The organism is Halorarum sp. SLYT50 (genome assembly GCF_059821265.1).
The window spans coordinates 774,576-1,659,316 of record NZ_CM187555.1 but is presented as its reverse complement, the minus strand read 5'-3'; the positions used below and the strand labels follow the sequence as shown (position 1 = coordinate 1,659,316).

The following is an 884,741-nucleotide window of genomic DNA, read 5'->3' as shown; positions in this document are numbered from 1 at the left end:
CGGATGGACTCGTCGGCGTCCTCGGCGGTGTACTCCGTCTCGGGGAACGAGGGTTCCTCGTCGGTGAGCGGGTAGTCGTTCTCCACCCAGTAGTCGCGTCCGCCGTCCATCAGGCGCACGTCGTCGTGCCCGTAGTACTTGTACTGCCAGTAGGTGTACGCCGCGAACCAGTTGGAGGAGTCGCCGTACAGCACGACCGTCGAGTCGTCGCCGACGCCGTGCGAGGAGTTGAGTTCCTCGAAGTCTCCCTTCGTGAGCAGGTCGCGCCGGGTCTGGTCCTGCAGTTGGGTCTCCCAGTTGAACCCGACGGCGCCGGGGGCGTGGCCCTCGTCGTACGCCTCGGTGTCGACGTCCACCTCGACGAGTCGGTACTCGGGGTCGTCCGACTGGAACTCGTCCAGGTGGTCCTCCACCCAGTCCGCCGTCACGAGCACGTCCTTCGCGTAGTCTGACATTGCGGCGGGACGTTCGGTCCCCGACAGCATAATACCCGTACCCCCGGCAGGACCGGCCATTCGTCCGGAGTAGCGGAGGTTATTGCCGGACGTACCCGTGAGAAAAACTCGCACGTCTCGTCGGACCGACACGGGAGTCTCCGGCGGGGCAACGGCTCCGTTCTCCCGGCAACCGGTGCCGGTTTCCCGGACGGTCGGGGAACCTCACCGCGGCGGCGGGACTTTTGCGCTTCCCCCCGGAACGGGGGGTATGGACGTGTTCGTCCCCGCGGACTGGGTGGAGGAGCGACTCGGCGACGTTCGACTCGTGGACGTGCGCGACGAGTGGGAGTTCGACGGCATCGGTCACCTGCCCGGCGCGGTGAACGTGCCGTTCGAGTCGTTCCGGAGCGCCGACGGCGACGAGGGGATGCTCCCGGGGGAGGCGGCGTGGGCGGACCTGCTCTCCGCGGCCGGTGTCGCTCCCGAGGACGAACTCGTCGCCTACGACGACACCCACGGCGTGTTCGCCGCGCGGTTCCTCGTCACGGCGGAACTGTACGGCCACGACCCCGCGCGTCTCCACCTGCTCGACGGCGACTACAGCGCGTGGAGCCGCGAGCGGGAGGTGTCACGGGAGAACCCGGCCCCCGACCCGGCCGAGTACGAGGTTCGCGAGCCGACCCGCTCCCCGCTCGTCGGCTTCGACGAGGTGGCGGACGCCCTCGACGCGGCGGCCGCGGGCGACGACGTGGTCGTCGTCGACACGCGCGACCCCGAGGAGTACGCGGCGGGCCACCTGCCCGGTGCGGTCCAACTCGACTGGCTGGAACTCGTGGACGCCGACTCGCGCGGGCTCAAACCCCGCGAGGACCTCGAGTCGATACTGGCCGAGCGGGGTATCACGCCCGACGAGCGGGTCGTGCTGTACTGCAACACCGCCCGGCGCATCAGCCACACGTACCTCGCCTTGCGCCACCTCGGCTACGAGGACCTCGCGTTCTACGAGGGGAGCCTGACCGAGTGGCGCGACCGCGACGGAGACCTGGAGACGGTGGACGCGTAGCGCCCCGAGGCGCGTGCCGGCCGTCGGCCGTCGGATCGCTCGACCTCACTCCTCCGGAAGCCGGGTCTGCTCGCTCACCGGTCCACGCGAGAGCAGGTTCACCACCTCGGCGAGCAGGGCCACGACGAGCGGTCCGACGACGAACCCGATGGCGCCGAGCGTGAGCACCCCCCCGACGAAGCCGACGAAGTACACCGCGACGGGGAGGTCGGTCGTCTCGCCCGCGAGTCGGGGACGGATGACGGCGTCGGGGGCGAACCCGACGAGGAGCAGTCCGAGCGCGAGCACGAGGACCGCCCGGACCGCGTTTCCGAGCACGAGGTCGTACCCCGCGAGTCCCACGACGACGACGCTCGGACCGAGTACCGGGATGAACTGCAGGACGCCCGAGACCACCGCGAGCGCGAACGGCGAGCGGTAGCCGAGCGCCCAGAACAGCAGGAGCGCGACGACGAACGTCCCCGCGGCGGTGGCCGCCTGCAGCACGTAGATGGCCCGGAGCGTGTTCGCCGTCCGGCGGTGGAGCGCGAACAGGACGTCGTGGTACTCGCCGGGCGAGAGCCGCAACAGCGCGGTCCGGGGGGCGTGCGGCTGGTACATCATCGCGTAGACGAGCAGCACGAACAACAGCGCCTTCAGCGCGAGCACGGGGGCCGCCGTCGCCACCGCGACCGCGACCGCCTGGAGGACGTTTATCGCGGCCGTGAACAGCGGCTCCGTCTCGACGACGTACGTGAACCCCGCGAGTTCGACGGGGATGCGTTCGGGGAGCGCCATCAGGAACGCGAGGAACGGGTCGATTCGCTGGTACAGCAGGTACGCGAGCGGCGCGACGAGCGCGAGCGTGGCGAGGAGCGCCGCCGCCGTGACGCCCGCGGCGGTGACCCGGCGGGAGTGGCCCCGCTCGCGCACCCGCTGGCGGAGCGGGTAGAGCACGTACCCGACCGTCACCGCGAACGCCACCGTCGAGAGCACGTCAGCGAGCACGAACGCCGTGAGCGCCAGCATGGCCGCCAGCAATCCGGCGAGCGCGGCCCGGCGGCTCGGATGCACACCCGCCCTCGCGGTCCGGCGGGGCAAAACCGTTACCCCGGGACCTCGCCCGCGTGTCGAGCGGTCGGGGGGCAGACGGGACCGCGGGGCCTAAATACCACAGCGTGGAACAACCCAGTAATGGACCGACGGAGCTTCCTGACGACGGCGGGCGCGAGCGGTCTCGCGCTGTTCGCCGGCTGTCAGGCCGAGCAAGTGGAGACGGAGACGCCGACCGACTCCGGCGGGGGTGGCGCCGCGGACACGACCGGGGCGACCGAGACGACGGAACCCGAGTCGACCGGAACGACCGCCGGGACGACGGAGAGCGCCGCGGACGCCCTCGTCGTGGCGACGTACCCGCCGTTCGTCGACGCGCCGAGCACGAGCCCCGGGGCGTGGCTGAAGCGGCGGTTCGAGGAGGAGACGGACGCGACGCTGGAGTTCGAGACGCCAGAGAACGAACTCAACTACTACCTCGAGCGGGCCATCCAGGGGGCCGAGTTCGAGGCGGACGTGTACGTCGGACTGGACACGAGCATGCTCATCCGGATGGACGAGAAACAGGGGAGCGGGCAGTTCACCGACCCGCTGTTCGCGGAGGCCGGCGACCTCGAAGGCGGTGACCGCGTGAGGGACGGACTCCGGTTCGACCCGCAGGGACGGGCGGTCCCGTTCGACACTGGGTACATCAGTCTCGTCTGGAACGCGACGATGGACGACGGGTCGTTCGTCGCGCCCGAGACGTTCGACGGCCTGCTCGACCCGGCGTACGAGGGCGACCTCGTCGCGCAGAACCCCACCTCCAGTTCGACGGGCGAGGCGTTCATGCTCCACACGGTCAAGCAGTACGGCGCCGACGGCTACCTCGACTACTGGGCCGACCTGCGCGACAACGGCGTCTCGGTCCTCGGCAACTGGGAGGACTCGTACGCCGCCTACCAGAACGGCGAGGCTCCGATGGTCGTCTCGTACTCCACCGACCAGGTGTACGCCCACCGCGCCGACCAGGACCTCCAGAAACACCAGATACGCTTCCTGAACGACCAGGGGTACGCGAACCCCGAGGGGATGGCGCGCTTCCGCGAGGCGAACGCGCCCGACCTCGCCCGCCGGTTCATGGAGTTCATGCTCCGTCCCGAAATCCAAGCGGGCATCGCCCAGCGGAACGTCGCGTTCCCGGCCATCCAGGACGCGCCGCTCCCCGACGAGTACGCCGAGTACGCGAAAGAGCCGCCCGAACCGGTCACCTTCACCTACGAGGAACTGAAAGGCAACGTCGGGACATGGACCGACCAGTGGGCGAGGCGGTTCGCCAGCGGGTGAGACGGACAGGGGGGAGCAGTCTCACCGAACGGGTCGTGCTCCCCGCGCTGGCGCTCGCGACCGCGCTCCTGCTCGGGGCGCTGTTCTACTACCCCGTAGCGACGGTGTTCGTCGACGCCGTCGTCGTCGACGGCGAACTCACGACCGGCCCGCTCGCGGCCGTGCTCGGCGACCGGTTCTACCTGGTCGACGTGTTCGGCTTCACGGCGTACCAGGCGGCGCTCTCGACGGTCGCGAGCGTCGCGCTCGGTCTCCCGGGCGCGTGGGTGCTCGCGCGCTTCGAGTTCCCCGGCCGGCGCGCGCTCCGCTCGGTCACCATCCTCCCGTTCGTCCTCCCCTCCGTCATGGTCGCGGTGGGCTTCTACGCGATGTTCGGCGCGGACGGGACGCTCAACGCCCTGCTCTCGGCGCTGGGGCTGCCGGAACTCGACCTGCTCCCGTCGCTTGGGGCGATTGTCGTCGCGCACGCGTTCTACAACGCCCCGCTGGTGACCCGCGTGACGACCGCCGCGTGGGAGAACGTGGACGCGAGCGCCGTCGAGACGGCCCGCTCGCTCGGCGCGGACCCGCGACGGGCGTTCCGCGACGTGGTCGCCCCGCAGTTGCTCCCCGCCGTCGCGATGGGCGCGACGCTGACGTTCGTGTTCACGTTCGCCTCCTTCCCCATCGTGCTCGCGCTCGGGGGGGCGCGGTTCGCCACCGTCGAGGTGTTCGTCTACTCGGCCGTCCGCCAACTGGAGTACGACACCGCGGCGGCGCTGGCCGTCGTCGAGTCGGGCGTCTCGCTCACGCTCACGGCGCTGTACCTCCGCTACGAGCGCGCCGGGTCCCGGAGTCGCCGGGACGCTCGACCACCCGCGCGCGAACCGCTGGTCCCCCCGTCGTGGACGGCCGGACGCGTCGCCTCGCGGCTGGCCGTCGCCGGCTATGCCGCCGTCGTCGCAGTCGTCGTCCTCGGGCCGCTCGCAAGCATGGTGTACGGGAGCCTCACCGTCGACGGGCGCGTCTCGCTCGACGCGTACCGCTTCCTGTTGCGCCGCCAGACCGCGGGCGCGTCGTTCCAGGTGAAGCCGCTGCCCGCCATCCTGAACTCGCTCCTGTTCGGCGTCGGGACGCTTTTCGTCGCGCTCCCGACGGGCGTGGCGATGGGCGTGCTCACGACCAGACGGTTCCGCGGGCGGTGGGCGGTCGACGCGCTGTCGATGGCTCCGCTCGCCGTGTCCGGCATCGTGGTCGGTCTCGGCCTCCTGCGGGGGTTGGTGTTCGGCGTGACCGCGTTCGGCTACCGCTTCACCGTCGTGGGTCCCGTCGCCATCGTCGCCGCCCACGCGGTGGGGGCGTACCCGTTCGTCGTCCGGACCGTCGCCCCGCCGCTGGAGGGACTCGACCGCTCGCTCGTCGAGTCGGCGCGCGCGCTCGGGGCGTCGCGGGTCCGCGCGCTGCTGGATGTCGAACTCCCGCTGGTCTGGCCGGGCGTCGTCGCCGGCGCGGCGTTCGCGTTCGCCATCTCCGTCGGCGAGTTCGACGCGACGGTCATCCTCGCCGAGGGCGGCGGGAGCTACACGATGCCGGTCGCCGTCGAGCGGTTCATCGGCCGCCGCCTCGGCGCGGCCACCGCGATGGGGACGGTGTTGCTCGCGGTGACGACCGTCTCGTTCCTCGTCATCGAACGGGTCGGCGGCGAGGGGGGTGGGCTCGGTGGCTGAGGTGCGCCTCGACGGCCTCCGGAAGGCGTACGGCGAGACGACGGCCCTCGAAGACGTGGACGTGCGCGTCGGCGACGGCGAGTTCTTCACGCTCGTCGGCCCCTCGGGCTGTGGCAAGACCACCACGCTCCGGTGTATCGCGGGGTTCGAGGAGCCGACGGCGGGGACGGTCGAGATCGGCGGCGAGTCGATGGCCGGCGTTCCACCCGAAGCGCGGGGCGTCGGCGTCGTGTTCCAGAACTACGCGCTGTTCCCCCACATGACCGTCGCGGAGAACGTCGCGTACGGGCTCAAGTTCGCCTCGCCGCCGGGCGGCGTCGGCCGCGGGGAGCGCGTGGCCGACCTGCTCGAACTGGTCGACCTCGCGGGGTTCGAGGAGCGCGACCCCGACACGCTCTCGGGCGGCCAGCGCCAGCGGGTCGCGCTCGCCCGGGCGCTCGCCCCCGGCCCCCGCCTGCTCCTCCTGGACGAACCGATGTCGGCGCTCGACGCCCGCCTCCGGGAGCGACTGCGCGTTCAGGTCCGGGAGATACAGCGGGAACTCGACATCACGATGGTGTACGTCACCCACGACCAGGAGGAGGCGCTCGCGGTGTCCGACCGGGTGGCGGTGCTGAACGCCGGGCGCGTCGAACAGGTCGGCGCGCCCCGGGACGTGTACGGCGCACCGGCGACCCGGTTCGTCGCGGAGTTCCTCGGCGACAACAACGTCCTCGCCGGCGAGGTACGCGAGGCGGACGCCGAGGGTTGTACGCTCGACGTGAACGGCCGCCCGCTCCGCGTCCCGCCGTGCGACGCGACCCCGGGCGGGCGGGTGACCGTCTGCGTGCGGCCCGAGCGACTCCGGGTCGACCCCGAGACGGCCGCGAACCGACTCGCCGTCGACGTCGAGAGCGCGGAGTTCCTCGGCGACACGACCCGTCTCCACTGCGACTGGCAGGGGACGCCCGTGACGGTCCAGTCGGACCGCGACCACACCGGGACGATTACGGTCGGGTTCGACCCCGCGGACGCGCACGTGGTCGGCCGGTGACGGGACGAGAGGTGACACCGAGGACCGAGTTCGCCGGGCGGTGCGATGGCTCGCGCGACGACGGCTCGGGTCGCCGCCCGTTCGGGACACACCGGCGTGACGAGAGCGCCGACGGGCGGAACGCGCCGGGACACCGGTCGCCGCCTCCACCCGGCGAGAGACACCCGTCGACGGAACCCCGGTCCCCGCCGCGAGGGCCTACTGACCGGCCCACGTCACCGCGTCGGCGACGGTGGGTCGTCGTTCGATTTCGATGCCCGGAAACGCCGTCACGCCCGCCTCGACGTCGGCGTCGGGGGTGACGACCGCGAGCCGTTCGACGCCCATCTCCCGCGCCAGTTGCGCGAACCCACGGAGCGGAACCGGCCGGTCCGCGCGCCCCCCCGCCCGGTGGACCGCGACGCACCCCGTCACGTCCTCGCGCGAGACGAGACGCTCGCGGACCCGTCGGGCCCTCGTCGGGTCCTCCTCCGTCCCCCACTCGGAAACCAGCACGTTCCCCTCGACCTGCGTGCGCCGCTCCCCAATCATGTCCGGGACGACCGCGGCCAGCCACAAGAGCGTTCGTCTCCGAGTATCGGAAACGAGAACGGGCGACGACCCGGATCGAGCACGGCCGGAACGGGCTTGCCTCTCCCTGCCGCACCGGTTTGTCGTCCCGGGCCGAACGGTCGGCGAGAGATGCCCACCGGACCGACCGAGGACGACGACGGCCGACCAGTCTCCGTCTGGACAGCCACGAGCGGCACGACCGACTACCCCCCGCTCGCGGAGAGCGACCGCGTCGACGTGGCGGTGGTCGGGGGTGGCATCGCCGGTCTGACCGCGGCCGCGGAACTGGTCGCGGCCGACCGCTCGGTCGCACTCGTGGAGCGCGACCGGGTGGCCGCCGGCGCGACGGGCGACACGACCGCGAAGGTCACCTCACAGCACGGACTCGTCTACCGCCGCCTCCTCGACGGGGCGGGCGAGCGAATCGCCCGCGCGTACGCCGAGGCGAACGAGGCGGCCATCGACCACGTCGAGGGGACCGTCGCGGACCTCGGCGTCGACTGCGGGTTCCGCAGACTCCCCGCGTACGCGTACACGACCGACGCGGACGAACGACGGAAGTACCGGCGGGAGGCGGAGGCCGCGAGCGAGGTCGGCCTGCCGGCGACGGCCGTCGACTCGGTCCCCCTCCCCGACGACGCCGTCGCCGGCGTCCGGTTCGACGACCAGGCGGAGTTCCACCCGCGGGCGTACCTCCTCGCGCTCGCGGAGTCGGTGGTCGCCGACGGCGGCCGAATCTACGAGGAGACGCGCGCGCGAGAGGTGGACGACGGGAGGAACGGTCCCTGCCGCGTCCGGACCGACCGGGGGGCGCTCGCGGCCGACGCCGTCGTCGTCGCGACGCACTTTCCGCTTGTCGACCCCGCGTTCTACTTCGCGCGGCTGTACCCGAAGAAGTCGTACGTCGTCGCCGTCGACGCCGCCGACCCGCCCGACGACGGCGTCTTCTACCGCGCGGAAGAGCCGTACTTCTCGGTCCGCACGTGCGAGACGGACGAACACGGGACGCTGACGCTGGTCGGCGGACAGAACCACAAGACCGGCCAGGGCGGCAGCACGGCGGCGCGGTTCCGACGGCTCGAACGCGAGGCGCGCGCGCGGTTCGACGCGAACGCCGTCCCCTATCGCTGGTCGACGCAGGACTTCGTCTCGGTCGACCGCCGGCCGTACGTCGGCCGACTCGAACGCCGCGAGGACGTGTACGTCGCCACCGGCTTCGGCGGGTGGGGGATGACCAACGGCGTCGCCGCGGGACGGCTGCTCGCGGACCTCGTCCGCGGCCGGCGAAACGAGTGGGCGCGCGCGTTCGACCCGGCCCGCGTCGCGGACGCCGACGGGGTGACGTCGTTCCTCTCGGAGAACGCGAACGTGGGTCGTCGGTTCGTCGAGGACTGGGCGCGAGCGACGCTCTCGCCCGTTGACGCGCGGGACGTCCGGTCGCTCGCGCCCGGCGAGGGGACGGTGGTCCGCGACGGGACCGACGCGCTCGCCGTCTCGCGCGGCCGGGACGGGGCGTTCCGGACCGTCTCGGCGGTCTGTCCGCACCTCGGTTGCGTGGTCTCGTGGAACGACGGCGAGGAGACGTGGGACTGCCCGTGTCACGGCTCCCGGTTCGAGGCGGACGGGCGCGTCGTCGACGGACCGGCGGTCGACGACCTCTCGACTCGGAACCTGGACGTGGGCGACTAGGTCGTCGGACGGGTCGCCCGAGTCAGGGCGCGACGCCGACGGTCAACAGCGTCCCCAGCCGCCGGTAGCGCTCGACCATCGCCTCGCGCGTCTCCCAGTTCTCCGTCGGGAACTCGTCGGCCGGCGGAACCTCCGTCTCGCGGTCCGGAACGTTGTCCTGTTCGGCGACGTGGAGGCCGGCGTCGCGGAACGCCGCGCGGTACTCGGCGGCGTCCCAGCGGGTCATCTCCACCGAGATGTGCGCCTGCCAGTCGTGGCTGTGGACGTTCTCCTCGTAGTAGTTGACCGCACAGTAGAACGTCCCGCCCGGCCGCAGGACGCGCGCGACCTCCCGGAGCGTCTCGGCGGGGTCCGCGCTGTAGTAGAACGCCTCCATCGAGAACGCGTGGTCGAGCGAGTCGTCCGCGAACGGGAGGTGGCCGAAGTCGCCGACGAGGAACCCCACATCGGCGTCCGGGTCCGCCTCGACGGTGTAGTCGCGGGCGTTGCCCGCCATCTCCGGCGAGGCGTCGAGACCGTACCCCCGGCCGATGCCCGCCGTCTCCGCGAGCGCGCGGAGGGCGTAGCCGCTCCCCGTCCCGAGGTCGAGCACCGCGTCGCCCGCCTCGACGGGCATCCGTGCGAGCACGTGCTTCGCCGTGTGCCAGTGGCGCTCCTCCATCCCCCTGTCGCGGCCGTCGGCCGCCCACGCGTCGAACTCGTCGCGGACGCTCATACCGCCGGGTCCGCGTCCGCGGACGTAAGCGCCGCGGTCCGCGCGGCCGGTCGGCGTCGCGAGCGACCGGACGGTGTCCGACCGGCGAGCGTCCACGAGAACCGGTGGGAGCCGTCGAAAACGACCGGAGATGGGGGAGAATCGACGGGGGGATTTACGTCCGTCCGCGTGGACCGACAGACGAAGATGGACGTACGGGACGCCGTCGAGTCGGACGCCGAGGCGCTCGCCGCCATCGCCGACTCGCCCACGGACGCGATGCGCGGGGTCATTCACGACCGGACGGTCCGGGTGGCGGTGGCGGAGGACGCCGCCACCGACCCGAACGAGGACAGCCAGTCCGACCCGGCGGACCTGCTCGGGTTCGTCAGCTTCGACGCGCGCGAGGGGACCGTCCACGTCACCCAGTTCGGCGGCACGTCCGAGGCGTGCGAACTGCTGCTCGCGGAACCGCTCCGGTTCGCCGCCCGCGAGGACATGCCCGTCGAACTGCTCGTCGTCGAGGGCGAGGACGGGATGCGCGCCGCCGCCGAGGCGGCGGGGTTCGAGCGGGTCGGCGAGGGTCCGACCTTCGAGGGGAAACGGACCGACCGCTACCGGGTCGAGGAGCCGTAACCCGGTCCGCGCCCGCGAGCGACCCCGGGTGGGCGACGGCGCACACCGTCCGAGGAGTGATACGCGTCGCCTCCGACCGTGGAGCGTGAACCTCGCTATCGTCGCCGACTCGCACGTCCCGGACAGGGCGAGCGAGTTCCCGGAGGAGTTCCGAGAACGGATGCGCGCCGCCGACCACACGGTCCACGCCGGAGACTTCGAGGACCGCGAGACGCTCGACGCGACGCGCGACCTCGCGACGGACCTGACGGCCGTCCGCGGAAACGTCGACCCGGACGGTCTCGGCCTCCCGTCGGCCGCCGCCGTCGAGGCGAAGGGCGTGACGGTCGTCGTCACGCACGGCGCGGTGAACCCCGCGAACCGGGACCCCGCGGTCTCGGCCGACCCCGAGTCGTGGCACGAGGGGGACGGGGTCGTCCGCGACGGCGAGGACTGGCGCGACGCCGTCGCGACGACCGCCCGAGTCGTCGCCGCCGAGGGCGTGACCGACGCGCTCGACCGTGCGAGTACGCCCGGACCGGTCGAACTCGACGCGGGGACGGCCGCCGAGGTGGCCGACGCCGCCGACGCGGCGCCCGACCCCGCGGGGACCGTCGTCGGCGTCGGCGGCCACAGTCACCGCGTCGTCGACGACACATACGGCGGCGTCCGCCTCCTGAATCCCGGCACCGTCACCGGCGCCGACCCCGGTCCCCGGACGACGATGCTGACGCTCGACGCCGCGGACGGCGAGGTGGACGCGACGCTGCACGAGCGAGACGACTAAGCGACGTTGCGGTACCGGGTGAGGAGGCAGCCCGCGGCGTCAGTAGAACTGTCGTTCCGCCTCCTCGGTCTCCTCCTCGCGTCGCGTCTCATCCGCCCCTCTCCGCCGCCCGCGGAGGTACCGCAACCCGAGCGGGACGACCTTGTTCTTCACGTCGAGTCCGAACGAGACGACACCGTACGCCCAGAAGAAGAACAGTAGCGTCATGCCGCCGACGTAGAGCCAGCCGAGTTCCGTGACCATGGTCTGTGTTCCTCGAACCTCGAAGCTCCCGTCAGTCGTCCGACCCCGCCTCGGCGCTCGTCTGTCCCGACCCGGACGGGGGGCTCTCAACGACCCCGTGACAGATGGCGTCGCCGCTCTGGTCGAACAGGTGGACCCGCCGCCTGTCGAGCACGACCGGGAGTCGCTGGTCGGAGTCGAGTTCCATCTCCGGGTCGACGCTCAACAGCAACTGGTTGCCGCCGGCGCTCGGGTCGTCGAGGTCGACCGTCGAGGAGTCCCCGAGCGAGAGGTAGACGAATATCTCGTCGCCCATCGGTTCGAGCACGTCGACGACCCCCTCTATCTCTGCGGTCGGGTGGGCGAGCGACCCCGCCTGTTCGGCGAGGTAGATGTCCTCCGGCCGGACCCCGAGCGTCCCGCTCGTTCCCGAACTGACGCCGACCACCGCGGGGTCGAACTCCACCGAGAAGTGGTTCGACTCGAACCCCTCCGCCGTCGTCTGTCCGCCGACGAGGTTCATCGACGGCGAGCCGATGAACCCGGCGACGAACTCGTTGGCGGGTTGGTTGTAACAGACGAGCGGGGGGGCGACCTGCTGGAGTTCGCCCCCGTTGATGACCGCGATGCGCGTCGACATCGTCATCGCCTCCTCCTGGTCGTGGGTGACGTAGACGATGGTCGTCTCCAGTTCGTCGTGGAGCCGCTGGAGTTCGGTGCGCATGTGGACCCGAAGCTTGGCGTCGAGGTTGGCGAGCGGTTCGTCCATCAGGAACACTTCCGGCTCCCGGACGATTGCGCGACCGATGCCCACGCGCTGCTGTTGTCCGCCCGAGAGTTCGTTCGGCATCCGGTCGAGCATCCCCTCCAGTTGGAGGATTTCGGCCGCTCGCTGGACGCGGTTCTCGACCTCCTCGTCCGGATAGTTTCGGAGCCTGAGCCCGAAGCTGATGTTCTTCCGGACGTTCATGTGCGGGAACAGCGCGATGTTCTGGAACACCATCGAGATGTCCCGGTCTTTCGGCGGCAGCGTCGTCACGTCGCGGCCACCGATGTGAATCGTTCCCTCGGTCGGGGTCGTCAGGCCGGCGATCATCTCCATCGTCGTCGACTTCCCGCACCCCGAGGGACCGACGAGCGTGAGGAACTCGCCGTCCTCGACCTCGATGTTCATGTCGTTGACCGCGACGACGTCCTCGTAGCGTTTCGTGACTCCGTCGAGTTGTACGTTTGCCATTTGAGTGTCTCCAGTGTGGTGGTGTCTCCGTAGTTACTGCTTGAGCGCCCCTTGCGTGAGGCCGCTCACGATCTGTTCTTGCGCGACGATGACGAGAATCGCGACCGGGAGCACCCCGACGATGCTCGCGGCCGCCATCAGGTTGTACGCCGACGTGTACTGGGTCTGGTAGCCCAGCAGCCCCCAGACGATTGGCGCCCAGTTCTGCACCTCACCGTTCGTCATCAGGTACGAGAAGAAGAACTCGTTGTAGACGTTGATGAACGTGAGCACGCCCGCGGTGGCGACGCCCGGCGCGGACAGCGGGACGATGACGCGGAACAGCGCCCCCAGTCTGGTGGTCCCCTCGATGCGGGCGGCGTCCTCCAGCCCCTTGGGAATCTGGCCGTAGAAGGTCGTGAGGATGAAGATGGACAGCGGGAGGAACAGCGCGCCCGTCGGCAGCATGATGGCGAACGGCGTGTTGAAGAGGGACGGGGTGGAGACCCCGAACAGTTCGAGGTTGCCCGTGAACATGTTGAACAACGGGAGCAGGAACCCGACCGGCGGGAAGTACGAGATGGCGAGCACGAGCAGCATGAGCGCGCCCTTGCCTGCGAACTCGAGGCGGCCGAAGACGTAGCCCGCGAGGCTCGCCAGCACCAGCACCACCACCGTCGTCGACAGGGCGATGACGATGCTGTTGAGCACGTATAGGTGGAACGGGAGCCGCTGGAACACCTCAACGAACACCCCCGGGTTGAACCCGTTCGGCAACAGTCCGATGTCCACGAGCGCGCGTTCGGGCGTGAGCGCCAGCACGAGCAGCCAGTAGAAGGGAAACAGCGTCGTGAACAGGAAGAAGATGGTCACGACGTAGAACAGCGCCCGGTAGGTCCGGTCGGGGTCGCGGATCGAGCGCTGTACCCAGCGGGTGAACGGACCGTCGCGGCTCTCGTCCCCGTCGTCGCGCTCGTCTCGGGCGACGGTTTCGGTTTCGGCCGCCATCTCAGATCACCTCCTGGCCGCGCCGGCGCGACTGGACGATGTACGCGGTGACGAGGATGCCGATGATGGCGGCGGTCACGAACGCCAGCGCCGCGGCCGTCCCGTACCGGCGGTAGCTGAACGTCGTGACGACCAGACACGAGAGGGACGGGACGGTCGTACAGCCGGTCATCGCGACGATGAGCCCGTATATCTTCGCCGCGCCGAGCACCCGGAAGAGGATGGCGATGGCGACGGCGGGCAACACGAGCGGGAGAGTTATCTGGCGGAACTGCTGCCACCGGGTCGCGCCGGCGACCTTTCCCACGTCGTAGAGGTCCCGGTCGATGCTCTGGAGGCCGGCGAGGATGAGCAGCGCCATGAACGCCGTCGTCTTCCAGACGTCGGCGAGGATGACGAGCCAGATGGCCTCCGCGCCGTTCTCGAGGGGCGTCCCCGAGAAGCCGAACATCTGGACGATGCCGACCCCGAAGCCGATTCCGGGCTGGAAGATGAGGTAGAAGATGATGCCCTGAATGACGAGCGGGACGGCCCACGGGAGGATGATGGCCACCCGGACCCACCGCCGCCCCCGGAAGTCCTGGTCCAGGACGAGCGCCTGTCCGAACCCGATCACCGACTCGATGCTCACGCTCACGAGCGTGAACACCGCCGTCACGACGAGCGCGCTCTGGAACGGCGTGCTCAGGTCGAGGAACGGCGACGGCAACGCGACCGTGTCGAGTTGCCCCGTCAGGAGCGCGACGTAGTTGTCGAGACCGACGAACCGGCCGAACTGCTCGGAGCCGGTGATGGCGTCGGCGTGGAGCGAAATGTCGAACGTGCTCACGAGCGGGAAGAACGCGATGACCGCGAGCAGGAGGAACGTCGGCGTGAGCAGGAGGTAGGCGTACTGCGCGTCGTCCAACCGCTCCATCCACTCCAGAAAGCTGCTCACCGGGCCGAACCTCGACCCGTACCGCTGTTCGCCCTCGTGCTGCTCTTCGGCTGTCATTGGTTGAACTCCTCGATTTCCGTGATCTCCGCCTGTAGCGTCGACGCCGCCTGCGCGGGGGAGATGCCCCCGCCGAACGCGTTGTTGATGGTCTGAGCGATCTTCGTCGACTGCTGCGGCCAGACGACGGTGACCGGCCGCGGAATCGTGTTCTCGCCCGCGATTCGGATCTGCTCGACGAAGTTACCGACGACGGGTACCTGCCGGGCCTGCTCCGAGTTCAGGACCGACGGCTGCGGCGGGATGATGCCGATGAGTTCGAACTCCGCGAGCGCGAACTCCGGCGTCGCGATGGCCTCCAGCACCTGCACCGCCTCGTCGATGAGTTCGCTGTTGGGATTGATGGTGTTGTGCCACCCCCCGAGCGCGGTCATCGTCCCGCCGATGCCCTCGTACTCCGACTCCTCTTCGGTCACCGCGTACGGCAGCGGCATCACCCCGAGGCGGTCGCCGAGCGCGTCGTCCGCCCCGTTGATGGGGATGGCGTACGACCAGTTGCGGAGCGCCACCGCGTTCTCGTTCGTGAACGGAGCCATCGACGACCCTTCGATCCACGAGAGCACCGCCCGCGGGGAGATGGGACCGGCGTACCCCTCGAGCGCGCCGGCGGCGTCCGGTCCCTCGATGAACGTCCGGACCATCCGAATCGCGTCGACGACGGGTTGACTGTCGATGGTGACCGGCCGGTCGCCGATGGGGCCGAACAGCGTGTCGAACCCGCCGAAGTACGCCCCACCCCACGAGCTCATGAACTCGTTGAAGTCACAGCACGAGAGCCCCTCGTACGCGCTCGCCTGGAACGTGTAGCCGTAGTCGATGTCGTCGTTCGCGTCGAGGACGTCCCGGACGACCTGCGCGAACTGCTCCCAGGTGATGGCCTCGCTCGCCCAGTTCTCGCCCTCGGGGTCGTAGTCGGCCGCCTCGACCAGGTCTCGCCGGTACAGCATCATCGCGAGGTCGATGAAGTTGGGGACCCCGTACAGGTCGCCCGTGTCGGGGTCCGAGATGGTCTGGACGCTCGAGGCGAAGTAGTCGTTCTGGACGCGTTCGACGAACTCGTCGGGGAACTGGTCGCTCTCGGAGAGGTTGAGGACCTGGTCGCGCGCGATGAACGGAATCGCCCACCCGCTGTCCATCTGGATGATGTCGGGCTTCTCGAGCCCGGCGTCCAGCCACCGCTGGAGCTGTTGTTGTTTCTGGCTCGAGTCGGACGGTCCCGGGAGAATCTCGATGCTGATGTCGCGCGAGAGCCCGGCGCTGTACAGCGCCTCCTGTATCTGGTCGCTGTTGTCGGCCTCGTTGGGCCCGGCGTACCACTGGACCGTGTTCGGCTCCGACGCCCGACCGAGCGCCGCACACCCGGCCAGGCTGCCGGTCACCCCCGTGGCGCCGACCGCTTTGAGCACGTCACGTCTAGGAATGTACCGACGAGAGAAACCTTCCGTCGGGGGTTCCACGTCTGTCGTTCCCGTATTCACCATAATCGATTATTATACACATTGCTTATACCTACCGAAGGAGTGACCAAAAGATAACTACGACGGCGACATCGGGACACTCCGTGGGCTACGGTGCGCCGTAAATCGGAGACGATGGGCGAACCGTCCCCGCTGGCGGACCCACTCCGCCTCACCCCGGTTTTTCGCCCCGACTACTCCGCGACCGACCGCGGCTCCGAATCCTGACGGACCGTCGTCCTCTCTCCGGTTTCGAGGTTCACGACCGTCGTCTGTCCGCCGTAGCCGTGCGTCTGGTCGTGTCCCCGGACGACCACCTCGGTGACCCCGTCCGGGACGCTGACCGTCGCCGAGCGTGTGAACTCCCGAGTCCCGTGGGCGTGGAGGAGGTCACGCCGTCCGAGCCGTTCGCCGCCTCTCGTCTCCACCTGCCACCAGTTCGCGTAGCCGTCCTCGCCGTCGTCGTCGTGATAGAGGGTCACCTCGAACCGACACTCGCCGTCGGCGCAGTCGACGGCGACGGCGGTGACGGTGGCCCCCCGGAGGTCGAGCGCCGCACTCGTCGCCGTCCCGGCCGTCCGCGTCGTGTCGACGGTTCCCGGCTCGGACCCGGCCGTCGTGCCGTTCGGCTCCGTCGTCTCCGCTCTCCCGCCTCCGGTGTCGTTCGCCGACCCGGTCGGGACCGACTCCGTCGAGACAGCCGGCGGCCGAGACGAGCGCCGCTCCGGCGGCGAGCAGCCTGCGACGCGTCGGTGACGAGGACACACCGACGGTACGCGTTCGAGCCGGAAGTAGCTCCCAGTAGGGGTCGGTGCGGCGGGACTCAGACGAACTTCCTGACCGTCATGTCGAGCGTATCCAGGTCCAGAATCGGCGCGTACCCCGCGTCCGGGTCGATGTTGACGGACTCCTGGAACGCGGTCTGCTCCTGCCAGCAGCCGGAGTTCACGGCCAGAACGTTGTGGTACTTCCCCCAGCCGAGTTTGTGGACGTGGCCGGTGTGGAACACGTCGGGCACCTCGTCCATCACGAGGTAGTCCGTCTCCTCGGGCGCGAGGCGGGTCCGGCCGCCGAACTGCGGGGCGACGTGGCGCTTCTTCAACAGCTGGTACATCGCCCTGTGCGGCTCGTCGTAGCTGGCCTTCTCGGCCGGGAGTTCCGCGATGACCTCGTCCAGCGACACGCCGTGGTACATCAGTATCTTCACCCCTTCGACGGTGACCAGCGCGGGGTTGCCGACGATTTTCGGGTCGTGTGCGGACATGATGTCGCGGAGCTCCTCGTCGAACCCCGGTTGCGGCTCCGCCAGCCTGACCGCGTCGTGGTTGCCCGGAATCATGAGAATCTCCATGTCGCCGGGCACCCGCTTCAGGTGCTCGGAGAACGCCTCGTACTGCTCGTAGATGTCGACGATGTCGAGTTCCTCGTCCTGGTTCGGGTAGACGCCGACGCCCTCGACCATGTCCCCCGCGATGAGCAGGTACTCGACGTGCTCCGCCTCCTCGGTGTGGAGCCAGCGGGCGAACCGCTCCCACGCGTCGGCCATGAACTCCTGCGAGCCGACGTGAACGTCGGAGACGAGCGCCGCCTGGACGTGCCGGTCGGCCGTGTTCGGACGGTACGTCCGGGGGACGTCCGGGAAGTGAATCGCGTCGACGAACAGGACGCCCGCGTCGTCGGCGAGCGTCCCCGAGACGGCGATGCACTCGTCCAGCAGGAGTTCGTCCACCAGGTCGGCGATGTCGCGGTCCTTCATCACGAGACACGGGAAGGTCCCGGTCGCGTCCTCCAGTTCGACGAGCCAGTGGCCGGAGGCGGTCGACCTGATGTCGTTCACCAGCCCGACGAGTTCGGCCTCGCTCCCGCCGGTCATCTCCTGTATCGCCGTCGCGGGCCGGTGGTTGACCCGCCCGCGCAACTGGCCGGCGAGCCTGTCGTACCGGTCGCGGAACACCCGCACGAACTCGTCGTACTCGCCGGTGCCGGTCGACTGCCCGGTCACGTCGCGGGCGACGGTCGGCTCCGGCGGCGACCTACTCCCGACTCGTGACCCCTCCGTTTCGACTGGAGCCGACCCGGTCGAATCGGTAGACAGCGACGTATCCGCTCCAGTCGAAACGAAGGGGTCGTCGGCCGCATCGGCCGCGTCGGCGGCGGACGTCGGTTCGGCGGCGGCCGACGACGGAGTCGACCGGGGAGACGCGGCTCCCGTCGTCGGTCCGTCCTCGGACGCGGAATCGTCGGAGGCGGCGGACGAGGCGGCGGTGGGCGCGGGTTCGGCGGTCGCGGCGGCGCCGTCGGTCTGTGGGTCGGCCGTCGCCGCGTCGTCGGTCACGGCGTCGTCAGGGGTCCCGTCGGGGTCGGGAACCGGCTTCTCGCGCAGGGCGGCTCGGACGTGGTCGGTAGTGACGACGAGCGTGTCGTCGGGGACGGCCTCCAGCGTCGCCTCGAGCGCGAGCGCCGGCGTCTCCGCCTCGGCGATGAGGGTGACGGCCTCCCGTTCGGCGTTGTAACCGCGGCCCGCGAGCGCCTGCACGACCCGGGAGGGCGTCTCCAGTGGCACGCCACGAGCGTCGGCGTGACGCGACTAAAGGCTAGCGGAGCCGAGAGACCCGGCCAGCCCGTGCGGCGTCCGACCGACGAGGGCGTCGAAGGGAGGTCGACGGCCGAACCCGACGCGGTGAGAGGCGACGAGGCGGCCCCGCGAGCAGAAGGTTCAACACCGCCGGCGGGAAACGACGCCCCAATGAGCGACGACCGCCGGCCGCCCGACGGCGACCCGCTGACGCGGTTCCTCCGGGCGGACTCCGGGCCGCTGCTGTTCATCCGGGAACTGCTCTCCTCCGCGTTGGCCGTCGTCCTCGTCGGTCTGCTCCTGTTCGCCGTCTCCGGCGTCTGGCCGCCGATGGTGGCCGTCGAGTCCGGGAGCATGCAGCCCCACATGCAGAAGGGCGACCTGGTCTTCATCACCGAGCCGACCCGGTTCTCCCCCGACTACTCCTACCAGGGGACCGGCGTCGTCACGTACGAGATCGCGTCGGAACGGGGGTACACCACGTTCGGCGCACCCGGGTCGGTGGTGGTGTACAAGCCACCGGGGGAGGGCGGTCCGCCCATCATCCACCGGGCACGGTTTCACGTCGAAGAGGGCGAGAACTGGTACGACCGGGCCGACCCCGCGTACCTGAACGGGGACTCCTGTGAGGAGGTCCCGTACTGTCCCGCCCCGCACGCCGGGTTCATCACGAAGGGCGACTGGAACGGACAGTACGACCAGGTGAACGGTATCGCACCGCCGGTCAGGACCGAGTGGGTGCAGGGCATCGCCCGCGTTCGGGTGCCGTACCTCGGCTACATCCGACTCGTGTTCTCGGGCGCGGCGGCGGTCGTCCCGACCCCTCTGGTTCCGGTGGAACCCGTCGACGCGACGGACGGCCCGGCCGGGAGCGCCGAGCGGAGTGCACCCGCGAACGCCTCCGCGTCCCACCCCTCGCTCGCCTCCGCACCGCCGGTTTCGACTGCGGGGTGAGGGCGGAAACCCGCCAGCGGAGGGCACTTCTCCGGCGGGAGTAGCGGGGTGCAGCGAAGTTCGGACTGGTCCGAACGACCCGACCGATGCGAACGACGGGCGAACCGGCGGTCTCGGGCCGTGTACGGGCGCCGGACGAACAGTCGGCAGGCAGACGAAGAACGGGTCGAACCGGATTCAGTTGTCGAACCGGGCCTGCACGAACGGCTGGACGTCCTCGATGTCGCCGAGGCGCGAGTCCGACAGCAGGACCGACTCGGTCTCCTCGATGGGGACCGAGAGGCTGATCTCCTTCGTCCGGCCGTAGCGACCCTTGGAGACGACGACGGCGTTGACGATACCGAGCATGTCGAGTTCGGAGATGAGGTCCGTCACCCGCCGCTGGGTGAGCACGTCCGCGTCGATCTCCTCGCAGAGGCGCTTGTAGATGTTGAACACCTCGCCGGTGTTGACGTTGTGGACGCCGTTCTTCTCGAGGAGGATGATGGAGAAGAGGACGATCTTGCTCTGGGTGGGGAGCGTGCGGACCACCTCGACGACGCGGTCGAGTTCGATCTTGTCCTGCGCCTGTCGGACGTGCACCTCCTCCACGAGGTCGGCCTGGCTCCGTTCGGCGAGTTCGCCGGCCGTCCGCAGCAGGTCGAGCGCCCGCCGGGCGTCGCCGTGTTCCTGCGCGGCGAACGCGGCACACAGCGGGATGACGTCCTCGGTGAGCGCGTCGTCCTTGAACGCGATCTCCGAGCGGTGCTGGAGGATGTCCCGTAACTGGTTGGCGTCGTACGGCGGGAAGACTATCTCCTCCTCGCCGAGGCTCGACTTCACCCGCGGGTCAAGGAAGTCGGTGAACTTCAGGTCGTTCGAGATGCCCATGATGGAGATGCGGGAGTTGTCCAGCTCAGAGTTCATCCGCGAGAGGTTGTACAGGGTGTCGTCGCCGCTCTTCTCGACGAGTTTGTCGATCTCGTCGAGCATGATGACGACGACGCGCTCGTGGTAGTCGACGGCGTCGAAGAACGTGGAGTAGACGCGGTCGGTCGGCCACCCCGTCATCGGAACCTCCTCCATCGTCTCCTGGTCCCGCTCCAGTTCCGCGACGCGGTCGTCGAGCGTTTCGACCGACTCGAACTCCGTCCCGGCCAGCGCGTCCGACCGGTCGGTCGCGCGCGACCGGAGGTCGCGCAGGTCGTCGAGACGGTCCGCGATGAGGCGCTGGTTCTTCTCGATGAACTTGTTCGCCAACTGCGCGAGCACGCGGTACTGCGTGTCGGTCACCTCGCAGTTGATGTACTCCACCTCGCAGGGAACGTCGTACTTCTGTGAGGTCGATTCGAGTTCCTGCGAGACGAACTTGGCCGAGGCGGTCTTTCCGGTTCCGGTCTTCCCGTAGATGAGGATGTTCGACGGCGTCTCCCCCCGGAGCGCGGAGACGAGGATGGTCGCCATCTTGTTTATCTGGTCGTTCCGGTGGGGGAGTTCGTGCGGCGTGTACGACGGCCGCAACACCTCCTTGTTCTCGAATATCGGCTCTCCCGAGAGCAGGTCGTCGAACAGGCCGGTGCCGGTGCTGTCGTCGTCGGCTAGCACCTCGTCCACGTCGAGGTCGACCTCGGTCTCCGTTCGCGTGCGCGAGCCGAAATCGAGCGTCCTCCCCGACGTCGAGTGCGCGTCCCTCGAGGGACTGCCCGGCGTTCCCCCGCGGTCCGTCCCGTCCGACTCCTGCCGGTCGTCGGACTCGGTCCCGTCGGTATCGGACTCCCTTCCACCGTTGGCGCTCCCGCCAGTCGTATCGTCCCGTGTCATCTGTCTTCGATCCCCTCCGTTTCGACTGGAACCACCCGGCCGTGGCCACATTTCCGCCGCGTGCGCACCAGAACAGCCGGTTTCGCGCCGACTCCCACCCCGGGCGCGTCCAGTTGATGCAGGCGAAACAGATGAACAGGTCAACCAAAAGCCTTGCTCTTCGATTGTGACCCGAGTATCGTTAGATAAACGATATATTAACGGTCGAAAATCCACGGGAGCGCCGGCGTAACCGGTCGTTGCGCGGTCAATATCGAGTCGTGGCGGCCCGTCGAGCGGGGAAGAGGAGTTCCCCTCTCGAGCGCTCGGTGGTCGAACTGACTCGGTCCGGACCCCCAGGGACCCGGACCGACGACTCGACGGGCCCCGGACGATGTCCGCCCACGGGTCGACCCCCCCACCCCTTCGTTTCGGCTGGAACGCTCGAACGGACGGGGGTGGGGAGGGGGCGTCTAGACGCCGCTATGTTTATCATATGGGAGCACAAACAATACCCGAACGACTAGCTAATTGGCTTTATTTTGGGCAGTAGTTGTCGGGAAGGAGAACGGCTGCCGCTGCCGACCGGGAGGGACCGCGTGGTCTCCACCCGAAACGAAGGGGTGGGGGTGGGGGGCGGTCACCCGTCGAATCGGGGACGCCTCGACGAGTCGGCCCGAGAGTCCGCAGTCACCACTCCGGGTTCGGACTCGTCCCCCGGACGCGTGAAGAGGGGACGACGCCGCCCGCTCGGCTTCAGTGACGCTCTCCGGGACCGGATTCGGCGGCGTCCACTCCGGAAACGGCCGGACGGCCGTGTCTGACGTAGTGCTTAAGTGGGACGACTGGTTTGGTGGGATAACGCCCTCCCGGCGGGGAGGGGGGAGATGGAGGACAGGATGGGTCTGCTTACGAATCTCAGAGACAGCATCGCGCGAGTGACGGAGGGGCTCTTCTCGGAGTCCGAACCAAAACGCATCGGTATCTACGGACCGCCGAACGCGGGCAAGACGACGCTCGCGAACCGCATCGCCCGCGACTGGACGGGCGACGCGGTCGGCCCGGAGAGTCACATTCCACACGAGACGCGCCGCGCACGGCGGAAGGAGAACGTCACCATCGAGCGGAACGGCAAGACGGTGACCATCGACATCGTGGACACCCCCGGCGTGACCACGAAGGTCGACTACAAGGAGTTCCTCGACCACGACATGGAGAAGAACGACGCCGTCAAGCGGTCGCGCGAGGCGACCGAGGGCGTCGCGGAGGCCATGCACTGGCTCCGGGAGGACGTCGAGGGAGTCATCTACGTGCTCGACAGCACGACCGACCCGTTCACGCAGGTGAACACGATGCTCATCGGCATCATCGAGAGCCAGGACCTGCCGGTGCTCATCTTCGCCAACAAGACCGACCTCGACGAGTCGGACGTGAAGCGCATCTCCGACGCGTTCCCCCAACACGAGACGGTCCCGCTGTCGGCACTGGAAGGGAACAACATGGAGGAAGTGTACGAGAAAATCGCGGAGTACTTCGGATAATGCCTGAAGCGACCGCTCCCGAGGACGACGACGGGGTTCGCATCGACCTGATAAGCGGCGCCCGGATGGACGGGCTGGCCTCGATGGAGAAGATTCGGCTCATCCTCGACTCCGTACGCGACGGCGACATCGTCGTGTTGGAGGAGGGACTCACTCCCGAGGAGGAGTCGAAGCTCATCGAGGTGACGATGACCGAGATAAGCCCGGACGACTTCACCGGCATCGAGATCGAGACGTACCCGAGAGCCGAGGCCAAGAGCGGCGGGTTCCTCGGCCGCCTCATGGGCAACGAGGAGACGAAGAAGCTCACCGTCATCGGGCCGGCGAACCAGATTCAGACGCTCCACAAGGACGAGAACCTCATCACCGCGCTCGTCTCCCGGAAGTAATCGACGATGCCCCACGAGTGTACCAACTGCGGGCGGACGTTCGCCGACGGGTCGAAGGAGATGCTGTCTGGCTGCCCGGACTGCGGCGGGAACAAGTTCCAGTTCCGGCCCGCCGGACGGGCCGACCGATCGGAGGCGCCTGACGACGACTCAGCCGACGCCACCGCAGGCTCCGGGCGCGAGACGGCCGACCCGGACGCCCCACCCGCCGAGACACCCGACCCGACCGACGCCGCGCCCGTGGACGCCACTCCGACGGAGTCCCCGTCGGCGGATTCGGACCCCGGAGACCGGGAGTCTCCGGACGCCACAGCGACCGACTCCCCCGCCGAGGAGGTGGCGACCCCCGGCCGGACAGACTCGGCCCCGCCGGACTCCGACCCGTCGGACCCCGACGCCGCTTCCACGTCGCCCGAGTCGGCCCCGGTGACCGCTCCCGACTCGGACTCCGAGGCCGCGGACGCGGCCGACGCCGCCGCGCCCGCCGAGGACAGCGCGCAGGCCAGCGCCCGTTCGGACGTCGTCTCGCCGGACGAACTCCCGGACGCGGCGGAGTCACCGACGGCCGACCCCGCCGCGGAGGACCCGGACATCGAGACGCTCCGCGAGGAACTCAACGACCAGTTCGAGTCCATCCGCATCCTCAACCCCGGCCAGTACGAACTCAACCTCATGGAACTGTACGACCGGGAGGAGTACATCATCTCGCTCCGCGAGGACGGCCGGTACGTCATCGAGATGCCGGAAGGCTGGGGCGCGCGCGACGACGAGTAGACGCCGACGCCTCCCGGTTTCCCCCGCGTCTCCGCCGTTCGCCCGGCTCTCCCTCCTCTCTGCACGCTCGAGCGTCTCCCTTCTCTCCGATTCGCGGCGCGAACGCATCGCCTACTACCTCGCTCGGCTCCTCCCCGGAGTTCGCTACTCTCCGCCGGTCGCGGTCGAATCCTGGCCGTCGGTAGACCTGTCCGTACTACCCGTCAAACTAGCTATGTTAATCTCGTCGCGCGACGTCTGGTAGTGCGTCACTATGACTTCGCCGAGAGACGAATCCGAACGTATCGCCGCGGAAGCAGCCGAGGAGCCGAGTGAGCAGGAGCGGTCGACGCTCGCCACGGTCCGGCTCGGGCTGTTCTACCTCGCGCTCCTGCTGGCGGGCGCCATGACGGTGCTGTTCCTCCCGGACCTGCTCCTGTTGCTCGGGCTGGGCTGGACCGCCGGGGCGGCCGCCGAACTCGGCATCCACCGGCTGCACGTGATGGCCATCGCCGCTACCGTCGCCGTGTTCCTCCTCGGCCTGTTCGCGCAGGCGTACAGGCCCGCCCGGCGCGTCGCGTCGATGTGGGGCGCGTTCGTCGTCATCCTCGTCGTCAGCGCCGGCACGCTCGCGTACGGGGTCGGTCGACCCGAGGAGGTCCTCCCGTTCCTCGCGCTCACGGGTATCGCGCTCGTCGCCCACCCGGCGGGTCGGAACCTCCTCCGACGCGGCGACTCGTTCAGTCCGGCGCTGCTGGCGCTGGTCGCCGTCGCCGCCGTCCCGCTGCTCGCGTTCGCCGCGAACCAGTACGCCCTCTCGTCGAACTTCGCCGACGCGCACGCCCAGCAGGGTCACTACGTGATGATGGCGGGGCTCGCGGTCGCTCCCATCGCGTACGGGGCAGTCGCGGCCCTCGGGGTCACCGGGTGGCGTCTCGCCTCGTGGCTGGCCGCCCTCCCGATGGCGTACTACGGTCTCATGTCCGCCTCGTTCCTCGGGCAGTCGGGGTCGACCGGGACGATGTGGGGCGCCGCGGCCGTCCTCTGGGCCGTCGTGTTCGTCGCCGTCGCGGAGTACTCGCGCGCCTCGACGTCTTCGACGTTCCGACGCCAGGTTGCACGCCCGAGTTGAGCCGAGGCGACCGGCCGCCGGTCCCGGTTCCGGGAGCGATACATCCTTGCCGCGCCCGGTCGTGATTCGCACAGATGCTGTCCCCGCTTCGCGAGCGCGTTCGCGACGCGCTACTGGCGTTCCCCGCGGCCCTCGCCGCCCTCGGACTACTCGACCGGAAGAAGGGGGAGGAGGCGTTCGACCTCGCCATCCCGGTGATGGTGACCGGGGGGATGCGGACGCTGCTCCGCGTGGCCGACTTCCTCATGGTCGGCATCTACGCCGGCGGAGCGGCCATCGCCGCCCTGGAGTTCGGCTTCCAGTACTACTTCATCCTGTTCGGCCTCGCGCTCGCGCTCACCTCCGGAACCATCAGCGTCGTCTCCCGGCTGAAGGGCGCCGGCGAGGACCGCGAGGCCGACTTCGCCATCAAGCAGTCGCTGTGGCTCGCGCTCCTGATTTCGCTCCCTGCCACGCTGTTCGCGTACTACTTCGCCGAGGAACTCGTCGCCGTCCTCACCAACGACGCGCGGACGGTGGCGCTCGGCGGCGCGTACCTCCGTATCGTCATGTACTCGGCCGCGTTCCGCTTCTGGTCGATGATCGCCGCCCGGGCGCTCGCGGGGAGCGGTGACACCCGGACGCCGATGTACGTCCGCCTGCTCACCCTCCCGACGAACGTCGCTCTCAACGGCCTGCTGATATTCGGGTTCGGCCCGTTCCCCGAACTCGGGGTCCGGGGGGCCGCGTGGGGAACGACGGCCGCGAACGCGCTCGCCGCGGTCATCTTCGGCTGGGCGCTCGTCTCCGGGCGCTACTCCGTCCGGCTTCCGCTCGGGGGGAAGCAGTGGGACACCGGCCTCGCGCGCGAACTCGTCCGGGTGAGCCTGCCGCTCGCGGGCACGCGCCTCTCGCGGACGTTCGGCCGGTTCCCGTTCCTGTTCCTGCTCGGGGTGCTCGGGACGAACGCCGTCGCGTCGTACGCGATCGGCCGCCGGGTGATGCTGCTCGCGCTGATGCCGGCGTGGGGGTACTCCACGGCGGCGTCGACGCTCGTCGGTCAGTCCGTCGGCGGGGGTGACGACGCGGAGGCGGACGAGTACGGCTGGCAGACGCTCAGGCTCGCACTCGTCACGCAGTTGCTCATCGGGGGGCGCTCTTCGTCGCCGCCCGCCCGGTCGCCGCGGCGTTCAACCCCGGGGACCTGGACCTCACCGTGACGTTCGTCCGCGTGTTCGGTCTCGGCGTCGCGGGCTTCTCCGTCTCCCGGACGATGCGCGGCGCGCTCCGGGGCGCGGGCGACACCCGCTGGCCGCTGTACGGCGGCCTCCTCGGGACGTACGTCGTCCGGCTCCCGATCGCGGTGCTCGCGCTCCCCGCCGGCTACGCGGTCACCGTCTTCGCCGGACCGCTCGGATCGGCGCTCAGACTGACTCCCGTCACGTTCGGCCTCCCGGGGATGGGGTTCGGCCTGCTCGCCGTGTTCGCCGCCATCCTCGCGGACATGTACGTCCGCGGCGCGGTGAACCTCGTCCGCTACTGGAGCGACGACTGGAAAGCCATCGCCGCGGAATCGGGCGTGGGAACGGCCGCGGACTGAGCTCTCGCGGGCGATTCCACTCGAAACGGTCCCCTTCGACGCGGCGCTCGCGCCCCCGCGGGCGTCGTGTCCGTTCGGAACGCGCCTCGTCCTCTCTTCTCGGTCGCCGACCCCGACCCGGCGACGCCGACCGGATAGTGAAGTCTTTAAGCCGCACGCCGCGCGACGTCCGGGCATGAGTCAGGCGACGAAGGTCGTTCTCGGCGTGGTCGGTGGGTCGGCGTTCCTCGCGGTCGCCATCCTACTCGTGATGGCGTTCGCGTGAGCGACGGTGAGCGAGGTGAGTGATGTTCGAGCGACGTGACCTCCCGGACGACCTCGCGGCGGTCAGAGCGGCGTACGCACCCGACTGTACCGTCGTGACGGCCGAACGCGACTTCGAGACGCTGCCGCCCGAGGCCGCAGAGGACCTCGGGTTGCTCGCGGAGTCGCTGGACCCGGCGGCGCATCCGAGCGACTGGCTTCCCGACGACGCGCCCGCACCCCTCCGGCGGTACGCGAGCGGCGACTTCACCGTCGGGATGCCGGGCGACGGCACGGTGGTCTGGACCCGACAGACGGTGCCGCCGACGATCGTCGCGAAGAAGCGCGTCGAGGGGACGCCCGAACCGTTCCGCTCGTTCCTGTTCGCGGAGGCGTTCGTCGAGTTGTCGCTGGACGTCCCCGAGCAGTTCCTCCCCTTCTTCGGCGAACGGTACCGCGCGCTCGACGCGGCGGTGCCGCTCGGTCCCGGCGAGGTGTACCAGGTCGCGGCCGCGCTGTACGACGCGTGGGTCGGTCTCCAGTCGCGCGAGGCGTTCGAGAGTTGGGCGGACGACCACCCCACGATGTACGACGCGTGGCGCGAGGCGGGCGAGCGAATCGAGGGTCGCCTCGACGGGCTGTCGGGCGAAGTCGCACGCGGCGAGACGTCGTTTCCCGCCGCCACCGAGTACGCCTGTGCGGCGGTGAAACACGGCCTGGACCTCCCGGCGCCGTTCGCGGCACTCGACACGGCGGCGTACCGCGACCACGGGGCCGACTACGCGGTCCAGTGGGCGGAGACGACGTTCGAGAAACTCGCGGAGTAGGCGTGCGACGAGGGGTCCCCCGGCCGTCGCCGGGTCAGCCGCCCAATCCGCCGAGGTCGACGCTCGCGTCGCCGTCGGCGTCGAGGTCGATAACCACGTCGAACAGGCCCCGGAACCGGTCGAGCGTCTCCTCGTCGTGGACCTCCTTCGAGAGGTGGAACAACCCGACGGCGTCGTGGTCGCCGAGCAGGTCGAGCAGGCCGATCGTCGCGTCGTACACCCGGTCGACGTCGGCGTAGTACGCCATCTCGGTCAGCGAGTCGACGCTGAGGCGGCGCTTCCCCTCGGTACTCGACAGGAACCGCTCGACCTCCGCGACGATGCCGTCCAGGTCGTCCGGCGAGGAGACGTAGTGGAGGTGGTCCGAGGAGCGTCGCGAGTAGCCCCGGTCGACCGAGAGGGCGTCCAGAATCTCGGCGCGCGACTCGTCGACGTCGTAGTGCTCCAGTTTCTGCTCGACCTCGCGCGCGGTCGTTCGGGTCGAGATGACGAGAAAGCGGTCCGTGTCGGTCTTCAGGAACTCCGTGTCGATGCGGTCCGTCTCGCCGATGCTCGGGTGGAGAAGCAACACGCCCGTCCCGCCCGGAATCGTGGTCTCGACGCCGCCCGTGGCGAGAGTGTAATCCATGTCCGAGGCTCCGCCCGCGCGGACTTAATTCTGCGGGCGCGACGCGACGGCGACGAGCCGTCGGACGGAATCGGAGCCGCTCTGAACGAACCCGAACGCCGACCGACGAAGGGCCGCGAGTGAGTCGAGACTCGGCCGGTCGGGGACGGGTGACCGCTCGGGGTCAGAACACCGAGTCGGCGGTGGCGGCCCCGATGACCGAGAAGACGGCCCCCACGCTCATCGCCTTCAGAGTGATGTACACCTGCAGCATCAGCGAGACGGGCGGGTCGACGTGGTTCGGGATGAGCGTCGCGGGCGCGTCGAACGAGAGCGCGAGGATGAGCACCGAGAGGTACGAGACGGCGATGAGCGAGACGAACCGGAGCGGCACGCCGCCGACCTCCGCCTCGCGGTCCGGGTCGCGGTCGTCGTCGGCCTTGTACAGCGCGCCGTACCCGACCGCGAGCACGATGACGACCGTCGTGACCGCCTGGTACCACGCCATCCCGGCGGCGAGCGCCCACACCTCGTCGGTGACGACGAACGGTCCCGCGAGGAGGAACCCGCCGACGATCTGCTGGGCGGTGTCCGCGAGCGCGAACCGGCGGCTCCGTCCGACCATACTCCCCAACCGCCCCCCGGTGTGAAAAGCGTCTCGTGGTACCTCTCATCGGTCCGATGGGTTCCTCCCACGAACCGCCGGCCGCCGGCGGCAAACCTCGGGTCGGTGGATAGGATTAAACGGAGACCCCTGTAACGGGGCGGCATGTACACTGACGAGACGCGCGTGCGGCTGGGAGGGGGCGAGTAGGATGCGGGTCGTCGCGAAGTTCGGCGGGACGTCGCTCGGCAGCGGTGACCGAATCGACCGGGCGGCCGACTCCATCGCGCGGGCCGTCGAGGAGGGTCACGAGATCGCCGTCGTCGCCTCCGCCATGGGGTCGACCACGGACGACCTCATCGACGAGATCAACTTCGAGGTCGAGGAGGCCGACCGGGCCGAAATCGTCTCGATGGGCGAGCGGACCTCGGTCCGGATGCTGAAGGCCGCGCTCTCCGCGCGCGGCGTGAACGCCGTGTTCCTCGAACCCGGCTCCGACGACTGGCCCGTCGTCACGAACGAACTCGGCGAACTCGACGCGCCGGAGACGCGCGAGCGCGCCGCCGCCCTCGCCGCGAACCTCGGCGGCGTCGTCCCGATAGTCACGGGCTTCCTCGCGGAGACGGTCGACGGGACGGTGACCACGCTCGGCCGCGGCGGGTCGGACACGACCGCCGTCATGCTGGGGAAGTTCATGGACGCCGACGAGGTCGTCATCGTCACCGACGTCGAGGGGGTCATGACCGGCGACCCGCACGTCGTCGAGGGGGCGCGCAACGTCGCGCGCATCACCGTCGACGAACTACGGAACCTCTCATTCCGCGGCGCGGAGGTCATCGCTCCCTCGGCGCTCAGCTACAAGGACGAGGACCTCGACGTGCGCGTCGTCCACTACCAGCACGGCGACCTGCTCGCGGGCGGCACCATGATAGAGGGGAGCTTCGAGAACCTCATCGACATGCGCGAGGCGCCGCTGGCGTGTATCACCGTCGCCGGCCGCGCCATCCGCAACCGACCCGGCATCCTCGCTGACCTCTCGGCGGCGCTCCGCGGCGCGGACGTGAACATCGACGCCGTCGCCTCCGGGATGGACTCCGTCACGTTCTACGTCGACGCGACCGAGGCCACCCGCGCCGAGACGGCACTCCACGACGAGGTGGTGGGCGACGAGTCGCTGTCGTCCGTCTCCGTCGAGGACGACTTCGCCGTCATCCGCGTCATGGGCGGGGAACTCCCGAACCGGCCGGGAGTCATCTCCGACATCGTCAACCCGCTCGCGGAGGCGGGCATCAACCTCCACGACATCATCACCTCCGCCACCTCCGTCGCCCTGTTCGTCGGGTGGGACGACCGCGAGCAGGTGCTGGAGATAGTCCAGGACGAGTTCTGACGGTCTGCCGTCTCGCCGTTCCGAAACTCGGTTCGAAGTCCCGACACGGTCCCGGTCGTTCGGAGGTCACCGAGCCCGCACTCTAGCGTCCACCCGCCCCCGCTCGTTCGCTCGCGTCCCCCACCTCCCGCCACTGCCACTCGCGCCCTACCGTCCCTCGTACAGTCGGTCCCCGAGTTTCGCTGGGAGTCCGGCGTCGTCGATCTCGGCCGCGACGGCGTCCACGTCGTACGCGACGCGCCGCAGGTCAACCGCTAGGTCGTCGTCACCGACGTCGAGGACGGCGTACGCCGCCCGGGGGTCGCCGTCGCGCGGTTGGCCGACGCTCCCCGGGTTCACGACCACCCCTTCGTCGTACGCCGCGCTCCCCTGGACGTGCGTGTGCCCGAGCACCAGCGCCTCCACCCTCGCCGGGTCGGTCGCCTCGGCGTCGAACCCCGCGGCCGTCTCCAGTAGCTCGGGACCGAAGTCCTCGGGGTACGTGTACTGGTCCGGGTCCGCCGGGTGGCCGTGGGCGACCGCGACTCGTCCGTCCGCCACTCGGCGTCGGTCCGGGAGGGCGGCGAGCCACTCGAGCGCGTCGTCGTCCAGGTGCTCGCGGGCGTACTCGACGCCGGCGCGGGCCATCGAGTTGAACCGGAACGCGGACCCGCTCGCCACCGCGCGGTCGTGGTTGCCCATCACGGTCGGAATCCCCCGGTCGCGTACCGCCGCGACACACTCGGCCGGCCACGGGTTGTACCCCACCACGTCGCCGGCGCAGACGAGTCCGTCCACGTCGGGCATGTCCTCGAACACCGCGTCGAGCGCCACGCGGTTTCCGTGTATATCGGAGATGACACCGAGTCGCATGCGCGACGCTACGGTGGCCCGCCACGTAGGAGTGTGCCCGTCGGCTCCTCTCGACCTCTCGGTTCGGAGACGATTCGTCGAACCTCGGGTCCGCGCTCCGACCTCGGAGCGCGACTGCACCCGCCGACGCGAGCTCCGACATCGCGCGCTACTCGGGTCTCGAATCGCTCCACCCGACCGGAGTAGACGCGTGACGCTATCTGTATGCTCTGACGAACCTTAATCGTAATTAGTGATGAACTATGGGCGAGCGTTACGACACGGTCGTCATCGGTGGGGGCCAGGCCGGCCTGGCGACCGGATACTACCTGCGCGAACTGGGCCGGGACTTCCTCGTCCTCGACACCGGTGAACGGATCGGTGACGCCTGCGGAACCGCTGGGATTCGCTCCGTCTGTTCACGGAGGCTCGCTACAACGGGCTCCCGGGGATGCCCTTCCCCGCCCCACCCCGCGCGTTCCTCCCCAAGGACGAAGTCGCCGATTATCTCGAGAGGTACGCATCACGCTTCGACCTGCCGGTCGAACTCGGCGTCCGGGTCGACGGGTTCGAGCGACACGGAGAGGGTTTCCTCGTGACCGCAGGGGACCGCCGACTCGAGGCGGACAACGTCGTCGTGGCCATGTCCAGCTACCAGATCCCGTGGACGCCACCGTTCGCCGACGAACTCGACCCCGACATCGTCCAACTCCACTCGAAAGAGTACCGGAACTCCGAGCAACTCCGAGAGGGCGACGTCCTCGTCGTGGGTGCGGGGAACTCGGGAGCCGAGATAAGCGTCGACGTCGCCGACCGGCACTCGACGTGGCTGTCGGGACGGGATGTCGGGACCGTCCCGTACCGTCCCGACTCGTGGTTCGGCCGTCACGTCGGGGAACCGTTCGTGATGCGCGTGCTCTTCCATCGGGTGTTCACCGTCGGTAACCCCCTCGGCCGGCGGCCTCGACCGAAGATTCTCTCCCAGACCGGACCCGTGGTCCGGGTGGGACCGCAGGAACTGGCCGCGGCCGGCATCGAGCGGGTTCCCCGGACGGTCGGCGTCGAGGAGGGCCGACACGTGGTCGGCGACGACCGCGTGCTCGACGTCGAGAACGTCATCTGGTGTACGGGGTATCGCCCCGACTTCTCGTGGGTTCGGTTCCCGGTGTTCGACGGCGAGGCTGCCCCGAAGGAGCCCGTCCACGAACGTGGTGTCGTCCCCGACGAGCCGGGGTTGTACTTCGTGGGCCTGTTCTTCCTCTACGGGCTGACGTCCTTCCTGCTCGCCGGTGTCGGGAGAGACGCGGGACACGTCGTGAAGCACATCGCGTCCCGGCCGAGGGGAGAGCGGTCAGTCCGCACATCAGGACCGACCGCCACCCGTCGGTGGTCACTCCGAGAACGCTCGCTGGGGCGTTGGTCCGGGTATCGATAGAACTTTCGACGACTACGGCGCGCGTGTTCGGCGAACACGGCGACCCCTCGTCCTCGACGGAGGGGTTCGGGGGGCGGCCCCCAGTTCGTCGGCGCGCGGTCCGAGAGGCCGCGCCGCCGTCCCTCCGAGGCGTCGTTCGTTCTCCCCGGTCGCTCACTCGGCTTCCCTATTCGTGGGCGGCTCGGCCCGGAGACCTCGCCGCCGTTCCTCCGAGGCCTCGTTCGCTCTCCCCGGGCGCTCACTCGGCTTCGCCCGCCCGGTGTTCGGAGATTATCTCGTCGACCATCGCGGCGGTCTGCTGGCGCTCGCGGTCCGCGGCGCGCTCCTCCCAGCCGGCGACGAGCGCCTCCACGTCGCTCTCACGGGCGACCGCCAGTTCGTCCACCTCCTGCATCTGAACGTCCTCCGCCGGGCCGACCGGGATTCCGTGTTCGAACAGGACCGCGTCGGCCGCGTCCGACAGGCCGCCCGAGCGGAGCACCGCCCGCGGCTCCGTCTCGGCCAGCCGTTCTGCGGTCGCCCGCCCCGCGCCCGACGCGTCGCGGAGGTACACCACGTCGCCCGCGGCCAGCCCGTACTGCTCGTCGGCACGCTCGACGGCCCGCGTCGTGAACTGCTCGACCACCTTCACGGGCACCAGGTCGCGCCCCTCGGCCACGTCCGCGAAGTCGTCGTGGTCGAGCTTCCACAGCGTCTTCAACCGCTCCAGCTTCGACTCGAGTGCCTCGACCCGCTCGTCCGCCTCCTCGCGCTCGCGCTCCAGCCGGTCGACCTTCCGGCGCAGGCGGGTCACCTCCCGGTCGCGGCGCGCCTCGCGCCGTTCCTCCCGGCGTGCGTCGGAGAGTTCCTCCTCCAGTTCCTCGACCCGGTCGTCGCGGGCCTCGAGGTCCGACTTCAGGTCGTCGGCGTGGTCCTGCAGGCGTTCGACGCGCGACTCCAGTTCGCGGACCCGCTTCTCCTCCTCGCTGAGTTCGCGCGGCTCGTGTCCCCCCGACTCCTCCTCGTCGTCCTCCTCGTCGTCCAGTTCCCGGAGAACCGCCTCGACCGACTCCTCGTCGGCGACGACGCGGGCGACGACTTCGTCGCGCTCGATTCCCGCCGGCACCTTCCGCGTGATGCGGTCGAACTGGTCCTCGTGGGCGTCGTACGCGTACAGCGCCGCCGCGAGCGCGTCCCGTTCGTGGTCGTTCTCGTAGCGGACGTCCTCGGTCCGCTGGAGTTTGTGGTCCACCGGGAGGTCGACGTCCGGCGCCCAGCCGGCGGCGTCGAACGAGCGGCGGAACTTCTCGACCGTCTCGGGCATCGGGTTGACGTCCGCGGCGACGACGACGGGGCGGCCGCGCTCGACGAGCCACTCGATGACCTCGGCGGTGTCCGCCGTCCGCGTCGAGAGCACGTCCAGCGGGTTGCCGTCCAGGTCGAGCACCGCCACGGCGGTGGTCGTCCCGGGGTCGATGCCGACGATGACGTGGTCGCGCCGCTTCACCAGCGGTTCGAACTCGATGCCGTCGCGCCGTTCCCGCTCGATTTCCACGCGCGTGTCGCCCGACCGGTTCCGCGAGACGGGGATGTCGCTCGGCCGCGCCTCGACGGTGAAGACGGCGTTCGAGAAGCCGCCGTACTTCTCGGTCGCGTCGCGCTCGTACTCGAGGTTCGCCTCCTTCAGCGCCGACTCCACCTCGCGGGTGCGTCGCTTCACGTTGCCGTGGATGCGGCGGGTGTAGCGGTCCTGGCTCCACCCGCCCTTCCCGGTCGACCGGCCGCGGGAGACCTTGACGGTCGTGGTGTTCGTGAAGGCGGACACCTCGTAGCCGACGTTCGCGGCCGCGAGACGGGCGGCGGCCTCGGCCTCCTTCATCGGGTCCTTCCCGTACGGGACGCCGTGGCGCGAGGCGACCCGCGAGAGCGGTTCGGGCCGCTCCGCGCCGGTCACCTGTACGAGTCGCGTCCCGACCGGGAGCGACCGGAGGAACCGGACGAGTGCGTCCTTGTCCTCCGCGAGTTCGTACATGTTGTCCGTCGCCACCAGCGCCGGCTCTTCGGACTCGATGAGCCGACGGAGCTTCCGGTGGCTCACCACGTCGCGTTCGATGGACTCGCCGTCGAACTTGACGAGGGCGTAGGAGGGGGCGTCGCCCCGGATGTCACCGCTCTGGATGTCGACCCCGTACACGAGGGAGTCGAGCACGCTCGTCCGGGCGTTCACGCAGCCGTGTTAGGGGTTGGTAAGTAAAAAGGCCGCGCCGCCGTCGACCCGCTCCTCGCGGTCGGTTCCCGCTGGGCCTCCTCGCGTTCCGGCTCGCGCCCGCCTCACTCCGCGTCGGTCTCGGGAAACGGAACCTCGATTTCGTCGCCGTCGTCGGGCGCGAACACCTCGCCGTCGAACGCCTCCCGCGCTTCGGACTCCAGCAGACCGGCCCGGGCGGCGTACCGCGACGAGATGTGCGTGAGCGCAAGCCGCTTCGCACCCGCTCGGCGGGCGACGTCGCCCGCCTCGGACGCCGTCGAGTGGGCGGTCTGGCGCGCGCGGTCGCGGGCCTCGTCCGCGAACGTCGCGTCGTGGACCAGCAGGTCCGCGCTCTCGGCCGCCTCGACGACGGTGTCGACCGGCCGGGTGTCGCCGGTGTAGACGAACGTGCGGCCGGGGCGAGGGGGTCCGACCACCCGCTCGGGAGTGACGACCGTGCCGTCGTCGAGTTCCACCCGCTCGCCCGCGTGCAGCCGACCGTACAGCGGACCGGGCGGGATGCCGAGGTCCTCCTCGGCCTTCTCGCGGTCGAACCGGCCCTTCCGGTCGTCCTCGACGAGTGCGTACCCGACAGAGGTGGTCCGGTGGTCCGTCTCGAACGCCCGTACCTCGTACTCCTCGCGTTCGAGCGCCACGCTCCCCGGGGACACCTCGTCGATGCGGACCGGGAACGTCGGGTCGTGGCCGACGGCGTGGACGAGTTCGCGGACGTGTCGGCGCGACCCGGGCGGGCCGTGAATCGCCAGCGCCGACTCGCGGTCGTTGAAGTCGAGGCTCTGCACCAGCCCCGGCAGGCCGAGCACGTGGTCGCCGTGCAGGTGCGTGAGAAAGACGTGAGAGAGACCGAACCCCGTGCCGAACCGCATCATCTGCCGCTGGGTGCCCTCGCCGCAGTCGAACAGCAACTCGTCGCCCTCCCGGTTGACGTGGATCGCGCTGGGGGCGCGCTCGACCGTCGGTACCGCCCCGCTCGTCCCGAGGAACGTCACCCGTAGCGTCATGGCCGTGGCTCCGACAGCCTGCGGTGAAACGCTGTCGAAGCGCGGTCGGGTGCTGGCCGCGGGGTGCGGGCTACGCGGGGGCGTCGGTCGGCGTCGTGGTCGCGTTCGCCGCGGTCCCGCCGTCCGCGCCGCTACTCCCACCGCCGGAGTCGTCCGCGTCGTCGGCGCCATCGCCGTCGGCCGCGCCGCTCGCTCCCGCCGACCCGCCGACGGCGACGCTCCCGCCGCCGCTCGCGCCCCCGGAGAACGGGCCGGAACTGTGACGCGCGAAACTCGACCCGACGTACTCGCGGTCGTGGAACAGGAGGAGCGTGTAGTCGTCGTCGGGGAACGTGAGGTTCGCGACGAACCGCGCCTCCGTCCGTCCCTCCGAACAGGCGGTCGCGTTCTCGTCTCCGCCCTCGGTCCGCATCCGGAGGGCGTACGTGCCGGGTGCGATACCGTCGAGGCGTCCCGACAGCGTCGCCCCGGGTTCGGCGACGGTGAGATTCTGTCGGAGCGTGAGGTCGGTGCCGGAGCCGTTGGGCGCGGCTATCGTCTCGTCGGGCGGGGCGTCGGGGTCGCGCGCGGCGGGGTCGACGCAGTCGACGCCCACCGTCTCGAACGAGGCGAGACGGGCCTCGTCCACTGGCTGGCTGGCGAACGGGTCGTCGAGCGAGAGGGTCGCGGCGACGCCGACGCCGCCGAGGGCGGTACCGACGACGAACGCGAGGAGGGCGGCCGCGAGGGTCGGTCTGGAGACCATGCGCCAGCGATTCCGCGCGCGGTGTAAGAACTTTCTCCTCGACGCGAACGGCTACCTTCATACCCGTCGGTCCGCTACCCCCGGCCGATGGACGGCCCGCTCTGGACCGAGACGCACGCCCCGACGCTCGCGGACGTCCCGCAGGCGGAGGTGCGCGACCGCCTGGCGCGCGCCGTCGACGAGCCGATGAACCTCGTCGTGCAGGGGCCGCCGGGCGTCGGCAAGACCGCCGCGGTCCGGGCGCTCGCCCGCGAGGCGCACGCGGACCCCGACAACGACCTCGTCGAGATAAACGTCGCCGACTTCTTCGACCGGACGAAGAAGGAGATACGCACCGACCCCCGCTTCGAGCCGTTCCTCGAGGGGCGGAGCCGGATGGCGAAGCGCGACATGATAAACCACGTGCTCAAGGAGTCGGCCGCCAACGCGCCGATGTCCGGGGAGTACCGGACGCTCCTGCTCGACAACGCGGAGGCCATCCGCGAGGACTTCCAGCAGGCGCTCCGGCGCGTTATGGAGCGGCACCACCGCACGACGCAGTTCGTGATTACGACCCGCCAGCCCTCGAAGCTCATCCCCCCCATCCGCTCGCGGTGTTTCCCGGTGCCGGTGCGCGCGCCGACGACCGACGAGACCATGGGCGTCCTCCGGGACGTCTGCGAGGCCGAGGCGGTCGAGTACGACGACGACGGCCTGGAGTACGTCGCCAGCGCGGCCGCGGGGGACCTCCGCCGGGCGGTGCTGTCCGCACAGACGACCGCGGTCGAGCACGGCGAACTCACGATGCAGGGCGCCTACGAGACGCTCAACCACGTCGGCAGGGACGAACAGGTGTTGGAGGCGCTGACGGCCGCCCGGGCGGGCGAACTCGCCGACGCCCGGGGCGCCGTCGACGACCTGCTCCACGAGGAGGGGTTCGACGGCGGCGACCTGCTGCGCGAACTGCTCCGCGTCGCCCGCTCGAAGTCCGACGCGGACGCCGCGTCGGTCGCCCGCCTCCACGCGCTCGCGGGCGAGGCCGACCTCGACCTCTCGCGGGGGACCGACGACCGCCTCCACCTCACGCACCTGCTCGCCGCGTGGGGGGCGGGCCGGCGGACGTTCGAGACGCCCGTCCGCGGCGTGGGCGCGTGACGGTGCCGGTATTCCCGTCGCGCCTCGCGCCCGGCACGCGCCGGTTCGCGCTCCCGCTCCTCCTCGTCGCGGTGCCGGCCTTGTTCCTCTTCCCACCGCTCGGCGTCCTGCTCGCACTCCTCGCGGGGTTCGTCGTCTGGTTCTTCCGCGACCCCGACCGGACGCCCGCCGGGGAGGGTGTCGTCTCGCCGGCCGACGGCCGCGTCTCCGTGCTCCGCGAGGAGGGCGACCGGGTTCGCGTCGGCGTGTTCATGAGCCCGTTCGACGTGCACGTGAACCGCGCGCCCGTCGCCGGGCGGGTGACCCGCCTCGACCACCGCGGCGCGGCACACCGTCCGGCGTTCGCCAAGGACTCCGACCGGAACGAGCGGGTCGAGTTCGGGCTCGCGACTCCTGACGGCGCCGAGGTCGGGGGCGCACTCGTCGCCGGCTGGTTCGCACGCCGCATCACCCCCTACGTTTCGACTGGAGACGCGGTCGAGCGCGGCGACCGCGTCGGGCACATCGCGTTCGGCTCTCGCGCCGACGTGGTCCTCCCCGAGTCGTACGACGCGAGCGACGTGCGCGTGGCGAAGGGCGAGACGGTCAGGGCCGGACGGTCGGTACTCGCGCGGCGGGACTGACCGCTCGGCGCGTCCTGCTCACGGGAGAACCGGTCCGCCGGTCGCCACTCAACCCCGTTCGAGCACGTGCACGTGCCGGACGAGCGAGCGGTGGACGCGCCGCTCGAACAGGTCGGTGACGCGCCACCCCGCCCGGAGCGCCGCCTCGCGCCACGAGCGGTCGGCCACGAGCACGCCACGGGGGGCGACGCGCGCGGCCTCCGAGAGCGCGCCGGCGACGAGGTCCGTCAGGTCGTGGCGCGCGATTTTCGACTGGCGGCCGTACGGCGCGTCGAACACGACGCCGTCGACGGCGTCGTCGCGGAGGGGGAGCGCCGTGGCGTCGCCGCGCACCACCTCGCGGTCGGCGTCGGGAACGTAGTGCGCGAGGTTCTCGCGCGCCCCGCGGACCATCTTCGCCTGCGCGTCGACGCCGACGACGGCGCTCCCGACGAGGCCGGCCTCGACGAGCACCCCGCCCGTGCCGCACATCGGGTCGAGCACGCGGCGACCCGGTCCCGCGCCGGCGACGTTGGCGTACGCCCGGGCGTCCATCGGGGCCATGCTCCCCGGCTGGAAGAAGGGGCGGTCGGTGGGCTTTCGCGTCCCGAAGTCGCGGACGGACTCGGCGACGACCCAGCCGACGAGGCAGGTGTCGCCCGCGAACAGCACCCGGAGGACGTGGTCGGGGTCGTCCAGGTCGACGGCGAAGCCGCGGTCGACCAGCGCGTCGCCGCACGCCCGTTCGGCCTCGCGCGTGCTGACGGCGGCGGAGTCGCGGACCACCCGCGCGCGAACGGCGACGCTCCCGCCGCGGACGCCCGCGAGGTCGGACGCGGCGACGACGGCGCGCGCGCTCCGCGGGTCCGCGTCCGTCCGTCCGAGGAGGTCGACGACCGAGCGGGTGTACGCCAGTCGGCGCGCGGCGCCCCGGTCGACCGCGTTCGCGACGGCCAGCCCCGGAGCGACGACGTCGACGCCGACGGCCGCGCTCTCGGCCTCGCGGGCCGCGAAGTCGTCCTCCTCGCCGGCGAGTTCCAGCCCGTACACGTGCGCCGCTGAGTCGCCGGTCGCCATGAACCCCCCGACTCCGCCGAACGCTCGTCGGTCGCGGTGCGCCGCTCCCGGCACGGACCCGCTCCGTACCTCTCCCGTCCTCCTCCACTCACGTGCCTCGTCGCGCCCCGCCCGCGCGACCGACCAGAGCGGACACGCGAACCGTCGCCGCCCGGCGGTACTACTTTAAACCTTAAATACGACGTTTAAGTCGATACATGGTGGATCCGAAGGAGACGATAAACATCGAGAACGTCGTCGCGTCCACTGGCATCGGGCAGGAGCTCGACCTCCAGACCGTCGCCATGGACCTCGAAGGGGCGGACTACGACCCCGAGCAGTTCCCCGGGCTCGTCTACCGCACGCAGAACCCGAAGAGCGCAGCGCTCATCTTCCGGTCGGGCAAAATCGTCTGCACGGGAGCGAAGTCGACCGACGACGTTCACGAGGCGCTCCACATCGTCTTCGACAAACTCCGCGACCTCCAGATTCCCATCGAGGACACGCCCGACATAACCGTCCAGAACATCGTCACCTCGGCGGACCTGGGGAAGTCGCTGAACCTCAACGCCATCGCCATCGGGCTCGGGTTGGAGAACATCGAGTACGAACCCGAGCAGTTCCCGGGACTGGTGTACCGACTCGACGAACCGGACGTGGTCGCGCTCCTGTTCGGCTCCGGGAAGCTCGTCATCACCGGCGGGAAGGAACCCGCGGACGCCGAGGCGGCCGTCGAGGTCATCACCGACCGCCTCTCGGACCTCGGTCTGCTCGGGTAGCGCATGCTCCCGCTGCAGGTCACGCCCGTGCAGGTGGTGGGTGGGTTCCTGCTGCTCGTCGTCCTCTCGACGTTCGTCGCCAACACCGCCGCGTACTTCGTGCTCGGCGACGCCGCGGAACTCCGCCGCGCGGTCGGGCCCGGGCTGGCGATGGCGACGGCGATGCTCACGCTCGTCGTCCTCCCGCCGTACGCGGTCATCCTGCTCGCGCTGGTCGTCGACTTCGTCGCCGTCACGCTGTCGTACGGCCTGTCGCCGCGCGGGGCCGCGACGGTGACCGCCGTCCACTACGCGCTGACGCTCGTGCTCGCCCTGTTCGTGAACTACACGCTCGCCCTCTACCAGACGGCGCCCGGATGAGATGACCCCGCGCGCCGCCCTCCGCTCGCTCGTCTGGAACGCCGACGAGCGCCGCCCGCCGGCTCACGTCAGGCTGGTTCTCGCCACCGTCGTCCTGTTCGTCCTGTCGTTCGCCGTGAGCGTGGCCGTCACCGCGGTTCGCGGCCCGAGTCCGCGGACCGGTCCGATCGGCGCGCTCGCGACGGGCGCCGCGGTGACCGCCGGCGTCCTGGTCGCCGCCCGATACGTCGACAGGCGGCGGCTCTCCGACCTCGGCCTCCGGGTCGAACACGGCTGGCTCGCGGACCTCCTCGCCGGACTGGCGCTCGGGCTGGCGCTCCAGACGCTCGTGGCCGTCGTCGGCTTCCTCGCGGGCTGGTTCCGACTCGTCGGCGTCGCCGTCGGCTCGCCGGCGGCGTTCGCGGGCCTGCTCGTCGTCTATCTCGCGGTCGGCGTCTACGAGGAACTGCTCGTGCGGGGTTACCTCCTCACGAACGTCGCGGAGGCGCTCGGCGGCTACCTGAGCGACCGGGGGGCGGTCGCGGGGGCGCTACTGGTCAGCGCGGGCGTCTTCGGCGTCGCCCACTGGGCGAACCCCGCCGCCTCGCTCGTCTCCACGCTCGGCGTCGCGCTCGCGGGGGTGTTCCTCGGACTCGGGTACGTTCTCACCGGTCGGCTCGCGCTCCCAGTCGGCGTCCACGTCACCTGGAACCTCGCGCAGGGGATGGTGTACGGCCTGCCGGTGAGCGGGACGACCGCCGGGGCGCGCCTGCTCGACTTGGACCCCGTCGGACCGCCCGTCGTCACCGGCGGGTCGTTCGGGCCGGAGGCGGGCCTGCTCGGCATCGCCGCACTCGCGCTGGGGACGGCGGCGACGGTGGCGTGGGCGCGCTGGACCGGCGGCGGCGGCGTCGACGGGCGCGTGGTCTCGCCGGACCTCCGCTGGCGCGAACGCGGAGAGGAACCCGAGGAGGCTACTCCACCAGCCGCTCGATTTCGGTGACGAGCACGTCGCTCGCGCCCGCCGCCTTGAGGTCGGTGATGACCTCGAACACCCGCCGCTCGTCCACCACGGCGTGGACCGCGACGTGCTCCCCGTTCTGGCTCGGGTCGCTGGAGTCGGCCACGTCCATCACCGTCGGCCCGCCCATGCCGGGGATGACGTCCTTCACCTCGTCCAGCCTCTCGCGCGGCGCGTTCATCATGAGGTAGCGCTTCCCCTCGGCGGCGACGACGGACTCGAACGCGGTGGCGACCTGCGTCACCTTCGCGTCCGTCGCCGTGTCCGGGCGCGCGAACAGGCGGACGGAGGAGGCGAGCACCTCGTCAACGACGGCGAGGCGGTTCACCTGGAGCGTCGTCCCGGTGGACGTGATGTCGACGATGGCGTCGGCCATGTCGACGTGGGGGGTGAGCTCCGTCGCGCCCGTCACCTCGACCACTTCGGCGTCGATGCCCGCGTCGTCGAGGTACTCGCGGGTGACGCGGGGGAACTCCGTGGCGACCGTCCGCCCGGCCACGTCGCCGGGTTCGGTGATGTCGCCGCCCTCGGGGGCGGCGAGCACGAGTCGACACCGGCCGAACTCCAGGTCGAGGAGGTCCACCAGGTCGTGGCCCGACTCGCGGGCCTGGTCGAGGCCTGTCACGCCGGCGTCGGCCGCGCCGTCGGCGACGTACTCCGGGATATCGGCCGCGCGAGCGAACAGCACCGACACGTCCGGGTCGACCGTGTCCGCGTACAGCTGGCGGTCGGCCGTCTCCTCGACGTGCAGCCCCGCCCGCTCGAGGAGGTCCATCGTCGGCTCGTGCAAACGCCCCTTGTTGGGCACGGCGATGCGCATGTCCGGGGCGACGGCGCGGGCGCACAACGCTCTTTCGGGAACCGAGGTCGCGCCCGTCGCCGCTCCGGTCGACGGATTGAGTACGGGGCCGGCCGACGGTGGCGGCATGAGTACCCTCGCGCTCACCGACGGATTCGTGCTGACGCCCGGGTTCGCGGTCGAGGAGGCGGACGTGCTCGTCGACTCGGACAGCGGCGACGTCGTGAAGGTGGGTCCGGACCTCGCTTCCGACGCGGACGACACGCTCGACGCGGCCGACGGACTGGTGATTCCGGGACTGGTCAACGCCCACTGTCACGCCGCCATGACGCTCCTGCGCGGCTACGCCGACGACAAGCCGCTCGACGCGTGGCTCCGCGAGGACGTGTGGCCCGTCGAGGGCGCGCTCCGCGGGTCGGACGTGCGTGCCGGGACCGAACTCGGTCTCGTGGAGATGATTCGCTCCGGCGTCACCGCCGTCGGCGACATGTACTTCCACGTGGGCGAGGTGGCGGCGGCGGTCGACCGCGCCGGCATCCGCGCCCGCGTCGGACACGGCGTCGTGAGCGTCGGCAAGGACGAGGAGGGGGCGCAGGGCGACCTCGACGAGTCGTTCGCGGTGGCCCGACAGTTCGACGGGGCCGCCGACGGGCGCGTCCGCACGGCGGTGATGCCCCACTCGCTCACCACCGTCGACGAGGACCTCCTCCGGCAGGCCGCAGACCGCTCCCGCGAGGCCGACGTCCCGCTCCACTTCCACCTCAACGAGACCCGCCAGGAGGTCGACCCGGTCCTCGAGGAACGCGGGGAGCGCCCGAGCGCGTACGCCGACGACTGCGGCCTCCTCCGGGGCGACACGTGGGTCGCACACGGCGTCCACGCGGACGAGTCGGAGATAGCCCTGCTCGCCGAACGAGGGGTGAGCGTGGTCCACTGCCCGGCGTCGAACATGAAGCTCGCGTCCGGGATGGCGCCCGTCCAGGCGATGCTCGACGCGGGGGTGAACGTCGCGCTCGGGACGGACGGCGCGGCGTCGAACAACGACCTCGACCTGTTCGACGAGATGCGCGACGCCGCGATGCTGGGCAAACTCGCGGCCGACGACGCCAGCGCCGTGCCCGCCGAATCGGTCCTCCGGATGGCGACGGAGAACGGGGCGCGCGCGCTCGGGTTCGACTCCGGACGGGTCGAGGCGGGCGCGAACGCCGACCTCGCGGTGGTGGACCTCGCGGCGCCGCACCTGACGCCGCACCACGACCTGGTGTCGCACCTCGTGTACGCCGCCCGCGGGAGCGACGTGCGCCACACGGTCTGTGACGGGCGCGTCGTGATGCGCGACCGGGACGTGCTCGGGTTCGACGAGGGTGAGGTCCGCGAGCGAGCCGAGGAGGCGGCCGCCGCGGCCGTCGACCGCGCCCGGGAGTAGCGCCTTCCGCCGCGCGACGCCTCGCGAATCCGCCCGGGGGTGTGCGTCCTCGCGGGCGGGCGACGCGCTCCTTCGGCGGGGTTAAGGCGGGCACCGCCGAACCGCGAGCCATGAGCGAGAGCGAGCCGTACCCGCCTGTCACGGACCACCTCGACGACCCCGAGTCGGCCGCGGCCGAGGGTCGCCGGAAGATGGAGTGGGCGCTCCAGCACATGCCCATCCTGTCGCGCCTCCGCGAGGAGTTCCGCGAGTCGAAACCGTTCGAGGGGCAGGTCGTCGGCATGGCGATGCACGTCGAGGCGAAGACGGCGAACCTGGTCGAACTGCTCGCGCTCGGGGGGCGGAGGTCGCCATCACCGGCTGTAACCCGCTGTCGACGCACGACGACGTGAGCGCCGCCCTCGACGCCAACGACGACGTGACCTCCTACGCGGTCCGGGGCGTCGACGACGACGACTACTACGCCGCCATCGAGGCGGTCATCGCCCACGACCCCACGGTGACCGTCGACGACGGGATGGACATGGTCGCGGCCATCCACGAGGAGCACCCGGACCTCATCGACTCCATCGTCGGCGGCTGTGAGGAGACGACGACGGGCGTCCACCGCCTTCGAGCGATGGACGCCGACGGCGCGCTGAACTACCCCGTGTTCGCGGTGAACGACACGCCGATGAAGCGGCTGTTCGACAACGTCCACGGGACGGGCGAGGCCAGCCTCGCCACCATCGCCATGACGACGAACCTCTCGTTCGCCGGCAAGGACGTCGTCGTCGCGGGCTACGGCTACTGCGGGAAGGGGGTCGCGAAGAAGGCGGCGGGCCAGAACGCGAACGTCGTCGTCTGCGAGGTGGACTCCCGGAAGGCGCTCGAAGCCCACATGGAGGGGTACGACGTGATGCCGATGGCCGAGGCGGCCGAGATGGGCGACGTGTTCGTCACGACCACCGGCAACCGCGACGTCGTCACCGAGGAGCACTTCGAGCGGATGAACGACGGCGTCCTCCTCGCGAACGCCGGCCACTTCGACGTGGAGATAAACCTGGAGCAACTCGACGACATGGCGGTCGACCGCTACGAGGCGCGCGACGGCGTCGAGGCCTACGAGATGGCGGACGGTCGCCGGCTGAACGTGCTCGCGGAGGGTCGCCTCGTCAACCTCGCCGCACCCATCGCCCTCGGGCATCCGGTCGAGGTGATGGACCAGAGCTTCGGCGTCCAGGCGGTCTGCGTCCGCGAACTCGTCGAGAACGGCGAGGAGTACGACGCGGGCGTCCACGACGTGCCGGACGAGTTGGACAGGGAGGTGGCCGAGATAAAACTCGCCGCCGAGGACGTCGGCTTCGACGAGTTGTCGGACGAGCAGCGCGAGTACATGGGGTCGTGGCAGCACGGGACCTGAGCCCCCCGAGCCGAGCGCCTGCGGCGGCCGCGCTACCGTGCCGCTCGCCTGACCGACTAGCGGACCGACGGCCGACGAGTCCACGGCGGGGTCACAGCGCGATACGCGCCACCGTCGAGTACGCCGGACCGTCGTCCGTGAGCGTGCTCTCGGTGAGCCGTACCTCCTCCACTCGAAACCGCCCGACCGTCGGGTCCGTCTCCGCGATGACCGACTGGACCCGCTCTTTCCCGCGCGCGTCGTCCATCCTGGCGAGCGTGACGTGGGGGTGAACTCGTGGTCCTCGGCGTCGAACCCGAGCGCCGTGGTCTCGCGTTCGACGGCGTCGTGGAGCGCGGTCAACTCCTCGCTCCCGTCGCGCACGCCGACCCAGACGACGCTGATGTACTCCGGCGAGGGAAACGCGCCGACCCCGCCGAGTTCGGCGTCGAACGGGGCGACGTCGGCGTCGTCGACGGCGGTTTCGAGGGCGGCGACCACTCCTTCGACGTCCGCCTCGGGCGTGTCACCGAGGAACTTCAGCGTGCAGTGCGCTTGCTCCGGGTCCGTGAACCGGAGGCTCTCGACGCCCCGGAGCGTGTCTTGGACGTCCGCGAACGCCGGTGCGAGGGCGTCCGGCAGGTCGACGGAGACGAACAGGCGCGGCATACCCTCACGTGGGGCCGAGCGGTGAAAAGTCGGACGCGCAAGCCTTACCCGCGCGCTCGGCCAATCGGGCGGTAATGAGCGACGAGGACCCGGAAGACGGACGACGGCACGCGTTCTCCGCCGGACAGGGGCTCGACGAGGAGTACGAGGAGTTCACCCTCGACCCCGAGGAACTGAACGCGGACCCCTCGCAGGTGGACCCCGTGGACACGCGCGTCGTCACGGACCTCCTCGACGAGCGGAACATCGCCAAGGACCAGGTCGACGTCGAGAGCCTCGTCGACGTGGGGCTGTCGTACATGGGCATCAACCGCTTCGAGGCGGCGACCGAGACGTTCCAGCGAGCCGCGCAGTTCGCCGAGGAAGACTCCCTGGAGGCACAGGAGGCCTGGGTGAACAAGGGCGCGGCCCACGCGCAACTGGAGGAGTGGGACGAGGCCATCGGCGCGTACCGCGAGGCGCTCCGCATCGACGACGACTCCGAACACGCCGCGAGCGCCGAGACGAACCTGGCGTACGCGCTCCACGAGTCGGGCCAGACCGAACAGGCGCTCGAACACGCCGAGCGCGCGGTCGAAATCGACCCCCGCTTCCCGCAGGCGTGGTACAACCGCGGGTTCTTCCTGGCCGAGCGTGGCCTCCTCGAAGAGGCCGTCAACGCGTTCGACAACGCCGTCCGCCTCGGCATGCGCACCTCGGAGGTGCTGGAGGAGAAGGCGCGCGCGCTCGACGAACTCGGCGAGGACGAACGCGCCGAGGAGGTCGCCGAACGGGCGGAGGAACTCCGCCAGCAGGCCGAAGAGGAACTCGTGGAGGAGTACGGCGAGCGGTGATGCTTCTCACGGAGCGCGACACGCCCGAGGGAACGCTCGTGTCCGTCTGCGACGCGGACGTGCTCGGCGAGACGTTCGAGCGCGGGGAGGTCAGGCTGGAGGTCACCGAGGAGTTCTACGGCGGCGACGACGCCGAACCGGCCGACGAGGAGGCCGTCGTCGCCAGCCTCCGCGAGGCGACCACCGCGAACCTCGTCGGCGAGGAGTGCGTCGGCGTCGCCGTCGACGCCGGCATCATCGACGCGGACCGCGTGCTCGACGTGGGCGGGACGGTCCACGCGCAGCTGCTCTGGTTGTAGTCGTAGCGTCCCGGGCAGGGGTCACAGGACGCTCAACAGCAGCGAGAGGGTCCAGAACACGACTCCCACCAGTATCGACGCCAGTAGGACGAGCGCCATCCACGCCCGGCCGGTAGTGGGGAGCGAGGGGGTGCGCGTGGGGAAGTACGGGGAGAGCGGGTCGTTCCGCTCCGGTTCGCGGTCCGCCATGTTCGACGGTTCGGCCGACCACGTAATCAGTCTTGTCGACGCGTCACGCGTCGGTCGCCGCGTGTTCCGTTCGGGCCGGCACACCCGTTTTGTCCGCGTTCGGAGACGGTAGCGCGTGGTCGACACCCGCCTGCTGGTTCGGATCGACGCCCTCCTCGGACTACTCGCGCTCGCACTCCTCCTCGCTGCGTTCTACCTGGTCGCCGGGATTCCCGTCGTCGGCGCCGTCGCACTCCCCGTCGTCGTGCTCGGTCGCTACGCGCTGCTGTCGTACGTCGGGGGGTTCCTCGTCGGCGTGCGCGACACGGGAGTGGACGGTCCGGAGTAGCGGGCGCACCGGCCGCCGGTCGGTGTTGTTGAAGTCGGGTCGGTGGACGAACCCGTCGGGGCGGCCGACGCGCGAAACCGTCGACGGTTACGTCGTCCGCGGAACCGAAGGGATGTTACCCTTCCATCCCTTCGTTCTCCACAATGGGAACCTCAGAGCAGGAACCGTACCCGCTCGACGTCGAGGCCGTCCGCGAGGACTTCCCTATCCTCGATCGGAAGGTCGGCGGCGACGTCACCACGCCCGGCGAGAGCGAGGGCGACACGAAGCCGCTCGTCTACCTCGACAACGCGGCCACCAGCCAGACCCCGAGACGGGTGGTCGAGGCCATCACGGACTACTACTACTCGTACAACTCGAACGTCCACCGAGGTATCCACCAACTGAGCCAGGAGGCCAGCGTCGCCTACGAGAACGCCCACGACCGCGTGGCGGAGTTCGTCGGCGCGGCCGGCCGCGAGGAAGTCGTCTTCACGAAGAACACGACGGAGGCCGAGAACCTCGTGGCGTACGCGTGGGGGCTGAACGAACTCGGACCGGGCGACAACGTCGTCATGACCGAGATGGAGCACCACGCCTCGCTCGTGACGTGGCAGCAGACGTGCAAGAAGACCGGCGCGGAGGCGCGCTACGTCCGGGTGGACGACGACGGTCGCCTCGACATGGACCACGCGCGCGAGTTGATAGACGACGACACGGAGATGGTGAGCGCGGTCCACGTCTCGAACACGCTCGGGACCGTGAACCCGGTCGCCGACCTCGTCGACCTCGCGCACGACCACGGCGCGTACGCCTTCATCGACGGTGCGCAGTCGGTGCCGCACATGCCCGTCGACGTGGGCGAGATGGACGCCGACTTCTTCGCGTTCTCGGGCCACAAGATGTGCGGCCCGACCGGTATCGGCGTGCTGTACGGGAAGGAGGCGATTCTCGAGGAGATGGAGCCGTACCTCTACGGCGGCGACATGATTCGGAAGGTCACCTACGAGGACGCCCAGTGGGAGGACCTGCCGTGGAAGTTCGAGGCCGGCACGCCCGTCATCGCGCAGGGCGTCGGCCTCCACGCGGCCATCGACTACCTCGAGGCCGTCGGCATGGAGAACGTCCACGCCCACGAGTCGCTGCTCGCGGAGTACGCGTACGACCGGTTGACCGAGTTCGACGACGTGGACGTGTACGGCCCGTCGGGCGACGAGCGGGCCGGCCTCGTGGCGTTCAACCTCGACGACGTCCACGCGCACGACCTCTCCAGCATCCTCAACGACCGCGGCGTCGCCGTCCGGGCGGGCGACCACTGCACCCAGCCGCTCCACGACACGCTCGGCGTCGCCGCCTCCGCCCGCGCGAGCTTCTACCTCTACAACACGCGCGAGGAGATCGACGAACTCGTCGACGCGGTCGACGACGCCCGCCAGCTGTTCGCCTGAGCTTTTCTCGTCGGTTCTCCTCGGGAGTGCGCCTCCGGCGCGCTCCCTGCGGCGACCGCTCCTCGAAAAAGTCAGACGAGAAGAGTCGCTCGCTCGGGCCGACGACCGAACGGAGCGAGCGAAGCGAGCCGAGTGAGAGGGGAGCGCTCTCGAGCCACATTCTGCCGAGCGGGCGGCTCTGCCGCCCGCGCAGCGCAGACGGTGGGGCGGAACGCTTTTCGGGCGGACTCGCCTAGCTTCGCCCGATATGGGAATCGGCGGCGGCTCCGACATGTACCGACAGCAGATACTGGACCACTACAAGAACCCGCGCAACTACGGCGAGATGGACGACCCCACGTTCTCGCACACGGGGGAGAACCCCTCCTGCGGGGACACTCTCCAGGTCGACGTCCGCCTCGCGGACGACGGCGAGACCATCGAGTCGGTGGCGTTCTCGGGCGACGGCTGCGCCATCTCGCAGGCGTCGGCGTCGATGCTCTCCGAGCGCATGCCGGGGATGACGCTCGGCGAACTGGAGGCGATGGACACCGACGACGTGGTCGAGATGCTCGGCGTCGACATCTCGCCGATGCGCATCAAGTGCGCGGTGCTCGCCCGGCAGGTCGCACAGGACGGCGCGAAACTCCACGAGGGCGACATCGAGGACCTCGACGTGACGCGAACCGAGGACGACGAGTAGCGAGCTCCGCTCGCGCTCGCACGCTCGCCGCCACCCGCCTTCCGTTCTCCCTTTTTCTTCGTGCCGTGACGCCTGGGGCGGCCACCTACCCGACGAACTCCTCGACCGCCGGGGGGAGACGCCGTCGGACCAGCGCGTACGCCGCGCCGAGGACGACGCAGGCGACGCACACCGTTCGGACGACGCCGCCGAACAGGAACACCCCGGGGAGCGCGCCGACGGCGGTGACGAGGAGGTCCTCGGGCGCGCCGTCGTACCGGATCAGGTAGCGCGGCCGCCACCACCGACCGCGCAGGTGGTCGTACACCGCCTCGTCGGACGTGCGCTCCCACGGCCGTATCTCGTCGCCCGCCCCGAGCACGTCGCTCGCCGCGTGGACGGCGAACGCGAGCGTGGCCGTCGCCGCGGCGGCGGTCGCGGGCCCCGGGACGACCGCCGCCGCGGCGACGGACGGGAGCGCGAGCGCCCACCCGAGCACCGGGAAGTGGAGCGTCCGGCGGTGTCTCCCGACGAACAGGTCGACGTCGGGTACCACACCGCCGACCGCCCCGCCGAGCGCCGCCGGGACGGCCAGCGCCGGCGCGAACGCGAGGAACGGAAGCGCGAGGCAGACGCCGACGACGACGTGGGTGAACACCATCACGACGCGTGACCTCCGGTGCCCGGACGGGACGCCGCGCGTCCGCTCGTCCGTCTCATCTCGCCGACCTCATCTGTCCGTCCGTTCGCCCGCACGGGCTTGAATGGCTCGCCATTCACCGTGCGGCGCTCGGGGCTCGTCGTGTCCACCCTGCCGTGCGGCGACGTGACGCCGACGCTCGCGGTCGGTGGGGGCCGCGACCGGTGCGACCGGCGTGTGAGCCCGGAGCGACGAAAACGAAAACGAGAGCGCTCGACTTACTCCGGCTTCAGGCCGCCGTCCTGTACGCGCATGACCGCCTCGCCGTCCGCGAGGTTCGGGGCGTCGACCAGCCGGACGATGCGCTTGTCGCCCTTCGACTTCCGGAGGTAGATACGGAACGTCGACTTGTGCCCGAGGATGTTCCCGCCGATGGGCTGGGTCGGGTCGCCGAAGTACGAGTCGGGGTTGGAGGCCACCTGGTTCGTCACCAGCACCGCGACGTTGTGGAGGCTGCCGACCTTGTCGATGTCGTGGAGGTGCTTGTTGAGTTTCTGCTGTCGCTCGGCGAGTTCGCCGCGGCCGACGTACTCCGCGCGGAAGTGCGCGGTCAGCGAGTCGACGCACAGCAGGCGGATGGGGAACTCGCTCTCGGCGTGTTCGCCGACGAGGTCGTTCGCCTTCTCCGCGAGCAGCATCTGGTGGTTGGCGTTGAACGCCTTCGCCACGTGGATGTGGTCGAGGAAGTCCTCGATGAGGCGGGTCATCGCCTCCTCGTCGCCCGGTCCGCCCTCGACTTCCAGTTCGCGCCGCTCGAACTCGGTCTCGAGCAACTCGTCGTCCAGTCCCCGAACCATGTCGTCGATGCGCTCCGGGCGGAACGTGTCCTCGGAGTCGATGAAGATACAGCCGCCCTCCAGCCCGCCGTGCTCTCGGGAGAGTTGGACGTTGACCGCCATCTGGTGGGTCACCTGCGACTTGCCCGAGCCGAACTCGCCGTACACCTCGGTGATGGACTGGGTCTCCAGCCCGCCGCCGAGCAGGTCGTCGACCTCGTCTATCTGCCACGAGAGCTTGCCGATCTGCTGGCGGCGCTCGAGCACGGTCGCGCCCGTCTCGAACCCGCCCACGTCGGCCGCGTCGCGCGCCGCGTTGATGATGTCCGCCGCCGTCGAGTCGCCGATGTCGGCCGTGTTGCCCATGTCGCCCGGGCTGGCCACCGCGATGGCCTGATAGCTGTCGAATCCCGCCTCGACCAGTTTGTCCGCCGTCGCGGGCCCCACGCCCGGGAGGCTTTCGAGGTCGTCGTCTGGCATCGTACCTCTGGCTTGTGCTCCTCCGCACATAAACCCTCGTTAACACCACAGTGGAAGTGTAATCGCGGTGCGGGAACGAGATGGTTTCGGGTCGGTTCCGAGGGTTCAAACGATATGGGCCGAAAGAATCGACGAGCGCGACCGGCTCACGGTCGGTGCTACGGTTCGCCCGTCGGTCGGCACGTCACCCCCACGGGTGCCCGCCGCGCGCGTCGGGCCACAGGGGGTACCAGTACTCCTTCTCGGGTTCGACGTCGAGTTCGCCGTCGAGCACCGACTCCAGTTTGAACTCCAGTTTCTGGTCGTGTTCGCCGTCGTCGGGTGCGAACGGGTAGTACGCCCCCCGTCGGAACGAGTACACCCAGTAGGCGCGCTCGCCCGTCGCCCCGACCCCCCCGCCGCTGCGCTCGCGGCTCCCACCGGTCGCCGCTCGCGTCTCCGAGGCGGTCGTTCCGCTCCCGCCTCGCTCCCGCTCGAACCCGAAGACGGCCGCGAGCAGGCGCGAGCCGTACCCCCGTTCGACGAACTCGTCGGCGGCGAAGTGAACGGACGTGACGAGGTCCTCCGGGTCGTCGTCGGAGAGCACGACCCAGTGGTAGCCGTGGTCGTCTGCGTACCGTCGGAAGTCGGTGCCCGTCTCCTCGGCGCCGGCGTCGAGGATGGCCTCGACGGCGTCGACGGTGTCGGCGAAGTCGGTCGAGTCGACCGAGGAGAAACAGAGGGCGGCCTCTCCCACCGAGCGGAAGCCGAGGTCGGCCTCCATCGTGACGTACGCGGTGCTCATCCCGAAGAGGTCCTCGGGGTCCGCCTCGCGGGCGGCGTCGGTCTCGGCGTGGATGCCCAGTACCGCCTTCACGGAGTCCAAGATGCCCATACCGCCGCTTGGCGCTCGGGCGTATAGTTCCCGGCGGTCGCGCGCGGTCCGACCTCCGTCCCGGTGGAGGCGGACCCCTTCGGTTCCGGTGGAACGCGCCCCGAACGCGTCGCGGTCCTCCGACGCGCGGACACGAACAAAGCCTTTACCGCGCGGACCGCGTAGCGGGAGCAAATGGTACTCGACGACCTCGGGAGTTCCCTGCGGGGGACGATGGACAAACTCCGCGGGAAGTCCCGGCTCTCCGAGGACGACGTCGCGGAGGTGGTCCGGGAGATACAGCGCTCGCTGCTCTCGGCCGACGTGGACGTCTCGCTCGTGATGGGGCTGTCGGACAGCATCGAGACCCGGGCGCTCGAGGAGGACCCGCCGGGCGGGACGACCGCCCGCGACCACGTCCTGAAGATAGTCTACGAGGAGATGGTGGACCTCATCGGCGAGTCCACCGAGATTCCCCTACAGGAGCAGACCATCCTCCTCGCCGGCCTGCAGGGGTCGGGCAAGACCACGAGCGCCGCGAAGATGGCGTGGTGGTTCTCGAAGAAGGGGCTGCGCCCCGCGGTCATCCAGACCGACACGTTCCGGCCGGGCGCGTACGACCAGGCCAAGCAGATGTGCGAGCGCGCGGAGGTAGAGTTCTACGGCGACCCCGACGCCGACGACCCGGTCGAGATCGCCCGCGACGGCCTCGAAGCCACCTCGGACGCGGAGGTTCACATCGTCGACACGGCGGGCCGGCACGCGCTCGAGGACGACCTCATCGCCGAGATCGAGGAGATCGACGGCGTCGTCGACCCGGACCGCTCGCTGCTCGTGCTCGACGCCGCCATCGGCCAGGGGGCGAAGGACCAGGCGCGGCAGTTCGAGGAGTCCATCGGCATCGACGGCGTGATGATTACCAAACTCGACGGGACCGCGAAGGGCGGCGGGGCGCTGACGGCCGTCAACGAGACGGACTCGTCCATCGCCTTCCTGGGGACGGGCGAGACGGTCCAGGACATCGAGCGGTTCGAGCCCAACGGGTTCATCTCTCGACTGCTGGGGATGGGGGACCTCAAGCAACTGTCCGAACGGGTCGAGCGCGCGATGGAGGAGACCGGCGAGGAGGACGACTGGGACCCCGAGGAGATGATGGAGGGGGAGTTCACCCTCAAGGACATGCGCAACCAGATGCGCGCGATGGACCGCATGGGGCCGCTCGACCAGGTGCTCGACATGATTCCCGGGCTCGGCGGCGGGCTGATGGACCAGCTCCCCGACGACGCGATGGACGTGACGCAAGACCGGATGCGCCAGTTCGAGGTGCTGATGGACTCGATGACCGAGGCGGAACTCGAACGCCCGCGCGTCATCGGCGCGGAGCGGAAGGAACGCATCTGCCGCGGGGCGGGGGTCGACCCCGAGCGACTGGAGGAACTGCTCGAACAGCACGGGATGATGAAGCGGACGCTCGAGCAGTTCTCCGGCATGGGCGAGGGCGACATGCAGCGGATGATGAAGAAGCTCCAGCAGCAGGGCGGTGGCGGCGGCGGCATGGGCGGGATGGGTCCGTTCGGCGACTGACGGCGGCGACGAGTCGGGGTCGAGCGTAGCGACACATCGACGGCCCGGACACCGCTGGCTACCGCCAACAACTGTAATACGTGGGGTGTGCGAATCGGTGACGGACATGTCGATTCTGCACACCGAATCGGTGGACCGGCTCCTCTCACTGACTACTCCGGAGGGGGACGCCGTCCTCGAAGCGATGGAGCGACGCGCCGAACGCGAGGGGTTCCCGACGGTCGGTCCGGAGGTCGGTTCGACCCTCCGGCTCTTCGCCCGCCTCGCGAACGCGACGTCGGTCTTCGAGTTCGGCTCGGGGTTCGGGTACTCGGCGTACTGGGTCGCCCCCGCCGTCGGGAGCGACGGGACCGTCGTCCTCACCGAGGTGGACGAGGACGAACTCGAACAGGCGCGGGCGTACTTCGAGCGCGGAGGGTACGACGACCGGGCCGTGTTCGAACACGGCGACGCGCTCGACGTGGTCGAGCGGTACGACGGGCCGTTCGACCTCGTCCTCCTCGACCACGAGAACGACCGGTACGTCGAGGCCTTCGACGCCGTCCGCGACAAGGTCCCACGGGGCGGTCTCGTCGTCTCCGACAACGTCCTCAGCACGACCGGGATGACTCCCGCCGACCTGGAGCGAGCGTTGGGCGAGGACGTTCCCGCCGAAGCCGGGTCGTCGCTCGAGGGGGTCACCGCGTACTACGAGCACCTCCGCGCCGCCTCCGACTTCGAGACGACCGTCCTCCCCGTCGGAGAGGGGGTGTTCGCTGCGGTTCGGGTCGGGAAGCGCTGAACGGAGACAGTCCGTCGACCGACGGAGAAAGCGGGCCGCCGCCGCCACTCCGCTAGGCGTTCGACGACTCGCCGACGCGCCGGCGGTCGCGTCACGTTCGCTCGTTCTCCGGCTCGCGTGCGCGTCGAACCGGCGACCGGGCGGGCCGTTCGAACTCGCCGTCCTCCGCCGGATGGACAAGGATTTATGTCGTGGCGGCCAACCCGTCCGATACCATGACCAAGAAGTCGAAGGCGAAGAAGAAGCGCCTCGCCAAACTCGAGCGGCAGAACAGCCGCGTCCCGGCGTGGGTGATGATGAAGACCGACATGGAAGTCACGCGCAACCCCAAGCGACGCCACTGGCGGCGCAGCGACACGGACGAGTAAATGAGCGCCAACGACTTCGAGGAGCGGGTGGTCACAATCCCCCTCCGCGACGCCAAGCAGGCCCCGACCCAGGAGCGCGGCGACCGGGCGATGATGCTCATCCGACGCCACCTCGCCAAGCACTTCTCGGTCTCCGAGGACGAGGTGCGCCTCGACCCGGCGGTCAACGAGACCGTCTGGGCCCGCGGCCGGCAGAACCCGCCGAGCAAGGTCCGCCTCCGCGCGGCGCGCTTCGACGAGGACGGCGAGGTCGTCGTCGAGGCCGAACCCGCGTAAGCGGCCACGCGTGCTCCGCGCTTCCTTCACCGGCTCGTCGTACGTCGGCGTCTACGCGCACGTCTCCGGCGACTGTCTGCTCGTCCGCCCGGACGCCGACGCGGACCTCGTCGCGTCGTTCGCCGAGGAGTTCGACCTGGAGCCGACGTCGACGACCGTCGGCGGCTCCGGGACGGTCGGGGCGCTGACGGCCGGCAACGAGAACGGCACGCTCGTCTCCCGGCAGGCGACCGACCGCGAGGTCGGCGCGATAGCGGAGGCGACGAACGACCCCGTCGAGCGCCTGCCCGGTCGGCTGAACGCCGCCGGGAACGTCGTGCTCGCGAACGACTACGGCGCGTACGTCCACCCGGAGATGACCGACGAGGCCGTCGCCGTGGTCGAGGAGACGCTCGACGTGCCCGTCGAACGCGGCTCGCTCGCCGACGTGAACACCGTCGGCACGGCCGCGGTGGCGAACAACACGGGCGTGCTCTGTCACCCGCAGTCGCGCGAACCGGAACTGGAGGCGCTCGAGGAGCACCTCGACGTGTACGCCGACCTCGGAACCGTGAACTACGGCGCGCCGCTCGTCGGCTCCGGCCTGCTCGCGAACGACGACGGTTACGTCGTCGGCGAGGACACCACCGGTCCCGAGATCGGCCGTATCGAGGACACGCTCGGCTTCGTCGAGTGAGGCGGAGCGCCCCTCCTTCGCGCGTCGACGGATAGCCGAGTCGGAAGGTACTTCCGGCTCCCGGGCCGACTTCGGCCACATGAGCCAGTTTACCGTGAGCGGTGAGTTCCAGACCCGCGACGGGTACCGGGAGTTCTCCCGCGTCGTGGAGGCACCGAACGAGAACGTCGCCCGCGAGCACGCCCTCTCCCGCTTCGGGGCGGAGCACGGCCTGAAGCGCACGCAGATTCGCCTCAACGAGGTGACCGCCGAATGAGCCTCGGTGGCGGCGGCGGCGGCCCGGGCCAACAGCAGCTCCAGCAGCTCTCGCAGGAACTGCAGGCCATCGACGCGGAGATCGAGGAGATAGACGGCGACATCGACGACGTCCAGCAGGAGCAGCGCGCCATCGACGAGGCCATCGACGCGCTCGACACGCTCGACACCGGTTCGACGGTGCAGGTTCCGCTCGGCGGCGGCGCGTACGTCCGCGCCGAGGTGCAGGACATCGACGAGGTGGTCGTCTCGCTCGGCGGCGGCTACGCGGCCGAGCAGTCCGAGGACGACGCCGTCGACGTGCTCGAACGCAAGCGCGACGCGCTCGACGACCGCATCGAGGACCTGCGCTCGGAGAAGTCGGAGCTGGAGGACGAGAGCGACGAGATCGAACAGCAGGCCCAGCAGATGCAACAACAGATGCAGCAACAGCAGATGCAGCAGATGCAGCAGATGGCCGACGAGGGCGACGAGGACGAGTAACGCGATGTTCGACGGCCTGAAGGACAAGCTCTCCTCGTTCCGCAAGGACGCCGCGGAGGAGGTCGAGGAGAAAGCCGAGCAGGCGGAGGCCGACGCCGAGGGGAGCGACGCGGCCGCCGACGCCGCCACCGCTTCCGACGCCGCCGAGACGGAGCGCCCCGACCCGGACGCGGACGACGGGACGCGGACCGGACCGTCCGACGCCGGGACGGAAGCGGCGGAGACCGAACCCGCCGTCGGCGCCGTCACGGACGACGAGACCGGTGACGCGACTGCGGACTCCGGCGAACCCGAGCCGGAGGAGTCCGAGTCGGCGGCCAGCCGGTTCCAGCGGGCGAAGGCGTTCGCCACGGGGAAGATAATCATCGAGGAGGAGGACCTCGAGGACCCCCTGTGGAACCTGGAGATGGCGCTGCTCGAGTCGGACGTGGAGTTGAGCGTCGCCGAGGAGATGCTCTCGACCATCCGCGAGAAGATGCTCGGCGAGGCGCGCGCGCAGGTCCAGACGACCGAGGGGCTCGTGACCGAGGCGCTCCACGACGCACTGCTCGACGTCATCAGCGTCGGCCAGTTCGACTTCGAGGAGCGGCTGGCGAGCGCCGACAAGCCCGTCACGGTCGTGTTCACGGGCGTCAACGGCGTCGGGAAGACGACGACCATCGCCAAGTTCACCCGCTGGCTCGACGAGCGGGGTTACTCGTCGGTGATGGCGAACGGCGATACCTACCGGGCGGGCGCGAACGAACAGATCCGCGAGCACGCCGACCGCCTCGGCGAGGAGCTCATCTCCCACGAGCAGGGCGGCGACCCCGCCGCGGTGCTGTACGACGCCGTGGAGTACGCGAAGGCGCACGACGTGGACGTGGTGCTCGGCGACACCGCGGGTCGCCTCCACACCAGCAACGACCTGATGGCCCAGTTGGAGAAGATAGATCGCGTCGTCGACCCCGACTTCACCGTCTTCGTCGACGAGGCGGTGGCCGGGCAGGACGCCGTCCAGCGGGCGACCAAGTTCGACGAGGCGGCCGCCATCGACGGCGTCGTGCTGACGAAGGCCGACGCCGACTCCTCGGGCGGGGCGGCCATCTCCATCGCGTACGTCACGGGCAAGCCGGTGCTGTTCCTCGGGACCGGACAGGGGTACGACGACCTGACGCGGTTCGACCCCGAGGCGCTCGTGGACGAACTGCTCGAAGAGGAGTAGCGGAGCCAGCGGGACCCGGGCGTCGTCGTCGCGGGGCTCTCTCACCCGTTCCAGTTTCACCCCGCTTCCGTCCCCTTTATCGCGGTCGGTTTCCCAGACTCACGCATGCCGGGCAACCCGAAGGGCGACCGCCGGGAGCGCGAACTCGTCAACAGGCTCGACGACGCCGGCTTCGCGGTGATGCGCGCGCCCGCCAGCGGGTCGTCGACCGACCGCGAACTCCCGGACGTGCTCGCGGGCGACGGCACCGTCTTCTACGCCGTCGAGGCGAAGTCCTCGTCGGGCAAGCCCATCTACCTCAGCGGCGAGGAGGTGGAGGCGCTGATATACTTCGCGCGCAACTTCGGCGCGAGCCCCAAGGTCGGCGTGCGGTTCGACCGGGAGGACTGGTACTTCTTCCACCCGGACGAACTCCACGTGACCGACGGGGGGAACTACCGCGTGAAGAAGGAGTTCGCGCTCGCGGCCGGGGAGACCATCGACGACCTCACGGCCGCGAGCGCGGACGCGACGAGCGACCGCTCGGTCGCGGAGGTGCTCAACGCCGTCGAACAGGGCGTCCTCTCGGCCGACGAGGCCGCGGAGATGCTGTAGTTGTCTCCACCGCGCTCGCGACCGGCCTCGCTCGACCCCGGGCCAGGCTCGTCCGTCCGAGCGACCACGCGTCCGATGCCAACGGGGAGCAGCCCGGCCGCCGTCGTACGGGCTCCGGGTGGGTGCATGTCGCCGGCAGTGCTCCGTCTCGGTCCGTAGCGTCGGCTCGCCCGCCTCAGAGGTCGAAGACGAAGACGCCCCCTCGCCCGTCGTTCGCGCCCGGCGCACCGACCGCGACGCGGTCACCGTCGAACGCGACCGCGTTGCCGAACCCGATGGACGGCTGGGGGCTGGGCGGGAAGAGCGTCGTCCGGCGCGTCCACGCGCCGTCGCGGTTCTCGTAGACGTGTACCGTTCGCGCGGTCGCTCCCTCCACCTCCACCTCCTGACCCCGAGTGAGGAGCCTGTCACCCGCGAGCGCGAGCGGCGCCCCCTGGGAGTCGAGGGTCCCCGTCCGTTCCCACCCGGCCTCCGACCGCTCGAAGACGTGTACGACCTCGGCACCCGTGGTGACGATGCGGTCACCATCGACGTCGACGTGCCCGCCGATCCCACACGCGGCCGGGTCGTCCGGCCCGAGCACCGTCTCCAGCGCCCACTCCCCGTCGTCTGCTGACCGGCCGTAGACGTACACGGCGCCACACCGTCTCGCGTCGGTCTCGCGTCTCGGCGCTCCCACGACCGCGGTGTCGCCGGAAATCGCACCGGAGACGCCGAACGACTCCGGCGACCCCCCGATGGAGACCGCGGTCGTCCGTTCCCAGGCGGTGCCGGTCTTCTCGAAGAAGCGGGCCGTCCCGCCGTCGCCGAAGTTCGACCGGGGGTCGTCGACGTTCTCGTCCGGCGGAAACTCGACCGTCTCCGCCGTCGTCGCGAGGACTGTCAACCCGTCGACGTCGATTGCACCCCCTATCCGATCGCCGACTCCGAACCGGCTACTGCGGGGGGGGAGGTCGAACGCCTCTCGCTGTATCCACGCTCCCCTGTCTGCCCTCCGCTCGAGGACGTAGACGGCCCGTACGTCTCTGCTCGAAGCCACGGCGACATCGCCATCGACCGCCAGTTGCTGACCGAAGCGCCACGGGATGAGGCCCGGACTCGGCGGCCCGAGGAGTTTCTGCGACTGCGTCCACGTCCCGTCGGCCCGGTCGAAGACGTACACGGTTCCGATATCCATCTCTACGGTATCCTCGCCCGGGGCGCCGACGAGTAGCGTCGACCCGTCGAGCGTGACCGCCCCGCCCCAGTCGACCGGACTGTTGACGTCGGTCATCTCCCCGCCGGCCAACTCGGTCATCCCCGGCGTCGTCGCCCCGACGGGGAACGGGAGCGGCACGGAGAGGCCGTACGTACCCGGAGAGAGGCTGAACCTGTCGCTCTCGGAGAATCGCCACGTGCGCGAGTCGAGAAGGGTCTGTTGCTGCCCGAACGAGAACGCACCACCCGGAAGCGTGTGGACGGCGAGCGAGAGCGTACACTCCGAGCGAACGCGAACCCGTGTCGAGACGGCGCCGTCCTCTATCCGCATCGACTCGGCGGTGGCGCGCCTGCGCAGGTCGGTATCGAGCGAGTTGAGCCACGTGTCCCGCTCGAGGACGTCGTTCCCGTCGGTGTGGAGGTACTGGACGAGGCGGTTCTGCCGGCCGTAGTAGTCGGCCGGGCCGGTGCCGAGGGACTCTATCGGCCCGCCGAAGACGAGGTCGACCTGGTAGTACGGTCCTCCGTCGGCCCGGGCAGACCCGGTTGTCACGCCGAGTCCGAACAGCCCCACCGCGGCCGCACCGGTCTTGAGCGTGGTCCGTCGTGTAACCCGAGTGGTCTGTCCCATCGTCTACCACTCTATACACGGTTCGATAAATGGAGCTGACCACTTTAGTCGAGTCACTGTTCCACATCTCAGGAGATAGCTGCAGGTTCGCTGTCGTTTGTTCACCGGGTAGCTCTGTACGTGCCGTGACTTGGAGTACACAGGATTCTATCTGCCTGGCAGGTGTACGTCTCACCGTGAACCCTCCGTACCGAATCGTCGCCAGTCTGGCTGTCGGTCTGCTCGCGTTCGTCGCCGTGACCGTCGTGGTGACGACTGGCTTCGAACCGTGGCTCGCGTTCTCGCTGTTCGTCGGTCTCCCGGTGGGAGCATCCGCCGGGGTCACGGCGCTGTTCGCCGCGTACACTGGACTCCGGTATCGCGACCAGGCGGCGACCGGAGTGGTCCCGCGGTCCACCCGCCGTCTGCTTCGGGCGGCCGCCGCCGCAGTCGCGGGGTTCGTCGCCGCCACGGCGCTCGGCGTCGCGTCGTTCGTCCTCGCTGACTGGAGTCTCTCCGTCGGCGTTCTCGTCGCGGGAGTCCCGCTGACGGTGCTGGTCGCCGCGCTGGTCGGCTACGTCACGGCCGCCGAGGACGGCGACGACGAGCCTCGTTCCTCGTCCGGGTGAGTCCGGCCGTCGGACCGCTGGGCGTAACCACCGCTCTCGGGTCGGAAAACGGGGGAACGGTCCCGGCCGCTTCAGGGCGCTTCAGATACCGACCACCGGGAACGGCGGGGCCTCGTCCGCGGGCAGGCGTCGGAGCCGGGAGGCGGGGAACCCGTACCGGCGTTCGCCGGACACGTCGAGGCGGCCGTCGACGGGCCGGCGGCCGGCCACGTACACCGCCTCGACGACCGGTTCGTGCCCGCCGCAGCTCCCGTTCGACTCGAACTCGCTGATGAGCCGCCCGCTCTCGGTCGCGCGCTCGTCCGCCCGTTCGTCGGTGACGCGCGTGACGAGGAGTAGCTTTCCGGTCTCGCGGTCGCGGACGAACTCCCCCCTGAGGGGGCGGTGGGTCGGACAGAGGTGGCTCCCGTCGCTCCCGACGGGGACGAACACGCGAGCGCCGCAGACCGCGCAGGCGCCGCGGCGTTTGCCCGGGGGGGGGACGAGCCCCTCGTTCACCTCGATAGCGACCCGGCGGAGGTGCTTGCAGCGCGCACCCCGGACCACGCGGTCCGGACAGGTACACGAACGCGCGTCGAGGTCCACGACGTAGGTGCTGTGCTCGGTGTCGACCAGGTACGTGTCGTCGCGCAGCGCCCGGACGGTCATCGGCTCGCGGCGGGCCCGACCGGCGCGGCCGGTCAGTCCGTCGTCGGGCAGACTCCTACGGGCTGCGGACGCGGGTGTGTGTACTGAGTGCGTCATCCCGTATTCACCGAATTCTACGGGCTGGAGCTACCTAAACCCTCGTTTCGGGTGGAACCGAGAGACCGAACGGAGCGAACCGACGGGGCCGGTCGTTCGACGAGTCGGCGTAGCGGGTCGATGCAACTCCGTCGCTGCAGGCGGTGTGGCGGGGCGTGGCGCTTCGAAGCCCTTTTGCCACGGCCCGGAAAAGCCGTCGGCATGGATATCGACGCGGAGATGCGCCGGAAGATACTCGTCTCCGTCGGTGCGGTCGTCGTGTACATCGCCCTCCTCGTCGGGGTCGGAATGGCTTACACCACCGACCACAACCTCACGCTCCCGGGCGCGTACTACGTCGTCGGTATCGTCGCGCTGTTCGTCGTCATGATGGGCGTCGCGGGGCTGTTTCTCGACCGGCAGTGACCCGGCCCGGTCGGCCCGGTCGGTCGTCCCCGACCGGTCGTCGGCTCACGCGTCGGCGCGTTCGTCGTCCGACCGCTCGCGCCAGTCCGTGACCGCCTCCGCCTCCGAGACCCGCCGCGCGTAGTACGCCAGCGGGTGCGGGGCGACCCCCCGGTGGTTGTCCTCGTTGTCACACAGGCCGTAGGCGCCGAGCGTCTCGCACGACGGCGTCGGGTACTGCGCTCCCGTCTCGTCGCGGAGGTAGGCGAAGCGAGCCGCCGTCTCGTCCGGCGAGACGCCGCCCCGGGTCAGAGTCACGGCCTCGTCGACGCTGAGGTCCAACTCCGCGAGGAACGACAGCAGCGCGAACTCCGCGGTCGCGTCGAGTTCCTCGCCGGCCCGCACACGCTCCAGCAGACGGGCGAGACACGGGGGGAAGTGCTCCGGGGCGACGACGCCGACGTCGACGGCGGTGGTTCGGTCGGCCAGTAGGTCCCGCAGGTCGGCGATTTCGGCGTCCAGTTCGTCGGCGATGTCGTCGCTCACCCCCTCGAACGGGAGGCCCTCGGCGACCCGTTCGCGGACGGCCTCGCGGAGCAGTCGGTACAGTTCCTCCCGCTCGACCCGGACTTCGCCGTCGAACAGTTCGCGGTTGACCAGCCGCCAGTCGTCCCCCCAGTCGGCGTCCGCGTACCGGAGGTACGCCCCGACGCCGAGTCGGAACCAGCGCGGGCGGGGAGCGCCGCGCGGCGGGTCCTCCGGCCGCGTCTGGTCCGCGAGACCGAACTCCCGGAGGAACGTGTCGAGGTCCGCCGCGTCCGCCCGCCGGCGGCCGTCGCGTCGCTCGCGTTCCGCGTCGTCGGCGAACCGGGTGTGGGCGGTGCGCGCCTCCGCGCCGGCGTACTTCTCGACGGCCGCGGGCGAGTCGAGCAGCGAGACGAGGATGCGCGCGATGGGGTACGAGAGCAGTTCCTGCCGGGCGCTCCACTCGTCCGGCGTCTCCGACGCCGTGGTCCCCTCGACGAGCGCGCGCTCGACCCGCTCGCGTCCCCGCGCGACCGCCGGGTCGCCCGCCGCGACGAGGTCCGCGAGGTCGACGCCCGCCTCGCGGACCGCCTCGCGCGCACTCGAGAGGAACGGGTACCGGGCGGACAGCGGGTCCATGCTGGCTCTTCCTGTGGCAGCGGCCGGGTTAAGCGCGACGGTCCGATTTCGGCCGCGGACCGTCGGAGATAAGACGCGGTGCTTCCTCACCCGACACAGCAGTGCCCCGGTTCGCGTACCCCTGCCCCGGCTGTCGCACGACCAGCAGCCTGCACGACGCCGACTGCGACTTCGAGGGCACGGAGTGGACCGACGTCGAGAAGGCGTACACCGACCTCCTCGCGGTGCTCACGCGCGACGTCGTCACCGAGGAGGCGCTCCGGCACGCGGTCCACGGCGAGTGGTCCGGACTCCACCGCGCCGCGCTCTCGCTGCTCACGCGCGAGGGCCGCGTCCGCGAGACGGACGCGGGGCTGGAACTCCTGACGGCGGAGGCGTACCGCGAGGCGGTGTCGGAGCCGACCCGCGAGCCGATGCGGACCCTCTACCGCGAGGGGTCGTACCCCGGCTGTCACGACAACGCCGTGTTCGCCGTGGTCGCGTGGTACGAGATGGTCGGGCTGTCGTGGGAGGAGACGCGCGAGCACACCGTCGAGTGGCTCCGCGAGTCGGGGTCGTGGGACCGGGGCGGCTTCGAGGAGGCCAGCCCGGAGGCGCTCGTCGACAGCAAGCGTCACGTGTACGAGGCGGGCTACGGCTGGAAGGAGAAGGCGCAGGCGGCGAAGCGCGTCATCGACCGCCACCGCGGCGGGAGTTAAGTCGGCGGGCGCCCTCTCGCGTCCGTGTCGTCCCCTCGCTCCGCGACGGCCGCCGACGCCGCGCTCCCGCCCGACGGCTCCGGGTCGCGCCGCGCCGTCGCGGTGGTCATCGGCGTCGTCTTCCTCGACCTGCTCGGGTTCGGCGTCGTCATCCCCGTCCTCCCGTTCTACGTCCGCTCGTTCGGGGTCAGCGACGTGTACATCGGCCTGCTGGCGGCGTCGTACTCGCTCGCGCAGTTCCTCGCCGCGCCGACGCTCGGGAGGCTCTCGGACCGCCGCGGCCGCCGCCCCGTCATCACGCTCTCCGTGACCGCCGCGGCCGTCGCGTGGACCGTCTTCGGGCTGGCCGCCGAAGTCGAGTCCGTCGCCGGAACGGGGGCCGCGCTGGCGACGCTGTTCGCCTCCCGGACGCTCGCGGGCGCCGCCGGCGGGAACATCGCGGCCGCGCAGGCGTACATCGCGGACGTGACCCCGGTCGAGCGACGCGCGGGCGCGCTCGGGCTGGTCGGCGCCTCCTCTCGCTCGGGTTCGTCTTCGGACCGGCGCTCGGCGGCCTCGCCGCCAGCGACGCCGTCGTCGCGGCCGCCCGGGACGTCTTCCCCTCGTTCGTCCCGGCGACGCGCTTCTCGCTCCCCAGCTTCCTCGCGGCGGGGCTGTCGCTGCTGGCGGCCGTCGCCGCTGTGCTCGTGTTGCGGGAGCCGGACCGCACGCGGCCCGCCGGCGGGCGGGTGTCGCTGGTCGACCAGTTCCGCACCGCGCTCGCGGACGTGGACCTCAGACCGCTCGTCGCCGCGTTCTTCCTCGTGTCGTTCGCGTTCGCCGGCGTGCAGGTCATGTTCATCCCGTTCGCCGCCGACTACTACGGCTACGACGAGACGGGCGCGGCGCTCTTCCTGACGTACATCGGCGTCCTGGGGACGGTGAATCAGGGGGTCCTCGTGGGCTGGCTGGAGCGGCGCGTGGGCGCCGTCAGGCTGGCGTTCGTGGGCGGCGTCTCGCTCGCCTCTCGCTCGCGCTCCTCCCGTTCTCGCCCGACGTCGGCGGACTCCTCCCTCCGCTCGGCGGACCGGGGTGGCTAACGGGCGCGCTCGCGGTCCTGTTGTTCGACGGGGCGTTGCTGTCGTTCGGCAACGGCGCGCTCACCGTCTCGCTGTCGACGCTCGTCTCGACGCGCGCGAGTGCGGCGACGCAGGGGGCCGCCTTCGGCGTCACCCAGGGGGCGGGCAGCCTCGGACGGACGGTCGGCCCGCCGCTGGCGGGGGTCGCGTACGTCCTCGCGTACTGGTCGCCGTTCGTCGCCGGCGCGGTCGTCCTGCTCCCGGTGCTCGCCGGCCTGTACGCGGCGCGCGACGAGGCGGGGGACGCGGGCGGTGCCCGTCCGCCCTCCTCAGCGGAGTGAGGCGAGTGCCGCCGCCGCCTCGTCGGGGCCGGCGACGTGGACGGCTCGCCAGCCGCGTTCGCGCGCGCCCGCCACGTCCGCCTCGCGGCCGTCGCCGACCATGACGCGCTCGTCCGCCGGGAGCAGTTCCTCCGCCCGTTCGAACGCGGCCGGGTCGGGCTTGTGCGCGCCCGCGTCGTAGCTCACCGCCACCGCGTCGAAGTACTCGGCCAGTCCGACGCGCTCCAGTTTCTCCCGCTGGTGGGCGCCGACGCCGTTCGTGAGCACGCCCAGCGCGTACCGGTCGTCGGCCGCCAGCCGGTCGAGTTCGGCGCGGAGCGCGTCGGACGTCGCCGCGGCCGCACACTCAGCCTCCCGGAGCGCCGCGGCGAACGCGTCCGGATCGGCGTCCGTGTCCGAGAGCGCGGCCGCGGCCGCTCGCCGGTAGGGGTCGTCGGCGAACGCCTCGAACCCGCGGAAGAACTCGTCGTCGTAGGCGTCGAGTACCGCCGTCGACGGGTCGACATCGACCGCGGCACAGGCGCGTTCCAGGAGCGCGCCGTAGTCGTCGACCGCGAGCAGCGTCCCGTCGAGGTCGAGCCAGACGGCGGCGTCGGTGTCGGCCATGCACGCCCGGCGAGCGCGGGACGCAAAAGCGTGCCGTCGGTGCGTGAGTCGTCCGTCCGCCGTGCCTCAGTCGCTCTGGATGCGCGGCGCGAGCATGTACGTGACGTGACCCAGCCCCTCGCCGAACTCGTAGTGGAGTTTGACGGGGAACTCCTCGCCGAGTTCGACCCGCACCTCCGCGTCGCTCGGGATGGCCTTGTTCATGTCCTTGAGGTAGTCGAGCGAGAACAGCGAGTCGGCCGGGCCGGCCTGCAGGTCGATGAGGTCGTCCCGCTCCAGTTTCAGGTCGACGTCGTCGGTGTCTCCCTCCGCCTCGATGAAGAACGCCTCCTCGCTCTCGTCGACGCGCAGGCGGATGTGGTCGCTCACCATGTCGGCCGCCTTGATGCCGCGGCCGATCTGTTCGCCCTCCAGGACGATTTCGGCGGGGAGGTCGAGGTCCGGGATGTCCGGCTCCTCGCGGATGGAGTCGGGGTCGATGAGCGCGAGCGTGTAGCTCAGCCCGTCTATCTGGATGTGGAGCTTCCGGGTCTCCTCGTCGAGTTCGAGGTGGACCAGGTCGCCGGAGTTCGCCATGCCGGCGATGTCCTCCAGTCGGTTGAGGTTGACGCCGATGACCCCCCCGTCGGCCTCGTACGACTCGAACGCCGCCGCCTCCAGCGTGAGGTCGACCATCCCGACGTTCGCCGGGTCGACCGCCCGGATGGCGAACTCGTCCTCCTCCAGCCGTATCTTGCACTCGTCGACCAGCACGCTCACCGAGTCGAGCGCGTCCCGGAGGGTCGACGCGCTCACGATGGCCTTGAACATATGTGGGGCGCTACGGCTGACCCGGTAAAAGACCCGCGGTTCGACGCGCCCGTTGACACGGCCCACGCCCGTTTTTTCCCGCTTTCGGCGGTCCCCGACCGCCGTCTCGGCGGCCGGTCAGTCGAGGACGAACCGTTCCGTCCCGCCGTCGTCGCGGACGGTCACCTCGGGGAGTTCGCGGAGCCACGCCCTGACCGTCGCGCCGCGCCGCCGCGCGCTCGACTCGCTCAGCCCGGCGACCGCGGCGACGAGGTCCGTCACGCCGTCGGCGGTCAGGTCCTCGCGGTGCATCCGGTCGAGACACCGGCGGACGACCGCCGCGCCGCGGACGCCGTCGTGGAGGCGTTCGGCGCGGGCGTCCGACCCCGGGTCGGCGGCCAGCAGCGCCGCGCCCTCGTCGGTCAGCCCGTACCGGAGGGTCCCGTCGGGTCCCGGCTCCTTGCGCGCCAGGCCGAGCACGACGCCGGCGTTCGCGTTGATGCGGGCGTGCCGGTCCGACAGTTCCTCGCTGCGCTCCGCCGACACCCACTCCCGGACGGCGCCCGCCGTCCCGGACGTGTGCCGCATCGCCGCGAGGGAGGCGACGACCGTCCCGAGGTCGCTCGCGAGCGGAACGTCGCCCGTGTCGACCCCGTCGTCGTCGCCGACGCGGTCCCAGAAGCGCCGAATCGGTTCGTAGTCGTCCCCGTCGCGACGATAGCCGACGGCCGACTCGACCGTCGTCGCCGCGAACGTCTCGCCGTCGACCAGCCTGACGGGGAGCCCCTCGGCGGCCGCCCGGGCGGGCGCCGTGAACGAGGAGGTGGTGACGATCGTGCCGACGTGGTAGCCGCTCGCCGCGAGCGCGCCGCCGAGGCGGTGGACGCGGTCGGTGCCGACGGTGTTGTCCGGCGCGTACCGCTTCACCTGCACGCCGATGTCGGCGGCCAGCCACTCGGTGACGAGTCGGCCGTCGATGTCCACCCCGTCGTCGGGGCCGGGCGGCGCGACCGACAGCTCCGTCGCCGGCAGTGTCTCGCGGAGCACGACCTCGCACACCCGCTCGAACTCGCGGGGGTCGAGCGAGCACGCGCGGTCGAGTGCGTCCGCCCGCGCCGCCTCGAGGTCCATACGGCCCCACGGTCCCGGGGGCTGTTCAACGTTCGTGCTCGGTCGCTGCCGACGGCGCGAACGAACGGGATAAACGGTTCGAGACGCTATCCCCGCCAACTGACCCATGGCGCGCAAGGACGACTACTACAACAGGGCCAAACAGCAGGGCTACCGCGCCCGCTCGGCCTACAAGCTGAAACAGCTAGACGCGGAGGCCGACCTGTTCTCGCAGGGCGACACCGTCGTCGACCTTGGAGCGGCCCCCGGCGGGTGGCTCCAGGTCGCCGCGGAGGCGGTGGGCGCCTCGGGGCGCGTCGTCGGCGTCGACCTCCAGCGCATCGACGAACTCGAGGACCACCAGGTGTCGACGGTGCGCGGCGACATGACCGACGAGCGGACGCGCGCTCGCCTCCGCGACGAACTCGGGGCCGACGAGGGGGACCGCCCCGCGGACGTCGTCGTCTCGGACATGGCCCCGAACATGACCGGCGAGTACTCGCTGGACCACGCGCGCTCCGTCCACCTCGCGCGGCAGGCGTTCGACACCGCGCTCGACCTGCTGACGCCGGGCGGCGACTTCGTCGTCAAGGTGTTCGACGGGCCGGACCTCGAGGGGTTCCGCGGGGAGGTCGAGGCGGAGTTCCAGTACGTCCGCGCGTACACGCCGGACGCCAGCCGGAAGCAGTCGTCCGAGCGCTACCTCATCGCCAAGGGCCGGACCGACGCCCCCGTCGTCGAGGGCGACACGCTGACCGTCGAGGTGACCGGCACCGGGAGCGAGGGCGACGGGATAGCGAAGGTCGAGGGGTTCACGCTGTTCGTCCCCGGCGCGGAGGCGGGCGAGACGGTCGAGGCGCGCGTGACCGACGTGAAGCCCCGGTTCGCGTTCGCCGAGCGGGTCGACTGAGGCGCCCTCCGGTCCGCTCAGTTCCCGACGCCGACCGCTCCCGACTCGTCGTTCCGGCGCGCGAGTCCGACGGCGGCGTAGACGAGCGGCGTGTCGACCAGCGCGATGAGCAGTTTCAGGACGTACTGGCCGACGACGAGCGAGACCACCACGCTCGTCGGGAGCGCGGCGCCGACGCCGAGGAGGCTCGGCGCGACGACGAACGCGACGAGCGTGAACACGACGGTGTCGATGAGTTGACTGCTCGCCGTCGACCCGACGTTTCGCAGCCACAGCGACGCCCCGTCCGTCGCCTCGCGGATGCGGTGGAAGACGACCACGTCCCAGTTCTGGCTGATGACGTACGCGCACAGCGACCCCAACACGACGTTGCCCGAGAGGCCGAGCACCGTCGCGAACGCGTCGGGGTCGACCGACCCCCGCGCGGCGGGGAGCCAGATGGTCGCGAACACGAGCGCGAGCAGGACGAAGTTCATCCCGAACGCGACGTTGACGACCTGCTGGGCGTAGCGCTTACCGTACAGTTCCGAGAGGCAGTCGGACGCGAAGAACGTCACCGCGTACGCCAGCGTCCCGCCGGGGGCGGTGACGGCCCCCAGTACCGGAAGGCTGACCGCGAGCAGTTTCGCGGAGATGACCTGTGCCGTGACGAGCGCCGCGACGAACAACGCGGTGAACGCGACGGCCGCCAGCGGGACCCCCAGTCGGCGCGGTTCGACCGCGCCGCTCATTCCTCGTCTCCCGTCCCGCCCGTCGGCTCGTCCAGCCGGCCGTGCCGGGCGTCTATCTCGTCGAGCAGGTCCAGCGTCTTCCGTACCGACGCGCGGATGGCGTCGCTCCGGTTCACGAACTTCCCGTCGTCGCCGACGTGTTCGTCGAGGTCCGCCAGCAGCTCGGCGGGAATCTCGACGCTTATCTTGGGCATACTCGTAGATTCCTCAGGGAATATTTGAACCTTGTCGAACGCGTCGCCGCCGACGCTCCGCGTCGGCGTCGAAGTCGCCCCGCTCACGAGGACGAGGGAGGGTCGGCGGGCCGGGTCCGCTCCGGTTACGGCAGGCCGACCGTCAGGGTGTGTTCGCCGGGGCCGAACGTCTCGGTCGTCGAGTCGAGTAGCACCTGCTGGTCGGCCGTCTCGACGCTGAACTCCCCGCCGGGGAGCGAGTGGACCGCGAGCGACAGGGTGAGTTCACAGCCGTCCGCGACGGTGAACGTCGTCGCCGCCTCGTTCTCGTCGGTCCGGGTGATGTGGCCGTAGTCGGCCAGGCAGTTCCGGACGTCGGCGCTCGCCCACGCCGACCCGCGGTCGGTGATGCCCTCCTCGGTGTTGCCCCACGCGAACCGGAGCAGGCGGTCCTGTTCGGCGTACAGGCCGTCCTCGCCGAGTTCCTCGATGGGGTCGCCCTCGACGAAGTCGACCTGGTAGCTCGTCGTCTCGCCGTCACCGTTCCCGCCGCCGCCCGAGAGGAGTTCCTCGGTGACGGCGCTCCACGGGACGGTTCCCATCTCGGCGATGTTCGCGGGGTCGAGCGCGTCCGCGTCGAGGACGCCGACGGGCGAGAGGAACGGCCACTCCTCGACGCCGAGGAATCCGGCCAGTCCTTCGGCGTCGTCCGGGGGGCGGCCGGGACCGGTGAACGAGTCCTCCCAGTCGGGCACCGGTTCGGGGTCGCCGACGAGGACGCGCACGACCATCCCGAATATCTCGTGGGGCGGGCAGGTCGCGTCGTACAGCCCCGGTTCGGTGAACTCGTACAGCCAGAAGCCGTTGGCGCTGAGAATGGGCGAGGAGACGGGCGGCACGCCGTCCGGGACGCGCTGTTGCCGGCCGAACCCGGGGTGGTACATCGTCACGGCGTGGTCGGGCGTCACGAGGTTGAAGCGGACGACGTCGCCCGGTTGGACGTGTAAGCCGACGGGGTCGAAGTAGAAGTACGGCGGGCGCATCTCGCCCTCGCCGGGGAAGCTGATGAGGCAGTCCACCTCGTGGTCGGGCTGGAGGTCCGCGGGCAACTCCTCGTCGCCGTTCGGCGAACTGTAGCCGTAGTACGGGTCGATGACCTGCGGGTGGCTCGGGGTGTGGTCCGCCGTCGGACCGGGAGCGGCCGCGACGGTGTCGTCCGCGGCCGCGGTGCCGCTCGCGAGCGAGGCGGCAGCGCCGACGCCGAGCGCCTTCAGCATCGAGCGTCGGCCGACGCTGAGACGTTTCACCGCCTCGACGAGGTCGTCTTCGGTGAACTCTCGGTCGTCGTTCGTGTCTGATCGGTGGGGTGGCATGGGGGGTCCTGACTCGAAGTACACCGCGCGGCGCGATGGGGACCGCCCGCAGCGGGTGTCACTCCACGTGAGATTTTGCCACACCATCTCTTAAACGTATGTCGTATCTTACACTCTCGGCCGAGTTCAACCAACTGACCGACACGAGCAGCCCGACACGAGCGGACGTTCGTCGTCTGGCCCCGCCTCACTCCCGGGCGAGGTCGACCGTCGGCTCCACGAGATTACGGCGGCCGCCGAGGGTGACGACGAACAGGAGACCCAGTCCGACGCCGTAGGCCGCCATCAGCGGGACGGTCACGAGGAACATCGTGATGACGTCCGCCGGGGTGAACAGCGCCGCGAACAGCATGATGCCGATGGTGGCCTCACGCCAGCGGCTCCGCATCGCCCGGTAGGAGACGCCGACGCTGTTGAGCAGCACCATCAGGACGGGGATGTCCGCGAGGATGCCGATGCCGACGGTGGTGAAGAAGACGAGCCAGAAGAAGTCGCTGATGCGGTAGCTGATGACCATCCCCGCCCGGAGCGCGTCGCCGACGAGCCACGAGATGACCGCCGGGGCGACGTAGTACGCCCCGACCGCCAGTCCGCCGAACAGGCCGACGGCGAGCGCCGCGAGCCACCCGAAGATGACGCCCCGCCGGCCGCGGACGAAGCCCCGTTCGCGGAGCGCGGGCCACGCGTAGAACGCCGCCACGGGCAGGGTGGCGACGGCGGCCAGAAGCGTCGATATCTTCACCTCGAAGATGAGCGCCTCGACCGGGTGGAGCACGATGACCGCGAAGTTCTCCGCCTCCGGTCCGACCACCTCCTGCGGGAGCCGGCTGACGAAGCTCTCGCGCACGACGCCGATGCCGCCGAGGTACAGCGCGGCGAACACCGAGACGAGGACGATGCCGAACACGGCGACGAGCACGAACGCCCGCGAGCGGAGTGCGTCGAGGATGAACGCGAGGTCGTTGTAGTAGCCGCCGATGTCGTCCTCGTCGGCGTCGCCGTCGGTCAGCCCCTCCAGGAACGTCCCGGTCGCGCGGGAGGTCCGGTCGCCGATGTCGTCGGCGGCGCCCGGCACCGACTCGGCCGCGCCGCCGGAGTCGGCGTCCGCCTCCGCCGCCCGCTGTGCGTCCGCGTCGTCGTACCGGTCGAGCACGGCCCGCGCCTTCGCGGAGTCGCCCGCGCTCGCGGCGCGGTCGGCGAGGAAGCTCGCCCGCCGCTCGGAGATGCCGGCGAACACGGCGTCGGGGGCGCGGCGCACCTCGTCGGCCGTCAGCGCTTCGACGTCGACCGCCTCGGGGTCGCTCCCGGCCGCGTAGGCGATGTACAGCGCGAGCGCGCACCCGAGCAGCGCCGCCAGGAGCAGTCCGGCGGCCGCGAACAGCGCGAGCGCGGCCGTCCCCGAGGCGGGGAGTCCGGCGGTCAACGCGGCGGCGTCGGTGCCGAAGTCGGCGAGCACCCGGTCGGCGAGCGCCGGCCGCTCGAGGAGCACGTAGCCGGCGGCGAACACCAGTACGGCGACGCCGAGCAGTCCGTTCCACACCGAGCCGAGGCGGCCGCGCCAGTCGACGTAGCCCGCGCCCCGGCGGACCGTCGCGACGAACCCCGTGTCGCCGGCGAGCAGGTCCTTCGGCGGCCCCTCCGGGCCGGACGCGTCCGCGGTCGCCTCGTCGTAGCGGTCGAGGATGAGTTGTGCCCGTTCGGCGTCGCCGTGCCGGCGGGCGCGGTCGGCCTCCCGCACGGCCTCGTGCTCGGGCATCCCGGCGAAGACGCCCGCGGGGAGCCAGCGGAGTTCCGTCGGCGTGAGTTCGCTGAGGTCGCCCGCCGCGGGGTCTCTCGCGGCGCGGACGCACGCCACCACGTAGTAGCCCAGCGCGGTCGCTCCCGCCGCGACGCCGGTTCCGAGGCTCGCGAGCAGGACCGCGGTTCCCCTGTCGGCCAGCCCGAGGTACGTCTCGACGTTCCGCATCGACCCCGCCTCCACGAACGGGACGTACGGCAACACCTCGTAGTTGACCCACGCCCACACGCCGGTCGTCAGGGTGAGGTACGCGAGCGCGGCGCCGAGGAACGCGACCCCGAGGAAGGCGGGCCAGCGCTCGCGGAACCGGCGGGACCAGTCCACCCGACGGTGCCCCCGCTTCACCATCGCCACCATCCCGTCTTCCTCGTCGAGCGACACGGCCGCCGGCCCGGTCTCTGGGTCGCTCGCCGCCTCCCGCTCGGTCGCCTGCTCGCCCTGCGGGGTCTCGTCCCAGCGGTCGAGGATGGCCCGCGCCTTCGCCCTGTCGCCGTCGTCGATGGCGGCCTGTGCGGCCGCGAGCGCCTCCGGTTCGCTCAACTCGGCGAACGCCTCCGACGGCGCGGCCCGCACGCCGGCCGCGTCAAGCCGCGACAGGTCGATGGCGGTCGGGTCGCCGAGGTCACCCGGCGACCCGAGGGCGGCGGCGTCGGCGTCCAGTTCGGCGTAGACGTAGTACGCGAGCGCCACGAGCGCCGCGAGCACCCCCACGGCGGCGGCGACGGCGTACACCGTCGTCGTCGCCAGCGGAAGCATCCGGTAGCTCGTCAGCCCTCCGACGAGTCCGTTGACGGCGCCCGGCCCCCCGCGGGTGTAGAACAGGTACACGACGGCCCCGGCCGCGAGCGCGAGCGCCGCGACGGCGTTCCAGTGACGCCGGAACGTCGCGGCCACGTCGATGCGCTCGCTCCCCCGTCGGGCCGTGACGACGACCTTCGCGAGGTAGAGCGACGCGCCGTACAGGACCAACAGCGGCACCGCCCACATGATCTGGGTGAACGGGTCCGGCGGCGAGAAGAACGCGCCGAAGACGAAGATGAGCACGACCGCGTGGCGCCACTTCTCGCGGAACGTCTCGTAGCGGACGATTTCCGCGTACGACAGCGCGGTGATGGCGAGCGGCATCTGGGCGGCGAAGCCGAACGAGAACGTCAGGAGGAGGATGAACTGCGCCCACTTCACGATGGAGTAGTTCGGCTGGATGCCCGCCGAGAGCGCGTTGTTCGCGAGGAACGCGAACATGAACGGGAAGAAGACGAGGTAGCCGTACGCGACGCCGACCGCGAACAGGCCGGCGGCGAGGAGGGCGACGAGCGCGAGTTTCCAGCGCGCGACCGGCGACTGCGGCCACGCGTCGCGTTCGCGAAGCGCGTCCCGCGAGAAGTAGACGAACAGGGGGAGCGCGACGATGATGCCCACGGCGAGCCCGATTTTCGCCTGCAGGAGCACCACGTCGAACGGGGTCTGGACGATGATGTTCACCTGCTCGGCGGTCACCGAGTTCAGCCGCGCCTTCGTCACCGACTTGAGGAAGTCCCAGACGTACAGCCGGAGGGCGTAGAACGTCCCGAGGAACCCGACGAGGAACAGGATGAACACCTTCTGGAGGTCCTTCTGGGCGGCCCGCAGCATCGCGCCGGCGGTCTCGCGGCCCTCCGCCAGCGTCTGCTGCGTGTCCTCATCGAGCGCGCTCGACATGTCTCTCTACTCGGCAGGGAGCCGCCTCGCAGTTATCAACCTTTTCACCCACGGTCGTCGACCGCTCGCGGGCTCATCGGAAAAGGCCTATAACGACCGGGAGGTGTAGGACGGGTAGATGAGCGACGACTCGGACCCGCCCGAGGAGCCGACGCCCAGCGACGGCACCGACGGGGCCGAGGGGACCGAGTCGGCCGGGGACGAGGCGGAGGCCGACGCGCCGTCGACCGACCCGAACGGGACCCCCGAGAGCGACCCGCCCGGAGAGGGGCGGACGCCGCCGACGAGCGGCGGACGCCGGCGAGGAGCGGACCGACCCCGACGCGGGAACCGAGCGGGACGAGACGCCAGACGCGACGGAGACGTCTCCGGACCCGCCCGAGGAGAGTGACTCCGACGCGACGGAGGACGAGGACGGCGACCGGACGCCGTCGAGCGTCGACCGACGGAGCCCGTACGCGAGCGAGACGCCCGACGGCGAGACGGGGGCGGACGACGGCGACGGACTCGACGGCCGCGAGGAGACGTCCTCCATCCCCGACCCGACCGCCGCGGAGGGGTCGGCGTCGACCGACCCCTCCGACCCGACCGACACCGCCGACGACCGGACGGCCACGGGCGACGGCGGCATCGAAGAGACGGCGATGACCGCCGCGGAGAAGGGGATGAGCACGGTCAACGAGGGGTTCGACGCCATCGGCGGCGACGGGCCGGACTCCGACCAGGAGATGCCGCTGACCGAACACATCGAGGAGATGATGCGCCGGCTGAGCGTCGTGTTCGCGGTCGGCGCGGTCGTCTCGCTGGCCGTGCTGTTCGTCGGGTCCGTGTCGCCGTCGGTGCCGAGCGCCGCGGAGATAATCCGGTTCTTCTGGGACGCCCACGTCGACTTCCAGCAGTACAAACCCCACGTGTACGGCCCGCTGGAGTTCGTCCTCACGAAACTGAAGGTCGCGGGGCTGGCGGGTCTGCTCGTCGGCCTCCCGGTGTTCGTCTACGAGTCGTACCTGTTCATGCGCCCGGGGCTGTACCCCAACGAGCGCCGGTACTACCTCGCCGCCATCCCGACGAGTTTCATCCTCGGGGTCGTCGGGGCCGCGTTCGCGCACGTCGCCGTCCTGCCGTTCGTCTTCGACTACTTCATCGGCTACACCAAGGACACGGCGATGCTCGCGTTCGGACTGAGCGACACGTTCAACCTCATCCTGCTCATGATGGGTTACTTCGCCATCGTGTTCCAGATACCGCTGTTCATGCAACTCGCCATCATGATGAACGTCGTCTCCCGGCGGTGGATGGAGGAGCGGCGGCTGCTGTTCTGGGGGGCGTTCCTCGGGCTGGCGTTCACGTTCATCGCCGCCGACCCGACGGGGTTCGCGTCCATCATCGTCGCGGCCACGATGATAGTCCTGTTCGAGGCGACGCTCGCGCTGTTGCGCTGGACCGGAAACTGAGGAGCGCCGACCGGGGACTGTCGGGTCGAGAGTCGGACCGTCGGTTCGGCTAGAGTTCGTCGGAGTGCGAGTCGGTGAGTCAGCCGTTGGACGGGTACTCCCGCGAGAGCACGTCCTCGGCGTCCGCCGTCCCGGCCGCGTCGGTCGGCGCGTCGCCGTCAGCGCCCGCGGACCCGTCGGCCTCCTCGGCGGGCGAGACGCTCCCGGTCCGGTAGCCCGACAGGTCGAGCGTGACGTGGTCGAACCCCAGGTCGGTCAGGTGGTCGCGCGCGGCCGCGGCGAAGTCGGGATTCAGCGCCGCCTCGAGTTCGTCCGCGCCCACCTCGATGCGCGCGAGGCCGTCGTGGTCGCGCACGCGGAACTGCGAGAACCCCCACGTCCGGAGGAGGCGCTCGGCCTTCTCGATGCGCGTCAGCCGCTCCTCGGTGACCTCTAGCCCGGTCGGGATGCGCGAGGAGAGACACGCCATCGAGGGCTTGTCCGCCACGTCCAGCCCGTAGTCGGCGGCGATTTCGCGCACCTCCGCCTTCGTGATGCCCGCGTCGAGTAGCGGCGAGTAGACGTTCAACTCCTCGACGGCCTGCAGGCCCGGTCGGTGCCCCTCGCCGGGGTCGGAGGCGTTCGTCCCGTCACAGACCGTCGAGATACCGCGTTCCCTGGCGGCGTCGTACATCCGGGAGAGCCGCATCGTCCGGCAGTGGTAACACCGGTCGTCGTCGTTCGCCACGAAGTCGGGGTCGTCGAGTTCCGAGAACGTGACGAGTTCGTGCCGGATGCCGATGTCGGCTGCGACCCGCTCGGCGTCGTCGAGTTCCTCCGCGGGGAGCGTCTCGCTTCGGGCCGTGCAGGCCACCGCGTCGTCGCCCAGCGCGTCGTGCGCGAGCGCCGCGACGACGCTCGAGTCCACGCCCCCGGAGAACGCGACGAGGACGCCGTCGCGCTCGGCCAGCGACTCGCGCGCGGCCGCCGCCTTCGCTGCTACGTCTTCGTCCATACGCCTGCCTCGTCGCGCCGGTGCAAAAGCCCCGCGCTCGGGGAACCGACGCGGCGTGTCGACGCTTTCGCCGTCGAGGCCCTGTCTGGCCCTCGACACGCCCGGCCGGCGGGCCGTCACTCCCCCACGTCGTAGCGGAGTTCGACGACGCCGCTCGCGTGGGGAGTGGTGTCGAGCAGGCTCAGGTCGTGCGTCTCGTCCTCGTCGCCGAACAACGGGATTCCGCTCCCGAGCAGGACGGGCACGAGGCTGAGTCGGAGTTCGTCCACTTCGCCCGCGCGCAGGAACGACTGCGCGACCCGCGCGCCGCCGACGAGCCAGACGTGGTCGTACTCGGCTCTGAGTCGTCCGGCGAGGCTCGCCACGTCGTCGTCGACCAGTTCCACCGCCTCCGTTGCGAGCGGCAGGTCCCGTCCGGTGAGGACGTACGTCGGTCTCCGCTCGTACGGCCACTCGCCGAACCCGAGCACCTGCTCGTACGTCGTCGACCCCATCACGAGGCAGTCGACGCCGGCGAAGAACTCCTCGTAGCTCCCCGCTGTCGCGCCGTCGTCGGTCTCCGCCTGGTACTCGTCGAGCCACGCCACGCCCCCGTCTGCCGCGGCGACGAACCCGTCGACGCTCGACGCGACGTACAGGGTGATTCGTCCAGCGCTCATCACCGGAGTAGTCGCTCCGTACGGGCTTAGCTGAGCCGTCCCCCGGCTCCGGACGCGGGCAGTCTCGCCGCCTCTCTCACCTCGGTGCTCTCACCGTTCGCCACCGACCGACAGCACCGGGTCCCCGGTGTGCGGTGCGGGAACGTTTTTTGCTCCGGCGGCGAACGCGGTGGTGAATGGAGTTCACGTCGGTTCCGGGCGTCGGCGAGAAGACGGCCGCCGCGCTCGCCGACCTCGACGGGGCGGAGGCGGCGCTCCGCCGGGGGGACGTGGCGACGCTCGCGCGGGCGGAGGGGCTCTCGGAGGGGCGAGCGGCCGCCATCGCCCGCGGCGCCATCCGCCGGCGGCACGACGACCCCGGGGGCTGGGCGGCCACCGACCGGGCGCGCGAACTGTACGCGGACGCGCTCGGCCTCCTCCAGACGCGCACCGTCACCGACTACGCGGCGAAACGGCTGGAGACGCTGTACCCGAGTCGGACCGCCTCGCGCGTCGAGGAGGTGCGCGAGTGGGCCGCCGAGGCGGCGGAGCGCGACCCGGACGAGGCGACGCTGGCGGCGCTCGACGGCGTCGAACCGCTCGCCGAACCGCGCGGCCTCCGGGTGCGCGAGCGGGCGGTCGCCACCGCCGACGCCGAGCGGTACGCCGAGGCGGAGGCGGCGTTCCCCGAACTCTCGGTCGAAGTCGTCGAGGACCGCCGCGGGCTGGCGGAACTCGCGCGGTCGTACTCGACGGTCGTCGCCCTCGACGAGGAGTTCGCCGGCATCGACGTGGAGGGGGACGTTCGGGTGCTCCCCGACGCCGAGGACCACCCCGCGGAGGTGGTCCCCGAGCGCCTGCTCTCCTTCTTCGCGGCGAACCGCGAGCGCCTGCACGCGGCAGCGGACGTCCACGAGGCGGCCGGGATGGAGTCCGTCTGCGACCTCGACGCACTGCGCGACGCGCTCTCGCGGGTCGACGACGACGGGACCGTGTCTGGCGACGACGAACTCGACCGGCTGACGGCCGCGGTCGACGACCTGGACGCCGCGGCGGCGACCGCCGAGTCGGTCGCGAACGACCGCCTGCGCGACGCCATCGCGGAGCGGGACGTGACCATCGAGGGGCGCGACTTCCTCTCGCTGGTCGAACAGGGCGCCCGGGTCGACTCGTTGCTCTCGCGGGAACTCGCCGACGAGTACGACGAGGCGATTCGGGAGGCCCGCGCGCACATGGCCGACGCGCTCGCGCTCTCCGAGAACGAGGCGGAGTTCACCGAGCGAGCCTTCGCGGGCGACCCCTCGTTCCCGGTCGAGCGGAACGACGAACCCGTCTCGCGGCTCCGAACCGAACTCAAGGCCGGCCGCGACCGCCGCGCGGCGACGCTCAAGTCGGACCTCGCGTCGGACCTGGGGGCGCTCCACGAGGACGTCCACGAACTGGTCCGCGACGCGCTCGAACTCGACGTGGAACTGGCGGTCGCGCGGTTCGCCCGCGACTTCGACTGCACGATGCCGGCGTTCGTCGACGACGCGGACGCCGCCGAGACGGGGTTCGCCGTCGAGGGGGGACGCTCGCCGCTGCTCGACGTGGCGTTCGCCGACGTCGACCCGGTCGACTACGAGGTGACGGGCGTGACGCTCCTCTCGGGGGTCAACTCCGGCGGGAAGACGTCGACGCTCGACCTCGTGGCGCTCGTCGTCACGCTCGCGCACATGGGGCTGCCCGTCCCGGCCGAGTCGCTCCGCCTGCGGCGCTTCTCGGAACTCCACTACTACGCCAAGTCGCAGGGGACGCTCGACGCCGGCGCGTTCGAGTCGACGCTGCGCGACTTCGGCGAGTTGGTGGACGGCGCGGCCGGCCGACTGGTACTCGTGGACGAACTGGAGTCGATAACCGAACCCGGCGCGTCGGCGAAGATAATCGCGGGGATACTGGAGGCGCTTGACGCGCAGGGGGCGACGGCGGTGTTCGTCTCGCACCTCGCCCGGCAGATACGCGAGGCGGCGTCGTTCGACGCGGCCGTCGACGGCATCGAGGCGGTCGGACTCGAGGACGGCGAACTGGTGGTGAACCGCTCGCCGCGGAAGGGGCACCTCGCGCGCTCGACGCCCGAACTCATCGTGGAGAAACTGGCACGCGAGGCGGGCGACGACGCGGCACCGAACGCCGCCGCCGGGAGCGGTGGGGGGGACGCCGGCTTCTACGAGGGGTTGCTGGAGAAGTTCTGAGCGACTGGCCCACATCGACCCGGTCCGCGCGACCGGTCCGAAACTGAAACTGGACCGGGAGCGAACCCGGAGAACGGGCCGGATACCGACCACTTTCAGTTCCGCTCCGGCTCCGGGGAACCGTTAAGTGTGCGCACGCGACACCTCTCACGTACGATGCCCGGTGACGAGGACGGAATGTTGTCGTGGGACGAGTCGGTCTTCCGCGACGAGCACGTCTTCGAGATCGACTACGTCCCCGAGACGTTCCGTCACCGCGAGACGCAACTGGAGTCGCTGAAGTACGCGCTCCGTCCCGCGGTCCGCGGCTCGCGGCCGCTCAACACGGTCGTCAGGGGACCCCCCGGAACCGGGAAGACCACGGCGGTCCAGAAGCTGTTCTCGGAACTCCGGACGCAGACGGACGTGCGGACGGTCCGCGTCAACTGCCAGGTGGACTCGACGCGCTACGCCGTCTTCTCGCGCATCTTCGAGGGACTGTTCGACTACGAACCCCCGTCGTCGGGCATCTCGTTCAAGAAACTGTTCGGCCAGATCGCCGACCGCCTCGTCGAGGCCGACGACGTGCTCGTGGTCGCGCTGGACGACGTCAACTACCTGTTCTACGAGAACGAGGCGTCGGACACGCTCTACTCGCTGCTGCGCGCTCACGAGGCCCACTCGGGCGCGAAGATCGGCGTCATCTGCGTCTCCTCGGACCTGTCGCTCGACGTGATCGACGGCCTCGACTCGCGCGTCCAGTCGGTGTTCCGCCCCGAGGAGGTGTACTTCCCGGTGTACGACGTCGACGAGATAGTCGACATCCTCCGCGAACGGGCGAAACGCGGCTTCCACGACGGCGTGCTCGGCGACGCCGAACTCGACCGGGTTGCGGAACTCACCGCGGAGTCGGGCGACCTCCGGGTCGGCATCGACCTGCTCCGGCGCGCGGGGCTCAACGCCGAGATGCGCGCCTCCCGGACCGTCTCGCTGGAGGACGTCGAGTCGGCGTACGACAAGTCGAAGTACGTCCACCTCTCGCGGAGCCTCCGCGGCCTCTCCGACTCCGAGCGGGCGCTCGTGGGGGTCATCGCCGACAACGACGGCGAGCAGGCCGGCGCGGTGTACGAAGCGTTCCACGACCGGACCGGCCTCGGCTACACGCGCTACTCGGAGATCATCAACAAACTCGACCAACTCGGCATCATCGAGACGGAGTACGCCGAGGTGGACGGGCGGGGGCGCTCGCGGTCGCTCACGCTGGCGTACGACCCCGACGCGGTGCTCGACCGGTTGGAGTGACGCGAGGAACCCGAGTAGCCGCCGACTGAAATCGTCCTTCGCCGCGGAACTGCCGGGGCCGTCCGTCCGCTCACCCGACGTATCCGTCGAGTACGCGTTTGGCCGCGTCGCCGAGTCGGTGGAGGTCCTCCCGCGCCGCGTCGAACTTCGGCTCCCAGTCGGCGGGTCCGAGGTAGTCGCTCACGACGAGCGCCGCCGCCGCCTCCACCCCGCGGCGGGCGGCGACGGCGAACACCGCGGACGCCTCCATCTCGACGGTGAGTACGCCCTCGTCGGCGTACCGCTCGACTTCACGCGCCGTCTCCCGGTAGACCGCGTCGATGGTCCACGTCGGCCCGACGTGGATCGGATCGTCCTCGTCCGGGAGAAGCCGTCGCGTCGCGGCGAGGAGCGACCCGTCCGGCCGTGCGTACCGCGCCGGTTCGACGTAGTGGTGTGAGGTGCCCTCGTCACGGAGCGCACGGTCGGGGATGACGAACTCGCCCATCCGGACGCCGTCGTCGAGGCAGCCCGCGAACCCGACCGAGAGGAACGTCCCGACGCCCGCCGCGATCAGGTCGTCCATCACCATCGCCGTCACCGGCGCCCCGATGCCGAAGTTCCCGTGGGCGCCGACCCGTCCGTCGGTGTCGTCGAATCGGTAGAGGTCGCCGTAGTAACCGTCGACCGCCTCCCCGGAGTGCGCGTCGGTGAGGTACGACATCAGGTCGCGGCTGTAACAGAGGACGACCGCCTCCGGTGCGTCCGCGGTCTCCACCCCCCCGTACTCTGCACTCTTCTCGGGCGTCACGAGCGCCTCCCACTCGTGTTTCCCCGGCGCGTTCGGGAATGGCATCGGCCGGTGGTTACCCGCCGTGCCGGCCAAAGCGTTTCGTTCCCGTGTGATTCGACACCACGGGGTCGTACGAGGCGACACGGGAGTCAGTCGCGGTCGACCGAAGCCACGTCCGCCCCGTAGCCGTGCCCGGCGACGAGCGTGAGGACGTTCCCGCACACCAGCGCCGCGACCAGCGGCAGGTCGGCGACGGCGACCGGTCCCGAGAACAGCAGCGCGAGGTGTGCCGGCGCCATCGCGACGGCGAGCCAGAACGCGAGTGCCCGAACCAGCCGCGCGGGCGTGTGGACGAGCGTTCCCAGCGACGGGGCGGAGAAGTAGGGCGTGAGGGTGCGTTCGGTGCGCCCGCGGCCGACTTCGGTGTTTGCGGAGGACATCGGACGCTCCCGCCGAGGACGGCCGGGATCATTAGTACGGGCCCGATACGCGGCGATCCGGCCGCGATAGCCGCCAACTACCCCGTCGGCCGGCGGGGCGCGTTCGAACCGGTGACACACATCCGAAAGACGTAATCGGCGCACGCGGAATCTCCGAGTATGGGCGCCTACGAGCGGATCACCCGGAACGCCTCCGAGGTGGTCACCGAGGAGGAGGTACGCGCGCTGGCCGAACACCCCGAGGGCAAGCGAGTGTACGTCGGGTACGAGCCGTCGGGCGTCCTCCACATCGGGCATATGCTGACGGCGAACAAGCTGATCGACCTCCAGGAAGTGGGGTTCGAGGTGGTCGTCCTGCTCGCGGACGTCCACGCCTACCTCAACGACAAGGGGACGTTCGCGGAGATCCGCGAGACGGCCGAGCGGATGAAACGGCAGTTCGTCGCGTACGGCCTCTCGGAGGCGGACACCGAGTTCGTCCTCGGCTCGGAGTTCCAACTCGACGAGCCGTACGTGCTCGACCTGCACGAACTCGAACTGTCGACCACGCTCAACCGCGCCCGGCGGGCGATGGCGGAGATACAGGGCGGCGACACCGCGAAGGTGAGTCACGTCGTCTACCCGCTGATGCAGGCGCTCGACATCGTCTACCTCGACCTCGACCTGGCGGTCGGCGGGATGGACCAGCGGAAGGTCCACATGCTCCACCGCGAGGTCGTCCCCGGCATCGACGACGGCGAGTCCGACCACGAGTACGACGCCCGGCCGTGTCTCCACACGCCCATCATCGCCGACCTCACGACCGGGGTCGGGAAGATGTCGTCCTCCTCGGGCGTCGCGCTCTCGATGGAGGACTCGACGGCCGACATCGAAGAGAAGGTGAACGCGGCGTACTGTCCGCCGACGCGCGACCCCGACCCCGACGGGGAGGGCAACGAGCGGGAGAACCCCGTGCTCGAGATCTTCCAGCACCACGTGTTCCCCCGGTTCGAGACGGTCGTCGTCGAGCGTCCCGAGCAGTACGGCGGCGACCTGGAGTACGACGACTACGAGGCCTTGGCGGCCGACCTGGAGTCGGGCGACCTCCACCCGGCGGACGCGAAGGGGGCGCTCGCGGACTACCTCGACCGACTCATCGCGCCCGGCCGCGCGGTGCTAGAGGCGGCCGAGTAGCCCGTTCCGACCGCTCGCGACACGCTTTTCCGTCGGTACGCGCGTCGGTTCAGGCGAAGCCGAACTGCCGCATCAGGTTCGTCGCCAGCCCCTTCACGACCAGCAGGAGACCGACGAGCACGAGCGCCATTCCGACCGCGACGACCGGCGCGGTGTAGGCGACGAGCCCCAGTCCCACGAGCAGGACGAGGACGCCCCCGACGCCGGCGGCTCCGAGTTTGTCGAGCACGTCTCGGCCGTCCCGCCGACGGGTGAAAACGGCCACGGTCCCGCGGCGCGGCGGGCGCTCGCCGCGGAATTTAACTCGTCCGCGTCGAATCCCCGGGTATGAGCGAGAACGACTCAGCGGTCGAGGCGGACCTCCGGATGCCCGAGGAGGACGAGTTGTTCGCGGAGGTGACGGAGATGCTCGGCGCGAACCGCGTGCAGGTCAGGTGCGTGGACGGCACCGAGCGGACGGCCCGCATCCCCGGTCGGATGCAGAAACGGGTCTGGATACGTGAGGGCGACGTGGTGCTCGTCGAACCGTGGGACTGGCAGGACGAGAAGGCGGACGTGACGTGGCGGTACGAGGCCGCCGAGGCCGACAGGCTCCGAGACGGCGGCTACCTCAGGTGACGCCGACGACGCGGACTCCGCGGGGGCGGGCGGCGTGTGGCAGCCTTTTCACCGCCGCCCCCGTAGGGGAGAGCGAATGACAGAGGAGTTCGGGTTCGTCGACCAGGAGGAGGCCGACGCGCCCGGCGACGAGTGGGAGGAACTGGACGTCTCGGACGACGAGTCCGACCGCATCGCCCGGCGGCAGGACGAGGCGTTCAACGAGTTCCGCAAGCGCATCAAGAACACCGAGCAGTTCAAAGTCGAGGCGGCGGTGTTCGACGACGCGACGCTCGCTGCCCTCTACAAACTGGTGCAGGACGGCCACATCGCCGCGTTCGGCGGGCCCATCTCCACCGGGAAGGAGGCGAACGTCTACGAGGCGCTCGCGCCCGAGGAGCGCGAGATCGCGGTGAAGGTGTACCGCATCAACACCTCGAACTTCCGGCAGATGCGCGACTACCTCGAGGGCGACCCCCGGTTCGAGGGCATCGGCAGCGACAAGAAGGAGGTGGTGCTCGCGTGGGTCCGCAAGGAGTTCGCCACCCTCCGGCGCGCGAAGCGGGCGGGCGTGCGCGTCCCCGAACCCATCGCCGTCCAGCGGAACGTCCTCGTGATGGACCTCGTCGGACACGCCGACGACCGGGCGCGCCGCCTCGCGGAGGTGACCGTCGAGAACCCCGAGACAGCGTACGACGTGGTCAGCGAGTACATGCGCCGGCTCTACTCGGCCGGGCTGATTCACGGCGACCTCTCGGAGTACAACCTCATCATCCACGAGGGGGAACTGTTCGTCATCGACCTCGGACAGGCGGTCACCGTCCACCACCCGAACGCCGGGGAGTTCCTCGACCGGGACTGCCGGAACGTCGCCTCCTTCTTCTCCCGGCAGGGGATGGACGTGACCGCCGACCAACTCCGCGAGTACGTCACACAGCCGGAGCCGGAGCCGTCGGCGGACTTGGAGGAGTAGGCGGCGCGTACGCGGCCTGCGGGTCGTCACCGACCGAGTCGCCGACACCTCCAAATCCCTCGACGCCCGTGTCACCCCCGTGACCGACGACCCCTCTACCCCCGCCTCCGACGGCGACGGACCGCCGGACGCGCCGACCGCTGACGACTTCGACCCGGCGGCGGCGTTCTCGCTCCTCGGCGACGGGACGCGCCTGCGCATCCTCCGGGAACTGTGGGCGGCCCAGCGCGACGCACCGGACGAGGGCGTCTCGTTCGAGACGCTCCGCGAACGGGCCGGCGTCGACGACTCCGGGCGCTTCAACTACCACCTCCGGAAGCTGACCGACCGGTTCGTCGAACGGCGCGACGACGGCTACCGGCTCCGGTACGCCGGCATCCGCGTCGTCGGTGCACTCCTGGAGGGGACGTACGCGCCGGGCGCGGACGTCGACGTGCCCGCGGGCGGCGACTGCTCCGACTGCGGGAGCGCGCTCCGACTGCGATACGTCGACGAGCGCGTCCGGGTGGAGTGCCCCGACTGCGAGAGGGTCTCCTCGGAGTTCGGCTGTCCGCCCGGTCTGCTCGCCGGGCGTCCGGCGGACGACCTCCCGGCTATCGTCGACACGCACCTCCGTACCCTCCTGTCGCGTGCTCGGCGGGGCATCTGTCCCACCTGTTCGGGCCCGGTGACGACGTGCGTCGGGCCGACGCCCGACAGCGTCCGGACCGCGTGGGACGCCGACGACACGGACGGGCCGACCCCGCCCGTGACGATGGTGTGCGAGCGCTGCGGAGAACTCGTCGGGACCGGCCTCCCGTCGCTGCTCGCCGACCGGCCGACGACGGTCGCGTTCCTCCACGACCACGGCGTCGACCCGGAAACGACCGTCCTCTGGGCGCTCCTCGACGACCTCTCGGCCGAGAGCGACGTCGACTCCGAGGAGCCGTACCGCGCGACGGCGACGCTCTACGCCGGCGACGACGCGCTCACCGTCACCGTCGACGCGAGCGGTTCGCCCGTCTCCGCCGACGTGTCGAGCGAGGTGAGCATCGACGGCTCGTAGCACCGACCGAACGCGCCTCTTCGCTCTCCGCGCGACAGAACCGGTCGGTCACGGGTACCGCTCGGGACCGTCGTCGGACCGGGGGTGCGACGAACGTGCGCGTTTCCGCCCCGCGCCGTCTCGCTCGGAGTCCAGCGGACGGTCCCCGACGCGCTCCTCGGGCGGGTCGTCGCCACCCCCGTGCCGGACTCGGTCGCCGTGGCACCCGTCGGCTCCCGGCTCCGGCCGAGGCGACGACGCTCCGGGAGGCGCGTCTACCGCGCGACCAGGAGGACGCCGAGCATCGTCAGCCCGATGCCGACGGCCTTGGTGGCCGACAGTGACTCGCCGAGGAACGCGACGCTCAACGCGGAGCTGAACACGAGGAACGACCCGTACACCGGGGTGACGACGCTGACCGGACCCGACGAGAGCGCCCGGTAGTACGCGAGGATGCCCACGGAGAGCGCGACGCCCGCGCCGAGGACGTACACCGCGTGGTCGCCGGTGAGGTACCGGACGACGTCGTCACCTCTGGCGAGCGTGACGCCCAGCGCGGCCGCGGCGAGCATGGTGTTCGCGCCGAGCGCGACGACGTTGCTCGGCATCCCGTCGGTCGCGAGACTGGCGAGCGGGGTGAAGACGGAGTAGCCCACGAGCGCGACGAGCGCCCAGCCGATGTAGTTCACGCCCGGCCGTTAGAACGTCGGCGTCAGGGACGTTCCGGTAGCGGCGAACGGTCGGTCCGAGGTCCACTTCGACCCGCGTGTACCGACTCCGGGCCGACGAGCGCGAACGGCCGCGTGCTGGACTGTGACGGGGTAGCAGTCCCGAGGGAACGCTTAAAAGTATCCGGCGGGAATCGGGTAGTAGCCATGCAACACGTGAAGGTTCCGCAGGACCGCATCGGTGCGCTCATCGGGGAGGGGGGTGAGACGATGCGCGAGATCGAGGAGCGCGCCGACGTGCGCCTCGACATCGACTCGGAGTCAGGGTCGGTCGCCATCGACGCCGTGGGCGACCCCGTGACGGGGATGGTCGCGCCGGACATCGTCCGGGCCATCGGTCGCGGGTTCACGCCCGAGTCCGCGCTGTCGCTGCTCGAACACGACCTCCGCCGGTTCGACCTCATCGACCTGGCGAGCGAGACGCGCAACAAGAACGACCTCCAGCGGCAGAAGGGCCGACTCATCGGCGAGAACGGCCGGACGCGCGAACTCATGGAGGAACTCACGGGTGCGGAAGTCGTCATCAAGGGGTCGACGCTCGGCATCATCGGGCAGTCCGACGAGGTGGACGCCGTCCGCCGCGCCGCCGGGATGATACTCGACGGCGCGCCCCACGGGGCCGTCTACAGCTTCCTCGAACGCAAACACAACGAACTCCACGGCTCGCCCGACCTCGCTCCGCCGAGCGCCGACGAGACGCGGTAATCCGGGCACTCGCGGACGATTACTCGCCCCACCGCCGATTCCACCGACTCCGTCGGCGACGGGTGCACCCGGTCGTACGTGACCGACTGCCGAGCCGTCGCGTTTCGACGGTCCCGACTCGAGTTACCCGAACCCCTCGCCGTCGATGTGGCTGTCCGGGACGCCGACGGCCCGCGCCGTCTCGGTGATGCCGTTCACCATGGCGGTCACGCCGCAGGCGTACACCTCCAGGTTCGCCGGGTCGATGCTGTCGTCGACGTCGTACGCGGGGTCCGTCCGGCGGTACTGCGCGAACTCGCCCAGGTCGTCGTCGTTCACGGTCTCCGGGTCGAGGTACTCGACGAACGTGCGCTGGACGTACTCCGTCTCCCCCTCCCAGTCCGTGAGCAACCGCTCGCGCGACAGGGTGGGGACGAAGTGGAAGTTGTCCCGTTCGGCGGCGAGCGACCGGAAGCGGTCGCGGTACGCCAGGTCGTCGCGCCACGCGGCGCCGAGGAACAGCCAGTAGTCGCGCTCGGTCCCCCCGTAGCTGTCGCGGCCCTCCTCGAAGGCGTACTCCAGCATGCTCCGTAGGGGGGCGACGCCGGTGCCGGTGGCGAGCATCGCCACGTCGCGCTCGGACGGTTCGTTCGAGACGAACTCGCCGTTCGGGCCGCGGACGGTCACCTCGTCGCCGACTTCGAGCAGTCGGAACAGGTCGCTCGTGAGTTTCCCGCCCGGGACGCGCCGGATGCACAGTTCCACCTCGTCGTCGTTCGGCGAACTCGCGATGGAGTACGGCCGCGGCGTCCCGAGGAACCGGACCGTGGCGTACTGCCCCGGGACGAACGAGAAGTCGCCCCCCACGTCGAGGCGGACGCGCACCAGCGAGGGGAACGCCCGGTCGTGCCGGTCGGCGAGCGTCGAGAGCGTCGCCGCCCGCTCGCCGTCCGTCCCGTCGAGCAGGCCGCGCACGCCCTCCCAGTCCACCTCCGCGTTCCCGTCCGCGTCCCGGTCGACGAGGTCGGTCCGGTCGGCGCTCGCGAGGAGCGTCGCGGCCCGTTCCGCCACCTCCTCGATGCGGTTGTGGTCGACCGCTTCCACCGCCGTTACCTCGGCCGTGTCGGTGACGAGCGAGAGCGACTCGGCTGTCTCGTGAGCGGAGTTGTGGTCGCGAACCGGCATCGTCGGCTGTCGCCTCGGACGACGGAGGGGTCAGCTTTCTGGCCCGGTCTTCAGCCCGGGAAGACTCCTCTCACCCCCGTCTCGCCTCCCTGACGGCTGCCGGAATTCGTATAAAAACCTGCCGTGTTATCCGTTGGCAAGACCACGGAACCCGATGCCTGCGGCGTCGTCCCGAATCACGAACGACACTTTTTATAGAACCGAGAACAATCACCGGCCGTCATGTCTCAGCGCCAGCGGATGGGCAACCAGCCCATGATCGTACTCTCGGAGGAGAGCCAGCGTACGTCCGGCAAGGACGCACAGTCGATGAACATCACGGCCGGGAAGGCCGTCGCCGAGTCCGTCCGGACCACACTCGGACCGAAAGGGATGGACAAGATGCTCGTCGACTCCTCGGGCGGGGTCGTCGTCACGAACGACGGCGTCACCATCCTGAAGGAGATGGACATCGACCACCCGGCGGCGAACATGATCGTCGAGGTGTCCGAGACCCAGGAGGACGAGGTCGGCGACGGCACCACGACGGCCGTCGTCATCGCGGGCGAACTCCTCGACCAGGCCGAGGAGCTTCTCGACTCGGACGTCCACGCGACGACCATCGCGCAGGGGTACCGACAGGCCGCCGAGAAGGCCAAGGAGACCCTCGAGGACAAGGCCATCGACGTCTCGGCGGACGACCGCGAGACGCTCGAGAAGATCGCCTCCACCGCGATGACGGGCAAGGGCGCCGAGTCCGCCCGCGACACGCTCGCGGAACTCGTCGTCGACGCCGTGCTCGCCGTGCGCGACGACGACGGCGCCATCGACACCGACAACGTCTCCGTCGAGACGGTCGTCGGCGGCTCCATCGGTAACTCGGAGCTCATCGAGGGCGTCATCGTCGACAAGGAACGCGTCAACGAGAACATGCCGTACATGGTCGAGGACGCCAACGTGGCGCTGTACGACGGCGCCCTCGAGGTGAAGGAGACCGAGATCGACGCCGAGGTCAACGTCACCGACCCCGACCAGCTCCAGCAGTTCCTCGACCAGGAGGAGAAGCAGCTCCAGCAGATGGTCGACCAGCTGAAGGACGTCGGCGCGGACGCCGTGTTCGTGGGTGACGGCATCGACGACATGGCCCAGCACTACCTCGCACAGGAGGGCATCCTGGCGGTCCGTCGCACGAAGGACTCCGACCTGAAGCGGCTCGCCCGCTCGACGGGCGCCCGCGTCGTCGCCAGCCTCGACGACATCACCGAGGAGGACCTCGGCTTCGCCGGCTCCGTCGGCCAGAAGGACATCGGCGGCGACGAGCGCATCTTCGTCGAGGACGTCGAGGACGCCAAGTCCGTCACGCTCGTGCTCCGCGGCGGCACCGAGCACGTCGTCGACGAGGTCGAGCGCGCGGTCGAGGACTCGCTCGGCGTCGTCCGCACGACGCTCAACGACGGCCAGGTGCTGCCGGGCGGCGGCGCCCCCGAGGCGGAACTCGCGCTCGAACTGCGCGACTTCGCCGACTCCGTCGGCGGCCGCGAGCAGCTCGCGGTCGAGGCGTTCGCGGACGCGCTGGAGATCATCCCGCGCACGCTCGCGGAGAACGCCGGGCTCGACCCCATCGACTCGCTCGTCGACCTGCGCTCGAAGCACGACGGCGGCGACTTCGGCGCCGGCCTCGACGCCTACACGGGCGACATCATCGACATGGACAACGAGGGCGTCGTCGAACCCCTCCGCGTCAAGACGCAGGCCATCGAGAGCGCGACGGAAGCGGCCGTCATGATTCTCCGTATCGACGACGTCATCGCGGCCGGCGACCTCAAGGGCGGCGGCTCCGACGACGGCGGCGACGACGAGATGCCGCCGGGCGGCGGCGGCATGGGCGGCGGCATGGGCGGCATGGGCGGCATGGGCGGCGCGATGTGAAGTCGGTCACGACGAACTAGCCCCACCCCACACCCGACCGTCGCACAGCCCTCGAACGCTCGACTCCACACGTTCCCGTTCTTTCGATGTCCGATACGACCCCCGAGCGACGGCACCGGCGTCTCCACGCCCGTCCCGGCGCGACGCGTCGCGCCTACCCGACCCGCGGTCCGGAACCGTCGGCGCTTTCCCGTCCCGCGACGACCGGGTAGTATGACCGAGTTCTCGACCGCGTTCGACCGGACGGACGCGGACGCCGTCGCCGCCGACCACGCCGCCGCGCTCGACTCGCTGGCGGCCGACCTCGACGGCGGGACGGCGACCGACGACGGGTCGTGGCGACCGTTCGTCGAGGGACCGCTCGTCCGACCCCGAGACCCGGGGTACGACGACGCGCGGACGGTGTGGAACGGGACGGTCGACCGCCACCCGGCGGCGGTCGCGTACGCGGGCGACGCCGCCGACGTAGCCCGGACTCTGGCGACCGCCCGCGAGACGGGGCTAGGGGTGGCGCTCCGCTCGGGCGGCCACTCGGTCGCCGGCACCTCGGTCTGCGACGGGGGGTTGGTCCTCGACTGCTCGCGGATGGACCGGGTCGCCGTCGACCCCGACTCCCGAACCGCGGTCGTCGGCCCGGGCGCGACGTGGGGTGACCTCGACGCCGCGGCGTGGGCGTTCGGCCTCGCGACGCCGGGCGGCGTCGACTCCGACACGGGCGTGACCGGCCTGACGCTCGGCGGCGGGACGGGCTACCTGACGCGGGGGTACGGGCTCGCGTGCGACCGCCTCCGCCGGGTCGACCTCGTGACCGCCGCGGGCGAGCGGGCGACGGCGAGCGCCGACGAGAACCCGGACCTGTTCCGCGCGCTCCGCGGCGGTGGCGGTAACTTCGGCGCGGTCGTCGAACTCGAATTCGACCTCGTGTCGCTCCCCGGTCCGGTGGCGATGTGCGACGTCTGGTACCCGTTCGAGGCGGCCGCCCGCGTCCTGCGAGCGTACCGCGCGCTCACCGCCGAGGCGGACCGGGCGACGAACGTCTCGCCGTACGTCGCGCGCGTCCCCGACGACCCGGGCTTCCCCGACGACGCGGCCGGCGATCTCGCGGTCTGCGTCCTCGGGGCGCACGCGGGCGACGCCGACCGCGGCCGGGCGGAACTCCGGCCGTACCGCGAATTCGGCTCGGCCGACCCACTGTTCGAGTACGCCGCCACGGTGCCGTACCCCGACCTCCAGTCGTACCTCGCGGACGAGGCGGGGGTGGGCGAACGCCACTACTGGAAGTCCATCGCGGTGGACGACCTCACGGACGACCTCGTGAGCCTCGTCGTCGACCGGTCACGGGCGCTCCCCGGCGACCGCTCGACCGTCGTGGTCTGGCCGCTCGGCGGCGCCGTCGCCGACCTCGCGCCCGACGAGACGGCGTTCCCGCGCCGGGACGCGGGCTACGTCCTCAACTTCGAGGCGGCGTGGAGCGACCCGGCGGCCGACGAGGAGCACGTGGGGTGGGCGCGCGCGAGCGTCCGGGAGGTCCGCGAACGGGGCGGTGACGGCGTCCTCCCCAACTTCCCCGGGAGTGGCACGGACGCCGACGCCGCGCGGGCGCTGTACCGGGAGAACTACGGCTGGCTCCGGGACGTGAAGACGGCGTGGGACCCCGAGAACGTGTTCGGGCCGAGCGGGCGCATCGACCCCCGATAGTGCGCGCGGCGGACGCCTCGGTGACGGCGACTCGATGCACCCGGGCGGCGCGTGGCACCTCGGTGCGTCCCCCGCCCGCTTCCCGTCGCTCACCGCTTGGGGTACGCTTTTGAGCGGGGATTGGTAACGGCCGGCATGGACGAGCGCCACCGCGACCGCCAACGCCGCCTGTTCGAGACGCTCCCGGACGAGGTCGACACCGTCCTCGTCGCGCCGAGCGAGACGCTGTCGTACCTCTCCGGGCTGTCGATGCACAAGAGCGAGCGACCGGCCCTGCTCGTGCTATCGCGGACGGCCGGCCCGGCGGCGGTGCTCCCGGAACTGGAGACGAGCAGCGCGCGCGACACCCTCCCCGACGCCGACTTCTACGTCTACGGCGACGCGACCGACCCGGTCGCGGCCGCCGCTGACGCGTTCTCGGACCTGCAGGCCGACCGGACGCTCCCGGCACCGCTCGGCCTCGAGTTCCGGTCGACGCGCCTGCTCGAGTACGAACTCCTCTCGGACGCCTACCCGCCCTCCGACCTCTACGACGTCGAGGACGAGGTGGCGGCGCTCCGGGCGGTGAAAGACGACGCCGAGGTGGAGACGATGCGCGAGGCGGCGCGCATCACGGACGACCTGCTCGCGGCGGCGTTCGACGCGGTCGAACCGGGGACGACCGAACTGGACGTGTTGCGCGACCTGAAGAAGCGCACGCTCGACAGCGACGCCGACGGGTTCGGCGTCGGCATCGCCACGGTCGGCGAGCGGACCGCGCTCCCGCACACCACGACCGGCGACACGGCGGTCGAGGACGGCGACCTCCTGATGGTGGACTACGGGGTCGTCCTCGACGGCTACTACTCGGACATCACACGGACCGTCGCCGTCGGCGACCCCGGCGAGGAACTCCGCGAGGTGTACGACGTGGTGCAGGAGGCCGCCCGCGTCGCCCGCGAGACGGTCGAACCCGGCGTCGAGTTACAGGAGGCGGACCGCGCCGCCCGCGGGGTCATCGAAGACGCGGGCTACGGCGACTACTTCCCCCACCGGGTCGGCCACGGGTTGGGACTGGAGGGGCACGAACCGCCCTACCTCGTCGAGGGGAACGAGGCCACCTTCGAGGCCGGCAACGTCGTCACCATCGAACCGGGCGTCTACGTCGACGGCCTCGGCGGCGTGCGCGTCGAGGACGACGTGCTCGTGACGGCGGACGGCCACGAGTCGCTGACCCGGAGTCCGCGCGACCTCCAGATACTGTAACCGAGGCGTCGCTCTTCGTCGCCGCCCGCGGGTCACCCCCACGTTCCGACGACGCGGCCGTCGCGGACGACGACCGCGGGGTCGGCGGTCGCACGCACGTCCGCGAGCGGGTCGCCCGCCCAGCCGACGAGGTCCGCGGGCGTCCCCTCGGCAACCCGGCCGAGGTCCGGCCGGCCGAGTTCGGCCGTCGCCGTCTCCGTCGCGGCGGTCAGGGCCGTCTCGGGGTCGCGCCGGCGTCGACCATCGCCGCGAGTTCGCGGTGGAGGCTCGGGTGCGGCGTGCCGGGCGACCCGGCGTCGCTCCCCGCGAGCAGCCTGACGTCCCGGTCGAGTGCGCCCGCGAACACCTCCCGGTGCCGCTCGACGACGCCGCGGGCGTTCTCGCGGGCGTACGCCGGCGCGTCGCCGGTCGCTATCTCGTCGTAGACGAACAGCGTCGGGTCGTAGGCGACGTCCGCCTCGGCCATCCGGTCGAGCGCCGCGTCCGACGCGAGGTTCCCGTGCTCGACGGTGGCCACGCCGGCGTCGACGGCGTTGGCGACGCCCTCGCGGCCGACGGCGTGGGCGGCGACCGGCAGGTCGAACCGCGCCGCCTCCTCGACGACCGCCGTCAACTCCTCGCGCGAGAGTTCGGCCGCGCCCGGCGTCTCGCCGACGGCCTGCCCGTAGACGCCGCCGGTCGCGCTCACCTTGATGCAGTCCGCGCCCGCGGCGCGTAGCTCCCTGACGGCCGCGCGACAGGCGTCCGGCCCGTCGCTCTCGATGCCCCAGAACGGGTCGTGCCCGCCGGAGATGATTATCGTCCGCCCGCTGGCGAACACGCGCGGGCCGGGGAGGCGGCCGTCGCGGACGCCCCGCGCCACCGTCACCGCGACGTCGTCGACGCTCCCCACGTCCCGGACCGTCGTGACGCCGCCCCGGAGCGTCCGCCGGGCGTTCTCGGCGGCGCGGACGACCAGGTCGGCCGTCGACTCGGCGCGGAGCGTCGCCACCGGGTCGCGGCTCCCGTCCCAGACGAGGTGGACGTGCACGTCCACGAGTCCCGGCGTGACCAGGTCGACCTCGTGCACCGGGCCGTCCCCGGGCCGCTCCGCGCTCACGGCCGCGACGCTCCCGTCGCGGACGCCGACCCAGCGGTCCGGTCGGCGGCCGCGCTCGGCGTCCCAGACGTCGCCGCGAACGAGGGCGTCGAACGCGTCGGTCACGAGTCCGCCCGCAACACGCCGGCGGGGGTGGTCGTCAGTCGCTCCGCGCCGTCGTCGGTGACGAGGAGCGTGTCCGAGTGGCGCAGCGCCGCCCCGTGCTCCTCGAAGTACAGCCCCGGTTCGACGCTGATGACCATCCCCGGCTCCAGTTCGCCCGGCTCGCGGGCGTTGAGCGCCGGTCCCTCGTGGATGGTGACGCCCTCGCCGTGGCCCGTCCGGTGGACGAGTCGGTCGCCGTACCCCGACTCCCGGAGACGGCCGGCGGTCCACTCGTCGATGGCGGCGGTGGACTCGCCCGGTCCCACCCGGTCGATGGTCTCCTCGCGGACCGAGACGAGCGTCTCCATCGCCTCGGCCACCGCGTCGGGCGCGTCGCCCGCGAGGACGGTCCGCTCCTCCTCGCAGACGTACCCCTGTATCGAGGGGAGCGCGATGCCGACGACCGCGTCGCCGTCCGCTATCTCCCGCGCCGACGAGACGCTGTGCGACTCCAGCGCGTGCGCGCCCGTCAGCGCGCTGGCGAAGCCGTACTGCCCGAGTTCGTTCGCGGTGCCGATGTCGTACTCGGGGTGTTCCTCGAGGTACGTCCGGTAGAACGCGTCCTGTACGGCGTTCGCGACTTCGAGTTCCGGCACGCCGACCGCGACGGCGTCGACCAGCGCCTCCACGCCCGCGCCCGCCAGGTCGCCCGCGCGGCGCATCATCGCCACCTCCCAGTCGGTCTTTCGCGCGCGCAGGTCCAGGAGCGTCCCCGTCGCGTCCGCGAACTCCGCGTCGAGGTGGGCGGCGACGCCCTCGACCCAGTCCGGGCGGGCCTCACCGCGGTCGTAGCCCCACGACGCCGCGCCCAGGTCGCCGAGCGCGTCGGCGGCGACGGCGAGCGGGTCGTCCTCGTCCTCGTAGGCGACGACGCGGTCGGTCCACGCGGTCCGGGCCGCCTTCCGGCGCTCGATGGTCGGCGTGACGAGCACGCTCGCGTCGGCGGTGACGGCGGCGACCACCGGCCGGGAGTACATCCCCGCGTACGCCCCCGAGAGGTAGTAGCTGTTCGGCGCGGCGAACGCGCACAGGCCGTCGAACGCGGTCCCGCCGAGCGTCGCGCGCACGCGTTTGAACCGGTCGGGGTCGACGAACCGGTCGGCGGGGTCGGGGATCAGCTCACGCATCGACGATCAGCGACTCCACGTCGCGCGGGTAGTACGTCAGCGTCTCCGTCCCGTCCCCGGTCACGAGCACGGTGTCGGAGTGGCGGAATCCGCCCACCCCGTCGACGTAGAACCCCGGTTCGACCGTGTACAGTTCCCCCTCGCGTATCTCGCCGTCGTAGTCCACGTCGAGGAACGGCCGCTCGTGGCCCTCCATGCCGATGTTGTGCCCGACGTGGTGCTGGGTGTGGTCCGCGACGCCCTGTTCCTCGAAGTAGTCGCGCACCTCCTCCTCGACGTGACCGTACTCGACGCCGGGCGCGATGGCGTCGACGGCGAGTTCCTGCGCCTCCCGCATCACGGCGAAGTAGTCGCGCTGGTCGGCGCTCGCCTCGCCGACGAACAGCGTCCGCTCCAGTTCCGTCGTGTAGCCGCCGACGGCCGGCTTGACGATGGTGACGACGTTGTCGCCGTACTCGATGGGGGTCGTCTGGTCGACGCTGTGGGGGCGAGCGGTCACCTCGCCGGCCGTGAACTTGCACGCCATCGGCGCGGCCCAGTCCATCATCTCGTAGCGGTCGCCGAGCGTGTCGAGCATCGTCTTCGTCCCCTCGGCTTGCACCTCGGCGCTGACGACGACCGGCCGCCGACCGACCTCGATCTTCTCCTGGAGGATGCGGTGGCCGAGGTTCGCCCAGACGCTCGCCTCGCGGATGCGCGTCACCTCCTCGTCGCTCTTCACCTCGCGCATGTCGGTGACGTAGTCCTCGACGCCCACCTCGGCGTCGATCACCGCCGAGAGCGCCGGCCCGGTGTACCCGTTGCGGGCCGGACTGCCGTCGCTGTCTGTCGCGAGCCGACCGTCGGCGACGCCGAGCGACTCGCACGCCTCCGCGACCCGTTCCATCGGCCTCCCCTGCGGGTAGTCGAAGTAGACCCGCACCGCGTCGTGGAGGAACTCCTCGCGTTCGGCGTGTTCGGCCTCCAGACGCGGGACGACCGCCTCGCTCCCGTCGCGCGAGACGACGAGCGCGGTGGGGCGCTCGGTGGGGAGGTGGTACATCCCGCTGACGTAGTGGATGTTCAACGCGCCGAACAGGACGACGCCGTCGTAGCCGTCGGCCTCGGCGGCGTCCAACAGGCGCTCGCGTCGTCGCTCGTGTTCGGCGACCGGTGTGTCGAACCCTCGCATACTGGCACGCTCGCCCTCCGTCTATTGAACCTGTGGGTAGAGGTGATACTATACTTAAACGAACGGACGGGTCGGGTCGATACAGTGATAACTCGAATTCGCGTTTCAGCCCGAATGAAGCCCGGTGACGACCGAATACCAGCGATTCATGCGACGAGTCCCGGACAGTCATATTCCGGAGAGCGGAACCTTTTAAATAACGATGCCGCCTGTTCGACCGTGATATGAGGGACGATAGCATGCTTCGCCGCGAGTACCTCAAGCGCGCCGGGGCGTTCGGCGCCGCGGCCTCGGCCGCGACCGCCGGCTGTCTCGGCGGCGGCGGCGGGAGTGGGAAACCCAGCACGCTCCGACTCGGCACCTGGGGCGGGACGTGGCAGGACCTGATGATTCAGGCGGTCGTCGAGCCGTACAAGGAGGAGACGGACATCTCCATGGAGTACGTCCTCGGCGACAACACCGAGCGGCTGAACAAGATCATCGCACAGAAGGGCGACCCGCCGGTGGACGTCTCCCAGCAGGACGGTTCCGGGCTGGTCCGCGGGTCGAACGCCGACCTCTGGCTGGAACTCGACGGGGACGTCGTCCCCACCTACCCCGACATCCCGGACAACTTCAAGGGCGACGACTGGGTGATGCAGATATTCGCCGCCAGCGCGCTCCTGTACAACCCGAACGTCTTCGACTCCGCCCCCACCTCCTGGAAGGAACCGTACCTCAACACCGAGTACAAGGGGAAGGTCGGCCTCTTCACGGAGGACCCGACCCACGACGTCCTCGCGTTCTCGCTGGCGCAGACCGGCGGTGAGTCGTTCAAGGACGTCGAGCAGGCGTTCTCGCTGTACGAGGAGATCGTGAAGACGATGGACCCGCAGTACATCACCTCCAGCGAGGAGTACGGGAAGCTGTTCGCACAAGAGGAGATCGTCCTCGGGCGGTACTGGTCGGCGCGCGCGGCCCAGTGGGAGAGCGAGGGGAAGCCCGTCACGAGCGTCATCCCGGAGGCGGGCGCGATGACCACGAACTTCGGGAACGCCATCCCGAAGAACATCCCGGAGAACCGCGTCGAGTGGGCGGGCAAGCTCATCGACTACACGCTCCGGAACCAGGCGGCGAAGGTCATCGCCGAGAACATGTACTACACCAACCCCAACCCGAGCGCCGAGTACCCGTCGGCGGTGGCGGACAAACTGGTCCAGCCGGAGGACCTGGAGAACCTGAACGTCCCCGACTTCGAGTGGATCGCCGAGAACCGCGCGAGTTGGCGCGAACGGGCCAACGAGATAATCAACAAGCACGGATGAGCGGGAGCGACACGGTCGTCCGCCTCTCCGGGGTGACGAAGCGGTTCCGCGACGTGACCGCGGTGAGCGACGTCGACCTCGACGTGCGGGACGGCGAACTGCTCACGCTGCTCGGCCCGTCGGGCTGCGGGAAGACGACGACGCTCCGGATGATCGCCGGCTTCGAGACGCCCTCGGAGGGAGTCGTCGAAATCGGCGGCCAGACGGTGACGGACACCCCGCCGTACAACCGCGACACGGGGATGGTGTTCCAGCAGTACGCGCTGTTCCCGCACATGACCGTGGCGGACAACGTCGCGTTCGGGCTGGAGATGCAGAACCGCCCCTCCGACGAGGTCGACCGGCGGGTCCGCGAGGGACTCGAACTCGTCCGGCTGGGCGGACTCGGCGACCGGTACCCGAAGGAGTTGTCGGGCGGCCAGCAACAGCGGGTCGCGCTCGCGCGTGCGCTGGTCATCGAGCCGTCCGTCCTCCTGCTCGACGAGCCGCTGTCGAACCTCGACAAGAAGCTCCGCGAGGAGATGCGGTTCGAGATACTCAGGCTCCACCGCGAACTCGACGTGTCGATGGTGTACGTCACCCACAACCAGGAGGAGGCGCTGACCATGTCCGACCGGATGGCGGTGATGAACGACGGCGTCGTCCACCAGGTCGGTCCCCCCGAGCAGGTGTACCAGTCGCCCGACGACGAGTTCGTCGCCGACTTCATCGGGAACGCGAACCTCCTCGCCGGGACCGTCGAGGCCGTCACCGGCGACGGCTACACGGTGGCGCTGGAGACGGGTGACAGGGCCGAACTCACCCGGACGGCGGCCGGCGAGGCCGACCTGACCGAGGGGACGCCGGTGACGCTCCTGTTCCGCCCCGAGCGGTTCTCGCTCCACCGGGACGGCGAGGCGACGGCCGGGGAGAACGTGCTCCACGGCGAAGTCGAGGAGGCCACGTTCCTCGGGTCGCGCATGGAGTACTTCGTCGACGTGGGTGACCAGCAGGTCCACGTCGAACAGCAGTACCTCCGCGACAGCACCCGGTTCTCGCCGGGCGAGTCCGTCTCGCTCGCGTTCGACCGGGGGTCGCCGTTCGCCATCCCGGGGAGCAGCGCATGAGCGGCGACACCGGGTCGGGGAGCGGCCTGCTGTCCGGGTCGTGGGACTGGCGGCTCCCGGTCGTCCACGAGCGCCTGCTCGGGTTCATCCAGCGTCACAAGGACGAGTCGTACGCGGGGTACATCCTCGCCGGACCGTACCTCGGGTACATGCTGCTGCTGTTCTTCCTCCCCATCGCGTACATGTTCCTCGTCAGCTTCTACACCAACGTCCCCACGGGGACCATGGAGTCGACGCTGACGGTGGCGAACTACGTGAAGTTCTTCACCTCGTCGCTGTACATGCGCGCGCTCTACGTCACCGTCGAGATAAGCGTCGTCTCGACGCTGTTCACCGTCCTCGTGAGCTACCCCATCGCGTACTTCATCGTCTTCTCGACGTGGCGCTACTCGCAGGTGCTCATCCTGCTCGTCATCGCGCCGATGCTCGTCGGGAACGTCGTGCGCGCGTTCGGCTGGTTCGCGCTGATGGGGTCGAGCGGCGTCATCAACCAGGCGCTCGGCGTGTTCGGCTTCCAGTACACGCTGTTGAACACGAAAGCCGGCCTCGTCGTGGCCATCTCGTCGGTGCTCATGCCGTTCGCGGTGCTCATCCTGATGAGCGTCCTCTACACGCTCGACCGCGAACTCATCGAGGCGTCGTACAACCTCGGGGCGAACCAGTTGCAGACGTTCCTCTACGTGACGTTCCCCCTCTCGCTCCCGGGGGTGGTGGGCGCGACGCTCATCGCGTTCGTGCTCACGATGGGGACGTTCGCGACGGCGGTGTTCATCGGCATGCCGCAGGTGCCGATGATCGCGCCGTTCATCTACGACGCCGCGACGGGCGACCTCAACTGGCCGCTCGCGTCCGCGATGTCGTTCGTCCTGCTGGCGGTGTCGCTCGCGCTCGTGTACGTATACACGCTCGTCACCGACGTCCAGGTCGGCGGGGGTGAGACGGCGTGAGCGCGCGCGACGGCTCCCGCCCCGACGGCTCCCTCGACGGCTCCGACGACCGCCGTCCGGAGACCGACGGCGGCGTCGCGGACCTCGGCCGCTCGCGGTCGTTCCGCGGCGCCGGTGCGCTCGGCCGGTTCGACCTCTCGAAGTCGCTCGGCGGCGTGACGCTCGCCGGCGCGCTGAACGCGGTGTTGCTCGCCGTGGTGTTCTTCTACCTGCTGTTGCCCGTCATCTTCGCGGTGCTCATCAGCTTCAACCCCTCCGACCTGTACGCGTTCCCGCCCGACGGCATCACGCTCGACTGGTACGCGCAGGTGTTCTCGCGGAGCACCTGGGTCTCCTCGTTCGTCGTGAGCTTCCAGTACTCCATCCTGGCGACGCTCATCGGCATCGTGCTCAGCACGGCCGCCGCGTTCGCCATCGGCCGGTTCGACTTCCGCTTCCGGAACGTGTTGGACGCGGCGACGTTCCTCCCGCTGATGATTCCGCAGATAATCCTCGGACTCGCGCTGTTGCTCGTGCTCCAGCACTTCGGGCTGGTCGGCAACCTCGTCGGCCTCTCCATCGCGCTCGCGGTGTACACCACGCCGTACGCGACCCGGAGCATCCTCGCGGCGATGTCGAACTACGACCGCAGCATCGAGGAGGCGGCGATGAACCTCGGCGCGGACGAGATACAGACGTTCCTGCGCGTGACGTTCCCGACGCTGCTGCCGGGACTGCTCACGGCGGCCATCTTCTCGTTCGTCGTCAGCTACTCCAACCTCCAGATCGCCGTGTTCCTGCAGGGACCGGGGATGACGCCAATCCCGGTGCGCATCTTCGCACAGATGCAGTTCGGCGCGAGTCCGGTCATCGCGGCCGTCTCGACCATCAACATCGTCATCGTCCTGCTCGCCATCGTCGTCGTCGAACGGCTGTTCGGCGCGGCGGAGGCGCTGGGCTACGCCTCGTAGCGGCGCGGCGGGGCGCTCCCGGTCGAACACCACCGGCCCGTTCCGGTTCCGGGCCACGCTGTCGCGGACGGAACACCTACCCTCCTCCGCGCGAGTGGCCACGTATGGACGTCCTCATCACCGGCGCGCACGGCGTCGTCGGCACCGCCATCACCGACCACCTCGCGGGCGACGACGGCGACTACGAGTTCACACTGCTCGACGTCGACCCGCCCGAGGGCGACGCGCCCGGTGAGTCGGTCGTCGCGGACGTGCGCGACTACGACGACATCCGCCCGCACTTCGACGGGCAGGACGCCGTCGTCCACCTGGCGCTGGTGCCGGGGACCGGCGGGGCGGGGTCGCGCGAACTCGCCTGGTCGGAGCCGCTGGCGGAGAACCTCGAGGGCATCAACAACGTGTACGAGGCGGCCGTCGACGCCGGTCTCGACAGCGTCGTCTTCGCCTCCTCGAACCACGCGGTCGGCATGGTCGAGGTGCGCAACGCGCCGGACGTCTACCACGACAACGGGGTCTTCGCGGACCACACCGAACCCCACCGCCCCGACTCGCGCTACGGGCTCACCAAGTCGTACGGCGAGGACCTCGGCCGACTCGCCGCGGAGGCGCACGGCGTGCGCTTCTACGGCCTGCGCATCGGCGCGGTCCGGGAACCCGAGTACGACCACCCGTACGGCGACGCGGAACGCGGCGTCGACGACGGGGAGTGGGAGCGCGGGAGCGACGAGTACGAGGAGCAGGTCGCCCGCATGAAGGGACTCTGGCAGTCGCGCCGCGACCTGGCCCACCTCGTCGACCGCTGTCTCCGGGACGACTCGGTGGAGTGGGACCACTTCTACGGCGTCAGCGCCAACGACCGCCGGTGGCTCGACGACGCCGAACACGCCCGCGAGACCGTCGGCTACGACCCGCAGGACGACGGCGAGGAGCGGGACGCGCCGCCGGAGTGAACGTCGGGGACCGCAGAGGGCAGAAGAGCCGGGTCGGCCGAGCAGCCGAGTGAGGGCCGCCCGCTCACTCCGCTTCCGTCTCCAGGTCGAGGCGGCCGTGAATCGGCCCCTCGTGGTCGGAGAGGTGGCCGGGCGTCCGGTCGTTGGCGACCGCGAGCACCTCGGTCACGACGCTGCTGGCTATCTGGTACGGCGTGTCGCCGCCCAAATCGAGGCCGATGGGGGTGTACACCCGGTCGAGGTCGGCCTCGTCGAACGTCACGCCCTCCTCGGCGAACGCCTCGCGCATCTCGACGAACCGCTCGCGCGGCCCCATCACGCCGACGTACTCGACGGGCGTCTCCAGCAGTTCCGCGAGCGCGAGACGGTCGTCCACGAAGTTGTGGGTCATCACGACCACGTACGTCTCCTCGTCGAAGTCGACCACGCCGCGGAGGTCACGCGGCGAGGCCGAGTGGACCGCGTCGGCGCGCGCGAACCGGCCGTCCTCGGCCTGCGCGCCCCGGAACGAGACGACGGTGACGCGGAAGTCGACGAGTTTCGCGAGTTCGACCACCGGCGCGACGTCGTGACCCGAGCCGAGTACCACGAGGTCCGGCGGCGGTCGCACGCCGTCGACGAACACCTCGGCTTCGTCGTCGTCGGTCCGGACGGCGAGCGTGTCGCTCTCGCCGGCGGCGACGAGTCGGTCGGCCCGGTCCGATAGCTCCGCGGTCAGCCACGCCGGCAGGTCGGCGTCGGCCGCGAACCCGTCCTCGGGGTCGTAGTACGCCCGCGTGCCGACGGGGAGGTCTCCACCGACGACGGTGACGACGCCGACGGCGTCGCCCCGTTCGCGGGCGTCGAGCGCCGGCCGGTACGACGCGCCGAGCGGTTCGAGCAGCACCGTGATGACGCCGTTGCAGCCGACGCCCATCCCCCACTCGTCGCCGTCGCCGGTGAGGTCCCACGTCTCGACGCGCGGACCGCCCTCGGCCAGCACGTCCGCCGCGAGCGCGCGGACCTCGTCCTCGAGGCAGCCGGCGGTGATGCTCCCCGCCCCGCCGCCCGTCGGGTGGACGAGCATCTTGGCTCCGGGGCGCCGGTAGGCGCTCCCCTCCACGTCGACGACGGTGGCGAGGACCGCCTCGTCACCCTCGTCGAGGACGCTACGCATCCGGTCGAACACGTCCGTCTCCGGGACGCTCCAGTCGTTCGTCGTCATGGGTCTGGGTGTCTCCTCGGAGGTGGGTACTCGCCGCTCACGGTTCACCCCGTCGCCGCGGGTCGTACTCGTAGCCGACGCGCCCGCCGCCGTCGCGGAGGCGGAGCTGTCGGGCTACCTCGCGGAGGTCGTCGGGGCCGGTGAACGCGAACAGGCCGTCGAGGAACGGGAGCGCGGCCGCCATCCCCCGCGCGGTGGGTTCGTACGCCGCCGCGCCCGCGAGCGGGTTGAGCCAGAGGACGCTCGCCGCCCGGCGCGAGAGCCACGACGCCGCGTCCGCGAGGCGGTCCGGGTCGCCCGTCTCCAGCCCGTCGCTGACGACGAACACGACCGTCCGCCGGTCGACGGCCTCTGGGGCGCGTTCGCGCACCTCGGCGAGCGAGTCGCCGATGCGCGTCCCACCGCCCCACTCGGTCTCGGCCCGTTCGAGCGCCGCGACGGCCGCGGCCGCCGTCGGTTCGTCGAACGCCGCCGACACCTCGCGGAGCGCCTCGTCGAAGAAGAACACCCGCGCGTCGCGCCACTCCGTCCGCGCGAGTCGGAGCGTCCGGAGGAGGAACGACCGGTCGACGGTGTCGAGCACCGACCGGCTCACGTCCGCGAGTACGAGCGCGCGCACCGCGCTCCGTGCGCGTCCCCGCCGGGGCACCGACGGCACCGTCCCGCCCGTCCCGACGCTCTCGCGGAGCGCCCGTCGCACGTCGGGTCGCTCCTCGCCGCTCGCCCGCCACCGCCGCCCGCGCAGGGCGGCGAGCGCGTCGGTGAGGTCCGCGAACGCCCCGGTCAGGTCGTCGTCCGAGACGACCGGCGTCGACACCGGGGTCGGACTCCCCTCCCGGCCGTACAGAGGGGCGCTGTGTTCGCCGTCCTCGCCGGCGTCAACGTCCGACTGGCCGACGACGGCGCCGAGCGCCTCCGCGCTCCACCCGTCGTCGTCGGGGTCGTCGCCGTCGCGGTCCTCTCTCTCGGCGGCGTTCGACTCGTCGTCCGCCGCCTCGCCGAGTGGCGCCAGCGCGCCCTCCGGGTCGTCGTCCGTCCGCGGGGCCGGTCCCTCGGCGTCGAGTCCGGCGGTGAGCCGCCGCCAGAACTCCGGGAACTGCCGGTCGAACGTCGCCACGTCGTCGGCGTCCGACACCAGCGAGGCGCGCAGCGCCGCCCGCGCGCCCGCCCGGTCGTCGAACCCGACTTCGACGAGCGCCCGCGCGGCCGTCGTCGCGGCGTTCGCCGGTACCGCCACGCCCGCGCGGCGGAGCGCCCGGGCGAACCGGACGAGTTCGTCGCGGACGTGGTCGCGGGCGGCGACGAAGTCGGGGGCCTCGGGCGGGTCGGGGTGGCTCACGCCTCGGCCTCCGCTCTGGCCTCCTCGGCGGCCTCGACGAGCGACGCGAGCAGGTCGTCGTCCACCCGCTCGATGTCCTCGACCTCCTTGAGCAGGCAGCCGAGCGTCTCGCGCACCTCGGCGGCCGACAGCGAGTCGCCGTCGCCGTCGCGCCGGAGTTCGGCGACGGCGCGCGCCCAGTCGATGGTCTCGGCCGCGCCCGGCGGCTTCCGGAGCGGTTCCTCGCGGAGGCGCGCGGCCATCCCGCACAGTTCCGCGGCGACCGCCCCGTCGAGTTCGGGCACCCGCCGCGAGAGGATGGCTCGCTCCTTCTCGACCGACGGCGGCGCGACGTGGAGGTAGAGGCACCGCCGCTTGAGCGCGTCGCTCAGCCCCCGCGTCCGGTTGGACGTGATTATCACCGCAGGCGGCGTCTCCGCGCGTATCGTCCCGAGTTCGGGGACGCTCACCTGGAAGTCGCTCAGCACCTCCAGCAGCAGCGCCTCGAACTCCTCGTCCGCGCGGTCTATCTCGTCGATGAGCAGGACGCGCGGTCCCTCGCCCCGGAGCGCTCGGAGGAGCGGCCGCTCCAGCAGGTACGGCTCCGAGAACACGTTCTCATCCGCGCCCGACTGCACCGCGAGGAGCTGTTTCGTGTAGTTCCACTCGTAGAGGGCGCTCTCGGCGGTCAGCCCCTCGTAACACTGGAGGCGAACCAACTCGGCGTCGAACCCGCCGGCGAGCACCTTCGCCAACTCCGTCTTGCCCGCACCGGGTTCCCCCTCGACGAGCAGCGGTTTGCCCAGCCTGAGCGCCAGGAACACCGTCGTCACCAGGCCGTCGTCCGCGACGTACGCCTGCTCGTCGAACGCCGTCCGCAGGTCGTCCTCGGTGGCGTCGGCGAACGCCGGGGGGCCGTCGCTCACGCTGCCGCCCCCGAGGCGCCGGTCGGTCCGCGGCCTCGTCGTCTTCTGAGCGGTACGCGCTCGACGCCCCTCCCGCACGGCGGCGGTCGGGCGGAGGGTTCGCGGGGGCCGAAGGGTCCGCGGCGGCGTCCCGGACGGACGGACCGGACGCGGGACCCGAAGAGTGAGCGGGGCGAGACCACGTCAGTCGGCCGCCTGCGGCGCGCCGGCGTCCGTCCGCTCCATCGCGTCCCGGAGCGCCCGCTCGGTGTGCACCTCCAGCAGGCGCTCGCGGAACTCCGCGGACGCCTGCAGGTCCGACATCATCATCGCCGTGTCGAGCCCCTCCGTCGCGCGCCCGGCCGCCGCCTCGATGGCGCCGTCGTCGAGCGACTCGCCGGCCAGCGCGTCCTCGACGGGTTCGAGCCGAACCCCGTGGTCCATCGCGCCGTTCGCGCCGACGCGGGCGGACCCGACCGCCCCGTCGTCGACGTCGAGCAGGACCGCGACGCCGACGAGCGCGTAGCCGGACGACGGACTCGGCTTCTTCGAGTACGCGCCGACCGCGTCGCCGGCCGACGGTACCTCGACGGCCGTCAACAGTTCGTCCGGGGCGCGGTCGGTCATGTACATCCCGAGGTAGAACTCCTCGGCTGGAACCCGCCGCTCCCCGTCGGGGCCTTCGAGGACGACTGTGGCGTCGGACGCGAGCGCCGCGCCCGGCAGGTCCGACGCCGGGTCGGCGTGCGCGAGGTTGCCCCCGAGCGTCCCGCGGTTGCGCACCTGCGTGTCGCCCACCTCCTCGACGGCGGCGGTGAGCGCCGGCGCGTGCTCGTGGGCCGCCTCGGCGTTCAGGAAGTCGCTGTAGCGCGTCATCGCGCCGATAGCGAGCGAGTCACCGTCGACGCGCACGCCGTGGAGGGCGTCGATGTCGCCCACGTCGATGAGTACGTCCGGGCTGGACAGCCCGCTCTTCATCGCCGGGAGCAGGCTGTGCCCGCCCGCGAGCAGTTCCGTCTCCTCGTCGGCGTGCTCTTCGAGCAGTTCGACGGCCTCGCTCACGTCGTCCGCCTCGTAGTAGTCGAACTCGTCCGGGAACATCACTCCTCACCTCCGCTGTCCGCACCGCCGTCCGCGGTCGCGTTGTCCTGTACCGCGCGCCACACCCGCTCCTGGGTCATCGGCATCTCCACGCCCTCGACGCCGAACGGGTCGAGCGCGTCAGCCACCGCGTTGACGACCGCCTGCGGCGCGGCGATGGTGCCGGCCTCGCCGACGCCCTTCACGCCCAGCGGGTTGTGCGGGCTGGGCGTCACGGTGGAGTCCGTCTCCATCTCGGGGACGTGCTCGGCCTTGGGGACCGCGTAGTCCTGCATCGACCCGGTGACGAGCGTCCCGTTCTCGTCGTACTCGGCACCCTCGTACAGCGCCTGGCCGACGCCCTGCGCGACGCCGCCGTGAATCTGCCCCTCGACGATCTTGGGGTTTATCTGGTTGCCCACGTCGTCGACGGCGACGTACCGCTCGACCTCGATTTCGCCGCTCTCGGGGTCCACCTCGACCACGGCGGCGTGCGTGCCGAACGGGAACACGAAGTTGTCCGGGTCGTAGAACGACGTCGCCTCCAGGCCCGGTTCCTCGCCGTCCGGCATGTCGTGTGCGAGGTACGCCTGCTCGGCCACCGACTCGATGCGCATCGAGCGGTCGGGCGCGCCCGCCACCTGGAACTTGCCGTTCGAGAACTCCACGTCGTCCGGGTCGGCCTCGAACTGGTGGGCGGCGATGCGCTTCGCCTTCTCGACCACCTTCTGCGCGCTCTTGACGAGCGAACTCCCGCCGACCGCCGCCGACCGGGAGCCGTACGTCCCCATGCCGTGGGGAATCTCGTCCGTGTCGCCCTCGACGACGTCGACGTCGTCGTAGTCGACGCCGAGTTCGTTCGCGACGATCTGCGCGTACGTGGTCGCGTGACCCTGTCCGTGTCCCGAGGTGCCGCAGAAGGCGGTCACCGTCCCGGAGGGGTGGAAGCGCACCAGACTCGACTCCCACAGCCCGGCCTGCGCGCCGAGTTGCCCGGCGAGTTCCGAGGGGGCCAGCCCGCACGCCTCGATGTACGACGAGAAGCCGACGCCGAGGTAGCGCCCCTCGTCGCGCGCCGCCGCCTGCCGCTCGCGGAACTCGTCGTAGTCGAGCATGTCGAGCGCCCTGTCGAGCGGTTTCTCGTAGTCGCCGCTGTCGTAGACGACGGCGACCTGCGTCTCGTACGGGAACGCGTCGTCGGGCACGAAGTTCCGTCGGCGGAACTCGGCGGGGTCCATCCCCACCTCCTTCGCGCCGAGGTGGACGAGTCGCTCGACGACGAACGACGCCTCCGGGCGCCCCGCCCCGCGGTAGGCGTCGACCGGCGGGACGTTCGTGTACGCCCCGGTGACGTGGCCGTAGATGGCGGGGATGTCGTACTGCCCCGACAGGAGCGTCCCGTAGAGGTACGTCGGCACCGCCGGCGCGAACGTCGAGAGGTACGCGCCGAGGTTCGCCCGCGTGTCCACGCGGAGGCCGACGATGGTGCCATCCTCGTCCATCGCGAGTTCGGCGTCGGTCGAGTGGCCGCGCCCCTGCGCGTCGGTGAGGTACGTCTCCGACCGGGTCGCCGTCCACTTGACCGGGCGTTCGAGGTGTTTGGCGCACCACGCGACGAGCGCCTCGTCGGCGTAGTGGTGTATCTTGCTCCCGAACCCGCCGCCGACCTCCGGCGCCTTGATGCGGAGTTTGTGCTCCGGGTGGTCGATGACCCCCGACATCAGCAGGCGGTGGAGGTGGGGGTTCTGGGAGGTCATGAACACGTCGAGTTCGTCGGTGCCGGGGTTGTAGTCGGCCACCGCCGCCCGCGGCTCCATCGCGTTCGGGATGAGCAACTGGTTCTCCAGTTCGATGCTCACCGTGTGGGCCGCCCCGTCGAACGCCTCGTCCGTCTTCGACTCGTCGCCGATCTCCCAGTCGAACGCGACGTTGTCGTCCGCCTCCGAGTGGAGTTGCGGGGCGTCACCCGAGAGCGCCTCGTCGGGGTCGGTCACCGCGTCCAGCCGGTCGTACTCCACCTCGACCTCGCCGGCGGCGTCGTGCGCGAGGTAGCGCTCCTCCGCCACGACGACGGCGACGGCGTCGCCCTGGTACCGCACCCGGCCGTCGGCGAGGATGGAGTGGTCCACGTTGTTGAGGCTCGGCAGGAGCCAGCCGACGGGGACGAGGTACGGCAGGTCGCCCGGCGTGTCCTCGCGCGCCAGGTCGTCGTGGGTGTAGACGCCGACGACGCCCTCCATCTCCTCGGCGGCGCTCGTGTCCACGTCCTCGATTTTCGCGTGGCCGTACTGGCTCCGCACGACGGCCATGTGGACCGCGTTCGGGAGCTGGATGTCGTCGGTGTACTCCGCGTTCCCCGTGATCAGGGCGGGGTCCTCGCGCCGCTCGATGGCGGAGCCGAGGATGTCCGCCGCGCTGACGTCGTCGGGGTCGACAGAGTCGATGCTCACTCCGCGTCACCTCCCTCCGGTTCGCCCCCGTCGGCGACGGCGCCCGACCCCATCGACTCGGCGGCGTTCTCCACCGCGTTGACGATGTTCTGATAGCCCGTACACCGGCAGAGGTTCCCCTCCAGTCCCTCGCGTATCTCCTCGCGCGTCGGGTCGGGGTTCTCCTCCAGCAGGTCCACCGCGGTCAGCATCATCCCGGGCGTACAGTAGCCGCACTGGAGCCCGTGCTCCTCCTGGAACCCCGTCTGTATCGGGTGGAACTCGCCGTCGTCCGCGAGTCCTTCGACCGTCTCGACGTCGCTCCCGTCCGCCTGCACCGCGAGCGCCGTACAGGACTTGACGGCGTCGCCGTCGATGCGGACGGTGCAGGCGCCGCAGGTGCTGCTCTCGCAGCCGACGTTCGTCCCCGTGTAGCCCAACTCGTCGCGCAGCGCGTGGACGAGCAGGGTCCGGGCGTCGACCGTGAGGTCGTGGTCCGTCCCGTTCACCGTCAGCGTGATGTCGTGTTCCGTCATTGTGAATCGTTCCCGCTGGACCGCCCGAGCACCCGGTCGACGAGGCTCGCGTCCCCGGCGTCGTCGCTCTCCGGGACGTCCTCCATGGTTCGCTCGCGGAGTTCGTCCTGCACCGACGAGAAGAACCGCTTCACCAGCCGGTTCGCCACCGGGTTGACCACCCGCTGGCCCATGCCCGCGACCCGACCGAACACGTCAGCCTCCGTCTCCCAGTCGACGGCGACGCCGTCGTCGCTCTCGGACAGCGTCATCCCGGACGACATCTCGAAGGAACTGTCGCCGGAACTCCCCTCGCCCGACGCGCGCATCCGCGGGCGCTCGCGCTCGTCTATCGTCACCACCGTCTCGAACGTCGGGTTCACCGGGCCGACGCTCACCTGGACGAGCGCGGCGTACGTCTCGCCCTCCCGGAACGCCCGCTCGGCGATGACCTCCGGGTCGCCGGTGGGTTCGGCGTCCTGCGCGGCCGCTCGCTCTTCGAGGGTGTCGAAGTCGACGTCCTCGTCGTCGACGTGGAGGAGGAACTCACACCCCGGTAGCGCCTCGGCGATCAACACCGGGTCCGAGAGCGCGAGCCACACTTCGTCTACGGTCGCGTCCTCGAGTTCGAACGTCCCGTTGAATTGCATGGGTGGGGTCTCACCTCGTACTGGCTCGTGTCACCAGTGGCCACGCTAACCTCTCGCTATGTAAGGAAAAACCTTTGCAAAGCTCCGGGTTCGGCCGCGACGCGCCCGCCCGGCGGGACGGTCGTCCAGTCCGGCGAGCACGCCGCGCGGACCGGATGAGCGACGGCCCAGCGCCGACCGACGACGACTGGTACCGGTACCGGCGGAGACGACCGAGGTGACGGGGACAAGAGGTATGTCCGTGCTGGGGGCAGTGAGAGGTATGGCTCCGAGCGACGCCGTCCCCCGGTCGGTCGCGGTCGACCGCCTGCTCGCGCGGCGCGACGACGCGTGGGACGGGACGACCGAGCGGGTGGCACTCGACGCGATTGCGGGGCGAACCGTCGCGACCCCGGTCACCGCCCCGGCCGACGTCCCCGCGCGCGACTTCGCCACCATGGACGGGTTCGCGTTCGCCGCGGCCGACGGCTACCCGCTCGCCGTGACCGGGAGCGTCGGACCCGAGGACGACCCGCCGACCCTCGGCGAGGGGGAGGCGGTCGAGATCGCCACGGGCGCGCCGCTCCCCGACCGCGCGGACGCCGTGTTGCCCCGCGAGGACGCGACCGTCGACGACGGTTCGCTCTCCGGCCCGGCGCTCGACCCGGGGGCGAACCGCTACCCCGCGGGCGCGACCGCCGCGGCGGGCGAACGGCTGTTCGACGCCGGCGACGGACTGGCCCCCCGCCACGCCGCCTTGCTCCGGGACGTCGGCGTCGACTCGGTGACGGTCCGCTCCCGCCTCTCGGTCGGGGTGCTGGCGACCGGGACGGAGATTCACGAGGGACGACAGCCGGACCGCGACTCGGAGATGCTGGCGAACCTCGTCCGCGAGTGGGGTCACCGGCCGACGCTGGTGGGGACGGTGCCCGACGACGAGACGGCGGTCCGGGAGGCCGTCGAACGGGCGGTCGCGGCCCACGACGTCGTCCTCACCTCCGGCGGGACGAGCGTCGGCCGCGGCGACCACGTCGGGAGCCTCCTCGCCGCACGCGACCCGCTGTTCACCGGGGTGGCGCTCCGACCCGGCCGTCCGGTGACGGCCGCGACGGTCGACGGCACGCTCGTCTGCGGACTCCCGGGGAAGCCGGTCGCGGCACACGCCGCGGCGACGCTCGTCCTCCGGCCGCTGTTCACCGGCGAGCGCCCGCTGCCGACGGTGACGGCCGACTCGGCCTCCCGCGTGGACCTCCCGGACGAGGACGTCGAGTACGCTGTTCCGGTCGCGCTCGGGGACGGCCGCGCCGTCCCCCTGGGCCACGAGGACTCGCCGGTCCCGCTGTACGGCACTCGATTCGCTCCCGGTCGCGTGGCGTCGAGCACGCGCGTCGCGCTCGCGGACGGCGTCGTCCTCACCGACCGGCCGCTCGTTCCCGGCGAGGACGTCGCCGTCGTCCCGTTCGAGGTGGTGGAGTGAGCGACGCGTCGCTCCCCCGCCTCCCGCGCGAACGGGTCGCGGCGGCGCTCGCGGACCGCGACCCGGACGCGCCCGACCCCACCGTCGTCGGCGTCGTCCTCGCGGCCGGAACGAGTTCGCGGTTCGGCGACGCCAACAAACTCCTCGCGCGCCTCGACGGGGACGGCGACCCGCTGGTCCGCCGGGCGGCGCGGACGCTCCTCGACGCGGACCTCGCCTCGGTCGTCGCCGTCGTCGGCTACGAGGGCGACGCGGTCCGGACCGCGCTCGACGGACTCGACCTCTCGGTCGTGGAGAACCCCGACTACGGGGAGGGCATCGCCTCGTCCGTCAGGCGAGGGGTCGCGGCGGCCGAGGCCCGCGGTGCGGACGCGGCGGTGTTCCTGCCCGGCGACATGCCGTTCGTCTCGTCCGACACCGTGCGCCTCCTCGTCGACGCGTACCGGGCGGGACTGGGCGACGCGTTCGCCGCGAGCGTGGACGGGCGGCGCGGCAACCCCGTGCTGTTCGGGTCGACCCGCTTCGCGGACCTTCGGTCGGTCGAGGGGGACGTCGGCGGACGGCCGGTCCTGTTGGAGAGCGACGACGGTTCGCTCGTGGAGACGGACGACCCGGGCGTCGCCGCGGACGTCGACACCGTCGACGAGTTGCGGGAGTACGAGCAGTAGCGCGGAAACGCGCGTTTTTCGAGCCGTTCAGCCGTCGTGAGGGGGTCGAACGAGGAGCGCAGAGACGCGGGTCTCGTTCCCGTCAACCGCTCGTCCGTGTGACGGCGGGGGCGGTCGGGTCGTCGCTCGTCTCGTTGCCGTCCGACTCGTCTCCGCCCGGGAGGTCGACGGTGAGGGTGACGACGTCGCTGGTCTCGATGGAGAGGCACGTCCCGCCCTCGTAGGTCAGGTTCCCGCTCAGTTCGTACGTGCCCGACTCCGTGATGGTCGTGCACTCGTTGACCTGGGTCGGTGCCGCGCTGGCGGTCCCCACCGGCATCAGACTCACGCCGGCAGCGACCGCCGAGACGACGAGTACGACGGTCGCTGCGACCGCGAGGACGCGTCGGAGACGCGAGGGCGTGTTTGGTATTACCATGCCCCACTGACGAATCACCGTCTGATGAACGAGAGAGACTGTTCTCTGATCCAACAGGTATCAGGGGGAGCACGATACCGGGTTTCGACCCGATTAATTCGGTGTCCTCGTCCGGATTCCGAGGTGGCTCCCGTGCGGCTGTCCTCCTACACCGAGAGAACTGGCTGGCTGGCGTACAGCAGGACGTACTCCGCGGCCTTCTCCAGCACCTCGGCGGGTTCGCCGGTCAGCGGTTCGCGCGGGATGACGAGGAAGTCCGCGTCGATGGCCTCGGCGGTGTCGAGGATGACCGACCCGGGGTGGCGCGACTTCCGCTGGGTGGAGAAGCCGTAGGCGATGGAGGTGGCGACGTCGACGCCCTCGTCCTCGCCGGTCTCGCGGACGGTGTCGGTGAACGCCTCGGTGTCGTTCGCGACCTCGGCCTCGTCGACCGCGTCCGTCTCGATGGCCCGGACTATCTCCTCGCCGAGCACGTACACCGCGTGGACTTCGGCGCCGTAGCGGTCGGCGATGGCGACCGCGTACTCGACGGCCTCGAGCGACTCGTCGCTCCCGTCGACGGGGACCAGTACGCGTCCGACCTCGAGAGTCATGGCGGGGACTGGGACGGAGTGGGTGAAAGGTGTTCCCCTCGCGCCGCCGCCGGTGGGCCGCGGGCGGGGTCGAACGCAGGGAGTTTTAAGCCCCGACCGACGGAACTCGCGAACGTGTTCGACACCATCGTCATCGCCACTGACGGCTCCGAGAGCGTCGGGCGGGCGGTGGACGTGGCGCTCGACCTCGCGGAGAAGTTCGACGCCGCGGTCCACGCGCTGTACGTCGTCGACGCGGGCGAGGTGGGCTCCTCGCCCGAGGCGGTCCGGACGGACATGCGCAACGCGCTCCAGGAGCGCGGGGGCGAGGCCATCGTCGGCGTCCAGAAGCGGGCCGACCGCGACGTGACCGCCGTCGTCCGGGAGGGCCGGCCGGCCAACGAGATAGCCGACTACGCCCGCGAGATAGACGCGGACATGGTCGCGACCGGCACCCGCGGGCGCCACGGTGAGAACCGGTTCCTCATCGGGAGCGTCGCCGAGCGGGTCGTCCGCGTCTGCCCGGTCCCGGTGCTCACGGTCCGGCAGCTGGAGGGTCAAGCCGCCGACTGAGCGCGTTCGCGGACCGGTCGCCCGGCGAGTGCGGTGAGCGCGTCGAGCGCGGCAGCCGCGAGCCAGTCCGACGCGAACACCGGAGTTTTCACCCGCGACCGCCTGCGGGCGGTATGGACGACGCACTCATCGACACGGACGCCCTCTCGCTGGAGCGCAGGTCGAAGCTCCCGGGGAAGGGGTTCTTCTACCCGGACTCGCTCGACGAGGACCGCGCCGAGGCGCGTGCGATGGAGGCGATGGAGGGGGCCGACGCCGTCGTCGTCACCGACTCGGACGCCGACGGACTGGGCTGCGTCGCGCTCGTCCGCGAGGCGTACGGCGCCGCGCTCGACGCCGACCCGTTCCTCGACCGACTGGAGCGGGAACTCGCCGCCGACGAGGTGACGGACCCCGAAGAGGCGACGGGGGGCGACGACGGAACCGGCGCGCTCGCGGCCGACGCGGGGGTGGGCGTCGACGCCGAGGACGCCGAGGACGCCGGAGACGCCGAAGACGACGAGGACCGCCCGGAGTCGCCGGTCGCGCTCCTCCCCTCGGGGCCGCACTCGTTCGAGGAGGACCTGGGCTACGTCGCGGAGTACCTCGACCCGGGGACGGACGTGTTCGTCTGCGACATCTGTCCGGACGAGTTCGCCACCGTCGAGACGGACCTGCGGACGGTCGTCGACCGCGCGGGCGTCGTCCGGTGGTTCGACCACCACCAGTGGACCGACGACCTCGCGGCGGCCGTCCGGGACGCCGGGGTGGACCTCGTGGTCGGCGAGAGCGACGAGGAGTGCTCGACGGACGTGACGCTCCGCTCGCTCGACTACGACTTCCCGGCGCGGTTCTCCGAGCTCGCGGCGGTCACGCGCGACCACGACCTCTGGCTGAACGAGGACGAGCGGAGCGACGACCTGGCCGACTACGCCTACTGGACGGACGCCGAGGAGTACGCCGCCGTCGTCGGCGCGCACGGGGCGGACCTCCCGCCGGCCGCCGAACGGTTCGTGGCGGAGCGCCGCGTCGAGAAGGAGCGGCTCATCGAGAAGGCCGTCGAGCGCGCGGAGGAACACGAGGTCGGCGCCTGGTCGGTCGGCGTCACGTACGGCAAGTGCTCGCAGAACGAAGTGGCGGACCAGCTCAGGGAGCGGGGGATGGACGCCGCGGTGGTCGTCAAGCCCGCCGGGAGCGCCTCCATCCGCGGCTCCGACTCGTTCGAGCGGTGTCACGAGGTCGCCCGACAGGTGAACGGCGGCGGCCACCCGAAGGCGGCCGGCTGCCTCCCGGACGTGTACGACGACATGCTCGACTACGCCCACCACTGGACCACGGAGGGGCGAACGACGAAACGCGTCATCCTCGCCGCGTTCGAGCGGGTCGCGGAGACCGCGGCGGAAGCCGAGACCGAGTCGACCGACGGAGACGCGACGGACGGGGAGTAGCCGACGCGCGAGACCGGATACGAGAGACCAGACACTTCACGCCTCGACGTGTAGGACGCGAAGATGAGTATTCCAGTCGACACCGAGTTCGACCGCTCGCGCCTCGCGTGGTGGCTCGTGGTGGTCGCGCTCGGGGCGCTCGTCGCGTACGTCCTCTACTCGTTCGTCGGGGTGTTCCTGCTCGGCCTGTTCGTCTACTACGCGACCAGACCCATCTACCGGCGCATCGCCACCCGGTCGAGTTCCCCGACGCTGACCGCCGCGGGAGCGCTGCTCGCCATCGCGTTACCCGTGCTCGTGTTGATGGCGTACACCGTCGTCGTCGGCGTCGGACAGTTGCGCGGCCTGCTCAGCGCGAGCCCGGCGTACCTCGAACTGTTACAGCCCTACCTCGGCGAGACGCTGCTCGCGGGCGACCTGAGCGAGTCGCTCGCGTCGCTCCCGGACCGACTCGGCGAGGTGTCGGCGGGGTCCGTCAGCGCGGTGCTCGGCGTCGCCGCCGGCTACGTGAGTGCAATCGCCGCCGGCCTCATCTACCTGTTCGTCGTCCTCGCGCTGGCGTTCTTCCTCCTCCGGGACGACCAGCGGGCCGCCGCCTGGTACCGCTCGCTCGTCGGCGAGGACTCCACGGCGTACGCGTTCGCCACCGCCGTCGACCGCGACCTCCAGACGCTCTACTTCGGCAACATCCTCACCGCGTTCGCCATCGCCATCGTCGCCGCGCTCACGTACAACGCCATCGACCTGGTCGCTCCGGCGGGCATCGCGTTCCCGGCGGCGACCCTGCTCGGACTGTTGACTGGCGTCGGTAGTCTCATTCCCGTGGTCGGCATCAAACTCGTGTACGTCCCCATCGCGCTCTACCTCGCGGTGCAGGCGGTGCTGGCCGACCCGGCGCTGCTCTGGTTCCCCGTCGTCTTCGTGCTCGTCGCGTTCGTCGTCGTCGACACCGTCCCCGAACTCGTCCTCCGGCCGTACATCTCCGGGCGGGGGCTCCACGTCGGGATGGTCATGTTCGCGTACATCCTCGGGCCCGTGCTGTTCGGGTGGTACGGGCTGTTCCTCGCGCCGCTCATCCTGGTGCTGGTGGTGCAGGCGGCCCGCCTCGTCCTCCCGGACCTCGTCGCGGGCGGGGAGGTGTCGCCGGAGACGCGCGACGTCGCGGGCCTCCCGCCCGACGAGACGCCCGGCGCGCCCCCGACGACCGACGCCGGCGAGCGAGCGACCCCGCCGGAGGACCGACCCGCTTGCCGCGCGGAGACCGGTGAGGGACCGGAGCGCGGAGCGGACTCGGACTCGGATTCGGCGGCCGGAGCGGGGACGGGAACGGAGTCCGGAGACCGCCCGGCCGGGGGAACGGGAACCGAATCGGCGTCCGGACCCGACGAGCGCTGAGCCGCGTCGGCGGTCGACGCCGCACTCGACCCGCGGAACGAGACAGGCGGTCGCTCCGGTCGCGTTCCCGTTTCCCCCCTACTCCTCCGCCGTCGGCGAGTCGGTCCGGTCGCGCGTTCCCATGAGCCACTTGTGCGAGTAGTCCAGCCCGCACGAGCAGTGGGCGTACGCGTGCATCACGTCGCCCTCCTCGTAGAGGCCGCCGACCTCCTCGTTCTGCGCCTCGGCGAACGCGAAGACGAACTCCACGTCGTGGTCCTCGTCCGGCTTCTCGGCGGCGTCGGGACACTCGCCGCCGCCGAGGTCCGGGTGGACGACCCCCTCGCTGTCCATCGCCTGCCGCGCGAACGCCATCGGGTCGACCCCGGTGCCGGAGGCGAACGCCTGTCGCCCCTCGTCGCCGGAGACGACGAGCACGACGCCGTTCTCGACGCTCTCTCCCATATTCGCGATTTTCCCCTGCGAGTCGAGGAACTCGTGGGTGAGGAAGATGGCCACGTCGTCGAGTCGCTCGCCGGCGAGGAACTCGTCGAGTTTGCTCATACCGGTGCTGGCGCGCGGAGCGGTAAAAGGCCTACTCGTTGGACCTACCGTGTTCGTCGGGCCCGTGGCGTGAGACGCCGATCCTAGTTATATCCGAGCCGGTGACATAGTCCCGGCCGGACACACGATGGCTTCGATACTCATCGCCTACGGAACCGGCGAGGGACAGACGGCCAAGGTGGCCGCGCACATCGACTCGGTCCTCTCGGACGGCGGGTTCGACGTGACGACGAAGCACGTCTCGGACGTCCCCGACGACGCCGTCGACGGGTTCGACGGAGTGTTGGTCGGCGCTTCCGTCAACAACCGAACCCACCAGCCGGAGGTCGTCGCGTTCGTCGAACGGCACGCCGAGACGCTGGCCGCGCGGCCGTCCGGGTTCTTCCAACTGTCGCTGGCGTCGGCCGTCCCGCTCGACTGGGTGCGCGAGGGGGCGCGGGAGTTCGTCGACCGACTGGAGGAGGCGACCGGCTGGCACCCCGACCGCGTCGGCCTGTTCGCGGGCGCGCTGAAGTACACGCAGTACGCCCGTGGGGAGCGGTGGCTGTTCAAACTGGCCGCGCTGGTGCTGCGGCTCGGAACCGACACGTCGCGCGACTACGAGTACACGGACTGGGCGGCGGTCGAACGGTTCGCCGCGGAGTTCGGGGAACTCGTCGAACGGGACCGGTCCGTCGTGGAGAGCGATACCGGCGGCACCGGTCTGGCCCGGCGTGCGCTCCGCGCGGCCGCCGTCGTGGCTCTGGGAGTCGCTCTCGCCGGCGCGGGGTACCGAGTGGTCAAGTCGAGGGGCGGGACCGCGGTCCGCGAGCGGTGACTCCCGCCGACCGAGGAGACCGGTCCTCGCCGACGGTCGTCCGGTCGTGACGTCGAATCGCTGAGGGGGGTGCCGTCGCGGTCGCGCTACTCGTCGGACAGCGAGTCGGCGATGTCCCGCAGACTCCGATTCGGTCGTCTCGACACCTCGTAGACGGCGCGCTCGCCCGGGACGCGGAGCCCGTAGATGTGGCCCGGGTCGACCGCGTCGAGGTCCACCGCGTCGTCGGGTCCCCTGTCGTGCTCGCGGCACCACTCCACGAGGCGGTTCTCCCCCTCGCCCGTGTCCGACTCCCGCATCAGCCGGCGGTTGTCGTACGCGCCGCGGACGAGGAGACCGGAGGCGTCGCCGACGACGCGGGCGTAGTGACTGGTACCGTCGAGGACGAGGCGAATCTCGTCGCCGTCCGCGACGCCCGCGTCAGTGGGCAGCCGGAGACAGGGGAGGCGCGTCCCGCCCGACCGGGCGAGGTGCGCGCGGTAGGTGGTGACGCCGTCGGCGTCGCTGGCGACTCTGTCGGGCATCGGGAGGGAAGCGGGGTTACTCCTCGTCGTCCTCGTCGTCCTCGTCCCCGCCCTCGTCGGCGTCGAGGGCGTCAGCGAGGCTGCCGTCGACGACGCGGGCGTTGATCTGGACCGTCTCGTCGCTGACCTCGCGGCCGCGGACGGTGACGCGCTTGCGCTCGCCGTCGCGCGACGGCGTGTAGCCGACGCCGCCGTCGAGCAGCAGTTCCTTCAGGCTCGTGCCGGGGACGTTCTCGCGCATCGGGCGGCCGGCCGTGTCGGACCCGCCCGTGAGTTCGAGCGTCAGTCCGTCCGCGCCGATGGCGGCGCCGTCGACCTCGTCGCCGATCTCGCGCCCGAGGAACCGGTTCGCGTCCTGTCCGTCCACGTCGAACTGCCGGGTGTCGCCGGTCTCGTCCCCGACGACGACCATGAATTCTGCCATTACGGGGACGGACTCGGTCGCGGAAGAAAAGGCCGTCGAAACCGCCGCTCCGTCGCTCCGCTCGGCGCTTCTGGTTCGTGGGCGGGGAGGGGCCGGGGGACGACGTCCCTACGCGGGCGCGACCGCCACGACCGCTCCCGCGCTCGCTGCGGGCGGGTTGCGGTAGTTCCCGACACCGACCGTCTCGTTTCCGGTGACGGCGACCCACCCCGGCCCGTCGCCGCGGAGGACCGCCCGCGTCGACTGCCGGAACTGGTTTCCCGTCCACCCGCCGGCGAACCACCAGTTCTCGCCCCCGTACGTCACCAGCACGTCCGTCGTCGCGTTCGCGGGGGCGTCGTACGAGAGGAACATCCGCGAGCCGAACTGCCGGCAGGTCGCACCGGGGGCCTCCAACTCGTCACAGTCGACGGTCGTCGCGTTCAGCCGCGGCGAGAGGACCGGTTCGGAGCCGACCGGGTCCCGGGTGTCCACGGGGTCGGGGCTCGACCACTCGACCGACACGAGGTAGTAGTCGAGCGTCGGCACCGGCGTCCGCGTCGGCGTCGCCCCCGGCGTCGGCGTCCCCTCGCCGGGGCCGAGCGGTCGCGGCGGCGGCCGCGAGTAGTACGTCGGTTCGAGTTCGTCGAACTGCACCGCGAGCATCGGCCCGTACGTGGTGTTCTCGACGTCGAACTCCCAGTCGGGTGGCGCGTCGGTCACCGCCGGCGACCCCCGCACGAGCGCGTCGCCCGCGGGGCTGGTGCCGTTCTCGACCGGGAGCGGGAGGTAGAGCGTGACGTTCGTGAGCGTCGCGTTCGGCTGGACGTACGCCCGGTACTCGTAGGTGTGCGTGTACGACTCTGGCTGCGGCTGGACGAACTGGTAGACCGCGAAGCCGACGGCGCCGGCGGCGACGAGCAGAACGACCACGAGCGCGATAGCGAGGAGACGGAGGGCCCGATTCATCGGCGGGAGGTGGACGTCGGCCGACAAAAGCCTGCCCTGTCCGGTGCACGGTGACACGGCGAAGCCGACTCCCGGGAAGGGGACGCGTGTCAGAGACGCACACGCTCGGGCTGGTAGGGTTCGGTCGCATCAACCGCGCGCCGTACGAGTACGTCGAGAACGCGCCGGGGTTCGAGGGGGCGTACGTCTACGTCCGGACGCCGACCGAAGACCTGCCGGCCGACCGACAGACGAGCGACTCGTCGGTCCTCGCGGACCGCCCGGTCGACCTGACGGTCGAGGGGGCGACCCCCGCGGCGGTCGAGGAACTCGGCGAGGCGGTGCTAGCGCCCAACGACCTGCTCCTGCTCTCGGGGTCCGCGCTGGTCGACGCCGGGGTGGGAGCGCGACTGACGGCGGCGGAGGAGAACGGGACGCGGGTGTACCTCCCGCACGCGCCCTGCTCGGCATCGACGGTCTGTACGACGCCCGGGAGGAACTCGACGCCGTCACCATCGACGCGACGAAGGCGCCCGGCCACCTCGACTGGAGCCTCGCCGAGGACCTCTCGCCGGACCAGGCGGACGGGCCGACCGTCCTGTACGAGGGACCGACCCGGGGACTCTGCCGGCTGTTCCCCGGAACTTCGACTCCCACGCCGCCGTGGCGATGGCGTCGCTCGGTCTCGACGACACCCGGTCGACGCTCGTCGCCGACCCGGACGCCCCGGGCGCGACGCACGTCGTCTCGGCGTCGGGAGAGGGGTTCGACCTCGAAATTACCCGCGAGAGCGCCATCGAGGGCGTCACCGGCGGCTACACGCTGGTCTCCATCTTGGGGTCGTCCGGCACGTCCTCGACACCGGGAGCGGCGTCCGGTTCGTCTGAGAGCGGTCTCGACCGGTCGAACGGCCGGCCTCCTTCCGCTCTCGCTCCTACGCGAGTCGGACGGGGTCGTCGCTGCGGCGGACCGACACGCGCACCTCGTCGCCGACCGCGAACGTGGGGTCGCCCGCCTCCGGCCGGGTCACGAGTTTCGTGCCCCAGTCCGACCCGCGGGACGCGAACAGCGACAGGCCCGTTATCGACTCGCCGTTCGCCAGCACCGCCACGTCGGCCCACGTCACGTCCCGGCCGTCGGCCGCGCCGACCCGCCCGCCGAGGAGTCGAACCGGCTCGGATCGCCCTCCCCCGTCCCGCTCGGGCGGACCGAACGTCCCGCCGGTCCCGTAGTGCGCGAGGCCGCCGTCGAGCGGAACGCCGCCGGTCGACGCCAGTGCGGCGTACCCGTCGCCCGGGTGGCGCGGCGCGTCGAGCAGGGCGTAGCTGTCGCCCGTCTCCACGACCGTCCCCCTCCCGTCCCAGTCGAGTGCCCGGACCGGAACGTCCACGGCGAGGGGGAGCGACCCCGACGCGCGGTACGGGTTCCGGTCGGGCTGACGGAACTCCACGTGGACGTGGTCGTCGACCCACGCGCCGAAGAAGCCCGACCGGACCGTCTCGCCCAACGGGTCGCCGACCGCGACCCGGTCGCCCGGCGAGACGGTCGGGTCGACGTGGAGTATCCGGGCGATGCACTCGCCCGTATCGAGCAGGACGAGGTGGTCGTGGTCGACGGCGTACGGTCGGTCGGGACACCGCACCGTCCGCGTGTCGAGCACCTCGCCGGCGACGGGCGAGATGCCGACGTGCGTGTTCGGCTCGGGGTAGAGGTCGACCGCGTGCCCGTGGTCGTGGGCGGGGTACGGGGAGTTGTACAGCGAGAAGCGGGGGAACGCGGAGAGCGCCTCGGCCGAGAGGACGACCGGCGCGGGGTCGTCCACGCTCTCGTCGACCGCCGGCCCGGAGCGGGCCGCTCGCTCGTCCATGCCCCCCGTGGGCGACGGAAGCGCTTAGGCCCCGCGACTCGGACCCCCGGCCGTGATTCGGGTGTATCGTGGCCGCCGCGGCGACCGCGACGCCGACCGGGCGGCCACGGCCGCGATGCTCGCCGAGACGGCCGACACGGACGTTCCCGCCCTCCGCGTGTGGGCACCCGGCCGCCAACTCGCGTTCGGTCGGCGCGACGTCCGCGAGCCGGGGTACGAGCGGGCGGCGCGGGCGGCCCGCGAGCGCGGATTCCCGCCGGTCGAGCGCTCCGTCGGGGGGCGCGCCGTCGCGTACGGGGACACGACGCTCGCGTTCGCGCACGCCGTCCCGCTGGCGGACGCGCGCAGGGGACTCGACGAGCGGTACGACGCCGCCGTCGGGACGCTCGTCGACGCGCTCTCGGGCCTCGGCGCGCGCGTGGAGCGGGGAGAACCGCCCGACTCGTACTGTCCGGGTGCCCACTCGGTCCGCGCCGTCGACGGGGGGAAGGTGGCGGGCGTCGCCCAGCGGGTCCGGCAGGGGGCCGCGCTCGTCGCCGGGTGCGTCACCGTCGCCGAGCGGGCGGCGCTCAGGGGAGTGCTCGTCCCGGTGTACGACGCGCTCGGCGTTCCGCTCGACCCGGAGTCCGTCGACTCGGTCGCGGCGGCCGGCGGCCCGACGGACCCCGACGCGGTCCGCGGCGCGCTCGAACGCGGGTTCGTCGCGGGACGCGACACGACGCGACTGGGCGTGGACGACGTCCGGACGGAGGACGTCGACCAGCGACGTGCGTGAGAGCGCCGAGCAGTCGCGTGTGAGAACGCGACACTTACGACCCGCCGTGCCGACCCTCGAGTGACACCGATGCTCTTTCAGAACGCCACGCTCGCGGACGGCCGGGTCCGGGACGTCCGTGTCGACGGGGAGGAGATAGCGGCCGTCGACGCGGCGCTCGACCCGACGGACGACGAGCGCGTGATAGACGCCGACGAGTCTCACCTCCTGCCGGGAGCCGTCGACGTGCACGTCCACTTCCGGGAACCCGGCGACTCCCACAAGGAGGACTGGACCACCGGGTCGCGCTCGGCCGCCGCCGGCGGCGTGACCACCGTCGTCGACCAGCCCAACACCAGTCCGCCGACCACGACCGGCGCGGCGTTCGACGAGAAGGCGGCGCTCGCGACCGACTCGCTCGTCGACTACGGCATCAACGGCGGCGTCACCGCCGACTGGGACCCCGACTCGCTGTTCGATCGGCCGCTGTTCGCACTCGGGGAGGTGTTCCTCGCGGACTCGACGGGGAATATGGGCATCGAGGCGGACCTGTTCGCCGACGCGGCGGCACGGGCGGGCGAGGAGGGCGTCACCGTCACCGTCCACGCGGAGGACGCGAGCCTGTTCGAGGAATCGGCGCGCGACCGGGACGACACCGACGCGTGGAGCGCTTACCGGGCGCCCGAGGCGGAGGAGGCGGCGGTGGAGCGCGCGGTCGGCGTGGGGAGCGACTCGGCGGCCGAGATTCACGTCGCGCACACCTCGACGCCCGAGGGAGTCGACGCGGCCGTCGCGGGCGGCGCGACCTGCGAGGTGACGCCGCACCACCTGTTCCTCTCGCGCGCGGACCTCGACGAACTGGGGACGTTCGGGCGGATGAACCCGCCGCTGCGCGACGAGGCGCGCAGGGAGGCGCTGTTCGAACGGGTGCGCGACGGGACCGTCGACGTGGTCGCCACCGACCACGCGCCCCACACCCGCGCGGAGAAGGACGCCGACGTCTGGAGCGCGCCGTCGGGCGTCCCCGGCGTGGAGACGATGCTCCCGCTCCTGTTGAACGAGGTGCGCGAGGGTCGACTCGAACTCGACCGGGTGCGCGACCTCACCGCCGCGACGCCCGCGGACGTGTTCGACCTCCCGCGCAAGGGGCGCGTCGAACCGGGCCGAGACGCCGACCTCGTGCTGGTGGACCTCGACGACGCGCGCCCGATTCGGGGAGACGACCTCCACTCGAAGTGCGGGTGGACGCCGTTCGAGGGGCGCGACGGCGTGTTCCCGTCGCTGACGCTGGTGCGCGGCGACGTCGTCTACGACGCCCGCGACGGCGACGAGACGTTCGGCGACCCGGTCGGGCGCAACGTGCGGGACCGCTCGTAGCCGGGACGACGGGTTTTCACGGCCGCGGTCCGACGGCACACGCATGGCCGGCAGTCACCCGCTCGCGGGCGTCGAGGAGTTCTGGGAGGACGTGATGAGCGACATGGAGGCGACGGCCGCGGAGTACCGCGACGCCGGCTGGGAGGTGCTGGAACTCCACCCCGGCGACGTGACCGCGCTCCCGACGGCGTCCGCCGACGCCGCGACCGACCGACTCGGACTCGACGTGCTCCTCCCGGGCGACGAGTTCGAGCGACTGGAGGGCCTCGTGGCGGGCGAGACGTTCGACGAGTACGACGCCTACCGCGCCGAGGAGGGGGGCGTGGTGTTCCTCGTCGTCGCGATGAAGGCGGAGGCCGCCGGGACGGCCGTGGTCTTCCCGCTGTACTACGCGCGCTCGGAGGCGGAGACGATGCTCCGAGAGGTCGCGGAGCGCGGTGAGATGCGGACGTACTTCCGGCCGCTGGACGGCTCCAGCAGGGTGGTGTTCACCCAGCGGGACCCGGCGAACCTCCTGCCCGCGGGGTTCGACTCCGAGGTGTAGCGAGCGCGGGGTCGGCCGTGACGCCCGCCCGCCGTCTCCGTTACGCGCCCGTTGTGTCGACGACGACCCGACCGACGTACTCCGAGCCGTCACGCAGGAGGTCGACGCCGTCCTGAATCCCGGTCAGTGTCACCTCGTGGGTGAGCGTCGGCGACACGTCCACCGTGCCGCGTGCGAGCAGGGTCAACACCTCCTCGAGTTCCGACCGGCGGTGGTCGCCGGAGACGCGAAGTTGTCCCTCGCGCACGTCGCCGAAGCCGACGCTGATGTCCTCGGTCTGGATACCGACGCTGACGACGGTACCGGACTCGTAGCCGTTCTCGCCGCCGACCGCCTCGACGGCCTGCTCCATCGCCGCGGGCGACCCGGAACACTCGATAGTGGCGTCGGCGCCCCACCCGTCGGTCGCCGCCCGGACCTCCGCCAGTACGTCGTCTCGCTCGGGGTTGAGCGTCAGGTCAGCGCCGTACTCCACGGCGGCGTCGAGTTGCGCGTCCTGCAGGTCGACCGCGACGACCCGCCCCGCCCCGAGAACGTCGGCCCAGAGGACGGCGTGGAGTCCCACCCCGCCCGCGCCGAAGACGACGACCGAGTCGCCGGGCGTCACGTCCGCGCGCTCGACCGCGTGGTAGCCCGTCGCCACCGCGCACCCGGCTATCGACCCCTCGGCGAAGGAGACGCCGTCCGGGAGGGGCATCACCGCACGCTCGGGCACCGCGATGTACTCCGCGAAGGTGCCGTCCACGTGGTGCCCGATGGAGGTGCGGTTTCGACAGCGGTTGTCGTTGCCCCGCGAGCAGGGTCGGCAGGTCCCGCACGACTCGACGTAGTGGATGGCCACGCGGTCGCCCGCCGTCACCGACTCGACCCCGTCGCCGACGGCGCTGACGACGCCCGCGCCCTCGTGACCGAGCGCGATGGGGGCCGCCTCGGGGCTGGTCTTGCCGTCGAGGTAGTTCACGTCGCTCCCGCAGATGCTCGCGGCGCGGAGGTCCACCAGCACCTCGCCGCTCCCCGCCTCGGGTCGGTCGACGTCCTCGACGCGCAGGTCGTCTTCGCCGTGGTAGCGTGCGGCTCTCATGCGGCGGAGGTCGTCCAGCGGTCAGTTAGTTACTCCGGTCGTCCGGTGCGCCACCCCGGTTCGACGCTCGCTCACTCGAACCGCACATCGTCGAGCGTCGTCGTCTCGCCGAACAGCCACGCGGTGTGTTCGACGGCGTACTCACGGTGGTCGTCCTCGATGTAGCCGAGGGCGTCCTCGACGACGACGGGCCGGTAGTCGCGGAGACCCGCCGAGCCTGCGGTGTGGAGGACGCAGACGTTCGCGAGCGTGCCGCAGACGAGCAGGTCGTCGACAGCGTGGGTGTCGAGCCACCCCTCCAGGTTCGTCCGGTAGAAGGCGTCGTAGGTGTGCTTCTCCACGACGTGTGCGGCGTCCTCGGTCGGGAGGTCATCGACGAGTTCGGCCTCCCACGAGCCCTCGACGACGTGCTCGCCCCAGCGCTCGAACTCGTCGTAGTAGTGGGCGTCGTCGAACTGCTCGGGCGGGTGGACGTCGCGCGTGTAGACGACGGGCGCGCCGGCGTCGTGCGCGCGGTCGACGAGTTCGGCGACCGGGTCGATGGCGGCCTCGCTGGCCGGCGCGTGGAGGCTCCCGTCGGGGTGACAGAAGCCGTTCTGCATGTCGACGACCAGGACGGCGGTCCGGGCTGGGTCGAAGGGGTCGAGTGCGGACGGTTCCGAGGTGTCGGACATGCCCCGGGGTACGTCGTCCACCCCCGTAAATCGTCCATTCCGCGCACACACGCTCGCGGAGCGGTCGGACAAGGTACTTACCCCCCCGGTTCTATTCGCGGATATGCGACGCTCGGCCCCAGCCGGTCAGGCGCGGCGCGCGTTCTCGCTCGCGGTCGTCGCGGTGCTGGTTCTCTCGGCGGTGGCACCCGCGGCGGTCGCAGCGTCACCCACCCCCGCCGCACCCACCGACGCGGCGTCGGTGGGCAGTGCGGCTCAGGAGGACTCGCCCGACGACCCCGAATCCGACATCATCGGCTGGGAAGACGGCTACTGGTACAACGAGAGCATCGACGTCGACCAGTCGGACGGGCTCTCGGACGAGGAACTCGACCGGTACGTCGCGCGGGCGATGGCGCGCGTCGAGTACGTCCGCCAGGAGGAGTTCGAGACGCGCGTCCCCGTTGAGGTCATCTCCCGCGAGGAGTACCGCGACCGGGCGTCCGGCGGGTCGTCGAACCAGACGGAGTTCAACCGCTGGAACGACCAGGTCTGGGAGGCGCTGTTCATCGTCGGCGAGTCCACCGGGTCCGCGTCGGCCATCGGACAGACGACCGGGTCGTCGGTCGCGGGCTTCTACTCCCCCACCGACGACGAGATAAAGGTCATCACGCCAAACCCGGACACGCCCACCATCAACAACGCGACGTTGGTCCACGAACTGGTCCACGCGCTCCAGGACCAGCAGTACGACCTGACGAACGCGAGCTACCGCGGACAGACACAGGACGGTGACCTCGCCATCGACGGCGTAGTCGAGGGCGAGGCGAACTACATCGAGGCGCGCTACTCGCAGAACTGCGGCGAGCAGTGGTCGTGCGTCAGCCCGCCCCCGTCCGACGGCGGCGGCGGCAGCAGCGACCTGAACCTGGGCATCTACCTCACCATCTTCAACCCCTACTCCGACGGCCCGGTGTACGTCAGCGACATCGTCGACGAGGAGGGCTGGGACGGCTTCGAGGAGCGGTTCGAGGACCCGCCGGCGTCCACCGAGCAGGTCATCCACCGGACCGACGAGGACCCGGTCCCCATCGCGTACAACGACACCGCGACGAACGGCTGGGAGACGTTCCCGACTCAGGGGGTGAACGGCTCCGACACGGTGGGCGAGGCGTCCATCTACTCGATGTTCTGGTACCAGGCCCGGGAGTACAGCGCGGACACGATTGACCCGCAGGGCCTGTTCGAGACCACCTCCCGGTACGACGTCTACAACTACGACGCCGCGCCCTCGAACGGATGGGCGAACGACCGCCTCTTCCCGTACCGCAACGCCGAGGGCGACGACACCGCGTACGGGTACGTCTGGGTGACCGAGTGGGACACCGAGGAGGACGCGACCGAGTTCCACGACGCGTACCTCCGGATGCTGGAGGCGCACGAGGTGGAACGGACCGAGGAGGGGTACTACGAGGTGTCGAGCGGTCCGTTCGCGGACGCGTTCCTCGTCGAGCGTAACGGGACGCGCGTCACTATCGTCAACGGGCCGAACGTGACGGGCGTCGAGGACATCCGCCCGGGTCTCTCCCCGTCGATGGAGACGGCGACGGCGACCGAGACGGCCGAACCGGAGCCGACCACGGACGAACCCACTGACGGGTCCGACGAGACGACGGCCGCGAGTACGACGACCGCCGAACCCGAGGCGACGGCCACCGACACGACGACCGAGACGACCGGTGCCGGCTTCGGCTTCGCCGTCGCCGTCGTCGCCGTCGCGCTCGCGGGACTACTCGCCCGCTTCCGCTGAGAGACCCGCGACACCTGCGTGTACGGACGCGGGGACCCGTCGACGCCGACAACGCTTTTCCTGCCGCCCCCGACTGGCGGACCGTGCGATACGCGAGCGTCGCGGCCGCGCTCATGCTCGTGTTCGCGGGCTGTGCCGCGCCGGCGGAGTACCCCGCCCTCCGGGACGGCTGGCAGTGGCCCGAGGACCCGCCGACCGACCGCCTCGGCTACGAGGACGGCGTCTGGTGGAACGAGAGCGTCGCGGTCAACCAGTCGGACGGGCTGAACGCGAGCGAGCGGCGCGCCTTCGTCGCCCGGTCGATGGCGCGGGTGGAGCGGCTCCGAGGCCTGGAGTTCCGGACGCGCGTTCCGGTCGAGGTCATCTCCCGCGACGAGTACCGCGAGCGGGCCGTGTTCGGCGGCAGCGCCCGTCCGGCGGCGTACCACGCGTGGCACAACCAGGTGTGGGAGGCGGCGCTCCTCGTCGGCGAGGACACCAACGTCAGCGACTCGTTCGGCGCGCTGTACGGCGGGTCGGTGCTCGGGTACTACACGCCGTCCGACGACCGGATCGTCGTCGTCTCGGACGCGCCCCAGCCGTCGCTCGACCGCACGACGCTGTCGCACGAACTCGTCCACGCGCTCCAGGACCAGCACTTCGGGTTCGTCGGCGCGGGCTCGCGCGACGCCGGGCTGGCGCACAACGGGCTGACCGAGGGCGACGCTCGCTACGTGGAGACGCTGTACGAGGAGGCGTGCAGCGCGAACTGGTCGTGCGTCGCCCGGCCCGGACGGGCGAGCCTCGGCGGCGGAGGCGGGGGCGGTGGGGGCGGTCCCATCAACCAGGGACTGTTCGCGTACATCTACCAGCCGTACGCCGACGGCCCCGGGTTCGTCCACCACCTCCGCCAGCAGGGCGGGTGGGCGGCGGTGAACGACGCCTACGCGACCCGGCCGGCGAGCACGGAGCAGACCATCCACCCGGAGCGCTACCCCGAGGAGGAACCCGCGGAGGTGGCGGTCCCGGACCGCTCGGAGGCGGACTGGTCGCGGTTCGACGACCTGCCCCGGACGACGGAACGGCTGGGCGAGACGGGGCTGTACGCGATGTTCTGGTACCGGTCGACCATCGACCGGTCCAGCCTCCGCCAGGGCGACATCCCGTACTCGCCGTACAACTACTCCCACCCGCTCTCGGACGGGTGGGCGGGCGACCGACTCGTCCCCTACCACCGGGGGAGCGGTGCGGACGCCGCGTACGGCTACGTGTGGGCGTTCCGCTTCGACACCCCCGGCGACGCGGCCGAGTTCGCCGAGGCGTACCGGTCGACGCTCCGGGACGCGTTCGGCGCCGAGCGGGTGCGCGAGGGCGTCTTCCGGGTGTCGGACGGCCCGTTCGCCGACGCGTTCCGCGTCGAGCGCCGTGGACGGCGGGTCGTCGTCACGAACGCGCCGACCGTCTCTCGGCTCGACGCCGTTCACGCGCCGGAGTCGGGGGACGGCTGACGGGCGGGGTTCGGGGTGCGGCCGACACGCTCGGCTCGCCCGATTCCCGACTCGACGCGACGACCGACTGACCGGCGGGTTTACCGGCCGGCGCGCCGACGCGCCGGCATGGACGAACGCGTACGGGAGCACGCGGCGGTGCTCGTGGACTGGAGCGCCCGCGTCGAGGCGGGCGACCACGTGGTGATGGACGTGGCGGAGGACGCACACGATTTGGGCGTCGCCGTCGCCGAACTGCTGGGCGACCGCGGCGCGACGCTCCTCACGACCTACGGGAGCGACGAGGTGACCCGAGCGTACCTCCAGGGCGGCGACGGCGAGTTCGAGGCGAGCGACCCGGAGCTCGCGCTGTTCGAGGCGGCGGACGTCTACCTCCGACTCGGCGGCGGGCGCAACGCGGCCGCGACGGCCGACGTGCCCGACGAGCGGCGTCGAGCGTACCGGCAGGCGAGCAAGCGCGCGCGGGAGGCGCGGATGGCCACCGACTGGGTGAGCACGGTCCACCCGACCCGCGCGCTCGCCCAGCAGGCTGGGATGGCCTACGAGGAGTACCAGACGTTCGTCTACGACGCCGTCCTCCGCGACTGGGAGTCGCTGGCCGAGGAGATGGCGCGGCTGAAGGACGTTCTCGACGAGGGAAGCGAGGTCCGCATCGAGAAAGACGATACCGACCTCGCGATGTCCATCGAGGACCGCACGGCGGTCAACTCGGCGGCGTCGGTGGCGTACGACTCGCACAACCTGCCGTCCGGCGAGGTGTTCACCGCGCCGTACGCGACGGAGGGCGAGGTGTCCTTCGACGTGCCGATGACCATCGACGCACAGCACGTGCGGAACGTTCGACTGACGTTCGAGGACGGCGAGGTGGTGGACTTCGCCGCCGAACAGGGCGAGGACGCCATCGCGTCGGTGCTCGACACGGACGAGGGGGCGCGGCGACTGGGCGAACTCGGCGTCGGGATGAACCGCGGCATCGACCGGTTCACCGACTCCATCCTCTTCGACGAGAAGATGGGCGAGACGGTCCACCTCGCGCTCGGCCGCGCGTACGACGCGTGCCTGCCCGAGGGGGAGGCGGGCAACGACTCGGCGGTCCACGTCGACATGATAACCGACGTGAGCGAGGACTCGCGGCTGCTGGTCGACGGCGAGGTAATCCAGCGAAACGGCACTTTCCGCTGGGAAGACGGCTTCTCGGAGGCGTAGCGCGGTAGACGTGAGCGCGCGGAACGGTGACGTCGTTCGGCGACGTACCTCCCAAGGGAGGAATCATGGAGACGGTCACCTCGGCCGACGGGACGCCTATCGCGTACGAACGGACGGGAGGCGGGCCGCCGCTCGTACTCGTCCACGGGACGACCGCCGACCACACGCGGTGGGAGCCGGTTCGGCCCGCCCTGGCGGAGCAGTTCACGGTGTACGCGGTGGACCGCCGCGGCCGCGGCGAGAGCGGGGACGCCACCGAGTACGCCCTGGAACGGGAGTTCGAGGACGTGGCCGCGGTCGTGGACTCCGTCGACGAACCGGTCGTCCTGCTCGGCCACTCCTACGGCGCGCTCTGTTCGCTGGAGGCGGCCCTGCGGACCGACAACCTGCGCGCGCTCGTCCTGTACGAACCGCCGATTCCGGTCGCGGACCACGACTTCTACTCGACGGACGTGCTCGCAGAGATGGAAGCCCTGCTGGAGGAGAGAGACGACGAGGGGGCGCTCGTCCTGTTCTTCCGCGAGGTGGTCGGGTCCTCGCCGGCGGAACTCGACGCGCTCCGCGTGGCGCCGAACTGGTCGGCCCGCGTCGCCGCGGTCCACACGGTGCTCCGCGAAGAGCGTGCGCCCGTCGAGTACGAGTTCGACCCCGCGCGGTTCGCGGGGCTGACCACGCCGACCCTGCTGCTGGCGGGGAGCGAGAGCGCGGCGTTCCTCGGGGACGCGACCGACGCACTCGCCGACGCGCTCCCGAACAGCCGAGTCGTCGTCTTCGAGGGGCACGGTCACGCCGCGATGAACACCGCGCCGGAGCGCTTCGTCGAGGCGGTGCTCGCGTTCGTCCGCGAAGCGGCCTGACGACGGCCCCGCGCCGACCGCCCGAACCGCAACGGCTACGGGTCGCGTCGCCGACCCGCGGGTATGAGCATGCAACTCGGCGTGGTCGGTCTCGGCCGGATGGGCCGAATCGTGGTCGACCGGGTGCTGGACGCGGGCCACGACGTGGTGGCGTTCGACCTCGACGCGGAGGCGACGGCCGCGGCCGCGGCGGCCGGGGCGACGGCCGCCGACTCCGTCGCGGACCTGTGCGACCGCCTCGACGGCGCCGGAGGCGCGGACGGCGTCGACGGCGACGGGAAGCGCGTCTGGCTGATGGTGCCCGCGGGCGAGGCGGTGGACGCGACGCTGGCGGACCTCGAACCGCACCTGTCGGCCGAGGACGTGGTGGTCGACGGCGGCAACTCCCACTTCTCCGAGTCCGTCCGGCGGGCGGAGTCGTGCCCGGCGGCGTACCTCGACTGTGGCACCTCCGGCGGGCCCGCGGGCGCGGACCTCGGCTTCTCGTTGATGGTCGGCGGGCCCGCGTGGGCGTACGAGGCGATGGCGCCCGTGTTCGACGCGGTGGCGACCGGGCCGGACGGCCACGACCGGATGGGCCCCGCCGGGTCGGGCCACTACGTGAAGATGGTCCACAACGGCGTGGAGTACGCGCTGATGCAGGCATACGGAGAGGGGTTCGAACTCCTCCACCGCGGGCGGTACGACCTGGACCTGGAGGCGGTGGCGCGGACGTGGAACAACGGGGCAGTCGTCCGGTCGTGGCTGCTGGAACTGTGCGAGGAGGCGTTCCGCGAGGAGGGGACCGACCTCGGCGACGTGGCCGACCGAATCGAGGGCGGGTCGACGGGGACGTGGACGGTCCAGGAGGCGCTCGAGCAGGAGGTGCCCGTCCCCCTGGTGTACCAGGCGCTCGCCGAGCGGTTCGGCTCGCGCGGGGACCGCTTCTCCCGGCGGCTGGCGAACCGGCTCCGCTACGGGTTCGGCCGGCACGAGGTGCAACGGGAGTAGTCCGGCGGACCGACGACGGAATCGAGGCGCCCGCGTCGCCCGAATCCAGTGCCGTCGCTGGACAATCACAACCCTTGTTACCCCCCACTTCGTAGCCGGGTCCATGGTAGACCCCGTGGCACTCGCGTTCGGCGCGGGTCTCGTGTTGGCCTTCGCCGTCCTGCACTTCGCCCGCGGTACCGGCTGGGAGCCGACCGCGGACATCTCGGCGGAAGTGCTGGAGCGGCGCGCCTCCACGGTGCCGGAGACGGACTTCCCGGAGCCCGGCAACCGCGCCATCGGCGGCGGCGCGGCGGCCGGCGCCGTCCCGAGCGGCGAGGAGGGCGAACTCGAGGAGAGCGGCGAGGGCGGCGAGGCGTCACAGAGCCCCGCGGACATCCCCGAGGACGAGGTCGAGTACTTCGACGTCGAGTTCGTGAAGGAGGGCGAGACCATCGAACTCGCGAACAACGAGACCGTCCTCGAACAGGGCGAAGAGCACGGCTGGGACCTCCCGTACGCCTGTCGGCAGGGCCAGTGCGTCTCCTGTAGCGCGCAGATCACCTCGGGCGGCAACTCCGAGGACTACGTCGTTCACGACAACCAGCAGATGCTCGACGAGACCGAACTCGGCGAGGGGTACACGCTCACCTGCGTCGCGTACCCCCGCGCCGACTTCACCATCGAGACGGGCGAAGCGCCGTAACGGTCCGCTCTTTCTCCGCCTCTCCCGTCCGTCGTCGACCGTCACCGGCCGAGATTTCCACCGGGAGTCACCCGTTCCGCGGTGTACGCGAACGGTATCCCATCGTACAACCAGCAGAAGCCACGAATTAATACTAAAACTATAAATCAGTCTGTCTGATACTATCTCCCGGAGAGACGGGGGCACCGGACGGGAGTCGGGGAGGAAGTCCCGGTCGAACGGCGGCCGTCTGCGCGACACAGGGGGAGGGAAACCACAGATGAGAGAGGACGGTACCACGGAGACGGAGTCGAGTCGGGCGGAGAACGAAGCGGCCCCCGCGCACGCTGTCGGCGAGAGAGGCGGGGAACGGCGGTGACGGACGACCTGCCGCGCACCGGTCGCCGGAGCGTGCTCCGACTGCTGGGGACCGGAGCGACGGCCGGACTGGTGTCGGGGGTCGCCTCCGGCGCCGACTCGACCGCGGACCCCGAGCCGTCGTCCCCGACCGCCCTCACGGTCGACGCTCGGGCGTACGACGGTGTCGCCACCTACTCGTTCACCGTCTCCGAGGCAGTTCGCGCTCGGAACGGCGACGACGGCGCGGACGGACGGACGGCGTCGGGGCGCGTGTACGGGTGGAGGGACGAGTACGAGTTCGACGGGACGGTCACGTCGTTCACCCTCGACGGGCCGGCCGACGTCTCCGTGAACGGCCGGCGGGTCGACCCGGACGCACTCGGTAACTCGGGGAGCAGCGACGGCGGCGACACCGGTGGTTCGGGCGACGTGAGCGTCTTCGAGGCGGTGGCGACGGGCGGCAGCGACGACTCGCTGGTCGAACTCCCGGAGGTCCAGCGGGCGATCGGCTGGTGGGAGACCGGCGGCGAGGTCCCCGACACGGGCGGGGAGACGCTCTCGATTCAACGGATACAACGGCTGATCGACTTCTGGTCGACCGGCACCCGGGTCGGCGGCGACGACGGCCCGCCCGCACTCCGGAAACTGGGTCAGACGACGCTCTCCGGGCGGTCGAGCGGCGCGGGGTACGCCGAGGCGCAACTCCGGGCCGACGGGCGGTACGCGGTCGTCGGAACGAAGTTCGGGGCGCACGGGAGCTACCTCGTCGACCTCTCCGACCCGGCGGACCCCCGGGAGGTCCACTACGACCCCGGAACGACCGGCGTTCCGAACCCCGACGTCAAGTTCGACCACCGCGACGGTCTCTACTACCGGACGGTTCAGGGGCCGGGGGGGTTCGACGTCGTCGACTACGGCTACGCGACCGGGAGCCCCGCGAACCCGGTCGTGACCGGAGTCGGAGGGGGGTCGACGCACAACCTCTGGGCGCACCCGGAGGTCCCGGTGCTGTACACAGTCAACTACGACGACGACCCCTCGACCGACGGGTTCGACGTCTGGGACGTGAGCGACCCGACCGCGCCGCGACAACTCCGGACCGTCGGTCCGAGCGGCGCCTGTCACGACGTGACGGTCGACACGCGACGCGCCCTCCTGCACGTCTGCTACCAGGCCAACGAGTTCGAGGGATACGTCGTCTTCGACGCCAGCGACCCGCGCAGGCCGACCGAACTCGGTCGGTTCGACTACGACCGCCACGGCGGGTACTCGGCCGTCGGGGAGGAGGGGTTCGACGCGGCTCACCACGCCGAGGCGGACCCACGGCGCGACCTGGTCGTCCTCGGCGACGAGCGCTCGTACGGCATCCCCGGCGGCAAGCACGTGTTCGACATCGGGTGGGGGGACGGCTCGCCGTCGGACCCGACCCCCGTCGGGTTCGTCGTCTCGCCGAACGCACGGCGGATGAGCGGCGCGACCGAACGGTGGGACTGGACCGGCCACCACTTCGACTTCGTCCCCCGCGGCGACCGGACGCTCCTCGTCAGCGGCGACTGGCACGAGGGGGCCGTCCTCTACGACGTCACCGACCCGACCGCCCCGAAGGCGCTCGACCGGTACGCGACCGACGACCGGGCCGACGAGGTGACGGCGAACCCCACGCTCGCGCAGTACGGGGAGCCGCCCTGGTGCTGGAACGCCGAGTACGACCCCGAACGGAACCTCGCCGTCGCGGGCGACCAGTTCACGGGGCTGTACACCTTCCGCGTGTAACGCTCCCGTCTCGTTCGGGCCGGTCGTCCCGCGAGAGGACGCGGACGTGTGGCCCACCCAGACCGCCGATTCCGACGCGTTCAAATCCCCCGCGGTGAACCGCTACTAGAACCCGACCGTGTCGACCGACCCCCCCGCCGGCGGGTCGCTCACCGAGGGCGACCTGGCGAGACCGATGTTCGCGCTCGCGTGGCCCATCGTCGCCACGCAACTGCTCCAGGTCGCGTACAACCTCACCGACACGCTCTGGCTGGGGCGGTACTCCACCGCGGCGGTGGCCGCCATCAGTCTCGCGTTCCCGCTCATCTTCCTGTTCATCTCCATCGGCGGCGGGTTCAACGTCGCCGGGTCCACCCTCGTCGCGCAGTACATCGGCGCCGACAGCGAGCGGAACGCCGGCACCGTCGCGGGCCAGACGCTGACGTTCATCACCGCCATCGCGGTGACCGTCGGCGTCCTCGGGTTCGCGCTCACGGACCTCCTGCTCGGTCTCCTGCCGGCGGGAGCGGCGACCGCCGGTCAGGTGGTCCCGCTGGCGGGCGACTACATGCGGGTGTTCTTCGCGGGCCTCCCGTTCCTGTTCGGCTTCTTCGTCTTCTCCTCGCTGATGCGGGGGTACGGCAACACCCGCGCGCCGATGCTCGTGATGGCGCTGTCGGTGGGCGTGAACGTCGTGCTCGACCCGCTGCTCATCTTCGGGTTCGAGGCGAACCCGCTGTTCGGACTGCTCGGCATGCGGGGCCTTGAGTCCGGACTGCTCGCGGCGACGGGGTTCGCCGGCGCGGGCGTGGCCGGCGCCGCGATCGCCACCGTCTCCTCCCGGGCGCTCGCGACGGCCGTGGGACTGTACATCATCCTCGGTACCTCGGCGGGTCCGCGCGTCCGTCTGCCGGACTTTCGTCCCCGGTTGGAGTACATCCGGAAGATCGTCCGCGTCGGCGTCCCGTCGGCCGCCGAGCAGTCGGCGTCCGCGCTCGGACTCATCACGCTCACCGCGATGGTGGTGACGTTCAGGCCCGAGGTGGTCGCGGCGTACGGACTGGGGAACCGGCTCACGTCGCTCGTGTTCCTGCCGGCGCTGGGACTGGGTCGGGCGACGAACACGATGGTCGGGCAGAACCTCGGCGCCGAGAAGCCCGAGCGGGCGGAGCGAGCGGTGTGGCTCGCCGCGAAGGTGGCGTCGGGCGTGATGCTGGTCGTCGCCGTCGTGGCGGCCCTGTTCGCGGACACCATCGTGGGCGTGTTCATCGCGACGGGCACCGACGCGGGCGCGGAGACCATCCGCCTCGGCGCGGAGTACATCCGGGTCCGGGCCGTCGAGTTCGGCTTCATCGGCGTCCTGCAGGTGGTGCTCGGGGCGTACCGGGGCGCGGGCAACACCACGACGGCGCTCGCGTTCTCGCTGGTCGCGCTGTGGGTCGGACGGGTTCCCATCGTCTACCTCCTCGCCATCGCGCAGGGCTTCGGGCCGTTCGGCATCTGGGTCGGGATGGCCGTCGGGCAGATACTCGGGGCCGTCGGCGCGGCGCTGTGGTTCACCCGGGGGACGTGGAAGCGGACCGTCATCGACGACGACCCGGACGTGGAGGACCTGCCGGGCGTCGAGAGCGGGTCCGACGAGTGAACGCGACGCGAGCGCGGCCGGTCGACCGTCGCGTTCCGAAGGCTTAACCCCGGAGGTGTGATACCTGTCTGTGAGGGCGGCTAGTTCAGCGGACAGAACGCTTGGTTCCGGACCAAGAGGTCGGGGGTTCAAATCCCTCGCCGCTCGCTCCCGTCGGTGTCTTCTCGTCACAGTCCAGTTGTAACTGGTGTTAGAACTTTCCCCATCTGATGTGTAAACAAACATGATTCGTCTACGACAAGCATCGACAACGCAACCAAATTCGTCGTAGGACCTGTGTACTCGGGAAACAGTACGTTCCATTTATACGAACTTCCCGAGTCATATCGATGGAATGACATCAGACTCACGTTCACTCGGCCGCCGCGTCCTCGCGGTCGCGGTGACGGCCCTCCTGGTCGCCTCGGCGGCGGCCGCGGGCGTCGGCCTGACGGCAGTCGGCGTGGCGAGCGCGGAACCGACGGGTATCGACGAGTGTACGACCATCACCGAGTCGGGCGAATACGAACTCACCGAGAACATCTCGGAAGACTCCACCTACGCCGACAGCGACAATCCCACCTGCCTCTCGGTACAGGCGAGCGACGTGACCGTCGACGGGAACGGGTACGCGGTCGTGCGGACGAACTACGTCCCGCAGGACGCGAACCCCTCGTCGTGGTCGGCGGCGATGACCCGGTAAGCAACGTCACGATTCGGGACGTGACCGTCGAGACGAACGGGACGGGCGACACGCTGAGAGATGCCGTCGCGTACCGGAACGTCTCGAACGGGTCGTTCACCGACGTCCTGTTCAGTGGGGCTGGCATCCCCGGACTCGACGTCGTCGGCGATAACAACACCGTTCGGGACGTCACCGACGACGACGAGTACGAAGAACCCGGCCCGCCGTACGAACCCGAGACTGGCCTCACGGTCGACATCGTAGGCGACCGGAACCGATTCGTGAACGTCACGACGGGCGGTGCGGAAGGTGGCGGCACGAAGGGGTTCGAGGTCGACGGCGACGGGAACGTCCTCCGAGACGTCGCCGCCCCCTCCGGCGTCACCATCACGGGTCGAGACAACGTCCTCGCGAACAGCACCGCCGAAGGAGCGTACGGCGGCACGCCGGTGACGCTCACCGACGCGCAGGGGACCCTCGTCCTGAACAACACGGTTACGGAAAGTCTGGCCTCGGACTCGCTGGTTCTCGACAACAGTAGTTCCAACGAGATTCGCGGCAACACGCTCACCAAAGGACTCTGGCTCGACTCCAGTGACGACAACAGTGTCGCCGATAACACGGGAGCAATCTACCTGACGGAGAGCGACAACAACACGGTCTACAGCAACAGGCTGACTGGAATCGACCTTAGCAACGCCACGTCGAATCTGGTGTACGACAACCGCATCAACGAGAGCGAACCGGTCCTCGACGCCGCGCCGAACGGGTCGAACACGTGGAACGTCACGCCGACGTCAGGTGAGAACGTGGTCGGTGGTGACACCGTCGCGGGCAACTACTACGTGAACCCCGAGGGGACGGGCTTCAGCCAGACGTGCGAGGACGCCGACTCGGACGGGCTGTGCGACTCGACGAACGAACTCGCCGAGAACAACACGGACTACCACCCGCTGACGGACCCCGTCAACGACACCGACACTCCGGACGGTGGTGACGACGGAGACGACGGTGACGACGGCGACGACGGCGGTGACGGTGACGACTCGGACGACAACGAGTCCGAGACGAACGCGACGACCTACCAGGTGGACTTCGTGGCGGGCGAGCCAATCGAGAACCTCTCGGCCGACCGCCTGTACGCACAGGAGGACCGCCTGTTCCAGTTCGCGTTCGGGACCGAGAGCGCGGGCATCTCCGAGCGCGGCTCCGCGTGGGCGACCGAGTCGCTCCGGGGCTGCGTCGAGTACGAACGCATCGCGAGCCACGACGACGGCGACACCGCTCACATCCACTTCACGGTCGCGGAGGACTGCGAGAACGTGACGCTCTCGCTCGCGGTGTACTCGATGCCCGGCGAGACGTTCAGCACGGAGACGGTCGACCAGCAGGAACTGCTGAACGCGACGACCGAGACGTTCGGTCCCGGAGAGCACACCATCGCGGCCGACCTTCCCGCCGAGAGCGAGACCGACTCCGACGACTGACTGGGAGACGACGCGAGAGAACGGCGAGACTCGCTCCACGCCCGAATCGGCTCTCGACGCTACTCCTCTCTTTCCGCGCTCGCCTCCACCGGGTCGGCGAGCACCGCCGTCATCTCCAGTTCGAACGACTCGGCGTCGCTCGTCTCGAACCCCATCTTCTTGTACAGCGTCACGGCCGGACGGTTCCACCGCTCGACGGTGAGCCACACCTCCTCTACGCCCGTCGCCGCGCCGTGACCCAGCAGCGCCTCCATGAGGCGCGTGCCGATGCCGGCCGACTGGTAGCGCTGGAGGACGAAGATGGCGAGTTCGAACGACCCGTTCTCGCGGACCAGCATCGCGTGGCCGGCGGCGTCGTCCCCGTCCCACGCGACGACGTTCCGGCAGTCGCCGCCGAGGATGCTGTCGAGCCACGACCGCACGGCCGACTCCCCGGTGGGGGGGATGCCCTGCGCGCGGTCGGCCGGGTCGAACGCCGCGTACATCTCCACGAGCGCCTCGAACTCGCCCTCGTCGCCGGCGTACGGCCGTATCTCTATCTCGCGCCCCTCGCCGTCGGTGAACGCGACCGGTGGCTCCGGGAACGGTCCGGTCGGTTCGTCGGGATAGACGCGCCCGCTCATCTGACGAGCGTCACCGATACGGGGGAGTTCAGCAGGACGAACTCGGCGATCTGGCCGAGCGTGATCTTCCCCATCGGACTCGTCTGCCCCCCGCCGAGTGCGATGCGGTCGAACCCCTCCGACTCGGCGATGGCGACCAGCCGACTCCCGGCGTCTCCCTCGACGCGGCGGACGTCCGCCGCGTCGAGGTCCGCCTCCGAGAGCACCCGCTGGACGCGCGCTTCGATGTCGTCGTACGTCCGGTCGGTACTCGGGTTGTCGACCACCGCGACCGAGAGGTCGTCGCCGGCGACCCGCGCGCGTTCGACCGTCGTTTCCAGCGCGGTGAACGAGTCGTCGCTCCCCCGATTCCCAGCAACACCTTCATGCGCGGCCTGTCGGAAGCGCCGGGGGAAAAGCGTGCCGGGGCCGGTCGACCGCCGACGCGTGTCAGACGCGCGGGAACGGGTTTTTGGGGACCGGCCGGATACGAATCACCATGGTAGACGACGCCGGGCAGGAGCACGAGGAGGGGCGGACCCCGGAGACCACCCCCGACGCCGAGGCGTCCGACGGGGTCGGCGACGACCCGACCGCCGCGGACGGCGCGTCACCTGGCGACGGCGACGCCACCGACGACGACGCTGGCGCCCAGGGACGAGAGGACGCGAACGAGTCGGTCCCCGGACCGGACGTCGGCGCCGACGTACCGCAGGACGTGCGCAAGTACGACCGGTTCCAGAAGATGGAGCGCGCGGAGTACGACCGCGTCAACGAGTTCCTCCGCGACCGGACGTACGTGACCGCCCGCGAGTGGGCCATCGCGCGCCTCTGTGCGGACTTCCGGACCGAGACGGGCGTCGAGATGACGAAGATCGGCGAGAACCTCCCCCGACTCGTCCCGTTCATGACCGACACGTACACCCCGCAGGCGGTGAACCAGGCGCGCGCCTCCTTCGAGGAGAAGGTCCGCAAGGCCGGTGCGACGTTCCTCTACGGGGCGATGTGCGGCTTCTTCACCGCAGAGGACCTCGACGACATGATGTACGAGGTGACGGAGGTGGCGAAGTTCCTCCTGGAGGTGGAGGGCGTCGACCTCGCAGTCGAAGACGAACTCGCGGCCGAGGACCGCATCTCCAGCGTCATGCGCGACGTGCGCGAGGCGAGCGCGGAGGTCCGCGGCGAGGAGGTCAAGTGCCCCGAGTGCGGGCACGTCCACGAGCCGTGACCGGATAACCGCTCTCGCCCGCTCGCCCGCAGACGGCCGAACGTGCGGGTTTGCGCGCCACTTTTCCCTCCGGCCGCTGAGCGACGAACCATGGACACGGCCCCCGAGTTCGACGTCGTCCCCGCCGAGGCCATCCGCGACGGGAGCGCGACGGACGCGTACTTCCTGCGGACCGAGGAGACGCTGCGCCACGCCGACCGAGACCCGACCGTCGTCGCCGAGGTGACCGCCGACCAGTTCCCCAGCGGCGAGTTCGAACTGCTGGCGGGCGTGAAGGACGCCGCGGCGCTCCTCGCGGGTCTCGACTCGGACGTGCGCGTGGACGCGCTCCCGGAGGGGACGCTGTTCGACGGCGGGCCGGTGATGCGCGTCGAGGGTCCGTACCTGTCGTTCGCGCGGTTCGAGACGTCGCTGCTCGGCTTCCTCTCGCACGCCTCGGGGATGGCGACCGCCGCGCTGGAGTGTCGCCGCGCCGCGCCCGGTTCGACGCTCCTCTCGTTCGGCGCGCGCCACGTCCACCCGAGCGTCGCGGCGACCGTCGAGCGGAGCGCGCTCCTCGCGGGGTTCGACGGCTTCTCGCACGTCGCCGCCGGCGAGGTGCTCGGCCGGGAGGCGTCGGGGACGATGCCGCACGCGCTGCTCATCTGCTTCGGCCGCGGCGAGCAGGAGGCGGCGTGGCGCGCCTTCGACGAGGCGGTCCCCGAGGACACGCCGCGCATCGCGCTGTGTGACACCTACTCCGACGAGAAGGACGAGGTGGTCCGGGCCGTCGAGACGCTCGGCGACCGCCTCGCGGGCGTCAGGCTCGACACCACCTCCTCGCGGCGGGGCGACTTCCGCCACCTCGTCCGCGAGGTCCGGTGGGAACTCGACGCACGCGGCTTCGACGGGGTGGACGTGTTCCTGTCTGGGGGACTGGGTCCCGCGGAACTCCGCCACCTCCGCGACGTGGCCGACGGGTTCGGCGTCGGCGGTTACGTCTCGAACGCCGACCCAGTTGACTTCGCGCTCGACATCGTGGAGGTGGAGGGGGAGCCGTGCGCGAAGCGGGGGAAACTCTCGGGCGCGAAGGAGGTGTACCGGACGGCCGACGGCGGCCACCACGTCGGCCTACGCGGGCGGGACGGCCCGGCCGACGCCGAGGCGTTGCTCGCCCCGTTGGTCCGCGACGGCGACGTCGTCCGGGGGTTCTCGGTCGACGACGCCGCCGAGCGAGCGCTCGCGGACGCCGAGCGAACGGGGTTCGCCGCGGAGTGAGCGGGAGAGGTGGAACAGGTAGACGGGAGGCGACTCGTCGCGCTACCCGCGTGCCAGCAGGTACCCGAGCACGACGATGAGGAACACCTGCACGGGTTTGTCGACGACGGCGATGTCCATGTCCGGCATCCCTTGGAGGTACCAGATGACGATTTGTCCGGTAGTGAACGGGATTCCGAGTAGGTAGAGGAGGTTCCGGTAGACGTTCAGGAAGAGGCCGACGACGGCGGCGAGAAATACGACTCCCGCGAACAGGAACGGGAGAAACTCCTGGCTCAAGTAGAGGTAGACGTGGATGACGCCGGTGACCGTAGCGAGTACGGCGGTAAGCCAGTGGACGCCGGTCATCGCCTCGCTCCGGTACCCGAACTCCTGCGGGCCGAACAACCGCCTGCGCCAGGTTTCTGTCATGATGCTGGACCGTTTCCCAGCACGTCTACATAGTAAGTCAGGTGTTTCAGTCCTCATAGGGAACGATTTCGTTAGAAGAGTTTATGGCGACACCGGTCATTCGCGTGTCACATGGTGCGACGACGGGCGCTGATGAGACGCGCCGGAGTAGCGTCCGCGGTCGGAATCGGTGCACTAGCGGGGTGTCCCAGCAACCCCGACCCGCCGGAGGAGGGCCCCTACGTGCCGACCGAACCGAACTACCAGGGCTGGTTCGAGGGCGTCGCCAACTACCGGGGAACGGTCGACCGACGCGGGGAGGAGGAGGTGACCGTGCAGGTCGGCGTCAGCGCCGAAAACGGGAACGGCTACTACTACTTCGGGCCGGCGGCGGTCGCAGTCTCGCCGGCGACGCGCGTCGTCTGGGAGTGGACCGGGATGGGGGGTACCCACAACGTCGTCTCCACCAGCGGGGCGTTCACGAGCGGGAGCCTCGTCTCCCAGGAGGGGTACACGTTCGCGCACGCGTTCGAGAACCCCGGCGTCTACCGGTACTACTGCAGCCCGCACCAGATGCTCGGGATGAAGGGAGCCGTCTTCGTCTCGCTCGGTCAGCGCGGCGACGCGTGAGTCGACCGCGGCGGAGACCGCCGACTACCGCTCGACCTGTTCGACGCTGCCGCCGTCGGCGCGCTCGCGGAACACCTGCCCGTCGATGAGCGTGACCATGGTGTCCTCCTCCTGCCAGACGGTCGGGGAGAGCTTCGCCTTGCGGCAGACGCGCGAGAGGAACTGCTGTTTGCTCCAGCTGTTCTCGACCGGAATCGTCGGGTAGAGCCAGCCGTGCTTGCCCCCGTTGTCGATGGCGACCCCGTGGCGACCGAGTTCCAGGTCGGCGACGGGGTCCGCGGTGAGCGTCACGCCCGACACCACGCAGACGGAGACCTGGATGGAGTCGAGTTCCTTGCGCTCCACCTCCGAGCCGCCCGAGTCGGCCGAGGCGGCCTTGATGGCGGCGTCCACGATGGCGTGGCCGAGCTGGTCGCTCCCGCGATACGACCCGGCGCAGCCGCGCATCCGCCCCCGCCCGCGCGTCGACTGGAGCCGGACGAACGCGCCAGTCCGCGCGTAGAAGGCGTCGCGCATGCTACCCGGCTGTTCCCGTTGCCCGTGGAGAACGAACGATTCGACGGATTCCCGAGCGAGTTCGACCGCGCGAGCCCCATCCTCGTACGTCAGTCGCACGGTCTGCGCCTCGGACATACACCCGTACAAACGGGTGATGGAACTTGAAGCCTTCCCTCCGTGGGAGCGGCTGTGACGGACGGAATCTCCCTCGAACCGGCTTGGCGACGGGGCGAACTGCTTAACCGACCGACCGGCGTAGCGGGTGACGGCAGAGGGAGCCCGACCCCCGTGCTCCCGACGGCGGCGCCCGCCGCCTCGACGGGGCATGAGGAAAGTCCCCCCACCGAACCGGACAGGCGACCGGACGCAAGTCCGGGGTCGGAGACGGCCGGCTCTGGAACAGAAACGAGACCCCCCGACGCGACCGATGAGGTGCGCGAACCGACCCGCGAGGGGAGGGAGTTGACCCACCGAGGGACGACCGTCGGGAACGGATGGAACGGCGAATCCTCGCCGGTGCAAGTCCGTGTCAGGGCGCGTCCACCGTGGACGCGTCCGATGGTAGTCCGGGGACGGCACGGACGCTCAGCCGAATGTCGGGACGAACTGAAGGGGGCTTACTCCCCTCAGCCGCTTCAACTCACAGCCGCGGCCACCCTCGTCGCGGGTGGACGGCACCCGCTCGCGTTGATATACTATTGTTATCGATACTGATTTTCTGGGCCGCAGGGTTTTCATACGGGTTCCCGTCGGTCGAGGTGAATGACGCGTTCCCGGGTGTTATCGCTCGCGCTGGCCCTCCTCCTCGTGACCGCCGGATGTACCGCTTCGCGTGCGCCGGCCGAACTGGGAACCGCGACCGCGACCGACCCGTCGGGGCCGGGGACCGACTCCCCGACGCCGCAGGTCCCCGTCGAAGAGCGGCCGAGTCCGTGGGGCGAGCGGACGCTGACGGTGGGCGTCGAGACGCCCGGGACGGAGCGGAACGTGACTCCCTTCGTCCGCGAGGCGGCGGCGTTCTGGTCGGGGAACGCGAAGCCGTACGTCGGCTACGCCGCCGACCTCCGCGTCGACCCGAACGCCACCGACCCCGACGTGGTCGTCCGGTTCGTCGGCTCGATCGACTCGTGTGCCGGCGCCGAACACCCGGTCGGCTGTGCACCCATCGTGAAGAGCGAGATTCAACGACCGGCGGTCGTGGACGTCCGAACGGAACTGGACGCGAACTCGACGGTTCGCGTGCTGAAACACGAGTTCGGGCACGTGCTCGGTCTCGACCACGGCGACGCTCCGGTCGACGTGATGCGGCCCCAGATGACCGTCGTGACGACGCCGCGGACCGACGCGACCGACCGGACGTTCCCGTGGGCCAACCGCACGCTCACCGTCTACGTCGACGCGTCCGCAGCGGAGGATTCCGACGAGGTGAACGAACAGGTCGACCGCGCGCTCCGGTACGTGGAAGCGTCGCCGGAACTCCCCTCGGCGACGTTCCGCCGGGTCGACTCCGCAGCCGACGCCGACGTCGTCGTCCGCGTCCCCGACGCCGACGAGGACGCCTGTTCGTGTTTCCGCCTCCGTGGTCCCGACCCGGACCGCGACGGGACACCCGAGGAGTACCGTCGGCTCGACATCACCTTACAGGGCGTGCCGACGGAGGCGGTGGCGTGGCACGTGGGCGACTGGCTCTCGTACGCGCTCGGCTCCGAGAACCGCGCCGACCGTCCCGCCGCGTTCCGCCAGAACACCCCCGACGCCCGTCGCGACGACAGTTGGGGACGGTAAAAAATCACTCTATCGGGGACTTCTAGTTTCCATCGATAGTGGAAATTCAAACTGCCGACTCTCCCGTCGTGGTCCACACCGAGCCGTGAGCGCCTCTCGACCCGTCGGACGCCGGTCGTGCGACCGTCCGACACGGAGCCGGCGGACTGAAAAGCGTGGAGTGCGAAAGCGTGACGTGGACAGCCGAGAACTGATGGCGGCGCTCGAACGCGAGTTCGGCGGCGGCGAGACCGCCCGCCGGGTCATCGCCCGACAGGCGAGGGACCTCGCCGACTCCGGGAAGGTCGAGGCCGACCGCGGACACGAACTCACCGTCGAGGACGTCATCGAGAACATGGCCGACGCGCCCGACGAGTACGACCCCATCGAGCGGTGGAACTGGTGGCTCGGTTCGCTCGAGACCGCCTACGGCGGCTACGACCGATTCACCATCCGGTTCGTCGACGACGGGCCGGACGTGAACGCGTAACCGGGCGTCGGTCCGTCCCCGCCGGCACCCCTCCGCCGTGAACGACCCTCTCGGACGCGCCCGTGAGAACGTTTTTGGAGCGACGCCGCCCCCAATCAGTATGAGTCCCGGTGGCGTGGAAGCGGTGCCCGACTGTACAGACCTCTACTACGTCGACGTCGGCATGTACGACACCCCCAGCTACGGGTCCGTCTACGTCGTCGACGCCGACCGCCCCGCGGTCGTCGACACCGGTCTCGGCACCAACCGCGAGTACCTCTTCGACGCGCTCGACGAACTGGGGGTGACGCCCGCGTACGTCCTCCCGACGCACGTCCACCTCGACCACGCGGGCGGGGCGGGCTTCCTCGCGGAGCGGTACCCCGACGCGACGGTGCTCACCCACGAAGTCGGCGTCCCCCACCTCGTCGACCCGACGCGACTCGTCGCCGGCACGAAGAGCGCGGTCGGCGACCAGTGGCGGTACTACGTCGACCCGAAACCGGTCCCCGAGGACCGAATCGACGGCCTCGTCGACGGCGACACGGTCGACCTGGGCGACCGCGAACTCGACGTCCACCACGCGCCCGGCCACGCTCCCCACCAGGTGGTGTTCCACGACCGGGGCGACGACGTCGTGTTCACCGCCGACGCTGCGGGCATCTACGTGCCGCGGTACGACGAGATTCACCCGACGTCGCCGCCCGCCCGCTTCGACCTCCACGACTCTCACGACGACGTCGACACCATCCGCGAACTCGACCCCCGCGTGCTCTGTTTCGGACACTTCGGTCCCCGCGCGTTCGACGACGAACTCCTGGCGGGGTACAAGCGGACGCTCGTGGAGTGGGTGGAGGCGGTGAAACGGCGGCGCGCGGACCTCGGCGACGACGAGGCGGTCGTCGAACACTTCGCGGCCCACGCGCCCGAGCGACTCGTCGACGTCTGGGGCGAGGAGAAAACCCGCGCCGAACAGCGGCTGAACGCCCGCGGGGTACTCACCTACCTCGACTACCTCGACAGCCTCGACGAACGCGAGGAGTGAGAGAACGGCGGGAGTCGCGCGAGTGGTCTACGGCCGCCGTCGGGTCGGTAAACGCCGAACAACGTGCGATTAGTAGTGGGCGCTTTTGTATCCAGCCCGCCACCGGTCGGTATGGACTGGCGGGACGCCGAACGCGAGTACGACCCGGAGGTCACGCGCGAGTCGCTCGCCGCGACGTTCGACGCGGCCGCCCGGCGCCACGCCGACCGCGTCGCCCAGCGATACAAGGGCGGCGTGTCCGACCGCTCGCTCGTCGCCGGGGGCGTACTGGACGCCGCGCCCGCCGGCGAGTACGCCGACGTAACCTACCGCGAGATGCGCGGCGTCGTCCGCGCCCTCTCGGCCGGCCTGCGCGACCTGGGCGTGCGCCCGGGCGACCGCGTGGGCGTCTTCGCGCACACCCGCATGGAGTGGGCGCACGCCGACTTCGCCGTCCTCGGCGCGGGCGCGGTCACCACCACCGTCTACACCTCCTCCTCGGAGCGGCAGGTCCGTCACCTGCTCGGCGACCCCGGCGCGACCGGCGTCGTCGTCGAGAACCGCGAACTCCTCGACCGGGTGTTCGCCGTCGAGGACGACCTGGACCTCGAGTTCGTCGTCCTCGTCGACGGCGACACCCACGAACGCGACGACGTGTACACCCTCGCGGAACTCCACGACGTCGGGGTCGCGACCGACCCGGGCGACGACTGGGTGGTCGAACGGGACCGCGACGACCTCGCGAGCCTCATCTACACCTCCGGGACGACCGGGACGCCGAAGGGCGCCGAGTTGACCCACGGAAACTTCCTCGCGAACGTCGACCAGTGTCTCAGACGGTTCGGCGCCCGTCCGGACAAGGCCGCCGCGGGCGTGCCGGTCATCGACGAGACGACGACCACGCTGTCGTTCCTCCCGCTCGCGCACGTGTTCGAGCGGCTGGCCGGCCACTTCATGATGTTCTCGGTCGGCGCGAGCGTCGCGTACGTGGAGTCACCCGACACGCTCCGGGAAGACTTCGGTCTCGTCCGGCCGACCACGGCGACGAGCGTCCCACGGGTGTACGAGAAACTGTACGACGCCATCCGCGAGCGCGCGAGCGGGTCACCCGTCACCGAGCGGGTGTTCCGCTGGGCGACCGCCGTCGGTCGCGAGTACCACCGGGCGGACGACCCCGGCCCGGCGCTCCGCGCGCGCTACGCGCTCGCGGACCGCCTCGTCTTCTCGTCGGTGAAGGAGGCGCTCGGGGGCAACGTCGACTTCTTCATCTCCGGCGGCGGGTCGCTCTCGGCGGACCTCTGTGAACTGTACCACGGGATGGGGCTCCCCATCCTGGAGGGGTACGGACTCACCGAGACGGCTCCGGTCGTCTCGGCCAACCCGCCCGAGGAGCCGAAGGTGGGTACCATCGGCCCGCCGGTCGTCGACGCGGACGTGAAACTCGACCCGACCGTGGCGGGCGACGCGCCCGACGCCGCCGGAGAGGTGGGCGAACTGCTCGTGAAGGGACCGAACGTCTTCCGCGGCTATCGGAACCTCCCGGCGGAGACGGCGGCCGCGTTCGACGAGGACGGCTGGTTCCGCACCGGCGACGTGGTGGAACTCCGCCCGGACGGCTACATCGCGTTCCGCGAGCGGGCGAAACAGCTGCTGAAACTCTCGACCGGCAAGTACGTCCCGCCGGGGGCCATCGAGGACCGGTTCTCCGCCTCCGAGTACGTCGAACAGGCGATGGTGGTGGGCGACGCCCGCAAGTTCGTGAGCGCGCTTATCGTCCCGAAGTTCCCCGCGCTGGAGGCGTGGGCCGACCGAGAGGGGTACGACCTCCCCTCCGACCGGCGCGCCGTCTGTCGCGACGAACGGGTCAGGGAACTCGTCGGCGCGGAGATAGACCGCGTGAACGCCGAGTTCGAACCCCACGAACGGATCAAGCAGTTCCGTATCGTCCCGGAGGAGTTCACCGAGGAGAACGACCTGCTGACACCGACGATGAAAAAGAAACGACGAAATATCCTGGAACGGTACGCCGACGAGGTGGAACTGCTCTACGAGACGTGAGGTATTCGCACACCACGCCGCAGTAGCCGGACTTTTACCGGTCCCGGTCGCAGAGGCCGACATGGAGGTCCCCGATGGCAGCAGGCGCGGGTGAACTCATCGCGCTGGTGGCCGCTATCATCGGCGTCGGCGTGACGGCGCAGGTGCTCTCGGACCGGTTCCAGGTCCCGAGTATCATCTTCCTCATCACCGCCGGCATCCTGCTCGGTCCCGAAGTGCTGGGCGTCATCTCCGCCGAGGCGTTCGGCGAGACCGGGCTGTCGGCTATCGTGGGCCTCTCGGTCGCCATCATCGTCTTCGAGGGCGCGTTCCACCTCAGAATCGACAAACTCCGGGAGGCGCCCGCGGAGACGCTCAAACTCGTCACCGTCGGCGCGGTCATCGCGCTCTTTGCCACGACGGCCGTCGTCCACTACGCGATCGGCGTCGACTGGTTCGTCGCCGCGCTCATCGGCGCGCTCCTCGTCGCCACCGGCCCGACAGTCATCGCGCCCATCCTCGAAGTCGTCCCCGCCCGCGACCGGGTGGAGGCCGCACTCGAGACCGAGGGCATCGTCAACGACGTGACGGCGGCGATCCTGGCGGTCGCCATCTTCGAGGCCATCGTCACCGAGACGCGCGAACCCGGCGCCCTGCTCACTCTGTTCGTCGAGCGACTCGGCACCGGCGTCCTCGTGGGTATCGTCGTCGCCGCGGTCGTGTTCTACGCGCTCCGGTACGTCGACCTCTCGCCGGGCAACGCCCCGCAGAACGCTCGACTGCTCGTCCTCGCGGGCGCGCTCGTCTCGTACGGCGGCGCGGAACTGGTCATCCGCGAGGCGGGAATCGCCGCCTGCGCGACCGCCGGCATCCTGCTCGGCAACGTCGACGTTCCCTACGAGGAGGACATCACCGACTTCAAGGGCGACGTGACGCTGCTCGTGCTCTCGTTCGTGTTCATCGCGCTCGCGGCCCTCCTCCGGTTCGAGGACCTCATCGCGCTCGGAATCGGCGGCCTCGTCGTCGTCGTCGCCGTCACGCTGGTCATCCGGCCGGCGCTGGTGTTGGTCTCGACGGTCGGCGACCGGTTCACCAGGAGCGAGAAACTGTTCATGTCGTTCGTCGGCCCGCGCGGGATTATTCCCGCGTCCGTCGCCACGCTGTTCGCGGTCGAACTCACGAACGCGGGGATGCCCGGAGCGGCCGACGCGCTCGTCGGCACGGTCTTTCTGGTCATCCTGGCGACGGTCGTGTTCGAAGGGGGGTTCGCCCGCCGCATCGCGGAAGCACTCGACGTCATCCCAATGCGTGTACTCATCATCGGAGGCGGCAAGGTGGGCCGAACGCTCGCTGCGCGCCTCGAAGACCGCGGAGAGAACGTCGTCATCATCGAGAACGACGAAGCACAGATCCAGACCGCCCGCAACGCGGGGTACACGGTCCACATCGGCGACGGAACCGACGTGGACGAACTGCGCGCCGCGGGCGGGGAGAAGGCGAAGACGGTCGTCGCCGCCACCGGCGACGACGACGCCAACCTCCTCATCGCGCAGTTGGCCGACTCCGCGTTCGACCCCGACACCATCCTCGCGCGGGTGAACAACCCCAACAACGTCGACGCGTTCGAGGAACTCGGCGTGACCACGGTGTCGTCGGTGTTCGCCATCGCCCAGTCGCTCGACAACTACATCGAGCGGCCGGCGCTCGCCAACTGGATGGGCCAAATCGGCCGCACCGGCGACGTCCAGGAGGTGGAGATAACGTCCGAGGAGATGGCCGGCGTCACCGTCCGCGACATCGGCCCGGAACTCCCCGGCGGGAGCCTCATCGCGCTCGTCGCCCGAAACGGCGACGTGAACGTTCCGGACGCCGACTTCACGCTCCAGGTCGGCGACCGGGTCACGATCATCGGCCACCGCGAGGACGTGCGCGAGGCGATGGGGCAGTTCCACCCCGACGACCGCGCCTGACCGCCCGCTCCGGCGCACGGTCGCCGCGCCGCTCGCTTCGAACCTCTCGGCTCAGTCGTCCCGACCCCGTCGGCGGAGGAGTTCGCCCGCGCCGACCAGTCCGGCCAGCGCGGCGCCGCCACCGAACCCCGGGCCGGTCGTGGTCGTCGACTCGGCGCCGTCACCGCTCGTCCCGTCGGTCTCGTCCGCCTGCGCGGTGTCGACGGAGATGTCCGATGCGCCCACCTGGTCGAGCGTCAACTGAACCTGGTCACCGCACGACTGCTGGTCCGTGGCCACGAACAGGTTGCCGTACTCGATAGCGTCGTCGTCGACCGGCGCGAACACGAGCGCGTCGGCCTGCGGGTGGTCCTCGGTCACCCGGTCGATGACTGTCACGTCGTACGCCACGATTGCGTCGTCGCTCTCGACGAACGGACAGCTACTCACGTCCCGGGTCGAGGCGTCCTGGTTCACGCCCGCGACGTGTACGAACATCCCGACGTAGTCGTCGTTCCCCAGTCTCGGCGCGTCCGACGGGACGGCCACCTCGGTCGTCACCGGGCTCTCCTGGGCGTCGGCGACGCCGGCCGCTCCGACGCCGAGCGCGCCCGTCCCGGCGCCCGCCGCGGCTCGGAGGAATCCGCGTCGGCCGACGCCGTCGCTACTCTCGTTAGAGGTGTTCCCACTCACGGGGCACGATTGTCCCCGCGGACTGTTATGTGGCGTGGCCGACCGGACGTGGACCGCCGTCCCGGCGCGCTGGGCCCCGGTCACCGGCCGCGGGGGCGGCGCGACCGACGGAGGCAAACGCGCGCGGCGAGTACGGTCGGCCGACATGGACATCGAGTTCCTCGGCGGCGCGCGCGAGGTGGGGCGCTCCGCGCTGCTCGTCGACGGGTCGCTCCTCCTCGACTTCGGCACGCTGACGGGGAATCCGCCTCGGTACCCCGTCAGGACGCCCGACCCCGACGCCGTCGTCGTCTCGCACGGCCACCTCGACCACGTCGGGAACGTGCCGGCGCTGTTGAAGGGCGACCGCCGCCCGTCCGTTCACTGGACGCCCCCGACCGCCGAGTTGGCGCGGGTGCTGGCGCGGGACACGTTGAAGCTCCGCGGCGGCAGCTACGACTGCCCGTTCGCCGAACCGCACGTCCAGCGACTCGGCGAGGTGAGCGAGCGCCACGGCTACGGTGAACCGTTCGAGGCGGCCGGCTACGAGGTGACGCTCTACGACGCGGGCCACATCCCCGGCTCCGCGCACGTCCTCGTCGACGACGGCGAGACGCGACTGCTGTACACCGCCGACTTCCACACCGACGCGCAACGGCTCGTCCCGGCCAGCACCGCCCGTCCCGACGCCGACGTGGTGGTCTGCGAGAGCACCTACTCGGACGTGACCCACGAGGACCGCGCGGCCGTCGAGGAGCGGTTCGTCGAGGCGGTCCGCCGCACCGTCTGGGAGGGGGGGACGGTGGTCGTCCCCGCGTTCGCCATCGGCCGCACGCAGGAGGTGCTGCAGGTGCTCGCGGCCCACGACGTGGACTGCTACGTGGACGGGATGGGACAGGAGGTGACGCGCATCGCCCGCGGTCACCCCGGGTTCGTGCGCGACCCGGACGCGCTGGCGCGCGCGGCGGGCAGCGCCCGGTTCGTCGACGGCCGCGACGGCCAGCGGGAGCGCATCGCCGCGGGCAACGAGGTCGTCGTCACCACCTCGGGGATGCTCTCGGGCGGACCGGCGATGACGTACCTGCCCGCCGTCCGGCGGAACCCGACGAACCTCGTCGCGCTCACGGGGTACCAGGTGGAGGGGACGCCCGGCCGCGAACTGCTGGAGCACGGCCGGTGTGAGCTGAACGGGGGCGTGGTTCCGGTCGCCGCCCGCGTCGAGTTGTTCGACTTCTCGGCGCACGCCGACCGGGACGGCCTCCGCTCGCTGCTCGCCGCCTACCCCGACGCGACGGTGCTCGTGAACCACGGCGACCGGTGCGAGGCGTTCGCGGCCGACCTCCGCGCGGACGGCTACGACGCCGGCGCGCCCGAACGCGGGGAGACGGTGACCGTGTGAGCGCGTCCGACTCTCCCGACTCCTCCGGTCATGCCGACTCTCCGGACTCCGGGGGAGTCCCGCCCGACCCGGAAGCGGTGCTCGCGCGCCGCGAGCGCGCGGCGTCGGCACGCGGGCCGGCGGCGGCGGCGGTCGGCGCGCGGCCGCGCTCGCGTTCGGCGCCGTGCTCGGGGTCGGAGTCGTGGCCGGTCCGGTCACCCCCGCAGCGCTGGTGCCGACGCTGTGGCTCTCCGCCGGCGGGGCGCTCGCGGGCGCGTTCGGCTACGAGGCGCTGGTCGGCCGGGTCGCGAGCCCCCCGCGGACGTTCCGCCGGGTCGCGGCCGGCCTGCTCGCCTGTTCGCTCCTCCCGGCGCTCGCGTTCCTCGCGGTTCGCCCCGACCCGTCGGGGCCGGCGCTCGTCGTGTTGTGCCTGGACGCCGTCGCCGTCGTCGGCTGCGCGCTCGCCCGCTCGCGGCTCGCGTGGGGACCGTCGTCGAGCGCCGAACCCCGACTCCGTCCCGACGACAGCGATTAGTGAGTACGCCGGCAACGAGACACGTGACCACTTCTCCGACGCGTCGAGACCTGCTCGCGACCCTCGGTGCCGCTGGCGCGGCCTGCCTCGCGGGCTGTTCCGACGGGGCGGCTCCCGCTCCGCGGACCAGCGACGACCCGACCGACGCGGAACCGACCGCCTCGGGTACGAGTGCGACCGCGACCGACGACTCCGGCGGCCTGCCGTCCGGCGTCACGGCCGAACCGTACGCGGAGGGGTTCGCCTCCCCCGTCGGCGTGGAGTTCCCGGCGGGCGCCGACGGACGGGGGTACGTCGTCGACCAGCGCGGCCGGATGAGCGCCGTCCGTGGAGGGGACACGGCGGCGTTCCTCGACGTGCGCGACCGGATGGTGGAACTGGGGGACGGCTACAGCGAGATGGGACTGCTCGGCGCGGCGTTCCACCCCGACTTCCCCGACGACGGGCGGGTGTTCGTCCGCTACAGCGCCCCCCGACGCGAGGGTACCCCGTCGGGGTACAACCACACGTTCGTGCTCTCGGAGTTCGCGGCGACGGTCGACGCCGCGGACCCCGACAGCGAGCGGGTGCTCCTCGAGGTTCCGCAACCGCAGGCGAACCACAACGCGGGGTCGGTCGGATTCGGCCCCGACGGTCTGCTGTACGTGGGCGTCGGCGACGGCGGCGCGGCGAACGACCAGGGGGCGGGCCACGTCGACGACTGGTACGAGGCGGTAGACGGGGGGAACGGGCAGGACGTCACGCAGAATCTCTTGGGGAGCATCCTCCGCATCGACCCCGACGGCGAGACGGACGGCAAGCCGTACGGTATCCCCGAGGACAACCCGCTCGTGGGGAGCGAGGGGCTGGACGAGCAGTACGCGTGGGGGCTCCGGAACCCGTGGCGGTTCAGTTTCGACCGCGAGACGGGCGCGTTCTACGTCGCCGACGTCGGGCAGAACCGATACGAGGAGGTGAACCGGGTCGAGGCGGGCGGCAACTACGGCTGGAACGTCTACGAGGGCACCTCCCCGTTCATGGCCGACGACGCGCCGACCGTCACCCCCGACGGAGAGCGGCTCCTCCCGCCCGTCGTCGAGTACCCCCACGCCGGCGAGAACCGGGACGTGACGGGCGTCTCCGTCATCGGCGGGTACGTCTACCGCGGGTCGGCGCTCTCGGGACTGGAGGGGCGGTACGTCTTCGCGGACTGGCAGGCGGACGGACGGCTGTTCGTCGCCGACCCGCAGGAGCGACCCGGCTGGCCGGTCGCGGCGGTCGACTTCGGCGACACCACCGGCGTGCTCTCGTTCGGGGAGGACCCCGAGGGGGAGCTGTACGTCTGTTCGGCCGGCGGGGACGGCGGCGTGGTCCGCCGGCTCACGGGGACCCAGTAGCCGGGCGACCGGCGGCGCACGGTCGTCGCCTCGCCGCCGCGTCGTCGCTGGGGCGGGTGGCGGCGCGGGTCGCCGTCCGGCTCACTCGTCCGCGTCGGCCGGCGTGGCGCTCTCGCCGCCGCCGGCCTCGAAGTCGTACGCGACCCCGGTGAGTTCCTCCGAGACCGCCCAGAGCCGTTCGGCGTCGCGTTCGTCGTACGACGCGGGGCTCGACCGCTGGACCGTCGGCGCGCCGCGCATGTCGAACGGGCCGCCCGGGCCGACGTACTCGCCGCCGTCGAGCGTCGGGTCGGTCGCGGCGTACAGCATCGGGAGCACGCCCCGTCGGGCCGACTGGGCGAACAGGGCGTTCAGTGCGTCCATGACGAGCGCTTTCGCTCGCGACCCCTCCTGTTCGGGGCCGCGCCGCTGGAGGTTCGTCGCCGCCCACCCCGGGTGACAGACGACGCTCGTCACGTCGTCGACGCCGGCGCGTCGGAGGCGGCGGTGGAGTTCGTAGCCGAACAGCACGTTCGCCAGTTTGCTCTGCGCGTAGGCCGCCCACTCGTCGTACGCGCGTTCGCTCTGGAGGTCCGAGAAGTCCACCTCCCCCCGCTCGTGCAGACCGCTCGACTGCGTGACGACGCGCGTCTCTCCCGGCGTGTCGACGAGTCGGTCGAGCAGCAGGCCGGTCAGCGCGAAGTGACCGAGGTGGTTGACGCCGAACTGCGTCTCGAAGCCGTCCGCCGTCTCCGACCGGGGAACCGCCATCACGCCGGCGTTGTTACAGAGCACGTGCAGGTCTCCCCCGACCGTGGCGGCGAACCGGCGGACGGACGCGAGGTCCGCCAGGTCGAGTTCGCGCACGTCCAGGTCGCCGGTCACGCCCTCGCGCTCCACGTCGTCTCGAGCGCGCTCACCTCGCTCGACGCTCCGGCAGGCCATCACCACGCGCGCGCCGACCCGCGCGAACGCTCTGGCGGCCTCGAGACCGAGGCCGCTGTTCGCGCCGGTCACCACCACCGTCTCCCCGTCCATCGCGGGCAGGTCGTCCCGCGTCCACCGACCGCGTGTACTCATCGGACCCGGTAGGGGACTCGCGGACAAAAACGCCCGCGGCGGCGTCACAGCCACCCCTCGCGGCTGAAGTACGCGACCAGCACGGCCGCGATACCGGCCATACCGAGCATGACGGCGGGGTACGCGTACGGCCAGCCGAGTTCGGGCATCGTCTCGAAGTTCATCCCGAACACGCCCGCGACGAACGTGAGCGGGAGCACCACCGTGGCGACGACGGTCAGCCGGCGCATCACCTCGTTGGTCGACTGCGAGAGCGCGTTCAGGTAGATGTCGCGCGCGCCGGCCGTCAGGTCGCGGTACGTCTCGGTGAGTTCGACCACCTGCACGAGGTGGTCGTACACGTCGCGGTAGTACTTCTCCGTCGCCTCGGCGACGTACTCGGCGTCCCCGCGGTAGAGCGCGTTCACCGCGTCCCGGGTGGGCCAGACGACCCGCCGAATCGACAGCAGGTCCCGGCGGAGGTCGTTTATCCGGCCGAGCGTCTCCGGGTCGGGCGCGTCCACGACGAGGTTCTCGACCGCCTCGATGTCGTCCTCCACCTCGTCGAGCAGCGAGAAGTAGCCGTCCACGACGCGGTCGAGCACGAGGTAGCCGACGAAGTCGGGACCGCGCGTCAGCGCGCGCCGCTCCGCGCCCGCGACGCGCCCCCAGACGGCGTCGACGGCGCTCACCTCGTCGGTGGTGAGCGTCACGAGCCACTCGTCGCCGACGAACACGCCGACTGGCTGGGTGCGTATCTCCTCGAGGAACGACGTCTCGCCCACCCGGAAGCGCGCCGCCTTCGCGAGCACGAACGTGTACTCGTCGAACGGTTCGGTCTTCGGCCGCACGTCGCTACACACGTCTTCGACGTGGAGCGGGTGGATGCCGAACCGCTCGGCGGTCCGGTCGAGTTCCGCGCGGTCGCCCGACGCCCACACCCACGTCGTCCCCGGCGCCCGGATGGCCGCCTCGGGGTCGTCGAACGCGTCCGCGCCGTCGGGCGTGTACGACAGCGAACGGGTCACGCGCCGGCCCCCCGTCCGTACGTCACCGCCACGAGCGTCACGCCGACCATCAGTCCCGCGAGACTCGCCTCCCGGCCGGGGTACGGCGCGACGACTCCGGCGACGTAGCCGGCCGTCGACAGCAGGACGAGCGCCGTCCCCGCGAGGAACGTCCGGTTCATACTCGTCGCGTCTCGCGGCGGGGGCCTAAGCCTTACACCCACCCGTCCGCTTCGTCGCGGCGCTCCCGGACTCGCGGGACCGCGCGCCCTCCCGGTTCTCGCTGTGGGTCGCGCACCGGCCGCGCCGCTGGGGAACGGAAGCGACGGTACGACCGGCGAGCGGTCGAGTCGCCCCCGACGAGAACGGACGCGGAGCCGGCGGCGTTCGGAGGTGTCAGTCGCTGACGACGACCTCGACGGGTTCGTCGTCCGCGGCGTCCGGGTCGGTCGCGCTCGCCTTCGACTTCGCGGACCGCTCCTGGTAGATGAGTACGCCCGCGACGAGGAGGACCGCCCACGCACGCCAGTTCGCCAGGTTCAGCGTGTAGCCGATGCCGAACGGTTTCTCGACGAGCATCTCCTCGTCGGGCTTCCAGTACGCCGACAGCATCCGCCCGACCGTGGGCGGGTCGAAGTTGTACGGGATACCGAACAGCTCCCCGGTCTGCGGTTTGTCGTCCATACGAGAGGTAACGCCGGCGTGGGATAAATCGTTTTGGCCCGCCGTGCGCGCCGGAGTCGCGCCGGGCGGACCGGCGCTCGTACGCGACGTGGCGACGCTACCGGTACCGACCGCGCCCCTCGACGGCCCGCAGGCGGTCGAGCACGCGCTCCGCGCCCGCCTCGCGGTAGCCCGCCTCGGCGGCCGTGACCAGCGGCTCCGGGTCGCTCGCCGTCCCCGCCACCGCCTGCTCGAACACGTGGAGGTCCATCGCGTAGTCCTCGACGTGGTCGGTGGCGTAGCCGAGGCCGAAGTCGATGAGGAACAGGCGGTCGCCGTCCGCGCCGTCGGCGACCCGGACGTTCCGCGTCGTCGGGTCGCCGTGGACCAGTCCGGCGTCGTGCAGGCGCGCGAGGTGGCGACCGACGACGCGGGCGCGTTCGGGCGAGAGCGCCGCCGCCAGGTCGCGGTCCCCCACGTACTGGAGCGTGAGCGTCGCCTCCCGCACGTCCACGTCGCGTACGAGCGGCGTCGGCACGCCGGCCCGGCGCGCGTCCGCCAGTAGCCGCGCCTCGCCGACCGTCCGCTCGCGCCGGAGCGTCGCGTCCAGTTCGGGGTGGCGGTACTCCTTCGGGAGCCGTCGCTTCACGACGGCGTCGCCGCCGACTTCGACGGTGGCCTCGGCCCCGCGCAGGGTCGACTCCGCGGGCGGTCGGCTCACCGACGCTCCGTCCCCCCGCCACGTCACGGGCACCTGGTCGGGCCGGAAGTCCGGGTCGACCGCCGAGTCGGGGACGGCGACGGTGTCGTCGGCGGCCGCCATCCGCGCGCCGAGCACCGCTATCATCCCCGCGTTGTCGCGGAGGAACCGGCCCTCGGGCGCGTAGAAGTCGGCGCCGCGCGCCTCGCACATGCCCGAGAGCATCGCCTGGAGCCGCCGATTCTGTCCGACACCGCCGCCGAGGATGAGTTCGTCCGACCCGGTGAGCGACAGCGCCCGCTCGGACACCTCCGTCAGCATGGCGAACACGTGCTCCTGCAGCGAGAAGCAGACGTCCTCGACGGGGACGCCGTCGTCGTACGCGTCCTTCGCGGCGCTCATGATGCCCGAGAACGAGAAGTCCATCCCCTTGACGACGTACGGCAGGTCGACGTACTCGCCCCCGTTCGCGTACTCCTCGACCTTCGGCCCCCCGGGGTGGCTCCAGCCGACGTGCCGGGTGAACTTGTCGATGGCGTTGCCGACGCCGGTGTCCATCGTCTCGCCGAGCACGCGGTAGCGGCCGTCGTGGTAGCCGAGCAGGTGCGCGTTCGCGCCGGAGGCGTTGAGACAGACCGGCGCGTCGAACCCGGAGCGGTGCCGGCCGATTTCGAGGTGCGCGACCATGTGGTTCACGCCGACGAGCGGCACGTCCAGCGTCGACGCGAGCGCTCGCGCGGCCGTCCCGACGATGCGGAGACAGGGGCCGAGCCCCGGGCCGCGCGAGAAGGCGACGGCGTCTATCGGGTCGGAGCCGTACGTCTCGCGGGCGCAGTTCAGGGTCGTGCGAACGACGCGCGGCACCGCGTCGCCCATGTGCTCGGCGGCCTCGCGCGGGTGGATGCCGCCGCTCTCGGGTTCGTACGCGTCGGACTCGATGGAGACGGAGTCGGTCTCGGCGTCGTAGACGGCGGCGCTCGCGCACCACGCCGTCCCTTCGATGCCGAGGACGCGCATCCGGCCGGGTTACGCTTCCTCGGCTTCCGCGTCCTCGTCGGCGCCGATGGCGTTCCGGTCGAGCATGTACGCCTGCTCCACGTCGTTCGCGTACTCGCTGTTCTCGTACACCTTCGCGTAGCCGATGGTCTTTCGCATCCCGAACTTCGTGTCGAGTTCGTGGACGACCACCTCGCCCGCCGCCTTGTCGAGTTTCGCCGCGAGCGAGTCGCGGACCTGCAGACGGGCGGGCGTCGCGTCCTCGTGGACGATCTCGAAGCGAACGTCGGTCCGGTGGAGCATGGGGTTCTCCTCCTCGGAGATGATTTCGATGTCCATGGGTCAGTTGCCGGAGAATCCGGCCAGTACGGGGAAAAGGATTTGGATTCGAGCCGGGATTTCGACGGACCGACCGCCCCGCGCGCCCGCTCGCCTGCCCAGGTTCCCCCGTCGGGCGGATCGTCCGCCGCGTCCTCGACGGGGCGCGTAGCCGGGCAGGGGGTCCGGGAGCGCGCAGCCGACGCCGCAGAACGGACACACCGTCTCGCGAGGGGTGACCCCCGTGAACTCGCCGTCGTTCGTGCCGTCGTCGCTCATGCGGACGGGATGGACGCGGACTCCACAAGCGTGCGTCCCGGTACCGGGTCGCGAAACGGCTTTGTTGCCGGCGGGTGAGACGCCGCCGATGCCCTCCGCACGCGACCGGGTCGTCGTCCTCGGAGCCGCCGCGTCCGCCGCGCTGCTCGCGCTCCCGGCGTACCCGGGGCTCTCGCCAGTGGGCGCGCGGACGCTCGCAGTCGCGTGGTTCGTCGCCGTCCTCTGGGTGACGGGGGCGGCGCGCTCCCGGTCGCGGCGCTGCTCGTCCCGCCGCTCGTCGTCGCCGCCGGCGCGGCCGACGCCGAGGCGGCGCTCGCCGGCTTCGCCGACCCCGTCGTCTTCCTCATGCTCTCGGGGTTCGTCCTCGCGGCGGCGCTCGAGCGCCACGGGGTCGACCGCCGGGTCGCGTACCGCGTCCTCCTCGCGACGGGGTCCTCGCCGCGCCGGCTCGTCCTCGGGGTGATGGTCGCCGCCGCGGGGCTGTCGATGCTCGTGTCGAACACGGCGACGGCGGCGATGCTCGCGCCCGTCGCGCTCGGTCTCGCCCGCGAGGCGGCCCCCGGCGACCGCAACCTCCGCACGGGGCTGCTGCTCGCCGTGGCGTACGGCGCGAGCGTCGGCGGCATCGGCACGCTCGTCGGGACGCCGCCGAACGCCATCGTCGCCGCCCAGCTGTCGGCGACGCTCGGCTACCGCATCTCGTTCGCCGCGTGGCTCGCCGTCGGCCTGCCGGTCGTCGCCGTCGCGCTCCCCGTGGCGTGGCTCCTGCTCGTCCGAGTGTACCCGCCGGCCGGCGCCGACGTGTCGGCGGCCCGCGAGCGCGCCCGGACGGCGCTCCGCGAGGCCGGGTCGCTCGACCCCGCCGGTCGGCGGACGGTGGCCGTCTTCGCCGCCACCGTCGCGCTGTGGGTGCTCGGCGGGCTGGGGTTCGCGTTCCGGAGCGTCCTGCCCGCCGGCGTCCACGCGGCGCTGTTCGGGACGGGGGGTACGACGGGACTCCTGAACTACGTCGTCGTCGGGCTGTTCGCGGTGGCGGCGCTCGTGGTCTCGAACTGCGTCGACGCGGACGCCGCGCTCGACGTCGACTGGGGGACGCTCGTCCTGTTCGGCGGCGGCATCTCGCTGGCCGAGGCGCTCGCGCGCGCCGGCGTGGTCGAGTGGGTCGCCGGGCTGACCGTCGCCGCGTTCGGGGCGGTGCCGCTGGTCGCGCTCCTGGGCGGGGTCGTCCTGGTCGCGGTCCTGCTGTCGGAACTCGCGTCGAACACGGCGACAGCGGCCGTGTTGACGCCGTTCCTCGTCGGCGTCGGCCCGGCGTACGCGGGCGCGTTCGGCGGCGACGCGACGGCGGCGGCCGTGACGCTCGCGCTCGCGGGCGGGCTCGCGTCGAGTTTCGGGTTCGCGCTCCCGGTCGCGACGCCACCCAACGCCATCGTGTTCGGGACCGACGCGGTCTCTCGCCGGGAGATGCTGCGTGCGGGCGTCAGGCTCGACCTCCTCCTGGGTGCGCTGCTCGTGGGTCTGGTGCTCGTCCTCTCCAGAACCGTCTGGCCCGCCGCGTTGCCGTGACTCGGCGGCGCTCGTCGGGGGACCGGAACCGCGCGCCCGGCCGCTCTTCGTCGCTTCTCCCCTCACTCCAGCCGCGCCAGCGCGGCGTCGCTGTCCCCGTCCATCCGCCCGAGGAGGGCGCGCGCCTCCGCCTTCGATTCGGGCGTCACCGCGACCAGCACCATCCCCTCGCCGGGCTGACCGTAGACGACGCTCGCGCCCTCCGGGGCGGCGACGATTGCCGGAACGGTCGCGAGGTCCTCCTCGCCGGTGACGTGGACGACGGTCGACCGGCCGGCGCCGAGCGCCTCCCGGAGCGCGTCAAGTAGCGCGTTCGACAGCGTCGCGGGCTCGTTCTCCACCTCGATGCGGGGGTCGTCGTCGTCGAGTACCGCCGCCACCTCGGCGCTCACGGCCTCCCGCTCGGTCCTCCCGTCGACGACGGCCACGTCCGGGTCGCGTCCGGCGACGCGGAGGTGGTAGGTGACCACGTCGCCGACGGCGACCACCGGGTCGCCCGCGTCCGCCAGCAGTCGCTCCGCGTCGGTGTAGACGGGCCCGAGCGGGTCTTTGAACGCCGAACGGAGGTCCTCCGGAAGGCGGAGCATCGCTCCGGGTTCAGCGGACCTTCAGCGCGTAGCTGCCGGCCTTGGTGACGTTCATCTCGGGAGCGATCTCGGACTGTTCGGGGTGGGAGATGATGACGTAGCCGGCCCAGTCCTCCGTCAGCGAGGAGGAACCGCAGTTCTCGCACGTCTGGGCGTTCGGGTCGTTCACGAAGTGACACTCGCGGCAGGCGAGCCGGTCCTCCGCCATTCAGTTCCCCTCCGCGGTCGCCTCGTCGCGCTTGGCCGCCTCGTCTTCGAGCCAGCCGTGCTTGCCGAGTCCGGGCTGTTTGGCCGTGAGTCCGATCTTCGAGTCGCGGGGGTTCCGCTCGTCGATGCTCTTCGTGACGATGCGCACGCGGACCGCGTCCTCGACGCCGAGCGTCTGGTTCGACTCCGTCGAGGCCAACTGCTGGTTCTCGCCGTCGTACGCCAGATACTCGTCGGATATCTGCGAGACGTGCAGCAGGCCGTCCACCGGCCCGATGCCGACGAACGCGCCGAACTCGACCACCTCGACGACGTTCCCGTCGACGACCTCCTGCATATCGGGGTCGAACGTGATGGCGTCGAACTCCGCCTCGTAGTAGACGCCCGGCCTGCTCGGGAGCACCGCTCCCTCCCCGATGTCGTGTACCTCGCTGACGCTCACGATACTGCCGACGTCCTCGTCCATCCGTCCTTCCAGCTTGTCCTGTAGGAGTTTGCGAACCCGGTCGGTGGTGACATCCGCCAGGTGTTCCGGCGGCACCTCGACCGTGTCCTTGAGTCGTACCCGTTTGTACATATGCTATGGTTCTGTTACCGCCAGTGTGTTCTCGCCCCTTAAACAGATTACGCGAACGTCGCGCTCGCGCAGTCGCCGTTTGAGGGGACCGTCGTTCGTGACGACGTAGGTGTCGGCCGCACCCGCCTCGCCGTCGTCGCTCCCGCCCGTCGCGAGTTCGACCACGGCGTCGTCGGCGTACGACGCCGTCGTCTCCACGACGCGGCACCGCTCCGCCAGGTCGCGACCGACCGCGGCGGCGGTGCCCTCCGCGCCGTTCGACTCGCTTAGCTTCTCCAGTTCGTCGACGACGGCCGCCGGCGTCACCAACTCCGCGTCGGCGACCAGCCGGTCGAGCTCCTCGAACACGCGCACGCCGCACTCGACCGGCATCATGAGCGCGTTCGTGTCGAGGACGACCGTCGCCACGGCGTCAGTCCGCCAGGGTGCCGACGCCGATGAGCCGCCAGCGCGCGCCCATCCGCCGGTTGATGGCGATCTTCGCGCCGTCCTCGGCGCAGACGGGCCGCTTCAGCGACACCTCGCACTCGCCCTCGCGCGCGCTCGTCACCGCGCCGACGGTGGTGGCCGTCCCCACGGTGAGCATCAGCGGTTCGCCCGTGGATATCTCGTCCACCTCGCCCTCGCCGACGACCCGGTCGAGCAGTTCGACGCTCATCTCGAACCCCTCGCGCGTCGGCGGGAGCGTCCCGGGTTCGCCCGCGACCTGCCCGGCGAGCGCGTCCCCCTTCGTCAGGCTCGGGTCGAGTCCCGTCCCGACGCCGAGGAGACCGCCGGGGGTGACCGTCTCGACCGGGTTGCCGCCGGCCTGGAGCGAGCGGACGTTCGTCTCGATGGAGCGGTACTCGGACTGGCCCCCCTCCTCGACCTCGCGGCCGGGGCGGAGTTCCAGGTCGTCGTCGTTCTCGAGCGTCCCCTGTGCGAGCGACCCGCCGAGCACGCCGCCCAGCAGGTCGTCGGCGGTCGTCCCGGGACGGTTGATGTCGAACGAGCGCGCGACCAGCATCCGCGACGGGAGCGTCTCGTCGCGGTCGGGGGTGGGTATCTCCTCTTCGAGCGCCCCGATGAGGAGGTCCATGTTTATCTCCTGCTGGGCGCTGAGCGGAACGATAGGGGCGTCCTCGGCGACCGTCCCCTCGACGAACTCGCGTATCTGCTGGTAGTTCTCGCGAGCGCGGTCGGCGTCGACCAGGTCGATCTTGTTCTGGGCGACGACGATGTTGTCGATGCCGATGATGTCGAGCGCCATCAGGTGCTCTTCGGTCTGCGCCTGCGGCACGTCCTCGGTCGCGGACACGACGAGCACCGCGCCGTCCATGATGGCCGCCCCGGACAGCATCGTCGCCATCAGCGTCTCGTGGCCCGGCGCGTCGACGAACGAGACCGTCCGCAGCACCTCGGTCTCGACGTCGTGGTCCGGGCACGTCTCCTCGACGGTGTAACACTCGGGCTCGTCGCACTCGGGACACCTGCGCAGGGTCGCGTCCGCGTACCCCAGTCTGATGGAGATGCCGCGGCGCATCTCCTCGCTGTGCTGGTCGGTCCACGACCCCGAGAGCGCCTGGACGAGCGTGGTCTTCCCGTGGTCCACGTGGCCGACGAGTCCGATGTTCACCTCCGGTTGTGTTTTCTCCGTCACCATTGACCTCCTGAAGGGATAATCTCGTACGGAAGTCGCCCCGAGCGAGTGATAAAGGTGCTGTTCTCGCGATTTGCGCCCCTCGTCGGGGTTCGCTCGGCATCGGCGCTCTCGTGCGCGGAAACGGGCGTCGACGCGTCGTTCGCGCTCCCGCGTTCTCGTCGCGGCTTCGGACCGGGACAGTCTCCGGTCCCCCCGGTTCGCGCCGAAACCCGCGAACGGACGGGCTTATACGCCGTCGCCGTCAACGACGGACGACACGAGTACCTCGCCATGCTCTTCGAGAACCTCCCCACGACGCCCCGCAGCGAGGAACTCCTCGACAAGGCGTTCTCCCGCGCCGCCCGCGCCGGCCGCGCCAAACAGGGCCTCGAGGCCCAGGAGTCGATGCTGCGTACCGCCGCGAACATCCTGTCGGACAACCTCGAGAACGTCAGCACGGAGTGGCCCGACTTCGAGTACGAGGTCGACCCGTTCTACTACGAACTCGCCGACGCAATCGTGGACGTCGACGAGTTGCGACAGGCGCTCTCGAAGGTGAACTGGGCGTCCCGGCAGATAGCCGACCTGCGCTCGGAGTACGCGAGCAAGATACGCCGCGCGGACGTCGAGACGGCGAGAAAACACCGCAAGCAGGCGTTCGCCCGGATGGCCGACATCATGGACCAGGTCGAGGACGACCTCCTGACGGTCGGCGAGGCGCGCGACGCGCTGAGAGGGTTGCCCGACGTCCGACCGGACGAACCGGCCATCGTCGTCGCGGGCTACCCCAACGTCGGGAAGTCGTCGTTCGTGAACCGGGTCACCCGCGCGCGCAACGACATCGCCTCCTACCCGTTCACGACGAAGGCAGTCGGAATCGGTCACTTCGAGCGCGACCGAATCAGGTACCAGATAATCGACACGCCGGGGCTGCTCGACCGGCCCGCCGAGGAGCGCAACGACATCGAGCGGCAGGCGGTCTCGGCGCTCACGCACCTCGCGGACGCCGTCGTCTTCGTCGTGGACGCGTCGGGCGACTGCGGCTACCCGCTGTCGGCGCAGTTGGCGCTCCGGGACGCGGTGACCGAGCAGTTCGACGCGCCCGTCCTCACGGTGTGTAACAAGAGCGACCGCTCGCGCGACGTGGACGCGGACGCGTACATGAGCGTCACGGAAGACGAGAACGTCGACGGGGTGCTCGACCTGGCCGTGGAGGCGGTCGGGTTCGAACCCGACCTCCCGACGCGCGGCGAGGGAGCGACCCGGTAGGCCGATTCTCGGCCTCTCGGACCGACCCTTACTCTTACTCCAGTTCGTACGTCACGCTGACCGACGCGGTGACCGTCACCGGGCCGGGTTCGAACGTCGTCCCGCCGGCGGAGTCGGCCGTCTCGCGGGCGGCGTACGGGATGCCTCCGCCGTCGGAGCCGACGTCGACCGAGACGACTTCGCCGGCCGTCCGGTCGACCGCGCCGGCGGCCGCGTCGGCGTCGGCTCTCGCGTCGGCCATCGCGGCGGCGACGGCCTCCGCGCGGAGGTCCGCGCGCCGTTCGTCGCTCAGCCCGAAGCGGACGCCGTCGACCCGGTTCGCCCCGTTGTCGACCGCGAGGTCGACCGCCTCGCCGGCCCGGTCGACGGGGGCCGCTATCTCGAACGTCTGGACGGCGCGGTAGCCGACGAGTTCGCGCGTCTCCCCGCTGTGGTCGTACTCGGGCGAGAGGTAGTAGCCGGTCGTCTCGGCGGTCAGGCCGGCGTCCTCGAACGCGGTCCGGAGCGTCTCGGAGTCCGACGCGACCGCGTCGCGGGCCGCCGCGGCCGTGTCGGCGCTCGCCTCGACGGCGACGCTCACGTGAGCCACGTCGGGGTCGGCGCTCGCCTCGCCGGTCCCGCCGGCGGTGACGGTGTCTCTGGTGGCGTCGTCCGCCGAGACGACGCTCGCTTCGTCGCTCGGTGTCGTCGTGGTCGCCGCCCCGGCGCACCCCGCGAGGAGCACGGTCAGGGCCGCGAGGAGAGCGTACTTCGAGTTCACACACGATATACGCCGGCTGACAGCTTGAACCTGCGCTAGACACAAAGAACGGTTTGACGTATCGACGGCGAGCGGTCGGACCCGCCGAACCGTGCTCACTCCGTCCGGACCGCAGAGACGGGAGTTCAGTCGCTCCCCGGCGTCGGGGTGGGGACGGGCGTCTCCTCGGTCCCGTTCGTGCTCCCGCTTCCTCCACTCCCGGGGTCCCCCGGGTCCGTCTGGCCGGTCGTCTCGGCCGTCTCCATCGGCACGTACCGGACGGAGATGTCCACCTGCGCCGAGGGGCCGAGTCCCAGCAGCGCGGTGCGGTCGCCCGAGAGGCGTCTGGCCAACTCTTCGGCTATCGCCTTGGGGTTCTCCCCGAGCTGGTGGCCGACGGTGACCGTCGCGGCGGTCGGCTGGCGGATCGGATACCCCCCGTACGTCACCTCCACACTGAGTACCCTCTCGTTCGTGCCGACGAGTTCCCTCGCCTCGTTCTGGACGGACGTCTCGAACTGCGCGCTCTCGTAGGAGGCGACGGTGACCGCCGCGAGCACCGACGTGGCGAGGAGGATGACGACGGTGAGCACCGCGGCGCGCTTGACGGTCCGCGCGCGTGCGTCGCTGAACTGGAACAGCCTGTCCGGTCGGTACCCCCGGTACCACAGCACGACGATGGCGGCGAGGTTGATCGACAGGAAGTTGACGACGACCAGCATCGCCGACCCGCTGACGGCCATCGGCTCGCCCCACGCGAGGCCGATGCCGATGACGGCGATGGGCGGGACGAGCGCCGCGGCGATCATGACGCCGACGAGCGCGGCCGACACCCCCGACGAGAGCGACAGCGCGCCCGCGATGCCGGCCCCGATGGCGATGGGCAACGAGAGCACGTCCGGCGCCAGTCGTTCGCGGACCTCGCCGAGGGCGAACACCTCCTCGGCGGTGAACGGGACGGCGTGCGTGAACCGGACCGCGGCGGCGAACACGGCCGCGCTGGCGACCGCGAGCACGAGACCGATCGCCTGGAGGCGCACGCCGCGTCTGAACATCTCGCTGTTGTTGACGACGGTGCCGACGCTCGTCGCCATCGCCGGGCCGACGAGCGGCGCGATGACCATCGACCCGACGACGACGGCGGGCGAGTCGAGTAACAGGCCGGCGGTCGCGACGACGGAACTGATGGCCGTCATGACGAGGAACGGCATCCAGTCGGGCGCCATCGACCTGGCGTCGGCGATGATCTCCTCGCGGGCGATGCGGTTGTCGCTCTCGCCCGCCTCCTCGTACTGCTCCTCCAGCCGCTCGAACCGGTTCGAGATGACCGTCTCGGCGTTGAGCACGACCGTGTACGCGTCCCGTTCCAGCCCCGCCTCCCGCAGTTTCTCGAGCACCGGTTCCACCGCCCCGACCGGGAGGGGGAACGAGACGACGGCGGTGTAGTCGCGGCCGCTCGTCTCGTCGGAGAGCACGTACTCGATGCCCTCGTCGTCGAGCACGGACAGCACCGTCTGTCGTTTCCCCGCCGGGACCATCACCTGAACGAGTCGCACGCCGGTACGCTCTCTCCCGCCCGCCAAAACGTTCCCGCTCTCGGACTCGTCCCCGTCGGCGGCGCGTGTCCCCGAACGGACGCTACTCGACGGCCGCCCGGACCGCGAGCGTCGGCGGAACGGTCGCCATCGGGTCGGGCCTGTGGCTCCACTGTTCCCGGTACGCGTCGGGGTCGTCGACGCCGGGTTCACGCGGCCACTCGACGCCGAACCCGGCGTCCACGAGCGCACCGTGCACCTCGCCGACGGTGTGGCGATACACGGTCATCTCCGGGTCGGTGTCGCCGACGGACGTGCGCTCGGGCGTCGCGTCGAAGTAGCGCCGCTCGAACTCGTACGTCTCGGGGTCGAACCCTCTCGAACGGGGTGCGGTATTCCGAAGAGAAACGCCCCGCACGGACGGAGGACTCGCGCCGCCTCCGTGAAACACGCCTCGAGGGTGTCGCCCATCTGGAACGCCCACGACGAGAACGCGGGTCGACCCGGGCCGGTCGTCGCTCCACCTCACCGGTCCCGGAGTCGTCGGAGGACCGGTATCTCGTCGAACCGCTCTCCGTCGAGCGCGCCCCAGTCGATACCGGGAGGCTTGGCGGTCGACGCGGGCCGAATCGACCGCTCCGGCGTGTGTATCGCGTCCATCGGGACGTCGTGGGCCGCCGTCGCAACCGGGTCGTCGACGACCTGCCGCTCGTGGACCGTCGTCGCGGTCACCGTCTCGTCGTCGACCAGTCCGAACTCCCGGAGGACGCCGAACTCCAGGTCGCTGTACCCCTCGCCCTTTCCGACCCGTTCGCCGCGTTCGGTCACTGCGACGCTCCCCGAGACGACGAGGTCGACCGGTTCCATCCCCTCGGGGCCGACCTGCACGCCCGCGTCCGCCGCTCCGCCGACGGTCGTCGCGCCGTCGACGTCGTCCACCTCGTCGGGGTCGAGTCTGAGGAAGCAGTCCGCCTCGCGCAACCGCGGAACGGCCACGTAGAGCGTCTTCCCGGCGCGGAGCGCCGCCCGTCTGACGGGGAGTTGCGGGGCGTCTGGGTTCGACTTGAGCACGTCCGCGTCCCGCCACTCCTCGCTCGCGGCGAGTCGGTCGGCCGCCGCGTCCGCGCCGGCGAAGTTGGGGATTCGACCGTGTGGCGGGTACGGGAACCGAGCCTCATCGCTCGCCTCCAGGTCGTCCCAGACCCGTTCCCGGAGCGACTGTTTCTCCATGCTCGCCCGTTCGTCTCGGGAGCACAAAGACGCCCCGCGTCGCTGCGCCGCGCCTCCGACCGGAACGGCCGAAACAGTCGGGACTGTTCCGTCGGGCGATTGCAACCGGGACAACCGTCACAACGGCCCGCCCGGCTTATGGTTATCTACAGACGAGGTGGTTTCGAATGCAATCCGATTCCCTCCACCGGGCACGGGGAAGCGACGGGCTCCTGTCGGACGACGTCTCGAACCGGGAACTCGACGACGACACCGCGTTCGCGCTCCTGAGGAGCGTGCGGCGTCGGGCGGCGATCCGTCACCTCGCGTCGGCGTCGGGGTCGGTTCGGTTCTCCGACCTCGCCGACGCGGTGGCGGCGCGCGAGGCGGACGGCGGACTCCTGGCCGACGCGGAGCGGGCCGCCGCCCGTCGTCGAGTCGCCGTCTCGCTCCAGCAGGTCCACCTCCCGAAACTCGCCGACGCCGGGGTCGTCACGTACGACAGACGGGCGAACACCGTCGCCGCGACTCGGAGGCTCGACGCGCTCAGAGCGCGGCTCGCCCGCTCGACGGCGGCGGACGACTCGGGCGACACTCGCGCCTCGCGCGGCCTCCTCGCGTCCGCGTCGGTCGCGTTCGCCGCGGCGACGGTCACGACGCTCCTGCTCGCGGACGGCGTCGTCGCGGCGTTGGCGGCGTCCACGCCAGCGCTCGTCGCCGGGGCCGTCGTCGCGTTCGTGGTCTTCGGTGCGCTCTCCGCGGCGAGCGTCGGGCGTTCGTCCGCCGACTGACGGTTCCGTCGTCCGCCTCTCGCTCCAGTGCGGTGTGTTCGTCGGTCCACCCGGGTCGGAACGCTCCCGACTGCGTCGGTGCGGGCCGCTTATCCGCCTCCGCGACCCACCGCGGGGTATGACCTTCGAGGGGCGACCGGACCGGGACGCGGAAGTCGTCCTGCTCGGCCGGTCGAACGTGGGGAAGTCCACGCTGATGCGGGAACTCACCGGCCACGACTTCACGACCGGGAAGAAGCCGGGCGTGACGCGCCAGCCGAACCACTTCGACTGGGCGAGCGAGGACTTCGTGTTCACGGACCTCCCCGGATTCGGCTTCATGAGCGGCGTCGACGAGGAGCGACGCGAGGCCATCAAGACCGACGTGGTGCGCTACGTGGAGGCGAACGCGCCGCACATCCTCGCCGGCGTGCTCGTCGTCGACGGCAAGAGCGTCGTCGACATCATCGACCGACACGAGGCGAACGGGGAGATTCCCCACGACGTGGAACTGTTCTCGTTCCTGCAGGACGTCGACGTGGCGCCCGTCGTCGCGGTGAACAAGATGGACAAGGTCGACGACCGCGACGAGCGGTTGGACGCGCTGTGCGACCGCCTCGGTCTCTACCCGCCGTGGCAGCAGTGGAGCGACACCGTCGCCCCCATCTCGGCCAAGCGGGAGAGCGTCGAACCGCTGCTGGAGGCGCTCCGGAGCCACTTCCGGGCGGCCAAGCGGGACGACCTCCTGCAGTTCGTCGTCTGAGGCGTCGTCCGCGCCGCCGCCTCGACGCTGGCGGTCGCCTACCCCGCCCGGGTCGGCCCCCCTTCGAGAGCGTCACGTAGAAGTCCCGTGGCGGCTTACTACTCCCCATGACTGACTGGCGCGCGGTCGGCTGGGGCTTCCTCACGTTCCTCGTCGTCGCGCTGTTCGGCACTGCCATCCCGGTCGTCGGCCAACTCGGCGCGGGCGTCCTCGGCGGCCTCGTGGCGGGTTACCTCGCCGGCGGCGGTCTCGTCAACGGCGCGGTCCACGGCGCCATCGCGGGGTCGCTGACGGGCGTCGCCTACACGCTCGTGTTCGCGCTGTTCGGCGGCCTGCTCGGCCTCGCCGGCGGCCCGCTGGGCGGCCTGCTCGGGGGGCTGGGGGTGCTCGTGCTCGGGCTGTTCGTCACGGTACTGTTCGCCATCGACTCCGCCATCGCGGGCGCAATCGGCGCGGCCGTGTCGAACCGTCCGGCGGCGAACCGCGGCGTGTCGACCCGGTGAACGACACCCGCGGCCTCGGCGCGAGCAGGCGGGAAGCGACGACCCGCCCCGAGACGTCCCGGCTCTCCCCTACCGGTCGAGGTACTCCCCCTGCACGGCGACCACCTCGGCCGAGTCGGCGCAGGCGGCGTACCGTTCGAGCGGTTCGGCGTTGAGTTCGAGGAACGTCTCCCCCCACGTGAACTTCGCCAGCAGGCGCTCCGCGTGGTCTCGTTCTCCGAAGACGCACAGCGCCGCCGCGAGCGCCTCGACCGTGGTGAGACGCATCGGACGGCCGAAGTTCACGGGGTTCGCCGCGACGAGGTACGGGAGCGCGCGGTGGTCGCCCGGCAGCGAGAAGCGCGCCTCGCCCGCCGACTCCCACGAGCAGTCGAGCGCCACCAGCGCGTCGGCGTCGGCGTCCGCCGGCGAGAGCGCCCGCTCGGCGTGCGGGTTGAGCACGACGCCGTACGGCGTCGCGCGGTCCGAGCGGTGCAACTCCGCGAGGTCGAACCGCGCGAGCTTTCGCGCCGTGCACTTCGCCGGGTCGTCGTCCCCCTCGTACCGGACGTGGACGTCCACGGACGCTCTCGGCGGCGCGTCCGAATAAGCGGCCCGGACGCGGGGTCCCACCGGCGCTCGGTCCGTCGGCGACCCCCGGAGTCTACTCCTTCTCGCCCGCGCCGACGGCGCTCTCGCCCACTTTCTCGCTCCCCTCGATGACCTCTCGCCCGCCCATGTACGGCTGGAGCGCCTCCGGCACCTCGACGGTTCCCTCCTCCGTCTGGTAGTACTCCATGATGGCGACGACGATACGCGGCACCGCCACCCCCGACCCGTTGAGCGTGTGGAGGTACTCGGCCGACTCGTGGCGCTCCGGCCGGTAGCGCAGGCCCGCGCGGCGCGCCTGGAACTCCTCGAAGTTCGACACCGACGACACCTCCAGCCAGCGGCCGCCCTCCTCCGGGCCGTCCGGCATGTCGTCCGCCGGCGCCCACACCTCGATGTCGTACTTCTTCGCCTGCGTGAACCCCAGATCGCCCGTGCACATCTCGAGGATACGGTACGGAAGCTCCAGCCGTCGGAGCACCTCCTCGGCGTCGTCCAGCAACTCGTCGAAGCGCTCGTAGCTGTTCTCCGGTCGCACGAAGTTGACCATCTCCACCTTGTTGAACTGGTGGACGCGGACGATGCCCCGCGTCTCGGTGCCGTGTTCGCCCGCCTCCCGCCGGAAGTTCGGCGAGTACGCCTGGTGCTTGAGGGGGAGGTCGTCGTCGAGCAGTATCTCGTCGCGGTACATGTTCGTCACCGGCACCTCCGCAGTCGGGAGCAGCCAGAGGTCGTCGTCGTCGTACGGCGCGTCGTTCTCGCCGCCGACGCGGTAGGCGTCCTCCACGAACTTGGGGAACTGTCCCGTCCCCTCCATCGACGTCGACTTCACGGGCAGCGGCGGGAACACGTCGACGTACCCCTGCTCGCGGTGGACGTCGAGGAAGAACTGTACCAGCGCGTGTTCCAGCATCGCCCCCTCGCCCTTCGCGAAGTAGAACCCCCCGCCCGACACCTTCGCGCCCCGCTCGAAGTCCAAGATGTCCAGATCCTCGCCCAGGTCGTAGTGGGGGACCACCTCGTCGGGCAACTCGCGCAGGTCGTCGAACCCCTCGCGCCGTCGCTCGACGTTCTCGTCCTCGTCGTCGCCGACGGGGACGTCCTCGTGGGGTATCTGGGGGAGCCGCAGCATCGCCTCGTGGAGTTCGTCCTCCAGTTCCTCGGCGCGCTCCTCCACCTCCTCCAGTTCCCGCTTCAGTTCCTGCGACTGGTCGATGGCCGCCTGCGCCTCCTCCTCCTCCCCCGCCTGCTTCAACTCGCCGATGCGCGACGACACCTCGTTGCGCTCGTGGCGGAGGTTGTCGCCGCGTCCCTTCAGGTCGCGCCACTCGGCGTCCATCTCGACGACCCGGTCGAGGTCCACGTCGGCGATGCCCTTGTTCTCCATCGCCTCGCGCACCGTCTCGGGTTCTTCCCTGAGTAGCTGCCGCGAAATCATTTGGCGAGGCTTCCGGGGGACGCTCCAAAACCGTGTCGGGTCAGTACGACCGTGTCGCACGGTCGGCTAGACCGACAACCGACCCCGGACCCGCCCGCGCTCACCCGAGCAGGAACCGCCCGACCCACAGAACCGCCATCCCGACGCCGATGGTCGCGAGCATGTTCCCCGTCCGCCAGGCGACGGCGACCGCCAGCCCACCGGCCAACACCCGGAGGTCGACCACCGCGGAGAGGAGCGACCCTTCGAGGACGAACAGTTCGGGGAGGACGAGCGCGGCGAGCACCGCGGGCGGGACGAACGCGAGCGCCCGTTCGACCCCCGGCGGGAACTCGTCCATCCACGCGTGAAGCTGGATGAACGAGAGCCGGAGGCCGAACGTCCCGAGGCCGAGGACGGCGACGAGCAGCCAGACGAGGTCCGACGCGGGACTCGTCGCCGTCACGGCGACTCCCCCCGGCGCTCCCGATGCTCGAGTACGACGCCCGCGGCGACGCCACACGCCGCCGCGACGACGACGCCGACGTTCAGCGGGTGGCCGGTCGCGGGGACGGCGACGGCGCCCGCGGCGAGGGCGGCGCCCGTCGTCTGCCGGCCCTTCAGCATGCGGACGAGGAGCGCGATGAACGCGAGAGGAACGACGAACCCGAGTTCCCAGCCGGCGGGCACGCTCGCGCCGAAGACGGCACCGACGACCAGCGCGCCCTGAGAGGTGAGCCACAGCGGGACCGCGGTTCCCAGGTAGTCCCCCCGACGGCGAGCCGTCGGGTTCGCCTCGACCTGCTCGACGGACAGCGCGTACGTCGGGGTCCACAGGACGTACGCGAGGAGCCGCTTCCACCGCGTGCCGACACGCTCGAAGTACGGCGCGACGGAGAGGCTGAGCATCGAGAACCGGGCGCCGACGCCGAGCGAGGCGGCGACGAGAACGACCGTCGGCGCCCCCTCCTCGAGGAGTTGGAACGCCGTCAGCATCACCGTCGGCGAGTAGACGGCGACGGTCTGGAGGTGCGACAGCCCGACGGTCGTCGCGGCGACGCCCGTCACGAGACCCACTGTCGCGGCCGGCGGGAGCAGGGGGGACACCGCTCTCGCACCCGCGCGGAAGTCAGTCCGGAACGACACGACCACCGGCCTCCGCCATACGACCCCCTCGAACTGAAGGGATACCGATGTGTTCCTCGGCTAGTCCTCGACGGCCCGGAGGGTCTCCGTCGAGGACGGTCGGGGGACTACCGGCTGAACTCGATGGCGGCGCCCTGTCCGAACCCGACGCACAGCGTCGCCAGCCCGCGCTCCGCGTCGCGCTTCAGCATCTCGTGAATCAGCGTCACCGGGAGGCGCGCGCCCGACGCGCCCAGCGGGTGACCGAGCGCGATGGCCCCGCCGTTGACGTTGTACCGCTCCTCGTCGACGCCGAGTTCCCGGCGGGCGTACACGCACTGGGAGGCGAACGCCTCGTTGAGTTCCACCAGGTCGTAGTCGTCGATGGAGCGGCCGTTGCGCTCCAGCAGTCCCCGCGTCGCCGGCACCGGGCCGATGCCCATCACCGTCGGGTCGACGCCCGCCACGTTGTTCGTCCCCACTTCCGCCAGCACGTCCAGCCCGTGTTCGTCCGCGAACTCCCGAGAGCAGACGAGCGTCACCGCCGCGCCGTCGGATATCTGCGAGGAGTTGCCAGCCGTGACACTCCCGTCGCCGGTGAACGCCGGCGGGAGACCGGCGAGCGTCTCCACGTCCGTGTCCGGGCGGATACCCTCGTCCTCGGTGACGAGTCCGTCCGCGACGGCCTCGCCGTCTTCGCGTTGCGTCTCCGACGCAACGCCCGTCTCGACGGGGACGATCTCGTCGTCGAACCGGCCCGACTCGGTCGCCTCGGCCGCGCGGTGGTGGCTGCGGACGGCGTACTCGTCCTGCGCCTCGCGGCTCACGCCGTACTCGTCGGCCACCTTCTCGGCGGTCATCCCCATCTGCAACTGGAAGACGTTGTACTTCTCGCCCAGTTCGGGGTGGAGGTGCTCGTACGACTCGGTGTTCATCGGCACGCGGCTCATGCTCTCGACCCCGCCCGCGACGATGCAGTCGCGGTTGCCGGCGGCGACGGCGTCGGACGCCGAGATGATGGCCTGCATCGAGGAGGCGCACCAGCGGTTGATGGTCGTCGCGGGCGTCTCCTCACCGAGTTCCGAGAGGAGCGCGATGACGCGGGCGACGTTGTTGTCCTGTTCGCCCCGCTGCTGGGCGACCCCCCACATGAGGTCGTCCACGTCGGCCGGGTCGAGGCCGTGTTCCGAGAGGACGTGGTCGATGAGCGTCACCGAGAGGTCCTCGCTCCGCGTGTCGGCGAAGACGCCGTCGTTCTTCCCGAACGGCGTGCGGTACGCGGCCGCGATGACGGGTGTTGCCATGGGGTCTCTAGAGGCGTCACGGTGATAAATCCGCGAGAACGCCGCCTCGGTTCCCTGCCGTTCCGCCGGCCCCTCGGTCGCTTCCCGGTCCGGTTGTCGCGACGCCGTCCGCGAGCGACCGACAAGACACTTACGCGCCGGCGTCGCACGGTCGGGCGTGTCACGGTCCCGCCCGCGCGCTCTCGTCCGATTCGCCGCGGTCCGGGGCGCGCTCTCCGACCCGGCGCGGGCCGTCCCGGCGCTCGCGCTCCTCGCGCTCCTCGCGCGTCTCTGGGCACTGGGCGCGCGGTCGATGCACTTCGACGAGGCGCGCGTGGGCTACTGGACGCTCCGGTACCTCGAGACGGGCTACTACGCCTACCGCCCGATCGTCCACGGCCCCTTCCTCGAGCTCGCTACCGCGCCCGTGCTCGACGCGCTCGGACCCACCGACTTCGCCGTCCGCCTCCTCCCGGCGGTCCTCGGCGCGTGTCTCCCGCTGACGGCGCTCGCGTTCCGCGGCGCGCTCGACGACGCCGAGGCGGTCGCGCTCGCCGGCTTCCTCGCCGCGAACCCGCTGCTGCTCTACTTCTCGCGGTTCTTCCGCGCCGACGTCCCGCTCGCCGCGTTCGCGTTCGGCGCGGTGGCGCTCGGCTACCGGGCGCTCCGGACGGGCCGCCGCCGGCACGTCCTCGCGGCGGGCGTCCTCTTCGGTCTCGCGCTGGCGACGAAGGAGAACGCCCTCGTCTACCTCGCCTGCGTCGCCGGCGCGGCGGGCGTCGCGTTCGCGGTCCCGCGGTTCCAGAGGTACGCCGACGGCCGACGGGCCGCCGGTCGCTCCACGGCCGTCCGCGTCCGCCCGCTCCTCCCGCCGTCGTCCCGGCGCTCGTCCTCGCGGTCGCCGTCGCGTGGCTCTTCTACGTCCCGCGCGGGTACTCGCCCGGTCTCGACGACGCGACGACCCGCCCGCTCGCCGCGCTCGCGGCGGGCACCGTCGGCGCGGCGGAGACGTTCGCGGGCGGCATCTGGGCGGGCGGGCACGACCACCCGTACCTCCCGTTCCTCGCGCACCTCCTCGGCGTGGTCGCCGTCGGCGCGCCGGCGCTGTACGCCTGCGCGCTCGGCGGTGCGGGGGTCGAACTCCGCCGTCTCGTCGCCCCCGTTTCCCCCGACGAGTCACCGGCTCGGCCACTCGTGCTCGCGGCGTTCGCGTGGGGGGTCGCCTCGCTGGTGGGCTACCCGCTCGCGGCCGACATCAAGGCGCCGTGGCTCGCCGTCCACGCCGTCGTCCCGCTCGCGGTGCCCGCCGCCGTCGGTGCGGTCGCGGTCGCTCGGCGGGTCCGCGGGTGGTGGACCGCGAGCGCCGGGCCGGCTGGGCGAGCGCCGTCGAGCGGCCGGCTCCAGGCGGTGGCAGTCGGGCTGGTGGTCCTGCTCGTCGTCGCCCAGACCGGGTTCGTCGTGGTCACCACCTCGTACACCTCGCCCGTCCCGCGTCCGAACTTCCTCGCGCAGGGCGCACAGCCGGGCGACGACCTGACCCCGCTGGCGGCCGACATCGCGGCCTCGCGCGGCGCGGGCGGCGTGCTCTACTACGGCGAGCGGTTCGCGCTCCCGAACGAGTCGGTCGCCGACCGCCCTCCCCGGGTGAACCCGCCGTGGCTCGGCGTGTGGCTCCGCCGCCTCCCGCTCCCGTGGTACGTCGATCGCGCGGGCGTCCGCCACCGACAGGCGTCGACGCTCGCGGCGCTCACGGCCGACCCGCCGCCGATCGTCGTCGCGGCGCCCGCCGAGGCGGGCGAACTCGCGCCCGAACTCCCGGAGTACGAGCGCCGGGAGTACGACCTCCTCCTGTTCGGCGGGACGGTCGTCGCGTTCACGGACCCGGCGCGGACGGCGGGGACGGCCCGCCCGGTGGCGACGGATTCGGCCGGAACGCTCGGGGGGAGCCGCCGGTCGACGCCGCACGGCGCGGGTCCAGGGCGACGCGCTTAACCCCCTGGATGGGGAATCCTCCGGGGATGAGTGACCCGGCAGTGGACGTGGTCGAACTCCTCGTCACCGCCCACCGGTACACCGAGGACCGCGACCTCGACGCCGACGACCTGCCGCCCCGCTACCGCCGCGTCTTCTGGAGCGAGTCGCCCGAGGACGACGCCGACCCGGGGGGAATCGAACGCCCGCTCCGCGTGACCGAGTCGAACGCCTCGACGGCCACGGGCGTCGAGCGTCCCTGGGAGGCCGTCTCCGACCTGCTGTTCACGCAGCGCGACGACTTCTCGGGCGAACTCTCGCTCACCCAGCCCGACATGGCGGTCGACTGGCTGGTCGAGCGAATCGACGACGACGACGTCCGGGCGAACCCCACGCTCGCGAAGGTGGCCGCGGAGGCGGACGTCGCGTTCGACGTGACTCACGAGGAGGCGCGCGCGGAGAACCGCCCGATTCGGGCCGACCGCGTCTGGATAGACGCCCTGTTGAACGAGTACTTCGACGAGGAGGAGGACGCCGAGATGCTCGACCTCGTCACCGTCCGCGCGCCCGAGGAGATCGAGATGACGCTGGAGGACCTGGTGCTCACGACAGACCAGGAGGGTGAGATTCGCAAGCTGATGAAGGCCATCGAGCACCGCGAGTACCTCGCCACCATCGGCCTCCGCGAGATAGGGAAACTGCTGTTCGTCGGTCCGCCGGGGACGGGTAAGACCACGGCGGCGCGGGCGCTGGCGCACGAACTCGGCCTGCCGTTCGTCGAGGTGAAGCTGTCGATGGTGACGAGCCAGTACCTCGGCGAGACCGCCAAGAACGTCGAGAAGACGTTCGAGGTGGCCAAACGGCTCGCGCCCTGCATCCTGTTCATCGACGAGTTCGACTCCGTAGCCAAGACCCGGCGATCGGACGAACACGCCGCGCTCAAGCGCGCGGTCAACACCCTGCTCAAGAGCATCGACGACATCTCGCTGGTCCGCGACGAGGTGCTGCTCATCTCCGCGACCAACCACCCCGACCAACTCGACGCGGCCGCGTGGCGCCGCTTCGACGAGATCGTCAACTTCCCCAAGCCGGACCTGCAGATGCGCGCGGACATCCTCCGCGTCATCACCCGCCGGATGGACATCGCGGAGTTCGACCCCGAGTCGGTCGCCGACCGGACCGAGGGACTGACCGGGTCGGACCTCAGGCTCGTCCTCCGGGAGGCGGTGCTGGAGGCGCTCACCGAGGAGCGGATGTCCATCACGCAGGCGGACATCATGGACGCCGTCGACGACTTCGAGGAGCGGGACAACCTCAAGAACATGGACATGATAGAGGGCGAAGGCGCCCAGATCGCGGGCGACGGCGGCGGGCACGACCACTCGCACGACCACGACGACTGACCCCCACTGCCCGTGCGTCGCGCCCGCCGCCCGTCGAGTCGGACTCGCTCGACGCCGCGACTCTCCCTCGACCGACTCGACGGGCGGCAGGCGAACGCCGGCAACGCGTTCATACGTCTCCTGTCCGACTGTCCTACTCTGCAGCGGTAGACGACGATGAACGAGAACGCAGACAGGGCTACCAAGCGCGGGCTGCTCCGGCGCATCGGCGCGGCGACGGCACTCGGGCTGGCCGGGTGCGGAACGCCCACGGACCCGGCCAACCCGACGACCGAGCGGACCCGAACGTGGACGACAGCGCGCCCGACCACGGCGACCACCGCGACCTCGTCGCCGACGGAGCAGACGGCAACCGAGGAGTCGACACCCACCGAGGAGTCGACACCCACCGTCACCGAGCGCACGGCCACCGCCACGGAATCCACGGCTACCGGGGGGTCGACGACCGCCGCCACGGGGACGAGTGGCAACGCGTCCGACGCGAACGCGCGCCTCGTGAGTCCGGTCGCTCGCGCGTCGCGTCGGGACTGACGGACTGACCGACCGACACCGCTTACTCCCCCGCCGCCGTCGCCGGTACCGAATGCGCGTCACCCTGCTCGGAACCGGGGACACCACGGGTACGCCGACGGTCGGCTGCGACTGCGCCACCTGCCGCGAGGCGCGCGAACGCGGCGTCGAGCGCTCGCGCTTCTCCGTCCACGTCGAGAACGAGCGGACGGGCGAGTGTCTCCTGATAGACTGCTCGCCCGACTTCCGCCAGCAGTTCCTCGACCACGACGTTCCGCTCCCGGACGCCGCGCTCGTCACGCACATCCACTTCGACCACCTCGACGGACTGGGCAACGCCTACCGCCTCTTCGACGACCTCCCGGTGTACGCCGCCGACGAGACGGACCCGGCGACCGGCGAGAGCGTCGCCGACCACGTCCGCTCGAAGTACGACTACCTCGACCGGGTGACCGTCCGCGACGCGACGCCGTTCGAACCGGTGCGCGTCTGCGGACTCGACGTCACGCTCGTTCCGGTGGACCACCCGCCGCTGGCCTGTTACGGGCTGGTCGTCTCGGACCCCGAGACGGGCGCGAAGCTCTCGGTGTCGGGCGACACCACCTACGACGTCCCCGCCGACTCCCGGGCGGCGCTCGACGACCCGGACCTCCTGCTCGCGGACGCCATCGTCCCGGCCTCCCTCTGTGAACACCACCCGGCGGGCGGGAGCCACCACGCCCCCGACGGCACGCCGCGGACCTTCGGGACGAAACACATGACCCGCGAGGGGGCGCTCGCGCTCGCGGACGACCTGCACGCGGCCCGGACGCGACTCGTCCACGTCGCCCACTTCTACCCGCCCGACGAGGCGTTCGCGGAGCCGCTGGCCGTCGACGGCGAGACGTACGACCTCTGAACTGTCAGGGGACTGTCGTACAACGGAGGTATGCCCGTCGCTCCCCTACCGGTGTCCAATCGATGACCCTGCTCCGCGGCGCCGCCGCCCTCGCGGCGGTGCTCGTCCTCCTCTCGACGCTCGCCCCGTTGGGTGCGGTGGGGACCGCCGGTGCGGTGCCCGACGCGCGCATCACCGTCACCGACGCCGCCGTCTCCCCGGCGACGCCGACGGCCGGCGCGCCCGTCACCGTCTCGGCGACGGTCAGGCTCTCGGCCGGCAGCCCCTCCGCGGCGGACCTCGTCCGCGTCGAACTCAGGGACGAGTCGGGCGACGTCGTCGCCGCGGCCGACGGGCTGGGGTCGCTCTCGCCCGGCGAGACGCTGACCGTCCCCGTCACCGCGACGTTCGCCGACCCCGGGGAGCGCTCGCTCTCGGTCGTCGCCGTCGCCGAGGACGCCGACGACGAGACGGTGACCGCGCGCCGCCCGCTGACGCTCGTCGTCGAGGCGGGCGCGCCGCAGGTCGAGTTCGAGGCGGAGTCGCCCGTCGCCGGCGCGCCCGCGCCGCTCCGCGTGACCGTCTCGAACCCCACGACGGTCGCGCTCCGCGACGTGACCGTGACCGCCGCCGCACCCGCCGACGGGCCGCGAACCCGCCGGACGGTCGCCAGCATCGCCGCCGGCGGGGCGGCGACGCTCAACCTCTCCGTGACGCCCGCCTCGGCGGGTGAGCGGGAGTTCGCGGTCCGGGTCGCGTACACCACCGCGGCCGGCACGCGCGCCGAGACGCGACTCGCCCGAACGGTCGAGGTGGACCCGCTGACCGCCGACGTGGGCGTGCGGGCCTCGCCGGTCCGCGAGTCCGAGGGCGAGTCGGTACCGAGCGGACTCGCGGGCATCCTCGGCGGGAGCGGCGCGCTCCAGCCCGGGTCCGGCGGCGGAGACGGGGGGGACGGCGGAAGCGCGGCCCCCACGCTGGTCGAGGTGACGGTGACGAACTTCGGCAACGCGCCGCTTGAAGACGTGGTACTCGCCCCGCGAGCCGAGAACGGGAGCGACCTCCCCGGCGCGGGCCGGTACGCCGTCGCCGACTCGCTCGCGCCCGGTGCGTCAGCGAGCGCGCGGGTGGACCTCTCTCGCGTCGACGCCGCCGGTCCGGTCGCGTTCGTCGCCGCGTACGACCTGGCGGGCGAGGCGCGCGAGACGCGCACCGTCTACGACTTCCGGCCGCCCCGCGGCGCGGTCGAACTCACCGACGTGAACGTCTCGGTCGGCCCGGACGGCCGCGTCGACCTCCGGGGGAACCTCGGCAACGTCGGCGAGGGCGAGGCGACCGGCGCGGTGGTCTCGGTGGTTCCGAGCGACGGCGTCGACCCGGCGTACCCGCACCGGAGCTACTTCGTCGGGAGCGTCGCGGGCAGCGAGTTCGCCCCGTTCCGCCTCGCGGCGAGCGTCGACGCCGCGAACGCGACGGCCGTCACGGTCGAGGTGGCGTACACCGCCGGGACCGACCGGGTGACCGAGCGGGTGGAGGTGCCGCTCCCGGCCGACGAGGCGACCGGCGGCCGCTCGAGCGGCCTCGGCGCTCTCGGCGGCCTGCTCGGCGTCGCCGTCGTCGTCGGCGTGAGTCTCCCGGTCGCGGCCGTGCTGCTCGCGCGCCGGTACCGCCGATGAGCGGCGGACCGGGGGCGGCCGACGACGCCCGCGGACGGGTCACGGACGAAGCGGACCCGGGTTCCGACGACGCGCCCATCCGGCTGGACGGCGTGACGAAACGGTACGAGGGCGGCGGCGGCACGGTCACCGCGCTCGCGGACGTGGACTTCGCCGTCGAACCGGGGGAGGTGGTCGCCGTCGTCGGTCCCTCCGGGTCGGGCAAGAGCACGATGCTCAACCTGCTCGGCCTGCTCGACGGACCGACCGAGGGGCGGGTGCTCCTGCGCGGACGCCCCACGACCGGCCTCTCACAGCGCGCGCTGACCGACGTGCGCCGCGAGACCGTCGGCTTCGTCTTCCAGGACTTCCACCTGCTCCCGACGCTCACCGCCGTCGAGAATGTCGCGCTCCCGACGACGTTCCTCCGGGGGGACGCGACGCCGCGCGCGAGGGAGTTGCTGGAGCGGGTGGGACTCGGCGACCGACTCGAACACCCGCCGGGCGAACTCTCGGGCGGGCAGAAACAGCGGGTCGCCATCGCCCGCTCGCTCGTGAACGCTCCGGACGTGGTGCTCGCGGACGAACCGACCGGCAACCTCGACCGGGACACCGCGCGGGACGTGCTGGGTGAGTTCCGTCGGGTCGCCGACGACGGCGTCGGCGTCGTCGCCGTCACCCACGACGACCTGGTGACCGAGTACGCCGACCGGACGGTCGAACTCGTCGACGGAGTGGTGCGGCGTGACTGACCGGCCGGGAGGCGGCGGCGACGGCGGTACCCACCGAGCGCCGACACGGACCGGAGCCGCCGCCGACAGCCGCCTCCGGACGCTCCGCGCGGTGCTCACCAGCCCGGCCCGGGGGTTCCCGGCGGTCCGCCTCGCGATTCGGAACCTCTCGCGCCAGCGCCTCCGGGCGGCGCTCGCGGCGCTCGGCATCGTCATCGGCGTGTTCGCCGTCGTCTCGCTCGGCATGCTCGGCACCGCGCTCCAGGTCGCCGCCACCGAGGAACTCGGCGGACTGGGCAACCAGGTCGTCGTGAGCCCCGACGGGGAGTCCGGCGTGGAGTCGCTGAACGACCGCGACCTCACCGCCATCCGGCGCGCCGCGAGCGGCCGCGGGACGGTCGTCCCGCTGAAGGCGACGGGGGCGACGGCCGCGAACGGCGACCGCCGGACCGTCGCGCAGGTGTACGGCACCACCGACCCGCGGGCGTTGCTCGGCGACGGGGCGGCCGCGGCCCCCGAGTTCCTCCGCGGGGGCGCGGTCGTCGGCGCGAACGTGGCGGAGGACCTCGGACTGAACGTGGGGAGCACGGTCACGGTGGAGTCGAACGACTACCGGGTGGTCGCCGTCTTCCCCGAGACGACGGCCATCTCGCCGGTCCAGCCCGACTCCGCCGTCATCATCCCGCCGGGCGAGTTCGCCACCCAGGGCTACTCGCAGGTGGTGGTGCGCGCCGACTCCGCCGCGGACGCCGACGCGATAGTCGAGGGGATACGCGAGCGGCTGAACGCCCGCGAGTCGCGGGTCTCGGTGTTCTCGCTGTCGAGCGTGCTCGACCGCATCGCGGAGTTCTTCGCGCTGCTCAACGGGTTCCTGCTCGCGGTGGCCGGCGTCTCGCTCGTCGTCGCCGGCGTGAGCATCTTCAACGTGATGCTGATGACCGTCTCGGAGCGGCGGGGCGAAATCGGGGTCCTCCGGGCGGTCGGCATCCACCGCGGCGAGGTGCTCCGGACGCTGCTCGTCGAGGCGGCCCTGCTCGGGGTCGCGGGCGGGGCGCTCGGCGCGGTGCTCGGGGCGGTCGGCGTGTTCCTCGTCGCGCTGAACACCGAACTCCCGGTGTCTGCCGTGCTGGTCCCGGCGAACGCGCTCGTCCTCGCCGGCGCGTTCGGGTTCGGCGTCCTCGTCGCGCTCGTCGGCGGGCTCTACCCCGCGTACCGGGCGGCGACCGACCCGCCGGTCGAGGCGCTGCGGAGCTGAACCGGCGGCCACCGCTCGCGGCGCGTCACTCCCGACGACGGCGGCGCCGCAGAGCGAGCGCACCCACCGCGAGGAGCGCGAGCGCACCCACCGCCGCGAGCGGACCGAGACCGGCGCGCCGACCGCGGCACCGGAGTCCGCGGTGTCGGCGGGCACCTGCGTCGCCGTGACGGGCGTCCGCTCGGCCGTCGGCGTGGCGTTCGACCCGGCGGTCGTTCCGGTCCCGTTCTCGCTCGCGTTCCACGCCGACTCGGCCGACCGAATCGCCTCGTCGCACGCCTCCCACGTCTCGGTCGACGGCGGCGAGGCGTTCGTCAGGTCGTACGCGCCCTCCCCGCCGATGTCGCGCATCGTCGGCCCGCGCGACCCGCCGAGGTCCTCGTAGGCGTCCGAGTCGAAGCCCGCGGCGGGAATCCGCTCGGCGTCGTAGACGAGCCACGGGGCGTACACCTCCCAGACGACGGTCCCGCGCGGGGTGACCTCCAGCACCCGGTTGTTGACCGAGTCGGTGACGAGCGTGTGACCGTTCCGGAGGCGGTCGGCGTCGCGCGGCCAGTCGAGCGTCTCGCTCGACCCCACTTGCCACGTCCGGGTCCACTCGCCCTCCGCCTCCCGGGCGTACTCGACGATGCGGTCGTTCTCGGAGTCCGCCACGAGCACCGTCGGCGTCCCGTTCTCGCCGCGGAGGAAGTCGGGGTTGTGCTGCTTCTTCAGCACGTCGTACTCGCCGTCCGACCCCAACTGCATCTCGATGTCGCCCGTCGTGCGGTTCACCAGAATCACCTGGTCGAAGTTCCGGGGCGAGAGCAGGAACGAGTCGCCGACCCGGTCCACGTCGTTGAGGTGGGTCCAGTCCTCGGTGTAGTTGCCCCCGACCGACGGCTCGTAGTGGGGGGCGAACCGCCACTCCCACTCGATTTCGTCGTCCACCCGGTCGTAGACGACGACCCGGTCGCCGTTCGTCCCGTTGTCCGGGTCGCCGTTGCGCATGTTCGCGACGGCGACGTGCGTGCGGTTCAGCGGGTCGGCGTCGTGCGTGTCCACGAACGGGAGGTGTTCGGTCCACACCCGCTCGCCGGTGGTCGTGTTCAGTTCGTAGAGGACGGTCGACCCCGGCCGCGTCGCGGTGACGAACAGGTTCCCGTTGCCCAGCGGGTCGACGTCGTACGACCAGACGACGCCGTTCTCCCGGCCGCTCTCTTTCACCCAGAGTATCTCGCCGCGCGGCCCGAACGCGACGAGTTTCGCCGGCTCCTTCCCGCCGTCGCCGCTCATCCGGGCACCCTGCACGCTCACCACGGTGACGCCGCCGGCCGGAGCCGACACGACGCCGGCACAGACCGGCGTGTCGTTCGCCTGCCCGGCGCCGCTCGATGGGTTCGAGGAACCCGATGCGGGCGATGCGGCGGCGCTCGCTCCGGCGGCGTGGGACGCGGCGCCCGGAGTCGCGACGCCGCCCGCGCCGGCGAGGACCAGTGCCGCCGCGAGCGCGGCGGCGACGAGGGGTCGCATACCTCCCGTGCCGCCGCGCCCGGGTAAGTACCTTCTTCTCTGCGCTCGACCGCTGGCGGTACCCTCGACGCGACTTCGGGGCGGGTCGACCGCGGGTCAGCGGGTCAGCCGAACCGGTCGAGTCCGCTCTGTCGGCGGGCGGTCCCGGTGGGCGAGCGGACCCACGGCGTCCGCGCGTCCCGGAGCGCGGCGGCGTCGACGGTGGGCGGGTCGGCGGCCTCGTGGCCGGGACAGCCTGACCCGCACGCGCTCGACGGGTCGACCACGCGGCCGAAGTACTCACACCGCGGCAGCCCGTCCCCGGTGGCCGTACAGCGAGCACAACCCGGGAACCCGTGCGTTCGCCACCCCTTCCCGTACGCCCGCTCGGCGATACGGCGGCGGGTTCTGGCCTTCGCGTCGGCCGAGACGAACGCCACGTCCGTCCGGAGGGGGCGCTCGTCGAGTATCTCGACGCCCGGCCCGCCCGACGGGAGCGGCGTCGCCTCGCGGGCCACCGTCCGCTCGCCCGTCTCGGGGTCGAACCGCCAGACGCCCACCGACGCGGGGATGCGGTTCAGGTGCGCGCCGGTGACGTGGCTCGCCGTCGCCAGCACGACCTCGTCGAACAGGCCCAGCGCGTCGTCGAGCCGCAACTGGCGTTCTAGATCTCCGGGTCGGCCGAGGTCCGGCTTGTTCTCGACGCCGACGAGCCGTCCGACCCAGCCGTCGGGGTAGCGGGTCGTCTGCCGGACGTACTCGCGGCCGCCGCGGCGCTCGCGCTCGAAGAAGCCGCACGCCACCGCCGCGTCGACTGCCTCGCGCGCCCGCTCGGGGTGGCAGTCGAACGCGTCGCGCCAGTAGCGCGCCTCGCCGACGCCGACGGCCGACTCGACGGCGGAGGCCGGAATCGTCCGCTCCGTGATGCGCGCCCGTTCGTCGAACGCGGGACCCGGGACGACGCCGACCACGTCCATCACCCGGCTCCCGGGCGAGACGACGGCGGCGCCGAGCTGGCGCGCGAGCACCCAGTCGGTGGCGCGCTCCAGGTGCGCGCACAGCGCCAGCTCGAACCCGTACTCCATACCGGCGGTCGGTCGCCGACGGACAAAAGCGCACGGCCGCTCTCGCCGCCCGGAGTTATCGGGGTTGATACACGGGACGACGGCGTTATCTCGGTCGCCCCGGCACCACCCACCGTGCAACGACGACGATTCCTCGCCGGCGCCGCGGCCGCCGGCGCCGCGGGACTCGCGGGCTGTGGGACGGCTTCCGGGTCGCCGCGCCCGCCGCGACTCCCGGAGGACCGACTCGCCGACGGCGGCTGGGAGCGGACGCGCGCGGACAGCCAAGAACTGTTCTCGAAGACCGTCGCGGGCGTCGAAGCGTCGGCGACGGCGGTCACGCGCGTGTACGGCGACGCCGCGCTCCGCGCGGCGGTCAGCGAGCGGACGCTCGGGGCGCTCGACGCGCCGCTCGCCACCTTCTTCGCCAGCCGCGTCTCGTTCCGGCCGAACGTCGCCGACGTGCCCGTCGAGTCGGCGCGGCGGGAACTCGCGACGCGCGCGGCGACGGCGGCGCGCGGGCAGTTCGAGACGCAACTCCGGAACGCGGGTCTCGAAGGCGTGACCGCCGCAGACGGCGGGACGGTGGCCGTCGCCACCGGCGAGGAGGCGGACCGGACCGACTACGAGGCCGTCTTCGCGTTCGACGACATCTCGTTCCCCGTCAGGAACCGCGCCCTCACGGTCGAGGGTGGCGAGGTGGCCGTCGAGGGACTCCTCGCCACCTGGGTCCACGACGGCGGCCTGTTCGTCGCCGGCGGCGCGTACCCCGCGGAGAACTTCGCGCGGACGGTCCAGCGCGACCTCTCGGACTCCATCTCGGTGACGGTCGACGTCGACCTGCGACTGACCCCGGAGCAGTACGCGACCGAACTCGACGCGCTCGTCACGCACGTCGAGTGAGGCACGTCGCCTCGTCGCGAGGCGAGACTCGCGCTCACGGCGGCCGCCGCCGGAGGCGCAACTGGTTTGTTACATGACCCCGACGCGGCGGGTGTGCGAACAACTGACGCGTTCGTCGGGCTTCGGTGCGTGGACTGCGACGCTCTCCACGACCCGGAGACGACGACTCACACCTGTCCGGACTGCGGCGGCATCCTCGACCCCGAGTACGACCTCGACCGCGTGTCGCTCTCGCGCGCGGACCTCGAATCGCGCCGGTTCGACTCGCTGTGGCGCTACGAGGAACTGCTCCCGTTCCCGCGCGAGGCGGCGGTCTCGCTCGACGAGGGGGCGACGCCGCTCGTCGAGTGTCCGGCGCTCGCCGAGCGGATGGGCGTCGGGGCGGTGTACCTGAAAGACGAGGGCCGCAACCCCACGGGGACGTTCAAGGACCGCGGCCAGACGGGCGCGCTGACGGCCGCCGTCGAGCACGGCGCCTCCGAAATCGCGCTCAACAGCGCCGGCAACGCGGGGCAGGCGGCCGCCGCCTACGCCGCCCGCGCCGGCCTCGACGCGCACGTCTTCCTCCCGAACCGCTCGGGGTTCACCCAGAAGGCGATGACCGAGGTACACGGCGGCGACCTCCACATCGCCGAGGGGGAGATAACCGACGCCGGCGCGCAGTACGCGGACGCCATCGCCGACCACGACGAGTGGTACTCCACGAAGACGTTCGTCACCCCGTACCGCCACGACGTGAAGAAGACGATGGCGTACGAGGTGCTCGAGCAACTCGACTGGGAGGTCCCCGACGCCGTGGTGTACCCGACCGGCGGCGGCGTCGGCCTCGTCGGGATGCACAAGGCCGGCAAGGAGTTCCGCGAGTTGGGCTTCACCGACGGCCTGATGGGGATGTACGCCGCGCAGGCAGAGGGTTGTGCGCCGGTCGTCCGCGCGTGGGAAGAGGGGAGCGAGGTCCACGAGGCGTGGGCCGACATCACGACCGTCTGTAACGGTATCGCGGTCCCCGACCCCGGCGCGTCGCCACTCATTCTCGACGCCATCGAGGAGAGCGGCGGCGGCGCCGTCGCCACGAGCGACGAGGCCATCCTCGACGCCGCAATCGAGACGGCGCAGGTCGAGGGGCTGGAGGTCGGCGCGACCTGCGCCGCGGCGGTCTCCGGCGCGTTCGAACTGGCCGAGGCGGGCGAGTTCGGCCCCGACGACACGGTGATTCTGCTCAACACCGGCGCGGGCAACAAGGACGTCGACACGCTCCGCGCGCACCTCGGCGAGCGGGAGTACGAGGCCGAACGGGCGTAACCGGGCACGGGGCCGCCTCCCGTTCCGGCGGCTCTCTCGTTCGTCTGCGGTAGAGAGCGGCGAGCCGGCCGCCGATGTTCCACAAATACGGAAAGATATATTAACCACTATCTGGGATAATATTGCAGATTATTGTATGAGTGGGAACTGGGGCACGGACGAACGCACGGCGAGTCGACATGGTTGACGCCGAGGAGTTCCAGCGGGTGGAATCGGGGACGCCCGGACTGGACGAGGTGCTCCACGGGGGGTTCATCTCGGGACAGACGGCCATCATCAACGGCGGACCGGGGACGGGAAAGACCATCCTCGCGCTCCAGTTCCTCTCGGCGGCCGAGGGGGAGGCGCTGTACGTCGGGTTCGAGGAGCGCGAGGAGGAACTCAGACGGAACGCGACGAGCCTCGGCATCGACCTGTCGAGCGTGTCGATACTCGACCTCAGCGCGGAGGGGGACCGCTTCTTCGAGGGGGAGGCGTACAGCGTCCTCCCGCACGAGGAAATCGAGGGGAACGACGTCCTCGAACGCATCGCAGACGCCATCGACGACCACGACCCGGACCGACTCGCCGTCGACCCGCTGACCCAACTCCGGTCGCTGCTCCCGGACGACTACCAGTTCCGGCGCAACATCTCGTCGCTCATCAACGAACTGAAGGAGCGCGACATCACCGCCGTCTGCACCACCCAGTACTTCGACGAACCGGTCGAGGCCGACCTCCAGTTCCTCGGGAACACGACCATCGACCTCCAGCGGACGACCCGGCACCGGTCGCTCGAGGTGACGAAGTTCCGGGGGTCGTCGTCGGCGACCGGCCAGCACACCCTCCGCATCGAGGGCGGGTCCGGCGCGCGGGTGTACCCGAAACTCGTTCCCGGCGACCACTACCGGGAACTGACCCGCGAGCAACTCCCGTCCGACGTGGAGGGCCTCGACGAACTGCTCCACGGGGGTATCGAACAGGGGTCGGTGACGCTGCTCACGGGTCCCTCCGGCGTGGGTAAGACGACGATCGGAACGCTGTTCCTCGCCGCCTCGGCCAAACGAGGCGAGCGAGCGCTCGCGCTCCTGTTCGAGGAACTCCGCCCCGACTACTGCCACCGTTCCTCGCAACTGGACATCGAGGTGGAACGCCTCGTGGAGGAGGGGGACCTCGAGATAACCGAAATCGAGTCCATCACCCAGAGCACCGACGAGTTCGCACACCACGTCAGGGAGGCCGTCGAGAAGCGCGACGTGAAGACGGTGCTGATAGACGGCATCGCGGGCTACCGCCTCGGCCTGCGCGGCGACGACTCACAGCGGGAGCTGACGAGGGAACTCCACGCCCTCTGCCGGTACCTGAAGCGGATGGGCGTCACGGTCGTCCTCACCGAGGGGATGAAGGACCTCAGGGGGGAGTTCGTCGCGACCAACGAGGACACCAGCTACCTCGCGGACAACATCGTCTTCCTCCAGTACGACGAGAGCGACGGGGACATCGAGAAGGTCATCGGCGTCCTGAAGAAGCGGTTCGGGGAGTTCGACCACTCGGTCCGCGAACTCAGCATCGGGAGCGAGGGAATCAGCCTCGGCGACCGCGTGACCGGCTACCAGGGGTTGTTCGCCGGGGCAGCGACCCTCCCCGAGGACGATATCTAACTCACACATGGACGCCACCACCGGATGACCGCGCGTGTCGAGGCGGGGACGACCCGCGTCGCGCTCGGCTTCAGCCGACGCCGTGACTGGGACTTGGTGTCCGACCTGCTCGACGGGTGCGACACCGTCGAACTGGTCGAATCCGTCCCGGAGGGGACCGACCTCTGCGTCGTCGACGAGGAGGCGTTCGCCCGGGTCGACGACGCGCTCGGTCGGTGGAAACGACGCGAGCGCCCGGTGTACGCGCCGGTCCTTCTCCTCACGACCGGCGACGAGGCGGAGGCGTGGGAGCGGTACACCGACGACGTCGGCGAACGGTTCGACGCCATCCACGCCATCCCGGCCCCCGGACAGGCGCTCCGCGCGCGCGCCCGCTCGCTCCTGGAGACGCGTGAGTACTCCCAGACCGCGCACGAGCGACGCGAACAACTCGAACTGTACGAGCGGGCCATGGACGGCGCCATGGTCGGCATCACCATCGCCGACGCCTCGGAGCCCGACCTCCCGCTGACGTACGCCAACGACGGGTTCTGTTCCATCACCGGCTACCGTCGGGAGGAGGTGCTCGGGCGGAACTGCCGGTTCCTCCAGGGGGAAGAGACCGACCCCGAAGCGGTCGAGCACGTCCGGGAGGCCATCGAGGCCGAGGAGGCCGTCTCGCTCGACATCAGGAACTACCGAAAGTCGGGCGAACTGTTCTGGAACAGCCTCGACGTCGCGCCCATCAGGGCCGAAGACGGCGAGGTGACTCACTTCCTCGGCGTCCAGCGGGACGTCACGGAGCGCCGCGAGGACCGCGCCAGACTGTCCGTGTTCGACCGGGTCCTCCGGCACAACATCCGGAACAAACTCAACGTCGTCCTCGGGCACGCCGACTGGATCGAGGCGAACACCGACACCTCCCGATGCGAGGAGACGGCGTCGAGAGCCCGCAGAATCGCGGACGCGGCTACCGGACTGCTCGAGCTCAGCGAGGCCGCTCGACGGTTCGGTCGCAGCACCGAGTCGTCGGCGGGGAGCGGACTCGACGTTGACCTCGCCGAGGTGCTCGCGGAGGTGAGCGCCGAGTTGACAGAGAAGTACGCTGGGGTGGACATCGACGTCGAGGTCCCCCCGGAGACGAGAGCGCGGGGGCCGCCGACGCTCCGCCTCTGCGTCGAGCAACTGGTTCGGCACGCCGTCGAGCGGAGCGACCGGGCGGAACTCAGCGTCTCCGTCTCCGTCGTCGAGTCGCGACCGTCCGAGCACGTGGAACTGCGCGTCAGCGACGACGGGGAGCGAATCTCGCAGGTCCAGCGCGACGTGCTTGAGTACGGGCTGGAGCGGCCGGTGGAACACGCCGACGGACTCCGGCTCTGGCTGGTGCAGTGGGCGGTGGTGCGGAGCGGCGGCCAGTTGCGCATCGAGGACAACGAGTCGGGCGGGTCGACGGTGGTCGCCGTGTTCCCGCGGTCGGAGTCGGCGTGACGCACCCGGAACGGCGGCCGCGGCTGACGCTCGGACGCGAGTGGAGTGGACGGCTCGGGTGAACGTCCCTCGTCACACGGGGCTCGGTGGGGGTAACCCTCGTCACGGCCGTCCGACGGGCGGTTCGGCTCCGGACGGTTTCACTCGTCCGGTTCGGCGTCGTCCCACCCGGCGAGCGCGCGGTGGGCCGCGGCGGCCGCACGCACCGCCCCGGCGTCAAGCGGACCGTCCTCCGTGACGACGGTCACCGCCTCCTCGGGACTCCGGTCGAACAGGGGGGCGAACGTCCCCACGCCCTCCGGCGCCTCGAACGCGGCCGACTCGGGGTGGAACACCGCCTCCCCGCGTATCTTGTCCCGCGCGGTCACCGCGTACAGCGGGACGCTCTCGTGGGCGGCCGCGAGCGCCAGCCCGCGCGTGCCGACCTTGTTCGCGACCGACCCGTCCGGGAGCACCGCGTCCGCCCCGACTAGCGCCGCGTCCACCTCCCGTTCGGCGAGCGCCGCGGCCACCGCGGAGTCCGGGAGCAGCGTCACTGCTCGCCCCGTCTCCGCGAGGTCGGCGGCCACCTCTCGACCCTCGCCGCCCGGGTCGGACGCGGCGACGAGTACCGGCCCCTCGTGTCCGCCGAGCGCCGTCGCGACCGTCCCCGACCGCGACAGCGTGAGCACCGTCCCGTCGAGCAGGGCGGCCGCCGCCGCCGCGGCCCGGTCGTCGGCGTCGACCGCCGCCGTCACCGCGTCGACGGCCCGGTCGCGAACCGCCGCCGGCGTCCGGTCGGCCTCGCTCATCACGCGGTTCACCCGGGTCGCCAGTGCGGCCATACCGGGCCGAGTGTCCCGGAGTGCCCGAGCGGTCTCGGCCACCTCCTCCCACGAGCCCGCGGTCGCGGCGGCGTCGCGCAACACCTCCAGCGCGCGCACCGAGACGTACGTCGAGCCGTGGGTCCGGTCCCCGTGGACCGACTCGACCGTCGGCGCGACGGCGCGGTACGCCGCCCAGAGCTTCGGCACCGTCTCCCGCTCGCGCATCGCGGTCGCCTGCGCCCACTCGTGGGCCGCCAGTTCCTCGTTGCGGCGCACCTCGCGCGTGGCGGCGTCGAACAGGAACGGGTGGACGACGAACCCGCCCTCGTCCTCGACGGTCACCGGGTCGCCGGCGCGGACGAGCGTCAGCGCCTCGCGTTCGATTCCGACCTCCTCGCGGACCTCGCGGTAGGCGTCTTCGAGCGCGTCCGCGGGGTCGCCCTCGACGTACCCCGAGACGCCGCCCCAGCGGTTCGAGAACGTCCCGACCGCGTCGCTCCGCCGGACGAGGAGGAGGTCGCCCCGGTTGCGGAGGAAGGCGGTGACGACGTGGTCCATGCCGACGGCTCGGGCGCGCCGGACTCGAACGTTGCGGCGGTCCGGTGACGGAGCGACGGCGGGTGACCGCGGACGGCGACGCCCGCCGCGCCGCGGCGACGGGGCACCGGCGACGTGTACCACCACCGGCGGTCTTTTGCCGGCTCCTCCCGCACGCCTCGGTATGGAACTGTTCGCCGTCCCCGACGTGCCGGAGGTGCGGGAGGGGGACGACCTCGCGGCACTCGTGAGCGACCGGGTCGACCTCCGCGCGGACGACGTGGTCTGCGTCGCCTCCACCGTCGTCTCGAAGGCGGAGGGACGGACGTTCGACCTGACGGACTTCCCCGCCGGGCCGCGCGCCCGCGAGATAGCCGCCCGCCTCGAAGACCTCTCGGGGGAGGAGAAGGACCCCCGGTTCGCGCAGGCGGTCCTGGAGGAGTCGACCGACCTCCTGATGGATGCGCCGTTCCTCCTCACGGAGACGCGGTTCGGCCACGTCGGGGTCAACGCCGGCATCGACCGCTCGAACGTGCCCGGCGGCGACCTGCTGCTCCTGCCCGAACGGCCGTCGGAGTCGGCGGCGGGCATCCGCGAGGGCCTCGCGGCCGACCGGGTCGTGGTGACCGACACCTGCGGGCGGCCGTTCCGACACGGCCAGCGGGGCGTCGCCATCGGCTGGGCCGGGATGTCCGCCTCGCGCGACTGGCGCGGGGAGACCGATCGCGACGGGCGCGAACTCGGCGTCACCGTCGAGAACGTTGTGGACGAACTCGCGGCGGCCGCGAACCTCCTCGCCGGCGAGGGCGCGGGCGGCACGCCGGTCGTCGTCGTCCGCGACTTCGAGTGGGGCGACCACGGCGGCAGCGACAACCTCTTCCGCGAGGTGGAGAGCGACTTCGTCAGACACGCCCTCCGGGAGTGGTCGTTCGATGGCTGACGGCGGGGCCAGACTGGGCATCGAACTCGCGCCCGAACTCCCGGTCGAGCGCCTCGTCGACCTGGGGACGACCGCCGAGGACGCGGGCTACGACACGGTGTTCGTCGCGCACCACTACAACAACCGCGACGCGTTCGCCGCCCTCGCGCGTCTCGCGGCCGAGACCGAGCGGGTTCGCCTCGGTCCCGGCGTCGCCAACCCGCTGGAGACGCACCCGGTCACGCTCGCCTCGCGGGTGGCGACGCTCGACGAGGCGTCCGACGGCCGCGCCGTGTTCGGCATCGGGCCGGGAGACCCCTCCACGCTCCGGAACCTCGGTCTCGCGGACGGGCGCGGACTTCGCCCGGTGCTGGAGGCGTTCACCGCGGCGCGGCGGCTCTGGGCCGGCGAGCGGGTCGGCGGCGGCGACACGTTCGACGCCGCGGACGCCGCTCTCAACTACGACCCGCCGCAGGGGGGCGCGCTCCCCGTGTACGTCGGCGGCGAGGGGCCGCACATGTGCCGGATGGCGGCCAAGCGCGCCGACGGCCTGCTGTTCAACGGCGCGCACCCGGACGACCTGGCGTGGGCGCGCGACCGGGTGGACGAGGGCCTCGCGGAGCGCTCCGCCGACGGAGACGGCGACGGCGGCGAGGCGTTCGACCTCGCGGCGTACGCGTCGGTGAGCGTCGCGGCCGACGGCGAGGCGGCCCGCGAGGCGGCGCGCCCGCCCGTAGCGTTCGTCGCGGCCGGGGCCGCCCCGCCGGTGCTGGACCGCCACGGCGTCGACTCCGGGCGGGCCGAACGCATCGGGGACGCCATCGCCGCGGGAGAGTTCTCCGAGGCGTTCGAGGCGGTGACGCCCGCGATGGTCGACGCGTTCTCCGTCGCCGGCACGCCAGAGACCGTCGGCGAGCGGATGGCCGCGCTGCTGGAGCACGCGGACTCGCTGGTCGTCGGGTCGCCGCTCGGACCGGACCCCGAAGAGGCGATTCGGCTGGCGGCGGACGCCGCGCCGTGAGCGGGTAGTGGCTCCACCCCCGGTGGGACTTCGTCCTCTCCGCGTCCGGGTCGAGTCGACGCGCCCTAGCGCCGCGGCGGCGCGTCGCGCGGTCCCCGTCCCGGCGTCGGAGTGACGACGCCCACCTCGCGCCCGAGCGCTCCGAGCGCGAGGTAGCCGAACACGCCGACCGAGACCGCGACGAGCGCGGCCCCCATCAGGAACCCGACGAACGCGAGCGGGTCGCGCAGCGCCACCTCGGTGACGAAGATGACCGTCAACTCGACGATGCTGCCGAACAGTTGGACGAGGAAGTCGATGACCGTGACCATATCCGGGTTCGGGCCGGCGAGAACTTGAGCGTTGGTGGTCGTCCGGGCGCCGGTGTGACCGACCCGTCTCCGCCTCGCGCCGGAGTTATGTCCCCCGCGAACCTCGGGTCGTCCGTGCCACCCGACCGCTCGCTCGACGAGTTTCTCGTCGGGTCGAGTACGCCCGACGACCCGGACGACGAGACGGACGCGAGCGACGGAGCGACAGTCGACGACGCGAGTGCGGACGGCGCTGACGCGGGAGAGGCGCGCCCCGGAGACCCGGACGCTGGCGACGGGCACGACGGAGTCGTCGCGGCGGAACCGACGCACGCCTGGTCGCCCGACGGCGCGGCCTGCGCGGCCTGCGGCGAGACGGCGACCACGCGCTGGCGGCAGGACGGCGCGTACGTCTGTCCAGACTGCAAGGAGTGGTGAGCGCGGTCGTCGCTCCACGTAGCTGTACGCCCGCGGAGCCGGCTCCCAGCGATGACCGGGACGAGGCGGTGTCCCGCCTGCGGCGTGCGACCGAGATAGGGACGAACGACGGGTTCCGCCTCTCGCTCGCGACAAACGAACCCCCGCCGAGACTACTCGGGGGACCCGGTGCGACGGCGACGGTCACCCCGACCACGTCCGTCTGCCCCGAGCGTGGACTCGTCCGCCTCTCCGTCGAGCGGTGACGGAGCACAGTGCGCGGTCGGCGCACCGCCGAGACGCCTCCGAGACGACGCGACGAACCGCTGTCCGACGGCGTATCCGCGGGCCACGTTCGTCCGACTCGCCACCGGGCCGCCTCTACAGCCGCGTGTTGCCGCGTTCGAACCCCTGCGCGAGCGTCGCCTCCGACACGCTGAGCACCGTCGGGCGGCCGTGCGGGCAGGCGTACGGCCGCTCGCACTGTCCCAGCCGTCCGAGCAGGCGTTCGGCGTCCGCGTCCGACAGCGCGTCGCCCGCCTTCAGCGACGGGTGGCACGCCAGGTCCGCGAGCAGGTCGCCGCGGGGGTCGACGTCGCCGCGCGCGAGCGCCGCGGCCGTCTCCCGGAGCGCGTCGGGGTCCGCGACGCGTCCCAGCGGCGCGGGCACCGCGGTCACGCGGTAGGTGGTGCCGCCGAACGGCTCGACGCCGAACCCGAGTGCGTCGAGCGCGTCGGCGTGTTCCTCGACGGCCGCGGCGGTGCCGGGGTCGAGCGAGACGGTCTCGGCGGGGTCGAGCGTCGCCGAGGGGACGCCCTCCCCGTCGAGCGTGGCCCGCAGGCGCTCGTAGTTCACCCGCTCGTGAGCGGCGTGCTGGTCGACGACGAGCAGGTCGTCGCCCGCCTCACACAGCAGGTACAGCCCGCGGAACTGGCCGACGACCGAGACGTCCGCGAACGCGGAGCCGTCCCCCTCGACCGGCGCGAGCGACGAGTCGAGGTCCATCGCCACCTCGCCGCTCCGCCGCAGGTCCGCGGTCGTGAGCGCGTCGGCGACGCCGGTTTCGAGCGCGTCGGCCACCGCGTCGCCGCCGCGGAGTGCGACGCGCGTCTTCGCCGGGTGGACGTTGGCGTCGACGGTCTCGGGCGGGAGCGAGAGACGGACCACCGCGACCGGCTCCCGGCCGGCCGGGAGCAGGGTCCCGTACCCCTGCGAGACGGCCCGCCGGAGCGCCTCGTTGTCGACCGGCCGGCCGTTGACGGCGACCCGGACGTGCTCGCGCGTCGCGCGCGTCACCGACGGGTAGACGAGCGTCCCCTCGGCGCGCACCTCGTGCGTCCGCCCGCCGACGTCGACGTCCGCGCGGTGGTCGAACGCGGTCGAGCGGGACGCCGTCTCGTGGTCGTAGACCGCGAGCAGCGCGTCGGTCGTCCCCGTGCCGGGCGTCGAGAACGTCTCGCGGCCGTCGTGCGAGAGCGCGACGGCCACCCGGGGCCGCGCGAGCGCGTACTCCGCGAGCAGGTCGGAGATTCGGCCGAACTCCCGCGCGGGCGACGCCAGCGACTCCTTCCGCGCGGGCCGGTCGGCGAACAGGTCCGTCACCTCGACGGTCGTCCCCCGGGCGCGGCCGGCGTCGGTCACGCGTTTCTCCCCGCCCGCGACCCGGACGCGGGTGCCCGTCTCCGCTCCGGCGTTCGTCGTGAGGTCGAGCGTCGCCGCCTCCGCGACGCTGGCGAGCGCCTCCCCGCGGAACCCGAGCGTCTCCCCCGCCCGCAGGTCGTCCGCGTCGCGTATCTTGCTCGTCGTGTGCGGTTCGACTGCGAGCGCGGCGTCCTCCCGCGGCATGCCCCGACCGTCGTCCGCGACTCGAATCCGCTCGGTGCCGTCGCCGTCCACCGCGACGGTGACTCGCTCTGCACCCGCGTCGAGCGCGTTCTCGACCAGTTCGGCGACGACGCGCGCGGGGCGAGTGACGACTTCCCCGGCGGCGATGCGTTCGACGGTGGCGCGGTCGAGTTCGCGGACCGCGGGCGCGTCCGGCCGGTGTTCGCTCACCGCTTCCCCTCCCGTTCCTCGCTCGCGCTCTCGCGCCCCTCACGCTCGCCCGCCAGTCGACGCTGGAGGTCGTGCAGCCGGTTCAGTGCCTCCATCGGCGTCGTCTCCGCCACCTCGACGGCGCGGAGCGCGCCGAGTACTTCCGTTTCCGCATCCGACGCCGCTCCCCGCTGGGGGTCGGCCGCACCCTCCGTGCTCCGCGCCCCGTTCCGTCCGACGCCGGCGAGGTCGTCGAGCGTCCGCTGGTCGGGGTCGGCGGCGGGAGCGTCGCCGGTCGCGTCCCCGCCGCCGTCGCCGTCGCTCGCGACGAGTTCTCGTGCACGGGCCACGACCCGGTCGGGGACGCCCGCCAGTTCCGCCACCTCGACGCCGTACGACGAGGAGGCGGCCCCGGGTTTCACGCGGTGGAGGAACGTCACCTCGCCGTCCTCGCGGGTCGCCGCGAAGTGGAGGTTCCGGACGCGCTCGTACTCCCCGGCGAGGCCCGTCAGGTCGTGGTAGTGGGTGGCGAACAGGGTGGTCGCGCCCACCTCGTCGTGGACGAACTCGACGGCGGCGCGCGCGATGGCCCGACCGTCCGTCGTCGCCGTTCCCCGCCCGACTTCGTCGAGGAGGACCAGCGAGTCGGGCGTCGCGTCGTGGAGGATGTCGGTGAGTTCGCTCATCTCGCGCATGAACGTGGACTGCCCGCCCGCGATGTCGTCGCTCGCGCCGACGCGGGTGAACACCCGGTCGCAGACCGGCAGGCGCGCGGACCCGGCGGGGACGAAGCCCCCCGCCTGCGCGAGCACGACGTGGAGCGCGACCTGCCGCATGTACGTCGACTTCCCGCTCATGTTCGGGCCGGTGAGGAGCGCGACGCTCCCCCGCGGGAGGTCGGCGTCGTTCGGGACGAACTCCGACTCGGTCCGCTCGACGACCGGGTGACGGCCCCCCTCGACGTGGACGCCGTCCGCGCCCATCTCCGGACGGACGTAGTTCCGCTCGACGGCGACGGCGGCGAGCGCCGCCAGCGCGTCGAGGCGGGCGAGCGCGTCCGCGAGGTCCTGCACCCGCTCGCTCTCGGCCGCGACGTCCGCGCGCACCTCCGCGAACACCTCGTACTCCAGCGCGTCCGCCCGCTCCTCCGCGCCGAGAATCTCGTCCTCGCGGCGTTTCAACTCCGGTGTGTAGAACCGCTCGGAGTTCTTCAGCGTCTGTCGCCGCGTGTAGTCGTCGGGCACCTTGTCGACCTGCCCGTTCGTCACCTCGATGTAGTAGCCGTGGACCTGGTTGTACCCCACGTCGAGGGTGTCGATGCCCGTCCGCTCGCGCTCCTCCGCTTCGAGGTCCGCCACCCACTCGCGCCCCTCGCGGGCGGTCGAGCGCAGGTCGTCCAACTCCTCGTGGTAGCCCGGACGCACGACGCCGCCCTCGGTTATCTCCTGCGGCGGGTCCGGTGCGACCGCCCCGTCGAGGTGCTCGCGCAGGTCGGTCAGCGGGTCGAGGGCCTCCCTGAGTCCGGCGAGCGCGTCCACCCCGTCGAGCGCCTCGCGGACGTCGGGGACGACCGCGAGCGTGTCGTGGAGCGAGCGGAGGTCCCGCGCGTTCGCCCGTTCGCGCGAAACGCGCCCCACCAGCCGTTCGAGGTCGTAGGCGGCCGCGAGGTGCTCGCGCACGGCCTCGCGGACGAGCGAGCGCTCCGCGAACGCCGCGACCGCGTCGTGGCGCGCCTCGATTCGCTCCTCGTTCACGAGCGGCCGACGGAGCCACGAGCGCAGGCGGCGGCGGCCGAGCGCGCAGCGCGTCTCGTCCACCGTCTCGAACAGGGTCGCGCTCCCCGCCCGGTTCTCGAACAGGTCCAGCCCCCGGAGGGCGGTGGCGTCGAGGCGGAGCGAGCGCCGCGGGTCGTACCGGCGGACGCGCGTCACGTAGTCGAGTGGACCGTCGTCGCCCTGCGTGTACTCGGCGTAGCCGAGCAGCGCGCCCGCGGCGGCCACTGCGGCGGGCGAGAACCGGTCCGGCGACGCGTACGCCGCCAGCCGCTCGCGGGCCGCGTCGGGCGCGAACGCGTCGGGGTCGTGGTCGGTCGTCATACACGGCGCGTCGAGTGCGACGCCCGGCCCCCTGAGCAGTTCGGCCGGCGCGACCCGGTCGAGTTCCTCGCGTACGTCGCGCTCGCTCCCGGCGGTGACGGCGCACTCGCCGGTGGAGACGTCGACGTGCGCCAGCCCGAACGCGGGGTCGTCCACGTCGGCGGTCCCATCGCCGGTGGCGTTCGCGTCGCGGCCTCCGTCGCGCTCGCTCCCGCCCTCGTCGCTCGCACCGGGGGTGCGGGCGACGGACGCGACGTACGTGTTCGACCCGGCCGCGAGCAGTTCCTCCTCGACGACGGTGCCGGGCGTGAGTATCTGGGTGACCGCGCGGTCGACGAGGCCGGACGCCTCCTCGGCGTCCTCCACCTGGTCCGCGACGGCGACCCGGAAGCCGGTGTCGAGCAGACGGTCGAGGTACTTCGGCGCGTTGTCGACAGGGACGCCGCAGGCGGTGTACGTCCCCGTCGAGTCCTCGCGCTCGATGCGGGTGAGTTCACAGACGCGCGCCACCTCGTCAGCCGCCTCGCAGAACGCCTTGTAGAAGTCGCCAACGCGAAACAGGAGCACGCAGTCGTCGTACTCCGCGGCCAGGTCGACGTACTGGGCCAGCATCGGCGTCAGCTCCTCCCGGCGGTCGAGCATCTTCGCCGGCGCTCCCGTGACCATACCGCGAGTCGGGCGGGCGACGGGCGAAAGGGTTTCGGGCCGCGGCGAGCGGTCCTCGGTCGTGCGTCGACGTGACGGAGCCGAAGACGCCGTCGGACCCGCGTGCGCCGGTCGGACGGTCGTGTAGCGGCCTCGCGGGTTCACTGCCGGCGCGCGGAGAGCGCTCGCGGACTCCCTTGGCCGGTCCGACGCGCGGTGAGGAAAGCCACACCCGGGAACGACCGCCTCGCCGTACTCGCGCCGCGTGCACCCGGCGACGGGACCCGCTGGACCTCCGCCGGGGTGCTCCTCTGCGGCGAGCGGTCGCCCGCAGTCGGGGCGGTGGCGGGCGACGAACTCGTCTCCTTCTGTGTGGGGTGGAGACCGGTCGGCACGACTGACCGGGTGGTTCGCGTCGACGCGTCCTCACTCGTCGGCGACCGCCTCCCCGAGTTCGGGGTCGAACAGGTCCTCGACGCGACAGTCGAAGTGGGCGGCCAGTTTGAACGCCAGTTCGAGCGACGGATCGTACCGCTCGCGTTCGATGGCGTTGATGGTCTGACGGCTCACGTCCACGGCGGCCGCGAGGTCGGCCTGGCTCATGCCGGCGGTCTCGCGGCGCTCTCGAACCCCGTTGTTCATCGACGCGAGCGGACGTACGCGTACGCGAGCGCGAACACGACGAACAGGCCGACGTAGCCGTACAGCGCGCCGTGGACCTCCGGCGGAACGGTGTACGAGGTCAGCTGCGGGAGGAGTCGCGCGGTCGACGCGCCGAGGACCAGCACCACGGCCATCGCGTTCAGCGTGAGCAGACTCGCCCGCGCTTCGATTGCGGCGTCCCGCTCGTCGAAGAGGCTGACTGGCGTGCCGAACAGCACCGCCAGGAAACCGACGATACCGAGCCAGTACGCCGCTTCGCCGAGCAACGGGTAGCCGGAGATTCTGAGGACGACGCCGCCGGCGACGGAGCCGAACAGGAGCCCGCGGTACCGGCGGCGCGTCGTGAGTCGATCCGTCGCGTGGGTTGCCGATGTCATGGGTCGTGAGTCGGAGGTGTGTGCCGGGTGGCCGTCAGCAGGATGTAAAGCACGGTTTCCGGAAAGCACGCTTTACAGTAAAGTCTACTTTCCACATCTACTTGGCTCTATCGCCGTCCGAGGGGGACGGTGAACGGCGCCGGCACGGGGGCCAGGGCGCTCGATTTCGTCGCGGTGTGCGGCGTGCACGCAGGCGGCAGAGTTAGGTCCGTCCGTCCCGATACAGGGTTTGTGAACGACACCCAAAGACCAGCCGTGCGGGTGTACTTTTCCTCAAACCAATGAGCGACGTTGAACCCGACCTCGACGGCCGGGCGGCGCTCCCGGTGGGCGAAGCCGCCGACTTGGTCGACAGAGTGACGACGAACATCCAGCGGGTCATCGTCGGCAACGAGGCCGCCGTGGAGCACCTGATGGTGACGCTGCTCGCGCGCGGACACCTCCTCCTGGAGGACGTGCCCGGCGTGGGCAAGACGATGCTCGCCCGGTCGCTCGCCCGGTCGGTGGACTGCGAGTTCAAGCGCGTCCAGTTCACGCCCGACCTCCTCCCGTCGGACGTGACCGGAGTGAACGTGTTCAACCAGAAGACGCAGGAGTTCGACTTCCGGCCCGGGCCGGTGTTCGCCAACATCGTCCTCGGCGACGAGATCAACCGCGCCCCGCCGAAGACGCAGTCCGCGCTGCTGGAAGCGATGGAGGAACAGCAGGTGACCGTCGACGGCGTGACGCGCGAGTTGCCGGACCCGTTCACGGTCGTCGCGACCCAGAACGACGTCGAACCCGGGCGGACGTACGAACTCCCGCTGGCCGAGATCGACCGCTTCATGAAGAAGCTCAGGCTGGGCTACCCGGAGTCGGCCGACGAGTCCGCGCTGCTCGCGCGGACGGCCGGCGAACACCCCATCCGCTCGCTCGAACCGGTGGCGACGACCGAGGGGCTGCGGCGCGCCCGCGCCACGGTCGGCGACGTGGAGGTCAGCGAACCGGTCCGCGAGTACGTCACGGCGCTGGCGAACTACACCCGCGAGAACGCCCAACTCGGCGTCAGTCCCCGCGGCAGCATCGCCCTCGTCCGGGCCTCGCAGGCCCGCGCGGTCGTCGACGACCGCGACTACGTCGTCCCCGACGACGTCCAGACCGAGGTCGTCCCGGTGTTCGCCCACCGCATCCGCCCGCGGACGGGCAGCGAGAGCGGAGTCGACGTGGTGGAGGGAGCGCTCGACGCCGTCCCGGTGGAGTGACTCCCCCGTGCGTCTCACCAGACGCGGGAAGGCGATGGTGGGCGTCGTGGTTCTCGCGGTGCTGTCCGCGGCGCTGTTCGGCCCGCGCGCGCTCAACGCGGTGGTCATCCCCGGCGGCGTCGCACTCGCGGCGGCGTACCTCCAGTTGCGGTGGACGGACCCGCCGCGCGTCGCCCGCGACACGCCGCCCGACGACCACGCCGGCCGGACCCACGCCGTCCGGCTGTTCTTCGGCGACCGGGACGGGCCGCGCCCGGACGAGGAACACGGGCTCTCGCGCCCGTTCGCCGGCGTGGTCCGCGAGCGGGTCGGCGACGGGCTCTCGGCCGACGGGACGACGGTCGAGACGGTGGTCGGCGTCGACCCGGTCGAGTACGAGGTGACGTACGAGACGCGCGGCCAGCGGGTCCTCGGTCCGGCGTCGGTCACGGCCCGCGACGTGCTCGGCGTCGCGGAGACCGAACTCTCGACGACGGGCACCGACCCGGTGCTCGTCTACCCGACCGTCCACGCCATCGCGGGGTGGGCGCGCCGCGACCTCCGCGCGCTCCACGAGATCGGCGTCCACAGCGAGCGCCGCGAGTTCGACCGCCTCCGCGAGTACGACCACGGCGACTCGCTGCGCGACATCCACTGGAAGTCGACCGCGAAGCGCGACGACCTCATCGTGAAGGAGTTCGCCGCCGAGGCCGAGGCGGAAGCCGTCTCGCTCGCCGCCGGCGCGGCGGCCACGGCGGACGCGGCCGACGGGATGGCCGAGGCGACGGCGAGTCTCGTGCTCGCGCTCGTCGAGGACGGCGTCCCGGTCGACGTCCACCTCCCGGACGGCACGCTCAGGGTCAGCGCCGAGCGGGGGAGCCAGGTTCGCCTGCTCGAACGGCTCGCGGTCGCCGGTCCCGGCCGCCTCCCGGCCGACGACACCGACATCGCCGTCTACGGCGAGACGGGGAGCGTCCGCGTCACGGTCGGTGAGAGCGAGACGGCGTTCGCGGACCTCGTCGCCCCGCGGCCGGCGGCGTACGACGCCTCGCGGTCCGACGCGGCCCGCCGCGAGACTCTCGAGACGGACGCCGACGCGGAGGAGGTGGCGGCGTGAGCGGCGCCCGCGGCGGGGGCGTCCGCTCGCCGTCGGGAGCGGCGTCCCGCGAGCGAAAGCGCGGACTCGGACTCCGACGGGTCGCGTCGCCGTCGGTCCTGCCGGTACTCGGCGTCGTCCTCGTCATGGGGTCGTTCGTCTCGGTGTTCTACCACATCACGGACGTGGTCGGCGGCACGGGCCTGCTCGTGCTCGAACTGGCCCTGACGGTGCTGCTCGCGACGTGGCTCGGGCGCGTCGTCGGCGAGCGCACCGCGGTCCTGCTCTCGGCGGTCGGGTTCACGCTCGCGATGCTGGGGTACGTCCTCTCGGTCCCGCAGAGCGCGCGCGCGCTGTTCACCCTCCCGCGCGTCGTCGCGGACGTGCTCGCACTGTTCACGGGACTCCCCGCGCTCCGCCTGCTGAACGTCGGCGCGTGGGCGCTGTTTCTCGCGCCGGTGCCGACGTTCCTCGCGTGGTACCTCACGGTCCGCCGGCGGTACGTGTGGGCGGCCGTCGTGGCCGGAGGGACCACCGGGTTCTTCGTCCTCACGAGCGACGCCGGGCCGGGCGTGACGCTCGCGGCCGCCGTCGGCGTCACCGTCGCCGTCGGGTTCGCGAGCCTCGACGCGGGCGGCATCCGTAGCCTCTCGGCGCAGTGGGACACGCTCGCGGTCATCCTCGCGGTCATGGTCGTGCTCACCTCCGTCGTCACCGTCGTCCCGGGGAGCGCGGCGAGTCCGGCGCTGCCCGGCGCGCCGACGCCCACGGTCGAGTCGAGCCTCGTGACGAACAGCGACCGGGTCGGCATCCTGGGGAGCATCGCGCTCTCGCCCGAGGTGCGCTTCACCGTGACCGCGTCCGAGTCGAACTACTGGCGCGTGGGGTCGTACGACCGGTACACCGGCGGCGGGTGGACCCGGAGCGGCCAGTCCTCGCCGTACGAGGGCCAACTGGCGGCCCCGCCGGGCGAGACGAGCCGGCTCCGCCAGCGCGTGACGGCCAGGTCTGACCTCGACGCGCTGCCGGCGGCGTGGAAGCCGGTCGAGATACGCGGCAGGCCCGCCGAAACCGCGCAGGTCACCAACAACGACGGGCTGAAGCCCGGTACGACGCTCATCGAGAACGACAGCTACGTCGTCGTCAGCGAGGTGCCCCAGTACACGGAGGAGGAACTCCAGCGCGCCGGGACCGACTACCCCGACGCCGTCGCCGCCCGCTACACCCAGCTTCCGGGGAGCACGCCCGACCGCGTCGAGAACCGGACGGACGAGGTCATCGACGAGGCGGGCGTGAACAACCCGTACGACGCCGCGGTGGCCATCGAACGGTACCTCGAGTCGAGCAAGTCCTACTCGCTCGACGTCGCCCAGCCGAGCGGCAACGTCGCCGACCGGTTCCTGTTCGAGATGGAGTCGGGCTACTGTGTCTACTACGCGACGGCGATGACCGTGATGCTGCGCACGCAGGGCATCCCGGCGCGGTTCGTCACCGGTTACACGCCGGGCCAGCGCGTGGCGGAGGACGAGTGGGTCGTCCGCGGACTCGACTCGCACGCCTGGGTGGAGGTGTACTTCCCGGACGTCGGCTGGGTCCGGTTCGACCCGACGCCCGGCGGCGAGCGGCGCAGCGCCGAACAGTCCACGCTCGACGAGGCTCGCGCCGCCGGGACCGAGAACGTCGACACCGGCGACTCCGAGAATCAGACCTACTCCACGGCCACGGCCACCAGCACCGCCGGGAACGAGACGTTCGGGAACGTGACCGGTGCCGGCGCAACGCCTATCGGACCCCGCAGCGGGCCGCCGGGGTCGATGCCCACGGCCGGCGGGGGGAACCTGACGGGGTCGTTCACCGTGCCCGAGGACGTCGCGGGCGGTGCCGGCGGCGCGGGCGGCGAGGACGAGGGGTGGACCCCCGGTCGCGACGACGCGGTGCTCGGCGCGGCGGTGCTGCTGGGCGTCGTGGCCGGAGCCAGGCGGTTCGGACTCACCGCGCGGGCGTACCGCGCCCTCTGGCTCGTCCACCAGTCCCGGCAGGACCCCCGGACCGACGCCGAACGCGCCTTCCGGCGACTGGAGTACCTCGCGGGGGTCGTCGCCCGGCCGCGCCGGCCGGGCGAGACGCCGCGCCAGTACCTCGACGCGCTCGCGACGAGTCGGTTCGGCGAGCGAGCGCGCGCCGTCGGCCGGGCGTACGAACGCGCCCACTACGGCCGCGGCGTGAGCGAGGCCGACGCCCGCGACGCGGTCGAAGCCACGGACGCGCTGGTGTGGCACCACGCGCCCGTCCTCCGCAGGGTCGGCCGGCGGCTCTCGTGAGTGGTCGGTCGGCGGCGCCCACGAAAGTCGCGGACCGCGTGTGCGGCCGGTCGAGTGACCTCCGCGCTCCCGCGGTAAGCCGAGTCAAATCCCCCGACTGCGGCCGGACGGCGGCGGTCGTTCGAACACCCGACACTGTTTAATATGGCGGTCCTGTAGGTCATACCGGAAATGTCCGAGGTATGCTCGACGTGCGGATTGCCTGAGGAACTCTGCGTCTGCGAGGACGTCGCCAAGGAGTCCCAGGAGATCAACATCCGCATCGACGAGCGCAGGTACGGCAAGGAGGTAACGATCATCGAGGGGTTCGACCCCAAGGACGTGGACATGAGTTCGCTCTCGTCCGACCTGAAGTCGAAGTTCGCCTGCGGCGGTACCGTCGAGGAGGACTCCATCGAACTTCAGGGCAACCACACCGGTCGCGTCGAGGAGTTCCTCCGCGACAAGGGCTTCAACGTCGCGTGACCCGTACCTGACACCCGTCGTCAGAGCCGACGCGTTCAGTTCTCCGTTCTTCCGCCGCTCCGAGTCCTACCAGTCGTACCGTCGCTCGTGTCCGTCGTCGTCGGCTCAGAACGGGGGCTGCGGTCCCTCGTCGGCGGTGCCGTCGCCCCCGTCCGCGGAGGTCAGGTCGCCCTCCCAGGCGGTCAGGCCGCCCGCCATGCTCTCGATTGTCGCGCCGGCCGTTCCCTCGTACGAGCCGATGAGTCGGGCGGCTTGGACGCTCGCCTTCCCGTGCGGGCAGACCGTGACGATACGCTCCGCGTCCGCGAACCGCTCCACGGTCGCCGGGAGTCGGTCGAACGGGACGTTCTCCGACCCGGGGATGTGTTCGCGCGCGAACGCGCCCTCGTCGCGGATGTCGACCACGCGCACGCTCCCGTCGCTCGCGCCGCCTAGGAGGTCCTCGACCGCCGCTGGCGATATCTCGCCGTCCATACCGCCTGAACCCGGTCCTCGGGGAAAAACGCGTCGGGGCGTCCCGACGGCCGGACGCGCCCCGTCGGCTCAGAGGTGCCCCGTCTCGCGCGCCCACAGCAGCGGCGTCACCGCCCACCCGACGGTTCGACGTTCGAGCGCGTCGCGTACCGCCGCCTCGACCGGCACGCGGTGGACCGTCAGTTCTTCCCCGTCGTCGGGGTTCGGGTCGCCGGCCGACAGGTCGCTCGCGTAGACGACGTGGCGGGTGTAGCGGTCCCACCCCGACGGGTGGTACGACCCCAAGTGTTCGACCGTTCCCGCCCGGTAGCCCGTCTCCTCGCGGAGTTCGCGGGTCGCCGCCGCCGTCGCCTCCTCCCCGGACTCGATTTCGCCGGCCGGACACGCGCGGAACCGGCGCCGGAACCGGGGCCGGTACTGCTCGACGAGGACGAGTTCGTCGGCGCTCGGGTCGTGTGCGACGACCGCCACCGCGTCGCTCGGTTCGACCCAGTAGTACCGCGCGACCCGGCCGCCCGGCCGTTCGACCGCGTCGTACCCCGCGGTGAACCACGGCGTCTCGTACTCCGTCGCCACGTCCTCGACCGACCACTCCGGCGGTCCTCCGCCGGTACCGTCCCACGACCCGGTCACAGCAGCCCCTCCTCGCGCGCCAGCAGGACGCCCTCGACGGTGGCGTCGTTCGTCGGTTCCGCGCGCGCGACCCGGACCGCCTCGTCGACGGGTACCGCCCGCGGGGTGAGGAACTCGTTGTCGTCCAGCGACCGCTCGACCGGGGTGAGGTCCTCCGCGAACACGAACGCGCGGCGGTGCCGGAGCAGTCCGGTCGAACACCAGAGCGTCTGGAGCAGGGACGTACTCCTGGCGTCGAACCCCGTCTCCTCCCGGAGTTCGCGCGCGGCGGCCCCGGTGAACGACTCGCCCGCCTCCACGACGCCCGCCGGGAGTTCCATCTGCGTCTGGCGGACCGTCGGGCGGTACTGCTCGACGAACAGGAGACTGTCGTCCGTCCGGGCGACGAGGACGACGGCGGTAGCAAGTTCGGCCCAGTAGTAGCGCTTCGTCCCGCCGTCGGGCTGTTCGACCAGGTCGTACCCCGCGGTCACCCACCCCGTCTCGTACTCGACGTCGCGCTCCAGAACGGGCCACGCCGGGTCGCCCGGCCAGTCGTGCCGTCTGCCGTCGTCGAACGCCGGCGCGTCGTCGGTCCACCCGGCGTCGGCCGCGTCGGGACCGCCGCCCGCGTCGCCTCGCTTCTCGCTTCCGTCCCCATCGTCGCGTCCGCCGCCGTCGGTCTCGGCTCGCTCGGTCATGGTTGAACGACCGAGACGCGGTAGCGCGTCCCGTTGTAGTTGACGAACACGGCGTCCTCTGTCGTCGCGTTCGCGGGCGCGAACTCGCGGAGCGACCGGTACTCGTCGAACGGCGAGTTGGCGAACGCCTCCTTCAGTCCGTACGGTCCCCGCTGGTACGGCTCGGACCGGCTGTCGGGCGATTCGAGCGCGCCGACCAGGTACGGGTAGCGCCGCTCGGGGTAGTCGGAGACGTTCACCGCCGGGCCGGCCGACCCGCTCGCCGTCGCGGTCAGGTAGTACGGGTCGCCCGACCCGAGGTACGACGGGAGCGCTCCGAGCGCGAGCAGGAGGACGAGGACGGCGGCGACAGACAGCACGAACAGCCGCGTGACGCGTCGCATGCGCGCGGTAGGGGCGTCCGGCGCAAACCCGTTACGACTCGTCGGTCTCGCCGGCGCTCACGACCCGTCGGACCGCTCGGGTTCTCCCGACTCCCCAGGTTCCGCGAACGCCTCCGACTCGTCGGAGCGGAGGTGCTCGCGGTACACCGCGCCGAACGCGCGCCGGCGGAGCGTCGCGAGCGCGGCCCGGCGCTCCTCGTGGTACGTCGCCGCCACGACCCGGCCGTCCTCGCCGGCGAACGGGACCGGGTGCCAGACGACGCGCTCGACGTCGTCGCTGCCGGCGACGTCCGCCTCGTAGTCGGGGTGGTCGGCCAGCCAGTCGTCGAACTCCTCGCGCGTCCCGACGTGGACGCGCAACAGCGAGGCGAACAGCGCGTCCCGGACCGTCTCGACCACGTCGCTCGTCACCCGGTCGCGGTACTCCGCACGGTCGAACGACATCGCTCGTGCGGCCTCGCGAGTCGTCACCTGCGCCGCCGGACCGAGTTCCTCGTACGCCTCGCGCGCCGCCGCGGTCGTCTCGGGGGCCAGCGTCCCCTCGGTGTCCATACCTGCCGTGGGGCGCTCCAGGCCAAGAATCGTTCCCTTTCCGCGCTCGCCGCCGCTCCGCGGCCCGCTCACTCCTCGTCGTCTCGTCTTCGTCCGTCGGCTCCGTCGGCTCCGTCGGCTCGGCGGTCTCGCCGTCGTCGCCGCCCGCCTCGGCGTCCTCGTCTAGCCCGTACATCTCCCGGGTCATGTCCTCGGCCTCCCGGAGCACCGACTCGACCGCCTCGTCGGCGACGCCCTGCGCCGCCCCCTCGAACCCGCCGGTCCCGCCCGCCGCGGCGGGACCGGGACCGGCGGTCGCCGCGCCGTCCCGGCCGTGGTCGTGCTCGTGGGCGGTGTCCTCGAACACCTCGTCGTACTCTGTCTCGTCCACGTGCTCCGTCACCCGGTCGGCGAGGGCCGCCGGCCGCTCGTCGCCCCACCCCGGCGCGTGCTCGTCGAGCCACGCCTCGTGGTCGTCCTCGCGCAGCATCGCGGTGAACGCCAGGTGGTTCGCCAGGTGCTCGCCGTCGCGCTGGGGCACCTCACACACCGGACAGGCGTATCCCATACCCGGCCCGTCGGGTCGCGGGCGGGAGAAGCTGACGCCTCGCGTCGCTCCTCGCTCTCGTTCCGCCTGCCCGCCCGCCCCCCGTCACCGGGCCGCGTCGGCCGTCTCGCCGCGGAGCCACTCCGTCGCGTCGAGCACCATCACGAACGCCGCCTCGCCGTCGGCGTAGTACCGCGGGACGCGCCGGGCCGGCTCGAACCCCTCGTCGGCGTACAGCGCCTGCGCCCGGTGGTTCGACTCGCGGACCTCGAGTTTCACCACGCTCGTGCCCGCGTCCGAGAGGGTGTACAGCGCGCGCCGGAGGAGCGTCCGGCCCAGCCCCCGGCTCTGCGCACCGGGCCGGACGGCGATGTCCTTGACGTGGCCGATGTCGCGGCCGTGGTTGGGAGTGAGGTCGCCGACGACGTAGCCGAGCACGTCGCCCGCGGCGACACCGTCCGCGCCCGACGCGGGTTCGGTCCCCGCCCCGTCGGCGACGAGGAACCCCGGCGCGTCGAGCAGACGCTCGAACGCCGCGAACGGCCACGGTTGGGCGAACACCGCCTTCTCGATGCGGAAGACGCCGAGCAGGTCCGCCCGCTCGGCGGGGCGGACGGTGACGCCCGTGGGAGGTCTGTCGGGGCCGCTCTCCGCGGTCTCCGCGGGGTCGCCGTCCCCCTGAGCCGTGGGAGCTGTCACAGGTCGTCTATGGAAGACCACGACATAAGCACAGCGGCCCCTCGAACGGCCGTCACTCGGAAAAAGAACGGAGTCGGTACCGACCGGAGTCGGGCGCCGGGAGCGCTCGGCTCAGTCGTCCGCGGGGGTCGCACCGCTCGACCCGGACTCGTGCTTGCTCTTCGTCCACGAGAGTTTGCCGCCGGCCGCGAGGATGTCGCGCTCGCGCTCGGAGGCGTCGAGGTGCGCCGTCGCCTCCCAGTCGTCGTTCACGCGGACGGTGAACTCCTCCTTGCCCGAGCGGACGCCCTCGCCGACGTCGTCGACGATCTCGACGTCGTCGCCCTGCTCGATCTTCCCGTACGTCTCCTCGTCGATGGTGAGCGGGACGAGCCCGAAGTTGAACAGGTTCGCCTTGTGGATGCGCGCGAAGCTCTGAGCGAGTACGCCCTCCACGCCGAGGAACATCGGGCACAGGGCCGCGTGCTCTCTCGAACTCCCCTGTCCGTAGTTCTCGCCGGCGACGAGGAACCCGCCGTCGGCGTCGAGCGCTCGCTGGGCGAACGAGTCGTCGACCCGCGAGAGGGTGAACTGCGAGAGCTTCTCGATGTTCGAGCGGAACTTGAGGATGTCCGCCGTCGCGGGGATGATGTGGTCGGTCGTGATGTTGTCGTCCATCTTCAGGAGCGCCTCGCCCTCGATGTTGGACGAGAGTTCGTCCTTCAGGGGGACGTCGCCGATGTTCGGCCCCTTCACGAGCGAGTCGTCGACCGCCTCGTCGGGCGCGATGATGTCGGGGTCGTCCTTCCCCATCCCCTCGCTGTAGGAGTCGCTCATCTCGAACCCGGGGTCCTCCAGGTCGCCGAGTTCCTCCGCCAGGTCGCGGGGGTCGACCAGTTCGCCCTTGATGGCGGCGGCGGCGGCGACCTCCGGCGAGCAGAGGTACACCGAGTCGTCCTCGATGCCCGAGCGCCCCTCGAAGTTGCGGTTGAACGTCCGCACGGAGACGGAGTCGGAGGCGGGGACGTGGCCGATACCGATACACGCCCCGCAGGTCGCCTCCGAGAAGTTGACGCCCGCCGCCATCAGCTCGGCCGTCCAGCCCTCGCGCGAGAGCATCTCGGAGGCCTGCTTCGAGCCGGGGGCGACGATCATCTCGGTCTTCTTGTCGGTCTCGCGGCCCTGCAGCATCTTCGCGGCCGGGAGGATGTCCTCGTACGCGCCGTTGGTGCACGAGCCGACGATGACCTGGTCGACGTCCGTGCCGGCCACCTCGCTGACCGGGACGACGTTGTCGGGCATCGACGGCGCCGCGACGAGCGGCTCTATCTCCGAGAGGTCGAGTTCGATTGTGTCGGCGTACTCGGCGTCGTCGTCCGCCTGGACGTCGACGTACTCGTCGCCGCGACCGATGAGGTCGAGCCACTCCTGCGTCTTCTCGTCGGTCGGGAAGATGGAGGAGGTGGCGCCCAGTTCCGTCCCCATGTTGGTGATAGTGGTCCGCTCGGGGACGGAGAGCGTCTCGACGCCCGGCCCGGTGTACTCGAGCACCTTGCCGACGCCGCCCTTGACCGTCAGTTCGCGGAGCATCTCGAGGATGACGTCCTTGGCGGTCGCCCACTCGGGGAGTTCGCCCGTGAGGTGGACGTTGACGACCTCGGGCATCTCGACGTAGTACGCGCCGCCGCCCATCGCCACCGCGATGTCGAGTCCGCCCGCGCCGATGGCGAGTTCGCCGAGTCCGCCGGGCGTGGGCGTGTGAGAGTCGGAGCCGAGGAGGGTCTTGCCGGGCGCGGCGAAGTTCTCCTTGTGGACCTGGTGGCAGATGCCGTTGCCGGGCCGGGAGAAGTACGCGCCGTAGGTGCCGGCGGCCGAGCGGAGGAAGCGGTGGTCGTCGGTGTTCTTGAAGTCGAACTGGTAGGTCTGGTGGTCGCAGTACTGCGCGGCGAGTTCGGTCTGGACCTCGTCCATCTCCAGCGCCTCGAACTGGAGCCAGACCATCGTCCCCGTCGTGTCCTGCGTGAGGACCTGGTCGATCTCGATACCGATCTCCTCGCCGGGCGTCAACTCGCCCTCGACGAGGTGGTCATCGAGGATCTTCTCGGTAATCGTCTGTCCCATATCAGCGGGGAATCCGCCCCGCTCGGATATAAATCCGGCGAGTTCCCCACTGGACGTTCGTGAGGGACGCACCCCCGTACGGCGATTTTTTCTGGAGGTCCCACCATCACGACCGGTGAGGACGCGGCCGCTCCCGCGCCGGACCGGCGGACTTTTCGCGGTCGCCCCGGCACGGCCGGTATGTTCGAATCGGGCGCGTACGTCGCCGACCACGTCGGGCCGCTCTCCGCCGACCAGGTCCAGCCGAACGGCGTCGACCTCACCGTCGCTGCGGCGTTCGAACAGACCGCCCCCGGTCGGGTGTCGACCGACGGCAAGCGGGTGGGCGAGCGGACGGAACTCTCCACGGAGGACGGCTACTACCGCCTCGACCCGGGCGGGTACGTCGTCCGCTACGGCGAGCGCCTGCGGGTGCCCGACGACCACGTCGGGTTCGTCTATCCCCGTTCGACGCTACTCCGCAACTCCTGTATGCTCAACACGGCCGTGTGGGACGCGGGCTACGAGGGGCGCGGCGAGGGACTGTTGCAGGTGCACCACCCGGTCGAACTCGAACCCGGCGCGCGGGTCGCGCAGTTCGTCCTCGCGCGCGCGGACCACGAGGGCCGCTACGAGGGGAGCTACCAGGGCGAGCGGCTCTGAGTGCGGCCGGATTACGACGTAACGCTACCCGTCTGACGAAAGATTGTTATCCGATGGTTCACTAGTCGACAGTCGACCCGGAAAAATCTGGGAGAGACGGATGCCCGACACCAAACCGGACCTCTACACGCGCGCGTTCCGTGAGACGGCGAACCCCGCCATCATCGCGGACACGGACTTCGTCATCACGGACGTGAACGACGCGCTCACCGCGATGATGGGGTACGAGCGCGAGGAGTTGGTGGGGTCGACGCCGCTGCCGTTCTTCAACGACGAGGAGGTCTACCAGGACGTCGTCACCGCGCTCTCGAAGGAGGAGCCGTGGGTCGGCGACTTCGAGGCGACCACGGAGGACGGGCGGCTCGTCTACGGCCGCGGGTCCGTCACGCCGCTCGTCGTCGACGGGGTGTGCGAGGGGTACGTCGCCGTGTTCACCGACATGACCCGCCGCCGGCGGTACGAGGAGTCGCTTCGCATCCTCAACCGGGTGCTCAGGCACAACCTGCGCAACGACGCGAACGTCGCGCTCGGCCACCTCGAACAGGCCGTCGAGCGCGTCGACGACCCGGACCTGAGCGCCTCGCTCGAGACCGCTACCGGGCGGGTCGAGGACATGCTCGACCACGCGCGGACAACCCGTCGCTTCAGCGACGTGCTCACCGGGAACGGCGGCGACTCGCTGGGCCCGGTCGACCTCGGGACCGCGGTCGACGAGGCGCTCGTGGACGCCTCGATAGACCAGCAGGGGGCCGAGGTGGTCGTCTCGTTCCCCGACGACGCCGCCCCGCTCGAGGTGCTCGCCGACGGAATACTCGCCCCGGCGCTCCGCGCGGTCATCGAGAACGCCGTCGAGCACAACGACAAACCGACCCCCCGCGTCGAAATCAGCGTGGCTGAACACGACGACGGCATCACCCTCTCAATCGCGGACAACGGTCCCGGCATCGACCCCGACCGGCGCGACCGGGTGCTCGGCCGCGAGGAGCGCACCCAGGTCGACCACGGCGAGGGGCTCAGTCTCTTCTTCGTCGACCAGTTGATGGAGATGTACGGGGGGCACGTCTCGGTCCGCGCGAACGACCCGGGGGGGACCGTGTTCGACCTCCGCTTCCGCCGGCCGGACGCCCGGGACGACGCCGAGCCGATGGGGGACGACGACGCGGCGCCGGCCGACGGGGGCACCCAGCAACCGGACGCAGTGCCGAACGGCGGCGGTCCGACGCCCGACCAGGCGGCGTTGACCGACTCGTCCGGCGCGGACGCCGGCTCGGCCGAGCCGCCGGACGAGATGCGCGCGAACGCGCTGGCCGCGGACGCGCTCGGCCGGTCGGTCACGCCCGCCCGCCTCCTCGGCGAGGCGGACGGGTTCCCGCGGCTCATCGACGCGCTCGGGCCCGACGACCGGCCGAACCACGTCCTCCTGCTCCGCCGAGACGACCCGCTCCGGCGGGAGGAGGCCGTCGACGTACCGTTCCGGGGCGACGGCGCGGCGGTCCTGACGGACGACGCCGTCCGCGTCGTCATCGGCGGCGGGGCCGGCGGGACGTGGACGCTCCCGTACGCCGACCTCACCGCCGTCGGCCGACAGGGGAACGCGGTGGTGTTCGACACGACCGGCGGCCGGTTCCGTCTCCACCTCTCGGACGCCGAGGAGGAGGCGTTCGTCGCCGCGGCCGTGGCGTTCCTCGAACGCGAGATTCTCCACTGACGCGACCGGTTCCGGACGCGGGACGGAGAACACGGGCTGGGAGGGATTCGAACCACGGTCGTTCCGCTCGCGTCGCTCGCTCGACTCCCCGCTTTCGCATCCCCCGTCCGGTTCGCTCGCCGTCTCGCGGTCGCTCGACGGTTCGCTGCACGGGCTGGGAGGGATTCGAACCCCCGACCGTCCGGTTAAAAGCCGGACGCTCTGCCTAACTGAGCTACCAGCCCTCACCCCGTTTTCCCGTCCGGCCCGCATAAGCGTTTACGAAGCCGGCGCGGCCGCCACGCGAACGCTTACGCTCCCGGCGCGACAGGCGACCGTATGCCGGAGACCCCCGACATCCGCGCGTTCACAGAGCGACTCTGCCGCTTCGAGACGACCGGCGGCGACGAGGCCGACGCCGCGGCGTGGGTCCGCGACCGCCTCGACGCACTCGGGTTCGAGACGTACGAGTGGGAGGCGGACCCCGAGACGCTCGCGGCGCACCCCTCGTTCCCGGACGACCCCGCGGACATCGACGCCGCCGGGCGGCCGAGCGTCGCGGGCGCGCTGTCGTTCGGCGACCCGGACGCCGGTCCGACGCTCGTGTTGAACGGCCACCTCGACGTGGTGCCGGCCGACGCCGACCTCTGGGACGGCGACCCGTTCGACCCCGCGTGGTCGGACGACGGCGGGGCGCTCACCGCCCGCGGCGCGGCGGACATGAAGGCCGGCCTCGCCGCCTGCGTCTTCGCCGCACTCGACCTCAGCGAGTCGGAGCCGTCGGAGCCGTCGGCCCCCTCGGACGCGTCGCTCGACGGCCGGGTCGTCGTGGAGGCCGTCGCGGGCGAGGAGGAGGGGGGCATCGGCGCCGCGGCGGCGGCGCTGGCGAACCCGTACCCGTTCGAGCGCGACGCGGCGCTCGTCGCCGAACCGACCGAGTTGACGGCCGTCACGACCACCGAGGGGACGGTGATGAAGCGGCTCCGCCTCCACGGCCGGAGCGCGCACGCCGCCACGCGCTGGCGCGGCGAGGACGTCCTCCCGCGGTTCGAGCGGGTCCGCGCCGCGTTTCAGGAACTGGAGACCGAGCGGTGCGAGCGCGTCACCCACCCCCTCTACGAGGAGTACCCGGTGGCGTGGCCCATCGTCTGCGGCCGGGTCGAGGCCGGGTCGTGGTCCTCGACGGTGCCCGGGACGCTCACCGCCGAGTGGCGACTCGGCGTCGCTCCCGGGGAGTCCGTCGACGAGGTGGAAGCGGAGTTCGAGGAACGGCTGGCGGAGGTGGTCGCCGAGGACGAGTGGCTCTCGGAGCACCCGCCGGGGTTCGAGCGGTTCTCCGTCCAGTTCGAACCGGCCGAAATCGACCCGGCGGAACCGGTCGTCCGCGCGCTCCGTACCGCGATGGCCGACGAGGGCGTCTCGGACACCGCTCCGCGCGGGGCGACGTACGGCGCGGACTCCCGACACTACGTCGCCGCCGGCATCCCGACGGTGGTGTTCGGTCCGGGCACCGTCGAGGAGGCGCACTTCCCGAACGAGACGGTTCGGTGGGCGGAGGTGGAGCGCGCGCGTGCGGTCGTCTCGACCGCCGCCCGTCGGTTCCTCGCGGGCGACTACCCCGACCGGGGGTCCCGGGGATCGTAGGCGTCGAGCGCGTCGGCCACCACCGCTCCCGGGTCCCGGTTCTCCATCGAGGCGCGGACGTGGAGCCGCCGGTACGCCTCGGACGGGATGGTGAGTTCGACCCGGCCGGGTTCCACGCCGTGGTCGCGGAGGACGGCCTCCGGGTCGCGTCCGTCGTTGATGGCCGAGGCCATCGTCTGGACCTCCCTGACCGTGAGGTCGGCGTCGACGGCGGCCCACGCGAGCGTGAAACGGGCCTCGCCGTCGACGCGCGCGATGTGTTTCGCCGCCGTCGGCGCGATGGCGCCGCGAGCGACGTACCGGCGGATGGACTGGGGCAGGTCGTGGACGCGCGCCCACTTGCGCACGAACGAGACGGAGACGCCGTCGCCGGCGCGTTCGACGGCCGCCTTGTACGACCCGGTGCCGCGGACGAGCGCCGCGCAGGCGGCCGCGCCCCGCAACATCACCACGTTGTCCGCGTCGGTCCCCGGTTCCGCCGCGAACCGGGCGACCGTCTCTGCGGCGGCCTCGACGCTGTCCGGGTCGGTCGGGTCGAACCCGACCGCTTCGTTCGCCCGGTCGCCCGTCACCGACGGGTCGCCGCGGACCACCGGTGCTCCGACCTCGGCCTCGCGGTCCGCGCGACGCTCGTCGCTCATTGAGCACGGTTGGGGTGGCCGACGCAAAAGGCTCTCGGGCCAGGCCGGTCCTGCCGCACGACTCCCTCGGGTAGCCCGCAGCCGTGAACAGCGGCGAGTAGCGCCGAAACGACGCGGCTAACACCCGGCGGGCCGCAGGTCCGTGCGATGCTCCGGTACGTCACGACGAACGAGGGGAAACTCCGGGAGGCGCGCGAGTACCTCGGGGACGCGACGGTCGAGGGGTTCGAGTTCGACTACGCGGAGATACAGGCAGACGACCTCGGCCCCATCGCGGCCTACGGAGCGCGGGAGGCGTACCGCCGCGTCGACGGACCGGTCGTCGTCGACGACGCCGGCCTGTTCGTCGAGGGGTTCGACGGGTTCCCGGGGCCGTACTCGGCGTACGTCGAGGAGACGCTCGGCGTCGACGCCGTCCACCGACTCGCCGACCGCGAACTCGGCGGCGAGCGGCGCGCCGCCTTCCGGTGCGTCCTCGCGTACTGCGACGGCGAGGGGTTCGACGCCACGCCGGACCCCGTCGACAGGGACGACCGGGTGGCCGCCGCCGCGACGGGGGCGGAGCGCGACGACCAGGAGGAGCGGGCGCTCCCGGTGAAACTGTTCACCGGCGCCGTCCGCGGACGAATCGTCGCACCGAGGGGCGACGGCGGGTTCGGCTACGACCCCATCTTCGAACACGCCGGCGAGACGCTCGCGGAGATGAGCGCCGAGGAGAAGAACGCCGTCTCGCACCGCGGGCGGGCGCTCGGCAAGTTCGCCGAGTGGTACGCCCAGCGGCGGTAGCTCCCGCTCGGTCGTCCCCGGACGCCAACGGGACCTGCGACGCGAACCTTCTTCACCGAACCCGAACCAGCCGTCCCGTGACCTGACGGTCGCTCCCGGTCGGCCGAGGCGGACGTGCGGCGACCCGCCGGGAGCGTCGCTCCGCCGCCCGTTCGCTCTCACTCGCGCGGGTCCCGGTCGGGACCCGGGTACTCCCCGCCGACGACCTCCGGGTAGAGGCTCTCCGGGTCGAACAGCGCCGCGAACGCCGCGGGTTCCCGGACGCTCACCGGGAAGCGCTCGCTCAACCCGACGCCCGCACTCGGCCCGGTGAGTCGCTCGTCGAACGAGAGGACGTGCATCGCGCCGCCGCGGTACGCGGAGGCGAGCGCCGGCTGGTCGCCCCCGGGGTGCGCGACCGGGTCGCGCCACGCCTCGACTCGCTCGCGCCAGTCGCTCGCCAGTCGGTCGGCGGCGAGCGTCCCGACGACGGACGCCGCGTCGTCCAGCAGCGGGTCGCTCGCGACGAGCGTCGTCCACGAGTGCTCGCGCAGTCGGTCGAGCGCCTCGCGCGCGTCGCCGCCACAGAGCAGGTCGGCCGCCAGCACGTCCGCGTCGGCGACCACGCGCGCCGGCGACGGCTCCGGCCGGCCGGCGTCGGTGGGTGTGTCACTCATCCCGCTCGTCCCGTCGCTCCGTCAGCGTCTCCCGTACGTCCGACTCCTCGACGGCGTAACGCCGCGCGCGCTCGAACAGGTCCGTCCACGTCTCCATACCCGTCCCTGGACCGCGAGCGGCAAGAGTCACCCGAGTCGCCCGGGTCTCCGCTCCGCGTCACCCGAGTCGTCGGAGCGCCGCGTCGGCGGCGACGCCGAGCAGGAACGCCGCGCCGACGTTCCACACCGCGCCGACGACGCCGACGCCGACCACGAGCGGGAGGTGGTCGGCGTCCAGTCCCCGCCGGCCGAGGTGCGCCGCGACGACGAGCAACAGCACGCCCAGGACGGCGGTCGGGAAGGCGGCGACGACGCCCGCGAACGGAACCGCGAGCAGGTAGAGCGCGCCGAGCACGACGTTCGCGCCGCCGGTGCGCGCGCCGAACGCGTGCTTCCCGGCGAGTCCGCCGCTGCCGTGACACATCGGGAGACCGCCGAGCGGTACCGAAGCCAGACACATCCCGCCCATGCTGGCCGAGAGACGGTCCGGCGGGACGTCCGCGTCGAACAGGTCGGCACACAGCAGACTCGTCGCCACCGCGGCGTTCCCGACGGTCATCGCCAACTGCCCGGCCGCGCCGCCGAGCGCCGCGGCGTCGAACGTCGGTGCCCCCGTCGGGAACACACCGACCGCCGGGAGCGCGGGCGCCGGAACGCCCGTCTCGGCGAGCGTCATCGCGAATCCGACGCCGAGGACGGCGAGCGGCGCTCCTCGGCGCACCCCGAGCGCACTCGCCGTCGCGACGAGTCCGGCGGCCCCGAGTGCGAGCGCGGGGTCGCCGAGTCCGAGTTCGAGTCCCGTCCGCGCGAGCAGGAGCGCGACGGCCACCTGCACGCCGCGAATCACCGGGTCTCCGACGACCGAGCGCAACCGCGCGAGCGCGCCAGCGACCCCCGCGAGCAGGAGGACGGCACCGCCGACCAGTCCCGCCGCGAGGTACTCGCCGTAGCCGAGCGTCCCCGCGATGGCCAGTCCCGCGAGCGCCTTCATCGGTTCGACCGAGAGGGGGAGGCCGTAGGCGACGCCCCACACCACCTGGAACACGCCGAAGAACAGCAGCGCGTGCGGGAGCGAGACGGGCGTGAGGGCGGTCAGCGCAACCAGAATCGGTACCACCGTGATGGAGTCGCCGACCGCACCGGTCACCTCTCCGAGGGTGACCGCGACGCCGCGTTTCCCCGCCGCCTCGCTCGTGAGTGCCACGTCTTCGGACACGCGCCCGACTGGCATGATACTTGGCAGAAATCGAATACGACAGCGCGCGTCGGTCGGCGAAACCGGACTCGATTACGCCCCGTCGAGCGGGGAGAGGCGCTCCTCGGGAACCGAGACCCGCACGCGGTCGCCCTCCGCGGGCGGGTCGTCGGCGAACGCGGTGAGGTCGCCGCCTCCGTCGAGGCGGACGACGACCCGGAACGCGGCGTCCTCGCGGACGACGCGGGTCACCTCGCCCCCGAGCGAGCCGCTCCCGTCGAACCGGACGTGTTCGGGTCGGACGGCCACCCGGCCGTCGCCACCGTTCACCGCCGCGGCCGGGAGCACGTTCGCCCCGACGAATCGGGCGACGAACGCCGTCCCCGGCCGGTCGAACACGGCGTCCGGGGTGCCGCCCTGGACGACGGTCCCGTCGTCCATCACTGCGACCCGGTCGCCGAGCGCGCGCGCCGTCGCCCGGTCGTGGGTGACGTAGACGGCGGTGCGGTCCGCGAGCACGTCGGCCAGGTCGTCGCGGAGTTCCTGCCGCGTCGGCGCGTCGAGCGCCGAGAGCGGTTCGTCCAGCAGGAGCACGTCGGGTTCCACCGCGAGCGCGCGCGAGAGCGCGACCCGCTGTTTCTCCCCGCCCGAGAGGGTCTCTGGAGTCCGCGACGCCAGGTCGGCGACGCCGAGGGCGTCGAGCAACTCCGCCGCGTCGCGGGTGTCGTCGTGGTACGGCGCGCCGAACCGGACGTTCTCCGCGACGGTCATGTGCGGGAACAGCGCGTACTCCTGGAAGACGAAGCCGAACCCGCGCGCCTCCGGCGGGTCGTCGGTGACGTCCGTCCCGCCGACGCGGAGGTGTCCCTCGTGCCGGTGGAACCCGCCGAGACACTCGAGCAGGAGCGTCTTCCCGCTCCCGCTCGGGCCGAGGACCACGAGGGTCTCGCCGTCCGGGACCGCGAGCGCGGCGCTCACGTCGAACGGGTCGGCGCCCGGCGCGGTGAACGTCGTCTCCACGTCGAACTCCACGTCCGGCATCACAGCACCCCCGCGAACTCGTCGTCGTACGCCAGCCACCGGACGAGCAGGAACACCAGGGCGCTCATCGCCAGCAGGATGGCGCTCACGGCGCCGCTCTCCGCCAGCCCGCGGCTGGTGTACGTGTTGAAGATGAACACCGGCGCGTGCTGGGCGACCACCTCGCCGGCGCCGGGGAAGGTGAAACTCACCGTGTACGCCACGACGGCGACGGCGCCGAACTCGGAGACGCCCCGCGCCCACGCCAGCACGCCGCCCGTGAGTACTCCTCTGCCGGCCAGCGGGAGGCTCACGCGCCGGAACGTCTCGAACGGCGGCGCGCCCTGCGAGCGGGCGGCGCGCGTCAGCGAGTCGTCGACCGACTCGAACGCCTCGCGGACGGAGTTGACCGCGAACGGCGCGCTGACGAACGTGAGCGCGAGCACCATCCCCGTCAGACTCGCCAGCACCGAGAGGCCGGGGAACACCCCCCGGTCGCCGAATCCGAACAGGACGAGGATGCCGGCGACGGAGTGCGGGACGACGAGCGGGAGGTCGACGAGGCTCTCGACGACCGACTGTCCCGCGAACCCCTCCGCGAGCAGGTACGCCAGCGGGATGCCGAACGCCAGCGAGACGAGCGCTGCCAGCAGTGGCCCGTAGACGGTGAGCAGCAGCATCCGGTGGACGTCGGACGCCAGCGCTACCTCGACGACGAGACTCGGCTGCTGGCGCGCGGCGAACAGCAGCAGCGGGAGACCGAGCGCGAGCAGGAGCACGGAGCCGAGCGCGGCCGCTGCGACGCTGAACAGTTCGCCCGTACCGCGCCAGCCCAGCAGTGCGGCGCTGACGAGCGCGAACGGGACGTACCACGTCGGCGCGCCGAGCGCGTACGCCGTCGCGAACGCGACTAGCTGGACGGTCACCGCCGCCAGCGCGACGCTCCCCCGTCCGAGTGCACTCCGTGTCATTGAGGTGACCTGGGCACTCGACCGTCTATAGTTCGAGCGGACCCAGCGTCTCCTGTACGGTCGCCCCCTCCAGCACGCCGTCGGGGACGGCGTCCTCGGCGCTCGCGGGGACCACCATCGGCGAGACGGCGCTGAATCCGAGTTCGGTCATCGTGTCCGCGCCGTCGCCCTGCGTGACGTACTCCACCCACCGCGCGCCGGCGTCGGGGTTCTCGGCCACCGACGGCACCGTGATGCCGTACGCGATGGGGGCACCCGTGTAGGTGTTCCCGCCGGCCTCCACCTCGGCTTTCGCGTAGTGGTTCGCGTACTCCTGGGTCGCCTCCGAGAGGTTGACGTGCGGCTGGAGCGGCAGCGTGTTGAGGCTCTCGTGGGTCGCGCCCGCGGACTGGTACTCCCAGGCGTAGTCGAGCGCCCCCGACTCGAGCTGGCCGATGAGGTCCGTCTCGGTCCCCGCGGTGACCTGCGCGTTCTCCTGGAGGGCCTGCGCCGTCGACTCGTCGTACAGCGTCTCCCCCTGGAACTCGACGGCCCCGAGTTGCATCGCCATCACCGACCGGTAGCCGTTGGGGTCGACCGCCGGGTCCGAGTGGGCCACGTTCACGTCGTCGCGCGACATCACCTCCCACCAGGTGTCCTCGGCGAACTCGTCGGCGCCCGTCGACTCGTCGGTGTAGCCGATGGCCATCGCGTTCGTCACGAAGATGCCGTACCAGTCGGCGTACTCGCCCATCATCATGTCGCGGATGAGCCGGAAGTCCGAGACGCCGAGCACGTCGGCCGACCGGCCCTGCTGGGTGATCTTCTGGGTCGAGCCGACCGACCCCTTCGCCTCCCGGTTCACCTGCACGCCGACCTCCTCCTCGAACGCCGTCTCGATCCGACTGAACGGCGGCGCGAGGCTCCCGGCGTGGAAGATGGTCATCGACCCCGACATCGACCCGCCCGAGTCGGTCGTCTCCTCGCTCGCGTCCGTCGTCTCGTCGCCCGCGGCCGTCTCCTCGGCAGTCGTTCCCTCGTCCGCCCCGGCCGTCGTCGTGTCGCCGCCGGTGGCCGAAGTGGACGTCCCCCCAGCCCCGCCGCCACCGCCGCCCGAACACCCGGCGAGTCCGAGCGCCGCCGCGGCGCTCCCGACGGTTGCGAGGTACGCCCGCCGCCCGACCGCCCGCCCGTCGTCCGACCGTTGTTTCGACATAGATACATCGGTATCGCGGGAGGCACATAACCGTTTTGACCCCGGCCGTCGCAGTCCGACCATGACCGACGGTCGGGGAGCCGGGGGGGACGACCGGGTCGGGGAGGGGGCGGCCGCCGCGTTCGACGCCAGCCTCCGGGCCGACGACGTGACGTTCGACGGCCGGGACGCGGCGCTGTTGCGCGCCGTCGCGGACGCCGGGTCGGTGAGCGGCGCGGCGCGCGACCTGGGGCGCTCGCGGGCGCGGGCGCTCTCGCGGCTGGAGACGCTCGAGGGCGCGTTCGGCGACCTGGTCGAGCGACACCGCGGCGGGGCCGACGGGGGCGGGAGCAGGCTCACCCCCGCCGCGCGCGACCTGCTCGCGCGGTTCGACCGCCTCCGGGCCGCGCTGGCGGGGACAGCCGGGGCGGCCGAGTCGGTGTTCGCCGGCGAACTCACCGAGCGCGACGGGGAACTGGGGGTCGTGGCGACGGCTGCCGGGTCCGTCCGGGCGCTCGTCGTCGGCGACCTGTCGGCCGGCGACGCCGCCGAGGTGAGCGTCCGCGCGGACGCCGTCACCCTCCACGCGCCGGACGAGACGCCGCCGCCCGACGCGACGAGCGCGCGCAACCGCTTCGCGGGGCGCGTCCGCTCGCTCCAGCGCGGGACGGCGGTCGTCGAGGTGGACCTCGACGTGGACGCCGACGCGACGCTCGCGGCGCTCGTGACCACCGACAGCGCCGACCGCCTCTCGCTCGAACCGGGCGCGCCGGTCGTCGCCTCGTTCAAGGCGACGGCGACGCGCGCCAACGCGCGGGAGTGACGAAGACGACGCCCGGAGCGACGCCGAACGTCGCCACCGGTCGTCGGTGTGTCAAGCCGAAGACCGCAGTACGCCGCGCGTCCGACGAGGGTCGTGCGTCTGACGACGTTTTATGTGCTTGTCCCCGAAGACTCCGGTAGGGCGCGCCACCGAGGCCGCGCGGGTCTCCCGCCATCGGCCTCCCGTCCTCCCGCGCGCCCGGCACACCCACCCTCTCGGTTCTCACCGCTCCGTCCCCCCGGAACGGACGGACAGGGGCGCTCCGCCCCGTCATTCCCCAACTCCCCCCGTGGACCGACCCGACGCGCCGCGTCGGCCCGTCCCGCCAGCGCGGCGGTTACTGTTGCTCGCCCAGAAGCGCCCCGTGGACGTCGTCCATCCGCGCCGTCTCGACGATGAGCGCCAGCCGGTCGCTCGGCTCGACCACGGTTCCCGGCATCGGGATGACCAGCGCCTCGCGGTCCCGGCCGTGGGCGTACACCCGCGCGCCGTCGACCGAGAGGTCGTGGACCGACTTCCCGACGACCGGTGCGTCCTCCGGCACGGTGAGCGCGACGAGCTGGAGCCGTTCGGTCAGGTCGCCGATGGCGTTGAAGTTCCCGCCGAGCAGCGCCGTCTTCGCTCCGACGGCACCCAGCCGTTCGGGGTAGATGACCTCGTCGACGGCGCGCTCGTACTCGTCGTACACCTCCTCGCGGAAGTCCTCGGAGATGCGCATCACCGTCCGACAGCCGTGTTCCTTCGCGGCCATACAGATCTCGAAGTTGACACGCGGGTCGCCCGTCAGTCCGCCGACCGCGTCGGCCCGGTCGACCCCGGCCTCGGTCAGCACGCTCGCACTGGCGCCGTCACCCTGCACCACGTCGAACTCCCGGCTCCGGGCGCGCTCGACCTTCTCGGGGAGGTTGTCCACCACCACCACCTCGTGGCCCTCTTCGACCAGTACCCGGGCGGTTCGCGACCCGACTCGCCCGAATCCGACGATGATGACACGCATACCCGTGGTATGCCATGGCTTGACAAAAAGGTGCACCCTATCGGCGGGGACGACCGGGCGCCGGCGGTGGGTATCCGCGCGAGGTTTATCGGTTCCGGCGGCGTACTCGGGGGCGATGATGGCGACGACGCACGCGTTCGCCGGCCTGCTGGTGGGGCTGGCGGCGCTCGCGGCCGTTCCGGAAGCCGGGCCGGTCGTGCTCCTCGCGGGCGGACTCGGGGGAGCGTTCCCCGACGTCGACCTGGCGTGGGCGCACCGGAAGACGCTCCACTTTCCCGTGCTCTACACCGCGCTCGCCGCCGGAGCGGCCGCGCTGGCGTGGGCGGTCCCGACGGCGGTGACCGTCGCGGCGGCGACGTTCCTCGCGGCCGCGGCGCTCCACGCCGCCTCGGACGTGCTCGGCGGGGGACTCGAACTCCGGCCGTGGGAGGCGACGTCCGACCGGGCCGTGTACGACCACCTCCGGGGGCGCTGGCACGCGCCGCGGCGGTGGGTCCGGTACGACGGCGCCCCCGAGGACTTCCTGCTCGGCCTCGCGCTCGCGCTCCCGGCGTTCGCCGCGCTCGACGGGCCCGCACGGTGGGCGGTCGCGGGGCTGGTCGTCGTCTCGGGTGCGTACACGGCCGGCCGCAAGACGCTCGTCTCGGGCGGCGAGCGACTCGTCGGCCGGCTCCCGCCGCGCGTCCTCCGGTTCGTTCCCGAGGCGTTCCTCCGGGACCTCCGGTAGACGGAGCGTTTTCCCCCGGCGTCCCCTCCGGACCGCATGGAGAAGGTGAGCCTCGACGCGGCGTTCGACTCCTTCGAGGAGACCTGGTCGCCGCGACTCGCGGCGGAACTCAACGGCCAGGCCGTGAAACTCGCGAAACTCGACGGCGCGTTCGTCTGGCACGCCCACCCGGACGCCGACGAACTGTTCTGGGTCGTCGAGGGCGGCCCGCTCGACCTGGAGTTCCGCGACGCGCCGACCGAGACGCTCCACCCCGGCGAGTTGCTCGTCGTGCCGGCGGGCGTGGACCACCGACCGGTGGCCCGCGAGCCCGCGAAGGTCGCCCTGTTCGAACCGGCGGGAACGACGAACACCGGCGACACGGGGGGCGAGCGGACCCGCGACGTGACCGACCTGTAGCGACGGACCGCACGCCGGCAGTACCGGCTTCCACGCGGACCCGGTGACACCGATGTCTCCTGTCCGGCTAAGTGGCTGGCACTCGTCTCTACGGGCATGAGTGACGAAATCCCGGTCACCGCCGACCGACCGGACAGCGCCTTTCACGTCACCGGCACGGACCACATCACGCTCATCGGGAGCAACGAGGAGGAGACCGTCGCGTTCTACCGCGACGTGCTGGGGATGCCGCTCGTACTCCGCCAGCCGAACCTCGACGCGCCGGACGTGACCCACCTGTTCTTCGACACGGGCGACGGCCGCATCATCACGTTCTTCGTCGAGGACGACCGCGCGTCGAATCAGGGACCCCAGCGGGTCGGTGTCGGCGGGGTCCACCACCTCGCGTTCAGTATCGAGGCCGAGCGACTGGACGAGGTCAAGGACGGACTGGAGTCGCACGGCTACGGCTACAGCGAGTTCGACCGCGGCGCGTTCCACTCGCTGTACACCCGCGACCACAACGGTCTCACCATCGAACTCGTCGTCGACAAGTACGACATCCCCGACGACCGCCGCGGCGAAGTGCTCGCACTCGCGCAGGCGAAGCGCGTCGAAGCCGGCGCGGAGTACGTCGACGACCCGCACATGCAGGCGGCACTCGAGGAACTGGGCCTCCCGTCCGAGCGGGCGACGGTCCCGGACGCCGCCACCGGTTCCGGCGTCGAGGACGAGGACTGAGCGACCGACCCGACCCACCCGGCCTCGTCGGGCGACCGCCGGGCGCTCACTCGTCCGGGTTCGTCCGCGCCTCGGCCGAGAGCCGGTGGGCGTGGGTCCCCTCGAGTTCGCAGATGCGGGCCGCGAGCGGCGCGATTCCGGCCGCACCCTCGCGGGTGAGCTGCTGGTGGGTCAGCGTCCTGAGGTACGTCCCGACCCAGATTCCGCCGCTGTACCGGCTGACCCGGTGCGTGGGGAGCGAGTGGTTCGTCCCGACGGCCTTGTCGCCGAACACGACCGGCGAGTGCTCGCCGAGGAACAGCGACCCGTAGTTCCGGAGGCCCTCCATCGCGGCTCGCGGCTCCGCGGTCAGCACCTGGACGTGTTCCATGGCGTACTCGTTCGCCAGGTCGACCGCGGCGTCGACGTCCGGAACGAGCGCGATTTCGCCGTTCGACGCCCACGACTCCCGGGCGACGTCCTCGGTGTCGATGCGGTCGAACTGGGCGTCGAGTTCTTCCCGGGCCGCCTCCGCGACGGCGCGGTCGGTCGCGACGAGCACCGGTCGCGACATGGGGTCGTGTTCCGCCTGCGCCGCGAGGTCGACCGCGATCAACTCGGGGTCGGCCGTTTCGTCCGCTATCACCAGCACCTCGGTCGGGCCGGCGAGGAAGTCGATGCCGACGTGGCCGAACACCTGCCGCTTGGCCTCGACGGTGAAGACGTTCCCCGGTCCGGTCACCTTGTCGACGCCCGGGAGGCTCTCGGTCCCGTACGCCATCGCGGCGATGGCCTGCGCGCCGCCGACGCAGTACACCTCGTCCGCGCCCGCCCGGTCCATCGCGTACAACTGTGCCGGCTGGACCCCCCCGTCCGACTGCGGCGGGGCGCAGGCGACGATTCGCTCGACGCCGGCGACGGTCGCCGGGACGATGGACATCGCCGGCGCGGCCACGAGCGGGTGCCGCCCTCCGGGCACGTACGTGCCGGCCGTCTCGACCGGCAGGACGCGCTGTCCGAGCGAGACGCCGTCGGCGAACTCCCGTTCGAACCCCTCGACGCGGTCGAGTTGTTCCTCGTGGAACGCCCGGACGTTCTCGACGACCGCGTCGATCGCCTCGCGGTCGTCCGGGGTCAACGCCTCGCGCGCGGCCCGGATCTCCTCGTCGTCGACGCGGACGTCCTCCCGCGTCACCCCGTCGAACTTCTCGGTCAGGCGCGAGAGCGCCTCGTCGCCGTTCGTCCTGACGTCGTCGACGATGTCTCGCACGGACTCCGTTACCTCCCGGTCGATCTCGAGGCTCGTGTCCGCCGCCTCCTTCAGGTACTCCGCGTCTCCCATACCGTCCGACTCTCGGCCGACCGCTAAACACTCCCGGTGGGGAGGAGTGGGGGACTGACTCGCCCACGCGTCTTCGGTAGTCGTCGGAAGTCGGAGCGGCCACGACGGTTCGCGTCCGAGGGGGGCACGCGGTTCGCGTTGCCGACCGTTCCACCGTTCCGACCCCGTCACCGACGGGTCATTCGGTCGAGTCGACCGGTGTGTGTGATGTTCTCTCTCGAGGCGGTCGAAACGGCTCCAGAGACGCTTGTAAATCGTCTAACGGTCTCTCCAACGGTCGTAAAACGTCCCGTCTCGTCGATTCGCTCCGATTTTGCGGACAAATTCGGCCGAACGCCGGTTAACGAATTGCACCTTATACGGTGGGGGGGGTCGTAGGGGTGACTGGAGCCAGTCACGATGTCCACCTCCGAATCCACCCTCCCGACCCGGCTCGCGTCGTCCACGAGCGAGACCATCCCCGCCATCCAGCACGCCGTCGGCGGCCTTGCCTCCGGCCTCGTCGCCTCCGTGCGCGCCGTCGCGTTCTGGGTGGCCGCCCTCCTCCCGCTGAGCTACCTCCCGCTGCTGGCGACGGGTTTCGTCGGGGAGCACGTCCTCGCCTTCGTCGGGCTCATCGCGGTGAACGCGCTCGGGATCGCGCTCGGGAGCGGCCACCGCACGGACTGACGGCTCTCGCTGGCTTCAGACACCACGGCCCACTCGGGTTCACACCAGTCCCCGCCCGGATCCGGGCTCCACGCTCCGCCGCCGCTCGGTTCGTTTCTCCGTCCCCGCTGACGCCCGCCGAGCGACGCCTCCGCGCGTCCGTACACGGCCGCCCCGACTGCACGCCACCGTCTCTCGGTTCAGAGTCGCTCCCATCGGACGGAGTCGCTGGTGCCGGACGGGAAGCGGTCCCTCGGTCGTCGGTCACCTCGACGCCCTCTGCGCCGTGGAGCGGCGGCTCTCCGCCGGTCACGTCACTCTGTCCGGTCGTCCTCGCGGGCCCTGGGTCGTCTACGGCGGAGCGGTTTCATCACGCTGTAGGGGAAGTCGACCAACTGGTTGAACCCCCCGACAGTCGTGAACGTCAAGACGGGGCGTTTCATCTCCGCAATGAGTTCGTGGACGACGACCGACCGGTCCTCCTCCCCTTCCTCGACCACGAGCGAGAGGCGGTGCATCGAGTACACCCCGACCAGGATAGCGAACACGAAGGCGAAATCTATTCCCTGCAGACTGATGGCGTTCAGGCTCACCAGTCCCTCCGGCCCCTCCCAGTTGACGGCGAACGATAACCGATAGTCGGTGAGTCCGCTCGCGACGCTTCCGCCGACGATCGGGGCGACGGCGGCGGCGAGCGACCCGACGAGACTCCGCGCGGCCAGGTAGGACGTTGCCCGTCCCCGGGGGGCGAGTTTACGGCCGATGTTCGCCGCCGCCAGCCCGACTCCGGACATCGCGATCCCCAGGAGGACGTGAATCACCACCAGCAACGGGAGTGTCAGCCGGTGTCGTTCGGGCACCGCAGTCAGCAGCCAGAGCCCGATAGCGACCAGTTTGAGCGGTCCGCTCACGCCCAGGACGGCTTTGTTGCTGAACCGGTCGGAGAGCGCGCCCCACACCTGCGAGAACGACGCGTTCGAGAGCTGACTCAGGACGGTCAGCGCGACGACGTAAGCCATTCCGTACTCCAGCTGCTGGAGCAGGTAGACGGTGAAGAACGGCCCCGCCAGTGCCATCGCGAACTCCCACGGGGCTGTGAACAGGATGAGGCGACGAAAGTTCCGGTCGCAGAACGGCGGTGCGAACAGCGACCGGAAGCGCGTGGGTTCGGCGGGCGGTAGCGGGGGGTCGGGAGTGTGGAAGACGAAGTACAGCGAGGTGACTCCGACGGCGAACCCGAACAGGAACAGCATCGAGTACCCCCGAAGCTCCCCCGTCGGGAACGAGTCGGTCCAGTAGGCGATGAACCCGGCGGCACCCAGGCTCACCGGAACCGACAGCAGGGAGTTCTGTTTCTGTCTCTTCGAGAAGAACGCGCCCATGCGGTCCTGCGGGACCAGGTCCCGGAGCAGCGACTCCCAGGCGCTGCCGCCGGTCGCAGCGAATGCCTCCCGGAGGAACGTCACCCCGAGCAGGAGTCCGAGTCCTAGCGCCGTTGCGTCGCCGGCGAACGCGAACGGGAGGAGCGCCAGCACGAACACGCTCGCGCGAACGCCGGCGAACGCTGCGAGCGCGACCTGTCTGCGCTCGCGGTACCGCTCGACGACGTACGTGGCGGGAATCTTCGTGAGCTGTGCGAGCGAGGGGAGCGACGCGAGGAGGCCGACGGCGAACAGCGACGCGCCGAACGAGAGCGCGACTTTGGTGAGGAAGACACCTCCCACGAGCGTAGCCATCACGTGGGCGGTGAGGCCGAACCCGGTCACGTTCCGGAGTCCGCGTCGAGTGTCGTCGTCGGACAGCACGAAGGATTCGCTCACACCCCAGTCGCTCGGCGGTGGTCGACGTAAACATATCCGCTCCCGTCCGGGTACTCGACCACGGGGCGACTGGTGGGCGTCGATACGTATACTCGCGCCGCGCGTTCGTGTGAGCACCCTTCGACACCCGCCGGTCAGTAGATATCTGTACGTACATATACTATAGTCGAGAATTTCGGGGGCTTATCAGTGTGAAGTGGCCTCCTTCTGGAATAACATGGACCAACGCGCGCGCGAAGCTTCTCGAACACCAACTACTCCCACTGTCGAATCGACGCGAACGAGTGGGAGAACGTCTACGTGGTGGGCGACGTCCACGGCTGTCGGGCCGAACTGGAGACGTTGCTCGGGAAACCCGACTCGGCGCCGGAGGAACTGGTCGCGTTCGTCGGCGACCTGGTCCGCAAGGGACCGGACAGTCGGGGAGTCGTCCGACTCGTCCGCGGGATGGACAACGCGGTGAGTGTCGAGGGGAACAACGAGCCGAAACTGTTCAGTGGCGACGCGTCGCTCCCGGGCCTCGACGACGCCGACAGGGAGTACCTCGACTCACTCCCCACTCTGATAACGTGGGAGGGACACGCCGTCGTCTACGGCGGGGTAGACCCGAGCACGCTGTTCGTCGAACACGACGCGAGGAGTTGCGCAACATGCGCAACCCGACAGCCGACGGCGACTACGACCGGCCGTTCTGGTGGGAGCGCTACGAGGGACCTCCCCGGGTGTTCTTCGGGCACACGCTGCTCGACCGACCAGTCGTCCGGCCCTGGGCGATGGGACTCGACACCAGTGTGCTCCGTTCCGGGGGCGAACCGTTCGACCCGGCGCGTAACAGTCATGGCGACCGAGCGGCGAAGTATTGGTATGAGATTACATGGCAAGGTCGCCGAACTGACCGCCGCGGGCGAGCACGTCGCGGTGGTGACGGTCGTCGACGTGGAGGGGAGTGCGCCCCGGGGTCCGGGAGCGGAGATGCTGGTCCGTGCGACCGGTGAGACGGTCGGGACCATCGGGGGCGGAACGGTCGAGGCCCTGTCGCGCGAGGCGGCCGTCGAGGCCATCGAGCGGCGAGAGCCGACGAGGAAAGTGTGGGAACTGGAGCGCGGGGGGAACACGGGGATGGTGTGCGGCGGCGAGATGACCGTCTTCATCAACGTCGTCCCGGGCGTTCACCGGCTCATCATCGCGGGCGGCGGTCACATCGCCCTGCCCCTCTCGCGCCTGGCGCGCACGATGGGGTACGAGGTCTGCGTCGTCGACGACCGCGAGGAGTACGCGACCGCCGACCGGTTCCCCGAGGCGGAGCGGTACCAGGGGGCGTACGACGAGGGTATCGCGGAGTTCGGCGTGAGCGACAACACGGCGGTCGCGGTGGCGAGCAGGAGCGGGACGACGGACCGGGTCGCCGCGGGCGAAGCGCTCTCACGCGACGCGTTCTACGTGGCGGTCGTCGCCTCGGAGACGAAGGCCGACCACGTCCGGGAAGGACTGCGGGACGACGGACTCGACGAGGACATCGTCGCTCGACTCCGCTCGCCCGCCGGTCTCGACCTCGGCGGCGGGGACCCGGCGGACGTCGCCCTCTCCGTGCTCGGCGAACTGAACCGCGTCCGCCACGGCCTCCCGCCCGGTCGGGTCGTCGCCGACCCCGACGCCTCCGGGGCCCCGGACGCCTCGGAAGACGGGACGGACGACCCGGTGCAGACGACGCAGCCGGAGGGCTGACGGAGTCGCGTCGGGACGACGGCCGGACCGAGAGACGCCGCGACGGCGGCGGCTTGACTCGCTCGGATGCGGCGTGCGCCGCCGAAAAACGCCCCGTCGGCCGCGCGTCCGTCGGTCACCCCGCGTTCAGGAGCGCTCGCTTGACGAGGTTCTGCGTCAGCGTGAGTTTGAACGCGTTGTCGGAGAACGGCGCCGCGTTGGGCAGCGCCGCCTCTCCGGCCGCCTGCGCGGACTGTTCGGTGACCGAGGCTCCCCGTATCGACCGTTCGGCCGCCTCCAGGCGTTTCGGCGTCGGAGCGACGCCGTTCGCGACGAGGCGGAGGTCTGAGACGGCCCCGCCGGAGCGCCGGACGGCGGCCGCGATGTTGACGATGGGGAAGTCCCACGCCTGCCGGTCCCGGACCTTCTCGAAGTAGAAGTCCGCCCCCGCCCAGTCGGCCGGGACGAGTATCTCCTTGAGCACCTCGTTGTGCGAGAGGTCGTTCATCACCGTGATGTTCTCCTCGGGTCCGACGAAGAACTCCGATATCGGCTCCCTGCGCTCGCCACGCGGTCCCTGCACCACCACCTCGGCGTCGAGTGCCATCAGCGCCACCGCCCCGTCGGAGGGGTGGGCGGTGATACACCGCGAGTAGTCCGTCACCGCGTGGTCGCGGTTCTTCCCGGTCATCGCGTAGCAGGTGTTCCCACCCGCGCGGTAGCAGTCGAACCCGCCCCGGTAGTACCAGCACCTGGAGTCCTGGGAGATGTTCCCCCCGATAGTCCCCTGGTTGCGTATCTGTGGGGTCGCGACCTGACTCAGCGCCTCGGCGAGCACTCCGAACTCCGAGGTGACCGCGTCGTGGTCGGCGACGGCGTTGACCGTCTCCAGAGCGCCGATTCGGAGCCCCCCGCCGGACCGTTCGGAGACGCCGTGGAGTTCGTCGACGGGTTTCAGGTCAACGACCACCTCGGGCGCTCGCATCCGGTTCTTCAGCCACTCCATCTCGTCGGTGTTGCCGGCGATGATCGTCGCGTTCTCTCCGTGTTCCTGAAGCACGCGGACCGCGTGTTCGACGCTGGTGGCGTCGATGTGCTCCAGGGGTTGAATCATGTCTTGTTGCATATCTCACACCTCCGCGTCGCCGTTCCGTATCCGCGCCATGACGTCCGCGGGGCGAATGGGGGGCGTCCGGAACGTGGTCCCGAGCGCGTCTCGAACGGCGCTCGTGACCGCGGACGCCCCGGCCCCGTAGGGCGGTTCGCCGACGCCCTTCACGCCGTAGGCGCCGGTCGGGTCGGGTTCGTTGACCGCGCCGACCCTGAGGTCGTCAGGGCTCTCGTAGATGGTCGGCGGCTTGTTCTGGTACCAGTCGGTATTGAGCGGAATCCCGGTGTCCATGTCGTGGCTGTAGTGCTCGCTCAGCGCGTATCCCACGCCCTGAATGATGCCGCCCTCGACCTGCGCGGTCAGGCTCGCCGGGTGAAGCACTCGCCCGCAGTCGGCGATGCCGACCAGTTCCTCCACGTTGACGTTCCCCGTCTCGGTGTCGACGCTCACGAGCGCCATCGAGGAGCAGAACGACCGGACCTGCCCGGGCGCCATGTCGGGCGTGCTGTGCCCGAGGACGACCAGCCCGTCGCCGGCGATCCGCTCGGCGTTCCACAGCGTCATCGGGTTGTAGCTGTCCTGGTTCGGTATCTCCTCAGCGGTGTACTTCCCGCCGGCGTCGGTGGCGAGCTGCGCCGCCTCCGCGAGCGAGAGCGACTGGGAATCGTCGCTCGTGTGCGTGACCGCGCCGCCCGCGACCTCGAACTCATCGGGACTCCCGCCGAACTCCTCGGCGGCGAGTTCCTGCAGGTAGGTGATGGCGTTCTCGGCGGCGACGTTCTCGGCCAGCGAGGTCGTGTACGTGGTGTTCGACCCGTACTGGCCCTGGGTGAACGCGCCCTCGGTACTGTCCCCGAACATGGGTCTGACCTGGTCCCAGGGGACGTCGAGGGTCTCGGCCACGACGCGCGGACTCGCGTGCGTCGAGTAGGTGCCGAGGTTACCCACCCCTGTCCGGACCTCCACGACTCCGTCGGTCCGGATGCGAATGAGTCCGTCGAGGCCGACGTAGCCGGAGGAGTGGTCGCCGAACCCGATGCCGACGCCGTACACCTTCGACCCCTCGGTCGAGCCGCTCATCTCCCGTTTCGACTCGTACCCGAACTCCTCGGCGGCCTGCTGGTACGTCTCCGCGACGAAGGCGCTCGTCATCGGCGTCTTGTCCGCGCCGACGACGCCCGGGTCGTCGGCGTCCGGCGCGTTCCGAACCCTGAGGTCCAGGCGGTCGACCCCGAGTTCGTCCGCCAACTGGTCGAGGATGGGGGAGAACGCCATCGCGATCTGGTTCTCGCCGGGACCCCGCATCGGCCACCGCTTGGGCGTGTTCGTGAGCACCTGAATCCCGCGGACACGCATCGTCTCCGGCTGTAACTGGGCCGAGACCGCGTCGAACCCCGCGCCGAGCCCGTTCAGGCCGCCCGTCGAGTAGGCACCGCCGTCCCCGATGGCCTGGACGTCCAGCGCCGTGATCCGGCCGTCGTCCGAGGCTCCGACCCTGAACCGGTACAGGTGGCTCGACCGACCGTTGCCCCAGTGGAACTCCTCCTTCCGACTGCCCCGGAGTTTGACGGGGCGGTTGACCGCTCTCGAGAGCAGCGCCGGCACCGCCATCGCGGGGTAGCTCGCCCCCTTGGAGCCGAACCCGCCGCCGCAGTAGTTGGAGATGAACGTCAACTGTTGCGGGTTGATACCGAGTCCGCCCGCGAGGCCGAAGTGGGTCACGCCGATGCTCTGGCTGGAGCCCCAGACGGTGACCTCGCCGTTCGCCTTCCAGTGGGCGACGGTCGACCGCGGCTCCATGGGGTTCGTGGCGATGGGGTGCGCCTGAACGGTCTCCTCGACCACCGCGTCCGCCCGGTCGAGACCCCGCTCGACGTCGCCCCAGGACCACTTGATGTTCCAGTCGCCCGGGTTCGACGGGAAGTCGGAGCCGAAGTCCGCGTCCGCCCACTTGATCTCGTCGATGACGGTCGAGTCGCCCTCCTGACCGATGGTGTTGCCCTCCAGTGCCGCGTTCGGTCCGCCGGGCTTCAGCGACTCCCGTGGGTCGATGACGTGGTCGAGGATCTCGTACTCGACCTCGATGGCCTCCACCGCGGTCGCGGCGGTGTACTCGTCGACGGCGGCGACGGCCGCCACCGGGTAGCCGAACACCCGCGGCTCGTTCGTGAGCGGCGGTTCACCCGGGGCGGCCCCACCCTCGGAGGTGCCGAGCGACCCGACGTTGTCCTCGTACGTGACCACGGCCTCGACGCCCGACATCCGCTCGGCCGGACTCGTGTCGATGTTCGTCACCCGGGCGTGGGCGTACGGCGACTTGACCGTCTTCGCGTGCAACAGCCGGTCCGGGAGGACGTCGTCCGCGTACTTGGCGGTGCCCCGAACTTTGGCCTGCGCGTCGGTCGGAGTGAAGTTTCGCCCGACGTATCTGAAGTGGTTTGACATCGTGAATCACATCCGTTGTGCTGCGTCGAGCACGCTGTCGATCTCGTTCTCGTAGTTCCCGCACCGGCAGAGGTTCCCCGCGAGCGCGTCTTTGACGTCCTCGCGCGCCGGATTGGGGTTCTCGTCGAGGAGCGCCTTCCCCGACAGGATCATGCCGGGCGTACAGAAGGCGCACTGTCCACCCAGGTTGTCCACGAACGCCTGTTGAATCGGGTGGAGCCGTCCGTTCTGCTCGAGTCCCTCGACGGTCTCGACACTCTTCCCGACGGCGTCGCGGGTGAAGTACGTGCAGCCGTACACCGGGTCACCGTCGACGAGGACGGTGCAGGCCCCACACATCGCTCGGTCGCAGCCGAACTTCCCGCCCGTGAGGCCGAGTCTGTACCGGAGCGTCTCCAGCAGTCGCTCCTGGTCCTCGACCTGGACGAACCTGTTGCGACCGTTCACGTCGAGTCTGAGCTGGTTCGAGAAGCGGTCTCGCAGGTCCGGTCGGGCCTCGGCCGTCTGCGCGCTGGCCCGCCGTACGTTGTTGAACAGGTAAGCGTTCGCGGCGACGATGCTCCCGCCGATCGTCCCCTTGATGACGTCTCGCCGGGAGACGTCGTCGAGGAGGTCCTCCTCGTTCCCGTCCGGGGGTCTATCATCATCGTTCATGTTTGTGTGTGTTACTCATTGCCACGACCATATAATCCTTCGCCTCGCTCAACTGGCGAAAACGCGGAGTTCAGTCGCGTGAGAGGTCGGTACACGGACAGGGCACGAAGCGGAGAGCGGTCCCCACAGATTCCGACGCCGGCGGAGGGGGAATAACTGGCGCCACGAGCTCCTGCCGCGAGTCTCCCACGACCGTCGGGGGTGGCGACCCGCGAGAACCCGACCCGTCCAACGGCACCGGGGTGAATCCCGACGAAACTGCCGTATTCGGGCTTAAAACGGCCGTTCACCTAAACACTTAATAGATATCGTGCGGTTAGTTAGCATATGCCATTTGGAATCGACATCTTCCGGTTCGAGTCCCGGTTCGGCCAGGAGGTTGTCGTCGGGTTGTCCTGGGACATCCTGCTGGTGTTCGCGTTCGTGGCGTCACTGGTGTTTCTGGTGCACTTCGTGGTGCGGGAGCTCCTGAACCCGACGGGCCACACGGTCGCACCGGGCGAGCAACCACCCGAGGAGGTCGAGGAGAGCCTGCGGACGCAGGGCGTCGAGGAGGTGGAGCGGTTCACGGTCACGCAGCGCGCCTCCCACTGGATCATGGCGATCTCGATATTCGCCCTGATGCTGTCGGGGTTCGTCATCATGAACACCGACGTCACCGTGCGGGCACTCCCCGGCCTCTCGTGGCTCGCCGTCCACGAAGTCGCCGCCGTCGTCCTCATCGGGTACGTGTTCTTCCACCTCGGTCACGTCGCGTACAAGGGGACGTGGGGCGCGATGTGGTTCGGCGCGCGCGACGCCAGAGACCAGTGGACGCGGCTCAAGAACTTCGCCGGCCTGACCGACGACTACCCGCGTCAGTTCAAGTATCCCGGTGCGCAGAAACTCCTCCACTGGGCGGTGACGGGCGCGACGCTCGGTATCGTCCTCACCGGCGTGGTGTTGCTCCGGCGCGTGAACTTCGGGCCCCTCTGGGACGCGACCCGCGAGTTCTCGCTCCTCGGCGTCCGGTTCGGTCTCGGGACGACCGACCAGCTCGGCCTCGTCGCGTGGAGCTTCGTGCTCCACGACTTCTTCGCGGTGGCGCTCGTCGCGCTGGTGATGGGACACGTCTACTTCGCGGTCCGACCGCAGGAGTGGAGCGTCACGAAGAGCATGATCACCGGTACCGTCTCCGTCGAGGGTTACGCAAAGAAGTACTCCCCAGAGAGCTGGTCGGTCCGGGGTGACTCGGTCACCGACGGCGGTCGGGAACGGTCGGAAGGAGAAGACGACTAGAGGACAGCACAGCCACCCGACTCACCCGACCTCGTACGAATGACATGAGCGCCACCGTCACCGCCGAGTACTTCACCGACCCGTTCTCGCACCGCTGCTGGGCCGCCGAACCGACCGTCCGTCGACTCGCGTACGAGTACGAGGCGGTCCGGTGGGTCCCCCGAATGACCCTGCTGTTCCCGGACCGCGACGCGGTCCCCGCGGGCGTCGCCGGCGAGGGGTCCGGGGCCGAGTCGACGAATTCGACCGGCGCGCCGATGATGGGCGCGACGGCGTCCAGCGACGACCCGCCGCCCGGCGAGGACGCCCACCCGTCCGCGGGACTGAACGAGCGGGTACGCATCGTCTGCGAGGCACACGAGATGCCGGTCGTCCAGAACCCGTGGCCCGAGGGGGGACCGCCCGCCTCGCGCGTCGCCTGCGAAGCCGTCGCGGCCGTCCGCGAGCGGTCGCTCGATGCGGCCAGAACGCTCCTCCGACGGATTCGACTGCGGACGTTCGTCGCGGGCGACCCCCCGACCGGCGTCGACGACCTCCTGGCGCTCTCGGCGGACGTCGCGGCGGTCGACGCCGCGGCGCTCGACCGCGACCTGACCGACGGCACCGCTCGCGAGGCGTTGGCAGCCGACCTCGAGCGGGCGTCCGAGACCGCACGACTCGGCGGTTCGGTCGACACGCGCGGGGAGATACGGACGTTCCCGCTCGGGCCGCGAGTCCGCGATATCGGAGTCGGAGACGGCGCGGCGGACCGGTCGAGCGACGTGCCCGGGGACGAGGAGACGGACGGCGACGGCACGGGAGCGCCGCGTGCGACGCTCGTGGCGCCACCGACCGTCCGATTCTCGTCGGACGACGCCACGGTCATCGCGTCGCCGTCGGCCGGCTACCAGGACTGGAAGGACGCGGTGAACCGACTCGACGAGGACATCAGGAACACGGCCGCGACCCACGCGCCGCTCGGAACCAAGGAGTTCGTCGGTCGGGGACTCCCGGACGAGGTCGCGGAGCGGTTCACCGACGCTGACCACGGTGCTCGGGTCGAACGCTACCTGGCTCGGACGGGACCGGCGGTGCTCCGCGAGGTCGCGTTCGGCGTCGACGCGACCGAGATGACGACACGGATGACGCTCCACGACCTGGCCGGGGACGGCGTCGTGGGACGCGAGACGACGAACGGCATCGACGTGTGGCGCCTCGCGGACGACGACTGACCGACCGGCCGCCGCTCCCCACACGTATTTGTACCAACGTTTCTCACTATCTACCATGATATACGTTCACGAACTGCAGGGAGCGGTCGAGCGGCTGGAGGAGGCGTACGAGTTCATGATCTCGTACGCGGGACAGGGAATCGGTCGGCAGGAACAGACCGAGGGAGACGCGGAGGAGATCCGTTCGTACCTCCTCCAACTGAAGGAGGCGTTCGCCGACGGCGTCGAGGCGGCCGCTCGGATTCCCGAGGAGCACGAGCTCAGCGGCCGGTCCCACTACGAGACCTTCGTCGACCGGCTCCGAACGGAGGTCGACCGGGCGGTCGTCGTCCTGGATCTGCTCGCGGCCCAGGAGCGGATCACCTCCGCACAGATAGACGACGTCAACGGGATGGCGGTGTTCCAGTCGGTCGTGATGAAGTTCTTCTTCGTCGACGACCTGACGGAGCACCTGGGCTATGAGTCGTGACGGGGACGGGTCGCAGCCGCGTCTCTGTGGCGTCGTCGTCGCGGCCGGCACGTCGACGCGCATGGGCGGGTTCCCGAAACCGCTGCTGCACGCGAACGGGGACCGGTTCGTCGAGCGCGTCCTGCGGACCCTCGCGGACGGCGGCGTGACGGACCGGGTCGTCGTCCTGGGGCACGAACACGAGACCGTCCGCGAGCGCGCCGCCCTCGACGGGACGCGGGTGACGGTCAACGACGCCTACCGGGAGGGGATGCTCTCATCGGTCCGGGCGGGGGTCGAGGCGACGCCCGACGACGCCGACGGCTTGCTGCTCTGGCCCGTCGACCACCCGTTCGTCCCGCCGGCCGTCCTCGACGCACTCCGGGAGGCGTCGGAGTCGCGCGCGGACGTCGTCCAGCCGACGACCGACGGCGAGCGCGGCCACCCGGTGGTGTTCGCCGCCTCGACGTTCGACCGCCTCCTGTCGGCGCCCGACGACGAGGGCGCCCGCGCGGTCGTCTACGCGGAGGAGACGACGGTGCGCGAGGTCCCCGTCGACGACCCGCGGATACTCGTCGACGTCGACACGCCCGAGGAGTACTGGCGGGCGGTCAAGCGGTACGGGTAACGCGACGATGGCCGACTACTTCGCGACGGCCCTGGCGGCCGGACTCGCCGTCGCCCTCGTGAACGCGTACTTCGTCTGGCGCGAGCGCGGGTCGCGGCTCCGGTCGCTCCGGACGTTCGTCGGCTGGCTGCTCGCGTTCGTCGCCGCCGGCGTCGCCGCTCCCCGCATCGCCGCCTGGCTCCTGATACACGTGTTCTGACCACCCGGCGCGACGACGCTCCCGTTCGCGCCGGTACGCTTATGCTCCGGGTGTGACGATTGTCAACGTGAGGCATGGCAACTCAAGCAACCGACACCGTTGGCGGTACGCGAGTCCGCCGAGTGAGCGGCGACGTCGTCGGCGGAGCGCTCCTCACGCTTCTGGGGCTGGTCCACCTGTTCGGACTCCAGTTGGGGGGAGCGCTCGGCTTCCTCCTGCTGCTCGTCGTCTGGCCGCTCGTCGGCGGTTTCGTCGCCGCGCGCGTCGAACGGCTCCGCTCGTCCGGCCGCGACTGGCGGACCACCAGCGCGGTGAGCGGGACGCTCGGTGCGGTGGTCACGACGGCCGTCGTCTTCCTGGCGGGGGTCACGGGCGTCTGGTCGGCGTTCGTGACGGCCGCGTTCGCGACGACGTTCTGGCCGGTCGTGTTCACCGTCCTCGTCCTCCTCACCATCTCGTGGACGGTGTTCGCGTACGCGGGCGGCTTCGTCGAGAGCCGGGTCGCGGCGGCGACTGCCGGGTGACGCCGCGGACGTCACTCCTCCCGTCGCGACCCGCCGGCGGCGAGCGCTCGCTCGACGCCCTCCGTAGTCGGCAGCAAGAGCGACGTCGTCGGTCCCTCGCGCTCGACGAGGAGGGCGTCCTCCGCGACGTCCGGCGGCGGCGGGTCGCGGAACTCGACGGTGAACGCCTCGGCCGGTTCGAGTACCACCCCGTCGACCGCCCGTTCGAGCGGTCGGAGCAACTCCTCGAACGGGAGTTCGTACCGGTCCTCGGTCGCGTTGTAGTGCGACTCGACCCGCGGTGGGAGCGGGCCGTCCCGGTACCGGAAGACGAAGGTGCCGTGGACCGAGAACACGCGGAGGGGCGGGCTCATTCCTCGCTCGTCTCGCGGCTCGGTCCCGTGTTCGCGTCGCCCCCGTCGACCGACTCCGTCGCCCGCTCGGTTTCCCCGCCCGCGTCCCTCCCCGCCGCCGTGCCGTCCGGGACGTCCGCGGGCAGTCGCCAGAAGGATTCGGAGGCGAACTCCCGTTCGGTCACCGTCCCTCCTTCGGCCAGTTCGCCAGCCCGTCTCGCGACGGCGTCGTACGTCCCGCGGGCGACCACCGCGAGTTCGGTCGTCGACACCCACCCTTCCGGCGAGAACTCCTCGATGACCCTCCGCACGGTCGGCGGCTCCGCCCGCGGGGTCCGGTCGGTCGCCGCGAGCACGGCCTCCCGGTACGTCTCGAACCGCCGTCGGCCGGAGAGTCCTCGCGTCCCGCCGTCGCCGCGGACGAGGAGCGTCGGGAGTTCACACCGGTCCCCGACCGGGGTCACGCCCTCGCCGTCGAGTGCCGCCGCCGCCCCGCGGTGACGCTCGAGCGCCCGGAGGGTCCGCTCGTCGTCGAGCGTTCCCATCACTGCCTCGGTCTCGACGCCGGAGGTCGCCGCGACTACCGAACGCAGCCGGTTACGGTCGCCGACGTTCGTCCGTCCGATGTACGTCGCCTCGCGGAGCGCCCGCAGCAGTCGAACGACGCCCGCCCCGTCTCCTCGCTCGGCCGCCGCGAGTGCGAGGCAGGCGCCCGTCGACGAGGTGGGGGGGTCGGAGAACCAGAGGTACTCGTCGATTGGCATCCCCGACCGCTCGCTGAGTCGGGCGCAGGCGGCCGCCATCCCCCGCTTCCCTCCCTCGAGCTCCGGGCCGTCGTACTCCTCCCACGACGGCACCAGCACGACCGGGCGAACGCGCCACGGAACGTCCGGGAACGCCAGATTCAGCCGGCGAAACGTCGGCTGTGCCGCCCAGCCGTGCGGGTTGATCGGGTCGTCGTACAGTTCGATAGCCGGGTCCATGCGAACAGTTAGCGTTCGACGCCTGCGGTGATAAAACGGGGTTCCGGCCGGGTCGAGGTCGAGAGGAGGAGTTTAATACAATAATAGATTATGTAAGTACATGACGAATCGGGTCGCGGTGGCCGCCATCACCGCCGCGGTAGCGGTCCTCCTCGTCGTCGGGTCCGCGGTCGTCGCCCCCATCGCGGTAGACCTGACCGGCGGAGAGGTCGTCGCGACGCACGCGACGATGCACTTCGACCGTGTCGGTCGGCCGACGGTCGTGGGAGAGGTTCACAACGGGCGCAACACGCCGGTGAGCGGGGTTTCGGTCGTGGTCACGTTCGTCGACGCCGACGGCGACGCCGTCGGGTCGGTGACCGACACGGTTCTGGGTGCGCCCGTTCCGCCGGGCGGGACCGCTCCGTTCGTCATCCGAGCGGCGGACCTCGGCGAGAAACCCGCGGACTTCGAGGTGTCGCTCCGCTCGGACGGTTCGGCCGCGGACGCCGCGGACTCCTTGGTCGTCACCGACTCGCGCGTCTCCGACGAGTCGCAAGACCAGCTCGTCGTCGTCGGCGCGGTCGAGAACCGGGGAGAGCGTCCCTCGAACGTCGGCGTCGTCGCCACTTTCTACGACGAGGACGGCTCGGTCATCGGCGCCCGGGCGGTCCGCACCTCCCCGGGGTCGCTCGCGGCGGGCGAACGCGGTGCCTTCCGTATCCGGTTTCGCACGCTCGGCGACGTCCCGAGTCGCGCCAGGGAGTTCGCCAGTTACGGCGTTCGAGCGTACGAGGTGAACCGGACCGACGGCGGGTGACCGCGGGTCGTTCGAGCGACGGTCAGCCGACCGACCGTCGCTCGAACGACGCCCCGGCGGGGACGACTCCCTCCTCGACGATTCGCCGACTGTCGGGGACCGTCCCGCCCGGCGGCATCGACCCCTCGGCGGGACCGCCCGGTTCTCCGACGACGAGTCGTCCCACGCGGCCGTGGTTGAGGTGCGTGGCGCAGTAGTAGTCGTACGTCCCCGGGACGGTGAGCCTGACCGCGAACGACTGCCCCGGTCCCATCGCGGGGCTACGCCAGGGCTCCGCCTCCCGGGGAATCCGAAGCTCCGTCCCGTTGTCGGGGTGGAACGCTCGCGACGAGTGCGGCCCGCTCGTCACGCGGAAGACGACGGTGGTCCCGGGGTCGAGGAACAGACCGACCGGACTGAGGCGTGCCGCACCGGTGATACCGCTCAGAGAGACTCGCCGTCGAGAGTCCGTGACCCGGGTCGCGACACCTCCCTCGCTTCCGTTCGGGTCGGCGCCCGCAGCGTCGTCGCTGGGGAGGTCTCCGCTCTGCGAGGACTCGTGGTCGGGCGCGTCGCACCCGGTCAGTCCGACGACCCCGGCAACCGCGAGGTGGCCGGCGTACCCCAGGACCGAGCGACGCCGGACCGTGGTCGTGCCGGGAGCCCCCCGCAACTCCTCCCCGTCGGTCCGCCCGAACCCACGTCCGCTCGGGTGGCCACGGACTCCCGTCACAGCCGGACCCTCCTCCGTCGGCGAATCGTGTGGTCTCCAGCGGCGCATCGTCCCGACCGAGACGGTCACCCCTCTCCCGTGAACTCGAAGTAAGATATCGAGCCCCGGTCGACGACCTCCTCGGCCGGCGGGACTCTGCCGTACGGCGTCCGGGTACCCGCCGCCGGCCCTCCCGGTTCCCCCACGACGATTCGGGCGACCATGCCGTGGTTGTAGTGAATCCCGCAGTAGTAGTCGTACGTCCCCTCGACCCCGAACGTGTGCTCGAACGTACTGTACGAGACGGGCCCGCTGTACCACGACTCGGCGTCGGACGGAATCCGTCGTTCCGTGTCGTTGTCGGAGTGGAACGCGGCGGTCGAGTGCTGGCCGCTCTCGGCCCGCCACGTCACCGTCTCGCCCGGTTCGACGAACAGACCGACCGGACTGAAGTAGATGAGGCCGGCAGCGTTGTTGCCGCTCATCGTGACCGTCCGGGCCGGTAGCTCGGTCTCCGTCGTCTCCGCCGCCGTCGCCCGCGGGGAGTCCCCGCTCAGTTCCTCGGCCGCGTTACACCCCGCGAACGTCCCGACTCCGACGACGGCGGCGCTCCCGGCAGCCCTGAGGAACTCGCGACGCTCGGGCATGTGATACTGTTTGACACGGTAGCGTATAACTCCTGCCGCGTTCGCGCTTCCGACCCGGCGCGCGCCCCTCTGGTGGGTTCCGACTCCGCGTTCTTCGGTGTCTATCGCCGTGGCGTTCGCGTCGTTCGGCACCGACGGCGTGGGACGCTCACGGAGCGTATCGGCGAGGCGGAACCGAGTGCGGAGGACTACAGGAGGAACGAGGAGAGCCTAGGCCGGGATTTTAGCCGAATGGTTAAATCCTGTAACGAACCATTCCAAACCGTATGACGAAGCGCGAACGAATCCGCGTTTTGAAAGAGCGCATTCGAGCCGGCGGCGGGGCCAACTTCTACGACGATGAGCGATATGCGGGCGACACGATCAGCGACGACGACGCTGGAACGCTGCTCACTGTCTCCGATCAGTTCGACCTCCACGACTACAGCGACAATCGGCACGAGAAACTCCTCAGGCACCTCGTCCGCGTGGCCGAGAAGGTCGGCGGCCTGACTGACGCACTCGAGGAACGCGAGGCTGCCGAGGAACTCGTCCGCTGGGTCAACCGGGAGTACGATAACCCCCGAACGAAGTGCGATTACCGGCTGGCGATCCGCGCCATGGGCAAGCACGCACTCCGCCGTGGAACGAAGGGCGATCCGCCGGAATCCATCGACTGGATGTCCGCGAATACGCCGCGCAACTACAATCCGAAGCCGTCGCGTGCCGACATGCTCGACTGGGAGGATGACGTCCTCCCGCTCATCAACGACGGGACAAACCCGGCCCGCAACAAGGCACTGTTCGCCGTCCAGTTCGAGGGTGGGTTCCGCCCGCACTGCGAACTCTACGAGATGAAGGTCGGCGATGTGAAGGACACCAGCTACGGTGTCGAAATCGAGGTCGACGGGAAGACCGGCCAGCGCTCGGTGACGATGATTCTCGCGCTGCCGTACCTGAACCGCTGGCTCGGTGACCATCATCCGTGCCCGGGCAACGACGATGCCTACCTCTGGGTGAAGTCGAACGGCGAACGGATGAGCTACACGACCTTCCAACGCTACTTCAAGCGAGCCGCCGACCGCATCGACCTCGAGAAGCCCGTCACGCCGAAGAACTTCCGGAAGTCGAACGCGACGTGGCTCGCCAAACTCGGCAAGAACGAGTCGTTCATCGAGGACCGACAGGGACGCCAGCGCGGAAGCGATGCCATCTCCCACTACGTCGCGATGTACGGGGAGGATCGCGCTCGCGAGTACGCGTCGATGCACGGGCAGGACGTCGAAACTGAAGATCCGGAGGACTACACGCCGATTACCTGCCCCCGGTGCCGTCGACAGACGCCACGCGACAAGGACGTCTGTATGTGGTGCAATCAAGCGCTCGACCACGACACTTTCGAGGACCTCGAAGAGACGAAGACGACGGTCAGAGACATGGCACTCCAGCTGTTCCAGGAGGACGGCGAATTCGTCGAGGACGTCGTCACACGAAAGGCCGTCACCCAGATGATGCTGAACGACGACGACTTCTTCGAGGAGGCGCTTGACGTCGCTGAGGGTCTCGACATCGACCTGCCGACCGCCGTCGAGTAATCGACTCACGGCTTCCCCCTCCGTTCCACGACTGCATCGAGTTCGTCGTGTAACTCGTCCAGTTCGTTATCTGGGGTGTATCGATCTAAGAGCGCCCACGCGCAAGCGCGAGCGAAGGGATCGTCACTGCCTCTGACGACGGCGAGTACTTGCTTGCGGTTCTCCTTGACGTACTTCTCGGGGTCAATGTCGTTGTCGAACATCGGGTGAAAGTAGGGGTCTGGGTTGCTTTCCGTGAAGACCCGTGGTGAGCCATGGCCTGTATCGACGGGACTGCAGAGCGTCAGTGAGCTATTCCGATTAGCGATAGCACCCTGATCGCGTAGCTGTCGGTCAAACACATCTAAGCAAACTCCCGCCGATTGCATTGCGCAGCTCGTCCGTGCTTGTTCAAGCGTCATCTGGTCATAGCTCGGATTCCGTGGATGGTTAGCGAGCGATTCGGGCCTTAGTCGGGGGTTCGACAGTGTTAGCCCCCGTTTTCGCTTATAAACCTTCGTACACCACCCGGTCGGTTGACTGGGTGCCAGTTTACCTCCACGACCGCCTCCGATCCCTCCGACGTGGTAGACGTCGAGGATGGCGAGGCAGTGGTCGCACTGTACGACGTGAGTGACGAGGGTACCTGACGCTTTACGGGCAGCATCATTCCTGCACCTCCAGTTTGTACAAGAAGTCGTCACTGAAAATCTTCTCTTCGCCTCTGAGCCGGCCTTATCGGAGGGCAACACACCGCGATTTCTGATGCTCGACAGATATATGGTGCAAGCTTTTTTTGGAAGTGACTATGCGACTGGAGGCGACCGCCAAGCCAGACGAGTACAAGGTCTGGATGACTGACGACGAACTCGAGGAGTTGCGTCGTTCGACGATGAATCCACGCGATGATCTCGTCATCCAGCTCGGTGGCTACGTCGGCCTCCGCGCGTTCGAGATTCCACAGATTCACCCGGAGCACGTCAAGCGAACAGCCGACGGTGATCACTACCGCCTCCGCGTTCCAGAAGGGAAGGACACGACCGGGAGTGGCGGAAAGCCTCGCGACGCCTACCTCCCACCAGACGTCGAGAGCGATATCCATCGCTACCAGACCCACGAGGATATCGCACCCTCCGACCCGCTCGTGGACCTCACAGAGCGCGGCGTCAGAGACGTCGTCAAGCGGACTGCCGAACGTGCCGCTGACGAAACCGGCGACGACGATTTCCGCTACGTGAGTTCCCACGATCTTCGCCGGCGGTTCGCCCAGCGGCTTCTCGTCGACCGCCAGATGAATCCCCGTGTCGTGATGGCCGTCGGCGGCTGGGACTCCTTCCAAGCGATCGAACCGTATCTGAACGCGCCGACGCCCGACGTCGTCAACGAAGCCTTCGAAGAGGCAGGGCTCGTATGAACAGCGTCAAGATACGAAGGAGCGACTCCCCATGACGGCTGACGATGACGAGACACTACGCTTCCTCTGCATGGGGGACAATCACGGCGACGTAACCTCCTTGGAATGGGTCGTAGATGGCACGGATGGCGAGGAATTCGACTTCGTCATTCACGTCGGCGATATCACAAACGCGTGGTTCGACGGCGTCGACGAAGGTCGTGAGCAGCTCGAGGCGATCACGCCGCAGTTCGAGGCCCTCAGCGAGCGCGGAGAACTCCTCCTGGGGGAACCGTGATGGGGCAATCGGCCCGGAACGGCCGTTCCAAGACTACGACCTGCCAGGGACGTTCATCCCCGAAGACGACGCAATCACCGTCGCTGGAGAAACGTTCACCCAGGATCTCGAGCTCGTCGAAGACGACACGATCCTCGTCACCCACTACTGGTATCCCGAGCTACTGGACCACTTCGCGGGGAAAGCGTACTTCTCGGGCCATATACACACGGGCCGATACAAGAACAAGGCACTCAACACGGCGTTTCTCTACCGAACGGCAGACCATGGTGCTGATGCGCTTCTCGGCGCGTACTTCGTTGTCGAGATCACACCCGACGGAGCGTGGCAGATTGACTTCCGAAACATCGGGAAGGTCCGGAAAGGGATCTGCCCCAAGCATCAGGCACTGGGCGTGCAGTTCGTCCCCGACTACTGGCGGAAGGACTGCCAGTTCTGCTACGACGAGGACGAGTTCTACAGTGAGGTCGCCCGCTCTGCACTCTACGGATTGGGGACGGTACTAGAAGAAGTCGATGTTGAGGAAGTTGTCGAGTTTGCAGCGTCGTCGTACGGGGAGACGCCGCCGTCGTTCGAATCGAACCTGCGAGAATTTCTGGAAAAGCGGTTAGCGGACAAGCAATCTGACGCGGGACGAGGCGGCTGAGGGTATGCGCTGCTAATAGGGATTAGCGAAAACCCACATACTTTCAGATATAACCGAGTACAGAATTTTAGGGTAGACGTGCGAGATTCAGAGGTTGTATCGGTCACCGCGGGTGATCTGACTCCCAGTTAGGATGAGTTAGACCGTGCGGGATGGCGACGTTCGCAAGACCGGCCGTTCTCAGTACCCGGGGGCGACGCCAAGCTCGACTACGACTGCTGTGGGAGTCCGTCCGCCGATCTTGTGTAGCTCGGACGAGGCTGCTGCTGCCGCGCCCTCGACGTCAGGTGGTCGACGACGTACTCCGCATCCCTGCCGACGCCGGTGAACAGCCCCGACGTCATCGCGTACTGGAAGAACAGGCCGACGAAGTACAGTCCCGGCTCGTTCGGGACGACACCGCGCGCGTGGACGGGCTCCTTAAGCTGTTCCTTCCCGTCGAAGATCGGGAGGGCTATCCACGAAAAGTCAGGGCGGAAGCCAGTGCACCAGATGACGTTCTCGACGTCGAGGACGTCGTCGTCCCCGACGACGGGGCGACCGTCGCGGACGCCGGTCGTGCGAGGCACCCGCTTGACGCCAGCCGCGACCAGGTCACTCGGCTTCGTTCGGACCAGCGGACCGCCTTGTGAGAGCACCTTCGGGCGGATACGACGTCCGATCGGCGTCCCCGTCGTGAATATCCGGTGGAAGAGCACGCGCATCACGAATGGGCCCCCGAGGTGACGACCGACCCACGAGTCGATGTGGAACGGCACATGGCCGACGTCCCGACCCGACAGCCATGTGTTGTGCTCAGAGGCGACGTCGAGGGCAATCTCGGCACCGGAGTTGCCCGCTCCGACGACGAGCACCTCCCCGTCCTGAAGCTGATTGGGGTTGCGGTAGTCGCTCGTGTGCAGTTGGACGACATCGTCGGAGAGCTCAGACGCGAAATCCGGGACCTTCGGGACCTGGTAGCTCGCCATCGCCACGACGACGTTGGCCGCCTCGAACCGCCGGTCGCCGGCGCTCACGAGGAAGCCATCCCCGCTCCGTTCCAGCCCGTCCACGCGGACGCCGAGTTCGACAGGCAGGTCGAACCGCTGGGCGTAGGTCTCCAGATAGTCGGCCACCTCGTCCTTCGTGGGGAAGGCGTACGGTGAGCCCGAAAAGTCCATCCTCGGCAGGCTCGAGTAGCGGGCGGGCGTGAACACCCGGAGGGAGTCCCAGCGGGCCCGCCATGCGTCGCCAACGCGGTCGCCCGCGTCGAGGATGACGAAGTCCTGGTCGTGCTGCTGCAGGTAGTACCCGGTCGCCAGTCCGGCCTGGCCGCCGCCGATGACGACGGTGTCGTGTCGTTCGATCATGTGTTCGTTCCTCGGCAAGCGTACGCGCCGGAGGGATGTGATGATGCCGCGTGCAGGATTTCACGCCCTGAAATCTCGGGAAGGCCGGGTACCTGCTACGTCAGAAGCTCCCGGCTGACCGGTTTGCCAGTCCGATGGCGGCGGTCGTCGCCAGGGGCGTTACGAAGGCGCGCGGGATTCAAAGGCGGCGGGGTCTACCGGGGTCGCCTCCGCGCGAACCTGCTCGAAGACCGAGGTGGCCCACTCGCGGGCTTCCGGGGCGTCGGTGTCGATGACCGCCACGAGCGCCCCGGTCTCGGGGTCGTGGCAGCAGATGCCGGCCCGGTCGTCCACGATGCCGAGGCCGCAGCGGTCGCCGTCTGGGAGGTGGTCGTGGACGAGGACGGTCGCGTTCTCGCAGACGGTGACCTCCATGATCCGATCCGGGTTCCAGGCGAACATCCCCTTCAGGGCGTCGGGCGTGAATACGTACTCGAACGTCATTCCCTCGAGGACCGCGCCGCAGGCTGTCTCGAGGTTACTCGACTTGTAGACGATGTTGTCGAACCCGCGCAACGACGAGGTCGACGTGATGAGCTGGCCGAGACGCTCGACGGGCTCGTAGGGATACCCTGGCCCGGGATAAGAGACCACCGCATCGGCGAAGAGGTCGACGGAGAAACCCGGCATCTCGACCGGCAGCCACTGCCAGACATCTCGGAGCTTCTCCTCGACCTCCATTGCGTCCCGGAGAGCCAGGAACCGGTCGGCGACGTACTCGCCGAGGGGGGTCAACCCGTACGTGGGGCCGTCCCTGACGAGCCACCGACGCTCTTCGAAGTCGGCGAGCACCCGTCCGACGGTCGGCGAGGAGGCGCCGGTGGCCTCACACAGCTCTTGACGGTTGGTCGGTCCGTCGCCCAACGTCTCGAGGACGCCGACGCGGTGGGCCGACGTGGCTAGGAACTGGATGTTGTCGATTCCCGCAGTCATATGCGATGTAGGGGGGCGAGGAGCTTAGCGTTTCTACCGTGGGGATGGCGACTCTACGTTCGAGGGCCTAGGAGGATCGAGGGCGTGTCCTCCGCCTGCTTCCCAGCCCGCCCCGACGGTGGCGACGCACCTCCGTCTCGGTGCTAATGTGGCAGTCACCACTTGATGCAATTGCGCTCTATATTCAACAACCCCTTTCTACCAGACGAGATGTGGGTCGAATCTATGAATTCTTGTACTAGCCCCTCTGACTGCGGCGACGCAGGTAAAATCTGATTACGAATAGACGTCGTCGAACTCGCGTTCGCGCGCATCAGCTCCTTTACGCCATGCTCGAGGATGTCCCGCCCCATCGTAGTCGACCGGTAGGTCGGCCATTTGGGATGCCTCAGTTGGAGGAATTCTCGCTCCTCGACGTAGTCGTTCTGTCGTTTCGTGACACGTTCCACACGTACGGCGTGCCCGGCGGCCACAAGACGGGAGGGGGCGAGCAGGCCGGGGAGGGTATCAATCAAGCTGTGGGAGGTCGCCGCGTTGTTCTCGTCGTGCGAGATCCCGGACGAACAACCGGAGCTGATGGACGAGATCATCGCGGTCGTCATATGAATAGACGCGCGCGTCCCACCGGTCCTGGACGGCAGCGATCATCGCACTCCGGACACCGGACTCGTGGATGAACAGGACTCGTTCTTGATGCGCGTTCGTCGGCGTTCGCTCATCGCGTTCCCGAAAGATCGCCTCAAGCACGGAGCCGGTCTCGATGCCGACACCGAGATTATCACCGATCCGTGGGACGATGTAGATGACAGCATTGCTCGCGAGCGCGAATTCGATGCTCTGTGTTGCCGCGTCCATCTCCTCAAGCGGGATGTCGATATCGATGGCCAGAAACGCGTTGACGCCCGGCTCAGTCCGGAGTCGATCACGGGCGTAGAGCAGCAGATCGAGCACCGCTTCCTGCTGGTCGAGATCCACGTCCGACCCGACAAGCGCACCGAAATCTACCGTCTCGGGGATTGAGCTCAGAGCCTCGCGGTTGTCGTTCTCTACCGCGTCCAGCAGTGCATCGACGTCGAACGTCTTGTATGGGCCCATCAGATAGACGAGAAAGCGTGAGTGGGCGAGCTCGCCGAGTTCGCCGACTAGCCGGTCGCGCATTACACCAGCATCCGTGCCCATATAAATAAGCTGCTTTTCTGTGGGTGCTGAGTCAGCAAGCACTTATGGGTCTGCTTACGCAACTAGTGCACATGGTCGAATCCGAGCGTTCGTCTCCCGATGCGGACGATTTGGCAGGGCTCCTACCGGAGCACAGCCTCCTCTCTCTCGAAGAGTATCTCGACATGCAGCGAGCGATCGGGAACGAAACCCGCTTTCGGATTCTCCATTTCCTGACCGAAAAGGGGGCCCACAGTGCGAAAGAGCTCGAACAGGGACTCGATCTCCCGTCGAACACGCTCCACTACCATCTCGACGCACTCATCGATGTTGGGCTCGTCGAGAATCGAAAACGGAAGCAGCCCGACACCGAAGGCCTCTATTCGTACTATCGGGCCACCTCGCTCGGGGAAGGGATTCTCGAACACGGCGTCCGCGAACTGATGCGCGAGGAGTGGGACCTCCTCGACGCGTATAGCGACTAGCAGGAGCGTGTGTTTCCGTCCTGGAAGGCGCTCACTCGGAAGCTTCTCGTGGTATCATCACACGCCAGCTTTCCAGTGGTGTTTGTTGAGATGCTTACGAGGTGGCGTGACCGAAGCAACGATGGTGAGGGCGAATCGGCTATCGGCGTTCGGGTGGCATTTTAGGTATCGGTAGTGAATATCGAGGTATGACCGCGTCAGACTCGTCGAATGGGGCGGAGTCCTCTAACGATGATTCGACGGACACTCATTCGATTGATTTTTCGTCGTATAATCTTCCAACAGACCTCACCGCCTTTCAGGTCCACCTCCTCTGGTTAATCTACCGGCTTGGGCCAGCAGAGGGAGTGGATCTCCAAGACGCACTCGAGGACCTCTACCCAGAAGAGATCAATCACGGGCGACTGTATCCGAGTCTCGATCGAATGGTTGACTCAGGGTTGGTCAACAAGCAGACGAAGGAAAGTGACAAACGGCGGAAGGAGTACACGCTCACGGGACGGGGCGAATGGGTCGCCGAGGAGTATCGCGATTTTATTGATGAAATGGTTGGACCGGACGGAAGCTAAGGAGAATAGGATCAGATGAATTGCTGTGTATTATTTGTGGATTGGCTCGGGGATTCCGATGGAAGTGAACCGGACGTCGACGGCGCCACAGGCCGCGCAGCTGTCGACGAACGCACACACCTGTAGCGAGGTCTCTAACTCTCGGAGACTGCCACACACCGAGCACTCATAGTCAGTGAGATAGCGAACCGACACCCGATCCCGTTCTCCCTGTGGGTGGGGCGTTACTGTCGACGATGTCGGCTGATCGTGTGCTGTCGGCGTGCTATCCTGGGACGCATTCTGCTGGTCGAGTGGGCTGTTCCACGCGCCGTCGGGGAGACTATCGTAGAGTCCGCCCGGGTCGCTGTCGGCGACGTCAATGGGGATACTGTCTGCTGGTCGTGTGGAGGTATCTGATTCCTGCCGCGTTGGTGAACTGGGTTCATCGACACCAGCAGAGTGGTCAGTCGGCGGGAAGGCTGTCGTCGATGCGCTGATCGCGACGGACTCCGTGCTGTCGTGGAGTTCGCCATCGATTGCGGCGGCGAGTTCAGCGAGCGGATTAGCGATCTGTGGCTCGGCGTGGTTCTCTACACCCGTCTCAAATAACCAGTCGCGAAAGGCAGCTGCTGTCTCAACGTCGATCGTAAACGATGGGGCTGGTGACATCTGTAACTCGCTCCGTCCCACTTGGGGACGACAAACCAGTGCTCGCTCTATCTCAACGGATGAGCGGTAGTAGCGAGGGTATCATAGAACTCTTGCCATGGTTGCTATTTTTTCACAGGAGAGGCGTGAATTGGCCGATATGTAGAGTGTGCGTAGTTACCGGAGAGAGGTGAATAACTCCCGATTCTTGAGAGTGAGTGCGGATCACTGGTCACCACTAGACGCTGTGATGGTGTGCCCACGGCTGAGGGCCGGCGACCTCCCTATTCGGCCACCGGGTACTCCACCAGCCGAGCCAGGTTCTCCAGAGACATGCCCCAACCCGTTGCAGCATCCTCCTCGGGGATGGGTTTGGGGATGCCCTCTTGCCGCACAGTCACCTCAGTCCCACCCTCGACCTCCGCAAGGGTGATGGTCACGGTCATCTCGCCCTGCATCTCAGGTGCATCAGTCTCGAACTTGTCTGACTGGACGATGCGCTCGTTGGGCACCAGCTCCACGTACTCACCACCGAAGCTGTGCTCATCACTCTTGTCCAGCGAGGTGAAGGTCCCGCGATACGTTCCGCCGACCTCTCCGTCGGCGTGATCGTACTTGGCGGTGTAGCCCGCCGGCGGCGAGAATTTCGCCAAGGCGTCGGCATCTAGGAACGCAGAGTAAATGCGCTCGGCGGGCGCCTTGATAATGCGGCTTACTTCGATGCTTCCCGTCTCCATTTCGGTAGGGTGGTCGCTCATGACTGATCGTCTCCTTCAACTTCCTGCGCGATGGCATCCAGCGTATCTTCCCAGAAGATCCGGTACTGGACGATCCAGGAGAAGGCATCGGACAGGGGTTTTCCCTGGAGTGCGCACCGGCGTACCCGGCCTTCGTGAGTCTGCTGGAGTAACCCGGCGTCCTCCAGCACACTCAGATGTTGACTGATCGCCGACAGGCTGACGTCGTGGGGCTCAGCCAGTTCGCTCACGCTCTTTTCCCCTTCGGCGAGCTGCTCGATGATCGAGCGCCTGATGGGGTGAGAGAGTGCAGCAAAGACCGAATCCAGGTCGACGTCAGGATGCTTAAGCATCTTCTAAACTATTGCGCCCGAGATGCTTAAGCATTTGCTTAAATGAGAATGCAGGCCAAGACCCTGCCCTCAACCGACGCTCACGCATCTCGTGTGGTCCGGACTTGACGAATCCTCCTGTTGAACTACCTCTGCGAAGACAGACTTCTCCGTCCATCTCTACGGTGAACATTTCCCGTCTGGACCAAGCACGACCATACTGTCGACTCCATAGGATATCTGCCATTAGTTGCACGGACAGTACCTATCGTTTCACTACCTCGCAAAAAGGGATCTGCGGACTATTCGAGGACATCCTTAGTGGGGGTAGCGAGGTTGTGGCTGCCGACGCCTCTGGCGTCGGGAGCGGAGGGTGGGGAGGTGGGGCGTCCGCTGGGCGGCGGTCACAAGAAAAAACGGGAGAGTGCTCCGCTTAGTGCAGGGTATCCGGCTTCTGATCGAGGATGACACCCGGGTCGGTGGTTCCGTGTCGGGCTTCGTAGGCGTCGACGAGCTCGCAGTTGTACCGACTGATCCGGCTTGTCGACGTCGGCATGACCGCGCTGGTCGCCTCGACGACCTGCCCCTGGGTGAGATGCTTCTGGGGCGTCAACCGATCCGCGCCGTAGAGCGCCGCCGCCGCGATGGTGAGCCGCGACGTCCCCGGCCCGACCGGGACTTGATCACCGAGGTGCATGAGGTGTTGCGCCAGCCGCCACGTCCGTACAGCTGCACTCCCTGGGAGTGCATCGTCGTCGAGCGCGTCCACGATCGTCATCACGGCGTTCGGCCGAGTGACGGGGACAGTGTCGATCCCGAGTTCACACCGGATCTTCCGCGCCGCAGCGCACACCCGCTCGTGAGGCGCCTTCGTGTAGGTTGCCACGTCGACGTCGACTTCGTCACGATCAACCCTCGATTCGCGTGTTGCGATGAGTACGGCACCGCCCGCGAGTGCCTCCCAGGCCATCCGCCCGCCGGCCAATCTCGCCTCCGAGGCGCGTCGCAGGTACTGCGCTGCCGTCTTGACGACGTGATCCGGCAGGGCCAGATTGCCGCCGATCATTTCGACATCCCGCAGCCCTTCGTTGAGCCGTTTCGTCCGCTTTCGATCGTCTCCGAACTGGTATCGCTTGTGCCACTTCCGAAGGCGCTGGAACTTCTTCCACTGCTCGTTGCTGAGCGGATTCCCGTGTCCGTCAGTACTCTTCGTGATCTTCGTGTGCAGCCCCTTGTCTGTCCGGAGCGGATCCACCGTCTCGATGCTCTGCGACGCGTTTCCGACCAGGCCCAGATCGGCCAGCGTCGGGCTCCGGTCAACCCACTCGGACGCGACGACCAGCCCGCAGTCGGCACAGAACGACTCCTCGTCTTTGGTCACCACTTGGCCGTCACACTCCGGACACGCTGACCGACTCGTAGGTTCCCGCTCGATCGTGATCTCGCGACCGCACTGCTCGGTGGTTGTTGTCTGTTCCTCCGAAACCGTCTTTTCGCTTGCGTTGGTACTCGACATTGGGTTCTTCACCGAACCTGAAGGCGCTCACGCGCCCGACACCGCGATGCTGCTACATCGCGGTTTTCCGACGACTACGACCGACAGACTCGTCTGCGCGCTCTCGCTCGCGCCTTCGCGAGCGCCCTGTGGGCGCGAGCGAGAGCGCGCCCGAGTGAGGCACATCATCCAGCACCGCGCGTCGACCCGCCCGGAGCGAGCGGCCAGCTTTAAGCCGTTTCTCGTGTCCGGCCCGGACTGCGGGTTCGTGTCCAGGGCGACGGTCGTGAGCACGGCGAGCCGCGGTGTGACTCGCCGCGCGGAGCGGCCCAAAGCGCTGGAACGCGAAAGCCTGCGAGGGGTGCAACCGAAAACGCGCTTAATACTGGCGTCGAGACCAGATGCATTTTAGCCCGGAACGGCGAGCTTGCTCGGCGCAGCCCGGAATGGTCGGTCGCGAGCGACGCGGAGGGCGGCAGCGGCGAGCGGGGCGTGCCGTTAAGAAACACCGCTCAACCGGTCAGGTCGCTCGGCGAACAACCCGCCAGCCTGGCGGACTCAGAAAGGGCGAGGCCGTCTCGGTCGTCCTCCGACCCGGCGGTTACCGGAGAGCGGCTTTCTCATCAGCGAAGCCGACTGTGACGAGGTAGTCAAGGAACTCGTCGAACTGGTCGACATCGCTGGGCCTGTCGGTCGCGAGGTGCCGCGTCCACTCGATGGCCCACTGGAACACCGGATTAGTGCCGAACTTGGCGTGGATATACCACCAGCGAGCCGCTTCCAGGACGACAAGTGGATTCGTCGGCGGCTGCTCCGTCGCGAGCGCCTGCGTAATCGACCGGATTTCCTTGGGGACATCTTCTGGTTCGACCCTGGTTGATTGGCTGTTCGCTACGTCGACTGGAATTGCATCGATCGAGACGTCGTTCGAATGCTGTTGTTGGCTCACGGAAATCACCATCCCGGAGGGCCTGATCTAGCACGCCCTCGTCCTCTCCGGAGGGCGCGAAAAACAGCACGCTGCGTCACGCAGGCGGGATGTGAACCGCCTCGGGGTCGAGCCCCGAGGCTTCCCGTGGGTTAATCGGACACTCCCACGACACCATCGGCAAGGTGGCCTGTAGCGGTGTCGTGGGTCACGGTCGGGGCGTCCACGGCCCCCGATGCCTGCCGTCGCACCGTCCGAACAACGGGAAGGCTGTTGAGAGCAGGCACATTCCAATCGAGTTTCGTGATCCCTTTCACGGCGATGTTGACGCTTGCACCTCGGTCGCTGTGGTCTTGGTGGGAACACGACCGGCACGTGAACCGCTTCTTGTTGCGATTCGCTCGCTCTGTGTGTCCACACATCGGACATCGCTGGCTCGTGTACTCGGGGTTAATCCACGCAGTCGGGATGCCCTCGAACGATGCCTTGTACGACGTGTAGTATTGGAGGGCGCGGAACGGGAGGTGGTGCAAGCGTCGGTTCATCCGCGTACCGTAGTCGATACTGTCGCGCATCTCTTTGAGGTCTTCAAAGACGATACACGGCTTCTCGAACTGACGGCTCCACTCCACGATGTGCCGAGACACCTTGTGGAGTCTGTCGCGGACAAACCGTTCCTCATGTCCCTCCAGCGTGTGGTGAATACTGTCTTTCCCCGCGTTCTGAACGCGCTTCCGCATCGTGAAGTAGCGGTGACGCTCAAACTTGATTTCGGGGAAGTCGATAACCAACGTATCTTCGACACCGTTCTCGGAGAGCGCGGTGAAAGCCACGTTGTCCTCGTTCACGTCCACGCCAACAATCGTCCGTGAGTCCTGCTTGTCTCGAACGGTCTGCTCGGTGTTAGTGACGTTGACGTGCAACTCGGCGTTGTCGTTGTGGAATAGGGCTTCTGCCGTCACAATTTTCCACTGGTCGCTTTCGAGTGCGATCGTGAGAATATCGAGGTGAGCATCACTCCCTTCGAGGACGCCGGTAACGTGCTTGTACGGTTTCGCGCTGATTCGGAACGCAACTTCGCCGTCGTCGGTGAGCGACAGGTTGTACCCCCCCTCGTAGTTCGCACGAAGCGGGTATGCACTATCCTTGGTGTGACTGGGTTGGCCGAAGTCGTCGTACTCGTAGTAGTTCTCCATCGCGCCGAGGGCTTTGGCGACGACACGCTGCGTCGTGTTCTTCACGAGGGTGGCGTCGTCGGCCACACGGTCGGGAATGGTGGCACAGTCCACACCGTCTTTGGCGAGACGGATGGTTTCGTTGTACACCGAGCGCGATTCGAGACAAGCATCACGGAGCAGGCTCTCGTTGTCACTCCGAATGTCGAGTTGGAAATCCAACGTCTTGACGAGAGCCTGTTCGTCGGTCATCTTCTACGCGAATTCTGATGTGTCGTCCTCGTCCATAAGCTCATGCCACGGAGGGTGAAAGTAAAGACTCGTGTCGGCTTCACCCTCGGGGTCCAGCCCCGAGGCACTCGCCTTGCTCATCTGTAGACGCTCCGATCACCGGAAATCTCCTCAAGATTGTTCCGATGTCGGTGTGAGAAGTAGCACTCATAGCAGCAGTACCCACAGACTGCTCCCGTGTCGTACTCGGCAACGTATGGGCCACGATCAGTCGTCCACACGTTGGGCGCGGCATTCGGTACACGCCGCGCTCTCGATATCACTTGGCGTGGGCCCGGAATAGGTGAGTTCGGTCTCGTCCGCCTGGGGTGTCGAATCGGGCCAGATGCCCTGGTCCTGCCAGAATTTTTTGAGCCGGCTGAGGCTATGCCGGACCGTCTTTCGAACGGTGACGTGGTCGGCGTCGCGACCGCTGTCATCCCAGCCGTCAGCCGTCCAGAACTCGCCGAACTGCGCGCCACGATGAAGTCCATTCCAGTCGACCCCCACGATATCGGCCAGCGGATCGTTTGTGAGCGTCGGTCGGGTCAGCTGTCGGATGGCCTCGAGTTGTTTGGGTGGGCTTCCGCCGAGGACGTGAAGGACATCTATCTGGAGTTCTATCACACGCATCTTCCGAGACTGGAGCGTGCCGACGTCGTCATATACAATCTGGAACGGGACCTTTTTTCGCTACTTGGATACGGTGTGGATGCAGTAGCCGATATCCAGCTGGTTGATGGACGAGAGACAGACGGCTCTGACGAGACGATCGATAAACTGTACTGGCACACACAGAATAACGTGGTATAGCATCTATACCTCTCTCGGAGCAATAGATGAGCATCAATGAGTCGGAAAAATACACCCTTGCGAGCTTCCAACTCCCCGCCAACTATTGGGGTTATCGAAGCCGTTGCTGAACATGAAGGCGTTGATACAACCGAACTGCCGCCACTCAGTACGGTTATCGACCCAGATGCTCTTGATAGCTTGTTTGCGTACTCAACCGACGAATTTCCACATCCGAAAGGACGGGTTGTGTTTCAGTACTGTGGGTACACTATTGCCGTACACTCCGGCGGCCAGATTGTCGTCGAGGCGTAAGGTGAGAAGCGACAGCACGACAGCTCAACCCAAAGGATAGATTCGGCAGGTATCCGTGTCGCTGCTCATGCGCGCCGGGTTTCACTACATCTCTGGTGGGGTGTCTATTCCATATAACACCGCAAGGTAATCAAACGTTAGATCTCACGCGGGAGTGGACCTTAGCTACCGATAAAGGTCATCTAAGCCGATTGAGTGTCGATAGTCGGCGGAAATCGTACTAATACTCAGCAGTGAGACCAGGTCGTCTAAAATCATAAGGCTAGGTAAGCGAACGTTCAAGGAGCTGCATCGTCATTGTTAGAAGGCAGGCCTCATGACGGTACCGCTCACCTCATCCGATCAGGCGGCGACATGGCTGCACCCCGACCAGGTTGAGGCGTTGCGCACCGCATGTTACAATGATCGCTTCCAATCAACACACTGGCAGCGCAACGAGGCAATAGTCGCGGTCTTGTACGATACCGGTCTCAGAGTCGGCGAACTCGTCCAGCTCGACGTCGACCACGTCGAACTGGAAACCGGAGCGATACAGGTCCCCGCCGCGGAATCGCCCGAAACACAGACGCCACCCTCACCCTCTTCGGTGCCGCTCAAACTTGACCCGGAACACACACTCGGGACGAGGCGACTCCTTACCTCTTACCTCCATCACCGCGAGGACAACAGCGCAGTCCTGTTTCCATCTCGGAATGGTGGTCGGCTGACGCCCAAGGCGATCCGAGATCTGGTTGCTAAAACGGTGGAATGTGCCGAGATACACCCGTACACACCAACTGGCCGGGGAGACTCAGCCGATATTTCCCCACAAACGCTCCGTCACAGCACTGCCTGGCGACTCCTTACGGTCGAGAATCGGTCGCTCTCCGCTGTCCGTGACCGATTGCGTCATACCGCTCTCTCGACCACCAGAAGCCTCTATGCTACCTTCACGGGCGACGACGACCGCCACACCGAGATCCGTTCACCCTCCCAAACGTCTCATGAGATACTACCGGAAACAGAAATTCGGGGGGCGATGCTGGACGCCGTTCCCGATCTCCTGTTTGTGTTCGACACGGATGGGCAGATTCTCTGGTGGAACACTCAAGCGCCAGATATCACCGGGTACGGAGCAGCCGAGATCGCTGAGATGCACCCGCTGGATTTCGTCGCGCCAGCGGACAGAGAGCGGATCGCAAAGGCGATTGGTCGGGTAACTAACCACGAGACGATCGAACTCGAAGAAACCCACCTCGTCACGAAAGACGACGACTATCTCCCCTACGAGTTCACTGGAGCACCGCTCACTGACGACGAAGGAACCGTCTGGGGCGTCGCAAGCGTAGGACGCGACATTTCGGCCCGCAAACGATTCGAACGCATCTCAGACGGATTTTACACACTAGACACCGACTGGCGGTTCACTTATCTCAACTCCCATGCCGAAGAATTGGTTGGTAGATCCGAAGAAGCGTTGCTCGGAACCGTCTTCTGGGAGGCGTTCCCCGTCGCAACCGAGCTACAAATCTATGAAAAGTTCCACACGGCGATGAAGACACAAGAGTCGGTCTCCTTCGAGCAGTACTATCCATCAGCTGACACCTGGATTGAGATCCGTGCGTACCCCTCGAAAACAGGCCTCTCGGTCTATCTCCGGAATATCACTACCCGGAAAGAGCGCGAACGAGAACTCGAACAGTATCGAACGCTCACGGAGGCAGCGAACGACGTCATCGTCACGATCGACGACGAGAGCAGTATCCAGACGGTGAATCCTGCTGTCACGGACGTCTTCGGATACGGGCCCGACGAGCTGATCGGGGAATCAATCACGACGCTCATGTCCGATAATCTCGCGGCTCAGCACGGAACTGCGCTACAGCGGTACCTCGAGACCGGGGAGCAAACCATCAACTGGTCGAACGTCGAAGTTTCGGGGCTTCGTGCGGACGGGTCGGAGGTTCCGCTTTCAATCTCGTTTAGCGAAGCCGAATACAACGACCAGCGGTTTTTCACCGGCGTCATTCGCGACATCACCGAGCGCAGAGAGCGCGAACAAGCACTCGCCTATCGGAAAGCGCTGCTTGAGGCCCAGCTGGAAACGACGGTTGATGGGCTGTTAGTCGTCGATTCCGAGCGGAACGTTCTCTACCACAACGAGCGCTTTCTGGAGCTCTGGGACATCCCCGAAACGGTCGCCACCAGTCGATCGGATGACACCCTCCTCAAGTGTATCCATGACACCCTCGCTAATCCGGACGAGTTCCGAACGAAAGTCGAGTATCTGTACGATCATTCCCACGAGGAGAGCCGGGACACCATCGAACTGGCTGATGGCCGATGGTTCGACCGGTACTCCGCACCAGTCGACTACGACGGGATCCACTACGGCCGGTTGTGGGTGTTCCGGGATATCACTGATCGATTGGAACGCGAACAGGAACTCGAGCAGCAACGAACCGCGTTGGCACAACTGGACCAGTTCAACACGCTCGTTCACGATCTTGTCCACGCAGTGGTTGAGGAATCGACGCACACTGAAATCGAGCAAACTGTCTGCGAGCAGCTGGCTGCCTCAGACTTCTACCAAGCAGCTTGGATCGGAGGACAGACGGGGAGGGCTGCTGAAATCACACCCCGAGTCGAGGTCGGTATCGATCCCGACGCCGTGTCTAACAAGACTACAGTGACCGAGGTGGATTCGGCACGGGGGATTGCAAATCGAGCAGTCGAAAACCAAGAGGTTTGTGTTAGGCAAACTCGAAGCGAGCCAGTCGGAACCGCATGTGCCGGACAGCGTGAAGCCATCGACACCAAATCCGTACTGGCCGTTCCGATCAAATACAAGGATGCGTTGTACGGTGTTCTCGTGGTATACGCCACCGACTCGACGGCATTCGACGAGCGTCAGCAGGCTAGCTTCGCTGATCTCGGCGAGACAATCGGCTTCGCGATTGCAGCGGCCGAGCGAAAAGACGCACTCGTTGCCGAGAATGCCCTTGAGCTCACACTCTCAATTCGGGACCCAGATCAGTTCTTCATCCAGGCCGCCACGCGATTCGACGCGATCGTATCGCTAGAAGGCATCACCGGTCGAACCGATGATTCGTATCTCGAATATTTCACCGTGACCGGCGCTTCACCGGGAGCGATTCGTGATCTTGCGGATCAAAGTGGGATGCTCGATCACGTCCGCGTAGTGAGCAGTCACGAAACTGAGTGTCTCTGCGAAGTAGGTGTGGCGGACTCGTCGATTACCACAATTGTCGCTGAATACGGCGGGATGGTCACCGCCATGACTGCCGAAGGCGAGTCCGGGACGGTTCGTATCGACCTCCCACGGACAGCTGACGTGAGCCGTGTAATCGACGCCCTAGAGGCGACTGTGACCAATGTCGAACTACAGGCCAAAGAGACGGTCGACCGGCCGCTGCATCCCCAACGTCGGTTCCAGGCAGCCGTCACTGACCGTCTGACGGATAAACAGCGTGACGCACTCGAGGCCGCCTACCTTGCCGGATTCTTCGAGCAACCACGCGACAGCACCGGCGAAGACATCGCCGAATCCATAGGAATTTCCCCATCCACGTTTTATCAGCACCTCCGAGTTGGTCTGCGAAAGCTGGTCGGCCCCATTGCCGATCCATCGACAGCGTATGACTGACCGGGGCATACCGAATTTAAGTGGCGTAATCTATACTGACGACGAGTGAGAGTACTTGCTCATGTGAAAACAAGAGTCCATCCACATCCATGGTCTGATCGCGGTGACACGCGAGCATCTCGCCGACCAGTGAGAGATAGAGATACCGGCAGAGGCGTTCGACGCGCACGACGACTATGGAGTCTGACCCACGGCGATAGCCGAACGGAAAGACGCACATCCGAAGGCTGTTAATCACCTATTGAACGGATTACTGGTACGATCTGACGCTCACGACGCTGATAATCGCTGAATTCACAGACCTACGTCATCCAGTACATCAACAGGGCGCGGTCATTACGTGGAAACTCACAACGTGATCGCATAGCGATTCCAGCGTTGAGATATCCACGGCCATAATCAATTACTCCTCGATGACCTCTCTTTGCGGCTTGGACGTCCGAGAGATCGTTTCCTGATGAGGATTAACCATCGCTAGTGAAGAATTGGCCGCATGTTGGCTAATCGTTGACAGTATTATGTAGGGCTACGGAAACCCCCGATAACGAGGCAGTCGATGGTGGTTTCGAGTGATTCGCCAGCGAGGTTCAATGATCGAATAAGGCCGAAGGTGTGAGCGGCCTGTTCCAAGCCCTGCTTGGATATGCCGCGAAACTTCTGCAGCCACGGTGTGACGAGCGAAAACAGACACTCGGTCTGGTTGATGTGGACGCCTTCTGCGGACACATATCGCTCCTTGTGAACGACCGTTCGGTGATCGAACTCCATCTCTCGAGACGCTTGCAGGCCGTCAGTCCAGACCTCTCCTAACTCCGTAGAGAGGTCTGCAGCCTCCAGGATTACGGGTTCAAGATCCCCGCTGTAATCGATTCCCGGGTGGTCGCGAATTACGCGCAGCGAGTCACGGCACGCCGCGACGAGCGTCAGCTGGTCGCCGTGGCGTCCCCGCCATCGCGACCGCCCTGATCCGGACGATCCGCCGCGACGACGGCTCTCTCGCGACGGATCTTGGCCTTTGTACCCCGAACAGACAGCACCGCACTCGTCGACCTGTGTCGGTCCGTCGATTGTCTACTCGAGAAGCTCCCAAACGACCGGGAAACTGCGATGGATCGCGGCTTCCACCTCACGAATCGCGTAGTAGACCGTCCTGTACGCCCGGCCGAGCAGCGGCGCGATCTGATTGATGTTAAGCAACGTATCTGCGTACAGCGTGAACGCGAGAAGCACCTCACCTGCGGCGAGGTGCTTCTCGTGAAATGGTGTTACGTAGGTGTACACCGGTTTAAAATTGCAGTCACGACACCAGACGCGGTCAAGGTCAGACCACGTTCTGGACAGCGTTGTGCCTGCAGCGTGGACAGGACGTGTACTCCCAGAAATCCTTGAGTCGTCGCTCGATGCACGCATCGAGCGGCTCGGTGTCGATCTCGACGACGCCCAGCTCGATCAGCTCTCGAAACATCCCGCCGAACGCCGGCTGAGCAGAAGACATACCGCTAGATTATCGCCGACTCAGTGTAACTACACGGACTTCCCGCAGCTTTGCATAAGAGCGAGAGTGACCTGGCAGCCTCGACTGTGCCGAACTCCTCCATCACTTCCGAGGCTTTCAGGAGATTGGGGTTCACGGAGGCCCGGCATACTTGTACTGACGGAGAGTATCGGCTGCTATGGCGGGCGATGAGGAGCCGGTACAGCAGTGTACGGTAGCTGAACCAGTAGATCTCCGCACTGCACTGAACACGGCCGCGATTGAACATCTCGGCGTCGACGACCACCGAACGATCGTAATCTATCAACAGACGATTCTCATGGTTATCGTCACAGAGGGGGAAGCGACCGCAGCACAGGCGTTCGACGTCGAACTCTGGAAGGAATCCCCGAACCACCCCGACCGAGATCCAGAAGAGCTACTTACCGAATTTATCGACGAACTGGTGGCGACTACGGACACGGTTCGTCGGTAATCGCGAGACGATGACGGTCAGGGTTGTCCATAGATCGGACTCTGGTGAGTCACGATTCTCCGTTCGAGTAATACCACGTCCAAAACCAGCTTGGCGTGGTTGACCGGATGTCAGCGATAATCGCTTCCCACGGGTGCTCTCCCCAAAACGCTCGCGTGTAGGTGTTCGGTACGTTCACAGCGTCGCTCACGAGCAGCAGCGACCCAAAGAGGTCGTATTCGGGGAGAAAAGCGATGCTCCCCCATCGATATCGTGGTCGAATGCGACCGAGGACTCGCCATGGCAGCGCCGCTTGGAGGGCCGACAGCTCGGTGTCGGTGATACCGACCTCACGAACGGTATCAGCCGTGATGCCTCCTTGGCGCGTCCCATGTGCAAGGACACCTTCGAGGAGGGCTGTCGTCCGCTGCCGGAGCGCACTGTGTTCCATCGCCTCGTCGTCTTGTTCCTGGGCGAGATGTGTTAGCGCGTGAATCGACGCCGCCTTCTCGAACCCCTCTTGCAGATACGGATGGCGCCAGGTCGGGGAGTCGAAGCGATGCTGGTAGGCGTGACACAGCTCCGAGGCGAGCACCGCGGACGCCCGCGCCACGGGAAGACGGCCGCCACTGATCCCGATGTGACCCGTGTGAGCGGCATACCGGCCTCCAATCCAGAAGAACGTCAGCGACTCAGGGGGGTCGTTGGCGAGCAGCGTAAGTCGCTCTCGTCTCGATAGGTCATACACGAGGTGGTCACGCCAGTGATCTCGGTACGACATTGAATCCACGTCGAAGAGGTCGTCGTAGAAGTCGACGAGGGCTAAAAAGCAAGTCTGAATATCGGCCTCGGTGGCGAGGGGGCTGTCGTCGTGGGAGAGCCGCTCTGACAGAGGCGGTTGCTCTGGAAATCGACGCCGGTACTCCTCAATTGCATCGGCGCAGGTTGATCGGAGTCGAGAGAGAAATTTCGCCTTGTCCATCTTAGTTCGATGAATATGTTCTGTGATCAAACCGCACTAGACGGTAGTAAGGCGTATGCACTGAGTCGTTGTCCACGAACTAATCTCTACTAGGATCATGCTCGTCTAAGTAAGACAAGCAATACGATATAGTCGGGTCGGTGTGAAGGGCACCAATGGTTTGTTCAATAGGCGTATAGACTTCAGCTATGCCTGAAATTCCTGAGGAAGAACAGTGTATCGCGATAACACAATCCGGAAGTCGCTGTAGTCGAATAGCAAAGGGGGACCGCTTCTGTTTCCAGCATGACGATCGAATGAGATAATTGACGGAGCCGATTCGAGTTCAGACGGACTTCTAGTTATTGTCTCGGAACACCTCTCTACTGCGCCAGAGCAGCTATCCGGAGTCCAGCGAGATGTTGCCCAGAACGTCAACGATATTGTCGCACACGCTGGCGGTGTCGGGCAGGCGCTAAGATCTCTGGAGTTCACAGATGCAATCAACGGATTTCGGTCGACCGTGACAACTACTGGACCCTCAGCTGGCACAGGCGCTTTAGTTGGCGGCGCCGTGGGCTCACCATTCGGACCAATTGGGATTGCGGTTGGAGCGACAGTAGGAAGCTGGTACGGTGTATACCACAGTACGAAAGATGGTCGAGCGATAGCCGCTACGGTTGTTGAAGATGAAGATATCCCAGAAGATGCGACGATCAATTCATCTGAACACCCAGCGATCGTAGATTTGGCACCGGTTCAGCTCGCGATGAAAAGCGCACTCGAAACAGAAGGAGGTCAACCTGAGTGGCTCCGCAGCACCCTCACTCGAGAACGAGACATGGGGGCCGTTTCAGATGCACTTGAGGAACTGGAAGCCTACGACTCCACCGAGGAAGGTCATAGTTACTTCATCGAACATGAGGAGCACGGAGTGATCTTACAGGTTGTCTTCGGTAAACCACTAGATGCTGAATGAGCCCGAAATAATCGTCCCAATGGGTACTTTGATTCCATCTTACATGGCCAAACCCCTCAGTTCACCACCTCCGAATAGAGTTGGGCTGACCAAGGGTACCGCGTTAGTTGATGTGGTTCTATCTCTGATGCACGGCTGAGTCCTGCGAGGGAAGTGTTTTACTGCTGCGCTCACAATGTACACACATGAGTTCCGACTCCGAGAAAAAGCGCGTCCAGTTCCGAGCGCCGCGAGGGTTGGTCGATCGGGCCGATACCCTCGCAGCAGTGTTCGAGACGGACCGGACGGATATTCTCATCTCTGCTCTCCAAGAGTACCTCCGAGACGCGGCGCACTCCGACGAGATGAAGCAGGAGATTGCGGAGGCCTACTACGACGACGACATCACCTTTGAGGAGCTGAAAGCCCTTGTCGGCCACGAGGAGGCAGCGAACTTCCGGCTCCTGAAACAACAGCTGAGCGAGGCGTTCGTCGACGACGTGGCGGAGGAGCTGGCCGACGGCTAAATGGTACGCATCGTCGCCGATACGTCCGCCCTCGTCAGTTTAGGGACCGTCGCAGATTCCATGCCGAACCCACTCGACCTGCTGCTTGATGCGCACGACGTCATCCTCCCCGAGCAGGTCGTCGACGAACTCACCGAGACGGCTTCCTATGACGATGCCTCGGGTCAGGCGGCACAAGCCGTCCTCGATCGACAGGTCATGTTCGAGGTTCGCAGCGTTGAGCTCGATGAGACGTTTCCACTCGATGACGGCGAGAACGCGGCAGTCACACTGGCCAATGACGTCGATGCCGTCCAACTGCTCTGTGACGAGTTCAACCGACTCGCGATGGTGCATGCGTCACTAGCGGATACACGCCTTGTGACGACGCCGATCGTCCTTACAGCGCTCGTCCGAAACGACGTACTCTCCCCAGAGGCTGCCGAGGGGTTTCTTGACGAGATGAGCGACGCCCGTAGCTGGTCAGCGAATACCTACGTCGCACGGGCGAGGTCCACACTGCAACAGCAACGACAAGACGAGTGAGACGACCTGTACCTGCACGTCTTGGATAGACACCAATGGGATTCTACTCTACATTCACGCCGAGCATTCGCTTCGTCCGTCCCCAGAGCGACGAGCCCTCCGACTGGGTGCCGTCGTCAACTGAACGGGAATCAGCAGTTTCGGGTGTCGACACCTCCTGATCAGTTCGAGTGGCCTGTGCCGCTTCCATCTCTTCGAGTTCTGCTTCGAGTACATCGATACGCTTGGTCTTGGTTTCCAGGGTCGCTTCGAGTGTGTCGACGCGTTCTCGCAACAGCTGATTCTTCTCGATGAGATACGCTCGACTCCGCTCTGGGTCGTCGCTGGCGGCGACTCGGCCGGTGGTCGTGTCCGTCGGCTCGGACGTCTCTTGAGACTGCGGCTCGTAGAACTCTGAGGTAGTCTGGAGTGCACGCTTGATCGTCTTCTCACCGTACGTCGACCCATCGGCGTAGTGCACCTCGTCCCATTTTTCGCGCATCAATCCGGACTGCTGGAACAGCTGATCCATCCGCGACCGGTCCCCACCAGTCCAGAACGCCAGCAGACAGCACAGGGCCATATCGGCCTCTGAATGGCTGTCATAGCCGGACGTCCTACCGTTCCAGAGCCGGTCGAACTTTGAGCCGTTCGACGCGGTCCGTGCTTTCCGCAGGAGTTCCTCGTCGTCAAGATCGACATCGACTGTCGGTTCAGACGCATCCTCGGCCACAGGACCGCGACGATCTGTCTCGGACGTCGTGTCTGGCTCGGGGTCCTGGATGTACTCGCGGTGAATCGCCTCGAGGGCATCCTGTCGACGCGCGATGCGTCCAGGAGTGACCTCGACGTGGTCGCCGGTGACGGTGAAAAACCGGGCCGTGTCGTACAGCTCGACGCTCCCCCGTCGATTCCGACCATCAGGGAGATCACCGGTGATGAGCACATGATAGCCGGTTCCGGACGGCGAAATCTCCGTGTAGGAGTCAAGCCGTTCGATGATATCCCGTGCAGTGTCGTCGACGTCGCCGGACTCTGGGTCGCGGCAGTCGTCGAGGTCGACGCCGACGATTGGGTCGTCGTCAGTAAAGACGAATCCGATACCGTCGGCATTCCCAGCTGCGGCGTCGTCGCGTGCTGCCTCGAGGGCTGTCCACGTGTCCGGGTCGGTCGCCGATGCGAACGATCCTCTCTCGGGCGTCACTGGGACCTTCGTCTGTTTACTATCCCGCTCTTCGGCCCGCCAGCACACCCACTGGTCGCGCTCCCGGAGTGCTGCTGGAATCGCATCGAAGTTCATCGAGCACTCGGTGGTCATCCGTCCCACCCCTGCCAGCGGTCCGCAGTCGGCGTTCCCAAAACCATATATCTATTATGATATGATGGGCAATACCCCGGTCGCTGCAGCCAGCCCCTATGTCCCCCTGTCTTTCGAGACCTCAGTTCAGTCTTTACTGGTTGGTTGTGACGAGGCGTCTGGTTGGACAGGCACGCCGTACCGCGGTTCTGTATGGACACCCATCGTTGGTCGAATGCGCTGGTTGGACACTCTGGTTGGACACTGGCGGGAAAGCAAGCATTCGTGGCCCGAACGGGGCACGAATCCGAGGTTGGACATGCTCGCTTCTGCTGCCCGTCGGCACTGGAAACTCGGGGGTTGAACTGTATCATGAATCTGGTTGGTTGTCTGAGTCGAGGAGCATCTTGCTGTCTGGCGTCAGGGTGATTCCCGTGTAGAATTGGACTCGGTCCCCATCCTGGCGCGCCCGTTCGGTCTCGAAGTCGACGACCTTCCCCAGCTTCCGGGTGAACCACCCTTTGTCAGTCGTCCCATCGAGGTCATGCTGGGCGAGCCAGTGAGAGTACGACTCAAAGAGACGGTCTTCCGAGACCATCGCGTCCGGGGCTTCGCGAACGTACATGGCAGCAAACGCTTCGACGGCATTGCTATGCGCGTCGAGGTCCACCGACGGATCGGCAGCCACCGGGGGAGGTGTTTCAGCACCGAGACGACCGTTGCCCGCAGCCGAGTCCACAACTGGGGCATCTCCACCTGTCTCGGAGGCTGGCCAGAGTGATCCATCATCGAGGCAGTCCGACAGGGCATATGTACGACCGCTCTGGTAGACCACCGGTTGTCCGTCTGCAGGGACAACTACGACGATGAAGGCGTCCCGGGCCACCGTTCCGTCCGGCAATTCGTCATCGGGGATGAATGGACGCTTCACCGGGATCCACGCATCCTGGAACTCCGCTTTCGAGTCGTAGTAGTGGGTTTCACCTGGCTCGTACACTGTATACTTCCCAGTCTCTCGGTCGTAGCTGTACGTCGCCGGGAGGGCGTCTTTGGAGAGCTGGCTGTCTGCCGGGATCCGAGCGAACTCCGTCTCACCGTCCGAGAGGACGTACTCGTCATCATCGTGCATCCAGACCGTCCGGTTCGAGTCCCCTTCCCGTGGCCGAACAGCCGTTACGCCTCCACGGGTCGTCGCGCCACCACCGAACGTCAGGCGCTCATCGCAGGTGTAGAATCGCTCGGTACCGTCGGCCATCTCTCGGATGGGTGGCAAACAGATGTTCTCGACCCGCGCCGCCGTCTGGCCTGTCGTATCTCCTGGCCGGACGGCGAAGATCGGCGTTCGACCTGCCTCGCGAGCCCGGGCGAGGTTCCGGAGAACCTTCACGGGCCGGTCGGGAGTCGTCGTCTCGGCTTCGATGGTGAATGTGGTCTCGAACGCGGGATGAGTCGCCTTCGCGTCCGGCTGTTCACTCCCATCCTGCTCAAGGATGCTGACGCTGAACCCGCGTTCGGTGAGGGCACGTTCGGTGTCGGTGAGTAAGGCGTCGTGTTCCGCCCCACCAGCTGCCCGGACAGTCCCCGTCTCGGGCCGGATTGCATCCTCGCCGTCCTCGGACAGCCGCGCCACTACAGTGTCGGCCTCCACGTCCAGGTCGACCTCGATCAACCGGGAGGTGTCACGGACGTCTAGCAGGTCGACGGGGTCGACCTCGATGTCGAGATGGGCCTCGTCGTCACGATCGAGACGCTGCAGTAGCTCGTCGTCGACGACGGTGGTTTCCACCCAGCCGTTCTCCTCGCGGACGCTCTCCCGGAGCTGTACTGCACGGATCGCTTCCGCCATCGTCTCGGCCAGCACCTTCTCCGGGTTAGCGGCGTCGTTCGAGTCGCTATAGAGGAGGTTCTGTAGAATCTCTGCATCGGTCAAGGGGTCAGTCCCGTACCGAGCGAGACTCTGCCCGATAATGTCGTCGACGGCATCGGCCGATCGGAGCGGTGGATAGGGTGGGAACGAACGAATCAGGACGGGATCGGAGTATTGGCCTCCGCCCAGTGGGAGCTTCGTCCAGGCCTGGTACTGATCAGTCGAGATGAGGTCCTCGACCGTATAGCCCTGAAACCGTTTCATCAGAAGCCGCGCGTCGTCGACGTCGTTCACTGAGAAGGAGAGGAGCGTGTCGCAGTTGTTCTGCATCGACTTGAGGGTGTCTTCGTCGAACTGCGACGGGTACTGGGACGCCAGAGTGACCGAGAGGCGCATCGACCGGGCACGGGCGAGCATCGATTCGATGTCGAGGTTCTCACTCGCGATGTCGTCGAACTCATCACAGAGGACGAAGTACGGGTCCGGCTCGGAATCCTGTCCATAGGATCGGTGCTGGATGGCGCTCCAGAGGTTCCGCATCACGCCGAGCGTGACCATCTTCTTGATGTCCGTATTCTCGACGGGCGTGGAGACGATGACAATCCGGTCGTTGGCGACGATGTCGCGGAAGTCGATCGTGCTCTCGCGATGGGCGATGATTCGCCGAATGACTGCGTTCTCGACCCACGACTTGATGCGCTTCAGAAGCGGACGGACTGTCTCGTCGTCCATCTGGGCGATTTCGAGACAGAACTCACGCACGTAGGGGTCGTCGACGTCGAGAGCGAACTCTTCGCGGCGCTCAGCGTTCAACAGAGTGAAGTACATGTCGATCACCGAGAACGGCCTCTCGGACTGCATCATGGCGCGCGCCATCGACTCGGTGATCGACTCCATGTTCACCCCCCAGTACTCGTCCGTGTCGAAGATCGCTTTCAGGTTCTCGATGCGGTTCTCGATCTCGTTCTCACGCTCTGTCGTGGTATCGCAGTCGGGGAGTTCGAGGAAGTTGAGTCCGACCGTGCGGTCATGTTCGACCGATCCGGGTTCGATCCAGACGACGTCGTCGAGACGGTGCTCGGGGAGCATCCGGAGGAGTTCACGGGAGTCACGGGCCTTCGGGTCGACGTAGACGAATCCGTAGCCAGCGTACGCCCACTGGACCATCATGTTGAGCAACGCAGTGGTCTTGCCGTACCCAGTGGTGCCCGTGATCCAGAGGTGGCGGAAGAGCGATTCGAAGCGGAGGGGAGCCTCGCGGAACCCGCGGTGTGCGTCCTCGTCATAGCCGATCCAGAGGGGAGCCTGAGCGGTCTCGGCACCTGCCTCGAACATGTCCCGAACGTAGGAGCCAGCGACGACGCCCTCAGTCGCTGTGTCGGTGATGGTGGGTTTCCCACCGACGGAGGCCGTATCGGTGACTGAGACATCGTACGACTCTCCCAATCGTGAGTGGAGAGATGCATCTGGACCGGAGATCGAATCCGCTTCCATGGATTCGAGTTCGGAGATCGCGGCCTCGCCGTCCGCCCGAGCTGCGTCTGCTGGTTCTGTCTCCGGTTCGGTGGATTCGTCATTTCCGAAGAGCCGTTCAAACACCATCATCGCCTCCCCGCCCGATCTCATCCGCACCGGAGTTTCCACTGGCCACGTACTGCTCGAACTCGTGATTGTCACCCGATTCCCGTTTGGAACCATGGTCGTCAGCCCACGACTGGTCGTCAGGCTGAACACCTCCTGAAGCGGACATCCGTGCTGAGAATGCGGGAACATCAGCGGGGACGCCGACCCCAGCGGCTGTCTGTGACCAGTCCACAGTCGGGTTCTCCACAGCCTCGTTGGGAAGATGGACGAGTCCAGCGAGCTCGCGTAATGTGAGGACGTTCATCCGCCCCCACAGCGCACGTTTGAACCAGCTGTTGGGAGTGAGTGCGCGCATCGCGGTGGTCTCGAGGACGGCCGGGAGATGAGATGCAGATGCGTATCGAGGGATGAACCCCTGGTTGGTGTGCTCGTGATCAAGTGCGGTGACCGCGTCGGCAACGCGGCTGAGTCGGTGCTCGGCTGTCGAAGCGTTCGGTGCAATGGTTACGACACGGATCGTCGTCGCGAACGCCGGGCGACCCAGTTGAGCCACGATATCGTCGGCGGCCTGAGTGTCGCGTTTCGACTGGAACACCTGGGGGTGTAGATACCCTTCGACGGTACCCTGCCGACGGGCTTCTGCGATGTGAGTAACGTCGCCGCCTCCGACCCGACCGAGCAGCCCTCGCCGTGTCCACGTCCGGGTAACTGGCATAAACACGGTCTGAAGGACGGTCGTCTCGTCGTCACCGCCGATGAGGCGGGAGAGGATCGTTCGGTAGGGGTCGTCATCGAGTGGCGGACGAGAGTCGAGGTGTTTGACTGGATACGTTGCGTCCTGTCGGAGTTCGAGGTGGCAGCCAGCGACGGACTGCTCCGGGGAGATGTCCGGGAACCCGGTGCCGGTGACTTGCTGGGTGTCACTGTTGGGGTAGTGTGCGTTGACGAGGGCAATCGCGTCCTGCAGATCGGGTGCCCGAAGATAGAACTGGAGCTTCCCATCGGTGAACCAGATTTCAGCCGCGTAGACCGGTGCGTCCCCTCGATGGAGCGACCCGGCGGGCGCGGTATGGAAGCCACGGAGGAATCGCGGCCCTGCTGCAATGCCGTCGGTCTCGGGATAGGGTCGAATACGGATCAGAGACTCATTGTCGGTCGCCTCGTGGACCCGTTCGATGAGGTCTGGTGTGAGATCGGTGCTAGTCGGCGTTGCCGTCGTAGTTGTCGGGAACATTGTCGGAAAGGTCGTACGTGGTTGGCGTGCTAGTCTCGGCGACGGTCATCGGTGAGAACGGTGAGCATCCACTCGGGGAGGACGTTGAGGACGGCATCGCGTGCCTGGGAGTGGTATGGAAGCCGCAACCCCACGAACGCGAGCGCGACGCCAGCAGGAATCGCAGCGAGAATTCCTCTCGTGGTCGGAGCGACGATGCTGGGGAACGGGATGCCAGCGACGATGGTTAACAGACCGGGCAATAGTCCAACTCGACCAGTAATCATCCACCATCCGCGAGCGGGTCGCCAGATGCCGATAGCGAGATCGTGGCGAATCGCGAGGTCGACATACCAAGCGACACCAGCAGCGCCGATCAACCAGACAACTGCCGTGAATAGCTGCGCAAGCGGTGTTGCTGGAAGCAGGCCTGTCGAAAGGGATAGAAGGCCGAGTGCACCGATGCCTGCAGTTACACCCACGAGAAGGAAAACTACCCACGGACGGTGTTCACGGGAGCAGTACCCGCGCGGATCGTATCGGATGCGCTCGACCGCATGGGTGGTATACCCGACACCGACGAGGCCACCGACAATCCACGGGTAGGAAACAAGTGTGGAAGAGACTTCACTGGCAGTCGTGACGACTGCGCGAGCCCAAGCCCAGCCGGTAGCTACGGTATCGCTGAGAGCTCCGACGACGCCGGTTACGGAGGCGACGAGTGCAAGAAGTACGACTAGTCCGACGAGACATCCGGCCATACGACGGGCGAAGAGCGACGTCGCAGTCGGATCCGACAGCCAGTACGCAACATAATCACGCCAAGTAGGCGGATGGTCACGCTCACGAACTCGCTTGGCGCAGACGTCGGCCTTCCACGCGTCAGTCGGTCGATTCGCACACGAGTGACACAGAAGAACCCGATTTTCGATATTGTATACGTTGTCGACGATATCTCGAATGACGAACGGCTCACCATCTTCTAAATCGCCACCTACGGGGTGATGCACTGTTTCCTGACAGGCCTCGCAAGTGGCGCTTTCCCGCCCGAGTACCTCGTCCATCACTGCTGGAAGATCATATTCCAGTGTCAGAGGCGTGCGGACATTCGCCGTCCGCCGCGTTTCCCTGATGGGTGTGTACTCGTCGGGGTCCATGTGAGGACATGTCGTGCGAACTGTATTGGTTCTCATGCCGCGACGGTCACCGTCGGGAACCGTATCGAAGAGCGCGAACCCGCTCATTGCGCCGAACCTCCATGTTGGTCACTAGACGTATCGTCCGCTTCGATGATTGCCTCCTCTTCGGGAAGTGCGGTGACACGAAGTGGGTAGGTCCCGCCCTCGTCGATGTCCAGGAGGGCAGTGCTGAACCCAAGACCTTCCTTGCCGACAACAGCGTCACGGACGAACGTGGCCTGTGCGTCGGTCAGACCAAGCGCGTCGGCGTGTTCGGGAGTGAGATTCCCCTGGCGGTGGAGGAGCTTGATCGATGACTGGTTGATGAACGTCTCGGCTCCGTCGGTATCGTAGAAATCGGTGAGTTCCTGGGTGACGAAATGCAGCGACAGGTTGAGGTGGCGAGAATGGCGGGTCGTCCGTTTGAGCCACTCGACGCTCCCCGGTGACTCGACGAGGTAGTGGGCCTCGTCAATGGCGATGATCGTGTTGCCTGATTCGGCCTTGAGGCGCTCGTAGACGGCGTCGTACATCGGTTGCATCACGAGTCCCGCGAGTGCTTCGTCGGAGCCACCGCCGAACTGCTTCAAGTCGAGATAGATGACGCGGCTACCCGTGAGGTCGACCTCGGTCTGTCCATTCAGAAACGCGAACTGACCGCCGGACGTGAACGGCTCCAAGTTCAGGCGGAGATCCTCGGCGTGGCTCTGCCACTTGTCGAGTTCGCCGTCTGAGTAATCGTCGCCGTTGAGGACCTCGGTCGGGTCGGAAGCGACGTCACCGAGGACAGCCCGCACGTCTCCCACCTCGGGACTCTCGTGATGGTGGGTCGTCGGGTCGGCCGTGATACCGTTCTGGGCGTACGCTTCCCGAATACACCGCTCAAGAACCTGCCGTCGGTCGCCGAGTGGAGCACCGACGTACCCGAAGAACGATTCGAAGAAGGCCATTACGGCGCTAATGCGCTCGATGAACGGACTGACGTTTTCCTGTTCGAGGAGGTAGTCCGGTGTCGGCCGGATCTCGAGTGGGTTGACTGTCCGGGTGCCGCCGATGACGTAGTGCTCAGCGTCGAGACCAGCTGCCAGACTCGCAAACCCACCGACCGGGTCGATCATGACGATGTCTGTGTCGCGGTCCTTCGCTACGCGGCGAAGTAGGAGTCGTTTGGTGTCGTACGACTTCCCCGAACCGATCTCACCGGCGACCAGCACGTTATACCCGTTCTCACGGCAGAACCGATCGAGATACACGGGGGCGTCGGTCGTTGCGTGATAGCCGTAGAGGACGCCGCTCTCTTCGATCGTAGTGCTCGCAGCGAATGGGAACAACGCACCGGCGGCTTGCCCGAGCATGGGCGTCGTCTGTCCGAGGTCGTCCTTCGCGACCGGGCTTCCCGTCACCAGCGAATCGCCCTGTCGATACGCTGCGGACTTCGTCGTCAATCGCTGACGCTGCAGTTCACCACGAATACTGGAAACCGTGGTCTCGACCTGTTCTTTCGAGTCACCGCGGATGGTCAGATAGACACCGACATCGAGGATACGCTGGGCGTTCTCCTGCAGCTGTGTGTACACTGCTTCGTGGTCTCGGATACGGCGCTCCGTCACTGTCGCCTTTGCTGAGCCGCGATCCTGCGCCTCGATGTGGTCCACTTTGAGTGACTTGATTGCGCTCTCGAACCGCAGGAGCGACGTGCGAGGATCCTCTGGATCGGCGTAGATTGTCACATCGACGTCCGCGCTGGGATGGGTGCAGATACGGTCAAGCAACCCTGGCGACGCAGTCTCCGGGAATCCCGTCACGAACAGAATCTTGACCCACCGCTCACCCGTTCGTGCCGTGTCGGTCTCCAGACGGATACCGGAGGGTGCGACTCGTGTCGCGTGCATCCTTTCCCGGTGGGGGTGAGTCCCACCGTCAGTAGGTACGTCTTCAGTCCCGTCGTCTGCTGTCGTTTCGGTACTGACTCCCGGAATGAGTGCACCTAGTTGAGAGAACACGCTCATAGCCGGCCACCATCCGTTGTAGTGAAACCCTTGGTGTCGTTCGATGAATGCGATTCTTTGGTATCCTTTTCGCTCATGATGACGGGCGTCGTGCGAAGGTGAGGACCGTCGTCAGGGTACTCGGTCCGGCTGCCGGACCAGTATTCCTCGACGAGCGTGGCGAGGTCTGCCGCAGTAACAGGATGGGCGGAGACACCTTCGACACTCGTCAATTGCTCTGTGAGGTGGGTGCGCCGGTCACGAAGGATCGTACGTTGTCGCTCCTCGATCGCTTCGCGACGCTCGTCTCGCAGCAACACATCGGCGACCACTGAACCAAGGTACCTCCCGATGAGCGGGAGACTCTGCAGGCGGCTAACCCACGCATTGTCCTCGAGGCTGACCTCCTGAATTCCGACCGGGACGATGGCGTGGTACTGGCGGACGCTCGTTCCGCGTTCGTGGAACTCCTGCGGTCGACGCCGTCGGTACACTTCGACGATTTCGGAGAGTGCTGGCGTCGACTTGACGTCAGGGTCGGTCCGGCGATCGTCGTACGTAGCGGTCATCCGAGCTGGGTCGACGCGCCGCGCCGACGAGTGTATCTGCACCGAATAGTCGAGTGCATTCAAGACGGCGCCAAGTCCTCGGGCCGCTCTGTTCCATTGAGCTTGGTCAGCGAGCGCAAGGTTTGCTGGATCGATGCGGACGGCACCGACGAGGGTTTCGTCCTGACGACGAATCGCATCGGCTTCTGTTTCGACCGCGCGGACGTGGGTCAGCTCCCGTGCATCCGGTGGCGTCTCGGTACTTGTCTCAGCGGTTGTGTTGGTGAATGTCATAGTGTTCTCTCGTCGATGGTGGGCGACGAACGCGGTGATGAGGCCGACTGGAGTTCGGTGGTCGGGACAAACGTGCACATACGCCCCAGCGAGACCGAGAACGGCGAGCGCGAGCGCGACGCCAACGAAGAACCGGCCGGTCACGATGACGACGATTTCGAGTGTGACCATCGCGACGATGAGCGCTGGCACGAGAAACAGGAGGTCGGCATTCGACACCTCAGTGAATGCGAGGAATCCTGAGTCAGAGCCAACGTCATCGAGAATCCGGCGTTCTGGACCGTCGCCTCCTGGACCAAGGTCCCTCATTGCGACCCTCCTTCACCGCGAGCGTCGAATACCGAGTCACGACTGATCTGCGTCTCCTCGGCCGCACTAACACCCCAGTCCTCGCCGGCAACTGGTTTCGTATCGTACAAGATTCCATCTTCGCCCCGGTGGAGGACACCTGGATGGTCACCGTCTGAGTCGTAGGCAGCGGCAAACCGGTCGTGCTCCCGAACGATTAGCTGTCGAGTCTGCCCCTTAGATTCGATTGGCTGGAACTCACCATCAGAGACGTATCCGGGTTGGTATCGTTGTCCGTCCGAGAGGTCTCCCTCTCCGTCGACTACAACTAAGTCGAATCCCTCGATGGCATCGGCACTTACGTCAGTTTTAGCACTGGAGGTGCTGCCAGTCGTAGTACCACCAGAGCTTGGGCGACCGCCGGTTGGCGTTCCTACGGAAGCGAGACCACCGCCACTGCTACTAGACGTCCCGGGACCGAGCGCGCCGGCAGCGTTGGTACCACTCTCGGCTCCGACTGCGGCACCGCTTCCATCTCCGTTACGACTGGACGTCCCCCGATCAAACAGATCGCTTGGAATACCACTGCTTGCGGCCGAACTGGCGGCTGAACTCGCGCCGCCGACGTTCGGCATCGACGCTTTGCCAGCAAGCGTCTTTGCACCGGATTTCGCTCGTGAATACATGGCGACACCACCGATGCCGGCCATGATGCCACCGGTCGTCCTGGCCGCTCGTGATCCCAAGAGCATCCAGAGGGTCGCAACCAGCGCCGCGAGCTGAGTCACGAAGGTGACGACGGCAAACGCGATCGTACCGGCGACCGTGCTGAAGCCAGCAACTCCGACCGCACTTTCGACGAAGCCCATCGTCCCGGTCGCGATGTACGCCCCCGCACCGAGGACGAGTGCCGCCGGGAGTGGGAAAAACGCCGCGCGGATGAAGATACCCCATCCCTTCTGACCGAAGTGTCCGATCGTCTGCATCACGCCGCCGGTGTCGAACAGCATGAGCGCCGAGAACACCGGGAGGAAGACCATGAACGTGAGACAGAGGAAATACGCGAGAAGGGTCGAAATGAGGAGGATAGTCACGATCGCCGCCGTCGCAACCCAGAGCAACCCTGCGAGCAGCCCCGTCCCGAGGAGGGTCCCGATGCCGGACTGGGGACCCATCACGAGCTGATCTCCACGTGGCGCGACGGCGAGGATCAGCCCGTTCGCGAGGTGGAGGATAAACGCCCCGACCCACCACGAACCGAGAGTAAGGAAGAGATTTCGGACGAGATTCTGTTCGATTAGAAAGCCCTGTGTGGCGAACGTTGCCTCCGGCCGAAACCGACTCGCGAGTGCAACGCCGGCACCGACGATCCACACGAGGAACCCGAGCGGCAGGCCGACCGACGTCCAGCCGTTGTACGCGCCGGCCAGTGGCTGGTTCGTCGGAGGCCTGAAGACTACGATCTCGCTGCCGCGCATCGGCACTGGTCGGCGGAGGATCAGTTCGACCGTGCTACGGGCGAGTTTCTGCGTTGCATCGAGCGCGCCACCGAGGATGCTTCGCTTGGTGTTCTCGATGACGTTGCAGATCGCACCTCGAATTGGCCCTTTGCCGGCACAGGGAGCGTACGAAGTCGCATTCTGGGACGCGTTCGCCGAACGATTGACTCCCGGGATGGGATGGTTCGAAGGCGTTGTTGTCGCACTCCCATTCGAAGACGTCGACGTCGTTGTGTTGGTCGGAGGATCGCCAGGAGTCGTTCCAGGATCGGCAGCGAACACAGGCGCTACGAACCCGGTCAGGAGAAGCGTGATGGCGAGAACCACAGCAATACGGCTGCTGACTTGGGGATGAGATGCGGCGCCGATATCGGTCGTGGAAAGCATGAGAATGAACGGTGGCGTTGGTGTCTGCCGTGCCTCTGTGGAACCAGTTCGGAACGTCTCCCAGTGTCAGAACCACGGCGTCAGTTGGGCACACTGTGCGGCGTTGAAGCCAGCAGCGCCGGCGGCCTGTTCGCCGAGAACGATGATGAGGCCGAAGATAGGCCCGGAAACCATCGCCATAGTACCGGTGCGCCGATGCTCACTGGACCGTTCCGGGTTGCGGGACATCCCAGCACGGGCATGCTTGAATCCGCCGTAGAGCAGGCCACCGAGGAACAGGACTCCGGCCCCGGTTTGCGCCGCCCACTCGAACAGGGCGATTGCAGGCGTTCCACACAGACCGCCGCTACTTGACTGGGCAGCTGCGAGCCCGGTCATCGCAGCGAGGGTCAAGAGAGCAGTCACAGCTGGCGTCAAGACTCGAACGCTCCCAGCGAGGTTGTGTTCGATGTGGTCCCGAACACGAGTTGCCCAGGCAGACGTCTCCGAGTCGTCGTCAATGCTGGATCTCATGGCTTGACTACGAATCGTAGTACGAATCATAGCGACTTATATTCTTGGTATCGTTGAATAGAGTTTACTACGATTCGCACACCAGGACGACCCACTAATCGTCGCAAAGTATGTACAATGATATGGGAAGCGCCTCCAGATAAGGGAAAATGGAACTAACAACCCTCGATGAAGCGATCCTGGACGAACTCAACGAGGGTGCCCGAACGCAAGGGTTTCTCGTCGACGCGACGGGGGAACCGCGATACAAGGTACACGAGCGACTGAAGCTGCTGGTTGCTGCAGGGCACATCGAAAATATCCACGAGAACACGGCACTCTACGAACTGCGAACCGATCCGCGGAGCGATGGTGAGAGCTGATACTGTGACAGCGCAAGTTGAACAGTCAAATCCACGGGCTCGAGTCAATGGACCCCGACGATTATGCGGGTGAGAACGCTACTGTGAAGCATGAATGACTGGGTGACGGAGGGAATCGAGGATCCCATTGAAGAACGTCAGCGAATGCGTGAGCTGCTCTCCCAGGAGACTCGGCATCTAATTCTGCAGCTAATCCTCGGCCATCCGGCTCACCTCATGTCGGAAGCCGAGTTTGAGTATATGATTCCAAAGAACAAGGCTGCCATCCTCGACCACCTCGAGACGCTACAAGCGGCAGGGATTCTCGAAGTCTATGTGCATGAACCGAACGCGTCGACCCGAGATCTCCCATCGAAGTTCTGGGGACCGACCGAGCGCGGGGTCGAAATTCTCTACGAGCACAAATTCCTACGCGGCGTTCCGGTTGCGCGTGCTATCTACGAGAAGACGCGGAAGTCAGAGCGTGTGTTGCGTCACGAAAATGCACCACGACCAGCGCTTCCCGTCGCAGTCATCGAAGCCCTTGATTTCGACGAACCGGAAATAGACGCACCTGACGCGCGAAAATAGAGTTTGAGTCTGCGAATCCGGTGTGAGTGCCTCTGAACTGTGAGTTCTCGCACACCAGACGGTAGCTCTTAGCTACCATGGTCGGTCTTAGCGACCGGTCAATCTTTCCCGGAGATTGAGTCGACATCGTGTATTGAATTACGCTATCTATCGGCTATCTCGTAGCTACGCCCCTTTCGGAGCTTTCATAGCTAACACTCTTATCGTTGGAATCCCTATCCTCTTCTCAAGGATGTCGATCGATAGGGAGACGTTCGAGAACGCGAGTGAGGACGAGCTTGAGGGGCTCTCCGTCCCGGACCAAGTACTCGGGTTCTTGGCTGCAAACGACAATCGGGCGTTCAAGGCTCGTGAAATTGCCTCGCAGATCGGGCTCGACGAAGGAGCGGTCAGCACAGCTCTCTCTCGGTTGAAGGACCGCGAACTCGTCGAACACAAGGCAACGTACTGGGCGGTTACCGACGATGAGGACCGTCTTGACGGGTATAGTGGCTACGAACGAGCAACGGCGCTGTTCAACGAGCAGCTGGGTGAAGAGGACAAGGAGGCCTGGCGTGCGCACTCGCCGGACGAACGACATCCGAGTCTCGAGGACGAATCGTGACGGACGAGGACAGTACTCCAATCTACGAACCTGGCGACATCGTGTATGGTGACGACCCGTTCAAGGGGGAGGAAGAAGCGCGCCCGTGGCTCATTATCTCGAACCACGATACCCGACCGTTCCACGGCGAGCAATACATCGCACTCACGTTGACGACGAAATCCTGGTTAGACGGACTCATCGAGATTGCTGCAGAGGACTGGGTGCGTGGTGGAACGCCAGAGGAGAGCCGGATCGTCCCGTGGGGGGTCCAGTCGCTCGAAAGCGAGGATATCGATTTCTGGCAAGGCCGCATCGCTCACAGTTTACTTGAGGCTAGCATCGAAGCTCTGATTGACGAACTCTCGTAGCAGCTCATCGGAACAATCGGCATCGGCGCGCCAGTGGACTGAATATTGGGAGTAGCGTCCCGGTCGGAAGGTGTTCTCACGATCCAACTTAACCAACAGATTCGTATGAAACTCGCAATTGTTGGTTGATTCTTCGCGAACCACATTACTGAGTTCAGCTGGGGAAGGTGCAGAGATATGCAGCGAAGTCTGCTACTTATAGAGGTTGGCAGAGCATCTCACAGTATTGTACGAGTCCTCTCCATTCATTGGCAGATACAGCGGATGTATCTTGCCCGTCGTTTCTATCAACTGATGAGGATTTCGACTGAGTTCACTAGGTATATACTGCTTGGAAGACTTCTTTCGGGTATGAGCCTCGAAGAGACGGTTGATTACCTCGCCGAGGAACTCGATCTCGAGCGAAGTGACCACGTCCGAGAGGTCGGTCGGTCAGTCGCGGAGCTCCGCGACTAAATAAAACAGCTTTCGGCTTTGTTGAAATCCTTAGTAGAGGATCGGTTTCAGAGGCTCTGCTGAGTACACAGCGCGAGTCGGTCACGGTATTGAGCAGCCACGTGGAGGTGTGCCAGACACTCAAGCGACCGTCAGCAGGAGGAGCCAATACCCGGCGAGTCATACGCGCTACGCGCGTTCGGTACCATAACGGCGCGGCTTTTATTTAATTCCACTTGCCCGTTAGAACGGTGTGTTCGCTCCATCGCGCAGCATCGCTTGCCGGTTGAGTGTTCGTGATTTCTCCGAGCTCTCCGGCCGCAGTCCTGCGGTTAACGAGAATTACGGATTGAGGACTACGATTGAATCCGTTGAACCGTCGTTCCAAGCAGGGCTGAACGACAGTCAAATTTCTTTGTCCCTTCCTGTCGATACTGATATATGGGCAACGCACTGGCTCTTGTCGCGGTGGGTCTACTCGCGGCTCTGTTCTTTGGCGTTCTCCCAGTTGTACTGACTCTTGTCGTCTCTCAACTTCTCGAAATACTGGATCCTACTGTCCTTGTCGGGTTGTCCGCAGTCGGAGTAACAGTGCTCTATGCCGCTCTTGTCTGGTTCCGGCGTTCCTTCTGGGTGGCAGTAGTAGACATAGGAGCGTTGTGTCTGGTTACTGTTGGGTGGGGTGTCTCTAAGTTTGCAACCGCAATTCGAAGACTCGGAACTATCATCTCATTTATGGGATGGGTGAAGGCGGTCTTGGGACTGTATCCGGGAAAGGACTTCATCAAAAACCGACGAGAAGACGTTGTTCAACGGGGAATCAAGTATCACGAGCGCGGTGACGTTGAAATCAAGGACTCTCCCGAAGCCCTCGCTCGGGACACGCGGCAGGCATACGATGACGCCGGGCGTCGGCTTTCGAACGGGGAGGCAGTTCTCGGACTCACGCTTGCAGGTGTAACGCTCCTTCCATCTAATTCACCCATAGTTCCATACTCAGAACTACTCAGTTCGCCAGCGGTTGGTGCGAGCCTATCGGTGACCCTCGTACTAGTAGTTACCCTCCGCCTTTCGGCCTTGGACATGGTATTAGTTCGTGACCCCGCGGACTCGGGAGAACTCGCTCGATTGGCGGTTTACCGGGATTGGAACAGAACCATGTCAAGCGGTGCTGAGGTTGTCAAGACGCTTTTGATGTTTCGAGTCATGCGAAGCATCAACGACTCGGCCTACGACTTCTATCTTGACTGGGTATTTGAAAAAGACATTAACGGAGAGGGTGCAGGAACGATTGAACTTCTACTCGAACTGAGAAGGCCGATGTTCGCTTTCCACATCGCCGAACGCGAGGGAATCTTACCGTCTGAAGCGAGCCTTGAACTCTACGGGTGGGACGTATTCTCGCAATTCAGTTTTGGCCCCGGAGAAGACCACTCGCCATCGGATGAAACCCCAACTTCTCGATTTGACGCCGTGTTGCTTCCATTCCTTCGCCTCAAATACGAAATCAGGGATATGGTTCGAATTGTTAGAGCCTACCAGTTTGCTGAGAAAGAGGAAATGACTCCCGAAGAAGCAAGCAGAGAACTCTACGATGAGAACGTGATACCCGAACCAACTGACAGATATGAGGGCGAACAGGAGTCTGACGATTAGAGATGACACTCCTTGATCTCAAACAAGAACTAAGCGGGTTGAGGGAGGTTGACTGATACAATGGGGAAACTCGAAAATTCAGTGAGATGGATATGGAGCAATCGAGTATCCTTGGCCGCCTACTCTCTTGTTGTAAGCGGCATCATCTGGGCAATTACTGAGTATGCAGGATGGGTAAACCTTGTTTCAATCAACCCACCATACCAAGCAAATAGTTTTGCTCAAATCGCTGGTGCTGTAGGTTCAATCGTTCTTAGTTTCGCATTGGTGCTTCTCTACGCCCAGCAGACAGAAATTCAAGAGAACCAAGAGCGACTGATGGAGCAGGAGTTCAAGCCGTATCTTACTGGTGAAATCACCTCCTTGAATGTCGTTTCTGCTCAATTTGCAATTCGAAATAGTGGGAACGCAACTGCATACCATGTCGAAGCAGAATGGACTGTTGCAGGAGAAACACGGTCTTGGGAAATTCCCAGTCTACCTCCCGGAGAGGAATACGGTTTCCCAGTAGTTGTTGATGGTGACAACTGGCTACTGAATACTGATGAAATCCACGACTATCTTGATGAAAATGATTCTTCAACCGAGATAGAGTACGATATTTGGTGCTATGATAGGTTTGACGAGAGGATTCATTTTGACGGGAGCGTGGATTTCGGAGTTCTCTCGGAACGGTCTGAAGCCAATGAAATCTGGGATGAAGAACCGCTAGAGGAACTAAGCAACGAAGTCAAGAAAATCCGAAAAGATTTCAAGAAACTCACCAGATACGAAAGAAATCGTGATAGGGCGGCGAATTGGAAGCACCGAACTGAGCAGACCAAAATTCTGTATGAACTAATCCAAGAACACGATGAGATTGACAAATCCCAACTAAATAGTCTATCTGGAATCAGTGAAGGGAATGTTGAATATCGGCTCAAAGCCCTGAGAGACATTGGCGCGATTAAATATGATGAGGACAGAGGTGTAGCAAGTCAGCCTCCGTCTGCTGGACAGAACCGAACTCTCGATGAATTTGTTCGCTAAACGGCGATGTGCTGTCTGTAATAGCGGAAGTACGCAGTACGACATTGTACATCTCAGTTGGAATGAACCCGGTCGATTAAGACTCTGTGAGGACTGTTTGGATGACTTGATGAACGCCGATGCTACCTGTGTACACTGTGGGTCGTATGCGCAGTACGGGACGTGGACGACAAAACGGTGGGACAAATATGGCAGTGTCAATGCTCAAGACATACAGAGAGTTCCCAAGTACCGGCTACTATGCAAACTACACTTTCAGGAATTGCTCAACAAGGTAGAGTCGAGAGCGAGGCAGGCTCGGTTAACTGACTTTGAGTAGGCGTTAAGTGATGTTCTCGTACTTGATGAACAACCGCTCCTCGGTCATCTCGCTGTCGAGCACATCGACACAGTTGCGCAACCACTCGATGAGGCCGCGCAGGTCGTCGTCCAGTCCATCCTCGTGTTCGGTGGCCCGTTCCAACTCATCGGCGAGTCGCCGGCCCTCGTTCTCTATTGCCTCGGTGACGTACCCGCGCCGAAACGCGTGCCGACCGACCGAGCCGGGGCACTTGCTCGACGTGTTGTAGGACGTTGCCTCGCACTCATCGAGGTCGCGGTCCATCGGGCACTCTCCGGTGTAGTGGCAGGGCCGAGTCACGGTGTAGATGTGCCGCTGGATGGTCGAAGGCTCGCATCGTTTCCCTCGCGTGGATATGAGTAGGAGCGCCGAGGCCGAAAACGGGGGTAACCCGGTGACACTGAACAGCATCTCCTACGGTCAGACCCCTGCAGCTGCCGTCTATAGGAGGGCAACGACGGACACGCCTGATAATTCGGAGGGCATCCCTTAGTTATTTCCGTGACAGGACGGGAACATTCGTGCTGAACTCACGCTCTATATGCAGCACGTGATCCCTGTCATCCGATGAGGGTTTCAACAAAGCACAGATCTCTGAAATACCGGCTGACGAGTCCTGACTCCCTGCTTTGTTGGCTTCGCCTGACTGAGGACGACGAACAGGAAACCGTAGTGCTGTCGCTCACAAAAGGAGGCGAACAGGCCGGAGAGCAGCCGCCTACTCCGGCGGTGGGCCGTCTTGGAACGCTGCTAGTGACACGGCCCGTGTCGTGGTTGGAGTGTCGCCAGGCCTAGTGGGCTCTTCTAGTGGTGCCTCGACGGCTTCGATCGCGAACGACCACGTATTGGAGCCCCATACGGCACTATTAGCGATCTCCTCCGCGCCCAGGTCGACTACACCACTCGTCGGAGCGTCTTCAGCGTGGAACACGTCCGCGCCGTGTGCTCCTTCGCCCTCGTGGCAGCTGACGAGGTCGTCATCGAGGAGCCGAGAGAGGGTCTTGGCGACGTGCCGCTTCGACACGTCCGTCGCCTCCGCGAGCTCTCGGGCAGTAGCAGACTGTCGCGACCGGAGGGCTTCTATGATGACCTGCTGCACGTCGGTCGCAACCCACTCGACGCCAGGCACTCGGCAGTCCGCGAACCCAGCCGGCACGGCACTGGTGTGGACGAAGACGGTGGCTGTATTGTCGGGGTCGTCGGCGTCTCGTGCGTATCGACCAGCGGATTGTGCGACGTGATTCTCGCGAACGGAAGCGAGAATCTCGCTGGCCGTGTCGGCATCGGGACCGACGAAGCCACGTCCATGTGCGCGTTGCTGTTCCCCATCTGCTGACTCCACGGTTTCTGGCTCGGCGTGGAGGTCGCACTCGGCGAGGAGGTTCAACACGTAGTCGTCGCCCGGGTCGATCGATCCGTGGACGAGTCCCACGTCGCGATCGCCGAACTCGTCGCGGGATCGCTCCTCGCCGAAGTGCATCGTTTCGGGGTCGTCGACACCGACCTCTCGCATCAGCTGTTCGACCTCGTGCTCGACGCTCGCGGCAGTGATGCAGGTGTCGAACGCGTCGCCGAAGTGGTGATCGAGGTGATCCAAGAGCACTCGCGTCGCATCGGGGTTGAAGTACTCACCACTAGCGAGCGGCCGGACGGCGGCGCCAACTTGGACGACCTTGAGGCCGCGCTCGTATCGCCGCCAGAGTCGGCGCTCGTCGACGTCGAGGACGCGATCGGGGACGATGTCCGTAGTGGTGTTGCGTTGCCACAGCGGGACGCTGGGATGGGCGTCGAGACCGACCACGCACCGCGCCGTCGAGAGGTCAGGAACGTTCCGAACGGTACGTACGCGGTTGTTGTCGTCGACGACGACGGAGACCCACGTCCGCGACCAGCCGTCGTCGTCGCGAGCGTTAGCATCGAGTCGGGGCGGGTCGTGAGTGACGGTACCCACGCTACGCCCGTTCTCGTCGAAGCCCTGCGCCAACGCGGACCAGATAGCATCGGTCAACGCGGGTGCGAGCGTGTGGGCGTCGGGATGTTCGAGATACCACTCCCGGTCCGGTTCGTAGTTGAACACGGCCGCCGTCGCGTTCGCTTCTCGAAGGACGTCACCGTGGACGCCCTGTCCGTACGCAGTCCGCGCTAATTGGACGAACGACTCCCATGTGGTCACCGGCGCGCCCGCCGCTTCGAGGAACGCCGTAACGGCGCGCTGAATGCGGTCGTTTGTGAGGTGGTCGCCGTCGACGGCGAAATCCGGCCGCTCGTCGAAGATGACGTTACACGACTGGGTGAGCCCGGGCACGTACGCGAACTGGTGCGTCGCGTGGATCACGTCGACGGCAGGATCTCCCTCCTCCGTTCGTGGGAGTCCGTCCCACTGGCCGATTGCGGGGCACGGGTCGTCTCCACGAGAGCACGGTAGTTCGATGTCTTGGTCGTTGTGTTCGGCGAGATACGCGTGGGCGGTCGAGAACGGGACACCACGACCGTCACAGACAGCGTCGAACCACTGGGAGGCGGGCGTCCGATTCATCGTGATCTCGACGGTCTCGTCCTTCTCGTCCTCCTCCGACGGATCGTGGATGCCGTGGGCCACGGGGCACGCTTCCTTTCGTCCCCGAAGGACTGCGTGCGTCACACCGCTGGCTTCTCGACTGTGTTCGATGGCAGCATCGCGAGCGTCTCGGGTCGGGCTGAAGTGGACGACCGGCTGTTCGCCGGTACAGTCCGCATGGTGAAGCCAGGGCTCGGTCGCGACGGTGTAGCTCTTACCGAGTCCCGTCGGGGCGTCGATGACGACCTCCTCCTGATGCCGAATAGCGTCAAGTAGACGATTCCAGAGACGCTCGCGCGCCTCGTCGGTCGACGGCCACTCGATATCTTGAGCCGCCGCAGCACGCTGCCGCTCGTCGTCATCGAGGGCGTCCAGCTTCGCGAGTGGGAGCGCGCTCACTGGGTCGGCACCGTCGGGTTCGTACTTCGGAATGTGGGCACCGCGATCGCGGAGTGCGTCGACGGCGGCCCAGAAGTCCTCGTCGCTCGGATACTCGGTTTCCGAGGAGATGATCCTCTCCTCGAGGGCGACGACCTGGAGCGCATCGAGGCCGTGCATCCCCTTGCGGTAGACCCAACCACGGTCAACCTGCGCAAGGCGAGTACCGCTCTTCGACTGCGCCCAACTCGGATCGAGATCGAGGCTCCCGTCGCTCCGTTCGTGGGTGACGGTCGACCGGAGCTGGATGTCGGCCGGTCCGGTGTGCTGGATGGCGTCGAACACGTCCTGGATCTCGGACGTGGTCTCGATGTCGGCGAGTTCGGCCTTCGACAGGTCGGGCGTGCGGTCGAGTTCGTCCGGCCGATCACCGGGAGCGGTGGCACGTGCCGCGTCGAGGGCACCTGGATGGGTGGCGACGATGTCGTCGACGATGCCCTGGATGTCTCTCGTGGACGTCTCGGTACCGGGGATGTGGTCACCAGTGACCGTGGTGTACCGATGACCGGGATACATCTCGAGTTCGGCATCCGGCCATTCCGGGGACGAGAGGTCGATCGTGAGCGTCGTCACGCCCTCCGGGAGACGGAAGCCACCGAGTGCGTGCGCGCCTGTCCCCGACGGAGACCACTCGCAGAATGTCCCGGCCAGCTGCTCCAGGAGATTGACAGCGCCCGGGGCGATGTCGCCGGTTTCTGGGTCGCGAATGTCGTCGAAGTCGAGGAGGCCAACGTGCGGTTCCCTGGGCACGTCTTCCTCGGGATCCACCCAGGCGTACTTCTCGTCGTCGTCCCAGTCGTCACGGTCGGGACCGGTGAGGTAGTACGCGAATCCGAGGTCGTCGTCGTGGTCGACCCAGTTGCTGGCAGTCTCAAAATCGAACCAAGCGTTGGGGTCCTTCGCGCCGACGAACGCGTAGCCGACGGCTTGATCCGAGTACCCCCAGCTGGGGTTCCGGGGCACCTTTCGGTCGTCGCTGTACTGCCAGAGCAACCAGCGGGCGCCATGTTCGGCGAGATCGGTGGGGAAGGTGTTGGGCTCGACGCCGTGGAGGTCGACCGCCGCATCGTCTTGCCGGCCGTTAGTGGCTAGGTCTGCGTACGTTGCTCCCTCTGCTTGAGGTGTCGAAGACGCCGCAAACGAAGGGTTCTCAGCGGTTTCCGTCTCGTCGGAGTTCGAGTCTCCGGTGTCCACGCCCAGTCGCTTGACGTGGTGGTCACAGAGCGAACCAGCGCCGACGGTGGTCGTGGCTTCCTGCTCGCACGACGGCATCGAGCACTGCTGGTCCGCGGGGACGGTGCGCCTCACGCGAGCACCCCCAAATCGACGGTATGGCCACTGTGGGCCTTTTTATACGCAGGATTTAACCAAAGTACAGTAAGCCTAGGCCGGGATTTGAACCCGGGCTCTCGTCCTTACCAAGGACGCGCTTTACCGCTAAGCTACCCAGGCGCGTACCACTGCTTTGCCCGATTTGTCTTTAGGCGTTTCGATTTCGACAGTCCGTGCCAGACCGAGGCACGCGACGTCACTCGCTCCCCCACCGAGTCGACTCACGAGTCGGCCGACGAGGCGACGCGGTCCTCCGCCAGCGCGGCGACGCGCTCGCCGGCCGACTCGGGGAGCGCGCTCACGGGCGGCATCGGCTCGTCGCCGTCGCGCGCGAGGTTCGCGGCGTACGTGAGCAGTTCCGCGGGCGCGAGCGCGCCGACGGCCGCCGTCCCGGTGACGACGGCCAACTCGAACACGTCGGCCTCGAGGTTCCGGTCGAGTTCGCCCGCCGCCCCGTCGGCGGCGTCGCGCCGGAGCGTCTGGTCGCGCCCGAACGCGCGGACCGTGTCGACGGCCTTCTCGGCCGCGCCGGTCCGCGCGAGCAGGTAGAAGCCGCGCGAGACGAACACGTCCGCCGCGAGCACGTCGAGGTCGGCGTCGATGTCGCCGACCGCGTCCAGGTCCACCGCGGCCCACGGCTCCTCGTGCGCCAGCCGGCGGGTGAGCCGGAGCCCCTCGTAGATGAGCTGGACGCCGGCGGCGTGTTCGCGGACGCCGTCGACGCCCCCGTCCGGGTCGAGCGCCCTGGCGCTCACGAGCGTCAACACCCCGGGCGTCATCTCGGCGTCGGCGAGTCGGCCGGTCAGCGTCTCGTGGAGGGGGACCGGCTCGATGTCGGCCAGCGCCTCGCCGGCCGCCTCGCGGACCCGCACGGCGTCGTCCATCGGTTTTCCCTTGCGCCGGCACGGGCAAAGGCCTTTGGAAACGGCCCGCAATCCCGGCGCATGATACGCTCGGCGACCGTCGCCGACGGCGCGGTCCGCGCCGTCACCATCGACCGGCCCGCGGTCCGGAACGCCCTCCGCCCGGCCGACCTCGACGCGCTGGAGGCCGCCGTGGTCGAGGCGACCGAACCGGTCGTCCTCCTCCGGGGTGCCGGCTCCGCCTTCTGTGCCGGCGCGGACCTCGACGTGGTCGCCGCCCTGACGGACCCGGCGGCGTTCGCCGCGCACGGCCAGCGCGTCGCGTCCGCCATCGAAGGGGCGTCGTCCGTCGTCGTCGCCGGCGTCGACGGCGCGGCCCGCGGCGGGGGTGTCGAACTCGCGTTGGCGTGTGACGTGCGCGTCGCTACCCCCGAGGCCACGTTCGCCGAGACGGGCGTCCGCCTGGGGCTGTTCGGTGCGTGGGGCGGGACGGTCCGCCTCCGCCGGGTGATGCGCGAGGGAGACGCGCTCGACTTCGCGCTCTCGGGACGCGCGCTCGACGCGGAGGCGGCTCTGCGGACGGGGCTGGTCTCCCGCGTCGTCCCGGACACCGCCACCGTCGCGGCGGAGTTCGCGGAGGGTGCGCCCGAGGCGCTGAAGACGCTGAAAGAGCGGCTGCGCGACGACGCTCCCCGCGACGAGCGCGAGCGGGCCGAACGCGAGGCGTTCGCCGCGCTCCACGACGCCCGGTTCGGCGCGTCCGACGGGCAGCGCTGACGTGACCGGAAACGTTGAACTACTCGGTCACATACTGGAGGGCATGACCGGTCCCCACGACCACGGTACTCCCGTCACGCGGCGGCGCGTCCTCGCCGGTGCGGCGACGGCGGCGCTCGTCTCGACCGCCGGCTGTCTCGGATTCCTCGGCGGCGGCGGTGGTCCCGAGGCGTCGAACCTCCCGGACAGCGGCGACCAGTCGCTCCTCGAAGACGTGCAGTCGTTCCCCTCCGAGGGGACCGAACACGTCGCCTCGGGGACGAACGTCGACTACGCGCGACTGCCCCCGCTGTCGGGACCGCACTACTCGAGCCCGCTCGAGGTCGGCTTCTACGACCAGCCCCGGCCGCTCGGCAACGTCGTCCACTCGCTCGAACACGGCGCGGTCGTCGTCTACTACCGTCCCGACGCGCTCACCGAGGAGGCGCGCGCGAGCCTCCAGAAGTGGGTCAGGAACCGCACCGACCCGTGGGGGAGCGTCATCGTCGTCCCCTACCCGTACGAGAACCCCCAGTCGCCGTACGCGCTCACCGCCTGGCGGCACATCCTGCGGCTCCAGGAGTACGACGTCGAGGTGATGCGGGCGTTCTGTGCGGAGTACCTCGGCCGCGGTCCCGAGAACCCGGTCCGGTAGTGCGGTCGCCGTCGTGGCGGAGTCAGACGAGAGTCGACGCGTGAGCGCTCGCCCCCCCCAGGAGGTAGAGCGGGACCGCAGCTACGACGACCCCGACCGCCGCTATCGTCAGCAGAATCGGGACGACGACGAACAGCGCGCCACCGAGCGCGGTCAGGGGAGCGCTCACCGCGAGTAACCCGAACAGAACCACGGCGAGACCCGAGAGGAGACGCGTTCCGACCGCGTCGCCGCGGGCGTCGGTCCGTCCGACGGCGGTCACGACCGGCAGTGCGGCGACACCGAGCGACAGCGTCGCGTGGAGCACGTCCGCGTCGAGCGACGCGCCGCTCGCCACTGCGACCACCGCGGCGGCGACGCCGCCGCCGACCAGTCGGCCGACGGAGAGCCGCGTTCTGACCCCTGGACCCGTCACAGCGGTCCCGAGCGCGGCCAGCACCCCACCGGCGACGCCGCCGACGAGGAGGTTCCCGGTCAGCGCCGGGAGGGCGTCGCCCTCGAGCAAGAGAGTCGCGGCGAACAGGGCTGCCCCGCAGACGGTGACGGCCGCGCCGAGTCGCGTGGGGTTCCGCTCGGTGGACGGGTCGACGGTCCGCCGAACCAGCGCCAGACCGCCGACGAGCACCCCGCCAGGCAGGAGGACGAACAACAGGAGGTTCCGGGCGACGACGCCCGCGAGCGCGTCGAGCACCGCCGCCGACCCGAGTAGACCCGGTACCGGCGCTCCGGCCGGCGCGAAGACGACGAACGGGCCGTCGCGCGCGTCGGGGAGTCCCGTCGCGGTCAGCCGCCGGCCGTCCACCGCGCCGAAACCGTGCGCGACGGTCGTTCCCGGCGGACCGACGACGGTCAGTTCGTCCGCGCCGAGACCCCAGTAGACGTACGCCCCGGGGTCGTCGCGGAAGTAGGTGAGCAGGCTCGTGCCGGCGGGGCCGTCGCGGACGACGCCGAGCGTCCGGTAGCGGACCACGAACGCCCCGTCGACGACGCGCGCGGAGCGGAGTTCGTGGTCGATACCGGCACCGTAGCGGACGCCGAAACTGTCGCCGGCGACGGCGCGAGCGAGCGACGCGTTCCCGGCGAGCGAGTCAAGGACGGACCCGTTCGTCGGGACGACGCGGGCGGTCCACGTCGCCGAGCCGTTCCGGTGGACGCGGACGGTCGCCTCGCTGCGCCGGACGTCGGTGTCGAGTCCGTGGCTCGCGGCCGCGCGGACGAACCCCTCGTCGCAGGGGGGGCAGGCCGAGACGGGCGCGGGACTCGCGGCCGCCGGGACGGCCGCGGTGACGACGAGGAGGAGCGCCAGCGCGGCGAGCGCGACTGGGAGGGAGGGGCGGTCGGAACGGGACACGGCGGACGGTTCCGTGCGGCCGGTAAATGCTTTCTCACGCGTCCGGCGCGAGTGGCGGGGGACCGCGAGCGGGACGCGACGCGGATTCGAACGGACTCGAACGGGTTCGGGTCGACGAGCAGGTTCCGACTCGGGTGGGCTACAGCGACAGTTCGGGCGGCGCCGGCGGCATGGAGCGCTTGTGTTTCGAGGACTCGTACAGCTCCTCGACGCGCGCGATCTGGTCCTCGGTCACGTCGACGTACCGGACGGTGGCGGCCGTCGAGAGCGGCCCGTCGACGTGGAGCGCGAGCACCGCGTCGAGCGTGTCGTAGTCCATGCCCAGTTCATCCTCGTCGGTCTGTCCGGTCCACATCTCCGCCGAGGGGGTCTTCATCACCAGGTCGTGGGGGACGCCGGCGTACTGTGCGAGCTGGCGGACCTGCTGTTTGTAGAGGTTCCCGATGGGGAGGCAGTCGACCGCCCCGTCGCCGTACTTCGTGAAGTACCCGGTCGCCGACTCGCTCCGGTTGCCCGTCCCGAGCACCAGTTTCGACTCCGCGTTCGCGAGGAAGTAGTTGAGTACGGCGCGGACCCGAACGCGGACGTTGCTCTCGGCCATGTGCTCGTCCGTGGCCGACGGGAGCGCGTCGTAGAACGCCTCCGCGATGGGCTCGATTTCGACCACGTCGTACTCGATGCCGAGGTCCTCCGCGACGCGTTCGGCGTCGCTCATGTTCTCGTCCGTGCTGACCTCGCCCGGCATCACGAGGCCGTGGACCGCGTCGGCCCCGAGCGCGTCGACCGCGAGGTACGCGACCGTCGTGGAGTCGATGCCGCCGGAGAGGCCGAGCACCGCGCCCGACATCCCGGCGGTCTCCACCTGCGATTCGACGAAGTCGGTGACGTGGTCGTACGTCGCCTCCAGTTCCGCGTCGGACAGCCGGAGGTCGAGCGGCGTCTCCTCGCTCAGGAGGACTGATTCGCTCATCGAACGCTCGTTCGGCGTCGACGGACTAATAGCCACCCTCCGTTCGGGCGTCGGTGACCGCTCGTCCAGTTCCCTCCCCGGCGCGAGGGACCGATTAGTTGAAGTGTCGCGGTGGGGAACGAGTGGGTGCAGAGAGCGCCGTCGGTCCACGCAGCGAGGCGACGTGGGTCTCGGCGCGACCGAAGGGAGCGCCGTTGGTCCAGTGGTAGGACATTAGCTTCCCAAGCTAATAGCCCGGGTTCAATTCCCGGACGGCGCATCGAACGCTCTCGCGTCCGTTCACGGGTTTCTTCTACCCGGAACGCACGAGCGTAGTCCGCGACGAGGTTCTCTAGAAGACGCTCCGATGGGTCCGACCGGAGACGGCTCAGTTCGTCGGGAGCCCGAACGACTCCACCACCCGCACTGGCCGACAGAAGAACGGCCGAAACTGGAGATTACGAGTGGACGTTCTCGTGGCACTCCCCGTGGATGTGTCCGACGCGCTCCTCGGCGGGCGTGCCGTCGGTCTTCTCGTCCGCGGTGTGCAGTCCGCCGCAGTTGTCGTTGCTCGTGTCGTGGTCCGCCGCGGCTACGCCCGCACCGGCACCGGCCACGAGAGCCAGTACGAGTACGAGCCCAACCACGAGTCGTGAGATTCGCATGGTACACTGTCGGCGACTCTCAGTGGGAGAAAAGTCCTTCTGGTATGGGAGCCGAACGAACCGGATAGACGCGAGATAATTCGCCGTCTCGGACGTGACCAACGGCTGGACTCTTCGGCCGACTACCAGCTTCACCCCGTCTCGATTCGAGTTCGTCGCCGGCGGCGGGTTTGAGTACCGGAGGGGGGCCGTTCCGGACTACTCCACCTCCAACTCCGCGCCGCAGTCCGGACAGACCAGCCCCGGCCCCTCCTCCCCAATCCGCATGTCGCCGCGGCCGCAGTCGGGACACTCGACGTCCGCGTCCAGCACAGGAATCCGAGCGATGCGCACGTCCTCGCTGTCGCGGGGGGCGCCGAGCGCGAACGCGACCACCTCGTCGTCCGAGTCGTTCTTCCCTGACTGGAACTCGCCGGGCGCGAACCGAACCGCCTCGCCCGCCTCGACGGTCACCTCCCCCTCGCGCGTCTCGAACGTCGCCGTCCCCTCGACGACGAGGAACACCTCCTCCTGGTCCGGGTGGGCGTGGAGCGACCCGCTGAACCGCTCGCCGGGTGCGAGGACGTAGTGGTTGATTGCCACGCTCGACGCGTCCAGTGGCTCGGTCAGCGCGCGGCGGACGCCGCCGCCGTCGGCGGCGGTCGGTTCCGCCTCGGCTATCGAGACGTGCTCCATGGCCGCGGGTTCTCGTGCCGGGGGCAAATCGGTTCGCTCCGCGCGACGCGGTTCGGCTGTGGGAGGCGGCGCCGACCGAAACGCAGAGGGTGTCGCCTCGCCTCCTCCGGGTCGTGGACACCGTGTTTCACGTCTCCACGACAGAGCAGTTCTCGTACGTCGACGCGAAGGTGCGGAATCTCCGGGAGGACGACGCCGTTTCGGTCGACCGCATCGTCGTCGTCGTCGACAGCGGCGCGGTCGTCGACGCCGCGGCGGGCGGGATGCGCGCGAAGGCGACGGCCGTCCTCGACGCGGGCGCGGCGCTCCGCGTCTGTTCGAACGCGCTCCGCGGGGCCGACGCGACGGTCGAGGAGTTACCCGCTGGCGCCGAGGCGGCCTCCTCGGGCGTCGGCGAACTCACGCGCCTCCAGGACGTGGGGTACGCGTACATCCGCCCGTAGCCCGGACCGTACCGCCCGTTTTTATAGGGTCCCGGTCACCCTCTCGTGGTATGGTTCCGCTGCAGTTGGGAGTCGCGTTCCGCCTGGCCCTCCTCGTCGTGCCGTTCGTGGTCGTGTTCGGCGTCGCACGGCTCGCGTTCCCGCGGCTGTTCGAGCGGCTGGCGGAGGCGGGCAACTGGTCCGCCAACGGCGAGTCGGTCCTGCTCGCGTTCGCCAACGGCACGGCGGCGACCCTCGGCGTACTCGTCGGCATCGAACTCGCCGGGTTCCTCGAACTCGTCTCGCTCGTCCTCGTGCTCGGTGGCGTCGTCACCGGCGTCGCGGTGGAGCGCCGCCGTCGGCCGCGCGCGCCCGCACAGACCGAACTGCTGACGGTGGTGGCGGCGCTGCTCGCCATCGGCGTCGCCGCGCTCGGCGGGTCGAGCGGGCTCGTCCGCGCGACGGCCCTGTTCCTCGCGGCGCGTTCGTGGCGTCGCGCGCGCGGCGGTCGTCTCGGTTCTCTCGCGCGGTCCCACCGCGATGCACGGCAACTGACGCCCGCCGTGCGCGCGACGGTCACCTCGCCTCTCTCGCCCGCGCTTACTCCGGGTCGCGCCCGCCGTCACCGTCGCCGCCGAGCCACTCGGTCGGGTCACGGTCGATGTACGCTCGGAGCCGGGCGGTCGCGTCGGCGTCGTACCGGAGGACGCGCCGCCACCACGGCCCCCGTCCCGAGTCGTTCGAGAGGTCGGTCACGAGGTGGTTCGCGTCCGCGCCGGCCGCCGGCGTCGACAGCGGGACCGCGCGGTCGAACAGCCGCGACGCGTCGGTACCGCGCACGAGGACCGCCGCGTCGAACGTCTCCCGACGGAGGTGAGCGTTCGAGGCGAACCGCTCCCGGTCGGTCGTCGACAGGTCGCGGTACGCCTCGCCCGTCGTCGCCTCTCTCACCTCGAACGCGCCGACGACGAACGCGCCCCACTCGGGCGGGAGCCAGTCCGCGGCGCTCCCGTCGCCCGTCTCACCGCTCTCTCCCCTCTCCTCGCGGTGGACGGTCAGCGTCGCGTAGAAGAACAGGAAGTCGCCGGGTTCGAGCCGCGAGAGGGGACCGGCCTTCACGCCGTGCGGGTCGCCGTAGGTGTACCGCTCGCCGCCGTGAACGCCGACGAACTCCGGGTCGCGGTGGACCGGCGAGTCGCGCGCGTCGGCCGGAACGTACTCCGCGAGGCCGAGGTCCGCGTACGTCGGTACCGGTTCGGCGGTCGGCTTCCGTTCGGGGATGGGGACGTAGACGAACGAGCCGTCCCCGTACACCGGTCCGCGGCGTCCGGGGAGGTTGGTGTTGGCGGCGACGTTGATGGCGACGGCTCGGGGCACGTCCGTCCGTGGGACCGCACCGGCAAAAACGGTGCATCCCCGGGACGCTCGGTCGCTTCGCTCCCTCGCGTCTCGCTGTCGTTATCGACGGCCCGGCCCGAGGGCCGTGCCACGCCGTCTCGCTCCCTCCAGTCGCTTGACCGCACCCCCACTTCTCTGCGGCGCGCCCCGGAGAGCGCGCCGCACGGCCTCCGAGACGCTCGGTCGCTTCGCTCCCTCGCGTCTCGCTAGTCGTCCGCCTCGGGCGCGTCCGGCGGCGAGAGGTGGCGTTCGAACTCGTCGAGCACCTCGATGTCGTCCGGGACGGGCGTGTCGAGTTTCCGCTCCTCGGCCCGGTTGGTCAGACGGTCCTCGATGGGGTCGGCCTCCTCCTCCCAGCCGGGTTTCACCTTCACGCTCTTGGCGGGCGCGCCGACGGCGATGTGGTGGTCGGGCACGTCGCCCTGCACGACGCTCTTCGCGCCGACGACGCTGTTCTTCCCGATGCGCATGCCCGCCCGCACCATCACGTCATAGGTGAGGCGCGCGTCGTCGTCGATGACGGTGTGGTAGTTCTCCACCGCCGTCTGGTCGACGATGTCGTGGTCGTGGCTGAACACGTGCACCGAGTCGGAGATGGACACCCGGTCGCCGACGGTCAGCTTTCCCCGGTCGTCGAGGTGGACGTCGTCGTGGACGACGACGTTGTCGCCCAGTTCGATGTTGTGCCCGTAGGTGAACGTGATGCCCTTGAACAGCCGGAGGTCCTCGCCGGCCTCCGCGAACAGGTGGCGCGCGAGCATCCGCCGGAAGCGGAGCGCGAACGCGATGTTGTCGGCCATCGGCGTCGCGTCGAACTGCCGCCAGAGCCACTGGAGGTGCTTCGAGCGGGTGAACCTCTCCTCGTCCTTCTCGGCGTAGTACTCCGACTCCAGCGTCGCGTTGCACGGGTCGTACCCCTGGAGGCGGACCCGTTCCGCGGGCGTCACGTCGCCGCCGGCATGCCACCGCTCGTACGCGTCACGGTCCCCGAAGAGGTCGATCAGCGTGTCGCGGACCACGTCGCAGGTGTCCTCCGCGCCCGAGAGGCGTTCGTCTACCCGTTCGATGAAGGCCGTGAGTCCCTCCTCGGCGTCCTCCGGGAGCGAGACGTGACGCTTGGTCATGTCCTCGGCTTGACTCGGGGCGGACAAAGGGATTCGGATGTGCGCAGTCTGCGAGAACCCGACTGTCTTGCCGAAGCGACAGCGGTTAGGACCCCGACTCCGACTGCTCACCCATGCCCGACGCGCCCGACTCCGACGCCGGCCCGGACGCGGCGACCGCGCCCGAACGAGCCGACGACCCCGACGCGGTTCGGGAGCGGACGCCCGCGTGGACCCGCGAGCAGGCGGGCCGACTCGCCCGCGTCGACGACGCCGTGACGCCCGTCATCTACCCGCCGGTCGACCCGATTAGCGACGAGGTGTACCTCTGGGACACGTGGCTGTTGCGCGAACGGGACGGTTCGCTCGCGGACGTGGGCGGCTACCGCGTCGCCTTCGCGCTCACGGCTCCCCGCGACCTCCTCCCCGGCAAGCGTCACGACGTGGCCACCGTCCGGTGTTTCTACTCCGCAGACGGCGAGCGCTGGGCGTCGGCCGGTCCCGTCTTCGAGGGGAGCGAACCGCTCGGCTCTCGGCAGTGGGCCGGTTGTGCGCTGTGGGACCCCGACGGTCCCGGCCCGTCCGACCTCTACTGCTACTACACCGCCGCCGGCGCGCGGGGGGAGGCCGACCTGAGCTACACCCAGCACGTCGCGCTCGCGACCGGCGGGACGCTCGCGGTGGGCGGCGACGACCTGACGGTCGAGGGGACGTTCACCCACGAGTCGCTCCTGCGACCCGACGGCGTCCGCTACGAGACGGAGGAGCAGTCGCGCGGCATGATGTACACCTTCCGCGACCCGTGGTTCTTCGAGGACCCGGCGACCGGCGGGACGCACCTGCTGTTCGAGGCGAACGCCCCCGTCCCCGAGGGGAGCGACGCCTGCGACGGCGACCCGGTCCCACAGGAGTTCAACGGCGCCGTCGGCGTCGCCCATTCGCCGACGGGCGACCCGACCGAGTGGACCCTCCGTGACCCCCTGCTCCACTCGACGTGCGTCAATCAGGAACTCGAACGCCCCCACGTCGTCGTCCGCGACGGCCGCTACTACCTGTTCGTCTCCAGCCACGAACACACGTTCGCGCCCGGAATCGACGGGTTCGACGCCCTGTACGGCTTCGTCGCCGACTCGCTGCGCGGGGCGTACCGCCCGCTCAACGACACGGGCCTCGTGCTCACGAACCCGACGAACGCGCCGTTCCAGGCGTACTCGTGGCTCGCGTTCCCCCACGCCGAAGAGCTACTGGTCACCGCCTTCTTCAACTACTACGACTTGGAGGGACGGACGCTCGACCAGGTGGCCGACCTCCCGCCGGACGAACAGTTCCGTCGCTTCGGCGGCACGCTCGCGCCGACGGTCCGCGTCTCGCTGGAGGGCGACCGTAGTCGCGTCCTCGGCAAACTCGCGCACGGTCACATCCCGCGCCCGGACGAGGCGCTCCCCGACCTCCCGACGCGGGAGGTGCGACGCGACCCGTCCGGCGAGTACGGCGACTCTCGCTGAGCGGCCGACCCGCCCGATTCCGCTCCCGCCTACCGTCCGGTCGACGTCGGCCACGTCCCGGTCGTCGGCCACGCCTCCACGTCGACGTCGGCGCGCCCGCCCTCGGCGAACGCGGAGACGCGGTCCGCGTCCGGCCGCGTCGGGTAGACGCGGGTCGTGAGACACCGCCGCTCCTCCGCGAACAGTTCGAGCGTCGACCCGTCGAGGAACGCCCGGAGCGACAGGCCACCGCCCTCCTCGGCGTCCGAGCCCGCCACGTCCCCGACCGGCATCCGCCGCTCCGTCCGGTCGACGCGTTCGTCGCCGCCGCTCGCGCGCCGGTCGACCGTCACCGTCTCGCCGTCGTAGCGGACGACGGTCCGCTCGCTCGCGGCGGGACTCTCGAACACCGAGAGACCGACGGCGTCGGCGTCGCCGAGGCGGAGGGTGCAGTCGAGTTCGAGCGCGCTCCCGCGCACGTCGAGGGGCCGGCGCTCGTCGTCCAGGTGGACGCGCTCGGCGAGCGAGCGCTCGCCGCGCAGGGTCGCGAGTTCCGTCGCGGGGCGCTGTCGGAGTTCGCCGTCCTCGGTGTCGAGTACCCGCGGGAGCGACATGGTCCCCGACCAGCCGGCGTCCCACTGGGCCGACTCGTCGCGCGTCTCGGGGAGCCACCCCCACGTCACGTACCGGTCGCCCTCCTCGTCCCGCAGGGACTGCGGGGCGTAGAAGTCGCCGTGGTCGAGCAGTCCCGACTCGCGCACGTCGAAGGAGGGCTCACCCCCCGGACCGTGGTCGCTCCCCTCCTCCGCGCCGGTTCCCAGGTCGGCCTCGCCGAGGTAGTACGCCACCCGGTCGTCGTCGGAGACGTGCAGCAGGCGGGCGTCGTCGAACGTCAGGAGTTCGGGACACTCCCAGACGGGGGCGCCGCGCGGTCCCTCGCCGGCGTGGAGGACGCCGACGTACTCCCACTCCGTCAGGTCGTCGCCGCGGTACAGCAGGGCCGCACCGCCGCCCCCGTCGACGCCGGAGCCGATGACGTGGTACCAGACGCCGTCCTCGCGCCAGACGCAGTGGTCGCGGAACTCGGCGGCCCAGTCGACCGTCTCGTACACCTCCAGTCCCGCGGGCGGGGACTCGATGACCGGGTTCTCGGGGTGTTTCTCCCACCGCCGCAGACCGGGGCCGTCCGCCGTCGCCAGACAGGGAAGCTGGTCCCGGTTCCGGCCCCCCGTGTACAGCAGGGTCGGCGTGCCGTCCGTATCGACGACGGTACACCCGGACCAGCAGCCGTCCCGGTCTGGGCCGTCCGGGTCAGGCGCGAGCGCGACCGGTTCGTCCGCCCAGTGCACCAGGTCGTCGCTCACGGCGTGCCCCCAGTGGATGGCGTCGTGGAACGGCCCGGCGGGGTTGTACTGGTAGAAGACGTGGTACCGCCCCTCGTACTTCACCAGCCCGTTCGGGTCGTTCAGCCAGTTCGCCGGCGGCGACAGGTGGTACGCCGGCCGGTGGTGGTCGCCCGCGAGGCGGTCGCGGAGCGCGGTGAATCCCTCGCCCGTCGTCGGTCGGCCCGTGAACGCGGGGAGCGCGTTCCGCCCGAGCGTCGCCAGCGCGTTGCGGACCAGTCGCTCGCGGGCCGCCGCGTGGTCGTCGTCGCCGCCGAATCGGAGGGGGCCACCGAGTCCGAACACGCCGCCCGCGCCGACGCGCCACTCCACGACGGCCTTCTCGCGGTACGCGTCGTCCTCCCCGTGGGTCGCGCAGGCGAGCACGTCCCCCCGGGCGGGGAGGGGACCGTCGTACCGCGCGAACGCCGCCTCGACCCCGGGACCGACCAGCGCGAAGCGAGGCGGCGACCCGGTCCCGCCGAACTCTTCGAACTCCTCGAATCCCTCGAACAGCGGGTGCTCGCGGTGGAGTGCCCGCACGTGGTAGCCCGCCTCGGCACCCGGGTGAATCACCCCGGCGGCGTCCGGCGCGACGGGGTCGATACCGAGCGGTGCGACCGCGGAGAGCGCCCGCGCGCTCACCACCAACCCCCCGCCCCCGCGGAGGTACTCGCGTACCGGCGGCCCGGCGGCGCCGACGTCCACGCCGCACGCGTCGAGCGGGTCTGTCCGGTGCCACCACAGCACGTCGAAGTCGTCGAGGCCGGCGTCCCCGGCCGCGACCGCCGACAGCGACACCGTGTCGACCGCCTCCGCGACCCGTTCCGCGACGGCGGCCGCCGTCCCTCGCTCGACGCTCCGCCCGTCGGCCGCGAGCATCCCTACCCGTACCGGAGCCGTCTCCATACCACGACGATTCACTCGCCGGCGAAAAAGCGTTCCCGTCGCGGTCGGTCTCGGGAGCGGCCGGCCGACGCCCGCACGGGGCGACCGCCCCGCCCGTCGACCGCGTCGGATAAGTGCGACCGGTCCGAAGGCCGGCACATGCAGTACCGCGAACTCGGAGACTCCGGCGTCGAGGTGAGCGAGGTCGCCTTCGGCGCGTGGGTCGTCGGCACCGACTGGTGGGGCGACCGGAGCGACGCGGAGGCCGTCGAGATGGTCCAGTACGCGCTCGACCGGGGCATCACGTTCTTCGACACGGGCGACGTGTACGGCCACGGCCGCTCGGAGGAACTCGTCGGCGAGGCGCTCTCCGAACACCGCGACGAGGTCACCGTCGCCACGAAGGTGGGCTACGACTTCTACAACAACCCGCAGGCGGGCCACGGCGAACTCCCGAAGGACCTCTCGCCCGACTACCTCCGCGAGGCCGTCGAACGGAGCCTCGACCGGTTGGACATGGAGTACGTCGACGTGCTGTACCTCCACAACGCCGACGTCGACGAGGTGACCGACGAGGTGCTCGAGACGCTGTACGAGATGCGCGAGGACGGCCTGTACGACGCGCTCGGCTGGGCGCTCGGCCCCTCCATCGGTTGGCTCGCGGAGGGGGACCGCGCGGTCGAACTCGACTTCGACGCCGTCCAGACCGTGTTCAACCTGTTCGAGCAGACCCCCGGCCGACACTTCATCGACACCGTCCGCGAGGAGGGGTCCGACACCAGCCTCGTCGCCCGCGTCCCCCACTCGTCCGGACTGCTGAACGAGCAGGTGACGCCCGACACGGAACTCGGGACGGGCGACCACCGCGCGCACCGACCGGACGCGTGGTTCGAGACGGGGTGGGAGAAACTCGACGCCGTCAGGTTCCTCGAACGCCGTGGGGAGCACGACTCCTCTGGCTCCCGGACGCGGCCCGGGAACGACGGGGAGCGCACGATGGGCCAGGCCACCATCCAGTGGCTCCTCAGTCACGACGAGGTGGCGTCGGTCACCCCGACGTTCCGCTCGCGCGACGACATCGACGAGTGGGCCGCCGCGCCCGACACCCCCCGGCTGAGCGACGAGGAGGTCGCCCGCGTCGAGGCGTTGTACGCCCGAAACTTCGGCGTCGACCGGGACGACGGGATGGACCCGGAGAACTTCCGCACCTCCGTCGACGGCGACGACCTGCGCGAGGCGGGCGTCCTGCCGACCGAGGAACCGGCCGACTGAGGCGGGGGCACCGACACACCGATGCGCCGACTCACCCGGGCGCTGCTCGCGGCGACGCTTCTCGTCCACGCGGTACTCGCGGCCGCCGTCTACCGGGACGCCCGCGGCCGCGACGCGTCCGGTCCGGTCTGGGCCGCCGCGACGCTGGCGAGCGGACTGGTCGGTCTCGCGGAGTACGTGCGACGGCGCTGACGGGACCGGTCCGTTCTCGCGCCCGACGACCCCCCTGTTTCGACTAGAAACCGACCGACCGAGCGGCGACAGGCTCCCGACGGTTCACGTTCGCTCCGCGTGCTCGTCGCCCGTGTGTACCTCGAACTGCGCCCCGCCGCTCTGACTCTCGACGACCGCCACCGTCCAGCCGTGCGCCTCCGCGATGTCGCGGACGATGGCCAGACCGAACCCCGTCCCGTCCGACGCGGTGGTGTACCCGCGGTCGAACACGCGGTCACGGTCGTCGGCGGGGACGCCCGGGCCGTCGTCCGCGACGTAGAACCCGTCGCCGTCGGAGAGGCGTCCGATTTCGACCCCCACGTGGTCGCCGGCGTGGTCGACGGCGTTCCGGAAGAGGTTCTCCAGCAGTTCGCGGAGCCGCGACTCGTCGGCGTCGACCGAGCCGAGGTCGTCGCCGACCGTCAGGTCGCCGTCGCTGGCGTCGACGACGTCCCACGCGTCGCGAGCGAGCGGCGCGAGCGACACCGGTTCGGTCTCCCCGACCGAGCGGCCGTGGCGGGCGAGTGCGAGCAGGTCGTCGATGAGCGCCTCCATGCGGTCGTGCGCCTCCATCACGTGTTCGAGGTGCGGGCTGTCCGCCCCGTTCTCTCCCTCGCTCATCGCGAGTTCCAGCCGTCCCTCCGCGACGTTGAGCGGGTTCCGCAGGTCGTGACTCACGACCGACGCGAACTCCTCGAGCCGCTCGTTCTGCCGGGCGAGTTCCGACTCGCGCGCCCGTAGTAGCTCCTCCTTCTCCGCCCGGTCGAGCGCCGCCTTCACGTTGTCCGCGAACGCGCGAGCCAGTCTGGTGTCCGCCTCGCTGAACGCGTTCGGTTCCGTCGCCCCGGCGAGGAACACGCCGTGGTTCCCGAGCGGGAGTATCATCTCGCTCCGTATCGGCGCCTCCGACTCCGACGCCAGCCCCGCGTCGCGCACCTCGTCGTACACCTCGCCCTCGTCGGTGCAGAACACCCGCCAGCCGGCGCTGCCGGGATCGAGGTCCGGCATCTCGCCGAACGTGTCGCGCGCTTCCGCGGTGACGCTCACGGGCACGAGCCGGTCGCCGTCGGACGAGAGGAGGTACACCGCGTTCGTCCGCAGTCCGAGCACCTCGTGGGCCGTGTCCGTCGTCGCCGCGGCCACCGACGCGGTGTCGGTCGTCATCAACTCGCGCGTCGCCTCGTGGAGTCTGTCGAGGCGGCGCTCCCGCTCCAGCCGGTCGAGCGCGCTCGCGGCGTTGTCCGCGAGCAGCTCGAGGAGTCCGACCGCCTCGTCGTCGAGTTCGCGCCCCCCGTCGCCCCCGGCGATGAGCACGCCGTACCCCGCTATGGGCACGATGACTCCCGTCCAGAGGTCGTCGTCGCTCCCCACCCGGTCTTCGCCGTCGACGCGGAAGGTCCTGCGGTTCTCGTACACGCGGTACACGAGCCCGCCTGGGGCGTACGCCGGGGGCCCCTCGAAGCGGTCGTGCACGGCCGTGGTCGTCGCCTTCGGGACGAGTCCCGCGTCCTCCTCGTTGAGGTAGATGCCGACCAGCGGGAGGCCGAGAACGTCTTCGGCCGTGTCGACCGCGACCCGGCACAGTTCCTCGCGCGTCGACGCGCGCATCAACTGCCGTGTCGTCGCGTACAGCGACCGGAGTCGGCCGGCATCCGTCCCAGCGGCGTTGCCGGTGTCCATCGGTCTGGCTTACGAACGCGTACTGATAAATGTCGCCACTCGCCACTCAGGTGTGATATCTCGTAGCTAACAACGAGGTACGCAAACCGGCCCGAACCGGTGTTATCTTCGCCGCCGGTTCACGCCAGAAACACGTGGCGCGGCCGGTCGGCGAGGACGTCGCGTCCCCACGACACGGTGTCGCGAAAGGCGTCCGAACGGAAGAACCCCATGGCGTCCTCGCGCGACGCCCACTGGCTCGCGATGAACATGTCGTTCTCGTCCTCCCGGTTCACCATCAGGTCGGTCTCGTGGTGGCCGTCCGTGTCGGCGAGCACCTCGCCGACGGTGTCGAACTTCTCGACGAACTCCGCGCGGTGGTCGGGCTTGACGGTGTAGAACATCCCCATCGTTCCGAACCCGGACTCCTCGCCGGCGCGCGCGACGATGCCGGGGAGTTCCGAGAGGAAGCCGGCGGCCGTCTCGGCGGCGCTCGCCGTCTCCCAGATGCTCACGACCGCGGCGCGGTCGGCGTGGGTTCCCTCGTAGACGGCGGTCTTGACGTGCGTCCCGTAGTGGTCGAAGTTCTCGCGGAGCCCCTCGACCTCCTCGAACAACTGTGCCGGGTCGCTCTCCGAGTACAGCACCGTCGCGTACACGTCCTCGCCGTGCGGCTTCCCGGCGTAGATGTCGAGGTCGGTCAGTTCCTCCCTGATTCGCTCCTCGTCGGTCGCGTCGCCCTCGCCGTCGGCGTCCGCGTGGTCGCCCTCGGCGTGAGCGTCCGGTTCGCCGTGCGGGTGGTCGCCCTCGCCGCCGTGCCCCTGCCCGTGCGGGTGGTCGCCGCGCGGCGGGGAGGCGTGCGGCGATGCGTCCCGGCTCCGGTCCCCGTGTGCGCTCGTCGGCACCGGGTCGCCGTCGAGGTACGCCGCGAGGTCCGAGGGGGGGAAGCGTCGGCCGACGTAGAACTGTCCGAACTCGCCGTACTTCGCGGTGGCCTCGTCGAAGCGCATCTCGTAGACGATGTCCTTGATGTCCGTCGGGTCGGCGCCGAACAGGGTGACGCCCCACTCGTGGTCGTCGAACCCGACGGAGGAGGCGATGACCTGTGTGATGCGGCCGGCGTACTCCCGGCCGACGTCGCCGTGGCCGGCCATCAGGTCCGCGCGCTCCTCGAAGCTCAGGTCGTACCAGTTGTGCGTCTCGCCGCGGCGCTTGCTCATCGGGTAGAACGCGACGTACTCGTCGTCGGGCACGTCGGGCTCGAGTTTCCCCTCGATGTAGCGGCGGAGCCCCTCGTCGACGTCGTCCTCGTTCCCCGCGAAGTAGTCGTCCGAGACGTACCCGGACACCTCGGTCACGGAGACGTAGGAGGTGGGCTGGTCCGTGAACGCCGCGAACGCCGTCGACTCGAACCGACGCTCGGCCGCCGAGAGCGCGTCGAGCGTCGGCCGGAAGTGGAGCACGAGGAGGTCGGCCTTGTGACCCAGCACCGAGAACACGGCCGAGGCACCCTCGTCGGCGTCGGCCACGCGTTCGTGGCGGTCGAGGTAGGCCGTTCCCTCCTCGAGGGCCTGCTCGCGGGTGCGCTCGGGCGCGTCGCGCCACGCGTCCCAGTCGACCGTCCGGAAGTCGTGGAGGACGTACCAGCCCTCGTCCGTCTCGGGTGCGTCCGGCATGCCCGCAGGTTGGAGCGCGGGGCGTATGCCTGTTTTCCTTCGCCTCTGTGACCCCCTAGTTCTCCTCGATGGCGTCGATGACGACCGCCGCCACCACCGCGAGGCGCGGGTCGATATCGCCCGATACGTCGACGCTGTAGCGGTCGCGCAGCGAGAACGCGCCCGAGATGCTGCCCACCTCGCTCCCGTCTCGCCCCTCGACGGTGTACGCGAACGGGAGCAGCGTCGTCACCCGGCGCCGGAGGAACGCGTTCAGCCAGCTATCCTCCTTGACCGTCGCCACTACCCCACCGTCGGGACCGAGCAACTGGTACTCGTGTCTCAGGAACGACGTGACGCTCCGCTCGACGGAGCCGACTCGCTCGCCGGTCCGCGTGTCCTCGATGTCGTACGCGGCGGCGGTGTCGAGCACCGAGTCCGCCCGCACCCGGAACCGCTCCTCTCCGGAGTCGGGGTCGGTGAAGCGGAAGTCCTCCTTCAACCGGAACTTCTGTTGGGCCGATTCGAGGATGGGGTCGTCGCCCTCGTAGACGACGTACTTATTCCCGATGGACACCCGCTGTCTGACCTCGTAGTGTGACCCCTCGAACATGGCGGGTGTGTCGCCGCCGGCGGCATGAACCTTCCGCGCCGCCGGGCGGCCACGGGGCCACGGCGCGTCGCCCCCAGCAGCCGTCCCCGACTGCGGGCTCCGAGCGTCGGACCCGAACCCCTTTGTCCACGCGCGGACTCCGGTGATGTGATGAACACGCTCCTGTGGGTCCTCGCGGGCGTGCTCCTGTACTCGGTCGTCGCCATGGGGTTGCAGGCGCGCGGCTACCTCCCCAGCGCCGTCCGGGTCCAGGGCCCGCTCACGACGATTCACACGACCTACGGGCGGAAGCTCCTCGACCGACTCTCCCGCCCGAAGCGGTTCTGGCGCGCGTGGAGCAACGTCGGCGTCGGGGTCGCGCTCGTCGTCATGTTCGGGATGTTCTTCTTCCTCGTGCAGGCGGCCATCTCCACGCTCCGGAGTCCCGTGGTCACGCAGGCGAACGAGCCGTCGAACTTCCTCATCGTCCCGGGCGTCAACGACTTCCTCCCGCTCGCCGTCGCGCCCGAGATCGTGTTCGGACTGCTCGTCGCGCTCGTCGTCCACGAGGGCGGCCACGGTCTGCTCTGTCGGGTCGAGGACATCGACATCGACTCGCTCGGTCTCGTCCTGTTCGCGCTGATTCCCGTCGGGGCGTTCGTGGAACCCGACGAGGAGAGCCAGCGGCGCGCCGACCGCGGGGCGCGTTCGCGGATGTTCGCCGCGGGCGTCACCAACAACTTCGTCGTCACGGCCGTCGCGTTCGCGCTGCTGTTCGGTCCGGTCGTCGGCGCCATCACTCCCGCCGCGGGCGTCGCGGTCGGCGGTGTCTATCAGGGGACGCCCGCCGACGAGGCCGGCATCGCGGGCGGCGACCGGGTCACGGCCGTCGGCGGGACGCCGGTGGCGAACGAGTCGGCCCTGAACGCGGTGCTGGCGAACACGAGCGACCCGGTCGTCGATGTGGAGGTGAACGGCGAGGAGACGGTCACCGTCGAGCGCTACGTCGTCGCGGCCGGGAGCGTCCCGGGGAACCCCGCGAACCTCACGGTCGACCCCGACGACGACCCCATCCGCATCCGGTCGGTGAACGGCACCGAGGTCCGGACGATGAGCGCGTTCCGCGAGGCGGCCCGCGAGCACGAGTTCGCCCGGCTGGACACGAGCGCCGGCGTCCGGACGCTCCCGCTCGGCGCGTACGCCACCGTCCAGTCGGACGGCGCGTTCGCGGCCGCCACCGACGGCGCGCTGGCGAACCGGTCGGTCGTCGTCACCCGAATCGCGGGCGAGCGCGTCCTCGACTTCACCGACCTCGGCCGGGTCATCGACGCGCACGCGCCGAACGACACCGTGACCGTCCGCGCGTACGTCGACGGCGAGTTCCGGGAGTACGAGGTGACGCTCGGTCCCAACGAGGCGACCGCCGACCCCGACGACGCGCTGCTGGGCGTACTCGGCGCGCAGGGCGTCTCCGGGCTGGTCGTCGACGACTTCGGCGTCCGCTCGTACCCCGCGAGCGCGTACCTCGCGCTCCTCGGGGGCGAAGGCGGCTCCCCGCCGGGCAACTTCGGCGGCGTCGCCGGGTCGTTCCTCGGACTGGCGTACGTCGCGCTGGTGTTACCGCTCGCGGGCACCATCGGGTTCCTCCCGTACAACTTCGCGGGCTTCTACGGCGAGTTCACCAACTTCTACGACGTGACCGGCCCGCTCGGCGCCCTCGGGGAGACGCCGGTGTTCCTCGCGGCGAACGTCCTGTTCTGGACCGCCTGGATAAACGTCCAGCTCGGCATCTTCAACTGCATCCCCGGCTACCCGCTCGACGGCGGGCGCATCCTCCGGATGGTCGCCGAGGGCGTGGTCTCGCGGCTCCCCGTCTCCGACCGACACAGCCTCGTCCGGACCATCACCGTCTCCGTCGGGCTGACGATGCTCGGTGCGCTGCTCGTCATCATGTTCGGGCCGCAGTTGCTCGCGGGCTGAGCCGGCCTCCGGCCGCGCACCGCCGTCCGTCCGGGCGCTCGTTCTCCCGGCCTCAGTTCGAGCCGCCGTCGGCGACCGCTTCCGCTCCCTCCTCGTCGACCGCGCCCTCCGCCGTCTCGGACGCGTCGCCGCGGTTCATCCGGGCGTGGAACGCCTCCGGCATGTCGGGGATGCGCTCGAACTCCCCGAAGTCGCGCTCGTGGTGGCGGATGACCTGCTCCGCGATCCAGGCCGAGTAGTCGTCGTCGAACCGCCACTCCTCGTCCGGCGCGTCCACGGCGAAGCGCTCGTCCGTGGCGAACGCGACGTACACGTGGTAGAATCCCAGGATGACGTCGGCGAACTCGCGGGCCTTCCCGCCCGTCTCGACGCGCTTCTCTGTGAGGTGCTCGCGCCCCGCGTCGGTGAGTTCGAAGTACTTCCGGTCGGGTTCGTCCGCCCGTTCGACGCGCTCGGCCCACCCTTCGTCCTCGAACTTGTAGAGGATGGGGTACACCGACCCGTACGACGGTTCCCAGTGGCCTCCGCTGATCTCAGTTATCTCCTTGAGTATCTCGTACCCGTACCTCGGCTTCTCCTCGAGGAGTTCGAGGACGAGATACGAGATGAGACCGCGCGGTGGGCCGCTCTTCCGCATTACTCCTCGTATTCGGAGTTCGCGGCCTAAGGGTTTCGGTATCACCGACCTGACTGACCGGCCGGTCAGCCCTCGGTCTCGGAGACCGCCTGCTCCTCGATCAACTCCGTCGACTGCTCCTGTTGGGCGGTCGTGAACGGCGTGATGGCGGCGGTTCGCCGGGCGACGATCGAGAGCCGGAGGATGAACGCGAAGACGAGCGCGAGCGGCGCCGAGGCGACCACGATGGCGACGGGAATCAGAACCGAGAGGGCGACCCCGGACAGGGGGAACTCGATGTTCCCCGCGAAGAACAACAGCATCGTTATCGACGTGAGCTCGGCCGGCACCCCGGCGTACAGGAGCGTCCGGGACAGGTACGAAAGCTCGTCCTGCAGGTACAGCGTCTTGAAGTACTGCCGGGCGACGTCGATCTGCTGGATTCGGACGACGAGGTCGTCGAACACGTCGTCCAGTTCGGCCGGGAAGTCGCCCTCGTGGGCCGTCTGGATGCTCCGTATCCGGTATATCTCCTCGGAGTAGTTCGTCCGAAGCGTGACCGAGAGCGCCTCGAAGATACCGACGTCCGACCGTCGGAGCACGTGGTCGGTGTGTCTGAGGTTCCGCCCGAGGTCGTCGAGCAGGGTGGATATCTCCTCTTCGACCTCCTCGTCGGTGATCTCGTCGGCGTGGCTCTGGGCCGACTCGATCGCCCCCTGTGCGGTTTCGAGGAGCAGTTGGAGGAAGTCCGACGGCGTGACCGGGGCGACTTCGCGGGTCAACGCCTCCTCGACCGCCTCCCGGTACTCGTTGACCCCCTCGATCTCCTCGCGCAGGCCCCCGGGCGTGTTCATGTGTCTGGAGACGACGAGTTGGTTTATCGAGATGACGATGGTGATGAGGGTGAGGTTGCCGCCGATGAGGCCGCCGAAGACGTAGAACATCGGCTGGAGGTCGCCGCTCCCGACGCCGAGCAGCAGGTCGACGGTCAGGAAGAACGCGAGGAAGGCGACGAGCAGACAGCCGGCGACGAGGACGCGGTCCTCCAGGAGGAAGAACCACTCCCGCGGGCGACGCAGTACCTCGCCGACTCCCTCGCTGAGTTTCGGCGCCGTGTAGACGTCTCCCTCCTCGTCGGCTTCGCGCTCCGTGGCGGCCTCCCGCTCCTCGTCCGACTCCGCCCCCGCCGTCGGCTGCCGCTTCTGGATGGACTCGCCCATCACTCCGAGCCACTGGGCTGTCGCTCATGAACGTTCGGCCTGCCACTCCCGCGTCGACGGGCGGTCTCGGGGGGTCGCTGGCCGCCCTCACCCGTCCCGTCGCAGGCGGGCCACGACGAACTCCCGCTCCAGTTCCCCGAGGAACTCGCCGAGTCGCGGTCCCTGCGTCTCGTCGAAGAACAGGCGGTAGCCCGCGGTGAACAGGTCCGCTACCTCCACCCCGTGCCGGCGGGCGGTCTCGTATATCTCCCCCTGTATCGCCTCGCCGTCGTGCCCCTCGGCGACGAACGCCGCGAGGTCGTCGAGCGCGTCACGGACGGCCGGGTCGAACTCGTGGGTCGGGAGATCGGTCTGGAGGCGGTAGTTGTACTCGTTGTCGAACCGCTGGGCCCAGCGGCGGGCGCGTTCGACGCGTTCGAGCGCGTCCTCGATGGCCCACTCGGGGGTGTCCTCGTCGAAGTGGCCCTCGTCCATCGCCATCTTGACGCGGAACTCGCGGTCGTCGACCATCCCGAGCACCGCGGCGAACGTGTACGGGAGACGCACCCGGTCCGCGCGCACGTCCTCGACGACGAACGGGTACGCCCGCTCGGCCAGCGACGCGATGGTCTCGTCGTCCTCCTCGCCGAAGTACACCCGCTCGAAGCGGTCGAACTCGTTCACCAACTGGTCCACCCGCTCGGTGTCGAAGTCCTTCGCCTTCTTCGGGTTCCGGGCGAAGAAGTAACGCAGCACCTCCGGCTCGATCAGGTCGAGGACGCCCTTCACGGTCACGACGTTCCCCTCCGACGACGAGAGCGCCTCCCCGTTCAGCGTGAACCACTCGTACACCATCGGCACCGGCGGGTCGATACCGAGGACGCTGCGCGCGATGTCCTCGCCGCTCGGCCACGACCCCTCGGCGTGGTCCTTCCCGAACGGCTCGAAGTCGACGCCGAGCGCCTGCCACTGGGCGGGCCACTCGAAGCGCCACGGGAGCTTCCCGTCCCGGAACGTCGCGGTGCCCTCGTGCCCGCAGCCCTCGATGTGCCGGCCGCCGGCCTCGATGCCCGAACAGCGGTACTCGACGGTCCGCTCGTCGAGGTTCACCGCGGTGATGTCCTGCGTCAGGACGCCGCACTGCGCGCACTGGGCCATGAACGGGACGTAGTCCTCGTCCACCTTGTCCTGGTACTTCGAGAGGACCTCGCGCGCCCGGTCGGCGTTCCGCAGGACGTGTTCGACCACGTCGTCGAACGTCCCGTCGGCGTACAGGTCCGTGTTCGACAGCATCTCGACGGGAACCCCGACCATCTCCGCCGACTCCCGGAGCAGGGCGGCGAAGTGGTGGCCGTACGAGGGGTGACTGTCTCCGAAGGGGTCCGGGACGTCCGTGTACGGCTTTCCGAGGTTCTCGCCGAGCGCGCTCGCGTCCACGTCGTTCAGTCCGACGACGTTCCAGTCGGCGTCGGCGAGCGTCCGTGGGAGCCGCCGGAGCGCGTCCTTGTCGTCGCTCGTGAACACCTGCCGGACGGCGTGGCCTCGCTCGCGGAGCACCTCCGCGACGAAGTAGCCCCGGAGTATCTCGTTGAAGTTCCCGATGTGGGGGATGCCCGAGGGGGAGACGCCGCCCTTGACGACGATGGGGTCGTCGGGGTCGCGCGCCTCTATCTCGTCGGCCACCTCGTCCGCCCAGAAGGCGCGGTACTCGGTTCCGTCGTCCTCCCCGTCCTCGCCGCGCCCGACCGCGTGCGGGTCCGTGTGCCCGTCGTCGGCTCCGTCCGTGCCGCCGGTGTCGTCCGCGCTCATCGCTGTGCCCAGTAGGACGGTCGCTCGCCCGCCTCGGGGACGATGTCGGTCCCGGTGTGCTCTCCCCGGAGCACCGCGCTCTCGACCGAGGCGGGGTCGTTCCCGTCGAGGACGACGGCGCGCATCCCGGCGCGCTCGATGAGTTTGGCCGCGAGGATGTCGACGGGCGCCGACGCGCCCGCGTCCCGGCTCATGGGCACGATGACCTCGACGAGTTCCGTCGGCGTCAACTCCTCGAACTGGACGGCGTCGTCCACCTCGTTCGGGTCCGCGTCGTAGATGCCGTTCGCGCCGGTGGCGTACACGAGCAGGTCGGCGTCGATGTACTCCGCGAGCGCCGCGGCGACGGCGTCCGTCGTCTGGCCGGGCATCACCCCGCCCATCACGGAGATGTCGCCCCGGCGGATGGCGTCGCCGGCCTCGTCGTAGTCGCGCGCCGGTGTCGGGTCCACCCCGCTACCGAGCGCCGCGACGAGCAGTCGGGCGTTGATGCGCGTCACGTCGATACCGATCTGGTCGAGTTGGACCTCGTTCGCGCCCAGGTCGCGGGCCGCGCCGATGTACTCGCGCGCGACGCCGCCGCCGCCGACGACGAGGCCGAGCGAGCACCCCTCGTCAGCCAACCGTTCGACGGCGGCGGCGTAGCCCGCCACCCGCTCCGGTTCGAGGTCGGGGGCCAGCACGCTCCCGCCGAGCGAAAGGACGACTCTCATTACACCGGCGTTGCTCCGATTCGCTCTTAAGGCTCCCGAACCCCGCCGGCCGTCTCTCTTTCGTTCTCGGAGAGGAAACCACGCAGTAACCGGCCGTAATACCGCTCTACGAAGATGAACTGTCGTGGTCGTTTATGTGTTCCTGACTGGGTGTGAACGTCATGACACGACCGAGACGGCTGACACGGCGAGGTGTGCTCCGAGCCGGGGCGGTCGCCGCGGGAGTCCTCGGTCTCGGCGCTCCTCGACGGGCCGCGGCGCAGTCGGACGACCGTTGTTACTACCAGGTGGACTTCGTCGCGGGCGACCCCATCGAGACGCTCGGTGCGACCCCGGACGCCTTCTACGGCCGCCAGAACCGCCTCGTCCAGTACGTTCACGGCGACGGCGGGGTGGTCGTCGAACGGGACACGTGGCTCAACTCGCTCGACCCCGAGATACACGCGTGCGTTACCGCCGCTCCGATTCGCGTCGTCGACGGTACCGCGACCGTCGAGTTCACGGTCGCAGAGGGCTGTGAGCGCACTTTCTCGCTCGTAGCGTACCCGCTCGACGGTGGGGAGTTCTCGTTCGACGCCGAGCAGGACCTCCTCGACGCGGCGACGGGGACGTTCGGACCGGGCACCCACGAACTCACGGTGTCGCTCCCCTGTGACGGCTCGGAGTCGCTGACCGGAATCGGGGAGCCGACGACCATCACCGAACCGGGGGTGTACGTTCTGGTCGACGACATCGAAGTCACCGACGGGGGTCCGGGTATCCGAATCGGGAACGAGGCGGTCGGCTACCCCGACGGCGTGACGCTGGTCGGTAACGGACACGCGGTCCGCGGACCGGGGGTCGACACCGAGACGTGGTCGGGGCCGACCGGCGTCCTGATGGGCGAGTACTTGTCCGGCGGTCCGGCCGACGTCACGGTACGGGACCTGACGGTCACGGACTTCGGGACGGGCGTCTCCGTCGGCGAAGCGCGGAACTGTCTGTTCAGGGGAGTGACCGTCGAGAACAACGCGACGGGCGTCGAGTGCCTCTCGGCCGGCCCCCTCACCTTCGAGGGGAACCGCTTCCGGAACAACGACTACCGGACGAGCGACGGCGAGCGGGTGTACGGCTGGGGAGCGTTCTTCGCCACCGAGGGGAGCGGAGCGAATCGGTTCGAGTCCAACCGGTTCGTCGACAACCGCGGTGGGTTCTCGTTCTTCGACAACAGCGGGGGGAACACTTTCGTCCGGAACTACTTGGCTGCCTCCGACGTCTCCGTGAGCGAGTACTCGGGGAACAACCAGTTCGTGTACAACGTCTTCGAGTCGAGCGGCATCACTGTCGGGCCGACCACTGGGGGGAACGCCATCGTCGGAAGCAGGATGCGAGGAGCGGGCATCACCATCTACGGCGGGAAACTGGTCGGCGACCCGGGCGGCGACGGGAATCTGGTGGTTACCACCACCGTCGAGGGGAACGACGGCGACGGAGTACGCCTTATCGGGGCGGACGGCAACGAACTCCGAGGGAACACCGTGCGGGACAACGCCGGCGACGGCATCTCACTCGCAGACTCCGACGACAACCTCGTCGAGGACAACACTATCTGCGGAAACGCCGGCGCGGCGCTCGCCATCGACGACGAGTCCACCGACAACGTCGTCCGGAACAACACTACCGACTGTTGAGCGTTCCCGGCGGCCGAAGGCATATGCCCGTCCGCCTCCCTCCCTCGACCATGCAGGTGCTCAGCGTCGTCGGGCCGGGGTCCGACGCCCTACTCGACTCGGTCGCGGTGCGCCTCGACGGCCGCGTCGCGACCGTCCGGCGAGACGAGTCCGCCGGCGGATCCGCCTCCGAGGGGCCGGCCGACGCGACGGTCGCGCTCTCCCCGGACGGGGGCTGGAGTGCGAGCGGGACCGACGACTCCTTCGGCGCGCTCCTCGACCGACTCGCGCCGGAGTACGACTACGCGCTCGTCGCCGGGTTCTCCCGCCTCCGGGTACCGACCGTCGTGGTCGGCGACCGCGAGGTGGCCGGCGACGTGCTCGACCGGGTGACGGGCGCGGACGAACTCGACCCGGACGCGCTCGCGACCCGAGTCGACGACACCGAACCGTACGTGACGCTCGAGGCGTTGATTCGGCAGACGAAAGCGTCTGCCGAGGCCGACCGCGCGGGCGCCATCGCGACGTTCACCGGCCGGGTCCGCGCGCGGGACGGGCCGGACGACGACCGCACGACCCACCTCGCGTTCGAGAAGTACGAGGGCGTCGCCGAAGACCGGATGACGCGTATCGAGCGCGAACTCGCGGAGCGCGACGGCGTCTTCGACGTGCGGATGGCCCACCGCGTCGGCGTCATCCCCGAGGGGGAGGACATCGTCTTCGTCGTCGTGCTCGCCGGCCACCGCCGGGAGGCGTTCCGGACCGTCGAGGACGGTATCGACCGGCTCAAGGACGAAGTTCCCATCTTCAAGAAGGAGACCACGACCGCGGAGGAGTTCTGGGTCCACGAGCGCGCGTGAGCGACAGCGCCGTCACGAGGAGCGGTAGAATCAGGCAACAATAGCCGGATAACCCCGCGTCCGTCCTCCGTCTGACGAGCGTCGTTCACAGCCGAAGTAAGCATCCTACTGATTCTATAAAACGTCTAAACGCCTCTCGAACCGTTCTGAAAGGTCCAGTTTTCGCCAATTCACGGCCGTGACGGCGTGAAGGGGTCCGAATTACCCCCAACGGACTCTCCTTTATATGTCCCCGTAGCGGCTTGGTGGAATCGAGGTGACATAGATGAGCGCAACTGCGAACCCCTCCACCGACGCCACCGACGCCGATAGCCAGTCAGAGTCCAAGGAAGAGCGCCTCAAGGGCTACCTGCTCGACCGCGCCCGCGACGGCGAACTCTACTTCAAGAGCAAGTTCATCGCGGACGAGGTCGGCCTCTCCCCCAAGGAAATCGGCGCGCTGATGGTGAAACTCCGCGACTCGGCCACCGAACTCTCCATCGAGAAGTGGTCGTACACGAGTGCGACCACGTGGCGTATCGAACCCGCTTCCACCGCCTGAGACGGCGCGAGCGCTCGGGTCCCCGCGGTCACCGGCCCCGCACCGTTCCCCGCCCTCCCATTTCCCGTTTTCGGCAGCGTTCGTCCGGTAGCGCCCCGCTCGTGGCCGCCGGGTTCCCTCCCGGGAACGACGGCCCCCGATAAGGACTTATGACGTCGCCGCTCTAACACGGGGCGATGAGCGACGCGGACTCCCGCGACGTCCCCCGTCCCCCCGAACTCGACGCGGTCTTTCACCTCTCGGACGTCCGGACCGACGGCGAGCGGGTCCTCTACTACGGCGTGAGCGAACTGCGCGAGCGCGACCTGCTCAAACGCGTCTGGCCGGCGTTTCGCGAGCGCGGGTACGAGGTGCAGGCGGCCCGCACCGACAGCGGCCTCGACGTCATCGTCGCCCGACCGTACTCGAACGGCGTCGACGGCGTCCCGTGGCTCAACCTCCTCCTGTTCACGGCCACCGTCGTCTCGACTCTGCTCGTCGGCGCGTTCGCGTGGTACTACATCCCGTTCTCAGCCATCGAGCGGAACCCGCTCGTCGTCCTGCGGGCGTGGCCGTTCACGGCCGCCGTCCTCGGGGTGTTGATGACGCACGAACTCGGCCACTACGTGCTGGGGCGGTACCACGACGTGGACGTGTCGCTGCCGTACGTCATCCCGTTCTTCATCCCGTTCGGGACGATGGGCGCGGTCATCCGGATGCGCGGCCAGATGCCTGACCGGAAGGCGCTGTTCGACATCGGGGTCGCCGGCCCCCTCGCCGGACTCGCGGCCACGGTGGTCGTCACCGTCGTCGGTCTCTCGCTCGGTCCGATGACGGTCCCTCCGGACGTGCTCTCGGCCGGCGGGCAGGTCATCGTCTTCAACAACCCGCCCCTACTCGACATCATCGCGGCCGCCATCGGCCAGCAGACGGGGTACGCCGACCCGACGAAGACGGCCCACCCGGTCATCATGGGCGCGTGGGTCGGGATGTTCTTCACCGTCCTGAACCTCCTGCCGGTCGGCCAACTCGACGGCGGCCACATCGTCCGCGCGATGGTGGGGGAACGACAGGAGACCGTCGCCGCACTCGTGCCCGTCGCGCTGTTCGGTCTCGCCGCGTACCTCCACTACGTGGAGGGGTTCGGGCTGAACGAGTCGGTCGGGCTCTGGGCGTTCTGGGGCGTGTTCTCCGCGTTCATCGCGTACCGCGGTCCAGCCCACCCCATCGACGACTCCCGGCTGGGACCGAAACGGATGGCAGTGGGCGTCCTCACGTTCGCGCTGGGGCTGCTGTGTTTCATGCTCGTACCCATCCAGGTGATGACCGTCTGAGTGGTCCGAGGGACCGTCGCTCGCGGTCCCGTCGAGCGTGACGCCCTCGCCGGTCGTCGTCCGTCGCGCTCAGTGGCCGTACCCCCGGTCGGGGAGCGGGTCGCCGTCGAGCGTGACGCCCTCGTCGGTCGCGGTCCCGACCCGCGTGAGCGGCGTCGGGGACGCCTCGCGCGCGGCGTCGAGGTCGACCTCCGGGAGCGTGAACACGAGTTCGAAGTCCTCGCCGACGAACAGCGCGCGCTCGCGCACCTCCTCGTCGTCCTCGCTCACCTCGCGCACCGCGGGGTCGACCGGAACGGCCGCCTCGCGCACCGCGAACCCGCAGTCGCTCGCCTCCGAGAGCTGGTGGAGCGAGCGGGAGAGGCCGTCGCTCGAGTCCATCATCGCCGTCGCGTACGGGCGGAGCGCGACCCCGGCGGCGACGCGCGGGGTGAACCGGAACAGCTCGTTCCCCCGCTCGGCGTCGCCGCGCTCGAAGAACCGGAGGGCGGCCGCGCTCCGTCCGAGCGTCCCGGTCACACAGACGGCCTCGCCCGGCGACGCGCCCGACCGGGGGACCGGGTCGGTCGTCGCACCCAGCGCGGTCGTGGCGACGGTGAACTCCGCGTGGCTGTCGAGGTCACCGCCCACGTACTCGCCGCCGACGCCGGCGCAGACCTCGCGGGCGCCCCGGACGAACGCCCGGAGGTCGTCGGCGGCGAACGACGGGGCGGCGTAGACGGCGACCGCCGCCTCCGCCTCGGCCCCCATGGCCGCCACGTCCGACAGCGAGGCGCCGACGGCCCGCCACCCCGCCGTGTAGCGCGTGACGCCGTCGGGGAAGTCCGTCGTCTCGTGGAGCATGTCCGTCGTGAGCACGTGGTCGCCCACGACGGCGCAGTCGTCACCAGCCGCCGGCAGGTCGGCCGCCAGCGCCGCGAGCGCCTCGCGTTCGTTCATCGGGCCGGGTTCTCCCGCGACCCCCGAAACCGTTTCCCTCTTCGCGTCCCGCTCGGCGGGCCATCCGGCCGTTTCGACGGGTTGATACGCCGCCCGGGCGTCGCCCGCCCATGGACCAGGACCAACTGCGCGCCACGCTCGTCGGCTTCCTCGGCGCGTTCGCGGTCTTCGCGGTCATGCTCTACTTCGTCGGCGTCGACGACCTCCTCGCGGAACTCGCTCGCGCCGACCCCGCGATGGTCGCGCTCGTGGTGGGCGCGACGCTCGCCTGGCTGGCGGCGTGGGCGTTCGCCCTCTACACGGTCCTCGACGTACTCGGCGCGGACCTCTCGCTCGGCAAGTCGTTTCTGGTGTTCAACGGCGCGATGTTCTCGAACAACGTCACGCCGTTCGGACAGGCGGGCGGCGAACCGGTCACGGCGCTGCTCATCTCGAAGGTGGCAGACACCGAGTACGAGCGCGGTCTCGCGGCCATCGCGAGCGTGGACACGCTCAACTTCGTCCCCTCGGTCACGCTCGCGCTCATCGGGGCGGCGTACTTCGCTACCGAGACGACGTTCGGCCGACAGCTCCGGGTCGCCACCGGCGTCCTCGTCGTCCTCGCCGTCCTCGTCCCCGGCGCGGTGTTCCTCGGTTGGCGGAACCGCTACGAACTGGAGGCCCGTGTGGTCTCGGCGCTGACGCCGTTTCTCCGGTGGGTGACGAAGGTCGTCCCCGGCGTCTCGCCCCCCTCTGAGACCGCCATCGAGTCGCGCATCGGCCACTTCTTCGGGGCCATCGAACGGGTCGCCACCGACCGGCGCGGCATCGCACTCTCGCTGTCGGCCTCGACGCTGGGGTGGGTGTGTCAGATGGTGGGGCTGTATATCGCGTTTCTCGCCATCGGCGCGCAGGTGCCGTTCTCGACGATGCTGTTCGTCGTGCCGATGGGCGCCATCGCGGGCGTCACGCCGCTCCCGGGCGGCGCGGGCGGCATCGAACTGGTGCTGGTGACCGTCCTCTCGGCGCTCCCGACGGTCGCAATCGGGTCCGGGACGGCGCTCGCGGCGGTCGTCATCTACCGGGGGGCGGTGTACTGGGTCCCCGTGGTCATCGGCGGGACGGTCCTCAGCCTCGCCGGCGTCGACAGCTTCGGGTGACCGGGCGCGGATACCCCGGACCGGCGGCGTCGACGGGCGCGGACCCGCCGTCGGCCCGTCACGACCGCGATACGACGGCTTTAAACGGAACGACGCAGAATCCGCCCGTATGGTTACCCTCTACGACGTCCCGGCGGACGACCTCATTCGGGAGGTCGCTGCCCGGCTCGAGGACCGAATCGACGAACCCGACTGGGTGGAGTTCACCAAGGCCGGCTCCGACCGCGAACTCCCGCCCCAGCAGGACGACTTCTGGTACGTCCGGACGGCGTCGCTGCTCCGGAAGGTCGCCGACAAGGGCCCCATCGGCGTCGAGCGGCTCGCGACCGAGTACGGCGGCGCCAAGCGCGGCTCGACCCGCTACCGGGTCTCGCCCCCCGAGCACGTCGCCGGGTCGCGCAAGCTCATCCGCGTCGCGCTCCAGCAGCTCGAAGACGAGGGGTTCGTCGAGACGGCGAAGGGCGAGGGTCGCCGCGTGACCGCCGAGGGGCGCGCGTTCCTCGACGACGTCGCCGGCGAGGTGCTCGCGGACCTCGACCGTCCCGACCTGGAACGCTACGCGTAACGCCGCCGTTCGACGGTTCTCGTGGCTCTCCGTCCGACGAGCGCTCGCTCCGTCCGGTCGCCGCGCGACCGGAGAGCGAGTCGCTGTCGGACGGTTTATGGCTTCTCGAATCCGGATATCGGGTATGGCTCTCGTAGCTGTGGTCCGTCTCCCGGCCGAGGAGTTCGCCCTCACGGAGACGCTGAACGTGCTCCCGGGCGCGGAGTTCGAGTGCGAACGGGTCGTCGAGACGGGTAACGGGGTCGTGATGCCGCTCCTGTGGACGCGGGGCGCCGACCGGGACCGACTCGAAACGGCGTTCGACGACGACCCGACGGTCGACAACTGGGAACTGTTCGTCGACCTGGGCGACGAGTGGCTCTACCAGATGGACTGGGTCGACATGGTGGAGATGCTGTTCTACATGCTCACCAACACCGGAGCGACCGTGATGGAGATGCACGGCGTGAGCGACGAGTGGATGCTCCGCATCCTCTTCCCGTCGGACGACGACTTCGACGACACCCGCGCGTTCTGCGACACCCACGACCTCACGTTCGAGGTGGTCTCGACGCGCGAGATGGAGGGGGAGCCGTCCGGCCGGTTCGGCCTGACCGCCGAGCAGATACGCGCCCTCCGGGCGGCGTGTACGGCCGGCTACTTCGAGATTCCCCGCCGCGCCACGCTCGAGGAGGTCGCGGACGACCTGGACATCTCTCACCAGGCGCTCTCCGAGCGTCTCCGTCGCGGCCACAACGCGCTCATCCAGGACACCGTCCTCATCGGTCCCCTCCCGGAGGAGTGACTCGCCGAGCGGGAGAGCGTCGGAGACACGAGGGTACGCGGACACCGGATACGGGGTGGTCGTACGGCCGCGCACGACCGGTACGGCGGGCGCTTCGCAGGTCCTCGGTCGCTACGGTGGAAACCCGAACCGGGCGGCGCGACGACGCTCGGTCACCCGCAACCGTTTTGCCGTCCGCACGGTAACCGCTACGTGACATGAGTGAGAACCCCGACGACGAACGACTGGAGGAACTCCGCCAGCAGAAGATGGAGGAGCTACAAGAGCAGGCAGAGGGTGGGGCCGACGAGGAGGCGCAGCAGGCCGCACAGGAGCGCGCCGAACAGCAGCAGGACGCGCTCCTCAAGCAGTACCTCACCGACGGCGCGCGCCAGCGGCTCAACGCCGTCGAGATGAGCAAGCCCGACTTCGCACAGCAGGTGAAACAGCAGGTGACGGCGCTCGCCCAGAGCGGCCGCATCAACGACCGGATCGACGAGGAGCAGATGAAGTCGCTCCTCAAGGAACTCCAGCCGGAGAAGAAGAGTTTCGACATCCGTCGCCGCTGAATGGACCTGTCGCTCCTGTACAGCGGCGGCAAGGACTCCTCGCTCGCGGCGCTCGTCCTCGACCGGTTCTACGACGTGAGACTCGTCACCGCGCACTTCGGCGTCACCGACGACTGGGAGCACGCCGCCCGCGCCGCCGACGCGCTGGGGTTCTCGTTCGAGACGTGCGAACTCGACCGGACCGTGGCCGAGACGGCCGTCGACGCCATGCGCGCCGACGGCTACCCGCGTAACGGCATCCAGCACGTCCACGAGCACGCGCTCGAATCCGTCGCGGGGACGGACGTCGACGCGGTGGCGGACGGAACGCGCCGCGACGACCGCGTCCCCACCGTCTCGCGGGCGTTCGCCCAGTCGCTGGAGGACCGCCACGGCGTCGACTACCTCTCGCCGCTCGCGGGGTTCGGCCGGTCGGCCGTCGACCGCCTCGTCGCGGAGACGCTCGACGTGGAGTCGGGGCCGAGCGAGCAGGTTCCCAAGGCAGACTACGAGGGTGAACTCCGCGAACTCGTCCGCGAGGAGTACGGCTCGGCGGCGGTCGAGGAGGTGTTCCCGGCGCACGAACAGACGTACGTCCGCGGGACGCGCGAGTAACGCGGCGAACCGCACCGTTTTCACCCCACCCGGCGAGCGACGGGTATGACCGTCCCGCTCTCGCCGGCTCTCCTCGTCGCCCTCGCCGCCGCGGTGCTGTGGGGCGTCTACCTCTTCGCGCTGAAGCGCTACTTCGCGGGCGTCCCGGCGACGACGCTCACGGTGCTCGTCAACGGCTGCGCGCTGGCGTGGTACGCGCCGGTCGCCGCGACCCGTGTCTCGCCCGCCGACCTCCCTACTCCCTCGGCGCTCGGCGCCGGGGGCGTGCTCGCGCTCGCCGGCTGCGTCCTGGGCGTCGGCGTCGGCTACGTGCTGTTCATCGAGGCGCTCGCGCTCGGCGAGGTGTCGTACGTCACGCCCATCAACAAGGTCGCGCCCCTGTTCGTGCTCCCCCTCGAACTGGCGTTGCTGGACGCGGTGGTCCCGCCGCTGGCCGTCGCGGGCGTGTTGGTGGTCACGCTCGGGGTGTACGCCGCCAACTACCGGGGCGGCGACCCGATGGAACCGCTCCGTCGGGCGGCGACGGCACGACCGGCGCAACTCGCACTACTGTCCGCGGTCGCGTACGCCGTCGGCGACGTGTCGAAGCGCGCCGCGCTCGACCGGGTCGGACTCCCTCCGGAGGCGCTCGTCCCCGTCGTCCTCGGGGGCGTCGTCCTCCTGCTGCTCCCGAGCGCCGTCCGGTCGTGGCCGGCCGAGCGGCCCGCGTTCGGAACGTTCGTCGCCGCCGGCCTCCTCGTCGCGGCCGCCGAACACCTCACGTCGCTCGCGTTCGACGGCCTCTCTGCGAGCATCGCCTCGCCCGTGGTGAACACGCAGGCCGTCGTCGCGGTGTTGCTCGGCGGCGTCGTGCTCGGGGAGGAGCGACTCCGCGCCCGCCTCGTCGCCGCCGCGTTCGCGGTGTGCGGCGTGGGACTGCTCGCCGCGTAGCCGGGAACGGGCGGCGTGCGACCGTCCGCCGGGGAACCACGAGATTAAACCGCCCGCCACGACAACGCCGACGCATGCCCACCTACGAGCGCCTGAAGGGGTTCCGGGACTTCTACCCCCCCGAGATGGCGGCCCGCCGGGAGGTCATCGACACCGTCGAGGACGTCGCCCGGCGCTACGGCTTCCGCGAGATAGAGACCCCGCGGCTGGAGCGGGCGGAGATGTGGACCGACAAGAGCGGCGACGACATCGTCGACGAACTGTACGCGTTCGAGGACCACGGCGGCCGGCACGTCACGCTCGCGCCGGAACTCACGCCGACCGTCGCGCGGATGTACGCCGCGAAGGGGCAGGAGCTGTCGAAGCCGGTCAAGTGGGTCTCCACCAGACCGTTCTGGCGGTACGAGGCGGTCCAGCAGGGCCGCTTCCGCGAGTTCTACCAGACGAACGTCGACATCTTCGGTTCCAGCGACCCGACGGCCGACGCCGAGATACTCGCGACGGCCGCCGACGCGCTCACCGAACTCGGACTGACGGGCGAGGAGTTCGAGTTCCGCGTCTCGCACCGCGACATCCTCGGGAGCCTCCTCCGCTCGTTCGAGGCGGACGTGGACGTGCCGGCCGCCATCCGGGCGGTCGACAAGGCCGAGAAGATGGACGAGAACGAGTACCTCGACCTGCTCGCGGACGCCGGTCTCGGCTACGAGGAGGCGCGCGAGTTCGACGACCTGCTCGGCGTGCGCGACCCGGCGAACCTCGACGACCTCACCGACTTCGCCGGGAGCGACGACCTGGACGCCGCCGTCGAGAACCTCCGGGCGGTGCTGGCGGCCGCCGACGACTTCGGCGTCGGCGACTACTGCGACCTCTCGCTGCGGACCGCGCGAGGGCTCGACTACTACACCGGCACCGTGTTCGAGTGCTTCGACGCCACGGGAGAGGTGTCCCGCTCGGTGTTCGGCGGCGGGCGCTACGACGACCTCATCGAGACGTTCGGCGGCCAGCCGACCCCCGCCGTCGGGGTCGCGCCGGGGTACGCCCCGCTCACGCTGTTGCTCGAACGCGCGGACGTCCTGCCCGAGGCGGCGGTGACGACCGACTACTACGTCCTGCAGGTGGGCGACACGCGCGATGTGGCCGCCCGCGTCGCTCGCGACCTGCGCCGGCGCGGGCACGCCGTCGAGACGGACGTCTCCGACCGGAGCTTCGGCGCGCAGATGGGATACGCGGACTCCATCAACGCCGAGACGGTCGTCATCGTCGGCGAACAGGACCTCGCTGACGGCAACGTGACGCTCAAGGAGATGTCGTCGGGCGACCAGACGACCGCCCCCGTCGACGCGTTCCCCGGCGAGCACGACCGCCCGACGTACGACGACTTCGTCTGACCCGTGGTCGACCGTACGTACCCGCCGGCGCTCTCGGCGGGGGACACCGTCGCAGTCGTCGCCCCCTCGCACGCGCCGCCGGAAGGGGCCGTCGAGCGGGGGGTCGAGCGCCTCGACTCGTTCGGACTGGACGCCCGCGTCTACGACACCGCCCGGCGTGACACCGCGTGGCTCCGCGACCACCCCGACGAGCGCGCCGCCGACGTCCACCGCGCGTTCGAGGACGACGAGGTGGACGGCGTGATGGCGGCGATGGGCGGCAACCTGGGTCTCCAACTGGTCGACGCACTCGACCCCGCGGTGGTCCGCGCGAACCCCAAGCGGTTCTACGGGTCGAGCGACAACACCCACCTCCACCAGTTCCTCAACGCGGCCGGTCTCGTCTCGTTCTACGGCGGACAGCTGTTCCCGGACCTGGTCGCCGACCCCGAGATGCACCCGTACACACGCGAGTACGTCTCGAGAGCGTTCGGGGCGACGCCGTTCGACGAGGTGGCGGCCGCCGAGGAGTGGACCGACGAGTACTACGACCTCGAGTCGGACGAGCCCCGGACGTGGTTCGACTCGGACGGCTGGACGTGGCACGCCCCCGCCTCGGCCCGGGGGCCGGTCGTCGGCGGCTGTCTCTCGATGCTTCAGACGCAGTTGATGCTCGGCGAGCCGTCGTACTTCCCCGACGTGGTCGAACCGGGGAGCGTGCTCGCGGTGGAGACGTCGGGCGAGACGCCCGAGTCCGCGGTGCTCGAACGGTTCCTCGTCGCGCTCGGCGAGCGGGGGGTGCTCGACCGGGTCGAGGCGCTCCTCGTCGGCCGGCCCGAGACGCCGGGGACGGTGCTGACCGTGGGCGTCCGGGAGCGGTACCGCCGCGAGCAGCGCGAGACGGTCGCCGAGACGGTCGACGAGTACGCCGACGTGCCGGTGGTGTTCGACCTCGACTTCGGCCACGCGGCGCCCGTCCTCCCGCTCCCACTCGGCGCGCCCGTCGAACTCGACGCCGACGCGCGGGCCGTCCGGTTCCCCGACCCCGCGGAGGTGTGAGCCGGTGCGTGCGTTCCGCATCGCGTACGACGGCCGGTCGTTCCGCGGCTTCCAGCGTCAGCCGGACGTGTCGACGGTCGAGGACGCGGTGTTCGACGCGCTCCGGGCGCTCGGCGTGTTCGGAGGCGGGGAGGAGAAACCGGAGGGGTACGCCGCCGCCGGCCGGACCGACGCCGGCGTCTCGGCGGTCGCCCAGACCGTCGCGTTCGAGGCGCCCGACTGGCTCACGCCCGCGGCGCTCGGGTCCGAACTCCCCGCGTCGGTCCGTCCGTGGGCGAGCGCTCCCGCACCCGACGGGTTCCACGCCACCCACGACGCGACCCGGCGGACGTACCGGTACCACCTCCACGTTCCCGAGTCGGGTTCGCCGGCGTCGGCGTCGCCCGCGTCGAAGTCCGCGCCGTCGGACGGCGCGGACGCCGCGCTCTCGCGGGCGCGGCAGGCGGCCGCGGCGCTGTCGGGCGAACACGACTTCCACAACCTCACGCCCGACGGGACGGGCACCGTCCGGACCCTCGACTGCTCGGTCGACCGCGACGGCGCGTTCCTCGTCGTCCGCGCCGCCGCGGACGGGTTCCCCCGGGAGTTCGTCCGCCGACTCGCCACCGTCGTCCGCGGCGTCGCCACCGGCGCGGCGGGCCTCGACCGGGTCGAGCGGGTCCTCTCGGACGAGCGCCTGAGCGGCCCCGCGGGCGTCGCGGCCGCCCCCCCGACGCCGCTCGTGCTCGCGGACGTGACGTACCCGGACCTCGCGTTCGAGACGGACCCCGACGCCGCGTCGAGCGCGCGGGCCGTGTTCGAGCGGACGCGCCGCGACGGCCTCGTCCGGACCCGGACCGCGACCGACGTACTGAACGCTCTATAGCCCCCGCTCCCCCTCGGACCGGTTCGGACGCCTCATCGCGAGGCTTTCCCCGCCCGGGTCGAGTCGCCCCCACATGTCCTACGAGGCGGTGGTGTTCGACGTCGACGGCGTGTTGACGCACCCGACCCCCATCGAGACGAGGCGGGCGGCCATCGCGGCGGCGTTCCGCTGGTTCGACGCGCACCCGAGACGGAGGGGGTCGACAGCGTCGTCCACGGGAGCGTCGGCCGCGTTCGGGCGGTGTGCGAGCGATACGACGTCGACCCCGACGCGTTCTGGGCGAAGCACGAGGCGTACGCCGCGGCGACCCAGCGGACCGCGATGCTCGCCGGTCGCAAGCCCCTCTACGCGGACGTCCGGTCGACGCTCGACGGGTACGCCCGCTGTGAACCGGACCCGACTTACCTCGACCGCGCGCTCGACGCGTTCGGCACGCGCGACGCGCTGTTCGTCGGCGACGGCAACGCCGCCGTCGTCGCGGCCGACCGCGCGGGCGTCGACTCCGCGTTCGTCCGCCGCCCGCACCGGGTGGGGTACGAACTCGCGGCGGACCCGACGTACGAACTCGACTCGCTCCGCGACGTCGCCGCCGTCGCCGGGACGGGTTCGAACGCCGACCCGCCGGAACCCAACCGCGTCGCGTGAGCGCGGACGGGCGGCGTCACTCCCACTCGGCGGGCCACAGTCCCGCGGCTCGCATCCCCGTCTCGTACTCCTCCTCCCGGAACGCCTCTTCCAACTCGTACGCGTCGAGCGTGGGCGCTTCGGTCGCCTCGTCGGCCAGTTCCCGGAGCAGGAGCGCCGCGAGGATGCCGTGTTCCCTCACGTTCCGGTCGTCGACCTTGTCTCGCGTGTCGGCCTGCGTGTGTCCCCAGCCGCGGCCCCGCTCGCCGCTGTCAGAGTGCAACTGGACCGCCGGCACGCCGGCGCGCACGAACGGCCACTGGTCCGAGAACGGGTGGGGTTCCTCGCGCACCTCCACCGGCTGGTTCGCGGCCGCGCACACCCGGCGCGTCACGTCTTCCATCGCCTCGGAGGTGTGCGTCATCGCCACCAGGTCGCGGAACCGGCCGGCGCCGTCGAGGTTGAGTACCGCCTTCAGGTCGTGCGTCTCGGTCGTCGCGGCGAGGTGCTCCGCGCCCACGAGCCCCGTCTCCTCGCAGCCGACCGCGGCGAACCGGACGCCCGTGTCGAGGTCGGCCTCCGAGACGATTCGCGCGGCCGTCACCAGCGCCGCGACGCCGCAGCCGTTGTCGAGCGCGCCCTCGGCGACGTCGTGGGCGTCGTAGTGCGCGACCGCGAGCACGTCCTCCTCGCTCTGAGGTCCCGTCCGGGCGAGGACGTTCTGGCTCTCGCCGGGGACCGTCTCGGCCTCCACGCCGAGTTCCACCTCGCGCTCGCCGGCGTACTCGGTCAGCCACGCGCCCGTCTCCTTGCTCACGCCCACCGCGGGGATGACCGCCTCACTGTCGAACGTGAGCGACCCCGTAGGCGGTAGTTGGCCGGGGACGTGGTTGACGAACACGAACCCGACCGCGCCCGCCTCCGCGGCGTAGCCGAACTTCTCCATCCGGTGGACGAACCGGCTCCCCTTCGGCGTCGTGGTGCTCGCGACGGCCACCTTCCCCTCCACGTCGGCCGCGTCTATCTCGTCGGGCGTCCCGTAGCCCACGTCCACGAGTTCGCCGCGCACCTCGCCGGCCGGGCAGTACGGGAGCGCGATGGCGTCGAACGCGCGCGACTCCTCCCCGACCTCCCCGACCAGTTCGAGCCGGGTCGACCCGCGTCGCCACTCGTTCGTCTCGAACGGCTGCTCGCGCACGTCGGTCAGACCGGCGTCCTCGAACGCCTCCGCGACGAGCGCCGCGGCGCGCTCCTCGCCGGGGCTCGCGCCCATCCGGCTCCCGATGGCGGTCAGGTCGGTCAGGAACTCCCAGGGGCGGTCGTCGACCCACGTCCGGCCGACGGCGTCGGCGATGTCGTCCATGGTGGGCAGTCCCCCAGCGACGCCAAAAGTCCGGGGGTGACGGCCACGCCGGCCGGCGGAGCAGTTACCTCCGCTGCCGCCGACGGACGAACCGTGTCCCGCTTCGCACGCCCTCTCCCGGTCGCTCTCCTCGCCGCGGCGGCGACCGCCGCCGGCTTCGCCGCGGCCCGCCTCGGTACCGGGTCGCCCCTCCCCGCCGGACTCCTGTGGTCGGCGCGTTCGTCCCGGCGGCTCACGCCGCCCGAACCGTCGCGGTCACGGGGGTCCGCGACGACCCCGTCCGCTGGCTCGCGCCCGCCGCCGGACCGCCGCTCGGTCTCGTCGCGTGGGCTGTATACGCGCTCACGCGCGCCGGCGGTCAGTCGGACTCGCCGACGTGGCTCCTCGCCGTCGCGTACGCGCTCGGCGCGCTGACGCTGACGGCCGGCGGCGCGGCGGTCGGCGCGCTGGTGCGCCGACGCCGGTCGGGGCCGATGCGGATCGACTCCTGAGGATGTGGACGTCGGCTCCCGGCGTCGTGGTCGACGCCGGGAGCCGAGTCGTCGAGCGTCAGTTCGAGGGCGTCGTCGATGGTCACCACGAGTTCGAGTCGGATGCGGGTCCCCGCTCGCGACGGTCGCGTCGGGTCGATGGTCGGCGTGAGTCCCCCGGCCGAACGCCTCGCACGGGCCGATAACCGGCGTCGAGTCGCAGAAAAACGAGAGCAGTGAGAGCGGTGACGTCCGAGGTCGGAGCGAGGCCTACGCCGTCGCTTCGACCGACCGCTCGGAGAGCAGGTCGAGGAACGCGCCCGCGAACGCCGGGAGGTCGTCCGGGACGCGCGAACTCACGAGGTTGTCGTCGACGACCACCTCCTCGTCGTGGTACGTCGCGCCGGCGTTCTCCACGTCGACCTCCAGCGACATGTACCCGGTCACGTCGCGGCCCTCCAGGACGTCGGCGCTGATGAGCAACTGCACGCCGTGACAGACCGACGCGATAGGCGTGCCCGCCTCGTCGAACGCCGCGATGAGGTCGGCGCTCTCCGGGGCCGACAGCCGCATCGACTCCGGGGCGCGCCCGCCCGGAATCACGAGGAAGTCGTACTCGTCGGCGCTCGCGTCGGCGACGCGCAGGTCGGCCTCGAACTCCTGCCCGTGTTTGCTCTCGAACGACTCGCCCTCGGGCGTCGCCACGTCGACGTCGTACTCCGCCTCCTGCAGGCGGTAGTACGGGTAGGTGAACTCCGCGTCCTCGAACCCGTCGCCGGTGATGATGAGTCCGCTCATGGCGTGTCGACGGTGGGTGGTTAGACGGTTAAGCCGCCGCCCGGCACCTGCAACTCGTCTACGCGGCGGGCGGTTACGTGCCAGCGCCGACGGACACGCTCGCGTCGTCCCCCGGTTCGGTCGTCGCGGTCCACTCCGTAGCGTCGGGTCGAGCGGTGCGCCCGCGGGGCCCGACCTCGCGGTCGGGCCGTACCCGGAGCGTACCGTGCCGTCGCCCGGAATCGCCGCGCTCGCGGCGGTTCTGCCACGCCGGGAGCGCAGCCAGTATGCCGCCACTGTCACCGGTGTACGGTCCGATTTCGCCGTCCGGCCTGCCGGTAGGGTCGCTCATTTCCTTCAGCAACGTGTGGTTTCCGTCCGGGGCCTAGGAAGTATTTATATCGTAACAAAATCTCGGCGCGTCGAGCGGACGGCACGATGGACTGGTCTCGTCGCGTGGCGCGACATCTCGGCGCGAACGTCCGAGTCCACTGCGCGTTCCTCGCGTCGGTGCTCGGCTTCGGGGTCCTCCTCGCCTTCCTCCCGCCGACCGTCGTGCGGGTCGGACTCGGGGTGGGAGTGGTCGGACTCCTGTACTGCGCGGTAATCACCGCCCCCGAACGCGACGACGGGGGGCGACCGGGACCGCTCTCGCGGGTCCCGGACTGGTGTCTGTTCCTCGTCCCCGCGGGCGCACTCGTCGGGGGTCACTTCTACGCGAACGGGACGACGGTCCTGCGCGCCGTGTTGCTCGGGGCGCTCCTCGTGGTGTTCTTCTACGTCTGGTTCGTGCTCCCGGCGGCCTGGTACCACAAGGTGCGCTGCGACGGTCGAAGCGGGGACCGCGACCCGCCCGGGTCGAGTCTGACGGTGCTCGTCCCGGCGTACGACGAGGAGGCGTGCATCGGGCGGTGCCTCGACTCGCTCACCGGGGCGCGGTACCCCGGGCGGAAGGAGATACTCGTCGTGGACGACGGGAGCACGGACGGGACGTACGCGGAAGCGCTCGCGCACGCCACCGACGAGGTGACGGTGCTCAGGAAGCCGAACGGCGGCAAACACGCCGCGCTCAACTACGGGCTCCAGTGGGCGACGGGCGACGCTATCGTCACCGTCGACGCCGACTCCGTGGTGGCGGAGGACGCCCTCGTGCGCGCCGTCGCCGACCTGGAGGCGGACGAGTCGGTCGGGGCGGTCGGGGGGACGGTCAAACTCCACTACACGGACTCGCTCGTCGAGAAACTGCAGGCGCTCGAGTACGCCATCGGCATCAACACGTACCGCCGCGCGTTCGCGACGCTGGGCAGCGTGAACGTCGTGCCGGGCTGTCTCGGCTGTTTCCGACGGAGCGCACTCGAGGCGGTCGGCGGCTACGACGGCGACACGCTCACCGAGGACTTCGACGTCACGGTCAAACTCCTCAGGGCCGGCTGGCAGGTCCGCGCGATCGAGGCGGTGACGTACACCGAGGCGCCGCGGACGTGGGGGGACCTCTACAGACAGCGCATCCGGTGGAGTCGCGGGAGTCTCGAAACCCTGTACAAGCACGCCGCGGCGCTCCGAAGCGGGAAACGCGACGGGTTCTCGGGCGTCGTGTTCCCGTACCAGGTCGTCTCGTTTCTCGCCCTCCCGTTCGTGACCGTCGCCGTCGTCGGAGCCATCGGCGCGGAACTGCTCCGGGGCAACGTCGCCTACGTCGCGGCGATGGTGGCGCTGTTCACGCTCGTCCAGTCGCTGGTCACCCTCTTCGCGCTCGTCGTCGAGGAGGGCGACCCGCGACTCATCCTCTACGCGCCGGTGGCGATTATCGCGTACAACTACCTCCTCAGCGGCATCGTGCTCAAGTCGCTCCTCGATGCGGTTCGGCGGACCGAGCGGCGCTGGAACCGCGTCTCGCGGCGGCCGTCGGAGCCGGCGGGAGAGGCGGACGACACGTCCGCGGCGTATCGCTCACCGACCGTCGAGGGGGAGGTGACCAGTGACTGACGCTCGCCGGCGGACGTTCCTCGCGGCGCTCGGGTCGACCGTGGGCGGGACGCTCCTCGTACGGTCGGGAGTCCGTCGGGCCGAATCGCTCCGCCGCGAAGCCACGGGGAAGCGGGCGGCGACACCCGAGCGGTCGTCGGTGGACCCGGCCTCGCTCCGGCTGTCGAACTCCGGCCGGCAGGTCGTTCGCGGGAGCGGGACGCGTCGCCCGGGACTCGGGACGCCCGACGGCTGGCGGGTCCTCGCGGGCGACCTCTCGGCCGACGCCGGGGACGGGACGGCGGACGGCGAGTCGATACGCCTCACGCCGGCCCCGACCGGTCGCATCGAACACGTCTTCGAGACCCCGTTCGACTTCGCGCGGTTCGACCTCTCGTTCCGGGCGCGGTTCCCCGCGGGACCGGCGAGCCCGCTCCGAGTGCGACTGCTCGCGCCGGACGAGCGGAACCAGTTCGTGAGCTATCGCCACCCCCGCAACCCGCTCCCGGACACCCCGCTCACGGTGGGGGTGGGACCGACGAGCGAACTCGGCTCGCCGAATCCGGCGGACGTGAGACGGCTGCGCGTCGAAGTCGTCTCGGGCGATCGACCCGTCGTTCTCGGCCGGTTCGAGACTCGGCCCAAGGCGACGACCGGGCGGGTGATGCTCGTCTTCGACGACAACCGTGCGAGCGTCGCCACCGCCTACGAGGAGTTGCGCCGTCGCGGGTTCGCGGCGGCGACCGCGGTGATTCCGGACCTGGTCGGCGTCGGCGGTCACCTGACCGGTGACCAACTCGACGCGTACCACGACGACGGGTGGGACCTCATCGCGCACCCGCAGTTGGACCGTCCCCTCCCGGCCCCCTCCCGGCGTACCCCCGGGAGCGACAGCGGGCGGCGGTCGTCGAGACGAAACGGTGGCTGGTCGAACGGGGGTACACAGCGGGCGCGGACCACTTCGTCGCACCGTTCGGCCGGGTCGCCCCCGAGACGCTCGACATCGTCTCGGAGTACCACTACACCAACTACCTGACCAGCGACGGGCTGAACGGCACCCCGCCCGCCGACCCGCTGGCCATCGAACGGGTGTCGGTCGACGACCCCGTCCACGCGACCGAGCAGATACGACGGGCCGCGCGGCTCAAGATGCTCGTCGTGGTGTCGGCCCACACCGTCGGGAACCGGACCGACGACCACGTCTCCCGTCGGGGATTCGTCGACGTGCTCGACTGTATCGAGGAGAGCGACGTCGAGGTTACCACCCCGACCGCGCACTGGGAGACCGTCCGGGACGGCGTCTGAGTCGCCGAAACCCGTCGCCCCCGTCGAGTCACCGACGGGCGGTCCGGCCTCCCCGACCGTCCACGGCGGCCGACGTGCGCGGTTTCGTATCGCGAATACGAGTTTATCGCGAGCCGGTTCGCTCTCCTCACGGGGCCCTCCCGGAGAGGGATGCTCGGCCCCGGAGCGCTGCCGGCCGAAGAGGACGGCCCGGTCGGGTGTCCCGGTTTGGCAAGACTTACCAGCGCGCACGGGAACGCACGGTCATGAGTTCGGTTCCCGAGCGGTCGGAGATAGACGTGGCGTACAAGTGGAGCGTCGACTCCATCTACGCGGACGACGACGAGTGGGAGGCGGCGTTCGCGGACGCGCGGGGTCGCCTCGACGAGATTCGCGCCTACGAGGGCCGGACGACCGAGAGCGCGGCGACCCTCCGCGAACTGATGGAGACGTACGAGTCGGTCGCCCGCGAGGTGGCGCAGGTGGTCCAGTACGCGAACCTCCGGTCGAGCGAGGACACCCGCGACCAGGAGTACCAGGCGATGGCGTCGAAGGCGGAGTCGCTGGGGTCGGAGGCGTCGAGCGCGTCCAGTTTCATCGAGCCGGAACTCCAGGAACTGGAGTGGGCCGACGTGGAGGCGTTCGTCGACGAGGAACCCGCGCTCGCGGAGTACGAGCAGTACTTCGACGACGTGTTGCGGATGAAGCCCCACACGCGCTCGGCGGAAGTGGAGCAACTGCTCGCCGACCTCGGCGAGGTGACGAACGCGGCGAGCGAGGCGTACTCGATGCTGGCGAACGCCGACCTGACGTTCCCCACGGTCGAGGGGCCGGACGGCGAGGACGTCGAGATATCGCAGGGCAACTTCACGACGCTGCTCCAGAAGCCCGACCGCGCGTTCCGTCAGCGGGTCCACGAGGAGTTCTACGAGGAGTGGGCCGACGTGCGCAACACCGTCGGGACGACGCTGTCGAAGTCGGTGAAGAAGGACGTGAAGATGGCCGAGGCACGCGACTACGACACCGCCCGCGAGGCGGCGCTCGACGGACCGAACGTCCCCGTCGAGGTGTACGACAACCTGGTGAACACCGTACGAGACAACCTCGACTCCCTCCAGCGGCACGCGGACCTGAAGCGGCGGGCGCTCGGCGTCGAAGACCTGGAGATGTGGGACCTCTACATGTCGCTCACGGGTGACGAGGGCCCCGAGGTGAGCTACGACGAGGCGAAGGAGTACGTCGTCGAGGCCGTCGCGCCGCTGGGCGAGGCGTACCAGGAGCGGATGGCCGAGGGGCTCGAGTCTCGCTGGGTCGACGTGTACGAGAACCGGGGGAAGCGCGCTGGCGCGTACTCCGCGGGGACGTACGACACCCAGCCGTTCATCATGATGAACTACCAGGACGACGTCGCCTCGGTGTACACGCTGGCGCACGAACTCGGCCACTCGATGCACTCGGAACTGGCCAAGCACGAACAGCCGTGGCAGGACGCCGACTACGAGATATTCGTCGCGGAGGTGGCCTCGACGGTCAACGAGACGCTGCTCACGAACTACCTGCTGGAGAACGCCGAGAGCGACGAACTCCGCGCGCACGCGCTCGACCAGTACCTCGAACGCTTCCGCTCGACGCTGTTCCGACAGACGATGTTCGCGGCGTTCGAACAGGAGATACACGAGACGGCGGAGGCCGACGAACCGCTGACGCCGGACGCGTTCGACGAGATGTACGGGTCGCTGAAGGCGGAGTTCTACGCGAACGCGTCTGTCGACGACCACATCCGTCGCGAGTGGATGCGCATCCCGCACTTCTACTACAACTACTACGTCTACCAGTACTCGACGGGCATCTCCGCGGCGGCGGCCGTCGTCGACCGCATCGAGACGGAGGGCGAGTCCGCGGCGGCCGACTACCGCGACGCCCTGAAGGCGGGCGGCAGCGAGTATCCGATGGACGTGCTCGCCGTCGCCGGCATCGACATGACCGCCGCCGCCCCCATCGAGTCGGCCATCGACACCTACGACCAGTACCTCGGCCGCGCCGAGGACCTGCTCGGCCTCTGAGCGCGAACCGATTATCGTCGGCGGTGGGCCGTTGCGAGCGGCGACGCGGTCGTACACAAAAACTCCCCGGCACCCAAAGCCACATTAACGGCCACCACCAAACACGGCCGAGAAATGTCTCGGAGTCCGTCCCTTCCCGACCGGCCCCGTCTCGAACTCGACCCGGACATGAGCGACGGGGAGCGGTTGGAGGCCCTTCGCCAGCACTTCGAGCGCATCGTTCAGGTCAACGACGAACTGAACGAGCGACTCGCCGACGCCGAGGGCCGTCAGGAGGAACTCAGCGAGGAGGTCAACGAACTGAAGCGCCGCAACGAGGCGTTGAAGACCTCCTCGCTGTACGTCGCCACCGTCGAGGAACTCACCGACGACGGAGCCATCATCAAACAGCACGGCAACAACCAGGAGGTGTTGACCGACGTCTCCTCGCGGCTGGAGGACGAACTCGAGGCGGGTGACCGCGTCGCCATCAACGACTCGTTCAGCGTCCAGACGGTGCTCGACCAGGAGACCGACGCGCGCGCACAGGCGATGGAGGTCGACGCCTCCCCCGAGGTGTCGTACGCCGACATCGGCGGCATCGACGAGCAGGTGCGCGAGGTGCGCGAGACCGTCGAGGACCCGTTGCTCAACGCCGAGCAGTTCGACGCGGTCGGCGTCGAACCGCCGAGCGGGGTGTTGCTCCACGGGCCGCCGGGGACGGGCAAGACGATGCTGGCGAAGGCGGTCGCAAACGAGACGGACGCGACGTTCATCAAGATGGCCGGCTCCGAACTCGTCCGGAAGTTCATCGGCGAGGGGGCACGGCTCGTCCGCGACCTGTTCGAACTCGCGGCCGAGCGGGAACCGGCGGTCATCTTCATCGACGAGATCGACGCCGTCGCCTCGAAGCGGACCGACTCGAAGACGTCCGGGGACGCGGAGGTCCAGCGGACGATGATGCAGTTGCTCTCGGAGATGGACGGGTTCGACGAGCGCGGCGAGATCCGCATCATCGCCGCCACCAACCGCTTCGACATGCTCGACGAGGCCATCCTCCGACCCGGTCGGTTCGACCGCCTCATCGAGGTGCCCACCCCCGCGGTCGAGGGACGCGAGCGCATCCTCGAGATCCACACGCGCGACATGAACGTCGCGGACGACGTCGACTTCGCAACCCTCGCGCTCGACCTCGACGACTACTCCGGCGCGGACATCGCCGCGCTCGCGACGGAGGCGGGGATGTTCGCCATCCGCGAGGACCGCACCGAGGTCCGGATGACCGACTTCGAGGCCGCCCGCGAGAAGGTCGAGTCCGACGGCGAGGGGAGCATCACCACCGAAGGGTTCGGCGCGTACCGCTACTGAGCCGGGTCGGCGTCCGGACGCTCCGTCCGTTCGACGCTCTCGGCCTCCCTGTCTCGACTCCCCGCTGTCCGCCCGGGTTCGCGACCGCCGCTTCGACATCCACTTGACCCCCGATGGTCCACGCTCTGTATGGACATCACCGTCGTCGCCGGCACCGGTCACGGCCGGACGGCGATTTCCGCGTACGACGCGGCACTGGCGGACGCGAACCTCCACGCGTACAACCTCGTGACGGTGTCGTCGGTCGTGCCCGCGGACGCGACGGTCCGGGTCACCGAGTCGGCACCCTCCCTCGGTCCGGCGGGTAACCGACTGACGGTCGTGCAGGCGCGCGCGGCCGCGACGCCCGGCGACGCCCACGAGACGGACCGAGTCGTCGCCGGACTCGGGTGGGCGACCGGGCCGGGACCGGGACTGTTCTACGAGGCCGACGGGACCGACCCGGACGCGGTCCGTCGGACCGTCGGGGAAGGACTGGCCGACGGGCGGGCGCTGCGCGACTGGACGTTCACCGACGAGGAGACGCTGGTCGCGAGCGCCGAGACGGACACCGGGGCGTACACGGCGGCGGTCGTGCTGGCGGCGTACGGGGAGAGCGAACCGGTCGCGTAGCACTGGCGACGATTTTATACCGGGGTGCCCCCTACCTCGGCTCATCCTGATGAACGGAAACACCCCATACGCAGGCGCGCCCGGCGTCGTCGAGGCCGGCCAGCCGGAGAAAGTCGAACTCTCGACCGACCAGAAGGACGCCCTCCGGCGGGCGGTCGCGGGCATCGTCTCGCGTACGGAGTCGTACCTGCCCGACAGCTACGCCGTCGGGTCGGAGCTCTCGTACGGCGCGAACGGGCCGCAGGCGACCGTCGCGGTCCGTCCGCCGGTCGGACACGCCGTCAGCGCGGGGTTCGAACCGGACCTCGACGACCTCGAGTCCGGTCTCGACGAGACGGACCGGAACGAGGTGGCACAGGGGCTCGCCGCCAGCGCGGCCGCGCAGGTGATGAACGCCGTCGGCGGCGAGTTCGAGCCGACGGCGCGGTAGCCGGTCCGTCGCTCACTCCTCGCTCTTCTCGACCGGCGTCCGGTAGAACAGCCCGTAGCTCACCACCAGCGCGGAGGCGAGCCCGCCGACGGCGACGGCCCGCGTCGTCATCGTGGACGAGAGCCCCGCCACGCCGACCGCCGCTGCCAGCGGCAACGGGACCAGTACGAGCAGGAGGTCCTACCTCGACGGGACCGACGAACCGGCCGACAGGTCACGGTCGGGCACAGGTGGTCCGAGACGACGCCCCGCGCCACCTTGGTTACGCGCTCGCTTCGACGGGATAGGCGGGCCTTTCGCGTCCGGGTCGGCTCACGAGTCGGGTCCGCCCGGTCCCGCGCGTCCGAACCGGGACTCGGGCCAGCGTTCGCGCGCAATCGGGGCGCGGTAGAACAGCCCGTAGCCGCACACCAGCGCCGACAACGTTCCCCCGGCGACCACGCCCGTCGTGGTCGACGCGGCGAGGAGCCACGCCCCGCCGATACCGAGTACGAGACACGCGGGAACCAGCGCGAGCAGCAGGTCGTACGTCGATACCGCGAAACCGCTCTCGGTCGATGGGGTACCGTAGCTCACGAGCGTTCACCTCCGGCCGACGGTACGGACCGACTCCACTTTAGAATTTCGCCGCTCACCGTCTCAAGAGGGTCGAGAGGGTCTCTATAACGCTACGAAGCTCTGAGGGACGTTCAGAACGACCCCGCTACTTCCCCCAGAACGGCTCCCGTTTGCGCCGCTTGTCGAGGTAGGCGTTGAGCGCCTCTAACTCGTCGGCTCGAATCTCCGAGGAGAGCTCCTGTTCGAGTATCTTCGCGTGCTTCTCGGGCAGGTCGATCCAGAGTTCGTCCCCCTCCTCGATCTGCCGGCCGACCGTCGGGCCGTCGATGGCGACCGACACCCGCTCGCCCGCCCGCGCCTCGTCGACGTCCTCGCCCTGGTTCTGGATGCCCGAGAGCCCCCCGACGCGGACCGGCTCGTCGCCCTCGAACTTCGCGACGTTCCGGTTGTTCTGGAGCGTCCCCGAGACGACCTCGACGCCGACGACCGCGGGGTCGTTCTGTCTGAAGGTGTGGTCCTGCAGGATGCGGAACCGGGCCGGCCGGTGGATGTTGTCGAGCACCGTCTCCTGTTGGGCGCGCTGAAGTTCGTCGACGTACTCCTCGTACTCCTCGACGAGTTGGTAGATGACGTCGTCCTCGAACAGTCGCACGTCGCTCCGCTCCAGGTCCTCCTCGGCGGCCGGGAGCACGTCGACGTTGAACCCGAGGACGACCCGGTGGGTCTCCTCGTTGGCCGTCTCTGCCACGGTCACGTCGCGCGGGGCGACGTCGCCCACCTCGGCGCGCAGGATGGGAACCTCGGCCTCCTCCAGGGCGTTCGCGACGGCTTCGAGGCTGCCGAGCGTGTCCGCCTTCACCACGACGCCGTCCTCGGCCGTCTGGACCTCGATGCGCGCGAGTTCCTGTCGCACCTCCTCGACGACGCTCGCCTCGTCGTCGCCGCGGACGACGCGGACGGGCGCGCCCGCCATCGCCCCGTCGAGGTCCGGCGCGGCGATCTTTACCCCGGCGGCCGCCGACACCGACTCCACCTTCTCGAACCGCTTCTCGGTGCGCATCTCGGCGTTCGGCCGGGGCTGGAGGAGCGCGCGCACCTCGGTCACGATGGGGTCGTCCTGTCCGCCGACGACGATGGTGTCGCCCGTCCGGACGGTGCCGTCGTACAGCACCACGTCGAGCGTCGACCCGAAGCCGCGCTCCTCTTTCACCTCGAGGACGGTCCCCTTGCCCGGGCCGGCGGTGTCCACCTCCATCTCGGCTTTCATGTAGCGCTGGGAGAGTCCCATGAGGACCGCGAGCAGGTCGGACACGCCCTCGCCCGTCATCGCCGAGAGCGGGACGACGCCCACGTTCTTCTGGAAGTCCTGGACGCGCCAGTAGAAGTCCGCGGAGAAGCCCGCGTCCGAGAGGTTGCCGATGAGTTCGTAGAGGTGCTCGTCGAGCATCGAGCGCGCGCGGTCCGACTGTGCATCGTACGTCTGCTGGATGGGGGCGTCCTCCTGTGGGTTCCACCCAGGCGTGGTGTCCACCTTGTTCGCGGCGACGACGAACGGCGTGCCCGTCCGGCGGAGGATGTCGATGGCCTCCTCGGTCTGGGGCTGGAACCCGTCGTTCACGTCGACGACGAGCACCGCGATGTCCGCGAGCGCGCCGCCGCGCGAGCGGAGCGTCGTGAACGAGTGGTGACCGGGCGTGTCGATGAACAGCAGGCCCGGGAGGTCGAAGTCGGTCGGGTCGACGAGCGCGCCCGAAATCTGGGAGATGGTGTCGAGCGGCACCGCCGTCGCGCCGATGTGCTGGGTGATGGCGCCGGCCTCGCCCTGCTGGACCGTCGAACCGCGTATCCTGTCGAGAAGCGTCGTCTTCCCGTGGTCGACGTGACCCAGCACGGCCACGATTGGCGTGCGGAGCGACCCGGCGTCGGCCATCGACTCTCCGTCGGCGTCGGTGTTGGTGTCTGCCATGGCGAGTGTCCCCCGGAAGAAGGTCCTTGTGACTCGTAGGTTCCGCCGCGGAAGTAAGCGCTTCGACTCGTCGCCCGGTCGTGTCAGCCGTCAGTCCCTCCGGATTCGACGGGGAGTGACGCGAACGGACCTTCCGGCCGTGTCGGGTTTTCGGTCCGCCCCTCGTCTGACGGTGGCGTGGCGTTTATCAGGGTCGACGGAGTGAGACGAACTATGGCAGACATCCTCGCCGAGAACCTCTCGGGGAAGGCCGTCATGGGCTCCGACGGGACCGAACTCGGCATGCTGTACAACATCTCGATGGACATCAAGACGGGGGCGCTCAGCGACCTGTTGGTCACGCCGAACGACAACATCCCGGCGGGTCGCGTCCCGTTCGAGTACGACGAGAACGGACGCATCCTCGTGCCCGTCGACCACGTGCAGGCAGTGAAAGACTACATCGTGGTCCGAACCTCGTAGGCGAACCGTATGCAGATCCTCGACTCTTCGGCGTTCATCCACGAGTACCACACCGACGAGCCGACGGCGTCGATTCCGCTGGTCCAGGAGGAACTGGAGGGGGAGCACGCCTACCGCTTCGACGCGATGGAGGGGGCCGGCATGCGCATCCACGTCCCGGACGGCGAGACGGTCGAGCGGGTCCGGCGCGCCGCGGGCGACACCGGCGACGCCGGGACGCTCTCGGAGACGGACGCGCGGCTCATCGCGGCGGCGTTCGAACTCGACGCGACGCTGGTGACCGACGACTACGCGATGCAGAACGTCGCGGACAAACTCGGCGTCACGGTCACCGTCATCGCGCGCGACGGTATCGACGAGCGGCGCGACTGGACGTTCCAGTGTGCCGGCTGCGGCCGCGAGTTCGACGAGGACCGCGACCGCTGCCCGGTCTGCGGGAGCGACCTCAGTCGGAAGAACCCCGCGTAGTCCCGCGTCGCGGGTCCGCCGGTTCGACGGAGTCCGCGCGTTCCGCGCGCCTCGCCGGTTCCGCCGATTCGCCCCGCGTCGTCGGCTCACCGCCGCTCAGAACAGACCGACCTCGTTCGCGTACTGCAGGCCGTACAGCGTGCCGTTGTACAGGCCGTGCGCGAGCGCCGGCACGACGAGCGTGGCGTGCCGTTCGTAGAGGTAGCCCAGGACGACGCCGAGTAGCAGCGCGATGAGGACGTACGCCGACCGCTCGACGACCGTCCCCGTCCCGGCGACGAAGTGGATGGACCCGAACAGCGCCGACGCGATGCCGATGGCCGCCGGGGCGTCGAGCGCCCGCCGGAGTTCGCCCTGCACGACCCCGCGGAACACCAGTTCCTCCCCCGGGCCGACGACGAGAATCGAGACGACGACCATGTAGAGGAAGTACCGCGGCGCACCCTCGCCCGGGGCGAGCGCACGGTTCTCGGCGACTTCGACGCCGACGGCCGCGAGTGCGAACAGCAGCGCGTACTGCCCGACGAGGAGGACGACCGCCCCGACCGCTCCCCACCCGACGTCGCTCGCCGAGGGGACGCGTGCCCGGAGCACGTCTCGGTCGCCCGCGTACGTCACGAAGAGGAGCGCCGCGACCCCGAACCCGACGAACTGGCCGACCGTCCGGACGGTGTACAGTTCTGGTTCCGCGGTGAGTCCGAGCGCCCGTCCGAGGTCGTCGAACGCCGAGACGAACACGGCCGCCGACACGTACGCCGCCGCGACGACGAACAGCGCCTGCGCGAGGCGGACCCCGACCTGGCGGGGCCGAACGTCCACGTTCCAGCTGGCGGACTGGTCGGACATCGGTCACTCGACGTCCAGCCGGCGCTTCTCGCGGACCGCGTCGGCCTCGTCGAACTCGCCGCCGCCCAGCAGGCCGCGCGCCGCCTTCTTCCCCCACTCCACCGCGGGCTGGGTGAACGTCGACACGTCCGCGAGTTCGCCGTACAGTACGCAGGCGGCCTCCATCGCGTACAGGAGTTCGCCCAGGCCGCGCTCGTCGACCCGGTCGATCTCCAGCCGGACGTTCTCCCGACCGGCGGCCGCGAGGCTGGCCTCCGTCGCGCGGAACTCGGCGTCGAGCAGGTCGCCCAGCGAGGAGCCGCCGAGGTACGACAGCCCCTCCAGGTCCGTCTCGGGGATGAGTTCGTCCGGCCCCGCCGTCGGGCGGACGAGCGTGACCAGTTTGTCCGCGGGCCCCGCCCGGTACAACTGGAGCTGCGAGTGTTGGTCCGTCGCACCGAGCGCTCGCGCCGGGGTCTGCCCCCGGCCGTCCTTCCCGAGCGACTCGGCCCAGAGCTGTGCGAACCACTCGGCGAACCGCTCGAGCGACTCGGCGTACGGCATCACGGCGTTGACCGCCGCGCCCCGCTCCGCGAGCGCGTACGCCGTCGCGCCGTACGCGTACGCCGGCGACTCGTACAGCGACCCCGAGAGCTTCTCGGCCTCCGTCGCCCCGCCCGCCAGCAGCGCGTCGACGTCGTGGCCGGCGACGGCCGCCGCGAACAGGCCCACCGTCGAGAGCGCGCAGAAGCGGCCGGGCACGCCGTCCGGCACGTCGAGTGCGGGCAGGTCGTGCCGCTCGGCCATCGCGCGGAGGTTCCCCTCCGCGCCCGTCGTGACGACGGTCCGGTCGGTCCAGTCGACGCCCGCGGCGTCCATCGCCTCGCGGACGACGAGGAAGTTCGCCAGCGTCTCCGCGGTGGTGCCGGAGCGCGACACCACGTTCACCACCGTCTCCGAGAGGTCGAGACGGTCGAGCAGCGCCGACACCCACGCCGGGTCGACGTTGTCGAGGTAGTACGCGTCGACGGGAGAGTCGAGCGCGTCGGTGACCGTCGCGGCGCCGAGCGCGCTTCCACCGATACCGACGGTCAACACCGCCTCGGGGTCGAACTCCTCGGCGGCTCGGCGGATCGGGTCGGGGTCGCACGTCTCCGGGAGGTTCAACGCGGCGTAGCCGTGTTCGGCGTCGCGCCTGCCGCGGGCGATGCGCTCGTGGGCGTCCGCTACCCGGTCGTCCACCTCGTCGAGGGCCGCGCGGTCCAGCCCCAGCGTCCCGTCCAGCGCGTTCCCGATGTCGGCTCGCATACCCGGAGTGGGGAGGTGGAGCCCGAAAACCGTTGCCGTCGGCTCTGGGACGTTCGCGGCGGCCGTCGCTGCGGTCCGCCGCCGCCGCGACACGCGAGGTTTACCCCACTCCGTCCCGTACGGTGGGCGATGACGGAACGGTCGGATACGGCCGGGTCGCGGGCGTCCGGAGAGGCGTCCGAACCGGTCGACGGGGGCGGTCACGGGACGGCGTACCGCGGCGTCTTCGGCGCGTTCCCGTACGCCCTCCGGGCCAGCGAGTCGCGCCTGTTCAAGTCGTACGTGCTCCTCGGTGGGGCCGCCGCGGCCGGACTCTCGCTCCTGTTCCTGCTCGCGTTGGTCCAGCTCATCGGCGCGACGGCCGGCGCGCGGTTCTCCATCGTCCGGGCGTTCTTCGTCCTCGTCGGACTCGGAGCCGTCGCGCCGGTGGTGGCGCCGGTGCTGTTCGTCGCGCGGGCGCGCCGACGGGGCGCTCGCACCCACCCGGCGTACGACCCCGCACTCGCGGCTGCCGGCTACGTCTTCCTCCTCAGTCTCTACCTCGGAACCGTCGCGGCGATGCCCGAGACGTTCGTCCTCGACGGCGAGACGGTGTCGCGCCCGCCGCCCGCCGGCGCGTTCGCGCCGCTCGTGGCGTCGCTCTACGCGCTCCCGTCCACGGCGGGCCTCGTCGTCCGGCGCTCGCGGCGGTTCTCGTCCTCGTCGTCCACCGCGTGTTCCGGTAGCGGCTCCGACACGCTGATGTCGGTCACGCGGTATCGCCGTCTCGTGTCCTCAGAGACAACCGAGCTCCTTCGGTCGATTCGTCGGTGGCTACTGGTCGTCGTCTCCTGCTCGGGGTCGGTGTGCTAACTCTGGCTCACACTGGCTGGCTACTGACTGCGGCCCGTGTCCTGTACTGGCAGAGTCTCGTGTTCGGCGCCGTGGGTGTACTCGGCGGCGTCGCCGCGGGGGTTGCCGGGGTGACCGTACTCCGTAGCTACTCCTCCTCTGCCCTCGGTGGGCAGTCTGTCGAGTAGTGTCGGACGGTCGCTCGACCGCCGACCGTGGTCCGCCGTCGGTACGGACGCGCTCTCCGTCGAACGGGACCTCCTGCTCCTCTCGGTTGTCTCCGACGTGCCTGGCTCGCGACGATTCGATACAGCGAACCCCGGTTCATCGAACCGAGTGCTCTCTCACCGGTCACGCGCTCGGTTCCGTCGAAACGCGGCCGGTTCGGTCCGACGGGAGCCGCTCCGGCGACCGTCCGGACGCGAAACCCCGAAATGGCCGCGACGCGTACCCGCTCTCGATGACAGACGACGAACTCGACATGGACGCGCTCGAATCCGCGCTGGAGGGCGCGTCCCTCGACGTGGCGGGCGAGAGCGAGCGGAAGGAGGGGACGTTCCTCGTGACCCACGCGGACGAGGGGTCGGCCGTGGTGCGGGACGTCGACTCCGGACAGGTCCACACGCTCTCGACGAACCCGGGCGTCGAGGAGGGGGACGTGGTCGACGGCGCCGTCGCGCCCGACCCGCCGATGAACGTCTCCTGGCAGCTCGTCGACATCGGGGAGCGCCGGACGATTCCGGTCGAGCGCAGTCGGGAGTCGCCCACGCGGCAGTCGCTCGACGTCGCCGCCGACCGGCCGACGGGCGAACTCGCCCGGCGTGAACGCGCCGGCGAGGGAGAGATTCACGTCATCTCCGTCCCCGAGGACGAGACGGAACAGGCCGTCGAGGACGTGCTCTCGGACGAGGTGACCGTCGCGCGGGCGGCCCGACTCGGCGTCGCCCGCGTCGAGGTGCGCTCGTCGCCGGGCGTCGTCGTCGTCCGGTACATGCCCTGAACGAGGCGGATTCCGACGGGTCGGGTGGGCCGAGGTCCATCGACTGACGGGAGTGGGGTGCGGGCGGGTAAACTGCGTGCCGCGATAGGAACTTCGACACCGACCGACACCGAACGCTCTGAGCAGGCATTGAGAGGGCCGGTCGAGGCTCGGCTACGCGGACAGGAGCCACTGCTACTCGGTAGGTCGGTACCCGGGTCCGGCCGCTGTCTCACGGCCGCTCGACGCCGGTGAACTCGAACCGTGCGCCGCCGGTCGACCCGTCGACGAGGGCGACGTCCCAGCCGTGAGCGCCGGCGATGTCCCCGACGATGGTGAGACCGAACCCGGTCCCAGAGGGGGTGGACGTGTACCCGGCATCGAAAACGCGCGACCGCTCCTCCGCGGGGATGCCGGGGCCGGTGTCCTCCACGTAGAAACCCGAGGGGAGCGGTCCGACGCGGACGGTCACGTCCGTGCCGCCGTGCTCGACGGCGTTCCGGAAGAGGTTCTCCAGCAGTCGCGCGAGGCGGTCGGGGTCTGCCAGGAAGCGCTCCGACTCGTCGAGCACCTCCGTCTCGAGCGTCGCCTCCTCGGTCGGAACGTGCCCCCACGCCTCGCGGGTCGCGAACTCGAGGTCGACCGGCTGTCGATCCTCGATACGCTCTCCCTGCCGCGCCAGCGTCAGGATGTCGTCGATGAGCCGATCCATCCGGTCGAGGGCGTCCGCGACGTTCTCGAGAGTGTCCCGGCCGTCCGGATCGGTCGTCTCCCGCCACAGCTCCAGCGACCCGACCGCGACGGAGAGCGGGTTCCGGAGGTCGTGGGCCAGCATGCTAGCGAACTCGTCGAGCCGTTCGTTCTTCGCCCGGAGCTGGTCCCGCTGGCGTTCGAGTTCGCGCTCGTCGCGACGGTGGACGAGCGCGTGGTAGATAGACCGGACCAGCAGGTCGTCGGTGAGCTGGTCCTTCACCAGGTACTCGTCGGCCCCCTCGTGGAACGCCTCCATTCCCATCTCCCGGTCGCGCACGCCGGTGAGGACGATGACGGGAACCGTGTCGTCGACTCGGCGGAACGCCCTGAGCGTCTCCAGCCGTTCGCTGTCGGGGAGATTCAGGTCCAAGAGGACGACGTCGACGTCGTCCTCGTCGAGGTGGTCCACCCCCGACGAGAGCCGCGACTCGTGGAACAGCCTCATCGAGGTAGCACCATCACCCCAGCCCGGGTCGTCCTCCCCCCCTCCTTGCGCCCGCCCGAACGTCCGCTCGATGAGTTCCGTCGCCTCCCGCAGGAGTTCCTCGATGTACCGAACGTCGCCGGGGTTGTCCTCGATCAGGAGTACGCTGAGTGTGTCGTCTGGCATGGGAGTGGGTCGGTTACTCGCCCGGTTCGGGCGGTGGGGGACGTCGGACGATCGTGAACCAGAACTCCTCGAACGACCGGACGACGTCGAGGAACTGGTCGGGGTCGACCGGCTTGACGACGTACGCGTTCGTGTAGTTCTCGTAGCTCTGCACGACGTCCGATTCCACCGACGAACTCGTCAGGACGACCACCGGGGTGCGTTTCAGGTCCGGGTCCGACTTGACCTCCTTGAGCACGTCGATACCGTCGACCTTCGGCAGGTTGAGGTCCAGGAGGACGATGTCCACAGGCGGGGCGGACTCGTGGTCGCCCCGCCTGTAGAGGAAGTCGAGCGCCTCGGTGCCGGTGGTGGCGACGTGCAACTCGTTGGTGACGCGGAGGTCCTTGAACGCCTCCTGGGTGAGTCGGACGTCGCCGGGGTTGTCCTCGACCAGCAGGACGTGGATCGGCTCGCCGTCCCGTGGGTGCTTCATCCGGACCTCCCCGCCGACTCAGCGGTCGGGAGCGTGAAGTAGAACGTCGTTCCCTCGCCCGGTTCGGAGTCGACCCATATCTCCCCGCCGTGGCGGTCGACGATCCGTTCACACAGCGCCAGTCCGATTCCCGTTCCCGGGTACTCCTCGCGGGTGTGGAGCCGCTTGAACACCTCGAATATCCGGTCGGCGTAGTCGGGGTCGATCCCGATTCCGTTGTCCGCGACCCGGAACAGCCACTCGTCGCCCTGTCGGGTGGCGTCGACTTCGATGCGCGGCGGGTCGTCGCCGCGATACTTGATCGCGTTCGAGACGAGGTTCTGGAACAGTTGTTCCAGCAGGCTGTCGTCGCCGACGACGGTCGGGAGGTCCCCGACGACGACGTCGGCGCCGGTCTCCTCGACCCGCAACTGGAGTCCGCCGAGCACGCGGTCGACGACCGTCCCAGTGTCCGTGGGTTCGAGCGGTTCCGTGTGTTGCTCGACGCGCGAGTACGCCAGCAGGTCGTCTATCATCTCGCGCATCCTGTCCGCGCCGTCGACGGCGAAGTCGATGAACTCCTCGGCGTCGTCGTCGAGTTCGTCCCGGTAGCGGTCCTCGAGCAGTCGCAGGTAGTTGGAGACCATCCGGAGCGGTTCCTGTAAGTCGTGTGATGCGACGTAGGCGAACTGTTCGAGGCGCGCGTTCGACGCCTGTAGCTCGTCGATCGTCCGGGTCAGCCGCCGCTCGTACCGATTCAGTTCGATCGCGTCCGTCAGGATGTTCGCGACGGCCTGCACGAAGTTGACGTCGTGTTGGGTGAACTCCCGGGGAGCGGTGTCGTGTGTCCCGAGCACACCCCAGGGGTCGTCGAACGGGCCGATGACCGTGCTGATTCCGCTCACTACGCCGTGCTCCACGAGCAGGTCCGGGCCGGCGAATCGGTCTTCGGTCGCCAGGTCGTCGACGACGACCGGTTCCTCCGAGGCGAGCGTGTAGCCCGCCTGTGACCCGACGTCGACGTCGACGGTCGCCTCGCCGACGTACCCGTCCGTCCAGCCGCACCCCGAGCGCAACAGGAGTTCGTCGCCGCCGTCGAGCAGTTCGAGCACCTTGCAGTAGTCGTTGCCGAGCGTGTCGGCGACCGCCTCGACCGTCTCGGCGAACAGCACGTCGAGTTCGGGGTCCTCGAGGGCGCGTCGCCCCAGTTCGGTCACGACCTGCTGTTGGCGGACACGGGTCTCCAGGTTCCGCTCGTACTCCTTCCGGTCGGTGATGTCGCGGACGACGCCGACGCGGCCGGTCCGGCCGTCGTCCAACTCGAACAGCGCGAACCGGCTCTCGACGACGTACGGGTCGGCGTCGGCGGGGTAGATGTTCTCTTCGACCACCGCGACCGGGTCGTCGCCGGCCCCCAGGTCGCTCCGCCGCTCGTTCGCGACGTCGATGAACTCGTCGCCGAAGACGGTCGAGGCGTGCGTCCCGATGAGGCGCTCGCGGTCGTAGCCCGTCATCGACGCGAACCCGCCGTTGACCATCTCGAACCTGTCGTCGGCGTCGAGGACGTAGATACCGTCGTCGACCGTCTCGACGACGGTCTCGTAGCGTTCGAGTTCGCGCTCGCGCTCGACCCGGTCGGTCACGTCGCGGACGACCCCGATGCGCTCGTGTTCGCCGTCGGCGTCGGGGAGGTGCGCGAGCGTCGCCTCCGCGCTGAAACTCCCGCCGTCGGCGGTTCGGACGGTCGCTTCGAGCCGCGCCGAGTCGCACTCGCCGTCGATCAGTCCCGTCTGGAGCCGCCGAGCCGTCTCGGTCGTCGCCTCCTCGACCACCTTCGAGGTGGGTGCTCCGAGCAGTTCCTCCCGGTCGTAGCCGGTCAACTCGGTGTACGCCTCGTTGACCATCGTGAATCGGTCGTCGCTGTCGACGACGTACACCCCGTCGTCTATCGTCTCGAGGATCGCGCCGTAGCGTTCGAGTTCGAGTTCGCGCTCCTTCCGCTCGGTGATGTCCCCGACGACGCCGACCACGCTGGTCGGCTCGTCGTCGTCGTACGCGAACTCGCCGTGGACCTCGATCCACCGCCGCTCCCCGTCCCGGCGGACGATTCGGCACTCGAACGTCCACTCGCCCGCGTCGACCGCCGTCTCGAATCCCTCCTCGACGCGCTCTCTGTCTGCCGGGTGGACGTGGTCGAGGAACCGCTCGAAGTCCCACTCCTCGGCCCCTTCGTCGTACCCGAAAATCCGGTCGTGCTGGGGGGAACGAACGGGGGCGTCCCCGCTCGGCAGGTCGAGTTCCCACGCCCCCAGTCCCCCGGCGTCGAGGGCGAGCCGCAGTCGTTCCTCGCTCCGCGACAGCGCCTCCTCGGCTCGCTTGCGCTCGGTGACGTCGAAGGAGGCGGCGGTCAGACCGACGACCTCGCCGGTCTCGTCGCGGAGCGGTTCGACCGTGAGGTCGTACGAGACGAGGTCGCCCGCCTGTTCGTACGTGACCTCCTCGCGGACGCGCTCGCCGGTTTCGAGCGCCTCCCGCTTGGGTGCCATGACCGCCTCCGCCGCGTCGGGCGGGAGCAGTTCGTCGTCGCGTTTTCCGAGCACGTCATCGGGGTCGAACGCCTCGGGGGGGTTCGCTATCCAGGTGTACCGCAGGTCCGCGTCCAGTCTGAACGCGGTGAGCGGCGAGTTCTCCAACGCGACGCGGAACTGCTCCTTCTCGGTCCGGAGTTCCCGCTCAAGGCGCTTGCGCTCGGAGACGTCGGTGAGGTAGACCGAGACACCCGTCTCGGACGGGTACACCCGCACCTCGAACCACGCCGAGTTGGTCGCGGAGTACCGCTCGTCGGCGAACGGTTCACCCGTCTCCGCCGCCCCGGTGAGCGTCTCCCGGTCGAGCATCGCCCCCCGGTCGGGGAGGGCCTCCCAGATGACCTCCCCGAGGAGGTCGGCCTCTGATCGCCCGAGGATCTCTTCCGCGCGAGGGTTGACGTGGGTGAATCGCCACTCCTCGTCCAGTCCGAAGAAGGCGTCCGTCACCCGGTCGAACACCTCGGTGAGCCGGTCCGCGAGTTCGTCGCGCTGGCGCTCGACTCGGTTGGTCTTCGTCTTGAGCCGGGTGATGTCCTCGCCGGTGACGATGACCCGCTCCACGTCGCCGTCGGGCCCGAGCACCGGAGCCGCGTTCACCGAGAGCCACCGGCGCTCGCCCTCCGGCGGTTCGATCCCGATCACCTGCTCTAACACCGAGTCGCCGGTCGCTCGGACGCGGGCCGACGGCGACTCGGCGGGGTCGAGGGGGTCGCCGTCCGCGTCGTAGAGACCCCACTGGTCGGCGTTCTCCGGCCCCTCGACGAGTTCCTCCTCGGAGTGACCGAGCAGGTCCTGTGCCCGCTGGTTCGCCAGCACCGTCTCGCCCTCGGCGTCCTGAACGGCGGTCGCGACCGGCGACGTCCGGAGGAGTTCCTCGATCTGGTCGCGCTCGCGGTCGAGTTGCCGCTCGTGCTCCCGGCGGTCGGTCATGTCGCGCGTCACCTTCGTGAATCCGATGAGCGTCCCGTCGTCGTCACGGATGGCCGTGATGTCGACGCGGGCCCAGAACTCGGAGCCGTCGTCGCGCACCCGCCACCCCTCGCCCTCGTAGCGACCCCGGTTCCGCGCGCGCTCCAAGTTCCGCTCGGGGGTCCCGCGCTCGCGGTCCTCCTCGGTGTAGAACAGCGAGACGTGCTCGCCGAGGACCGCTTCCCGGTCGTACCCCTTGATTCGCTTGGCCCCCTCGTTCCAGCTGACGACACGGCCGTCCGGGTCGAGCCTGAAGATGGCGTACTCCTCGACGGCCCGGACGAACGTGCCGAACGACGCCGGGTCCGGCGGGAACTGGTCCTCGCCGTCCGTCCGGCGGGGGCGAGTCGGTCCCGGCCGCCACCAGACCCGGCGTCCGTCGACCGTCCTGCTTCGAAGTTCCCCCCGCTCGACGAGTTCGTCGAGCGCCCGACGCGCCGCAGTCTCGCCCGTTTTTCCCAGCCGCTCCGCGACTTCGGCCGCGGTGAGCGGAGTGGCGGGGTCGTCCGACTCGTCGAACACGTCGAGCGCGTTCCCCTCGCTCCCGCTCGGCAGTCGGTCGACCGAATCCATGGTTTCAATTCACAAGGAACTGGTATAATTGTACTTGTGAACGAGTGGCAACTTCTCGCTCGCTCGCCTCGTCTCTGTGGCTACCTCGTCGGTGGCCGACCCGGTTGGTTCCCTACTCCGGGGCGGCCTCGCTCTGGACGTGCCACCCGCCCTTCACGTCCTCGCGGCGTTCGACCAGTTCGACCGCGGTGTCCTCGCCGACCCGGTCGCCGCCCTCGACGGCCTCGACGCGGAACGTGAGGTCGAGCGAACTCCCGCAACAGCCCACGTCGACGAACTCCTCGCTCTCGTCGCCGACCGCCGGTTCGGCGAAGACGCGCCGGAGGTAGTTGCGGTACCGGTCGGTCGCTATCTGGTCGCGGCCCCACTCCGAGAGGCCGTCCGGGTACGACAGCACCAGTCGGTCGCTCGTGTGCATACGTCCCCGTTCGGGTGCCAGCTACATCCGCGTGTCGCCGGCTGGCGTGCGGGTCGCCATCCACCGCTCGCATTCCGCTACCCGTCCGTCCCGTCGCGTTCGCGCCACTCGCGGTCGAGCAGGCCGTAGTAGTGGGTGTCCTCGTACGCGCCGCCGACGTAGGCGTCCTCCCGGCCGACGCCCTCCTCGACGAACCCGACGGTTTCGAGGAGGTGGCGCGAGCGCTCGTTGCTCGAATACGCGTTGGCGGTCACCTTGTGCGCTCGCAGCTCGTCGAACGCGTAGCCGACGACCAGCGAGAGCGCCCCGCGGGCCCGTCCCTCGCCGCGGTAAGCGGGGTGGAGCCAGAAGCTCACCTCGATCGTCCCGGCCTGCCAGTCGATGGGGTCGACCTCGACGACGCCCGCGCGCTCCCCCGCGGCCTCGACGACGAACGCGAGCGCGTCGTCCCGCTCGTTCGCCTCTTCGAACCACCGCTCCTCCTGCTCGCGGGTGCTCGGGTACCACAGTCCCAGGGCCGAGCGGACTCGCGGGTCGTTCACGCCGTCACGAACGAACGACAGGTCGTCGCGCTCGAGCGCCCGGAGCGCGACCCGCTCGCCGGCGAGGAACGGTTCGGTGGCGGTCGGGTCGCCCGCGTCCGCCGGCTCGGAACGGGGGTCGCCACGCTCGTCGCGGTCGTCGCGGTCGTCGGCCATGCGTGAGGCTGACGCGTCCCGCGGGCTTGCGTGTTCGGGCGAAACCCGCCTTCCTTTCGGACTGAGACATAAGAAGGCTTATTCGGGGCGCGGGGAGACGGGCGTGCATGGCTCGTTCGAGGTACCGGAGGTGGACTACACCCGGTACACGAACCGGCAGCTCGCGGCGGTTCCGCTCGCGGTGCTGGTGGTGGCCCTCCTCGTCATCGCCGGCTTCTACGCCGCCACGGGCACGCCGGTCGACCCGGGCGTCGACTTCTCGGGGGGGACGGAACTCCGCGTCGCCATCGACGGTCCCGCGGGGGAGGCGCGAGAACAGATACAGTCGGCGTTCACCGCGACGCCCGACAGCGTCCAGACGGTTCAGGGGAGCAGCGTCTACGTCGTCACGTTCGAGGCGTCGGACGTCTCGGCCACGCAACTCAACCGGGAGGCGGAACAGGCCGGCTTCGAGGTCCGGTCGGTCGACTCCATCTCGCCCAGCTTCGGTGCCGACAACCAGGGGCTCGCGCTCGTCGGCGTCGCCGTGGCGTTCCTCGGGATGGCCGTGCTCGTGTTCGCGATGTTCCGGACGTTCGTCCCCTCCGTCGCCGTCATCGTCTCCGCGTTCTCCGACATCGTCATCCCGGTGGCGCTGATGAATCTGCTCGGCATCGAACTCACGCTGGGAACGGTCGCCGCGCTGCTGATGCTCATCGGGTACTCGGTCGACTCCGACATCCTGCTCAACAACCACATCCTCCGGCGGTCGGGCGGTTTCTACGAGTCCACCTACCGAGCGATGCGGACCGGGGTGACCATGACGCTCACCTCCATCGCCGCGATGGCCGTGATGGCCGTCGTCGCGACGCTGCTCGGCATCTCGCTGCTCTCCAGCATCGGCGTCATCCTCGTGTTCGGTCTCGCGGCCGACCTGATGAACACCTACCTGCTGAACCTCAGCCTCCTCCGCTGGTACAAGTTCGAGGGGGTGGCGCGGTGAGCGCCCTCCGCGACAACTGGCGCGTCGGCCTGCTGGTCGTCGTGCTCGTGCTGTCGACGGTGTTCCTCTTCGCGCCGGGACTGGCCGCGGAGGACGGCTCCGGACCGGGAGGGGGAACGGTCGGGAACGACTCGCTGACGAACCTGGAGTACGGGCTCCAGCTCTCGGGCGGGACGCGCATCCGCGCGCCGCTCGTCGGTATCACCGCCGAGGACGTCCAGTTCGGCGACGCGAGCCTCTCGCAGGTCGAGCGGCGGGTCGCGGAGAACGTCGAGGGCGTCGACGCGACGGACGTCATCGCCAGACGGACGACCCAGACGAACGGGACGGTCGAACTCGTCACGGAGAACGCGTCGGCCGACCAGCTCGCGGCGGGGCTCGAGGCCGCCGGCTTCCCCCACGGCGAGATACGCGACGGCGTCACGGAGGCCACCCGACAGGAGACGGTCGACGTGCTGTCGTCGAAGATCAACGAGGCCGGTCTCTCGGGCGGCGACGTCCAGACGGTGACGACCGCCGGCGGCGAGGTGTTCGTGCGCGTCCAGGTTCCGAACGAGGACCGGCAGGAGGTGCTCGACCTGGTGAACTCCCGCGGGACGGTGCGCGTGCTCGCGTACCACCCCGTCCAGCAGAACGGGTCGACGGTGTACACCAACACGACGGTCCTCTCGCAGGGCGACTTCCAGCGCGTCGGCGGCGCCCAGGAGGGCGGCGCGCAGGTCGGCCCGCACGTTCAGGTCGCGGTGCGGGAGAACCAGGCACAGCGCGTCCAGCAGACGCTCGTCGAGACGGGCGTCGCGCGGCAGGGCGGGACGACGTGTACCTACGAGGCCAACCCGAACGGGACGCAGCCGTGTCTCCTCGTCGTCCGCGACGGTCGGGTCGTCTCCTCGTTCGGGATGGACCGCCAGCTCGCGGCCTCCATGCAGTCGGGCGAGTGGGCGAGCAACCCGACGTTCATCCTCGTCACCGCCAACTACTCCGACGCGCAGGACGTGGCGGTCGACCTGCGCGCCGGCGCGCTCCCGGCGCAACTCGACGTGGGACCGAACGGGTCGGGGAGTTCCTCGTACATCTCGCCCGCGCAGGGTGAGGACTTCAAGCGCGACTCGCTCATCATCGGCCTCATCGCGGTGCTCACCGTGAGCGCGGTGGTGTTCCTCCGCTACGGGGAGTTCGACGTGGCGGCGCCGATGGTGCTCACCGCGATGGCCGAGGTGTACGCGCTCCTCGGTTTCGCCGCGCTCATCCAGTACCCGCTCGACCTCTCGGTCATCGCGGGGTTCATCGCCGTCATCGGGACCGGGGTGGACGACCTGGTCATCATCGCCGACGAGGTGATGAGCGAGGGCGAAGTCAACAGCAGGCGCGTGTTCCAGTCGCGGTTCCGCAAGGCGTTCTGGGTCATCGGAGCCGCCGCCGCGACGACCATCATCGCCATGTCGCCGCTCGCGGTGCTGTCGCTCGGCGACCTGCAGGGGTTCGCCATCTTCACCATCCTCGGGGTGCTCGTGGGCGTGCTCATCACGCGGCCGGCGTACGGCGACATCCTCCGCTCGCTGCTGACGGACCGGTAGTCGCTGCAGCGCCGCATCCGCGGGGGTGGGGTTCCAGCGTCTCGGAAGCTGACGGTGCGCCCGGCCGCCGGCGGGGACGCCGCGCGAGCGTCGTCGCGACCCCCCGGATTCCGACGGACCGCCCGACCGCCCCGGTCGCCGGGGCTCAGTCCCCGGCACTCGGTGCGACGTTCTGGTTCAGTCGGAACAGGTTCTCCGGGTCGTACTTCGCCTTCACTTCGACCAACCGGTCGTAGTTCTCGCCGAACAGCGCCCGCGCCGGGTCCTCGCCGAACCCCGGGAAGTTCCCGTACGTCCCGGACGCGACGGGGAGGTCCCTGAGTTCCGCGATGCCGTCGCGGGCCCACGCCACGTTCGCGTCGTCCGCCTCGGGGTCCTCCCAGTTCGCCTCGAACGTCACCATGTACGCCGGGTCGCGGTGCCAGAAGGCGGTCGCGTCCGGAGGCACGTCGGCGACGGCCCCACCGAGGTGCCAGACGTCGACCGTCGAGAGCGGCGACGGACTCTCGGCTTCGCTGCGGACCACCAGGTCGACGACGTCGTCCGAGAGGTCCGACACGTACGTCGCCTTCCAGTAGTACCGCAGGCCGTCCGGGTAGTCCGCGTCGAGGAGCGACTGGAGCGCGGTGTACTCCATGGGGCCGCTGAAGTCGACCAGCGGGTCGGCGAGTTCGCGGAGCGCGCGGAACTCGGCTTCCGCCTCCGCCGTCGGGCCGTCGTAACAGCCGAGGAAGACGACCGCCGGGTCGCCCCACGCCGCCTCCGGGAACTCCTCGAGTTCGGGCACGAACGCGGAGAACGCGAGGACGCTCCCCTCGCGCACCGCGTCGGCGGCGTACCCGCGGAACGCCCGCAACGCGCCGGCGTCGTCGCCGCGGTACCAGACGAACAGGCCGAACACCTCGGGGCCGACCTCGTGGAGTTCGTACTCGAAGGCGGTGACGACGCCGAAGTTGCCGCCGCCGCCGCGGAGCGCCCAGAACAGGTCCGGGTGTTCCGTCTCGCTCGCCGTCAGCACCTCGCCGTCCGCGGTGACGACCTCCGCGGAGACGAGGCCGTCGAGCGCGAGTCCGTACTTCCGGCGGAGGTGGCCGACGCCGCCGCTGAGCGTGAGTCCCGCGATGCCGGTCTGCGAGACGACGCCGAGCGGGGTCGCCAGCCCGAACAGTTGCGTCTCGCGGTCGACGTCGCCGAGGGTGGCCCCGCCCTGCGCGCGGACCCGCCGCGCGCCCGGGTCGACGAACACGCCGTCCATCGCCGAGAGGTCGACGACGACGCCGTCGTCACAGACGGCGTTCCCGCTCACGTTGTGCCCGCCGCCGCGGACCGCGAGGGGCAGGTCGTGGTCGCGGGCGAACGCGACCGCCGCCACGACGTCAGCGGTCCCCGAACAGCGCGCGACGACCGCCGGATTCCTGTCTATCATCCCGTTCCACACCCGCCGCGCCTCGTCGTACCCCTCGTCCGCCGGGAGGAGTACCTCGCCGCCGAAGCCGGCGACGAACGCGCGGAACGCGTCGGCCGCGACGCCCGCGGGGGCGTCGGTGTCGGATGCGTCTCTCTCCAGTTCCATGGGTCCGAGTACGACGTCGCGGAGGATAACCTAGAATTACGGATAGGTTACGTGCTGCGTCGGTCAGCGAGGTACCGGCGGCGTGCGTCCGGACGGTCCGCCCCCCGCTACCGAACGACGCGCGGGAACGAGCAGCCGGCGCGTACCTCCGAGCGGTCAGAAGTCCGCGAGCGCGGACTGTTCGGCCGCCGCCAGCACGTCCTCGCAAGTCGCCCACGACCGGCGCGCGCAGTCGGGGAGGTCGCCGTGCTCGCGGACGTACGTCCGGAGGAACGCCCGCGTCGTCCGGTCCGAGGGGTAGCCGCTCCCCACGCTCGCCTCGTGTGCCGCGTCGATGGCCGCCACTCGTTCGTCTCGCTCCACCTTGGCGACGACGCTCGCGGCGCTCACGACCGGGTACGACTCGTCCGCGCCGTGTTCGGCGGTCACCTCGACGGCCACCCCCTCCTCGGCGAGGGCGTCGTGGATTCGCCGGCCGAACCGGTCCGCGTCCACGTCTCCGGCGTCGACGACGAGTCGGTCGCCCGCCTCGGCGATGACCGCGGCGGCCTCGGCCTGCGCCGCCACGGTCAGCGAGTTCATGTCCGTCGCGGGGTCGTCGATTCGGTCCACCCCGACGACGCCGACGCCGACGTTCGCGTCCGGGTCCGCCCGGAGCGCGGCCGCCAGTTCCTCGCGGCGCGCGGGCGCGACCCGCTTGGAGTCGTCCACGTCGTCGGGGAGCGTCGCGGGGTCGACGCGGACCGCCGCGGCGACCATCGGCCCGAGCGCCGGCCCCTTCCCCGCCTCGTCGACGCCGACCACCACGCGCGTCATGGGGCACGAGTCGCTCACCGGCGGCTAAGTCGTTTCGCCTCCCCGGCTGTCGGAGTGGAGAAGGGGAACCCGGTATCGCCTAGCGTCAGGCGACGGCGTCGAGCGCCGCCGCGAACCGCTCGCAGATGTCGTCGACCTGGTCGCGCGTGACGACCAGCGGGGGGAGGAACCGGACCGTGCTCCCGTCGCGCCCGCCGAGTTCGACGACGAGTCCGCGGTCGAAACACTCCGCCCGGACGGCCTCCGCGAGGTCCGGGTTCGTCGGTCGCGCGCCGTACGCGTCGGGGTCGGCCGCCGCGTCGACGAGTTCGACCCCGAGCATCAGGCCCCGCCCGCGGACGTCGCCGACGGCGTCGTGCTCCCGCCCGACGGCGTCGAGTCGGTCGAGGAAGCGCTCGCCGAGGTCCGCCGCGCGTTCGTCCAGGTCGTTCTCGACGATGTGCTCGATAGTGGCGCGGCCGGCGGCCATGCCGAGCTGGTTCCCCCGGAACGTGCCGGTGTGTGCGCCCGACTCCCACGCGTCGAGGCGCTCGTCGTAGAGGACGACGGCGAGGGGAAGCCCGCCGCCGACGGCCTTCGACAGCGTCACCACGTCCGGGACGACGTCCGCGTGCTCGAACGCGTACGTCGTCCCGCAGCGGCCGAGTCCCGCCTGAATCTCGTCGACGACGAGCGGTACGTCGTGCTCGCGGGTGATGCGGCGGACCTCCCGCACCCACTCGTCGGGCGCGGGGAGGGTGCCGCCCTCCCCCTGCACCACCTCGAGGAACAGGCCCGCGGGGTCGGTGACGCCGCTCTCGGGGTTGGCGACGACTTCCTCGACGCGGCGGGCGATGGCCCGGTGGCCCGCCTCGCCGCCGAGTCCGAGCGGCGGCCGGTAGCCGTACGGGTACGGCAGGTGGTGGACGTCGGCCATCAGGTTCGGAATCGGCTCCTTGGCGTGCGTGTCGCCCGTCAGCGAGAGCGAGCCGTGGGTCATCCCGTGGTACGCCCCCTGGAACGCGAGCAGGCTCCGGTTCCCCGTCGCCGTCTTGACGAGTTTCGTCGCCGCCTCCACCGCGTCGGTGCCCGCGGGGCTACAGAACTGGATGCGGGCGTTGTCCGCGAACTCGTCGGGGAGGCTGTCGAACAGCGCGTCGACGAACCGTTCCTTGACCGGAGTGGTGATGTCGAGGGTGTGGAGCGGGCGCTTCGCGTCGAGCATCTCCCGCATCGCGTCGACTACGGCGGGGTGGTTGTGGCCGAGTGCCAGCGTCCCGGCGCCGGCGAGACAGTCGTAGTAGCGGTTCCCGTCGACGTCGACGAGCTCGACTCCTTCCGCCTCCTCGATGGCCATCGGGAGGTGACGGGGATACGTGCGGGCGCTCGACTCCCGTTCCGCCTGCTGGTCGAGCAGTCCGGCGTTGGTGTAGTCGGGGTCCATGAGGGGACGACTCGACGTGAGAGTACGCGCGGGTGGTCGATAGGCGCTGGGGTGGCGGAACTCCGACCCGGAACCGTGGTTCCGCGCTCGCACTCGTCGCCGTCATGGCCGTCGCTCCGTCCCCGCGGTGGACGCACGGTGAAAAGTGGCCGACCGGCGCGAGCCGTCTCAGTCGTCGCTCGGCGTCGGCGTCCCCGGCCCGGCCGTCTGCGCCGGTCGTCGCGTTCCTCCGGCGTCTCCTCCCGCTCCAGCCACTCGTCGGCCGACTCCTCCTCGTCGCGTTCCAGGAGTCGCTCGCGGATGTCCTCCCACGGTCCGGCCTCGCTGTCGTGGTACACGGTATCTACCCACGCGGTAGTGGTGTGTCCAGACGGAAAAATCGTCGGCCGACCGGCGACCCGTCGGCCGCGTCCGCTCCGGCCCGCGTCGGCCGTCAGTCGAGGAAGAACGCCTCGTCCTCGAACGGTTCGTCCTCCCCTTCCACGGCCAGCACGTCCAGTGCCGTCACCTCGGCGCCGACGCCGAGCAGGCCCGCGAGGCTCGGCTCCGTCCGCCCCTCGTCGCCGGATATCAGCTCCTTGATGTAGAGCCCGCCCTCGCCGTGGACCTCGACCGTCGCGTGGCGGGCGTCCTCGCGTTCGCCGTCGACGTCGTGGACCGTCCGCGTGCGCGTCTTCGCCGCCCGCCGGTGGTCGACGCGGTTCGGCGTGTACTGCTCGACGGTCGCTCCCTCCAGCGTCGACAGCGCGTCCGCGAACGACTCGGCGGACACGTCCGCGTCGAACGTCACCTGCGCGCGGTACCGCTTGCTCGCGTCGAGCCGCTTCACCCGCTCGACCATCTCGTGCGTGCAGAGGCGGAGCCCCTCGACTTCCACCTTCCCGTCCGCGAACGCGTTGATGTCGTCCTCCAGTCGCTCGACGTCGACCCGGCGACGGCGGGGTTCGTCCACCTCGACGACGAACGGCCGGCCCGTCCCGAGCATGAGCGCGTCGACGTCCTCGCGGCCCGCGCCGTGGAACGTGGAGTCGACCCCGTCCATCACCTCCTCGACGACGGGCGCGGTGAGTTGCTCGACGCTCTCGGCGTAGAGATAGCCGGTCCCGTCGCACGTCTCACAGACGCCGTCGCCGGTCCGGCCGGTGCCGTGACAGTCCGAACAGGGCCACTCCGTCTGGGGGATGTCGCGCTCCAGTTTCCGGTAGCGCCCGTAGACGAACGCGGAGTTGACCGTCGTCTCCACCCGGTCGGCGTCGACGTCGAGGAGGAACTGCACGTCCGGTCGCTCGAAGTCGACTTCGGTTCCCGTGAGCCGGCCGACTCGCTTGCCCACCTCGCGGTTGTACTCCTTTCGGAGCGGTTCGCCGGCGTCGGCGTCCAGTCCCGCCTCCTCGCGGAGCAAGTCGTCGTTCTCCTCCACCAGCGGCGGGGCGCGGGTGCCGACCTGGTAGGTGGCGAACTCGACGTCCTCGACGGCGGCCGCGGCGCGCGCTGCCCAGTCGTCGAAGTCGGCACAGACCCCCTCGCACACCCAGCAGCCGTCGGGGTCGCCCGGTTCGAAGTCGGCGTCGTCCGCGAGCGCGACGGTCGTCCGGAGGCCGCGGCCGCGCTCGCCGTTGCCGAGCCCGAACGACAGGTCCGCGAACGGGCGGCCGAGACAGTTGTCGCAGAGCGGCCCGGTCGCGAGCAGGTCGCGGGCCGCGTCGAGGAGGCGAGTGTCGTCCATGCCGCCCCTCGTCGGGGCGGCCACTACGCTCTTTCGTTCGTCGGGCCGGGCGAAAACGGAGGAGGACGACGCGCCGGGGACCGGCGCGTCCGGCGTCAGCGGGGTCGTGGCGGCCGCGTCAGCGGGGACCGGGTGCGGCGGCGGGGGCTGGTTAGGCGGCGTCCGCGGCGGCGCCGTCGGGGGGGTCGGGGGGCGTGCTTCTGAGCGCCTCGACCGTCACGGCCGAGACGCCGAACGCCTCCTCGAAGCGGGCTTCGACGGCCGCCGCGTCGTCGAACTCGGCGTCGAGCGCGACCGTCGCCTCGACCTCGACCGTCAGGTCGTTGAGACCGGGCTGGATGCCGCGCAGGTCGAGCGACTCGACCGTGCGGACGCCGTCGACGCGGCGGAGTTTCGTCTCGACGCCCGCGGCGAGATCGCCGGGGGCGGCACGGGACACTGCGACTGTCAGGCTGGCGTCGGCCAGTCGCGTCAGTTGGACTGACATACGCTCCCGGCGCGGGTCGAACGCGCCAGTCGGCCACTCCTCGCGCGGGCGGCGCGCGAGTCGTTCCGAGGGAGTGGCCGCGAAACCGCGAGCGGGCGCTGGGAGCGAAACCGAACGGGTACCGGGGACAAAGGGGCGTCCACCTCCGTTCGGGTTCGCACCCGGCGCGTCGTCGCGTTTACGCGGCGATGGAGGCGGACGGTACGTGGAGCCGAGTCCCCTTCTCCCCGTTAGCGTCGGCCGCCATCGGGGAGGACCGCCACCCGCCATAGCCGTCGCTGCCGACTCCGGCAGACGCGGCGATGATGCAGGTGACGGGCATGGGTGACTCGTTCGACTCTCGTCGCTACCGGCCAATGTTACCCCTCGACTTAACGTTTCTCCACCCCTGCTAGGGGTTGTCACTGTGTCGGCGAACGGACAGTCGGCAAATATCCCCGCTATCGCGGCCTGCGAGTGCCGACCGAAGGGCTTTCCGGCCGAACCGGTTTCCTCGACGTGGAATGTCGGAATGTGCTATCGGTGGGACGGTCGGTGGGACCGGATGGTCGAGTCACGGCCGGTGGGACGTCGTGCGGGCTTTGTGGACCCGGATCGTGGCGTCCGGGAGTGCGGATTCGCAGTGACCACCCGATACGGGCGGGAACACGAGGACGAACAGGACCCCGAGACGGTCGACTCCGAGGCGGTCGACGAGGACGACCTCGTCCGCACCGAGGACGGCGAACTCATCCACGAGGAGTCGGGCCTCGTCGTCGAGGAGGACAACGTCGACCGCGGGCCGGAGTGGCGTGCGTTCAACGCCACCGAGCGCGACGAGAAGAGCCGGGTCGGTTCGCCCATGACCCAGACGATGCACGACAAGGGGCTGACGACCAGCATCGACTGGCGCGACCGCGACGCCGGCGGGAGCCAGCTCAGCCCGGAGAAGCGCTCGCAGGTCCAGCGACTCCGGACGTGGCAGGAGCGTATCCGGACGCAGGACGCGGGCGAGCGCAACCTCCAGCTCGCGCTCTCGGAGGTCGACCGGATGTCCTCCGCGCAGGGCGTCCCCAAATCCGTGCGGGAGGTCGCGTCGGTCATCTACCGGCGCGCGCTCGACGAGGACCTCATCCGGGGACGCTCCATCGAGGCGATGGCGACCGCGTCGCTGTACGCCGCCTGCCGGCAGGAGGGTATCCCCCGCTCGCTCGACGACTTCGTGGGCGTCGCGCGGGTCGACCGGCGAGAGATCGCGCGGGCGTACCGCTACATCTCGGGCGAGTTGAGCCTGGAACTCAAGCCGGTCGACCCCAAGGAGCACGTCCCGCGGTTCTGCTCGAGCCTCGGCCTCTCGGACGACGTGGTCCGGCGGGCACAGCGCATCGTCGAACGGACGACCGCGCAGGGGCTGCACGCCGGCAAGTCGCCGACCGGGTTCGCCGCGGCGGCCATCTACCTCGCGTCGATGCTCTCGAACGAGAAGCGCACCCAGTCGGAGATCGCCGACGTGGCGGACGTGACCGTCGTGACGGTCCGGAACCGCTACAAGGAACAGATGAACGCCATCGACGTCGGCTCGCTGTAACCGGACGCCGTCCGGCGCTCCGGTTCCGGTCCGCGTCGTAGATCGCCCTGATTCTCCTCCGTACACGCCGCCTACGAGGACGGCGAGACCAGCACGGACGGCGGCGGATAGTCGCCGTCTGCCTTCGCGACCCCTCGGTTGGAGAGAGGTCCCAGCCCCGGTACTGCCTCTCGGGCGCGTATCCGTCCGTAGCCGAGCGGCCGTTGGCGATTCTTTCCGTGGGGTGTGTTAACGCTTAATATATAGTTATCCTATCGTGGACGGCGGATTCTGTAGCACGGTCCGCCTTTCCACTATGACAGACAGCGACTCGGAAGACGAGACACCGTATCGCATCGACCGACGGACCGCGCTCAAACTCGCCGGACTGACCGGCAGTGGCATCGCGTTTTCGGGACCCGCCCTCGCGGGAGGCGGTGGCACGGGTGGCGCGGCCGGTACCGGTCGGACGTCGCGCGGGTGGGAGCGAATCGACCCGGAACGGACCCCACCGTGGACGGAGTTAGGCGCCGCTTCCCAGGGGCGGGCCCGGGACCTCTGGTTCGTGGAGTTCGCGTCCCCGCCGACCGCCCGGGGCGGCAGTCCCGCAGCGCACGCCAGCGAGCGGGCACAGTTCCGTGCAGAGGCGCGGAAGCGAGGCGTTTCCTACGCCGAGCGACGCGACTTTTCGACGCTGTGGAACGGGCTGTCGGTCGGGGCCCATCCGTCCGCCGTCGCCGATTTGCGCGGTCTGGACGGCGTCACCGCGGTCTATCCGGTGGCGGTGGTCGAGCGGACCGCGGCCGGACCCGGCGCGTCCTCGCCGGAACTCGGGACCGCCCTCGAGATGACCGGCGGTGACGTCGCCCACGGCTTCGGGCTCACCGGGCAGGGACTCAGCATCGCCGTCGTCGACACCGGCGTCGACTACAACCACCCGGACCTCGGTGGGAGTGGCGACGAGACCGTCACCTACACCGCCCGGAGCGAGAACGACCGGACGCTGACCGACCAGCGCGGCGACCCACACCCTCGCATCAGCCACGGGTGGGACTACGTCGGCGAGGAGTTCGACGCCAGCGACCCGGAGTCGCCGCCGCCCGAACCGGACCCCGACCCGATGGACGCGCACGGGCACGGCACCCACGTGTCCGGTATCGCGGGGGCCGACGCGGCCGGCGCCGACGGCGTGACCGGACTGGCTCCCGAGGCGACGCTGGGTGCCTACAAGGTATTCGCCGAGGGGTCGACTACGGCCGACGTCATCGTCGAGGCCATCGAGGACGCCTACGAGGACGGCATGGACGTCGTGAACATGTCACTGGGTGCGACTCTGGTCTGGGGTCAGGAGTACCCGACCACCGCCGCGAGCAACGAACTCGCCAACCAGGGCGTGGTCGTGGTCAACTCCGCCGGCAACGACGGCGGCCTCGGCATGTGGGGCCTGAGCGCGCCGGCGAACGCCCACGACATCATCAGCGTCGCCAGCGCCGACAACGTCACGCTGCAGGCCCGCGTCTTCGACGTCGACGAACTCGCGGACCCGGTCCCGTTCGCCGAATTCGGCGGCGAGAACGCGGAAGCGCCGCCCGCCTCGGGCGAGTCCGCACCGCTCGCCCTCCCGGCCCGGTCGACCGTCGACGGCGAGACCGGGTACTTCGGCTGTGCGCCCGAGAACTTCGCCGACTTTCCGGCGGGGCACGTCGCCCTCGTCCAGCGGGGGGGCTGTTTCTTCTCCGAGAAGTACACGAACGCCGTCGAGGCCGGCGCGTCGGCCGTGGTCATCTACAACGACGAACCGGGTCTGTTCTTCGGCACGATGCTCGACGCCGGCGTCGAGGGACGCTGGAGTGCGGCCATCGACCAGTCGAGCGGCGAGAGCCTCGTGAGCCTCCTCGCCGCCGGGGAGGAGGTCCGGCTCACGTTCACGGACGACGTCGTCCGCGTCCCCAATCCGACCGGCGGGCTGCTCTCGTCGTTCACCTCCTACGGCCAGGACGTGGAACTCGCCTTCGGGCCGAGCATCACGGCGCCCGGCGGGTTCATCGTCTCCACCTGGCCGCTCGACGACGGCGCCTACGCCACCCTCTCGGGCACGTCGATGGCCGCCCCGCACGTGGCCGGTGCCGTCGCGCTCCTGCTCGAAGCCGAACCGGGTCTGACCCCGTTCGAAGTGCGGGACAGGCTCCAGAACACCGGCGACCCCGCGCTGTGGTCGCTCGCACCGTCCCCGGGGCTCGTGGAGCACACGTTCCGGCAGGGGGCGGGGATGCTCCGAATAGACCGGTCCCTCGTCGCGGAGCAGGGGGTCGAACCGGGCCAACTCGCGCTCGGAGAACGGCCGTCGGTGAGCGCCACGCTCACGCTGACCAACGACGGCGACCGGGACGTGACGTACGCCGTCGACCACCAGGGGACCGTCGACGCGGCGGTGAACACCTACAGCCCGTTCTTCTTCCTCCCCGGCGGGACCGTCGACGCACCCGACTCGGTGACGGTGCCGGCCCACGGCTCGGCCGACGTCGACGTGACAGTCCGGGCGCCCGGTTTCGGGCTGCCGGACTACCAGTACGGCGGGTACGTCGTCCTGACGCCTGACGACGGCGACCTGGACACGCTCCGGGTGCCCTACTCCGGTTACGACGGGGACTATCAGGACCTGGACCTGTTCGGGCACTACGTCTGGCCGGGCGCGCAACCCGAGTTCAACCACGTCCCCTCGCGGATGTCCCGAATCGTCTACGACGACGAGGGCGACATCGGGGGGTTCGAACCGGTCGAACCCGGCTACGAGTACGCCCTCCGCGACGGCGACCCGCCGGTCCTCGAGGCGTTCTTCGGACACTTCCCCCAGACGATGAGGATGTGGGCCGTCCACCAGGAGAGCGGGACGGAGTGGCTCGTCCACGAGGAGGAGTTCGTCCCTCGGACGCCCGAGGCTGACACCTACTCGCCGTTCATCTGGGACGGGACGACGCCGGCCGGGAACAGCAGGAACCGACGACCGACACCGAGTGGCACCTACACGCTCCGGCTCGAGGCGTTGCGCACGCTCGCGGACCCCGACGTCCCCGAGTACCTGCAGACGTTCGAGTCGGACCCGTTCGTACTGGACGCTCGGCCACCCCGTGAGCGGTCGTCGCTCGCGGACCCCTCCGTGGCCGGTTCGACGGGCGGAGACTGAACGCCGAGCACGGTGTCGGCCGTGCGACTGTGACGGTTGGGTGCGGTCTCCCCTCCGTCGTCCCTCTTCTGTTCGTCTCCGTCGGGAACGAACTCGTTCGCTCGACGCGGGCGACGACCCCGAAATAGCGGGTCGGGAACCGTGCGACGGCGCGGCGAGCGACACCGTAGTACGGTCGACGAACCGGAGGGGAGCGATGGGAGGGAGGAGCGACGCGACCGTTTCGAACCGAAACGCTTTGCACCGGTCGCGGGAACCTCGCGAGCATGAGTGACACGCTGGTCGTCCGCGGCGGGACCGTCCACACCCAGACCGAACGTGGCACCGTCGAGGGAGACGTGCTCGTCGAGGACGGCGATATCGTCGCCGTGGGCGACGTGGACGCGCCGGCGGACGCGACGGTGGTCGACGCCGAGGGGATGCACGTCACGCCGGGCCTGGTCGACGCCCACAGCCACGCGGGGATGGCCGAGTGGGGCGAACCGGAGGACGGCGACTTCAACGAGGGGACGAGCGCGACGACGCCCCACGTCAACGCGCTCGACGGCTTCCACCCGCGCGACGAGGAACTGAAGGGGGCGTTCCAGAACGGCGTCACCACCGTCTCGGCGCGGATGGGCAGCGGGAACGTCATCGGCGGCATCATCTGCTCGATGAAGACCCACGGGCTGACCGCCGACGAGATGTTCGTGAAGGAGGACGGCATGAAGGCCGCGATGGGGGAGAACCCCAAGCGCTTCCACGGCGAGCGGATGGACCGTCAGCCGTCCACCCGGCCGGGCGTCGCCGCCACGCTCCGGCAGTCGTTCATGGCCGCCGAGGACTACATCGACCGGCGCGAACAGGCGCGCGAGGAGGGAGAGCCGTTCGAGCGGGACCTCGGGAACGAGAACCTCGCGCGCGTGCTAGAGGGCGACCTCCCGCTCCGGGTCCACGCCCACCGCGCGGACGACATCATGACCGTGTTCCGCGTCGCCGACGAGTTCGACATCGCGGACGTCTCCATCGAACACGCCACGGAGGGCCACGTCATCGCCGAGGAGTTCGTCGCGCGCGACGTGCCCGCCATCGTCGGGCCGTCGTTCTCGTCGGCCTCGAAGTACGAACTCCGGAACATCACGTTCGAGACGCCGGGACTGCTCCACGAGGCGGGCGTGACCGTCGCCATCCAGACGGACGCGCCGGTGCTCCCCCAGCAGCACCTCGACGTCTGCGTGGGGCTGGCGGTCCGCGAGGGCCTGCCCGCGGAGGCCGCGCTCGACACGGTGACGACCAACGCCGCCGAAATCCTCGGCATCGAGGACTGCGTCGGTACGCTCGCGGAGGGGACGGACGCCGACGTCGCCGTCTGGGACGGCCCGTTCTACCGGGTCGACACGCGCGCACAGCACGTCATCGTCGACGGCGAGCACGTGTTCGACCGCGAGGCCGACAGCGTCGACCCGCGCGAGGCGTACGAGTGGTGAACGCGGCTCCGCGTCTGCCCGCGCCCGGCGACCGGCCGGCGGTCGCCGCCGCGGATGTCCGCAACCGCGAGTCTCACTACCCTGGGCGGCCGAGGTGGTGTATGGACGACAGGACAGTCCTCGGCGGTCGGACGCGCGCGCGTGCCGCGACCGCGTCGTGACCGACGCCACGACAGACGCGACAGACGCCGACGGTATCGACGGCCCCGAGAGAACCGACGAGCGCGACGGCGCGGACACGACGGACGAGTCGCCGGAGTACGACGAGCGCGAGGTGCGGACGGTCGTTCTCAGTCTCGTCGCGGGCGTCTTCTTCGGCGGGATGGGCGGCGGCGTCGCGTTCCCCACCATCCCGACGCTCGGCACCGTCCTCGGTATCGCGCCGGTGCTGGTCGGCGTCATCCTCTCGGTCAACCGCTTCACGCGCCTGCTCATGTCGACGCCCGCGGGCGACGTGCTCGACCGGGTGGGGACGCGCCGGCCGATGATTCTCGGCTTCCTCGTCCAGGGGCTCGTCCCGTTCGGCTACCTCGTGGGACTCCACCCGCCGTTCGGGCTGAGTTCCGCGACGGTGTTCTTCCTCTCGCGGGCGTCGTGGGGCGTCGGGTCGGCGTTCGTGTTCGTCGGCGCGTTCGCCACCGTGACCCACGTGACGACCCCCGAGAACCGGGGCCGGTGGGTGGGGTACATGCGCGGCGGGCAGAGCCTGGGGTTCCCGACTGGTCTCGTCCTCGGCGGCATCGTCACCGACCTGTACGGCTACGACGCCGCGTTCGCGACCGCCGGCGTCGCGGGTCTGTTCGCGGCCGTCGTCGCCTACCGCGTCCTCCCGAACGTCGCGCCGGACGTGGAGGGGGGGAGTAGTCTGCGCGAGGTGCCCCGCCTCGTCGCCGCCGACGCGCGCATCGGCGCCGTCGGGGTGGTGAACTTCACCGTCCGGTTCCTCTACGCGGGCGTCCTCCTCTCGACGGTCGTGCTGTACACGGAGCGCCACGGCATCTCGCTGGGCGGTCTCGCCGGCACCGGGACGAGCGGGCTCGTGATGGCCGTCTCCGTGGTGTTCCTCTCGCTGTCGACGCTCGCGGTCGGCCGGTACGCCGACCGCATCGGGCGGACCGCGACGGTCGTCCCGGGACTCGGCGTCATCGGGACCGGGTTCGCCTGCACGGCGCTCCTCCCCACCGTCGCGGGCGTCGTCGCGGGCGTGGCGCTCGTGGGCGTCGGCGCGGGGATGACCGGCCCGCCGCTGCTCGCGTACCTCGGCGACATCGCGCCCGGCGGCGACGTGGGCAAACTCGGCGGCGTCTACAACGTGTTCGGCGACCTGGGGTCCACACTGGGTCCGCTGGTCGCGCTCCCGCTGGCGGGGTACGTCGGTCTCTCCGGCGAGTACCTCGCGTGCGCGGGACTCGTCGCGCTCACGGCCGTCGTGGCCGCGACGACGCTCACCGCCGACCCCGCCGAGGTGAGCGGGGTGCCCGCCGACGACTGAGCGGTCGGCGCGGTGCGTCCCGCCGAGAAGTCGGAGTCGAAATCGGTTACAGCCCGTCGCCTCCGGTCAGCGCGGAGAGGGCGTCCGAGACGTCGTCGCGACGGATGTACAGCACGACGAGACCGAGGGCGAGCAGACCGACGCCCCACCAGACCGACTCGATGGGGACGAGCCAGAGCACGATGCTCACGAGTCCGGACGAGACGAGCGACCAGCCGATGGTCGTCTGGTACGTCACGGGTCCGGTCCGTCCCCGAGACGGTTACGTGCGGCGGCCGACCGAGCGGGTGGTGCCGACCTGTTCCGCCTCGCGAACGCTTTTCCCCTCCGCCGCGCCACCCGCTGGCGTGACGCTCCTCTGTACCGGCTACGAGCCGTTCGGCGACCACGAGACGAACCCCTCCGGCGGCCTCGCTCGCCGTCTCGACGGCGAGACGGTCGCCGACCACCGGGTCGTCGGCGAGACGCTCCCGGTCGCGTTCGGCGACGCCGGCGACCGGATGCGGACGCTGCTCGCCGACCACGACCCCGACGCGGTCGTGGCGACGGGGCTGTCCGCCGGGCGGTCGGCGGTCTGCGTCGAGCGCGTGGGCGTGAACGTCGCCGACGCGGTCGGCACCCCCGACAACGCGGGCGACGACCCCGTGGACGAGCGCATCGACCCCGAGGGGCGGGACGCCTACCTCGCCACGCTCCCCGTCCGGCGGACGGTCGAGGCGTGCCTCGAGGCGGGCGTGCCGGCGCGCGTCTCGAACACCGCCGGCACGCACCTCTGTAACGACCTGCTGTACGAGACGCTCGCCGCCCTCGACGGCCGCGAGGACCCGGTCCCGGCGGGCTTCCTCCACCTGCCGGCGACGCCCGAGCAGGCGGCGCGCGACGCACGCGAGGGGGAGGCGGCTCGCGGCGGGTCGGTGCGGCCGAGCCTGCCGCTCGACCTGTCGGTCCGGGCGGTCGAACTGGCGTTCGAGACGGCGCTCGACGAGTGAGTGCGCCGGGTGTCGACCGCCCGGCGGTCCGACGCCTCGGTCGTCCGCTCGATTACTCCACGTCCACCCTCGGCTCCCCACCCACCGCGGGGCCGCCCCCGCCGGACGCGAGCGACCGGTCGGGCGACCCCGGCGGTCCGGACGACCCGGCGGAGTCGGTCGCGCCGGTCGTGTCCGTCGTCTCGGTGGCGGACGACCCCTCAGGGGCGTCGAGCGCCGCCAGCGCCTCCTCGCCGGCCGCCGTGATGCGGTAGATGGTCTCGCCCGTCACCGCTTCCACGTACCCCTCGGCCTCCAGCGTCGCGATACGCCGCTCCACCAGCGGGATGTGTAGGCCGGTGTTGCCGGCGACGAGCGCGGGGTAGTCCGCGCCCGCACCACGTAAGTACCGCAGGACGCGCTCGTCGGCGTCCGTGAACGCGGGGGGCGATGGGGAGTTCGGCATCTGTGCGTGATACGGTAGCATAGTACAAGAACCCGCCGGCCGGGTGGTCCCCGTGGCGCGCCGGGACCCCGACGCTCATGGTAGTGTAGTCGTACTCCCCTCCATGCGATTACCGGACAGCGTCGTCGGGGACGCACAGACGAGTGGGTTCGCCTGGGAGACGCTCACCGAGTTGGTGGACGTCGGGAGCCGAATGGCGGGACAGGAGGGCGAACGCCGCGGGGCGGAGGTCGTCCGCGACGCGTTCGAGACCGCGGGGCTGCGCGACCCGCACCTCGACGAGTTCGAGATTCCCGGCTGGTGGCGCGGGAGTTCCTCGCTCGTGGTCCACGACCCCCACGAGCGCGTCCACGACGGGCAACAGGACGTGCTCGCGCTCCCGGGCTGTCCGGCGGGCGAGGTGACCGCGCCCGTCGTCGACGTGGGCGACGGCACGTACGACGAGTTCGAGACCCGCGCGGACGACCTCGACGGCGCCGTCGCGCTGGCCTCCTCGAACACGCCCGACGACCACGACCGCTGGATTCACCGGATGGAGAAGTACGTCAACGCCGCCGAGTACGGCGCGAGCGCGTTCGTCTTCCGCAACCACATCGAGGGGTCGGTCCCGCCGACCGGCGAAGTGGGGTACCACCAGCGTCCGGGTCCCATCCCCGCGGTCGGCGTCTCCCGCGAGGTGGGGTCGCGGCTCGCGCGCTACGCCGAGGAGGGCTGTGAGGTGACCGTCTCGGTCGACTGCCGGAACGAGGAGAGCGTGTCGCGGAACGTCGTCGCCGACGTGGGTCCCGCCACCGACGAGGCGGTGTTGCTCACCGCTCACGTCGACGGACACGACATCTCCGACGGTGCGAACGACAACGGGGCCGGGTCGGCGCTCGTCGCGGAGGTGGGCCGCCTGCTCGCCGACGTCGACCTGGACACGCGCGTCAGGCTGGTGACGTTCGGCTCGGAGGAGATCGGCCTCTGGGGCGCGTACCACTGCGCGGCGACCACGGACCTCGACGACGTGAAGTGCGTCGTCAACCTCGACGGCGCGGGGAGTTCCCGGTCCCTGCGGGTGGGGACGAACGGGTTCGACGCGGTGGCGGAGGTGTTCGAGGAGACGACGGACGACGCCGACGCGCCGCTCTCGACGGGCGACACCATCTCGCCGCACGGTGACCAGTGGGCGTTCGTCCAGGAGGGCGTCCCGGCCGTGATGACCTCGGCCGTCTCCGACCAGTCGGGACGCGGGTGGGGCCACACCCACGCCGACACGCTGGACAAACTCGACTCGCGCGACCTGCGCGACATTGCCACGCTGGTCGCCGACGCGGTGGCGCGCCTCGCGGACGACGACGTCGAGACGCCCCACCGGACCCGCGCGGAGATGCGCGACGCCATCGACGAGGGGTACGAACAGGAACTGAAGATGGGCGGGCGCTGGCCGTACGACGACCTCGACTGAGGCGGCAGAGCGAGCGACGGCGCGGGAGCGTCCCCCGTCGTCTGTCCTCTCAGGCCATCGTCTCCTCGACGGTCACCTCGTACAGCGCACCCTCCCAGCGGGCGAACGCGTTCCGGTCGAGCGGCGAGGCCGACGCGCGCAGCCAGTAGGCGAACTCGGTGACCGCCTCCCCGGCGGGGTTGTCGGACTCGTAGTACCCCCGTTCGAACAGGTCGGCCGCCACGGCGCGTTGCGCGTCTGGCAGGTCGGCGGCGCTCGCGTCGACCACCCGTTCGCCGACCACGTGGTCGTGGAACGCCGCCTCGTGGCTCGCCACCCGCGGTAGCCCGTACCGGTACGTCACCGTCGTCGCGGTGCCCGTGTCGTCGTGGTACAGCGAGACGACCGCGCCCTCGTACTCGACCGCGTACCGCTCCCCGTCGAGGAACCGGCAGTCGTCACGCGCCGACGCGGAGTCGAAGACGTACGGGTAGCTCCTCCCGTACCCCGGGTCACCGGGCTCCCAGTCCTCGACGGCGGCGTCGACGACGCCCCGCTCCGGGGGTGTGAGGCCGTCGTACGGAATCGGCTCGCTCGCCGGGTCGCCGCGGACGGGTATCTCCGCCTCGAACCGGTACGTGGTGACCGACCGTTCGCTCACCTCCGACTCCTCGACTCGGTAGTAATCGCCGTCGAACGCGACGTACGCGCCGGCCGGCAGCGGCGGTCCCTTCCACGCCTCGACGTCGGTCGACCCCCCGGCGGCGTCCGCGACGACGTCGCGCTGTCGCTCGGTCAGGGTCGCCGAGTCGAGCGTCCAGCCGTCGGCGACGGCGGCGGGCGTCGCCTCGAACGCGGTGAGCGCGACGACGTGGTAACAGCACGTCCCGGACGCCGTCGTCTCGGCCGTCTGACTCGTCTCGGCCGGTCGGCCGGTCGTAGTCGGCGACCGGGTGGTCGAGGGAGAACGTGACTCCGTCGGCGTGGACGCCGAGTCGCCCGGCGCGTCGCCGAGACAGCCGCCGACGAGGCCGGCGAGTCCGACGAGGACGCCGCGTCTGGTGGAGGGCATCGTCGTGACGGGGACTCGCGCCGGTAAGTACTTTCAGGTGGCGCGGCTCGCCCGCGGCGTGCCGGTGGTGGTGGCTTTTAGACGACCCGCGCCGAGGTGGCCGGTATGGACCCAGACCTCGACCGGTTCGAGTCGCGCCGCTCGACCGTCTACGGCCAGCGGGGCGTCGTCGCGACGAGCCAGCCGCTCGCCTCGCAGGCGGGCATCTCGACGCTCGAAGCCGGCGGGAACGCCTTCGACGCCGCCGTCGCCACCGCCGCGGCGCTGAACGTCGTCGAACCCACCTCGACGGGCCTCGGCGGCGACGTGTTCGCGCTGTACCGCACCGCCGACGGCGAGGTGGGCGCGATGCGCTCGTGCGGCCCGGCCCCGGAGGGGGCGACCATCGACGCCGTGCGCGAGGCGGTCGCCGACGAACGGGGGGTCGACCCCGCGGACGCCGAGATGCCGGCGACCGGCGCGCAGGCCGTCACCGTCCCCGGCACCGCCCGCGGGTGGGAACTCACGGCCGACGAACTCGGGACGAAACCGCTGGGCGAACTGCTCCAGCCCGCCATCCGGTACGCGACCGAGGGGTACCCCGTCTCGGAGGTGGTCGCCGCGCAGTGGCAGCACGGCGAGGACCTGTTCGACAGCGACCACGCCCGCGAGGCGTTCCTCTTCGACGGCGAAGCTCCGGAGGTGGGCCAGCGGGTCACGCTCCCGCGGCTGGGCGCGACGATGGAGCGCATCGCCGAGGAGGGCGCGGACGTGGTGTACGAGGGCGACATCGCGGAGGCCATCGCGAACGAGGTGCAGGAGGGGGGCGGGTTCATGACCGTCGACGACCTCGCGGCGTTCGAACCGGAGTTCCTCGACCCCGTGAGCACCACGTACAACGGCGCCGAAATCTACGAACTCCCGCCCAACAACCAGGGACTCATCGCGCTGGAGGCGCTCAACGTCGCCGAGGAACTCGGCGCGGGCGAGCACGACATCGACTCGCCCGAGCGGGTTCACTACTTCGCGGAGGCGCTGAAGCTCGCGTTCCACGACGGCCACCGCTACATCACCGACCCCGAGTTCGAGGAGCACCCGCCGCTGGCGTCGAAGGACTGGGCGAAGACGCGCGCCGCCGAGGTGGGCGAGCGGGCGAACCACGACGTGAGCTTCGGCGTCCCCGACGCGAACGCCGAGGACGCCGACACCGTCCTGCTGTGCGTCGCGGACGACGAGGGGAACGTCGTCTCGTACATCAACTCCCGGTTCGCCGGCTTCGGCTCGGGGCTGGTCGCGGGCGAGACGGGCGTCGCGCTCCAGAACCGCGGGTCGTCGTTCTCGCTCGACCCCGACCACCCCAACTCCCTGGAACCCGGAAAACGACCGTTCCACACCCTCATCCCCGCTATCGCGCGGTTCGGGGAGGACGACTGGGCGGCGTTCGGCGTGATGGGCGGGTACATGCAGCCGCAGGGCCACCTCCAGGTCGTCTCGAACGTCGTCGACTACGGGCTGCCGCTCCAGGCGGCGCTCGACCGGCCGCGCTGGCGCTACCGCGCGGACGACCGGCTGGGACTCGAACCCCACTTCGACGACGCCGTCGCGGCGAAACTCGTCCGCAAGGGCCACGACGTGACGACGCTCTCGCCGGGGCTGTTCGGCGGCGCACAGATAGTGCGCAACGAGGACGGCGTGCTCTCGGGGGCGACCGAACCGCGCAAGGACGGCAACGCGCAGGGGTACTGAGCGCACCGTCCCCCCTCGTCGTGCCGCCCGCCGCCGGCCGCGGCGCGGGACCGGCGCTCCCGACGCACCGACACACGAATACGCTCGCGCGGTCTACCCCGCCGTGTGCCACAGCCGCGTCGCTCGACGGAGTCGCCCGACCGGTACGGCTTCGACGATACCCGCGACTACCTCGGGGCGGCCGTCGGCCGACTCCTGCCGTCGTGGGTCGCCCGCCGTGCCGTCGCCGTCACGGTGGCGACGGACGCGGCGCGCTACGCCCCCGGCGACCCGGTCCGAATCCGCGCGACGTTCCGGAACCGTCTCCCCCTCCCGATAGCGGTCGCGACGCCCACCCGCCGGGTGTGGGGGTGGTCGGTCGACGGCCACCTCGAGGCCGAGGACGTCCCCCGCCGGGAACCGGGCGGCGAGGGGTCGCTCTCCTTTCGCGCCCGCGAGCGGAAGACGTTCGAGTGGACGTGGAGCGGCCGAGTCAAGCGCGTCGAGGACGGGCGGGAGCGCTGGCGACCGCTCGCGCCCGGGGAGCACGAACTCCGCGCGTTCCTCGCCACCGCACGCGGGACGCCCGACGCGACGACGACCATCACGGTAGCCTGATACCGTCCACCCATCGCACTCCGGACACAACTCGGGTTCAGGGAACGTTTTTCACCGACTCGGGTGAACGGCGTCGCATGCGGACTCACACCCTCCGGCACTCCCCGTCGGCACGCTCGCAGTCCGACGACATCGACTCCCGTGCCGACTCTCCCGCTCGGGTGGTCGTCGGATGACGACCTGGCGGACGGCCGACCCGTCGGCCGCGCTGACCGACCCCGCCGACGCCGCGCCGCCCCGCGAGACGACGCTCGCGGACGCGCAGGGGGCGACGAACTTCGTCGTCTTCGACCCCGCGTGGCTCCCGGACGACTGCTCGGTCGCGGCGGTCACGCTCCGGCCCGAACAGTCGCCCGGCCGCCCCGCCGACGTGACCGCCGAGGACATCGGACAGACGCCGTGGAGCGACGGTAACCCCTGCAGCGTCCGGGTCGTCGTCGCGGGCGACGGCCGCACCCTCCGGTGCAAGCAGTTCCTCTACGACTGGGCGCCGCCGGCCGCGAGCGTCGCGCCGGTGTGGGAGACGTCCGACCCGGCGCCGGTCGACTCCGGCGACGCCGTCGGCTGGCTGGGGACCGACTACAAGGACAACCACGGCGCGTGCGTCCAGCGGGACCGGACCCAGATCGAACTCTCGGTCGTCGAGGGCGCGTTCGACGACGCGGAACTGACGCGCGTCCTCGACGGACTGACCCCCGCTGCCCCCGAGACGGCCCGGGAGGTTCGGGGCGTCCCGTTCCACCGGCTCAGTTACTGGACGCGCTACCGGTGTGAGCCGGTCAGCGTCCCGCACGGGCTGTGGGACCACAGTCCCACCCGGCCGTACCACGAGAGCAGGCCGCTCTCGCCCGTCGGACTGTGCCGCGAAGCGCCCGTGCCGCCGCTGACGCCGGCCGACGACGAGGCGTTCGTCCTCGACTCCGCCGTCGCGTTCCCCGAGGCCGACGCCGTCGAGTGCGTGTTCCGCCGCCGGGAGAACGGGAGCGACCACCTCTGGGTGACGGCGGCCGCCGCGGGGAGTCCGCTCGCGCCCGCCGTCCCGCCGACGGCGAGCGAGCAACCGGCCGAGACGCGCCGTACCGTCGACCTGCGCGGGACGAGCGTCCACTACGCGGCGCTGACCGAGCGGTGCGGCGCGTGGGAGGCGGTCTGGACGGAGGAGGGCGTCGCCTACGCCGCGTGGGCGGGAGCGTCACAACACCTCGACGGCGCCGGCTTCCGAGCGCTGGTCGACGGGCTGAACACCCCCTGACGGGGGGAGGAGTCCGGCTGGACCGCGACGCGACCCGGGTGCTCGGGTGGCCGCGTCAGTCGTCCGCGGTCGCCGACCCGGACGTACCGTCCGCTTCGGTCTCGTCCGCCTCGGGCACGCCCCGGTAGACCGACGTGCCGTCGCCGCGGTGGAGGTGGCAGGCTGCGTAGTGCTCCTCGACCCCGATTCGCGGCTCGACGACGTAACTCGGCACCTCGCGTGCGCAGACGCTCGGCTCGGAAAACGCGCTCAGCAGACGGTCGGCCGCCGCCTCCCACTCGTCCGCGAGTACCTCGTCGATTGCGGCGTCCACGATGCGGCCCGGCTCTCCCTCGGGGTAGGCGTCCGGGAAGAACTCGGCCTCTATCTCCTCGACGCGCGCCTCGCGGACGGCGTCGCCCGCCTCGGGTCCCTCCCCCCCCTCGGGGAACAGGTCGGCTTCGACCCCCTCCCGGTCCGGCAGTTCGAACGTCCGGCGGTCGACCGCGCGGGTGAACGTCCGCACCTCGTTCCACACCGGGTCGGGCATGTCGTACTCGTCGGGCTGAATCAGCTTCGGACAGCGGGTCCGGAACCGGCAGCCGGACGGCGGTTCGATGGGCGAAGGGACGTCCCCCTCTAGCACGCCGCGGGTACCGGTCGCGCGCGGGTCCGGGACCGGGATGGAACTCAACAGCGCCTCCGTGTACGGGTGCTGTGGGTTCTCGAACAGTTCCTCGGTCTCGGCGAGTTCGACCAGTTTCCCGAGGTACATCACGGCCACCCGGTCGGAGATGTGCCGGATGACGCTCAGGTCGTGCGCGATGAACAGGTAGGTCAGCCCGAACTCCTCCTGGAGGTCGCGCATCGTGTTCAGCACCTGCGCCTGAATCGACACGTCCAGCGCGGACACCGGTTCGTCGCAGACGATGAAGTCGGGGTTCACGGCGAGCGCCCGCGCGAGGTTGATGCGCTGGCGCTGGCCGCCGGAGAACTGGTGGGGGTAGCGGTTGTAGTGCTGGGGGTCCAGCCCCACCTTCTCCAGCAGTTCGCGCGCGCGCTCCTCGCGTCCGCCCTCGTACAGGCCGTGCGCCCGCATCGGCTCCTCGACGATGGGACCGACCTTCATCCGGGGGTCGAGGCTGGACTGGGGGTCCTGGAATATCATCTGCATGTCGCGGCGCTTCTCGCGCAGGTCCCCCCCCGACAGCGTCGCCAGGTCGTCGCCGTCGAAGTACACCGCCCCGTCCGTGGGGTCGAGCAGTCGGAGGACGGTCCGCGCGAGCGTCGACTTCCCGCAGCCCGACTCCCCCACCAGCCCGAGCGTCTCCCCCTCGCGGATGTCGAACGTCACGTCGTCGACGGCCCGCACCGGCGGCTTCGGGAAGAACGAGTCGAGCAGGCCGCTCGACTGGCTGAAGTGCTTCGTCAGCCCCTCCAGTCGCACCAGCGGTTCGGACTCGTCGGCGTCGGCGCGCTCACTCACCGCGCTCACCTCCGTCGGCGGCGTCGGCGGTTTCGGCGGTCCCGGCCACGTCGGGGGTTTCGCCGGCCTCGTCGCCCGCCCGGAGGTCCGAGAGCCCGCCGGCGAACGCGGCGGTCGCCTCGGTCTCCAGCGGGTCGCTGTCCCAGTACCCCTCGTCCTCGTACTTCAGACACGACACCAGGTGCGGGTCGCCGCTCGGCTCGCTCTCGTCGTGGTACGTGGGGTGAACCGCCGGACAGACCTCGCGCGCGTCCGGACACCGCGTGTGGAACCGACAGCCCGAGGGCGGGTTGATGGCCTCGGGCATCACGCCCGTGATGGGGTCGAGCGCCTCGACGGTCCGGTCCGGGCGCGGAATCGAGCGGAGCAGCGCCTCCGTGTACGGGTGTTTGGTGTCGTAGAACAGGTCGTCCACGTCCGCCTGCTCGATGACCTCGCCGAGGTACATCACGTTCACGCGGTCGCATATCTCCGCGACGACGCCCATGTCGTGGGTGACCCAGACGAACGCGGTGTCGTACTTCCGGCGGAGGTCCTCGACCAGTTCCAGGATCTGTCCCTCGACGGTGACGTCGAGCGCGGTGGTCGGCTCGTCGGCGATGATGAGTTTCGGCTCGCACGCGAGCGCCATCGCGATGAGCACCCGCTGGCGCATCCCGCCGGAGAACTGGTGTGGGTACTCGTCGTACCGCTTCTCGGGTTCGGGGATGCCCACCTCCCGGAGCATGTGAATCGCGATATCCTTCGCCTCGTCGCCGCCCACGTCCCGGTTGAGTTCGATGAACTCCCTGAGCTGTGAGCCGACCTTGAAGACGGGGTTGAGCGACTCCATCGGGTCCTGGAAGATGATGGCGATCTCCTTCCCGCGGACCTGGGTGCGCATCTCCCGCTGGGTGAGCATCTCGTCGGAGCGCTCCAGCCGGCCGTCGGGCGTCTCCACGATGTCGACCAGTTTCCGACCCTCGAACGTCACCGTCCCGTCGACGATGCGGCCCGGTTCCTCGACGAGGCGCATGATTGACTGGGCGGCGACGGACTTGCCGGCGCCGGACTCGCCGACGAGGCCGACGAGTTCCCCCTCGCGCACGTCGAAGCTCACCCCGTCGACGGCGCGGACGGTCCCCTCTTCGGTGAAGAACTGGGTCTTCAGGTTCTCGACTGTGAGTAGCGTGTCTGTCATTAGTTGTTGATCCGCGGGTCGAGCGCGTCGCGCAGGCCGTCGCCCAGCAGGTTGAACCCGACCACCGTCACGAGGATGGCCACCCCGGGCCAGATGCTGAACCACGGGTTCGGGAGCATGTAGTCGCGCGAGTTCGACAGCATCTGTCCCCACGAGGGCGTGGGCGGCTGTGCGCCGTAGCCGAGAAACGAGAGGCCGGCGACGATGAGGATGGAGACGCCCACCTGGAGCGTCGCCTGCACGAGCACGGGCGCGAAGCTGTTCGGGATGACGTGTCTGAGGATGATGCCGCTGTCGCGTACGCCGGCCGCGCGGGCGGCCTCGACGTAGTCCTCCTCGCGCACCGACAGCACGCGCGAGCGGATGAGCCGCGCGAACGTCGGGATGTTGGCGATGCCGACGCCGATCATGGCGAACGTGAGGCTGCGGCCGAACGCCACCATGAACACGATGACGAGCACGAGGAACGGGATGGCGTACAGCGTCTCCACCGCGCGCATCAGCCCGTCGTCGACGTAGCCGCCGTAGTAGCCCGCCACCGAGCCGACGAGCATCCCGACGGCCATCGCGATGCCCGTCGAGACGACGCCCACCGTGATGGCGATTCGGGTGCCGTAGAACAGCCTGACGAGCACGTCGCGCCCCCGGTGGTCGGTCCCGAGCGGGTGCGCCCACGTCCCCGGTTCGCCGGGGTACAACTCGTTCGTGAGGTACACCGGCGGCCGGAGGATGGGTGCGCCCGTCTCGGCGACGGGGCTGACCCAGACGGCGCTCGCGATGGCGTACTGGTCGATGCCCACCGCGGCGAACGCGTCGTACTGGCCGAGGTACTCGAAGACGATGCCGTCGACGAACGCCACGAACGCGACGAGCATCGCGGCCGCGATGATGACCAGCCCGGCGAGCGCCGTCGGGTCGCGCCGCACCTGCGAGAGGGTGTAGCGCCACCCGACTCGCGCCTCGGGCCGCTCCGCGCCGACGGCGCCCTCGCCGTCGTCCGCGTCGAAGGTGGTACTCGAACTGGATTCGTTTGTCGTTGCCATAGTCAGTCAGCGTCCTCGAAGGTGACGCGCGGGTCGATGTACGCGTAGGAGAGGTCGGTCAGGATGACGCCCACGACGAACACGAGTCCGAACACGAGCGTCGTCCCGACGACCAGCGCGAAGTCCTGGTTGTTGATGGCGGTGATGATGAGCCGGCCCATCCCGTTGATGGAGAACACCGTCTCGGTCAGCACCGCGCCGCCGATGGCGCTCGTGAGTTGGAGACCCAACAGCGTGATGAGCGGGAGCTGTGCGTTGCGGAACGCGTGCTTGCGGAGGATGGTCGTCTCGCGCACGCCGTACGCGCGGGCGAGCTTGACGTACTCCTCGCCGAGCACCTCCAGCATCGAGGAGCGCTCGATGCGCGTGAGAGCGGCCATCTGGAGCGTCCCGAGCGACAGCGTCGGCAACAGCAGGTGCCGCCCGGCGGCGACGAGCACGTCGAGCCGACTGGTCGCTCCCCGGACGCTCTCGGGGGGCGCCCACGGCATGACCAGGTTCGTCGCCGGCAGCACGTCGAGCTGGTACGCGAAGATGATGATGAGCATCAGTCCGATCCAGAACGACGGCGTCGAGACGCCGAGAAGCGCGACGACGCGCGAGACGTGGTCGGTCGGCTTGTTGCGCCGCTTGGCCGAGACGATGCCGAGCGGCACCGCCGCGACGATGGCGAACAGGAAGCTCGAGGCGAGCAGCAGCAGCGTCACCGGTAGCCGCTCCGCGATCTTCTGGGTCACCGGGACCTTGTAGTAGAAGCTCCGACCCAGGTCCAGGTGGAGCACGTCCCAGAGGTAGTTCAGGTACCGGACCCAGACGGGTTTGTCCAGCCCGTACTTCGCCCGGATGATGGCCTCCTGCTGGGCGCTCGGCGACGGGCCGAGCATGATGCTCACCGGGTCGCCCGGCATCGCCTCCATCAGGAAGTACGTGATGGTGGCGACGCCGACCAGCACCGGGATGGCCTGCAGGACCCGTCGGACCGTGTACTGTGCGCGGCCCATCTGTCACGGGGCTCCCGCGGGGGGGCGCGTCGAGTCAGTCGGTTTCGTATTCATTTCATGCTCGTGCTGAAACGCTGAACCCGGTTGGACGGGTGCCGTCACCCGTCACTGGGTGTTCTGCGACGTGGTGAGGTGGAACGAGTCCACCGGGTGGGCGAGGAAGGTGCCCACGTCGTTCCTCACGCCGAAGCTGTTCTTGAGGTTGTACGCGGGGATGTGCGCGCGGTCCTCCAGGATGGTCGTCACCGCCTCGGTGTACAGCGTGTTGCGCTCCTCCCGGGCGGCCGTCTGGCGCGCCTGGTTGATCTTCTCGGCGGCCTCCTTCCCGGCGTCGCTGTTGTCGCCGTAGAACGTACCGTTGGTGACGCCGAGGGTGTCCTCGGTCCGACCGAACATGTAGTAGGTGAACGAGTCGGGGTCCGGGACGCCCGACCAGCCCAGCGTGTACATGTTGTAGTCGTCCTCGCTCCCCGAGACGTACTGGTCGAGGAACGCGCCCCAGTCCAGCCGCTGGACGGTGACGTTCCGGAAACCGGCCTCCTTGAGGCCGTTCGACACGGTGATGCCGATCTGTTCGCGCTTGTCGTCCGGGGGGACGATGATGCGCCACGAGTAGTCGCGGGAGACGCCCGCCTCATCGAACAGCGCCGTCGCCTCGTCGATGTTCTTGTCGTGGGGAATCTGTGACCACTCGTCGACCGGGAACCCCCAGTCTTCGGCGACCGCCGCCGGGAACGGGCTGTACTGGCGCACGCCCGTCGGTTCGACGTAGTTCGACACCGCCTGGTCCATCGAGAAGGTGTAGTCGACCGCCTCGCGGACCAGCGGGTCGACCGTCGGCCCTTCCTTGCAGTTGAACGCGAGGTAGAAGTAGCCGATGCCGGGGACCTCCTCGATGCTCGCGTTCTCGATGCTCTCGACGGTGGAGTAGAGTTTCGGCGGAATCTCCTCGATGACGTCGTTCTCGCCGTTCCGGAGGGTGGTGACGCGGGTCGTCGCCTCCTCGACGGGCGTGAAGTGAAGCCGCTCGCGGGCCGGCTTCGGTTCGCCCCAGTAGTCGTCGTGGCGCACGAGGTCCGCGAAGTCGCCCTCCTGCCAGCTGTCGAACCGGTACGGCCCGGAGCCGACGGGGTTCGACGTGTTGAACGCCTCCTTGTCCTCCTCGCGGACGGCCATCGGGACGATGCTCCGGCCGGCGAGCGTGTTCATGAACGGCCCGTACGGGTACTTCAGGTCGAACTGGACCGTCGTCTCGTCCTGCACCGTGATCGAGTCGATCATGTTGACCTCCGAGGCGTTCTCCGTCTCCTCGGTCACGGGCGCCTCGAAGCTGTACTTCACGTCCTCGGCGGTGACGGGGTCGCCGTTGTGGAACGTGGCGTCGCCCGTCATCGTCACGACGTACTGGGTCGCGTCGTCGGACACCTCGGGTTCGCCGGTGGCGAGTTCGGGCACGATGCCCGTCGACTCGTCGTACGCGTACAGCCCCTCGAACATCTGCGAGGCCACCTGCGAGGACGGGACGTCGTTCAACACGACCGGGTCGAACTCGATGAAGCTCTTCACCAGGCCGATGTTGAGCGTCCCGCCCTGGCTGGGTTCGGCGGTCGACGTCTCCTCGGCCTCCGCCGTGGTGGCCTCGCCGGCCGCCTCCGTCGGCGTCTCCTCGGTCCCCTCGGTCTCCTCACCACCGCCGCCGCCAGCACACCCGGCGAGGACGACGGCGCCGGTCGCTCCGGCGCCCGCGATGAATCGTCGGCGGTTCATCCTGTCGAACACGTAGTCGATGTCTTCGTCTTTCATTGTCGTACCTGTACGTTGGTACTCCCTCTTGGTGACCTCCCGGATAAAAACGTGACGTTCCTGATTTCGCCGAAACAGGTGTTGTTGGGTGTTAGTGGGCTTCTAACGGAGGTTTTAGTACACGTAATATAGTAAATAAATGTACTGGAGGAGGCGGTATTCGTGGTCGGACCGGAACGCACAGGAGCGCCCGCCGCCCAGCCGTCCCATGCGCCAGTTCGTCGTCTGTGGACACGACGCTCCGACGACTCCCTCGTTCCCGCTGGACGACCTACCCGGGGGGGCGGGGCGTCTCGACCTGTTGTGCCGGTGTGTGAACGCGGGACTGTTCCTCTCGCACGGAATCCGCGGCGACAGCCGCGTGCACCTCGTGCTCGGGGACGAGTACACGGTGCGGTTCGACGGCGCGAGCGCGCGCGGACTCCACCCCGACGAGCGGAGCACGGCCGCCCGGGTGCGGGCGGCGCTCGAACGCCGCGCGGATGCCATCGGCCACATGCCCGCGGAGGTGAGCCCCGGCGTCGACCTGTTCCGGATGGGGCTCGCGGAGACGCTGTCGTCGCTCGACGGCACGCTCGTCCACCTCCACGAGGACGGCACGGCGGTGCGCGACCTCGACCCGCCGGCGGACCCGGTGTTCGTCCTCTCGGACCACCGCGACTTCACCGACGCGGAGGCGTCGCTGCTCGCCGACCGGGCGGACGAACGGGTCCGCCTCGGTTCCGAGGCCATCCACGCCGACCACGCCGTCGCCGTCGCGCACAACTACCTCGACACGCGCGGGTACACCGACTACTAGACACAGAGACGGCCGGACGACACGACGGTACGCGCGGCCGTCGCCGGGCCTTCCGGAAGCGTTAAAAGAACTCGTAGCCACGCTTTGGGTGCGGGCCGGTGGGGTAGCTTGGTATCCTTCGGCCTTCGGGTGGCCGTAACCGCAGTTCGAATCTGCGCCGGCCCACTTCTCCCGCACTCACCGACCGCGAGCGGCGCGTCGGCACACCGGCCGGCGCGTGCTGCGCGTCCGCTCGGGAACGGCCCCCGGACTTAGTTCCCTCGCGCGACGAGGGGCCGCATGGCCGACGGACTGCTGATATACGGGTCGTACGGCTACACGGGGAACCTCATCGCCCGGGCGGCGGTCGAACGGGGGCTCTCGCCCGTTCTCGCCGGGCGGCGCGCGGAACCGCTCGAGACGCAGGCGGCGGGGCTCGGACTCGACCACCGCGTGTTCACGCTGACACACCCGCGCGTGGTCGAACGGGAGGTGGCCGAGTTCGACGCGGTGTTGAACTGCGCCGGCCCGTTCTCGCGGACGGCCGACCAGTTGATAGCGGCGTGTCTGGAGACGGGGACGGACTACCTCGACATCGCGGGGCAGATAGACGTGCTGGAGTCCGTCGCCGCCCGCGACCGGGAGGCCGAACGGGCGGACGTGACCCTGCTCCCCGGCGTGGGGTTCGACGTGGTGCCGACGGACTGTCTGGCCGCGCACGTGGAGGCGCGCCTGCCGTCGGCGTCGCACCTCTCCATCGCCATCGACGGGCTGGGGACGTTCTCGCCGGGCACGCTCAAGTCCATCGTAGAGGGGTTATCGCGTCCGGGCGCGGTCCGCGAGAAGGGCGAGATTCGTGAGGTGCCGCCGGCGTGGAAGACCAGACGGGTCGACTTCGGCCACGGCGACAACCCGGCGGTGACCGTCCCGTGGGGGGACGTCTCGACCGCCTACTACACGACCGGGATTCCGAACATCGAGACGTACGCCACCGTCCCCGAGTACGCGGCCGACGTGATGCGCCGGACCGACAGCCTCGTCCCCCTGCTCGGGTCGCGCCCGGTCCAGCGGGCGCTCGAAGCACTCATCGACGCGGTCGTCTCCGGCCCGACGGCGGAGGAGCGCGCCGGGAGCGTGGCCCGGGTGTGGGCGGAGGCGTCCACCGACGAGGGCGACCGGGTCGCGTCCCGGCTCCGGACCCCGGACACGTACGACGTGACCGCCGAGACGGCGGCCGAGTCGGCTCGACGGGTGCTCGACGGCGCCGTCGCGTCGGGCTTCCAGACGCCCGCCTCGGCGTTCGGTCCCGACTACGTGCTCGCGTTCGACGGCGTCGAGCGGACGGACGTGGACGGCGCGTCGGGGTCCGCCGCAGACGGCGGGTCGTCGGTCGGACCCCGGGACTGACCGCCGCCGGTCACACCCGCAGGCGCACCGTGTTCTCGCCGATGGTCGACACGTACCGCCGCTCGAGTTCGTGGACCTCCCGGTTCACGACGCCGCTCCACCCCAACTGGTCGAGGACGTCGGGGTCGGCGTCGGGGCCGACTTCGACGTAGAGCGCCCCGTCGCGCACCTCGTCGACGGTGCCGACCCGGTTGCCGGTCTGTGCGACCACCTGCTTCCCGACGTGGTCGTCGGCGTCGGACGTCATACGACGGTCGTTCTCGCGCCCGCGTGTAGAGGTTGCGGCCGGCTATCGCGCGCACCGCGACCCGGAGAGCGCGCCCGGGGTGCCGGGTAGCTCTCGCCACCCGGCCGGCCGGTTCACTTTCAAGTGGTACCGTCGAACGGCGAGTGTGCCATCGGTTTCGTCGGTCACGAGCGGGGCGAAGCGCATCTTCACGGAGTTCTCCGAGAAGAACGTGACGTTCATGGCGGGGGGTATCGCGTACAACGCCCTCGTCTCGCTCGCTCCGATGCTCCTGCTGCTCCTGCTCGTCGTCTCGACGATGGGAGGCGGTCTCGAAGCGCGCATCGTCGCCGTCGCGGGCGAGTGGCTCCCCGGCCCCATCGCCGACGTGGTCGAGCGGATGTTCCGGGACGACTCCTCGGCGACCGGCGCCTCGTTCGTCGGACTGGTGGTGCTGCTGTGGGGGACGCTCAAGATATTCCGGAGCCTCGACACGGCGTTCTCTGAGATTTATGAGAGCGAGGAGGAGAACTCGTTCCTCGACCAAGTGACGGACGGACTCGTCGTCCTCGTCGCGCTCGTCGTCGCCCTCGTGGCCACGGTCGGCGCCACCGCGGGGTTCTCGGTGCTCGCCGACACCGTTCCGTTCGTCGGGGTGTTGTTCCCGCTCGTCCTCGTGGTCGGGCTCGTGCTCGCGTTCCTACCGATGTACTACCGGTTCCCCGACGCCGACGTGAGCCTCCACGACGTGTGGCCGGGAGCGGCCTTCGCCGCGGTCGGGTGGGCGGCGCTCCAGGGGCTGTTTCAGGTGTACCTCGTGTTCAAAGACCCGGGTGCGGACAGCTTCTTCGGGGGCGTGCTCGTCGTCGTCACCTACCTCTACTTCTCCGGACTCGTGCTCCTGCTCGGCGCGGTGCTCAACGCGGTGCGCGGCGGCCACTCGTCGGGCGCTCCGGGCGGCGTCGGACGGGGGGCGGGCGGCGTCGACACCGCTCGCGAGGAGTCGCTCGACGGCGAGGCGCTCGCGTCGTACCTCGACGGACTCCGGGAGGACCTCACCGGTCGGTACGACGGGATGCGACCGACTGCGACCACCGACGGCACGACCACCCGCCGGCGACTCCCGGACGAAGTAGACGTGGTCGAACGGACCGAGACCGACGGTGACGAGACCCGACGGACGGTGACGCTCCGGTGGCGGACCCCGTCCGAGTCGGACGACTAATCGGACGAACCGACTCGACGAGCAGCCGGACCGCGCACGCCCCGTCGGTCACTCCGCCCGCCGTTCGACGACGTCCTCGCCGTTCCCTCTCGTCGGGGCGGCGATGACGACCTGACCCGGGATGACGGTCACCTCGCAGTCGTCGACACTGAACGTGACCTTCCCGTCCACGCGCGGCTGGTCGCCGGTGAGCGAGGCGGCGCACGCGTCGAGACGGTCGGGGTCGACGCGGGTAGCGAGCGGGTCGATGTCGATGGGCGACACCCCGCGCACCTCGGCGAGCGCGAGAGCGAGTTCGACCACCAGGTCGTCGTCCGGTTCGTAGTCGAAGCGGTACACGCCGACGTCCTCGTCGTACCACAAACTGTCGACAGATCGGTGTCTTTCGTGCATCGTTTCTCGGTTTCCTCCGTTGCCGGTAGAGGGGCTTGCACGACTGTTCGTCTCTGTATTAAAAAATCACTCGATGATTATTGCAAAAAATGGGACGGCAGCCAGTTCTGGGAATATTCCCACGGCTGGGAATCGAGTGGGCGACGACGGCCGAACGAACGGCTACGCGGCCGCCGAGTTCGCCCGGACGGCGTGGCGTGTTCACTCGAAGGCCAAACGCGCTCAGAACAGGGTCACGTACTCCGCTTCGGCCGCGTACCGGTCGAACAGGTCCGCCCCCCACTCGACCGCTTCCTCGCCGTAGAGTTCGACGAACGCGTGCGAGACGCCCGCGTCGTCGTGAGCGGTCAGTCCGACGGCCCGGTCGAAGACGAACAGTTCGAACGGGCAGCAGTCGTGCGCCCGAACCGACAGCCCCCCGGACGCGGCCGCTTCGCGCGACTCGGACCCGTACTCGGAGAACAGCCTGTCGACCACGGCCCGGTCGAAGATCGCGTCGATGTCGGCCCCCGACTTCGCGCTCCGCACGCAGAGGTCGACGTACAGCGGGGAGACCACGGTCGAGAACGTCCGCATCGAGTCGGCATCCCGAATCAGGTCGATGACGCGCTTGACGGTGAAGTGTGCCTGCCCCGACGGCGGGTCGACCACGTTCGCGTCCGCGAGCAGGTGGAGCGGGACGTCGACCTCGTCGAGGTCGGCGTCGCGGAAGAACGACTCCGCGCGCCCGACCGCGCAGAGTTCCCGACGGAGCGCCGTCACCTCCGCCTCGACCACCGACCCCATCGCGGTGAGTTCGTATCCCGCCTCCTCCCGGGTGACGATACCGAGGTCACTCAGTCGGTCGAGCACCCGGTGGACGGTGGAGCGGGACGACTCGAGGTCGCGTTCGAGGTCCCCCGAGCCGGCCGGTCCGTCCGCCAGCCGTTCCAGCATCGCGGCGCGCTTCACCAGTTCGGCGACGTCGTCGTCGTCCACGGGAGCGTCACCTCCGGACTGGTCGGTCGGTCGGTCGAGTCGAAGCTGTCATCGTGTGACCCGGAGTGCTCTCTCACTCAGTCGCCGTCTGCCTCGACGGCCTCGACCTCCGGTTCGATGTCGTCCGCCGACAGCGAGAGGCCGTGTCGGGCCTCGGCGTGCGTCTGGACGAGTCGGACGACCTCCTCGCGCGAGTCCGCCCGGACCACGAAGTTACACCCCTCCTGGTAGCACTCGAATTCGACCGGCATCTCGACAAACATTCCGAGCATGCGCTGATAAATACTACGGCAGTACGCGAGCCAGCAAGTGACCGAAACACGACGAGGCTCGCGGTTCGGGCGAAGCGGAACCCACAAGGGACCGCCGACACACCCTCCGGTCGGAACTGCCGACATGGCTCACTCGGAGCGACTCATCGTGGTGTGCGGGCTGCCGGGGACGGGGAAGACGACCGTCGCGGAGGAGATCGCGGGGCGGGTCGACGCCGACCTCCTCCGTACCGACGTCGTCCGCAAGGAGGTCGTCTCGACCCCCGAGTACACGGACGCGGAGACGCGGCGCGTCTACCGGGAACTCCTCGACCGGGCGGAACGGAGGCTCGCCGCCGGGCGGTCGGTCGTCCTCGACGGGACGTTTCGGGAGGCCAGCCTCCGCGACCGTGCCCGGGAGACGGCGACGGCAGCGGCAGCCGAGTTCGAGGTGGTGCGAGTCGAGTGTGAGGAGGCGGTCGTCCGCGAGCGTATCGCCGCCCGCGAGGGCGACGCGAGCGACGCCGACTTCGACGTCTACCGCCTCCTCCGCGACCAGTTCGAACCGGTGTCGGACCCCGGTCTCACGGTCGACAACTCCGGAGACCTCGCGACCCTCCGGAAGCGCCTCGACGAGCGGTTCTGACCCCGGGGCCCGGCGCGTCGTCGGTCGGTCGACGCGACCGACGCGGCAATAAGATTCAATACAGACTCCTGTGTATGGAAGCCCATGACAGGGAAGGGGGAGGCGCCCGCGCTCCAGACGGCGCTCGAAGGCGCACTCGACACCGCACAGGACACGGACACGCGATACTACATCCGGACGGCGCTCCAGTTGTACGCGGCCGAGCGGCGCTGACGCGCTCGTCGGGACGAGACCGAACCTTTTTGCTCGCCAGACGACTCCGCTCGGTCGATGACCGCCAGCCGCGGCCGCCGCCTCGCACTCGCCGGCGTCCTCCTCTTCGTCGTGACCGTCGGGGCGAGCGCGGTCCTCGCGACCCCCGCTCCCGCCGCGGGACAGTCGGCCGGGAACGACACGGACGGACGCCAGACGCTCGTCGGCTCGCAGGGCGGCGGCCCGGGCTGGCACCAGTACGGCAGCGTCTACCTCGTCGACGGGAGCGACGTGGCGTGGACGGAGGACTCCGCCGACAGCTACTTCGACGTCCAGCGACTCGAGGACGGCCGGGTTCTCGCGGGGTTCATGGACGGCGGGTACGAGGACTGCGGGCCGTACGACGCGCCGTGCGCTCACACCGGCTTCCGCATCATCGACCCGGACGCCGAGGGCGGTCCGACCGTCGTCGAGGAGTACGGTTTCCCCGTCCGAACGGAGTTGAACAGCGAGATTCACGACGCGGAACCCCTACCCGGCGGCGGGTACGTGATGACCGACATGGACGCCGAGCGACTCGTCGTCATCGAGGACGGCGAGGTGGTCTGGTCGTGGAACGCCTCCTCCGTGTACGACGCGCCCGCGGACCCGACCACGACCGACTGGCTCCACATCAACGACGTGGACCGTATCGGGGACGACCGCTTCCTCGTCTCGGTCCGCAACGCGAACCAGCTCGTCGTCGTCGAGCGGACCGACGACGGTGGGAGCGAGGTGGTCGAGTTCGTCAACGCCGACGACGGCGGGAGCGACGCCTCCTGTACCGGGAACGGACAGCTCCGCGACACCGACGGCGACGGCGACGTTCGCTGCGGCGACCCCGCCGTGTTGAACCACCAGCACAACCCCCAGTGGCTCGGCGACGGCGCGGTGCTCGTGGCCGACTCCGACAACGACCGCGTGGTCGAACTCCACCGCACCGAGGGGGGCGACTGGGAGGTGGCGTGGGTGCGCACCTCGGCGGGCGGGCAGGAGTTCCGCTGGCCGCGCGACGCCGACCGCCTGCCGAACGGCCACACCCTCGTGACGGACACGCTGAACAAGCGCATCGTCGAACTCGACGAGAACGGGACCGTTGTCTGGAGCTACCGGACCGAGCGTATCCCGTACGAGGCGGACCGCGTCCCCCGGGAACTGACCGGTGGGCAGGACGCCGACCTCCCCCGTGCGACCGCGGGCGGGTCGGCCGGGGAAACGGGAGCGACGCCGGAGTCGGGCGTGCCCGGCCTGTCGACGCTGGTGGTCGGACTCCGCGCCGCCGCGCCGTGGATACCCGTCTGGTTCGCCGAAACCCAGATCGGACTGACGCTGGTCTCGCTCGCGCTCGTCGTCGCCGGCGCTGTCGTTACGGCCCGGGAGCGGCTGTAGTCTCCCGCGTCCGGGGGCGCCCCCGGCCGGGTCACTCGGCTCGTCCGGTCGACTTTTCTCGCCGCGGGCTGACTCCGGCGCATGGACGACAGCGACGCGGCCGGCGACCCCGACGGCCTGGCGTGGGAGACGCTCGACACCGAACGCGAGTACTCCTGTCCGGGGTTCGACGTCCGGCGCGACGACGTTCGCCTCCCGGACGGCGAAGAGACGGCGTACCACTACGTCGAGGAACCACCGGCGGTCGTCGTCATGCCGTTCACGCCCGAGGGTGCGGTCGTCCTCATCGAGGAGTGGCGGCAGGCGGTCGGTCGCGTCAACCGGGGACTTCCAGCGGGGTCCGTCGAGGGCGACGACGCGGACCTCGCGGCGGCCGCGCGCCGGGAACTCCGCGAGGAGACCGGCTACGAGGCGGACACGCTGGAGCGCCTCGTCACGGTCGAACCGAGCAACGGCATCGCCGACTCCGTCCACCACCACTTCATCGCGCGCGGGTGCACGCCGACGGCCGAGACGGCGTTCGACGCGGACGAGAGCATCCGGCCGTTCACCGCGGAGTACGAGACGTTCCGCGACGCGGTCTGCTCGGGAGATGTCCGGGACGGCCGCGCGGTGCTCGCCGTCTCCCACTACGAGGCGAACGGCGCGTCGCCGACCGGGCCGTAGTCGTCCCCCGGCGGGTGAGAAGCGTCTTGACACCGGGGGCCTACGTGGCGGTATGAGCACGCACGCATCGCGGCTCCGCACCCTCGGCGCCGGGTACGGACTCGGACTGGGCGGCGCAGTCCTCGCGCTCGTCCTCTCGCTGTCGGCGGTCCTCCTCCTCGGTCTCCTCGGCGTCACGTCGCTGTCCGCGCGGCTCGGCGTCCTGTTCGTGTTCGGCCAGTACCTCCCGTTCATGGGGTTCCCGCTGGCGTACTTCCGCTGGCGGGGACTCGACTGGGCGGCCATCCGCCGCTACCTCGGCGTCCGGGTCCCGACGCTGAGGGAACTGGGGGTGGTCGTCGCCGGCCTGTTCGCCGTGTTCGCGCTCGCGCTCGGCATCTCGGTGCTCGTGACGCAGGTGCTCGGGCTGGAGGCGGCGAGCAACTCCTCCGCCGAGGTGGCCCGCGACGTGCCGCGGCTCATCCCGCTGTTCGTCGTCGCGTCCCTCCTCGTCATCGGCCCGTGCGAGGAGATGCTGTTCCGCGGGACGGTCCAGAGCCGCCTGCGCGAGTCGTTCTCCGCGCCGACGGCCATCACGCTCACCGCGGTGTTGTTCGCCGCCATCCACGTCACCGCCCTCACCGGCGGCATCGGCGCCCGACTCACCACTATCGTCATCCTGCTAGTCCCGAGTTTCGTCTTCGGGGCGGTGTACGAGTACACGGACAACCTCGTCGTGCCGACGCTCATCCACGGGCTCTGGAACGCGTTCATCTTCACGACCATCTGGCTCACGGTGACGTACGGCGACGAACTCGGCTCGGGCGAGGCGGCCTCCGTCCTCGGTCTCGGTCTCCTCCCGGTCGGCCTCTGAGGCCGACGCGGTCGGTCGACCCGCTCGCGTCCGGCCGTGTGCTCGACACGTGACGCGCACCCGCCGCCCGCCGCGCGACCGCAACCCCTTCCCGTACCCGCCGCACACGCCGACGCATGCGCGAGCAGTTCGAGGTCCGGGCACACGACGCGGCCGGCCGCATCGGGGAGTTGACGGTCCCCCGCGCGGGCGTCACCGTCGAGACGCCCGCGCTCCTCCCCGTCGTCAACCCGAACATCCTCACCGTCGAGCCGTCGCGGCTCGGCTCCGAGTTCGGCGCGGAGATCCTCATCACGAACTCCTACATCATCCGGAACGACGAGACCCTGCGCGAGCGGGCGGAACGCGAGGGACTCCACGAGATGCTCGGCTTCGGCGGGGCCGTCATGACCGACTCCGGCTCGTTTCAACTGGCCGAGTACGGCGAGATATCGGTCACGACCCGAGAGATACTGGAGTTCCAGCGCGACGTCGGGAGCGACATCGGGACGCCCGTCGACATCCCGACGCCGCCGGACGCGAGCCGCGAGCGGGCGGAGGCGGACCTCGACACCACCGCGGAGGCGCTCGCGGACGCGGCGGCCGTCGAGACGGGCGACATGCTCGTGAACGCGCCCGTCCAGGGGAGCACGTATCCCGACCTGCGCGAGCGTGCCGGTCGGGCGGCGGCGGCGACCGACCTCGACGTGTTCCCGGTGGGTGCGGTCGTCCCGCTGATGAACGCCTACCGCTACGACGACGTGGTCGACGCGGTGGCCGCGGCCAAACGGGGGCTCGACGCCGACTGCCCCGTCCACCTGTTCGGCGCGGGTCACCCGATGATGTTCGCGCTCGCCGTCGCGCTCGGCTGCGACCTGTTCGACTCGGCCGCCTACGCGCTGTACGCCCGCGACGGCCGGTACCTCACCGTCTCGGGGACCGAGCACCTCTCGGACCTCGACTACCTCCCGTGTTCGTGCCCCGTCTGTCACGAGCACTCGCCCGACGCGCTCCGCGCCGCGGAGGGAGCGCGGTTCGAGCGCCTGCTCGCCGAGCACAACCTCCACGTCACGTTCGAGGAACTCCGGCGGGTGAAGCAGGCCATCCGCGACGGCGACCTGCTCGAACTCGTCGAGAAGCGCGCCCGCGGCCACCCGGCGATGCTCGACGGCTACCGGGCGCTCCTCGACCACGGCGCCCAGCTAGAGCGGTCGGACCGCGCGAGCAAGGGGGCGTTCTTCGCGCTCTCGCACGAGTCCGCCCGCCGACCCGAAGTCGGGAGACACCACGACCGACTGCGCCGCCTGTCGGTCCCCGACCGCCTACTCTGCTCGGAGTACGGCGCGCCTTCGGAGCACGAGTACGACGCCGTCTGGCGGGTCGTTCCGCCGTTCGGCCCGTTCCCGCGCGCACTCTCGGAGACGTACCCGCTCACGGCGGAGACCCCGGGACGGACGGACGAGGCGGCCGAACGCGCCGCCGCGGACGGCGTGCGAGCGCTCGCCGAAGCGAACCCCGCGACGGACGTCACGCTCGCGCACGACGGCTGGAGAGCCGACGCACTGGCGCGCCTCCCCGACTCGGTGACGACGGAGGACCTCTCCGGACTGGGGGGTGCTGGCGCGACCGACGGTCGTCGGGAGTGAGCGAGAACCGGGGAGTCAGACCGCGGCGACGCGCAGTGTCGCGACCGTTCCGCCCTCGTCCCCGTCGCGGAGGGTGAACTCCCCGTCGAGCGTCTCGGCGACGGTGCGCGCGAGCCACAGCCCGAGTCCGCTCCCGTGGTCGACGTCGGTGATGTCGCGGTCGCCGAGCACGACTTCCCGCTCCGCCGCCGGGATGCCCGGTCCGTCGTCGACGACGACGAACGCGACCCGACCGTCGGCCGCCCGGACCGCGACGTCGACGGCGGGCGCCGGGCCGGCGTGTTCGGCGGCGTTCTCCGCGAGTTCCCCGACGGCCCGACCGAGGCGGCCGTCGTCCGCCACCCGCGCGTCGTCGTCGACGGTCACGCCGACGGCCGCGTCGGGGTTCGTCTCGCGGGCGACGGCCGCCGCGTCCGCGGCGATGGCGGCCGCGTCGGTCGGTCGCGCGTGGGACGGGCGCTCGGTGTACTTCGCCATCTCGCGCGCCTTCACCGCGAGGTCGTTGATGGCCCGAGCGCGCTCGCGGAGCGTCTCGGCCGAGTCGGCGGCGGCCGACTCCGCGTCGACGGCGTCTGCCAGTATCCCCGCGTGCCCGAGGATGACGTTCGACCCGTTCCGGATGTTGTGCCGGAGCGCCCGGTTCAACACCGCCGTCCGGCGGCGCTCGCGCGCGAGTTGCTCCGCACGGACCCGCCGGGCGTCGTAGACGCCGATGATGATGTGCGCGCCGGCCCCGATCGCCAGGAGCGTCCCCAGGACGAACGCCGGCGACTGCACCACGCCGCCGTCGGCCCGTTGGAACGCGAACAGCGCGAGCATCACGCCCCCGAGGACGACGATGCCGAGGAAGTTCCACGCCGCGATGCGCGTCGCGTTGCGCGTCGATATCGTGCTCCGGTAGAGGAACCCCCCGACGGCGGCCAGTGCGAGCGCGACGAGCGTCCCGAGCGCGGCCAGTCCGACGCCCACCGCCGACCCGCCGGCGAGCAACTGGCCGGCGGTCGGGACCAGGAGGCCGACGCCGCTCAGCGAGATACTCGCACAGGCGACGGCCCGTCTGACGCCGCGCTCGGGGGTCGGCGGCTCCAGCGTCGAGAGCACGCCGAACTGTCGGAGTACGCCCACTACCCGTCCGTCCTGACCGGTCCCGCGAGTTCGTGTGTCTCCGGTCGCCATACCGACCGACGAAGCACGGGCGCGACGAATAACGGTTCGCTCCCGACTATCGCCTCCGATACCCCCACGGTCGTCGAAACGACACGAGCGGCGGCGACGGCGGGAACGAAAGCGAATAAACCGTCGGTCCCGCACGCTCGGGCATGACCGACTACTTCGAGGTCCACGAGCGGGACGGGGCCGCCCGACTCGGGGAACTCCGCCTCTCGACGTCCGTCGCCACGCCGGCGCTCGCGGGGGGGTCCGACGCCGCCCCGGACGACGACGCGGCCCCCGCCGACCGCGTCCCCGTCCGCGACGCGGGGAGCCTCTGGAGCGCCGACCGCGACGTGCCCGCGGGCGACGACGCCGTTCTCACCGTCCTCCCCCACCGCGCGTTCCCGGCCGGCACCCGCGAGCAGGTGGTGGACTCGTTCGCCGTCGACGCGCCCGACGTCGGGGGACCGAGCGCCGCCGTCGTGACGAGCGACGCGCCCGACGCGGCGGGCGCCGCCGACGCGCCGGTCGACGCGTACGTCCTCTCGGACGCCCAGGGGTTCGTCGGCCACGCGAGCGCGTTCGTCGAGAGCGTCGTGCGCGTCCGGGAGGCGGTTCCGGCGGACACGGCGCTCTACCTCGCCGGGGTGGCGACGCCCGCGAACGTCTCGACGCTCGCCTACGCCGGGGTCGACCTGGTCGACGACAAGCGGGCGCGAGTCAAGGGCTCGCAGGGGAAGTACCTCGCCACCGACGGGGAGTACTTCCTCGAGGATCTGGAGGAACTCCCCTGTGCCTGCCCGGCGTGTGCGGTCCCCCGCGAGAAGTTCGACCGCGCGGCCTGCGAGGCGCACAACGTCAACGCCCTCGCCGCGGAACTCCGCCGCGTCCGCCGCCGAATCCGCGACGGCCGCCTGCGCGACTACATCGAGGGGCAGGCGCGCCACGAGCAGTGGCTGACCGCGGCGTTCCGCGAACTCGACCAGGAGTACGGCTACCTCGAACAGCGCACCCCGGTCGTCCGCGACGCGGAACTGGCGGCCGCCTCGGGCGACACGCTCCGGCGCGTCGAGATTCAGCGGTACGCCGAGCGCGTCACCGGCCGGTACCGGAACCGGTTCCGAAACCCGCTGGTGCTCGTCCCGTGTTCGGCGCGCAAGCCGTACTCCGAGAGCCAGAGCCACGCCCAGTTCCACGACGCCGTCCAGTACCGCGCGCACCTCGCCTCGATGACCTCGCCCATCGGCGTCGTCCCGCAGGAACTCGAACTCACCTACCCCGCCCAGCACTACGACACCGTCGTCACCGGCCGCTGGTCGGAGGACGAGACGGCGTTCGTCGCCGAGGTGCTCCGGCGCTACCTGGAGCGCAACGACTACCCGCGCGTCGTCGCGCACGTCCCCGACGAGGGGTACCGCGAGGTATGCGAACGCGCCGCGGCGGAGGTTGACACGCCGTTCGAGTACACCGTCGAGGACCACCCGACGACCACGGATTCGATAGCGAACCTGATGTCGACGCTCGACGGCGAACTCAAGTACACCAAGCGGGAGCGCCAGCACAACACCGTCCGCGCGCTCGCGGACTACATGCTCGGCGACGGCGCGGGCGACGACCTGTTCGACGAACTGAACACGACGAGCCGCTACCCCAAACTCCAGGTGCGCGACGACGACGGCGAGCAGTTGGCGACGATGGTGCCCAACTACGGGGTGCTGGCGTTCACGCTCGCGGGCGCGCGCCGGTGGGTCGAGAGCGACGCGCCGACGAAGCGCGTCGAGATAGACGGGTTCGTCCCGCAGGGGAGCGTGCTCGCGCCGGGCGTCGTGGACGCGGACGCCGGGATTCGGGTCGGCGACGAGGTGGTCGTCGAGGGACCGCGCGCGTTCGCGGTCGGCCGCGCCGAGATGTCCGGGCCGGAGATGACCGGGTCGACGCGCGGCATCGCGGTGCAGGTGCGGCACGTCGAGGAGACGTAGGCACGCCACGCGAGAGCCACGCTGACTGGTTTGTGGCCGCTCGCGCCGTCTCCGGCGAACCGTTCTGTGACTGGTGTCGGAACGTGCCGGGTACGACGCCTCGTCAGCGTCGCCCCGCGGACGCCCTCCCCGGTCTCACCGCCATCGCCATTCAGGGTCGCCGGCCTCCTCGTCGTCCTCGGGTTCGGGACCACCGCGGTAGTCGGGTGGTGTCTCCTCACGTCGCTGTCGGCCGTCCTCGACGAGGAGGTGCCAGACGCCGAAGACGGCCCGCGAGCGGAACGGGTACCTCCCCGCCGGCGTTCGTGCCGGTGTGCTCCCCTGTCGGTATCCCACGACCGGCGCCGCCGAACGAGACGACGGGGTCGTCGACCGCGAAGCGAACGCCTACAACCCCGCCCGCACAGTCGCGGGTATGGACGACTCGGACGAGGTGCGCGTCGGCGTCGACGTCGGCGGCACGTTCACGGACCTCGTGACGGTCCGGGACGGCCGCGTGCGCGTCGACAAGACGCCCTCGACGCCCGCCGCTCCCGAGGAGGGGGTGTTGACCGGGCTGCGCGCGCTCGACGCCCCGCTCGCGGACGTGACGTTCCTCGGCCACGGCACGACGGTGGCGACGAACGCCGTGCTCGAGGGCGAGTGGGCCGACACCGCCCTGCTCACCACCGAGGGGTTCCGGGACGCGCTCGAGATCGGCCGGCAGACCCGGCCCGACATCTACGACTTCGCCGCGGAGAAGCCCGCGCCCGTCGTCGAGCGGGACCGCCGGTTCGAGGTCCCCGAGCGGGTCGACGAGCGCGGCGACGTGCTGGAACCGCTCGACGAGACGGCGGTGCGCGACCTCGCGAGCGACCTCCCCGACTCGGTCGAGAGCGTCGCAGTCGCCCTCCTCTTCTCGTTCGAGCACCCCGACCACGAGCGCCGGGTCCGCGAACTCCTCCGCGAGGCGGGCGTGACGGCGTCGGTGTCGCTCTCCTCGAACGTGCTCCCAGAGATACGCGAGTACGAGCGCACGCTCGCGACGAGCCTGAACGCCGCGCTCAAACCCGTGATAGACGCGTACCTCGGGTCGCTCGCGGACGCGGCGGCGGACGAGGGGTTGACCGCCCCGCTGCGCGTGATGGGGTCGAACGGCGGGCTGATGGCGGCCGAGGCGGCCCGCGAGCGCCCGGTGAACACCCTGCTGTCGGGACCGGCCGCGGGCGTCCGCGGCGCGACGCACGTCGCCGGTCGCCGGGGGACCGAGGACCTCGTCACGATGGACATGGGCGGCACCTCCTGTGACGTGTCGCTCGTGCGCGACGGCGACCCGCTGGTGACCACCGACACGGAGGTGGGGGAGTACCCGGTGTCGGTTCCCACCGTCGACATCCACACCGTCGGTGCCGGTGGCGGCTCCATCGCGCACGTCGACGCCGGGGGTGCGCTCCGGGTCGGCCCCGCATCCGCGGGCGCGGATCCCGGGCCGGTGTGTTACGGCCGCGGCGGCACCGACCCGACCATCACCGACGCGCACCTCCTGCTCGGCCGCATCGACCCCACGGGGTTCCTGCCGGACGCGCTCTCACGCGACGCCGACGCGGTGCGAGAGGCGTTCGCTCCGCTCGCGGACGCCGTGGACGGGAGCGTCGAGGACGCCGCCGCGGGCGTGCTGAGCGTGGCGAACGCGAACATGGAGCGCGCGCTCCGCGTCGTGTCGGTCGAGCGGGGGTACGACCCCCGCGAGTTCGCGCTCGTGGCGTTCGGCGGCGCGGGACCGCTCCACGCCACCGCGCTGGCGGACGCGCTCGACATCCCCGAAGTCGTCGTCCCGCGCGCGGCGGGCGTGCTGTCGGCGCTCGGCCTGCTCATCAGCGACGTGACGTACGACTACGCCACCTCGATGGTCAGACCGTGGACGGAGGTGGACGCGGCGACGCTCGACTCGCAGTTCGCCGAGTTCGAGGCCGAGGGGCGCGAGGAACTCGAATCGGCGGGGCGCGCGCCGGAGGAGACGCGCTTCGAGCGCACGCTCGACCTCCGGTACGCCGGCCAGTCGTTCGACCTGTCCGTCCCCGTCGAGGGCGAGGCGACCGAGGCGGAACTCGACGCCGCAGTCGAGCGGTTCCACGAGGCGCACGAGCGGCGCTACGGCCACGCCTACCGCGAGGAACCGGTGGAACTCGTGACGGTCCGCCTCCGTGCCCGCGGGACCGTCGACCCGCCGGACCTGACCGTCGCAGACCGCGACGGCGACCCGGCCGACGCGCGGGTGGAGACGCGCGAGGTGGTGTTCGACCGCGACCCGCGCGACACGCCCGTCTACGACCGGGCGCGCCTCCCGACCGAGACGGCGTTCGGCGGGCCGGCCGTCGTCGAGGGGTCCGAGAGCACCGTCGTCGTCCACCCCGGACAGCGCGCGCGGGTCGACCCCGACGCGAACCTCGTCGTGGAGACGGGGGGTGAGTCGGATGGGTGACCCGGGCGATTCGAACGCGGCGGGCGAGTCGCCGACCCGCGACGTCGACTCGGTGACGCTGGAGGTCATCCGCAACGGATGCGAGGCGGTCGCCGAGGAGATGAACGCGAACCTGGTGCGGACGGGCTACTCGCCCAACATCAAGGAGCGGCGCGACTGCTCGACCGCGCTGTTCGACGCCGACGGCGAGATGGTCGCGCAGGCGGAGACGATGCCGGTCCACCTCGGCGCGATGCCGTTCTCGGTCGCCGCCGCCGTCGAGGCGTACCCGCCCGAGACGCTCGCGCCGGGCGACTCGGTCCTCCTGAACGACCCGTTCCGCGGCGGCGCGCACCTGCCGGACCTGACGCTCGTGACGCCCGTCTTCGACGAGGCGGGCGAGGCGGTGGTCGCGTTCGCCGCCAACCGGGCGCACCACGCCGACGTCGGCGGGTCGACCGCTGGCAGCGTCGCGGCCGACTCGACCGAGATATACCAGGAGGGGCTCCGCATCCCGCCCGTCAAGTTCGAGCGGGGGACCGGCGGGGTCGACGCGGACGGCCTCCCCGAGAGCGAGGTGCGCGAGGACGTGCTCTCGACGATTCTCGCGAACGTCCGCACGCCCGAGGAGCGTCGGGGTGACCTCCGCGCGCAGACCGCGGCGAACGCCACCGGACGGCGGCGGTTTCGCGACCTGCTGGCGACCCACGGGGACGACCTCGCGCCGGCGCTCGAGGAGATACAGGACTACTCCGAGCGGCGGATGCGCGCGGAACTGGCCGCCCTGCCGGACGGGACCTACTCGTTCGCGGACGCCCTCGACGACGACGGCCGCGGCACCGAGGACCTGCCCGTCGAGGTGACGCTCACCGTCGACGGCGACGGCGTGACGGTCGACTTCGAGGGGACCGCACCGCAGACCGCCGGTCCGGTCAACGCCGTCTTCGCGGTCACCGCGTCGGCGACGTACTACGCGGTGCGGTGCGTCACCGACCCGGACATCCCGCCGAACCACGGCTGTTACCGGCCCATCGACATCCGCGCGCCGGAGGGGACCATCGTGAACGCCGACCCGCCGGCGGCGGTGGTCGGCGGCAACCTCGAGACCAGCCAGCGCGTCACGGACGCGGTGCTGGGAGCGCTCGCGGAAGCCGACCCCGAGGCGGTCGTGGCGGGGTGTCAGGGGACGATGAACAACGTCACGCTCGGCGGGACCGACCCGCGGAACGACGGCCCCTACGCGTTCTACGAGACGCAGGGCGGCGGGTTCGGCGGCCGGGCGGCCGGCGACGGCATGGACGGCGTCCACGTCCACATGAGCAACACGCTCAACACCCCGGCGGAGGTGCTCGAAACCGCCTACCCGCTCCGTATCGAGCGGTACGAACTCCGGCCCGACTCCGGCGGCGCGGGCCGCCACCGCGGCGGCCTCGGCCTCCGACGGGACATCCGCGTCCGCGACCACACCGCGCGGTTCAGCCTGCTCGCGGAGCGCCACGAGTCCCGCCCGTACGGCCTCCTCGGCGGCGGACCGGGTGCGACCGGCGCGGCGTACCTGCTCGACGAGGACGGGGCCGACGAGAAACTCTCGGCGAAACACACGCGCGACCTCCTCCCGGGGTCGGTCGTCAGCGTGCGGACGCCAGGCGGCGGCGGGTACGGCGACCCCGCGGACCGGGACCCCGACGCCGTCGCGCGCGACCTCCGACTCGGGAAGCTCACGCCCGAGGCGGCGCGCGAGGAGTACGGCTACGACCCGGACGCCGGCGAGAGCGCCGGCGACGAGTGACACCGGGCACCCGAACCTGTGAAGTGAGGGGCGGCCGGCGGCGAGCCGTTCTGCCGCAGCGGCTCAGCGAACCACGTCGACGACGCGCCCCTCGCCCATCGCCGCGAGCACGACCCGGTCGATACGACCCGACTCGTCGTGTTCGAGCGCCGCCTCGGCCACCGCCCGGGCGACGCGCTCGTCCGCCGGGTCGTCCACCTTGTTCACCAGCGGGACGGCCGCCGCCCCGTCGGGGACGCCCTTCAGCCCGCCCTCGGGCGAGGCGAGCACGCGCCCCACGGCCTCGGCGGTGACGTCGTCGCCCTCGCTCAGTCCGGTGAGCGCCGCCACGCGCTCCGGTCGGTGAACGGTCGCCTCCGCGAGCGGTCGCCCGACTGCGTGCGCCGAGGCGACCGGGACCACGGCGTCGGCGCTCGCGGGCACCTGCGGTTCGCGGTCGCTCGGCGCCTTGAACTCGCGCATCCGCGCGCCGTCGGCCTTCACGAGCACCGGGCCGTCGTGAGCGGCCGCCAGGTCCGCGACGACAGCGGGGTCGTACCCGCGGTAGCGGTCCTCGCGCTCGCGCTCCGGAACGAGTCCGAGCGGCCAGTCGTCGGACCCGGCGTCCGCGTCCGAGAGCGCGTCCACCGGTCGGTCGGTGACGGCGACGCGGGCGACGTGGTCGTCGAAGATGGGGATGCGGACCGTCGCCGTGACGACGGCGCGGTCGAGGCGGGCCGCGAGCGCGTACAGCGTGGTCTTCTTCCCGCCCGCGCCGACGACGGCGACGAGGCCGTCCGCCGGGAGGGCGTCCTCGGGGGTCATCGTGCGTCGGCGACCGCCGCCGCCAGTTCGTCCGTGTCGGGGAACGTCATCGGCTCGCTCGCGCTCCACGCGTAGCGGACCTCCCGGTCGCCGTCCACGACGAACGCCGCGCGGCGCGCGATGCCCGCGAGCGGGCCGTCCGCGACGCGGACGCCGAAGTCGGCGACGACCGAGTTGTTGAACCCCGAGACGAGCGGGTAGTCGAGGTCGTACTCGTCGATGAACGCGAGCAGCGACCACGGCGTGTCGGCGCTGACGCCGTACGTCGGCGCGTCGGTGTCAGCGAGGTCCGCCCGCCAGTCGCGCAGGCGGCAGAGTTCCTCCGTGCACGTCCGAGAGTAGACGCCCGGGTAGAACGCGAGCGCGAGCGGTCCGTCAGCGAGCGCGTCGCGCAGGTCGAACGTCGCCACGTCGTCGCCGGTGTAGCTGCCGCGGTCGGCGGCCGCCGCGGCCGCGGGCGTCGCCATCGGCGCGGTGACCGCCGGGGCGGTGTCGCCGGGTTCGAGCATGGTCGGTCTCCGGGGGCGGCGCGCAAAACGCTTCGCCCGCCCGGCGGGCCACATCCGGTCCCCGACGGGTCGGCACGACTCGCTCTCTCCGCGTCACTCACGGAGTCGCTCGTCGGCCGCCTCGAACTCCGCCTCCGTGTTGAGGTTCTCGAACGTGTCGCCGTCGGCGCGTCCGAGAACCTCCGACTCGGGGACGACGACGTGCTCGACGTCGAACAGCGGCGCGAGTATCTTCCGGTCGCCGCGGTCGAGCGCGGCGTCGCAGGCGTCGGCCATCGGGCCCGCGCGGTACACCGCCTGGGTCGTCTGGTACCACTGGTCGTCCAACTGGGGGACGGCGGCGTCGGCGCCCGCGTCGGCCGCGCGCTCGAACAGGTGGGAGGCGAGCGCCGGGTCGACGAACGGCATGTCGCACGCGACGACGAACGCCAGCGCGTCCGACCCGCCCCAGTCGGCGACGGCGCGCAGGCCCGTCCCGATGCCCGCCATCGGCCCCGCGTCCGGGTCGGGGTCCTCGGCGTAGCGGACCGGATTGGGGTAGCCGTCCATCGCCGCCTCGATGGCCTCGCGCTGGTCCGTCCGACAGTTGACGACGAGGCGGGCCGTGACGCCCGCGAGGCGGTCGGCGACCCGGCGGAGCATCGGCGTCCCGGCGAGGGGGGCGACCGCCTTGTCGCGCTCGCCGAACCGGGTCGAGCGGCCGCCCGCGAGCACCACCGCGTAGCGCGTGTCGCTCACGCCTCCCCGTCGGCCCGTCGCGGACCTAAGGGTTCGGGGTCGCCGTGGCAACCCTTATTCGCGTCGCTCCGCTTCCCACAGGTGATGCAGCGACGGACGCGCGTCCTCCGGGTGGACCTCTCGGCCGGGACCGTCGAGCGGGAGCGGGTGCCCGAGCGGTGGCGTCGCCGCTTTCTCGGCGGCAAGGGCCTCGGCGCGCGCTACCTCTACGAGGAACTGCCGGCCGGCGCGGACCCGCGCGGCCCGGAGAACCTCCTCGGGTTCGTGCTCGGGCCGCTGTCGGGCTACCTGCCCGGCGAGTCGCGCTACGCCGCGGTGACGAAGTCGCCGCTCACCGGCGGCTTCCTCGACTCCTACTCCGGGGGGACGTTCCCCGACAGGCTGGCCGGGTCGCTCCCCGACTGCCTCGGCGTCCTCGTCACGGGCGCGGCCGACCGACCGACGGCGCTCGTCGTCGGCGACGGCGACCCGAGACTGGAGTCGGCGGTCGGCGTCGACGGCGCGCACACCGTCGAGACGGACGCGGCGTACCCGGACGCCGCGGTGGCGTGCACCGGCCCCGCGGGCGAACACGAGGTGGCCTACGCGACCATCGCGTCCGACGCGGGCACCCACCACGCCGGCCGCGGCGGCGCGGGCGCGGTGATGGGCGCGAAGAACCTCGAAGCGGTCGTCGCGCACGGCGACGCGCCGGAGACGCCGCCGGAACTGGTCGAGTTACGCGAGCGCGACGCGGCGGTGTACGCCGCGGACGACACCGGCCGCTGGCAGGCGGCGAGCGAGACGCTCGAGTCCGTCGACTTCGCGGCCGAGGTGGGCGTCCTCCCGGCGCTGGGCTGGACGGAGACGGCGGCGGACGCGGAGGGAATCGGCATCGAGGCGGCGACGGCCGCGGCGGTCGGGCGCGAACACCCGGACGAGGCGGTGCCCGGCGGCTTCCGCGTCGAGACGGACGAGGGGGAGACGGTGCCGCGGGGGGCCGCGCCGATGACGCTCGGCGCGGGGCTCGGGGTGGACGACTTCGACGCGGTGGCGACGCTCGCCGGCGTCTGCGACCGCCTCGGCGTCGACGTCATCACCGCGGGGAACGCCGTCGCGTGGGCGGTCGACGCGGGCGAGGCGTGCTTCGACTTCGGCGACGAGGCGGCCGCGCGCGACCTCATCGAACGGGTGGCCCGCCGGGCGGACCCGCTGGCCGACGCGCTCGCGGACGGGGTCGACGAGGCGGCCGCCCGCCGCGGCGGCGACGCGTCCATCCCGACGGTGAAGGCGATGGAACTGCCCGCGTACGACCCCCGCGGCGCGCCCGGGATGGCGCTGGCGTACGCCACCGCCGACCGGGGCGGCTGTCACCGCCGGGCGCGTCCCGTCGAGGAGGAGGTGTTCGGCGCGGAGTGGAGCGCGGCCGACCGGGTGCGGGCGGTGCTCGGCGCGCAGACGGCGCGGTCGGTGCTGTGGAGCCTGGTGGTCGACGACTTCGCGGGCGAGGCGCTGTGGGGCGACCTGGGCGCGGAGTGGCTCGACGCGCTCTCGGTGCCCCACGACGACCTCCCGACCGTCGGCGAGCGGGTGTGGACGCTCGTGCGCCTGTTCAACGCCCGCGAGGGGTTCGACCGCGCGGACGACGCGCTCCCGCCGCAGTTCACCGAGCCGCTGCCCGGGGAGGACGCGCCCGCCGCGGGACGCGCGCTCGACCCCGAGGGGTTCGAGCGCCTCCTCGACGCCTACTACGCCGCCCGCGGCTGGGACGAGCGGGGGGTTCCGACCCGCGAGACGTGCGAGCGGCTGGGACTCCCGACCGACGCGCTCGACGGGGGCGACCGACCCGACGGGGACGACGGACCGGACGCCGACGACCCGACAGAGCGGCGGACCGACGGCCGCGACCCCCGGGAGGTAGACTCCGATGACTGACCGAATCGACCTCGACGAACTGGCGGTGGACGACGGGACCGAGGAGACGGAGCGTCCCAACCGGGGGGACTGGTTCTGGAAGGACGAGGGCGACGGCGGCCCGACCGACGCGGGCGGCGCGGAGGAGCGCGAGGGACCGGACGCTCCGACCGACGAGACCGGCGACGCCGATACACCCGCCCGCCCCGCCTCCGACGAGGAGCCGTCGGCGGAGGAGCACACCGCGGACGCGGGCGCGGACCTCGACACGAGCGCGCCGCGAGTCCCGTACGCGGACGACGACAAGCCCGTCGGCATCCCCGTCGAGGGCGGCGGCGCGGGCGGCGTCTCCTCGGACGCGCGCGAGCGGGAGACGCAGGAGCAACCAGAGGCGGCGGGTCCCCACGGCGGCGGCGCCGACGACCTGACGATGGCGTTCTCCTACCGCGCGCTCCAGGGGCTCGCCGACCTCCACGTCGCGCTCGCGGACGCCCAGCAGTGGACCGACTGGCGCGGGCTCGTGGGGGACGTGGACGCGCACGTGCTCAACAAGTTCCAGCGCGACCACGGACTCGACTTCGACTTCTTCAACGGCACCGGGACCGGCCCGGGCGAGCGGCTGGCCGAGGTGGACGAACGCTCGATGTTCCACGCCGAGCGCACGGTGCTCGTCGGCGTCGAGTCCGCGGGGGAGCGGGCGTGGGCCGAGGCGGCCGGCTGGGAGTTCGTCCCCCTCGCGGAGGCGGCGGCGGCGGCCGACTGGCGACTGGTCGACGGTGCGGAGGGGTCGGAAACCGCGGACGGGACCGGCGGGACGGGCGGCGAGGCCGACGAGAGCGACGACCGGTCGGTGTGAGCCCCCCGGAGCCGCCGGGGGAGTAGTTTTTTCATCGAACGCGACGATTCGTCGTGACATGGGAATCCGTGACGCCGTCCGACGTAGCGGCTACCTGACGGCGATGATCGTCGCCTTCGGCCTGTGGGCGGGCGTCATCGCCGTCCGGACGTTCGACACCATCGAGGGCGCGTGGCTCGGCGGGGGCGAGGTGGCGGTCGGCGACTTCGTCGGCCAGTCGCTCGCGTCCGGCATCGTCGGCATCGTCGTGCTGGTGAGTCTGGTCGCGATGCTGTTCGTCATGCTCGGCGAAGTCGGCGAGGCGGAGCCGGCGCCGTCGCCGTGGCCGCCCGAGGAGGAGCGGTAGCGCCCGATGCAGTACGAGTGTACCGAGTGCGGGCAGTTGGCCCGCGTCGGTCACGCGAGCGGCGCCGTCGAGCGGCAGTGCCCGGTCTGTGACGGCCCGACCCGCTGGGAGCCGGCGTTCGAGGGCGAGGGGGTGTCGTTCTGATGGCGCTGTCGTTCGCGGTGAGCGACCGCCTCCGCGCCGCCGCCGACGAGTGGGCCGAACAGCGCATGATGGACGAGACGGACGCGCTGGAGGTGAAGGTGGAGCAGGCGCTCCTCGAGGTGGAGCACCTCGTCTCCGGCGCGACCGACGTGGCGTTCGAGGTGGAGGCGGGCGACGGCGAGCGAGCGCGCGTCCGGTTCGCGCCGAGCGACGACCTCGCGGCGTTCCTCGACGAGCAGAGCGAGGCGTCGGGACTCGACCCGGCCGACCTGCTCGAACTCCACGTGGACCTGTTCTCGAACGTCTTCCTCGACGGGGACGCCCGGCGGCCGCCGAACGCCCCGCCACCCGAGTGACGAGGGGTCGGACCGGGGACCGAATTCCCCGGGACAACAGCTAAGGGTCCGGCGCCGGACGGTGTGTGTATGGCGCACGAGGACTCCGGCTGGCGGCCGAAGGGCGGACTCCAGGAGTACAAGGGGTACGAGGTCTGGGAGTACGAGGTCGGACCCCACCAGCTCAACCCGGGCGAGGTCGACGGCGAGGTCGACCTGGAAGGCGTCGACCCCGAACAGCCCGAGTAGCCCTGGCTCCGCTCTCGGCCTCGGAACCGTCGCGCCCGCTCAGGTGACCGTCAGCGGGAACGCGCGCTTCTCCCGCGGCGGGACGACGAAGTTCGCCCGCGAGCGGACGCGAATCACGTCGAGGATGCCGTTGTTCTCCCGGTCGGTCACGTCCGGGTGGTCGTCGCGCAGGTACCAGCCGTTCATCGACTTGCGGGTGCGCCGGAACTGCGCCAGCTTCCGCTGGTAGGAGACGAAGTGGACGCCCGGGACGCCCCCGTCGGTGGTGTTGAAGTCGCGCCGGAGCACGAGCGGCTCGCCGTCCCTCCGAACGCGCGCGACCTTCTCGTGGTGGCCGACCACCCCCTCCTCGCGGGCGTGTTCGACGACCCGGTCGGCGAACGGCACGTCCGTCCCGAGCGCGTCCACGTCGTCGGGGGTGAAGTCGGGCGAGAACATCCGCCTGACTCGCTCGGCCTCGTCGAAGCCGAACCAGCGCTCCAGGTCGAGCGTCAGGTGGCTGAGGTGCATCGTCGTCCCGTCGGCCATCGGGCCGTCCGGGACGGCGACGCGGTCCTCGCTCGCCTGCGTCCCCTTCCGCCCGGAGAAGAAGCCCGTGAACATCGGCGCGTCGCTCGTGAGCGCGTCGCTCGGAATCCCCTCCGTGTCGGCGTGCTCGGCGGGCAGGCCGGCGCCGAGAAAGCCCGTCCGCCGCTCGCTGCGGACGAACACGCCCGAGAGGTCCGCCTCCATCGGCGCCCCCCGAACGTCGACCGCTTCCCGAACAGCGCGGACTCGGCGGCGGCGAGGTGTGAGGGGACGTCCGACTCCAGTACGAGCGCGGCGTCCGGGCGGAGCAGGTCCGGGTCGTCGGTCCGCGAGAGCACCTGCGGGTGCTCGATGGGGACCCGGTCGAGTTCGCCGTTGTCCGCGAAGTAGTTCGACCCCCACGCGAGCGAGTGGAACAGGCCGTCCGGCGCCCAGTCGTAGGCGGCCTCGACCGACCGGAGCGCCCGCTCGACGTCGCGCGCGGCCGCCCGGGACGGCTCGCGTTGCAGGTCGAGCAGCAGCACGCGCCGGTACCGCGCCTGGAGGTCGTTCCCGTCGGCGTCGGTTCGCAGGTGGCCCGTCTGCGCGAACTGACGGCTGGGAACCCGGGCGGGATTCGCGTCCATGTCCAGTCCCGGCGGGGCGGCGGTACTCACGCAGCCCGCGACGCCCAGTCCCGCCGCCGCGGTCAGTCTCCCGAGCAGGTTCCGTCGTGACCGCATCGGAGGATGAAGGGCGCACGTACGCAAAAGCCGTTCGCCCACCGAGCGTGACGACTCCGCGTCGAGCGTCGGGACAAACGCTTTGGTTCCGTAGCGCCCGATACCACACGTCATGGGCCTGCCGCTCCACGCCGGGTTGAACCTCCCGCTCGCGCCGGGGACGGCGCTGGGCGTCATCGCGGTCGGCGTCGCGGTGCTCGCGGTCGCCGCCTACGACGCGTACTGCGCGTACGACGGCCCGCAACGGGACGAGGGGGTGAGCGACGGTGAGCAGCGAGTCGGTCGGGAGCGACGTCGGAGAGGGACGCGTCGCCTCCGACCACGACGGGACCGACGGACCCGAGACGGCGTCGCGGGCGCTCTACTGGGTCCGCGTGGCGACGTACCTGCTCGCGGCGCTCGTCGGCCTCTCGGTGCTCGTCGTCGGCACCGTCGCGGTCATCGCCGAACTGAAGGGGACGTGGCACTGGGCCATCCACCTCGAATCGACCATCAGCTACATGGGCGTCTTCATCGGCGTGCTGCTGGTCGCGCTCGTGCCGTTGCTCGCCGTCTCGTTCACCGCCCGGGTGGTGTTCGATGCGTAAACTCCGTAAACTCTCCCCCTCGCGGCCGTCGAGCGTTCGGCTGCTCCGCTGGTTCGCGGTCGTCTCGTTCGCCGGACTCCTCTGCTCGGTGCTCGGCGTCGCGGCGGCCGCCGTCTCCGCCGAGTCGGTCAAGAACTGGGGGGCGTACTTCTTCATGGAGCAGGCGATGGCCGTGGGGACGCCCGTCGCGGTGGCGTTCTTCGGGCTGTCGGTCGCGTCGGGGTTCGGTCTCGTCTACGCCGCGGGCGCGGAGACCGACGTCTAGGGCCGGCGTCACCGGGACGGACGCGATGGGGCACGGGGGCGCGTCGGGTCTCGGCGTTCCGACCGCTCGAGCGTCAGACCATCTGTGCGACCAGTTCGTCCTCGAACGCGCAGACGCCGACGAGCACGTCCGCGGCCGCGAGGAACAGGTCGTTGTCCGTCTCGGCCTCGATGTCGTCGGCCGCGGCCTCCGCCCACCGCAGGAGGTGCTGGTCGAGGAAGACGCGTTCGTAGCCGAACGCCTCCTCGGCCCCCGACCGCTGGCGGTCGACCAGCCAGCGGAGGAACGCGAGTTCGACCGCGAGGAAGTCGTTCTCCTCGCCGTACTCCTCGGGCGGGGTCCAGCCGGCGGCCGAGTAACTCGACTCCACCTCGGCGAGTCCCTCGCCGATGAAGTCGGTGTCCTCGCGGTAGTACGTCTCGTGGAGCAGGACGGGCGGACGCGGTCCGACGAACACGTCCGTGTACTCGCGGTTCAGGTCCGCGTGGACCGCCGCCGGGTCGCGGTCCTCGTTCTCGGCGACGAACCGACGGAGGCGGTCGAACCCGGCGTCGAGTCGGTCGTTCACCTCGGCGTCGGGGGTCACCACGTCCCCCGAGAGGAGGCGCTCGACGAACGCCTCGGATGGGGCGTCGTGGAACACCTCGACGAGGAAGTCGACGAGTTCGATGCGGGCGTCGTACACGGCGATGTCGTCTGTGCTCATGCGTTGTCGAAGAGGAGCGTGGCGCGGCAGTCGGCGCAGTACTCGAAGACGCTGTGCTCGCTGTCGGGGGCGACGCCCGCCACGAGGTCGCCCACCTCGGACTCGATGTGCGCGGCGGACTCCGCGCTCGTGAACGGTTTGCCGCAGTTGACGCACTCCAGCATCTCGCCCTCGTACACCGTCTCCCAGCGGGGGTCGACGGCGTCCGGCCGGTTCTCGGGCAGTCGCGCGAGGTCGAGGCCCGTCTCCATGGTGATGGCCGTCTCGGGGCAGCCCTCTTCGCAGAGCCCGCAGTTGACGCAGTCCTCGTGGGCGAACTGGAGGTTCCCGTCGTCGGTCCGGCGGATGGCGTCGGTCGGGCACAGCGTCGAACACGTGGGCGTGAGGTTACAGGCCTCGGACACTTCCATCAGGCCGAACGTCTCCAGCCCCCGAATCACGTCGCGCTCCGGTTCGGTGAACTCGACGACGCGGCGGACGGACTCGAGCGCCCAGTCGTGGGTGTTGTACTCGGGGTTCGGCTTCCCCTCCCGAATCACGCCCGTCGAGCGGTGCTCGCCCTCGGGGACGGGCGTCGCGTCGAGCCCCGAGACGAAGGAGTCGAGGTCGGCGGCGAACCCGTCGGGGTCCGCGGGGTCGGGCGCGAGGAACGCGACCCGCTCGCCCAGTCCCAGGTCACCGGTCGCCGCGTTGAGTCGCTCGACCAGGTCGGCCTTCGGGTCGGGACCGGAGTGGAGACACGAGTCCCCGCAGCCGACGACGGCGACGCCGTCCGCGCCCGCCGCGAGCGCGTGGAGCGCGTGCGCCTCGCCGACCGTGTCGGTGCAGTTGACCCGGACCGGGAGAATCGGCGCGTACGCGTAGTCGTCGCCGGCGGCCGCCCGGCGGCCGTACTCGCGGAGCGCCTCGGCGGCGTACTCCGAGCAGACGAACGCGACGACGGGCGTGTCGATGCCCTCCGAGCCGCCGAACAGCCAGCCGCCCTCGTCGGTCTCGCGGTCGAGCAGCGCCTCCACTTCCCGCGCCAGCCGCTCGTTCGACGGCTCGCGCAGCGTCACCGCGCCGGTCGGGCACTCCGAGGTGCACGCCCCGCAGTCCTGACACGCCACGAGGTCGAACTCCACCTCGTCGGGCGCGGGTCGCTCCACCGCGCCGTGCGGGCAGGCGTCCGTGCAGGCGGTACACCCCTCCTGGCTCGACTCGCCGGCGGCGCACACCTCCATGTCCAGGTCGAGGTGCTTCGGCTTCTCCACCCCGCCGAGCAGCGACTCGACCGCGGCCACCGTCGCGGCGTCGACCGGGCCGGTGTAGTAGCCGAGGCGACCGCCGCGGGCCGTCTCGGTCCCCGCGGGGTGGACCACCTGGTCGGCGTCGAGCGCGCGCTCGACGCCCGAGAGGTCGATGGCGTCGGTCGGGCAGCAGTCGGTCCACTCGCCGTCGGGCGCGTCCGGGTGGACGTCGACGGGGCGGCGCGTCACCATCCCGTCGGGTCCCTCGCGGACGCACTTCAGACAGGAGATGCAGTCCTCGGTGACGCGCGCCTCCAGCGTGAGCGTGAACTCGCCGAACCGGCCGTCGACGCCCGCGACCCGGCCGCGTTCGACGTCGACGTCCGAGAGGTCGACGTCCGCGTCCGCGTACTCGCGGCCGTCCGCGACGAGCGTCACGTCGGCGGTGTCCGCGAGCGCCGCGGCCGTCTCGGCGTCGCCGACGACCGCCACCCGCTCGCCCGCCTCCCGCGAGACGGAGCGCGAGGGGGCCTCGTGGTCGAGGCCGGTTCGTCGGGCGTTCACCAGCCGCGCGGTCTTGTCGGTGGCGTCCGCCCGGTCGTGGACCCACCCGGCCTCCTCGCGGTGGCCGACGAACGCGGCGGCGTCGGGGTGGAGGTCCTTCTCGTCGACGAGCCCTCGGAACCTATCGCGGCAGCCGTCGTCGCAGGCGGTCACGACCAACTGGTCGAGTTCGTACTCGTCTATCAGCCCGTCGACCGCCGGGAGCGCGTCGCGACACAGCGTCTCCGAGGACGCGACCACCTCCACGTCTCGGACGCCGTCCCGGACCGCCTCCAGGTCGACGTCGCACGTGCCGCCGCACGAACAGACGAATGCCCCGACGTTCATCGCTCTTGGACAGCGCGGTCACGCCGATATACCTTACGCTGGAGCGGAGTTCCCGGACGATGTTACCGCGTGTCTTAGGCCGGCCTAATATTTTTGGTTACGTCCGTGGCGAAGATTAAAGGAGAACCCGCACGTTGGTTTCCCTCGATAGCCGGTAGAACGTGGTGCGTGACAACATGACACAATGAGCACGGAACCAGTCTCACTGGACCTCGACCGGCGTTCGTTCATGAAAGCGAGCGCGCTGGCGGGTGCAGTGGCGCTCGGCGGCGGCGGCGCTGGACAGGCACTCGCCCAGAGCGAGGGCGAAGCGGACGGGACCGACACCGACCACACGGAGTTGACCAAGACCATCTGTAACTTCTGTGCGGTCGGCTGCGGCTTCAAGGGCGAACGCGACGGGAACGCGTTCGTCGGCCAGGAGCCGTGGCACGAACACCCCGTGAACAACGGGTCGCTCTGTTCGAAAGGGGCGGCCATCTACGGGAGCGAACACTCCGAGAAACGCCTCAAGCACCCCCTGTCGAAGACGGGTGAGACGTGGTCGAAGCTGTCGTGGGGACAGGCGTACGACCGGGTCGTGGGTGAACTCTCCCGCATCAAAGAGGAGTTCGGACCGGACAGCGTGATGTGGCTCGGGAGCGCGCACCACTCCAACGAGGAGGCGTACGCGTTCCGCAAACTCGCGTCGTTCTACGGGACGAACAACTGCGACCACCAGGCGCGCATCTGCCACTCGACGACTGTGGCCGGCCTCGCGAACACGTGGGGCTACGGGGCGATGACGAACACCATCAACGATTATCGGAACTTCGATATGAATCTGATAATCGGACAGAACCCCGCCGAGGCCCACCCCATCGCGATGCAGCACATCCTCGAGGGGCAGAAGCGCGGCGGGAAGATCGTCGTCGTCGAACCGCGGTACACCAAGACCGCGGCCCACGCCGACTACTTCTACCGCCTCCGCCCGGGGACGGACGTGGCCCTGATGATGGGGCTCATCAAGTACCTCCGCGACAACGGCGAACTCGACGACGAGATGATAACCGAGCGGGTGCAGGGGTGGCCCGACGTCGAGAACGACCTCGACGACTACGACCTCGAGACCGTCTCGGACATCACGTGGCTCTCCGTCGAGGAACTGCAGGAACTGGGCGACCTCGTCGCCGAACACAGCCCGAAGATGCAGATCGAGTGGGCGATGGGCGGCACCCAGCACAACAACGGCACACAGAACATCCGGTCGTACGCGCTGACCTCGCTCGGCTCCGGGTCCGCGGCCCAGTCGGGCGGCGGACTGCAGGTGATGCGCGGGCACGCCAACGTGCAGGGCGCGACCGACCTCGCGGTGGCGAGCCACATCCTGCCGGGGTACTACTCGGTGTCTTCGCCCGGGTCGTGGCGCTACTGGGCGGACGTGTGGACGAAGAGCCCGTTCACTTCCGGCGAGGTGACGTTCGACGAACTGTTCGACCAGTACGACCTGTTACCCGAGGACCTCTACGAGCAGTCCGGGTCGTACGTCGACTACGGCGAGAGCGGGGGCGAGGCGGACAGCGAACGGCCCAGCCCCCGGTCGATGATGTTCCAGCTCGGCCTCACCGTCGCCCGGTGGTTCGAGGGGGCGCTCCCGCAGGAGAAGCGCCTGAACCAGACGCCGCTGTTCCAGCCGAACCGGCTGAAGGCGGCGGTCATCTGGGGGCACTCGGTGAACTCCATCTCGGAGATGGAGAAGATGAAGGAGGCGATGGAGAACCTCGACCTCATCGTCGTCGTCGACCTGTTCCCCTCCGTCGCCTCGGTGCTCCCCGACCTGGAGGACACCGAACTCGTCGTGCTGCCCGCGTCGAGCCAGTACGAGCACCACCGGTCGGTGACGAACTCTCACCGGTCGGTTCAGTGGTCCGAACCGGTCCGCCCGCCGAGCCACAACTCGAAGCCCGACCTGCAGATCATGCAGGAACTGGCCGACGGACTCGGCTTCGGCGACCACTTCGACTGGGGGAGCGGCACCGGGATGTACAACGGCAAGTCCACCTACGAGCAGTGTCTCCGCGAGGTGAACCTCGGCGTCCGGACCATCGGCTACTGCCAGGACCCCGAGCGCCTCCAGCAGCACCTGGAGTACGACCACGCGTTCTCCGCCGAGGACCTGCAGGCGGACCTCCCGGGGTCGCCGGTCGACGGCGACTACTGGATGCTCCCGTGGCCGTGCTGGGGCGAGGGCCACCCCGGGACGCCCATCATCTGGAACGACGACCTCGACCCGCGCAACGGCGGACAGGACTTCCGCGCCCGCTGGGGCGTGCAGGCGCCGACGCCCGACGAGTGGGAGGAGATGGACACCGACCAGTCGTACCCGCTGCAGGAGACGTACGACCAGGGCGGCGAGGACGCGCTGAACATGCTCCGCGCGCCGTACGAACCCGACTGGTGGGACGGGGAGATACGGGGCGTCCCGCAGTACCCCGGGTTCGCGACGACGCTGCCGGACGACGTGTCGAACCCCGACGCGCTGACGCTCCCGTACGAGTACGCGCTCCGGGAGGACATGTCGGTGTACGACACGGCGGTGGCGATGAACGAGCAGTACGACGCCGGCTTCGACGAGGCGTTCTACGAGCAGTACGACTACAAACAGCCGGACGCGCCGACGGGACGCGGGCGGGCGCGGGCGGTCGTGTGGAACTTCATCGACACGACGCCCGTCCACCGCGAACCCATCGAGAGCCCCCGGCCGGACCTGGCGCAAGACTGGCCCGCCAACGGGCAACAGACCAACTTCTACCGGCTGAACCAGAACAACGCGGCGGTCCAGCAGGAGGCGATGCAGAGCCTCGTGGACAACGGACTCGCCGACGAGGGGGACGAGAAGCGCTGGACCATCATGACGACCGGTCGGCAGGTGGAACACCAGGGCGGCGGCGCGGAGTCGCGCTCGAACATCTACACCGCCGACCTCCAGCCGCACATGTACGCCGAGATTCACCCGGACATGGCCGAGCGTCTCGACGTGGACGGGGGTGACCTCGTCGTAGTCTCGACGACGGACCGCGGGTCCATCCTGGTGAAAGCCCGCGTCACCTACCGGCCGAACGCGGACGAGACGTTCCTCCCGTTCCACTGGGGCGGCATCCTCCGCGGCCGGTCGCTCGAGGACAAGTACCCCGACGGGCACGTCCCGTACGCCATCGGCGACTCGGTGAACGTCATCACCTCGAAGGGGTACGACGTGGAGACGCAGATGCAGGAGACGAAGGCGGCGATGGTCCGCGTCCAGAAGGCCACGCAGCAGGTGGTGAACGACCTCTCGATGCAACCGATAGAGGAGGGCGGCCTCGCGGACAGGGTCATCGACATCGACAGCTACCAGTACCCGCAGGACCGCGAGAACGTCGGCCTGCAGAAGGACTTCGACGTGCGCGACTACAACACGGTGCAATAACTCATGTCGACAAACAACTCGGAAGACCAGGTCATGGGCCAGGGGGTGATGAGTACCGGCGAGGGTACTCGCATCTTCCCCGACGTGGAGGCCTGCATCGACTGCGGCGGGTGCGTCGTCGCGTGCAAGCGCACGTGGGACGTCCCCCGCGACGAACAGCGCATCAGCATCTCGACGATGCTGGAGGGCCAACCGGCGGAACCGCTCCAGGAGTACAACGCCGACAGCGCGGGCGCGCTCGGACAACAGAACGCCTCCCCCGGCGAGACGTCCATCCCGATGCAGTGTTACCACTGCGAGAACGCGCCGTGCGTCTCCGTCTGCCCGACGGACTCGCTCATCAAGAAGGAGGACGGGTTCGTCGACGTGCGCGACAACCTCTGCGTCGGCTGTCAGTACTGCCTGTCGGCGTGCCCGTTCGGCGCGCCGCAGTTCCCCGAGTCGAACGACGGCGCGGCGAGCATCTTCGGCAACGGCGGGACGATGGACAAGTGCACGATGTGCGAGGAGCGCCAGGACGTCGGCAAGGGCCCCGCCTGCGCCGAGGAGTGCGCGACCGACGCCATCCTCGTGGGCGACGCCGGCGAGATCGCGGACGAACTGGAGGAACGCGGTTCCTCTCCGTTCTTCAACGACGTCGCCATGGACATCGTGTTCGGTGAGGAGGACGCGCAGGTGTTCGACCAGTGAGCTACCGCGACCACCTGCCCCACACGGAGGGGTACAGCCGCCTCGCCATCGGAATCAACGCGGTCGTCGCGATCGCGGTGACGCTGCTCGTGCTCTGGTGGGCGTCGGGGTTCGGTCCGTTCTACGAGCAACTGTTCCGCATCGCGCCCGTCGCCGACGGCGCGAACGCGGGCGTCGGCGCCGACTGGACGCAGGGGAACCAGATCGCGTGGCTCGACTTCCTCATCGCGCTGACGCACGCGGCGGACGTCATCATGGGCGTGTTCATCCTGTTCATGGTGTTCCTCCACTGGGGCGCGTTCCGCCGTCTCGCCGCGCGGATGGACTCGGAGCCGTCCGGGCGCTCGGACGCGGTGGCGGCCGACGGCGGGCGCGAACGGAACGGCGGCCGGGCGGCCGACGCGGCGAGCGACGCGACCCGCGAGCGAGAGGGGGGTGGTGAGCCGTGACCACGCTCGACCACGGGAAGTTCACCCGGATGACGACGTGGTTCCACACGCTGCTCGCGCTCGACGTGTTCGTGCTGTTCTTCTCGGGGTACGGCATGATGTTCAACGACGAGCTCTGGTGGCTGGTCGGGCTGATGGGCGGCAACGCCGGCGTCTCGGCCGTCCACCGCGTCGCCGGGGGCGGCCTGCTCGCGCTCATCGTCTTCTGGATGCTGATGATGGTCACCACCGGAACCGGACGGAGCAACTTCGGCGAGATCCTCCCGACCCGAGACGACGTCGACGCGTTCGTCCAGGACGTACAGTTCCTGCTGGGGAACGCCGACGAGCGACACCCGAACGCCCGCCAGTTCGCGGGCGGGACGGCCGAGGAGGTGCCGCTGTTGACCTACGTCGGGAAGGGCGTCGTCTTCATCTTCGCGGCCGAACTCACCTTCCTCTCCATCTCGGGCGTGCTCATCTGGAGCAAGACCGGCGTGATGGAACTGCTGGCGACCAAGACGGCCGCGGCGGCGTTCGTCACGTTCCACGGCCTGCTCGGCGTCATCATGCTGATGGGCGTGATGTTCCACATCTTCGAGCACGGGTTCCACCCCGCCTTCTACCCGGTCGAGGCGAAGGCGTTCATCCCGCGTTCGATGATACCGGAGTACCACGGCGACACCGACGGGACCGGCATCGAGCGCCTCCCGCTGTCGCCGACGTGGATGACCGCCTCGACGGTCGTCGGCGCGCTGACGGTCATCGGCATCACCGCGGTGCTCATCGGCAGCCTGTTCGACGAGGGTTACCCGGTCCCGCGCGAACTCGCGGTCGGCGGCGGCCCGACGAACCTGCTGCTCACGGTCGGTATCAACGCCGGGGTGTTCGTGCTGTTCCTCGGCATGGTGTTACAGATGTACGGCAACCTGCTGCGCGTGCGGTGGGAGCGCAGGCTCGAGGCCGACGAGTCGACGACCGCCGCGACCGACGGCGGCCGCGTCGGGGACGAGTAACTGGCTCCGGCGGTCTCGGGTCCGAACCCGGCTTCCGCTCCCGTCCCTCGACGCTCGCGTCCCGCGTCTACCGACTGACGCCGAGGTTCAGACTCTCCTCGGTGAGGTCGACGCGCACGTCGTTGTTCGTGTGGGTGTTCGCCTGTTCGACGTTCCGGGTGAGCACCTCGAGGATGTCCTTCGGCTCCGGGTAGACGAGCATGTTGCCGTCGTCGTCCTCCATCACCAGTTGGGTGTCCGAGAGCTGAATCTGGTTGTCGTCGATGGAGGCGACGATGACCGGGAGCGCCTCCGCGCCGCCGGTGTCGCCCTCGCCGACCATGGTGATGTAGATGGCGTCCAGTCCGATGAGGTCCTTGTACTCGCGGACCGTCTCGGCGCACTGCACCATGTCCTTCGTCACCTCCGTCTTGCTCGGGTTGCCGTGCTCGCCCTCGTAACAGTGCTTGCAGACCCGCAGTTCCATCCGCATACCGCCGACTCGGCGGTGGCCGCGGATATACGTTTGCCACTCGCGACGTCCCGCGGTCCGCCGCCGGAATTTAATAGCGAACGCGGTAATCGGGAACCATGGCCAAGGCACTCGACCTCGTGTACAGCGTGCTCATCCTGCTCGCGGCGGTCGTGGGCATGGTCGGAACGGTGTACGTCACGCGCGGTCCGGAGGGCGACGACACGCGCAGGCTCGGGTTGACCGCCGCCGCGGTCGTGCTGTTCGTCGCCGCGCTGGTCGTCAGCATCCTGCTCGTCGCGTAACCGCGTAGCGGCGCGTCAGTCGTCGGCGGTCTCGGCGGCCGCCTCCCGACCCGCCGCGCGCGCCTCGCGTTCGTCCGGCGTGAGCAGCGGCGTCCCGTCCGCCTTCGGGCCGAGCGTCGGGCCGAACGGGCCGCCGTCGCTCGGGTCGATCTCCCGCCTGGTCCGGTAGTCGGTCGAGCGCTCGACGGGGACGCGCCCGACGCTCGTCACCATCTCGACGTACTCGTCGAAGCTCCGGAACTCGCCGAACTGCCCGCCCGCCCGCTTGGTTATCTCCTCGGAGAGGATGGTGCCCATGAAGTCGTTCGCGCCGCACGAGAGCGTCTTGAGCGCCTTCTCGTTGCCGTACTTCACCCAGGAGGTCTGGACGTTCTCGACGTTGTCGAGGAACAGCCGCGAGACGGCGATGAGCAGTTCGTCCTCGTCGTCGCTCGCGCCGCCCTCGACGACGCCGTGTTCGTACAGCGGCGTCCGCTCGTGGACGAACGACAGCGGGACGAACTCGGTGATGCCGCCGGTCCGGTCCTGTAACTCCCTGACTCGCTCCAGGTGGAGCGCGCGGTGCATCTCGTTCTCCACGTGGCCGTACATGATGGTCGCCGTCACGTCCAGTCCCGCGTCGACGGCCCCCTCCATCGCGTCCATCCACCCCCGCGTGTCTATCTTCCCCGGGCAGATGACGTCGCGAACCTCGTCGACCAGAATCTCCGCGGCGGTGCCGGGCGCGGAGTCGAGGCCGGCGTCCGCGAGCGTCCGGTACACCGACTCGTAGCTCCAGTCGGTGCCGCGGCGGGCGTGGTACGCCTCCTCGGGCGTCATCGAGTGGAGGTGGACGCCGTCGACCGACATCGCGCGCATCTGTTCGACGTACGTCCCCGGGTCGGTCGCGTACGCCTCCGGCGGCTTGTAGTTCACCGCGCTCGCGGCGTTCTCGACGCCGCGCAGTACCTCGTGGTGCTCCTCGTTCAGCGCGAATCCCGGGTGCAGGCCCGAGACGGAGGTGACCTCGTACACGCCCCGCTCGACCGCCGCGCGGACCGCCTCGCGCGACTCGGCGGGCGTCTTGGTGAACCCGCCGTGGTCCCCCCCGTGGTCGGCCTCGAACTGGTGGGCGGTGTCCTTGAAGTTGCAGAACAGACAGCCCGTGTTGCACGCCGTCGTGACGTTGTTGTTGAGGTTCGCGACGAACGTGACCGCGTCGCCGACCTCCTCCGCGCGGCGGCGGTCCGCGAGTTCGAGCACCGCCTCCTTGCGCGCGGGGTCGATGCCCGGTCGGTCGGTCCCGGTCGTCAGCAGTTCGACCGCGTCGTCGACCGTGAGGCGGGTGCCGTCGCGCGCGTTCGCCAGGGCGTTCTCGAACGACTGGTCCGTCTCGGGGACGTACTCGAAGCCCAGGTCGTCCGGGTCTAGCGCGGCCGCCGACGGTCGGTTCATCGACGTGCCCAAGACGGTCGACGGGTAAAAACGAGGCGGTACCGGCCCCCGTCGGGGTGACCGGAGCGCTCTTGACGCCGGAGCGTCCGGTGTCCCCATGGACCACGGAGCGCGCGGGAGCGACGGCGACCCCGGCCGGGACTCCGTCGAGTTCCTGGCGGACCTCGCGCTCGACGGCGAGGTGTCGTTCGGCGCGTCGGACCGCGACATCCACGCCGGGGGGTACGAGACCGCCCCCGAGGACGAGGTGACGCCGGACGCCGTCGTCTTCGCCGAGTCGACGGCCGACGTGTCGGCGGTGCTGGCGGCGGCCGACGAGCGCGGCGTGCCGGTGACGCCGTACGCCGCCGGGACCAGCCTCGAATCGCACGTGACGCCGGTCGAGGCGGGCGTCAGCCTCGACCTGACGCGGATGGACCGCGTGCTCGACGTCCGCCCCGACGACCTCACCGTCGAGGTGGAACCGGGGGTCATCGGGGCGGACCTCGACGAGCGAGTGGCGCGCCACGGGCTCACGTTCCCCCCGCTCCCCTCCTCGGGGGAGATATCCACCGTCGGCGGCATGATCGCGACCGACGCCTCCGGGATGGGGACGGTGAAGTACGGCGAGGTGGGCGACTGGGTGCGCCGGCTGGAGGCCGTCCTCGCGGACGGGACGGTCATCGAGACGGGGACGCGCGCGGCCAAGACGTCCAGCGGCTACAACCTCACCGACCTGCTCGTCGGCTCCGAGGGGACGCTCGCGGTGGTGACCGAGGCGACGCTCGAACTCGCGGGCATCCCCGAGCAGGTGCGCGGCGGGCGGGCGGTGTTCCCGACGCTCGACGACGCCACCGCGGCGGTGCGCGACGCCGTCGCGTCCGGGGTGGACGTGGCGAAGATAGAGTTGATGGACGCCGACGCGGCCCGGATGGCGAACGCCTACTCGGGGACCGGCATGCCCGAGCGCCCGATGGCGTTCGTGGAGTTCCACGCCAACCACGGCGTCGAGGAGGAGGTGGCGTTCTGCCGGGCCGTGTTCGAGGCGCACGACGTGGAGTCGTTCGAGGTGAGCGAGGGGGAGGAGATGGACGCGCTCTGGACCGCGCGCAAGGACATCACGTACGCCGGCGAGAACTGGCGGCCGGAGATGGACATGGGCCACTCGGGCGACGTGACCGTCCCCATCTCGAACTACCCCGCCATGATACGCGCGGTGAAGGAGGCGGCGGAAGCGTACGACCTGTTCATGCCCGCGTTCGGCCACGCGGGCGACGGCAACCTCCACTACTTCGCGGTGTACGACCACGACGACCCCGACGCGGTCGACCGCGCGGAACGGGCGTACGCCGACCTCGTCGACCGGGCGCTCGAACTGGACGGCACAATCACCGGCGAGCACGGCGTCGGGCGCGGGAAGCGGGAGTTCCTCCGGCGCGAACACGGCCCGGCGGTCGACGCCATGCGCGCGGTCAAGGACGCGCTCGACCCCAACGGCACGCTCAACCCGGGGAAGATATTCCCGGACGAGTAGCCCCGACTCGCTGGCGCACGTTCGCACGAACGTGCACACATCTCGGCGCTCGCAGCGACGGATGCACAGAGGACTGAAAGATTCTTACCGCGGGGGGTCCCCTCTCCCCGCATGACGAGCGTCAAGGAGTTCCTCGTCGAACGCCCGCCCGGCGACGGGCGTCTCGGCGCGGGCCGGTTCGCGTTCACCGACGACTACTCCGTGTTCGACTGGGGGAAGATGCCCGACCCGATTCCGGGGAAGGGTGCGTCGCTGTGCACGATGGGAGCGTTCAACTTCGAACTGCTCGACGCCGCGGGCGTCCCCACCCACTACCGCGGGGTCGGCCCGGACGCCGCTCCGCTCGCCGAGGCCGACGGGCCGCCGCGCGAACTCGCCGTCGACCTCGTTCCGATTCCGGACCTCCCGTTCCGCGACGGCGCGTACGACTACGACGCCTTCCACCGAGACGCGGGCGACGCCTATCTGGTGCCGCTCGAAATCGTCTTCCGGAACGCCGTCCCCGTCGGCTCCAGCCTCCGTTCGCGGGTGGACCCTCGGGACGTGGGTCTCGACCGCGAGGCGTGGCCCGAGGAACCGGTCGACCTCCCCTCGCCGGTGGTGGAGTTCTCGACCAAGTTCGAGGAGCAGGACCGCTACCTGACGCGCGCCGAGGCCGACCGCATCGCCGGCGCGGCCGCCGTCGACGACCTGGAGACGCTCGCGCGGCGGGTGAACGAGACGGTGACGGAGCGCGCGACCGAGACGGGCTTCGACCACGAGGACGGCAAGATCGAGTGCCTGTACGCCGACGGCGAGGTGCGCGTCGCGGACGTGGTGGGGACGTTCGACGAGAACCGGTTCGCGTACGAGGGTCAGGAGGTGTCGAAGGAGGTGGTGCGCCAGTACTACAAGCGCGAGCACCCGGACTGGGTCGACGCCGTGGGCGACGCGAAGGCGCGCGCGGACCGCGAGGGCGTCGCCGACTGGCGGACGCTCTGTGAGCGTGACCCCCCGTCGCTTCCCGAGGGCGTGGTCGACGCCGTCGCCGACGTGTACGCCGCGGGTGCGAACGCCTACACCGGGGACGCGTGGTTCGACGCGCCCGCGGTGGGCGCGGCGGTCGACCGCGTTCGCGACCTGTAGCGTCGGCGTTCTGCGGGTCGACGTCGTCCCCGATAGAGCGCGTGTCGAGACACGGGCGAGACGCCGGACGAACCGGGTTCGGGGGGTCGGAGCGTTACTCGGCGGGCGGCGCGGCGGCCGGCGCCTCCGTGGCGACGCCGTCGAGGTCGTACGCCGCGGGGTCGGCCTCCTCGCGGAGGTGAGTCCGCCCGCGCCGGACGACGAGGGCGTCGTCGAGGTGGGCGCGAAGCGCCGCGACGAGCACCTCGGATTCGAGCGGCTGCCCCCGTGATTTCAGGTCGTCCACGTCCGCGCTCGGTGGGACGGCGAACCCGCGCTGGGCGATGACCGGCCCCTGGTCGAGGTCGGTCGTCACGTAGTGGGCGGTGACGCCCGCGACGCGCGCGCCGCCCTCGACGGCCTGTCGGTACGCCTCCGCGCCGGGGAACGCCGGGAGCAGCGACGGGTGGACGTTCACGATGCGGCCCTCGTAGCGGAACACCACTTCCGGGGAGAGGATACGCATGAAACGCGCCAGCGCGATGCAGTCGACGTCGTACTCCGTCAGCACCGAGAGGAGGCGGTCCTCGTCGTGCGAGCCGTTCTCGTCGCCGACGTCGACGAACGGCACGTCGTACTCCGCCGCGAGCGGTTCGAGCGCGTCGCGGTTCCCCGCCACGACGGGCACCTCGGCGTCGAGCGTCCCGTCGGCACACGCCTCCAGCACCGCCCGGGGCGCGTGCGCCTCCTTCGTCACCAGCAGGCCGATGCGGCGGGCGTCGCGCTCGTCCGGGAAGCGAACCCGCACGTCCACCCCGAGGTCGTCTCCCAGCGCCGCGAGGTCCTCGCGGAGCGTCGCGGGTTTACACACCATCTCCGCGGTGTCGACGTGGAGGCGCATCCGGAACACGCCGTCGCGGACCGCCTGGTCGAGGTCCTCGATGTTCCCCCCTCGCTCGAACAGCAGCGAGGTGACGCGCGCGACCAGTCCGGTGTCGTCGTCTCCCACCACCACGATTTCGGTCAACTCTCTCACTGGTCGCACACCTCCGGAGCGCTCGAACGGAACACGTGCCCGCTTACCTCGTTTTTACCTATGGCTCTGTCGCTTCGGGCGACGGTCGCCACGCACGAACGTGTATACGAATCGGGACCCAAAACCGATTTTAGGCACGACCGCGCAGTTCGAGTCGATGACCGCCTACACCGCGACGGTGACCGTACGGCTGAAGCGGGGCGTGCTCGACCCCGAGGCCGAGACGACCAAGCGGGCGCTCGAACGGCTCGGGTTCGACCTCGACGCGCTCCGGTCGGCCGACCGGTACGAACTCGACCTCGACGCCGAGGACGCCGCGTCGGCGCGCGCGCGCGCCGACGAGATGGCGGAACGGCTGCTCGCGAACCCGACCATCCACGACTACGACGTGGACGTGACCGAGCGATGAGTCCGGCCGCTTCGCCTCCCGTTCGCGCTCGCCACCGGGGGTGGCTCGCGTGACGGTCGCCGCCGCTCCGACGCCGACCGCCAGCGGCTGTGCGCCCGGAGGTGCGGCACCGTGACGGTCGCCGTCGTCCAGTTCGGCGGGTCGAACTGCGACCGCGACGCGGTCCGCGCGCTCTCGCACCTCGGCGTCGACGCCGAACGGGTGTGGCACGAGGACGGCCTGCCGGCCGACACGGACGGCATCGTCGTCCCCGGCGGGTTCTCCTACGGCGACTACCTCCGGGCGGGCGCGATGGCCGCCCGGACGCCCGTGATGGCGGAGGTGCGCGAACGGGCCGAGGAGGGCGTCCCGGTGCTGGGGGTCTGTAACGGCGCGCAGATCGGCTGTGAGGCGGGGCTCACGGAGGGGGCGTTCACGACGAACCGCTCGGCGCGGTTCCAATGCGAGCACGTCCGCCTCCGGGTCGAGCGCGCGGACACGCCGTGGACGGCGGCGTACGAGGCGGGCGAGGTCATCGAGGTGCCCATCGCGCACGGCGAGGGCCGCTTCGAGATTCGCGAGGACCGCCTCCGGGACCTGGAAGCGGTGGACCGCGTGCTGTTTCGCTACTGTGACGCCGACGGTGCCGTCACCGACGCGGCCAACCCCAACGGCTCGACCGGGAACGTGGCGGGACTGCTCGGCGCGCGCGAGTCGGTCGCGGTGATGATGCCCCACCCGGAACGGGCGACGCTCCCCGACGTCGGCGGCACCGACGGGCAGGGCGTCCTGCGGGCGTTCGCGTGAGCCGAGTCCCGGCTAGTCCCGGCACTCGACGAACGTGTCGCTCGCGAGCCACCGGCCCGGCAGCGACACGTCGCGGAGTTCTACCCACCCTGACGGACAGACGACGCATTCTATCTCCCCTGTTTGGGTCATCGACTCGACGAAGGGGCCGTGTGGTATTGGTTACGAACCCATTGCCATCTGTGTAGGGTCCTACTACTTACCCGAGCGGTCGGGAATGGACCGCTTACCGAGCCAGCGGGGCCGCGTAGGACGACTCTTCTTCGAGTACCAGTTCCCACGTCCGTTCGCACTCGCAGGACACCTGTTCGAACACGGCGGGGTCCTGACGCAGGTCGAAGTCCTTGATGGCCGTCTGGACCCGGTCGTCGCACTCGCCGCAGTTGTGCGGCCCCCGGTCGCTCCCGTGTCCCACGGGGTCGGAGACGACGATTGCGTCGGTTCCGGCGGTCCGTTCGAGCACCGCCGCGACCGACCACAGCCACGGGGGTCGGTAGCCCCCCCGGAAGTGGAGTTCGTCGACCATCGTGTAGCGCTGGACGTTACAGGGGTTCATCGAGACGGTGTGACACCCCTCGACGCCCGCACAGCGTTCGACCGACGACACCATGTCTTCGAGCGCCTCCGACTCGGTGAGGAACGGCGGCTTCATCAGCAGGTACGCCTTCACGCCCGCTCGTCCGTCGGTGTCGGTCGCCTCGTCGGCCGCGCGCGCCTCGGCGCAGGCGGCCTCGAAGTCGGCGAAGTCGAAGTACTTGTTCACGCAGTCGTGGCGCACGCGGTCCGTCGCGGTCTCGAGACCGACGGCGACGTCCGCGTCCAGCCCTCGGCCGGTGAAGTCGGCCAGTTTGTCGGCGTCCACGAAGTCGGGGAGCGACTCCACGACGATTCGCTCGCGGTCCGCGAACGTCTCCGCGATGGCCGCGCGCGTCTCGGCGGGCACCTCGCGTTCGTCGAGGAACGACCCGGAGGTGTATATCTTCACGAGGTCTGCGGGCTCGTCCGCGTTCTCCGTCTCGTGGTCGAGACACGCCGCTATCTGGTCCATCAGCGCCTCGTGGCTCACGCTCCCCCCTTCGACGGACTCGGCGACGTACCCGCACATCGTGCAGCCGCCGGCGCGCGCCCAGCGGCAGCCGCCCGTGTTGAGGATGATGGTGAGGCTCGTCCGGACGCCCGCGGGCGTGTTGTCCTCGTCGAGCCACACTCGCGTCGGCTCGTGCGGGTCGTACTCGGCGTCGTTCTCCGCCCGGATGTCGCGCATCACCTCGTTGTGCGCGTCCATCCCGCGTCCCCGCTCGTACACCTCGGGGCTCGGCTCGCTCATGCGCGTGAGTGGGCGGGTCCGGGGGAAAACGGCTTCGTTCCGGCCGGTCGCGGCGGGGTCGACGCGCCGAGTCGACACCGGCGCACGCCCGCCGATACCGTGGCGGGTCCACGGGAGTCGACGGGCGAACACACTTGTCGGCGCGCGCCCGCCTCCGAGGCGTGAAGACCACGTTCTCGCTCCCGTACGGCCACGACACGCCGCTCCCGCCGGAGTACGTCGACGAGGTCCGGACGCCCGACGCGCTCGTCGAGCGGTTCGTCCGCGAGCGGACAGCGCCGGGGGACGCGGTGTTCGACCCCTTCGCTGGGTTCGGGACCACGCTGACCGTCGCGGAACGACTCGACCGGGTGCCGTACGGGCTGGAGTACGAACCCGACCGCGTGTCGGTCATCGCCGACCGTCTCGCGGACGCGACCGGGATTCGGCAGGGGGACGCGCTGGCGTTCGACCCGGCGTCGGTCCCGGACTGCGCGCTCTGTTTCACCTCGCCGCCGTTCATGACCGAGACGATGCGAGCGAACCCGTTCCGGAACTACGCGGGCGAGTCGACGTACCCGGCGTACCTCGACGACGTCGCGGCCGCGTTCGCGCGCGTCGCCGGGGCGGTCGCCCCCGGCGGGTGGGTCGTCCTCGACGTGGCGAACATCCGCGACGACGACGGCCTGACGACGCTCGCGTGGGACGTCGCCGACGCCGTCGCTCGGGTCGACGCGCTCTCGTTCGAGGGGGAGGTCGTCGTGACGTGGGAGCGGGCGGCCGGTCACGAGGGGGCGGCGTACGGTTACGGCTACGACCACACCTACTGCCTGCAGTTCGAGCGGGTCGACTGACTCACCGCCGCCACAGCCACGCGCCCGCACCGAGCAGCGCCCCGACGACGTTCGCGACCTGGTCCGCGGGCGACGCCGCCCGCCCGGGAACCGCGTCCTGTGCGACTTCCACTCCTCCGCCGAGCGTAGCGGCGACTACCACTGCGACGACGACGGCGTTCGCCGGACCGCTCGCGTCGGGGCCGCGGGCGCGGGCCAGCAGGTAGGCGACGGCCGCGTACCCGGCGCCGTGGAGGAGTTTGTCCGCCCCGACCGGGCCGACCGTGACGCCGCCGGTCGGTCCGGCCGGGAGCGGGACGAGCGAGGCGACTACGACGACGCCCGCGACCGCTCCCGCGCTCGCCCACCGCCGGTCGACCCGCATCTCGTGTCGTCCTCGGCGACCGGGGAAGATAACGTCCGCGCTCGTCGGTCGAGCGCGTCGGAGGTGTCACTCGGTTCGGCTCGGGACGGCACGGGCGGCTTCGGTGCGTCTCGGCGGCGGGGAGCCGACCCGAACCGTACCTTTTTGTTGCCACCCCTCGCGCCGTGAGGCGTGAGCGACTCCCCGCCTTCCCTCCGCGAGACCCTCTCCGGCGGCGTCGGCTTCGCCGTCGTCGTCCTGTACGCCCTGCTGGTGGTGTACTCCGTCGTCTTCGCCGCACAGTTCCTCCTGGCCGTCTACCTCGGCGCTATCGGGTTCCTGCTCTGGCTCCTCTACCGCCTCGTCCTCGCGCACGAACGGGTCGCGGCCGCACAGGAGCGCCGCGCGCGAGCGGCCGAGACGCGCGCCGGACTGGACTCGGCGGCCGTCCGACCGGGGGGCCCGAGCGGCGAGTCCGCCGGTCAGACCGCCTCCGACGCCGGCGCGGACGCCGGCGACGACGAGCGCCGCGGGCAGTGAGAGCGAGGCGACGCCGCACCTACAGCAGGAATCGCGCGAGGTGAAGACCCGCCATCCCGGCGGCGATGGTCCACAGCACGTCCCCGGTCCGCCACGCGACGGCGGCGGCGACGGCGCCGCCGAGGAGGCGCGGGTCGGCGAGCGCCGACGGCGTCGCCGCCGTCGGGACGAACGACGGGGCGACGAGCGCGGCGAGTACGGCCGCGGGAACGTACCCCAGCGCGCGCTGGGCCCGCGGGGGGACCGCCGCGACGCGCCCGAACAGGTAGATGAACGACAGCCGGATGGCGAACGTGGCGACGCCGACGACGAGGATGACCAGCCACACCGCGACCGGTCCGTAGGTGGTGGTCACGCGCCGTCCTCCCCCGAGTCACGTTCGCCGCCGCGTTGGCCCGGTGCGCCGAGACCGGCCGACTCCGCCGCCAGTCCGGCGGTGACCCCCGCCACCGCGCCGGTGAGCAGTCCGGCGTTGAACGGGAGACCGACGCCGAGCGTCGCCACGGCCGCGGCGGCCGCGCCGGCGACGACGCGCGGACGGTTCGAGAGCGCGGAGACGAGCAGCGCGAGGAACACGAGCGGCACTGCGAACCCCAACTGCCAGCCGTCGGGCACGCCGGCACCGAAGGCGATTCCCGCGGCGGTCCCGGCCTGCCAGACGACCCACAGCGTCCCCCCGACGCCGAGGTAGTAGTACGGTCTCCGCGTCCCGCTCGACCGCTCGGCGGGTTCGTCGCCCGCGTCGCCCTCGTCGGCGTAGCGCGCCATCACCAGCGCGTACGCCTGGTCGGTGAGCAGGTACGCACAGGCCGTTCGCACGCGCACGGAGAGGTGGCGAAAGTGCGGGGCGATGGAGGCGGAGTACATCACCATCCGGAGGTTGACGACGACGCCCGTCAGGACGACGACGACGAGCGCCGCGTCGCGCCCGAGCAGGTCTATCGCGGCCAGTTGCGACGCGCCGGCGAAGACGACCACCGACAGCCCGAGCGTCTGGAGCGGCGTCAGTCCGGCCTCGACGCCCGCGACGCCGGCGACGAGTGCGAACGGGACCATCCCCACCAGCAGGGGGAGCGTGTCGACCACGCCGGCTCTGAGGTCGTCGGGGAGACGTGTGCCCATGCCCGAGGGGTGGGAGGCCGCGTGATACCGTCGTCGGTTCTCCGTCCGTGCTCCCGAGCCACGTCCGCTCCGCCCGTCCAGTCGCTCCGCGACGGCCGACCGCGGACCGGCGTGTCCGACGGTGGAACCGCCACTGGTATACCCGCGAGCGCCCCACCTACCGCGCATGAGTGACACGCTGGACCGCGACCTCTACGAGCGGACGAAGGCGCTGCTCGAACCCGGTGACGTGGACCTCGCGGGCGCCATCGTCCACACGACGTTGACCGGGGACGAGGACCTGGAGATGCACGAACTCACCGTCTCCATCAACGACGTCATCGCCGACCACGCGGGGGCCGGGGAGACGTACATCCACGCCGGCAACGACGACTCGGAGTTCGCCTCCAACCAGTTTCAGGGACGGGCTCTCGACGACGAGTCGTTCGTGTGGGAGTGTCAGCAGTTGCTCCGACAGGGGACGTTCGACCTGGTGTTCTACTTCGAGGCGGACGTCGACAGCGAGTCGCTCGCGACCGACCTCCGCCGCCTCCCCGCCGTGGACCGCGTCACAACCGTCCCGTAGTCCCGCACCCCGGCCAGCGGACGGGAGACGCGGTATGAACCGACTGCTTACGTCCCAATTTACGCGGTCGCGGGCGCCGCCCACGGCGCTATCCTCTGCTTATCGGGGTGACCAGTTCTCACAGGCGGCATATACCTATGAGTATATGGGTGTTGGTCGTGACTGGGTACTCCCCCCTGACGGATCGGTGCGCGGGTCTCGAACCCGAGACCGCACGCCAGTCCGCGGGGCCGTGGTGCCCGATTGCGCCGACGCTCCGCCTTGCCCGGACGGGGCGTCGGCACCGACGGACGCCGCACCCACTTCGTGGGCTCCCCCATCCCGGCGTCCATCGCTCCCTGACGGCGGTGGCACGCGCCCTCTGGGCGCGTGCCTGCCACGGCCGTCGACGGTTACTCGACCAGTTCCGACGCCCTCCCGAGCGCGACGTTTATACTCCACCACACCCGAGTGCCGTCGATGACACACGCCGAGACCGACGCGGCCCTCTCGACGCTCGACCGCGCCGTCGTCAACGCGTTCCAGGGTGGCTTCCCGGTCGTCGAACGCCCGTGGGGTCACGCCGCGGCGGCGTTGACCGAGCGCGGCGTCGACGTCACCGGCGAGCGCCTACTCGCGGCGGTCCGGGACCTCGACGAGCGGGGGGTCCTCTCGCGGTTCGGCGCGCTGGTGAACGCCGAGGAAATCGGCGGTACCGCGACGCTCGTGGCCATGCACGCGCCTCCCGACCGGTTCGACGAGGTGGCGGACCTCGTGAACGACCGCCGGGAGGTGGCGCACAACTACGAACGGGAACACCCTCACCTCAACATGTGGTTCGTGGTGAGCGTGGCCGACGAGGCACGGGTCGAGGAGGTGCTGACCGCCATCGAGTCGGAGACCGGACAGGAGACGTACAACATGCCGAAGCGGCGGGAGTTCCACGTCGGCGCGAAGTTCCTCCTCGACGGGCCGATACCCGACGGCGACCTCGACTGTTCGGACGCCGGCCCGGCGGTCGTCCCGACGAGGCGGTCGGCGCTGACGCCCGCGGAGCGGGACCTCGTGGTCGAGATACAGGGCGGTCTCCCCGTCACCGAGACGCCGTACGCGGACGTGGCCGCGGCCATCGGTCAGCCGACCGGCTGGGTCGTCGGCACCGTCAAGCGATTCCTCGCGGAGGGGAAGGTGCGCCGCGTGGGCGTCATTCCGAACCACTACGCGCTCGGGTACACCGAGAACGGAATGACCGTCTGGGACGTGCCCGACGGCGTCGTCGACGAGGTGGGCGAGGCGGTCGCCTCGCTCGACTTCGTCACCCACTGTTACCGCCGACCGCGCCACGAGGGCGTCTGGCCCTACAACTTCTTCGCCATGACGCACGGCCGCGACGAGGGCGAGAGCGAGGCGCGCGTCCGGCGGGTCCGGGACGTCATGGCCGACCACTGGGGCGTGACCGACGACGACTGGGACACGCTGTTCTCGACGCGCATCCTGAAGAAGACCGGTATCAGGCTCGACGAACGGGCCGACGCGCAGGTCGACGCCGGAGCAGAGGGCGCCCACTAGCCGGAGCCGAGTCAGGAACAGTCCACATGATTCCGCTCCTCCACGACTTCACGGACGAGACGGTGCTGGTTTTCGGCGGCGGGAGCGTGGGCGCCCGGAAGGCGCGCCGGTTCGCCCGCGAGGCGCGGACGCTCGTGGTGAGTCCGGCGTTCGTCGACGCCGACTTCGGCGACGCCGAACTCGTCCGCGCCGCGCCCGAACCCGCGGACGCGTCCGACTGGGTCGAGCGGGCCGCCCCGGCGCTCGTGGTCGCGGCGACGGACGACGCGTCGGTGAACGACGCGCTCGAACGGGCGGCGCGAGCGGGCGGCGCGCTGGTCAACCGAGCGGACGAGGCGGGCGGGCGCGACGCGGGGAGCGTCGTCGTTCCCGCGACGGTCCGCGACGACCCGGTGGTCGCGGCGGTCGCCACCGGCGGGACGGCCCCGGCGCTGTCGCGGTACCTCCGCCGGCAGGTGGCCGCCGACCTCGCGGGGGCCGGCGCGATGGCCGACCTGCTCGGGGAACTCCGCGGGGAACTGAAGCGGCGTGGCGTCCCCGAATCCGAGCGCCGTACGGCCATCAGAACCGTGGTCGAGAGCCCCGCGGTTTGGAAGGGTTTACAAGACGGCACCGCCAAGGGCCGCCGAGAGGCCGAACGGGTGATGGAGGGCATCGAATGACTGAGGCAGGGGTCATCTCGGGCGTCACGGTGAGCCACGCGCTCGCGAGCGTCGCCGAAATCGAGTCCGCCGGCGGCGGCGACGTCCGCGAGGTGGTCGCGGGACTCCGCGCGCGGGAGGCCGTCTCGGAGGCGTTCGCGCTGTCGACGTGTAACCGCGCGGAGGCGTACGTCGTCACGGAGAGCGCCGCGGCGGGCCGAGAGGCGCTCGCCGACTTCGCCCCCGACGTACGCGAGGGAGCGGTCATCCACCTCGACCACGAGGAGTCGCTCCGCCACCTGATGCGGGTCGCCGCCGGGTTGGAGTCGCTCGTGCTCGGCGAGGACCAGATCCTCGGACAGGTGAAGCGCGCCCTCGCGGAGGCGCGCGCGGTCGACGGCGTCGGGCCGGTGCTGAAGGAGGTGGTGACGAAGGCGGTCCACGTGGGCGAGCGCGCGCGCAACGAGACGGCGATCAACGAGGGCTCGCTGTCGCTCGGGTCCGCGGCGGTCGACCTGGCCCGCCGGGAGACGGACCTCGCGGGCGCGACGGCGCTCGTGGTCGGGGCGGGCGAGATGGGAACGCTCGCGGCGCGCGCGCTCGACGACAGCCCCGTCACCCGGGTCGTCGTCGCGAACCGGACGCTCCCGCACGCGCGACACGTCGCGGAGGACCTCGAGACGGAGGCGAGCGCGGTCGAACTCGACGCCCTCGACGAGGTCCTCGCACGCGCGGACGTGGTCATCGCGGCGACGGGCGCCGACGGGCACGTGCTCGACGCGGCCGACCTGGCGGACGCGGACGAGACGGTGTGTATCGACCTCGGTCAGCCCCGTGACGTGGACCCCGCGGCCGACGGCGGGCCCGTGTCCGTCCGGGACATCGACGCGCTGGAGGCGGTCACGGCCGAGACCCGAACGCGGAGGCGCGCGGAGGCGGAGGCGGTCGAGGCGATGATAGACGCGGAGTTCGAGCGCCTGCTCGAGTCGTTCAAGCGCAAGCGGGCCGACGAGGCCATCTCCGCGATGTACGAGGCGGCCGAGCGGACCAAGGACCGCGAGGTCGCGGAGGCGCTGACGAAACTGGAGTCGCAGGGCGGGCTGACCGCCGAGCAGCGCGACACCGTCGAGGGGCTCGCCGACGCGCTGGTCGGTCAACTGCTCGCGGCACCGACGCGGAGCCTCCGGGACGCGGCCGCGAACGACGACTGGACGACCATCCACACGGCGATGCAGCTGTTCGACCCCGAGTTCGACGCCCCGTCCGTCGCGTCCGACGGCGAGACGTCGGGCGCGTCGGGCGTGCCCGAGAGTTCGTCGGACGACTGACCGGTCTCGACCCGGCGTCCGAGCGACACGACGCCGGTTCGTTACACGCGCCCTGCGACGCCGGAAACCGCTGTGAACGCCGATGACCCCGCTAGCAGGGTTTCTTCCTCTCCGTACCTGCCGAGAGGGAAAGGGTGATGTGGTAGGCTGTTGCACATGGTTGTATGAGAGAGTCTGGTATGGGGGTCGGTCGCCTGACGACGGCTCCCGTGGAGCGGGGGGTGGAATCGATGTGCCGCGTGACCGACTGCGGTCACCCGGAACTGGTGGTCGGGGTGGCGCTGTTGTGTCTCACGGCCGCGTTCTTGCTGTTGGGGGGAGCGGTCCTCGTTCGACTGCGCGACGCGCGCGAGGCGGTGTCGACGGAACGAACCCGGACGTGCGCGGAACGCGACGCGTTCGACCAGTTCAGACGCCGCGTCGTCCGTCTCGAACCGAACAACCCGCGTCCGCCCGACCCACCCTCTGCGGGTGGGGGGGTGCTGGCGGCCGCGGGCGCGTCGACGGCCGACGGCGCGACTCTCGGCAACGCGCGTGACGCGTACGAGGAGACGGTGATGGCGACGGCGCACTACGACGAGGAGTACGGCGAGACGCTCACCGAGAGCCTCGCCGCCGAGTTCGGCGACGGCGTCGCGGGCGCGATGGTCGGTGAGGGGGCGTTCACCCCGCAACTCCGGGCGACGCTCGTCGGCGGCGCGGAGCGCGCGCGCGAGGAACGAGAGGAACTGCTCGCGGACCTCGACCGGGAGGAGGCGAGCATCGACGCGGTGCGCGACACGCTCGCTCCGGCCGTGACCGCCGCCGAGGAGGTGACCGAGGCCGACCTCGACTACGCGTCCTACACGGACCTCGTCGCGGACTACGAGCGGCTGGAGTGGCACGAGGGACGGGTCGAGGCGCTCCTCCGGGACCGGCAAGCCACCGTCCACGAGCGCGAGAGCGAGCGGCCCCACTGGTACGAGTACCTCTACGGGCGGCTCGCGTCGCCGTACCCGGTCATCGGGGCGGCGACGGAGACGCTCGCCGAGTTGGCGACGGCGCGCGACGCCCTCGCGAGCGCGGCGAGCAGGCGGTAAGGCGACGCGGCGCGGGAAGCGCTTTTCACGTCCCGGTCCGTGCGTCAGAGCATGGCCGAGGTACTCGACGACGACGAGATAGCCGAGCGACTCCCCGACGGCTGGAGCCACGAGGGCGACGAGATCGTCCGGACGTACGAGTTCGACTCCTACCTGGAGGGAGTGGGATTCGCCGCCGGCGCCGGCGGACTGGCCGAGGAGGCGTTCCACCACCCGACGCTGACCGTCGAGTGGAAGGAGGTCACCGTCGCGTTGACCACCCACGACGCCGGCGGCGTGACCGAGAACGACCTCGACCTCGCCGCCCGATTCGACGAACTGGCGGACTGAGGCGATGGAGGCGTCGTACGTCTTCCGGGTCCGGTTCACGCTCTCGCCGCGACGGGTCGAACTGGACCCCGACGAGTTCGAGACGACTGTCCGGATTCCCGCCCCGAGACCCGGCGCGGACGGCTGGCTCCTGTTCCGCGACGCGCTCTGGCGCGGCGAGGCCAACGACGCGACCCACGCGCGCGAGTTGGTTCGCGAGCGGCTTCCCGAGGGCGTGGAGGTGCTGTCGGCGACGTTCAGCGAGTTCGAGACGGACCCGGCGTACCGCGAGGCGCTGGAGGAGGCGGTCGCCGCGGACCTCGCGGCGTTCAGGGCCGACTCGGCGCGCGAGGCGCTCCACAAGTACTTCGGCTCCTCGATTCACGTCACCGAGTGACTGCCCCGCCGTCCCGGGTCGGCGGCGGGGGACGCCCCGTTCGGTTCGTTCCGAGCGATTACACACCGAATACTCACGTCTGTGTGCGGTCTGTATGCGTGACCGGGACGTCGAACGCGGGAGAAGGTACTTACCGCGTAGTCCCGTAGAGAGGTACCCCAGATAATGGTCCCCGACGCGTACGACTTCTGGTTGTTCGACTTCGACGGGACGGTCGTCGATGCGGAGTGGGCGTACACGCGCGACGTGTTCGACCGGGTGAGCGACAGGCTCGGTCGAGGGTTCACCGACCGGCAGGCCGAACTCCTCTGGCACGGACTGACGGGCGCTCGCGACCCCCTCCTCCGCGAGTGGGGCATCGACCCCGACGAGTTCTGGCCCGCGTTCCACGCCGTCGAGGACCCACAGCGGCGCGCCGAGGCGACGTTCCTCCACGACGACGCCGAACGACTCGTCCGCTCGCTCCGCGAGCGGGGGGTTCCGGTCGGCGTCGTCACCCACTGCGCCGAGTTCCTCGTCCGGCCGGTCGTCGACCGACTCGGCGTGGCCGACTGGTTCGACGCGTTCCTCTGCTGTTCACACGAGACCGGTTGGAAACCCGACCCGGCGCCCGTCGAGGCGGTCATGGAGACGCTGGGCGTCGGCCCCGCCGACCAGCGCGGCGTCCTCCTGGGCGACGGCGCGAACGACGTGGGTGCGGCGTGGAACGCGGGACTCGACGCGGTTCACGTCGAGCGACACGGCCACGAGCGCCGCGGGCGCTGCGTCCGCGCGGACTACCGAGTGCGCGACTTCGACGAACTCCCGCGCGGGAGCGACGTCGAGTGGAGCGCGCGGACCGAGCCGAGGGGAACCGGCGGCGTCGAAGCCGGCGACGCCGGTCCGTAGGTCGCGCGGGTCACGTCACGTCCGGCGGTCGCCGCCGACCGGGTTGCACGAGGACGCGCCGACGCACACCGACGCGAGCGCCCGCAAAGCAAAAGCCGTGCCGGCACGACCTCTCGCCGTGCCCGCGTTCGCCGTCGACTTACACACGCACAGTCGGTTCTTCCACGGGTTCGTCGGCGAACCGACGCGGTACGACCCCGTCGGACTGCGACTCGACACGCTCGCGGCCCGACTCCGTGGACTCGACGCGCTCGCGGTGACGAACCACGACTACGCCTACTCGGCGGAGACCGGGTTCCCGACCCTCCCGGGCGTCGAGGTGTCGACCACCCGCGGCCACGTCCTCGTCGTCGGGCCGGACCCGCCGGCCCGCCCGCCCCCGAACCGACTGACGCCGACCGAGACGGTCGACCTCGCACACGACCGGGGGTGCGCGGCGGTTCTCGCGCACCCGTTCCGGAACAGTTCCGCCCGGGGGACCGACGCCGACTTCGACGCGGTCGAGGTGAACGGCAAGAACCCGAGACAGGCCGAGCGGACGAAGCGGCTCGCGGCGCGGCGCGACCTCCCGCTGGTCGGCGGGAGCGACGCGCACTACCCCGTCGAGGTCGGGCGGGCGTACACGAGAATCGAGTCGGCCAGTCCCGCGCCGGCCGACGTGGCGGACGCCATCCGCGACGGGCGGGTGACCGCCGTGCTGGACCTCGACAGTGCCCATCACCTGCTCTCGCGGGCGTACAGAGCGTTGCACGACGGTAAGGGGTGGATGGACGAGTCGGAGCCGGCGACCCAGACGCGCGACGCGTGACCGGGAGCCGCGCGACCGGTCAGCCGAGCCGTTCGTCGAGGATGAGCCGCGTCTTCGTCCCCTCGACCTCCGACAGTTCGCGCGCGCGAGTGATGAGTTCGTTCACCGCGCGGGTGTCCACGCAGTCCACGATGAGGACGATGTCCTCCTCGCCGGACACCTGCCAGACGAAGTCCACCTCCTCCCACTCCGCGAGGCGCTCGGTCACCGCGCTGGTGTTGACGTTCATGTCGACGCTTATCTCCACCATCGCCTTCACGTTCCCCGTGCGAGTGGTCACGGTGAACCGCTCGATGACGCCCTCGTTCGTCATCCGGTCCACGCGGTTGCGCACCGTCCCCTCGCTCGTCCCGACGCGCTCGGCTATCTCGGTGTACGGCGTCCGCGCGTCGCGCCGGAGGACGTTCAGGATGCGCCTGTCGAGGTCGTCCATGCACGCTCGTGTCGTCGGCACACCTTACCGATTACGAATTTCGTAACGCAGCTTCGAACGACGCACTTATGGTCGCGGACGTGTGCGTTTCTCGTAATGGCGGACGCCTACGTCGCGCTGGCGGACGGCCGGGTCTTCGAGGCTCGCGCCCGTGCGCCCGGCCGCACACGTGGTGAACTGGTGTTCACGACCGCGTACACGGGGTACGAGGAGTCGCTCACGGACCCCTCCTACGAGGAGCAGGTCCTCACGTTCTCCTACCCCCTCATCGGGAACTACGGCGTCCGAGAGGAGCGATTCGAGTCAGACCGCGTCCACCCCACGGCGGCGGTGGCGCGGGAACTCACCGACGACGTGGCCGAGTGGCTCGAATCCGAGGACGTTCCGGCGGTCGACCACCTCGACACGCGCGAACTCGTCACGTCCATCCGCGAGGAGGGGGCGATGGCGTGCGGCATCGCCGCCGGACCGGACGCGAGTGCGGAAGCGGCGCGGGACCAACTCGCCAAGTGCAAGGGGATGTCCGAGCACGTCGACATCGGCGCGCAGGTGACGACGGCGGAGCCGTACACGGTCGTCGGCGGCGGCGAGTACGACGTGGCGCTCGTCGACTGCGGCGCGAAGGGCTCCATCCTCTCGTCGCTGACCGACCGCGGTGCGGACGTGCACGTCCTCCCGTACGACGCGGACGCGGCGGACGTGACGGCGCTCGACCCAGACGTGCTGTTCGTCTCGAACGGCCCCGGCGACCCGGCGAACTTCGGTCCCACGCAGACGCTCGTCGAGGAGTTCGCGGGCGAGATTCCGCTCGCGGGCATCTGTCTCGGCCAGCAGATCGTCGCGCGGGCGTTCGGCGGCGACACGGAGAAGATGGCGTTCGGCCACCGCGGCGTGAACCAACCGGTCCGCGACCTGGAGTCGGGACGGGTCGTGATGACGACGCAGAACCACGGCTACTCCGTCGCCGACCCCGGAACGCTGGAGGTCACGCAGGTGAACGTCAACGACGACACCGCCGAGGGGCTGACGAGCGCGACGCACGACGTCATCACCCGCCAGTACCACCCCGAGGCGAACCCCGGGCCGCACGACTCGCTCGGGTTCTTCGACGAGGTGCTGGACATGGCCGACGAGACGCGGGCGCCCGTCACCGCCGACTGACGCGGCCCGTTCCACCCGGGGGAGCGTTCTCGCGCGACGCTCCGCGTCTCGTTGCTGGGACCTCCCCGTGAATCCCGTTCTTCGACCCCCGAGCGCCGCCGCCACCCGCCCCGCCGAATCGGCGGGCCGTCCAGGTGTCCGTCCGAGGAGAGGGTGACCGCGACGGCGCAACAGGTCACTCCGAGACCGACCCCGAGGAGCGTCCACACGGCGTGCGCGCCGGCGATGAAGGGGGCGACGGCGGCGACGACGCCGAGCGCTGCGAACGCGGCCGCCCAGCGATTTGACCCGCCCGAGACGCTCCGCCGCGCCTCGGCTTCGTTCGGGCTCATGTCGCCTCGCGGTTCGCGGTCCACCCGCATACGTGTCCGCCACGAACAATTGGATATACTACAAAAACGTCCTTCCGAGAACGTTCTTGGTCGTGTGTGATAGTCTATCGTCCATGGCATCCGAGACGGACGCGTTCCACGAGGCGGTCCCGCTCGCGGAACTGGAGGAGGAGGGTCGAGCGCTCGTCGCGGCAGACGGCGTCCCCATCGCGCTGTTTTACCACGAGGGCGAGGTGCGCGCGGTCAACAACCGGTGCCCCCACATGGGAACAGAGAGAAAATTTGACAGGAGGGCTTAAAACATGTCCGAACCAGACAATTACGTAGAAGTGGCCACAGTAGAAGAATTGAAAAACGCAGATAACCAGAGGTTAGTGAAGCAGGCAGGTGGCGTCCCTCTGGCTATTTTCCTGCATGAAGGCGAGATATTTATTGTGGAAAACCGGTGCCCCCACATGGGCTTCCCGTTGACCGAGGGGAGCGTCGACGAGGGCGTGCTCACCTGTCACTGGCACCACGCGCGTTTCGAACTGTCCTGTGGCGACACGTTCGACCCGTGGGCCGACGACGTCGACACGTACCCGACCGAGGTGCGCGACGCCGACGGGAACGCAGTGACCGTCGGCACGCTGGACGAGCGTGGCGAGTCCAGCGACGGCGTGGTGTACGTGAACCCGACGCCGACCCGGTCGGAGCCGCCGTCGGTACACTGGCGCGAGCGGCTGGACGACGGACTCGAACAGAACCTCCGGCTCGTGCTCGCGAAGAGCGCCGTCGCGCTCCTGGACGCGGGCGTCGACCCGAGAGAGACGGTCGAGACGGGCGTACTGTTCGGCACCCGCTACCGCGAGGGCGGGTGGAGTTCGGGGCTCACCATCCTCGTCGCGCTGGCGAACCGACTGGACGACCTGGAAGACCAGGACCGCAAGCGCGCGCTGTATCAGGGGTTGACCGAGGTGGCGGGCGACTGCGCCGACCAGCCGCCGAAGTTCGACCAGGAGGAGTTCGCCGCGCGGGACGTCCCGTTCGAGCGGCTCAAGTCCTGGTTCCGAGAGAACGTCGAGGTGCGCGACGCCGACGGCGCCGAGCGGACGCTTCGCACGGCCGTCGCGGCCGGCTGTTCGCCCGAACAGCTCACCGAGATGCTCGTGTCGGCGGCGACGGACCACCGCTACCTCGACACGGGCCACGCGTTCGACTACGTGAACAAGGCGACCGAGGCGCTCGACCTCGTCGGCTGGGACCACGACCACGCGGACGACGTGCTCGCCTCGCTCGTGCGCGGGCTGGCGAGCGCCGACCGCGCCGAGGAGCGGTCCTCGTGGCGCCAGCCGGTCGACCTCGCGGCGATGTGTGAGGACGCGTTCGACCGCCTCGACGACCTGGTGGCCGAGGGCGAGGGCGACGACTGGACGAAACCGGACGACTTCACCGAGCGCCTCCACTCCGCGGACGCCGAGGTGGTGTTCGACGCGCTGGAGGAGGCCATCAGGGAGGGGGCGACCGTCGAGGAACTGGCGAGCGCCGTGACGTACGCCGCAGGTCGGCGGGTGGCGCTGTTCGCGACCAACAACGAGTTCAACGACTGGAACACGGTCCACCACACGTTCACGTTCGCCAACGCGGTCCACCGGACCGCCCAGCGGACCGACGCGACCGAACTGTACCGCGGGGTGTTCGACGCCGCGGTGAACGTCTACCTCGACCGCTTCCTCAACACGCCGCCGGCGCCCGAGCCGTCGCCCGAACCGGACGCCGACCCCGACGAGGAACTGGAGGAACTCGCGTTGAACTTCGAGACGCAGGGACAGGTTAACCGCGCGGGCGCGCACGCCGCCCACTTCCTCGACGCCGGCGGCGACCCCGAGCGGCTGAAGGCGAAACTCGGTCACGCGCTGGTGCGCGAGGACACCGGCTTCCACACCTTCCAGGCGTACGAGGCCGCCTGCCGCCAGTTCGACCTGCGAGACGACGAGGACGAGTGCCGCGACATGCTCGTCGCCGCGGCGCGCTACATGGCCGCCCACTACCCCACGCGCCGGGAACGCGAGCAGACGTTCTCCATCGCCGCGCGCCTGATGCGCGGCGAGCAGGTCCACGGCGACGACGACGCCGAGACGGAACCCGACGCGGAGGTGGCGGCGGGCGACGACTGAGCCCCGGTCGACACGGCGGACCGTCCTCCGCCGCCGCACACCGGTCGAGTCGACCGTTCGGCGGAGTTCGTCGGCAGAGCGTGGACGGGAGACGCGGACCGAAGCCGTCTTGGTTCCAGTCGAACACCCACCGCACATGAGTACGGACGACGCCGGCGCGCGCGCGGACGACGCGGGGACGCGCGCGGCGAACTCGACCACGAGAACGCGCTCCAGGACGTCATCGCGGTCGACGCCGACGACAACCCCGAGGGGACCGTCAACCGCCTCGACGCACACACGGGCGAGGGAGTCCGCCACCGGGCGTTCACCTGCCTCGTCTTCGGACCGCAGGGACGACTGCTGCTCGGTCAGCGCGCGCCCGGCAAGCGCCTCTGGGCGACCTACTGGGACGGGACGGTCGCCTCTCACCCCGGCGAGGGTCAGACCCAGCGGGAGGCCACGCGGGAGCGGCTGGCGGAGGAACTGGGCGTCACCCCCGACCAGTACTCCGACCTGCGAATCACGGACAAGTTCGAGTACAGGCGCTACTTCGAGAACGCGGGGCTGGAACACGAGGTGTGTTCCGTGCTGAAAGTGACGCTCGAGGACGCGACGCTCGACCCCGACGAGGCGGAGATAGCCGGCCTCCTGTGGGTCGACTACGACCACCTCCACGACAACCCCCAGTGGTACCGTCAGCTCAGGCTCTGCCCCTGGTTCGAGATCGCGATGCGCCGCGACTTCGAGTGAGCGCGGGCGCGGGCCGACCGGCGGGTCGCGGCACGCGTGTCGAAACGCCGTAGTCCCCGGCGCTCGAAGCCGAGGTATGCCAGCCGCCGACCCGACGCTGTACGACGACCTGGACGGACAGGTCGCGCTCGTCACCGGCGCGAACCGCGGCATCGGCCGCGAGATAGCGCGCGGACTCGCCGACCTCGGCGCGACGGTGTTCGCCGGGGTGCGGAGCAGGACGTACGACGTGCCCGACGAGTGGCACAAACTCCCCCTCGACGTCTCCCAGGAGGGCGACGTCCAGAACGCAGTGAACGTCGTCGGCGACGAGGCGGGCCGCCTCGACGTGCTCGTGAACAACGCCGCCGTGGCCCACTCGACCGGCCCGCTCCACGAGGAACGGACCGCTCACGTCGACCAGTCCATCTCCGTCAACCTCCGCGGACCGATACTGCTGTGTAAGTACGCGCTCCCGCCGCTCCTGCGGACCGAGTCGCCCCGCATCGTGAACCTCTCGTCGGGGATGGGGGCGCTCGGGGAACCCCAGTCCGGCGGGTCGCCCTCCTACCGGGTCACCAAGACGGGCATCAACGGCCTCACGAGGTACCTCGACGGCGAGTACGCCGACGAGGGCCTCCTCGCCAACGCGGTCTGTCCCGGCTGGGTCCACACCGAGATGGGCGGCGAGGAGGCGCCCCGGTCGCCCGAGCGGGGAGCGGAGACGCCGGTGTGGCTCGCGCGGTTCCGCGACGGTCCAGCCGGCCGGTTCTGGCGCGACCGGGAGGTCATCGACTGGTGAGTCACCGCCGCGAGACGCGAGACGAGAACGGTAGCGGGTGACCGGTCGGGGTGCCGCGACCCGCACCGTTTAGCCGCCGCTCGTTCCTACTCCGGGCATGAACGTCGCGCCGTTCGAACTGGAGCGGTGGTTCGCGGAGCACGAACACGGGGCGGACATCATGCTCGCGGAGTCGGGCGTCCGCTCGTTGTCGGCCGACCGGTTCGACCTCGACCCGGGGAAACTCGGCTACGTCATCCCGACGAACGGCGACCCGGCGTTCCGCGCCGAGGTGGCCTCGCGGTACGACCGCTCGGCCGACGAGGTGCTGTTCACCTGCGGCACGCAGGAGGCGAACTTCCTCGCGTTCCTCGCGCTCGTCGGCTCCGAACACGGCGACGAGGCGGTGGTCGTCACCCCGACCTACCAGGCGCTCCACGCGGTGCCCGAGGCGTTCGGGTCGGTGACGCGCGTGTCGCTCGACCCCCCCGAGTGGGAACTCGACCCCGCCGCCGTCGCGGACGCGGTCACCGACGAGACGGCCGTGGTCGTCCTCAACAACCCGAACAACCCGACCGGGCGGTACCACCCCGAGTCGGTCGTCCGAGACCTGTACGACGTCGCCGCCGAACACGACGCGTACCTGCTGTGCGACGAGGTGTACCGCCTGCTGGCCGACGACCCGCTCCCCCCCGTCGCCTCGTTCGGCGAGTACGGCCTCTCGACGACGAGTCTCACCAAGGCGTACGGCCTCGCCGGGACGCGCTTCGGGTGGCTGGCGGGGGCGAAGGAGGTGGTCGACGCCGCGTGGGGCTGGAAGGACTACACCACCATCTCGCCGTCGCTGCTCGGCCAGCACGTCGCGCGACAGGCGCTCGGCGACCACGAGGAGGACATCCTCTCGGAGAACCGGGCGCTCGCCCGCGAGCACCACGCTCTCGTGGCCGACTGGCTCGACGACCACGGCCTCGGCTGGCGCGACCCGGTGGGGGTGAACGCGTTCGTCACGGTCCCCGACGGGTTCGACGGGTCGCGCGACTTCTGTCGCACCGTCGTCGAGGAGGCGTCCGTCGTGCTCGCGCCGGGCGACGTGTTCGGCTACGACGACTACTTCCGGCTCGGCTTCGGACACGAGACGGCCGACCTGGAGGCGGGGCTCGCGCGCGTCGGCGACGTCATTTCGCGCTGACCGCCGCGAGGCGCCGTTCGCGGCGTTCGCGCGCTATCAAACCGTTTATACCGCGCCGACGGGAACCGGCGGGTATGCCGCGAGAGCAGAAGCAGGTCCGCGAACTGCAGGAGGGGAGCTACGTCATGATGGACGACGCGCCGTGCAGGATCGACGGGTACAGCACGGCCAAGCCGGGCAAACACGGCAGCGCGAAGGCGCGCGTCGAGGGGCGGGGCGTGTTCGACGCGAAGAAGCGCTCGTTCTCGCAGCCCGTTGACGCGAAGGTGTGGGTGCCCATCATCGAGCGCAAGCAGGGGCAGGTCGTCTCCGTCTCGGGGAACGACGCACAGATAATGGACCTCGACACGTACGAGACGTTCACGATGCGGGTTCCGGAGGGCGAGGAGTTCACGCCCGACGAGAACATCGAGTACCTCGAGTACGAGGGCCAGCGGAAGGTCGTCTGAGGGGGCCGTGACGTTCCCGTTCCCGGGCGCACGCGACGGCCGCGACGGAACGGCGGCGGCCGACTACGCGCTGGTCGGCGCGCCGCTCGACGCCTCCACGACGTTCCAGCCGGGGGCGCGGTTCGGTCCCGACCGCGTCCGGCGGTTCGCGGCGACGTTCGACGACTACGACCGCCGGACGGACGCTTACTTCTCCGAGGCGGCGGTCCGCGACGCCGGCGACGTGCGCGCGTGGGACGTGACCGAGGCGTACCTCGACCACCTGACCGCGGAACTCCGCGCGGCCGTCATCGACGACGCGGTCCCGCTCCTGGTCGGCGGCGAGCACACCGTCTCGTGGGCCGGCGTGCGCGCGACCGAACCGGACGTCGTCGTGGTGCTCGACGCCCACCTCGACCTGCGCGACGCGTACGACGGCAACTCGTTGAGTCACGCCTGCGTGACCCGCCGGGCGCTCGACGGGTTCGGGGACGGCGAAGACGGCGCGTACCCGACCGTCGAGGAGGCCGTGGTCGTCGGCGCCCGGACGGGGTCGCGCGAGGAGTGGGAGCGCGCCGACCGCGCCGACGTGACCGTCGTCCCGCCCGAGGACGCCGCCGACTGGGACCCCGACTTCGACGGACGGGACGTCTACCTCTCGGTCGACGTCGACGGCGCCGACCCCGGGTTCGCGCCCGGCACGGGGACGATGGAGCCGTTCGGCCTCCACCCGCGCGAGATGCGCGACGCCGTCCGGGCGGTCGCCCCACACTGCGTCGGCTTCGACGCCGTGGAGGTGAACGACCGCGACGACGGGCAGGCGGCGGCGCTCGCGGGCAAACTCCTCCGCGAGTTCGTGTTCTCGCACGCCGCGTCCGGCGGCCCGGGCGACGGTTCGCCGCGCGATTCCACCGAGTAATCGCCGTCCGAGTCGCAGGCTACAAGCCCCGCGCGCCCGCACCGCCGCCGATGAAGCTCTCCGAGTTCGTCTCCCGACTCGACGCCGAACTGGACACGGACGCCTACGCCGACCTCGACGCGAGCGCGAACGGCCTGCAGGTCGGCCCCGACGAGGGGACGGTCGAGCACGTCGCGCTCGCGGTGGACGCGGTGCGCGCCACCGTCGAGGCGGCCGTCGACGCCGAGGCGGACGTGCTGCTCACTCACCACGGCGTCGTCTGGGGCGGGCTGGACCGGCTCACGGGCCGCGCGTACGACCGACTCGCCCCGCTCGTCGCGGCCGACACCGCGCTGTACGTCTCGCATCTCCCGCTCGACGGCCACCAGGAACTGGGGAACGCCGCGGGAGTCGCGGACGTACTCGGACTGACCGACCGCGAACCGTTCGGCGCGCTCGGTCCCGAGTACGTCGGACAGCGCGGCGTCGCGCCGGACCCGTTCACGAGCGACGACCTCGCGGCGGTGCTGACGGCCGAACTCGACCACGCCGGCGAGGGGGTGCAGGTGCTCGACTTCGGCCCCGAGTCTATCCGCGACGTCGCCGTCGTCACCGGGAGCGGGAGCGACTGGCTCGACGAGGCCGCCGACGCGGACGTCGACGCGCTCGTGACCGGCGAGCCGAAGGGGAAGCTGTACCACGAGGCGCGCGAGGCGGGCGTCTCGGTGTTCCTCGCGGGCCACTACGCGACCGAGACGTTCGGCGTCCGCAGCCTCGGTACGCTGCTGTCGGAGTGGGGCCTCGAGAAGACGTTCATCGACCACCCCACCGGGCTCTGAGCGGACCGGCGGCGGCCGCGGAGCGACCGACGCGCCCCCGGCTCCGAGAGGGGCAACTTCCGTACTCGAGCGGACTATCGACGGCTAGCGGAGAGAAACGGGGAACGGAGCGAGGCTGGGACCCGCCCGGGCGGTGCCCTGCTCACGTCTCGCGGTCACCGGCCGCCGGTCACGGCGGCGCGGTCGGTTCGTCGGCTGGCGAGTAGTCGACTGGTAGCCGGACTACCCGGTGAGACCCTCGTCTCGTACGTGCTGTCGAAGCTCCGCGGCTGAATCGAACCCCCTGCCACAGGTGTGACAGAAGTAGCGGTCTGACCCGGTCAGGCTCATGAGATGGGGTAGCATAGGGCCGAACGACTCTTCAATATGCGGGCTCGCGCAATTCTTCACCGGAGACCGAATACTCGCCGAGCCTCGAGAGCGAACCCACGGGACTGAACGGGGGTGCCTCCGGCGCGGTAAGCCGCAGCGCCACGATTTCTCCCGTGGCTCGACTCGCCGACGGAGTCGCGCACCCGATAAACCCTTTTGTCCCTCCGTCCACCCGTCACACCCGTGAGTACCGAGTACCCCGTCGCCGTGCAGACCGTCGTGTTCAAGCACCACTCGCTGGAGGAACTCCTCCCCGAACTCGACGAGACCGGCATCGACACCGTCGAACTCCTCGACTCGCACCTCTCGCCGGACGACGGCGAGGAGGCCATCGCCGCGGCCGAACGCGCGCTCGAGGCGGCGGGCGTCACCGTCTGCGGCTACGGCGTCGTGGACCTCGAGGACCCCGCCGAGGTTCGCGCGCACGCCGCGTTCGCGGACCGCTTCGGCGCGGGGTACCTCGGGGTCAACTACCCCCCCGGCCGCGACGACATCACCGAGGCCCTCGTCGAGGCGGCGGAGGAGTTCGACGTCGACGTGGGCATCCACAACTACTCGTCCGTCCACCACGACGACCTCTCGACGGTGTTCTCCTCCATCGCGGACGTGCGCGACGTGCTGGAACGGTACGACCACCCCCGCCTCGGTCTCTGTATCGACACCGGACACTTCCTCGTCGCCGACGTCGACCCGGAGGAGGTGATTCGCGAACTCGGCGACCGTATCGTCGCCGTCCACCTGAAGGACACCTCCGAGGCGGAGATAGAGGACCTGCCCGGTGCGGGCAGCCTCGACCTGCCCCGCCTCGTCGCCCTCCTGGACGAGCACGCGGACCTGACCGCGCCGCTCGTTATCGAGTACGAACTCCCCGAGGACCGCGCGACCGAGGCGCTCCGCGAGGCCGAGGCGAACGTCCGCGCGGCGACGGAGTAGGGGGAGAGCGGAGCGCGAGACGAGACGAGAGAAGACGGAGAGGAACTGATTTCAGCCGGTGCGCGCTACTCGACGGTGGCCGATGACGAGCACACCGGGCCGAGGCGGGGTGGCACCCGACCGACGACGAGCCCTATGAGTGCCGAGGCCGTACCATCTCCCGTTACGCGGAAGCTACTTCAGGTGACGGGTAGCTCTCTGCTGTATGGCAGACGGTGGCATCCGCGTCTCCGGCGAGCACCCGTGGTACTGGGAGTACGACGGCGACCCGGTGCTCCTGGTCGGTGGGACGAACACGGACAACCTCTTCCAGTGGACCGGCGACCGCCTCCGAGACCACCTCGACGACCTCGTGGCGGCGGGCGGCAACTACGTCCGCAACACGCTCTCGGACCGCGGGGGTAACGACGTCCACGCATTCGCCGAGGTGAACGACGGGCTGTACGACCTCGACCGGTGGAACGGGGCGTACTGGGAGCGCCTCGACGCGTTCCTCGACGAGACCGAGAGACGCGACGTCGTGGTCCAACTCACCCTCTGGGACCAGCACGACCTCTCGACCGACCACCCGTGGTACCACGAGAACAACGTCAACTACGGCCGCTACGACTCCGGGATGGCGAGTCCGAGCGACCTGTACGGGGCGGTCGAGCGCAACGAGGCGGTCTACCCCTACCTCGAACGGTTCGTCGACCGCGTCCTGGAAGCGACGCTGGCGTACGACCACGTCCTCTACAACGTCGGAAACGAGTGTACGGCCGGCGAGGCGTGGGAGCGCCACTGGGCGGAGTACGTCCACGACGCCGCCGAACGAGTCGGCGAGGAGGTGGCGGTGACCAGCATGCACATGTGGCCTGGTCGGTCCGTCGCGACCGCCCTCCGCTACCCCGAGACGCTCTCGTACGTCGAGGTGTCGCAGGCCAACCAACGCTCAAAGGGGTACGCCGGGCAGGCCCACTGGGACCACCTGCGGTCGTGGCGCGAGGAGGTCGCCGACGCCGTCGGTCCCCGGCCGTTCAACAACGTGAAGGTGTACGGCGGGGCGGCGGCCGACGACGCGTACGGCCCGCCGGCCGACGCCGTCGCGCGCTTCTGGCGGAACGTCCTCGCCGGCTCTGCGTCGGTCCGCTTCCACCGCCCGGTCGGCGCCGACGGCCGCTACGGCATCGGTCTCACCGACCGCGCCAAGCCCCACATCCGGTCGGCGCGGCTCCTGACCGACGACGTCGACCTCTTCGACCTGACGCCCGCGACCGACCTGCTGAGCGACCGTGCGCCGGACGAGGCGTACTGCGCCGCCGACCCGGGCCGGGCGTACGTCGTCTACTTCCGCGACGGCGGGACCGTCGACGTCGACCTCTCGGCCGCGGACGGGTCGCTCACGGCCCGCTGGCTGGACGCCGATACGGCGGCGTGGGCCGACCAGTCGTCCGTCCGGGGGGAGAACGGCACTCCCTGTCGGCGCCGGGCGCGGGGAACTGGCTCGCCGTCGTCCGAGCGTAAACGTCGACGGGCGGCGCCCGCGGAGCGACGGACGTTTTGTACGCTCACGCTACCGGGACGGGTCTCTCCTCACTGCAGGCCGTGCCGCTCCCCCTCGGCGTCGCGTTCGCCGCGGTCGGTCTCGTCCTCCTCGGACTCGCGGCCCGGGACGTCCGGGCCGCGCTCCGCTTACCGGGGACGCCGTCCGATTCCAGTCGATACCCTGTCCGACGACTCCGGCGTGGTGAGCGCTCCGCCGGGCAGCCGTCTCGGCGGTACTGGGGCCGTTCGTCCTCGTCGTCGGGGCGTTCGTGCTCCTGCCATCACTGGACTCCCCGAGTGGTTCGCGTCCGGCGGAACGTCCGGACGGAACGCGTCGCGGCTGGAGCGACCCGCCGCGGCCGACGGGAGCGAGCGTCCGCGCGCCTCCAGACGAGAGCGGTGTGGGGCTCGCCGCACCGGACAGATTGACAAGCGGCCGGCCAAACACCCGTCCCGATGACGACCGTTCTCAACGGCGTTCTCGGCGGGCTGGCGAGTGCGCTCCTCGCCGCGACCGCCGTTCGGCTGCTCGCTCCGGGGTCGTCGGCGGCGGCAGCGGTGGTGGCCGGCGTCACGGGTGAGCGCGGCGACCCGTCGCGGCTCGCGACCCTCGTCGCGCGGCTTCTGTACGGGAGTACCGCGGGGGGCTGTCTCGTCGCACTCGACCTGTTCGTCGTCGGACTGCTCGGCGTCCCTCCCACCCTCGGCGAGGCCCTGGGTGCCGCCCTCGGCTGGAGCCTCGTCCTGCTCGTCGGAGTGACAGCCGCCTGGCGCGCCCTCCCGGTGTCGCCTCCACTCCGTCCGTACCTTCGGGGGATTCTCGTGTTCCACCTCGTCTACGGCTTCGCGCTCGGGTTCTGGATTCGCACGACCTGGCTGACGTGACCCGACCGGCCCGGTCGTGAGACGGGTCGTCGGGCGTCGTAGAACCGCCCTCGCCCCGTCTCCCGGTCGGGGGCCCCTCGGCTTGAGAGTGCCGGCACGCGGGCTTTGGTTCGAGCGGGCGTTCGTCCGGGGTGGACACGCTCTCGCACGACCAGACGTCCCTCTCCGGCCGGAGCGTCGTCACGGGGGCCACAGCGGTCCTCCTCTCGTGTGCGCTGGTCGCCCCGGGTCTCGTCGTCCCGGCGTACGGTCGGGCGGTCTCGTTCCTCCTCCTCGCCGTCTGCGTCGGAGCGGCCGTTCGCTTCACCGCCGCGACGGTCGCCGCGGCCCCTCGCCGGGACCCGCCCGCCCGGGCGTCGGAGCCGTTACCCACGGTCAGCCTCGTCGTCACGGCGTTCGACGAGGCGGACGTACTCCCCGCGACGCTCGACGCCTGTACCGACGTCGACTACCCCGACGACCGGTTACAGGTGGTCGTCGGATACGAGGCGGCGTCGACCGACGGGACGGGGTTGGTTGCCGAGGCCCACGCCGACGCCGACCCGCGCGTCACGGCGGTCGAGCGTCCCGGGCCGCCGGGAGGGAAGGCGAGCGCGACGAACCACGCGCTGACCGCCGCCACGGGAGATATCGTGGGCGTACTCGACGCCGACCAGCGCCTCGAACCCGACGCGGTGGCGCGTGCGGCCCGCTGGCTGCGCGACGAGTCGGTCGACTGCGTCAAGGGTCGGTGTCTGGGGACGAACCCCCACGACTCGCTCGTCGCCCTGTGTGCGACCGCCGAACGGGGACTCGTCGAGCGAACCGAGTTCGTCGCCCGGGACCGACTCGGCGGGTTCGGTATCTTCACCGGCGGCCAGGCGTTCTTCCGGGCCGGAGCGCTCGAAGCGGCCGGGGGGTTCGACGAGTCGGTGCTCCTGGAGGACCTGGAGATGGCGTACCGCCTCCAGCGCGACGGCGGCGCCGTCCGGGTCGACCCCGGTATCGTCACCCGGGAGACAAACCCGGCGCGCGTCTCCGCCTGGTGGAACCAGCGCAAGCGGTGGGCGCGCGGGGGCATGCAGGTCGCCCGCCGCTACCTCGGGAGGGACCTGCTGTCCGGCCCCCCGTCCCCCGTCGCGCGCTCGGACTTCGCGGTGACGCTCGGGTCGCTCCTCGCCATTCCGCTCCTGGTCCTCGCGGCACCGGCCGCGGTACTCTCCCGGGGGACGGGGGTGGCGCTCGGCCCGTTCGCCGGCTTGCTCTGGGGGGCGTGTTCCTCACCCCGTTCGCGGCCTGGTACGGCACCGTCGCTCTCGACGCACGGGACGGGTACCGACACCGCCGCCGGGAGTACGCGGCTCCCCTGTTCCTGTGGCCCTACGTGGCTGTCCAGGTCTGGGCGGTCGTCGCCGCCTTCCTCGATGAGTTCGTCCTCCGACGACCGACGCGCTACGTGACGAGCTAGACCGTCGGACGAGCGGTCAGCCGTCGACGTCCTCGCTCGAATCGAGCCCGAGTGCGCTCGCCACGTCAACGAGACCGTGGCCGAACTGTCTGTCCCAGCCGGAACCCCCGAGGTCCTCGGCGGTGGAGCGGAGACGCGCCCGCGCCGCCCTGTTGCCGGCCACGCCGTCGGCGTGGGTCAACACCTGCGCGGCGGCGCCGCTGACGTGGGGACAGGCCATCGACGTGCCCGACTTCCGCCCGTAGCCGCCGGGGACGGTCGAGTAGATGCCCACGCCCGGTGCGGACATCCCGATCGCCTGCCCCCGGTTGGAGAAACTCGCCAGCGCGTCGGTCCCGTCGGTACGGGTGGCGCTGACGGCCATCACCGACCCGTACCTGGCCGGGTAGCTGACCCGTCCGCCGTCGTTGCCGGCCGCGGCGACCAGCAGTACGCCCCGCGCGTAGGCGTCGGCGCACGCCCACTGGACCGTGTAGGAGAAGCCGCCACCCAGACTGAGGTTCGCGACGTCGATGCCGTTGTTCGCGGCCCAGACGATTCCCCTCGCGATCGCCGCCCACGACCCGGTGCCGGTGCTGTCGAGCACCTTGACCGCGTAGAGCGCCGACCGGGTGCTCGCCCCGACCACGCCTCTCGCGTTGTCGCGCGCGCCGGCGATGCCAGCACAGTGCGTGCCGTGACCGTTGTCGTCGTCCCACCGCCGTCGACAGGTACTCCCGCTCCCCCGACACCGCGTCCCGAACGCGACTCCGCCGGCGACCGACAGGTCGGGGTGGTTCGAGTCGATGCCCGTGTCGACGACGGCGATGCTCGCTCCCGTTCCCGTCCGTTCGTTCTCGTGTGCGACGTCGGCGTCCACTCGGTCGATTCCCCAGGGGAGCGTCTGTGCGACCGCCTCGTACGTGCCGTTGGGTTCGACGTAGGCGACGTCTGACCGCTGATAGAGCGCGTTGAGTTCCCTGACCGAGAAGACGCCCGCGACGGCGTGGCGCCGGTCGGGCCGTTCGAACTCGACGACCCGTCTGACCTGCTCGGCCCGCACTCTGGCCCGGTCTCTCGCCGCCGCCGTCCGTGCGCCGACGACGAACTGTCCGTACTCGTCGGCGCGTCGTCCACAGACGGCCCGGGAGAGGTCCTCGACCGCCAGTTCATGGGTGCCTGGACCGAATGTCCCCGAATCCGCTGCGACGAGTTCCTGCCGCGTTCCGAACGAGAACTCCCCGCCGGGAAGCCGATACACCGCGAGCGAGAACGTTCGCTCGCTCCCCTCAGTCACCCGAAACCGGACCGATGCGGCGTCGCCGCCGACCTCGATGGGGTCGGCGGAGACGCACTCGCGTATCGCGGGATCGAGCGAGTTGAGCCAGGTGTCCCGCTCGATGACCTCGGCGCCGTCGGCGTGGACGTACTGGACGAGGCGGTTCTGCCGGCCGTAGAAGTCGTCCGGGCGCTCCCCGAGCGTCTGGATGGGGTCGCCCGCGACGAAGTCGACTTGGTAGTAGCAGTGGTCGGTCGCGTCGTCCTCGTTCGACTGGGCGGTCCCGACTCCGGTGCCGACTCCGAGTAGCCCCGTCGCCGCACCGGTCCGGAGCGCTGCGCGTCGCGTGAGCTGAGTGTTTCGCGGCACCGTGTACTCCGTTTGCTATCGAACCGACGGTGCAATAAAACCGAGATTCCAGTTGGTTGTACGTTCTCTCTGACTGGTCGCGGCTGTCCGCTCGATTCTTGTCACCTGTTTACTGGGTACGGTGACGACCCGCCGCCGGACCGGCTCGCCACCGGTACGACGGTGCGGGGTAGCGTCACGACCGCGCCGACCGCGACGGCGGCCGGAAGCCGGGTGCCTCCCGACCGGAACGGACCGGACGCGCGGCGGGGCGGTCACCGACCGTCCCGCGGGAGAGTTAACCGGCCGTGGGCCGACCTCCTACCGTGACCCGGAGACTCATCGTCGACACGGACACCGCGGGCGACGACACCCAGGCCGTCCTGCTGGCGGCGCTCGCCGACGCCGTCGAACTGGAGGCGCTCACTATCGTCGCCGGGAACGTCGAGTTCGACTACGAGGTCGAGAACGCGAAGTACACGCTCGAACTGGCGGGCGTCGCCGACGAGGTTCCGGTGTACGAGGGGGCGCGCCGCCCGCTCGTCAAGGAGTTCGACCACGTATCGCACGTCCACGGCGAGGGCGGACTGGGCGGGGACCTCTACCCCGACACGGGCGTCCCCTCGGCCGACGGCCACGCCGTCGACGCCATCGTCGAGGCGGCCCGCGGGTCGCCGGGCGAGGTGAGTCTCGCCTGCATCGGCCCGCTCACGAACGTCGCGCTGGCGCTCCGCCGGGAACCCGACCTGAACGACCTGCTCGACGAGGTGTGGGTGATGGGCGGCGCGGCGAACACGCTCGGCAACGATACTCCCTCCGCGGAGTTCAACTTCTGGGTCGACCCCGACGCCGCGAAGGTGGTCGTACACGAACTCGACGTGACGCTCGTGGACTGGGGACTGACCGTCCGACAGGGGATGCTCGCGGGGGAGGACCTCGACGCGCTGACGGCGGCCGACACCCCCTACGCCGACTTCCTCGCGACCATCACCGAGCACGCCCGCGCGTTCTCCCGGGACCGACTCGGCGTCGACGCCGCCACGTTCCCGGACTCGCTCACGCTCGCGTGTCTGGTGAACCCCGGTCTCGTGACCGAGGCGAACACCTACTTCGTCGACGTGGACGAACGCGAGGGGATGACCCGGGGGTACAGCCTCGTCGACGAACTCGGCATCACCGACGGCGACCCGCGCACGCGCGTCGTCGAGTCGGTCGACGAGGCGGCGTTCGAGCGGATGCTCTCGGACATGGTTCGCCACGGCGACCCCGAGCGGTCGGTGTGAGGCGGCGGTTCCGGTCGCCGGGCGTCGGGACGACGGTGTGTCCACTCGTCGCCGGAATCCGGTAGCACGGCGGTACGAACCCGGCGCTGGCAAGCACGGGCCATACACGAGTATACGGCGTAGGTGTGACGTGACCGCTCCGAACGTCCTTCTCGTGGTGATGGATACGACCCGCCGGAAGACGACGGTGTCCGACGGGGAGTTCGAGTCGCTCCCGAACCTCGCGCGCATCGCCGAGGAGGGGACGCTGTTCGACGAGGCTATCACGACGGCGCCGTGGACGCTGCCGTCGCACGCGGCCATGTTCAGCGGCCAGCGCACCGGCGACCACGGGACCCACGGCGGCACGCAGTACTTCGACCCGGACGTCGCTCCGCTCGCCGACCGACTGCGCGCGAACGGCTACCAGACCGCCGCCGTCTCGAACAACACCTGGGTGACGCCGGAGTTCGGGTTCGGTGCCGGCTTCGACGACTTCTACGTCCGGAGCGAGCCGTTTCCGGCCGGGCGGGACCCGGCGGCCGTCCGCAACGAGTTCCGGGCGGACCCGCTCGAAACCGCGACCGAGTTGCTGACCGGCGGAAACGGACTTGCGACGGCCGGAAACCTCCTCTACGACCGGTTCCTCCGCGACCGGCACGACGACGGCGCGCGGCTCTCGAACTGGCGGATTCGACGGTGGCTGGACGACGAACGCGACCCCGACCGACCGTTCTTCCTGTTCGCCAACTACATCGAACCACATCTCCCGTACGACCCGCCCGAGGAGTACCTCCCACCGGGGTACGACGCCGCGCTCCCCGACCGCGTCGACCAGGACCCGTGGGAGTACCTCGCGGGCGACGTCGACCTCACCGAGACCGACTTCGAAGTGCTCGAAGCGTTGTACCGGGCGGAACTGCGCTACCTCGACGCGAAACTCGGCGACCTGTTCGACCTGCTGGAGGCGGAGGGCGTACTGGACGAGACGGCGATACTCGTCGTCGGCGACCACGGCGAGAACATCGGCGAGCACGGGTTCATGGACCACCAGTTCTGCCTGTACGACACGCTGCTCCGGGTCCCGCTGCTCGTCCGGCCGCCCACGGGGTCGGCGGTCGACACCGTCTCCTCGCCGGTCGAGGTGCGCGACGTCTTCCCGACGATACTCGACCTCGCGGGCGGCGACCCGCCGACCGACCCGACCGTCTCCGACCGGAGCCTCCTCCCCCTCGTCGACGGCCGGTCGGACGGCACGCACCGCGAGTACACCGTCTCCGAGTACGTCGAGCCCCGGCCGACGACCGCGACGCTCGAGGAGCGCTTTCCCGACTCGCCCGTCGACGTCGCCCGGTACGACCGGTCGCTCCGCTGTGTTCGCACCCGGAAGTGGAAGTACATCCAGGCGACCGACGGGCGGGACGAACTGTTCGACATCGAGACGGACCCGGCGGAGGCGACCGACCTCGTCGACGAACGGTCCGACGTGCGGGACCGCCTGCGACGGACGCTCGTGAACGAGCGCGGCGCGCTCGACCCGGCGGACGAACAGCGGTACGACCCGAGCGCGGAGACCGAAGCCCGCCTCGACTCGCTCGGCTACATCTGACCGGCGAGCCGGCACTGGCTCGCGGCCGGAGCGACGGTGCGCGACCGACCGATACGGGGACTACCGGATGGTCCGCGGCACCTGCTCGATGACGTCGGTCGCGACCACGCCGACTCCCTTCTCGGCCGTGGCGAGTTCGCCCGCCTTCCCGACGATCCACGCCCCCAGTTCGGCGGCGTCCGCGCGGTCCAGGTCCTGCGTGAGGAGCGCGGCGACGATTCCGGCCATCGTGTCACCCGTGCCGGCGATGGACAGCGCCGGCGTCCCCGTCTCGTTCGTCGACCGCTCGCCGTCGGCGACGACGACGTCCACGTCGCCCTTCACGACCACCACGGCGTCGGTGTCTGTCGTGAACTCCTCGACCGAGCCGTACTCGTCCTCGATGCGCGTGACCTCGTCGTCGTTCGGCGTGAACACCGTCCCCGACAGGTCGGCCTCCAGCGCGGGGCCGACGGCGTCCGCGTCGACGACCGTCGGCACGTCCGTCGCCGACACCGTTCGCCTGACCGCCGACCCGTCGGCGTCGACGAGTCCCGGACCGACGACGAGCGCGTCGACCCACTCGCCGAGTTCGCGCGCCGGGTCCACCGCCTCGTCGTCGAACCGGCGCCCGGGGTACCGCCCGGCGAGGAGGTTCGGCGAGTGGCTCGCGACGATGGGGTGTATCTCCGCGGAGACGAGCACCTTCGCGAAGTCACTCCCCGCGCGGAGCGCCGCCGTCGCCGCCAGCGTCGGCTGCCCCGGGAACTCGACGCTGCCGCCGATCACCCCGACGCGTCCGCCGGTGTCTCCAGCCGCGTTCGCCGACCGCGGGAGCGTCTGCAGGAGTTGCTTCATCCTCTCCCGGTTCGCCCGTCGGCCGTATAGGTCTGGTTCCCGACCGCACTTCCCCGGCGCGCGCGGCGTTCGGAGTGAGAGTCACCGACGTGCGGACGCCTGCCCCCGCCGACGGGTACGACCCCGGTAACTACCGATATACGGTCCCGTGACGTACCGACACCTCACCTTCGGCGACATCCGGTCCCGTCGCCGTCACCTCGACCCGCCGACCGAGGGCGGGAGGCGTCGCGCTCGACGCCCGGGACGGACGGCCTGCCGCGCGAGCGCGGGTGGCGCCGGGAGGGGGACGACAGGCATGAGATACGCGGACGAGACAGCCGGTTCGAGGCGACGAACGACGGCCCGACGCGCCGGCGGGCGCAGCGACGCCGCGCGGCCCGGACACATCGGGGGGCGACGCCGGCGCGAGCGAGCGTCACCCCCTCGCTCGCCTCCAGCGGAGTCACGGCAACCGGGCGGTTCGGCGGCTGGTGGTCGACGCCCGACGGTCACCGGTCCCGACCGCCGACCGCGCCGAACGCGAGGCGGACCGGGTGGCCGACGCGGCGGTGGGGACGTGGGCGACCGGACGCGACGGCGCCGCTCCCGAGCGGCCCCGCTCCCCCGCCGGGAGCGGGACGGCCGACGCCGGCCGCCTCGCGGCTCACACGGGGAGGGGTCGCTCGCTGCCGCGAACCGTCTCCGACCGGCTCTCCGCCGGACTCGGGCACGACTTCTCCCGGGTACGCGTCCACGCCGACGCGAACGCGGCGGAGGTGGCGGAGCTACTCCACGCGAGAGCGGTGACGTACGGCGCGGACGTGTTCTTCGGCCGGAACGAGTTCGCGCCGCACACCGACGACGGACGACGCCTCCTCGCGCACGAACTGACACACGTCGTCCAGCAGGAAGGACGCCGTCCCGTCCCGCAGCGACAGCAGGTGCCACCGGAACTCCTGCGCCGACCCGACTTGGGAGCCATGAGCGACGCGGACCTCCAGGCCCGGTACGACCTGATAACGGCGACGCGTGCGACGTTCGACCAGGAGACGCCCGTGGCCGACCTGCTAGAACAGGAAGCGGGACGCGTCGGCGTCGAACTCGGACGCCGGCGGGCGCTCGCGGCGGGGCGGACGTTCACGCCCGAAGCCATCGCCCGGATGCGAAACCACTTCGTCGCCAATGCGACCTCGGCGAACCCGGCGAGCTGCATCGCGACGCTGAACGAGGGAGTGCGGCTGCTGTTGAACGACCCGACGCAGGCCGTCGACAGCGAGGTCCACACCACGATGGGCGAACTGGCTCGTTCGGGCCTGGTCGAGTCCCGGGAGGTCGTCGAGTTCGAGGACTCGCGGGGGCGGGTGACCTCGGGCGTGCGCCGCCCCGACCGGCTCCACGAGAGCGTCTGGGACACGCTCGTCGGGATGGCCGGCGGCGACCCCGGGTGGAGCGTCTTCGGGCTGAGCATCATGGACGGCTACCACAGCGTGACGCTGACGCTCGACAACACGGACCCCTCGAACCCCCGCGTGTACTGGTCGGACCAGTGGCGTTCCCGCGGCGGGTGGCAGGAGTTCACCCGCGCGACGCTCGACGCGGAGATAACGCGGCTGACACAGCGGTGGTGGGACGGCAAACCCGCGGGGCGCAAACCGCGGACCCGGACGACGCTGTGGCGGCTTCGCAGCAGCGAGGCGGCTCCGGTGGCTCCGAACCCGTGACCGCCGGGACCTGTTCGAACCTGGAGTATTCGGGCGGTTCCGGGAGAATACCGCTTCCAGAGTAAATATTTTCGACCCGGCGCCCGACCCGTCTACCAGTGCAAGACATCGACTTCGACGGACTCGTCGAACGCGACTGGGACGTGGAGACGGACGCGGAACCGGTCCGGTTCGCCATGGTCGGTCTCGGCTGGTGGACCCGCGAGCAGGCCATCCCCGCCGTCGAGGACGCCGACTACGCGGAGACGACCGTGCTGGTCACCGGGTCGCCCGAGAAGGCGGAGGACGTCGCGGCCGACGTCGACTCGGTCACGGCGACGCTCTCGTACGAGGAGTACGCCGACGGCGAGGCGACGGACGAGTACGACGCGGTGTACGTCTGCACGCCGAACGCGCTCCACCGGGAGCACGTCGAGGCGGCGGCCGCCCACGACAAGGCCGTCCTCTGTGAGAAGCCGCTCGAAGCCACCGTCGAGGAGGCGGAGGCCATCGTCGAGACGTGCGAGTCGGCCGACGTGCCGCTGATGGTCGCGTACCGCGTCACGACCGGGCCGGCCGCGCGCCGCGCCCGCGACCTGATTCGAGACGGTGCCATCGGCGAGGTGGTCAGCGTCCTCGGGCAGATGTCCGACACGATACTGGACTCGGTCGGACCGGACTCCTGGCGGCTCGACCCCGACCTCTCGGGCGGGACGACCATCAACGACATCGGCATCTACCCGCTGAACGCGATGCGGTTCGTCCTCGACGAGGGACCGCGGGCGGTCCAAGCGACGACGACGACGGCCCAGTCGGAGTTCGAGGGCGCCGACGAGCACGCGGCGTTCACGCTGGAGTTCTCCGACTCGCTGCTCGCGGCGTGCGCGGTGAGCCACAGCGCCGCCGTGGAATCCAGCCTCCGGTTCGTCGGGACCGAGGGCGAACTCACGCTCGAGGGCCTGTTCTTCCCCGACGCGGAGAAGGTGCTGCGCCTGTCGCGCGGCGGCGTCGAGGCGGAGTTCCGCCCGGACGCTCCCAACCAGATGCTCGAGGAGTTCGACTACTTCGCGAACCACCTCCAGCGCGGCGCGGCGTTCGAGGCCGACGGCGAGATGGGGGTCGCCGACATGCGCGCCATCGAGGCGCTGTACGAGTCGGCCGAGACCGGCGAGCGGGTCGAACTGTAGGCCGGGACCGCAGCCGACCGCGCGGCCTCTCACGGCCGTCCACGGAGGGCCGGACGGCGGGGGAACGCCCGGCGAGTGGGGACCGTCTCAGGTTCGCGCGGAACGGAACACTCGTATCGTGTCCCGGTTTGCGGACTCGACCTCCACCTCGACGAGCCCCAGGTCGGTGAAGATGCGACTCCAGTCGCGGTAGTAGAGCGGGAACTCGTCGTTGACGTAGTTCACCTCCGGACCGGTCCCCGGCGGGTGCGTGGTCTCCGTCTCGATCTCCGCGGTGACGAGGAGGTCGCCCGTGACGCGAGCCAGTTCCTCGAACACCCACTCGTCGTCCGGAGGGAGGTGCTGGAGCGTCTCCACGGAGTAGACCGCGTCGAACTCCCCATCGGCGAACCCCCCGACGACGTCCTGGATGGCGTCGCGGTAGAACGTCCCTGCGGCGGCGAGGTCGGGGTACGCCTCCCGCATCACGTCGAACGCGTCCCTGTTGACGTCGATGCCCGACAGGTGCTCGTAACCGTGCTCGTGCAGGTGCGAGAGGTGCCGACCCGAACTGCAGCCGAGTTCCAGAACCGACGCGCTCCGGTTCAGGAACCGGTCGAGAACACCGCGAATCGACTCGCTGGTTTCGTTCGGACCGTAGTAGGCGTAGTACCCCGGCGAGAACTCCCCGGACTGCTCTGCCCACTGGCGGCGGACCTGTTCAGAATTCACGTGTACGGACTCCTGGGAGCGCGTATAGGCCCGTCGAACTCGACGTGGCGTCGAAACGGTGAGTTATCCAGAGGCTACGGCTCGTTGTGCCGAATCGGGTACCGAACCACTCTCGACTTCGGCAATCCAGCGAATGAGGCCAAATTCGGAGTATGTGTGGCCGTTCGTCGCTCGATACTCCGAACCCGTGGACGAATACGGAAGGCTTTTCACGCCACTGGGCGTGAGTTCGGACGCAATGGCAACCGGTACGGTCGACTTCTTCAACGACACTGGCGGTTACGGTTTCATCGAGACTGAGGACTCCGACGAGGACGTCTTCTTCCACATGGAGGACGTCGGCGGCGAGGACCTGACGGAGGGAACCGAGGTAGAGTTCGACATCGAACAGGCCCCCAAGGGACCGCGCGCGACGAACGTCGTCCGCCTCTAACGGGAGTCCCGACCCGTCGCTCCGAGCGACGCGCGTTTCCGTTCTTTCGAGCTATCTCGTCGTCGAGCCCCTCGCTTCGCGGCGCGAGCGACGGGCCGGGTCGACGGCGCGGCGGCGCTCGCTCGCCCGCTGCGTCACTCCTCTCGGAACTCCCGCATCCGCTCCGTGTAGTCCCAACTGTAGACGACCCGCGGCTGGATGCGGATGCGGACCTCCTCGCGGTCGTCCTCGAGCAGCCACTCGGCGAGCGGGGAGTCGGTCCCGCCGAGGTAGCGCCCCATGAGGTCGCGAAGCACCGACTTCTCCCGGTCGGTGGAGAACGACGCCGTCCCGTTCCCCCTGACCCCGCGGTAGGGGGGCTCGTTCGTCGACACGTCGAACGCGCACTCCGAGTCGTTCTGGATGTAGCCCACGACGTCCGCGTTCGCCCACGTCGCACACTCGAACGACCCCTCCCGGTAGCGGTACCACAGCGTGACCACCCACAGCGACCCGTCCGGCCGGTGGGTCGCGAGCCTGACCGGGACCGTCGTCTCCCGGAGGAACGACTCCACCTCGTTCTCGCTCCACGCCCCGCGGAACCTCGTCATACCCGGTCGGTTCGCGCGGCGGCCGCAAAAACACTCGCACCCGCCTCTCTGCCGGGCGTCGTCGGCAACCTGATTCTCCTCGGGAACATCGTCTTCCGGGCGCCGCTCATCGCGACACTCGCGCTCGGCGCGGAACTCGTCGGCGTCGCCCTCTGGTTCGCCATCCGCCGCACCGGTCCGTCCGAGGAGCGACTCGAGGAGGAGACGCCGACTGCCCTCGCGGAGTACACCCAGTCGGACCGCGACTACCAGCTGGTGGTCCCCGTCGCCGACGAGACGAACGTCGAGCAGTTGATGCGGACCGCGACGGACCTGGTGGCCGACCGCGACGGCGAACTGCTGGTGATGAACGCGGTGACGCTCCCCCGACAGACCCCCTACGCGGAGGGACGCGACCGGGTGGACGAGGGCCGGCCGGTCGTCGAGCGGGCGATGGACGTGGCCGAGGAGGCGAGCGTCCCCGTGAGCGGCACCATCAAACTCACTCACGACCCGACCGACGCCATCCTGAACACGGTCGAACAGCACGACAGCGACGCAGTCCTCATGGGGTGGGGCGGCCGACGGCCGAACCGCCGCGACATCGTGCTCGGGAGCACCGTCGACGCCGTCGCCACCGAGGCGGACGCCGACGTCTACGTCGAGGAGGTGTTCACCGGCGACGGCGACGTCGACTCCATCCTCCTCCCGTGGGTCGACAGCACCCACGCGGGCCTCGCGGCCGAGACGGCGGCGGCCGTCGCCCGAGCGACCGGCGCGCACATCGACGTCGTCCACGTGGTTGAGGACGGCGACCACGACGGGACCGAGGAGACGCTCGCGAACGCCGAGGAGACGCTGACCGAGCAGGCGGAGGCGTTCGACGAGTCGACGCTGGAGTTCGACACCCGGACCGTCGAGGGCGGTGACATCGAGGACGTCCTCGTCGAGGAGGCGAGCGACCACGACGTGACCACGCTCGGCGCCACGCGCGAGGGCATCCTCGAGAAGTTCGTCTTCGGCTCCGTCCCCGAGGGCGTGGCCGACCGGGTCGACAACACCACCATCATCTCCCAGCGGAACGTCGGCGTCGACTCGCGGCTCAAGCGGCTGTTCTCGTAATCCGGCGTCGGGCATCCTCCCCTTCCTCCTCTTCGTCGCGCGCCGTCGGTCGACGCGCTCGACTCAGCAGTCGAGTTCGCGTCGGATGCCCGCCGCGAGACAGCCGGCTCCGACGACGACGAGCGCCGCGCCGGCGGTCCAGGAGGGCGACCACGGAGTCGGGAGGTCGACCAGCCAGAGTCCGGCGACCAGCGCGACGCCGCCCCCCACGACGAGTTCGACGAACCGTTCCATCGGGGGAGGGAGGTCCGACGACCGGGTGAACCTACCGCCCGCCTCCGCCGGCCGTCGAGCGACCGTAGAGGTTAGTGGCTCCCGCCCGTGGGGGGTAGGCGTGACCGACACCGTCCTCGTCTACGACGACGACTGCGGGTTCTGTACGTGGTGGGCCGAGTTCTTCGCCGCCCGCACGGGGGTGCGACCCGTCGGCTTCTCGGAACTCGACCCGGCGCTCCGGCAGCGCCTCCCGGACGACTACGAGGCGTGCTCGCACCTCGTGACCGACGCGGCCGTCTACTCGTGCGGCGCGTCGGCCGAGGAGGCGCTGCTCCGGACCGACGCCGGGTCGCTCCTCCGACCCGTCGCGGACCGCCTCCGGCGCGTCGGCGCGTACCGGACCGTCCGCGAGCGGGCGTACCGGGCCGTCGCTGACACCCGGTCGCTCTGGGGGAACGTGCTCTCGAAGTCACCGCCCGCGAGGAACGACCGCTAGTCCCGACCGCTCAGCCGGCGTCGGCCGGTCGACCCACTCCCCGAGCGCGGAGGTCCGACAGCGAGACCGGGGGGACGTACGTTCCGACGCGCTCGCGCTCCCACCACTCTCCCGTCTCCCCCCGCTCTTCGGGTGTTGTGAACCGGTAGCGGTAGCGCGTCACCCGGAGCTTCTCGGGCGGGTCGTCCGGGAAGGGGTCGCGCTCGACGAGCGAGCGCGTGCCGGGGTCGTGCTCCAGGAGTCGCGCGAGGAACGCGATGAACCACCGCTGTCGGGGGCCGGGGCGGGGGCGCATCGCGGCGAACCAGAGCTGCCAGTCCAGCCGGAGGTGGTACGGCGTCCACTGGCGCGGGCGCTCGTCCGTCCGGACGGGCTGGCCGTGGAACTCGTACGCGCGCCAGTCGCCCGCGCCGGGGTCGTCCGCGCTCGTCCCCTCGACGACGAGTTGGTGGCGCTCGCTCGTGACCGACCCGAACGCGCCGTAGGCGTTGACGAGACTGAGCGGGTCGTACGACGCGTTCATCGCCTGCGACTCCGAGAGCACGTTCCGAACGGGTCGGACGCTCAGCGCGACGACGAGCACCGCGACGAGCAGCGCGCTCGCCTCGAGGTACAGCGGCGGGGGGGCGGCCGCGGGCGCCTCGACGGGGAGGACGCGCGCGAGCACCCCGTCGCTGAACGCCGCGACCGCCTGGACGACCGTGAGCGCGTTCAGCCACGAGAAGTTCCCGGTCGCCATGAGCCACCCCTGAAAGAGGACGGTCGCGGCCCCGCCGACCGCGGCGTACGGCTGGGGGGCGAAGTAGAGGAACGGCACCGCGAGTTCGACCACGTGGTTACCGAGCGTCTCGACCCGGTGGACCCGGTCGGGGAGGTGGTGGGCGTACCAGCTCCCGGGGTTGGGCATCGGCTGCGTCTCGTAGTGGTAGTCGAGGCAGGTCAGTTCCCGCCAGCAGTCGTCGCCGCGTATCTTGATGAGTCCGGCGCCGAACATGTTTCGGAACAGTACCCACTTCAGCAACCAGACGACGACCACCGGCGGGCCGGACGCGCCCGCGCCGAGGAAGACGGCGAGAAACCCCGTCTCGAGGAGCATCGACTCCCAACCGTAGCCGTAGAACACCCGGCCCGCGTTGACGAACGAGAGGTACAGCGCCCACATCGCGGCCCAGAGGAGCATCGACGCGGGGACGGCGTACGGTTCGGCGAGCGCGTACGGGACGCCGACGAGCGCCGCGAGCGCGAGCGCCACGCCGGTCCAGGCGGCCGCGCCGACGACCCGGTCGTCCGGCAGGAGGTGAAAGAGGCCGGGGCGGTCCCGGAACGCCGCTCGGTCGGCGTACTCGCTCAGGGGGAGGAGGCCGTCCTCGCCCGCGAGCGGTCGAAACTGCCGCGCGGCGACGAGGAACGCGACGAGATAGACGGCGGCGAGCCCCCGCTGGAAGACGAATCGAACGAGCCAGTACCCGTCCGCGCCCCACCCGCCCATACGCCGACGCGAGTCGCGGCGCACGCAAATGCGTACCGGCACCCGGGTCGGCCGGCCGTCCCGCGACCGAAAGGCCTGCCCCTCGCGAGCACGAACGCCGCCCATGGCCGACCGCTCGTCGGACGGGTTCGCCGCGTTCTTCCGCCGGTACGTCAAGAGCTGGCAGCACGCGCTGGCGACGGCGCTGCTCACCGCGTTCGGGACGCTGACGTTCCTCCACTGGGGGTTCGCCGTCGTCGGACTCGCCGTCTACGCGCTCCCGCCGGTCGTCCTCTACCGACGCGACGCGTTCGCCGACGTATCCGACGCGTCCGGCGCGTCCGGCGCGGCCGTCGAGGGACCGGCGGATGACGGTTCGACGGACGGAGACACCCCTGCAGCGTCGGACGGGCGCGAACGACCCGACGCGTCCGCCGTCGCGGACGACGAGGGTGAGGGGGACGACGGGACCGACGACGAGTCGGACGCCGACCGGATTCGAGCGCCGTGGTCGACCGTCGAGACGCCGACGACGGCAGACCTGTCGGACGCCGCGCTGGCGGGGTCGTCCGGTTACGCCGTCGGCGCCGGCGGGGTCGTCATCGCGGACGAGGGCGACGGGGAGTGGACGCGCGCGCTCCCGGACGGGCCGGGTGCGGCGGGGTCGGACCTGACCGGCGTGGACGCGACGGCGGACGGGGAGGCGGCGTGGGTCGCCGGCGACGGTGGCGCGCTCGGTCGCCTGCGCGCGGGGACGGGGCGCCACGAGGACCACTCCGACCCGGCGGGCGTGACGGGCGGCTGGACGGACGTCGCGGTCTGCGGCCCCGCCGGTCGGGAGACGGTGCTCCTCGTGAACGGCTCCGGACAACTCCTCCGTGGGACGTACCACGACGGCGAGGTGGCGTGGGACGCGCCGGCGAAACCCGGGAGCGGGTCGAGTTTCGCGGGGGCGTCGCTGGCCGACGGAGGGCGCGGCGTCGTCTGCGACACGAACGACGGCGTGTTCGAGACGCGCGACGGCGACGACGCGCGACGAATCGGTCTCGACGGGGCGTCGGGGACGCTCTCGGCGGTCGTCACCACCGCAGACGGCTGTCTCGTGGCCGACGACGACGGCGTACTCCACCGCTACGACGGGACGAACTGGACGCCCGACCGTCTCGGTTCGGCGGCGCTCCGGGCCGTCGACGCCCGGGAGGGTCGCGAGGCGGCGGTCGACGGTGACGGCGCCGTCTTCGAGCGGACGGCCGCGGCGGGGTGGGAGCGGCGGGCGACGCCGGCGCCGTCGCTGTCCGGCATCGCCGTCGGCGACGATCGGTCGGTGGCCGTCGCTCCGGGCGGGACGCTCCTGGAGTCGGAGCGGTCGTGACCCGCGACGCGTTCGGCCGCCCGTTCCCGTCCGGTGGATGCCGACTTGTGGCTGGGTAGTAACACGGCTACAAGATACTAATGTGCCGTCGGTGTTGTGGAGGTGTGCAGTCACCAGGACACATCGGAATGGCGCTCCTGCTCGCGGCGCCGGTCTGGTTCGTCTTCGACGACCTGAAGGCGAGTCTCGCGTTCGCGGCGCTCGCGGCGTCGACCGGAATGTTCCCGGACGGCGACATCGTGTTGATGCGCTACTTCTTCGTCGAACACCACGGGCTGACGCACAGTTTCGTGTTCACCATCCCCGCCGCACTCGTGTTGGGCGCAGTCGTCGCGGGGGTCTACCTCCTGGTCCGGGACGGGAACGACCCGCCGGCGAGGGCCGTGTACGCGTTCGCGGCGGTCGGGTTGTTCACGGGGATGCTCGCGCACATGTTCGGCGACTTCCTTACGACGCCGGACGTCGCCCCGCCGCTGAAGCCGTTGTACCCCGTCTTGGAGACGCAAGTCATCCTCGACGTGGCGTACGTCAAGTCGAACCTGTGGAACCTCGGAACGCTCGTGCTCGGCGTCGCGGTGCAGTCGACGCTCGTAATCAGGCAGTACTTCGGTGGTCGATACTCATGAACGAGAATCGACGTAACTTCCTCTCGACGACGGCGGCGCTCGCAGCGGCCGGTCTCGCCGGCTGTTCGTCCGACTCCGGCGACAACAAGGCGCTCGGCCAGCCGACCAAGACCGTCACCACTCCGAAGGGGACCCAGCCGCAACGCCTCCCGTTCGGCGAGACGGTCGAGTTCCCGCGCGTGGCGCTCACGCTGTCGGCCCCCCGGGCGATGAAGACGTACGAGTGGAGCGAGTCCGGCGAGACCAAGACCGCGGACGCCGGCGAGGGGAAACAGTGGGTCATGGTCGGCGTCAGGGCCGAGAACGTCGCCGACAGGGAGGCTCGCCTCCCGCTCACGCTCGACTTCAAGGGCGTGCTCGGGAAGCGGATGTTCCACCCCGGTCGGAACAAGAGCAGGACCGCGAAGTACATCGGCGGGAAGGCGCCCCCCGGCGAGGTGCACGAGGGGGACATGGGATTCCTGGTGCCCGAGAGTGCCCAGACCGACGGCTTCCGCGTGCTGTACGAGGAACGGCGCACCAACGGTCTCCAGGCGGTCTGGTGGGAGCCCTGACCGGCGCGGACCGCCCGTCGCCCCCGACTCTCGGCCGACGAGTACCCGCTCGGTGTCGCCGGACCGGGTCGGCGGTGTGCCGGTCGTCTCCCCGAGCGGTCGCCGTTACTCGGCGGGCCGCTCTTCCTCCTCTCCCTCGTCGCTCTCGTCGTCGCCCGACTCGGTGACGGCCGGTTCCGCGTCGTCGTCGACGCTCCGCGGTTCGGCGTCACCGTCCGCCTCGTTCACCTCGTCCGCGTCCGAGTCCCCGTCGGCGGCGTCCTCGTCCGCTCCGTCTCCGCCGAGCGCCGCCTCGTCCTCGTCGTCTCGCCCTCGTCGGCGGCGCCCTCGGCGTCGGTCCCCGTCCCGACGACGTCCCGCTGGTCGACGTCGTCGGCGTCGACGTCGCTGTCGAGTTCGGTCGCGGTGTCGGTCTCGTCGATGTCGGCCGTCCCGGTGGTGACCACGTCGGACGCGTCGCCCTCGCCCGCGGGGCCGTCGTCGGTGTCCGTCTCCACGCTCCCGATGTCCGGCGAGGTGTCGGCGACTGACCGCTGGTCGACGTCCGCGTCGTCGAGCGTCGCGTCGGAACCGCGGCCGGAGCGACGCTGGAACGCGGCGAGTCCGAGCCAGAACCCGGCGGCGAGGAGGCGAACGACGCCGCGCCGTCGGTCGCCGCGTCGGAACGACTGGACGGCCCGCAACAGCGTGATACCGCCGCTCGCGGCGGAGAACGCGCCCGACCTGATGCCGCTCTTGAGTGCGCCCTTCACGCCCGATGCCTCTCCGGTGTGCGTCTCGTCGCTCATGCGCTCCCCGCTTCTCCCGCCAGACGCAAATTCATACCGGCAGGTCGGTGACCGGGCTCCCGCGGTGGGCGCTCGGTGCTCGGTCGGGTGGCCGTCGCGTGGCTTATCGGTCGCCGGGTCGTGCCGCCGCCATGGAGACGACGCGAATCCCGGCGAAGAGCGCGGCGGCAGTCGCCGTCGAAGAGGGGGAGACGCTCGGGGTCACGACGCCCGAACCGCGGCAGGTCGCCGACCTGGTCGCGTTCGACCGCGACGACCCCTCGACGGCGTTCGCCCAGTCGTACACCCGCGACCTGAACGGGAAGCTCCGCATCTCGACGGGCGACGCCCTCTACGCGACCGACGGGGGCGAACTGCTCACCATCGCCCGCGACGACTGCGGGGTCCACGACATCATGTTCGGCCCGTGTACGGCGTGGATGCTCACCGACCGACCGACCGGCGAGGGACGGCAGGACGAACCCGGCGGCTGCCGGGAGAACCTCGCGCTCGCGCTCGCGGAACGGGGCCTCGACGTTCCCGTCCCCGACACGATGAACCTGTTTCAGGCGTCCACCGTGACCGACCAGACGTACTTCGACGTGCGCGAGAGTCCCGCGGCCGCCGGCGACACCGTCGAGTTCCGTGCGGAACGGCCGGCGACGGTCGCGGTCTCCGCGTGTTCGGCGAAGGGCGTCGCCAGCGGCACGACGCTCACGCCCATCGACCTCCGGGTGCCGGACGGCACGGCCGTAGACCTCGCGTCGGTCCACGACGACCGCCCCTCGTGAGCGGGTGAGGCGCGCGACTTATCCGGCCGAACCCGCTTCTAGCGCGTGGATGTGGGACCTCCGAACGCGCGCGGAAGTCGAATCGGCCCTCGAGGCGGGGCGGTTGCGGGAGTGGGAGGCGCAGCGGTACCGGGCGTTCGACGCGACCATGACGGACGACGAGTCGCCGTTCCCGTGTTTCTTCGCGGTCGACGCCCACCGAGCGGGCGACCTCCGGTACCTCTTCGCCCCCTCGCCGGCGACCGAGACGGGTCGCCGGGCGGTGGCCGACGGCCTCGCGGCGTACCTCGACGAGGCGCGCGACATCGGCGACGTCACGTCGCTGGCGGTCTTCTTCGACCCTCCCGACGAGGAACTGCCGACGGCGGAGTACGTTGACCGGTTCTGGGACCTCCTCGCGTCGCTCCACCGCCGGGACCCCGACCCGTGGCCGTCCGACGTCCCCGTGGACCCGGCGGACCACGAGTGGGAGTTCTGCTACGCCGGCGAGCCGATGTTCGTCGTCGGCCGAGCGCCGTGTTACGAGCGCAGACACAGCCGGTACACCCCGCACGGCCTCGAACTCACCGTCCAGCCGCGCTGGGTGTTCGACGGACTCGGCGGCGACACCGAGGCGGGACAGGAGGCGCGGCAAGTGATCCGGGAGCGCCTCGACCGGTACGACGCCATCCCGCCGCACCCAGACATCGGCGACTACGGCGCGCCGGAGGTCCACGAGTGGGAGCAGTACATGCTCCCCGACGCGAACGACGAACGCGTCGACGAGTTCCCCGCCGAGAACTGGAGCGCCTGACGGTCAGTACGTCCGGTGGCTCGCGGAGCCGACGTCGATGCGGACGAGCGTGTTCTCGGCCGCCCACGCGTCCCCGTCGACCTCGTACTTCCGGTTGATGCGTCGGTTGGTCTCGCGGAAGGCGTCCTCGTCGTCGACGACGGTCGCTCGCCCGAGGAGGGTGACCGACCACTCCGGGATTCCGCCGTCGGTCTTCGCGACCGACAGCGAGACGAACGGGTTCTCGCGGAGGTTCGCCAGCTTCCGCCCCGTCGTCGCCACCTCGACGGCGTCCGCCTCGTACCGGTACCACACCGGCGCAACGTGCGGTCTGTTCGCCGCGCACGTCGCCAGGTGTGCGACCAGCGGTTCGCTCGTCAGTAGCTCCGCCGCTTCCTCGGGTACGACACTCATACAGGGGGATACGCGGATGGGACGTAACTCGGTTGCGGGCCGCCGACCCGGGAACGCGGTTCGACCGCTTGCCTGCGAAGGCAGTCGTCTTACCGAGGCTCCGCTCGACTCTCCGACGAGGGAAACAATGGCTGCAGACACACTCGACGAGCTGTTCGAGCACGAACTGGAGGACATCTACTTCGCGGAGCACGAACTCCTCGACGCGCTAGAGGAACTCGCGGAGCAGGTCGGCGAGGACGACATCCGTTCGGAACTCGAGGAGCACCGCGAGGAGACGGAGGGACACATCGACCGCCTCGAAGAGGTGTTCAACATGATCGGCGAACCGCCGGAGGAAGAGGAGTGCGAGGGAATCGAGGGACTGCTCACGGAGCAGGAGGAGTTCGCCGAGAGCGACCCCGACCAGCGCGTCCTCGACCTGTTCAACCTCGCGTCCGCCCAGAAGACCGAACACTACGAGATCGCCGCGTACGGCAACCTCACGCTGCTCGCGTCGCAGCTCGGTCTCGACGAGGCGGCGGACCTGCTGGAGGAGAACCTCCGCGAGGAGGAGGAGGCGCTCGACTCGCTCTCGCAACTGACAGAGAACTACGACTTCGAGTCGGTCGACCGCGAGTAAGCGTCCCCCGGTCGCCGGACGCCGCCGAAGCGAGGGAGTCCGCTCCGTTTTTTCGCGTTGTCTCGCCGAATCGAGTACTCGAGTCCACCGTCCTGCGCCCGTACCGTCGCCCGTCAGCCGGTGGTGACGATTTCGACCACGTCGCGGTGGTCGAGTTTCGCGTCAGCGCCGACCTGTCGGCCGCTCCGACAGTCGACGGCGTGGAGGAACCCGTCGCCGATGTCCGAGTGGAGGTGGTACGCGAACGCCTCAGCCGTGGCGTCGCCCGGCAGGACGAAGCAGTCCCGGAACGGTCCCTCCGTCCACTGCCCGCTCGCGCTCCCCGGGAAGACGGCCTTCGCGCCGAGTTCCTCGAACAGCGCGGTTTCGAGCGCCCGCTGGACGCCCGTCCCGCCGAACTCGTCGACGAACTCGCGGACCCGGTCGAGTCCCTCGCGCTGCCCGGCCGAGACGTCCCCCACGAGGTCGAACTCGTCCGACCCCGGCGCGTACGACACCGCGCCGGCGTCGGCGGCCGCCTTCAGCGCCTTCTCCGCGTGCGCGCTCGTCGGGACGACCGTGAGGTGGTCGTACTCGGGGTCGGTCGTGATCTCGCGGTAGTTCGCCCGCGCGGCGTCCGTGTCCATCTTGTTCGCCGCGACGACCATCGGCTTGGTCCGCTCGCGCATCTCGCGTGCGAGCGCGAACCGGTCGTCGTCGTCCCACGTCGACGGGTCGAGTTCGAGGCCCAGCGAGCGCACCACCTGTTTTATCTCGTCCTTGTTGGTGCGGAAGGCGCTCATCTGCTCCGCGAGTACCGACTCGACCGAGATTTCGTCGCCGGGGTTCGGCCCCTGGTGCGTGGACTCGAACTTCTCGATACCCTTCTCCAGGATGTCGAGGTACCACTGGTCGAGTTCCGCCTCGAGGAAGTCGACGTCCTCGCGCGGGTCGTGTCCCTCCGTGGGTTCGCCCTCGCTGTCGGTCGTCCCCGAGAAGTCGACCACGTGGACGAGCACGTCCGCCTCGTTCAGGTCGGTGAGGAACTGGTTGCCCAGTCCCTTCCCCTCGTGTGCGCCCGGGATGAGTCCCGCCACGTCGACGAGTTTCACCGGGACGTACCGGGTGCCGCTCTCACAGAACCCCTGGCTCGGCTGGCACGTCTCGTCGAACTCCGGGGCGGCGCAGTCGACGCCGACGTACGCCTCGCCGACGCTCGGGTCGATGGTGGTGAACGGGTACGCCCCCTCCGGTACGTCGTTCGTCGTCGCCGCGTTGAAGAAACTCGACTTCCCCACCGACGGCTTCCCCACGAGTCCCACCGTGTAGCTCATTACCCCCGCTGGGCCGCTGGCGCGGGAAAGCGTTTCTACCCGACTGCGGCGTGGTGGCCGGTGACACGGGGCGCGTCGAGCGTCGGCCGTCCCGGGGGCGCTCCGGTCCGTCGCCGCTCCGCGGCATCGGCCGTTATCGGCGTCGTTACCGACCGGTCGCGCGTGGACGACGGTCGACTCCTGCTGGCGCGGTGACGTACGTCAACCTCTCTCTCGGAACGCCTTTACGCCGGAATCACCTCACTGAAACCATGAACTACGATTCTGCGCTCGACCGGGCTTACGACTCGCTTCCGGACAGCCCCGCCGAGGCCGGCGACCGACTCCAGGTCCCCGACCCGGAGGGACAGACCGACGGGGCGTTCACCCGGCTGACCAACCTCGACGCCATCGCCGACGCGCTCTCGCGCGACCCCGAGCACGTCCACCGCTCCATCCAGCGCGAACTCGGGACGAACGGCCAGTTCGAGAACGGCGTCGCCCGCTACAACGGGTCGTTCTCGGTCGCCGACTTCGAGCAGGCCATCGACGAGTACGTCGCCGAGTTCGTCACCTGCTCGGAGTGCGGTCTCCCCGACACGGTGCTCAAGACCGAGGACGGCATCGACATGCTCCGGTGTCAGGCCTGCGGCGCGTTCCGGCCGGTCGAGAAGCGCTCGGGGTCGGCCTCGCGCCAGCGCGCCCGCCCCGACATCGAGGAGGGCGAGACGTACGAGCTGAAGATCACGGGGACCGGCCGCAAGGGCGACGGCGTCGCCGAGAAGGGGAGCTACACCATCTTCGTCTCCGGCGCGCAGGAGGGCGACGTGGTGAACGCGTACGTCCACAACGTCAGCGGCAACCTCGCGTTCGCGCGCCTCACGTAAGCGGGCTGTTCGTCCCTGCCGGTCGCGCGTCGAGCGAGCCGATTTTCACGCCTGAGTTCCGGTCCGTCACCTACTCGTACCACCGTCGGGAGCGACGGCCGTGGACCGACTCGACGTGGCCGACGGCTTCGACGTGCACGCGTACCGCTCGAAGCTGAAACTCCTCAGGCAGACGGCCGACTCGATGACGCTGGCGAACCGCGCGGAACTGGCGTGTCCGGCGTGCGACCGGTCCTTCGACAGACTGTTCGTCAGCGAGCGGTCGACCGTCACGTTCGACAGCCCGCCGACCGGGCCGCTGTGTGTGGTGCGGACGGACGACCGGACGCTCGTGCTCGCGCACTGAGCGGGAACCGGGGAGGCGACCGAGCGACGGCCCCGATTCGAGCGCTCGGAGCGCGGCCTACAGCACCCGGTTCCGCAACTCCTCGCCCGCGGTGAACCGCCGGTAGTTGTCGGCGATGATGTCCGTCCAGCGGCCTATCTTCTCCGGCGTGCTCCCCGCCATGTGGGGCGTGACGACCACGTTCGAGAGGTCCCACAGCGGCGAGTCGGAGGGAAGGGGCTCCTCGGTGAACACGTCGAGGGCGGCGCCGCGAATCGTGTGGTTCTGGAGCGCACGCGTCAGCGCCGCCTCGTCGCAGACCGCGCCGCGCGCGATGTTCACGAGCACGCCGTCCGCGCCGAGCAGTTGGAGTTCGTCCCAGCCGACGAGTCCTTCCGTCTCGTCGGTCAGCGGGCACGCCAGCACGAGGTAGTCGCTCCGGGCGCAGACCGCGGCGTGTTCGTCGGCCGGGAACGCCTCGTCGACGGCGTCGGGCATCGTGTCGACGTCGCGCTTCGTCCCGAGCACCTCCATCCCGAGCGCACTCCCCACCTCCGCGACGCGGGTGCCGATGGCGCCGACGCCGAGGACGCCGAGCGTCTTCCCCCGGAGTTCGCCCCCCTCCTGTCGCTCCCAGCGGTTCGCCGCCTGCTGGCGGGCGAACGTGTGAAGCTGGCGCTCGAAGGTGAGCATGTAGCCGAGCACCTGCTCCGCGATGGGTTCCGCGTGGACGCCCGAGGCGTTCGTCAGCGCGACGTTCCGCTCGCGGAGCGCCTCGCGGGGGTAGCTGTCGACGCCGGCCGACAGCGCCTGCACCCACCGGACGCCGTCGGCGCGCGCGAGCAGGTCCTCCGAGAGGCGGCCGGTGACGAACGCCGCCGCGTCGCCAGCGTGGGTGTCGGTCTCGGACTCGGTTGCGGCCGTCACCACCGCCTCGGCCGGGAGGCCGGCCTCGACGAGCGAGTCGCGCAGCGTCGGCCCCCGGTCCGGGCTGACCGTGTGCGTCAGGAGGAGCGTGGGGTCGTGACTCACGCGTGCGTTGTCACCGCCGGAGACGAAAAGCCCCCCGGTGCTGACGGTACGAGACGCCGCGTCGCCTGCGCCGCTGCGTCGGGTTCTCGACAGCTCTCGTCAGTTCCCCTCGCGGGATTCGAAGTCGAGCGCGACCGAGTTGATGCAGAAGCGCTCGCCGGTCGGTTCTGGACCGTCCTTGAACACGTGGCCGAGGTGGCCGTCGCAGGTCGCACACAGCACCTCGACGCGCGACATGCCGTGGCGGTCGTCGTCCCGGAGCGTCACTTTCGACTCCTCGGCGGCGTAGAAGCTCGGCCACCCGCACCCCGAGTCGTACTTGGTGCTCGAATCGAAGATGACCGTCCCGCAGCCGGCGCACCTGTACACGCCGTCGTCGTCCCGGTCGACGTGTTCGCCGGAGAACTGGGCCTCGGTCCCCCGCTCGCGGAGGATCTCGTACTCCTCGTCGGAGAGTCGCTCGCGCCACTCCTCGTCGGTTCGCGGCAGGTCGGTGGCCGCCTCGCTCGTCTCGTCCGCCTCGCTCGCCGGGTTCTCGTCGGTCTCGCTCATGCCGTCCTCTCGGCGCTCCGAACGGATAACGTCGTTCCCCGGCGGCGCACCGGCCGTCCCACCGCGGGGACGACCGTCGCGGCCGTTCACCGACAGACGGCGACCACGTCGTGGAGGTCGGCCACGTCGTACGTCGGCGTCACGGAGAGGTCGTGGTCCTCGCGGTGGGGCCGACGGACGAACGCGGAGTCGATGCCGGCGTTGTGCGCCGCCTCCACGTCGCTCTCGTTGTCGCCGACGAACAGCGCCGTCTCCGCGTCCAGGTCGGCGAGCGCGCGGTCGACGTAGTGGCTCTCCGGCTTCTTGCGCGCGAGGCTCTCGACGGTCGGCTCGCGGCCGTACGCCGCCTCGAACAGGTCGCCGACGCCGAAGTGGTCGAGCACGTAGTCGACCGTCTCCTGCTGGTTCGAGGAGATGATTCCGAGCGGGGTGTCGAGGTCGCGGAGCACGCTCACGTCGTCGTACAGTCGCTTGCGGCCGGCGTGTATCTCGCGCCGCTGGGCCTCGAAGGCGGTCCGGTCGCGGACCGCCCAGAACTCCCGCGGCGTGAGGTCGTACGCCGCGCACACCTCCCGGACCTGCCGCGGGGTGACGCCGACGACCATCGACTCGACGTGGTCGGGGTCGGGGTCGCCGACGGCGAGCGACTCGAACGCGTCCCACGCCGCCTCGTGGAGGACGTCGTAGCTCGTCCGCCCGACCAGCACACCGTCGTTGTCGAACACGACCGCGTCGTACATCCGGTACCGGCTCTGCGGTACTCCGAGAGAAAAGCGTTCCGCGACCGATCGCCGCCGGTCGCGGGACCGAACGGTCCGTCCCACCAGTTCTCAGCGGCCCCCCGGCGTCGCGTCCGGGAGATGGACGCGCCAGACCGAATCCGGACTCGGCTTGCTTGCCGTTGACGACCGAACGGGTAAGCCGCTCTCCCACCGAACGGGACGTGTGTCGAATGTCGCCGACAGCGCCCACGGCGTTCGCGAACCCGAGCCGACGTCTCCTCCCGGCGACCGGTGCGGGTACGTCTACGAGTTGAGCGACCCGCTCGCGAGCCAGAGCGCCGCCTGCTGCTGGCGCGAGGCGGTGGACGACGAGGGGCAGTGTCGGTGGCACCTCGACGGCGACAAGGCGGGCGTCCTCGGAGCGGAACAGTTCGCCGACGAGGGGGACCTCTTCGGCGCCGTGCTCCGCGGCGCGCGGATTCCGGACGACGCGCTCGCCGGCCGCCGGTTCCCCCGGAGCGACCTCTCCGGGACCGACCTCTCGGGACGGGACCTGAGCGGTGCCGACCTGAGCGGTGCCGACCTCTCGGGGGCCACCTTGCGAGGCGCCGACTTCAGCGACGCCACCCTCCGGAACGCGGACCTGACCGACGCGGACGCTCGCGGCGCGACGTTCGAGGGGGCGAACCTGGAGAACAGCGAACTCACCCGGACGGAACTCCGGAACGCCACCATCGAGAACGCGGCGCTCTACGAGGTCGGCTTCTCCGACACCTGGATCAACCACAGCACGGAGTTGGGTCGCCTCTGCCGCTACGAGGCCGAGGAGACGAGCATCGAGCGCGACGAGCGCACGATACGGTACCACGAGGCGGCGGCGTGGACGTACCGCGCGCTCCAGCAACTCTGCGAGGAGAACGCGCTCCCCAACGAGCACCGCCGGTTCTACGTCCGCGAGAAGGAGGCCCGCCGGAAGCTCGCGTGGGAGACGGGCGACTACCCGAACGCGGTCAAGGCGGAACTCTCCCGGTGGGTGATGGAGTACGGCAGCAACCCGTGGCGGGTCGTCGGCGTCTCGGCGCTCGTCGTCCTGCTGTTCGCGGCGCTGTACCCGCTCGTCGGGGGGATACGCGACACCACGACCGGCACGCTCGTGGGCTTCTTCTCCGCGAACGTTCCGGCCGACGCGCCGGTGTGGTACTTCACCGGCCCGTTCCTGAAGGGGCTCTACTTCAGCGTCGTCACCTTCACCACGCTCGGGTTCGGCGACATCCAACCCATCGGACCGTGGGCGCGCCTCCTCGCGACGACCGAGGCGGTGGTCGGCTCGGTGCTCATCGCGCTCCTGGTGTACGTCCTCTCGCGGACCGTCACCTGGTAGTCCGTCCGTGTCGGGCCGGGGTCGTCGGTTCCCCAACGCCTACCCCCTGCCGGGCCGTACGGCGTTCGATGACGCACATCGGCATCGTCGGCGCGGGGATGGCCGGCGTCGGCGCGGCGGACGCGCTCCGGGAGACGGGCGCGACAGTCACGATACTGGAGAAGTCGCGCGGCGTGGGGGGGCGGGCGGCGACGCGCCGGCGGAACAACTGCCGGTACGACCACGGCGCCAACTACGTGAAGGACGCCGACGAGCGGACGGTCGACCTGATTCACGACCTGGGCGAGTCGGGGCTGGTCGCGCTCACCGACCCCGTCTGGACGTTCGGGGGCGACGGCGACCTCACCCCGAGCGAGCGCGACCCGGAGACCAAGTACACGTGGCAGGCGGGAATCACGCAGTTCGCCAAGCGCCTGCTCGCGCGGGGCGACGCCGATGTCCGCCACTCCGTCCGCGTCGAGTCGCTCGCGCGCGCCGACGAGGGTTGGACCGCCACGGACGCCGACGGCGACGACCACGGCCCGTTCGACGCGCTCGTGTCTACCCCGCCGGCCCCCCAGACCGCCGACCTGCTCGCCGCGACGGACTGGCCCGGCGGCGCGGAGTCGGGGGCGCTCGACGCGCTCCTGACGGCCGCGGGGGCGGTGCCGTTCCGGACGATTCGCACGGTCGTGTTGAACTACGGCTTCGACCTCGACGTGCCGTGGTACGGCGCGGTGAACACCGACGACGCCCACCCCGTCGGCTGGCTCTCGCGCGAGGAGTGCAAACCCGGACACGTCCCCGACGGGGAGTCGCTGCTCGTCGCGCAGATGAGCCCCGACTGGTCGGTCGACCACTACGACGACGACCTGGCGGAGGCGGCCGACGCGGTCGCCCGACGGGTCGCGGACCTCGTCGGCGACGACCGACTCCGCGAGTACCGCTGGGCTGACGACCAGGGGTGGCGATACGCGCTCCCCGACGACGCGGCGGACATCGACCCCAGCGCGGTCGAAGCGGCCCGCGACGCGGGGCTGTTCCTCGCCGGCGACTGGATGGCGGGGAGTGGCCGCGTCCACGAGGCGCTCTGGAACGGGGTCTCGGTCGGCGAGACCGTCACGGAGCGGGTCGTCCGCGGAGAGGAGTAGCCCCTCGACCCGCCGGCGCGCTCCGCCGTCGTCGCACTCGGCGCGCCGGTCGCGTCCGAATCCGCCGCTGTCGAAACCGACTCCCCTCGCACGGGCGAACGTCCACTCCGACGCGATGTCCCCCTCCGCTCGCGACGCTCCCGGGTCCGACCCCGACGGCGCGGTCACGGTGACCGCCGGGGCGCGCCTCCACTTCGGCTTCGGGAACCTCTCGCTCGCGCACGAACGCCTCTACGGCGCGGCCGGCGTCGCCGTCGACCGGCCGCGGGTCCGCCTGACCGCCGCGCCGGCCGGCGTCGTCGACTGCGAGCACCCGCTCGCCCGCGAGTACGCCGAGCGAGCCCGCGACTTGCTCGGCGTGTCCGGCGCTCGCGTCGAAGTGCACGAGACGCTGCCGCGACACATGGGGCTGGGGAGCGGGACGCAACTCGCGCTGGCCGTCCTCGCCGGCGTCGCCCGGTCGTACGACCGGGAGCCGCGGGTGCGCGAACGCGCGCCGGCGCTCGGCCGCGGAGGACGTTCCGGCGTCGGCGTGGCGGCGTTCGAGGCCGGCGGTGTCGTCCTCGACGCCGGCCACCCAACCGAGCGGTTCACCACCGACCGGCCGGCAGACGGCGACTGGCGCGTCCCGCCGGTGGTCGCGCGCCACCCGGTGCCGGACGACTGGCGGTTCCTGCTCGTCGTGCCCGACGCCGTGCCGGGGCGCGCCGACGACGCGGAGGACGACTCGATGCGGGCGGTCGTGGAGGCGGCCGACCCCGGCGTGGCCGACCGCATCGCGGGCGTCCTCCAGCGGCGACTCCTCCCCGCGGCGGCCGAAGGGGCGGTCGAACGGTTCGGCGCGGCCGTCCGCGAGGTGGGACGGCTCAACGGCGCGTGGTTCGCCGACGAGCAGGGCGGCGTGTACCGCCCGCCGGTCGGCGACCTCGTTGCGGCGCTCTCCGGCGACCCGGCCGTCTTCGGCGCCGGACAGTCCTCGTGGGGACCCGCCGTCTACGCCGTCACCGACGCCGGGCGGGCCGACGCGGCGCGCGCGGCCGGCGAGCGAGCGCTCGACGCCGCCGGCGTCGCGGGCGACGTGTCGGTCGTCCGCGGGCGAAACGTGGGCGCGACCGTCCGGGTCGCGGACGAGGAGTAGGCGAGTTCACACTGTACGCGGCCCGCGGACCGGCGCAACGACTAAGCGCGCGGCGTCGCCACTCGACTCCATGACACGTCTCCCGTTCGGCGTCGCGCAGTTGGACTCCGTGCTCGGCGGCGGGGCGCCGGAGGGAACCGTCGTCCTCGCCGCGGGCGAGGCCGGGGCCGGCGCCCGCGAGTTCGCCTACACGAGCGCCGCGATGAACGCGCTCGTCGACGCCGACCCCGACCTGTTCGACCTCTACTACGGCGACCTTGACCCGGAGGCCGACGCGCCGCCGGAGGTCCACTACCTCTCCTTTACCGCCGGCCGCGAGTACGTCGAGCGGGAACTCCGGTACACGATGGCCGACGAGATCGTCGACGCCGCCGCCGAGGAGATACGCTTCGCCGACCTCTCGCCCGAGTACTTCCAGCTCTCGACCATCCCCCGCGAGTGGTACATGGGGGAGACGACGTCCATCTCGGAACTCGGACGGCAGAACGCGACGCGCGAGGGCGTGCTGACGGCGCTCGGCGAGTACCTGACCGAGCACGCCCCCGGGAATCTCGTCGTCGTCGACGCCGTCACCGACCTCGTCGGCGCCGCCGCCGGCGACGTGACGTGGGCGGACGTGGCGATGCTCGTCCGCGGGCTGGGGAAGGCCGCCCAGTCGTGGGGCGGGCTCCTGCTCGCGCTCGTCAACACCGACACCATCGACGACAGACAGTTGGGTCAACTCGTCGACGGCAGCGGCGGGACGCTCCAGTTCGGCTGGGAGTCCGGCGGTTCGCGGCGCGCCCGGACGATGGTCGTCCGGGAGTTCCGGGGGGTGCTCTCGCAGTTGGAGGCCGAGAACATCGTCCGCTTCGAGACGGAGATACACGAGGGCGGACTCGACATCAGCGACGTGCGCAAGATACGGTAGTCGGCCGGCCGTCGGCGGAATCAGCTTCGAGAGTTGACGGCGTAGGTTCTTATGCGTCCCTCACAGCGTGTGGGGTGATGACGGGGGAACTACTGGACGGACTACCCGAGGGGCTTCGGTCGTGGGTCGACTCGCGCGCCGAGGAGACGGGTCGTCCGCCGAGCGAGGTGCTGGCGCGGGCCGTGACGGTCCACCGGCTGCTGGCCGACTACGACGGGCCGCTCCCCGGCCCGGCGACCCTCGACGCAGCGGACGCCGGCCCGGCCGGCGAAGAACTCGCGGACCTGGCGGCCCGCCTCGACGCGACGGACGAACGCGTCGACGCCGTCGCCGACGAGTTCGAGGAGAAGCTGACCGACGTGCGCGAGCGTGTCGTCCAAGTCAAACGCGAGGCGGACGCGAAGGCCGACGCGGACCACGACCACCCGGACCTCCGCGGGTCCGGCGAGTCGGCGGCCGCGCTCGCGGACGACGTCGACCGGGTCCGCGCCGAGATGCGGGGTATGGAGTCGCGCTTCGAGGCCGGGTTCGACGGCTACGAGGACGTACTCGGGTCGCTCACGGACGCCGTCGACGACCTCGACCGGAAGGCGACGACGCTCGCGGCGGCGCTCGTGGACCTCCGCGCCAGCGCCAGGAAGGCGGACGCGCGTCGGACCCGCCGAGAGGCCGCCGCCGAACTCAAACGCGAGGCCAACCGGCTCGGCATCGAGCGGGCGGCCTGCGGCGACTGCGGGTCGACGGTTCGACTCGGGTTGCTCACCGCTCCCGAGTGCCCGCACTGCGGCGCCTCGTACGACGGAGTCACCCCGTCTCCCGGATTCTTCGGGTCCGCGACGCTCGCCGTCGGCGCGCCCCCGGCGCTACCGGACGGAACCGCCGGGGCGACGGAGCCGAAACCCGCGGACCCGCTCGGGGAGGGAAGGGAGTGACCCGGAACTGGTCCGCGGACGACGACGGGACGGACGGCGGTTCACCGGACGAGAACGGCGGACGCGGGGGCGGTCAGTTCGACTTCGGGGACGTCGAGTCGGTCGACGGCGAGGCGGCTCGACCCGGCGAACCCTCTCGCGACGCTCGGGCGAGCGGCGGAGACGCCACGCCGACCGCCGAGGAGGGGGTCGCCGGCGACGACCGGCGGGTCCCCTTCGCGGACCTCTCGGCGGACCTCGCCGGGCGCGAGCGCCGCCGACCCGCGGACGACCCGTTCGAGGAGATAGACGTGCCGGAGTTCGACGGCGACGTGTGGGCGGCGCTGGACGACGAGTGCGAGGCGGACGAGGGGGGGGTGTCCGCGCTCGACGGGGACGGCCGCTCGGAGCGCGTGGTGGACAAGCGGACGTACTGCCAGGGGTGTCGGTTCGTCTCCGCGCCGCCGGACCTCTCGTGTACGCGCGAGGGGACGGACATCGTCGAGGTGCTCGACGGCGACAGGCTCCGCGTCCGCGGGTGTCCGATGGCGGACGGGCCCGACGGGACGGACGGGACCGGCCCGGGCTGAGGACCGCGGCGCGGGGTTTACCCGCCTCGCGCGCCGACCGTGGGGGCATGCAGTTCTGCGACGACTGCGGCTCGATGATGGTCTCCGAGGACGGGGCGATGGTGTGTACCGCCTGCGGCGCGACGGACGAACGCGACGAGGAACTGGCGGCGCAGTTCGTCTCGACGGAGGCGCAGAGCGACGACGACGTGATCGAGACGGAGGAGGGGGCGAACTTCGAGGGGAAGCCAACCTCGAACGACGTGACCTGCGAGAAGTGCGGCCACGGCGTCGCGTGGTACACCATCAAACAGACCGGCGCGGCGGACGAACCGCCGACGCGCTTCTTCAAGTGCAAAGAGTGCGGCTACCGGTGGCGCGAGTACAACTAGGGCGGCGTCGTGCCTCCCGGACCCGCTCCGCGGAACCGCCGGTCACTCCGGGAGTTCGGCCGAGCAGTTCCGGCAGTAGTCGAACCCGAACTCGTTCCGCTCGCCGCACTCGGGACAGACGAGGTAGCCGGTCCCGTCCTCGTAGACGACCCCACTCTCCGACTCCCCGTCGGACTCGGACGGGAGCCGGTAGCCGAGTTGTTCGAGCGTCGACTGCTCGCGCTCCGGTCCCGAGAGCCCCGGCACCCCCCCGAACCTCGTCGCGTCGCCCCCGGCCTTCCAGACAAGCGCGCGCCCGACCACCAGCAGGCCGACGCTGACCGCGATGTACGTGAAGTGGGCGGTCGACGCCCCCTCGACCGGGTCGCCCCCCGGGAGGAACAGGTCCACGGCGACGACCAGGAACACGAGCATGCCGAGCAGGTAGCACAGCAGTCCCGCCCCGTACCACAGTAACGTCGTTCGCGTCAGCCCGCGCATCCGACAGGGTTGGGTCTCGACGACCGTATTTCCTTGCCCCTCCGCGCATCCTCGCGCCACTCCGGGAGTCACCCGGACACCGGCGGACGAGGGTTTATCTCGCCCGCGCGACGACCGCTCGTACCGACATGTCCCTCCGCGACCGCGTCCGCCCGTGGCACGGCCTGCTGCTCCTCGTCTTCTGCGTCGGCTTCGCGTCCTCGCTCGCGCGCGACGGTCCCGTCACCGTCGGCCCGGAACTGCTCGCCCCCGTCGTCTCGGGGCTGTTCGCCGTCGTCGTCTTCCAGTTCACCGTCGGCAACGTCTGGGGGTACGCCGTCGAGTACCGCAACGTCGGGGGTCGGTGGAGCGACGCGCCGTTCCTCGCCCCGTTCGTCGCCGCCCTCCTCGTCGCGGTGGCCGTCGTCCTCGACTCCGCGTCGCTCGCCGCGGCGGCGTGGGTCGCCTTCTGGGCGTTCGTGGTCACGGCCGGGGTGACCGCGCTCGTCGTCTGGCTGGCGGTCGGCTACCGCGAGCCCTCACAGCCGGTCGGCTAACCACTCGCCGACCACCTCGCCCACCGTCCCGGCCTGCCCGACGAAGAAGTGGTCCGCCGAGCGCTCGACCGCGGCGTGACCGAGTTCGCGCGCCCGTTCGACGACGGGCTCCCAGTCGGCCGTCGCGTCCCGGGTCGCATACACCACCTGCACCGGACAGCCGATTCCGTCGAGCGCGGCCACCGCGTCGAGGTCCGACGCGAGCCGCGCCGTCGGCGCGAGCGTGCTCACCGCTCGCACGTCCGTCTCCGCCGCCGCGAGCAGGGCGACGCTCCCCCCGAAACTGAAGCCGAACAGGCCGGCTCGCTCGTACCGCTCCGTGGCCCACCCGACCGCGTTGCGGGCGTCGGCTCGCTCGCCGTACCCCTCGTCCCAGTCGCCGTAGTCGAACCGGAGACAGTCGATACCGCGCGCGCCGAGGGCGTCGCTGACGGCGCGCAGGCGCTCGTCGCCGCGGTTCCCGCGGTGTTGCGGGTGGGGCGGACAGGCGACGACGCAGGCGGGCGCGTCCGCACTGTCGTCGTCCTCGGCCCCTCCCGCCCGGTCGAGCGTGCCCCGTACGTCCCGACCACCGGGGACGAGTACCGGCTCGCGCTCGCGTTCGTTCACGCCGGCCGTTCGGCCGGGCTGCCGCTTGAGCACGTCGGTCGGTCCGTGGGGAGGGGGCGCGCGACGCTCGTCCGTCGTCCGCCGACGCCGCCCTGGACGCACCGGTCGCGCTCCGCGTCCCGGGCGGTCAGGTCGGACCGGAGGACGCGACCGCCAAGTACCGTGCTGGGTGGGCGGGAGCGAGAGTCGGCGGGCCGCCGGCGGCGCGACACTCCTCGTCCGGGTGAGATTTATACGCCGCCTTCGCTAGCATCGGGGTATGGGAGTCCTCTCTCGCGCCTCGTACGTCATCCGCTCGAAGGTGAACGCCCTCCTCAACCGAGCGGAGGACCCGACCGAGACGCTCGACTACAGCTACGAGCAGATGCGCGACGAACTCCAGCAGGTGAAGCAGGGTATCGCGGACCTCACCACCCAGAAGAAGCGGCTGGAGATTCAGAAGCGCCGCCTCGAGGAGAACGTCGAGAAGCACAACGAGCAGGCGCGCGAGGCCGTCCAGCAGGACCGCGAGGACCTCGCCCGGCGCGCGCTGGAGAAGAAGAAGTCCAAGATGAACCAGATCGAGGACCTCGAGGGCCAGATACAGAACCTCCAGACCACGCAGGACAGCCTCGTCGACAAGAAGGACGAACTCCAGGGTCGCATCGAGGAGTTCAAGACCAAGAAGGAGACGATGAAGGCCCGCTACGAGGCGGCGGAGGCGTCGACGCGCGTCTCGGAGGCGATGACGGGCGTCGGCGACGAGATGGAGGACGTGAGCCGGTCCATCGAGCGCGCCGAGGAGCGCACCGAGGAGATGGAGGCCCGCTCGCAGGCGATGGACGAACTCCAGGACACCGGCGCGTTCGACGACGCGCTCTCCGACGAGGACGAACTCGACCGCGAACTCTCGGCGGGCCGGACCGACCGCGAAGTCGACGCCGAACTGGAGACCCTGAAGGCCGAGTTCGGCAAGGCCGACGCGGCGACCGACGGCGAGGCCGAGGGGACGACGGACGTCGAGACCGAGGGGACGACGGACGTTGAGACCGAGGTGGACGACGCCGCCGAGGACGCCGACGCCGAACCGAGCGACGAGGAGGTCGAGGCCGAACTGGAGGAACTGCGACAGGAGGAGAACGGCGAGGCGAACTGACCGCGCCGGCACGACCGACTCCCGGCGACCGCACCCAGGTCCCCGTCCGCGACCGCCGCTGATTTACCACCCGCTCACGAATCCGACCCATGAGCGACGAGTCGTCGGACGGCGACCAGCCCAGCGACACCATGCGCGGGCGAGTGGGGGGGAGCCGTACGAAGCTCTGGTTCTTCATGAACGGGGGCCGGTGGGTGGTCACCGGCCTCATCGCGGCCGTGTTCTTCGGGGCGCTCGTGCTCGCGAGCCACCTCGACCTCGCCCCGGTTCGCACGCTCATATCCGAGAAGAACACGCTGTGGTGGGTCTTCTCCCCGATGATCGGGGCCATCGTCACCGGCGTGACGCTCGTCATCACCATCAGCCAGCTCATCCTCTCGCAGGAACTCGGCGCGCTCGGCGACCAGCGCGAGCGGATGGAGGGGGCGATGGAGTTCCGGACCGACGTGGAGTCGTGGCTCGACGAGACGACCGGTCCCCCCGACCCGGCGTCGTTCATGGAGGCGCTCCTCGACGCCGTCCAGACCCAGGGCGAGGACCTGAACGACGCCGTCGCCGACTCCCCCGACGACGACCTGCGCCAGGAGGTCAACGACTACGTCGACGGCCTCCTCGACAACGCCGAGGAGGTCGGGGCCGGGCTCAGCGACGCCCAGTTCGGCGAGTTCGACGTGGTGTTCTCGGCGCTGAACTTCAACTACTCCTGGAAGATATACCAGGCCCGCCGCATCCGCAAGCGCCACGAGGCGAGCCTCGACGACGAGGTGGACGGGCTACTCGAGGACATCGTCCGTCTGCTCCGCTTCTTCGGACCGGCCCGCGAGCACTTCAAGACGCTGTACTTCCAGTGGGAACTGGTCAACCTCTCTCGCGTCATGCTCCTCGCCGCGGTGCCGGCGCTGTTCGTCGCCATCTCGGTCCAACTGTTCGTGAACGGTTCCGTGCTCCCCGGTGCGACGCTCGGCACCGAGAACGTCACCTGGCTACTCACGGCGTGCGCGACGCTCACGCTGCTCCCGTTCTTCGTGCTGCTCTCGTACATCCTCCGCGTGGCGACCATCACGAAGCGGACGCTCGCCATCGGGTCGTTCATCCTCCGGGACACGGAGCGGTCGGACGACATCAGCTGGGACTGACCCGAGCGCCCGCTTCGACCCGCGCGCCGCCCCCGCGCCGGTTCCCGGGGCGCGCCGTGTGCGGTGTCCGCGACGCGCGAGTTACGGTTACGCCTCGCGCGCGCCCGTCCCCGGCCGGTCGAGGTCGGACAGGCGAATCTCGCCCTCCGGCAGCGGGACGCCCTCGTACGGGTCGTCGGCGAGCAGCAGGCTCCCGTCGAGGTCCGCGTAGTCGAGCAGCGGCGCGAGGTGACAGCCCGCGGCGATGGCGGCGTTCGTCTCGACCATGCAGCCGAGCATCACCTCCAGTCCGTGCGCGCGGGCCGCGTGGACCATCCGTTTCGCCTCCAGCAACCCCCCGCACTTCATCAGCTTCAGGTTCGCGATGTCACACCGGTCCGCGATGCGCGGGATGTCCTCCAGCGTGATACACGACTCGTCGGCCGCGATGGGGAGCTTCGACGCCTCGTAGGCGAACTTCAGCCCCTCGGGGTCCTCCGCGGGCACCGGCTGTTCGATGAACTCGACGCCCATCTCGGCGAGCCACTCGCTCTTGCGAGCGGTCTCGCGGGCCGTCCACGCCTCGTTGGCGTCCACCCGGACCGTCGCGTCGGGCGCCTCCTGGCGGACGGCCGCGACCAGGTCCCGGTCGCGGTCGGTCCCGAGTTTGAGCTTGAGCGTGCCGTACCCCCGCTCGACCGCCTCGCGGGTCTTCTCGCGCATCACCTCCTCCTCGTCCAGTCCGATGGTGAACGAGGTGTCCGGCGTCCGCGCCGGGTCGAGTCCCCACAGGCGGTACAGCGGCACGTCCAGCCGCTTCGCCGCGAGGTCGTGGAGTGCGACGCTCACGCCGCAGCGCGCCGCCGGGTTGCGCTCGACCACCTCGCTGGTCCGCGCTTCTATCTCCGCGAGCGCGTGGGGGTCGCCCGCGTCCTCGACGGCCGCGAGCAGGTCGGGGAGGACCGCCTCGACGGTGCCCGCCGTCTCGCCGTAGTGGCTCGAGGGCGCGGCCGCGCCGACGCCGACCGTCCCGTCGTCGTCCTCGACTCGCACGACGACGTTCTCCGTCGTCGCCGTCGTCCCCCGCGAGATGGTGAAGTCGTGTTCAAGCGGGAGCGACACCCGCTCGAACGACGTCGAGAGGCTCACCGAATCGCCTCCAGTACGTCGTCCGCGCCGAACCGGATGAGGTCCGCCGCGGGCGCGTCGAGCGCGTCCGAGAACGCGGCGACGGCGTCGCGCGCCTCGTCGTCGCCCTCGACGTCGGACGTGTTGAGCGCGCCCGCCACGACCGAGGCGTCGTGGACCGGCGCGGCGAGCGACTCGTACAGGTCGACGTACTCGGGGACGGGCGGAATCGCGGTGTCCTCGTAGCCGTGGATGGCCTCCCGGCCGGTCTCGTGACAGAGGACGAGCCTGTCGGGCATCGACCCGTGGAGGATGCCGCAGGTGACCGCCGAGTACGCCGGGTGGACGATGCTCCCCTGCCCCTCGACGACGAGCAGGTCGTGTTCGTCGCCCTTCGCCAGCACCATCTCCTCGACGGCCCCGGCGGTGAAATCGGCGACGACGCGGTCGATGGGGTTGCCCCAGCCCTCTATCATGATGCCGGTCTGGCCGGTCGGAATCGCGCAGGCGTCGACGCCCGCCTCCTCGGCGGCGGCGACGAGTTCCATCGTCGCGGTCATCTTCCCGACCGAGCAGTCCGTCCCGACCGTGAGCACCACGTCGGCGCTCACCTCGTCGGCGCGTCCCTCCGCGACGGCCAGTCCCTCGCGCGGTTTCCGCACGTCGTGGAGGCGGACGCCGTGCTCGGACGCGAGTTCGGCCAACTCCTCGTCCTCGCTCAGGAAGTAGTGGAGCCCGGCCGTCACGTCACAGCCGTCCTGGATGGCGGCGCGCACGTCCGGTCGCCACGACTCGTCGAACGCGCCGCCGATGGGCGAGATGCCGATTATCAGCCCGTCGACGCGCCCCTCCACGTCGTCGAACGAGGCCACGATGGGTGCGTCCGGTACGTCCGGGAGGTAGTCCGGCACCCGTTCGCCCGCCCGGTCCCGGTCGAGGACGGCGACGATGTCCTGGTCCCCGTAGCGGATGATGCCGTTCGCGGTCTTCGACCGCCCGGGGAACTTCTCGTGTGCGAGCACGACGACGCGTTCGCTCATGCGCGGCGGGTCGTCGGCGGGTGGCTTAAATCGGTTCCCCGCGGTCGTTCCCGCCGATTGGCGGCCGTCGTTCACTTCCGTGCCGTGGTGCGCTCTCGGGCCGCCGCTCCTCCGTCCCGCTCGTCACCCGACGCGTCGACGCGGCGGTCGGAGATACCCCGTCTCGTTGCCGACTCCGCGGGGGATTACCGTGGCGGGAACGCTACGGGGTGTATGAGCGGCGACGAGGGGATGCACCTCAACCTCTTCACGATGAACTCGGTCGAGCACGTCTCGCCGGGGTCGTGGACGTACCCGGGCGACCAGTCGCACCGCTACACCGACCGCGACTACTGGACGGACGTGGCGCGCACGGCCGAGCGGGGCGGCTTCGCGGCCGTCTTCTTCGCGGACGTCCGCGGCGTGTACGACGTGTACGGCGGCGACCGGGAGACGGCCGTCCGGAAGGCGATTCAGACGCCCGCGAACGACCCCAGCTACCTCGTGCCCGCGATGGCGGAGGTGACCGACTCGCTCGGCTTCGCGGTGACGCGCTCGACCACCTACACTCACCCGTACCAACTGGCGCGCGAGTTCTCCACGCTCGACCACGTCACCGACGGCCGGGTCGCGTTCAACGTCGTCACCTCGTATCTCGAATCCGCCGCCGCGAACCTCGGGCTGGACGAGCGGATGGAGAAGACGACCCGGTACGACCGCGCGGCGGAGTTCATGGAGGTGTGCTACCGGCTCTGGGAGGAGTCGTGGGACGACGACGCGGTGGTCGGGGACGCCGACCGGGGGGTCTACACAGACCCGGACGGCGTCCGCGCCATCGACCACGAGGGGGAGTTCTTCGACGTCCCCGGTCCGCACGGCTGTGAGCCGTCGCCCCAGCGGACGCCCGTGGTCTTCCAGGCGGGGTCGTCGGACCGAGGGCGCGACTTCGCCGCCGCGAACGCCGAGGCGGTGTTCTGCTCGCAGCCGACGGAGGCGGGCGTCCGCGAGTACGTGGAGGACCTGCGCGAACGTGCCGCGGACCGCGGGCGCGACCCCGACTCGCTCGCGTTCTTCCCCGGCGTCGTCCCCGTCGTGGGGGAGACCGACGCCGCGGCCGAGGAGAAGTACGACCGCCTCAGATCGCACGTCGACGTGGAGGCTGCGCTCGCACTCCTCTCGGGGTTCCTCGACATGGACCTCTCGGAACTCGACCCCGACCAGCGCATCGAACACATCGAGACCGACGCCATCCAGGGGACGATGAACACGTTCACGACGTCCGACCCCGACCGGGAGTGGACCGTGCGGGAGGTGGCGGAGTTCTCGGGGCTGGGAACCACCTCGCCGGTCGTCGTCGGGTCGCCCGAGACCGTCGCGGACGAACTCGCCCGCTGGTACGAGGACGTCGGCGTCGACGGGTTCAACGTGAAGGAGGTGGTTCGGACGGGGAGCCTCGACGACTTCGTCGACCTCGTCTCGCCGGAACTCCGCGAGCGGGGACTGCTCGCGGCTCCCGACCCGGACGAGACGCTGCGCGAGCGACTGTTCGGCGGCGACGCCCGCCTGCCCGCGGACCACCCGGGCCGTCGGCCGCCGGCCGACCGGTAACGCGGGAGAAACACACAACCGTCGGGCGATTTACTCCGGCATCCGCCGCCGACTGCGCCACGGTTAAGTGTACACACCCACTGTCCCAAGACGACGCTTCGTCTGGAGGGCCGGAGCGTCAGCGGGGACCAATTCGGGCGGCAGGCGTGCCGCACTCTCTTTCGGCACGCGCCGCCCTCGTTCCTATCGACCGCGAGACCCGTCAGTGACGGCTTCGACCGGTTCGGTACACGCGGCGAGAGATCGACGAGCGACGCTACTCCGCCGGCGGCAGGAAAAGGACGACCGACACCCGTCGACTCACTCCGTCGGGGGTCGCAGGAGGATTCCGTCGAGCATCGCCACGCCGGCGAGTGCGGAGCCGACGGTCCCCGCGACGCGGAAGGGAACCGAGAGGGCGAGCGTCGCTCCTACCGCCAGCAGCAGCGTGAGGCCCATCACCAGCAGCCGGAGGTCGGGCCGGGCGAGCGCGTCGAGTGGGAGCACGGTAATTACATCTCATTGGGTGCGGGTGTATCTTGGGGCCGACGTAACCGACAGGTAACAATACATCTGTCGAGTCTATGTATTCCTGACGGGCGGTCGTACCGCAGTCCGTCAGTCCGGTTCCGACGATGCGAGGGAAGGGATTCGAACCCTCGAACTCCTGAGAGAGCGGATCTTAAGTCCGCCGCCTTTGGCCAGGCTCGGCCACCCTCGCGCGTCGGCGCTTTTCGCCCGAGGGGCTTGCCGGTTTCGCTTTTCCCCCCGCCGTGCGGGGACGGACGACAGCCGTGTTTATGTGGTCCGACGAAGAGGGGAGAGCCACCCGTGAAGGAGCGTTCCGCTCGCGTCGGCGCCGCCGCTCGCGAGTCGTGGCGGACGGACGCGTCGGGTCGAATTCGGACGGAGGAGGTCGGGTGACGGGGTGAAGCCGCTCCGGAGCCGGCTTCCCGACCCCGCGCCTCAGTTCGTCGGGACGGTTCTGTCGTTCGGGACCCTCGGGTTCGTCTCCGGGGCCTGGCAGATACTCCTCGCCGAACTGAAGGCGGTTCTCGACCTCTCGCCGGGGGCCGTCGGGGTGGCGCTCGCGGTCGGAGTCGTGGCCGCTCTCCCGGCGATGGTCGTCAGCGGGCGGCTCAGCGACCGGTTCGGACCGCGGGCGCTCGTGGCGGGGACCGGCGTCCTCGTCGCCGTCGGACTCGCCGGGTTCGCGTCGACGCGGACGTACCTGACCCTGCTCCCCGTCGTCTGCGTCTACTACGCCGGCTTCGGGAGCTTCGACGTGGGGATGAACTCGGCGGCCATCACCGTCGAACGACGGGCCGGCGAGTCCATCATGTCGTACTTCCACGCGGCGTTCAGCGGGTTCGCCGCCGTCGGGGCGCTCGCCGCCGGCGGACTGCTCGGCGCGGACCTCTCGCTGTGGGTCGTCTACGCGGGGCTCGCGGTTCTGGCGCTGGCGTTCGCCGGCGGGGTCTCCACCGCGCTCGGCTACCCGGACGGGGAGCACTCGGAACCCGCACCCAGCGGCGACGACTCGACGCGCTCGCTCTTCTTCGAGCCGACCGTCCTGCTGGTCGCGTTCGTCGTCGCCCTGGCGTTCTTCGCGGAGGGGGCGCTCGGGAACTGGTCGACCATCTACCTCCGGACCGAACTCGCCGTCCCGGCGTCGCTGGGAGCGCTGGGCGTCGCCGCGTTCCACGCGGCCCTGGCGGTGGGGAGACTCGGGGGGGCGCGGGTCGCGCAATCGGTCGAGTCGCGCCGGCTGATACGACTCTCCGGCGGCGTCGGTGCCGTCGGCATGGTGCTCGCGCTCGCGACGACGGCTCTCCCGCTCGTCGTGTTCGGGTTCGCGCTGGTCGGCCTCTCGACGGCCGTCGTCGCGCCGCTGGGGTTCTCGCTCGCGGGCGACCTCGCGCCGGGCCGCTCGGGCGAGGCGAGTTCGGTCGTGACGTTCGTCGGGTACGGGGCGCTCCTCTTCGGCCCGGTGCTCATCGGGGGCGTCGCCGAGGCGGCGACGCTCGGGACCGCGCTCGCGCTCGTCGTCGTGTCGGGCGGCGCGATCGCGACGCTCGGCGCGCGGATACCGTCCCCCGAGGAGCGTTGAGTCGGGGGCGCTCGCGCGCGGTGTCTGTCTACCAGTCGACGCTCAGCGTCCCGTCGCCGTGCGGGTCCGGGGCGAGTTCCTCGTCGGTACGCCGGTCGACGACGTGGATACAGCCTCGCCCCTTCTTCGCGGGACACACCTCGGCCGCGCGGACGTTCTCGGCCAGGTCGTCCTCGCTCACGTAGTACGACTCGGGTTTCGCCATCCCCGAGACGATGTCCATCTCCCAGTTGTCCGCGACCTCGGCGCACTTGCCCGCGCCGAAGCAGGCGTTCGCCTCGAAGATTATCTTGTACGGCTTCTCCTCGACGGGCGGTCCCTCCCCGCCGTAGTCGCTCGCGGTCTGGACCTCGGCGTCCAAGTCGCTCATACCCGGGGTTGACGCAGCGCGGTCTTTCGTCTGTCGGTCGCGCGGGCACGAGAACGACGGCGACTGTCGTGCGGTCCCGCCGACGCGCGTCGCTCCGCCTCGCACGCGTCTCGTCCCCTACTCCTCGGCGCTCACCAGGTCGTCGTACCGCGCGCCCGTCTGCTTCAGCGTCTCCGTGGAGTAGAGGCGTTCGTGGGCGAACGGGAGGTGCTCGGCCGCGAGTTCGTCTATCTTGGCGTCGACGGCGTCGGCCTCCCGGCCGTGAATCATCGTGAACAGGTTGTACGGCCACCCCTGCTCGGGCCGACGCGGACGGTGGTAACACAGCGTCACGTACGGGAGTTCGCCCACCCGCTCGCCGAGTTCGTCGAGGCGGTCGTCGGGGACGTCCCAGACGACCATGCAGTTGTTCCGGAACCCGGTGACGACGTGGTTGACGATACAGCCGACGCGCTTGATACAGCCGTCGGCGAGCAGGCGCTCGACCGCCGCGAGGACGTCCGCCACGTCGGCGCCGAGGGCGTCGGCGACGTCGCGGTACGGCGTCGGCGACAGCGGGAACCCGCCCTGGATTTCGAGTAGCAGGCGCGCCTCCAGGTCGCTCAGTCCGCCCGTCGCGTCCTCGGAGATGCGGGTCGCCGACGCGTCCGTGGCGTCCGCCGACTCGCGCGCGAACGAGTCCGCGTTGAACACGGGGAACTCCAGGTCGATGTAGTAGTCGGTGAGCATCGGGAGGTTCAACACCTCACAGCCGGTTCGCGCCTCGACGTCGGTCAGGATGGCGTCGCGCCGCTCGCGCGTGCTCGCGGTGACGACGAACCACATGTTCCACTCGTGGTCGCGCCGGTAGTTGTGGTTCACCTGCCGGTAGCCGTTCACGACCGCCGCCACCTCCTCGAACCGGTCCTCGGGGGCCCGGACGGCCGCGAGCGTCGAGGAGCCGATGACCGGCGGGTTGAGCACCGCGCCGAACCGGCGGAGCACGCCCCGCTCGCGCAGGCGGCGCACGCGCTCGACGGCCTCGCGTTCGGTCACGCCGAGGTCGTCGGCCACGGCGCGGAACGGCCGCTCGACGACGGGGAAGTCGCTCTGGTACTCGTCCACGAGGCGGGCGTCGACGCCGTCGAGTCCGTCGCGCCAGTCGTCGCCCTCCAGCGTGCGCATCGCCGGGGGTTAGTCGCCGCGGTATCTACCGCTTTCGGAGCGCGGCGGCCCGGTCGCGCTCGGCGCGTCGTCGTCCCGACGGTGCGTCGCCGCTCTCGCTCGCGCCCGAACGGGACGTTTTTGCGCCGAGAGCCCAACGCACGCACATGGCACAAGCGACCGAGGAGTTCGGGGAGTGGCCGCTCAAGCGGCTGATGACGGAGGTCTGCGGCTCCGGTCCCAAGTCCGCGGACGACATGACGCGCGAGCAGGCGACCGAGGCGCTCCGCCGCATCTTCGCCGGCGAACCGGACCGCACCACGCTCGGGGCGTTCTGGCTGGCGAACCGCTGGAAGCGGAACGACCCGGAGGAACTCGCGGCGTACGTCGACGAGATGTGCTCGCGCGTGGAGTACGCCGAACCCGACGCCGACCCGGTCGACTGCGGGGCGAACTACGACGGCAAGGGCGACACCGCCGTCCTCGGCGTCGCGGCGGCCGCCGTCGCCGCCGGCGCGGGAACGCCCGTCGTCGTCCACTCGGGTGACCGGGTGCCCACGCAGAAGCAGGACGCCTACAAGCACGTCCTCGACGACCTCGGCGTGCGGACCGACCTGACGCCCGCGGAGTCGGCCGACATGACCGACGAGACCGGCGTCGGCTTCTACTACCAGCCGGCGTTCAACCCCGACGTGCACGCGCTCGAAGAGCGGCGCGACATGATGGGGGTGCGGACGTTCCTCAACACGGTCGAGACGCTGGCGAACCCGTCGGGGGCGTCGGTCCACCTCGGCTCGTTCTACCACCTCGCGTTCGCGAAGAAGGTCGTCGACACGTTCGAGCGGTCCGAGCACCACGACCTCCACCGCGTCATCATGTTCCAGGGGATGGAGGGGTACGACGACATCCGCCCCGGCTACACGAAGGTGGCCGAGTGGACCGACGGCGCGTTCACCGACTACGAGATAGAGACGCCCGAGTACGGGATGGACTTCGAGGAGGCCGACCTCGAGGTGTCGGACGTGGCCGCCGACTCCGCGCGCCTCACCGAGGAGGTGCTCGCGGGCGACCGGACGGGCCACTGGTATGACGCCGTCGCGCTCAACGCGGCGTTCAGAATCTACGCCCGCGAGGACGCGACCGACCTCGAGGAGGGGCTGGAGATGGCCCGCGCCAGCATCGAAGACGGCGACGCGGCGGCCGTCCTCGACGACCTACAAGCGTTCTGACCCGGTCGGCACGCGGGACTCCCCGAGACACCTGCTCTCCCGGCGCCGTCCGTCGCTCGACAAGGCCGAACCGTCGCCCCCGCCCGTTCCGTCGGCTCGTCCCCGAGTACGGGACTCGTCGGTGGGAACTCGCGCGGCCCGCAGTAGATTGATAACCCGACGAGCGAACCCGCCGTCATGACAAGTGACGACGCGGGCGAGGCGACGACGCGCGGGAAGGACCTGCGCGCGGTGCGGCGGGACCTCCACCGGTACCCCGAGGAGGGGTGGACCGAGTTCCGGACGACGGCGCTCGTCGCCGCCGAACTCGACCACCGGGGGTTCGACCTCCACCTCGGTCCGGACGCGGTGGCCGTCGAGGAGCGACTGGGCGTGCCGAGCGACGACGACCTCGCGGCCGCGAGGGACCGCGCGCGCCGCGAGGGTGCGCCCGAGGCGTACCTCGACCGGATGGGCGACGTGACGGGGCTGGTCGCCGTCAAGGAGTACGGCGACGGCTCCGGCCCGGTCGTGGGGGTGCGCGTCGACATGGACGCGCTCGCCAGACAGGAGGCGACCGACGACGACCACCGGCCGGCCCGCGAGGGGTTCGGGTCGACCCACCCGGGCGAGATGCACGCCTGCGGCCACGACGGCCACACCGCAATCGGGCTCGGAGTCGCCCGCGAACTCGACGAGCACGGCGGCTTCGACGGGACGCTGAAGCTCTTCTTCCAGCCCGCTGAGGAGGGGGGCCGCGGCGGCCTCCCGATGAGCCGGACCGCTCACCTCGACGACGTGGACCACCTGCTCGCGGTCCACCTCGGTCTCGACGAGGAGACGGGCACCGTCGTCGCGGGGTACGACCGCCCCCTCTCGAACGCGAAACTCGACGTGACGTTCTCGGGTGCGCCCGCCCACGCCGGCGGCGCGCCCAACGAGGGCCGCAACGCGATGCAGGCGCTCGCCACGGCGGTGCAGAACCTCTACGCCATCCCTCGACACGCGGACGGTCCGACCCGGGTGAACGTCGGGATGGTCGAGTCGACCAACGCCCAGAACGTCATCAGCGAGGAGGCGACGATGCGCGTCGAGGTGCGCGGCGAGACGGCCGACCTGAACGAGTACATGCTCGCGCACGCCCGGCGGATGCTCGACGCCGCGGCCGCCATGCACGACTGCGAGGTGGAGACGGGGCTGTACGGGAAGACCACGACGTTCGAGAACGACGCGGAGATGGTCGAGGCGGTGCGGACCGCCGCTGTCGGGGTCGACGGCGTGACGGACGTGCGCGACCGCAAGCCGTTCGGGGGGAGCGAGGACGCGTCGTTCCTCGTCCGCCGCGTGCAGGAGAACGGCGGGACGGCGACGTACGTCGGCGTCGGCGCGTCGAACACCGCGGGTCACCACACCGCCTACTTCGACATCGACGAGGAGTCGCTCGACATCGCGGTCGGCGTGCTCTCGGACACCGTCCGGTCGCTGTGAGACGCCGGTCGAACTCTCGGCGCTGATAGCCGGTGGCGTACGTTTATCAGCCGTTCCGCGTCACCCGCACGCGTGGCTCTCGGACCGGCGGCGATGTACGGGCTGTTCTTCCTCGCGGCCAGCGCCGTCGTCGTCCTGCTCGCGCTCTCGACGCACGTGCTCGGCCGGCGGGTGGGACACGAGCGCGCGCTCCCGGCGACGCTCGCGCTCGTCGGCGGATTCACGGCCGTGGGTGCGGTCGGCGGACTCGGCCCCGCGGCCGCTCGGGTCCCCGTGCTCGTCGGGTTCGCGTCCTCTACGTCCCGGTGGGCGTCGGCGGTCCGCTCGCGAGGGTGGTCACCGGACGCGGCTGGCCGGAGGTGTGTCGGTCGCTCGTCGGCGGCTGGATGACCGCGCTCGTCGTCGCGCTCGTCTCGCAGGCGACCGGGGCGTCGTTCGACGCGCTCATCGGTTCGACGCCGGGACTCCTCGGCGTCGACTGGTACCTCGGCTTCCTGCTGTACATGGCGTGCGTCGGCCTGCTGGCCGGCGCGTTCACTGCCGGTCTGCTCGCGGTCGGCGCCCCCGGCGACGGCGAGGCGCCGGCGGCGACGTGAGGCGCTCTCGGTTCCCCGCTCGCCTCACTCGTCCAGTCGAATCGCGACGCCCACCAGCGTCTCGCCCGCGGTCACCGTCGCCTCCCGCGTGACCGAGTAGACGACGCCTCCCCGGTCGGCCGTCGCCGTCTGGAGCGTCTCGTAGCTCGCGGGGTCGAACACCTCGCCCACCTCGTCGCCCTCCTCGACTTCGGTCCCGATTTCGACGCCGTCGGCGGCACGAAACAGTCCCGAGTCGGCCGCCTTCACCCGACCGAGGTGGTTGCGGGCGCGAACCCCGGTCCACTCGGGGACGTCAACACCGTCGTCGAGGACGCCGGTCTCGCGGAGCACGCGTTTCGTCCCCTCGACGCCCGTTCCGATGGCGTCCTCGACCAGTTCCTTGTTGTGTGCCAGTTCGGGCGTGATGGAGGGGATGCCCTCGCGCGTGGCGGCGACGCGGAGCTTCCCGCCGAAGTTGCGCTGCTCCCACTCCTCGTCGGCGTCCTCGCCCGCCGCCTCCGCGAGCAACAGCCCGGTGCCGAACGCCTCCGCCAGCCGGCGGCAGTCGTCGTCGCCCTTCAGGTACACCGTGTGGGTGAGCATGTCGCGGCTCCCCGTGTGCAGGTCGACGATGTAGTCGGCGTCGCCGACGTACGTCCAGAGCGCGTCGGCCATGCGCTCGTGGATGCTCCCGTCGGGGTCGCCCGGCCAGCAGCGGTTCATGTTGTTGTTCACCGAGTCGTACGCCTCCGGCGTGGTGTACGAGACGGTGTCGAACGTGAGCGGGTCCGCGACCGGAACTGCTACGACCGTGCCGTTCAGGTCGCGGTCGAGCAGGTATTCGTGGAGGCGGCGGAGGACCGCCGCGCCGTTTATCTCGCGGCCGTGTTGGGCCGCCTGCGCGTACACGACCGGGTCGCCCGAGCCGTACGTGTGCACCGTCGTCTCGACGGCGATGCCGGACGGGAGGCGCGCGAGCGTGACGCGTTCGCGGTCGTAGTCGGCCATACGCGCCCCGTCGGTGGCGGGGGGCTTGTAGCTACTCACCGGCGTCGAGCGACGACTGCCGAGACCACTGGAACCGCCGAAATCGGGCTTTCAGACGCGCTACCGCGTGCGGTCTGCGGCCTCCTCGGACGTGCGCCGTCCCCGCGAGCGAGCGACGACGAGTCCTCCCACCAGCAGGACCGCCGGGAGCAGACTCCCGGCTCGGGCGACGACCCACGCGAAGACGACCGACCACCCGGCGAGGAGCGGGAGGCACCACGCGACCGGGAGTCCGCCGCCGCCGGCCTCGCCCCCCGGGAGGACGAACAGCGGGAGGTGCCAACACCCCCACACCACTCCGACGACGAGTCCGGCCGGGAGGACGCCCACCGCCTCCGACACCAGCGGCTGAAGGTAGCCGCGCCAGCCGACCTCTTCGGCCAGTGGCTCGCCCACGACGACGTTCACGAGGAAGACGACGGGCACCAGCAGGTACTCCCCTCGCCCCGGGAGGTCGCCCGGTTCGACGGAACTGCGAACGCCTTTTCACGCTCGTCCCCCCATCCCCGACGATGAGCGACGACCTGCCGACCGTGACGTTCCAGACGAACCACGGCGAGTTCACCGTCGAACTGTACCCCGACCGCGCCCCCCGGACGGTCGAGAACTTCCTCAACCTCGCGGAACACGACCCGGCCGCGAGCGACGACCCCGCGCCCGACACGACGACCTGGGAGGACCCCGAGACGGGCGAGACACGCGGCGACTCGCTGTACGAGGGGAGCGTGTTCCACCGCATCATCGACGACTTCATGATTCAGGGCGGGGACCCCACCGGGACCGGCCGCGGCGGCCCCGGGTACGAGTTCGACGACGAGTTCCACGACGAGCTCCGACACGACGACGAGGGCGTGCTCTCGATGGCGAACTCGGGCCCGGACACGAACGGCTCGCAGTTCTTCATCACGCTCGGCCCCCAGCCCCACCTCGACGACCGCCACGCCGTCTTCGGCAAGGTCGTCGACGGCCTGGACGTGGTGCGCGAGATCGGCAACGTCCAGACCGGTCGAAACGACCAGCCGCGCGAGGACGTCGTCGTCGAGTCGGTCACCGTGAACCGGTAGGCGTCGACCCGCCCGCCGGACGCTGCAGCACGACCGCTCGACGCTCCGCGACGTTCCGGTCTTTTGGATACCACACGAGTACCCTCTGTGTTCCTATACGTTCCCAGTATAGTTCTTGATAGCGAGGCGAGAGCCCTTATCCCGTCTGCCCGGCGTCCGACACACGATGCGACCGCGCACGTCGGTGGTGGTTCTCGCGCTCGTACTCCTCGCCGGGGCGGGCGGGACCGCGAGCGCCGAGACGGTTTCCGGGGGGACCGCGCCCGTTCCGTCCGGTGAGGGGACGGGGGTGGCGATAGCGAACGCGACCATCGACGGGACGACGAACTCGACGCTGACGGTCGGCTACCGTGTCGGAACCGACGTGAACCTGACCCCGGTCGAGCTACGGGTGTACGGGCCGAACCACTACCGCTACTACGGCCTCGACGACCGCGAGGGGACCGTCGAAGTCACCGTCGGGGCCGATTCGCTCGTCGGGGGAACGCACCGGTTCCGGGCGGCGGTGGTGAACGCCGCCCCGGTTCACGACCCGGCGCTGGCGACCGACACGGCCGTCGTCGAGAGCCTGTCGCCGGTGTCGCTCGTCTCGACCGCCGTCGACGCGTCCGGCGACGACAACGTCACCGTCACGGCCACCCTGGAGAACCCCACGGACGCGCCGGCCGCCTACGACGTCGCACTGTACGAGACCGGGGTCGTCGGCTCGGTCCTCCACTGGAACGAACACGACTCCGTCTACGGCGAGCAGGCCGTCCGGCGCGTCGTCGTCCCCGCTGGAACGACGCGGACGTACGCGCTCAACGGGTCCCTGCGGACCGTCGCGAACGGGTCTGTCCTGCGAGTCAACGGCGAGACGCCGTGGACGCTGGCGGGCGAGACGGTCGCCCGGGTCGCCCGGCGTTCGGCCCCGCCCGACTCGGACGCCCCGGTGTCCGACGGGAACGAGAACGGGACGACGGCGGGCGGCGACGACCGTCCGCCGGCCGACACCGGTCGGGCGTCGACGGGGGGCGGCGGCAGTGACGGCGGAGCCACCGCACCCCCCTCTGCGGACTACGAGGCCGTCGCGACCGCCGACGGGGCGACGGTTCTCGTCCGCGACGCGCCGGAGCGAGTCCGGTTCGAGACCGACGTACCCGGGGTCTCGGGTGCGGGGGTCGCCGTCGACCGGGTCGAGTTCTCGTTCGACGTCGACGCGCCCGACGTCCGCGTCGAGTTCGGAACGCCGACCGGCACCGTCGAGGGAGGTCCGCCGCTCGAGGGGGCGCACGCACTCGCGTACGTCCCGACGACCGCGGTCGGACCGGTGGACGAGCGACTCGACCGCGCCACGGTCCGGTTCCGGGTCAACCGGTCGGCGCTCCCCGCGAACGCGACGCCGGACGACGTGGCGTTCTACCGCTCCCGCGACGGTGGGTGGACGCGGCTCGAGGCGGAGCGGGTCGACTCGAGCACGTACGAGGCGAGCGTCGTCGGACTCTCGACGTTCGCGGTCGGCGTCGACAGTCCGTCGAACGCGACCGCGGACGGGAACCGGAGCGCGGACCCGGACGCCACGGGCCGTACGACCCCGACGGCCACCGCAATCGCGACGCCGTCGTCCGTTCCGACGACGCCCGACGGGAACGCGTCGTCGACACCTCCGACGCCCCCGGCGACGACGGGGTCGACGAGGACTACGGGGACGCCGGCGTCGCCGGAGACCGGAAGCGGCGAGGACGAGACGGCCACGACCGCACCGGGATTCTCGGCCGTCGGAGCGCTGGCGGCTCTCGCGCTGACCGGGGCCGTGCTGCTCGCCCGCCGGTCGGACGAACGGTAACGGTAAACCCCGGCCCCGCGACCGGCCGGTACGGATGCTCATCACGCTCGAAGGGCTCGACGGGAGCGGCAAGACGACCGCGTGGGAGGCCCTGCAGGACGTGTACCCCGACGCGACGTTCACCCACGAGCCGACGGACTCGTGGTACGGCGAGGCGGTCTACCGGTCGATCGGCGACGACGACGCCGACCCGCTCGCGGAACTGTTCCTCTACACCGCCGACCACGCCGACCACCTCTCGCGGGTCGTTCGCCCGGCGCTCGCCGACGGACGGCTGGTCGTCTCGGACCGGTACGTCGACTCGCGGTACGCCTACCAGGCGGCGAGCCTCGCCGACTCGGGTATCCAGCGCCCGCTCGAGTACGTCCGCGGTATCCACCAGGCGTTCACGCGCGAACCCGACGCCACCGTCTACCTCGACGTGGACCCCGAGACGGCCGCCGCGCGCGCCGGTGCGACGAACAAGTTCGAGCGCGCGGCGTTCCTCGCCGAGGTGCAGTCGAACTACGAACGCCTGCTGGAGGCGGAACCGGGCCGGTTCGTCCGCGTCGACGCGTCCCGCTCGCCAGAGGAGGTGCTCGGCTCGGTCGAACGAGCCGTCGCGCGCCTGCTCGACGACGGAGGCGGCGAGGACCGCTGACGCGCCGGGCGGACGGGGTGTTTTGTAGTCGCGCGCCGTGTTCCCCCCATGCGTTTCGCACCCCCGTCGACGCTCGTCATAGCGTTCCTGCTCGTCACCGCGGGCTGTAACGGTCTCGGCGCGAGCGAGCGGGCGGTGCCCACCGTCGCGCCGCAGTTGAACGGCACGCCGACGGACGCGCCGACCGCGACGCCGCCGGTTGACGCCCCGCTCCCGCCGGGTGTCACGCCCGACGCCACCGACGAGGTGGACGAGCGCGCGCTGTACGTGGCACACGACCGGGCGCTGGAGGACACCCCCGTCACGGTCCGCGAGAGCCAGGCGTGGCTCGCGCCGAACGGGAGCGTGCTCGGCTGGTACACGGCCACGGCGTGGACGAACGGCTCCCGTCAGCGGTACGAAGCGGTCAACGGCGGGGTCGACCCGGTGGTCGTCCGGACGCAGGCGTGGGAGTACGCCTACTGGACCGACGGGAACGTGACCGTCGCGAAGGAGACGCTCCCCAACGGTCTCACGGAGACGCGCGTCATCGACAGCGGCGCGCCGTCGGTGTTCGCGGGCGTCGAGAGCGTCGACTCGGGTCGGTACGTCCTCGCCGCGATTCTGTCCGGTCGGGAGCTGAGCTACGTCGGCGTCGAACGACGGAACGGAACGGCGCTCCACGTCCTCGCCGCGCCGGTCGAAGACGGTCGGCTCACCCTCCGCGTGACCGCCGACGGCGTCGTCCGCTCGCTCGTCTACCGCGCACCCGGCGGCCCGGGGAGGGCGAACACCACGTCGCTCAAGCGGTTCTACGCGTTCGACCTGAACGAGACGGTCGTCGAGACGCCCGTGTGGGCCGCAAACGCGACCGGATAGTCGCGGGGGCGGCCGACTCTACGCTTATCTCCGCCGGGCGCTTTCCACCCGCTATGCGCGCGCGGCTCCCGGTCGCCGTGGTGCTCGCCCTCCTCGTCACCACCGCCGGCTGTAGCGGCCTCGGTAGTCCGGCGGACCGCGACCCGCGGACGGTGAAGCCGGCGCTCCGCGGGACGCCCAGTCCGACCGCCACCCCCACGCCCGCCCCGCTGTACCCGTCGGGCGTGACCGCCGACGGCGTCGACGCGTGGACTCTCGCGAACGCCCACCACCGCGCGGTCCGCTCGCGGGGCGTGACCGTGCGCTCGAACCGGACCGTCACCGCCCCCAACGGGGCGACGCTCGCGACGGTCCGTACGGCGTCCACGCAGGTCGACGGCGAGCTCCTGTACAGCCTGGACGTGGGCGGCGTCGCGCCCGAGACGGTCGGCGTCCCCGGCTTCGACTTCACGCTGTGGACCGACGGGGAGGAGACGGCCATCCGGCGAAGCCGGCCGAACGGGAGCGTCGAGTACGTCCACTTCGCCGGCCGGCCCCCCAGTTCGCTCGCCGGCCCCGCGACGGGACGCGACGCGGTCTACCGCGTCTTCGCCAACGTGAACGCGTCGGTCGTCGGCGTCCGCCGAGACGCCGGCGAGACGGTAGTCCTCGTCCGCGCCCGGGCCGACCGCGTCGACCGGGTCGGCGACACGACGCTCCGGAACTACTCGCTCGCCGCGGGCGTCACCGAACACGACGTCGTCCGGTCGTACGCGGTGCGCTACGAGGAGGCCCGCGAGGGCGCCGGGGTCGTCGCGGTGCGCGAGTCGTTCCGCGTCTCCGACGTGGGGAACACGACCGTCGAGCGGCCGCCCTGGGTGGCGGAGGCGCGCGCGGCCGGCTGACGGCCCGGGCTCGAACGGATTCGAGACGGTTCGGGCGCGACGACCGCGGCTTTATGCGACGACCGCGGCAGGTACGGACGTGTCCCGACGCGTCCTCGCGCTCGCGTTCGTCCTGTTGGTCGCGGGGTGCGCCGGCCTCCCCGGTGGCGCCTCCGACGACGCGGGTCCGCGGACGGTGAATCCCGACCTCCGCGGGACGCCGAGTCCCACCCCGTCACCGACGCCGCTCCCGACGCCCGACGGCGGGCTTCCGCCCGGCGTGGCGACGGACGGGGTGGACCCGGAGCGACTGGCCGCCGCTCACCGCCGCGCGCTGTCGAACCGGTCGTTCGAGACCGTCCACCGCCGGACGGTCACCCACTCGAACGGGACCCTCCTCGTGCGGACGGTCGCCAGCGTCCGGGTCGACGACCGGGCCCGGCGGGTCCGGCTGACGGTCACCGACCGGGTCGAGGGCGGGAACGCCCGGACGGAGACGGTCGCTCACTGGACGAACGGGTCGGTGACGGTTCGGCGCGAGACCCGCTCGTCCGAACCGCCGGAGGTGGTGGTGACCCGCGGCGCGCCGTCGCGGCCCATCACGTCCGACGCGACCGGGGGGGAGCGAGTCCGGACGCTCGCCGACCTGCTGAACCCGCGCCTCGCCGGGACGCGCGTGCTCGACGGCCGCGAGTTCGCGGTCCTCCGCGCGACCGCCGGGCGAATCGAGCGCGAGGGCCTGCCGGACGCCCGCGCGGTCGACCTCAGACTCCTCGTCGCGCCCGACGGGACGGTCGTCTCGTCCCGACTCGCCTACCGGACGACGCAGTTCGACCGGGAGGCGCGGGTCGTCGACCGCTTCCGCGTCACGGGCGTGGGGAACACGACCGTCGACCGCCCCGAGTGGGCGGTCGAGGCGCTCGCGGAGACCGGCGAGAACGAGACCGAGACTGACCCGACCGGTACCGACGACGGGACGGCCACCACGACCGCGAGCGGGTGAGGAGGGGGACGCGACGGCGGCGGACGCCGTTCGCGGCTGCTCGGCGGTTCTCGCGGAGTCGCAGGTTCAGTTCGCCTCGGGCAGGTCGTACTCCTCGGGCGGCGGGACGTACAGCAGGTCGATGGTGAACCCGAGCGCGAGCGGGAGACCGACGAACGTGGCCAGCAGCAGCACCGCGCTCTCGAACAGCGGCGGGATGACCGCCCCGGCGACGAGCGTCGTCACCGTGAGCACGACCGGCGTGACGAGCAGCGAGTACGCCACCCACCCCCACCGAGTCTGCAGCCGGATGCGGAAGAAGCGCGCGAGCACCGCCGCGAGCAGCGTGTGTATCGCGAGCACCGCCGCGGCGAGTACGAGCGCGACCAGCGAGGCCATGCGCGATGTAGGCCCCTCACGGACTTTGACCTGTCGGGACCGGCGTGCCCGCCGCCGAGTCCTCGACAGCGGACGGGGAACGAGCGAACCGACGACTCCGACCCCGACGACCGGAGCCGGCGGCCGAGGCGACGGTCACCCGTCCGGCGGCGCTCGTCGCGCACCGCCGGCCGGTGCGGCCCGCCGGGCGACCAGCCCCACCCCGAACGCGAGGAAGAACCCGAGCAGACCGAACGTCGCGGCCGGTTCGCCGACGGTGTCGAGGAGCACCTGTCCACCGAGTATCACCACCGCCGCGACGACGAACGTCACCAGCCAGTCGCGCCCCACCCGCTCGAACGTCGGGCTGGTGGTGAACAGGAGGAGGCCCGTGCCGACGAACGCGCCGGCGACCGCCGGGCCGGCCGCATCGCGCGCCGGCGTCTGCGCGACGACGCCGAACCGGAGTGCGGCCACCGCGAGGAACCCGGCGACGACGAACGCCAACTCCACGAGGAACGCCGGCCGCCGGTCGCGTTCGCGCTCGACGGCTTCGCTCACGGTCACTCGCTCATCGACACGTACGTCTTGGTGTCGCTCACGCCGTCCAGCGACCGGATGTCGCTCGCGACGGCGTGGAGGACCTCGTACATCTCCTCGGCGGTCACCTCCGCGATGACGTCGTACTCGCCGGCGACGACGTGCGCCTCCGTCACCGCGTCCAGCCCGCGAACGGACTCCACGACGCGCTCGACGGTCCCGGGGCCGGTCTTCACCATGACGAACGCACGGACCATACGTGTGGTAACACTTAGCACGGATAAAACCCTTCCGCCGAGCCGGTCGGAACCGTCTCCGGGCGCGGGGGTACAGTTATTTTCTCGGGTGCTATAGCATCTCATATGAGATTCATCGTCATCGGGGCCGGTCGCGTCGGACTCCGGACCGCTCGCGTCCTCCGGGAAGAGGGACACGAGGTGGTCATCGTCGAGCGCGACGCCGAGCGGGCCGAGCGGGCCCGAACGGCCGAGTTCACGGTGTTCGAGGGCGACGGCTCCCACGAGGAGACGCTCCTCGAGGCGGGCGTCGAGGAGGCGGACGCCGTCGGGGCGCTCACGGGCGACCTGAACGTCAACTTCGCGGCGTGCATGATCGCGAAACACTTCGGCTGCCGGACCGTGATGCGCATCGACGAGGACTACCGCGAGGAGATCTACCAGAAGTACGCCGACGAGGTGGACGAGATCGTCTACCCCGAGCGGCTCGGCGCCATCGGGGCGAAGAACGCCCTCCTGGGAGGGAACATCCGCGCCATCGCCGACATCGCCGAGAACCTCCAAGTGCTGTTGTTCACCATCTCGGCGGAGTCGCCGATGCGGGGCTACACGCTGAGCGAGGTGTCGCTCCCCTCGCAGGCGCGCATCCTCGCGTTCGGCAAGTCCGACGAGCCGATGGGCATCCCGCTCCCGGACGACTCGCTGGAGGAGGGCGACCGGCTCGCGGTGCTCGCCGACTTCAACGTCCTCGGCGACGTGCGCCAACTGCTCGTCGGCGACGACTCGGCGGCGACGCTCGCCTCCGCGACGGAGGCGGAGCGATGACGGTCGTCGCCTACGTGATGGTGAAAGCCAGCACCGGCGCGGCCGACCGGGTGAGGGACGCCATCGAGGAACTGGACGGCGTCGAGGAGGCGCACATCGTCGCCGGCGACATGGACTTCGTCGTGAAGGTGAACGTCGACGGCCCCGCGCAGGTGAAGGAGGTCACCGCCGACGGGATACAGACCATCGAGGGCGTCGAGGACACGAAGACGTACATCGCGATGGACTGACGGGCCGCTCGTCGGTCCCGACCACCCCGTTCGTCCGCGCGTTCGGCAGTCGCGTCGAACGGGCCCGGCCTCCGTCTACAGGTATCGACGGACGTCGCGGCGGTAGCGCCGGTACTCGTCGCCGAACTCGCGCTCCAGCCGCCGCTCCTCGCGTCGGACCACGGCGTGGCAGTGGAGCAGCACGAACGGCAGCGCGACGGCCGGCCACGCGGCGTTCGAGAGCAGCGTGACTCCGACGTACAGCGCCGTCCACGCGACGTACATCGGGTTACGGCTGACGGCGTAGGGACCGCCGGTGAGGAGTTCCGACGGGTTCTCGATGTCCTGCCGGCCGGCCGTCCGGACCGCCCAGCCGACGAGGAGCAGTCCGCCGCCGACCAGTCCCCCGCCCGCGACCCGCGCGAGGCGTCGGTCCCCGTCGACCAGTCTCGCCGGGCGGAGCGCGTGCGCTGCCATCGCCACGAGGAGGCCGGCGACGTGCGACTCCGGGACCGGGACGTTCGACCACCGCCACCCGTCAGCCCGCTCGCCGTCCATGCTGCACGGAGGGCACCGAGCGTCAAGTACGGTGAGGTGGGTGCGACCCTGTGGTGAGCGGAGCCAGCGGGGAGCGCGGCGACTCAGTCCGTTCGACTCAGTAGCCGTCGCTGCCGCCGGCCGCGCGCGCCCGGTCGATGAGACCCGTCACGGGGTCGGTGTACTCGTAGCCGGGGACGATGCCCTGCACGTACGTCCCCTCGACGTAGTCCACCACGGCGACGGCGTCGTTGACGCCGCGCCGCTCGTCGACGTCGGCGAACCCCACCTCGACGACCGCCGTCTCGCCCGTCCGGTGCGTCTCCGGGGAGAGGTCGTGGTCCGCCTCGGTCACGTCGCCGATGGCGGCGACGCGGCGCTCGAACGTGTCGTACCAGCCGTCCTCGACCACGTCGGCCACGCCGTCGACCGCCACCGCCGAGAGCGTCGGGACGCTGACGGTCACGTCGAACGCGAGTCGGCCGTCGTCGCGCTCCGCGACGGCGACGCGGCCGTCGAACGGGGTGCTCGTGACGGCGAACGCGCCGCCGGCCGGGTCGCCGAGGGCGTCGTGGTCCCGCGCGGCGCGTCGGACGCGGCCGGGGACCTCGTCGCTGTCGGTCACGCCCGGAGGGAGGTGGTCGGCACGCATAAGCGGCGCGCTCGCGTCCGCCCGAATCAGCAGGGGGACATCTCGTCGCCCCGCACGCGACGGACGCCGGTGGGAGTGACCTCGTACACCGCCTCCGACGCGAAGTCGGCGTACACGGTCCCCTGGTCCGTCTCCGTTGTGTACGCGTACGGTACGGTGACGGCGACGCGGAGGCCACCCGCCGTCACTCCCGTCACGGTCGCGTCCTCGCTCGGACCCGCCCCCTCGTTCGTCCCCCAGTCGGTCAGACACGGCGCGCCGTCGAGTCGCTCGGCCACGTACGCCTCCTCGGCGTCGAGCGCGCGTTCCTCCGCGAGCGGGACCGACAGCGGGGCGCACGTCGCGACGAGGACCGCGAGCGCGGCGAGCAGTGTCCGTCGCTGTGGCGTGGAGAGCATCGGTTCGCGTCGGTGTCTCGGCACGCCGGGCAAATCCCTTGTGCCGACGCTACGCCGGGCGGGGGGCGCTCGGGCGTTCGCGCCGGCGTCCGAGTCGGTGGCAGAGCACGCCGACTAACGCGGGGCTTTTACCGCCCGGCGGCAAGCGCGGGCATGGCCGACACCTTCCACGACACCGACGGCCTGGTCGCGGCGCTGGAAGCGGCGTCGTTCGACCGGCCGCCGGCGCTCGTCGCCAACGCGCACATCACCGGCGTGAGCGTCGCCCGGGCGCTCGCGGCCCACGACGTGCCCGTTATCGCGCTCGACCGGAACGGGGACGGGGTCGCCCCCGCGTCGGCGGCCGTCGACTTCGCGGGCGCGGTCACCTACCCGCTCGACGACCAGGACGGGTTCCGCGCGGACGTGGAGCGCGTCGTCGACGCCGCCGGCGTCGACTGCGTCGCGTTCGCCTGCATGGACGAGTGGGTGCGCGGGTTCGCCGCGACCGAACCCGCGGGCGTCAGGCTCCCGTTCTCCGGCGTCGAGGGCATCGAGCGCGTCCTCGACAAGGACAACCTCTACCACCTCTGTGAGGAACTGGGCGTGCCGTACCCCGAGACGTACCGGCTCTCGGAGACGCCCGCCGACGAGGTGGTCGACGCGCTGGGGTTCCCGCTCGTGGTCAAGCCCGCCCACAAGCGCAGGTTCGAGGAGGCGTTCGGCACGAACGTCATCGAGGTCGGAAATCGAGCGGAGTTCGACGACACCGTCGCCGCCGCCGAGGACGCGGGCGCGACCGTCCTCCTCCAGGAGAAGGTGCCCGTCGAGACGGGCGCGGACACCTCGCTCGCGAGCTACGTCCCGCCCGACGGCGACCCCCTCGCCGTCGTCGGCAACGCCGCGGTCCGGTTCCCCCGGCAGTTCGGCACCTCCTGTCTCGTGGAGACTGTCGACCGACCGGAAGTCCGCGACCGGGCGCTGTCGGTGCTGGCGGAGACCGACTACTACGGCATCAGCGAGTCGGAGTTCGTCTACGACGAGGACCGCGAGGAGTACGTCCTCCTCGACATCAACACGCGGCCGTGGAAGTGGATATCCATGACCGTCGAGGCGGGCGCGAACCTCCCGATGGCCGCCTACGCGAGTGTCACCGACACGACGTACGAACCGGGCGAGCGGCGCGACGCCCGCTGGGTGTACCTCCGCGACTACCTCGAACTCGCGACGACCGACCCGGCGTTCTGGGACGTGCTCTCGCGCGCGGAGTGGACGAGCCTCGTCTCGGGCGCGTTCGAGGGGGAGCGCGGGCTGACGACGGGCGTCTACCGGCCGTCGGACCCCGGGCCGGCCGCGGCGGTCATCGAGACGCAGTTGACCGACCGCGACTACTACTGCTCCTGTTAGGACCGGGCGAAAAACGAAGAGACGAGCGAGCGGGGTGTGGTCGCTCAGGCCGCCTCGACGGCCTCGGCGACGGCGTCGAAGTCGGGCTGGGTCTCGGGGTCGTCGGCCTCCCACGTGTAGGTGATTTCGCCGTCGGCGTCGACGACGAACACCGCGCGGTTCGACAGGCCGTAATAGCCGATGTCGTCCATGTCGATGCGGACGTCGTAGTCGTCGATTATCTCCTTGTTGGTGTCGCTCACCATCCCGAACTCGAACCCCTCCTGCTCTTTGAACTCCTGCTGGGCGAACGGCGTGTCGACGCTCACGCCGTACAGCGTCGCGCCCAGGTCGCGGTAGCGGTCGATGTCGTCCTGGAAGCTGGACATCTCCTCGCGGCACGGCGGCGTGAACGCCCCCGGGAAGAACGCCAGCACGACCGGCGCGTCCTCCGACAGGCGCTCGGAGAGGGTCGCCTCCTCGATGTCGTCGGTGACGAGCGGTGCCGTGAAGTCGGGTGCGTCGTCGCCTTCGTCGGGCATGCACTCCCCGCTCGGGGCGCGACACGGAACACCGTTCCGGCCGCCGTGTGACCCCGACGCACGGCTCACAGCAGGCGGAGCGTCGCCGTCCAGAAGTCGGCGAACGCGTCGTCGAGCGCCGCCTCCGGGTCGCCCGTCGCGTCGCTGCCGGCGACGTGGTCGGCGTACTCGTCGAGTTCCGGGACCACGGTCCGCTCGCCCACCAGGATGACTCGCTCGACGCCCTCGACGCCGGAGAGCGCCGCCGCGCACTTCTCGACGTGGTCGGCGACCTGCGCGTCGCGCTGGCGCTCGAACCGGGCCTGCGAGAAGCCGCCCTTGTCGTGTTCGTCCATCACGTCCGTCTCCACCGTCTCGAGTTCCACCCGCTCGTCGCCCTCGTAGGTGCCGACGGCGAAGGTGTCCGTCCGGGCGAGCGCGAACGCGAACCGCCCGGTCGGCCGGAACCACGGCGCCTCGACGCGGAACCCGTCGTCCCACGCCGCGAACGGCTCCGGCGGTAGCGGCGGGTCGAGCGCACACGAGACGAGTCCGGCGTCGTCGCGGTACACGAGCGTCGGCGCGGCGCGGCGGACCAGCGGCGCGCGCTCGCCAAGCGCCGCCTCCACTTGCTCGGGCAGGCCGCCGTGCTCGCCGTCGGCGGGGACGAACGCCGAGAGCGCGCCCTCCGCGCCCGTGTCGACGCTCCGGAGCCTGTCGAGCACGGTTTCGAGCCGACGGCGGCGCAGCGTCTCGACGCCGCGAAACGAGAGGTCGGCCTCCCCGCCGGCCTCCGCGCGTTCGATGCGGTCCTCCAGTTCCTCGATGCGGTCCTCCAGTCGGTTGACGCGCTCTTCGGCCTCCTGTCGCTTGCGCGCGGCCTCGCCGCGTCGTTCCTCCTCGGCCTCCATGCGCGCCACCGCCGAGTCGCGCTCCTCCTCCAACTCGTCGATGCGCGCCTTCAGCGACGCGCGGCCGAGAAGCCGGTCGAGCATGTACTATCCCGACGCGCGACCCGGCGGGAGAAAAAGACGGCGACAGCGGCGCCCGCCAGCTACGCGTTGTCCTCGTCTTCCCACCCGGTGTAGCGGATGAGGTCCCGCGCACGCTCCGCGTTCGCGAGGAGTACCTCCAGTCGACCGGGGACGGAGAACTTCAGGTCGTCGGGCACCGCCGCCCGCGGCACCGCGAGCGTCCCGCTGGCCACGTCGTCGTCGCCGACGACCGGGAAGTGGCGCGTCCCCACTTTCATCACGAGCGGGCTGTCGAGGCGCTCGACGCCCTCGCCGGTGGCGTACAACTGCTCGTTCACACGCTCGTGGTCGGTACGCTTGATGGCCGCCGTCTCCGACTCCCGGGGCTGAACGTACATCTCGCCCAGGTAGTAGCCGCTGGAGAACTGTTCGAACATACTATATGAGTGTGTCTACCGTGTTAAGTGTTATCGAACAGCATTTTATAGACCCGCAGTGCGCCCCCTCCGCGTTCTCGGGTTCGAGAACCATCGTGCCGTGGCCCTCGGGCGAACCTGGGTCGCGCGTTCCGCTTTCGATGGGTTGAGGCGGTCGGGGGCGAACGAGTAGCCATGCCCGAGTTCAAGCGGTTCGGCGAGGGGACGTACCAGCTCCCCGGCGCACAGTGCGTCGAGAGCGTGGCGACGGCGCTCGACGTGGGGTACGAGGCCATCGACACCGCGCAGGGGTACCAGAACGAGGCGCTGGTACGCCGCGGCGTCGAGCGGGCCGGGTCGGACCCCGAGGACGTGTTCGTGGCGACGAAACTCGACACCGACAACCTGGGGTACGACGACGCCGTGACCACCGCCCACGAGTCCGCCGCCCGGCTGGGCGTCGACACCATCGACCTGTTGTACGTCCACTGGCCCATCAACACGTACGACGCCGAGGAGACGTGTGCCGCGCTGAACGACCTGGTGGACGAGGGCGTCGTCGAGCGGGTCGGACTCTCGAACTTCCGGCCGGACCAACTCGACGAGGCGAACGAGCACCTCGACGTGCCCATCTTCGCCCATCAGGTGGAGTGTCACCCGCTGCTCCCCCAGGAGGAACTCCGCGAGTACGCCGTCGCGGACGACCACTGGCTGGTCGCGTACTGCCCCATCGCGCGGAATCAGGTCGCCGACGTCCCGGAGATACGCGAGATAGCCGACGCGCACGACGCCACGCCGGCGCAGGTGTCCATCGCGTGGCTGCTGTCGAAGGAGCGCGTCGCGGCCATCCCCAAGGCGACGAGCGAGGAGCACCTCCGCGACAACCTGGCGGCGCTCGACGTCGAGTTGACCGACGACGAGGTGGCGACCATCGACGGCATCGAGGAGGAGCGTCGCCTCGTCGACTTCGAGGCGGCGCCCTGGAACGACGCCGACGCCTGAGCGGGCGACTCCTCCGCCCGCCCTCCGACCCGCCCCCAGTTCGTCCGTTCGCCCCGATTACCGACTCACGGTTCCGGGGCGTTCCCCCCGTCGGTCGCGGACTCGCCGCCGGGCGTCGACGACGCCCCGTCCGGGTCGTCGCGGTCGGTCCGCCCGCCCGCCCGCCCGCGCCGCACCGAGTCGCGGAGCGTCTCCCACTCCATCGCGGCGAACCCGACGACGATGACCACGAAGCCCACGGCCGTGTTCGCCGCCACCGTCTCGCCGAGCACGAGAGCGCCGGCGACGGCCGCGACGAGCGGGACGACGTACGAGTTGAGGTTCGCGCGCGTCGGACCGACCACCCGGATGAGCCAGAAGTACGTCGGGAACGCGACGGCGGTGGCCACGACGACGACGTAGCCGACGGCGAACAGCGTCCGCGGCGTCCACGACACCGTCCACGCCTCCCCCAGCGCGAGGCTCGTCGCCAGCGCGCCGCCCGCGCCGAGCAGCATCGCCCACGCGGTGAGCGACACGTTCCCCATCCGCGGGTCGACGCGCCGGAGGAGGACGCCCCCGAGCGCCGCGCTGACGACGGACGTCGCCACGAGCGCGCGCCCCGTCGACACCGACGCGAGGTTGGCGGGGTCCGGCGCGACGACGAGCAGCGTCCCGGCGAACCCGACGAACAGGCCGACCGTCTGCCGGGGACCGAGTCGCTCGCCGAGCAGTCCCCGCGCGAACAGCGGCGTGAGCACCGGGAGTGCGGCGAACAGGGTGGCGGCGGCCGCGCTGGTGACGGTCCGCTGGCCGACGAACAGCGCGACGCCGTTGAGCCAGGTGAGGAACGTCCCGGCCACGAGCACGCCCCGCCGGTCGCCGCGGGTCCGCGGCCGGTCGAGTCGACCCGTCGCGGCGAGTGCGCCGAGCAGGAGCAGGCCCCCGCCGACGAACCGGAGTCCGGCGAACAGCGCCGGCGGCACCGTCGCGAGCCCGCTCTTGATTCCGACGAACGACGTTCCGAACGCGAGCACCGTGACGGCGAACGCGGCGAGCGCGCGCCGACGGCTCGCGGGGAGGCTGGGCACGGCCCGACTTCGCCACCACCCCTCATGCCTCTGTCGGCTTTAGTTTCACCACACGTTCGGCTGAGTCTTATCCCCGCAGCTCACCAACTACCGGGTGTCATGTCAGACCAGACGGAGTCGGAAGTCGACCCCCCCACCGAGCCGCGCGGGCGCCCCGCGACGGTCCGGCTCGTCCTCGGCGTCGCGGTGCTGTTCGCGCTGCTGGGCGGCCTGCTCGTCCGCGTCGCGGCGGGCGCGAGCCTCGACGGGTTCCTCGGCGGCGCGCTTGCGGTCCTGCTCGTGACGGCCGCGGCGGCCGTCTTCGGGCCGGAGACGCTCCGCGCCGCGGCCGAGCAGTTGCGTCCCTAGCCGGTGTTCTTCATCCCGGCGGCGATGCCCTTGACCGCGAGTCGCAGCGCGCGCTCCTCGGCGTCGGTGCGGTCGTTACGACCCAGCAGGTCGGCCTGCAGGAGGTTCAGCGGGTCGACGTACGGGTTCCGCCGGTCGAGGTTCTCGCGGAGCCACTCCCGCCGGAGGAGTCGGTCGCGCCCGGTCACGGCGCGCACCAGTTCGACCGCGCGGTCGTACTCCGCCTCGATGCGCGGGAAGAACCGCTCGCGGAGGTCCGGCGGGGCGAGCGCGGCGTACTCGGCGGCGATCTCCAGGTCGGTCCGCGCGAGCGACAGCGCCACGTGGTCGACCGTCGTCCGGAAGAACGGCCACTCCTCGTACATCGTCCGGAGCGTCTCCAGGTCCCCGCCGCCGTCGAGGTAGCCGTCGAGTCCCGCCGCGACCGAGTACCACCCCGGCAGGATGGTGCGCGACTGCGTCCACGAGAACACCCACGGGATGGCCCTGAGGTCCTCGACGGTCCGCTCGCCCGTCCGCGAGGCGGGCCGCGAGCCGAGGTTCAGGTCGTCGATGACCGCGATGGGCGTCGTCGCCTCGAAGTAGTCGACGAACCCCTCCGTGTCGAGCAGGTCGCGGTACGCCGCTCGCGCCGCCTCGCCGGCGGCGTCCATCGCCTCCTCCCACTCCTCGTCGACGGGCGGCGCGTCGCCGGTGAGCGTCCGGAGGCGCGCGCGCAGTTGCGCGTCGAGCATCTGTTCGAGTTCCCGCTCCGCGACGTTCGGGTTGGCGTACTTCTCGGCGATGGCCTCGCCCTGCTCGGTGAACTTCACCTCGCCGGTCGCCGTCTCGGGCGGGAGCGCCAGCAGCGCCTCGTTCATCGGGCCGCCGCCGCGCGAGATGGAGCCGCCGCGGCCGTGGAACAGTCTGAGGTCGACGCCCACGTCGTCGGCCACCTCGGCCAGTCGGCGGGCGTTCCGGTGGAGGTCCCACGAGGCGGCGAGCGGGCCGTTCTCCTTGTTGGAGTCGGAGTAGCCGAGCATCACCTCCTGGACCCCGCCGCGGGCGTCGAGCGCCGCGCCGTAGGCGTCGTTGTCGGTGAGCGTCTCGAATATCTCGCGCGCGTTCCCCAGCGCGGACGCCGTCTCCAGGAGCGGAACGACGTCCACCCCGCAGTGCTCCGGGAGCGAGACGACGCCAGCCAGGTCGGCGAGGTAGAGCACCTCCAGCACGTGCGACGGCTCCTCGGTCATCGAGATGCAGTAGGTGTCGATGGCCTCGACGCCGTACTCGGCCTGCCAGCCGGCGAAGCGGTCGAACCGCTCGCACACCCGCGCGGCGGTGTCCCCGAGGCCGTCGGTCGTCAGGTCGCCGACCGACTCGCCCAGCACCGACTCGGTGAGCACCTCGACCCGCTCCGCCTCCGGGAGCGCCCGGTAGTCGATGCCCTCGCGGTCGAGGACCGCGGCGACGGCGGCGGTGTGGTTCTCCCGGTGGTCGCGCAGGTCGAGCGCCGCGAGGGTGAATCCGAACGTCTCGACGCGCCGCCGGAGCGGTTCGACGTGGTCGGCGACGAACGCGTCGTAGCCGTTCGCCCGGAGGTCGGCCGCGAGCGTTTCGAGCGCCGACTCCAGCCCACCGGCGTCCGCGAACTCGCCCGGGCGCAGGTCGCCCACCCGGTCGAGACGGGCGCGCAGCAGGTGGACGAACCGCCGGTACGGCTCCTCCGGGTACTGCTCGTCCAGCGACTCGGCGACCCGCGGGACCGCCGCCCGCGCGTCGTCGACTCGCTCGCGGAAGGCGTCGGTGTGGGTCACCCGCTCCGACTCGTGGCTCGCCGCGCCCGCGAGGTCCCGGAGCGCCGTCTCGTAACGGTCGAGCACGGCCGCTCGCTGGGCGGCGAGCGTCTCGGCGGTGACCTCGGGCGTGACGTGCGGGTTGCCGTCGCGGTCGCTGCCCGCCCACGAGCGGAACTCGAGAACCGGCGGGACGTCGAGTCCGGCGTGCGTCTCGTCGAGTACGTCCCCCAGCGCGTCGTACGTCTCGCCGACCACGTCGAACAGCGTCTCCTCGAGGTACCAGCGCACGTCGCGCGCCTCGTCGAGCGGCGTGGGTCGGTGCGGGCGGACCTGCCGGGTCGCCCACAGCGACTCCACCTCGGCGTCGAGGTCAGCGCGGCGGTCGGCGGCCTCTCGGTCGTCGAGGCGTCGCTCGTCGAGGTCCGCGAGCGTCCCGGCGACGCGCCGGAGCTTCGCCTTCACCGTCTTCCGGCGCGCCTCCGTCGGGTGGGCGGTGAACGTCGGGACGACCCGCGTGTCCGCGAGCGCCCGGGCCGCCGTCTCCCGGTCCACGTCGGCCAGCGCCTCGGCCGTCGCGTCGAGGCCGTCCGCGAGCGTCCCGTCGGCGCGCCCCCGCCGGACGGCGCGGATGCGCTCGCGCTCCTCGGCGACGTTGACGAGTTCGAAGTACGTCGTGAACGCCCGCGCCATCGTCCGGGTCGTCTCGGGGTCGAGCCCCGACAGTCGCTCGCGGACCGGTGCCCTGCTCTCGGCGTCGCCCCGCCGGTACTCGATGGCTCCCGTCCGCACGTCCTCGACCGCCTCGAACGCCTCGGCGGTCGTCTGCCGCCTGATGACCGCTCCCAGTCTGTCGCCGAGGTCGCGTACGTCCCGTCTCACGGCGCGTCCGTCTCCTGCCATGCGTTCACACTGAGCGCACTGGGTCGTCAACGTCGGGCTTCGTAGAAAAATTGCCTCGGTTTCGAGTTAAGCTTCGAGCGTCCCGGGGGTGGGGGCCGTGCGGGACACGGACCGCACGGCCGGTGTGGACACGGAAACGGCGACCGCTCCCCCGGCGGGCGCCACTGACGGGTTGGCTCAGGCGTTCAAGTAGCTCGCTATGAGGGGTCCGGACGGTTACTTTCGCCTCGGGAGCGCCGGAGCGAGCGTCGGCTCGAATCCGGAAAATCTCGGGTACTGCGGCCTGTCACACCTTTCGTCAGGCTTTTGCGTCGGCGCATCCGAGTCGGGGCCATGAGCGCGAACGACGACAAGTATCCCGGCGAGTCGGGTCGTCGCCGGTTCGTCAAGGGCGTCGTCGGCGGCGCGGCCCTCGCCGGCGTCGGCGCGGGCGGGTCCGCCACCATCAACAGCGTCACCACCGCCCCGGGTGCGGGCGGGGGGGCGACCCAGGCGATGGCCATCGAGAACACGGACGGGCCGGCGCCGCGGGGAATGCCCCAGATTCCGCTCGAGATCGACTCCGAGGGGTACGTCAGGGGCCTCTGGCCCGACGTCGGGACCGAGATGCAGAACGGCGTGGAGATCACGGTCGCGGAGATGGAACTCGGCGGCAAGACGTACTCCTCCGAGTGGTTCCAGTACTGCGGCATCCAGACGTTCGAACCCATCGTCCCGGACTACGACGGTGACAACTACTTCCGATCGGGGGCGGACCCGTCGTACACGTGGCAGAGCGAGGAGATGAGCGAGGGGGACCGCTTCAGCGTCGACCTGTTCTCCGACTACGAGTCGTGGGGCAACGGCATCGGCGTCGACGGCCTCGGCAAGCCGGCGACGGGGACGTGGCGCTCGCAGGAGTCCGAGGACACGCTCACCATCCAACTCCTCCGGTCGCCCGTCATCGAGGAACTCGCGGCGACGGGGTCGGCCCGCGGGGCCGACGGCGAGACGTACGAGGCCTCCTCGGACGTACAGCAGTGGCTCCAGGCGTCCACTGCCGAGGGATTCATCGCGTGGCTCAACAAGTGCACCCACTTCTGCTGTATCCCGGGGTACAAGACCAACGCCGGGTCCGCGAAGTTCGCCGCCGCGGACGAGGTGTACTGCCCGTGCCACCAGTCGGTGTACGAACCGTTCAGCATCGTCGAGACGCTGTTCACCTCGCTCCCCCGACCCGACGACGGCGGGTCATCGGGTGGCTCCTCCGAGGAGTAACCGCGACGCCGCCCCGGCGGTTCGGGTCCGTCCGCTCGCCGTCGCTCCCGACGCGCTTTTCTCCCCCGCCCCGTCACCTCGGCGCATGAGCGACGACTCGGTGGACCCCGACGCGGCGTTCGAGCGGGAACTGGCCAACGCGCGGGCGCTGCTGGCGGCCGACGACGTCACGGCGGTCCACGTCGGCGTCGTCCACGGCGACGAGGTGGAGACGACGACCGCACGGACCGGTGACGACCCGGAGACCGAGGGACTGCGCGCGCTCTCGCTGCTCGCGGCCCACCTGCGGACCGTCGCCGAGGAGGCGGGCGTCGACTACGAGACGGTGGCGGTCGACGCGGCCCGACTCGCCGGCGAGGTGGAGGAACTACCCGACGCCCGGGGGGACGACCCCGACTCGGACGCGGAGTTCTGAGCCGGCGGCCCTCGCCGGGTCGAGCCGACGAGTCCCGTTTTCCAGCCGAGTCGCTCACGGAGGAACTCGGCGCGCGCCCGTGCGGTGTGATACCGCCGAACGGTCCTACGACAGGCTTATGTCGATGAACACATTCGTACATTACAAGCCCAATCCGTCCACTCATGACCACAATACAAGAGTACGTCCGGCGCGTGACCGACGGCGAGGACCTGACCGTCGAGGAGGCGCGCGAGGCGTCGACGCTGGTGTTCGAGGCGGCGACCGAGGCGCAGATCGGGGCGCTGCTGGCTGCGCTTCGCGCGAAAGGCGAGACGGAGGCCGAGATAGCCGGCTTTGCGCAGGGGATGCGCGAGGCCGCCCGGACCATCGACCCGGACGCGCGCCCGCTGGTCGACACCTGCGGGACGGGCGGGGACGACCACGACACCATCAACGTCTCGACCACGTCGGCCATCGTCGCCGCGGGCGCGGGCGTAACGGTGGCGAAACACGGCAACTACTCCGTCTCCTCCTCGTCGGGGAGCGCGGACGTCCTCGAGGTGGCGGGCGTCGACGTGGACGCGGAACCGCCGGCGGTCGAGCGCGCCATCGAGCGCGACGGCATCGGGTTCATGCTCGCGCCCGTGTTCCACCCCGCGATGAAGGCGGTCATCGGTCCGCGGAAGGAACTCGGCATGCGGACGGTGTTCAACGTGCTCGGCCCGCTGACGAACCCCGCGGGCGCGGAGGCGCAGGTGCTCGGCGTCTACAGCCCCGAGTTGGTCCCGCAGATAGCCGAGGCGCTCACGCACATGCCGGTCGACCGGGCGCTCGTCGTCCACGGCGACGGCATGGACGAGATAGCGCTCCACGGGCCGACGACCGTCGCCGAGGTGGACGGCGACGAGGTGACCGAGTACACGCTCACGCCCGAGGGTCTCGGGCTGGACCGCGCCCCGGTCGCGGACATCGCCGGCGGCACGCCCGAGGACAACGCCGGCGACCTGGAGGGTATCGTCCGCGGCGACGTGACCGGGCCGAAGCGGGACGTCATCCTCGCCAACGCCGGCGCGGCGGTGTACGTCTCCGGTGAGGCCGACAGCGTCGAGGAGGGGACGACCGCCGCCGCGAACGCCATCGAGGACGGCCGCGCGGCCGAGACGTTCGAGACGATGCGCGCCGCGTCGGGGCCCGACTGAGATGACCCGCGTGAAGATCTGCGGCGTGACGAACAGCGCGGACCTGCGCGCCGTCGCGGACGCCGGCGCGGACGCGGTGGGCGTCATCGCGGACGTCCCCGTCGACACCCCCCGGGAGGTCGACCCGGCGCTGGCGGCGGACCTCACCGCGCGCGCGCCGCCGTTCCTGACGACGACACTCGTGACGATGCCCGAGACGCCCGAGGCGGCCGCGGACCTCGCCCGGACCATCGCGCCCGACGTCCTCCAGATTCACGGCGAGTTCGACCCGGAGGAACTGGCGTTCGTCCGCGCGGAGACGGAGACGAAGGTGGTGCCGGTCGTCGACCACGCGGACGCCGACCGCGCGCACGAACTCGACGAGGTGGCCGACGCCGTGCTGGTGGACTCGACGACCGAGACGGGCGCTGGCGGCACCGGCGAGACGGGCGACTGGGCGGCGGCCGCGGCCCTGGCACGCGAACTCGTCTCGCCGGTCGTGCTCGCGGGCGGGCTGACTCCCGAGAACGTCGCGGACGCGGTGCGGACCGTCGAGCCGTTCGCGGTGGACGTGGCGTCGGGCGTGGAACGGTCGGGCGGCGCGAAAGACCACACTGCCGTCTCGCGGTTCGTCCGCAACGCCGGCCGCTCGCTCGGCGAGGCCGAGGAGGTGTACGGGTGAGCGACCGGTCGACCGCGGGCGCGTCTGCGGGCGGCGCTCCGCTCGACCGCTCGCGGGCCGAGTTCGTCGACCTCGCGTCGTCCGTCGACGGTCCGGCGGTCGTTCGCGCGGCGGCGACGCTCGACGCCGAGGTGGAACCGCTGACCGCCTACGCCGCGCTCGCGGACCGGGCGGACCACTCGTTCCTCCTGGAGAGCGCGGAGAAGGTCGCCTCCAGCGACCCCGCCGGGGCGTTCTCGGGCGACGACGGGGGCGCGGACCGGCACGCCCGCTTCTCGTTCGTGGGCTACGACCCCGAGGCGGTCGTCTCGGTGTACCCGGACCGGACCGACGTCGAACGACTCGGTCCCGCCGCCGAGTACGTCGACGTCGGCGAGGGCGACGTGGTCGACCGGGTGCGCGCCGCGATGCCGGACGTGGCGCGGGTCGGCTTCCCCGACGCGGACAGACAGACGCTCGACGGCGGCCTCGTCGGCTTCCTCGCGTACGACGCGGTGTACGACCTCTGGCTCGAGGAGGTCGGTGTCGAACGGCCCGACCCGGTGGTGCCGGACGCGGAGTTCCTGCTCACCACGCGGACGCTCGCGTTCGACGACCGCGAGGGGAGCGTCCGGCTGGTGTTCACGCCCGTCGTCGGTCCCGACGACGACCCCGGCGCGGTGTACGACGAACTCGCGGCCGAGGCGGCCGATGTGGAGGGGACGCTCCGCGCGGCGACCCCGCCGGAGACCCGGGGAATCAGAAAGACCGGCGAGACGGCCGGCCCGCAGGCCGAGTACGAGGACGCGGTCCGGACGACGAAGGAGCACGTCCTCGACGGCGACGTGTATCAGGGCGTCGTCTCGCGCACCCGGACCGTGACGGGCGAGGTGGACGACCTCTCGCTGTACACGTCGCTGCGCGAGGTGAACCCCTCGCCGTACATGTACCTGCTCCAGCACGGCGACCGCTCCGTGGTGGGTGCGTCGCCCGAGACGCTCGTCTCGGTGCGGGGCGACCGGGTGGTGTCGAACCCCATCGCGGGTACCTGTCGGCGCGGCTCCTCGCCCGTCGAGGACCGGCGGCTCGCGGGCGAGATGCTCGCGGACGCGAAGGAGCGCGCCGAGCACACGATGCTGGTGGACCTCGCGCGCAACGACGTCCGCCGGGTGAGCGAGGCGGGGAGCGTCCGCGTCGACGAGTTCATGAACGTCCTGAAGTACAGCCACGTCCAGCACATCGAGAGCACCGTCACCGGTACTCTGGCTCCGGACGCCGACGCGTTCGACGCGACGCGCGCGACGTTCCCCGCCGGCACCCTGACGGGCGCGCCGAAGGTGCGCGCGATGGAGATTCTCGACCGCCTCGAACCCGAGCCCCGGGGCGTGTACGGCGGCGGCGTCGGCTACTACTCGTGGACCGGCGACGCCGACTTCGCCATCGTCATCCGGACGGCGACGGTCGAACGCGGCGAGACGCGTGCGGACGGAACCGGGGACGACGAGGCGCGCGCACCGGCGGAAGCGGAACTCACCGTCCGCGCCGGCGCGGGCATCGTCGCGGACTCGGACCCGGCGAGCGAGTACGAGGAGACCGAACAGAAGATGGGTGGCGTCCTCGACGCGGTCGATAGCGTTCTGGTCGACCCCGACGCGGAGACGGGGGTGGAGCAGTGACCACTCGCGTCACCGTCGTCGACAACTACGACTCGTTCACGTACAACCTCGTGGAGTACCTGAGCGCCCCGGACCCGCGCCCGACGCCGGCGGACGGGAGCGCCGGCGTCGCGGCGGGGGGTCGACGCGCGAGTGGAGAGCGGGAGACGGACGAGTCGGTCCGCGTGGCGGTGCTGAAGAACGCCGCGTCGGTCGACGACGTGCGCGCGACCGACCCCGACGCAATCGTCATCAGCCCCGGCCCCGGCCACCCGAAGAACGACCGGGACGTGGGGGTGACGGCGCCCGTCCTGCGCGACCTCTCGCCCGAGGTGCCGACGCTCGGGGTCTGTCTCGGGCTGGAGGCCGCGGTGTACGAGTACGGCGGGAGCGTCGGCCATGCGCCCGAACCGGTCCACGGGAAGGCGTTCCCCATCGACCACGACGGCGAGGGCGTGTTCGTCGGGCTGGAGCAGGGGTTCCAGGGCGGCCGGTACCACTCGCTCGTGGCGACCGACGTCCCCGACTGCTTCGCGGTGAGCGCGACCACCGACCACGACGGGGAGTCGCTCGTGATGGGCGTCCGCCACCGCGAGTACCCCATCGAGGCGGTGCAGTTCCACCCCGAGTCCGTCCTCACCGGGGTGGGGCGCGACGTCGTCCGGAACTTCCTGCGCGGGGTCGCGTAGGGCGTCGGACTACAGCAGGAACGTCGTCACGAACAGGAACGCGCCGACGGCGAGGGCGGCGAGGAGCGCTATCTTCCACGCGAAACTCATCACGACGCGCGCGACGAGCATCACGACGAGGAACGCCACCAGCGCGAGGAACACCTTCCCCAGCGTGGTGTCGAGCGGCGCGGGCAACTGGAGCAACGCGGCGGGTACCTGGGTGGCGAGTGGTCCGAGTGTCGCGGACATACGGTCGGCTTTCGCCCTCCGGTATATATCCCTTGTCCCGGTCGGGCGACTCCCCGAGCGTCCGTTCCCGTCGCGTCGCATTTGATTCCGGCTCGTCGGCCGGGGACGAAACCACTTTCACTCCCCACTGTAGTCTTATACTCGCGCCGTCTCACCGGACAGGTGACCGGACCCGCTGTCACCCGCCAGCGATTGCTCCGGTATCACAAACGAGATTGAATTAGCACAAATTCCTCTGAATCCGCATCGTTTATGCCGATGGGTTCGAATGGTTTCCCGTTCAATCTCTACCATGAAGGGTTACTACGAGACCGCCGTATCTGGGGGATACACGGCCTGTGTCGCGGAGGGAGTGCACGAATGAGCCGCGCGGACATCGACGCCGACGACCTGCGCTTGCCCATCAAGCGCACCGAGGGCGAGACGCTCCGGGAGCGGCTGACCGCGAACGCGTACGACAACATCCTGCCCGCGCGCTACCTCCGGAAGGACGCGAACGGGGAGTTGACCGAGACGCAGGAGGAACTGTTCGAACGGGTCGCGAAGAACATCGCGCTCGCGGAGGCCGTCTACGAGGCGGAGAAGCGCGACGTCGAGGTGACGGTCACGCCCGACCAGTTGAAGCCGGACCACCCGCGTCGGGACGAACTCGCCGCCGAGGTGTTCGGCACGGGCGTCACCGCCGACGACGCGGACGCCGAGACGACGCTGTCGGTGTACAACGTCAACAAGTTCGCCTACGACACCGTCGTCCCCGAACTGCCCGACGCCGTCGCCGCGCACGTCGAGGAGACGGCCGACGAGTTCCAGGACCTGATGGAGCGGCTCTCGTTCATGCCGAACTCGCCGACGCTGATGAACGCGGGCGACGAACTCCAGCAGCTGTCGGCCTGCTTCGTCGACTCGCCCGCCGACGACATCGACGACATCCACCAGACGGCCAAGGAGGCCGCGCAGGTGTTCCAGTCCGGCGGCGGCATGGGGTACGCCTTCTGGAAGCTCCGCCCGTACGGCGACGCCGTCGGTTCGACGGGCGGTATCGCCTCCGGCCCCATCACGTTCATGCGGACGTTCGACCAGATGTGCGAGACCATCGCGCAGGGCGGCGCGCGCCGCGGCGCGCAGATGGGCGTCATGCGCGTCTCGCACCCGGACGTCATCCAGTTCATCCACGCGAAGAACAAGGACGTCAGCCTCGCGCAGACGCTGAAGCTCAACGACCCCGACGACTACACCCACACCAGCTTCGCCGACGCGCTGGAGGAGGCGCGCGAACTCATCGACGACGACGGGCGCGTCCCCAAGCACCTCCGGAACGCCGTCGAGGGGCACCTCTCGAACTTCAACATCTCCGTCGGCGTGACCGACGACTTCATGGAGGCGGTCAAGGCCGACGAGGAGTTCACGTTCACCAACCCGCGCACCGAGGAGCCCCACGTCGCCACGCCCGAGACGAAGGAACTGTACGACATGTTCGGGCTGGGCGAGCACGTCGAGGTGGGCGAGACGCTGTCGATTCCCGCCACGAAGCTGTGGGACCACCTCGTCCAGGGCGCCCACGAGAACGGCGAACCGGGCGTCATCTACCTCGAACGGGTGAACAAGCTCCACTCGTTCGACACGGAGAAACACCCCGACCACCGGATTCTGGCGACGAACCCCTGCGGCGAACAGCCGCTCGAAGAGTACGAGGCCTGTAATCTGGGACACATCAACCTCTCGACGCTCGCGGCGACGGACGCGCCCGACTGGCGGGTGTGGCGCGAGGAGCACGCCGGCGAGTACGACTCGGAGGCGGACGCCGTCGAGGCGTTCCTCGAGGAGGCCATCGACTGGGCGGAGTTCGACCACCGCGTCGCGATGGGGACTCGCTTCCTCGAGAACGTGGTGACGATGTCGGACTTCCCCGTCGAGAAGATCGAACAGAAGGTGCGCGACATGCGGAAGATCGGTCTCGGCGTCATGGGGTTGGCGCAGTTGTACGTCCAGTTGGGCGTCCGCTACGGGAGCGACACCGGCAACGAACTCGCCCGACAGCTGATGACGCACATCAACCACGAGTCGAAGTGGGCGAGCCACGAACTCGCGGAGCAGCGCGGCAGCTTCAACGACTGGGCCGACTCGAAGTACGCGACCCCGACGGAGTACGCCGACTGGTTCGAACACCACACCGGGCTCGACGCCGACGAGTGGACCGACGGCTTCCCCGTCCGCAACCACAACACGACGACCATCGCGCCCACCGGGACCACCTCGATGGTGGGCAACACGACCGGCGGGTGTGAGCCCATCTACAACGTCGCCTACTACAAGAACGTCTCCGACGACGTGCAGGGCGACGAGATGCTCGTCGAGTTCGACGACTACTTCCTCCGGGTACTGGAGGCGAACGACGTCGACGTGGACGAGGTGAAACGCGAGGCGCAAGAACAGATGGCGAACAACGAGTTCGACGGCGTCGACTCGCTGTCGTCGGTTCCGGACGCGATCTCCGAGTTGTTCGTCGTCACGGGCGACCTGGACGCGAAAGAGCACGCGGGCGTGCAGGTGGCGTGTCAGGCGGGCGTCGACTCGGCCATCTCGAAGACGGTGAACGCGCCCAACGACTCCACGCTCGCGGACGCGAAGGAGTCGTTCGAGTACATCTACGACCACGGCGGCAAGGGCGTCACCTACTACCGCGACGGCACGCGCTCGAAGCAGGTGCTCACGACCCGCGCGGACAACGCGGAGTTCGCCGACGAGACCGAGGCGGCCGAGGCGCTCGTCGAGCGGATCACCGAGGTGTTCGGCGGCGTCGAGGCGTTCCTCGACAACGAGGACGTGCGCGCCGCCCTCGACGAGGAGGTGGAGAGCCTGCTCGAGGCCAGCGAGCGGTCGGTCACCATCGACTACACCGAGAAGCGCCCGCGGCCGGACTCGCTCCACGGGGTCACCCAGCGGGTCGACACCGGCTACGGGAAGCTGTACGTCACCATCAACGAGGACGAGAACGCGCGGCCGTTCGAGTTGTTCGCCAACATCGGCCACTCGGGCGGATTCACGAACTCCTTCACCGAGTCGCTGGCGAAGGTCATCTCGACGGCGCTCCGGTCGGGCGTCTCGCCCGAGGAGATAGTCGACGAACTGCAGGGCACCCGGAGCCCGAAGATAGCGTGGGACAAGGGCGAACAGATACAGTCCATCCCGGACGCCATCGGCACGGCGATGCGCCGCTACCTCGACGACGAGGTGGAGAAGGGGTACCCCGAACAGCAGAGCCTCGACGACGTGGCCGAGGAGTCCGTCGACGCGGGCGCACCCCCGGCCGACGGTCCCGAGGCGGACGGGGGCGCGCGGGTAGACGCCGGCGCGGCCGCGGACTCACCGGAGGCCGCCGCGTCCGCCGGGGAGACCCGCGAGACCGACGCCGTGGACGAACTCATCGCCAACGGCGAGTCGCCCGAGTGCCCCGACTGCGGGAGCATGACGCTGTACTACTCGGAGGGCTGCAAGACGTGCGAGTCGTGCGGCTGGTCGGAGTGTTGAGGTGACGTAAGCAACGTAACGGAGTAAGCAGTCCGCCGCCTCTCGGTCTCACGCCGATTCTTCCGACGCCCCGCCCCCTCGTCGCCGTCCGGGGGGCGGGGAGGCCTGCACTCGCGGGCCGAAGCGTCTCCGGCGAGCGGCTCTCACCGCGGGTAATGTCGGACGACACGACGCGCCGAGCGGTGCTCAGCGCGGTCGGGACCGCGGCGGTGGCCGGACTGGCCGGGTGTTCGAACGACTCCTCGACCGGGACCGGGACGGCCGGCGGAACCGACGCGACGACGGCCGGCGAGACCGGAACGGGGACGCCCGCGTCCACCGCGACCCCGACGCCGGAGCGGAGCGCCTCGGGCTCGACTGCCGGCGACGCCGACAGCGTCTACACGGCGGTGTACCGCGACACCATCGACGCCGTCGCGCTCGTGCGCGCGCCGGGCGGGTCGCAGGGGTCGGCGTTCCTCTACGACGAGAACCACCTCGTCACCAACTACCACGTCGTCGGGAGCGCCGACCGGATGAGCGCGCAGTTCGGCGACGGTACCTCCGAGGTCGGCCGCGTCGTCGGGCGCGACCCGCGGAGCGACCTCGCGGTCGTCGAGATATCGACCGTCGACGGCGCCACCCCGTTGACGCTGGTCGACTCCCAGCCGACCATCGGCACGCGAGTCGCCGTCGTCGGCAGCCCGTACGGCCTGCAGGGGTCGCTCACCTCCGGGGTCGTCAGCGGCGTCGACCGGCAGGTGCCCAGCCCGCAGGGCGACTACCGCATCCCGAACGCCATCCAGACGGACGCGCCGGTCAACCCCGGCAACTCCGTCGGTCCACTCGTGAACCTCGACGGTGAGGTGCTCGGCGTCGTCAACTCCGGCGGCGGCGACAACATCGCGTTCGCCATCTCAGCGCCGCTCGTCCAGCGGGTGGTGTCGGGACTCGTCGCGGACGGGAACTACGACCACCCGTACCTCGGGGTTCGGATGGCGACGGTGACCCGGTTGGTCGCGCGGGCGAACGACCTGCCGAGCGCGGAGGGCGTCCTCGTCGTCGAGGTGCCCGACGGAGCGCCCGCGGCGGGCGAACTCCGGCCGTGTACCGGGGTGGAGCGCCTCGAGGGGTTCCGGGTCCCCGTCGGCGGCGACGTCGTCCTCGGCGTCGACGGCGAGCAGATATCGACCGCGAAGGACCTCCGTGCGTACCTCGCACTCAACGCGACGCCGGGCGAGACGGTCCCGGTCCGGGTCCGGCGCGACGGCGAGGTCACGACGGTGCGGGTGGAGGTGGGGGCCCGACCCGAACTCGACGTGAGCGGGGGTCGGTAACCGGACGCCCGCCCCCACTCGACCGGACAGCAAGAACTGTTCGGGGGCGACGGTTTAAGCGGGTCCGCGCGAACCCACGGGCATGAGCGAGCAACAGCGCCGCGAGGAGTCGCCCGACGAGGACGCGGGACAGTTCGCCGGCGAGAAGTCGGAGAACCTGCGCAGCCGCGAGGTGACCGAGGGGGCCGAACGCGCCCCCCACCGGGCGATGTTCCGGGCGATGGGGTACGACGACGCCGACCTCTCCTCGCCGATGGTCGCCATCCCGAACCCGGCGGCGGACGTGACGCCGTGTAACGTCCACCTCGACGACGTGGCGGCCGCCGCGCGCGAGGGAGTCGAGTCCGCGGAGGGGATGCCCATCGAGTTCGGGACGGTCACCGTCTCGGACGCCATCTCGATGGGGACCGAGGGGATGAAGGCGAGCCTCATCTCGCGTGAGGTCATCGCGGACTCGGTGGAACTCGTCTCGTTCGGCGAGCGAGTGGACGCGCTCGTCACCGTGGCGGGCTGTGACAAGAACCTCCCCGGGATGATGATGGCGGCCGTCCGGACCGACCTGCCGTCGGTGTTCCTCTACGGCGGGTCCATCCTCCCGGGCGAACACGAGGGGCGCGACATCACCGTCCAGAACGTGTTCGAGGGCGTCGGCACGTACGCCGAGGGGGAGATGAGCGCGGAGGAACTCGACGAGATGGAGCGGCACGCCTGCCCCGGCGCGGGGTCGTGTGGCGGGATGTTCACCGCGAACACGATGGCGTCCATCTCCGAAGCGCTGGGCCTCGCGCCGCTCGGCTCCGCCTCGCCGCTCGCGGAGTCCGACGAGCGCTACGACGTGGCCCGCCGGGCGGGCGAACTCGCCTTGGACTGCGTCGAGGCGGACCGCCGGCCCTCCGACGTCCTCTCGAAGGCGTCGTTCGAGAACGCCATCGCCGTGCAGGTGGCGATGGGCGGGTCGACGAACGCCGTCCTCCACCTGCTCGCGCTCGCGGCCGAGGCGGACGTCGACTTACACATCGAGGAGTTCGACGAGATATCCCGACGCACCCCCAAGATAGCGAACCTCCAGCCCGGCGGCACGCGCGTCATGCGCGACCTGCACGAGCAGGGTGGCGTCCCGGTCGTGATGCGCCGCCTGCTCGACGGGGGGTATCTCGACGGCGACGCGATGACGGTCACCGGGCGGACGATAGCCGAAGAGCTCGACCACTTGGAAGCGGAGGGTCGACTCCCCGACGACGAGGGGATAGACGCGGACTTCCTCTACACGGTCGAGGAGCCGTACAGCGAGGAGGGGGCCATCAAGATACTCACCGGCAACCTCGCGCCCGACGGCGCGGTGCTGAAGGTGACGGGCGACGACACGTTCCACCACGAGGGGCCCGCCCGGGTGTTCGAGGCCGAGGAGTCCGCGATGGAGTACGTCCAGTCCGGGGAGATAGAATCGGGCGACGTGCTCGTCATCAGGAACGAGGGTCCTCGCGGCGGCCCGGGGATGCGCGAGATGCTCGGTGTCACCGCCGCCGTCGTCGGCGCGGGCCACGAGGACGACGTGGCCCTGCTCACCGACGGGCGTTTCTCGGGCGCGACGCGCGGTCCGATGGTCGGGCACGTCGCGCCGGAGGCCGCTGAGGGCGGCCCCATCGCACTCGTCGAGGACGGCGACACGGTGACCGTCGACATCCCGAATCGGGAACTCTCGGTCGACGTACCCGACGGGGACCTGGAGCGGCGCGCCGCCGAGTGGGAGCGGCCCGCACCCGCCTACCCGGGCGGCGTGCTCGCGAAGTACGCCCGCGACTTCGGCAGCGCCGCCAACGGCGCGGTGACGAACCCCGTGGCGAAACTCGACGAGGAGTAGGAGTCCGCGGCTCTCGGACGGTCACTCGCGCTCGCCGGACCCCGAACTCGACCCCGAGCGCGATGCCCCGCGGTGCAGCGTCTCGTGGACGCCGAGGACGAGCGCCGGCACCACCAGCATGAACAGGTGTTCCTCCAGGGGGATGGCGAGCAGTTCGACGCCCGTCCGCATCGGTATCTCGAACACGCCCACCTCGAGCGTGTACCAGTCCCAGACGTACGCCACCGGGTACACCGCGGCGATGGTCTTCCCCGCCCGGCGGAGCGCGTTCGCGCGGACGAGCAACGCGAGTGCGGCGGCACCGAAGACCACCTCCGTCGCGAGGTAGGTGTAGGGACCGAGGACCGTGATGTCTGGGAGCGGCGCGCCCGCGAGCGGGCGGAAGAACACCGCGACGAGCAGGACGGCGAGGAAGAGGTACGCTCCGCGGACGAGCAGCATGGTCGCCGTGGTCGGCCCCTTCGCGTACGCGAGGCCGACGACGACGCCGAAGACGAGACTCGCCAGCGGGGCCGACGGCGGGAACGCGCCGGTGACGGCGAGCGGCACCACCGCGAACAGGCCGAACGCCATCAGCACGTACGCGAGCGACCGCGCCCGCCGCCGCCCGAGCGCCACGGCGACGGTTCGCTTGCCGATGGAGCGGTCGTACGCGTAGTCGGTGGAGTCGTCGACCACCTTCACGCCCGCGAGGACGACGAGGAAGACGCCCGCGAACGCGAGCGGCCGGGCGACGACGCCGCCGGTCTGGGCGGCGTAGCCACCGAGGATGCACAGCGCGACGCCCGTGGGGTAGCCGAGCGTCGTCGTCACCGGGTTGGTGTCGAGTTGGGGGGCGTGGAGGTAGCCGATGAACCACGTCGGGAGCGCGAGCGCGGCGGCGACCGGACCCGACGCGAGGAACAGCCAGCCGAGACAGAGCGCGAACCCGACGGCCGCGCCGCCCAGTCCGAGCCGACAGCCCACCTCGCTCAGCGGGTGGTCGTCGTCCTCGCCGCGGCGGTAGAAGTCGACGTAGCCGTCCTTGACGTGGGCGGTGTAGACGGCGAAGAACATCGCCGCGGCGTGGACCGCCGCCACGAGCGGGTCGAACGACCCGGCGAGCGCCGCGCCGAACAGCGCGGTACCGACGGGCGGGAGCATGAACACCGGGTGGACCTGCGAGGCGAACGCCCGCGCGGCCGACGAGACACCCGTCCCGTGGCGTGCGATGGCCATGTGAACAGGTGGGTCGTGTCAATCATAAACGGCACGCCCGGAACGAGTCGAGCGAGTGCAGCGACCCCCCGGCGTGTTCGAGGTCGCCCGACCCGACGGACCGGACGGCGAGCGGACGGGGGCGACCCGAGCAGTCGCTCTCGGCGCGTCGAGCCGCGAAAAGTGGGACCGCTGAGACTCGAACTCAGGTCCTACCGACCCCATCGGCAGAGGATACCACTACCCTACGGTCCCGCACTCCAACCCAGACGAGGGCGGGGGTTAAGCGCTTCGTTTCGCGTGGAGCCGCGCCGACGGTTCACTGGGCGTCCCCTGGCTCGGCGGGTCGCTCAGTCGTCCTCGCGCGGCACCACCAGGTCGCCGTCGTCGCGGACGGCCATGCTGGCGAGCGCCGACCCCTCGTACGCGGCCAACCCCTCCAGCCGGCCGATGACGTAGCCGTCGTGTTCGGACTCGACGGTCGCTATCACCTCGCCGTGCGGAGAGACGACGTCGGCTACGGGGTCGCCGGCCTCCACCGCGTCGCCGGGTTCGACGCGGTGACGAGCCAGCCCCGCCGTCTCGGTCCGCGGGCCGACGAAGCGGTGGACGGGGTACTCGACCGGCGCGTCCGGAACCCCTGCGCCCGGGTCGCCCACCCCGTCGGGGAACGTCTCCAGCAGACCGAACTCGACGCAGACGCCGAACGTCCCCGCGACGCCGGCCGCGCGGGCGTCCTCGCTCACGACGCTGTGCCCGCCGAGTTCCGCCGTGACCGAGGGGATGCCGGCGGTGTTGAGCGCCGCGCCGGCCGTCGACCGCTGGAGCGACTGTTCGAGGTACTCCTCGGCGGGGTACTCGGTCAACACCGGCAGGCCGAGCGACTCGACCAACCTGTCGAGGTCCTCCGCGAGCGCCTCCGCCTCGGATTCGGTTCGCTCGTCGCCGTACAGCACCCGGTCGCGGATGGCGAACGGCATCGAGCCGACGCCGGCGGTGTGGCAGTCGACGAGCAGGTCCGCCGAGTCGACGAGCGCGTCGTACAGCAGGCTGTCGATGCGTTCTTGCGTCTCCGGCGGGCGCGTCGAGTCGGCTCCACGTCCGGGAAGTAGCGGTTGGGGTCGTCGTCGCCGTAGTACGACGTGCGCTCGCTGCGCCGGAGGCCCGCCGGGTTCACCACCGGGACGACGACGACGGCGCCCGCGAGGTCGGCCGCGAGCGCGCGCGCCTCGCGCGCGACGTCCTGTGCGACGGCGACGCCCGTCGCCTCGTCGCCGTGGACGCCGCCCGTCACCCACAGCGTCGGCCCGTCGGAAGCCCCGTTGACGACGGTCACAGGGAGGCGCTCCGCGCCGCCGGTCGGGAGTCCCGTGGCGTCCAGCCAGCCGTCGTCGGTCTCGCCGGGGAGCGCGCTCGCGCTCCCGACGGTCGCGCGCTCCGCCCCGCCGTCTCCGTCGTCCGGGTCCGAGTCCGCAGCCGGGTTCGAGGCCATGCGGGCCGGTCGGCACGGCGCGGGAAAAAGCCGGGTCAGCCGGCAGTCCGCGACGCGCCGAGCGTGAGGCGACGGCGCGTGCAGGGTTCGTGGGCCTACACGAGCACGCGTTCGAGCGAGACCACCTCGCCCGACTCCGCGTCCGGGTCGCCCACGAGCGTCCCGAGACAGACGGCCGACCCGTTCGGCGTGTAGCACGCCAGCAGGTCGCCCTCGCGTGCGTCCCCGTCGGCGTCGAGGACGCCCGGCGCGTACACCGGCGCGCCGTGAGCCACCTGTTCGGCCGCGCTCGGGGCGACAGTCAGGCGGGGGAGGTGCGTCAGCGCGCGCTCCGCGGGCGCGACCACCTCCCGGAGCAGGCTCTCGTCGCCCTCGGCGGCGAACGCCACCCCGTCGACGAGGTCCTGGAGCGTGTGGAGGTCGCGGTCGTCGAACGGGTCGGTCGCGGTCCGGCGGAGGTGGCCCATGTGCCCGCCCGTCCCGAGCGCCAGTCCGATATCGTGACAGAGCTTCCTGACGTACGTCCCCGACTCGCAGCGAATCGAGAGCAGCACCTGCCGCTCGGTCGAGTCGAGTACGGCGAGGTCGTACACCTCGCGGGTGCGCAGCCGTCGCACCACCGCGGACTTGCGCGGCGGTTTCTGGTACAGTTCGCCCTCGAACTCCGCGACGACGGGTTCGAGGTCGGTCGGCGCGGGCGCGTGGAGTTCGAGCACCGCGACGTACTCCTTGGCCCCTTCGAGGAAGACCTGCGCGAGGCGAGTGGCGTCCCCGAGGAGCACCGGCAGACAGCCGGTCACCTTCGGGTCGAGCGTGCCGGCGTGGGCCGCCCGGTCGACGCCCGCGGCGTCGCGGACCCACGCGCTGGTCTGGTGGGCCGTCGGTCCGGCCGGCTTGTCGAGGTTGACGACGCCGAACGAGCACAGGTCCTCGACGGACCGGTCCGCGGGAGCGGGGCGCATCGGGGTCAGAAGTCGTAGACGACGCTCTCGACGGGCGCCTTCCCCTCGTCGCTGTCGGGGTCGTACGAGTCGATGGCGGTGGTCAACATCCCCAGGATGCCCTCGGCCGACCAGCGCGCCGTGTTGTACGAGATGTCGTAGATGGTGAGGTCGTCGATGTCGATGTTGTAGTACTCGGCGTACCGCTTCGCCTCGCTCGCCTCCCGGCGGCGGGTCTCCTCGCGCACCCGTTCGGACGGTTTCTCCTCGCGCTCCGCGATGCGCTCGCACCGCACGTCGAACGGCGCGGCGAGCCAGACGCGGAGGTCGGCGTGGTCGCCGGCGAGCCAGCCGGCCAACCGCGATTCCAGGAGGACGTCGTCCTCGTCGGTGGCGATACTCCGGAGGCGGCGGTCCAGGTCGCGGTCGATGCTCTCGTCGTTCTCCGCGAGTTCGTTGAACTCCACGGGCGTCATCCCCCGTTCGGCGGCGAGTTCCCGAAAGATGTCCCCGCCCGAGATGTGGTCCAACTGGAACGCCTCCGCGAGCGCCGCGGCCGCGGTGCTCTTCCCGCTGCCCGGCGGGCCGGAGATGGTGAGCAACATACTCGGATTCTGCCCGTCGCCCCCAAGAAGGTATCCATGTCTCCGACGCGTGCGTCCGCCGTTCTCACCCGCCACGACCGCGAGGCCGCCCGGTCACTCCGCGTCGTCCCCGTCGTCTTCGGCCGTGTCCCCCTCCCCGGCGTCGCCGCGCGTCGCGAGTCCCGCGAGGTGACCCGCCTGCTCGGTGATTATCTCCTCGGTGCCGAGGCGGGCGGCGCTCTCGCTCCCGGGCAGGCAGAACACGGGCACCCCGTTCGCGATGCCGGCGGTCGCGCGGGTCGCGACGACCATCGTCCCGATGTCCTCGCGCGACATGGCGCGGAACAGTTCCCCGAAGCCGGGCAGGTGTTTCTCGAACAGCGGTTCGACCGCCTCGACGGTCACGTCGTCGGGCGTCACGCCCGTTCCGCCGGTCGTGACGGCGCAGTCGACGTCGTCGCGGGTGACGATGTTGTTCACGGCGCTCTGGACCCCGTCGTAGTCGTCGGCCACCAGTTCCCGCGTCGCCAGTTCGTCGCCGGCCGCTTCGATCGCCTCGCGGACGGCGTCGCCCGACGGGTCGTCCTCGATGCTCCGGGTGGAGGAGACCGTCACGATGGCGTATCGCAGCGTCTCCAGGTCGTGTGCGTGGTGTTCGTGGTCGTGGTCGTCCGGGTGGTGGTCGTGTCCGTGGTCGTGGTCGTCGCTCACGGTCGGCGTTCGGGACCCGGTCACAAAACGGAAGCGCCGCGCGGGCGGCACCGGCGGCACCGGGGGTCGCCCCCGGTCACTCGGCTCCGGTCGTCTCGACCGGGAGCGTGTCGGGCGTGACCCGCTCCGACCCGGCGTACACGTCTTCGCACTGCTCGCGCGCCCACGCCACCGCCGCGTCCGCGTCGTTGACGGCGACGCCCCGGACGCCGGTCTCGGTGTAGACGACGACGCCGGCCTCGCGGTCGTCGACGACCCAGAGACCGAACCTGAAGGGGACGTCCGCGACCCGCAGGTCGACCTCTCCGTCCTCGATTCGTCGGCGGAGCGCCGGTCCCTGGACGGCGACGAGTTGGTCGAACAGGTCCGGGTCGACGAGCAGTCGGGGGACGTCCTCCTCCCCTCCGTCGGTCATCGCCGCGTGGAAGGCGTCGAGGTGGCCGGTGAGCGCGACGGGCGCGACGCCCGTGAACGACCCGCCCTCTTCGACGCTCTCGAACAGTCGGTCGAGGACGCGGTCGGGCGCGACGGGCGTCGGCTCGGTCACCGTCGCGCCGTCGAGGAACGTCGTCCCGAACGGGGTGTCCGCCGGCAGCGCGTCGAGGAGGCGCGCGCCGTCCGCGAGGCCGTCGAGTTGGCCCCGGTATCGGTCGTGGACCGCCAGCGCCTCGCGCCCGAGCGTCGTCGCCCGGTAGCCGCCGTCGACGCGCTCCGCGAGACCGGCGTCGGTCAACTCCCGGACCGCTCGGTCGAGCGTCGTGCGCGGGATGTCCAGTGCGGCGACGAGGTCACGCTTGTCGGTCGGGCCGTCGGTGAGCGCCCGCAGACAGCCGCGCCGTTTGGCGAGCACGTCCGCGACCGTTTCCCCCTCCGTCGACATGTGTCCGTGTATACGACCCGGGGGGTATCGGTGTTGCGCTCGTCGTCTCGGTCGAATCGCCCGGAGTGAGCCACTTCCCGACGAGTGGGAATTCTCCCGGTCGGTGGGGTAATGAGCCCGCGGTCGAAGCCCAACACGCCGGTCCCCCTGAAGCGCCCTCCGGGCACCGGTCCGTCGGGTGCCCATCCCCCGACGAGCCACCCTCCTCCGTCGCGGGACAGCACCGACGGGTCGCCACGGGTCGAGTCCGCGTGAGGCAGTGTTTTGGTCCCAGCGGCACCACGGCCACTCGTGAACGCAGTCCAGTTCTCGGAACACGGCGACCGCGACGTCATCGAGTACGGCGAGTTCCCGGACCCCGACCCCGGCCGGGACGAGGTACTCGTCGACGTGAAGGCGGGCGGGCTGAACCACCTCGACGTCTGGACCCGACGGGGACTCCCGGGCGTCGACCTGGAGATGCCTCACATCCCCGGGTCGGACGCCGCCGGGGTGGTCCTGGAGACGGGCGAGGACGTGACCCGGTTCGAGGCGGGCGACCGCGTCGCCGTGAGCGCCGGGGTCTCGTGCGGGACCTGCGAGTTCTGCCGCGACGGCGAGGAGTCGATGTGCGTCCGTTACCGCATCCTCGGCGAACACCTGCGCGGCGTCCACGCCGAACTCGCGGCGGTGCCCGAGGACAACCTGGTCCCGGTGCCCGACGGCGTCGACTGGGCCGTCGCGGGGTCGGCGTCGCTCGTCTTCCAGACCGCCTGGCGGATGCTGATTCACCGCGGGGAGTTGGAGGCGGGCGAGACGGTCCTCGTCCTCGGCGCCTCGGGCGGCGTCGGTCACGCCGCGGTCCAGATAGCCGCCCACGCGGGCGCGGAGGTGTACGCGACCGCATCGAGCGAGGAGAAACTCCGGTACGCCGAGGAGTGCGGCGCGGACCACGTCGTCAACTACGAGGAGACGAACTTCGCCGACGAGGTGCGCGAGTCGACGGGCCGGCGCGGCGTCGACGTGGTCGTCGACCACGTCGGCGCGGAGACGTGGCACGACTCGCTGAAGTCGCTGGCGAAGGGCGGTCGGGTCGTCACCTGCGGGGCGACGACCGGCGGCCGACCGGAGACCGACATCAACCGCATCTTCTGGAACCAGCTGTCGGTCGTCGGGTCGACGATGGCGACGCCGGGGGAGGTGGACGACGTGCTCGAACTGGTGTGGGACGGCACGCTCGAACCCCGTATCCGCGAGGTGCTCCCGATGAGCGAGGCGGCGCGCGCACACGAGATGCTCGAGGACCGGGAGGGCTTTGGGAACGTAGTCGTAAAGCCGGACAGTGAGCTCTGACTCCCGAGCGGACCGCGCGAACGCCGACGGCGGCTACGTCCACCGCCCGGACGACTGGGACGACGACGACCGGGCGAGCGACGGCGACCCGGCGGGGGGCGCTGAGGAGGACCTCGGCCGCGCGGGCTGGGTGCTCGTCGGCGTCGTCGTGTTCGCGTTCCTCGTCGTGCCCGGCGCCATCTACCTCCGCCCGACCGCGCCGACGGAACTCGGCTTCGACTTCCTCGCCGCGATGCTCGTCCTCCCGTTCCTCCCGGCGCTGCTGCTCGGGCTGACGGCGGTATGGAGCCTCGCTGTCGGGCGCGAGCGGCGATGACTCCGCAGAAACGCTGATGAGCGAACCTAGCGTCTGGGGGCCGTGAGTCCCACCGAAACGCGGAACAAGCGAATCGCTCGGCGCTACGTCGAGGAGGTGTGGAACGGGGGCGACGTCGACGCCGCGAGCGAGATACTCGCGGACGAGCAGTCGTACCACGACCCGACGTACGACGGCACCGAGGACCTCGCGGCGTTCGAGCGGTTCATCCGGGACTACCGCGCGGTGTTCCCCGACTTGCGGTACGACGTCGAGGAGTACGTGGCCGAGGCCGACAAGGTGGCGTTCTGGGGTCGAGTCACGGGGACGCACGAGGGGGCGTTCATGGGGTTCGACCCGACGGGAAACCGCATCGACGTGATGGGAATCAGCGTCGTCAGAGTCGAGGACGGGAAGATAGCCGAGCGGTGGGCGAACTTCGACCTGTTCGGGATGTTTCGCCAACTCGGCGTCGACCCGTCGAGTCTCGTGACCGGGTGAGCGACTCCCGCCGGCCGTCCCCGACCGAGTCGGAGAACTGCGCCTCCCCTCGTCGACGTGGACGACCCGCTCAGTCGTCGTCGCGCGCGCTCGGAGGCTGGTCCATCCCGCCCACGTCGACGACGTCGTTCCCCTCGGCGCGCCGCTGGCGCTCGCGCATGTTCTGGCGGGTGAACTGGGGGCGCGCCTTCAGGCCCCGCTCGCGCGCCCGGAACGAGCGGTAGAGGAAGAACGCCATCGGGAGCGTCAGGAGGACGATGCCCGCGACGATGTACCGGTCGAGCGGCTGGCGCTGGAACGAGTAGATGATGGCCGCGGACAGCAGGCCGACGGCGGTGAGGATGGAGTAGGAGATGCGCCGTGCGAGCCGGTCGAGCACGTCGTTGTCGTCTTCGAGGCTGACGTTGACCGTGAGGTCCTCCCGCTGGACGCTGTCGAGCACCGAGTCGAGCTTCGGCGGCACCGTCACCAGCGCCTCCGTCGCGTCCCTGACTTGCCGACCGGCCCGCCGGACGAGCCGTTCGGCGGTCGCCTCCAGGTACCCCTGTTCTTCGAGGTAGTCGGTCGCCACCTCGATGAAGTCGAACTCCGCGTCGAGGGTGACGCAGACTCCCTCGACGACCGTCGCCACCCGGAGGACGAGCGCCATGTTCTGGGGGAGGCGCAGCGGGAAGTCGTAAATCGTGGACTCCACCTGCTCGATGACCTGCTGGACGCGGTACTGCTCGATGTCCTCGCCGCGCACGTCCGCGATGGCGAGTTCCATCACGTCCGCCATCACGCCGCGGTCGGCCTCCGGCGAGAGCGTCCCCATCTCGACGAGCGCGTCGAGGATGCCGTCGATGTCCTGGTTGGCGATGGCGACGTAGAAGTCGATGATCTTCTCCTGGATGTACGGGTCGACGTGGCCGGACATCCCGAAGTCGTAGAAGATGATGCGCCCCTCGTCGGTCACCGAGAGGTTCCCCGGGTGCGGGTCGGCGTGGAAGACGCCGTCGTCGATGATCATCTGGAGGTACACCCGCTGGAGCGTGGTAGCGAGCGCCGTCCGGTCGATGCCCTTCTCGTCGAGCGTCGCGGTGTCGCTTATCTTCGTCCCCGGGACGTACTCCATCGTCAGCACTCGGTCCGTCGAGCGCGCCGGCACCGTCCGGGGGACGACGACCCGGTCGTTGTCCGCGAGGTTGCCGCGGATGGTCTCGAGCATCTCCCGCTCGCGGGTGTAGTCCATCTCCTGCCGGATGGTCCGGTCGAACTCCTCGGCGAGGTTCTCCAGCGAGAACGCCTGTCCCTGGCCGACGAACCGAGCGACGACCGGCATCGACCACTCGATGACGCGCAGGTCCGCGTTCACGAGCGCCTCGATGCCGGGACGGCGGACCTTCACCGCCACCGCCTCCCCCTCGTACTCGCCGACGTACACCTGCCCGAGGCTCGCCCCCGAGATGGGGTCGGTGTCGAACTCGTCGAACGCCTCCTCGACCGGTCCCAGCTCCGCCTCCAGCACCGCCCGCGACTCCGGCCACGGCGCCGGCGGCACGTCGTCCTGGAGCGACGACAGCACGTCGATGTACTCGGGAGGGAGCACGTCGGGCCGCGTCGAGAGTATCTGGCCGAGTTTGATGAACGTCGGGCCGAGCGTGAGCAGCGTGTCGAGCAGCACCTCCGCCCGGTGGGTCCGCATCTCGGCGGTCACCTGACGCGACCGGCCGAACAGCAGGAACCGGTTGCGGTCGCGCGCGTACGCGAGGATGAGCGGGAGGAAGCGGTACACCACGACCGGGAACCGTCGGTACGCGCGGAGCGAGGGCAGCGTGACCACCCGTGTTACTCGTCGTCCGAGACCGGGATGGTCCGCTCGGGAGCGGCCGTCCGCTTGGGGAGGCGAACCTCGAGGACGCCGCGGTTCATCGACGCCTCCGCGCCCTCGTCGGTGGCGTCGGGTGGGAGCGGGAGGTCCGCGTCGAGGAACAGCGGGCGGTCCTCGCGGACGTACTGGAACTCGCGTGGCGTGTCCTTCTCCCGGCGGGCCTCGATGCGGAGCCGTCCCCCCTCGAAGGCGACGTCGGTCGTCCCGGAGGACGCGCCCGGCAGGTCGACGACCAGGAGGTACGCGCCGTCGCTCTCCAGCACGTCCGCGAACACCGCCTCCGGAAGATCCCGGAGGGCGTCGCGCAGGTTCGTCATGTACCTGTGTACGGGCGGGCGGTCGAAAAACCCCGCGGTGGCGCGCCGACTCGTGCGTGTGTGTGTCTCCCACAGATTCTTGTACCCGTAGCGAGTGAGTTCGTCCATGTCGACGAAGCGCCTCACCGGCGACGACCGCTCGTCCACCATCTCCCCCGACCCCCCGGACACGTCCGTCTCGCTCGCGACCATCCCACCGGACGACCCCGAGGAGGTATTCGCGCCGGTCCGGCCGGTGGCGCTCGTGCGCGGCGCGGTGGGCTACGTCCGCGACCTGTTCGACTGAGTCCCGCCTCCGGAGCGTCGCGGAGCGTTTCCCTCTCCCCGCTCGCGAGTCGCGTCGCCGTCGCGCCCGCGCCGCCCGACGGACGACGCCACTTTTCCCCCGGGAGGGCCAACCCGCGCGTATGAGTCACGACCGCACGGAGGCCGGGTTCAAACGGCGGACCCGGATCGCCGCGGCCCGCGAGCGCTTGCTCGGGGCCGTCGCGCCCCACGACCGGACAGAACGGGTGCCGCTCGCAGAGGCGGACGGACGGGCCGTCGCGGGCGAGGTGACCGCGCCGGCGCCCGTCCCGGGGTACGACCGCGCGGCGATGGACGGCTGGGCCGTCCGCGCCGCGGACACGTTCGGCGCGTCGACCCGGTCGCCGAGCGTGCTGTTCACCGCCGACGAGGAGGTGGGACCGGAGGAGGCGGTCCGCGTCCACACCGGGAGCGCGCTCCCGCCCGGCGCGGACGCCGTCGTCATGGTGGAACACGCGGAGACGGTCGGGACCGAACTCGAGGTGGTCGACGCCGTCGCGGAGGGGGAGAACGTGGGCGAGACCGGCGAGGACGTCGCCGACGGCCAGACGCTGTTCGAACCGCCACACCGCCTTCGCCCCTCGGACCTCGGCCTGCTGAAGTCAGTCGGGTTCACCGAGGCGACGGTCGCCGAGCGCCCGCGCGTCTCCGTGGTTCCGACCGGCGAGGAACTCGTGCAGGCGGACCCCGACCCGGGAGAGATAATCGAGACGAACGGGCTGACCGTCTCGCGGCTGGCCGAGCGCTGGGGCGCGGACGCGACGTACCGCGACGTCGTCACCGACGACGAGGACGCCCTGCGCGCCGCGGTCGAGCGGGACCTCGACCACGACGCCGTCGTCACCACCGGCGGGTCGTCGGTCGGCGAGCGGGACCTCGTCCCGGACGTGGTGGCGGACCTCGGCGAGGTGCTCGTCCACGGCGTCGCCCTCAAGCCGGGCCACCCGGTCGCGCTGGGCGTCGTCGAGGAGACGCCGGTGGTGATGCTCCCCGGCTACCCGGTGGCGTGTATCGTCAACGCCGTCCAGTTCCTCCGGCCCGTCCTGAAGCGGCTGGGTCGGCTCCCCGCGGACCCGCTCCCGACGCGGCGGGCGACGCTGACGCGGAAGGTGACGAGCGAGCCCGGGGTCCGGACGTTCGCCCGCGTCGTGCTCGAAGACGGCGACGACGGGGCCGAGGCGACGCCGACGCGCGCCTCCGGGTCGGGCGTGCTCTCGTCGGTGGCGCTGGCGGACGGCTGGGCGGTCGTCCCCGAGTCGCGGGAGGGGTTCGACGCCGGCGAGACCGTCGACGTGGAACTGTGGGAGGCGTGGCCGTGAGTCGAAAGGAGTTCCGCGACCTCGCGCCGCCCGAGGAGGCGCACGCCGCCATCGACTCGCTCGACCTGACGCCCGACCCGGAGACGGTGCCGCTCGACGAGGCGCGCGGGCGCGTCCTCGCCGAACGGGTCGACGCGGACCTCGACGTGCCGGGGTTCGACCGCGCCTCGATGGACGGCTACGCGGTCCGCGCGCGAGACACGTTCGAGGCGGGCGAGGCGTCGCCGACGACGCTCGCGCTCGCGGGCGAGGTGCACGCGGGCGAGGAGCCGAGCGTGACCGTCGAGGCGGGGGCGTGCGCGGAGATATCGACGGGGGCGGTGATGCCCGACGGCGCGGACGCGGTGGTGATGGTGGAGGAAACCACGGAGTCCGACGACGGCATCGAGATTCGGACGTCGGTCGCGCCCGGCGACAACGTGATGTTCGCGGGCGCGGACATCGCCGCCGGCGCGCGCGCGCTCGGCCCGGGCACGGAACTCACGCCGCGGGAGATCGGGCTGCTGTCGGCGCTCGGTCGGGAGGCGGTACCCGTCCGCGGGAGACCGGTGGTGGGAATCGTCTCGACGGGCGACGAACTGGTCCGGCCGGGCGACGAGTTGCACAGCGAGCGCGGGCAGATCTACGACGTGAACAGCTACACCGTCGCCGCCGGCGTCGAGGAGGCGGGCGGCGAGGCGCGCCTCTACCCCCACGCGGGCGACGACTACGACGCGATGGGCGACCTGCTCGTCGAGGCCAGCGAGGAGTGCGACCTCGTGCTCTCGTCCGGGTCCACCTCCGCGTCGGCGGTGGACGTCATCTACCGCGTCATCGAGGAGCGGGGGGACCTCCTGCTCCACGGCGTCGCGGTCAAGCCCGGCAAGCCGATGCTCGTGGGCCGGGTGGGCGAGTCGGCGTACGTCGGCCTCCCCGGCTACCCGGTCTCGGCGCTCACCATCTTCCGGACGTTCGTCGCGCCGGCGGTCCGGCGCGCCGCGGGCAAGCCCGAACCCCGGACCGCGACGGTCGAGGGGCGGATGGCCGTCCGCGAGCGCTACAGCGAGGGGCGGATGCGGCTGATGCCCGTCGGTCTGGTCGAGAACGGCGAGGGGAACACGCTCGTCTACCCCGTCGACAAGGGGTCGGGCGCGACGACGAGTCTCGTCGAGGCGGACGGCGTCGTCGTGGTCGACCCGGACACGGAGTACCTCGCGGAGGGGGAGGCGGTCGAGGTGCAGTTGTTCTCCCCGGACGTGCGCGCGCCGACGCTGTTCGGCGTCGGCGAGGACGACCCGGCGCTCTCGCGCCTGCTCGACCGGCTCACGCGACCGCGCTACCTCGCGCTCGGGAGCCGGGAGGGACTGCGCCGACTGCGCGACGGCGTCCCCGACGTGGCCGTGAGCGCGGGACCGTCAGAGCGCGAAGTGGAGGCGACCGACCTCGGCGGGTGGACGCGCGAGTGGGGGTTGCTCGTTCCGCGGGGGAACCCCGATGAGGTGACGGGGCTCGCGGACCTGGTCGACCGCGACCTGCGGTTCGTGAACCGCGACACCAACTCGGGACTGCGCACCAGCCTCGGGAACGCCGTCGCGGCGCTCGCGGAGGAGCGGGGGACGGACCGGCGCTCGCTGGTCGAGGCCGTCGACGGCTTCTCCCGGTCGGTGCGCGCACACGAGTCGCCCGCCCGGCGCGTACTCGCCGGCGACGCGGACGTCGGTCTCGGTCTCCGCGCCACGGCCGACCGACTGGGGACCGGGTTCGTCCCGCTCGGAGAGCAGGCGGTGCGCGTCCACGCCGACCCCGACCGGGTCGGGAAGCCGGGCGTCGCGGAACTGCGCGAGGAACTCGCGGGGCTGGAGGCGGTGCTCGACGGGCTGACCGGGTACGAGACGCGGGAGTGAGCGACGAGGAGGCAGTCGGCGGACGAGGGTAGGACCCTACGGGGTCGGCGTCGCCTTCTGGAGGGCCGTCTCGGCGATGTTCCCCCCGTAGTCGGCCGAACGGGACAGCGAGTCGACGATGAGTCCGAGCAGTTGCGCGCGTGCGGGGTCGAGGTCGCGGAGGAGTTCGTCGATGCCGCGGGCGCGCGCGTCGATGTCGCGGACCGACGCGCGCGCCTCGTTCGCCAGCCGGGCCGCCTCGTCGGTCTCCTCGGCGAACAGGGCGTCCATCGCGCGGTCGACCACGTCGGCGGCGCTCGAGCGGAGGTCCGCGATGGCGTCGACGAGTTCCTCGGGGAGCGCCTCGTCGTCCCCGTCGACGCCGAGTTCGAGCGTCAGGTGGGCGATCTTCGTGGCGTGGTCGCCGATGCGCTCTAGCTGGCGGGCGCTGGCGTGGTAGTCGAAACACGTCTCCCGTCCGACCCCCAGTTCCTCGGCCGCCTTCGGCGTGCGGAGCGTGGCCCGGAAGATGCGCGAGACCACCATGTACAGGCGGTCGACGTCGTCGTCGCGCTGGACGACGTCGCGCGCCATGTCGTCGTCCCCCTCCGCGAGCGCCGCCACCGCGTCCTCCAGCATCGACAGCGCGATGAGCCGCATCCGGGTGACCGCGTTGTGGATGGACAGCTCCGAGGAGTCGAGCAGGTCCCGGATGACCACCCGGTCGCGCGTCTCCTCCAGTACCTCGAGTCCGACGAGGCTCTGGACGGCGTCCCGGAGCGTGCGGCGCTGGTCGTTGGTGATACGGCCCGACTCCAGCGCGATGATGTCGAACCCGGAGACGTACATCGTCATCACCGCGCGCGTGAGTTCCTCGCCCTCCAGGTCCCCGATGTCGAGCGTCCCCTCCGTGCGCTCCTCCTCCGACTTCGGCGTGAGGAACAGCGAGTCGCCCTCGGGGTAGAACTCGACCGTGCTGCCGGCGCTCACGCCGTTCTCCGTCGCCCACTCCTTCGGGATGGAGACGGTGTACGTGGAACCCCCCGTCACCTGCACCTTCCGGGTCTCGACCATGCCTCTGGTTCGGGCATAGTTCCCTATAAAACTGCTCATAAGTATATAGCAACGTCGAGTGTGGCGACTTCCCTCCGGATTCGGTCGCGCTCTGGCGGCTCAATTTTCGGTCGCACGGAACGAGTACCGGAACGGGGTAGACGAAATCCCCGGGCTGCGCCACCGAGACGACTGTAGTAGTGGGGAGCCGACGTACTTGACTCGTGTGAACGATACGCGAACACCGGTCTATATGGGGCTCATAGCAGGGTACATAGACGACTCTGCACACCGTCCACGTGATGGCGAACGAACCGTCGAATTCGGTCGCGGACGGAGTATCGCGTCGCAAGTTCATTGTCGCCACGGGCACGACGGGTGCGGCGGGACTCGCGGGCTGTGTGGGCGGCTCGGGAGGCTCGACCACCGAGACGAGCGGGGGTGAGGCGACGGCAGCCGCCGCCGAGACGACGGGAGCGAGCGAAGCGTCGGCCCAGTCCGCGGCCGCGAGCGAGTCGGACGCGACGGGCCCTCTCACCGCGGACGGCTCGTCCACGGTCTACCCGATAACCAGTCTCGCGGGGTCGTACTGGAACTCGAACCCGCCGGCGGACGACGCGGAGTACTGGGGGCCGGACCAGTACGACATCGAGACGGACGAGGCGCTCGCGGACTACTGGGCGGGCCTCTACGGCTTCGAGGCGACGGAGGGGGCGCCGCCGTTCAAGACGAGCATCGGGCTGAGCCACAGCGGCGTCGGACTGGAGAAACTCCGGAACGAACAGGTCGACATCGGCGACTCCAGCGCGCCCGTGTCCGCGGAGTTCCCCGACGCGAGCGAGTCGGAACTGGAGCCGTTCACGAACCACGTGGTGGGCGTCGACGCCCAGCCCATCGTCGTGAGCCGGGAGGTGTACGACGCGGGCGTCACGAAGCTCACGATCGACCAACTCCGGAAGATCTACACGGGCGAGGTCGAGAACTGGTCGGAGATCGAGAGCTACTCCGGCGAGGACAAACAGATACAGGCCATCGGGCGCGCCGAGGGCTCGGGCACCGACACCGCCTTCCGTCTCAACGTGTTCGGCGACCCGAACGCGAAGATACCGGGCGTGGACGTCCGCAAGGGGGAGAACCAGCAGGTCAAGACGCTGGTCGAGAAGTCGAACAACGCCGTCGCGTACATGGCGCTGGCGTTCGTCGACGAGGAGACGGTTCCCCCCGTAGCGCTCGAGATAGAGGGTACCACCTACAGGTACGGGGAGAACCTCGGTGCGAAGGAGTACCCGCTGTCGCGGGACCTCCACGCGTACACGTGGGGGGGGACGTCGAAGAAGGAGGCGGCGTTCATCCGGATGATACTCTCCGACTACGGACAGGAGAAGTTCGTGACGTCGAGCAACTACGTCGCCCTCACCGACGAACGTCGGGAGGAAGAGCTCGGCAAACTCCCGGACACGGACGCCTGACCGCGGCCGCTCGGACGATATAGACGCTCCCCCCGTCGGCGGTGTCGACGCACTGACGCGCCGCTCGGCCCTCGATGCTCCCTCTCTCGGAGTACGTTTATCTATATAGGAATAATAGTAGGGTACTTACTCGGACATGGACAACCGTCGCTCGATGCCAGGTAGCCCGGTTCCTCGGCGCGCCGTTCTGGCCGGCGGCGCCGGCGTCGTCTCGTCTCTCGCGGGGTGTATCAGCACGAGCGCGACGCCCCCCGACGTGAACGGTGACGCCGAGGACGACTCCGGTGGCGGCGGGTCGGGCGGGACCGAACTGTTGAAGGCGGGTGGTTCGTCCACCGTGTACCCGATCGCGAACAGAGCGAGTTCCTACTGGAACTCGAATCCACCCGCGGACGACGAAGAGTACTGGGGACCGAGCGAGTACGGTATCGACACGGACCAGGCGCTCGCGGACTACTGGGCGAGCCAGTACGGCTTCGACGCCGGGTCGGAGGGGAGTCCCCCGTTCAGGGTCAGCGTCGGCCTGAGTCACAGCGGGACCGGTCTGGAGAAACTCCGGAACGAACAGCTCGACATCGGCAACTCCAGCGCTCCGGTCGCGGCCGAACTCACCGACGCGAGCCAAGACGTCCTTGACAACTTCGTGAATCACGTGGTGGGCGTCGACGCCCAGCCCATCGTCGTGAGTCAGGAGGTGTACGACGGGGGCGTCACGTCGCTGACGGCCGACCAGGTCCGCGCTATCTACAGAGGTGAGATCGAGAACTGGTCGGAGATCGAGAGCTACTCCGGCGAGGACAAACAGATACAGGCCATCGGCCGCGCAGTCGGGTCGGGCACCGACACCGCCTTCCGGGCGAACCTCCTCGGCGACCCGAACGCGGAGATGCCGGGCGTGGACGTCCGGAAGGGACAGAACCAGCAGGTGGCCACGCTGGTTCAACAGTCGGACAACGCCGTCGCGTACATGGCGCTGGCGTTCGTGAAGGACACCACGCCCGCCGTCACGCTCGTGGTCGACGGGAAGGAGTACGAGCCAGGGCGGAACTTGGGAGAGAGCGGGTATCCGCTCGCGCGCGACCTCCACATGTACACGTGGCAGGACACCTCGAAGATGGAGGCCGCCTTCCTCCGGATGATACTCTCGGACTACGGACAGCAGAACTTCGTCGCGCCCACGGGCTACTCGACGCTCTCGGACGACAGACAGGAGAACCAGCTCTCGAAGCTCCCCGCCCCGGGGGGTAACTGATGGCGACGGCCGAGACGTCGATCGCAACCCGGTTCGAGAACCTCGACCCGGGGGTCAAACTCATCGGCGCTGCCGCCGGCGCGACGCTCGTCGCGGCCCTGGTCGCGTTCCTCGTCGCACCCGCGTTCACCGTCTACCCGATCCTCGCGTTCCTCGCGGTGGTTGGCTACGGCTGGTACGCGCGCCAGGAGAGCACGGCGCAGGTGCTCATGTTCCTGATGACGGGGTCGACGGTGGTCGTGCTCGGACTCATCACGGTGTACCTGTTCGTGCGGTCGGCCCCGGCGTTCGGACACATGGGTCTCGACATCCTGTTGCGGACGCAGAGCCCGATGTGGAGTCGGTCCGCGGACGTCTACTCGCTCGCGCCCATGCTCTGGGGGACGTTCCTGACCACGCTCATCGCCATGGTCGTCGCGGCTCCACTCGGCGTCGCGGGGGCGCTGTTCATCAGCGAGATCGCGCCCGGGTGGGCGCGCGAGATAATCAAGCCCGCCGTCGAGACGCTCGCGGGCATCCCCTCCATCGTCTACGGGTTCCTCGGGTGGATGGTGGTGACCGACTACTTCTACAACGAACTCTCGCTGACGGGCTACGGCAGCCTGTTCGTGGCGGGTCTCGTCATCGGCGTCATGGCGCTCCCGACGGTGGTGTCGGTCGCCGAGGACGCCATCTCGAGCGTCCCCGGCCCGATGAAGGACGGGGCGCTGGCGCTCGGTGCGACCGACTGGCAGACCATCAAGAGCGTCACGCTCCCGGCGTCGTTCTCGGGCGTCTCGGCCGCCATCCTCCTCGGCGTAGGTCGCGCCGTCGGCGAGACGATGGCCGCCACGGTCATCCTCCCGCACCAGCAGGCGTTTCCCGAACCGTTCTACGACGTCTGGGGCGGAACCGAGACGCTCACGAGCCTCATCGCCAGCCAGTACGGTATCGCGAGCGGGCTCCAGATGAGCGCGCTGTTCGCCGCGGGTGTCGTGCTGTTCGTCACCGTCCTGTTCCTGAGTGTCGGCTCGCAGTTCATCGAGGCGCACATGCGCGAGAAACTCGGGGGTGAGGTCTGATGAGCCTCGACACGTCGACCGACCGGCGGCTGGTGACGTCCGACCGCTCTTCGACGCTCCGGCGTGCGGGGGAGTTCGTCGCGGGGGAGCGCTTCTCGTCGGACTGGTCGGCGTCCTCGTCGTCTTCGGCGTCGTCGGTCTCGAGACGCCCGTGGCAGGGACGCCGCTGTACCGGCTCGTCGGCCTCGCTCTGGTCGCACTCGGGGTCGTCACCCTCGGACTCGGCGCCGCGTCGCGTGCCGGGGTGGTCGACTCGCACCCGGACGACAACGTCGGTCTCCCGACCGGACTCGGGTTCGGCGTGGTCGGGTTCGCCGTCGGGGGGCTGGTCGCCTCGCAGATGTTCGGTCTCGACACCGCGTGGCCGCTCGCGGCGCTCGCCGTCGCCGCCGCCGTCGCCGCGGCGACCGTCCTCCCCTCCGAGGACGTGGGCGTGACGGTTCCGGTCGGCGCGTTCGCCCTGGCGGTCGGGCTTCTGGTCTCCGGGGGCGTCATCGCGCCCGGCTGGACGTGGCAGCCCATCGAGAACTCCGCGACGTACCCGGCCGACATCGCCGTCCCCTTCCTCGCGGTGGTCTCCGGGCTGGCCGTCGCGTGGGTCGGAGCCCGCGCGCGGAACGGGTTCGGCACGCAGGGCCGACAGGCCGGGGCGTACCTCCTCGTGGGCGTCAACGCCGTCGCGATGCTCGCACTCCTCCTCCTCCTGGTCGGCTACGTCGCAAGCCGGGGGTTCGACCCGATGACGCGCGGCATCAAGTTCGGACTGTTCTGGGTGCCCCGGTTCTGGTTCTACCTCCCGCCGATCGAGGAGTACGTCGTCTTCAGCACGCCGCTCGTCTGGTTCCACTGGCCGTTCACGATGGAGGGCGTCGCACTCACGAACGAGATAAACGGCATCGCGCCGGCCATCGTCGGCACGGTGTGGGTGGTCGCCGGCGCGGTCGCCTTCTCCGTTCCGCTCGGCGTCGGAGCGGCCGTCTTCCTCACGGAGTACGCCGAGCAGGGGCGGTTCACCCAACTGGTCGAGATATCCACGAACGGTCTGTGGAGCACCCCGAGCATCGTCTACGGCCTCTTCGGGCTGGCCTTCCTCGTTCCGCGCCTGGGGAACACCACCTCGCTCCTGTCGGGGATGCTCGTCCTCGGCGTCATGATGCTCCCGCTGGTGGTCATCACCAGCCGCGAGTCGCTCAAGAGCGTCCCGGACGAGTACCGGGACGCGAGCGCGGCGCTCGGCGTCGGCAAGTGGGAGACCATACGGAGCGTCGTCCTGCCGGCGGCGATGCCGGGCGTCGTCACCGGCGTCATCCTCGGCGTGGGCCGAATCGCCGGCGAGACGGCTCCCATCCTGCTGGTGATGGTGGGTGACCCGTTCCCGAGCGTCGGCGCGAAGGTGCTCCAGTCGTTCCAGTTCACGGCCTCGCCGCCGTTCGTGACGAACCCGGCGCTGGTACAGCCGGCCAGCGCGTTGCCGTACCAGCTGTACGCCATCATCACGGCGGGCGTCGGCCAGCGCGAGTCGTTCGCGTGGGGGACGGCGCTGGTCCTCCTGCTCGTCGTCATCGGCTTCTACGCCGTCGGAATCGCATCCAGAATCTACTTCAGACGGAGGCTCAATCAATGAACGAGACCGATCCGCTCCAGGACGAACAGACCATGGACTCGACGACCACCGACTCGACCGGCCACTCCGACGGCTCCTCCGACCCGCAGACCGCGCAGGTCGACGGCGAGAGCGAGGAGCGGATCCGCGAACAGTGGATCGACTACGAGTTCGACGGGCCGGCGAAGTTCGCGACCGAGGACCTCAACGTCCACTACGGCGACGACCACGCGCTGAAGGACATCTCCATCGAGGTTCCCGAGAACAGCGTGACCGCGCTCATCGGCCCGAGCGGGTGCGGGAAGTCGACGTTCCTCCGGTGTCTCAACCGGATGAACGACCGCATCAAGAGCGCGCGCGTCGACGGCTCGGTCGTGTTCGACGGGGAGGACATCTACCGCGACGGCGTCAACCTCGTCGAACTCCGCAAGCGGGTCGGTATGGTGTTCCAGTCGCCGAACCCGTTCCCGAAGTCCATCCGCGACAACATCTCGTACGGCCCGCGCAAGCACGGGGACATCCAGCGGGGGCTTCTCGCACGGCTCACCGGCCGCGACGACGCCGAGGAGGAGGAGGAACTCGTCGAGCGCTCGCTGCGGCAGGCGGCGCTGTGGGACGAGGTCTCGGACAGACTCGACGACAACGCGCTCGGCCTCTCGGGCGGACAACAGCAGCGGCTCTGCATCGCGCGGGCGCTCGCCACCGACCCCGAGGTCCTCCTGATGGACGAGCCCGCGAGCGCGCTCGACCCCATCGCCACCGCGAAGATCGAGGACCTCATCGAGGACCTCTCGGAGGAGTACACGGTCGTCGTCGTCACGCACAACATGCAGCAGGCGGCGCGCATCTCCGACCAGACCGCCGTCTTCCTCACGGGGGGCGAACTCGTCGAGTACGGCGACACCGAGCAGATATTCGAGAACCCGCAGTCACAGCGGGTCGAGGACTACATCACCGGGAAGTTCGGGTAGTTCGAGTTCGAGTCGTTCCGGTCCGTCCGGGAGTCCCGGTGGTCTCGGTAGCCGAGTCGCGTCCCGCCCCTTCCCTCGCGGGGCGAATCGGCGTGACGCCCACGCCGATGCCCATCGTGTCGATCGTCACGACGACCGGCCCGGCGGGCGGGCACACCGCCCAGTCGTACCGCCCCGAGCGCTCGCCGCTCTCCACCCGTATCTCGTAGCTGCTCGCCGGGGGACGACCGCCGGCCGCACCGCCCACTCGCCCCGACCGAGGCGGAACTCCGCGTCGACCTGCTCGGCCTCGTCTCCGGCCACCCGAACCGTGACGAGCCGGAGGTACCCCGTCCGGTTGTGCACCCGGAGGTCGCGCCAGAGCAGGTCACAGAGGAACTCCGGGACGGAGGCGTCGAAGTACAGCGCGCCGTCGGCGACCGGTCGCCACTCGTGACGGCGTTCCACGCCGTCGACGCGCGCGGAGACGTCCACCTCCCTCGTCCTGACGGCCAGCGGGAGCGTCACGCGCGACCGTGCCGGGGCGCGGACTCGGAGGCCGGCGAACCGGGGCGAGGAATCCTCGCCGCTAGTGGTCGCGAATTCGACCAGTCGCGCCCGGCCGCCGTTGTCGACGACGAGCGGGTGGACGTTCCGCCCGTCGCCGCCGACGAGCGCTGCCGTGTCGCTCTCCACGAGTTCCGTCGCGGCGTCGCCGCGGTACCGGTCGCGCGGCGTCACGCTCACGTCGAGGTCGACCCCGAGGTCGCCGGCGTCGGGGTCGACCATCCACTCGAACGTCCCTTGCCGACCGTCGGCCGTCCGCACGCTCACCTCGTACGTCCCCGTCCCGACGAGTACGTCGGACAGCCTCACCTCGCCGGCGGCCGGGACCCGCGTGACCCGGTCGAGCACGGTCGTCTCCCCGTCGCGTATCGTCACGGCCGCGCGGGCGCCGTCGTGCCGCTGGTTCGTGAGCACCACGTCGCGCGGGCGGTCGAGCCGTTCGGCGTCCGGCCCGACGTACGGCGTCGGGGTTGCCGTCGGCGTGGGCGTCGGGGTGGGCGTCCCTCGGAGGGCTGGGTTGACGGTCCGAGCCTCGCCCGCTCCGCCGCGTTCGCCGAGCGCGCTACAGCCCGCGACGCCCCAGAGCACCCCCGCCGCGACGCCGAGCACCGAGCGCCGGTTCATACCGGTGAGTAGTGGGGCGCGACCGGCATGAATCCACGGACGCGACGGGTCTCCCGTGAGGTACGTACTGGTGGGTACGGGTCGTCTCCCGCACCGACCGGGCGCGCCCCGGGACAAGGCTTACCCTCCGTCCGGGAAGACGAGTGAACATGCCCAGGGAACAGTATCAGGACCGCCTCGACCAACTCCGCGAGGACGTGCTCTACATGAGCGAACTGGTCGCGGACCGTCTGCGGATGGGGATGGACGCGCTCGAACTGAAGGACGAGGAGACGGCCCGGAACGTCATCGAGGGGGACGCGGAGGTCAACGAACTGTACCTCGAACTCGAACAGGAGTGCGTCGACCTGGTCGCACTCCAGCAACCGGTCGCGGGTGACCTCCGATTCGTCGCCGCCTCGTTCAAGATCATCACCGACCTCGAACGCATCGGCGACCTTGCGACCAATCTCGGGGAGTACGCGCTCGAGGCCGAACGCGACGTGTTCCCCGACGTGGACGTGCTCCGAATCGGCGAACGGACCCTCGTGATGCTGGGCGACGCGATGGAGGCGTACGCCGCGGAGGACGGCGAGGCGTGTCACGCCGTTGCCGAGGCGGACGACGAAGTGGACGCGATGTGTGACGACGCGAGCGCGGCGGTCGTCCGGGAACTCATCCAGAGCGAACCGACGGACACCGACCACGACATCGAGTACCTCCTCCAGGACGTCTCGCGGTTGCTCCTCACGATCCGCGACCTCGAACGGGTCGGCGACCACGCCGTCAACATCGCCGCGCGGACGCTGTACATGGTCGAGAACGACGACTCGCTCATCTACTGACCGGTTCTCGGATTTCGTCCATCCGTTCGACGTACGGAGCAAATGCTGTCTGTTGGGTGGGATTGGCGGCCGAATCCACCGTTTCGGTCACAAGGCCTATCGGCCTCCTGTGCGTGCACCCGGTACAATGGTGGGTTCTTTCGGTTCGGGGTCGGGCACCTCCGAATCAGCGGACGGGGACCAGTCGACGGTCGGGCCGCTCGACGTGATGATGACGGGGGTCGCCGTCATCGTCCCGATAGTCGTGACGCTGTACGTCCTCGACGTTGCTATCGGGTTCGTCATCGACGCGCTCCAGCCGTTCATCGCGTTGCTCCAGTGGTTGGGGCTGTTGACGACCGTCGAACAGAACGGGTTCATCGCGCTGCTCATCGAGGCCGGCATCTACTCCGACATCGTCGGGATAATCACCGAACTCATCGCCGTCCTCGTCCTGCTCGGTATCATCGTTCTCGCCGGTCTGGTCGGACGGCACCGGTACGGCCAGCGCCTCATCGGACTGTTCGACCTGGCTATCGCGACCGTCCCCGGCATCGGGACGGTGTACAAGAGCGCCCGGCGGATGGGCGACGTGATGCTCGACGACGAGGGCGCGCAGAACTTCAAGTCCATCAAACTGGTCGAGTGTCTCAACGACGACATGTACACGCTGGCGTTCGAGACCAGCGACTCGCCGCCCACCATCGAGGACGCGACGGGCCACGAGAAGATGGTGTCGGTGTTCATCCCGCTCGCGCCGAACCCCGTGACCGGCGGCTTTCTCACGTACGTCCCGGCCGAGAACGTCCACGACATCGACATGACCATCGACGAGGGCGTCCGGAGCATCCTCACGAGCGGCATCGCCGCCGACGACGAGGAGGACGAACAGGAACTCACGGACCCCCGGGAGGTCACCATGGGTGACCTGAAGGAGGTCACCGACTTCCGGAAACTGGAGGACGCGATGTCGTCTGACTCGGACTCAGACTCGGACGGCGGAGCTCCGGACGCGGACCGACCGAAATCGGAGGAGGACGACTGAGTCGTCCTCCCGGGTAGACGCGGGCGGTCGTGAGACGGTCGGCTCACCCCTCCGGTCCCGGGCCGGAGCGGCCGGTCGTTCCCGCGGTCGTTCCTCCGGCGCTGTCGAGACGTTCCGGGCCGGAACGACCCGATCCGCGTTCCCGCCCCGCCCGTGCTACGCCGCGGACCGGCCGCCGCCGTGCTGTCGGGCGTGGTTCACTACGGCGGGTAGCCGGCCGCGTCGCGCGACGAGTATCGCGACTCCGAGCAGGACGTACACGCCGCTGAACACCAACAACCCCTCGAACCGCTGGAAGTACGGCAGGAACTGGAGGACGAACAGTCCGAGGAGGGCGACGGCCTCGCGCACGCTGACTTCGAAGTCGACGAGCAGGGTGACCGCGAAGAAGCTCTGGGCGGCGGTAAGCCAGATCTCGCCCGCCTGTTTCTGACTGAACCGGAGCGGACCGTACGAGCCGAGCGAGAGGCTGTACACGACGACGAGCGTCCCGATGAGTAGCGTCCACTGGTTGAGCTTCGAGGAGATGAGCGCGTTGAACGCCGCCGTCGTCCGTAACTTGCGGACCAGGTAGGCGCAGGCGATGAACTCCGGGCTCTCGCTCGCGAGCGGGGCGACCCACTGGATCATGAAGAACGACGAGAGACCCAGCGCGGGTCCGAGCGTCTCCAACCCCCGTGCGAACGGCTTGACGGCGACGAGGATGACGAACGCGGAGTAGGCGAACATCGCGAGGACCGCGGCGACTCGACGGGGACGGGGGAGCCGCTGGAGGTAGCCCGGGACGCCCAACTGCGGTTCGTGGGCGGTGTCCCCCTGAGGACGACGGCGACGTACGCCCCGTAGAGCCCGACCAGCACGACCGCGTCGAGCGCGTCGATGCCGCCACCGAACGGGATGAACAGGGCGTACACCGTCGCCACTCCGAGGAAGACGATCTCGACACTGATACGAGGCTCCAGCCGGACTGCGTCCGCGAGGAAGCCGCTCCGTCGCACGACCGCGGTGTCGGAACCGGTCCGGGTGCGATAGATCGCGTAGAGGGCGATGAGCGACCAGCCGAGGCCGACCAGGATGCGGTTCGCACCGGTCATGTTGGCGACGGCGAGGTTCGCGGCGGTCTCTGAGGCCGGCGTGCCCGGCGCCGCGCCGGCCTCCCACGCGTAGAGCGCGTCGACGGCGTACTCGGGCGCGACGGCGATGATCGCGAGGACGGCCAGCGCGAACGACCTCGGGACGTCGACCTCGGCGGTTTCGGCCCCCCAGGTGAGGACGAACGCGGCACCGACGACCGCGACGCCGCTCGCGAGAATGACGGCAGTCGTCGGGAGGGTCCCGACGAGTCCGGTCCCCCGGAGCGCGAGCCACGGGAGCGTCAGCGCGACGACGGCGGCGAGCGCGACGAGCGGGTGACGCAGTCGGCTTCCCATCGCGCCGGCCCAGGCACCGGTTCCAGTTATTCCTTGGGGCCCACGCTCACCCTCGGCCGCCGGGAGGGGCAGGGGCCGTCGAGCCCCGTGTGGGCCCCGTCCGTCCCTCTACTGGAACCCGATGCGGCCGCTCTGCTCGCGGCCGAGTCCCTCGGTGCCGCCGCCCTTGAACTGCTCCTCGATGCCCTCGTAGTAGCTGAGGATGTCCTCGGTGATGGTCGGCCGGACGCTCTCCATCGCCCGCCGGAAGTGACGCATCTCGACGCTCTCGGCCTCGTCGTCCTCTCGGAGCGCCTCGATGGCCGCCTCGCGCGCGATGGATTCGAGGTCGGAGCCGACGTAGCCGTCGGTGAGTTCCGCGAGTTCGCGCAGGCTCACGTCGGCCGCGAGCGGCGTGTCGCTCGTGTGGATCTTGAGTATCTGCTCGCGTCCCTCGATGTCGGGCTGACCGATCATCACGAGGCGGTCGAACCGGCCCGAGCGGATGAGCGCCGGGTCGATCATGTCCGGGCGGTTGGTCGCGCCGATGACCATCACGTCGCCCATCTCCTCTAACCCGTCGAGTTCGGTGAGCAGTTGGTTCACCACCCGCTCGGAGACGTTGTTCCCCATCTCCTGACCCCTGCTGGGTGCGAGGCTGTCGAGTTCGTCGAAGAAGACGACGGTCGGAGCCACCTGCCGCGCCTTCCGGAACGTCTGCCGGATGGCTTTCTCCGACTCGCCGACCCACTTCGAGAGCAGTTGCGGACCGCGCACGGAGATGAAGTTGGCGTTCGTCTCGTTGGCGACGGCCTTCGCCATCAGCGTCTTGCCCGTGCCGGGCGGGCCGTACAGCAGCACGCCCTTGGGCGCCTCGACGCCCATGCGCTGGAACTTCTCGGGGTCAGAGAGCGGCCACTCGACCGCCTCCTTCACCTTCTGCTGGGGGTCTTCGAGCCCGCCCACGTCGTCCCAGGTTATCTTCGGGAGTTCGACCAGCACCTCGCGCATCGCCGAGGGCTCCACCTCCGCGAGCGCGCCGCGGAAGTCGCGCCGCTTGACGATCATCCGGTCGATGAGGCTCGGCGGGATGTCCTCCTCGTCGAGGTCGATCTCGGGGAGGTAGCGCCGGAGCGCCTTCATCGCCGCCTCCTTCGTCAGGCTCTCGATGTCCGCGCCGACGAACCCGTGCGTCTCGTCCGCGAGGCGGTCGAGGTCCACATCGTCGGACAGCGGCATCCCGCGGGTGTGAATCTGGAGCACCTCCTTGCGCCCGCTCTCGTCGGGGACGCCGATCTCGATCTCGCGGTCGAACCGCCCCGGCCGGCGGAGCGCCGGGTCGACCGAGTCGACCCGGTTCGTCGCCGCGATGACGATGACCTGACCCCGCGTCTCGAGGCCGTCCATCATCGTCAGCAACTGGGCGACGACCCGCCGCTCCACCTCGCCCGTGACGTCCTCGCGTTTGGGCGCGATGGAGTCGAGTTCGTCGATGAAGATGATGGCGGGCGACTCCTCCTTGGCGTCCTCGAATATCTCGCGGAGTTGCTGTTCGGACTCGCCGTAGTACTTCGAGATGATCTCGGGACCCGCGATGGAGAAGAACGAGGCGCTGGTCTCGTTGGCCACCGCCTTCGCCAGCAGGGTCTTGCCGGTGCCCGGCGGGCCGTGGAGGAGGACGCCCTGCGGCGGTTCGATGCCGAGCTTCTTGAAAATCTGCGGGTGCTTCATCGGGAGTTCGACCATCTCCCGGACCCGCTGTATCTCGCCCTGGAGGCCGCCGATGTCCTCGTAGGTGATGCCGCCGCCGGTCTTCTCGAACCCGGAGATTGGCTCCTCGCGGAGTTCCACCTCCGTGTCCTCGGTGATGAGGACCACCCCCTCGGGGTCGGTGTCGACGGCGATGAGCGGGATGGCCTGTCCCGGCGAGCGCATGAACGGGTGGTTCGTGCTCGACATCACCGGGACGATGTCGCGCTCGACGACCGGGCGCTTGAGAATCTGGCGCTTCACCATGCCCGCGGCGTCCGAGCCGAACTGGACGGACGCCTCCTCGGGCGGCGCGAGCGTGAGCGTCTCGGCCTTCTGGGCCTCCGCCTTCCGGATGGTGACCCGTTCGCCGATCCCCACGTCGGCGTTCTGTCGGGTGAACCCGTCGATGCGGACGGTGTCGGTGTTCCAGTCCTGCCGGTCGGCGCGCCACACCTTCGCGGCGGTGGTGTCGGCGCCCTCGATCTCGATGATGTCGCCCGGCGAGAGCTTCAGATGCAACAGGGTGTCGGGGTCGAGGCGCGCGATGCCCCTCCCCGAGTCGTTGGGGTAGGCTTTCGCGACTTCGAGTTGGACTTCGTTCATTGTGTTGGATGCGAGGTGTTCGTGTGCGGAATCTGGGCTACGGCGGCGGTTAAGTGCTTTGCTACCGTGATTCGCCGCCCGTTCCAGGGAACGTGCGAGACCGTCTCACGGTACGTAGCCGGGCGTGAAAACATCACGGGTTCATACACGGGCTGTCACGTCTCCTCGGCCGCGACTCGCCGGCCGAGTCGCGCTGGTCTCCGCACGACTCACAGTGCCCGCGACGTTCCCACGGGGTCCGACGCTCGGAACGTTTTTTCGCCGCGCCGGCGTCCCCCGGCATGCGCACGCTCGCCTTCGACGGCCGGATGGGTGCGGCCGGCGACATGCTGCTCGGCGCACTGGTCGCGGTCGGCGCCGACCCGGCGGTGCTCGCCCCCGTCGAGGACGCCCTGCCGGTGTCGTACGCGTTCGAGTCCGTCGTGAAGAACGGCATCGCGGCGACGAGCGCCCACGTCGTCCACGACGAGGCGGACGACCCGACCGACGCCGCGGCCGACGCGCCGGCGGCTCACGACCACGACCACGGTCACGGCCACGGGACCCACGACGGGGCACGTGGACACGACGGAACCCACACGCACGAGCACGGGCACGACGGCCACGACCACCACGGCGAGGACGACACCGACTGCCCGCGCGGACACGACCACGCGCACCACCACGGCGCCGAGGGCCACGGTCCCCACCGGACGTACGCCGAGGTGGTCGACGTCGTCGAGGGGATGGCGCTCCCGGAGTCGGTCCGCGCGGACGCGCTGGCCGTCTTCGAACTGCTCGGGGAGGCCGAGTCGTCGGTCCACGACCAGCCGCTCGCGGACACGGCGTTCCACGAGGTGGGCGCGGACGACGCCGTCGCCGACGTGGTGGGCTGTTGTCTCCTGCTCGCGGACCTCGCCCCCGACCGGGTGGTGACGACGCCGCTCGCGGCCGGCGACGGCGAGGTCGAGTTCAGCCACGGCGTCTACCCCGTGCCCGTGCCGGCCGTCGTCGAACTCGCAGAGCGGGCCGACTGGTCGCTCCGCGGCGGTCCCGTCGACGCCGAACTGCTCACCCCGACGGGTGCGGCGCTGTTCGCCCACCTCGCGTCCGGCGTCGACCGCCTCCCGTCGCTCCGCGTCGACGCGTCGGGGTACGGAGCCGGCGACCGCGCGTTCCCCGACCGACCGAACGTGCTCCGCGCGCTCCTCGGCGAGGAGGACGACCCCGGGACGGACCGAGAGGACGAAGCAGGGGGAGGGGACGCGGCGGCGGACGATTCGGGCCTCGTCCGCGAGGAGGTGGCGGTGCTGGAGACGAACCTCGACGACGCGACGCCGGAACTGCTCGGCGGTCTCCACGAGTCGCTCCGCGACGCCGGCGCCCTCGACGTGACGGTGCTCCCGGCGACGATGAAGAAGTCGCGCCCCGGCCACCTCGTGAAGGTGGTCTGTGCCCCCGCCGACGCCGCGGCGGTCGCACGCCGACTCGCGGTCGAGACGGGTACGCTCGGGGTGCGCGACACGGGCACGACCCACCGCTGGGTCGCCGAGCGGACGGTCGAGACGGTCGAGATTCGAATCGACGGGGCGGCGTACGACGTCCCGGTGAAGGTCGCGAGCGCGGCGGACGGCGACGCCTACGACGCGAGCGCCGAGTACGACGCCGCGGCCGCCGTCGCCCGCGAGGCAGGGGTGCCGGTCCGGGAGGTGCTCCGGCGAGCGGAGGCGCGAATCGCCGACCGGACCGATCCCGACGACCCGGACGCGTAGGCGCGCCCGCCGAGGCCGGTACACCTCACGAGCGAGGCGCAACGGTTAGGGTCGTGTTCGCCCAACTCGGGCCCGTGCGCCTCCCGGCGACAACCCTCCTCCTCGGGCTCGCGGCACTGGTCTGCGTCCAGATACCCGCCGTGTACGCCGAGTCGCGCGTCGCCGCGCTGGTGTCGTGGCCGCTCGTGGTGCTCGTCGCCGCGCTCGCGGTGCTCACCGCGCTCGACGCCGCCTACCGCCACGGCCGCGAACGCCTCCGCGCGTAGCGCTCCCATCCCTCGTCGCGCGACCCGACACGACTTGTCCCGTCGGCCCGTTCGGTCGTCCGTGAGCGACGCGCACGAGTACGAGTGTGACACGTGCGGCGAGCGGTTCACCGCGCGCGAGGCCGTCCGCTCGGAGACGATGGGCGGGCTGGACCCCGCGAAGTGGCAGACGCTGAACTGTCCGGGCTGCGGCGCGCGGGTGAAGACGGTGTTCGTCGGGCGGGAGTGAGGAGTCCCTACTTTCCGCCGCCCTCGCCGTTCTCGCCGTACTCCGCGAGAGCCTCGTCCATCGTCACGTCGCCGAGCGCGACCCGTCGCGCGAGCGCGGCGTCGATGGTCACCTCCCCGCCCGACCGCTCGCGCGACTCGTTCTTGACCCGCTGGAGCTCTCCGGGCGTGGGCTTCACGTCGCGCGTCTCGACACGCTCGCCCTCGCGCCGGGCGATGTTGACCGCCGCGAGCACGTCCGCGACGCCCTTCGCCGTCGCCCCGGCGCCGAGCGAGGGGGTCGTCCCCGTCTCGTCGACCAGTTCGACCGCCACGTCCTCCAGTTCGTTCACGATGCGCGCGCTCCGGAGTCGGTCACCGTCGCCGACGCGCACGAGCGCGTCCGGTTCGTCCTCGACTTCGGCGCGGACGGTCTCGACGGCGTCCGCCAGCGGGACGTGGAACGCGGCGACGACGGTGTCGCCCGCGAGCACCGCGACGCCGGGCCGGTCGCCGGGGTCGACCCCGACGACGAGTCGCTCGTCCGCGCCCCGGAGCACCCCGAGCGCCTCCTCGACGCCCGCGCGAGCGTCGTCCGCCGTCGTGGTGACGTGGTCGACGCTCTCGTCGGGGTACGAGGCGCGGTCCTCGGCGGCGGAGATGACGACCGCCGCGCGCTCCGGGAGGTCCTCGTCGAGTTCGGCCGTGGTGAAGGTGGCCCCCCGCTCGCGCAGTTCGGCGACCGCGGCGTGGTAGAGCGCGAAGTCCTCCGTGGCGACGACGATCACGTATCGCGCGGGGGTAGGTCGGTGACGGGCTTTACCGTGTCGCCGGTGGGTTCTCGCCGGTCCCCTCCCTGTCGACCGGTCGTGCCGTCGCGCGACTCGGGGTCTTTTTAGCCGGTGACGACCGAGACGCTCGCGTGTCCGCGCCCCTCACTACCGGCAGTCCGGCGTTCGACGACCTGCTCGGCGGCGGCGTCGAACGCGGCGTCGTCACGCAGTTGTACGGCCCGCCCGCGACGGGCAAGACGAACGTCGCGCTCACCGCGGCCGCCGAGGCGGCCGCGGGCGGTAAGTCGGTGCTGTACGTCGACACCGAGGACCTCTCGCTGGAGCGGTTCCGCGACATCGTCGAGGCGCGCACCGACGAACCGGTGGAGGAGGCGACCAGCCGACTCATCGTGGCCGAGGCGATGGGGTTCGACGAGCAGGCGGAGGCGGTGAAGGACGCCGAGGAGTTCGCGGAGCAGGTGGACCTGGTTGTCCTCGACTCCGCGACGGGTTTCTACCGGCTCGAGCGGTCGGCCGACGCGACCCGTGGGGACGCCCTCCGGGAGGTCGCTCGACAGGTGACGCACCTGCTGTCGCTCGCGCGCAAACACGACCTCGCGGTGCTCATCACGAACCAGGTGTTCACCGACCCCGACGAGGACCGAACCCGCCCGCTCGGGGGGAACACGCTCGAACACTGGACCGGCGTCGTCGTGCGTCTCGACCGGTTCCGCGGCGGTCGCCGGCGCGCGACGCTGGAGAAACACCGCTCGCGGCCCGCCGGCGAGAGCGCGCGCTTCCGCATCACCGACGCCGGCATCGAGGACGACGAGGAGGTCTGAGCGGCGAGACGAGCGGTCGACCCCGGCACGGCCGTCCGCGCAAGCGCCGTGCGGCGGGTCGACAGGCCGCGAGGCCGGAGTCGAGCGATTCAAGTAGTCGCCGGCGGTTCTTCCGGGTATGAAAGACCAGAGCGGACGGCGCAAGCGGAAACGGACGGGCGGCCGACGACGCATCGCGCGGAACAAGAAACGCCACCAGTTGGGGCGCGAACCCGCCGAGACGACGGTCGGCGAACCCCGGTTCCAGGTCATCGACTCGCGCGGCAACGCCCAGAAGGTCCGCGCGCTCTCGACGAACGTCGCGCAGGTGTCGGGCGACGGCGGCACCGAGGAGGCGGAAATCCTCGGGGTCGACGACAACCCCGCGAACGTGAACTACGTCCGCCGGAACATCATCACGAAGGGCGCGGTCATCGAGACCAGCGCCGGCACCGCCCGTGTCACCTCCCGCCCCGGCCAGTCGGGGCAGGTGAACGCGGTCCTCGTCGACGAGTAGCGCAGTACCCGGACCCGGGCGTCCCCGACTCGGTTCTCCCCTCTCCCGCCGTCGAGCGGTCGCGCCGTCGGCGCGGGTCAGCCGCTCCCCGGCATCGGCGCGAGGCTCGCGGTGAAGACGGCGCGCTCGTCGGTGTCGTTCCGCGCGCCGTGTTCGACTCCCCGCTCGTGGAGGACGACGCCCGGTGCGGCGACCGACTCCTCGGCGCCGTCCTGCAGGACGGTGACCGTCCCCTCCAGTACGTGAAAGACGTTGGTGCTGTCGCCGTGTTCGTGCGCCTCGAGTTCCGCGCCGGGACCGAGCGCGAACGCCTTGACGAGCACGTCGTCGCTCACGACCAGTTCCGCCGTCTCCACTGCGCCCTCGCCCGGCGTCAGGTCGGCGAGCGCGTCGGTGAGTCGTTCCATGGCGGACCGTCGGACGCCCGCGAAAAAAGCGTGGCGAGCGCTCGCTCGCCGTCGTCACCGACTACGGCTTGCCGCCGTTACCGTTGCCGTTGCCGCGCCCGTTGCCGTCGTTTCCGTTCCCGTTGCCGTTACCCTCGTCCCCCGCTCGTCGTCCTCCTCGTCGCCGTCACCGTTACCGTTCCCGGCGTGAGCGGGCTTCCCGCGGTCGTCGTCCGCACCGTGGTCGTTCCCGCGGTCGCCGTTACCGTTCCCGTTGCCGCGCTCGTCCGCAGGCGCCCCGGCGTCGTCGGGGCGACCGGCGTCGGCCGGCTTGCCGACGTCGCGGGGCGACTTCTCGCCGGTCGCGACGGCGCTCACGGCCTCGCCGAGCGTCGTGTTCTCGCTGAGGTTCCCCTCGCGGTACAGTCGGATGACCTCGTGGACCGCGGAGGCGGTGGCGCTGGACGGTCCCGGGAGCGCCATGGGCGGTCCGTCGGCTTCCGTCTCGTTGGTCGCGGTCTCGTTCGTGGTGGTCTCGTTCGTCTCGTTGCCCTCCGCGACGGCCTCGAAGCCGCCGTCGAGCGAGACGGTTCCGTTCTCGACCGCGTAGGTGAACTCGCCGGTCACGTTCTCGCCGGTGACCGTGAGCGTCCCGTTCGCGTTCGTCGGTTCGAACGCAATCGTCCCGTTCGCGTCCGTCGTTCCGACGGCCGTCCCGTCGGCCGCGACGGCGAGTCCCGTAGCGCCCGACCCGTTCGCCGTGACGGTCAGCGTCACCGTCCCGTTGGCGTACGCCGCGTCGGCCGCGTACGCAGACGGGTCGTCCACCACCGACTCGGTCACTCCCCCTGTGCTACCCGGTCCGGTCGCCGCCGCGCCGACGCCGGCGCTCACGAGGAGCGCCGCCAGCACGGCCGCGAGTAGTCTCGTGGTCGTCATCGCGGCGGAACTCGTCCTCCAGTAGTAATAAATTGGGCACCACTAGATATCTATTTTGATATCGGTGCTCGCTACGCCGTCAGCTCCTCGGCGACCACGTCGGCGTCGAGCAGGTCGGGGTCGACCGCGAGGTCGGTCTGGGCCGCCGCGAACTCCGGGAGGGAGTCGCGACTGTAGACGACCACGCGCACCCCGGGACTGCGCTCCTTCGCGACGGCGACACTCGTCGCCTCCTCGACGTCGGTGAGGACGTACAGCGTCGCGTCGGCGATGCCCGCCTCGTCGAGCGTCTCGCCCGTGACGACGCCCTCGACCCGGACCACGGTCGCGCCGTGGGCTTCGAGCGCCGCGGCGATGCCCTCCCCGTCCGCCCCGGCGACGACGGCCCTGTGTGCACTCATGGCTCTCGAGAGCGGTCGGTCGGTGAAAAGGCGTGTCATTCGCCGCGCGTCGGGACGGTGCCGTCGCGCGGCCGCCCTACTCGTACTCGATGGTCGCGGGGGGCTTGTGGGTCACGTCGTACACGACGCGCGCGACGTCGTCGTTGGTGCCGGTGATTCGCGACTGGATGCGCTGGAGCGTCTCCCACGGGAGGTCTTGTGCGCGGGCGGTCATGCCGTCGCGCGACTCGACCGAGCGGACGGAGACCACCCAGCCGTGAACGCGGTTGTCGCCCTTCACGCCGGTCGCCTTGCCGATGACGGCGGCGAACGCCTGCCACGGCTCGTGCTCTTCGACCTCCTCTTCGACGACGTGACACGCCTCGCGGGCCACCTCGACTTTCTCGGCGGTCACCTCGCCGACGACCCGGACCGCGAGCCCGGGACCCGGGAACGGCATCCGCTCGGCGACCACCTCCTCGAGGTCGAGCGCGCGCGCCACGTCGCGCACCTCGTCCTTGTAGAGGTCGCGCACGGGTTCGACGATGCCGTCGAAGTCCACGGCGTCCGGGAGACCGCCGACGTTGTGGTGGCTCTTGATGTTCCCCTCGCTCTCGATGCGGTCGGGGTAGATGGTCCCCTGCACGAGGTAGCGCGCGTCCGACTCGCGCGCCTCGCGCTCGAACTCGCGGATGAACTGCTCGCCGATGACGTGGCGTTTCTCCTCGGGGTCGGTGACGCCCGCGAGCGCGTCGAGGAACCGCTCGCGCGCGTCGACGACGCGCAGCGAGTCCATGTACGCGAACGTCTCGCGGATGCCCTCGGTCTCGCCTTTCCGCATCAGCCCGGTGTCGACGTACACCGGGGTGAGTTGGTCGCCGACCGCCCGGTACGCGAGCGCCGCCGCGACGGAGGAGTCGACGCCGCCCGACAGGGCGATGATGGCGTTCGCGTCGCCGACGGCCTCGCGTATCTCGGCGGTGGCCTCCTCGACGAACGACTCGGCGTCGACCATCAGACCGTCACCTCCTCGCTCCCCTCGCCCTCACGCGGGTCGGACTCGTCGAGCACCGCGTCGAGCAGGCCGACGAACGGCGGCGACGCCCGGTCGGGGCGCGAGCGGAACTCGGGGTGGAACTGCGTCCCGAGGAAGTACGGGTGCCCGTCGCGCTCGACTATCTCCATCCGGCGGCCCGCTCGCCCCGAGAACGTGAGGTCGTCCGCCTCCAGTCGCTCGATGTACTCGGGGTTCACCTCGTAGCGATGGCGGTGGCGCTCGACGCACGCGTCGGCGTCGTACACCTCGTGTGCGAGCGTGTCGGGATCGATGACGGTCTCGTGTGCGCCCAGCCGCATCGTCCCGCCCATGTCCGCCTCGTCGGCCTGGTCGGGGAGCAGGTCGATGACCGGGTGGGGCGTGTCGGGGTCGATCTCCGCGGAGTGTGCGCCCGTCAGCCCGAGCACGTTCCGGGCGTGTTCGACGACGGCCATCTGGAAGCCGAGACAGAGCCCGAGGAACGGCACCTCGTGCTCGCGGGCGTAGCGGATGGCCTCGATCTTCCCCTCGGTCCCCCGGGAGCCGAACCCGCCGGGGACGACCACGCCGTCGGCCGCTCGGAGGCGGGCGGCGTGGTCGTCGGACGCGTCGTCCGACGCCATCTCGTCGGAGTCGACCCACCGGACGTTCACCTCGACCCCGCGCTCCAGCCCGGCGTGTTTGAGCGCCTCGTGGACCGACATGTACGCGTCCTCGAGGTCGTACTTCCCGACGAGCGCGATGTCGACCTCGCCGGTCCGCTCGCGCGTGACGAGGGTGCGCCACGTGTCGTCGCGCTCGGCCGGGGGGAGCGCCTCCGCGGCGAGTCCGAGCCGCTCCATCACGTACTCGTCGAGTCCCTCCTCTTCGACCATCAGCGGGACGTGGTAGATGTCCTCCACGTCGGCGTTCGAGAACACCGCGTCCGTCGGCACGTCACAGAACAGCGCTATCTTCTCCTTCGTGCTCGGGTCCAACCGGTCCGAACAGCGCCCGACGAGCACGTCCGGCTGGAGGCCGATGGAGCGGAGTTCCTTCACGCTGTGCTGAGTGGGCTTCGTCTTCTGCTCGCCGTTCTTCGAGTAGGGGACGAGCGTGACGTGAGTGAACAGCAGGTCGTCGTCGTCCTCCTCGTGGGCGAACTGCCGGAGCGCCTCGAGGTACGGCATCCCCTCGATGTCGCCGACGGTGCCGCCGATCTCCACGAGGCAGACGTCGGTCCCCGCGGCCGCCTCGCGGATGCGCCGCTTGATGTCGTCGGTGATGTGCGGGATGACCTGGACGGTCTTCCCGAGGTAGTCCCCCGCGCGCTCCCGTTCGATGACGTGTTTGTACGTCTTCCCGGTCGTGATGTTGTGGTCCGAGGTCATGTCGACCCCGAGGAAGCGCTCGTAGTTCCCCAGGTCGAGGTCGACCTCGCCCCCGTCTTTCAGCACGTACACCTCGCCGTGCTGGTACGGGTTCATGGTCCCCGCGTCCACGTTCAGGTAGGGGTCTATCTTCACCGCCGTCACGTCGAACCCGGCGTTGGCGAGCAGACGACCGGTGGAGGCGGCGGTGATGCCCTTCCCCAGTCCGGACATCACCCCGCCGGTGACGAAGATGAATTTCCGACCCAGTGACGGGTCGTACCCCGTTTCCTCTGTCGGCATACCGACTGTGCGGAAGGGCGGTGGAAAACCGTTTCGAACCGGGCGACGGGTCGAAACGAACGGCGATTCTCCCCCCGTTCGTGTTGCGAATCTCCACCGCTCCCGCCCGCAGTTTTTACGTCGCGCCGGCCCGAACACGTGACGTCATGAAGGTCTTGGTCGCTGGCGGGACCGGGTTCGTCGGCTCGAACCTCTGTCGGGAACTGGACGAACGCGGCCACTCCGTCGTCGCCATGGCCTCCTCGCCGGACGAAGCGGAGACGGACGGCGTCGAGGTGGTCATGGGCGACGTGACCGCCTACGACTCCGTCGCCGGTCACGTGAAGGAGGCCGACGCGGTGGTGAACCTCGTCTCGCCGTCGCCGCTGTTGAAGCCCGACGGGGGCAACGAGATGTACGAGGAGGTCCACCTCGGCGGCACCGAGAACCTCCTGCGCGCCGCCGAGGAGGGCGACGTCGACCGGTTCGTCCAGATGTCGGGGCTGGGCGTCGACCCCGACGGGCCGACCCACTACCTCCGCGCGAAGGGGAAGGCCGAGAACGCCGTGCGGGCGGCGGACCTCGATTCCGTCGTCTTCCGCCCCTCCATCATCTTCGGCGAGGGGGCGGAGATTCTCACGTTCCCCAAGCGCCTCAAGCGGATGGTCGCCCCGGCGGTCCCCGTGTACCCGTTCCCCGGCGGCGGCAAGACCCCGTTCCAGCCCGTCTGGATCGGCGACCTGGCACCGATGATGGCCGACGCCGTCGAGGAGGAGAAACACGTCGGGGAGACGTACCAGATCGGCGGCCCGGAGGTGCTCACCCTCGCCGACATCACGAGGAAGGTGTACGCCGCCGAGGGGAAGTCGATACGCATCGTCCCGCTCCCGATGCCGCTCGCGCGAGTCGGACTGACCGTCCTCGGGTCGGTCGGGTTCCCGATGGACTCCGACCAGTACCGCTCGCTGAAGGTGGACAACACCGTCGACCACAACGACGTCGGCGAGTTCGGCGTGACGCCGGCCGAGATGACGACGTTCGACGAGTTCCTCGGGCTGGGGGGAACGGCCGGTCGGCGTGCGGACGCCACGGTCTGACGCGCTCTCTCCGGCGGTCGGCGCGGAGGGCGAGGCCGGGAATATAAACGCGACCCACGCGCTCCGCGTCGCCCGACGCGACACTCGCACCTCTCGATTGACTACGTCCGAGTCTATCGGTTTCGCGAGCGCGACGGGCGCTTCGTCTCACTGTTGATACCCGCATCACAAGTTTTTTCCATGCCGTCAGGCTCTTTTTCGCCTAATGAGGAGGGGAGACTTATGAAACTGGCACTCGTCGGCTTCGGACAGGCGGGGGGTAAGATAGTCGACAAGTTCGTCGAGTACGACCAGCGCACCGGCAGCGACATCGTTCGCGCCGCGGTGGCGGTCAACACCGCGAAGGCGGACCTGATGGGACTCGAGAACATCCGGTCGGACCAGCGGGTGCTCATCGGACAGTCGCGCGTCAAGGGCCACGGGGTGGGGGCCGACAACGAACTGGGTGCCGAGATCGCCGAGGAGGACATGGACGAGGTGCAGGGGTCCATCGACTCGATTCCCGTCCACGAGGTCGACGCGTTCCTCGTCATCTCCGGGCTGGGCGGCGGCACCGGGTCGGGCGGCGCGCCCGTCCTGGCGAAACACCTCAAGCGCATCTACACCGAACCCGTCTACGGCCTCGGCATCCTCCCGGGGTCGGACGAGGGGGGAATCTACACGCTCAACGCCGCGCGCTCGTTCCAGACGTTCGTCCGCGAGGTGGACAACCTGATGGTGTTCGACAACGACGCGTGGCGCAAGACCGGCGAGTCGGTGTCGGGCGGCTACGACGAGATCAACGAGGAGATAGTCAAGCGGTTCGGCATCCTGTTCGGCGCGGGCGAGGTCGGACAGGGCCAGGAGGTCGCCGAGTCTGTCGTCGACTCCAGCGAGATAATCAACACGCTCAGCGGCGGCGGCGTCTCCACGGTCGGCTACGCGAGCGAGGAGGTCGAGGAGACGTCCTCGGGCGGCCTGCTCTCGCGGCTCACCGGCGGCGACGGCGACGAGAGCGACCTCGACACCGCCCACACCACGAACCGGATCACGTCGCTGGTCCGGAAGGCGGCGCTCGGTCGACTCACGCTCCCGTGCGAGATAGAGGGGGCCGAACGCGCCCTGCTCGTGCTCGCCGGCCCGCCACAGCACCTCAACCGGAAGGGCATCGAGCGCGGGCGCAAGTGGCTCGAAGAGCAGACCGGGTCCATGGAGGTCCGCGGCGGCGACTACCCGGTCAGCGGGTCCGGGTTCGTCGCGTCGGTCATCCTCCTGTCGGGCGTGACGAACGTCCCGCGCATCAAGGAACTCCAGCAGGTCGCCATCGAGGCGCAGGACAACATCGACGACATTCGCACCGAGAGCGACGAGAATCTCGACAACCTGGTGAGCGATGACGACGACGAACTGGAATCGCTGTTCTGAGGTGGCGACGGCGGTCGCCGTCGTCGCGCTCCTGCTCGCGGCCGTCGCGCCGGCGGGAGCCGTCTCGGTCACCGAGACGGAAGGCCCCGACAGCACGGAGGTCGGTTCGCAGGTGACGGCGACGGTGACGCTCTCGCAGCTGTATCAGAACCCCTCGCTGGAGGAGTGGACCCTCGCCGGCTCCACTGACCTCACCGACGTGACGTGGACGGTCACCTGGTACGACCAGACCGGCGCGAAGGTGAACCAGCAGTCGTTCGACGGCGGGGACTTCTCGGGCGCGACCGTCAGCGCCGCCGAGAGCCACGCCGAGGTCCGAGTCCGCGTGAGCGGGACGGTGCCGCGGGTCGGGAACTACACGTACGACCCGCAGCCGTCGTTCGCGCTGGTCTCGCTCGAACAGACCCGCTCGGGCGGGGCGTCCAACGCGATACTGACCCGGAACGCGACGCACTACACCCCGGCCAGCAGGGAGGCGCGGCAGGCGCTCGACACGGCCGCGGGTACCATCGAGGAGGCCGGGAACCCAACCGAGGCGCAGACCACCTTCGAGAGCGCGGTGAGCGCGTACAACGCCGGGAACTTCGACAACGCGGTGTCGCTCGCGAACCGCGCCGGGGAGGAGGCGTCACGGTCCCAGAGCGTCCAGCGGCGGAACCAGCTACTGCTGTACGGCGCCGCCGGCGTCTTCGTCCTCGGCGTCGTCGTGGGCGGCGGGTTCCTGTTCTGGCGCTCCCGGCAGGACAGCTACGACAAACTGGGCTGATGACGGCGACGCCCGTCCTCGTCCCGTTCGCCGCCGACCGCCCGAAGACGCGCCTCGCGGGTGCGCTCTCGCACGCCGAGCGTCGCTCGTTCGCCGGCGCGATGCTGACGGACGTGCTCGGCGCACTCCGCGCCGCCGACTTCTCGCCGACGGTCCTGACCACCGACCCGCTGGAGCGGTCGGTCTCGCAGACCGTCGACGACCGGCCGCTCACCCCGGCGGTGAACGCGGCGCTCTCCGACCACGACCCCGACCCCGACCGGCCGCTCGGCGTCGTCATGGCGGACCTCGCGCTCGCCACCCCCCGGGCGCTCTCGCGGCTCCGCGCGCCCGGCGACGTGGTCGTCGCGCCCGGTCGCGGCGGGGGCACGAACGCGCTCGTGGTGCGCCATCCGGGGTTCCGGGTCGACTACCACGGCGCGTCGTTCCTCGACCACCTTCGTGCCGCCCGGGCGGTCGGCGCGAGCGTGCGCGAGGTGGACTCACACCGGCTGGCGACGGACGTCGACGAGCGGGCCGACCTCGCGGAACTGCTCCTCCACGGCGACGGCGCGGCGCGCGACTGGCTGGTCGACGCCGGCTTCGAACTCGCGGCGACCGACGGCCGCGTCGGCGTGACGCGGGCGGAGTGACCGACGCGCCACGCTCCCGCCCTACTCCCGCTCGCGTTCGAGGCTGGTCACGATGCCTTTCGCCGCCGCCATCTCCTCTTCGTTCACGCCGTGGCCCATCCCCTCGTAGATACGCTCGTCCACTACCGCGCCGAGTGACTCGAGCACCTCGCTCGTCTCGTGGATGCGCTCCAGGGGGATGTGCGGGTCCGAGTCCGAACAGCCGACGAACGCCGGCGTCCCGTCCAGGTCGCCGCCGTACTCGCGGGGCGTCCCCTCCGGACCGATGAGACCGCCAGAGAAGGCGACGAGTCCGCCGTACCGGCGGGCGTTGCGCGCCGTCCACTCCGAGGCGAGACACGCGCCCTGCGAGAAGCCGAGCAGCGCCACCCGGTCGTGGCCCACGGCGTCGGCCGCCCGGTCCACGAGCGCGCCGACGAACGAGAGCGCGGACGTGAGGAACGGCTCGTTCTCGTCTAGCTCGGCGAGGAACGACTGCGGGTACCAGGTGTTCCCGGCCGCGCTGGGCGCGAGGTACGCGACGTGGTCGGTGCCGAACTCCTCGTGCATGCCGAGGATGCTCCGGGCCGTCGCACCCCGGCCGTGGACCGTGACGACCGCCGCGCGCGCGTCGTCGAGGTCCGCGCCCGCCGTGACGACGGGCTGGTCGGCGTGCGGCCCCTCGACCCCGTCGAGCGCGAAGTCGGCTCCCGTCATCGGCCCGTCACCGTCCCGGCGTCCGCGTCGGGGTCGGTTTCGGGGCCGAGCGCGTCGAGCGGCGGGAGCGCGGACTCGATGCGCTCGCGGTCGTCTTCGAGCCACGGCGGGAGTCTCAGCTCCGACCCGAGCGCGTCGACCGACTCGTCGCGCGTGAACCCCGGCCCGTCGGTGGCGAACTCGAACAGCACCCCGCCCGGCTCCCGGAAGTAGATGGAGCGGAAGTACTGGCGGTCCTTCACGGGCGTCGCGTGCAGTTCCCGCTCGCGGAGCGCCGCCTGCCACGCTTCCTGGGCCCGGTCGTCCGGGACGCGGAACGCGACGTGGTGGACCGACCCGATGCCGCCGCCCGCCCGCCCGGCGTCCGGCCGTTCGAGGAGGTCCACGACGCCCGCCCGGTCGCCCGCCGCCCGGAAGCGGGTCCGGTCGCCTCGCGCGTCGGCGCGCTCGAACCCCATGAACTCGAGTAGCCCCGCGGTCGGTTCGGTTTCGGCGAGGCGGAGCGTCACGCCGTAGAAGCCCCGAATCTGGCGGTCGGCCGGGACGGGCGACCCGTCCCACGGCTCGACGCCGCCGAACCGGTCGGTCTCGACCAGTTCGAGTTCTCCCCCATCGGGGTCGGTGAACGGGAGGACGCGCGCGCCCAACCGCTCTTCGGTACCGCGGACCTCCGCGCCGCGGTCCGTCAGCCGCTCGCGCCAGTAGTCGAGGCTCCCCTCGGGCACGGCGAACGCCGTCGCGCTGACCTCGCCCGTGCCGTTGCGCCCGCGTCGCCCCTCGCCGAACGGGAAGACGGTGTAGACGGTGCCGGGGGTGCCCGTCTCGTCGCCGTAGTACAGGTGGTATGTGCTCACGTCGTCGAAGTTGACCGTCCGCTTGACGAGGCGGAGACCGAGCACGTCCCGGAAGAACCGGACGTTGGCGTCCGGGTCGCCCGACATCACCGTCACGTGGTGGAGTCCCGCGACCGGGTCTGGTTTCGTCATGATACCGGGTACGCGGGCCGCCGGCATAAGGCCTCGCTGGCCGTCGCGTCAGCCGGTTACACGCGCGTCACTACCCGGACACGCGGTACGGTTCGCGTTCGGGCCGCCGTGACTCGGCGCGGGTCGCGACTCGGCCCCACCGGGGACCCGAACGCGTCGCCGGGACCGACGACGCTTTGCCCCTCGGGTGTCCAGTCCCCGGCGTGTTCCCCGGCGCGGCGGAGTACGACATCGCGGTCGAGGTGGACGACGCCGAGGTGGAGCGCCTGCTGTCGGTCACGCCCGACGACGTGTCGGCCGCCTCCGAACTCACGTTCGCGCGCAACGTCTTCCTCCCGCTCACGACGGCCTGCCGGTACACCTGCACGTACTGTACCTACTACGACGTGCCGGGCGAGGCGAGCCTCATGTCGCCCGAGGAGGTGCGCGAGCAGTGCCGGGTCGGCGCGGACGCGGGCTGTACGGAGGCGCTGTTCACGTTCGGCGACAAACCCGACGACCGCTACACGGCTATCCACGACCAGTTGGCCGAGTGGGGGTACGACTCCATCGTCGACTACCACGAGCGGGCCTGCGAGATAGCGCTCTCCGAAGGACTGCTCCCCCACTCGAACCCGGGCGACCTGACCCGGTCGGAGTTCGAACGACTCCGCGAGGTGAACGTCTCGATGGGCGTGATGCTGGAGACGACGGCCGACGTGTCCGCCCACGCCGGCGGGCGGCGGAAGACGCCGGGCCAGCGGCTCAACACCATCCGGGCGGCCGGCGAGGCGGGCGTCCCGTTTACGACGGGCATCCTCGTCGGCATCGGCGAGGACTGGCGGGACCGCGCGGAGTCGCTGCTCGCCATCCGCGCCCTCCACGAGCGGTACGACCACGTGCAGGAGGTCATCGTCCAGCCGGTGGTGCCGAACGAGCGCTCGTCGTACGACGCGCCCTCGACGGCGACGATACGGCGCGTCACCGCGATGGCGCGCGCCGCGCTCCCGGACGCGGTGTCGGTCCAGTCACCCCCGAACCTCGCGCCGGTCCACGAGTTGCTCGACTGCGGCGTCGACGACCTGGGCGGCGTCTCGCCGGTGACGGACGACTACATCAACCCCGACTACGAGTGGCCCGCGCTGCGCGAACTGGAGGAGATAGCCGACCACGGTGGCGTCCCCCTGTACGAGCGGCTGGCGACGCACGACCGGTTCCTCCCGGCCCGCTACCGTCGGTCGGGATTCGACGGCGACGCGGCCGCGGACGACTGGCTCTACGGCGAGATTCCGGCGGCGTTCGACCGGGCCGACGCGCACGGCGAACGGTTCCGCGGCGTCGCGCGGCGCGACGGCCCCCTGTCCGTGTGAGCGCTCCCCCGTCGACTCCTCTCCACTCCTCTCGGGCCTCTACCGCGCCGAACCGGCAACCGTAGCCGCTACCGACGACGCCGGTCGACCCGACGACCGGAGCGCGCATCGGCTCCCGTGTCGCGGTTCCGCGCCGACCGGTCTCGTGGACCGCGTCACCACTCCGCACGAATGCTGCCCCTATCCGCGAGCGGGTGCAGAAATCGCCCGGTGACGAACCCCCATGGTCGTCCGTGGGGAAGGGGGTACCGTGAACGACGTCGAACGCTGGAAACAGGAGAAACATCCGCTCGACGTCGTCGACGACGTCCGCGAGTACGCCGAGGAGGGGCTCTCGTTCGAGGAGATCGAGGCGCGGGCCGGCGACGGCGAGTGGGAGCGACTCAAGTGGGCCGGGATGTACGCCCACGGGCGGCAGGACGGCTACTTCATGATGCGGACGAAGGTGCCCGGCGGTCGGCTCACCCCCGAGCAGGCCGAAGTCGTCGGCGAGGTGGCCGACGAGTACGCGACCGCTCCCCCGGAGCACGGCGGCGCAGAGCAGAACCCGGTCTGGGGCGACGCGTTCCTCGACGTGACGACGCGCCAGGACGTCCAGATGCACTGGATCGAGGTCGAGGACGTGCCCGACATCTGGGAGCGGTACGACGAGGTGGGACTCACCACCATCCAGGGCTGCGGCGACTCCGCCCGGAACGTGCTGGGGTGTCCGGCCGCCGGACTGACCGACCACGAGTGCTTCGACGCACAGCCGGTGGTCGACGCGGTGTCCGACTTCTTCACGGAGAACCGGGAATACGCCAACCTGCCGCGGAAGTTCAAGATGACCATCACCGGCTGCCGCGAGGACTGCGCGCAGTCGCAGATCAACGACGTGGGTCTCACCCCCGCCCGGAAGACCGTCGGCGGCGAGGCGAGCGACGCGAGCCGAGGCTCGTCGGACGAGTCCGACGGAGGTGAGGACCTCTACGGGTTCCACGTCCGGGTCGGCGGCGGCCTCTCGGACGGCCCCCGGATGGCGTCGCCGCTCGACGTGTTCGTCCCGCCCGAGGACACCGTGGAGTTCTGCCGCGCGGTCGCGCAGACGTTCAAGGAACTGGGCGACCGCAACAACCGCGGCGTCTGCCGGCTGCGCTACCTGGTCCAGCAACTCGGTCCGGACGCGTTCGAGACGGCCGTCCGCGACCGGTGCGCCGTCGACCTGCCGACGCGGGGGACCGACCGCACGGTCGGCTACACCGGCGACCACGTCGGCGTCCACGAACAGAAACAGGACGGCCTCTGTTACGTCGGGTTCAACGTCGTCGCCGGCCGGATCGGCGGCGACGAGTTCGCGGCGGCCGCCCGAGCAGCCGAGAAGTACGGCACCGACGACGCCACCGTCAGGCTGGCGACGGACCAGAACTTCCTCGTCACGCACGTCCCCGAGGAGCACGTGGACGACCTGCTCGCGGAACCGTTCGCCGCGGACTACCAGCCCGACCCGGGGCCGTTCTCGCGGGGGGCGGTCGGCTGTACCGGGTCGGAGTTCTGCAACTACGGCATCGTCGAGACGAAGCAACGTGTCCGCCGGTGGGCGCGCGAACTCGACCGCCGAATCGACACGCCCGACGACCTGGAGGTGGTGCGGATGCACCTGTCGGGCTGTTCGGCGTCGTGCGCCCAGCCGCAGATCGCCGACATCGGTTTCCGCGGGGAGACGGTGAAGGTGGACGACGACCCCGGGAGCACGAACGAGGAGGGCGACAGCATCGTCGAGGGGATGGACTTCGGGCTCGGCGGGAGCCTCGGTGCGGACAACGAGTTCCTCGACTGGGTCGAGACGGCCGTCCCCGCGGGGTCGGTCGTCCCGGCGCTGGAGCAACTGTTCGCGGCGTACGCGGACGAGCGGCGCGACGGAGAACGGTTCTACGAGTGGTGTCGCCGCCGGGACAACGACGACCTGCGGGCGCTCATGCAGCGCGCGGACGCGAACGTCGCGGGGGGTGTCGCGGCCGATGACTGACGAGCGCCGCGAGGACCCCCTGAACGCGCCCGCCGACGCCGCGCCCGAACTCGTCGAGCGCGACGGGGCCCCGGAGCGCGTCGCCGAAGCGGCGGGCGCGGACGCCGGTGAGACCGGCGACCGGCCGCTCCCGCGCGTCCCCGAGGCCGGAGGAGGTGACGACGAGGTCACGGTGCCGCCGACGAGCGGGGCCGGCGGCCACGGCAGTCCCGGTCCCGACCGGACGGACGCGAAACCTATCCGGTACTACCGGGTCGCGGGGACGGAAGGGGAGCGACCGAGGACGACGCGGCGGCCGACCGACCGGACGCCGAGGCCTGCGGGTGCGGCGGGGACTGCGGGTGTGACGGCGGGCGCGAGCGGTCCGAGGCGGGCGACGGCGCGTCGACTACGGGTACCGGAACCGACGGCGCGCGGCGGGTCGCCCCGGACGGCGGCGCGCGGCCGACGAACGTCGACGCCGACGGGAACCTGGGCGACCTGTCGTTCACGCCGGCGAGCGAGGGGACGAGCCAGGACGTCTACGCCGACCGGCCGGACGAGCGGGTCGGCGTCCCGGACGGGGTCGACCTCGACACGCCCGGTTACGCCATTCGGGGAGAGATGAACGACATCGAGACGCCCGACGAGAAGACGTGGTTCATGGAACTCGACGCGGCGGTCATCGACGAGGGGCGGTGCATCCAGTGTGGCACCTGCGTCGCGTCGTGCCCCTCCGACTCCATCGGAATCGGCGACGACGGCCTGCCGGAACTGGTGAAGATGTGCACCGGCTGTTCGCTCTGCTGGGACTTCTGCCCGCGGGGCGGCCTCCGGTACGAGCGCCAGTGGAAGACAACCGGCGGCGACGACAACGTCTCGGGCGCGGGCGACCCGATAACGGAGTTCTCCGCGCGCGTCGAGGAGTCGTGGCGCGAGAACGCGCAGGACGGCGGGGTCGTCACGTCCGTCCTCGTTCACCTCCTGGAGGCGGGCGAGATAGACGGCGCGCTGGTCGCCACCGAGTCCGACGACGAGCCGTGGAAGGCCGAGAGCTTCCTCGCGACGACGCCCGAGGAACTGGTCGCGAACGCGGGGAGCTTCTACAACCAGACGATGGCGCTCGGGAACCTCGACGTCGAGCAGTGGGAGGAGAAACTCCCCGAGAAAGACCCGGCGGACCTCTCGCTCGCGCTCGTGGGCACGCCCTGCGAGATAGAGGGCATCCGGGCGCTCCAGGACTTCGGGTGGGACTACGCCTCCCAGGAGGCGGGTGTGCGTGCTATCGACTACACCATCGCGCTGATGTGCACGAAGAACTTCAACTACGAGCGGCTCATCGGCGAGCAACTCGCCGAGAAGCGCGGCATCACGCCCGACCAGATCGGCAAACTCGACGTCCTCCACGGGGACATGATCGTCTACGACCGGGACGGCGACCTGCTGTTGGAAGAGAGCATCGAGCAGTTCCACGGCGCCGCGCTGAAGGGGTGTGACGAGTGCGCCGACTTCACGGGCTACTGTGCGGACCTCACCGTCGGGTCCGTCGGGTCGAGCGACGAGTACTCCAGCGTCATCGTCCGCACGGAGCAGGGACTGCGGGCGTGGGAACTGACCGAACCGGACCTCGATTACCACGACCTGGAGGACCGCTCGGCCGTCGGCGGCCTCCAGTCGTGGGACAAGAAGCGGGCGTTCGAGTCGCTGGAGCGCCCGTTCGACCCGGACGCCCCCCGGTTCATCGACTACACCGACCACGCCGAGCGGTACGGAACAGAGTTGAACCCCCACGAGGCGGACCACTGAGCGCGGCGGGGGACTAGCGCGACCCCAGCGCCCGACTGCACCGCTCGGTCACCCGCCAGCTTCTTTATAACCCTCTCCGAACGCCGGTTCGTCAATGGAGCAAGCCGTCCTGCAGTTCGGCATCGACGTGGGGGCGATTTTCCAGAACGCCGAGGCGTACCTCCGGAAGCTGATATTCTTCGTCGTCGCGTTCGTCGCGGTGTACCTGCTCGGAAGGCTGGTGCTCATCCCGCTCGCCCGCCGCATCATGGCGAACCGGGGGTTCGACGAGTCGGTTCGCGGCCTCGCGGACAGCCTGCTGGGCGTCGTCATGGTGTTCGTCGCGCTCGCGGTGGCGTTCATGGCCGCCGGGTTCCCCAGCTTCCTCACGGCCGCCGCGACGCTGGGCGGTGCGCTCGCGCTCGCGGTGGGGTTCGCCGCCCAGGACCTCATCGGCAACTTCGTCGCCGGCGTGTTCATCCTCAAGGACAAGCCGTTCGAGGTGGGCGACTGGATCGAGTGGAACGACATGGCCGGCCGCGTCGAGGACATCGACCTCCGGGTGAGTCGGGTGCGGACGTTCGACAACGAGCGCATCACGGTCCCCAACGGGGAACTGGCGAACAACGCCATCACGAACCCGGTGGCGTACGACACCCTCAGACAGAAGTTCGTCTTCGGCATCGGCTACGATGACGACATCGACCAGGCGACCGACGCCATCCTGGAGGAGGCGGCCGGCGTCGACGCAATCCTCGAAGACCCCGCGCCGTCCGTGCGGGTGGTCGAACTCGGCGACAGCGCGGTCGGACTCCAGTCGCGCGTCTGGATCGGCGACCCCGACCGGGCCGACTTCGTGCGGATTCAGTCCGAACTCGTCCAGTCGGTCAAGGAGCGGTTCGACGCGGAGGGCATCGACATGCCGTACGTCTACCGCCAGCTCACCGGCGAGGTGGAGGTCATCGAGCACGTCGCCGGCGACGAGGACGAGCAGTAAGCGCCGCTCGCGTTCTCGGCGCGCGCGAACGAGGCCAAAGACACATATTCCCCGGCGTTCCAGTAGCCGGCAACGTGAGTCGACCACTCCGGGCCCGGGCGTACAGCGCGGCCGAGGCCGCGTACGAGCGGCTCCTCCGGCGCGAAATCGACGGCGCGCCGACGCACGTCGCCATCATCCAGGACGGCAACCGTCGGTACGCGCGCTCGCAGGGGGAGGAGGCCCCGGACGGCCACCGCGCGGGCGCGGACACGACCGAGCGGGTGCTCGACTGGTGTAGCGAGTTCGGCATCGAAGAGCTGACGCTGTACGCGTTCTCGACGGAGAACTTCGAGCGGCCGCCGGAGGAACTCGAACCGCTGTTCGACCTGCTCGAGTCGAAGCTCCGCGAGTTCGCCGACGCCGACCGCGTCCACGAGCAAGAGGTGCGCGTCAGGGCGATCGGCGAGGTGGCGCTGCTGCCGGAGCGCGTCCGCGAGGCCGTCGAGTACGCCGAACGCCGCACGGCCGGCTACGACGAGTTCACCCTCAACATCGCGCTGGCGTACGGCGGCCGGAACGAACTGCTCGGCGCGGTCCGCTCCGTCGCGTCGGACGTGGCGACCGGCGCGCTCGACCCCGACGACGTGGACGCCGCGGAGGTGGAGTCGCGGCTCCACCAGGGGTCGGTCCGGGACGTGGACCTCATCGTCCGGACGGGCGGCGACGAGCGCACCTCGAACTTCCTCCCGTGGCACGCGAACGGCAACGAGGCGGCCGTCTTCTTCTGCACGCCGTACTGGCCGGAGTTCTCGAAGGTGGACTTCCTGCGCGCCATCCGGACGTACGAGGCGCGCGAGGAGTCGTGGCGGCGCACCCGGACGAAGCGGGCGGTGTCGCTCGTGCGCGCGCTCGCGGAGGTGGAACTGGCCGACGCCCGCGCCGTCGCCGGTCGGTTGGGCGAGACGCTGTCGGCGACGGACGCCGACGAGGTCGACGAGGTCCTGGACGCGAACGCCGGGAGCGAGGCCGCGAACTGACGGCGGGCACGCCCGGTTCGTCGGCCGGACCGCCGTCGGTCCGTTCGCGACGAGCGCGGTCGACCCGCCGACTCCGTCGGTCCGCTCTCGCGTCGCTCGCTCTTCCAACGAACTCTGGACGCTCCGCTCGGCGTCCGAACCTACGTCACTCGCTCCGCTCGTGACGAGGGTCGGCCTACCGGTCTACCGACCGAACCGCCGCTGGCGGTTCTGGAAGTCCAGCACGGCCCGGAGGTAATCGCGCTCGCGGAAGTCCCGCCAGTTGACGTCCGTGAAGTACAGTTCCGAGTAGACGGACTGCCAGATGAGGAAGTCCGACAGCCGCTCCGCGCCGGTCTTGATGACCAGGTCGGGTTCCTCGGGGAACACCAGCCGCGACTCGATGTCCGCCTCGTCGATGTCCGCGGGGTCCAACTCGTCGGCCTCGACGGCCTCGGCGACGTCGCGGACGGCGGCGGCGAACTCCCGTCTCCCGCCCAGCCCGATGTTCACCCTGACGGGCGCGTCCGCCCGCTCCGTGTCCCCGGGCGTCCGGACGGCCAGCGGGCGCGGGGACTCCACCTCCGCGAGTTCGCGCGCCAGCGTGTCGACCACCGCCTCGTCGAGCACCGACACGGTCACCGTCACGCGGTCGGCGCCGTACTCGAACGCCCACCCCAGAAACCGCTCCAGGGTGTCGTACGCGCCCTGTTCGAGCAGGTCACGCTCGGTGAGGACCACCGCGACGTGCGCCGGCGGGGCGGCGTCGTGCCGGCGGTGGCGGACGGCGAGGTACCTGTCGTAGATGCCCACTACGACACCGGTCGTCGGGTGACCGGTAAAAGGCTATCTCCCCGCCGCGACCGGCGGCGTCGGAGTGGACGAACGTGGGATGTCGGGAGCGTTAAGTGCGAGTCAGAGATACCGTCGGGCGTGAAACACCGACTCCGGCGTGCCGGGGGGTTCGCCGCGGTGGCGACCCTCGCGCTCGCGGCCCCCCGGTTCGGGTGGGCCGCCGCGGCACCCTTCGCCGCCGTAGCGGTGCTCGCCGCGTTCGTCGTCGACGACGGCCCGCTGTTCGAGTTGTTCGCCCGTCCGGGCGACCACGAGGACGGCCGGCTGAACGGGCTGGCGGGGTTCGCGCTGGCGGCGACCGGGCTGGCGATTCTGACCGCCGTCCAGGAGGCGCCGATGCCGGACGGCGTCTTCGTCGCGGCCGTGTTCGTGCTCGCGTTCGGAAACCTCGGCCGGGAACTCGTCCGGGCGAGCACGACCGACGAGTTCCTCACGACCGCCGGCTTCGTCGCCGGGGGTTCCTGGCGGGGGCGTTCGGACAGGTCGCCGTCGCGGCCGTCGACGGGTCGCTCGCGCCCGTCCGTCTCCCGGAGTTCGGTTTCCTCGCCGCGGTGGGGCGCTCGTGGCCGCGTTGCTCCGGTCGGTGCTGTTCGCCCGCGACGACGCGCTGGTGATGGTGTCCGTCGGCTTCCTCCTCTGGCTGTTCTCGGCGCTCGTCGGCACCGTCCCGGCGACGCTCGTCGCCGTCGGTCTCGGCATCGCGGTGGCGTTCGGCTGGCTGTCGTACGCGCTGGAGGCCGCCTCCATTCCCGGGATGCTCACCGGCGTCCTGCTCGCGGCGCTCACGGTCGTCCTCGGTGGGTACGGCTGGTTCGTCGTCCTCATCTCCTTCTTCTCGGTCGGCGCGCTCTCCACGAAGTTCCGCTACGACGAGAAGCGGCGCCGCGGCGTCGCCGAGGAGAACGATGGCGCGCGCGGGACGGGGAACGTCCTCGGGAACGCGCTGGTGGCGCTCGTGGCCGTGGTGGCGGCGGCGGCGGCCGCGCGCTTCCTGCCCGGCGTGGTCGTGTTCGGTTGGATGGTCCACGACCTGCTCGCGTTCGCGTTCGCTGGGTCGGTCGCGGCGGCGATGGCCGACACCCTCTCCTCGGAGTTCGGCGGCCTGTTCGACGACCCCCGACTGGTGACGACGCTCGAACCCGTCCCCCCCGGCACCGACGGCGCGGTGACGTGGCAGGGCGAACTCGCCGGCCTCGCCGGCGCGGCGCTCGTCGGGGCTCTCGCCGCGCTACTCATGCCCGTCGGGCCGCCGTCCACGGCGCTCGTCGTCGTCACCGCCGCGGGCGTCGTCGGGATGAGCGTCGACAGCCTCCTCGGGGCGACGGTCGAGGGCGAGCGGTTCGGAAACCAGACGGTGAACTTCCTCGCGACGCTGTCGGGCGCGCTCGCGGGCGTCGCGTTCGCGCTCGCCGCTTCGTCGTTGTGCTGGTGGTGTGACCGTGCCGCTCAGAACGGGGACCCCGGCGGACGGACCCGCCCTCCGCGCGCTCCAGTCGCACCTGCGCGAGCCGAGCCCGGACCTGCTGGCGCACGGTCTGCGGACGGGCGACGTGCTCGTGTGCGAGGCGGACGGCGTCCCGGTGGGGTACCTCCTCCCGGTCGACGGCGAGAACCTCCACGTCGCGGAACTGGTCGTCCACCCCGACCATCGGCGGGCGGGCCGCGCCGGTCGGCTGCTCCGGCGCGTGCTCGCGGCCGTCGACGGGCGGGTGACGCTGTTCGTCGCGCCGGAGAACGCGCCCGCGCTGGCGCTGTACCGCGGGATGGGCTTCCGCGAACTCGAGTGGCGACCGGGGTTCTACGAGGACGGCGACGCGCTCCTCATGGCGTGGACGTCGGACCCGTCCGACTCCACCGGCGGTCCCGGCCCGCGGGACGGGGGCGACTCGGGCGAGGCGGACAGCGGTCAGCGCTCGGGCGACGAGGCGGGCGAGCGCCAGTAGTGGCGGTAGAGCGGTCCGGCGAGGAGGAGCAGTCCGGAGAGCGCCGCGGCGGCGACCAGTCGCGGGTCGAACGCCGCGCCGACCCCCCCGGCGGCGACGCGGCCCGCCGACGCGCCGGCCACGGTGCCGGCGACGGCCCACGGCACCTCGCCGACGGTGGTTCCGGCGAGGAACGGACGAGGCGGACGCCGGCCAGCCCCGCGCCCACGTTCACCACGTCGGAGGGCGCGGGGACGAGCCGCGCGGCCGCGACGGACCGGAACCCGCCGCGACGGAGACGGCGCGCTCGCCCGCCCCGGCCGCGCGGACCGCGAGCGCGGACGCCCGCCCGCTCCCCCAGCCGCCGCGCCCGCGCCGCGCGAGCAGGTACGGCGGGACGCTCGTGAGCGTGATGAGCGCGAGCGCGAGCGGCGCGCCCGCCAGTCCGAAGCCGTAGCCGGCGACGACGGCGATGAGCGTCGTCGGCCACGCGAGAAACGGCCGGACCAGTGCGAGCAGGCACAGCGCCGCGGCCAGCCGGACCGGGTCGGCGGCGAGCCACGTCACCCGCGCGTACACGAGCGCGGGCGAGGCGAGCCACGCGGTCGCCGCGACGACGACGAGCGCGAGACCGGCGGCGAGCGCGCGGCGGTTCACGCCCGGCGCTCGGCGAGCGAGCGGCAAAAGCGGCGCGGTCGGTAGTGTGTCGTCCGACCCCCGCGTCTCCCCCGCCCTCCGAGCGCCGGCGGGCTTATGCCGCCGCCGGGGGAACGACCGACGACGTGCCGGACGAGAACGAGCGGCCGACCCGGAGTCGCGAGGAGACGGTCGAACTCGGCGTGGAACTGCTCGCGCACGTCGAGGACGACGAGCTGTCGCTGGCGGACGCGATGGACCGCATCGAGGCGGTGACGACCGACCCCGCGCTCACGCGAGAGATACTCGACACGGCGGACGTGCGCGGCGTCATCGACCGGGAGGACGCCCGCGTCCGGGTCCGGCGCACGGGCACGTTCGTCCGGTTCGACGCGCAGGTCGTCCAGCGCGAGGGGGAGTTCGAGTGCCGGCGCTGCGGCGCGGGCATCACCACCGGCCACTTCGTCCGGTTCGACGCCGGCGAACTCGGGCCGTTCGGCTCCTCGTGCGTCCGCAAGGTACTGGGGCGGGAGTAGCCCCCCACGAACCGGGGCGCGGTCGTCCCTCCGCCGGCGAGGCGGCGGTGGCCGCTACCGGCCCCGACGGAGTTCCTCGACGAGCCGCTCGATGAGTTCCGACTGGCGGTCGAGCCGCTCGCCCTGTCGCTCGACCGTCCGTCGGAGGTCGGCCAGCTCGGCGGCGGTGTCGTCCGTCGGCGTCGCCGTCTCGAAGCCCGACTCCTCGAACTCGTCCTCGACGACCGGCTCCCCCGCGGCGCTCCCGCCGTCGACCGACGCCGCGACGCCGACCGCCTCCGGGTCGCCGCTCCCGCCGACCGTGTCGGACGGCGGGTCCTCGCGCGTGGCGTTCGCCGCGTCCGTGACCGCCGCCGGCTCCGCCGAGAGGGGGTCCGGTCCGTCACCGAAGTCCACGTTGCTCGTCTCCTCGTCGTCGCCGTCGGCGTCCGCCGAGAGGTCGCGGAACGCGGCCAGCGTCGCCACGTCGTAGTGCGAACAGAGCGCGGTCGTGAGCGCCTCGCGGACGGCGCGCGCCTCCGCCTCCGGCGCCTTGAACCGCTCCTGTCGGTCGTTCGCCGAGAGGACGACCGACGTGGCGACGCTCCCCTCCTCGAACCGGAGGTCGGTCACGTCGTCGTAGTGGAACTCCTCGAACTCCTCGTCCCAGACGGCCGCGCCGACGTGCTTGACGAGCCGCGCGCTCGTGACGACGAGCGTGAGTTCCGAGAAGCGGAACGTCCGCTCGACCGTCTCGCCGGGGCCGGTGATACCGGCGGCGGACAGCACGCCCGCGAGCACCGGGTGGAGCACGCTCTCCATCCGTTTGCGGGGGAGCGTGACCGTCTCCTCGCCGTCCAGCCCGTAGTCGAGCGTCAGCTTCGCCTTCCGCCGCGACTCGGAGACCGAGACCCGCTCCGCGTCGTGCGGGTACTCCTCGACAGTCTCGTCGGAGAGTAGACCGTCCGCCCGGTAGACGAGCGTGTGCGTCGGCGTGACGACCAGTTCGTCGTCGCCCCCCAACTCGACCCGGGCGACCGCCTCCTCCCCGTCGAGCGCCCCCTGAACCAGGTCCGGCAGGCTCATGGCTTCGATTCACCGGTCGGATAGCTTAAATCCGTGGGTCAAATTGACGCATCGCGAGACCGCCGTGCGGCCGCGTCACGCGGTCGTCGCGGATGGGAAGGTTCAAGGGCGTCACCGCGCCACGTGAAGGTGAGCCGGGGTGGCTTAGCTGGACATAGCGCCGCACTCATAGGGTTTCGAGATTCGGTGCGGACCGCCTTGGAAGCCTCCGCCCCAACGGGGCCCGCCGAGCCTCGCACCTGGGTCATGCGGAGATCGTGGGTTCGGAGCCCACCCCCGGCATCCGTCCGCGTTCTCTCCTCCCGACGACCGCGTCCGAGAGCGGACTCGACTCCGAGTCGTCGGTCCCCCCGCCGGACGCCGACGGAGGCGCGCCGGACGAAGAACGGTCTCCTTCACGAGGTCGAATACCGCGCCGTCGACCCCGGTAGTCGAGCGGTCGTGTTCGCGTGACGGCGACCCCCACCTCGCCGAGCGTTCTCCGGTGCAGCGAGTCAGTCGTCGCGTTCCTCCCCTCCGTCCGCGGCCGGTGCTCCTGCCCGCACGATGCGCCGGTCGAGCACCACGTACGAGTCGGTGACCGTCTGCGTGGTCACCCGCTCTCGCGGGCGCTCGGTCCGGTCACCCAGCGCCTCCGTGGTGGCCCACCCGACCGTCTCGGCGCTCGTTCCAGAGCTCTGGTTGTCATCAGTTGACATACCACGCTCTCGGGACACCACCCAGATATGTACTGTGGAAGACGAGCGTAAACCTACACGAACTCGTCACCGACGTGACCCGGACTCACCCCATCGTCCGGCGTCGGCGACCGACTCGTCGTTCGAGTCGTTCTCGTTCGGCCGTTTTCGACCACCCGAGCACCTAGATGCCGTTCCCTCCCCCTGCCGCCCCGGTGACCGTCGCCAGCAGGTGGACCACGAGGAGTTCGGACCCGGGAACCAGAGCGGCGACCAGTACGTACCCCGTCGCGGACCACGGTCCGGTCGTCAACTGCCCCCACGCCTCGGCCACCATCACGAGGGCGGTCAGACTCACCACCAGACGAACGGCGAGGTACGTACCGATAGCTTGCGTGCTAGCCATACGCACGAAACGAATCTACTGGTATATAGTAATTAACCCGATACCACCGGCGTCCGGCCGGTACCCGAGCGTAGCGGGGCACGGTCGGGCCGACGACGGTAGTCTCGGAACCGCTCGCCGGCGGCGGGGAGCGACCCCGCTTTGACGAGGAGGACGCCCGTAGCTGGACGCGTATGAAAAACGGGGGTCCGCGGCTGGTGGGGTTGAGTGCCCCGACCCGCAGCGGGATGTGTGTCATACCGGCGTTCCGGCGGCTACTCGTTCGGTCGGCGACAACATAACCCTGCGGAAGAGTAAAACGCGTCTTTGAGTAACGGAGTCCGCCGTGTCGGCCGCTCGTCGGGGGGTTCGCTCGACGCTGACTGCCTACTCCCCGGGCCGTTCCAGCGCCCGCGAGACGTGACGGGCGCGTCGAACGCCGGCGAGTCGTCCACGGGCGTACCGCCACGTCGTCCGCCTCGTACTCGACGACGCCCGTCTCCCGCGCCTCCGGGAGGTGGGTGTGTTCGAGGTCGATTCTCACCCGCTCTCGTCGTTCGGCCGAGTGGTCGTGCTCCCGTTCCGAGCCTCCGTCTCGGCGACCGTGGCGGTGAGGCGGTCGAGAGGTACATCTCCCTGCCGTTCCCGGCGGTAGTACAGCGCGTATCGCGCGTCGGTCGTGAACGGCGTCCAGCGTGGTGTCGATGGAGGGCATCGTCGAGTCCTACTAGCTGATTTCCCATCTATTGAGCCTACGTTTAGTACTAGGTGGCAATTCTATTCGTAAACTCGTGTCTTAAATGAAGAGCAATCTATTATACCAGTTCGCTCGCCACGGGTAGCCATGGACGACAGTGGGGGAGACGGGCGGTTCGTACTCACCGACGACGCACAGGCATTCGAGACCAGGTTCGATAGCTGTCGGCCGAGCGTCGCCATCGTCAGGGCCATCGCGACGGTCGAGGGCGTTCCACCGACGCGAGTCGGCTTCTCGCTCCACGAGTACGTGGACGCCGACTCGCTCGACAGCCTGTTCACCCGTCCGCCCACGCCCGATTCGGAGACGGACCTGCGGGTCGAGTTTCCGGTCGAGGAGTACCTCGTCAGCGTCCGACCCGACCAGACGGTTCTCGTCACCCGGTGCGAGGACGCCTGAAACGCTCGCCGGGGACGGGGAGTTACTCCTCGGCGTCCGTCCGACCCTCGCGACGTTCGGCGATGTGTTCCCATATCTCGGTGCAGCCCGCACCGACGGGGACGTCGGTCAGGTGGTCGTCGTGCCCGCCGGTCCCGTCGCTCGACCCCTCCGCGTCGTCTCGGTCCGCGCTCACCGCTCGCGCTCCCCGGCGGCACTCGTTGCCGCCGCTCGTTCGAACAGTTCCGGTGCTACATCCGCGGACGCGTGTTCGGTCGGAAGTCGACGTTCCATACCGGCCGAAGGAGGCGGGGACGGGATAAGCCGCCGCACCCGACAATCCCTACCGTCGCTCCCCGGTACCGGACGCTGTTGCCGCCCTCCGACACGCCGGGAACGGCGAGATTCGACCGCCGTCACTCGGTTCGTCCGACTTCGTTCGTCGTCGGACGCGTCGCTCGTTGCGTCCGCCGACGCGGTTACCCCGCTCGGCCCCGAACGACGTCCGTGGTCGTCTCGTTACGCATTCTGGACGACGGCGCGTGGGTGTCCGTCGACGACGAACGACGGGTCCCGGTGAGCGAACTGTGGCCCATCACCGGTGTCTGTGAGTGCGCGCTCGCCGACTTCCTCGTGGAGGGGTTCACCGGCGTCACCGTCGACGGTCGGACCGTGAGCGTCGACGCGTACGGAACCTGTGTGCGCTGTGGCGCGTCGGCGACGGTCGGTCCCCTCCCGGCCGGCCGCGTCGTCGACGGGTCGTTCCACCCGCTCGCTACCGGTGCGGTCCGGGTCCCGTCGGCGGAGCGGGGGTAGCGGCAACGCTCTCTCCTATCGGGAAGCCGCGGGGAGGATTGACGGCGAGCGGCGCTTTACGCGTGTGGCTCGTCTCCGTACGCCCATGCCGACCGACGTGGAGCGATGGAAGTCCGAGGCGTATGGGGACGAGGTGCGAGAGCGCCTCTACGAGTTCGCGGAGGAGGGGTGGGAGTCCATCCCGGAGGACGAGCACGACGCCTGGTTCGAGCGGTTCAAGTGGTGGGGGCTGTACCACCAGCGGAACGGGCAGGAGAGCTACTTCATGATGCGCATCGGCACGCCGAACGGCGTGCTCGAACCCGGGCAACTCCGCGTCGTCGGGGAAATCGCCGACGAGTACGCCCGCGGCCCGGGCGAGAACCCCGAGTTCGGCGCGGCGTACGCCGACTGGACGACCCGCCAGTCCATCCAACTCCACTGGATTCGTCTGGAGGACGTCCCGGACATCTGGGAGAAACTGGAGGAGAACGGGCTGTCGACCCAGCAGGCGTGCGGCGACTCCTGGCGCAACATCGTCGGCTGTCCCGTCGCCGGCAAGGACGAACACGAACACGTGGACGCGCTCCCCGTCGCGATGGGGCTCCACGACACGTTCAAGGGCCACGAGGAGCACACGAACCTCCCGCGCAAGTGGAAGGTGAGCGTCACCGGCTGCCGGGAGGGCTGCGGGCAGGGGGACATCAACGACCTCGCCTACGAACCGGCCGAGAAGGACGGTCGCCGCGGGTTCAACGTCCGAGTCGGCGGCGGCCTCGCGCGCAACGAACCGCGCCTGTCCCGCTCGCTCGACGTGTTCGTCGAACCCGAGCAGGCGAACGCCGTCGGCGGCGCGCTCTCGGCGCTATTCCGCGAGTACGGCGACCGGGAGGACCGCTACAACGCCCGGATGAAGTTCCTCGTCGACGAGTGGGGCACCGAGAAGGTGCGCGAGACCCTTCAGGAGGAGTTCGTCGACTTCGAACTGGAGACGGCGGGCGAGGACCTCCGCGAGTCGTACACGTACAACTCCGGACGCGCGGACGGCGGTCACCACGACCACGTCGGCGTCCACGAGCAGAAGGACGGCGACTACTACGTCGGACTGAACGTCCTCGTCGGGCGGATGGGAGCGGCCGACGTGCTCGAACTCGCGGACCTCGCCGACGAGTACGGCTCCGGCGAGGTTCGGCTCACCCAGCGGCAGAACGTCCTCGTGACGGACGTGCCCGAGGAGAACCTCGACGCCCTGCTGGACGAACCGCTGCTCGACGACTACAGCCCGGACCCGCACCCGTTCATGCGCGGCTCCATCGCCTGCACGGGCACGGAGTTCTGCTCGCTGTCCATCGTGGAGACGAAGAACCGCCAGGTCCGGTACGCACGCTGGCTCAAGGAGAACGTCGACCTGCCGGACGGCGTCGAGAACTTCCACGTCCACCTCTCTGGCTGCACGGCCTCGTGCGCCCAGCCGCAGATCGCGGACGTCTCGCTGCGCGGGATGAAGACCCGCAAGGACGGCGAAGCGGTCGAGGCGCTCGACGTCGGTCTCGGCGGCGGACTGGGCGAGGACCCGCGCTTCGCCGACTGGGTCGAACAGCGCGTCCCCGCGGACGAGGTGCCCGGCGCCATCGCCAACCTCCTCGCCAACTTCGAGGAGCGCCGGGACGGCGACGAGAGCTTCCGCGACTTCGTGGAGCGCACCGACGAGGAGACGCTGGCCGACCTCGTCGAACCCGAGGAGACGGACTACGAGGACCCGTACATGCACAACACGAAGCTGACGTGGTACCCGTACGCCGAGGACGACTCGATGAACGACAGCCCCGCGCCCGCCCGCGTCGACGGGACGCCGCTCGCGGACGACTGAGTCGATGCCCGACAGGCTGCTCCGCGTCAACGCCTACACCACGTTCGACTACCTCGACGGGGAGGCCGAGGGTCACGACTTCACCGAAGCCGCGCCGGCCGTGCTCAACGTCACCGCGCCGCGGAAGAACCCCACCGAGGTGACGCTCGAACTCGAACTGGACAACACGGCTCTGGAGACGCTCCCGGCGCACGCCGACCGGGTCCACCTGTCGGCTGGCGAGGCACGCGAACTCGCCGAGGAACTCGAGGAGTACGCCGGCCGTGTCGAGGCGGCCACGGTGGCGTCCGACGAGGAGTAAGACGGCGCTACTCGGCGGTGCTCGTCTCTCTCGCACCGGGGAAGGACCGGTCGGCCAGCGGGCTATCGTCGTCGAGTCGGAGTTCCCCGCCCGAGGAGGGCGGGAGCGAGAATCGCGTGTTCCAAACCATACCACGACCGTCGACGCCGACCGTGCGCCTCAGCGCGCGAGCGGGGTCGTCCCGGGTCGTCTCCCCGTGAGAGCGTTCCAGGACTGCGCGCCGCGGAACCGGTCCATGGCCGGTCCGGCGCGCCGTTCCGCGTTCGGTCGGTCGTCCCCGTTCCATCCAGGGCGGGGACCCGTCGCGTCCATGTCTCGGGCCACCGCGTGACCCTACCGAGTCGGACGAGCGATTACTACGTAGTTACGGACTGCCTACGCGACCGGTTTCGAGGGGTAGGATCGGAATTCAGCGCCGAGAATTCGAGGAGTGGCTTTTTGACCGCGTTCGGACCAGTACGGGTGTGACACGCGAGCGAGACGCGGTCGACTACGCGGTAGTGAGTCTGGTCACACTACTCGCGTACCTCCACCTGCCGTTCCGGCCGGCGGTCCGGCGGACGCTCCGCGGGGCGGTCGGAACGGCCGCGTACCACGTCCGACAGTCACCGACCGCGGTCGTCGGACTCCTCGTGGTCGTCGCCGCCGTCGTCGGGGGCGTGTTCGTCGCCGGACTGGTCCGGCACGCGGCACGGTAACCGGGGGTGCCGGCAAGACGAGTGTCCACCCGTCGATTTACGGACCCGGACGCGAGCGGTGCGGTATGGACGAACCCATCCGCACGGCACTCCGCGAGGGCTGCCCGGCCGGCAGTTGGCTGTCGATACCGTCGCCCGTGGTGGCCGAACGGGTCGCGCTCACCGACACGGACTTCGTGGTCGTCGACACCGAACACAGCCCCGCGAGTATCGAGACGGTCGAGTCGATGGTCCGCGCCGTCGACGCCGCCGACGCCGGGACCGCGCCGCTCGTCCGGGTGGCGTGGAACGACCCCGTCAGAGTCAAACGCGTGCTCGACACCGGCGCGGCCGGCGTCATGGCTCCCCGGGTTGACACCCCCGCGGAGGCCGAGGCGCTCGTGGAGGCGGTCCGGTACCCCCCCGCGGGCCGGCGCGGCCTCGGCGCGACCCGGGCCTCGAAGTACGGCGAGGCGTTCGACGAGTACGTCGCGAGCGCGAACGACGAACTCGCCACCGTCGCGCAGGTGGAGTCGGAGACCGGCCTGTCGAACGCGGCCGACGTGGGAGCGGTCGACGGGGTGGACTCGCTGTTCGTCGGTCCCGCCGACCTCTCGGCCGCGCTCGGCGTCTTCGGCCGGTACGAGTCGGACCGGTTCGTCACCGCCGCGGAGTCGGTGCTGGCGGACAGTCCGGTCCCGGTCGGCACGCTCGCTACCTCGCCCGCGCAGGTCGACTACTGGGCGGACCTCGGGTTCGACTACCAGATCGTCGGCACCGACGGCGGAGCGCTCGCGCGCGGGTTCGACGCGTCGCTGTCGCGGTACCGGTGATGCGAGACCGTGTCGTTCGCCGGTCGGCCGAAACTCAGACCGGTCGGCCGCCCTCGCTCGTGCCGACGAGGTACGTCCCGAAGGTGAGAAGCGCCGCCGCGAGGACGAGGACGAGCGAGAACAGGCCGCCGCCGGTGTTCGGGGCGACCCCGGGGAAGAAGAGAGCCGTTCCGACGACCATCAACGCCGCTCCGATGAGCATCTGTCGTTCCATACTCGAGTTCGGGACGTGACGGTAATGAGGCTTACTTTCCGCGCTCGCCGCCGTCCCGGGGTTACGGCGCTCTCTCGCCCGCGCGCACCGCGACGTCGAGCCAGTTCTCCTCCGGCGGGAGCGGACACGCGAACGCGTCCGAGAACGCACAGAACGGCGTGTACGCCAGGTTGAAGTCCAGCGTCACCTCGTCGCCGTCGCTCAGGTCGGCCTGCGGGTGGAGGTCCATGTACCGCCCGCCGTCGTACGTCTCCTGTCCGGTCGTCTTGTCGCGAAACGGGACGAACAGCGCCTCCTCCTCCTCCTCCCGGCTGTAGGCGGTGAGCGTCGCGGCCTCGGTACCTCCGCTCTCGCGGGGCAGGGGGAACGAGAACGCGACCGCTCGGAGGTAGCGCATCGCCTCCCCGTTCCGGACGGTGAGGTCGACCGGTTCGGGGTCGTCGTGGACGCTCGCCGTCGCCGTCACCCGGTACGCCGGGTCGGGGTCGAAGTACGCCAGCCCCTCGAACGACTCGCGCTCCCCGGGCGAGAGCGGCGACTGGGGGTGGTCCGCGAAGAACTCGTCCTTCTCGGTGCGGGTGGCGCGCACCTCGTCGACCCAGTCGGTCTCGTCATCGGTCGGGGGCACGCCAGCGTGTTGCCGACCCAGACGTTTCAGTCTCGCGGCTTCGACGCCACTCGGGTTCGGAGACCGAGTTCGGAGGCGGCGAGCGACCGGCTGGTCGGTCGTATCGCCCGAGAACGCGAGAAGACTGCGGAGAGGTCGCGTTACCGCCGCAGCGCGAGCAGCGCGGCGCCGGCGAGCGCGACGAGTGCGGCGACGAGCGTGAAGCCGGGACCGCCGGTCGCGGTCTCCTCGGCCGCGGTCGTCTCCTCACCGCCAGCAGCCGTGGTCTCCTCCATCGCGGTGGTCTCTTCCATTGCGGTGGTCTCCTCCATCGCGGTGGTGGTTTCCTCGCTGGTTGTCTCTTCGCTTGTGGTGGCTTCGGCGGTGGATTCGGTGGTTTCGGTGGCGTTCGAGCCGGAGCCGACGGTGATGAACGCGGTGTCGCTCACCGCGTTGCCGTTGGAGTTGTTGTAGGCGGTGTCGACCGTGGCGTTGAACGCGCCGTCGCTGTCGTTGTCGCGGTGAATCTCGGCGATGGAGACGTCGTCGCGTTCGAACGCGGGCGACACCTCCACGGTGAGGTTCTCGTGGGACCCGGCGTCGAGCACCTCGGTGGTCCCGATGACGCCCCCGCTGGCGTTGTAGACGACCACGAACCCGCCCTCGGGCAGGGTGGCGGACTCGACCGTCACGGAGTCGGTCGCCTCCTGGTCGTTGTACGTGATGCTCGCGTTCGCCTCCTGGACCGTCGTGTTCGCGGCGGCCGCGGGGCCGGCCAGTGCGCCGGCGACGGCGAGAGCGGAGAGCAGTACCACAGCGGCGGTGAAGTGTACTCGATTCATGCTGGGTTCTCCGACGAGTCAGCGTCGGAACGTGTCTGGCCTATTCGACTAACGTAAATGAGTCCGTCGGTTTAAGCCCGGACTCTCAACCCGTATCGCGCTGATATACATCATTCGTCACGATATTCGAATTCGAACGTATTCGTCCCGTACCGACACGAACGCGGAAGTTCGGATTCGTTGTATTATGCTTCTTAGATTTACTGCGCTGATACAGCCGGCAGGCCGACGACCAAAATGTGTCTGTGAGTCGTGGCGTCGCTCGCTCGCCGAGGAACCGCGGAACGGTCGGCGCTACGCCGACATCCGCGCTCCCGAACGGGAGCTTTTAGCACCTCCTCCCCTCGGTACGCTCGTGCTCACCTGTTACGCCTGCGGTGCGCGCACCGACTCGGGACAGCGGTGCGACTGCGGCGAACCGCTGTGGTACGAGACGACGCCCGAGGGGTTCGCGTGGCCCGACCGCGATGGCGTCTGGGCGTTCGCGGACCTCCTCCCGGTCGACCCCCCCGAGTCGGGACTGGCGACGGGAGCGGGTGGGACGCCGCTCGTGCGTGCGCCGACGCTCGACGTCGAGGGGGCGCGCGTCCACGTGAAACTGGAGGGGACGAACCCCACGGGGTCGTTCAAGGACCGGGGGAGCGCCGTCGGCGTGACGGCCGCGCTCGAAGCGGAGACTCCGGCGGTCGGCACCGTCTCGCACGGTAACATGGCGGCGTCGGTGGCGGCGACGGCGGCGGGGACGGACCTCGACTGCGTGGTGCTCGTCCCCGCAGACATTCCCGAGGAGCGTCTCGCACGCGTCGGCGCGTACGGGCCGCGGGTCGTCCGCGTCGAGGGCGACTACGGACGTCTGTACCACGACGCCCTCGAACTCGGTCCCGCCGCCGGCATCGAGTTCGTCAACTCCGACTCGCCGCTCCGGGTCGCCGGGCAGAAGACGACGACCCTCGAACTCCTCGCGGCGTTCGCCCCGGACGCGCCGGACGCGGTCGTGATGCCGGTCAGCAGTGGCGGGCACGCCAGCGCCGCGTGGAAAGCGCTCAGGGAGGCCGAGGCGGCCGGTCTCGTCGACGACCCGCCGCGGCTCTACCTCGCGCAGGCGGCGGCCTGCGCGCCCGTCGCGGCGGCGTTCGCGCGCGGCGACGACGAGGTGACGCGCCTCGCCCCCGACGAGGTGGGCGAGACGGCGGCGTACTCCATCGCCAACCCCGACCCGCCTAGCGGGACGCGCGCGCTCCGGGCCGCCCGCGCCACCGACGGCGGGGTCGTCGCGGTGGACGACGACGACGTCCTCGCGGCGCGCGACTGGATGGCACGCACCGGCATGCGGGTCGAGGCGGCGTCCGCGACGCCGCTCGCGGCGCTCGGTCACCTCCGCGAACGTGGCGACATCGAGGCGGGCGAGCACGTCGCCCTCGTCGCCACCGGCGTCGGCTACGGCGGCGACGCGAACCCGCCGTCCGCCGAGACGGTCCGGCGGGAGGACCTGCGTGACGTGTTGAGCGGGTAGCCAGGCTCGTGACGGCGGACAAACCGCCGCTCGCCCGTCGCTCGTTCGTTCCACGGGCCGGACGAGCAACGCGCACTGCTCGGCTCGATTCGGCTCCCCTGGTGGACATAAAAGGGCGACCGAGGCGCGTCGCGCCGCGCCGAGGGAGGGCTTTTTAGAGGAAGTCCTCGACGTGGTCCGCGACCTCGTTCGGCGTGTCGCCGACCGGGACGCCGGCGTCGTTGAGCGCGTTTATCTTCGACTCGGCGGTGCCGGTGCCGGACCCGCTGACGATGGCGCCCGCGTGACCCATCCGCTTGCCCGGCGGGGCGGTGCGCCCGGCGATGAAGCCCGCGACGGGCGTGTCCATGTTCGCCGCGATGTACTGGGCGGCCTGCTCTTCGTCCTCGCCGCCGATCTCGCCGCACATCACGACCGCCTCGGTGTCGGGGTCGTCCTCGAACGCCTCGAGGGCGTCGATGAACGGCGTCCCGATGATGGGGTCGCCGCCGATGCCGACGGCCGTCGTCTGGCCGATACTCCGCTCCGTGAGGTTCGAGACGACCTGGTACGTCAGGGTCCCCGACCGGGAGACGAGTCCCACGTCGCCCGACTCGAAGATGTTGCCCGGCAGGATGCCGAGTTTGGTCTCGCCGGGGGTGATGATGCCCGGGCAGTTCGGTCCGATGAGCTGGGTGTCGACCTCCGAGAGGCGCTTGTTCACCTTCGCCATGTCCTGGGTCGGGATGCCCTCGGTGATGGCGACCACGAGGTCGAGCGGCGAGTCGAGCGCCTCGAACACCGCGTCGGCGGCGAACGCCGGCGGGACGAACACGACGGAGGCGTCCGCGTCCTCCTCGCGGGCGGCCTCGCGCACGGTGTCGTACACCGGGACGCCGTGGACCTCCTGGCCCCCCTTCCCGGGGACGGCACCGGCGACCACGTTGGTCCCGTAGTCCATCATCTGCCCGGCGTGGAACTCCCCTTCCCCGCCGGTGATGCCCTGTACCACGACCCGGGTGTCGTCGTCGACGAAAATACTCATTGGCGTGCCTCCTGGGCGTTCCCGACCGCACGCTGGACGGCGTCCTCCAGCGTCGATTCGACCTGCACGAGGTCGGTGTTCAGTATCTCCATCCCCTCCTCGGCGTTCGTCCCCGCGAGGCGGACGACGACCGGTTTGGGAATCTCGTCGAACTGGCCGAGCGCCTCGTTGATGCCCTTCGCCACCTCGTCGCCGCGCGTGATGCCGCCGAAGATGTTGAACACGACCGCGTCGACGTTCTCGTCGGAGAACACCATGTCGAGCGCGTTCGCCACCCGCTCAGCCTTCGCGCCGCCGCCAATGTCGAGGAAGTTGGCGGGTTCGCCGCCGTAGTGGTCGACCAGGTCGAGCGTCGTCATCACGAGGCCCGCGCCGTTGCCGATGATGCCGACGTTGCCCGACAGGCGGACGTAGTCGAAGCCGTAGTCGTTCGCCTTCGCCTCCAACTCGTCCTCTGCGGCCTCGTCCTCCATCTCCGCCAGGTCGGGCTGGCGGAACAGCGCGTCCTCGTCGATGTTCATCACCGCGTCGGCCGCGACTACCTCGCGGTCCGAGGTGACCATCACGGGGTTGATCTCGATGTCGGAGGCGTCCCGATCCTCGTAGAGGTCGTACAGCGTGGTGAGAATCGACGCCACGTCGCCGGCCACGTCGCGTTCGATGCCGGCCTCGTACACGACGCTGCGGGCCTGGTACGGGTGGAGACCGAACGCGGGGTCGATGTGTTCCCGGGCGATGGCCTCGGGCGTCTCCGCGGCGACCTCCTCGATGTCGACGCCGCCCTCGCGCGAGACCATGGCGACCGGTTCGCCCTCGCCCCGGTCCATCGTGATGCCCACGTACAGTTCGTTCTCGAAGTCGACGCCCGCCTCGACGAGGACCTCGTCGACGGTGTACCCCTTGAGGTCCATGCCGAGGATGGACTCGGCCGCCTCGCGCGCCTCCTCGTCGTTCGTGGCGATCTCGATACCGCCGGCCTTCCCGCGCCCGCCGACGTGTACCTGCGCCTTGATGGCCGCCGGGTAGCCGATGTCCTCGACCGCGTCCATGACCTCCTCGACGCTGGACGCGAGTCGCGACTCCGGCACCGGAATCCCGGCGTCGGCGAAGATGTCCTTCGCCTGGTACTCGTGGAGTTTCATTAGTGACTCAGCCGGTACGTCCCGCTTGGAGGAATTAGTAGTACCGAAACGTGCGGACGCGGTCCGGTCCGGACGGCGTGCGACGCCGCTCTCGTCGCGGCCCGCGACGCCGTTGCGGTACCCCGATACCGGGACGCTCCGGGCCGCTTCCGATTCGGGCGGGTCCGGAGGACGCCGGGCCGTCCCGCGTCACTCCACGCCGTCGACGTCGTCGAGGTCCTCGAACGGCCAGTTGCCGGTGTTGCGCATCCCCTCTTCGTACCCCTGCTCGACGGCCGCGTCGCGCACCTCCGAGACGGACTTGTGCTCGACCTCCCGGTCCGATTCGGCGAGTTTCACCGTACCGGTGGCGAGTCCGACCGCCAGGTCCCGGAGGTCCCGGAGGTCGAGTTTGTCGAGGGTGTCGCCGTGGGTGTGGCCCCACCCGCGGCCGCTCCCCTCCGAGAGCGACCGGGCCTGCGCCCCGGCGATGCCCTCCTGGACGAACGGCCAGTGGTCGCTGTGCGGGCGGATGCCCGAGTTGACGGAGACGGGGACCGAGAGCTCCTCGCTCGCCTCGCGGAACGCGTCGCCGATGGCGTCGAACCCGTGCGTGTGGACGTCGAGGTCGCGCGAGTAGCCGGCGCCGTCGACGTTGAGGATACACTTGACCTGGTCGTGGTCGTGGGTGGCGACCCAGTGGTACGCGCCGAACAGCCCCACCTCCTCCGCGCCGAACACGAGCAGTCGAACCCGCGTCTCCAGGTCGCCCTCCATCCGCGCGAGCAGGCGGCCCACTTCGGAGACGAGGACGGTGCCGACGCCGTTGTCGTTCGCGCCCTCCGCGACGTCGTGGGCGTCGACGTGCGCCGTGAGCAGGACCTCCTCGTCCGTGTCGGGGCCGACGACGGCCTCGACGTTGCGCGACTGTGAGGGTTCGTTTCGGCACGTAACCGACAGCGACGCCTCGACGGGTCCGTCCTCGCAGTAGCGGACGAGGCGGTCGCCCACCTCCTTCGAGACGCCCACCGCCGGGATGGAGCCGGGACCCTCGTCGTCGCCGATGCTGCCGGTCGGGGGGAGACACCCCTCGATGTGGTTGCGGAACAGGAACGCGGCCCCGCCGGCGTTGGCGGCCGCGCCGTACTTCTCGGCGCGGTGAATCCAGCGGCCGTACTCGTCGGGGGTGAGGCTCGACGCCATCACGATCTTCCCGTCGAGGTCCGCCTCCGCGAAGTCGTCGGGCAGGCCGTCGCCCACGTCGACGATCTCGGCCTCCACCTCGCCGCTCGGCGTCCCCGGGAGTTCGAGCAGTTCGTGTTGCGCGTCGAACGTGTGGACCCGGCCGGTGTCGACGGTGAGCGAGCACGACCCCCGCCACCAGCCCGGGATGTCGAACTCCTCGACGCGGGCCTCGCGGAGGCCGTGGTCCTCGAACGCGTCCCGGACGAGTTCCGCCCCCTCCGCTTCTCCCCGCTGTCCCGCCATCCGGTTGTCGACGTCGACGAGGTCACACAGCAGGTCCCACGAGTGGGTGCTGGTGTACGCGTCGCCGACGACGTCCGTGGTGAGCGTTGGCATCTGAACGGACGGAGGATCGGAAACGACGCACATGGCTATTTGGTTATCGGAAGGGAACGGGCGTCCCACTCGACGGGCGTCCGGCGTCGGTCGCCGTTGGGGTGAGTTATGACCCTGCGGCACCCCACCCGGAGCATGGACGAGACAGTCATCGACGCGAGCGAGGCGGTGCTGGACCGTCTGGAGGCCGACGAGGACGTCGCCTACGCCGAGGTCGGCGGGGTGTCGCGCCGGGTGACCGACGCCGTCGTGACCGACGAGGGCGTCCGGAGCGCGGCCGACATCGACGAGACGGGCGTCTGGTGGCGGCTGTTCGTCGAGGGGGCCGCCGACTACCGCTACGTCACCTCGTTCGAGGAGTCACACCTCGACGACGTCGTCGACCGCTCGCTCCGGTCGGCGCGGCTGCTCAACCAGTCCGCGCCGGCGTCGTACGACTGGGGGACGGTCCACCGCGCGACCCACCCGGGGTGGTCGCGCGGCGACCCCGACGCGCCCGGGGCGGACGCGGAGGCGCGCGCCGACCGCGTCCGGACGCACCTCGCGGACGCGCTCGACGGTCTCGCGCTCGACCGCACGCGGGCGACGCTCAGGGACGAACGCGTCGAGTCGCTCGTGACGACGACGACCGGGACCGCCGTCCGGACCGACCTCGACCGCTCGTCGGTCGAGACGACGGTCGCGCTCGCCGACGGGCCGACGCTCCACCGCCACGACGGGGCGACGACCGGCGGGGCGTTCTTCGACTCGCTGCCCGCCCGGTTCGCCGCCCTCGCCGACCGCGCTCGAACCGCGGCCGCGGCCGAGGCGGTCGGACTCGACGCGTCACCGCTCGAGGAGGGACGGACGGACGTGGTGCTCGGACCGCTCGCCGCCGGCGCGCTGATCCACCAGTTGGCGCACTACCTCGAGATGGACGCGGTGTACTTCGGAGCGAGTCCGTTCGCCGTCGGCGACCGCGTCGGCCCGCCGTCGCTGTCGGTCGCCGACACCGTCCAGCCGGGGTCGTGGGCCGCCCGCGCGTACGACGCCGAGGGGCGGCCGACGCAGTCGGTGTCGCTCGTCGACGACGGCGTCGTCACGAACCACCTGTACGACGTGGCCGCGGCCATCGAGGAGGACGGGTTCCCCGCGGGGCACACGGTTCCCAGCCTCGGTTTCGACGACCCGCCGCGAATCCACGCCCGGCACCTGGACGTGGCTGCGGGCGACGCGAGCGAGGCGGCCCTGCGCGCCGACGCCGACCTCGTCGTCGAGCGGTTCGGGACCCCCCGGCTGGAGAACGAGGCGACGCGGACGAAGCGCGCCAGCACGATGCCCCCGAGCGTGCTGTACGCGAAGGACATCGCGGCGACGACTCCGTCGGAGTTCCGCGACGAACACGCCGACCAGGCGATTCGGTTCCCGGTCGACGAGGGGTACCTCCTCCGCGACGGCGACCGGGCGTCGCGTCTCACCGGCGCGGCGGTCGTCTTCTCGCCGGCCGACCTGCGGGAGGCGACGCTCGGCGGTACGCGCCGGACCCTCACGGGTACCTGCGAGAAACACAAGTCGCGCCTGCCGTTCGCGGTGACCGCGCCCGCGGTGGCGTTTCGGACGCGGGTCGACGCATAAGTGGGGAAATATTGCTGCGACTGGCGGGGGTGCAGTCGGGCGGTGACCGACTTCATTACCGCTTGACTGCGGCACAAACTTTCCATGCAGTCGAAATTACGACCTGGATGTCTCCTACTCTACGGACGAGGTAGAGTTTTATAGACAAATGTATACCCACATCACGTCTCATGACAGAGCCACGTAGCGACCCGACACGTCGGCGGTTCCTGAAGCTCACCGCGGCCGGTGGGACCATCGGAACGACGGCGTTGGCGGGCTGTTCGGGCGAGAGCGAGTCGACACCCGCGGAGACCGAGAGCGGCGGCGGGTCGACCGACGGCGGCGAAACCGAGAGCGGCGGCGGCGAGACGACGGAGTCGTCGGGCGGCGCGGCGGGCGAGCAGCTCCCGTCGTACACCTACCTCAACAACCCGGCGAACTACAACGCCGCGCGCCACGACGCCATCAACCTCATCGGCACCCGGCTGAACGACCTGGGACTGGACGTGAGCGTCGAGGTGTTCGAGTGGGGGACGCTGTACGAGCGCGCGACCCAGCAGTTCGACTTCGGGTTCACCACCTGGAGCCGCGGACTGGGCATCTACCCCGGTACCCGGATGCCCGAGCAGTTCCACTCCTCGAACACCGAGCCCGGCAGCGGGAACTTCACCGGGTACGTCAACGAGGAGCTCGACCCGATACTGCTGGAACAGCTCCGGGCGAGCGACCGGTCCGAGCGGGTGGACCTGCTCCACCAGATTCAGGCGACCATCAACGAGGACGTGCCGATGCACCCCATCGTCCAGATGCCGAACCTGGTCGCGTACAACAACAACCAGGTGAGCAACTGGACCGACCACCTCATCGGCTACTACCACATGGAGCCGCAGGTCAACCTCGAGGTGACGGCCGACCACGGCGAACTCCGCGGCTCGTGGTCCGAGACGCTCGGTACCCTCAACGTGCTCGGGTACAACAACGAGACGAAGCTCATCCACCAGTTCGAGATGCTGTACGACAAGCTGGTGCGCAACAACGGCGACGTCGAGCCCGACCCGGAACTCAGCCTCGCCACCGAGTGGGAGAACCCGGACGAGACGACGGTGCGGTACAAGATTCGGGAGGGCCACTCCTGGCACGACGGCGAGGACGTCACTCCCGAGGACGTGAAGTTCACGCTCGACTACATCAAGGAGAACCAGATCCCGCTGTACGCGACCCAGTGGGAGATGTACGACTCCGTCGAACTCGACGGCCAGTGGGTGCAGGTCAACTTCGCGAACCCCGTCGGCCCGGTCCACCAGACGTTCTCCAACCAGATTCCCATCGTCCCCCAGCACATCTGGTCCGAACGGAGCGACCCGAACAACGCGTCGGTCACCGAACCCGTCGGGAGCGGCCCGCTGATGTTCGACTACTGGGACCAGGGGAGCGAAATCAGCCTCGTCAAGAACGAGAACCACTGGAACACGGTCAACTACGACCGCCGCATCTGGCGCATCATCCCCGAGAGTTCGACCGTCTGGTCGCTGCTCCTGGACGGCGAGCTGAACTACCTGCCGTTCTCGCGCATCGGCAAGCCGATGAACGACAACCAGAGCAAGGACCAGATCAGCGTCCAGCAGACCCCCGGCGACGGCTGGTGGCACCTGAGTCAGAACACCCGCCAGGCGGGACTGGACGACCCGGCGGTCCGGCAGGCCGCAGTCCACGCCATCCCGAAGCGGGCCATCAACGAACAGCTCCTGTACGGGTTCGCCACGCAGGGGTGGAACCTCATCGGCGAGTCGTTCGGCGACTACAGCAACCCGGACGTGCCGAAGTACCAGGAGGAGGACGGTATCGAGGTCGGCAAGGGCGTGATGGAGGAAGCCGGCTACACCTTCAGCGACGGCATGGCTCACTTCCCCGAGTGAGCCGCGGTCCCCTCTCGTAAACAATGGGCAAACTAAATTTCTTCGTACGGCGGACGGCGCAGTTGGTGGTGACGCTGTGGGCAGTGGCGACGGCGCTGTTCATGCTGTTCCGGTTGATGCCGGGAGACCCCACATCGTACATCGTCTCCCCGCAGATGACCCCCGAGGTGCGCCAGCGAATCATCGACAGCTACGGGCTGAACGACCCGCTGTGGGTCCAGTACCTCCGGTACATCGAGAACCTGGCCACGTTCAACCTCGGTCGGTCGTTCAACACGAACGCGCAGGTGTCCGACATCCTCGCGACGTACCTGCCGAACACGCTGGTGTTGATGCTGTCGGCGTTCGTGCTCGCGTACGCCATCGGCGTGACGCTCGGCGTGCTCACCGGCTGGTACCGCGGGTCGCGGTTCGAGAAGACCACGGTCGTCACGGCGCTCGTCGGGCGGAGCATCCCGAGCTTCTGGGTCGGCATCCTCGTCATCTGGGTGTTCGGGGCCACGTTCGGACTCATCCCGCTCAGCGGGATGACGAGCATCGGCACGGAACCGTCGGGCTTTCTCGACATGGTGACCTCGCTCGACTTCCTCCACCACCTCGTCGCCCCGATGTGCGTGCTCGCGTTCTACTACATGGGCTACCCGCTGCTCATCATGCGAAACAGCATGCTCGAGACCCTCTCGGAGGACTTCATCGACATCTGTCGGGCGAAGGGGCTCTCCGAACGCGCCATCATGTTCAGACACGCCGCCCGGAACGCGATGCTCCCCGTCCTCACCGCGGCCGCCATCGCCGTCGGCTTCGCCATCGGCGGGAGCGTCCTCATCGAGACGGTGTTCGGGTGGCCCGGAATCGGCCGCGAGATGATTCGGGCGGTCCTGCGACGCGACTACCCGGTGGCGCAGGGGACGTTCCTCGTCCTGGCGCTGTCGGTGGTCCTGATGAACTTCGTCGCGGACCTGCTGTACGGGGTGCTCGACCCGCGGGTGACGTACGACTAGAGACATGAGCCAACAACACGAACGGTCGATATTCGCCGACATCGAGGAGTACGAGTCCGACGAGGAGTTCAGCACCTGGCGGCGCAACGCCCGCCTGTGGCGGGCGACGCTCGCCGAGCAGTGGAACCTGCTGACCGACGACCGACTGGTCGTCGCCGCGATGGGCGTCATCGGCGCGTTCAGCCTCATCGCCCTCCTCGCCCCGTACCTCGCCCCCCACCCGCCCACGGAGCGACTGTACACCGAGGGCGGCCTCATCGCGAAGTGGATCGAGCCGTCGTTCCTCGGCGGCGAGGGCGGCTACGTCCTCGGCACCACCGCCCAGGGGTACGGCATTTTCAGCCAGCTGGTGTACGGCGCGCGGCCGGCGCTCATCGTCGGCCTGGTGGCGGCGGTGATGACCGTCGGCATCGGGACGATGGTCGGGCTGACGGCGGGCTACTACGGCGGCTACGTCGACGACTTCCTGATGCGGCTCGTCGACTTCGTCTACGGGCTCCCCCTGCTCCCGACGGTCATCGTGCTCGTGACCGTGCTCGGGCCGGGGCTCGACAGCATCATCTTCGCGTTCGTCTTACTCCAGTGGCGCACCTCCGCCCGGGTCATCCGGTCGCTGGTGCTGTCGCTGCGCGAGCGGGCGTTCGTCAAGGCCGCCCGGGTGTCGGGCGCGAGCAACTGGCGCATCCTCTCGCGGCACATCGCGCCGAACGTGCTGCCGATGGCGTTCCTCTACGGTGCGTTCGCCATCGCGTGGGCCATCCTGACCGAGGCGGGCGTCTCCTTCCTCGGGCTCGGCGATCCGAACAGCGTCTCGTGGGGCGTGATGCTCCAGGGCGCGCGCGTCTACAACGCGATGGCCGAGGGGACGTGGTGGTGGTTCGTGCCGCCGGGCGTCTGCATCGCGCTAGTCGTCATCAGCGGGTTCCTCATCGGTCGCGGCTACGAGGAGATCGTGAACCCCGAACTGCAGGTGGAGCGATGAGGCCGGCACCCCCCGCCGTGTTCCGCGTCGAAGCGACGGCGGACGAACCGCACGGGTCGGCCGGAGGTGGTCGCTGATGGCGATGCTCGAAGTCGAGGACCTCGAGGTGTACTACGACACCGAGGAGGGCGCCGTCCAGGCGGTCGACGGCGTCAGCTTCGAGATTCAGGAGGGGGAGAACCTCGGCATCGTCGGCGAGTCGGGCTGCGGAAAGAGCACGCTCGCGAAGGCCGTCATCGGCATCCTCCCGCAGAACGGCTACATCAACGGCGGCGAGATACGCTTCCGCGGCGAGGACCTCACGGACGTCCCCGAGCGCCGCCGCCGGGAACTCCGGTGGGACGAGATATCGATGATCGCCCAGTCGGCGATGAACGCGCTCGACCCGGTGTACACCATCCGCGAGCAGATCATGGAGGCCATCGAGGCGCACTACCCCAAGTGGGGGAAGACAGAGTCTCAAGAGCGCATCGACGAGATGTTCGACTTGGTGGGCCTCGACCGGGAGCGCCAGACCGACTACCCCCACCAGTTCTCCGGCGGGATGCGCCAGCGGGCGATGATCGCCATGTCGCTGGTGCTGGAGCCGTCGCTCATCCTCGCGGACGAGCCGACGACGGCGCTCGACGTCATCATGCAGGACCAGATTCTGAAGCGCATCAACGAGATTCAAGACGAGACCAACGCGTCGATGATGGTCATCACACACGACGTGGCGGTGGTCGCGGAGACGTGCGACCGGGTCGTGGTGATGTACGCGGGCGAGGTCGCCGAGGAGGGCCCGTCCGAGGCCATCTTCGACCAGCCGTACCACCCGTACACGCTCGGGCTGAAGAGCGCGTTCCCGAACATCCAGGAGGCCGACCAGGACCTCGTGAGCATCGGCGGGCATCCGCCGGACCTCCACGACCCGCCGGTCGGCTGCCGGTTCGCCGAGCGGTGCCCGCTGGCGACGCCGATCTGCTCGCAGGAGCCGCCGCCGGAGGTCGAGGTCGGTGGACTCCGGTCGTACTGCCACCACGTCGACGACATCGACGCGCAACTCCGGCCGGTCGCCGACCAGGCGGAGACGTGGCAGAACGCCCAGAACGACGCCGCCGAGGAGGGAGGTGTCGCCGATGACTGACGACGACGTGCTCGTCCGCGTCGACGGGCTGAAGAAGCACTTCCCCGCGGAAAGTGGCCTCGTCAGCAGTCTGATGAACACCGTCCGCGGTCAGGAGCCGAAGGCGGTCCACGCCGTCGACGGCGTGTCGTTCGAACTCCACGAGGGGGAGACGTTCGGCATCGCGGGCGAGTCCGGCTGTGGAAAGACCACGACCGGCATGTCGCTCGTGAAGCTGTACGAGCCGACCGACGGGAGCATCTACTACGACGGCGAGGACATCGCGAACAAGACCGGGTCCGAGCTGTCGAACTTCCGGCGGAACGCCCAGATGATATTCCAGGACCCCTTCGAGAGCCTGAACCCGCGGATGACGGTGTACGACACCGTGGTCGAACCCCTCCGCATCCACGACAGGCCGAACCAGCGCGCGCGCGTCCGCCGCGCGCTGGAGTTCGCGGGGCTCCAGCCGCCGGACCAGTACTTCGACCAGTACCCCCACGAACTCTCCGGGGGGCAGCGCCAGCGGCTCGCCATCGCGCGCGCGTTGGTCATCGACCCGGACTTCATCGTCGCCGACGAGCCGGTGTCGATGCTCGACGTGAGTCTGCGCGCGGGCGTACTGTCGCTCCTGGAGCGGATGACCGACGAGTTCGGCCTCTCGGTCGTCTACATCAGCCACGACCTCTCGCTGCTCCGCCACATGTGCGACCGGCTCGCCATCATGTACATGGGGAAGATCGTCGAGCAGGGGCCGACCGAGCAGATAATCACCGACCCGAAGCACCCCTACACCCGGTCGCTCATCGACGCCGTCCCGGTGCCCGACCCGAACTCGCAGCGCGAGCGGGTCGAACTGGAGGGCGAGGTTGGCGACGCCATCAACGTCCCGAGCGGCTGTCGGTTCAAGAACCGGTGCGAGGAGTACATCGGCCCGGTCTGTGACCAGGTCGTCCCGCCGCTCGAACGGAAGGCCGACGTGGACGACGAACGCGAGGTGGCGTGTCACCTCTACGAGAGCGCCGAGGGGTTCGACCCCGAGGCCGAACTCGACCGGGCCGGCAGTGAGGCCGGCGACCCGGCGCGGGCGTCGAGCGACGACTGAGCCGTCGAACGCCCGCGGCGGGTGCGTCTCCCCATCCCGTATCTCGACTCTACTGCCGGTCGCGACGCCGGTTCGCCTCTGCCTCGGCCTCGTACTTCTCCGCGACCCGCTGGTCTTGGAGTTTGCGCCGGTACTCCCAGACGCCGGCGACGACGATGATGGCGCCGAGTATCGCCCCGTTCACGGGGGCACCGGCGAGCGCGAAGTAGCCGAACGCGCCGACTGCGAACAGGAGCGAGACGCCGAGCGTCACTTTCGCCCAGCCGCGAGTCGGAGTGCGAGGCGTCCGCATGCGGGTCAGTTACCCGAGCGCCCGTATCAACCTTCGGTCCCGTCCGTCCGACCCGTCTCCCGGCCGACCGACTCGCCGGCGCGGCTTACGTTCTCGATACCGCCCTCTGCGGGATTTATACCACGGCCCCACGACGGTCCGGCGGATGAGAGCGGTACGCTTCAGCGAGCACGGCGGTCCCGAGGTGTTACAGGTCGAGGAGGTCGGGCGGCCCAAGGCCGACCCGGACGAGGTTGTGGTCGAGGTCGCCGCCGCCGGGGTCAACCCCGTCGACACCTACTTCCGAGAGGGGTCGTACGAGCCGTACGACCTGCCGATGGTTCCGGGCGTGGACGCGGCCGGTGAAGTCGTCGGCACCGGGAGCGACGTCGAGGGGGTCGCCGAGGGGGACCGCGTGTACGCGACCGGGCTGAGCCGCGACGGGCCCGGCGGCTACGCCGAGTACGTCGTCGTCCCGGCCGACCGAATCGCCGTGCTTCCGGACGGCGTCGACCCGGTCGAGGCGGGCGCGGCGGGCGTCGCGGCGGTGACGGCGTGGCGCGCGCTCGTGGACCACGCCGACCTCCGCCCGGCGGAGACGGCTCTGATACACGGTGGCTCCGGCGGCGTCGGCCACGCCGCGGTCCAGATCGCCGCCGCGGCCGGCGCGCGGGTGGTGACGACCGCCGCGCCCGAGTACCACGACCGGGTCCGCGGACTCGGCGCGGACGCGGTGCTCGACTACGACGAGGCCGACCTCGCGGGAGCCGTCCGCGAGGCGACCGACGGGGGCGTCGACGTCGTGCTCGACCACCGCCTCGACGACTACCTCGGTCTCGACGCCGAGGTGGCCGCCACCGGCGCACGCGTGGTGGGTATCGGCGAGCAGGACCCGAACATCGGGATTCCGAACTCGCCGCGCGCGCGCGCGAACGACCTGCAGGTCACGCTGATGTCGATGTTCAACACGCCGCGGCTGGCGGACCCGCTCGAAGCCGTCGCGCGGTTGTGGGCCGACGGCGAGTTCGGCATCGAGGTGGCGCGCAGCTACGACCTCTCGCACGCCTCGGCCGCCCAGCACGACGTGCTCGCGGAGAGCTTCTTCGGGAAACTCGTCATCGAACCGTAGCCGGTCTTCGCGTGCTTCTGCGGGTTCGGACGGGCCGGACGGGCCGGGCGGTTCGAACGGTTCGACTGGTTCCGGGCGGCGGTAGTTTTGTGCGGTCGGACGCCGACGGTCGGGCATGAACGCTCAGTTCGACTTCACGGACCGGGTCGTGCTCGTGACCGGCGCGTGCGGGGCGCTCGGGAGCGCGGCCGTCGAGACGTTCGTCGACGCGGGCGCGACCGTCGCGGCCTGCGACGTGGTGGCGGCCGACAGCGAGGACTCGCTGCTCGACCCCGACGGGATGGAGCGCGTCTCGTTCCACCGGGCGGACTTCACCGACGAGCGCGAGGTGCGCGACGCCGTAGAGGCGGTCGTCGAGGAACACGACCGACTCGACTTCCTCCTCAACATCGCGGGCACGTGGCGGGGCGGCGACCCGGTCGACGAGACCGACGTCGACCAGTTCGACCTCCTGTTCGGGGTGAACCTCAAGACGGCGTTCCTCGCGACGAAACACGCGCTCCCGCACCTCCGGGAGACCGAGGGAGCCGTCGTCTCCGTGTCGGCCCGCTCGGGGCTGGAGGGCGGCGAGGGGGACGCCGTCTACCGCGCGACGAAGGCGGGCGTGCGCATCCTCACCGAGTCGGTGGCGGCGGAGAACCGCGGGACGGTCCGCGCGAACTGCGTCATGCCGTCCGTGCTGGACACCCCGACGAACCGGGAGATGATGGAGCCGAGCGACGACTGGGTCCTGCCCGCCGAGGTGGCGCGCGTGATGCAGTTCCTCTGTTCGGACGCCGCCGCGCCGACGAGCGGGGCGGCCGTCCCCGTCTACGGCGAGGCCTGACCCCCTCCGTCGACACGCCGGCGCTTCGGCTCTCCCGCTCGGGTTCGCACCACCGTTCAACGCTCGCAGTGTCGAGAGAGGGGAGGGAGAAGAGTCCGGGGAGAAGTCAGTTCTTCTTCGCGCGCACGGTCTTCCCCCGCCGAACCATGTCCTCACAGTGGGGGCACGCCCGCGGTTGAGTGATTCCCTCCGGTTCGAACACTTTCACGTAACGCTCCGTCACGAACGACTGGCAGTTCTGACAGGTGGGCATACAGCGGGAGAGGACGACCGACGTAAACAGCTTCCGGTCCGCGGAGAGAGTATCGGAGAGATTTCACGTCACCGGTGGTCCCCGTTCGGACGCGCCTGACGCGGCGAGCGGTCGGTTCGACTCAGTTCAGGCCGTCGGCGGCGAGGTCGGCGTCCGGTACGTCGACGCGCATCGCCGCGTCGAGGAACCGGTCGAACCCCTCCACGTCGGCGAGGGTGACCTGCTCCGACCCCGGGACGAACGTGACGACGCCCGCGTCCACGAGCGCCGGCAGGTGAGCGTGATAGAGGCTGGTGTCGACGCGTCGGACGAACTCCTCGTCGACCTCGGCGCCGCCCGCCTCCCACTCGGCGACGCGCCGTGCGAGCGTCTCCCGGTCGACGATGGCGGACTCGCTCGTCAGGTAGTACAACACGTACCGCCGCCGCGGACTCCGCAGCAGTCCGAACAGGTCACTCAGCCGCGCGGTGTCGGGGGACCCCATTGGTTCACACGACGATACCTGCCGGTATAGTAGTTTCTTGTCTTACACGTTATGCATCTCAACAACGCAAGGAGAAGTTAAACGGACATTTTATTTCCCAACTTAAAAAGATAACTTAGTCATGTATAGGGATGCTAACTGTGGATCTTCGGGTCGTCACTCATCTTCGGCGTCCTCGCTCGCCTCGCGCGCGCCGTCTGGTTCGAGTTCGAGGTGGAAGTGGTTCCAGGGTCGTCTGGTCTCCTGCGAGAGGATGTCGTTTCGGTGAATGGTGAGGCCGAGGTCGTCGAGCGTCTCGGTGACCTGCCTGACGCGGTCGGTCGATTCCGCGACGGCCTGCACGTGGAGGTTCTCCTCGCCGGCCAGCAGTTCTCTGACGTTGACTACGCCCCGCACGTCGAGTGCTCGCTCGGCGATGGCCGCCTGCTGGTCGACGGGAACCGTGCCGACGAACACCACCACCAGTGGGTACCCCGCCACCTCGTAGTCGATGTCCGGGTAGTACCCGCGGATGATTCCGCGCTCTTCGAGGCGTTCGATGCGGTTCGCGACGGTGGTGCCGGTCACGTCCGTCTCGGTGGCGATGTCCGTGTTCCGGTTCCCTCGTGCGTCGACCTGCAGCAGGTGGAGGATTCTCCGGTCGAGGTTGTTGAGGCTGTGCTCCTCCATACGTCCTCTACGTTCTCCAGGATAGTGAACATTTCACACTGTCGACTCCTCGCCGGAGCGGCCGGTCACCGGCTGAGTCGTGCCACGGTGCGGCCGTCGGTCTCCGTGACGTCCACCAGGCCATCGTCCTCGAGGTCCGAGAGCAGTCTGCGGAGCCACGCCCGGCCGTACTCCCCGTCCGGCGAGTAGTCGACGCGAATCCGCGGACCCAACTCGTCGAGCGTCAGTTGCTCGTACTCGCCGAGCGTCCGGACGACCCGGCCGCGGAACTGGCGGCGACTCCCCTCGAACGCGGGCTGTTCGGGCACGTCCGGCGCGGTGAAGTCGCCCGTCTCGTACGCGTGACACCACCGCCGCCAGGGGCACCCCGCCTCGTCGCACCGCGGCGTCTTCCCGCACGCGACGCCGCCGAGTTCCATCACCGCGTTGTTCCAGACGCGCGACTCGCCGGCGGGCATGAGTTCGGCCGCGCTCGTCTCGAACGCGGCGTCGTCGTCGGGGACGTCGAACGCGCGGTGGAGCACGCGCTTGACGTTCGTGTCCACGACGGCGTTCCCGTTGTCGAACGCGAACGAGGCGACGGCGTTCGCGGTGTACGGGCCGACGCCCATCAGGTCCTGGAGGTCCGCCGGCGACTCGGGGAACGCTCCGCCGTACTCGTCGACGACCTGTCCGGCCGCCTCGTGGAGGTACGTCGCGCGGTTGTTGTACCCCAGCGAGTGGTCCGACCAGAACGAGACGACCGCGCTCCGCTCGGCGGCCGCCAGGTCGCTCACGGTCGGCCAGCGGTCGAGGAACGCCGCGTACGCCTCCTCGACGCGCGAGAGCTGGGTCTGCTGGCTCATCACCTCCGAAACGAGAATCGCGTACGCGTCGTCCGTCCGCCGCCACGGGAACGCGCGGTGGTCCCGCTCGTACCACTCCACGAGCGCCGTGCGGACCCGCTCCAGTTCCTCGCCCTCGGGGAGGTGGTCGGGCATCGTCACCCGCTTGGCCCACGGCCGAAAAAGCGCTGACGCTTCGCGGTGGGGTCGCGGCAGACAGTTTTACCCGACTGGCTCGTGTCCGACTCGAACGTGGCTTCACCCGTCCTCCGCGGCGTCGGCGCGGGCGTGTTCACCGTGCCGATGACCGCCGCAGCGACCGTCAAGCTCGGCTCGCCCGGTCTCGCCGCCGCGCTCCTCGCGGTCGGCGCCCTCGCCGCGGTCGGGTGGCTCCTCGACTGAGCGGCGCGCGTCGGAGCGTAACCGGTATCACTCGTCCGGCGCTCCTCCCGCCATGGGACTCAACGACCTCGACGAGGCGATGACCGGAGCGTACGCCGGGATGGACGAGACGGTCACGGTCGAACTGGACCGCGAGACGCGCAACGAACTCGCGCTGTTGCTCGCGGCGTTCGACGGCGACCGGGACGAACTGTTCCGGCGCGGTGTCCACGCGCTGTTCCGCCGGACGGTCGACACCGGCGACCTGGACTTCCACCTCCGGGAGGCGTTCGACGTGACGTACGACGAGTACCTCGCCGGGATGACGTACGACGAGATGACCGGGCAGGACCAGTACCCCCAGCGCGACGACGAGCGGCGCTACCAGATGTAGAACCACTTCTCACGGGGCCTCCTCGCTCGCGCGCCGTCGGCGCGCCCGTTCGTCGACCCCCGTTCATGAGAGAGCCGCTCGCTCGGGCTTCCAGCCCTCGCTCGCGGTAGAGTAACACGGTGTCTCCGTCGCGGGCGTAGGCGCGTCGAGGAGTCCCCTGACAGTCGTTCGGCCGGGAGTTCCTGCGTTCAGGCCGCGTCCTCGATGGCGTCGAGCAGCATCGTCGCGCCGACGTCTATCTCCCGTTCGGTCACGTCCAGCGGGGGGAGGATGCGGAGCACCTTGTACCCGCACGCCAGCGTCAGCAGACCCGACGTGAGCGCCTCGTGCTGGACGTCGTCGCGCCGCTCCTTCGAGTCGAACTCGACGGCGAGCATCAGCCCCTTCCCGCGGACGTCCGCGACGCCCGGCGCGTCGGCGTCCCGGAGCGTCTCCTGGAACTGCCGGCCGCGCGACACCGCGTTCGCCATGAGGTCGTACTCCTCGATGGCGTCGAGGGTGAAGACGCCGAGCATCGAGGAGACGATGTCGCCGGCTCCCCACGTCGAGGAGAGGCGCGCCTTCTCGTCCGGGAAGGTGTCCTCTGCGGCGATGGTCGCGCCGACCCGCGCGCCCTTCGCGGCCGCGATGACGTCCGGTTCGATGCTGTAGTGGTCGGACCCCCACATCTCGCCCGTCCGCCCGAGGCCGGCCTGTATCTCGTCGGCGACGAGCGGGATGTCGTGGTCCGCGCAGACCGCGGCCACCTCGTCGGTGAACGCGTCGGAGGGGAACCGGTAGCCGCCCTCGCCCTGAATCGGCTCCATGATGACGTACGACACCTCGTCGGGGTCGATGTGCCCGCGGACGGAGTCGAGCTTCTCCCGGAGGATGGACGTCTCGCCGTCGTCGACGAAGAAGCCGCACGAACACGACGAGGGGTCACAGCCGGCGTCGTCGCAGAACGGCACGTCGTGTATCCCGGAGAGTTCGGGGTAGCGCTTGCGGTACACCGACTTCGAGCGGTTGAGCGAGAGCGCGCCGAGCGTCCGCCCGTGGAACGCGCCGTCGAACGTGATACCGTACTTCCCGCCGCCGGAGTCGTCGTAACAGATCTTGATGGCGTTCTCGACGGCCTCCGCACCCGAGTTCGAGAGGAAGACGGTGTCGAGCCCGTAGTGGTCGGTGAGGTCCGTCAGTCTGTGCATCAGCTCCGTCGGACCGGGGAGCGTCGACTCGCCGGGGTCCGAGCCGTCCGAGACGTAGAAGTCCTGTCCGGCGATCTTCGTCGGGTCGACCAGGTCGAACTCGGCCATCCGGTCCATCACCTTCGGGTTGTTGTACCCCAGCGGCGCGGCGGCGACGTGTGAGGTGAAATCCAGCAGGACGTTCCCGTCGACGTCGGTCACGAACGGTCCCTCGGCGTCCTCGGTGATGTCCCAGACGAAGTCGTAGACGTACGTGGTCCGCGCGGCGACGTCGCGGTGGTGTTTCGCCCACCTGCGGGCCCGTTCGCCCGGCATGAGACTCACCTCCGGTTCGGCGGTGTCCCGGTTCACATCCCCCGGTAGGAACCCCCCCGGATAAACTCAGTGGTACCGATTTGCGTGGGTCGATAATCGGTCCGCTCACAGCACCGTGGCGAGCGCAGTGAACGCCCCGGAGACGACGAGCAGCACGGCGCTCCACCCGGCGACGCGGCGGGCGAACGGCCGCGGGCCGGCCGCCGCGAGGGCGGCTTTCACCACGACACTCGCCGCGGTGGCGAGCAGGACGACCACCACCGCGGTCCCCTGGTCGATGGTCCCGCCACGGTACAGGAGTACCGCCGACGTGGTCGCGCCCGCCGAGGAGACCAGCCCCGAGAGGACCGCCGAGACGTACAGCCCGGCCGTCCCGAACGTCGTCTGCGCGAGCGTGCTCCCGGTGAGGATGAGCAGGAACACGGACCCGAACGCGAGCGCGTTCCGGAGCGAGAACGGCGACTCCAGGTCCACGTCGACCTGTTCCCTCCAGTCGGCGGTCACGCCCGCGACGGCGAACCCGCAGAGGACGATGGCGCCCAGCGGGACGACGACGCCCACCAGCGCGGGCACGCCCGAGGCGACGGTGAACGCGAGCGCGATGGCGAGGTTGCGGACGGCCATCGCCGCGTCGGCGAGGAGAATGGCCGCCACCGCGTAGGAGACGGCGTCCTCCCGCCGCGAGACGTGGTCGAGCATCGTCCCGACGACGGCCGTCGAGGACGCCAGCCCGCCGAAGAACCCGGTCACCGCGATGCCGCGGCCGCCGTACGTTCGGACGAGCGCGTAGTTCGCGATGCCGATGCCCGCGACGGTGACGACCATCAGCCACGCGACGCGGGGCTCGAAGGGGACCCCGTAGACGACCCGCTCGCCGGCCGGCAGGACGGGGTAGACGACGAACGCGAGGATGGCGAACTCCGTCATCGAGCGGAGTTCGGCCCGCGAGAGGTCGCCCGCGAACGTGTGGAGTTCCCGCTTCAACACGAGCAGCGCCGCGGAGACGAACGCGACGGTCACCCCCTCGAGGACGAACCCCGCGGCGACGAGCGCGCCGACGCCGTACGCGGCGAGCAGCGAGACGGACGTCGTGAGCGAGAGCGACGGGTCGTCGGCCTCCTGACGGAGACCCCGGATTGCGAGCAGCGCCCCCTGCACGATGACGAGCGCACCCCCGACGGCTAGGAGCGCCTCGCCGACGAACTCCCGCTCCGCGAGGTGGGTAAACACCGCGCCGACGAGGCTGGTCAGCGAGAACGTCCGGATGCCGGCGGACTTCTGCGACCACTCGCGCTCGAGCCCCATGAACAGGCCGAGCAGGGCCGCTAGGACGAGACGCACCACCGGCTCGGAGAGGGGGGCGTCGACGATGGTGGTCTGGAGGAGCGGCACGACTGAACTATTGCGTACTACATAGACCTATTTAACGGTGTGGGCTGCGAGCCCCGGGCGGTCGACCGTCCGCGGGGTCGACTGCCGCGGTAGGCTTTTATCGGTACCGCGACCGATGAACGGCATGGCCCTCCTCGACGTGAATCGCTGGCGCACGACGTGGTGGGCGGTCGGGTTCGCGCTCGCGGCCGCCGTCGTCTACGTGGTCTACTCGTTCGTGGGCACGTTCGTCTTCGGCTTCTTCATCTACTACGCGACCAGACCGGTGTACCAGCGCATCCGTCGCCGGGTTCCGCAGTCCAGCGTCGCCGCCGCGGTGGCGATCTTCGCGCTCGCGCTCCCCGGTCTGGTGCTCGTCGGGTACGCCCTCCTCATCGTCGCCGCCCAGGTGACTGCGCTGACGGACAGGGGGGTGCTCGACCCGTCGCGCATCCCCGGCCTGACCCCCGAACTGGTCGCCACCCTCTCGAACCCGCAGGCGCTGCTCGAACTCGACTGGGGGCGATACCTCACCGCCGACGTCATCGGTCGCATCTCGGAGTCGCTCTCGGGCGCGCTCGACGCCGCGGCGTTCTTCGGGACCGCGCTGCTCCACCTGTTCATCATGCTCGCGCTGGCGTTCTACCTCCTGCGCGACGGCGGCCGACTCAGTCGGTACGTCCTCGCTCGATTCGCGGACGACAGCGGCGTGCTGGAGGCGTACGCCGGCGCCGTGGACCGCGACTACCGGAACATCTTCTTCGGCAACATCCTCAACGCCATCGTCACGGGGACCATCGGCGTCATCAGTTACTCGCTCCTCAACGTCGTCGCCCCACCCGGCGGGACCATCCCCGCGGCGGCGCTCGTGGGTCTGCTCGCGGGGGCGGCGAGCCTCGTCCCCATCGTCGGGATGAAACTGGTCTACGTCCCCGTCGCGGCGTTCATGGCCGTCAGGGGAATCGCGACGGGCACGAGCGGGGCGCTCTGGTTCGTGCTGCTGTTCGTCGTCGTCTCGTTCCTCGTCGTCGACACCATCCCCGACCTCGTGCTCCGCCCGTACGTCTCCGGACGGTCGCTCCACGTCGGCGCGGTGATGCTCGCGTACACGCTCGGCCCGTTGCTGTTCGGGTGGTACGGCATCTTCCTGATGCCGATGCTGCTCGTACTCGTCGTCCACTTCGTGCGGATCGTCCTCCCCGAACTCGTCGAGGGGACCCCGATACAGCCGTACGCCGTCGACCCGTCCTACTTCACCGACTGGAACCCGTTCGAGGCCGACGCCGAGATACAAGAGGAGTGAGCGTCCGGCGGCGACCCGCCCCGGTCGTCACTCGACGTCGACGTACTGGTCTTCCCACTCGCGGCGGGCGTCGATCTCGCGGCGCCCGCGGCGCGTCAGCGTGTAGTAGTTCGTCCGCCGGTCGCGCTGGCCCTTCTCGACGAGCCCCTTGTCGACGAGCGTGTCGAGGTTGGGGTAGAGCCGACCGTGGTGGATCTCCTTCTCGTAGTACTCTTCTAGCTCCTCCTTGATGGCGAGGCCGTGCGGCTCCTCCTGCCCGCCGATGACGTAGAGGAGGTCCCGTTGGAACCCGGTCAGGTCGTACATCGGTAATGTCCGAGTTATAGTTACTGTCGGTTCGAAATAAACATGTCGACTACCTCCTTGCCAGCCCGAACGTAGCGGTGAAAATCGCCCGCTCCTCGTCTGACGGACGTATAAGTATCGTGAACAGTACCGGGAAACGCGTAGTGTTTCGATGACGACATTGGGGGTCGGGGTGGGCTTATACCGCGCCGGTACGTAGTCGACGTATGCCCGAGGAAGTGCTGTTCGCGACGGAGAACGACCGGCCGCGCGGCGACGTCGCCGCGCTGCTGCGCGACGTGGCCGACCGGCTCGACGCCGACGGCGACCTCACCCTCGCCACGGGCGAGGAGTCACTGACGCTCTCGGTCCCGGAGACGGTGGCGTTCGAGGTCAAGGCCGAACGCGAGACGGGCGACGGTCCGGCCGAACTGAGTGTGGAGTTCGAACTGGAGTGGGTCGAGGGCGCCGAGAGCGAGAGCGACCGCTCGGGGGAGTTACGAATCGAGTAGAACGGCGCCACCACTGGGGGTGTAGCAGTCGGACAAAGGGGCACGCCGCGAAAACCGCGGTGCGTGCCGCCCTTGAATTGGTCCCCGCTGACGCTTCGGCCCTCCAGACGAAGCGTCACCCGTATCTATCGAGGATAACCCCATAAAGCTACCGGGCACTTCTGTCGTCAGATGTACTCCTCTTCGAGCACCCACCCGAGCGCCCGCTTGTAGTAGGTGAACATCTGCCTGACACGCTCGTGGCGCATCTCCTCGGAGTCGAGTTGCTCGGCCAGAAACTCGTACTGCTCGCGCACTTCGTCCTCGTCACGCATGGACCCCGCTACGGTCGTGACGCACTTGAATTGAAAGACCGGCGCGCGGAGGGAGTTCCGTTACGCGGCGAGGGGGACGGACAGGTCGCCCGACGTCGACGTGCCGGTCGGGGTGCCGGCCGGCGTCGCCGTCCCGTTGGTGGCGTTGCCGCTCGCCGACGCGTTGCCGGACCCGCCGCCCGTGCCCGCGTTCGCCTCGACGAACTGGTCGTACGTCGACTGCTCGACCACGACGACGTTGAAGTACATCTGGGAGTGTCCGCTCCCGCAGTACTCCGCGCAGTAGCCCTGGTAGACGCCCGTCTCCAGCGGCCGCGTCTTGATGGTGTTCTCCTGTCCGGGGATGGAGTCCTGCTTCAGGCCGAGTTCGGGCACGTGGAACGCGTGGATGACGTCTTCGGACGTGGTGGTGATGTACACGTCCTGCCCCGCGGGTAACACGAGCGTCGGCCCTTCCAGCCCCTCCGCGGCCGACGCGTTGACCTGACCGGCGGTCACCTCCGAGATGTTGTGCTCCGGGTAGTTCATCCGCCAGTTCCACTGGTACGCGACGGCCTCGACGTGTACGTCGCCCTCGTCGGGGGCGAGTTCCATGTTGTCGGTGTACGTCACGTCCGGGTTCGCGAGGACGCCGTAGGAGGCGACCCCGACGAACACGAGGATTATCGCCGTCGCGACGGTCCACGTGATTTCGAGCCGCCGGTTCTCCCGGGTCGGTTTCGCCTCGTCGGCGTCCTTGAACTTCAGGACGGTGTAGATGAGGATGACCTCGACGAGGAGCGTGATGGGAATCCCGATGTAGAGGAGTTTTCCGTTCAGCTCGTTGATGAGCTCCGCGGTGGTGGATGGCTGTGCGGCGGCCGTACCGACGAACGCCGTCAGCCCGACCAGCGCCGCAGAGAGGGCCCCGAGACGCGTACCCTTCATTGTGAGCGTGGTTCGAACAGCCCACGTAAATACCTGCTGTTGTCCCTCGAATCGGTCGCCCTGCGTGCGGTTTCGGCTCGGGAAGCGCCGGGTTGATATGCACCCAGTCGGTAGGTCACCACCGTGTATCCGAAGCGGCTCCCCGCCCTGCTCGCCGCGACGGCGATGGGCGTGTACCTCCTGCTCGTGGTCGGCGCGACGACGGCCGTCACGGAGGCGGCGACGGCGTGCGCCGCGTGGCCCGCGTGCGGGGACGGTCTGGCGCGCCCGACGACGCTCGCGGGGTGGGTCGCGCTCGGCCACCGCGCGGCCGCGTTCCTCGTCGGCCTGCTGGCCCTCGCGACGCTCGTCGCGGCGGTCCGCGAGCGGCCGTCGGCCCGGGTCGGCGTCCCGCTCGTCCTCGCCGCGCGCTCTACCCCGTCCAGTCGGTCGTGGGCGCGTACGCGGCCGTCGCGGGCGGCGACGCGCTGGTGACGGCGGGCGGCGTGAGCGTCACCGTCTCCACGCTCCACCTGGTCGGCGGACTCTGCATCTTCGCCGGTCTGCTCGCGGCGCTCGCGTGGGAACTGGAGGCCGAGACGGGCGATCCGACGGAGTCGAGGATCCCGACGCCCCCACCGGCGACCGACCCGCTCGACGCCGGCGACCGGCCGTCGGTTCCGTCGTGGGACGACGCGCCGCTCGCCCGCGCACGGATGACGGCGACGGCGTACTTCCGCCTGACGAAGCCCCGGCTGATGTGGCTCCTGTGTCTCGTCGCCAGCGCGGCGATGGCGCTCGCGGGCGGAGCGGGACTCTCCCCCCGCGTCGTCGCCGCCACGCTCGCCGGCGGCGCGCTCTCCATCGGCGCGTCGGGGACGTTCAACCACGTCCTCGAGCGCGACGTCGACCGGCGGATGCAGCGGACGAGCGACCGCCCGCTCGCGGTCGACCTGGTGTCGGTCCGCAACGCCGTCGCGTTCGGCCTGCTGCTCACCGTCGTCTCGCTCGCGCTGTTCGCGTGGGTGAACCTGCTCGCGGCCGTCCTCGGTCTCGTCGCCATCCTGTTCTACTCGGTGGTCTACACGCTCGTCCTCAAGCCCAACACCGTCCAGAACACCGTCGTGGGCGGGGCGGCCGGCGCGCTCCCGGCGCTCATCGGCTGGGCCGCCGTGACCGGAACCGTCGGCCTCGGCGGCGTCGCGCTCGCGGCGTTCATCTTCCTGTGGACGCCGGCGCACTTCTACAACCTCGCGCTCGCGTACAGGGACGACTACGAACGCGGCGGCTTCCCGATGATGCCCGTCGTGCGCGGGGAGACGGCGACCCGCCGGCACATCGTGTGGTACTTCGGCGCGACGCTCGGCGTCGCCGCGGCGATGACGGGGCTGGGTGCGCTCGACTGGCTGTACGCGCTCACCGCTGCCGGCCTCGGCGCGGTGTTCCTCTGGGCCGTCGTCCGCCTCCACTACGAGCGGACGCAGGGGGCCGCCTTCCGCGCGTTCCACGCCTCGAACGCCTACCTCGGCGCGGTGCTGCTCGCCGTCGTCGTGGACGCGCTCGCGGTCTGATGCACCATGAACATGCACGCCACCATCGCCGGCCACGACGTTCGACTCTCGCGGCGCGCCCTGCTCGCCGCGACCACCGTCTGTAACGTCGAACTCGCGCTCGTCCTGCTGTACTTCGGGCTCGCCGACGCCACGCTCACCTCGCCGCTGTTCACGCTGTACGGACTCGTCTGGGTGAACGCGGCGCTCCTGGTGTTCGCGCGGTACGAGCCGCCGCCGGTCGACGGCGCGACGCGCCGACGGGCGGCCGGTGTGGCGGCCGGCTACGCCGCGTTGCTCGCCGTGTTCGGCGGCGTCGTCGGGACGGCACCGCCCGCCGCGCCCGTCGGGTTCGACGTCGCGCTCCTCCCCCCGGGGTGGGGACCGGCGCTGACGTACGTCGGGAGCACCGTCGCGGCGGTGTTGATGCCCGCGAAAGTGCTCGGCTACGCGGCGCTCGCGTACCTCCTCTACGGCGCCGTCGCGGAGGCGTCGAGCGCGGGGGTCGCGGGTCTGGTCGGACTGTTCTCGTGCGTCTCCTGTTCGTTCCCCATCGTCGCGGGGGCGGCGGCGTCGCTGTTCGGCGGCGGCGGGGCACTGGCCGCGGCGGCGGCGGGGCTGGGGTACGGTCCCTCGACGGCCGTCTTCCTCCTCACCGTCGCGCTGTTGTGGTGGCGACCCAGGTTCGACGCGTCCGGGTCGGGCGGTCGGTCCGGAGCGTAGTCGGCCGGCGGCGCGCCTCCGGTTCGCTCCACCCGTCACCGAACGCACGGCGGGACTCTCCGATACCGGCGAATCCGTGCTCGACGCGCCGTTTTATGCCCGTCGAGCCACAAGACCCGCCCGTCCCATGACGACCGTCGAAATCGAGTACTGCGTCCCCTGCGGGATGCTGGACCGCGCACAGAACGTTCAGGCGGCGGTGCTGGAGGCGTACGGGCAGGAGGTCGACCGCGTCGCGCTCGTCACCGGCGACGACGGCGTGTTCGAGATTCGAACGGACGGCGACGTGGTCTTCGACAAGGAGTCCGACGAGTTCGACGTCGACACCATCGTCGACTCGGTCGGGTCCTACGTCGGCGCGACGGCGTAACACTCGCCCCGTCCTCCGGCGTCGACCCGACCGCGCATCCGCTTCGCATCCGCTCGCACCCGGCGGTGCGAGCGGCTCAGTTCTCCCGTTTTTCGGCCGTCAGGAACAGCCACTCGCCGTCGTCCTCGCCGAGCGCGCCCGGAACCAGCTCCTCGTCGGTCACGCGGAACCCGGCCTCGCGGAGGAACTCCCGGGTCGTCTCGGCACCGGGGAACGACCACTCCATGCGCGCGCCGCCGTCCAGCCAGTCGTCGTTCGCGCCCGACCACCCGCCCGTCCCGGCGGTGAGGAGCAGGCGCGCGCCGGGACGGGTCACGCGGGCGAACTCCGCGACGACCGCCGGGTGGTCGGACGTCGGGACGTGAATGAGCGAGTGGAGCGCGGTCACCGCGTCGGCGCTCGCGTCCGCGACGGGGAGCGCCGTCATGTCGCCGCGGACGAGGGGAGCGTCGGTCGCTCCGCGGGCGCGCCGGAGTTGCTCGACGGAGAAGTCGAGTCCCACCGCCTCGACGCCGTCCGGCAGGCCGTCGAGCACCGGCGTCCCCTGCCCGCAGCCGACGTCGAGTACCCGGCTCCCGGTCGGGAGCCCGTCGAGGAACCCGGCGACGAGACTCGCCTCGGGCGACCCGCGCGATTCGCCGTACTCGTCGGCCACCGCGTCGTAGCCGTCGCGGACCGCGCGCCGCTGCGCCCGTCGTTCGTCCTCGGGGTCGGTCACTGCCGGCGAGTGGCCCAGCGGAGAAAAATGGCTTCCGGTGGCGTGCGAATCGTCCCCACACCGCGCACCCGTCGAAGGTTCGCGTCGCTCGCACCCCGCACTCGCGCGTTCGCGCGCCCCCGACTCCGCCGTTCTTCCGAGGCCTCGTTCGCTCCCGTTAGTCGTTCACTCGGCCTCGCTGCCCTCTCGCGCCTGCGTTATACGCTCGCGCTGCTCGTCGGAGAGTTCGATACGGACCGCGCCGAGGTTGTCCTCCAGTTGCTCGACGGTCCGCGCGCCCACGATGGGGACGCAGGCGTAGTCGGGGCGCTCGATGAGCCAGCGGAGCGCGACCTGCGCGGGCGTCGCGTCGAGTTCCGCGGCCGTCTCGCGCACCGCGTCAAGGACGCGCCAGCCGCGCTCGTCGACGTAGGCGTCCTGGAAGTACTCGACGAGGTCCGCGCGCGACCCCTCGGGGCCGACCGCACGCCCGTCCTCGTCGCGCTCGTACTTCCCGGTGAGGAAGCCGCCGGCCAGCGGCGAGTAGGGACAGACCGCGAGGTCCTGGTCGGCGCAGACGTCGAGGTACTCCTCCGTCTCGCGGTGGGCGGCGTGGAACATCGGCTGGGTCACCTCGAAGCGTTCGAGGTCGTTCGCGTCGCTCGCCCACAGCATCCTCGTGAGCTGCCACGCCGCCATCGACGACGCTCCGAGGTAGTTCACCCGGCCGTCCTCCACCAACCCGTCGAGCGTCGAGAGCGTCTCCTCGACCGGGGCGTCCTCGTCGAAGCGGTGGATGTAGTACACGTCGAGGTAGTCGGTTCCCAGTCGGTCGAGCGTCCCCTCGATCTGTCGCCGGATGTGCGTGCGCGAGAGCCCCGAGCCGTTGGGGTTGTCCGGGTCGAACCCGAAGTACACCTTCGAGGCGAGCACGTACTCCTCCCGGTCGCGCCCGGCCAGCCAGTCGCCGATGTACTCCTCGGAGGTGCCGTTGGGGTCGCCGTACACGTTGGCGGTGTCGATGAAGTTCCCCCCCGCGTCCGCGAACGCGTCGAGCAGGTCGTGCGCCTCGTCCGCGCCCGTCTCGACGACGCCGCCGGACTCCATCCCGAAGCGCCACGTGCCGAAACAGAGGCCCGATACCTTCGTGCCGGTCGACCCGAGTCGGCGGTAGGTCATCTCGTCGGCCATACGCTCTCCTCGGTCGCCCGCACCAAAAAAGCGGGTCAGGCGGCGAATCGAGTCGGTCCCGGCCGCTCGCGTCCCAGCGTCGGGCCCGTGCGACGCCACGGGGGTCAGAACCGGTCGTCGACGTCCGGTCTGGGGCGGTGCGTCTTCCGCGCGCCGGCCGCGAGCGCCCCGAACTCGGCGGCGGCGGCGGCGGTCATCTCGGCGGCCCGTGGTGGTCGTCCGGGTCGCCTTCCGCGCCCGTCGCAGTCCGGACCGCGTCCGCGACCGACTCGTAGTTGTCACGGAGTACGTCCCCGACGAGCGCCGGGACGCCGGCGCGCTCGCAGAGTTCGCGGGCCGCCTCGCGCCCGACCCACACCGTTCCGGCGTCGACGTCCGCCAGGACGAGCGCGAACGGCACATCCTCGAACTGCGCGTCGAGGAACGCCTGCGCGCGCTCGTCGTCCCACGGGACGACCGCAGTGTCCTCGAGTCGGCGGAGCGCGCTCGCGGCCGCCGAACAGAACGGGCAGTCCCCGTCGAACACGAGGACGCTCCCGTAGGCGGGTTCATCGGTCCGGTGGCCGCTCTCACCGTTCGTCTCTGAGGAGTCGCGGGGCATCGTGGCGTCAGGTGTCGACCTTCGAGGTTCCGGGCGGCTGGCCGTGTTCCGCCCGGTGTTCGAGCAGTTCCTCGTACGCCTCCGCCTCGATGGTCACGTCCGACTTCGGCCTCGCCGTACACGGGAGGACGAACCCCGCCTCGCGGTCGGTGTCGTAGTACCGGCGCGCGTCCGACTGGTCGACGTCCCCCTCCACGAGTTTCGCGGCGCAGGTGCAACACCAGCCCTGCTGGCAGTCGGCGGGGAGCCACACCCCCGCTTCGCGGGCGGCCCACAGCAGGTACTCGTCCTCCTCCACCTCGACGTCGACCGTCTCGCCGGCTCGGTCTGTCTCGCTGTCGTCGGGCAGTTCGATGGTCAGTGTGTACGTCGTCACGTGAGGACCGAGAGGCCCTGCGGGCTCAAGCCGAGTCGTTGAAGCGGTTGTTCGTCGAGTAGGGTGCCTCGCCCGGTTCGCCCCGGACGAAGTGGCCGGCGGGATTGACCTCGCCATCGCGTTCCTTCGAGAGCAGTTCGATGAACCACGCCTCGTGGTCCATCTCCTCGTTGAGGATGCGCGCCGCCATGTCGTACGTGCGCGGGTCCGCGTCGCGGGTCATGTCACACACCTCGCTCCACGTCCGGATGGCGCACCGCTCGGCCTCCAGGAGAACCTCGAGGATGTTCTCCGCGCTGGGGTCGTCCGGGAGCTCGGCGTCCGGGCACGACGCGCGGTCCGCGAAGTCGCGGATGTCGTTCGGGAGCGACCCACCGAGTTCGAAGACGCGCGGCATGACGAGTTCGAAGTGCGCGCGGTCCTCGAGGCGCGCGTCCTCGGTTATCTCCTTGTAGTCCTCCTCGCCGGCGAGATAACAGCGGAGGTTGGTGTAGTAGTAGTAGGTCGTGAACTCCGCGCCGATGGCGTCGATGAGTTTCTCGCGGAGTTCCTCGGGGTCGACGCCCCGTTCGCGGACGACTTCCGCGCCGACGCGCTTGCTCGTGTCGCCGGGTTCGACCGACCCGGACGCGTGGGGTTTCTCGCTCATGGGTCCGGTCGTCGCTACCGGCCGCACGGGCCAGAACGTTTCCTTGGCTATGTCCAACTCCGCTTGTGGCAGATTCGGGAGTCTCTCTGTGCCGGCTTATTACCCGATGTTGACGTTCCTTCGTCGATTAGCACGTGCCAACTCCTCTCCCAACAGTGATATCGATGTGGAGCGTCCGCCCGACCGATGCGGGAGTTCGAGTTCGTGGTCCGGTTCGAGGCGGGTGCCGACGACCTCATGGACGTGTTCCGGGCGTACCCGTCGCTCACCGCGCGCACCTCCGTCTGCGTCTGTACCGAGGACGCGATGTGGCGCGTCGACCACCTCAAGGGGCCGGCGGAGGCGCTCGAAGCGGTCGAGCCGGTGTTCCTCGACGAGTCGCACTGCAACGAGTGTCTCGACGCGCCCGGGTGCGAGACGACCCGCTGGTACCAGGTGCTCGACCGGCAGTCCGACTCGCGGACCGTCTACAGCCGTCGTCACGAGGTGTCCGACTGTCGGTCCGTGCCGTACATCGTCGTCGACTACCTCGGCGACGGCGTCCTCTTCGAGGCGCGCCGGACCGGCAGCGAGTACCGGTGGAAGGTACTCTACCCGCAGGACCGGTCCATCGGACCGCTGTACGACGGCATCGAGCGGGAACTCCGTTCCGGACTCGAACTGGAGGTGTCTCATCTCCGGACGGCGGGCAACTGGGACGCCGAGTCGCGGGCGGCGGCGCACCTCTCGCACGACCACTGGGAGGTGCTGGAGGCGGCGTTCGACGCGGGGTACTACGAGCGGCCGCGGGGGGTGACCGTCGCCGAGTTGAGCGAGCGACTCGGCGTGCCCCGCTCGACGGTCCAGTACCGCCTCCGGACCGCCGAGGACACCATCGTCAGTCAGTTCGTCCGACAGTCGTTGTGACCCCGTCCGTCGGTCCCCGGCGGTCGTTCGCCGGGACACCCGGGGCGACGGTCCGGCGGCGCCCCGGTTCGGTACGCTTACCCGGCGCAGGGGCGGAGCCGTTCGCATGAGCGAGGAACCCGTCGTCCGCGCGACGGACGTGCGGAAGGCGTACGGCGAGACGGTCGCGCTCGACGGCGTCTCGCTCGCCGTCGACGCCGGCGAGGTGTTCGGCCTCATCGGGCCGAACGGCGCGGGCAAGACGACCCTCGTACGCGCGCTCACCGGGACGACCGACGCGGACGGCGAGGTGACGACGTTCGGCGTTCCACCCGCGGAGGCCGACGAGGCGGCGCTGGGACTGCTCCCGCAGGAGTTCTCGCCGCACGCCCGACTGACCGCGCGCGAACTCGTCGACTACTACGCCGGTCTGTACGACGAGGCGCGACCGACCGACGACGTGCTCGCGGACGTAGGCATGAGCCACGACGCCGACACCTGGTACGAGGAACTCTCGGGCGGGCAGAAGCGCCGGACCTGCGTCGGACTCACGCTCGTCAACGACCCGGACGTCCTCTTCCTCGACGAGCCGACGACCGGCATCGACCCGGCCGGTCGGCGCGCGCTGTGGGGCCTGCTGGAGGACCTCGCCGCCGGCGGTACCACCGTCTTCCTGACGAGCCACTCGATGGACGAGGTCCAGCGGCTCTCCGACCGGGTGGGGCTGCTGCGGGACGGCGAACTCGTCGCGGTCGGGACGCCGTCGGCGCTCGTCGCCGAGTACGGCGGGACCGCCCGCCTCGTCTTCGGCTTCGGCGGCGAGCGCGCGGCCGAGTCGACGCGGACCGCCGCCGCGGCGCTTCGAGACGCCGGGTTCGACGTCGACGTCGGCGCCGACGAGGCGGTCGTCGAGGGCGTCTCGCCGGAGCGAATCGGGCCGGCGGTCGCCGCGCTCGACGGCGCGGGGGTCGCCTACGAGTCGCTGACGTGGACGGAGCCGACGCTCGAGGACGTCTACCTCCGACTCACCGGCGAGACGTTCGAGGGGGCCACCACTCCCGGCGCGAGCGCCGTGGAGGCGGAGCAGTGAGTCGGACGCGGCGCGTCCGGAGCGAGGCCGTCGCCGCCGCGCGGTCGTTCCTCCGGCGGCGGACGGCGGTGTTCTTCACGTTCTTCTTCCCCGTCATCCTGGTCGTCATCTTCGGGGTGCTCGTCCGGACGCAGCCGGGCGGCGGCGGGCTGTTCGCCCGGTCGGACGCCTACTACGTGCCGGGCTACCTCGCCACCGTCGTGCTGTTCACGCCGCTCTCGCGCGTCGGGAGCGAGATCGCGCGCCACCGCGACGGCCACCGGTTCGAGAAGCTGGCGACGACGCCGCTCACCCGCGCGGAGTGGCTGCTGGCGCACACGCTCGTCAACGTCGGCGTCATCGGCGCGGCGTCGCTGCTCATCCTCGCGCTGGTGGTGGCGCTGACCGGCGCGAGCGTCCCGGTGACGCCCACGCTCCTCCTGCTCGTTCCGTTCGTCGTCCTCGCGGTGGCGCTGTTCTGCGGCTTCGGCGCGGTGCTCGGGAGCGTCGCGGACTCGCAGGACGGCGTCATCGCCGCCTCGAACACCATCGCGCTCCCCCTGCTGTTCCTCTCGGACACGTTCGTCTCGGGCGACCTGCTGCCCGACTGGTTCGGCCTCGTCGAGTCGCTCTCGCCGCTCACCTACTTCGCGCGCGGCGTCCGGACGCTGGTGTACGTCCCCCCGAGGGAGTCTACGCGCCGCCGCTCGGTACGTACGGGAACCTCGCGGTGCTCGCGGCGCTCGCGGCGGGGTTCTTCCTCGTCGGCGCGTACGCGGTGCCGCGGACCGCGTAGCGCGCTCGGCGACCACGGACTCGCCTCGGGTGAGCGCCGACGGCGTGGTCGACAACCGAAGCGACACCTCCGTCTACGGAGAACCTCGACTCCTACCGACGGAGAAGCGTGGGCGGGGGGACCGACGGCTCCTGACGACTCGCTCCGGCGGTCCCGGTCGGGTGTCTCGAACCCCAACCTCGGTCTCCGAACCGACTACCCGTTCGACGCTATGGAGGAGGCTCCTCGGTGTACCCGAGAACTCCGAAGTCGGCGCGCCAGCGACGCAACCGGCCGGCGTTCGACGCACGACCGTCCGCCGGCCACCGAGCGTCGGCCGTAGCGATGGGTAGCACATGGGGGTGGAGAGGCAGTGATTGACCGGTGGTAACCCCGCGCTTATTGAGTACATGGGGCCGAACGGTCGTTCATGTTTATCAACCATTCCCGCACACATAGCTTCCATGACAAGAAATCGAGGTGCGCGGCTGACGAGACGAACCGCGCTGCGGACCGGCGCGGCCGCGGCGGGGTTGCTCGGCGTCGGTACGGGACTCGGGAGCGCCCAGTCGGACGGTTCGTGTCCGTACCAGGTGGACTTCGTGGCCGGGGAACCGAACGAGGTACTGGGCGAGAGCGAGGACGACTACTACGGCCGACAGAACCGCCTCATCCAGTACGCCCACGGGGACGAAGACGGGGTCACGCGGCGCGACACGTGGCTCAACTCGCTCGCCCCGGACGTCCGCGAGTGCGTCACCGCCGACCCCATCCGAGTGAGCGGCGGGACCGCCTCCGTGGCGTTCCGGGTCGCAGAGGGATGTGAACGCACGCTCTCGCTCGTCGTCTACACGCTCCCCGGCGGCGCGTTCTCGTTTGGAGCGGCGGACGAACAGGAACTCGTCGACGCGGCGACCGAGACGTTCGGACCGGGTTCGCACCGGCTGGAAGCGGACCTCCCGTGTGGAGCGCCCGAGGACGAGGAGACCAGACTGACCGCGGACGACGCCGCGGAGGGCGACCTGTTCGGGAGTTCGGTCGCGCTCGACGGGTCGACGCTGCTCGCCGGAGCACCGAGGGCGGACGACGCCCTCGGGGCGGCCTACGCGTTCACCGAGACGGACGACGGCTGGGCACAGTCGGACCGACTCGCCGGCGAGCCGCTGCCCCCGGAGTTCCGCGAGGACCTCTCGGCTCCCCGGTTCGGCTCCGGCGTCGCCGTCGACGGCGACACGGCGTTGGTCTCCGAGCCGGGGTACCCGACGGCCGAGGTTTCGGGGTACGGTGTGGTCTTCGTCTACGAGCGCGAACCGGCGACGGGCGAGTGGGTCCGACGACAGCGGCTCGACCCGGGTCCGGCCAACACGAGCGCGGGGTCGGTGGACCTCGACGGAACGGTCGGGATCACGACCGGCGACGGCGGTGCCGTCTACATCTTCGAGCGGCACGCCGGCACGTGGGAGGAGGTGGAGTCGTTCTTCATCGGGTCGGAGGAGTACGCTCCCGCCGCCGCGGCCCTCTCGGGAGAGACGATCGTTCTGGGGTCGTACACGGACTACGAGGCGTACGTCTTCGAGCGGTCGGACGCGGGGAAGTGGGAGACGGCCGCGCGGTTCACGCCGGACGAGGGACTCGGCTTCCGGTCCCTGTTCGGCATCGGGGTCGCCGCTGCCGCCGACCGGGTCGCAGTCGCCGAACCGACGAAGACCGACGCGCCGGGAGCGGTGTACGTCTACGAGCGATCGGAGTCCGGATGGGACCGGGAGGCGAAGCTATCGATCAACGACACCTCGACCGGGTGGCCCCTCGCGCTCGGGGACGACAGGCTCCTCGTCAGCCTGGGGAGCGACCGGACGGACCTGTTCGAACCGAGCGACGGAACGTGGACGCGAGCGCGCACGCTCGACTATGGCGGGGGACTCGCCCTCGACGGGAACCGCGTCGCGGTCGGCAAACCCGACGAGAACGACGAGACGGGCGCCGTCTACGTGGTCGACCTCTGAGACGACGGGGGCGGCGCTCCGAGCGCACTCGCTCCCGGGCGGACGCCGGGGTGGTCTCTCGCGGGCAATCACCCCGACATCTCGGCATAGCTTCTTGTCGCCGCCGCGTCCAGTTCACCCATGGCGTCCGGAGACGAAGCGGACATCGTGGACGTGGCGGTGGTGGGGTGCGGCCCGGGCGGCGCGGTCCTGAGTTACCTGCTCGCGCGCAGCGGGGTCGACGTGGCGCTCGTCGAGCGGGCGGGGACGTTCGAGCGGGAGTTCCGCGGGTTCGGCTGGACGCCCGGCGTCGTCGACCTGTTCGACCGGATGGACCTGCTGGCGGACGTGCTCGCGCTCGACCACGAGACGGCCCGCGTCGGCGAGGTCGTCCTCTACGGGGAGCGCGTGCAGGTGTTCGACTTCGACGTGCTCGACACCCCCCACCCGTACACGCTGCTCATGGAACAGCCCGCGCTGCTCGAACTGCTCGTCGAGCGCGCCGGCGCGTACGAGAACTTCTCGTTTCACCCGGCGACGACGGCCGAGACGCTCCGGACGGAGGACGGCGCCGTCGTCGGCGTCGAGGCGCACGACCGGCGGGCCGACGCGGACGTGACGTTCCGCGCGCGCGCCGTCGTCGGCGCGGACGGCCGTTACTCGACCGTCCGCTCGGCGGCGGGCATCGACGCCGGCCTGTTCGACTCGCCGCTCGAACTGGTGTGGTTCAAGCTCCCGACCGACGCGGTGGAGTCGCGCGCCCAGGGACACCTGAGCGACGAGGGCGTCATGCTGTTCTTCGGGTTGGGTGGCGGGGAGCTACAGGTCGGCTGGCTCGTCGAGGAGGGGACGTACCCGGCGCTGCGCGAGGCGGGCATCGGAGCCTTCCGGGACCGACTCGCGCGCGCCGACCCGCGACTCAGCCCCGCGCTCGACGCTCACCTCGACGGGTTCGAGGACTGCTCCCTGCTCGACATCGCCCCCGGACTCGCCCCCCAGTGGGTCCGGCCGGGGCTCCTCTTGCTCGGGGACGCGGCGCACGTCGCCTCGCCCGTCGGCGCGCAGGGGAACGCACTCGCGATTCGCGACGCCGTCGTCGCACACGACGTGCTGTGCGACGCGCTCGCACGCCGGGGCGACGCGGACGCGAGCGGTCGGGGGTTCGCGCTCCCGGCGGCGGCGCTCGCCCCGTTCGAGGCGCGGCGTCGCCCCGACGTGGAGTCGGTCGTCGCCCTCCAGCGCCGGGCGGAGCGCGGGCTGACCTTCCTCGTCCGGAACGGCGACCGGCTCCCGGGCGGGCGGTCGCCGGCCTCGCGCGCGCCGGCGCGCTCCTCCCGAGGCTCCCGCCGGTCCGTGGGGCGCTCGACCGGTTCGCCCTCGGGTCGTCGCCCCGCGTGGCGACGGAGTGGTTCGTCGACTGACGGCCGACGCCGGTCGGTCGTCCCCTCCCGCGCCCGAGAACCGCCGAACGCGGCCGGGTGCACCGGGCGGCTACCGTACGGGTATCCTGTCTTCGGTCCCCGGCCGCTCGCTCAGACGCACCGGGAGCGTCAGTTCGTCCGCCTCGCCGTCGCGCAGGACCGTCACGTCCACCGTCTCGCCGGGACTGGTGTTGACGATGAGGTACCGCATCAGCTCCTCGTGTGCGCGCACCCGCTCGCCGTCCACGGCGACGATGACGTCGCCCCCGGTCGGGATCCGCCGGCCGCGGACGCGGCGGCGGCCGGTGCAGCCGCGCAGCGCCGTCGCCTCTGTCCCTCGCTCGCCGGCGGCGTCCGTCCGCTCGCCCACGTCGACCACGAGCACGCCCCGCGGGTCGTCGAGTCCGTTCGCGTCGGCGATGGTCGGCGTCACGTCGAGCGTGCGCACCCGGAGGTACGAGTGGCGGTAGATGCCGTCCGCGATGAGCGCGGGCACGACCCGGTCCACGAGGCGGGCCGAGACGGCGAACCCGATGTTGTCGCCCTGCTTCGCGCGGTTGACGCCCACCACTCGGTACTCGCCGTCGTCCGTCTCGGCCACCAGCGGTCCGCCGCTGTTCCCGGGGTTGATGGGCGCGTCCGTCTGGACCACGTCGGGGATGGCGAACCCGCCGCTGGTGCCCATCGACCGGTTGACGCCGGAGACGATGCCCGCGGTGATGGAGCCGTCGAGCCCCATCGGGTTGCCCAGCGCGGCGACCGGCCGGCCGGGGACGGGAACGTCGGTGGCGACGGCCAGCGCCGGCGCGTCGGCCGGCATCTCCCGCACCTCCACGACGGCGAGGTCCGTGTACGCGTCGGTGCCGACGACGGTGCCGCGTCGCCAGCGCCCGTCCGCGAACCGGACCTGCGCGGTCCGCTCGTCGCGCACGACGTGGTGGTTCGTCACGACGTGGTCGGCGTCGTAGACGAAGCCGGACCCCGCGCCCCGCGGGCCGTTCTCGCCGGCGTACACCGACACCACCGACGGGACGACGCGCTCGTAGAGTCGCTCGTAGTCGGGTGTCTGGTCGGTCATTCACCACGGGTAAGCGACGAGTGAACCTACGGCAGTCGGGGTTCGGCGGCGGCGGCGCACGACCGCGCGCGCGGTGCGACAGTCGTGCCGCGCGACCCCCGTGTTTATGCCCCGGCCGTATCTTCACCCGCGTATGAGTACGCAGGAGGCGTTCGAGCGGATTCGCGACTGCGGCGTCGTCGCGGTCATGCGGGGCGCACAGCCCGAGACGGTCGTGCGGACGGCAGAAGCACTGGTGGCAGGCGGCGTGACCGCCGTGGAGGTCACGGCCGACACGGCGGGGTCGACCGAGATGATTCGCACGCTGTCCGAGGAACTGAGCGACGACGTTCTCGTCGGCGCGGGCACCGTCCTCGACGCGGAGACGGCGCAGGCGGCCATCGCCGCCGGCGCGGAGTTCGTCGTCTGTCCGTCGTTCCACCGCGACGTGGTCGAGACGTGCAACCGGTACGGGGTGCTGGTCGCGCCGGGCATCATGACCCCCACGGAGGCCGTCGAGGCGTACGAGGCGGGCGCGGACATGGTGAAACTGTTCCCGGCGGCGACGCTCGGCCCGTCGCACCTCAGTGCGTTGAAGGGGCCGCTGGGGCAGATTCCCATCATGCCCACGGGCGGCGTCTCGGCCGACAACTGCGGCGAGTACATCGAGGCGGGCGCGGAGGCGGTCGGCGCCGGGTCGGCGCTCGTGGACCGTGAGGCGGTGGAGGCGGGCGAGTTCGACGTCATCACGGGGAACGCGGAGGCGTTCCGCGAGGCTATCGAGGCGGCCCGGGAGTAACTCGACGCGCGGCCCGCGCGACCGTGTGAGACTCCACGGTTATGTCCGCGGGCGGTGAATCCCCGTTCGTGTCGGGACTCGTCTTCTTCCGGACCGAACGCCGCGAGCGCGTCGTCGAGTGGTACACCGACGTCGTCGGCGCGGACGTGTGGCTCGAACAGCCCGGGTGCACCGTCCTCTCGTTCGAGGGGTTCCGGTTCGGGTTCTGCGACGGCGACGCCACCGAGGACTGCGGCGTCCTCACGTTCGTCTCGGCGGACCGGGCGGGCGTCGACGCGATGCGCGAGCGGGTGGGCGAGGCGGCGCGCGAGGACCCGCACGTGAACGAGGAGTACGACATCTACCAGTTCTTCGCGGACGACCCGGACGGCCGGACGGCGGAGTTCCAGACGTTCCTCGGCGAGACGCCCGACCGGGTGAGCGAGTAGGAACCCACCGCCGACGGTAGGTCAAACGGCTCTTTGACATTTACGAGCCATTAGGTGCCGGTGTCCTGTAGGGGTGGGTATGCGTCGGAAGACACTCCTCGCGGTGTGCTGTGCCCTCATGCTCGCGCTCGCCGGCTGTTCGGGCGCCGGCGGCGGGAGCGACGGGGGCGCGGTCGAACAGCGGTCCAGTGACCTGGGGGGAACCGAAGCGGCGGAAGCGACGATGACCGCCGCCCCCGACGGAACGGCCGCCGCGGGCGACGCGACCGGTGCCGGCGGGGGAAGCGGGAACGCCGAAGACACCGACGGCGTCGAGGTCCAACAGCAGAACCGCCAGATCATCCGCACGGCGAGGGTCCGGATCCGGGTCGAGGACTACGAGTCGGCGCGGAGCAACCTGACGGACCTGGCGCAGTCGACCGGCGGCTACGTCGGCGACGCGACCAAGCAGGTCCACGGCGAGGGGAACGACACGTGGACCGAGGGCCGAGTCACGCTCCGGGTACCCGTCGGCAACTACTCGGGTGCGCTCGCCGCCGTGGAGGCGCAGGGCGAGGTGGTCAGCCTGAACGAGGAGACGCAGGACGTGACCGAGCAGGTGGTCGACCTGCGGGCGCGTCTCGACAGCCTGGAGGCCGAGCGGGAGCGCCTGCGCGAACTGTACCAGCGGGCGAACGACACCGAGGAGGTGCTGGCGGTCCAGCGGGAACTCTCGGACGTGCAGACCGAGATAGAGCGCATCGAGGCGCGCCTCCAGAGTCTCGAACGCCGGGTCGCCTACTCCACCATCACGGTCCAGTTGTTCGAACCCCAGCCCGACTACCGGCCGCCGGACCGCGACCAGTGGTACGAGACGCCGCTGACCGAGGCGTTCCTCTCGTCCATCGACGGCGTGGTCGTCCTCGCGCGCAGCGCGGTCGTCCTCACCGCGTACGCGCTGCCGTACGCCGTCGTCGTCGGCGTGCCGCTGACGGTCCTCGCGCTGCTGTACCGGCGTCGGGCGGACCTGGTGTGACACGTCGCCAGAGCTACGGCGCGTCGACCGCCGGAACCGACTCGCACAGGTCCGTCAGCGTCTCCTCGTCGGGCGCACCGACGTAGTAACCCTCCGTCTCGACGGAGCGCACGCCGGCCTCGCGCGCCAGCAGTTCGCCGCCGACCTGCTCGAAGGGGTCCGGGTGGACGCAGACGACACCCGCGATGCTCCCGCGAGCGAGCAGGCCCCAGTCGACGCACGGCGACCACGTCTCCAGCACCCGCTTGCACCGCTCGCGGAGGTTCTCTCGTATCCCGGTCGCCGTCGCGCTCAGGTCGTCGTCGCGGACGGCCGCCAGCCCGCGGACGAGCGACACCGTCGAGCGCGCCAGCGGCCGGCCGTGACCGTCGGCGGAGAGCGGGTCGCCGTTCAGGGTCGCTCCCCCGTCACGGACGGCGACGTAGCAGTCGTCGGTCAGGGGTTCGTAGAACGCCGTCGCCAGCGCCGCCCCGTCGCGGTGGGCCGTCACGGCCGAGGCGATGGAGGGGTAGCCGATGGCGAAGTTGTTCGTCCCGTCGAGCGGGTCGACCAGCCACTCCACGTCGGTCTCGCCCGAGCGGCCGGCCTCCTCGCCGTGGACGGCGTGCGAGGGGTGACGCTCGGTCAGCACCGCGGCGATGCGCTCTTCGGCGCCCACGTCGACGGCGGCTTTCACGTCGTCCTCGCCGTACGCCCCCTCGGCGTGGCCGGTCCGGAAGCGGTCGCGGAGGTACGCGCCCGCCTCGCGGACCGCCGCCTCCGCCGTCTCCGCCAGCAGCCGGCGGTCGGTGTCCGTCATACCGGGCGGTCGCGCGTGGCCGGTTTGAGCGCGTCGATTGCGGCCGCGGGATGCGGCCGTCGCGGCCGGAGGGGGAAGGGATATGTGCGCACCTCGGCAGTCGTGACCCATGAGCGAACTGCCGACGGAGGCGTACTACGACCTCTCGCAGGTGGCCGAGACGGCCCTCTCGCCCGGCGACGACCGGGTCGCGTTCACGGTCCAGGAGTTCGACGCCGACGAGAACGAGCGGGTCGCCTCGCTGTTCGTCGCGCCGACGGACGGCTCGCGCGACCCCCACCGGCTCACCCGGGTCGCCGGCGCGTCCAGCCCGCAGTGGGGTCCCGACGGCGACCGACTGGCGTTCCTCGCGGCCCGCGAGGAGGACAGCGAGCGACGCGTCGGGCGCGGCGACGCCGAGGACGCCGACGGCACCGAAGACGACGCCGACGAGGACGAGGAGTCGGACGGGACCGACGCACAGGGGTCAGGCGGGGAGCCGGAGTCGCAGGTGTGGCTGTTCGACCTCTCGCTCGGCGGCGACGCCCGGCAGGTGACCGACTTCGCGGAGGGCGCCTCGGAGTTCGACTGGGGGCCGGACGGCGACCGACTGGTCGTCGCCGCGCGCGACCCGACCGAGGCGGAGCGGGCGTACCTCGACGAGCGAGAGGAGGGCGGCCCGGTGGAGACCGAGCGCCTCCAGCACAAACTCGACGGCGTCGGCTACACCGACACGGTGACCACGTACCTCCACGTCGTCGACGTCGAGAGCGGCGAGGCCGACCGACTCGACGAGGCGTACGCCGGCGGCGCGTACGCGGGCCTCTCGGGACTCCAGCCCGCGTGGGGGGCGACCGACCGCATCGCGTTCGCCGCCTACCACGGCGAGGACGGCGACGACACGCTCGCGCGGGACGTGTTCACCGTCCGACCAGACGGCACCGGCCTCCGGAGGCTCACCGACGGCGACCTCTCCGCGAACGGGCCCGAGTGGTCGCCCGACGGCGAGCGGCTGGCGTTCGCCGCGGGCGACCCCGACAACTGGTGTATCCCGACGCAGGCGTACCTCTACGAGGACGGCGCGTACGAGTCGCTCACCGCGGACCTCGACCGGACGCTCGCTCGCGGCGCGTCGCTCGACTGGGCGGACGACGAGACGCTGTACACGACCATCGGGGACGAGGCGCGCACCCGCCTCGCGCGCGTCTCGACCGACGGGAGCGTCGAACGCGTCTTCGAGGCGCAGGGCGACGAGCGCGCGCTCGGCGGGTTCGAGTACGGCGAGGAGCGCGCAGCGTTCACCCTCTCGCACCCGACCGAGGGACACGACGTGTACGCCGTCGACGCCGCGGACCTCGACGGCGACGACGAGCCGGAGTCGCTGACCCGCCTCTCGGCGGTGAACGCCGACCTCACCGACGAGTACCCCATGCCCGCGGTCCGGCGCGTCGAGTGGGACAGCGAGGGACACGACATCTCGGGCGTCGTCTACCACGACCCCGAAATCGACCCCGCGGACGGCGACCACCCGCTCGTGGTCGCCATCCACGGCGGCCCCATCAGCTACGACGAACCCGTCTTCAGCTTCGACCACGCCGCGCTCACCTCGCGCGGCTACGTCGTCCTCCGACCGAACTACCGCGGCGGCTCCAGCTACGGCCGGGAGTTCGCCGAGGCGCTCAAAGGGCAGTGGGGCACCCACGAGGTGACCGACGTGGCGAACGGCGTCGCGGACCTCGTGGACCGCGGCTGGGTCGACGAGGAGCGCGTCTTCGGCTACGGCTTCTCGTACGGCGGCATCTCGCAGGGGTTCCTCGTCACGCAGGAGCCCGACCTGTTCGCGGCCGCCGCGCCCGAACACGGCATCTACGACCTCCGTTCCGCGTTCGGAACGGACGACTCGCACAACTGGATGGAGAACGACTACGGTCTCCCGTGGGAGAACCCCGACGCCATCGACGCCTCCTCGGCCATCACCGACGCGGGCAACATCGAGACGCCGCTCCTGGTGACCGCTGGGGCGGAGGACTGGCGGTGCCCCCCCTCCCAGTCCGAGCAGTTGTACGTCGCGGCGAGGAAGCAGGGCGTCGAGGCCCGCCTCGTCGTCTACGAGAATGAGCACCACAACATCGGCACGCCCGACCGCGCCATCCACCGGCTGAACGAACTGCTCGCGTGGTACGAGCGCCACGACCCCGCCGTCGACGGTGAGGACGAGGCCGACTACGACCCGCACGGCCGCGAGGACGACGAGTAGCGGGCGTCGAACGCGGCGTGCGGGTTTCGGTTCCGGTCCGGGCTGGTTCCGGGTTCGGGTCGGGGTCGCTCGCCACCCGAGTAGCGACGACTCCGGATGCCGCGCCCGGGTCAAGCGCTATACGGTCCGCCGACCTGCGGGCGGCATGAGCGAACGGGAACGAGAACGCGGCGACCGAACCGAGCCGACCTCCTCTCGCCGCCGGGCGACGGGCGACTACAACCGGATGGCGAGGCGTCGAAGCACCGTCCACGGACTCGTCGAGTTCGACGTGACCGACGCGAGACGGTACATCGACGACGTCGAGGAGGAGACGGGCGAACGGCTCTCGTTCACCGCGTTCGTCTCGTTCTGTCTCGCCCGTACCGTCGAGGAACACCCACGGGTGCAGGCGTACCGCGACTGGCGGGGACGAGTCCACCGCTTCGACGACGTCGACGTGAACGTCCTCGTCGAGACGACCGCCGACGGCGAGCGACTGGGCGTCCCGCACGTCGTCAGGGCGGCCAATCGGCGGTCACTCCGGTCGATCCACGACGAGATACGGGCCGTTCAGAACGCTCCCGCGGCTCCCCTCTCGCGGCTGGAGTCGCGCGCGCTCACCCTCCCCGGGGTCATCCGACGGCAGGTGTGGCGACTCCCGCAGTGGTTCCCGCGGCGGTGGAAGCGCCTCGCGGGGACCGTCTCGGTGACCTCGGTGGGGATGTTCGGAGAGGGCGGCGGGTGGGCGGTCATCCCGACGAACTACGCGCTCCAGTTGACAGTCGGCGGCATCGAGACGAAACCGCGCGTCGTCGACGGGGAACTCGTCGAGCGCGAGTTCCTCGACCTCACGCTGGCGTTCGACCACGACGTCGTCGACGGGGCGCCCGCCGCTCGGTTCACGCAGCGGCTGAAGGAGCGCGTCGAGGGCGCCGACGGGCTGGCGGCGGCGAGCCGAACGTGACGGGCCGTCGTCGCCGATTCCGAACGACGTCGGCGACGGGAGGGGGGTCGGGAGCCCGAGCGGTCGAGTCGGCGAGGCCGAGCCTTCATGTCCGCGAGCGTCCAACCGACGACGGATGGCCGTACTCGGCGACCCGCTCGACGTCGGCGGCGTGACCCTCCCGAACAGGCTCTACCGCGCGCCGTTGCTGGAGTGTGCGGGCAACGGTCCCGACGCGGTGGACACGTTGATAGCCGACCTCGAACCGGCCGCGGACGCGGGTGCGGGGCTGGTCTGTCAGGGGGCGACCATCGTCCGCCCCGAGGGCGGGTGCGCCGCGCCGGGCATGACCCGCGTGCACGACCCCGACTTCGTCGCCGACCTCTCGCGGCTGACCGACGCGGTCCACGCACACGGCGGAAAGATAGCCGTTCAGTTGGAACACGGCGGTCTCCGGTCGATGGAGACGTGGCACGCCGGATTCAGGGAGGCGAACCCGGACCTCGAACAGCTCGCGGTGTCGGAGCCGCCGTGGCTCCTCCGGGCGCTCGACCGGGCGGGGTTCCTCTCGTACGACGCGCACGTCCTCTCGACCGACGGGGTGTACGAACTGGCGGCCGACTTCGGCCGGTCGGCGGCGTACGCCGTCGACGCGGGGTACGACGCCGTCCACCTCGCCGGCGCGAACATGGGCATCGTCCACCAGTTCCTCTCCCCGTTCTACAACCGCCGCGACGACGAGTTCGGCGACGGCGTCCGCTTCCTCGAACTCGTGCTGTCCGAAATCCGCGCGCGGGCTGGCGACGTCCCCGTCATGACGAAGGTGCCCGCCGAGACGGAGGCCCCGCCGTTCGTCCGCCGTCGCCTCTCGGCGGCCGACTGCGTCCGCGCGTGCCAGCGGCTCGCCGCCGCCGGGTTCGACGCGCTCGTCCCGGTGAACGGCTCCGTGTTCTGGGACATGAGCATCGTCCGCGGCGAGTTCCCCGGTCGGTCGTGGCGCGACGACCGGTTCCGCGAGGGGTACGCCGCGGCGTTCGGGTCGCGGACCCGAGCGGCGCTCGTCGCGCTCGCCAACTGGGTCGAGTCGCTCGCGTACGACTTCGAGCCGGCGTGGAACGCCGCTCTCTGCCGACGGGTCCGCGACCGGGTGGACGTACCGGTGCTCTGTGAGGGCGGCATCCGCGAGCGCGGCGTCGTCGACGGGCTACTGGCTGACGGGACGACCCGGGCGTGCGACGCCGTGGGGATGGCGCGCCCGTTCTACGCCGAACCCCGCCTGCCCGCACGCCTGCTCGGGACCGACGCGGCCGACGCGCGGGTCGCCTGCGAGAACTGCAACAACTGCGTCGTCCCGCAGGCCGCGGGGGAACCCGGCGTCTGCCGGACCCCGTCTGTGCTTCGGCGGGCGGGCGAACACCGGCGAGCGGGCGCGTACGACCGGCCGTCGGACTCGCCCGACACGGACGCCGGTCCCGACCCGTGACCACCTGCGGGCTCCTACTTCCGCTCACAGCCGCGCCCGGGCCGACTCGAACACGGGCAGGTCCACGTCGAGCACCTCCGCGAGCGCCGCCGCCGCGCCGAGTAGCCACTCCGCCCGCTCGATGCGCGACTCCAGGTCCCCCGGCCCGACCCGGTACGCCTCGACCAGGTCGTCGAGCGTCGCCCCCTCGACCCACTCCGCGAGGAGGCGCGCGGTCTTGACCGCCTCCAGCCACCCCTCGAAGTCGTCCGTCTCGCCCATCGCGGTGGTGAGTTCTCCGGCGCGCCGGCGCGCGAACTGGTACATCGCGGCGCGCTCCCGGTCGCCGAGGTAGCCGGTCTGCATGTCGGGGGTGTCGCACACCACCTCGAAGGCGGTCAGCGGCGTGACGTCGGCCGGGTCCATCGCCGCCATGGTCCGGAGGCCGGCGACGAGGCGCGCGCCCGTTGCGGGCGTGACGTACTGGCGCGACACCTGCGCGCCGAGGGGCGTGGCTTCGATGCCTCCGGCGTCCCCGCTCGCGGGCGCGAGCATGTCCATGTCGATGAGTTCCCCAATCACGTCGCCGACGACCCCGCCGAGGTCGGGGTTGGGCGTCCGGAAGGCGTAGAACGTCTCGCCGAGCACGTCGAGCACCTCCGCCTGCGAGGCGGCGAACCCAGTGGCGACGAGCGCGAGGACGTGCGTGCGGAGCGCCGCCCGGTCGCGGAGTTTCGACTCGACGGCCTCCGGGTCGGCCCCGACGTACCGCGCTTCGAGGTCCGCCCGCTCGTCGTCGCCGCTCACGAGGACCGCCTCGCCGTACGGGTCGAGCCCCGGCCGCCCCGCCCGCCCGCACATCTGGTGGACCTCCAGCACGGGGAGCCACTCCATCCCGTCGCCGGTGTACCGTTGCTGGTCGCGGACGACCACCCGCCTGGCGGGGACGTTCACGCCCGCCGCGAGCGTCGGCGTCGCGCAGATGACCGCCAGCCGGCGCTCGCGGAACGCCCGCTCGACGACCGCGCGGTGGGCCGACCGCAGGCCGGCGTGGTGGAACGCGACCCCCCACGCGGCGCACTCCGCGAGGCGCTCGCCCGTCTCCGTCCCGCCGGCCTCGCGCACCTCCTCTGCGGTCTCGGCCGCCGGCCTGCCGATGCCGGCGGCGTTCGCGAGTCGCTCGTCCGTGAGACGGTCGGCCAGGGTCTCCGCCTCGCGGCGCGAGCGGACGAACGCGAGCGCCTGTCCGCCCCCCTCGACGGCGTCGCGGACGAGCGCCGCCGTCGCCTCCGTGTCCGCCTCGACGCTCGGGTCGGCCGCGTCCGGGACCGCGACGGTCAGGTCGCTCCCGTCGTCGAACTCGACGGTTCCGCCGGCGTACACGCCGGTGCGGAGGTCGACCGGGCGCCAGTCGGACTCGACGAGTTCCGCGTCGAGCCACCCGGCGACGTCTTCGGGGTTGTCGACGGTGGCCGAGAGCGCGACCACCTGCGCGTCGCGGGTGCGGCGGCGGAGCGTCGACAGCGTCACCTCCAGCGTGGGGCCGCGGCCGGCCGCGCCGAGCAGGTGGACCTCGTCGACGACGATACACGCCAGGTCGTCGACCCACGGCGCGCCGTTGCGGATGGCCGAGTCCACCTTCTCGCTGGTGGCGACGACGACGTCGTACTCGGCGAGGTCCGCGGCGGGCGAGTCGTAGTCGCCCGTCGAGATGCCGACGTCCACGCCGGGGAGCGCGTCGAACTCCTCGTACTTCTCGCGGGCGAGCGCGCGGAGCGGGCAGATGTAGAGCCCGGGACCGTCGGCGGTGAGCAGCGCCAGTTCCGCGATGAACGTCTTGCCCGACGCCGTGGGAATGGCGGCGACGACGTTTCCGCCGGCGCAGACGCCCGCCTCGACCGCGTCCGCCTGTGGCGGGTACAGCTCCTCGATGCCCTCCTCCTCGAAGTGGTCGACGTGCTCGGGCGCGAGGGGGAGGTCTGCGAGACGCACTCGTCGCCACCTCGGGCCTCTCAGATAAAAACCTCCCGCGCGGCGCCGGGGTCGTCTGCGCTCGGACCGCGCTCCCGCCCCGTTCGACCGCCGCGTCCGCCAGTCACCGTCGGACAGGTCGGTGAGCGCCGGCGGTCAGCCGACCCGGCGCCACGCCGCGACGGCCGCGAGCGCGACGGCCACGAGCGCCGCGGCGACCACGAGCAGTGGCCGGTCCGCGACCGCCGCGCGGAGGAACGCGACCGCCGCCTCGTACACCGACTGCGACTCGCCGCCCCCAGCGCGAGCGCGCCGACCGCGAGGTTGAACAGGAGGCCGCCGCCCGCGGAGTAGGCGACGAACCGCCCCCGGTCCATCCCCGCGAACCCGGCGGGCACCGAGACGACCGAGCGGAGGACGGGGAGGAACCGCCCCCAGAACACCGACCACTCGCCGTAGCGGCGGAACGCCGCCTTCGACCACCGGAGTTCGCGCTCGGAGACGCGCACCAGCGGGCCGTAGCGTTCGAGCACCTCCTCGCCGCCGCGGCCGAACAGGTAGTAGGCGACGAGGCTGCCGACGACGACGCCCGCGGTGGTCGCGGCGACGAACGCCGCGAGCGACGCGGGCCCCGAGACGAGCGCGAGGGCGGCGAGCGGCAACACTACCTCGCTCGGGAGCAGGGGGAACAGCAGCGACGACTCGAGGAAGGTGAAACAGCAGACCGCGAGGTAGCCGTAGCGGACGATGAGTTCCTCGGCGACCGCGACCAGGTCGACCCCGAGCCCGAACACGTCCGCGCCTACTCGGGGGGCGGGGTAAACCCCGGCGGCCGACGGGGCCGCGTCAGTCGAAGAACCCGCCGCTGGCCAGTCGCTCGATACCCTCGCGGAGGCGCTCCTCGCTCGCCGCGTAGCTGATGCGGGCGTACCCCGGCGCGCCGAACGCGTGGCCGGGAACCGTGGCGACGTGTGCCTCCTGGATGGCCTCCTCGGCCCACGTGGCGTCGTCGTCGTCGACGCGCATCATCATGTAGAACGCGCCGTCCGGTTCGGGGACGTGGACGCCCTCGTCGGCGAGCAGGTCGCTCACCAGGTCGCGCCGGTCGCGGAACGCCTCGACCATCTGCTCGACCGCCGTCTCGGTGTTCCGGAGCGCCTCGACGCCCGCCCGCTGGACGAAGTTGGTCGCCGACGAGACGGAGTGGCTGTGGAGCTTCGCGGCCTGCGAGACGAACTCGCCGGTCGCGTGGAGGTAGCCGAGCCGCCACCCGGTCATCGAGTACGCCTTCGAGAAACCGTTCACCGTCACGGTGCGGTCGGCCATCCCGTCGAAGCTCGCGAGGCTGGTGGGTTCGACCCCGTAGGTGATCTGTTCGTATATCTCGTCGGAGATGACCGGCACGTCGTGGTCGACGGCTACGTCGCGCACCCCTTCGAGCGCGGCGTCGGAGAACACCGCACCGGTCGGGTTCGCCGGGGAGTTCACGACGACGAGCGCGGTGTCGTCCGAGACCGCCGCCGCGAGGTCGTCGAGCGCCGGTTCCAGCTGGAAGTCGTGGTCGGTCAGGTCGACGCGGACGGGCGTCCCGCCGGCGAGCTTCACCATCGCCTCGTACGACACCCACGCCGGGTCGAGCAGGACGACTTCGTCGCCGTCGTCGACGAGCGTCTCGACCGTCTCGTACAGCGCCTGCTTCGCGCCGGGCGTGACGATGACCTCGTCGGCCGTCGCGTCGACGTTGTCTCCGCGGAGCTTCTCCGCGATGGCCTGCTTGAGTTCCGGGACGCCGTTCGAGGCGGTGTACCCGGTGTGACCCGCCTCCATCGCCTCGACGCCGGCGGTCACGACGTTCTCGGGGGTCGGAAAGTCGGGTTCACCCACCGAGAGGTCGACCACGTCGACGCCCTCGGCCTCCAGTTCCGAGGCGGCACCGCTGATGGCGAGCGTCGCCGACGGTTCGACCCGCCCGACGCGCTCCGCGAACTCGTACTCGTACTCGCGGTCGCGGCTCACGCCGCCACCCCCGACAGCTCCTCGGCCATGTCTATCGCGGCGGTGACGGCCTCGGCACCTTTGTCGACCCGTTCGCGCGCCTCGGCCCCGCTCTGGCCGGGACCGGAGACGCCGAACGTGACCGGCGTGTCCCGGTCGAGGCTCACGTCGGTCAGCCCCGCTGCGGCCGCGCGTGCGATGACCTGGTCGTGGTCGGTGTCGCCCGAGACGACGGTGCCGATGACGGCCACAGCGTCGATGTCGTCCCGGCGCGCCAGCCGGTCGGCGGCCAGCGGCGCGTCGTACGCGCCGGGCACGTCGAGCGTCTCGACGACGCTCGCGCCGCGTTCGTCGGCAGTCTCCCGCGCCGTCTCCTCCATTCGGTCGGCGATGGACGCGTAGTACCGGGCCACCACCAGCCCCAGTCCGGTGTCGCTCATGCCCGGCCGGTCGGCGGGGCCGGTGAAAGGCGTACCGTTCCGGGTGGATGTCGCGGCGGCGCTCGCCTCTCACCACGGTCCGCCGCGCGCCGCAGCGACCACGCCGCGAGCGCTCGACACCGGTCGGAGGGCGGCGCGCGCAATCACAAAGGTTGTAACCGGTCGCGCGTGAGGGAGGGGCAATGAGCGACGACGCGCCCCCGGCGTCCCCCGACGACGGGGGGGCCGACGCGCCCTCGCACCCCGTACCCGACGCGTCGGCCGAGTCGGCGGACGCGGGCGGGGCGCCCGTCGCCGACGCCACCGGCGCCGCGGACACCGCCGACGGTTCGTCCGACGAGGCCGGAGCTCCGGACCCGGACGCGTCCGCCGACCCGGTCGGCGGGCGTCCACGTCTCCTGAGGCGGCTGCCGTGGACGCCGGCGACGACGGCCGTCGTCCTCGTCACGCTGCTGTCGGTCGTCGTCCGCCTCGTCGGCCTCGGAGAGCGAATCTTCCACTGGGACGAGGGCCGCGTCGGCTACTGGATACTCCGGTTCGACGCGACGGGGGAGTTCTTCTACCGGCCCATCATCCACGGACCGTTCCTCCCGGTCGTCGGAAACGCGCTGTTCGACGTGTTGCCCGCGTCGGACTTCGCCGCTCGCCTCCCGGTCGCCATGGTCGGGGGGTTGCTCCCGCTCGCGGCGCTGTGTTTCGCCGACCGCCTCCGCGGCCGCGAGCGAGTCGCGCTCGCGCTCGTGCTCGCGGTCGACCCGCTGCTCGTCTACTACAGTCGGTTCATGCGCTCGGACGTGCTCGTGGCGGCGTTCTGCTTCGGGGCGTTCGCGCTGACCGTCTACGCGCTCGACCGCCGGCGGACGCTCCCGCTGTTCGGTGCGGTCGCCCTCCTCGCGCTCGGGTTCGCCTCCAAGGAGAACGCGCTCGTCTACCTCGCCTGCTTCGCCGGCGGCGCGTTCCTCGTCGTCGACCACCGACTCCTGCGCACCGCCTCGCGCACCGGGTCGCTGCTCGACGCGGTCGTCGGCGGCGGGGTGGCCGCCGTCCACGTCGCGAACCAGTGGACCGCCGAGAGTCGGACGCGCGCGTACCTCGCCCGCGAGCGCGACGTCGACCCGGGCGCCGCGCTCGCCGGCCACCTGCTCGTCTGGGTGCCGCTCGGGGCGCTCGGGCTCGCGGCGACGTTCCTCGCGGTCGCGGGGTTCTTCTACGCGCCGCGCCCCGACCTCTGGAACGCGCTCGCGGGGACGGGCGACCCGGTCGGCCTGCTCGAGGAGGCGACCGTCGGCGCCGGCGAGCGGTTCTACGGGACGTGGGCGGCCGGGAGCCACTCCGACCACCCGTACCTGCCGTACCTCCACGACCTGCTGGAGACGCTGGTGTACGGGTCGGGCGTCGTACTCGTGCTCGCCCTCCTCGGGTTCCTCGCGGACGGGTACGGCGACCTGGGGAACCGTTCGCTCGTCGCGTTCGCCACCTACTGGGGGGCCGCGTCGGTCATCGGCTACCCCGTCGCGACCGACATCCAGGCCCCGTGGGCCGCGGTTCACATCGTCGTCCCGTTCGCGATACCCGCGGCGGTCGGGGCGGCGTACGTCGCCGATTCGTTCGAGTCGGCGCTCGCGAGCGAGGACGCGGTCGGGGTCGGACTCGCCGGCCTCATCGTCTTCGCCGCCGTCGGCGGCGCCGTCGCGGCGAACGCCGACTACTGGAACTCAGCCAGCGAGGAGGACAAGCAGGTGCTCCAGTGGGCACAGCCGGAGAACGACCTGAAGGGAGCGCTCCGGGACGTCGGAGCGGTGAGCCGCGGGAACGACGGGACGGACGTGCTGTTCATCGGGACGGAGGCGAACGGCGGTGACGTGCGGTTCTACGTCGCCGACGAGGGGAGCGTCCAGCGGATGCCACCCGGCGGGCCGGCGTGGCACTCCCGGCTCCCCCTGCCGTGGTACCTGGAACTCCACGGCGCCGAGGTGAACTCCACGAACCCGGACGACCGCTTCAACCGCCTCCCCGAGGAGATGCCGCCGGTGGTCATCGCCAAGCCGTGGGACCGGGAGGAACTCGCGACCCGCCTCGACGGCTACGAGGCCCGCGAGTACGACTACCGCCTCTGGGGCGAACACGTCGTCATCTTCGTCGACCGGTCGGCGCTCGAACGCGCCCGGCAGACAGAGGCGGCCGACCGGTCGCCGCCGGAGCCGCGGGCGATGCGCTCGGAGGAGTATCCACGCCCGTGGGTATCTCTCCCCTCGTGAGGCAAGGCTTATGCACCGAGTTGCCGAAGTCCCGCCCGTGACGCCAACGTGTCCCGCCCCGACGCTCGGCGTCGTCGGTGGCGGCCAACTCGGTCGGATGCTGGCCGAGGCGGCCGCCCCCCTCGGCGTCGACGTCGTCGTCCTCGACCCCACGCCCGACTGCCCGGCCGCACGGGTGGCCGACCAGGTCGAGGGCGCGTTCGACGACCCCGACGCAGTCCGCGAACTCGCCGACCGCGCGGACGCACTCACGCTCGAGATCGAACTGGCCGACCCGGACCTCCTCGAAGAGGTCGAAGCGGAGTACGACCTCCCGGTTCACCCGGACCCCGACACGCTCCGGACGATTCGGGACAAACTCGTCCAGAAGCGCGCGCTCGCGGACGCCGGCGTTCCGGTGCCCGAGTTCGTCCCCGTGGACGACTCCGACGCGCTGGCGGACGCCGTCGAGCGGTTCGGCGGCGCGATGTTGAAGGCCCGCACCGGCGGCTACGACGGCCGCGGGAATCTCCCCGTGGAGGCGGGCGACGACTACGAGGCGGCGCTCGAGGCCGTCGGCGCCGACGAGGGCGGCGCGATGGCCGAGGCGTTCGTCGACTTCGAGCGCGAGGTGTCGGTCATCGGCGCCCAGGGCGACGGCGAGACGGACGCGTTCCCGCTGGGCGAGAACGTCCACGAGGAGGAGATTCTCCGAGAGACGGTCGTCCCCGCGCGGAGCGACCCCGCGGTCGCGGCGCGCGCGAGGGAGGTGGCGCTCGACACGCTCGCGGAACTCGACGGCCGCGGCGTGTTCGGCATCGAACTGTTCGAGGTGGACGGGGAGGTGCTGCTCAACGAGGTGGCGCCCCGTCCCCACAACTCCGGTCACTGGACCATCGAGGGGGCGAGTACCTCGCAGTTCGAACAGCACGTCCGCGCGGTGCTCGGCTGGCCGCTCGGGTCGACCGACGCCCGCTCGGCGACCGTGAGCGCGAACGTCCTCGGCGACGTGGACGAGCCGCGTCCCGCCCGCCTGGAGGGCGTCGAGACCGTCCTCGACGCCGACGGCGCACACCTCCACTGGTACGGGAAGCGCGAGGTCCGTCCGCTCCGGAAGATGGGTCACGTGACGCTGTGCGGGCCGGCCGGGTCGGCGACCGACGGCGGCGACGCGAACGCGATGGGAGCGAGCCGCGACGACCTGCTCGCGACCGCTCGCGGGTTGCGCGACGCGCTCTCGTTCGCGCGCGACCCGGACGGCGCGGCGGAGACGGACGCCGCCGACGCGGCCGAGGCGGCCGACGGAGGGGTGACGAAATGACGACCGTCGAGGACCTCGTCGACCGACTCGAGGCCGAGGCGGCGGTCGACGCGGACCCGGAGACGACGCCCGACGTGGGCGTCGTCATGGGGTCGGACTCGGACCTCGACACCATGCAGGGCGCGTTCGACGCGCTGGAGGAACTCGGGTTCGCGGAGCAGACCGACTTCGACGACCCGCCCGGGGCGCGGTTCTCGTACGAGACGTACGTCGTGAGCGCTCACCGGACGCCCGACCTGATGTACGCGTACGCCGAGACGGCCGCGGACCGCGGGCTGGACGTTCTCGTCGCGGGCGCGGGCGGGAAGTCCGCCGACCTCCCGAACATGACCGCGAGCATCGCCTACCCGCTCCCGGTGATCGGGGTTCCGGTCCAGGAGAAGTCGGTCGACTCGGTCATCGGGATGCCGACCGGCGCGCCCATCGTCGCGGTGGACGCGGGCAAGTCGTTCAACGCGGCGCTGTCGGCCGCACAGGTTCTCGCCCGCGAGCACGCGGACCTGCGCGAGCGACTCGTCGCGTACCACGACGACCTCCGGGCCGACGTGGCCGACACCTCCGCGGCGCTCCACGACCGAGGCGTCGACGGCTTCCGCGAGTCGCGCTGAGCGGCGGTCGCCGTCGCCGACCGGGTCCCGGCGCGAGGTAAGCGACGTCGCCCGGTTTTCGACGGAGTGCGCGCGGACGCGTAAGTGAAGCGCTTATGTATCGGGCTACCGAACCCACGGACGATACGGAGAACCCGGAATGAATCCATGGATAGCAGTCGGCGCGCTGGCCTTGATGGGCGTGGGCATCCCGCTGGGGATGATGGTCGCGTCCGCGATACTCCGCCCGAGCGTGCCCGAACAGGGGAAGAGCGCCACCTACGAGTCCGGCGAGATCCCCACGGAGTCGGCGATCGGCATCCAGTTCAACATCCAGTACTACATGGTTGCCCTCCTGTTCGTCGTCTTCGACATCGAGACCGTCCTGTTGTTCCCGTGGACGGTCATCTACCGGCCCGCACTGGACGCGGGCGTCGGGTTGGCTGCCGTGCTGTTCCCGATGCTCGTGTTCATCGCGGTGCTGGTCGTCGGACTGGTGTGGGCGTGGCGGCAGGGCGCGGTCAAGTGGGCGAAGAGCCCGCGCGCGTCGCGACGGAAAACAGAACGACAATCATGAGTAGCGACAACAGGCCGTTCATCACGGACGACTCCGAGGTACTGACCGACACGCGCGACGCCCGGATGGCCGGGCAGGACAACCGCTTCAACTCGAAGCTCCGGGAGGCGTTCGGCTCCTCCCCGTTCATCCTCACCAAGTTCGACAAGTTCATGAACTGGGTGCGGGGGTCGTCGATGTTCATGCTGCAGTTCGGCATCGCCTGCTGCAGCATCGAGATGATGCACACGTACGCGGTCAAACACGACCTCGACCGGTTCGCGGCCGGCGTCCCCCGCGCGTCGCCGCGCCAGGCGGACGTCATCATCGTTCCGGGGACCATCGTCTCGAAGTTCGCCCCGCGGATGAAGCGCGTGTACGACCAGATGCCGGAACCCAAGTTCGTCGTCGGCATGGGTTCGTGTACCATCTCCGGCGGGCCGTTCCAGGAGGGGTACAACGTCATCAAGGGCGCCGAGGAGGTCATCCCGGTCGACATCCACGTCCCGGGCTGTCCCCCTCGCCCCGAGGCGCTCATCTACGGCGTCGCCAAACTCCAGGAGCGCATCGCCAACGGCGAGTCCTCGCCGGTGACGGTGAAGCCCTACGAACTCGAGCAGTTCGGCGACCTGGAACGCGACGAGGTCGTGGACAAACTCGCCGACCAGATAGACGAGGAGGACCTCGTCATGCGGTACAACTGGGCTGATTCGCCATGAGCCTGGAGCGCCGCGACCAGCCCGAGACGGCCGCCGAGGAGCGGTCGCCCGACGAACTCGCCGAGTTGCTGGGCGAGCACGTCATCGGGCGAGAGGAGCACATGAACGCGCCGGGGTACGTCATCGGTCCGGATTCGGTCCAGGACGTGCTCTCGACGCTCCGCACGGAGGCGGGGTACGACCACCTCTCGTGCGTGACCGCTCAGGAGTACGAGGACCGCTACGAGTCCATCTACCACCTCAAGAAGTACGACGACCCCACACAGGAGGTGAGCGTGGTCGTCCCGACGGACCGCGAGAACCCGGTCTCCGAGTCGGCCGAACCCGTCTTCCGGACCGCCGACTGGCACGAGCGAGAGGCGTACGACCTCGTGGGAATCGAGTACGACGACCACCCCGACCTCCGGCGCATCCTCCTGCCCGAAACCTGGCAGGGCCACCCCCTCTCGCTCGACTACGACCAGAACCGGCCCCAGATGGTGACGCTGCGCGAGCACGCCAACCCGCTCCAGGAGGACTACAAGGCCGAACAGGACAGCGACACGATGTTCCTCAACATCGGGCCGCACCACCCGGCGACCCACGGCGTCCTCCACATCGAGACGACGCTCGACGGCGAGCAGGTGGCCGACGTGAAGTCGGACATCGGCTACCTCCACCGGTGCGAGGAACAGATGTGTCAGAACGGCACGTACCGCCACCAGATCATGCCGTACCCCGACCGCTGGGACTACATCTCGGCGGGGCTGCTGAACGAGTGGGCGTACGCGCGGACGGCCGAGGACCTCGCGGACATCGAGGTGCCCGAGTACGCGCAGGTCATCCGGACGCTGGGCGCGGAACTGTGCCGCATCGCGAGCCACATGCTGGCGGTGGGTACGTTCGCCCTCGACGTGTACGGCGACTTCACGGCCATCTTCATGTACGCCATCCGGGACCGCGAGAAGGCCCAGAACATCCTGGAGGACCTGACGGGCCAGCGGCTGATGTTCAACTACTTCCGGCTCGGCGGCGTCGTCTGGGACCTCCCGGAACCCCGCGAGGAGTTCTTCGAGAAGATACGCGACTTCATGGAGGACCTCCCGGAGGCGCTCGAGGAGTACCACGACCTCATCTCCGCCAACGAGATTCTCCAGATGCGGACGGTCGACACGGGCGTGCTGCCGCCCGGAGTCGCGAAGAGCTACGGGGCGACCGGTCCGGTCGCTCGCGGGTCGGGCGTCGACTACGACCTGCGCCGGGACGACCCGTACGGCTACTACGACGAACTCGACTGGGACGTCGTCACCGAGGACGGCTGTGACAACTACAGTCGGCTCCTGGTTCGCCTCCGCGAAGTCGAAGAGTCGGCGAAGATAATCGAGCAGTGCGTGGACCTGCTGGAGGACTGGCCGGAGGACGACCGGACCATCCAGGCGAACGTCCCCCGGACGCTCAAACCCGAGGAGGACACCGAGGTGTACCGCGCGGTCGAAGCCGCCAAGGGCGAACTCGGCATCTACATCCGCGCCGACGGCACCGACAAACCCGGGCGGTTCAAGATCCGTAGCCCGTGCTTCTCGAACCTCCAGACGCTGCCCGAGATGAGCACCGGCGAGTACGTGCCTGACCTCATCGCGTCGCTCGGCAGCCTCGACATCGTTCTCGGCGAGGTGGACCGGTGACCGCGCCGCTCCAGACGGGGACGTTCCCGGACACCATCGCCGCGATGCTCCCGGTTGGGGGGCTGCTGGCCGACGTCATCGGCGCGCTCGTCGGAGCGTTTCTCGTCGCCAACTTCCTGCTCATCAACACGGCCGTCGCCGGCCCGTGGGCGAAACGGAAGATAACGGCGGCGTTCACCGACCGCATCGCGGTCAACCGCGTCGGGCCGTTCGGGCTGTTCGTCATCGTGGCCGACGCGGTCCGACTCCTGTCGAAGGAGCTCATCGTCCCCGAGGGCGTCGACCGGCCGGCGTGGGACCTCGGCCCGCTGCTCATCCCGTTCTCGGCGATGCTCGGGTTCGCGGTCATCCCGATGGGGAGCGGGATTCAACTGGCGGACCCCGAGACCGGGTTGGCGTTCGCGTTCGCGGCCGCCTCCATCGCCTCGCTCGGGCTCATCATGATGGGGTACGCCTCGAACAACAAGTACTCGCTCATGGGCGGGCTGCGAGCCGTCGCGGCCAATCTCGCCTACGAGATTCCGCTGGTCGTCACCGGCATGTCGGTCGTGTTGTTCACCGGGACGCTCCAGACGAGCGAGATCGTCGCCCAACAGGCGGAACCGCTGCTCACGGTCGCGGGCGTCTCCATCCCGCAGTGGTTCGCGTTCGTCAACCCGTTCGCGTTCGCGCTGTTCACCGTGGCCAACCTCGCGGAGGTCGGCCGGAACCCGTTCGACATCCCCGAGGCGCCGACGGAGATCGTGGCGGGGTACCAGACGGAGTACAGTTCGGTGTACTTCGTGCTGGTCTACCTCGGCGAGTTCATCCACATCTTCCTCGGCGGCGCGCTGGCGGCGACGCTGTTCCTCGGCGGCCCGGCCGGACCGGGTCCCGCGGCGCTCGGTATCGTCTGGTTCACGGCGAAGATCTGGGCGTTCTACCTGTTCACCCAGTGGGCGCGGTCGGCCATCCCGCGCCTCCGCGTCGACCAGTTCATCGAAATCGGCTGGAAGGGCCTGCTCGTATTGGCCTTCGCCAACCTCGTCCTCACGGCGGTCATCGTGGGGGTGCTCGCGTAACCCGTACCTATGATTGGAATACTCAAAGGCATGGCGACGACGATGAAGCACGCACTGGACGGGACGACGTTCACGGTGGAGTACCCCGACGTCGCGCCCGAGGTGAGCCCCCGGTTCCGCGGGGTGCACAAGTTCTCTCAGGAGCGGTGCATCTGGTGCCGCCAGTGTGAGAACGTCTGTCCGAACGACACCATCCAGATCGTGATGGACGAACAGCGGAACGGCGAGCAGTACAACCTCCACATCGGCCAGTGCATCTACTGCCGGCTCTGCGAGGAGGTCTGCCCGGTGGACGCCATCCTGCTCACGGAGAACTTCGAGTTCACCGCCGACACGAAAGACGAGTTCGTGTACAACAAAGAGCAGTTGAAGAACGTCCCGTGGTACAAGGGGATCGACCCGCTCAACGCCCGCGAACCCGACCGCGGCGCGTGGGTCGGCGAGGGCGAAGGCGAAGTCGACTACCAGTAGACCGGCGGACCGGTCGCGTCGCGTCCCCCGGGTGCTCCGTCGTTCCCCCTCTCTCCGCCGAGCGGCCGCGCTGTCCGTCCGCTCGAGGGGTGACCTCCGGCCGGCCGCCGTCCGACCGCTCCCGCACGCAGGCGTGTACGCGCGGAACGTTCTCGAAACCTTCAAACGCCCTCCGACGGGACGTTCGGGTAATGGTTGTAGAGACTATCGCGTTCGCGCTGTTCGCCCTCGTCACCGTGGGCTGCAGCCTGGGCGTCGTCCTCGTGAGGGACGTGTGGCACTCCGCACTCCTCCTGGGCGGTGCCCTGTTGAGCGTCGCGGTGCACTACGTGATGCTGGAGGCGGAGTTCCTCGCCGCCATGCAGATCCTCGTCTACGTGGGCGGGGTACTCGTCCTCATCACGTTCGCCGTGATGCTCGTGCGGACCGACAGCCTGGACGCGGAAACGGAGGCGATGCGCACGTGACCACGGTCGCGCGCGGTGCGCGCTCGCTGCTCGCGAGCGGAGGTGTCCGCTCGTGACTGACGGCGGGCGTGGCTCGAAACCCGAGTTGAAACTCGGGTCGCACCTCGTGCCCGGGTTGGCGGCCGTCGCGCTGTTCGTCGTGTTGGTCGTCGTGTTCGTCGGCGCGTCGTTCGGGACGGCGGCGGGCTTCGAGGACACGCACGTCGCGGAGAACGTCACCGTGACCGGCAACACCAGCGCGAACGTCACGACGGCGGTCCAGAACGGCTCGACGGTAGCGCTCGTCAACGGCAACGAGACCGTGGCCGTGAGCGACGACCCCGACGCAAACGTGACCATCGTCGAACAGGGCGGCCAGTTGGTCGCGCAGGTGACCGAGCCGACCAGCATCACCGCGAGCATCGGCTACGCGATGTTCAACATCGGCGAGGGCTCGGTCGACGCCGAGGGCTTCCTCGTCGCGTTCGAACTCATCGACGTCGTGCTCGTCGCGGCGCTCGCGGCGGCGGTGATGCTCGGCAAGACGGAGGCGGGACAGGAGGCGACGACGGCGCTCACCGACGGCGGGCGCGACGCGGTGCGTGACGCCGCGGACCGACTCGGGAGGGACGACGACTGATGGTCCCCGCCGAGTGGTACCTCGTCCTCGCGGCGGCGGTGTTCTGTATCGGCGTCTTCGGGCTGCTCACCCGACAGAACGCGCTGCTGTTCCTGATGTCGGTCGAGCTCATGCTGAACGCGGCGAACATCAACCTCGTCGCGTTCTCCTACTACTGGGGCAACGTCACGGGCCAGACGTTCGGACTGTTCACGATGGCGCTCGCGGCCGCCGAGGTCGCGGTCGGCATCGGCATCATCCTCGTGCTGTACCGCAACTTCAAGGCCGTGGACGTGACTGACGCGACGACCATGAGGTGGTAATATATGGCAGCATTCGACTACGCGCCGGCCATCGTCCTCCTCCCGTTCCTGTCGTTCCTCGTCTCGCTGGGGGCGGCGGTGTACGGCGAGGGGAAGGGGGTGCTTCCGAAGGGTGGAGCCTTCGCTGGCATCGCCGCGACGGCCGGTTCGCTGATACTCTCGCTGTGGGTCTTCCTCACCGTCAGCGCCGGCACCGTGTACGACCAGACGCTGTACACCTGGGCCACGGGCGCGGCGGGTGGGGAGGAGGCGCTCGAACTCACGTTCGGGCTGCTGCTCGACCCGCTGTCGGCGATGATGCTCGTCATCGTCTCGACCATCGCGCTGCTGGTCCACGTCTTCTCGCTCGGCTACATGAACGACGAGGGCGAGACCGGCCTCCCGCGGTACTACGCCGGACTCGGCCTGTTCACGGCGTCGATGCTCGGGTTCGTCGTCGCCGACAACCTGCTGATGGCGTTCATGTTCTTCGAACTCGTCGGGCTGTGTTCGTACCTGCTCATCGGGTTCTGGTTCCGCGAACCCGGCCCGCCGTCGGCGGCGAAGAAGGCGTTCCTCGTCACCCGGTTCGGGGACTACTTCTTCCTCGTCGGCGTCGTCGCGGTGTTCGCCACGTTCGGCACCGCCCAGTTCGCCGGCCCCGAGTCGTTCCCGACGCTGGCCGAGGAGGCGATCGCCGGCGAGGGGGCGGTGAACACGTTCTTCGGTCTCGACGCGGGCGCGTGGTTCACGGTCGTCGGCCTCCTCGTCCTCGGCGGCGTCATCGGCAAGTCCGCGCAGTTCCCGCTGCACACGTGGCTCCCCGACGCGATGGAGGGTCCGACGCCCGTCTCCGCGCTCATCCACGCGGCGACGATGGTCGCGGCGGGCGTCTACCTCGTCGCCCGGATGTACGGCTTCTACGCCGTCTCGCCGACGGCGCTCGCCATCATCGCGCTCATCGGCGGGTTCACCGCGCTGTTCGCGGCGTCGATGGGCGTCGTGAAACGCGAGATCAAGCAGGTGCTCGCGTACTCGACTATCTCCCAGTACGGGTACATGATGCTCGCGCTGGGGGCGGGCGGCTACGTGGCCGCGACGTTCCACCTCATGACTCACGCGTTCTTCAAGGCGCTGCTGTTCCTGGGCGCCGGGTCGGTCATCATCGCGATGCACCACAACGAGAACATGTGGGACATGGGGGGACTGAAAGACCGGATGCCCGTCACCTACTGGACGTTCCTCTCCGGGTCGCTCGCGCTCGCGGGCATCATCCCGTTCGCCGGCTTCTGGTCGAAAGACGAGGTGCTGTACGAGGCGCTCGTCCACGGGCTGGGCACGACCGGCGGGCTCGGAACCGTCTTCCTCGTCGCGTACGCGTTCGGTCTGCTGGCCGTGTTCTTCACCGGGTTCTACACGTTCCGGATGGTGTTCCTCACCTTCCACGGCGACGCGCGGACCGGTCAGGCCGAGGACCCCGAGTCGGTGGGCTGGAACGTGAAGGGACCGCTCGCGGTCCTCGGGGTGCTCGCGGCCACCATCGGGTTCGTGAACATGACTCCGGTCGCGGACGTGTTCAGCGTCGACGTCGAGTACCTCCACCGGTGGCTGGAGGGCCCCGAGGGGTCGGAGCTGATGGGCGCGCTCTCGGCGCACCACTACGAGGAACTGCTCCACAACGTCAACCCCGCGGAGGTGACCGCCGCGGAGTTCTCGCCGCTCATCCCGGGCGGCGTCTCGCTGCTGCTCGCGCTCGCGGGCGCCGGGCTGGCGTACGTCCTCTACTCGGGGGCGGAGCCCGAGGAGCACACGGCGAAACTCGGCTCCGTACAGGACCTCCTGTACAACAACTACTACCAGGACGAGTACCAGGTCGCCGTCGCCGAGCGGGTCGTCGTCCCGCTGTCGCAGGCGGCGGACACGTTCGACCAGGGCGTCGTCGACGGGGCGGTCAACGCCGTCTCCCGGGTGAGCCTGTCGTCTGGGTCGCGCGTGCGGCGGGTCCAGACGGGGCTCGTGAGTAACTACGCGGCGCTCGTCACGCTGGGACTGACGGTGTTGCTCGTCGCGTTCGGCATCTACGGAGGCTGGTTACTGTGATAATCGAAGCACTCATCGGATTCACGTTCCTCGCCGCGCTGGCGGTCATGCTCGCCCCCGACGAGTACGCCGGGCGGCTGGCGTTCGGCCTCAGCCTGCTCCCGGTCGTCGGGAGCCTGTACATGTGGTCGCAGTTCGACGCGGCCGGCAACGCCCTGCTGGAGGGCGGGTCGGTCGCGTTCGAGACGCAGGTCGCCTGGCTCACCGCCGGCGGCTACCAACTCCAGTGGCTAACGGGCGTCGACGGCATCAGCCTCCCGCTGGTCGTGCTCTCGACGGTGTTGACGTCGCTCGCCATCGTCTCGGCGTGGACGCCCATCGACAGCCGGCAGAGTCAGTTCTACGGGCTGATGCTGTTCATGGAGGCGAACCTCATCGGCGTGTTCACCGCGCTCGACTTCTTCGTCTGGTTCGTCTTCTGGGAGGCCGTCCTCGTCCCGATGTACTTCCTCATCGCCGTCTGGGGTGGTCCGCGGCGCAAGTACGCCGCCATCAAGTTCTTCGTGTACACGAACGTCGCCAGCCTCGTCATGTTCATCGGGTTCATGGCGCTCGTGTTCAACCTCGACGCGAACTCGTTCGGCCTGCCCGCCATCGCCGTGGCGCTCCGGTCGGGCGGGCTGTCGGGGACGCTCGGGCTCTCGCCGATGGGACTGAAGACCGCCGCGTTCGCCGCGATGTTCTTCGGCTTCGCGGTGAAGGTGCCGGTCGTCCCGGTCCACACCTGGCTGCCCGACGCCCACGTCGAGGCGCCGACGCCGGTGTCGGTGATGCTGGCGGGCGTCCTCCTGAAGATGGGGACGTACGCGCTGCTCCGGTTCAACTTCACGATGCTGCCCGACGTCGCCACGCAGTACGCGGGTATCATCGCCGTCTTCGCCGTGGTGTCGGTCATCTACGGGGCGCTGCTCGCGCTGGCCCAGCAGGACCTCAAGCGCATCGTCGCCTACTCGTCGGTGTCGTCGATGGGGTACGTCATCCTCGGGCTGGTCGCGTACACGGAACTCGGCGTCGGCGGTGCGACGTTCCAGATGGTCGCGCACGGCCTCATCTCGGGGCTGATGTTCATGGCCGTCGGCGTCATCTACAACGTCACCCACACCCGGATGGTGGGCGACATGTCCGGCATGGCCGACCGGATGCCCGTGACCGTGGGCATCCTCGTCGCCGGCGCGTTCGGCTACATGGGCCTGCCGCTGATGGCGGGCTTCGCCGCCGAGTTCTTCATCTTCCAGGGCTCGTTCGCCTCGACCGTGCTCCCGGCCGCCCCGCTCTTCACGGCGGTGGCGATGTTTGGCATCGTCATCGTCGCGGGCTACCTCCTGTGGGCGATGCAGCGCACGCTGTTCGGGCCGTTCCGTCTGGAGACCGACTACGACGCGACGCGCGCTGAACTCCACGACACGCTGCCGCTGATGGTGCTGCTGCTGTGTACCATCGCGCTCGGAGTCGCGCCGGACCTCTTCTTCGGGATGATAACGGACGCCGTGGTCCCCATCCTCGAAGTCGGGGGTGGTCTCTGAATGGCGTTCCAGTACCCGACGTGGGCGGCGCTCGCCCCCGCACTGGTGCTCGGGCTGACGGGCCTGCTGTTGCTCGTCATCGACAGCTTCGACCCGGACGACTCGCGGCCGGGGCTGCTCGCGGGCACGGCCGTCGTGGGCGCGCTGGTCTCGTTCGGCTACGCCGGCTGGTTCCTCGCCGCGGGTACCGGCCAGGAGACGGGGACGGGCGTCATCTCGCTGTACGGCGACGCGCTCGTCGTCGACGGCATGGCGCTGTTCTTCCAGGCCGTCTTCGCCAGCGTGACCGCGCTGGTCTGCGTCGCGAGTTACGACTACCTCCGCGGCCGCCAGTACCAGGCGGAGTTCTACAGCCTGGTGCTGTTCGCGGCCACCGGGATGTCCGTGATGGCGACGGCGAACTCGCTCGCCACCGCGTTCGTCTCGCTCGAACTCGCCTCGCTCCCGTCGTACGCGCTGGTCGCGTACCTGAAGAAGAACAAGGGGAGCGTCGAGGCGGGGCTGAAGTACTTCCTCATCGGCGCGCTCTCGTCCGCGGTGTTCGCGTTCGGCATCTCGCTCGTGTACGCCGCGACCGGGAGCATGCTGCTCCCCGAGGTGGCGTCGGGGCTCACCGACGCCGCCGACGGCGTCACGGGCGTCGCGGCGGTCGGCGTGCTGATGGTCGCCGGCGGCTTCGCGTTCAAGACCGCCTCCGTCCCGTTCCACTTCTGGGCGCCGGAGGCGTACGAGGGCGCGCCCGCCCCCGTCAGCGCGTTCCTCTCGTCGGCGTCGAAGGCGGCCGGGTTCGCGGTGGCGTTCCGCGTGTTCACGGTCGGCTTCCCGCTCGACGGCGCGGGCGTCGACTGGATGCTCCTGTTCCAGGTGCTCGCGGTCGTGACGATGACGCTGGGTAACTTCGCCGCCGCGACCCAGGAGACGGTCAAGCGGATGCTCGCGTACTCCTCTATCGGGCACGCGGGCTACGCGCTCATCGGCCTCGCCGCGTGGAGCGGCGCCGCGAGCGGGAGCGTCGAGGAGGGCGCCGTGCTCGGCGCGTCGATGGCGCACCTGTTCGTCTACGGGTTCATGAACACCGGCGCGTTCCTGTTCGTCGCGCTCGCGGAGCGGTGGGGCATCGGCCGCACCTTCGAGGACTACGCGGGACTCGGGAGCCGCGCGCCGATGGCGTGCGTCGCCATGACCGTGTTCATGTTCTCGCTGGCGGGCCTGCCGCCGTTCGGCGGCTTCTTCTCGAAGTACTTCCTGTTCGCCGGCGCGGTGGACGCGGGCTACTGGTGGCTCGCCGCGGTCGGCGCGATAAACAGCGCGCTGTCGCTGTTCTACTACAGCCGCGTCGTGAAGGCCATCTGGATCGACGACCCGACCGAGGAGTTCGAACTCGGCGGGACGCCGACCGCGCTGTATGCCGCGGTCATCTTCGCGGCGGTCGGGACGGTGCTGCTGCTGCCCGCGTTCGGGCCGGTCATCGAGACGGCACAGAGCGCCGCCGCCGCGCTCGTCCCGTAACGGAGCGCAGTCGGCGCCCGGCGGGTCGCTCGTCTCTCGTTCTCGCGGTTCCGTCGACACGATTCTGACTCGGTCGACCGTCGCCGTCAGACCGTCCTCGCCGTCCAGAACACCTCGACGGCGCTCTCGCCGGACAGGCCGACGACAACTCGGTCGCCGTCGACCGCCCGCGGGTACGCCCGGGTTTCCGTCGTCGACTGGAGGGTGACCGTCGACGGCCGCTCCGCGAGGCCGTGCGGTATCTCGTCGCCGTCGCTCACCGTCGTCCGGCCGCCGTTCTCGGTCCGGTAGCCGACGTTCCCCCGGCAGACCGCGGGTCGGTCCCCGTCGTAAACGAACGCCGCCTCGGCGTTCCCGACGAACGCGTTCCGGGCGACGGTGGTCGCCTCGTGGGCGCCCGCGACGACCGCGCCGCGACGCTGCGTCGGGTTCTCGGCGTCGAAGCAGTCGTTGCCGGTCACGCGTGCGCGTCGGTACCGCCCGCCGTCGGCGTCGAGTCGGATGCCGTCACTGCCGTCCGCCGTCCCCTCGCGGCCGTTCCCGAACACCCGGCAGTCCCGGACCGCGACGGACTCCCCGCCGCCGGCGTGGACCACGCCGGTCGCTCCGTTCCGGTACACCTCGCAGTCTGCGACAGTCACGTTGTCGACCGGGTCGCCCGTGTCGACGCTGACGCCGCGCCCGCCGTTACCGGCGACGGTCGTGTCGGTCACGCTCAGGTTCGCCTCCCGGGCGCTCCCGAGCACCGCGAGTCCGTGTGCCCCGTTGTCCGCGAGGCGGCAGTCGGCGACCCGGTGCTCGGTGGCGCCGTAGGAGGCGTCGTCCTTGTTGCTCACGACGACGCCGTGTTCGTCGTTGTCGACCGCAGAACAGGCCGAGACCGTCACGCGCCGGTCGCCCGAGTCGCGAAAGCCGATTCGGTTGCCGCGGGCGGTGCAGCCGACGGCGGCCATCAGTCCCGAGTGGACGTCCTCGTCGGGTGGTCCCTGCGCCTCGAACATGACGCCGTTGTTGCCGTTGTCGAGGGCGTGACAGTCCGAGACGACGACCGTCTCGGCCGCGTACCGGCCCGCCCCGATGCCGATGCCGTTCGCGCCGATGCGGCCGTCGGCCCACTCCCGGCCGTTCCGCTCGGCGACGCAGCCGTGGACGAGGCTGTCGACCATGAAGTCCGTCCCGATACCCGTCGCCGGCGCACCGTACGCGTAGAGCCCGCGGAGCCGACAGCGACGGACGTACTGGAAGTAGACGCACTTCTCGCCCGTGTCGTAGCCGTCGCCGCCGAGCGCCGAGCAGTCGACGGCCAGGTCGGCGACGGTCACGTCGGTCACCGGGTCGTCGGTGGTGCCGAACGCCTCGAACGCGGCGTAGCCGGCGCCGTCCGCGACCACCGTCGTCGCCCCCGCGCCGGCACCCAGGAGGCGGACGCCGTCGCGCAGCGTCACCGCCGTCTCGACCCGGTAGTCGCCCGCCGGGAGGAACACCGTACCGCCGCCGTCGGCCGCCGCGGCGTCCACCGCGGCCTGGACGGCGGGGGCGTCGTCGTCGTCGCCGTCGCCGGTCGCCCCGAACGCGGTCGGGTCGTACCAGGGTCGGCCGGCGAACACCGCCCGTTCGGCGGCGACGCGGTCGGTGTCGACCGTCGCTCCGGGCGTCTCGTCGTCGAACCGGTCCGGTCCGGACATGGTGAGTAGTCGCTCGGTGGCGCGGATATAGGTGGTCGTTCGGTCGTCTCTCCCGACGGCGATACGGGGGCGAACCGCGTCGCTCGACCGTCCGCGCGGTCCGCACCCGACCGACTCGGAGTACGGTAGGTTCTTGCCGCGTCATCCCCAGAGTCGGCTGTGATGCGCCGGCTGGTGCTCGGCTGTGGCGCGATCGGTCACGAGGTGGTGGAGTGGCTGGTCGGACGACCGGGCGACCTCCAGGTCGTGACGGCCGACAGCGGTCGGGTCACCGCGCTGCGCGACGAGAACGTGAGCGCGGTCGAGGCGGACCCTGCGGACCCGTCGAACTACCCGGACTTCGCGGACGTGGTCGTCGTCGCCGGCGACGACGCGACGACGAACCTGACGGTCGCCGACCGCGCCCGCGAGCGGTACCCCGACGCGTTCCTTCTGGCGTACGCCGGGACGGACGCGAACCGGGCCGACGTCGAGGCGCTGGAGGGACCCGCCGACGACGTCGTCGACCCCGTGAGCGTGACGGCGCGGCGCGTCCTCGACGCGGCGGTGGGCGAACCGGCCGAGCGGACGCGCCGACTCCTCCGCGCGCTCCGGAGCGTCGACGGCACGCTCGCGGTCGTCACCCACGACAACCCCGACCCCGACGCCATCGCGTCGGCCGTCGCGCTGGTCCGGGTGGCGGAGTTCGCGGGCGTCGACGCCGACGTCTGTTACTTCGGCGACATCTCCCACCAGGAGAACCGCGCGCTCGTGAACCTGCTCGACCTGCGGATGGTGACGCTCGACCCCGGCGCCGACCCGCGCGAGTCGTACGGAGGGTTCGCGCTCGTGGACCACTCGCGCCCCGGGGTGAACGACAGCCTCCCGACGGACGTCGACCCGGTGGTCGTCATCGACCACCACCCGCCTCGGCTCCCGGTCGACGCCGACTTCGTGGACCTCCGGTCGGACGTCGGCGCGACGTCGACGCTGCTCACCGAGTACCTCGACCGGTTCGGCGTCGGCGTCGACGGGACCGTCGCGACGGCGCTGCTGTACGGCATCCGGGTCGACACCCGCGACTTCACCCGCGAGGTGTCGGAGGCCGACTTCGACGCCGCGGTGCTCCTGCTCGCGCGCGCGGACACGGACGTACTCGACCGCGTGGAGTCGCCCAGCGTCGGCCCGGAGGTGCTCGACGTACTCGCGCGCGCCATCGACGAGCGCGAACAGCGCGGCAGCACCGTCGCCTCCTGCGTCGGGGAGATACGCGACCGCGACGCGCTCGCGCAGGCGGCCGAGCGACTGCTGAACATGGAGGGCGTGACGACGACGCTGGTGTACGGCTACCGCGACGGCACCGTCTACGTCTCCGGTCGGACCCGCGGCGCGGACCTCGACCTGGGCGAGACGCTCCGAGACGCGCTCGACCAGATCGGCTCCGCCGGCGGGCACGCCGACATGGCCGGCGCGCAGATCCCGCTCGGCATCCTCTCGGACGTCGACGAGGACTCGAAGGAGACGCTGACGGACGTGGTGCGCGACATCATCGCCGGCCGCTTCTTCGAGACGCTGGAGGACGCGCCGCGCGCGCCGACCGCCGACCGGACGGTGTCGTTCCCGGAGGAGGAGTGAGCGTCCCGGCGCACCCCGGCGGCCGCCGCTGGCACGCAAACTGCTTTGCCGACGGGCGGTGAATCCACGCGGGATGAGCGACTCGCGCGACGCGTGGGCGAAGGCGGCGGTCAAGGAGTACATGACCCGCGACGTGGCGACCGTCTCGCCCGACGACACCGTCGGCGCGGTGTCCGAGCGCATCGTCGAGAGCGAGGGACACAACGGCTTCCCCGTCACCGACGGCCGGACGGTCGTCGGCTTCGTGAGCGCGCGCGACCTGTTGCTCGCGGACACCGACGCGCCGCTGTTCACGGTGATGAGCGAGGACATCATCGTCGCGCACCCCGAGATGAACGTCAACGACGCCGCCCGGGTCATCCTCCGGTCGGGCATCCAGAAGCTCCCCGTGGTCGACGACGCGGGCAACCTCGTCGGCATCATCTCGAACACGGACGTCATCCGGAGTCAGATCGAGCGCGCGACGCCCGAGAAGGTGGGGAAGCTGATGCGCACGCTCGAGGAGATTCACGGCATCTCAGTGAGCGAGGAGCGCCGGACCGTCCCCCTCGCGACGCTCACGCCGACGCAGGGGCGGGTGTACGCCGACGAACTGGAGGGGCGACGGTACGAACTTGAGCGCGGGCTCTCGGAGCCGCTGGTCGTCATCGATAACGGCGGGACGCTCGTGCTCGCGGACGGCCACCACCGCGTGAAGGCGGCCGCGCGCCTCGGCATCGACGAGATGGACGCGTACGTCATCGTCGTCGACGGCTCGGTCGACCTCGGGATGCAACGGACCGCACGAAAGGAGGGGCTCGACTCCATCGCCGACATCGAGGTGGTGGACTACGCGCGCCACCCGCTCGTGGAGACGACGAAGCGCTTCCAGAGCGACGAGTGAAGCGGGACGAGTGAGACGGGACGCGGAGAGCGCGTGCCAGTGGAGAGACCGGCTACGCCTCCTTCTGGTGGTGCCCGGCGAGTTCGGACGCGTCCACTCTGACGGCGACCACCTCGCCGGTCGCGGTGGTCTCGCCCGCGGGACCGAGTTCGCTCGTCACCCGCGTCCGTCTCCCCACGTCGCCCTCGACCCGGGCGGTGAGTTCGACGGGTCGGTCCAGCGGCGTCGGCGCGCGGTAGTCGACGCACAGTTCCCCCGTGACGTACGCGATTCGGGGGTCGCTCCCGAGCGGGCGCCCCTCGCTCCGGTACGCGAACGTGATGGCGGTCCAGACGGAGTGACAGTCGAGCAGCGACGCGATGTGGCCTCCGTACATCACGTTCGGCGCGCCGGCGTTGAACGTCTCCTCGGGGACGACGCTCGCCACGAGCGTCTCCCCGTCGTCGCCGAGGGAGCTCTCCAGGTGGAGTCCCTCGTCGTTCGCCGGCCCGCAGCCGTAACAGGTCAACTCCGGCCACGACGCCTGCACCGGGTCGGCGCTCCCGTCCGACGTGTCCGCGCTCATACCCCGACGACGCGCCCGGCCGGCTTGAGCCTCCCGACGTTCGAGCGACTCGCGCCGCGCGACCGCGGAGGGACCGCCTCAGGCCCCGCTCGGGCTCCCGTCCATCTCCGCCGGATTCCCCATCCCCTCCTTGACGCCGACCGCGATGAGCGCGGCGTTCACGGGGTAGGCGGCGACGAACCCGACGGTGAGCGAGAACAGGAGCGCGGTCCAGAACAGCGGCTGGGTCCAGCCCGCCTCGCCGGCGAGCAGGAGGTCGGTTCCGATGGCGACTATCTCCATGACCGTGATACTCGGCGTCTCGCTCCACAGCGCGTCCCACACGGCCTCTCTGAAGCCGACGCCCTCCTGCATCAGCGGGCCGACGGTGAGGGCGAACCCGCCGAGGAACGCCAGCGCGAACGTGGTCACGACAACCCACAGCGTCGAGAAGCTGAGGATGATGGTCGCGGCCGTGATGCCGATGACCTCGCCAATCCCACAGCCCGAGTAGCAGTGCGAGGTCGAGCGGAACCCGCGTTTCCACAGCGAGTCCCCCTCTATCTGTGTCCGTCCGGTGAACCAGTAGACGGCGAGTCCGAGCGGCCCGGAGTACAGCACCGTCAGCGTCCACACGAACTTCATCGTCGAGGGGAGGTTCTCGTTCCGCTCGCGGATGTCCCACCAGAGGACGCCGGCCGACACGAGGTTCAACCCGAGCCAGACGCCGAGCGTCAACCAGCTCGCGAGCACCGGTTCGACGACCGCACGAATCGGTGCGAACGCCTGTTCTATCGCGTGTACGATTCCGCCGCCGTCCGACTGGAGCGCGGCGAGCGTCGACGGAACTCCAGCGGTCGCAGTCATTCGCCTCCCCGTACGGTCGCTCGCCTTTCGTGTGTTTCGGCCAGCGAGCCCAGGCTCGGTTCCGACCCGAGTTCGGAGTCCGAAGTGCGCTCCTCTGCCTGTGTGTCGGTCGACTCGGTCGCGGACGTCCTGCCCGACCCGATGCGGGCGCGGCGGTGCCCGGGGAAGGCTCATCCCTCCCGGCCCGCTCGTGACTGACGATGAGCGATTCGACCCGCGACGCGACCGCGGTCCAGTCGGCGGCGGGTGTCGACGACACCGACGGCGCCGGCGGTGCCGACCCGGCGGTCGTCGTCAGCGGCCTGACGAAGACGTACGGCGACGGCGTCCGCGCGCTCGACGGCGTCTCGTTCGCCGTCGAGCGCGGCGAGGTGGTCGGCCTGCTCGGTCCGAACGGCGCGGGCAAGACGACCTGTATCAAGTCGATGCTCGGACTCGTCCTCCCCTCGACCGGGACGGTCGAACTCGCGGGCGTCGACGTGTACGAGGAGACGCGCCGGGCGCACCGCCGCGTGGGCGCGATGCTGGAGGGGGCGCGGAACGTCTACTGGCGGCTCACCGTCCGCGAGAACCTGGAGTTCTTCGCGGGGCTGGCCGGCCGGCCGCGGTCGGCGGTCCGCGAGCGTCACGACGCGCTGCTCGACCGCCTCGGCCTCGGAGGCTGGGCGGACACGCCCGTGCGCGACCTCTCGCGCGGGATGAAACAGAAGGTGGCGCTCGCCGCCACCCTCTCGCGGGACGTCGAGGTGGCGTTCCTCGACGAACCGACGCTCGGACTCGACGTGGAGAGTTCGCGCGAACTTCGCCGGGAACTCCGGGCGCTCGCGCGCGAGACCGGACTGACGGTCGTCCTGTCGAGCCACGACATGGACGTCATCGAGGACCTCTGCGACCGGGTGATAATCCTCTCGGACGGGCGAGTCGTCGCCGACGACCCCGTCGCGGACCTGCTCGACGTGTTCCGCACCCAGACGTACCGAGTCGTCGTCGAGGGCGCGGCCGACGACGCCCTCCGCGAGCGACTCGCGGCCGAGTACGACGTGACGGACTGGGCCGTCGAGGACGGTCGAACCCGGGTCGAGGCGGCGCTCCAGTCGGGGAACCGCATCGCCGACCTGACGGGGACGCTCGTCGCGGCGGGTCACGACATCCGCTCCGTCGACACCCTCGACCCCGACCTGGAGGAGACGTTCGTCCGACTCACGCGGAGTGAGCGCCGGTGACCGGCGGCGCGGGCGAGACGGCGGCCGGCGACGGCGCGACGTCGAGCGGGGTCGGTCACCGCGGACGCCGTCGCGACCGGAACGGCCGGGGCGAACGGGACGCGGACGGGGTCCGGGGGAGCGCGCGGCTGTTCGCCGCGCTCGTCCGCAAGCAGGCGATACTGCTCGTCCGGTACCCGGTCGACACGCTCGGGGCCGTCGCGGGCGTGTTCGCGTTCTTCCTCCTGTTGTTCCTCGGCGGCCGGTCCATCGGCGGCGCGGCGTTCGACGACTCGCTCGGGGGGCTGGTCGTCGGCTACTTCGTCGTCACGATGGGAATCGTCTCCTACCAGAGCCTCGCGCAGAGCGTCACGCAGGAGGCGCAGTGGGGCACGCTCGAACAGCTGTACATGTCGCCGCTGGGGTTCGACCGCGTGATGGCGTTCCAGGCGGCGGTGAACGTGCTCTACAGTTTCCTCTGGGGCGGGCTCATCCTGCCGCTCATGCTCCTCGTGACCGGCGAGTCGCTCAGCGTCGACCTGCTCACGGTCGTCCCGGTGGCGGCGCTGGCGATGCTGTCGGTGATGGGCGTCGGCTTCGTCTTCGGGGGGGCGGCGGTCGTGTACAAGCGGGTGAGCAACGTGTTCAACCTCCTCCAGTTCGGCCTCATCGGGCTGGTCGCCGCGCCGGTCGAGCGGTACCCCTGGCTCCGCTCTCTCCCGCTGGTGCAGGGGAACGTCATGCTCGGTCGCGCGATGCGCGACGGCGTCCGCCTCTGGCAGTTCCCGCCGAGCGACCTGGCGCTACTCGCCGCCGTCGCGGCCGGCTACTTCGCCGCCGGCTTCCTCGTCTTCCGGGCGCTCGTCCGGCGCGCGCGCCGGGCCGGGAACCTCGGCGACTACTGACCGCCCGCGCTCGGCGCGAACCGGCCGTTCCCCCGCCCCCTCGCCGACACCGTCACTCGCCGTCGAACTCCTCGCGCCACGCCGCCGCCAGCGCCTCGGCCGCCTCGCGGTCCGGCGCGGTCTCGCGGCGGTACGCCGGTCCCTCCGGCGCCTGCTCCAGTCGGTCGAGTCGGACGACGACGCTCCCGTCCGTCCGCTCGCGGAGTCGGACGGTCGCGTAGCCGTCCTCGCGCTCCCACTCCTCGCCCGCCACGTCCGTCGTCGTCGCCTCCCAGTTCACGGGTGAGGAGAGGAACCGGAGCGCGCTTGAATCGCTCGGGTGTGCGACGGACGTTCTCGCGGCGGCGCGCGGTCGAGACGGGTTACTCCGTCACTGCGTCGAGGGGGTTGACGACGCCGGCGCCGTAGTACGCCTTCTCGTACCCCTCCGGGACGGTCGCGGTCCGCGTGAGCACGTTTTCGACCTGGTTCGGTCCGTAGTCGGGATTGGCCGCCTTGACCAACGCGGCCGCCCCGGCCACCTGCGGCGCGGCCATGGAGGTTCCGGCCTTCCAGCCGTACGACGGTTCCGCACCGAGGTAGTCGACCGGGACCCGGTCGGGGTCGTCGTCCTCGTCGTCGCCGTCCGGGACGCTCTCGTACTCGTACTCGACCGTCGCGGTCGTGTTGAGCACGAGGTCGTAGTACCAGGGCAGCGCGACGTCGTCGTCGTCGTTCGCCTCCCGGTACGCGGCGAAGCTGTAGTTGCCGCCCGGCGCGGCGACGGTGACGGCGTTCGTCCCGTAGTTCGTGTAGGCGGCCGGGGCCTCGGCCGGTTCCTCGCCGCCGTAGTCGCCGGCGTCCCACATGAACCCGACCGGTCCCGTCGCGGCGACGGAGCAGGCCTGCGCGCCCTCGTTCGGCACGCTGATGGCGAGGAGACACTCCTCCTCCCCGTCGTCGTCGAAATCGCCGCAGATGCGCCCGTCGTGCTGGAGGTCGGCCGCGTCGTTGCCGGCGGCGACGACGAGCAGAGTGCCCTCTCTGTTCGCGTACGTCATCGTGGTGTTGAGCACCTCCCCGTAGAACTGGCCGTTCCCCCGCCGGGAGACGGGGTACGCGCCCAGCGAGAGGTTCGAGACGTCGGCCCCGACGTTCGCGCTGTAGACGACGGCGGCGAGGATGTCCGCGAACGACGCCCCGGGCGCGTACGAGAACACGCGGCAGTCTATCAGTTCCGTCTCCGGTGCGGTCCCGCCGACGCCTATCTCGTTGTCGCTCGCGCCGACGATGCCGGCGACGTGCGTCCCGTGGTCGCCGCCGGCCGGCACCCCGGCCCCCTCGCCGTCGTCGGTGAAGTTCCGCGAGAGGTCCTCGTTCACATCCAGGTCCGGGTGGTCGGCGAAGACCCCGGAGTCGATGATGGCGACCCGGGTCCCCGCTCCGGTCGTCACGTCGCGCGCCTGGGGGACGTTCTGGCTCTGCTTGTCCCACTGGAGCGAATAGTAGGTGTCGTCGGTGATGTCCGTCTCCGCGACGGTCGGACTCCGTTCGTTCACGGTCGGGTCGGCGAGCGTGACCTCCACGTCGGGGGCGTACCCCTTCACCGCTCCCGACTTCTCGACCGCGCGCTCGCTCCCCTCGACCACGGCGACGTTCACGCCGGGCATCTCGTGTACCACGTCCAGGTCTCCGGGCGACCCCGGACCGGTCGTCTCCACGACGAACCGGTCGGTTCGCTCGGCGGCCACGACGGTGCTACCCGCGAACGCGCCGCCGAGTACGCCGCCACTCAACCTCAGAAACGTCCGCCGCGACTGGTGCGACATACCATGACACACCTAGTCGAGCGGAATATGTATTCTCAAACGACACTCGGGTTTACTTTGGTTTTCGCGAGATGTAAATCCATCTCGACACGAATCGGGACCCGGTTCGGCAGGGCCGCCGCCCGCTACTGCCGCGCGCGCCTCGCGCGTCCGCGACAGTCGGCACAGACCGGGAATCCGGGTTCGTCGCGTACCGCGTCGCTCGTCCTCGGTTCCGCGCCGCACGCCGAACACCGCTGTCGGGCCACCCAGACGAATCCCATGCCCCGACGACCGCGCTCTACGCACATGGTAATGGAGCGGATACGCGGCCGGTTGGCGGGGCCTACTCGACCGGCCGGCGAGCGCTTTCAGGAGGAGGCGGTTCCGACCCGGAGTCGCTCACTCCCGCCTCCGTTCACTGGTGGCCGGAGACGGGTCCCGGTCGGTACGGCTCCTCGAGGTACTCGACGTCAGAGTCCGACAGCGACACGTCGAGCGCCTCCACGGCGTCCTCCAGGTGTTCGACGCTGGTCGTGCCGACGATGGGCGCGTCCACCGCCTCCTTCCCGAACAGCCACGCGAGTCCGATCTGCGCCATCTTCACGCCCTTCTCGTCGGCGAGTTCCTCGACGCGTTCGTTCACCTCCCGGCCCCCGTTCTCGAGGTACGGGTGGCGCGCCGCCTCCGATTCGGACTTGCCGCGCGCGGTCTCCTCCAGTTCCTCGTGGGGGCGCGCGAGAAAGCCCCGCGCGAGCGGGGACCAGGGGATGACGCCGACGTTCTCCTTCTCACACAGCGGGAGCATCTCGCGCTCCTCCTCGCGGTACAGCAGGCTGTAGTGGTTCTGCATGGTGGCGAACCGCTCCAGTCCCAGCCGGTCGCTGGTGTGGAGGGCCTCCGCGAACTGGTGGGCCCACATCGAGGAGGTGCCGACGTAGCGCGCCTGTCCCCGCCGGACGGCGTCGTCGAGCGCACGCATCGTCTGCTCGATGGGCGTGTCGTAGTCCCAGCGGTGGGTCTGGTAGAGGTCGACCGTCTCCATGCCCAGTCGGTCGAGGCTGTGCTGGAGTTCCTGCTCGATGGCCTTCCGCGAGAGCCCGCTCGCGTTGGGGTTCTCGGGGTCCATCTCGCCGTACACCTTCGTCGCGACCACCTGTTCGTCCCGGTCGTACTCCGCGAGCACGTCGCCGAGAACCTTCTCGGACTCGCCGGTCGAGTAGACGTTCGCGGTGTCGAAGAAGTTGATTCCCAACTCGATGGCGCGCTCGACGAGGGCGCTCCCCTCGTCGGCGTCGAGCACCCAGTCGCGCCAGTCCGGGTCGCCGAAGCTCATACAGCCCAGACAGACCTTCGATACCTCCATTCCCGTGTCGCCGAGGGTGGTGTACTCCATGCGGAGGTCTCGTGGCCCCGGACCAAAAAGCCGCGTTCGCGCGTTCGTCCGGCGGCCGACGACGCGGCCCGAAGGACGTGACCCCTGTCCGGCGTCGGGGTACGCCCAAAGCTTATCCCGAACGACGAAAACCCGTCGCGTATGGCACGCGAGCCCTCCACCCACGACGGCGGCTGCCCGAAGTGCGGTCACACAGACGCGGAGGTCGGGAAGATGTCCACGACGGGCGGCGGCCTCTCGAAGATGTTCGACATCCAGACGAATAGCTTCCGCGTCGTCTCCTGCACCGACTGCGGCTACTCGGAACTGTACCGCGACACCGGGTCGACCGGGAGCGACCTCGTCGACGTGTTCTTCGGCTGATGGCGGCCGGAGGCGCCCTGTTCGCCCTCTTCGCGGTCGTCGCGGTGCTCGCGCCGCTCGCGCTCTGGTACCTGGTGCGCGCGGAACGCGAGCGGGACGCCGCGAACGTCACCGACCGACGGTCGGCCGAGCGGGCGGCGCGGAAGGACACGGACGACGGCCGCCGGTAGCACGAGTCGTCCGTCCGCGCGGTGCGACTCCCGCTCTCGTTTCCGGACTACCCGGATTCCTCGGACACCTCGTCGTCCTCCCAGCCCTCGGCGTAGACGTTGTCGTCCGGGACGCCGGCGTCCGCGAGGTCCTCCTTCGTCTCGACGACCATCTCGGGGACGCCGCAGACGTAGAAGTCGGTCGCCTCCGGGTCGAGTTCGTCCCCGATGTCGTCGACGACGCGTTCCTGCACGTGGCCGGTCGGCCCGTCCCAGTCCTCGTCGGACAGCGAGAACGTCACGCCGACGTTCTCGTAGCTCGCGTCGAACTGGTCGAGCGTCTCGCGGTAGATGAGGTGTTCCCGGTCCTTCTCGCCGAAGTAGAAGTGGGCGTCGCCCTCTCCCCGCTCGACGTAGTCTTTCAGCATCGCCATCATCGGGGTGATGCCCGTCCCGGTGGAGACGAACGCGGCGTCCCGCTCGGGGTCGCGCAGGTGGAGGTTCCCCTCCAGGTCGCCGAGTTCCACCTCGTCGCCCCGTTCGCGCTCGTGCATCCACACCGACGCGGTGCCGTCGTCGTAGCGCTTGATGGCGAGCGTCAGTTCGTCGGTCCCCGGGAGGCTCGTCGGCGTGTACGGCCGGACCACCTCCTCGCCGTCCCGTTCGAACTGGACGGTCGTGTGCTGACCGGGGTCGTACTCGAACGCCTCGTCCTCCGCCCGCAGGCGGAACTGCTTGACGCTCGGCGTCACCTGGTGGACGGAGACCACGGTTGTCGTGACCATACGGAGCGCACGGGCGGCGCGCGGTTAGGGGTGATGGCAGACCGGCCGAGTACCGACGCGCGCGCCGGTCACCGGCCCATCGTGTAGAACTCCTCGTTGGGCCGCCAGTCCGCGAACGTCGCCAGCCGGTTGCTGAGGTTGAAGAAGGCGGCCACCGAGCCGATGTCCCACACCTCCGACTCGCTGTACCCCGCCTCGTACAGCAGGTCCAGGTCGTCCGTCGTGACCGCGTCCGGCTCCTCGGTGAGTGTCACCGCCACCTCCAGCATCGCCAGCCGCTTCTCGCTCACGTCCGCCGCGCGGTAGTTCGATATCAGCTGGTCCGCCAACTGCGGGTCCTTCGCGTAGATGCGCACGAGCGCGCCGTGCGCCACGTTGCAGTAGAGGCAGTGGTTCCGCCCCGAGACGGCGACGACTATCATCTCTACCTCCTCGCGGTCCAACTCGGTCTCGTCGACCAGCGCGTCGTGGTACGCGACGAACGCGCGGAAGTGACTCGGTCTGTGCGCGAGCGCGGCGAACACGTTCGGGGTGAAGCCGGCGCGCTCCGTCTCCTCGGCGATGCGCTCGCGCAGGTCGTCGGGAATCTCCTCGTAGTCGGGGACCGGGAAGCGGCGCTGCGCGTCGTCGCTGAGTTCGGGCGTCGGCGCGCCGTCCGTTCCGTCGGGTCCGTCGCTCATGGGCACGCGTTCGACGGGTCGCCACTTAACGAGGCCGGACCCCGCGAGGCCGGACGTTCGCGGTCTACAGCGCGGAGACCGTCGCCGCGGCGACGGCGAACACGCCGAGCGCGAACAGCGCCCCGTTCCAGACGCGGCTGTCGGCGGTCGTCAGACCGAGACTCCACGTCCGCGGGTGCGGCCAGAAGAAGCGCACGCCCATCGGGGTCAGGACGTCCCCGAGCAGGTGCGCCAGGACGGAGCCGAAGCCCAGGAGAAAGCCGAAGGCGGCCGTCGACAGCCCCGCCGGAACCGCAACCGACAGCACCCGCGATAGCTCCCCGGCGGCGAGCGCGAAGGCGACACCCACGAGCGCGGCGAACGCGAGCGAGTGGGTCGGCCCGCGGTGCGATACGCCCGGAAGCCGGTGGTCGACGTCGGGGAGCATCGCGAGGTACAGCACCGTCGCGCCCGTCAGGAACGCGAGTACGACGTACCCGCCCGAGACGAGCCAGTACGCGACCGGCGCGAACGCGAGCAGCGACGCTCCGAGGTGGCCCGTCCGGTACACGTCTCCCGGTTCGCCGGGACGAGGATATAACCGATGGGGGCCGGCTCTCGGAGACGATAGCCGGCTCGGGGAACGTATATACCCTCGGACACCTCCCGGAGCGCATGGACCTCATCTCGGCGCTGGACGCGCTGCCGCCGTGGCAGGCGACCGGCGTCGTTCTCGCCGTCTCGCTCGGTGCGGCGCTCGTCGCGCAGTTCGTCGTCGTCCGGACGGCCCGTCGGTTCGTCGCCCGCACGGAGACGGCGTTCGACGAGATTCTCGTCGACGAGTTCGCCGTCCCGGTCGTGCTCACGCTCGCGCTGTGCGGCGTGTTCGTGCTCACTCGGGTGGAGGGCGTCGTCGCCGCGGTCCCCGTCGCCCCCGAGGCGCTGGACACGTTCTTCCAGCGACCGGCGCTGACGCTCGTCGTCCTCCTGTGGGCGTGGGCGCTGAATCAGGTGGTGAACCGCGCCGTCGACCGGCTCAGGGACGCCGGCGCGCGCTACGACTTCGCGCCCGTCTTCTCGAACGTGTGGACGCTCACCGTCCTCGTCGGGACGGCCGCCACCGTCCTGTACGTCTGGGAGGTCGACGTGACGCCCCTGCTCGCGGGCGCGGGCATCGCGGGCATCGCCGTGGGGTTCGCCGCGAAGGACACCGTCGCCAACTTCTTCGGGGGTATCGCGCTCTACTTCGACGACACGTACCGGGTCGGCGACTACGTCGAACTCGAGTCCGGCGAGGCCGGCACCGTCGTCAAGGTTGGGGTGCGCTCGACGACGCTCCAGACGCGCGACGAGGTGCTCGTCACGGTTCCGAACTCGCTGCTCAACGCCGGGAAGGTCATCAACCAGTCGGCCCCCCAGCGCCGCCGGCGTATCCGCGTCCCCGTCGGCGTCGCGTACGGGACCGACCTCGACGCGTTCGAGGCGGTGGCGCTCGACGCGGCGGCGGCGGAGCCGCTGGTGCTCGACTCCCCTCGCCCCCGGATGCGCCTCCGGGAGTTCGGCGACTCGGCGCTGAACTACGAACTCCTCTGCTGGGTCGCCTCGCCCACGCGGGCGGCCAAGGCGACTCACCGGCTGAACCGCGCGATATACACCGGTGTGCTGGACGCCGACATCGAGATTCCGTACCCGAAACGAGACCTCACCGTCCGGGCCGCGGACGCGGCGGTGACCCCGTTCGACTCGCCCGCCGAGGCGGCGACCCACGAGACCGACGGCGGGGCCGACGCGTTCGCGAACGCGCACGACATGGACGTACACGACGCGGACGGTAGTACACCCGGCGGCGACGCCGACCCCGGGCGTTAAACCGACTCGCCACCACCGGTCCGCATGGCGTTCGGGCCGCTCGACGCGCTCGTCTCGACGTTCGGACCGTTTATCCTCCCCGTGCTGCTGTTCGCGCTCGGGCTACTCGGTTACCTCCTGCTCGTCGCACTCGGCCGCCTCACCGGCGGCTGAGGCCGGTCGGGCGGCTCGCCCTCGGCGACTCACCGGTTCCACGCCGCCTCGTCGGGGTCGATGAACCGCTCGCGCGCGTCGTACTCGCGGATACGGTCGAGGTCCTCGTCGTCGAGTTCGAGGCTCCGCGCCTCGTAGTTCGCCCGGACGTGCTCGCCGCTCCCCTTCGGGATGGGAACGTGTCCCTCGCGGGCGAATGCCCACGCGAGACAGACCGCCGCGGTGGTCGCGTCGTGTCTCTCCGCGATGTCGCTCAACAGCGGGTCGTCGAGGATGTTCCCGCGGCCGAGCGGCGAGTAGCCGACGAGGTAGGTGTCGTGTTCGCGCGCGTCGGCGAGCAACTCCTCCTGCGGGAGCAGCGGGTGACACTCCACTTGGTGGGCGGCGACGGGCGAGTCCAGCAGGTCTCGTGCCTCCGCCAGTAACTCGGGTGTGAAGTTCGACAGGCAGACGTGGTCCGTGACGCCCTCTTCGCGGAGTTCGTCCATCGCGCGGAGCGTCCCCTCGGGGTCGTACGCCGCCATGGGCCAGTGGACGTACAACATGTCGACGCGGTCGACGCCCAGTCGCTCCAGCGACTCGCGCGCGGTCCGCTTGGCGTCGTCGTACCCGAGGTTCTCCGCCCCGACCTTCGTGGCGAGCACCACGTCCTCGCGGTCCACGTCGGACCGGTCGAGCGCGTCGCCCACCGCTCGCTCGTTGTCGTACGTCTGTGCGGTGTCGACGTGGCGGTAGCCGACCTCCAGCGCCTCGACTACCGCCTCCGTGCACTCCTCGCCCTCGTTCCCGGAGGTGCCCAGCCCGATGTCCGGCAGCGTGAGACTCATCGCTCGCGGCTCCGCGCGCGCGAGCCAAAAGGGTGCGGGAGCCGGAACACTCGCCGTCTCGCTTCGCCGTGGCCGGACGCACCGGGACGGGAATCGACCGAAGGCGTCTCCCCTCCCCTCACCGCTAACCGTCGACCCGAATCGGTTTTACCGCCGCGCCCCCCGGTCGTGACGATGCGCACCGTCCGTCGCCACCGCCTCGCCGTCAACGCCGGGAGCGTCGCCGTCCTCGGTTCGCTGTCGGGCATCCTGCTCGCGACGCTCCTCGCGCCGTGGTTCGGGTGGCCCGTGGACGCGCTCTCGGACCTCGGCGTCGCCCCGCGGACCGCACTCCTGTTCAACGGGACGCTCCTCGCGAGCGCGGCGCTCGGCCTCCCGTACGCGTGGGCCGTCCGGGACGCGACGACCGGGTGGGAGCGGGCGTCCGGGGTCCTCCTCGCCCTGTCGCTCGTCCTCTCGGCGGCGTCGGCACGTTCCCGTCGGGCCACCCGCTCCACTTCCCGACGGCGGTCGGGTTCTACGTCGGTCTCACCGCGACGCTCGCGACCGACGGGTTCGTCCGTCGAGGGGCGGCGACCGGTCGGGCGACGCTCGCGCTCGCGGCCGTCCACGTCGGTCAGTGGTGGCTGTGGGACGCCGGTGTCCGACTGGGACCGGGGCTGGCGATACCCGAGTTCGTCGGGGCGACCCTCCTCGCCGTCTGGGTGCTCGCGCTCTCGCCCGTCGCGCCGTTCCGGTGGGGCCGACGGGCCGGGCCGGAGCGCTCGACGACGTGACTCACGTTCACGTGAACTGTTCGGTGAACGTCGCCACGGCGTCGTCGGTGCCGGCCACGACGAGGACGTCGCCCCGCCGGACGGTCGTGTCCGGCCCGACTTCGGTGAGCACCTCGCCGTCGCGCTCGATGGCGATGACCGTACAGCCGGTCCGGGCGCGGACGTCCGCGTTCGCGAGCGTCTCCCCACGGAGCGCCGGGGCCGTCGTGCGGACCAGTTCGATCTGCGTCTCGGGGCGCAACACCTCCTCGTCGAGCAGTTGCGAGGCGAGCATCCGCCCGGACACCGTCGAGAGCGCGAGGACGTACTCGGCGCCCGCGCGGTAGAGTTTCGGCACGGTGGCGTCGTCGTTCGCGCGCGCGATGACCTCCACGTGCGGGGCGACCTGCCGGACCGCGAGCGTGGCGAAGATGGTCGTCGTGTCCGAGTCGAGCGCGAGGACGACGCTGCGCGCCTCGTCGATGCCGGCCTCCTGGAGGGTGACGCGGTCGGTCGCGTCGCCCACCACGTCGACGCCGGGTTTCTCCACCTCGTCGACGACGACGGTGTCTTCGTTGGCGGCGAGTTCGGCGGCGGCCGAGCGCCCGACGACGCCGTAGCCCGCGACGATGACCGTCCCGCGGCGCTGGCGGCGCGTCTCCGAGAGCGTGAGTTCCTTCAGCGCCTCCAGTTGCGACTCCCGCCCGGCGACGAGGATGACCGTGTGCTCGTCGAGCACCCGGTCCGGGGCCGGCGGCGACTCGAAGTCGCCCTTCACCCACGCGCCGATGATGTTCGCGCCGGTCCGCTCGCCGATGCGACACTCCGCGACGGTCTTGCCGACGAGCGGGCTGCCGTGGTGGACGAGCAGTTCGGCCAGCTGGAAGTCCTGGCCGATTTCGATGCCCTCGCCGAGTTCGTCCGACACCGTCGTCGTCGCCTTCGCGCCCAGGCTCTCACCGAGGATGCGCCGCGGCGAGAGCACCTCGTCCGCGCCGGCGTAGCGGTGGTAGTCGGCGACCGACTCGTCCTCGACGAAGCTGACGACGCGGAGCTCCTCGGACACCTCCCGCGCCGAGAGGACGATGCTCGCGTTCCGCTCGTCGTCGGCGTCCGCGACCAGCGCGGTGGCCTCGTCGACGTTCGCGGCCCGGAGCGTCGCCACCTCCTCGGGGTTGCCGTGGACGACGGGCTCGTCGTCCTCGTACAGGTCGCGCGCGAGGTCCTCGTCCGCGACGACGAACAGGTACGGGGTGTCCGACGCCACCAACTCCTCTCGGAGTACGCGCCCCCGCGCCGTGTGCGCGCAGATGACGACGTGGTCGGTCAGCCCGTCGACTTCGTCGGGTGGCGTCGTCGAGAGCGTCTCCTCGAACAGCGGGAAGACGAACGCCGGCAGCGCCATGAAGATGAGCAGGACGCCGGTGAGGTCCATCGCGATGACGAAGAGGTTCATCACCGTCGAGTCCCACGGCGCGTCCGAGCCGTAGCCGGTGGTGGTGAACGTCTCGACGACGACCTGTAGCGAGTGGACGAACGACTGCTCGCGCCCCTCGAACGTCGCCATCGCCTCGTGGTACGCCACCGCGTAGACGACGATGACGACGGCGAGCCCCGCCAGATACGCCAGCGTCCGCCGTCGCCACTTTCCCATGGCCGGTTCTGGGGGGGCCGTCTGGTTAACGTTCCGGACGCCCCACCACGGTTTCCTCGGTCCGGCGCGAAGCGCCGGCGTGGACTCCCGCCACCGCGACGGTCTGCTCGCGTTCGCGGCGACGGCGACGCTGCTCGCACTCGCGCGCGTACTCGGCTACCCGCCGAAGCGGCTCGCCCGCCCCCGGTGGCTGGCGGCGGGCGCGGCCGGCGCGCTCGCGCTCGAACTGGCGATGGCGCTGGCGCCCGACCGGGCGCGAGCGCTGTGGGACAGCCGCCTCGTCCGGTGGACCGGGACGCTCCTCGTCGCCGTCGGCGGGCCGGCGGTGGCCGTCGTCGCCGGTCCGGCCGTCCTCGCCGCGCTGCTCGGGGGGCTGCTCGCGTACTTCTGTCTGCTCGTCGGCGTGCTCGCGGGGGTCGTCCCCCGCCCGAGACGTGGGTTTACGACGCTCCGCGGTGAAGCGCCACCGTGTCCGACGACGCACCTGCGGACGGGGCGAGTCCGTCACGGCGCGAGGTGACCCACGAGGCGACGGGACCGGTCAGGCTCGACGAGGACGACATCGACCCGGAGTGGGGCGACGTCGCCGTCTGCATGTGCGGGTTGAGCGACGACCGGCCGTTCTGCGACGGCTCCCACCGCGCGGTCGAGGACGAGGAACCGGGCCGTCGCTACAAGTACGTCGACGGCGAGCGCCGCGAAATCGAGGAGATACGGTACGCTGACGACCGAGACGCACGGAGCGCGAGTCGGTCGGAGTAGCCGGAGTCGAGGACTCGGAGGGAGACCCCGGGTTCAGGCGACGACGCCCGGAATCTCCGCGCCGACGTACAGCACGACGACGAGGAGCACCCAGACCGCGTCGACGAAGTGCCAGTACATCGAGGCGGTGGTGATGGAGACGTGCCGCTCCGCGGAGTACTGCCCCATCAGGCCGCGGACGAAGACGATGCCGAGCAGCACCGCGCCCATCGAGACGTGCAGGCCGTGGAGGCCGGTCAGCCCGTAGAAGGCGGAGCCGAACACGCCCGAGGTGAGGGTGAACTCCTCGTGCTGGATGAACTCGTAGTACTCGTACGCCTGCCCGCCGATGAACACGACGCCGAGCAGCAGCGTCAGTCCGAGGAGGCCGAGGAAGCGCCCGCGTTTGCTCTCGCGGATGGCCTCGTGCGCGAAGTGGAGCGTCACCGACGATATCAACAGCAGGGCCGTGTTGACGAGCACGAGCGACCCGACCAGCGGGGGGAGTTCGCCGGGCGGCCACGCCTCGCCCGCGCGGATGAAGAAGAAGTAGGTGAAGCCGGCGCTGAACGTGGCCACCTCCGACCCGAGGAACGCGATCATCCCCCACTGGAGTTTGGTCGCGGAGTGTTCGTTCGCGCCGCGCTGCCAGAAGTGCGAGACGAACGCGTGGTACAGCCAGCCGTACAGTCCGACGAGGAACAGGCCGACGCTCCCGACGAGCACGGCCGGCCCGGCGATGGGGGGAACGATGTTGGTGTCGCCGTACCCCATCAGGAACAGCGCCGCCCCGACGTAGATGCCCGCGGCCCCCGCCGCGGTGACGAACGGCCACCAGGAGGCCTCGCCGAACCCGCGCGGCCAGTCCTCGACCGCGGGGAGGTGGTGCCCGTCGTCGTGGGCGTCGTCCGTTTCGGTTGCCATACGCGGCGGTAGCCGGGCGGGAACCAAAAATCCCTCCATACGCGCCGGCGTCCCCGGGTCGCGGCGACGTCGTGGATACCCGCGGCCGATAGGACTACAACCCACGACGTGGTAGTCGTCCTCGCATGCCGGAGTGTAGGAATTGCGGATCTTTCGTTACCGAGCGATACGTTCGAGTGTTCGCACCGGAGGGGATGGCGGAGGTGCGCGTCTGCCCGTCCTGTGAAGACATGGTTCGCGACGGCGCGAGCGTCCGGGAAGCCCGCTCGAAGCGCGTCTGAACTGCTCCCGGTGGTCGGCCGCCGCAGCGACCACGCCGGGTGACCCGCGTCGCTTCCGCGGCGGTTCTCCTCTGTCGCGCCCGCCGTTCCAGCCGTGGGTCCGCCGTCGAGCGGCGGGGGAATCCGCAAGCTACTCGGGCGGCCGCTCCCAATCCCGTGTAATGAATCGCCGCGCAGTCCGGGCCGCCGCGAGCGCCGGGTGGCTCCTCGCGCTCCTCGCGTTCGCCGGCCGAGCGCTCGCGCACGCCGGCGGTATCCGCAGCGCGGCCGCGGAGTCGCTGGCGGTGCCGACGTGGCTGTTCCTCGCCACCGGCGGGGGCGTCGTCGGCGCGTCGTTCCTGCTCGCGTCGTTCGTCACCGACCGCGCGCTCGTCGCCCGCATCGACTCGTGGGGCGACTCGCTGCCCGCCCCGGTCGCGCCGCGCCGCTCGCCGCGCGGGCGGTGGGGCTGGCCGGACTGGCGCTCGTGCTCGTCGCCGGCTTCCTCGGCCCCGCCGGTCCGGGAGCGGCCGAGCGGAACGCCGCGGTGCTGGTCGTCTGGGTCGGCTGGTGGGCCGCCTACGTCGCGAGCACGTACCTCGTCGCGAACACGTGGCCGGCGCTCAACCCGTTCCGGACGCTCGCCGCGCCGCTCCCGTCGCTCGACCGACCGTACCCCGAACGGCTCGGCTCGTGGCCCGCGGTCGCCGGCCTGCTCGCGCTGGTGTACCTCGAAGTCGTGACGCCGCTCGCGTCCGACCCGCGCCTGCTCGCGGCGACCGTCGTCGGCTACGGACTCCTCACGCTCGCGGGGAGCGTCGTCTTCGGCGCGGAGACGTGGTTCGGCACCGTCGACCCCGTCTCGCGCCTGCTCGCCGCCTACGGCCGGGTCGCACCGCTCGCGCGGACGGACGAGGGCCTCCGCGTCCGCTTCCCGGGGATGGCGCTCACCGACGCCGACTGGGTCCGCGACCGGAGCGACGTGGCGTTCGTGGTCGGCGTCGTGTTCGTGACGACGTACGACGGGTTCGTGGGGACCCGCCTCTGGCGCGACATCGTCGTCCCGTTCGTCGTGCGGGACGTCCCGCCGCTCCTCGCGTACCTCGTCGGGATGCTCCTCGGGTTCGGCCTGTTCCTCGCCGCGTACCGGGTGTCGGTCCGGGCGGCCCGCCGCTACGCCGACACGTTCGTGTCGACGGCGGCGCTCGCCCGCCGGTTCGCGCCCGCGCTGCTCGCCATCGCGGCGGGCTACCACCTCGCGCACAACGTCGTCACGGGGCTGGCGCTCGCGCCCTCGCTGGTGGTCGTCGCCGCGTCGCCCCTCTCGCCGCCGCCGCGCCGCCGACGCTGTTCGTCCCGTCGTGGGTCGCGGGCGTCGCCATCGCGGCGGTGCTCGTCGGCCACCTGCTCGCGGTGTGGGTGGCGCACGCGACGGCGTACGACCTGTTCCCCGACCGCCTGCAGGCAGCCCGGAGCCAGTACGGCGTGACCGCCGCGATGGTGGCGTACACGATGTTCAGCCTGTGGGTCGTGACCCGGCCGGGGGGTGCGCCCCCGTTCGTATGAACGCGAGCGACGCACACGCGGGGACCGCCGACCGGGCGAGCGCGGACCCGGAGTTGGACGTCCCGTCCGACGTCGAGGTCCACGCGTGCGAGCGGTGCGGGGAGCAGTTCCCCCGCCGGCGCCAGCGCGACCTCCACCGCGGACTCGCGCACGCGGAGGCGTTGACCCCGGCCGAGCGGGAGGCGTTCGCGGACGCGAGCGCGGCCGAGCAGGCCGACCTCCGCCGGTTCCGGCTCGTCTCGCTCGGCCTGCTCGTGCTCCTGTACTTCGGGTTCCTGTTCCTGTACGCCGCCGTGGGGACGAGCGCCGCGTAACGTCCGTCCGTCCGTCGGTTCCCCGTCCCGCCCGTTCGGCCGGCCCGTCTCCGCTCGGTCGTCCGTCGAGACGCTCTCGCGCCGCCGCGTCGACGGGAGCGCAAGCCGCTCGTCGTACCGAGCGGAAAGTATTTGGGTCGTACGCGGAGAACTAAACGCGATGGACGGCGAGACAGTCGAGACGGTGACCGGGTGGGACTCGGCGCCGTTCGAGGGGGGGTACGCGGGGCTCCACGACCTCGCGTCGCGGGGGTTCACGGGCGCGGTCACCGACGGCGCGGCGTGGCTGTTCGCGCTGAACGGCCGCGTCGTCGGGGTGGCAGACGGCGACGTCGAGTCGTTCGCGGACGCCGACGGGACGGCGTACGCCGCGCCCGACCCATCGCTCCCGCTGCTGTTCGCGATGCGCGAGGCGGGCGGCGAGCAGAGGGCGCAGTACTACACGAACGACACGCCGCTCTCGGAGGTGGACGCGACGCTCTCGGCGGGCAACTTCACCGGGTACGTCGAACTCTCCGAGAACGTCCTCTCGGGCGACTACTACGTGGTGTACCACGGCGGCCGCTCGCTGGCGTGCGCGTTCGTCGGCAACGCCCGGCGGACGCTGACCGGCGACGAGGCGTTCGAGCGCGCGACCGACGAGGTGGGCATCTACACGGTCCACGAGGTGCCGGTCGAGGTCGTCGATATCCCCGACCCGGTAGCGGAGCCACGGGAGTCGGAGACGCCCGAGGAGACGGACCCGGACGGCGCCGATGCCGGGTCCGCAACCGCTGCCGGCGTCGCCGCGGCGGGGAGCGAGTCGGCGACGGACGCAACGGACGCGACCGACCCGACCCGGCCGAGCAGGCCAGCACGAACGAGACGGACCCGAGCGCCGCCGAAGGAACTCCCGGCGACGCCCCGTCCGACCGCACGAGCGACACGAGCGACGGCGTCACTATCGACCCCGGGCCGACCTCCGAATCGGACCGGGACGCCGACGCCGGAGCGGCCGACGAGGGCGAAACGGACGAGAACGAGGACGAGGACGCGACCGACCCCGCCGACGTTCCCGACGCCGCCGAGACGGGAGGGACCGACCGACCCGCGGACGCGGTCGACGACCCCGACGCCCCCGGGACGACGGCGGACTCGAACCCGAGCGCCGCCGCGCCCGACGAGTCGGTCGACGGGGGAGAGTCGGTCGGTGCCGACGGCGGAAGCGACACCGACGAGGAGCGCGACCCCGGTTCGGCGGACTCGGACTCGACCGCCCCCGACGAACGCGCCGCCGACGACTCCCGCGGCGACGCACGGCGCTCTCACGCCCGGCGGGACGGCGAGCCGACCGACGCGGTGTCGGGGGCGGAGTCTGACCCCTTCTCGGCGGAGGAGCAGTGGCGCGAGACGCGCTCGATTCCCGCCCTCGACCCCGACGAGGCCGAGGTGACCGGAGCGACGCGGCGGGACGACGCGGCGTCGCAGACCGGCCCGGGTCGCTCGACGGACGACGAGCCGGCGACCGACGCCGCCTCGGACCCCGACTCCGAACCGCGGACCGCGCCGACGGACGAGGGGTCGCCCGCGAGCGACGACGCGGACGACGCCGCCCTCGAACGGGCGCGGGCCGCCCGCGACGAGGCGCGCGGGGAACTCGACGACGCCCGCGCGGAGTTGGAGGCGAGCGAGGCCGAGGCCGACCGGTTGCGCGAGGAGAACGAGCGGCTGCGCGGCCGCGTTTCGGACCTGGAGGCCGACCTCGAGACGGCCCGCGAGGAGGTGGCGGCGGCACGCGAGCGCGCGCCCGACGCGCCGGTGGAGCAGACCATGCCCGCGGACCGCGCGCTCGCGGGGACGAACCTGTTCGTGCGGTACGACTCGAAGGGCGGCGCGACGCTGGAGGACGCGCACACGAGCACCGCCCCGCGCGAGGAGGTGAACGCGAACCTCCGGCTCGAACAGCACACCGACTTCGAGGCGGACGGCGTCGTCGTCGACGGCCGCCCGTTCGCGGAGTTCCTCGCCGACACCATCGAGTACGGCTTCGTCGAGTGGGCCGTCCGCGACCTGCTGTACGAGATTCGCGACACGCGGAACGAGTCGTCGATGCGGAGCCTGTTCGACGCGCTCCCGGCGGTCGACCGCGCGGAACTCCACGGCGAGGTCACGCTGGTCGACGAGGAGGGGAAGCGCGCGGGCGAGCGGTCGTTCGACGTGGTGTTGCGCGACCGGATGGGGACCCCGCTCGTGGTCGCCGACGTGACCGACTCGCGGGAGGCGACCACCGAGTCGATGCTCGACGGACTCGTCGAGAGCGCGAGCGCCGTCGCCGAACAGCACGACGACCTCGGCGCGGCGTTCTACGTCTCGGCGTCGTTCTTCGAACCCGGCGCGCTGGAGGCCGTCGCCGACGCGACGGGCGGCGGGCTACTCAGCCGCGGCAAACACAAGAGCTTCGTGCGCCTCTCGCGCAAGCAGGGGTTCCACCTCTGTCTGGTCGAGGCGCGCGAGGGCGAGTTCCACGTCACCGTCCCGGAACTGTAACCGCCTCCACCGGCGGCGCTCTATCGATGCCCGCGCCCCGGGCTACTCGGGGGTACCCGGGCCGAGAGAACCAGAACAGGACCGCGGCGTGACCGAACTCACCCCTCGAGTTCCGGCGGGTTCTCGATGCGCATGCCGCCGATTTTGTCGATGATGTCGTCGAGTTTGTCGTCGAGGTCCTCGACGAACTCGGCCGTCCGCTCGGTCGTGATGGCGCCCTGGCTCGACGGTTCGATGAGGTTCTCCTCTTCGAGGACGCGCAGCGAGTAACGCACCTTGTGGTGGGGATAGCCCGTCTCGTTCGACATCTTCACGATGCCGATGGGTTCGTTCTCGATGACCATCCGGAGCACCTGGAGGTGCCGCTCCAGCATGTCCACCTCCTTCTCAAGTCGATCTATCATGCCACGTGTTAACTTGTGAGTCGTGGGTTTAAACGTTCCCCTCTGTCCCGGAACGTCTCCGGGAGGTAACAACTGTCAGGGGACCGTCCGTCGTGTGAGTAGTTAACAGTTCCGCTCTCGACGGGGCGACGTTGCCCACGTCGATGGACATGGAGTAGGTGGAGACGCTCCTGATGGGCAGGAACGTGTTGATTCCTGACGCGTCGATGTTCCCGGGACCGCAATCGGTTTACCGGGGGCCGCGGAACGGGGGGACGGAATGACCGTCACTATCGTCGGCTCGCAACTGGGCGACGAGGGCAAGGGCGCGCTCGTCGACCTGTGGGGCGGACCCGCCGACGTGGTCGCCCGCTACCAGGGCGGCGACAACGCCGGCCACACCGTCGTCGAGGGTGGCGAGGAGTACGCGCTCTCGCTCGTCCCCTCGGGCGCCGTCCGCGACAAGGTGGGCGTGCTCGGCAACGGCTGCGTCGTGAACCCCGAGACGCTGTTCGAGGAACTCGACGCGCTCCGCGAGCGGGGACTCGACCCCGACGTGCGCGTCGCCCGCCGCGCGCACGTCATCATGCCGTACCACCGCCGTCTCGACGGCATCGAGGAGGAGGCGAAGTCCGACTCCGACCTCGCGGCGGGGACGACCGGACGCGGTATCGGACCCACCTACGAGGACAAGGCCGGCCGGCGCGGCGTCCGCGTCGGCGACCTGCTCGACCCCGACGTGCTCCGGGACCGACTGGAGTACGTCGTCCCGCAGAAACGGGCCGTCATCGAGGACGTGTACGGGCTGGAGGCGGGCGAGGAGTGTGACGTCGACGCGCTCCACGAGGAGTTCGCCGCGGTCGGTGACCGCCTCCGCGAGGAGGGGATGACGGTGAACTGCGGCGACTTCCTCCACGAGCGGCACGCGGCGGGAGAGAACGTCATGTTCGAGGGCGCACAGGGGACGAGCATCGACATCGACCACGGCATCTACCCGTTCGTCACGTCCTCGAACCCCACGGCGGGCGGCGCGGCCGTCGGCACCGGCGTCGGTCCCACCGTCGTCGGGCAGGGGGAAGTCGTCGGCGTCGTGAAGGCGTACCTCTCGCGAGTGGGGACGGGTCCCCTCCCGACCGAACTGGTGGGCGACGACGAGGACCTCGCCGACTACATCCGCGAGAAGGGCGGGGAGTTCGGCACCGTCACCGGCCGCCCGCGCCGCATCGGCTGGCTGGACGTGCCGATGCTCCGGCACGCGGCGCGCGCGAACGGGTTCACCGGCGTCGCCGTGAACCACCTCGACGTGCTCGCCGGACTCGACGAGGTGAAGGTGGGTCACGCGTACGACCTCGACGGCGAGACGCTCGACACCATGCCCGCGACGACCGAGCGCTGGGGCCGGTGCGAACCGGTCCTCCGCGAGTTCGAGCCGTGGCCCGAGGTCGACTGGGGCGAGGTGGCGACCGAGGGGTACGACGCGATTCCGGAGGCGGGCCGCGAGTACCTGGAGTACGTCGAGGAACAGGTCGACGCGCCCGTCTACGCCGTCGGCGTCGGTCCGGACCGCTCGGAGACCGTGGTCCGCGCGGACCCCTGGGACGAGGTCGAGGCGTAACACGTCGCCCCCGAGACGTCTCTCGTTTTGTGCGCGCGGCTCCAACACCACCCATGAGCGACGCCACCGACGACGCGGACAGTCCGGGCCCGGACCCGGTCGACGCGAGCGCGCGGCTGCTGCGGGCGGTCCGGGCCGGCGACCCGGTCGAGGGACGCGTCTCCGCGCTCGCCGACGTGGAGGAGGCGGCGCTGACTGCCCTCGACGTCCCGGCGCGCACGGCGTTCTGGCTCAACTGCTACAACGCCGCGGTGCAACTGCTCCTCGACACGGAGCCGGGGCTGTACGAGTCGCGCCGCGCGTTCTTCGCGGCCGAGGCGCTCCCGGTCGCCGGCCACGCCGTCTCGCTCGACGAGGTGGAACACGGCATCCTGCGCGGGAAGTCGAAACGCGGTTTCGGCTACCTCCCGCGCCTCTTCGCGTCGGGGTTCGAGCGCCGTCACCGGCTCCCCGACGTGGACCCGCGGGTGCACTTCGCGCTGAACTGCGGGGCCGAGAGCTCTCCGGCCGTCGCCGTCTACACGCGGGACGCAGACGCGGAACTCGACGAGGCGACGGCGCTGTACCTCGACCGGACCGTCGAGTACGACCCGGACGGTGGACTGCTCGGTGGCGGCGTCGTCCGCGTCCCCCGCGTCTGTCTCTGGTTCCGCGGCGACTTCGGCGGTCCGGACGGCGTCCGTGACCTCCTACGCGAGTGCGGTCTCGTCCCCGCCGACGTCTCGCCGCGGGTTCGCTACCTCGACTGGGACTGGTCGCGCCGCGCCCGCCGGTTCCGCGAGTAGCCGCGGGCCGGCGCGCCGGTCGCGGTGGTGTGACCCGACCGCGCTCTCCCCTTGCCGTGTCACCGGATGACGCCGAACCCGTAGGCTTTTGCCCGGGCCGCCACTCCGAGCGGACGATGAAGGAGTCGCTCTTGGACATCGTCTGCTGTCCGCTCGACAAGCACGACCTCGAACTGACCGTCGAGGAGCGGGACGAGGAGGACGGCGAGATACTCGCCGGGACGCTCGTGTGCACGGACTGCGGCGAGGAGTACCCCATCGAGGAGGGAATCCCCAACCTGCTCCCGCCCGACATGCGCGAGTGAGCGCGAACTGCGAACCTTTTTGCCCCGATGCGGTCATCCTCCCCCGTGCCAACGGACCCGCTCACCGTCGCGCTCAACCGTGAGCGACTCAACGAAGCCGTCGCCCCCGAGCGGTACACGGCCGACGGGTCGTTCGAGGTCCTCCTCCGCAACGAGGGCGAGGCGGTCCACGTCCATTTGCGGTTCCTCGGACCGCTCGCTAGTGTGGCCTCCGTCGCCACCTCGAATCACTACGTCGACCGGGACTCGACCAGCCGGGTCCGCATCGACGTGGCGGACCTCTCGGACCCGGTCACGGGCGGACTCGAGATCGTCACCGGGCACGGCGCGGAGGGGGAGGTGGTCGAGGTGACGGTCGAACCGACGACCCGGCGGGGTCCGGTCGACGTCGACGAGACCCTCTCGCGGCCCCAGCGCTCCCAGCCGTCCGAGGGCGGGCGCCCCCAGACGCTCGGCGACACGCTCGAGGGCGTGCTGCCCGACTCCGCGACGCCGACGACGTTCCTGGTCGTCGCGCTCGCCGTCGTGGCGCTCCTGTTCGCGCTCGTGCTCCAGTTGACGTTCCAGAGCCTCGCGCTCACGCTCGGCCTGCTCGCCGTCGCCGTCGCGGTGGGCGGGGCGCTGTACGTCCTGTTCTCCTGACCGTCTCCGTCTCGACGCTCGCTCACCCCTCGGGTCACGACCCCTCGCCGGCCTCGTCGGAACCGGTCGCGACGCCGCCGAGGTTCCCCTCCTCGTCGAACCGCTTCGCGCGGAGGTAGCGCGCCCGGTAGCGGTTCGCTCCCTCGGTCACGTCGGCCTCGCGTATCTCGTCCGTCCGCCCGTCGGCCACCGCGTCGACGACCGCCTCCACCTGCTCCTTCTCGCTCGGCGTGAGCGTGAACGTGTACTCTCGCTCCTCCTCCTCCTCCAGTTTCGTCCACGTCCGCGCGGCGGCGACGACGAGCGAGCAGGGCTCCCGGCACGGGAACGGCCCGTCGCCGCCGTCGACGGCCAGGTCGTCGCCCGCCTCGTACTCCCACTCGCGCCGCTTGAGACACTGCGAGTCGACGCAACACGCCGCCGCGACGTACTCGACCGCCTCGCGCGGCAGTTCGTCGACCACGTCGTAGATGCCCGTCTGGCGCTCGGCGGTCTCGCGCCAGTGGTCGACGTCGAGTTCCCCCTCCCGCTCGCGGTACCAGTTCGGGACCGTCGCGGGGTAGAACGTCTCGACCGCCTCGGTCGCGTCGTGCCAGTCGAGCGCCGGGAAGACCCACCCCGTCCGGAGCGTCGGCGCGGTCTTGAGCGGGCGGTAGCGCCCCCGCTCGTCGGTCTCGGCTAGCTCGCGGGCCTCCCGCGGGTCCTCGCGCGCGTCGAGCGCCTCGACGGTCTCGTCCGCGTCCGCGACGTGTCTGACCTCGTACCGGCGTGCGCCGTCGTCGGCGAGGGTGGTCTCGACGCGGAGCTGCCCCCACTCCGTGACGAGGCCGCCGCGGAGCGCCTCGTACCGGTCGGGCACCGGGCGGCCGGCGTCCTCCTCGGGGTCCGGCACCGCAGTCGAGTGGACGGGCGCGTCCTCCGCGCGCCGGAGGAACGCCCGCCGCGGCCGGTTCCTCCCGCCGACCTCGCGCTCCCAGAAGTACCAGTTCGTGACGTACGCGTTCCCGTCGGCGTGCTCGCGCAGGGCCGACTCCGAGAGGCCGCTCGCCTCGCGTTCGGGCGTCTCGAACCGGTAGCCGTCGGTCGCCCGCTCCACTCGGAGGCCGTCGAAGCCGACGCCGTCGGCGGCCGCCTCGCGGACGAGCGCGTCGGCGTGTCGGGCGGCCATTCAGTCGTCGGCCCCCGGGGAGGCGACGCGCGTCGTCTCGCGCACCCGTTCGACGGCCGCTCCCACGTCGGCGCCGGCGTCCGCGGCTCGCTCCAGTATCACGTCGGCCAGCAGCGGTTCGGTCCCGACGGCGCCCGCGTACCAGACCCGGTGGCCCCCGACTTCGGCGGGCACGTCGTACCCCGTCCGGTAGTCGTCGGTGAGACCGACGTCCTCGGGGATGTCCTCCTGCGTGTGGAACCCGTCGGCGACGAACAGCGGGACGAGCACGACGTCCTCGCTCTCGAAGTACTCCGTCAGGTCGTCGACCTCGGGGTCCTCGTCCATGTACAGCGCACGCACCTCGTCGAAGCGGTCCATCTCGCGGACGCGCCGGGCGTGGTACTCGATGGCCTTCGCGGAGTTCTCGTTGCGCTCGGTGCCGTGGCCGACGACGGCGAACCCGAACCCACCGTCCGACTCCGTCCGACGTGCGGACGACTGTGAGTCGTCAACCTCGCCCACGTCCGGGTCGCCCGTGACGCTCTCGGCGCGGCGGACGAGTACGTCCGTCATCGACTCGTGGGTGCCGACGGGACCGCAGTAGTGGACCGTCTGGCCGGTGTCGGCCGCGGTGTACGTCGCCGCGTCCGCCGAGAGGCCGTCCGACTCCCAGTCGTCGACGTCCCAGCCCTCGAGGCGGAGTTCCCGCGGGATGACCTGCTCGGTGAAGTAGCCCTCCGAGATGAACATCGGGACGACGTACACCTCCTCGGCCTCCACCGTGCGGAGCACCTCGCGGAGGCTCGGCTCCTCCTTCCAGAACCCCGTGCGCACCTCGTCGAACGCACCGGTCGCGCGGACCGTGTCGGTGTGGTCGTACGTCGGCGCGCTCGACTCCGGGTTGAGGTGGGACCCGTGCGCCACGACGACCAGCGCCTGACTCATGGAGGAATCCTGGGTCGCGCCGGCCTTAGCGCCTTCGACAGCGGGAAGCGGGAGGGCCGAAACGAGGGCGGTGGGAGGGCCAGTCAGCGGGGACCGGGTGAGAGGGGAGGGCCGGGCGGGGTGTTCAGACGTCGACGCAGGCGGTCGTTCCGGGGACGCACACCCGCCGGTGCGGGAGGTACGCTCGGACGGCCGTGGACTCGCGAATCCGGGCGAGGAGGTACCCCGCGGCCACGAGTGCGCCGCCGCCTGCGACCACGCCGGGGTACGTCGCGACGACCATCAGCGCCGGGACGGCGACCAGCAACGCCGCGACGACGGCGAGCGATTCGTCCGAGTCGGGAACTGCGGGCATCGGTTCCCTCATGCACGTGGACGTAGGACGGCCACCCCCAAATAGGTAATCTGAACGATATTTCTGTCGCGGGCGTTACTGAAACTCGTTTCCGCGGTGGTCGCGCCAGACCGCGTCGGCTGTCGTCGCGAACGACTGGTGGGGCGGGCACGAGAACGGGCGAGGACCCGGTCGAGCGGAGAAGACGGGGAAGGGGAGCGAACGGCTCAGGACGCGGAGCGCCGCCGCCGGGCGGTCGTCCGGTCGCGGGACCGCGACTGCGCGCCTGCGAGCAGGTAGCCGGCGGCGACACAGCAGACGGCGACCAGAGCGGCCACCGGTGCCGTCCACGCCAGTACGAGCGCCACCACCGCGAGAGTGACGCCGAGCGATGCCGAGAGCGACCCGTCGAAATTCGGGACTTGCGTCGTCATTACAGGTAAGCGTAGAACGCCCACCCCCAAATAGGTAATCTGAACGATATTTCTGTCGCGGGCGTTACTGAAGGGCGCTTCTGTTCTCCGGGCGAGAGCGCGAACTGCTCCTACTGTTCCGTTTATATTCCCGTAGAACTACCCTAAATCGTGGATTTTGGCGAGCGGCAGCAAGGGGGAGTGAAGCGGGGAGAGTCGAGGGAACAGGAGACTCACCGCCGAATCGTGGAAGCGGCGACGGGGTACGCCATGTTCACGCTCGACCTGGACGGACGCATCGAGTCGTGGCCGGCGACAGCGGAGCGGCTCTACGGCTACGGGACCGGTGAGGTCATCGGCTCGTCGGTGGGGGTACTGTGGTCGAACGAGGACGACGTCCTCGAACGGGCGGTCGTGGAACTCACCGACCGAGAGGGCGACCCGGTCGAGATCGAGGGCTGGCACGAGCGGGCGGACGGCTCCGTCTTCTGGGGGGCGTGCACGTTCGCGCCGATCCTGAACGACGTTCTCCACGGGTACACGGTCGTGACCCACGACGTCACGGCCCGGAAACAGTACGAGCGGATGCTCGAACGACAGAACGACCGGTTGAAGGAGTTCACCGACATCCTCTCGCACGACCTCCGGAACCCGCTCAATGTGGTCGCCGGCCGGCTCGACCTCTACCGCGAGACGGGGGACGCCGACCACCTCGACGCCATCGAACGGAGCGTATCGCGGATGGAGCGCCTCATCACCGACCTGCTCCGCGTGGCGAAGCAGGGGAACGTGGTCGAACACCCCGAGGTGACCGACATCGAGACGCTCGTCGCGGACGCCCGCGAGGGGGCGCTCCCCGACGAGGCAGTGGTGGAGTACGTCCCGGTCCCGCTGGTCGTCGCCGACACCGACCGCCTGCGGCAGGTGTTCGAGAACCTGTTCCGCAACGCCGTCCACCACGGCGGGGACGACGTGCGCGTCGAGGTCGGACCGCTCGGCGACGGGTTCTACGTGGAGGACGACGACCCCGGGATCCCCGAAGAGGCCCGCTCGCGCGTGTTCGACCACGGGTTCACGACCGACACGGAGGGCGGACAGGGGTTCGGGCTGTCGGTCGTCCGCACCATCGTCGGCGCCCACGGCTGGGACGTGACCGTTACCGCCGCGGAATCGGGCGGCGCCCGGTTCGAGGTGACGAACGTCAACTTCGTCGATTGAGGTCGGCGGCGGCACCGGTCGCGTATCGCGTGAAGGGGACCCTACCGCGCCGCCGCGGACCGTCGGGATTATGCGCCAGCGGCCGGTGCCGACGAGCGTGACCGTCGCCGAAGCGACCCGGACGGCCGTCCGGGACCGCCCGTTCCTGTTCGACGCGCTCCGCGCGGGCGTGGTGAACTACGCCGCCGCCGCCGAGACGCTCCCCGTCGACGCCGACACCGACGCGGTGGCCACCGCGCTCCGCCGGTACGCCGCGGACCTCGACGACGCCGACCCGTCGTTCGACGCCCGCGTCACGATGGAGCGCGGCGTCGGGTCCGTCTCGGACGCCGACGGCTCGGAGCGCGCTGCGGACGGCGAGACCGCCCTGCTCCGCGTCGGCGGGCGGAAGTTCGCCGGCGGCGGCGACCTGACCGCGGTGCTCGCCGTCGGGTCCGTCGGTCCCCGGGCGCTCGAACGGGCGCTGGGCCGCCTGCGGACCGCCGGCGTGAGCGTCGAGGCGGCCGGAGTCGCGCCCGACTCGCTCGTCGTCGTCGTCGGACGGCGCGACGGGGCCGGCGCGGTCCGGGCGGTGGAGGCGGCGCTGGAGGGGTAACGCTCCCCCCGACGCGGGCGGCGCGATGTTCGACCCTTTAACACCGGGGGGGTCGTAGCCCCGGCCGACACGCGATGTTGTCCGTGACCAACACCCTGACCGGCGAGGAGGAACCCTTCGAAGTCGACGGCGACGAGGTCCTGCTGTACGTCTGCGGGCTGACGGTCTCGGACGCGGCACACCTCGGCCACGCCCGCCTGTGGTTCCACGCCGACATCCTCCACCGCTGGCTTGCGCACCTCGGCTACGACGTGCGCCACGTCGAGAACTTCACCGACGTGAACGAGAAGATAACCGCCCGCGTCGGCGAGCGCGAGGGGTGGGACACCGAGGCCGACGTGGCGCGCCACTTCACCCGCGCGGTCATCGAGGACATGCGCGGGCTGAACCTCCTGCGCGCGGAGGTGTACCCCCGCGTCTCCGAGCACGTCCCCGAGATACTCGCGCTCGTGGAGACGCTCGTCGAGGAGGGGTACGCCTACGAGTCGAACGGGTCGGTGTACTTCGACGTGACGACGTTCGAGGGGTACGGCGACCTCTCGAACCAGGACCCCGAGGAACTGGAGGCACAGGGCGAGGCGGACGAACGCGCCGAGAAGCGCCACCCGGCGGACTTCGCGCTCTGGAAGGCCGACGGCGTGAGCGAGACGGCGGTGCGCGAGCACCGTAAGCACGAGGGCGAGGGGCCGCTACCGACCGGCGAGACGTGGGAGTCGCCGTGGGGGGAGGGGCGGCCGGGCTGGCACATCGAGTGCTCGGCGATGGCGATGACGCACCTCGGCGAGACCCTCGACGTCCACATGGGCGGGCGAGACCTGGTGTTCCCGCACCACGAGAACGAGGTGGCCCAGAGCGAGGCCGCTACGGGGCGGCGGTTCGCGCGCGAGTGGCTCCACGTCGGCCTCCTCCAGACGGAGGCGGACAAGATGTCGTCGAGCCTGGGTAACTTCTTCACCGTCTCGGACGCCCTCGACGAGTTCGGGGTGAACGTCGTCCGGACGTTCTACCTCGGCGCGCAGTACCGCGGCGACCAGACGTTCTCCGCGGACGCGATGGAGGAGGCAGAAGAGCGCTGGGAGCGCCTCGAGCGCGCCTACGAGACGGCGGTCGACGCCTGCGACTCGGTCGAGGCGCACGCGAAGGCCGAGGACCCGGCGCTCCGCGAGGCGGTCGAGACGGCGCGCGGGGCGTTCGCCGACGCGATGAACGACGACCTCGACGTGCGGACGGCGTACAACGCCCTGCTCGACCTCGCGGGCGCGGTCAACCGCCACGCCGAGGGGGGCGTCCCGTACGACTACCGCGCGCTCCGCGAGGCGGTCGAGACGGTCGAGACGCTCGGCGGCGACGTGTTCGGTCTGGAGCTGGGTCGGGAGGCCGACGGCGAGGTCGACCTCGCGCGCGACCTGGCGGACCTCGTCGCGCGGGTGCGCGAAGAGGAGCGCGAGGCCGGCAACTACGGCCGGGCGGACGACCTGCGCGACCGACTCGCCGCCCTCGGCGTCGACGTCGAGGACGCCGCGGACGGCCCGCGCGTCCGGTTCGACTGACGGCGCGCTCGGTCCCGTCGACTCCCGATTCTCGGCTCTCGACCGCTGGACCGCGCGTACACCGTCGTCCGGTCGCCCGGCCGGTCACTCCTCGGTCGCGTCCTCACTCTCGCCGTCGGCCGGGCCGGCGGGGACGACGAGCACCGGACGGTCCGCCATCCGGACCACTTTCTCCGCGACGCTCCCCAGGACGAACCGTCTGACGCCGCCCCGGCCGTGCGTCCCGACGACGACGAGGTCGGCGTCCGTCTCGGCCGCACGCGCGAGGATGCGCTCGTGCGGGCGGCCCTCCTCGACGGTCGCCTCGACGTCGACGCCCGCGGCCTCGGCGTCGGCGACGACGGCGTCGGTCGCCTCCCTCGCGCCCGCCTCGAGCGCCTCCTGGACGTGCCGCACCGCCTCCGCCTCCGCGCCGGTCGGGCCGACCGTGGTCGTGAGCGCCGAGGCGTCCACCACGCTGAGCACCTCCAGGCCCGCGTCGAACGCGGCCGCGAACGCGACGGCGGTCCGCTCGGCGGCCGCCGCGGCGTCGCTCCCGTCCGTCGGGAGCAGTACCCGGCGGTACTCGCCGCGCCCGCCGCCGCCCGCGTCGCTCTCGTGGACCGCGAGCACCGGGACCCCGGCCGTGCGGAGGACTTTCTCCGTGACGCTGCCGAGCAGGTAGCGCTCGACGCCGCTGCGGCCGTGCGTTCCCATGACGACGCAGTCGACGCCCGCCTCCTCGACGTACTCCCGGATAGCCGCGTGGGGGCTCCCCAGTCTGACCGCCGTCTCGGCGTCGACTCCCGCCTCGCGGACGCGCGCCGCGGCGTCGGCGACGATGGTCTCCGCCTCCTCGCGGTGCTCGCTCACGTCGCTCACCTTCGAGAGGACGTACGGGTTCACGACCGTACAGACGTGGACCCGCGCGCCCGTCCGGGTCGCGAGCGCGAGCGCGGCCGTCAGTGCCTCGTCCGCGTGCTCGCTCCCGTCCGTCGGGACGAGCAGGTCGTCGAATCCCAACTCTACCATGCGGGGTGATAGCAGTGACTTCGCAAAAAGCCGACGAACCGGAGTCAGACGGTGAACAGGTCCGTGTCGTCGGGAACCGCGAACAGTCCGAACCGGACGCCGCAGTCGAGCCAGCCGTAGCCGTACGAGTAGGCCGCGAGCGCGTTGACCGGGTCGCCCTCCGCCCGGAAGTGGCGGCCGTCGTCGAGGTACGACTCGGCCATCTCGCGGCACTCCAGCGCCATCCCGTGCAGCGGCGTCCCCTCCGGGGCGGCGACCGTCGCCGCACCGAGAGCGGCCTCGAGCATCTCGCCGTACCGCGTCGTCTTCTCGTCGAGGTCAGCGGGCATCTCTCGTTCGGAGTCTCGCCGTCGCCACCCTGAACGCTTCGACTGGCCCCGTCGCGTCGACACCCCAGCGACCCCACTGGACCGTGACGACCGGGCGACCGTGCGTGCGGGCGTCCGGACAGCACAACGTACATACCGGCGAACGGAGTAAGCCTACCCAATGAGTGACGCCTCCGACGCTTCCGACACCGTGGAACACCGAAGACTCATCGTCGCGGGCACCGGCTCGGCGGGGCTGACGGCGGCCATCTACGCCGCCCGCTCGAACAACGACCCGCTGGTGTTCGAGGGCGACGAACCGGGCGGACAGCTCACGCTCACCTCCGAGGTGGAGAACTTCCCCGGCTTCCCCGAGGGCATCAACGGTGCCGAGTTCATCACCGCGACCAAAGAGCAGGCGAAGCGGTTCGGTGCCGAGGTGAAGAACGGTATCGTCGCGCGAGTGGACGACTCCTCGCGCCCGTTCCGCGTCGAACTCACGAACGGCGACGTCTACACCGCCGACGCGGTCATCGCCGCCTCGGGCGCGTCCGCGCGGACGCTCGGCGTCCCCGGCGAGGATGAACTCATGGGGTACGGCCTCTCGACGTGCGCCACCTGCGACGGCGCGTTCTTCCGCGGCGAGGACATGCTCGTCGTCGGCGGTGGTGACGCCGCGATGGAGGAGGCGAGCTTCCTCACCAAGTTCGCGGACACGGTGTACCTCGCGCACCGCCGCGAGGAGTTCCGCGCGGAAGACTACTGGGTCGACCGGGTGATGGAACACGTCGAGGCGGGCGACATCGAACTCATGCGCAACACCGAGGTGACCGAACTCCACGGCAGCCGCGAGGACGGCGTCGAGTCGGTCACGCTCGTCCGGAACCCGGCGGGGCACCCGACCGACCGCCTCGACGACCCCGAGACGGAGGAGTGGGAGTTCGAGGTGGGCGCGGTGTTCTACGCCATCGGTCACACGCCCAACACCGACTACCTCGCCGACACGGGCGTGGAACTGGACGCGGAGGGGTACATCGAGACGAGGGGGGGCCACGGCGCGGGGCAGACGGAGACGGGCGTCCCCGGCCTGTTCGGCGCGGGCGACGTGGTCGACTACCACTACCAGCAGGCCGTCACCGCGGCCGGCATGGGCTGCAAGGCGGCGATGGACGCCGACGACTACCTCGAAGAACAGGCCCGCGCCGACGCGACCGGGGCGGAACCGGCGGCCGCCGAGAGCGACGACTGAGCGGGCCCGCGAGCCTCGTTCAGTCCTCGGCCTCGACTGGGGACGACGCGGCGGCCCTGATTTCCTCGGGGAGCGCACCGAGTTGCGCGAGCAGGGAGAACGTATCGAACCCCTGCCACGATTCGGCCATCTTCCCGTCTTCGAAGCGGACCAGTTCCATCCCCGTGACGGTCACCTCCTCGTCCGACGGTTCGACGCCCGGCATCCCCCCACCGTAGGTGCTCCGCACGGTGAACCGCGCAGTGACGAACTCGTCCGTCGCGACGAGTTGGTCTATCTCGACCGGTCCGTCGATCACGTCCTCTCCCCCCTCGGCCATCTGCCGATACCCCTCGGGGCCGCGGGGCCACTCGGTCCCGTCCGGCATCGACGAGTCGTGGAGGACGTAGTCGTCCGCGACGAGTTCGTCGATGACGTCGTAGTCGTGTTCGTTCCACACCTCCTCCGTGAAGCGACGGTACAGTCGCTCGTTCTCCTCGGCTGTCGTCATGGTCGTCCCGCCGGGTGCGGCGGGCGAACGTCCGGACGCGCTCGGAGGGCTTTGTTAGGGTATCGCACGCCGCGGAAATCGGAGGTTCTCCCCGTAGTTGGTCGGTATCGCGTCCCGAAGCCGGCGTCCCGGATGGAACAACTGGCCGGCCGCTCGACCGGGGGTGGCGGCCGGTTACGTTCCGCCCCGACGACGCACCGAGACGGCGGACCTTTACGTCTCGCTTCCGACGGGCGGGTATGGTCGACACCGAGACGTACACCGTCGAGGGACCGGACGGCGACAGCGACACGGTCGAACTCCCCGCGGGCCTCGTGGACCTGATGGCCGAACCGGGCGAGGAGCCGACCCACGTCATCACGGACGTGGTGCTCCAGGCGTTCGCACAGCAGGCGCACGCCATCGCGCACCACAGCCAGGGCGAGACGCCCGAGGACGTCGCCGAGATCAACGAGAAGGCCGAGGAACTGTTCGAGGAGCGGTTCGGGCAGAGCCTCGAGGAAGCGATGGGTCACTCCCACTGAGGAGTCCGTAGCGCCCCGCGGTCGACTCGAGCGCCCCGTTCTCCCGTCGGGCGCGCGCTCTCACACCGACGTGACCGCGAGCAGCGGCACCATCGCGCCCAGTCCGACGGCGATACCGGCGACGAGTTCCCGCCGGCCGCCGCCCGGCAGGTCCGCGCCGAGTTCCCTCGCCTCGGGGATGAACTCCGTGAGCACGAGGTATATCATCGCCCCCGCCGCGAACCCGAACCCGATGGGGAGGAACCGTCGCGCGAGCGTGACGAAGTAGAACGCGACGACGGCACCCAGCGGCTGGGGGAGCGAGGAGAACACCGCCCACCAGACCATCCGCCAGTTCGACACCTCCATCGAGCGCAGCGGGATGGAGATGGCCACCCCCTCTGGGACGTTGTGAATCGAGATGGCGACGGTCATGAACACCGCGAGCAGCGGGACGGTGAACCCGAACAGCGCGAACCCGACGGCGGGGTCGGTTCCGACGCCCAACTCCGCGAACGAGACGCCGACGGCGACGCCCTCGGGGAAGCTGTGGACCGTCAGGACCCCCAGGACGAGCAGCAGTTTCCGGTAGTCCGCCTCCTCGTACGTCCGGGGGTTGACCTCCGCGCCCTCGATGAGTTCGTGCGCGACGACCACGAGCGCGACGCCCGCGAGGAGGCCGATACCCAGGTCGGCGAGCGTGCCGTACGCCAGCCCCTCCGACACCAGCCCGAACAGCGACGCGCCGAGCATGATGCCCGACGCGAGCCCCCACAGGCCGACGTTCCATCGGTCGCTGATGTCGTCGAACAGGAAGAACGGGAGCGCCCCGAGCCCCGTCGCGAGCGCGGTGACGAACCCGGCCGCGAAGACGAACGCGAACGCGCCCAGCGAGACCATACTCCGGGTAGGGGTGTCGGACCCATAAACATCACGCAGGTGATAAATTTAGGCAGGCCGAAACCCACGTGGTCCGGTGACTCGAACGACTGGAATCTGATATCTCCCCTGCCGTGGCGCTCAGCAGTGCCAGCCGTGGTCGGTGTGGTTCAGCCGTTCGCAGCCGTTCTCGGTGACGACGACGAGATCCTCCACCCGGACGCCGAACTCGCCGGGGAGGTAGACGCCGGGTTCGACGCTGAACACCATCCCCGGCTCCAGTTCGCGGTCGTTGCCCGCGACGACGTACGGCTCCTCGTGGACGTCGAGGCCGACGCCGTGGCCCGCCCGGTGGACGAACTCCTCGCCGTAGCCCCCCGCCTCGATGATTCGCCGGGCGGCGGCGTCGACGTCCGCTGCCGTCGCACCGGGTTCGACGGCGCCGACGGCCGTCTCCTGGGCCTCGCAGACGAGCGCGTGGACCTCGCGCGCCTCGGCGCTCGGCTCGCCGTCGAACACCAGCGTCCGCGTCTGGTCGGACGGGTAGCCGTCCACGCGCGTCCCGAAGTCGAGGACGACCGGTTCGCCCGCGCGTATCTCCCGGTCGCCGTGTGCGTGGTGGGGCATCGCGCCGTTCGGTCCCGACCCGACGATGGTGTCGAAGGCGGTGCCCGTCCCGCCGTGGGCGGCGAGTCGTTCCTCGACGTACGACGCCAGGTCCGCCTCGGTCGTGCCCACGGCGTCCGACCCCAGTTCCCGCAGGTCGGTGAGGGCGGCGTCGGCCGCCTCGCTCGCCCGTCGGAGCGCGTCGAGTTCCGCGTCGTCCTTGCGGACCCGCAGGTCCGCCAGCGCCTCGCTCGCCAGCCCCAGACTCGCGCCGGGGAGCGCCCGCCGAAGGTCGAGCGTGAACCGGGCGTGCATCGTGTCGTCCACGAGCAGGCGCGCGTCGTCTGGAAGTCCGAGGTCGGCGACCACGGACTCGACGGCGGCGACCGGGTCGGCGTCGTCGTCCCACGTCCGCACGTCGGTCACCCACGACTCGGCGTCGACCTGTTCGCGGTACATGGTCGGCACGAGGAAGACCGGGTCGGGCGTCTCGGCGTCGTCGCTCGCGCCGGCCGCCGCGGGGACGAACAGGAACAGGTGACGCTCGCCCGGGTGTTCGTCGAACCCCGACACGTACCGGAGGTTCGTGCTCGGGAAGCAGACGAGACAGTCGGCGCCGCGCGCGGCGAGCAGTCGCTGGGCCTCGCGCGTCCGCCGCTCGTAGGGGGGGTCGTCGCTCATGCCCACCAGTTCCCCACCGGGCGCAATCAAGCCTCGGTCCGCGCCCACCCCCTCGCCGTCTCCGCAACGCCTACACCGTTCCCCCGTCACGCTCGCCCGTGAACGACGAGGACCGCTGGCTCGTCGCGTGGGGGGTCGGCTACGCCGCCGTCGGCGGGGCGTCCGTTCTCGTTCCGCTGTACGCAATCGCGCTCGGCGCGAGCCCGGCGTTCGTCGGGCTGCTCGGCGCCACCGCCGCGCTGGTCGGCGTTCCGGGCGCGCTGCTGTGGGGACGGCTCGCCGCGCGGACGAACCGCCGCCGGCCGTTCGTGTTGGTCGCGCTCGCGGCGACCGCGGGGACGCTCGCGCTCGTGCCGCTGACCGCCTCGCCGGCGGTCGTCCTGCTGTTGAACGCCGGGCTCTGGTTCGCCGTCGCGGCCGCCGCGCCCGTGTTGAACCTCATCGTCGTCGAGGGTGCGCCGACCGCCGAGTGGGACGCCCGCATCGCCCGGCTCAACGCGTTCCAGGGGTACGGCTGGCTCGGCGGCCTCCTCCTCGGGACGGCCTGGACCGCGCTCGCGCCCCGGCTGGGTGTCGGTCCGCTCGCCGGACAGCGGCTCCTGTTCGGCGTCCTCGCGGGTACGGCCGGCGTCGGACTCCTGCTCGCGCGGCTCTGGTACCCCGAACACCCCCGGACCGACCCCGAGTTCTTCCGCCGGGTGTTCCGCCGGCTGGAGCCGCGCGGCTGGGGGGCGGGGCGCGTCCTCCGCGCGAGCGTGTACGGTCCCACGCGAATTTACTGGTCGCTCGTCTCGTTCCGGCGGGGACGGCGTTCGTTCGCCCGGTTCCCGTCGGGGCTCCGGCGCTACCTGCTCACCGTCGCGGCGTTCTCGCTCGGCTTCGCCGTCTTCTGGGGGCCGGTCCCGGCGTACCTGCGGACGGACCTGAGCGAGGGGGCGGTGTTCGGGGTGTACGTCGCCGGCAACCTCGCCTCGGCGGTCTGTTACGCGCCGGCCGGCCGACTCGTCCGTCGCGTCGCGCCCGCCCGCCTCCAGTCCGTCGCGCTGGCGACGCGCGGTCTCCTGTTGCCGGCCGTCGCGCTCGTCGGTTCCGCCGCGGTCGCACTGCTGTTCCCGGCGTACGGCGTCGCGTTCGCGCTCATCGGCGCGACGTGGGCCGTCATCGCCGTCACCACGACGGGACTCGTCACCCGCCTCGCCGACGACGCGACGCGCGGGGAGGCGTTCGGCCTGCAGGCGGCGCTCGGCGGACTGGCCGGCGGCGTCGGCAACGCCCTCGGGGGGGCCGTCGCGGAGGCGGCCGGCTACCTCCCCGCGTTCACGCTCGCGGCGGCGTTCGTGTTCGCGGGCGTCGGTCTCCTGCTCGTCAGTCGCTGAGGAACCGCTCGACCTCCGCCCGCGTCGGCAGCGCCGTCATCGCTCCCTCGGCCGTCGTCGAGGTGGCGGCGACGGCGTTCGCGAACCGGAGCGCGGCCGCGAGGTCGCTTCCGTCCGCCCCGTCCGCCGCGGCGTCCCTCGCCGCGGACGCCTCGTCCCCGCCGCGGGGACGGTCCAGCGCCGCGATGACGCCGGCGGTGAACGCGTCGCCGGCGCCCGTCGTGTCGACCACGTCGGGGTCGAACCCCGGGTGCTCGGCCTCGGCCGGGCCCCACGGGGCGGCGGCCGTCGCGTAGCCGTACGCGCCCGCCTCTCCGCGGGTCACCAGCGTCGTGTGGGGACCGTCGTCCGAGAGCGCGCGCGCGAGCGCCGGCGCGTCGCCCTCGTACCCCGCCGGGCGGAGGTCCTCGGGGGACGCGACCACCACGTCCACCAGCGGGAGGACGCGCGCGAGCGTCTCGCCGTAGTCGAACGTCCGCCAGAGCCGCTGTCGCGCGTTCGGGTCGAACGAGACGACCGTCTCCTCGGGGGTGCGTTCCAGCACGTCGAGGACGGCCGAGCGCCCGGGTTCGTGCGCGAGTTCGACCCCGCCCACGTGGAGCCAGTCCGCCCGCGCGAGTGCGTCGTCGTCCACCGTCCCGGCGTCGAGGCGGACGCTCGCGGTCCCCTCCAGGTACAGCGAGAACGAGCGGTCGCCGTCGGCGTCGCGGCCGACGACCGCCAGGCCCGTCGGGGCGTCCCGGTCGCGCGTGAGGAACTCCCCGGAGATACCCTCGGACGCGAGGGTGTCGGCGAGGAACTCCCCGAACCCGTCGGTCCCGAGGCGGGTCCACAGCCCCGGCGGCTCTCCCAGTCGGGCCAGCCCCACCGCGACGTTCGCGGGCGCGCCGCCGGCCCGACGGCGGTACGTCTCGGCCGACCCGACGCCGCCGGTGGCGTCGGCGTGGAGGTCCACGATACACTCGCCGACGACGAGCCTCACTGTCCCACCCCGCTCGGCCGGTCGACGGTCGGCCGAGTCTCCCGGTCGGTCCGCGCTCGCCGTCCCCGGTCGAGCCGACCCGCTCGCTCCCCGGGTCGGACGCCGCCGACCCGGACCGGTCCCCTCGGGGGGCGCCTGTGTCCCGTGTGCATACTCACATTCCACCCCGACCCGGACCCACTTCGACCCACCGGACGCGGGACGTCACCGTCGCGTCCGGCGCTGCTTCGCGCAGACGCGTCACACCGGACCGCTCATGTCGACAGCGGGCGTAGCGGCGCCCGTGTCGGACCCTACGGAGAGCAGCGCCGTTCCGTCGGCGCTGGCGGACCACGTCACCCTCGCGGCCCGCGAGCACGGCGTCGGCGCCGACGCCGTCGGGACGCTCCTCGCGCGGCAACTCGACTCCGTCCGCGCGTACCCCGGGGTCGCGGACCTCGTCTTCGAGTACCGGCGCGCGTTCGGTCACGACCCGCTCGTGGCGCGCGAGGGCGACGCGTACTACCTCCTCGTCCCGCCGCACGTCCTCCCGGCGTTCGCGGCGTCGCTCGACTGCGACCCGGACGGGCCGGCGTGGGCGGCAGTCCGGACGGTCCACCGGCGGGCGTTCCTCGCGGCGACGGGCGTCGCCGACCACGGCGACTGGGACCCGCTGGTGCTCGTGGCCGGCGAGCCGGACGGGGAAGCGGGCGTGAACGCGCGCGACGCGTGACCGCCGCCGCGCGGACGCGACGGTTCCGCTCGGCCCGGTGGCCCCTCGCGTCGGGACCGCCGAGGCGAGGTCTCGAACCCGTCGTCTACTGGGTTCGGATTTCGAATCGTAACGCCGACGGGGCGGTCTACTCGACGACCGCGTACCGGAGCCACACGACGCCGTCGCGTCGTTCGACGGCGCGCAGTTCCAGTTCCGTGGGTCCGTCGTCGGGGTCGGGTCCCCGGACGAACGACCGCGCCACCGTCCCGCCGACCGCCACGGGGTGGACGAGGACGCTCACCTCGTCCACCAGCCCGGCCCGGAGGAGCGCCCCGTTGAGCGTCCCGCCGCTGTCTACGAGGACGGTCTCGACCCCGCGGTCGGCGAGCAGGTCGAGCGCGACCCGGAGGTCGACCCTGTCCTCGCCGGCGACGGCGTGCGACACTCCCGCCCGTTCGAGGTCGGCGAGGTACTCCGTGGGAGTGGTTTCCGAGCAGAGCACCAGCACCTCGCTCCAGTACGGTTGCGCTCGGACGTCGCGCCACCCTGACACCCGTCCACGGCTGTCGGTGACGACGAGCAGGGGGGCGTCGCCAGACCCACTGTCGGCCTCGTCCGCCGGTCCGGTACCGGGGTCGGGGGTGTCGTCGCCCGCACCTTCGATGAGGGTATCCGCGCCGACGAGGTGGGCGTCGGCGTCCCAGGTTCCCGCCAGTTCGTAGTACAGTCCCACGTCCGGAACGAACGCGTCGATGCGACCGTCGACGCTCGCCGCGTTGTGGACGACCACGTGCATCGGTACCGTACTACGTCCGAGCGACGGTAAAAACACCCAACCGATTCAGGGGGCGTACCGGTGGGGAGACGGGGAGACGACCTACCGAACCGAAACGACCCGGCGGTCGACTTCGAAGGTTCTTGCCAAGAGAGAGGAAGAACGACCCGCCCGTCGGTTAGCGTGCGATGGCAGTCCAACGGACCGGCCTGCGCGACGAGATGGACGCGTGCGTCGACAGTTGCATCGAGGCCGCCGAGGTGGGCGAGTGGTGCGCCGAAATCCTGCCCCGGTGCGCCGAGCCCTGTCGGAACGTGGCGTAACGTCCGGCGTCGCTCGCACGGCGACGGGTCGAGTTCTCCGTTCTTCCGTCCGGCCGAGCGCCGCGAACGCCGACGCCGGTCGTCTCAGAGGCCGAGCTGTCGGCCGAGGACGACGTGCTGAATCTCGGAGGTGCCCTCGCCGATCTCCATCAACTTCGCGTCGCGGTAGAAGCGCTGGGGGGCGAAGTCGGTCGTGTAGCCGTAGCCGCCGAGCACCTGCACGCTGTCTTCCGCCACCTCGCGGGCGGCCTCGCTGGCGTCGAGTTTCGCCAGCGCCGACTCCCGCGTGACCGACTCGCCCTCGTCGTACAGCGTCGCGGCCTTGTGGGTGAGCAGGCGCGCCCGCTCGGTCTTGCGGTACATCCCGACGAGTTTGTCGCGGATGGCGTCGAACTTCGCGATGGGCCGGCCGAACTGTTCGCGCTCGCCCGCGTACGACTTCGCGGCCTCGTAGGCGCCCTGCGCGAGCCCCGTCGAGAGCGCGGCGATGGAGATGCGCCCGCCGTCGAGCGTCTTCATCGTCTGGGTCCACCCCTCGCCCTCCGCGCCGAGCAGGCGGTCGGCGGGGAGGCGCACGTCGTCGAGGCGTATCTCGCAGGTTGGGGAGCTGTTCAGCCCCATCTTGTCCCAGACCGTCGTCACCTCGAACCCGTCGTCGTCCGGGTCGACGATGAACGTCGAGATGCCGTCGTAGCCCGCCTCGGGGTCGGTGACCGCCTTCACGAGCACGGAGTTCGCCACGCTCGCGTTCGTGATGAACTGCTTCGTCCCGTTCAGCACCCACTCGTCGCCGTCGCGCACGGCGGTCGTCTCCATGTTCGAGGCGTCCGACCCCGACCCGGGTTCGGTGAGCGCCCACGCCCCCATGCCCTCGCCCTCCGCCAGCGGGCGGAGCCACGTCTCCTTCTGCTCGTCGGTGCCGAACAGGTCGATGGGCTTGCTCCCGAGCGAGACGTGCGCGGCGTACGAGAGGCCGACGCCGCCAGAGACGCGTCCGAGTTCCTCCGTGACGAGCGCGTACATCAACTGGTCGCCGCCGAGTCCGCCGTACGCCTCGTCGACGGGCACGCCCATCACGTCGAGGTCGGCGAGAGCGTCGAACACCTCCGCGGGGAAGCGGTGCTCGTCCTCGATGTCCTGCGCGATGGGGGCTATCTCCTCCTCGCAGAACTCCCGCACCTGGTCGCGGACCATGCGGTGTTCCCCGGGCAGGTCGAAATCCATAGGCGAATTTTGCGACGTGCGGGTGATAAAGTGCGCGGAGTTCGCCCCTCGCCGACCCGGCGGCTCCGGCGGTCCGAACGCGCCGTGGCGCCCGTCGGTCGGCCGGCGAGGAGGTTTATTGTGGTACGGAGCGTCACAGTGACCGATGGAGCTGCGCCGACTCGTCCGCGGCAACGTCGACTGGCCCCGCCTCGAGGCGGTGGTCCGCGAGGTGGCGGCCCGGTACGGCGACGAGACGGCGCACGTCCGGTTCCTCGACGCGGACAACTGGCTCTCGACGCCGTTCGTCCTCGACGAGAAGTACTTCGTGAAGGTGGTCACGCGCCAGAACTCGCTGGTCCACGCGCTGTTCACCGCCGGTCGCAACATCGGCGCGTTCTCGGCGGGGACCGAGGGGTTCTTCGAGCACTTCGGGACGCCGTACGAGATGGCCGAACACGAACTCGCCGCGACCGAGCGGATGCGCGCCATCGGGGTCAACGCGCCCGACCCGGTCGAGGCGTTCGAGGTGGACGGCCTCGGGGTACTCGTGCTGGAGTACCTCCCCGAGTTCCGCCCGCTCGACCAACTCGACGTCGAACGCGAACGGGCGCTCGCGCCGACCCTGTTCCGCACGCTCGCGACGCTCCACGACCACGGACTGGCGCACGGCGACCTGCGCGCGGAGAACGTGCTCATCCTCGACGGCGACCTCTACTTCATCGACGCGACCAACGTCCGCGGCGACGAGGCGAACGGGGAGCGACCGCCGCCGTCGGGGCTCGCCTCCGAGTCCGCGCGCCGGTACGACCTGGCGTGCGGGCTGGCGGCGCTCGCACCGCTCATCGGTGCGCGCGACGCCGTGGCGGCCGCCCGCGCCGCGTACCCGGTCGACGACCTGCTGGGCGCTCGCGAGTACCTGGACTTCGTCAACATCCGCCCGGACCACGACTTCGACGCGCCGGGGCTGAAGGGTGAAATCGAGCGCCGCGCCACCGAGGACGCGGCCGGGAACGGCGACACCACCGGGACCGTGTAGGCCGGTCGGAGTCGCGCCCGTCCGCGGTCGGCGGCGACCCGGGGGTCCGCGAGGTTCCGCGACGTTACTCGGAGTCGGTCACGTCGATGGTGACCGGACCGTCGTCGCCGTCGTCGACCGTCTCGGTCGCGCCGCCGGCGAGGAACGCCTCGATCTCCTCGACGTTCCGCTTGTTCGCCTTCCAGACCGCGTCGAACACGTCGCCGACGACGGGGATGGAGCCGACGGCGGCGTCGACGGCCACGTTCGCGAGCATCTTGACGACGGTGTTGAGCGGGACGCCGAGGTACGCCGCCTCCGCGACGATGTACAGCGACACCGCGCCCGAGAGCAGGTCGCCAGCCCCGGGTACGATGCCGAGGACCGGGTCGAGGCCGATACGGAAGTCGGTCCCGGGGACGCGTACCGCCTCGTCCATCAGACGCGCGACCGTCTTCACACGGCGCAGCGCCGCCTCGTCGGCCGTGTTCGGCAGGTCCATCGTGTGGTCGTCGACTGTGTCGTCCATGTCCCCAAGACGACGCCTGATGCAGAAGAGGCTGGCGGCTAGTACGGGCCGGCTCGTTACCGGTCTCCGACCCGCTCACCCCGTCGTCGTCACCGACGGGCGAGCGGTTGCGGTACCGGTTCGGCGCGGCAGCTTCCCGCACATATATCACGCGCGTCGAGCAAGCGTTGCCTATGAGTTCCGACACCGACGCGTACCAACACTACATCGGCGGCGAGTGGACCGACGGCGAGGGCGACGACACCTTCGACAGCGAGAACCCCGCCACCGGCGAGTCGCTCGGCACGTTCCGCCGCGGGACCGAGGCGGACGTCGACGCCGCACTCGCCGAGGCCGAGGAGGCGTTCGAACAGTGGCGCGACCTCTCGCACATCGACCGCGCCGAGTACCTCTGGGACATCTACCACGAACTCAAGGACCGCCACGACGAGTTGGGCGAAATCGTCACCAAGGAGTGCGGCAAGGAGATTTCAGAGGGAAAGGCCGACGTGACCGAGGCGTGGCACATGGTCGAGTGGGCCGCCGGCGACGCCCGCCACCCCAAAGGCGACGTCGTCCCCTCGGAAATCCCCAGCAAAGACGCGTACATGCGCCGCAAGCCCCGGGGCGTCGTGGGCTGTATCACCCCGTGGAACTTCCCCGTCGCCATCCCGTTCTGGCACATGGCCGTCTCGCTCGTCGAGGGCAACACCGTCGTCTGGAAGCCCGCCGAACAGACCCCCTGGTGCGGGCAGATAATCGCCGAGATGTTCGAGGAGTCCGGCATCCCCGACGGCGTGTTCAACATGGTCCAGGGGTTCGGCGACACCGGCAACGCCATCGTCGAGGACGACCGGGTCGACACCGTCCTCTTCACGGGCAGCGCGGAGGTCGGCCAGGAGATAGCGTCGAAAGTGGGCGGCGAACCCGGCAAACTGGCGGCGTGTGAGATGGGCGGGAAGAACGCCATCGTCGTCACGGAGAACGCGGACCTGGACACGGCCATCCACTCGGCGGTGATGTCGAGTTTCAAGACGACCGGCCAGCGCTGCGTCTCCTCCGAGCGCCTCGTGGTCCACGAGGACGTGTACGACGAGTTCAAGCGGCGGTTCGTCGACATCGCCGCGGACGTCGCGGTGGGCGACCCCCTCGAAGAGGACACGTTCATGGGACCGCTCATCGAGTCCGGCCACGTCGAGAAGGTCACGCAGTACAACGAACTCGCGAAGGACGAGGACGTGAACGTGCTGGTCGACCGGACGGAGTTGGGTGCCGAGGAGATTCCGGACGGGCACGAGGGCGGCCACTGGGTGGGGCCGTTCGTGTACGAGGCGGACGCGCACGCGGACCTGCGGTGCACCCACGAGGAGGTGTTCGGGCCGCACGTCGCTCTCCTCGAGTACTCGGGGGACATCGAGGAGGCGGTGGAGATCCACAACGACACGGAGTACGGGCTGGCTGGGGCCATCATCTCGGAGGACTACCGGCAGATAAACTACTACCGCGACAACGCGGAGGTGGGGCTGTCGTACGGGAACCTGCCGTGCATCGGGGCGGAGGTGCAGTTGCCGTTCGGGGGCGTGAAGAAGTCGGGGAACGGCTACCCGAGCGCGCGGGAGGTCATCGAGGCGGTGACCGAGCGGACGGCGTGGACGCTCAACAACAGCTACGACATCGAGATGGCGCAGGGGCTGTCGGCCGACATCAAGACCAGAGAGGAGTAGACCGGCTCCGCCGGCTACGCACCGCTGCCCGGGTCGGTTCCTCCCTCGACGCGGCCGGCGAGCGCGTCGTTCATCCCCCGGTAGTTCGACTCCACGTTCCCGGGGACGACGAACCGCACGAGCAGTCCGGAGAGCGACTCGCGGTTCGACAGCCGCGTCCGGTCGCCATCGAGCGGGGTCAACTCGAACGTGTGTCTCCCCTCGAACAGCACGCCCCCGCCGACGCGCGCGACCCACTCCAGCCGGGTCGGCGGGTCGACGGCGGCGACCGTCGCCCGGAGCGTCCGCTCGCGACCGTTCGTCCTGACGGTCAGTCGGAGCCGTTCACCCTCCGCGAGTTCCCCCTCGGCGGCGACGACGTGCGGGTTCCACTCGGGATAGGCGTCGAGGTCGGTCAGCGTCGTCCAGACGGCCGCGGGCGGGGCGTAGACGTCGCGTTCGGTCCTGATGACGCGCATACGGACAGTTACGGCGGCTCGACACCTAACGGTCTCGTCGGGCCGGTCCGAAAGGAGTCGCATCCGTTCCGCTCCCGTTCGATATCGCGTGGCGTGGTGTCCGAAACCCCCGGAGCGGTCTGCTCAGTTCGCGTCCGGTACGGTCTGTGCATGTCGTCGCGCGGGGCCGGCGCGACGGCCGGGACCGGGAGTGGGAGCGGAAGCGGTGCCCGGCCGGCTACACGCCGGTGGATGGGCCGGGTGGCCGTCACCGGAGGGCGCCGGCGTCCGCGCGCGCCGCGGGAAATCCGCGGCCCGCGGGCCGGACCGAAGTCGGGCCAGGAACGGTCCCGAGCGCGGTCGGTCCCCCTGGGGAAGGGACCGGCCGGCGGTGGCCGTTCGGTCGGGAACGGCCGACGGTGCGGCGGTCCGGTCCGCGGTACCTGCTTCGGAGGGGGGCCGACACTTGAGTGTTCGCCCCCGATTTTCGCGACTGATTCTCGACGCGGCGGGCGGTTTTTGCGTGCTCGCGTCGAGCCGTGCGACGTGCTCGAACGGGTGTTCGCGGAGACGGAGCGCGACTGGGAGACCGACCCGGCCCCGGAGGGGACGGTTCGGATGGCGGTCGTCGGCTGCGGGAACTACGCGCGAACCGTCTCCCTGCCGGCGATGGAGGCGGCCGACTACTGTACGCCCACGGTGGCGGTCAGCGGGAACGCGGAGACGCGCGACGACCTGGCCGACGCACGCGGGGTCACGACGCTCGACTACGACGCCTACGCGGCCGGCGAGGCGGCCGACGAGTACGACGCGGTGTACGTGGCGACGCCCACCCGGCTCCACCTCCCGCGCGTCGAGACGGCGGCGGTACACGGGAAGGCCGTGCTGTGCGAGAAGGTACTGGAGACGACGGTCGAGCGAGCCGACGAACTCGCCGCCGCCTGTGCCGACGCCGGCGTCCCGCTGATGACCGGCTACCGGATGCAGACCGACCCGGTGGTGCGTCGCCTCCGGTCGTTCGTCCGCGCCGGCGGACTCGGCGACCCGGTGCGTGCGTCGGGCGACTTCACGTTCCCCGTGCTCGCGGGGTCGAGAGGCCCCGACCAGTGGCGACTCGACGCGGCTCTCGCGGGCGGCGGTGCCCTGTTCGACGTCGGCGTCTACCCGCTCAACACCGCCCGGTTCCTGCTCGACGCCGACCCCGTCGCGGTGTGGGGCGACACTCGCTCGACGGGGGCGGCGTTCGACGACGTCGACGAACACGTCGACTTCGGGGTGTCGTTCGGCGACGTCGTCGGCCAGTTCTCCGCCTCCTTCTCGGGGTACCCGAACACCGAACTCACCGTCCAGGGGAGCGAGGGCCGCCTCACGGTCCGGTCGGCGTTCGAACCCGCGGCCGACCGCCACGTCGTCGTCGAGACAGACGAGGGGCGCGTCGAACTCGACGGGGTCGGGAGAGACGAGACCCGCGAGGAGTTCGACTACTTCGCGCACGCGCTGCTGACGGGGGAGAGAATCGAACCGGACGGTGCCGACGGGGTGACCGACGTTCGCGCGCTGACCGCCGTGTACGAGTCGGCGGCGGACGGACGACGCGTGTCGCTCGACGGTTGATGTCACGCGAAGGCGGGAGGCGGGTGTGTGGCGCCCCGCGACGGACCCCTGGTCACGGGCGCGCCGTGGGCGATGAGTCGCGGCGGAGTGGCGCGGCGGAGTTTGTCTGCCGACTCACGACGAGAAAAGCGTCGGTTCGTCGGCGTACGGTCGTTGTGGCGTTCGCCGTATAAACCCTCCGACAACGACCCGACGGGTCGGGGGCGCAACGGCTATTGTCCGGGAGCGAGAACGGGGCGGGTATGGTCCGGGTGCGGGCCGAAGCGCTCCTCGGCGGCGCTTCCGGTCTCCTCGACGAACCGCGGCGATACGTCCGTACCGAACGACTGGGCGACCCCGGCGAGGTGCTGTCCGGGGACGTCGTCGGCCGTCTCCTCGCCGTCGAGGAGACGCCGCTCGCGCACGTCGACCTCGCGCCCGACGTCCGCGAGCGACTCTGTCACGCGCTCGGCGGACGGCGGACGGTGTTCGTCCACTACGTCGAGTGAACGAGGCGCTCTCGAGCGTTTTGCACCCGCTGTTCTCCCGTCTCAGTAGTCGCGCCTGTCGCGCAGCGCCGGGAACTCCTCCCGGGCCGACGCGACCCGGTCGGCGTCGAGGTCCGCGGTCACGAGCGCGGGGTCGTCGCCGGTGGACGCGAGCGTCGTTCCCCACGGGTCGTACACCGTCGAGCGCCCGAGCAGTTCCGCGTCGTCGAACGTCCCGGACCCGTTGACCGCCGCGACGTACGTGAGGTTCTCCATGGCGCGCGCCCGCGGGAGCGTCCGCCAGTGCTCGACCCGGGGGTACGGCCACGCGCTCGGGACGAGCACCAGCGTCGCACCCCGGTCGCACAGCGCGCGGAACTGCTCCGGGAACCAGAGGTCGTAACACGTCGTGACGCCGACACCGAACCCGTACAAGTCGACCACGGGGAGTCCCTCCCCGGGCGTGAGTAGCCGCGTCTCGGCCGACTCGTAGCCGAACAGGTGGTGTTTCCGGTAGACCGCGCGTCGCTCCCCCTCGGCGTCGAACAGGACCGCTGTGTTCGCCAATCCCCCGTCGACGGGCACGTCCACGCCGTCGGCGGCGGAGGCGTCGAGGTCCTCGACGACGCTCCCCGCCAGCAGCGCCAGTCCGTGGTCGACGGCGGCGTCGCGCAGCGCAGTCAGCGTCGGCCCGGTCAGCGCCTCCGCCTCGCGGGCGTACGCCTCGAACGCGAAGTAGCCGACGTTCCACAGTTCCGGGAGCGCGAGCAGGTCCGCACCCCGGTCGGCGGCCGCCGCCACCGCGCCGAGCGCCCGCTCGCGGTTCGCCCGCGGGGACGCCTCATCGACGGCCAACTGCGCGAGCGCGAGTCGCACCTCACTTCCCCTCCAGGTCGGCCCGCAGCGCGGCCTCGAGGTTCCGGAGTTCGTCCCCGAACTGCCGCTCGAAGAACGTCTCGACGCCCGGGAGTCGCCCGTCGACGACGAACTCGTTCCGCAGTCGCGTCCCGCCCTCGGCGTCCTCGATGGTGTGTTCGCCCGTCACGCGGAACGCCCGCGACTTGCCGGTGAACTTCACGTACCGCGGCGGGTCGCGCTCCACGTCCTCCGTCTCGACGGCGATGGTCGAGCGGACGACGGGGATGGGGAGGCGGACGTGCCAGGTAGCGGCGTGCTCGCCGTGGAGTTCGTAGTCGTCGACCACGCTGATGGCCGCGGCGCGCTTCGCGGGGTCCGCGATGAACTCCCAGACGGCTTCCGGCGGTGCGTCGAAGACGAACTCCCTGCTCACGCGCACGGTCATCGGTGGCTCGCTCCGTGGTACGGATTGGATGTGAAAAAGGAGACCGGTTGCGCTCGCGTCCCCCGGGCGGACGGCGTCAGGAGAGTTCGACGCGCCACGTCGTCGAACGGGCGCGCCCCCACTTCTCGATCTCCATCTCGTCGGACTTCTCCGAGAGGCGGGGAAGCCGCGAGCCGACCTGTTTCGCGGAGAGGCCGATGGCCTCCGCGATGTTCTTCGCTCGGAAGTACTCCTCGCCGCGCGAGACGCTGTCGCGGAGGTACGAGAGAATACGCTTCTCCTCGTCGGTGTAGTCCGTCATCGCTCGTTGGACGCTATTGGACGCCCGTCGGCTTAACGCTTTACGCGCGACCCGGGCGTCGGGTTCCGTCGGTCAGTCGAACGCCTGGACGGCGACCACCGCGAGCGTGGCCGCGAGCATCGCGAGCGCGAACCCCCACGCCTTGATGACCTGCGTGGCGCCGACGAACATGAACCCGACACCCACGAGGACGCCCGCGCTGAGCGCGAGCGCGAGTCCGATTCCCATGTCGCTGGCGGCGGTCTCGGTAGCCATATCCGACGCTTCACCGGCGCGCACTTAGCCTTTGTTGAGTCGGGCCGCCGGCACCGCCGTTCCCCGCTCGCTCGGCCGAACGTGCCGGCGGCGTGACCCGCAGTTATCGGTTCGGCGAACCGGCGGGCCAGATTTTTCCACCGACCGTCGAATCGGGCGGTCATGAGCCAGTCGCGGGGGGTCGCATCGACGGTGAGGGTCGGGGCAGCGGTGGTCACGCTGCTCCTCGGGGCGGTCGGAGGCGCGTTCCTGCTGGGCGTCGTGGGTGCGCCGTCGGTCGTCGGCGTCGAGAACCGGTTCGGCGAGGTCACCGAGGAGCGGTCGGTCGTCGAGACGACCCTCACGCTCGCCAACCCGAACCCGGTCGGCGTCCGTCTCGGTGGGGCGACAGTCACGCACGCGGTGTCGATGAACGACGTCCGGATGGCGTCCGGAACGAAGGAGGGAATCGAGGTCGGGACGGGGAACACGACGCTCGCGTTCACGACGGCGATGAACAACTCGAAGATTCCCCTGTGGTGGGTGAGCCACGTCCGGAACGGCGAACACACCGACCTCCGGGTGAGCGCGAGCGCGCACTCCTCGCTGCTCGGCCGGACGGTCGAAGCGCCCGACGTCACCCGCGACGTCGACACCGGCGTCATCGAGGCGTTCCGGACGGAGGAGCGCCGACCGCTCGACGCGGGTTCTCCGGTCGTCGAGGACCCGGTGCTGTACCTCGAACGTACCGACGCGGAGTGGGGAACCGTGAACGAGGAGCGGACGGAGGTAGAGATGACGCTGTTCCTCCACAACCCGAAGACGTACCCGGTTCCACTCTCGGAAGTCGGCTACGACGTCGCGATGAACGACGTCGCGGTGGGCAACGGGAGCACGGGTCGTACGGCGGTCGTCCCGCCGGGCGAGACGGTGCCCGTGCGGGCGACGACGGTCATCCGGACCCAGCGACTCGACGAGTGGTGGGTCTCGCACCTGCGGGCGAACCAGGTGTCGGAACTCCGGATGCAGTTCTACCTCGTCGTCGACCTCTCGGCGGTCGGCGCGGGCGAACGGCGCGTCGAACTCGACGAGTTCAATCGAACGATAGAGACGGACCTGTTCGGAACGAAGAACGAGTCGAGCGACGCCGTCGACGGGAGGCGCGAGTCCACGGCGGACGAATCGGGGAGCGACGACGGCGCGGGGACCGGCGCGACGGACGGGACCGACACGCCCGGCGGAGCCACGGACGCCCCGGCGGCGACGACCACGCCGGGGGACGACGGGGAGGCCGGAACCGACACCGCTACGCCGGCGCCGTCACCCACTCCCACTCGAACGCCCGCTGGCGGGACGACTACCGACGACGGTGGTCTGCTCGCGCTCGGGTCGTGTGTTCGGTGTTAACCACGCGCCGACAACGCTTTACCGCAGGGGGCCGCACCTCGCCGTATGCCCCGGAGTTTCCCCGCTCCTGATCGAGTTCTCGGACGGTGACGTCTCCGTGTCGACCGACGGCGATACGGTCCTGCTGGACGTCGACGGACGCACCTACGAACTGAGTCGGGCGACCGCCGCCGACCTGCAGGCCGCCATCGGCGACGCCCTCACCGAACGACGCGAGTTCTTCCGAACCGCCGGCGAGTACCGCGCCGACGGGAGCTACGTGGTGTCGCGGAAGGCCGCCGACTCGGCGGGCAACGCCAAGGTGTTCTCCTCGTTCGACGACCTGCGTCGGCTGTACGACCGCCTGCCCACGGCGTTCACCGCCGAGGACGTCGGGCGGACGGGCATCACCGGGTCGCGCCGGCACATGCTCATCCGCCACTTCGCGGAGCACCCGGCCTTCGACTGCTCCATCGAGCGGCGGAACCCGCTGAGCGCGCGCAAAGAGGCGGGAGACGCGGAGGACGACTGAGCGCGACTCGGTCCGTCGAGCCTGCCGGCCGCGTCACCCTCCGCTCACTCGATGGTGACGTACTCGTTCTCCTCGTTGAGCGCGAGGTTCGCCGCGATCTCGGCGATGCGCATGGCGTACTGCGCGGTCTCCTGGAGGCTGACCAGCACCTCGCGCACCTGCAGGAGCCGCTCGTTCTCCATCTCGGGCAGGTCCGCCAGGATGTCGTCCTCCCGGTCTTTCAGCTCGCGGAACAGGTACCGGCACTCGATGGTGAGCGCGTAGTCGCGTTCGACGACGGCCTGCACCGCCATCACCGTGATGTCGTCGACCTGGTCGGTGAACTCCCGGATGCGCCGCATCGTGGACGACTCCACGCCGAGGGTGTGGCCGTCGGCCGCCATCGCGATGTCGGCGATGTCCTCGGCGTTGTCCGCGATGAGTTCGAGGTTCTTCGCGACCGAGCGGTAACCGATGAGCGGGAAGCCCGAGTCCAGCCCCACCGCGCGCGCGAGGTTCGGGTTCTGGTAGGCGGTGAAGATGAGACGGAGGAGGAGGACGAATATCTTGTTCGCCTGCCGCTCGCGGTTGAGCGCTCGCTGTGCCATGTCGGGGTTGCCGTGCGCGAGCGCCTTCACCGCCTCGCCCCGCATGGTACTGCCGGTGTTCTCCAGGCGTTCGAGGAGGTTGTCGAGCGTGAAGTCCTCGGGGTCGACCGAGCACCGGATGGCGATGTTCTCGGGCGTCTCCTCGATGACGCCCAGTCCCATCAACTGCGTCTCGGCCTTGTACACCGCGTTGATGTGGTCCGAGTCGAGCGCCCCCTCCTCGGTGGTGATGTTGATGACCCGGCGCCCGAGGACATACTGCGCGAGGATTGCGCGTTCGAGTGCGTCGGCGTCGAGGTTGTCCGCCTGGAGGGTGGCCTCGACGTCCTCGGTGCTCGCGGACTCCGGAAGGACGGTCAGCGTCCCCTTCCCCCCCATCCGGAGCGACACCTCGTCGCCCTTCTCCACGTTCTGCTCTTTCGCCCACTCCGCCGGGAGCGTCATCGCGAGCGTCGACGGTCCCAGCCGCTGTACCTTCCGGGTTTCCATACGCGGGATACGCCCTTGAACTACCTTAACCCTATCCCCCTGGTGATTATACACACCAGTACGAATTCATCCTTATCTTAGGTGACGGTCGACGCCCGGCTCAGACTATCTTCATCATCCGGCGCTCGAACTTCCCGACCCGGACCTTCACCCAGCCCCGGAGGTCGGCGTCGAGTTCCGGGTCGTCGGTGTCGACACGGAGCACGGGGAGGGCGTCGAGTTTGTCGCGCGAGGCGACGATATCGACGTCGCACCGCCGGATGACCGCCGGGGAGAGTTGGGGGTTGCCGCGGCCGAATACGAACCCCTGCCCGCCGATGGGCGAGACCACGATGACGTTGTCCTCGCCGAGCGCGTCGAGTATCTCCGCCTCCGTCGCGTCGCGGACGAGCACCTCACCGTCCCGGTAGACGTCGACGCCGATGGGCGACCCCTCGAAGCCGAGTTCGTCCTTCACGGTGCCGACGGTCGACCCCGGGCCGAGCACCCACGTCCGCCCGGCCCCGGCGCGCACGTCGTCCGCGACCCCCTCCGCGAGCGACTGGACGGTGCCGCCGCCGAGTTGCTTCGACGACTGGAGCGCCTCCGCCACCGGCACGAACGCCACCGCCCGGAGTTCGGGGTGGACCTCGCCCTCGCGGTACTCGTCCTCGTCGATGTCCATCACCTCGCGCCGCTCGGTCCGTTCGAAGGTGGCGGCGACGTAGGCGGCGTCCTCCGGCGAGACGGCGAACACCGACGAGTACACCTTCACGCCCGCGGGGACGCCGAGCATCGGGGTCTCGCCGTCCGCCACGACCTCGGCCACGTCGGCGGCGGTGCCGTCGCCGCCGACGAACAGCACCAGGTCGACGCCCGCCTCCAGGAACGCCTCGACTGCGGCGACGGTGTCCGCGGTGTCGGTGTCGGGACCGTCGGGGCCGCCGAGCACCTCGGGGTCGAAGCCGGCCGCCCGCGCCTCGCCGGCGCCCATCGGGTCGTCCCACGCGAGGAGCGTCGCGTCGGGGGCGCGTTCGCGGAGCGCGGTCAGCGCGCGGCGGGCCCTGTCGGGCGCGCGCGGTTCCGCCCCTCGGGCGCGCGCCTCGTCGACTTTCCCGTCGGTCCCCTTGAGGCCGACCCGACCGCCCATGCCCGCGATGGGGTTGAGAACGAACCCGATGCGCATGCGTGTGGTCGCGGACGGCGGCGACAAAAACGCGCCGGAGACGCGTCTCGCGGGACGACGCGGCGGGCGGAGCGTCACCGCGCGTTTCAGCGCCGATTCCGGCTCACAGCGACAGCGACACCGCGTACGGCCACGCGACGTTCGAGAGGCCGAGCAGCACGAGCGACGTGCCGAACAGCATGACGTTCTTGAGGAACTGGTTCATCTCGGTCTCCGTCCGGTCCTCGGGCGCGGCCCAGAAGTCGTGGAACACGAACGCCGAGGCGAGCATGAACAGCGCGATGCCGCCGGCGGCGAGCGTCGGGAACGCGCCGACGACGACGGCGAGACCGCCGAGCGACAGCAGGCCCCCGGAGAAGAGCACGCCCGCGCGCGGCATCGGGAGCCCCTTCGCCTCCGCGTAGCCGGTCATGTGGTCGGTGTTCAGGAAGTGGTTCACGCCCGTGAACGCGACGACGAGGCCGAAGACGAGGCGACCGAGGAGGAACACCTCGGCCGCACCCGGCCCGTCGAACAGGCCGGACCCTTGCAGAATGAGGTTCGTATTCATCCGCTCGTCGGTACGCGGCGCGCTCACTTATCACTTCCCTGATATTGGGGTAACCGGGTGACGTCCGCGTCACCGGCCCCGACCGTCGGTGGAGGGTTCCCCCGTGGAGGTCGGACGCTGGGCCGGTTGTCGGCCATCCGTGCCGGAATCGTCGCCACTCCGTCGACCGACCTCCGGTCCGGAGGGAGCGGCCGTATGACAGAGTTATTACCGTGGGGGGAGTACTCACACCGACCCAATGTCACTCCGGGACGTCATCGAAAGCGTCGAGGGGCGTGAGAAGCGGTTGACGGTGTTCGACCCCCCGTCGGACGACGTCGTGGCGGAACTGCGCGAGTACTTCGCCTCCCAGCAGGTCCGCATCGAGGTGGGCGAGAGCGACAGCGACCTGGCGGGCTACGCCGTGCTGTCCGACGAGAGCGACGACGTGGTGCTGACCGCCGTCGACCTGTCCGAACTCGACGGGTCGCCGGTCGCGGGCATCGGCGAGCGACGGCGGTTCTCGGCCGTCCTCGAACACCTCGCGGACACGACGTTCACCTCCTACGACGTGGACCAGATGCTCGCCGCCACGCGCGAGATGGAGGACCGCGCGTGGCGCAAGGGGACGGGCGAACTCCACGCCGGGTTCCAGCGAACCGCCGCGCTACGCGCGCAGAAGGGCGTCTACGAGGACCTCGCCACCAAGCGACTCGACATCCACGTCTACTGCGCGCCGGACCCGGACGTGCCGGAAATCCCCGGCGTCACCGTCCACCAGGAGGACACCCGCGAGATACGCGAGTCGTGGTTCGTCGTCTACGACGGCGACGGCGCCCCCGAGGACGCCTGCGCCTTACTCGCCGAGGAACGCGGCGGCCCGGACGAACGCGCGTTCTACGGGTTCTGGACGTACAACCCCGCCATCGTCCGGCGCGTCGTCGACCACCTGTGCGAGCGGTACCTCGCCACGGCCTGAACGGCTCCCGGAACGCCTCCGAGCCGTTCAGAGCGTGTCTCTGGGTTATCTAGTCAGACTGCTTATGATGGCTGGCGCGAATACTCCTCCGACGACCGCATGTCACGCAGACTCACCGTGCTCTGTCTCGTCGCGTTGCTCGTCGTCCCCACGAGCGTCGCGCTCGCGGTCAACGCGCGCTTCGAGACGACAGTCCCGGAACCGACGATTCAGCCGGGCGCCACGCAGGAGCTGACGTTCGAGTTGAGTAACGACGCCGCCGACCCCGACGACACCGCCGAGACCGCCGGCGACGTGGTCGTGACCCTCGAGAGCGGCGACACGCCCATCGAGGTACGCTCCGGCCCCCGGCTCCTGGGTACGATGCCGGACGGCGATACGCGGACCGTCTCCGTCCGCATCGACGTCCCCGCGAACGTCTCGGCCGGTGAGTACCGCCTCCCGGTGCGGATCGACTACGACGACGAGGACACGGACCGCACGACGCGCGTGCGCTCTATCACCGTCGTGGTCCGCGAGCGCGCCCGGTTCGCCGTCGAGTCCGTCGAGACCGACGCCTCGGTCGGCGCGAGCGGGACCGTCGCCGTCGAGGTGACGAACGTCGGCGAACAGGCGGCGAGCGACGCGGTGCTCGAACTCCGGTCGGCCAACAGCGACCTCACGTTCGGCGACGCACAGAGCACGCGCCGGTTCGTCGGGTCGTGGGCCGCGGGCGAGACGAAGACCGTCGCGGTCGACGTCCGCCTGTCCGAGACCGCCGAGACCCGCGAGTACGCCCTCGACGGGACGGTCGAGTACGACGACGCCGACGGCGTCGCCGCGACGTCGCGTCGGCTCTCGTTCGGGGTGACGCCGGTGGCCGAACAGACGTTCGGCGTCGCGAACCTCACGAGCACGCTCCGCGTCGGCGAGGAGGGGGAACTCCGCGGGACGGTGCGCAACACCGGCGAGCAGCCGGCGCGCAACGCCGTCGTCCGCTTCGAGACGACGAACCCGAACGTCTCCCCGCTCGAACCGGAGGTAGCCGTGGGGTCGCTCGCCCCCGGCGAGACCGCCGCGTTCGCGTTCGACGTCGAGGTGTCCGACGCCGCCGAGGCTGGCCCGCGGCAGTTCACCCTCGGCGTCCAGTACCGCGACGGCGAGGGGACGCGGCGCGAGAGCGACCCCATCGACGCGCGCGTTCCGGTGGCCGAGTCGCGCGACGAGTTCGCGGTGTCGGGCGTGAACGCCACGTACGAGACCGGTTCCGACGGGGTGCTCGCGCTCCGGGTGACGAACGTCCTCGACACCCCAGTCAGCGACGTGTCCGCGAAACTGTTCGTCGACGCCCCCCTCTCCGCGAGCGACGACGAGGCGTTCATCCCGGAACTCGCCCCCGGCGAGACCCGCGAAGTCGTGTTCCAGGTGAGCCTCGCCGGCTCCGCGTACCCCAAAGTGTACCCCGCGGAGGTCGACTTCCGCTACCAGACGCCCGAGGGTGACACGCTCATCTCCGACACGTACCAGGTGCCCGTCACCGCCGTCGAACCGACCGACAGCGGCCCGTCACCGCTGCTCGTCGGCGGCGCCGTCGTGGCGCTACTCGTCGTGGTCGGCGGGGCGTACTACCTCCGCCGTCGATGAACGCCGAACGCCTCGTCGCGGCCGCGTCCGACGCTATCACCGAGCAGCCGGGACGCGTCGTCCTCGCGTTCCTCCTCGCCACGGCGGTGTTCGCGGCGGGACTCGGCAGCGTCTCAACCGAGGCGGGGACCGAGCAGTTCGCGGCGGGCATCCCGGCCGAGGAGGCGCTCTCGAACGTCCAAGACGAGTTCAACCCGACGTTCGCGCCCGACACGGGGTCGACGCAACTCGTCCAGCGGAACCCGAACGCGCTGTCGAAGCCGGCGATGCTCCGGATGCTCCGGACGCAGGAGCGACTGGAGGAGACGGAGGGGCTACGCGTCGTCGCCACCTCCAGTGCCGCCGCCACCGTCGCGGCGACGCTCGACCCGTCCGCGACGACGACGGAGGCGCGCGTCCGGGCGCTCGAGCGGGCGACCCCGGGGGAGGTGAGGGCCGCGGTCCGCGAGAACGCCGACAACCCGGCGTTCACCGGTGCCGTCTCGGACGACTTCAACGCGGAGGCGGCGTCCGCCTCCGCGACCATTGGGGTCGTCACCCACGAGGTGCCGGGCGTCGCCGCCGACGGTGCCGCCGCGGGCCAGAGCGGGGAGAGTCCGCTCACCCCCATCCAGCAGCGCGTCCAGTCCGTCGTCGGCGCGACGGAGGGGGACATCACGGTGTTCGGGTCGGGCATCATCGCCGCCGAGTTCTCCGCGGTCATCGGCGACTCGCTGCTCATCGTGACGCCCGCGGCCGTCGTCCTCATCGTCGTCTTCCTCGTCGTCGCCTACCGCGACCTGCTCGACCTGCTCCTCGGGTCGTTCGCGCTGCTGCTCGCCATCGTCTGGACGTTCGGCTTCCTCGGACTCGCCGGCATCCCGTTCAACCAGGTGATGATCGCCGTCCCGCCGCTGTTGCTGGCCGTCGGCATCGACTTCGGTATCCACGCCATCAACCGCTACCGCGAGGACCGCCAGACCGGCCTGCCAGTCGGCCGGGCGATGGAAGTGGCGGGCAGGCAACTGCTCGTCGCGTTCTTCATCGTCACCGGGACGACGGTCATCGGCTTCCTCTCGAACCTCACGTCGGGACTCCCTCCCATCCGCGACTTCGGCTTCGTCGCCGCCGTCGGCATCCTGTTCACCTTCCTCATCTTCGGGGTGTTCCTCCCGGCGGCGAAGGTGTGGGTCGACCGTCGGCGCGAGCGCATCCCCATCCCGGTGTTCAGCCAGTCGCCGCTCGGCGCGGAAGGATCGTGGGTCGCCGGCGTGCTCCGCGTCGGCGTCGTCGTCTCCGAGAAGGCACCCGCGGCGTTCCTGGCGCTCGTCCTCCTCGTCACCGTCGCCTCGGGGGCGTACGCCACCGGCGTCTCCACGTCGTTCTCCCAGGAGGACTTCCTCCCCCCCGAGGAGACCCCGGCGTACCTCGACGCCCTCCCCGAACCGTTCGCGCCCGGCGACTACTCGGCCACCGCGACGCTGAACTTCCTCGACGAGCGGTTCACGGCGAGTCAGGGGGGGTCAGCCGTCGTCTACGTCGAGACGCACATGGAGCGCGACACCGCCCTCGAGGAACTCCACCGGATGGGGTCGGACCCCCCGAACACGTTCGTCCGGACCGACGGCCGCGCGGAGTCACAGAGCGTCGTCGCGGTCGTCGAGTCGCGCGCGGCCGACGACCCCGAGTTCCGGGAACTCGTCCGGCGGAACGACCGGGACGCGAACGGCGTCCCCGACGACAACCTCGGCGAGGTGTACGACTACCTCCTCTCGTCGTCCTCGCGGGAGGCGACGCTCCAGTACCTCGCGGAGGACCGCCGGAGCGCGCAGGTCGTCTACACCGTCGAGGGGGACGCCGACCAGGCGGCCGTGACCGCCGACGCCAGGCGGGTGGCCGAGCGGTTCCGCGGCGAGGCCATCGCGACAGGCGGAATCGTGGTCTTCCAGGCGGTGTCGGACCTCATCTTCGACTCGGCGGTGACGAGCCTGGCGACGGCGCTCGCGCTGACGGTGGTGTTCCTGCTCGTCATCTACCTCGTCCTCGAGGGGCTGCCGTCGCTCGGCCTCGCCAACACCGTCCCCATCGTCGTCTCGGTGGCGCTGGTGGCGGCGACGATGCGCGCCACCGGCATCTCGTTCAACGCGTTCACCGCGACGGTCCTCTCGCTCACCATCGGCCTCGGCATCGACTACTCGGTCCACGTCGTCCACCGGTTCGTCGACGAGCGGCGCGAGACGGACCTGGAGACGGCGCTCGAACGCACGGTCCGCGGCACCGGCGGCGCGCTGCTCGGGAGCATGCTCACGACGACGAGCGGCATCGGCGTGCTGGTGTTCGCGACGCTCAGCATCCTCGGACAGTTCGGGACGCTCACCGCCGTCTCGGTCCTCTACTCGTTCGTGGCGTCGCTGCTCGTGCTCCCCTCGACGCTGGTGGTGTGGGACCGGTTCGAGGGCCACGACCCCGACCGGCCCATCGGCCACGCCGAGCCGGACGACTCGAACGGCTCGTCACTCACAGCTGCGAGCGCCGACTGACGCCGTCGACCCCGGGGGTCAGAATCGGTCGGCGCCTACCGCCGCACTTCGAACCCGGTCTCACCCTCCGGGTCGCCGTACTCGACGTCCACGCCCTCGACGACGGCCGCACTGCTCCCGGTGTGGCACCACTCGACCAGCGCCTCCACGTCGTCGCTGGCCCCCTCGAAGACCGCCTCGACCCGGCCGTCGTCGAGGTTCCGGACCCAGCCGTCGACGCCGTGCTCTCTGGCCGTCTTTCGCGTCGTGTCGCGGTAGTAGACGCCCTGCACTCGTCCCGAGACCAACACGTGCGCGCGGATGCGGTCGCCGTCCGTGTCTGTGCTCATGGGCGGCGGTACGCGCGTCGCGGACGAAAAGCCGGCGGCGCTCCGTTCTCGGTGTCCGCTCCGGGCGCCCGTCGCCGTCGACGCGTTCTCCGGGACCGTCCCGGTCGTCGCTCGGAGGGGTGAATCCGGGGGACTCATGGGCGTGCCGGCGAACGGACGGGTATGAACCTCTTCGGAACCGCGGGAATCCGCGGGAGCGCCGCCGAGCGGGTCACCCCCGACCTCGCGCTCGACGTGGCGCGCGCCGTCGGCGCGGCGGCGCGCGAGGACGGCGACCGGGAGTTCGTCGTCGGCCGCGACGGGCGCGTCACCGGTCCCGCGCTCGCGGCGGCGGTCGAGGCCGGTCTGGAGTCGACCGGCGCGACGGTACGGCGGGTCGGGCAGGTGCCGACGCCGGCGCTCGCGTTCGCCTCGCGCGGCCGCCGCGGCGTGATGCTCACCGCGTCGCACAACCCCCCGCCCGACAACGGCATCAAACTGTTCGTCGACGGGGTCGAGTACGCCGAGACCGCCGAGGCCGACGTGGAGTCGCGCGTCGCCGCGGGGACGGCGACCGCGCGGTGGGACGAGTGGGGCGACGGGACGCGCGCCGACCCGCTCCCCGCGTACCGGCGGGCGGTCGCGGCGTACGCGAGCGAGTTCGGCGCCGACCCCGGCGACGTGCGCGTCGGGGTCGACTGCGGCAACGGGGTCGCGTCGGTCGCGACCCCGCAGGTGCTCCGCGCGCTCGGGGCGGGCGTGGTGACGCTGAACGCGAACGTGGACGGCCACTTCCCGGGGCGCGAGTCGAAGCCGACCGCCGAGACGCTGGCGGGCTTCCGGGCGTTCGTGCGCGACGGGGGCGCCGACGTCGGCATCGCGCACGACGGCGACGCCGACCGCCTCGTCCTCGTCGACGGCGACGGCGACGTCGTCCACGAGGACACCGTCGTCGCGGTGCTGGCGGAGCGGTACGTCCGGACCGCCGACGGGGACGACCCGGTGGTCGTCACGACGCCGAACGCCTCGGGACGCATCGACGAACGGGTCGAAGCCGCGGGCGGCCGGGTCGAACGGGTCGCGCTCGGCTACCTCCACGACGGTATCGCGTCGGCGCGGGCGGGCGGCGGGGACGTGGTGTTCGCGGCCGAGCCCTGGAAGCACGTCCACCCCGCGTTCGGCGGGTGGATCGACGGCGTGGTCAGCGCGGCCCTCCTGACGCGTCTCGTCGCGGAGGAGGGGCTGGACGCGCTCCGCGCGCCGGTCACCGAGCGGCCGTACCGCAAGGAGAGCGTCGCCTGCCCGGACGACGCCAAGCCGGCCGTGATGGCGCGGCTGACCGACGGCCTCCCGGCGGCGTTCCCCGACGCGGAGGTGAACACGGAGTACGGCGTCCGGCTCACCTTCCCCGACGCGGCGTGGGCGCTCGTGCGCCCGAGCGGCACCGAACCGTACCTCCGGGTATACGCGGAGAGCGACGAGGTGGACGCGCTCGTCGAGGCGGTGGCCGACCGCGTCTCGGCCGCCGTCGACCGGGAGACGTAGCACGCCGGGGCGTTCGCGCCGTCTCGCGTCCCACCGCCGCTCGCGCGATAGGGCGTGCCAGCGGCCGACACACCGGGCACAGGTAGAAGAACGATCGCCCGGGAGTCGCCGTATGGAACTCGTCGAAGCCACCGCCGACGACCTCGACGCACTCGTCACTCGCTGGTACTCCCTCGCAGAGGCGATGGAGGCGTACGACGAACTGAACGAGCTATCCTACGCGAGCGTCGAGGACGTCCCAGCCGATGGCTTCCGTTCCCATCTCGACGACGCGGACGTCACCGACTACCTCGTCGTCCACGAGGGCGAGACCATCGGCTTCGTCACGCTCCGGGAGGGTCGCCACCCCTCCCGGCAGTACTCGCAGTACCTCCGCATCGTGAACCTCGGTATCGACGAAGCCCACCGGAACGGCGGTCACGGTACGGACGTCGTGGAGCGCGTGAGGGAGATGGCCCGCGACCGGGAGTGTGACCACCTCACGGTCTCCTGTGAGTGGCACAACGAGGGCGCGCGCCGGTTCTACCGCGAGGCGGGGTTCCGACCGAAGCAGGTCGACTACGCGCAACCGGTAGAGTGAGCCGGGAGACGCCCCCGGGACGCGGAGAACCGGCGGCGCTGCCCGCTGACCGTCTCGTCTTCGTCTTCTGCTGAGGACCCCCCTGTACTCGGCGCGTCAGTTTCCAGCAACTGTCGAACGGTTCGACGGGGCCGCACTGCTCTCTCCCGGTCGTAGTCGGTCGCTCGCGACGCGCGCGTGGTGCGCCGGTCGGCCCAATACGACGATTTTAAACCGGAATGTCACACGAATACGGTATGGACCGGAGCTTCGACAGACGCGCGTTCATCAGAGGAGCCAGCGCCGCGGGCCTGCTCGGCCTCGCGGGCTGTGCCGGCGGCCCGACCGGCGAGGGCGAGTCGACGACCGCCGCGGAGGCGACCGAGACGGAAGCCGGAACGACCGAGGGCTCGGAGACGACGGCATCGGGGACCGAGGCGGAGACCACCGAGGAGTCGACCGAGACGGAGGGGTCGAGCGACGGGGGTCAGATTCACGTCGGGATGGTGTACGCGACGGGCGGGCTGGGCGACGGCTCGTTCAACGACCAGGCGCAGACGGGCATCCAGCAGGCCGCCGAGGAGTTCGGCCTGTCGTTCGACCAGTCCCAGCCGGACGAGGTGTCGCAGTTCGCCCAGTACCAGCAGCAGTACGCCCAGTCGACGGACCCCGACTACGACCTCGTGTCGTGTATCGGGTTCCTCCAGTCGGACGCGCTGGCACAGACCGCGCCGCAGTACCCCGACCAGGACTTCATGATCGTCGACGCGGTGCCGACGACCGAGTCGGGCGACATGTTCCCGAACGTCGCCGCCTACACGTTCAAGGAGCACGAGGGGTCGTTCCTCGTCGGCCAACTGGCCGGCATGCTCACGACGCAGTCGTTCTCCGCGGGCGCGGGCGGGACGACGGCCGACGCGGCGAACGTCGGCTTCGTGGGCGGCGTCGAGAGCGACCTCATCAAGAAGTTCGAGGCGGGCTACCGGGCGGGCGTCACGGAGGCCGCCTCGGACGCGGAGATACAGAGCAGCTACGTCGGGAGCTTCAACGACCCGACCGCCGGGCGGGAGGCGGCGCTCGCGATGTACAACGGCGGCGCCGACATCGTCTACCACGCCGCGGGCAACACCGGGACGGGCGTGTTCCAGGCGGCCCAGGAGACGGACCGGTTCGCCATCGGCGTCGACCGTGACCAGTCGACGACGAAGCCGGACTACGCGAACGTCATCCTCGCGTCGATGGTCAAGCGCGTCGACACCGCCGTGTTCAACGCGGCCGAGGCGGTCGTCAACGGCAACTTCGAGGGCGGCACCGCGGTCAGCCTCGGTCTCAGCGAGGAGGGCGTCGCCATCGTCTACGGGTCGGAACTCGGCTCGGCCATCCCCTCGGAGGTCAAGAGCACCATCGACGAGTCCCGGCAGGCCATCATCGACGGCGACATCACGGTGCCGACCTCCCCCTCGGAGGTCTGAGGCGGCGAACGGCCGACGTCGTCGGGGACTCGACGCGAACGGGACGACGGGCGGGCCCTCGCAGCCACGCTTTTGGCGGCACCGGGCGTACGCCGGCGCGTGCCAGTCGCTCCTACTCCCCGAGAGGTGTTTCGTCGGGCGGTGGCCGAGGGGGAACGGCGTCTCGACCAGTCGACGATAGAACTCGTCTCGACCAGCTTCATCGCCGGGTTCACGATCGTCTTCGGGATGGTCGCGCTCGGCATCGTCGAGGGGATGGTCGAACCTCTCGTCGGCGAGGCGGCGCCGATCGCCGGGGCGCTCGCGTTCGCGCCCGGCGTCGTCTTCCTGATCGTCGGCCGGGCGGAACTGTTCAACGAAAACTTCTTCGACCCGGTCGCGAAGGCCGTCGACGCCGACTCGTGGCTGCTCGGACGACTCCTTCGTCTGTGGGGCGTCACCTTCGTGTTCAACCTCGTCGGCGGCGCGCTCATGGTGTACGTCTTCTCTGTCGAGGGGGCGTTGAACACCACGACGACCGGGGCACTTCGCCACACCGCCGACGAGATCGCCCGCCAGACGGCCCTCGCGGCGTTCGCCGACTCCATCGCGGGCGGTGTGCTCGTCAGCCTGCTGTCGTTCTTTCTGTTGGCCGTCGATGGCGTCGGAAGCCGCATCGCTCTCGCGTACCTCGTCGGCTTCCTGTTGGCGCTCGGGTCGTTCGACCACGTCATCGTCACCGTCCTCCACCTCCTGTTGGGCCTCCTCTTCGGCGCCGGGTACGGCCCCGGAACGATAGCGGGGACGGCGGCCGTCGTCACGGCGGGGAACGTCATCGGGGGGCTCGGTCTGGTCACGCTCACGCACGTCGCACAGGCGAGAGGCGCGGACGCCTAGCCGGCCGTCTACAGCGGAGTTAGGGGGGAACGCGCCGGTCCACGACGAAACGCGGCGTTTATACTCGCCCCGTCGAAAGCCCCGACGAGATGCCAGAGGCCGTCCGCCTCGACGGAATCACGAAGCGCTTCCCCGGCGTCACCGCGAACGACGACGTGACCCTCTCCGTCGAGCGGGGGACGGTGCACGCCCTGCTCGGGGAGAACGGGGCCGGCAAGACGACGCTGATGAACGTCCTCTACGGGCTGTACGAACCCACGGAGGGCGACGTGTACGTGAACGGCGACGGGCTGGAACGCGACGACGGCGGCTCGTACGTCGACGACCCCCGGCGGTTCGACTCGCCGCGGGACGCCATCGACGCCGGCGTCGGGATGATTCACCAGCACTTCATGCTGGTCGACCCGATGACGGTGGCCGAGAACATCACGCTCGGGAACGAACCGCGCAAGTGGGGCGGGCTGTCGGTCGACCGCGAGGCCGCCCGCGCGGACGTACTCGACCTCTCGGAGCGGTACGGCTTCGACGTGGACCCCGACGCCACGCTCGCGGACGTCTCGGTCGGCGTCCAGCAGCGAGTGGAGATTCTGAAGGCGCTGTACCGGGGCGCGGACGTGCTCATCCTCGACGAGCCGACGGCGGTCCTCACCCCGCAGGAGGTGGAGGACCTGTTCGACGTGCTCGACGAACTCACCGACCAGGGGAAGACGGTCATCTTCATCACCCACAAACTGGGCGAGGCGCTGGAGGCCGCCGACGAGGTGACCGTGCTGCGCGACGGGCGGAACGTCGGGTCGGTCCGGACCGCGGACACCACCTCCGAGGAACTCGCGGAACTCATGGTCGGCCGGGAGGTCGTTCTGGAGACGGACCACGCGCCGGCCACGCCCGGCGACCCGGTGTTGCGCGCCGAGGGCGTCACCGCCGAGGACGACCGCGGGGTGGTCGCCGTCGACGGCGTGTCGCTCACCGTCCGCGAGGGGGAGGTGTTCGGCGTCGCGGGCGTCGACGGCAACGGGCAGTCCGAACTGGTCGAGGTCGTCACGGGCCTGCGCGACCCGGAGGCCGGTTCCGTGTCGCTCGACGGCCGCGACGTGACCGACGCGTCCCGGCGCGAACGAACGCGGCGGGGGATGGCGTACGTCCCGGAGGACAGACAGGAGCGCGGACTGGTGATGGCGTTCGACCTCGTGGAGAACGGCGTCCTCGGGAGCCAGCACGACGAACCGTTCGCCAGTGGAGGACGCATCGACTGGGACCGCGCGGACACGCACGCCGCGAGCGTCGTCGAGGAGTACGACGTGCGCCCGCCGGACACGGACGCCGAGGCGCGGTCGCTGTCGGGCGGGAACCAGCAGAAGTTCATCGTGGGCCGGGAGTTCGCCCGCGACCCGGACTGCATCGTCGCCTCCCACCCGACCCGAGGGGTCGACATCGGCTCGACGGAGTTCATCCACGACCGCCTCATCGAGTTCCGCGACCGGGGAGAGGCGGTGCTGCTCGTCTCCTCGAAACTCGACGAGGTCCGGGGACTCTCCGACCGCCTCGCGGTGATGTACCGCGGCCGCGTCGTCGACGTGGTCGACCCCGACGCGGTCACGGACGAGCAGCTGGGCCTGCTGATGGCTGGCGAGCGCCCGGACGACGTGCCGAGCCTGCGCGGCGGTGAGACCGAGGCCCCCGGCGAGGACGCCGAGTCGGTCGGAGAGCGAGAGCCGAACGACGCCGCACCCGGCGGAACCGGGACGGGCGAAGGTGACGCATGAGCGACGGCGATTCTGGACCGGGCTCCGGCTCCGGCGTCGGGGCGCGCGAGCGGGCGTTCGCTCTGCTCTCGCGGCTCGTGCGGGCCTCGGCCGCCGAGCGGCTGTTCATCTCGGGGTCGGCGCTGCTGCTGTCCGTCGCCATCGGCTACCTGCTCATCCTCGCGGCCGGGCGGATGACCACCTGCGGCGCGGCCGCCTACTCGCTGTTCGGCGTCGGGTTCTGTTACGACCCCCTCACCGTGTACGACCGGCTGTTCCTCGGCGCGTTCGGCAACCTCGCGGCGAACCCGCTCAACGGCCAGTTCGCCACGACGCTCTCGGAGACCACCATCCTCGTGTTCACCGGCCTCGCCGTCGCGGTGGCGTTCAAGGCCGGCGTGTTCAACATCGGCGGGCAGGGTCAACTCGTCGTGGGTGCGCTCGCCACCGCGGTGGCGGTGCTCGTGGTGGCGCCCGCGTTCTCGGGCGTCGTCGGGACGCTCGTGCTCGTTCCCTTCGGCCTCCTCGTCGGCGCGCTCGGCGGGGGGGTGTACGGCGCGATTCCGGGCGCGCTCAAGGCGTACGCCGACGCCAACGAGGTCATCACGACCATCATGCTCAACTTCGTCGCTACCGCCGTCGCGCTGTACCTCGTCCAGGACCACTTCAAGGACCCCGAGAGCTTCGCCACCCAGACCCGCCCGCTGCCCGCGTACGCCCGGTTCCCGGAGGTGGTGTTTCCCGACCGGGCGGGCGTGTCGCTCGTGGCGCTCGCGCTCGCGGTGGGACTCGCGTTCGCCGTCGCGTACCTGCTCGCGCGGACCTCGTTCGGCTACGACGTGCGGACGAGCGGGCTCCAGCCCGACGCCGCCGAGTACGGCGGCGTCGACGCCGCCCGGACGGTCGTCGCGAGCATGACGCTCTCGGGTGCGCTCGCGGGGCTCGGCGGCGCGGTGTACGTGCTGATGGTGCTCGGCAACTTCCAGACCGGCGTGCCCGACTACGGCTTCGACGGCATCACCGTCTCCATCCTGGCGGGCAACAACCCCGTGGGCGCCGTCGCCGCGGCGCTGCTGTTCGGCGTGCTGAAGTCGGGGAGCATCGTCGTCGACGTGGGGACGAACGTGCCGCCGCAACTGGTCGGCGTGCTCCGCGGGCTCATCGTCCTGTTCGTGGCGATGCCGGAGTTCTTCCGGCTCGTCGGCAGACGGCTCGGCGTCGACCGGCCGGAACGGGGTACCGTCGCCACCGACGGGGGTGAGCGCGAGTGAGCACGGTCGTTCCGCTCCTCGCACACAGGCGCGCTCGGAACGCACGATCGGGAGGTGTCCGCTCGTGAGTACGACCGTCGGCGGACTCCGCGAGCGCGCGGACGACGCCGGACTCCGGGTGTATCTCGGGCTCGCGGCCGTCGCGGCGGTGCTCGTCCTCGTCGCGATGGGGTTCGCCGCGCCCGACTCCACGGCCGGCCGGTTCGTCGACGTGCTGTTCGCGAACTCCACGCTCGCGTCCGCGCTGCGCCTCTCGGTGCCCATCGCCTTCGCGGCGCTCGGCGGCATCTTCGCCGAGAAGGCGGGCGTCATCAACATCGGGCTGGAGGGGCTGCTCATCATCGCGGCGTTCGCCGGCGTGTACGCCACCGACCTGCTCGGGAACGTCTGGCTCGGCCTGTTCGGGGGCGTGCTGGCGTCGACGCTGCTCGCGCTCCTGTTCGCGGTGGTGTGTATCGAGTTCCGCGCGGACCAGATAATCGCCGGGCTGGCGGTGTGGCTCATCGCGCTCGGACTGGCGCCGTTCGCCTCGCAGGTCGTCTACGGCAGCACGAACACCGACAGCGTGCCGACGTTCGCGACCCTCCCGCGCATGGGGATTCCCGTGCTCTCGGACGCCGTGACCGCGGAACTCGTCGGCGGGTACGCGCTCGTGGACGTCCCGTTCTTCGGGGCGCTGTTCAACGCCTCGCCGATGGTGTACCTGATGTTCGTCGCCGTCGCGGCGTCGTGGTGGACGCTCAACCGCACCGCGTTCGGCCGGCACGTCCGCGCCTCCGGCGAGAACCCGAAGGCGCTCGACACCGCCGGCGTGAACGTCTCGCGGGTGCGCTACGCCGCGGTGCTCCTCTCGGGCGTGCTGGCGGGCGTCGGCGGCGCGGCGCTGTCGCTGTCGCTCGGCCAGTTCACGGGGAACGGGCCGACGATGGTGAACGGGAAGGGGTTCATCGCCATCGTGGCGTACCTGTTCGGCAACTACAACCCAATCGGGACGCTGCTCTCGACGCTGCTGTTCGCCGGTCTCGACGCGCTCCAGCTCGTGTTGCAGGCGCGCGCGGTCATCGACGTGCCCGACCCGCTCGTACGGACCATCCCGTACGTCACCGTCGTCGTCGTGCTCGCGCTGTTCGGCCGGACCCGGACGCCCGACGCCGCCGGCGAACACTACGAGTCGGGCGAGGAGTAGCGCGAGGTCCTCCGGTCGGGCCGCCGACAAAAGCGCGGCGCGAGTCGAGCGAGCGGCGGCGACGTTTCGGGCGTCGCCGGTAGACCGGGCGCCGCGTCTCGTCTCCCCGGTCGCTCGCCCCGCCGAGCAATCGTTTCCTCCTTGCGGACACCATCGGCGTATGAATATGACGAACGACTCACCAACCGAGGCGAGCAACGAACGGCTGGTCGAACGGTTGTTGTCGGGGGTCTGGACCGAGCGGGACGTGACAGTGGTCGAGGAACTCGTCGCCGACGACGTGGTAGTCACCAACCCCTCGTTCGGGGTCGAACTACACGGCAGAGACGAGTTCGGCGGGATGCTGGAGACGGCGCTCGACGCGTTCCCCGACGCCGAGACGACGACGAACCGCCTCCTCACGGACGACGAGACGGTCGTCGTCCACTGGACGGTCCGAGGGACTCACGAGGGGCCGTTCCTGGGAATCGAGCCGACCGGGACGACCGTCGAGTGGGAGAACGTGAGCTTCTTCACCTGCGTTGACGGCCGAATAACGGAGTACTGGGCACTCTCGGACGCGGTGAGCTTTTTCCGTCAGCTGGGGACGTTCCCCGAGTGAGTCGTCCACCGTCGCGCCGTCGGCTACGCGTGGAGGCGCGTCGGCCGACCGAGCGCGAATAACGAACTTTTTGCCGGGGCGGACGCGAAGGGAGACAATGACCACGCACGAACCCGACATCGCCGTCGTCGGCGCGGGGACCGCCGGCTGTTACGCGGCCGCGACGGCGGCCGACGCGGGACTCGACGTCGCCGTCGTCGAGCGGAAGAGCGCCGAGGAGGCGGGACACATCGCCTGCGGCGACGCGCTGAAGGGCGCGGACGCGTTCCCGGACGCCATCCCCAAATCCGAGATACAGTCGGCGTTCACCAACACCGACGTGACCCACGGGCGGTTCGAGATACCCACCCACGACACGGTGCTCGACATCCCCATCCCGGGGGAACTCGCGGTCATCGACCGGTGGGAGTACGGACGCCTCATCATCGACGGGGCCGAGCGACGCGGCGCGGAGGTCCACTACGACACCGTCGTCCAGGACGTCCTCCAGGACGACGACGGACGGGTCACGGGCCTGCGCGCGAAGCGGAAGGGCGACGTCGTCGAGTACGACGCCGGCGTCGTCGTCGACGCGGCTGGGTCCCTCTCCATCCTCCAGGACCGGGCCGACCTGTCGGGGGCGACGTTCGACACGAACGTCTCCTACTCGCAGTTCTCCTCGGCGTACCGCGAGATACTCGAAGTCGACGAGGAGGTGGAGTGGCGCGACGCGCTCGTGTTCAAACCGACCGAACGGGCGGCGGGCTACCTCTGGTACTTCCCGCGTACGGGGACGGAAATCAACGCGGGGCTGGGGTTCCAGATGAGCGAACCGCCGATGAAACTCGTCGAGGACCTCAAGCGCGACCTGCGGGACCGCCCGGAGTTCGAGGGCGCTCGGGTGACCGACAAACTCGGGGCGGCGCTCCCCACCCGCCGCCCGTACGACTCGGCGGTCGCCGACGGGTTCCTCGCCGTCGGCGACGCGGCGGGCCACGTCAACCCCACCACCGGCGGCGGCATCGCTGGCGCGGCGTACGCCGGGAAGTACGCGGCCGAACAGGCCATGGACGCGCTCGCGGACGGCGATACGAGCGAGGAGGCGCTGTGGCACTACAACGAGCGCGTGATGGACCACTTCGGCGCGCGCTACGCCGCGCTCGACGTGTACAACGTGCTCTCGACGGCCGTCGACGTGGACGAACTGATGGGACTACTCGCCGCCCTGCCCGGCGAGAGCCTCGCGGAGGCGCTCTACTCCGGGACGACGTCGGTCGGCCCGCGCCTCGCGCTCCAGGTCGCCCGGAAGAGCTACGGCTACTGGAGCCAGATTCTCGACTTCTACCGGACGAAGCGCGTCGCCGACGACCTAATGGCGCACTACCGGCGCTACCCGTCCCGGCCGTCGGCGTTCGACGCGTGGCGCGACCGGCGCGACGACCTGATGGACGAGGTGTACGCGGTGACCGGAGCGGACCCGAAGTACTGACGCGACCGGTGGCGCGCCGGAGCCGACCGACGGACCCGGTCGCGGCCGCCCGATTCTCGCGTGCGTCGGCGTCGTGCGGGCGTCCCACTCCACCACACCGTCGTCGACCGGACCCCGGTCCGCGTGTCTCAGAAATACCCCGCCGGGTCGCCAACAGCGGGAACGGGGGACTGGAGGAAGGTCACGACAGCCCGATCAGCGGCGACCGTTCTCGGGTTGGCGCGCCGTACTCAACCGTCTTCGCCGGTCGGGCGCTCTGGCGACCCGCGCGCACGACGGTCGGTCACGGCCGCCGCGCGGCGACTTCGAGTACCGACCGCGAGAGGAGTTCGACCCCGATGTCGAGCGACGCCTCGTCGACGTCGAACGTGTCCGTGTGGTGCCCGCCGGGGTGGTCCGTCCCGACGCCGACGTACGTCGCGTAGCCCCCGTTGGCCTGCACTGCCTGCATCAGGTACGTCGCGTCCTCGCTCCCGCCGAGTTCGTCGCGGTCGAGCACCGAGTCGACGCCGTCGACGCCGGCGGCCACCTCGGCCACGACGTCCACCAGTTCGCCGTCGCTGGTCGCCGACGGGGCCATCCCGAGTCGGTCGGTCGTCACGTCCACGTCGTGCATCTCCGCGGCCGACCGGAGGACCGTCTCGGCCTTCTCGTCCATGTACTCCATCAACTCGGTCGTCTCGCCGCGGACCTCCCCCTCCACGAACGACTCCTCGGGGATGATGTTCGTCGCGGTGCCGCCGCCGACCAGCCCGGCGTTCACGCGCGTCGCGCCGTCGGCGTGCCGCGGGATGGCGTAGAGGTTCTGAATCGCCGTCGCCATCGCCTGCACGGTGTTCTTCCCCTGCTCGGGGTGCCCGCCCGCGTGAGCCGACTCCCCGTCGAACTCCGCGAGGAAGTGCGAGACGGCGAGGAAGCCGTCGACACCCGCGACAACCTCGCCCGTCGGGTGGTCGAGACCGACGTGGGCCGCGAGCAGGTACTCCACGTCGGCGAGTAACTCGGAGTCGGCCATCGGCTTCCCGCCGACCACCTGCTCCTCGCCGGGCTGGAAGAACACCTTCAGCGTCCCCTCGAAGTCGGAGGCGAGTATCTCGTCTATCACGCCGACGCCGAACGTGGCGTGGGCGTCGTGCCCGCAGGCGTGCATCCACCCCTCGTTCTCCGACCGGAAGCCGACGTCGGCGGGCGCGTGGTCGGCGTCGGCCTCGGTGATGGGGAGGCCGTCGATGTCGACCCGGACGCCGACGACCGGGCCGTCACCCCGGCGGACGACGGCGACGGCGCCGGTGCAACCGCCTTCGAGTTCAGCGAGGACGTCCTCGCGCGCGCCGGCCGCCCTCGCGCGCTCGAACCACTCGTCCATCTCGGCCTCGTCGGGGACGTTCATCCGCTCGGAGCCCAGGATTGAGGGGCCGTAGTGGAGTTCGTCCACGTCGCGCGTCTCCAGTTCGGCGACGATGCTGGCCGTGGTGTAGAACTCGCACCACGCCGGTTCCGGGTGGCGGTGGAGGTCCCTGCGGAACCGAACGAGGTCGTCGTGTTCGACGGCGAGACTCATGGACGAAGGTCGGTACGACCCGGCATAAAGCCGGGCGTCGCGGCGACGCGGTGGCGTGACGAAGCCGGTCGAACAGGGTGCCGACGAAAAATGCGAAAAGGAAGGGAAACGAGCGGAGCGGGCCGGAAGCGACCCCGAGTCAGGGCTCCGGAGGCTACGCGGACGAACCGCCGGCGGCGTCGTCCGCCGGGTCGAAGACCCAGACCATGTTGTTCTCGTGGAGGTCGGTGTCCTCGCCGATGACGACGCGACCGTCGTCCATGACGACGACGTTGTCGGGGTTGGCGATGGTCTCCTCGGGGTCCTGCTCGGCGTCGGCCAGCATGTCTTCGAGGGGTGCCGTGCCCGCGGCGTAGAGTTTCCCGGTGACGCCCTCGGTGTCCTCGGTCTCGGGCGACTCGTTCTGCGGGTTGAACTCGCAGTCCTGACAGACGGACGCGTTCGAGTTCGGCGCGGCGTCGGCCTGACAGCCGCCGCAGATGTTGGCCTGCGGGCCGCCGGTGACGGCCGGTTCCATCCGGCTCACGTCGTCCCCCTCTTCGAGTTGTAGCCGGTAGACCGCGCCGTAGTCGTTGCCCCGTAGCCGGATGTCCCCCTCGTCGTCGGCCATCGTCTCGGTGATTTCGGACATCGAGACGTACATGTAGTCGCCGACTTCGGCGTTCCGGCGGACGTTGATTCCCTCCATCTTCCGGAACTCGTCGGTCGCGCCGACTTTCGCGGCGGCGCGCTCGGCCTCGAGGAACGCGACGCGGTCGTCCGCGGCGTCGCCGTCGACCCACTCGTCGACCTCTTCCTCGGTGATGTAGCTGTTCTCGCCCTCCGTGTAGTCGGCCTGCGTGACGCCGTCGTACTCGGCGATCCACGACTCGATATCGGCGTTCGTGGCGTGCGCGAGTTCGACCCACTCGATGTCGAAGCCGACCGTGTTGAAGTCGTCGCCGCTGTCGCCGGTCGCCTTCGCGGCGTACAGCGTCCCCGCCGAGAGGTCACCCGCCTCGTCGGCGACGAACGTGAACAGCACCTTCCCCGTCCCGTCCGAGGTGGTGTACGCCGTCTTCTCGTCCGGCATCACCACCGCGTTCTCGTGGGTCGACCGGCCGAGCGTGAACTGCTTGACCGGTGTCGGGTCGCCGCTGCCGGGCTGGGTTATCTCGACGATGTAGCCGTACCGGTACGGGTTGGAGTACCCCTCGCGGAAGACGCCGTCGTCGTCGGGTTCGTGGCCGAGGTAGCGCGCGAGCGGCTCGGCGTCGCCGACGTAGTCCCAGTCCGGGCGTTCCACGCCGGGGTGCCCGGCACCGAGTAGTTCTCCTCGGAGGTGAGCGGCGTCCCCCACGGACTGACCGTCCCGAAGCAGTTGGTCATCGTCCCGCCGACGTCGCGGAAGTCGACGTTCGCCTTCTCGCCGACCTCCCAGGTCCCGCCGTCGCCCATCGTCAGGTGGCTGCGCGAGACGTCGCCCGGCACGTGCTCCCAGTTGGTGAACAGGTAGCCCTCGTTCTCGCCGCCGCCCGTGTCGCTCTCGCCGCCCGAGAGGGCGACGGTGAGCGTGTGCTCGCCGGGACCGAACGTCCCCGTCGCCGAGTCGACGAGTTCCTGGAGGGCGCGCTCTCGAAGGAGAACTCCCCGCCAGGGAGCGTGTAGGCGGCCAGCGAGAGCGTGATGTCGTCGCCCTCGGAGACGGCGAACGACACCGTCGCCGTCCCGTCGTTCGCCTCGATGGGCTCGGCCGTGACGCGCCGGCGGACGCTCTCCTCGAGCGAGTTTATCCACGTGTCCCGCTCGGTCACCTCGCCGCCGCTCGCGTGCGCGTACTGGATGAGGCGGCTCTGCGCGCCGTAGAAGTCGTCCTCGTCCTGGCCGAGTCGGCCCTCGACTTCGTCTTTCACGAAGTCTATCTGGTAGCTCCCGGCGCCGTTCCCGTCGTTCGCCCGCGCCGTCTCGACGTCGGCCATCGAGACGAACCCGTTGTAGTCCGGGTCCGTCCCGCCGGTGAGTTGCTCGCCGTCGGGCGTGTACGCGAAGCCGAGTCGCTCGTCCTCGCCGCGCGTGTCGTCGCCGCCGTACGCGAGCACCTGGTAGTTGCCCACCGCCGTCCGGACTTCCGTCTTCTGTTCCTGCGTCTCGGGGGGCTGGAGGCTCCCGAAGTCGCGCGGGAGGTCCGCCATCGTCGTCCCGGTGAGCGCGCCGACGCGCCCGAACTCCGTCTCGCCGTCCTGGTTCACGTCCGGGTGCTGGACGTTGAAGAAGAGGCGGTTCGTCCGCGTCAGGTACAGCCCCGTTATCTCCGCGCCGAGTACCGTCGTCGCGAAGCGGTTGAGGGTCGGTCCCCCCGCCGCCTCGTCGTCGCCGTCTGTCTGCGCCGATACTGCCGCCGGGGAGAGAGCGAGCGCCCCGAGCAGCCCCAGCGTCCCTCTCCTGGTGAGTTCCGACATGTACGCGACTCTCGTCGGGCCGTCCTCCTCAAAATTTCTAAGACCAAATGAGTGGAATATTGTCGCCGCCGGACCGGTCAGACGTCCGGGGTCCGGACCGGACCTCGCCCGTTCCCGGGGGAGCGGTCCCGGGCACTATGTTTACCCGGTGGTGTCGTGAGGGTGGCCCGTTTCCACCTGCCCGAGGGCGTTCGCCCTGCTCACCCCGCTCACTCCTCCTCGTCGTCGTGCAGTCGGACGGTCATCACCGGCTGGTCGGCGGCCCGGACGATGCGCTCGGTGACGCTCCCGAGCAGGTAGCGGTCGAGCCCCCGTCGGCCGTGCGTGCCCATCACGATGAGGTCGACCTCCTCCTCGTCGGCGTAGTCGAGGATGGACCGGTAGGCGGTGCCGGAGACGACCCGTTCGACCACGGGAACGTCCGCCGCTCGGGCCGCCTCGACGACGGTGTCGACCGCCCCCTCGCCCTCCTCCTCGAGCGCCTCGATGACGACGCTCGACCCGGCCTCGAGCGTGGAGTACGCCGTCGCGTCGACGACGTACAGCGCGTGAATCCGCGCGTCGAATCGTTCGGCCAGGGTCACCGCGTGTTCGATGGCGGCGGCCGCCGCCGCGCTGCCGTCCGTCGGAACGAGTATCTCGTCGTACATCGCGGGTCGAAATTCCCGCGACGGGGAGGTAAAGCCGACGGCGGTCGGCGTCAGTCCGACCGACCCGCGCGGACCGCCTCCTCGCACGCGCGCAGCGCCTCGTACCGCTCCGTATCGCCGAGCGCGACCGACTCGACGACCGTCCACGCGCCGTCGCGGAGCCCGAGTCCCTTCACCCAGGCCTCGGTGGCGAGCAACAGCCCGTCGGTCGGGCCGTCCTCGTCGACCGCGACCGCCAGTTCCACCGCGTCGGCGCGGTTCAGCGCCGCGATCTCGCCCGCCGACAGCGGGCGGTCCGGGAGCGAGGTGACCAGTGACACGCCGGAGAGGGGCGTCCGAGCGGAAAGAGGCTGTCGACCGCGTTCGCCCGGTGTCACCCGCGGGCGAGCGCGTCGTCGGCCGCCGACACGACAACGGCTAACGGGGTCGCGTCCGTCGACCCGGTCATGTCGGACGCCCCGAACGTACCGGACGCACTCGACGCCGATCTCGTCGCCGAGAAGGTCGCGCAGGCGCGGACCGCGGTCGCGGACCACGACACCGTCGACGCGTGGCTCACGTTCTGCCGCGAGACGGACGAGATGCCCGAGCCGTGTCTGCCGTACCTCCTCGGGTTCGACGTGGTGTGGCCGACCGCCGTCGTCGTCGGCCCGGACGACTCCGCGGTCGTACTGGGACGCCACGACGCGCCGAACGCGGAGCGACTCGGCGTCCACGAGGTCCGCGCGTACGACGAGTCCATCCGTGACCCGCTCCGGACCGTCCTCGAGGGGATGGGCGCGGAGACGGTCGCGCTCAACTACGACCGGACGACACCGCCGCCGACGGACTCACCCACGGGCTGTACCTCCGCCTCCGGGACCTCCTCCCCGACCGCGAGTTCGCGAGCGCGGGCGACCTCGTGGGCCGCGTCCGGGGGCTGAAGTCCGCGACGGAGCACGAGCGAATCGAGCGCGCGGCCGAGGAGACGGAGGCGCTGTTGCAGGCGGCCGCGAGCACGTGGACGCCCGACACGACCGAGGCCGAGTTCGCGGCGTTCCTCCACGACCGGATGCGCGAGCGCGACCTCGGGTCGGCGTGGGCGTGGGACTGCTGCCCCACGGTCCACATGGGCGGCGAGAGCGAGGTCGGTCACACGCTACCGGGCGAGCACGCGCTCGGCGAGGGGGACGTGCTCCACGTCGACTTCGGCGTCCGGACGGACGGGTACGCGGCGGACATCCAGCGGGTGTGGGTCCGCGGGGAGCCGAGCGATGACCTCCGCGCGGCGTTCCGCGACGTGCGCGCGGCCATCGACGCTGGGATGCGCACCCTCGACCCGGGCGTGCAGGGGTACGAGGTGGACGCGGCCGCCCGCGAGGAACTGACCGAGCGCGGGTGGCCGGCGTTCGAGCACGGGTTCGGCCACCAGGTCGGCCGGGCCGCCCACGACGGCGGGACGCTGCTCGGCCCGCGCTGGGACCGGTACGGCGACACTCCGCGCGGGGAGGTCCGCGTCGGCGAGGTGTACACGGTGGAACTCGGCGTGGCGACCGAACACGGCTACGTGGGGCAAGAGGAGATGGTCCGCGTGACCGACGACGGTCCCGAGTGGGTCACCCCACCCCAGACGGCGTTCGGGACGCTGTGACCGGCACGCCCCACCGTCGAGCGCGAGGCGGTCTCGTTCGTCTCCGCTGTCGTTCCCCGGGGTGAGGGACGTCCCTTCTAAGGGAATTCGCCCGACCGGGACGGTCAAGTATGCGGGGGTCTGACACCCTCTGTGAACTGGGCCACGCTCGGGATGCAGTTTGGGGTCGTCCTGGCGTTGGTCGCGGGCGGTCTCGTCACGGCCGCAATCGACCGCGCCCGGGGGGACGACCGGGAGGCGAGAGAGGGGAACGCGAGCGTCGAGAGCGCGGGGGTTCTGGCGTCGGTCCGCCATCGACTCCTCCTCGGCGTGCCGTTCGGCACGCTGACCACGGTGGCGTTCGTCCTCGGGGTGTACCTGTTCGTCCAGGGTGGATACGACCACTGGTACGCGCCCGTCGTCATCCCGTTCCGGGCGTGGTCGTACTTCGAGCCGCTGGGGCTGCTCACCGCGGGCTTCGCGCACGCGGGCCCGGGTCACCTCCTCGGCAACCTGATGGCGACGCTGGCGCTCGCGTCCGTCGCCGAGTACGCGTTCGGGCACTTCCCGACCGACCGCGGGACCGCGTCGTTCGGGTCGTGGCGCGAGCACCCGTACGTCCGGGCGTTCCTCCTCTTCCCCGCCGGGGCCATCGTCGTCGGACTCGCGACCGCGGTGTTCTCGCTCGGCCCGGTCGTCGGGTTCTCGGGCGTCGTCTTCGCGTTCGCGGGGTTCGCGCTGCTCTACCGGCCGTTCACGACCGTCGTGGCACTCACCGGGTCGGGCGCGCTCACCGTCGCGTACAACGCGCTCCGGTCGCCTGTCGTCGTCGCATCGGCTCGCCCGGCGTACGTCACCCCCTGGTGGGCGGGCATCGCGGTTCAGGGGCACGCGCTCGGCCTGCTGTTCGGTCTGCTGGTGGCGTTCGCGCTTGCGCGGGCGCGCGACGACGACCTCCCGCGTCCCCCCTACCTGTTCGTCGGCGCGCTCCTGTTCGCGGTCGAGCAGTCGCTGTGGGCGCTCTACTGGTATCGCGGGGGCGAGACGTACGTGCTCTACCGCGGGGCCGGCCTCGCGCTCGTAATCGTCCTCGCGGTGCTCGTGGCCGCCCTGGGGACGCGCCGGTGGCGGTCCGTCCGCGGCGCGTCGGTCCGCGAGGCGCTCGGCCGCGCGACGCCCGCGATGGCGGCCACGGCCTGCCTGCTCGTCGTCACCGCCGGACTCGCCGGCGCGGCCGTCCCCGTGAGTCTCACCACCGTCGACGACGACTCACTCCCCGGCCAACCGGTCGAAGTTCGCGGTTACGAGGTGACGTACGCCGAGGGGGTGGAGAACGGGATGGTGTCGGCGGTGCAAATGGAGGCGTTCGGCGAGACGACGAACGTGAACACCTCGGGCGTCATCGTCCGCAACCCCGAACGCGGCGTCTGGACGACGGCCGTGGCGAAGGGGCGTCTCGCGTTCGCCGGTCGGTCGACGGTCGTGCTCGGTGGACTCGGGTGGCGCGAGACGGTGACGGCCGTCCGCGAGGGGTGGCGCGCCACCGGCGGCAACGTCACCTACCACGTCCGCCTCCGGCACGACGGCGAGACCCGCACCGCGTACGTGGCCCCGCCGGCGACTGCCGGTCCGCGCATCGCTGGTCGGAGGGTTACGGTCGTGCCGGTCGACGAGACGTTCCTGCTTCGAGTCCAAGAGGACAACCAGACGACGTGGGCGGCCGTCCCCGACCAGAACGAGACGGTGTCGGCGGGTGGGCTCTCGTTCGCTCGCGAGGGCAAGACGGTGTACGCGATGACCCAGGACAACGCCACGCGGGTCCGTATCGCGAAGAAGGAGACGTACGGCGGCGAACGGCAACTGGAGTGAGTCAGGCCGCGTCTCGGTCCCCGTTCCACTCGACGCGGAACAGTTCCGCGTCCAGGTCGCGCCGTTCGGCCGTCTGGTGGTCGTACTGGCGCTCGAGTGTGAGCGTCACGTCGAACGCGTCGGTGACGGTCCCCCCCTCGTCGGCGGCGAACGACTCGACGAACGCGCGACTCCCGGCGTTGTGGACCGAGTAGGAGACGGACGCGAGGTCGGCGGCGGCGGCGAGGAAGCGCCGGTCGGCGTGCTCGTTCCCCGCCTGTGCGCCGAACGGCGGGTTCATCACCACGGTCGTCGGCCCGTCGGGACACAGCGGCGGCCGGGTCGCGTCGGCGTGGAGCCAGTCGACCGGCGTCCGCGCGCCGACGCGGCGCTCGTTCGCGCGGGCGACCGCGAGCGCGCCCCGGTCGAGTTCGACGCCGACGACGCGGGCGGCCCCGCGGAGTGCGGCGCCGAGCGCGAGCATGCCGGTCCCGGTCCCGAGGTCGAGGACGGTCCGGCCGGCGATGTCGCCCCGGAGGTCCGCGAGGTGGACGACGTGGGCGGCGATGTCGGCGGGGGTCGGATACTGTTCGAGCGAGGCCGTCGGGTCGGTGAACCCGGCGACGACGGCCAGCTTCCCTTCGAGCGTCCGTCTACTCACGTCGGACGTTGGCGGGCCCCGTCACCGTGAGACTGACACCCTCGCGCTCCGCGCGTTCGGCCAGCGCGGCCAGCGCCGGTTCCACCTTCGTCGGCTCCGCGACCTCCTCGGCGACGACGCGCACGCGATTCGCTCCGAGGAAGGAGGCGGCCCGGACCAGCCCGCGAATGCGGTCGGCCTCCGCCTGCGTCTCGATGGAACAGTCCGCCGCGAAACACGCCTCGATGCGGAGCCCGGCCGGCAGGTAGCCCGCCGCGTCGAGTTCCGCGCGGAAGTCGCGCAGGTACTCCGGCGCGGTCGACTCCAGCGTCGCGGCGTCGATGGTGACCGGCTCTACGTCCGCGGGTTCGCTCGCGGCGACCGCCCGCTCCACGTTCGGACTCGGTGCCGTGCTCGTGCTCATGCGTGTCCCCGGATAGAGTGCGGTAATACAAAAGCGTTTGTGAATGCACAGTGGTTATCTGGCGGGCCGGGTAGCTTTACCCGTCTGGCCGCTCGTAGGGTCAGAGACCGGTCGAACGAGCGGCCGATTCGGGGGCATATTCGCTTCGGTTCGCGTCGAGCGCGCGAACGCCGGGAAGTAGCGAACCGTCGCTCGAGTCCCGCGTATTCCGTCCACCGTGCCACCCAAAGTATTAAATAGGAGCCACGACACAAGACTTATAATGGAAGGTCCGAGCCGACAGCGACAGCGGGAGCAAGCGGAGTCTGAAAAGCAATCGGACGAGTCGGTAGAGTGCCCGGAGTGCGGGTCGGCCGAGGTCATCATGGACGCGGACCAGGGGGAACTGGTCTGTGACGACTGCGGGCTCGTCCTCGACGAACGCCAGATCGACCGCGGGCCGGAGTGGCGCGCGTTCAACCACTCCGAGCGACAGTCGAAGTCGCGTGTGGGCGCCCCGGTGACGGAGACGATGCACGACAAGGGGCTGACCACCACCATCGACTGGAAGGACAAGGACGCGTACGGGCGCTCGCTCTCCTCGGAGAAGCGGTCGCAGATGCACCGCCTGCGCAAGTGGCAGGAACGCATCCGCACGAAGGACGCGGGCGAGCGCAACCTCCAGTTCGCGCTCTCGGAGATCGACCGCATGGCGAGCGCGCTGGGCGTTCCCCGCTCCGTGCGGGAGGTGGCGTCGGTCATCTACCGACGCGCGCTCAAGGAGGACCTCATCCGCGGTCGCTCCATCGAGGGCGTCGCCACCGCCGCGCTGTACGCCGCCTGCCGGCAGGAGGGCATCCCCCGCTCGCTCGACGAGGTGGCCGAGGTGTCGCGCGTCGAGCAGAAGGAGATCGGACGGACGTACCGCTACATCTCTCAGGAACTCGGGCTGGAGCTCAAACCGGTCGACCCCAAGCAGTTCGTACCTCGGTTCGCCTCCGCGCTCGGCCTGAGCGAGGAGACGCAGGCGAAAGCGACCGAGATAATCGACGTCTCCGCCGAGCAGGGACTCCTGTCGGGGAAGTCCCCCACGGGGTTCGCCGCGGCGGCCATCTACGCGGCGTCGCTCCTGTGTAACGAGAAGAAGACCCAGCGGGAGGTGGCGGACGTCGCGCAGGTCACCGAGGTCACCATCCGCAACCGCTACCAGGAACAGATCGAAGCGATGGGCTTCCGGTAACGCTCCGGCCGCTCACCCCTCCGCAGTCTCGGCGCCTCGACTCTCCGACTTTTCGACGTACCGCTCACGCCGTCCGCCAGCCGCGCCGCCGGGTCAGGGGGCGACGAACAGCACGACGTTCCGGTTCCAGAGGCCGAGCCGGAGTTCGAACTGTCGGTACTCCCCGAACTGTTCGTGCACGTCGACGCGTTCGGACGACGTCGTGACGACGACCGGCGGCCGTTCCACGGGGAGTCCGGCGGCCGAACGGGCGCTCGCCGTCTCCGCACCCATCCGCTCGAAGTACCACTGGAGCGGGAGGCGCGCTCCCCAGCCCTCCTGGTCCGACGGGGGGACCGGCGGCCGGGAGTACTCCCGGTTCGTGTGGAGGGCGTCGCCGACGTACACCACGTCCGGACCGTCGTCGTTGTCTTCGATAGCGCGTTCTGCCGCCGCGAGCGCCGGGCGCAGGTCGTCCGCGGGCTGTGCGAACTGCGCGAACGACGACTCCCCCGTGGGGGCGGCGTACACGCCGGCGGTGGTCGCGCCGACGGCGACGACGCTCGCGGTGACGACGAGGAGGACGGCGACCAGTCGCGCGGGGTTCGTCCGCGCGCTCACACCGCGCTCCCACAGCGTACGGGCGACGCGCGCGAGTCCGACCGCGCCCGGGAGTGCGACCAGGGGGAGGACGTGGACGACGCTCCACGGCTCGGCGCGCATCGAGGCGACCGGGAAGACGAGCAACCCCACGCCGGCGGCGTACGCGCCGAACGCGACCGTCCCGCGGGTGTCGCGCCCGTACCGTTCCAGCACGAACCCGACGAGCCCGAGGACGACGAGCGGCCACGCTGTCGCCGCGAGCGTCCCGCCGAACTCGGCCAGCGAGGAGAGCAGCGGGTGGCCGGCGTTGTCGAGTCGGTAGGCGAACCTGAGCTGTGCGAACTTCTTCGGCGCGGCGACGAACGCCTCGCTCACGACCGCCGGGAACGTCGTGGGGTTCCACAGCCCCGGGCCCATCCCGGCCGCGCGGGGTGCGAAGAAGAACAGCGCGACGCCGAGGAAGACGAACAGCGCGCGGGCGAACGGCGTCGCGCGCGCGACGAGCCACGCCCGGCCGCGGCCCAGTCGCTCGCGCGCCGCGTCGGGCGCGTCCCGGACCCGCGCCTCGTCGAGGACGAGCAGGCCGGCGGCCAGCCAGACCACGGGGTAGGCCACGGCGAACCCCGATGAGGCGAGCGCGAGTGCGAGCGCCGCGGCCGCGAGGTACAGTCCGCCTCGCCACCCGGCGTCGCGGTAGCGGACGAGACCGCCGACGACGAGCAGGCCGAACGCGGCCGCGGGTACGTCGCCGCGGAGCGCCCGGGAGTAGTACAACAGGAGCGGGTCGAACGCGAGCAGCGCCGCGAGTGCGACCGTCTCGTCGTCCCGGAGCGTCCCGCGGAACAGGAGCGCCGCGAGCGGGAGCAGTCCGCCGACGAGCGCCACGACGGCGCGCGCGGAGAAGTCCGTGGGCTCGACGACCGCGAACACCCAGCGGTTCACGACGTAGAGGAACGGGCCGCCGGCGGCCGGTCGGTACTCGTACGCGCCCGACTCGAGGAACCGGAGCGTCCAGTACCCCACCCGGCCCTCGCCCCAGTGGAACGGACGCTGGCCGAGGAACGCGAACCGGGCGAGGAGCGCGAGGAGGGTGAGCGCGCCGACCGCGAGCAGAACGCGGTCGCGCGAGGCGGGCCGGCGCTCGGACATACCCCGCGGTCTCACCCCCGCGGTAGTAGGTCTTCGGGTTCGCGACGACTCCCCGGTGCCACCGTCGAGGTGGCCCGATTCCCGAGCGAACGCCCTCGAGCCGGGCGTCCTCGGCGGTTCTTCGCGCCGCTCCTCCCATGAACGCGCGCGGACAGTTATCACAAACGGTTTCAAGGGTCGGTGTGACCGGTCCATGTACCTACGCTCGTGGCTTCGGTCCGGGCGGACGGTCTCCCGTCGCGGATACGCCCTCCACACCAACCATGATCGGAAACACGGACAAGACTCGCGCCTCGCTCCTCTCGGCACTGCTACTGCTCAGCGTGTTCGCCGGGGTCGTCGGCGTCACGGGAACCGCAACGGCGAAACACGCCGACACCTCCGTGACGTTCGATAACCAGACGGCGACCACCACCGTCGTCGTAACGAACGTCACGCTGAAGAACGACGGCTACGTCGCGATTCACAACGAGAGTTTCGCCGACGACCGCGACAGTCTCCGCAACAGCATCATCGGAGTGTCCGAGTACCTCGAACCGGGCAACCACAGCAACGTAACGGTGACGCTGTACGCCGACGTCCCGGGTCAGTCGTTCGACCAGTCCGAACTGACCGAGAACACGACCCTCACTGCCGGTGTATACGGTGAAACCAACACCAGCGGCGGGAACACGACGTTCAACTGGATCACTCACGAGAACAACTCCAGCGTCCTCGACGGACCGTACCGGAACGACGACCCCGACAACCCGACCATCATCAACGACTCCGCGCTCGTGGTCGCCGAGAACGCCAGTGACGACACGTCCGGCGACGACGGCGGTGACGACGACGAGTCGTCTGACGACAGCGGCGACAGCGACGACTCGTCCGACGAGGACGGAGCGGCCGAGGACGTCGACGCGACGACCCCGAGCCTCACGTACAACGACCAGGAGGCGACCGACTCGGTAACCGTCGAGTCCGCCAGCCTCCCCGACGGCGGGTTCGTCGTCGTCTACAACTCGAGCGGGGGCGTCATCGGGACCACCGACGCGCTCGACGCCGGCGCCCACGAGAACCTCACGATAGAGCTGTCGTCCGCCTTCGAACGGGCGGGCGTGTCGGTGGCCGAGGTCCACCGGGACAACGATAGCGACGGGTCGTTCAACGCGACGGTCGACGTCGCGTACAACAACTCCAACGGCAACGCCGTCGCCGACACCGCCTACATCACGATGGGGTCGAACGACACCACCACCGAATCCAACGAGACCACCGAGACCACCGAAACTACCGAAGCCGAGGAGACGACCGCAGTAGAAGAGACAACGGCGATGGAGGAGACCACGGCTGCTGGCGGTGAGGAGACGACCGCGGCCGAGGAGACCGCGACCGGCGGTCCCGGCTTCACGCTCGTCGCCGCACTCGTCGCGCTCGCCGGCGCCGCGCTCGTCGCCGCGCGCCGCGAGTAGACGCTCCTCACGCGTCCCAGGAGAACCGACGACGTCGGTCTCTTCTTCCGTCCCCCACGAATTCCTTCTTCCGCCGCGACTGCTCGCCGCCGAGACGACGGCTCTGCGCGAGTCCACGACACCCCGGAGGACCGGCGGCTCAGTCGTCCCGTTCCAGTTCGTCCACGATGGGTCGGACCTTTGGCTGGAGTTCCTCCCACTCGGCGTCCGGGTCGCTGTCGCCCACGATGCCGTTGCCCGCGAACAGCGTCGCGCGCTCGCCGCCCGCGACGCCGGACCGGATGCCGACCGCGAACTCGCCGTCGCCCGTCCCGTCGAACCAGCCGACCGGCGAGGCGTACCAACCTCGGTCGAACGTCTCGGTCTCGCGGATGGTCGAGAGAGCGTCCGCGAGCGGCAGGCCCCCGACCGCCGGCGTCGGGTGGAGCGCCTCGACGAGCGTGAGTACGTGTTCGTCGCCGGCCAGGTCGGCCGCGATGGGCGTGTGGAGGTGCTGGATGTTCGTCAGCTTCCGCACGCCCTGCTCACCCTCGCGCACCTCGCCGTACGCCGCGAGCTGGTCGGCGATGGTGTCGACGACGAGCCGCTGTTCGTGCTGGAGCTTCTCGCTCTCGAGCAGCGAGCGGGCGTTCTCCGCGTCGGCCTCGTGCGTGTCGCCGCGCGGCATCGACCCGGCGAGCGCCTCCGTCTCGACGCGCCGGCCGTCGACTCGGACCAGTCGCTCGGGCGGCGGCCCGAAGAACGCGTCGCCGCCGGTCGGCTGGACGAGGAACCGGTAGCAGTCGGGGTACGTCCGCCTGAGCCGTTCGAGCACGTCGGGGATGTCCACCGCGCTCGCCAGCCTCACGTCGAGCGCCGTCGCGAGCACCACCTTCCGCAGGTCGCCCGCGCGGATGCGCTCGACGCAGCGCTCGACCTGCGCGGTCCACTCGGCTCTCGGCGTCCGCCAGCGCGTGCCGGTGACGCCGGGCTTGCCGCCGCTCGGGCGCATCATCGGCAGGTCCGACAGCGCCTCGTGGGCGGCGTCCAAGTCGCGCTCGGCGACCGCCGCCGTGGCGTCGGCACCGTAGCGGTTGACGGTGAGGTACGTCCCCTCGTCGCCGCGGGTGAGCTGGGTCGCCGGGAGGACGAACGACGCCGCCGGGAAGCCGGCCCACGTGGCGTCCGGGTCGTGGTCGGCGTCGAACGAGAGGCCCCCGAGCATCCGGGGTCGCGTGACCGCCGGCCCCTCGCGGTCGGCGTCGGAGAAGACCGTCGCGGCGCCCGCGCGCAGGCGCTCGAACCGGTCGGGACCGTCGGCGACGAGGCGGACGGCCGCGCCGCCGCCGACGAGTTCCAGCCCGGCGGGCGAGGCCCAGTGGACGCGCGGACTCGTCTGGTCGGCGAGGAACGCGCGAAACGAGACGTCCGACACCTCACGACTCCGGCTGACGAGCGTCGCGTCGGCCGCGGGCCGGGCCGGGACTCGCTCCCGTTCTTCGGCGTCCGGCTGGGTCATCACCGGCGGTTCGAGTGGGACGCTCTTGACCCCTCTGGTTACGGCGTCGCGGGCGGGTTCTCCCCCGTCACGACGGCCGTCCTCGACCGACTCCGGACGGTCGCTTCACGCGGCCGCCGCGCGAGCGACTAGCTGTACCGCTCCTCGTTCCACGGGTTCGCCGTGTTCGAGTACCCCCGCTTCTCCCAGTACCCCCGCTCGGCGTCGGTGAGGAACTCGACGCCGGTGACCCACTTCGCGCCCTTGTAGGCGTACTTGTGGGGGGTGACGACCCGGAGGGGGCCGCCGTGGTCCTCCGGGAGCGGGTCGCCGTCGTACCGGTACACGAACAGGACCTCCTCGCGGTCGCAGTCCGCGAGCGACAGGTTCGTCGTGTAGCTGTCGAGCGCGTGGAACATCACGTGTTCGACGCCGTCGCGCACGCTCGCCCGCTCGGCGAGGTCCGGGAACCGCACACCGGTGAACTCGCAGTCGAACTTCGACCAGCCGGTGACGCAGTGGAAGTCCTGCCGCTGTGTGACGCTCGGGAGCGACGTGAACGCCTCGTAGTCGAACGAGAGCGGCTCCTCGACCGCGCCCCACACCTCGAACTCCCACGTCTCGGGGCTCCAGCCGGGCGTTCCCGACTTCGAGAGCACCGGAAACCGTTCGGTCTTGCGCTGTCCGGGGGGAGCCGTTCCCCGCCGAACTCCTCGTGGAGACCGGTGACGTCGCTGACCATGCGCGCCCTTCGCGTCACGTTCACCAAAGGCTACCGACTCGGGCGCACCCCGGACGGAATCACGGCGAACACGAACTTCGATTCACGAACTGGTAATCAATGCCCCGGACTCGGCAAACAACCGTTTCGCGCACGGGAACCGCCCTCGCAGGATTTTTATACGGGCTCCGTAAACTCGCAGGTAGATGCCCAAAGTCGAAATCACCATCCCCGAGCACTTGGAGATGCAGATCGCCCAGATGGTCGAGCAGGGCGAGTTCGTCAACCGCGAGGAGGCCATCGAGGAACTCATCTCGACCGGGATGAAGGCGTACAAGACGAGCGGTCCGCAGGACGAGGACACCGAACCCGGGTTCGAGGACGACGGGATGATGGGCCACGACGACGAGTACGTCTTCTGAGGTCGTCGCGGTCCCCACGTCCCGTCGGCTGACAGCGACTCCCGAACAACGCTTAACTCGGGCGGTCGCATAGCCCCGCGCATGCACAAGGACGAGTTACTCGAACTCCACGAGCAGATGGTCACCATCATGGAGCACTTCAGCGGGCGCGAAGACGTCGACGAGACCCGATTCGAGGCGTACCACAGCCTCGGGGTCGACCCCTCGCACGTCCACAAGTCGAAGAGCGAGCACAAACACGCGGTGTTCGTGCTGGGGAACGCGCTCGCGTCGGCGATGTCGGAAGACGAGTTCTCCAACGCCGGCCGCGTGGGCAAGCGGATGGAGGAACTGGCACAGGACGCGGAGAACAAACTATGACCCCGGCGCTCCCCCGCTCCGCGGACCGCGGGGACGTCGAGGAACGCGTCGCGCGCGTCCGCTGGTTCGCGCGCCTGCTGGACGAGTCGGTCGAACTCCCGGTCGTCAACTACCGCATCGGTCTCGACGCCATCGTCGGACTCGTCCCCTCCGTCGGGGACGCCATCGCCCTGCTCGCCTCGCTGCTCATCGTCGGCGAGTCGTACCGCCTCGGCGTCGGCCGCCTCACGCTGGCGCGCATGCTGCTCAACGTGGCCGTCGACGCGGTGGTCGGGTCGCTCCCGGTCGTCGGGGACCTGGTGGACGTCACCTGGAAGGCGAACATGAGGAACGCGCGCCTGCTCGAACGCGCCGTCCTCGACGACTGACGCACCGTCCCCGTCCGACCTCGTTCCGCCGCCGCGGCCGCTCCTCCGTTCGCCTCGTTCCGCCGCGGCTATCACCCCGCCCCCCGTAGCGCCGCCGATGACCGGACGCGCGCCGAACCGGAACACGCTCTGGGCACGCGCACTCGTCGACGAACTGGCCGCGGCGGGCGTACGGGCCGCCTGCATCTCCCCGGGGTCGCGCTCCACGCCGCTCACCGTCGCGTTCGACCGCCACGAGGACGTCCGGGTGTTCTCGCACCTCGACGAGCGGTCGAGCGCCTACTTCGCGCTGGGGCGCGCCCGCCGGACGGGCGAGGTGACGCCGCTCGTCTGCACCTCCGGCACCGCCGCGGCCAACTTCCACCCGGCGGTGGTCGAGGCGTCGCAGGGGCGCGTCCCGCTCCTCCTGCTCACCGCGGACCGCCCCCCGGAGCTCCGGGACTCGGGCGCGAACCAGACCGTCGACCAGGAGAAACTGTACGGCGACGCGGTCCGCTGGTACCGCGACCTACCGGAACCCGAGGCGGAAGACAGGAAGCTCCGCTCGCTCCGCACGACCGCCGCCCGGGCCGTCGCGACGGCGGAGGGGACGCCCGCCGGTCCGGTCCACCTCAACCTCCCGTTCCGCAAGCCGTTAGAGCCCGCACCGGTCGAGGGCGACGTGCCCGACGACCTGCCGGAACTCGCAGCGCGGGGCCGCGACGGCCCGTTCGTCTCCACGACGCGCGGGCACGCCGTCCTCGACGGCGCGGACGTGCGCGCGGTGGCCCGCGCGCTGTCGGCCGAGCGGGGACTCGTCGTCGCCGGCCCCGCCGACCCGCCCGGGTTCGACCCCGAGGCGGTGACGACGCTGGCGCACGCCACCGGGTTCCCGGTGCTCGCGGACCCGCTCTCGGGACTCCGGTTCGGCTCCGCGACGCGCGTCGCGCCGGTGCTCGGCGGCTACGACGGCGTGCTCGCGGGTGACGGCGTTGACGACTGGCCCGACCCCGAGGTGGTCCTCCGGGTCGGCGCCTCGCCCACCTCGAAGCCGCTCCGGAAGTACCTCGCGCGGACCGACGCCAGACAGCTCCTCGTCGACCCGGCCGGGGGCTGGCGCGAGGCGGAGTTCACCGCGACGGACCTCGTGGTCGCGGACCCCTCGCGGCTCGCGGCGGTCGTCGCGCGCCACGTCGCCGGCCCGGACTCGGCCGACTGGCGCGCGCGCTGGGAGGCCGCGGAGGCCGCTCACTGGGACGCCGTCGCCGACGAGGACGCGTTCTTCGAGGGGCGCGTGCTCGCGGACGTGGTGGGACTGGTCCCGGAACCCGCGACGGTGTTCGTCTCCAACTCGATGCCGGTGCGCGACGCCGACCGGTTCGCCGAGCCCCGGGCGACGTCCGTGACGATGCTCGGCAACCGCGGCGCGTCGGGCGTCGACGGCGTCGTCTCGACGGCGCTCGGCGCGGGGTCGGCGACGACCGACCACCTGACGCTCGTGACCGGCGACCTGGCGTACTACCACGACACGAACGGCCTGCTCGCGCTCGGTCGGTGCGACGTGGACGCCACAATCGTCTGTGTCAACAACGACGGCGGCGGCATCTTCCACATGCTCCCCATCGAGGAGTTCGACCCGCCGTTCACGGGCCAGTTCAAGACGCCGCACGGTCTCGACTTCGAGGCGACGGAGGACCTGTACGACCTGTCGTTCGCGCGCGTCGAGGGCACGGACCGCGAGGGGTTCCGCGACCTGTACCGCGAGAGCGTCGCGAGCGGGGGCACGCACGTCGTCGAGGTGACGAGCGACGCGGAGGCGAGCCACCGCGTGCGCGAGCGACTCGCGGCCGACGTCGCGGAGCGCGTCCGGGCGCTCGACTGAGACGATGGGGGTCCGAGACGGAACGGTCGTGTCCGGCCGCGACGGTCGAGCGGATGGTCCGCCTCGTGGACTCGGCGCGCGGGCGGTCCGCCACGACGCTCCCGAGCATCGGGCAGACACCACCTCCACTGACTCCGACCGACGCCGACGGAGCCTGAACGGACGAAACCCGGCGTCTCGGAGCCGGAGCTACAGCGGGACCTCGACGATTCGTCCGTCGGTGGTCGCCAGGTACGCCCGGTCGTCACCGGCGGTCGGCGTCGGCGCGTAGCCGCCCGGGAGGCTCGCGCGCCACAGTTCGCTCCCGTCGGTCGCGTCGTGCGCGTACACCACGCCGGGCTTGCCGGCGTGCGAGACGACCGCTCCGCCGGCACGAGCGCGCGGCATCGCGAGGTCGGCGGCGGCCGTCGACCACCGCTCCTCGCCCGAGTCGCGGCCGAGCGCGACCACCCGGGACCCGGCGTTGGTGTACAGCGCGTCCGCGTCGAACGGCACGCCCGCGAGGAGTCCGCCGCCGTCGTACGACCAGCGCTCGCTCCCGTCGGCGTCGAGACGGAGGACGCGCTTCCCGCCGACGTAGAGTCCGTCGTGGTACCGGAGCGACGTGACGGGTGCGTCCGAGCGCTCCCAGTCGACGCTCCCGTCGGTCGCCGAGAGCGCCTCCAGCGTCGGCCCGGCGGCGGAGTCGGCGGACCCGCCGAACCGGTCGGGAGCGACGAACACCCGTCCGTCACCGACGGCCGTCGCCTCCACGTCGCCGTCCGGGTCGTACCGGAAGCGGCGCTCGCCGGTCTCCAGGTCGAAGCAGTCTGCCGCGCCGTACGTCTCCACGACGGCGACGCCGTCACCGACGACCCCGCCCGTCGCGTCCCCGCTCTCGCCGGTCCACCGGCGCGACCCGGTCTCGAGGTCCACCGCGAACACCGGGTGCGACGGATTCGAACTGACGGCGTCGTCGCTCGTCGCGAGCACGACCCGGCCGTCGTCGAACCCGACGAACGAGTGGAAGCCGCCGATGCCGGTCTCGTAGCGCCAGTGTTCCTCGCCGTCGGGGGTCAGCGCGTAGAGCCTGTAATCGCTCGCGCCGGTGCCGAAGCTCACGCCGGCGAGCGCGTACAGCGTCCCGTCGTGGACGCGGAGCGACGCGTCGAGGCGCTCGTGGTCCTTGTCGGGTACCGCGGCCGTGGGCGGTTCGAGCGTCCACGCCGTCTCGCCGGTCGCGGCGTCGAGTGCGTGTACCCGCGGGCCGGCGGCGACGACCACTCGGCCGTCGAGGTATAGGGGGTCGCTCCGCAGCGGCGCGTCGAGCGCGCGGGTCCACGTCGGGTCTGCGCCCTCGACGGTGACGTCTCGCTCCTCGCCCGTCGGCGAGCCGTTCCCGGTCGGGTCCGCGGTGGTCGGTTCGCCGGTGGGCGTCGGGTCGTCGGTCGGAACCGGGGTCGGGGTCGGGGTTCCACCGCCGCCGCTCCGGTCGGTACAGCCGGCGAGGCCGAGGAGGGCGGCGCCGCCGAGTCGGAGGGTGGTTCGTCGGGAGACCATGTCCCGACCTTCCTGACCGCCGATATGTGTCTTGTGGTGGCCGCGGGAGCACGGGGACGCGTCGGCGGGAGCGTGGCGACGTGTCCGGACGACCGACGGGCGGCGGCGCGGTCGGAGGACGGGTCGGCGGGACGACGGTGGTGTGAGCGAACGCGGCGTGGCGGGAGTGCGGACGGTGCGGTGGTACACCTTTTTGCGCGCTCCCCCCGGGCGTCCGGTCGTGAGCGACACCGTCTCCGAGACTTTCGACCCCGACCGCTGGGACCCGGTCGACGGCAGCGACGCGTTCGACGACGTCACCTACCACCGGGCGGTCGACTCCCCCACCGTTCGAATCGCGTTCGACCGGCCGGAGGTGCGCAACGCGTTCCGGCCCGGCACGGTGGACGAGTTGTACGCGGCGCTCGACGACGCCCGGAAACGCGCAGACGTGGGCTGCGTCCTCCTGACCGGGAACGGTCCCTCGCCGAAGGACGGCGGCTGGGCGTTCTGCGCGGGCGGCGACCAGTCGGTCCGCGGCGAGTCGGGCTACGAGTACCGCGAGGGCTACGAGTACCGCGAGGGCGACGACGAACTCGTCCGACAGGCGAAGGCCGGCCGCCTGCACATCTTGGAGGTCCAGCGACTCGTCCGGTTCATGCCCAAACCGGTCGTCGCCGTCGTCCCGGGGTGGGCGGTCGGCGGCGGCCACTCGCTGCACGTGGTCTGTGACCTCACGCTCGCCAGCGCCGACCACGCGAAGTTCCTCCAGACCGACCCCGACGTGGCGAGTTTCGACGGCGGGTTCGGGTCGGCGTACCTGGCCAAACAGGTGGGCCAGAAGCGCGCCCGCGAGGTGTTCTTCCGCGGGAAGACCTACTCGGCCCAGGAGGCGGTGGAGATGGGGATGGCGAACGAGGCGATACCCCACGACGAACTGGAGGACGTCGCGCTGGAGTGGGCCGACGAGATGACGGACAAGTCGCCGACGGCGATGCGGATGCTCAAGTACGCGTTCAACATGACCGACGACGGACTCGTCGGTCAGCAGGTGTTCGCGGGCGAGGCGACCCGCCTCGCGTACACGACCCCCGAGGCGCGCGAGGGGCGCGACGCCTTCCTCGAGGGGCGCGACCCCGACTTCTCGGCGTACCCCTGGCACTACTGAGCGCCGCCTCGCGGTCCGCGCCTCGTGGCTCGCGGCTCATTGGTTCCGATTCCAGTCGTCTCAGTGAAACTCTTGCCCGGCGACACCGTACCACGCCGACTGTCGAACCGATGCATCGTCCCGTCGAACCTCCAGCGCCCGGTCGGCCCGTGAGTTCCGACGACGCGAGTGTCCCGTGGCGCTCGCGCACCGTCCAGGTCGTCCTCGCGAGCACCGCGCTCGCGCCGCTGGGCGTCCCGCTAATCAGCCCGGCGCTCCCGGCGTTCCGCGACGCGTTCGGACTGACGGAACTGCAGGCGAGCTGGCTCGTGAGCGGCTACTTCGTCTCCGGCATCCTGCTCTCGCCGCTCGTCGGTCTGCTCGCCGACCGCGTCGGGCGCAAGCGCGTGCTCGTCGCCGGCCTCGCGGCGTTCGGCCTGCTCGGCGGTGGGATGGCGTTCGCGCCCTCGTTCGGCGCGGTGATGGCGCTCCGGGTCGCGCAGGGGACCGCCGCCGCGGCCATCTTCATCACGACGGTCACCATCGTCGGCGACAGCTACGAGGGGGTCCGGCGCAACGCCGTCCTCGGCGTCAACGTCGCCGTCCTCTCCGCGGCGGCGGCGGCGTACCCGGTGCTCGGTGGCGCGCTCGTCGCCGTCTCGTGGAACGCCCCGTTCCTCGCGTACTTCGCGGCCGTCCCGGTCGCGCTGTTCGCGTACCTCGCGCTGAGAGAGCCGCCGCGTCCCGCCGGCGACCGGGGGGTCGCGTACCTCCACGCCGCCGTCCGCGCCGTCGCCGCGCCGCCGACGCTGGCCCTGTTCGGCGTGACGTTCCTCACGGAGTTCCTGGCGTTCGGCGTGGTGTTCACCACCCTGCCGTTCGTCCTCGAACCGGCAACGTCGCCCCTGTTCGTCGGCCTCGTGCTGTTGGCGGCCGAAGTCGCCTCGATGGTCGCGGCGGCGCTGAGCGGGCGACTGTCGCGGCGGCTCTCGACGGCACGACTCGTCGCTGCCGGCTTCGCCTGCTACGGCGTGGGGTTCCTGTTCGCGTGGCTCGCGCCGACGCCGGCGTTCGTCGCCGTCGCCGTCGTATTCGTCGGGGGCGGCATCGGCCTGCTCCTGCCGAGCGTCGACGCGGCGCTGAGCGACCGGACTCCCGCGCAGTATCGCGCCGGCGCGTTGAGCCTGCGAAACAGCACGACGTTCCTCGGGCGGACGACCGGTCCCGTCGTCTTCGTCGGACTGGCGGTCACGGCCGGCGTCGGCTACGCGCCCCTCCTCCTCGCGGCGGGGGGCGTCGCCGTCGCGGCGGCGGCGCTCGCCGCGGCGAGCGGCGGACGGCCGTGAGGTGGGACGCGGCGCAACGAGAGCGACGCGGGAACGCCGGGACCCCGCCGTCCGTCGGTCACGCCGCCGTCGCGTCGGTCGACTCGGAGTCGACGCGGGAGACGAGCGCCCCACGAGGAGCACGCAGACCACCCCGACGGCGCCCACCGCGAGGAACGCCGTCCGGAACCCCCGCGCCTCGATGAGCGCGCCGAACAGCGGCGCGGCGACGGTGTTCCCGACCATGAGTCCGACGGTGATGACCGCGAAGTTCCGGCCGACGTCGCCGCGCTCGGAGAGCGCGTCGGCGAGTTTGTCGCGCGCGGGCATGGCGAGGCTCCCGACGCTGCCCGCGAAGACGGCGCAGGCGGCCGCCGCCAGCGGCGGGACCGCCATCGAGGCGAGCGCGAACACGAACGCCGTGACCAGCGCGTAGCTCCCGACGAGGATGGGACCGGGTCGGAACCGGTCGGTGAGGCCGCCCCCGAGGAGGACGAACCCGGCGCCGACGACGAACGACGCCGAGAGCGCGAGGTTCGCCGTCCCCGCGGCGAGTCCGTAGCCGTCGGTGAGCAGGACGACGACGTACGTCGTCACGCCCCACATCATCGTCGAGGCGACGAGCGCGAACGCCCCGAGACCGAGAATACCCGGCGCGGCGCGCATCGAGTCGACGCCCGCGCGGAGCCGCGAGCCGAGCGACGCCGCGCCGGCGTCCGCGGCCGAGCGGTGCGGCCGGCGGACCGACGGGGAGACGACAGGCGGAGCGTCGCGACGCAGACGACGCCGAGCGCGAGGCCCAGACCGCCGACGAGTGCGAACGCGTCGCGCCACGTCGCCCCGGGGAGCGCGATGACGGCCGTGATGAGCACGGGCGGCGCGGCGAACCCGAGGTTGCCGGCGAAGCCGTGGATGCTGAACGCCCGCGCGCGTTCCGACTCCGGCGTCGCGTCCGCGAGGAGGGGGAAGTGCGAGGGGTGGTGTCCGGCGACGCCGAGCCCGACGAGCGCCTGTCCGGCGACGACCCACTCGAACGTCGGCGCGGCGGCGATGACGAGCACGCCGAGCGAGCCGAAGCCGAGACAGAACCCGAGCGCGAGCGTCCGGTCGCGCGTGTCGGCGAGGTGGCCGTACGGAAGTTGGAAGACGGTGTTGACGAACGCCTGCACGCCGATGGCGAACCCCAACTGGGCGAGCGTCACGTCGAACGCGACGGCGAGCACGCCGAGGACGGGCGGGAACAGCACGAGGTACGCGTGGTTCACCGCGTGTGACCCGCTGACGAGACCGACCACGAGGGCGGTCTCGCGGCGGGCGGTCGAGGCGGCGGGGCCGGGCGAGGACACGTCGATGACCGGGAGTCGGTGACCGGAATCCGAGAAGCTACCGGTGGCGGTGAAGCGGGCGCCGCGGCCGGGGTGAAACCCGAACTTTCACCCCCGCGGCACGCCGACGGACACCAATGAGTACGGGAACGGAGGAACTGACCCGCCGGCGGGCGTGGCTCGTCGCCGCCCGCCCGCAGACGATGCCCGCCGCGCTCGCGCCGGTCGCGGTCGGGGCGGGACTGGCGCTCCGCGACGGCGTGTTCCGGCCGCTCCCGCTGTTGTTCGCGCTCGTCGGAGCCGCGCTCATCCAGGTGGGGACGAACTTCGCGAACGACTACTACGACGCCGTACAGGGCGCCGACACCGAGGCGCGCGAGGGGTTCACCCGCGTCACCGCCGGCGGCATCATCGACCCCGCCGAGGTGAAACGCGCGATGTGGCTCACGTTCGCCGCGGCCGTCCTCGTCGGCACGTACCTCGTCTCCGTCGGCGGCCTCCCCATCCTCGTCGTCGGTCTGCTGTCGGTCGCCGCCGGCGTCGCGTACACCGGCGGACCGTACCCGCTCGGCTACCACGGGCTGGGCGACCTGTTCGTCTTCGTCTTCTTCGGGCTGGTCGCCGTCGCCGGCACGTACTACGTGCAGGCGGCGGCCGCGCTCGGCGTCGAGTTCTTCACGCTGGTCCCGCGCGCCGAACTCGTCCCGGTGGCCGCGCTCGTGGCCGCGCTCCCCGTCGCGGGCATCTCGACGGACATCCTCGTCGTGAACAACGTCAGGGACAGAGAGGAGGACGCGACGACGGGCAAGCGGACGCTCGCCGTGCGGTTCGGCTACGGCTTCTCGCGCGCCCAGTACGTCCTCCTACTCGGGATGGCGTACACCGTCCCGGTCGTCTTCGCCGTCTCGACGGGCGACCTCACGACGCTGCTCCCGCTCCTCACGCTGCCGTACGCGGCGCTCGTGACCCGGACGGTCCTGACCGAGACGAGCGGCGAGGCGCTCAACCCCGCGCTGGAGCGGACCGGGAAGCTCCTCGCGGCGTTCGCGCTCCTGTTCGCCGTGGGGCTGGCGGTCTGAGATGGCGGTCGACCTCCGCCTCCGCGAGTACTCCCTCCCGCTCCGGTCGCCGCTCGTCACCGGGGCCGGCGAGATGTCGGTACGGCGGGTCGTGGTCGTCGCACTCGACGGCGAGGACGACGGCGGTGTGCCCCTGCGCGGCGTGGGCGAAGCGGCGCCACTCCCGCCGTGGACGGAGGGGTTCGACGCGTGCCGGGGCGCACTCGACGAGGTCCGCGAGACGCTCCACCGAGGGGCGACCGTCGCGCTCGACGACCTGCCCGCGGCCGCCCGACACGCGGTCTCGCTCGGTCGGGCCGACGCCGCCGCCAGACGCGAGGCTGTCCCCCTTTCGGCGTGGCTCGCGGACCGGGCGCTCCTCGACGTTGACCCGGTCGACTCCGTCCCCGTCAACGCCACCGTCGGCGACGGGTCGCTCGCGGAGACGGTCGCGGCGGCCGAGTCGGCCGTCGCGGACGGGTTCGACTGCCTCAAACTCAAGGTCGGCGCTCGCTCGCTGGACGCCGACCTCGACCGTCTCGAGGCGGTCCGGGCGGCCGTCGGCGACGCGGTGACGCTCCGGGCCGACGCCAACGGGGCGTGGGAGTTCGGCGACGCCGACCGGGCGGTGGACGCGCTCGCGTCGCTCGGATTCGAGTACGTCGAACAGCCCCTCCCGGCCGACGACCACGACGGCCACGCGGCGCTCCGGGGCCACGGGGTGGGTATCGCGCTCGACGAGTCGGTGAACGGGTCGGGAGACTGGCCCCGGCCGATAGCCGAGTACGCCGACGTGGTCGTACTGAAACCGATGGCACAGGGCGGCCCGGCCGCGACGGCGTCGCTCGCGCGACACCTCCACGCGCGGGAGGTGGCCCCGGTCGTCACCACGACCGTCGACGCCGTCGTCGCCCGGACCGCGGCGGTCCACCTCGCGGCGGCGCTCCCGGACGCCGACGCCCGCGCACACGGGCTGGCGACCGCCGACCTGCTCGCCGAGGACGTGGCCGCGGACCCCGCGCCGGTCGCGGACGGTCACGTCAGCGTGCCCGAGGGGCCAGGAATCGCCGGCGACGCGTTCGACGGACTGGCGTGACCGGGCGGGCCGACCGCCGCTCGGGTTCGCCGGTCCCGCCGCTCCGTCACTCCTCCCGCACGTCGACGACGCCCTTCATCCCGAGGTTCTCGTGGGGGGAGCAGTAGTACTTCGAGGCGCCCGTCTCCTCGAAGGTGTGGGTGAACGTCGCCCCCTCGGCGGCTTTCAACTCGCTCTCGTAGTCGCCGCCGTCCTCGACGACGTTGTGCTGACTCCCCCTTCCCGTCCACTCCCAGCGGACGGTCGTCCCGGGGGCGACGGCGACGGCCGCCGGGTCGAACACGAAGCCGTCGCCCGCGCCCACCCGCACCGTCACCTCGGACCGGCCGGTCCTGTCGACCGTTCCCTCGTAGTTCGGTACGTCCTCCATCCAGCCGCCGTACTCGCCTCCCGTCGAGCCGTCGTCGCCGAGACCCGACACGCACCCGGCGAGCGCGGCGACTCCGGAGGCACAGCCCGCGAGCAGCGCTCGCCGCGTCGTCCGCTCCGCGTTCCTCGTCATCGGGTAGCCTACTCGCCGGCCGGATAATGACTCCGACGACTTCCCGCGCCGCTCGTACTCGCTCCGGCTTCCCGGCGCGGGAAAGACTTTAGCTCCGACCCTCCGACCTGCATTGGCATGGCAAATCTTGTCAGGAACGTCGCCGAGACCGCGGCGGACCGCGGAGAGGCGACCGCCGTCGGGTTCCGGGGCGAGACGCACAGTTACGCCGACCTCTGGGGCATGGTCGGCGCGTTCGCGTCCGGTCTCGACGACGCCGGCGTCGGGCCGGGCGACCGGGTGGGGCTGTACCTCCCGAACCTCCCGCAGTTCGTCGTCGGGTTCCACGGGACGCTCCGGGCGGGCGGGGTCGTCGTCCCGATGAACCCCCAGTACAAGGCGCGCGAGATCGAGCACCTGCTGTCGGACTCGGACGCGAGCGTCGTCGTCTGTCTCCCCGACCTGGTGCCGTTCGTCGAGGAGGTGCGCGAGGAGACGGCAGTCGAGCGGGTGGTGACCGTCGGCGAGGCCGACCCGGAACCCGGGACGGAGAGCTTCGAGTCGTTCTGCGGCGACCCGGCGTTCGAGACGGTCGCGCGCGACGACGGCGACGTCGCCTGCCAGCCGTACACCTCGGGGACGACCGGGACGCCGAAGGGGGTGTTGCTCACCCACGAGAACCTCCGGTCGAACGCGGAGATGGCGGCGACGCTCCCGGTCGACGGCATCCGGTCCGACGACCGTCAACTGGGCGTGCTACCGCTGTTCCACATCTACGGGATGACGGTCGTGATGAACGCGACGCTGTTCGCCGGCGCGTCGTACCACCCGCTCCCCTCGTGGGACGCACAGGAGGCGATGGACCTCGTCGAGTCCGAGGAGCTCACGATGATGCACGGCGTGCCGGCGATGTACAACGACGTCGTCAACCAGCCGGACGCAGAGGACCGCTCGCTCTCGTCGCTCCGGATGTGCGGCGTCGGCGGCGCGGGCATCCCGACGGAGGTGCTCCGGCGGTTCGAGGACCTGTTCGACGCGGAGATATACGAGGGGTACGGGCTGACCGAGACCAGCCCGGTGACCCACTTCAACAGCCCCGGCGAGGGTCGGCGCGTCGGCTCCATCGGCCGGACGCTCCCCGGCGTCTCCGCGATGGTCGTCGACGAGGAGTTCAACGAGGTACCCCCCGTCGAGCGCGGTCCGCTCGACGAGGCGGAGACCGACCTCGACGACGTGACGGGCGAACTCGTCGTCGCCGGGGCGAACGTGATGAAGGGGTACCACGACCGCCCCGCGGACACGGAGGCCGCGTTCACCGAGCGCGGCGGCACGCGGTGGTTCCACACCGACGACATCGGCTACCACGACGCGGACGGGTTCTACTACGTCGTCGACCGGCAGACGCACATGATAAACACAGCGGGCTACAACGTCTACCCCCGCGAGGTGGAGGAACTCCTGTTCGAACACGAGGCGGTCGCCGACGTCGCCGTCGTCGGGATTCCCGACGACCGGCGGGGAGAGACGGTGAAGGCGTTCGTCGTGACGCGCCCCGGCGCGTCGGTCACCGCCGACGAACTACGCCAGTTCTGTCTGGACAACCTCGCGGAGTACAAACACCCGCGCGAGGTGGCGTTCGTCGAGGAACTGCCGCGGACGACGACCGGGAAGGTCCAGAAGTTCGCGCTCCGGGAGCGGTAGCGCGGGCGGGGTGCCGGGAGTCGCCAGCTTCGTCTGCGTTCGTCCTCGACCCGCGCTCGCCTCCACTCGACTGGCGCGGCCCCGTAGCCGCGGCGCCCGCAGGGAGCCGTCGTCCGAAACATAACAAGAGTTTAGGCGGACTCCGGCAATCCACGAGGTATGACCGAGCACACCGTGGAGTTCGTCGGCACCGGCGAGACGCTGGAGATGTCCGACACGCGGACCATCCTCAGCGCCTGCATCGACGCCGGTATCGCACAGGAGTACTCCTGCCGCGTCGGGATGTGCCTGGCGTGCTCGGCCGAGATAGTCGAGGGCGAGGTGGCCCAGCAGGCCGCGGTGGCCCGCGGACTCACCGAGGAGGAGGCGGAGCGGTTCGCGCTCACCTGCATGGCCCGCCCCCAGTCGGACCTGAAACTCGACCGCGGCAAGTACCCGCCGAGCATCGAGGACGAGGCGGCGGCGGGCGACGCGGCCGCCGCCGACGACTGACCCCAGTCTACCGGTTCTCCTCCATCCACTCGACGCCGAAGTCGACGAGCGGTCGCATCCGCACCAGCGTCGACTCGGCGTTCCCGACGCGGCCCCGCCGCACCGCGTCGCCGTGGTCTCGCTCGAACGCGGCCTCTATCTCGCGGAAGTCGTCCCGGCTCTCGGGCTCCTCGAACGTCACCCAGCGCCGCTCGCCGTCCTCCAGCACCGGCCCGCCGTTCGTCTCGACCGCCTTGTCGTAGTCGGCGCGGTACTCCGCGAGGTGGAGCGACGTGTTCGCGTCGACGCCGAGGCGGAGTACCGACGCGCCCATCTCGTAGAGCCGTCCGAGCGGCGACTCCTCGCCCAGCGGCGAGTCGTACGCGTGGCCCGCGACCACCCGCTCGGCGTCCGCGCCCCACGCCGCGAACGACGTGGTGGGGTGGCGGCTCCGGAGCGTGCCCGGGTAGTCGCGGAAGCACTCGGGTATCGCGCCCATCCCGCGCGTCGGCGTGAGTTCCGGCCGGTACGGCGGCGCGGTCTCCTGTATCGCCTCCATCCACTCGTCCGGGACGGCCGGGTTCTCCCAGTGGGAGGGGTCCGAGAGCTGCGTGGAGTGGGTCGGCATCGCGAGCGTTCCGGTCGCCGTGACGCTCCCCATCAGCGCGTCGACGGCCGTCGGCACGCCGCCGGGCATCCAGCCGACGGCCGACAGCGAGGAGTGAACCAGCACCGTCTCGCCCGCGTCGACGCCGAGGTCGCGCAGGTCGTCGCGGAGCCGCTCGGTCGTCAGCGGCGCGTCCGTCCGGTCGACGACGTCCCCTTCTGGCATACCGAGAGGGGGGACGCCGGCCGGGAAAACCGTGCCGCCCCCGTGCGACTCGGTCACACCTCACCCGACCGCGCAGTTGTTCGGGCCGAGTTCCGCCTCGAACGCCGTCTCGTCGTCCATCGCCTCGCGCCCGAGGTTGGTCGCGACGATGCGCTCGAAGTTCGCCGGCCGGGGCGGGAGGTTCGTGGCGACCCGCTCGACGAACGCCTCGCGGTCGAGCGACAGCACGTCCAGTCCCCGAACCTCGTCGAGCGGCGCGACGTAGCGTCCGTCGCTCGCGTCCGCGACGTCGGCGAAGTGGCCCGGCGCGACGACCGTCGCGTTCGGGAGCGCGAGCAGGCGGTCGTGGAGCGTGTCGAAGGCGGTGTCGGCGTAGTCGCGAGCGGCCGAGTCGCCCGATTCGAGATCGGGCCGTCCGACGCTCCGGAGGAACAGCGCGTCGCCCGTGAACAGGACGCTCCGCTCGTCTCCGTCGTCTCCGCCGTCGCCCCCGTCGACACCGTGGTCGGCGTCACCCGTACCCGTCTCCTCGTTCCGCTCGCCGGCCCAGAGACGGAACGCCGTCAGTTCGCTCGTGTGGCCCGGGGCGTGAATCGCCTCCAGCGTCGCGTCCCCGACGCGCAACTCGTCTCCGTCCTCCACGAGTCGCGCGTCGAACGTCACCCCGCGGTCCCGCGCGCCCGCCGGTAGGACGACGGCGGCGTCGGTCGCCTCGGCGACGGCGCGGACGCCGCTCACGTGGTCCGCGTGGACGTGCGTGTCGACGGCGTACCGGAGCGTCGCATCGTGTTCCTCGGCCGCCTCGGCGTACCGGTCCGCGAACGCCCGCAACGGGTCGACGACCGCCGCCTCGTCCCCGGAGACGACGAGGTAGCCCAGACAGCCCGAGGAGGGGCGCTGGAACTGGACGACGGTCGCCCCACCGGGGGCGTCGAGCGGTTCCTCGAGGAGCACTCGCGCCCACGCGTCCATCCCGCCCGCGAGGTTCACCGCCTCGACGCCCGCGTCGGTCAGCAGGTCGGCTACCTCGGCGCTGGCCTCGCCGCGGCCGCAGACGGCGACGACCGGCTCCGCGAGCGCGTCGGAGACGAGCGCCGCCGGGTCGCCGGTCGCGCCCGCGGCGACGAACTTCACGTGGGGCACCTGCGCGGCCGTCACGGACCCGCCGTCGACGTGCCACGCCTCGAACTCGTCCCGGTCGCGCACGTCGAGGACGGACACCGCCTCGCCGGCCCGGAGGCGCCGCGCCAGCGTCTCCGGCGCGATGGTCTCGCTCATCGGCCCACCTCACTCCCGCCGCTCGAACGCGTGGCGCACGACGGTGGCGTCGTCGTCCCACTCGAACTCGTCGTGGACCCGTTCGAGCCGTCGTCGGTAGGCGTCGAGGTCCTCGGACCCCTCCGCGCGGGCGTCCGCGTCGGTCAGGTCGCCGAGCGTCCGCTCCTCGACGGCGACGAGTTCGAACGTCGTCCCGTCGACGTCGAACGTGTCCCCCTCGTCCGCGTAGCGGTTCCCGCGGTGCAACTGCGTGATGTCCCCGTCGAGCGCCAGCCGACGGACGCGCTCGTTCGGCAGGAGCGTCTCGGCGTCGATGTGAGCCATACGGGAGTGAGGAGCCGAGGCAACGTTAACCCCCGCTCGCGCGAACGTGTCGACATGGACGCCGACGCCTTTCGAGCCGAACTTGAGGAGGCGAAGGGGACGGAACTGACCCGGCTCGGGTCGAACAGATTCCTCATCGCGCTCACGGACGCCACGCTGGAGACCGAGGCCGTGTTGCGCGCCGCCGCCGCCAGCGAGCACGCCGCGCACGTGACGTTCGCCGGGTGGGCCGACGACGAGGACGACCCCGACGCCCGCGACCTGTTCGCGTGGGTCGCCGAGCGCGAGGCCGACCACCGCGAGCGCGTGCTGGGCGCGTTCGACGCCGAGGCGGGGGACGAGACCACGGCGGACCCGGGGGACGCTAGCGGCACGGACGCGGTGGAGACCGAGACCGCCGGGACGATGCACGCGTACCTCAGAGGCCGAGAGGACACCGTCGAGCGGGTCGCGGCGGGGCTCGTCGGCCGGCCGCTCGTGAGTCTCCGGAGCCACGTCCAGGTCGTCTCCTTCTTCACGAACGAGGCGGACGAGGCGCGCGCGGACCTGTTCCGCGACCTGCGCGCGGAGACCGAGGAGGAACTCGACCGCGGGCTGGCGTACCTCGGCGAGCGCTGCGAGGGCGACGACTGGGAGCGCGCGCGGATGGTCGCGGAGTACGTCGTGCAGGTCGCCTACGACGACTACGCCGACTCGCTGACGGGGCTCGGAATCGACCCGAAGCCGGTCTGTTGAACCCCGCCGGACGCGGCGGGCCATCGGAGTCGTCACCGCCCGTCTCTGTCCGTTCCGCACGGCCGGTGGAGCCGCCCCGCCTACGAATCTCGAAACCCGGCACGTCCCGGTCCGCACGAGCGTGTAAAACCGCGTGACAGCACCGGGACGGCTCACCCGAGAGATTGAAGGCGCGCCCCGTCCCCCACACGAACGATGCGACACGACAACCTCCTCTCGGCGGGGCAGTTGTGCCGGGAGGACATCGAGGCGGTGTTGGACCGCGCCGCCGCCATCGCCGCCGACCCGGGGAGCATGGCGGAGCGACACGTCGACCGGCTACTCGCGCTGTGTTTCTTCGAACCGAGCACGCGGACGAAGATGTCGTTCGACGCGGCGATGAAACGCCTCGGCGGCGACACCGTCGACATGGGGACCGTCGAATCGTCGTCCGTGAAGAAGGGGGAGTCGCTCGCCGACACCGTTCGCGTCATCGAGGGGTACACCGACGGCATCGTCCTCCGGCACCCGAGCGAGGGGGCAGCTAAGTTGGCGAGCGAGTTCGTCGACGTGCCCGTCGTCAACGCGGGCGACGGGGCGGGCCAGCACCCGAGTCAGACCCTGCTCGACCTCTACACGATGCGCGAGAACGCGGGGCTCGACGACCTCACCGTCGGCATCATGGGCGACCTGAAGTACGGCCGGACGGTCCACTCGCTCGCGGAGGCGCTGACCACCTTCGACGCGCGGATGCACTTCGTCAGCCCCGAGTCGCTGAAGCTCCCCCGGAGCGTCGAGTTCGACCTCCACGCGGCCGGTGCCCGGTTGCGCGAGCACACGGACCTCGACGAGGTGCTCGCGGACCTTGACGTGCTGTACGTCACACGCATCCAGCGGGAGCGCTTCCCGGACGAGAACGAGTACCAGCAGGTCGCCGGGCAGTACCGCATCGACGCCGACACGCTCGCTCGCGCCCGTGACGACCTCACCGTGATGCACCCGCTCCCCCGGGTGGACGAGATCGCCCCGGACGTCGACACCACCGAGTACGCGACGTACTTCGAGCAGGCGCACAACGGGGTCCCGGTCCGGATGGCCCTGCTCGACGAACTGCTCGGCGAGGGAGGTGCGCGGTGAGCGACCACGAACTCCGCGTCTCCAAGATCCGCAACGGGACCGTCATCGACCACGTGACTGCGGGGCAGGCGCTGAACGTCCTCGCCGTCCTCGGCATCGACGGCGAGGAGGGGTTCGGCGTCTCCATCGGGATGAACGTCCCCTCCGACAAACTCGGGACGAAGGACGTGGTGAAAGTCGAGGACCGCGAACTGTCGCAGGGCGAGGTGGACATCATCTCGCTGCTCGCGCCCGAGGCGACGGTGAACATCGTCCGCGAGTTCGAGGTGGTCGAGAAGAACCGCGTCGAACGTCCCGCCCGTGTCGTCGGCCTGCTGTCGTGTCCGAACCACAACTGCATCACCAACGCCGGCGAACCGGTCGACTCGGCGTTCGCGGTCGTCGACGACGGCGTCCGGTGTGAGTACTGCGGCGAGATACTCCGCCAGGACATCGGCGCCCACCTCGCGGTCAACTGACTCGCAGTCGAAACCACTTAGTTCCGACCCGCCGTACGGCGTGGTATGTCGAAATCCAAACTGGTCGTGCTGCTCGCTGTCGTGGTCCTCCTGTACGTCGTGCTCTCTTCGGACAGCGACCCCATCGAGGTCGAAGTCGACGAGTAACCGGAACCGAGCGACCGCGCCGCCGCCCGACTACGGCGCCGAACCACTTACCCCTCTCAGTCGCGTAGCCACGCGTCATGACCGGGTACGGGGTCGTCACCCGCAACGCCGAGGAGGTCGAGTGGTCGGCGTTCGACCGCGGCTTCTACGAGGTGAAAGACGTGACCGGCCGCTCGGCGGAACCGCTGTCGAACGCGGTGAACATGGTGTCGTGCTTCGGCGACAACGCGGCCGCCGAGTCGAACCCCGAACTCGTCCCGGTGAACGAGGCGGGCGAACCCGCGACCCGCGACCGGACGTACTTCGACTGGGCGTACATCTGCCCCACCCACGAGCGCTACCGGGAGGGTCTGCTCGAAATCGTCGAGGACTGCGCCGCCGCCAACCCGGACGTGCGCCTCGACGACGTGGGATTTCCGCGCGAGGGCTACTGCCGGTGTGAACGGTGCGAGCGACTGTTCGCCGAGAGCGACTTCGAGACGTGGACCGACTGGCGCGCGTCGGTGATAACCGAGTTCGTCGCGGCGGCCGCCGACCGCGTCCCCGGTCGAACGTTCCTCACGCTGTACCCCGACCCGTACCCGGGTCACCTGTTCGACCGGTCCGGCGTCGACGTGGACGCGCTCTCGGACCACGTCGACGAGTTCGTCGTCCCAGTGTACGACACCCACTACGGGACGACGTACTGGCTCGAAACCATCGCCAAGGGGTTCGAGAGCCGGCTCTCGGGACTGGACACGCCGTTCTCGGTCGAACTGTACGCCGTGGACGTCGACGTCGACGCGCTGATTCACGCGGCGGAGGTGGCGAGCGCGTACGCCCGCGAGGTGACGTTCGGCTACGACGCCAGTCAGGCGGCCGCCGCGCTCCGGCGGATGCGCGCCGACCGGCGGGAGGGAGTCACTCACGGTACGGGTCCCGACGAGACCGAGTGAACGGCGCTCGCCGCCGACCGTGTTCCCTCCCGGACCGACCCTACCCGAGCGGTCCGTACGTCAGCGTCCAGACGACGGCGATTCCGAGCACGGTGATGAGCGTCGCGAGCGCAGCCAGTCCGACGAGCAGTCGACTGGTCGCCCCCCTGTCCGAGACCATGTCCGGTGCAAGCGTCACGGGCATATAGCTCCGGCGTCCCCCGGTCGGCCCGGACGCGAGTGGGTTTTATTCGGTCTCCCCTCCGAGCTTCAGCGTGGACCTGTACGACCGGCTGTACGAACTGTACGCGGAGTTCGACACCGAGACGCTGCGCGCGTACCGGGCGTTCGTGGACCTGTTTCCCCCGCTCGACTCGCGCGTCGCGCTCGACCGGTGGGACGAGGCGAACGAGGACCTCCGGGAGCGTCGTGAGGCCATCGTCGACGCGTTCGACGGGGCGGGGGAGTCGAACCTGGGGGAGACGCTCGCGGACGTGGCGGCCCACGCCGACCGCGAGGCCGCGTTCACCGCGCTGGACCTCTACGGGAAGTACGGGCGCGGCGTGAACGCGCTCGTACTCGACGTGGACGAGACGCTCCGCTCGGCCGGCGACACGGACAACGAGATTCCGCGCGAGACGCTCCACCTGCTCACCGAGTTCGTCGAGCGGGACGTCCCGCTCGTCGTCTGCACCGGACAGACCCTGGAGAACGTCAAGGGATTCCTCGTCCAGGGGCTGGGCAACGGACTGGTCCACTCGGGCGACGTCTCGGTCGTCTACGAGGCGGGCGCGGGCGTGTTCACGCCGGGGCGCGGGGCCGACACCAAGCGCCTGCTGTACGAGGAGCTCGACCCGGACGTGCGGGGCGTCGTCGACGACGTGCGAGACGGCGTGCTCGGCGAGGCGCCCGAACCGGTCCGGCGGGGCTGTCACCTCCAGGGCAACGAGTTCAACGTCACGCTCAAGCCGAACTACGAGACCGGGAGCGAGCGGGCGGAGGAGGTCATCGACGCGGGCCTCGTCCACCTGCTCGACCTGGTGGGCCGGGCGGCCGGCGACCGGACCGACGTGGTCGACGGCCCGGCCGCGGCGCGCGCGTTCTTCGCCGACGCGGACCCCGAAATCGAGGCCGCGCTGGGGCGGGCCGGCGCGGACGTGCCCGAGGACGTTCCCGAGGTCCCCCTGTTCGAGCGGCTCGACGTGGCGCTCTACCGGGCGGACGCCGCCGAACTCGCGGCGCGCGACCTGGACAAGGCGGCCGGCGTCGCGGCCGGCCTCGACGCTCTCGGCGTCGCGGACCCGTTCGTCTGCGTGATGGGCGACAGCAAGTCCGACCTCCGCGCGATGGAGTGGGCGCGCGAGCACGACGCGGGCATCGCCGCCGCGCCCGACCACTCCTCGGCGGCGGTGCTCGACCACGTCCGGGCCACGGACGGACTCGTGTTCCCGCCCGGCGCGGCCGCCGAGATGCTCCGGACCGTCTACGCGCTCGACTGCCTCGCCGACCTCGACGTCGTCCGCGAGACCTGAGGTGTCCACGCGACCCCGCTCGTGTCGTGACACCACCGTCACACGCATTTCTGACGAGTGCTAGCACTGCGCACGCGAGAATTATGACCGTACGAGTCCAACAGTATTCATGGACTTCATCGAGAGTTACATCGACCGGATGAGCGGAATCGAAGGCGTCGAGACCCGCGAGCACCGCTTCGGCGGGACGGAGTTCCGCTTGGGCGAGGAGGACATCGGCCACGTCCACGACGACGGGACGGTCGACATCCCCCTCTCGCGGCCGCTGCGCGACGCGCTGGTGGCGGAGGGGCTCGCAGAGCGCCACCACGTGATGGGCGACTCCGGGTGGGTGACCTGCCACCTGGGGAGCGAGGACGACGTGGAGACCGCCGTCACGCTGACGACGCTCTCGTACGTCCGCTACATGCGCAAACTCGCCCTGAACGACTCGCCGCTCGCGGTCGGCTTCGACGCCGACGCGGCGCTCGCCGACCTCGACTTGAGCGACGAGGTGAAGGCGGTCGCCTTCCGGACCCGCCCCGCCCACGACGACCGGGTCACGGCGTAGGCGGGCGAGTGTTCGATTCTTCGGTTCGACTCTGCGTCTCGCGTGACTCGGCGTGGCCACGGAGACGATGCCCGGCGCACGTCCTCGCCCGGTTGACGGAGTCTTTAGGATGCCGCCGCCGGTAGACGAACGAACAGGGTTCCGAGCCAGCATGCGTGACATCCCCGGCGTCCCCGAGTTGACGGACCTGAATCCCCGCGACCTCACGCGCCGCCAGCGGCTGCTGGTCGTCTACCTCGCCGGTCTCGTCTCGGTCGTCCTCGTCTTCACTCTCACGTACTACTGGGGGATGCGGACGCTCGAAGACCGCCCCAGAACCGTCTTTCAGGCGTTCAACACGGTCATCGAGACGATGACCACGACGGGGTACGGCGCGGACTCCCCGTGGGAGACGTCGGCGATGAACCTGTTCGTGGCGGCGATGCAGGTGACGGGAGTGCTCATCGGGTTCGTCACGCTGCGCGTGCTCGTCATCCCGCTGTTCGAGCGGACGCCGCTCGACCTCGACGACCGTCTCACGGTCAAGAACGACCACGTCGTCGTCGCGGAGTACCGACGCGACACGGAGGTGTTGCTCGACGAACTCGAGGAGGGCGGCGTGGACTACGTGCTGCTCGAGTCCGACGTGGAGGAGGCCAAACGCCTCTCGGACGAGGGCTATCAGGCAATCAACGGCGACCCCGAGGAGCGGTCCGACCTCGACCGTGCGTCCATCTCGACGGCGTCCGTGCTCATCACCGACGCCGAGGAAGAGACCGCGAGCATCGTCCTCACGGCGCTCGAAGCGAACGAGGACCTGCGCGTCGTCAGCTTCACGCCCACGACGCGCCGCAAGGCGGCGCTGCACGAGATCGGCGTCGACCGGAGCGTCGCGCCACACGCGCTCATCGGCCGCCGACTGGCCGAGAAGGCGACGACGCCGGTCGCCGTCGACGCACCGACGAACGGGGACGCGGTCGCCATCCGCGAGGTGCTGGTGCGTCGCGACAGCCCGCTCCACGGCGTCCGGGTGCGGGACTCGCCGCTCGCGGACCACGCCGACCTGACGCTGGTCGCCGGCTGGTTCGACGGCGAGTTGCGCCTCCCGCCGTCGCCCGGGGACCGGCTGACGCCCAACACGGTGCTCGTCGTCGCCGGCCCGGCGGGGACGATCGACGAGGTGACGAGCGAGGTGGCGGGCGTCCGGACGCCGCGCGTCTCGGCGCACTCGCGGGTCGTCGTCGCCGGTTTCGGCGAGGGTGGCACCGCCGCCGTCGAGGCGCTCCCGGAGCACGTTCCCGTCACGACCGTCGACGAGTCCCGGGCGGCCGCGCCCGACGTCGTCGGCGACGTCACCGAACCGGAGACGCTCCGTGCCGCGGACGTCGGGGACGCGTCGGCGCTCGTCGTCACCGTGAACGACGACGCGACGGCGCTGTTGACCGTGGCGATGGCCCGGTCGCTCGCGCCCGACGTGGAGATACTCGCGCGGGTGACCGACACCGAGAAGGCGTCCGCGGCGTTCCGTGCGGGCGCCGACTACGTCCTCTCGGTGCAGCGCGTCTGCGCGCGGCTCGTCGCGGCCGAGGTCCACGGCGAGCGCGTGATGGACCCGGTGAGCCAGATCCGGCTCGTCCGAACCGACGCGGCACCGTTCGCCGGCGAGTCGCTGTCGAACGCCCGCCGCGACGGTCAGCGCGGGTGGACCGTGGTCGGGCTGGTCCGCGACGGCACCGTGTACACGGACGGGCGGACGACGGTCGAGGAGGGCGACGAGGTGTTCGTCGCCGGGAGCGACGACGCCATGCGCGAGTTCGACCGGACGACGGCCGACTCGTGAGGAGCGCCCCGAGGCGAGCGACGACCCGACCGCATTCGTCCGCCCGCGTCGGATCGATGGGGGCAACTAAGCCCCGGTCCCGCAGAGACGCGGGCGACGACCGTCGGGGAGCGACTCTCGCTGGACGGAACGCCGTTCGGCGACCGGGAGCTCTCGCGCCTCTGGTTCCTCGCGGCGCTGACGTGCGACGTCGGCGCCGTCGTCATCACCGTCGCGCTCGTCGGCGACGCGCCCCGGGTCGACGAGGCGAACCCGCTCGTCGACGCCGTCGGGACGTTCGGCCTCGCGGGACTGTTCGGGGTGAAGCTCCCCGTCTTCGTCGTCTTCCTCGTCTGTCTCGCCGTCGGACCGGAGCGCGCACACGCGGCCGACCGGCGGCTCGGCTACTACCTCCCGCCAGTCGCGCTCTCGGCCGTCGGAGCGTTCACGACGGCGCTCAACGCCCGACTCGTGCTCGGGTAGCACCCAAGTCGAACTCGAGTGGCGCCAAAGTAGAGTCCAAGTAGCGCCAGGTTCGCCTTCGGTACGCTCGGGTACCCCTGGTGAGAGCTACGTCCCGTCGCTGACTATCCGGAGTCGGAGGTCGAACGCGACGCTGTCGGTCATGATTTCGCTGCCCGCGCCCGCGTCGACCCGCCACTCGACCACGACGGTCAGCGCCTCGCCCGGGGCGAGCGGCGCCGTCCCGACGGTGTCCCGGTCGAGGACCCCGAACGGCACGAACCGGTCGGGGCCGCCGAGGAGGTAGCGCGTGCTCCCGTTCGCCCGGAGGCCGACCCGGACGGTCAGGGCGTCCGCGAGTTCGACCGCTCCCGCGCGGTCGAGGCCGCGCTCGGGCTCCGCGAGCCCGTTCTCGGCGGCTTCGACGTTCCCGGGTTGGAGACGGAGCGAGCCGTTCGCCGTTCCGGCGTTCCTGACGACGAGCGTGTGCGTGCCGGCGTCGCCGGGGGCGACCCCCGACGCGTCGAGCGCGTCCGCCTGCGCCCCGTCGCCGAGGCCGACGTCGACCGTGCCGGTGTTGGTCACGTCGAACCGGTAGCCGAGCGTCTCGCCCGCCCGTCCGACCTCCTCGCCGCCGGCGAAGAGGACCGCCACGACCGACACGTACCCCGTCCGCGTGACGGTCGTCGCCTCCGACGGGTTGTCGAACGACGCGGCGCGCGAGGCGTTCGCGTACGCGACCGTCGCGGCGTTCAGGGCCGCCCGCCGGCCGTCCGGACGGACGGTCCGGCGCGCCGCTTCGACCCACTCGCCGTCCGGCGTTCGCGTGCTCACTACGAACGTCACGGCGTCGACGGCGCCGTCCCACGTCGTCGTGCCCGAGACGACGCCCGACAGCGGGGGCACCGACCCGGCGTCGTTCCGCACGTCGGCCGGCGGGGTCGCAGACGCGGTCAGGCTCGGGCCTCGGTGTTCCCTCTCGCCGTCCGTCTCGTCGTCCTCGCCTCGGTCTGTCCCGTCACGCCCGGTCTCGGGTTCGTCGTCCCCGGCGCCGGGTTCGGGGTCGTCGGAGCCGTCGGGGTCGTCCGACGGCGCGTGGGTTTCGGTGTCGCCGTCCCGCTCGCTCCCGCGCCGTCCGTCGAGTCGCCATCGCCGCCGCCGCCGTCGCCCTCCGGCGTTCCGGCGGGCGTTGCCGCCGCGGTCTCTCCGGAGTCGCCGCCGGTCGCCTCACCGCCGCTCCCCGACGTGGCCGCGGCCGGCGGTGTCACCGTGGGGTCCGGTGGTACGGGCGTCCCGGTCGCCGCGGTGGCGTCCGGCGCTTCGCCGGCCGGTGCGGGACCGAGCGCCGGAGCCACCAGTCCGAAGCCCGCGCTGGCGGCGACGGCGACGACCAGTCCGACGAGAACGGCTCGCTTCGTGAGCGCGGGACGAGCGTCGTCCGTCATCGGACGGCTCCTCCACCGAGTGCGGCCGAACCGTTCGTCGCCGTAGCCGTCTTGTTCCCGGGTTCGGGGGTCGCCGTGTCCGTCGGCGACGCCGTCTCGGTGGCGGTGACCGTCCCGGTGGAGCCGTCACTCGCCGTCGACTCGGCGGTGGCCGTAGTCGTCGGCTCCGGCGTCGTCGTTTCCGTCGCCGACTCGGCCGTCGGCGGCGACTCGGTCCACGTTCCTGCCCGTATCGACCCGCTCGTGGTCTCCTCGTCGGTCAGCGCGGCGTACGTCCCGCCGCCGGCCCCCCCGAGTACGGCTGCGAGGAGCACGCCGAGGAGGACGCCGCCGACGAGCCGTGCGTCCGCGCGCATCAGTCGCTCCCCTCGACGGCCGTCTCGTCGCCGGGTCGAACGCGGAGCAGTCGACGGAGTTCGTCGAGCGCGAGGAGACCGAACGGGACGACGACCAGCAGGCCGGTCCCGAGCGGCGTGCCCGCGAAGGTGACGACGTGGCCGACGAGCGGGAGGGTGACCCGGACGACGCCGACCACGTTCCCGGCCGGGACGAGTCGCGCGTCGGCCGCCTCGTTGGCGTCGCCCTTCGTTCGGAACCGAACTCCCTCGTCCGTGGTCACGACGTCGACGACCCGGTGCGTCACCGTCTCGTCGCCGCCCGGGCGCTCGAAGGTGATGACGTCGCCCGCCTCGACGCGGTCGGTGGGGACGTCGTCGACGTAGACGACGTCTCCCGCCTGAATGGTCGGTGCCATCGAGTCGGAGAGGACGACGTAGCTGTGGGACATCCCCCCGAGGGCCGGAGCCGCGTAGAGGACGAAGGGGGCGACGAGTGCGAGTAGGACCGCGAGAGTGGCGTATCTGAAAGGTTTCGACATGGTGGCCGTGTACTGAAATACGAGGGTGGCTAGCTGGCGGGGGCTGAGCTACGGACTCAGTAGTCCTGAACGAGTTCGAACGCGATGTCGAACGTCAGGCTCTCGCCCGCGATCTCGTTTCCGGCGTTCTTCGGCAGCCGGGAGATGACCTCGACGTACGTGCTGTCGCCGTTCGACAGGGGAACGGACGCGCCCTCGTCGTCGGCGATCCGGCTCACCTTCCCCCGGTTGAGGAGAGTGCCGTCGTCCTCGTTCGAGTCGACGTCGTCGTCGGCGTCCGCGCGGAGTTCGATGTCGACCACGTCGTCGAGCGTCCGGTCCTCGGACGAGTCGATGGTGACGTACCGGCCCGAGTCGCCCTCGAACTCGGGTCCGAAGCTGAATCCGGGGGTGAGCAGGATACGGTCGTTGATTCCCGGGGTGGATTCCCGACCCGTCACGTCGCCCAGCCCGTTGTAGATGGCCTGGCCGCCGAAGCCGAACGTGCCCGAGACGACGCCGGAGGACAGCGTGAGTTCGACAGTGGTCTCGTCGGCAGCGAGGTAGACTCCGCTCACCTCGCTGATGTCTTTGCTGCTCCCCCAGCCGCCGTCGAACGGTACGTACTGGTACCCGGAGGTGCCGCCCGTGATCTGGAAGTCGGCCGTCCCGTCGTCGTCGTCGTCGAAGGCGAGCGCCATGTTGTCGCTGTCACTCGCCGCGCCCAGTTCGGCCGGGAGTTCGACGGTGATGTCGACCGTGTCGCCCCCGACGTCGACCGTCGTCTCGACGGGGTCGACGCCGAATTCGGAGAGGGCCACGTCGTCGTCGTCGCCGTTGTCGACGTAGCCGGCGACCTCGGACGTGAACGTCCGGACGTTCGACCGTCCCTTCCCGCTCCGACGGACGTTCGTCACGTACGCGCGGAGGTTGGCGTCGACGTCGCCCGCGTTGTGCACCTGCGTGTTCGCGGTCCGCATCTCGCCCGGAACGATACCGTCGACGTCGACGGTCGCGGCCGTGCCGCTCCCGACGGTCAGGTCGAGCGTGCCCGCCGCGATCGTGTTGTTCTCGCTCTTCTCCTCGTCGCTGAACAGCGCCATCGTTCCCGCGCCGGCGCCCGCACTCGCGAGGCCGATGGTTCCGATGGAACCGAGCACACGACGATGATTCAGTTCGAATCCGGAGTTGTCTTGGTCGGACATGGGTTTGCGGTTTCGCGCGGTATCGCGCCGCGCCTGTCCCGACCGTCAGTTGGATACCATATCTACATTGACAGATTACACTTCTATGACGGAGTGCATACACACTGTACGACGACGGTACGCGCCGTAGGACGCGTTTGTCGTCGCCGAAGCGGCCGCCTACGCCGATCGTGCGGTGCGTCCCCGCGCGAATCCGTCTCACAGCAAGTGTTATATGTGAATACATATTATTTACCATATGGCGACTGCCTTCGAACCGGGCACCGGGGGGGAACCGGGGCCGGAGCCACGGATTTCACAGACGAACGCGTTCGAGATACTCGGCAACGAGCGGCGTCGGTACGCGCTCCACCACCTCATGCGCGAGGAGAGCGCGGACATCCGGGAACTCTCCCGGCACGTCGCGGCGTGGGAGAACGGCATCGGCGTCGAGCAGGTGGACTCGAAACAGCGCCGCCGGGTGTACGTCGCGCTTCACCAGACCCACCTGCCCCGCATGGACGACGCGGGCGTACTCACCTACGAGTCGACGCGCGACCAGATCGAACTGACCGAGGCGGGCAAGGACCTCCGGGTGTACATGGAGGTCGTCGAGGGGGACGACATCCCCTGGAGCGAGTTCTACCTGGGTCTGAGCGCGTTCGGGGCGGCGCTCGTCGCGGCAGCGTGGACGAACATCTACCCGTTCACGCTCGCGCCCGACATCCTCTACGCCGGGGTCGTGGTGACCCTGCTCGCGTCCGCGAGCGCGGTCCACGTCCTGCACACGCGCGGGACGCAACTCGGCGCCTCGGAGACGCCCCCGCTGGTCGAAGAGCGCACGTAGGCGTAGCCCGGGCCGTCCCGGCGGACGGCGCGGCGGCGAGCCCCGTCCGTTCCGAAACCATTACCGGATTTCGAGTGAACGAACGGCTATGAGCAGAGACTACGGCTCGCTCCACGACCCGAACGCGGAGTACACGATGCGGGAACTCTCCGGGGAGACGATGGACGTGCGGGCCAAGCGCGGCGGCGGTCGCGACGTGGAGATAACCGACGTGCAGTGCACGATGGTCGACGGGAACTTCCCGTGGACGCTGGTGCGAGTGTACACGGACGCGGGCATCGTCGGCACGGGGGAGGCGTACTGGGGTGCGGGCGTCCCCGAACTCGTCGAGCGGATGACGCCGTTCGTGGTCGGGGAGAACCCGCTCGACATCGACCGCCTGTACGAACACCTCGTCCAGAAGATGTCCGGCGAGGGTTCCGTCGAGGGCGTCACGGTCACCGCCATCTCCGGCATCGAGGTGGCGCTCCACGACCTGGCGGGGAAGATTCTCGACGTTCCGGCGTACCAGTTGCTCGGGGGGAAGTACCGCGACCGGATGCGCGTCTACTGCGACTGCCACACCGAACAGGAGGCGAACCCGGAGGCGTGCGCCGACGAGGCCGAACGCGTCGTCGACGAACTCGGCTACGACGCGCTGAAGTTCGACCTCGACGTGCCGACGGGGTTCGAGAAGGACCGCGCGAACCGCCACCTCCGCCCCGGCCAGATTCGACACAAAGTGGACATCGTCGAACAGGTCACCGAGCGCGTGAAGGACAAGGCCGACGTGGCGTTCGACTGCCACTGGTCCTTCTCGGGGAACTCCGCCGAGCGACTCGCGCACGAACTGGAGGAGTTCGACGTCTGGTGGCTCGAAGACCCCGTCCCGCCGGAGAACCTGCAGGTACAAAAGGACGTCACGGACTCGACCGTCACGCCCATCGCGGTCGGCGAGAACCGCTACCGCGTCACCGAGGAGCGTCGCCTCATCGAGTCGGGAGCGGTCGACATCATCGCGCCCGACCTCCCGAAGGTCGGCGGGATGCGCGAGACGCGCAAGATAGCCGACGTGGCGAACCAGTACTACGTCCCGGTCGCGATGCACAACGTCGCCTCGCCCGTGGCGACGATGGCGGGCGTCCACGTGGGCGCCTCCGTCCCCAACTCGCTGGCCGTCGAGTACCACAGCTACGAACTCGGCTGGTGGGAGGACCTCGTCGAGGAGGACGACCTCATCGAGGACGGCTACATCACCGTCCCCGAGGAACCGGGGCTGGGAGTGACCCTGGACCTCGACACCGTCGGGGAGCACATGGTCGAGGGTGAGACGCTGTTCGACGAGGCGTAGTGAAACGGAACCCCGTCGAGTGCGCGGACCCGCGGTCCGTGCAGTTCGACGGGGCGTAAGCCGAATCGAACTCGCCGAACTCGTTTCAGCGTAGTTCGACGAAGCGTAGCTCCGTCCGTCGCACTGGGAACGGGACCAACGCCGGCGGAGCAGGCACGAACCCTGTCGGGGACGCGACGTGCAACGCTGTCGGGTGACCACCGCTCGCTCATCCTCCGTCGAGCGCGCCGCGGAGCCGGTCGATTATCCGCCGCCCCTCGCTCCGGGCGTCCGCCTCGAGCAGTTCGAGTTCGTCGCCCACCGCGAGTTCGCCCGGGTCGACCACGTCCGCGCAGATGCCGCCGCGGCGTTGCTTGAGCGCGCGGGCGACGCCCTCCTCGCCCGCCACCGCTTCGACGTGCGCGCAGGGGGGCCGGGGGCGCGTCCCGCGGAACGTAGCCTCACCGACCCGGAAGGTCGCCCCGAGCAGGTCGTGGAGTTCGTCGGTGCCGACGCCCCCGAGGACGACGTTGCGCCGGTGGCGGCCGTCGGTCAGGTCGATGCCGTACTCCTCGCGTATCTCCCCGAGTGCGCTCGCGGCGACGAAGGTGACCTCGCACACGTCGAACGGCGAGTAGTAGCCTCGGCCGGTCTGGTAGCGGTCCCCCTCGATGCCGCCCGTCACGCAGGTGACTCGCTCGCGTTCGACCATCGGCGCGGCGTCCTCCGACGCGGTGAACAGTTGTACGACCGTCGCGTTCATGGGGGGCAGTGGACGCCGCGGGACAAAGCCGTTCTCGCGGACCACAGCGGACACGTCCGTCGGGTCGCGGGGCTCACGAGCGAGGGCAGTCGAGACGTCCGACGGCCCGTTCGAGGACGCGGGCTTACGGCCAGGTGCCGCTGTTCTCGTAGGCTCTGACGACCCGCCGGATGGCGACGACGTACGCGGCGGTGCGGAAGTTCGGCAGGTCGTGCGACTCGAACGCGTCGGTCAGGTCGTCGAACGCCGAGACGATGTAGCGTTCGAGTTCGTCGTTGACGCGCTCTTCGGGCCAGTAGAACCGCTGGCGGTTCTGGACCCACTCGAAGTACGAGACGGTGACGCCGCCGGCGTTCGCGAGGATGTCCGGGAACACGTGGACGTTCGCCTCGGTGAGGACGTCGTCGGCGTCGGGGGTGAGCGGCCCGTTCGCGGCCTCGACGATGACGTCCGCCCTCACGTCCTCCGCCAGGTCGCCGTCGATGGCGTTCTCCAGGGCGGCCGGGACCAGCAGGTCCACGTCGAGCGTGAGCAACTCCTCGTTCGTCATCGACTCCTCGGCCTCGGCGTACTTCGAGACCGACCCCGTCTCGTTCTTGTGCTGTTTGACGTCGCGGGCGTCGAACCCGTCGGAGTTGTAGATGGCGCCCGAGGAGTCCGAGACGGCGACGACGTTCGCGCCCAGGTCCTCGATGAGGTACGCCGCGATATGGCCCGCGTTCCCGTACCCCTGGACGGCCACGTCGGCGCCGGTCATCTCCTTGTCGAGGTACGAGAACGCCTCGCGCGCGGTGAGCATCGTCGACCGACCGGTCGCCTCGACGCGGCCCTCGCTCCCGCCGTTGTCGAGCGCCTTCCCGGTGACGACGCCCGGCGCCGTCGACCCCTCGAGCGTCTCGTAGGTGTCTTTTATCCAGTTCATCTCCCGCTGACCCGTGTTCACGTCCGGGGCGGGGATGTCCGTGTCCTCTCCGATGAACGGCCGGAGTTCCTTCGCGAACGAGCGAGTCAGCCGTTCGAGTTCCTCGGCCGAGTGGTCCGACGGGTCGACGACGATTCCTCCCTTGCCCCCGCCGTACGGGATGTCGACGACGGCGCACTTGTACACCATCCACCCCGAGAGCGCCTTCACCTCGTCGCGCGAGACGTTCGGGTGGTAGCGGATTCCCCCCTTGTACGGGCCGCGGTCTCCGTTGAACTCCGAGCGGAACGCCGTGAACCGCTCGAGGGTGCCGTCGTCGAGTTCGACCGAGAGGTTGAGTTCGAGCACGCGCTCGGGATGTTTCAACCGCTCGATGACGTCGTCCCCCGTATCGAGGTAGGCGGCGGCGTCGTCGACCTGTTCCTGGAGGCTCTCGAACGGGTTGACTTCCCCTGACATCGTTCGGCTATCCCGCCTCACGGTGTTAGGTCTGTCGACAACGTTCGTCGAGGTTCCCCGCCGCCGTCACACGATTCGACTCTCGTTGTGACTAGGGACTCTCCCGGCTGACTCGAGCGTATTAGTGTATATTATGTCCTTGGTGAAGTTAGTATCATTAATACTTTGTCGGTCGCGGGTCGAGTGAGCTACTACCGAGCGGCGGGCCGCGCCCGTCCCGACCGAACCCATGCCGACAGGAACCCTCGACACGGAACCCGAGACGGACGAACGGAACGACGACCCGGCGGAACCCGAGAGCGCGCTGGAGACGGCGCGCCGGCAGTTGGAACACGCCGCCGCCCACCTCGACGTCGACCCCGGCGTCGTGGAGCGACTCAAACACCCCACGACCGTCCACCGGGTCGCGGTGCCACTCGAACGCGACGACGGCTCCATCGAGGTGTACACCGGCTACCGCGCGCAACACGACGACGTCCGGGGCCCGTACAAGGGCGGCCTGCGCTACCACCCGGACGTGAGCGAGGAGGAGTGCGTGGGCCTCTCGATGTGGATGACGTGGAAGTGTGCCGTGATGGACCTCCCGTTCGGCGGCGGCAAGGGGGGCGTCGTCGTCGACGAACGCGACCTGAGCGACGGCGAGAAGGAGCGACTCACCCGCCGGTTCGCCGAGGAACTCCGGGCGTTCGTCGGCCCGCAGAAGGACATCCCGGCGCCCGACATGGGCACCGACTCACAGACGATGGCGTGGTTCATGGACGCCTACTCGATGCAGGAGGGCGAGACCATCCCGGGCGTCGTCACCGGGAAGCCGCCCGTCGTCGGCGGGAGCGAGGGCCGCAAGGAGGCCCCCGGCCGGAGCGTCGCCATCGTCGCCCGCGAGGCGGCCCGCTACTACGGCGACGACCTCGACGGACTCACCGTGGCCGTCCAGGGGTACGGCAGCGTCGGCGCGAACGCCGCGCGCCTGCTCGACGACTGGGGCGCGTCCGTGGTCGCGGTCAGCGACGCGCAGGGGGCGATTCACGACCCCGCCGGCATCGACACCCACGCGGTTCCCTCGTTCGAGGAGGAGGCGGACGCGGTCACCGACCAGCGAGCGCCGGAAACGCTCACCAACGCGGAACTGCTCGAACTCGACGTGGACGTGCTCGTGCCGGCGGCCGTCGGGAACGTCGTCACCGCCGACAACGCGGCCGACGTGCGCGCCAACGTCGTCGTCGAGGGGGCGAACGGCCCGACGACGTTCGCCGCCGACGAGATTCTCGCCGAACGCGGCACCCACGTCATCCCCGACATCCTCGCGAACGCCGGCGGCGTCACCGTCTCGTACTTCGAGTGGCTCCAGGACATCAACCGCCGCACCTGGTCGCTCGAACAGGTGAACGAGGAACTGGAGTCGAAGATGCTCTCGGCGTGGAACGACGTCCGGGCGGAGGTCGAGAAGCGCGAGGTGTCGTGGCGCGACGCCGCGTACGTGGTCGCGCTCTCGCGCATCGCGGAGGCGAAGAGCGTCCGCGGTCTCTGGCCGTAACGGCTTACCGCTCGTCGGCTCCCCCGCGCGACTCGCCCTCCCCGCTGGCGCTCCCGTCGCCCTCTCCCTCCGCCGCCCGCGCGTACTCCATCACCCGTTCGGCCTGCGCGACCAGCGGGGCGTCTATCATCTCGCCGTCGACGGCGAACACCCCGCGCCCCGCGGCGTCCGCCGCCTCGCGCGCGTCGAGGACCTTCCGCGCCCACGCCACCTCGTTCTCGTCCGGCGTGAACGCGTCGTTGACGACGGGCACCTGCGCCGGGTGGATGACCATCTTGCCGTCGTAGCCGAGGCCGGCAGCGAAGCGCGTCTCCTCGCGGAGGCCCGACTCGTCCTCGAAGTCGGTGTACACCGTGTCGATGGCGTCCACGCCGGCGGCCGCGGCGGCTGTCACCACCCGCTCGCGGGCGTACAGCACCTCCGTTCCCTCCGCGGTCCGCGTCGCGCCCACGTCCGCCGCGAGGTCCTCCGCGCCGAACGCGACGGCGTCGGTCGGCCCGGCGTCGGCGACGGCGGCCGCGTTCACCACCCCCCGTGCGGTCTCCACGAGTGCGATAATCGGGACCGGGCAGTCGTGTTCGCGCAACTGCTCGCCGAGTCGCTCGACGTCTTCGCCGGACGCCGTCTTCGGGAGCATCACCGCGTCGAAGCCACCGTCGCCCTCGTCCGCGAGCGCCTCCAGGTCGCGGTACGTCTCGGTCCCGGTGACGCGCACGCACACCTCCGCGTCGGGCGCGAACGACGGGTCCGCGAGCAGGTCGCGGACGGCGGCGCGCGCCTCGGCCTTCCGTGCGGGCGCGACGGCGTCCTCCAGGTCGAACACGAGGGTGTCGGCCCCGGTTCGCGGCGCCTTCCGCATGAGTTCCGGGCGGTCCCCCGGCGAGAACAGCACGCTCCGTCTGACCATACCGGCCGTTCGGGCGGTCGACGTTTCAATTCCCCTCCCCGCGCTCCTCACGGCGCGCGTGGTTCGTCTCACTCGTCTCCGCTCGGCCCCGCTTCGACCCCGACGGTTTTGCTCCCGGCGGGCGACTCCCGCGCATGGCCGGGAAGTACTACGAGGAGTTCGACGTGGGCGAGACCATCGACCACGAGAAGCGCCGGACGGTGAGCGAGCGGGACAACCAGGCGTTCTGCGACCTGACGATGAACCAGCAGCCGCTCCACCTCGACGCCGACTTCGCCGCCGGGACCCAGTTCGGCGAGCGCGTGGTCAACGGCATCTACACGATGGCGCTCGCGACCGGGCTCTCCGTCCCGGATACGACGGACGGGACCATCGTGGCGAACCTCTCGTACGACGGCGTCGAACACCCGAACCCGGTGTTCCACGGCGACACGGTGTACGCCCGCTCGACGGTGACCGACAAGCGCGAGACGAGCGACGGCGAGCGGGGGGTCGTCACGATGCGCGTCGAGGCGTTCAGAGTCGAGGACGGGGACGAGGACACGCTGGTCTGTGAGTTCGAGCGGACGGTCCTGAGCCTGAAGCGCGAGCGCGCCGAGTGAGCGGCGGCGTCGGGAGACTTATTCCGACCCCCGCGACACCCGTAGGTGTGACCCGGCCCTCCGACGCCGGACCGACGACCGACGGGTCGTCACCGGCCGGCACCCCCGATAGCACCGCCACCGACCCGGACGCCACGACCGGGGAGTCGCTCCCGGACGGCTTCGACTGGCTCTCGCTCGACCCCGACGAGCGGGTCGTCTGGACCGGCAACCCGCACCCCACGAGTCTCGTCCCGGCGCTCGTCGTCGGGGTTCCCCTGCTCGTCGTCCTCGTCGGCGCGGTCGTCATCGCCTCCGAGTACCTCCGTCGCGAGAACACCGAGTACGTCGTCACGACCGACGCGCTGTACAAGAAGCGGGGCGTCCTCTCGCGGGACGTCAAGCGCGTCGGCTTCGAGAAGGTGCAGGACACCTCCTACACGCAGGGGTTCTTCGGCACGCAGTTCGGCTACGGGACGGTCGAGATATCCACCGCCGGCGGCTCCGGCGTCGAACTCAGCTTCGACGACGTCGCCGACCCCAAGCGGGTGCAGGAACTCGTGAACGAGCGCATCCGCGCCGGCGAAGGGGGGCCGAAGGCGGACGGGACCGCGGCCGTACTCGACGACATCCTGACCGAACTGCGGGCCATCCGCGCCGTCGTCGAGAACGGGTCCCGCGGCGCCGGTGACTCCAGTACCGTCGCGGACCGGCCGGACGACCCCGCTCCGCGCGGCCGGGACGCGGGCGACGAGCCGGAGCGATGAGCGACGCCGCGGCCGAATCGGGACCCGACCTCCCCCCGTCGCTCCCGCTCGCGGCCGACGAGTCGGTCGCGTGGAGCGGACGCCCACGGCTCTCGGCGGCCGCGCCCGCGTTCGCCGTCGGTGTCGCTATCGTCGCCGTGAGCGTCGCCGCCGCCGTCGCGCCGGGGACCCCCTTCATCCTCCCCCGCTCGTGGCGCTCGCGGGGGTGCTCTTCGGCGCGGTCGTCGTCGCGTGGCCGCTGCTCGCGCTCCGCAACACGCGGTACGTCCTCACCGACCGCGCGGCGTACGTCAAGCGGGGCGTCGTCGGCCGGTCGGTCTCGCGTGCGCGCCTCGCGATGGTGCAAGACAGCGGCTACTCCCAGCCGACGCTCGGCGCGCTGTTCGGGTACGGGACGGTCGAACTCCGGACGGCGGGCGGACGGTTCGACTTCCGACGGGTGGACGACCCGGCGGCCGTCCGCGCGCTCGTGGACCGCCAGCGCGGCGAGGTGGGCACCGACCGCGTCCCCGGGTCGCCCGAGCAGTGGCGCGCCGTCCTCGGCGAGGTGCGCGCGCTCCGGCGGGCGGTCGACCCGGAGCGCTGACGCGCCGCTTTTGTCTCCGGCGGCCCTCCTCCCGCCATGTCGATACAGGCCGTGCGGGCCGCAGAGCACGCCCTCGCGTCCCGGCTCCCGGCGTCGGCGACGCTCGCCCGCTGGGGACTGGGCGCGATGCTCGTCGTCGCCGGCGTCCACAAACTCGTCGACCCGGCGGCGTGGACGGTGTACGTCGTCGACTGGCTCGAACCGTTCGTCGTCTCGCCGTTCTGGTTCATCGTACTCAACGCCGTCTTCGAACTCGTCGTCGGCGCGGCGCTCGTCGCGGACCGCTACGCCTCGCTGGCGGCGCTCGTCGCGGCCGTCTCGCTGACGGGTACGGTGGGGTACCTCGGAGTGGTGTGGGTGACGGCCGGGGAGTTCGGTACCGCGATGATCCGCGACTTCGGCCTCGCGTGGCTCGCGTGGGCCGTCTTCGCGGCCGAGGCGCGCCGGGAAGAGCGTGGGGGACCTGCGGGACCTACGAGACGAGGAGAATCAGGCGGGCGTTGATACCGACTGCGACGAGCCACGGGAGCGCGAGGAGGAGGGGGATGACACCCCGGTAGACCGCCGGCAGGACGGCCCGCCACGCCAGCGCGAGGAGCGTTCCGGGGAGTTTCAGCGCGAGCATCGCGGTCCACCCGTGCGCCGCGAGCGTCGACGCGGCGACGGGGTTGCGCTCGGCGAGGCCGATGGAGAGCCCGTAGTGCGTCAGGAGGACGTCGCCCGCGAGCGAGAGCGCGACCACCGCCCACAGCGCGCGTTCCCGCCGGGCGAGCGTTCGGAGCACGGCGGCCGTCCGGCCGGTCGGCTCGGTCGTCGGTTCCATCGCCGTCCGGGCGGCGTTGCGCAGCGACACCGTGTTCACCTGCTCCACACACCGGACGCCGGGGCTATTGTTATCGACGCGGTACCGTCCCGTAGCCGGCGCGGTACCGGGCTGTAGCGCCCGCCTTTCCGCCGCCGCCGCCCGCGTAGCCGAGCACTACACCGTCACAGGACGGTGCCGTGTTTCTTGTCGGGCAGCGACTTCTCGACCCCGGCGTAGAAGTCGAACCGCCGGACGAGTTCCTCGCGCAGGTCCGCGGGCGGGACGACTTCGTCGATGACCACCTCGCTCGCCATCCGGTGGACGTCGATGTCGCGCCGGTACTCCTCGCGGAGTTCTCGCTCCCGTTCGGCGCGTTCGTCCTCGTCCTCGATGTCGTTCAGTTTGTTGGCGTAGACGGCGTTGATAGCCGCCTCGGGACCCATGATTCCGATTTCCCCGGACGGGAGGCCGATGACCGACTCGGGGTCGTACGCCGGCCCGCCCATCGCGTAGATGCCCGCCCCGTACGCCTTGCGGACGACGACGGTCTGTTTGGGGACGGTCGCGGAGGAGGTGGCGTAGATGAACTTCTTCCCCTTCTCGAGGATGGCGTCCTTCTCGACCTGCGACCCAGCCATGAACCCCGGCGTGTCACAGAGGTACAGCAGGGGGACCTCGTAGGCGTCGCACGTCCAGATGAACTCGGCGGCCTTCTCGGCGGCGTCCGGGAAGATGGCCCCCGAGCGCTGGGTGGGCTGGTTCGCCACGACGCCAACGGGTCGGCCGTCGATGCGGGCGAAGGCGGTCACTATCTCGGTGCCGTACTCGGGCTTCAGTTCGAACACCGACTCCGCGTCCGCGACCCGCGCGAGGAGGTCGCGGACGTCGTACGGGCGGTTCGGCGCCTCGGGCACGAGTTCGTCGATGCCATCGGGGCCGTACTCGGGCGGCTTGGGGTCGCTCCGCGGCGGGGTCTCGCCCGCCTTGTCCGGGAGATACGACACGAGGTCGGCAACCAGTTCGCGGGCGTGTTCCTCGTCCCGCGCGACGAGGTCCGCACTCCCGGAGTGTTTCGCGTGGACCGCCGGTCCGCCCAGGTCCTCCATCTCGATATCCTCGCCGGTCACCATCCTCACCATCCGGGGGGAGGCGATGGCCATCGCGGACATCCCCTCGACCATGACGGTGAAGTCCGCGAACACCGGCGTGTACGCCGCGCCGGCGATGCAGGGGCCGTACAGCACGCAGATCTGCGGGACGCGTCCCGAGAGCATCGAGTGGTTGTAGTAGTACTTCCCGATGCCCTCCCGGTTGGCGAAAAAGCCCGTCTGCTCGTCGATGCGGCCCCCGGAGGAGTCCATCAGGTACAGCACCGGCTTGCCGGTCTTCAGCGCGCGCTGTTGCATCCGGAGGAACTTCTCGACGCCGCGGCGCGCCATCGACCCCGCCTTCACGGTGAAGTCGTTCGCCATGACGTGGAGGTCGCGCCCCTCGAACGTCGCCGCGCCCGTGACGAGACCGTCCGCGGGCAGGCGGTTCCCCTCGTCCGGTTCGTCCACGTCGGGGCTGTTCGGGTGCCACTCGTCGAACGCGGCGAACTTCCCGTCCTCGAACTTCAGTGCGCTCCCGTCTCCCTCGCCGCCGAACCAGAGGTCGAGGCGGTCGCGGACGAACAGTTTCCCCTGCTCGGGGAGGCGCTGCTTGTACTTCTCGGGACCGCCCTCGAGGATGTCGGCGATCTCCTCGCGCAGCGCCGCCTCCCGGTCGGTCGGCCCCAGGTCGTCCTCGCGGGGGTACTCCCGCTCGGGTGGCTCGGCGGTCGCGGCCGGTTCGTCGTCGTCGCCGGCGTACACCTCGATGCCGGTACCGAGGTGTTCCGCGAGCGCGGACGCGATGGCGCCGGCCTCCTCCGCGGTGGCCGCGGCGCCGACGTGCACCTTCATGGACGGTGTTGCGCAAGAATTGCGGAAAGGGTTTTCCATACCGTGGTCGCGCCCGGGGCGGGGCGTTCGTTCCAGACGGTCGAGAGCCGACGCTCGGCCGCGTTCGGACCGACCCGAACTCAGGTGGCCTCCCGCGGACCGACCCGTGCCACGAGCGTCGGCGCGGCGATGGTGAGGCCAGCGAGCAGCGCCGTCGCCGTCACGGCGATGGGGAGCGACGGCTTGAGCAGGTACATCCCCGTCCACAGCGCCCCGATCGGGAGACCGACGAGGAGCGCCCCCATCGGCGCCAGTTCCCGCGACGGCCGGACGAGGTACCACGCGACGCCTCCGCCCACCGAGGCGCCGAACCACTGACCGATGTGCCACAGCGAGTTGGCCGGCGGGAGCGCCCCGGCGACGAGCGCGGCCGCACCGATAGCGCTCCCGAGCGCGAACACGCGCAGCGGACGGTGGCCGCCGACCCGGATGACGAGTCCGAGCAGGACGAGACCGGCGAGGACGCCGGCGACCACGTCGACGACGTAGTGGACGCCGATGACGACCCGCGAGAGCGAGACGAGGACGACGGCGAGTGCGGCGACGGTCCACCGCTGGGCCACGGTCCCGAGGTTGAGGTGGTACGCGAGCGCGCCGAAGACCACCGTCGTTCCGAGCGCGTGCCCGCTCGGGAAGGCGAACCCGTCGCCCGTCAGGGCGCTCCTGACTGCGCCGTCGACCACCACCGGGAGCCAGTCGGGAATCGTCGCCTCCATCGCGCCGTCCGGTCGAGGGGACCGGAAGAGGTTCTTCAGGAGGTCGACGAACGAGAAGCCCGCGAACGTGGTCGCGAGGACGAACGCGCCGCCCGAGGGACTCTCGACGAGCGACCGCTTCACCCCGACGAGGAACACCAGCATCGCGACGAACAGGAGGAACCACGGGTCGCCCAGTTGCGTGAGGAACCCGAACCCGATGAGGACGGGAGCCGAGGAGGTGAGGCCGGAGACGCCGAACCCACGGGTGGGGATGACGGCGGTCGAGAGGGTGACCCAGGTGGCGAAGGCGGCGAACGCGACGGCGACGATGACCGCCACCCATCCCCACCGCTCCTGTGAGTCGACGTTCACGCGTCGACCCCCCGTGTCCGAACGTTCGTGAACCGGTTCGGCGACGCCCTCGGGCCGTTCCGCCCGGGTGTCCCGGCCGCGGCACTGTCCACCCCTCCTCGCTGGAGTTCCGACCGAGCCATACGTGCCGCTTTACACTGCTACGTATTTGAGCGGTGTGGCACCCGGCTCTCGACGTGACGCGACGGTGCGGGCCGGAAGTGGACGTGAGCGTAGGTGTGGCTCTTCGGCGCCGACGCGGGGTTCTCACCGGCGTCGGCCCCCTCGTCCCGGTCGGCACGACGGCGGTGTGAGCGGACGGAGCGACCGACGCGCACGGCTCGGACTCCGAACAGAACGTCCGTTCTGCGAGAAGTAAAGTCGGTCCAGTCACACGGTCCGAGCGTGAGTCCCCCTACCGACGACGTGATCGAATCCCTCGCGGGACTGCCGACGATGGCCCACCCGACCGTCGCGCCCGACGGGAGGGAGGCGGCGCTGTACTACGACATCGACGGCCGGAACGAACTGTACCGTCTCGACCCGGAGACGGGCGAGTTGGAGCAGTGGAGCGACGGCGAGGTGCCCCGCGACGCCAGACACGAAATCGAGTGGAGCGCCGACGGCGAGCGGGTGTTCTTCCACCGCGACGAGGACGGCGACGAACAGAACGACGTGTACGCCATCGACCGCGACGGCGCGGTCGAGGCGGTCGTCGAACAGGACGGACAGGTGCTGCTCCAGTCCGTCGGCGAGGACGGCGATACGCTCCTCTTCGGGTCGAACCACGACGGCCAGATGAACGTCTACCGGCACGACCTCCCGTCGGGCGAGACGACGAAGCTGACGGAGTACGACCGGGCGGTCTGGACGGCCCACCTGTCGCCCGACTGCGAGCGGATGGCGTACGCCACGAACGAGTCCGACGACTACGACAACGTCGACACCTACGTCGCGAACGCCGACGGCACCGACCCCCGGAACCTGGGTATCGGCGAGACCGGTGCCGAGTCCGCCCCGGCCGACTGGCGCCCGGACGGCGACGCGCTCCTCGTCTCGGACAACACGCCCGACATGAGTCGGTGTGGCGTCTACGACCTCGCGACCGACGAGGTGACCTGGTTCGGCGACGGCGCACACGAGGAGCGGCCGGCGTTCTTCCTCCCCGACGGCGACCGGTTCCTCGCCACGCGCGTCCGCGACGCGGAGGCGGTGCCCGTCGTCTACGACGCCGAGACGGGCGAGAGCACCGAGTTCGACGTCCCCGGCGGGGCGGCGTCGCTCCAGAGCGACGAACCGCTCGACGACGGTCGCGTGCTCCTGCTCCACACGACGCCGACCCGCCGGCCGGAACTGCTGGCGTACGACCTCGACGCCGGCGAGCACGAGACGGTGCTCGAAGCCGAGTACGGACCGTTCTCGCCCGACGACTTCGGCGACGCGGAGTACCTCACGTTCGTCTCCGACGGCGTCCCGGAGACGCCACAGCGGGCGGTCGACCACGACCCGTACGACGAACTCGAGATCGAAGCGCTGCTGTACGACTCCGGCGCGCGTCCGTCGCCGCTCATCGTCAACCCCCACGGCGGTCCCCGCCACCGCGACACCAAGTCGTTCGGTTACCGGACGCAGTTCCTCCTCTCGCGCGGCTTCTCAGTCCTGCAGGTGAACTACCGCGGCTCCACCGGCCGCGGCCGCGAGTTCGTCGAGGAACTGCACGACGACTGGGGCGGCGCCGAACAGGGCGACGTTGCGGCCGCGGCCGAACACGTACTCGCCGAGTACGACTGGCTCGACGAGGACCGCGTCGTCGTGTACGGCGGCTCGTACGGCGGGTACTCGGCCTACTGGCAGATGGTCCAGTTCCCCGACCTGTACGCCGCGGGCGTCGCGTGGGTCGGCGTCAGCGACCTGCGGGACATGTACGAGAACACCATGCCGCACTTCCGGTCGGAACTGATGGTGAAGTACCTCGGCGAACCGGACGAGAACCCCGACCTGTACGAGGAGCGCTCGCCGGTCACCCACGCCGGGAACCTGAGCGCGCCGCTGCTCGTCGTCCACGGCGTCAACGACCCGCGGGTGCCCGTGTCGCAGGCCCGCATCTTCCGTGACGCGCTGGACGACGCCGGGTTCGAGGAGGGCGAGGATTACGAGTACGAGGAACTCGGCGAGGAGGGGCACGGCTCCTCGGACATCGACAACAAGATTCGGAGCCTCGAACTGCTCGACGACTTCCTCGACCGCCGCGTCGGGACGGCGGTCGAGTCGCCCGCGAGCGACGACTAGCGCGGGTTCGGTCGCTCCGTCTTTCGCGCTCTCTCCGCCGGTACTCCTCTGGACGACTCGGCCGGAGGACCTCCCCGTCCACGAGAGCCGAGCGCTCGTGAGCTCACGAGTCGCAGTACGGTTCGTGAAGGCCGTTCACCGCGGTCTCACTCCGCTCCGCGTCGTTCGCATCGCGCTAGTCGAACATCTTGTCGTCGAACTCCGGGATGTCGAACCCGCCGTCGCCACCCCAGCCGTCCATCACGCGGCTCTGGTACAGCGCCATCGCCACCTGCGGGACGGCCTGCGGGGGGACCGGCGACGGCTGGTCGAACGCGTCGGCGGTCCACTCGTTGTACGCGTCGACCACGTCCATCGCGTCCTTGAAACTCCGCAGCATCAACTCCTTGTACCGGTCTCTCATTGCCCGGACCTCGCGGCGGGCGAAAGTGGGTCTGTCGGTTCGCGCCGCTCACGCCAGCACGCGTTCGAGGCGCTCGACGAGCGACGCGTTCCCGACGTGGACGGGGACGCGCTGGTGGAGGGTTTCGGCTTCCACGTCGAGCAGCGACCGCTCGCCGTCCGACGAGCGGCCGCCGGCCGCCTCGAGGATGTAGCCGACGGGGTTCCCCTCGAACTGGAGGCGGAGCTTCCCCTCGGGGGCCGACGACAGGGCGGGGTAGCCGAACACGCCGCCGTAGGTGAGCACCTGGCTCACGTCGGCTATCATCGCGCCGCCGTACCGGAGCTTCAGCTCCGGGTCCGACTCGACGTCCTCGACGTACGACGCGAAGTCGGCCGGCCAGTCGGGGACGCGCCCGCCGAACCCGTACACCGTCGGGTCGTCGGGGAGGGTGACCGGACCGAGGTCCTCCCGGTCGCCGTCCCTGACGAGGTAGTCGCGCGCCTCCCCGCCGCGGGCACAGACCATCGAGGTGACCGGACCGTAGAGGACGTACGCCGCGCCGAGCAGGTCGCGTCCCGACGCCGGGAGCGGGCCGTCGTACACGGCCACGATGGTCCCCATCGGGTTGTTCGACTTGAGGTTCGAGGAGCCGTCGAGCGGGTCACACGCCACCGAGACGCCGCCGTCACCACCGTCGACGGTCCCCTCCTGCTCCTCGCTCGCGTACGTACCGACGTCGTCGAGTGCGGTCAGCCGGTCCGCCAGCAGGTCGTCGGCGTGTGCGTCCGCCGCCAGCATCGACTCGCCCGACGGGTTCTCCTCGTCGAGGTACCGCCGCCGGCCGGGGAGACTCGCGCGGACCTCGGGGGCCGCCGCCGCGACGGCGTCGAACACCCGCTCTGCGGCCGACGTCACCAGGCCACCTCCTGACGGAGCGCCCCGGTCGCCTCAGTCATCCGCCGGCGCGGCCCGCTCGTCGAGCGCCTCCTCGGCCGTCTTCCCCTCGAAGATGACGGCTTCGAGCGCGTCCAGGATGGCCTCGGGGTTCTCCCGCTGGAACACGTTCCGGCCGACCGCCAGCCCGGACGCCCCGTTCGCCATCGCGGACTCGACCGTCGAGAGGAACGCCTCGTCGTCTGCCTTCGACCCGCCTGACATGACGACTTTCGTCGGCCCGGCCATCGTCGCGGCGTGCGCCATCGCCTCGCCCGACCCGGGGTACTTCACCTTCGCGATGTCCGCACCGAGTTCGAGCCCCAGCCGCGCGGCGTACGCGATGGTGTCCGGGCTGGTGTCGTTCTTCAGGCCCTGACCGCGGGGGTACGACCACATGACGACGCCCATCCCGCGCTCGCGGGCCGTCTCCTGGGCGTCGCGGAACTCCTCTGCCATCTCCACCTCGTTGTTCGACCCGCCGTACAGCGTGAACCCGACGGCGTCGGCGCCGAGGTCGGCGGCGTAGTCGGCCGACCAGTTCACCGCGGAGTCGGGTTCGCCCATCCAGAGGTTCGAGGTGCCGTTGAGCTTCGCCAGCAGCGCCACGTCGTCCTCGTAGGAGGGGTAGTACGCCTCGGCCATCCCCTTGCCCACCGCGAGCGCCGTCACGGCGTCGTGGGTCGCGAGGTCGAACACCGACTCGGGGTCGGCGGTCGCCGGGTTCGGCTCGAAGTCCACCGGCCCGTGCTCCAGCCCGTGGTCGTACGCCAAGATGAGCGCGTTGCCGTCCCGCGTTATCGCGTCGTCGGCCTGAGGAAGCATCTCGTCTGTGGTCGGCACGCCCCACCACATAAGTATCGCGACGTTACGCCGTGAAAATTTATTCGTAGGCGAGTATCGCGTTCCGCGGGCGGGGGCAGGCGGAGGATACCGCCCGCGATAACGACCCGGTAACGGGTGGTGAGGCCGCGTCGCGCGGTCACCGGCCCCTCCCGGGAGTCGGCGACGGAAGGGTGAACCGTCCGGCGCGCCAGACTCCCGTCGATGGACGATTCGCCGTCGGTCGACGGGGTGTCGGTCGAGTCGGGCTTCCGGGACGCGAACGGCGTCCGCCTCCACGTGGTCGCGGCCGGCGACCCCGACGGCCCGCTCGCGGTTCTGCTCCACGGGTTCCCGGACTTCTGGTACGGGTGGCGGCGGCAGCTCCCCGCGCTCGTCGACGCGGGCTACCGGGTGCTCGTCCCCGACCAGCGCGGGTACAACCGGAGCGAGAAGCCGCGGCCGCTGGCCGCGTACGCGCTCTCGACGCTCTCGGACGACGTCGCCGCGCTCGTCGCGTCGGCGGGGCGCGGGACGGCTCACGTCGTCGGCCACGACTGGGGCGGGCTGGTCGCGTGGGACCTCGCGCTCCGCCGGCCGGCCGTCGTCGACCGGCTGGCCGTGGCGAACGCCCCGCACCCGGGCGCGTTCAAGCGCCGACTCGAACGCGACCCCCGACAGCTCCTGCGGAGCTGGTACGCCGCGCTGTTCCAGTTCCCCCGGCTCCCCGAGTGGGCGCTGACCCGCGACGACGCCGCGCTGTTGACGCGGCTGCTCACGGGGAGTACCGCCCCCGGGACGTTCGACGACGCGGCGCTCGCGCGCTACCGCGAGGCGTGGGCGCGGGAGGGGGCGGTGCGCGCGATGGTGAACTGGTACCGGGCGCTCGTCCGGGCGTCCGACCACCCGACGGGCCGAGTGGGAGTTCCGACGCTCGTCTGCTGGGGCGAGCGCGACCCGGCGCTCCGCCCGCGGCTGGCCCGCGAGAGCGTCGAGCGCTGCGCCGACGGTCGGCTCCGCGCGTTCCCGGACGCGTCGCACTGGGTCCACCTCGACGAACCCGACCGGGTGAACGCGGCGCTCGTCGACCACCTGAACGGGGCGTAGTCGGGTTCGGCCGGGTCGGTCGCGGGGCGTCTCCGGGCGAGACCGCCGTGTCGCCGGGCGACGACCGGTCCGACTCCAGCTACCCCAGGTACGTCTCGGCCGCGTCGCGGAGGTCACGGAGCCACCCGACCTCACAGCCCAGCGCGTCCGCGACCGCCTCGGGGTCGGCCGTCGCGAGCGACCGGACCGACGTGATGCCGGCCTCCGCCAGCGTCGCGCTCGCGTCGGCGTCGACGCCGTCGAGCGCGTCGACCGGCGTCGGCCGGGAGCGGTCGCGCCACGCCGACTCGGCGGCGATGGGGTCGCCCGACCCGTCCGCTTCGGCGGCGGACCGCGTCGCGGCGTCGACCCACGCGGCCTCCGCGTCGTCGGTCTCGGCGGCGTCGGTCGACTCCCGGTTCTCCCAGTCGCCGGAGGACGCGGCCACCCACGCCCGCTCGCCCTCGTTGAGTCCGCGTATCTGCGCCGAGCGGCGCTTCAGGTCCTCGCTGTCCTCGGACTCGAACGACCACGCGAGCGAGTACTCGCGGCGGATGCGCGCGGCGACACCGGGGTTCACGCCCGCCTCGACGAGCATCCGGAAGGAGACCGCCTTGCCGCGGATGTCGGCGGCGTCGAACGACGCGTCCGCCAGGACGGCGGCCGTGGCCGGGCCGACGTGTGTGAGCGCGACCGGGTCGACGGACTCGTCGGGCACGAACGTTCTCGCCTCTGCGTGCGTGTCGTCGTGTGGGTCCTTAACGTTTCTGTGCGGTTACTCGGGGGCCGATAATTGCGGCCGACGCCGTCGCCGTCGGTGCCTTCTCGCCGCGGGTTCGAGCGGGACTCGCTCCGACGGCGGCGTGGGCGGCATCCTTACGGTCGGCGGCGGTCTGAGACTCGGGTATGCGCGGACGCACGGACATCGACACCGTCGCGGTCATCGGTGCCGGAACGATGGGAAACGGCATCGCACAGGTGGTCGCGACCGCCGGCTACGACGTCGTCATGCGGGACGTCGAGACCGAGTTCGTCGAACGGGGGTTCGACGCCATCGACTCCTCGCTCTCGCGGCTGTTCGAGAAGGGGACCGTCGAGGAGGACCCGGACGCCATCCGGGACCGCGTTACCGGCACGACTGACCTCGACGACGTGGCCGACGCGGACCTCGTCGTCGAGGCGGCCGTCGAGGACATCGACGTGAAACGCGATATCTTCGCGGACCTCGACGAACTCACCGACGAGGACGTGGTGCTGGCGACGAACACGTCGACGCTCTCCATCACTACCATCGCCGCCGCGACCGACCGCGCGGACCTCGTCGTCGGCCTCCACTTCATGAACCCCGTCCCCGTGATGAAGGGGGTCGAGGTCGTCGTCGGGGAGAAGACCGACCCGGCGGTCGCGGAGTTCGCCCACGAGTTCGCGGCCGGCATCGGCAAGGAGACGTGGGAGAGCGACGACAAGCCCGGCTTCGTCACCAACCGCATCCTGATGCCGTGGCTCAACGAGGGCATCCGGGCGTACGACGAGGGGGTCGCCTCGAAGGAGGACGTCGACCGGGGGATGAAACTCGGGACGAACGTCCCGATGGGACCGCTCGAACTCGCCGACCACATCGGGCTGGACATCTGTCTCGACGCGAGCCGGACGCTCCACGAGGAACTGGGCGACCGCTACAAGCCCGCGTACCTCCTGAAGCGGAAGGTCGACGCCGGCGACCTCGGCAAGAAGACCGGGAAGGGGTTCTACGAGTACTGAGACGCCCCTCTCGCCCGTTCGCCGGCGTGATACTCGTAACCCTTTTTTCTCCCCCTCCCTCCGCACCGGACGAGTTGCCCACCTCGCTCACCAACGTCCTGGCGCTGCTGTTGCTGCTCGCCGCGCTCGGGTCGGTCGGCGTCGCCCTCCGCCTCCGTCGACACGACAACGGCGGGCGGTGGCTCGCGGTCGCGATGGCCGGGGGCGCGTGGGTCGCCGTGCTGACGGCCGTCGGGTTCTACGCCGGGTCGTCAGCGCGTCTCCTGCTGGCGCACAAGGTCAGGTACGTCGGCTACGTGGTCATCCCCGCGAGCTGGTTCCTCTTCGCCGCGTCGTTCAGCGGTGCCCGTCGGCTCGCGGACCGACGGGTGGTCGGAACGCTCTGGGGGTTCGTCCTCCTCACCCTCGCGGTGGTCGCGACCACCCACTACCACGGCCTGTTCTACACCGGCGCGGCGAGCTACCGCGTCGTCGACGGCTTCCCCCACCTCAGCGCGGCCCGCGGCGCGTACTACCGGGCGTACCTCGCCGTCGCGTACGCGCTCATCGCGGTCGGCACCGGTCTCGTCGTCTCACACGCGGTGCGCACCCGACGAGCGTTCCGCCGACAGGCGCTCACGCTCACCGCCGCAGCGCTCGTCCCGTGGACCGTCAACGCCGCCTCGCTCGCGTGGCCGATGACGTTCCCGTTCGACCCGACCCCGCTCGCGCTCCCCGTCACGGGCGCGCTCGTCGCGGCCAGCCTCAGACGACAGCGGCTGTTCGGCACCGCTCCGGTCGCCCGAGACGTCGTCGTAGACCGCCTCGACGACGGCGTGCTCGTCCTCGACGGGGACGACCGGGTCGTCGACTTCAACCCGTCGATGGAGGCGTTGCTCGTCGACGGGACCACGGTCGGCGACCCCCTCGCCACCGCCGCGCCGGCGTCGGTCGTCGCGGCACTCGACGGCGAAGCGACCGACGACGGGGTCACGCTCGACGGCGCCGCCGAACCCAGGACGTACGACGTTCGCGTCGCCCCGCTGTCGGCCGGCACCGGTGCGGACGTCGGGCGGGTCGCGCTGTTCCGCGACGTGACGCTCCGCGAGCGGCGCGAGCGGGAGCTGGCGGCGCAGAACGAGCGGCTCGACCGGTTCGCGAGCGTCGTGAGTCACGACCTCCGGAACCCGCTCAACGTCGCGGAGGGCTACCGGGAACTCGCGGCCGCGGAGCGGGAGTCGCCGCGCCTCGACCGCGTCGCCGACGCCCACGACCGGATGGAGACCATCATCGAGGACCTGCTGTTGCTCGCCCGCGGTGAGGAGATGGAGCCGCGGACGGTGTCGCTCTCGACGCTCGCGCGGGACGCCTGGGAGTCGGTCGAGACGTCCGAGGCGACCCTCACGGTGCGCGACGACCGCCGTCTCCGCGCCGACCGGACCCGCGCCCGTCGGCTGTTCGAGAACCTGTTCCGGAACGCGGTCGAGCACGGCGGGCCGGCCGTCCGCGTATCGGTCGGCGGCACGGACGACGGCTTCTACGTGGCCGACGACGGGCCGGGAGTCGACTCCGCGGTCGCGGGCGACCTCTTCGAGGCCGGCCGCTCGGGCGCGGACGGCACGGGGCTCGGGCTCGCCATCGTCCGGACGGTCGCCGCCGACCACGGCTGGTCGGTCGCGCTCGACCCGGACGCGGCGGGGGCGCGGTTCGTCGTCTCGGGCGTCGCCGCGGCGGACAGTCGGAACGACTAACCCGCGGCCGGCCCCTCCGGCGGGTATGAAAGCGACCGCGACGGCCCACCCGATTCAGGGGCTCGTCAAGTACCACGGGATGCGTGACCCCGAGCGGCGGCTCCCGTACCACGACTCCATCAGCGTCTGCACCGCGCCCTCGCGGACGACCACGACCGTCGAGTGGCGACCGGACGCGACCGAGGACGACTACGTCGTCGACGGCGAGACGGTCGAGGGCCGCGGCGCGGAGCGAATCGAGATGGTCGCCGACCACGTCCGCGAACTGGCCGGCGTCGACCACGCGGTCCGGGTGGTGTCGGAGAACTCCTTCCCGTCGAACGTCGGGTTCGGCTCCTCCTCGTCGGGGTTCGCCGCGCTCGCGACGGCGCTCGTCGAGGCGGCGGGGCTGGAGCTGACCCGTCCCGAGATATCGACCGTCGCCCGCCGCGGCTCCTCCTCGGCCGCCCGCGCGGTGACGGGTGCCTACTCCTACCTCTACGCCGGGCTGAACGACGACGACTGCCGCTCCGAGCGGCTGGAGACCGGCGAGGGGGCGGACGGGTTCGACCCCGAGACCGACCTCCGGGTCGTCACGGCGCTCGTCCCCGCGTACAAGGAGACGGAGGCGGCCCACCGGGAGGCGGAGGCGAGCCACATGTTCGACGCGCGGCTGGCGCACGTCCACGAACAACTCCAGCGGATGCGCGACTCGCTCCGGCGCGGCTCGTTCCACGACGCGTTCGAACTCGCGGAACACGACTCGCTGTCGCTCACGGCGACGACGATGACCGGACCGGCGGGCTGGGTCTACTGGCAGCCGGAGACCATCGCGGTGTTCAACGCTGTCAGGGAACTCCGCGCCGAGGAGGACGTCCCCGTCTACTTCTCGACGGACACCGGGGCGAGCGTCTACGTGAACACGACGGCCGACGCCGTCGACCGCGTCGAGGAGCGCATCGCGGCCGTCGGCGTCGAGACGGACGTCTGGGAGGTCGGCGGCCCCGCCGAGGTGCTCCCCGAGTCGAAGGCGCTGTTCTGAGTCCGCACCCCATCGGTCGGCGGCCCGAGCGGCCGACCGGCCGCGGGACTCCCCGCCTCCGTTCGGCAGGCGGGGGAACTCGGCGCCGGTACCCTCTTTCGGGTCCCACCCCTACGACCGGTGATGCACGTCGTCGTTCTCGGTGCCGGCTACGCCGGCCTGTCGCTCGCGCGCCGCCTCGAGTCGCGGCTCCCGCCCGCGGTCGACCTCACCGTCGTCAACGACGGGCCGGAGCACGTGCTCGTCCACGAACTCCACCGCGCCATCCGTCGGCCGCCCATCGCCGAGGCCATCACGGTCCCGCTCGCGGACGTGCTCGACCGGGCGGACGTGGTCGACGCGCGGGTGGCGGACGTCGACCCCGAGGCCGGCCGCGCCGACCTCGACACGGGCGAGACGCTGTCGTGGGACTACGGCGCGGTCTGTCTCGGCTCCGAGACGGCGTACTACGGTATCGACGGCCTCCGGCGGTACGCGACGCCGCTGAAGTCGCTGGCGGACGCCGCGGCCATCCGCGAGGGGTTCACCGACCTCTGTGACGCCGGTGGACGGGCGGTGGTGGGCGGCGCAGGACTCTCCGGGGTACAGGTCGCGGGCGAGTTGACCGCGCTCGCCGACGAACGCGGGCGCTCGGTCCCGGAGGACGTGGAGGTGGTACTCGTCGAACAACTGGACGACGTCGCCCCGCACTTCCCGTCGAACTTCCGACGGGCGGTCCGCGCGGAACTGACCGACCGCGGCGTCGACGTGCGGACCGGAACGACCGTCGAGCGCGCCACCGAGACGAGCATCGAGACGGCGACGGGTTCGCTCGCGCACGACCAGTTCGTCTGGACCGGCGGCATCACGGGCGACGACGCGACCGGTGGGGACCGACCGACTGTGCGGGCGGACCTCCGCCTGACGGACCGGACGTTCGCGCTCGGCGACGCGGCCCGCGCGACGGACGCGAACGGGGAACCGGTGCCCGCGAGCGCGGCGGCGGCGGTCCGCGAGGCGAAGACGGCCGCGGAGAACGTCGTGCGACTGGTCCGACACGACCGCCGGGGGTCGACAGACGACTTCGCGCCGCGGCTGGCGCGCTACCGGTTCGACGTACCGGGGTGGCTCGTCTCGGTCGGCGACGGCGCGGTGGCGCAACTCGGGCCGACCGTGCTCCGGGGCGCGGCGGCGCGAGCGACCAAGACGACCGTCGGCGCGGGCTACCTCACCTCCATCGGTGCCGTCCGCAACGCCACGGACCTGGCCGAAGAGGAACTGCTGTGACGCCCCGTCGGAGTCGTCTCCCCGTGTCTCGTCCGGTCTCACGCCGGTAACGACGGCCACTACGTCTTTGTACTCCCAGAGTGGAGTGGGCGGCGTGAGCACCGCGACGGGCGACCCGTCGCGGGGGGAGCGGGCGACCGCCGGTGGACGACGGGCACGGGAGGGAGGATGAACGCGACACCTAACACGAACCCGACGGACGCGGAGCGGAGCGAGCGAACCGACCGCGGGACCGACGGCCGACTCTCGGTCGTCTGTCTCGGCCCCGGCGGCCACGCCGAGATGACCGTTCGCGCACAGGAGGTGGTGCTGGACGCCGACCGCCTGGTCGGGACCGCCGCGGACGTCGAGCGACTGCCCGACATCGTCACGCGCGACGCCGCGGTGGAACCGGTCGACGACGGCGAGGACGACCGCCCCCGACGGGCCGTCGAGCGCGCCGAGGCGGGCGACCACGTCGCACTCGTCTCCGGCGGGCCGAACGTGTACGCACTCGCCGGCGCCGCGTTCGCCGCCGCCGAGTCGCTCGACGCGTCGGACCTCGACGCGGAGGTCGTCCCCGGCGTCCCGGTGGCACAGGCGTGCGCCGCCCGACTCGGCGCGCCGCTGGGGAGCGACGCGGCGTCGCTCTCGCTGTCGGACCGCCTCGGCGAGTGGGCCGCGGTCGAGTCCCGCCTGCGCGCCGTCGCAGACGCGGGGTTCGCGCTCGTCCTCTACCACCCCTGGACGGCCGACTGTCGCGACCGCTACGAGCGGGCGTGTGACGTCCTCGAGGCGGCGCGACCGGCGGACACGCCCGTCGGCATCGTCCAGGCCGCGGGCGAGGAGGCCGAGCGGGCGACGGCGACGACCCTCTCGGAACTCCGCGCGTACGGCGAGACGGACCTCGTCGACGGGACCACGACGGTCATCGTGGGCGCACCCGAGAGCCGGCGCTGGCGCGACTGGTTCGCCGCGACGGCCGACGACCACGCCCTCTGAGCCGTCGAGTACCGCCGTCACCCCCGGAGCCACCCCGGTCGCCGTGACCGTGCGAGCCGGAGGTCGAAACTGGACGAACGTGGATATATACGCCTCATAAGCCCTCATATTCTGGGTTTCGCACTTAGGGAACCCTTAACACTGCCACCGAATCACACACGACCGTGCCAGCTCTCGATATCGACCCGTACCGGGCCTCGATGGGACTGTTCGAGTGCGTCGACTGCGGCCACCGCGAGGAGGCGACGACCCACCCCGGGTCGTGTGCGGACTGCGGCGGCAGCGTCCAGAACATCGCGATCAGCCGGGAGTAGTCCGGCCCCCCACCGGCCTTTCCCGTGGTCCGTCCGGGCGCGTCCGGCGACCGTCGCCGTCGGCCGAACGCCCGGCGAGCGGGGAGCTTAACAGCCTCGCACCGCTACGACGGGTGATGAGTGACACGGCGGAGGCGAGGGGGATGGACGCCTTCGCGGCCCTGGGCGAGCCGGTTCGGGCGGCGCTCTCCGAGCGCGGGTTCACCACGCCGACGAAGCCGCAGCGCCGCGCCATCCCGCCGCTCGCGGACGGTCGGGACGCGCTCGTGCTCGCGCCCACCGGCACGGGCAAGACGGAGACGGCGATGCTCCCGGTGTTCAGCGCGCTCGCGGAGACCCGACCGGCCGGGCTGGGCGCGCTGTACGTCACGCCGCTGCGGGCGCTCAACCGCGACATGCGCGAGCGGCTGGAGTGGTGGGGGAAGTACCTCGACCTCGACGTCCAGGTGCGCCACGGCGACACCTCCGACTACCAGCGGAGCAAGCAGGCGGACGACCCGCCGGACGTGCTCGTGACGACGCCCGAGACGCTGCAGGCGATGCTGACGGGCGAGAAGCTCCGGACCGCGCTCTCGGACGTCCGGCACGTCGTCGTCGACGAGGTCCACGAACTCGCCGCCTCCAAACGCGGCGCACAGCTCACGGTCGGGCTGGAGCGGGTGCGGGCGCTCGCGGGCGAGTTCCAGCGCGTCGGCCTCTCGGCGACCGTGGGCGACCCCGAGGAGGTGGGTCGGTTCCTGACGGGCGACCGCGGCTGTGAGATAATCGAGGTGGACGCCGGGACGAACGTGGAGTTCGCGGTCACGACGCCCGAGGTGACCGACGACGACGAGCGGCTGGCGGGCGAACTCGCCACGGACCCCGAGATAGCCAGCCACGTCCGGGCCATCCGCGACATCGTACGCGAGAACGAGTCGACGCTCGTGTTCGTCAACACTCGTCAGACCGCGGAGGCGCTCGGTTCGCGGTTCAAGACGCTGGACGAACCCATCGGCGTCCACCACGGGTCGCTCTCGAAGGAGGCGCGCATCGAGGTGGAGGACGCGTTCAAGGCCGGCGACCTCGACGGCCTGGTCTGCACCTCCTCGATGGAACTCGGTATCGACGTGGGTCGGGTCGACCACGTCGTCCAGTACAACTCCCCCCGCGAGGTCGCACGCCTCCTCCAGCGGGTGGGCCGCGCGGGTCACCGCCGCGGCGAGACAAGCCACGGCACCATCGTCACCGCCCACCCGGACGACACGCTCGAAGCGCTCGCCATCGCCCGGCGCGCCGTCGCGGGCGAGGTGGAGTCGGCGGGCATCCACCACGGCAGCCTCGACGTGGTGGCGAACCAGACGGTCGGTCTGCTCATGGACTTCGGCGAGGTGGACGTTCGGGACGCGTACGCCCTGATTCGCAGCGCGTACCCGTTCCGCGACCTTCCCGAATCCCGGTTCCGCGCGGTCGTGGCAGAACTGTCGAGTAACCGCCTCCTCTGGCTGGACGAGGAGCGGGACGTCGTCGAGAAGTCGGGCGGCACGTGGCAGTACTTCTACGCCAACCTCTCGATGATTCCCGACGAGGAGACGTACGACGTGTACGACATCTCCTCGCGCCGGCAGGTCGGTACGCTCGACGAGCGGTTCGTGGTCAACTTCGCCGCGCCGGGCGAGACGTTCATCCAGCGGGGGGAGATGTGGCGCATCAACGACATCGACGACGAGGAGAGCGAGGTGAACGTCGCGCCCATCGAGGACCCCGCCGGCGAGGTGCCGTCGTGGACCGGCCAGGAGATTCCCGTCCCCCGGGCGGTGGCGAGCGAGGTGGGCGAGATGCGCCGGGTGGCGGAACCGCAGTTCTCGGGCGGAGCCTCCCGCGACTCGGTCGCCCGCGAGTTCGCCTCGCGCTACCCGACGGACGCGCGCACCGTCTCGGGCGGCCTCGAAGCCGTCGAGCGACACGTCGAGGCGGGCCACCCGATGCCCACCGACGACCGCATCGTCGTCGAGGGACGCGGGCGCTCCATCACGCTCAACGCGGCGTACGGCCACGAGGTGAACCGGACGCTCGGGCGACTCCTCTCGGCGCTCGTCGGCCAGCGGACCGGGTCGTCGGTCGGGATGGAGGCGGACCCCTACCGGGTCGAACTGGAGGTGCCGTCGAAGGTTGACCCGGGGACGGTCATCGAGGTGTTGGAGGAGACGGACCCCGCCCACGTCGAGGCGCTGCTGGAACTCGCGCTGAAACACTCGGACACGCTGAAGTTCACGCTGGCGCACGTCGCGGCGAAGTTCGGCGCGCTGAAGCGGTACCAGGGGAGCGGTCGGTTCGGCGCGGACCGCCTGATGGCCGCCCTCGAGGGGACGCCCGTCTTCGACGAGGCGGTTCGCGAGGTGTTCCACACGCAACTCGCCGTCGAGGAGACGGCCGACCTGCTCGCCGCCGTCCAGTCGGGCGAGGTCGAACTGGTGGCGGCGCGGGGGCGGACTCCCGTCGGCACCGGCGGTCAGTCGTCGGGGCGGGAGCTACTGGTCCCCGAGAACGCCGACGCGTCGGTCATCGAGACCATCAAGGAGCGCATCGCGAACGACCGGGTCATCCTGCTGTGTATGCACTGCAAGGAGTGGGACCACACGACCAAGGTCCGCCGGGTGCGCGACCGGCCGGAGTGTCCCGAGTGCGGGTCGACGCGGGTCGCCGCACTCAACCCGTGGGACGACGAGGCCGTACAGGCGGTCCGGACCGACGAGAAGGACGACGAGCAGGAGAAGCTGACGCGCAAGGCGTTCCGGGCGTCGAACCTCGTCCAGGCGCACGGGAAGCGGGCGATCGTCGCGCTCGCGGCCCGCGGCGTCGGCCCGCACAACGCCGCCCGCATCATCGCCAAACTCCGCGAGGACGAGGACGACTTCTACCGGGACGTCCTGAAACAGGAGCGCCAGTACGCGCGGACCCAGAGCTTCTGGGACTGACCCGCTCGCCGCCCCGCCGACTGCCCGAACTCGCGAGCGCGCGTGTGCCGCCGGGTTTCGGTTCGTACTTCTACCGCCGCCGGATACGCCCGGGCATGACAGCCGAGAGCGGGATCCACGTCGAACTCCGAGTCGCCGACGTCGAGTCGTGTCCGGTCGCATCGCTGGCGGGTCGGGTTCCCGTCGATTCGGTGGTCACGGACCTCAGACCCACCGACGACGGCGTGAGCGTCGTGGGTGAGATGACCGCGGGCGACCCCGCGACCGCCGAGTCGCCGCCGTCCCCGCCGTCCGCGACCGAGGTGTTCTCCGAGGGGCCACGCTCGGTCTACCGGTTCGACACCGGCGGCGACGACTGCCCGTGCGGGCGGATCCCCAGACACGGCTGTCCGGTCCGCGACGTCCGCGCCACGTCGGTCGGGCTCTCCGTCCGGTTTGTCGTGCCCGACGTCGGGACGCTCGAAGCCGTCATCGCCGACCTCCGGTCGCGCTGCGGGTCGGTCGAGGTCGGTCGGTTGGTCCGGTCGGGGCCGGACGACCGGGAGGAACTTCTGGTCGTCGACCGGTCGGCGTTCACCGACCGCCAGTACGAGGCGCTCCGCACCGCCCATCGGATGGGCTACTTCGAACGGCCCAAGGGGGCCACGGCCGCCGACGTCGCGTCGGAACTCGGCGTCTCGGTGTCGACGTTCAGCGAACACCTCTCGGTCGCCCAATCGAAGCTCACGGACCAACTGTTCGACGACGGGTGAGTCGCCGTCGCGACCGTGGCGAATGGTAAATAATCCCCCAGTGGATCGGGAAAGCGCGTATTCGGCGCTCCGCCCGAGATGACAAAGGAGACCATGCCCGAATCGATCTACGCCGAGATCGGCGGACGCGAAGCGGTGGTAGCGGTGGTCGACGACTTCTACGACCGGGTGCTCGCGGACGAGCGACTCGCGGGGTTCTTCGAGGGGATGGACATGGCAGAACTCCGCGCCCATCAGGTCCAATTCATCAGCGCGGTCGCGGACGGTCCGGTCGAGTACGGGGGCGCGGACATGCGCGAGGCCCACGCACACCTCGATCTCGACGACGACGACTTCGACCGGGTCGTGACCCACCTCGAAGCCGCGCTACGCGAGAACGGTGTCGACAACGACGCCGTCGACGCGATCCGCTCGGAGGTGGAGAGGTTGCGCGCCCCGGTCCTCGGTCGGTAGCCTACGCTCGGGGTGGACCTCCCCGGCCGCTCGGCCGTTCGGCCGCTCGACCGCTCAGTCCCCCTCCCACTCCTCGAGCGTCGCGGCGACGGCCCGCGCGAGTTCGTCGAAGTCGCGGAGTTGGAGGCCGTCGGTGGTGACGAACACGCCGGTGTCCTCGGTGCCGAGCCGAATCAGGTAGCCGTTCTCGAACACGCGGAGCGTGTAGCGGTACTCGCCGAGTTCCGACCCGTGGTACGCGTCGGTGGTCAGCTTGAAGTCCTGCCACTCGGTGCCGATGAACCCCATCAGGTCGGCGTCCCGTTCGAGGTCCTCCCGGAGGTACACCTGTTCGAAGTCGCTGCGCGTGAAGTACGTCACGGAGCGGAGGTTGTCGCCGACGGTCGTCCGGCACGTCGCGGTCAGTCGCTCCTCCGCCTCGTCGGGCAGCAGGTCGGTCTGGGCCATCGCACGCCGTTCGGACCGACGCCTGATGAAAGGGGTGGCAACCCGCTCACCGTGTCACTCGGTCGCACATCTCGGATGTATTTACTATCTGCCGGGCGGACCGTCGAGGTATGTCCGACCCGTTCGGCCGCGCCATCCTCGATTTCGCCCGCGACGAGCAGACGGAACCGTTACTCCAGGTCGACGGGGTGGAGGAACTCGAACACCCCGTCGAGCGGTTCTACTTCGAGGAGCGCGACCCCGAATCCGAGTACACCGAGTGGCTCGAGGGGTACCTGTCGGGACCGCTCCTTGACCTGGGAGCGGGCGCAGGGCGCGACACGCTGTACTTTCAGGAGCGGTTCGAGACCGTCGGGCTGGAGGTGTCCGAGCGCCTCGTGACGGCGATGCGCGAGCGCGGCGTCGATGACGCCGTGCTGGGAGACATGTTCGCGCTGCCGGCGACGTTCGAGCGCGACCGCTTCGCCGCGGTGTACGCGCACGGCACCCAGCTAGGTCTGGTCCGCTCGCGCTACCGCCTCCGGGAGTTCCTCGCCGACCTCGCGCACGTGACGACCGACGACGCGGTGGCGGTGCTCGACAACTACGACCCCGACGCCGACGCTGTGAGCGACCTGCTCGGCGCGCGCGCGGACCCGGAGCCGGGGCTGGGCTTTCGCGTGATGCACTTCGAGTACGAGGGCGACCGCGGAGAGACGCTCCTGTTCCGGCCGTTCTCGCCCGAGGTTCTCGAACGGGCGCGCGTCGGCACCGAGTGGACGCTGAGCGAGATCCGCTACGGCAACGACCACCACTACGACGCGGTGTTGACGAAAGCGCGAGGGGGGACGACCGACGCGGACGGGTGAGCGCGGCCGGTCAGTCGCTCGGGTCGACCGACTCCAACGCCGCCTCGAAGTCGGCCATCGTCACCGAGAGCGCGTCGGCGTGGTCGTTGGCGGCCTCGCCGTACTCGTCAGCGACGCGTTCGACGGCGCGCATCGTGGCGTCGCGCGCGACGGCGGTGAGGTCCGCGCCCGAGTAGCCCGCCGTCCGCGCGGCGACCTCTTCGAGGTCCACGTCGTCCGCGAGCGGCTTGTGCTCCGTGTGGACCCGGAGGATGGCGAGGCGCGCCTCCTCGTCGGGTTCGGGCACCTCGACGTGGCTCTCGAGGCGACCGGGGCGCAGCAGCGCGGGGTCGAGTGCGTCCTTCCGGTTGGTCGCGGCCAGCACCGCGAGGCTGGGGTTCTCGGCGGCCCGGTCGAGTTCCGTGAGCAGTTGCGAGACCACCCGCTCGCCGACGCCCGAGTCGCCCGCGAAGTCGCGGTCGCCCGCGATGGCGTCTATCTCGTCGAAGAAGACGATGACCGGGGCGGCCTGCCGGGCGCGCTCGAACAGTTCGCGGACGGCCCGCTCGGACTCGCCGACGTAGCGGTCGAGCAGTTCCGGGCCGGCGACCTGGATGAAGTTCACCTCCGACTCGCCGGCGATGGCGCGCGCGAGCAGCGTCTTGCCCGTCCCGGGCGGACCGTGGAGGAGCACCCCGGTGGGCGGGTCGGCGTCGGCGGCGTCGAACAGCGGGCCGTAGGTGAGCGGCCACGTCACCGCGCGCTCGAGCGCCTCCTTCGCGTCGTCGAGGCCGCCGACGTCCGCGAACGTGGTCGACGGCTTCTCGGCGACGTACTCGCGCATCGCGCTGGGTTCGACGCTCGCCATCGCCGCCTCGAAGTCGGCGCGCGTCACCTCCACGCTCCCGAGGTCCGCGTCCGCGTCGTCGTGGCGCGCGCGCCGGAGCGCGGTCAGTGCGGCCTCCGTGGTGAGCGAGTCGATGTCCGCTCCGACGAAGCCGTACGTCCGCGCGGCGAGGCGGTCGAGGTCGACGTCGGCGGCGATGGGCATCCGCCGGGTGTGGACGTCGAGTATCTCGCGCCGGCCGGCCTCGCCGGGGACGCCGATCTCGATCTCCCGGTCGAACCGGCCACCGCGCCGGAGCGCGGGGTCGAGCGCGTCCACCCGGTTGGTCGCGCCGATGACGATCACGTCCTCCCGGGCGTCCAGCCCGTCCATCAGCGAGAGGAGTTGTCCGACGACGCGGTTCTCCATCCCGCCCTCGTCCTCGCGTTCGCCCGCGATGGAGTCGATCTCGTCGAAGAAGATGATGGCGGGAGCGTCCTCGTTGGCCCGCCCGAATATCTCGCGCAGGCGCTCCTCGCTCTCGCCCTTGTACTTCGAGGTTATCTCGGGACCGGACACCGAGATGAACGTCGCGTCCACCTCGTTGGCGACGGCCTTGGCGATGAGCGTCTTGCCCGTCCCGGGCGGGCCGTGCAGCAAGACCCCTTTCGGCGGGTCGATGCCGAGGCGGGTGAACACCTCGGGTTCCGCCAGCGGGAGTTCGATGGTCTCGCGCACCAGGTCGAGTTCCTCGTCCAGCCCGCCGATGTCCTCGTAGGTGACGCCGCTCACCGGCTGAGACGGTGCCTGCTCCGAGCGGGCACCACCCCCGGTGCCGGTACCGCTCTCGGCGTCGGAGCCGGTCCCGTCCGTTCCGTCCGCGCCGCCCGCATCGCTCGACCGCCCGCCTCGGTCGCCGCTCGTCACGTCGATGTTCACCGGGCCGTCGTCCGTCCGCTCCGCCCGGTCGCTCGCGCCGCGGCGTTCCACGGTCACGTCCGTCTCGTCGGTCACGCGGACCGACCCCTCCGGGAGCGTCGCCGTGACCACGAACACGTTGCCTCCGAGGTGCGGGAGGCGGACCTGTTCGTCGACGCGGACCGGTCGGCCGTCGAGGTCGCGTTTGGCCGCCCGCGCCAGCGTCTCCGCGTCGATGTCGACCGAGTCGAGCGCTTCCGGTGCCCTGAGCGTCACGCGCTCGGCGTCCTCGACCTGTTCCTTGGTGACCCGAACCGTCTCGCCGATCTTCACGCCGGCGTTGGCGCGCGTCTCGGCGTCGACGCGGAGTTCGCCCGGTTCGGAACCCGTCCCCGCCGGCCAGACCTTCGCCACGGTGTCGCGCTCGCCGCTGATGCGAACCGTCTCGCCCGACAGCACCCCTAGCGCGCTCATCGCCCGCTCGGGGAGACGAGCGATTCCCCGGCCGGCGTCCCGTTTGGCCGCGCCCCGGACGGTCAACTCGATGCCGTCTCTACTCATGTCGGCGGCTTTGGAGGCGGGAGGCTTACCGCTTTCCACCGCGAGCGGACGACGCCTCCTCGCCTCCCGGCCGTCTCAACGGCGCTGCTCGCGACACAGCGAGCAGAACTCGTCGATTCCGTCGACCGAGGGCACCGTCATCTCCGCCTCGAACGACCGCTCGCTGACGAACGTCCGCGCCCACCTGCAGTGTGGCGGCTCGGCGAAGTGCCAGGTCCCGCCCGATTTCCGTGCGACTCTCATCCCTACGACGGTTCTACGTGGTATCCAATAAGTATTTTACTCGATGCAGAGACACACGGGACTAGACGGATTATCGATGCTTCCCGTCGACCCGCCTGCGACCGAAGGGCGGCGGCGGTTCGCATCGACGGTTCTCCCCCGTCTTCGACCCAGTTCGACGCCCGCGTTACGCCCCGGTGTGGCTCACCCGGTCTGGCCCTCGTTCCCTCCCTCTCCCCACCCGAACGCTCGCCGTCGTTTCCGGCACACGGTGCAGAACTCGTCGAGGTCGCTCGCGGAGGAGACGGTCGTCTCCTCGTCGAACGACTCCTCGCTGGCGAAGTTCTGCGCCCAGCCGCAGTGCGGCATCTCGGCGAAGTGCCAGAGTTTCCCGGACTTTCGAGCGACTCTCATGCCCGTGCCACACGTACGTGGTCGGTACTAAGTATTCAGACAGTATCCGTGATAAGGCGGCGGTTACGCGGACGCTCGCCGTCCTTCCCGGTGGGGTAGGGACGTCCTTCCCGGGGCAATCCGCTCGCCTCCGTCGTTGGTCACCGTGGGGCGGTCGGGTTCGTTCGCTTCGACGTGGCGGGCGAGCGGCGACCCCCGAATCCATCCGGGACCTCGCCTCGTCGATATCCGACAGTCGCGGCGGAGGCCGGTGTCCCGCCGCGTGGGGTCCCCCGTCCGACACACGCCCTGCCAGACCACCGACTTGATGTACGCGCGGGGATTTCCCCCGATATGGACGACCAGGAGGTCTCGGACCAGTACGCCCCGGAGGCGGTGGAGTCCGCCGTCGCGGAGCGCTGGGACGAGACGGACGCCTACGAGGCGGCGAAGGCGGCGCACGCCGACGACCCCTCCTTCTTCTTCGTCGACGGGCCGCCGTACACGACGGGCCAGATGCACCTCGGGACGGCGTGGAACAAGACGCTGAAGGACGCGGTCATCCGCCGGACGCGGATGGAGGGGTACGACGTCACGGACCGGCCGGGGTACGACATGCACGGGCTCCCCATCGAGACGAAAGTCGAGCAGGAACTCGGCTTCGAGACCAAGCGCGACATCGAGGCGTTCGGGATGGAGGCGTTCATCGAGGAGTGCCGGGAGTTCGCCGAGCGCAACCGGGGGAACATGGACGAGGACTTCCAGTCCATCGGCGTCTGGATGGACTGGGAGGACCCCTACCGCACCGTCTCGCCGGAGTACATGGAGGCGGCGTGGTGGGCGCTCTCGCGCGTCCACGACCGCGGGCTGGTCGAACAGGGCAAGCGCGCCATCTCGCAGTGTCCCCGGTGTGAGACCGCCATCGCGGACAACGAGGTGGAGTACCACGAGATCGAGTCGCCCAGCATCTACGTGAAGTTCCCCCTCGCGGACCGCGAGGGGAGTCTGGTCGTCTGGACGACGACCCCGTGGACCGTCCCGGCGAACGCGTTCGTCGCCGTCTCGCCCGACCTCACCTACCAGCAGGTCCGCGCGACGAGGGACGGCGAGTCGGAAGTGCTCTACCTCGCCGAACGGTGCGTCGAGAGCGCCCTCAAAGAGGGCCGGTACGACGACTACGAGGTGCTCGCGGAGTTCTCGGGCGAGGACCTCGTCGGCTGGGAGTACGACCACCCGCTCGCCGAGGAGGTGCCCGACCACGCCGACTTCGAGGGTGCCGGGCAGGTGTACACCGCCGACTACGTCGAGGCGGACCGCACCGGCCTCGTCCACTCCGCGCCCGGTCACGGGCAGGAGGACTTCGAGCGCGGGCGGGAACTCGGCCTCGACGTGTTCTGCCCCGTCGGTGGCGATGGCGTCTACACCGAGGCGGGCGGCAAGTACGCGGGGCAGTTCGTCCGCGACGCGAACGACGACATCGTCGCGGACTTGGACGCGAAGGGACTGCTGCTCGCGTCCGGCACCCACCGCCACCGCTACGGCCAGTGCTGGCGGTGCGACACGGACATCGTCTTCCTCGCGACCGACCAGTGGTTCATCCGCATCACCGACATCAAGGAGGAGTTGCTCGACAACATCGACGACAGCGAGTGGCACCCGCCGGGCGCGCGCGACGGCCGCTTCCGCAACTTCGTCGAGGACGCGCCCGACTGGAACATCTCCAGACAGCGCTACTGGGGCATCCCGCTCCCCATCTGGGTCCCCGAGGACGCCGAGAACTACGACGCCGAGGACCTCGTCGTCGTCGCCACCCGCGAGGAACTCGCGGAACGCGTCGACCAGGACGTCGACCCCGAGACCATCGACCTCCACCGCCCCTCCGTGGACGACCTGACCATCACCGAGGGCGGGGCCACCTACGAGCGCGTGCCGGACGTGTTCGACGTCTGGTTCGACTCCTCCGTGGCGAGCCTCGGCACCATCGGCTACCCCGGCGACGAGGAGGCGTTCGAGCGCCTGTGGCCCGCCGACCTCATCATCGAGGCGCACGACCAGACGCGCGGCTGGTTCTGGTCGCAACTCGGGATGGGGACGGCGGCGCTCGGTGAGGTCCCCTACGACGAGGTGCTGATGCACGGGTTCACCACGCTCGGCGACGGCACCAAGATGAGCAAGTCCCGGGGCAACATCGTCACACCGCAAGAAGCCATCGAGGAGGTGGGCCGCGACCCGCTGCGGTGTTACCTGTTGAGCCACGAACAGCAGGGACAGGACCTCGCGTTCGAGTGGGCCGGCCTCCACGAGATGCAGTCGACGCTCAACATCCTCTGGAACGTCTTCCGCTTCCCGCTGCCGTACATGCGCCTCGACGGCTACGACCCCGCCACGGCGGACCTCTCGGACGGCGACCTGTCGGTCGTCGACGAGTGGGTGCTCTCGCGGCTCCAGAGCGTGAAAGCCGAGATGAGCGAGGCGTGGGACGACTACCGCGTCGACGACGCGCTGAACGCCCTGCTCGACTTCGTCACCGGCGACGTGTCGCGCTTCTACGTGAAGGCCATCCGCGAGCGGATGTGGGAGGACGAGGACTCCGCGAGCAAGCGGGGCGCGTACGCCACGGTGTCGTTCCTGCTCGACGAGGTGACGCGCCTGCTCGCGCCGTACGCACCGTACCTCACCGAGCGGATGTACCAGCACCTCGACGGGGAGGCGACGACGGTCCACGAACTCCCGGTGCCCGCGGTGGACGAGACGCTCCGCGACGGGGACCTCGAACGCGACATGGCCGTCCTCCGGAGCGTGGAGGAGACGGCCGCGAACGCGCGACAGCGCGCCCAGCGGAAGCTTCGATGGCCCGTCACGCGCGTCGTCGTCGAGAGCGACGACCCGGCGGTCCGCGAGTCGGTCGAGCACCTCGCCGGCCTGCTCGGGGAGCGCGTGAACGCACAGAGCGTCGAGGTGACCGACTCGTACGGCGAACTGGTCGAAGTCGCCGAACCCGAGATGTCGAAGCTCGGGCCGGCGTTCGGCGCGGACGCCCAGCAGGTGATGGCCGCCGTCGAGGGCGCGGTCCGTTCGGAACTGGAGACGGACGGCAGCCTCTACGTCACCGTCGGCGGCGACGAGTACGAACTCGACGACGAGATGGTGTCGTTCCACTCGCAGGCCCCCGAGGGCATCGTGAGCGCCGAGTTCGAGGGTGGGACGGTGTACGTCGACACCGAACTCACGGAAGCCATCGAGTCCGAGGGGTACGCCCGGGACGTGGTGCGGCGCATCCAGGAGATGCGCAAGGACCTCGACCTGGAGGTGGACGAGGCCATCCGCGTCTCGGTCGACGCCGCCGACGAACGGGTCGCCGGATTCGTCGAGGAACACCGCGCGTACATCGCCGAGGAGACGCGGGCGGCGGACTTCGACACCGACGAGTTCGACCCCGACGCCCCCCAGTTCGACCTCGTCGAGGAGTGGGACGTGGAGGGCGTGGGCGTCACCATCGGCGTCGCGCGCGCCTCGCCCGAACAGACCGTCGACGACTGAGCGACCGGGCGCGCCGTCGGGACGCCCGGACCGACGACCGTGGCGCGCGCCCGGTCTCGACCCCCTCCCGACCGCGTCGGCCGCTCCCGTTCGGACTGCTCGTCCCGACTGCGAGCGTCCACCCGACCCGAGACGAGTACGAGTCTTAAAGTTCCGAACTGGAGTACGGGACAGTGGTGTTCGCGGAATTCGTCGATGGTGAACGAGGCAACGCCGTCCTCGGGTGGGCGATGGTCGGAATCGTCGCGCTGAGTGCCGTCGAGAGCCTTCTCACGCGCGCACTCCTGTGGGGTGGGTTCTCGCTGTTCCTCGCGGCCGCGGCGTCTCTCCCGGCGCTGGCGACCCGCGACTGGAGGGCGGTCGTCCCGTGGCCGCTCCTGGCCGTCGCCGCCGCCGCCGTGGTCGCCCGGGCGTTCGAGTTTTACACCGAGACCGCCGGGTTCCTCGCCGTCGCGGCGCTCGCGTTCGTGGTCGCCGTCGAGATCGACCTGTTCACTCCCGTCGAACTGAGCCGCCGGTTCGCCGTCGTCTTCGGGGTCATGACGACCATGGCGGTCGAGGCGCTCTGGGTCGTCGCCCAGTTCGCCTCGGACGCCCTCGTCGGGACGGCGTTCCTGCGCACGCAGACCGAACTCCAGGAGGACATCGTCATCGTCACCGTCGTCGGATTCGCACTGGGCGGGGTCTTCTACTGGTACTTCGCGAGAGTCGAGACCGAGGGAGCAGCCGACCGGCCGACCGGCCGGACGAGGACGCGATGACGCTCGGCGACGCGCTGGGAGCGTCGGACTCCCAGGAGCGACTCGTCGCGCGACTCCTCCAACTGGTACTGCTCGGGTTGATAGTCTTCGGGCTGGCGACGAGACGGACGGCGGTGGCCGCGACGGCGGGTATCGCGCTCGCCGTGACGCTCCTCCCGGCGCTGTTCCGGCGCGAGTACGGGTACTCGATGGACGCCGGTCTCGTCCTCTGGCTCGCCGTCGCCATGCTGCTCCACACCGTCGGTTCGCTCGGGGTGTACGACCGGTACCAGTGGTACGACGAGGTGACCCACTCGGTTTCGGCGACCATCGTCGCCGGTGTCGGGTACGCGTCGTTCCGGGCGCTGGAACGTCACTCCGCGGACGTCGACGCGCCGTCGGAGTTCTACCCGGTGTTCATCGTGGTGTTCGTCCTGGCGGCGGGCGTCCTCTGGGAGGTCGTGGAGTTCGCCCTCGGCGGACTGATCCCCGTCTACGGGGTCGACGACATCGTCACCGACTTCGTCTTCAACGCGGTCGGCGCGGTGGTCGTCGCCGTCTGGGGAACCGGGTACGTCGGCGGACTCGTCGCGTTCTTCGGCCGGTTCGTCCGGTCGAGTTGACCCCCGACCGGCCGTCGCCGTGACCCCGCCGAACGACGACGACCTCCGGGCCTCGGACGTAGAACGACGCGACGTCGTCACGGCGCGTGGGGACGCACGCCTCGTCCGAACGGCTACGCCGACGTGGCGACGAGGTAGAAGTACCGCGACCCGCCCCGGCTCACCTCGCCGCTGACTGTCACCTCGAACCCGCCGCCCTCGAGCATCGCCTCCCAGTAGCCGAGCGGGTCGTCCGTCCGCTCGTGCGTCGCGGCCAGTTCGAGTACGCCGAACTCCCCGCCGTCGGCGAGCACCCGCCGGGCCTCCCCGACCGCGCGCTCGGCCGTCCCGCGCGGCAGGTCGTGGAGGACGCGACACGCCGTCACCGCGTCCTGGGTGCCGTCGCGGACCGGCAGGCGTCCCGCGTCGCCGCGAACGGCCGCCGCGTCGAGACCGGCGGCCGCGGCGTTCCGCTCGGCGAGGCGCGCGCCGTTGCCCAGAATGACCCGCGCGTCGAACGTGTCGAGGGCCGTGACGCGCGTGCCCGCGAGCGACTCGACCCCGCCGCTCTCCTCCGGGACGTCGCCTGGCCACTCCGCGTCGACCCGCCCCTCGCCCGACAGCGCCAGTCCGACGAGCGAGCGGCCGGTTCCACAGCCGACGTCCAGCCAGCGGTCGGCGTCGCGCAGGTCCATCGCGTGCCGGAGCGGCGCGTACTTCCACGCGTCCGGCTGCCACGGCGCGGGGACGAACAGCCGCTTCAACGCGGGCTGGGCGTACCAGAGACCGGCGAACACCGCGACCAGTCCGGCGACGAACGCGGGCCGCGTGGCGAGGACCGTCCCGGCGACCAGTCCAGCCAGCGCGGCGGCGACGCCGACGGCGATGCGCCGGCCGCGCCGCCGCCAGTGGTACACCCCGAAGTAGTAGCGGGCCACGCTCGTGCCTCCCGTGCGACGGCCTTCGCCCTGTCGGTCGACTCGACGGACTTATCTGAACGACTTTGCAATCGTTCGAGTATGGCATCATCGACCCAGCGACTGGAGCGGCTCATCGCCGACGAGGTGGGCGAGTGCTGTGCGGGCGACGTGGACGAGAGGCTCGCGGAGTTGGACGCGCTCGCCGCCCGCGCCGGCGCGGGCGGCGCGCTGGCGGCGGACACCCGCGCGCTGTCGGCGCTCGGGAACGACACGCGCTACACCCTCGCCCGCCTGCTCGCGGCGGCGGACGGCGACCTCTGCGTCTGCGAACTCGCGCCGCTGGTGGACGTGAGCGAGTCGGCGGTGAGCCACGCGCTGTCCGACCTGACCGACGCGGGACTCGCGTCGCGCCGGAAGGAGGGGAAGTGGCGCTACTACGCCGCCACCGCGCGGACCGACGCCCTGCTGTCCGCGCTCGATTCGACCCGGGGGACCGTGGATGAGTGAGGCGGTCGGCTCCGAGAGCACCGACGGGACCAACGCGTCCGGCGCGGACCTCGGCGTCCTCGACCGGTACCTCACGCTCTGGATCGCGCTCGCGATGGCGCTCGGCGTCGGTCTGGGGTACGCCGTCCCGGGCGTCGCGGACGCGCTGAACGCGGTGACGGTCAACGGGACGAGCCTCCCCATCGCCGTCGGCCTGTTCGTGATGATATACCCCATCATGGCCGAGATCGACTACGACCGCATCCCGCGCGTCACGCGGACCGCCCGGCGGGAAATCGCGCTCACCCTCGGGTTCAACTGGCTGGTCGCGCCGTTCGTCATGTACGGGCTGGCCGTCCTGTTCCTCGGCGGGCACCCGGGGTACGTCACGGGTCTCATCATCGTCGGTATCGCGCCGTGTATCGCGATGGTGCTCGTCTGGAACGAACTCGCGGCCGGGAATCAAGAACTGTGTGCGGTCTGCGTCGGTGTCAACAGCCTGCTCCAGATAGCGCTGTTCGTCCCGTACGCGTTCCTCTTTCTCACCCTGATGCGCGGGACGGCCGTCGACGTGAGCGTCCGGCTCATCGCGGTGACGGTACTGCTCTTCCTGGGACTGCCGCTCGTCCTCGGCTACCTCACCCAGCGGGTCGCGTTCCGGACGGTCGGCGAGGCGGCGTACTACGAGCGAATCGTCCCCCGCATCTCCCCGCTCGGGCTGCTCGGACTGCTGTTCACCATCGTCGTGATGTTCGCGCTGAAGGGGGAGTACATCCTGACCAACCCGGGGGAAATCGCGCTCATCGCGGCCCCGCTGTTCGTCTTCTTCGCGGGGATGTGGGCGCTCGCGTACGGTGCGTCGGCGGCGCTGGGCTTCAGCTACACCGAGGCCATCAGCGTCGCGTTCACCGCGTCGTCGAACAACTTCGAACTCGCCATCGCCGTCGCCGTCGCCGTGTTCGGCATCGCGAGCGACGCCGCGCTGGCGACGGTCGTCGGCCCGCTCATCGAGGTGCCGGTGATGCTCGCGCTCGTCCGGGTAGCGCTGGCGACGCGCGGCCGACTGTTCCCGGACGCCGAGGGGGTGAGCGGCGTTGCCTACTCCGACTGAGCGCGGCGACGAGGACGACGACCCGCTCCGGGTCGCGTTCGTCTGCGTCCAGAACGCCGGCCGCTCGCAGATGGCGTACGCGTTCGCAGAGCGCGAACGCGACCGCCGGGAACTCGGCGACCGGGTCGAACTCCTGACCGGCGGGACGATGCCGGCGGACCACGTCCACGAGGAGGTCGTCGAGGCGATGGCCGACGCCGGGTTCGACGTCTCGGGCCGGACGCCCCGCGAAGTCACGCAGGCGGAACTCAGCGAGTCGGACTACGTCGTGACGATGGGCTGTTCGGCGGACGGCATCTGCCCGGCCACGTGGACCGGCGAGAGCCGCGACTGGGCCCTCGACGACCCGGACGGGAAGTCGCCCGGCGAGGTGGCGGCCGTCCGCGACGACGTCGCGCGGCGCGTCCGGGACCTGTTCGACGAACTCGAGGCCGCCCTCGCGTAGACGGCCGGGTCGCTCGGCCGTGGTCACTCCGCCGAGTCGTCGTCCTCGCGCGCCCACCCCTTCGCCCGTTCGACCGCCTCGCCCCAGCGGTCGTACCGTGCCTCGACGTCGGCCGCGGGGTCCGCCTCGAACCGCCGGTCGACGCGCCAGTTCGCGCGCAGCGAGTCGACGTCCGCCCAGTAGCCCACCGCGAGGCCGGCGGCGTACGCCGCCCCGAGCGCCGTCGTCTCGTCGACGGCGGGCCGGACGATGTCCGTGCCGAGCACGTCCGCCTGCATCTCACAGAGGAAGTCGTTGCGCACCGCGCCGCCGTCGGCGCGCAGCGTCGCCAACTCGATGCCGGCGTCGGCCTCCATCGCGTCGGTCACGTCGCGCGTCTGGAACGTGATGGCCTCGAGCGTCGCGCGGACGAGGTGCTCGCGGCGCGTCCCCCGCGTGATGCCGAGCACCGCGCCGCGCGCCCGCTGGTCCCAGTGGGGCGCGCCCAGGCCCGTGAACGCCGGGACGAGGTAGACCCCGTCCGTCGAGTCGACCGACCGCGCCAGCCGCTCGGTCTCGGCCGCGTCGTCGACGAGCGTGAGGTCCTCCAGCCACTCGACGGCCGCGCCGGTGACGAAGATGGAGCCCTCCAGCGCGTACTGCACCGCCTCGCCCGACCGCTGGAACGCGACGGTGGTGAGCAGGCCGTGTTCGCTCTCGACGGCCTCGCTCCCCGTGTTCATCAGGACGAACGACCCGGTGCCGTAGGTCGTCTTGGCGTCGCCCGCGTCGAAGCAGGTCTGGCCGAACAGCGCGGCCTGCTGGTCGCCCAGCGCGCCCGTGACCGGAACCGACGCGCCGAACACGCCGTCCGCGTCCGTGTGGCCGTACGCCTCCTCGTCGCTCGACGGGCGCACCTCCGGGAGACACGCCCGGGGGACGCCGAACTCCGCGAGCAGGTCGTCGTCCCACGCGCCCTCGTGGATGTCGTACAGCATCGTCCGCGAGGCGTTCGTGACGTCGGTGACGTGCGCCTCGCCGCCGGTGAGGTTGTACACCAGCCACGAGTCGACGGTGCCCACCAGCACCTCCCCGGCCGCCGCGCGCTCCCGGAGGCCCCCGTCTCCCCCGCCCGCGTTGTCGAACAGCCACTCGGCCTTCGTCGCGGCGAAGTACGCGTCCGGCTTGAGTCCCGTCGTCGCGCGTATCTCGTCGACCCGGCCGGCCGCCTCCAGTTCCTCGATACGTTCGGTCGTCCGGCGGTCCTGCCAGACGACGGCCTCGTGGACCGGGTCGCCCGTCTCCGCGTCCCACGCGACGGTCGTCTCGCGCTGGTTGGCGACGCCCAGGGCCGCCAACTGCTCGGCGTCGATACCGGCGTCGTCGAGCGCGCCGCGTATCACCCGCTCGGTGTTCCGCCAGATTTCGGTCGCGTCGTGTTCGACCCACCCCGGCTCGGGGTAGTGCTGTTCGTGCGTCTCGTAGGCGCTGGCGACGACCCGGCCGCCGTGGTCGAACACCATGAAGCGGGTTCCGGTCGTCCCCTGGTCTACCGCGCCGACGTAGGTGTCTTCGGTCATGTTCTCCCGGTCACCGCGGGTGACCCTCGACGGGGTGTGCGCGCGGCGCTCTGTTAAGCGTTCCCGACTCCCGCGATTCCGGCGCTCGTCCGGTCGTTCGGGTCGCCGACGCCCCACCCGCCGGTCCCGTCGGTTCGTGCGCGTGACGACACGGTCAAACCGCCGGCGACGCAACCGCGCGTATGAGTCCGAGCGCCGAGACCGAGGTACTGGTGGTCGGCGGCGGCGCCACCGGCGCCGGCGTCGCACGCGACCTGTCGATGCGCGGGGTCGACGTGGTGCTCGCGGAGCGGGGCGGCCTCTCGGCGGGGACGACGGGCCGGTCGCAGGGGGTGCTCCACTCGGGCGTGCGCTACGCCGAGAACGACCCCGCCGGAGCCGAAGAGTGCATCGAGGAGAACCGCGTCCTCCGGGACGTCGCTGGCGTCTGCGTCGCCGACACGGGCGGCTACTTCCTCTCGCTCGACGGCGACGACGGCGACTACTTCGACCGGAAGCTCGCGGCCGCCCGCGACGTCGGTATCGACGTCGAGGAGGTGTCGCCCGCCGCGGCCCGCGCGGACGTGCCGGGGCTGACCGACGGCCTCGTCCGGGCCATGCGCGTCCCCGACGGCGTCGTCTACCCCTCGCGGCTGGTCGCGACCACGGCGGCCGACGCCCGCGAACACGGCGCGGAGATTCGGACGCACGCGCCCGTCGAGGACGTTCACGTCGACGACGGACGGGTGACCGGCGCGACCGTGGCCGGCGACCGCGTGACGGCCGACGTGGTGGTGAACGCGGCGGGCGCGTGGGCCGGCGAGTGCGCCGCGCTCGCGGGCGTCGACGTGCGGATGCGCCCGACGAAAGGGGTCATGGTCGACGTCGCCTACGACGGACTCGGCCCCGTCCTGAACCGGTGTCGCGACCCCGCGGACGGCGACATCGCCGTCCCGCACCGCGGCCGGGCGGTGCTCGGGACGACGAGCGTCGCCGTCGACGACCCGGACGACTACCCGCGCGAGGAGTGGGAGGTCGAGCGGGTCGTCGCGGAGTGCGCGGAGATGGTGCCCGCGTTCGCGGACGCGACCGTCGAGTCGACGTACTGGGGGGTCCGCCCGCTGTACGACCCCGACGAGCGACGGCGAGCGGCGCAGGCGGCCGAGGCCGCGGCGGCGCGCACCGACTCCGCCGCCGCTGGCGCGTCGACCGAGTCGGGTGACGACGCGGCCGGCGGCGCGACCGGGGAGGCGCGCGGCATCTCGCGCGACTTCGCGCTGCTCGACCACGCCCGCGACGGCGTCGACGGGTTCCACTCCGTCGTCGGCGGGAAGCTCACCACCCACCGGGCGATGGCCGAAGCCGTCGCCGACCGGGTCTGCGACCGCCTCGGCGTCGACGCCGACTGCCGGACGGCCGGGGTCCCGCTCGTCGGCCGTGGAGACCCCGAGACCGTCGACGGGTTCGTCCGCGAGTTCGACGCCCGCTCGCCCGCCGACGCGGACGTGGTCGGCGAGTGACCCAAGAGCGAGTGAGTCGGCGAACCGGACCGACGACGCTTTGGCCCGTCCGTCCGGAGCCGCATCCGACCGAATGCCCGCTCCCGGCACCGACCCCGACGACGCGGACGCCGCTGACGACGACTCCGCCGGCCGCGCCACGGCCGACCCCGACTCGGTCGCGTGGACCGACCTGCCCGAGTCGCTCCCACCGCTCGCGCTCGACATCGACGGCACGCTGACGACGCCGACGCACGACCTCGACCCGCGGGTGTTCGAGGTGCTGCCCGCGTGGCCCGCGCCGGTCGTAGTGGCGACCGGGAAGGCGTTCCCCTACCCGGTCGCGCTGTGTCACTTCGTCGGGATTCCGGAGCGCGTCATCGCGGAGAACGGCGGCGTCGTCTGCGCGGACGGGCACGTCCGGTTCGAGGGCGACCCCGACCGCGTGGCCGACGCGGTCGCGGCGTTCGAGGCGCGCGGCGGCGACCTGGGCTGGGACGGCGCGAACACGACGAACCGCTGGCGCGAGACCGAGGCGGCCGCGCGGCTCACCGCCGACGAGGCGCTCTTGCGCGACGTCGCGGCGGAGTTCGACCTCGAGTTCCTCGACACCGGGTACGCGTACCACCTGAAGGCGCCCGGCGCGAGCAAGGGGTCCGCGCTCCGGGAGGTGGCGGACATCGTCGGCCGCGACCCCTCGTCGTTCGTGGCGGTCGGCGACAGCGAGAACGACGCGCCGACGTTCGCCGTCGCCGGCGAGAGCTACGCGGTGGCGAACGCCGACGAGACGGCGAAGGCGGCCGCGGACGTCGTCGTCGACGGGGTGCACATGGACGGGACGCTCGCGGTACTCGCGGGGGTGGTTGCGCGCGCGGAGCGGGAGTAGCGAGGACGGGAGACGGGAGGGGACGGGGCGTCGTCCGGCTCAGCGGTTCTCGAACGGGAGGAACGAGCCGTTGATGTCCCACTCGTGGATGCAGTAGACGTCGCCCGCCGAGCCGTCGACGCGCCACGCCTCCCACTCCTCGTCCCACCGCTCCTGTCGGCCGCACCGCTCGCAGGTCCGGTCGGTGGGGCGGCGTATCTGAACGGACATGCCGTCCGGAAGGCGCGTCCCGAGCATAAACCCTCGGACGGCGCCGGCCGGGAGTCGCTCGCCCGCGGGCGTCCGGCCGAGCGACGCCGGGGGACCGGTCGGTCCCGACGGTCGAGCGTACCCGGAAGCGGGTCAGCGGTCGGTCGGGGCCGCGAGGTCGGCGGCGACGATGCGTTCGGCGTCGGACGGGCGAGCCTCGCGTACGTACACGCTCTGGGGGTCGCAGTGGGTGGAGAACAGCCCTCGCCGGGGCCGTGTGCCGCGGCTTTATCGCCCCCGCGGTCCGACTGCTCGCATGGGATTTCACACGTTCGACGTCGAGCGCGCGGACGCGCTGGAGGACCCGGACCGCTTCCGCCACTGCTCTGCGGAGGAACTGCTCGCGGCGCTCGCGGTCCACGGGGACGCGACGGTCGCGGACCTCGGCTCCGGCACCGGCTTCTACACCGACGCGGTCGCCCCCCACGTCGGGACCTGTCACGCGGTGGACGTGCAGGCGGCGATGCACGACCGCTACCGGGCGAAGGGCGTCCCCGACAACGTCGAGTTGACGACGGCGGCCGTCGACGACCTGCCGTTCGCCGACGCCTCGCTCGACGCCGCGTTCTCGACCATGACGTACCACGAGTACGCGGGCGAGGACGCGCTCGCGGAACTCGCGCGAGTCGTCCGCCCGGGCGGTCGGGTCGTCACCGTCGACTGGACCGCCGCCGGCCCCGGCGAGGCCGGCCCGCCGACGGACGAACGGTTCGGCGTCGGCGACTGCGCCGCGGCGTTCGAGGCGGCCGGGTTCGCCGTGAAGCGAGCGGAGACGCGCCGTGAGACGTTCGTCTGCGTCGCGCGCCGCTGAGACCCCGTCGGTCTTCCACGCCCCACGGCCGCGCACGAGCGAGTGTCTGTGATCGGTGGCCGGCGTGAGAGGACGTGGGCGGGACGTTCGTGGTATCGCGTCCGGCGTTCCGCTCGACGGTTGCGACGGAACGGCCGGCTACCGATGGTCGTCCCAGAAGCTCTCTAGCCCGAACCGGAGCATGTCGGCGCTCACGGGCTGGAACTCCTCGCGCTCGGACTCGGGGAGATACTCCCGGACGCCGTTCCACGACTCGCGGGCGTAGCGGGCGTCCACGAGCGCACGCACCCCTACTTCCTCGGGGCCGCGGATGACCCGACCGACGGCCTGCCGCGCCTTCCGCACCGCGGGCACCGTCAGTGCGGTTTCGAATCCCTCCCCGAACTCGCGGTCGTACGCCGTCTTCACCGCCCGCGTCCGCGGTGAGGAGGTGTTGATGATGGGGACGCCGCAGACGACGGCGGCCGCGAGGCGGTCCCCGCGGTAGTCGACTCCCTCGGTGAGCGTCCCGCGGATGCTCGTCACCAGGACCTTGGGGTCGCCGGCGAAGAACTCGGCCTTCAGGTCCTCCGTCGCGGCGTCGGCGCTCGACTCGTCGAGCAGGACGGGCTTGTCGACGCGGTCGGAGAGGACGCCCGCCATCCACTCCGCCTCGCCGTAGCTCGGCATCCCGACGAGGACGTTCCCCGGCGTCGTCCGCGCCACCTCGACGGCCGCGTCGGCGTGCGCCTGCCGCGTCGGCGTCGCCTCCTCCCGGGCGCCGCGGTTCTGGTAGGTGAACTTGGGCGCGTCAACCGCGAACGAGGCCCGGTTCTCGGACGGGAACCCCAGCCCGTACGTCCGTTCCTCGACCGGGCGCCCCTCGTCGGCGAGGTAGTTCAGTCCGGTCACCTCGCGGAACACGTCCAGCGGCGCGAGCGTCGCCGACATGAGCACGCCGCCGCCGAACTCCGCGAGGCGTTCGCCGATGGCGTCGGCGGGCACGCAGTTGTGGAGCGCGAGGCGCGCGTTGTACGCCCGGCGCCACGAGTCCGGCGGCTCCGACTCGTCCCACGTCCGCTCCAGTTCGATCTCCCGGAAGTACGACTCGTGATCGAGGCGGTGCCACGCGTTCACCAGCCGCGCGGCCGGGAGCACCGCACGCTGCCTGTCCTCGTCCTCCGCCTCGTTCAGGATTCGGGACACGACCGCCGCGACGTGCTCCGCGCGCGCCCACACTTCCCCGTCGTAGCCCGCGTCGGCGGCCCACTCCGATAGCTCGTCCGGGGCGGGTTCCTCCGGGTCGCGAAGCGGTATCTCCTCGTCGCCGAGGTCGGTGAGGTCCGCGCGCCACCCCCGCCGCTCCCGGTCGAGGTACGCCCGCACGCGCCGGTCGAGTTCCTCCCGGAGGTCCGAGAGGAACGCCCGGGTCCGCTTCAGTTCGTCCAGCGTCACCTCCGCGTCCGCGAGTTCGCCGCGCACGAGGTCGGCGTCGGTCGTCCCCTCCGCGCGTTTCCCCTCGTCCTCGAACTCGACGGGCTGGACGACTCGCGTCAACTCGTTCTCCGCGTCGCGCAGCGTCGCGTCGCCCACCGCGTCGCTCACCAGGTCGCGGACGCGGGGTTCGAGCATGTGCGCCTCGTCGCAGACGACGAACGTCGACTCGTCGAGCAGGGGGGCGGTGAACGTCCCCGCGGTCACGGGGTCGAACGCGTGGTAGTAGTTGCCGACGACCACCTCCACCTCCGGCAGCAGCGCCCCCATCGTCGAGTGCGGGCAGGTTCCTCTGCTCGCCGACAGCCGGACGAGTTCGTCCGCGTCTATCAGCCCGGCGTCCGCGAAGTCGAACGGGACGGCCTCGCTCGGGTCGCCGTCCTCGGGCAGGTCGTCGAGGTACTGCGCGTAGAACGGGCAGAACTCCGTCCCCCCGTCGCCCGAGGCGCTCCCCCCGTGCTCGGGCGTCTCGGGCAGGTACGGCGTCGGTTCGCCCGCGGCTTCGAGGTACGAGACGCCCGCCTCGCCGGTGTCGGCGATACCCGTCTGCGCGCGGCGGGCCTGCTGGACGAGCGCGCCCGCCGTCGCGTCCCCGCCCTCGCCGGCGAGGTTCCGGGTCCGCTCGCGCAGGCCCTCGCACCGCTCGTACACGTTCCGCTCGTCGATGCCGGCCGTTCGCGCCCGGGCGTACGGACAGACGTCCGCCTTCCCGACGAGCGTCAGCCCGGAGACGGGCCGCCAGTCGTCGGGGAGGTTCTCGTTGACGGTCCGCAGGTCCGCTTCGAACTGGCGGAGTTGTTGCTTGACGCTCGTGAGCACGAGCACCCGCTCGAAGTCGCTGTCGGGGTCGCGGACGAGGTGGACGCCCGCGGTGAGCGCGAGCATCGTCTTCCCGGTGCCGCAGGCTCCCTCCAGCTGGAGGTAGCCCGAGTCGCGGGCCGCGGCGACGGCCGCCTCGACGCCGTCCTCCTGCTCGGGGTACGGCTCCGAGTGCCCGAACACCGCTCGCCAGTCCTCCGCATCGGTCACAGTCGTGGTGGCGCTCGACACGGCTTCAGTCCGTCGATGGCCGCGCTCTCCGGCATAAACGTTCGCGGCACGGTCGCCCGGTTCGGGTGCCGAGGTGGCGACCGCCTTCGACCCACCCCGCGCTCGGTGTCAGGGCCACTCGGCGGTCGCGTTGCCGGCCGACGCGAGCGCCGCGGCCGGGTCGACCAGTTGGGACCGCTCGTCGGCCGTCTCCCGGAGGATGCGCTCCACCTCCGCGGGCGCGAGGTCGCCGCCGGACGCCTCCATCCGGGCGACGGTGCCGGCGACGAGCGGAGCGGCCGCGGACGTCCCCCGGAGCCGTCCGGCCGCGTCGGTCTCGACGTCGCCGGCGGCGGTCACGTCCGAGGCGGAACTGTACGGGCGGACCCGTCCGGCCTCGCCCGCCGCGCCGACCGCGATGACTCCCTCGGCGGTGGCGGGCGCGACGGCGCTCCCCTCGGCCCCGCTCCCGCTGTGTTCGAGGCGGTGGGTCGCGGAGAACAGGTCGACCGGCCCGTCGCCGGGGTCGCGGGCGTAGACGCCGACGTAGTACTCTCCCCGGGAGAGTCTGGCGTCGATGGCCTCCGCGTTCCCCGTCTCGCGGACGGACTTCCCGACCACCGGGTCGTCCGGCCCCGGGAGGTCGCGGTAGAGGTAGAGGTCGTAGTCGGCGTCCCCCTCCCAGTAGAGCCGGAGGGTGACCCGGCCGCTCGTCGTCCCGTTCCCGAGGCGGTTGGCCTCCGTGTCGTCCGCGAACGCTACCCACCCGGCGTCGACCGACTCGCCACGCCAGTGTCGCTGTGCGTAGTTGCCCGCCGAGGTGACGAACACGGCCCCGTCCTCGGTCGCCCCCTCGGCGGTGGTGGCGATGCGGGCCATCCCCTCCGCGGTCGATGGGAAGTAGCTCCCCGCGTCGACGACGACGTCCACGTCGTTCGCGAGCAGCCACTGGACCGCCCGGTCGTACTCCGCGGGCGTCGGTCGCTGGCCGACGCCGACGAGGTAGAGGTCCGCCGAGTCCGTCCGGTCCGCGATGACCTCGGCGACCGCGGTGTCGTGTGCGCCGCCGCCCTCGAACCCGAGCAGTCGGTCCCCGACGCGGTGGTGCGCGCCGACTCTGCCGGCGAGTTCCGGGTGCGTGCGCTCGAACGAACTCCCGATGACGCCGACTCGGACGCCCGACTCGGAGTCGTCCGTCGGTACCGGGTCGCGGACCGGCCGCAGGGCCGGCGACCCGTTCGCGCTCGGGGCGGAGCTGTCCGCCGGGAGCACGGGCCGCGCGTCCCCCCCGCCCACCCCGGCGATGTGTACGTTCGACGCGCCGCCGAGACCGCTCGCCAGCAGAGCGACGACGAGCACTACCGCGACCAGCGGCGCGCGCCGTCTGCTCACGGGAGACTCCTCCCGTTCGGTCGCCGGCGGCCGTCGACCATCACTCGCTCCGCAGGCGTTCGACCGCGGCGAACGCCGCGACGACGAGCAATCCGCCGGCGAGGAACGCGACGCCGGGCGGGAGCAGCCCGAACGCCGGCCCGACCGCGCCCCCGACCGAGTCACCGACCCGCGGGCCGACCGCCGGGCCGCCGAGTCCCGTCCCGGTGCCGAACCCCCACTGGACCAGCGCGCTCGCCAGCCCGAGCAGGCCGAGCACCCCGAGCAGTCCGCGCAGCGAGTCGAGGAACGACGAGCGGTCCTCATCGCTCCCGACGGCGACGACGAGGCGCTCGCTCGTCGGTTCGTACACCGTCATCTCGCGCCCCTTCACGGAGTAGCGAGTCCCGGCGGACGCGACGAGGCCGGCGTCCCGGAGGTTCCCCAGGTGGTGGCGGACGTTCTGGACCGACGTGTCCGCGTGCTCTGCCAGTTCGGAGGCGGTGTGCGGGTCGTCGTGGAGGGCGCTCAGGAGCGACCGGGCGGTGTCCGAGGAGAGCGACCCGATGAGCGCGTCCGCGTCGTCGTCGTCGAGCCAGCAGACGCGCGTCCCCTCGGCGTGCTCGGCATCACCCCCGTCCTCGGCGTCGGTGCGCTCCGGCTCGTCGAGGCCGCCGGTCGCCGCCGCGTCCGGGTCGGTGGCGTCGTAGCCACCCTCCAGGGCGTCGGCGTCCGACGGGAGCAGGCCTGACATACGCTGTCCTTTCACACACGTGAACTAAACGTTTCCGTCACGTTTCGCGACGGTCCCATCGAATCCAACCCCGAGTCCCGACGGACCGTCGGTCGCGTCCGTACACGGTCGGACAGGTCCGTCGTTCGGACGCCACGTTCGTTCGCCGTTCGACCGGCGGGCCCGGTGCGCCCGCAGCGGCCCGCCGATTTACGGCCGTGCCCGACGAAGCACGCGCCACCCATGATATCTACCGACCGGATGGCGGCGGTCGACCGGAACGCCGCCGCGCTCGGCGTCCCGCAGAAGCAACTGATGGAGTCGAGCGGGAACGCGGTCGCTCGCGCCGTCCGCGAGCGGGCGGCCCCCGGCGACCGCGTGACGCTCGTCTGCGGCCGGGGGAACAACGGCGGCGACGCGATGGCCGCGGCCCGATTCCTCGAGGCGTTCGACCTGCGGGTCGTCCTGCTCGGCCGGCCCGAGACCCTCTCGACGACCATCACCCGGGAGAACTGGGAGGCGCTCGGGGAGGCCGAGATTCCGACCGAGGCGTGCACCGACTCCCGCGCGTTCGCGCTCGACGACCCGGACCTGGTCGTCGACGCGATGCTCGGCACCGGCGTGGCGGGCGCGCTCCGGGAGCCGGAGGCGAGCGCCGCGCGCGCGCTGAACGACTCGGCCGCCGACGTGGTCGCCGTCGACGTGCCCTCCGGCGTCGACGCCGACACCGGCGAGGCCGAGGGGGTCGCCGTCGACGCCGACGTCGTCGTCACGTTCCACGACGAGAAACCCGGACTCGACGCGCTCGGTGCCGAGGTGCGCGTCGCGGACATCGGCATCCCCGACGCGGCCGAGACGTTCGTCGGGCCGGGCGACCTGCTCTCGGTCCGCCGGGACGCGGGAGCGACGAAGGGCGACGCCGGGCGGGCGTTCGTCGTCGGCGGCGGGCCGTACACCGGCGCGCCGGCGCTCGCGGCGCAGGCGGCGCTCCGGGCGGGCGTCGACCTCTCGTTCGTCGCCGTCCCCGAGTCGGTGAAGACGCCGATTCAGGGGTACACGGAGGACCTCATCGTCCAGCCGTACGAGGGGGAGTACCTCGCGCCGCGACACGTCGACGACCTCGTGGAGACGGCCACCGCACACGACGACGTGGTGGTGCTGGGGCCGGGGCTGGGCGACGCCGACGAGACGCTCGACGCCGCCGGTCGGTTCCTCGAGTCGTTCGACGGCAGGGCGGTCGTCGACGCCGACGCGCTCCCGGTCGTTCCGGACGTCGACACCGACGCGACGCTCGTGTTGACGCCCAACCGGAAGGAACTCGCCGAACTCGGCGGGCCGGAGGTCGACGACCTGCGCGCGCACCGGGCCGACGTCGAGGCGCTGGCGGCCGACCTCGGGCACGTCGTGCTGGCGAAGGCCAAGGACGACGTGATATCCGACGGCGAGGTGACCCGCGTCTGCCGGACCGGGACGCCCGGGATGACCGTCGGCGGCACCGGCGACACGCTGGCTGGCGTGACCGCCGCGATGCTCGCGACCCACGACCCGTTCGCGGCCGCCTGCATGGCGACGTACGTCAACGGCCGCGCGGCCGAACTGCTCGACGACGAGGTGGGCCACGGCCTGCTCGCGTCGGACCTGCTCGACGCCATCCCGCGGGCCGTCTGGGGCGACGACGATGCGTGAGGACCCCGGCGGGGCCGGACGCGAGGGGGGCGACGGGAGTGAGGCGACCGGGGACGACCGCTCCTCCGACGAGGACGCAGCGACGCTGACCCACACCGACGAGTCGGGCGACGTGCAGATGGTCGACGTTGGCGACAAGCCCGACACCGCCCGGCGGGCCGTCGCGCGCGGCACGATTCACCTCCGCGCGTCCACCGTCGACGCCGTCAGGGGAGACGAGGTGGCGAAGGGCGACGTGCTCGCCACCGCGCGGGTCGGCGCGGTGCAGGCGGTGAAACACACGTGGGAGACGATTCCGATGTGTCACCAGATTCCCGTCACCGGCGTCGACACCGAGTTCGACGTGGCCGACGACCGGGTGACGCTCACCGTCGCCGTCGAGACGACGGGGAAGACGGGGTGCGAGATGGAGGCGCTGGAGGGCGTCACGACCGGGCTGAACGTGGTCTGGGACATGGTGAAGGCGGCCGAGAAGGACGACGACGGCCAGTACCCGGGCACGCGGGTGACGGACGTCGAAGTCGTCTCGAAGGAGAAACGCCCGCTCGACTGACGGACGCACGGCCGGTCGTCGCTCGGTCGCTCAGTAGCTGCCGAGGTCGGCCGCCAGTTCGCGCGCGTAGCCGAGCGGACCCGTCCGCGGCGCGCCCGCCGGTCGCGGGGCGGTCGCCTCGCCGTAGCGGTCGAAGACCGTCTCGATGCGGTACGCGAACCGGCGGGTCGTCGTCCCGTCCTCGCCGTCGCGGACCCGTTTCGTGACGACGCGCCGGTCGTCCAGCCGACGGAGCAGTCCCGTCTCGGCGTCGAGCGTCGCGGCGACGCGGCTCCCGTCGTGGACCGCAGTGGCCGCGAGCAGCGGCGGCACCCGGGCGTACGCGTCGGGGTCGTCAAGACCGAACGTCACCGTCTCGCGCTCACCGTCGTCGCTGCGGTCAAGTTCGCGCCACTCGGCCCGGTGCGGGAGGACGTACTCGCCGAACCCCGGGTCGACGCCGCCGTTCGCCGAGCGGTAGACCTCCGGAGCGTCGAACCGCGGCGGCTCGCCGGGGTCGCGCGGCGTCGGTGCGTCCCAGTCCGACAGCACCGTCCCGTCGGTGACGTGGTGGACCGAACTCCGCGGGAGCGGGACGTCGCCGTTCGCCGCGTTCGACCGCTGGATGCGCGCCCGGAGGTCCGGCGACGTGGGGCCCGGTGCTCCCGGCGGGACGCGCTCGGTGGTGTACACCGCGAGCGTCCGTCGACGCGAGTGTTCGTGGACGCGGCGGTACCGCGCGCTCGGGTACGGCGAGTCGTCGGTGCCGTCCGCGAGCACGGTGACGCGTGTGACCGCCCGGTGGTCCACCGCGTGCAGTCGCCGACCCGCCGCGACGATTCGCTCCGCCGGCGACCCGTCCGGCGTTCCCCCGTCCGGGTCGTACGGCCGGTGGTCGGCGACGCGGAGCGCCCCGTAGCCGCCGAGCGTCGCGGCCGCGGTTCCGAACGCGGCGAGCGCGCGCCGGCGGTTCACGGCTCCCCCGTCCCGGTCGCCGTCCGTCGTCTCCGCCTCCGTCCGGCGGGCCGTCTCGGTGGCCGGTGGCTGGTCGTCGCGGTCCCAGACGTCGAGTTGCACGGCGGTGTCCGGCCCGCCCGGGGGTTCCCAGACGACGCGGACGGTGCTCGCCTCGGCGACCGGGTGGACGAGCGAGTCGCCGGGCGCGAGGGGGAACCGTTCGACCGGGTCGTCGTCCGACCGGCCGGAGACCCACGTCGTCGTCCGGCGGTCGGTGCGGACGCTGAGTCGGCCGGTGTTGTCGGGCGTGATTCGGCTCCCGCGTTCGAGCCCGACACGGTAGGCGGGCCGGTCCGGGAGCCAGGTGAAGGCGGCGAAGACGTTCGGTGGCGCGGTCGGAGCGGCGGGCGTGGAGGGCGGGTCGGGCGCGAGACCGCAGCCGGAGAGGGCGGCGGCCCCGCACGCGAGGAGGCGGCGGCGAAACACGGCGACGCTCTCCGGCGAGGCGATATAGGGGTTCGCGCCCGGGAATCAGTCCTGAGACGCCGCCCCAACGCCGCGTCCGGACTCGGTTCCGGCCGCCGTCCCCCGTCGGGGGATACCTTTTAACCCCGGCACCGGTATCAGTACCCATGATTTCGCTCGACGAAGCCGTGACAGCGCGGCTGGAGTCCCACGGCGCGCGCTTCGAGGTGCTCATCGACCCCGACGCGGCGCTGGCGATCAAACGCGGCGAGTTCGACGGCGACCTGGAGGACGTCATCGCCGCGGAGGACGTGTTCGAGAACGCCTCGCGGGGCGACCGACCGGCCGAGGAGGACGTCGAGGAGGTGTTCGGGACGACCGACCCGCTGGAGATAATCCCCGAGGTCGTGAAGCGCGGCGACATCCAGATAACCGCCGAACAGCGGCGCGAGATGCAAGAGCAGAAGCGGAGACAGCTCATCAACACCATCACGCGCAACGCCGTCAACCCACAGATGGACGACGCCCCTCACCCGCCCGAGCGCATCGAGCGCGCACTCGAGGAGGCGGGGTTCAAGGTCGACCCGATGGAGACGGTCGAGTCGCAGGTGGACGACGCGCTCGACGCGCTCCGGCCGGTCATCCCCATCCGGTTCGACGAGGTGACCATCGCGGTCCAGCTCCCGGCCGACCACGCGGGCAGCGGGCAGGCGAAGGTGCGCGAGTTCGGGGACCTGGAGCGCGAGGAGTGGCAGAACGACGGCTCGTGGGTCGGGGTCGTCACGTTCCCCGCCGGACTGCAAAACGAGTTCTACGACCTGGTGAACGAGGTGTCGAGCGGCGAGGCGGAGACGCGCATGGTGAAAGACGAGGACGACCTCAACACCCGGTAGTCCGACGGCGGTCGCCGTCGTCGTCTCATCCCTTCTTGAACCCGACGAGGAAGCCGCCCGTGAACCCCGCCGACACCGACAGCGTCGAGAGAATCGTCTCCAGCCACGACGGCGGCGTGCCCGCGGCGGCGTCCTCGCTGGCGCTCACGATGCCCGCGGTGAGCTTCTCCCAGTCGACGACGATGATTTCGCGCGACTCGAGGAACTTGAACAGCGCGAGTTCGAGCCCCACGATGACCGCGATGAGCTTCGCGACCTTCTTGGCCGCGAACCCGATAATCCCCCCGATGACCGCTCCGGACCCGAACTCCAGCCCCAACTGTTTCGGGTCGAGTTGTATCTGGAGCGTTGCGACGTCCAACATACCCCCGAATTACCGGCTACCGTTAAGTCGTTTGTGGGTCCCTGCTCCGGCCGGCCGACCCGGCGGGAACTTCAAGTCGGCGGGCCGCGTACCCGCGCGTGTGCGACACACGGAACCCGGACGACTCGAGCGGCGTGGGACCCAACGCGAGGTGACGGGCGCCCGTCCCTGACGGCGTGCGAGCCGTCGTCGCGAAGCGCGTCGACCGCGGGAGCGCCAGCCTCGACGAGATAACCGACCTCGCGAGGGCGGCGGGCTACGAGGTGGTCGGGACGCTGACGCAGACCCGCGAGGAGGACGCTGCCTACCACTTCGGCGAGGGGAAGGCCGACGAACTCGCGACCCTCGTCGCCGAGACGGCCGCGGAGGCGGTCATCGTCGACAACGAGGTGGGACCGTACCAGACGTTCAACCTCGGGCAGAAACTCCCGGAGGGCGTCGAAGTAGTCGACCGGTTCACGCTCATTCTCGACATCTTCGGTCAGCGAGCGAACACGCGGAAGGCGCAGCTCCAGGTCGAACTCGCGCAACTCCGCTACGAACTCCCGCGCGCCGAGGTGAAAGCCAGCCTCGCGAAGCGGGACGAGCGCCCCGGGTTCATGGGACTCGGCGAGTACGACGAGTCGCGCGAGCGCGACATCAAATCGCAGATATCGCGCATCAAGGACGAACTCGACGACATCGCCGACAAGGAGAAGGAGCGGCGCGCGCGCCGCCGGGAGTCCGGGTTCGACCTCGTGGCGCTCGCGGGGTACACCAACGCGGGCAAGTCGACGCTGATGCGCCGCCTCGCGGCGGAACTCGACGTCGACGAGAACGAGGACCGCCACCCTGACCTCGACGACACCGCCGAGTCGGAGGACATGCTGTTCACCACGCTCGGGACCACCACGCGCCGGGCGGACACGGGCAAACGCGACGTGCTGCTCACCGACACCGTCGGGTTCATCTCGGACCTCCCCCACTGGCTGGTCGAGTCGTTCCAGTCCACGCTGGAGTCGGTGTACCAGGCGGACCTCGTCCTGCTCGTCGTGGACGCGAGCGAACCGGTCCAGTCGATGCGCGAGAAGCTCGTCACCTCCCACGACACGCTGTACGAACGCAACGAGGCGCCCATCGTCACCGTGTTCAACAAGGTCGATAGGCTCTCGCCGGAGGAACTGCGCGAGAAGCGCGAGGCGCTGTCGGCGCTGGCTCCCAACCCGGTCGCTGTGTCCGGGCTCACGGGCGAGAACGTCGACGAACTCCGCGAACGCGTCGAGACGGAACTCCCCGACTGGAAGCGCGAACGCCTGCTGCTCCCGCTGACGGACGGGGCGATGAGCCTCGTCTCGTGGGTCCACGACAACGCCCACGTCGAACGCGAGGAGTACGACGAGGACGGCGACCACGTCACGCTGGAGTTCGAGGCCCGGCCGGCGGTCGTCGAGCGGTCGCGGGCCCGCGCGGCCGAACTCGAGCGGGCGGCCGAAGCCGGCGCGGAGTCGGCGTAGCGTCGTCCTACACGGCCGGAACGGGGGCCGTAACTATCCCCCGCGTTCCGGTCGGTTCGGTCGAGATGAGCGAACGCCTGTTCCACGTCGTGTGCCGCGACTGTACCGTCGAGTCCATCCGTCGCTCGGCAGCCGACGCCGAGAACGCCGCGACGTCGCACGCGCAGACCACGGACCACCGGGTGTCGGTGGGTCGGCTCGAGTGAGACTCGAATGACGTATCAGGGGGCCGGTCGTGGCCCTACGCATGAGTGACGATGCGGCCGACCGGTTGGCGGTCTGTCGAACCGCCGCGGAGCGCGGCGGCGACCTCGCGCTCGACTCGTTCCGGACGGCACTGACCGTCGAGACGAAGGGCGACAGTCACATCGACGCGGTGACCGAGGCCGACCGGGCGGTCCAGCGGACGGTCATCGAGTTCATCGGCGAGCGCTACCCCGACGACCCGGTGGTCGGCGAGGAGGACGACGCGCTGAAGGAGGTCCCCGAGGAGGGACCGGCGTGGGTGGTCGATCCGATCGACGGGACGAACAACTACGTCGCCGGCAACCGCAACTGGGTGACCAGCGTCGCGTTCGTCCGCGACGGCGACCCCGTCGCGGCGGCGAACGTCATGCCCGCGACGGGCGACGTGTACGCGGCGGGCGCCGACACCACCATCCGGAACGGCGACCCGGCGACGACGAGCGACCGCGAGGACCCGGAGTCGTTCCTCGTCCACCCGCTATTCGGACTCTCCGCGTCCCACCGTTCGAAGCTGGTGTCCGCCGTCGAGACGGGGATGACGGAGTTCGGCGACGTGCGGCGGTTCGGTTGCGCGCAGGCGGCGCTGTCGGGCGTCGCCTGCGGCGAACTGGAGGCGGCCGTCTCGACGGTGAGGCTCAACGACTGGGACACCGCCGCGGGCGTCCACCTCGTCCGGCGGGCGGGTGGCGTCGTCACCGACGCGCACGGCGACCGGTGGACTCCCGGCGCCGAGGGGTTGCTCGCGTCGAACGACGCGGCCCATCCCCGACTCGTCGATGCGTTCGGGTTGTCGGGGTCCGGGACCGGGAACGGTCGCTGAACGGACGACGCGTCCGTCGTCTCTCGTCGGACGCCCTCGTGTGCGCCCCTACCGGAGCGACTCGACGACGCTCAGCAGGTCGTCCTTCTCCTGCACCCCGACGAGGCGCTCGGCCGGTTCGCCGTCGGCGTAGAACTGGAGCGCCGGGATGCCGCGGACGCCCGCCTCGCTCGCGAGCGCCTGGTGCTCGTCGACGTCGACCTTCAGAACGGTCAGGTCATCGACCTCCTCGGCGAGTTCCTCGACCGTCGGCTCCAGCATCTTGCACGGGCCGCACCAGTCGGCGTGGTAGTCGACGAGGACGATGCCCTCGCTCGTGAGGTCCTCGAACTGCTCGGTGCTCTCGACGTGAATCGGGCTCGACTGCTGAGTCTGACTGCTCACGGTGGCCGTTCGGTCGGCCGGGTGATAACGGTTCCACACGCGTGTCGGGGGGACGCACGACCGCCGAAAGGGGAGCTTATCGGCCCCGCGGGCGTGGACGCGCGCCCGTCACACCTGATACGAGAGGAGGACTCCGTCGTCCACCCGCTCTACGTCCGCGAGTTCCAACGCTGCGAACCCCTCGAGGAACCCCTCGCCGTCCGCGAGCGTCGGCGCGTCGCGGCCGCCGACGAGGAGCGACCCGACGTACACGGTGAGTTCGTCGACGAGTCCCGCCTCGAACAGGGAGAATATCAGCTCACCGCCACCCTCCACCATCAACCGGTCGACGCCCCGCGACTCCAGTTCGTCGAGCGCGGCGGGGAGGTCGACTCGGTCGCCGCCCGTCTCGACGAGGGTGGCGCCCGCGTCGCGGAGCGCCTCCGCGTCCGCGGGGTCCGCCCGGTCGGTGACCAGCACGTACGTCTCCGCCTCGTCGTCGAGGACGCGGGCGTCCGGCGGCGTCCGGGCGCGCGAGTCGGCGACCACCCGCGCCGGGTTGCCCGGGCGGCCGTCGCGGAGGCGGTGGACCCGGCGGTCCTCCTCGTCGAGCGTGAGGTGCGGGTCGTCCGCCAGCACCGTGCCCACGCCGACCATGACGGCGTCCGCGGCGGCCCGCACCCGGTCGACCCGGTCGAAGTCGGCCGGGCCGCTGATGGCGACCTGTTCGCGGCGCCGCGAGGAGAGTTTCCCGTCGACCGAGACGGCGGCGTTGACGTGGACGTACACGACCCCTAGTTGCGGTAGCCGAGCGGCTTCTTCTGTTCGACTTCGATCTCGACGTGGACCGAGTCGGGGAACTCCATGTGGCCCACCTCGCGGGCGATGTGGTCGTTGCCGTGGATTTCGAGGCGGCGGGCGAACACCTCGTACCCCCAGGTCCCGAGTTCGCTCCCGGGCGAGAGCTGGTCGTACAGCGGGACGCGGACGTGTTCGGACGGTTCGGTGTGTGGTCCCTTACACTCCGCACCCTTGCGTTCGAGCATCTCGCGGAGGCCGTTCACGGTGTCGTCGAGCGCGGCCCGGTCGCCGCTCTGGAACCGGAGTTTGGTTACGAAGGTCATGGGTGGCTGGGTACGTCTCCGACTACGACCGCCGACGCGTAAAAGCGCATCTACCTCTCCCGCGCCGGGCCACGTGGCCCCGTGATGCCCCGCGTGTGCCGGCCGCGCTCGCCGCTCCGATATTCTCTTAAGACGGGGTAGCTTATCTGTGTGCAATGTCGGTCGAAGCGACTAGCGCCGGAGCCATCCTCTTCCGCGACACCCGCGGCCGAAGGGAGTACTTACTCCTGAAGAGCCGACCGGGGGACTGGGAGTTCCCGAAGGGCGGGGTCGAGGGGGAAGAGGAGCTCCAGCAGACCGCGATTCGAGAGGTACAGGAAGAAGCAGGCATCTCCGAGTTCAGGCTCATCGACGGGTTCCGCGAGGAGTACGACTACGTCTTCGAGGCGGGCGGGAACACCATCCACAAGACGGTCCACCTGTTCATCGCCCACTCGTTCGAGGCGTCCGCCGAACTGTCGAACGAGCACCGCGACCTGCAGTGGCGCGACTACGAGCAGGCGCTCAACACCATCACGCAGGACGGCCCGCGCGACATCCTCAAGGAGGCGCACGACTACCTCGACGCGCTCAGCGCGGACGAGGACTACCTCCTCGGACAGCAGTCCTCGTAGACGGCGAGGGGCGGAGGAGGTCTCGCCCCTGTCCCGTTCGCGGCTCTCGGAGCCGCCGGTCCACCGAAACCGCTATCGGCGCGTCCGTCCGTGGACCGAACGTGTACCTCGGCGCGGGGGACAGCGAGTTCTCGTTCGAACTCCTCGTGTGTCGGTGGGCCGAACTGGCCTGGCACCCCGTCGACGGCCCCCGGCCGGTCGTCGTCGCCCGGCAACTCGGGACGCGCGAGCGGCGGTGGGACACGGTGGTGCTCGAGGTCGACCCCGGCGCGTTCGCCGAGCGACGGCTGTTCGGCGAGCGGGGGCTGGACAGGGACCTCCTGCGCGTCGTCCGCGGCGCGCCCGCCGACTACGAGTGGTACCGCGACGCGCTCGCCGACCCGGGGTTCCCGTGGCGCTACGTCCGGGAGGCAATCCACCGCGCCGCGGAGCGCGACTTGGTCGAGGAGCGGACCGGAGCCGGGGGGCGAGTCGAGTTCCGCCGGGTGCGCGAGTACCCCGACTGGGTCGAGCGGGTGGTCGTCGTCGAGAACAAGCCCGACCTCGACGCGAGCGCGGCCCGCGCGCTCGCCGACCAGTTGACCCACGACGTGGAGGCGGGCCTCGCGGACGAGGTGTGGGTGGCGACCGGGGCGACGGGCCGCCGCGTCTCGCCCGCGCTGCTGGAGGACATCCCGGTCGAGGTGGGCGTCCTGGAGTTCGACTTCACCGACGGCGTGACCGCCGACGCCGGCGAGGTGCTCTGGCACCCCTCGCGGCTGGACGCCGACGCGGACCCCGACAGGCGGCGCGTGCTCGCCGAGCGGGCGTACGGGACGGGCTGGCGGAGCTTCCACGGGACGATGCGGCCCGACTGCCGCGCGTTCACGCTCCGGCGGGAGGGGCGCGCGCTCGTCCCGTACTGCGAGGCGAAGGGGTGCCACCAGACGACCGCGGAGTGTTCGGGCGGCTGCCCGTCGTTCTCGCCCGAACCGCCGGCGTGGCGCACGCGCGGGTGGCCCGTCGAGGGCGGACCGGGGAAGGGGATTCGCGCGCTTTTGGACCGGCGGCGCGCCCGCGAGCGCGCGGCGGCCGCCCGAGGGCGGCGAGGGGGACCCGAGGCGCCCGAGCCCGGCCTCGACCCGTGACTGCCGCTGTCGAGACGCCGTGGGCTGTCACTCGCTGACTTCCACGTCGACGGCGTCGCGGTCGACCGAGAGCCGGAACGTCGGGACGGTCCGGTACTCCACGTCTACGACGCCCTTCCGGCGGAGGCTCTGGAGCGCCCGCCGGACGTCGCCCGCCTCGGGGTCGACGCCGAAGCGGTCGCGGACCCTCTGGAGGACGGAGACGACCGACGCCGAGCGCTCGTCGGGACCGGGGACCACCTCGAACACCTGCGCGTGGAGTTCGGGCACCCGGATGCGGTCGGGAACACCGCCCTCGCCGCCGTCGTCCTCGACGCCGGGGTCGACGCCCGTCAGGTCGGCGGCCTCGCTCGTCGCCCGGATGAGACTGTTGTCGTCCCGGTAGTAGTAGTCCGAGAGGTGGTTCTCGAGGTACCGGTGGACCTCGCTCCCGCTCTCCAGCCCCCACCGCTCCTGCAGTTCGGCGTTCTTTGTCGGCTGGAGGCGGACCACGTCGGCGAGACGCTCCAGTTCCTCGTCGGTGAGGCTCATCGGCGGGGGATTCCGACTGGGAGTATTTGGACCCCGCGATTCCGCCGAGTCGCCGCCACGATCCGGAGCCGGAGCGACGAGGCGGCGAGAGGCGCCGGGCCGGCGGCGGACGCCTCCGAGACGACGGCGCAGTCGTCGCGGTGAGCGGGGGGAAACGGACGTCGAGGTGGGTGAGTGGTCGTCCGATGGTTCCAGCGTCACCACCGGTTCGCCAGGGTTGTCGGTGACCGTCTCGGTTCGTCGGGCGCGGGACGGACAGTACCGTTTAGTCCGTTCCTGCCGACACCAGTGTCATGCCGATGCCCGAAACGCTCCGTGTCGACACGACGGGTGACGTCGCCACCATCACGGTCGACCGCCCGGAGAAACTGAACGCGCTGAACGCCGAGACGCTCGAAGCGCTCGAGACGGCGCTCGATGAGGCCCGCAGTGCGGACTCGCGGTGTCTCGTGCTCACCGGCGCGGGCGACGACGCGTTCGTCGCCGGCGCCGACATCGCGGCGATGAAGGAGTTCTCGACGCCGGAGGCGCAGGCGTACGCCGAACTGGGTCACCGCGTCACCCGGGAACTGGAGACGTTCCCCGCGCCGACGGTGGCGGCCATCAACGGCTACGCGTTCGGCGGCGGCTGCGAACTCGCGCTGGCGTGTGACCTCCGCGTCGCCGCCGAGGACGCCGTGCTCGGACAGACCGAACTCGACCTCGGCATCGTTCCGGGCTGGGGCGGAACCCAGCGGCTCCCGCGACTCGTGGGCGACGAGGTGGCGCGCCGGCTCGTCTTCTTCGGCGAGCGCATCGACGCGACCGACGCGCTCGAGTACGGACTCGTCGGCGAGGTGGTCGCGCACGACCAGCTGACGAGTCGCGTCGAGGAGCTGGCCGCGGAACTCGCGGCCCGCCCGCGGTTCGCGCTCCAGGCCGCGAAGGAGGCCATCAACGCCGCCGGCGACCACTCGCTCGACGCCGGGCTGGCGTACGAGCGCCGGGTGTTCTCGGGGCTGTTCGGGACGCACGACCAGGTCGAGGGGATGGAGGCGTTCCTCGAGAAGCGCGACCCCGAGTTCGAGTAGGCCGTCGCCGAACGGAGGGACGCGACGGCGCACGACGGCGGGCGTTCGGGTGGACTCTCCCCACGACCCGACGCCGTCGAGCGAGCGAGGCGACCGGACCGACGGAGTCGAAACTGGAAGCCGGGAGACCGTGGTCGGGCCCCGTCAGTCGCCGAGGCCGGGCGAGAGGCTCGCGTCGTCGCTCACGTCCACCGTCTCCTCGACCTGCGTGACGACGAGGACGAACGCGACCACGGCCAGTACCGCACCGACCACGAACGGCGTGGCGAACCCGAACGTCCCGCCGACGAGGTAGCCCGACGCGAGCGGGCCGATGGCGACGCCGAGTCCGAACGCCATCGTGAGCACGGACAGCGTGGTGCCGGACTCTCCCTCCTTCGCGAGGTCGCCCGCGAGCGCGAGCGACGGCGCGAACACCATCGCGACGCCGACCCCCTGCACGAACCGGACGAGCACCATCGCCGCGGGGGCGGCGACGCCCGCACCGACCAGTTGCGCGGAGACGAACCCCTGCGCGAGCGTCGACGGGACGAGCAGCGCCGTTCCCGCGACGAGGAACGGTTTGCGGCCGTACAGGTCGCTCCCGCGCCCGACCGGTATCTGGAAGAACACGTTCGCGAGCGTGACGGCCCCGAACTCCAGTCCGAACAGGAGCGGGTCCTGCCCGAGCCTGGCGTTGATGCTCTCCTGGAGGGTGGCGAACAGCGAGATGCCCACCCCCATACAGACGGTGGCCAGCCCGAGAGTGAACACGGGGTCGAGCAGGTGTCGCCCGTCGGGGTCGAAGACGGCGAGCGCGAGGTCGCCGCTCGCGGCCGCCTCCGTGCGCTCGGGGTCCGAGACGAGCGCGGCGACGAGCGCGAACGAGACGACGGCGCCCGCGACGGCGACGGCGAACGCGGCGTCGAACGAGTACGCCTCCACGACGACGCCGGCGACGATGGGACCGAACCCGAAGCCGACGAGCCGGAACGTGTTGAACACGCCGAAGTTCCCCCCGCGGTCGTCCCCGTCGGCGAGTTCGTTCACGAGCGCGACGGTGGCGGGGATGGTACACGCCGCGCCGACTCCCTGCACCACCCGGAGGGCGACGACGGTCAGGTAGTTCGTCGCGAACAGGAGCGCCCCGCTCGCCCCCCCGAGCAGCACGAGACCGGCGAGCACGAACGCCTTCCGTCTGCCCGTTCTGTCCGAGAGTCGGCCCGTGAACGGCTGGGCGAAGGAGTTGAGAAAGCCGAACAGCGACAGGACGAACCCGATGAGTAGCGGCCGCGTCACGGTCAGCGTGACGCCGCCGGCGCCGTACGTCCCGGTCAGTCCGCCGAGGGGAATCTGGTTGCTCCCGACGAACAGCGGGAGGACGATGATGAGAAACGAGTTGCCGATGGCGTCGGCCATCCGCGCGAACCCCAGCGCGAGCACGCGACGGTCCGTGTCGAGAACACCCATCTACCGCGGCTACGAACGGCGCGGGAAAACCGGTTCCGACTCCCGGTCCGCGTTGCCGGCTACCGGGCGGGGGCGGCAAGGTTTACGCCGTGAGCCGACGATGGTTCGAGTATGTCACGCGTCAAACTCTCCCGCGTCGAATCGCTGTTCGAGGAACTCTCGTATCCCATCTCGCGGGCCGAGGCGGCCGACGAGTTCACCGACACCACGGTCACGTTCGCCGACGGCGAGGGGAACCTCGGGAAGTACATCTCCGAGTGCCCCAGCGCCCAGTTCGCGGGCTCGGACGAACTCCTCGCGGACCTCAACAACGTCCTCCCGGTCGAGGCGGTGGGAGAACCGGGACAGTCCGAGGGCGACGCGTGACCCCCGCGACCAATCCCGCCGTTTAAGTACTGCGACCGACGAGGGGGCAGGTATGGAGTTCTGCGACGAGTGCGGTTCGATGATGAAAACCGAGGGGGAGACGTGGGTGTGCCCGAACGGCCACGAGAAACTCCGCGACGAGGCGACGGAGGCCGCGATGACGACGACGCAGGGACAGGAGTCGGGCGAGATCGTCGACGTCTCCGAGATGGACGCCTCGGAGGTCGGGCCGACGGTCGAACAGAAGTGCCCGGAGTGCGACGAGGTGCGGACCGTGCGCTACGAGATGAAGCAGATACGCTCGGCCGACGAGTCGGAGACCCGGTTTTTCACCTGCACCGTCTGCGGGCACAAGTGGCGCGAGGACGACCACTGAGCGGTCCCGGACCGAACTGAGCCGAACTGGTGGAGGACCGAGACGAACTGGCCAGAGCGGTCATTTCTCCCGGATTTCGTCCCGTCTCGCGGGCAGTAGCGCGTCTCCGGCGAGCGGGTGGTACACCCCACACGCCGAGCACGTTCGCTCCGACGCGCGGTCCTCACGGCCGCGGAAGAGGGGGAGACGCACGGGAGAACGCGAGAGACGAGTACCGTGTCGAAGTAGACGGACGCGGCGACGCTGACTGCCGTCGAGGCGACCAGGCCGACGAGCGCGGTGTGCGTCCGGGTTACTATCCTCGTTACTCGTCGTCCTCGTCGGGGTCGACGACCTTCTTCCCCGTCTCCTGGGGCACCACGCGCCGGTCGGCGTCCGTCCACTCGCGCTCCAGTTCTCGGCCCTCGAACAGGCGGTCGAGGAACACCGCGAGGCCGGCCACCTCCGAGTGGGGCTGGTTCGTCACGCCGACGTTGAAGTCGGCGCGCTCGTAGAAGTCGAACGGCACCTTCTCCCCGCCGACGACGACGAGCAGCGGGCCCTCGGCGTGCGCCGCGCGCACCTCGGACTCCACGTCCTGCACCCGCTCGCCGTACATCGTCAGGTGGGCGACTGGTCCCTCCCAGTCGCGCGCGAACGCCCGCTGGTCGTCGCGCAACTCCACCTCGAACGGGCCGCCGAAGCGGTCGGTGACGCCCCGGACCGTCTCGGCGGCCTGCCCGGCGTTCGCCGGGAACACCACCCGGTCGGCGCCGAGCGCACGCGCGGTCAGGCCGACGTGGGTGGTCATCCGGTCGTCCCGTCCCGGCCGGTGGCCGTACCGGAGGACGGTGACGTGGCTGTCGTGCATACGGGGAGACGGTGCGCGTCGGTAAAGGGCGGTTCGTTTCGGTCGCGTGGCGGTGCCGCTTTGTCCGGGTGGCCCGAACGTCGGTCGATGACCGGATGACCGAGCGACCCGAGGTACGCGCGGACGTCTCGGACGCCGACCTCTCCGGACGAACGGCGCTCGTCACGGGGTCGACGTCGAGCGTCGGTCGTGAGACGGCGCTCGCGCTCGCCCGTCTCGGTGCGGACGTGCTCGTCCACGGACGCGACCGGGCGGCCGGCGAGGAGGTCGTTCGAGCCGTCGAGGCCGCCGGGAGCGACGCGACCTTCCACCGCGCGGAGTTCGCCGACCCCGCCGAGGTGGACGCGCTCGCCGACGCCGTCCGTGCGGAGTGCGGGACGCTCGACTCGCTCGTCCACAACGCCGGCGCGCACTTCCGGACCGGTGCGCTCGTGGACGCGGGAGCGGCCGACGTCGAACGCACGTTCGCCGTCAACCACCTCGCGCCGTTCAGGCTCACGACGCGGCTCCGCGACCGCCTCGCCTCCGACGCCCGCGTGGTGGTCGTCGCCTCCGGCGTCCACTCGCGGGCGACCGGGGCGTTCGACGTCCGTTCGACCGAGGGGTACGACGGGCTCGACGCGTACGCCCGCTCGAAACTGGCGAACGTGCTGTTCGTCCGGGCGCTCGCGCGGCGGTTCGACGGGCCGACGGCGAACGCCTGTCACCCGGGATTCGTCCCCGGGAGCGGCCTGTGGCGCGACGCCTCGCTCCCGGTGTCGCTCGCGGTGGGCCTGCTCGCCCGCCTCCCGGCCGACTCGTCCCGTTCGTCGACACGCCCGCGAGCGCCGCCGCGACGCCGACGTACCTCGCCGCCGCCCCGGCCGTCGCGGCCGTCTCGGGCGCGTACTTCTCCGACTGCGAGCGGACGGAGCCGTCGCCCGCCGTGCGGCGTGCGGGCGCCGCCGCGGACCTCTGGGCGCTGAGCGAGGAACTGACGGGGCTGTCGTGGGACCGCTCGGTGAACCCCACCGACGAGTAGTACTCGGGTGCCGGACCGCTCGACCGCCCCACCGGAAGACACTTCAGCCGACCGTCGGACCGACGGGTATGGACCTCTCGGACCGGACCGTCCTCGTCACCGGCGGCGCGGGCCTCATCGGCTCGCACCTCGCGACTCGACTCGCGGCGGACAACGACGTGCGCGTCGCCGACGACCTCTCGACGGGGAAGCGCGAGCGCCTCCCCGACTCGGTCACGTTCCACGAGTGCGACATGACCGACGCCGGCGAGGTGGCCGACGCGGTCACCGGGGAGGTGGACCTCGTCTTCCACCTCGCGGCGCACCCGTCGGTCAACGACGCGAACCCCCGAAGACAGGTCGAGGAGAACGCCGAGATGACGTACAACCTCCTCGAACGCATGGCCGACGTCGGCGTCACGGACGCCGCGTTCACCTCCTCTTCCGTCGTCTACGGCGAGGCGCCGCGGCCCACCCCCGAGGACTACGCGCCGCTCGAACCCATCAGCGAGTACGGCGCGTCGAAACTCGCCGACGAGAGCCTCCTCTCCGTCTACGCCCACAAGTACGACTTCACCGTCTGGACGTTCCGGTTCGCCAACATCGTCGGGCCGGGGGCGCGCGGGAGCGTCGTCCCCGACTTCATCGAGAAACTCCGCGCGGACCCCGACTCGCTCACCATCCTCGGCGACGGGAGACAGGAGAAGTCGTACATGCACGTCGACGACTGCGTCGAGGCGATGTGTCACGTCGTCGAACGCGCCGACGCGCCCGTGAACACGTACAACCTCGGGACGCGCACGACCACCTCGGTCACGCGCATCGCGGACATCGTGAGCGACGTGCTCGGCGTCGGCCCGGAGTACGAGTACACCGGCGGCGAACGGGGCTGGGCCGGCGACGTCCCCCGGATGCGGCTCTCGGTCGAGAAGCTCTCGGCGCTGGGGTACGAACCGCCGGGGTCCAGCGACGAGGCGGTCCGGCGGGCCGCCGAGGACCTCTCGGCGGAACTGTAGCGCGTCGACCCGTCTACAGCGTCACCTCCATCTCCGCGTCGGCGTCGGACTCGCGGGCGACGAGCCACCCGCGGACGACGTACTCGCCGCTCTCGGCGCCCTCCCACGTCGCCTCGAACTCCCTCGTCTCCCCGGGTCGGAGTTCCTCGTTGCCGAGCGCCATCGCGAACGTCCGCTCGTCGCTCCAGCGCCACACCTCCTCGCGGTCGCCGGCCCGTTCGGCGACGAACTCCGCGCGCTGGCCGTCAGAGAACGACAGCGACACCGGACCGTCGCCGGCGTTCTCGACGGTCAACCGGAGCGTCAGCGCCTCGTCCGTCGGTTCGACCGTCAGCGTCGCCCGAAGCATGCGTGTGGGTTTCGCGACCGGGATGATAACCACGACGGCCACGGCGGTCGCCCTCGCCGCCGGCCGCGTCCGCGGTCAGTTCGCTCCGTGTCAGGCCGTCGCGTTCGCGGCCGTTCAGTCGTCCGAGGAGTCGTACCCGAGCGCGGCGGCCACGTCGAGCAGACCGGCGCCCTGCTCGGCCGCCGAGAGACCGATGTCCTCCGCGCTGTCCGTCAGCGTCGTCCGGATGCCGGAGCCGTTCCCGCCGGCGGCGGCGAGTTGACCGGCCGCGCCGGCGACGTGTGGCGTCGCCATCGACGTCCCCGAGAAGGTGTCGTACCCGCCCGGGACCGTCGAGTAGACGTCGGTCCCGGGTGCGATGATATCGACCGGGTCGCCGGTCGAGGAGAACCCCGACAGCGAGTCGTCCGGGGCCGACGAGGAGACGGCCATCGTCTCCGGGTAGGCGGCCGGATAGCCGACGCAGTCGGAACACGGGCCGTCGTTGCCGGCGGCGGCGACCAGGACGACCCCGCGGTCGACGGCGTACTGGCAGGCGTCGCGGAGCGTCTGAGACCCCGTGGAGGCCCCGAGGCTCATCGACCCGACGTCCCACCCCTGGTCGGCGACGTACTCCACGCCGGCGGCGATGTCCGAGTACGACCCCGACCCGCGCTTGTCGAGCACCTTCACCGCGTGCAGCGTCGCCTCCGTCGAGACGCCGCGCACGCCCGCGGTGTCGTTCACCGCGCTCGCGATGCCGGCGCAGTGGGTGCCGTGGTCGTTGTCGTCGTCCCACGCCTCGGCGTACGGGCCGCGCGACTTCACGTACGCCTTCCCGGCCCCCAGGTTGCCGACGAGGTCCGGGTGGTCGGAGTCGATGCCGGTGTCGAGGATGGCGACGTCGGCGCCCGCGCCGGTCGACCCGTTCGCCGTCGCCACGTCCGCGTCCACCCGGTCGACCCCCCACGTGAGCCGCTGGGCGAACGCGTGCATCGTCCCGTTCTCCTCCACGTACCGTACGTCGGGCCGCCGGCGGAGCCCCCCGACCGCGTGCTCGTCCACCCGGAGCGTGAGCGCGTCGAAGCCGAACTCCCTGACGACGGCCGACGCGGCGGCCTTCGCCGCCCGGCGCCCGCTCTCGGCGCCGTACCCGACGTTCACCTCGACGGTCGACCCGCCGCCCCCCGCGCCGGCCGACGCGGTGCCGACGAGTCCGAGTCCGCCGACCGCCCCGCCCGTCAGTTTCAGTACGTTCCGTCGGGTCGTGCCGTCGCCGTCGTCCATGCCACTCGTCTCCACGACCCACACGTTTGAATCTTCTGCAGGATATTGAAACCATGCATGGAAATCAGTGAAAACTGTCTCGAACTGGTGTGAGGCGATGGACACGCCTAAAGCCGCGCGCCGGCTATCCAGTGGTGTGCAGGTCGTCGGATACGAGGCGTCGGCCGGTGCGCTGTTCGTCGGCGACGGCGCCGGCGGACGCGGGGAGACGGACGTCGAGCGGGTTCCGCTCGACCCCGGCGAGCGACTCGACTGGTCGCTCGGGAGACGCCACTGCGCGGGCACCGTCCACGAGGGCGTCCACCGGACGTGCCCCGCCGAGGCGGCCCCGTACTGCCCCGACCACCAGTCGACGTGGGTGTGCGCGCGGTGTACCGGGACGTGCCTGAAAGACGAGATGGACTGTTTCGACGACCACGCGGTGTACCTCGCGGCGTTCGCGCCGGCCACGTTCAAGGTTGGCGTGACGAAGGAGTGGCGCCTCGACACCCGCCTGCGCGAACAGGGCGCCGACCGGGGCGCGCACCTCCGGACGGTGGCGAACGGCCGCATCGCCCGCGAGATAGAGGCCGGTCTCGCCGACGAGATTCCCGACCGGGTGCGCGTCCCGACGAAAGTCGAGGGACTGGGCGAGGCGGTGGACGACGACGCGTGGGCGGACCTGCTGGCGGGGTTCGACCCGCTGGAGACGTTCGCCTTCGAGTACGGTCTCGACCTCTCTGAGCGGCCGGTCGCCGAGACGCTGGCGAGCGGCGATATCGTGGGCACGAAGGGGCGCGTGCTGGTGCTGGAGAACGCGGGGACGACGTACGCCGTCGACATGCGCGAACTCGTCGGCTACGAGGTGGAATCCGGTGGCGGGGACCGGCAGTTGCAGTCGAGCCTGGGCGCGTTCGGGTGAGCGCCGAGGCGACCGCTCCCGTTCAGCCGCCCCACTCCGCGTCCGAGAGCGTCCGTTGCACGGCCTCCTCGCCGACGGCGGCCGCCAGCCGCTCGAACCCGGCACGCTCCGAGCGGTCCGCGGCGTTCGCCACCAGCCGCGAGACGATGAACTCCGGCGTCGAGCGGCCGACCGTACCGAACCGGGGCTGGTAGTCCACTTCTAGCTCCAAGTTCTCGGTCAACCCCTCGGCGAAGATACCGTCGATGCGGGCGGCGTCCGGGAGCGGCGAGAGGTCGTCCGCTAAGTGGGTGACGTACACGCCGAGCGCACCCCGCTCGACGGTCAACTCCACGAGTCCGTTCAGCAGGTCCGCCGCGCGCCCCGGTTCGGTGATGGCCTCGAACTCGTCGACGAGCATGAGCGTCCGACCCTCGCCCGACAGCGGCGGCACGATGGACTTCAGCGTCGCCTCCAGCACGCCGGCGTTGAACGAGGCGTGCCGGCGGTGGAAGACGACCGTGTCGAACCGGCCGACGACGGCCGCCTCGGCCGGGACCGGCAGCCCCATCGACGCCAGGACGACCACGCCACACAGCGTCTCTAAGAGCGTGGTCTTCCCGCCGGAGTTCGCGCCCGTCAGCACCGCCACCCGGTCGCCCGTCGGGATCGACCCGCCCAGCGAGTGGTCACCGACGGCGTACGTGACCGGTTCGACCGTCCCCGGGAGGAAGAGGTTCCGCGCCCCGCGCACGGCCACGCCGTCCGCGCCGAGTTCCGGGCGCGTCAGGTCGTACTCGACGGCGAAGCGCGCGAGCGAGAGCAGGAACGCGATGTCCCCCACGGCGTCGACGGCGGCGTCGACGTCGCCGCCGGCCGCGTCGACGGCCGCCTCCAGGTCCGCCCGGACGGCCGACTCGCGCTCGGCCGCCTCCGCCTCGAGAGCCGACGAGAGGTCGCGCAGCGTCGCGCTCACGAAGTCGGCCGAGTCGACCGCCTCGTCGGGCGCGGCCGACCGGACGCGCCCCGGCGTGAGGTCCGTCCGCTCGGCGACGTACTCCACGACCGCGGACTGGAACGCCTCGGCGTCGCGCGCGCCCCGGTCGCGCACCGCGTCGATGACGTCGAACGCGGAGTCGGCGAGCGCCCGCGCGGCGTCGCGGCGCTCGCGGAGACGGTCGAGTCGCTCGTCCGCGCCGGCGGCGACGCCGTCGTCGTCAGTGAGCGCGCCGAGCGCGTCCGCCGCGTCCGCGAGCGCGTCCTCGTCGACGCCGTCGAGCGCGGCGAACGTGCCGCCGCGCAGGCCCGCCGCCCGGAGCGCGAGCGCCGTCTCGACGGCCGCCCTGTCGGTGCCGCCGGCCTCGTCGTACCGCTCGAACGCCGCGAGCACGTCCTCCCGGGCGTCCTCCGTCAGTTCCGTCCACGCGTCGCGGGCTTCGAGCACGTCGTCGAGGCGCGCCTCGCGCTCCGGGTCGGCCGTCAGCGGCGTGAGCACGCGCACCCGGTCGGCGGCGTGTTCGGTGACGGCGAACTCCGCGGCGAGCGACAGCAGGCGGTCGTACACCTCGCGCGCGTCCGCCGTGGCGAACAGGTCCATCCCGGCGCCGCCGTTCGCCCGCCGGAGCACCCGCGTCGCGCGGCCGCGCGTCACCCCGGCCTCGACCAGCGCGCGAACGTCGGCGGACTCGATGGCCGCGACGGCGCGCTCCTCCCCGAGCGCGTCGCGGAGCGTCGCCGCCGTCTTCGGACCGACGCCCCAGTAGTCCTCCAGTCGCATACCGGTCCGTGCGGCCCCGGTGGCTTGGCGCTACCGATACGGTGCCCGGTGGGTTCGGTACCGCCTGCCCGCCTCGTCGCGAGAACCCGACGAGTACGCGTCGTCTTCTCGTTTCCGCGGGGCGGTGGCTACGGGCTTCCCTGTGCGTTCGCCCCGCCCTGCTCCGCCCGGTCGCGGTAGACGCGGAGCAACTCCTCCAGAATCATGCCCGAGCGGTCGGTGACGTCGTAGTTCTCGTCGATGAACGCCTCCGCCTCCTCGAACTCGTTGCGGAGGCCGTACTGGCGGACCGTGATGACCGCGTTCAGGAAGTCGCGCCCCCCGTCGGCGCCGATGAGCACCGGTTCCTCCTTCAGGTCGAGTTCGTCCCGGAGTTCCCCGTAGTTGAACGTCTCGGGCTCCCAGTCGTCGCTGACGATGGCGAGGACGTACTCGGCCGAGAAGCGGTAGAACTCGGACTTGCTCTCGAACACGCCGTTCTCGACCAGCCGGTCGATCTCGTCGACGACGGCGTCCGGGTATCGGACGGTGTCCTTTGCCATGCGATTCCGCTCCTTTCGTACTCTCTACCAGTCGCAGGGTATAGAACTTTTGGGCGGCGGCCGGGAACCGATTCACTCCGTCTTCCCTCGTTTAAGCACGCGTTACGGTTTCTCTCCGGAGGAGGTATGATAGTACTACTTTCCTGAATAGCGATAATTATCCCGTCGAACGCCCGCGGAGCGTCCGACGCACGCGGGACGTTGCCCCGAGTCGAACCAGCGGGCGTCTCCTCGGTCGCCCGTGTCGTCGTCGCCGCGCCTCCTCTCTCCGGTCGGCCGCGCCGGAACCGGACGGTTCAGGTGCGACCGCCCCCGACCACGGTGCGTGAAGCGTCCGTCGCTCGACGCCGTCCGGGGGTTCGACCGCGCCGTCTACGTCGTCGCGCTCGGTCAACTCATCAACGTGTTCGGCGCGGGGCTGGTGTACCCCTTCGCGACCGTGCACTTCCACTTCGAGGTGGGCATCGCGCTCGCCGTCGTCGGACTCGGTCTCGGGGCCAAGAGCGTCACCACCGCACTCGGCACGGTCGTCGGCGGTTACTTCGCGGACGCAGTCGGGCGAAAGCCGGTGATGGTCGCGTCGATGGCGCTGTCGGCGTTCGCGCTCGCCGCGTTCGCGTTCGTCCCCGCCCTCGCGGCGGCCGTCCCGGCGAGCGTCGCGGGAGTCGCCGGCGTCTCGAGACTCGGACTCGCGTTCGTCGGCGTCTGCGTCGCCTCGGGACTGGTCGGCGGGCTGTACACCCCCGCGGCGTCCGCGATGACCGCCGACCTCACCGACGACGCCGAGCGCGACCGGGGGTACGCGCTGTTGAAGGTGGCGAACAACACCGGGTTCGGCGTCGGGTTCGTCGTGGGCGGCCTGCTCTACTCGGTGGCGAACGTCGCGGTGTTCGTCGGCGACGGGCTGACCTCCGGGGTGGTCGCCGTCGTCCTGTTGCTGTTCGTCCCCCGCGTCGCCGGCGCGGGCGAGGCGGACGGCACGACGGAGAGCGGGACCGACGACGCGTCCGACTCCGGGTCGGCCGCCGTGACCGGGTCGCTCGCGGCGTGGTGGCGCGCGGCGACCCGTCCGCGCGTGCTCGCGCTCGCGGCGGTGAACCTCGGCTTCGCGGTGATGTACGCGCAGATGCAGACGACCGTCCCGGTCGTCGCGAAACGGGGACTGGACCTCACCGCCTCCCAGTTGGGGACCCTGTACGTGTTGAACCCGCTCACCATCGTCGTCCTCCAGTTGCCGCTCGTGAGCGCCATCGACGACTGGCGGCGCACCCGCGGGCTGATGGTGTCGGCGTGCCTCTGGGCCGTCTCGATGCTGTCGGCGTGGGGGGCAGACGCGCTCGTCGTCCCCGACGGGGGGGGCCTGCTGACGCCGGTCGTCCTGCTCGGCGTCGGGCTGGTCGGCGGTCACCTCGTTATTCGGACGCTCGGGGAGATACTCCACTCGCCGCTCGCCTCGGCGCTGATGTCAGACCTCGGTACGGCCGCCGAACGCGGAACCCAGCTGTCGGTGCTGGAGACGGCGAAGCGGCTCGGGACCGGACTGGGCGCGTTCGCCGGCGGACTGTTCTTCGACTACGGCCTCTCGACGCTGCTCTGGCCGACGCTCGTGGCGGTCTGCGCGCTGCTCGTCGGCGCGCTGGCGGCGCTGGAGCGGTCGGTGACGCCCGAGGAGAACGGCGCGTACGTCGACGCGACGGGCGCGGACTGAAGCGGCGGGTCGACGCCCGCCGCCCCCCGGCGCGAGCGGTCGGAGCCGCCTACCTGCTCTGCCGGTAGACGAGGTTGCGCTGTATCTCGCTCGCGCCCTCGTAGATGACGGGGATGCGCGCGTCGCGGTACACCCGCGCGATGCGGCGGTCGGTGAGGATGGAGCGGCCGCCGTGGAGTTGCATCCCCCGCTCGGCGCAGTCGACGGCCGTCTCGGTCGACTTCAGTTTCGCCATCGCGGCCCACAGCCCGGCGTCCTCGCCGGTCTCGACCTTCTCGGCGGCGCGCCAGTTGAGCGCGCGGGCCGCCTCGAACTCCGTGCGCATGTTCGCCAGGTCGTGCTGGACCGACTGGAACTCCGACACCTTCCGGGCGAACGCCTCGCGGTCGTGGACGAACGCCCACGCCTCCTCGATGGCCGCGGCCGCGAGGCCGAGTCCGTGCCCGCCGACGACGACCCGGCCGTGGTTGAAGAAGTCCGCGAGCGCGTAGAAGCCGCCCCCCTCCGCGCCGACGAGGTTCTCCTCGGGGACGAAGCAGTCGTCGAAGACGATGTGGCCCTGCTTGGACGCGCGCATCCCCATCTTCTCGGGGATGTGTTCTGCCTCGTATCCTTCCCGACTGGTCTCGACGACGAACAGCGAGTAGTTTCCGTAGCGGTCCTCCCGGTCGGCCGTCTTCGCGTACACCGTCAGCCAGTCCGCCTCGACGGCGTTGCCCACCCAGTACTTCTCGCCGTTGAGTTCGTACCCCCCCTCGACCTCCTCGGCCGACGTCGTCATCCCGGCGAGGTCCGACCCCGTCTGGGGCTCCGACACCGCCAGCCCGGATATCTGCTCGCCCGCGGCGACCGGCGGGAGGTACTCCTGCTTCTGGGCGTCGGAGCCGTACTTGTAGACGAGTTCGTTGCCGAACGACGCGAGCATCAGCGTGAGGCCGATGCCGGCGTCCGCGCGGTAGAACTCCTCGGCGACGGCGAGCATCTGGTGGAGGTCGAACTCGCGGCCGCCGTACTCCTCGGGGATGTCCTGGCCGACCAGCTTCGCGTCCTGCCCCGCCTCGAGGACGTCCCACGGGTACTCGCCCGCGCGGAACGCCTCATCGGCGACCGGTTCGATGTGCTCGGCGGCGAACTCGCGCGCCTCCCGCTTCACGCCGCGGGCGTGTTCGGGGACGACCGACTCGTCGAGCAGGTCGAGGTCCGTGCTCATGGTCCCCTATCACGGTAGCGGACTATAACGGCCGTGAAACCCCGGACGGGTGGGAGCGGGTTTACTCGACTCCCGCTCACTCCTCCGTGTCGTCCGGCCCGTCGCCGTCCGTCGCGTCGTTCGCCCCGCCGGCGGCCGTCTCGTCGTCCCCGTCGTCGCCGTTCGTCCGGCCGGTGTCCGTCCCGTCCGGCGGCGCGTGTCCGTCGCCGGTCGACTCGCCGTCGGACTCGGAGTCTCCGTTCCCGACCGCCTCGTCGCTCCCGTCGCTCTCGGCGAGCATCTCGCGGACGGCCGGCCGCTCGACCGTTCCCGTCTCCGTCCGCGGGAGGTCGTCGCGGAAGCGAACCGCGCGCGGGAGTTTGAACCCGGCGAGCCGTTCGCGGCAGAACGACTCCACGTCGTCGGCCGACAGGTCGGGGTCCGCACGGACGACCAGCGCGGCGACGCGCTCCCCCCACTCCTCGTCGGGGACGCCGACGACGGCCGCGTCCGCGACGCCCGGGTGCTCGCGCAGGACCGCCACCACCTCGCCGGGGTCGACGTTCTCGCCGCCGGTGATGATGCGGTCGTCGAGTCGGTTCAACACGTAGACGTAGCCGTCCTCGTCGCGGTAGCCCACGTCGCCGGTGTGGAGACCGCCCTCGTCGAACGCCGCGTCGGTCGCCGCCGCGTCGCCGTAGTAGCCGGGCGTCACCGAGGGCCCGTCCACCACGAGTTCGCCCGCCTCGCCCGGCGGGCAGACGTTCCCCCGGTCGTCGCGCACCGTCAGGTCCGTCCAGAACTGCGGTCGGCCGACCGTCCCCGGGTGCCCCTCGGCCTCCTCGGGCGTGGCCGTCGTTATCTGTGAGGCCGCCTCGGTCATGCCGTACGTCGGGTGGACCGGAATCGAGTAGTCGTGACAGCGCTCGACGAGGTCGTCCGGGGCCGGCGCGCCCCCGAGCAGGACGACCCGCAGCGAGTCCGAGAGCGTGCCGCGGGCGTCGAGCATCCGCCGGAGCATCGTCGGAACGAGCGAGACCCCCGTCACCTCGTACTTCCGGAGGTCGTCGGCGGCGTCGCCGGGGTCGAACCCCGAGCGCAGGACGACGCTCGTCCCGTACAGCGTCGCGCGGTACAGCGGCATGATGCCGCCCGTGTGGTGGAGCGAGAGCGTCGCGAGGTAGCGGTCCTCCGGCGTGACGCCGAGGCGGAACGCCGACGCGACGGCCGAGGAGAGGACGTTCCCCATCGTGAGCACGACGGGTTTCGGGCTCCCGGTCGACCCCGAGGTGAACAGCGTGACGAGCGGGTCCGCGCGAGTCCACGTCGCGGGGTCGAACGGCTCCTCCGAGGCGGAGCGGAGGTGCGCGACGCGTTCCCACTGCGGGTCGTCCACCGAGACGACCGGAACGGGCGGCGACGCGCGGTCGGGCGTCTCGCTCGCGTCGTCGCCCGTCCGACCGGGGTCGGATTCCTCGCCCGCACCGCCCGTCGCCTCGACGGCCACCTGCTCGGTGTCGGCGCCGCAGACGAGGAGAGTGGCGTCCGCGCGGGCCACCTGCGGCCCGAGTTCGGCCGCGGTCAGCGCCCTCGAGAGGGGGACCAGCCTGACGCCCACCCGCATCGCCGCGTGGAGGAGCGTGACGTACTGTGGGCGGTTGCGCATGACGACGGCGACGTGGTCGCCGGCCTCGACGCCCAGCCCCGCGAGCCGACCGGCCACCGCGTCGGCGGCCTCGTCCAGTTCCGCGTACGTCCACGTCCGACCGGACCGGGCGGCGACGAGCGCCTCGGCGTCCGGCGTGGCGGCCACCCGGTGGGCGAGCCAGTCGCGCATACCCGTCCGGGTGCCCGGCAGCCTTACTACTCTTCCGCCTCGTGGGCTCCGCCCGCGAGCGGGCCGACGCTCGGCGGACTCAGCGGGCGGGCGTGACGTTGAGGTTGCTGTGGAGCAGGTTCTCGGGGTCGTACTCCGCCTTCAGCTCCGCCAGCCGGTCGAGGTTGTCGCCGTACGCCATCCGGGCGCGCTCTTCGCCCTCGACGAACCCCGGGAAGCCGGGGTAGAACGCCTCCCGTGTGGCCGGCGACTCGCGGAGGTCGCGCCACGACGACTCCGCCCACGAGAGGTGTGCCTCGTCCTCGGCGGGGTCGCGCCACGTCGCGCCGACGTTGACCAGGAACTCCGCGTCCCGGTGCGCGTAGGCGCTCCCGTCCGGGGCGACGTCGCTCACGGCGCCGCCGAGGTGCCACAGTTCGATGCTCGCCTCGCCCGGGGGACGCGCACCCGCGTTCGCGGTCACTCGGTCGAGCAGGTCGTCCGACGGCTCGTCGGCGTACAGCGAGTGCCACGAGTAGCGGTTCCCGACGGGGAACAGTTCGTTGGCTATCTCGTGGACCGCGAGGAACGGCAGCCGTGCGCTCATGTCCATGGTGGGCCCACCGTCACCCATCTCGCGGAGCGGGCGCATGACCTCCTCGCCCTCGGCGGGGTCGCCGGCGTACGCCGCGTAGAACATGACCACGGGCGCGCCGTGAACCTCCTGGGGGACGAACGGGAGCGGGGGGACCGACGTCACGATGGCCATCGACGTCACCTCGCGGGGAGCGTCGGAGACGTACTCGCGGTACTGGCCGAGCAGGACGCGGACGGTCTCGTCGTCGGGTGCCGCGTAAACGGGCTGGGCGACCGCCACCTCGGAGGGGAGTTCGAAGCAGTCGAACTCGAAACTCGTGACGACGCCGAAGTTGGCGCCGCCGCCGCGGACCCCCCAGAACAGCTCCGGGTTCTCCTCGGTGCTGGCGGTCAGCACCTCGCCGTCGACCGTGACCAACTCGACGGAGCGGAGCGTGTCGACCCCGAGGCCGTGCTCCCTGCGGACCCAGCCGATGGCGCCGCCGAGCGTCGAGCCCGCCACGCCGTTGTGCGCGGCGCTGCCGCAGGTGATCGCCAGCCCGTGCTCCCGGGTCTCCGAGAGGACGTCGCTGACTCGGCAGCCGGGGCCGACGCGGACCGTCCGGGCGTCGGGGTCGACCGAGACGTCCGTGAGCGCCGAGAGGTCGACCACCACGCCGTCGTCGACCACCGCGCTTCCCGTGACGTGGTGGCCGCCCCCGCGGACGGCGAGCGGGCGGTCGTGGTCGCGCGCGAAGCGGATGGCGGCGGCGACGTCGTCCGTCGACGCGACGCGGACGACGACCGCGGGGAACCGGTCGATTCGACCGTTCCAGACGGCGCGGGCGTCGTGGTACGCCTCGTCGTCGGGCGCGATTACCTCGCCGCCGACCGCGGCGCGGAGGTCGGAGACGAGCGACTCGTCGAGGGGTGAACTGATCATGGACATGTGTGAACGCGATTCCCGGTGGAGCCGAGAGTCAACATGTCGATCGGTCGGTGAGATAATAAACCACCCCTGACACGTGCGCTCCCGTATCGCGGCGTCGTCCCCGAGCGTCGCCGTTCACCGGCGCGCTCAGTGCTCGACGAACTCCACGAGGACGCCGCCGGTCGACTTCGGGTGGAGGAACGCGACGCGGTGGCCCCAGGCGCCGGGGCGCGGTTCCTCGTCGACGAGTTCGACCCCCATCTCGCGGGCGCGTTCGAGCGCGGACTCCACGTCGTCGGTCCCGAACGCGAGGTGGTGGATGCCGGGACCGTTCCGGTCGACGTACCGGGCGATAGACCCCTCCTCGCGCGGTTCGAGCAGTTCGAGGTAGGCGTTCCCGCAGTCGAGGAAGACGACGGTCATCCCGTCGAACTCCTCCTCGTGGACGTGGTCGACGCCGAGGAGGTCCACGAACAGGTCGGCGAGGGTCGCGGCGTCGTCGGTGGCGATGCCGGCGTGGTCGACGTGCATACCGGACGTCTCGTCGCCCGCCCCCTAAACCGAGCGGGTCGCCGCGACCGCTCGCCCACCGACTCCGGTCGGTCGCCGGGCTACACCGTGCTTCCCGGCTGCCACTCGCCGAACTCCTCGCGGAACACGTCGGATATCTCCCCGACCGTCGCGTACGCCTTCACCGCGTCGACGACGGACGGCATCACGTTCTCCTCGCCCGCGGCGGCGTCGGCCAGGGCGTCGAGGGCCGCTTCGACGGCGGCGTCGTCCCGTTCGGCGCGAACGTCCTCGGTCCGCTCGACCTGTGCGCGCTCCTCCTCCTCGGACACCTCCTCGATGTCCACGTGCGCCTCCTCGTCGTCCACCTCGAACTCGTTGACACCGACGATGATTCGCTCCCCCTCCTCTATCTCGCGCTGTCGCTCGTAGGAGACGTCCTGAATCTGGCGCTGGACCCACTGGTCCCGCACCGCGTCGAGCATCCCGCCGCGCCCGTCGACCTCCTCGATGAGGTCGAACGCGCGCTCCTCCAGTTCGTCCGTCAGGTGCTCGACGTAGTAGCTCCCCGCCAGCGGGTCGATGGTGTCGGCCGCCCCCGACTCGTGGGCGAGTATCTGCTGGGTCCGCAACGCGGTCCGGACCGACTGCTCCGTCGGGAGCGACAGCGCCTCGTCTTTCCCGTTCGTGTGGAGCGACTGCGTGCCGCCGAGGACGGCCGCGAGCGCCTGATAGGCGACGCGGACGACGTTGTTCTCCACCTGCTGGGCGGTGAGCATCGACCCCGCGGTCTGGGTGTGGAACCGCAACTGCTTCGAGGCGGGGCGCTCCGCGCCGAACCGCTCGGTCATTATCTTCGCCCACATCCGGCGCGCCGCGCGGAACTTCGCCGCCTCCTCGAAGACGTTGTTGTGGGCGTTGAAGAAGAAGGAGAGTTGGGGGGCGAACTCGTCGACGTCGAGGCCCGCCTCGACGGCGGCGTTCACGTACTCGATGCCGTCGCCGAGCGTGAACGCTATCTCCTGCGCGGCGGTCGACCCGGCCTCGCGGATGTGGTACCCCGAGATGGAGATGGTGTTGAACTTCGGCGTCTCGGCCGCGCAGAACTCGAAGATGTCCGTGATCAGTCTCATGGACGGCTCCGGCGGGTAGATGTAGAGGTTCCGCGCGATGTACTCCTTCATGATGTCGTTCTGGACGGTTCCCCGCAACTCCTCGCGGTCGACGCCCTGCCGGTCGCCGACGGCGACGTACATCGCGAGCAGCACCGCCGCGGGCGCGTTGATGGTCATCGAGGTGGACACCTCGTCGAGCGGGATGCCCTCGAAGACGCGCTCCATGTCCCGGAGCGAGTCGATGGCGACGCCCGACTTGCCCACCTCGCCGGCGGCCATGTCGGCGTCGGAGTCGTACCCCATCTGGGTCGGCAGGTCGAACGCCATCGACAGCCCCGACGACCCCTGGTCGATGAGGTAGCGGAACCGCTCGTTGGTCTCGCTCGCCGTGCCCATCCCGGCGTACTGGCGCATGGTCCAGAGCCGGCCGCGGTGCATCGTGGAGTAGACCCCCCGCGTGTACGGCTCTTCGCCGGGGAAGCCGAGGTCCGCCTCGTAGTCGAGGTCCGCCACGTCGTTCGGCGTGTACAGTCGGTCGACTTCGGGGCCGCCCGTGTCGGTGGCGAACGACTCCTGCCGCTCCCCGAACCGCTCCAGCGTGGGCGAGAGCGTCTCCTCCTCCCACTCCCGTTTCCCCTCGCGGATCGCCGCCAGGTCGTCGGGGTCGAACATGGTGTACGAGTCGGTACGTCGCCCCTTAAGGGTTCGACGTCGCCGGGCGCGCGACCGGCGAGAGGCGGGAGGACGGGTCCGGACACCGGAACTGGATTTATCACGCGGCCCGCCCACCCCCGGACGATGCCACTGGCACTCACCGCCGCGTACGTGCTGCACACGCTGTTCGCGGGCCTCTGGGTCGGCGCAGTCGTCTTCGTGACGTGGAAGGTCATCCCGCTCGCCAGGGACGGCGGCACCACGACGGACCTGCTCGCCGCGGCCGCCGGGGGGCTCTCGACGGTGACGCGCGTCGGCGCGCTGTTCTTCCTCGCGACGGGGGGGTACATGGCCGCCACCGTGTACGGGGCCGAGGGGCTATTCGCGCCGCCGCGCGGGCACCTCGTGCTCACGATGTTCGGCCTCTGGTTCGTGATGACGGGCCTCGTCGAGGCGGCGACGGGCCGGCTCACCGACGCCACCGACGAGAACAAGGTCCGGACCGGCGCGCGGGAGGCCGACACCCTCCTCAAGGCGGCGAGCGCCGTCGGTGTCCTCCTCCTCCTCCTCGGCGGCTACCTCGCCGCGCCGCCGCTGTGAGGCGACCGGCCGGTGACGTCGACTCTCGTCCCGTCAGGTCACGGGTCGCGCCCCGGACGCCCGAGACCGCTCAGAGCTCTCGCTCGACGACGTACCCCCACCGCTCCATGCCGTTGTCCTCGTAGAACGCGAGCGCCTCCTCGTTACCGAGTCGGTTCGCCAGCGCGACGTACTCGCAGTCGCGCTCGCGCGCCCACGACTCCACGCCGGCGAGCAGTTCAGAGCCGAGCCCCTCCGAGCGGCGGTCGGCGTCGACCACGAAGTCGTGAATCCAGGCGTGGCGGGCGTGGTGGAGGACCCGCTGGAGGGAGACCCCGGCGACGGCGACCAGCGCGTCGCCCTCGAACAGTCCGAGCAGCCGGTAGTCCTCCTCCTCGCGCCACGCCCGGACGAACGCCTCGTCCGCGTCGGTCCACAGTTGGCGCAACAGCGGGACCGCCGCCGCTCACCCCTCGTCCGTCGTCACTTCCGCGACCCGCGTCTCGGTCACGGTGACGCGTGCGTCCCCCCCGCCTAAACGGTACCGCCGGTGTGGCACGCCGTCCGGTCCGGGACCCGCGGCGACCCGTCCCGCTCCGTTCCGCTCCGCTCTCGACGGAGGGACGGGAGCTAAGTGGCGAGCGTGGGTACCCCCCGCCATGGTTCTTCCAGACGACGTCGCGCGATTCGTCCGCGCCGCCGGGCCGGAACACACCGAGGTCCAGCAGCGCATGGCCGACTTCGCCGCCGAGCACCGCTTCCCGAACATCGGCCCCGAGTCGGGGGCCGTGCTCCGCCTGCTCGCGCGGCTCACGGGTGCCGGGACGGTGTTCGAGTTCGGCTCCGGGTTCGGCTACTCCGCCTCGTGGTTCCTCCGGGGCGGCGCCGACCACGTCGTGCTCACGGAGTTCGACGCCGACGAACTCGACAAGGGACGGGAGTTCATGGCAGACGCCGGGCTCGCGGACCGCTGTTCGTTCGAGGAGGGGGACGCCCTGGAGACGGTCGAGCGCTACGACGGCCCGTTCGACGTCGTCCTCGTCGACCACCAGAAGGAGCGGTACGCCGAGGCGCTCGACGCGGTGGAGCCCAAACTCCGCGACGGCGGAGTCGTCGCGGCGGACAACATCATGCGCGGTCCCGTCGAGTTCGACGACGTACTCGCGCACCTCGAGGGCGAACGCGGCGCCATCGACGCCGACGACGAGTCGTCGCGCGGCATCGCCGACTACCTCGACGCCGTCCGGACCGACGAGTTCGAGACGCTCGTCCTCCCGGTCGGGTCGGGGCTCGCCGTCAGCACCAAGGTGGCGTGAGGAGGAGACGACCGGCGAGACGAGGGTTTATGAGCGAGAGGGGGACCATCCGCCGCGTGCGCTGACTGTTCGCTCCCCGGCGTCCGCGGCTGTGCGACGCAGCGTCGGGGGGAGTCGTGCGTCGCCTGCTCGCCCCCCTCGACCACCGGGTCGGCCACTCGCTCGGGGTGACTCCCGGGGACTCGCAGCGCCGACTACTCCCGCCGGCTCCCGGGCTGGGGGTCGACGTGCGGCTTCGGCATCAGGTCCGCGAACGGCTGGCCGTCGATCCACTCCACTAGCTGGACTAGCTGTTCGGTCGCCGCCTCGAACAGCTCCGCCCCTTTCTCGGGCGTCGCGTCCGTCTGGTCGCCGAAGACGCCGTTCCCCGAGTTGTCGATGGCGTCGTAGAACGTCCGCGAGCCGGCGGTCCGCAGTTCGGCGGGTGCGAGCGTCGCCCGGCCGCCCTCGTGGGCCGAGTCGAGTTCGCCCTCGCGGACGAGTTCCCCGGCGATGTGCATCACCATCGCCGTCTCCTTCGGCCCGCCGTGCGGACCGTTCTGCTCGAACGCCTCGTCCACGAGGTCCGGGATGGACTCGTCCCACATCCACTCGACGGCGTACGCCGCCTCGTCGCGCCGGAGTCGCCGCCCCACCTCGCGGAGGTGCTGGACGTTCCCGCCGTGGGCGTTCACGTACACCACGCGGTCGACGCCGTGGTACGTCAGGTTGCGGGTGAAGCTCTCGACGTAGTCGCGGAACACCTCGGGGTCGACCCACATCGTCCCGTGGAACTGGCGGTGGTGTTCGGAGACGGCGATGCGGACCGGCGGGGTACAGAGGTGACCCGTCCGGTCGGTCGCCGCGCGCGCGAGCGCCTCGGCGATGAGGTAGTCGGTCGCCAGCGGCAGGTGCGGGCCGTGCTGTTCGGTCGACCCGAGCGGGACGACGGCGAGCGACTCCTCGGCGACGTACTCGCCCAGTTCGGGCCACGTCTGGTCTGCGAGGTACACGCCGGTACTGTGCGGGGCCGGCGCATGAAAGGGCGGGAAGCGGTGGTGCGTTCGCGCGCGGTTCCGAACCCTCCCGCGCCGATACCGCCGCCGGCACCCCGGGAGTTCGCCACCCTTTTGCTCCGCGCCCGCGACTCCCCGCGTATGTTCGGTGGAGGCGGCATGAACCCGCGGAAGATGGAACAGATGATGAAGCAGATGGGTATCGACGTGACCGAACTCGACGCCGAGGAGGTCATCATCCGCACCGCGGACGAGGAACTCGTCTTCGACGGCGCGGAGGTCACGCGCATGGACGCGCAGGGCCAGCAGACGTACCAGGTCGTCGGCAACCCCGAGTCGCGTCCCCGCGGCGAGGGCGGCTCCGACGACGCGACCGCGGTCGAGAGCGCCGGAGAGGCGGCGGACGACGAGGGTGACGCCGGCGAGACGGAGATTCCCGAGGAGGACGTCGAACTCGTCGCGACGCGCGCCAGCGTGAGCAAGTCCGCCGCGCGCGAGGCGCTCGAAGCCGAGGACGGCGACCTCGCGGCGGCCATCTCGCGGCTGGAGTGAGCGGCGCGGCCGTCCTCCTCGTCCACGAGGCGTCCGACCGCGAGTACGTCCGTACCCCGGGCGAGGAACTCCAGACCGACCTCGGCGTGCTCACCGTCCCCGAGGACGCCGCCTCGGGCGACCGACTCGACACCCACCTCGGCGAGACGTTCCGCGTCCGCGCGCTCCGCGGCCCGGACCTGTTCGCGCACTTCGAGCGGACCGGCGCGCCGATGATGCCCCGGGACGTCGGTCTCGTCGTCGGCCACACGGGCGCGCAGTCGGGCGACCGCGTGCTCGACGCCGGCACCGGGACCGGCGTGCTCGCGGGCTACCTCGGTCGCCTCGGCGCGCGAGTGACCACCTACGAACGGGACCGCGACTTCGCCGCCGTCGCCCGCGAGAACATGGCGCTCGCGGGCGTGACCGACCGCGTCGAGGTGCGCGCGGGCGACGTGCTCGCGGCCCTCGACGACCTGACCGCGGAGGGACCGTTCGACCTCCTGACGCTCGACACGGCCGACGCGACCGCCGTCGTCGAACGCGCGCCGGACCTCCTCGCCGCCGGCGGTTACTGCGCCGTGTACGCCCCGTTCGTCGAGGACGCCCGCGCCGCCGAGGAGACCGCACGAGCGGCCGGACTCCGGGGCGTGGAGACGCTCGAGACCATCCAGCGGGAACTCAACGTGGACGAACGGGGGACACGACCCAGCACCGCCGGGGTGGGTCACACCGGCTACCTGACGTTCGGTCGGTCAGTGGGCAAAAATTAAAGGAGCGTCATATCCGAGAAGAGATGTGACCGCCTCCCGACCGGCTACCGACCGACCGCTCGTCGAGCGGCTGCTCGGGGTCGCCGACCCGCTCGTCGTCGGGCCGCCGCCTCGTCTCGTCCGCGCGGTCGTCGACGCCGTCTACTCCCGCGGCGGGAGGGCGCGGCTCCTGCTCTCTGACGCGGCCGCCGCCGAGGCCTTCGCGGAGTTTCTCACGGCGACCGGCGCGGCCGACGCGGTCGCCGACGGCCGTCTCGACCTCCGGACGCACCCGGCGCTCGAAGAGAGTCTCACGGTCGGGTCGGACGCGGCGTACGCGCACGTGACGGTGGGCGACCGCATCGAGGCGGTTCGCGTCACCGATGCGGGGACCGTGGCGTCGGTCCGCCGCGCCAACGAGGACCGCTGGTCGACCGGAGAACCGTTCTCGCTCGCGGTCCCGCCCCGCTCGCTCCTCGTGGCGTCGCTCCGCGAGGAGTGGCCGGAGGCGGGCGAGACGCTGGCGGCCGCGCTCGACAGCGCGGAGTCGCTCCGCGAAGACGGCCCGCTCGACCCGGTCGCGCTCTGCGCGCTCGTGGGTGCCCGCCACGGCGTGCTGTCGATGGAACTGGGCGAGTGGGCCCGGGACATCGACTTCTCCAGCCGGACCGAGATCGCCCGGGCGAAGAACAGGCTCGTCGACGCCGGACTGGTCGAGACCCGGCGCGTCCCGGGCGGCGTCGGTCGGCCGCGCCAGCGACTCGTGCTCGCGGACGACGCGCTCGCGGACCTCTCGCCCGCCGACCTCGTCGCGACGGCGCGCGACCGACTCGCCGAGTCGGCGTAGCCGGCCCGCCCGTTCGTCACCTCCCCCCGTCGCTCCGCACTGCCTCCCCTTCACTCGGTCGCGCGAATCAGGTCGAACAGCTCCGCCTCGAAGCGCTCGGCGTCGAACTCGGCGGCGAGTCGGTCCGCGACGCCGGGGGTCGCGGACTCGCGGACGGCCGTCGGGTACGCGCCACCGACGAGCAGGTACGACCGGTCGGCGGGGCGGACGGCGACCCAGCCGCGGACGCGGACGCTCGCGCCGTCGAGTCGACAGAGCGCATCGTAGCCGGCGGCCCGCGCCGCCTCGCCGGCCACGTCGAGCGAGCGCCGCTCCGTCCGACGGACCTCGGAGAGGCCGCGGTCCTCGAGCCGACCCGCGAACCCGGACTGGGCGCGCTCGGCGAGGAACGAGCTCAGCGTCCGCGAGGGGGGCGTACTCGGTCGGAGTTCCAGCCGGCTGGCGACGAAGAACCGCCACGGGTAGTCCAGCCCGGTCGCCTCCCGCACCCGGTCCCTGAGCCGCCCGTCCTCGTAGACGACGGTGTTCGTCTCGACGCGTACGACGCCCGCGTCGAACGCCGTGTCGCTCGCCCGCTCGACCTCGCGCCAGCCGCCGGCGTCGAGCGCCTCCGTCGGCACCGGTGGGGGGCTGGGTGGCATCGAACGGACAACGGCCGCGAGCGGCATAACTCCCCGGCAGGCCGGATACGCCAGGAGCGGGGCGGGCGACCGCCGCGCTCGTGCCGCTGTCGCGTGCGCCACACTCGGCCGCGCGGGGGACGTTCGCCGCGTCGGCGCGCCGGACTGCGTCGGCGCATTCGGTGATTTTAAACGACTCGCCACCCGACTCTCCACAATGGCTTTTGAGGAACTGCTGGAGGACCCGGTGATTCAGAAGTACCTCCACGAGCTCGTCGGCCCGACCGGCATGCCCGTGGCGGCCGCCCCGCCGGACGGGGAGGTCACCGACGAGGAACTCGCGGAGGAGCTGGGACTCGAACTCAACGACGTGCGGCGCGCGCTCTTCATCCTCTACGAGAACGACCTGGCGTCGTACCGCCGGGTCCGCGACGAGGACTCGGGCTGGCTCACCTACCTGTGGACGTTCCAGTACGACAACGTCCCCGAGAACCTCGAGGAGGAGATGCACCGCCTGCTGGAGGGGCTCGAGCAGCGCGAGGAGTACGAGTCGGACCACCAGTTCTACCTCTGTGAGGTGGACTCCATCCGGTTCGAGTTCGAGGAGGCGATGGAGTTCGGCTTCGAGTGCCCCGAGTGCGGGTCCCCCCTGGAGTCGATGGAGAACAGCCGGCTGGTGGAGGCGCTGTCGTGGCGCATCGACCAGCTCCGCGAGGAACTCAACGTCGACCCCGACGGGCCCGAGGCGCAGGCGTAGTCGATGGTCGTCCTCGCAACCAAGTGTTACGTCGACGGCGAGGCGCGCGGGCGCGCGCTCGACGGGATGACCTCGCTCGTCGCGAACGACGTCGGCGACCTGGCCGTCGAGTACGACGTCGGCGTCCGGCGCGACGAGTTCGTCTCCGTCACGGTGTCGGGCGAGGACGAGACGGTCGCGCGGAACGTCCTCCGCGAGCGGTGGGGTGAGGTGACCGACCACTTCGACGACGGCGAGACGTACCGGGGGACGCTCGAGGGGTGGGACGAAGACGGGTTCACCCTCGACGCCGGCCGCGAGGTCCGAGTCCCGGGGTCGGAACTCGGGCTCGGCGCCGGCTCGCCCCCGCAGGTCCGCGACCGGTTCGGCCTCGTCCAGCACCTGCCGCTCCGGTTCGTCTACCACGCGGACGGCCCGAACGAACTCGCGGACGCCGAGCGCGACCGGCTGTACGACTGGACCCGCGGCACCGGTCGCGTCAACGTCAACAGCGCCACCCGCGGCGAGGTCCGCGCGACGGTGAACCGCGCGGGTCACGCGCGCGACATCGTGACCGTCGAGCGCCTCGGCCTGCTGGAGCAGAGCATCGTCTGCGCGGAAGGGACCGACCCGCCGGGACTGCTCGCCGCCATCGGAAGCTACCTCCCCGCGGAGCTGAAAGCCGTCATCCCGTGACCCGGCGCCACCGCACCCTCGCGCTCGTCGCGCTCGTGGGACTCGTCGCGCTCTCCGGCTGTCTCGGCTTCTTCGGCGGCGGCGGCATCTCCGACGAGCGGCTGGACCGCGAACCCGCCGGCGGCGACTACGAGTGGAACGAGAGCGTCGACGCCCACATCACCGTCATGCAGGACTCGACGTTCGAGGCGGTCTACCGCGTGAACGGCACGACCGTCACGCTGTACCGACCGGACGGACTCGGCGGGCGGAACCCCCTCGACGTGCGCGCGGTCCGGTACCGGTACCCCAACGGGACGGTCATCAACGGGACGACGCTCGCGGCGCGCGGCGACGTCAGCAGGAACCGCGACGAGGTCACCATCACCCTCCCGGTGGACGCCGACGGCGACCGCCTCGCGTTCACCGCCGGGAGCACGCCCAAGCGGTTCTCCCTGCCGACGTACGTCGACGGCTCCTACGAGGTCGTCCTCCCGCCGAACCGGCGCATCGGCCTCCCCGTCTTCGGCCGTGCGTCGCCCGGCGGGTACGAGACGAGCATCGACGAACGGAGCCGGGTCCACGTCCGGTGGGAGAGCGTGACCACCGACAACGTGTCCGTGCAGTTCTACCAGCCCGGCGACCTGCAGATTCTCGGTGCGCTCGCGGGCGTACTCGGGCTCGTCGCCGTCGGCGGACTCCTCTACTACCGCCGCCAGATACGGGAACTCCGCGAACTCCGCGAACAGTACGGGCTCGACGTGGACATCGAGGACGACGACTCCGGACCACCGCCGGGGATGCGCTGACCGTCGCGGCGACAGACCACCCGGCGGGGCCGCGCCCGTCCGCCCGCGGGTTTATTCTCGACCCACTCCACGGGCCGGTATGAACGCCGCCATCGTCACCGTCGGTGACGAACTCCTCTCGGGCGACACGGTGAACACGAACGCGTCGTGGCTCGCCGCGCGACTCGCCGAGCGCGGCGTCGACGTCGAGCGGGTGACGACCGTCCCCGACAGGGTCGACGACATCGCCGCGGTGGTCCGGGAGTACCGTGAGGCGTACGACGCGGTCCTCGTCACCGGCGGCGTCGGGCCGACTCACGACGACGTGACCATGGACGGCGTCGCCGCCGCCCTCGGCGTCGGTCTCGAGGCGAACGAGGAGGCGCTGGCGTGGCTCACCGAGCACGGCGGCTACGCGGGCGACGACCTCGACGAGGGGACGACACACCTCCCGGCCGGCGCGCGGCCACTGCACAACGAGGCGGGCGTCGCGCCGGGGTGCGTGCTGGATGCAGTGTACGTGTTCCCGGGGGTCCCCTCGGAGATGCAGGCGATGTTCCTCGGCGTCGCCGACGAGTTCGCGGGCGAGCAGCGCTACGCGGAGACGGTCGAGACGAGCGAACCCGAGTCGACGCTGCTCGACCGGTTCGCGACGCTGCGCGAGGAGTTCGACGTGACGGTCGGGTCGTACCCCGGCGAGGGCGTCCGCGTGAAACTGACCGGCACCGACCCGACCGAGGTGGAGCGGGCGGCCACGTGGCTCCGCGAGCGGGTCGACCCGGCTGAGAACTGAACCACGGATCCGGTCGGTCGGGAGGGGGAGACCGGTCGCGGCGAGGTCAGCTGTACAGGTGAGCGAGCCACCCGGCCGTGATGAGCAGGCTGGCGACGAGCACGACGGCGGCCGTCTCGGTCACCGGGAGCGCCGCCTCGGCCTCGCCGGACTGCAGGAGGAGCAACAGGGGGTTCATCTCGCGCGGGGCTTCCCTCGCGCCCGACATAAGCGTGTCCACTCCCGCCGGCCGCTCACTCCCGGACCGCCCGATCGTACTCTGCGGCGAGACCGTCGAGCGCCTCGTGGTGCCGCGTGGTGTGCGGAGCGGTGAGCGGCGAGACGGAGACGCGTCCCTCCGCGACGGCGCGGCGGTCCGTCCCGACCGGGTCGGGGAGGCTCCCGTCGAGCATCCGGTCCCACGTCCGGTCGCGCAGCGAGACGGTGTCGCCGTCGCGCTCGGCGGTCATGTCGTAGACGGTCGACGGTCGGGTTATCTCCATCCCCGCGGGCGTGCCTCCCTCCGACCACGGCGCGTTCACGTTCAGGTAGTCCGTCCGCTCGAACACGCCCGCGTCGAGCGTGCGCTCGGCGAGGTAGCGCGCCGCCGCGACCGCCCCGCGGTAGTCGTCCCGCTCGGTCGCCATCTCGCGCCAGTCGGTGCCGCTGCCCGCGGGGACGTACAGCGAGACGGCCATCGCCGGCACGTCGAAGAACGCCGCCTCGACGGCGGCGCTGACCGTGCCCGAGCGGCCGAGGACGTACGCGCCGATGTTCGCGCCCTTGTTACAGCCCGCGACGACCATGTCCACGTCCGGACAGAGCGACTCCAGCCCGGCGACGGCGCAGTCGGCGGGCGTCCCCTCGACGGCGTAGCCGAGTTCGTGCTCGCGCACGGTCACCTCGTTCGAGAGCGTCCGCCCGACGGCGCTCCGGTCGTCGGCCGGCGCGACGGCCACCACCTCCCCCACCTCCTCGAGCGCGTCGTACAGCGCGCGGAACCCCGGGCTGTCGATACCGTCGTCGTTCGTCAGGAGGAACCACGGCTCCCCGCTCGTCTCCATGCGCCGGGGGTCGCGGGCGGCCGGCAAAAACGCGTCGAGTGGGCGTCCAACGCCCCGCGCGTCGGAGACACCGCAAGACACACGGCGACCCGGCGTTCACTGACGCGTATGGGACTCGGCAGTACCGCGAAGAAGGTCCAGAAACTGGCCGACCTGGCCGAGCAGTTGTACACGAAGGTGAACGAGATGCGCGCCGAGGTGAACGCGATGCGCGAGACGGTGGCCGAGACGGACCGGCGGGTGGGCGAACTGGAGGGGGAACTCGCCGAACAGCGGGCGCTCGTGGAAGCGCTCGCGCGCGAACAGGGTATCGACCCCGGAGAGGCGACGGCGGACGTCGACCGCGCGGCGGCGGGCGCGGACGTCGACGGTGGCGGAGCAGAGCCCACGACCGCGACCGCCCCCCGAGACGACCCGAACACGGAGCGGACTGACCGGTCGGACGGGGCGTAAGCGGGCCCGACCCACTTCGACGCGACGACCGGCACCGCTCGGGACGGGTCGAGGGGACCCGGCAGATGGTAAGATACGTAACCGGGGGCAACATTTGCGAGGACGTGACGACACACCGCGAGCCCCTCGACTCCGTGCTCGACACCGTCGGGGAGACGCCGCTCGTCCGGGTCCACGCCGCGCCCGACGAGGTCCCCGTCTACGCCAAACTGGAGTCGTTCAACCCCGGCGCGTCCGTGAAAGACCGCATCGGGAGGTACATGCTCGAACGGATGCTCGACGACGGAACGCTCGCGCCCGGCGGGACGGTGATCGAACCGACCGCGGGGAACACGGGCATCGGCTTCGCGGTGGCCGCCGGCCAACTCGACGTGACCGCCGTGTTCGTCGTCCCCGAGCGGTTCAGCGTCGAGAAACAGCAGTTGATGCGCGCGCTCGGCGCCGAGGTCATCAACACGCCCAGCGAGGACGGGATGGGCGGGGCCATCGACCGGGCGCACGCGCTCGCGGAGGAACTCGACGACGCCGTCGTCCCCCAGCAGTTCGCCAACCCGCTCAACACGGAGGCGCACTACGAGACCACCGCCCCCGAGGTGTACGACGCGCTCGACGACGGGGTGGGAGCGCTCGTCGCCGGCTGTGGGACGGGCGGGACGCTCATGGGCCTCGCGGAGTACGGCCTCGAACGGCACCCCGACACGCACGTCGTCGCGGTCCAGCCCGAGGGGTCGACGTACGGCGACTTCTTCGGCGAGGAGACCGAGGAGGGGGAGTACAAGACGGAGGGCATCGGCACCCACGACGTCGCCACGAACGAACTGTTCGACCCCGACCTGGTGGACGACCTCAGGACGGTCCCCGACGAGGAGACGCACGCCGAGATGCAGCGGCTCGCGGCCGAGGAGGGACAGCTGGTCGCTTCGAGTTCGGCCGCCAACAGCCTCGCGGCACGTGCGGTCGCCCGCGATATACGCGACGGCCGGGTGGACGCGCCGTACGACGCCGTCGTGACGGTGTTCCCGGACTCGAGCGAGCGCTACCTCTCGAAGGGCGTGTACCGCTCGTTCGCCGAGTGGGAGGGGTAGCGGCGCGTGCGCGTCCGGTACGGTCGGCGCGCTACCCGAGCAGCCGGGCGTGTTCGACCTTGATACATTTGTCCTGCGTCGTCTTCAGGCCGGCCGCCTCGGCCCGCGCGAGCGCGTCGTCGTCGGTGATGCCGAGCTGGAGCCAGATTCCCTGCACGTCCCCTCGGCTCTCCGTCCGCTCTGTGACCTGGTCGACGATACCCGAGACCTCGTCGCTGGGACGGAACACGTCCACGAGCGCGACGTCCTCCTCCACGTCCGCGAGCGAGTCGTACGCCTCCCGTCCGAGTATCTCGTCGGCGTACGGGTTCACCGGGACGACCTCGTAGCCGTGGCTCTGGAGGTACTTCGGAATCTCGTGTGCGTCCTTGCCGGGCGTGCTCGAACAGCCGATGACGGCCACGGGGTCGAGCGAGAGCAGGTCGCGCAGTCCGTCGTCGTCGGTGATGGGCATGCCCCCTCTTCGCTCGCGGCGTCGATAAGGACCACGGCGCGACCGGGCGTCGCGACCCGGACCGGCTCAGGCGTCGGCGATGCGGACCGTCGGTTCGCCGTCGTCGCTGGTCTCGACGACGCCGTCGAACAGTTGTTTGAGCGTGTTCATCGCCTGGTCGTCGTGGGCGGTCGAGTCGATGCAGTACACCCCCAGCCCGTTCACGCTCTGGATGCGCCCGGTGAACACGTGGAGGAACCGGAAGACGGTCTGGACGTCGGTGTACATGAGGAGCGTCGAGAGCGAGTGGAGCAGCGTCCGGTTGCGCTCCACTCCGCGGTCGTTGTAGAACTGTTCGAGGAACTCGGAGAACTTGATGCCGATACCGGTGAGGTCGACCGGCGAGGAGGTGTACTTCACCCGGTCGTCGTCGCCGGCGTCGCCGACGCCGTGCTGTCGGGTGACGGTGTCGACGACGGCGACCGGTCGCTCCTCGTACTCCACCCGGCGACCGAACCGTTCGAGCAGTCGCTCGGCGCTGTCTTTGGTCGTGACCATTATCGCTCCCTCCCCGCCACGCGTCCCCTCCGCGAGCACGTCGAGCGCGAGTTCGCGCTTTCCGGTCAGTGGTGCCCCGGTGAACAGGATGTTGGACCCGGGGTCGATGCTCGCCCCGAGCGGTTCGACCTCATACATAGGTGTTCTCTGCGATGGTGCCCGGCCCGGACCGTCGGTACCGAAGGCGTCCCCGACGGTTCCAGCGACCGGCGGTCATCGAGTAGTATTGGCATGCGGTGACCCGGTATTATTCTTTGTGATTAGCCGAGCCCCCACCCGGCGACGCGGGTGACCCGGCCGGCGACGAACGCGGCGGCGGCGAGGAACGTCCCGCGCTTGAGCCAGCGCTGTGCCAGCGCCGGGTCGCGGAACCCCCACGCTGTCGCGCCGAGCATCACCGCGTCGGCGGGGACGACGAGCGCGAGGTACGCCGCCCCGAACGTCCCCCGGACGTAGGGGAGGCCGCTCGCGGCGACGGCGGCGGCCATCGCCGCCACTGCGAGGCCCACCGACGCCCGCTCGCCCGCCACGATGGGGAGCGTCCGGAGACCCTCTTCGCGGTCGCCCGCCACGTCCTCGACGTCCTTGACGACCTCGCGGGCGAACGTCGCCACCGCGGCGAGTCCGAACAGCGTCCAGACGGCGGCGTCGAGTCCCTCGACCGCCGCCGCCCCGAAGAGGAACGTGCTCCCCGTCAGGTAGCCGACGACCAGGTTGCCGACGCCGGGCAGTCCCTTGAACAGTTTCGTGTACGCGACGAGCGCCAGGAGGTTCACCACCGCGATGGCGAGCGCGAGCCGCGGGAGCGCGACCGCCGCGACCACCGCGCCGCCGAACAGCGCCGCCGCGAACGCGAGCGCGCCCCGCGGCGTCACCCGGCCGCTCGGGATGGGACGGTCGGGTCGGTTCACCCGGTCGATGTCCCGGTCGAAGTAGTCGTTGACCGCGTTGCCCGCGCCGGTCGCGAACGCCGTCGCCGCCACCGCGAGCGCCAGCGCCACCGGCCGGTTCAGCCCGGCGGCGACGAACGCGCCGATGGCGGTGAGCACGGAGGCGGCGACGGCGTTCCCGAGACGGGCGAGTTCCCCGTAGCCGCCGACCGCTCCGCGCGCCTCCGTCATCTCGTCTGCGACTCCCGGGCCGGTCGGGATAAAGGACGCGACACGCGTCGCTCGCGGCGAGCGTTCGAACACCCTCGTAGAGACGTTCGCACGAGGGGTCGCCTCGCGGAACGGCCCGGCGCCACTTGCCCGTCAGTGGAACGATGCGACCGTCGTCCGGACAGCCCGGCGCCGGGTTCCCACCCCGATGTTGAGTCGACTCCCGACCCGCGGGCCCGCCACCACCCCGACCGCTCTGGCCGTCGTCGCCACTCGAGAGGAATCACGAGCAGTATCTCAGTTTTTGGAAGGGGGCGCCCCTCGTCAGCGGACCGCTCTCGTCGCCGGGGTCGCCGCCGTCCGCACGGTTAAGCCGCCTCGGTCGCGACTGGTTCGCATGCCGACCCGCCGCTTCGCCGTGCCAGACGCGCCTGTACCGGACCACACGCTGGCCGACGACGACGCGAACGTCCACTACACGTGGGACAACGCGCACGACCCGATACTCACCGTCGACCCCGGAGCTGTCGTCGAGTTCGGCTGTCGCGACGCCTACGACCGGCAGTTGTCGCCGGACGCCACCGTCGCGGACCTGCTCGCGGTCGACACCGAGGGGCACCCGCTCACCGGTCCCGTCGCCGTCGAGGGGGCGGCTCCCGGCGACGTTCTCCGGGTGGAGTTGCTCGCGTTCGAACACGAGGGGTGGGGCGTCTCTGCCGTCCCGCCGGGCGAACGCGAGGGGGGACTCCTCCCCGAGGACTTCCGCGAGGCCCACGTCCGCACCTGGGACCTCGACGGCGAGGCCGACGGCACGCCCGTCGCCCGGTTCGCCGCGGAGGACGCGCCGGACGTGGCCGTCCCCATCCACCCGTTCCCGGGGAACCTCGGTGTCGCCCCGGCGGCCGACGGTCCCCACGACACGATGCCGCCGCGGGCCGTCGGCGGGAACATGGACGTGAAACACCTCACCCCGGGGGCGACGCTGTACCTCCCGGTCGACGTCGAGGGAGCGCTGTTCTCCATCGGCGACTGTCACGCCGCGCAGGGCGACGGCGAGGTGTGCATCACCGGAATCGAGGCGCCGATGTCGGTGACGGCGCGACTCGACGTGGTGTCGGACCGCTCGCTCACCGGCCCGGAGTTCGAGACCACCGGGCCGTTCACCCCCTCCGGACGGGACGAACCCATGTACGCGACGACGGGAATCGCGCCCGACCTGATGGAGGCGACCAAGCGGGCGGTCCGGCGGATGATCGCTCACCTCCACGAGCGGCGCGGGTTCTCGGAGGCGGACGCGTACGTGCTGTGCTCGGCCGCCGTCGACCTCAAGATAAGCGAGGTGGTCGACGCGCCCAACTGGACGGTGACCGCCTACCTCCCCGAGTCGGTGCTCGGCTGACGGGCCGAGTCGGCACTCGACTACCGGAAACGAGCGGGAGCGGCGACGCGACCGCGGTCGACCCCAACCGCTAAGCCGGCGGGTGGAGTGCGGCCGGTGTGCGCGACCTTCACGTCCACTCGAACTACTCGGACGGCGAGTTCCTCTCCCGGATGGTTCGCGCCGCCGCCGCCGCCGGACTCGACGGAATCGGCGTCGCCGACCACTGCATGGTCTCCGACCGGGCGGAGGTACGCGACGCCCGGGCGGTGGCGGGGTTCAACTTCGACCGCACCGCCGACCGCCGCCGGCACGGCATCGAACGACTCCGGGAGACGGCCGACGTCGCGGTGTACGACGCCGTCGAGATGGACTACCACCCGGACGACGAGGCGGAGGTCCGCGCGTTCCTCGCGGACGAGACGTTCGACTACGCCGTCGGGAGCGTCCACCGGGTCGCCGGGCGGAACGTCCAGCACGAGGCGGTGTGGGCCGACCTGCCGGACGCTCGACTGACGGAGGCCGTCGAGGAGTACGTCGACGCGCTGGTTTCGCTCGCGGAGTCGGAACTGTTCGAGGTGGCGGCCCACGTCGACCTGCTGGAGCGGACCCCGGCGCTCCGCGGCCGCCTCTCGGAGGCGGACTACCGGCGGATCGCCGGCGCGTTCGCGGACTCCCCGACCGTCCCCGAGATCAACGTCGGGCGCGCGCTCACCGACGCGGGCGTCGTCCACCCCGCGCCCGCGCTGTTCGACGCGCTCCGCGCCGAGGGCGTCCGGTTCACCCTCGGCTCCGACGCGCACGCCCCCGCGGAGGTGGGCGAGCGGGCCGAGTTCCTCGACGCGTTCGTCGCCGAGCACGGTCTCGACCCGGTCACGCCCGCGGAGTTCGAAGGGTTCGAGGGGGCCGAGAGGTTCGAGGCGCCCGACGACTGAGCCGCCGGCGTCGCTCCGGTGGACGTCCGCCGCTCCGGCGGAGCGGGAGGGGGCGTCCGCGCGTTCCGACGCTGCGAGCGACCGAACGACAGGTCTTTGCGCGGTGATTTCGGTCTCTCCGTCATGAGCGTCACCAGCGTCGTCGATTCGAACGAGAGCGACCGACAGTACCGGCAGGTGGAGTTGACCCTCTGGCACCCGAACTGCTGGACGCTCCAGGCGACCGACCGGTTCCCGGAGACGCACGTCGTCGAGAAGTCGCTGTACCCGGCCGAGGAGGTAGTGAAGGGCGACTTCGTGCTCGTGAGCCGCGGCGAGACGACCGCCGGCGAGTTCGCCGCCGCCATCGACGAGTTCGACGTGGTCGAGAGCGTGACGGTGCTCCAGCAGTCGGACGACCGCGCGCGGGCGGTGGTGACGTACGACCGCGACAGCAGCGTCGTCCCGGATATCGTCAACTCGGAGTTCATGCCCATCGAACCGGTCCACGTCACCGAGGGGCGCGAACACTGGACGGTGCTCGTCCGGTCCGACGCGCTCGCGGGGGTCATCGAGTCGATGAAGGCGGAGTACGACGTGAGGCTCGACGCGGTCCAAGAGGTCGACCCCAGCGAACAGTTCCAGTTCGCGGACATGACCGACCGGCTCGCGGACGACCTCTCCGACCGACAGCGCGAGAGCCTGTTCACCGCCCGCCGACAGGGGTACTACAACTGGCCGCGCGGGGTGTCCGCGAACGACATCGCCGCGGACGTCGGCGTGAGCGGGCCGACGTTCCTCGAACACCTCCGACGGGGCGAACAGAAGGTGCTCAACGCCGTCATCGACGAGATGCAGTCGCGCAGCATCGACCCCTGACGGCCCGAGCCCGTTCGTTGTCGGGCCGTCGACTCGCTCCGACGCCGCGTCACGCCGACGCCAGCGCGCGGACGAACTCGTCCTGCCGGTCGCGGCCCGGTCGTCCTCCGTGAGTCCGTACTGGGGGGCGCTGAACTCGCGCCGCTTCCCGCGTCGGAGCCGCAACCGCCTCGTGTTCGTCCGGCGGTTCGAGTCCCCGCCTGTCGGCTTCGGGGGCGCCATCGACCGCCCACCCCCACAGGCGACTGGTCGGCAAGGGGAGCGAGACGGGCACCGGGAGGCGGTTGTACACCGAGACGCCGACCGGCGTGGGGTCGCCGGCGACGATGCGTCCCGGCGCTCGGAGCGACACCGAGAGTCCCCGGCGCGCGAGCGCCGCTGGAACGAGCGGCGCCACACAGCCGTCGCGCTCGCGCCCCTCGGACCCCATTCCGACGGCGCCGACTCACCTTACGCGAAAACACGCGTCGCCGTCTCGTACTCCTCGTCGAGCGACGGCAGGTAGTCGTCCGCGTCGGGGTCGATGCTGTTGACGACCACCGCCTCGGCGTCGCCGTAGGCGTGGACGAACCGCTCGCCGCCGAGGCTCACGGCGACGTGCCCGGGGAAGAACAGCAGGTCACCGGGGGCGAGGTCCTCGCGCGCGACTCCCGTACCCACCCGCCGCTGCTGGTCGGCGTCGCGGGGGAGGGTGACGCCGTTGACGCGGTAGGCCATCCAGACCAGCCCCGAGCAGTCGATGCCGGCGCTCGTCATCCCGCCCCACCGGTAGGGGGTCCCCAGGTACGAACGCGCGACCGAGCCGACGGCGCGTCCCGGGTCGGACGCGGACGGGTCGGGACGGGTGAGCGTCGACGCCGGAACCCGGTGACGGTCGCCCGTTCGCAGCGTGACCGCCGCCTCGTCGTTCTCCCGGGTCTCGACTTCGACTTCGGTTCCCACCGGGAGCGGGCCGTCGTCCGTCTCGACCCGCGAGGTGAGTACGTGGGTGGGGGTTACGTCCGCGGGGTCCACCACCGCGTCCGAGCGGACCCAGCCGACGTACCCGTCCGGCGCTCGAACGCGGAGCCAGTCGTCCTCCGCCTCGTCGTCGCCGTACGTCTCGACTGCCGACCCGCGGACGAGTTCGGTCACTCGCTCGGCGTCCTCCCCCGGGTCGCCGCGAACCGGCGTAGTCGGCGCTCGGGTCGTCCCCGCCTCGGCACACTCCGCGAGGACGCGCACCGACGACTCGTACTCGTCGGTCACGGCGTCGGTCCGCCGGAGCGCACACTCCCGGAGGTACGCGTCGGAGACGACGCCGACGACTCGCGGCCCCTCGGCCGACCCGGCTGATTCGACGCGGTCGGTCGTCTCCACGCGGAGGTCGAACACCGAGACGCGCCCGTCGGGGGCGTGGCGCACGCGTGTCCGCTGTAGAGCGAGTTCGAGTCGGCGTGACGCGTCCATCGTATCGCCCGCTCGTTCGACCGTCGGTGGTATCAACCCCCGCGTTTCGTGGCGACGAGTGGCGGTGGAGCGTGGAGGGGCCCGTCGACCCGGAGTGTTCCACGTATTTTCGCCCGACGACGCGAGCGGCCAAACCGCTCGACAGCCGTGGACCGGAATCTCGCACGCGGAAGGGAAAGCGTCATAAACGGCGCGCGAGAATACCAGCCCGTCGGGTAGAAATCACCCGAGGGCGCTTAGCTCAGTCTGGACAGAGTGCTTGGCTTCGGACCAAGTTGCCGTGGGTTCAAATCCTGCAGCGCCCATTCGTTCTCCGACCAACGCAACGACGCGACTATCACTCCGGCGGGCTCTCTTCCAGAACCGAGTCGCGACGAACCACCGCTGTTCCCCCCCACGTCTCGGCCTTCCAGACCCCTCCGAGTCCGGGGACCTTCTCGACGTCGTCGCGGGACACGAACCGCGAGACGTACTCGAGTGCGGCGTCCCGCGATTGGAACAGGCGCTCCGCGCGGACGTTCCGGTGTCCGCGCGTCAGGTAGGCCCGCCAGACCTGCGGTGCCGCCGACTCGCGCGAGGAGTTCAGTTGGATTCGCGTGCCGTCCGCCCGGTCCTGGAGCAGGGTTATCTCTCCCCACTCCACCAGGTCCCACACGGCCTGCGTCGCGCCCGCACCGAACATCTCGTCGTAGCCCGTGGGAGTGTGTACCCCGTCCGACGCCTCCTCCAAGTGCCGGACGATTCGGGCGTGAACCGACTCGTCCGCCGGCACCGTCGCTCGCTCCTCCATGGGTCAACTCCCAGGCGGCAGGGGGTTAGTTGTTACTCTCATACGTGGTGAATAGAACGTGGTTCCCGCTCACGTCGCTCGGTGGACGCCACGCCGGGGCCGTGACTCGTCCGCCGGCCCTACTCGTGCCCGGCCACCGGGAGGGGTTCGTACGGCTCTTCGAGGTACTCCAGGTCGGAGTCCGAGAGGTCGAGTTCGGTCGCCTCCACGGCGTCTTCGAGGTGGTCGACGCTGGTCGTCCCGACGATGGGCGCGTCCACCCCGTCCTGGTGGAGGAGCCACGCGAGCGATAGCTGCCCCATCGAGACGCCCTCCTCGTCGGCGAGTTCCTGCACTCGCTCGTTCACCGTCTCCCCGCCGCCGTCGAGGTACGGCATCCCCTGGAGGAACTCGTCGCTCTCGCCACGGGCGGTCGACCCCACGTCCTCGTGAGGGCGGGCGGCGACGCCCCGCGCGAGCGGGGACCAGGGGATGACGCCGACGTCCTCCTCCTCGCACAGCGGGAGCATCTCGCGCTCCTCCTCGCGGTACAGCAGGTTGTAGTGGTTCTGCATCGTGGCGAACCGCTCCAGTCCCAGCCGGTCGCTGGTGTGGAGCGCCTCGGAGAACTGGTGGGCCCACATCGACGACGCGCCGATGTACCGAACCTGGTTGCGCCGGACGGCGTCGTCGAGCGCACGCAACGTCTGCTCGATGGGCGTGTCGTAGTCCCAGCGGTGAATCTGGTAGAGGTCCACCGTCTCCATCCCGAGGCGGTCCAGCGAGTGCTGGAGTTCCTGCTCGATGGCCTTCCGCGAGAGCCCCGAGGCGTTCGGGTTGTCGGAGTCCATCTCGCCGTACACCTTCGTCGCGACCACCTGTTCGTCCCGGTCGTACTCCGCGAGCGCCTCGCCGAGAATCTCCTCGGACTCGCCGGTCGAGTAGACGTTCGCGGTGTCGAAGAAGTTGATTCCCAACTCGATGGCGCGGTCGATGAACTCCGTCCCCTCGTCGGCGTCGAGCGTCCACTCCCGGCCGCTCCCGAAGCTCATACAGCCGAGACAGATTCGACTGACGGTCACGCCCGTGTCGCCGAGCGTCGTGTACTCCATGACCGACCGTGGTACGGCCGACGGCAAAACTTCGCGTGTCGACCGGTTCCGTTGCCGGCTTCCCGGAACTCTCGGTTCCTCCTCGCAGGACCGCGAGAACCGGCCGCGCCGGCGTCCGCACGTTTTCACCCCTCACTGCTCGGTCTCGTACGGTTCCCCGACGGCCGCGGGCGTCCGCGTGTAGCCGGCGAACGCCGTCGCGGCGGCGAGCGGTTCCGGACCCGAGCACGTCCCGTCGCTGGACGCCTCGCGGTGCGGCCCGTCGCCGCCCGTCGGACCGGAGTTCTCGTCGGCATCTAGCGTCCTCCTGGTATAACGCGTGACCGCACATACGTCTATAATTTGTGCGGGGGCGGACCGGGCGGCCGGAGCGCGGGACGCGGTCGGTGTCCGTCCGGCGCCGGTCGGCGGTCCGAGCGGGGGCCGCGTCGGCTCGCGCCCGGCGGTGCGTGAAGAGACGACGCGGCTGCCGGAGAGGGAGGGGGCTTTACGTCCGGATTCCGTACCGGGGTGCGTGGAGTCCCCCTTCGACGTCCTCCGACTCGACCCCGACGCGGACGACGCCGAGATCGACCGGGCGTACAGGCGGCGAGTGCTGGAGGTCCACCCGGACCACGGCGGGTCGACGGAGGAGTTCCAGCGGGTGACGAAGGCCTACGAGCGACTCAAGACGGGATACCGCCCCGACGCCGACGGTCACGAGGGCAGCGACGGGGCACCCGAAGCCGCGGAGACGGGACGGGGCCGGCGCGAGCGGGAGACCTCTCGGGTCGAGTACCTCAACTACGACGTGCTCGCCGACCACGGGTGGACGCTCGGCGACGACGACCTGTTCGAGGAGGCGTCCGCGGCGGACCTCGACCCGGCGGACTACGGCCAGTTCCTCGTCGAACCCGACGAGTCGCTGCTCGAAGCCGCCGAGAATCGGGGATTCGCGTGGCCGTACGCCTGTCGGGGCGGCGCGTGCGCGAACTGCGCCGTCGCGGTGGTCGACGGGGAGATGGAGACGCCAGGGAACCACATCCTCTCGCCGGAGATGCTCGACCGGGGCATCCGGCTCTCGTGTATCAGCGCGCCGGAGTCGGACGAGATGCAGGTGGTGTACAACGTGAAACACCTGCCGGACCTCGAGGAACTCCGCCTGCCGGCCGACCGGTTCGAGCGAGCGCACGCGACCGACTGATTCTGCCGCCCGGTGCTCCGCCCGAGACGGCATCCCCTCTGACGCGTCGGCTACAACCCGGACACGCCGATACTCACCTCGGACATCCCGCCCATCAGCGCCCCGAACGCCGTCTCGTACCCCTCGTGGCGCGCGGTCTGGGGCCACACCGTCGGCGTCAGCGTCAGTTCGTCGCCCGACTCGACGGAGTCGACGACCGCGCCGTAGTGGTACGAGAGGTCGGGGTCGAGGCTACGAACCAGTTCCCCCGAGAACACCTCGGACCCGTCGCGCGTCAGCGTCGCGTCCAGCCCCATCGCGGGAACGAGCATCCGGTTGTACGGGGTGCGCGCCGACACCGCGAGGTACCGTCCGTCGCCGTCGACGCCCGGCGGGGGGCTGTCGAGCACCGTCGCGACAAGCACCGCGTCGTTGCTGTTCGCCTCCCCGACGACCGTTCCGGGGAGCGCGGCGGTCTCGGGTGCGAACGAGTCGGGGAGCATCTCCATCTCCACGGGTCCGACTGCCCCCCTCTCGCCGGCGTTGTCGAGCGTGCGGAACTCGATTTCGTCGCGCGTCGCGGCGCTGTACTCGAACTCGATTTCCACGTCCGCCGGGTCGCCCAGCCGACCCTCGTACGCGCCCGTCGTGCGCGTGCTCACCCCCCCGACCGACAGCGTGACGGTGTACGTCCCGTCGCCGTCGAGGCCGAAGTTCGCGCCGTAGTGAAACCCCATCGGCTGTGAGAGCATCGGGTAGATGACCTCCTGTGAGACGAGCGACCCCCCCTGCGTTATCTCGAGCGACAGCCCCGTCTCGGGGAGCACCTGTCCGGTCTCGGCGTCCCACACGCTCGACATGAGGTGGACGTCGCCGACCGGGTCGGTCCGCTCGACGCTCTCGCCGTTGACGTTCCAGAAGCGGTGCGCGTACGAGTACATCAGCCCGGCTTCGTACTCGCCGCTCGCCCCCGTCCCCGCCATCTGCATCCCCTCGACGTGGCTCGGGTAGTACACCGCGTCGGGACGGTCCGCCGGAACGGCCGGCACCGCGACTCCCCCGCTCCCGCCGCTCTCGCCCGACTGGAGCCTGAACCCCAGACACCCGGCGAGTCCGCCGACGCTCGCGACACCCGCAGTACCCGCTGCCCGGAGGTACGTCCGTCTGTCCATACCCCTCGTAAACGACTGGCCCAAATGTCGGTTGTGGTACGACAGGCGAACGCTGCCGTCGGACGAGCGAACGGGCGAAACGGTACGGGCGCGTCGCATCCTGGGCTGGTTCGCGTCGACCCGTTCACGAACGGCCTTCCCGACGCACTCGCCAGTCGACCCTCGCGGCGCTCGTGTCGCTCGAATCCGGACCCAGTCGGGGCGAGACGGTCGAGACGGACCGGGTTCCCGTCAGCCGTCGGCCGCGCCGCGGGGCGTCGGGAGCGCGCGGAGCGACCGCGGCGGGACGAGGAAGTAGCCCCGACTCCGGACGAAGATGTACTCGAGGATACCGTTGTTCACCCGCTGGCGGACCGCCGGCGTCGCCGCGGTGACGTCCTCGCCGTTCATCGCGCGCCGGACCTCCTCGAACGCGGTGATTCCCCGCTGGAGCGACGGGAAGTGGAGGCTCGCCACGTCGTCGTCCGCCGACTCGAAGTGGCGGCGCAACAGGCGGACGTTCCCCTCCTCGTCACGGTTCGCACGGGCGGCCTTCTGGGCGTGTCCCACGCGCCCGTACCGTTTCGCCTGTTCGACGACGTCGTCGAGGAAGCGGTCGATGCCGCTGTCCGGTCCGAGGTTCTTCCCCACTCCCTCGACGAGGTTCTCCGCGGCGTGGCCCGGCGAGAACATCTCCATCACCTGCTGTTCGTGGTCCTGTTCGCCGTACCAGTCCGCCAGCCGCTGGCGCCAGTTCGCCACCACCTTGGTCGTCCCGCCGGCGAACGGGCCGTCGTCGAGCGTGACGGACGACTCGCTCGCCTGGTTCTTCCGGAAGCCGGCGGCGAACCCCATGAACAGCGGCGACTCCGCCGGGACCGGGTTCGACTCCGGGACACCCTCCAGCCCCTCGGCCCTCTCGTGGGGGAGTCCCTCGCCGACGAACCCCGTCCGGCGCGAGTCGACGGTGAGGGCGTCCGTCAGGGGCCCGGGCAGTTCGACGCCGTTCACCTCGCCGCGCTCGCCTCGGAGCGCCGCGTCCGCCGCCAGTACCACGTCCGCGCGGTCCGACGCGAGGTGGACGAGCAGGTCCTGCTCGTCGAACTCGGGGGTCTCGAAACTCGACAGCGGCGTCGGGTGCGGGAGGTCGATGGAGTCGGGGAGCGACGCCTCGTACCGCTCGAAGTACGCGGGCGAGTACGCCGCCGAGTGGAGCAGCGCCTCGTGGCTCCACGCGTACGCCTCGTCGAGCGTGTCGAACGCCGCCGCGACCGTCTCGCGCGCGTCGGCCGACGGCGGGCCGTCGCCCGGCAGCGAACAGTAGAGCAGCACCTGGTGTCGCGGCAGGAGGTGGTTGCCGTGTTCGTCGGTCCGCACGTGGTCGTTCCACGCGTGCTGGCCGTCCGGATACGCGCCCGGCCCCTCTCCCGTCGGAACCGGGTCGCTCCCCGAGACCCGGTCGAGACACGCCGAGAGCGCCGCCGCACCCCCCGTGGCGACGGCCGCCTTCATGAACTCCCGACGCGGGAGGGACTCGTCGAGGGCTGTCATCGCCGGTCCTACCCGGTCCACACGAAAGGCGGTTGTGGTGCGTCCATCGAATCCGAGATTCGGGCCGACCCCTCACTCGCCGAGGAGCGAGTCGACGAGGCGGGTGAACCGGTCGAGGAACCGGTCGGGCAGCGACGGGCGGATGGCGCGGAGCGCCCGCGCCGTCGCGGCCTCGTCGCGCAGCTCCAGCGTGACCCGGTTGCGCGCGTCGCGCCGCTTCCGGACCACGCCCTCGGCGACCAGCCCGTCGAGGTGCCACTCCAGCGTGCTCCGGGCGACGTCGAGGCGGTCGGCCACGTCCGCGGGGCGCGCGGGACCGCCGGTGAGCAGTTCCAGACAGACGTCCCGGGCGACCTCCCTGCGGAACAGCGCGATGCGGCGGCGCTCCGTCGGGTCGCGGTCGGGCGCGAAGTAGTGGGTGCGGCCCGACACCTCCTCGCTGACGACCCGGCCGTCGCTCCCGAGTCGCTTGAGGTGGTACTGGACCTGTCCGGGCGCGAGGTCGAGTCGGCGGACGAGTTCGTTGAAGTGGAGGCCCGGGTGGGTGTCGACGAACGACGCGATGCGCTCGCGAGTGGCGTTCACGCAGGGCACCTCTGGCGACGGGCGGGGGGAGGGGGTGGAGCGAGCCCGTTCACGTCGCCGTCCCCCCGGTCGTCGTCCGCGCGTAGTAGACGGCCGCGATGACCAGCCCCGCCATCGCCACGTCGAGACCGTGTTCCGCGACGTGGTGGACCGACGGGTCGAGCAGCGTCAGTTCCGCGGCGACGGCGACGCCCGTCCGGGCGAGCAGCGCGCCCAGCGCGAGCGCGACCAGCAGGTACGACCGCGACCCGCGGCGGAGGAACGCCGCCAGCCCGCCGCCGAGGAGGACGGCCCCGCCGACGGCGGCGAGCGCGAGCACGAGCGGGTACCACGCCCCGTCCGGCCCCGCGGTCGAGAGGTGTAGCGGCGTCATGCACGCTTCCTTCGCGCTCGGCCCGTCTCGCTCTTTCGGTCGGTGCGAGCGGCCGAGGTCGGTCCCCCCGTCGGTCGCCACTGCCGGGCGACGACATAAGTAGGACGCCCTCGTCCGTGGCGGCATGCACTCCGGTTCCCGCCTCTGTCTCCTCAACCCGAAGAGCGGTACGGCCGACCACGTCGAGTACGTCACCGAGCAGATGGAAGAGCGCGGGTTCACCGTCCGGGAGACCGAGAGCGCCGACCACACCGTCGAGTTGGCCCGCGAGGCGGGCGATGACGGCGTCGAGGCGGTGGCGGCCTGCGGCGGCGACGGGACGGTGAACGACGTACTCAGGGGCCTCTACCGCGCCGACCACCTCTCGGACGTGACGTTCTCGGTCATCCCCGCGGGGACGGCGAACCTGCTCGCCGGCAACGTCGGCATCGGGAGCGTCGAGGACGGCGTCGAACTCTCCGACACCGGCGAGGTCCGGTCGGTCGACGTCGGTCTCGCCGGCGGCGAGCCGTTCGTCGTCTCGTGTATCGCCGGCCTCCCGGCGGACGCGAGCACCTCCGCGTCGGGCGAACTGAAGGAGCGACTCGGCACGCTCGCGTTCCTCGTCACCGCGATTCAGGAGACGCTGGAGTTCGAGGGGCTCGACATCCGCATCGAGACGGAGGAGACGCTCCCCGGCGACGAGTCGAGTTGGGACGGCGAGGCGCTGTGCGTACTCGTCGGGAACGCCCGCAAGTTCGTCGAAGACGACGGGCAGGCGAACATGGAGGACGGCCGCTTCGACGTGGTGGTCGTCGAGCGGATGCCCGCGAGCAGCCTCGTCGCCGAGGCCATCGAGCACCGCCTGTTCGGCCGGCAGACGGACGGCGTGACTCACATCCGCGCCCGCGAGGTCCACATCGAGAGCGACGGCGGGCCCATCACGTTCAGCCGCGACGGCGAGGTCAGCACGCACGACGGACTGGACATGGAACTGCTCCCCCAGTCGCTCGACCTGCGCGTCGGCGAGGCGTACGAACCCGCGCCGCAGTGACCGTCACCAGCCGCGCCCCTGTGACACTCGGTAACCGACCGGCCATCACCGATTTTCGGCCCGCGGGCGCAGGGTCGGCCGTGCGACTCTCGACCATCGTGGTGCTCGTCGGTATCGGCCTGTTCCTGCTCCCGCTCCCCGGGACGTTCGTCGGGGGCGCGCTGGTGATTCTCGCCGGACTCGCGTGGCGGTTCCTGCGGGAGTGAGACCCGGTCGGCCGGACTGAGGCGCCGGACGGCGCTCGCGGCGTTCGGTACTCTCCGGCGGTTCCCGACGGCCCTCGTTACGTCACGCCGCCGTCGCGTTCGTCGTAGGTGCGGTACGCTCCCGTCTCGGCGAGTTCGCGCAGTTCCTCGACGACGGCCCACACGTCGACGAACCGCGTGTACAGCGGGGCCGGACACACCCGGACGACGTTCGGCGGACGGAAATCGACGATGACGCCCCGGTTGCGCAGCGCCTCGCTGATGCGGTACGCCGCGGGGTGTTCGACCGCGACGTGGCCCCCCCGGCGGTCGCGCTCGCGCGGCGTCCCGACGGCGAACGACCCGCCCAGCCGTTCGTCCACCAGGGCGACGAGGTAGTCGGTGAGCGCGAGCGACTTCTCGCGGACCCGTTCGATGCCGGCGTCGTCGAGTACGTCCAGCGCGCCCTCCAGCGGTGCCGTCGACAGGAGCGGCGGGGTGCCGACCTGCCACGCGCCGGCGTCGGCCGCTGGCGTGTACGTCTCGCGCATCTCGAACTGCGTGGTCTTCTCGTGTCCCCACCAGCCCGCCAGCGCCGGCGTCGCGTCGTGGTGACGCTCGTGGACGTACAGTCCCGCGGTCGCACCCGGCCCGGCGTTGAGGTACTTGTAGCTACACCACACCGCGAAGTCGACGCCGTGCGCGCGCAACTCGTGCGGGACGACGCCGACCGAGTGCGCGCAGTCGAACCCGGCGAGCGCGCCGTGGTCGTGGGCAGCCTCGGCGATTCGTTCCACGTCGAGCAGTTGCCCCGACCGGTACAGCACGGCGGGCATGAACACGATGCCCACGTCGTCGCGGTCGGCCAGTGCCGCCTCCACGTCGGCCGCCGCTATCGTCCTGCCGTCGCGCGACTCGACGGTCGCGAGTTTCGCGTCCGGGTCGATGCCGCGCTGGCGGAACTGCGCGCGGACGGCGTAGTGGTCCGTCGGGAAGTCGAGGTCGTTCACGAGTACCGCGGGCGCCTCCTCGTCGGGCGCCGGCCCGGCGGGCGTCCCGGGGAGCGTGTCGAGGAACGTCCCGACGAGCGTGTGGATGTTGACCGTCGTCGAGTTCGCCACGGCCACCTCGCCGGCGTTCGCGCCGACGAGCGGTGCGAGACGGTCGCTCAGGTGCTCCGCGTAACCGAACCAGTCGGGGTCGGCCGCCTCCCATCCGCGAACCGCCAGGTCGCGCCACTCCTTTACGACGCGCTCCAGCGTGGCCTCGGCGTCCGCGGAGGCCAGTCCCAGCGAGTTCCCGTCCATGTACCGCTCTCCCTCGGGCACCGCGAACCGCTCTCGGAGGTCGGCGAGCGGGTCCGCCTCGTCGCGGCGCTCCGCGTCGGCCCGGTCGAACGTGTCCCCGTCGGCGTCGTCCATGCGACCCGGTTCGGAGGCCGCCCGCTTGGCTCCCGCGGTGTCCGCGAGACGGGAAACTGGTCCGGTAACAACGACGCCCGAAGTCAGAAACAAGTATTAACTGTCGGCCGATATAATCACCTGACAAACATGTATGTATATTGCCATCGGGCGTGTGACGGGACCGGTAGTCACACCCCGAGCTGGGGAAGCGAATGAGGGGACGACGCGCGCTCGTGGTCGCGTTCGCGTTCGTCCTCGTCGTCTCGGCCGCCTCGGCCGGCGTGGTCGTCGGCGTTCCGAGTGGCGGGGACGGGGCCGTCGCCGCCGTAACCGACTCGTCGGGGGCCGTCGCCGCCGACCGGCATGGGAACGCCTCGAACGTCAGCGTCTCCTTCGAGAACCAGACGTTCTACGGCCTGGACGTCACCGTCGAGTCTGTGACCGTCCCCGAGGACGGGTACGTCGTCCTCCACGACTCGACGACCCCGAGTCCGGAGACTGTGGTCGGGGTCGAGACAGTCTCCGAGGGGTTCGTCAACCAGAACGTCTCTCTCGAACTGTTCTCCAGTTCCCCGTTGGCGACGCTGAACGGGACCGAACCGAACGAGACGGCGACGTGGACGGTGACGGTCCACCGCAACACGGACAGGCTGGCACTGTTCGAGTACGTCGAGAGCAACGGGACGGAGGACCCCCCGTACGTGCGCAACGGGAGTGTCGTCGCCGACACCGCCACGATAACCGTCGGCGAGACCGCCCGTATCAGGTTCGACGACGCACAGGTCCCGAGGAACGCGGCGAGCGTGACGGTCGACGCCGTCTACCTCCCGGCCCCCGGAAAGGTCTACGTCTCGGGCGAGAGCCAGGGGGCCACCGACACGCTCTCGGCCGGGTGGCACTACAACGTCACAGTTCCGTTCACCTTTTCCGACTACTTCCGGGGCGGGAGCATGGGAGCCGGCGAGTACAGAGCGGTCGCAGTCAGGTCTGCAGAGCCCTCGATGGGATTCTTCCGCATCGAGCCCTACTACGCCAACGGCACCACCGTCTCGGACACGGCGAACATCACGGTCGGTCAGCCGCCGACGGCCGACGCGGGGTCGGACGTGACGGTCGACGCGGGCGAGACGGTCACCCTCGACGGTACCGGGTCGTCCGACCCCTTCTCCGGCACCACCCCACCCACCTACCGGTGGGAACAGGTCGCGGGCCCGACGGCGTACCTGAACTCGACGAGCGACCCGACGCTCCAGTTCACCGCCCCGGCCGTCTCCGAGGAGACGACGCTCGCGTTCCGTCTCACCGTCACCGACGTTGACGGGAACGTCGATACGGACCTCGTCAACGTCACCGTCCGCCCGAACGAGTCGGGTGCTGCCGCCACGTTCGACGTCTCCGACGCGAGCGCTCCGACGTTCGTCAGGCAGAACGAGACGGCGACGGTGAACGCGACGGTCACGAACACGGGGAACGCCCGAGCGACCGAGACTGTCGAGGTGCGCCTCGACACCGACCGCGACGGGACGCTCGACTCGACGCGAGCCAGCGAGTCCGTCTCGCTCGGCGTCGGCGAGAGCGAGCAGGTCTCCCTCGACGTGTCGGTCGCCGACCTCCGCGGCGACACGTACGCGTACGGCGTGGTCTCCGAGGACGACGAGGCCACCGGGACGATTTCGGTCGTCGAACCGACCGACGCCGAGAACGCCTCCGTCGTCTTCGAAGACCAGTACCTCGACGTCTCGGACGACGCCGGGAACCTCACCATCCGCTCGGCGACGCTCCCGGAGGGCGGTCAGCTACTCACCTTCCCGCCGGAGGGAGAGTTCCCCTACCGGGAGTCCGAGCGCATCCCGCCCGGCACCGTCCGGAACGTCACGCTGGGTCCCGAACAGACGAACGACCCCTTCCCCCGAGGGGGGAGACGGACGGGCGAGTTCAGAGCCGTAGCGGTCTACACCGCGTCGTTCGCCACCGGGAACCTTGGGTACGACCCCTACACTGTCGACGGTGAGGTGGTCGACGACGCGGCGAACATCACGGTCGGTCAGCCGCCGACGGCCGACATCTCCGTCGAGTCCCCGGTGTCTCCCGAGTTCGACGGCGAGGGGAACCTCCTCGTCCGGAGCGGTGACGGGGTCGAACTCTCCGGAGCCGGGTCCAGCGACCCCGAGGGCGGCGTGGTGGAGTACGAGTGGACGCAGGTGGCGGGCCCGTCGGTCGACTTCGAGACCCGGCGCGACGGGCTGTCGTTCACTGCACCCGCGGTTCCGACGAACACGACGCTCACGTTCCGCCTCACCGTCGTCGACAACCACGGGAACACTGACACGGAAACGTACGACTCGGTCGTGCGCGGGTCCGACGCTGCGGAGCCGAACGCCTCGTTCGCGGTGGCGAACCTGAGTGCACCGAAAACCGTCGACAGGGGACAGCCGATGAACGTCTCGGCGACGGTGACGAACGTCGGTGAAGAGACTGCGACCCAGACCGTCGCGTACCGCATCGACACCGACGGCGACGGCACGCTCGAATCCCTCAGGGTGAACGAGTCCGTGACGCTCGCGCCTGACGAGACTCGGACGGTCACCTTCGAGGTGCCCACCGGCGACCTCCCGACGGGGACGAACGCTCACGGCGTGGTCTCGGCGGGCGTCGGCCTGACGGCGAAACTCTCGGTCCGCGCGTCCGCGACCTACTACCAGGTGGACTTCGTCGCGGGCGAGCCGATGGAGTTGAGCCACGAGACGCTCTACGCGGACGCGGACCGCCTCCTCCGCTGGGCGCTCGGGAACACGCGAGACGGGTTCACGGAGCGCGGCACCGCGTGGGCGAGTCAGGACGTCCGCGACTGCGTGGACGCGCCGAACGTCGACCGGAACGGCTCCGTCGCTGACATCGCGTTCACGGTCGCGGACGGCTGTGAGAACGTGACGCTCTCGCTCGTTTCCTACGAGAAACCCGACGCGGGCTTCAGCCGCGAGACGGCCGACCAGCAGGAACTGTTCGATTCGACCACCGCCACAGTCGGTCCCGGCGAACACACCCTGACGGTCGACCTACCGTCCGCGCCCGAGTCGAACGCATCGGAGTCGCTCGACACCCTCGTTCTCGCTCCCTGACCCGGCGCTCGGTACCGCGTCGACCCACTCTCCGGCCGTCTTTGCCCGACACGCACTCCGCCGTCGGGTGGAACACTGGCGATGACATACGGTGTACGCCGCCGTGAGGAGGCCGACGCACGCCTCGCTCACGCCGAACGGACCGGTCGGCGCATTCGGCAGCGGCGAGACGACGGATGCGCCGAGCGGCGAGGAGACGCTCGCCAGGCGGACGAGCCCGAAATCCCGGTCGGCAAGCACCTCCACGTCCGCCGCGACCGTTCGGAGACCCACGTCCGTCCGGCGGGCCGTACCGCGAGAGAGTTCGGAGACGGCGGCGGTGGCTGGTCACTTTGTCGAATGTTAGCGGGTGTTTTCCACAACCATATGTCAAATACGATGAAGTTGGATTCGGGAGATGTTTGTACCTGCATCATGCCACCAGACTACGGTCGGAGTAGTGTGCGGAGCGGAACATGAGCGGAGTAGGTGAGCAGACTACGGGTCCCCGTCAGGCGGCCCTCGCAATCGCGCTCGCGGCGGTGATGGTCGGGTCGGTTCTCACTGCGGGCGTCGTCCTCGTTCAGCCGGCGAGCGCGGCGCCCCAGACGGTGTCGTCGTGTACGACCATCGACGAGCCGGGACACTACGTCCTGAACTCGGACATCGACGCGGGCGGCGAGACCTGTCTCGACATCACTGCGAGCGACGTGACGCTCGACGGGAACGGTCACACCGTCGCCGGGGCGGGCGGGGACGCCCGCGCGTTCGGCGTCTCCGTCAACGGGAGCGCCTCGCCGGTGTCGAACGTCACCGTCACCGACGTCACGGTGACGAACTGGTTCATCGGCGTTCAGATCACCGATGCGACCGACGTCACGGTCAGCAACG

General features: G+C 70.4%; 898 protein-coding genes, 9 tRNA genes, 1 other RNA gene and 24 pseudogenes (2 of these 932 cut by a window edge). 517 read left to right on the top strand and 415 right to left on the bottom strand.

Annotation, left to right across the window (positions count from 1 at the left end):
* Positions 1-455, bottom strand: partial view of a sulfurtransferase gene (locus AC6RUA_RS08730; protein ID WP_499812638.1) — the 5' portion only. 409 nt of this gene lie to the left of the window's left edge; only the first 455 of its 864 coding nucleotides appear in the window; its start codon is at positions 453-455; its stop codon lies beyond the left edge, outside the window.
* Between the two features lie 250 nt (positions 456-705).
* On the opposite strand from AC6RUA_RS08730, the gene AC6RUA_RS08725 reads away from it, so the two are divergent.
* Positions 706-1,500 (top strand): sulfurtransferase, encoded by a 795-nt coding sequence (locus AC6RUA_RS08725; RefSeq protein ID WP_499812637.1) that lies wholly within the window; start codon positions 706-708, stop codon positions 1,498-1,500.
* A 45-nt stretch (positions 1,501-1,545) separates the two neighbouring features.
* On the opposite strand, the gene AC6RUA_RS08720 is transcribed toward AC6RUA_RS08725, so the two are convergent.
* Complete coding sequence (locus AC6RUA_RS08720) at positions 1,546-2,553, bottom strand: AI-2E family transporter (protein WP_499812636.1); 1,008 nt, start codon at positions 2,551-2,553, stop codon at positions 1,546-1,548.
* 120 nt (positions 2,554-2,673) lie between these two features.
* Between AC6RUA_RS08720 and AC6RUA_RS08715 the strand changes: the two genes are divergently transcribed.
* From AC6RUA_RS08715 to AC6RUA_RS08705, 3 genes are read left to right on the top strand one after another with little or no spacing between them, the layout of a single operon-like run.
* A complete protein-coding gene (locus tag AC6RUA_RS08715; RefSeq protein WP_499812635.1) occupies positions 2,674-3,858 on the top strand; it encodes a thiamine ABC transporter substrate-binding protein in 1,185 nt (394 codons plus the stop codon).
* Positions 3,819-5,564: an ABC transporter permease gene (locus tag AC6RUA_RS08710; RefSeq protein ID WP_499812634.1), complete on the top strand. Its 1,746-nt coding sequence runs from the start codon at positions 3,819-3,821 to the stop codon at positions 5,562-5,564. Before AC6RUA_RS08715 ends, AC6RUA_RS08710 begins: the two co-directional genes overlap by 40 nt.
* A complete protein-coding gene (locus AC6RUA_RS08705; RefSeq protein ID WP_499812633.1) occupies positions 5,557-6,597 on the top strand; it encodes an ABC transporter ATP-binding protein in 1,041 nt (346 codons plus the stop codon). The genes AC6RUA_RS08710 and AC6RUA_RS08705 overlap by 8 nt, the downstream gene beginning before the upstream one ends.
* A 198-nt stretch (positions 6,598-6,795) precedes the next feature.
* On the opposite strand, the gene AC6RUA_RS08700 is transcribed toward AC6RUA_RS08705, so the two are convergent.
* On the bottom strand, positions 6,796-7,128 hold the full coding sequence (locus AC6RUA_RS08700) for a hypothetical protein (RefSeq protein ID WP_499812632.1): 333 nt from the start codon (positions 7,126-7,128) through the stop codon (positions 6,796-6,798).
* 150 nt (positions 7,129-7,278) lie between these two features.
* Here AC6RUA_RS08700 and AC6RUA_RS08695 point away from each other — a divergent pair, with 150 nt between their 5' ends.
* The gene (locus tag AC6RUA_RS08695) at positions 7,279-8,838 is read left to right on the top strand and encodes an FAD-dependent oxidoreductase (protein WP_499812631.1); all 1,560 of its coding nucleotides are present in this window, start codon (positions 7,279-7,281) and stop codon (positions 8,836-8,838) included.
* A 22-nt stretch (positions 8,839-8,860) separates the two neighbouring features.
* Here AC6RUA_RS08695 and AC6RUA_RS08690 read toward each other — a convergent pair whose 3' ends face one another.
* Entirely contained in the window at positions 8,861-9,553 is a 693-nt protein-coding gene (locus AC6RUA_RS08690) for a class I SAM-dependent methyltransferase (protein WP_499812630.1), read from the bottom strand.
* Between the two features lie 186 nt (positions 9,554-9,739).
* On the opposite strand from AC6RUA_RS08690, the gene AC6RUA_RS08685 reads away from it, so the two are divergent.
* Both AC6RUA_RS08685 and AC6RUA_RS08680 read left to right on the top strand, forming a co-directional pair.
* Entirely contained in the window at positions 9,740-10,168 is a 429-nt protein-coding gene (locus AC6RUA_RS08685; protein ID WP_499812629.1) for a hypothetical protein, read from the top strand.
* An 85-nt stretch (positions 10,169-10,253) separates the two neighbouring features.
* Positions 10,254-10,934 carry a metallophosphoesterase family protein gene (locus AC6RUA_RS08680; protein WP_499812628.1) on the top strand — a complete coding sequence of 227 codons (681 nt, stop codon included), beginning with the start codon at positions 10,254-10,256 and terminating at the stop codon, positions 10,932-10,934.
* 39 nt (positions 10,935-10,973) lie between these two features.
* On the opposite strand, the gene AC6RUA_RS08675 is transcribed toward AC6RUA_RS08680, so the two are convergent.
* The 7 genes from AC6RUA_RS08675 to AC6RUA_RS08645 all read right to left on the bottom strand — a co-directional run bounded on the left by AC6RUA_RS08675 (position 10,974) and on the right by AC6RUA_RS08645 (position 18,388).
* Positions 10,974-11,177, bottom strand: coding sequence for a DUF8005 family protein (locus tag AC6RUA_RS08675; RefSeq protein ID WP_499812627.1), 204 nt, complete (start codon positions 11,175-11,177; stop codon positions 10,974-10,976).
* 31 nt (positions 11,178-11,208) lie between these two features.
* On the bottom strand, positions 11,209-12,393 hold the full coding sequence (locus tag AC6RUA_RS08670; RefSeq protein WP_499812626.1) for an ABC transporter ATP-binding protein: 1,185 nt from the start codon (positions 12,391-12,393) through the stop codon (positions 11,209-11,211).
* Positions 12,394-12,426: 33 nt separating this feature from the next.
* Positions 12,427-13,380 (bottom strand): carbohydrate ABC transporter permease, encoded by a 954-nt coding sequence (locus tag AC6RUA_RS08665; RefSeq protein WP_499812625.1) that lies wholly within the window; start codon positions 13,378-13,380, stop codon positions 12,427-12,429.
* 1 nt (position 13,381) lies between these two features.
* Positions 13,382-14,374 (bottom strand): carbohydrate ABC transporter permease, encoded by a 993-nt coding sequence (locus tag AC6RUA_RS08660; protein WP_499812624.1) that lies wholly within the window; start codon positions 14,372-14,374, stop codon positions 13,382-13,384.
* Positions 14,371-15,780, bottom strand: a complete 1,410-nt coding sequence (locus tag AC6RUA_RS08655) for an extracellular solute-binding protein (protein ID WP_499812623.1) — start codon at positions 15,778-15,780, stop codon at positions 14,371-14,373. The genes AC6RUA_RS08660 and AC6RUA_RS08655 overlap by 4 nt, the downstream gene beginning before the upstream one ends.
* Before the next feature lie 245 nt (positions 15,781-16,025).
* Positions 16,026-16,598, bottom strand: coding sequence for a hypothetical protein (locus AC6RUA_RS08650; RefSeq protein ID WP_499812622.1), 573 nt, complete (start codon positions 16,596-16,598; stop codon positions 16,026-16,028).
* Between the two features lie 56 nt (positions 16,599-16,654).
* A complete protein-coding gene (locus AC6RUA_RS08645; protein ID WP_499815427.1) occupies positions 16,655-18,388 on the bottom strand; it encodes a DNA-directed DNA polymerase II small subunit in 1,734 nt (577 codons plus the stop codon).
* A gap of 189 nt (positions 18,389-18,577) precedes the next feature.
* On the opposite strand from AC6RUA_RS08645, the gene AC6RUA_RS08640 reads away from it, so the two are divergent.
* The gene (locus tag AC6RUA_RS08640) at positions 18,578-19,360 is read left to right on the top strand and encodes a S26 family signal peptidase (protein ID WP_499812621.1); all 783 of its coding nucleotides are present in this window, start codon (positions 18,578-18,580) and stop codon (positions 19,358-19,360) included.
* A gap of 177 nt (positions 19,361-19,537) precedes the next feature.
* Here the strand turns inward: AC6RUA_RS08640 and AC6RUA_RS08635 are convergent, their stop codons facing one another.
* Positions 19,538-21,160 (bottom strand): Cdc6/Cdc18 family protein, encoded by a 1,623-nt coding sequence (locus AC6RUA_RS08635; protein ID WP_499812620.1) that lies wholly within the window; start codon positions 21,158-21,160, stop codon positions 19,538-19,540.
* Between the two features lie 878 nt (positions 21,161-22,038).
* On the opposite strand from AC6RUA_RS08635, the gene AC6RUA_RS08630 reads away from it, so the two are divergent.
* The 7 genes and pseudogenes from AC6RUA_RS08630 to AC6RUA_RS08600 all read left to right on the top strand — a co-directional run bounded on the left by AC6RUA_RS08630 (position 22,039) and on the right by AC6RUA_RS08600 (position 27,603).
* Positions 22,039-22,680 (top strand): Era-like GTP-binding protein, encoded by a 642-nt coding sequence (locus AC6RUA_RS08630; protein ID WP_499815426.1) that lies wholly within the window; start codon positions 22,039-22,041, stop codon positions 22,678-22,680.
* Positions 22,680-23,069 (top strand): DUF2073 domain-containing protein, encoded by a 390-nt coding sequence (locus AC6RUA_RS08625; RefSeq protein ID WP_499812619.1) that lies wholly within the window; start codon positions 22,680-22,682, stop codon positions 23,067-23,069. Before AC6RUA_RS08630 ends, AC6RUA_RS08625 begins: the two co-directional genes overlap by 1 nt.
* 6 nt (positions 23,070-23,075) lie before the next feature.
* Positions 23,076-23,843, top strand: coding sequence for a Zn-ribbon domain-containing protein (locus tag AC6RUA_RS08620; RefSeq protein ID WP_499812618.1), 768 nt, complete (start codon positions 23,076-23,078; stop codon positions 23,841-23,843).
* 253 nt (positions 23,844-24,096) lie between these two features.
* Positions 24,097-24,954 carry a hypothetical protein gene (locus AC6RUA_RS08615; RefSeq protein WP_499812617.1) on the top strand — a complete coding sequence of 286 codons (858 nt, stop codon included), beginning with the start codon at positions 24,097-24,099 and terminating at the stop codon, positions 24,952-24,954.
* A 74-nt stretch (positions 24,955-25,028) separates the two neighbouring features.
* Positions 25,029-26,533, top strand: a pseudogene (locus AC6RUA_RS08610) (MATE family efflux transporter).
* Positions 26,534-26,708: 175 nt separating this feature from the next.
* On the top strand, positions 26,709-26,798 hold the full coding sequence (locus AC6RUA_RS08605) for a hypothetical protein (RefSeq protein ID WP_499812616.1): 90 nt from the start codon (positions 26,709-26,711) through the stop codon (positions 26,796-26,798).
* Positions 26,799-26,820: 22 nt separating this feature from the next.
* Positions 26,821-27,603, top strand: coding sequence for a DUF7089 family protein (locus AC6RUA_RS08600; RefSeq protein WP_499812615.1), 783 nt, complete (start codon positions 26,821-26,823; stop codon positions 27,601-27,603).
* A gap of 34 nt (positions 27,604-27,637) precedes the next feature.
* Here the strand turns inward: AC6RUA_RS08600 and AC6RUA_RS08595 are convergent, their stop codons facing one another.
* Complete coding sequence (locus AC6RUA_RS08595; RefSeq protein ID WP_499812614.1) at positions 27,638-28,231, bottom strand: DUF7090 family protein; 594 nt, start codon at positions 28,229-28,231, stop codon at positions 27,638-27,640.
* 163 nt (positions 28,232-28,394) lie between these two features.
* Positions 28,395-28,835 (bottom strand): DUF2391 family protein, encoded by a 441-nt coding sequence (locus AC6RUA_RS08590; protein WP_499812613.1) that lies wholly within the window; start codon positions 28,833-28,835, stop codon positions 28,395-28,397.
* A 190-nt stretch (positions 28,836-29,025) separates the two neighbouring features.
* On the opposite strand from AC6RUA_RS08590, the gene AC6RUA_RS08585 reads away from it, so the two are divergent.
* Positions 29,026-30,204 (top strand): aspartate kinase, encoded by a 1,179-nt coding sequence (locus AC6RUA_RS08585; RefSeq protein WP_499812612.1) that lies wholly within the window; start codon positions 29,026-29,028, stop codon positions 30,202-30,204.
* 147 nt (positions 30,205-30,351) lie between these two features.
* On the opposite strand, the gene AC6RUA_RS08580 is transcribed toward AC6RUA_RS08585, so the two are convergent.
* Entirely contained in the window at positions 30,352-31,056 is a 705-nt protein-coding gene (locus AC6RUA_RS08580; protein WP_499812611.1) for a metallophosphoesterase family protein, read from the bottom strand.
* 242 nt (positions 31,057-31,298) lie between these two features.
* On the opposite strand from AC6RUA_RS08580, the pseudogene AC6RUA_RS08575 reads away from it, so the two are divergent.
* Together AC6RUA_RS08575 and AC6RUA_RS08570 are read left to right on the top strand one after the other, a co-directional pair.
* Positions 31,299-31,382, top strand: a pseudogene (locus AC6RUA_RS08575) (hypothetical protein); the annotation flags it as partial.
* Positions 31,383-31,486: 104 nt separating this feature from the next.
* Complete coding sequence (locus AC6RUA_RS08570; protein ID WP_499812610.1) at positions 31,487-32,470, top strand: flavin-containing monooxygenase; 984 nt, start codon at positions 31,487-31,489, stop codon at positions 32,468-32,470.
* A gap of 238 nt (positions 32,471-32,708) precedes the next feature.
* On the opposite strand, the gene AC6RUA_RS08565 is transcribed toward AC6RUA_RS08570, so the two are convergent.
* The 3 genes from AC6RUA_RS08565 to AC6RUA_RS08555 form a co-directional block, all read right to left on the bottom strand.
* Positions 32,709-34,676: a DUF460 domain-containing protein gene (locus AC6RUA_RS08565; RefSeq protein ID WP_499812609.1), complete on the bottom strand. Its 1,968-nt coding sequence runs from the start codon at positions 34,674-34,676 to the stop codon at positions 32,709-32,711.
* A 104-nt stretch (positions 34,677-34,780) separates the two neighbouring features.
* Positions 34,781-35,719: a ribonuclease Z gene (rnz, locus tag AC6RUA_RS08560; protein WP_499812608.1), complete on the bottom strand. Its 939-nt coding sequence runs from the start codon at positions 35,717-35,719 to the stop codon at positions 34,781-34,783.
* Positions 35,720-35,789: 70 nt separating this feature from the next.
* A complete protein-coding gene (locus AC6RUA_RS08555) occupies positions 35,790-36,464 on the bottom strand; it encodes a hypothetical protein (RefSeq protein WP_499812607.1) in 675 nt (224 codons plus the stop codon).
* Positions 36,465-36,551: 87 nt separating this feature from the next.
* On the opposite strand from AC6RUA_RS08555, the gene AC6RUA_RS08550 reads away from it, so the two are divergent.
* Together AC6RUA_RS08550 and AC6RUA_RS08545 are read left to right on the top strand one after the other, a co-directional pair.
* Positions 36,552-37,598, top strand: coding sequence for an AAA family ATPase (locus tag AC6RUA_RS08550; RefSeq protein ID WP_499812606.1), 1,047 nt, complete (start codon positions 36,552-36,554; stop codon positions 37,596-37,598).
* Positions 37,595-38,221, top strand: coding sequence for a protein sorting system archaetidylserine decarboxylase (locus tag AC6RUA_RS08545; RefSeq protein WP_499812605.1), 627 nt, complete (start codon positions 37,595-37,597; stop codon positions 38,219-38,221). The genes AC6RUA_RS08550 and AC6RUA_RS08545 overlap by 4 nt, the downstream gene beginning before the upstream one ends.
* Before the next feature lie 48 nt (positions 38,222-38,269).
* Here the strand turns inward: AC6RUA_RS08545 and AC6RUA_RS08540 are convergent, their stop codons facing one another.
* Positions 38,270-39,277 (bottom strand): methyltransferase domain-containing protein, encoded by a 1,008-nt coding sequence (locus AC6RUA_RS08540; RefSeq protein WP_499812604.1) that lies wholly within the window; start codon positions 39,275-39,277, stop codon positions 38,270-38,272.
* A gap of 197 nt (positions 39,278-39,474) precedes the next feature.
* Here AC6RUA_RS08540 and AC6RUA_RS08535 point away from each other — a divergent pair, with 197 nt between their 5' ends.
* Genes AC6RUA_RS08535 through AC6RUA_RS08525 form a run of 3 tightly spaced genes read left to right on the top strand, consistent with a single transcriptional unit; the run spans position 39,475 to position 41,377 of the window.
* The gene (locus AC6RUA_RS08535; RefSeq protein WP_499812603.1) at positions 39,475-40,035 is read left to right on the top strand and encodes a TATA-box-binding protein; all 561 of its coding nucleotides are present in this window, start codon (positions 39,475-39,477) and stop codon (positions 40,033-40,035) included.
* A gap of 3 nt (positions 40,036-40,038) precedes the next feature.
* Positions 40,039-40,395 carry a DUF7473 family protein gene (locus AC6RUA_RS08530; RefSeq protein WP_499812602.1) on the top strand — a complete coding sequence of 119 codons (357 nt, stop codon included), beginning with the start codon at positions 40,039-40,041 and terminating at the stop codon, positions 40,393-40,395.
* Position 40,396: 1 nt separating this feature from the next.
* A complete protein-coding gene (locus AC6RUA_RS08525; RefSeq protein WP_499812601.1) occupies positions 40,397-41,377 on the top strand; it encodes a CPBP family intramembrane glutamic endopeptidase in 981 nt (326 codons plus the stop codon).
* Here the strand turns inward: AC6RUA_RS08525 and hisG are convergent.
* Entirely contained in the window at positions 41,349-42,215 is an 867-nt protein-coding gene (gene hisG / locus AC6RUA_RS08520) for an ATP phosphoribosyltransferase (RefSeq protein ID WP_499812600.1), read from the bottom strand. The genes AC6RUA_RS08525 and hisG overlap by 29 nt on opposite strands.
* A 106-nt stretch (positions 42,216-42,321) precedes the next feature.
* Here hisG and AC6RUA_RS08515 point away from each other — a divergent pair, with 106 nt between their 5' ends.
* Both AC6RUA_RS08515 and AC6RUA_RS08510 read left to right on the top strand, forming a co-directional pair.
* The gene (locus AC6RUA_RS08515; RefSeq protein ID WP_499815425.1) at positions 42,322-43,620 is read left to right on the top strand and encodes an amidohydrolase; all 1,299 of its coding nucleotides are present in this window, start codon (positions 42,322-42,324) and stop codon (positions 43,618-43,620) included.
* A gap of 110 nt (positions 43,621-43,730) precedes the next feature.
* Positions 43,731-45,022: pseudogene (locus AC6RUA_RS08510) on the top strand (adenosylhomocysteinase).
* A 91-nt stretch (positions 45,023-45,113) separates the two neighbouring features.
* Here the strand turns inward: AC6RUA_RS08510 and thpR are convergent.
* Positions 45,114-45,670 (bottom strand): annotated as a pseudogene (gene thpR / locus AC6RUA_RS08505) (RNA 2',3'-cyclic phosphodiesterase).
* 74 nt (positions 45,671-45,744) lie between these two features.
* Here thpR and AC6RUA_RS08500 point away from each other — a divergent pair.
* Positions 45,745-46,503, top strand: a complete 759-nt coding sequence (locus tag AC6RUA_RS08500) for a tetratricopeptide repeat protein (protein ID WP_499812599.1) — start codon at positions 45,745-45,747, stop codon at positions 46,501-46,503.
* On the top strand, positions 46,503-46,802 hold the full coding sequence (locus AC6RUA_RS08495; RefSeq protein ID WP_499812598.1) for a DUF424 domain-containing protein: 300 nt from the start codon (positions 46,503-46,505) through the stop codon (positions 46,800-46,802). Before AC6RUA_RS08500 ends, AC6RUA_RS08495 begins: the two co-directional genes overlap by 1 nt.
* Before the next feature lie 21 nt (positions 46,803-46,823).
* Here the strand turns inward: AC6RUA_RS08495 and AC6RUA_RS08490 are convergent, their stop codons facing one another.
* Complete coding sequence (locus AC6RUA_RS08490; protein WP_499812597.1) at positions 46,824-46,991, bottom strand: hypothetical protein; 168 nt, start codon at positions 46,989-46,991, stop codon at positions 46,824-46,826.
* Between the two features lie 115 nt (positions 46,992-47,106).
* Between AC6RUA_RS08490 and AC6RUA_RS08485 the strand changes: the two genes are divergently transcribed.
* From AC6RUA_RS08485 to AC6RUA_RS08475, 3 genes are all read left to right on the top strand, one after another.
* Complete coding sequence (locus AC6RUA_RS08485) at positions 47,107-47,319, top strand: hypothetical protein (protein WP_499812596.1); 213 nt, start codon at positions 47,107-47,109, stop codon at positions 47,317-47,319.
* Between the two features lie 143 nt (positions 47,320-47,462).
* The gene (locus AC6RUA_RS08480) at positions 47,463-48,746 is read left to right on the top strand and encodes an aminotransferase class V-fold PLP-dependent enzyme (protein ID WP_499812595.1); all 1,284 of its coding nucleotides are present in this window, start codon (positions 47,463-47,465) and stop codon (positions 48,744-48,746) included.
* A 253-nt stretch (positions 48,747-48,999) separates the two neighbouring features.
* Entirely contained in the window at positions 49,000-49,428 is a 429-nt protein-coding gene (locus tag AC6RUA_RS08475; RefSeq protein ID WP_499815424.1) for an iron-sulfur cluster assembly scaffold protein, read from the top strand.
* An 85-nt stretch (positions 49,429-49,513) separates the two neighbouring features.
* On the opposite strand, the gene AC6RUA_RS08470 is transcribed toward AC6RUA_RS08475, so the two are convergent.
* From AC6RUA_RS08470 to pspAB, 3 genes are all read right to left on the bottom strand, one after another.
* Positions 49,514-50,068, bottom strand: a complete 555-nt coding sequence (locus AC6RUA_RS08470; RefSeq protein WP_499812594.1) for a metal-dependent hydrolase — start codon at positions 50,066-50,068, stop codon at positions 49,514-49,516.
* Between the two features lie 257 nt (positions 50,069-50,325).
* A complete protein-coding gene (gene radA, locus AC6RUA_RS08465; protein WP_499812593.1) occupies positions 50,326-51,363 on the bottom strand; it encodes a DNA repair and recombination protein RadA in 1,038 nt (345 codons plus the stop codon).
* A 184-nt stretch (positions 51,364-51,547) separates the two neighbouring features.
* Complete coding sequence (gene pspAB, locus AC6RUA_RS08460; RefSeq protein ID WP_499812592.1) at positions 51,548-52,237, bottom strand: PspA-associated protein PspAB; 690 nt, start codon at positions 52,235-52,237, stop codon at positions 51,548-51,550.
* Between the two features lie 174 nt (positions 52,238-52,411).
* Here pspAB and AC6RUA_RS08455 point away from each other — a divergent pair, with 174 nt between their 5' ends.
* The 9 genes from AC6RUA_RS08455 to hjc all read left to right on the top strand — a co-directional run bounded on the left by AC6RUA_RS08455 (position 52,412) and on the right by hjc (position 58,437).
* On the top strand, positions 52,412-53,800 hold the full coding sequence (locus AC6RUA_RS08455) for a signal recognition particle protein Srp54 (protein ID WP_499812591.1): 1,389 nt from the start codon (positions 52,412-52,414) through the stop codon (positions 53,798-53,800).
* Positions 53,801-53,906: 106 nt separating this feature from the next.
* Positions 53,907-54,581: an O-methyltransferase gene (locus AC6RUA_RS08450; RefSeq protein WP_499812590.1), complete on the top strand. Its 675-nt coding sequence runs from the start codon at positions 53,907-53,909 to the stop codon at positions 54,579-54,581.
* 215 nt (positions 54,582-54,796) lie between these two features.
* Entirely contained in the window at positions 54,797-54,949 is a 153-nt protein-coding gene (locus AC6RUA_RS08445; RefSeq protein ID WP_073308560.1) for a 50S ribosomal protein L39e, read from the top strand.
* The gene (locus AC6RUA_RS08440; RefSeq protein ID WP_499812589.1) at positions 54,950-55,225 is read left to right on the top strand and encodes a 50S ribosomal protein L31e; all 276 of its coding nucleotides are present in this window, start codon (positions 54,950-54,952) and stop codon (positions 55,223-55,225) included. It abuts the gene before it with no gap.
* A gap of 10 nt (positions 55,226-55,235) precedes the next feature.
* Positions 55,236-55,901, top strand: a complete 666-nt coding sequence (locus AC6RUA_RS08435) for a translation initiation factor IF-6 (protein ID WP_499812588.1) — start codon at positions 55,236-55,238, stop codon at positions 55,899-55,901.
* Between the two features lie 79 nt (positions 55,902-55,980).
* A complete protein-coding gene (gene rpl18a, locus AC6RUA_RS08430) occupies positions 55,981-56,157 on the top strand; it encodes a 50S ribosomal protein L18Ae (RefSeq protein WP_499812587.1) in 177 nt (58 codons plus the stop codon).
* On the top strand, positions 56,154-56,639 hold the full coding sequence (gene pfdA, locus AC6RUA_RS08425) for a prefoldin subunit alpha (protein WP_499812586.1): 486 nt from the start codon (positions 56,154-56,156) through the stop codon (positions 56,637-56,639). Before rpl18a ends, pfdA begins: the two co-directional genes overlap by 4 nt.
* Before the next feature lie 4 nt (positions 56,640-56,643).
* Positions 56,644-57,843, top strand: coding sequence for a signal recognition particle-docking protein FtsY (gene ftsY / locus AC6RUA_RS08420; protein WP_499812585.1), 1,200 nt, complete (start codon positions 56,644-56,646; stop codon positions 57,841-57,843).
* A gap of 105 nt (positions 57,844-57,948) precedes the next feature.
* Positions 57,949-58,437, top strand: coding sequence for a Holliday junction resolvase Hjc (gene hjc, locus AC6RUA_RS08415; RefSeq protein WP_499812584.1), 489 nt, complete (start codon positions 57,949-57,951; stop codon positions 58,435-58,437).
* A gap of 175 nt (positions 58,438-58,612) precedes the next feature.
* Here hjc and AC6RUA_RS08410 read toward each other — a convergent pair whose 3' ends face one another.
* The gene (locus tag AC6RUA_RS08410) at positions 58,613-60,265 is read right to left on the bottom strand and encodes a hypothetical protein (RefSeq protein ID WP_499812583.1); all 1,653 of its coding nucleotides are present in this window, start codon (positions 60,263-60,265) and stop codon (positions 58,613-58,615) included.
* Positions 60,266-60,441: 176 nt separating this feature from the next.
* On the opposite strand from AC6RUA_RS08410, the gene AC6RUA_RS08405 reads away from it, so the two are divergent.
* Positions 60,442-60,873, top strand: coding sequence for a DUF8147 domain-containing protein (locus tag AC6RUA_RS08405; RefSeq protein ID WP_499812582.1), 432 nt, complete (start codon positions 60,442-60,444; stop codon positions 60,871-60,873).
* A gap of 81 nt (positions 60,874-60,954) precedes the next feature.
* Here AC6RUA_RS08405 and AC6RUA_RS08400 read toward each other — a convergent pair whose 3' ends face one another.
* Positions 60,955-61,617, bottom strand: a complete 663-nt coding sequence (locus tag AC6RUA_RS08400; RefSeq protein WP_499812581.1) for an SWIM zinc finger family protein — start codon at positions 61,615-61,617, stop codon at positions 60,955-60,957.
* Between the two features lie 201 nt (positions 61,618-61,818).
* On the opposite strand from AC6RUA_RS08400, the gene AC6RUA_RS08395 reads away from it, so the two are divergent.
* On the top strand, positions 61,819-62,022 hold the full coding sequence (locus AC6RUA_RS08395; RefSeq protein WP_499812580.1) for a DUF7472 family protein: 204 nt from the start codon (positions 61,819-61,821) through the stop codon (positions 62,020-62,022).
* A gap of 45 nt (positions 62,023-62,067) precedes the next feature.
* Here AC6RUA_RS08395 and AC6RUA_RS08390 read toward each other — a convergent pair whose 3' ends face one another.
* Positions 62,068-63,165: a DNA primase gene (locus AC6RUA_RS08390; RefSeq protein WP_499812579.1), complete on the bottom strand. Its 1,098-nt coding sequence runs from the start codon at positions 63,163-63,165 to the stop codon at positions 62,068-62,070.
* A 101-nt stretch (positions 63,166-63,266) separates the two neighbouring features.
* Between AC6RUA_RS08390 and AC6RUA_RS08385 the strand changes: the two genes are divergently transcribed.
* Complete coding sequence (locus AC6RUA_RS08385) at positions 63,267-63,863, top strand: DUF7474 family protein (RefSeq protein ID WP_499812578.1); 597 nt, start codon at positions 63,267-63,269, stop codon at positions 63,861-63,863.
* Here AC6RUA_RS08385 and AC6RUA_RS08380 read toward each other — a convergent pair.
* Positions 63,860-64,015 (bottom strand): hypothetical protein, encoded by a 156-nt coding sequence (locus AC6RUA_RS08380; RefSeq protein WP_499815475.1) that lies wholly within the window; start codon positions 64,013-64,015, stop codon positions 63,860-63,862. The two genes, AC6RUA_RS08385 and AC6RUA_RS08380, sit on opposite strands and share 4 nt — an antisense overlap.
* On the opposite strand from AC6RUA_RS08380, the pseudogene AC6RUA_RS08375 reads away from it, so the two are divergent.
* Positions 63,966-65,262, top strand: a pseudogene (locus tag AC6RUA_RS08375) (MFS transporter). The gene AC6RUA_RS08380 and the pseudogene AC6RUA_RS08375 sit on opposite strands and share 50 nt — an antisense overlap.
* On the opposite strand, the gene AC6RUA_RS08370 reads toward AC6RUA_RS08375, so the two are convergent.
* From AC6RUA_RS08370 to AC6RUA_RS08360, 3 genes are all read right to left on the bottom strand, one after another.
* Complete coding sequence (locus AC6RUA_RS08370) at positions 65,251-65,868, bottom strand: HAD family hydrolase (protein ID WP_499812577.1); 618 nt, start codon at positions 65,866-65,868, stop codon at positions 65,251-65,253. The pseudogene AC6RUA_RS08375 and the gene AC6RUA_RS08370 sit on opposite strands and share 12 nt — an antisense overlap.
* A 66-nt stretch (positions 65,869-65,934) precedes the next feature.
* Positions 65,935-66,678 carry a DNA polymerase sliding clamp gene (locus tag AC6RUA_RS08365; RefSeq protein ID WP_499812576.1) on the bottom strand — a complete coding sequence of 248 codons (744 nt, stop codon included), beginning with the start codon at positions 66,676-66,678 and terminating at the stop codon, positions 65,935-65,937.
* A 117-nt stretch (positions 66,679-66,795) separates the two neighbouring features.
* Positions 66,796-67,788, bottom strand: coding sequence for a restriction endonuclease (locus AC6RUA_RS08360; protein ID WP_499812575.1), 993 nt, complete (start codon positions 67,786-67,788; stop codon positions 66,796-66,798).
* Between the two features lie 106 nt (positions 67,789-67,894).
* Between AC6RUA_RS08360 and AC6RUA_RS08355 the strand changes: the two genes are divergently transcribed.
* On the top strand, positions 67,895-68,677 hold the full coding sequence (locus AC6RUA_RS08355) for an SAM-dependent methyltransferase (protein WP_499812574.1): 783 nt from the start codon (positions 67,895-67,897) through the stop codon (positions 68,675-68,677).
* Positions 68,678-68,694: 17 nt separating this feature from the next.
* Here AC6RUA_RS08355 and AC6RUA_RS08350 read toward each other — a convergent pair whose 3' ends face one another.
* The 4 genes from AC6RUA_RS08350 to tatC (AC6RUA_RS08335) form a co-directional block, all read right to left on the bottom strand.
* Positions 68,695-69,408 carry a queuosine precursor transporter gene (locus AC6RUA_RS08350; protein WP_499812573.1) on the bottom strand — a complete coding sequence of 238 codons (714 nt, stop codon included), beginning with the start codon at positions 69,406-69,408 and terminating at the stop codon, positions 68,695-68,697.
* A complete protein-coding gene (locus AC6RUA_RS08345; protein ID WP_499812572.1) occupies positions 69,405-69,602 on the bottom strand; it encodes a ribbon-helix-helix domain-containing protein in 198 nt (65 codons plus the stop codon). Before AC6RUA_RS08345 ends, AC6RUA_RS08350 begins: the two co-directional genes overlap by 4 nt.
* A gap of 125 nt (positions 69,603-69,727) precedes the next feature.
* Positions 69,728-70,954: a cupredoxin domain-containing protein gene (locus AC6RUA_RS08340; RefSeq protein ID WP_499812571.1), complete on the bottom strand. Its 1,227-nt coding sequence runs from the start codon at positions 70,952-70,954 to the stop codon at positions 69,728-69,730.
* 187 nt (positions 70,955-71,141) lie between these two features.
* Positions 71,142-74,450 carry a twin-arginine translocase subunit TatC gene (gene tatC, locus AC6RUA_RS08335; protein WP_499812570.1) on the bottom strand — a complete coding sequence of 1,103 codons (3,309 nt, stop codon included), beginning with the start codon at positions 74,448-74,450 and terminating at the stop codon, positions 71,142-71,144.
* Between the two features lie 118 nt (positions 74,451-74,568).
* Here tatC (AC6RUA_RS08335) and AC6RUA_RS08330 point away from each other — a divergent pair, with 118 nt between their 5' ends.
* Positions 74,569-74,841 (top strand): hypothetical protein, encoded by a 273-nt coding sequence (locus tag AC6RUA_RS08330; RefSeq protein WP_499812569.1) that lies wholly within the window; start codon positions 74,569-74,571, stop codon positions 74,839-74,841.
* 304 nt (positions 74,842-75,145) lie between these two features.
* Positions 75,146-75,904, top strand: a pseudogene (gene tatC, locus AC6RUA_RS08325) (twin-arginine translocase subunit TatC); the annotation flags it as partial.
* A gap of 79 nt (positions 75,905-75,983) precedes the next feature.
* On the opposite strand, the gene larE reads toward tatC (AC6RUA_RS08325), so the two are convergent.
* Positions 75,984-76,898 carry an ATP-dependent sacrificial sulfur transferase LarE gene (larE, locus tag AC6RUA_RS08320; RefSeq protein ID WP_499812568.1) on the bottom strand — a complete coding sequence of 305 codons (915 nt, stop codon included), beginning with the start codon at positions 76,896-76,898 and terminating at the stop codon, positions 75,984-75,986.
* A gap of 116 nt (positions 76,899-77,014) precedes the next feature.
* A complete protein-coding gene (locus AC6RUA_RS08315) occupies positions 77,015-77,557 on the bottom strand; it encodes a dihydrofolate reductase family protein (RefSeq protein WP_499812567.1) in 543 nt (180 codons plus the stop codon).
* A 176-nt stretch (positions 77,558-77,733) separates the two neighbouring features.
* Between AC6RUA_RS08315 and AC6RUA_RS08310 the strand changes: the two genes are divergently transcribed.
* Both AC6RUA_RS08310 and AC6RUA_RS08305 read left to right on the top strand, forming a co-directional pair.
* Complete coding sequence (locus AC6RUA_RS08310; protein ID WP_499812566.1) at positions 77,734-79,767, top strand: P-loop NTPase family protein; 2,034 nt, start codon at positions 77,734-77,736, stop codon at positions 79,765-79,767.
* A gap of 156 nt (positions 79,768-79,923) precedes the next feature.
* Positions 79,924-81,048, top strand: coding sequence for an ORC1-type DNA replication protein (locus AC6RUA_RS08305; protein WP_499812565.1), 1,125 nt, complete (start codon positions 79,924-79,926; stop codon positions 81,046-81,048).
* Between the two features lie 70 nt (positions 81,049-81,118).
* Here AC6RUA_RS08305 and AC6RUA_RS08300 read toward each other — a convergent pair whose 3' ends face one another.
* Both AC6RUA_RS08300 and AC6RUA_RS08295 read right to left on the bottom strand, forming a co-directional pair.
* Positions 81,119-81,883, bottom strand: coding sequence for a nucleoside phosphorylase (locus AC6RUA_RS08300; RefSeq protein ID WP_499812564.1), 765 nt, complete (start codon positions 81,881-81,883; stop codon positions 81,119-81,121).
* Positions 81,884-81,969: 86 nt separating this feature from the next.
* A complete protein-coding gene (locus AC6RUA_RS08295) occupies positions 81,970-82,260 on the bottom strand; it encodes a DUF8028 family protein (protein ID WP_499812563.1) in 291 nt (96 codons plus the stop codon).
* Between the two features lie 159 nt (positions 82,261-82,419).
* Here AC6RUA_RS08295 and AC6RUA_RS08290 point away from each other — a divergent pair, with 159 nt between their 5' ends.
* On the top strand, positions 82,420-83,433 hold the full coding sequence (locus AC6RUA_RS08290; RefSeq protein ID WP_499812562.1) for a tyrosine--tRNA ligase: 1,014 nt from the start codon (positions 82,420-82,422) through the stop codon (positions 83,431-83,433).
* A gap of 49 nt (positions 83,434-83,482) precedes the next feature.
* Here AC6RUA_RS08290 and AC6RUA_RS08285 read toward each other — a convergent pair whose 3' ends face one another.
* Positions 83,483-83,662 carry a DUF7470 family protein gene (locus AC6RUA_RS08285; RefSeq protein ID WP_499812561.1) on the bottom strand — a complete coding sequence of 60 codons (180 nt, stop codon included), beginning with the start codon at positions 83,660-83,662 and terminating at the stop codon, positions 83,483-83,485.
* A 98-nt stretch (positions 83,663-83,760) separates the two neighbouring features.
* Between AC6RUA_RS08285 and eif1A the strand changes: the two genes are divergently transcribed.
* The 3 genes from eif1A to AC6RUA_RS08270 all read left to right on the top strand — a co-directional run bounded on the left by eif1A (position 83,761) and on the right by AC6RUA_RS08270 (position 86,048).
* Entirely contained in the window at positions 83,761-84,051 is a 291-nt protein-coding gene (eif1A, locus tag AC6RUA_RS08280; RefSeq protein ID WP_499812560.1) for a translation initiation factor eIF-1A, read from the top strand.
* Positions 84,052-84,127: 76 nt separating this feature from the next.
* Positions 84,128-85,003, top strand: a complete 876-nt coding sequence (rio1, locus tag AC6RUA_RS08275) for a serine/threonine-protein kinase Rio1 (protein WP_499812559.1) — start codon at positions 84,128-84,130, stop codon at positions 85,001-85,003.
* 79 nt (positions 85,004-85,082) lie between these two features.
* Positions 85,083-86,048 (top strand): ArsR/SmtB family transcription factor, encoded by a 966-nt coding sequence (locus AC6RUA_RS08270; protein ID WP_499812558.1) that lies wholly within the window; start codon positions 85,083-85,085, stop codon positions 86,046-86,048.
* 254 nt (positions 86,049-86,302) lie between these two features.
* On the opposite strand, the gene AC6RUA_RS08265 is transcribed toward AC6RUA_RS08270, so the two are convergent.
* The gene (locus AC6RUA_RS08265; RefSeq protein ID WP_499812557.1) at positions 86,303-86,716 is read right to left on the bottom strand and encodes an EamA family transporter; all 414 of its coding nucleotides are present in this window, start codon (positions 86,714-86,716) and stop codon (positions 86,303-86,305) included.
* A gap of 186 nt (positions 86,717-86,902) precedes the next feature.
* On the opposite strand from AC6RUA_RS08265, the gene AC6RUA_RS08260 reads away from it, so the two are divergent.
* Complete coding sequence (locus AC6RUA_RS08260; RefSeq protein WP_499812556.1) at positions 86,903-87,460, top strand: KH domain-containing protein; 558 nt, start codon at positions 86,903-86,905, stop codon at positions 87,458-87,460.
* Between the two features lie 123 nt (positions 87,461-87,583).
* Here the strand turns inward: AC6RUA_RS08260 and AC6RUA_RS08255 are convergent, their stop codons facing one another.
* Entirely contained in the window at positions 87,584-88,624 is a 1,041-nt protein-coding gene (locus tag AC6RUA_RS08255) for a ferredoxin--NADP reductase (RefSeq protein ID WP_499812555.1), read from the bottom strand.
* A 255-nt stretch (positions 88,625-88,879) separates the two neighbouring features.
* On the opposite strand from AC6RUA_RS08255, the gene thsA reads away from it, so the two are divergent.
* The 3 genes from thsA to AC6RUA_RS08240 all read left to right on the top strand — a co-directional run bounded on the left by thsA (position 88,880) and on the right by AC6RUA_RS08240 (position 93,475).
* Positions 88,880-90,532: a thermosome subunit alpha gene (gene thsA / locus AC6RUA_RS08250; protein WP_499815423.1), complete on the top strand. Its 1,653-nt coding sequence runs from the start codon at positions 88,880-88,882 to the stop codon at positions 90,530-90,532.
* Between the two features lie 213 nt (positions 90,533-90,745).
* Positions 90,746-92,230, top strand: a complete 1,485-nt coding sequence (locus AC6RUA_RS08245; RefSeq protein WP_499812554.1) for an FAD-binding oxidoreductase — start codon at positions 90,746-90,748, stop codon at positions 92,228-92,230.
* A gap of 135 nt (positions 92,231-92,365) precedes the next feature.
* Positions 92,366-93,475, top strand: a complete 1,110-nt coding sequence (locus AC6RUA_RS08240) for a M24 family metallopeptidase (RefSeq protein ID WP_499812553.1) — start codon at positions 92,366-92,368, stop codon at positions 93,473-93,475.
* Positions 93,476-93,507: 32 nt separating this feature from the next.
* Here the strand turns inward: AC6RUA_RS08240 and AC6RUA_RS08235 are convergent, their stop codons facing one another.
* Genes AC6RUA_RS08235 through AC6RUA_RS08220 form a run of 4 tightly spaced genes read right to left on the bottom strand, consistent with a single transcriptional unit; the run spans position 93,508 to position 97,016 of the window.
* Positions 93,508-93,687, bottom strand: a complete 180-nt coding sequence (locus AC6RUA_RS08235) for a hypothetical protein (protein ID WP_499815422.1) — start codon at positions 93,685-93,687, stop codon at positions 93,508-93,510.
* Positions 93,684-94,679: an amidohydrolase family protein gene (locus tag AC6RUA_RS08230; protein WP_499812552.1), complete on the bottom strand. Its 996-nt coding sequence runs from the start codon at positions 94,677-94,679 to the stop codon at positions 93,684-93,686. Before AC6RUA_RS08230 ends, AC6RUA_RS08235 begins: the two co-directional genes overlap by 4 nt.
* Positions 94,676-95,845, bottom strand: a complete 1,170-nt coding sequence (locus AC6RUA_RS08225; protein WP_499812551.1) for a M24 family metallopeptidase — start codon at positions 95,843-95,845, stop codon at positions 94,676-94,678. The genes AC6RUA_RS08230 and AC6RUA_RS08225 overlap by 4 nt, the downstream gene beginning before the upstream one ends.
* Positions 95,838-97,016: a M24 family metallopeptidase gene (locus AC6RUA_RS08220; protein WP_499812550.1), complete on the bottom strand. Its 1,179-nt coding sequence runs from the start codon at positions 97,014-97,016 to the stop codon at positions 95,838-95,840. Before AC6RUA_RS08220 ends, AC6RUA_RS08225 begins: the two co-directional genes overlap by 8 nt.
* 224 nt (positions 97,017-97,240) lie before the next feature.
* On the opposite strand from AC6RUA_RS08220, the gene AC6RUA_RS08215 reads away from it, so the two are divergent.
* The 5 genes from AC6RUA_RS08215 to AC6RUA_RS08195 all read left to right on the top strand — a co-directional run bounded on the left by AC6RUA_RS08215 (position 97,241) and on the right by AC6RUA_RS08195 (position 102,273).
* A complete protein-coding gene (locus AC6RUA_RS08215; RefSeq protein WP_499812549.1) occupies positions 97,241-98,320 on the top strand; it encodes an extracellular solute-binding protein in 1,080 nt (359 codons plus the stop codon).
* The gene (locus AC6RUA_RS08210) at positions 98,317-99,426 is read left to right on the top strand and encodes an ABC transporter ATP-binding protein (protein WP_499812548.1); all 1,110 of its coding nucleotides are present in this window, start codon (positions 98,317-98,319) and stop codon (positions 99,424-99,426) included. The genes AC6RUA_RS08215 and AC6RUA_RS08210 overlap by 4 nt, the downstream gene beginning before the upstream one ends.
* Positions 99,423-100,373 (top strand): ABC transporter permease, encoded by a 951-nt coding sequence (locus AC6RUA_RS08205; RefSeq protein WP_499812547.1) that lies wholly within the window; start codon positions 99,423-99,425, stop codon positions 100,371-100,373. The genes AC6RUA_RS08210 and AC6RUA_RS08205 overlap by 4 nt, the downstream gene beginning before the upstream one ends.
* Complete coding sequence (locus AC6RUA_RS08200) at positions 100,370-101,323, top strand: ABC transporter permease (protein WP_499812546.1); 954 nt, start codon at positions 100,370-100,372, stop codon at positions 101,321-101,323. The genes AC6RUA_RS08205 and AC6RUA_RS08200 overlap by 4 nt, the downstream gene beginning before the upstream one ends.
* A 104-nt stretch (positions 101,324-101,427) precedes the next feature.
* On the top strand, positions 101,428-102,273 hold the full coding sequence (locus AC6RUA_RS08195; RefSeq protein WP_499812545.1) for an NAD-dependent epimerase/dehydratase family protein: 846 nt from the start codon (positions 101,428-101,430) through the stop codon (positions 102,271-102,273).
* A 64-nt stretch (positions 102,274-102,337) separates the two neighbouring features.
* Here AC6RUA_RS08195 and AC6RUA_RS08190 read toward each other — a convergent pair whose 3' ends face one another.
* From AC6RUA_RS08190 to AC6RUA_RS08160, 7 genes are all read right to left on the bottom strand, one after another.
* Positions 102,338-103,477, bottom strand: coding sequence for an XdhC family protein (locus AC6RUA_RS08190; RefSeq protein ID WP_499812544.1), 1,140 nt, complete (start codon positions 103,475-103,477; stop codon positions 102,338-102,340).
* Positions 103,478-103,514: 37 nt separating this feature from the next.
* Positions 103,515-104,816: a VWA domain-containing protein gene (locus tag AC6RUA_RS08185; RefSeq protein WP_499812543.1), complete on the bottom strand. Its 1,302-nt coding sequence runs from the start codon at positions 104,814-104,816 to the stop codon at positions 103,515-103,517.
* Positions 104,813-105,721, bottom strand: a complete 909-nt coding sequence (locus AC6RUA_RS08180; protein WP_499812542.1) for an AAA family ATPase — start codon at positions 105,719-105,721, stop codon at positions 104,813-104,815. The genes AC6RUA_RS08185 and AC6RUA_RS08180 overlap by 4 nt, the downstream gene beginning before the upstream one ends.
* Before the next feature lie 183 nt (positions 105,722-105,904).
* Complete coding sequence (locus AC6RUA_RS08175) at positions 105,905-106,801, bottom strand: FAD binding domain-containing protein (RefSeq protein WP_499812541.1); 897 nt, start codon at positions 106,799-106,801, stop codon at positions 105,905-105,907.
* Positions 106,801-109,230 (bottom strand): xanthine dehydrogenase family protein molybdopterin-binding subunit, encoded by a 2,430-nt coding sequence (locus tag AC6RUA_RS08170; protein WP_499812540.1) that lies wholly within the window; start codon positions 109,228-109,230, stop codon positions 106,801-106,803. The genes AC6RUA_RS08175 and AC6RUA_RS08170 overlap by 1 nt, the downstream gene beginning before the upstream one ends.
* On the bottom strand, positions 109,227-109,745 hold the full coding sequence (locus tag AC6RUA_RS08165) for a (2Fe-2S)-binding protein (RefSeq protein ID WP_499812539.1): 519 nt from the start codon (positions 109,743-109,745) through the stop codon (positions 109,227-109,229). Before AC6RUA_RS08165 ends, AC6RUA_RS08170 begins: the two co-directional genes overlap by 4 nt.
* Positions 109,742-110,374 carry an SRPBCC family protein gene (locus AC6RUA_RS08160; RefSeq protein WP_499812538.1) on the bottom strand — a complete coding sequence of 211 codons (633 nt, stop codon included), beginning with the start codon at positions 110,372-110,374 and terminating at the stop codon, positions 109,742-109,744. Before AC6RUA_RS08160 ends, AC6RUA_RS08165 begins: the two co-directional genes overlap by 4 nt.
* A gap of 262 nt (positions 110,375-110,636) precedes the next feature.
* Here AC6RUA_RS08160 and AC6RUA_RS08155 point away from each other — a divergent pair, with 262 nt between their 5' ends.
* Both AC6RUA_RS08155 and AC6RUA_RS08150 read left to right on the top strand, forming a co-directional pair.
* A complete protein-coding gene (locus AC6RUA_RS08155; protein WP_499812537.1) occupies positions 110,637-111,830 on the top strand; it encodes a molybdopterin molybdotransferase MoeA in 1,194 nt (397 codons plus the stop codon).
* Entirely contained in the window at positions 111,827-112,498 is a 672-nt protein-coding gene (locus tag AC6RUA_RS08150) for a nucleotidyltransferase family protein (RefSeq protein WP_499812536.1), read from the top strand. Before AC6RUA_RS08155 ends, AC6RUA_RS08150 begins: the two co-directional genes overlap by 4 nt.
* A gap of 82 nt (positions 112,499-112,580) precedes the next feature.
* Here AC6RUA_RS08150 and AC6RUA_RS08145 read toward each other — a convergent pair whose 3' ends face one another.
* Complete coding sequence (locus AC6RUA_RS08145) at positions 112,581-112,916, bottom strand: hypothetical protein (protein WP_499812535.1); 336 nt, start codon at positions 112,914-112,916, stop codon at positions 112,581-112,583.
* A 146-nt stretch (positions 112,917-113,062) separates the two neighbouring features.
* On the bottom strand, positions 113,063-113,509 hold the full coding sequence (locus AC6RUA_RS08140; protein ID WP_499812534.1) for a universal stress protein: 447 nt from the start codon (positions 113,507-113,509) through the stop codon (positions 113,063-113,065).
* 114 nt (positions 113,510-113,623) lie between these two features.
* Here AC6RUA_RS08140 and AC6RUA_RS08135 point away from each other — a divergent pair, with 114 nt between their 5' ends.
* The 3 genes from AC6RUA_RS08135 (at position 113,624) to AC6RUA_RS08125 (ending at position 116,883) form a co-directional block, all read left to right on the top strand.
* Complete coding sequence (locus tag AC6RUA_RS08135; protein ID WP_499812533.1) at positions 113,624-114,061, top strand: universal stress protein; 438 nt, start codon at positions 113,624-113,626, stop codon at positions 114,059-114,061.
* A 113-nt stretch (positions 114,062-114,174) separates the two neighbouring features.
* Positions 114,175-115,488: a DHH family phosphoesterase gene (locus AC6RUA_RS08130; protein WP_499812532.1), complete on the top strand. Its 1,314-nt coding sequence runs from the start codon at positions 114,175-114,177 to the stop codon at positions 115,486-115,488.
* Between the two features lie 63 nt (positions 115,489-115,551).
* Positions 115,552-116,883, top strand: coding sequence for an AI-2E family transporter (locus tag AC6RUA_RS08125; RefSeq protein WP_499812531.1), 1,332 nt, complete (start codon positions 115,552-115,554; stop codon positions 116,881-116,883).
* Between the two features lie 78 nt (positions 116,884-116,961).
* Here the strand turns inward: AC6RUA_RS08125 and AC6RUA_RS08120 are convergent, their stop codons facing one another.
* Entirely contained in the window at positions 116,962-117,426 is a 465-nt protein-coding gene (locus AC6RUA_RS08120) for a DUF5807 family protein (RefSeq protein ID WP_499812530.1), read from the bottom strand.
* A gap of 127 nt (positions 117,427-117,553) precedes the next feature.
* Here AC6RUA_RS08120 and AC6RUA_RS08115 point away from each other — a divergent pair, with 127 nt between their 5' ends.
* Positions 117,554-118,243: a flavodoxin domain-containing protein gene (locus AC6RUA_RS08115; RefSeq protein WP_499812529.1), complete on the top strand. Its 690-nt coding sequence runs from the start codon at positions 117,554-117,556 to the stop codon at positions 118,241-118,243.
* An 86-nt stretch (positions 118,244-118,329) separates the two neighbouring features.
* Here the strand turns inward: AC6RUA_RS08115 and AC6RUA_RS08110 are convergent, their stop codons facing one another.
* From AC6RUA_RS08110 to AC6RUA_RS08100, 3 genes are all read right to left on the bottom strand, one after another.
* Positions 118,330-118,767, bottom strand: a complete 438-nt coding sequence (locus AC6RUA_RS08110) for a DUF7112 family protein (protein ID WP_499812528.1) — start codon at positions 118,765-118,767, stop codon at positions 118,330-118,332.
* Positions 118,768-118,783: 16 nt separating this feature from the next.
* Positions 118,784-119,191 (bottom strand): 30S ribosomal protein S6e, encoded by a 408-nt coding sequence (locus AC6RUA_RS08105; RefSeq protein ID WP_499812527.1) that lies wholly within the window; start codon positions 119,189-119,191, stop codon positions 118,784-118,786.
* A 108-nt stretch (positions 119,192-119,299) separates the two neighbouring features.
* Positions 119,300-120,139: a hypothetical protein gene (locus tag AC6RUA_RS08100; protein ID WP_499812526.1), complete on the bottom strand. Its 840-nt coding sequence runs from the start codon at positions 120,137-120,139 to the stop codon at positions 119,300-119,302.
* Positions 120,140-120,787: 648 nt separating this feature from the next.
* Here AC6RUA_RS08100 and AC6RUA_RS08095 point away from each other — a divergent pair.
* Positions 120,788-120,853 (top strand): annotated as a pseudogene (locus AC6RUA_RS08095) (hypothetical protein); the annotation flags it as partial.
* 199 nt (positions 120,854-121,052) lie between these two features.
* Here the strand turns inward: AC6RUA_RS08095 and AC6RUA_RS08090 are convergent.
* The gene (locus AC6RUA_RS08090; protein ID WP_499812525.1) at positions 121,053-121,985 is read right to left on the bottom strand and encodes a DUF8155 domain-containing protein; all 933 of its coding nucleotides are present in this window, start codon (positions 121,983-121,985) and stop codon (positions 121,053-121,055) included.
* Positions 121,986-122,040: 55 nt separating this feature from the next.
* Between AC6RUA_RS08090 and AC6RUA_RS08085 the strand changes: the two genes are divergently transcribed.
* From AC6RUA_RS08085 to AC6RUA_RS08075, 3 genes are all read left to right on the top strand, one after another.
* Positions 122,041-122,760 (top strand): lipoyl protein ligase domain-containing protein, encoded by a 720-nt coding sequence (locus AC6RUA_RS08085; RefSeq protein WP_499815421.1) that lies wholly within the window; start codon positions 122,041-122,043, stop codon positions 122,758-122,760.
* Between the two features lie 69 nt (positions 122,761-122,829).
* Positions 122,830-124,116 (top strand): dihydroorotase, encoded by a 1,287-nt coding sequence (locus AC6RUA_RS08080; RefSeq protein ID WP_499812524.1) that lies wholly within the window; start codon positions 122,830-122,832, stop codon positions 124,114-124,116.
* 43 nt (positions 124,117-124,159) lie between these two features.
* Complete coding sequence (locus AC6RUA_RS08075; protein ID WP_499812523.1) at positions 124,160-124,660, top strand: DUF7529 family protein; 501 nt, start codon at positions 124,160-124,162, stop codon at positions 124,658-124,660.
* Between the two features lie 40 nt (positions 124,661-124,700).
* Here AC6RUA_RS08075 and AC6RUA_RS08070 read toward each other — a convergent pair whose 3' ends face one another.
* A complete protein-coding gene (locus AC6RUA_RS08070; RefSeq protein WP_499812522.1) occupies positions 124,701-125,741 on the bottom strand; it encodes a zinc-dependent alcohol dehydrogenase in 1,041 nt (346 codons plus the stop codon).
* 71 nt (positions 125,742-125,812) lie between these two features.
* Positions 125,813-126,415 (bottom strand): cysteine hydrolase family protein, encoded by a 603-nt coding sequence (locus tag AC6RUA_RS08065; RefSeq protein ID WP_499812521.1) that lies wholly within the window; start codon positions 126,413-126,415, stop codon positions 125,813-125,815.
* A 103-nt stretch (positions 126,416-126,518) separates the two neighbouring features.
* On the opposite strand from AC6RUA_RS08065, the gene AC6RUA_RS08060 reads away from it, so the two are divergent.
* The 11 genes from AC6RUA_RS08060 to AC6RUA_RS08010 all read left to right on the top strand — a co-directional run bounded on the left by AC6RUA_RS08060 (position 126,519) and on the right by AC6RUA_RS08010 (position 139,316).
* A complete protein-coding gene (locus AC6RUA_RS08060; RefSeq protein ID WP_499812520.1) occupies positions 126,519-128,204 on the top strand; it encodes an Hvo_1808 family surface protein in 1,686 nt (561 codons plus the stop codon).
* Positions 128,205-128,317: 113 nt separating this feature from the next.
* A complete protein-coding gene (locus tag AC6RUA_RS08055) occupies positions 128,318-129,691 on the top strand; it encodes an Hvo_1808 family surface protein (RefSeq protein WP_499815420.1) in 1,374 nt (457 codons plus the stop codon).
* A gap of 108 nt (positions 129,692-129,799) precedes the next feature.
* Entirely contained in the window at positions 129,800-130,897 is a 1,098-nt protein-coding gene (locus AC6RUA_RS08050; protein WP_499812519.1) for an aminopeptidase, read from the top strand.
* A 65-nt stretch (positions 130,898-130,962) separates the two neighbouring features.
* Entirely contained in the window at positions 130,963-131,754 is a 792-nt protein-coding gene (locus AC6RUA_RS08045; protein ID WP_499812518.1) for an alpha/beta fold hydrolase, read from the top strand.
* Between the two features lie 69 nt (positions 131,755-131,823).
* Complete coding sequence (locus AC6RUA_RS08040) at positions 131,824-132,744, top strand: decarboxylating 6-phosphogluconate dehydrogenase (protein WP_499815419.1); 921 nt, start codon at positions 131,824-131,826, stop codon at positions 132,742-132,744.
* A gap of 103 nt (positions 132,745-132,847) precedes the next feature.
* Entirely contained in the window at positions 132,848-133,429 is a 582-nt protein-coding gene (locus AC6RUA_RS08035; protein ID WP_499812517.1) for a 2Fe-2S iron-sulfur cluster-binding protein, read from the top strand.
* A 354-nt stretch (positions 133,430-133,783) separates the two neighbouring features.
* Positions 133,784-135,541: an LVIVD repeat-containing protein gene (locus AC6RUA_RS08030; protein WP_499812516.1), complete on the top strand. Its 1,758-nt coding sequence runs from the start codon at positions 133,784-133,786 to the stop codon at positions 135,539-135,541.
* Between the two features lie 175 nt (positions 135,542-135,716).
* Positions 135,717-137,165 (top strand): MATE family efflux transporter, encoded by a 1,449-nt coding sequence (locus tag AC6RUA_RS08025; RefSeq protein ID WP_499815418.1) that lies wholly within the window; start codon positions 135,717-135,719, stop codon positions 137,163-137,165.
* A 74-nt stretch (positions 137,166-137,239) separates the two neighbouring features.
* Positions 137,240-137,312: transfer RNA gene (locus AC6RUA_RS08020), tRNA-Arg, on the top strand.
* Between the two features lie 187 nt (positions 137,313-137,499).
* Positions 137,500-137,847 (top strand): hypothetical protein, encoded by a 348-nt coding sequence (locus tag AC6RUA_RS08015; protein WP_499812515.1) that lies wholly within the window; start codon positions 137,500-137,502, stop codon positions 137,845-137,847.
* Positions 137,823-139,316: a NosD domain-containing protein gene (locus tag AC6RUA_RS08010; RefSeq protein ID WP_499812514.1), complete on the top strand. Its 1,494-nt coding sequence runs from the start codon at positions 137,823-137,825 to the stop codon at positions 139,314-139,316. Before AC6RUA_RS08015 ends, AC6RUA_RS08010 begins: the two co-directional genes overlap by 25 nt.
* 59 nt (positions 139,317-139,375) lie before the next feature.
* On the opposite strand, the gene AC6RUA_RS08005 is transcribed toward AC6RUA_RS08010, so the two are convergent.
* Positions 139,376-139,939, bottom strand: coding sequence for a GNAT family N-acetyltransferase (locus AC6RUA_RS08005; protein WP_499812513.1), 564 nt, complete (start codon positions 139,937-139,939; stop codon positions 139,376-139,378).
* A pseudogene (locus AC6RUA_RS08000) lies at positions 139,936-140,306 on the bottom strand (universal stress protein). The gene AC6RUA_RS08005 and the pseudogene AC6RUA_RS08000 overlap by 4 nt, the downstream one beginning before the upstream one ends.
* 111 nt (positions 140,307-140,417) lie before the next feature.
* Between AC6RUA_RS08000 and AC6RUA_RS07995 the strand changes: the two are divergent.
* Both AC6RUA_RS07995 and AC6RUA_RS07990 read left to right on the top strand, forming a co-directional pair.
* Positions 140,418-141,146: a DUF5806 family protein gene (locus AC6RUA_RS07995; protein ID WP_499812512.1), complete on the top strand. Its 729-nt coding sequence runs from the start codon at positions 140,418-140,420 to the stop codon at positions 141,144-141,146.
* A gap of 90 nt (positions 141,147-141,236) precedes the next feature.
* Positions 141,237-142,403 (top strand): nicotinate phosphoribosyltransferase, encoded by a 1,167-nt coding sequence (locus tag AC6RUA_RS07990; RefSeq protein WP_499812511.1) that lies wholly within the window; start codon positions 141,237-141,239, stop codon positions 142,401-142,403.
* 42 nt (positions 142,404-142,445) lie between these two features.
* Here the strand turns inward: AC6RUA_RS07990 and AC6RUA_RS07985 are convergent, their stop codons facing one another.
* The gene (locus tag AC6RUA_RS07985; protein WP_499812510.1) at positions 142,446-142,814 is read right to left on the bottom strand and encodes a hypothetical protein; all 369 of its coding nucleotides are present in this window, start codon (positions 142,812-142,814) and stop codon (positions 142,446-142,448) included.
* 111 nt (positions 142,815-142,925) lie between these two features.
* Between AC6RUA_RS07985 and AC6RUA_RS07980 the strand changes: the two genes are divergently transcribed.
* Entirely contained in the window at positions 142,926-143,423 is a 498-nt protein-coding gene (locus tag AC6RUA_RS07980) for a halocyanin domain-containing protein (protein WP_499812509.1), read from the top strand.
* 24 nt (positions 143,424-143,447) lie between these two features.
* Here AC6RUA_RS07980 and AC6RUA_RS07975 read toward each other — a convergent pair whose 3' ends face one another.
* Positions 143,448-144,056, bottom strand: a complete 609-nt coding sequence (locus AC6RUA_RS07975; RefSeq protein WP_499812508.1) for a TIGR00296 family protein — start codon at positions 144,054-144,056, stop codon at positions 143,448-143,450.
* A gap of 132 nt (positions 144,057-144,188) precedes the next feature.
* Here AC6RUA_RS07975 and rnpB point away from each other — a divergent pair.
* From rnpB to AC6RUA_RS07945, 6 genes are all read left to right on the top strand, one after another.
* Positions 144,189-144,553, top strand: an RNA gene (gene rnpB, locus AC6RUA_RS07970) — RNase P RNA component.
* A gap of 130 nt (positions 144,554-144,683) precedes the next feature.
* Entirely contained in the window at positions 144,684-145,706 is a 1,023-nt protein-coding gene (locus AC6RUA_RS07965; RefSeq protein WP_499812507.1) for a matrixin family metalloprotease, read from the top strand.
* A 193-nt stretch (positions 145,707-145,899) separates the two neighbouring features.
* On the top strand, positions 145,900-146,175 hold the full coding sequence (locus AC6RUA_RS07960; protein WP_499815417.1) for a WNWW family protein: 276 nt from the start codon (positions 145,900-145,902) through the stop codon (positions 146,173-146,175).
* 100 nt (positions 146,176-146,275) lie between these two features.
* The gene (locus AC6RUA_RS07955) at positions 146,276-147,199 is read left to right on the top strand and encodes an MBL fold metallo-hydrolase (RefSeq protein ID WP_499812506.1); all 924 of its coding nucleotides are present in this window, start codon (positions 146,276-146,278) and stop codon (positions 147,197-147,199) included.
* A gap of 111 nt (positions 147,200-147,310) precedes the next feature.
* Positions 147,311-149,236 carry an AMP-dependent synthetase/ligase gene (locus tag AC6RUA_RS07950; RefSeq protein WP_499812505.1) on the top strand — a complete coding sequence of 642 codons (1,926 nt, stop codon included), beginning with the start codon at positions 147,311-147,313 and terminating at the stop codon, positions 149,234-149,236.
* Positions 149,237-149,310: 74 nt separating this feature from the next.
* Positions 149,311-151,185, top strand: coding sequence for a cation:proton antiporter domain-containing protein (locus AC6RUA_RS07945; RefSeq protein WP_499812504.1), 1,875 nt, complete (start codon positions 149,311-149,313; stop codon positions 151,183-151,185).
* A 51-nt stretch (positions 151,186-151,236) separates the two neighbouring features.
* On the opposite strand, the gene AC6RUA_RS07940 is transcribed toward AC6RUA_RS07945, so the two are convergent.
* Positions 151,237-151,857 (bottom strand): PGF-CTERM sorting domain-containing protein, encoded by a 621-nt coding sequence (locus tag AC6RUA_RS07940; protein ID WP_499812503.1) that lies wholly within the window; start codon positions 151,855-151,857, stop codon positions 151,237-151,239.
* A 145-nt stretch (positions 151,858-152,002) separates the two neighbouring features.
* On the opposite strand from AC6RUA_RS07940, the gene AC6RUA_RS07935 reads away from it, so the two are divergent.
* From AC6RUA_RS07935 to AC6RUA_RS07925, 3 genes are all read left to right on the top strand, one after another.
* The gene (locus tag AC6RUA_RS07935; RefSeq protein WP_499815416.1) at positions 152,003-153,235 is read left to right on the top strand and encodes an MBL fold metallo-hydrolase; all 1,233 of its coding nucleotides are present in this window, start codon (positions 152,003-152,005) and stop codon (positions 153,233-153,235) included.
* 181 nt (positions 153,236-153,416) lie between these two features.
* Positions 153,417-153,749 carry a hypothetical protein gene (locus AC6RUA_RS07930; protein ID WP_499812502.1) on the top strand — a complete coding sequence of 111 codons (333 nt, stop codon included), beginning with the start codon at positions 153,417-153,419 and terminating at the stop codon, positions 153,747-153,749.
* Positions 153,750-153,772: 23 nt separating this feature from the next.
* Complete coding sequence (locus tag AC6RUA_RS07925; RefSeq protein WP_499812501.1) at positions 153,773-155,125, top strand: PQQ-dependent sugar dehydrogenase; 1,353 nt, start codon at positions 153,773-153,775, stop codon at positions 155,123-155,125.
* 81 nt (positions 155,126-155,206) lie between these two features.
* On the opposite strand, the gene AC6RUA_RS07920 is transcribed toward AC6RUA_RS07925, so the two are convergent.
* The 6 genes from AC6RUA_RS07920 to AC6RUA_RS07895 all read right to left on the bottom strand — a co-directional run bounded on the left by AC6RUA_RS07920 (position 155,207) and on the right by AC6RUA_RS07895 (position 159,868).
* On the bottom strand, positions 155,207-156,184 hold the full coding sequence (locus tag AC6RUA_RS07920; RefSeq protein WP_499812500.1) for an oxidoreductase: 978 nt from the start codon (positions 156,182-156,184) through the stop codon (positions 155,207-155,209).
* A gap of 44 nt (positions 156,185-156,228) precedes the next feature.
* Positions 156,229-157,191, bottom strand: a complete 963-nt coding sequence (gene corA / locus AC6RUA_RS07915; RefSeq protein ID WP_499812499.1) for a magnesium/cobalt transporter CorA — start codon at positions 157,189-157,191, stop codon at positions 156,229-156,231.
* Positions 157,188-157,352: a hypothetical protein gene (locus AC6RUA_RS07910; protein WP_499812498.1), complete on the bottom strand. Its 165-nt coding sequence runs from the start codon at positions 157,350-157,352 to the stop codon at positions 157,188-157,190. Before AC6RUA_RS07910 ends, corA begins: the two co-directional genes overlap by 4 nt.
* Before the next feature lie 214 nt (positions 157,353-157,566).
* A complete protein-coding gene (locus AC6RUA_RS07905) occupies positions 157,567-157,854 on the bottom strand; it encodes a DUF5808 domain-containing protein (protein WP_499812497.1) in 288 nt (95 codons plus the stop codon).
* A 97-nt stretch (positions 157,855-157,951) separates the two neighbouring features.
* Positions 157,952-159,550, bottom strand: a complete 1,599-nt coding sequence (locus AC6RUA_RS07900; RefSeq protein ID WP_499812496.1) for a bifunctional N(6)-L-threonylcarbamoyladenine synthase/serine/threonine protein kinase — start codon at positions 159,548-159,550, stop codon at positions 157,952-157,954.
* Between the two features lie 9 nt (positions 159,551-159,559).
* A complete protein-coding gene (locus tag AC6RUA_RS07895; protein ID WP_499812495.1) occupies positions 159,560-159,868 on the bottom strand; it encodes a 30S ribosomal protein S24e in 309 nt (102 codons plus the stop codon).
* Positions 159,869-160,330: 462 nt separating this feature from the next.
* Between AC6RUA_RS07895 and AC6RUA_RS07890 the strand changes: the two genes are divergently transcribed.
* A complete protein-coding gene (locus AC6RUA_RS07890; protein ID WP_499812494.1) occupies positions 160,331-161,692 on the top strand; it encodes an SLC13 family permease in 1,362 nt (453 codons plus the stop codon).
* Positions 161,693-161,754: 62 nt separating this feature from the next.
* Here the strand turns inward: AC6RUA_RS07890 and AC6RUA_RS07885 are convergent, their stop codons facing one another.
* From AC6RUA_RS07885 to AC6RUA_RS07865, 5 genes are read right to left on the bottom strand one after another with little or no spacing between them, the layout of a single operon-like run.
* Positions 161,755-162,279 carry a GTP-dependent dephospho-CoA kinase family protein gene (locus tag AC6RUA_RS07885; RefSeq protein ID WP_499815378.1) on the bottom strand — a complete coding sequence of 175 codons (525 nt, stop codon included), beginning with the start codon at positions 162,277-162,279 and terminating at the stop codon, positions 161,755-161,757.
* 10 nt (positions 162,280-162,289) lie between these two features.
* Entirely contained in the window at positions 162,290-162,487 is a 198-nt protein-coding gene (gene spt4 / locus AC6RUA_RS07880) for a transcription elongation factor subunit Spt4 (RefSeq protein WP_499815377.1), read from the bottom strand.
* A complete protein-coding gene (locus AC6RUA_RS07875; RefSeq protein WP_499815376.1) occupies positions 162,488-163,063 on the bottom strand; it encodes a DNA-directed RNA polymerase in 576 nt (191 codons plus the stop codon).
* A 3-nt stretch (positions 163,064-163,066) separates the two neighbouring features.
* Positions 163,067-163,438: a type II toxin-antitoxin system VapC family toxin gene (locus tag AC6RUA_RS07870; protein WP_499815415.1), complete on the bottom strand. Its 372-nt coding sequence runs from the start codon at positions 163,436-163,438 to the stop codon at positions 163,067-163,069.
* A 37-nt stretch (positions 163,439-163,475) separates the two neighbouring features.
* A complete protein-coding gene (locus tag AC6RUA_RS07865) occupies positions 163,476-164,705 on the bottom strand; it encodes a translation initiation factor IF-2 subunit gamma (protein WP_499815375.1) in 1,230 nt (409 codons plus the stop codon).
* Between the two features lie 270 nt (positions 164,706-164,975).
* On the opposite strand from AC6RUA_RS07865, the gene AC6RUA_RS07860 reads away from it, so the two are divergent.
* Entirely contained in the window at positions 164,976-165,953 is a 978-nt protein-coding gene (locus AC6RUA_RS07860) for an NOG1 family protein (protein WP_499815374.1), read from the top strand.
* A gap of 34 nt (positions 165,954-165,987) precedes the next feature.
* Here AC6RUA_RS07860 and AC6RUA_RS07855 read toward each other — a convergent pair whose 3' ends face one another.
* The 4 genes from AC6RUA_RS07855 to AC6RUA_RS07840 all read right to left on the bottom strand — a co-directional run bounded on the left by AC6RUA_RS07855 (position 165,988) and on the right by AC6RUA_RS07840 (position 169,457).
* The gene (locus tag AC6RUA_RS07855) at positions 165,988-166,713 is read right to left on the bottom strand and encodes an SIMPL domain-containing protein (protein ID WP_499815373.1); all 726 of its coding nucleotides are present in this window, start codon (positions 166,711-166,713) and stop codon (positions 165,988-165,990) included.
* Between the two features lie 125 nt (positions 166,714-166,838).
* Positions 166,839-168,248: a TIGR00341 family protein gene (locus AC6RUA_RS07850; protein WP_499815372.1), complete on the bottom strand. Its 1,410-nt coding sequence runs from the start codon at positions 168,246-168,248 to the stop codon at positions 166,839-166,841.
* An 82-nt stretch (positions 168,249-168,330) separates the two neighbouring features.
* Complete coding sequence (locus tag AC6RUA_RS07845) at positions 168,331-168,645, bottom strand: hypothetical protein (RefSeq protein WP_499815371.1); 315 nt, start codon at positions 168,643-168,645, stop codon at positions 168,331-168,333.
* A 107-nt stretch (positions 168,646-168,752) separates the two neighbouring features.
* Positions 168,753-169,457 carry a 5-formyltetrahydrofolate cyclo-ligase gene (locus AC6RUA_RS07840; RefSeq protein ID WP_499815370.1) on the bottom strand — a complete coding sequence of 235 codons (705 nt, stop codon included), beginning with the start codon at positions 169,455-169,457 and terminating at the stop codon, positions 168,753-168,755.
* Positions 169,458-169,624: 167 nt separating this feature from the next.
* On the opposite strand from AC6RUA_RS07840, the gene AC6RUA_RS07835 reads away from it, so the two are divergent.
* The 3 genes from AC6RUA_RS07835 to AC6RUA_RS07825 all read left to right on the top strand — a co-directional run bounded on the left by AC6RUA_RS07835 (position 169,625) and on the right by AC6RUA_RS07825 (position 171,472).
* A complete protein-coding gene (locus AC6RUA_RS07835; RefSeq protein WP_499815369.1) occupies positions 169,625-170,227 on the top strand; it encodes a DUF7344 domain-containing protein in 603 nt (200 codons plus the stop codon).
* Positions 170,228-170,345: 118 nt separating this feature from the next.
* Complete coding sequence (engB, locus tag AC6RUA_RS07830) at positions 170,346-170,969, top strand: GTP-binding protein EngB (RefSeq protein WP_499815368.1); 624 nt, start codon at positions 170,346-170,348, stop codon at positions 170,967-170,969.
* Between the two features lie 107 nt (positions 170,970-171,076).
* Entirely contained in the window at positions 171,077-171,472 is a 396-nt protein-coding gene (locus AC6RUA_RS07825) for a DUF5518 domain-containing protein (RefSeq protein WP_499815367.1), read from the top strand.
* Positions 171,473-171,541: 69 nt separating this feature from the next.
* On the opposite strand, the gene AC6RUA_RS07820 is transcribed toward AC6RUA_RS07825, so the two are convergent.
* The 5 genes from AC6RUA_RS07820 to AC6RUA_RS07800 form a co-directional block, all read right to left on the bottom strand.
* Entirely contained in the window at positions 171,542-172,033 is a 492-nt protein-coding gene (locus AC6RUA_RS07820) for a DUF367 family protein (RefSeq protein ID WP_499815366.1), read from the bottom strand.
* 82 nt (positions 172,034-172,115) lie between these two features.
* Positions 172,116-173,498, bottom strand: a complete 1,383-nt coding sequence (gene serS, locus AC6RUA_RS07815; RefSeq protein ID WP_499815365.1) for a serine--tRNA ligase — start codon at positions 173,496-173,498, stop codon at positions 172,116-172,118.
* Between the two features lie 100 nt (positions 173,499-173,598).
* The gene (locus AC6RUA_RS07810) at positions 173,599-173,943 is read right to left on the bottom strand and encodes an AzlD domain-containing protein (RefSeq protein WP_499815364.1); all 345 of its coding nucleotides are present in this window, start codon (positions 173,941-173,943) and stop codon (positions 173,599-173,601) included.
* On the bottom strand, positions 173,940-174,623 hold the full coding sequence (locus AC6RUA_RS07805) for an AzlC family ABC transporter permease (RefSeq protein WP_499815363.1): 684 nt from the start codon (positions 174,621-174,623) through the stop codon (positions 173,940-173,942). Before AC6RUA_RS07805 ends, AC6RUA_RS07810 begins: the two co-directional genes overlap by 4 nt.
* 107 nt (positions 174,624-174,730) lie before the next feature.
* Positions 174,731-175,906: a thiolase family protein gene (locus tag AC6RUA_RS07800; RefSeq protein ID WP_499815362.1), complete on the bottom strand. Its 1,176-nt coding sequence runs from the start codon at positions 175,904-175,906 to the stop codon at positions 174,731-174,733.
* A 157-nt stretch (positions 175,907-176,063) separates the two neighbouring features.
* On the opposite strand from AC6RUA_RS07800, the pseudogene AC6RUA_RS07795 reads away from it, so the two are divergent.
* A pseudogene (locus AC6RUA_RS07795) lies at positions 176,064-176,630 on the top strand (flippase activity-associated protein Agl23); the annotation flags it as partial.
* 2 nt (positions 176,631-176,632) lie between these two features.
* On the opposite strand, the gene AC6RUA_RS07790 reads toward AC6RUA_RS07795, so the two are convergent.
* The gene (locus AC6RUA_RS07790) at positions 176,633-176,956 is read right to left on the bottom strand and encodes a hypothetical protein (protein WP_499815361.1); all 324 of its coding nucleotides are present in this window, start codon (positions 176,954-176,956) and stop codon (positions 176,633-176,635) included.
* A 9-nt stretch (positions 176,957-176,965) separates the two neighbouring features.
* On the opposite strand from AC6RUA_RS07790, the gene AC6RUA_RS07785 reads away from it, so the two are divergent.
* The 7 genes from AC6RUA_RS07785 (at position 176,966) to AC6RUA_RS07755 (ending at position 184,287) form a co-directional block, all read left to right on the top strand.
* The gene (locus AC6RUA_RS07785) at positions 176,966-177,877 is read left to right on the top strand and encodes a hypothetical protein (RefSeq protein WP_499815360.1); all 912 of its coding nucleotides are present in this window, start codon (positions 176,966-176,968) and stop codon (positions 177,875-177,877) included.
* A 26-nt stretch (positions 177,878-177,903) separates the two neighbouring features.
* Positions 177,904-179,259, top strand: a complete 1,356-nt coding sequence (locus AC6RUA_RS07780) for an ATP-binding protein (protein ID WP_499815359.1) — start codon at positions 177,904-177,906, stop codon at positions 179,257-179,259.
* A gap of 156 nt (positions 179,260-179,415) precedes the next feature.
* Positions 179,416-179,790, top strand: coding sequence for a hypothetical protein (locus AC6RUA_RS07775; protein WP_499815358.1), 375 nt, complete (start codon positions 179,416-179,418; stop codon positions 179,788-179,790).
* 52 nt (positions 179,791-179,842) lie between these two features.
* Complete coding sequence (locus AC6RUA_RS07770) at positions 179,843-180,667, top strand: MBL fold metallo-hydrolase (RefSeq protein WP_499815357.1); 825 nt, start codon at positions 179,843-179,845, stop codon at positions 180,665-180,667.
* A gap of 62 nt (positions 180,668-180,729) precedes the next feature.
* The gene (locus AC6RUA_RS07765; protein ID WP_499815356.1) at positions 180,730-182,322 is read left to right on the top strand and encodes a COG1361 family protein; all 1,593 of its coding nucleotides are present in this window, start codon (positions 180,730-180,732) and stop codon (positions 182,320-182,322) included.
* Positions 182,319-183,053 carry an ABC transporter ATP-binding protein gene (locus AC6RUA_RS07760; RefSeq protein ID WP_499815355.1) on the top strand — a complete coding sequence of 245 codons (735 nt, stop codon included), beginning with the start codon at positions 182,319-182,321 and terminating at the stop codon, positions 183,051-183,053. The genes AC6RUA_RS07765 and AC6RUA_RS07760 overlap by 4 nt, the downstream gene beginning before the upstream one ends.
* Positions 183,054-183,276: 223 nt before the next feature.
* Positions 183,277-184,287 carry an ABC transporter permease gene (locus tag AC6RUA_RS07755; protein ID WP_499815414.1) on the top strand — a complete coding sequence of 337 codons (1,011 nt, stop codon included), beginning with the start codon at positions 183,277-183,279 and terminating at the stop codon, positions 184,285-184,287.
* Between the two features lie 507 nt (positions 184,288-184,794).
* On the opposite strand, the pseudogene AC6RUA_RS07750 reads toward AC6RUA_RS07755, so the two are convergent.
* Both AC6RUA_RS07750 and AC6RUA_RS07745 read right to left on the bottom strand, forming a co-directional pair.
* Positions 184,795-185,562, bottom strand: a pseudogene (locus AC6RUA_RS07750) (aryl-sulfate sulfotransferase); the annotation flags it as partial.
* A gap of 341 nt (positions 185,563-185,903) precedes the next feature.
* Positions 185,904-186,863: a DUF5787 family protein gene (locus AC6RUA_RS07745; protein WP_499815354.1), complete on the bottom strand. Its 960-nt coding sequence runs from the start codon at positions 186,861-186,863 to the stop codon at positions 185,904-185,906.
* 114 nt (positions 186,864-186,977) lie between these two features.
* Here AC6RUA_RS07745 and AC6RUA_RS07740 point away from each other — a divergent pair, with 114 nt between their 5' ends.
* The 4 genes from AC6RUA_RS07740 (at position 186,978) to AC6RUA_RS07725 (ending at position 192,154) form a co-directional block, all read left to right on the top strand.
* Positions 186,978-187,745 carry a DUF6517 family protein gene (locus AC6RUA_RS07740; RefSeq protein WP_499815353.1) on the top strand — a complete coding sequence of 256 codons (768 nt, stop codon included), beginning with the start codon at positions 186,978-186,980 and terminating at the stop codon, positions 187,743-187,745.
* Between the two features lie 93 nt (positions 187,746-187,838).
* The gene (locus AC6RUA_RS07735) at positions 187,839-189,047 is read left to right on the top strand and encodes a threonine synthase (RefSeq protein WP_499815352.1); all 1,209 of its coding nucleotides are present in this window, start codon (positions 187,839-187,841) and stop codon (positions 189,045-189,047) included.
* Positions 189,048-189,226: 179 nt separating this feature from the next.
* Complete coding sequence (locus tag AC6RUA_RS07730; RefSeq protein ID WP_499815351.1) at positions 189,227-190,687, top strand: ATPase domain-containing protein; 1,461 nt, start codon at positions 189,227-189,229, stop codon at positions 190,685-190,687.
* Between the two features lie 24 nt (positions 190,688-190,711).
* Complete coding sequence (locus tag AC6RUA_RS07725) at positions 190,712-192,154, top strand: PAS domain-containing protein (RefSeq protein WP_499815350.1); 1,443 nt, start codon at positions 190,712-190,714, stop codon at positions 192,152-192,154.
* Between the two features lie 140 nt (positions 192,155-192,294).
* Here the strand turns inward: AC6RUA_RS07725 and AC6RUA_RS07720 are convergent, their stop codons facing one another.
* Positions 192,295-193,518: an eIF2B alpha/beta/delta subunit family protein gene (locus AC6RUA_RS07720; RefSeq protein WP_499815349.1), complete on the bottom strand. Its 1,224-nt coding sequence runs from the start codon at positions 193,516-193,518 to the stop codon at positions 192,295-192,297.
* A 163-nt stretch (positions 193,519-193,681) separates the two neighbouring features.
* Here AC6RUA_RS07720 and AC6RUA_RS07715 point away from each other — a divergent pair, with 163 nt between their 5' ends.
* Positions 193,682-194,437: a coenzyme F420-0:L-glutamate ligase gene (locus tag AC6RUA_RS07715; protein ID WP_499815348.1), complete on the top strand. Its 756-nt coding sequence runs from the start codon at positions 193,682-193,684 to the stop codon at positions 194,435-194,437.
* Positions 194,430-195,437 (top strand): 5,10-methylenetetrahydromethanopterin reductase, encoded by a 1,008-nt coding sequence (locus tag AC6RUA_RS07710; RefSeq protein ID WP_499815347.1) that lies wholly within the window; start codon positions 194,430-194,432, stop codon positions 195,435-195,437. Before AC6RUA_RS07715 ends, AC6RUA_RS07710 begins: the two co-directional genes overlap by 8 nt.
* A gap of 65 nt (positions 195,438-195,502) precedes the next feature.
* Here AC6RUA_RS07710 and AC6RUA_RS07705 read toward each other — a convergent pair whose 3' ends face one another.
* Entirely contained in the window at positions 195,503-195,748 is a 246-nt protein-coding gene (locus AC6RUA_RS07705) for a DUF8024 family protein (RefSeq protein ID WP_499815346.1), read from the bottom strand.
* Positions 195,749-195,862: 114 nt separating this feature from the next.
* Here AC6RUA_RS07705 and AC6RUA_RS07700 point away from each other — a divergent pair, with 114 nt between their 5' ends.
* Positions 195,863-196,165 (top strand): DUF7573 domain-containing protein, encoded by a 303-nt coding sequence (locus tag AC6RUA_RS07700; protein ID WP_499815345.1) that lies wholly within the window; start codon positions 195,863-195,865, stop codon positions 196,163-196,165.
* On the top strand, positions 196,162-196,410 hold the full coding sequence (locus AC6RUA_RS07695) for a hypothetical protein (protein WP_499815344.1): 249 nt from the start codon (positions 196,162-196,164) through the stop codon (positions 196,408-196,410). The genes AC6RUA_RS07700 and AC6RUA_RS07695 overlap by 4 nt, the downstream gene beginning before the upstream one ends.
* 115 nt (positions 196,411-196,525) lie before the next feature.
* Here AC6RUA_RS07695 and mutL read toward each other — a convergent pair whose 3' ends face one another.
* The 4 genes from mutL to AC6RUA_RS07675 form a co-directional block, all read right to left on the bottom strand.
* A complete protein-coding gene (gene mutL / locus AC6RUA_RS07690) occupies positions 196,526-198,199 on the bottom strand; it encodes a DNA mismatch repair endonuclease MutL (protein ID WP_499815343.1) in 1,674 nt (557 codons plus the stop codon).
* Positions 198,196-200,940, bottom strand: a complete 2,745-nt coding sequence (gene mutS / locus AC6RUA_RS07685) for a DNA mismatch repair protein MutS (RefSeq protein ID WP_499815342.1) — start codon at positions 200,938-200,940, stop codon at positions 198,196-198,198. Before mutS ends, mutL begins: the two co-directional genes overlap by 4 nt.
* Before the next feature lie 405 nt (positions 200,941-201,345).
* The gene (locus AC6RUA_RS07680; protein WP_499815341.1) at positions 201,346-201,561 is read right to left on the bottom strand and encodes a helix-turn-helix transcriptional regulator; all 216 of its coding nucleotides are present in this window, start codon (positions 201,559-201,561) and stop codon (positions 201,346-201,348) included.
* Positions 201,558-201,959 (bottom strand): DUF2178 domain-containing protein, encoded by a 402-nt coding sequence (locus tag AC6RUA_RS07675; RefSeq protein WP_499815340.1) that lies wholly within the window; start codon positions 201,957-201,959, stop codon positions 201,558-201,560. The genes AC6RUA_RS07680 and AC6RUA_RS07675 overlap by 4 nt, the downstream gene beginning before the upstream one ends.
* 281 nt (positions 201,960-202,240) lie before the next feature.
* On the opposite strand from AC6RUA_RS07675, the gene AC6RUA_RS07670 reads away from it, so the two are divergent.
* The 4 genes from AC6RUA_RS07670 (at position 202,241) to yciH (ending at position 207,061) form a co-directional block, all read left to right on the top strand.
* Positions 202,241-203,200, top strand: a complete 960-nt coding sequence (locus tag AC6RUA_RS07670) for an AAA family ATPase (protein WP_499815339.1) — start codon at positions 202,241-202,243, stop codon at positions 203,198-203,200.
* Between the two features lie 7 nt (positions 203,201-203,207).
* Positions 203,208-204,296 (top strand): DUF58 domain-containing protein, encoded by a 1,089-nt coding sequence (locus tag AC6RUA_RS07665; protein ID WP_499815338.1) that lies wholly within the window; start codon positions 203,208-203,210, stop codon positions 204,294-204,296.
* Positions 204,293-206,596, top strand: a complete 2,304-nt coding sequence (locus AC6RUA_RS07660; RefSeq protein WP_499815337.1) for a transglutaminase TgpA family protein — start codon at positions 204,293-204,295, stop codon at positions 206,594-206,596. The genes AC6RUA_RS07665 and AC6RUA_RS07660 overlap by 4 nt, the downstream gene beginning before the upstream one ends.
* A gap of 171 nt (positions 206,597-206,767) precedes the next feature.
* On the top strand, positions 206,768-207,061 hold the full coding sequence (gene yciH / locus AC6RUA_RS07655; protein ID WP_499815336.1) for a stress response translation initiation inhibitor YciH: 294 nt from the start codon (positions 206,768-206,770) through the stop codon (positions 207,059-207,061).
* A gap of 105 nt (positions 207,062-207,166) precedes the next feature.
* Here yciH and AC6RUA_RS07650 read toward each other — a convergent pair whose 3' ends face one another.
* From AC6RUA_RS07650 to AC6RUA_RS07615, 8 genes and pseudogenes are all read right to left on the bottom strand, one after another.
* On the bottom strand, positions 207,167-207,535 hold the full coding sequence (locus AC6RUA_RS07650) for a rhodanese-like domain-containing protein (RefSeq protein ID WP_499815335.1): 369 nt from the start codon (positions 207,533-207,535) through the stop codon (positions 207,167-207,169).
* A gap of 69 nt (positions 207,536-207,604) precedes the next feature.
* Positions 207,605-208,168: an NUDIX hydrolase gene (locus AC6RUA_RS07645; RefSeq protein WP_499815334.1), complete on the bottom strand. Its 564-nt coding sequence runs from the start codon at positions 208,166-208,168 to the stop codon at positions 207,605-207,607.
* Complete coding sequence (locus AC6RUA_RS07640; protein WP_499815333.1) at positions 208,165-208,848, bottom strand: NUDIX hydrolase; 684 nt, start codon at positions 208,846-208,848, stop codon at positions 208,165-208,167. Before AC6RUA_RS07640 ends, AC6RUA_RS07645 begins: the two co-directional genes overlap by 4 nt.
* Positions 208,845-209,231: a hypothetical protein gene (locus AC6RUA_RS07635; protein WP_499815332.1), complete on the bottom strand. Its 387-nt coding sequence runs from the start codon at positions 209,229-209,231 to the stop codon at positions 208,845-208,847. Before AC6RUA_RS07635 ends, AC6RUA_RS07640 begins: the two co-directional genes overlap by 4 nt.
* A gap of 57 nt (positions 209,232-209,288) precedes the next feature.
* A complete protein-coding gene (locus AC6RUA_RS07630) occupies positions 209,289-209,783 on the bottom strand; it encodes a DUF5809 family protein (protein ID WP_499815331.1) in 495 nt (164 codons plus the stop codon).
* Between the two features lie 409 nt (positions 209,784-210,192).
* A pseudogene (locus AC6RUA_RS07625) lies at positions 210,193-210,330 on the bottom strand (DUF5810 domain-containing protein); the annotation flags it as partial.
* An 84-nt stretch (positions 210,331-210,414) separates the two neighbouring features.
* Complete coding sequence (locus AC6RUA_RS07620) at positions 210,415-211,008, bottom strand: GNAT family N-acetyltransferase (RefSeq protein ID WP_499815330.1); 594 nt, start codon at positions 211,006-211,008, stop codon at positions 210,415-210,417.
* 111 nt (positions 211,009-211,119) lie between these two features.
* Entirely contained in the window at positions 211,120-213,108 is a 1,989-nt protein-coding gene (locus AC6RUA_RS07615) for an aconitate hydratase (RefSeq protein ID WP_499815329.1), read from the bottom strand.
* A gap of 180 nt (positions 213,109-213,288) precedes the next feature.
* Between AC6RUA_RS07615 and AC6RUA_RS07610 the strand changes: the two genes are divergently transcribed.
* Complete coding sequence (locus AC6RUA_RS07610; RefSeq protein WP_499815328.1) at positions 213,289-213,750, top strand: deoxyuridine 5'-triphosphate nucleotidohydrolase; 462 nt, start codon at positions 213,289-213,291, stop codon at positions 213,748-213,750.
* A 100-nt stretch (positions 213,751-213,850) separates the two neighbouring features.
* A complete protein-coding gene (locus tag AC6RUA_RS07605; protein WP_499815327.1) occupies positions 213,851-215,458 on the top strand; it encodes an ATP-binding protein in 1,608 nt (535 codons plus the stop codon).
* 150 nt (positions 215,459-215,608) lie between these two features.
* Here the strand turns inward: AC6RUA_RS07605 and AC6RUA_RS07600 are convergent.
* Positions 215,609-215,682: transfer RNA gene (locus tag AC6RUA_RS07600), tRNA-Lys, on the bottom strand.
* A 94-nt stretch (positions 215,683-215,776) separates the two neighbouring features.
* On the opposite strand from AC6RUA_RS07600, the gene AC6RUA_RS07595 reads away from it, so the two are divergent.
* Positions 215,777-217,081 (top strand): M20/M25/M40 family metallo-hydrolase, encoded by a 1,305-nt coding sequence (locus AC6RUA_RS07595; protein WP_499815326.1) that lies wholly within the window; start codon positions 215,777-215,779, stop codon positions 217,079-217,081.
* Here AC6RUA_RS07595 and AC6RUA_RS07590 read toward each other — a convergent pair.
* Entirely contained in the window at positions 217,051-217,722 is a 672-nt protein-coding gene (locus tag AC6RUA_RS07590) for a DUF7119 family protein (protein ID WP_499815325.1), read from the bottom strand. The two genes, AC6RUA_RS07595 and AC6RUA_RS07590, sit on opposite strands and share 31 nt — an antisense overlap.
* Before the next feature lie 147 nt (positions 217,723-217,869).
* Between AC6RUA_RS07590 and AC6RUA_RS07585 the strand changes: the two genes are divergently transcribed.
* Positions 217,870-218,508 carry a non-canonical purine NTP pyrophosphatase gene (locus AC6RUA_RS07585; RefSeq protein ID WP_499815324.1) on the top strand — a complete coding sequence of 213 codons (639 nt, stop codon included), beginning with the start codon at positions 217,870-217,872 and terminating at the stop codon, positions 218,506-218,508.
* 158 nt (positions 218,509-218,666) lie between these two features.
* On the opposite strand, the pseudogene AC6RUA_RS07580 reads toward AC6RUA_RS07585, so the two are convergent.
* The 5 genes and pseudogenes from AC6RUA_RS07580 to AC6RUA_RS07560 form a co-directional block, all read right to left on the bottom strand.
* A pseudogene (locus AC6RUA_RS07580) lies at positions 218,667-219,261 on the bottom strand (PIN domain-containing protein).
* Positions 219,262-219,321: 60 nt separating this feature from the next.
* A complete protein-coding gene (locus tag AC6RUA_RS07575; protein WP_499815323.1) occupies positions 219,322-220,407 on the bottom strand; it encodes a putative sulfate/molybdate transporter in 1,086 nt (361 codons plus the stop codon).
* Positions 220,408-220,491: 84 nt separating this feature from the next.
* Positions 220,492-221,439 carry an ABC transporter ATP-binding protein gene (locus AC6RUA_RS07570; protein WP_499815322.1) on the bottom strand — a complete coding sequence of 316 codons (948 nt, stop codon included), beginning with the start codon at positions 221,437-221,439 and terminating at the stop codon, positions 220,492-220,494.
* Positions 221,439-222,389, bottom strand: a complete 951-nt coding sequence (locus tag AC6RUA_RS07565; protein ID WP_499815321.1) for an ABC transporter permease — start codon at positions 222,387-222,389, stop codon at positions 221,439-221,441. Before AC6RUA_RS07565 ends, AC6RUA_RS07570 begins: the two co-directional genes overlap by 1 nt.
* A gap of 25 nt (positions 222,390-222,414) precedes the next feature.
* On the bottom strand, positions 222,415-223,584 hold the full coding sequence (locus AC6RUA_RS07560) for an extracellular solute-binding protein (RefSeq protein WP_499815320.1): 1,170 nt from the start codon (positions 223,582-223,584) through the stop codon (positions 222,415-222,417).
* Between the two features lie 61 nt (positions 223,585-223,645).
* Here AC6RUA_RS07560 and AC6RUA_RS07555 point away from each other — a divergent pair, with 61 nt between their 5' ends.
* Positions 223,646-224,386: a TOBE domain-containing protein gene (locus AC6RUA_RS07555; protein ID WP_499815319.1), complete on the top strand. Its 741-nt coding sequence runs from the start codon at positions 223,646-223,648 to the stop codon at positions 224,384-224,386.
* 337 nt (positions 224,387-224,723) lie between these two features.
* On the opposite strand, the gene AC6RUA_RS07550 is transcribed toward AC6RUA_RS07555, so the two are convergent.
* Positions 224,724-225,383: a potassium channel family protein gene (locus AC6RUA_RS07550; protein WP_499815318.1), complete on the bottom strand. Its 660-nt coding sequence runs from the start codon at positions 225,381-225,383 to the stop codon at positions 224,724-224,726.
* Positions 225,384-225,498: 115 nt separating this feature from the next.
* Here AC6RUA_RS07550 and AC6RUA_RS07545 point away from each other — a divergent pair, with 115 nt between their 5' ends.
* From AC6RUA_RS07545 to AC6RUA_RS07535, 3 genes are all read left to right on the top strand, one after another.
* Positions 225,499-226,110, top strand: a complete 612-nt coding sequence (locus AC6RUA_RS07545) for a metal-dependent hydrolase (RefSeq protein WP_499815317.1) — start codon at positions 225,499-225,501, stop codon at positions 226,108-226,110.
* A 36-nt stretch (positions 226,111-226,146) separates the two neighbouring features.
* The gene (locus AC6RUA_RS07540) at positions 226,147-226,509 is read left to right on the top strand and encodes a cupin domain-containing protein (RefSeq protein WP_499815316.1); all 363 of its coding nucleotides are present in this window, start codon (positions 226,147-226,149) and stop codon (positions 226,507-226,509) included.
* A 96-nt stretch (positions 226,510-226,605) separates the two neighbouring features.
* Positions 226,606-227,229 (top strand): VOC family protein, encoded by a 624-nt coding sequence (locus AC6RUA_RS07535; RefSeq protein ID WP_499815315.1) that lies wholly within the window; start codon positions 226,606-226,608, stop codon positions 227,227-227,229.
* 46 nt (positions 227,230-227,275) lie between these two features.
* Here AC6RUA_RS07535 and hisD read toward each other — a convergent pair whose 3' ends face one another.
* Positions 227,276-228,550: a histidinol dehydrogenase gene (gene hisD, locus AC6RUA_RS07530; RefSeq protein WP_499815314.1), complete on the bottom strand. Its 1,275-nt coding sequence runs from the start codon at positions 228,548-228,550 to the stop codon at positions 227,276-227,278.
* A 399-nt stretch (positions 228,551-228,949) separates the two neighbouring features.
* On the opposite strand from hisD, the gene AC6RUA_RS07525 reads away from it, so the two are divergent.
* Positions 228,950-229,219, top strand: coding sequence for a DUF8028 family protein (locus AC6RUA_RS07525; RefSeq protein ID WP_499815313.1), 270 nt, complete (start codon positions 228,950-228,952; stop codon positions 229,217-229,219).
* 293 nt (positions 229,220-229,512) lie between these two features.
* Here the strand turns inward: AC6RUA_RS07525 and AC6RUA_RS07520 are convergent, their stop codons facing one another.
* On the bottom strand, positions 229,513-231,018 hold the full coding sequence (locus tag AC6RUA_RS07520; RefSeq protein WP_499815312.1) for an MFS transporter: 1,506 nt from the start codon (positions 231,016-231,018) through the stop codon (positions 229,513-229,515).
* 303 nt (positions 231,019-231,321) lie between these two features.
* Between AC6RUA_RS07520 and AC6RUA_RS07515 the strand changes: the two genes are divergently transcribed.
* Complete coding sequence (locus AC6RUA_RS07515) at positions 231,322-232,743, top strand: XdhC family protein (protein WP_499815311.1); 1,422 nt, start codon at positions 231,322-231,324, stop codon at positions 232,741-232,743.
* Between the two features lie 115 nt (positions 232,744-232,858).
* Here the strand turns inward: AC6RUA_RS07515 and AC6RUA_RS07510 are convergent, their stop codons facing one another.
* Genes AC6RUA_RS07510 through AC6RUA_RS07500 form a run of 3 tightly spaced genes read right to left on the bottom strand, consistent with a single transcriptional unit; the run spans position 232,859 to position 236,932 of the window.
* Entirely contained in the window at positions 232,859-233,848 is a 990-nt protein-coding gene (locus tag AC6RUA_RS07510) for an FAD binding domain-containing protein (protein WP_499815310.1), read from the bottom strand.
* Positions 233,849-233,851: 3 nt separating this feature from the next.
* Positions 233,852-236,278 (bottom strand): xanthine dehydrogenase family protein molybdopterin-binding subunit, encoded by a 2,427-nt coding sequence (locus tag AC6RUA_RS07505; protein ID WP_499815309.1) that lies wholly within the window; start codon positions 236,276-236,278, stop codon positions 233,852-233,854.
* A gap of 6 nt (positions 236,279-236,284) precedes the next feature.
* Complete coding sequence (locus AC6RUA_RS07500) at positions 236,285-236,932, bottom strand: (2Fe-2S)-binding protein (RefSeq protein WP_499815308.1); 648 nt, start codon at positions 236,930-236,932, stop codon at positions 236,285-236,287.
* Between the two features lie 327 nt (positions 236,933-237,259).
* Here AC6RUA_RS07500 and AC6RUA_RS07495 point away from each other — a divergent pair, with 327 nt between their 5' ends.
* The 6 genes from AC6RUA_RS07495 (at position 237,260) to AC6RUA_RS07470 (ending at position 241,220) form a co-directional block, all read left to right on the top strand.
* Positions 237,260-238,210, top strand: a complete 951-nt coding sequence (locus AC6RUA_RS07495) for a cytochrome b/b6 domain-containing protein (protein ID WP_499815307.1) — start codon at positions 237,260-237,262, stop codon at positions 238,208-238,210.
* A 44-nt stretch (positions 238,211-238,254) separates the two neighbouring features.
* Positions 238,255-239,421 carry a DsbA family protein gene (locus AC6RUA_RS07490; protein ID WP_499815306.1) on the top strand — a complete coding sequence of 389 codons (1,167 nt, stop codon included), beginning with the start codon at positions 238,255-238,257 and terminating at the stop codon, positions 239,419-239,421.
* A gap of 55 nt (positions 239,422-239,476) precedes the next feature.
* Entirely contained in the window at positions 239,477-239,890 is a 414-nt protein-coding gene (locus AC6RUA_RS07485; RefSeq protein ID WP_499815305.1) for a hypothetical protein, read from the top strand.
* Positions 239,880-240,497 (top strand): nucleotidyltransferase family protein, encoded by a 618-nt coding sequence (locus AC6RUA_RS07480; protein ID WP_499815304.1) that lies wholly within the window; start codon positions 239,880-239,882, stop codon positions 240,495-240,497. The genes AC6RUA_RS07485 and AC6RUA_RS07480 overlap by 11 nt, the downstream gene beginning before the upstream one ends.
* Before the next feature lie 7 nt (positions 240,498-240,504).
* Positions 240,505-240,696, top strand: coding sequence for a hypothetical protein (locus tag AC6RUA_RS07475; RefSeq protein WP_499815303.1), 192 nt, complete (start codon positions 240,505-240,507; stop codon positions 240,694-240,696).
* Positions 240,697-240,770: 74 nt separating this feature from the next.
* On the top strand, positions 240,771-241,220 hold the full coding sequence (locus AC6RUA_RS07470; protein WP_499815302.1) for a hypothetical protein: 450 nt from the start codon (positions 240,771-240,773) through the stop codon (positions 241,218-241,220).
* Positions 241,221-241,231: 11 nt separating this feature from the next.
* Here the strand turns inward: AC6RUA_RS07470 and AC6RUA_RS07465 are convergent, their stop codons facing one another.
* Complete coding sequence (locus tag AC6RUA_RS07465) at positions 241,232-241,573, bottom strand: hypothetical protein (RefSeq protein ID WP_499815301.1); 342 nt, start codon at positions 241,571-241,573, stop codon at positions 241,232-241,234.
* On the bottom strand, positions 241,570-242,535 hold the full coding sequence (locus tag AC6RUA_RS07460) for a DsbA family oxidoreductase (RefSeq protein ID WP_499815300.1): 966 nt from the start codon (positions 242,533-242,535) through the stop codon (positions 241,570-241,572). The genes AC6RUA_RS07465 and AC6RUA_RS07460 overlap by 4 nt, the downstream gene beginning before the upstream one ends.
* Positions 242,536-242,635: 100 nt before the next feature.
* Here AC6RUA_RS07460 and AC6RUA_RS07455 point away from each other — a divergent pair, with 100 nt between their 5' ends.
* A complete protein-coding gene (locus AC6RUA_RS07455; RefSeq protein ID WP_499815299.1) occupies positions 242,636-243,334 on the top strand; it encodes an FxLYD domain-containing protein in 699 nt (232 codons plus the stop codon).
* 22 nt (positions 243,335-243,356) lie between these two features.
* Here AC6RUA_RS07455 and AC6RUA_RS07450 read toward each other — a convergent pair whose 3' ends face one another.
* On the bottom strand, positions 243,357-244,046 hold the full coding sequence (locus AC6RUA_RS07450; protein ID WP_499815298.1) for a cupredoxin domain-containing protein: 690 nt from the start codon (positions 244,044-244,046) through the stop codon (positions 243,357-243,359).
* A 65-nt stretch (positions 244,047-244,111) separates the two neighbouring features.
* Positions 244,112-244,672 (bottom strand): cupredoxin domain-containing protein, encoded by a 561-nt coding sequence (locus AC6RUA_RS07445; RefSeq protein ID WP_499815297.1) that lies wholly within the window; start codon positions 244,670-244,672, stop codon positions 244,112-244,114.
* Between the two features lie 266 nt (positions 244,673-244,938).
* On the opposite strand from AC6RUA_RS07445, the gene AC6RUA_RS07440 reads away from it, so the two are divergent.
* Entirely contained in the window at positions 244,939-246,246 is a 1,308-nt protein-coding gene (locus tag AC6RUA_RS07440) for a tyrosine-type recombinase/integrase (protein ID WP_499815296.1), read from the top strand.
* 5 nt (positions 246,247-246,251) lie between these two features.
* On the opposite strand, the gene AC6RUA_RS07435 is transcribed toward AC6RUA_RS07440, so the two are convergent.
* Complete coding sequence (locus AC6RUA_RS07435; RefSeq protein WP_499815295.1) at positions 246,252-246,449, bottom strand: hypothetical protein; 198 nt, start codon at positions 246,447-246,449, stop codon at positions 246,252-246,254.
* 584 nt (positions 246,450-247,033) lie between these two features.
* On the opposite strand from AC6RUA_RS07435, the gene AC6RUA_RS07430 reads away from it, so the two are divergent.
* The 3 genes from AC6RUA_RS07430 to AC6RUA_RS07420 are packed head-to-tail and all read left to right on the top strand — an operon-like array spanning position 247,034 to position 248,562.
* Complete coding sequence (locus tag AC6RUA_RS07430; RefSeq protein ID WP_499815294.1) at positions 247,034-247,639, top strand: site-specific integrase; 606 nt, start codon at positions 247,034-247,036, stop codon at positions 247,637-247,639.
* Between the two features lie 31 nt (positions 247,640-247,670).
* Positions 247,671-247,916, top strand: coding sequence for a metallophosphoesterase (locus AC6RUA_RS07425; protein WP_499815293.1), 246 nt, complete (start codon positions 247,671-247,673; stop codon positions 247,914-247,916).
* Complete coding sequence (locus AC6RUA_RS07420; protein ID WP_499815292.1) at positions 247,840-248,562, top strand: hypothetical protein; 723 nt, start codon at positions 247,840-247,842, stop codon at positions 248,560-248,562. Before AC6RUA_RS07425 ends, AC6RUA_RS07420 begins: the two co-directional genes overlap by 77 nt.
* 209 nt (positions 248,563-248,771) lie before the next feature.
* On the opposite strand, the gene AC6RUA_RS07415 is transcribed toward AC6RUA_RS07420, so the two are convergent.
* From AC6RUA_RS07415 to AC6RUA_RS07405, 3 genes are all read right to left on the bottom strand, one after another.
* Complete coding sequence (locus tag AC6RUA_RS07415; protein ID WP_499815291.1) at positions 248,772-249,911, bottom strand: flavin-containing monooxygenase; 1,140 nt, start codon at positions 249,909-249,911, stop codon at positions 248,772-248,774.
* A 159-nt stretch (positions 249,912-250,070) separates the two neighbouring features.
* Positions 250,071-250,883: a helix-turn-helix transcriptional regulator gene (locus AC6RUA_RS07410; protein ID WP_499815290.1), complete on the bottom strand. Its 813-nt coding sequence runs from the start codon at positions 250,881-250,883 to the stop codon at positions 250,071-250,073.
* A gap of 507 nt (positions 250,884-251,390) precedes the next feature.
* On the bottom strand, positions 251,391-252,041 hold the full coding sequence (locus AC6RUA_RS07405; RefSeq protein WP_499815289.1) for a DUF7509 family protein: 651 nt from the start codon (positions 252,039-252,041) through the stop codon (positions 251,391-251,393).
* Positions 252,042-252,133: 92 nt separating this feature from the next.
* Here AC6RUA_RS07405 and AC6RUA_RS07400 point away from each other — a divergent pair, with 92 nt between their 5' ends.
* A complete protein-coding gene (locus AC6RUA_RS07400; protein ID WP_499815288.1) occupies positions 252,134-252,526 on the top strand; it encodes an ArsR/SmtB family transcription factor in 393 nt (130 codons plus the stop codon).
* 188 nt (positions 252,527-252,714) lie between these two features.
* Complete coding sequence (locus tag AC6RUA_RS07395) at positions 252,715-253,095, top strand: PadR family transcriptional regulator (RefSeq protein ID WP_499815287.1); 381 nt, start codon at positions 252,715-252,717, stop codon at positions 253,093-253,095.
* Between the two features lie 30 nt (positions 253,096-253,125).
* On the opposite strand, the gene AC6RUA_RS07390 is transcribed toward AC6RUA_RS07395, so the two are convergent.
* The 7 genes and pseudogenes from AC6RUA_RS07390 to AC6RUA_RS07360 all read right to left on the bottom strand — a co-directional run.
* A complete protein-coding gene (locus AC6RUA_RS07390; protein ID WP_499815286.1) occupies positions 253,126-253,746 on the bottom strand; it encodes a hypothetical protein in 621 nt (206 codons plus the stop codon).
* 263 nt (positions 253,747-254,009) lie between these two features.
* Complete coding sequence (locus tag AC6RUA_RS07385; protein ID WP_499815285.1) at positions 254,010-254,483, bottom strand: SRPBCC domain-containing protein; 474 nt, start codon at positions 254,481-254,483, stop codon at positions 254,010-254,012.
* A complete protein-coding gene (locus AC6RUA_RS07380) occupies positions 254,480-254,815 on the bottom strand; it encodes an ArsR/SmtB family transcription factor (protein ID WP_499815284.1) in 336 nt (111 codons plus the stop codon). Before AC6RUA_RS07380 ends, AC6RUA_RS07385 begins: the two co-directional genes overlap by 4 nt.
* A gap of 412 nt (positions 254,816-255,227) precedes the next feature.
* The gene (locus AC6RUA_RS07375; RefSeq protein ID WP_499815283.1) at positions 255,228-256,310 is read right to left on the bottom strand and encodes a transcription initiation factor IIB; all 1,083 of its coding nucleotides are present in this window, start codon (positions 256,308-256,310) and stop codon (positions 255,228-255,230) included.
* 580 nt (positions 256,311-256,890) lie between these two features.
* Positions 256,891-257,238 carry a DUF8013 domain-containing protein gene (locus AC6RUA_RS07370; protein ID WP_499815282.1) on the bottom strand — a complete coding sequence of 116 codons (348 nt, stop codon included), beginning with the start codon at positions 257,236-257,238 and terminating at the stop codon, positions 256,891-256,893.
* A gap of 131 nt (positions 257,239-257,369) precedes the next feature.
* Entirely contained in the window at positions 257,370-258,644 is a 1,275-nt protein-coding gene (locus AC6RUA_RS07365) for an RNA-guided endonuclease TnpB family protein (RefSeq protein WP_499815281.1), read from the bottom strand.
* A gap of 116 nt (positions 258,645-258,760) precedes the next feature.
* A pseudogene (locus AC6RUA_RS07360) lies at positions 258,761-259,265 on the bottom strand (DUF6610 family protein); the annotation flags it as partial.
* On the opposite strand from AC6RUA_RS07360, the gene AC6RUA_RS07355 reads away from it, so the two are divergent.
* The 3 genes from AC6RUA_RS07355 (at position 259,146) to AC6RUA_RS07345 (ending at position 263,415) form a co-directional block, all read left to right on the top strand.
* Complete coding sequence (locus tag AC6RUA_RS07355) at positions 259,146-259,475, top strand: DUF7344 domain-containing protein (RefSeq protein ID WP_499815280.1); 330 nt, start codon at positions 259,146-259,148, stop codon at positions 259,473-259,475. The pseudogene AC6RUA_RS07360 and the gene AC6RUA_RS07355 sit on opposite strands and share 120 nt — an antisense overlap.
* Before the next feature lie 36 nt (positions 259,476-259,511).
* On the top strand, positions 259,512-259,769 hold the full coding sequence (gene ddfA, locus AC6RUA_RS07350) for a DdfA family disk-determining factor (protein WP_499815279.1): 258 nt from the start codon (positions 259,512-259,514) through the stop codon (positions 259,767-259,769).
* A gap of 316 nt (positions 259,770-260,085) precedes the next feature.
* The gene (locus AC6RUA_RS07345; protein ID WP_499815278.1) at positions 260,086-263,415 is read left to right on the top strand and encodes a PAS domain S-box protein; all 3,330 of its coding nucleotides are present in this window, start codon (positions 260,086-260,088) and stop codon (positions 263,413-263,415) included.
* Between the two features lie 516 nt (positions 263,416-263,931).
* Here the strand turns inward: AC6RUA_RS07345 and AC6RUA_RS07340 are convergent.
* Positions 263,932-264,910 (bottom strand): annotated as a pseudogene (locus tag AC6RUA_RS07340) (IS1595 family transposase).
* 178 nt (positions 264,911-265,088) lie between these two features.
* Between AC6RUA_RS07340 and AC6RUA_RS07335 the strand changes: the two are divergent.
* On the top strand, positions 265,089-265,385 hold the full coding sequence (locus AC6RUA_RS07335; RefSeq protein WP_499815277.1) for a hypothetical protein: 297 nt from the start codon (positions 265,089-265,091) through the stop codon (positions 265,383-265,385).
* Positions 265,386-265,434: 49 nt separating this feature from the next.
* Here AC6RUA_RS07335 and AC6RUA_RS07330 read toward each other — a convergent pair whose 3' ends face one another.
* Positions 265,435-266,346, bottom strand: coding sequence for a hypothetical protein (locus AC6RUA_RS07330; RefSeq protein ID WP_499815276.1), 912 nt, complete (start codon positions 266,344-266,346; stop codon positions 265,435-265,437).
* Between the two features lie 188 nt (positions 266,347-266,534).
* Between AC6RUA_RS07330 and AC6RUA_RS07325 the strand changes: the two genes are divergently transcribed.
* The 4 genes from AC6RUA_RS07325 (at position 266,535) to AC6RUA_RS07310 (ending at position 268,335) form a co-directional block, all read left to right on the top strand.
* Positions 266,535-266,651, top strand: a complete 117-nt coding sequence (locus AC6RUA_RS07325; protein WP_499815275.1) for a DUF5763 domain-containing protein — start codon at positions 266,535-266,537, stop codon at positions 266,649-266,651.
* A gap of 197 nt (positions 266,652-266,848) precedes the next feature.
* Positions 266,849-267,304: a hypothetical protein gene (locus tag AC6RUA_RS07320; RefSeq protein WP_499815274.1), complete on the top strand. Its 456-nt coding sequence runs from the start codon at positions 266,849-266,851 to the stop codon at positions 267,302-267,304.
* Positions 267,305-267,489: 185 nt separating this feature from the next.
* Positions 267,490-267,810 (top strand): hypothetical protein, encoded by a 321-nt coding sequence (locus AC6RUA_RS07315; RefSeq protein WP_499815273.1) that lies wholly within the window; start codon positions 267,490-267,492, stop codon positions 267,808-267,810.
* Positions 267,811-268,335 (top strand): PIN domain-containing protein, encoded by a 525-nt coding sequence (locus AC6RUA_RS07310; RefSeq protein ID WP_499815272.1) that lies wholly within the window; start codon positions 267,811-267,813, stop codon positions 268,333-268,335.
* Positions 268,336-268,378: 43 nt separating this feature from the next.
* Here the strand turns inward: AC6RUA_RS07310 and AC6RUA_RS07305 are convergent, their stop codons facing one another.
* The 8 genes from AC6RUA_RS07305 to AC6RUA_RS07270 all read right to left on the bottom strand — a co-directional run bounded on the left by AC6RUA_RS07305 (position 268,379) and on the right by AC6RUA_RS07270 (position 280,970).
* Positions 268,379-269,632 (bottom strand): phage NrS-1 polymerase family protein, encoded by a 1,254-nt coding sequence (locus AC6RUA_RS07305; protein ID WP_499815271.1) that lies wholly within the window; start codon positions 269,630-269,632, stop codon positions 268,379-268,381.
* Positions 269,633-269,981: 349 nt separating this feature from the next.
* Positions 269,982-273,080 carry a type IV secretory system conjugative DNA transfer family protein gene (locus tag AC6RUA_RS07300; RefSeq protein WP_499815270.1) on the bottom strand — a complete coding sequence of 1,033 codons (3,099 nt, stop codon included), beginning with the start codon at positions 273,078-273,080 and terminating at the stop codon, positions 269,982-269,984.
* The gene (locus AC6RUA_RS07295) at positions 273,070-274,296 is read right to left on the bottom strand and encodes a DUF8128 domain-containing protein (protein WP_499815269.1); all 1,227 of its coding nucleotides are present in this window, start codon (positions 274,294-274,296) and stop codon (positions 273,070-273,072) included. Before AC6RUA_RS07295 ends, AC6RUA_RS07300 begins: the two co-directional genes overlap by 11 nt.
* A 29-nt stretch (positions 274,297-274,325) precedes the next feature.
* A complete protein-coding gene (locus tag AC6RUA_RS07290; protein WP_499815268.1) occupies positions 274,326-275,519 on the bottom strand; it encodes a hypothetical protein in 1,194 nt (397 codons plus the stop codon).
* Complete coding sequence (locus AC6RUA_RS07285; RefSeq protein ID WP_499815267.1) at positions 275,516-277,462, bottom strand: VirB4 family type IV secretion system protein; 1,947 nt, start codon at positions 277,460-277,462, stop codon at positions 275,516-275,518. Before AC6RUA_RS07285 ends, AC6RUA_RS07290 begins: the two co-directional genes overlap by 4 nt.
* Positions 277,459-278,592, bottom strand: a complete 1,134-nt coding sequence (locus tag AC6RUA_RS07280; protein WP_499815266.1) for a TraC-like domain-containing protein — start codon at positions 278,590-278,592, stop codon at positions 277,459-277,461. The genes AC6RUA_RS07285 and AC6RUA_RS07280 overlap by 4 nt, the downstream gene beginning before the upstream one ends.
* A complete protein-coding gene (locus AC6RUA_RS07275; protein WP_499815265.1) occupies positions 278,589-280,457 on the bottom strand; it encodes a TrbL/VirB6 family protein in 1,869 nt (622 codons plus the stop codon). Before AC6RUA_RS07275 ends, AC6RUA_RS07280 begins: the two co-directional genes overlap by 4 nt.
* Before the next feature lie 66 nt (positions 280,458-280,523).
* Positions 280,524-280,970 (bottom strand): hypothetical protein, encoded by a 447-nt coding sequence (locus AC6RUA_RS07270; protein ID WP_499815264.1) that lies wholly within the window; start codon positions 280,968-280,970, stop codon positions 280,524-280,526.
* 149 nt (positions 280,971-281,119) lie between these two features.
* On the opposite strand from AC6RUA_RS07270, the gene AC6RUA_RS07265 reads away from it, so the two are divergent.
* The 6 genes from AC6RUA_RS07265 to AC6RUA_RS07240 all read left to right on the top strand — a co-directional run bounded on the left by AC6RUA_RS07265 (position 281,120) and on the right by AC6RUA_RS07240 (position 285,976).
* On the top strand, positions 281,120-281,332 hold the full coding sequence (locus tag AC6RUA_RS07265; protein WP_499815263.1) for an ArsR family transcriptional regulator: 213 nt from the start codon (positions 281,120-281,122) through the stop codon (positions 281,330-281,332).
* A gap of 90 nt (positions 281,333-281,422) precedes the next feature.
* The gene (locus AC6RUA_RS07260) at positions 281,423-281,902 is read left to right on the top strand and encodes an ArsR family transcriptional regulator (RefSeq protein ID WP_499815262.1); all 480 of its coding nucleotides are present in this window, start codon (positions 281,423-281,425) and stop codon (positions 281,900-281,902) included.
* 232 nt (positions 281,903-282,134) lie between these two features.
* The gene (locus AC6RUA_RS07255; protein WP_499815261.1) at positions 282,135-282,506 is read left to right on the top strand and encodes a MarR family transcriptional regulator; all 372 of its coding nucleotides are present in this window, start codon (positions 282,135-282,137) and stop codon (positions 282,504-282,506) included.
* Positions 282,503-282,856 carry a type II toxin-antitoxin system PemK/MazF family toxin gene (locus AC6RUA_RS07250; RefSeq protein WP_499815260.1) on the top strand — a complete coding sequence of 118 codons (354 nt, stop codon included), beginning with the start codon at positions 282,503-282,505 and terminating at the stop codon, positions 282,854-282,856. Before AC6RUA_RS07255 ends, AC6RUA_RS07250 begins: the two co-directional genes overlap by 4 nt.
* Before the next feature lie 876 nt (positions 282,857-283,732).
* Positions 283,733-284,947, top strand: coding sequence for a hypothetical protein (locus AC6RUA_RS07245; RefSeq protein WP_499815259.1), 1,215 nt, complete (start codon positions 283,733-283,735; stop codon positions 284,945-284,947).
* Positions 284,948-285,007: 60 nt separating this feature from the next.
* Complete coding sequence (locus tag AC6RUA_RS07240) at positions 285,008-285,976, top strand: DUF8453 domain-containing protein (protein WP_499815258.1); 969 nt, start codon at positions 285,008-285,010, stop codon at positions 285,974-285,976.
* Positions 285,977-286,298: 322 nt separating this feature from the next.
* Here the strand turns inward: AC6RUA_RS07240 and AC6RUA_RS07235 are convergent, their stop codons facing one another.
* The 4 genes from AC6RUA_RS07235 to AC6RUA_RS07220 all read right to left on the bottom strand — a co-directional run bounded on the left by AC6RUA_RS07235 (position 286,299) and on the right by AC6RUA_RS07220 (position 291,527).
* Positions 286,299-286,580 (bottom strand): hypothetical protein, encoded by a 282-nt coding sequence (locus tag AC6RUA_RS07235; protein ID WP_499815257.1) that lies wholly within the window; start codon positions 286,578-286,580, stop codon positions 286,299-286,301.
* Positions 286,581-287,034: 454 nt separating this feature from the next.
* Positions 287,035-290,619 carry a hypothetical protein gene (locus AC6RUA_RS07230; RefSeq protein WP_499815256.1) on the bottom strand — a complete coding sequence of 1,195 codons (3,585 nt, stop codon included), beginning with the start codon at positions 290,617-290,619 and terminating at the stop codon, positions 287,035-287,037.
* Positions 290,620-290,691: 72 nt separating this feature from the next.
* Positions 290,692-290,763: transfer RNA gene (locus tag AC6RUA_RS07225), tRNA-Thr, on the bottom strand.
* 101 nt (positions 290,764-290,864) lie between these two features.
* Entirely contained in the window at positions 290,865-291,527 is a 663-nt protein-coding gene (locus tag AC6RUA_RS07220) for a DUF7114 family protein (RefSeq protein WP_499815255.1), read from the bottom strand.
* Positions 291,528-291,587: 60 nt separating this feature from the next.
* Between AC6RUA_RS07220 and AC6RUA_RS07215 the strand changes: the two genes are divergently transcribed.
* The gene (locus tag AC6RUA_RS07215; protein ID WP_499815254.1) at positions 291,588-292,283 is read left to right on the top strand and encodes an enoyl-CoA hydratase/isomerase family protein; all 696 of its coding nucleotides are present in this window, start codon (positions 291,588-291,590) and stop codon (positions 292,281-292,283) included.
* Positions 292,284-292,326: 43 nt separating this feature from the next.
* Entirely contained in the window at positions 292,327-292,917 is a 591-nt protein-coding gene (locus AC6RUA_RS07210; RefSeq protein ID WP_499815253.1) for a thioredoxin-like domain-containing protein, read from the top strand.
* 22 nt (positions 292,918-292,939) lie between these two features.
* Here the strand turns inward: AC6RUA_RS07210 and AC6RUA_RS07205 are convergent, their stop codons facing one another.
* Both AC6RUA_RS07205 and AC6RUA_RS07200 read right to left on the bottom strand, forming a co-directional pair.
* A complete protein-coding gene (locus tag AC6RUA_RS07205) occupies positions 292,940-294,268 on the bottom strand; it encodes a hypothetical protein (RefSeq protein ID WP_499815252.1) in 1,329 nt (442 codons plus the stop codon).
* A gap of 139 nt (positions 294,269-294,407) precedes the next feature.
* A complete protein-coding gene (locus AC6RUA_RS07200) occupies positions 294,408-295,238 on the bottom strand; it encodes an NAD+ synthase (RefSeq protein WP_499815251.1) in 831 nt (276 codons plus the stop codon).
* Between the two features lie 188 nt (positions 295,239-295,426).
* On the opposite strand from AC6RUA_RS07200, the gene AC6RUA_RS07195 reads away from it, so the two are divergent.
* Positions 295,427-295,497, top strand: a tRNA-Gly gene (locus tag AC6RUA_RS07195).
* A gap of 178 nt (positions 295,498-295,675) precedes the next feature.
* Here the strand turns inward: AC6RUA_RS07195 and AC6RUA_RS07190 are convergent.
* Together AC6RUA_RS07190 and AC6RUA_RS07185 are read right to left on the bottom strand one after the other, a co-directional pair.
* Positions 295,676-295,882: a hypothetical protein gene (locus tag AC6RUA_RS07190; protein ID WP_499815250.1), complete on the bottom strand. Its 207-nt coding sequence runs from the start codon at positions 295,880-295,882 to the stop codon at positions 295,676-295,678.
* 198 nt (positions 295,883-296,080) lie between these two features.
* Positions 296,081-296,557 (bottom strand): cupin domain-containing protein, encoded by a 477-nt coding sequence (locus AC6RUA_RS07185; RefSeq protein ID WP_499815249.1) that lies wholly within the window; start codon positions 296,555-296,557, stop codon positions 296,081-296,083.
* Positions 296,558-296,679: 122 nt separating this feature from the next.
* On the opposite strand from AC6RUA_RS07185, the gene AC6RUA_RS07180 reads away from it, so the two are divergent.
* Positions 296,680-297,000, top strand: coding sequence for a DsrE family protein (locus tag AC6RUA_RS07180; RefSeq protein ID WP_499815248.1), 321 nt, complete (start codon positions 296,680-296,682; stop codon positions 296,998-297,000).
* A 35-nt stretch (positions 297,001-297,035) separates the two neighbouring features.
* On the opposite strand, the gene AC6RUA_RS07175 is transcribed toward AC6RUA_RS07180, so the two are convergent.
* From AC6RUA_RS07175 to AC6RUA_RS07165, 3 genes are all read right to left on the bottom strand, one after another.
* Positions 297,036-297,515: a hypothetical protein gene (locus AC6RUA_RS07175; RefSeq protein WP_499815247.1), complete on the bottom strand. Its 480-nt coding sequence runs from the start codon at positions 297,513-297,515 to the stop codon at positions 297,036-297,038.
* Between the two features lie 64 nt (positions 297,516-297,579).
* Entirely contained in the window at positions 297,580-298,356 is a 777-nt protein-coding gene (locus AC6RUA_RS07170; protein ID WP_499815246.1) for an Nmad3 family putative nucleotide modification protein, read from the bottom strand.
* Between the two features lie 227 nt (positions 298,357-298,583).
* Complete coding sequence (locus AC6RUA_RS07165) at positions 298,584-299,501, bottom strand: acyltransferase (RefSeq protein ID WP_499815245.1); 918 nt, start codon at positions 299,499-299,501, stop codon at positions 298,584-298,586.
* 113 nt (positions 299,502-299,614) lie between these two features.
* Between AC6RUA_RS07165 and AC6RUA_RS07160 the strand changes: the two genes are divergently transcribed.
* Positions 299,615-300,985, top strand: a complete 1,371-nt coding sequence (locus tag AC6RUA_RS07160; protein WP_499815244.1) for a glycoside hydrolase family 68 protein — start codon at positions 299,615-299,617, stop codon at positions 300,983-300,985.
* Positions 300,986-301,014: 29 nt separating this feature from the next.
* Here AC6RUA_RS07160 and AC6RUA_RS07155 read toward each other — a convergent pair whose 3' ends face one another.
* Positions 301,015-303,255 carry a glycoside hydrolase family 32 protein gene (locus AC6RUA_RS07155; RefSeq protein WP_499815243.1) on the bottom strand — a complete coding sequence of 747 codons (2,241 nt, stop codon included), beginning with the start codon at positions 303,253-303,255 and terminating at the stop codon, positions 301,015-301,017.
* Between the two features lie 138 nt (positions 303,256-303,393).
* Here AC6RUA_RS07155 and AC6RUA_RS07150 point away from each other — a divergent pair, with 138 nt between their 5' ends.
* Positions 303,394-304,506, top strand: coding sequence for an aldo/keto reductase (locus tag AC6RUA_RS07150; protein WP_499815242.1), 1,113 nt, complete (start codon positions 303,394-303,396; stop codon positions 304,504-304,506).
* Positions 304,507-304,527: 21 nt separating this feature from the next.
* Positions 304,528-304,698: a hypothetical protein gene (locus AC6RUA_RS07145; protein WP_499815241.1), complete on the top strand. Its 171-nt coding sequence runs from the start codon at positions 304,528-304,530 to the stop codon at positions 304,696-304,698.
* An 84-nt stretch (positions 304,699-304,782) separates the two neighbouring features.
* Here the strand turns inward: AC6RUA_RS07145 and AC6RUA_RS07140 are convergent, their stop codons facing one another.
* The 3 genes from AC6RUA_RS07140 to AC6RUA_RS07130 all read right to left on the bottom strand — a co-directional run bounded on the left by AC6RUA_RS07140 (position 304,783) and on the right by AC6RUA_RS07130 (position 308,646).
* Complete coding sequence (locus AC6RUA_RS07140; protein ID WP_499815240.1) at positions 304,783-306,399, bottom strand: sensor histidine kinase; 1,617 nt, start codon at positions 306,397-306,399, stop codon at positions 304,783-304,785.
* A gap of 119 nt (positions 306,400-306,518) precedes the next feature.
* The gene (locus AC6RUA_RS07135; protein WP_499815239.1) at positions 306,519-308,054 is read right to left on the bottom strand and encodes a heme-binding protein; all 1,536 of its coding nucleotides are present in this window, start codon (positions 308,052-308,054) and stop codon (positions 306,519-306,521) included.
* 55 nt (positions 308,055-308,109) lie between these two features.
* Positions 308,110-308,646, bottom strand: coding sequence for an LURP-one-related family protein (locus tag AC6RUA_RS07130; RefSeq protein ID WP_499815238.1), 537 nt, complete (start codon positions 308,644-308,646; stop codon positions 308,110-308,112).
* Positions 308,647-308,796: 150 nt separating this feature from the next.
* Between AC6RUA_RS07130 and AC6RUA_RS07125 the strand changes: the two genes are divergently transcribed.
* Entirely contained in the window at positions 308,797-310,605 is a 1,809-nt protein-coding gene (locus tag AC6RUA_RS07125) for a site-2 protease family protein (RefSeq protein WP_499815237.1), read from the top strand.
* Positions 310,606-310,657: 52 nt separating this feature from the next.
* Here the strand turns inward: AC6RUA_RS07125 and AC6RUA_RS07120 are convergent, their stop codons facing one another.
* From AC6RUA_RS07120 to pyrH, 4 genes are all read right to left on the bottom strand, one after another.
* Positions 310,658-311,242: a PadR family transcriptional regulator gene (locus tag AC6RUA_RS07120; RefSeq protein ID WP_499815236.1), complete on the bottom strand. Its 585-nt coding sequence runs from the start codon at positions 311,240-311,242 to the stop codon at positions 310,658-310,660.
* A gap of 65 nt (positions 311,243-311,307) precedes the next feature.
* On the bottom strand, positions 311,308-312,441 hold the full coding sequence (locus tag AC6RUA_RS07115; RefSeq protein ID WP_499815235.1) for a DUF7972 family membrane protein: 1,134 nt from the start codon (positions 312,439-312,441) through the stop codon (positions 311,308-311,310).
* Positions 312,442-312,528: 87 nt separating this feature from the next.
* Positions 312,529-314,229: a lysine--tRNA ligase gene (lysS, locus tag AC6RUA_RS07110; protein ID WP_499815234.1), complete on the bottom strand. Its 1,701-nt coding sequence runs from the start codon at positions 314,227-314,229 to the stop codon at positions 312,529-312,531.
* Positions 314,226-314,942: a UMP kinase gene (gene pyrH / locus AC6RUA_RS07105; RefSeq protein ID WP_499815233.1), complete on the bottom strand. Its 717-nt coding sequence runs from the start codon at positions 314,940-314,942 to the stop codon at positions 314,226-314,228. The genes lysS and pyrH overlap by 4 nt, the downstream gene beginning before the upstream one ends.
* Before the next feature lie 161 nt (positions 314,943-315,103).
* On the opposite strand from pyrH, the gene AC6RUA_RS07100 reads away from it, so the two are divergent.
* The 4 genes from AC6RUA_RS07100 (at position 315,104) to AC6RUA_RS07085 (ending at position 319,305) form a co-directional block, all read left to right on the top strand.
* Positions 315,104-316,612: a right-handed parallel beta-helix repeat-containing protein gene (locus tag AC6RUA_RS07100; RefSeq protein WP_499815232.1), complete on the top strand. Its 1,509-nt coding sequence runs from the start codon at positions 315,104-315,106 to the stop codon at positions 316,610-316,612.
* Positions 316,613-316,662: 50 nt separating this feature from the next.
* A complete protein-coding gene (locus AC6RUA_RS07095; protein WP_499815231.1) occupies positions 316,663-317,451 on the top strand; it encodes a molybdopterin synthase in 789 nt (262 codons plus the stop codon).
* Positions 317,452-317,716: 265 nt separating this feature from the next.
* Entirely contained in the window at positions 317,717-317,992 is a 276-nt protein-coding gene (locus AC6RUA_RS07090) for a DUF7123 family protein (RefSeq protein ID WP_499815230.1), read from the top strand.
* 176 nt (positions 317,993-318,168) lie between these two features.
* Positions 318,169-319,305 (top strand): site-2 protease family protein, encoded by a 1,137-nt coding sequence (locus AC6RUA_RS07085; protein WP_499815229.1) that lies wholly within the window; start codon positions 318,169-318,171, stop codon positions 319,303-319,305.
* A gap of 69 nt (positions 319,306-319,374) precedes the next feature.
* Here AC6RUA_RS07085 and thiL read toward each other — a convergent pair whose 3' ends face one another.
* Positions 319,375-320,244, bottom strand: coding sequence for a thiamine-phosphate kinase (gene thiL / locus AC6RUA_RS07080; RefSeq protein WP_499815228.1), 870 nt, complete (start codon positions 320,242-320,244; stop codon positions 319,375-319,377).
* Between the two features lie 110 nt (positions 320,245-320,354).
* On the opposite strand from thiL, the gene AC6RUA_RS07075 reads away from it, so the two are divergent.
* The 9 genes from AC6RUA_RS07075 (at position 320,355) to truA (ending at position 328,095) form a co-directional block, all read left to right on the top strand.
* Positions 320,355-321,383, top strand: coding sequence for a lysylphosphatidylglycerol synthase transmembrane domain-containing protein (locus tag AC6RUA_RS07075; protein WP_499815227.1), 1,029 nt, complete (start codon positions 320,355-320,357; stop codon positions 321,381-321,383).
* A 109-nt stretch (positions 321,384-321,492) separates the two neighbouring features.
* The gene (locus AC6RUA_RS07070; RefSeq protein WP_499815226.1) at positions 321,493-321,948 is read left to right on the top strand and encodes a 30S ribosomal protein S19e; all 456 of its coding nucleotides are present in this window, start codon (positions 321,493-321,495) and stop codon (positions 321,946-321,948) included.
* A gap of 124 nt (positions 321,949-322,072) precedes the next feature.
* A complete protein-coding gene (locus AC6RUA_RS07065) occupies positions 322,073-322,732 on the top strand; it encodes a helix-turn-helix domain-containing protein (protein WP_499815225.1) in 660 nt (219 codons plus the stop codon).
* Positions 322,733-322,929: 197 nt separating this feature from the next.
* Positions 322,930-323,280: a DNA-binding protein gene (locus tag AC6RUA_RS07060; protein WP_499815224.1), complete on the top strand. Its 351-nt coding sequence runs from the start codon at positions 322,930-322,932 to the stop codon at positions 323,278-323,280.
* Positions 323,281-323,874, top strand: a complete 594-nt coding sequence (locus AC6RUA_RS07055; RefSeq protein ID WP_499815223.1) for a DUF7411 family protein — start codon at positions 323,281-323,283, stop codon at positions 323,872-323,874.
* A gap of 45 nt (positions 323,875-323,919) precedes the next feature.
* A complete protein-coding gene (locus tag AC6RUA_RS07050) occupies positions 323,920-324,804 on the top strand; it encodes an EamA family transporter (RefSeq protein WP_499815222.1) in 885 nt (294 codons plus the stop codon).
* A 74-nt stretch (positions 324,805-324,878) separates the two neighbouring features.
* Entirely contained in the window at positions 324,879-326,192 is a 1,314-nt protein-coding gene (hisS, locus tag AC6RUA_RS07045) for a histidine--tRNA ligase (protein ID WP_499815221.1), read from the top strand.
* 3 nt (positions 326,193-326,195) lie between these two features.
* The gene (locus AC6RUA_RS07040; protein WP_499815220.1) at positions 326,196-327,230 is read left to right on the top strand and encodes a S66 peptidase family protein; all 1,035 of its coding nucleotides are present in this window, start codon (positions 326,196-326,198) and stop codon (positions 327,228-327,230) included.
* A 4-nt stretch (positions 327,231-327,234) separates the two neighbouring features.
* Entirely contained in the window at positions 327,235-328,095 is an 861-nt protein-coding gene (gene truA, locus AC6RUA_RS07035) for a tRNA pseudouridine(38-40) synthase TruA (protein WP_499815219.1), read from the top strand.
* 78 nt (positions 328,096-328,173) lie between these two features.
* Here truA and AC6RUA_RS07030 read toward each other — a convergent pair whose 3' ends face one another.
* Positions 328,174-328,311: a hypothetical protein gene (locus AC6RUA_RS07030; protein WP_499815218.1), complete on the bottom strand. Its 138-nt coding sequence runs from the start codon at positions 328,309-328,311 to the stop codon at positions 328,174-328,176.
* A 24-nt stretch (positions 328,312-328,335) separates the two neighbouring features.
* Between AC6RUA_RS07030 and AC6RUA_RS07025 the strand changes: the two genes are divergently transcribed.
* Positions 328,336-328,740 carry an HAD family hydrolase gene (locus tag AC6RUA_RS07025; RefSeq protein ID WP_499815217.1) on the top strand — a complete coding sequence of 135 codons (405 nt, stop codon included), beginning with the start codon at positions 328,336-328,338 and terminating at the stop codon, positions 328,738-328,740.
* Positions 328,741-328,756: 16 nt separating this feature from the next.
* Here the strand turns inward: AC6RUA_RS07025 and AC6RUA_RS07020 are convergent, their stop codons facing one another.
* The gene (locus tag AC6RUA_RS07020) at positions 328,757-330,082 is read right to left on the bottom strand and encodes a M28 family peptidase (protein ID WP_499815216.1); all 1,326 of its coding nucleotides are present in this window, start codon (positions 330,080-330,082) and stop codon (positions 328,757-328,759) included.
* 206 nt (positions 330,083-330,288) lie between these two features.
* On the opposite strand from AC6RUA_RS07020, the gene AC6RUA_RS07015 reads away from it, so the two are divergent.
* Positions 330,289-330,573, top strand: coding sequence for a hypothetical protein (locus AC6RUA_RS07015; RefSeq protein ID WP_499815215.1), 285 nt, complete (start codon positions 330,289-330,291; stop codon positions 330,571-330,573).
* A 249-nt stretch (positions 330,574-330,822) separates the two neighbouring features.
* Here AC6RUA_RS07015 and AC6RUA_RS07010 read toward each other — a convergent pair whose 3' ends face one another.
* Positions 330,823-331,350, bottom strand: a complete 528-nt coding sequence (locus AC6RUA_RS07010) for a type 1 glutamine amidotransferase domain-containing protein (RefSeq protein WP_499815214.1) — start codon at positions 331,348-331,350, stop codon at positions 330,823-330,825.
* Between the two features lie 435 nt (positions 331,351-331,785).
* On the opposite strand from AC6RUA_RS07010, the gene AC6RUA_RS07005 reads away from it, so the two are divergent.
* From AC6RUA_RS07005 to AC6RUA_RS06975, 7 genes are all read left to right on the top strand, one after another.
* A complete protein-coding gene (locus AC6RUA_RS07005) occupies positions 331,786-333,315 on the top strand; it encodes a glycosyltransferase family 2 protein (protein WP_499815213.1) in 1,530 nt (509 codons plus the stop codon).
* Positions 333,308-334,330, top strand: a complete 1,023-nt coding sequence (locus AC6RUA_RS07000; RefSeq protein ID WP_499815212.1) for a polysaccharide deacetylase family protein — start codon at positions 333,308-333,310, stop codon at positions 334,328-334,330. Before AC6RUA_RS07005 ends, AC6RUA_RS07000 begins: the two co-directional genes overlap by 8 nt.
* A gap of 53 nt (positions 334,331-334,383) precedes the next feature.
* Positions 334,384-334,599: a hypothetical protein gene (locus AC6RUA_RS06995; RefSeq protein WP_499815211.1), complete on the top strand. Its 216-nt coding sequence runs from the start codon at positions 334,384-334,386 to the stop codon at positions 334,597-334,599.
* 245 nt (positions 334,600-334,844) lie between these two features.
* A complete protein-coding gene (pepF, locus tag AC6RUA_RS06990; protein ID WP_499815210.1) occupies positions 334,845-336,641 on the top strand; it encodes an oligoendopeptidase F in 1,797 nt (598 codons plus the stop codon).
* A gap of 114 nt (positions 336,642-336,755) precedes the next feature.
* Positions 336,756-337,988, top strand: coding sequence for a proteasome-activating nucleotidase Pan2 (gene pan2 / locus AC6RUA_RS06985; RefSeq protein ID WP_499815209.1), 1,233 nt, complete (start codon positions 336,756-336,758; stop codon positions 337,986-337,988).
* A 129-nt stretch (positions 337,989-338,117) separates the two neighbouring features.
* Complete coding sequence (locus tag AC6RUA_RS06980) at positions 338,118-338,600, top strand: pyruvoyl-dependent arginine decarboxylase (protein WP_499815208.1); 483 nt, start codon at positions 338,118-338,120, stop codon at positions 338,598-338,600.
* Between the two features lie 49 nt (positions 338,601-338,649).
* Entirely contained in the window at positions 338,650-339,030 is a 381-nt protein-coding gene (locus AC6RUA_RS06975) for a DUF5811 family protein (protein WP_499815207.1), read from the top strand.
* 12 nt (positions 339,031-339,042) lie between these two features.
* Here AC6RUA_RS06975 and AC6RUA_RS06970 read toward each other — a convergent pair whose 3' ends face one another.
* The 3 genes from AC6RUA_RS06970 to infB all read right to left on the bottom strand — a co-directional run bounded on the left by AC6RUA_RS06970 (position 339,043) and on the right by infB (position 341,518).
* Entirely contained in the window at positions 339,043-339,186 is a 144-nt protein-coding gene (locus AC6RUA_RS06970; protein ID WP_499815206.1) for a DUF8015 family protein, read from the bottom strand.
* Between the two features lie 156 nt (positions 339,187-339,342).
* Positions 339,343-339,606 carry a DUF8015 family protein gene (locus AC6RUA_RS06965; protein ID WP_499815205.1) on the bottom strand — a complete coding sequence of 88 codons (264 nt, stop codon included), beginning with the start codon at positions 339,604-339,606 and terminating at the stop codon, positions 339,343-339,345.
* A gap of 127 nt (positions 339,607-339,733) precedes the next feature.
* Positions 339,734-341,518, bottom strand: coding sequence for a translation initiation factor IF-2 (gene infB, locus AC6RUA_RS06960; protein WP_499815413.1), 1,785 nt, complete (start codon positions 341,516-341,518; stop codon positions 339,734-339,736).
* A 249-nt stretch (positions 341,519-341,767) separates the two neighbouring features.
* Here infB and AC6RUA_RS06955 point away from each other — a divergent pair, with 249 nt between their 5' ends.
* Together AC6RUA_RS06955 and AC6RUA_RS06950 are read left to right on the top strand one after the other, a co-directional pair.
* Entirely contained in the window at positions 341,768-342,016 is a 249-nt protein-coding gene (locus AC6RUA_RS06955) for a PRC-barrel domain-containing protein (RefSeq protein ID WP_499815204.1), read from the top strand.
* Positions 342,017-342,025: 9 nt separating this feature from the next.
* The gene (locus tag AC6RUA_RS06950; RefSeq protein WP_499815203.1) at positions 342,026-342,484 is read left to right on the top strand and encodes an NOB1 family endonuclease; all 459 of its coding nucleotides are present in this window, start codon (positions 342,026-342,028) and stop codon (positions 342,482-342,484) included.
* Between the two features lie 96 nt (positions 342,485-342,580).
* On the opposite strand, the gene AC6RUA_RS06945 is transcribed toward AC6RUA_RS06950, so the two are convergent.
* On the bottom strand, positions 342,581-343,330 hold the full coding sequence (locus AC6RUA_RS06945) for a CPBP family intramembrane glutamic endopeptidase (RefSeq protein WP_499815202.1): 750 nt from the start codon (positions 343,328-343,330) through the stop codon (positions 342,581-342,583).
* A 3-nt stretch (positions 343,331-343,333) separates the two neighbouring features.
* On the bottom strand, positions 343,334-344,617 hold the full coding sequence (locus AC6RUA_RS06940; RefSeq protein WP_499815201.1) for a phosphoglucose isomerase-related protein: 1,284 nt from the start codon (positions 344,615-344,617) through the stop codon (positions 343,334-343,336).
* Positions 344,618-344,746: 129 nt separating this feature from the next.
* Between AC6RUA_RS06940 and AC6RUA_RS06935 the strand changes: the two genes are divergently transcribed.
* A complete protein-coding gene (locus tag AC6RUA_RS06935) occupies positions 344,747-345,469 on the top strand; it encodes a DUF8056 family protein (RefSeq protein ID WP_499815200.1) in 723 nt (240 codons plus the stop codon).
* Positions 345,470-345,929: 460 nt separating this feature from the next.
* Entirely contained in the window at positions 345,930-346,448 is a 519-nt protein-coding gene (locus tag AC6RUA_RS06930; protein ID WP_499815412.1) for a DUF5812 family protein, read from the top strand.
* A 211-nt stretch (positions 346,449-346,659) separates the two neighbouring features.
* Here AC6RUA_RS06930 and AC6RUA_RS06925 read toward each other — a convergent pair whose 3' ends face one another.
* The 5 genes from AC6RUA_RS06925 to AC6RUA_RS06905 form a co-directional block, all read right to left on the bottom strand.
* A complete protein-coding gene (locus AC6RUA_RS06925; RefSeq protein WP_499815199.1) occupies positions 346,660-347,790 on the bottom strand; it encodes an ATP-binding response regulator in 1,131 nt (376 codons plus the stop codon).
* Between the two features lie 13 nt (positions 347,791-347,803).
* Positions 347,804-348,265 carry a response regulator gene (locus AC6RUA_RS06920; protein ID WP_499815198.1) on the bottom strand — a complete coding sequence of 154 codons (462 nt, stop codon included), beginning with the start codon at positions 348,263-348,265 and terminating at the stop codon, positions 347,804-347,806.
* On the bottom strand, positions 348,262-352,374 hold the full coding sequence (locus AC6RUA_RS06915) for a PAS domain S-box protein (protein WP_499815197.1): 4,113 nt from the start codon (positions 352,372-352,374) through the stop codon (positions 348,262-348,264). The genes AC6RUA_RS06920 and AC6RUA_RS06915 overlap by 4 nt, the downstream gene beginning before the upstream one ends.
* Before the next feature lie 112 nt (positions 352,375-352,486).
* On the bottom strand, positions 352,487-352,792 hold the full coding sequence (locus AC6RUA_RS06910; RefSeq protein ID WP_499815196.1) for a DUF7968 family protein: 306 nt from the start codon (positions 352,790-352,792) through the stop codon (positions 352,487-352,489).
* Positions 352,793-352,869: 77 nt separating this feature from the next.
* Positions 352,870-353,490, bottom strand: a complete 621-nt coding sequence (locus AC6RUA_RS06905) for a GNAT family N-acetyltransferase (RefSeq protein WP_499815195.1) — start codon at positions 353,488-353,490, stop codon at positions 352,870-352,872.
* 103 nt (positions 353,491-353,593) lie between these two features.
* Between AC6RUA_RS06905 and secF the strand changes: the two genes are divergently transcribed.
* Positions 353,594-354,472, top strand: a complete 879-nt coding sequence (secF, locus tag AC6RUA_RS06900) for a protein translocase subunit SecF (RefSeq protein WP_499815194.1) — start codon at positions 353,594-353,596, stop codon at positions 354,470-354,472.
* The gene (locus AC6RUA_RS06895) at positions 354,469-356,049 is read left to right on the top strand and encodes a preprotein translocase subunit SecD (RefSeq protein ID WP_499815193.1); all 1,581 of its coding nucleotides are present in this window, start codon (positions 354,469-354,471) and stop codon (positions 356,047-356,049) included. The genes secF and AC6RUA_RS06895 overlap by 4 nt, the downstream gene beginning before the upstream one ends.
* 145 nt (positions 356,050-356,194) lie before the next feature.
* Here AC6RUA_RS06895 and AC6RUA_RS06890 read toward each other — a convergent pair whose 3' ends face one another.
* The 5 genes from AC6RUA_RS06890 to AC6RUA_RS06870 all read right to left on the bottom strand — a co-directional run bounded on the left by AC6RUA_RS06890 (position 356,195) and on the right by AC6RUA_RS06870 (position 362,074).
* Positions 356,195-357,622 (bottom strand): FAD-binding oxidoreductase, encoded by a 1,428-nt coding sequence (locus tag AC6RUA_RS06890; RefSeq protein WP_499815192.1) that lies wholly within the window; start codon positions 357,620-357,622, stop codon positions 356,195-356,197.
* A gap of 156 nt (positions 357,623-357,778) precedes the next feature.
* Positions 357,779-358,429 (bottom strand): ribonuclease HII, encoded by a 651-nt coding sequence (rnhB, locus tag AC6RUA_RS06885; RefSeq protein ID WP_499815411.1) that lies wholly within the window; start codon positions 358,427-358,429, stop codon positions 357,779-357,781.
* Positions 358,430-358,523: 94 nt separating this feature from the next.
* Positions 358,524-359,861: a diaminobutyrate--2-oxoglutarate transaminase gene (locus AC6RUA_RS06880; RefSeq protein ID WP_499815191.1), complete on the bottom strand. Its 1,338-nt coding sequence runs from the start codon at positions 359,859-359,861 to the stop codon at positions 358,524-358,526.
* Between the two features lie 433 nt (positions 359,862-360,294).
* Positions 360,295-361,587 (bottom strand): tRNA pseudouridine(54/55) synthase Pus10, encoded by a 1,293-nt coding sequence (locus tag AC6RUA_RS06875; RefSeq protein WP_499815190.1) that lies wholly within the window; start codon positions 361,585-361,587, stop codon positions 360,295-360,297.
* 151 nt (positions 361,588-361,738) lie between these two features.
* Entirely contained in the window at positions 361,739-362,074 is a 336-nt protein-coding gene (locus AC6RUA_RS06870) for a hypothetical protein (RefSeq protein WP_499815189.1), read from the bottom strand.
* Positions 362,075-362,696: 622 nt separating this feature from the next.
* Here AC6RUA_RS06870 and AC6RUA_RS06865 point away from each other — a divergent pair.
* The 4 genes from AC6RUA_RS06865 (at position 362,697) to AC6RUA_RS06850 (ending at position 369,762) form a co-directional block, all read left to right on the top strand.
* Positions 362,697-363,641 carry a transcription initiation factor IIB gene (locus AC6RUA_RS06865; RefSeq protein ID WP_499815188.1) on the top strand — a complete coding sequence of 315 codons (945 nt, stop codon included), beginning with the start codon at positions 362,697-362,699 and terminating at the stop codon, positions 363,639-363,641.
* A gap of 295 nt (positions 363,642-363,936) precedes the next feature.
* Positions 363,937-366,804 carry a S8 family serine peptidase gene (locus AC6RUA_RS06860; RefSeq protein ID WP_499815187.1) on the top strand — a complete coding sequence of 956 codons (2,868 nt, stop codon included), beginning with the start codon at positions 363,937-363,939 and terminating at the stop codon, positions 366,802-366,804.
* A gap of 266 nt (positions 366,805-367,070) precedes the next feature.
* Entirely contained in the window at positions 367,071-368,270 is a 1,200-nt protein-coding gene (locus AC6RUA_RS06855) for an amidohydrolase family protein (RefSeq protein ID WP_499815186.1), read from the top strand.
* 274 nt (positions 368,271-368,544) lie between these two features.
* Positions 368,545-369,762, top strand: coding sequence for an MFS transporter (locus AC6RUA_RS06850; RefSeq protein WP_499815410.1), 1,218 nt, complete (start codon positions 368,545-368,547; stop codon positions 369,760-369,762).
* A gap of 46 nt (positions 369,763-369,808) precedes the next feature.
* Here the strand turns inward: AC6RUA_RS06850 and AC6RUA_RS06845 are convergent, their stop codons facing one another.
* Positions 369,809-370,000, bottom strand: coding sequence for a hypothetical protein (locus AC6RUA_RS06845; RefSeq protein ID WP_499815481.1), 192 nt, complete (start codon positions 369,998-370,000; stop codon positions 369,809-369,811).
* A gap of 109 nt (positions 370,001-370,109) precedes the next feature.
* Between AC6RUA_RS06845 and pcp the strand changes: the two genes are divergently transcribed.
* Complete coding sequence (gene pcp / locus AC6RUA_RS06840) at positions 370,110-370,751, top strand: pyroglutamyl-peptidase I (protein WP_499815185.1); 642 nt, start codon at positions 370,110-370,112, stop codon at positions 370,749-370,751.
* Between the two features lie 52 nt (positions 370,752-370,803).
* Here pcp and AC6RUA_RS06835 read toward each other — a convergent pair whose 3' ends face one another.
* Positions 370,804-371,196, bottom strand: a complete 393-nt coding sequence (locus AC6RUA_RS06835) for a hypothetical protein (protein WP_499815184.1) — start codon at positions 371,194-371,196, stop codon at positions 370,804-370,806.
* A gap of 103 nt (positions 371,197-371,299) precedes the next feature.
* Here AC6RUA_RS06835 and AC6RUA_RS06830 point away from each other — a divergent pair, with 103 nt between their 5' ends.
* Positions 371,300-372,643: a M28 family peptidase gene (locus AC6RUA_RS06830; protein ID WP_499815183.1), complete on the top strand. Its 1,344-nt coding sequence runs from the start codon at positions 371,300-371,302 to the stop codon at positions 372,641-372,643.
* A 49-nt stretch (positions 372,644-372,692) separates the two neighbouring features.
* On the opposite strand, the gene AC6RUA_RS06825 is transcribed toward AC6RUA_RS06830, so the two are convergent.
* Positions 372,693-373,694, bottom strand: a complete 1,002-nt coding sequence (locus AC6RUA_RS06825; RefSeq protein WP_499815182.1) for a hypothetical protein — start codon at positions 373,692-373,694, stop codon at positions 372,693-372,695.
* Between the two features lie 105 nt (positions 373,695-373,799).
* On the opposite strand from AC6RUA_RS06825, the gene ggt reads away from it, so the two are divergent.
* From ggt to AC6RUA_RS06810, 3 genes are all read left to right on the top strand, one after another.
* Positions 373,800-375,419: a gamma-glutamyltransferase gene (gene ggt, locus AC6RUA_RS06820; protein WP_499815181.1), complete on the top strand. Its 1,620-nt coding sequence runs from the start codon at positions 373,800-373,802 to the stop codon at positions 375,417-375,419.
* Between the two features lie 105 nt (positions 375,420-375,524).
* Positions 375,525-376,016: a DUF7974 family protein gene (locus tag AC6RUA_RS06815; protein ID WP_499815180.1), complete on the top strand. Its 492-nt coding sequence runs from the start codon at positions 375,525-375,527 to the stop codon at positions 376,014-376,016.
* A 172-nt stretch (positions 376,017-376,188) separates the two neighbouring features.
* Complete coding sequence (locus tag AC6RUA_RS06810; RefSeq protein ID WP_499815179.1) at positions 376,189-377,268, top strand: hypothetical protein; 1,080 nt, start codon at positions 376,189-376,191, stop codon at positions 377,266-377,268.
* Positions 377,269-377,323: 55 nt separating this feature from the next.
* Here the strand turns inward: AC6RUA_RS06810 and AC6RUA_RS06805 are convergent, their stop codons facing one another.
* The 5 genes from AC6RUA_RS06805 to AC6RUA_RS06785 all read right to left on the bottom strand — a co-directional run bounded on the left by AC6RUA_RS06805 (position 377,324) and on the right by AC6RUA_RS06785 (position 383,760).
* On the bottom strand, positions 377,324-378,733 hold the full coding sequence (locus tag AC6RUA_RS06805) for an ABC transporter ATP-binding protein (RefSeq protein WP_499815178.1): 1,410 nt from the start codon (positions 378,731-378,733) through the stop codon (positions 377,324-377,326).
* Positions 378,726-379,913 (bottom strand): ABC transporter ATP-binding protein, encoded by a 1,188-nt coding sequence (locus AC6RUA_RS06800; protein ID WP_499815177.1) that lies wholly within the window; start codon positions 379,911-379,913, stop codon positions 378,726-378,728. The genes AC6RUA_RS06805 and AC6RUA_RS06800 overlap by 8 nt, the downstream gene beginning before the upstream one ends.
* On the bottom strand, positions 379,913-380,956 hold the full coding sequence (locus AC6RUA_RS06795; RefSeq protein WP_499815176.1) for an ABC transporter permease: 1,044 nt from the start codon (positions 380,954-380,956) through the stop codon (positions 379,913-379,915). Before AC6RUA_RS06795 ends, AC6RUA_RS06800 begins: the two co-directional genes overlap by 1 nt.
* A gap of 2 nt (positions 380,957-380,958) precedes the next feature.
* Positions 380,959-381,957, bottom strand: a complete 999-nt coding sequence (locus AC6RUA_RS06790; protein WP_499815175.1) for an ABC transporter permease — start codon at positions 381,955-381,957, stop codon at positions 380,959-380,961.
* Positions 381,958-382,062: 105 nt separating this feature from the next.
* Positions 382,063-383,760, bottom strand: a complete 1,698-nt coding sequence (locus tag AC6RUA_RS06785; protein WP_499815174.1) for an ABC transporter substrate-binding protein — start codon at positions 383,758-383,760, stop codon at positions 382,063-382,065.
* A gap of 208 nt (positions 383,761-383,968) precedes the next feature.
* On the opposite strand from AC6RUA_RS06785, the gene trmY reads away from it, so the two are divergent.
* The 3 genes from trmY (at position 383,969) to AC6RUA_RS06770 (ending at position 385,945) form a co-directional block, all read left to right on the top strand.
* On the top strand, positions 383,969-384,559 hold the full coding sequence (gene trmY, locus AC6RUA_RS06780; RefSeq protein ID WP_499815173.1) for a tRNA (pseudouridine(54)-N(1))-methyltransferase TrmY: 591 nt from the start codon (positions 383,969-383,971) through the stop codon (positions 384,557-384,559).
* Between the two features lie 92 nt (positions 384,560-384,651).
* Positions 384,652-384,724: transfer RNA gene (locus AC6RUA_RS06775), tRNA-Pro, on the top strand.
* A gap of 114 nt (positions 384,725-384,838) precedes the next feature.
* A complete protein-coding gene (locus tag AC6RUA_RS06770; RefSeq protein WP_499815172.1) occupies positions 384,839-385,945 on the top strand; it encodes a saccharopine dehydrogenase family protein in 1,107 nt (368 codons plus the stop codon).
* A 10-nt stretch (positions 385,946-385,955) separates the two neighbouring features.
* Here the strand turns inward: AC6RUA_RS06770 and AC6RUA_RS06765 are convergent, their stop codons facing one another.
* Complete coding sequence (locus AC6RUA_RS06765) at positions 385,956-386,192, bottom strand: DUF8593 domain-containing protein (protein WP_499815171.1); 237 nt, start codon at positions 386,190-386,192, stop codon at positions 385,956-385,958.
* Positions 386,193-386,337: 145 nt separating this feature from the next.
* Here AC6RUA_RS06765 and AC6RUA_RS06760 point away from each other — a divergent pair, with 145 nt between their 5' ends.
* Positions 386,338-387,396, top strand: a complete 1,059-nt coding sequence (locus AC6RUA_RS06760; protein WP_499815170.1) for a YihY/virulence factor BrkB family protein — start codon at positions 386,338-386,340, stop codon at positions 387,394-387,396.
* A 48-nt stretch (positions 387,397-387,444) separates the two neighbouring features.
* Here AC6RUA_RS06760 and AC6RUA_RS06755 read toward each other — a convergent pair whose 3' ends face one another.
* The 3 genes from AC6RUA_RS06755 to AC6RUA_RS06745 form a co-directional block, all read right to left on the bottom strand.
* Positions 387,445-387,735, bottom strand: coding sequence for a HalOD1 output domain-containing protein (locus AC6RUA_RS06755; protein WP_499815169.1), 291 nt, complete (start codon positions 387,733-387,735; stop codon positions 387,445-387,447).
* 276 nt (positions 387,736-388,011) lie between these two features.
* Positions 388,012-388,767: a helix-turn-helix transcriptional regulator gene (locus AC6RUA_RS06750; RefSeq protein WP_499815168.1), complete on the bottom strand. Its 756-nt coding sequence runs from the start codon at positions 388,765-388,767 to the stop codon at positions 388,012-388,014.
* Between the two features lie 77 nt (positions 388,768-388,844).
* Complete coding sequence (locus AC6RUA_RS06745; RefSeq protein WP_499815167.1) at positions 388,845-389,018, bottom strand: DUF1059 domain-containing protein; 174 nt, start codon at positions 389,016-389,018, stop codon at positions 388,845-388,847.
* Positions 389,019-389,163: 145 nt separating this feature from the next.
* On the opposite strand from AC6RUA_RS06745, the gene AC6RUA_RS06740 reads away from it, so the two are divergent.
* The 6 genes from AC6RUA_RS06740 to tgtA all read left to right on the top strand — a co-directional run bounded on the left by AC6RUA_RS06740 (position 389,164) and on the right by tgtA (position 394,428).
* Positions 389,164-389,664 (top strand): P-loop nucleotide/nucleoside kinase family protein, encoded by a 501-nt coding sequence (locus AC6RUA_RS06740; RefSeq protein WP_499815166.1) that lies wholly within the window; start codon positions 389,164-389,166, stop codon positions 389,662-389,664.
* 84 nt (positions 389,665-389,748) lie between these two features.
* Positions 389,749-389,877 carry a hypothetical protein gene (locus tag AC6RUA_RS06735; RefSeq protein WP_499815165.1) on the top strand — a complete coding sequence of 43 codons (129 nt, stop codon included), beginning with the start codon at positions 389,749-389,751 and terminating at the stop codon, positions 389,875-389,877.
* A 57-nt stretch (positions 389,878-389,934) separates the two neighbouring features.
* The gene (locus AC6RUA_RS06730) at positions 389,935-391,284 is read left to right on the top strand and encodes an arylsulfotransferase family protein (protein ID WP_499815164.1); all 1,350 of its coding nucleotides are present in this window, start codon (positions 389,935-389,937) and stop codon (positions 391,282-391,284) included.
* An 81-nt stretch (positions 391,285-391,365) separates the two neighbouring features.
* Positions 391,366-391,950: an NUDIX hydrolase gene (locus tag AC6RUA_RS06725; protein ID WP_499815163.1), complete on the top strand. Its 585-nt coding sequence runs from the start codon at positions 391,366-391,368 to the stop codon at positions 391,948-391,950.
* 52 nt (positions 391,951-392,002) lie between these two features.
* Positions 392,003-392,803: a CPBP family intramembrane glutamic endopeptidase gene (locus AC6RUA_RS06720; RefSeq protein ID WP_499815162.1), complete on the top strand. Its 801-nt coding sequence runs from the start codon at positions 392,003-392,005 to the stop codon at positions 392,801-392,803.
* Between the two features lie 116 nt (positions 392,804-392,919).
* A complete protein-coding gene (tgtA, locus tag AC6RUA_RS06715; RefSeq protein WP_499815161.1) occupies positions 392,920-394,428 on the top strand; it encodes a tRNA guanosine(15) transglycosylase TgtA in 1,509 nt (502 codons plus the stop codon).
* Positions 394,429-394,443: 15 nt separating this feature from the next.
* On the opposite strand, the gene AC6RUA_RS06710 is transcribed toward tgtA, so the two are convergent.
* Complete coding sequence (locus tag AC6RUA_RS06710; RefSeq protein ID WP_499815160.1) at positions 394,444-395,553, bottom strand: sensor histidine kinase; 1,110 nt, start codon at positions 395,551-395,553, stop codon at positions 394,444-394,446.
* A gap of 194 nt (positions 395,554-395,747) precedes the next feature.
* On the opposite strand from AC6RUA_RS06710, the gene arcS reads away from it, so the two are divergent.
* Complete coding sequence (gene arcS / locus AC6RUA_RS06705; protein WP_499815159.1) at positions 395,748-397,559, top strand: archaeosine synthase subunit alpha; 1,812 nt, start codon at positions 395,748-395,750, stop codon at positions 397,557-397,559.
* 135 nt (positions 397,560-397,694) lie between these two features.
* Here the strand turns inward: arcS and AC6RUA_RS06700 are convergent, their stop codons facing one another.
* Complete coding sequence (locus AC6RUA_RS06700) at positions 397,695-397,895, bottom strand: hypothetical protein (RefSeq protein ID WP_499815158.1); 201 nt, start codon at positions 397,893-397,895, stop codon at positions 397,695-397,697.
* Positions 397,896-397,974: 79 nt separating this feature from the next.
* On the opposite strand from AC6RUA_RS06700, the gene AC6RUA_RS06695 reads away from it, so the two are divergent.
* Together AC6RUA_RS06695 and AC6RUA_RS06690 are read left to right on the top strand one after the other, a co-directional pair.
* Positions 397,975-400,020 carry a hydantoinase/oxoprolinase family protein gene (locus AC6RUA_RS06695; RefSeq protein WP_499815157.1) on the top strand — a complete coding sequence of 682 codons (2,046 nt, stop codon included), beginning with the start codon at positions 397,975-397,977 and terminating at the stop codon, positions 400,018-400,020.
* Positions 400,013-401,788, top strand: a complete 1,776-nt coding sequence (locus AC6RUA_RS06690; protein WP_499815156.1) for a hydantoinase B/oxoprolinase family protein — start codon at positions 400,013-400,015, stop codon at positions 401,786-401,788. Before AC6RUA_RS06695 ends, AC6RUA_RS06690 begins: the two co-directional genes overlap by 8 nt.
* A 63-nt stretch (positions 401,789-401,851) precedes the next feature.
* Here AC6RUA_RS06690 and yqeC read toward each other — a convergent pair whose 3' ends face one another.
* From yqeC to mobA, 3 genes are all read right to left on the bottom strand, one after another.
* On the bottom strand, positions 401,852-402,592 hold the full coding sequence (gene yqeC / locus AC6RUA_RS06685) for a selenium cofactor biosynthesis protein YqeC (protein ID WP_499815155.1): 741 nt from the start codon (positions 402,590-402,592) through the stop codon (positions 401,852-401,854).
* Positions 402,589-403,101, bottom strand: a complete 513-nt coding sequence (locus tag AC6RUA_RS06680) for a redoxin domain-containing protein (protein ID WP_499815154.1) — start codon at positions 403,099-403,101, stop codon at positions 402,589-402,591. The genes yqeC and AC6RUA_RS06680 overlap by 4 nt, the downstream gene beginning before the upstream one ends.
* A 93-nt stretch (positions 403,102-403,194) precedes the next feature.
* The gene (mobA, locus tag AC6RUA_RS06675; protein WP_499815153.1) at positions 403,195-403,839 is read right to left on the bottom strand and encodes a molybdenum cofactor guanylyltransferase; all 645 of its coding nucleotides are present in this window, start codon (positions 403,837-403,839) and stop codon (positions 403,195-403,197) included.
* An 84-nt stretch (positions 403,840-403,923) separates the two neighbouring features.
* On the opposite strand from mobA, the gene AC6RUA_RS06670 reads away from it, so the two are divergent.
* The 6 genes from AC6RUA_RS06670 (at position 403,924) to AC6RUA_RS06645 (ending at position 407,662) form a co-directional block, all read left to right on the top strand.
* Positions 403,924-405,753, top strand: a complete 1,830-nt coding sequence (locus tag AC6RUA_RS06670; RefSeq protein ID WP_499815152.1) for an aldehyde ferredoxin oxidoreductase family protein — start codon at positions 403,924-403,926, stop codon at positions 405,751-405,753.
* Positions 405,746-406,588, top strand: coding sequence for a DUF7124 domain-containing protein (locus AC6RUA_RS06665; RefSeq protein WP_499815151.1), 843 nt, complete (start codon positions 405,746-405,748; stop codon positions 406,586-406,588). Before AC6RUA_RS06670 ends, AC6RUA_RS06665 begins: the two co-directional genes overlap by 8 nt.
* Positions 406,589-406,646: 58 nt before the next feature.
* A complete protein-coding gene (locus AC6RUA_RS06660; RefSeq protein WP_499815150.1) occupies positions 406,647-406,934 on the top strand; it encodes a hypothetical protein in 288 nt (95 codons plus the stop codon).
* Positions 406,935-406,940: 6 nt separating this feature from the next.
* Entirely contained in the window at positions 406,941-407,078 is a 138-nt protein-coding gene (locus AC6RUA_RS06655) for a hypothetical protein (protein ID WP_499815149.1), read from the top strand.
* On the top strand, positions 407,078-407,434 hold the full coding sequence (locus tag AC6RUA_RS06650) for a hypothetical protein (RefSeq protein ID WP_499815148.1): 357 nt from the start codon (positions 407,078-407,080) through the stop codon (positions 407,432-407,434). The genes AC6RUA_RS06655 and AC6RUA_RS06650 overlap by 1 nt, the downstream gene beginning before the upstream one ends.
* 69 nt (positions 407,435-407,503) lie before the next feature.
* Entirely contained in the window at positions 407,504-407,662 is a 159-nt protein-coding gene (locus tag AC6RUA_RS06645) for a hypothetical protein (protein WP_499815147.1), read from the top strand.
* A gap of 39 nt (positions 407,663-407,701) precedes the next feature.
* Here the strand turns inward: AC6RUA_RS06645 and AC6RUA_RS06640 are convergent.
* Positions 407,702-408,816 (bottom strand): annotated as a pseudogene (locus tag AC6RUA_RS06640) (DUF7405 family protein).
* Positions 408,817-409,178: 362 nt separating this feature from the next.
* Between AC6RUA_RS06640 and AC6RUA_RS06635 the strand changes: the two are divergent.
* On the top strand, positions 409,179-409,499 hold the full coding sequence (locus AC6RUA_RS06635; protein ID WP_499815146.1) for a hypothetical protein: 321 nt from the start codon (positions 409,179-409,181) through the stop codon (positions 409,497-409,499).
* Positions 409,492-409,764, top strand: a complete 273-nt coding sequence (locus AC6RUA_RS06630) for a hypothetical protein (protein ID WP_499815145.1) — start codon at positions 409,492-409,494, stop codon at positions 409,762-409,764. The genes AC6RUA_RS06635 and AC6RUA_RS06630 overlap by 8 nt, the downstream gene beginning before the upstream one ends.
* Before the next feature lie 73 nt (positions 409,765-409,837).
* Here AC6RUA_RS06630 and AC6RUA_RS06625 read toward each other — a convergent pair whose 3' ends face one another.
* Both AC6RUA_RS06625 and AC6RUA_RS06620 read right to left on the bottom strand, forming a co-directional pair.
* Positions 409,838-410,470 carry a TorD/DmsD family molecular chaperone gene (locus AC6RUA_RS06625; protein WP_499815144.1) on the bottom strand — a complete coding sequence of 211 codons (633 nt, stop codon included), beginning with the start codon at positions 410,468-410,470 and terminating at the stop codon, positions 409,838-409,840.
* Positions 410,467-412,590, bottom strand: a complete 2,124-nt coding sequence (locus AC6RUA_RS06620; protein ID WP_499815143.1) for a 4Fe-4S dicluster domain-containing protein — start codon at positions 412,588-412,590, stop codon at positions 410,467-410,469. Before AC6RUA_RS06620 ends, AC6RUA_RS06625 begins: the two co-directional genes overlap by 4 nt.
* A 184-nt stretch (positions 412,591-412,774) precedes the next feature.
* Here AC6RUA_RS06620 and AC6RUA_RS06615 point away from each other — a divergent pair, with 184 nt between their 5' ends.
* The 4 genes from AC6RUA_RS06615 to AC6RUA_RS06600 are packed head-to-tail and all read left to right on the top strand — an operon-like array spanning position 412,775 to position 418,172.
* Positions 412,775-416,038, top strand: a complete 3,264-nt coding sequence (locus AC6RUA_RS06615) for a formate dehydrogenase subunit alpha (RefSeq protein WP_499815142.1) — start codon at positions 412,775-412,777, stop codon at positions 416,036-416,038.
* A 3-nt stretch (positions 416,039-416,041) separates the two neighbouring features.
* Positions 416,042-416,728 carry a 4Fe-4S dicluster domain-containing protein gene (locus tag AC6RUA_RS06610; RefSeq protein WP_499815141.1) on the top strand — a complete coding sequence of 229 codons (687 nt, stop codon included), beginning with the start codon at positions 416,042-416,044 and terminating at the stop codon, positions 416,726-416,728.
* Entirely contained in the window at positions 416,725-417,177 is a 453-nt protein-coding gene (locus tag AC6RUA_RS06605) for a hypothetical protein (protein ID WP_499815140.1), read from the top strand. Before AC6RUA_RS06610 ends, AC6RUA_RS06605 begins: the two co-directional genes overlap by 4 nt.
* On the top strand, positions 417,174-418,172 hold the full coding sequence (locus AC6RUA_RS06600; protein ID WP_499815139.1) for a cytochrome b/b6 domain-containing protein: 999 nt from the start codon (positions 417,174-417,176) through the stop codon (positions 418,170-418,172). Before AC6RUA_RS06605 ends, AC6RUA_RS06600 begins: the two co-directional genes overlap by 4 nt.
* A 67-nt stretch (positions 418,173-418,239) precedes the next feature.
* Here the strand turns inward: AC6RUA_RS06600 and AC6RUA_RS06595 are convergent, their stop codons facing one another.
* The gene (locus AC6RUA_RS06595; protein ID WP_499815138.1) at positions 418,240-418,644 is read right to left on the bottom strand and encodes a hypothetical protein; all 405 of its coding nucleotides are present in this window, start codon (positions 418,642-418,644) and stop codon (positions 418,240-418,242) included.
* A 98-nt stretch (positions 418,645-418,742) separates the two neighbouring features.
* Here AC6RUA_RS06595 and AC6RUA_RS06590 point away from each other — a divergent pair, with 98 nt between their 5' ends.
* On the top strand, positions 418,743-418,928 hold the full coding sequence (locus tag AC6RUA_RS06590; protein ID WP_499815137.1) for a hypothetical protein: 186 nt from the start codon (positions 418,743-418,745) through the stop codon (positions 418,926-418,928).
* Between the two features lie 15 nt (positions 418,929-418,943).
* Here AC6RUA_RS06590 and cofH read toward each other — a convergent pair whose 3' ends face one another.
* A complete protein-coding gene (gene cofH, locus AC6RUA_RS06585) occupies positions 418,944-420,362 on the bottom strand; it encodes a 7,8-didemethyl-8-hydroxy-5-deazariboflavin synthase subunit CofH (protein WP_499815136.1) in 1,419 nt (472 codons plus the stop codon).
* A gap of 97 nt (positions 420,363-420,459) precedes the next feature.
* On the opposite strand from cofH, the gene AC6RUA_RS06580 reads away from it, so the two are divergent.
* Positions 420,460-421,875, top strand: a complete 1,416-nt coding sequence (locus AC6RUA_RS06580) for an FAD-binding oxidoreductase (RefSeq protein WP_499815135.1) — start codon at positions 420,460-420,462, stop codon at positions 421,873-421,875.
* Between the two features lie 111 nt (positions 421,876-421,986).
* Entirely contained in the window at positions 421,987-423,000 is a 1,014-nt protein-coding gene (locus AC6RUA_RS06575; RefSeq protein WP_499815134.1) for a phosphoribosylaminoimidazolesuccinocarboxamide synthase, read from the top strand.
* A gap of 94 nt (positions 423,001-423,094) precedes the next feature.
* Here the strand turns inward: AC6RUA_RS06575 and AC6RUA_RS06570 are convergent, their stop codons facing one another.
* Positions 423,095-424,015: a formyltetrahydrofolate deformylase gene (locus AC6RUA_RS06570; RefSeq protein WP_499815133.1), complete on the bottom strand. Its 921-nt coding sequence runs from the start codon at positions 424,013-424,015 to the stop codon at positions 423,095-423,097.
* 157 nt (positions 424,016-424,172) lie between these two features.
* Here AC6RUA_RS06570 and purS point away from each other — a divergent pair, with 157 nt between their 5' ends.
* Together purS and purQ are read left to right on the top strand one after the other, a co-directional pair.
* Positions 424,173-424,424 (top strand): phosphoribosylformylglycinamidine synthase subunit PurS, encoded by a 252-nt coding sequence (gene purS, locus AC6RUA_RS06565; RefSeq protein WP_499815132.1) that lies wholly within the window; start codon positions 424,173-424,175, stop codon positions 424,422-424,424.
* A gap of 111 nt (positions 424,425-424,535) precedes the next feature.
* Positions 424,536-425,210, top strand: a complete 675-nt coding sequence (purQ, locus tag AC6RUA_RS06560; RefSeq protein ID WP_499815131.1) for a phosphoribosylformylglycinamidine synthase I — start codon at positions 424,536-424,538, stop codon at positions 425,208-425,210.
* 226 nt (positions 425,211-425,436) lie between these two features.
* On the opposite strand, the gene AC6RUA_RS06555 is transcribed toward purQ, so the two are convergent.
* Positions 425,437-426,537, bottom strand: a complete 1,101-nt coding sequence (locus tag AC6RUA_RS06555; protein WP_499815130.1) for an archaeosine biosynthesis radical SAM protein RaSEA — start codon at positions 426,535-426,537, stop codon at positions 425,437-425,439.
* A gap of 161 nt (positions 426,538-426,698) precedes the next feature.
* On the opposite strand from AC6RUA_RS06555, the gene AC6RUA_RS06550 reads away from it, so the two are divergent.
* Positions 426,699-427,370: a DNA methyltransferase gene (locus tag AC6RUA_RS06550; RefSeq protein WP_499815129.1), complete on the top strand. Its 672-nt coding sequence runs from the start codon at positions 426,699-426,701 to the stop codon at positions 427,368-427,370.
* 1 nt (position 427,371) lies between these two features.
* Here AC6RUA_RS06550 and AC6RUA_RS06545 read toward each other — a convergent pair whose 3' ends face one another.
* Positions 427,372-427,734: a VanZ family protein gene (locus AC6RUA_RS06545; RefSeq protein WP_499815128.1), complete on the bottom strand. Its 363-nt coding sequence runs from the start codon at positions 427,732-427,734 to the stop codon at positions 427,372-427,374.
* A 171-nt stretch (positions 427,735-427,905) separates the two neighbouring features.
* Here AC6RUA_RS06545 and AC6RUA_RS06540 point away from each other — a divergent pair, with 171 nt between their 5' ends.
* A complete protein-coding gene (locus tag AC6RUA_RS06540) occupies positions 427,906-428,253 on the top strand; it encodes a DUF8066 domain-containing protein (protein ID WP_499815127.1) in 348 nt (115 codons plus the stop codon).
* A gap of 19 nt (positions 428,254-428,272) precedes the next feature.
* Here the strand turns inward: AC6RUA_RS06540 and AC6RUA_RS06535 are convergent, their stop codons facing one another.
* Together AC6RUA_RS06535 and AC6RUA_RS06530 are read right to left on the bottom strand one after the other, a co-directional pair.
* On the bottom strand, positions 428,273-428,608 hold the full coding sequence (locus AC6RUA_RS06535) for an AzlD domain-containing protein (protein ID WP_499815126.1): 336 nt from the start codon (positions 428,606-428,608) through the stop codon (positions 428,273-428,275).
* Positions 428,605-429,375: an AzlC family ABC transporter permease gene (locus AC6RUA_RS06530; RefSeq protein ID WP_499815125.1), complete on the bottom strand. Its 771-nt coding sequence runs from the start codon at positions 429,373-429,375 to the stop codon at positions 428,605-428,607. Before AC6RUA_RS06530 ends, AC6RUA_RS06535 begins: the two co-directional genes overlap by 4 nt.
* 166 nt (positions 429,376-429,541) lie before the next feature.
* Here AC6RUA_RS06530 and AC6RUA_RS06525 point away from each other — a divergent pair, with 166 nt between their 5' ends.
* The 9 genes from AC6RUA_RS06525 to AC6RUA_RS06485 all read left to right on the top strand — a co-directional run bounded on the left by AC6RUA_RS06525 (position 429,542) and on the right by AC6RUA_RS06485 (position 436,938).
* The gene (locus AC6RUA_RS06525; RefSeq protein WP_499815124.1) at positions 429,542-429,940 is read left to right on the top strand and encodes a DUF5778 family protein; all 399 of its coding nucleotides are present in this window, start codon (positions 429,542-429,544) and stop codon (positions 429,938-429,940) included.
* A 459-nt stretch (positions 429,941-430,399) separates the two neighbouring features.
* Positions 430,400-431,488, top strand: a complete 1,089-nt coding sequence (gene ahbB, locus AC6RUA_RS06520; protein WP_499815123.1) for a siroheme decarboxylase subunit beta — start codon at positions 430,400-430,402, stop codon at positions 431,486-431,488.
* 26 nt (positions 431,489-431,514) lie between these two features.
* Positions 431,515-432,150 carry a precorrin-2 dehydrogenase/sirohydrochlorin ferrochelatase family protein gene (locus tag AC6RUA_RS06515; RefSeq protein WP_499815122.1) on the top strand — a complete coding sequence of 212 codons (636 nt, stop codon included), beginning with the start codon at positions 431,515-431,517 and terminating at the stop codon, positions 432,148-432,150.
* Positions 432,147-433,457 (top strand): glutamyl-tRNA reductase, encoded by a 1,311-nt coding sequence (gene hemA, locus AC6RUA_RS06510; protein ID WP_499815121.1) that lies wholly within the window; start codon positions 432,147-432,149, stop codon positions 433,455-433,457. The genes AC6RUA_RS06515 and hemA overlap by 4 nt, the downstream gene beginning before the upstream one ends.
* Positions 433,458-433,621: 164 nt before the next feature.
* Positions 433,622-434,536 carry a DUF7260 family protein gene (locus AC6RUA_RS06505; protein ID WP_499815120.1) on the top strand — a complete coding sequence of 305 codons (915 nt, stop codon included), beginning with the start codon at positions 433,622-433,624 and terminating at the stop codon, positions 434,534-434,536.
* Between the two features lie 51 nt (positions 434,537-434,587).
* On the top strand, positions 434,588-434,866 hold the full coding sequence (locus AC6RUA_RS06500) for a 4a-hydroxytetrahydrobiopterin dehydratase (RefSeq protein WP_499815119.1): 279 nt from the start codon (positions 434,588-434,590) through the stop codon (positions 434,864-434,866).
* Between the two features lie 4 nt (positions 434,867-434,870).
* Positions 434,871-435,242, top strand: a complete 372-nt coding sequence (gene lwrS, locus AC6RUA_RS06495; RefSeq protein ID WP_499815118.1) for an LWR-salt protein — start codon at positions 434,871-434,873, stop codon at positions 435,240-435,242.
* 165 nt (positions 435,243-435,407) lie between these two features.
* Positions 435,408-436,130, top strand: coding sequence for an HAD family hydrolase (locus tag AC6RUA_RS06490; protein ID WP_499815117.1), 723 nt, complete (start codon positions 435,408-435,410; stop codon positions 436,128-436,130).
* Between the two features lie 118 nt (positions 436,131-436,248).
* Positions 436,249-436,938, top strand: a complete 690-nt coding sequence (locus tag AC6RUA_RS06485) for a PHP domain-containing protein (RefSeq protein WP_499815116.1) — start codon at positions 436,249-436,251, stop codon at positions 436,936-436,938.
* Between the two features lie 19 nt (positions 436,939-436,957).
* Here AC6RUA_RS06485 and AC6RUA_RS06480 read toward each other — a convergent pair whose 3' ends face one another.
* Positions 436,958-437,371 (bottom strand): Lrp/AsnC family transcriptional regulator, encoded by a 414-nt coding sequence (locus AC6RUA_RS06480; RefSeq protein ID WP_499815115.1) that lies wholly within the window; start codon positions 437,369-437,371, stop codon positions 436,958-436,960.
* 96 nt (positions 437,372-437,467) lie between these two features.
* On the opposite strand from AC6RUA_RS06480, the gene carA reads away from it, so the two are divergent.
* The 14 genes from carA to AC6RUA_RS06410 all read left to right on the top strand — a co-directional run bounded on the left by carA (position 437,468) and on the right by AC6RUA_RS06410 (position 451,019).
* Positions 437,468-438,532 carry a glutamine-hydrolyzing carbamoyl-phosphate synthase small subunit gene (gene carA / locus AC6RUA_RS06475; protein ID WP_499815114.1) on the top strand — a complete coding sequence of 355 codons (1,065 nt, stop codon included), beginning with the start codon at positions 437,468-437,470 and terminating at the stop codon, positions 438,530-438,532.
* A 134-nt stretch (positions 438,533-438,666) separates the two neighbouring features.
* The gene (locus AC6RUA_RS06470) at positions 438,667-438,819 is read left to right on the top strand and encodes a hypothetical protein (RefSeq protein ID WP_499815113.1); all 153 of its coding nucleotides are present in this window, start codon (positions 438,667-438,669) and stop codon (positions 438,817-438,819) included.
* A gap of 158 nt (positions 438,820-438,977) precedes the next feature.
* The gene (locus AC6RUA_RS06465) at positions 438,978-439,163 is read left to right on the top strand and encodes a Rieske (2Fe-2S) protein (protein WP_499815112.1); all 186 of its coding nucleotides are present in this window, start codon (positions 438,978-438,980) and stop codon (positions 439,161-439,163) included.
* A gap of 3 nt (positions 439,164-439,166) precedes the next feature.
* Positions 439,167-441,020, top strand: a complete 1,854-nt coding sequence (locus AC6RUA_RS06460) for a Rieske (2Fe-2S) protein (RefSeq protein WP_499815111.1) — start codon at positions 439,167-439,169, stop codon at positions 441,018-441,020.
* A 222-nt stretch (positions 441,021-441,242) separates the two neighbouring features.
* The gene (locus tag AC6RUA_RS06455; protein ID WP_499815409.1) at positions 441,243-441,752 is read left to right on the top strand and encodes an NUDIX hydrolase; all 510 of its coding nucleotides are present in this window, start codon (positions 441,243-441,245) and stop codon (positions 441,750-441,752) included.
* A gap of 76 nt (positions 441,753-441,828) precedes the next feature.
* Positions 441,829-442,533, top strand: a complete 705-nt coding sequence (locus AC6RUA_RS06450) for an SDR family NAD(P)-dependent oxidoreductase (protein WP_499815110.1) — start codon at positions 441,829-441,831, stop codon at positions 442,531-442,533.
* 97 nt (positions 442,534-442,630) lie between these two features.
* Positions 442,631-443,701 (top strand): aminotransferase class I/II-fold pyridoxal phosphate-dependent enzyme, encoded by a 1,071-nt coding sequence (locus AC6RUA_RS06445; RefSeq protein WP_499815109.1) that lies wholly within the window; start codon positions 442,631-442,633, stop codon positions 443,699-443,701.
* A 74-nt stretch (positions 443,702-443,775) separates the two neighbouring features.
* Positions 443,776-444,150, top strand: a complete 375-nt coding sequence (locus AC6RUA_RS06440) for a translation initiation factor IF-5A (protein ID WP_499815108.1) — start codon at positions 443,776-443,778, stop codon at positions 444,148-444,150.
* 7 nt (positions 444,151-444,157) lie between these two features.
* Positions 444,158-445,048, top strand: coding sequence for an arginase family protein (locus tag AC6RUA_RS06435; protein WP_499815107.1), 891 nt, complete (start codon positions 444,158-444,160; stop codon positions 445,046-445,048).
* Between the two features lie 50 nt (positions 445,049-445,098).
* On the top strand, positions 445,099-445,866 hold the full coding sequence (locus tag AC6RUA_RS06430) for a Nif3-like dinuclear metal center hexameric protein (RefSeq protein WP_499815106.1): 768 nt from the start codon (positions 445,099-445,101) through the stop codon (positions 445,864-445,866).
* Between the two features lie 555 nt (positions 445,867-446,421).
* Positions 446,422-447,171, top strand: a complete 750-nt coding sequence (locus AC6RUA_RS06425) for a sugar phosphate isomerase/epimerase family protein (protein WP_499815105.1) — start codon at positions 446,422-446,424, stop codon at positions 447,169-447,171.
* 205 nt (positions 447,172-447,376) lie between these two features.
* Positions 447,377-449,155 carry a hypothetical protein gene (locus AC6RUA_RS06420; protein ID WP_499815104.1) on the top strand — a complete coding sequence of 593 codons (1,779 nt, stop codon included), beginning with the start codon at positions 447,377-447,379 and terminating at the stop codon, positions 449,153-449,155.
* On the top strand, positions 449,152-449,580 hold the full coding sequence (locus tag AC6RUA_RS06415; RefSeq protein ID WP_499815103.1) for a hypothetical protein: 429 nt from the start codon (positions 449,152-449,154) through the stop codon (positions 449,578-449,580). The genes AC6RUA_RS06420 and AC6RUA_RS06415 overlap by 4 nt, the downstream gene beginning before the upstream one ends.
* 131 nt (positions 449,581-449,711) lie before the next feature.
* Positions 449,712-451,019: a glycosyltransferase family 2 protein gene (locus tag AC6RUA_RS06410; protein WP_499815102.1), complete on the top strand. Its 1,308-nt coding sequence runs from the start codon at positions 449,712-449,714 to the stop codon at positions 451,017-451,019.
* Between the two features lie 24 nt (positions 451,020-451,043).
* On the opposite strand, the gene AC6RUA_RS06405 is transcribed toward AC6RUA_RS06410, so the two are convergent.
* Entirely contained in the window at positions 451,044-452,654 is a 1,611-nt protein-coding gene (locus tag AC6RUA_RS06405) for a S8 family peptidase (RefSeq protein WP_499815101.1), read from the bottom strand.
* 305 nt (positions 452,655-452,959) lie between these two features.
* Here AC6RUA_RS06405 and AC6RUA_RS06400 point away from each other — a divergent pair, with 305 nt between their 5' ends.
* Entirely contained in the window at positions 452,960-453,916 is a 957-nt protein-coding gene (locus AC6RUA_RS06400) for a nucleoside hydrolase (RefSeq protein WP_499815100.1), read from the top strand.
* A gap of 130 nt (positions 453,917-454,046) precedes the next feature.
* Positions 454,047-455,504: a sulfatase family protein gene (locus AC6RUA_RS06395; protein ID WP_499815099.1), complete on the top strand. Its 1,458-nt coding sequence runs from the start codon at positions 454,047-454,049 to the stop codon at positions 455,502-455,504.
* A gap of 60 nt (positions 455,505-455,564) precedes the next feature.
* Here AC6RUA_RS06395 and AC6RUA_RS06390 read toward each other — a convergent pair whose 3' ends face one another.
* Positions 455,565-456,341, bottom strand: coding sequence for an NAD(P)H-hydrate dehydratase (locus AC6RUA_RS06390; RefSeq protein ID WP_499815098.1), 777 nt, complete (start codon positions 456,339-456,341; stop codon positions 455,565-455,567).
* 473 nt (positions 456,342-456,814) lie between these two features.
* Here AC6RUA_RS06390 and AC6RUA_RS06385 point away from each other — a divergent pair, with 473 nt between their 5' ends.
* Positions 456,815-458,044, top strand: coding sequence for an eCIS core domain-containing protein (locus tag AC6RUA_RS06385; RefSeq protein ID WP_499815097.1), 1,230 nt, complete (start codon positions 456,815-456,817; stop codon positions 458,042-458,044).
* A gap of 98 nt (positions 458,045-458,142) precedes the next feature.
* Positions 458,143-459,210 carry a D-xylose 1-dehydrogenase Gfo6 gene (gene gfo6 / locus AC6RUA_RS06380; protein WP_499815096.1) on the top strand — a complete coding sequence of 356 codons (1,068 nt, stop codon included), beginning with the start codon at positions 458,143-458,145 and terminating at the stop codon, positions 459,208-459,210.
* An 87-nt stretch (positions 459,211-459,297) separates the two neighbouring features.
* Here gfo6 (AC6RUA_RS06380) and AC6RUA_RS06375 read toward each other — a convergent pair whose 3' ends face one another.
* A complete protein-coding gene (locus AC6RUA_RS06375; protein ID WP_499815095.1) occupies positions 459,298-459,921 on the bottom strand; it encodes a class I SAM-dependent methyltransferase in 624 nt (207 codons plus the stop codon).
* 238 nt (positions 459,922-460,159) lie between these two features.
* On the opposite strand from AC6RUA_RS06375, the gene AC6RUA_RS06370 reads away from it, so the two are divergent.
* Entirely contained in the window at positions 460,160-460,354 is a 195-nt protein-coding gene (locus AC6RUA_RS06370; protein ID WP_499815094.1) for a cold-shock protein, read from the top strand.
* Positions 460,355-460,488: 134 nt separating this feature from the next.
* Here AC6RUA_RS06370 and AC6RUA_RS06365 read toward each other — a convergent pair whose 3' ends face one another.
* A complete protein-coding gene (locus AC6RUA_RS06365) occupies positions 460,489-460,944 on the bottom strand; it encodes a pyridoxamine 5'-phosphate oxidase family protein (protein WP_499815093.1) in 456 nt (151 codons plus the stop codon).
* Between AC6RUA_RS06365 and AC6RUA_RS06360 the strand changes: the two genes are divergently transcribed.
* Entirely contained in the window at positions 460,858-462,045 is a 1,188-nt protein-coding gene (locus tag AC6RUA_RS06360) for a universal stress protein (RefSeq protein ID WP_499815092.1), read from the top strand. The two genes, AC6RUA_RS06365 and AC6RUA_RS06360, sit on opposite strands and share 87 nt — an antisense overlap.
* A gap of 63 nt (positions 462,046-462,108) precedes the next feature.
* Here the strand turns inward: AC6RUA_RS06360 and AC6RUA_RS06355 are convergent, their stop codons facing one another.
* On the bottom strand, positions 462,109-462,279 hold the full coding sequence (locus AC6RUA_RS06355; RefSeq protein WP_499815091.1) for a hypothetical protein: 171 nt from the start codon (positions 462,277-462,279) through the stop codon (positions 462,109-462,111).
* A gap of 100 nt (positions 462,280-462,379) precedes the next feature.
* Here AC6RUA_RS06355 and AC6RUA_RS06350 point away from each other — a divergent pair, with 100 nt between their 5' ends.
* On the top strand, positions 462,380-462,757 hold the full coding sequence (locus AC6RUA_RS06350) for a DCC1-like thiol-disulfide oxidoreductase family protein (RefSeq protein ID WP_499815090.1): 378 nt from the start codon (positions 462,380-462,382) through the stop codon (positions 462,755-462,757).
* A gap of 10 nt (positions 462,758-462,767) precedes the next feature.
* Here the strand turns inward: AC6RUA_RS06350 and AC6RUA_RS06345 are convergent, their stop codons facing one another.
* Entirely contained in the window at positions 462,768-464,246 is a 1,479-nt protein-coding gene (locus AC6RUA_RS06345) for a lipase maturation factor family protein (RefSeq protein ID WP_499815089.1), read from the bottom strand.
* Between the two features lie 103 nt (positions 464,247-464,349).
* On the opposite strand from AC6RUA_RS06345, the gene AC6RUA_RS06340 reads away from it, so the two are divergent.
* The 3 genes from AC6RUA_RS06340 to AC6RUA_RS06330 all read left to right on the top strand — a co-directional run bounded on the left by AC6RUA_RS06340 (position 464,350) and on the right by AC6RUA_RS06330 (position 466,777).
* Entirely contained in the window at positions 464,350-465,597 is a 1,248-nt protein-coding gene (locus tag AC6RUA_RS06340) for a WD40/YVTN/BNR-like repeat-containing protein (protein ID WP_499815088.1), read from the top strand.
* A gap of 104 nt (positions 465,598-465,701) precedes the next feature.
* Complete coding sequence (locus tag AC6RUA_RS06335; protein ID WP_499815087.1) at positions 465,702-466,223, top strand: metal-dependent hydrolase; 522 nt, start codon at positions 465,702-465,704, stop codon at positions 466,221-466,223.
* Positions 466,220-466,777: a hypothetical protein gene (locus AC6RUA_RS06330; protein ID WP_499815086.1), complete on the top strand. Its 558-nt coding sequence runs from the start codon at positions 466,220-466,222 to the stop codon at positions 466,775-466,777. Before AC6RUA_RS06335 ends, AC6RUA_RS06330 begins: the two co-directional genes overlap by 4 nt.
* A gap of 105 nt (positions 466,778-466,882) precedes the next feature.
* Here the strand turns inward: AC6RUA_RS06330 and AC6RUA_RS06325 are convergent, their stop codons facing one another.
* Positions 466,883-467,005: a hypothetical protein gene (locus tag AC6RUA_RS06325; protein WP_499815085.1), complete on the bottom strand. Its 123-nt coding sequence runs from the start codon at positions 467,003-467,005 to the stop codon at positions 466,883-466,885.
* A complete protein-coding gene (locus AC6RUA_RS06320) occupies positions 467,002-467,565 on the bottom strand; it encodes a hypothetical protein (RefSeq protein WP_499815084.1) in 564 nt (187 codons plus the stop codon). Before AC6RUA_RS06320 ends, AC6RUA_RS06325 begins: the two co-directional genes overlap by 4 nt.
* 131 nt (positions 467,566-467,696) lie before the next feature.
* Between AC6RUA_RS06320 and AC6RUA_RS06315 the strand changes: the two genes are divergently transcribed.
* On the top strand, positions 467,697-468,335 hold the full coding sequence (locus AC6RUA_RS06315; protein ID WP_499815083.1) for a DUF1989 domain-containing protein: 639 nt from the start codon (positions 467,697-467,699) through the stop codon (positions 468,333-468,335).
* 49 nt (positions 468,336-468,384) lie between these two features.
* Positions 468,385-469,128, top strand: coding sequence for a YqcI/YcgG family protein (locus tag AC6RUA_RS06310; protein WP_499815082.1), 744 nt, complete (start codon positions 468,385-468,387; stop codon positions 469,126-469,128).
* A gap of 3 nt (positions 469,129-469,131) precedes the next feature.
* Here the strand turns inward: AC6RUA_RS06310 and AC6RUA_RS06305 are convergent, their stop codons facing one another.
* On the bottom strand, positions 469,132-469,521 hold the full coding sequence (locus AC6RUA_RS06305; RefSeq protein ID WP_499815081.1) for a pyridoxamine 5'-phosphate oxidase family protein: 390 nt from the start codon (positions 469,519-469,521) through the stop codon (positions 469,132-469,134).
* Positions 469,522-469,648: 127 nt separating this feature from the next.
* On the opposite strand from AC6RUA_RS06305, the gene AC6RUA_RS06300 reads away from it, so the two are divergent.
* Positions 469,649-470,143, top strand: a complete 495-nt coding sequence (locus AC6RUA_RS06300; protein WP_499815080.1) for a YciE/YciF ferroxidase family protein — start codon at positions 469,649-469,651, stop codon at positions 470,141-470,143.
* A gap of 113 nt (positions 470,144-470,256) precedes the next feature.
* Here AC6RUA_RS06300 and AC6RUA_RS06295 read toward each other — a convergent pair whose 3' ends face one another.
* A complete protein-coding gene (locus AC6RUA_RS06295; protein WP_499815079.1) occupies positions 470,257-471,456 on the bottom strand; it encodes a redox-regulated ATPase YchF in 1,200 nt (399 codons plus the stop codon).
* Positions 471,457-471,707: 251 nt separating this feature from the next.
* Between AC6RUA_RS06295 and AC6RUA_RS06290 the strand changes: the two genes are divergently transcribed.
* Together AC6RUA_RS06290 and AC6RUA_RS06285 are read left to right on the top strand one after the other, a co-directional pair.
* On the top strand, positions 471,708-472,322 hold the full coding sequence (locus tag AC6RUA_RS06290; protein ID WP_499815078.1) for a translation initiation factor IF-2 subunit beta: 615 nt from the start codon (positions 471,708-471,710) through the stop codon (positions 472,320-472,322).
* Between the two features lie 100 nt (positions 472,323-472,422).
* The gene (locus tag AC6RUA_RS06285; protein ID WP_499815077.1) at positions 472,423-472,668 is read left to right on the top strand and encodes a DUF7385 family protein; all 246 of its coding nucleotides are present in this window, start codon (positions 472,423-472,425) and stop codon (positions 472,666-472,668) included.
* A 57-nt stretch (positions 472,669-472,725) separates the two neighbouring features.
* Here the strand turns inward: AC6RUA_RS06285 and AC6RUA_RS06280 are convergent, their stop codons facing one another.
* From AC6RUA_RS06280 to AC6RUA_RS06270, 3 genes are all read right to left on the bottom strand, one after another.
* Positions 472,726-473,679: a D-2-hydroxyacid dehydrogenase gene (locus tag AC6RUA_RS06280; protein ID WP_499815076.1), complete on the bottom strand. Its 954-nt coding sequence runs from the start codon at positions 473,677-473,679 to the stop codon at positions 472,726-472,728.
* Positions 473,680-473,778: 99 nt separating this feature from the next.
* Positions 473,779-474,231 (bottom strand): peptide-methionine (R)-S-oxide reductase MsrB, encoded by a 453-nt coding sequence (gene msrB, locus AC6RUA_RS06275; RefSeq protein WP_499815075.1) that lies wholly within the window; start codon positions 474,229-474,231, stop codon positions 473,779-473,781.
* Between the two features lie 86 nt (positions 474,232-474,317).
* Positions 474,318-474,971, bottom strand: coding sequence for an HAD family hydrolase (locus AC6RUA_RS06270; protein ID WP_499815074.1), 654 nt, complete (start codon positions 474,969-474,971; stop codon positions 474,318-474,320).
* 205 nt (positions 474,972-475,176) lie between these two features.
* Here AC6RUA_RS06270 and AC6RUA_RS06265 point away from each other — a divergent pair, with 205 nt between their 5' ends.
* From AC6RUA_RS06265 to AC6RUA_RS06235, 7 genes are all read left to right on the top strand, one after another.
* Positions 475,177-476,334 carry a pentapeptide repeat-containing protein gene (locus AC6RUA_RS06265; protein WP_499815073.1) on the top strand — a complete coding sequence of 386 codons (1,158 nt, stop codon included), beginning with the start codon at positions 475,177-475,179 and terminating at the stop codon, positions 476,332-476,334.
* Between the two features lie 68 nt (positions 476,335-476,402).
* Positions 476,403-477,464 (top strand): NAD(P)/FAD-dependent oxidoreductase, encoded by a 1,062-nt coding sequence (locus tag AC6RUA_RS06260; RefSeq protein WP_499815072.1) that lies wholly within the window; start codon positions 476,403-476,405, stop codon positions 477,462-477,464.
* A 115-nt stretch (positions 477,465-477,579) separates the two neighbouring features.
* Positions 477,580-478,602: a beta-ribofuranosylaminobenzene 5'-phosphate synthase family protein gene (locus AC6RUA_RS06255; protein WP_499815071.1), complete on the top strand. Its 1,023-nt coding sequence runs from the start codon at positions 477,580-477,582 to the stop codon at positions 478,600-478,602.
* Between the two features lie 70 nt (positions 478,603-478,672).
* Entirely contained in the window at positions 478,673-479,512 is an 840-nt protein-coding gene (locus AC6RUA_RS06250; protein WP_499815070.1) for an RAD55 family ATPase, read from the top strand.
* Positions 479,513-479,589: 77 nt separating this feature from the next.
* Entirely contained in the window at positions 479,590-480,444 is an 855-nt protein-coding gene (locus AC6RUA_RS06245) for a CopG family transcriptional regulator (protein ID WP_499815069.1), read from the top strand.
* The gene (locus AC6RUA_RS06240) at positions 480,441-481,013 is read left to right on the top strand and encodes a DUF8135 domain-containing protein (protein WP_499815068.1); all 573 of its coding nucleotides are present in this window, start codon (positions 480,441-480,443) and stop codon (positions 481,011-481,013) included. The genes AC6RUA_RS06245 and AC6RUA_RS06240 overlap by 4 nt, the downstream gene beginning before the upstream one ends.
* A 47-nt stretch (positions 481,014-481,060) precedes the next feature.
* Complete coding sequence (locus AC6RUA_RS06235) at positions 481,061-481,384, top strand: transcription factor S (protein ID WP_499815067.1); 324 nt, start codon at positions 481,061-481,063, stop codon at positions 481,382-481,384.
* Between the two features lie 42 nt (positions 481,385-481,426).
* On the opposite strand, the gene AC6RUA_RS06230 is transcribed toward AC6RUA_RS06235, so the two are convergent.
* Positions 481,427-481,864 (bottom strand): DUF7577 domain-containing protein, encoded by a 438-nt coding sequence (locus tag AC6RUA_RS06230; RefSeq protein ID WP_499815066.1) that lies wholly within the window; start codon positions 481,862-481,864, stop codon positions 481,427-481,429.
* Between the two features lie 128 nt (positions 481,865-481,992).
* On the opposite strand from AC6RUA_RS06230, the gene AC6RUA_RS06225 reads away from it, so the two are divergent.
* On the top strand, positions 481,993-482,400 hold the full coding sequence (locus AC6RUA_RS06225) for a hypothetical protein (protein ID WP_499815065.1): 408 nt from the start codon (positions 481,993-481,995) through the stop codon (positions 482,398-482,400).
* Here the strand turns inward: AC6RUA_RS06225 and AC6RUA_RS06220 are convergent.
* Positions 482,383-483,042, bottom strand: a complete 660-nt coding sequence (locus AC6RUA_RS06220; RefSeq protein WP_499815064.1) for an alpha/beta hydrolase — start codon at positions 483,040-483,042, stop codon at positions 482,383-482,385. The genes AC6RUA_RS06225 and AC6RUA_RS06220 overlap by 18 nt on opposite strands.
* 226 nt (positions 483,043-483,268) lie before the next feature.
* On the opposite strand from AC6RUA_RS06220, the gene AC6RUA_RS06215 reads away from it, so the two are divergent.
* Entirely contained in the window at positions 483,269-484,144 is an 876-nt protein-coding gene (locus AC6RUA_RS06215; protein WP_499815063.1) for a PspA/IM30 family protein, read from the top strand.
* An 89-nt stretch (positions 484,145-484,233) separates the two neighbouring features.
* Entirely contained in the window at positions 484,234-485,280 is a 1,047-nt protein-coding gene (locus tag AC6RUA_RS06210) for a DUF7972 family membrane protein (protein WP_499815062.1), read from the top strand.
* Between the two features lie 87 nt (positions 485,281-485,367).
* Here the strand turns inward: AC6RUA_RS06210 and AC6RUA_RS06205 are convergent, their stop codons facing one another.
* Positions 485,368-486,408 carry a dipeptide epimerase gene (locus AC6RUA_RS06205; RefSeq protein ID WP_499815061.1) on the bottom strand — a complete coding sequence of 347 codons (1,041 nt, stop codon included), beginning with the start codon at positions 486,406-486,408 and terminating at the stop codon, positions 485,368-485,370.
* Positions 486,405-487,427, bottom strand: a complete 1,023-nt coding sequence (locus AC6RUA_RS06200; protein WP_499815060.1) for an N-acetyltransferase DgcN family protein — start codon at positions 487,425-487,427, stop codon at positions 486,405-486,407. Before AC6RUA_RS06200 ends, AC6RUA_RS06205 begins: the two co-directional genes overlap by 4 nt.
* A 252-nt stretch (positions 487,428-487,679) precedes the next feature.
* Between AC6RUA_RS06200 and AC6RUA_RS06195 the strand changes: the two genes are divergently transcribed.
* Positions 487,680-489,014, top strand: coding sequence for an LLM class flavin-dependent oxidoreductase (locus AC6RUA_RS06195; protein ID WP_499815408.1), 1,335 nt, complete (start codon positions 487,680-487,682; stop codon positions 489,012-489,014).
* A 300-nt stretch (positions 489,015-489,314) separates the two neighbouring features.
* On the opposite strand, the gene AC6RUA_RS06190 is transcribed toward AC6RUA_RS06195, so the two are convergent.
* Entirely contained in the window at positions 489,315-489,500 is a 186-nt protein-coding gene (locus AC6RUA_RS06190; protein WP_499815059.1) for a DUF8015 family protein, read from the bottom strand.
* Between the two features lie 129 nt (positions 489,501-489,629).
* Positions 489,630-489,714, bottom strand: a tRNA-Leu gene (locus tag AC6RUA_RS06185).
* A gap of 207 nt (positions 489,715-489,921) precedes the next feature.
* On the opposite strand from AC6RUA_RS06185, the gene AC6RUA_RS06180 reads away from it, so the two are divergent.
* On the top strand, positions 489,922-491,103 hold the full coding sequence (locus tag AC6RUA_RS06180) for an MFS transporter (RefSeq protein WP_499815058.1): 1,182 nt from the start codon (positions 489,922-489,924) through the stop codon (positions 491,101-491,103).
* A 28-nt stretch (positions 491,104-491,131) separates the two neighbouring features.
* Here AC6RUA_RS06180 and AC6RUA_RS06175 read toward each other — a convergent pair whose 3' ends face one another.
* Together AC6RUA_RS06175 and ahbB (AC6RUA_RS06170) are read right to left on the bottom strand one after the other, a co-directional pair.
* Entirely contained in the window at positions 491,132-491,473 is a 342-nt protein-coding gene (locus AC6RUA_RS06175) for a ferredoxin (protein ID WP_499815057.1), read from the bottom strand.
* A gap of 117 nt (positions 491,474-491,590) precedes the next feature.
* A complete protein-coding gene (ahbB, locus tag AC6RUA_RS06170) occupies positions 491,591-492,637 on the bottom strand; it encodes a siroheme decarboxylase subunit beta (protein ID WP_499815056.1) in 1,047 nt (348 codons plus the stop codon).
* Between the two features lie 146 nt (positions 492,638-492,783).
* On the opposite strand from ahbB (AC6RUA_RS06170), the gene AC6RUA_RS06165 reads away from it, so the two are divergent.
* The 4 genes from AC6RUA_RS06165 (at position 492,784) to AC6RUA_RS06150 (ending at position 495,908) form a co-directional block, all read left to right on the top strand.
* Positions 492,784-493,845 carry an anthranilate phosphoribosyltransferase gene (locus tag AC6RUA_RS06165; RefSeq protein ID WP_499815055.1) on the top strand — a complete coding sequence of 354 codons (1,062 nt, stop codon included), beginning with the start codon at positions 492,784-492,786 and terminating at the stop codon, positions 493,843-493,845.
* 177 nt (positions 493,846-494,022) lie between these two features.
* Positions 494,023-495,312, top strand: a complete 1,290-nt coding sequence (locus AC6RUA_RS06160; RefSeq protein WP_499815054.1) for an amidohydrolase — start codon at positions 494,023-494,025, stop codon at positions 495,310-495,312.
* Positions 495,313-495,384: 72 nt separating this feature from the next.
* Positions 495,385-495,702, top strand: a complete 318-nt coding sequence (locus AC6RUA_RS06155; protein WP_499815053.1) for a hypothetical protein — start codon at positions 495,385-495,387, stop codon at positions 495,700-495,702.
* Positions 495,699-495,908 (top strand): hypothetical protein, encoded by a 210-nt coding sequence (locus AC6RUA_RS06150; protein ID WP_499815052.1) that lies wholly within the window; start codon positions 495,699-495,701, stop codon positions 495,906-495,908. The genes AC6RUA_RS06155 and AC6RUA_RS06150 overlap by 4 nt, the downstream gene beginning before the upstream one ends.
* Before the next feature lie 24 nt (positions 495,909-495,932).
* Here AC6RUA_RS06150 and AC6RUA_RS06145 read toward each other — a convergent pair whose 3' ends face one another.
* Both AC6RUA_RS06145 and AC6RUA_RS06140 read right to left on the bottom strand, forming a co-directional pair.
* Positions 495,933-496,898 (bottom strand): succinylglutamate desuccinylase/aspartoacylase family protein, encoded by a 966-nt coding sequence (locus AC6RUA_RS06145; protein ID WP_499815051.1) that lies wholly within the window; start codon positions 496,896-496,898, stop codon positions 495,933-495,935.
* Between the two features lie 99 nt (positions 496,899-496,997).
* Positions 496,998-497,363, bottom strand: a complete 366-nt coding sequence (locus AC6RUA_RS06140; protein ID WP_499815050.1) for a CPBP family intramembrane glutamic endopeptidase — start codon at positions 497,361-497,363, stop codon at positions 496,998-497,000.
* A gap of 86 nt (positions 497,364-497,449) precedes the next feature.
* Between AC6RUA_RS06140 and AC6RUA_RS06135 the strand changes: the two genes are divergently transcribed.
* The 6 genes from AC6RUA_RS06135 (at position 497,450) to AC6RUA_RS06110 (ending at position 503,190) form a co-directional block, all read left to right on the top strand.
* Positions 497,450-498,001, top strand: a complete 552-nt coding sequence (locus tag AC6RUA_RS06135; protein WP_499815049.1) for a peptidylprolyl isomerase — start codon at positions 497,450-497,452, stop codon at positions 497,999-498,001.
* A 166-nt stretch (positions 498,002-498,167) separates the two neighbouring features.
* A complete protein-coding gene (locus tag AC6RUA_RS06130; RefSeq protein ID WP_499815048.1) occupies positions 498,168-499,826 on the top strand; it encodes a hypothetical protein in 1,659 nt (552 codons plus the stop codon).
* Between the two features lie 34 nt (positions 499,827-499,860).
* Entirely contained in the window at positions 499,861-500,466 is a 606-nt protein-coding gene (gene tmk / locus AC6RUA_RS06125) for a dTMP kinase (protein WP_499815047.1), read from the top strand.
* A gap of 48 nt (positions 500,467-500,514) precedes the next feature.
* Positions 500,515-501,324 (top strand): hypothetical protein, encoded by an 810-nt coding sequence (locus AC6RUA_RS06120; protein ID WP_499815046.1) that lies wholly within the window; start codon positions 500,515-500,517, stop codon positions 501,322-501,324.
* A 53-nt stretch (positions 501,325-501,377) separates the two neighbouring features.
* A complete protein-coding gene (locus AC6RUA_RS06115; RefSeq protein ID WP_499815045.1) occupies positions 501,378-502,208 on the top strand; it encodes a hypothetical protein in 831 nt (276 codons plus the stop codon).
* Between the two features lie 79 nt (positions 502,209-502,287).
* A complete protein-coding gene (locus tag AC6RUA_RS06110; protein WP_499815044.1) occupies positions 502,288-503,190 on the top strand; it encodes a hypothetical protein in 903 nt (300 codons plus the stop codon).
* A 66-nt stretch (positions 503,191-503,256) separates the two neighbouring features.
* Here AC6RUA_RS06110 and AC6RUA_RS06105 read toward each other — a convergent pair whose 3' ends face one another.
* The 3 genes from AC6RUA_RS06105 to AC6RUA_RS06095 all read right to left on the bottom strand — a co-directional run bounded on the left by AC6RUA_RS06105 (position 503,257) and on the right by AC6RUA_RS06095 (position 504,344).
* Complete coding sequence (locus AC6RUA_RS06105; protein ID WP_499815043.1) at positions 503,257-503,568, bottom strand: DUF7991 family protein; 312 nt, start codon at positions 503,566-503,568, stop codon at positions 503,257-503,259.
* Positions 503,569-503,703: 135 nt separating this feature from the next.
* Positions 503,704-504,108, bottom strand: coding sequence for a hypothetical protein (locus AC6RUA_RS06100; protein ID WP_499815042.1), 405 nt, complete (start codon positions 504,106-504,108; stop codon positions 503,704-503,706).
* Positions 504,109-504,110: 2 nt separating this feature from the next.
* Entirely contained in the window at positions 504,111-504,344 is a 234-nt protein-coding gene (locus tag AC6RUA_RS06095) for an Lrp/AsnC family transcriptional regulator (protein ID WP_499815041.1), read from the bottom strand.
* Between the two features lie 105 nt (positions 504,345-504,449).
* Between AC6RUA_RS06095 and AC6RUA_RS06090 the strand changes: the two genes are divergently transcribed.
* Both AC6RUA_RS06090 and AC6RUA_RS06085 read left to right on the top strand, forming a co-directional pair.
* Positions 504,450-505,148, top strand: a complete 699-nt coding sequence (locus AC6RUA_RS06090; protein ID WP_499815040.1) for a potassium channel family protein — start codon at positions 504,450-504,452, stop codon at positions 505,146-505,148.
* Positions 505,145-505,378 (top strand): Lrp/AsnC family transcriptional regulator, encoded by a 234-nt coding sequence (locus AC6RUA_RS06085; protein WP_499815039.1) that lies wholly within the window; start codon positions 505,145-505,147, stop codon positions 505,376-505,378. The genes AC6RUA_RS06090 and AC6RUA_RS06085 overlap by 4 nt, the downstream gene beginning before the upstream one ends.
* Before the next feature lie 75 nt (positions 505,379-505,453).
* On the opposite strand, the gene AC6RUA_RS06080 is transcribed toward AC6RUA_RS06085, so the two are convergent.
* The 3 genes from AC6RUA_RS06080 to AC6RUA_RS06070 form a co-directional block, all read right to left on the bottom strand.
* Positions 505,454-505,915 (bottom strand): methyltransferase family protein, encoded by a 462-nt coding sequence (locus tag AC6RUA_RS06080; protein ID WP_499815038.1) that lies wholly within the window; start codon positions 505,913-505,915, stop codon positions 505,454-505,456.
* A 97-nt stretch (positions 505,916-506,012) separates the two neighbouring features.
* Positions 506,013-506,546 (bottom strand): DUF5813 family protein, encoded by a 534-nt coding sequence (locus AC6RUA_RS06075; RefSeq protein ID WP_499815037.1) that lies wholly within the window; start codon positions 506,544-506,546, stop codon positions 506,013-506,015.
* 26 nt (positions 506,547-506,572) lie between these two features.
* Positions 506,573-506,944, bottom strand: a complete 372-nt coding sequence (locus AC6RUA_RS06070; RefSeq protein WP_499815036.1) for a hypothetical protein — start codon at positions 506,942-506,944, stop codon at positions 506,573-506,575.
* Between the two features lie 153 nt (positions 506,945-507,097).
* Here AC6RUA_RS06070 and AC6RUA_RS06065 point away from each other — a divergent pair, with 153 nt between their 5' ends.
* The gene (locus tag AC6RUA_RS06065) at positions 507,098-508,330 is read left to right on the top strand and encodes a carboxylate--amine ligase (RefSeq protein WP_499815035.1); all 1,233 of its coding nucleotides are present in this window, start codon (positions 507,098-507,100) and stop codon (positions 508,328-508,330) included.
* A gap of 44 nt (positions 508,331-508,374) precedes the next feature.
* Here the strand turns inward: AC6RUA_RS06065 and AC6RUA_RS06060 are convergent, their stop codons facing one another.
* From AC6RUA_RS06060 to AC6RUA_RS06050, 3 genes are all read right to left on the bottom strand, one after another.
* Positions 508,375-508,851, bottom strand: coding sequence for a redoxin domain-containing protein (locus tag AC6RUA_RS06060; protein ID WP_499815034.1), 477 nt, complete (start codon positions 508,849-508,851; stop codon positions 508,375-508,377).
* 65 nt (positions 508,852-508,916) lie between these two features.
* The gene (locus tag AC6RUA_RS06055; RefSeq protein ID WP_499815033.1) at positions 508,917-509,825 is read right to left on the bottom strand and encodes a Vms1/Ankzf1 family peptidyl-tRNA hydrolase; all 909 of its coding nucleotides are present in this window, start codon (positions 509,823-509,825) and stop codon (positions 508,917-508,919) included.
* Between the two features lie 59 nt (positions 509,826-509,884).
* Positions 509,885-510,241, bottom strand: coding sequence for a DUF5802 family protein (locus AC6RUA_RS06050; RefSeq protein ID WP_499815032.1), 357 nt, complete (start codon positions 510,239-510,241; stop codon positions 509,885-509,887).
* A gap of 174 nt (positions 510,242-510,415) precedes the next feature.
* Between AC6RUA_RS06050 and AC6RUA_RS06045 the strand changes: the two genes are divergently transcribed.
* Positions 510,416-511,222 (top strand): aldo/keto reductase, encoded by an 807-nt coding sequence (locus tag AC6RUA_RS06045; protein WP_499815031.1) that lies wholly within the window; start codon positions 510,416-510,418, stop codon positions 511,220-511,222.
* Between the two features lie 65 nt (positions 511,223-511,287).
* On the opposite strand, the gene AC6RUA_RS06040 is transcribed toward AC6RUA_RS06045, so the two are convergent.
* The gene (locus tag AC6RUA_RS06040; RefSeq protein ID WP_499815030.1) at positions 511,288-512,292 is read right to left on the bottom strand and encodes a DMT family transporter; all 1,005 of its coding nucleotides are present in this window, start codon (positions 512,290-512,292) and stop codon (positions 511,288-511,290) included.
* 99 nt (positions 512,293-512,391) lie between these two features.
* Here AC6RUA_RS06040 and AC6RUA_RS06035 point away from each other — a divergent pair, with 99 nt between their 5' ends.
* Positions 512,392-512,640 carry a hypothetical protein gene (locus AC6RUA_RS06035; protein WP_499815029.1) on the top strand — a complete coding sequence of 83 codons (249 nt, stop codon included), beginning with the start codon at positions 512,392-512,394 and terminating at the stop codon, positions 512,638-512,640.
* Here the strand turns inward: AC6RUA_RS06035 and AC6RUA_RS06030 are convergent.
* Positions 512,637-515,318, bottom strand: a complete 2,682-nt coding sequence (locus AC6RUA_RS06030; protein ID WP_499815028.1) for a phosphoenolpyruvate carboxylase — start codon at positions 515,316-515,318, stop codon at positions 512,637-512,639. The genes AC6RUA_RS06035 and AC6RUA_RS06030 overlap by 4 nt on opposite strands.
* A 333-nt stretch (positions 515,319-515,651) precedes the next feature.
* Between AC6RUA_RS06030 and AC6RUA_RS06025 the strand changes: the two genes are divergently transcribed.
* The 6 genes from AC6RUA_RS06025 (at position 515,652) to AC6RUA_RS06000 (ending at position 521,155) form a co-directional block, all read left to right on the top strand.
* A complete protein-coding gene (locus tag AC6RUA_RS06025; protein WP_499815027.1) occupies positions 515,652-516,575 on the top strand; it encodes a ubiquinol-cytochrome c reductase iron-sulfur subunit in 924 nt (307 codons plus the stop codon).
* An 85-nt stretch (positions 516,576-516,660) separates the two neighbouring features.
* Positions 516,661-516,990 (top strand): DUF8113 family protein, encoded by a 330-nt coding sequence (locus AC6RUA_RS06020; RefSeq protein WP_499815026.1) that lies wholly within the window; start codon positions 516,661-516,663, stop codon positions 516,988-516,990.
* Positions 516,991-517,154: 164 nt separating this feature from the next.
* The gene (trpD, locus tag AC6RUA_RS06015; protein ID WP_499815025.1) at positions 517,155-518,171 is read left to right on the top strand and encodes an anthranilate phosphoribosyltransferase; all 1,017 of its coding nucleotides are present in this window, start codon (positions 517,155-517,157) and stop codon (positions 518,169-518,171) included.
* A 1-nt stretch (position 518,172) separates the two neighbouring features.
* Positions 518,173-518,832, top strand: coding sequence for a phosphoribosylanthranilate isomerase (locus tag AC6RUA_RS06010; protein ID WP_499815024.1), 660 nt, complete (start codon positions 518,173-518,175; stop codon positions 518,830-518,832).
* A complete protein-coding gene (trpE, locus tag AC6RUA_RS06005) occupies positions 518,829-520,487 on the top strand; it encodes an anthranilate synthase component I (protein WP_499815023.1) in 1,659 nt (552 codons plus the stop codon). The genes AC6RUA_RS06010 and trpE overlap by 4 nt, the downstream gene beginning before the upstream one ends.
* Positions 520,484-521,155, top strand: coding sequence for a glutamine amidotransferase-related protein (locus tag AC6RUA_RS06000; RefSeq protein ID WP_499815022.1), 672 nt, complete (start codon positions 520,484-520,486; stop codon positions 521,153-521,155). Before trpE ends, AC6RUA_RS06000 begins: the two co-directional genes overlap by 4 nt.
* 9 nt (positions 521,156-521,164) lie before the next feature.
* On the opposite strand, the gene AC6RUA_RS05995 is transcribed toward AC6RUA_RS06000, so the two are convergent.
* A complete protein-coding gene (locus AC6RUA_RS05995) occupies positions 521,165-521,386 on the bottom strand; it encodes a DUF8029 family protein (protein WP_499815021.1) in 222 nt (73 codons plus the stop codon).
* A gap of 360 nt (positions 521,387-521,746) precedes the next feature.
* Here AC6RUA_RS05995 and AC6RUA_RS05990 point away from each other — a divergent pair, with 360 nt between their 5' ends.
* The 3 genes from AC6RUA_RS05990 to ilvD all read left to right on the top strand — a co-directional run bounded on the left by AC6RUA_RS05990 (position 521,747) and on the right by ilvD (position 528,091).
* Complete coding sequence (locus tag AC6RUA_RS05990; RefSeq protein ID WP_499815020.1) at positions 521,747-524,914, top strand: adenosylcobalamin-dependent ribonucleoside-diphosphate reductase; 3,168 nt, start codon at positions 521,747-521,749, stop codon at positions 524,912-524,914.
* 155 nt (positions 524,915-525,069) lie between these two features.
* Positions 525,070-526,230, top strand: a complete 1,161-nt coding sequence (locus AC6RUA_RS05985; RefSeq protein ID WP_499815019.1) for a S1C family serine protease — start codon at positions 525,070-525,072, stop codon at positions 526,228-526,230.
* An 82-nt stretch (positions 526,231-526,312) separates the two neighbouring features.
* Positions 526,313-528,091 carry a dihydroxy-acid dehydratase gene (gene ilvD / locus AC6RUA_RS05980; protein ID WP_499815018.1) on the top strand — a complete coding sequence of 593 codons (1,779 nt, stop codon included), beginning with the start codon at positions 526,313-526,315 and terminating at the stop codon, positions 528,089-528,091.
* 21 nt (positions 528,092-528,112) lie between these two features.
* Here the strand turns inward: ilvD and AC6RUA_RS05975 are convergent, their stop codons facing one another.
* The 7 genes and pseudogenes from AC6RUA_RS05975 to AC6RUA_RS05945 all read right to left on the bottom strand — a co-directional run bounded on the left by AC6RUA_RS05975 (position 528,113) and on the right by AC6RUA_RS05945 (position 533,896).
* Positions 528,113-529,309, bottom strand: coding sequence for a lycopene cyclase domain-containing protein (locus AC6RUA_RS05975; protein WP_499815017.1), 1,197 nt, complete (start codon positions 529,307-529,309; stop codon positions 528,113-528,115).
* A 163-nt stretch (positions 529,310-529,472) separates the two neighbouring features.
* A tRNA-Pro gene (locus AC6RUA_RS05970) sits at positions 529,473-529,543 on the bottom strand.
* Between the two features lie 95 nt (positions 529,544-529,638).
* A pseudogene (locus AC6RUA_RS05965) lies at positions 529,639-530,780 on the bottom strand (succinylglutamate desuccinylase/aspartoacylase family protein).
* A 95-nt stretch (positions 530,781-530,875) separates the two neighbouring features.
* Positions 530,876-531,742: an RNA-guided pseudouridylation complex pseudouridine synthase subunit Cbf5 gene (locus tag AC6RUA_RS05960; RefSeq protein WP_499815016.1), complete on the bottom strand. Its 867-nt coding sequence runs from the start codon at positions 531,740-531,742 to the stop codon at positions 530,876-530,878.
* Between the two features lie 5 nt (positions 531,743-531,747).
* Positions 531,748-532,326, bottom strand: coding sequence for a (d)CMP kinase (gene cmk, locus AC6RUA_RS05955; protein ID WP_499815015.1), 579 nt, complete (start codon positions 532,324-532,326; stop codon positions 531,748-531,750).
* 93 nt (positions 532,327-532,419) lie between these two features.
* The gene (locus tag AC6RUA_RS05950) at positions 532,420-533,016 is read right to left on the bottom strand and encodes a MogA/MoaB family molybdenum cofactor biosynthesis protein (RefSeq protein WP_499815014.1); all 597 of its coding nucleotides are present in this window, start codon (positions 533,014-533,016) and stop codon (positions 532,420-532,422) included.
* Positions 533,017-533,092: 76 nt separating this feature from the next.
* Positions 533,093-533,896 carry a helix-turn-helix transcriptional regulator gene (locus tag AC6RUA_RS05945; RefSeq protein WP_499815013.1) on the bottom strand — a complete coding sequence of 268 codons (804 nt, stop codon included), beginning with the start codon at positions 533,894-533,896 and terminating at the stop codon, positions 533,093-533,095.
* Between the two features lie 291 nt (positions 533,897-534,187).
* On the opposite strand from AC6RUA_RS05945, the gene AC6RUA_RS05940 reads away from it, so the two are divergent.
* The 3 genes from AC6RUA_RS05940 to AC6RUA_RS05930 are packed head-to-tail and all read left to right on the top strand — an operon-like array spanning position 534,188 to position 536,024.
* The gene (locus AC6RUA_RS05940) at positions 534,188-535,228 is read left to right on the top strand and encodes a zinc-binding dehydrogenase (protein WP_499815012.1); all 1,041 of its coding nucleotides are present in this window, start codon (positions 534,188-534,190) and stop codon (positions 535,226-535,228) included.
* The gene (locus AC6RUA_RS05935) at positions 535,218-535,544 is read left to right on the top strand and encodes a DUF7977 family protein (RefSeq protein WP_499815011.1); all 327 of its coding nucleotides are present in this window, start codon (positions 535,218-535,220) and stop codon (positions 535,542-535,544) included. Before AC6RUA_RS05940 ends, AC6RUA_RS05935 begins: the two co-directional genes overlap by 11 nt.
* Before the next feature lie 42 nt (positions 535,545-535,586).
* The gene (locus tag AC6RUA_RS05930) at positions 535,587-536,024 is read left to right on the top strand and encodes an ester cyclase (protein WP_499815010.1); all 438 of its coding nucleotides are present in this window, start codon (positions 535,587-535,589) and stop codon (positions 536,022-536,024) included.
* Positions 536,025-536,094: 70 nt separating this feature from the next.
* On the opposite strand, the gene AC6RUA_RS05925 is transcribed toward AC6RUA_RS05930, so the two are convergent.
* Both AC6RUA_RS05925 and AC6RUA_RS05920 read right to left on the bottom strand, forming a co-directional pair.
* Positions 536,095-537,846 carry an ABC1 kinase family protein gene (locus tag AC6RUA_RS05925; protein WP_499815009.1) on the bottom strand — a complete coding sequence of 584 codons (1,752 nt, stop codon included), beginning with the start codon at positions 537,844-537,846 and terminating at the stop codon, positions 536,095-536,097.
* A gap of 5 nt (positions 537,847-537,851) precedes the next feature.
* Positions 537,852-538,211: an Hsp20/alpha crystallin family protein gene (locus tag AC6RUA_RS05920; RefSeq protein WP_499815008.1), complete on the bottom strand. Its 360-nt coding sequence runs from the start codon at positions 538,209-538,211 to the stop codon at positions 537,852-537,854.
* Between the two features lie 106 nt (positions 538,212-538,317).
* Here AC6RUA_RS05920 and AC6RUA_RS05915 point away from each other — a divergent pair, with 106 nt between their 5' ends.
* From AC6RUA_RS05915 to AC6RUA_RS05905, 3 genes are all read left to right on the top strand, one after another.
* Positions 538,318-538,497, top strand: a complete 180-nt coding sequence (locus AC6RUA_RS05915) for a hypothetical protein (RefSeq protein WP_499815007.1) — start codon at positions 538,318-538,320, stop codon at positions 538,495-538,497.
* 121 nt (positions 538,498-538,618) lie between these two features.
* Entirely contained in the window at positions 538,619-539,836 is a 1,218-nt protein-coding gene (locus tag AC6RUA_RS05910) for a molybdopterin molybdotransferase MoeA (RefSeq protein ID WP_499815006.1), read from the top strand.
* Positions 539,827-541,719 carry a molybdopterin biosynthesis protein gene (locus AC6RUA_RS05905; RefSeq protein ID WP_499815407.1) on the top strand — a complete coding sequence of 631 codons (1,893 nt, stop codon included), beginning with the start codon at positions 539,827-539,829 and terminating at the stop codon, positions 541,717-541,719. Before AC6RUA_RS05910 ends, AC6RUA_RS05905 begins: the two co-directional genes overlap by 10 nt.
* A gap of 36 nt (positions 541,720-541,755) precedes the next feature.
* Here the strand turns inward: AC6RUA_RS05905 and AC6RUA_RS05900 are convergent, their stop codons facing one another.
* Positions 541,756-542,772: a PhoU domain-containing protein gene (locus tag AC6RUA_RS05900; protein WP_499815005.1), complete on the bottom strand. Its 1,017-nt coding sequence runs from the start codon at positions 542,770-542,772 to the stop codon at positions 541,756-541,758.
* Between the two features lie 281 nt (positions 542,773-543,053).
* Here AC6RUA_RS05900 and AC6RUA_RS05895 point away from each other — a divergent pair, with 281 nt between their 5' ends.
* From AC6RUA_RS05895 to pstB, 5 genes are all read left to right on the top strand, one after another.
* Positions 543,054-544,220 (top strand): PstS family phosphate ABC transporter substrate-binding protein, encoded by a 1,167-nt coding sequence (locus AC6RUA_RS05895; RefSeq protein WP_499815004.1) that lies wholly within the window; start codon positions 543,054-543,056, stop codon positions 544,218-544,220.
* Positions 544,221-544,374: 154 nt separating this feature from the next.
* Positions 544,375-545,472, top strand: a complete 1,098-nt coding sequence (locus tag AC6RUA_RS05890; RefSeq protein ID WP_499815003.1) for a PstS family phosphate ABC transporter substrate-binding protein — start codon at positions 544,375-544,377, stop codon at positions 545,470-545,472.
* On the top strand, positions 545,472-546,533 hold the full coding sequence (pstC, locus tag AC6RUA_RS05885) for a phosphate ABC transporter permease subunit PstC (RefSeq protein WP_499815002.1): 1,062 nt from the start codon (positions 545,472-545,474) through the stop codon (positions 546,531-546,533). The genes AC6RUA_RS05890 and pstC overlap by 1 nt, the downstream gene beginning before the upstream one ends.
* On the top strand, positions 546,523-548,157 hold the full coding sequence (gene pstA, locus AC6RUA_RS05880) for a phosphate ABC transporter permease PstA (protein WP_499815001.1): 1,635 nt from the start codon (positions 546,523-546,525) through the stop codon (positions 548,155-548,157). Before pstC ends, pstA begins: the two co-directional genes overlap by 11 nt.
* Positions 548,154-549,107, top strand: a complete 954-nt coding sequence (pstB, locus tag AC6RUA_RS05875; RefSeq protein WP_499815000.1) for a phosphate ABC transporter ATP-binding protein PstB — start codon at positions 548,154-548,156, stop codon at positions 549,105-549,107. Before pstA ends, pstB begins: the two co-directional genes overlap by 4 nt.
* Here the strand turns inward: pstB and AC6RUA_RS05870 are convergent.
* Together AC6RUA_RS05870 and AC6RUA_RS05865 are read right to left on the bottom strand one after the other, a co-directional pair.
* Entirely contained in the window at positions 549,088-549,303 is a 216-nt protein-coding gene (locus tag AC6RUA_RS05870; protein ID WP_499814999.1) for a hypothetical protein, read from the bottom strand. The genes pstB and AC6RUA_RS05870 overlap by 20 nt on opposite strands.
* Entirely contained in the window at positions 549,234-550,277 is a 1,044-nt protein-coding gene (locus AC6RUA_RS05865) for an Ig-like domain-containing protein (protein WP_499814998.1), read from the bottom strand. Before AC6RUA_RS05865 ends, AC6RUA_RS05870 begins: the two co-directional genes overlap by 70 nt.
* A gap of 149 nt (positions 550,278-550,426) precedes the next feature.
* Between AC6RUA_RS05865 and phoU the strand changes: the two genes are divergently transcribed.
* Both phoU and AC6RUA_RS05855 read left to right on the top strand, forming a co-directional pair.
* Complete coding sequence (phoU, locus tag AC6RUA_RS05860; RefSeq protein WP_499814997.1) at positions 550,427-551,101, top strand: phosphate signaling complex protein PhoU; 675 nt, start codon at positions 550,427-550,429, stop codon at positions 551,099-551,101.
* Between the two features lie 127 nt (positions 551,102-551,228).
* Positions 551,229-552,125, top strand: coding sequence for a DUF502 domain-containing protein (locus tag AC6RUA_RS05855; protein ID WP_499814996.1), 897 nt, complete (start codon positions 551,229-551,231; stop codon positions 552,123-552,125).
* Between the two features lie 156 nt (positions 552,126-552,281).
* Here the strand turns inward: AC6RUA_RS05855 and AC6RUA_RS05850 are convergent, their stop codons facing one another.
* The 3 genes from AC6RUA_RS05850 to AC6RUA_RS05840 all read right to left on the bottom strand — a co-directional run bounded on the left by AC6RUA_RS05850 (position 552,282) and on the right by AC6RUA_RS05840 (position 555,889).
* Positions 552,282-552,854, bottom strand: coding sequence for a calcium:cation antiporter family protein (locus AC6RUA_RS05850; protein ID WP_499814995.1), 573 nt, complete (start codon positions 552,852-552,854; stop codon positions 552,282-552,284).
* Positions 552,752-553,555 (bottom strand): sodium/calcium exchanger protein, encoded by an 804-nt coding sequence (locus AC6RUA_RS05845; RefSeq protein WP_499814994.1) that lies wholly within the window; start codon positions 553,553-553,555, stop codon positions 552,752-552,754. The genes AC6RUA_RS05850 and AC6RUA_RS05845 overlap by 103 nt, the downstream gene beginning before the upstream one ends.
* A 108-nt stretch (positions 553,556-553,663) precedes the next feature.
* A complete protein-coding gene (locus AC6RUA_RS05840; protein ID WP_499814993.1) occupies positions 553,664-555,889 on the bottom strand; it encodes a CDC48 family AAA ATPase in 2,226 nt (741 codons plus the stop codon).
* Between the two features lie 281 nt (positions 555,890-556,170).
* Here AC6RUA_RS05840 and larC point away from each other — a divergent pair, with 281 nt between their 5' ends.
* From larC to AC6RUA_RS05825, 3 genes are all read left to right on the top strand, one after another.
* Positions 556,171-557,640: a nickel pincer cofactor biosynthesis protein LarC gene (larC, locus tag AC6RUA_RS05835; protein ID WP_499814992.1), complete on the top strand. Its 1,470-nt coding sequence runs from the start codon at positions 556,171-556,173 to the stop codon at positions 557,638-557,640.
* Between the two features lie 74 nt (positions 557,641-557,714).
* Positions 557,715-557,906 (top strand): hypothetical protein, encoded by a 192-nt coding sequence (locus tag AC6RUA_RS05830; RefSeq protein ID WP_499814991.1) that lies wholly within the window; start codon positions 557,715-557,717, stop codon positions 557,904-557,906.
* 61 nt (positions 557,907-557,967) lie between these two features.
* The gene (locus tag AC6RUA_RS05825; protein WP_499814990.1) at positions 557,968-558,135 is read left to right on the top strand and encodes an FmdB family zinc ribbon protein; all 168 of its coding nucleotides are present in this window, start codon (positions 557,968-557,970) and stop codon (positions 558,133-558,135) included.
* Positions 558,136-558,142: 7 nt separating this feature from the next.
* On the opposite strand, the gene AC6RUA_RS05820 is transcribed toward AC6RUA_RS05825, so the two are convergent.
* Positions 558,143-558,901 carry a hypothetical protein gene (locus tag AC6RUA_RS05820; protein ID WP_499814989.1) on the bottom strand — a complete coding sequence of 253 codons (759 nt, stop codon included), beginning with the start codon at positions 558,899-558,901 and terminating at the stop codon, positions 558,143-558,145.
* Positions 558,902-559,035: 134 nt separating this feature from the next.
* On the opposite strand from AC6RUA_RS05820, the gene radB reads away from it, so the two are divergent.
* Positions 559,036-559,728, top strand: a complete 693-nt coding sequence (gene radB / locus AC6RUA_RS05815) for a DNA repair and recombination protein RadB (protein ID WP_499814988.1) — start codon at positions 559,036-559,038, stop codon at positions 559,726-559,728.
* Between the two features lie 118 nt (positions 559,729-559,846).
* Positions 559,847-560,224 (top strand): 30S ribosomal protein S8e, encoded by a 378-nt coding sequence (locus AC6RUA_RS05810; protein ID WP_499814987.1) that lies wholly within the window; start codon positions 559,847-559,849, stop codon positions 560,222-560,224.
* 77 nt (positions 560,225-560,301) lie between these two features.
* Here AC6RUA_RS05810 and AC6RUA_RS05805 read toward each other — a convergent pair whose 3' ends face one another.
* The 5 genes from AC6RUA_RS05805 to pyrG form a co-directional block, all read right to left on the bottom strand.
* Positions 560,302-560,631 (bottom strand): cupin domain-containing protein, encoded by a 330-nt coding sequence (locus tag AC6RUA_RS05805; RefSeq protein ID WP_499814986.1) that lies wholly within the window; start codon positions 560,629-560,631, stop codon positions 560,302-560,304.
* A gap of 54 nt (positions 560,632-560,685) precedes the next feature.
* Positions 560,686-561,549, bottom strand: a complete 864-nt coding sequence (locus tag AC6RUA_RS05800) for a hypothetical protein (RefSeq protein ID WP_499814985.1) — start codon at positions 561,547-561,549, stop codon at positions 560,686-560,688.
* Positions 561,550-561,620: 71 nt separating this feature from the next.
* Positions 561,621-561,950, bottom strand: coding sequence for a DUF7126 family protein (locus tag AC6RUA_RS05795; RefSeq protein ID WP_499814984.1), 330 nt, complete (start codon positions 561,948-561,950; stop codon positions 561,621-561,623).
* Between the two features lie 76 nt (positions 561,951-562,026).
* Positions 562,027-562,944, bottom strand: a complete 918-nt coding sequence (gene guaA, locus AC6RUA_RS05790) for a glutamine-hydrolyzing GMP synthase (RefSeq protein WP_499814983.1) — start codon at positions 562,942-562,944, stop codon at positions 562,027-562,029.
* Positions 562,944-564,617 carry a CTP synthase gene (gene pyrG, locus AC6RUA_RS05785; RefSeq protein WP_499814982.1) on the bottom strand — a complete coding sequence of 558 codons (1,674 nt, stop codon included), beginning with the start codon at positions 564,615-564,617 and terminating at the stop codon, positions 562,944-562,946. Before pyrG ends, guaA begins: the two co-directional genes overlap by 1 nt.
* A gap of 146 nt (positions 564,618-564,763) precedes the next feature.
* On the opposite strand from pyrG, the gene AC6RUA_RS05780 reads away from it, so the two are divergent.
* The 4 genes from AC6RUA_RS05780 to cofC all read left to right on the top strand — a co-directional run bounded on the left by AC6RUA_RS05780 (position 564,764) and on the right by cofC (position 568,495).
* Positions 564,764-565,693, top strand: coding sequence for a complex I NDUFA9 subunit family protein (locus tag AC6RUA_RS05780; protein WP_499814981.1), 930 nt, complete (start codon positions 564,764-564,766; stop codon positions 565,691-565,693).
* A gap of 222 nt (positions 565,694-565,915) precedes the next feature.
* Positions 565,916-567,097 carry a tubulin/FtsZ family protein gene (locus AC6RUA_RS05775; RefSeq protein WP_499814980.1) on the top strand — a complete coding sequence of 394 codons (1,182 nt, stop codon included), beginning with the start codon at positions 565,916-565,918 and terminating at the stop codon, positions 567,095-567,097.
* Positions 567,066-567,863, top strand: a complete 798-nt coding sequence (locus AC6RUA_RS05770) for a hypothetical protein (protein ID WP_499814979.1) — start codon at positions 567,066-567,068, stop codon at positions 567,861-567,863. The genes AC6RUA_RS05775 and AC6RUA_RS05770 overlap by 32 nt, the downstream gene beginning before the upstream one ends.
* Complete coding sequence (cofC, locus tag AC6RUA_RS05765) at positions 567,863-568,495, top strand: 2-phospho-L-lactate guanylyltransferase (RefSeq protein WP_499814978.1); 633 nt, start codon at positions 567,863-567,865, stop codon at positions 568,493-568,495. The genes AC6RUA_RS05770 and cofC overlap by 1 nt, the downstream gene beginning before the upstream one ends.
* 21 nt (positions 568,496-568,516) lie before the next feature.
* Here the strand turns inward: cofC and AC6RUA_RS05760 are convergent, their stop codons facing one another.
* Positions 568,517-569,191 (bottom strand): alpha/beta hydrolase, encoded by a 675-nt coding sequence (locus AC6RUA_RS05760; protein ID WP_499814977.1) that lies wholly within the window; start codon positions 569,189-569,191, stop codon positions 568,517-568,519.
* Entirely contained in the window at positions 569,188-570,177 is a 990-nt protein-coding gene (locus AC6RUA_RS05755; protein WP_499814976.1) for a ring-cleaving dioxygenase, read from the bottom strand. Before AC6RUA_RS05755 ends, AC6RUA_RS05760 begins: the two co-directional genes overlap by 4 nt.
* 203 nt (positions 570,178-570,380) lie before the next feature.
* On the opposite strand from AC6RUA_RS05755, the gene cofG reads away from it, so the two are divergent.
* The 5 genes and pseudogenes from cofG to uppS all read left to right on the top strand — a co-directional run bounded on the left by cofG (position 570,381) and on the right by uppS (position 577,311).
* Complete coding sequence (gene cofG, locus AC6RUA_RS05750; RefSeq protein ID WP_499814975.1) at positions 570,381-571,526, top strand: 7,8-didemethyl-8-hydroxy-5-deazariboflavin synthase subunit CofG; 1,146 nt, start codon at positions 570,381-570,383, stop codon at positions 571,524-571,526.
* A 250-nt stretch (positions 571,527-571,776) separates the two neighbouring features.
* On the top strand, positions 571,777-573,531 hold the full coding sequence (locus tag AC6RUA_RS05745) for a nitrite/sulfite reductase (protein ID WP_499814974.1): 1,755 nt from the start codon (positions 571,777-571,779) through the stop codon (positions 573,529-573,531).
* Between the two features lie 172 nt (positions 573,532-573,703).
* A pseudogene (locus AC6RUA_RS05740) lies at positions 573,704-575,316 on the top strand (Coenzyme F420 hydrogenase/dehydrogenase, beta subunit C-terminal domain).
* 94 nt (positions 575,317-575,410) lie between these two features.
* Positions 575,411-576,292 carry a mechanosensitive ion channel family protein gene (locus AC6RUA_RS05735; RefSeq protein ID WP_499814973.1) on the top strand — a complete coding sequence of 294 codons (882 nt, stop codon included), beginning with the start codon at positions 575,411-575,413 and terminating at the stop codon, positions 576,290-576,292.
* A gap of 74 nt (positions 576,293-576,366) precedes the next feature.
* Positions 576,367-577,311, top strand: a complete 945-nt coding sequence (gene uppS / locus AC6RUA_RS05730; protein WP_499814972.1) for a polyprenyl diphosphate synthase — start codon at positions 576,367-576,369, stop codon at positions 577,309-577,311.
* Between the two features lie 183 nt (positions 577,312-577,494).
* On the opposite strand, the gene AC6RUA_RS05725 is transcribed toward uppS, so the two are convergent.
* Positions 577,495-578,103 (bottom strand): undecaprenyl diphosphate synthase family protein, encoded by a 609-nt coding sequence (locus AC6RUA_RS05725; protein ID WP_499814971.1) that lies wholly within the window; start codon positions 578,101-578,103, stop codon positions 577,495-577,497.
* 102 nt (positions 578,104-578,205) lie between these two features.
* On the bottom strand, positions 578,206-578,397 hold the full coding sequence (locus tag AC6RUA_RS05720) for a hypothetical protein (protein ID WP_499815480.1): 192 nt from the start codon (positions 578,395-578,397) through the stop codon (positions 578,206-578,208).
* On the opposite strand from AC6RUA_RS05720, the pseudogene AC6RUA_RS05715 reads away from it, so the two are divergent.
* A pseudogene (locus AC6RUA_RS05715) lies at positions 578,332-579,553 on the top strand (DUF92 domain-containing protein); the annotation flags it as partial. The gene AC6RUA_RS05720 and the pseudogene AC6RUA_RS05715 sit on opposite strands and share 66 nt — an antisense overlap.
* A gap of 31 nt (positions 579,554-579,584) precedes the next feature.
* Entirely contained in the window at positions 579,585-580,088 is a 504-nt protein-coding gene (locus tag AC6RUA_RS05710) for a GNAT family N-acetyltransferase (protein WP_499814970.1), read from the top strand.
* Here AC6RUA_RS05710 and AC6RUA_RS05705 read toward each other — a convergent pair.
* A pseudogene (locus AC6RUA_RS05705) lies at positions 580,052-580,724 on the bottom strand (VTT domain-containing protein). The gene AC6RUA_RS05710 and the pseudogene AC6RUA_RS05705 overlap by 37 nt on opposite strands.
* A gap of 125 nt (positions 580,725-580,849) precedes the next feature.
* Here AC6RUA_RS05705 and AC6RUA_RS05700 point away from each other — a divergent pair.
* Complete coding sequence (locus tag AC6RUA_RS05700) at positions 580,850-581,239, top strand: DUF5830 family protein (protein ID WP_499814969.1); 390 nt, start codon at positions 580,850-580,852, stop codon at positions 581,237-581,239.
* Between the two features lie 54 nt (positions 581,240-581,293).
* Here the strand turns inward: AC6RUA_RS05700 and AC6RUA_RS05695 are convergent, their stop codons facing one another.
* Positions 581,294-582,304 (bottom strand): DUF7115 domain-containing protein, encoded by a 1,011-nt coding sequence (locus tag AC6RUA_RS05695; protein WP_499814968.1) that lies wholly within the window; start codon positions 582,302-582,304, stop codon positions 581,294-581,296.
* Between the two features lie 133 nt (positions 582,305-582,437).
* Between AC6RUA_RS05695 and AC6RUA_RS05690 the strand changes: the two genes are divergently transcribed.
* Positions 582,438-582,586, top strand: a tRNA-Met gene (locus AC6RUA_RS05690).
* A 212-nt stretch (positions 582,587-582,798) separates the two neighbouring features.
* Here AC6RUA_RS05690 and AC6RUA_RS05685 read toward each other — a convergent pair.
* The 3 genes from AC6RUA_RS05685 to AC6RUA_RS05675 all read right to left on the bottom strand — a co-directional run bounded on the left by AC6RUA_RS05685 (position 582,799) and on the right by AC6RUA_RS05675 (position 584,081).
* The gene (locus tag AC6RUA_RS05685) at positions 582,799-583,002 is read right to left on the bottom strand and encodes a hypothetical protein (RefSeq protein WP_499814967.1); all 204 of its coding nucleotides are present in this window, start codon (positions 583,000-583,002) and stop codon (positions 582,799-582,801) included.
* 163 nt (positions 583,003-583,165) lie between these two features.
* Positions 583,166-583,387, bottom strand: a complete 222-nt coding sequence (locus AC6RUA_RS05680; RefSeq protein WP_499814966.1) for a hypothetical protein — start codon at positions 583,385-583,387, stop codon at positions 583,166-583,168.
* Positions 583,380-584,081 (bottom strand): DUF7344 domain-containing protein, encoded by a 702-nt coding sequence (locus tag AC6RUA_RS05675; RefSeq protein ID WP_499814965.1) that lies wholly within the window; start codon positions 584,079-584,081, stop codon positions 583,380-583,382. The genes AC6RUA_RS05680 and AC6RUA_RS05675 overlap by 8 nt, the downstream gene beginning before the upstream one ends.
* A gap of 129 nt (positions 584,082-584,210) precedes the next feature.
* Between AC6RUA_RS05675 and AC6RUA_RS05670 the strand changes: the two genes are divergently transcribed.
* On the top strand, positions 584,211-584,522 hold the full coding sequence (locus AC6RUA_RS05670) for a HalOD1 output domain-containing protein (RefSeq protein WP_499814964.1): 312 nt from the start codon (positions 584,211-584,213) through the stop codon (positions 584,520-584,522).
* A gap of 22 nt (positions 584,523-584,544) precedes the next feature.
* Here the strand turns inward: AC6RUA_RS05670 and AC6RUA_RS05665 are convergent, their stop codons facing one another.
* Positions 584,545-584,697, bottom strand: a complete 153-nt coding sequence (locus AC6RUA_RS05665; RefSeq protein ID WP_499814963.1) for a DUF8595 family protein — start codon at positions 584,695-584,697, stop codon at positions 584,545-584,547.
* Between the two features lie 311 nt (positions 584,698-585,008).
* Here AC6RUA_RS05665 and AC6RUA_RS05660 point away from each other — a divergent pair, with 311 nt between their 5' ends.
* From AC6RUA_RS05660 to AC6RUA_RS05650, 3 genes are all read left to right on the top strand, one after another.
* The gene (locus AC6RUA_RS05660) at positions 585,009-585,317 is read left to right on the top strand and encodes a DUF8134 family protein (RefSeq protein WP_499814962.1); all 309 of its coding nucleotides are present in this window, start codon (positions 585,009-585,011) and stop codon (positions 585,315-585,317) included.
* A gap of 85 nt (positions 585,318-585,402) precedes the next feature.
* Positions 585,403-587,166 (top strand): nitrite/sulfite reductase, encoded by a 1,764-nt coding sequence (locus AC6RUA_RS05655; protein WP_499814961.1) that lies wholly within the window; start codon positions 585,403-585,405, stop codon positions 587,164-587,166.
* 4 nt (positions 587,167-587,170) lie between these two features.
* Positions 587,171-587,467: a DUF6360 family protein gene (locus AC6RUA_RS05650; RefSeq protein WP_499814960.1), complete on the top strand. Its 297-nt coding sequence runs from the start codon at positions 587,171-587,173 to the stop codon at positions 587,465-587,467.
* 7 nt (positions 587,468-587,474) lie between these two features.
* Here the strand turns inward: AC6RUA_RS05650 and AC6RUA_RS05645 are convergent, their stop codons facing one another.
* A complete protein-coding gene (locus AC6RUA_RS05645) occupies positions 587,475-587,597 on the bottom strand; it encodes a hypothetical protein (protein ID WP_499814959.1) in 123 nt (40 codons plus the stop codon).
* 334 nt (positions 587,598-587,931) lie between these two features.
* Between AC6RUA_RS05645 and AC6RUA_RS05640 the strand changes: the two genes are divergently transcribed.
* Positions 587,932-588,165, top strand: a complete 234-nt coding sequence (locus AC6RUA_RS05640; protein ID WP_499814958.1) for a hypothetical protein — start codon at positions 587,932-587,934, stop codon at positions 588,163-588,165.
* A gap of 65 nt (positions 588,166-588,230) precedes the next feature.
* On the top strand, positions 588,231-588,977 hold the full coding sequence (locus AC6RUA_RS05635; RefSeq protein ID WP_499814957.1) for an HpcH/HpaI aldolase family protein: 747 nt from the start codon (positions 588,231-588,233) through the stop codon (positions 588,975-588,977).
* Positions 588,978-589,011: 34 nt separating this feature from the next.
* Here AC6RUA_RS05635 and AC6RUA_RS05630 read toward each other — a convergent pair whose 3' ends face one another.
* The 3 genes from AC6RUA_RS05630 to AC6RUA_RS05620 all read right to left on the bottom strand — a co-directional run bounded on the left by AC6RUA_RS05630 (position 589,012) and on the right by AC6RUA_RS05620 (position 590,640).
* Entirely contained in the window at positions 589,012-589,191 is a 180-nt protein-coding gene (locus AC6RUA_RS05630) for a DUF8178 family membrane protein (RefSeq protein ID WP_499814956.1), read from the bottom strand.
* 61 nt (positions 589,192-589,252) lie between these two features.
* Positions 589,253-589,819, bottom strand: coding sequence for a DUF1684 domain-containing protein (locus AC6RUA_RS05625; protein WP_499814955.1), 567 nt, complete (start codon positions 589,817-589,819; stop codon positions 589,253-589,255).
* 140 nt (positions 589,820-589,959) lie between these two features.
* On the bottom strand, positions 589,960-590,640 hold the full coding sequence (locus AC6RUA_RS05620; protein ID WP_499814954.1) for a DUF7282 domain-containing protein: 681 nt from the start codon (positions 590,638-590,640) through the stop codon (positions 589,960-589,962).
* A 355-nt stretch (positions 590,641-590,995) separates the two neighbouring features.
* Between AC6RUA_RS05620 and AC6RUA_RS05615 the strand changes: the two genes are divergently transcribed.
* Positions 590,996-592,153: a pyridoxal-phosphate dependent enzyme gene (locus tag AC6RUA_RS05615; RefSeq protein WP_499814953.1), complete on the top strand. Its 1,158-nt coding sequence runs from the start codon at positions 590,996-590,998 to the stop codon at positions 592,151-592,153.
* Between the two features lie 154 nt (positions 592,154-592,307).
* Here AC6RUA_RS05615 and sucD read toward each other — a convergent pair whose 3' ends face one another.
* The 3 genes from sucD to AC6RUA_RS05600 form a co-directional block, all read right to left on the bottom strand.
* Positions 592,308-593,177 carry a succinate--CoA ligase subunit alpha gene (gene sucD, locus AC6RUA_RS05610; protein WP_499814952.1) on the bottom strand — a complete coding sequence of 290 codons (870 nt, stop codon included), beginning with the start codon at positions 593,175-593,177 and terminating at the stop codon, positions 592,308-592,310.
* A complete protein-coding gene (gene sucC / locus AC6RUA_RS05605) occupies positions 593,174-594,319 on the bottom strand; it encodes an ADP-forming succinate--CoA ligase subunit beta (protein ID WP_499814951.1) in 1,146 nt (381 codons plus the stop codon). The genes sucD and sucC overlap by 4 nt, the downstream gene beginning before the upstream one ends.
* A 189-nt stretch (positions 594,320-594,508) precedes the next feature.
* Positions 594,509-595,879 carry a M28 family peptidase gene (locus tag AC6RUA_RS05600; protein WP_499814950.1) on the bottom strand — a complete coding sequence of 457 codons (1,371 nt, stop codon included), beginning with the start codon at positions 595,877-595,879 and terminating at the stop codon, positions 594,509-594,511.
* A 135-nt stretch (positions 595,880-596,014) separates the two neighbouring features.
* On the opposite strand from AC6RUA_RS05600, the gene AC6RUA_RS05595 reads away from it, so the two are divergent.
* The 6 genes from AC6RUA_RS05595 (at position 596,015) to AC6RUA_RS05570 (ending at position 603,584) form a co-directional block, all read left to right on the top strand.
* Positions 596,015-597,493: a metallopeptidase TldD-related protein gene (locus AC6RUA_RS05595; protein ID WP_499814949.1), complete on the top strand. Its 1,479-nt coding sequence runs from the start codon at positions 596,015-596,017 to the stop codon at positions 597,491-597,493.
* 170 nt (positions 597,494-597,663) lie between these two features.
* Positions 597,664-599,391, top strand: coding sequence for an ABC transporter substrate-binding protein (locus AC6RUA_RS05590; protein ID WP_499814948.1), 1,728 nt, complete (start codon positions 597,664-597,666; stop codon positions 599,389-599,391).
* 23 nt (positions 599,392-599,414) lie between these two features.
* Entirely contained in the window at positions 599,415-600,392 is a 978-nt protein-coding gene (locus AC6RUA_RS05585) for an ABC transporter permease (protein WP_499814947.1), read from the top strand.
* Positions 600,393-600,396: 4 nt separating this feature from the next.
* Positions 600,397-601,374, top strand: a complete 978-nt coding sequence (locus AC6RUA_RS05580; protein ID WP_499814946.1) for an ABC transporter permease — start codon at positions 600,397-600,399, stop codon at positions 601,372-601,374.
* A gap of 76 nt (positions 601,375-601,450) precedes the next feature.
* Positions 601,451-602,500, top strand: coding sequence for an ABC transporter ATP-binding protein (locus AC6RUA_RS05575; RefSeq protein WP_499814945.1), 1,050 nt, complete (start codon positions 601,451-601,453; stop codon positions 602,498-602,500).
* Positions 602,493-603,584 carry an ABC transporter ATP-binding protein gene (locus AC6RUA_RS05570; RefSeq protein WP_499814944.1) on the top strand — a complete coding sequence of 364 codons (1,092 nt, stop codon included), beginning with the start codon at positions 602,493-602,495 and terminating at the stop codon, positions 603,582-603,584. The genes AC6RUA_RS05575 and AC6RUA_RS05570 overlap by 8 nt, the downstream gene beginning before the upstream one ends.
* Before the next feature lie 49 nt (positions 603,585-603,633).
* On the opposite strand, the gene AC6RUA_RS05565 is transcribed toward AC6RUA_RS05570, so the two are convergent.
* Positions 603,634-603,876, bottom strand: coding sequence for a hypothetical protein (locus AC6RUA_RS05565; protein ID WP_499814943.1), 243 nt, complete (start codon positions 603,874-603,876; stop codon positions 603,634-603,636).
* A gap of 145 nt (positions 603,877-604,021) precedes the next feature.
* On the opposite strand from AC6RUA_RS05565, the gene AC6RUA_RS05560 reads away from it, so the two are divergent.
* Positions 604,022-604,984 carry an NADPH:quinone reductase gene (locus tag AC6RUA_RS05560; RefSeq protein ID WP_499814942.1) on the top strand — a complete coding sequence of 321 codons (963 nt, stop codon included), beginning with the start codon at positions 604,022-604,024 and terminating at the stop codon, positions 604,982-604,984.
* 115 nt (positions 604,985-605,099) lie between these two features.
* On the top strand, positions 605,100-605,810 hold the full coding sequence (locus tag AC6RUA_RS05555; RefSeq protein WP_499814941.1) for an SDR family NAD(P)-dependent oxidoreductase: 711 nt from the start codon (positions 605,100-605,102) through the stop codon (positions 605,808-605,810).
* Positions 605,811-605,916: 106 nt separating this feature from the next.
* Here AC6RUA_RS05555 and AC6RUA_RS05550 read toward each other — a convergent pair whose 3' ends face one another.
* The 4 genes from AC6RUA_RS05550 to AC6RUA_RS05535 all read right to left on the bottom strand — a co-directional run bounded on the left by AC6RUA_RS05550 (position 605,917) and on the right by AC6RUA_RS05535 (position 608,196).
* A complete protein-coding gene (locus AC6RUA_RS05550; RefSeq protein ID WP_499814940.1) occupies positions 605,917-606,063 on the bottom strand; it encodes a DUF7563 family protein in 147 nt (48 codons plus the stop codon).
* Between the two features lie 121 nt (positions 606,064-606,184).
* Entirely contained in the window at positions 606,185-606,547 is a 363-nt protein-coding gene (locus AC6RUA_RS05545; protein WP_499814939.1) for a DUF7344 domain-containing protein, read from the bottom strand.
* A 156-nt stretch (positions 606,548-606,703) separates the two neighbouring features.
* Positions 606,704-607,216 carry an Lrp/AsnC family transcriptional regulator gene (locus AC6RUA_RS05540; RefSeq protein WP_499814938.1) on the bottom strand — a complete coding sequence of 171 codons (513 nt, stop codon included), beginning with the start codon at positions 607,214-607,216 and terminating at the stop codon, positions 606,704-606,706.
* A 65-nt stretch (positions 607,217-607,281) separates the two neighbouring features.
* Complete coding sequence (locus tag AC6RUA_RS05535) at positions 607,282-608,196, bottom strand: HhH-GPD family protein (protein WP_499814937.1); 915 nt, start codon at positions 608,194-608,196, stop codon at positions 607,282-607,284.
* Between the two features lie 96 nt (positions 608,197-608,292).
* On the opposite strand from AC6RUA_RS05535, the gene AC6RUA_RS05530 reads away from it, so the two are divergent.
* Complete coding sequence (locus AC6RUA_RS05530) at positions 608,293-608,442, top strand: hypothetical protein (RefSeq protein ID WP_499814936.1); 150 nt, start codon at positions 608,293-608,295, stop codon at positions 608,440-608,442.
* Between the two features lie 52 nt (positions 608,443-608,494).
* Complete coding sequence (locus tag AC6RUA_RS05525) at positions 608,495-608,815, top strand: ribbon-helix-helix protein (protein WP_499814935.1); 321 nt, start codon at positions 608,495-608,497, stop codon at positions 608,813-608,815.
* A 188-nt stretch (positions 608,816-609,003) separates the two neighbouring features.
* Here the strand turns inward: AC6RUA_RS05525 and AC6RUA_RS05520 are convergent, their stop codons facing one another.
* Positions 609,004-610,353 carry a class-III pyridoxal-phosphate-dependent aminotransferase gene (locus AC6RUA_RS05520; protein ID WP_499814934.1) on the bottom strand — a complete coding sequence of 450 codons (1,350 nt, stop codon included), beginning with the start codon at positions 610,351-610,353 and terminating at the stop codon, positions 609,004-609,006.
* Positions 610,354-610,422: 69 nt separating this feature from the next.
* Positions 610,423-611,709, bottom strand: a complete 1,287-nt coding sequence (locus AC6RUA_RS05515; RefSeq protein WP_499814933.1) for an MgtC/SapB family protein — start codon at positions 611,707-611,709, stop codon at positions 610,423-610,425.
* Between the two features lie 124 nt (positions 611,710-611,833).
* Here AC6RUA_RS05515 and AC6RUA_RS05510 point away from each other — a divergent pair, with 124 nt between their 5' ends.
* Positions 611,834-612,991, top strand: coding sequence for an AI-2E family transporter (locus AC6RUA_RS05510; protein ID WP_499814932.1), 1,158 nt, complete (start codon positions 611,834-611,836; stop codon positions 612,989-612,991).
* A 27-nt stretch (positions 612,992-613,018) separates the two neighbouring features.
* On the opposite strand, the gene AC6RUA_RS05505 is transcribed toward AC6RUA_RS05510, so the two are convergent.
* Positions 613,019-613,297, bottom strand: coding sequence for a helix-turn-helix transcriptional regulator (locus AC6RUA_RS05505; protein ID WP_499814931.1), 279 nt, complete (start codon positions 613,295-613,297; stop codon positions 613,019-613,021).
* Between the two features lie 206 nt (positions 613,298-613,503).
* On the opposite strand from AC6RUA_RS05505, the gene AC6RUA_RS05500 reads away from it, so the two are divergent.
* On the top strand, positions 613,504-613,788 hold the full coding sequence (locus AC6RUA_RS05500; protein ID WP_499814930.1) for an amphi-Trp domain-containing protein: 285 nt from the start codon (positions 613,504-613,506) through the stop codon (positions 613,786-613,788).
* Between the two features lie 167 nt (positions 613,789-613,955).
* Here the strand turns inward: AC6RUA_RS05500 and AC6RUA_RS05495 are convergent, their stop codons facing one another.
* Together AC6RUA_RS05495 and coxB are read right to left on the bottom strand one after the other, a co-directional pair.
* Positions 613,956-614,102: a DUF8555 family protein gene (locus AC6RUA_RS05495; RefSeq protein ID WP_499814929.1), complete on the bottom strand. Its 147-nt coding sequence runs from the start codon at positions 614,100-614,102 to the stop codon at positions 613,956-613,958.
* A 60-nt stretch (positions 614,103-614,162) separates the two neighbouring features.
* Positions 614,163-615,029, bottom strand: coding sequence for a cytochrome c oxidase subunit II (coxB, locus tag AC6RUA_RS05490; RefSeq protein WP_499814928.1), 867 nt, complete (start codon positions 615,027-615,029; stop codon positions 614,163-614,165).
* A 165-nt stretch (positions 615,030-615,194) separates the two neighbouring features.
* On the opposite strand from coxB, the pseudogene AC6RUA_RS05485 reads away from it, so the two are divergent.
* The 3 genes and pseudogenes from AC6RUA_RS05485 to AC6RUA_RS05475 all read left to right on the top strand — a co-directional run bounded on the left by AC6RUA_RS05485 (position 615,195) and on the right by AC6RUA_RS05475 (position 617,651).
* Positions 615,195-616,579, top strand: a pseudogene (locus tag AC6RUA_RS05485) (heme o synthase).
* 6 nt (positions 616,580-616,585) lie between these two features.
* Positions 616,586-617,281, top strand: coding sequence for a DUF7546 family protein (locus AC6RUA_RS05480; protein ID WP_499814927.1), 696 nt, complete (start codon positions 616,586-616,588; stop codon positions 617,279-617,281).
* Positions 617,282-617,408: 127 nt separating this feature from the next.
* A complete protein-coding gene (locus AC6RUA_RS05475) occupies positions 617,409-617,651 on the top strand; it encodes a SelT/SelW/SelH family protein (protein ID WP_499814926.1) in 243 nt (80 codons plus the stop codon).
* Positions 617,652-617,727: 76 nt separating this feature from the next.
* Here the strand turns inward: AC6RUA_RS05475 and AC6RUA_RS05470 are convergent, their stop codons facing one another.
* The 5 genes from AC6RUA_RS05470 to dps form a co-directional block, all read right to left on the bottom strand.
* A complete protein-coding gene (locus AC6RUA_RS05470; protein ID WP_499814925.1) occupies positions 617,728-618,369 on the bottom strand; it encodes a class I SAM-dependent methyltransferase in 642 nt (213 codons plus the stop codon).
* A gap of 165 nt (positions 618,370-618,534) precedes the next feature.
* Positions 618,535-619,527, bottom strand: coding sequence for an aldo/keto reductase (locus tag AC6RUA_RS05465; RefSeq protein WP_499815406.1), 993 nt, complete (start codon positions 619,525-619,527; stop codon positions 618,535-618,537).
* 205 nt (positions 619,528-619,732) lie between these two features.
* Complete coding sequence (locus AC6RUA_RS05460) at positions 619,733-620,140, bottom strand: DCC1-like thiol-disulfide oxidoreductase family protein (RefSeq protein WP_499814924.1); 408 nt, start codon at positions 620,138-620,140, stop codon at positions 619,733-619,735.
* Positions 620,141-620,147: 7 nt separating this feature from the next.
* On the bottom strand, positions 620,148-620,516 hold the full coding sequence (locus AC6RUA_RS05455) for a 2Fe-2S iron-sulfur cluster-binding protein (RefSeq protein ID WP_499814923.1): 369 nt from the start codon (positions 620,514-620,516) through the stop codon (positions 620,148-620,150).
* Between the two features lie 25 nt (positions 620,517-620,541).
* Positions 620,542-621,165, bottom strand: coding sequence for a DNA protection during starvation protein (gene dps, locus AC6RUA_RS05450; protein ID WP_499814922.1), 624 nt, complete (start codon positions 621,163-621,165; stop codon positions 620,542-620,544).
* 186 nt (positions 621,166-621,351) lie between these two features.
* On the opposite strand from dps, the gene AC6RUA_RS05445 reads away from it, so the two are divergent.
* The 5 genes and pseudogenes from AC6RUA_RS05445 to AC6RUA_RS05425 form a co-directional block, all read left to right on the top strand.
* Positions 621,352-622,071 (top strand): helix-turn-helix domain-containing protein, encoded by a 720-nt coding sequence (locus AC6RUA_RS05445; RefSeq protein ID WP_499814921.1) that lies wholly within the window; start codon positions 621,352-621,354, stop codon positions 622,069-622,071.
* A 106-nt stretch (positions 622,072-622,177) separates the two neighbouring features.
* Positions 622,178-623,140, top strand: coding sequence for an ABC transporter ATP-binding protein (locus AC6RUA_RS05440; protein WP_499814920.1), 963 nt, complete (start codon positions 622,178-622,180; stop codon positions 623,138-623,140).
* A pseudogene (locus tag AC6RUA_RS05435) lies at positions 623,137-623,915 on the top strand (ABC transporter permease). Before AC6RUA_RS05440 ends, AC6RUA_RS05435 begins: the two are co-directional and overlap by 4 nt.
* Before the next feature lie 443 nt (positions 623,916-624,358).
* Complete coding sequence (locus AC6RUA_RS05430) at positions 624,359-625,897, top strand: hypothetical protein (protein ID WP_499814919.1); 1,539 nt, start codon at positions 624,359-624,361, stop codon at positions 625,895-625,897.
* A gap of 120 nt (positions 625,898-626,017) precedes the next feature.
* A pseudogene (locus AC6RUA_RS05425) lies at positions 626,018-626,944 on the top strand (FAD-dependent monooxygenase); the annotation flags it as partial.
* A gap of 423 nt (positions 626,945-627,367) precedes the next feature.
* Here the strand turns inward: AC6RUA_RS05425 and AC6RUA_RS05420 are convergent.
* A complete protein-coding gene (locus AC6RUA_RS05420; RefSeq protein ID WP_499815405.1) occupies positions 627,368-628,375 on the bottom strand; it encodes a S1C family serine protease in 1,008 nt (335 codons plus the stop codon).
* A 133-nt stretch (positions 628,376-628,508) separates the two neighbouring features.
* On the opposite strand from AC6RUA_RS05420, the gene AC6RUA_RS05415 reads away from it, so the two are divergent.
* The 3 genes from AC6RUA_RS05415 to AC6RUA_RS05405 all read left to right on the top strand — a co-directional run bounded on the left by AC6RUA_RS05415 (position 628,509) and on the right by AC6RUA_RS05405 (position 630,596).
* Positions 628,509-629,153, top strand: a complete 645-nt coding sequence (locus AC6RUA_RS05415; RefSeq protein WP_499814918.1) for a bifunctional 4-hydroxy-2-oxoglutarate aldolase/2-dehydro-3-deoxy-phosphogluconate aldolase — start codon at positions 628,509-628,511, stop codon at positions 629,151-629,153.
* Positions 629,154-629,221: 68 nt separating this feature from the next.
* Entirely contained in the window at positions 629,222-629,581 is a 360-nt protein-coding gene (locus AC6RUA_RS05410; RefSeq protein WP_499814917.1) for a VOC family protein, read from the top strand.
* Positions 629,582-629,660: 79 nt separating this feature from the next.
* The gene (locus AC6RUA_RS05405; RefSeq protein ID WP_499814916.1) at positions 629,661-630,596 is read left to right on the top strand and encodes a DUF4349 domain-containing protein; all 936 of its coding nucleotides are present in this window, start codon (positions 629,661-629,663) and stop codon (positions 630,594-630,596) included.
* Between the two features lie 13 nt (positions 630,597-630,609).
* Here the strand turns inward: AC6RUA_RS05405 and AC6RUA_RS05400 are convergent, their stop codons facing one another.
* A complete protein-coding gene (locus AC6RUA_RS05400; protein ID WP_499814915.1) occupies positions 630,610-631,395 on the bottom strand; it encodes an inositol monophosphatase family protein in 786 nt (261 codons plus the stop codon).
* 109 nt (positions 631,396-631,504) lie between these two features.
* On the opposite strand from AC6RUA_RS05400, the gene AC6RUA_RS05395 reads away from it, so the two are divergent.
* The 3 genes from AC6RUA_RS05395 to AC6RUA_RS05385 all read left to right on the top strand — a co-directional run bounded on the left by AC6RUA_RS05395 (position 631,505) and on the right by AC6RUA_RS05385 (position 636,039).
* Complete coding sequence (locus AC6RUA_RS05395) at positions 631,505-633,631, top strand: S9 family peptidase (protein ID WP_499814914.1); 2,127 nt, start codon at positions 631,505-631,507, stop codon at positions 633,629-633,631.
* A gap of 145 nt (positions 633,632-633,776) precedes the next feature.
* Positions 633,777-634,577 (top strand): 2-oxo acid dehydrogenase subunit E2, encoded by an 801-nt coding sequence (locus AC6RUA_RS05390; RefSeq protein WP_499814913.1) that lies wholly within the window; start codon positions 633,777-633,779, stop codon positions 634,575-634,577.
* 115 nt (positions 634,578-634,692) lie between these two features.
* The gene (locus AC6RUA_RS05385) at positions 634,693-636,039 is read left to right on the top strand and encodes an oxidoreductase (RefSeq protein ID WP_499814912.1); all 1,347 of its coding nucleotides are present in this window, start codon (positions 634,693-634,695) and stop codon (positions 636,037-636,039) included.
* A gap of 24 nt (positions 636,040-636,063) precedes the next feature.
* On the opposite strand, the gene AC6RUA_RS05380 is transcribed toward AC6RUA_RS05385, so the two are convergent.
* The 4 genes from AC6RUA_RS05380 to ribH are packed head-to-tail and all read right to left on the bottom strand — an operon-like array spanning position 636,064 to position 640,424.
* Positions 636,064-638,010, bottom strand: a complete 1,947-nt coding sequence (locus AC6RUA_RS05380; protein WP_499814911.1) for a DEAD/DEAH box helicase — start codon at positions 638,008-638,010, stop codon at positions 636,064-636,066.
* 20 nt (positions 638,011-638,030) lie between these two features.
* Positions 638,031-638,783, bottom strand: coding sequence for a DedA family protein (locus AC6RUA_RS05375; protein WP_499814910.1), 753 nt, complete (start codon positions 638,781-638,783; stop codon positions 638,031-638,033).
* A 52-nt stretch (positions 638,784-638,835) separates the two neighbouring features.
* Positions 638,836-640,005: a pyridoxal phosphate-dependent aminotransferase gene (locus AC6RUA_RS05370; RefSeq protein ID WP_499814909.1), complete on the bottom strand. Its 1,170-nt coding sequence runs from the start codon at positions 640,003-640,005 to the stop codon at positions 638,836-638,838.
* A complete protein-coding gene (gene ribH / locus AC6RUA_RS05365) occupies positions 640,002-640,424 on the bottom strand; it encodes a 6,7-dimethyl-8-ribityllumazine synthase (RefSeq protein ID WP_499814908.1) in 423 nt (140 codons plus the stop codon). Before ribH ends, AC6RUA_RS05370 begins: the two co-directional genes overlap by 4 nt.
* A 182-nt stretch (positions 640,425-640,606) precedes the next feature.
* Here ribH and AC6RUA_RS05360 point away from each other — a divergent pair, with 182 nt between their 5' ends.
* The 14 genes from AC6RUA_RS05360 to AC6RUA_RS05295 all read left to right on the top strand — a co-directional run bounded on the left by AC6RUA_RS05360 (position 640,607) and on the right by AC6RUA_RS05295 (position 655,539).
* Positions 640,607-642,682: a flippase activity-associated protein Agl23 gene (locus tag AC6RUA_RS05360; RefSeq protein ID WP_499814907.1), complete on the top strand. Its 2,076-nt coding sequence runs from the start codon at positions 640,607-640,609 to the stop codon at positions 642,680-642,682.
* A 37-nt stretch (positions 642,683-642,719) separates the two neighbouring features.
* A complete protein-coding gene (locus tag AC6RUA_RS05355; RefSeq protein WP_499814906.1) occupies positions 642,720-643,982 on the top strand; it encodes a 5-(carboxyamino)imidazole ribonucleotide synthase in 1,263 nt (420 codons plus the stop codon).
* Positions 643,979-644,590, top strand: coding sequence for a 5-(carboxyamino)imidazole ribonucleotide mutase (purE, locus tag AC6RUA_RS05350; protein WP_499814905.1), 612 nt, complete (start codon positions 643,979-643,981; stop codon positions 644,588-644,590). Before AC6RUA_RS05355 ends, purE begins: the two co-directional genes overlap by 4 nt.
* 139 nt (positions 644,591-644,729) lie before the next feature.
* A complete protein-coding gene (locus AC6RUA_RS05345) occupies positions 644,730-645,146 on the top strand; it encodes an NADH-quinone oxidoreductase subunit A (RefSeq protein WP_499814904.1) in 417 nt (138 codons plus the stop codon).
* Positions 645,143-645,844 (top strand): NADH-quinone oxidoreductase subunit B, encoded by a 702-nt coding sequence (locus AC6RUA_RS05340; RefSeq protein ID WP_499814903.1) that lies wholly within the window; start codon positions 645,143-645,145, stop codon positions 645,842-645,844. The genes AC6RUA_RS05345 and AC6RUA_RS05340 overlap by 4 nt, the downstream gene beginning before the upstream one ends.
* Complete coding sequence (locus AC6RUA_RS05335) at positions 645,841-647,508, top strand: NADH-quinone oxidoreductase subunit D (protein WP_499814902.1); 1,668 nt, start codon at positions 645,841-645,843, stop codon at positions 647,506-647,508. Before AC6RUA_RS05340 ends, AC6RUA_RS05335 begins: the two co-directional genes overlap by 4 nt.
* A gap of 44 nt (positions 647,509-647,552) precedes the next feature.
* Positions 647,553-648,569, top strand: coding sequence for a complex I subunit 1/NuoH family protein (locus AC6RUA_RS05330; RefSeq protein ID WP_499815404.1), 1,017 nt, complete (start codon positions 647,553-647,555; stop codon positions 648,567-648,569).
* 9 nt (positions 648,570-648,578) lie between these two features.
* Positions 648,579-649,040, top strand: a complete 462-nt coding sequence (locus tag AC6RUA_RS05325; protein WP_499814901.1) for a NuoI/complex I 23 kDa subunit family protein — start codon at positions 648,579-648,581, stop codon at positions 649,038-649,040.
* A 191-nt stretch (positions 649,041-649,231) separates the two neighbouring features.
* Complete coding sequence (locus AC6RUA_RS05320; protein ID WP_499814900.1) at positions 649,232-649,507, top strand: NADH-quinone oxidoreductase subunit J; 276 nt, start codon at positions 649,232-649,234, stop codon at positions 649,505-649,507.
* 52 nt (positions 649,508-649,559) lie between these two features.
* Positions 649,560-650,126: a hypothetical protein gene (locus AC6RUA_RS05315; RefSeq protein ID WP_499815479.1), complete on the top strand. Its 567-nt coding sequence runs from the start codon at positions 649,560-649,562 to the stop codon at positions 650,124-650,126.
* Entirely contained in the window at positions 650,126-650,428 is a 303-nt protein-coding gene (gene nuoK / locus AC6RUA_RS05310) for an NADH-quinone oxidoreductase subunit NuoK (RefSeq protein WP_499814899.1), read from the top strand. Before AC6RUA_RS05315 ends, nuoK begins: the two co-directional genes overlap by 1 nt.
* 3 nt (positions 650,429-650,431) lie before the next feature.
* Positions 650,432-652,507 (top strand): NADH-quinone oxidoreductase subunit L, encoded by a 2,076-nt coding sequence (gene nuoL, locus AC6RUA_RS05305; RefSeq protein ID WP_499814898.1) that lies wholly within the window; start codon positions 650,432-650,434, stop codon positions 652,505-652,507.
* Positions 652,504-654,030, top strand: coding sequence for a complex I subunit 4 family protein (locus AC6RUA_RS05300; RefSeq protein ID WP_499814897.1), 1,527 nt, complete (start codon positions 652,504-652,506; stop codon positions 654,028-654,030). The genes nuoL and AC6RUA_RS05300 overlap by 4 nt, the downstream gene beginning before the upstream one ends.
* Positions 654,031-655,539: an NADH-quinone oxidoreductase subunit N gene (locus AC6RUA_RS05295; protein WP_499814896.1), complete on the top strand. Its 1,509-nt coding sequence runs from the start codon at positions 654,031-654,033 to the stop codon at positions 655,537-655,539. It begins immediately after the preceding gene.
* Between the two features lie 86 nt (positions 655,540-655,625).
* On the opposite strand, the gene AC6RUA_RS05290 is transcribed toward AC6RUA_RS05295, so the two are convergent.
* Positions 655,626-657,224 carry a right-handed parallel beta-helix repeat-containing protein gene (locus AC6RUA_RS05290; protein ID WP_499814895.1) on the bottom strand — a complete coding sequence of 533 codons (1,599 nt, stop codon included), beginning with the start codon at positions 657,222-657,224 and terminating at the stop codon, positions 655,626-655,628.
* Between the two features lie 159 nt (positions 657,225-657,383).
* Between AC6RUA_RS05290 and AC6RUA_RS05285 the strand changes: the two genes are divergently transcribed.
* Complete coding sequence (locus tag AC6RUA_RS05285) at positions 657,384-658,838, top strand: DHHA1 domain-containing protein (RefSeq protein ID WP_499814894.1); 1,455 nt, start codon at positions 657,384-657,386, stop codon at positions 658,836-658,838.
* A 73-nt stretch (positions 658,839-658,911) separates the two neighbouring features.
* The gene (locus AC6RUA_RS05280) at positions 658,912-659,721 is read left to right on the top strand and encodes a CBS domain-containing protein (protein ID WP_499814893.1); all 810 of its coding nucleotides are present in this window, start codon (positions 658,912-658,914) and stop codon (positions 659,719-659,721) included.
* A gap of 52 nt (positions 659,722-659,773) precedes the next feature.
* Here the strand turns inward: AC6RUA_RS05280 and AC6RUA_RS05275 are convergent, their stop codons facing one another.
* Both AC6RUA_RS05275 and AC6RUA_RS05270 read right to left on the bottom strand, forming a co-directional pair.
* Positions 659,774-660,286: a PaaI family thioesterase gene (locus tag AC6RUA_RS05275; RefSeq protein ID WP_499814892.1), complete on the bottom strand. Its 513-nt coding sequence runs from the start codon at positions 660,284-660,286 to the stop codon at positions 659,774-659,776.
* Positions 660,287-660,364: 78 nt separating this feature from the next.
* The gene (locus tag AC6RUA_RS05270) at positions 660,365-661,132 is read right to left on the bottom strand and encodes a DUF4396 domain-containing protein (protein ID WP_499814891.1); all 768 of its coding nucleotides are present in this window, start codon (positions 661,130-661,132) and stop codon (positions 660,365-660,367) included.
* 200 nt (positions 661,133-661,332) lie between these two features.
* Between AC6RUA_RS05270 and AC6RUA_RS05265 the strand changes: the two genes are divergently transcribed.
* Together AC6RUA_RS05265 and AC6RUA_RS05260 are read left to right on the top strand one after the other, a co-directional pair.
* Positions 661,333-662,355, top strand: a complete 1,023-nt coding sequence (locus AC6RUA_RS05265) for an ABC transporter ATP-binding protein (protein ID WP_499814890.1) — start codon at positions 661,333-661,335, stop codon at positions 662,353-662,355.
* Positions 662,352-663,239 (top strand): ABC transporter permease, encoded by an 888-nt coding sequence (locus AC6RUA_RS05260; RefSeq protein ID WP_499814889.1) that lies wholly within the window; start codon positions 662,352-662,354, stop codon positions 663,237-663,239. The genes AC6RUA_RS05265 and AC6RUA_RS05260 overlap by 4 nt, the downstream gene beginning before the upstream one ends.
* Before the next feature lie 52 nt (positions 663,240-663,291).
* Here the strand turns inward: AC6RUA_RS05260 and AC6RUA_RS05255 are convergent, their stop codons facing one another.
* The 3 genes from AC6RUA_RS05255 to AC6RUA_RS05245 form a co-directional block, all read right to left on the bottom strand.
* Complete coding sequence (locus AC6RUA_RS05255; protein WP_499814888.1) at positions 663,292-663,519, bottom strand: DUF7543 family protein; 228 nt, start codon at positions 663,517-663,519, stop codon at positions 663,292-663,294.
* Positions 663,520-663,601: 82 nt separating this feature from the next.
* Positions 663,602-665,047, bottom strand: a complete 1,446-nt coding sequence (locus AC6RUA_RS05250) for a S8 family serine peptidase (RefSeq protein WP_499814887.1) — start codon at positions 665,045-665,047, stop codon at positions 663,602-663,604.
* 397 nt (positions 665,048-665,444) lie between these two features.
* Entirely contained in the window at positions 665,445-666,422 is a 978-nt protein-coding gene (locus AC6RUA_RS05245) for an aldo/keto reductase (RefSeq protein ID WP_499814886.1), read from the bottom strand.
* Positions 666,423-666,563: 141 nt separating this feature from the next.
* On the opposite strand from AC6RUA_RS05245, the gene AC6RUA_RS05240 reads away from it, so the two are divergent.
* Positions 666,564-666,785 carry a zinc ribbon domain-containing protein gene (locus AC6RUA_RS05240; protein WP_499814885.1) on the top strand — a complete coding sequence of 74 codons (222 nt, stop codon included), beginning with the start codon at positions 666,564-666,566 and terminating at the stop codon, positions 666,783-666,785.
* A complete protein-coding gene (locus AC6RUA_RS05235) occupies positions 666,785-666,955 on the top strand; it encodes a DUF8143 family protein (protein WP_499814884.1) in 171 nt (56 codons plus the stop codon). Before AC6RUA_RS05240 ends, AC6RUA_RS05235 begins: the two co-directional genes overlap by 1 nt.
* A 47-nt stretch (positions 666,956-667,002) precedes the next feature.
* Here the strand turns inward: AC6RUA_RS05235 and AC6RUA_RS05230 are convergent, their stop codons facing one another.
* The 3 genes from AC6RUA_RS05230 to AC6RUA_RS05220 all read right to left on the bottom strand — a co-directional run bounded on the left by AC6RUA_RS05230 (position 667,003) and on the right by AC6RUA_RS05220 (position 668,949).
* Complete coding sequence (locus AC6RUA_RS05230; RefSeq protein ID WP_499814883.1) at positions 667,003-667,719, bottom strand: ferredoxin--NADP reductase; 717 nt, start codon at positions 667,717-667,719, stop codon at positions 667,003-667,005.
* Positions 667,720-667,787: 68 nt separating this feature from the next.
* Entirely contained in the window at positions 667,788-668,399 is a 612-nt protein-coding gene (locus AC6RUA_RS05225; RefSeq protein ID WP_499814882.1) for a peroxidase-related enzyme, read from the bottom strand.
* Positions 668,400-668,463: 64 nt separating this feature from the next.
* Positions 668,464-668,949: a metal-dependent hydrolase gene (locus AC6RUA_RS05220; RefSeq protein WP_499814881.1), complete on the bottom strand. Its 486-nt coding sequence runs from the start codon at positions 668,947-668,949 to the stop codon at positions 668,464-668,466.
* A 104-nt stretch (positions 668,950-669,053) separates the two neighbouring features.
* On the opposite strand from AC6RUA_RS05220, the gene AC6RUA_RS05215 reads away from it, so the two are divergent.
* Entirely contained in the window at positions 669,054-670,247 is a 1,194-nt protein-coding gene (locus AC6RUA_RS05215) for a mechanosensitive ion channel family protein (protein WP_499814880.1), read from the top strand.
* A 24-nt stretch (positions 670,248-670,271) separates the two neighbouring features.
* A complete protein-coding gene (locus AC6RUA_RS05210; RefSeq protein ID WP_499814879.1) occupies positions 670,272-670,400 on the top strand; it encodes a hypothetical protein in 129 nt (42 codons plus the stop codon).
* A 29-nt stretch (positions 670,401-670,429) separates the two neighbouring features.
* Here AC6RUA_RS05210 and AC6RUA_RS05205 read toward each other — a convergent pair whose 3' ends face one another.
* Positions 670,430-671,227, bottom strand: coding sequence for an aldo/keto reductase (locus tag AC6RUA_RS05205; RefSeq protein ID WP_499814878.1), 798 nt, complete (start codon positions 671,225-671,227; stop codon positions 670,430-670,432).
* A 383-nt stretch (positions 671,228-671,610) separates the two neighbouring features.
* Between AC6RUA_RS05205 and AC6RUA_RS05200 the strand changes: the two genes are divergently transcribed.
* A complete protein-coding gene (locus AC6RUA_RS05200; protein ID WP_499814877.1) occupies positions 671,611-672,003 on the top strand; it encodes a DUF998 domain-containing protein in 393 nt (130 codons plus the stop codon).
* Positions 672,004-672,010: 7 nt separating this feature from the next.
* Here AC6RUA_RS05200 and AC6RUA_RS05195 read toward each other — a convergent pair whose 3' ends face one another.
* The gene (locus AC6RUA_RS05195) at positions 672,011-673,636 is read right to left on the bottom strand and encodes a potassium channel family protein (protein WP_499814876.1); all 1,626 of its coding nucleotides are present in this window, start codon (positions 673,634-673,636) and stop codon (positions 672,011-672,013) included.
* Between the two features lie 79 nt (positions 673,637-673,715).
* Between AC6RUA_RS05195 and AC6RUA_RS05190 the strand changes: the two genes are divergently transcribed.
* Both AC6RUA_RS05190 and AC6RUA_RS05185 read left to right on the top strand, forming a co-directional pair.
* Positions 673,716-674,156, top strand: a complete 441-nt coding sequence (locus tag AC6RUA_RS05190) for a hypothetical protein (RefSeq protein WP_499814875.1) — start codon at positions 673,716-673,718, stop codon at positions 674,154-674,156.
* On the top strand, positions 674,105-674,398 hold the full coding sequence (locus AC6RUA_RS05185) for a CDGSH iron-sulfur domain-containing protein (protein ID WP_499814874.1): 294 nt from the start codon (positions 674,105-674,107) through the stop codon (positions 674,396-674,398). The genes AC6RUA_RS05190 and AC6RUA_RS05185 overlap by 52 nt, the downstream gene beginning before the upstream one ends.
* Positions 674,399-674,431: 33 nt before the next feature.
* On the opposite strand, the gene AC6RUA_RS05180 is transcribed toward AC6RUA_RS05185, so the two are convergent.
* A complete protein-coding gene (locus AC6RUA_RS05180; protein ID WP_499814873.1) occupies positions 674,432-675,301 on the bottom strand; it encodes a cytochrome c oxidase subunit 3 in 870 nt (289 codons plus the stop codon).
* Between the two features lie 125 nt (positions 675,302-675,426).
* On the opposite strand from AC6RUA_RS05180, the gene AC6RUA_RS05175 reads away from it, so the two are divergent.
* The 5 genes from AC6RUA_RS05175 to AC6RUA_RS05155 all read left to right on the top strand — a co-directional run bounded on the left by AC6RUA_RS05175 (position 675,427) and on the right by AC6RUA_RS05155 (position 679,967).
* The gene (locus AC6RUA_RS05175; protein WP_499814872.1) at positions 675,427-675,582 is read left to right on the top strand and encodes a DUF7563 family protein; all 156 of its coding nucleotides are present in this window, start codon (positions 675,427-675,429) and stop codon (positions 675,580-675,582) included.
* Positions 675,583-675,970: 388 nt separating this feature from the next.
* Positions 675,971-677,050 carry a hypothetical protein gene (locus AC6RUA_RS05170; RefSeq protein WP_499814871.1) on the top strand — a complete coding sequence of 360 codons (1,080 nt, stop codon included), beginning with the start codon at positions 675,971-675,973 and terminating at the stop codon, positions 677,048-677,050.
* Positions 677,051-677,123: 73 nt separating this feature from the next.
* The gene (locus tag AC6RUA_RS05165; protein ID WP_499814870.1) at positions 677,124-677,441 is read left to right on the top strand and encodes a C2H2-type zinc finger protein; all 318 of its coding nucleotides are present in this window, start codon (positions 677,124-677,126) and stop codon (positions 677,439-677,441) included.
* A 160-nt stretch (positions 677,442-677,601) separates the two neighbouring features.
* Positions 677,602-678,873 (top strand): hypothetical protein, encoded by a 1,272-nt coding sequence (locus AC6RUA_RS05160; protein ID WP_499814869.1) that lies wholly within the window; start codon positions 677,602-677,604, stop codon positions 678,871-678,873.
* A complete protein-coding gene (locus AC6RUA_RS05155) occupies positions 678,780-679,967 on the top strand; it encodes a DUF7527 domain-containing protein (RefSeq protein WP_499814868.1) in 1,188 nt (395 codons plus the stop codon). Before AC6RUA_RS05160 ends, AC6RUA_RS05155 begins: the two co-directional genes overlap by 94 nt.
* Before the next feature lie 98 nt (positions 679,968-680,065).
* Here the strand turns inward: AC6RUA_RS05155 and AC6RUA_RS05150 are convergent, their stop codons facing one another.
* Positions 680,066-680,371, bottom strand: a complete 306-nt coding sequence (locus AC6RUA_RS05150) for a hypothetical protein (protein WP_499814867.1) — start codon at positions 680,369-680,371, stop codon at positions 680,066-680,068.
* A 259-nt stretch (positions 680,372-680,630) separates the two neighbouring features.
* On the opposite strand from AC6RUA_RS05150, the gene AC6RUA_RS05145 reads away from it, so the two are divergent.
* From AC6RUA_RS05145 to AC6RUA_RS05130, 4 genes are all read left to right on the top strand, one after another.
* On the top strand, positions 680,631-681,965 hold the full coding sequence (locus tag AC6RUA_RS05145; protein WP_499814866.1) for an adenylosuccinate synthase: 1,335 nt from the start codon (positions 680,631-680,633) through the stop codon (positions 681,963-681,965).
* 53 nt (positions 681,966-682,018) lie between these two features.
* Positions 682,019-682,750 (top strand): DUF547 domain-containing protein, encoded by a 732-nt coding sequence (locus tag AC6RUA_RS05140; protein ID WP_499814865.1) that lies wholly within the window; start codon positions 682,019-682,021, stop codon positions 682,748-682,750.
* 116 nt (positions 682,751-682,866) lie between these two features.
* Positions 682,867-683,055, top strand: coding sequence for a methytransferase partner Trm112 (locus AC6RUA_RS05135; RefSeq protein ID WP_499814864.1), 189 nt, complete (start codon positions 682,867-682,869; stop codon positions 683,053-683,055).
* 45 nt (positions 683,056-683,100) lie between these two features.
* Positions 683,101-683,697 carry a DUF7524 family protein gene (locus tag AC6RUA_RS05130; RefSeq protein WP_499814863.1) on the top strand — a complete coding sequence of 199 codons (597 nt, stop codon included), beginning with the start codon at positions 683,101-683,103 and terminating at the stop codon, positions 683,695-683,697.
* 34 nt (positions 683,698-683,731) lie between these two features.
* Here AC6RUA_RS05130 and AC6RUA_RS05125 read toward each other — a convergent pair whose 3' ends face one another.
* From AC6RUA_RS05125 to AC6RUA_RS05110, 4 genes are all read right to left on the bottom strand, one after another.
* Complete coding sequence (locus AC6RUA_RS05125) at positions 683,732-684,865, bottom strand: DR2241 family protein (RefSeq protein WP_499814862.1); 1,134 nt, start codon at positions 684,863-684,865, stop codon at positions 683,732-683,734.
* Positions 684,866-685,792 (bottom strand): CbiX/SirB N-terminal domain-containing protein, encoded by a 927-nt coding sequence (locus AC6RUA_RS05120; protein WP_499814861.1) that lies wholly within the window; start codon positions 685,790-685,792, stop codon positions 684,866-684,868.
* Between the two features lie 124 nt (positions 685,793-685,916).
* Positions 685,917-686,147: a hypothetical protein gene (locus tag AC6RUA_RS05115; RefSeq protein ID WP_499814860.1), complete on the bottom strand. Its 231-nt coding sequence runs from the start codon at positions 686,145-686,147 to the stop codon at positions 685,917-685,919.
* Positions 686,148-686,353: 206 nt separating this feature from the next.
* The gene (locus AC6RUA_RS05110; protein ID WP_499814859.1) at positions 686,354-686,560 is read right to left on the bottom strand and encodes a hypothetical protein; all 207 of its coding nucleotides are present in this window, start codon (positions 686,558-686,560) and stop codon (positions 686,354-686,356) included.
* A gap of 150 nt (positions 686,561-686,710) precedes the next feature.
* Here AC6RUA_RS05110 and AC6RUA_RS05105 point away from each other — a divergent pair, with 150 nt between their 5' ends.
* The 3 genes from AC6RUA_RS05105 to cysS all read left to right on the top strand — a co-directional run bounded on the left by AC6RUA_RS05105 (position 686,711) and on the right by cysS (position 689,902).
* Positions 686,711-687,757 carry a two-component system sensor histidine kinase NtrB gene (locus tag AC6RUA_RS05105; protein WP_499814858.1) on the top strand — a complete coding sequence of 349 codons (1,047 nt, stop codon included), beginning with the start codon at positions 686,711-686,713 and terminating at the stop codon, positions 687,755-687,757.
* A gap of 97 nt (positions 687,758-687,854) precedes the next feature.
* Entirely contained in the window at positions 687,855-688,352 is a 498-nt protein-coding gene (locus tag AC6RUA_RS05100; protein WP_499814857.1) for a DUF7523 family protein, read from the top strand.
* A 74-nt stretch (positions 688,353-688,426) separates the two neighbouring features.
* Positions 688,427-689,902, top strand: a complete 1,476-nt coding sequence (gene cysS / locus AC6RUA_RS05095) for a cysteine--tRNA ligase (protein ID WP_499814856.1) — start codon at positions 688,427-688,429, stop codon at positions 689,900-689,902.
* 84 nt (positions 689,903-689,986) lie between these two features.
* Here the strand turns inward: cysS and AC6RUA_RS05090 are convergent, their stop codons facing one another.
* Positions 689,987-690,913: a universal stress protein gene (locus AC6RUA_RS05090; RefSeq protein ID WP_499814855.1), complete on the bottom strand. Its 927-nt coding sequence runs from the start codon at positions 690,911-690,913 to the stop codon at positions 689,987-689,989.
* 44 nt (positions 690,914-690,957) lie between these two features.
* Complete coding sequence (locus tag AC6RUA_RS05085; protein WP_499814854.1) at positions 690,958-691,242, bottom strand: DUF357 domain-containing protein; 285 nt, start codon at positions 691,240-691,242, stop codon at positions 690,958-690,960.
* A gap of 160 nt (positions 691,243-691,402) precedes the next feature.
* On the opposite strand from AC6RUA_RS05085, the gene AC6RUA_RS05080 reads away from it, so the two are divergent.
* Positions 691,403-692,470, top strand: a complete 1,068-nt coding sequence (locus AC6RUA_RS05080; RefSeq protein WP_499814853.1) for an NAD(P)/FAD-dependent oxidoreductase — start codon at positions 691,403-691,405, stop codon at positions 692,468-692,470.
* Positions 692,471-692,489: 19 nt separating this feature from the next.
* Here AC6RUA_RS05080 and AC6RUA_RS05075 read toward each other — a convergent pair whose 3' ends face one another.
* Positions 692,490-692,960, bottom strand: a complete 471-nt coding sequence (locus tag AC6RUA_RS05075) for an ester cyclase (RefSeq protein WP_499814852.1) — start codon at positions 692,958-692,960, stop codon at positions 692,490-692,492.
* 239 nt (positions 692,961-693,199) lie between these two features.
* On the opposite strand from AC6RUA_RS05075, the gene AC6RUA_RS05070 reads away from it, so the two are divergent.
* The gene (locus tag AC6RUA_RS05070; RefSeq protein WP_499814851.1) at positions 693,200-693,484 is read left to right on the top strand and encodes a DUF7545 family protein; all 285 of its coding nucleotides are present in this window, start codon (positions 693,200-693,202) and stop codon (positions 693,482-693,484) included.
* A 60-nt stretch (positions 693,485-693,544) separates the two neighbouring features.
* On the opposite strand, the gene AC6RUA_RS05065 is transcribed toward AC6RUA_RS05070, so the two are convergent.
* Both AC6RUA_RS05065 and AC6RUA_RS05060 read right to left on the bottom strand, forming a co-directional pair.
* Positions 693,545-694,363 (bottom strand): ZIP family metal transporter, encoded by an 819-nt coding sequence (locus AC6RUA_RS05065; protein WP_499814850.1) that lies wholly within the window; start codon positions 694,361-694,363, stop codon positions 693,545-693,547.
* Between the two features lie 120 nt (positions 694,364-694,483).
* On the bottom strand, positions 694,484-695,629 hold the full coding sequence (locus AC6RUA_RS05060; protein WP_499814849.1) for a M24 family metallopeptidase: 1,146 nt from the start codon (positions 695,627-695,629) through the stop codon (positions 694,484-694,486).
* Positions 695,630-695,727: 98 nt separating this feature from the next.
* On the opposite strand from AC6RUA_RS05060, the gene AC6RUA_RS05055 reads away from it, so the two are divergent.
* Positions 695,728-697,005 (top strand): MFS transporter, encoded by a 1,278-nt coding sequence (locus tag AC6RUA_RS05055; protein ID WP_499814848.1) that lies wholly within the window; start codon positions 695,728-695,730, stop codon positions 697,003-697,005.
* Here AC6RUA_RS05055 and AC6RUA_RS05050 read toward each other — a convergent pair.
* Positions 696,995-697,987 (bottom strand): carbohydrate kinase family protein, encoded by a 993-nt coding sequence (locus AC6RUA_RS05050; RefSeq protein ID WP_499814847.1) that lies wholly within the window; start codon positions 697,985-697,987, stop codon positions 696,995-696,997. The genes AC6RUA_RS05055 and AC6RUA_RS05050 overlap by 11 nt on opposite strands.
* A 283-nt stretch (positions 697,988-698,270) precedes the next feature.
* On the opposite strand from AC6RUA_RS05050, the gene AC6RUA_RS05045 reads away from it, so the two are divergent.
* Positions 698,271-698,699: a DUF8048 family protein gene (locus AC6RUA_RS05045; RefSeq protein ID WP_499814846.1), complete on the top strand. Its 429-nt coding sequence runs from the start codon at positions 698,271-698,273 to the stop codon at positions 698,697-698,699.
* A gap of 127 nt (positions 698,700-698,826) precedes the next feature.
* Here the strand turns inward: AC6RUA_RS05045 and AC6RUA_RS05040 are convergent, their stop codons facing one another.
* On the bottom strand, positions 698,827-699,477 hold the full coding sequence (locus tag AC6RUA_RS05040) for a dihydrofolate reductase family protein (protein WP_499814845.1): 651 nt from the start codon (positions 699,475-699,477) through the stop codon (positions 698,827-698,829).
* Positions 699,478-699,644: 167 nt separating this feature from the next.
* Here AC6RUA_RS05040 and AC6RUA_RS05035 point away from each other — a divergent pair, with 167 nt between their 5' ends.
* Positions 699,645-699,779 carry a ferredoxin gene (locus tag AC6RUA_RS05035; protein WP_499814844.1) on the top strand — a complete coding sequence of 45 codons (135 nt, stop codon included), beginning with the start codon at positions 699,645-699,647 and terminating at the stop codon, positions 699,777-699,779.
* A gap of 84 nt (positions 699,780-699,863) precedes the next feature.
* Here AC6RUA_RS05035 and AC6RUA_RS05030 read toward each other — a convergent pair whose 3' ends face one another.
* Positions 699,864-701,003 carry an acyl-CoA dehydrogenase family protein gene (locus AC6RUA_RS05030; protein WP_499814843.1) on the bottom strand — a complete coding sequence of 380 codons (1,140 nt, stop codon included), beginning with the start codon at positions 701,001-701,003 and terminating at the stop codon, positions 699,864-699,866.
* A gap of 145 nt (positions 701,004-701,148) precedes the next feature.
* Between AC6RUA_RS05030 and AC6RUA_RS05025 the strand changes: the two genes are divergently transcribed.
* The gene (locus AC6RUA_RS05025) at positions 701,149-702,021 is read left to right on the top strand and encodes an RIO1 family regulatory kinase/ATPase domain-containing protein (protein WP_499814842.1); all 873 of its coding nucleotides are present in this window, start codon (positions 701,149-701,151) and stop codon (positions 702,019-702,021) included.
* A gap of 64 nt (positions 702,022-702,085) precedes the next feature.
* Here the strand turns inward: AC6RUA_RS05025 and AC6RUA_RS05020 are convergent, their stop codons facing one another.
* Positions 702,086-702,529: a DUF4112 domain-containing protein gene (locus AC6RUA_RS05020; protein WP_499814841.1), complete on the bottom strand. Its 444-nt coding sequence runs from the start codon at positions 702,527-702,529 to the stop codon at positions 702,086-702,088.
* 173 nt (positions 702,530-702,702) lie between these two features.
* On the opposite strand from AC6RUA_RS05020, the gene AC6RUA_RS05015 reads away from it, so the two are divergent.
* Complete coding sequence (locus AC6RUA_RS05015; RefSeq protein ID WP_499814840.1) at positions 702,703-704,232, top strand: aldehyde dehydrogenase family protein; 1,530 nt, start codon at positions 702,703-702,705, stop codon at positions 704,230-704,232.
* 14 nt (positions 704,233-704,246) lie between these two features.
* On the opposite strand, the gene AC6RUA_RS05010 is transcribed toward AC6RUA_RS05015, so the two are convergent.
* Positions 704,247-704,690, bottom strand: coding sequence for an SRPBCC family protein (locus tag AC6RUA_RS05010; protein ID WP_499814839.1), 444 nt, complete (start codon positions 704,688-704,690; stop codon positions 704,247-704,249).
* 525 nt (positions 704,691-705,215) lie between these two features.
* Here AC6RUA_RS05010 and gfo6 (AC6RUA_RS05005) point away from each other — a divergent pair.
* Together gfo6 (AC6RUA_RS05005) and AC6RUA_RS05000 are read left to right on the top strand one after the other, a co-directional pair.
* Positions 705,216-706,283, top strand: a complete 1,068-nt coding sequence (gene gfo6 / locus AC6RUA_RS05005; protein WP_499814838.1) for a D-xylose 1-dehydrogenase Gfo6 — start codon at positions 705,216-705,218, stop codon at positions 706,281-706,283.
* Between the two features lie 242 nt (positions 706,284-706,525).
* Positions 706,526-706,771 (top strand): hypothetical protein, encoded by a 246-nt coding sequence (locus AC6RUA_RS05000; RefSeq protein WP_499814837.1) that lies wholly within the window; start codon positions 706,526-706,528, stop codon positions 706,769-706,771.
* 42 nt (positions 706,772-706,813) lie between these two features.
* Here the strand turns inward: AC6RUA_RS05000 and AC6RUA_RS04995 are convergent, their stop codons facing one another.
* The 4 genes from AC6RUA_RS04995 to AC6RUA_RS04980 form a co-directional block, all read right to left on the bottom strand.
* Positions 706,814-707,626, bottom strand: a complete 813-nt coding sequence (locus tag AC6RUA_RS04995) for a nitrilase-related carbon-nitrogen hydrolase (protein ID WP_499814836.1) — start codon at positions 707,624-707,626, stop codon at positions 706,814-706,816.
* 1 nt (position 707,627) lies between these two features.
* A complete protein-coding gene (locus tag AC6RUA_RS04990) occupies positions 707,628-708,053 on the bottom strand; it encodes an SRPBCC family protein (protein ID WP_499814835.1) in 426 nt (141 codons plus the stop codon).
* 76 nt (positions 708,054-708,129) lie between these two features.
* Positions 708,130-708,354: a DUF7123 family protein gene (locus AC6RUA_RS04985; RefSeq protein ID WP_499814834.1), complete on the bottom strand. Its 225-nt coding sequence runs from the start codon at positions 708,352-708,354 to the stop codon at positions 708,130-708,132.
* Positions 708,355-708,426: 72 nt separating this feature from the next.
* Positions 708,427-708,609 (bottom strand): DUF7525 family protein, encoded by a 183-nt coding sequence (locus AC6RUA_RS04980; protein ID WP_499814833.1) that lies wholly within the window; start codon positions 708,607-708,609, stop codon positions 708,427-708,429.
* 162 nt (positions 708,610-708,771) lie between these two features.
* Between AC6RUA_RS04980 and AC6RUA_RS04975 the strand changes: the two genes are divergently transcribed.
* Both AC6RUA_RS04975 and AC6RUA_RS04970 read left to right on the top strand, forming a co-directional pair.
* Positions 708,772-709,995, top strand: a complete 1,224-nt coding sequence (locus AC6RUA_RS04975; RefSeq protein ID WP_499814832.1) for an LEA/WHy family protein — start codon at positions 708,772-708,774, stop codon at positions 709,993-709,995.
* Between the two features lie 151 nt (positions 709,996-710,146).
* Complete coding sequence (locus AC6RUA_RS04970; protein WP_499815403.1) at positions 710,147-710,506, top strand: DUF7528 family protein; 360 nt, start codon at positions 710,147-710,149, stop codon at positions 710,504-710,506.
* Between the two features lie 44 nt (positions 710,507-710,550).
* Here the strand turns inward: AC6RUA_RS04970 and AC6RUA_RS04965 are convergent, their stop codons facing one another.
* From AC6RUA_RS04965 to AC6RUA_RS04955, 3 genes are all read right to left on the bottom strand, one after another.
* Complete coding sequence (locus tag AC6RUA_RS04965; protein WP_499814831.1) at positions 710,551-711,582, bottom strand: PhoU domain-containing protein; 1,032 nt, start codon at positions 711,580-711,582, stop codon at positions 710,551-710,553.
* 100 nt (positions 711,583-711,682) lie between these two features.
* Positions 711,683-712,747 carry an ATP-NAD kinase family protein gene (locus AC6RUA_RS04960; protein WP_499814830.1) on the bottom strand — a complete coding sequence of 355 codons (1,065 nt, stop codon included), beginning with the start codon at positions 712,745-712,747 and terminating at the stop codon, positions 711,683-711,685.
* A gap of 103 nt (positions 712,748-712,850) precedes the next feature.
* A complete protein-coding gene (locus AC6RUA_RS04955) occupies positions 712,851-713,297 on the bottom strand; it encodes a DoxX family protein (protein ID WP_499815402.1) in 447 nt (148 codons plus the stop codon).
* A gap of 238 nt (positions 713,298-713,535) precedes the next feature.
* Here AC6RUA_RS04955 and AC6RUA_RS04950 point away from each other — a divergent pair, with 238 nt between their 5' ends.
* The 3 genes from AC6RUA_RS04950 to AC6RUA_RS04940 all read left to right on the top strand — a co-directional run bounded on the left by AC6RUA_RS04950 (position 713,536) and on the right by AC6RUA_RS04940 (position 718,397).
* The gene (locus AC6RUA_RS04950; RefSeq protein ID WP_499814829.1) at positions 713,536-714,255 is read left to right on the top strand and encodes a DICT sensory domain-containing protein; all 720 of its coding nucleotides are present in this window, start codon (positions 713,536-713,538) and stop codon (positions 714,253-714,255) included.
* 99 nt (positions 714,256-714,354) lie between these two features.
* Positions 714,355-715,878: a COG1361 S-layer family protein gene (locus AC6RUA_RS04945; RefSeq protein WP_499814828.1), complete on the top strand. Its 1,524-nt coding sequence runs from the start codon at positions 714,355-714,357 to the stop codon at positions 715,876-715,878.
* On the top strand, positions 715,875-718,397 hold the full coding sequence (locus AC6RUA_RS04940) for an efflux RND transporter permease subunit (protein ID WP_499814827.1): 2,523 nt from the start codon (positions 715,875-715,877) through the stop codon (positions 718,395-718,397). The genes AC6RUA_RS04945 and AC6RUA_RS04940 overlap by 4 nt, the downstream gene beginning before the upstream one ends.
* Before the next feature lie 35 nt (positions 718,398-718,432).
* Here AC6RUA_RS04940 and AC6RUA_RS04935 read toward each other — a convergent pair whose 3' ends face one another.
* Positions 718,433-718,726, bottom strand: coding sequence for an acylphosphatase (locus AC6RUA_RS04935; RefSeq protein ID WP_499814826.1), 294 nt, complete (start codon positions 718,724-718,726; stop codon positions 718,433-718,435).
* A 162-nt stretch (positions 718,727-718,888) separates the two neighbouring features.
* On the opposite strand from AC6RUA_RS04935, the gene AC6RUA_RS04930 reads away from it, so the two are divergent.
* The 9 genes from AC6RUA_RS04930 to AC6RUA_RS04890 all read left to right on the top strand — a co-directional run bounded on the left by AC6RUA_RS04930 (position 718,889) and on the right by AC6RUA_RS04890 (position 729,428).
* Positions 718,889-720,250 carry a phosphohexomutase domain-containing protein gene (locus AC6RUA_RS04930; protein WP_499814825.1) on the top strand — a complete coding sequence of 454 codons (1,362 nt, stop codon included), beginning with the start codon at positions 718,889-718,891 and terminating at the stop codon, positions 720,248-720,250.
* A 112-nt stretch (positions 720,251-720,362) separates the two neighbouring features.
* Positions 720,363-720,830: a GNAT family N-acetyltransferase gene (locus AC6RUA_RS04925; RefSeq protein ID WP_499814824.1), complete on the top strand. Its 468-nt coding sequence runs from the start codon at positions 720,363-720,365 to the stop codon at positions 720,828-720,830.
* Positions 720,831-721,066: 236 nt separating this feature from the next.
* Complete coding sequence (locus AC6RUA_RS04920; protein WP_499814823.1) at positions 721,067-722,281, top strand: BMP family lipoprotein; 1,215 nt, start codon at positions 721,067-721,069, stop codon at positions 722,279-722,281.
* Positions 722,282-722,380: 99 nt separating this feature from the next.
* Positions 722,381-723,157 (top strand): formate/nitrite transporter family protein, encoded by a 777-nt coding sequence (locus tag AC6RUA_RS04915; protein ID WP_499814822.1) that lies wholly within the window; start codon positions 722,381-722,383, stop codon positions 723,155-723,157.
* 89 nt (positions 723,158-723,246) lie between these two features.
* Positions 723,247-724,923, top strand: a complete 1,677-nt coding sequence (locus tag AC6RUA_RS04910) for an ABC transporter ATP-binding protein (RefSeq protein WP_499814821.1) — start codon at positions 723,247-723,249, stop codon at positions 724,921-724,923.
* Positions 724,920-726,173 carry an ABC transporter permease gene (locus tag AC6RUA_RS04905; RefSeq protein WP_499814820.1) on the top strand — a complete coding sequence of 418 codons (1,254 nt, stop codon included), beginning with the start codon at positions 724,920-724,922 and terminating at the stop codon, positions 726,171-726,173. The genes AC6RUA_RS04910 and AC6RUA_RS04905 overlap by 4 nt, the downstream gene beginning before the upstream one ends.
* Positions 726,174-726,237: 64 nt before the next feature.
* The gene (locus tag AC6RUA_RS04900) at positions 726,238-727,359 is read left to right on the top strand and encodes an ABC transporter permease (RefSeq protein ID WP_499814819.1); all 1,122 of its coding nucleotides are present in this window, start codon (positions 726,238-726,240) and stop codon (positions 727,357-727,359) included.
* A gap of 166 nt (positions 727,360-727,525) precedes the next feature.
* On the top strand, positions 727,526-727,960 hold the full coding sequence (locus tag AC6RUA_RS04895; protein ID WP_499814818.1) for an ester cyclase: 435 nt from the start codon (positions 727,526-727,528) through the stop codon (positions 727,958-727,960).
* Positions 727,961-728,057: 97 nt separating this feature from the next.
* Positions 728,058-729,428: a geranylgeranyl reductase family protein gene (locus AC6RUA_RS04890; protein WP_499814817.1), complete on the top strand. Its 1,371-nt coding sequence runs from the start codon at positions 728,058-728,060 to the stop codon at positions 729,426-729,428.
* Between the two features lie 283 nt (positions 729,429-729,711).
* On the opposite strand, the gene AC6RUA_RS04885 is transcribed toward AC6RUA_RS04890, so the two are convergent.
* The 6 genes from AC6RUA_RS04885 to AC6RUA_RS04860 all read right to left on the bottom strand — a co-directional run bounded on the left by AC6RUA_RS04885 (position 729,712) and on the right by AC6RUA_RS04860 (position 734,397).
* Entirely contained in the window at positions 729,712-730,989 is a 1,278-nt protein-coding gene (locus AC6RUA_RS04885) for an amidohydrolase (protein WP_499814816.1), read from the bottom strand.
* Positions 730,990-731,143: 154 nt separating this feature from the next.
* Entirely contained in the window at positions 731,144-732,142 is a 999-nt protein-coding gene (locus tag AC6RUA_RS04880) for an alkaline phosphatase PhoX (RefSeq protein WP_499815401.1), read from the bottom strand.
* Positions 732,139-732,357: a hypothetical protein gene (locus AC6RUA_RS04875; protein ID WP_499815400.1), complete on the bottom strand. Its 219-nt coding sequence runs from the start codon at positions 732,355-732,357 to the stop codon at positions 732,139-732,141. Before AC6RUA_RS04875 ends, AC6RUA_RS04880 begins: the two co-directional genes overlap by 4 nt.
* Before the next feature lie 71 nt (positions 732,358-732,428).
* Entirely contained in the window at positions 732,429-733,427 is a 999-nt protein-coding gene (locus AC6RUA_RS04870) for a hypothetical protein (protein ID WP_499814815.1), read from the bottom strand.
* A 209-nt stretch (positions 733,428-733,636) separates the two neighbouring features.
* A complete protein-coding gene (locus AC6RUA_RS04865; RefSeq protein ID WP_499814814.1) occupies positions 733,637-734,077 on the bottom strand; it encodes a universal stress protein in 441 nt (146 codons plus the stop codon).
* Positions 734,078-734,127: 50 nt separating this feature from the next.
* The gene (locus AC6RUA_RS04860) at positions 734,128-734,397 is read right to left on the bottom strand and encodes a DUF7964 domain-containing protein (RefSeq protein WP_499814813.1); all 270 of its coding nucleotides are present in this window, start codon (positions 734,395-734,397) and stop codon (positions 734,128-734,130) included.
* 126 nt (positions 734,398-734,523) lie between these two features.
* Here AC6RUA_RS04860 and AC6RUA_RS04855 point away from each other — a divergent pair, with 126 nt between their 5' ends.
* The 3 genes from AC6RUA_RS04855 (at position 734,524) to AC6RUA_RS04845 (ending at position 737,555) form a co-directional block, all read left to right on the top strand.
* A complete protein-coding gene (locus AC6RUA_RS04855) occupies positions 734,524-735,000 on the top strand; it encodes a hypothetical protein (RefSeq protein ID WP_499814812.1) in 477 nt (158 codons plus the stop codon).
* Positions 734,979-735,707: a M24 family metallopeptidase gene (locus AC6RUA_RS04850; RefSeq protein WP_499814811.1), complete on the top strand. Its 729-nt coding sequence runs from the start codon at positions 734,979-734,981 to the stop codon at positions 735,705-735,707. Before AC6RUA_RS04855 ends, AC6RUA_RS04850 begins: the two co-directional genes overlap by 22 nt.
* A gap of 132 nt (positions 735,708-735,839) precedes the next feature.
* Positions 735,840-737,555, top strand: coding sequence for a rhomboid family intramembrane serine protease (locus AC6RUA_RS04845; protein ID WP_499814810.1), 1,716 nt, complete (start codon positions 735,840-735,842; stop codon positions 737,553-737,555).
* A gap of 1 nt (position 737,556) precedes the next feature.
* Here the strand turns inward: AC6RUA_RS04845 and AC6RUA_RS04840 are convergent, their stop codons facing one another.
* Positions 737,557-738,195, bottom strand: a complete 639-nt coding sequence (locus AC6RUA_RS04840; RefSeq protein ID WP_499814809.1) for an METTL5 family protein — start codon at positions 738,193-738,195, stop codon at positions 737,557-737,559.
* Entirely contained in the window at positions 738,188-738,598 is a 411-nt protein-coding gene (locus tag AC6RUA_RS04835; RefSeq protein WP_499814808.1) for a DUF7961 family protein, read from the bottom strand. The genes AC6RUA_RS04840 and AC6RUA_RS04835 overlap by 8 nt, the downstream gene beginning before the upstream one ends.
* Positions 738,599-738,860: 262 nt before the next feature.
* Here AC6RUA_RS04835 and AC6RUA_RS04830 point away from each other — a divergent pair, with 262 nt between their 5' ends.
* Positions 738,861-739,817: a transcription initiation factor IIB gene (locus tag AC6RUA_RS04830; protein WP_499814807.1), complete on the top strand. Its 957-nt coding sequence runs from the start codon at positions 738,861-738,863 to the stop codon at positions 739,815-739,817.
* A 93-nt stretch (positions 739,818-739,910) separates the two neighbouring features.
* On the opposite strand, the gene AC6RUA_RS04825 is transcribed toward AC6RUA_RS04830, so the two are convergent.
* Positions 739,911-741,548, bottom strand: coding sequence for a flippase activity-associated protein Agl23 (locus AC6RUA_RS04825; protein WP_499814806.1), 1,638 nt, complete (start codon positions 741,546-741,548; stop codon positions 739,911-739,913).
* A 137-nt stretch (positions 741,549-741,685) separates the two neighbouring features.
* Between AC6RUA_RS04825 and AC6RUA_RS04820 the strand changes: the two genes are divergently transcribed.
* A complete protein-coding gene (locus tag AC6RUA_RS04820) occupies positions 741,686-743,002 on the top strand; it encodes a DUF7282 domain-containing protein (protein ID WP_499814805.1) in 1,317 nt (438 codons plus the stop codon).
* A 139-nt stretch (positions 743,003-743,141) separates the two neighbouring features.
* On the opposite strand, the gene AC6RUA_RS04815 is transcribed toward AC6RUA_RS04820, so the two are convergent.
* On the bottom strand, positions 743,142-744,500 hold the full coding sequence (locus AC6RUA_RS04815) for an isochorismate synthase (RefSeq protein ID WP_499814804.1): 1,359 nt from the start codon (positions 744,498-744,500) through the stop codon (positions 743,142-743,144).
* Between the two features lie 128 nt (positions 744,501-744,628).
* Positions 744,629-745,221: pseudogene (locus AC6RUA_RS04810) on the bottom strand (sulfite oxidase-like oxidoreductase).
* A gap of 185 nt (positions 745,222-745,406) precedes the next feature.
* On the opposite strand from AC6RUA_RS04810, the gene AC6RUA_RS04805 reads away from it, so the two are divergent.
* The 4 genes from AC6RUA_RS04805 to menD all read left to right on the top strand — a co-directional run bounded on the left by AC6RUA_RS04805 (position 745,407) and on the right by menD (position 748,211).
* A complete protein-coding gene (locus AC6RUA_RS04805; protein ID WP_499814803.1) occupies positions 745,407-745,622 on the top strand; it encodes a ribbon-helix-helix domain-containing protein in 216 nt (71 codons plus the stop codon).
* Positions 745,623-745,703: 81 nt separating this feature from the next.
* Positions 745,704-745,982, top strand: a complete 279-nt coding sequence (locus AC6RUA_RS04800) for a UPF0058 family protein (protein ID WP_499814802.1) — start codon at positions 745,704-745,706, stop codon at positions 745,980-745,982.
* Complete coding sequence (locus tag AC6RUA_RS04795; protein WP_499814801.1) at positions 745,979-746,350, top strand: DUF4112 domain-containing protein; 372 nt, start codon at positions 745,979-745,981, stop codon at positions 746,348-746,350. Before AC6RUA_RS04800 ends, AC6RUA_RS04795 begins: the two co-directional genes overlap by 4 nt.
* 97 nt (positions 746,351-746,447) lie before the next feature.
* Entirely contained in the window at positions 746,448-748,211 is a 1,764-nt protein-coding gene (gene menD, locus AC6RUA_RS04790) for a 2-succinyl-5-enolpyruvyl-6-hydroxy-3-cyclohexene-1-carboxylic-acid synthase (protein ID WP_499814800.1), read from the top strand.
* Positions 748,212-748,400: 189 nt separating this feature from the next.
* Here the strand turns inward: menD and AC6RUA_RS04785 are convergent, their stop codons facing one another.
* A complete protein-coding gene (locus AC6RUA_RS04785) occupies positions 748,401-749,750 on the bottom strand; it encodes an outer membrane protein assembly factor BamB family protein (protein WP_499814799.1) in 1,350 nt (449 codons plus the stop codon).
* Positions 749,751-749,970: 220 nt separating this feature from the next.
* Here AC6RUA_RS04785 and AC6RUA_RS04780 point away from each other — a divergent pair, with 220 nt between their 5' ends.
* Together AC6RUA_RS04780 and AC6RUA_RS04775 are read left to right on the top strand one after the other, a co-directional pair.
* On the top strand, positions 749,971-750,897 hold the full coding sequence (locus tag AC6RUA_RS04780; protein WP_499814798.1) for a 1,4-dihydroxy-2-naphthoyl-CoA synthase: 927 nt from the start codon (positions 749,971-749,973) through the stop codon (positions 750,895-750,897).
* Between the two features lie 149 nt (positions 750,898-751,046).
* Entirely contained in the window at positions 751,047-752,222 is a 1,176-nt protein-coding gene (locus AC6RUA_RS04775) for an MFS transporter (protein WP_499814797.1), read from the top strand.
* A gap of 126 nt (positions 752,223-752,348) precedes the next feature.
* Here AC6RUA_RS04775 and AC6RUA_RS04770 read toward each other — a convergent pair.
* Positions 752,349-752,807 (bottom strand): annotated as a pseudogene (locus AC6RUA_RS04770) (MFS transporter); the annotation flags it as partial.
* Positions 752,807-753,547 carry an MFS transporter gene (locus AC6RUA_RS04765; RefSeq protein WP_499814796.1) on the bottom strand — a complete coding sequence of 247 codons (741 nt, stop codon included), beginning with the start codon at positions 753,545-753,547 and terminating at the stop codon, positions 752,807-752,809. The pseudogene AC6RUA_RS04770 and the gene AC6RUA_RS04765, both read right to left, overlap by 1 nt.
* Before the next feature lie 116 nt (positions 753,548-753,663).
* Here AC6RUA_RS04765 and AC6RUA_RS04760 point away from each other — a divergent pair, with 116 nt between their 5' ends.
* Both AC6RUA_RS04760 and AC6RUA_RS04755 read left to right on the top strand, forming a co-directional pair.
* The gene (locus tag AC6RUA_RS04760; RefSeq protein ID WP_499814795.1) at positions 753,664-754,605 is read left to right on the top strand and encodes a 1,4-dihydroxy-2-naphthoate polyprenyltransferase; all 942 of its coding nucleotides are present in this window, start codon (positions 753,664-753,666) and stop codon (positions 754,603-754,605) included.
* A gap of 1 nt (position 754,606) precedes the next feature.
* Positions 754,607-755,680: a mandelate racemase/muconate lactonizing enzyme family protein gene (locus AC6RUA_RS04755; RefSeq protein ID WP_499814794.1), complete on the top strand. Its 1,074-nt coding sequence runs from the start codon at positions 754,607-754,609 to the stop codon at positions 755,678-755,680.
* Positions 755,681-755,726: 46 nt separating this feature from the next.
* On the opposite strand, the gene AC6RUA_RS04750 is transcribed toward AC6RUA_RS04755, so the two are convergent.
* On the bottom strand, positions 755,727-756,182 hold the full coding sequence (locus tag AC6RUA_RS04750; RefSeq protein ID WP_499814793.1) for a halocyanin domain-containing protein: 456 nt from the start codon (positions 756,180-756,182) through the stop codon (positions 755,727-755,729).
* A 117-nt stretch (positions 756,183-756,299) separates the two neighbouring features.
* On the opposite strand from AC6RUA_RS04750, the gene AC6RUA_RS04745 reads away from it, so the two are divergent.
* Together AC6RUA_RS04745 and AC6RUA_RS04740 are read left to right on the top strand one after the other, a co-directional pair.
* The gene (locus tag AC6RUA_RS04745) at positions 756,300-757,862 is read left to right on the top strand and encodes a long-chain-fatty-acid--CoA ligase (protein WP_499814792.1); all 1,563 of its coding nucleotides are present in this window, start codon (positions 756,300-756,302) and stop codon (positions 757,860-757,862) included.
* A gap of 159 nt (positions 757,863-758,021) precedes the next feature.
* Complete coding sequence (locus AC6RUA_RS04740) at positions 758,022-758,354, top strand: 2Fe-2S iron-sulfur cluster-binding protein (protein WP_499814791.1); 333 nt, start codon at positions 758,022-758,024, stop codon at positions 758,352-758,354.
* Positions 758,355-758,361: 7 nt separating this feature from the next.
* On the opposite strand, the gene AC6RUA_RS04735 is transcribed toward AC6RUA_RS04740, so the two are convergent.
* From AC6RUA_RS04735 to AC6RUA_RS04725, 3 genes are read right to left on the bottom strand one after another with little or no spacing between them, the layout of a single operon-like run.
* On the bottom strand, positions 758,362-759,165 hold the full coding sequence (locus tag AC6RUA_RS04735; protein ID WP_499814790.1) for an AAC(3) family N-acetyltransferase: 804 nt from the start codon (positions 759,163-759,165) through the stop codon (positions 758,362-758,364).
* A 60-nt stretch (positions 759,166-759,225) separates the two neighbouring features.
* Positions 759,226-760,443, bottom strand: a complete 1,218-nt coding sequence (locus AC6RUA_RS04730; RefSeq protein WP_499814789.1) for an MBL fold metallo-hydrolase — start codon at positions 760,441-760,443, stop codon at positions 759,226-759,228.
* Positions 760,444-760,452: 9 nt separating this feature from the next.
* Positions 760,453-760,767 carry an ASCH domain-containing protein gene (locus AC6RUA_RS04725; RefSeq protein ID WP_499814788.1) on the bottom strand — a complete coding sequence of 105 codons (315 nt, stop codon included), beginning with the start codon at positions 760,765-760,767 and terminating at the stop codon, positions 760,453-760,455.
* A gap of 54 nt (positions 760,768-760,821) precedes the next feature.
* Here AC6RUA_RS04725 and AC6RUA_RS04720 point away from each other — a divergent pair, with 54 nt between their 5' ends.
* The 8 genes from AC6RUA_RS04720 (at position 760,822) to AC6RUA_RS04685 (ending at position 768,500) form a co-directional block, all read left to right on the top strand.
* Positions 760,822-761,502, top strand: coding sequence for a rubrerythrin family protein (locus AC6RUA_RS04720; RefSeq protein WP_499814787.1), 681 nt, complete (start codon positions 760,822-760,824; stop codon positions 761,500-761,502).
* 195 nt (positions 761,503-761,697) lie between these two features.
* The gene (pyrB, locus tag AC6RUA_RS04715) at positions 761,698-762,618 is read left to right on the top strand and encodes an aspartate carbamoyltransferase (protein WP_499814786.1); all 921 of its coding nucleotides are present in this window, start codon (positions 761,698-761,700) and stop codon (positions 762,616-762,618) included.
* Positions 762,615-763,076 carry an aspartate carbamoyltransferase regulatory subunit gene (gene pyrI / locus AC6RUA_RS04710; protein ID WP_499814785.1) on the top strand — a complete coding sequence of 154 codons (462 nt, stop codon included), beginning with the start codon at positions 762,615-762,617 and terminating at the stop codon, positions 763,074-763,076. The genes pyrB and pyrI overlap by 4 nt, the downstream gene beginning before the upstream one ends.
* Before the next feature lie 224 nt (positions 763,077-763,300).
* On the top strand, positions 763,301-764,158 hold the full coding sequence (locus AC6RUA_RS04705) for a hypothetical protein (protein ID WP_499814784.1): 858 nt from the start codon (positions 763,301-763,303) through the stop codon (positions 764,156-764,158).
* A gap of 254 nt (positions 764,159-764,412) precedes the next feature.
* Entirely contained in the window at positions 764,413-765,669 is a 1,257-nt protein-coding gene (locus AC6RUA_RS04700) for an HAD family hydrolase (protein ID WP_499814783.1), read from the top strand.
* A 109-nt stretch (positions 765,670-765,778) separates the two neighbouring features.
* Entirely contained in the window at positions 765,779-766,219 is a 441-nt protein-coding gene (locus AC6RUA_RS04695; RefSeq protein ID WP_499814782.1) for a luciferase domain-containing protein, read from the top strand.
* Positions 766,220-766,370: 151 nt separating this feature from the next.
* Positions 766,371-768,038: a potassium channel family protein gene (locus AC6RUA_RS04690; RefSeq protein ID WP_499814781.1), complete on the top strand. Its 1,668-nt coding sequence runs from the start codon at positions 766,371-766,373 to the stop codon at positions 768,036-768,038.
* Between the two features lie 33 nt (positions 768,039-768,071).
* On the top strand, positions 768,072-768,500 hold the full coding sequence (locus tag AC6RUA_RS04685) for a DUF5658 family protein (RefSeq protein WP_499815399.1): 429 nt from the start codon (positions 768,072-768,074) through the stop codon (positions 768,498-768,500).
* Between the two features lie 87 nt (positions 768,501-768,587).
* Here the strand turns inward: AC6RUA_RS04685 and AC6RUA_RS04680 are convergent, their stop codons facing one another.
* From AC6RUA_RS04680 to AC6RUA_RS04660, 5 genes are read right to left on the bottom strand one after another with little or no spacing between them, the layout of a single operon-like run.
* Entirely contained in the window at positions 768,588-769,406 is an 819-nt protein-coding gene (locus AC6RUA_RS04680) for a hypothetical protein (RefSeq protein WP_499814780.1), read from the bottom strand.
* Between the two features lie 26 nt (positions 769,407-769,432).
* Positions 769,433-769,924, bottom strand: a complete 492-nt coding sequence (locus AC6RUA_RS04675; RefSeq protein WP_499814779.1) for a hypothetical protein — start codon at positions 769,922-769,924, stop codon at positions 769,433-769,435.
* Positions 769,921-770,280 carry a SipW-dependent-type signal peptide-containing protein gene (locus AC6RUA_RS04670; protein ID WP_499814778.1) on the bottom strand — a complete coding sequence of 120 codons (360 nt, stop codon included), beginning with the start codon at positions 770,278-770,280 and terminating at the stop codon, positions 769,921-769,923. The genes AC6RUA_RS04675 and AC6RUA_RS04670 overlap by 4 nt, the downstream gene beginning before the upstream one ends.
* Positions 770,280-770,801 carry a signal peptidase I gene (locus tag AC6RUA_RS04665; RefSeq protein WP_499814777.1) on the bottom strand — a complete coding sequence of 174 codons (522 nt, stop codon included), beginning with the start codon at positions 770,799-770,801 and terminating at the stop codon, positions 770,280-770,282. The genes AC6RUA_RS04670 and AC6RUA_RS04665 overlap by 1 nt, the downstream gene beginning before the upstream one ends.
* A 56-nt stretch (positions 770,802-770,857) precedes the next feature.
* Complete coding sequence (locus AC6RUA_RS04660; protein ID WP_499814776.1) at positions 770,858-771,985, bottom strand: TasA family protein; 1,128 nt, start codon at positions 771,983-771,985, stop codon at positions 770,858-770,860.
* Between the two features lie 238 nt (positions 771,986-772,223).
* Here AC6RUA_RS04660 and AC6RUA_RS04655 point away from each other — a divergent pair, with 238 nt between their 5' ends.
* Positions 772,224-772,811 (top strand): DUF7344 domain-containing protein, encoded by a 588-nt coding sequence (locus tag AC6RUA_RS04655; protein WP_499814775.1) that lies wholly within the window; start codon positions 772,224-772,226, stop codon positions 772,809-772,811.
* Between the two features lie 88 nt (positions 772,812-772,899).
* A complete protein-coding gene (locus AC6RUA_RS04650) occupies positions 772,900-774,141 on the top strand; it encodes a mandelate racemase/muconate lactonizing enzyme family protein (protein WP_499814774.1) in 1,242 nt (413 codons plus the stop codon).
* Between the two features lie 208 nt (positions 774,142-774,349).
* On the opposite strand, the gene AC6RUA_RS04645 is transcribed toward AC6RUA_RS04650, so the two are convergent.
* Positions 774,350-774,883, bottom strand: coding sequence for an MOSC domain-containing protein (locus tag AC6RUA_RS04645; protein WP_499814773.1), 534 nt, complete (start codon positions 774,881-774,883; stop codon positions 774,350-774,352).
* Between the two features lie 124 nt (positions 774,884-775,007).
* A complete protein-coding gene (locus AC6RUA_RS04640; RefSeq protein WP_499814772.1) occupies positions 775,008-776,264 on the bottom strand; it encodes a Glu/Leu/Phe/Val family dehydrogenase in 1,257 nt (418 codons plus the stop codon).
* Between the two features lie 229 nt (positions 776,265-776,493).
* Between AC6RUA_RS04640 and gdhB the strand changes: the two genes are divergently transcribed.
* Positions 776,494-777,798, top strand: a complete 1,305-nt coding sequence (gene gdhB, locus AC6RUA_RS04635; RefSeq protein WP_499814771.1) for a glutamate dehydrogenase GdhB — start codon at positions 776,494-776,496, stop codon at positions 777,796-777,798.
* A 4-nt stretch (positions 777,799-777,802) separates the two neighbouring features.
* Here the strand turns inward: gdhB and AC6RUA_RS04630 are convergent, their stop codons facing one another.
* A complete protein-coding gene (locus AC6RUA_RS04630; protein WP_499814770.1) occupies positions 777,803-778,705 on the bottom strand; it encodes an HpcH/HpaI aldolase/citrate lyase family protein in 903 nt (300 codons plus the stop codon).
* A 134-nt stretch (positions 778,706-778,839) separates the two neighbouring features.
* Between AC6RUA_RS04630 and AC6RUA_RS04625 the strand changes: the two genes are divergently transcribed.
* The 4 genes from AC6RUA_RS04625 to AC6RUA_RS04610 all read left to right on the top strand — a co-directional run bounded on the left by AC6RUA_RS04625 (position 778,840) and on the right by AC6RUA_RS04610 (position 781,143).
* Entirely contained in the window at positions 778,840-779,307 is a 468-nt protein-coding gene (locus tag AC6RUA_RS04625) for a MaoC family dehydratase (RefSeq protein ID WP_499814769.1), read from the top strand.
* A 47-nt stretch (positions 779,308-779,354) separates the two neighbouring features.
* Positions 779,355-780,053, top strand: a complete 699-nt coding sequence (locus AC6RUA_RS04620) for a PH domain-containing protein (RefSeq protein WP_499814768.1) — start codon at positions 779,355-779,357, stop codon at positions 780,051-780,053.
* A 205-nt stretch (positions 780,054-780,258) separates the two neighbouring features.
* A complete protein-coding gene (locus tag AC6RUA_RS04615) occupies positions 780,259-780,639 on the top strand; it encodes a PH domain-containing protein (protein ID WP_499814767.1) in 381 nt (126 codons plus the stop codon).
* A gap of 36 nt (positions 780,640-780,675) precedes the next feature.
* Positions 780,676-781,143, top strand: coding sequence for a DoxX family membrane protein (locus AC6RUA_RS04610; RefSeq protein WP_499814766.1), 468 nt, complete (start codon positions 780,676-780,678; stop codon positions 781,141-781,143).
* Here AC6RUA_RS04610 and AC6RUA_RS04605 read toward each other — a convergent pair.
* The 3 genes from AC6RUA_RS04605 to AC6RUA_RS04595 all read right to left on the bottom strand — a co-directional run bounded on the left by AC6RUA_RS04605 (position 781,112) and on the right by AC6RUA_RS04595 (position 784,496).
* A complete protein-coding gene (locus AC6RUA_RS04605; protein WP_499814765.1) occupies positions 781,112-781,510 on the bottom strand; it encodes a DUF5658 family protein in 399 nt (132 codons plus the stop codon). The genes AC6RUA_RS04610 and AC6RUA_RS04605 overlap by 32 nt on opposite strands.
* 116 nt (positions 781,511-781,626) lie before the next feature.
* Positions 781,627-783,387, bottom strand: coding sequence for an acyl-CoA carboxylase subunit beta (locus AC6RUA_RS04600; protein ID WP_499814764.1), 1,761 nt, complete (start codon positions 783,385-783,387; stop codon positions 781,627-781,629).
* A gap of 119 nt (positions 783,388-783,506) precedes the next feature.
* Entirely contained in the window at positions 783,507-784,496 is a 990-nt protein-coding gene (locus tag AC6RUA_RS04595; RefSeq protein ID WP_499814763.1) for a phosphatase PAP2 family protein, read from the bottom strand.
* A 435-nt stretch (positions 784,497-784,931) separates the two neighbouring features.
* On the opposite strand from AC6RUA_RS04595, the gene AC6RUA_RS04590 reads away from it, so the two are divergent.
* Positions 784,932-786,764 carry a S9 family peptidase gene (locus AC6RUA_RS04590; RefSeq protein ID WP_499815398.1) on the top strand — a complete coding sequence of 611 codons (1,833 nt, stop codon included), beginning with the start codon at positions 784,932-784,934 and terminating at the stop codon, positions 786,762-786,764.
* A 175-nt stretch (positions 786,765-786,939) separates the two neighbouring features.
* On the opposite strand, the gene AC6RUA_RS04585 is transcribed toward AC6RUA_RS04590, so the two are convergent.
* Genes AC6RUA_RS04585 through AC6RUA_RS04575 form a run of 3 tightly spaced genes read right to left on the bottom strand, consistent with a single transcriptional unit; the run spans position 786,940 to position 788,907 of the window.
* Positions 786,940-787,167: a hypothetical protein gene (locus AC6RUA_RS04585; RefSeq protein WP_499814762.1), complete on the bottom strand. Its 228-nt coding sequence runs from the start codon at positions 787,165-787,167 to the stop codon at positions 786,940-786,942.
* A 48-nt stretch (positions 787,168-787,215) separates the two neighbouring features.
* The gene (locus AC6RUA_RS04580) at positions 787,216-788,064 is read right to left on the bottom strand and encodes a class 1 fructose-bisphosphatase (protein ID WP_499814761.1); all 849 of its coding nucleotides are present in this window, start codon (positions 788,062-788,064) and stop codon (positions 787,216-787,218) included.
* Positions 788,065-788,097: 33 nt separating this feature from the next.
* The gene (locus AC6RUA_RS04575; protein WP_499814760.1) at positions 788,098-788,907 is read right to left on the bottom strand and encodes a class I fructose-bisphosphate aldolase; all 810 of its coding nucleotides are present in this window, start codon (positions 788,905-788,907) and stop codon (positions 788,098-788,100) included.
* A gap of 222 nt (positions 788,908-789,129) precedes the next feature.
* On the opposite strand from AC6RUA_RS04575, the gene AC6RUA_RS04570 reads away from it, so the two are divergent.
* The gene (locus AC6RUA_RS04570) at positions 789,130-790,011 is read left to right on the top strand and encodes an alpha/beta fold hydrolase (RefSeq protein WP_499814759.1); all 882 of its coding nucleotides are present in this window, start codon (positions 789,130-789,132) and stop codon (positions 790,009-790,011) included.
* Positions 790,012-790,090: 79 nt separating this feature from the next.
* Here AC6RUA_RS04570 and AC6RUA_RS04565 read toward each other — a convergent pair whose 3' ends face one another.
* Entirely contained in the window at positions 790,091-790,708 is a 618-nt protein-coding gene (locus tag AC6RUA_RS04565) for a DUF7409 domain-containing protein (protein WP_499814758.1), read from the bottom strand.
* A gap of 188 nt (positions 790,709-790,896) precedes the next feature.
* Here AC6RUA_RS04565 and AC6RUA_RS04560 point away from each other — a divergent pair, with 188 nt between their 5' ends.
* From AC6RUA_RS04560 to AC6RUA_RS04520, 9 genes are all read left to right on the top strand, one after another.
* Positions 790,897-791,751 (top strand): 3-hydroxyacyl-CoA dehydrogenase family protein, encoded by an 855-nt coding sequence (locus AC6RUA_RS04560; RefSeq protein WP_499814757.1) that lies wholly within the window; start codon positions 790,897-790,899, stop codon positions 791,749-791,751.
* A 74-nt stretch (positions 791,752-791,825) separates the two neighbouring features.
* Positions 791,826-793,481: a sensor histidine kinase gene (locus tag AC6RUA_RS04555; RefSeq protein ID WP_499814756.1), complete on the top strand. Its 1,656-nt coding sequence runs from the start codon at positions 791,826-791,828 to the stop codon at positions 793,479-793,481.
* A gap of 25 nt (positions 793,482-793,506) precedes the next feature.
* Positions 793,507-794,502: a phosphomevalonate decarboxylase MvaD gene (mvaD, locus tag AC6RUA_RS04550; RefSeq protein ID WP_499814755.1), complete on the top strand. Its 996-nt coding sequence runs from the start codon at positions 793,507-793,509 to the stop codon at positions 794,500-794,502.
* A 123-nt stretch (positions 794,503-794,625) separates the two neighbouring features.
* The gene (locus AC6RUA_RS04545) at positions 794,626-795,768 is read left to right on the top strand and encodes an NAD(P)/FAD-dependent oxidoreductase (RefSeq protein WP_499814754.1); all 1,143 of its coding nucleotides are present in this window, start codon (positions 794,626-794,628) and stop codon (positions 795,766-795,768) included.
* Positions 795,769-795,936: 168 nt separating this feature from the next.
* Positions 795,937-796,749, top strand: coding sequence for an SAM-dependent methyltransferase (locus tag AC6RUA_RS04540; protein WP_499814753.1), 813 nt, complete (start codon positions 795,937-795,939; stop codon positions 796,747-796,749).
* Positions 796,750-796,913: 164 nt separating this feature from the next.
* A complete protein-coding gene (locus AC6RUA_RS04535; RefSeq protein ID WP_499814752.1) occupies positions 796,914-797,063 on the top strand; it encodes a rubrerythrin-like domain-containing protein in 150 nt (49 codons plus the stop codon).
* Positions 797,064-797,179: 116 nt separating this feature from the next.
* The gene (locus AC6RUA_RS04530) at positions 797,180-800,017 is read left to right on the top strand and encodes a DEAD/DEAH box helicase (protein ID WP_499814751.1); all 2,838 of its coding nucleotides are present in this window, start codon (positions 797,180-797,182) and stop codon (positions 800,015-800,017) included.
* 95 nt (positions 800,018-800,112) lie between these two features.
* Entirely contained in the window at positions 800,113-800,769 is a 657-nt protein-coding gene (locus AC6RUA_RS04525) for a helix-turn-helix domain-containing protein (protein ID WP_499814750.1), read from the top strand.
* A 93-nt stretch (positions 800,770-800,862) separates the two neighbouring features.
* The gene (locus tag AC6RUA_RS04520; protein WP_499814749.1) at positions 800,863-801,222 is read left to right on the top strand and encodes a group I truncated hemoglobin; all 360 of its coding nucleotides are present in this window, start codon (positions 800,863-800,865) and stop codon (positions 801,220-801,222) included.
* A 54-nt stretch (positions 801,223-801,276) separates the two neighbouring features.
* On the opposite strand, the gene AC6RUA_RS04515 is transcribed toward AC6RUA_RS04520, so the two are convergent.
* Complete coding sequence (locus tag AC6RUA_RS04515; protein WP_499814748.1) at positions 801,277-801,669, bottom strand: DUF7522 family protein; 393 nt, start codon at positions 801,667-801,669, stop codon at positions 801,277-801,279.
* A gap of 110 nt (positions 801,670-801,779) precedes the next feature.
* Here AC6RUA_RS04515 and AC6RUA_RS04510 point away from each other — a divergent pair, with 110 nt between their 5' ends.
* Positions 801,780-802,517 (top strand): class I SAM-dependent methyltransferase, encoded by a 738-nt coding sequence (locus tag AC6RUA_RS04510; protein ID WP_499814747.1) that lies wholly within the window; start codon positions 801,780-801,782, stop codon positions 802,515-802,517.
* A 10-nt stretch (positions 802,518-802,527) separates the two neighbouring features.
* On the opposite strand, the gene AC6RUA_RS04505 is transcribed toward AC6RUA_RS04510, so the two are convergent.
* The 3 genes from AC6RUA_RS04505 to AC6RUA_RS04495 form a co-directional block, all read right to left on the bottom strand.
* Complete coding sequence (locus tag AC6RUA_RS04505) at positions 802,528-804,801, bottom strand: AAA family ATPase (protein WP_499814746.1); 2,274 nt, start codon at positions 804,799-804,801, stop codon at positions 802,528-802,530.
* Between the two features lie 75 nt (positions 804,802-804,876).
* Complete coding sequence (locus AC6RUA_RS04500) at positions 804,877-805,044, bottom strand: hypothetical protein (protein WP_499814745.1); 168 nt, start codon at positions 805,042-805,044, stop codon at positions 804,877-804,879.
* A 183-nt stretch (positions 805,045-805,227) separates the two neighbouring features.
* Positions 805,228-805,437 (bottom strand): hypothetical protein, encoded by a 210-nt coding sequence (locus AC6RUA_RS04495; protein ID WP_499814744.1) that lies wholly within the window; start codon positions 805,435-805,437, stop codon positions 805,228-805,230.
* A 333-nt stretch (positions 805,438-805,770) separates the two neighbouring features.
* Between AC6RUA_RS04495 and ileS the strand changes: the two genes are divergently transcribed.
* From ileS to AC6RUA_RS04480, 3 genes are all read left to right on the top strand, one after another.
* Complete coding sequence (gene ileS, locus AC6RUA_RS04490) at positions 805,771-808,956, top strand: isoleucine--tRNA ligase (protein WP_499814743.1); 3,186 nt, start codon at positions 805,771-805,773, stop codon at positions 808,954-808,956.
* 173 nt (positions 808,957-809,129) lie between these two features.
* Positions 809,130-809,717, top strand: a complete 588-nt coding sequence (locus tag AC6RUA_RS04485) for a hypothetical protein (protein ID WP_499814742.1) — start codon at positions 809,130-809,132, stop codon at positions 809,715-809,717.
* Positions 809,714-810,319: a DUF2238 domain-containing protein gene (locus tag AC6RUA_RS04480; protein WP_499814741.1), complete on the top strand. Its 606-nt coding sequence runs from the start codon at positions 809,714-809,716 to the stop codon at positions 810,317-810,319. The genes AC6RUA_RS04485 and AC6RUA_RS04480 overlap by 4 nt, the downstream gene beginning before the upstream one ends.
* Positions 810,320-810,432: 113 nt before the next feature.
* Here the strand turns inward: AC6RUA_RS04480 and AC6RUA_RS04475 are convergent, their stop codons facing one another.
* Positions 810,433-811,236, bottom strand: a complete 804-nt coding sequence (locus tag AC6RUA_RS04475) for a class I SAM-dependent methyltransferase (RefSeq protein WP_499814740.1) — start codon at positions 811,234-811,236, stop codon at positions 810,433-810,435.
* Positions 811,237-811,317: 81 nt separating this feature from the next.
* Between AC6RUA_RS04475 and AC6RUA_RS04470 the strand changes: the two genes are divergently transcribed.
* From AC6RUA_RS04470 to AC6RUA_RS04460, 3 genes are all read left to right on the top strand, one after another.
* On the top strand, positions 811,318-811,725 hold the full coding sequence (locus AC6RUA_RS04470) for an ArsR/SmtB family transcription factor (protein ID WP_499814739.1): 408 nt from the start codon (positions 811,318-811,320) through the stop codon (positions 811,723-811,725).
* The gene (arsB, locus tag AC6RUA_RS04465) at positions 811,718-812,815 is read left to right on the top strand and encodes an ACR3 family arsenite efflux transporter (RefSeq protein ID WP_499814738.1); all 1,098 of its coding nucleotides are present in this window, start codon (positions 811,718-811,720) and stop codon (positions 812,813-812,815) included. Before AC6RUA_RS04470 ends, arsB begins: the two co-directional genes overlap by 8 nt.
* A gap of 70 nt (positions 812,816-812,885) precedes the next feature.
* Positions 812,886-813,260 carry an arsenate-mycothiol transferase ArsC gene (locus tag AC6RUA_RS04460; protein ID WP_499815397.1) on the top strand — a complete coding sequence of 125 codons (375 nt, stop codon included), beginning with the start codon at positions 812,886-812,888 and terminating at the stop codon, positions 813,258-813,260.
* 23 nt (positions 813,261-813,283) lie between these two features.
* Here the strand turns inward: AC6RUA_RS04460 and glpK are convergent, their stop codons facing one another.
* Positions 813,284-814,819, bottom strand: coding sequence for a glycerol kinase GlpK (glpK, locus tag AC6RUA_RS04455; RefSeq protein WP_499814737.1), 1,536 nt, complete (start codon positions 814,817-814,819; stop codon positions 813,284-813,286).
* Between the two features lie 182 nt (positions 814,820-815,001).
* On the opposite strand from glpK, the gene AC6RUA_RS04450 reads away from it, so the two are divergent.
* Positions 815,002-816,318, top strand: a complete 1,317-nt coding sequence (locus AC6RUA_RS04450) for an FAD-dependent oxidoreductase (RefSeq protein WP_499814736.1) — start codon at positions 815,002-815,004, stop codon at positions 816,316-816,318.
* Between the two features lie 73 nt (positions 816,319-816,391).
* A complete protein-coding gene (locus AC6RUA_RS04445) occupies positions 816,392-817,183 on the top strand; it encodes an HAD-IIB family hydrolase (RefSeq protein ID WP_499814735.1) in 792 nt (263 codons plus the stop codon).
* A gap of 39 nt (positions 817,184-817,222) precedes the next feature.
* Here the strand turns inward: AC6RUA_RS04445 and AC6RUA_RS04440 are convergent, their stop codons facing one another.
* Positions 817,223-817,393, bottom strand: a complete 171-nt coding sequence (locus tag AC6RUA_RS04440) for an HEWD family protein (protein ID WP_499814734.1) — start codon at positions 817,391-817,393, stop codon at positions 817,223-817,225.
* A gap of 295 nt (positions 817,394-817,688) precedes the next feature.
* Here AC6RUA_RS04440 and AC6RUA_RS04435 point away from each other — a divergent pair, with 295 nt between their 5' ends.
* Positions 817,689-818,243, top strand: coding sequence for a class I SAM-dependent methyltransferase (locus tag AC6RUA_RS04435; RefSeq protein WP_499814733.1), 555 nt, complete (start codon positions 817,689-817,691; stop codon positions 818,241-818,243).
* Positions 818,244-818,381: 138 nt separating this feature from the next.
* Here AC6RUA_RS04435 and AC6RUA_RS04430 read toward each other — a convergent pair whose 3' ends face one another.
* From AC6RUA_RS04430 to AC6RUA_RS04420, 3 genes are all read right to left on the bottom strand, one after another.
* Entirely contained in the window at positions 818,382-820,745 is a 2,364-nt protein-coding gene (locus AC6RUA_RS04430; RefSeq protein WP_499814732.1) for an ATP-dependent DNA helicase, read from the bottom strand.
* 129 nt (positions 820,746-820,874) lie between these two features.
* The gene (locus tag AC6RUA_RS04425; RefSeq protein WP_499814731.1) at positions 820,875-822,137 is read right to left on the bottom strand and encodes a S8 family serine peptidase; all 1,263 of its coding nucleotides are present in this window, start codon (positions 822,135-822,137) and stop codon (positions 820,875-820,877) included.
* Between the two features lie 40 nt (positions 822,138-822,177).
* A complete protein-coding gene (locus tag AC6RUA_RS04420) occupies positions 822,178-822,870 on the bottom strand; it encodes an ArsR/SmtB family transcription factor (protein ID WP_499814730.1) in 693 nt (230 codons plus the stop codon).
* Positions 822,871-823,092: 222 nt separating this feature from the next.
* Here AC6RUA_RS04420 and AC6RUA_RS04415 point away from each other — a divergent pair, with 222 nt between their 5' ends.
* Both AC6RUA_RS04415 and moaC read left to right on the top strand, forming a co-directional pair.
* Entirely contained in the window at positions 823,093-824,535 is a 1,443-nt protein-coding gene (locus AC6RUA_RS04415; RefSeq protein WP_499814729.1) for an NAD(P)H-hydrate dehydratase, read from the top strand.
* On the top strand, positions 824,528-825,088 hold the full coding sequence (moaC, locus tag AC6RUA_RS04410; protein ID WP_499814728.1) for a cyclic pyranopterin monophosphate synthase MoaC: 561 nt from the start codon (positions 824,528-824,530) through the stop codon (positions 825,086-825,088). The genes AC6RUA_RS04415 and moaC overlap by 8 nt, the downstream gene beginning before the upstream one ends.
* Before the next feature lie 30 nt (positions 825,089-825,118).
* Here moaC and AC6RUA_RS04405 read toward each other — a convergent pair whose 3' ends face one another.
* Positions 825,119-826,510, bottom strand: coding sequence for a hypothetical protein (locus AC6RUA_RS04405; RefSeq protein WP_499814727.1), 1,392 nt, complete (start codon positions 826,508-826,510; stop codon positions 825,119-825,121).
* 146 nt (positions 826,511-826,656) lie between these two features.
* Here AC6RUA_RS04405 and AC6RUA_RS04400 point away from each other — a divergent pair, with 146 nt between their 5' ends.
* The gene (locus AC6RUA_RS04400; protein WP_499814726.1) at positions 826,657-827,382 is read left to right on the top strand and encodes a ribosome assembly factor SBDS; all 726 of its coding nucleotides are present in this window, start codon (positions 826,657-826,659) and stop codon (positions 827,380-827,382) included.
* Between the two features lie 25 nt (positions 827,383-827,407).
* Here AC6RUA_RS04400 and AC6RUA_RS04395 read toward each other — a convergent pair whose 3' ends face one another.
* Positions 827,408-827,746: an FUN14 domain-containing protein gene (locus tag AC6RUA_RS04395; protein WP_499814725.1), complete on the bottom strand. Its 339-nt coding sequence runs from the start codon at positions 827,744-827,746 to the stop codon at positions 827,408-827,410.
* Between the two features lie 176 nt (positions 827,747-827,922).
* Between AC6RUA_RS04395 and hflX the strand changes: the two genes are divergently transcribed.
* The 3 genes from hflX (at position 827,923) to AC6RUA_RS04380 (ending at position 830,305) form a co-directional block, all read left to right on the top strand.
* Positions 827,923-829,239: a GTPase HflX gene (gene hflX, locus AC6RUA_RS04390; RefSeq protein WP_499814724.1), complete on the top strand. Its 1,317-nt coding sequence runs from the start codon at positions 827,923-827,925 to the stop codon at positions 829,237-829,239.
* 65 nt (positions 829,240-829,304) lie between these two features.
* Positions 829,305-829,445: a hypothetical protein gene (locus AC6RUA_RS04385; RefSeq protein ID WP_499814723.1), complete on the top strand. Its 141-nt coding sequence runs from the start codon at positions 829,305-829,307 to the stop codon at positions 829,443-829,445.
* A gap of 41 nt (positions 829,446-829,486) precedes the next feature.
* The gene (locus tag AC6RUA_RS04380; protein WP_499814722.1) at positions 829,487-830,305 is read left to right on the top strand and encodes an inositol monophosphatase family protein; all 819 of its coding nucleotides are present in this window, start codon (positions 829,487-829,489) and stop codon (positions 830,303-830,305) included.
* Positions 830,306-830,353: 48 nt separating this feature from the next.
* Here the strand turns inward: AC6RUA_RS04380 and trxA are convergent, their stop codons facing one another.
* From trxA to AC6RUA_RS04365, 3 genes are all read right to left on the bottom strand, one after another.
* The gene (gene trxA / locus AC6RUA_RS04375; RefSeq protein WP_499814721.1) at positions 830,354-830,689 is read right to left on the bottom strand and encodes a thioredoxin; all 336 of its coding nucleotides are present in this window, start codon (positions 830,687-830,689) and stop codon (positions 830,354-830,356) included.
* A gap of 108 nt (positions 830,690-830,797) precedes the next feature.
* Positions 830,798-831,457 (bottom strand): 2,5-diamino-6-(ribosylamino)-4(3H)-pyrimidinone 5'-phosphate reductase, encoded by a 660-nt coding sequence (locus tag AC6RUA_RS04370; RefSeq protein WP_499814720.1) that lies wholly within the window; start codon positions 831,455-831,457, stop codon positions 830,798-830,800.
* Positions 831,458-831,462: 5 nt separating this feature from the next.
* Positions 831,463-831,792, bottom strand: coding sequence for a 30S ribosomal protein S10 (locus tag AC6RUA_RS04365; protein ID WP_499814719.1), 330 nt, complete (start codon positions 831,790-831,792; stop codon positions 831,463-831,465).
* Between the two features lie 155 nt (positions 831,793-831,947).
* On the opposite strand from AC6RUA_RS04365, the gene AC6RUA_RS04360 reads away from it, so the two are divergent.
* Positions 831,948-832,406, top strand: a complete 459-nt coding sequence (locus AC6RUA_RS04360; protein ID WP_499814718.1) for a bis(5'-nucleosyl)-tetraphosphatase — start codon at positions 831,948-831,950, stop codon at positions 832,404-832,406.
* A gap of 101 nt (positions 832,407-832,507) precedes the next feature.
* A complete protein-coding gene (locus tag AC6RUA_RS04355) occupies positions 832,508-833,533 on the top strand; it encodes a DUF5787 family protein (protein WP_499814717.1) in 1,026 nt (341 codons plus the stop codon).
* Positions 833,534-833,560: 27 nt separating this feature from the next.
* Here AC6RUA_RS04355 and AC6RUA_RS04350 read toward each other — a convergent pair whose 3' ends face one another.
* Positions 833,561-834,064, bottom strand: a complete 504-nt coding sequence (locus tag AC6RUA_RS04350) for a DUF5797 family protein (protein ID WP_499814716.1) — start codon at positions 834,062-834,064, stop codon at positions 833,561-833,563.
* Positions 834,065-834,363: 299 nt separating this feature from the next.
* Between AC6RUA_RS04350 and AC6RUA_RS04345 the strand changes: the two genes are divergently transcribed.
* Entirely contained in the window at positions 834,364-835,134 is a 771-nt protein-coding gene (locus AC6RUA_RS04345) for an enoyl-CoA hydratase/isomerase family protein (RefSeq protein WP_499815396.1), read from the top strand.
* A 144-nt stretch (positions 835,135-835,278) separates the two neighbouring features.
* Here AC6RUA_RS04345 and AC6RUA_RS04340 read toward each other — a convergent pair whose 3' ends face one another.
* Positions 835,279-836,583, bottom strand: a complete 1,305-nt coding sequence (locus tag AC6RUA_RS04340; protein ID WP_499814715.1) for an MFS transporter — start codon at positions 836,581-836,583, stop codon at positions 835,279-835,281.
* Between the two features lie 111 nt (positions 836,584-836,694).
* Between AC6RUA_RS04340 and AC6RUA_RS04335 the strand changes: the two genes are divergently transcribed.
* Both AC6RUA_RS04335 and AC6RUA_RS04330 read left to right on the top strand, forming a co-directional pair.
* Positions 836,695-836,949, top strand: a complete 255-nt coding sequence (locus AC6RUA_RS04335; protein ID WP_499814714.1) for a DUF5789 family protein — start codon at positions 836,695-836,697, stop codon at positions 836,947-836,949.
* 52 nt (positions 836,950-837,001) lie between these two features.
* Positions 837,002-837,325 (top strand): RPA12/RPB9/RPC11 RNA polymerase family protein, encoded by a 324-nt coding sequence (locus AC6RUA_RS04330; RefSeq protein WP_499814713.1) that lies wholly within the window; start codon positions 837,002-837,004, stop codon positions 837,323-837,325.
* Positions 837,326-837,629: 304 nt separating this feature from the next.
* Here AC6RUA_RS04330 and AC6RUA_RS04325 read toward each other — a convergent pair whose 3' ends face one another.
* A complete protein-coding gene (locus AC6RUA_RS04325) occupies positions 837,630-838,175 on the bottom strand; it encodes a tRNA (cytidine(56)-2'-O)-methyltransferase (protein ID WP_499814712.1) in 546 nt (181 codons plus the stop codon).
* A gap of 95 nt (positions 838,176-838,270) precedes the next feature.
* Here AC6RUA_RS04325 and AC6RUA_RS04320 point away from each other — a divergent pair, with 95 nt between their 5' ends.
* Complete coding sequence (locus tag AC6RUA_RS04320) at positions 838,271-839,140, top strand: SDR family NAD(P)-dependent oxidoreductase (protein ID WP_499814711.1); 870 nt, start codon at positions 838,271-838,273, stop codon at positions 839,138-839,140.
* A gap of 124 nt (positions 839,141-839,264) precedes the next feature.
* Positions 839,265-840,191 carry an NAD-dependent epimerase/dehydratase family protein gene (locus AC6RUA_RS04315; RefSeq protein WP_499814710.1) on the top strand — a complete coding sequence of 309 codons (927 nt, stop codon included), beginning with the start codon at positions 839,265-839,267 and terminating at the stop codon, positions 840,189-840,191.
* A gap of 13 nt (positions 840,192-840,204) precedes the next feature.
* On the opposite strand, the gene AC6RUA_RS04310 is transcribed toward AC6RUA_RS04315, so the two are convergent.
* Both AC6RUA_RS04310 and AC6RUA_RS04305 read right to left on the bottom strand, forming a co-directional pair.
* On the bottom strand, positions 840,205-840,540 hold the full coding sequence (locus AC6RUA_RS04310) for a BsuPI-related putative proteinase inhibitor (protein ID WP_499814709.1): 336 nt from the start codon (positions 840,538-840,540) through the stop codon (positions 840,205-840,207).
* A gap of 114 nt (positions 840,541-840,654) precedes the next feature.
* Positions 840,655-841,806: a S8 family peptidase gene (locus tag AC6RUA_RS04305; RefSeq protein ID WP_499814708.1), complete on the bottom strand. Its 1,152-nt coding sequence runs from the start codon at positions 841,804-841,806 to the stop codon at positions 840,655-840,657.
* A 136-nt stretch (positions 841,807-841,942) separates the two neighbouring features.
* Between AC6RUA_RS04305 and AC6RUA_RS04300 the strand changes: the two genes are divergently transcribed.
* Positions 841,943-842,707, top strand: coding sequence for a DUF2797 domain-containing protein (locus tag AC6RUA_RS04300; RefSeq protein WP_499814707.1), 765 nt, complete (start codon positions 841,943-841,945; stop codon positions 842,705-842,707).
* A 22-nt stretch (positions 842,708-842,729) separates the two neighbouring features.
* Here the strand turns inward: AC6RUA_RS04300 and AC6RUA_RS04295 are convergent, their stop codons facing one another.
* Positions 842,730-844,463, bottom strand: a complete 1,734-nt coding sequence (locus tag AC6RUA_RS04295; RefSeq protein ID WP_499814706.1) for a P-loop NTPase family protein — start codon at positions 844,461-844,463, stop codon at positions 842,730-842,732.
* 128 nt (positions 844,464-844,591) lie between these two features.
* Positions 844,592-845,005: a ribbon-helix-helix domain-containing protein gene (locus AC6RUA_RS04290; RefSeq protein ID WP_499814705.1), complete on the bottom strand. Its 414-nt coding sequence runs from the start codon at positions 845,003-845,005 to the stop codon at positions 844,592-844,594.
* 325 nt (positions 845,006-845,330) lie between these two features.
* Here AC6RUA_RS04290 and AC6RUA_RS04285 point away from each other — a divergent pair, with 325 nt between their 5' ends.
* Entirely contained in the window at positions 845,331-846,713 is a 1,383-nt protein-coding gene (locus AC6RUA_RS04285; RefSeq protein WP_499814704.1) for an MFS transporter, read from the top strand.
* Between the two features lie 49 nt (positions 846,714-846,762).
* Here the strand turns inward: AC6RUA_RS04285 and AC6RUA_RS04280 are convergent, their stop codons facing one another.
* From AC6RUA_RS04280 to AC6RUA_RS04260, 5 genes are all read right to left on the bottom strand, one after another.
* A complete protein-coding gene (locus AC6RUA_RS04280; RefSeq protein ID WP_499814703.1) occupies positions 846,763-847,923 on the bottom strand; it encodes an acyl-CoA dehydrogenase family protein in 1,161 nt (386 codons plus the stop codon).
* A gap of 76 nt (positions 847,924-847,999) precedes the next feature.
* Positions 848,000-849,739: an o-succinylbenzoate--CoA ligase gene (gene menE, locus AC6RUA_RS04275; RefSeq protein WP_499814702.1), complete on the bottom strand. Its 1,740-nt coding sequence runs from the start codon at positions 849,737-849,739 to the stop codon at positions 848,000-848,002.
* Positions 849,740-849,818: 79 nt separating this feature from the next.
* Positions 849,819-851,237 (bottom strand): FAD-binding oxidoreductase, encoded by a 1,419-nt coding sequence (locus AC6RUA_RS04270; protein WP_499814701.1) that lies wholly within the window; start codon positions 851,235-851,237, stop codon positions 849,819-849,821.
* Between the two features lie 135 nt (positions 851,238-851,372).
* Positions 851,373-851,756, bottom strand: coding sequence for a methylmalonyl-CoA epimerase (mce, locus tag AC6RUA_RS04265; RefSeq protein ID WP_499814700.1), 384 nt, complete (start codon positions 851,754-851,756; stop codon positions 851,373-851,375).
* Positions 851,757-851,836: 80 nt separating this feature from the next.
* On the bottom strand, positions 851,837-853,522 hold the full coding sequence (locus AC6RUA_RS04260) for an acyl-CoA mutase large subunit family protein (RefSeq protein WP_499814699.1): 1,686 nt from the start codon (positions 853,520-853,522) through the stop codon (positions 851,837-851,839).
* A 126-nt stretch (positions 853,523-853,648) separates the two neighbouring features.
* Between AC6RUA_RS04260 and AC6RUA_RS04255 the strand changes: the two genes are divergently transcribed.
* Positions 853,649-854,104 (top strand): transporter, encoded by a 456-nt coding sequence (locus AC6RUA_RS04255; RefSeq protein WP_499814698.1) that lies wholly within the window; start codon positions 853,649-853,651, stop codon positions 854,102-854,104.
* A 70-nt stretch (positions 854,105-854,174) separates the two neighbouring features.
* Here the strand turns inward: AC6RUA_RS04255 and AC6RUA_RS04250 are convergent, their stop codons facing one another.
* Positions 854,175-854,531, bottom strand: a complete 357-nt coding sequence (locus tag AC6RUA_RS04250) for a GNAT family N-acetyltransferase (protein WP_499814697.1) — start codon at positions 854,529-854,531, stop codon at positions 854,175-854,177.
* A 211-nt stretch (positions 854,532-854,742) separates the two neighbouring features.
* Here AC6RUA_RS04250 and AC6RUA_RS04245 point away from each other — a divergent pair, with 211 nt between their 5' ends.
* Positions 854,743-855,399, top strand: a complete 657-nt coding sequence (locus tag AC6RUA_RS04245) for an O-methyltransferase (protein ID WP_499814696.1) — start codon at positions 854,743-854,745, stop codon at positions 855,397-855,399.
* Between the two features lie 194 nt (positions 855,400-855,593).
* On the opposite strand, the gene AC6RUA_RS04240 is transcribed toward AC6RUA_RS04245, so the two are convergent.
* Positions 855,594-856,391, bottom strand: a complete 798-nt coding sequence (locus AC6RUA_RS04240) for a creatininase family protein (protein ID WP_499814695.1) — start codon at positions 856,389-856,391, stop codon at positions 855,594-855,596.
* Between the two features lie 144 nt (positions 856,392-856,535).
* On the opposite strand from AC6RUA_RS04240, the gene AC6RUA_RS04235 reads away from it, so the two are divergent.
* Genes AC6RUA_RS04235 through AC6RUA_RS04225 form a run of 3 tightly spaced genes read left to right on the top strand, consistent with a single transcriptional unit; the run spans position 856,536 to position 858,524 of the window.
* On the top strand, positions 856,536-856,946 hold the full coding sequence (locus tag AC6RUA_RS04235) for a nascent polypeptide-associated complex protein (RefSeq protein ID WP_499814694.1): 411 nt from the start codon (positions 856,536-856,538) through the stop codon (positions 856,944-856,946).
* Positions 856,943-857,698 (top strand): methyltransferase domain-containing protein, encoded by a 756-nt coding sequence (locus AC6RUA_RS04230; protein ID WP_499814693.1) that lies wholly within the window; start codon positions 856,943-856,945, stop codon positions 857,696-857,698. Before AC6RUA_RS04235 ends, AC6RUA_RS04230 begins: the two co-directional genes overlap by 4 nt.
* A gap of 25 nt (positions 857,699-857,723) precedes the next feature.
* On the top strand, positions 857,724-858,524 hold the full coding sequence (locus tag AC6RUA_RS04225) for a transcriptional regulator TbsP domain-containing protein (protein WP_499814692.1): 801 nt from the start codon (positions 857,724-857,726) through the stop codon (positions 858,522-858,524).
* Positions 858,525-858,574: 50 nt separating this feature from the next.
* Here the strand turns inward: AC6RUA_RS04225 and AC6RUA_RS04220 are convergent, their stop codons facing one another.
* On the bottom strand, positions 858,575-859,165 hold the full coding sequence (locus AC6RUA_RS04220; protein ID WP_499814691.1) for a DUF6517 family protein: 591 nt from the start codon (positions 859,163-859,165) through the stop codon (positions 858,575-858,577).
* A gap of 196 nt (positions 859,166-859,361) precedes the next feature.
* Here AC6RUA_RS04220 and AC6RUA_RS04215 point away from each other — a divergent pair, with 196 nt between their 5' ends.
* The 4 genes from AC6RUA_RS04215 to AC6RUA_RS04200 all read left to right on the top strand — a co-directional run bounded on the left by AC6RUA_RS04215 (position 859,362) and on the right by AC6RUA_RS04200 (position 862,136).
* A complete protein-coding gene (locus AC6RUA_RS04215; RefSeq protein WP_499814690.1) occupies positions 859,362-859,901 on the top strand; it encodes a transcription factor in 540 nt (179 codons plus the stop codon).
* Positions 859,902-859,904: 3 nt separating this feature from the next.
* On the top strand, positions 859,905-860,576 hold the full coding sequence (locus tag AC6RUA_RS04210; RefSeq protein ID WP_499814689.1) for a DUF2110 family protein: 672 nt from the start codon (positions 859,905-859,907) through the stop codon (positions 860,574-860,576).
* Positions 860,573-861,364, top strand: a complete 792-nt coding sequence (locus AC6RUA_RS04205; RefSeq protein ID WP_499814688.1) for a DUF5803 family protein — start codon at positions 860,573-860,575, stop codon at positions 861,362-861,364. Before AC6RUA_RS04210 ends, AC6RUA_RS04205 begins: the two co-directional genes overlap by 4 nt.
* Before the next feature lie 79 nt (positions 861,365-861,443).
* Positions 861,444-862,136 (top strand): competence/damage-inducible protein A, encoded by a 693-nt coding sequence (locus AC6RUA_RS04200; RefSeq protein ID WP_499814687.1) that lies wholly within the window; start codon positions 861,444-861,446, stop codon positions 862,134-862,136.
* A 46-nt stretch (positions 862,137-862,182) separates the two neighbouring features.
* Here AC6RUA_RS04200 and AC6RUA_RS04195 read toward each other — a convergent pair whose 3' ends face one another.
* On the bottom strand, positions 862,183-862,314 hold the full coding sequence (locus tag AC6RUA_RS04195; RefSeq protein ID WP_499814686.1) for a hypothetical protein: 132 nt from the start codon (positions 862,312-862,314) through the stop codon (positions 862,183-862,185).
* A gap of 55 nt (positions 862,315-862,369) precedes the next feature.
* A complete protein-coding gene (gene surE, locus AC6RUA_RS04190; RefSeq protein WP_499814685.1) occupies positions 862,370-863,179 on the bottom strand; it encodes a 5'/3'-nucleotidase SurE in 810 nt (269 codons plus the stop codon).
* A gap of 108 nt (positions 863,180-863,287) precedes the next feature.
* Between surE and AC6RUA_RS04185 the strand changes: the two genes are divergently transcribed.
* Positions 863,288-863,632, top strand: coding sequence for a DUF5798 family protein (locus tag AC6RUA_RS04185; RefSeq protein ID WP_499814684.1), 345 nt, complete (start codon positions 863,288-863,290; stop codon positions 863,630-863,632).
* Between the two features lie 104 nt (positions 863,633-863,736).
* Positions 863,737-864,717, top strand: a complete 981-nt coding sequence (locus AC6RUA_RS04180; RefSeq protein WP_499814683.1) for a PLP-dependent cysteine synthase family protein — start codon at positions 863,737-863,739, stop codon at positions 864,715-864,717.
* 31 nt (positions 864,718-864,748) lie between these two features.
* Here AC6RUA_RS04180 and AC6RUA_RS04175 read toward each other — a convergent pair whose 3' ends face one another.
* The 3 genes from AC6RUA_RS04175 to AC6RUA_RS04165 all read right to left on the bottom strand — a co-directional run bounded on the left by AC6RUA_RS04175 (position 864,749) and on the right by AC6RUA_RS04165 (position 866,829).
* Positions 864,749-865,171 (bottom strand): CoA-binding protein, encoded by a 423-nt coding sequence (locus tag AC6RUA_RS04175; protein WP_499814682.1) that lies wholly within the window; start codon positions 865,169-865,171, stop codon positions 864,749-864,751.
* A gap of 66 nt (positions 865,172-865,237) precedes the next feature.
* Positions 865,238-865,846, bottom strand: a complete 609-nt coding sequence (locus AC6RUA_RS04170) for an RAD55 family ATPase (RefSeq protein ID WP_499814681.1) — start codon at positions 865,844-865,846, stop codon at positions 865,238-865,240.
* A gap of 122 nt (positions 865,847-865,968) precedes the next feature.
* Positions 865,969-866,829, bottom strand: coding sequence for a geranylgeranylglycerol-phosphate geranylgeranyltransferase (locus AC6RUA_RS04165; protein WP_499814680.1), 861 nt, complete (start codon positions 866,827-866,829; stop codon positions 865,969-865,971).
* A gap of 376 nt (positions 866,830-867,205) precedes the next feature.
* Here AC6RUA_RS04165 and AC6RUA_RS04160 point away from each other — a divergent pair, with 376 nt between their 5' ends.
* From AC6RUA_RS04160 to AC6RUA_RS04150, 3 genes are all read left to right on the top strand, one after another.
* Complete coding sequence (locus AC6RUA_RS04160; RefSeq protein ID WP_499814679.1) at positions 867,206-868,207, top strand: acetamidase/formamidase family protein; 1,002 nt, start codon at positions 867,206-867,208, stop codon at positions 868,205-868,207.
* 98 nt (positions 868,208-868,305) lie between these two features.
* A complete protein-coding gene (locus AC6RUA_RS04155) occupies positions 868,306-869,121 on the top strand; it encodes a PHP domain-containing protein (protein WP_499814678.1) in 816 nt (271 codons plus the stop codon).
* A 123-nt stretch (positions 869,122-869,244) separates the two neighbouring features.
* The gene (locus AC6RUA_RS04150; protein WP_499814677.1) at positions 869,245-869,979 is read left to right on the top strand and encodes a helix-turn-helix domain-containing protein; all 735 of its coding nucleotides are present in this window, start codon (positions 869,245-869,247) and stop codon (positions 869,977-869,979) included.
* A 49-nt stretch (positions 869,980-870,028) separates the two neighbouring features.
* On the opposite strand, the gene AC6RUA_RS04145 is transcribed toward AC6RUA_RS04150, so the two are convergent.
* A complete protein-coding gene (locus AC6RUA_RS04145; RefSeq protein WP_499814676.1) occupies positions 870,029-870,409 on the bottom strand; it encodes a DUF7974 family protein in 381 nt (126 codons plus the stop codon).
* Positions 870,410-870,429: 20 nt separating this feature from the next.
* On the bottom strand, positions 870,430-871,428 hold the full coding sequence (locus AC6RUA_RS04140; RefSeq protein ID WP_499814675.1) for a C40 family peptidase: 999 nt from the start codon (positions 871,426-871,428) through the stop codon (positions 870,430-870,432).
* A gap of 230 nt (positions 871,429-871,658) precedes the next feature.
* Between AC6RUA_RS04140 and AC6RUA_RS04135 the strand changes: the two genes are divergently transcribed.
* A tRNA-Arg gene (locus tag AC6RUA_RS04135) sits at positions 871,659-871,733 on the top strand.
* A gap of 32 nt (positions 871,734-871,765) precedes the next feature.
* On the opposite strand, the gene AC6RUA_RS04130 is transcribed toward AC6RUA_RS04135, so the two are convergent.
* Together AC6RUA_RS04130 and AC6RUA_RS04125 are read right to left on the bottom strand one after the other, a co-directional pair.
* Complete coding sequence (locus AC6RUA_RS04130) at positions 871,766-872,218, bottom strand: hypothetical protein (RefSeq protein WP_499814674.1); 453 nt, start codon at positions 872,216-872,218, stop codon at positions 871,766-871,768.
* A gap of 119 nt (positions 872,219-872,337) precedes the next feature.
* Positions 872,338-873,309, bottom strand: a complete 972-nt coding sequence (locus tag AC6RUA_RS04125) for an aldo/keto reductase (protein ID WP_499814673.1) — start codon at positions 873,307-873,309, stop codon at positions 872,338-872,340.
* A gap of 514 nt (positions 873,310-873,823) precedes the next feature.
* On the opposite strand from AC6RUA_RS04125, the gene fer reads away from it, so the two are divergent.
* Positions 873,824-874,492 carry a ferredoxin Fer gene (gene fer, locus AC6RUA_RS04120; RefSeq protein WP_499814672.1) on the top strand — a complete coding sequence of 223 codons (669 nt, stop codon included), beginning with the start codon at positions 873,824-873,826 and terminating at the stop codon, positions 874,490-874,492.
* A 50-nt stretch (positions 874,493-874,542) separates the two neighbouring features.
* Here the strand turns inward: fer and AC6RUA_RS04115 are convergent, their stop codons facing one another.
* The 4 genes from AC6RUA_RS04115 to AC6RUA_RS04100 all read right to left on the bottom strand — a co-directional run bounded on the left by AC6RUA_RS04115 (position 874,543) and on the right by AC6RUA_RS04100 (position 878,212).
* Positions 874,543-875,643, bottom strand: a complete 1,101-nt coding sequence (locus tag AC6RUA_RS04115; RefSeq protein ID WP_499814671.1) for an iron transporter — start codon at positions 875,641-875,643, stop codon at positions 874,543-874,545.
* Positions 875,644-875,874: 231 nt separating this feature from the next.
* A complete protein-coding gene (locus AC6RUA_RS04110; RefSeq protein ID WP_499814670.1) occupies positions 875,875-877,173 on the bottom strand; it encodes a DUF7405 family protein in 1,299 nt (432 codons plus the stop codon).
* 72 nt (positions 877,174-877,245) lie between these two features.
* On the bottom strand, positions 877,246-877,758 hold the full coding sequence (locus AC6RUA_RS04105) for a winged helix-turn-helix transcriptional regulator (protein ID WP_499814669.1): 513 nt from the start codon (positions 877,756-877,758) through the stop codon (positions 877,246-877,248).
* A 49-nt stretch (positions 877,759-877,807) separates the two neighbouring features.
* On the bottom strand, positions 877,808-878,212 hold the full coding sequence (locus tag AC6RUA_RS04100; RefSeq protein WP_499814668.1) for a DUF7471 family protein: 405 nt from the start codon (positions 878,210-878,212) through the stop codon (positions 877,808-877,810).
* A 43-nt stretch (positions 878,213-878,255) separates the two neighbouring features.
* Between AC6RUA_RS04100 and AC6RUA_RS04095 the strand changes: the two genes are divergently transcribed.
* Both AC6RUA_RS04095 and AC6RUA_RS04090 read left to right on the top strand, forming a co-directional pair.
* The gene (locus AC6RUA_RS04095) at positions 878,256-879,164 is read left to right on the top strand and encodes a diacylglycerol/lipid kinase family protein (RefSeq protein WP_499814667.1); all 909 of its coding nucleotides are present in this window, start codon (positions 878,256-878,258) and stop codon (positions 879,162-879,164) included.
* Between the two features lie 80 nt (positions 879,165-879,244).
* Complete coding sequence (locus tag AC6RUA_RS04090; RefSeq protein WP_499814666.1) at positions 879,245-879,370, top strand: transporter; 126 nt, start codon at positions 879,245-879,247, stop codon at positions 879,368-879,370.
* A 77-nt stretch (positions 879,371-879,447) separates the two neighbouring features.
* Here the strand turns inward: AC6RUA_RS04090 and kynU are convergent, their stop codons facing one another.
* Positions 879,448-880,770 (bottom strand): kynureninase, encoded by a 1,323-nt coding sequence (kynU, locus tag AC6RUA_RS04085; RefSeq protein WP_499814665.1) that lies wholly within the window; start codon positions 880,768-880,770, stop codon positions 879,448-879,450.
* 194 nt (positions 880,771-880,964) lie between these two features.
* Between kynU and AC6RUA_RS04080 the strand changes: the two genes are divergently transcribed.
* The gene (locus tag AC6RUA_RS04080; protein WP_499814664.1) at positions 880,965-883,871 is read left to right on the top strand and encodes a PKD domain-containing protein; all 2,907 of its coding nucleotides are present in this window, start codon (positions 880,965-880,967) and stop codon (positions 883,869-883,871) included.
* Between the two features lie 455 nt (positions 883,872-884,326).
* Positions 884,327-884,741, top strand: partial view of a DUF7282 domain-containing protein gene (locus AC6RUA_RS04075; RefSeq protein WP_499814663.1) — the 5' portion only. It continues 1,820 nt past the right edge of the window; the window shows 415 of its 2,235 coding nt (coding positions 1-415); its start codon is at positions 884,327-884,329; the stop codon falls past the right edge of the window.

What these genes read in the sequence shown, in the direction of transcription:
- AC6RUA_RS07065 (WP_499815225.1), top strand. Translation starts at nt 322,073, where the DNA reads ATGGCTCTCGTAGCTGTGGTCCGTCTCCCGGCCGAGGAGTTCGCCCTC.
- AC6RUA_RS04740 (WP_499814791.1), top strand. Translation starts at nt 758,022, where the DNA reads ATGACCGAGCACACCGTGGAGTTCGTCGGCACCGGCGAGACGCTGGAG.
- AC6RUA_RS08065 (WP_499812521.1), bottom strand. Translation starts at nt 126,415, where the DNA reads ATGTCCGACACCTCGGAACCGTCCGCACTCGACCCCTTCGACCCAGCC.
- AC6RUA_RS07560 (WP_499815320.1), bottom strand. Translation starts at nt 223,584, where the DNA reads ATGTCGAAACAACGGTCGGACGACGGGCGGGCGGTCGGGCGGCGGGCG.
- AC6RUA_RS07295 (WP_499815269.1), bottom strand. Translation starts at nt 274,296, where the DNA reads ATGTTCCCGACAACTACGACGGCAACGCCGACTAGCACCGATCTCACA.
- AC6RUA_RS07775 (WP_499815358.1), top strand. Translation starts at nt 179,416, where the DNA reads ATGAACGAGAACGCAGACAGGGCTACCAAGCGCGGGCTGCTCCGGCGC.
- AC6RUA_RS08670 (WP_499812626.1), bottom strand. Translation starts at nt 12,393, where the DNA reads ATGGCAAACGTACAACTCGACGGAGTCACGAAACGCTACGAGGACGTC.
- AC6RUA_RS04945 (WP_499814828.1), top strand. Translation starts at nt 714,355, where the DNA reads ATGTCACGCAGACTCACCGTGCTCTGTCTCGTCGCGTTGCTCGTCGTC.
- tmk (WP_499815047.1), top strand. Translation starts at nt 499,861, where the DNA reads ATGCTCATCACGCTCGAAGGGCTCGACGGGAGCGGCAAGACGACCGCG.
- arcS (WP_499815159.1), top strand. Translation starts at nt 395,748, where the DNA reads ATGACCGACTACTTCGAGGTCCACGAGCGGGACGGGGCCGCCCGACTC.
- AC6RUA_RS05335 (WP_499814902.1), top strand. Translation starts at nt 645,841, where the DNA reads ATGAGCCTGGAGCGCCGCGACCAGCCCGAGACGGCCGCCGAGGAGCGG.
- AC6RUA_RS04325 (WP_499814712.1), bottom strand. Translation starts at nt 838,175, where the DNA reads ATGCACGACAGCCACGTCACCGTCCTCCGGTACGGCCACCGGCCGGGA.
- AC6RUA_RS05910 (WP_499815006.1), top strand. Translation starts at nt 538,619, where the DNA reads ATGAGTCACGACCGCACGGAGGCCGGGTTCAAACGGCGGACCCGGATC.
- AC6RUA_RS07555 (WP_499815319.1), top strand. Translation starts at nt 223,646, where the DNA reads ATGACCGACGGTCGGGGAGCCGGGGGGGACGACCGGGTCGGGGAGGGG.
- AC6RUA_RS06045 (WP_499815031.1), top strand. Translation starts at nt 510,416, where the DNA reads ATGCCCGAGTTCAAGCGGTTCGGCGAGGGGACGTACCAGCTCCCCGGC.
- AC6RUA_RS08245 (WP_499812554.1), top strand. Translation starts at nt 90,746, where the DNA reads ATGACCGAGTTCTCGACCGCGTTCGACCGGACGGACGCGGACGCCGTC.
- AC6RUA_RS07425 (WP_499815293.1), top strand. Translation starts at nt 247,671, where the DNA reads ATGACGGCTGACGATGACGAGACACTACGCTTCCTCTGCATGGGGGAC.
- AC6RUA_RS04575 (WP_499814760.1), bottom strand. Translation starts at nt 788,907, where the DNA reads ATGCTTCCTCAGGCCGACGACGCGATAACGCGGGACGGCAACGCGCTC.
- AC6RUA_RS04095 (WP_499814667.1), top strand. Translation starts at nt 878,256, where the DNA reads ATGCACTCCGGTTCCCGCCTCTGTCTCCTCAACCCGAAGAGCGGTACG.
- AC6RUA_RS06975 (WP_499815207.1), top strand. Translation starts at nt 338,650, where the DNA reads ATGAACGGAAACACCCCATACGCAGGCGCGCCCGGCGTCGTCGAGGCC.
- AC6RUA_RS08625 (WP_499812619.1), top strand. Translation starts at nt 22,680, where the DNA reads ATGCCTGAAGCGACCGCTCCCGAGGACGACGACGGGGTTCGCATCGAC.
- AC6RUA_RS08340 (WP_499812571.1), bottom strand. Translation starts at nt 70,954, where the DNA reads ATGCCACCCCACCGATCAGACACGAACGACGACCGAGAGTTCACCGAA.
- AC6RUA_RS05245 (WP_499814886.1), bottom strand. Translation starts at nt 666,422, where the DNA reads ATGGAGTACACCACCCTCGGCGACACGGGAATGGAGGTATCGAAGGTC.
- AC6RUA_RS04460 (WP_499815397.1), top strand. Translation starts at nt 812,886, where the DNA reads ATGGCGTACGCGTTCGCAGAGCGCGAACGCGACCGCCGGGAACTCGGC.
- AC6RUA_RS07640 (WP_499815333.1), bottom strand. Translation starts at nt 208,848, where the DNA reads ATGACCGAGCGAGCCGAGACCGACGGCGGCGGACGCGACGATGGGGAC.
- mvaD (WP_499814755.1), top strand. Translation starts at nt 793,507, where the DNA reads ATGAAAGCGACCGCGACGGCCCACCCGATTCAGGGGCTCGTCAAGTAC.
- AC6RUA_RS06055 (WP_499815033.1), bottom strand. Translation starts at nt 509,825, where the DNA reads ATGCTCGACCGGCTTCTCGGCCGCGCGTCGCTGAAGGCGCGCATCGAC.
- AC6RUA_RS06245 (WP_499815069.1), top strand. Translation starts at nt 479,590, where the DNA reads ATGACGGGGGAACTACTGGACGGACTACCCGAGGGGCTTCGGTCGTGG.
- pan2 (WP_499815209.1), top strand. Translation starts at nt 336,756, where the DNA reads ATGTCTCGGAGTCCGTCCCTTCCCGACCGGCCCCGTCTCGAACTCGAC.
- cofC (WP_499814978.1), top strand. Translation starts at nt 567,863, where the DNA reads ATGACGGCGACGCCCGTCCTCGTCCCGTTCGCCGCCGACCGCCCGAAG.
- AC6RUA_RS04170 (WP_499814681.1), bottom strand. Translation starts at nt 865,846, where the DNA reads ATGTATGAGGTCGAACCGCTCGGGGCGAGCATCGACCCCGGGTCCAAC.
- AC6RUA_RS07730 (WP_499815351.1), top strand. Translation starts at nt 189,227, where the DNA reads ATGGTTGACGCCGAGGAGTTCCAGCGGGTGGAATCGGGGACGCCCGGA.
- AC6RUA_RS06645 (WP_499815147.1), top strand. Translation starts at nt 407,504, where the DNA reads ATGGCGCACGAGGACTCCGGCTGGCGGCCGAAGGGCGGACTCCAGGAG.
- AC6RUA_RS08160 (WP_499812538.1), bottom strand. Translation starts at nt 110,374, where the DNA reads ATGCAATTCAACGGGACGTTCGAACTCGAGGACGCGACCGTAGACGAA.
- AC6RUA_RS08005 (WP_499812513.1), bottom strand. Translation starts at nt 139,939, where the DNA reads ATGAGCGGGCGCGTCTATCCCGACGAACCGACCGGACCGTTCCCGGAG.
- AC6RUA_RS05680 (WP_499814966.1), bottom strand. Translation starts at nt 583,387, where the DNA reads ATGGCTAGCACGCAAGCTATCGGTACGTACCTCGCCGTTCGTCTGGTG.
- AC6RUA_RS05850 (WP_499814995.1), bottom strand. Translation starts at nt 552,854, where the DNA reads ATGTTCGCCTACTCCGCGTTCGTCATCCTCGTCGCCGTCAAGCCGTTC.
- msrB (WP_499815075.1), bottom strand. Translation starts at nt 474,231, where the DNA reads ATGAGCGAGACCGACGAGAACCCGGCGAGCGAGGCGGACGAGACGAGC.
- AC6RUA_RS06555 (WP_499815130.1), bottom strand. Translation starts at nt 426,537, where the DNA reads ATGAGCGAGCCGAGCCCCGAGGTGTACGAGCGGGGACGCGGGATGGAC.
- AC6RUA_RS04525 (WP_499814750.1), top strand. Translation starts at nt 800,113, where the DNA reads ATGACAGCCGAGAGCGGGATCCACGTCGAACTCCGAGTCGCCGACGTC.
- AC6RUA_RS07610 (WP_499815328.1), top strand. Translation starts at nt 213,289, where the DNA reads ATGTTCGAATCGGGCGCGTACGTCGCCGACCACGTCGGGCCGCTCTCC.
- AC6RUA_RS05760 (WP_499814977.1), bottom strand. Translation starts at nt 569,191, where the DNA reads ATGACGGGAGCCGACTTCGCGCTCGACGGGGTCGAGGGGCCGCACGCC.
- AC6RUA_RS06430 (WP_499815106.1), top strand. Translation starts at nt 445,099, where the DNA reads ATGAAGCTCTCCGAGTTCGTCTCCCGACTCGACGCCGAACTGGACACG.
- AC6RUA_RS06130 (WP_499815048.1), top strand. Translation starts at nt 498,168, where the DNA reads ATGCGACCGCGCACGTCGGTGGTGGTTCTCGCGCTCGTACTCCTCGCC.
- AC6RUA_RS07090 (WP_499815230.1), top strand. Translation starts at nt 317,717, where the DNA reads ATGAGCGCAACTGCGAACCCCTCCACCGACGCCACCGACGCCGATAGC.
- AC6RUA_RS05525 (WP_499814935.1), top strand. Translation starts at nt 608,495, where the DNA reads ATGGGACTCAACGACCTCGACGAGGCGATGACCGGAGCGTACGCCGGG.
- AC6RUA_RS06830 (WP_499815183.1), top strand. Translation starts at nt 371,300, where the DNA reads ATGCGATTACCGGACAGCGTCGTCGGGGACGCACAGACGAGTGGGTTC.
- AC6RUA_RS06680 (WP_499815154.1), bottom strand. Translation starts at nt 403,101, where the DNA reads ATGCTCGAACCCGGCGACACCGCCCCGGCGGTCACCGCGCCGATGGCG.
- AC6RUA_RS06095 (WP_499815041.1), bottom strand. Translation starts at nt 504,344, where the DNA reads ATGGTCCGTGCGTTCGTCATGGTGAAGACCGGCCCCGGGACCGTCGAG.
- AC6RUA_RS07710 (WP_499815347.1), top strand. Translation starts at nt 194,430, where the DNA reads ATGGCTGACGGCGGGGCCAGACTGGGCATCGAACTCGCGCCCGAACTC.
- AC6RUA_RS07235 (WP_499815257.1), bottom strand. Translation starts at nt 286,580, where the DNA reads ATGGACCGCGACCTCGATGAGTGCGAGGCAACGTCCTACAACACGTCG.
- AC6RUA_RS07835 (WP_499815369.1), top strand. Translation starts at nt 169,625, where the DNA reads ATGCAATCCGATTCCCTCCACCGGGCACGGGGAAGCGACGGGCTCCTG.
- thiL (WP_499815228.1), bottom strand. Translation starts at nt 320,244, where the DNA reads ATGAACGAACGCGAGGCGCTCGCGGCGCTGGCGGCCGACCTGCCGGCG.
- AC6RUA_RS04705 (WP_499814784.1), top strand. Translation starts at nt 763,301, where the DNA reads ATGACCGGGTACGGGGTCGTCACCCGCAACGCCGAGGAGGTCGAGTGG.
- AC6RUA_RS05270 (WP_499814891.1), bottom strand. Translation starts at nt 661,132, where the DNA reads ATGACTGCGACCGCTGGAGTTCCGTCGACGCTCGCCGCGCTCCAGTCG.
- AC6RUA_RS04935 (WP_499814826.1), bottom strand. Translation starts at nt 718,726, where the DNA reads ATGAGCACAGACACGGACGGCGACCGCATCCGCGCGCACGTGTTGGTC.
- AC6RUA_RS08500 (WP_499812599.1), top strand. Translation starts at nt 45,745, where the DNA reads ATGAGCGACGAGGACCCGGAAGACGGACGACGGCACGCGTTCTCCGCC.
- AC6RUA_RS06930 (WP_499815412.1), top strand. Translation starts at nt 345,930, where the DNA reads ATGGACGCGCTCGAATCCGCGCTGGAGGGCGCGTCCCTCGACGTGGCG.
- AC6RUA_RS07115 (WP_499815235.1), bottom strand. Translation starts at nt 312,441, where the DNA reads ATGGGCGAGTCCATCCAGAAGCGGCAGCCGACGGCGGGGGCGGAGTCG.
- AC6RUA_RS07190 (WP_499815250.1), bottom strand. Translation starts at nt 295,882, where the DNA reads ATGCGAATCTCACGACTCGTGGTTGGGCTCGTACTCGTACTGGCTCTC.
- AC6RUA_RS07715 (WP_499815348.1), top strand. Translation starts at nt 193,682, where the DNA reads ATGGAACTGTTCGCCGTCCCCGACGTGCCGGAGGTGCGGGAGGGGGAC.
- AC6RUA_RS05920 (WP_499815008.1), bottom strand. Translation starts at nt 538,211, where the DNA reads ATGACGAACCTGCGCGACGCCCTCCGGGATCTTCCGGAGGCGGTGTTC.
- AC6RUA_RS06460 (WP_499815111.1), top strand. Translation starts at nt 439,167, where the DNA reads ATGTCCGAACCAGACAATTACGTAGAAGTGGCCACAGTAGAAGAATTG.
- AC6RUA_RS05060 (WP_499814849.1), bottom strand. Translation starts at nt 695,629, where the DNA reads ATGAGCGACGACCCCCCCTACGAGCGGCGGACGCGCGAGGCCCAGCGA.
- AC6RUA_RS05385 (WP_499814912.1), top strand. Translation starts at nt 634,693, where the DNA reads ATGGCCGTACTCGGCGACCCGCTCGACGTCGGCGGCGTGACCCTCCCG.
- AC6RUA_RS05845 (WP_499814994.1), bottom strand. Translation starts at nt 553,555, where the DNA reads ATGGGAAGCCGACTGCGTCACCCGCTCGTCGCGCTCGCCGCCGTCGTC.
- AC6RUA_RS06090 (WP_499815040.1), top strand. Translation starts at nt 504,450, where the DNA reads ATGAGATTCATCGTCATCGGGGCCGGTCGCGTCGGACTCCGGACCGCT.
- AC6RUA_RS04395 (WP_499814725.1), bottom strand. Translation starts at nt 827,746, where the DNA reads ATGTTGGACGTCGCAACGCTCCAGATACAACTCGACCCGAAACAGTTG.
- AC6RUA_RS05145 (WP_499814866.1), top strand. Translation starts at nt 680,631, where the DNA reads ATGACCGTCACTATCGTCGGCTCGCAACTGGGCGACGAGGGCAAGGGC.
- AC6RUA_RS08255 (WP_499812555.1), bottom strand. Translation starts at nt 88,624, where the DNA reads ATGCCGGTTCGCGACCACAACTCCGCTCACGAGACAGCCGAGTCGCTC.
- AC6RUA_RS05085 (WP_499814854.1), bottom strand. Translation starts at nt 691,242, where the DNA reads ATGCCCGCTGACCTCGACGAGAAGACGACGCGGTACGGCGAGATGCTC.
- AC6RUA_RS04310 (WP_499814709.1), bottom strand. Translation starts at nt 840,540, where the DNA reads ATGCTTCGGGCGACGCTGACGGTCGAACCGACGGACGAGGCGCTGACG.
- AC6RUA_RS05120 (WP_499814861.1), bottom strand. Translation starts at nt 685,792, where the DNA reads ATGAGTCAGGCGCTGGTCGTCGTGGCGCACGGGTCCCACCTCAACCCG.
- AC6RUA_RS06370 (WP_499815094.1), top strand. Translation starts at nt 460,160, where the DNA reads ATGGCAACCGGTACGGTCGACTTCTTCAACGACACTGGCGGTTACGGT.
- AC6RUA_RS08605 (WP_499812616.1), top strand. Translation starts at nt 26,709, where the DNA reads ATGAGTCAGGCGACGAAGGTCGTTCTCGGCGTGGTCGGTGGGTCGGCG.
- AC6RUA_RS06905 (WP_499815195.1), bottom strand. Translation starts at nt 353,490, where the DNA reads ATGGCCGACGACCGCGACGACCGCGACGAGCGTGGCGACCCCCGTTCC.
- AC6RUA_RS08370 (WP_499812577.1), bottom strand. Translation starts at nt 65,868, where the DNA reads ATGGCCGACACCGACGCCGCCGTCTGGCTCGACCTCGACGGGACGCTG.
- AC6RUA_RS07540 (WP_499815316.1), top strand. Translation starts at nt 226,147, where the DNA reads ATGGAGAAGGTGAGCCTCGACGCGGCGTTCGACTCCTTCGAGGAGACC.
- AC6RUA_RS04600 (WP_499814764.1), bottom strand. Translation starts at nt 783,387, where the DNA reads ATGAAGGTGCACGTCGGCGCCGCGGCCACCGCGGAGGAGGCCGGCGCC.
- AC6RUA_RS06030 (WP_499815028.1), bottom strand. Translation starts at nt 515,318, where the DNA reads ATGGCAGGAGACGGACGCGCCGTGAGACGGGACGTACGCGACCTCGGC.
- AC6RUA_RS07635 (WP_499815332.1), bottom strand. Translation starts at nt 209,231, where the DNA reads ATGCGACGCGTCACGCGGCTGTTCGTGCTGTCTGTCGCCGCCGTCCTC.
- AC6RUA_RS05995 (WP_499815021.1), bottom strand. Translation starts at nt 521,386, where the DNA reads ATGTCCGCGACACTCGGACCACTCGCCACCCAGGTACCCGCCGCGTTG.
- AC6RUA_RS05990 (WP_499815020.1), top strand. Translation starts at nt 521,747, where the DNA reads ATGAGCCGCGCGGACATCGACGCCGACGACCTGCGCTTGCCCATCAAG.
- AC6RUA_RS07755 (WP_499815414.1), top strand. Translation starts at nt 183,277, where the DNA reads ATGCTCGGCACCGCGCTCCAGGTCGCCGCCACCGAGGAACTCGGCGGA.
- AC6RUA_RS05225 (WP_499814882.1), bottom strand. Translation starts at nt 668,399, where the DNA reads ATGAGCGACGGACCCGACGGAACGGACGGCGCGCCGACGCCCGAACTC.
- guaA (WP_499814983.1), bottom strand. Translation starts at nt 562,944, where the DNA reads ATGGTCGACGCCGAGTCGTTCGTCGAGGAGGCCACCGCCGAGATACGC.
- AC6RUA_RS08535 (WP_499812603.1), top strand. Translation starts at nt 39,475, where the DNA reads ATGGTGGATCCGAAGGAGACGATAAACATCGAGAACGTCGTCGCGTCC.
- AC6RUA_RS07310 (WP_499815272.1), top strand. Translation starts at nt 267,811, where the DNA reads ATGGTACGCATCGTCGCCGATACGTCCGCCCTCGTCAGTTTAGGGACC.
- AC6RUA_RS06160 (WP_499815054.1), top strand. Translation starts at nt 494,023, where the DNA reads ATGACAAGTGACGACGCGGGCGAGGCGACGACGCGCGGGAAGGACCTG.
- AC6RUA_RS05500 (WP_499814930.1), top strand. Translation starts at nt 613,504, where the DNA reads ATGCCCGAGGAAGTGCTGTTCGCGACGGAGAACGACCGGCCGCGCGGC.
- AC6RUA_RS04640 (WP_499814772.1), bottom strand. Translation starts at nt 776,264, where the DNA reads ATGTCAGGGGAAGTCAACCCGTTCGAGAGCCTCCAGGAACAGGTCGAC.
- AC6RUA_RS06915 (WP_499815197.1), bottom strand. Translation starts at nt 352,374, where the DNA reads ATGGATTCGGTCGACCGACTGCCGAGCGGGAGCGAGGGGAACGCGCTC.
- AC6RUA_RS04835 (WP_499814808.1), bottom strand. Translation starts at nt 738,598, where the DNA reads ATGAGCACGAGCACGGCACCGAGTCCGAACGTGGAGCGGGCGGTCGCC.
- AC6RUA_RS04125 (WP_499814673.1), bottom strand. Translation starts at nt 873,309, where the DNA reads ATGGAGTACACGACGCTCGGCGACACGGGCGTGACCGTCAGTCGAATC.
- AC6RUA_RS07955 (WP_499812506.1), top strand. Translation starts at nt 146,276, where the DNA reads ATGAGTCCCGGTGGCGTGGAAGCGGTGCCCGACTGTACAGACCTCTAC.
- ahbB (WP_499815056.1), bottom strand. Translation starts at nt 492,637, where the DNA reads ATGCGCACGCTGGAGGGCGACGACTGGCGCGACGGACTCGACGGCGTC.
- AC6RUA_RS07895 (WP_499812495.1), bottom strand. Translation starts at nt 159,868, where the DNA reads ATGGACATCGAAATCATCTCCGAGGAGGAGAACCCCATGCTCCACCGG.
- rpl18a (WP_499812587.1), top strand. Translation starts at nt 55,981, where the DNA reads ATGAGCCAGTTTACCGTGAGCGGTGAGTTCCAGACCCGCGACGGGTAC.
- AC6RUA_RS05670 (WP_499814964.1), top strand. Translation starts at nt 584,211, where the DNA reads ATGGACGACAGTGGGGGAGACGGGCGGTTCGTACTCACCGACGACGCA.
- trmY (WP_499815173.1), top strand. Translation starts at nt 383,969, where the DNA reads ATGCGCCAGTTCGTCGTCTGTGGACACGACGCTCCGACGACTCCCTCG.
- AC6RUA_RS06670 (WP_499815152.1), top strand. Translation starts at nt 403,924, where the DNA reads ATGCAGCGACGGACGCGCGTCCTCCGGGTGGACCTCTCGGCCGGGACC.
- AC6RUA_RS07585 (WP_499815324.1), top strand. Translation starts at nt 217,870, where the DNA reads ATGCTCCGGTACGTCACGACGAACGAGGGGAAACTCCGGGAGGCGCGC.
- surE (WP_499814685.1), bottom strand. Translation starts at nt 863,179, where the DNA reads ATGGAGACGAGCGGGGAGCCGTGGTTCCTCCTGACGAACGACGACGGT.
- mutS (WP_499815342.1), bottom strand. Translation starts at nt 200,940, where the DNA reads ATGGTCACGGGAGCGCCGGCGAAGATGCTCGACCGCCGGGAGGAGCTG.
- AC6RUA_RS04720 (WP_499814787.1), top strand. Translation starts at nt 760,822, where the DNA reads ATGGACGCCGACGCCTTTCGAGCCGAACTTGAGGAGGCGAAGGGGACG.
- eif1A (WP_499812560.1), top strand. Translation starts at nt 83,761, where the DNA reads ATGAGCGAGAACGACTCAGCGGTCGAGGCGGACCTCCGGATGCCCGAG.
- AC6RUA_RS04360 (WP_499814718.1), top strand. Translation starts at nt 831,948, where the DNA reads ATGTCGGTCGAAGCGACTAGCGCCGGAGCCATCCTCTTCCGCGACACC.
- AC6RUA_RS04560 (WP_499814757.1), top strand. Translation starts at nt 790,897, where the DNA reads ATGCGCGGACGCACGGACATCGACACCGTCGCGGTCATCGGTGCCGGA.
- AC6RUA_RS06940 (WP_499815201.1), bottom strand. Translation starts at nt 344,617, where the DNA reads ATGCGAGCCGACATCGGGAACGCGCTGGACGGGACGCTGGGGCTGGAC.
- AC6RUA_RS07260 (WP_499815262.1), top strand. Translation starts at nt 281,423, where the DNA reads ATGAATGACTGGGTGACGGAGGGAATCGAGGATCCCATTGAAGAACGT.
- AC6RUA_RS06880 (WP_499815191.1), bottom strand. Translation starts at nt 359,861, where the DNA reads ATGGACCCCGACTACACCAACGCCGGACTGCTCGACCAGCAGGCGGAA.
- AC6RUA_RS05040 (WP_499814845.1), bottom strand. Translation starts at nt 699,477, where the DNA reads ATGCACGTGGTCGTCCACAACGCGGCGAGCGTCGACGGTCGCATCGAC.
- AC6RUA_RS06330 (WP_499815086.1), top strand. Translation starts at nt 466,220, where the DNA reads ATGAACGAGAATCGACGTAACTTCCTCTCGACGACGGCGGCGCTCGCA.
- cmk (WP_499815015.1), bottom strand. Translation starts at nt 532,326, where the DNA reads ATGTTGCTCACCATCTCCGGCCCGCCGGGCAGCGGGAAGAGCACCGCG.
- AC6RUA_RS05445 (WP_499814921.1), top strand. Translation starts at nt 621,352, where the DNA reads ATGCGGGAGTTCGAGTTCGTGGTCCGGTTCGAGGCGGGTGCCGACGAC.
- AC6RUA_RS05125 (WP_499814862.1), bottom strand. Translation starts at nt 684,865, where the DNA reads ATGGCCGCCCGACACGCCGACGCGCTCGTCCGCGAGGCGGCCGCCGAC.
- AC6RUA_RS08070 (WP_499812522.1), bottom strand. Translation starts at nt 125,741, where the DNA reads ATGAGAGCCGCACGCTACCACGGCGAAGACGACCTGCGCGTCGAGGAC.
- AC6RUA_RS08225 (WP_499812551.1), bottom strand. Translation starts at nt 95,845, where the DNA reads ATGCGTGAGCTGATCCCCGACCCCGCCGACCGGTTCGTCGACCCCGAC.
- AC6RUA_RS07935 (WP_499815416.1), top strand. Translation starts at nt 152,003, where the DNA reads ATGGACATCGAGTTCCTCGGCGGCGCGCGCGAGGTGGGGCGCTCCGCG.
- AC6RUA_RS05290 (WP_499814895.1), bottom strand. Translation starts at nt 657,224, where the DNA reads ATGTCCGGACCGGACCGGTTCGACGACGAGACGCCCGGAGCGACGGTC.
- AC6RUA_RS06530 (WP_499815125.1), bottom strand. Translation starts at nt 429,375, where the DNA reads ATGGGCACACGTCTCCCCGACGACCTCAGAGCCGGCGTGGTCGACACG.
- AC6RUA_RS04960 (WP_499814830.1), bottom strand. Translation starts at nt 712,747, where the DNA reads ATGCGCATCGGGTTCGTTCTCAACCCCATCGCGGGCATGGGCGGTCGG.
- AC6RUA_RS05580 (WP_499814946.1), top strand. Translation starts at nt 600,397, where the DNA reads ATGAGCCAACAACACGAACGGTCGATATTCGCCGACATCGAGGAGTAC.
- AC6RUA_RS06020 (WP_499815026.1), top strand. Translation starts at nt 516,661, where the DNA reads ATGAGCGACGACTCGGTGGACCCCGACGCGGCGTTCGAGCGGGAACTG.
- AC6RUA_RS05985 (WP_499815019.1), top strand. Translation starts at nt 525,070, where the DNA reads ATGTCGGACGACACGACGCGCCGAGCGGTGCTCAGCGCGGTCGGGACC.
- AC6RUA_RS05675 (WP_499814965.1), bottom strand. Translation starts at nt 584,081, where the DNA reads ATGCCCTCCATCGACACCACGCTGGACGCCGTTCACGACCGACGCGCG.
- AC6RUA_RS08295 (WP_499812563.1), bottom strand. Translation starts at nt 82,260, where the DNA reads ATGTCCTCCGCAAACACCGAAGTCGGCCGCGGGCGCACCGAACGCACC.
- AC6RUA_RS04305 (WP_499814708.1), bottom strand. Translation starts at nt 841,806, where the DNA reads ATGGACGACGGCGACGGCACGACCCGACGGAACGTACTGAAACTGACG.
- AC6RUA_RS06660 (WP_499815150.1), top strand. Translation starts at nt 406,647, where the DNA reads ATGGGAATCCGTGACGCCGTCCGACGTAGCGGCTACCTGACGGCGATG.
- AC6RUA_RS04420 (WP_499814730.1), bottom strand. Translation starts at nt 822,870, where the DNA reads ATGTCAGGCCTGCTCCCGTCGGACGCCGACGCCCTGGAGGGTGGCTAC.
- AC6RUA_RS05165 (WP_499814870.1), top strand. Translation starts at nt 677,124, where the DNA reads ATGAACGCGAGCGACGCACACGCGGGGACCGCCGACCGGGCGAGCGCG.
- AC6RUA_RS05395 (WP_499814914.1), top strand. Translation starts at nt 631,505, where the DNA reads ATGAGCGAACTGCCGACGGAGGCGTACTACGACCTCTCGCAGGTGGCC.
- AC6RUA_RS07315 (WP_499815273.1), top strand. Translation starts at nt 267,490, where the DNA reads ATGAGTTCCGACTCCGAGAAAAAGCGCGTCCAGTTCCGAGCGCCGCGA.
- AC6RUA_RS04215 (WP_499814690.1), top strand. Translation starts at nt 859,362, where the DNA reads ATGGCTTTTGAGGAACTGCTGGAGGACCCGGTGATTCAGAAGTACCTC.
- AC6RUA_RS08155 (WP_499812537.1), top strand. Translation starts at nt 110,637, where the DNA reads ATGGCTCCGAGCGACGCCGTCCCCCGGTCGGTCGCGGTCGACCGCCTG.
- carA (WP_499815114.1), top strand. Translation starts at nt 437,468, where the DNA reads ATGGCGGACGCCTACGTCGCGCTGGCGGACGGCCGGGTCTTCGAGGCT.
- AC6RUA_RS08480 (WP_499812595.1), top strand. Translation starts at nt 47,463, where the DNA reads ATGGGAACCTCAGAGCAGGAACCGTACCCGCTCGACGTCGAGGCCGTC.
- AC6RUA_RS05475 (WP_499814926.1), top strand. Translation starts at nt 617,409, where the DNA reads ATGACGACCGTCGAAATCGAGTACTGCGTCCCCTGCGGGATGCTGGAC.
- AC6RUA_RS04815 (WP_499814804.1), bottom strand. Translation starts at nt 744,500, where the DNA reads ATGACCCAGCCGGACGCCGAAGAACGGGAGCGAGTCCCGGCCCGGCCC.
- AC6RUA_RS06175 (WP_499815057.1), bottom strand. Translation starts at nt 491,473, where the DNA reads ATGAGCGACTTGGACGCCGAGGTCCAGACCGCGAGCGACTACGGCGGG.
- AC6RUA_RS04870 (WP_499814815.1), bottom strand. Translation starts at nt 733,427, where the DNA reads ATGTCGGAACTCACCAGGAGAGGGACGCTGGGGCTGCTCGGGGCGCTC.
- AC6RUA_RS04800 (WP_499814802.1), top strand. Translation starts at nt 745,704, where the DNA reads ATGCACAAGGACGAGTTACTCGAACTCCACGAGCAGATGGTCACCATC.
- AC6RUA_RS06165 (WP_499815055.1), top strand. Translation starts at nt 492,784, where the DNA reads ATGGCACAAGCGACCGAGGAGTTCGGGGAGTGGCCGCTCAAGCGGCTG.
- AC6RUA_RS06615 (WP_499815142.1), top strand. Translation starts at nt 412,775, where the DNA reads ATGAGCACGGAACCAGTCTCACTGGACCTCGACCGGCGTTCGTTCATG.
- AC6RUA_RS07770 (WP_499815357.1), top strand. Translation starts at nt 179,843, where the DNA reads ATGCGCGTCACCCTGCTCGGAACCGGGGACACCACGGGTACGCCGACG.
- thsA (WP_499815423.1), top strand. Translation starts at nt 88,880, where the DNA reads ATGATCGTACTCTCGGAGGAGAGCCAGCGTACGTCCGGCAAGGACGCA.
- AC6RUA_RS07150 (WP_499815242.1), top strand. Translation starts at nt 303,394, where the DNA reads ATGCAGTACCGCGAACTCGGAGACTCCGGCGTCGAGGTGAGCGAGGTC.
- AC6RUA_RS07615 (WP_499815329.1), bottom strand. Translation starts at nt 213,108, where the DNA reads ATGGGACAGACGATTACCGAGAAGATCCTCGATGACCACCTCGTCGAG.
- AC6RUA_RS06270 (WP_499815074.1), bottom strand. Translation starts at nt 474,971, where the DNA reads ATGTACGACGCGGTCGTGTTCGACAACGACGGTGTGCTGGTCGGGCGG.
- AC6RUA_RS05945 (WP_499815013.1), bottom strand. Translation starts at nt 533,896, where the DNA reads ATGTCGACGGAGGGGGAAACGGTCGCGGACGTGCTCGCCAAACGGCGC.
- AC6RUA_RS06445 (WP_499815109.1), top strand. Translation starts at nt 442,631, where the DNA reads ATGAACGTCGCGCCGTTCGAACTGGAGCGGTGGTTCGCGGAGCACGAA.
- cofH (WP_499815136.1), bottom strand. Translation starts at nt 420,362, where the DNA reads ATGAACCGACCGTCGGCGGCCGCGCTAGACCCGGACGACCTGGGCTTC.
- AC6RUA_RS06650 (WP_499815148.1), top strand. Translation starts at nt 407,078, where the DNA reads ATGGCGCTGTCGTTCGCGGTGAGCGACCGCCTCCGCGCCGCCGCCGAC.
- AC6RUA_RS04440 (WP_499814734.1), bottom strand. Translation starts at nt 817,393, where the DNA reads ATGTCCGTTCAGATACGCCGCCCCACCGACCGGACCTGCGAGCGGTGC.
- AC6RUA_RS07595 (WP_499815326.1), top strand. Translation starts at nt 215,777, where the DNA reads ATGCCGGAGACCCCCGACATCCGCGCGTTCACAGAGCGACTCTGCCGC.
- AC6RUA_RS05810 (WP_499814987.1), top strand. Translation starts at nt 559,847, where the DNA reads ATGAAAGACCAGAGCGGACGGCGCAAGCGGAAACGGACGGGCGGCCGA.
- AC6RUA_RS07565 (WP_499815321.1), bottom strand. Translation starts at nt 222,389, where the DNA reads ATGACACGGAGTGCACTCGGACGGGGGAGCGTCGCGCTGGCGGCGGTG.
- AC6RUA_RS07130 (WP_499815238.1), bottom strand. Translation starts at nt 308,646, where the DNA reads ATGTTCGAGGGGTCACACTACGAGGTCAGACAGCGGGTGTCCATCGGG.
- AC6RUA_RS07410 (WP_499815290.1), bottom strand. Translation starts at nt 250,883, where the DNA reads ATGACTGCGGGAATCGACAACATCCAGTTCCTAGCCACGTCGGCCCAC.
- AC6RUA_RS08300 (WP_499812564.1), bottom strand. Translation starts at nt 81,883, where the DNA reads ATGCCATTCCCGAACGCGCCGGGGAAACACGAGTGGGAGGCGCTCGTG.
- pyrB (WP_499814786.1), top strand. Translation starts at nt 761,698, where the DNA reads ATGCGACACGACAACCTCCTCTCGGCGGGGCAGTTGTGCCGGGAGGAC.
- AC6RUA_RS04280 (WP_499814703.1), bottom strand. Translation starts at nt 847,923, where the DNA reads ATGAGCACGGACCTCGACCTGCTCGACGAGTCGGTCGTCCCCGAACAC.
- AC6RUA_RS04975 (WP_499814832.1), top strand. Translation starts at nt 708,772, where the DNA reads ATGAGCCAGTCGCGGGGGGTCGCATCGACGGTGAGGGTCGGGGCAGCG.
- AC6RUA_RS07165 (WP_499815245.1), bottom strand. Translation starts at nt 299,501, where the DNA reads ATGACCAAGCGTCACGTCTCGCTCCCGGAGGACGCCGAGGAGGGACTC.
- AC6RUA_RS08615 (WP_499812617.1), top strand. Translation starts at nt 24,097, where the DNA reads ATGACTTCGCCGAGAGACGAATCCGAACGTATCGCCGCGGAAGCAGCC.
- trpD (WP_499815025.1), top strand. Translation starts at nt 517,155, where the DNA reads ATGACCACAATACAAGAGTACGTCCGGCGCGTGACCGACGGCGAGGAC.
- AC6RUA_RS05235 (WP_499814884.1), top strand. Translation starts at nt 666,785, where the DNA reads ATGGCGGCCGGAGGCGCCCTGTTCGCCCTCTTCGCGGTCGTCGCGGTG.
- AC6RUA_RS06935 (WP_499815200.1), top strand. Translation starts at nt 344,747, where the DNA reads ATGACGGAACGGTCGGATACGGCCGGGTCGCGGGCGTCCGGAGAGGCG.
- pspAB (WP_499812592.1), bottom strand. Translation starts at nt 52,237, where the DNA reads ATGGGCATCTTGGACTCCGTGAAGGCGGTACTGGGCATCCACGCCGAG.
- AC6RUA_RS07385 (WP_499815285.1), bottom strand. Translation starts at nt 254,483, where the DNA reads ATGAGCGACCACCCTACCGAAATGGAGACGGGAAGCATCGAAGTAAGC.
- AC6RUA_RS05090 (WP_499814855.1), bottom strand. Translation starts at nt 690,913, where the DNA reads ATGGTAGAGTTGGGATTCGACGACCTGCTCGTCCCGACGGACGGGAGC.
- AC6RUA_RS04500 (WP_499814745.1), bottom strand. Translation starts at nt 805,044, where the DNA reads ATGAGAGTCGCACGGAAATCGGGCGGGACCTGGCACTTCGCCGAGCCG.
- AC6RUA_RS07960 (WP_499815417.1), top strand. Translation starts at nt 145,900, where the DNA reads ATGGCGGCGCTCGAACGCGAGTTCGGCGGCGGCGAGACCGCCCGCCGG.
- AC6RUA_RS06595 (WP_499815138.1), bottom strand. Translation starts at nt 418,644, where the DNA reads ATGCGGATGGAACTGCGGGTCTGCAAGCACTGTTACGAGGGCGAGCAC.
- AC6RUA_RS05075 (WP_499814852.1), bottom strand. Translation starts at nt 692,960, where the DNA reads ATGACGACAGCCGAGGAGAACGAGCGACTGTACCGTCGCTTCACGGAG.
- AC6RUA_RS08630 (WP_499815426.1), top strand. Translation starts at nt 22,039, where the DNA reads ATGGGTCTGCTTACGAATCTCAGAGACAGCATCGCGCGAGTGACGGAG.
- AC6RUA_RS07885 (WP_499815378.1), bottom strand. Translation starts at nt 162,279, where the DNA reads ATGCTCCGCCTTCCGGAGGACCTCCGTTCGGCGTTCAAAGACCCGCTC.
- AC6RUA_RS08175 (WP_499812541.1), bottom strand. Translation starts at nt 106,801, where the DNA reads ATGTTCCCGGACGAGTTCGACTACTACGAGGCGGACGACGTGAGCGAG.
- AC6RUA_RS04295 (WP_499814706.1), bottom strand. Translation starts at nt 844,463, where the DNA reads ATGCGACTGGAGGACTACTGGGGCGTCGGTCCGAAGACGGCGGCGACG.
- AC6RUA_RS06765 (WP_499815171.1), bottom strand. Translation starts at nt 386,192, where the DNA reads ATGACGTCCGACGCCGACGACCACGTCGGGAAGCAGGTGGTCGCACAG.
- AC6RUA_RS04655 (WP_499814775.1), top strand. Translation starts at nt 772,224, where the DNA reads ATGGCGACTGCCTTCGAACCGGGCACCGGGGGGGAACCGGGGCCGGAG.
- AC6RUA_RS06740 (WP_499815166.1), top strand. Translation starts at nt 389,164, where the DNA reads ATGGCTCACTCGGAGCGACTCATCGTGGTGTGCGGGCTGCCGGGGACG.
- AC6RUA_RS04940 (WP_499814827.1), top strand. Translation starts at nt 715,875, where the DNA reads ATGAACGCCGAACGCCTCGTCGCGGCCGCGTCCGACGCTATCACCGAG.
- AC6RUA_RS05265 (WP_499814890.1), top strand. Translation starts at nt 661,333, where the DNA reads ATGAGCGATTCGACCCGCGACGCGACCGCGGTCCAGTCGGCGGCGGGT.
- AC6RUA_RS08075 (WP_499812523.1), top strand. Translation starts at nt 124,160, where the DNA reads ATGGCCGGCAGTCACCCGCTCGCGGGCGTCGAGGAGTTCTGGGAGGAC.
- AC6RUA_RS05590 (WP_499814948.1), top strand. Translation starts at nt 597,664, where the DNA reads ATGACAGAGCCACGTAGCGACCCGACACGTCGGCGGTTCCTGAAGCTC.
- ilvD (WP_499815018.1), top strand. Translation starts at nt 526,313, where the DNA reads ATGAGCGAGCAACAGCGCCGCGAGGAGTCGCCCGACGAGGACGCGGGA.
- AC6RUA_RS08060 (WP_499812520.1), top strand. Translation starts at nt 126,519, where the DNA reads ATGCGACGCTCGGCCCCAGCCGGTCAGGCGCGGCGCGCGTTCTCGCTC.
- AC6RUA_RS04985 (WP_499814834.1), bottom strand. Translation starts at nt 708,354, where the DNA reads ATGACGGACTACACCGACGAGGAGAAGCGTATTCTCTCGTACCTCCGC.
- AC6RUA_RS06035 (WP_499815029.1), top strand. Translation starts at nt 512,392, where the DNA reads ATGTCAGACCAGACGGAGTCGGAAGTCGACCCCCCCACCGAGCCGCGC.
- AC6RUA_RS08210 (WP_499812548.1), top strand. Translation starts at nt 98,317, where the DNA reads ATGAGCGGGAGCGACACGGTCGTCCGCCTCTCCGGGGTGACGAAGCGG.
- AC6RUA_RS06590 (WP_499815137.1), top strand. Translation starts at nt 418,743, where the DNA reads ATGGCCAAGGCACTCGACCTCGTGTACAGCGTGCTCATCCTGCTCGCG.
- AC6RUA_RS08635 (WP_499812620.1), bottom strand. Translation starts at nt 21,160, where the DNA reads ATGACACGGGACGATACGACTGGCGGGAGCGCCAACGGTGGAAGGGAG.
- AC6RUA_RS04690 (WP_499814781.1), top strand. Translation starts at nt 766,371, where the DNA reads ATGCGTGACATCCCCGGCGTCCCCGAGTTGACGGACCTGAATCCCCGC.
- AC6RUA_RS05890 (WP_499815003.1), top strand. Translation starts at nt 544,375, where the DNA reads ATGCCAGGTAGCCCGGTTCCTCGGCGCGCCGTTCTGGCCGGCGGCGCC.
- AC6RUA_RS04435 (WP_499814733.1), top strand. Translation starts at nt 817,689, where the DNA reads ATGGGATTTCACACGTTCGACGTCGAGCGCGCGGACGCGCTGGAGGAC.
- hemA (WP_499815121.1), top strand. Translation starts at nt 432,147, where the DNA reads ATGACTGAGGCAGGGGTCATCTCGGGCGTCACGGTGAGCCACGCGCTC.
- AC6RUA_RS07485 (WP_499815305.1), top strand. Translation starts at nt 239,477, where the DNA reads ATGATATACGTTCACGAACTGCAGGGAGCGGTCGAGCGGCTGGAGGAG.
- purS (WP_499815132.1), top strand. Translation starts at nt 424,173, where the DNA reads ATGACCGCCTACACCGCGACGGTGACCGTACGGCTGAAGCGGGGCGTG.
- AC6RUA_RS05415 (WP_499814918.1), top strand. Translation starts at nt 628,509, where the DNA reads ATGAGTACGCAGGAGGCGTTCGAGCGGATTCGCGACTGCGGCGTCGTC.
- AC6RUA_RS04495 (WP_499814744.1), bottom strand. Translation starts at nt 805,437, where the DNA reads ATGAGAGTCGCTCGAAAGTCCGGGAAACTCTGGCACTTCGCCGAGATG.
- AC6RUA_RS08540 (WP_499812604.1), bottom strand. Translation starts at nt 39,277, where the DNA reads ATGGCGACCGGCGACTCAGCGGCGCACGTGTACGGGCTGGAACTCGCC.
- AC6RUA_RS06695 (WP_499815157.1), top strand. Translation starts at nt 397,975, where the DNA reads ATGGACGACTCGGACGAGGTGCGCGTCGGCGTCGACGTCGGCGGCACG.
- AC6RUA_RS04150 (WP_499814677.1), top strand. Translation starts at nt 869,245, where the DNA reads ATGAGCGTCACCAGCGTCGTCGATTCGAACGAGAGCGACCGACAGTAC.
- AC6RUA_RS04330 (WP_499814713.1), top strand. Translation starts at nt 837,002, where the DNA reads ATGGAGTTCTGCGACGAGTGCGGTTCGATGATGAAAACCGAGGGGGAG.
- AC6RUA_RS04925 (WP_499814824.1), top strand. Translation starts at nt 720,363, where the DNA reads ATGGAACTCGTCGAAGCCACCGCCGACGACCTCGACGCACTCGTCACT.
- AC6RUA_RS04730 (WP_499814789.1), bottom strand. Translation starts at nt 760,443, where the DNA reads ATGAGCGAGACCATCGCGCCGGAGACGCTGGCGCGGCGCCTCCGGGCC.
- AC6RUA_RS04110 (WP_499814670.1), bottom strand. Translation starts at nt 877,173, where the DNA reads ATGACAGCCCTCGACGAGTCCCTCCCGCGTCGGGAGTTCATGAAGGCG.
- AC6RUA_RS05175 (WP_499814872.1), top strand. Translation starts at nt 675,427, where the DNA reads ATGCCGGAGTGTAGGAATTGCGGATCTTTCGTTACCGAGCGATACGTT.
- AC6RUA_RS07465 (WP_499815301.1), bottom strand. Translation starts at nt 241,573, where the DNA reads ATGAGCCCGCCCCTCCGCGTGTTCTCGGTCCACGGCACCTTCGTCTTC.
- AC6RUA_RS04175 (WP_499814682.1), bottom strand. Translation starts at nt 865,171, where the DNA reads ATGCCCATCACCGACGACGACGGACTGCGCGACCTGCTCTCGCTCGAC.
- AC6RUA_RS06080 (WP_499815038.1), bottom strand. Translation starts at nt 505,915, where the DNA reads ATGGACGGCGAGCGGGCTGACGGGTGGCGGTGGTCGAACGTCCCGGTC.
- AC6RUA_RS07975 (WP_499812508.1), bottom strand. Translation starts at nt 144,056, where the DNA reads ATGTCCGAGGCGCAGACCGTGCGACTGACGTACGAGGATGGGGCTCGC.
- AC6RUA_RS05560 (WP_499814942.1), top strand. Translation starts at nt 604,022, where the DNA reads ATGAGAGCGGTACGCTTCAGCGAGCACGGCGGTCCCGAGGTGTTACAG.
- AC6RUA_RS07120 (WP_499815236.1), bottom strand. Translation starts at nt 311,242, where the DNA reads ATGCGGAAGAGCGGCCCACCGCGCGGTCTCATCTCGTATCTCGTCCTC.
- AC6RUA_RS07245 (WP_499815259.1), top strand. Translation starts at nt 283,733, where the DNA reads ATGGGCAACGCACTGGCTCTTGTCGCGGTGGGTCTACTCGCGGCTCTG.
- AC6RUA_RS06860 (WP_499815187.1), top strand. Translation starts at nt 363,937, where the DNA reads ATGACAGACAGCGACTCGGAAGACGAGACACCGTATCGCATCGACCGA.
- AC6RUA_RS08125 (WP_499812531.1), top strand. Translation starts at nt 115,552, where the DNA reads ATGAGTATTCCAGTCGACACCGAGTTCGACCGCTCGCGCCTCGCGTGG.
- AC6RUA_RS06620 (WP_499815143.1), bottom strand. Translation starts at nt 412,590, where the DNA reads ATGAACGTCGGGGCATTCGTCTGTTCGTGCGGCGGCACGTGCGACGTC.
- AC6RUA_RS04545 (WP_499814754.1), top strand. Translation starts at nt 794,626, where the DNA reads ATGCACGTCGTCGTTCTCGGTGCCGGCTACGCCGGCCTGTCGCTCGCG.
- sucD (WP_499814952.1), bottom strand. Translation starts at nt 593,177, where the DNA reads ATGAGTATTTTCGTCGACGACGACACCCGGGTCGTGGTACAGGGCATC.
- AC6RUA_RS07240 (WP_499815258.1), top strand. Translation starts at nt 285,008, where the DNA reads ATGGGGAAACTCGAAAATTCAGTGAGATGGATATGGAGCAATCGAGTA.
- AC6RUA_RS05000 (WP_499814837.1), top strand. Translation starts at nt 706,526, where the DNA reads ATGGTCCGGGTGCGGGCCGAAGCGCTCCTCGGCGGCGCTTCCGGTCTC.
- AC6RUA_RS08345 (WP_499812572.1), bottom strand. Translation starts at nt 69,602, where the DNA reads ATGCCCAAGATAAGCGTCGAGATTCCCGCCGAGCTGCTGGCGGACCTC.
- AC6RUA_RS05960 (WP_499815016.1), bottom strand. Translation starts at nt 531,742, where the DNA reads ATGCGCCCCGCTCCCGCGGACCGGTCCGTCGAGGACCTGTGCTCGTTC.
- AC6RUA_RS08120 (WP_499812530.1), bottom strand. Translation starts at nt 117,426, where the DNA reads ATGAGCAAACTCGACGAGTTCCTCGCCGGCGAGCGACTCGACGACGTG.
- AC6RUA_RS07155 (WP_499815243.1), bottom strand. Translation starts at nt 303,255, where the DNA reads ATGGAGACGGCTCCGGTACGGGTAGGGATGCTCGCGGCCGACGGGCGG.
- AC6RUA_RS04585 (WP_499814762.1), bottom strand. Translation starts at nt 787,167, where the DNA reads ATGAGAGACCGGTACAAGGAGTTGATGCTGCGGAGTTTCAAGGACGCG.
- AC6RUA_RS05695 (WP_499814968.1), bottom strand. Translation starts at nt 582,304, where the DNA reads ATGAGCCTGCCGGACCTGGTTCAGGGGGCGCTCGACGGGGAGGAGGCG.
- pstC (WP_499815002.1), top strand. Translation starts at nt 545,472, where the DNA reads ATGGCGACGGCCGAGACGTCGATCGCAACCCGGTTCGAGAACCTCGAC.
- ftsY (WP_499812585.1), top strand. Translation starts at nt 56,644, where the DNA reads ATGTTCGACGGCCTGAAGGACAAGCTCTCCTCGTTCCGCAAGGACGCC.
- pepF (WP_499815210.1), top strand. Translation starts at nt 334,845, where the DNA reads ATGAGTTCGGTTCCCGAGCGGTCGGAGATAGACGTGGCGTACAAGTGG.
- AC6RUA_RS06505 (WP_499815120.1), top strand. Translation starts at nt 433,622, where the DNA reads ATGAGAGAGTCTGGTATGGGGGTCGGTCGCCTGACGACGGCTCCCGTG.
- AC6RUA_RS04380 (WP_499814722.1), top strand. Translation starts at nt 829,487, where the DNA reads ATGAGTGACGATGCGGCCGACCGGTTGGCGGTCTGTCGAACCGCCGCG.
- AC6RUA_RS04950 (WP_499814829.1), top strand. Translation starts at nt 713,536, where the DNA reads ATGTCACTCCGGGACGTCATCGAAAGCGTCGAGGGGCGTGAGAAGCGG.
- AC6RUA_RS05240 (WP_499814885.1), top strand. Translation starts at nt 666,564, where the DNA reads ATGGCACGCGAGCCCTCCACCCACGACGGCGGCTGCCCGAAGTGCGGT.
- AC6RUA_RS06120 (WP_499815046.1), top strand. Translation starts at nt 500,515, where the DNA reads ATGCGTTTCGCACCCCCGTCGACGCTCGTCATAGCGTTCCTGCTCGTC.
- AC6RUA_RS04980 (WP_499814833.1), bottom strand. Translation starts at nt 708,609, where the DNA reads ATGGCTACCGAGACCGCCGCCAGCGACATGGGAATCGGACTCGCGCTC.
- AC6RUA_RS06225 (WP_499815065.1), top strand. Translation starts at nt 481,993, where the DNA reads ATGTCCCTCCGCGACCGCGTCCGCCCGTGGCACGGCCTGCTGCTCCTC.
- yciH (WP_499815336.1), top strand. Translation starts at nt 206,768, where the DNA reads ATGTCCGAGGTATGCTCGACGTGCGGATTGCCTGAGGAACTCTGCGTC.
- ribH (WP_499814908.1), bottom strand. Translation starts at nt 640,424, where the DNA reads ATGAGCGACACCGGACTGGGGCTGGTGGTGGCCCGGTACTACGCGTCC.
- AC6RUA_RS07745 (WP_499815354.1), bottom strand. Translation starts at nt 186,863, where the DNA reads ATGGAGTACGGGTTCGAGCTGGCGCTGTGCGCGCACCTGGAGCGCGCC.
- AC6RUA_RS06770 (WP_499815172.1), top strand. Translation starts at nt 384,839, where the DNA reads ATGGCCGACGGACTGCTGATATACGGGTCGTACGGCTACACGGGGAAC.
- AC6RUA_RS07670 (WP_499815339.1), top strand. Translation starts at nt 202,241, where the DNA reads ATGAGCGACGTTGAACCCGACCTCGACGGCCGGGCGGCGCTCCCGGTG.
- AC6RUA_RS06925 (WP_499815199.1), bottom strand. Translation starts at nt 347,790, where the DNA reads ATGCCAGACGACACACTCAGCGTACTCCTGATCGAGGACAACCCCGGC.
- AC6RUA_RS04505 (WP_499814746.1), bottom strand. Translation starts at nt 804,801, where the DNA reads ATGAGTAGAGACGGCATCGAGTTGACCGTCCGGGGCGCGGCCAAACGG.
- mce (WP_499814700.1), bottom strand. Translation starts at nt 851,756, where the DNA reads ATGCACGTCGACCACGCCGGCATCGCCACCGACGACGCCGCGACCCTC.
- AC6RUA_RS07455 (WP_499815299.1), top strand. Translation starts at nt 242,636, where the DNA reads ATGACGAATCGGGTCGCGGTGGCCGCCATCACCGCCGCGGTAGCGGTC.
- AC6RUA_RS04910 (WP_499814821.1), top strand. Translation starts at nt 723,247, where the DNA reads ATGCCAGAGGCCGTCCGCCTCGACGGAATCACGAAGCGCTTCCCCGGC.
- AC6RUA_RS05775 (WP_499814980.1), top strand. Translation starts at nt 565,916, where the DNA reads ATGAAACTGGCACTCGTCGGCTTCGGACAGGCGGGGGGTAAGATAGTC.
- AC6RUA_RS04820 (WP_499814805.1), top strand. Translation starts at nt 741,686, where the DNA reads ATGAACGCGCGCGGACAGTTATCACAAACGGTTTCAAGGGTCGGTGTG.
- AC6RUA_RS06920 (WP_499815198.1), bottom strand. Translation starts at nt 348,265, where the DNA reads ATGAAGCACCCACGGGACGGCGAGCCGATCCACGTCCTGCTGGTCGAG.
- AC6RUA_RS04830 (WP_499814807.1), top strand. Translation starts at nt 738,861, where the DNA reads ATGGAAGGTCCGAGCCGACAGCGACAGCGGGAGCAAGCGGAGTCTGAA.
- AC6RUA_RS06060 (WP_499815034.1), bottom strand. Translation starts at nt 508,851, where the DNA reads ATGCCCGACGAAGGCGACGACGCACCCGACTTCACGGCACCGCTCGTC.
- AC6RUA_RS08440 (WP_499812589.1), top strand. Translation starts at nt 54,950, where the DNA reads ATGAGCGCCAACGACTTCGAGGAGCGGGTGGTCACAATCCCCCTCCGC.
- AC6RUA_RS05900 (WP_499815005.1), bottom strand. Translation starts at nt 542,772, where the DNA reads ATGGTCGAGACCCGGAAGGTGCAGGTGACGGGGGGTTCCACGTACACC.
- AC6RUA_RS06655 (WP_499815149.1), top strand. Translation starts at nt 406,941, where the DNA reads ATGCAGTACGAGTGTACCGAGTGCGGGCAGTTGGCCCGCGTCGGTCAC.
- rnz (WP_499812608.1), bottom strand. Translation starts at nt 35,719, where the DNA reads ATGACGCTACGGGTGACGTTCCTCGGGACGAGCGGGGCGGTACCGACG.
- AC6RUA_RS06105 (WP_499815043.1), bottom strand. Translation starts at nt 503,568, where the DNA reads ATGGCCTCGCTGGTCGCGCTCGTACTCGCCGCGGCGGTGCTCGCGATA.
- AC6RUA_RS07210 (WP_499815253.1), top strand. Translation starts at nt 292,327, where the DNA reads ATGACCGGTCCCCACGACCACGGTACTCCCGTCACGCGGCGGCGCGTC.
- AC6RUA_RS08315 (WP_499812567.1), bottom strand. Translation starts at nt 77,557, where the DNA reads ATGAGCGCTGGACGAATCACCCTGTACGTCGCGTCGAGCGTCGACGGG.
- AC6RUA_RS05360 (WP_499814907.1), top strand. Translation starts at nt 640,607, where the DNA reads ATGAGCGACGACGCGCCCCCGGCGTCCCCCGACGACGGGGGGGCCGAC.
- AC6RUA_RS06810 (WP_499815179.1), top strand. Translation starts at nt 376,189, where the DNA reads ATGACGACCTGGCGGACGGCCGACCCGTCGGCCGCGCTGACCGACCCC.
- AC6RUA_RS06195 (WP_499815408.1), top strand. Translation starts at nt 487,680, where the DNA reads ATGAACTCGGTCGAGCACGTCTCGCCGGGGTCGTGGACGTACCCGGGC.
- AC6RUA_RS08715 (WP_499812635.1), top strand. Translation starts at nt 2,674, where the DNA reads ATGGACCGACGGAGCTTCCTGACGACGGCGGGCGCGAGCGGTCTCGCG.
- AC6RUA_RS06855 (WP_499815186.1), top strand. Translation starts at nt 367,071, where the DNA reads ATGAGTGACACGCTGGTCGTCCGCGGCGGGACCGTCCACACCCAGACC.
- AC6RUA_RS05495 (WP_499814929.1), bottom strand. Translation starts at nt 614,102, where the DNA reads ATGCGTGACGAGGACGAAGTGCGCGAGCAGTACGAGTTTCTGGCCGAG.
- AC6RUA_RS05595 (WP_499814949.1), top strand. Translation starts at nt 596,015, where the DNA reads ATGGACGAGACAGTCATCGACGCGAGCGAGGCGGTGCTGGACCGTCTG.
- AC6RUA_RS08580 (WP_499812611.1), bottom strand. Translation starts at nt 31,056, where the DNA reads ATGCGACTCGGTGTCATCTCCGATATACACGGAAACCGCGTGGCGCTC.
- AC6RUA_RS04885 (WP_499814816.1), bottom strand. Translation starts at nt 730,989, where the DNA reads ATGAGTCTCGCCGTCGAACACGACGACCTCGTTCGGTTCCGCAGGGAC.
- AC6RUA_RS07800 (WP_499815362.1), bottom strand. Translation starts at nt 175,906, where the DNA reads ATGGCAACACCCGTCATCGCGGCCGCGTACCGCACGCCGTTCGGGAAG.
- AC6RUA_RS05230 (WP_499814883.1), bottom strand. Translation starts at nt 667,719, where the DNA reads ATGGTCACGACAACCGTGGTCTCCGTCCACCAGGTGACGCCGAGCGTC.
- AC6RUA_RS05010 (WP_499814839.1), bottom strand. Translation starts at nt 704,690, where the DNA reads ATGCGCGTCATCAGGACCGAACGCGACGTCTACGCCCCGCCCGCGGCC.
- AC6RUA_RS05140 (WP_499814865.1), top strand. Translation starts at nt 682,019, where the DNA reads ATGAGCGACGCCACCGACGACGCGGACAGTCCGGGCCCGGACCCGGTC.
- hisD (WP_499815314.1), bottom strand. Translation starts at nt 228,550, where the DNA reads ATGGGAGACGCGGAGTACCTGAAGGAGGCGGCGGACACGAGCCTCGAG.
- AC6RUA_RS07200 (WP_499815251.1), bottom strand. Translation starts at nt 295,238, where the DNA reads ATGAGCGAATCAGTCCTCCTGAGCGAGGAGACGCCGCTCGACCTCCGG.
- AC6RUA_RS08365 (WP_499812576.1), bottom strand. Translation starts at nt 66,678, where the DNA reads ATGTTCAAGGCCATCGTGAGCGCGTCGACCCTCCGGGACGCGCTCGAC.
- AC6RUA_RS06490 (WP_499815117.1), top strand. Translation starts at nt 435,408, where the DNA reads ATGGTCCCCGACGCGTACGACTTCTGGTTGTTCGACTTCGACGGGACG.
- arsB (WP_499814738.1), top strand. Translation starts at nt 811,718, where the DNA reads ATGAGTGAGGCGGTCGGCTCCGAGAGCACCGACGGGACCAACGCGTCC.
- AC6RUA_RS04080 (WP_499814664.1), top strand. Translation starts at nt 880,965, where the DNA reads ATGAGGGGACGACGCGCGCTCGTGGTCGCGTTCGCGTTCGTCCTCGTC.
- AC6RUA_RS08240 (WP_499812553.1), top strand. Translation starts at nt 92,366, where the DNA reads ATGGACGAGCGCCACCGCGACCGCCAACGCCGCCTGTTCGAGACGCTC.
- AC6RUA_RS06945 (WP_499815202.1), bottom strand. Translation starts at nt 343,330, where the DNA reads ATGTCCGACCAGTCCGCCAGCTGGAACGTGGACGTTCGGCCCCGCCAG.
- AC6RUA_RS06870 (WP_499815189.1), bottom strand. Translation starts at nt 362,074, where the DNA reads ATGTCAGTCCAACTGACGCGACTGGCCGACGCCAGCCTGACAGTCGCA.
- AC6RUA_RS08355 (WP_499812574.1), top strand. Translation starts at nt 67,895, where the DNA reads ATGGCGCGCAAGGACGACTACTACAACAGGGCCAAACAGCAGGGCTAC.
- hjc (WP_499812584.1), top strand. Translation starts at nt 57,949, where the DNA reads ATGCCGGGCAACCCGAAGGGCGACCGCCGGGAGCGCGAACTCGTCAAC.
- AC6RUA_RS07095 (WP_499815231.1), top strand. Translation starts at nt 316,663, where the DNA reads ATGCAGGTGCTCAGCGTCGTCGGGCCGGGGTCCGACGCCCTACTCGAC.
- lwrS (WP_499815118.1), top strand. Translation starts at nt 434,871, where the DNA reads ATGGAGGCGTCGTACGTCTTCCGGGTCCGGTTCACGCTCTCGCCGCGA.
- AC6RUA_RS07840 (WP_499815370.1), bottom strand. Translation starts at nt 169,457, where the DNA reads ATGGAGAAACAGTCGCTCCGGGAACGGGTCTGGGACGACCTGGAGGCG.
- AC6RUA_RS05650 (WP_499814960.1), top strand. Translation starts at nt 587,171, where the DNA reads ATGCCCGACAGGCTGCTCCGCGTCAACGCCTACACCACGTTCGACTAC.
- AC6RUA_RS05585 (WP_499814947.1), top strand. Translation starts at nt 599,415, where the DNA reads ATGGGCAAACTAAATTTCTTCGTACGGCGGACGGCGCAGTTGGTGGTG.
- AC6RUA_RS07375 (WP_499815283.1), bottom strand. Translation starts at nt 256,310, where the DNA reads ATGTCGAGTACCAACGCAAGCGAAAAGACGGTTTCGGAGGAACAGACA.
- AC6RUA_RS06690 (WP_499815156.1), top strand. Translation starts at nt 400,013, where the DNA reads ATGGGTGACCCGGGCGATTCGAACGCGGCGGGCGAGTCGCCGACCCGC.
- AC6RUA_RS08600 (WP_499812615.1), top strand. Translation starts at nt 26,821, where the DNA reads ATGTTCGAGCGACGTGACCTCCCGGACGACCTCGCGGCGGTCAGAGCG.
- AC6RUA_RS08515 (WP_499815425.1), top strand. Translation starts at nt 42,322, where the DNA reads ATGAGTACCCTCGCGCTCACCGACGGATTCGTGCTGACGCCCGGGTTC.
- AC6RUA_RS04115 (WP_499814671.1), bottom strand. Translation starts at nt 875,643, where the DNA reads ATGGACAGACGGACGTACCTCCGGGCAGCGGGTACTGCGGGTGTCGCG.
- AC6RUA_RS05840 (WP_499814993.1), bottom strand. Translation starts at nt 555,889, where the DNA reads ATGAACGAAGTCCAACTCGAAGTCGCGAAAGCCTACCCCAACGACTCG.
- AC6RUA_RS07355 (WP_499815280.1), top strand. Translation starts at nt 259,146, where the DNA reads ATGAAGTCCATTCCAGTCGACCCCCACGATATCGGCCAGCGGATCGTT.
- AC6RUA_RS05080 (WP_499814853.1), top strand. Translation starts at nt 691,403, where the DNA reads ATGAGTGACGCCTCCGACGCTTCCGACACCGTGGAACACCGAAGACTC.
- AC6RUA_RS07395 (WP_499815287.1), top strand. Translation starts at nt 252,715, where the DNA reads ATGACCGCGTCAGACTCGTCGAATGGGGCGGAGTCCTCTAACGATGAT.
- AC6RUA_RS07100 (WP_499815232.1), top strand. Translation starts at nt 315,104, where the DNA reads ATGACACGACCGAGACGGCTGACACGGCGAGGTGTGCTCCGAGCCGGG.
- AC6RUA_RS06365 (WP_499815093.1), bottom strand. Translation starts at nt 460,944, where the DNA reads ATGACGAGGTTCCGCGGGGCGTGGAGCGAGAACGAGGTGGAGTCGTTC.
- AC6RUA_RS06260 (WP_499815072.1), top strand. Translation starts at nt 476,403, where the DNA reads ATGACGCACATCGGCATCGTCGGCGCGGGGATGGCCGGCGTCGGCGCG.
- AC6RUA_RS07430 (WP_499815294.1), top strand. Translation starts at nt 247,034, where the DNA reads ATGCGACTGGAGGCGACCGCCAAGCCAGACGAGTACAAGGTCTGGATG.
- AC6RUA_RS04965 (WP_499814831.1), bottom strand. Translation starts at nt 711,582, where the DNA reads ATGGAAACCCGGAAGGTACAGCGGCTGGGACCGTCGACGCTCGCGATG.
- AC6RUA_RS06575 (WP_499815134.1), top strand. Translation starts at nt 421,987, where the DNA reads ATGACGAGCGTCAAGGAGTTCCTCGTCGAACGCCCGCCCGGCGACGGG.
- AC6RUA_RS08045 (WP_499812518.1), top strand. Translation starts at nt 130,963, where the DNA reads ATGGAGACGGTCACCTCGGCCGACGGGACGCCTATCGCGTACGAACGG.
- pfdA (WP_499812586.1), top strand. Translation starts at nt 56,154, where the DNA reads ATGAGCCTCGGTGGCGGCGGCGGCGGCCCGGGCCAACAGCAGCTCCAG.
- AC6RUA_RS04895 (WP_499814818.1), top strand. Translation starts at nt 727,526, where the DNA reads ATGACGAACGACTCACCAACCGAGGCGAGCAACGAACGGCTGGTCGAA.
- AC6RUA_RS08585 (WP_499812612.1), top strand. Translation starts at nt 29,026, where the DNA reads ATGCGGGTCGTCGCGAAGTTCGGCGGGACGTCGCTCGGCAGCGGTGAC.
- AC6RUA_RS06795 (WP_499815176.1), bottom strand. Translation starts at nt 380,956, where the DNA reads ATGGCAACGACAAACGAATCCAGTTCGAGTACCACCTTCGACGCGGAC.
- ahbB (WP_499815123.1), top strand. Translation starts at nt 430,400, where the DNA reads ATGACACACGCCGAGACCGACGCGGCCCTCTCGACGCTCGACCGCGCC.
- AC6RUA_RS08590 (WP_499812613.1), bottom strand. Translation starts at nt 28,835, where the DNA reads ATGGTCGGACGGAGCCGCCGGTTCGCGCTCGCGGACACCGCCCAGCAG.
- AC6RUA_RS08380 (WP_499815475.1), bottom strand. Translation starts at nt 64,015, where the DNA reads ATGACGACGCCGAACCCGAGCAGGTCGAGGAAGACGACGCCGATGACC.
- AC6RUA_RS08040 (WP_499815419.1), top strand. Translation starts at nt 131,824, where the DNA reads ATGCAACTCGGCGTGGTCGGTCTCGGCCGGATGGGCCGAATCGTGGTC.
- AC6RUA_RS06340 (WP_499815088.1), top strand. Translation starts at nt 464,350, where the DNA reads ATGGCCGACCGCTCGTCGGACGGGTTCGCCGCGTTCTTCCGCCGGTAC.
- AC6RUA_RS04185 (WP_499814684.1), top strand. Translation starts at nt 863,288, where the DNA reads ATGGGACTCGGCAGTACCGCGAAGAAGGTCCAGAAACTGGCCGACCTG.
- AC6RUA_RS05545 (WP_499814939.1), bottom strand. Translation starts at nt 606,547, where the DNA reads ATGGGGTCCCCCGACACCGCGCGGCTGAGTGACCTGTTCGGACTGCTG.
- AC6RUA_RS08395 (WP_499812580.1), top strand. Translation starts at nt 61,819, where the DNA reads ATGGATATCGACGCGGAGATGCGCCGGAAGATACTCGTCTCCGTCGGT.
- AC6RUA_RS04540 (WP_499814753.1), top strand. Translation starts at nt 795,937, where the DNA reads ATGAACGCGACACCTAACACGAACCCGACGGACGCGGAGCGGAGCGAG.
- AC6RUA_RS07185 (WP_499815249.1), bottom strand. Translation starts at nt 296,557, where the DNA reads ATGGAGCACGTCTCGATAGCCGAGGCGGAACCGACCGCCGCCGACGGC.
- AC6RUA_RS08700 (WP_499812632.1), bottom strand. Translation starts at nt 7,128, where the DNA reads ATGATTGGGGAGCGGCGCACGCAGGTCGAGGGGAACGTGCTGGTTTCC.
- AC6RUA_RS08410 (WP_499812583.1), bottom strand. Translation starts at nt 60,265, where the DNA reads ATGGGACAGACCACTCGGGTTACACGACGGACCACGCTCAAGACCGGT.
- AC6RUA_RS04930 (WP_499814825.1), top strand. Translation starts at nt 718,889, where the DNA reads ATGAACCTCTTCGGAACCGCGGGAATCCGCGGGAGCGCCGCCGAGCGG.
- AC6RUA_RS05205 (WP_499814878.1), bottom strand. Translation starts at nt 671,227, where the DNA reads ATGAGTCTCACGCTGCCGGACATCGGGCTGGGCACCTCCGGGAACGAG.
- AC6RUA_RS05030 (WP_499814843.1), bottom strand. Translation starts at nt 701,003, where the DNA reads ATGGATTTCGACCTGCCCGGGGAACACCGCATGGTCCGCGACCAGGTG.
- AC6RUA_RS05800 (WP_499814985.1), bottom strand. Translation starts at nt 561,549, where the DNA reads ATGACGACCACGAGACTACTCGCGGCCGTGCTGGCGGCGCTCCTCGTG.
- AC6RUA_RS07440 (WP_499815296.1), top strand. Translation starts at nt 244,939, where the DNA reads ATGACGAAGCGCGAACGAATCCGCGTTTTGAAAGAGCGCATTCGAGCC.
- AC6RUA_RS04255 (WP_499814698.1), top strand. Translation starts at nt 853,649, where the DNA reads ATGCCACTGGCACTCACCGCCGCGTACGTGCTGCACACGCTGTTCGCG.
- AC6RUA_RS07435 (WP_499815295.1), bottom strand. Translation starts at nt 246,449, where the DNA reads ATGTTCGACAACGACATTGACCCCGAGAAGTACGTCAAGGAGAACCGC.
- AC6RUA_RS06625 (WP_499815144.1), bottom strand. Translation starts at nt 410,470, where the DNA reads ATGAGCACAGACGACATCGCCGTGTACGACGCCCGCATCGAACTCGTC.
- AC6RUA_RS05420 (WP_499815405.1), bottom strand. Translation starts at nt 628,375, where the DNA reads ATGACCGACCAGACACCCGACTACGAGCGACTCTACGAGCGCGTCGTC.
- AC6RUA_RS07460 (WP_499815300.1), bottom strand. Translation starts at nt 242,535, where the DNA reads ATGGACCCGGCTATCGAACTGTACGACGACCCGATCAACCCGCACGGC.
- AC6RUA_RS08685 (WP_499812629.1), top strand. Translation starts at nt 9,740, where the DNA reads ATGGACGTACGGGACGCCGTCGAGTCGGACGCCGAGGCGCTCGCCGCC.
- pyrG (WP_499814982.1), bottom strand. Translation starts at nt 564,617, where the DNA reads ATGCCGACAGAGGAAACGGGGTACGACCCGTCACTGGGTCGGAAATTC.
- AC6RUA_RS07765 (WP_499815356.1), top strand. Translation starts at nt 180,730, where the DNA reads ATGACCCTGCTCCGCGGCGCCGCCGCCCTCGCGGCGGTGCTCGTCCTC.
- AC6RUA_RS04625 (WP_499814769.1), top strand. Translation starts at nt 778,840, where the DNA reads ATGGCCGGGAAGTACTACGAGGAGTTCGACGTGGGCGAGACCATCGAC.
- AC6RUA_RS04445 (WP_499814735.1), top strand. Translation starts at nt 816,392, where the DNA reads ATGCCCGCTCCCGGCACCGACCCCGACGACGCGGACGCCGCTGACGAC.
- AC6RUA_RS07050 (WP_499815222.1), top strand. Translation starts at nt 323,920, where the DNA reads ATGACCGTCCCGCTCTCGCCGGCTCTCCTCGTCGCCCTCGCCGCCGCG.
- AC6RUA_RS07860 (WP_499815374.1), top strand. Translation starts at nt 164,976, where the DNA reads ATGCTCTTCGAGAACCTCCCCACGACGCCCCGCAGCGAGGAACTCCTC.
- AC6RUA_RS07495 (WP_499815307.1), top strand. Translation starts at nt 237,260, where the DNA reads ATGCCATTTGGAATCGACATCTTCCGGTTCGAGTCCCGGTTCGGCCAG.
- AC6RUA_RS08660 (WP_499812624.1), bottom strand. Translation starts at nt 14,374, where the DNA reads ATGACAGCCGAAGAGCAGCACGAGGGCGAACAGCGGTACGGGTCGAGG.
- AC6RUA_RS07525 (WP_499815313.1), top strand. Translation starts at nt 228,950, where the DNA reads ATGTCCACCTCCGAATCCACCCTCCCGACCCGGCTCGCGTCGTCCACG.
- AC6RUA_RS04660 (WP_499814776.1), bottom strand. Translation starts at nt 771,985, where the DNA reads ATGTCCGACCAAGACAACTCCGGATTCGAACTGAATCATCGTCGTGTG.
- AC6RUA_RS06300 (WP_499815080.1), top strand. Translation starts at nt 469,649, where the DNA reads ATGGCTGCAGACACACTCGACGAGCTGTTCGAGCACGAACTGGAGGAC.
- AC6RUA_RS06310 (WP_499815082.1), top strand. Translation starts at nt 468,385, where the DNA reads ATGTGGGACCTCCGAACGCGCGCGGAAGTCGAATCGGCCCTCGAGGCG.
- AC6RUA_RS07965 (WP_499812507.1), top strand. Translation starts at nt 144,684, where the DNA reads ATGACGCGTTCCCGGGTGTTATCGCTCGCGCTGGCCCTCCTCCTCGTG.
- AC6RUA_RS04990 (WP_499814835.1), bottom strand. Translation starts at nt 708,053, where the DNA reads ATGACCGTGCGCGTGAGCAGGGAGTTCGTCTTCGACGCACCGCCGGAA.
- AC6RUA_RS05025 (WP_499814842.1), top strand. Translation starts at nt 701,149, where the DNA reads ATGGAGCTGCGCCGACTCGTCCGCGGCAACGTCGACTGGCCCCGCCTC.
- AC6RUA_RS08015 (WP_499812515.1), top strand. Translation starts at nt 137,500, where the DNA reads ATGACATCAGACTCACGTTCACTCGGCCGCCGCGTCCTCGCGGTCGCG.
- AC6RUA_RS04520 (WP_499814749.1), top strand. Translation starts at nt 800,863, where the DNA reads ATGCCCGAATCGATCTACGCCGAGATCGGCGGACGCGAAGCGGTGGTA.
- AC6RUA_RS06215 (WP_499815063.1), top strand. Translation starts at nt 483,269, where the DNA reads ATGGGAGTCCTCTCTCGCGCCTCGTACGTCATCCGCTCGAAGGTGAAC.
- AC6RUA_RS04755 (WP_499814794.1), top strand. Translation starts at nt 754,607, where the DNA reads ATGGCGGTCGACCTCCGCCTCCGCGAGTACTCCCTCCCGCTCCGGTCG.
- AC6RUA_RS06515 (WP_499815122.1), top strand. Translation starts at nt 431,515, where the DNA reads ATGATTCCGCTCCTCCACGACTTCACGGACGAGACGGTGCTGGTTTTC.
- serS (WP_499815365.1), bottom strand. Translation starts at nt 173,498, where the DNA reads ATGATTTCGCGGCAGCTACTCAGGGAAGAACCCGAGACGGTGCGCGAG.
- AC6RUA_RS06315 (WP_499815083.1), top strand. Translation starts at nt 467,697, where the DNA reads ATGGAGACGACGCGAATCCCGGCGAAGAGCGCGGCGGCAGTCGCCGTC.
- AC6RUA_RS06200 (WP_499815060.1), bottom strand. Translation starts at nt 487,427, where the DNA reads ATGAGCGAACGCGTCGTCGTGCTCGCACACGAGAAGTTCCCCGGGCGG.
- AC6RUA_RS05020 (WP_499814841.1), bottom strand. Translation starts at nt 702,529, where the DNA reads ATGGACGACACAGTCGACGACCACACGATGGACCTGCCGAACACGGCC.
- AC6RUA_RS06580 (WP_499815135.1), top strand. Translation starts at nt 420,460, where the DNA reads ATGGACCACGGAGCGCGCGGGAGCGACGGCGACCCCGGCCGGGACTCC.
- AC6RUA_RS05465 (WP_499815406.1), bottom strand. Translation starts at nt 619,527, where the DNA reads ATGACCTACCGCCGACTCGGGTCGACCGGCACGAAGGTATCGGGCCTC.
- AC6RUA_RS08450 (WP_499812590.1), top strand. Translation starts at nt 53,907, where the DNA reads ATGTCGATTCTGCACACCGAATCGGTGGACCGGCTCCTCTCACTGACT.
- AC6RUA_RS07490 (WP_499815306.1), top strand. Translation starts at nt 238,255, where the DNA reads ATGAGCGCCACCGTCACCGCCGAGTACTTCACCGACCCGTTCTCGCAC.
- AC6RUA_RS07020 (WP_499815216.1), bottom strand. Translation starts at nt 330,082, where the DNA reads ATGGACGACATCGCCGACGCCGTCGGCCGGACGTGGGTCGACGACCGC.
- AC6RUA_RS06075 (WP_499815037.1), bottom strand. Translation starts at nt 506,546, where the DNA reads ATGCGTGCCGACCACCTCCCTCCGGGCGTGACCGACAGCGACGAGGTC.
- AC6RUA_RS05620 (WP_499814954.1), bottom strand. Translation starts at nt 590,640, where the DNA reads ATGAATCGAGTACACTTCACCGCCGCTGTGGTACTGCTCTCCGCTCTC.
- AC6RUA_RS06150 (WP_499815052.1), top strand. Translation starts at nt 495,699, where the DNA reads ATGACCGCGCTCGTCGTCGCGCTCGTCTCGCAGGCGACCGGGGCGTCG.
- AC6RUA_RS04220 (WP_499814691.1), bottom strand. Translation starts at nt 859,165, where the DNA reads ATGCCACCCAGCCCCCCACCGGTGCCGACGGAGGCGCTCGACGCCGGC.
- AC6RUA_RS08305 (WP_499812565.1), top strand. Translation starts at nt 79,924, where the DNA reads ATGCCCGGTGACGAGGACGGAATGTTGTCGTGGGACGAGTCGGTCTTC.
- nuoL (WP_499814898.1), top strand. Translation starts at nt 650,432, where the DNA reads ATGGCAGCATTCGACTACGCGCCGGCCATCGTCCTCCTCCCGTTCCTG.
- AC6RUA_RS05755 (WP_499814976.1), bottom strand. Translation starts at nt 570,177, where the DNA reads ATGACGAAACCAGACCCGGTCGCGGGACTCCACCACGTGACGGTGATG.
- AC6RUA_RS07920 (WP_499812500.1), bottom strand. Translation starts at nt 156,184, where the DNA reads ATGAGTACACGCGGTCGGTGGACGCGGGACGACCTGCCCGCGATGGAC.
- AC6RUA_RS05210 (WP_499814879.1), top strand. Translation starts at nt 670,272, where the DNA reads ATGGCGTTCGGGCCGCTCGACGCGCTCGTCTCGACGTTCGGACCGTTT.
- AC6RUA_RS04805 (WP_499814803.1), top strand. Translation starts at nt 745,407, where the DNA reads ATGCCCAAAGTCGAAATCACCATCCCCGAGCACTTGGAGATGCAGATC.
- AC6RUA_RS05390 (WP_499814913.1), top strand. Translation starts at nt 633,777, where the DNA reads ATGAGCGAACGGGAACGAGAACGCGGCGACCGAACCGAGCCGACCTCC.
- AC6RUA_RS06025 (WP_499815027.1), top strand. Translation starts at nt 515,652, where the DNA reads ATGAGCGCGAACGACGACAAGTATCCCGGCGAGTCGGGTCGTCGCCGG.
- AC6RUA_RS06450 (WP_499815110.1), top strand. Translation starts at nt 441,829, where the DNA reads ATGCCAGCCGCCGACCCGACGCTGTACGACGACCTGGACGGACAGGTC.
- AC6RUA_RS08090 (WP_499812525.1), bottom strand. Translation starts at nt 121,985, where the DNA reads ATGGACGAGCGAGCGGCCCGCTCCGGGCCGGCGGTCGACGAGAGCGTG.
- AC6RUA_RS06545 (WP_499815128.1), bottom strand. Translation starts at nt 427,734, where the DNA reads ATGCGGGTCGACCGGCGGTGGGCGAGCGCGGGAGCGGTCGCGGGCGTC.
- AC6RUA_RS06950 (WP_499815203.1), top strand. Translation starts at nt 342,026, where the DNA reads ATGCAGATCCTCGACTCTTCGGCGTTCATCCACGAGTACCACACCGAC.
- AC6RUA_RS07135 (WP_499815239.1), bottom strand. Translation starts at nt 308,054, where the DNA reads ATGCCGGACGCACCCGAGACGGACGAGGGCTGGTACGTCCTCCACGAC.
- purE (WP_499814905.1), top strand. Translation starts at nt 643,979, where the DNA reads ATGACGACCGTCGAGGACCTCGTCGACCGACTCGAGGCCGAGGCGGCG.
- AC6RUA_RS08100 (WP_499812526.1), bottom strand. Translation starts at nt 120,139, where the DNA reads ATGAATCGGGCCCTCCGTCTCCTCGCTATCGCGCTCGTGGTCGTTCTG.
- AC6RUA_RS07270 (WP_499815264.1), bottom strand. Translation starts at nt 280,970, where the DNA reads ATGAGATCCAGCATTGACGACGACTCGGAGACGTCTGCCTGGGCAACT.
- cysS (WP_499814856.1), top strand. Translation starts at nt 688,427, where the DNA reads ATGTTGTCCGTGACCAACACCCTGACCGGCGAGGAGGAACCCTTCGAA.
- tatC (WP_499812570.1), bottom strand. Translation starts at nt 74,450, where the DNA reads ATGTCGAGCGCGCTCGATGAGGACACGCAGCAGACGCTGGCGGAGGGC.
- AC6RUA_RS06835 (WP_499815184.1), bottom strand. Translation starts at nt 371,196, where the DNA reads ATGCCGAACTCCCCATCGCCCCCCGCGTTCACGGACGCCGACGAGCGC.
- AC6RUA_RS05180 (WP_499814873.1), bottom strand. Translation starts at nt 675,301, where the DNA reads ATGGCAACCGAAACGGACGACGCCCACGACGACGGGCACCACCTCCCC.
- AC6RUA_RS06145 (WP_499815051.1), bottom strand. Translation starts at nt 496,898, where the DNA reads ATGGCCGACTACGACCGCGAACGCGTCACGCTCGCGCGCCTCCCGTCC.
- AC6RUA_RS07275 (WP_499815265.1), bottom strand. Translation starts at nt 280,457, where the DNA reads ATGCTTTCCACGACCGATATCGGCGCCGCATCTCATCCCCAAGTCAGC.
- AC6RUA_RS05895 (WP_499815004.1), top strand. Translation starts at nt 543,054, where the DNA reads ATGGCGAACGAACCGTCGAATTCGGTCGCGGACGGAGTATCGCGTCGC.
- AC6RUA_RS07505 (WP_499815309.1), bottom strand. Translation starts at nt 236,278, where the DNA reads ATGTCAAACCACTTCAGATACGTCGGGCGAAACTTCACTCCGACCGAC.
- AC6RUA_RS04865 (WP_499814814.1), bottom strand. Translation starts at nt 734,077, where the DNA reads ATGTACGACGAGATACTCGTTCCGACGGACGGCAGCGCGGCGGCGGCC.
- AC6RUA_RS07265 (WP_499815263.1), top strand. Translation starts at nt 281,120, where the DNA reads ATGGAACTAACAACCCTCGATGAAGCGATCCTGGACGAACTCAACGAG.
- AC6RUA_RS07405 (WP_499815289.1), bottom strand. Translation starts at nt 252,041, where the DNA reads ATGCGCGACCGGCTAGTCGGCGAACTCGGCGAGCTCGCCCACTCACGC.
- AC6RUA_RS06250 (WP_499815070.1), top strand. Translation starts at nt 478,673, where the DNA reads ATGACACGTCTCCCGTTCGGCGTCGCGCAGTTGGACTCCGTGCTCGGC.
- AC6RUA_RS08055 (WP_499815420.1), top strand. Translation starts at nt 128,318, where the DNA reads ATGCTCGTGTTCGCGGGCTGTGCCGCGCCGGCGGAGTACCCCGCCCTC.
- AC6RUA_RS08495 (WP_499812598.1), top strand. Translation starts at nt 46,503, where the DNA reads ATGCTTCTCACGGAGCGCGACACGCCCGAGGGAACGCTCGTGTCCGTC.
- glpK (WP_499814737.1), bottom strand. Translation starts at nt 814,819, where the DNA reads ATGACCGAAGACACCTACGTCGGCGCGGTAGACCAGGGGACGACCGGA.
- engB (WP_499815368.1), top strand. Translation starts at nt 170,346, where the DNA reads ATGACCTTCGAGGGGCGACCGGACCGGGACGCGGAAGTCGTCCTGCTC.
- AC6RUA_RS05865 (WP_499814998.1), bottom strand. Translation starts at nt 550,277, where the DNA reads ATGAACCGGCGCTCGGTGCTCGGCGTCGCGGCGGGGGTGCTCTGGGGC.
- AC6RUA_RS08725 (WP_499812637.1), top strand. Translation starts at nt 706, where the DNA reads ATGGACGTGTTCGTCCCCGCGGACTGGGTGGAGGAGCGACTCGGCGAC.
- AC6RUA_RS07160 (WP_499815244.1), top strand. Translation starts at nt 299,615, where the DNA reads ATGCCCGACGCGCCCGACTCCGACGCCGGCCCGGACGCGGCGACCGCG.
- AC6RUA_RS08640 (WP_499812621.1), top strand. Translation starts at nt 18,578, where the DNA reads ATGAGCGACGACCGCCGGCCGCCCGACGGCGACCCGCTGACGCGGTTC.
- AC6RUA_RS05550 (WP_499814940.1), bottom strand. Translation starts at nt 606,063, where the DNA reads ATGCCCACCTGTCAGAACTGCCAGTCGTTCGTGACGGAGCGTTACGTG.
- AC6RUA_RS04260 (WP_499814699.1), bottom strand. Translation starts at nt 853,522, where the DNA reads ATGTTCGACCCCGACGACCTGGCGGCGATCCGCGAGGGGAAACGGGAG.
- AC6RUA_RS06345 (WP_499815089.1), bottom strand. Translation starts at nt 464,246, where the DNA reads ATGGGCGGGTGGGGCGCGGACGGGTACTGGCTCGTTCGATTCGTCTTC.
- AC6RUA_RS06480 (WP_499815115.1), bottom strand. Translation starts at nt 437,371, where the DNA reads ATGGACGACCTCGACAGGCGCATCCTGAACGTCCTCCGGCGCGACGCG.
- AC6RUA_RS06320 (WP_499815084.1), bottom strand. Translation starts at nt 467,565, where the DNA reads ATGAGCGACGAGACGCACACCGGAGAGGCATCGGGCGTGAAGGGCGCA.
- AC6RUA_RS04450 (WP_499814736.1), top strand. Translation starts at nt 815,002, where the DNA reads ATGAGTCCGAGCGCCGAGACCGAGGTACTGGTGGTCGGCGGCGGCGCC.
- AC6RUA_RS08710 (WP_499812634.1), top strand. Translation starts at nt 3,819, where the DNA reads ATGGACCGACCAGTGGGCGAGGCGGTTCGCCAGCGGGTGAGACGGACA.
- AC6RUA_RS05015 (WP_499814840.1), top strand. Translation starts at nt 702,703, where the DNA reads ATGAGTTCCGACACCGACGCGTACCAACACTACATCGGCGGCGAGTGG.
- AC6RUA_RS07945 (WP_499812504.1), top strand. Translation starts at nt 149,311, where the DNA reads ATGGCAGCAGGCGCGGGTGAACTCATCGCGCTGGTGGCCGCTATCATC.
- gdhB (WP_499814771.1), top strand. Translation starts at nt 776,494, where the DNA reads ATGCCGACAGGAACCCTCGACACGGAACCCGAGACGGACGAACGGAAC.
- AC6RUA_RS07445 (WP_499815297.1), bottom strand. Translation starts at nt 244,672, where the DNA reads ATGCCCGAGCGTCGCGAGTTCCTCAGGGCTGCCGGGAGCGCCGCCGTC.
- rio1 (WP_499812559.1), top strand. Translation starts at nt 84,128, where the DNA reads ATGACAGAGGAGTTCGGGTTCGTCGACCAGGAGGAGGCCGACGCGCCC.
- AC6RUA_RS07480 (WP_499815304.1), top strand. Translation starts at nt 239,880, where the DNA reads ATGAGTCGTGACGGGGACGGGTCGCAGCCGCGTCTCTGTGGCGTCGTC.
- AC6RUA_RS06390 (WP_499815098.1), bottom strand. Translation starts at nt 456,341, where the DNA reads ATGAAGCAACTCCTGCAGACGCTCCCGCGGTCGGCGAACGCGGCTGGA.
- AC6RUA_RS08595 (WP_499812614.1), bottom strand. Translation starts at nt 28,231, where the DNA reads ATGGATTACACTCTCGCCACGGGCGGCGTCGAGACCACGATTCCGGGC.
- AC6RUA_RS07705 (WP_499815346.1), bottom strand. Translation starts at nt 195,748, where the DNA reads ATGGTCACGGTCATCGACTTCCTCGTCCAACTGTTCGGCAGCATCGTC.
- AC6RUA_RS05110 (WP_499814859.1), bottom strand. Translation starts at nt 686,560, where the DNA reads ATGACGACGCAAGTCCCGAATTTCGACGGGTCGCTCTCGGCATCGCTC.
- AC6RUA_RS04160 (WP_499814679.1), top strand. Translation starts at nt 867,206, where the DNA reads ATGCCGACCCGCCGCTTCGCCGTGCCAGACGCGCCTGTACCGGACCAC.
- AC6RUA_RS06875 (WP_499815190.1), bottom strand. Translation starts at nt 361,587, where the DNA reads ATGGACGACACTCGCCTCCTCGACGCGGCCCGCGACCTGCTCGCGACC.
- AC6RUA_RS07220 (WP_499815255.1), bottom strand. Translation starts at nt 291,527, where the DNA reads ATGGACGACGCCGTGCGGGTCCGCGAGGCGGCCGGCGAGGCGCTGGCC.
- pstB (WP_499815000.1), top strand. Translation starts at nt 548,154, where the DNA reads ATGAACGAGACCGATCCGCTCCAGGACGAACAGACCATGGACTCGACG.
- AC6RUA_RS08205 (WP_499812547.1), top strand. Translation starts at nt 99,423, where the DNA reads ATGAGCGGCGACACCGGGTCGGGGAGCGGCCTGCTGTCCGGGTCGTGG.
- AC6RUA_RS07720 (WP_499815349.1), bottom strand. Translation starts at nt 193,518, where the DNA reads ATGGACCACGTCGTCACCGCCTTCCTCCGCAACCGGGGCGACCTCCTC.
- AC6RUA_RS05035 (WP_499814844.1), top strand. Translation starts at nt 699,645, where the DNA reads ATGGCAGTCCAACGGACCGGCCTGCGCGACGAGATGGACGCGTGCGTC.
- AC6RUA_RS04735 (WP_499814790.1), bottom strand. Translation starts at nt 759,165, where the DNA reads ATGCCAGAAGGGGACGTCGTCGACCGGACGGACGCGCCGCTGACGACC.
- AC6RUA_RS04365 (WP_499814719.1), bottom strand. Translation starts at nt 831,792, where the DNA reads ATGACCTTCGTAACCAAACTCCGGTTCCAGAGCGGCGACCGGGCCGCG.
- AC6RUA_RS08695 (WP_499812631.1), top strand. Translation starts at nt 7,279, where the DNA reads ATGCCCACCGGACCGACCGAGGACGACGACGGCCGACCAGTCTCCGTC.
- ileS (WP_499814743.1), top strand. Translation starts at nt 805,771, where the DNA reads ATGGACGACCAGGAGGTCTCGGACCAGTACGCCCCGGAGGCGGTGGAG.
- AC6RUA_RS07545 (WP_499815317.1), top strand. Translation starts at nt 225,499, where the DNA reads ATGATGGCGACGACGCACGCGTTCGCCGGCCTGCTGGTGGGGCTGGCG.
- AC6RUA_RS06610 (WP_499815141.1), top strand. Translation starts at nt 416,042, where the DNA reads ATGTCGACAAACAACTCGGAAGACCAGGTCATGGGCCAGGGGGTGATG.
- AC6RUA_RS08035 (WP_499812517.1), top strand. Translation starts at nt 132,848, where the DNA reads ATGGTAGACCCCGTGGCACTCGCGTTCGGCGCGGGTCTCGTGTTGGCC.
- AC6RUA_RS05575 (WP_499814945.1), top strand. Translation starts at nt 601,451, where the DNA reads ATGGCGATGCTCGAAGTCGAGGACCTCGAGGTGTACTACGACACCGAG.
- ddfA (WP_499815279.1), top strand. Translation starts at nt 259,512, where the DNA reads ATGAGTCGGAAAAATACACCCTTGCGAGCTTCCAACTCCCCGCCAACT.
- AC6RUA_RS07280 (WP_499815266.1), bottom strand. Translation starts at nt 278,592, where the DNA reads ATGAGGGACCTTGGTCCAGGAGGCGACGGTCCAGAACGCCGGATTCTC.
- AC6RUA_RS05600 (WP_499814950.1), bottom strand. Translation starts at nt 595,879, where the DNA reads ATGCCAACGCTCACCACGGACGTCGTCGGCGACGCGTACACCAGCACC.
- AC6RUA_RS05915 (WP_499815007.1), top strand. Translation starts at nt 538,318, where the DNA reads ATGTCGACGAAGCGCCTCACCGGCGACGACCGCTCGTCCACCATCTCC.
- radA (WP_499812593.1), bottom strand. Translation starts at nt 51,363, where the DNA reads ATGCCAGACGACGACCTCGAAAGCCTCCCGGGCGTGGGGCCCGCGACG.
- AC6RUA_RS07910 (WP_499812498.1), bottom strand. Translation starts at nt 157,352, where the DNA reads ATGAACCGGACGTTCCTCGCGGGGACGGCGCTCGTCCTGCTGTCGACG.
- AC6RUA_RS04610 (WP_499814766.1), top strand. Translation starts at nt 780,676, where the DNA reads ATGTCGATACAGGCCGTGCGGGCCGCAGAGCACGCCCTCGCGTCCCGG.
- ggt (WP_499815181.1), top strand. Translation starts at nt 373,800, where the DNA reads ATGGACCCAGACCTCGACCGGTTCGAGTCGCGCCGCTCGACCGTCTAC.
- AC6RUA_RS05735 (WP_499814973.1), top strand. Translation starts at nt 575,411, where the DNA reads ATGGAGCAAGCCGTCCTGCAGTTCGGCATCGACGTGGGGGCGATTTTC.
- AC6RUA_RS07060 (WP_499815224.1), top strand. Translation starts at nt 322,930, where the DNA reads ATGAGTGAGAACCCCGACGACGAACGACTGGAGGAACTCCGCCAGCAG.
- AC6RUA_RS07590 (WP_499815325.1), bottom strand. Translation starts at nt 217,722, where the DNA reads ATGAGCGACGAGCGTCGCGCGGACCGCGAGGCCGAGGTCGGAGCACCG.
- AC6RUA_RS04570 (WP_499814759.1), top strand. Translation starts at nt 789,130, where the DNA reads ATGGACGATTCGCCGTCGGTCGACGGGGTGTCGGTCGAGTCGGGCTTC.
- dps (WP_499814922.1), bottom strand. Translation starts at nt 621,165, where the DNA reads ATGAGCGAGAAACCCCACGCGTCCGGGTCGGTCGAACCCGGCGACACG.
- hisS (WP_499815221.1), top strand. Translation starts at nt 324,879, where the DNA reads ATGCCCACCTACGAGCGCCTGAAGGGGTTCCGGGACTTCTACCCCCCC.
- AC6RUA_RS05780 (WP_499814981.1), top strand. Translation starts at nt 564,764, where the DNA reads ATGAAGGTCTTGGTCGCTGGCGGGACCGGGTTCGTCGGCTCGAACCTC.
- AC6RUA_RS04855 (WP_499814812.1), top strand. Translation starts at nt 734,524, where the DNA reads ATGTCGGACGCCCCGAACGTACCGGACGCACTCGACGCCGATCTCGTC.
- AC6RUA_RS04270 (WP_499814701.1), bottom strand. Translation starts at nt 851,237, where the DNA reads ATGATCAGTTCACCCCTCGACGAGTCGCTCGTCTCCGACCTCCGCGCC.
- AC6RUA_RS06890 (WP_499815192.1), bottom strand. Translation starts at nt 357,622, where the DNA reads ATGGAACTGGAGAGAGACGCATCCGACACCGACGCCCCCGCGGGCGTC.
- AC6RUA_RS08220 (WP_499812550.1), bottom strand. Translation starts at nt 97,016, where the DNA reads ATGCGAGGGTTCGACACACCGGTCGCCGAACACGAGCGACGACGCGAG.
- AC6RUA_RS07680 (WP_499815341.1), bottom strand. Translation starts at nt 201,561, where the DNA reads ATGAACAACGGGGTTCGAGAGCGCCGCGAGACCGCCGGCATGAGCCAG.
- AC6RUA_RS07630 (WP_499815331.1), bottom strand. Translation starts at nt 209,783, where the DNA reads ATGGACACCGAGGGGACGCTGGCCCCCGAGACGACCGCGGCGGCGCGC.
- hisG (WP_499812600.1), bottom strand. Translation starts at nt 42,215, where the DNA reads ATGCGCATCGCCGTGCCCAACAAGGGGCGTTTGCACGAGCCGACGATG.
- AC6RUA_RS07365 (WP_499815281.1), bottom strand. Translation starts at nt 258,644, where the DNA reads ATGACCGACGAACAGGCTCTCGTCAAGACGTTGGATTTCCAACTCGAC.
- AC6RUA_RS06735 (WP_499815165.1), top strand. Translation starts at nt 389,749, where the DNA reads ATGACAGGGAAGGGGGAGGCGCCCGCGCTCCAGACGGCGCTCGAAGGC.
- AC6RUA_RS07550 (WP_499815318.1), bottom strand. Translation starts at nt 225,383, where the DNA reads ATGCGTGTCATCATCGTCGGATTCGGGCGAGTCGGGTCGCGAACCGCC.
- AC6RUA_RS08350 (WP_499812573.1), bottom strand. Translation starts at nt 69,408, where the DNA reads ATGAGCGGCGCGGTCGAACCGCGCCGACTGGGGGTCCCGCTGGCGGCC.
- AC6RUA_RS05400 (WP_499814915.1), bottom strand. Translation starts at nt 631,395, where the DNA reads ATGACGGACACCGACCGCCGGCTGCTGGCGGAGACGGCGGAGGCGGCG.
- AC6RUA_RS05635 (WP_499814957.1), top strand. Translation starts at nt 588,231, where the DNA reads ATGGACGAACCCATCCGCACGGCACTCCGCGAGGGCTGCCCGGCCGGC.
- AC6RUA_RS08165 (WP_499812539.1), bottom strand. Translation starts at nt 109,745, where the DNA reads ATGACGGAACACGACATCACGCTGACGGTGAACGGGACGGACCACGAC.
- AC6RUA_RS08620 (WP_499812618.1), top strand. Translation starts at nt 23,076, where the DNA reads ATGCCCCACGAGTGTACCAACTGCGGGCGGACGTTCGCCGACGGGTCG.
- AC6RUA_RS04340 (WP_499814715.1), bottom strand. Translation starts at nt 836,583, where the DNA reads ATGGGTGTTCTCGACACGGACCGTCGCGTGCTCGCGCTGGGGTTCGCG.
- AC6RUA_RS04785 (WP_499814799.1), bottom strand. Translation starts at nt 749,750, where the DNA reads ATGGTCTCCCGACGAACCACCCTCCGACTCGGCGGCGCCGCCCTCCTC.
- AC6RUA_RS06230 (WP_499815066.1), bottom strand. Translation starts at nt 481,864, where the DNA reads ATGCGCGGGCTGACGCGAACGACGTTACTGTGGTACGGGGCGGGACTG.
- AC6RUA_RS08110 (WP_499812528.1), bottom strand. Translation starts at nt 118,767, where the DNA reads ATGCCCGACAGAGTCGCCAGCGACGCCGACGGCGTCACCACCTACCGC.
- yqeC (WP_499815155.1), bottom strand. Translation starts at nt 402,592, where the DNA reads ATGACCCCCGAGGACGCCCTCCCGGCGGACGGCCTCGTCGCCGTCGTC.
- AC6RUA_RS08310 (WP_499812566.1), top strand. Translation starts at nt 77,734, where the DNA reads ATGGAGTTCACGTCGGTTCCGGGCGTCGGCGAGAAGACGGCCGCCGCG.
- AC6RUA_RS07950 (WP_499812505.1), top strand. Translation starts at nt 147,311, where the DNA reads ATGGACTGGCGGGACGCCGAACGCGAGTACGACCCGGAGGTCACGCGC.
- AC6RUA_RS05325 (WP_499814901.1), top strand. Translation starts at nt 648,579, where the DNA reads ATGATTGGAATACTCAAAGGCATGGCGACGACGATGAAGCACGCACTG.
- AC6RUA_RS05510 (WP_499814932.1), top strand. Translation starts at nt 611,834, where the DNA reads ATGGCCCTCCTCGACGTGAATCGCTGGCGCACGACGTGGTGGGCGGTC.
- AC6RUA_RS06295 (WP_499815079.1), bottom strand. Translation starts at nt 471,456, where the DNA reads ATGAGCTACACGGTGGGACTCGTGGGGAAGCCGTCGGTGGGGAAGTCG.
- AC6RUA_RS07825 (WP_499815367.1), top strand. Translation starts at nt 171,077, where the DNA reads ATGACTGACTGGCGCGCGGTCGGCTGGGGCTTCCTCACGTTCCTCGTC.
- AC6RUA_RS05215 (WP_499814880.1), top strand. Translation starts at nt 669,054, where the DNA reads ATGGACCTCATCTCGGCGCTGGACGCGCTGCCGCCGTGGCAGGCGACC.
- AC6RUA_RS04350 (WP_499814716.1), bottom strand. Translation starts at nt 834,064, where the DNA reads ATGAGCCTCACCGACGAGGAACTGGAGCGTCTCGCCGACGTGGTCCGC.
- AC6RUA_RS07290 (WP_499815268.1), bottom strand. Translation starts at nt 275,519, where the DNA reads ATGAGCGGGTTCGCGCTCTTCGATACGGTTCCCGACGGTGACCGTCGC.
- AC6RUA_RS07605 (WP_499815327.1), top strand. Translation starts at nt 213,851, where the DNA reads ATGCCCGACACCAAACCGGACCTCTACACGCGCGCGTTCCGTGAGACG.
- pyrH (WP_499815233.1), bottom strand. Translation starts at nt 314,942, where the DNA reads ATGAGAGTCGTCCTTTCGCTCGGCGGGAGCGTGCTGGCCCCCGACCTC.
- AC6RUA_RS06800 (WP_499815177.1), bottom strand. Translation starts at nt 379,913, where the DNA reads ATGACAGACACGCTACTCACAGTCGAGAACCTGAAGACCCAGTTCTTC.
- AC6RUA_RS04145 (WP_499814676.1), bottom strand. Translation starts at nt 870,409, where the DNA reads ATGGGGTCCGAGGGGCGCGAGCGCGACGGCTGTGTGGCGCCGCTCGTT.
- AC6RUA_RS07255 (WP_499815261.1), top strand. Translation starts at nt 282,135, where the DNA reads ATGTCGATCGATAGGGAGACGTTCGAGAACGCGAGTGAGGACGAGCTT.
- AC6RUA_RS06065 (WP_499815035.1), top strand. Translation starts at nt 507,098, where the DNA reads ATGGCCGACACCTTCCACGACACCGACGGCCTGGTCGCGGCGCTGGAA.
- AC6RUA_RS07010 (WP_499815214.1), bottom strand. Translation starts at nt 331,350, where the DNA reads ATGAGCGGACTCATCATCACCGGCGACGGGTTCGAGGACGCGGAGTTC.
- AC6RUA_RS08470 (WP_499812594.1), bottom strand. Translation starts at nt 50,068, where the DNA reads ATGGTGTTCACCCACGTCGTCGTCGGCGTCTGCCTCGCGCTTCCGTTC.
- coxB (WP_499814928.1), bottom strand. Translation starts at nt 615,029, where the DNA reads ATGAAGGGTACGCGTCTCGGGGCCCTCTCTGCGGCGCTGGTCGGGCTG.
- AC6RUA_RS04905 (WP_499814820.1), top strand. Translation starts at nt 724,920, where the DNA reads ATGAGCGACGGCGATTCTGGACCGGGCTCCGGCTCCGGCGTCGGGGCG.
- AC6RUA_RS08445 (WP_073308560.1), top strand. Translation starts at nt 54,797, where the DNA reads ATGACCAAGAAGTCGAAGGCGAAGAAGAAGCGCCTCGCCAAACTCGAG.
- AC6RUA_RS06440 (WP_499815108.1), top strand. Translation starts at nt 443,776, where the DNA reads ATGCCGCGAGAGCAGAAGCAGGTCCGCGAACTGCAGGAGGGGAGCTAC.
- AC6RUA_RS04515 (WP_499814748.1), bottom strand. Translation starts at nt 801,669, where the DNA reads ATGGCCCAGACCGACCTGCTGCCCGACGAGGCGGAGGAGCGACTGACC.
- AC6RUA_RS07475 (WP_499815303.1), top strand. Translation starts at nt 240,505, where the DNA reads ATGGCCGACTACTTCGCGACGGCCCTGGCGGCCGGACTCGCCGTCGCC.
- AC6RUA_RS05770 (WP_499814979.1), top strand. Translation starts at nt 567,066, where the DNA reads ATGACGACGACGAACTGGAATCGCTGTTCTGAGGTGGCGACGGCGGTC.
- AC6RUA_RS07535 (WP_499815315.1), top strand. Translation starts at nt 226,606, where the DNA reads ATGAGTGACGAAATCCCGGTCACCGCCGACCGACCGGACAGCGCCTTT.
- AC6RUA_RS05065 (WP_499814850.1), bottom strand. Translation starts at nt 694,363, where the DNA reads ATGGTCTCGCTGGGCGCGTTCGCGTTCGTCTTCGCGGCCGGGTTCGTC.
- AC6RUA_RS07330 (WP_499815276.1), bottom strand. Translation starts at nt 266,346, where the DNA reads ATGGACAAGGCGAAATTTCTCTCTCGACTCCGATCAACCTGCGCCGAT.
- menD (WP_499814800.1), top strand. Translation starts at nt 746,448, where the DNA reads ATGACCGGACGCGCGCCGAACCGGAACACGCTCTGGGCACGCGCACTC.
- AC6RUA_RS04165 (WP_499814680.1), bottom strand. Translation starts at nt 866,829, where the DNA reads ATGACGGAGGCGCGCGGAGCGGTCGGCGGCTACGGGGAACTCGCCCGT.
- AC6RUA_RS04320 (WP_499814711.1), top strand. Translation starts at nt 838,271, where the DNA reads ATGACCGAGCGACCCGAGGTACGCGCGGACGTCTCGGACGCCGACCTC.
- AC6RUA_RS07510 (WP_499815310.1), bottom strand. Translation starts at nt 233,848, where the DNA reads ATGCAACAAGACATGATTCAACCCCTGGAGCACATCGACGCCACCAGC.
- AC6RUA_RS07470 (WP_499815302.1), top strand. Translation starts at nt 240,771, where the DNA reads ATGGCAACTCAAGCAACCGACACCGTTGGCGGTACGCGAGTCCGCCGA.
- AC6RUA_RS06290 (WP_499815078.1), top strand. Translation starts at nt 471,708, where the DNA reads ATGAACTACGATTCTGCGCTCGACCGGGCTTACGACTCGCTTCCGGAC.
- AC6RUA_RS04665 (WP_499814777.1), bottom strand. Translation starts at nt 770,801, where the DNA reads ATGTCGAAACCTTTCAGATACGCCACTCTCGCGGTCCTACTCGCACTC.
- AC6RUA_RS05565 (WP_499814943.1), bottom strand. Translation starts at nt 603,876, where the DNA reads ATGCGGACGCCTCGCACTCCGACTCGCGGCTGGGCGAAAGTGACGCTC.
- AC6RUA_RS04400 (WP_499814726.1), top strand. Translation starts at nt 826,657, where the DNA reads ATGATTTCGCTCGACGAAGCCGTGACAGCGCGGCTGGAGTCCCACGGC.
- larE (WP_499812568.1), bottom strand. Translation starts at nt 76,898, where the DNA reads ATGGACGAAGACGTAGCAGCGAAGGCGGCGGCCGCGCGCGAGTCGCTG.
- AC6RUA_RS07760 (WP_499815355.1), top strand. Translation starts at nt 182,319, where the DNA reads ATGAGCGGCGGACCGGGGGCGGCCGACGACGCCCGCGGACGGGTCACG.
- AC6RUA_RS06135 (WP_499815049.1), top strand. Translation starts at nt 497,450, where the DNA reads ATGAGCGACGACCTGCCGACCGTGACGTTCCAGACGAACCACGGCGAG.
- AC6RUA_RS06665 (WP_499815151.1), top strand. Translation starts at nt 405,746, where the DNA reads ATGACTGACCGAATCGACCTCGACGAACTGGCGGTGGACGACGGGACC.
- AC6RUA_RS06305 (WP_499815081.1), bottom strand. Translation starts at nt 469,521, where the DNA reads ATGAGTGTCGTACCCGAGGAAGCGGCGGAGCTACTGACGAGCGAACCG.
- AC6RUA_RS04650 (WP_499814774.1), top strand. Translation starts at nt 772,900, where the DNA reads ATGAGCAGAGACTACGGCTCGCTCCACGACCCGAACGCGGAGTACACG.
- AC6RUA_RS08130 (WP_499812532.1), top strand. Translation starts at nt 114,175, where the DNA reads ATGGACGACGCACTCATCGACACGGACGCCCTCTCGCTGGAGCGCAGG.
- AC6RUA_RS08140 (WP_499812534.1), bottom strand. Translation starts at nt 113,509, where the DNA reads ATGACTCTCGAGGTCGGACGCGTACTGGTCCCCGTCGACGGGAGCGAC.
- AC6RUA_RS08105 (WP_499812527.1), bottom strand. Translation starts at nt 119,191, where the DNA reads ATGGCAGAATTCATGGTCGTCGTCGGGGACGAGACCGGCGACACCCGG.
- AC6RUA_RS06500 (WP_499815119.1), top strand. Translation starts at nt 434,588, where the DNA reads ATGGCCGAGGTACTCGACGACGACGAGATAGCCGAGCGACTCCCCGAC.
- spt4 (WP_499815377.1), bottom strand. Translation starts at nt 162,487, where the DNA reads ATGGCGGAGGACCGGCTCGCCTGCCGCGAGTGTCACTTCGTGAACGAC.
- phoU (WP_499814997.1), top strand. Translation starts at nt 550,427, where the DNA reads ATGCCCAGGGAACAGTATCAGGACCGCCTCGACCAACTCCGCGAGGAC.
- AC6RUA_RS07140 (WP_499815240.1), bottom strand. Translation starts at nt 306,399, where the DNA reads ATGGACACCGGCAACGCCGCTGGGACGGATGCCGGCCGACTCCGGTCG.
- AC6RUA_RS07325 (WP_499815275.1), top strand. Translation starts at nt 266,535, where the DNA reads ATGCCTGAAATTCCTGAGGAAGAACAGTGTATCGCGATAACACAATCC.
- AC6RUA_RS05555 (WP_499814941.1), top strand. Translation starts at nt 605,100, where the DNA reads ATGAACGCTCAGTTCGACTTCACGGACCGGGTCGTGCTCGTGACCGGC.
- AC6RUA_RS07780 (WP_499815359.1), top strand. Translation starts at nt 177,904, where the DNA reads ATGAGTGACCCGGCAGTGGACGTGGTCGAACTCCTCGTCACCGCCCAC.
- AC6RUA_RS04675 (WP_499814779.1), bottom strand. Translation starts at nt 769,924, where the DNA reads ATGACGGACGACGCTCGTCCCGCGCTCACGAAGCGAGCCGTTCTCGTC.
- AC6RUA_RS05655 (WP_499814961.1), top strand. Translation starts at nt 585,403, where the DNA reads ATGCCGACCGACGTGGAGCGATGGAAGTCCGAGGCGTATGGGGACGAG.
- AC6RUA_RS05250 (WP_499814887.1), bottom strand. Translation starts at nt 665,047, where the DNA reads ATGTCGCACCAGTCGCGGCGGACGTTTCTGAGGTTGAGTGGCGGCGTA.
- AC6RUA_RS04200 (WP_499814687.1), top strand. Translation starts at nt 861,444, where the DNA reads ATGAACGCCGCCATCGTCACCGTCGGTGACGAACTCCTCTCGGGCGAC.
- AC6RUA_RS08525 (WP_499812601.1), top strand. Translation starts at nt 40,397, where the DNA reads ATGACCCCGCGCGCCGCCCTCCGCTCGCTCGTCTGGAACGCCGACGAG.
- AC6RUA_RS07075 (WP_499815227.1), top strand. Translation starts at nt 320,355, where the DNA reads ATGGACCAGGACCAACTGCGCGCCACGCTCGTCGGCTTCCTCGGCGCG.
- AC6RUA_RS06745 (WP_499815167.1), bottom strand. Translation starts at nt 389,018, where the DNA reads ATGCCGGTCGAATTCGAGTGCTACCAGGAGGGGTGTAACTTCGTGGTC.
- AC6RUA_RS05160 (WP_499814869.1), top strand. Translation starts at nt 677,602, where the DNA reads ATGGACGGCGAGACAGTCGAGACGGTGACCGGGTGGGACTCGGCGCCG.
- AC6RUA_RS05430 (WP_499814919.1), top strand. Translation starts at nt 624,359, where the DNA reads ATGACAAGAAATCGAGGTGCGCGGCTGACGAGACGAACCGCGCTGCGG.
- AC6RUA_RS06415 (WP_499815103.1), top strand. Translation starts at nt 449,152, where the DNA reads ATGACGACCGTTCTCAACGGCGTTCTCGGCGGGCTGGCGAGTGCGCTC.
- AC6RUA_RS04195 (WP_499814686.1), bottom strand. Translation starts at nt 862,314, where the DNA reads ATGAACCCCCTGTTGCTCCTCCTGCAGTCCGGCGAGGCCGAGGCGGCG.
- AC6RUA_RS06210 (WP_499815062.1), top strand. Translation starts at nt 484,234, where the DNA reads ATGAGCGACGAGTCGTCGGACGGCGACCAGCCCAGCGACACCATGCGC.
- AC6RUA_RS05150 (WP_499814867.1), bottom strand. Translation starts at nt 680,371, where the DNA reads ATGATAGATCGACTTGAGAAGGAGGTGGACATGCTGGAGCGGCACCTC.
- AC6RUA_RS05645 (WP_499814959.1), bottom strand. Translation starts at nt 587,597, where the DNA reads ATGGTTTGGAACACGCGATTCTCGCTCCCGCCCTCCTCGGGCGGGGAA.
- AC6RUA_RS07990 (WP_499812511.1), top strand. Translation starts at nt 141,237, where the DNA reads ATGGACACGGCCCCCGAGTTCGACGTCGTCCCCGCCGAGGCCATCCGC.
- AC6RUA_RS06010 (WP_499815024.1), top strand. Translation starts at nt 518,173, where the DNA reads ATGACCCGCGTGAAGATCTGCGGCGTGACGAACAGCGCGGACCTGCGC.
- AC6RUA_RS04245 (WP_499814696.1), top strand. Translation starts at nt 854,743, where the DNA reads ATGGTTCTTCCAGACGACGTCGCGCGATTCGTCCGCGCCGCCGGGCCG.
- AC6RUA_RS06980 (WP_499815208.1), top strand. Translation starts at nt 338,118, where the DNA reads ATGGACATCACCGTCGTCGCCGGCACCGGTCACGGCCGGACGGCGATT.
- AC6RUA_RS08195 (WP_499812545.1), top strand. Translation starts at nt 101,428, where the DNA reads ATGGACGTCCTCATCACCGGCGCGCACGGCGTCGTCGGCACCGCCATC.
- AC6RUA_RS05685 (WP_499814967.1), bottom strand. Translation starts at nt 583,002, where the DNA reads ATGTCAACTGATGACAACCAGAGCTCTGGAACGAGCGCCGAGACGGTC.
- AC6RUA_RS07870 (WP_499815415.1), bottom strand. Translation starts at nt 163,438, where the DNA reads ATGATGCCGGTCGAGTGCGGCGTGCGCGTGTTCGAGGAGCTCGACCGG.
- AC6RUA_RS07900 (WP_499812496.1), bottom strand. Translation starts at nt 159,550, where the DNA reads ATGCGCGTCCTCGGCATCGAAGGGACGGCGTGGTGCGCGAGCGCCGCC.
- AC6RUA_RS07085 (WP_499815229.1), top strand. Translation starts at nt 318,169, where the DNA reads ATGAGCGACGCGGACTCCCGCGACGTCCCCCGTCCCCCCGAACTCGAC.
- AC6RUA_RS06070 (WP_499815036.1), bottom strand. Translation starts at nt 506,944, where the DNA reads ATGCTCTCCACGCCACAGCGACGGACACTGCTCGCCGCGCTCGCGGTC.
- lysS (WP_499815234.1), bottom strand. Translation starts at nt 314,229, where the DNA reads ATGAGCGCGGACGACACCGGCGGCACGGACGGAGCCGACGACGGGCAC.
- AC6RUA_RS07865 (WP_499815375.1), bottom strand. Translation starts at nt 164,705, where the DNA reads ATGGTGACGGAGAAAACACAACCGGAGGTGAACATCGGACTCGTCGGC.
- AC6RUA_RS08215 (WP_499812549.1), top strand. Translation starts at nt 97,241, where the DNA reads ATGAGGGACGATAGCATGCTTCGCCGCGAGTACCTCAAGCGCGCCGGG.
- AC6RUA_RS07500 (WP_499815308.1), bottom strand. Translation starts at nt 236,932, where the DNA reads ATGAACGATGATGATAGACCCCCGGACGGGAACGAGGAGGACCTCCTC.
- AC6RUA_RS04335 (WP_499814714.1), top strand. Translation starts at nt 836,695, where the DNA reads ATGTCACGCGTCAAACTCTCCCGCGTCGAATCGCTGTTCGAGGAACTC.
- AC6RUA_RS05540 (WP_499814938.1), bottom strand. Translation starts at nt 607,216, where the DNA reads ATGGAGGAGCACAGCCTCAACAACCTCGACCGGAGAATCCTCCACCTG.
- AC6RUA_RS08190 (WP_499812544.1), bottom strand. Translation starts at nt 103,477, where the DNA reads ATGACGACGAACGACTGGAGCGTCCCGGAGACGGACGTGTTCGACCGG.
- AC6RUA_RS05275 (WP_499814892.1), bottom strand. Translation starts at nt 660,286, where the DNA reads ATGAGCGCGGACACGTCGGACGGGAGCGCCGACCCGGTGCAGGCGTCG.
- AC6RUA_RS08260 (WP_499812556.1), top strand. Translation starts at nt 86,903, where the DNA reads ATGCAACACGTGAAGGTTCCGCAGGACCGCATCGGTGCGCTCATCGGG.
- AC6RUA_RS05345 (WP_499814904.1), top strand. Translation starts at nt 644,730, where the DNA reads ATGAATCCATGGATAGCAGTCGGCGCGCTGGCCTTGATGGGCGTGGGC.
- AC6RUA_RS04385 (WP_499814723.1), top strand. Translation starts at nt 829,305, where the DNA reads ATGAGCGAACGCCTGTTCCACGTCGTGTGCCGCGACTGTACCGTCGAG.
- kynU (WP_499814665.1), bottom strand. Translation starts at nt 880,770, where the DNA reads ATGGACGACGCCGACGGGGACACGTTCGACCGGGCCGACGCGGAGCGC.
- AC6RUA_RS04480 (WP_499814741.1), top strand. Translation starts at nt 809,714, where the DNA reads ATGACGCTCGGCGACGCGCTGGGAGCGTCGGACTCCCAGGAGCGACTC.
- AC6RUA_RS04510 (WP_499814747.1), top strand. Translation starts at nt 801,780, where the DNA reads ATGTCCGACCCGTTCGGCCGCGCCATCCTCGATTTCGCCCGCGACGAG.
- AC6RUA_RS06525 (WP_499815124.1), top strand. Translation starts at nt 429,542, where the DNA reads ATGAGTGACACGCTGGACCGCGACCTCTACGAGCGGACGAAGGCGCTG.
- AC6RUA_RS04140 (WP_499814675.1), bottom strand. Translation starts at nt 871,428, where the DNA reads ATGGACGCGTCACGCCGACTCGAACTCGCTCTACAGCGGACACGCGTG.
- AC6RUA_RS06720 (WP_499815162.1), top strand. Translation starts at nt 392,003, where the DNA reads ATGAGCACGCACGCATCGCGGCTCCGCACCCTCGGCGCCGGGTACGGA.
- AC6RUA_RS07675 (WP_499815340.1), bottom strand. Translation starts at nt 201,959, where the DNA reads ATGACATCGGCAACCCACGCGACGGATCGACTCACGACGCGCCGCCGG.
- AC6RUA_RS07650 (WP_499815335.1), bottom strand. Translation starts at nt 207,535, where the DNA reads ATGGACGGCGAGATATCGCCAGCGGCGGTCGAGGACCTCCTAGGCGGC.
- AC6RUA_RS08490 (WP_499812597.1), bottom strand. Translation starts at nt 46,991, where the DNA reads ATGGCGGACCGCGAACCGGAGCGGAACGACCCGCTCTCCCCGTACTTC.
- sucC (WP_499814951.1), bottom strand. Translation starts at nt 594,319, where the DNA reads ATGAAACTCCACGAGTACCAGGCGAAGGACATCTTCGCCGACGCCGGG.
- AC6RUA_RS04290 (WP_499814705.1), bottom strand. Translation starts at nt 845,005, where the DNA reads ATGGCAAAGGACACCGTCCGATACCCGGACGCCGTCGTCGACGAGATC.
- AC6RUA_RS06085 (WP_499815039.1), top strand. Translation starts at nt 505,145, where the DNA reads ATGACGGTCGTCGCCTACGTGATGGTGAAAGCCAGCACCGGCGCGGCC.
- AC6RUA_RS04955 (WP_499815402.1), bottom strand. Translation starts at nt 713,297, where the DNA reads ATGAATACGAACCTCATTCTGCAAGGGTCCGGCCTGTTCGACGGGCCG.
- AC6RUA_RS07345 (WP_499815278.1), top strand. Translation starts at nt 260,086, where the DNA reads ATGACGGTACCGCTCACCTCATCCGATCAGGCGGCGACATGGCTGCAC.
- AC6RUA_RS07285 (WP_499815267.1), bottom strand. Translation starts at nt 277,462, where the DNA reads ATGAGCGTGTTCTCTCAACTAGGTGCACTCATTCCGGGAGTCAGTACC.
- AC6RUA_RS04315 (WP_499814710.1), top strand. Translation starts at nt 839,265, where the DNA reads ATGGACCTCTCGGACCGGACCGTCCTCGTCACCGGCGGCGCGGGCCTC.
- menE (WP_499814702.1), bottom strand. Translation starts at nt 849,739, where the DNA reads ATGCGCGACTGGCTCGCCCACCGGGTGGCCGCCACGCCGGACGCCGAG.
- AC6RUA_RS07145 (WP_499815241.1), top strand. Translation starts at nt 304,528, where the DNA reads ATGCGCCGACTCACCCGGGCGCTGCTCGCGGCGACGCTTCTCGTCCAC.
- AC6RUA_RS07390 (WP_499815286.1), bottom strand. Translation starts at nt 253,746, where the DNA reads ATGTCACCAGCCCCATCGTTTACGATCGACGTTGAGACAGCAGCTGCC.
- AC6RUA_RS04750 (WP_499814793.1), bottom strand. Translation starts at nt 756,182, where the DNA reads ATGACGAGGAACGCGGAGCGGACGACGCGGCGAGCGCTGCTCGCGGGC.
- AC6RUA_RS08050 (WP_499812519.1), top strand. Translation starts at nt 129,800, where the DNA reads ATGGACGAACGCGTACGGGAGCACGCGGCGGTGCTCGTGGACTGGAGC.
- AC6RUA_RS06825 (WP_499815182.1), bottom strand. Translation starts at nt 373,694, where the DNA reads ATGCCCTCCACCAGACGCGGCGTCCTCGTCGGACTCGCCGGCCTCGTC.
- AC6RUA_RS06725 (WP_499815163.1), top strand. Translation starts at nt 391,366, where the DNA reads ATGGACGACAGCGACGCGGCCGGCGACCCCGACGGCCTGGCGTGGGAG.
- AC6RUA_RS04235 (WP_499814694.1), top strand. Translation starts at nt 856,536, where the DNA reads ATGTTCGGTGGAGGCGGCATGAACCCGCGGAAGATGGAACAGATGATG.
- AC6RUA_RS04745 (WP_499814792.1), top strand. Translation starts at nt 756,300, where the DNA reads ATGGCAAATCTTGTCAGGAACGTCGCCGAGACCGCGGCGGACCGCGGA.
- larC (WP_499814992.1), top strand. Translation starts at nt 556,171, where the DNA reads ATGCGCACGCTCGCCTTCGACGGCCGGATGGGTGCGGCCGGCGACATG.
- AC6RUA_RS08360 (WP_499812575.1), bottom strand. Translation starts at nt 67,788, where the DNA reads ATGGACCTCGAGGCGGCGCGGGCGGACGCACTCGACCGCGCGTGCTCG.
- AC6RUA_RS08555 (WP_499812607.1), bottom strand. Translation starts at nt 36,464, where the DNA reads ATGGTCTCCAGACCGACCCTCGCGGCCGCCCTCCTCGCGTTCGTCGTC.
- AC6RUA_RS04875 (WP_499815400.1), bottom strand. Translation starts at nt 732,357, where the DNA reads ATGACCAACTGCTTCGGGACGGTCAGTCCGTGGGGGACGCCGCTCACC.
- AC6RUA_RS04920 (WP_499814823.1), top strand. Translation starts at nt 721,067, where the DNA reads ATGGACCGGAGCTTCGACAGACGCGCGTTCATCAGAGGAGCCAGCGCC.
- AC6RUA_RS07415 (WP_499815291.1), bottom strand. Translation starts at nt 249,911, where the DNA reads ATGATCGAACGACACGACACCGTCGTCATCGGCGGCGGCCAGGCCGGA.
- AC6RUA_RS05440 (WP_499814920.1), top strand. Translation starts at nt 622,178, where the DNA reads ATGAGCGAGGAACCCGTCGTCCGCGCGACGGACGTGCGGAAGGCGTAC.
- AC6RUA_RS05505 (WP_499814931.1), bottom strand. Translation starts at nt 613,297, where the DNA reads ATGTACGACCTGACCGGGTTCCAACGGGACCTCCTCTACGTCATCGGC.
- AC6RUA_RS06235 (WP_499815067.1), top strand. Translation starts at nt 481,061, where the DNA reads ATGCAGTTCTGCGACGACTGCGGCTCGATGATGGTCTCCGAGGACGGG.
- moaC (WP_499814728.1), top strand. Translation starts at nt 824,528, where the DNA reads ATGCGTGAGGACCCCGGCGGGGCCGGACGCGAGGGGGGCGACGGGAGT.
- AC6RUA_RS07335 (WP_499815277.1), top strand. Translation starts at nt 265,089, where the DNA reads ATGGCGGGCGATGAGGAGCCGGTACAGCAGTGTACGGTAGCTGAACCA.
- AC6RUA_RS04795 (WP_499814801.1), top strand. Translation starts at nt 745,979, where the DNA reads ATGACCCCGGCGCTCCCCCGCTCCGCGGACCGCGGGGACGTCGAGGAA.
- AC6RUA_RS05795 (WP_499814984.1), bottom strand. Translation starts at nt 561,950, where the DNA reads ATGAGTGCACACAGGGCCGTCGTCGCCGGGGCGGACGGGGAGGGCATC.
- AC6RUA_RS08675 (WP_499812627.1), bottom strand. Translation starts at nt 11,177, where the DNA reads ATGGTCACGGAACTCGGCTGGCTCTACGTCGGCGGCATGACGCTACTG.
- AC6RUA_RS05135 (WP_499814864.1), top strand. Translation starts at nt 682,867, where the DNA reads ATGAAGGAGTCGCTCTTGGACATCGTCTGCTGTCCGCTCGACAAGCAC.
- AC6RUA_RS08145 (WP_499812535.1), bottom strand. Translation starts at nt 112,916, where the DNA reads ATGGTAATACCAAACACGCCCTCGCGTCTCCGACGCGTCCTCGCGGTC.
- AC6RUA_RS05855 (WP_499814996.1), top strand. Translation starts at nt 551,229, where the DNA reads ATGGTGGGTTCTTTCGGTTCGGGGTCGGGCACCTCCGAATCAGCGGAC.
- AC6RUA_RS07995 (WP_499812512.1), top strand. Translation starts at nt 140,418, where the DNA reads ATGGTAGACGACGCCGGGCAGGAGCACGAGGAGGGGCGGACCCCGGAG.
- AC6RUA_RS05805 (WP_499814986.1), bottom strand. Translation starts at nt 560,631, where the DNA reads ATGGAACGACTCACCGACGCGCTCGCCGACCTGACGCCGGGCGAGGGC.
- AC6RUA_RS06790 (WP_499815175.1), bottom strand. Translation starts at nt 381,957, where the DNA reads ATGGGCCGCGCACAGTACACGGTCCGACGGGTCCTGCAGGCCATCCCG.
- AC6RUA_RS05570 (WP_499814944.1), top strand. Translation starts at nt 602,493, where the DNA reads ATGACTGACGACGACGTGCTCGTCCGCGTCGACGGGCTGAAGAAGCAC.
- AC6RUA_RS06955 (WP_499815204.1), top strand. Translation starts at nt 341,768, where the DNA reads ATGGCAGACATCCTCGCCGAGAACCTCTCGGGGAAGGCCGTCATGGGC.
- AC6RUA_RS04415 (WP_499814729.1), top strand. Translation starts at nt 823,093, where the DNA reads ATGATATCTACCGACCGGATGGCGGCGGTCGACCGGAACGCCGCCGCG.
- AC6RUA_RS05460 (WP_499814924.1), bottom strand. Translation starts at nt 620,140, where the DNA reads ATGCCCCGCGACTCCTCAGAGACGAACGGTGAGAGCGGCCACCGGACC.
- AC6RUA_RS08080 (WP_499812524.1), top strand. Translation starts at nt 122,830, where the DNA reads ATGCTCTTTCAGAACGCCACGCTCGCGGACGGCCGGGTCCGGGACGTC.
- AC6RUA_RS05195 (WP_499814876.1), bottom strand. Translation starts at nt 673,636, where the DNA reads ATGGGAAAGTGGCGACGGCGGACGCTGGCGTATCTGGCGGGGCTCGCC.
- AC6RUA_RS05975 (WP_499815017.1), bottom strand. Translation starts at nt 529,309, where the DNA reads ATGGCCATCGCACGCCACGGGACGGGTGTCTCGTCGGCCGCGCGGGCG.
- AC6RUA_RS07125 (WP_499815237.1), top strand. Translation starts at nt 308,797, where the DNA reads ATGAACACGCTCCTGTGGGTCCTCGCGGGCGTGCTCCTGTACTCGGTC.
- tgtA (WP_499815161.1), top strand. Translation starts at nt 392,920, where the DNA reads ATGCGCGAGCAGTTCGAGGTCCGGGCACACGACGCGGCCGGCCGCATC.
- AC6RUA_RS08390 (WP_499812579.1), bottom strand. Translation starts at nt 63,165, where the DNA reads ATGGACCCGCTGTCCGCCCGGTACCCGTTCCTCTCGAGTGCGCGCGAG.
- AC6RUA_RS04130 (WP_499814674.1), bottom strand. Translation starts at nt 872,218, where the DNA reads ATGGAGGAGCGAGCGACGGTGCCGGCGGACGAGTCGGTTCACGCCCGA.
- AC6RUA_RS04530 (WP_499814751.1), top strand. Translation starts at nt 797,180, where the DNA reads ATGAGTGACACGGCGGAGGCGAGGGGGATGGACGCCTTCGCGGCCCTG.
- AC6RUA_RS04670 (WP_499814778.1), bottom strand. Translation starts at nt 770,280, where the DNA reads ATGCGCGCGGACGCACGGCTCGTCGGCGGCGTCCTCCTCGGCGTGCTC.
- AC6RUA_RS04590 (WP_499815398.1), top strand. Translation starts at nt 784,932, where the DNA reads ATGGCCCACCCGACCGTCGCGCCCGACGGGAGGGAGGCGGCGCTGTAC.
- AC6RUA_RS04630 (WP_499814770.1), bottom strand. Translation starts at nt 778,705, where the DNA reads ATGGTCAGACGGAGCGTGCTGTTCTCGCCGGGGGACCGCCCGGAACTC.
- AC6RUA_RS08455 (WP_499812591.1), top strand. Translation starts at nt 52,412, where the DNA reads ATGGTACTCGACGACCTCGGGAGTTCCCTGCGGGGGACGATGGACAAA.
- AC6RUA_RS07380 (WP_499815284.1), bottom strand. Translation starts at nt 254,815, where the DNA reads ATGCTTAAGCATCCTGACGTCGACCTGGATTCGGTCTTTGCTGCACTC.
- AC6RUA_RS08530 (WP_499812602.1), top strand. Translation starts at nt 40,039, where the DNA reads ATGCTCCCGCTGCAGGTCACGCCCGTGCAGGTGGTGGGTGGGTTCCTG.
- AC6RUA_RS05480 (WP_499814927.1), top strand. Translation starts at nt 616,586, where the DNA reads ATGAACATGCACGCCACCATCGCCGGCCACGACGTTCGACTCTCGCGG.
- AC6RUA_RS08550 (WP_499812606.1), top strand. Translation starts at nt 36,552, where the DNA reads ATGGACGGCCCGCTCTGGACCGAGACGCACGCCCCGACGCTCGCGGAC.
- AC6RUA_RS04760 (WP_499814795.1), top strand. Translation starts at nt 753,664, where the DNA reads ATGAGTACGGGAACGGAGGAACTGACCCGCCGGCGGGCGTGGCTCGTC.
- AC6RUA_RS05630 (WP_499814956.1), bottom strand. Translation starts at nt 589,191, where the DNA reads ATGGAACGACAGATGCTCATCGGAGCGGCGTTGATGGTCGTCGGAACG.
- AC6RUA_RS06420 (WP_499815104.1), top strand. Translation starts at nt 447,377, where the DNA reads ATGGCAGACGGTGGCATCCGCGTCTCCGGCGAGCACCCGTGGTACTGG.
- AC6RUA_RS07980 (WP_499812509.1), top strand. Translation starts at nt 142,926, where the DNA reads ATGGTGCGACGACGGGCGCTGATGAGACGCGCCGGAGTAGCGTCCGCG.
- AC6RUA_RS05535 (WP_499814937.1), bottom strand. Translation starts at nt 608,196, where the DNA reads ATGCCCGACCACCTCCCCGAGGGCGAGGAACTGGAGCGGGTCCGCACG.
- AC6RUA_RS07215 (WP_499815254.1), top strand. Translation starts at nt 291,588, where the DNA reads ATGATACGCTCGGCGACCGTCGCCGACGGCGCGGTCCGCGCCGTCACC.
- AC6RUA_RS05280 (WP_499814893.1), top strand. Translation starts at nt 658,912, where the DNA reads ATGAGCGACTCGCGCGACGCGTGGGCGAAGGCGGCGGTCAAGGAGTAC.
- AC6RUA_RS08570 (WP_499812610.1), top strand. Translation starts at nt 31,487, where the DNA reads ATGCCCTTCCCCGCCCCACCCCGCGCGTTCCTCCCCAAGGACGAAGTC.
- AC6RUA_RS08290 (WP_499812562.1), top strand. Translation starts at nt 82,420, where the DNA reads ATGGGCGCCTACGAGCGGATCACCCGGAACGCCTCCGAGGTGGTCACC.
- AC6RUA_RS04470 (WP_499814739.1), top strand. Translation starts at nt 811,318, where the DNA reads ATGGCATCATCGACCCAGCGACTGGAGCGGCTCATCGCCGACGAGGTG.
- AC6RUA_RS06910 (WP_499815196.1), bottom strand. Translation starts at nt 352,792, where the DNA reads ATGCACACGAGCGACCGACTGGTGCTGTCGTACCCGGACGGCCTCTCG.
- AC6RUA_RS07070 (WP_499815226.1), top strand. Translation starts at nt 321,493, where the DNA reads ATGGTTACCCTCTACGACGTCCCGGCGGACGACCTCATTCGGGAGGTC.
- AC6RUA_RS04210 (WP_499814689.1), top strand. Translation starts at nt 859,905, where the DNA reads ATGGTCGTCCTCGCAACCAAGTGTTACGTCGACGGCGAGGCGCGCGGG.
- AC6RUA_RS07725 (WP_499815350.1), top strand. Translation starts at nt 190,712, where the DNA reads ATGACCGCGCGTGTCGAGGCGGGGACGACCCGCGTCGCGCTCGGCTTC.
- AC6RUA_RS07055 (WP_499815223.1), top strand. Translation starts at nt 323,281, where the DNA reads ATGGACCTGTCGCTCCTGTACAGCGGCGGCAAGGACTCCTCGCTCGCG.
- AC6RUA_RS07905 (WP_499812497.1), bottom strand. Translation starts at nt 157,854, where the DNA reads ATGGACGACAAACCGCAGACCGGGGAGCTGTTCGGTATCCCGTACAAC.
- AC6RUA_RS06630 (WP_499815145.1), top strand. Translation starts at nt 409,492, where the DNA reads ATGCGTAAACTCCGTAAACTCTCCCCCTCGCGGCCGTCGAGCGTTCGG.
- AC6RUA_RS06115 (WP_499815045.1), top strand. Translation starts at nt 501,378, where the DNA reads ATGCGCGCGCGGCTCCCGGTCGCCGTGGTGCTCGCCCTCCTCGTCACC.
- AC6RUA_RS05405 (WP_499814916.1), top strand. Translation starts at nt 629,661, where the DNA reads ATGCGTCGGAAGACACTCCTCGCGGTGTGCTGTGCCCTCATGCTCGCG.
- AC6RUA_RS04890 (WP_499814817.1), top strand. Translation starts at nt 728,058, where the DNA reads ATGACCACGCACGAACCCGACATCGCCGTCGTCGGCGCGGGGACCGCC.
- AC6RUA_RS06355 (WP_499815091.1), bottom strand. Translation starts at nt 462,279, where the DNA reads ATGGAACGGTTCGTCGAACTCGTCGTGGGGGGCGGCGTCGCGCTGGTC.
- AC6RUA_RS07305 (WP_499815271.1), bottom strand. Translation starts at nt 269,632, where the DNA reads ATGACCACCGAGTGCTCGATGAACTTCGATGCGATTCCAGCAGCACTC.
- AC6RUA_RS08690 (WP_499812630.1), bottom strand. Translation starts at nt 9,553, where the DNA reads ATGAGCGTCCGCGACGAGTTCGACGCGTGGGCGGCCGACGGCCGCGAC.
- infB (WP_499815413.1), bottom strand. Translation starts at nt 341,518, where the DNA reads ATGGCCGACGCCGGGTCGCTCCGCACGCCAATCGTGGCCGTGCTGGGT.
- AC6RUA_RS07300 (WP_499815270.1), bottom strand. Translation starts at nt 273,080, where the DNA reads ATGGTGTTTGAACGGCTCTTCGGAAATGACGAATCCACCGAACCGGAG.
- AC6RUA_RS08330 (WP_499812569.1), top strand. Translation starts at nt 74,569, where the DNA reads ATGAGCGACGACTCGGACCCGCCCGAGGAGCCGACGCCCAGCGACGGC.
- AC6RUA_RS07985 (WP_499812510.1), bottom strand. Translation starts at nt 142,814, where the DNA reads ATGACAGAAACCTGGCGCAGGCGGTTGTTCGGCCCGCAGGAGTTCGGG.
- AC6RUA_RS06465 (WP_499815112.1), top strand. Translation starts at nt 438,978, where the DNA reads ATGGCATCCGAGACGGACGCGTTCCACGAGGCGGTCCCGCTCGCGGAA.
- AC6RUA_RS06050 (WP_499815032.1), bottom strand. Translation starts at nt 510,241, where the DNA reads ATGTTCGAACAGTTCTCCAGCGGCTACTACCTGGGCGAGATGTACGTT.
- AC6RUA_RS04825 (WP_499814806.1), bottom strand. Translation starts at nt 741,548, where the DNA reads ATGTCCGAGCGCCGGCCCGCCTCGCGCGACCGCGTTCTGCTCGCGGTC.
- AC6RUA_RS04645 (WP_499814773.1), bottom strand. Translation starts at nt 774,883, where the DNA reads ATGAACGCGACGGTCGTACAACTGTTCACCGCGTCGGAGGACGCCGCG.
- AC6RUA_RS07400 (WP_499815288.1), top strand. Translation starts at nt 252,134, where the DNA reads ATGGTCGAATCCGAGCGTTCGTCTCCCGATGCGGACGATTTGGCAGGG.
- AC6RUA_RS08400 (WP_499812581.1), bottom strand. Translation starts at nt 61,617, where the DNA reads ATGACGCACTCAGTACACACACCCGCGTCCGCAGCCCGTAGGAGTCTG.
- AC6RUA_RS05330 (WP_499815404.1), top strand. Translation starts at nt 647,553, where the DNA reads ATGCTCCCGGTTGGGGGGCTGCTGGCCGACGTCATCGGCGCGCTCGTC.
- AC6RUA_RS06255 (WP_499815071.1), top strand. Translation starts at nt 477,580, where the DNA reads ATGTCCCCCTCCGCTCGCGACGCTCCCGGGTCCGACCCCGACGGCGCG.
- AC6RUA_RS07875 (WP_499815376.1), bottom strand. Translation starts at nt 163,063, where the DNA reads ATGTACAAACGGGTACGACTCAAGGACACGGTCGAGGTGCCGCCGGAA.
- AC6RUA_RS04345 (WP_499815396.1), top strand. Translation starts at nt 834,364, where the DNA reads ATGCCCGAAACGCTCCGTGTCGACACGACGGGTGACGTCGCCACCATC.
- AC6RUA_RS08025 (WP_499815418.1), top strand. Translation starts at nt 135,717, where the DNA reads ATGTTCGCGCTCGCGTGGCCCATCGTCGCCACGCAACTGCTCCAGGTC.
- AC6RUA_RS08665 (WP_499812625.1), bottom strand. Translation starts at nt 13,380, where the DNA reads ATGGCGGCCGAAACCGAAACCGTCGCCCGAGACGAGCGCGACGACGGG.
- AC6RUA_RS04695 (WP_499814782.1), top strand. Translation starts at nt 765,779, where the DNA reads ATGGACTTCATCGAGAGTTACATCGACCGGATGAGCGGAATCGAAGGC.
- nuoK (WP_499814899.1), top strand. Translation starts at nt 650,126, where the DNA reads ATGGTCCCCGCCGAGTGGTACCTCGTCCTCGCGGCGGCGGTGTTCTGT.
- AC6RUA_RS05320 (WP_499814900.1), top strand. Translation starts at nt 649,232, where the DNA reads ATGGTTGTAGAGACTATCGCGTTCGCGCTGTTCGCCCTCGTCACCGTG.
- AC6RUA_RS05115 (WP_499814860.1), bottom strand. Translation starts at nt 686,147, where the DNA reads ATGCCCGCAGTTCCCGACTCGGACGAATCGCTCGCCGTCGTCGCGGCG.
- AC6RUA_RS05340 (WP_499814903.1), top strand. Translation starts at nt 645,143, where the DNA reads ATGAGTAGCGACAACAGGCCGTTCATCACGGACGACTCCGAGGTACTG.
- AC6RUA_RS05070 (WP_499814851.1), top strand. Translation starts at nt 693,200, where the DNA reads ATGGTCGACACCGAGACGTACACCGTCGAGGGACCGGACGGCGACAGC.
- AC6RUA_RS06785 (WP_499815174.1), bottom strand. Translation starts at nt 383,760, where the DNA reads ATGAAAGACGAAGACATCGACTACGTGTTCGACAGGATGAACCGCCGA.
- AC6RUA_RS05295 (WP_499814896.1), top strand. Translation starts at nt 654,031, where the DNA reads ATGGCGTTCCAGTACCCGACGTGGGCGGCGCTCGCCCCCGCACTGGTG.
- AC6RUA_RS06730 (WP_499815164.1), top strand. Translation starts at nt 389,935, where the DNA reads ATGACCGCCAGCCGCGGCCGCCGCCTCGCACTCGCCGGCGTCCTCCTC.
- AC6RUA_RS07570 (WP_499815322.1), bottom strand. Translation starts at nt 221,439, where the DNA reads ATGCCGGACGTGGAGTTCGACGTGGAGACGACGTTCACCGCGCCGGGC.
- AC6RUA_RS08115 (WP_499812529.1), top strand. Translation starts at nt 117,554, where the DNA reads ATGGCTTCGATACTCATCGCCTACGGAACCGGCGAGGGACAGACGGCC.
- AC6RUA_RS04725 (WP_499814788.1), bottom strand. Translation starts at nt 760,767, where the DNA reads ATGGCTCACATCGACGCCGAGACGCTCCTGCCGAACGAGCGCGTCCGT.